Genomic DNA, 829,998 nt, shown 5'->3' on the forward strand with positions numbered 1-829,998 from the left:
AGCTCGGCATTCATATCTCGGGCACATTCTATGGCAACACTTCCCTGGCCTGCAGCCGGTACAAACTGGTTTTCCGGGAAAATGTGCACGATCAGGTTATCGTACTCCATTCGGTGCACACCAGCATAAGCCAGCATCAGGGCTTCAAACTGTCCGTCTTCCAGCTTCTTTAAGCGAGTTTGCAGGTTACCGCGCGACTCGCCGGTTACTACATTCGGGTAAAACTTGTTGAGTAGCGCACGACGGCGCGTAGAAGATGTTCCGATTTTAGCGTTGCTTCCTGGCTCCAGCTTAAAGTCAGGATTTAATGACAGCAGTACATCGTTTACTTTTTCGCGCTCCATAAAAGCCAGTAGTTCCAGCCCTTCCGGTAACGTAGACTGTACATCTTTTGCGCTGTGCACGGCAATGTCGATGCTGCCATCGCGCAGGCCATCTTCCAGTTCTTCGGTAAATACGCCTTTTGAGCCAAGCTTATCCAGCGATTTATCCAGCATCTGGTCACCTTTGGTACTGATAATAACAATTTCGGTAGCAAAACCTGCAGCCTGTAGTTTATCGGCTACGGCATTTGCCTGCCAAAGCGCCAGTTTGCTGCCGCGTGTACCAATATTTATGATTTTATCTTTTATAGTTGTCTGCATGATTCTGTTTAATAGTTTCCGCGCAGGAAATGTGCAATCTGTATAGAACTATCCACAAAAACAATTTTGGGATTGGCATTTCGCTCGATGTGGTAATGGGCCTGGTTCAGTTCTTCGGCCATGCGTGTGCCATTTTCCGCATTCATCAGCTTCGAGAAATCCTGTACAAACTTCATCTCATCTGCTGGCAAATAGGTTATCAGGCTGGCATCTACGCCATACAACATCACCTTCCGGAAAAGGTTAAGTGCATACAGCAAAAAGTTCTTCTGGTTTTCGCGGCCCAGCTTCTGGAAATCCTCACTCATGTCAATCAGCTCGCCAAACTTATAACCAAAGCAGCTGCGCATCCAGCTCAAAAAGAAACTGAAATAGTCGGAGCTAACTTCTGAAAGCAGGTTGGCAGCCATGTTCAGGTTGCCTTCTGCCAGTTGTGCTACCTGATAAGCCGCAGTAGGCTCGGTGCTATAGTTTTGCTGCAGCCAGGTTATTACTTCCTGTTCGGTAAAATTGCGTACCTGCACTATCTGCGTACGCGAGGTTATAGTTGCCAGCAGCTTATCCGATTGTTGCGACACCAGTAGGAACAAAGTTTTAGCTGGTGGCTCTTCGAGTAACTTAAGGAGCGCGTTGGCTGCAAACGGGTGCATCAGCTCGGGCAACCAGATCAGCACAATTTTATAGTCGCCTTCAAACGCCTTCAGCGATACAAGCTTTACCAGCTGTCGGCTTTCTTCTTTTGAAATGGCTCCCTGCTTGTTCTCGGCCCCAATATGTTGCATCCACTCGTTCAGGCCCTGGTACGGATTTGCCAGCACGAACTCACGCCAAAGCGGCAGGAAATTCTGGCTAAGCGCATCTTTTGCCGCTATATTTTTAGTTGCTGTAACCGGCATCACGAAATTGAAATCCGGGTGCACCAGTTTGTTCATTTTCGTGCAGCTGCCACATATTCCACATGAATCATTAGACTGCTTATCTTCGCAGTTGATGTAGGTGGCATAAGCCAGTGCCAGTGCCAAGTTCGCACTCCCCTCCTTGCCCAGAAACAGCTGCGCATGCGCCACATGGTTCTGTTGCACAGAGTTTAAAAGCATCTGCTTGGTTTCCTGGTGTCCGAGTATCTGAGAGAACTGCACGGTTATAGTTAATAAGTTAGAAAGTTTGGAAGTTAGAAAGTTGATTCAGTTTAGGAGTTAGCGAGTTTAGGAGTTTGTGAGTTATTAATCCAGCAAATCCTTTAATCCTGTAAACCCTGATTCTGACAATCAACAATTTAGCAATTCAACAATTAAACCTTAGCGTCCCACACCCTATACTGCTGGGTTTGGTTGAAGATTTCGGTCAGGATCGCTTTTTCGGTTTCGTCTAGAGCTTTGTGGCGGCGTTCCATTACTTTTTCGGCTACTTCGTACACTTTGCGCAACTGGTACGTTTCGAAACCGGAAGCACCGCCCCAGCTAAACGAAGGCACAAAGTTGCGCGGGAAGCCGGTTCCGAAAATATTGGCGCTAACACCTACTACCGTGCCCGTATTAAACATGGTATTGATACCGCACTTGCTATGGTCGCCCATAATTAAACCGCAGAACTGCTCGCCTGTATTTTTAAAACCACCACGTGCATAGTTCCATAGTTTAACCTGTGCATAGTTGTTTTTCAGGTTTGATGTGTTGGTATCGGCCCCCAGGTTACACCACTCGCCAATAACTGAGTTGCCCAAAAAGCCATCGTGCCCTTTGTTAGAGTAGCCCAGGATAACCGATGCACTGATTTCGCCACCTACTTTAGACTGCGGACCAACCGTTACATCGCCGCGCATTTTAGCACCCATGTTTACGTGGCTGCCTTCGCAGAGCGCAAACGGACCTTTTATAAGCGCGCCTTCCTGCACCTGTGCATTTCTACCAATATAGATCGGGCCATCTTCCGCATTTAAAACTGCTGCTCTTATTTTGGCACCTTCTTCAATAAAAATATTCTCTTCGTTATAAACAGCTGTAAACTTATCATTTACCGGCTGGCTCTTGCGGCCTTTGGTAAGCAGTTTAAAATCGCTTCGTATCTCGCGGCCATTGTGCACGAATATCTCCCACACTTCCCTGATCATCAGCACTTCGCCTTCAAAGGTCAGTTTTTGAGTCTGGCCTGCCCGTTCTATCAGCTCAACCAGGTTTTCCAGTTGTTCGCTGCCGCCGTTAAAAGCAACGAGCGTATCACCTTTCCAGAACGATTCTCCATAAGCCAGATTCTTCAGCTCATCTATCAGTTCCACCGAAGGGATAACAGCGCCGTTAATATAACAGTTATGCGAGCTATCGAAATAAGGAATATACTTCGCCTTCAGGTATTCCTGGGTAAGCGAAGAAACAACCTGCCTTGTAAGCTCTTGCCATTTTTCAGCTATGGTTAGAATACCTGTTCGGATTTCTGCCACCGGACGTGTAAATGTAAGCGGCAACAGGTTCTGCCGGATAACCGGATCGTCGAAGAGAATGATGTTCATAGAGCAAAAATAAAAAAGTCTTCCCGAAAAATACGGAAAGACTCTTTAAGAAACGTTTTAACCGGGCGGAACCGCTTACTTTTTCTTGTAACGTGTGTTGAATTTCTCTACACGGCCAGCAGTATCCACGAAAATGTTTTTACCAGTATAGAAAGGGTGTGATGCAGAAGAAACTTCCACTTTAACTACCGGATATGTTTTGCCGTCTTCCATGGTGATTGTCTCATCAGAGTTCATGGTAGAACGCGTGATAAATTTGAAATCACTCGTCATATCCTGGAAAACCACCTCTCTGTACTCTGGGTGAATGCCTTTTTTCATTATTATAAACGTTTATTAACCTTAATTTCTGAATCGGACTGCAAATTTAACAACAATTTCTAAATTTAAAACGCTACTAACCAAATTATTTTACACTTAGGCTAAATTAGTGTGCTGCTGCGAATTATCTTTTAACTTTGCTTTAGCTATAAGGGTACCAACCAACCATACACCATGACACATCCGCACCAACACCTGATACTGGACCAGACGCAGATAAAGCAGAAAGTAAAGCGCATGGCCTACGAGATTTACGAACACAATTTCGAGGAGCAGGACCTGGTGCTGGCTGGCATCCACGAAAACGGATCTTTACTTGCCGACATGCTGGCTACACAGCTGCGCAGTATTTCGCCAATAAACGTACAGCTGCTAACTATAAAACTAAATAAGGTAAGCCCCCTGGAAGTACCTGTAGTTCTGGAGCCCGAAACTATAACTATAGCCGGTAAGGTAGTAATTATAGTGGATGATGTGTTAAATACAGGAAAAACGCTGGCTTATACGCTAACCTCCTTCCTGCCACAAAACCCTAAAAAAGTAGAGATCGCTACATTGGTAAACCGCCACCACACCTTGTACCCGGTAGCGGCCACTTACACCGGTTTATCGCTGGCAACTACCCTGCGCGAGCATGTGGAAGTTGTGTTGCAGGATGAAGTAGCGGCATATCTGCATTAATTTAATTGCTGAATTGTTGAGGATTAAATTGTTACTACACAAAAGCAGGGTAGAATACGATTACCGTTTCAATTTCAAACATTGCCAATCAACTGTATAGTTGCTTTAGCAAACAATCCACAACACCTGCATTTAAACAACTAACAATTTAGCCATCAACAATTAATCAACTTAGCCCATGACATCAAAAGACGACTACCTGTTACACTCCTGGCCAAAACAGCAGGCAAAGGGTAAAATAACGTACATGGCGCTTCATGCGCTTATTTATGGTTTCCTTGTCGGATTCCTCTCGCTGATGTTTGGACTTGGCGATGCCCCCTTGATGGAAATGGTCTTTTCGTTAGAATTCCTGGCGAAACTGGTGTTGTTTTTAATTATTGGCCTGATGATGGCAAACTATAAATGGAAATCCAACAGCAGGAAATACGATGAATTAAGGCGCCAGAGCGAGCAGCAGCCCGAATCACAACTATAAACTATAAAATCCGGTATTCCTCCGCTGGGACAAGCTTAAATTAATATTACCGCTTTAGCCATAGTTTGTCTCTTTCCAAAAACAATCAACAATTCAACAATCAACAATTAAACCATGAAAGAGCTTTGCTTTGCTACCAACAACCGGAATAAAATTGCTGAAGTTAGCCAGATGCTGGAAGGAAAGTATAAGCTGTTGAGCCTGGAAGATATTGGCTGCCACGAAGAACTGGCCGAAGACCAGGACACCCTGGAAGGCAACTCGCGCCAGAAAGCCAGCTATGTATGGGAGAACTATCAGGTAAACTGCTTTGCCGACGACACCGGTCTGGAAGTAGATGCCCTTTGCGGCGAACCGGGTGTTTACTCTGCCCGCTATGCCGGCCCGCAACGCTCCGACACCGATAATATAAACAAATTGCTCCTAAGCCTGCAGGGCCAGGATAACCGCCGTGCCCGTTTCCGCACCTCTATCACACTATACCTAGACAACCAGGAATACCAGTTTGAAGGCATCGTGAACGGAACTATAGCACATGAATACAAAGGCAACAAAGGCTTTGGCTACGACCCGGTTTTTATACCTGAGGGCCACGAAAAGACTTTTGCCGAGATGAGTTCCGAAGAGAAAAACGCGATCAGCCATCGTGGCAGAGCTATGCAAAAACTAATTAGTTTTCTGCAGGCGCAATAGAAACTATAAATTTATTGGCTTAGTTATGGTCTTGTGCCTTTTATTCTCTTAATTTTGTATTCTGAAACCATAGCTTCCAATGCAAAAGCCATATATCGTCGGGATTACAGGAGGTAGTGCTTCAGGAAAAACAACTTTTTTGAACAAGCTACTGACATCTTTTTCACCAGAGAATGTCTGCCTGATCTCTCAGGACAATTATTACAAATCACGCGAACACCAGACCTGCGACACCAACGGGGTTACTAATTTCGACCTTCCTTCCTGTATAGACGAAGTGGCGTATGCCCACGACGTACTGCGAGTGAGCCAGGGTGAAACCGTTTACCGGACCGAATATACTTTTAATAACCCCAACGTAGTGCCAAAACAGCTGGAATTCAGACCGGCACCTATAGTTGTAGTGGAAGGTATTTTTGTGTTTTACTTTGAGGAAATAGCTAAACTGCTTGACCTGAAAGTGTACATCGATGCCAAAGAGTATATAAAACTGCAGCGCCGTATAGTTCGCGACAAAGTAGAGCGCGGCTACGACCTGGACGACGTACTATACCGCTACACACACCATGTAGCGCCTACCTACGAAAAATATATTAAGCCCTATAAAAACGACGCTGATATTATTATCCCGAATAATAATAACTTTGAAAAAGGACTGGAGGTACTAACCACTTTCCTTAACTCAAAAATAAAGTAAACTATGAGGCACAGGTTCGCAGTAATTGGTTTGGGTATTTTTGGCAACTCCATTGCCCGCACGCTGGCTGAGCGTGGCGCCGAAGTACTTGCTATTGATGCTGAAGAAGAACATGTAGAAGACATTAAAGACGATGTTGCCTACGCTGTTGCCTTAGATGCGACCGATATCCGTGCCCTGGAAGCGCAGAACATACAGGACATGGAAGCTGTGATTGTAGCCATTGGCGAGGACTTTGAAGCCTTGCTTATAACAACGGCCAACCTACAGGAGCTTAACGTTAAACGCGTAATTACCCGCGCCTCCAACAAACAACAGCGCCGCATCCTGGAAAAAATGGGTGTGCAGGAAATTCTGTCGCCGGAAGGGGAAGTTGGTAAGACCGTAGCTGAACGCCTGCTGCAACCGAGCATCCGCACATTCCTGCCCTTGCCCGACAACTATGAAATTGTGGAGATCAATACGCCTCGTGGTATTGCCAACAAAAGCCTGGCTACAATATCGCTCCGCGAGAAGTATAACCTGAACATGATAACTATAAAGCGCTCTTTTGAGGAAATACAGGACGGCAAGCCAACTCAGGTAGAGCACATCATCGGCGTACCTAAAGCCGATACTATCATCTACTCTTCCGATATCCTGATCCTGATCGGGAAAAAGCACGATGTAAAGCGTTTTATTGAAGTAAACCGCTAACGATTTTATTTTTAAAGGAAAGAAGTTACATTTGTAACTACACATGCCGCAAACCAAAACTATAGCACAACAACTCAGATATCTTTTGATGTCGGTAACCCTGCTTTGGGCGCTTATGCTCAATGGCCAGGAGGTGCGTGCCTATACGTTGCCAGCGGCTGATACCACAGAGCAGGGCACTACAAAACTTGCCCACGCTCCTCAGAAAAAGACAGTTGTAAAACAGAAGGTATCGTTAGAGGCTACCACCTCTTTTGTAACCTTAAACCTGCAGCAGGCTACTTTGCCTGCCCCGCTGCACGCTTTTGCAGCCCCAACCGACGAAGTTCTGCCAGCCCAGACTGCCTTACCTTCAGGTAATGGTTTTGTGGCACAGCTTTTTCCTACAACTATACAGCCCAACGCTCCTTAGGCTGCACAATTACCCTTCTTTATTCTAAGAACAGCTTTCCGTGCAAGGTAAATACTTCAGACGGAACGCGTTGTAGTGGCATTCAGTTATCTATAAGATACACTGGTTTGCAGACACTTATACAGTAGTAATCTAACAATCTATTCCATAATTTTTATTTAACCAATGCGTAACAAATCGTTAATAATCACGCTGACAGTTATTGTATCGGCCTTGTGCCTTTACTTCCTGTCATTCTCGTTTGTTGCCCACAACGTGCAGAAGGATGCAGAGGCATTTGCTACAGACGCACAGGGTAACATAGATCTTGTTAAAAAGCAGGACTACCTCGATTCTATCTGGAAAGAGCCTGTGTTTCTGGGATACACTTATCAGGAAATCAAAGAAAATGAGCTTGGCCTTGGCCTTGACTTAAAAGGTGGTATGCACGTGGTGCTGGAAGTATCTCCTGTTGAGATCATCAAGTCTATGTCTGGTAACAGCAAAGACCCGAACTTCCTGAAGGCGCTTGCACGTGCACAGGAACTACAGAAGAACAGCCAGGAGCGCTTTACAACCCTGTTTGCACAAGCTTACCGTGAAGTTGAGCCAGATGGCCGACTAAGCCGTATTTTCTCTAACTCTGCAAACCGTGGCAAGATCAGCTACGAATCATCAAACAAAGAGGTAATTGACATTATCGACAAGGAAGTAGAAGACGCGATTGGTCGTTCTTTTAACATCCTTCGTACCCGTATCGACAAATTTGGTGTAAACCAGCCAAACATCCAGCGCCTGAAAGGCAGCGGACGTATCCAGATCGAATTACCAGGTATTGATAACCCTGAGCGTGTTCGTAAACTGTTACAAGGTATGGCTAACCTGGAGTTCTGGGAAGTATGGTCTCCACAGGAATTCAGCCCTTACTTTATGCAGCTGAACGAGTACCTGACACAGCAGGAAAAAGCTGGTAACCTGAACCTGAGAGAAACTGAAACAAAAGATCCTTTAAAAGCCGCTGCTGCTAAAGGCGATGTACTGGCACAGGCTGCTGCTTCTGACTCTAACGCCGTTGCTGCTGCTGATACCACTGCCAAAGATACTGCTGCCGCTACTCTAGCTGCTGCAGATTCACTTGCAAACCAGGGTGGCCCGCTTGCCCGTCTGTTTACACAATTACCAAACGGTATTGGCGCTAACGTACGCGACACAGCCAAGATCAACGATATTTTTGCAAGAGCAGACGTTCGTGCCATCTTCCCTCCTAACATGAAGTTTTTATGGGATGTGAAGCCAATTGCAGGCGATAACCGCCAGGAGTTTGTAGAGCTGTACGCTGTTAAAAAAGGTCGTGACGGTAAAGCACCGCTTAGTGGTGATGCTATTAATGATGCACGCCAGGATTTCGACCAGCAGGGTCGCCCTGAGATCAATATGACCATGAACCCGACAGGTGCCAAAAAATGGGCTCGCCTGACAGGTAACAACGTTGGTCGCCAGATCGCTATCGTACTTGATAACTATGTATATTCTGCTCCGGTTGTGCAGGGCGAAATTACAGGTGGTAGCTCTTCTATCTCTGGTAACTTCACTATCGAAGAAGCGCAGGACTTAGCAAACATCCTGAAAGCCGGTAAAATGCCAGCTCCTACCCGTATCGTGGAAGAAGCGATCGTAGGTCCTTCATTAGGTCAGGAAGCTATCAATCAGGGTTTACTTTCTACGTTGGCAGGTCTTGTGATCGTAGTTGTATTCATGATCGCTTACTATAGCCGTGGTGGTTTTATTGCTGACTTAGCTTTAGTATTCAACATCTTCTTTATCCTGGGTATTCTTGCTCAGTTTAACGCAGCCCTTACGCTGCCTGGTATTGCCGGTATTGTGCTTACACTGGGTATGGCCGTGGATGCGAACGTACTGATATTTGAGCGTATGCGCGAAGAAGCCCGGAAAGGCCTGAGCATGCGCGAAGTGATAAACAAAGGTTACGACAAGGCTTTTATAACTATTCTGGATGCTAACGTAACTACGTTCCTGGCTGGTTTTATCCTTTACTTCTTTGGTTCAGGTCCGGTTAAAGGCTTTGCTATCACGTTGATGTTAGGTATCGTAACTTCATTCTTTACTTCTGTTTACATTTCCCGCTTGTTGATCGAAAGATCATTCCTGAAAAAGGGCAAGCTGTCGTTCTCTAATGCATTTGCTGAGAGAATGTTCCAGAACGTGAAGTTTGACGTAATGAAATGGAAAAAACCAGCTTACGCCTTCTCGTTGTCTATACTTATATTTGGCTTTGTGGCAATGGCCATTAAAGGACCAAACCTGGGTGTTGACTTCCAAGGTGGGCGTTCTTATGTAGTAGAATTCGACAAGGCAATTCCAGCATCTGATGTACGTGCTGCTTTAACTGATAACTTCCATGAGGAAGGTACAGAAGTTAAGACCTTTGGTGCCTCTAATCGTGTAAAAGTTATTACCAGCTGGCTGGCTGATGACGAGAGTCTGCAGGCAGACGAGCAGGTAAAGGCTGCCCTGGATGCTGGTCTTTCCGAGTTCAGTGATCTGAACCCTGAAGTACTAAGCTCTTCGAAGGTAGGTGCTACCGTAGCGGATGATATTCAGAACACAGCCGTTATCGCGCTTCTTCTTTCACTGGTTGGTATCTTTATTTATGTGATGTTCCGCTTCAGCAAGTGGCAGTTTAGCTTGGGTGGTGTGGTAGCGTTGCTGCACGATGCCCTGATGATCATTGCCATATTTGCTATTCTGGATCTGTTCGGAATTTCTTATGAGATGGACCAGATATTTATTGCGGCAGTTCTTACCATCATCGGTTTCTCAATTAACGATACCGTGGTAATCTTTGACCGTGTGCGTGAGTACATGAATGACAATCCGAAAGCGCACGTTAGAGAGATCATTAACCCAGCCCTGATCGATACTTTCAGCCGTACCATTATTACATCGGTTACTGTATTTATGGTGGTGCTTGTGCTGTTCATTTTTGGTGGTGAAATACTTCGCGGTTTCTCACTTGCCATGTTGATCGGTGTGGTATTCGGTGTTTACTCGACGTTATTTATTGCATCGCCAATTGTGGTTGATACGATGAAAGACGAGAAGAAGCCTGCTCCGGCACCACAGCCAACAGCAAAAAAGGTTAGCTAGTAATAGCTTAGTAAATAAATGAAAAGCCCGGAGCATACGCTCCGGGCTTTTTTTATGAACCAGAAGTAAGGAAGAGATAAACGATTAACAGGAAATGTAGAGACGCAATATTTTGCGTCTACGCAATGTAACTATAGTTCTGACCCAGGAATGACTTGTGATGAAAGCTAAAGCGTTTTTCCTGATTAGGTAAGATGTTATTCCTGCCGCAAGTTTAGCGTCCGCGTAACTTGTGGTTAATTATGGTGCCAGTTTGCAACTGGCTTTCTGCGCAAGCAGGAAAAAACATGTTGCTGAAATTTAAAGTTAGAAAGATCTATAGTTAGTAATTATGTCATGGCGCGAGCGTCCTCGTTCGTGTCGGCTATAGTTGGGCCTCCGGCCCAGATGCATTACAAATTTAACTTTAGAGGCAAGTCACAGACTACGCCAGCATAGTTTAGAGCAAACTATAGTTGCTCGGCCATCGCTGATTTTGCTTTTTTCAAAGCAAAGCAAGTTGAAAACTTGCTGCCATACACAGCCACAAGTTACACTCCGTTAAACTTGCGGCAGAAATGGTATCTTATCCCGGTCAGATGAACCTAAAACCATCAATTCTTGAAAAACCTTGGTTCCGGTTCGTATTAACAAAAAAGCCGGCCCTTATAAGGGAGCCGGCTTTCTTTATAATTTATAGTTGCTTTTAATTAGATGGTAACGCCATCAGCAACTACTTCTTTTACTTCTGGTACCATACGCTTCAGCAGGTTCTCAATACCGGCTTTAAGTGTTACCGTGGCTGATGGGCAGCCGCTGCATGAGCCTTGAAGGTGCACTGTAACCACGCCATCGTTATACGATTTGAAAGAAATATTACCGCCATCCTGCTCTACAGCCGGGCGTACATAGTTTTCCAACAGATCGATAACTTTCTTAACGATAACTGCATCGCCTTCTGATGTTTCGGCGGTAGTTGCAGCTTCAGTTTTAGGGGCAGCAGAGAAGCCTTCGTTAAATATCGGGCCACCAGCCTCTACATAGGACTTCAGGAATGTGCGCAGCTCAGGTATTAGCTTTACCCATTCTATAGTTGAGTTCTTGGTTATAGTTACAAAGTTGCTGGCAATGAACACACGCGAAACATAATCAAAATTGAAAAGCTCCTGTGCCAACGGCGACTCTACTGCACTCTCCAGATCCGGGTAATCCACGCTCTGGCCATCAGGCAGTAACTGCACGTTCATCACTAATTTCATTGACTCTGGGTTCGGGTTAGCCTCAGCATATACCGACACCATTTTCTCTTTATTTTCTATCATGGGAATCTACGTTTTAAGTAAAACTTTGGACCTAGCCTTAAAGTTTCCAAAATTAGGCATTATTTCTAAGAAGTAAAGAAATACAGGCACAGTCTTAAATGAGATTAGGCCAACAAAAAATTACATATTTCTGCCTCTGAATAGCATTTGAACCTATATATTTTATCTTTGCCCCGCAACCAACTAGCTCAGCGCTGCTGACAATTCACAAACACCTATGCTAACTAATTTCATTCTACTGGCCCAGAACCAAATTTCTCCGCCAGGCTTCCTTATCATTCCTTTTCTATTATTGATCGGCATGATTGCCGCGGGGCCAATTTTCTTTAGCCACTTCTGGGAACACAACTATAAAAAAGTGGCCGTAGCGCTTGCCCTTATAGTGTTAGGGTATTACCTCTTTGCTATGCAGGATGTGCATATGCCGATACATACTTTCTTTGAGTATGCCTCGTTTGCTGTGCTGCTTAGCTCCTTGTACATTTCTGCAGGCGGTATTTATATCAACGTAAACGCGAGAGCCACACCAGCCATGAACGTAGCGCTGGTAGCTATAGGAGCCGTGCTAGCAAACGTTGTAGGTACAACAGGTGCATCCCTTTTGCTTATCCGCCCGTTCATCCGCCTGAACATACACCGTATTAAAGCATACCAGATCGTATTCTTCATCTTTATAGTTAGTAACGCAGGTGGACTGCTTACCCCGCTTGGCGACCCGCCGTTGTTTATCGGTTTCCTGAAAGGCGTTCCTTTCTTCTGGACATTACAGCACCTGTTTACACCCTGGCTTATTGCAGTTTCCTTGCTTTGCCTTGTTTTTTACCTTGTAGACAGAAGAAATAAGATAGTTGACTTTACGCCTAGTCCGGAGGTAGTATCGAAATTGGATGAACGTACAGAGTTTTATGTAAGTGGTAAGCGCAACCTGTTCTGGCTGGCAATTATCATCGGGGCTATTTTCCTGGACCCTAACGTGATAGAAGGTTTACCGCACATTTCTTACGATGGCAACAAGTTCTCTTTCCTCCGTGAAGTAATTCAATTATCTGCTGCTTTCTTCTGCTATCGTAATTCAAGCAAAACGGCTCTGGCTGGTAACCAGTTCTCTTTCCACCCGATCCTGGAAGTTGTGTTCCTGTTCTTTGGTATTTTCTTTACGATGATGCCTGCCTTACAACTTTCCGCTGAAATTGCCTCTGCACCGCAGTATGCAAAATACATTACTCCTAACTTCCTGTACTGGGCAACCGGCTCGCTTTCCAGCTTCCTGGATAATGCGCCTACGTATGCCAACTTCCTGTCGCTGGGCATGGCCAAGTACGACATGGCCCAAAGCAGTGTGGTTGAAGTTCGCCAGTTTGCCACCGGTACCGGTGCAGATCCTATTACGCTAACCTTACTGGAAGCCATTTCGCTGGCATCGGTATTGTTTGGTGCCTTTACCTACATTGGCAACGGGCCTAACTTCATGGTAAAAGCCATCGCTGAAAGTGCCGGTATTAAAATGCCATCTTTCTTCGGTTATGTTTTCCGTTACTCTATCCCGTTCCTGTTACCAATTCTGATCATTATCTGGTACCTGGTGGTTGAGCTGAAATTGTTCTAAACTATAGTTAAACTATAAAAAGCGCCGTTCCTACCTTACAGGAACGGCGCTTTTGTTTATAATTAAATCTAACTATATTCAAAGAAACAAACGGTTAACGAGTGCCTCGCTACAAGCCCTACCTTATTTATTATCGCGTGCTGATGAGCTTTAGCCTGCCCTTTTCGTTGCTGGCAAGTATAGTTAGCCTGGGTTTTAGTGCTAATAAACTTGTAGGGTTTATCAATTCCTTTAGTCTGAGTATACTGACCGGTGGTTTTGTATTAGCCTTGTTCTTTTACGAGCAGCGCTACCAGAACCAATACTACTTTTACCACAATCTAGGCATCAGCAAAGCAGGGCTTATAGTTGGTGCTTACTTATGTAATATAGCCATTGCAGTTTTGCTGTTCCTCCTGAAACTATATCTGTATGCCTGAAAACAAACTGGAAGTAGACAGCATATTGCATAACTATGGGTACAGGCAACTTCTTACCAATATCTATTTAAGCTGCAAAACCGGCGAAATTGTAGGCTTACTGGGCAGGAATGGATGTGGCAAAACAACTCTTCTCAAAATCATTTTTGGTACGCTGCCCACACTTAATAAACACATTCGCATAAATGGTAACGTGTATAGTGAGCCTTACAAAAGCGAGGGTTTACTGGCATACCTTCCGCAACACGACTTTTTGCCTGCCAACATAAAGCTGCACAAGATCATAGATCTTTATCATAAAGAGCAGGATATAAGAGAAACTATAAAACAGGACGAGCGCATACAGCATCACCTTACAAAATATGCCGGTGAACTCTCGAAAGGTGAATTGCGCTATTTCGAATTGATGCTCCTGTTAGAGAAAGATGTAAAGTTCCTGCTGCTGGATGAGCCATTCTCCGGAATTGCACCCCTATATGTGGAATACATAGAAGAACTACTTCAGGCACACCTTGGAACAAAAGGCTTCCTCATTACGGACCACGATTACCAGTCGGTGTTGCGGGTCAGTGATAGGATCATACTTCTTGCTGATGGATATGCCAGACCTATACACGGCATGGAAGAACTATACCAGTGGGGGTACATTCCGGCAAACGCCTTGAAATAGGCACTATAGTTAGTTCTATACCTGATTTGCTTTCTGGCGCAGCATAAAGTCTGCCAGCACCAGTGCAGCCATAGCATCAACTATAGGCACGGCTCGTGGCAGCACACACGGGTCGTGGCGGCCTTTGCCTTGTAGGGTTACCTCTTCGCCGGCATCGTTTATAGTTTGCTGCGGCTGCAGTATAGTTGCTACTGGCTTAAACGCTACATTAAAGTAAATATCCTGCCCGTTACTGATGCCACCCTGTATGCCTCCGGAGTGATTGGTCCTTGTTTTAACATTGCCTTGCTCATCAGTATAAAACTGATCGTTATGTTCGGAGCCACGCAGCTTTACGCCTTCAAAACCGCTCCCGTACTCAAAACCTTTTACCGCATTTATACTCAGCATGGCCTTGCCTAATTCTGCATGCAACTTGTCAAAAACAGGCTCTCCTAAACCAGCAGGCACACCTTGTATCACGCAAGTAACTACTCCACCTATCGTATCTAAGCTGTTACGGGCTTCTTCTATCACACCGATCATGCGGGCTGCAATAGCGCCATCAGGGCAACGCACTTTATTCGAATCTATCCTCCTGAAATCGAGCTTAGCATAATGTTTGCGCAGTTTCACACTCCCCACCTGCGATACATAGCCATTTATAGTTATGCCATGCTGCTTCAGTAACTTTGCTGCCACGGCACCGGCTGCCACACGCGCCACAGTTTCGCGGGCCGAGCTGCGGCCACCGCCACGGTAATCGCGGGTACCGTATTTGGTTGTGTAAGTATAATCAGCGTGCGATGGACGGAAAGCGTGCTCTATATGGCTGTAATCGTGGCTGTGCTGGTCTTTGTTGTTAACGACAAGCGCTATAGGTGTGCCGGTAGTTTTACCTTCAAAAATCCCTGAAAGTATCGTTACCTTGTCTTCTTCGCTGCGCGGGGTCGTAATATCGGACTGGCCGGGACGACGGCGGTCTAAGGCTACCTGTATCTCATCAGTACTTATTTCGAGACCTGCGGGGCAACCATCTATTACAACGCCAACAGCTGGTCCATGTGACTCGCCAAAGGTTGTTATCCTGAAAAGGGTACCGTATGTATTGCTCATAGTTTTCTGCGTTTAATAAAGATGAAGCCCGAAACTACCAGCAACACCACCAGGATAATGTTTGTATAGCGCCTGATCTCATCTAACTGGTGCAGGCTTACCAGGGTGTTGTCTTCGTTTTCGATAATTCTGTAAAAAGAGCCCAGATCGCGGGACAAAACCAGGGCATCGGTATCGCGGGTGCCGGTTACCGATAAAGTTAAGGTTGGCCGGAGCGTATCGTAGCGGGCTGTTACCGGGTCGAAGTAGATCCAGTGCATTAACTTACCCAGCTTATAGTTGCCTGGCTCCCGCGGCAGTACAGTATAGGTAAAGCTTTTAGAACCCATTACACGACCGGCGCGGCGTGTAACATCCTGGCGCACATCCGGCGGATAAAAGTCCAGGCCGGGCTGCGTTTCAGGCACTGGTGGCATAATGGCTGCCAGGTTGCCCTCTCCTTCAACCCTGAACAAATACGAAATGCTTTTATTAACCTGCGCGTCTTTTCGGGACAGCTTTTCGGTTAAGCTATAGTTACCAACCGGCACGGCATCGCGCAGCGGGTGAGGCGGCAATTGTTTTACTTTTATCTCGCGCGGACGGGCAAAATAGGTCTTGTAGCCCTCCTGGCGTTCGTTATTCAGCAGGTTCGGGTTCTTTGCTACTTTATATTTCAGCATTTTAAGCGAGAGCTGCGGAAACCGGATGGGTTGCAGGTTTATCGGGTACAGTACTGATTCGTATAGTTTAAACCGCAGGTAGGGTTTGCCTTCCACGATCACATTTTCCGGCGTGATCTCAGTAAACTCAAACGACTCTTCCCACACGTTAGGCTGTTGCAGCAGCTTTAGTATGGCGCTTATCTGGTTCGTGAAATCATGAAAATCCAGGAGTTGCTGATCCTCGGCTGCCAGGTAGAAGTATAGTGCCACTGTAAATCCTTCGCCTACATACACTTCATCTTTGTTGGTATACAGCGTCAGGAAGGCATTATCGTCTTTTTCAATGTACTCGGGCTGCACATCTATAGTTGATTCCGGTTCCTTGTCAGCGGCGATTAGATCTGGAATGTTGGTACCCGGCGTGGTAGCAGTGGCCATAGGCTTCACAACTATAGTTGTCCCCTGCGACTGCACGGTTTGCCCGTTCACTTTCATGCTGAAAGGCTTCAGTACAAATTCCCCTTCAGCCAGCGGGGCATAGTTCTGGTAAACGGTCAGTATTTTGGTAGTGGTGCCGCCGGTAATTATAGTTTCGGTGGATGAATACTTGGTACTCTTCTTAAAACCCTCTATTTCCGGAAACGGGCTGTATTCTTTCAGGGCCTGGTCATGGAGCTGAATACCAATGGTATAGTACTGGTTCAGGGGCAGCGGGCTTTTACCTAATGCAATACTGATCTGCTGCGCCAGCAGCGTGCCAGGCAATAATAGCAGGAAAAATAAGGTTAGGTAGATAAAGCGCATCGGAACAAATTTAGCAATTTCTTAACGTAGAACTCTGTAACAAACTGCCAAATTACCTGTTCCCCCTTAAAAGCTGCATTTTAACCAACTTTACCTGCTTAAGCCAGCACCTTTGCAGCAGGAATGCGTAACTGAAAAAAGAACCTGATTCTATTACTTTACTGACATGTTGGAATATGTAAAAACCATTTTGCTGAAGGTTAGCTTCGACAAAATGCTGTTTGAAAAGGAGCTCAGAAAAGCTTTTAAATTTTTGGTTGCAGATGAGCTGCTGCAATTAAAACAGTGGTGTTACGACCAGTTCTCCAATAAATACCTCTTTATCATAAACCGGGTATTTGCTAAACTTCAGCCATAGTATCCGGGCAGTTTTCTTCGGTTTGTTGCACAAACGTTATGTTGCGCAACAGACCGTTGTAGCCCGTTCGTTTTACTGCCGATTTCTTGAATAGCTGCGAAAAAACTTCGTGTGTCAGTTCCTGCCAGTCGCTGGTTTTAAGTTTGCCCAGGTCTGGATGGGGCGCAAAAGCAGGTTCGTTGTGCGGCTTACTGAAACGGTTCCAGGGGCACACATCCTGGCAAATGTCGCAGCCAAATACCCAGTTACCAAACTTGCCATTCATTTCCTGCGGCAGCTGGTCTTTCAGCTCTATGGTATAGTATGATATGCATTTACTGCCATCCACAACATAAGGTGCAACTATAGCATCGGTCGGGCAGGCATCCAGGCATTTGGTACAACTTCCACAGTAATCCTTTATCGGCCCGTCGTAGTCCAGTTCCAGGTCTATGATCAGCTCTGCTACAAAATGGAAGCTACCTGCTTGCGGTGTTATCAGCAATGTATGTTTCCCTACCCAACCCAATCCGCTTTTCGATGCCCAGGCTTTGTCCAGCACCGGAGCAGAATCCACGAAGCAACGACCGCCCACCTCGCCTATCGTTTCATTAATGTAATCCAGCAACGTTTTCAGCTTGTCTTTGATCACAAAGTGATAATCGGTGCCGTAGGCGTATTTCGATATCTTGTAAGTATCCTCGTCGGGTTGCTGGGTTTCTTTGGCAGGGTAATAATTGAGCAGCAACGACACAACAGATTTCGCCCCATCAACTAAAAGACGCGGGTCCAGGCGCTTATCGAAATGATTCTCCATGTAGTGCATCTGGCCGTGCATGTTCTGCTTCAGCCAGTTCTCCAGCCGTGGTGCTTCCTCTTCCAGGAAATCCGCTTTCGAAATACCGCAATACATAAAGCCCAGTTCCTGCGCCTTCTGTTTGATAAGATAAGTGTGCTGTGCTTTGTTCAAGTTATAGTTCAGCCGGCTTATAGTTAGCAGCTATAGTTCTAGAAGAACAAAATTACGGAGAAAAAAGTCCGATTCTAATAATTATAAGTCTCTATACTAATAACACATGACTAGAATAAAGTAAACGAAAGGAAATGCCATCTACTACCTAGGTCACCTTATTGTTAAACCTCGATCATAAATTTTCTAAACATTAAAAACAAGAATATTTTTGATACTACTGCAAAGTATACACACAATTATAATATAGCGTACCATAAATCATTATTATTACTATCTTAATTTTCAGTTGATCTACCAATGTATCCTTATCAAGAAATTGCAAGGCTTGAGAAAGACAAGGAAGGAATACAAGAAATAATATATAAGTAATCAGGCAACAACTCTCATTAGCTAGTATAAATGATGCGACTTTTCAGAACTACTGCTCCCCTTTTTAGACTTCTTGACAGGTTGAAAGCTGGTGAAAAGAATATTCTTGGATTACTCAAATTGAGTGAGAAAGACTTCCACCAAGTACCCTTTGAGGAAATTCTTAACTCGCCACACGATGCGGCTTACGGTGTTGACACCATACTTGAACGCTATAATCGCCCTGTTCTAGGCATTTTTGACCATTTGGTTTTAAGATACTATGATAATGGAGATCAGGAGTTCCTGTTCATTACCCATACACATGATGTTAACTTAATATCAAAGATAGTTGATAAACTTCATTTTATGTTTGGGACAGGGCTATACGACGATAGGCACTTTCACTCATTCTATAATGTTAATAAGGTACAGAAACTCGCGCGAGGCATAATTGAAGATGGAGATTTGCCAATATCATGCTTATGGTTTCATCATGCACACGATCTTGTATTTAAGCTAACTTATTTTCAAACACCAAAGAAGCAACTCGGTTTTATAGTAAAGAAAAACGCAAGAATTTTAGATCGTACCCCACGTAAGAATTCAGTTTTAGATTTTCTGGAATTCAACATTGATGATATTCTGTCGGGCCAAGAAAGCCTTCGACACATTGAGTTTGAAGATAATAACATTCTCTACATTGATTTCACTTACCAGCTCCCGGTGAAAGAGTTTGGCATTTTTGATATAATAACCATCAGGATCTTTGATAACTCAAAGATTTTCAATCTAACTACTCAGACTCACATTTTTCTAAGCTCTTCTATTGATAGTATTCCGATTCAGGCTATCACCGACTGTGTAACTAAGTTAACACGGATTTACGGCGGTGATCATATAGGCTCATCAAGCATTTCTATTAATGATATACAAGACTTAGAAGAAGGAAACTATTGGCTAGGAAGAACATGGCATCTGAACTATGCCCACGCACAACAGGACCTTTATAACCCAGAAGAAAAGGAAGCCTATTGTGTTGCTATAAATCAACATTTTAATGAACGTATAGAATTAAGTATTCTTAGCTATAATACCTTGATTGAGCTATTTGGAGAGGAATATCATTAATCGCATTTCCGTCTTACATCGGGCAAGGCACCCTCTATTTCCTCATTGAAAGGACTAGAATGACGAAACATAAACGATAAGACAACATCATTATTCCCTAAGTCTATTTTCTTAAAAAACTCACTAAACCCAAACCTTAAAAACCAAAGGTTAAATAGCCGCCCGCGCTGTGTCTGTCTCTCATCATGGGGGTCGCATACGAATATAAGCGTGTTCCTTTCATCTTCTAGAAACTCAAATATGTGTCTTGCAACTGTCACCGCAACTCTAGGATCAAACTTTCTCTCCTGATCTTCTTGAGTCGGCCGAAAGCCCATCATCGCTGAATAAGGAGCAAATCCCACAGAGTCATCAAAATAGGAGGAGCCATCTGTGAAGTATATCTCATAGATGGCTCCTGTATCAGTTGTAAAGAAAAAACTATTCTGCTTGTACTGGCTCTCGTACGGAGCTAGGCCTAATGAATTGAATATCATTTAACAGATGTTCTTGGTCTGTATGTAAGAACTTGTTTATACGCTCTTTATCATTCTTAATTCTCTGGGCAAGCGCTTTCCAGTTAATTTTGATCGGAGTAGCTTTCATATTATCACCCTTTCTAGTACCTGCAATTGAATAAGGGCAGGTCCATTAGTTATCAAATGTATTTATTATACATTTATTTTACAAAAATAGTTTAGAAACCTAAAGCATAAACCTTGCTAGGCTTGATCTGAGATTCTCTATGGCATTTAAAGCCTAAGGGTCTTGGTCACTTAATACTTTTCATTACCGCTCTAGGCTCAAGAGCTCGCCCTCTGCACAATCTGTCGGATGCGGTTTGTAAAATTGTGGATAAACCTTTAGTATATTTACACTCGGGGCAACCCGTAGTTGTAGTGTTAAAGCAGTTCTCAGCTAATAGTATAAAAGAGAAGAGCAGACCAAATGGCCTGCTCTTCTCTTTTATACTATAAACTATAGTTTAGTTACTCTGCCTGATCAAACAAGCCACCTGAGGCCTGTGCATGTTGTGGCGGAATTTTACCTAAGTGCTTGTAAGCAGCTTCGGTAGCTTCGCGGCCGCGGGCGGTTCGCTTAATATAACCTTCCTGGATCAGGAACGGCTCGTACACTTCTTCAATCGTTTCAGCTTCTTCGCCGCAAGCAGTTGCTATAGTTGAAATACCAACTGGGCCGCCTTTATACTTATCAATAATGCATGAAAGAATGCGTTTGTCCATGTCATCCAGACCGTTGTGGTCTACATCCAGGGCATGCAGCGCAAACTTGGCAATCTCTACATCTATAGTTCCGTCGCCTTTTACCTGGGCAAAGTCGCGGGTACGGCGCAGCAGGTTGTTGGCAATACGCGGCGTACCACGGCTACGACGGGCAATCTCGTAAGCAGCATCGGCATGTATCGGCGCACCCAGCAAAGCTGATGAGCGTTTTACAATCGAGGTCAGCAACTCGGCATCGTAATACTCCAGGCGGCTATTAATACTGAAACGCGCACGCAACGGCGCAGTAAGCAAACCGGAACGTGTGGTAGCACCAATAAGGGTAAACGGATTCAAACTAATTTGTACAGAACGCGCATTCGGACCAGAATCGAGCATGATATCGATCTTGTAGTCTTCCATAGCCGAGTACAGGTACTCTTCCACGATCGGGTTCAGACGGTGAATCTCATCAATGAAAAGTACATCGTTCGGGTCGAGGTTAGTAAGCAAACCAGCTAAGTCGCTTGGCTTATCCAGTACCGGTCCTGATGTCATTTTTATACCTGCATCCAGCTCCGAGGCAATAATGTGCGAAAGCGTGGTTTTACCAAGTCCCGGAGGTCCGTGCAGCAGCACATGGTCCAGGGCTTCGCCACGACGGCGGGCTGCCTGCACAAATATTTTCAGGTTCTCCACCACTTTGGCCTGCCCTGTAAAATCGGCAAAACTAAGCGGACGGAGTGCCTTATCTATATCGCGTTCGGCTGGCGTTAAGTGTTCCTTTTCGCCAGTGAGATAATCTTCTCTCATTATTCTATTTTCTACTTAAAAATCAGCTTTTGCTATACCTGAAGATAACAGTTCGGGTGCTGCTTTCGCTCCATTTATAGGTACGAATTTACGTAATTTTGCTAATTATTTTATAGTATTTACCCATAATTCTAATATAATTAGCATTACTACAGATTACTGTCTAAACTGAAGCCTGAAACGTACCTTTCAGTGGCCTAATTTATAGTTCATGCAGCAAATACCACAAAAAATTACCAGTCGTGCTTTCTTCAGCCCCGGCGATGATTGCCTGGAAGCTATCATAACGGCAATTGAGGAGGCAAAAAAGACCATGAAGATCTGCGTGTTCACGATAAGCGACGATCGTATTTCGGAAGCTATTCTAAGAGCGCACCAGCGTGGTTTACAGATAAGGATCATTACGGATAATAATAAACTGCACGATATAGGCTCCGATATAAGAGAACTGGCAGCTAGAGGCCTGGAGGTGCGGATAGATAAGACCCGCAGCCACATGCACCATAAGTTTGCCATTTTCGACGAAACGCGCGTGCTAACCGGCAGCTACAACTGGACCCGTAGCGCCGCCATGTATAACCACGAAAACATACTGGTAACCGACAACCTCAGTATTGTGCAGGACTATAGCCGCGAATTTGACCGGCTCTGGGAAGGTATGATGAAGTACAACCCCGGAGGCAAAAGCAGGGAAGAGTTCCGGCAGAGTGAGGAGTAGTGGTTTTTGAGATCGACCAAGGTTTTAGGTGTTATAGTTATGCTGTTTCGGATGATTATTCAGGTTATAGTATAAGTAAAATGTAACTATAAAACTTTACCTAATGCCGGGGAACAATTCCCCTCCTCGGAGGGGTTAGGGGTGGGTTTTACTTCTGCTGATTAGCCAGTATCCATGCTTCAATAGTTCGAAGTACGTTGGTTAACTCTTGTTTTACCTCTCTGTCATCAAATCGAAGGAATCTAACACCAAGCTTTTATAACGTAAACTGCCGATTTCTGTCTTCTTCAAAACTATAGTCATGGCTATCACCATCTACTTCAATAGCTAACGACAATTCTTTACAGTAAAAATCAACTATAAAACTATCAATTGGCTTTTGCCTGTCGAAATCATAACCAAGTATTTGCTTGTTCTTCAGTTCATTCCAAAGCAATACTTCGGACAGAGTACTGTTTTGTCGCAATTGTTTTGCTAGTTCCTTTAGGTAAGGTTTGTAGGATATGATTTGCCTTTTCATCGGTAAACGATTTACCCACCCCTAACCCCTCCGAGGAGGGGAATTGTTCCCTACTACAACTGGCCAGAGGTCCAAACTATATTTCAACGCGAGCAAGGACGCTCGCGCCATATTCTATTCTTGAAATCCTTCCCATCCTTTAATCCTGAAAATCCTGATTCAGACAAAAAAAGGCAGCTACTCTCGTAGCTGCCTTACTATTTCAGAGTCCTCCCCTGTTTTTAGGGGAGAGTTGAGAGGGGTTTTACTTAAAAGCCTGGATACCGGTAATATCAGCGCCGGTTATCAGCAGGTGAATATCGTGTGTCCCTTCGTAAGTGATCACGGATTCCAGGTTCATCATATGGCGCATGATCGGGTACTCGCCTGTAATGCCCATGCCACCGTGTATCTGGCGTGCTTCGCGGGCAATGTGCAGGGCCATATCTACGCTGTTGCGTTTTGCCATAGATATCTGTTGGGTTGTGGCTTTGCCTTCATTCATCAGGGTTCCTAAGCGCCAAACCATCAGCTGTGCTTTGGTAATCTCGGTCAGCATCTCAGCCAGTTTCTTCTGTGTTAACTGGAAACCGCCAATTGGCTTATCAAACTGGACACGCTCTTTGCTATATTTAAGTGCAGATTCGTAGCAATCGATAGCAGCACCCAGGGCGCCCCACGAAATACCATAACGGGCAGAATCAAGGCAACCCAGCGGTCCTTTCAAACCATCTATGTTAGGTAACAGGTTCTCTTTCGGCACTTTCACGTTATCGAAAACCAATTCGCCGGTGCAGCTCGCGCGCAGGCTCCATTTGTTGTGGATTTCAGGTGTTGTAAAGCCTTCCATACCGCGCTCTACTATAAGACCTTTAATGCGGCCTTCTTCGTTCTTAGCCCAAACTACCGCTACCTGGCACTCCGGCGAGTTGGATATCCACATTTTAGAACCATTGAGCAGGTAATGATCGCCCATGTCTTTAATGTTGGTTACCATGCCACCCGGGTTAGAACCAAAATCCGGCTCGGTTAAGCCGAAGCAGCCCAGCCACTCGCCACTTGCAAGCTTTGGAAGGTACTTTTTGCGCTGCTCTTCTGAACCATATTTATAGATCGGGTACATTACCAGCGAGCCCTGCACCGAAGCCGTTGAGCGCATACCGGAATCACCACGCTCGATCTCCTGCATAATGATACCATAGCTGATATAGTCGAGACCGCCACCACCATACTCAGTTGGTATAGTTGGGCCAAAAGCACCTACATCACCAAACTTTTTCACGATCTCCGAAGGGAAATGTGCATCCTGTGCCCATTGCTCAATTTTTGGAGATATTTCGCGCTTCACAAAGTCGCGCATAGTCTGGCGAATAAGCAAATGTTCTTCTGTAAGTAAATCGTCGATGTTATAGTAGTCAGGCGCACCTGCTGGTTCGTAAGCCATAGTTCTGTTTTAAAGGTTTTTGAGAAGGGTAATACGCAAAGTTAAAATTTTAACTATAATCTGAATCAGGATTTACAGGATTTTAAGATTTTCAGGATTTTGATGTAATTGAGCGAAGTATTTCAATGTCACAAGTTTGGCTATAGTTTTATAGTTAAGGCACTTCTCCTTATTATTCCTATACAAGGAGAGCAATCTTTACTGTATGCTGGCGCGGGTTTGTAACTCATGCCTAACTATGGTATTGGATTTGTAATCAAAAGCTCTTTCGGACTTCCAAGTCCGAAAGCCCTCTGCCGGGGATTTCCTAATCCGCGTTATTCGTAATACGGGGATTAGGAAATCCGCTTCAGGATTAGTTCCGGACAAAGATGTCCGGAACAGCATAACGGCAAATAACTATGGTTTACACGGGCCAGAGGCCCACGCTATAGTTTGTCACGAGCGAAGACGCTCGCGCCATGTCAGAATAAATAATTATAAAATCCTGCTCATCCTAAAATCCTGTAAACCCTGGTGCTGACAAACAAAAGAGCCCCACCATTAACGACAGGGCTCTTTCAGTAAAACTATAAACTATAGTTTAAAACTTCATCCCGACAGAGAACAGGAAATTGCGGGTTGCCTGTGGGTAATAGTAGTTATAGTCGTAGCGGGTCTGGTCGCCGGTGTATAGTTCGGTCCAGGTGTAGCCGTTGGCTTCGTACTCTTTGTTGAGGAGGTTATTTACCAACAACGCAAATTCCAGCTCTTTCATAAAAGTGGGTTTTATAGTATAGCGCAGTCGCAGGTCGGTTACCTGGTAAGCATCCAGTTTACGGTCGTCGCTGCTGGTGTTATCCAGGTATTGTTTGCCAACTGTTTTGTAAAGTAACGCTGCTTTAAACCCTTTTACGGGCTGCACTTCCAGTTTATGCGCTGAAACTATAGCCGGCGAAAAAGCTATATCAGTTGATTTATGATTGATTAGCGTAATGGCTTCCACATTATAGTCGGCATCATAGGTGTACAGATGCTCTGTGAAGTTACGGATCTTGTTTCGGCTAAAAGCTACGGTGCTGCTTACTTCAACTATAGCGTTCAGGTTAAGCGCTCCGGCCAGTTCTACACCGGTTCTGTAGCTGTCTTTAATGTTGGTGCGCAGTGGCGAGCCTACATCATTCAGCGCTCCGGTTGGCACCAGCTGGTTGTTATAGTCCATGTAGTAATAGCTCGCATCAAAACTATAGTTGGCATCAGTTCCAAATAAACCGGTTGTGTTGCCACGCAGTTTATAGCCTGTTTCCAGGTTGTATAGCGTTTCATGGGTTGGTCCGGCAATATCAGCCAGTGGGTTTATTGGTGTATCAGTAAAGTCGGTGCGGGCTGGTTCGCGGTTACCGATGGCATAAGAAGCATAAACGCTCTGGTTTTGTGTGATCGCGTACGTTACACCTGCCTTCGGATTCAGGAAATTGAAATCTGCCTGCTGCGTTACATTTCGGTTATCATCGTCCACGCCATCAATTCTATAGTTTATAGTCCGTGACTGCAGATCGCCGAACAAGCCGAGCTTTTCAGTTAGCTGGTAAGTGACTTTAGCAAAGATGTTGAAGTCCGTTTTAACCGCATTGTTAAAGTAATACCGATGCCCGATCTCGCTGTTGGAGGCATACCTTGCCCAGATCACTTCGCCGTAATGGTCGCCATCGTATTTGTTCCAGGCACCGCCGAGGGTAGCATTCAGTTTGGTGTCTTCGGTACTATAGTTCAGGGCATAGGTAGCGCCATAAAAGTAGTTATCGAGCCACTTCTGGCGGATCAGGTCTGAACGAGTTATGGTTTCATCACCAATCGTTACCGGGCTTAAACTATAGTTTGCCAGCTTCTGATTCTCTTTGTACTGCTCGTAATAGCCACGACCACGGGTTAAATGCAGCGCGCCGCTCAGGTTCAGGCGCGGCATCAAATCCTGGGCAACGTGCAGCTGGTAGTGGTCCTGCTGGTAGTTGTCGGTTTCGTTTTCGTAAAAGCGCTCGACACCGTTTTCGTCGGTGTAACTGCCAATGCCATTGTAAGTGCGGTCTGTTTCCAGTTTATCTTCTGGCACGCCATCCCAAGCCTGGTAGGTTTTCTCTTTACCCGAAAAGGCCACGAACTTCAGCATGCTTTTTTCGCCGTAATAACCACCCGAAAAGTAAAATGACTTCAGATCCGAGAAAGCACGGTCAATATAGCCATCCGACTTAATGCGCGACAAGCGGCCATCAAACGCAAACTTGCCATTTATCAGTCCGGTTCCGAAACGCACGTTGTTTTTCCAGGTATTGAAGGAGCCGTAACTGTGGCTGGTTTCGGCGTAAGGCTTGGGCTGGGTTTGCTGGGTTTGGATGTTTATGCTGGCCCCAAATGCACCTGCTCCGTTTGTAGAGGTACCTACCCCACGCTGAATCTGGATATCCTCTACCGAAGAGGCAAAATCAGGCATGTTCACAAAAAAGGTAGCGTGGCTTTCAGAGTCGTTGATCGGGATGCCGTTTACGGTAACGTTGATGCGGGTAATGTCAGAACCACGTATCCGGATGCCGGTATAACCCACACCGGCGCCTGCATCAGAGTTTACCACCACAGCGGGTGTTTGCTCCAGCAGGTAAGGCATATCCTGGCCGAAGTTGCGCTCTTCTATGGCTTCGCGGGTAACGTTGGTGTAAGTGGTTCCGGTCTTTTCGTCGGCGCGGGTGGCCTGCACTATAACTTCGCCGGCCTGAAAAGCTTTAGCCCGTAAAGCCAGTGTTACAGATTCGTTTTGCTGCAGGTTTATAGTTGCTTTTTTCTGCTCAAAACCCAGGAAGGTTACTTTTAAACTATAGTTACCGGCTGCCAGGTTTGTGAAAGTAAAAGAGCCATCCGGGCCAGTGGTGGTGCCGGCAGTAGTATTCTCGAGAACCACGCTGGCACCCGGCAGGGCATTACCGGTGGCAACATCAGTTACGCGCCCGCTCAGGTTAAACTGCGCAAGCAATTGCAATGGCAATAAACACACAGCCAGTGCAAACAGGAAATTTTTCATGAAATGGTTAAAAATAACTAGTGACACATACAGTAATGCCAGGGGTTAGCATCCTGCTTTTTGTGTTTCCCTTTTGTTTCCCTACGACGGCATTACCCGTACAGGTTCAATGGGTATGATCTCAGCCCGTTATAATAAGGCACCCCTACTGCCAGTAAAAGTACGCCTTTATTACTGATTTAAAAAACCGTGCTACTTTATAAGAATATACTTATATAATAAAATTCAGATAAATAGGAATTTTTTTAGCTAATAGACAAACCCTAACACATAAAGTACGTTTTAGAAAGAACAGGCACATTTTCCTGCATCTGACCCTAACTACAGCCAAATCAAGAAGATATGCCAGCTGAACAGATAAAATTTTAAGTCGAGAACGTGATGATGATCAGCTTACTGTATACTTTAGCTTTGCTTACTATACTGGCTTACTACGCCTTTTCGCCTCGTACAAAGTTTAATCATCCGCCATCATCAGACAGTGATGACGACGGAGGAGAACCACTAGGCGATGGCCTGCCAGATCTGGATCTTCCACCCGGAATATCGCTGCCGGTAAATGATTTTGAACCAAGATATGATTTCAGAACTATAAAATTACCTAAGCTTCCGGAACCGTCTTTGCATTAAAAGCAAAACAAAAAGCCCTGACACCTATAAAGTGTCAGGGCTTTTTGTTGATAGTGTAGTTTACTACAGAATGGTGATACTGAATGTGCGCTCAAACGCCTGCTTGGGTCCTACTTCCTGTATTCCTTCCTTGTCCTGCAATTCGCCGCTCTCTCCTACCCGGCCGGCAATACCGCACCATGGCTCTATGCAAACGTATTGCGATGGCCCCGGCTTCGCCCAGATACCCAGGTAAGGAAAACCCTGAAACTCAACTTCTACAGATCGTGGATTGCTGGTACTTGAAAGTGTTACTTTTTCAGAGTTGAGGTTTTTGAATACCAATGCATCTTTCTCAAAGAATTCATGCTTCAGGTGAAGCACACGTTCCTGTTGCAATACTCGTTCGGTATCGCCGTTCTGCAGGCCCTTCGCGTTTAACAGGTATCGGCTCAGGGTCTCTTCCTGCTCAAATTCCAGGTAATAATCGGTATAGTTCTCGTTCGGGTAAAACGGTACATTAAAGCCCGGATGCCCGCCTACCGAGAAATACATGGCATGGTCATCGTCGCTGCGCACCAGGTACGTTACCGATAGTTTATTCCACTCCAGTTTGTAGGCTACCAGCAACGTAAATTTAAAGGGATACTGCGCCAGGGTTTCCTCGTCGTGCGTCAGCTCAAATACCAGCTTATCATGGTGCTCATCAACCAGTTTAAACTCTTTGTGGCGTGCAAAGCCATGGCGTAGCAACGGGTAGGTTTCCCCCTGAAACGTATACATGGCATCGGGCAATTCGCCAACTATAGGAAACAGGTTTGGCGCATGGCTTGCCCACACATTCGGGTCGGCCTGCCAGATAAATTCAATTTGCTCATCTAACTTTATAAAGTGCTGCAGTTCGGCACCAAGGCTCTCTACCCCTACTTTATAGTTCTCGTTCTGTAAAAAATATAGCATGTACGTCTTTTTATAGTTTGTGCTGCTTCAAAAGCGCATCTATGTGCTGGGTTGCATTCAGGAAACGATCCTGTTGCTGCCCGCCAATCTCGGCAAACGGTACCAGCAAGGCTTCCAGTTCACGCTTATACCAATCGTAGAAGTATTGCCGGAGATGCGGATGCTCGCGCTGCGGATCAGGCTCCCACGGCAAATCAACGCCCATGAGCAGGTAAAGGTTATAGTCCTGTTGCTGTAATTTATCAACTATAAAATCGGGGCACCGGCCAAAAGCGTGTTCGCTCCAGATCTTTAGCACCAGCAGGTCGGTATCGGATACAAGTATAGTTGCCGCTATAGTTTGCAGTTGCTCTTCTAACTGCAGCTGCCCGCGGGCAATCGCTTCTATGTCATCTATAGTATACTCCCGGTCAAGGTTTGCGATATACGTACGTGCGTATTCCGGCACCCAGACTGTCTGGTAATGGCTGGCCAGCTGCTCCGATAAAGTAGATTTCCCCGTAGACTCCGGCCCTGTGATTGCGATCTTCAGCATACGGCAAAGTACGCTAAAAAAAAGCAGCTGCTTATAGTTACGGTTCTAACTATAAAAAAACTGCCCTGCAGCCGGAAGCTACAGGGCAGTTTAAGGTATTAATTAAGCTAAGCTATTTTTTGTTGATCAGTTTAACCGACTTTTTAATTCCGGTCTTACCTATAATGTTGGCAATGTACATACCATTTGGCAAGTCGCTTGCATCAACCTCTATAGTAACCCGCTCACCTGCTTTGGCCTTACCAGATGTCAGCTCACGTATCATTCTGCCTTTTGCGTCGAACAGCTGAATAATATAGTCCTGCGACTCTGTTGTTGTAAACTCTATGGTAGTACGATCAGAGAACGGCATTGGGAAAGCAGTGGCCCGAATCTCGTTGGTTGGCTCAACAGTAACACAAGGTGCATCGCCTTCTTTTTCAACACAGAACTTGATGTCGTCGATAGCGCCTGAACCGGCCAGCATATGGTGCTCGTTAAAGCCATCCAGTATCACACGCATGTACATCACACCTTTTGTGTTACCCAGATCCACCACTTGCTGGCTCATGTTGCCCAAGCTCTTGATCTGTACTTTGTACAGCTCGTTGCCTTTGCCATCGTATAGGTAAATCCACGAGTTGTTTTCGTACACATCAAAGTCGAGCGCTTTCAGGGATGTCATGGTTACCGGCCCGATCTCTGAGAAATCCAGTGTCATCTCACCACCCCAAGGGTTGTCGTTCGGCTCTGGGTTCAGGTCCTGGTTGATGATCAGTACATGGCCCCAGTCCGGCGTCCAAAGGTCAAGGTCATCACCAGTTGGATTCCCGGTATCAAAGATGGAAGCATGGTTCTCCTCAGCATAAGTGCCATCCACGTTGCGTCTATAGTTGAAAATATTGACCATGCCTGCACCAGTATTGGCAGCTGTTACAAAGCCCGTCTCGCTCTCCTCGAAGTTAATTGTGTAGCAAACAACTTCCGGCTTTTGTACCACTGGTTGTGGATTTACAATTACACTCATGCTGGCAGTACAACCATTCTCAGGATTTGTAACTGTTAGCATATATTCGCCGGCCACACTTACTGTAGGGTTCTGAGCAGTGGAAGTGTAACCACCAGGGCCAGTCCAACTATAAGTAGCACCCGCTGTAGTAGATGCTCCCATCAGTTGCAGTGTACCCGTATCGCAGCTAAGCGTACCCCCTTTTGCACTGATGTTTGGAGCTTGAGAATTGCGTTTTACAACAACTTCATCAGTAGCTGAGCATCCTGAATAGATGTTATGCACTCTGAGCGTGTAAGTACCCGGCTCTGTTACAGTTACTATTCTCTGGCTACCTACAACATCACCTTCCTCATTGATCCACAAGTAACCAAGTGGTCCGTCATTTTCATCTTTGTAAGCCTCTAACACTACAGAAGTTGAAGTACAGGTAAGCCATTTATCCGGGCCGGCCTTGGCAATAGGCTCCCTTGTAGCATCGCTTATAGTTATACTTGCGCTACCTCTGCAGCCAGTTTCAGGATTAGTAGCTGTAATAGTGTATAATCCCGGTGTAGTTACTGTTATAGTTTGAGTTGTAGCAGTAAAGCCGTTTGGCCCTGACCATAGCACATCTATACCTGCAGGAGTTACATATGACTTCAGTAACACGCTTGTTTGAGAACAGGAGATCATGGTTTTTCCTTCTGGTGCTATCGTAACTTCAGGCAAGTCAGTATTTCCGGTTACTTCTACTGCATCACTAGTTTCACATCCTCCTCTGGAATCTCTAACAGTTAATGTGTAGGTACCCGCTTTGTCAACTATAGGCGTTAAGGTATGACCACCTGAAACGATGTTACCGCCATTACTTGCAACCCAGGTATAGCTTGCCCATCCAGAGAAATGCGTTGATGAGCCTTCTAACATGACAGTTGCTTGAGCGCATGTCAATACTTTATCTGGTCCCGCACTTGCATTCGGATACACAGGACCGGTGACACCCATCGATGCAGAGGCAGAGCAGCCGGTTTGGGTATTCGTAGCTGTCAGAACATAGGTTCCTGCTACTGATACTTCTATACGCTGTGCCGATGATGTGAAACCATCCGGGCCTGTCCAGCTTAAGGTAACAAACTCTGGATTTAGCTCTCCATTAACTCTTGCGGCGGCAGTTAAGGTCATGGTCGGAACATTACAGGTGAGCTGGGTAGTCGTCTGACCGTTAGTACCTATTGAGACTGTCGGCAACTCATCGTTAACTGTTACTTCTACGGCATCGGAAGCAGTGCAACCTGTAGCTGTATTGGTTACAGTGAGTATATAAGTACCCTGCGCACTAACTGTCGGGGCGGCATCCGTAGATGTAAACCCATCAGGCCCTGACCATGCATAAGTAACACCTTCTGTAGTAGAGGCCCCGTCAAGTGTTACAGATTTGGTTGTGCAGGTAAGTTGCTTATCGGTGCCAGCATTTGCATCAGGTAGCGGATTGGCAACAACATTTATAGTTCCGGTTGTACTGGTACAATTGCCTGTGCCTGTAGCAACTATATAGTAACCCGTACCGGCTGTTATGCCTGTCCATAACAATTCCTCATTAGTTCCCGCCATCGCAGCCTGTACTGCTACACCCGCTGAACTATAAAGCTGATAGCTTACACCCGTTTCAGAATCTGCCAGTGTAATAGTACCGAGTGTTGTTGCACCGGCACAATAATCTGTTGCTGTTAGCCCAAATGCTGCTGGAGTAGCATTTATAGTTAACGTGATCTGGGTACCACTGCTGGTACATTCTGTTCCGCTGTTTCGCACGTAAACAGTTCCTGTATAAGTACCCGCAGCCAGGTTACCTGGTATCGCAATCGTAAACGGACTTGTTGGTAAAGCTGTGTAAGAAATGTCAGCTAATCCGGCAGTGTTGGCAGTTGCATCCCAGTCGATGCTGTATTGATCTGGTGCCCCTGAAACACTGGTATAGCTTATAGTTGCATCTGTGGCTCCCTGACAAACCGTACCAATGGCTGGCGTATTTATCTCCGGATTAATGCATGCGAAGTTACCAAAGTCTTTGCCTGTATGAACCGGGTTAGCAGCAGTAATAACTATAGCGTAGTAGTCAGGATTAACCGGCTCAGTTTGCGTATAAGTAGCCTGTTGCACTTCGCGCACTATGTATGGGTCATTCTTTGTATCGCCGCTGCCCGCATCCGGAATTACAGAGAAACTATAGGTTCCGTCTACAGCAGTAAGTTCCGATGGCTCTCCATCGTCCCAGGTACCGTTGTTATTCAGGTCGAGGTAAATTTTCCATCCTGCTAGGGCAGGTTCGCCGGCATCCTGGTTTCCATTTTTATTCAGGTCGCTGTATTTTAAACCGCTAATGGTGCCTCTGATAATTGCAGAAGGCGCTAATTGTATTGATAGAGCTCCCCCTCCAAAAACAACATCGCTAACGGTTGTCTGTAAAGAACCACCTGTCCAGGCAGATGCGCCGTCGGTTTCTCCCAGCCCCTGGTTTGGTACCTGGCCCGGCTCAGCAATGTATAAACCAAAGTAGATCTCAGCGATGCCTGTGGTAGTGGTTGTGCCGGTGTAAGTCCATGTTATAGTTACGGTATGGTCTTTGGTGGCGGCACCAGCAGGCACTGCACCTGATACTGAAACTATATCTGCATCAACAGTATAGAAAACACCTTCCATACCGGTGCCTGTAAACGTAGCGTCTGCTACCGGAGCAAGCCCGGAGGCGTTCGGCAACAGGCCCGGAGACCGGTTGATATTATAGGTGGTCATGTGTGCAAAACCGCCGGCATTCGTGTTGCTCTGGAAGTAATTCATGTTTACTTTCATTGTATAAGTCTGGCCATTAACTAAAGGCGTGGCATTAGAAGCTTCCACTACATATACATGCGGTATTACCTCTCCTTCAAAATAGTCAGACTTCTGCGGACTCAGGATGTCCCCATTCCACTCGTTATCTACATCAGCCCAGTGCTGGTAGTTTTTGGCTACGTTACCGGTTGGTTCAGCAGCATTACGCTTGCATGCTTCAGCGTGAATCACAAAAGGCACAGCCAGCATACAGAGTATGAGCCATAACTTCTGCCAATGATACTTTAAAGCGTGTCTCATCAGACACGAATAATCGTCGAACTTCTTCATGTGTAAATGTTTTTCATAGTTAAGTAATCAGTTATTTTTTTCGTCCCCGGATTCAGGAACAAGGATAATCCAGCAAACCAGACCGGCCTTCGGTAGCCGTTATATTGCCTGTTGTAATCTTCAGAAGAAGTGCTTTTATTATGGAGGCTGATGCCCCTGCGTAACAAAGGCGTACATATACCTCTGCCAGAAGTAAAGTTTTGTCATGGTTAGCTGATTTGATTAAGAAATTGATTTTTCGGGAGCTACTATAGGAAATAAATAGCCCGAGGATGCCCATGCTGCATCAGGAAATGATGTATGAATGGAAAGGAAGAATAGAACTCAGGAAGTTGACCCTTGAATAGATTATTACCATGCTGTTATGAATTAACAAATGCGTAATTACCCACGGCAATTCAGCCATAGGACCTATTAGGGTATAGGTATAGTGTGTAGAGGAACAGCTATATATAGAACAGCCTAAATACTTAAGCCGAACTATAAATTAGAATACGGAAATAATAGTGCTATATCCTTATTATTTTGCACTTTAATAAATATTAGTATCCTTTATATAGTGCAGGTATATATATTGGAAGTTAAAGACACTAAAAACTTAGTACAGGGAATATAGGCGTACAGCTATATGGTTTTGAAGAATTGAGAACTATAATTGGTAGTATAGCTGAGCGACTTAATGTTACTCATGGCAAGGCTACTTAGGGCCATATTAGCAGTGGAACCGGGTTATTCCGCTCTGGTCTAATGCACCTTTATTTTTTTGGCAGATTTCGGGGCAGAGCATAGCACTAGTACTATAAGTAGCTACAAAAAAGAGCAGCTGTTAACTAATTAACAGCTGCTCTTTTAAACTATGTTGATAAGCGATTAAAATCAATCGAGTATAGTGAAGTACTATACTTTACTTAAATCAAAATAAAGTTGGGTGTTGCAAAACTAAATTCAACATTCTGAAAAGCTATAACCGTAGAAGTTGTATACTTCTAACTGCCTTGGTTTTTTATCACCATATTGCCTGTAGTACACGTGTTTAGGACTCTCGTCCGGAGACTCGTATCCCCATTTCAGCCTGTTTTCATACTTTAGTTCTTCCGGTAATTCTAGTTTTCGTTGTTTCATGTTAAGGCACTCTAAGTGGTTAAACATTACTTCCTAAACCGGGCTTACATTTACAAAACAGCCAGTTACCTTCGTGTACGTAACCCAATACTCCCCGGATAGCAATAAAACAGTATAAAACGTAACAGAAACAACTAAAACAGCGACCGGGCTACATGGCAACTATAGTTTGCTGTTTGGCTGCCCTGGCTCTTCGCTGCCATTCTACCAGACCCCAGAATGCCATTATCAGAAGTATAAAGTAAAACACAGAGGTAAATACCAGTCCTTTAACAAAGTATAATGGAATGGAGGCAACGTTGGTGCCGATCCACCAGTACCAGCTTTCTACTTTTTTGCGCGCCATCAGCCACATGCCTGTGTAGGCGGTAGCGCTGGCAAAAGCATCGCCCCAAGGTATTACTCCCGGGTAAAAAGCCCCTTTCAGGTAAACCAGGCTAAAGTAAATAACACAGTACAGCACAGCAAAAAACGTAAGCTGCCAGGCCCACATTTTAGGAGTAGAGAAGGTAATATGCAGTACATGCTCCTGCTGGTTATTGCGTTTGGCCCAAAGGTACCAACCATAAATGCTCAGTACAGAGTAATAAATGTTAACACTTGCTTCCCCTATCAGGTGGTATTTAAAGCTGAGGTACACGTAAATAATTGTACTGACAAGGCCGATAGGGTAAACCAGGATATCCTCTTTACGAGAGTACCATACGCTAACTATACCCGCTATTACAGCTACATATTCTAAAAGCGACGTCTGAATCATGCCACTCACAAATTGCTCCCAAACCTGGGCAAGGTCAACTACAGCGGTCATAGAAAAGATGGAAGGCACAGCAAGTATATCATTTAGAATAATCATGAGCAGAATTTAAAGGCGCGACAGGCCTATAGTTATAATTGGTTGCTAAGTTTGCAAATCGAAACCTAATAGCCAACACAGCGCTACAACTATAAATTTACTTTACTTATGGAAGAGATCACTGCCACGGAGTTAAAACAGCGTCTGGCCCATGGGCATAAACTGCAGTTACTGGATGTAAGAGAGCCTGTTGAGTTCGAGATTTGCAACCTGGGTGGCGATCTTATACCCCTGGGCGAACTCCCCAAACAAACCGAGCGCATTCGCCGGGATATACCGGTTGTTGTTATTTGCCACCATGGTTTCCGTAGCGCCCAGGCTATAAATTTCCTGAGTCAGCGCTTTGGCTACGATAACCTGCTTAACCTGAAAGGTGGCATCCATGCCTGGGCAATACAGGTGGATCCGGAAATGGCTGTATACTAACCCAACTATAGTTACTTATAAACTTGGCTTCTTATGCGCTGAATTATAGTTGATGCGCTATAACATGTCCTAAACGCCTGGGCTGAAAGATTGTACAAACAGGCCAGGTTTGTATTGTCTTTCAGTCTTCTTAACAAGTGCTATCTCCAGGGGGCATCTCTCTTATAAATCTTATAATTCAGGTACTCCTATTTATAGTTTTCATACGCTCTAAATGATAACCAAAAAAATAATTACAAAAAACTTGTAAGTTATTCCGGGAAGTTTTTCGTAATTTTACGCGGCAAATAAGGACCCCTAATTTATTTGCCATGCTCTCTGATCAGAACAAGATTGCCTTTGAAGCGCTAACCTACGACGACGTGCTTCTGCTCCCGGCCTACTCCGAGGTGCTACCAAATAACACTGATACTTCTTCCTGGCTTACACGGAATATCCGGATAAACGTGCCGCTTATTTCAGCTGCCATGGACACCGTTACCGAAGCTGACCTGGCTATTGCCATGGCGCAGGAAGGTGGTATTGGCATCATTCACAAAAACATGTCGATCAAAAAGCAGGCGGCGCAGGTGCGTAAAGTAAAGCGTTCTGAAAGCGGCATGATACTCGACCCGATCACACTGGAAGAAACCGCCACGCTAGGCGATGCCGTGCAGATCATGACAGAGCATAAAATTGGCGGCATTCCTGTAGTTAATGCTTCCGGTAAACTGACAGGTATTATTACCAACCGAGACCTGCGTTTCGAGAAAGACCTGACGCAGCCTGTTACCTCTATCATGACCACTAAAAACCTGATAACTGCGGAACGTGGTACCGATCTGGCTAAAGCGGAAGACATTCTGCAGCAATACAAGATCGAGAAACTGCCTGTAGTAGATGAAGAAGGTAAACTGGTAGGGCTGATCACTTATAAAGATATCCTGAAGAAGAAAGACAGGCCCAATGCCTGCAAAGACGAGTTTGGTCGTTTGCGTGTTGGTGCTGCCGTTGGTGTTACTCCTGATGTAATGGACCGCGTTCAGGCACTGGTAGAAGCCGGAGTTGACGTGATAAGTGTTGATACTGCCCACGGACACTCAAAAGGTGTATTGGATGCTGTCAGAAGAATAAAAGACCTTTTCCCGAATGTGGACCTGATTGCGGGCAACGTTGCCACTGCTGAAGGTGCCAGAGCATTGGCTGATGCCGGCGCTGATGCTGTAAAAGTAGGTGTTGGACCAGGCAGTATCTGTACTACCCGTATAATTGCAGGTATAGGTGTGCCGCAGTTAACAGCCGTTATGGAAGCCGCCAGGGGCCTCGAAGGAACAGGCGTACCAGTTGTTGCTGATGGTGGTATTAAGTTCTCCGGAGACATAGTTAAAGCATTGGGTGGCGGTGCCAGTACCGTAATGATAGGTTCATTGCTGGCCGGGACCGAAGAAGCTCCCGGCGAAATGATCATCTACGAGGGACGTAAGTTTAAATCTTACCGTGGTATGGGTTCTGTAGAGGCCATGGAAGAAGGATCGAAAGACCGCTATTTCCAGGGCAACGAAAAAGATTCGCGCAAACTGGTGCCGGAAGGTATCGTTGGCCGGGTACCTTATACAGGCCTGGTTGGTGAAGTAATTTACCAGTTGGTTGGCGGCATCAGGGCAGGTATGGGGTATTGCGGTACACCAACTATAGCTGATCTGCAGAAAGCGCGTATGGTTAAAATAACCGGAGCCGGCCTTCGCGAGAGCCATCCGCACGATGTACAGATCACGAGTGAGGCACCAAACTATAGCCGTTAAAATTTAAATGCTTACATTTATAGTTGGTTGGTTTTATCAGATCCGAAATAAAGCCAACCAACTATATATTTTATACGTTATGCAGGTTGTTTTTCTAACCGCGATAAAGCACCTTGTTTAACGAGCGAAAATTTTTCTTACCTTTCATTAAACAAAACACGACAAACACCCAAAAACAGTTGCTGCCTAAACTAAGCACGGTTTTCCGTTTTATGCTATACAAGACTAACGTAAAATCTCTGTTGGTTACTGCTGCTATAATTAGCTGGGTACTACTGTTAGGTAATGTTCTGCTGATGGCAGAGAGCGTGCGTCAGCCGGGTGCCATTAAACTGGCCCTCCCCTACATAAACAACCTGCTGATCATTGTTTTTATCCTTGCTGTTTTCCTTTTTCAGCGCTTAAGTGCCAATAACTTAAAAGGAATTGATTTCAGCAGCTATCTCTGGAACCTGTTCTCCAAAGCTGCCATTGCGGCTTACCTGAGCATCGCCTTATATTTTGCCTATAAACTTTCTACGGGGTATGCCCGGCTGCAATCGCCGTTACTGCTGCACATTGTGTATCAGGTAAACTTCGGGTTGCTGGTCTACTTTTTAGCCAAGTCTTTTTATATCTGGCGACAATTGCTGCTGTATCATAAAAATAAGTTTCTGCAGGTTGCCTGGGAGTGGTTTGAGCTGTTGCTGTTCAGTACGCTCATTCTTACGCTGCTCAATTTCAACTATACCAACTATATTTTCCTGCCGCTGTTCGGGTTGTTCGGGTGCTATATCTTGTTCCTGTGTACAAACCTTAAGTGGGTAGCCTACCTCTCATTCAATAAAAAGAGCAGGTCGCTAGTGCTGCTGGGCGCTATACTGGTCAGCTGTTACATTTTCACAAAGTTCTTTCAGGAGTTTTCAGATAGCCAGGAGCTGGTTATAGATTACTCTGATGTTGGTTTCCTGATGCTGGCCATGATGTTTGTGGGTTGTTATACATTGGCAGCCTTCCTGGTTTCATTGTTCAGTTTGCCTACCTCCAGTGTGTTTGAGCAGAAAAGCGAAGACCTGTTAAATTTCCAGAGACTAAGCCAGTCTATACAGCAGGGCCAGAACGAGTCGCAGGTGTACAACACACTTTTCGAGAGTACTATAAAAGCTTCAGATGCTACGGCTGCCTGGTTTGAAATGGTGCGTGGCAACAATACACATGTATCGCACCTGCTTAACATTAACAACGAACAGATAGAGCGCATCCGCCATCTGCTGCTGGCCTACAACATCCAGAACATCGATTACATTAACAATAACCTGGATCGTAACACCGGTTTCCGTGACCTTGCCCTGCCCTGGAAATCGCTGATCATCCTGCCTATAAAATCTAAAAAGCATGTATTTGGCACCTTATACCTGCTCCGCGACATAGAGCAAGGTTTTGACCGGGAAACGGTAAACGTGCTGCGTACTTTTACCAGCCAAACGATACTAACTATAGAAAACCTGCGCCTTGTAGCCGAATCGTTACAGAACGAGCGTTATAAGGAAGAGCTGAAGATTGCTACGCAGGTACAGGAAAGTTTAATACCAAAGACCTTCCCTACCGATAGCTGGTTTGAGATTGCCACACATGCCGTAGCTGCCAAAGAAGTAGGTGGCGACTTTTATGATTTCCTGCAGCTAAGCGAATCCCGGATTGCCATTATCATAGGCGATGTATCGGGAAAAGGTATTTCGGCCGCTTTCCATATGGCCCAGATGAAAGGTATCTTTCATGGCTTGATGCAGCAGGATATGCCGCCAAGCGAGTTTATGAAACAGGCAAACAGTGCCCTGAGCCGCTGTCTTGAGAAAACCTCTTTCATTACATCCTCGCTATACATTATTGATTACCGCATGCAGGGCTTTATGTTTGCGCGCGCCGGCCATTGCCACACGCTCTACTATAATGCCATGATGGAAGATGTTTTCTACTTCCAGACAGATGGCCTTGGCCTGGGTATAGTGCGCGACAAAAGCTATAACAACCACGTGCGGGAGATGTATTACGACTATAACCCCGGCGATGTAATGGTAATTTACACCGACGGCATAGTGGAGGCCCGTAATGCGGAGAACGACGAATACGGCGAAGATAGGCTGAAGTATATGCTCACGCAGACATACCACCTGGAGGCCGAAGATATCAAGTGCGCCATCATCAACGACCTGGAAGATTTTACGGGTCCGGACAACCTATATGACGATCAAACGTTGCTGGTGATTAAGTTTAAACCTGTTCAACCCAAGGCATAATAATAACGTAAAGTAGCCGATGAAAATAACACAAGACATTAAAGAATCTACCGTCATCATGACCCTTGATGGCGAACTCGACGCAAGCTCATCTGTAATATTGGACGAGGAATTGTCGGACCCGGAAATAATGAAGTACAGCAAAATACTTGTAGACTGCCGAAATCTTAACTATATTTCTTCTGCTGGTCTTGGGGTATTTATTTCGCACCTGCAGCGCTTTGAGGATGCGCAGATTAAGCTCATTTTCTTTAACATGCAGGATAAAGTGCGCAACGTATTCGAGATACTCGGCCTTGACCTCCTCATGACCATCGTAACAAACTACGAGGAAGCCATTACCATAGCTGATGAATAACTCCATCCGGGTAAGCTGTACAAAAAAGAACCTTAAGCTAATACGGGATTTCGTCACGAAATATCTGCAGGGCCTTGCGCTCTCAGATGTACTGATGAATCAGATCGTATTGGCCGTGGATGAGATATGCGCCAACCTCATCATCCACGCCAATAACGAAGACCCATCAAAATACATTTACCTTACTATTACCGAACCAAAAGATGCGGTTCAGTTTGAGATTACGGATAACGGAGTTGCCTTTTCAACGCATGATTACAAAGAACCCGACATTCTGGAGCACGTCCGGGTCGGGAAGAAAGGCGGCGTAGGTATTGCGCTGGTGCGGCGGATTATGGATAAAGTAGAGTTTACAACCAAGGGCGACGCCAACTCCTGCCTCCTGTATAAAAAGATAAAATAAGACCGAACACACACTTTTACCGTTCTTTGTCCGTTATCCGGAACGAAAACCCATGCAATAGGATTATAGTCATGTTTTTTGGCTTATCTGTCAGAAAAAATAACTAAAATTGCATATTCTGATACTAATCAGCGAAACAAGTCTTGTTTAATCAACTTATGCGCAGCAATCACCTACTTGTTGCGGTAGCCGCTTTAGCTCTGGCCGGATGTACCGCATCCAATAAGAACAACAGCAAAGAGCCGGCTATCGTTACGCTTGGCTCTCAACCGCTTTCCACTTCCGAGTTTAAATACGTGTATGAGAAAAACAACGGAGGCAACGAAGATGCTTACTCTGAAAAAAGCGTTGAAGACTACCTGAACCTGTACACCAACTTTAAGCTGAAGGTACTGGAAGCTGAAAGCCGCGGTCTGGATACTACCACTGCTTTTAACCGTGAGCTGGAAGGTTACAAAGAACAACTGGCTTTGCCTTACCTGACCGAGAACAGCGTAACCGACAAACTGGTACGCGAAGCTTACGAGCGCTCGAAGCAGGAAATAAACGCATCGCATATACTCATAACCTTAGACCCGGATGCAGCGCCACAGGATACACTGGCGGCGTACAACCGCGTTATGGAATTGCGCAAGCGTGCACAGGCTGGCGAAGATTTTGCAAAACTGGCAAAAGAGAACTCACAAGACCCATCGGCTGCTGAGAACGGTGGCAACCTGGGTTACTTTACATCCATGCAGATGGTGTACCCCTTCGAGAATGCTGCTTATAAAACTGAGCCAGGCCAACTCTCGATGCCGGTACGTACCCGCTTTGGTTACCACCTGATAAAAGTAAACGATAAGCGTGCTGCCCGCGGCGAAGTTAAAGTAGCTCACATAATGGTACGTGCCACACCAGGCATGCCAAAAGCCGACTCGCTGGCAGCCAAACAACGCATAGACGCAATTTACAAGCGCGTACAGCGTAACGAAAACTGGGATAAACTGACGGCAGAATTCTCTGAGGACGATAACACAGCAGACAACGGTGGCGAACTGCCATGGTTTGGCACCGGCCGCATGATCCCGACTTTTGAAGAAGCAGCTTTTGCATTACAGAAAGAAGGTGAGATTGCTAAACCTACGCTTACCCCCTATGGCTGGCACATTATAAAACTGATCGAAAAACGCGGTCTGCCTCCTTATGAGGATATGGAGCAGAGCCTGCGCAATAAAGTAGCAAAAGACTCCCGCTCAGAACTGAATAAAGCTGTGTTCCTGAAGCGTATTCGCCAGGAAAATAACTTTACCGAAGTTGCCGAGACTAAAACTGCCGCTTTCAGCAAAGCGAACGATGCCCTGCTGAAAGGCACCTGGAAATTTGAGCAGAATGAGAAAGACAAAACGCTTAAAGCAACCTTGTTCACCATTCAGGGCAAGCCTTATACTGTAGCTGATTTTTATAGTTATGTAGAAGAGAACCAGCGCCCACGCACCAGCGGCACCGCCGAATACGCCATGACGCTGCTTTACGACAACTTCGTGAACAAAAGCCTGCTGGACTATGAGCGTGCCAACCTGGAAAATAAGCACACCGATTACCGCATGCTGGTTCGCGAATACCACGACGGCATTCTGTTGTTCCAGATGATGGATGAGAAAGTATGGTCGAAAGCCGTGGAGGATTCTGTTGGATTGAAAGCTTACTTTGAAGCCAACAAGGAGAACTATAAGTGGGGCGAACGTGTGGATGCTATAGTTGTAAGCGCAGCCAATAAAGATCTGCTTAAAGCTGCGCAGCAACAGTTAGACAAACGCCGTTATGCGGTTAAAAATGCTAAAATTCCGGATGTACTGTTTGAAAATGGCAAAGCAACTCTAACCAAAGAAGGTATTGCCCAACTGAACGAACTGGCAGAACTGCTGACAGAGATGCCAAACACCAGCCTGGATATAAACGGCCACACAGACTCCCGCGAGGATGCAGCTGCAAAAGACCTTGCACAGAAACGCGCACAGGCAGTTACTGCATATTTGCAGCAGGAAGGTGTACCGACTGCACAGCTAACTACAAAAAGCTTAGGCAAAACCAAGCAGGCCGGACCTGATAATACAGAAACTGGTCGCCGCCGCAACCGCAGAGTGTCATTCACTTTGTATTCATCTGACCTGGGTGCTCTTGCCGATAACCTGAATGCCGGAAATCCGCTGGCTGTACAGATATCAGAAAAGAAATTCCAGAAGGGTGAAAACAAAGCCGTGGATGCTGTGAAGTGGGAGCATGGAACATATACTACGCAACTAAATGGCCGCGAATACCTCGTGATCATAAACCAGGTATTGCAGCCAGGTTACAAACAACTGAACGAAGTACGGGGCGCAGCCATCTCTGATTACCAGAATTACCTGGAAGAGCAATGGGTGAAACAGCTGCGTGAGAAGTATCCGGTTAATGTTAACAAATCGGAAGTAGAAAAGCTGATAAAGTAAAAAGCATCTGCAAAAAAAGCTGCACTTTTATAGTGGAGCTTTTTTTGCTAAAAAAATCTTTAGAGATTGCAGGTTGCAAATCCTGACTAAAGGTTTCAGCAGAGTAAAGATACCCGGGCTTTCATGTTCCGGTCACCATAAAGCAAGTATAGCGCCGCAGCAACAAAAGCGCAAAACACCATTATGCATAACCAACCTATAACAACACCCCGAGTATTTTGTGTGGTAGCAGCCATTATCGTTTGTATGATGTCGGCTTTCCAGGCTACGGCGCAGGCTCCTGTTCAGCGCCATGTAGATGGTATTATTGCCAAAATAGATAATCAGATCGTGCTAAAATCGGAACTGGAGTTCAGCTACCTGCAGTACCTGGCACAGGCTAAACTACAGCCGAACGAGGAACTGAAGTGCGAAATATTCAAGTCGCTGGTTCAGGATAAACTATTGCTGGCCCGTGCCGCCATTGACTCCGTAACAGTAGAAGAAAGCCAGGTAACCGGCGAGCTTAACCGCAGAATTGATTACCTGTCTTCCCAGGTAGGTGGCGTAGAGCGTCTGGAGCAATATTATAACAAGAGCATCCGCCAGCTAAAAGAAGAACTACGCAAAACAATACAGGACCAACTGGTAATGCAGAAAATGCAGGAAACAATTGCCGGTAAGGTTCGCGTTACGCCAAAAGAGGTGGCAGCATACTATAACCGCATTCCACAAGACAGCCTACCTTACTTCTCAAGTGAAGTAGAGATCGGCCAGATTGTGAAGTACGCGGAAGTAAGCAAGCAGCAGAAACAGGAAGCACGTCAGCAACTGGAAGAACTACGCAAGCGCATTATGGCCGGCGAAGATTTTGCTACACTGGCCAAGCAATATTCACAGGACCCGGGATCGGCTGCAGCTGGTGGCGAACTGGGCTTTTTCAAGAAAAAAGAACTGGTACCGGAATACGAAGCTGCTGCGCTTCGCCTGGAGCCGGGTGGCATCTCAGGTATAGTTGAGTCGCAGTTCGGTTTCCACTTGATTCAGCTGATCGAGCGTAAAGGACAGGAATTCAACACGCGCCATATCCTTATTAAGCCTGCCACCGCTACGGTAAACATCCAGGAAGCTATTGCTGAACTGGATAGTATTCGTTCATTAATTGTGAACGACAGCATTACGTTTGCCAAAGCTGCCAAAGACTTTTCAGATGATTTCGCTACCAAAGATAACGGTGGTATGATGGCCAGCCGCGCAGGTACTACTTACATCCCGATGGACCAGGTAGACCCAAGCATTTTCTTCGTGATAGATACCATGCAGGTGGACGAGATCTCTAAACCACTACCATTTACTACTGCAGATGGCAAAGAAGCCGTGCGTATCATCATGCTGAAGGGCAAGTCGACGCCACACCAGGCAAACCTGGAAGACGACTATCCGAAAATAGCCGCAGCCGCACTCAACGATAAAAAGAGCAAAGCCGTAGATGAGTGGTTCAGGAAGAACATCGACACGGTATTTATCGATATCGACCCAGAGTACCAGGATTGTAAAGCACTACAAGTCACGCAATAAAACTATATGGCACAGTATTCCTCTGACAAAGAAGCAGCCGACGCGCTACACCACTCCTACCGCGAACTAACAAACGAGATTTCGAAGGTTATAGTAGGACAGGACGAAGTGGTAAGATTAGTACTGACGGCGGTTTTTTGTCAGGGGCACTGTTTGCTGGTCGGCGTACCAGGCCTTGCCAAAACGCTCCTTATCCAAACGATAGCTTCTGCGCTGGATATGTCCTTTAACCGGGTACAGTTTACCCCGGACCTGATGCCCTCGGATATAGTGGGTGCCGAGACGCTGGATAAGGACAGAAACTTCAAATTTATTACCGGCCCTATCTTTGCCAACATTGTGCTCGCTGATGAGATAAACCGTACGCCGCCTAAAACGCAGGCAGCCCTGCTGGAAGCCATGCAGGAACATGCCGTAACCGTAGCAGGCAAGCGTTACAGATTACCGGAACCCTTCTTTGTTCTGGCCACGCAAAACCCGATAGAGCAGGAAGGTACTTATCCCCTACCCGAAGCACAGCTCGACCGTTTCATGTTCAACATCACGCTGGGCTACCCAAGCTACGAGTCGGAACTACAGATCGTAAAAAATACGACAGGTGCCTTTACCCAGCAACTAAACAAGATTCTGCATGCAGATGATATCCTTGCTTTTCAGCAGCTGGTGCGCCGTGTGCCGGTAGTTGACAATGTTGTGGAGTATGCGGTACAATTGGTTCACAAAACGCGTCCAGGCTCGCCTATGGCTTCTAAAGCTGCAGATAGTTACCTGGAGTGGGGAGCAGGTCCGCGTGCATCGCAGCATCTTATAGTTGGCGCCAAGTGCAACGCCATCCTCAACGGCAAATACAGCCCTGATATTGAAGACGTGCAGGCTGTAGCTTTACCAATACTCCGCCACCGCATTGTGCGCAACTTTAAAGCCGAAGCCGAAGGCATTACCGAAGAAAGCCTGATCCTTGGGTTACTTTAATTGCTGTATGGTTTAATGATCAAATTGCTGCTTGCTTATTTTAACAATTCAGGCATTTAGCAATTTAACCTCCATTCCATTTAGCCATTTAACCAAATTCGTGTAATTTTGCGGCAGTTCAATATTTACTAAGACTTTACACTATGGAGGCGGCTGCTTTATACTTTCGCTTTAAAGATAACCTGGCAACTATAGTTGCAGCACTTAACAGCAAACTGGAAGTGCGCACCATGCCCTACAATGTTTCTATTCCGCTGGAAGTGGACCTGCTGAGCAACATATTGCGCATCTATGGCCTTAACTTTACTTCGGCAACTACAGGCGCTGCCAGGCTGCAGGATTTCCAGCAATGGTACATGCAGAACGAGGAAGCGGTGAACGAAGTAATGCACCGCGTGCTGGAAGATAAGAAGGCCTATATGAAAACGGCGACCGGCGTTATTCTGCAAAAAGAAATGCTTTACAGAAGGCTGGAGTTTTTTAAGGAAACGGCGCACACCCTGGAAGTAATGATGGTACAGCAAAACCTGGGCAGCCCGAAACACCACAACTACCCGTTCCTGAATAAGTAACAGAGACTATAGTTTATACTACAAAGGCCGGCAATTTTATAGTTGCCGGCCTTTGTAGTTTTAAGGAGTTTATAGTTTACTTCCGTATAGTGGTGTGGCCATCTTTGGAGTGTTCCAGGTTAAGTTCTCCTTTTGGCTCTTCTTTCATTTCCGAATCAGCCTGGCTGCCTACGCCACCTTTGGCTATAGTTATCCCGCCATCAACCATATAGGTAGCACCTGTTACATACGATGCCTCGTCTGATGCCAGGAACAGGTAAACATTGGCCACTTCTTCGGGAGTACCTCGGCGGCCCATAGGAGTAGCTTCTTTCATCATTTTCACCATTTTGCTATCCATCGGGCCGGTGCTTTCGTGGGTCCAGGCGGTATCTATAGGGCCGGGGCCAACTATATTGCAACGCACGCCAAACTGTGCCTGCTCTACGGCAAGGCCACGCATAAACGCATGTATAAATCCTTTGGTGCCGCCATATGGCGTATTTTGCGCAATCCCTAACACACCCGACTCCGAGCCCGCCGAAACAATATTGCCTTTGGTTTTGTGTAGCTCCGGTAATGCTGCTTTGCTCATGACAAAAGCCGTTTTCACGTTGTTCTTCAGCATGTATTCAAAAGCTTCCTCCGAAAAGTCCTGCAGCATGTTTACTTCCGGAAAAACGCCAGCGTTGTTTACCAGTATGTCCAGTTTCCCGTATTGGCTCACAGCCGTTTCCACGCAGCGCTTCGCATTGGCTTCCGTCGAGATATCAGCAGTAAATGGCAGGGCCGTTCCTCCCTCCTTCTGAATCTCTTTTACTACTGCCTCCACCGGGTCTTCGGGGAAGCCGGCAACGACAACACTTGCACCCTCACGGGCAAACTTTTTACAAATGGCTTCGCCGATTCCTGAGCCGCCACCGGTTACAATAGCAACTTTACCTTTTAGTCTGTCTCCCATAGTTTATTAAGTTTAGATCGATAATAGAACATGTACTTCATTAACGGACGTGGTACCGGCTTGTTCAGGATTTATAGTGCAGTGAATACGATACCATTTCAACTATAAAGCGTAAGAAGGTACAAGTATCAGTTTAAACCCGACACTCAGTACAATTCATATGAGTCTATTATTTAATATTTTACCCGAGTCTCTGGAAGAAAGGCTGGAGACGGCACACCTTATCCTGAGACCCTACCAGGAAGGTGATGAAAATGATTTTATGCGTGTGCTTAAGGAAAACACGAGCATCTTATCCCCGGCATTTAGTGGCAGAATAGCTCGGGTAAAAGCGCTGGAAGATGCCCGTATACAAATGCAGCAGCTCCGCACCGACTGGGACAACCGTAAAACCTTTGACTTCGGTGTCTGGACGAAAGCTGACAATACTTACCTCGGTGACATTGCTCTTAAAAATGTAGATCATAAAGTACCTAAAGCGGAGATCGGCTTATACTTTACTGGCTGGCCCGAAACCAAAGAACTGGTACAGGAAGGATTGCAAACGATACTCAACTTTGCATTTGATGCCCTTCAGCTGAATAAGGTTTATATCCGGTGTACTGCCAGCAATAAATTTTATGGTGAGTTGGCTAAAGAAAATGGATTTGTGGAAGAAGGAACCCTGCGCAGCGATTTTAAGGGAACCGACTCCGAAGAACTGCACGACCTGACCTATTTTGGAATGACGCGCGACGACTTTGAAGCGCAACGCAACCAGCATAAATCCAAAAGCTCAACAGAACTGGTGTAGTTAACTATAGAGCTGTAACTATACTCAAAGCGATCAAAACTATATTCAGCAGATGTAAGTTACCGGTGTTTTCTGATGGCTATAGTTAGGGCCATCTACTAAGAAGCTTTGTAACTATAGATTAACTGAAACTTTGCGGCTGCAATCCTAATATTATTAGCATATCGTAAATAGTTGTTTAAGTTGCAGAACTACCTTTGCCAGAATCGCCTTTAGAACAACCTGTTGCTTTATACTATAGTTACCCATAAAAAACTTTTGAAAACAGGAAGAAAAAAGCATAAATAATGGGACAAAAGCCCGGCAGGTTATGTTAAGAACAGACAGCAGCAATCAGCTAAAATAATTAGCAAAATATAGGATAACATTTTTGCATATTGGATCTGAAAGTTGTAATTTCACAATCAAATTAAGCTAAATAAGAAAGAACACATGAGTGTAAGCAACGAAAAACTTAAAGCCCTGCAGCTAACCATCGACAAGCTCGACAAGACTTACGGTAAAGGCACTGTAATGAAGCTTAGCGACAACAAAGTAGAAGACATTCCTGCTATCTCTACAGGGTCTCTTGGGTTGGACATAGCTTTGGGTATTGGCGGTTTGCCACGTGGCCGTGTTATTGAGATCTACGGTCCTGAATCTTCTGGTAAAACCACGCTTACTATGCACGCTATTGCCGAAGCTCAGAAAGCTGGTGGCCTGGCAGCATTTATTGACGCAGAGCACGCTTTTGATAAAGCATATGCCGAGAAACTTGGCATTGATACAGAAAACTTATTAATCTCTCAGCCGGATAACGGTGAGCAGGCCCTTGAAATCGCTGATCATCTGATCCGTTCAGGCGCTATTGATATTATCGTAATTGACTCAGTGGCTGCCCTGGTACCGAAAGGTGAACTGGAAGGCGACATGGGTGACAGCAAAATGGGTCTTCAGGCTCGTTTGATGTCGCAGGCACTTCGTAAGCTGACAGGTACGATCAACAAAACAGGATGCTGCTGTATCTTCATCAACCAGCTTCGTGAGAAAATTGGTGTGATGTTCGGTAACCCTGAAACAACAACCGGTGGTAACGCCCTTAAATTCTACGCTTCGGTACGTCTGGATATCCGTCGTATTGGCCAGATTAAAGAGGCTGCCGATAACATTACCGGTAACCGTACCCGTGTGAAAGTTGTGAAGAACAAAGTAGCACCTCCGTTCAAAGTGGTTGAATTCGATATCATGTACGGTGAGGGTATTTCTAAAGTAGGTGAGATCCTTGACCTTGGTGTGGAACTGAACATTGTACAGAAGTCTGGTTCATGGTTCTCTTACGATGGCAACAAACTTGGCCAGGGCCGCGATGGCGTGAAGCAAATCCTGCTTGACAATCCTGAACTAATGGATGAGATCGAACAAAAGATCAGAGCCATTGTAAAGGGCGAACCTGAAAAAGTAGCTGAAGTATTAGAAGATAAATCTGCTGACAGAGGCGAATGAACACTATTCAGTGAACTAAAATAATAAAAAAGGTGCTATAGTAATGGCACCTTTTTTATTTTAACTGCATCAAAAAAAATAAGTTAAAGTATTAACTTGCAATGCATAACACAGTATAAAAAACTATAGTACAGGTTGTAGGTGCACGTAATGTAAGTAACAAAACAATCTGAGCTAACTGCTTGAGCAAACTTAAATTCGGGTAAAACGGATAGAGTTGGTATGAAAGTTGAATAAAGCATACTAGTAATGCAGACCCTTATAATGAAGAATATGAAGAAGTTTACTCCTGTCATCCTTCTGCTTGTGATCGTACTTTCTGCCTTTTCTATGAAAGACAGCATGCGTACTATCCGTAACGAAAGCTTTTCGACTGGCGAGATACTTAAATATAAAGTACACTATGGCCCTATTACAGCAGCCGAAGCAACTATAGATGTATCTGACCAGCTACATACTATAAATGGCCGCCCCAGCTACCGTGCAACCGTATATGGCCGCACGAGCAGCTCCTTCGATATTTTTATGAAAGTACGGGATACATGGCAGTCTTATATAGATACGGCAGCTATAGTACCGCACCGTTTTCACCGCAGTATTGAAGAAGGCAGTTACCGTAAGAAAGAAACAGTTGATTTTAACCACATCAGTAATACAGCTGCTGTTAAAGTAAAGCGCAAGAAAGACCCGGAAAAGACCAGCACGCACAAGGTATCTGATAACGTGCAGGATATTGTAAGTGGTTTTTACTATTTAAGAACGCTGAACTATGATGGCATGCGCAAAGGCGATAAGCTGACCATAAAAGGCTTTTTTGAAGAAGAGAACTTTGACATGGAAGTTACTTACAGAGGCCGCGAAACAGTAAGCACAAAAGCCGGTAAGATAAAAGCAATTAAGCTGGTACCTAAAATGCCGGCAAACGAATTGTTTAAAGGTGAGAATGCCATTACAGTTTACCTCTCTGATGATGATAACAAAATACCTGTACTGATTCAGGCAGAAATGTTTGTAGGGTCAATAAAGGTTGACCTATACGAATTCAGGAACCTGAAACATAAGCTCGTCGCGAAGAAATAAACAAAAAAGCCAGCCGAAACGCTGGCTTTTTTGTTATACATAATGGCAGCTATGTTAAGAAAAGGTTATCATTTACCTATCACTGAGCAGTTTGCCCGAAACATAGTACCTTTACAATAGCAAAAGAATACCAGCTATAGTTTATGTTCGCAAGCAACTATAGTTACAGACAAAATATACGGTAACCTAAAGCGTCAAAATCGTGCAAACTGCATCTAGATACAAGATACTGATCGTGGACGATGAGCCCGATATAGTGGAATTGCTGCACTACAACCTTACCCGCGAAGGCTACGAAGTGGCACAGGCGGATAACGGCAAAAGAGCCATAGAAGTAGCACAGGCTTTTAAACCGGATGTGATACTGATGGATGTGATGATGCCTGTGATGGACGGAATAGCGGCCTGCAGGCAACTGCGCGAAATGAACGACTTTAAACAGACACACATCATTTTCCTGACAGCCCGCGCCGAAGAATTTTCGGAAGTAGCTGCTTTTGATGCCGGCGCTGATGATTTTATTACCAAGCCCATAAAGCCTCGCGCCCTTTTAAGCCGCCTGGCTGCTATTGCCCGTCGCGATGCGCAGCAGGACGAGCAGGAACAAACCATAGATATAGCAGGCCTTAAAATAGACCGCACCAGCTTTGCGGTATATAAGGGCGAGCAGAAAATAACTTTGCCTAAAAAAGAATTTGAGCTGCTGGCTTTCCTGGCCTCTACACCAAACAAAGTATTTACCCGCGAAGAACTGCTCAACAACATCTGGGGCAGCGATGTGTATGTAATTGCCCGAACGGTGGATGTACACATCCGGAAAGTGCGTGAAAAAGTAGGCGAAGACCACATCAGAACTATAAAAGGTGTTGGCTATAAGTTTAACACCGACTAAGCTGCATGAACCTGAACTCGCGTACCCTTACGTTGCTTATTTCATTGGCGGTGGCTTTGGTGCTTACCGCCTTTTTGGCGTTAGCTACTTACTTCTCATCAAGAGGGCTTATAGTTGCGCTGGTGCTGGTTTTTATCAGCTGTTTTCTGCTGGTGTATTTCTCATATGAGGCGCTGGTACTCCGCGAGATCAAAAATGTATACTCCAGCCTGGACCGCATCAGGCGCCAGGACCCTAAAAAAGCAGAAGGCCGTTCTTTTTTTACCGCCGACCCTTTGCTGAAAATAAAGAATGAGATCTACGAGATAGCAGCAAAGAAACAGCTTGAAATAGATGAGCTGAAACGATTGCAGAAAATGCGGAGCGAGTTTCTGGCCGATGTATCGCATGAGCTGAAGACACCCATATTTGCAGCGCAGGGTTTTATACACACCTTGCTGGATGGTGCTTTAGACGATGAGAATGTTCGTGATAAGTTTCTGCAGAAGGCTGCCAATAGTTTAGACGGATTGGATACGCTGGTGCAGGACCTGATCAGCATTTCGCAGATGGAGAATGGTGTAATTAAAATGCAGAAACGCAATATCGACATTATACCGGTTGTGCAGGAAGTATTTGAGCAACTGGAATGCAAAGCAGCGGAGCGTAAAATTACACTTCACCTGGAAGCACAGCCAGGCGAACATATTAACCTGCACGCTGACCCTAACCGCATCAGGCAGGTATTTATCAACCTTATAGATAACGCCATAAAGTATGGCCGTGAGGGTGGCAACATCTGGGTATCGTTTACAGAAGGGCGTAAAAAATATACCATAACTGTTAAAGACGACGGCAAGGGAATAGCGGAAGAACACATTAACCGTATCTTCGAGCGTTTTTACCGGATAGATAAAAGCCGCGCCCGCACAGAAGGAGGCTCCGGCTTGGGTCTAGCCATTTCCAAACACATCGTAGAGGCACACCGCTCCTTTATAGCCATTACCAGTACAGTTGGCAAAGGCTCTACCCTACGTTTCAAGCTGCTCAAGGCTAAGTGATTGCTGGTTGCTAATGGTTGATCGTTGTTTTGCCAAAGTCTGATGCCTTTTTCTAAGTTTTGCCAACTATAGCGCTGTTGAACTGCACCCATTCAACCACCACCATGTAGCAATTCAACCATTCAACAATTTTATGAGTATCTTTGCAGAATAAATGGCCTGGCAAACGATAGCTGCGCTCTGTAAAGTAGATTACACATGAAATACCCGGTTTTTAAAGACCTGATCATATTTGAGAACGAAGACTACATTGTAGTTAATAAACCGCCTTTTCTGGCAACATTAGAGGACAGAACACCCAACACCACCAACCTGCTCAAAATTGCCCGCCAGTACAACCCTGACCTGCAGGCCTGCCACCGCTTAGATAAGGATACATCCGGCTGTCTGGTGTTTGCCAAAAACCCGGAAGCTTACCGCCATCTGTCTATGCAGTTTGAGCACCGCCAGGTTTATAAGGTGTATCATGCTGTGGTTTGGGGTACTTTTAAGTTCGAGGATCAGCTGGTAAGTAAAGCTATATTGCCTAATGCCAAAGGTGTTGCCAAGCTTACACCTCAGGGTAAACCCGCCGAAACGTATTTTACTACTTTAGAGAATTATAACCGCCATACACTGGTAGAGTGCCTGCCTGTAACTGGTCGTCTGCACCAGATACGCGTGCACCTGGCTTCGTTAAAAGCACCTATAGTTGGAGATTCGTTGTACGGTGGCGAAAATTTGTACCTAAGTAGCCTCAAGCGCGGCTATAACCTGAAACAGCAGACAGAGGAACTACCCTTGATCAAGCGTTTCGCCCTGCACTCGCATACTATAGGTTTCAGGTTGCTGAACGATGAGCCGGTGAAGATAGAAGCTCCATACCCGAAAGACTTTGCTGTATTAGTAAAGCAGCTCAGAGCGCAGTAATATTTCTGACAAAGGATTTTAAAGACAAAGGACAAAAGAGGCAACTATAACTCTTTTGTCCTTTTTGCTTTTTTGTATGAATCAGGATTTACAGGATTTTAATGAATCAAAAGGATTGCTTCTTCTCTCTTTCGGACAAGAATGTCCGAAAAAGCACATATACATCAGCCCTAGAAACTATTTTGTCCTTTTTTAACTAACCAACCCGCAATACAATCTTCCCAACGTTCTTATTCTGCTCCATGTAGCGGTGGGCTTCGGCAACATCTTCCCAACTATAAACGGAGTCTATTACCGGTTTTAGCTTCTCTTCTTTAAAAAGTGGCAGGGCAATCTGGGAGAGGTCTTTTGTGAGTTCCTGCTGGTAGGCTTTGGTCCGCGAACGGAGCGTGGAGCCCATTACCTGCAGGCGTTTGGTTAATATCTTGCGCAGGTCTACTTCCGATACTTTTCCGCCACCTAAGCTGGCGAGTATCACCAAACGACCATCCAGGCGCAGGCAATCAAGGTTCTGGTTAAAGTATGGGCCTGCTATAAAATCAAGTATAACATCCACCCCTTCACTGTTGGTATAGGCCAGCACTTCATCCTCAAACGGTACTTCTTTATAGTTAATGGCTTTGTGTGCGCCCAGTTCTTTGCAGGCATGCAGTTTCCCTTCCGAGGCAGTTACCAATACTTCGGCTTTAAGTGCGCGGGCGAGCTGTATGGCAGCCGTACCAACACCACTGGCACCTGCATGGATCAGCACGCGCTCGCCGTGGCGTAGTTTGCCCAGCCATACCAGCGCCTGCCAGGCTGTTAAAAATACTTCGGGTATAGCAGCTGCTTCTTCAAAGCTCAGGTTCTCCGGAATGGGCATTGCCATTTCTTCGTTAATGACAGCATACTCCGCATAGCCACCGCCGGAAAGCAACCCGAAGACCTTATCGCCTTTCTGATACTTTGTACAGTTAAAACCAGCTTCTTCTACCATGCCAGCTATCTCTAACCCAAGTAAAGGGCTGGCACCCTTGGGTGGCGGATATTTGCCTTGTCGCTGCAGGGTATCGGCGCGGTTCAAGGCGGTGGCGTGTACTTTTACCAGCAGCTCGTAAGGGCCAGGCAATGGCTTTTCGTAGTCGCCAACTATAAGTTGTTCGGGTCCGCCGGGTTGTTTTACAAGTATGGCTTTCATAGTTTTCTGGGATGATGTATACTTACCTACTATAGTTTTCAGTAGCTTGTTTTTATTCTCTTCGGATAGCTTCTACGGGGTTAAGTTTTGCGGCCCGCATGGCAGGGTACGTTCCGAACACGATACCGATAACAATGGCAACTATAGTTATAACTACGAATGTATCGAGGGTATAAGCGGCCTGGAATGGCACATCGGTCAGGGCTTTAACGATAGGCACAATACCCAGCGTAGCAAGCACGCCCAGCACTAACCCCAGGAAACTACCGAACAACGATACAGTTACCGACTCGGCCAGGAACTGCATCAGGATATCGCGTTTTTTGGCTCCCATAGCTTTGCGCACACCAATTTCTACGGTTCGTTCGGTAACTGATATCAGCAACACATTCATCACGCCGATACCACCAACTATAACCGAAATGCCTACAATCATACCCATGATCACCCGGAACAATAAAAAGCCTTTAGCGGCCTGTTCTACCCTGCCTTCGTTGGTCATCACTCTAAAATCAGTACTGTCTTTGGCGACATTCGTTTTCAGCCATTGTTCGACATCTTGCTTAAAAGCCTGCACCTGCTCCACGTTGTCCACTTCAAAAATAACACGCGGCGGATCGGCTTTTAGCTCTTCATCTGTAAACAAGCTAATGGGAAGGTAAACTTCTGGACTCTCCTGCTTTCTGGGCTGTAGCACCCCGATTACTTTTACCTCTTTATCTTTATAAGTTATAGTTTGGCCAACTATAGTTTGCACCGAATCTTTACCTGCTGCCTGCTTAGCGAACACATCATTTACAAAAGCAACAGAAGCACTAGCAGCAACTTCTTCAGGTGAGAATAATCTGCCGGTTTTTATAGTTGCAGCTGTAGGATGCACAGCGTTTATGCCCTGCACTGTAGCTCCCACCTTGCTGCTGTCCGGCAACAGTACTTCGCTGTTTTGAATAAATTGTATGTACCCTGTGGCCGGAATAGTCATGGCTTCATCAAAAGCCCTAAAGCGCTCATAGTTCAGGTAGCCGTAACTTTCTTTCTGCAGACGCACATTGTTTACACGCTTATAAGTTTCGTTCTGCACCATTACGGCCTTCAGCGATGTGGTAGTCGTTATCTGGTCGCGGGCAAACTTCTCCATGCCATCTATCAGCGAGAGCACGGTAACCAAAGCCCCAACACCTATTACAATGCCAAGTATTGACAGCAAGGTATGAAACAACCTGGTGCGGATGTTATGAAGCGCCAGCGCGAATGAGTTGAGTATCTTTTTGAGCATGGATTTATAGTTGAGAAGAAGTCAGCTTTAACACAGATAATACCCCTCTCCCTTGCAAGAAAGCCCCTACCCAGAGGGAATTTCTGTAAAAGCCTGATTCCTCTCCTAGGAGGGGCAGGGGTGGGTTAGTACATCTGCCTAAATTTAAAATCGCAATCCTGGTTTAATAATTATAGTTGGCTTCGTAGCGATTGGCCAGATAAGGTACAGATTTTTCAACTATAAACACACTTGGGCTACTCTCCCACATTAGCTTCAAAATTATTTCACCCTAAAACCCCACTCTACTCCCTAAAGATCAACATACTAAAATAATTACGAAACTTTCGTAGCTTTTATTACGAACATTTCGTAACTATACGAAAACATCGTAATACTATGGAAAAGCTTACCCAACAAGAAGAAGAGGCAATGTTAACTATCTGGGAAACCGGCGGCGGTTTCATCAAAGATTTTCTGGAACAAATGCCTGAGCCAAAGCCACCTTATACCACGCTGGCATCTACGGTTAAAAACTTAGAGAAAAAAGGCTTCCTGGAGAGCGAGAAACTGGGTAATACTTACCGCTACATGCCCCTAATAAAAGCCGAAGACTATAAAAAGCGCTTCATGAAAAGCTTTGTGGGCGATTACTTTAAAAACTCTTACAAAGAGCTGGTGGCCTTTTTCGCCCAGGACAAGAAAATAAGCGCCGAAGAGCTAAAGGAGATTATTAACATGATCGAGAACAAAAAAACCGAGTAGCCATGCCTGAACTGCTTTTATACTTACTTAAAGTAAATGTGGCGCTGGTACTGTTTTACCTGGCTTATCATGTTGCGCTCCGCAGGCTCACATTCTACCACCTTAACCGGCTTTTCCTGGTGTTTGGGATTGTGTTCTCTACGATGCACCCACTTATAGACTTATCGGAGCTGTTTGCAGGCAACCAGCCAATTGCCAATGCCTACCTTGTAACTATACCAGCCTGGGCCCTAACCGGACAAACTATAACGCAAACCCCAACCTTCGATTACTGGCAGCTTCCGGTATACCTTTTCTGGGTAGGAGTTATAGTTATGCTGATGCGGTTTATAGTTCAGTTTATATCGCTCTACAAAATTCATAAAGTGTCGGAACCTGCCAACTACAAAAGCATCGGTTTCAGGCAGGTTACAACTATAAGCCAGGCCTTCTCTTTCTGGCAAACGATTTACATTAACCCGGAGCAGCACAAGCGCGACGAACTGGAACAGATATTACACCACGAACTGATACATATTACCGGCTGGCATACTATAGATGTGCTGCTGGCCGAACTGAGCACCGTGTTCTACTGGTTTAACCCGGGCGCGTGGCTCATGAAAAAAGCTGTGAAAGAAAACCTGGAGTTTATTGCCGACCAACAGGTGGTAGATGCCGGAATAGATAAAAAAGAATATCAATACCTTTTACTGAAAGTTGTAGGCGCCACGCAACCTCAGATTGCCAATCAATTCAATTTTCCATCACTAAAAAGAAGAATTGCCATGATGAACAAAATGCCTACCCCAAAAGTGAGTCGGCTCAGGTTGCTGATTGCCTTGCCCCTTGTTGCCGTGTTGCTGGTTGCCTTCCGGAGCGCTGCATCCGAAATTGAAGCTATAACCAACAATACAGAAACTGAAATACTGCAGCAGAACAACGACAAGATACTTCCAAAAGAACTTGCAGAACATTTGAAGAAAAACGTTGCCATAAAAAATGTACGCGGCCGGGTTATTGACGGTAAAAAAGCGGTTATTATAAGCCTGAAAGGCGGCGGCACTGAAGTATATTACCTTGCCGAAGAAGCAAGTATAGCTGAACTGGAGCGCAAATATGGTTTACCTGAACTTCCACCTCCACCTCCACCAGCACCAAATGCTCCAGATGCACCTCCTGCGCCACCGGTTGCAGAAGATGAAGTACCTTATATATTTACTATAGAAGATGTTTCATACTATAAAAACAACTTGCCAGCCGACTATAAGGCATTTCTGAAACGTAACCCACAGGTAAAGCAGTTAGGCTGGAAGTTTAGCGACAAAATTGATTTTAACTTAGAGTCTATAGTTATCTACCTTAAGAATGGCAAAGTAGAAACCTATGATTTTAACCAGAACCCACACATACCAGCAGTAGAAGCAAAGTATGGCCAGTTGCCCAAGCTTCCGGCTCCGCCACCACCGGTGCCAGCCAATGAGCAGCTTCCTGCGCCGCCTCCTCCTGTTAAACAGGAAAACAAACTGGAAGTGGATCTATCTGATGGCGTAACTTATTATATAGATGGCCTGGAAGACAAACTCGGTAACTATAAAAAGTTAGATCCTGATCAGATCCATAGTATCAATGTATACAAAAAGGAAAGCGCCGAAAAAGTATTTGGAAAGAGTGCAGCTAAGGGTGTGGTCTCGATCATAACTACGAAGAACAAAGACTCCAGACAGGTTCAGGAATTCCAGCAAAAATATCCTGCACTACCACCACCGCCTGTGAAGGCCAAATCCACTATAGATAAAAGGGAGACATCTGCAACCAGGCCTGTAAAAAGAAACTCATATGCTCAAATAGACACTCTGAACGGCACAGCCGCACAGATCAGGAAAGTGCTTTATGAGAGGCAAAAAGCTGGTGAACCACCTGTTGATAATCTTATCCTATTCACTAAAAACAGCAAAGGCGAAGGAATAGATGTTTTCGCAGAGCTAAACGGGACTAAAATTGAGAGTGTAAAGGTTTTGGCAATAGCCAACTAAGCATAACTTATGATGCTTTCATACCTTCCGGTCTATTTGCTTCTTAACCTCCTGGTTTATAGTTCAAATCAGGAGGTTATTACAGCCACACCTACCCGAGACACCAACTCCAGAATTTTAGCACAGGTAAGTAAAAGGCTCAGCGAACTGACGGCTATCAGCTACCAATATAAAAGAGAGCTGAATTACGCGTCGGAGGATTATTTTCATGAACTGGTAGTAGACACCTATCTCGAATTTACACCAACTGATAACAACTTAGGCTTCCGGTACCAAGCAGATGATGAGCAGCATTTTCAGGTCAATAATGGATCAGAAATATTCATCCTCAACAAGAAAAGCAAAGCAGCAATTATAGACAGGAAACCAACACTGAACAGTGTTCAGCATGCATCGTTCTTATATAACTCTCCGGTTACATTGCGCCACATGCTGCCTCAGATACTTAAGGACAACGCCGTTTCCAAGACTATAACTGATACTACGCTTAACGGCAACAACTATCACGCTATCAGCTTTGAGTTAAAGGATAAAGCCATGAATAATGTCAGTGGGTATAGAGAACTGGCAGGCGTAACTATACGATACCAACTGCTGATAGACCCGACGAACTACTTCCCGGTGGAGGTACTACAGCGCAACAGCCTGAATAATGATTTTATCAAAACCCGCTTTACAGCTATAGATTTTGCGCCCGCTACACCTTTAGTGGATTCCTGGCATTACTCCAGCTACTCGGGAGAATACAAGGTCAATACTCAGACCAGCAAAAGTAAGCCTGGAGATAAGGAGGAAGTAGTTTTAAAAGTAAACGATACAGCAAAAGACTTTAACCTGAACATGCTGGATGGCACAACCATAAAGCTGTCTAAGTTAAAGGGGAAAGTGGTGCTGATCAATTTCTGGGCTACCTGGTGCGCTCCGTGCCTGTTGGAGTTTTATGACTTCCCTTCTAAGATAATTGAACCCAACAAAGATAATGACTTTGTACTGCTGCCCATCTCAAGGGGAGAAACGAAAGAAACAGTAGCGAAGAAGATGGCGGACCTGAAGAAAAAAGGTATCGGCTTTCCTGTAGGAGTTGACCGCGATGAAGTAATCTGGAGGCAGTATGCTACGGGCGGCATCCCCCAGAATTTCCTGATAGATAAGAATGGCGTGATCAGATATGTTTCTGTAGGTTACGGAGAGGCTAATATAGAAACACTGGCTAAAGAGATTCAGAAACTACTAAAAGAGTAAAGGCATCCAGAATTCATCTATAAAACATAACCTATAGTTTGTCGCAGAACAGCACTATAAACTTACGTGCTGTTCTGTTTTTATAGTTGTACCTTTACCTATAACCTACTGTGTGGTAAGTGTAAACCATAGATGCGGGCTATAGTTCACAAAAGCTATTCTACTGATTATCGGTATTTTATAAAGTGCTGTTGCATATAAAATAAAGACTTACTATCTTTGTGACCATTTTCGAATTTCCGAAAGAAAAATAGTTATCAATAAATAAATCGCTTACTACCACCAAAAATGGATCATTTAAGTTATAAGACCCTAAATGTCAGCAAGAAGACAGCCAACAAAGGCTGGGTGATTGTTGATGCAGGGCAAGGAAGCTTGGGTCGCGTGGCGTCTGAAATCGCCAAGATCCTGAAAGGCAAGAACAAGCCTTCGTACACGCCAAACGCTGACTGCGGTGACAACGTGATCGTTATCAATGCTGATGACACTCGTTTCACAGGTCGCAAGTGGGATCAGAAATACTACCTGTCACACACTGGTTATCCAGGTGGTCAGAGAAGAATTTCTCCACGTGAGCTAAAGGCTAAATCATCAACGCTGCTCGTAGAGCGCGCAGTTCGTGGCATGTTGCCTAAAGGCCCACTAGGTCGCGAGCTATTCCGTAATCTTCATGTTTTTGCAGGTAGCGAGCATCCATTTGCAGCTCAGCAGCCTAAAGAATTAACCTTCAACATCTAATAATTAATGGAAGTTATCAATACATCCGGTAGAAGAAAAACCTCGGTGGCACGTATCTATATGACGGCCGGGCAAGGGAATATCACTATTAACGGTAAGGATATCAAGGCGTACTTCCCTAACGAAGTACTGCAAACTATAGTAAATCAGCCGTTTCAAACCTTAGATCTGATTGGCAAGTACGATGTTACTGCTAATTTAAAAGGTGGTGGTGTAAGCGGCCAGGCTGAGGCACTAAGACTTGCTATCTCTAAAGCCCTGGTAGTTGAGAACGCCGAGACTAAGTCAGTTCTGCGTAAAGAAGGTTTCGTAACCCGTGACCCTCGTATGGTAGAGCGTAAGAAGTTCGGTAAGCGTAAAGCACGTCGTTCATTCCAGTTCAGCAAACGTTAATATTAAAGGTGTATCAACAACATGGCAAGTACTAATTATAAAGAATTACTGGAAGCTGGTGTACACTTTGGACACCTTACCAGAAAGTGGGATCCGAAAATGGCTCCGTATATCTTCATGGAGAAGAACGGCATCCACATTATTGACCTTAACAAGACGTTAGTTGCGCTTGATGAAGCTACTACAGCTATCAAGAACATCGCTAAGTCTGGCCGTAAGATCATGTTCGTAGCTACTAAAAAGCAAGCGCAGGACATCGTTGCGGAAGAAGCAAAGCGTCTTAAAATGCCTTACGTTACCGATCGTTGGTTAGGCGGTATGCTTACTAACTTCGCTACTGTGCGTAAGTCTCTTAAGAAAATGTCAACCATCGATAAGATGATGAAAGACAACACGGCTTATGCAGCTATCGCGAAGCGTGAGAAGCTTATGCTATCTCGTGAGCGTGAGAAACTGGAGCGTGTACTTGGTGGTATCGCAGATTTATCTCGTCTACCAGCTGCTCTTTTCATCGTTGACGTAAAGCGTGAGCACATCGCAGTTAAAGAAGCACACAAGCTTAACCTGCCTGTTTTCGCTATCTGCGATACTAACTCAAACCCTGAGTCAGTAGACTTCCCAATTCCTGCGAACGATGATGCTTCAAAATCAATTTCCCTGATCGTTTCTATCATGGGTAAAGCGATTGAAGAAGGTCTTTCTGAGCGTAAGGTTGACAAAGAAGAAACAGAGCGCAAGCGTTCTGAAGACGAAGGCATCAAGGCTAAACAAGAAGCTGACGAGCAATAAGAACTTGTTCATATTGCAACCATATCAAACTGAACATTGGGCAAGCTGCTTCAATGTTCAGTTTGTTTTAGGGGTTGGGGGATGTATAACTTATGTTAAACCATACGCCTCCCCTGCTACAGAAATTCTTAATTATTAATTCGTAATTCATAATTATAAAAATCATGGCTATTACAGCACAAGACGTTAACAGACTTCGCCAGGAAACTGGTGCTGGTATGATGGACTGCAAAAAAGCGCTTACAGAAGCAAACGGCGACTTTGAAGCAGCTAAAGATATTCTGCGCAAGCAGGGACAAAAAATTGCCAGCAAACGTGCTGACAACGAAACTTCTGAAGGTATTGTATTAACTCAGGTTACTGCTGATGGCACAACAGGTAAAGTTGTTGCTATTGCCTGCGAAACTGAGCCGGTATCTAAGGTAGAAGACTTCAGAAACCTTGCACAGGCAGTTTTAGAGGCAGCTGTTTCTACGAACGCTACTTCTAAAGAAGAATTACTTGCTACGCCACAGGCTGATGGCCGTTCTCTTCAGGATCACATCACTGACCTGATGGGTAAGATCGGTGAGAAAATTGATGTAGCATCTTACGAGACTATCACTGCTGAGAAAGTTGTAGCTTACAACCACTCTAATGGTAAATTAGGTGTACTTGTTGGCCTTAACAATACAAACGGTACTGATGTAACTGAAGTTGGTAAAGATATCGCTATGCAGATCGCGGCTATGAAGCCAATCGCGTTGGATAAAGACGGTGTTGATGCAGCTACTGTAGAGCGTGAGATCGAGATCGGTAAAGATCAGGCACGTCAGGAAGGTAAGCCAGAAGCCATGCTTGAGAAAATTGCTCAGGGTAAACTGAACAAGTTCTACAAAGAAAGCACGCTGCTTAACCAGGAGTTCGTTAAAGATTCTTCTTTAACAATTTCTCAGCTTCTTGAGAAGACCAGCAAAGGCTTAACAGTTACTAACTTTAAGCGTGTAGCTATCGGTGGTTAATTAGCCCCAAAGCATATAAATAAAAAAGCCCGCTGATAAAGCGGGCTTTTTTTATGGCTACTTTTAACGTCTCTGCTATGGTGCGTTTATGCACTATAGGTTTTGTTGGTGGAAGAAATTTTTATTCTTTAATGGCAAACTCACTTTCAATGTTTAGGCTTCCTTGATTGTTAGAAATCTGTGGAGGAACATCAAAGGTGAGTAGTTGTTCCTTACTCATTAAGTTTGTTCCCTTTTGAAAATTATTCCCATTTATAGTCACTGGCCCTTCATACCAACAATCAAAGAAATTAACAAAATCATGAAATTCGCTATTTTTAATAATTATAGAGCTTCCTAATTGATTATGTCCACCAGCTTGGAAGTCAAGGTAATTATCAAAAGTGCAGTTTTCAATAATTAAACCACCCAAAAAATAAGTAAACACAAACTGACAGTTCTTAAATCTAGAATTTAGAAGTTTAACAGGCGATTTAAACTGGCTAACACTTCCAGAAAAGCTTTCAATTATGCAGTTTTCAATCACTACATCCTTATCCCAAACGTCACTAATCTCTATTTTTACTTCCCCTTCTACATATAAGTCCGATAATGGCTTTCCTTCATTGAGTAAGTCCATTGCTCTTTCAGATATAATGTTGTGGGAAGGTTCAGTCATACTTTTCTATTACCACCAACTAGCAGATAAACGTAATAACGTAAGCGAACTTACCCATTCCTTCTCACTGTACTCACAAACGCATCGCGCATATCAACGAAGCGGTTTACCACAGCTTCAATAAATTCATCGTCCAGTAAGGCGATAGCACCTTCGTCACCATTTACTTCGGTTTCTTCAATTTTATAGAGCTGCTCCAGGTTAGCTTTCTCCAGTTTCAGGATATACTTTCCGTTATAAGAATGTAAGGTGATCTTTACATGTGGGTTTGGGATGTCTGCTACTACTCTCATAGTTTATATGTGCTGTTTAGTTAGTTATGTTAATGTTTAAATCGGGACAAGAATAACCCACCCCTACCCCTCCGAGGAGGGGAATTAAAATTCACTCTTTTGTCTTTTGTCTAAATATCCTTTGTCTATAGTTACTCTTCGTTAATAGCAATGCCCATCAACTGCATAAGCTTGCTGGCGTTAAAGCTACCGCAAATGCCGCGCTGCAGTTTATAATCGAAGAGAATTTTATCGCCTTCTATTGTGCTATTGAAACTATAGTTCTCTACACTACCTTTTAGTTCTTCTTCCATCTCGCCAAGTTCCAGGTCGTGCGTCGAGATCATGCCGGAACTATAGCGGTTATGCAATTGCCTGATCAATGCCATCGCGCCTAAATGTCTGTCACGGGAGTTGGTGCCTTTCAGTATCTCATCCAGCAGATAAAAGACTGGTTCGCCCTGTTCCGTCATATTCAGCAGTATACGCAGGCGTTTCAGTTCGGCATAAAAAGAAGATGTACTTTCAGCAAGATTATCTACAGTGCGCATGGCTGTATACACCTGAGCAGGAGCAACGCGCAAGCTGCGGGCACAGACCGGCGCACCGGCAAAAGCCAGCACCATATTAATACCTACTGTCCGCAGGAAAGTAGTTTTGCCAGACATGTTAGAGCCGGTAACTATAATAGTGTGCCCTACTCCCTGCATCGAAAAACTATTAGCAATGCGCTCTGATACAAAAATAAGCGGGTGCGCCAGTTGCTCCGCTGTAAATTCAAAAGGAACGTCGCTGATCTCCGGGATGGCATGTGTAGGGTTCGCGTACTGGTGCGCAGCTATGCTGGCTATAGTTTCGAAATTGGCCAGCACATCCAAAGAGCCTTTTACCTGCTCCAAGTAACGGTCACGCCAGTTCTCCAGCCGGTACATCCACAGGAAATCCCACATCAGGATCGTGTTCAGGAAAAAGGCCATGAGCGTGCTCAGCCTGTACGAAAAGAAATCGATGATGGTAGCCAGTTTGCCTAATGCTACGGATGCCCTTACGTTACCTACGTGCAGCTGCTTTTGTAAATCAACGAGCATCGGGGCATGGAACTGGTGTTGTTCAATATGCTGCAGCTGCTGGGTATAGCTCTGCATGGCTTCGTAAATAGCAATGCTGTTGTCGTAAAATGCATCCCGCTCTACCCGAAACCGGTAAGCCAGCAGTGATTGCACTACCAATAAGCCAACAGCTGGATAACCGGAGTAACCATAAAACCACGCAACTATAGCCACCAGCGTAACTATAGGAACTATAAAAATCAGGGGCTTCAGGTAGGTGTGTTTGCTGTAGAAGCGGTTCTCCTGTAGCCAGGCAAAGAAATCCGCCTTACTTTCCTGTATGTGCTTATAGTGTCGTGGTGTTGCCAGCAGGTTTTGCAGCCAATCTATAGCAGTAGTGCCGGCAAGCTCAGCCAAAGCCTCCTGACGGTGTAAAATCTCCGTTTTAGATGCTCTGTGTTGCAGCCAGGCGGCCAGCTTTGCTTTGCCTATAGTTGTAACAGACCGGTTTATAAGCTGAAAAAGTGAGTTTGACCCAAAAATATCGAGGTCAGAGGTATACGGGTGATGATCATCTGTAAATTCGCGTCCGCTTTCGAGTTTACTGATGTTACCTTTCAGGCGGTCCAGTTCTTCGTGGTTAAGTTCGTGGAGTAAGCTCAGGTGTTGTCGCTGATACTCCAGGCGGGTGTGCCAGCGCATGACAACTACAAAAAGCATATACCCGACAACTATAGCCAGGGCGCCCAGCAAGTTGTTACCGGTACTAAAGAAATGGTAAGCTGCTGCAGCGCCGGCCACAAACAGGAACACGCGCAACCACGACACTCGAGATGCCTTGCCTGCGGCTATAGTTTCCTGTTGCTTAAAATCGGTTGCCCGGGAACTATAGATCTCTGATGGATTATGCTGCATGTGTTAGATAGTAGCGATACACTTCAGTTCAATAGCAATTGGTGTTGGCAGGCTGCTGATCTCTACCGTAGTGCGGCAGGGTTGGTTATCCTTAAAATACTCAGCGTAAATGCGGTTATAAGTCGCAAAGTCAGCTTTCATGTTCGTCAGGAATACGGTAACATCAACCAGTTTATCCCAGCTGGAGCCGGCATCTTCTAAAATATATTTTACATTCTGAAACACAGACCGACATTGAGTCTCGATATCATAAGAGGTAATGTTACCGGCTTCATCGAGCTCTACGCCAGGTATCTTTTTAGTGCCACGCTCGCGGGGGCCAACGCCAGACAGGAATAACAGGTTGCCTACTTTGCAGGCATGCGGATATAGCCCGACAGGTTCCGGGGCTTTTGATGAATTAAGTATCTCGTTTTGATTTGCCATAGTCAAATATAAGCAATGTGGCTATTATACCCTACCTAAACGCAAAGAGCCGGCGCTTGGCCGGCTCTAAACTATAACAAAACAACATTACACAAACAGGTAAATCTATTGGGTAAACCTAACATCGCCATACTTGGAGGTGATAGAAACAGCTGCTTTAGGCGAAGCTGTGCCAAACCGACCTTTATAGTCCGCAGAGGTATAGTCCTTTTCTATAGAGGTAAGATTAACCAGGTCTTTGTTAACCTTAAAGTCACCATACTGCACATTTACATCAAAATTAAAGGCAGAATTATCGGCAAAGTTCAGCGAAATCGGGATGTAGGTGCTTGCCAGCCTGATGTTACGGATACCGCTGCTGATATTATTTATCCGGAACGAACCATATTTCATATCCATGTTTATCTCTTCACCCAGCTTGCCTATAGTTAGTTCGCTGTATTTGCTAAAACCCTTCAGCTCTTTTGCTTCAGCCACATTCATATTAAAGTAAGCTACCTGCAGGTTTCCGCCGTTTATATAGCCGCAGCTACCAGAACCATACGTTAGTTTAAGGTTATTCTCTGCGTTGGCCATACGCTCGCTTTTAAAGTTGCCGTATTTCACATCAACATTTACCTTACCTTTCAGGGCTGCCAGGTACACATCGCCATACTTATTCTCTACAGTTAAGGCGTTAGCTTCGGGCATATAAATGGTATAGTTTATCTCTGATGAGCTTGGGCCCGACATGCGCGACTGATCGTAGACTGTTCTCAATAAGATCGTATTTCCTTCTCTCCCTTCTTCTACGTTCATGCGGTTCAGCATTTCGTTTACCTTACTTTCAGATCCGGCACGGGCAATCATATCTACCTTCACCTTAATCTCATTTTTGTTCCAGGTATTTACATGCACACGACCGAACCTATTGCTGATGTTCAGTATATCAGAACTATTAACCTTATAGGTTTTCTCGAAGGTCTTGCGCTTTTCGGCATCGTACTTAACACCGGCTGCGGGTTGTATTCTAACATCAGGCTGAATATGAGGTACAACTATAGTTCTTACATTCGGGATAACTATAGCTACAGCGCCATTAGGGCATGGCGCAGCCGGGGGTGTAGGTTGGGATGGTACTTCCGGCGCTTGGCGACCGAGTACCATAGCAGGTGCCATTACAAGCATAACAGCCAGGCAGCGTAAAGATCTATACATTAGTTTCATTGCTTAAAGGTTCTTCGGTTGTTGTTTGTTTTTGGAGTTTCTCAATTTTCTGGAGCACTTCCAGCTGGCGATTCAGCACTTCGATCCGTAGCTGCAGGTTCTGGATCATGGCGTTCATCACTTTATCAGAGTTAGGACTTGTTAGTAATTGCTGTTTAAGTTGGATGTAGCTGCTGTCGAGGCGGGCTATTTCACGGTCTATATCGCGTTTCTCATCCAAGCCGAGCACTTTCATGTCGTACTCGCTCAGTTCTTCGCGTTTGTCTTTCAGCTGACTGGTATAGTAGGCTTCTACTTCTACCAGTTCAGGGGCTATTTTATTAATTGCAGGTTGATTTACGGCGGCAATCGTATAGTTGCCCTCGGCTGTACGCTCCTTGGTTACCCACAGCGTAAGGCCGCAACCAATAAGCAGTAAAATAGCCGCAGCTACACGCATAAAAGCCATATTGCCACTAAAACTGAAGCTTTCACCAAAGCTGAACTTAATTACTTTGGTTGTCTCTTTGGGTTTTGCCGAAATCTCCTGACAGATCTCCTGCCAAAGCTCCGGCCGCGGCTCGTATACATCGAAATCATCCCGATGCTCGCCTACAAAATCTTTCAGTCTATCTTTCATTTTTGTTTTTGTTTGTTTTATCAGGCCGCAAAATGTGGCGCACTCATAATCTCCAGTAGTTTTTTCCGGGCTCTGCTGTACTGCGATTTAGAAGTAGATTCCGAAACGTTCAGTATCTCTCCTATCTCGGCGTGGTCGTAACCTTCCAGCAAGTATAAGCTCAGCACAACCCGGTACCCATCTGGCAATCGTTGTATGGCGCGGCGCACGTTTTCCACCTGCCATTCTGTGTCATTGTCTTCAGTTATGTCGTCAGCTACTTCGGCGGCTACACGTTCATCCATGGGCACCAACTCTGCACGGCGCTTCCGGATGGCATTGATAGAGGCATTAACCACTATCTTTTTTAGCCAGCTCCCGAACGAGGCTTCAGACTTATAGGCATGTAGGTTTTTAAAAGCGCTGATGAAGGCTTCCTGAAGTACATCTTCAGCTTCGGCGTAATCGTTAATGATGCGCATGCTCACGTTAAACATGGCCTTGGAGTATAGCTTGTATAGTTCGTACTGTGCCCGGTTGTCGCCACCCTTGCACCGTTCCACTATATGCTGGTTTACGTCCTGATAAGTAGATGTCTCCAAGTTACTCCAGTTTAGCTATTCTGTTTTTGTTACGTCATCCATGGCTTTGCCGCCTTCCCTCCTTCATTGCTTTCTCCCTACTTCCACACTAAAGACAAAAGCATTTACCGGGGGTTGCATCAAGTTGCAAAATTTTTCCTGATATTTCCCCGTTGCCCCGGCGCTACCTATAGTTTACCACCTTGCAGCACGGTATTCACAAAAAAGCCAGCCCTGTAGCAGGGCTGGCTTTACATATTTTAAGTCGCTTTTTTCGTTGGCGGATTCTTACACTATAAATCAGGCTATAGTTAGTCCATTATATCAAATTTGATACCTTGTGCCAATGGCAGTTCGCGGCTATAGTTTATCGTGTTGGTTTGGCGGCGCATGTAAATTCTCCAGGCATCAGAACCAGACTCGCGGCCACCACCTGTATCTTTCTCACCACCAAAAGCCCCACCAATCTCAGCACCCGATGTACCAATGTTTACGTTGGCAATACCACAGTCAGATCCCCAGTGTGCTAAAAATGCCTCTGTTTCCAGTAAGTTAGTTGAGAAGATAGAAGAAGACAAGCCCTGCTTCACGCCATTCTGTAACTCGATCGCATTCTCCACGTCGCCGCTGTATTTGATCAGGTAAAGAATCGGCGCAAAGGTTTCTTCCTGTACCATTTCGTAATGGTTCTCGGCCTCCACTATAGCTGGCGTTACATAGGTTCCTGTTTCGTAACCGGCACCTGACAATATCTCGCCACCTGTAAGTATGTTGCCACCTTCTTTCTTCACTGCTTCCAGTGCTTTGGTAAAGGCATTCACTGCATCTTTATCGATAAGCGGCCCCACCAGCGTCGTGCTATCCAGCGGATGGCCGATCGGTAATTTCGGATAAATTTTAAGCAGGCGGTCTTTTACCTGGTTATAGATGTTTTCGTGGATGATAAGGCGACGGGTAGAGGTACAACGCTGACCGCAGGTACCAACCGCACCAAATACGATTGCATTCAGCGCCATTTCCAGGTCGGCGTTCTCAGTAAGAATAATGGCGTTGTTACCACCAAGCTCCAGTAACGATTTACCTAAACGTGCTCCTACAGCTTCGCCAACTTTCTTGCCCATACGGGTAGAGCCTGTAGCCGAAACCAAAGGTATTCTGGTATCATTTGCCATTAAACTGCCAATTTCAGCATCGCCGATGATCACGTTAAAAACACCTTCCGGCAGATCGTTTTCAGCTAACACTTCTCTGATAATGTTTTGGCAGGCTATAGCTGCTAATGGCGCTTTTTCAGATGGCTTCCAGATCATCACGTCGCCGCAAACGCCACCAAGCATGGCATTCCAGCTCCAAACCGCCACCGGGAAGTTAAATGCTGAGATGATACCAACTATACCAAGCGGGTGGTATTGCTCGTACATGCGGTGCTGCGGACGCTCTGAATGCATGGTATAACCATGTAATTGGCGCGACAGACCAACTGCAAAATCGCAGATATCGATCATTTCCTGCACTTCGCCTAAGCCTTCCTGCAAAATTTTACCCATTTCGTAGCTCACCAGTTTGCCCAGTGCTTCCTTGTGCTCGCGCAGTTTATCTCCTATCTGGCGCACAATTTCGCCACGCTTTGGTGACGGCATGGTTCGCCAGGTTTTAAAAGCCTGCTGCGCTGTGGTTACCACCTGATCATAATCCTCGGCAGTTGCCATGTTCACTGTTGCAATCAGGCTACCATCTGCCGGCGAAAGAATATCGCGTGTGGTTCGGCCTTCTTTACCGCCCCACTCAAGGCCGGTGCTATAGGCAGGGTTAATTTCTTTTATGCCTAACTGGTGCAGCACATCGGCTAATTCCTGTTTTAGCGGCATTTCATCTATGGCTTGTTTCATAAGACTTTACTTTGTGGTTTTATAATAAGCTCTCCATTGATGATGGAAAGACTTTGATTTATAGTTCTGATTTAAAAAGAGGGTCTTTATACAAAGCTAAAAAATAAAAAAGCTTCTGCAAGGCTGCAGAAGCTTTCTATTGGTATTGTTAACGGTTTCTTAACCTTTACCGATCGGGTAGTAAGCTTTCAGACCATCCGGATATACACCTTCAATGTAAACTACACCGCCTTCAAAGCTTTTCAGGTGCTTTTCTACATCAGTCGGCTCGTTTACAGGGTATTTATCAATTCTGGTGATGATAAAGCCATCTTTAATACCTGTTTCGCGGAACTTGCTGTTACGAACACCAGATATTTTGGCTCCGCCATCTATACCCAGTTTGTTCATTTCCTGCTTTGTTACCGGCTCAAATGTAGCGCCATCAAATGTTACTGCTTTGGCAACGGCACGTTTGGTAATTTCTGTGCTGGAGTTCAGGTTCTTCAGCGTTACATTCGCTGATTTCTCCTTACCATTACGCAGGTACTGTACTTTTACTTTATCGCCAGGGCGGTAACGGGCCACCTGCTCCAGTAACTGCGACGATTTGTTAACATCCACGCCATTGATGGCCGTGATGATGTCGCCTTCCTGCAAACCAGCTTCTTTAGCGCCGCTGTTCTCTGTTACTTTAGCAATGTAAACACCATTCAGCGTTTTCAGGCCTTTTTCTTTCGCCAGTGCTGCATCAATTTCCTGAATGTTTGCTCCAAGCAATGCGCGTTGTACTTCACCATATTTCAGGAGATCATCTACTACTTTACTAACTATAGCAGATGGCACCGCAAACGAATAACCGGCAAAAGAACCTGTTTGGGAAGCAATGGCAGTATTGATACCTACCAGGTCACCGTTCAGGTTTACGAGTGCGCCACCAGAGTTACCAGGGTTTACGGCGGCATCTGTCTGTATAAACGACTCGATGGTCATATCCACCCCATTCTGAGCCATTTCGCGCTGGTTAGTGCGCAGTATATTAATGTTACGGCCTTTGGCGCTAACTATACCAGCTGTTACCGTAGAGGTCAGGTTCATTGGGTTACCAACGGCCAGTACCCACTCGCCTACCTGCAGGTCGTCGGAGTTACCATAACGGACAACCGGTAATTTATCAGCGTTTATTTTAAGCAGGGCCAAGTCTGTATTCGGGTCAGTACCAACAAGGGTGGCTTCAAACTTACGCTTATCGTCCAGCACTACTTCAATCTTATCAGCCCTATCGATTACGTGGTTATTGGTAACGATGTAGCCATTGGAGGCAACAATTACACCGGAGCCAGAACCCATTTGCGGGCCGCGGGGCACACGCTCACCAAAGCCATCACCAAAGAACTCGCGTAAAAACGGATCCATCGGGCTGCTATAGTTTTCTGATGAACGGACGCTGTACTCCGTCATAACGTGTACTACAGCTGGTGTTGATACCTGCGCAGCTTTAATAAAGTTAAGTCCTTCGGGTACCGAATTGGTGCTGCTGCGCATCTCGCTCGTGTAGCGAACGTTCGGGTACCGGGTGTCTTCCTGACTTGTATTTTGTTGATTGTCGTCTTCCAGCAGCTTATAGCTACCTACCGCAACACCACCACCCAATAAAGCAGAAAGTGTGAGGCCAACGATAAACTGTTTAGTCTTCATGTACAGAATAAGGTTTTAGGTTAATATAGTTTTAGATTAATATATAGGTATGACTATATTATATAGTAATAACGCTATTGTAGTATACGGTAGTATGCGGCGCTTGGCGAAGCATGTTACCTAAGTTATAAACAACAAAAAAGAGGCCAAAGTTTTTTAGCCTCTTTTTTGTTGATAGTTCTTTATCAGGCTTCTACAGCTTTACCGTTCTCTGTAGTTTTAGCCTTTTTAGGTTTTATAGTTGTAGCCTCATCCCGGTCATCTTCCGATGCTATGGTGATCTGGCGCTTCATGGTCTTATGCTCATCTTTCGGAACAGTCACCATCAATATGCCATTTTCCATTCGGGCTTTTATCTTATCAGGATTCACGTTGTCTGGCAGGTAGAAGGTGCGGTTAAAAGTACCGTACTGTGTTTCCAGCATCTGGTAACGGCGGCCATCACCTTCGCTCTTCTCAAATCTGCGCTCTCCTGTTATAGTTAGTCTACCTTCCTGAAAATCAATGCTTACATCTTCTTTTCGGATACCCGGCAGCGCTACTTCAATTTCATAGCCATTCTGGGTTTCGCAGGCATCTACGTGCGGTGTAAAGCTGCTTAAACCTTTTGAGTTTACAGACTCATTAAAGAATCTGTCTAACATAGAACTGAACGACTGAGGCATGTTGTTTTCCATGCCTGTATACCTGTTAAGTGCCATAGTTACCTCCTTTTTATAGTTTGTTTTATAGTTCTTTAAGCTATTTACAACTATAGGACAGTAAAAAATGTGCCAACAGAATAATCCTTAAGTTTCCTGAAAGATTGTCACAATTTAAACTAACAGTAAACTTAACTACCTGACTATTTTGCAGTTAACCGACCACTAGTAAGTAATACTGGCAGTTTGCGGTGTGCGGTTTAGAGTATATTTAATCTCCAGGCCAACTACAGGTATGATGCGGTTACGTTTCGTAGTATAACCCTCCTGCAGCAGTTGTCCGTCTTCATCGTATTCGGGTGGCACCATGACGTAGTAGCGATCTGTCTGTCGCATAAAGTAAGGGTTAATGCGTAGCTTTTCGGTAAGCTCATAGTTCAGGCTCAGGCGCAGGCGGGTGCGGTCTACAAAACGTTTCTCCTCGTTTTCATCTTCTTCTTTCCCGAATTCAGAAACAAGCAGCGCCTCGTAGCTCAGAGATGGAGTTATAAATTTGTTCTTTAACGGCAGTCGCTTGCCCAGTTCACCAGTCAGCCTGAAGTTGCCAAATGCTTCCATTTCGTCCTGAATTACATACTCAAATAGTAGTTGCTTGTTAAAGTATAAGCCTTTCATGTTACCATTATGCCTGATAAACGGCGACAGGAAAAACGCTTCTGGAAAGTTCTCAGCGGCATAACGAACTATAGCGCCGCCGCGCCAGTGCTCCGAAAAGGTATGTTCATAGCCCAGGCTAAATTCAATGCGCTCAAAGTTGCTTAGCACCCCGGAGTCGTCGAGGTCGTTGTAGCGGCTGTCGGTGTTAATGTGGTATTGATTCTGCAGAAACAGCATGCCTTCATCTCCTATCCCGGCGCTCAGTTGTAGTTCCGGCCAAAGCGTAGTTGGCAATGTAAGTTTACTTTGTGCCTGCGTTAGCAGCGGCAACAGAAACAGGAGTATGAGGAGTTGTTTTTTCATCCGGGTTTTAGCAGCAATTAAAGTACATAACCACTTTTTGTAACGCTTTGGAATAAGCTATCCAGCGCCCATCTTCTTTACCTAAAAGGTAGTAAAAGCCAATACTGTTCGAGTCACTTTTTATATCATCCCAGGCAGCTTTATCTGCATAGTAAGGGTCAAATTCCATTCCCGAATGTATAGCTGGAGTTGCAAAATTCTTTTCGTCAAAGAAGGTGTCGATGCGGTTCAGGATAAAACTATCCCATTCTGCCGGACTTGCATTTTCCGGCAGGTCATAATTTATCAGGTCGATGGCATCAAACTTTTCCTGGTACAAAAGCTCACCTTTGCTGCTACGGATCTCAAAAGTTACGTTTGCTGTCTGTACTGAATCGCCTTCCAGTGTAACTATAAATGTGTCTTTGGTTGCCGGGTCAGAGAAAGCATGTTGCGTTTCCGTTTGCTTTATAATGTTGCGGCTTATTACCTTCTGCGCTTTCGTTTCTTCCTTACGTTCTTTTGAAGTACACGCAAGCAGCAACATACATACACTTAAAACCAGCAGCTTTTTCATACTTATAGTTTAAGACTTCAACTCCTGCAGAGCCACGAAAGCCATCAGGCCAATACTTGTTTCCAAGGCAGTTTCATCAATATCAAACGTTGGCGTATGCACGCCTGATATAATACCTCGGGCTTCGTTGCGGGTACCCAGGCGGTAAAAGCAAGCTGGTACTTCCTGCGAGTAGTACGCAAAATCTTCCGCCCCCATCCATAAGTCAAGATCCACAACGTTCTCTTCGCCTAAATATAGTTCAGCAGCTGCACGTGTTCTGCCAGTTAATTCAGGGTCGTTTTGCAGGAACGGATAGCCGTTTTTAATATCAATCTCGCAGCTGCCACCCATACTCTCGCAAAGGCTTTCGGCCAGTTTCTTTATTTTCTGATGCGCCTCTTTTCGCCATACTTCGTTCATCGTCCGGAAAGTGCCTTCTATCTTCACCTCATTCGGAATTACGTTAGTAGCACCTTTTGCTTCTATCTTCCCAAACGATAGCACTGTCGGGGTTTTCGGGCTGGCGTGGCGGCTCACGATCTGCTGCAACGCAACTATAAGATGTGCTGAAATAAGTACTGGATCAATGTTCATTTCGGGCATGGCCGCATGACCGCCTTTGCCTTTAACAGTGATATAGATCTCATCAGCGCTGGCCATATACATTCCTGACCTGAAGCCCACTTTACCAGTTGGCAACAACGGAAACACATGCTGCCCGATAATACCTTCCGGCGCCGGGTTCTGCAACACGCCTTCTTTTATCATGATAGAAGCACCACCCGGAAATTTCTCTTCGCCCGGCTGAAATACCAGCTTTATAGTTCCTTCAAACTCCTCACGCAGTTCCTGCAAAATACGCGCGGCTCCCAGCAACGACGCTGTGTGCACATCGTGGCCACAGGCATGCATCACTCCCTCGTTCTTCGATCTATAGTCTACTTCATTGGCTTCAACTATAGGCAGGGCATCCAGATCGGCGCGTAAGGCTATTGTTTTTTTCTCAGGGTTCTTCCCTTTTATCAAAGCAACTAAACCCGTTTCTGCCATAGTTTCAGCAACTATACCATAGCTTCCCAGCGTCTGTTTTACATAAGCTGCTGTGTTATACTCTTCAAAACTGAGTTCCGGATTGGCGTGTATATGGCGGCGCACCTGCACTGTGTCAGGCGCATAGGTTTTTGCCAGTTCTTTTATTTTATCTGCTTTGTTCATGTGTTCTGTTTGATGTCGGGAAAGTACAAACCCACCCCTTGCCCCTCCCGAGAGGGGAATTCTTCTTACCTTTTGCTGACTCGGATTTGTAATCCGACTAGGCCAGAGGCCCAACTATAGTTCGTCACGAGCGTGGACGCTCGCGCCATAATTAGATTCCTTCTACTAAAGGTAGCAAAAATAAAAAACGTTGCGAACCTGAGTGGCTGCAACGTTTCATTTATAGTTTATAAAGTAATTCTTACTTGATATTGATCTGTTCCTGCACAATCTGCGCATTAGGGATCAGGTCTGAAATCTGGTTAAGTACCTGCTGCGCTTCTAACCTGCTGAAAAAATCGCCAACCTTTAGCCTGAAATTTGGCTGATTGTAGGTCAGGTAATCTTTTACTTCAGGCACCCGTCTTGCAATAGACTTACGAAGGTCCATCACTGTTTGTCTTTCAGAACCATTATAAGCCAGAATTCTGTACCCCTGGGCGTACTTTATGTTCTTATTTACGCTCGCTACAGTGTCCATCAGCACGGCAACTTTGTCGTTTACGTGGTGTGTGGGTTCTACGCGTGCTGTAGTTGTGGCAGTTTCAGCAGCCGGATAAGTCGGGCGGTAAACACTCAGGTCTTCCACTACTTTATCTTTGCCACCAGACTTTACAGCTTTATCCGAAGAGCTTTTTGCCGACGATGACGCACAGCCTGATGCAATAACTATAGTTAGCGAGAGTAAAAAACTAACGATTCTGTTCATGGGAAACAATTTGGATACTGGCAGAGCAACCTAACCTGTCGGCGCCCGCCTTGATTAACGCCTGCGCATCTTCGAATGTTCTGATGCCGCCGGCCGCTTTAATTTTAATGTGAGAAGGCAGTACGCGGCGCATCAGCTCTATATGTTCTACCGTTGCACCTTTTGCCGCAAAGCCTGTCGAGGTTTTCACGTAATCCACACCTGCGTTTACACAAAGCTCGCAGGCCTTTACAATTTCTTCCTCTGTAAGCAGCGCTGTTTCAATAATCACTTTCAGTTCTGCTTCTTTTAAATGGCAAAACTTAGCCAGTTCGCTCAGTTCATTTTCTACATCGCTGAACTTACCAGACTTAAAAGCTGAAATGTTGATCACCACATCTATTTCATCTGCGCCGTCAGCAATAGCCTGGTGCGTTTCCAGGAACTTAACTTTTGGGTGGTTGTAACCCAACGGAAAACCAACTACTGTCGCCACTTTTACACCAGAGCCGGCCAGGCGCTCTTTTGAGGCAGCAACATAGCAAGGCGGTATACAAACAGCTGCAAAACTATAGTTACGGGCCTCATCGCATAGTTGTAATACCTGTGCTTCGGTTGCGTCAGGTTTTAGTATGGTGTGGTCTATATAAGAAGCAAGATTTCCTGCCATAGTGTTAGACGTTAAACAAAGGCCGAAAGACTGACGCTTAAGGCCTCTTCAGATTTAAATAAACATAAAGCAGCCACTAATTTAGGTTAGTGGCTGCAGCATTTTTAGTCTTCAATTATTATACAGCGGTTATGCAGCAGGTCGTCTTCTACGGTTTTGTATTTAACGTCCTTCACTACACGGCCATCCGTATACTGTACGCTTACGCGGTCGTTACGTCCGGCTACTTTTTGTGAGTGTACCGGCATAATCTTTTCAGGCTCCGGAGCTGGCATAGATGTGTGGCCAGACTGGTTCTCAAGCGATGAATGCACTTCCTGTTTCTGCTCTTTTAGTACCGGTGGCTTTGGAGCCATTGGCGGCCTAACCGGCTGCTGAACCTGCTCTGGTGCCTGCACCGGTATAAATGCATGGAAAAGGAACGCTATAGTTTCTTCGTTCACCTTACCGATCATGCGCTTAAACAGCTCAAACGACTCAAACTTATAGATCAACAACGGATCTTTCTGTTCGTAAACCGCATTCTGCACACTTTGCTTCAGGTCGTCCATCTGGCGCAGGTGGTCTGTCCAGGCTTGGTCTATAGTTCCCAGTGTAATCAGTTTCTCCATAGCACGGAGCAGCTCCATGCCATGCGACTCGTACGTTTTGGTCAGGTTAGCAACTGCCGCAAGCTGGCGTTTGCCATCCGTAAATGGTACCGCTACGTTCTCAATCATCGGTCCACGGTTTGCATGGATGTCTGAAATGATCGGGTATGCGTGGTCAGCAACCTGCTTGTTACGGGCCAGGTAATGGTTTAGTGCCTCGTTGTATAAACGCTCCACCAACAGGTTAGCCTGTCCGGACTTGAACTCGTTTTCTGTGATAGCAGACTCGATACCAAACACACGCAATACATGCAACTGGAAGTTTTCGTAATCGCTGATGTTCTTATAGCTCACGATCACATCTTCACTGATATCATAGATCATGTTCCAGATATCCAGTTCCAGGCGCTCGCCGTAAAGGGCGTTTCTGCGGCGTTTGTAAACCACTTCACGCTGTGCGTTCATCACGTCATCGTATTCTAGCAAACGCTTACGCTGTCCGAAGTTGTTCTCTTCTACTTTCTTCTGCGCACGCTCAATTGAGTTTGTGATCATCGAGTGCTGAATTACTTCACCTTCTTCCAGACCCATGCGGTCCATCAGGCGGGCAATTCTGTCAGAACCGAACAAACGCATCAGGTTATCTTCCAGTGATACAAAGAACTGCGAAGAACCCGGGTCACCCTGGCGACCTGCACGACCACGCAACTGGCGGTCTACACGGCGCGACTCGTGGCGCTCTGTACCGATAATGGCCAGACCACCGGCAGCTTTAGATTCTGGTGCCAGCTTAATGTCGGTACCACGACCAGCCATGTTGGTAGCTATAGTTACGGTGCTTGGCTTACCAGCTTCAGCCACAATTTCGGCTTCTTTCTGGTGCATTTTAGCGTTCAGTACCTGGTGCTTAATCTTACGCAGCGTAAGCATACGGCTCAGTAACTCCGAAATTTCAACGGAAGTTGTACCTACCAGTACCGGGCGACCAGCTTCTGTTAGCGCAACAATTTCGTCAGCAACTGCATTATATTTCTCACGAACAGTTTTGTAAACTTTGTCGTGCTCATCTTTTCTTGAGATTACCCGGTTAGTAGGAATTACTACCACGTCCAGTTTGTAGATATCCCAGAACTCGCCTGCTTCTGTTTCGGCAGTACCCGTCATACCAGACAGTTTGTGGTACATACGGAAGTAGTTCTGCAGCGTAACCGTAGCGTAAGTCTGTGTGGCATCTTCTACCTTCACGTTCTCTTTCGCTTCAATGGCCTGGTGCAAACCGTCAGAATAACGACGGCCTTCCATTACACGACCTGTCTGCTCATCTACAATCTTTACCTTGTTATCTGGTGTAACGATATACTCAGTGTCCTTTTCGAACAGCGTATAAGCCTTCAGTAACTGGTTTATAGTATGGATACGCTTCGATTTCTCCTGGAAATCTGCGATCAGGTGCTCTTTAGCCTGCAGTAGTTCTTCGTGAGAAAGCGATTTATCGTTCTCCAGGTTAGCGATCTCTGTACCGATGTCCGGCATAATGAAGAAGTTTGGATCTTCACCCTGGCCTGTGATCAGGTCTACGCCTTGTTCGGTCAGCTCTATCTGGTTATGCTTCTCATCAATTGTAAAGTATAGCGGCTCATCGGCTTCCGGCATCATACGGGAGTTATCCTGCAGGTAGTGGTTCTCTACTTTCTGCATAATGGCACGGTTACCTGTCTCGCTCAGGAACTTGATCAAAGGCTTGCTCTTAGGCAGACCACGATACGCTCTGAAAAGGGCAAGTCCGCCTTCTTTATCATTACCTTCCTTAATAAGGCGCTTGGCTTCTGTCAGGAAGTTATTTACAACTTTACGTTGCGCCTCTACCAGCATCGAAATGCGTGGCTTCAGGATATGGAACTCGTGCTCATCGCCACGCGGCACCGGGCCGGAAATGATTAATGGCGTACGGGCATCGTCAATCAATACAGAGTCAACCTCATCGACCATGGCGTAATGGTGCTTGCGCTGTACCAGGTCCTGTGGCTCACGGCTCATGTTATCGCGAAGGTAGTCGAAGCCGAACTCGTTGTTTGTACCGTAAGTAATATCTGCTTTGTAAGCGTTGCGGCGGGCTTCAGAGTTTGGCTGGTGCTTGTCTATACAGTCGATGGTAATGCCATGGAACTCGAACAAAGGCGCCATCCACTCAGAGTCACGACGGGCAAGGTAATCGTTAACGGTTACTACGTGCACGCCACGGCCGGATAGTGCATTCAGGTAAGCTGGCAGTGTTGCTACCAATGTTTTACCTTCACCTGTCGCCATCTCGGCAATTTTACCCTGGTGCAGCACTATACCACCTATCAGCTGTACATCGTAATGCAGCATTTCCCAGGTTATCTCGTTGCCGGCAGCTTCCCATTTGTTCGCCCAGATCGCTTTATCGCCATCCAGTTGTACGTTTGGTTTACGGGCAGCCAGGGCACGGTCCATGTCGTTAGCGGTAACTACCAGCTGGCCGTTCTCTTTCCAGCGGCGGGCAGTTTCTTTCACTACAGCAAAGCCAACAGGCAGCACTTCCATCAGCACTACTTCCAGGTCTTTGTTGCGTTGCTTTTCCAGCTCATCTATCTCCGAGAAAATAGCTTCTTTCTGAACAATGTTCAGTTCCGGCTCGTCAGCCACACGCTTGTGCAGGGCTGCAATTTTGTCGTCAATAGATTTCAGTCGCTCGTTAATTATCCCTCTTATCTCAACTGTTTTATGGCGCAGCTGGTCATCCGTAAGGTTAGTTAATTTTGCGTACTCCTCATTAACCTTAGATACATAAGGTAATACCTCTTTTATATCTTTGTCGGACTTGGTTCCGAATAGTTTCGCAACGGTTTTACCGAAAAAATCAAACATCTGTGTCGGTTGTTCTTAAATGAAATTCTTTGCTTACAATATGTCAAAAATAAGCTGTTTTTCTGACATATCGAATGTCTGTACTAAAACAATACCATAAAAATACCCACATAGGTTATCTGCCATATTTACCGGAAAAGTATAAGGGTTTTACTATCTATAGTTGAAACGGCCAAATAACTCTGACAGAACAGGTATGGTTAATTGTTGGATGGTTAGATTGTTGTTTGTTGTGATGTGGAAACTATAGCCTTATACGTTGTCCTATCCATCTCAAACCTGATCTCTCCACTTTGTGTAATGCCTGTTTGCTCCCAGCCAGCTTTGCGGTAAAAGGTTTCTGCTCTTGTCCCGGGCCCGGTAGAGAGCCATAGTTTATCAACTCCCAGTTCAAAGCTATAGTTCAGCATCAGATCGTGCAGCTTCCGGCCTATGCCTTTTTTGTCATGGTCAGGGTCAACAAATAACGCCCAGATGTTCGCATCCGAAAAGTCAACTATAGTAAAGCCAACTATAGTTTCGGCTACTTCGCAAACCCAGCCTGCTCCCTTCTCTTCCAGCATCTGCCTGTAATCTTCAGCGGTAACCCGACCCGGATCAGAAAGAACATTCTCCTTCACAACCATCCGCACCCGCGACATCCCAGTGATATCCGCTAAAGTTGCCTTTCTGAATAACATGATGCTATGCGTCCTGATGTGTATGGAAGATTCGCTGCATTTCTACTACATTCTCCCAGCCGTCAGGCGTCAGAAACCATTCTTTGCGAATACCTACCTGCTCAAAACCACTTTTAGTAAAAAGATTTATACTTGGCAGATTGGTAGCTGTAACAGAACAGTATACCTGGTGGAGCCTGAGCGTATTCCGACAGTAGTTAAGTAATAATTTCAACGCATCGGCAGCATGACCATTCCCGCGATGTTCTTCTGTAATAACGATGCCTATGCCCGCACGGCGGTGCAAGGGGTCAAAATCATATAAGTCAATGGCTCCTATAGTTTGCGCTTCTGCGTTACAGATAATGAGCCGGAGTTGCTTGACAGTATAGATGTCCAGCGCAGCATTTTCGAGGTATTGCTCCAGCACAAATTTGGAGTAAGGTGTAAGCGTGTTGCCTACATGCCACACGGTAGTATCGTTTTCTAAAGAATACAGGAAATCCAGGTCGGCAGGCTCGAGGGCACGCAGGTATGTTTGGTCTGTTTTCAGGAACACAGGGTCTATAGTTGATGCTTTTCTCAAGGTATAAAAAAGAAAGACTTCCAACAATTTATAGTTGCTGAAAGTCTTGTTTTATAGTTAGGGATAAGGTTTGCCTGCTGTAGTTATCACCCCCTACCCCCTTCAAAGGGGGACACCCAATAATGCTTAAATCTAAAGTTGAATTACGTTACCAGAGAAAGTCCCCCTTTGAAGGGGGAAGGGGGATGATTTACGATTGCAGACAACTTTTGCTAATAAGATATACTGCCAGTTTGAGCGTAGCGGTAATTGGTGGTTAGGTTTGGCAGCCAGTTTGCAACTGGCGTCCTCCAGAACTATAGTATAGTTTCGCCAGTTACAGACTGGCTCCATATTTAGCCACAAGTTGCGCTGACGCTAAACTTGCGGCATTAAATACCATAGTTTCCTATAGTTTAAACAATAACAGTACCAGTGAACACCTGCTTGGCTGGTCCGATCAAATAAATGTATTTAAAGCCGTCGTTGCCTGATCTTTCAAAAGCTACTTCCAGTTCGCCGCCCAATACCTTTACTTTTACCGGGCTTTGCATGCCTTCCAAACCGGCCATTAATGCTGCAGCTGTTACACCCGTTCCACATGATAAGGTCTCGTCTTCCACACCGCGCTCGTAGGTGCGAACAAAAATCTCGTTTTCGCCTGTTTTCTGCACAAAGTTTACGTTAGTGCCAACTGCTGCAAAACGGTCGTTGTACCGAATAGCGCGGCCTTCTGCAAATACATCAACACTTTGCACATCATCTACGAAACGGATATAGTGTGGCGAGCCGGTGTTCAGGTAATAATCTTCCCCTATTCTTTCCACGCCCTGGACATCGTTCATCTTTAACTGTATCAGGTCCCGCTCTATATTTGCCTGGTGCTCACCATCAGCTGCTAAAAAGCAGGCTACGTCTTCTATCACACCCAGCTGGCGCGCAAAACGAACAGTGCAGCGTGCGCCGTTTCCGCACATAGAGCCCACACGGCCATCGGCGTTATAGTACACCATCTCGAAATCATAGTCCGGGTGGTCCTGTAATAATATTAATCCGTCGGCGCCAACACCCACGCGGCGGTCGCAAAGGTGTTTTACCAACACTTCGTTCTCCCCCGGGAAGGTCATTTTCCGGTTGTCGATCATCACGAAATCGTTGCCGGTGCCCTGGTATTTATAAAAACTGATTGCCATGTATCTGAAACAATTAAAACAGCTGGTTCGTGCCCTATTATGGTGTGGCAGATAATGCGTAATTTTACCGCCTTATAGGCACCACGCCTGAAATAAACGACAAAGATATGTATTCCTTTCTTACAACAGAAAACTGGGCCGATTACGAGTTAGTGGATAGTGGCAACTTTGAGAAACTGGAGCGTTTTGGCCAGTATTATGTAGCACGCCCCGAGCCGCAGGCCATCTGGGACAAGCATTTGCCCGAGCAGGAATGGCAGCGTATGGCCAATGCCGTTTTTACCCGCGACAAAGGCAGCCAGGAAAAAGGACAGTGGAAACTGAAGAAAGGAATGCCTGAGCAGTGGTTCATCAACTATAACTACAACGGCCTGAAGCTGCGCTTCCGGTTGGGTTTGTCGTCGTTTAAGCATGTGGGCTTGTTTCCGGAGCAGGACGCGAACTGGAAGTTTATTTACGACACCACCCGCAAGCTAAAAACGCCACAGCCAAAAGTGCTTAACATGTTTGCCTACACCGGTGCTGCCACGCTTGCTGCCAAAGCTGCCGGCGCCGACGTAACCCACCTGGACTCTATAAAGCAGGTGAACTTCTGGGCCCGCGACAACATGGAAGCCAGCAACCTCGACAACGTGCGCTGGATTGTGGAAGATGCCATGAAGTATGCCCGCCGCGAAGTGAAACGTGGCAACAAGTATAACGGCATTATCCTGGACCCGCCAAGTTACGGCCGCGGCCCGAACGGCGAAAAATGGCAACTGGAAGACGAGTTGAATGAAATGATAAAGCTTTGCCGCGAAATGCTGGACGGCACCGATTATTTCCTGCTTATAAATCTTTACTCGATGGGCTTCTCGGCGATGGTACTCGATAACCTGATGCGCGGCACATTCGGCGATATGGTGAAGAACGAAGAACTCGGCGAACTATACCTGCACGATAAAGGAGAGCGAAAATTGCCGTTAGGGACGTTTTTTAGGTTTACTTCGGCGGAAAGTTAGAAACTATAGTTATGAAAAGAGCTGCCTTATTACTAATTCTCATTATTACCATAAGCATTAATTCGAATGCTCAAAAATTAGCAAAATCAGATTTTAAGGCAACTTCATGGTTTGCGAACAACGAAAATCAAAGCTTTTATAGTTCTGACTCATTATCTCTAATTAGATTTCTGAATTTCAATACGGAAAATGACAGGTTGAATGAGTTGAATATAAAGCTCCAGCAAAATAAACATAGAGATATCACTGAACTCACTTTTGAAAAGTCTGGACGATTAAATGTCCAAGATTTACACGTAAAGAGTTGGACAAATTCCAAACTCGATGGAAAGTGGAGTTGGAGTTTTGATTCAGATGATCAAATTCTTAGCCTTTATTTTAGGAGAAAATTACACTCATCATTTAAAATTACTTCTAAAGAGAATGATAATATAGTTTGGAAATTTGAATACAACCAGAAGAAAACTGAATCGAAACTTAACCTGTTGATTTTAAATCTAGTTCGGATAAAATAGTATAACAACAATCATCAATTAACAATCAACGATGAAAAACCGCCTTGCACTGATCGATATGGGTACAAATACATTTCACTTGCTGGTAACGGAAGTGAATGAGCAGGGGCAGTTGCGCGACCTGTATAAAACCAAAGTACCGGTTCGTTTGGGACAGGGCGGCATCAGCAACGGCAACATCGCCCCCGAAGCCTACGAACGTGCACTAAAAACCCTTAGAGATTTCCGGAAGGTGATTGATGAACATGGCGCTGAAACGGTACGTGCTATGGCTACCAGCATGGTGCGTAACGCAGCCAATGGCGACGATTTTGTAAAGGACATCTACAAGCAAACCGATATTGAAGTAGAAGTGATAGACGGCGCCCGCGAAGCTGAACTGATCTACTACGGTGTGCGCTTCGCTGGTGTACTGAATGAGCAGACAGCCCTGCTCATGGACATTGGCGGCGGCAGTGTGGAGTTTATAGTTTGCAACAACCAGGAAATCTTCTGGAAACGCAGCTTCGAGATTGGAGCCCAGCGCCTGATGGACCAGTTCTTTACCGCCGACCCGATTCCAACCGAAAGTATAGCCGCTGAAAAAGCCTACTTAGCTGAAAAGCTACAACCCCTCACCGAAGCTGTAAACAAGTATAAACCAACTATACTCGTAGGCTCCTCCGGCACCTTCGACACACTTTGCGATATTGACGCACTCCGCAAAGGCGATACATCGCGCCAGCAAACTATACCGCCGGCTTCAGCGCTAGCAATGGATGATTTCTATAGTGTTTATGAAGAGCTACTGCGCAAAACCCACGAAGAGCGATTAGCGCTTCCCGGCATGCTGGAAATGCGCGTGGATATGATCGTACTAGCAACTATACTGGTAGATTTTGTACTGGAGAATTATAAGCTGCTGGAGATTCGGGTATCGTCTTATGCACTGAAAGAAGGTGTGCTGCAGCAAATGCTGGAGAAGTAATTTATCTGAATCAGGATTTACAGGATTAAAGGATTTTCGGGATGGGGCTTCTCGCTATAGTTGGAGTTGTAGTTCTATAGTTGTTCTTTTTTGCTGGCGCGGGTTTGCAACCCGTGTCTACTTATGGTGTTGAGTTTTCAACTCAACTGGCCCGGCAGGGACAGTAATTGCGCTGGCTATAATTTTATAGTTGCGGTTTTAACCCACCCCTACCCCCCCTAGAGGGGAATTTCGGCTATTACTAAAGTTGTAACTATAGTCTTATAATTTCCACCTTCTCACGGACAGGTCGCGACCCAATACCATCAACTTAATGCGAATTTGTCATCTCGACGAAAGGAGAAACCTATTTAAGATACTCTTGAATACATCCAAAATAGATTTCTCACTAAGTTCAAAATGACAGCATATTTCATTAAAATCCTTAAGTTGATGGTATTGGGTCGCGACCTGTCCCTACAATCCAAATCCTGTAAATCCTGATTCAGACAATAAAAAAAGCAGGATGTTCTCCTGCTTTTTTACTTTATCCTTTTGCTAAACGCTTTCTTTCCTTTTCGTAAGCCTTCCTCAGCTTCTTCAAATCGCGATTATTGTTTGTGTGCTTCATGGCCAGGGCTTCAGCATCATCTTTTAAACCCAACTGCACATCCTGCGATGCTAGCTGCTTGCCTAACTGCTCCTGCACGCTCTTCGTTTTACGATTTTTATAATCTTTTTGAAGTAGTATAGTTAATAAACCGATGGCAACTTCTTCTTCGCCCTGGCTGGCGTAGTACTGCACTACTTCGGCAGTAAATGGCAGCTTGGTTGTCTCTTTCGCATAGTTGTACAACGAGATGTAGTCCAGGCCGAAACGGTTTACTTCGTAGGCTTTGTAATGCTTCTCTGCCTGGTTATAAACCTGTAAAGCCTCAGTGTAGCGGCTGCTTGCTACGAAGCGGTTTATGTCTTCGAGCATCTGCTGATATCTGACTGCAGGCAGTATCGCCTCACGTCCGTCTTTTGCAGTAAAATCAGCTAGCTGGCAAACAGTGTTATCACCTGCCACTTTAAGTGCGGCCAGGTAAGACTTATCAGCAGCCAGGAATTGTTTGTTGCGGGCCAATTCTTTTGCCTGCTGCAGATGGTCGTCGTAAGCATTTTGAGCATTCTGGCATTCCTGGGTTACAATACGGTCGCGGAGCAGGTTATATTTGCCTAGCACCTCTTTATCCTGAGCCAGACCATAACGGCCCTGCATGGCTATAGCTTTTGAGGCCAGCGCGCGTGCATCGGATAACTGGTTATTCATGGCTTGCTGGTAACCAGTCTGTAGTTCGGCAAGTAATACCGGTTTAGCAGCTTTCTGTGCTAGTGTGCCAAGCTCGTTTACTTTTTTAAATGTATACCTGTCCTGTAGTTCCAAGGCAGCATCGAACTGGCTTAGCGCAGCTGTATAGTTTTTGCTGTTCAGGTAGTTTTTGCCTTTATCGATGTGCGTTACATAGTAGGTATATTTTACCTGGTTCTGCAGGTCAATAGCTTCAGTTGGCTGTGCCATCACATCCCGGTAATCGTTCTGGAAACGCAGGGCTTCTTCGGCTAACTTGTCAGCCTGTGCTATGTTGTTACGGCTAAATTCGCGCTTTCCTTCTGCTACTATGTTATGATATACACCGGTTGCGGCTCTACCTTCGCCTTCGCGCAAAGCTGGCATGTTGCAACCTAATCCGCCAACTTTATCACATACTTCGCGGGCAGTCCCGAAAGCCTGTAATGCGCCATTATAATCTCTGTTGTTAACCAGATTATGGCCGCGGTTAACATGTGAGGTGTAGATATCATGTGCCAGCACCTGCGCCATCTGGCGGGTTTCCGGGTCAATGCGCATTCCAGTAAGCACATCCAGGGTGCGGGCTGTAGCTTCGTTCAGGTAACCGTTCACAAAATCAAGGCGGGCAAGCTGCAGATGCGATGGTGCAAACTTTGGATTTACTTCCAGCGACTTTATAAAATAACCTTGTGCTGCATTTCCGTTTCCGGTTGTTACCAGGCTCATCCCTTTGTTAAAGAACTGCAGGTCCATGGTGCTCAGGGCGTAATCAACAGCACGGCGGCGCTCCTTCATCAGGCGGTTCAGGTCGGCCATTTTATCTGTAAGATGTTGTGGGTCGTATTGCCGCAAGTTTAGCTTATCTTTATAGTTCTCATCCTTTATGCGCGTATACATATCCTCCATCTGGCGCAGGTTGCGCTCGTGCAGGCTTATGCGGTCCACATCTTCGGGCTGTATGCGGTTAATATCTTCCAGCGCACGGCTTATAGTTGCTTCAGCAGTGTAATAACTTTGCACCTGTTCCTGGTATCTTTTAAAGCGGTTTACACTTTCTGAGGTATAGATCAGCTCTTTCGGCTCGACTACCAAACTATAGTTTTGATTAGCGGTAGTTGTATCAGGCATGGTTACATCCAGCACCACCACACCATCTTTGTTGAAAGAGATATTGGTCAGGTTAAATGACTGCAGTTCTTTTTTCTTGCCATCCAGCAGTTTGATCTTCGCATTCAGCTTTTCCGGCAGCAACACATCTTCCACGCCAAAACCTTTATAAGTAACATCGCTTCCAACCCCAATTTTGCTGAGTTTTACTGTTAACTGCAGTGCATTACCGGTATCGGCGATACGGGCCTGCTGCTCCATCCGAACTGTAAATTCCGGGTTACGCGTCGGGCGGCCGCCACCTTTCCGAATATCGCCATCTCGAAGCAGGTTAAGTATAGAATTGATGTTTTGTTGGCTGCTGTTACCAGTGGCGCTATACTTTATCAGGTAAGCTTCCGGGGTGGTTTGATCAAATATAAGTTTGGTCTGGGCCTGTGCTACAAAAGCAGCAAGCAGCATAAAAGCGGAAAGTATAGCTCGTATCATAGTAAAAATATAATTTGCCTAAGCAGGCACAGACAAAATCTGTTCCACAATCTTATTCAGGCTCTAAAGTATATAAAAAACTACATATTTACAGCGCTTTACAGAACTATAGCTTTTGCTGGGACAAGGATAAAGCAGGTATTAATGAAGCTATTAGTAACAGAATTTAGTAATTTGCCACCTTTGATTATCGCAACTCAGAATACATGTATACCTACCGACACTTATTTGATTTTACCCAGGAAATATTTTTAGCCATCGGGTGCCCGCCAAAAGATGCGAAACTGGCCGCCGAAGTTTTACTGGAAGCCGACCTGCGTGGCGTTGACTCACACGGTGTAGCCCGACTGAGCGGATATGTGCGCCTCTGGGAAGCAGGAAGAATAAACCCGACTCCAAACATGCGCATTGTACACGAAACACCCAGCACGGCCACTGTAGATGGTGATGGTGGTTTAGGATTGGTAATTGCACCAAAAGCGATGGACATTGCCATTGAAAAAGCCGATAAGGTAGGAACAGGCTGGGTATCGGTGCGAAATTCGAATCACTTTGGCATTGCCGGTTATCATGCTATGGAGGCCTTGAGCTCTGATATGATCGGTATGGCGATGACCAACGCAAGTCCGCTGGTTGCCCCGACTCACTCTATAGACCGTATGCTCGGAACTAACCCGATTGCAGTGGCGGTGCCAGCCAAAAAGCAGCCGCCGTTTGTAGCCGACTTTGCCACCGCATCTGCAGCTAATGGTAAGCTCGAGATTTTACAACGCAAAGAAAAGAAAGCTCCTGTGGGCTGGATACAAACTGCCGAAGGCGATGACACCGATAATGCTAACGAGCTAAAAGATGGCGGCGCCCTGCTACCGCTTGGATCAGACCTGGTACACGGCAGTCACAAAGGGTATGCGCTGGCAGCTATAGTTGATATTTTCTCGGCTGTATTGTCGGGTGCCAACTATGGTCCGTGGGTGCCACCATTTGTAGCCTTCCTGAATCCGCCAGCCGATCCGGTTGGAAAAGGTATTGGCCACTTTTTGGGAGCTATGCGCATCGACGCTTTCAGGCCTGCTGATGAGTTTAAAGAAAATATGGACCGTTGGATAGAAACCTTCCGGGCTGCCAAAACCAAGAAAGGCGAGAAAGCAGTATTGATCCCCGGCGACCCGGAACGCGAAATGACCGAGATACGCCTGAAAGAAGGAATTCCTTTGCTGCAACCTGTAGCCGAAGATCTGGAGAAGCTGGGCAAGAAGTTCGGTATTAAGTTTTAAACTATAGAACCAACTATAAAAAAGGGCCGGCAACTATAAATTGCCGGCCCTTTTATTTTCGGGAACGATTAAACACACCCCCACCCCTCTCAAGAGGAGAATTAAAATTACTTAACCTATTGGCCTAATGCTCTTTCGGACATCTTGTCCGAAAGCACTCTGCAGGAGGATTTCCTAATCCTCGTGTTACGAATGACGCGGACTAGGAAGTCCGCAGCCGGAACAGCCAAACTATAGTTTACAATGGCCAGAGGCCCGGCTATAGTTTGTCACGAGCGAGGACGTTCGCGCCATAGTTATCATTTACTCAATCTTTTTACCAGCCATTGCCTGCTTAATAGATATCTGCATCACACGCTCCGCAAACGGGCTTGTCTGTTCTTCCAGCGTATCTACAGCTTTCAATATAGCATCTTTATCTCCACTTGGCAATACGTTTTTCAGGTTCTGCACATTGGTTCTGGTTAGCTCTATCTCTTCAGCTGTCAGGTGCTGGCCGTTCTTATCAACAAAGCGCTCCACCTGGTAGATCATCTGCTCGGCGGTTGTGCGGGCCTCTATCACCATGCGGGTATTTACGTCTTCGCGTGCGTGGGTAATCGAGTCCATCAACATCTGCTCTACCTGCTCATCGGTCAGGCCATACTGTGGCTTTACCTCTACTTCCTGGCGCACACCGGAACGTAGCTCAATGGCTTCAACTTTCAGGATACCATCGGCATTCAATATAAAGTTGACATCTACTTTCGGGAAACCGGCTGGCATAGCTGGTATGCCTTTCAGATCGAACTCAGCCAACTTACGGTTCTCTTTCACAAGGTCGCGCTCTCCCTGGTACACCGAAATTTTCATGTTCACCTGTCCGTCTACTGACGTGGTGTACTGACGACCGGCCTTGGTTGGAATTTTAGAGTTACGTGGAATGATAGAATCCATCAGGCCACCCATCGTCTCGATACCCAACGTAAGCGGCGTTACATCCAGCAGCAGAATATCTTTACGATTACCGGCCAGTATGTCGGCTTGTATGGCTGCTCCAAGAGAAACAACCTCATCAGGGTTAAGCGTGTTGTTGGCTTGTTTCCCAAAGAAGTTAGATACAGCTTCGTACACTATCGGTACTCGCGTTGAACCACCAACCATGATCACGGCATCTATCTGCTCGGGCTGTAGTTTGGCATCGCTCATTGCCATACGGCAGCTTTCTATAGTTCGGGCTACAGTTGGGGCAATCAGTGTTTCAAAAGTATGGCGCTCTAAATGGCAATCTATAGTTCCGTTTATAGTTCCGGTGAAAACCGGCTGAGAGCTTAGCGTTCTCTTAGCTTCCTCGGCTTTTAAGCGTAGTTCCTGCTGCAGGTTTTTATCCTGATTTATAGTATCGGCAATCAACTCGTTGTTTTGTATCCAATGATTGATGATCGCACGGTCAAAGTCATCGCCACCCAGATAAGTATCGCCGTTCGTAGAGAGCACTTCAAAAATACCCTGGTGGATGCTCAGGATAGAAATATCAAATGTACCACCACCCAGATCATACACGGCTACTGTTTTCTCTTCGTTTTGGTCTATACCAATGCCATAGGCTAGTGCTGCTGCAGTAGGCTCATTTACGATGCGCAATACTTCGAGGCCTGCCAGTTTGCCGGCATCGCGGGTTGCCTGGCGTTGCGAGTCGTTAAAGTAAGCCGGTACCGTAATTACAGCACGGTTAACTGGTGTTTTAAGCGAGTGCTCAGCGCGCTCACGCAGTTCCTTCAGTATCTCTGCCGATAGCTCAATAGGCGAATAGAATTTATCTCCTACTCTTATCTTCACTAAGCCTTCGCTGTCGTCATCAATTATCTTGTAGCCAAAGTAGTCTTTGTGTTCGCCAACGTCTTTATACGACTTGCCCAGCAGGCGCTTAACAGAGTAAATAGTATTTGCCGGATCGGTAGTCAGGTAATCTTTTGCTTCGGTACCAACTATAGTTTCGCCGGTCTGGGTAAAATGCACCACCGACGGCACAATGGTTCCGCGGCCCTGATCATTAATAGCGATGGGAGTTTTATCTTCAGGATGGATGTAGGCCACCAGGCTGTTGGTTGTGCCCAGATCTATACCTACTATAACTTCTTCCTGCTGAATGGAGCCGGTAGAAAGGTTTATTGCAACTTTTGCCATAGTATCTATACTTAGGTGAGGCCGCAAGCTTATAGTTGCAGCTCAATGGCGCAAAGTTACGAATTATTTAGGCAGGGATTAAGGGATAAGCAGTTAATAAGGAGCCTTAATCGGTCACAAAACTATAACCCGCAAGTGTTAACTATAAACGCTTAACTATAGCATTAATCTTCCTTCTTTGGCACTATAATAAACACGTCCTCATTCGGGCGCTTCATCAGGTATTTTTCGCGGGCGTACTTTTCCAGGAGATCAGCATTTCCCATCAGGGCTTTGCGGTCTTTCTCCACCTCTTCCATTTTCTCCATGTAATCTTCCTTCACAGCTTCCAGATCGCTGAGTTGTTTGCTCATTTGGTACTGCGTAACAAAGTCGTTAGAGTCGAAAAAGAGCATCCATGCCACAAACAGGGCTGTTGTGATAAAATAAAAGCTACGGAAAAATTTGGGGATGCGCTTGATCATAGGAACACGTGGGCTAAAAGTACTTACACAAAAATAAGGCTGTGGATCATATAACCCACAGCCTTAGAGATAAATATTTTTAAATATTGGATTTTAGAACTTACGGCCCGGATAGTACGCTATTTCACCTAGCTCTTCTTCGATACGAAGTAATTGGTTATACTTAGCCATACGGTCAGAACGTGACGCAGAACCAGTCTTGATCTGGCCTGTGTTAAGCGCAACTGCCAGGTCAGCAATCGTGTTATCCTCTGTCTCACCTGAACGATGACTCATCACGCTCTTATAACCATGACGTAAGCCTAAGTTAATGGCATTTATAGTTTCCGTCAGCGTACCAATCTGGTTCACTTTGATCAGGATAGAGTTCGCTACACCCTGGTCTATACCCTGCTGCAGGCGCTTCACGTTGGTTACAAAAAGGTCATCACCTACCAGCTGTACATTCTTACCAATTTTCTCAGTAAGCTCTTTCCAGCCAGCCCAGTCGTCTTCTGCCATACCATCTTCAATCGAGATGATCGGGTATTTCTCCGTCCACTCTTTCCAGTAGCTTACCATGTCCGAAGACGAAAGTTTATCACCGGTAGATTTCTTGAACGTGTAAAGACCAGTAGACGCATCGTAAAATTCAGAGCTAGCCGCATCCATGGCAATCATCATATCGTCGCCTGGCTTGTAACCAGCAGCTTCAATTGCCTGCAGTACTACTTCAATAGCTTCCACGTTAGACGCGATGTTAGGGGCAAAACCACCTTCGTCACCTACGTTCGTAGAAAGGCCTTTTTTCTTCAGTACATTCTTCAGATGATGGAACACTTCTGAACCCATACGCAACGCTTCAGAGAACGAAGGCGCACCAACAGGCATGATCATGAATTCCTGGAAGTCGATGGCGTTATCTGCATGGCTACCTCCGTTCAGAATGTTCATCATCGGTACTGGCAACGTATTCGCATTAACTCCACCTACATAGCGGTAAAGCGGCATGTTAAGCTCTTGTGCAGCAGCACGTGCTATTGCCAACGAAACGCCAAGTATAGCATTAGCACCCAGTTTTCCTTTGTTGTCAGAGCCATCCAGCTCGATCATGATCTTATCCAGCAGGTTCTGGTCAAACACCTGGAAACCAATAAGCTCTTCAGCAATTGTATCGTTTACGTTTTTAACTGCCTGCAGCACGCCTTTGCCCATGTACTTGCCCTTGTCTCCATCACGAAGCTCAACAGCCTCATGAATACCGGTAGACGCTCCAGACGGTACAGCAGCACGGCCCATTACACCAGTTTCAGTTATTACATCAACTTCTACAGTAGGATTGCCTCTAGAATCGAAGATCTGTCTGGCTTTGATATCAGTAATTAAGCTCATTAGTTGTTTTGATCTATAGTTTTACTTGATTTTTACTTTGCTCTAATAATGCCACGAAGTCATCAAACAGGTACTCAGAATCGTGTGGCCCCGGCGAAGACTCCGGGTGGTATTGCACTGAAAAAGCCGGCTTGGTTTTCATACGCATCCCCTCAATGGTATTATCATTCAGGTTTATGTGTGTAACTTCCACATCCGGGTGGTTTCTCACTTGCTCCGCATCCACCACAAATCCATGGTTCTGACTTGTAATTTCGCTTCTACCTGTAATCAGGTTTTTAACCGGATGATTTAAGCCTCTATGCCCATTATGCATTTTGTATGTAGCAATTCCGTTTGCCTGTGCCAGTATCTGGTGCCCCATGCAAATACCAAACATTGGCTTCGACTTAGCCAGTATTTGTTTTACACTGTCTACCGCATCTTTCGTAGCTGCAGGGTCGCCAGGTCCGTTCGAAATAAAATAGCCATCCGGGTTCCACTTCTCCATCTCTTCAAAAGGAGTGTTATACGGGAATACTTTAACCTCACAACCGCGTTGCATAAAATTATGTAAGCTGTTGCGCTTTACTCCAAGGTCCAGCACTGCAACTCTAAACTTAACATCTTCTGGCTTCAGGTCATAGGTTTCCGGAGTACTTACTCTTGATGAAAGCTCTAATCCAGCCATGGAAGGAACTTCAGCCAGTCTCTTACGCAGCTCGTCAACATCTGTTATCTCCGACGAAACTATGGCATTCATAGCACCTTTGTCTCGAATATGACGAACCAGCGCACGTGTATCAATTTGGCAAATACCTACAATTCCGGCCTTTTCAAAGTATTCCTGTAAAGACCCTTCGGCTGTTTTTCTGGAATAATAATGAGAGAAGTCCTTACACACCAACGCACTGATCTGTACTCTGTCAGATTCTACTTCCTGGTCTTGTACTCCATAGTTGCCTACATGAGATACAGTGTTAACTACTACCTGACCATAGTAAGACGGGTCTGTAAATATTTCCTGGTAACCTGTCATACCGGTATTAAAGCAAAGCTCTCCACCGGATGTTCCAATTCTGCCTAAGCTCTTTCCTTTGTAGATTGTACCATCTTCTAATAAAAGAATGGCTTCTGTAGCGGTATGTTTTTTCATCTTGAGATTTTTACAAAAATAAAAAAGGGACACGACTTCCGTCATGTCCCTTTAAAATATTTCAAAGAATCAGCTTATTCAGCATCTTTTGACTCTTCTGCAGTTGCATCTGTTTCAGCTGCTTTAGGAGCTTCAGCAGCACCATCAGCTTTCTTCTTAGCACCACCAGCACGACGACGTGTTTTCTTGGCACCTGCTGCACCAGTTGATGCCAGCATATCCTCGTTGTAGTCTACAAGCTCGATAACACACATTTCTGCGTTGTCACCTAGACGAAGACCTGTTTTAAGGATACGAGTGTAACCACCTGGTCTGTTAGCGATCTTTGCTGATACTTCATCAAAAAGCTCCTTAACAGCTTCCTTCTCCTGAAGGTAAGCAAATACAGTTCTTCTTGAGTGTGTAGTATCGTTCTTAGATTTTGTAAGAAGAGGCTCAACATACTTACGCAATGCTTTAGCCTTAGCTACTGTAGTAGAAAGACGCTTGTGCAGGATAAGGGAAGCAGCCATGTTTGACAGCATCGCCTTACGGTGAGCAGCAGTTCTTCCTAAGTGATTAATTTTTTTACCGTGTCTCATTATTTTGAATTGTGCACGGGCATACCGTCGATCAACCTATACGGGATCGGGAATTATGCCGTAAGTTATTATTCTTCTTCTAATTTATATTTAGAAAGATCCATCCCGAAGGTCAGGCCTTTCTCCTGAACCAGATTCTCTAGTTCAGTAAGCGACTTCTTACCAAAGTTACGGAATTTCATCATATCAGAGATATCCAGTTGTACCAGATCTCCAAGTGTTCTGATATCCGCAGCTTTTAAGCAGTTGTAAGCTCTAACTGATAGATCCATATCCTGAAGTGGCGTCTTCAGAACTTTGCGCATATGCAGCAGTTCTTCGTCAACAACTTCTTCTTCTTCTGGCTTAGCAGTTTCGAAGGTCATGGTATTATCAGAGAACAGCATAAAGTGCTGAATAAGTATATTCGCAGCTCCTTTAAGAGCATCTTCCGGATGTATAGATCCGTCAGTCTGAATATCTAACAGAAGCTTTTCGTAGTCAGTCTTTTGCTCAACACGTGTATTTTCAACACTAAACTTCACGTTCTTAATTGGCGTGAAGATTGAGTCTATAGAGATAAGACCAAAAACCTGGTCAGCAGCCGGCTTGTTCTCATCAGCAGGTACGTAACCACGTCCCTTCTGAATGGTAAGCTCAACTTCTAATGAAAGATTCTTATCCAGGTTGCAAATCACCAGTTCAGGGTTAAGTACTTCAAAGCTTGAAGTAAATTTGCTGATATCGCCGGCAAAGAATGTATCTGTGCCATTAATTGTTACTGTGATCTTATCATCGATAACTTCGCTGATCTTCTTAAAGCGAACCATTTTAAGGTTCAGGATGATGTCAGAAACATCCTGCACCACACCTTCAACTGATGAAAACTCGTGCAGTACACCAGGAATGCGAACGCTAGTAATTGCATAACCTTCCAGAGAGGAAAGTAAAATTCTGCGCAGCGCATTACCGATGGTTACACCGTAACCTTTTTCAAGCGGCTTGAATTCAAATAAACCATGAAAGTCGTCGGCTTTCTCCATTACAACTTTCTCTGGCATTTGAAATGCTAATATTGACATACTTGCAGTGTTAAAGGTTAAAAATTGATTATGTTGCTTACTTAGAGTAAAGCTCAACGATTAGCTGCTCCTGAATTTTCTCAGGTATCTGGTCGCGCTGTGGCACAGCTATAAACTTGCCAGCCATTTCACTACCATCCCACTCTAACCATCCAAAAGCTCTGGCGTTACGAACAGTCAGACTGTTTGTAATAGCTTCCAAAGATTTAGACTTCTCTCTAACCGCTACAACGTCACCAACTTTTAAGCTATATGAAGGTATGTTAACGATATTACCATTAACCGTGATATGCTTGTGAAGCACTAACTGACGTGCTGCTCTTCTTGTTGGAGCAACGCCAAGACGGTAAACAGTGTTATCTAATCTTGATTCAAGTAGGCTCAGTAACTCTTCACCTGTAACACCACTCTTACGAGCTGCTTTCTCGAACAGATTAGCAAATTGCTTCTCAAGAAGACCGTAGATAAACTTAGCTTTCTGTTTTTCAGTCAGCTGAATAGAATATTCTGATTGCTTCTTACGACGGCCACGGCCGTGCATCCCTGGAGGGTATGCTTTCTTTTTTAATGCTTTGCTTGGGCCGAAAATCTCTTCGTTAAACTTTCTTGAGATTTTGCTTTTTGGACCAGTATATCTTGCCATTTTATTTAATCTACTTTAAAAATTAAACTCTTCTGCGTTTAGGAGGACGACATCCGTTGTGTGGTAGAGGAGTAACATCCTTTATAGTTGTTACTTCGATACCTGAATTTTGCACAGTACGGATAGCGGACTCTCTACCTGCGCCAGGACCTTTAACAAAAACTTCAGCTTTACGCATACCAAGGTCATAAGCAACCTTTGCGCAATCTGAAGCTGCCATCTGTGCAGCGTAAGGAGTGTTCTTTTTAGAACCTTTAAAACCCATTTTACCAGCAGAAGCCCAAGATATTACTTGACCTGCATTGTTGGTTACTGAGATAATAATATTATTGAAAGAAGCTTTAATGTGTACTTGGCCAGTTGCTTCTACAACTACGACACGCTTTTTAGCTTTATCTTTTCTTTTCTGAGCCATGATCAATTAATTATTTAGAAGCTTTCTTCTTGTTTGCAACTGTCTTACGCTTACCTTTTCTCGTACGAGAGTTATTTTTGGTACGCTGTCCACGAACTGGTAGACCTTTACGGTGTCTTAAACCACGGTAGCAACCGATATCAAGAAGACGCTTAATGTGCAACTGAACTTCAGATCTTAAAACACCTTCAGTCTTGTGCTCAGAAGCAATAATATTTCTGATCTCATTGGACTCATCTTCAGTCCAGTCTTTCACCTTTTTGTCAAGATCCACCCCGGCTTTGGTTAAGATAGATTTTGAAAGATTGCGGCCTATACCAAAGATATAGGTTAAAGCGATCTCTCCTCTTTTGTTATCCGGAATATCTACTCCTGCTATTCTTGCCATACTTATTTAATTATCCTTGTCTTTGTTTATATCTTGGATTCTTTTTGTTGATTACATAAAGCTTTCCATTGCGGCGGATAACCTTGCAATCCACACTTCTCTTTTTAACTGATGCTTTAACTTTCATTGTATTTATTTATATCGATAAACAATCCGACCTTTTGTTAAATCATAAGGAGACATCTCCAGCTTCACTTTATCTCCTGGAAGGATCTTAATGTAATTCATTCTCATCTTTCCAGAAATGTGAGCGATTAACTGATGCCCGTTTTCAAGTTCTACACGAAACATAGCATTTGATAATGCTTCTACAATTGTCCCGTCCTGTTCTATAGATGACTGCTTGGCCATTTATAAGTTTTTAGCTTTTTCTATATAATCAAAAGTAGTTAATACTTCTGCTTTACCTTTTCTTACTACTACCGTATGCTCAAAATGAGCAGAAGGTTTTTTATCTCTTGTTCTTATAGTCCAGCCATCTTCCTCCTGAACAACGTTTCTTGTTCCCAGATTTATCATTGGCTCAATTGCAAGTACAAGTCCTTCCTGTAGTTTAACACCTTGCCCCTTCTTTCCATAGTTCGGAACTTCAGGCGCTTCATGTAAGTTACGGCCAACTCCATGACCAACTAACTCTCTTACTACACTGAAACCGTTTGCTTCAGCATGTTGCTGTACAGCATGGCTAATGTCACCCATCCTGTTACCAACTATAGCTTTTTCAATTCCTTTCTGAAGGCTTTTCTTTGTAACTTCAAGAAGTTTTTTAACCTCTTCCGATACATTGCCTACTGCATGTGTGTAAGCTGAGTCACTATGGAAACCTTTATAATAAACACCACCATCAACTGAAATAATATCTCCGTCTCTTAATTGGTGTTTTCCCGGGAAACCATGAACAACTACAGCATTAGGTGAAATACATAAACTATAAGGGAAACCATTATAGTTCAAAAAGGAAGGTTGAGCACCGTGGTCTTTTATAAACTCTTCAGCTCTTTTATCAAGCTCAGCGGTTGTAATACCCTCTTTTATAAGAGAAGCTATTTCGCCATGGGCTTTGCCTAATATCAAAGCACCCTGGCGAATTAGCTCAATTTCTTCTTCAGTTTTGTAAAATATCATTTATTAAGATACCATCGCTATATTCTCAGTCCTTCCTCTTAGTTTACCTGACTTCATCATACCATCATAATGGCGCATCAGCAGGTAACTTTCGATTTGTTGAAGAGTGTCAAGAACAACACCAACCATAATAATAAGAGAAGTACCACCAAAAAACTGTGAGAACTCTCTTGTTATCCCGAACAACATTGCGATTGCAGGAAAGATCGCTACTAGAGCTAGATAAATAGCACCTGGCAGAGTAATTCTAGTTAAAATAGCATCTATATATTCTGAAGTAGCACGGCCTGGTTTCACGCCTGGTATAAACCCGCCACTTCTTTTTAGATCATCCGCTATTCTGTTTGGATCAACACTGATAGCAGTATAGAAATAGGTAAATACTAAAATTAGTAAACCAAAAACTAAATTATACTGCCACGACGTAAAGTCAGAGAAAGTAGATCCAATGTAATTTGCAGTTTCACTTGTATCAGCCCACATTCCAGCTATCATAGATGGCAGGAACATTAAAGACTGAGCAAAGATGATTGGCATAACGCCAGCTGCATTCACTTTTAAAGGTATAAACTGACGCTGACCGCTATATAAAGAGTTTCCACCAACCTGCTTCGCATACTGCACTGGAATTCTTCTTATAGCCTGGGTAAGCATGATTACTGACATTACAACGAAGAACAGAACTGCTAATTCGAACAGGAATAACAGCGCGCCATTCAGTTGTTTTGACAAAAATTCTGCAGCAATTGCTCCAGGGAATCTTGATACGATACCGATCATAATAAGCATGGATATACCATTACCTATTCCTTTATCGGTTATCTTTTCACCTAACCACATACAGAAGATTGTACCTGCTGTAAGTACGATCATTGATGTGATGGTAAATAATGTTGTGTTAATAGCTATTGCTTCACTGTTTATAGTGGCAACAAAGCCTACTGCTTGTGCTAAAGTAATGACAATGGTAAGAACTCGGGTAATCTGGTTGATTTTCTTTCGACCAGATTCACCCTCCTTCTGCATCTTTTGAAAATAAGGAACAGCAATAGTTAACAGCTGTAATACGATCGAAGCCGATATATATGGCATGATACCTAATGCAAAGATGGATGCATTGCTAAATGCACCACCTAAGAAAGTATCTAACAAACCGAATAAACCGGCAGTGTTAGCTTTTAATTGATTAGGATCAACACCAGGAAGAACAACATAAGAACCGAGTCTGAATATTGCTATAAAACCGATTGTATTGAGTATTCTAACTCGTAGATCATCAATAGCAAATATGTTCTTTATTGTTGTTAAAAACTTCTTCATACCTATTAGATAGCTACTGTTTTACCGCCTGCTTTTTCAATTGTTGTTGTAGCTGTCTGAGAGAAAGCATGGGCGTGAACCTCAATCGCTTTATTTAACTCACCTCTACCCAATACTTTTACTTTATCGTTCTTAGAAACAAGTCCATGAGCTTTGAAGAAATCAAAGTTAAGAACAGTTTCTCCTGTGCTCTCAGCTAATGACTGAAGAACATCTAAGTTGATACCTTTGTATTCAACTCTGTTTATGTTCTTGAAGCCAAACTTAGGAACACGTCTCTGAAGTGGCATCTGACCACCTTCAAATCCTGATTTCTGCGAATAGCCTGAACGAGACTTCGCACCTTTGTGACCTCTAGTAGAAGTACCACCTCTACCAGATCCGGTACCACGGCCAAGTCTTTTTCTTGACTTTACAGCTCCTTCAGCAGGTTGTAATGAATGTAAATACATTTTATTGTTCTTTTACTACGATCAAATTCTGAACTTTATTAACCATACCAGCAATCTGTGGTGTAAACTCTACAGTTACTGATTTATTGATTTTTCCTAAACCTAAAGCCTGAATTGTAAGCTTCTGGTTCTTAGGTCTGTCAATAATGCTTTTAACTTGTGTGATAGTTACTTTCGCCATGACATTAACCATTAAATACTTTCTGTAAATTAACACCTCTTTGCTGTGCAACAGCTAATGGATCACGCATTTTTGCTAAAGCATCAAAAGTAGCCTTCACCACGTTATGTGGGTTAGATGATCCTTTTGATTTGCAAAGTACGTCTTTTATACCAGCACTTTCAAGTACTGCACGCATAGCACCACCAGCAATTACACCAGTACCTGGCGCAGCTGGTCTAACTAATACATAACCACCTGAGTATTTGCCTTCCATAGAATGTGGCACAGTGTGATGATATAAAGGAACTTTAACTAAGTTTTTCTTAGCATCATCAATTCCCTTAGCAATTGCATCAGTTACTTCATTGGCTTTACCTAATCCGTAACCTACAACTCCGTTCCCGTCACCAACAACAACTATAGCAGCGAAGCTAAATCTTCTACCACCTTTTACTACTTTGGCAACTCTGTTTATAGCTACTACTCTCTCCTTTAATTCGATTTCGCTAGCCTTTACACTACGTATATTGTTCTTCAACATAATATTTTAGAATTTAAGGCCAGCTTCCCTAGCACCTTCAGCCAATGATTTAACTTTACCATGATACAGGTAGCCAGATCTATCGAATACTACTTGCGTAATACCTTTTTCCAGGGCTTTAGAAGCTATTTCTTTACCTACTTTAGTAGCAGTTTCAACATTAGCCTTCGTAGCATCATCTAATTTAGCTGAGGATGCAGCAGCAAGTGTTACTCCTGCAACATCATCAATAATCTGTGCATAAATTACACGATTACTTCTGAAGACAGACAGCCTTGGTCTTTCAGACGTACCGGCTATCTTTCTTCTGATGCTTTTCTTAATTCTTGATCTTCTTTGTACTTTATTAGCAGACATGATGATGATTATTTAGATGCTGTCTTACCAGCTTTTCTTCTTACAACTTCACCAACAAATCGGATACCTTTTCCTTTGTAAGGTTCAACCTTACGCAGTGATCTGATTTTTGCAGCCACCTGGCCTAAAAGCTGCTTATCATTACTTTCTAAAGTAACAACCGGCGCTTTACCTTTTTCTGTAACAGCATTAACTGATACTTCAGCAGGAAGTGCAACGAATATGTTGTGTGAATAACCTAATGAAAGCTCAAGTACCTGACCTTGAACAGATGCTTTAAAACCAACACCCACAAGCTCAAGCTGCTCTTTATAACCTTCACTTACACCAATGATCATGTTATTGATCAATGATCTGTAAAGGCCATGCATAGCTTTATGACGCTTCTGCTCTGTTGGTCTTTCAACTATGATTTGATTATCTTCTGTTTTTACAATGATATCAGCATCAACAGCAGTAGTTAAAGAGCCTTTCGGTCCTTTTATAGTTACTACGTTCTTATCATCTACTGATATTTCTGTATTGCTTGGCAGAGTGATTGGCAATTTTCCTATACGTGACATTGTCTCCCCTCCTGATTAATAAACAAAACATAATACTTCACCACCAATATTCTGCGTGCGTGCTTCCTTGTCAGTCATTACGCCTTTAGAAGTAGAAACGATGGCTACACCTAATCCATTCAATACGCGTGGAAGCTCATCACCTCCCACGTATTTACGAAGCCCTGGCTTGCTAATTCTCTCTAACTTAACAATCGCAGACTGTTTAGTTGAAGGATTATACTTAAGAGCTATTTTGATGGTGCCCTGTACAGCTGAGTCTTCAAACTTGTAACTTTGAATATACCCTTTATCGTACAGTACTTTTGTTATTTCCTTTTTGATTTTGCTAGATGGTATTTCAACTATGCGGTGGTTCGCTTTTATAGCGTTACGCACTCTAGTTAAATAATCTGCTATTGGATCTGAGTTCATTATGAATGACTTAAATAATGATCGCTTTTTTATAAGCGAGCCGCAAAGATAATTATTTTTTCTTTATCTATTATATAGATACTAGAAAAATTACCAGCTCGACTTTGTTACACCTGGTATTTTACCTGCAAGAGCAAGCTCTCTGAACGTTACGCGAGATATTCCGAATTTTCTCATGTATCCACGTGGTCTGCCAGTTAGTTTGCATCTGTTGTGCAATCTGATAGGAGATGCGTTCTTAGGTAATTTATCTAAGCCTTCATAATCTCCTTTTGCTTTAAGCTCAGCTCTTTTAGCAGCATATTTTGCTACCATTTTCTGTCTTTTAAGCTCTCTTGCTTTTACTGCTTCTTTCGCCATTGCTGTTACTTTTTAATGTTTGTGAAAGGCATACCAAAAGCTTTCAATAGCTCATAACTTTCTTCATCAGTGTTAGCTGTTGTAACAAAAGTTATGTCCATACCACTTATGGATTTAATCTTGTCAATGCTGATCTCTGGGAAAATGATCTGCTCTTTGATACCTAAAGTATAATTACCTCTTCCATCAAAGCCTTTATCATTTACTCCTCTGAAGTCACGTACACGTGGCAGAGCGATCGTAAGAAGTCTGTCTAGGAATTCATACATCTTCTGGCCTCTCAGTGTAACACGAGCTCCAATCGGCATACCTTCACGAAGCTTAAAGTTCGATACAGATTTCTTTGCTATAGTTGCAACTGCCTTCTGACCAGTAATAGTCGTTAGCTCATCTACACCAATATCAACTAGCTTCTTATCAGCAACTGCAGCACCAATACCTCTGTTAATAGAGATTTTAGTAATCTTTGGCACCTGCATTACGTTCTTGTACTGGAACTTTTCTCTCAGGGCAGGAATTACTTCTGCCTGGTATTTTTCTTTAAATCTTGAAGTTGCCATATTAGATTACTTCTCCTGTCTTTTTAGAGTAACGTTCAGTTTTACCCGCGCTGTTCTTTCTATTGGCAGTCTTGGCTTTTTCACCAGTCTTTGGATCTACTAAAGTTACATTGCTCGCATGAATTGGAGCTTCAACTTTAGTAATACCGCCCTGAGGATTTTTAGCGCTTGGCTTCGTATGTTTCGTTACCAGGTTTAATCCTTCTATTACTACTTTATTTTTATCTGTTAAAACAGATGTGATACGGCCTGTCTTACCGCGTTCGTCACCAGCAATTACTTTTACCGTATCGCCAGTCTTAACATGAAGTTTTTTCTTATTCATCTTTACTGAGAATTAGGATTTATAGAACTTCAGGCGCAAGTGAAACGATTTTCATGAATTGTTTTTCACGAAGTTCACGAGCTACTGGACCAAAAATACGCGTACCGCGTGGTTCATTGTTCGCATTCAGCAGAACAGCAGCATTATCATCGAAACGAATATAAGAACCATCTTTTCTTCTGATTTCTTTTTTCGTTCTAACAATAACAGCTTTAGAAACTGTTCCCTTCTTAATATTTCCAGAGGATAAGGCAGACTTTACAGTTACAACAATACGATCTCCGATTGAAGCGTATTTCTTTCCTGTTCCACCAAGGACACGGATGCAAAGAACTTCTTTTGCACCGCTGTTGTCAGCTACAGTTAATCTTGATTCTTGCTGTATCATCTTACTTAGCTCTTTCTATGATTTCAACTAAACGCCAGTTCTTGTTCTTGCTAAGCGGACGAGTTTCCTGAATACGCACGGTATCACCGATATTGCACTCATTGTTCTCATCATGTGCCATGAACTTATTGGACTTGCTTACAAACTTCCCGTAAATCGGGTGTTTCATTTTGCTCTCAACAAGCACAGTGATAGATTTGTCCATTTTGTTGCTAACAACCTTACCACTTCTTTCTTTTCTAAGATTTCTCTCTTCCATTTTGTTTAAGTATTAAGAGTTAGCTTCAATTTCACGACGACGCAACTCTGTATTCAGACGTGCAATCGTTGCTTTGGACTCACGGATTTTCATTGGGTTTTCCAATGGAGATATGGCATGAGCAAAACGAAGGTTCTGCATGTTGGTCTTCTCAGTGTTAAGCTTCTCTTGTAGTTCCTCTAAAGACAAAGCTTTTATTTCTGAATTTTTCATATTACTACTTCTCAACGTAATCTCTACGTACTACAAACTTTGTTTTAACAGGTAACTTCTGGGCTGCTAATCTCAATGATTCTTTTGCAACTTCTAAAGTAACACCATCAGATTCAAACATGATTGTACCTGGCTTAACAACGGCTACCCAATACTCAGGCGAACCTTTACCTTTACCCATTCGAACCTCTGCAGGCTTCTTGGTAATTGGCTTGTCTGGGAATATTCTGATCCAAACCTGGCCTTCACGTTTCATTGCTCTTGTCATCGCGATACGAGCTGCTTCTATCTGGCGGCTCGTGATCCAAGATGCTTCAAGAGATTTAATTGCAAATGATCCGAATGAAATGGTGCTTCCTCTGTGAGCAAGTCCAGTCACACGACCTTTCTGCATTTTTCTATATTTAGTCCTTTTCGGCTGTAACATTTTCTAAAACTTAATAATGTTAGCAATCAATTACTGACGACGCTTGTTATCTCTGCGTTTTGGAGCACCACCGTCTGTTTTCTTACGGTTGCCTCCTCCTGCATTGCGTCTGTCACCTCCCTGAGAAGATCCTGGTCCTTTGCTTTCTAAACCAGCGTTAGGAGTCAGATCTTTCTTTCCATAAACCTCACCTCTGAAGATCCACACTTTAATTCCGAGCTTACCGTAAACAGTTTGAGCTTCAGATAAAGCATAGTCAATATCAGCACGAAGTGTATGTAGTGGAGTTCTACCTTCTTTGTAGTGCTCTGTACGTGCCATTTCAGCACCGCCTAAACGACCTGAAACCTGCACTTTGATACCTTCAGCACCTACGCGTAAAGCAGAAGCAATTGCCTGCTTCATTGCGCGACGGAAAGAGATACGTGCCTGTAACTGCTGGGCAATAGACTCACCTACCAGTTTAGCATCTAACTCAGGACGCTTAATTTCAAAAATGTTGATCTGAACATCTTTGTTTGTAAGCTTCTTAAGTTCTTCTTTAATCTTATCTACTTCCTGACCACCTTTACCAATAACAACACCCGGACGGGCTGTATTAATTGTAATAGTGATACGCTTAAGTGTTCTTTCGATTATTATTTTAGAGATACCACCTTTAGGGATACGAGCTAAAATATATTTTCTGATTTTCTCGTCTTCAACAAGCTTCTCAGCGAAATCTTTGCCGCCATACCAGTTAGAATCCCAACCTTTGATAACTCCTAGGCGAAAACCGATCGGATTTACTTTCTGTCCCATATTCTTACTTATTGGCTTTTTTTGATTTCTTTGATTTTTGCTCAAGTTGCTCTTCAGTCATGCTGTCTATTACCAGAGTAACATGATTTGATCTCTTTCTGATGCGGTAACCACGACCCTGTGGAGCTGGACGAAGACGCTTTAACATCTTTCCTTCATCTACAAAGATTGATTTAACATACAGATTTGCATCTTCTATCTGAGCATCTTCATTTTTCTGTTGCCAGTTAGATAAAGCAGATAAAAGAAGCTTCTCTAATCTTGCTGCACCTGAATTTGGCTCAAACTTAAGGATACCTAAGGCTTTTGCTACGCTCTTACCGCGTATTATATCGGCCACTAATCTCATCTTACGTGGAGATGTAGGCACATTATTTAATTTAGCTACTGCTTCCATGGTTATCGCTTGCCTTTATCTTTTTTAGCTATGTGACCTCTGAAGTTTCTTGTTGGTGCAAATTCACCAAGCTTGTGACCTACCATGTTTTCAGTTACATACACTGGAATAAACTTATTACCATTATGTACTGCAAAGGTATGTCCAACGAAATCAGGAGAAATCATTGATCTGCGCGACCACGTTTTGATAACCGTCTTCTTGCCGGCATCGTTCATCGCAACTACTTTCTTCTCGAGCCTATAGTCAATATAAGGCCCTTTTTTTAATGATCTAGCCATTTATTATTTCTTTCCTCTATTAACTATTAACTTCTCAGAATACTTGTTCTTGTTTCTGGTCTTAAGACCTTTAGCGTATAAGCCTTTACGTGAGCGAGGGTGACCACCTGAAGACTTACCTTCACCACCACCCATAGGGTGATCTACCGGGTTCATCGCAACACCACGAACTCTTGGACGTCTGCCCATCCATCTGTTTCTACCTGCTTTACCCAGTTTCACATTCATGTGGTCTGAGTTAGAAACAGTTCCTACAGTGGCATAGCATACAACAAGCACCATTCTCAATTCGCCTGATGGCAATTTGATAGTAGCGTATCTGCCTTCACGAGCTACTAACTGTGCGTATGAACCTGCACTTCTAGCAAGGATAGCTCCTTGACCAGGCTGTAACTCGATGTTGTGAATAATTGTACCTAAAGGAATATCAGATAAAGGAAGGCAGTTACCAATCTCAGGAGCATTACCTGGACCTGAAATGATAACAGAACCTACTTCGATACCAGTTGGAGCTATGATGTAGCTCTTCTCACCGTCAGCATAAAATACTAATGCAATACGGGCCGTACGGTTTGGATCGTACTCAATTGATTTCACAGTAGCAGGCACGCCATGCTTTGTTCTTTTGAAATCAATCATTCTGTACTTACGCTTATGACCACCGCCCAAATAGCGCATAGTCATTTTACCTTGGTTGTTACGCCCACCAGATTTTTTCAATGGTGCCAACAAAGATTTTTCAGGAGCAGATGCCGTTACTTCGTCGAAGGCTGGCGCTACTCTAAATCTTTGACCTGGTGTTGTTGGTCTTAACTTTTTTAAAGCCATTTCTGATTAATTATATTCCGCTATAAAAATCTATCATTTCACCTTCTTTCAAGGTTACTATCGCTTTTTTGATCAATGAAGTTCGACCTGCTACTGAACCTGACTTGGTGTATTTGGTCTTTACTTTACCTATTGATCTCATGGTAGCAACATTTGTTACTGTTACACCATAAAGCTTTTCTACTGCCTTTTTGATTTCTACTTTATTGGCTTTCTTCTCAACCTCAAAAGCATACTTTCCTACTTCGTTCATGGCAGTGTATTTTTCCGTCACAAGCGGTCTTTTAAGTACGTTCATTACTTATTGCTTAAGAGGTTTTCGATAATGTTTACTGACTCTTCTACTAACACAACACGCTCAGCATTCAGCAGGTCATATGTGTTAAGATCCGTAGCAGTTGCCACTTTTACTTTAGGAATATTTCTTCCTGAAAGAACTATGTTATCATTTGCAGCTGGAATAACGAACAATGTTTTACCAGTAGATTTGATATTGTTAAGGATCGCAATAAAGTCTTTAGTTTTCGGCGTCTCTAAAGAGAACGACTCTACTAAAGCAACTTTATTGTCTTTTGCCAGAAGAGAAAGAGCAGATACTCTAGCAACTGTTTTAAGCTTCTTGTTCAGTTTAAAGCTATAGTTTCTAGGCTTTGGACCGAAAACTCTACCACCACCAACAAAAACAGGAGACTTTATGCTACCAGCTCTGGCACCACCGGTACCTTTTTGCTTTTTGATCTTTTTGGTAGATCCAGCAACTTCGTTTCTCTCCTTTGATTTATGCGTTCCTTGTCTTTGATTAGCCAAGTACTGTTTCACGTCAAGATACATTGCATGCTGATTCGGCTCAGCGCCAAACACAGCATCAGAAAGAGCGATCTTTCTACCTGTATCTTCACCTTTTATATTCAATACAGAAAGCTCCATTTTATTTCTCGATTAAAACGTAAGAGTTCTTGGCACCTGGAACAGAGCCACTAACTACTAAAAGATTTTTATCAGCGATTACTCGCATGATTGTCAGGTTTTGGATTGTAACTCTGTTACCACCTGTTCTACCTGCCATTCGCATTCCTTTGAATACTCTTGATGGCCATGAACAAGCACCAATTGAACCTGGGTGTCTAGCCCTGTTGTGCTGACCGTGTGTCTGACCACCAACACCGGCAAATCCGTGACGCTTTACAACGCCTTGGAAACCTTTACCTTTTGATGTTCCTACAACGTCAACAAATTCCCCTTCAATGAATAGGCTGGCATCAACCACATCTCCTGCATTCAATGACGCACCTTCTGCATCAAATTCTGCAACCTTTTTCTTAGGAGCCGTATTAGTTTTCTTGTAGTGACCTGCTTCCGCTTTAGTTACTCTCTTTAACTTCTTGTCACCGAAGCCAAGCTGTACTGCAGCATAGCCATCGTTTTCTACCGTCTTCACCTGAGTAACAACACACGGTCCTGCTTGAATAAGCGTTACTGGTATGTTTTTACCATCTGGTGTGAAGAGGCTTGTCATTCCGATTTTTTTACCGATAATTCCAGGCATTCAACTTGTTTTTTTAGATGGATATAATAATATTACCCCTCAGCTATAGCTAAGGGAGTGCAAAGTTAATAAAATTTAATCTCTCTTTACAACTCTTCTGTAAAATATTCTTAATCAGCCTATAAAAAAAGAGAACCATATCACTATGGTTCTCTTTTTTTAATCATTTAATGTGCTTATCAAACTTTGATCTCAACATCAACACCACTTGGTAATTCAAGCTTCATTAGCGCATCTACAGTTTTAGAGCTTGTTGAATAGATATCAACCAGTCTCTTGTAAGTGCACAACTGGAACTGCTCACGTGACTTTTTGTTAACGTGTGGAGAGCGAAGAACAGTGAATTTATCTTTCTCTGTAGGAAGTGGAATTGGACCACTAACTATAGCACCTGTTGCTTTTACTGCTTTAACGATCTTCTCAGATGACTTATCAACTAAATTGTGATCGTAAGACTTTAATTTAATTCTTATTTTCTGATTCATTTTTGTAACAACTATTTAGCTGATGTTCCTTTAATTTTGGCAATAATGCCATCTGCTAAGTTCTGTGGTACTTGCTCATAGTGAGCGAAAGTTAAAGAAGCTGTAGCTCTACCTGATGTAATTGTACGAAGGTCAGTAACATAACCGAAAAGTTCTGATAATGGAACATCTGCTTTAACAACTGTTGATGTACCTTTTGTATCCATACCTTTCATGATACCTCTTCTTCTGTTCAAGTCACCTGTTACAGGACCTGTGTACTCATCTGGAGTAACAACATCAACCGCCATGATCGGCTCAAGAAGTTTTGGAGCACATTGCTTACCTGCTTCTTTGAAACCTTGACGAGCTGCTAATTCAAATGATAATGAGTCAGAGTCAACATCGTGGAACGAACCATGGAACAGACGCACTTTCATTGAATCGATTGGGAAGCCTGCCAGGATACCGTTCTTCATTGCTTCTTCGAAACCTTTCTGAACAGCTGGTATAAATTCGCGAGGAATAACACCACCTACAATTGCATTCTCAAATTCAAGTCCTTGCTTGCCATCTTCACGTGGTCCCATTGTGAACACGATATCAGCAAATTTACCACGACCACCTGACTGCTTTTTGAATACTTCTCTGTGTTCAACAGTTTTAGTGATTGTTTCTTTATATGCTACTTGTGGTGCACCCTGGTTCAACTCTACTTTGAACTCACGCTTCATACGATCGATAATGATCTCAAGGTGAAGTTCGCCCATACCGCGAAGAATAGTCTGACCTGTTTCTTCATCGGTATTTACCTGTAGTGTTGGATCTTCTTCAACAAGTTTGGCAATAGCCATACCCATTTTATCAGAGTCAGCCTGAGTTTTTGGCTCAATAGCGTAACCAATTACTGGTTCAGGGAAATCCATTGATTCAAGAACGATCTTATGTCCTTGGTCGCAAAGCGTATCTCCGGTTTTGATATCTTTAAAACCTACAACAGCAGCAATATCACCAGCTTCCAGTCTTTCGATCTGGTTCTGCTTATTGGCGTGCATCTGGAAGATACGAGAGATTCGCTCTTTATTATTTGAACGCGTGTTATAAACATAAGATCCTGCTTCAAGCACACCAGAGTATGCTCTAACAAAGCACAGACGACCTACATAAGGGTCTGTTGCGATCTTAAATGCAAGTCCTGCGAATGGATCGGCCGCACTTGGCTTACGAGCTATTTCATTACCTGTATCAGGGTCAGTACCTGTAATGCTTTCTTTATCCATCGGAGATGGTAATAAAGCCATTACATAGTCAAGCATTGTTTGTACACCTTTGTTCTTGAATGAAGAACCACAAAGCATAGGCACAATCGCCATATCAATAGTTGCAGCACGAAGAGCAGCAAGAATTTCATCTTCTGTGATTGATGCTGGATCGTCGAAGTATTTCTCCATCAATCTCTCATCATAATCAGCTACTGCTTCCAGAAGTTTCTCTCTGTATTCTTCAGCTTCCTCCATCATATCGTCCGGAATAGGAACTTCAGTAAAGGTCATGCCTTTATCTGATTCATTCCAAACTATACCACGGAAGTTAACTAAGTCAACTACACCTCTGAAGTTATCTTCTGAACCAATTGGTAACTGAAGTGCTACGGCATTGCTACCAAGCATTTCTTTCACCTGCTTACATACAGCAAGGAAGTCAGCACCAGAGCGGTCCATTTTGTTTACGAAACCAAGACGCGCAACTTTATAGTTGTCAGCTAGTCTCCAGTTTGTCTCAGACTGTGGCTCTACACCATCTACAGCACTGAAAAGGAATACCAGACCATCAAGTACTCTTAGTGAGCGGTTTACTTCAACAGTAAAGTCCACGTGACCAGGAGTATCAATGATGTTTATATGGTAATCATTATTTCTGTATGGCCAGTTTACTGTTACCGCTGCAGAAGTAATCGTGATACCACGCTCTTGTTCCTGCTCCATCCAGTCGGTGGTAGCAGAGCCCTCGTGTGTTTCACCTAATTTGTGAGATTTACCTGTATAATATAGAATACGTTCAGTAGTAGTGGTCTTGCCCGCATCAATGTGCGCTGCAATACCAATATTTCTGGTATATTTTAGGTCTCTTGCCATTTACTAGAATCTAAAGTGTGAGAATGCTTTGTTGGCTTCCGCCATTCTGTGCGTATCGTCTTTTTTCTTAACGGCAGCACCTTCACCCTTAGCAGCTGCGATTATTTCACCTGCTAATTTATCCTTCATTGTCTTCTCACCTCTCTTGCGTGAGTAGGAAATCATCCATTTGATTCCCAGAGATACTCTGCGGTCCGGACGAACCTCAGTCGGCACTTGGAAAGTAGCTCCTCCAACACGACGGCTTTTAACTTCTACACTTGGCATGATGTTATTCAATGCTTTTTTCCAAGTTTCAAGACCGTTCTCTTTTGTTCTTTGCTCTACTAGATCTACAGCATCATAGAAGATTCCATAAGCAACACTTTTCTTGCCATCTACCATCAGGTAGTTTACAAAACGTGTTACTAATGTTTCTTTGTATTTTGGATCTGGAAGGAGAATTCTACTCTTCGGCTTTGCTTTTCTCATTATATTAAACGCTATTAATTATTTCTTTTTACCTTTTCCGGCAGCCGCTGGAGCTTGTCCTGGCTTAGGTCTCTTAGCACCGTACTTAGAACGGGACTGAAGACGGCCGCTTACACCTGCAGTATCCAGTGCACCACGTACGATGTGGTAACGAACACCTGGAAGGTCTTTTACTCTACCACCTCTGATAAGAACAATAGAGTGTTCCTGTAGGTTGTGACCTTCACCTGGTATGTAAGCGTTCACTTCTTTACCATTTGTCAATCTCACCCTTGCAACTTTACGCATTGCAGAGTTTGGTTTCTTTGGCGTAGTTGTGTACACTCTTGTGCATACACCACGTCGCTGAGGGCATGCATCCAAGGCAGGAGACTTAGAATTATAAGTCAGTTTCTCTCTACCTTTTCTTACTAATTGCTGTATAGTAGGCATTTACAATCTGTTAATTATAGATTTATCCAATTTCAATTTCGGACTGCAAAGGTATAAAATTCACTTTGCAATTTCAAAATTTTAATTTATTAATTATTAGCACCTTATGCTTCGCCAACTGTCCCTCCGAAGTTCATCGGGAAAGATGGTGCTTCACTTGCCTGCTTTATTTCGCCAAAGCTACTTTCATATTTTTTGATGTTATCAGCCAGAGCTGCTAATAATCTTTTAGCATGCTCTGGGGTGATAACAACTCTTGATTTAACTTTTGCTTTTGGCAAACCTGGCATCAGACGAATAAAATCAATAACAAATTCGCTACTGGAATGTGCGATCATGGCAAGATTTGCATATTGCCCTTCTGCTACTTCTTCCGATAACTCAATGTTAATTTGATTCTGGTTCTGCTGTTCTTCTGCCATGGTTCTATTTATTTATTCTGTAATGCTTGCTGCTTTGATTTAGCTGTAGCTTTCTTAGATTCTGTAAGTGAATCGTATTCTTCCTGGCTACCAACGATCAGTTTCTGATACTCTTTCAAGCCAGTACCAGCCGGGATCAGGTGACCAACAATTACGTTCTCTTTCAGACCCAGCAGCTCATCTGCTTTACCTTTTATAGCTGCTTCGCTCAGTACTTTTGTAGTTTCCTGGAATGATGCTGCTGAGATAAAGCTTTGTGTTCCTAATGAAGCCTGTGTGATACCTTGTAACGTTGGACGAGAAACAGCCGGAGATGCATCTCTTACGGTTACTAATCGCAGGTCACGACGCTTCAGGCTAGAGTTCTCATCACGTAAACGACGTGCTGTTACTATCTGACCTGGTTTCATCGTTGCTGAGTCACCAGCTTCTTCAACTACCTTCATATCAATGATGCGGTCGTTTTCTTCCATAAACAGGATCTTATCAACCACCTGGTGCTCCAAGAAGCTGGTATCACCCGGATCAAGTATTACTACTTTCTGCATCATTTGGCGAACTACAACTTCAATGTGCTTATCATTGATCTTCACACCTTGTAAGCGGTATACTTCCTGAATCTCATTCACCAGATACTCTTGTACTGCACCTGGTCCCTGAATATTCAGGATATCTGTTGGCGTAATTGCACCATCTGATAATGGCATACCTGCTCTCACGAAGTCGTTGTCCTGAACAAGGATGTGTTTGGATAGAGGCACCATGTATTTCTTCTTCACTCCGTCTTTCGACTCAATGAAGATTTCACGGTTACCACGCTTCACACTACCATATGTTACAACACCATCAATTTCAGACACAACGGCCGGGTTAGATGGGTTACGTGCTTCAAATAATTCAGTAACTCGTGGAAGACCACCTGTGATGTCGCGTGTTTTACCAATGGCACGAGGAATCTTTACAAGGATCTGACCTGCTTTAATCTTCTCACCATCTTCAACTACGATGTGTGCACCTACCGGAATGTTGTAACCTTTCGGCTCTCCACTCTTAGGGTTTACAAGTATAGCCGGGTTCTGTGTCTTATCTTTTGTATCGATAATAACCTTCTCACGGTAACCTGTCTGCTCATCAGATTCTTCACGATAAGTAATACCTTCAATGATCGACTCATAACCAACGTTACCATCAAATTCTGAAAGTATAACCGCGTTGTATGGATCCCAGCTACAGATATTGTCTCCTTTCTCTACAAGCTGTCCATCATTTGCAGTCAGGAATGAACCATAAGGCACGTGGTTACTGATGAATAATTTACCTGTATTAGGATCAACTATTTTCACCTCACCTGAACGTCCCATTACTACTTTCACCGGCTCACCTTCGTTGTTGATCGTGTCGATTGTTCGCACATCTTCATACTCGATTTTACCAGCAAACTTAGCTTTTATAGTTGCCTCTACTGCAATGTTAGATGCCGTACCACCCACGTGGAATGTACGAAGTGTAAGCTGTGTACCTGGCTCACCAATTGACTGAGCTGCAATTACACCTACTGCCTCACCTTTCTGCACCATAAATCCTGTTGCCAAGTTACGTCCGTAGCACTTAGCACAGATACCACGCTTAGACTCACAAGTAAGCACTGAACGAATCTCAACAAATTCAATTGCTGTGTTTTCAATGTCACGTGCAACTTCTTCTGTGATCTCTGAACCAGATTCAACTATAAGGTTATTTGTGATCGGATCGTATACATCGTGTACTGTTACACGGCCAAGGATACGCTCTGATAAAGATTCAACGATATCTTCGTTATCCTTAAGCGCACTCACTTCCAGACCACGTAAAGTACCGCAGTCTTCTTCGTTCACGATTACGTCCTGCGATACGTCTACCAGACGACGAGTCAGGTAACCAGCATCCGCAGTTTTAAGCGCTGTATCGGCAAGACCTTTACGAGCACCGTGAGTAGAGATGAAGTACTCGATTACATCCAGACCTTCCTTAAAGTTAGAAAGGATCGGGTTTTCGATAATCTCACCTACTGAACCCTGAAGTGATTTCTGAGGCTTAGCCATCAGACCACGCATACCACCCAGCTGACGGATCTGCTCTCTTGAACCACGGGCTCCAGAGTGCATCATCATGAAGATTGAGTTAAAGCCTTGATCTTCATTTTCCAAACGACGCATCAACGTTTCAGTGATCTGGTTGTTGATACGAGTCCAGATATCAATTACCTGGTTGTAACGCTCGTTGTCTGTGATCAGACCCATAGAGTAGTTCTGCCATACAGCATCTACATCTTTTTTAGCCTGCTCAACAAGTATTTCTTTCTCTGCCGGGATGTTGATATCACCAAGACCCATTGACAGACCGCCTTTATAGGCAGACTGGAATCCAAGTGTTTTGATATCATCCAGGAAGTGAGCTGTACGAGCCATACCTGTTTCTTTGAACACGCGGGAAATTACCTGCTGAAGTTTCTTCTTCGTTAGTAATTCATCAATGTATCCAACTTCTACAGGCACAAACTGGTTGAACAATACACGACCAGCTACAGTTTCAGTTAATTTATTTACGATCTGGCCGCTTTCATCTTTAATGTTAACACGCACTTTAATGTGTGCATGTTTAGAAAGACGACCTTCGTTTATTGCGATAATAACTTCCTCAGGAGAATAGAAGCTCATGCCCTCTCCTTTGATAGTTTCATTCTCTGTGCTGCGCTTTCCTTTGGTTACATAGTATAAACCAAGAACCATGTCCTGAGAAGGTACTGCAATTGGAGCACCGTTAGCAGGGTTAAGGATGTTATGCGAAGCAAGCATCAGCATAGAGGCTTCCAGGATAGCTGCAGGTCCTAGTGGAACGTGCACCGCCATCTGGTCACCGTCAAAGTCGGCGTTGAACGCAGTACACACAAGTGGGTGTAACTGGATTGCCTTACCTTCAATCAGTTTTGGCTGGAATGCCTGGATACCAAGTCTGTGTAGTGTAGGAGCACGGTTAAGGAGTACCGGGTGGCCTTTCAGCACATTCTCCAGGATATCCCAAACAACAGGATCCTTACGATCTACAATTTTCTTAGCTGACTTTACAGTCTTAACGATACCTCTTTCAATCAGCTTACGGATGATGAACGGCTTGAAAAGCTCAGCTGCCATGTTCTTAGGCAGACCGCACTCATGAAGCTTTAGTTCAGGACCCACCACAATTACCGAACGGCCAGAGTAGTCAACACGCTTACCAAGTAAGTTCTGACGGAAACGTCCCTGCTTACCTTTCAGCATATCAGAAAGCGACTTCAGTGCACGGTTACCTTCTGCACGAACAGCGTTCACTTTACGTGAGTTGTCGAACAGAGAGTCTACCGCCTCCTGTAGCATACGCTTCTCGTTACGAAGAATTACCTCAGGAGCTTTGATTTCGATCAGACGCTTCAGACGGTTATTACGGATAATAACACGACGGTAAAGGTCATTCAAGTCAGAAGTAGCGAAACGACCACCATCCAACGGAACTAGAGGACGAAGCTCTGGCGGAATAACAGGAACCATGCGGATGATCATCCACTCAGGTCTGTTTTCAATTCTTGTTGCAGCATCACGGAATGCTTCTACTACACGAAGACGCTTTAACGCCTCAGCTTTACGCTGCTGCGAAGTCTCGTGAGCGGCGGCATGACGAAGCTCGTATGACAAATCATCAAGGTTCGTACGCTCCAGTAACATCTGTAATGCTTCAGCACCCATTTTCGCGATGAACTTGTTTGGATCATTGTTGTCCAACATCTGGTTCTCACGTGGAAGCTTATCAATCATATCCAGGTATTCATCTTCAGTCAGGAAGTCCAGTGTGTTCACACCGTCCTCTGCCAAAATACCAGGCTGAATAACTACATATCTTTCGTAATAGATGATCTGGTCAAGCTTCTTTGTAGGTAAGCCTAACAGATAACCGATTTTGTTCGGAAGAGATTTGAAGTACCAGATATGTGCTACAGGAACTACAAGCTCAATATGGCCCATACGCTCACGACGCACTTTCTTTTCAGTAACCTCTACACCGCAACGGTCGCAGATGATACCTTTGTATCTGATTCTCTTATACTTTCCGCAGTGGCATTCCCAGTCCTTAACAGGTCCGAATATTCTTTCGCAGAATAAACCACCCATTTCAGGCTTATAGGTTCTATAGTTTATGGTCTCAGGCTTAACTACCTCTCCGTTGGAACGTTCCAGAATTGATTCTGGAGAAGCCAAGCTTATCGTTACTTTGGAGAAGTCCTGAGTTAGCTTTTTGGTTTTTGCAAATGCCATATTATTCTAATAATATCGATACAACTTATTTGCCTTACAGCTATCTGTATTTAAAGTAAGTTAAGCGCTCCGGAAATCTCCGGAGCGCTTGTACTTTATTACTCCAACGTTATCTCTAATGCCAGACCTCTTAGCTCGTGAATCAATACGTTGAATGATTCCGGGATATTTGGTTTAGGCAACACATCGCCTTTCACAATTGCTTCATAAGCTTTTGCACGGCCAATAACGTCATCTGATTTTACTGTAAGTATTTCCTGCAGCACGTTAGAAGCACCGAATGCTTCCAGTGCCCACACCTCCATCTCACCGAAACGCTGACCACCAAACTGGGCTTTACCACCCAATGGCTGCTGCGTGATCAATGAGTATGGTCCGATAGAACGAGCGTGCATTTTATCATCAACCAAGTGACCCAGTTTCAGCATGTAGATTACACCTACTGTTACCGGCTGGTCGAATCTGTCACCAGATAAACCATCGAACAGGTAAGTTCTACCAAAACGTGGCAGTCCTGCTTCTGTCAACTCTGCAGAAACCTGCTCTTCCGTAGCACCGTCAAAGATCGGAGTCGCATACTTACGACCTAATCTTAAACCAGCCCATCCAAGTACAGTTTCATAGATCTGACCGATGTTCATCCTTGAAGGTACACCAAGCGGGTTAAGCACGATGTCCATAGGAGTTCCATCTTCCAGGAATGGCATATCTTCATCACGAACGATACGGGCAACTATACCCTTGTTACCGTGACGACCAGCCATCTTATCGCCTACTTTCAGCTTACGCTTCTTGGCGATGTATACTTTGGCTAACTGCACGATACCTGCCGGTAATTCATCTCCTACTTCCAGCGTAAATCTTTCGCGCTTAAAGTGTGCAGATATAATGTTACGACGCTTGGTATAGTTCTTCACCAACTCCAGTAGCATGTTGTTGGTTTTCTCGTCACTTGTCCAGTTCTCAAGGATCAGATCCTTGAACATGTTCACTTCTTCCGGAACTGCATAGTTGCTCTCATCCTTGTAAGGGTTCTTTTCAGGGAATAAAGCTTCTACTATGTTCTTTCTGCTGAACTTAGATCCTTTCGTTAAGATCTCATCACCGAATTTGTGCTTGATACCCTGTGTCGTCTTACCTTCCAGTAAGTCAACCAGTTTATCAACCATTACATTCTTAATAGCGATCAGGTCTTTCGAATATTTAACTTTCAGTTCTTCAACCTCTTTCTTAGATTTTGCTCTAAGGTTTTTATCCTTCTTAGGACGGGAGAACAACTTAGTTTCAATCACAACACCGTTCAGTGATGGCGGCGCCTTAAGCGAAGCATCCTTCACATCACCGGCTTTATCACCAAAGATAGCGCGAAGAAGTTTCTCTTCCGGAGTTGGATCTGTTTCACCCTTTGGAGTGATCTTACCAATCAGGATATCACCTTCTTTAACTTCAGCACCGATTCTGATGATACCGTTCTCATCAAGGTTTCTTACTGCTTCTTCGCTAACGTTTGGTATCTCAGAAGTTAATTCTTCTTCGCCACGTTTCGTCTCACGAACTTCCAGTTCAAACTCTTCAATGTGAATAGAAGTAAATACGTCATCACGTACTACTTTCTCAGATATTACGATCGCATCCTCGAAGTTATAACCCTGCCAAGGCATGAACGCAACCTGTAAGTTACGGCCAAGTGCAAGCTCACCATCGTTAGTTGCATATCCTTCGCACAGTGGCTGACCTTTGGTTACACGCTGACCTGTTCTCACAAGTGGAGTCAGGTTAATACATGTATCCTGGTTGGTTCTGCGGAATTTGATCAGTTTATAGGTTACATATTCAGCATCGAATGAAACTAGTTTCTCTTCATCAGTAAGATCATATTTTACTACGATCTTAGTTGAATCTACGAAATCGATTACACCGTCGCCTTCAGCTATAACCAGTGCTCTTGAGTCAATTGCTGCTCTGCCTTCCAGACCTGTACCAACTATAGGTGCTTGTGGTTTAAGAAGCGGAACTGCCTGACGCTGCATGTTCGAACCCATCAGGGCACGGTTAGCATCATCATGCTCAAGGAATGGAATCATAGACGCCGCCACAGAAACAATCTGGTTTGGTGCAATGTCCATGTAAGTATAAGTTGATGGCTCCTCCACAGGGAAGTCACCTTCAAATCTACCTTTTACTCTATCATTGATGAAGTTACCTTTATCATCGATCACGGCATTAGCCTGTGCAATGTGGTGGGTATCTTCTTCTTCAGCTGTTAGGTATTCTACTTCACCGGCTACGTTTACTATACCATTAACTACCTTACGATAAGGAGTTTCGATAAAGCCCATATGGTTTACACGCGCATGCACGCAAAGTGAAGAGATCAGACCAATGTTCGGTCCTTCAGGAGTTTCAATAGTACAAAGACGACCATAGTGTGTATAGTGAACGTCACGTACCTCGAAACCTGCACGCTCTCTTGACAGACCACCTGGTCCCAGGGCAGATACACGACGTTTGTGCGTCACTTCTGCCAGTGGGTTCGTCTGGTCCATGAACTGAGAAAGCTGGTTGGTACCGAAGAACGAGTTGATCACTGAAGACAACGTACGTGCGTTGATAAGATCAACTGGTTTGAAGTCTTCGTTATCACGAACGTTCATACGCTCTTTGATGGTTCTGGCCATACGTGCCAGACCTACACCAAATTGTGCATATAACTGCTCACCTACTGTTCTTACACGTCGGTTGCTTAAGTGGTCAATATCATCCACTACAGCTCTTGAGTTAATCAAACCGATCAGGTACTTAACAATCAGAACTATATCGTCATTTGTTAAAACCTTAGCATCCCAGTTTGTATCAATGCCTAGCTTTTTGTTGATTCTATAACGACCAACTTCACCCAGGTCATAACGCTTATCTGAGAAGAAAAGCTTCTGAATAATATCACGAGCCGTCTCTACGTCCGGTGCCTCCGTATTTCTAAGCTGACGATAGATCTGCTCTACCGCTTCCTGCTCAGAGTTAGAGTTGTCTTTCTGAAGTGTATTGTAAATGATTGCATAATCAGCAATGTTTACATTCTCACGGTGCAGAACGATAGACTTGTTACCAGACTCAACTATAACATCGATGTCTTCTGCGGTAATTTCAGAGTCACGCTCCATTAATACTTCATTACGATCAATAGATACTACTTCTCCAGTATCTTCATCAACGAAGTCTTCTGTCCATGTCTTAAGAACACGTGCAGCCAGCTTTCTGCCTACCGCATTTTTAAGGTTAGTCTTGTTTGCCGGTATTTCTTCAGATAGACCAAACAGATCAAGAATATCCTTATCCGTACCGTAACCAATAGCACGTAAAAGTGTAGTTACCGGAAACTTTTTCTTACGGTCGATGTAAGCATACATCACGTTATTAACGTCTGTTGCAAACTCTACCCAAGAACCTTTAAAAGGAATAATTCTGGCAGAATATAGTTTTGTTCCGTTTGTGTGCTTGCTTTGTGCAAAGAATACACCCGGAGACCTGTGTAACTGAGATACAATAACACGTTCAGCCCCATTGATTACAAAGGAGCCTTTCTCAGTCATATATGGAATATTACCAAGGAAAACTTCCTGTTCTATTGTCTCAAAGTCTTCGTTATCCTCATCATTACAGATCAGGCGAAGTTTAGCTTTAAGCGGAACAGAATATGTAAGTCCTCTGTCGATACTCTCATCTACAGAATATTTTGGCGGATCTACGTGATAATCGATGAACTCCAGAACGAAGTTCTCACGAGAATCAGAGATTGGAAAGTTTTCCGCGAAAACTTTGAACAATCCTTCCTGAGCTCTATTTTCAGCAGCAGTTTCCAATTGGAAAAAGTCCTGGAAGGACTGCAGCTGAACATCAAGAAAATCAGGATAATCAATTACCTTCTTAATTGAGGCGAAATTGATTCTCTCTATTGTTTTATTTTTAGCCAAAGCCTTGGAAATTTAACGTTAACAATAAGTTTTCAGCTCCCGATGCCAAAAACAGCTGTGGGCAAAAAAGGATTCAATTATGAATCCATATACAAACAGGAAAAGACCTGACTAAAACGCCAGGTCTACCTGTTCTCGATATGTTGATAAAGTGAGATTACTTGATCTCTACTTCAGCACCAGCTTCTTCTAATGATTTCTTAAGAGATTCAGCTTCATCTTTAGCTACACCTTCTTTCAGAGCCTTAGGAGCGCTGTCAACTACTTCTTTAGCTTCTTTCAGGCCAAGACCTGTAAGTTCTTTAACAAGTTTAACAACTGCTAGTTTAGATGCACCTGCTGACTTAAGGATTACGTCAAAAGAAGTTTTTTCTTCTGCAGCAGCTCCACCTTCAGCAGAACCACCACCAGCCATCATAACTGGAGCAGCAGCAGCTGGCTCAATGCCGTATTCGTCCTTCAGGATTGTAGCTAGTTCGTTAACTTCTTTCACAGTTAAGTTTACTAACTGCTCAGCGAATGCTTTTAAATCTGCCATTTTTATTGAAATTAAAAGTTACTTATTGATTACGTTTTAAAAAAATTATTCTTTTTCAGATAGAGTTTTAAGAATTCCGGCAAGCTTGTTACCACCACCCTGTAGGCCAGAGATAACATTCTTAGCAGGAGACTGAAGCAATGCAATTACATCAGCGATCAGCTCAAACTTAGACTTGATTGTTGATAATGTATCCAGCTGGTTTTCGCCAACATAAATACCACTATCAATAAAGGCACCCTTTAAAAGTGGAAGCGTGTGTCCTTTTTTCCTAAAGTCTTTGATAAGCTTCGCAGGAGCGTTGCCTGATTCAGTTGAAAACAAGATGCCTGAAGAACCTTTTAATACTTCTGCAAGAGCAGTTGTATCAGCTTCTAAAGTATCTAATGCTTTCTTGATTAATGTGTTCTTGTAAACTTTGTATTCCAGGCCTCTATCGAAAGCCATTCTCCTGAATTGGTTGATACTTGCAACTGTCATAGTAGAAGCATCAGTGATATAGAAATAGTTAGTGTTAGCTAACTTTTCGCTCAGGTCTTGTACAATTATCTCTTTTTCTTCCCTGGTCATTTTCTTAGATAGTTGCGTTCTTATCAACAATTACGGCCGGGCTCATTGTGCTAGACAATGTTATGCTCTTAATGTAGGTACCCTTCGCTGAAGATGGCTTCAGACGGTTGAGTGTAGCAATTACTTCTGCAGCGTTAGCAGCGATCTGCTCTGGCGAGAAAGAAACTTTACCCACACTAGTGTGGATGATACCAGTTTTGTCAACTTTAAAGTCGATTTTACCAGCCTTTACTTCTTTCACAGCTTTCGCTACATCTTGTGTAACTGTACCAGACTTTGGGTTTGGCATCAGGTTACGAGGACCTAATATTCTACCTAAACGACCAACTTTAGCCATTACTGCTGGCATTGTGATAATCACATCAATGTCAGTCCAGCCTTTTTCGATCTTCTGAATATAATCATCAAGACCAACGAAATCAGCACCTGCATCTTTAGCTTCCTGCTCTTTGTCAGGTGTAACTAATGCCAGCACTCTAACCTCTTTACCTGTACCATGTGGAAGGGTAACTATACCACGAACCATTTGGTCAGCTTTACGAGGGTCTACTCCTAAGCGTACATCTATATCAACAGAAGCATCAAATTTTGTAAAAGTGATTTCTTTTACAACTGAGGCTGCATCCGTCAAAGAATACTCTTTTGCTAGGTCAGCTTTAGCTAAAGCCGCTTTCCTATTTTTTGATATCTTCGCCATTATCCTCTAACTGTTATTATTCGTTCCACGGAGCTTTTCCAGAAACTGTTATACCCATGCTTCTTGCTGTACCAGCTACCATTTTCATGGCAGACTCCAGTTTGAAAGCATTTAAATCAGGCATTTTCAGTTCTGCAATCTCTTTTACCTGATCCCAAGTAACTGAACCTACTTTGTTACGGTTTGGCTCTTTTGAACCGACCTTAATTTTAGCAGCATCCATTAACAATACCGGAGCAGGGGGCGTTTTAATAACGAAGTCGAAAGACTTATCTGCATAGATTGTAATCAATACTGGTAACACTTGTCCTGGCTTCTCCTGGGTTCTGGCATTAAATTGCTTACAGAATTCCATGATGTTAAGACCTTTAGAACCAAGTGCAGGTCCAATCGGTGGCGATGGATTCGCTGCACCTCCCTTTACCTGAAGTTTCAGGTAACCTTTAATTTCCTTTGCCATTATTTATTTACTACGATTCTTTTTCTACTTGCATGTAATTCAGCTCAACCGGTGTATTTCTTCCGAAAATCTTCACCATTACATTAAGCTTTTTACGCTCTTCAAACACTTCTTCTACTGTTCCTGAGAATCCACTGAATGGTCCATCCATTACTTTTATAGTTTCTCCAACTATAAATGGTGTATCCAATACTTCAGCTTGCTCTTCTGCTTCATCTACTGTTCCCAGTATTCTGTTAATTTCAGACTGACGAAGCGGAACCGGCTTTTTGCTTGCGTCTCCTGTACCTGAACCTAAAAAGCCAATTACACCTGGCGTACTAATGATCAGGTGCTCAGCTTCGCCGTGGCTCAGGTCAGCATTTACAAGCACATAACCAGGAAAGAAGTTTCTTTCTCTGATTCTTTTTTTACCACCACGCATTTCATACACCTTTTCAGCAGGTATCAGAACTTGTGGCACATATTCACCCAGGTTATGGCGCATGATCTCATTTTCGAGATATGCTTTTGCTTTTTTCTCCTGTCCACTAACGGCGCGTACTACATACCATTTTAAATCAGCCATAGCTTCTTATTAAAATTGGTTATAGAACCACGTCAGGGAAGAATCAAAAACAAAGTCCATGGCACCTACTACAAGAGCAAACACTAAAGAGCCTATTAATACAAGTACAGAGCTATTCTGTAATTCTTTAAAGGAAGGCCATGAGACTTTATCTCTCATTTCCTCTACCGTTCCGTTTATATAGTCTTTAACGTTGCTCATCGTCTTAAATGCCTGAGTAATTAAATTTGCACGGGTGGAGAGACTCGAACTCCCAGCCAATGGTTTTGGAGACCACTACTCTACCAATTGAGCTACACCCGTAAAAAAATGCACACCATTAATTCAAATGGAGTGCAAATTTATTCAATTGTTTTTTAAAAACAAACCCGTTCCTAACTTATTTATCAGGAACGGGCTGCTTTTGTATAATTAGTCTAAGATCTCAGTTACCTGACCGGCACCTACTGTTCTACCACCCTCACGGATAGCGAAACGAAGACCTTTTTCCATTGCTACTTTGTTGATCAGGTTTACCTCGATAGTGATGTTATCACCAGGCATAACCATTTCTACTCCTTCTGGAAGCATGATCTCACCAGTAACGTCTGTTGTTCTGAAGTAGAACTGTGGACGGTACTTGTTGAAGAATGGCGTATGACGTCCACCTTCTTCTTTTGAAAGAACGTAAACTTCAGCCTTGAACTTCATGTGTGGCTTCACTGAACCTGGCTTACAGATAACCATACCACGACGGATATCAGTTTTCTCTATACCACGAAGAAGAAGACCTACGTTGTCACCAGCTTCACCTCTGTCAAGGATCTTACGGAACATCTCAACACCAGTAACTACTGACTTAAGGTTCTCAGCACCCATACCAAGGATTTCTACTGGCTCACCAGAGTTGATTACACCACGCTCGATACGGCCAGTTGCTACTGTACCACGACCAGTGATTGAGAATACGTCCTCAACTGGCATCAGGAATGGAAGGTCAACAAGACGAGCAGGAATTGGAATCCAGCTATCTACTGCAGCCATAAGCTCTTCGATAGTTTTCACCCACTTCTCATCGCCATTCAGACCACCTAGAGCAGAACCCTGGATTACCGGAATGTTATCGCCATCGAAGTCGTAGAAAGAAAGAAGCTCACGGATTTCCATTTCAACAAGCTCAAGAAGCTCTGGATCGTCCACCATGTCCACTTTGTTCATGAACACTACAAGCTGAGGAACACCTACCTGACGAGCAAGAAGGATGTGCTCACGAGTCTGTGGCATTGGACCGTCAGTAGCAGCAACCACAAGGATAGCACCGTCCATCTGAGCAGCACCAGTAACCATGTTCTTCACGTAGTCAGCGTGACCTGGGCAGTCAACGTGTGCATAGTGACGGTTTTCAGTAGCGTATTCTACGTGTGAAGTATTGATTGTAATACCTCTTTCTTTTTCTTCAGGAGCGTTATCAATTGAAGAGAAGTCGCGTAGCTGAGCAAGACCTTTGTTAGCCAATACTGTAGTAATGGCAGCAGTCAAAGTTGTTTTGCCGTGGTCAACGTGACCGATTGTACCGATGTTTACGTGCGGTTTGGAGCGGTCAAATGTTTCTTTAGCCATTGTATGATATAAAATTAAGGTTAAAACGTTTAAGTTTAAGTTGTGCTCATTAACACGAACAGACTTAGAGCCAACGATGGGAATTGAACCCACGACCCCTTCCTTACCAAGGAAGTACTCTACCCCTGAGCTACGTCGGCTTTTAACTTTTCTAAATCTTTGTTTATACTAAAAAGGAAATCCATATACATGAAATTCCTTCCTGCAAAAACCCGTAAGATTTAAAATCTGTTCTACTGAGCGGGAGACGAGGGTCGAACTCGCGGCCTATAGCTTGGAAGGCTATCGCTCTACCAACTGAGCTACTCCCGCTTTTAAACTTTAAATGATTGAATAAGTGAATGAGTAAATAAATCACTACAATCCATCTACTCAATCATTTAAATTTGGTGGGGAGAGCAGGATTCGAACCTGCGAAGTCATTACAACAACGGAGTTACAGTCCGTCCCATTTGGCCGCTCTGGAATCTCCCCAAACGCTAAATTTAATCAGCTTTACTCTTTAAAACCTTTGCGCCAGATGCGCTGTTCGTTCTAAAGAGATGCAAAATTAAGCGCTTTTTTATTACTGTCAAATAATCGTTCAAAAATTCTTCAAAAAAATTAGCCCATTTTGCTTAAAACGCCTGGTTGTACATCTCTATCAGGCGTTTATCTTTTTCCTGCGCTTTAATTTTTTCTAATATTTGTTTCACCTCAGGTTTATCTGACATAACCATTAAAGCCTGGAACGCTGCCATGCGAACATAATAGAGGCTATTGTTCTGTGCTATATCGGCCAACATGTCTATAGTTTGTGGTGTATTGGTTGAGCTGTTACTTGCCAGGTAAGCGGCGAAACTCTGCAGTATGTAGTATTTCCCACTGCTTTTACTGTTCTTAATTTTCTCTACAAACCAGTCATATTTTTCCGGGCCACCCTGCAAAGCGTAGAAAGAGGATAAAGCTATAGCTACTTCTTCGTTCTCTTCGTTTTCAAATCTGCTTAGCTTTTGTTTGGTATCTTCGGCACCTGTACCGGCATAAGCAATTATGCCAGCTGCCACTACCTGATAAGAGCTATCTTTCAGCGCTTCTTCGTAAATAGCTTTATAGGTATTGCCTCCCCAACCAGCAAGCAGCAACGTAGCATCAGCCCTAACCGACCCTTTCTTATCCTGCCTTGCCATCTGTTTTACCTTAGCAACTATAGTTGGGTGCGCATCTGGTTTGATATCCACTAATGCGTTTATGGCCATCGTTCTGATAAACCAGAAATCATTGTTGAGCGCATCCTGCAGAAGTTTAATCTCTGAATCAGCTTTTTTAGTCAGTTCTGTCAGAGCTTCATACTCAGCCTTTACCTGGTTGCTGTTATAAAACTGGTAACGCAGTTCTTCCGGGGTTTTCTCATGCTCAACTACGCCAAGCAGTTGTTGCTCGCCATCGAAAAGCACTAATTGTGGCTGTGTAGTTACCGGCAGGGTAATGGTTTGATTTGCTTTGGTGATCTCGATCGGGTAATCTGTTCTCTTGCCATTTGTCCAGACCGCTACTTTAAGCGGCAGGCGGTAAACAGGCGAGTAAGTTGTATCCTGTAACTGCTGAACCGCTATAGTTAACTGACCATTCTGGAATGCATGTTTTACCCTTAGCTCCGGATGTCCCGGCTTCATAAACCACTGATCAAAGAACCACATCAAATCCTCACCTGTCACATCTTCGAAAGCCATGCGCAGTTCGGCTACTTCCACATCAGTGAATTTATTTTGTGTCAGGTAACGGTTAAGCGATGCATAAAAAGCCTCGTCGCCTACATATTTGCGGAGCATGTGCAGCACCCGGCCACCTTTGGCATACGAGTGGCTGTCAAACATATCTTCCTTATCACCATAGCGGTAACGGATAAGAGGTTCTCTTTTTGTTTTTGCCTCCTCCAGGTACTGGTTCATTTCATCCATCTGGATGTAAGCAGCTTCGTCTGCCCCGAATTTATGCTCGGCCCACAGGTATTCACTATAGTTGGCCATCGCTTCGTTAAGTGGCAGGTTAGCCCACGACTCTGTCGTTACATAGTCGCCGAACCACTGATGGAAAAGCTCATGTGCAATGATGTTGTCCCAGTTTTTATCCAGCAGTTCGCGTTCGTTTAGCTGCAGGTCTTCCATAAACGTGGAAGCCGAGGTGTTTTCCATAGCACCTGATACAAAGTCACGTACGACCACCTGCGCATACTTTGCCCAAGGGTAGTTAACCCCAAGCTTTTTGCTGAAAAACTCCATCATCTCTGGCGTATTCCCGAATATTTTCTTGGCAGTGTTCTTATACTCAGGCTCTACATAATAGCTTACTTCCAGATTGCGCCACTTGTCTTTAACTATAGCATACTCTCCTATCGCCATCATGGCCAGGTAAGGAGCATGTGGTAATTCCTGTTTCCAGTGTTCTGTTTTGGTACCATCCGCATTCTGGCGCGACGACATAAAAGTACCGTTGGAGAGCGTGGTGTATTTTTTATCTATCGTTATGTAGATATCCTGGGTCATGCGCTCGTTCGGCGCATCTATAGTTGGGAACCAGGCCGAACTTGCTTCAGTCTCGCCCTGTGTCCAGATCTGGCGTGGTTTATTTGGCTCTGTGCCAAGCGGGTTAATAAAGTATAAACCTTTGTCTTCAGTAATGGCATCGCTGCCGCCGGCTGCCAGCTCATTTGGCTTGGCAGTATAGTCTATTTCTATAGTATATTTTTCGTCGCGGTTATAGGTCTTGCCTAAAGCTATAGTTAGTTTTTGCCCGTCGTATTCGTACTTCAGCGGAGTGCCGTCGTATCCTTTCATTAAGTTTACATGGTGTATATCAAAGCCTTTGGCATCGAGCACCAGCGTATTTTGCGGATAGAAATATGGCTTTAAGGTAAGTTCGGCCAGGCCATGCAGGTATTGTTTTTCCCAGTCGAAGCTAACGCGAAGCGTTGTGTGCAGCAGATCGTGCTTTTTGGTTCGCGAAGGATTGAACTCATGATATTTTGGTGCCCATACCGGTACATCGGTTTGTGCTACCGCAGCTTTAGAACTGTCAGGGTTATTTTTTGAGGCGTTTGTTGCTTCTTTATTGGTGGCGCAGCCGCCTGCAAATGCCATTGTTGTAGCCAGGCCAACTATGCTCAGAAAGCGATGATTCATGTTAGGTTGTTTTTAATTTTGACTTCAATTTCTAAAATTACTCTGAGAATTCAACTATCTTTAGGCTCCAAAACCAGAAATAAGAGATGCTGCAGGTAAAAACCGCTAACGACAAAATATGGCAGGTTGACATACAGAAAGATGCTATACTTCTCAACGAAACTCCTTTCAACTGGGATATCACACCGATAGGCACTAACACCTACCACATTATTCACAACTATAAATCCTACACGGCGGAGCTTGTGCAGGCCGATTACCAGGCCAAAGCGTTCACGTTTAAGATCAACGGCGTTACCCATACGCTAACCGTAAAGGACCAGTTCGATCTGTTACTGGATAAGCTTGGTATGAGCAATGCCAACGCACAGAAAGTGAATGATGTAAAGGCCCCTATGCCGGGACTGATACTTGAGATAAAAGTACAGCCAGGCCAGGAAGTGAAGAAAGGTGATCCGATCATGATCCTGGAGGCGATGAAGATGGAGAACATCCTGAAGTCGCCGGGCGATGGTATAGTGAAGGAGATAAAAGTTGCCGTAAAGCAGAACGTGGAAAAAAACCAGGTTTTGATCTTATTTTAAATTATTTGTGTTGCCAGCCGAGCAGCACGTCTGCCGCCCAGGCACATTTATAAAGTATCCAATAAACTATACAAACTATAGATCGTGAAGTATAAAAGAATTTTGTTAAAGCTAAGCGGTGAAGCGCTGATGGGTGAGCAGCAGTACGGTATCGACTCGAACAGATTGATGCAGTATGCACAGGAGATTAAGGAAGTATCCGCGCTGGGTGTAGAGGTGGCAGTTGTTATCGGGGGAGGCAACATCTTCAGAGGTGTGCAGGCCGAACAGGTAGGACTGGACCGTGTTCAGGGAGACTACATGGGTATGCTGGCTACGGTCATCAACAGCATGGCTTTACAAAGTGCTCTGGAGAAACTGGGTGTTTATACCCGCCTGCTTTCTGGTATCAACATACAGCAGGTATGTGAGCCCTATATTCGCCGCCGTGCAGTACGCCACTTAGAGAAAGGCCGTGTCGTTATCTTTGGCGCCGGTACCGGTAACCCTTACTTCACAACCGACTCAGCTGCCAGCTTACGCGCTATTGAGATTGAAGCAGATGTAGTTCTGAAAGGTACGCGCGTGGATGGTATTTATTCTGCTGACCCTGAGAAAGACCCGGATGCCATTTTCTATTCAGATATCTCTTTCAAAGATGTGTTTGATAAAGGCCTGAACGTGATGGATATGACTGCCTTTACGCTTTGTAAGGAAAACGATCTTTCCATCATCGTGTTTGACATGAACACGCCTGGCAACCTAAAGCGCATCGTACAAGGCGACAAAGTTGGTACGCTGGTATCCATGACGGCAGAGGCGTAATTAACCCTTTATCGCGAAGTGATAAAAATTAGTATTTTTGCAACCACAACGAATAACTATAGTTTAACAAGAATCTTAAGCTACAATTGATATGACGGAAGAAATTCAGTTTTACCTCAGCGAAGCAGAGGAGTCGATGCAAAAAGCAGTGCAGCACACGAACTCTGAGTTAACAAAGATCAGAGCTGGCAAGGCATCTCCTGCTATGGTAGAAGACCTGAAAGTAGATTATTATGGTACCCCTACTCCGGTTTCGCAGGTGGCAAACGTTGCCACTCCGGATGCCCGTACTCTTTTGATCAAACCCTGGGAGAAAAACATGCTAGGTGAGATCAACAAAGCCATAAAGAACAGCGACCTTGGCCTTAACCCGCAGCAGGAAGCAGATGCTATCCGACTGAACATTCCGGCACTTACAGAAGAGCGTCGTCGTGAACTGGTAAAGCAGGTTAAGAACGAAACTGAATCTGGTAAGATAGCTGTGCGTAACATCCGTAAAGATGTGAATGACTCGCTGAGAAAACTGCAGAAAGAAGGTACTTCAGAAGATGCAGTGCGTGATGCAGAAGCCAAAGTTCAGAAAATGACCGACTCATACATTGTGAAGATCGACGAGCTGCTAACCAAGAAAGAAGCAGAGATCATGACAATCTAATTTCCGGGTAGCGTATTACCTAACTATAAAACAAAGGAGCCTCGCAGATATTGTGAGGCTCCTTTGTTTTTAACCCAACTATAGAAACCGGTTTGCCTGATCCTATAGTTTGAAGTGAAGCAACTAGAAACTTATAGTATAACTATAGTTTAAGCTAAACTATAGTTTGGGTCAGGAATACAGTTTGTGAACTTTTATATAGTCTATGATATCATCGGGCACCATGTACTTTATACTCTTTTCTTCCCGGATGCACTGCCTGATAAACGTAGCTGAAATATCAAGGATAGGGGCTTTTACAAACTTCATGTTCGGGAAAGCAGCAACCTCATCCAGTACAGAACCGGAACGCGGGTAAACATATACCTGGTGATATTCCAGGATGCGCTCATAGTTCTTCCATTTCGGAAACAGCGCCAGGTTATCCTCTCCCATGATCAGCACAAACTCATAACTCGGATACTTTTCCTGTAAATAGGTTAATGTATCAATCGTGTAGCTTGGCTTAGGCATACTAAACTCGATGTTCGATACACCCAGGTTCGGATTATCAGCTATCGCCAGCGACACCATGTGCAGCCTGTCAAACTCGTGCAGCAGGGTATTGCTCGGCTTAAACGGGTTTTGTGGCGACACGACCAGCCACACCGTATCTAGGTCGGTGTTGTTGGCCATATAGTTGGCAAGTATAAGGTGGCCGGTATGGATCGGGTTAAAGGAACCAAACAAAAGCCCTACCTTCATACGATAGCAGGTTCTGACTTAAGGAAATCGTTTACCAGTTTTTCAGCTTTGGCGCAGGCAGTCTCTAGGTTGTCGTTCACGATCACTTCATCAAACTGATCTTCGAACCCCATCTCGAACTTGGCCTTAAATACGCGGCTGCTGATGCTTGATGCTGAATCGGTGTTGCGGGCCTGCAGTCTGTTTGCCAGCTCTTCAATAGAAGGTGGCTTTACGAAAACGGCAAGTGCTCTTTCTTTGTAAAAATGCTTTATACTTAATCCTCCTTTTACATCTACATCCAGTATGGCATGTTTGCCACTCTGCCAGATGCGTTCTATTTCTGATTTAAGCGTACCATAAAATGCACCTTCGTACACTTCTTCCCATTCTACAAACTCGTCGTTTGCAATCTTTTCTTTAAAGTCTTCAGGGGTGATGAAGTAATAATCTTTACCATTTACTTCGGTGCGGCCACGCTTATCGCGCGTGCAGGCAGAAATAGAGAAGTTCAGATTTGGATTTACGCTAAGCAGATGCTTTACAATAGTGGTTTTACCGGCACCGGAGGGAGCCGAGAAGATAATGATCTTTCCTTGCATCAGGGGTGTTTAAATAGTTTCCTGTATTTTGGCTTTAATGGTCTGTACCAGGCTGGCCGGCACTATAACACGCTTAAGGTGACCACTGACAAGACCTTTTAGGAGTTTTTGCTTCTGATGGCTTTCAAAGCAGTTCACGCATTCTTCAATATGGCTATTAAAGAATTTCTGCTCATCTGCAGACGCTTCTCCGTCCACAACTGAGTCCAGCATGTCTGCTACCTGCTCACACGCTCCATCTTTTTCCTCAGCAGGTTCTTTCTGATACATTTCCGTAAATTTCGATTCCATCTTTACTCAACTCTAAAGTATTTTTCTAACTGTTATAACCCATAGTTTTAGCGTACTTTTCTAGTTTCTCTTTCAAGGAGTTTCGGGCGCGGTGTAACCTGGATCGTACAGTACCTATCGGAATGTCCAGTATTTTGGCCATTTCCTCGTAGGTAAACCCTTCCAGGTCACATAAAATAATCACAGTTCTGAAGTCTACAGGCAAGGTATTCAGGGCACTTGCTACTTCATCTCCGATCAGGTCCTGCACACTTTCGGAACGCATGTCGGTTGTTGTGGCTACGCCATTATCACCTTCTACGTCTTCAGTATTGTAGTAACCTTCTACTTCGCTATAGTCTACCTTAGCGGGCTGCTTGCTCTTTTTCCTGAACTCATTAATGAAGGAGTTCTTCAGGATTCGGAACAGCCATGCTTTAGCATTAGTTCCTTGTTCAAAGTAGTCAAAGAAGCGGTATGCCTTTAAATATGTTTCCTGCACCAGGTCATTGGCATCGTCCTCGTCTAAGGTGAGCCTATAGGCAAAGTTGTACAGAGGGTCCAGCACAGGCAGTAGTTCAGCCTCGAACCGTGCGTCTTTTTCCTCCTTACTTAGTTGTTTACCTGTTTGCTCGCTCATTTACGTGTAGTTTGTACTTTTATCGAGTCCCTTAATGGCGTATTATACGCAAATATAGGAATTTTAATTACATACCCTTCTTGGCACTTCAGGGTTGCAGCCGCAACGCGCAACCCGTACCACCAGGGCAATTATAGTCTAACGTATACGCAAATAAGGTATGTATTGCTGCTTTTGGTTTGGCAGGCAGTGCTATAGTTTAGCCAGGTGAAGTTGCAGCGTATATTTAATTTCAAAAATGCCGGGCTTTGTCTAATTTTACATGATATCAGAACTATACTATAGCCAGACATGCCAAGACTGAGTGCCATCATTATCTGCCGGAATGAAGAAAAGGACATTGAAGGTGCTATACAGTCGTTGCTCTGGGCTGATGAAGTGCTTATAGTTGACTCTTATAGTTCGGATAATACCCTGACTATAGCAGGCAATTATCCGGTAAAAATTTTGCAGCATGCCTTCGAAAATTATTCACGGCAGCGTAACTGGGCACTGGACCAGGCTACTTACGACTGGGTGCTGATGCTGGATGCAGATGAGCGCATAACGCCGCAACTGCAACATGAAATACAAAGGCTACTGGAAAACTCACCTGCTAATTCGGCTTATACTATTTTCAGGAGCAACTTTTTTATGGGCCAACAGGTGCGCTATAGCGGCTGGCAGAACGACGGCGTAGTTCGATTGTTCGATAAAAGCAGGAACCGATACTCCGATAAAAATGTGCACGAAGAGCTTATCATGCAGGACGGGAAGCCTGGCAAACTGAAGCATAAAATGCTGCATTATACATACCGCAGCCTTCCGCATTACCTGGATAAATGGAATACATACAGCACCCTTTCGGCAAACGACAAAGCTAAGCGGACTAAAAAAGTGTCGTTGTATCATTTAATGCTAAAGCCGTCATTCCGGTTTTTCAGACACTACATTTTTAAGCTGGGCATACTGGATGGTAAAGTCGGGTTTGTCATAAGTTACCTGTCTGCTTCCAGTATATTTATGCGCTACCTTAAGATCTGGCGGATGCAGCAGGAAAACATAACGCTTAAGTAAGATGCGGATACTGCAGTTAGTTTCTGAAAGGTCGTGGCGCGGCGGCGAGCAACAGGTAGCCTATTTGCTGGAAGAACTCCGCCGGCTTGGTATAACCTGCCATATTTGTTGCCGCAAAGGGTCAGCTTTTGAAGAGTATTGCAAACAAAACGATTTCCCTTACATCGCCCTGCCCTTTACCAAGGTTTTCCCCATACCTACCGCGCTGCAGCTTAAGAACTATATCAACAAGCACCAGATACAGTTGGTACACATGCAGGCAAGCCACGCACACACGATAGGAGTACTGGCCCATATGCTGGGTGCTAACTGCGATTTGGTATTAAGCAGACGTGTAGAGTTCCCGATTGGTAGTAGCTTTCTCTCGAACTATAAATACAACTATAAGGGCATTAAACGGATCATCTGCATCTCTGAACGGGTGCGTGAGGTGCTTGCACAAAGTATAGAAGATGGTAGCAAATGTGTTACCGTATACAGCGGCATTAACCTCGATCGCTTTAAAGACCTCCCTGCCACCAAAACCAATTACCTGCGCCGTACCTATCATATCCCGGAAGATAAACTGCTTATCGGGAACATATCAGCGATAGATGTGCACAAAGATTACTTTACATACCTGGAAACGGCAAAGCTGCTGAAAGAACAGGGGGTGAAGGCAATTTATTTGGCTATAGGTACCGGAAAACTGGAGCAGGAAGTAAAAAAGTATGCAGCAGACATAGGCCTCAGTGACGATGTTGTTTTTACCGGTTTTATTAAAAATGTGCACCAGGTAATGCCTGAACTGGATATGTTCATTTTTACAACTATAAAAGAAGGCTTAGGCACAACGGTGCTCGATGCTTTTGCCTGCCGCGTACCGGTAGTAGCTTCTGCTACCGGCGGCATACCCGAAATGGTAGAAGATGGCGTAACCGGCATGCTCGCTCCAATAAAACAACCTGCCGTTTTTGCTGAGAAAGCCTTACTCCTGATACAGCAACCCGTCCTGCGCGAAAGCATTGTTGCAAATGCGAGCCAGAAAGTACTTAAATTCTCAAAAGAAGAAACTGCCCTGCACACGTTAGCTATTTACAAGGATATAATGAGCATTCACTAATTTTCAGAAACCTTCTCTTTCGCATCTACTTTTTCAGAATACATCCGTAGTACAAAACACACTTGTAATAGTTTAATTGTTTTGAAAGCCTGGAGTTTACATGATAATTCTTTGGCTACTACCCGGGATATAGTTTATGCGCCTTTTATGTTTGCTGTGGTTACTGCTCGTTAACGGAAATGCTGTGCTTGCACAACAATACAATTTCCGCAACTGGACCTTAGCAGACGGTCTTCCGCAATCAAAAGTTAACGATATCCTCCAGGACCACCGCATGCAGATATGGGTAGCGACCCGCGGAGGTGTAAGCCGGTTTGATGGTAACACCTTCCATACGTATACCCGGCAACAGGGCCTCGCCAGCAATAATACCTCCTGTCTTTTTCAGGATAGCCGCCAACACATCTGGATAGGAAGCACTGACAATGGCTTAACACGTTTTGATGGCGCAAAATTTACGACTTACGGTATAAAAGCAGGATTGCCTGGCGGCAACATTTCCAGTATAACCGAAGATAAAGTAGGCAAACTCTGGGTAGCGACTGACTCAGGTATCTTTATGCTCACCGGTAGTAGGTTTATAAGATCGCCTGAATTTGAAAAACAGCCCTACCAGGTAATTTACTGCGATACAAAAGGTGACCTCTGGGCCGGAAGCAAGTCTAACGGCATTTACAGGTTAGAACAAGACAGCCTCTACCATTTCTCCAACCCGCAATACAAGCTTCCATCCAATACTATCACGGCCATTTTTAACGAACCAGGCACAAGCAACGTCTGGATAGGTACCACAGAAGGTCCTGCTGTTTTTACGAACGATCACATCACCGTCCCTTCCCTCCCGGCTACAGTTAAAAACCCGGCTGTTTCAGATTTCGAGAAGAATATCAACGGGAATATAATGGTCGGTTTGCAGCACGATGGCATAGTAAGCCTACATGACCGGGAGACAAAACACCTGACAAAAGCAAACGGGCTAAGCTCTCTTCACACCACCTCGCTTTTAGCGGATAAGGAAAACAACCTCTGGATTGGAACCGACGGCTATGGTTTACAGCAGAAGCGCTCGCAATGGTTTCTGCACTTTTTCGAGCTTGGAACTATAAAAGACCCTCACATTACGGCACTGGCTCAGGATACGAAAGGCCGTGTTTGGTTTGGCACAGACAATGGGGATGCAGCATATATGCAGAACGGGCAACTGACCATGTTGCAGGCAAAAGAATGGCCACCCGGAACTGTTCTTTATAGTATGTGGGTGAGATCAGAGGAGGATGTATGGGTGAGTACCAGCAAAGGCGTCTGGAATCTTACACCGGATAAAGCACAACATTACACTACCGCGCAGGGTCTACCATCAGAAAAAGTATATTTTATAGTTGCTGATAAGGATAAGAAGCTTTGGTTTGCGACAGCCAACGGAATTGCTTACCTCCAGAACGGCAGATTTGTACCTATAACCACGGCAGCTGGCGAACAGGCCGGCGAAACATACCACCTTTACCACGATAAACAGAACAGGATTTGGGCAGGAACAAAGAATGGTATCTATCTTATAGAAAACAACCAGCTACGCCCCGTAAAGCCACTCAAAAACCAGTCGTTTGGTGAAGTGGTATCCATAGCAGAAGACAGCAATGGCTGGTTATATTTCGGGGGCTACAACTACGGTCTGCTGGCGTACCACAGCAAAAGTGGCAAAGCAAAACTCTTTACATCAACTAACGGCTTACCCAACGAAGGTATTAAAACCATATACTCGGACCGTAACAACAATTTATGGGTTGGCACGAACAGCAATGTACTTAAGATCGACCTGCCTTATTTTCATCAGGAGCAGAAGCTCAGGTACAGGACGTATGGCGGAAACAATGGGTTCAGAGGATTTGAGGTTTCAAATAACGGCATCACGCAAACTCCGGACGGAACCATATGGTTTGGAACTGAGAAAGGATTAACACAATACATCCCGGAGCTCGACAGAATAAACAAAGCGACCCCGGAGCTGATGTTAACCGACATTAAATTATTTATGCGGCAAACTGACTGGCAGCAGCAGGGGTTTGAAACAGATGCTTCGGGGTTGCCCATTAACCTTCGCCTGCCATACAGCAAGAACCATATTACGTTTAATTATCATGGCATTTGCCTTTCGGCTCCCTCCGAAGTAAAATATAAATACATGCTCACCGGCCACGACCAGCAATGGTCCGAAACCTCAGACCAAACCTTTGCCACATATGCTAACCTGCAACCCGGAGTCTACACTTTTAAACTAAAGGCACAGAACAATGACGGCTACTGGACAGCAAAGCCCCTAAGCTATACTTTTTCGGTAGTACCCCCTGTCTGGCGCCGCGAGTGGTTTATTGGTTTGCTTTTACTGGTAATTACCGGCGCTATTATAACTGTAATAAGATTACGTGAGCAAAGCCTGCTCAAAATGAATACCCTCCTGGACATGCGCGTAAAACACCGCACCCGTATGCTGGAGCGCAAGCACCGCGAAAAAGAACTGCTGTTACAGGAAGTGCACCACCGCGTTAAAAATAACCTCCAGATCGTTATCAGCTTACTGAACCTGCAGGCCCGCCATGTAAAAGACCCCGAAGCAATAGAGGTGATGCAGGCCATCCGTAGCCGCGTACGCTCTATGGCACTACTACACGAGCGCCTTTACCGCCACGACAACCTGGAACACATTGATCTTGAAAATTATTTCAGGGAGATATGCGAAAGCCTGTATGCAGCTTATGGTGTATCAGAAGAGAAAGTTGCCCTGCTCTTAGACATCCCTCCTACCAACATAGATCTGGATTCGGCGATAACACTCGGGCTTATTGTAAACGAACTTGTATCGAACACGTTAAAATATGCATTCCCTGATTCTGGCGCCGGCAGTCTTGGTATCGAACTCCAGCACCTGGAAAGTAACCGTTACCAGCTTACTGTCTGGGATAATGGTATTGGTTCTTTTAAAGAACCTGATCAACAACAATCCTTTGGCTTGCAATTGGTTTCCTCATTAAGCAAAAAGCTTGATGGTAAAATTATAAATGACAACAATAATGGCACAAAAACAATATTGTTTTTTGTTTTGCCATCATAATTCAATTTTTCACGTAAGTACCTAATGCTATGACAAAACCTAAAATTCTCATATCAGAAGACGAGGTCATTATTGCAGAAGATATTGCTGCATGCCTGAAGGATCTGGGGTACGAAACGTGTGCCATAGATACCGGGGAGGATACGATTGATATGATCCGGGAAACGCATCCCGACCTTGTACTGCTGGACATTAACCTGAAAGGAAACGCTGACGGAGTGGATATTGGCTCACGCATCAGGGAGGAGTTTAACATTCCTTTTATTTACCTGACGGCCTATGCCGATAAGTCAACTATAGACCGGGCAAAAAAGACAGAGCCCGACGGGTTCCTTGTGAAACCTTTCGACGAAAAAAGCCTGCGCTCAACTATAGAGATCGCGCTGTATAAGCACGGCCATAAGCCAAATGGAAGCGGAAACCCTAACGGGAATAGTAACGGCGGGAATAGTAACGGGAAAAATTCGCACGAGCAACCCGACCCGGCTCCCAAAGAACAGGAGGCATCGCAGGATTATATCTTCGTAAAGGTGAAGCACCGCATTATTAAGGTAATGTACAGCGATATACTGTGGGTTGAAGCCTACGATAACTACTCGTTTATAGTAACCACTGATCAGAAATACCTGGTTAGCTCTACCCTGAAGGATATGGAAAGCAAGCTCCCGTCGCATAATTTTGTGCGCGTGCACCGCTCCTATATTGCCAACCTCGATAAAGTAGATGCCCTAGAAGAAAATGCTGTTGTGTTCAGCAAAGGTGAGGTACCAATAGGTAAGTCTTACAAAAAAACACTCATGTCACGGTTTAACATACTATAGCCAACTATAGTTGGAGCTATAAAAACAAAGGCCGGTGCATTGCTGCACCGGCCTTTTATAGTTTAAAGAACTAGTTTTTGTCTAGTATCTGTAATATTCCGGCTTAAACGGACCTTCTACTTCCACACCAATGTAGGCAGCCTGGTCATCAGAAAGCACATCCAGTTCTACACCAATCTTACCAAGGTGCAGGCGGGCAACTTTCTCGTCCAGGTGCTTAGGCAATGTGTAAACTTTGTTCTCGTAAGCTGCTGCGTTGGTCCAGAGCTCCAGCTGTGCCAGTGTCTGGTTAGAGAACGAGTTAGACATTACAAACGATGGGTGACCAGTAGCGCAACCTAAGTTTACAAGACGGCCTTCAGCCAGAATTATAATGTCCTTGCCTTCGATGTTGTAAAGGTCTACCTGTGGCTTAATCTCATCTTTTGTATGACCGTAAGCGCCGTTTAACCAAGCCATATCGATCTCGTTATCGAAGTGACCGATATTACAAACGATCGCTTTATCTTTCAGCAAACGGAAATGTTGCTCTGTAATGATGTCTTTATTACCGGTTGCTGTAACTACAATGTCAGCTTCTTTGATAGCATCAACCATCTTCTTCACGGCAAAACCATCCATAGCAGCCTGCAGCGCACAGATCGGATCGATCTCGGTAACTATAACACGGGCACCTGCACCTCTCAGCGAAGCAGCAGAACCTTTACCCACATCTCCGTAACCAGCAACTACAGCTACTTTACCAGCCATCATCACGTCTGTAGCACGACGGATCGCATCTACCAATGATTCTTTACAGCCGTACTTGTTATCGAACTTAGATTTTGTCACCGAGTCGTTAACGTTGATAGCAGGCATTGTAAGCGTACCGTTTTTCACGCGCTCATAAAGGCGGTGTACACCGGTAGTAGTTTCTTCAGAAAGGCCTTTAATGCCCGGAGCCAGCTGCGGGTAAACATCAAGTACCATATTTGTTAAGTCACCACCATCATCCAGGATCATGTTCAGTGGCTTACGGTCTTCGCCGAAGAACAGGGTTTGCTCGATGCACCAGTCAAATTCTTCAGCAGTCATACCTTTCCAGGCATATACAGAGATACCGGCAGCAGCAATGGCAGCAGCAGCGTGGTCCTGTGTAGAGAAAATGTTACAAGATGACCAGGTAACTTCAGCACCCAGTTCAACAAGTGTTTCGATCAGCACAGCTGTCTGGATCGTCATGTGAAGGCAACCGGCAATGCGGGCTCCGGCTAATGGCTTGCTTGGGCCAAACTCCTCACGGATGGCCATAAGACCCGGCATTTCAGCTTCAGCCAGTTTAATCTCTTTGCGGCCCCAGGCTGCCAGCGAAATATCTTTTACTTTGTACTTCAGGAATGTATCTACCATTTTTTATGCTTTTCATTTGAAAACTCAAAATTACGGAATTTGTTACGCAAATCAATAAATAGTTAAGCAACAGCTAGTAGCACAAAAGCAGCGCCTGCCATCAGGCAAAACGCTGCTTTTTGCAACTATAGTTTTATGCCTCACTATTCTGTTTTGTGTTCTATAATCTCTGCTCCTAAGGCATTTGTATTACCGGTTGGGGGTGTTACAAAGCCATTGGCAAACACGGTGTATATTTTACCTGCTTCCAGCACTATGTCATTTAAAGGCAATACTGTTGTACCTCCGGCATCAGTGCGCACTTCTAGGTTATACGTACCAGCCGGTACAGATGCAAAAGCGGTCGCATCGCGGTAATTCTGAGCGTCAAACAGTACCGCTTCGTTTGCAGGGTCAGTAACGTTTACAATGTCTACAGCCGGGGCATCAGGTGCAAGGTGCACAAAACGCACTTTAGCATTACCAGTTGTCGGAGCTGTCAGATCATCGGTGAGCACAAGCAGGCCCAGGTCCGCATCATCGTCTTCGGCTACTGTTCCGGCTGCAAAAACAGTATAAAATGTATCATCCTCAAAATCAAAAGTTGTATTTATTACCGTGGTTTGGGTACCGGCTGCATTTACTTTAATATCTCTGTCGCCTTCTTCTACTGTAAGGTAGTCGGTATTATCAGGATAAGAAAGATTAGAGCCGGCTACTACATTATCTACCAACAGGTCAACAGCACCGGCATCCGGTGAAGCGTGCACGACCATAACCATGGCTTCGTCATTCTGTCCCGGTGAGATAGGGTCATCGTCTTCATCGTCACAGCTTGTAAGCATTGCCACCGGCATAACAGCCAGCACCATAAATTTCATCCACTTTTTCATAGCTTTCATTTTTTAGGCTAATGATAATTTTATTTGTAGAAGTACAACCAGCTGAGATTTAAAAGGTTTAGCTATAGTTATAGTTTACAAAACACCAGTTAGCAGGTATTCTGATTTAAGCATTACTTTTGTTGTACAGCCCGATCATAATGCCGGAAAACGTTACTGGAGTATGCGTACATTTAATGAGAATGAGAAAGAGTTTATAACGGAGCACCTGCACCAGCAACCGTCGGCGCTTATGCTGCAGGCCAGGCGTTACCCTGATCTGCCCGTTTCTGAACTTGTACAGCAGATACAGGCACGGCAGAAGGCTATGGCCAAACTCCCGGACTGGGCTAAGAACACCGACCTTGTTTTCCCGGCAAATATTTCTGTAGAGCAAAGCTCATCGGAGGCTACGGCAGCTTTTAAGGCAGCGCTGTTACCGGGCAAACTCCTGGTTGACCTTACCGGAGGTTTCGGTGCCGATAGTTACTACTTCTCTAAAAGTTTTGATAAGGTGGTACACGTGGAACAAAACCGTGAACTGTCAGAGATCGCCAACTATAACTTTGGCTTGCTGGGTGCAGCCAACATACAAACGATAGCTACTACGGCTGCAGCATTTCTCCAGGGTTTTACCGGCCATGCTGATGTGATTTACTTAGACCCTGCCCGCCGCGGCGACCAGTCAGAAAAACTGCATTTGCTGCAGGACTGCGAACCGGACATACTCGGATTGTTGCCTATTCTTCTGCAGAAAGCGGATAAGGTTTTACTAAAGGCTTCGCCGATGCTGGATATTGAACTGGCGGCGTCGCAGCTAGGCAAGGTGGCCAAAATATGGGTAGTAGCAGTACAGAATGAATGTAAGGAGGTTTTATACCTGTTGCAGCAAAACCCGCCGGCGCAACCGGAGCGTGAAGCAGTTAATATTAAAACAGATGTCAGCATCAGCACTTTCAGGTTTACTACCGGGCAGGAACAAACTATAACGCCACCCTACTCCGACCCACTCGCTTATATCTATGAGCCAAATGCAGCTATTCTGAAAGCGGGAGCCTATAAAACTATAACTCAGCAGTTCCCAGTAAACAAACTACATCCCAACAGTCATCTTTACACTTCCGATACGCTGATCTCAGATTTTCCGGGGCGCGTGTTCCGGTGCACAGGCGTAAGCCGGTTTAATAAAAAGGAGCTGCTTGCCCGCCTGCCCCAAAAACAGGCCAACATTACCGTCCGCAACTTCCCCGACACTGTTGCCGACATCCGTAAAAAGACGGGGATTAAAGAAGGCGGAAACCAGTATTTGTTCTTTACAACAGATATGCATCAGAAGCCGATCGTGCTTTACTGCGAGAAAGTATAGGTATCATTTCAAAAAAAATTCACATCCAAATCAAAGCTGAATAATTGCCGCTTATCCGTGAATTATACCGCGTCCGATCTACATTAAGCGCCCTCATTTAGCTATTGAATTGCTTACATATCAGTTACATACATCTTTTGTTATACGTTTATAGTGCTATATACAGATTAGGTTAGAAATGTTGTTAAATTACAACTTGAACCGACTGCTATATAGTGGTAAAACATTAACTGACTGGCTTTTACATCGTAAACAGAATATGTACCCCAAGGGTGCATATGTTTTACTTAAACTACGAAAGCTATGAAACGCAATAACTCGGGCAATAAGGCTCAAAACAATTCAGGTTCAAATAGCAATTCGCGCAACATGAGTTCTTCTTCGCAGAACTCCTCATCAATGCGTGGTTCTATGTCTTCTCAAGGCGGTTCTTCCAACTCAGGAAGCTCATCATCTTCAGGAAGAACATCTAACCTTAACAGTAGCAACAGCTCCGGACAGGGACGCGGTTGGCACGGCGATCCGCAAGGCCATGCGAAAGCAGGAAGCCAAAGCCATAAAAACAGCAGCTCCTCTGGTTCGTCCTCAAGCAATATGAATGCATCGCGTGGTGGCAGTTCTCAGTCCCAGGGCAGAAGCAGCCAGAACGAAGGCAAAGGCTGGCACGGTGATTCGGAAGGACATGCAAGAGCCGGAAGCCAGGGCGGTGGCAACAATAGCGGCTCATCCAACAAATAAAAAGTAATGAGATAAAATAACTATAAATGGCTTCAGAATGTCTGAAGCCATTTATAGTTTAAGCTAACATTGTAACAACTACAGTAAACTATAAAGCCATGAAAAACAATCAGAATAATAAGAATCAAGAGCAGCAGAACCGTTCATCAAATAATCCTGAAAACTCTTTTGAGACAGGAAAACAAGGCGGACAGAAATCACAGCAAATAACCAACCAGGGAGCAAATAACCCTAATGCCTCCGGAACGGGTAACCAGAACAAACCTACCCAGGGCGGCAGAACAGAAACCGACCAGAGTGGACAGAAAGATATTTCGAATAGCCTGAAGAATGATGCCGTAGGTAAATTCGGGTCTAACAACCCAACGCCGCAAAACCGAACCGACAACGAGCAAGGCACCGAAGACCGCTGAGAGTACCAATAAGTATATATAAGTTGAAAAAGGAGAGCAGCTATGTTTATGGCTGCTCTTTTTTGTGGCTATAGTTCTGAATTATAGTTTATATTTACTTTTAACTATATACCCTTCTAACCAACTATAGATCAATGGCTACTGAGCAACTCCGCAACACACTTATCCTTGCTGGCTTTGTAGTTTTAAAGTTTGTGCTGCAATATGTTTTGGTGGATGGGGCTTACGACCTGCACCGCGACGAATTTCTGCACCTGGACCAGGCAAACCACTTAGCTGCAGGGTATATTTCGGTGCCGCCTTTTACGGCTTTTATTGCCTGGGTAATACAGCAGTTGGATAACAGCTATTTCTGGGTGCGATTCTTCCCGGCTTTGTTCGGGGCACTAACTATAGTGGTGACCTGGGGTATTGTTGATGAACTAAAAGGTGGCCTTTATGCGAAGATCTTAGGTGCTACAGCTTTACTCTTCTCGGTACTGTTGCGCATTAATATCCTGTTTCAACCCAACTCTTTTGATATACTTTGCTGGGCACTTACCTTCTATCTTTTTATCCGGTTTCTGCATACGCAGCAGGCAAAATGGCTTTACTGGCTGGGTGCAGTTATCGGTTTCGGTTTCCTGAATAAATATACGATCCTTTTCCTGGTGGCTGGGCTGGCAACTGCTCTGTTGCTATCGCTTTACCGGAAACTGTTTTTACAGAGAGAGCTCTACATAGCCGGGCTCATTGCACTTGTAATTGCATCGCCGAATATAGCCTGGCAACTACAGCACAACTTTCCGGTTGTGGCGCATATGCAGGAACTTAAGGCTACGCAGCTGAATAATGTTAACCCCGCTGATTTCCTGCTGGACCAGGTTCTTTTCTTTATTGGTTCTATCTTTTTAGTTCTTGGGGCACTGACAGCTTTTATAGTTTACCGGCCTTTTAAACCATACCGGTTTATCGGTATCTGTTTTATAGTTGTAATGGCGCTGTTCCTGGCGCTGAAAGCAAAAAGTTATTACACCATTGGTTTGTACCCGGTGCTGATCGCATTCGGAAGTGTGTATTGGGAGCAGTTGTTTGGCCGTGGCTGGTTGCGCTATACCAGACCACTGTGGCCATTGGTAACTATAGCTTTGTTTGTGCCGATCATCAATGTGGTGTTCCCGGTACTGAGCCCGGCCGAGATACAGGTAAAAGCCGAAAAGTTTAAAGACCTAAACCTGCTGAAATGGGAAGATGGCAAAGACCACCTGCTGCCCCAGGATTTCGCGGACATGCAGAGCTGGCAGGAACTCACCCAAATCGCTTCTAAAGCCTACAACCTTATACCAGCATCTGAAAAACAACAAACGCTTATACTCTGCGACAACTATGGCCAGGCCGGCGCCATTAACTACTACAGCCGGAAAACCTTGCCGCAGGCCGTATCTTATAATGCTGATTACATTTACTGGTTCCCGGATCTGCCAACTATAAAGCAAATTATTCTTGTGAAAGGCCAAGGAGAAGCACCACTGCAGGAATCAGAAAAGCAATACTTTGGCAGCGTTCAAAAGATTGGCAGTATTACCAACCGGTATGCCCGCGAACAAGGTACAACCGTTTATCTGCTCAGCGATATAGCACCATTTGTAAGGCAATACTTGTACAGGAGGCTCGCCGTTAAGCAAAGTAAGCTCTTCCAGAGTGCTGATTAATTTATTTTCTGCTAACCCAATTACTGTCTTTTACATAAAAGCGCCAGGGCAGCAGGGCATCGTCGCCGGCATAGTCTATGCCCACACGTGGAACAGTCATTATTTTATCTTCGGGAATGGTTATGCCTTTGTCTTCGAGCCAGATGGTGGTTCCGGTCAGGTTCTCGCCGTAATGTTTACGGTTAATGCCTAAAGCGATGCTCATCACGCCCGGTCCGGCTGTTAGGTTCGGTTTTATAGTTGGCATGTTGCGGCGCAGCAGCATTTCTTCTACACCAATTTCAGGTTCTACAGCTCGTACCAGAACGGCGTCTGCTTTGCCCTCTACGTTTGTGATGATGTTGAACAGGTTATAGATGCCATACACCAGGTACACGTAAGCTACGCCGCCTTCGTGATACATAATTTCGGTGCGGGCAGTGCGGCGGTTCAGGTGGGCGTGGCAGGCACGGTCGTTCTCACCGGAGTAAGCTTCTGTTTCCACGATCATCCCGCCAGTCAGCATGCCATCTACGGATGTGTACAGGTACTTGCCTAACAGCTCCTGCGCTATTTGCACTACATTAGGCCGGGTGTAAAAGTCTTTTGTAAGCTTCACATTGATGATTGGTTGATAGTGGTTCGTTATTCGTTAATTACCTGCAAAGGTTAAACTATAGTTTATAGTTTGCGTGAGGGATGGAGCGGTTGTCTGAGCTCCTTTAGCGACGCAGGAGCTAAAGAGCGAGCCGCGAGAGCCCGACGGCTGTGCCGGCACGCCCTGTACTTTAAACTATAAATCTCCTGAACTATAGATCTTACCAACTTCTTCAGTAATAACCCCAACTATAAACCCCACCTCCACTCCTCCAAGCAACGGTGATATTTTACTCATAGCGAAAAAAATCTCTCCCATTCTGTTAAGAAACTTGGTAAAAGGGAGTTTAAGCCAATGCTACTGGCCACCAGGATCCTTCCAGGATGACAAAATAGGAAAGCTAAATAGCCTACTTACAGGGAGGAACTTTTAGCCATTGTTAAAATTCCAGCAACCAACCATCAACAATAAGCAATTATTCATTACTTTTACACCCGATTGGTGGCTGTAACTATAATCTATAGCTTCAGCCTTAAAAGGGAAACAGGTGCAATACCTGTGCTGTTCCCGCAACTGTATTCTTCATTAAAGGGGTTAGCCTAACACCAAAGCCACTGTACACAAACCGTATGGGAAGGCAGGCTGATCTGAAGAGAGCCAGGAGACCTGCCAGTCCGGACAATGATTTGTCGTATGCTTTCGGGTAAAAAGCTGCACAGTTTCTGCCTTTTCTGGCTCCTACTGCTCACTTTCTGCCCACTTGCATGCTTCGGGATTAAAGCATTTTAAGGTGGCGAACCGTATCTTTTTATTTTTAATGCTGGCTATAGTTGCCTTGCCCGCTTTGGCGCAGCAAGACACCGCAGCTTACCAGTTGCGCAGCGTAGAAGTATTTGGCAAACCTGCCGAAGTGTACGCTGCCGGCAGTCGCGTTACAACTATAGACAGCGCCTACCGGCAAACCTATAACAGCAGCTCATTAGCCGATGCCCTGCAGGCCCGCACCCCGGTTTATTTTAAAAGCTATGGCGTAAGCGGCCTTTCCAGTGTATCCTTCAGGGGTACCAATGCCTCCCAAACAGTGGTGCTCTGGAACGGGCTCAACATCGGCTTACCAACTTTAGGACAATCAGATTTCTCTACATTACCACTCAGCGGGTTTGGCGACATCGCGGTGCAAAGTGGCTCGGCGGGGGCAGCCTATGGTAGCGGAGCTATAGGCGGAGCTGTTTTGCTGAGCTCTCCCAACTATAACGGCAAAGGTTTCGGGCTTGAGTTGCAACAGGAAGCAGGAAGTTTTGGCCGTTATTTCAGTAATGGCAACATCAACTATAGTTCGGGCAAACTACAGCTTGGCCTTGGAGCTTACCTGCGCAACGCTGAAAATGATTTTACCTATAAAGACTTGTCGCGGTTTGGAAAGCCGAAGCGCACCGAAGAGCATGCCGCACAAAAGCAGTATGGCTTTACCCAGAACCTGAACTGGCAACTAGCTGCGAACACAAAAATTGGGCTGCATGGTTGGTATACCTTTGCTGACCGGGAACTGCAGCCGGCCATGGGATCGGCAAGCGGTGCCGAGCAGCTTGACAAGAACCTGCGCCTGATGACGCAACTGGAGCACGAAAGCGACTGGGGCAAGACCGATGTAAAGCTGGCCTACTTTAAAGACTTCCTGAACTATACCAATAGCTCGCTTAACTCTGTTGCCGATGTGCAGACGTACCAGCTGCAGACCGAACAAACCTATACCAAAGGTGAGAACTGGAGCCTGCGCGGCGGTGTAAATTTGCAGCACTTTATAGCTGAGAACGATGGCTATGCCGGCACCAAACAGGAAAACAGGGCAGCTGTATTCGCGCTGTTCCGCTACGACCCTACCGAGACGCTAGACCTGAGCCTGAACCTGCGCCAGGCTTTTGTAGAAGATTATAACCCTGCTCCTACACCAGCTCTCGGCTTTAACTGGAAATTCTACCAGCACGAACAGCACCAGCTCTTTTTGAAAGGAAATGTTTCGGGTAGCTACCGGGTGCCCACCCTGAATGACCGTTTCTGGACCGGAGCCGGCAACCCTGACCTGAAACCTGAACAGGGTTGGAGCGAAGAAGCCGGCCTGCGCCACCTGTTTATAGTTGGCAACACCCTTTTACTCGAGACCGAAGCCACTGCCTACCACATGCTGATAGATGACTGGATACAATGGGCGCCGAACCCAACCGGCCTGTGGCGGCCGGTAAACCTGCAGAAAGTAAGAGCCATGGGCATAGAGTTAAGCCACCAACTGACAGCAACTATAGGAAATCTAAAACTGACAGGATCAGCGGGCTATACTTATACCTCGTCGGAGCAGGTGGAGGTTTATGAAGGTCAAGGCGACAAAGGCAACCAACTGATGTATGTGCCCCTGCACAAAGGGGTGCTGGCAACCGGGATCAACTATAAAAACTGGCAACTGCACACCGACTTAAACTATACCGGTGAGCGCTACACTACCAATTCCGAAACCAGCCACTTAGATAGCTTTATACTGGTTAATGTCGCGCTTAGTAAACAGCTTCAGTTCCGAAAAAGCAGGCTTGTGGTTGCCTTCCGGTCCGATAACATTACCAATGAAGTTTACCTGACTATGGCCTACCATGCCATGCCGTTGCGGGGCTACACCCTGAGCTTACGATTTCTTATTCCTTAACAATAATTATCTAAAACTATAAAAATGAAACGTACCCTACTTCGCGGCTTTTACACAGCTGCTTTACTGTTAACATCCACTTTTGCCTTTACCAGCTGCGACGAAACTGAAGATGTTAGCCCGGATATAAACAACTCTAAAGTAAGAGGCCTCTACGACCAAAAAGGCGTTTTTATACTGAATGAAGGCAATTTTGGTACCCCGAACGGGTCTATTTCTTTCCTGAGCGACAGTACAGGTCACCAGGTTAAAAACAACATTTTCAGCACTGCAAATGAGCAGCGCCCCTTAGGCGATGTGGTGCAGAGCATGGTACTGCATGATACGCTGGCCTATATTGTGGCTAATAACAGCAACAAGATAGAAGTAGTACATGCCTTCACTTTTAAAACGATAGCCGTGATAGAAGGCCTGAAGCAGCCGCGCTTTTTCGCTGCACTGGACGGCAACAAAGGTTACGTAACCGAGTGGGTTGCCTACGGCAGCACTGGACGCGTATCGGTTATCGACCTGAAAACGAATGCTGTACTTAAAACCATTACAGTGGGTGAAATGCCTGAGCAGCTCCTGATAGTTAACGGCAAACTATACGTAACCAACAGCGGTGGCAATACTATCTCTGTCATCAACACAACTACCGATGCTGTGGCGAGTACCGTTCCAACCGCAGACGGACCAAGCGAACTAGTACAAGGCAAAGACCAGTACATCTGGGTGCTGAGCGCCGGCAAGGTGGTGTACAAAGACGACTGGTCTGGTATCGATTACACGAAAACCACTCCGGGTTCGCTTAGCAAACTCAACACAGCAACGTCAGCTATCGACGCAACCTTTACTTTCCCGGGTAACCAGAGCATTCCCAAAAACCTGACTATAAATGGCCTCGGCGATAAGCTGTACTTTAATTACGAGAATAAAACGTTTATGCAGCCGGTAACCGCTGGCGGACTCAGCAACACTGTCATCATTAACCGTGGTTTCTATGGCATGGAAGCGGACCCTGAAACCGGTAACATTTTCGGTTCCGATAATAATAATTTCAGCGGCGACGGCACAGTGTTTATCTATAACTCTGATGGCGTTAAACTAAAAGAATTCAAGGCAGGCATCGGCCCGAACGGGTTTGTATTTAATTAAGTGAAAGTTGGTTGTTTAAAGGCTGCTTCTGTAATGGAAGCAGCCTTTTTTGTTTTGTAGCTTACTGCTTGGCTTTGAGATGACATGTAGGTCTTTCCTTGCTGGGAGGGAATTTCTGTTGGTGCTATAGTCTGAGGTAATGTTTTATAGTTCTGGTTTTCACCCACACCTACCCCTCCCAAGAGGGGAATTTCGGCTATAGCTGTAGTTATCTTATAGTTTCATAGTTGCTGTTTGTCATCTCCATGCCCCCTTCAAAGGGGGACTTTTCAACTACTGCTTTTCAAGCTGTCATTTCGACGGAAAGAGAAATCTGAATTAGCTATAATTACAGTCCACGAGCAGGACAGGTTTACCTGTCCCTTTGAAATTATAGCCACGTTAAATCTCGAAGCAAGCAGGTTCAAACTACACTTAGCGGTTACTATGAGAAAGATCACAGTCTTTGGGTTGAGCGCCTTGTAGATTTCTGGTGCCGCAGGCATTGTGAGGTACGAACAAAAGAAATGTACACCGCGCGATGCCCGAAGACGGGGCCTCCCGGCCGTGAGGGCACCAAAGCCAAATTGAAACTGTAGGTAAGTAGAGCTCCCAGGATGAAAGGAGATTTGAAAAGAAGGCTTCGTTCGGAGTGAAGAGATCCCAACTATAGGACTGTGAAATTTCTAACTATGAGCTGAGATAGATTTCTCACTTCGTTCAAAATGACAGAAGAAGAACCATAACTCAGACGCTAGCAGGAGCTGCGCACACTGCTAGGACTTACCAATCCTGTATATCAATCTAATCTCATTAATCCGCAATTAATATAAAAGTGGAAGTACAGATTGAATCCGTACTTCCACTTTTCTAAATTATTTCAACCTTACATTACTGTTTCTGATCCATGTCACGATGGTCAGCACTATCTCTTTTTCCATCACCCGCGTGCACAGCGCCTTCGGCATTGTCATAATACTTCTTTTCAAGGTCTACCGTGTCTTGGTTGGAAGGATTCGGTTCTGATGTATAACCTTCGTTCAACGATCCTTCTTCTACGTGGTCACTGTCTTCTTTATTAGTTTTCCCGGCCTGGGTGCCGCTATCGCAGCTGGTTATAGTGAGGGCTCCGGTAAAAAGAGTAGCAAGCATAAATGCCTTTATTGGTTTCGTATTCATAGTTGTAAAATTCGTGTTAAACATAAGTCGCCGGCCAGCCAACGAGTACCTACATTTACGACCCACGCCAGTTTATAGTTAAAACCAATACCCCTATCCCTGGAAAACCGTATTAATAACTCGAAACCAAACTATAGCTATGAAACAGAACAACCCCGTTGACCCGACAAAAGAAACCAGCAAGGATGATTCTTCTGACATCAATAAAGTAAAACAACAAAAGCAGGCAGCTCCGCCACAGGCTAAAACCACATCAAATAAAACCAGCCAACAGCGCGAAGACGAAGAAGCACAAAAAGGCCATTCATAAGTTGCTGAACTATAGTTGCCCGTTGTACCTTTGCAGCTATAGTTTTACCAACCCATGAAGAAGGCGCTCATTTCCGCACAGCTTAAAACCAAACTGCTGGTAATCCTGATCATCAGTATATTACTTGCGTCTGCCCTGGAACTATATACCTTTGGCATTCCTTCTGATTTTCTGTCGCGCTGGCTAAACTCCTTTTTTGTTATCTTCTTTATGATTTCGGTAACGGTGCTGGGTGTTGTACCCGCCATCAACTATGCGGTAAACAAAGCTGCCGGACGCTAGACTATAGTTACAGATCATTTCCTGCCTCCCGAATTCTCACTCACCACTTCCTGGTGCGGAAATAATTTCCGTGCTCACCTATAAATCCGAATCTGAGATTCGATCGGGTCAGAGGCCCAAACTATAGTTCGACACGAGCGAAGACGCTCGCGCTATAAAATATCTAAACTATAGAACTGAACCTGCCGCTACCTATAGCTGTTGCAGAAGCACTATGCCATAAAATCTGTACTTTTGCGGTGCAGACTTATACTTTAACATTTACACTTTGGAAACTACGCCAACCATACTGCTTATAACGCCTCCGCTTACCCAATTAAACACGCCTTACCCAGCCACGGCTTACCTTACCGGCTTTTTGCGCGGACAGGGCTATAATGTAGCGCAGGCCGATCTGGGTATTGAGCTGGTATTGCGTATGTTTTCCAAAGCAGGCCTTAAAAAGATATTTGCTGCCATAGAAGTTGGCGACTATGAATTATCAGATAACAGTTTCCGGATACTGAAGCTGAAGCGGGAGTACCTGGATACCATTGAGCCTGTCATCCGTTTTCTGCAGAACAAGGACCTGACTATAGCCCAACAGATCAGTTTCAGCAGGTATTTACCAGAAGCATCGCGTTTCGATCAGGTAGAAGACTTGGAATGGGCTTTTGGCAGCATGGGCATTACCGATCGTGCACGCTACCTGGCTACTTTATATTTAGAAGACCTTGGCGACCTGATCAAGGAAACGGTTTGCCCATATTTTGCTTTCAGCCGCTATGCCGAGAAACTGGCTATGTCTGCCACTTCGTTTGATCCATTGGAAGAAGAACTGCAGCAGGAACCAAATCTGGTAGACCAGTTTTTACTGGAGATACTGGATGAGCATTTACAGCGGGTACAGCCAACTATAGTTGGCTTATCTATTCCGTTTCCGGGTAACTTATACGGTGGCTTACGGCTGGCGCAACACATCAAACAGAATTACCCAACTATAAAAACAGCCATGGGTGGTGGCTACCCCAATACCGAACTCCGCAGTCTGCGCGAGCCGCGCCTGTTTAAGTATATTGATTTTGTGACGTTGGATGATGGCGAAGGACCGTGGCTGAAACTGATTGAACACCTGCAGGGCAAACGTGAAGCGGCTAACCTGCAACGCACCTTTATGCTTCAGGATGGACAGGTAACCTACATCAACAACTGCACTGACCCGGATGTGCCGCACACCGAAGTAGGTACGCCAGACTATAGCGGTCTGCCTATAAAAGATTATTTGTCGGTGATAGATGTAGTGAACCCGATGCACCGCCTGTGGAGTGATGGCCGCTGGAACAAACTGACTGTGGCGCATGGCTGCTACTGGAAACGCTGCTCCTTTTGCGACATTACCTTAGATTACATCCGCCGCTACGATGTGGCGCCGGCTACTTTACTGGTGGATAGAATTGAGCAGATCATTGGGCAGACCGGCCAGACGGGTTTCCATTTTGTAGATGAAGCCGCGCCTCCTGCCCCGCTCCGCGACATGGCGATTGAGTTGCTGCGCCGTGGTGTAAAAATAAGCTGGTGGGGAAATATCCGTTTCGAAAAGACCTTTACGCCTGACCTTTGCCGCTTGCTGGCTGCATCGGGTTGTATCGCTGTTTCGGGTGGGTTGGAAGTAGCTTCAGACAGGTTGCTTGCTTTAATGGAGAAAGGCGTAACAATAGCGCAGGTTGCCCGCGTAACCGATAGCTTCACACAAGCTGGCATTATGGTACACGCTTACCTGATGTATGGCTTCCCGACCGAAACTACCCAGGAAACTATAGATTCGCTGGAAGTAGTGCGCCAGCTGTTTATGAACAACGTGATACAATCTGGTTACTGGCATCGCTTCAGCATGACGGCGCATAGCCCGATCGGGAAAAACCCGGAGAAATATGGCGTGGTAAAAGTTGGCCCACCCGAAGGAGATTTTGCGAACAACGACCTGTGGCACAACGACCCGCAAGGCACTGACCATAGTTTATTCAGTGACGGTTTAGCCAAAGCGCTTTATAACTATATGCACGGTGTAGCTCTGGAGGAACCGCTTTCGTTCTGGTTTGATTTTAAAACGCCTCGCCCAACTATAAAACAGGACCTTATCGGCTCAGCCATCGCGCAGCCGCACCGACCTGACAGCACCCGCATGAATGCCCGCTTGCTGTGGCTGGGCAATATGCCGGAAATAGATTTTACCATGGTTGCTAAAAAAGGCCAAACGATAGAACGCTGCGAACTTACCTTTTATGAAAAAGGTGAAGACTTTCAGGTAAAGACTACCGCAACTATAGGCCAGTGGTTATTCGATGCTATCCAAAAGATATCGCTGGAGAGCGAAGAGGCTTATAGTTTAAATCAGTTGGAGGAGAGTTATCCGGCAGATGCGCATCTCACATTTGATGAATTTATGGCCTCGCCAACCTGGTTCGAACTACGTGAAAAAGGGCTACTGTTGCTGTAGCCCTTTTTCACGTAGTTTAATATTTCCCTTTAGTTTACCGTCTGGCCAGTATATACTTATCTTTTCGCAGCTTATTAAACAGGATGCGTGCCAGGTGGTTATTCAGTGTATCGTAGCCTGCAGATACGCCATAAACTTTAGAATCGGCGTACCATACAGGTTTGAGTGTATGGGTATCTATCAGGTATGCATGAAAAGCTGCGTTTGGCTGATCGCTTGAAGTAGTGGTAGCCACATTATTATGAAGTACTGTTGTATAGTTAGTAGAATACCAGTAATTGCTCTGCTTCACGAATAATATTCCGTCAACGCCTGTCTCCCGCAGTTTAGCCAGGAACTGACTATAGGTGAAATCGGTATTGATATCGAAAATATCTGAAGATTTCACAAGACGTGTCTGGGCATTTGGCCTCTCGAAATTACGTAGCAATGTTTTTTCCAATTGCTTGCGGTACCTATGGTTTTCAAGGTTATTAAACTTCCCTCTGATTTGTTCCTCGTAGGTAACAGAATCTAGCTCGCTAATGTCTGCCTGAGAATCTACAATTAATGAAAGCAGTCCTATATAGTATTTTTCAGGCTGATTTACTTTTACTGTTGAGGTTGACGTAACTGCACATCCAGACAAAGACATGATGCAGATAAGTAAAATGGGTAGAATAGTTTTCATGGGCTTTTATCGTAAAGGTTCAAAATATAAATATTATATATAGCAAAATCCATACCTGAAAGCATTAGCCAACTATTTATATTACAGGATTTTACAGCTCAATAGATTTCAATTAAAGCTGTTCAGAAATTTCTCTGATTAGACTTTGTTCATTCCTACACTTTCGGGCATTAAACATGAAGCCTTAGTCATCTCATCAATTACCTGAAAAATCAACACCAAAGGATAGTATTACCTATAGTACTATAGCAACTGGCTGAGTTTCCTGTTTTATACTATAAGCTAAAAATATAACAGAAGTCATTTTTTATATTAACCCAAGTCATATTTTAATACTATTTTCTTCACCAGTTTTGTGCAGTATTTAACACTTAAAACTAATAGTATGAAGAAGGTATCTCTAGCCATAGTAATAGCAATGGGTGCTATGCTGGCATCATGCAATTCAACTGAGCAACCAACAACTGAGGCACAAAACGAAGTAACTGAAACAGAAGCATTAGGCGGACAATCAGCCGTGCAGGACGATGAGTCGCAGAAAAACGTAGTACAGGTGGCTGCTTCTTCCCCGGACCACACAACTCTGGTAACAGCCGTTAAAACAGCTGGCCTGGTAGACGTGCTAACCAATGCCGGACCATTTACAGTTTTTGCGCCAACCAATGCCGCTTTCGAGCAATTGCCAGCCGGAACTGTAGAGAGCTTATTAACTGAAGAGAAACGTAGCGACCTGCGTAATATCCTGCAGTACCACGTGTATGTAGGCGTGCTGCAAGCCGAAAACTTTGAAGATGGCCAAAGCTTTGGTCAGGTAAATGGCGGCCGCGTAACTATGGGCGTGAAAGACGGAAAAGTAACCGTAAATGGCGCCAACATCGTAGCTTCTATCCCAACATCAAATGGCGTTATCCACGTGATCGATAAAGTGCTGCTGCCACAATAAAAGTTAATTGCTTATTGCTAGAATCAGGATAAAGGAAACCCACCGCTAACCCCTCCGAGATGGGAAACTATCTAACAATTTTTATGATAAATATTGTCAGTTTGTAACTGGTGGCTAACTGTAACATTAGGTTTGTAATTCAACTGGGCCGGAGGCCTAACTATAGCAAGGCACGAGCGAGGACGCTCGCGCCATAATACTTGCAAACAGCAAAAGAAAAGAGCACCTATAGTTTAAACTATAGGTGCTCTTTCACTTTCTAAATTTCTAACTTAAAACTTTCTAACTCCTAAACTCACTAACTATAGCTCAGTCTCGCTTTGTCTTAAGCAGGTTCCGGAGTTCAGAAAGCTCATCTCTGTATTTGGCAGCCTGTAAGAAGTCGAGGTCTTTGGCTGCGCCTTCCATTTGCTTTTCCGTTTTCTTGATAAGCTTTTCGAGCTGTTCCTTATTCATCATCTGTATCACAGGCTCAGCGGCAATCGATACTTCCTCCGGACCGGCATACATTTTCACTTCACGCTTAATGTTATCCGCAACTGATGTCTGCTCACGAATCTCGTCATTGGTTTTAAGGATAGTCCGTGGGGTAATGCCGTGCTCTTCGTTATAGGCCATCTGTGTAGCTCTACGGCGATTAGTTTCATCTATAGCGCGCTGCATAGATCCTGTCATGCGGTCGGCATACATAATTACTTTACCTTTTTCGTTACGGGCAGCGCGGCCCATAGTCTGTATCAGCGAGCGCTGGTCCCTCAGGAAGCCTTCTTTGTCGGCATCCAGAATTGCGACCAAGCTCACTTCCGGTAAATCCAGACCTTCGCGCAGCAGGTTAACCCCAATCAGCACATCAATTATACCTAAGCGCAGTTCACGTAATATCTCCACGCGGTCCAGGGTCTTTACTTCGGAGTGCAGGTATTTTACTTTTATGTTCAGCCTTTCGAGGTATTTGGCCAGTTCTTCCGACATACGTTTGGTAAGCGTAGTTACCAGCACACGGGCACCTTCTTTTACACGCTCATCAATCTCATCCAGCAGGTCATCTACCTGATTGGTACTTGGGCGCACTTCTATAACGGGGTCAAGCAAGCCCGTTGGTCTGATAATCTGCTCCACTATAACACCTTCCGATTTCTGAATCTCATAGTCGCCGGGCGTGGCGCTTACAAACACTACCTGCTTCATCATGCTTTCAAACTCGTTGAACGTAAGCGGGCGGTTATCCATAGCAGCCGGTAATCGGAAGCCATATTCTACCAGCGCTACTTTTCGCGAACGGTCACCGCCCCACATGGCGCGCACCTGCGGCACAGTTACGTGGCTCTCATCAATCACCATCAGGAAATCGTCCGGAAAATAATCGAGCAAACAGAACGGACGCGCACCCGGCGAACGACGGTCGAAGTAACGGGAATAGTTCTCGATACCAGAACAGTAGCCCAGCTCACGGATCATCTCCAGGTCAAACTCGGTACGTTCTTTTATGCGCTTGGCCTCTACAGGGCGATCTTCTTTCAGGAAATAATCATGCTGCGCTACCATGTCGTACTGTATCTCCGAAATGGCCTGCTGCAGTGTATCTTTGCCTGTTACGAAAAGGTTAGCCGGGTAGAGTGTAATGGCTTTCTCGTCGGCCAGCTTTTTACCGGTGGCCGGGTCTATGCGATGTATCTGCTCCAGTTCATCTCCAAAGAAATAGAAGCGGTAAGCAAAGTCGGCATAGGCCGGGAAAATATCCACCGTATCGCCTTTTACCCGGAATGTTCCACGTGTGAACTCTGCTTCGGTGCGGCTGTACAGGATCTGTACAAACGTATAAAGCAGGTTGTTGCGACTATAGCGCTGGCCCGGAGCCAGGTGCAGCACATTTTTCCCAAACTCTTCCGGGTTACCAATACCATAGATACACGATACCGATGCCACCACAATCACATCCCGACGCCCTGATAAAAGAGCAGAAGTTGTATGCAGACGTAGCTTCTCAATCTCCTCGTTTATTTGAAGATCTTTCTCGATAAATACATCTGAAGATGCAATATATGCCTCTGGCTGGTAGTAGTCGTAGTAAGAAATGAAATACTCTACGGCATTATCAGGGAAGAACTGCTTGAACTCGCCGTACAGCTGGGCGGCCAGTGTTTTGTTGTGGCAAAGTACCAGTGTTGGCTTGCCTGTATTTTTGATAACGTTGGCCATGGTAAAGGTTTTACCGGTACCGGTGGCACCCAATAATACCTGTACAGGCTCTCCGTTATTTACTCCTTCTGTGAGTTTGGCTATTGCCTTGGGCTGGTCGCCGGTTGGCTGGAACTCTGATGTTAGCTTAAAATCCATTCGTCGGTTTTACGAAATTAACGATAAAGTATAACATCTGAAACTGTACGTAAGTTTACCTTTTGCAAACATATTCGGGTAAGTTTAAGTATAAAAACACATGCACAAAAAAAAGCCTGCCGCAAAGCAACAGGCATTTCCAAGTCAGTCAGTTTTAATAATTCAAATCAATACGTAACCAGCTCTAAAGTATAGTTTCTACTTTAAAAAAGCTCCCTGCCGGAGTTGCAGATATTGGTTACTTTCACAGCCGGATACATAACCGCTACAGCTACACATCTTGGCCCGTATTCTCCATTTAGCTCCAGGGCCGCATTAATTCTTAGCCCCTCTTTCTGGTATTTTGCCGGCAGGTTATCGGTGGTAACATAACCGTTCTGCAGCTGGCCCAGGTAATTGTTACTTTGCTGGCTGTTGGCATCATTTTCTATTTTCAGGATATACCAGCCTGTCTCGCAATCCTCCCCGATCACTTCGATCTGCAGACATGCCGGAGCAGGGGCATCTTTCTGGCAACTCACAGTAAGTATAGTTAAGCCCAGATAAAAGAAAATGGTGCGTAATGTGTTCTTCATGTTTTAAGTTGTACTAACGGATCTCGCTGTAGTGTAAAATTATCGGTACAGGTAATAGGTATCGGTAAATCTGGCGTAAGGGTCGCTGCCGGTATAGGTGCAGATCAACACCAGCTTATTTGCCTTACACTCAGTCACTGTATAGGTAGCCGACCAGAATTGCTGGGTAAGTATAAATGCTCCCGGCAATGTGTACTCGGCTTTAAAGGCGCTATAGTTGTTTTTGGTTCTTGCTACATCATGCAACAGAAAAGCACTGTCACTTCTGAATTCAAAATAATCTTTGGCATTACCGGTATAGTTTGTTGTGTTGCAATTACCGCTACGGCAAGCCTGGTAATCAATTCTTTCTATCTTCCATTTACCCAGCAAAGCATTCCGTGTCTGGCCTGCTGTAAGGGTAGCCATTACCTCATCATCGGTCTGGCAGCTTAAGCAAAGCACCGCCAGCAGAAGAACTATACAAGTTCTGTAACTGCTTTTTTTCATAGCCCTGGTATAAATAGAAATATTAAATACCAGTACTCACTATCTGCTCCAGGCAAGTCAGCTTTACGATCTTGGCCTTTGGCAATGCTGCCTGGCAGGTGTAGAGATCCTTATATCGGTTGTCACGCTCTACCTCTACACAGCCAAACCTGTATTTTTGCCCGACTATAAGCTGTTGCAGCGTTGTGGCATTTACCCACGGTTGTATATAAGTAGTGTCGTTCACCTGTAGCCAGGTATCTTCAAACGCTCCGTACCCACAGATCACCTGCACAGCGGTAGCTTCAAAAACACAGTCCTGCACCGGGAAACAACCCCCTATCTCGTCCTCGCTGTTTTCGCAGCCCGACATAAAGATTGAAAAAAGAAGAAGGGCCAACAGTATATACCAACCGGATAAATTTGCTTTCACTATGGCTGCAACATCCAGAAGGGTTGCAGGAGTAAGGCGCATTTTCTTCATAGTTTTATGTAGTGTAGGTTTGGTTAGAACAGACGGTTATAGGGACTGTTGGCCTCCTTCCACTAGCAAGATTCTGAATTGGTACAGATGGTTGCACCGCTCCTGAAAAAAATATGAATTATTCGCCGTCGTGGCCAAGAATATAACTTACACCCATATTTAAGCCAATGGTATATGGCCTGCCCTGGTTGGCAATGGCGTGATCGTCGGTTAGCATGGATTTAAAGAAACTACGGTATTCAGGACCCACAGACACATTTACAGCATTAGAAATGCGCTTGCCTATGCCCATGCCCATATTGCCCGAGAACTGAACTTTACGGAAAGGAGAATCGTCGGTGGCGCTGTAAGTTACGCTTGCAATTTCCAGGAGAGATGATTTTATAGTTGTCTGCATCAGGAAATTGGCTGCCACGCTGCCGGTTGCATACCAGTACCAGTTCTGACCAAGGTTACCTTCTACCTGCATGCCCAGCGGAATGGAAAGCATCTGGTAACTATAGTCTACATCAAACGGCTGTTTTGTTTTTACAACACTGACAGAGTCGGTAGTAAAAGTGCTGAGCGATGGCAGAAATACGGTGGTTGGCTTAAGCTTTGAACGCTCATTAGTACGCGGATTAAACAGAAACTGCTCCACTATATAGCTAGACCTCGTTTTTGAGGTATTCTGACTATAGCCAAGTCCGCTCAGCAATTTAAAGCGCTTGCCAATTCTGAAACCAGCTTTGGCATCAACGTTATACGACATGGCCGCCTGCGTATTTTCCTGAAACTCGATACGGGCATCCCGCATGTTCTCTTCAGAGTCTACCGACATAGAAGGCTTCGGCTCTGGCTGCGGACCTACACTCGGCAGTTTAAAAATGGTATGCGGCGTTACAGTATAGCTGGGGATGTTAATGTTCTGCGTAAAATAAGTGGAGCCATAGCCCATTCCTACGTTCCAGCGGCTGGCAGTAACGGCAGCTTCTTTTTTGTCGCTCTCGGCGGGTTTGTTAAGTGCAAGCGCAAGTCCTGCTTGTGCCTGCTGCGCTATAGCTTCTTCCGTGTTTTCCTCAGGAGTTGTGGTTCCGAGTATGGCATTTCTGCGGAGCAGCGGGTTTATAGTGGCAGGGCTGGTATAGTTATCGGGTACGCTGGCGATCGCCTGGGTAGCCGGAATATAGGTTTCCTGCGGGGCTTTAGCATCAGTGCTTATACCTGTATTCTCATTAGTGCCTGCAGTGCCAGCTATGAGCTCTGTTGTTTCGCTACGTTCTGCTTTTATAGTTCTGCCATCAGCATTATCATAACTATAGTTTTGCTGTGCTATTGCTGAGGCGCTTCCAGATCGAATACCTGCATCTCTTTCTTCCAAATCACGGCTATGGTTCTGATTCTGTGCCTGAGCTATAGTTGGTACTTCCTGTTTCCCGGCTTCGGGAAAACCATTGTTATTTGCTGACTCTGTTAAACTATAGTTGCCTGCTTCAGGGGAAGCTGACGTTGAAGCGCTATTTGCAGCTATAGTTGCATTGCCAGTAACATCTTGTTCAACTATAGGTTTACGCTGCTGCTGTGTGGTGGTAGCAAGTAATGTGTCTTTCTGATCTTTTTTATAATGGAGCACCAGGGCTGATCCGGCAAGAACAAAAAGTATAAAGCAAGCTGCTGCCAGCTGCCTGTAAAACAAAGCGCGCTTCTTGTACTTCGCATTCTCCTGCATGGCAAGGGCATGATCAATACGTGACCAGACTTCCGGACCCGGCGTTGCTTCCGCATCCTGGAAGCGTTGCCACATGCTCTGCTCCAGTTCCCCGTAATCTTTTTTATCTGTTGATGACATGCTCTTTATATGGTCTATCCTGTTGCACCAGCATACTTTGCAGTATAGCTCTTGCTCTTGAATACTGAGATTTAGAGGTACCTTCCGAGATATCCAGCATTTCGCCTATCTCTTTGTGGTTGTACCCCTCAATAGCATAGAGGTTAAATACCATGCGGTAACGTGGCGCCAGGCTCTGGATAATACTTAATAGTTCATCCATACTATAATCGTTCAGGTTATAGTCGCCGGAGCTCAGGTTTTCCACTTCCTCTGATTCATGTGAGACGGTAAGCAGCGATTTTTGCCGCAAATGTTTCAGGGCAGTATTTACGATGATCTTCCGTATCCAATACTCCAGCGGGCAATCCCTTTTAAAATTCTGGATATTCGAAAACACCTTTACAAAGCCCTCCTGCACTATATCTTCCGCCTCAAATGTTGTAGGAGCGTAGCGCAGGCAGACCATCATCATCTTTTTAGCATACAGGTCATATAGGAGCTGTTGCATGTCCCGCTTGCCGGCAATGCAACCCTCAATAAGCTTCTCCTCTTCTGACTTGTTACTGCTAAAAAGTTTCAACTGCTGACCTGATTACGGTCCTCACTCACATGAGCCTAAAAGTAGTGCTATGGTTGCAAGGCCGGGTAAATTTTTCTTACAGGATATTCGGTTTACCTAAGTATTAACATATCAGTATACTTAGCGCAGGTAAATGTAAGAAATTGCAGTGAAAGTAGTGCTATATAAAGAAGCAGAATGTACGCAGAAGTTAGTATAAAAAAGAAGCGTGCCCGGTTCAGGCACGCTTCCAAATTTATAACTATAGCAAACTGTTAGGCAACTCCAAGAAAAAGCATTTTATAAACCAGCACGGCAACTATAGTTGCGAACAGCATCCATACATAGCCAATAACTCTGTAGGCTGTGGCACTGCCTGCTGTTGCGCCGCTCATGGTATCGTACGCTTCTATGCGGGCGTGGTCTAAAACACTTTTGGTAAGCAAATGATACGAAAATCCGATGCCCAGCGTAACAGCCACCACATCATCCAGGAAACCAAAAACCGGCATCAGATCTGGCACCAGGTCTATCGGACTGATGGCATAGCCAATGGCAAGCGCTAACAACAACCGTACATACCACTTTACGCGCGCATCGCGGTAGGAAAGATACAACGCGTAGATCTCTGCATTTAGAGCGTGTGTTTTCTGCTTCAGGGTGGTTAGCTGGGTAATCATAGGGTGGCGGTTAGGTGGCTCTCGTTTTCAGGCTTTTACGTGAACCGGCACGCCTTATGTTACAGCATTTTACAATTATTTTCAAGAAAAATAAATTGCATTTCGTTTTACCTGTTTTGCCAGATCTGCCAGGCAGCCTCGGCCTGCCCATATAGCATCCGGAGGCCATTTATAGTTTGCGCACCCGCTGATTTTCCTTTTTCCAAAAAGAGTGTTTGCTCGGGGTTATACACCAGGTCGTAAAGGCAATGTTGGGCAGATAAGGCCTCGTAAGGTAGTTCAGGGCAATTCTCGACGGCAGGGTACATACCCAGCGGCGTGGTATTAACGATAAGCTGATACTGCTTTAGTAATTCGGGGGTAAGGTCTGCGTACGTTAATCGGCCTTGCCCGGCTTGCCTTGATAAAATTGTATAGTTTATCTGCAGATCCTGAAGTGCTGCCACTACTGCTTTAGAAGCACCGCCGGTGCCTAATACTAAAGCTCTGCTGTTTTGCGTTGCGGGGTAAACTTGCTCCAGCGAATCCCGGAAACCGATATAATCTGTATTGTATCCTTTGGTTTTGCCAGCTGCTATTTTTATGGTGTTTACTGCACCAATGCGTGCAGCCGCTTCATCCAATTCATCCAGAAAAGGGATCACCGTTTCTTTGTAAGGCACAGTTACATTCAGGCCGACCAGGTCAGGTTGTTTTTGCAGTAATTGGGGGAGCTCGGCTATAGTTGCCAGTTCGTATAGTTCATACGTTGCATCAGCTATACCTTCCCGCTCAAACTTTTCTGTAAAGTAGCGCTTCGAGAATGAGTGTCCCAGCTTTTTACCGATCAGGCCGTAGCGTTGCATCGTTCCTTAAACTGTAGTGGAATGGTCGTCGGTGATGTAGTCTATAAAGTAAACCAAGGCAAAGCCAAAGATAGCCAGCAGTGTACCATACAACAAGTAAGGCTCTTCTCCTGTCAGTTGCAGGTAATCGGTTGGCAGCACATTGGCCTGTACCAGCGGTTTTAATTCGCCATGACGGTCGGTATACGTTTCCAGCGTCTGCTTCCAGGGCCACACTTTGTTCAGCGAACCCAGCATAAAGCCAGTAAGAAGTGCTACCGTCAGGTTATGGTAGCGCTTCAGCATCCAGTTCAGCACATGCGAAAAACTCAGGATGCCGACCAAACAGCCCAGCCCGAAAGTAAGTATAGTTGCTATTTTAAGGTCTTTTACGGCGTTTAGTATAAACTCGTACTTGGCCATTAAAACCAGTATAAAGCTACCGGAAATACCCGGCAAAATCATGGCGCAAATAGCAATAGCACCGGACAGGAAAATGAACCAGTAAGCTTCCGGCGTTTCGGTTGGGGTAGCTATAGTTACCCAGTAGGCAATGGCCGCTCCGATTATAAAAGCAAGCATTACCATGGGTGTCCACTTCGTTATTTTTTTACCTACCACTACCGTAGACGCCACGATCAATCCAAAGAAGAATGACCAGAGCAACTCCGGGTGAAACTCCAGCAGGTACAACACTACCCTCGAAAGCAGCCCGATCGAGAAGCCAATGCCAGATAGCAGCCCTACCAGGAAGTTACCGTTAATATGTTTCCAGAAGCCAGCCAGGTTAAACCGAAGCAGTAGTTTTACAGCCTCTCCGTTTACCGACCTGATAGAGTCAAGCAGCTCTTCGTAAATGCCTGTTATAAATGCTATAGTTCCGCCAGATACGCCCGGCACTACATCGGCAGCCCCCATGGCCACACCTTTCGAGAAAAGCAGAAGGTATTCTTTCAGTGATCTGCGTTGCATAAATCTGTTTCTGTCCTTATAACAAAATTGCCCGTTCGGGTACGCCGACGGGCAATTTATAGTTTATGTTTTTATAGTTACCCTTTCAGGCTGGCGTCATCCATGTTCAGGAAGTGGTGGAATGTGTCGCCACGCAGACCTAAACGGATCGTTTCCAGGGGAATAACCTCGCTTGGCGCTATGTTACCAAGGTTTACGTTTGCACCCAGTAGTTTAATAAACCAAACCTGCTGTGCTTTCTGAGGCGCTTCCCATAATATCTTCTCAAAAGGTATCTTGGTCAGAATCTCTTCTACCAGACCGCTACGAACCTCACCTGTAGAACGGAACAGACCAACGTTACCACCTTCACGGGCTTCACCAATCACTTTCCAGGCACCGGCATCCAGCTCCGTCTGCATCAGTTGTATCCACTTATAAGGCGGGATGATCTTCTCGGCATCTTTAGAGCCTACTTCCGATAATACAGTTACCTGCGTAGCCAGCGTCTGAATATACTGTAGCTTTTCGTCATGGTTCATCTCCAGCGAGCCATCCGAAACTTCTGCAAAAGTCATTTCATACTTATCCAGAATACGGCGATAGTCCTCGAACTGGTTGCGGGCCACGAAAGCCTCGAACAAAGTACCACCAAAGTAAACAGGTATACCTGCTGCCCTGTAGGCATCCAGTTTTTTCTGCAGGTGAGGCACCACATACGATGTGGCCCAGCCCAGTTTTACGATATCTACATATTCCCCGGCTACGTCCAGAAAGTCTTCCACTTCCCGCACACTCAGACCTTTGTCCATGGCCATGGTAAAACCCCGCTCGCGTGGCTTAAGCTCGCGCTCCGGCAGGTTATTCAGCGTATAGTTCATCTGATATTATTTGCGATACTGATCTATTAATCTGGCTAATGCCCGCTGCGACTCCAGTTCCGGGAAGAACTCAAACAACAGCTTATGTTTTTCGAAGTCCAAAATTAAGGCATTTTCAAGATAATTGTAAGCTTCGCGGTATTTTCCTGCAGAAAGAAGATAGGCGCAGGCCCTGTAATATAGCTCTGCTTCGTCTGGTTGCAGTTCTATGGCATTTAAAATAATATCGGTAGCCTCATCATAATTGCCCTGTTCGTACAGAATGATAGACCAGTTGAGGTAAATATCCTTATCGTTAGGCTGTATCTCGGCGGCACGCGCATAACTTTCCAACGCCGACACCACATGACCCACATGATACTCGGCGGCGGCTAGCGCCACCCAGTAATCAGAACTGTCGTCGTACAGCTCCACTGCTTTTTTAAAGAAGTGAACCGCCTCATACCACTTGCCCTGCGCATCCAGTATCACGCCAATACCAAACCAGGCCTCGTCCATTTCCGGATCCAGGTCCACCGATTTCTGGTAATACCTTCTGGAAAGGTCCCATTGCTGCAGCTTTTCGTAGCACTCCCCGATGTTGCAATACACTTCTGCGGATTGTTCCCCATGCTCGTGCATGGCGTTAAATGCTTCAATGGCCTTGGTATATTCACCTATAAACACATAGGCATTGGCCATGTTGTTATAAGCGGTAATAAAATCGGGCTTAATGATCGTGGCATAGTCATAAGCGGCTATGGCCTTGTCATAAGCACCTGTTTTATTGAGCACGTTGCCCAGGTTAAACCATGCGACATACGAGTAAGGATCATCGTCTACAAACTTCTGGAAAAATGGCAGATGCTCGCGCAGCGTACCGGCTACTTCCATACAGTAAACAATTTCCTGCATAGCCGCTTCGTTCTCCAAATTCAGCTCAATGCACTTTTTATAGTACTTAACAGCTGAGCCGAATTTCCCCCAGCTCTGGTAGGCCAACCCGATGTTAAAGAAAATATCATCACGGTCTTCGGCAAAGGCCAGGGCTTTCTTAAAGTAGTCGATCGCATCGCGGTACTCGCCACGCTGCGAAAAAATAATACCACGCGTCAGGTGTATATCCGGGTTACCGGACTCCACTTCAGCTACTTCGTTTATCAAGGCAAGGGCATCGTCCAGACTGCCGGCCATAGCCAGTAACTGCGCCTTATCTATCTGTAGTTCTGATGAAAAAGGATATTGTGCGATGGCTGCATCGCAGGCTGCTAATGCCTTTTTATACTCAAAGTTTGCGGTATAGTGGTCAATTATAGTTTCAAAGTCGTTGATGTCGAAAAAAGCAGTGCCATTGTTCCCGAGCGATTGCTCGAAACGTTGTATCAAATCCAGCTCTTCGCTGTTATCTTCAAAATTATCTTTCATCTCAAATCCCAACCGGCTGCCCCAACGCAGCCTTTGTTACATTACATTTTATACAGGCAAATAGTTTATAGTTGAGGGAGCTAAAAAGCTACTTTACAGCCTGCTGCTTTAGTAATTCTGCACAGGCCCAGGCTATGGTTTCGGGTAACGTTCTGAACTCCAGGTTAATGGCTTTCTGCACCTTTGCACTGCTAAAGAAATGATTTTTTGCTGACACCCGCGCCGTGTCTTTTGTAATAAGCGGACGCGCGCCCGTTAACCAACTCCTCAACCGTTCGGCACGCCATACAACTTCTGCCAATACCGGGTTTACTTTGCGTGAAGGTGCTTTCTTACCCATACAACCGGCTACCTGTTCAAAGAAATCTTTGTAAGCCAGCTGTCCTGCATTCAATATAAATCTTTCGCCTGATATTTCCGAGAAGGTGAGCCGCAACATGGCTTCTATCACATCCCTTACATCTACAAAATTGGCTTTGCCGCCTGTATAAAAAGAATTGTTGTTATGTACATATTTAAACAGCCGTGTACTGCTGCGGTTCCAGTCTGCCGGCCCCAGCACCACCGAAGGGTTAACTATAACGGCATCCAGGCCTTCCGAAATGCCGCGCCATACTTCGAGCTCGCCTAAGTGTTTAGAACTTGCATAAGCGGAGTGCGCCTCTGCCTGATCCCATTTGCTGTTCTCGGTTAGCACATCTTTTCCGGCCGGTCGGCCAACAGCTGCTATAGAGCTGACATGACAAAGCTTTATAGTTTGGGCCTCGATGCAGGCATCTACCACATTGGCCGTGCCTTCTATATTAACCTGCTTCAGTAAGTCTTTATCCTGCGGGTCGTAAGAAACCAGCCCTGCACTATGGAAAACATAATTAACACCTTGCAGAGCCTTCCGCAACAATACAATATCCTGTATATCACCTTCCAGCCACTCTACCTTTTCGGCAAAAGCTATAGTTGGTATCTGCCCGCGGTAAAGTGCGCGCACCTGATGCCCCTGCTTTACTAGTTCCGGTATCAAGAAACTACCTATAAGGCCACTACCGCCTGTTACAAATATCATCTAATGTTTAACTTACTACGGTGGGAACTATAGTTGCGCGTTTAACAATGGCAACGAAAGCAGTTTGTTTATATATTTGGTGCTAAGCACTTTCTGCAGCGACGCGATGTGTTTTAAACTATGCACATCGGAGCCAACAAGATCTACCAAGCCATTATCAATCAGCTTTTCTATAACAGTTTTTGCTGCCGGCGAGTAATAACCAGTTAACGAGTTCAGGTTTGGCTGCAACAGCACCCCTTGCTCCCGTAACTCTATCAGGTCGTTAAACTTGCCATAGAAATACGAATAACGCTCAGGATGTGCCATTACCGGTTTATATCCTTTAGAGCGCATTTTAAAGATGGCTTCGCGCAGGTTAAGCGGCTCGTTCAGGAAAGAAGTTTCGAAAAGCAAATACTTATCCCCAAAGGTCAGCAGTTCATCGCCATTGTCCAGCTTCTCCAGGAAAACTTCATCCAGGTAATATTCAGCGGCACAGCCCAACTCCATTTGCAGGCCAGCTTCGGTGATGGCAGTTCGCAACAGCTCCAGCTTTTCACGTATTCCTTCCGGCGTGTTGCGGTAAAAATCGCTCATGATGTGGGGCGTCATAATCAGCTTACGGTAACCCAACTGCTGCATGGCCTGCACTAGTTCAAGGGATCGCTCCAAGGTATCTGCCCCATCATCCAGCCCCGGCAGAATATGCGAGTGCATATCCACACCTACAGCGCCCAGCGACTCTAAGGATGTGGATTCTCCACCAAATAAGTTTTTGAAAAACTGCTTCATTTACTGTTGTTTAGCTAGTCACCTTTTCTGCCTTCGTATGGTTCGCGCAATCGGGTACTTAGCAGCTTCAAAATAACGCAAATTAAACGCGCTTTCAAAATGAGTACTATATGGTAGCTCCTATAGTTTCCTTGTTTAATGTACTCTGTTTTGGCTGCTCAAATTGTCCGTTTGCCATTAAATATATAGCTTTGTGAACATACGGTTCTTTAAACCGTTATATACGCGACTCCACAACCTTCAAATAAACTATAAATGGAATTAAAATATACAGAGAACCAGCGCATGATTGCCGACATGGTTCGTGACTTTGGTGCCAAACACATCAAACCTAAGATGATGGAGTGGGACGAAAGCCAGGAATTTCCGGTAGAGGTATTCAAAAAGCTGGGTGAACTGGGGCTTATGGGCGTACTGGTACCAACCGAATATGGCGGTTCTGGTTTCGGTTACCTGGAGTATGTTACCGCTATTGCCGAACTATCTAAGATAGATGGTTCTATTGGTCTTTCGATGGCGGCGCACAACTCGCTTTGCACCGGCCACATATTACAATTCGGAAACGAAGAGCAGAAACAGAAATACCTGCCGAAACTGGCTACGGCCGAGTGGATAGGTGCCTGGGGTTTAACTGAGCCAAACACTGGTTCTGATGCCGGCAACATGCGTACCGTAGCTGTTGAGGATGGTGATTACTATGTTATAAACGGAGCCAAGAACTTTATTACGCACGGTAAATCTGGTAACGTAGCCGTAGTTATTGTGCGTACCGGCGAAGTAGGTGACTCGCATGGCATGACTGCTTTTATAATTGAGAAAGGCACACCGGGCTTTAGCGCTGGCCGCAAAGAGAACAAACTGGGCATGCGTGCTTCCGAAACTACAGAGCTTATATTCCAGGACTGCCGCGTACACAAGAGCCAGATGTTAGGCAACGTAGGCGAAGGCTTTATACAAGCCATGAAAGTACTGGATGGCGGCCGTATTTCTATTGCAGCCTTATCACTGGGTATTGCGCAGGGTGCTTTTGAAGCTGCATTAGCTTACTCGCAGGAGCGCAGCCAGTTCAACAAGCCTATCTCCTCATTCCAGGGTATTTCGTTTAAACTGGCAGACATGGCTACTGAAATTGAGGCGGCAGCTTTGCTTACTTACCAGGCAGCAGACATGAAGAACCGTGGCCTGAATGTGAACAAAGAATCGGCTATGGCAAAACTGTATGCTTCTGAAGTATCGGTTAGAGTGGCTAACGAAGGCGTGCAGATATTCGGCGGTTATGGTTTTACAAAAGACTACCCGGCTGAGAAATTTTACCGCGACGCCAAGCTTTGCACGATAGGCGAAGGCACAAGTGAGATACAAAAACTGGTAATTTCCCGAACTATACTTAAATAACTAATTTAAAAGTACTATCTTTGTGGCCTGAATCCACTGATTTAGAATATTTTATAAATTAGCAGATAATAATTGCTTAAATAGTTGATTTTTAAGCGTAAGCTTTATTAAATTTGCAACCCTAATTCCAAGAGAAGCGAAACAAAGACATGATTATTGTAAACGTAAAAGATAACGAGTCTGTAGACCGTGCATTAAAAAGATTTAAGAAGAAGTTCGAGAGAACTGGTGTATTGAAAGAGCTTAGATCAAGAACTTTCTTCGAGAAGCCATCTGTTTCTAAAAGAAAGCAGAAGGAAAGAGCTAAGTACAAGCAAACGCTTTTCGTAAAGGATAACTACTAATTTCGTTTCCGAAATAATATATTTTCCATAACTTAGTATAGTTGCCAGATCAGGTGGCTATATTAAGTTATGGAATTATTTTTTAAGTACCTACAGTACGAAAAGCGGTATAGCCCGCACACCCTTACCTCCTACCACACCGATCTGGGGCAATTTTCTGGTTACTTACTCCAGACCTACGAGATCACCGATCCGGCCGAAGCCGATCATACCATTATCCGTTCCTGGATCCTATCACTTGTACAGCAAAACATTCAGCCACGGTCCATTAACCGTAAAATTGCCTGCCTGCGCTCCTACTATAAATTCTTATTAGGCCAGGAAAGAATTACGGCCAACCCGATGCTGCGCATTAAAGCGCCAAAGGTTTCTAAAAAGCTACCAGGCTTTGTACCCGAAGAGTCGTTTAACAACCTGCTGGATGGCTTTGAGTTTGAAGATAGCTTTGAGGGTCAGCGCGACAGGCTGATTCTGGAATTCCTGTATGGTACTGGTATGCGTTTAGCGGAGCTCATCAATATAAGCGAACAGGATATCGATAAATACCAGAAAACAGTGCGTGTATTGGGCAAAGGCAATAAGGAGCGGATTATTCCTATCAATGACTCTTTGTGGGCAAGTATTGAGGCCTATTTAATGCATAAGAAAGGCGAGCTGGGCAATAACAATTCCGAAAAGCTGCTCGTTACAATTAAAGCACGCCCCCTGTATCCCAAATTCATCTACCGTGTGGTAAAAAAGTACATTAGCTTGATCACTACTTCCGAACATAACAGTCCGCACACGCTGCGACACTCTTTTGCCACACACTTGCTCAATAAAGGAGCAGACTTAAACGCAATCAAAGACCTACTGGGGCATGCCAGTCTGGCGGCAACTCAGGTCTATACCCATAACTCTATAGAGAAGCTTAAATCGATCTTCGAGAAAGCTCATCCAAAAGCATAAGTTAAACCAATAAATTTTACCACTATGAAGCTACAGATGCATTCCATCCACTTCGAGGCTGACACTCAGCTTACCGATTTTATCCAGCAGAAAGTAGATAAGCTAGAAACATTTTACGACCGGGTTGTAGAAGGTGAAGTGTTCATTAAACATAACAACAACGACGGTATCAATACCAAAACGGTAGAGATAAAACTGTTCGTTCCGGGTGCTACCCTTTATTCTGAAGAAAATGCCCCATCATTTGAAGCTGCCGCCGATGCCGCTGTAGAAGCCATGCGCCGCCAGCTTAAAAGGTTTAAGGATAAACAAATGGCACATTAGGAAAGCTTTACAATTATGAATATCTCTTAAGTGAGATAACCATAAAACAAGAGCGCCTGCTATAGTTAGCAGGCGCTCTTGTTTTATGGTTGCAAAAGCTTGATGTCTTTTGTCTAACGTCTATAGTTTAAGATTACAAACCAAACTCTTGTTTGATCATATCCACGTAATCAAGTTTCTCCCAGGTAAAGGTATCAAACTCTTTCACTTCTTTGTGGCCATTTACTGATAGCTCCACTTTTTTCTTGCCTGGTATTCTGCCCATGTGGCCATAAGCGGCTGTTTCTGAGAAGATAGGGTTCTGTAAACCAAAGCGCTGAACTATAGCATAAGGACGCATATCAAACAGTTTGTTTACTTTATCAGCAATCTCACCATCGCTCATGATGTTACCGTTAGCATCTTTTGCCTTGGTAGAGCCATAGGTTGTAACATACAAACCAACCGGCTTAGCCACTCCAATTGCATAAGCTACCTGCACCAACGCCTGATCTGCTACGCCGGCTGCTACCAGGTTTTTAGCAATATGGCGGGCTGCATAAGCTGCAGAGCGGTCTACTTTAGATGAATCCTTGCCAGAGAAGGCACCACCACCGTGTGCACCTTTACCACCATAGGTATCAACTATAATTTTACGGCCTGTTAAGCCAGTATCCCCGTGCGGACCACCGATCACAAACTTACCAGTCGGGTTAATGTGGTAGGTAATATCGTCGTTAAACAGGTTCTGAATACGCTCTGGCAACAGTTTCATTACACGCGGCATCAGGATAGCATCCACATCTTCTTTGATCTTGGCTACCATCTGCTGCTCGGCTTTATCTTTTGCTTCCGGTGTGTTGTTCTCAGATGTAATAAATTCGTCGTGCTGAGTGGAGATCACGATCGTATCTATCTTCTCCGGCACATGGTTATCACTGTAACGAATCGTAACCTGCGATTTAGCATCCGGACGCAGGTACGTCATTTCTTTGCCTTCCTTACGGATAGCTGCAAGCTCTTCGAGTAACAGGTGCGAAATGCTTAGTGCCAAAGGCATATAGTTGTCGGTTTCGTTTGTAGCGTAACCAAACATCATACCCTGGTCACCTGCTCCCTGGTCTTCCGGGTTAGCACGCTCCACACCCTGGTTAATATCAGCAGACTGCTCATGTATCGCTGAGATAACACCACAGGCATCTGCGTCAAACATATATTCAGACTTGGTATATCCGATGCGCTTTATAACGTCACGCGCAACTCTTTGCACATCTACATAAGCTTCGGATTTTACTTCCCCGCTCAGCACTACAAGCCCTGTGGTAACCAGTGTTTCGCAGGCAACTTTAGACTGTGGGTCCTGCTTTAAGAATTCATCAAGAAGTGCATCAGATATCTGATCCGCTACTTTATCAGGATGTCCTTCTGACACTGACTCAGAAGTGAATAAATATGGCATTGCTTAAATTTTATAGTACGATTGAAAAACTATGGCCGTGCGGTCACTTACTGCAAAGCTAAAACAATTCCGGCACACTTAAAAAATTCAGGTGGTATACCTTATCAAGCTTATGGTAGGCAAAACAGTCAGGAACTGATACGAAAATGCTCAGTATTCAGATATAGTAATCTATAAAAATTCATACAAACTATAGCGCTATATCCTTATCTAGCTATAGTACAAAACCTTTTAAATAAGAGGCCGTTTCAAAAACATCAATTCCAGAACTACAACAAAGATTATACTTATGAAATCCATTATATCCTTATTAACAATATTTACTATCCTTGTCTGCCCCGCAATGGCACAGGAAAATAACTCGCCCTATAAAACCAGGTTTGCTGTAGATGCACCAGTTATAGCTGCCGGTGTTGGCCTTAGCGCGTACGGTCTATCCTTGATCCAGGATAAGGAAGGCTTTACGGAAGCAGAAGTGCTTGCATTGAATAAAAATGATGTAAACTCTTTTGACAGATTCAGCGCAGGTTATCACTCCAAAAGTGCGAAAAAAGCCAGCGATTTTCCGTTCTATGGCTCCTTTGCAATGCCTTTTGCTATGATGCTGAATAAGAATGTAGGCCAGAAAGCAGGACAGGTTTTAGTGCTTTATATAGAAACGATGGCCGTAACCGGTACACTTTTTACGCTGGCAAATGGTAACACAGAGCGTGCAAGACCGTTGGTTTACAGCAATGAAGTGGACATGGGCGATAGAACAGAAGCCAATGCGCAAAACTCATTCTTTGCCGGTCATACAGCTGCTACTGCCGCAGCTTCTTTTTTTGCAGCCAAGGTATTTCACGATTTCAATCCTGATTCGGGGGCAAGACCGTATGTATGGGCTGTTGCCGCAGCAGTACCTGCCACTGTGGGCTACCTGCGCCTGAAAGCTGGTAAGCACTTCCTGAGTGATAACCTGATCGGGTATACGGTTGGAGCAGCTTCGGGCATACTTATTCCGCAGTTACATAAAAAAACCAATAACACAGGCATCTCCCTGGCACCTACTGTAATACCAACTTTTAATGGTGCAGCAGCACAGGGCGCAAACCTTAGCTATACTTTCTAAATAGGTTCAAACCAATATAAAACAAAAGGGCTACCAAGTTGGTAGCCCTTTGTACAATCAGAGAACTCAGCGACTATAGTTCGTTCTGAGTCATCGCTTTATTAGCATTCATTTCCGCCTGTGGGATTAGGAATACCCACTCCTTGCTATCAGCTGGCTTTGTTAGAGCACTAGTGGTAGTCAGAGCTGGGTCATGATTAGCTCCTGTTCTATCCAGTGCAGTGTTAGTACGCTTGAGATCAAAGAATCTGAACCCTTCCCCCCAAAGCTCAATTCTGCGCTGGATAAGAATTTCCTCAACCAGCTCTTGTCCAGTTTTAAGTGACTTCACATAAGCTGCATCTCTATTTTTCGCTAATGTAAATAGTACATCAGCTGCATCTGCCTGTCCTAATCTTGCTTTTGCTTCCGCTTCTATCAGATACATTTCAGCTACACGCATGTAAGGCACATCTCCAACGCTGAGGCTTGAGCTCTTAGCTAGGAACTTCTTATTAGCATATGGCTTCTTAGCTCCGTTTGGTGGAACTGGAATAGAAGCCCCGGTCGGATCCCACATTTGCTTGCGCACGTCAGTAGCAGGAATCAGTCCGTACAACTTACTGTTTATCGCTTTCGGATTTGTACGAATGTTAGTAGAGTTGAAGTTAGCAGACATATAAGCGAAGAAAGAATAGAAGTAGGTTTGCTGGTCATCTAACTGGTAGCTGCCCCACATCCACTCTGGGTTTGTTACTGAATTGAAACCTTCTTTATACTGTGCATTTGACATTAAGCTTAAGTTCTGTCTTGCTTCAGAGGCATACTTCGCGGCATTAGCCCAATCTCCCATACTAAGTGCAATACGCGCCTTAAGGCCTTTCGCAACATTTAGGTTGATATGAGACTTTTTCAATGCATCACCACGGTTATAGCCATCTAACAATGCAATCGCATCTTCAACATCTTTATTGATCTGGTTGTATACTTCGCCAATTGTCGCGCGGGGCTGGCCTACTGTAGTAAACTTTGTCATCAGGACAACACCTGGTTTACCTAAGTTAGCCAAATCGTAACGCTCAGCGAAAAGCTGAACCAACTGGTGGTGCGCCCACGCTCTGTACGCTAACGCCTGACCTTTTATGATCTTTTTGTCAGCCTCAGGTCCTTCTGCTTTATCTATGTTCTCTATAATCATGTTAGCATTAGCTATCAGCTTATAGTAGTATCTGTAAATAAAGTACAAAGATCCGGCATTTACGTTACGATGCATAGACCACTGATAAGTAGCATTAAACCAGCCATTACCCTGTGACGTCATTACCAAGTCTTCTCCCAGCATATCGGCATTGATCATAACTGATCCTTGTCCAGCCTGGTCCTGATTGCTGTACTGAAAATACATGGATCGGTGCATACCATTGATCGCACCCCATGCATTGGCAGTAGTTGTAAAAATAGCATCAGAAGAAACAGCATCGGTTGGCTGTACCTCCAGATATTCCTTCTCGCACGCTGAGAAAAGGAACATAGTTGCTACAAGTGAGCTATATAAAAACTTTTTCATTTACTTATAAATTATAATGTTACGTTAAGGCCTGCTGAGATAATTCTGCTTGGTGAGTAAGAGTTTGATGTAACACCTGAGAAACTCTGCGAAGGGTTAAGACCTTTACGCTTAGCAAACATGGCTAAATTCTCTCCAGATAAGAACACTCTTGCACCCTGTAACTGTAATTTGCTTGCAATTGCAGACGGCACTGTATAGGTTAGGTCTACTGATCTGATGTTCAGGTGAGAGCCATCTATCAACCAGCGATCTGATGTACCACTTGAGAAATCAGTTAATCTTCCAGCATCCATTCTTGGCACGTCTGTAATATCGCCTGGGTTCTGCCATCTGTTCAACATGTCTTTGTGCAATGCCTGACCATAAGAGCCCGGGCTCATTAACGAGGCATAGTTGCTGTCATACACTTTACCACCAACTTGGTAGGTCATTAAAACAGACAATGACAAGTTTTTGTAAGTAAAGGTATTTCTGATACCGCCGGAGAAGTCAGGAATAGCGCTGCCAGTATAGTGGTATCTTGCGTTGTTGATATTGTTAGTTACAGTATCACCATTTGCAAGCACTTTACTATTTGTTTCATCAAATATATTAGCACGGTAGATTGCTTCACCTGTAGCCGGATCAACGCCCATATATTCCCTTAACCAATAATCATAGATTGATTTCCCAACCATCCACTTCTTGCTTCCGGAGATCTGCTCTTCTGATGGCAGTTTAGTGAATTCGTTTTTAAATGTTGTCCAGTTAAAGTTAACATCCCATGTAAAGTCTTTTGTTTTTACAACATCACCGTTCAACTCCAGCTCGACACCTTTGTTGTACATGGTACCGTTGTTCTCACTCTTTGAAAGCAAACCACTTGAAAGTGGAAGCGGAACCTCAAATAACAAGTTATCTGAGATTCTGTGGAAATACTCTACTGAACCACTCACACGCTGGAACAATCCAAAGTCAAAACCAAAGTCGAAACTTCTGCTTGCTTCCCAAACAAGCTCCGGAGAAGGAACAGTCTGTAGAAGGAAACCGGGTTCAGATGCGTTATTGAAAGAAGGCCCTACACTATAAAGACCCATGTATGGATAGTAGTTCGAGTTTCCATTAGCATCAAGTATACCATCGTTACCTATTTCGCCATAAGAACCTCTAATCTTCAGCATATCTACCCAGCTTGGCAAGTTCAGGAATGTTTCGTTATCTAAGCGCCAACCAGCACCAATAGACCAGAAGTCACCCCATCGGTAATCCGGGCTGAATTTAGATGAACCGTCACGACGATAAGAAGCAGATAATGTATAACGTTCGTCAAAACTATAGTTAATTCTGGAGAAATAACTCTCGATTCTGTGACGGTCTGTACTGGATGTCAGACTGTTGGTAGTAGTAAAGTTACCAAGCTCCGTATTGCCATCTAGAACCTGTCCCTGTCTGAAACCATACAAGTAATTATAATCAAGCGCATAGTTCTCATGACCTAATAGCATGTCAACGCTGTGTACATCAGCAAACGTTTTGTTATAGTTCAACAATTGGTTAACTGTATAACTTGTAGTTGTTGTTTTAGTCTGGCTTGATCTACCTGCAGGAGCGCCATCGCCAACAATCTTATTCTGGTAAGTTGATCCAGAATAGTTTGTTAGGTCTAAGCTTAAGTTCGTTGTAAACTTGAAATTCTGTAGGAATTTAATTTCGCCGAAAGTTCTGGCGCTGATCATGTTACGAACAAAATCGTTGCTGTTCCATTCTGTTTCCGCTACGACATGACGTCCAGGGCTGCCATTTGATGGTCTGTTTGACAAGCCAAGCTGGGTCATGTTACCCAAGTCATAGATCTTGTTGCCTTTCTCATCCAATATTGGCTTACCAGTAGTAGGATCAAGTGCATAAACAGGATAAATAGGACCCATCATTCTAGAGAAATAGAATGGATTTACATAACCTGTGCTGCTAGCATCATTCGCCTGATTTGAAGTAGAATAGGTGCCGGCAAAATTTATACCTGTCTTAAACCACTCTTTTGCTTGTGTGTTTACATTAAGTCGGGCAGTATATCTTTCAAAGTCAGATTTGATCAAGTAGCCTTTATCGTTGGTGTACCCAAGAGAAATGTAGTAGTCACTCTTTTCGGTACCACCATTTACGTTCATAGAGTAGTCGCTTCTGCGGCTGTCGCGCATTAAAGCTTTCTCCCAGTCCATGTTTTCAGCACCGTAGATCATCTGAGCATTCGGATTTATCTTACCATCAATGCCTACAATTGCGTTATCAGCAACATTAAATGGGTTGTAACCAAGTAAGCCTTTGATCTTATCAGTTGCTTTAATGTTGGCAGCATCCATTGTTTCTGGGTTCTTTGCCGCATAAACTAGGCTATTACGGTAAGACTCCCAAAGAAGAGGGTAATATTCATAAGCATTCACACGCTCATACTCCTCAAGCCCTCTACTACTCACACCTTGAACCACTTTCAGATTGATCTGGCTCTTATTCTTGTTACCCGTCTTAGTAGTGATCATGATAACACCGTTAGATGCGCGTGAACCATATAATGTAGTTGCAGCTGCATCTTTTAGGATAGTCAGGCTTGCTATATCATCCGGGTTGATATTTGAGATACCACCTGAGTAAGGAACGCCATCCACTACATACAGAGGAGTGTTGCTCGAGTTTGCAGAACCAATACCGCGGATACGGATAGCTGGTCCATCACCTGGCTGACCTCCACCAGAAGTCGTCTGAATACCCGGAGCGACGCCAGTAAGGGCACTTACAACGTTTGTTACCGGTCTTTTTGCCAAGTCTTCTGTTTTAATTTGAGAAGCAGAACCGGTAAATGTTCCTTTTTCAGCAGTACCATAGGCAACTACTATTACTTCATCAAGTTGCTTGCTATCAACTGCCATAGTCACGTTAATACTACCCTGATTTCCGATAGCACGTTCAACCGGCACATAACCGATAAACCTGAAAATTAAGGTTGTTCCATCTGCAGGAACATTTAAAGTATAAGTACCATCTGCAGTAGTAGCCGTTCCTACTGAGGTACCTTTGACAATTACGGAAACACCCGGTAAGCCCAGTCCATTCTGCTGGTCTGATACTTTACCCGTTACCGTTTTTGTCTGTGCTACCACATCCTGCAAAACTGCAGAAAGTATAAGCACAACAAAGAATAAAAATTTTCTCATGTAATAGATTAGTAAATGGTTAGTTTGTTAAAATAATGCTACCAAATTAGCTGTAAATTTTACAATGCCAAACCCTTTCCTTTAATCAATTATTGAGAAAAAACCCATGTTTAAACGCTGTATAACGGTTTTTTCATAAATTTATATTTTAATATATATACCTATACTATTATAAATGCTATGACATAGCTGTATAAGAAAAAGTAAATTTTCAAACCTTATATATAGCTTTAATAAGATGCGCTCATCAACCACTATACTTAACCCTGAATATACAGGACTTATAAAATACCCTTTATTGAGTAATTCAAATAGCGCTAAATGCCCTGAGAGCTACCAAATCGTACTTCAAAACCTCGCTGATTAGATAAAGTGCAAAAAAAATGCAGATATAACTATCTGCATTTTTTTTCGTTTAAGGCTTTTTATTTTTCCTTCAGGTTCTCTTCAAACAACTTATAGATCCGCTTGTACTCATCTGTCCAGCTGGCGGGCTCTGTAAATCCGTGGTCTTCAACAGGGTAAACGGCCAGTTCCCAGTTATCTTTTCCAAGTTCTATCAGGCGTTGCGTCAGGCGTACCACATCCTGGAAATGAACGTTGGTATCAACCATCCCATGACAAATAAGCAACGCACCTTTTAGGCCTTCGGCATAATAAATAGGCGAGCTTTTAGCATAAGCCAGGCTATCGGTTTGTGGCGTATTCAGGATATTGGAAGTATAGCCGTGGTTATAGTGTGCCCAATCGGTAACGGAACGAAGCGCGGCACCGGCGGCAAACACGTCTGGCTCTGTGAACATGGCCATCAGGGTAATAAAGCCACCATAAGAGCCACCATAAATACCGATTTTCTTAGGGTCTACGTTATATTTATCAACAAGCAGTTTTGCTCCGTCTACGTGGTCGCTCAGGTCTTTTCCGCCCATAAACTGGTAAATGCCTGTACGCACATCGCGGCCATAGCCGGCACTTCCTCTATAGTCTACATCCAGCACGGTATAGCCCTGGTCTACTAAAAAGTTATGGAACATATATTCTCTGAAATAACTGCTCCACCACTTATGTGCATTCTGTAAGTAACCGGCACCATGCACAAAAATCACAGCCGGGCCTTTCGTTTTTGCATTCTTAGGCTGGTACAGACGTGCATACACATCAACACCATCTTCCGCTTTAAATGAAATTACTTCCGGTTCGCGCCAGTTGTAAGCTTTAAACTCTTCTGTGAGTGAATTGGTGATCTGACGTGGTTTAGCTCCTTTCCTGTTCTCCATTACATATAGTTCCCACGGCTTGTTGCTGTAAGAGTAACGGAAAGCCAGCATTTTCTCATCCGGCGACAAGGTAACTTCGTAGGCTCCCGGCTGCGTTGTGAACTGCTCCATAGTTCCACCGTTTACAGGCATTTTATAAAAATGCTGCTCGCCCGGGTGCACTTTGTTAGCTGTAAAATACCAGTGCTTTTTATCATCAGACAACTGCACATCCGACACTTCGAACTTACCGCTAGTCAGGGCTTTTTTCTTGCCGCTTTTAACATTAACGGCATATAAATGAGAGTATCCGCTTTCTTCAGACTGGAACCACACTGATTCGTTATCCGGCATCCAGCCAATGTCTCCGGTGCCATAGCCAATGCCAGGTCCGTTTATCCAGGCATCATCATGCTGGCGGTCCAGTAGGTTTAGTTTACCTGTTGCAGGATCTAGTGAAAGAATCCAACGGTCTTTGTTATCGGCAGAGCGGGCTACAACTACAGCATTCTTCCCGTTATCAGACCACACCGGGCCGTAAATAACTGTGGTGCGCATCTCTGCTTTTTTGGTTTTGCCATCAGCTGCATCCTTGGCTATAGTTGCTTTTTTATTTTTCTCTAGAAGATAGGTTGGCACATCGTAAATACCTTCCACATCTTTCATGTTGATCGCATAAGTGGAGTCACGTTGGGTATCGTACACATAGAACTCATTTGTGCTCTGCGCATCGCCAACTTTAGTGCGGGTATTAATGTCTTCAGTATAGCCAGATGATGTTACAAAATCCGGAACTATAGCTACTTTCGCATTTTTCGGTCTGCTGATCAAACTATAGGTAATAAAGCGCTCATCAGGACTAAGCACTACACTACTTACCTGCTTGTCATCAATATATATATCCAGCGGGCGGCCAGGGGCATCTGCTTTTTGTTGTTTCTTAAGAGCAGCTTTGTCGGCTTCACGCTCCTTAACTATAGTTAATAAACCTACCTGCTGATTGCGTAACCAGGTACGCTGCGGGTCTTTGTCTTCCCCTTCAGACTGCTTTTTCCCTTTTCTGAAATCTGTAAGCTGCGTTAGTTGACCGCTTGCGATACTCCACGAATAAAGGTTATTATCTTTCTGGAAAGTTACCTCACGCTCATCAAACGTAAAATTAGGGTTGCTTTCGCGCTCAACGGTATTTGTTACCTGCGTTACTCGGCCGTTTTTAATCTCCAGTAAAAAGATATCACCGTTCTTCTCATACACTTTCTGCGTTTCAGCCTGGTTGTACGTTCCGTACGGAGAAGGTAAACTACGACGTTCTGCCGCTGCTACTTTCTTAATATCTTTCCCTTTAGCATTTACTGCATAAAGCGAGTCTCTTCTATTGGCATCCGGGTTCCAGTTAAAATAAACCTTCTTTCCATCTTCTGACCAGAAGATATTGCTGGGCGAGGTTCCGATCCATTTCGGATCGCGCATGATCTTCTCTATAGTTAACTCGCTGGTTAGTGTTTGTGCCTGCACGGCACCGGTTGCCAGCATTCCAAAAAGTGCTACAACTATAGCTTTACTTCTAAAAAACATGTTGTTATAGTTTGTGGTGGTGGTTTCAGGTTCAAATTAATGTAAAAGTCCCGGTTTCTCAAGTATTAACCTGCAAACCGGGACTTTCTATAGTTGGATGTGCTTACTTTGCTTATTTTTTAACCAGGAAGGCTGTCGGGTGTTTTTCCTCGTGTGGGGTTATATCCTGGTATAGTTTTGCAAAAGCCAGTAGTTCCGCTTCACCGAACAGTTTACCTATAAATGTTATTGTGGTAGGCATGCCATTCTTTTGAAAGCCATTCGGCACTACCACGCACGGATGTCCGGTTAAGTTCGTAACAACCAGGTTGTTACTCCCAAAAGAAGGACTGATATACACATCAATATCCTTCATTTTTTCCTGCATTTGCTGCACCAATAAAGTTCTTACACGCTGTGCCTGCAAATATTCTACTGCGGGTATAAATCTACCTGCTCTGAAAATGTTTGGCCATGCACTCTTATGTTGTTGCTTCAGAAGGCTATCTCTTCCACTTCGGGTAAGCTCATCAAAAGCAGCTGCCCCTTCCACCGATATAGTTAGTATCAGATCATTTACAGGTAGATCAGGCAACTCCATAGGTACTAATTCGACACCTGCTTTCTTCAGATCTTCTAAGGCAGCCAGATCATTTTCTTTAAAGCCGTACTTTCCTTCGAAATCTTTCTTCAGATATCCTACGTGCAGTTTCTTCGGCTCTATTTTCTTGTTATAGTTAAAAGGAGCATTGTAAACAGAAAGGTCCTTGCCATCCGGCCCGTAAATTGCATTAAAAACGATTGCTGCATCTTCTGCAGAACGCGTAATTGGTCCTATCTTATCCATAGACCAGCTCAATGCCATAGCTCCATACCGGCTCACTCGTCCAAAAGTTGGTCGTAAGCCGGTCGTACCGCAAGCTGTAGATGGGGAAACTATAGAGCCAAGCGTTTCTGTACCGATAGCAAAAGGTAACAAACCAGCTGCCACTGCTGAAGCTGAACCAGCAGATGAGCCACTTGATCCTTTACTCAGATCCCAGGGCGATTTGGTTTTCCCACCATACCAAACATCACCCATCGCCAAGGCACCTAATGTTAGTTTAGCAACCAACACGCCGCCAGCATTCTGTAGCTTTTCAACTACCGTGGCATCCATATTGATCATCTGGTCTTTGTATGGTGTTGCTCCCCAGGTTGTTTTATAGTTCTTGGTAGCCAGCAGGTCTTTTACGCCGAAAGGTATGCCATGCAACATGCCCTTATAGTTGCCAGCTTTAATATCTTTATCCGCTTGCCGAGCCTGCTGTAAAGCCAACTCTTCTGTCAGTGTGGTTACACATTCCAGCGTCGGGCCATATTGCTTTAGCCTTTCCAAATAGAATTTTGTAAGCTCTTCTGATGTAATCTGCTTTGATTTGATTAACGACGCCAGTTGCGGAATACTATAGTAAGCAAGATCTTCCCGGTTACTGGGTAACTTAACTTTCTTAACTTCCTCAACCTTAAATTTCTCCTGAACTTTTGGCCATTCAAAACCTACCGGAATAGGGTTGAAAACTATAGCAGGCGCTACGTCATTCGGCAAGGGCACTTTTCTTATGCGTTCATACCCTTCTCTAAAATCTTGTAATTCAGTTGTAGCTGAATCTAATTGCGCTGAAGTAAAGTTTAAGCCAATCAGTTTTTGTGCCTGCTGTAGCATCGGCACTGTTATTTTATCATCAGCCAGCTTTGTTACAAAAGCTCCTAACCCGAAGCATGAAGCGGCCAGTAACGTTAATTTGATCTTGTTTTTCATAGGTGTAATTTCTTGTAACAATATAAGCATAACTATAAGATCAAACTATAGCTGATAATACCTTTGTTGTGGTGCATGATTTCAGTTACTTCTACCTTTCAAACTATAGTTATCAGTAATTATATAGCGCATAAAAAAGGGCCACTCAAATGAGTGGCCCTTTTTTATGCAATGTACTTTTGATTAGTCGTTCAGTACTGGGTTGTTAAGTACTTCAGCCTGAGGAATCTCTAAAGTTAATCCATCATCATCGTAAGGGAACGACTGACCTGGAGAATACAAGTGGTTAGAACCTCTTGTAACCGTAAGCTTGTTACGCTTAACAGCCAGATAAGCTTTACCCTCACCCCAAAGCTCGATGCGAGTCTGAAGTATGATCTCGTTCAGAAGAGCTGGTCCACTTAAACCATCCAGGTAAGTTTCGTAGCTTGCGTAAGTAGCAGGCTGAATTCTCTTACTCATGATTGTCTTAAGAGCAGCTTTAGCATCACCTGCTTTACCTAATCTTGCATTTGCTTCAGCATTCAGGAGAATCATTTCCTCTAAACGCATGTATAGATAGTCAGTAACAACTTGTCTTTGTCCACCAATAACTCTGTTCGGATCGAAGAACTTGTTAAGCGGCATTAAGTCAAAGTCGCCTGCTACGTAGCCATCTGCTGCATATTTAGACTCAAGTCCACCACCAATCGGGTCAAACTGGTTCTTTCTTAAGTCGTCGTTACGAATGGCATTGTAAAGACCTACGTCAATTGTTTTAGGGTCACCTGCCCAGGCATAGCTATAAGTAAATACGTCCATTACACCCCACCATGAAACCAGGTCAAGGTCATTAGCTAGTGTAAGGTCAACACCCCACATCCAGCTTGGGTTAGATGCATCATTAAAACCAGCTTCAGGATTTGTTACTCTTCCTGTAGTAGGGTCAATTTTAGCATATAGTTCATTTTCATTTACAATGCGATAACCACCTGTTGTGATTACATCATTGGTCAACTGAACTACTTGCTGAAGATCTGCTTGAGTGCCTCTTGCAGAAAGTGTATAAGCTAACAAACCTTTAGCTACAGTTGCATCAACCTGATCCTTAGAAGTTCTGTTAAAGTCCTCTAAGTAGTCGATAGCCTCTGTCAGGTCATCAACTATCAAGTTATATACTTCTGCTGAAGTTGCTTTTGGCTGGTTAGGAACCTGCGTGTTTGTATAGATCGGAATGGTTTTCTCAGCACCTGTACCGTAGCCTTTAGAGAATAACTGAGACAGGTAGAAGTAAGCATAAGCACGCATAGCTTTTGCCTGCCCCATTACGTGACGTTGCTGTGTTTGGTCTTCTCCTAATACGGCATCCGTACCACCAAGTGCATCAATTACCGTGTTCGCACCAAAGATGATACGATAGTAATAACGCCAAGGCATATAGTTCTCCTGTTGCGTATAGTCTTTTGTATCCTGGTATCCTGCAATACCTGAATACCAACCATATGTAACGTTTGCCAGAACCATGTCAGAAGATAGCATATCCATATAGATATCCCAGCTCTTCTGGCCAAAGTCGTCGTGGTTAAGGTTTGTACCACCTGTACCTGTATTGTACATAGTAGAATATAACCCGGCAATATTACCGTTCAGTAATGAAGGATCCTTCTTCGCCGCTTCAGCAAGCTGCTCCGGCGTTATGAAGCTTCCTGAAGGTTCCCTGTCAAGGAAATCTTTATCGCAACCGCTTAGTAAAAGCGAAAATACAGTTGCGCCTATTATATATAAATTCTTCTTCATGATAACTCTAATAATTAGATTTTAACTCTTATACCCGCTGTGAAGTTTGACAGTGGAGAATAACGGTATGTGCTAGATGCACCTGCTTCTGCAGTAGAAGGGTTGAAACCTTCGCGAGCAGTATGGATCCACAGGTTATCACCAGATACCCATACAGACATGCCGCCTACACCATACTTGCTAACAAAGTTCGTAGGCAGTGTATAGCTCAGACGCACGTTGTTAAGCACCATGTAGTTCGCCTTTGTAATGAAACGGGTTGAGGCAGAGTTAAAGTTCTTAGTTAAATCTCTGTCAAGGCGTGGTACATCAGTAACATCACCTGGTTTCTGCCATCTGTCCATGATATCCTGGTGCCAGTTGTTAGAACCTGGTAGGCCGTTGTGCATTAACGATGCATATGCACCATCGTAAGCGTAACCACCAAAGCTATACAGCATCTGAGCACTGATATCAAATCCTTTGTAACCAGCAGATAAGTTGAAAGCACCACGTACATCAGGAATAGCAGACTTACCATTGAACTTCTGCGTAGCATTTGCATACGTTTTAGTAGTAGTAGTCTTAAGATCACCTTCTTTTACGTTAGGGTTTTCGGCCAGGTATTGTGAAAGGCTTTGGATGCCTTCACCTGCATCAAGAGCACCGTTACCATTTAAGTCATTATAAGTAACATTCCACATACCTTTACCATCAGCAGGGTCTACACCAGCCCACTCACGCATATAGAAATCGTAGATTGAACGGCCTTTAGCCCATGCATAGTTACCCTGAACATCAAGTGGCTTTCTTTCACCTGTTGTGAAGTCAAGTGGCATTTCAGTAATCTCGTTAGTGAAGATCTCACCGTTTACGTTTAAGCTTAAACGGTAGTCTTTACCTTCGAATACATCACCAGTAAGGTCAAATTCTAAACCTCTGTTCTGCAGGTTACCATCGTTTACCTGAGTTAAAGCATAACCTAGTGAAGGACCTACTCTTCTCTGGAAGATAAGGTCAGTAGTGTTTTTAACGTAGTAGTCAATTGAACCTGACACGTATTTGTTCAGTTCGAAATCGATACCAGTCTGGAACATTTTTGATGTTTCCCAGGTAAGATCCATGTTACCTTTCGTGTCAAATGAGAAAGCCGGGTTATCATTCAAGTTATCGATATTGAAAACGTCATAACCTGGATACAGACCAACACCAGCCTGATCACCCATTAAACCGTAGCTAGCTTTTAACTTTAATGAGTTAAAGATGCTCTGGTTAGCCATAAAGTCTTCGCTAGAGATCAACCAGCCTAAACCAACTGAACCAAACGTCCCCCACTTGTCTTTTCTGAAGCGAGAACTACCATCTCTACGGATCGTTCCTGAAACAAAGTATTTCTTAGCAAGGTCGTAGTTAACCTGACCAAAATAACTTTCAAGAGAGTATTGGTTTGTAAAACCTGTTGATGGGTTTTTAACTACCGCGTTGTTCAGATCTTCGATATCCGGATCTACCAGGTTATAACCAGAAGCTGTCATTGTAGATTGTTTCCAGTCTGTAGCTTCGTGTGCAACTAATGCTTCAAAGCTATGCTCGCCGAAAGACTTGTTGTAACGCAACATGTTTAACAAGTTGTAAGAGAACAAGTCCATTCTACGGTGCCAGATGCTACCATTCTGTGAAGCAGAACTACCGTAGTATTTATTTCCTCTATTTACAAATCTGTCGTTGTAATACTGGGCACCAAGTCTGTTTTCCAGTGTTAAGCCTTCCAGGATGTTAAAGTTCATGCTGATGTTACCATTCAGTTCATCACGATCCTGTCTGTTTACATCGTAAGTTGCATCAGCGATTGAGTTTGTAAGCGCGCCGAAGCCACGACCAACACCATAATCATACTGGTTGCCACCAAAAATTGGGTCAGTAACAAAGTTACCTTCACCATCTCTTAAGAATAGAGGGAAGATTGACGGAATGTTATCTACAAACCAGAAAATGCTACCAGAGTCAGAGCTCTGACCGTTTTGGTTTGATGATGATCTTGCGTAGTTGATGTTAAATGCACCATTCAACCACTTGTTGATCTCTTGGTTCACATTTAAACGTGCAGAAAGACGTTCGTAGTCAGAGTTAACGATATAACCTACATCATTAAGGTAACCTACAGAAGAGTAATAGCTTGTTTTACCACTAGAGCCGCCAAACTTAACGTTAACTTCAGAACGGTTCGAGTTTTGGAAACCATAATCTTCCCAGTTCTCCGGAGAGTACTTTCTGGTTACACCAGGCTTAACTGTTCTCGTAGCAGGGTCAATGATTTCTGCAGCAGTACCGTTCCACATGTTGAAACGCGGGTTAATACCACCACTTGTGTTGAATAATCTGCCATTGGCATAAGCAGTAGCTTGAGCATCGTTATAACCACCAGCAAATGCGCCATAGTTATACAAACTTTCCCAAGTTAATCCAGCAAATTGCTCAGGCGACTTGATGTTGTCGTAACGAGGAAGTAATGCTGCGTTTGTTCCAAAGTTAGCATCAGCCTCGATGTAATTCTTTTTACCTCTACCAGATTTAGTAGTAACAACAATTACACCGTTAGCACCTCTTGAACCGTAGATAGCAGTAGCTGCAGCATCTTTCAATACTGTAGTAGACTCAATATCCGAAGGATTGATTGAGGCAATGTTTCCTGAGAAAGGAACGCCATCAACTACGTATAATGGATCACGGTTACCATTAACAGAACCCAGACCACGAATACGCACAGTAGCTGCCTGACCAGGCTGACCACTTGTGTTAATAATTCTAACACCTGCAACCTCACCTGCAAGTGCCTGAGAAACGTTAGAAACCTGTTTGTTCTCTAACTTTTCAGCACTTACAACTTTAGCTGTACCAGTAAATGACTGCTGAGTTGTAGTGGAATAACCCACAATCACAACCTCAGAAAGTGTCTCTGAAGCCTGACCAAGCAGGATGTTAATTGTAGACTGGCTACCTACTACAACTTCCTTGTTGTCGTAACCAACATAACGGAACTCAAGTACAGCGTCGTTTGATGGAACAGCGATTGAAAACCCGCCATCAATACCAGTGGCTGTGCCAGTGGATGTGCCTTTTACCAAAACAGTAACACCTGGTAAGCCCTGACCAGTTTCCTGATCTGTTACTTTACCCGTCACTGTCCGATTTTGTGCCAGCACTTGCACTACAAGCGCAAACACAAAAATGAAACTGAGCAGTAAACTCTTCTTCATGCTAGAATGTGTTAAATAAATAGTTATAGATTAGTTTGTGAACCAAATATAGTCAGACCTCCTGTAATTCAAAATACTTCAAGGCTTATTTAAAATATTTTTTACTTTTATATAGTATTTACTATATTTATTATAACAAATCAAATAAATTTTGACAGGATTTTATAATATATTCACCTGAAAGTTTAATTACCCCACTAAATACTAGTGTGATTATACTTTGCTCTTATCGTATTGTATAATTGCAACTCATTAGTGTAGCTTGCATTACTATATATTAGTCGCAGGCAAAATATACCAACACGGAATAATTATATTTTGCTGCATTGCTTTATATTCAGATAACGATAGCCGCTAACCGACCCGGGAAAAGCAGCAGCCTTTTAAGAAAAGAAAATTGCGCAGTAGAAGCCCAGCAAAATTTTGCGCTCCTATATATATAAGGTATTACCTGGAGCACCTGATCCAACTCAGAGGCAAGTGCAGATCTTTTGGTTGTACTCCAGCGGTGAAGAACTTTGCGTAATAAGGGAGTTATAACCCATATCCATAAAGCAGCTATAATAACTGCCCTCAGAAGTATTTTATATGCTGTGTTATAAACTATAAGATCAAAGTACACACTCACACCCAGGAGAAAGCAGACACTTATAGTTAGAAAAGGAAAGAACCGTTTCCAGATGTTTTTCTTTCTACGTGGCAAAGCAGCAAATACTTCATCACCGGAGTAAGCGAAAGAACTGAGGTCAAGTTTGTGCTGCTGCTTTTTAAGCATACCGGGTAACCGGCCTGCTAACCAGCCTACAAAAACACCCATCAGCACATGTAAGCCAATGTAGCCTATAACTATATAAAGCACATAGTCGCCTTCAGCAAAGCCTGCCTTCTTAAGAATATAGTTTATAAATTCATGCGCCACCCGGTACAGATCGGATCCAAACATGATAAGCATGATCACCAGCCGCTGCAACGCCGATTGCAATTGAGTAAGGACTCCCAGTAACAGGCAACTTAACTTAAAGTAATTCTTACCCAGAAAGAGCAGATAGCCCAAACTCCCCTGAATGAAAACTGCTAAGTATGCTCCTGGTGGCGAATGCGGGCTCAGCAGACCTTTAACAACTATAACCAGTACTGTAGCTTTAAGGATAGCTTTCCGGGACGGGCAATGGTGCGCCAGCAAACTGATGCACAGCACGGAAGCCCCACCAACAAACAAACCTGTGCCGGGTAAATGCAGTGCATGCAGCACACCACCTAAAAGAGCTTCGCATAAAGCCCAGAGCGCGGTTATTCTATAAAACACACTGACGCTTTGTGGCGAAGCAGTAGCAGTTGATACTAGTTGCGGCGTGACTACTTCCATTGCAACACCTGCACCTCATCACCCACCTTAATTTTGCCTGTTCCCTCGTGTACCAGGTTTTGCCCGAAGAGTACTTTATTATTTTTTGTGCGGTAAGTTGCCAGCGTTCTTAGCGGTTCTTCTCCTTTAACAGCTGTTTGTTGGTCTACGGTGGTTAGTACGCAGCGGGCGCAAGGTTTGGCCACCCTGAAATTCGTCTCTCCTATAGTAAAGGAGTCCCAGGAATCTTCGTCGTGCGGCTGGCCTCCGGTAAAAACTATATTTGGCCGGAAGCGATTCATAGGTATAGACTTCGCCAATTTGCTATTGAGGTGATTAAGTGCTTCCTGCCCTATTACCAGAAACGGGTAAGCATCGGCAAAACTTACAACTTCTTCGTCAAAGGCATAGGTCGGATCAACTATACGGCGGGTATTTTCGGGCATGTAGACCAGGCGGGCAAACATACCAAGTGCTTTCGAAAACCACATCGTTACTTCTCCGTTCACTTCGCGGGCGGTACAAGTATCATCCCAGATGGTAACTGTAACTTCTTTACCGTCTGCGTGCTCAAAAGGAATGAATAATGGGTCCAGCAAACCCTGCTTATGACTTACCAGTAGGCCATTCTCCTGCAATTTTACCTGCAAAAGCGCCATCTGGGCAAACTTACGCTGCGACAGGAAACCGCCTTTCTCATCTACCAGCATCCAGCGTCGGTCATACTGCAAGCCCCGTTCCTGCACCTGTGCCTGTTGCAGGCTAATACCGCCCAATGATTTTATCGGGTAGATGTAAATGTTGCTTACGGTGTAGGTTGCCATACCTGTTTGCTTTGTTAAGCTGTAAAGTTTACTAATTTCAGTATTTTTTACAAAGGTATTCGGGTTCAGGTATATATATTCATGATATTAAAATATTATCTTTACAGAAGATCTAATTTCACCCTTATGAGAAAATTATACTATAGCCCGTTTTTAGTGCTCCTGCTGGCATTATGTATAACCATTCCTTCGCTTGGTCAGGCGCCTGCAGAGCAGCCAAAGGCTTTGCTATGGGAAATTAGTGGTCAGGGACTAAGCAAGCCATCATACTTATTTGGAACGATACACGCCATCTGCCCTGATAATTTTAAGATGCCCGAAGCTGTGACCAAGAAACTGGCAAACACGGAGCGCCTGTCGCTGGAAGTCGATATGGATGCACCAAACTTTATGGTTGAGTTACAACAGGCATCTATTCTACCAAAAGGAAGTTCGTTACGGGGATTTTTCTCCGAAGATGATTATAGCCTGCTGGACAACCATTTTAAGCAGACACTGAAAATTGACCTAGCGCAACTGGACCGCATGAAGCCTTTTATGCTACATTCTATGTTATTGTCGCAGTTAACAGAATGCCAGGCCGTTTCGTATGAACAAAGTCTGATGGAAATAGCCCAGAAACAAGGAAAAGAAGTAATTGGCCTTGAGACAGTGAGCGAACAGCTTAGGGCTATAGATGAGATGCCGGCAAGCGTACAGACCACAATGCTGACAAAAATGGTGAGCAACATGGATGAAGCCCGCCAGACGTACCGCGACATGGTGCAACTATACCTGCAACAAGACCTTGCCGGCTTAGATGCTTTATCGAGAAAAGAATATGATGATGCTGAATATAAAGAGTACGAACAGGCTTTCCTGGTGAACCGCAACAAGCGCTGGATACCGGTTATGGAACGTGAGGCCCGCATACAGCCTACCTTTTTTGCTGTCGGCGCTGGTCATTTAACAGGTAAAGATGGCTTACTGGAACTGCTTCGTAAAAAAGGTTATACTGTGCTGCCTGTGAGATAAAACCTAACATTGCGCTAACCGAAACTATGAAAAAGATTACCCTGCTGATGCTCCTCTGCATCGGTTCTTTACATCTTGCCGGTGCGCAGCCACAATTTAAAGCACAAGCACACCAAACTTGTGCCGACAGCAGATTGTTAAATGCTACCCGCATGGCTGTTGCCTCTCCGCAACACATGCAGCTTATGAATTTATACGATGTCACCTTTTATGGCCTTGACCTGGCACTGGAGCGAAACAGCGTGTATATAACTGGAAGCGTAACCACGCATGCCACCGTAAAATCTGCCCCACTTTCTGTTTTTGCTTTTGAGCTGCACCCAAATTATACCATAGCATCAGTAACTATAAACGGCATCCAGCAGAGCAATATAACCCGCAACGGAAGCGATGTTTCCGTAAACCTTACAACTACAGTTCCTGCCAAAAGCAAAGTGGTAGCTGTAGTAAACTATAGTGGCACAGCACCAAACGGCGGGAATGCCGCTATTGGAAACGGTTTTAATACTGCCCGCGAAAGCCAATGGGGAAACGATGTAACCTGGAGCCTGAGCGAGCCCTACGCTGCCTACGAATGGTGGCCAACCAAGCAGGTACTGACTGACAAAGCAGATTCGGTACATGTAGCTGTTACCACCAGTCCGGAAAATAAAGTTGGCTCCAACGGTTTACTGACAAACACGGTAACATTGCCCAGCGGCAAAGTGCGTTACGAATGGAAAAGCCGCTACCCGATCGACTATTATCTGATCTCAGTTGCTGTGTCGGATTACGAGGAGTATGTGCAGTTTGCTAACCCGGCTGGTGCAGCCAAACCAATTCCAGTTGTAAACTATGTCTACAAAGGCTCTCTGGCCAACTATAAAAACCAGATCGATTTTACACCTCCGCTAATAGAGCATTTCTCGGAGCTTTTTACGCTTTACCCTTTTGCCCGGGAGAAGTATGGCCACAGCATGGCACCCATAGGCGGTGGCATGGAGCACCAGACCATGACTACCCAAAGCACTTTCACTTTTACGCTTACCGCACACGAACTGGCACACCAATGGTTTGGTGATAATGTTACATGCGCCTCGTGGCAGGACATCTGGCTAAACGAAGGGTTTGCGTCTTATGCTGAGTACCTGGCCCTGCAGCATTTTTCAGCCGATGCTGCCCAAAGTTGGATGGCAGATGCACACAACAGAGCGAGAGCAGCAAAACAGGGAAGTCTTCGCGTTCCGGATACGACAAACGTAGGTCGCATTTTCAACTATAACATTACGTACAAAAAAGGAGCAGCCGTAGTACACATGCTGCGCTACGAAATAAACAACGACCAACTCTTTTTCAAAGCATTACAGAACTATCAAACCGAATTCGGGGGCGGAACCGCTTCAACTACTGACTTGCAAAAGGTAATGGAGCAAACGACAGGCAAAGAGCTTGGCTACTTTTTCAAGCAATGGTACGAAGGCGAAGGTTACCCTGGTTTTACGCTCGCCTGGAACCAGCAGGACGGGAAAATAGTGATCGAATCGAAGCAGTCAACGACGGGCACTACACCCTTTTTCAGAACGGATATTACGTATCAAGTGCAAACCACAACCGGCACCGAAGCATTCAGAGTTACGCAAACCAAGCTAACGCAGCAGTTCGCTTTTACTGTAGATGGTGAAGTACTGGGCGTAACAATGGATCCTGATAACTGGATTCTAAAAGATGTAACCCAGACCGTTAGAAATAACAACCTACCTATACCGGACTTTTCTCCCGTTGTTGTTCCAAACCCTGTTTCGGGTAATGTGGCAACTATAACTGACCTGGGCTTTACCCCTACAACCGCCATCATCTTCGACCGCATAGGTAGAAAAATGAGGTTGCAAACTATAGTTCAGCAAAAAGAAATACAGTTACAAGTAACTACCTTGCCGGCGGGCTTATACTTCGTTCAGTTAACGGATGGACAGCAAACGCAACGGGTTAAATTTGTGAAGCTATAGTGCTAAAGTTTCGGTTGGTCCAGCCCCCCTTTATCCGCTATTGTCTAAGGCGGGGAGCCCTTGGCAACTTCTCCATTTGTCATCCTGAAAGGGTCTTGGGAGAAGGGAGGTAAGACCTTTGCTATGGTTATTTATAGTTTCATCGTTGCTGCTCTAACTCACCACTGCCCCTCACGAGAGGTGAATTTCGGCTATAGTTATAGTTAGAGCTATAGTTTTATAGTTACGGCGTTAACACCCCTGTAGTCCCCTCAAGGGGACAGTTGCTACTGCTTCCCAAACTGTCATTTCGACGATAGGAGAAATCTGAATCTACATAGTTATAGTCCACGAACAGGGCAGGTTTACCTGTCCCTTTGAAACTATAGCCATGATCAATCTCGAAGCGAGTAGGTGTAAACTATGGATACAGGTCACTATGCGAAACTTCTCAGTCTTCAGGTTGAGCGCCTTGTAGATTTCTGGTGCCGTTAGGCATTACGAGGTACGAGAAAAAGAAATGTACACCGCGCGATGCCTGAAGACGGGGCCTCCCGGCCGTGAGGGCACCAAAGCTTAATTGAAACGATTTGCAAATATAGCTCCCAGGATTAAAGGATATTTGAAAGGAAGGCTTAGTTCTAGTTTTAACTATAATTGGCTAAAAGATGAGATAGATTTCTCGCCGAGCTCGAAATGACAAAAGAGAAGCTATAGGACATATAAGGTTTGTCACAGTTAACCTATCTCTTTTCATCTCATAATATTAAATCAGAAACGTATCCTGAACTTTAAGGTAAATAACAAAAGCGCACCCGAATGCTTCGGCTGCGCTTTTTTAACTAAAATTCCAATACTGTTAATATCGTAGCATAGCCTTAACCGTCTGTGCTTCTTTTACATTAAACTCGTAGGTCAGGCGCTTATAGTTTATAAGATCCAGGATGGTGCCTATAAAGCAAAGGCCGCCTGTAAAAAAGTATAGTAACCCCATCCCGATCTGCCCTAGGTAAAAGCGCTGCAAGCCAGCTATCAGGAAGAAGCCAACTATAATAAGGATAAGCACCTCCTGTGGTTTTTTGCGACGGGCGCGGTAAATATTAGCAAACTGCTGCATTTCGGCATATGGCATATCGCCCAGCATTTGCTGCACAAATTGTAATTCATCCGGCTCCAGTTCGGGCATCAGATCGAGTATTCTTGACATAGTATAGATTATTTAGATTAGCCTGGTACGTAATAACTATAGTTCGCTTTTATGATTCCGGTAATACATGTAAAGCAGTTTGCCGCTTCTAAAGCTCAGTAAAAGCACTGCCGGAACACCTAATGGGTGTGCCTGCCACGAAGCCACAAACTCACCACGAAACAGCCACGCAATAGCATGCCCCAATCCGCAGCCCGGGCACCACTCCAGCACATAACTAAACGGGCAAAAGCTAAACAAATGCGCCTCGCCAGGCTCCATCAGGGCCATCGCTAGCAAAGCAGCAAGCCATGCCATTGCCTCCGGCAAATACAGGCTATACCACCCGGCTGTTACAGAACGACTTATGGCTTTAAGCATCTATCAACTTAAACAGTTTAGCAGCGTAATCAACTATAATTCATTAAATATTAACAAAATAAATTAATATTCAAAATGCAGCTATTTTTACGTCTGAGCCTGATCTTTCTTCTGTTCGTATCTGTAGCCGGGTGCTACCGTATGCGCTCTTCAAACGGTGGTGCCGAGGGGACCAACCTTACCACGAACAGGCCTTTAAATCCCTCAGACATCGAACTGCCGGCGGGTTATACCGCAGAAGTGGTAGCCAGCGAACTTACCTTCCCGACAGATGTAGCCTTTGACGAGGCCGGACAGGTATATGCGATAGAAGCCGGTTATTCCTATGGGGAAGAGTTTCTGGAGCCAAAGCTGATCCGGGTTGCCCCGGGTGGTAATAAAACTATAGTAGCAACCGGGGAACTGAACGGTCCCTGGACAGGCATCACGTACCATAATGGCAATTTTTATGTAGCGGAGGGCGGACAGAAAACAGGTGGCAAAATTCTGAAGATCACACCAGAAGGAACTATAAGCTCGCTTGTCGAGAACCTACCCAGTCTCGGAGACCACCATACAAACGGCCCAACTATAGGCCCTGATGGCAAACTATATTTCGGAATCGGCACAGCTACAAATTCCGGCGTAGTGGGCCCCGACAACTATAATATGGGTTGGCTAAAACGAAACCCCGATTTTCACGACATTCCCTGCCAGGACATAACTATAACCAGACAGAACTTTACGAGCACCCATCCCGAAACAAAACAACCTATGACTACCGGCGCCTATCAGCCTTACGGCACAGCTGTTAAAGATGGGCAAGTGATACCAGGAGCGATACCCTGTTCCGGGGCTGTACTTCGCATGGGTGCAGATGGCGGCACAATGGAACTGGTGGCCTGGGGTTTTCGGAACCCGTTTGGGCTGGCTTTTGCTCCGAATGGTAGCTTATATGTAACCGATAACGGCTACGACGAACGTGGCAGCCGATCGGTTTGGGGAGTAGGCGATTATTTGTGGCAGGTACAGCAAGGCCAATGGTACGGCTGGCCTGATTTTGCAGGCGGCCTGGCGTTTAACGGTGACAGGTTTCAGACACCATCCAAAGAAGCACCAAAGCCAATACTGACCCAACATCCTGCCAAACCGCCACATCCTGCAGCTACCCTGGGCGTACATTCTTCCTCAAACGGCCTGGACTTTTCTACTTCCGCATCTTTTGGGCATACCGGCGAAGCTTTTGTGGCGCAGTTCGGAGACATGGCGCCTAATGTGGGCAAAGTGATGGCACCTGTCGGGTTTAAAGTTGTCAGGGTAAATGTTGGAAATGGGGTTGTTACGGATTTTGCCGTAAATAAAGGGACGAAAAATGCACCGGCATCTATGTTAAAAAAAGGTGGCCTGGAGCGCCCGGTGGCTGTAAAATTCTCGCCGGATGGCACTGCACTTTATATCGTGGATTTTGGGGTGATGCATGTTGAAGATGGCAAAACTACCCCACAGAAAAATACCGGAGTGATCTGGAAAGTTACCCGCACCACACACTAAACTATGAGCTATGAAAACACTGCTATACTCGTTACTGATCTGTTTATTTTTAATTGCCTGCGGCACAGCCAAGCGCGGCGAACCTGCTTATGCTCCCGTTGCCGATTCGGAGCCGGCCATTGCACAGGGCCAGGTCGTTTTTAATACCTATTGTACCAAATGCCACCCGGGCGGTGAAGCTGGCCTGGCACCGTCTTTTAACGACAAGCCACTACCGGGTTTCCTGATGCGCTTCCAGGTACGGCACGGCCTTGGTGTAATGCCCGCATTTAAAGAAGAGGTTATTTCAGATGATGAGCTCGATCACCTGATCGCTTACATTAAAACTTTAAAAAAGGCGAAAGACGACAAAGCTGCGCCAGCTTCGTAAATATAAAACATCAACTTAAACCGGAAAGCTATGGAATGTAATGTAGGATTAAAAGAGCAGAAGCTGCGTGTGCTGGCAGGACTGACTCTGATAGGAATTGGTGCATACTATAATACGAAAGCCCTGGCCGCTATAGGCATCATCCCGATACTGACCGGCATGGTACGCTGGTGCCCCGTAAACCAGGCACTGGGGTATAATGGCTGCGCTAAAAAAGAACTGGAAGACTACACCTGATACCGCAAATCGATATATTTGCAGTCAGAACAATCCCACCTTTCAGCCTGAGACGCTGCTACCCAACAACTATGGAGATCATTATTATTCTTATCCTTACCTTATTAAATGGTTTTTTTGCCTTATCTGAGATTGCGCTGGTATCTGTAAAACGGAGCCGGATAGAGCAGAAAGCAGCACAGGGAAGCAGCAGTGCAAAAGATGTGTTAAAATTACTTGATGAGCCTGAGAATTTCCTGTCGTCGGTGCAGGTGGGCATTACGCTGATAAGCATTGTGGCGGGTGCATACGGTGGTGCGGCCCTCTCAGAGAAATTTACGCCGGTGGTAGCCTCTATACCTGCACTGGCACCATATGCTCTTGAAATTTCTATAGTGGTTACAGTTGGCCTAATCACGTATGTTACGATCGTTATCGGCGAACTCATACCTAAAACAATTGCGCTTAACAACCCTGAACGCATTGCCCTGGCGGTGGCCCCCACCATCAAGGTTTTTACAAAATTCACGTTCCCGCTCGTTAAGTTACTTTCTGGCTCAACTAACCTGGCTATAAAACTGCTGGGTATAAAACAGGACCAAGCCAGGGCATCGCTTACGGAAGAAGAACTGCGCCATTTGATAAAAGTAGCCGGCCGCGAAGGTGTGCTCGAAAAAGAAGAAGAGCGCCTGCACGACAACCTTTTTTACCTGTACGAGCAACGCAACCGCAGCCTGATGACCTACCGTACCGACGTAGAATGGCTCGACATAAACCGCCCCCTTCCCGAACTACACCAGATCATCCTTCAGAGTGCGCATACCAAATTCCCGGTGGGTAAAGGCTCGCTTGACAATATAGTGGGTGTGCTTGCCGTAAAAGATTATTTCGAACAGGTAGATAAGCAGGGCGTAGCGCTACAAGCTGTACTGAAGCCGCCGCTGTTTGTGTCGGAATCGATGTATGCTATGAAAACGCTTAAAATGTTCCAGCGCAAAAAGCAGTACCTGGCATTGGTAGTAAACGAGTTTGGAGCAGTAGAAGGCCTGCTAACCCTGCACGACATTATGGAAGCTATAGTTGGCGACCTGCCCGATGTGGACGAAAGCAGTGACCCGGAGCTTTTCCGCCGAGAAGATGGCTCTTACCTTGTAAATGGCGCTATGCTGGTGCGCGAGCTAAACCGCGAACTTGGCCTGGAGCTGATTCAGGAACAATCGGAGCGCTATGCAACCTTAGGCGGATTTATACTTTACACGCTCTCTAAAATACCGAGAGTAGGCGATAAAATAACGTTGCGCACGCATGAGCTTGAAGTAGTTGATATGGATGCCAGCCGCGTAGACAAAGTACTTGTGCGAACTATAGCACCTCTGCCTGAAGAGACCACTTAACTATAGTTCACTATTTATCAGCAACCACTAAACTAACTGAGCTATGAGAAAACTTATATTATATATTGCTGCCAGCCTGGATGGCTACATTGCCCGAACCGACGGACGCATTGACTGGCTTGAAAACAAAACTTACACCATAGCAGGTGAGGATTTTGGTTACAGCGATTTTATGAAAACGATTGATACCACGCTGATGGGCCACAGCACTTACAAAGTTGTTTTAGGCCTTGGCATGTCCTTCCCTTACCCTGATAAAACGAACTATGTGTTCAGCCACACAGAGCACCCGGCTACAGAATATGTACAGTTTGTAACCCGCAATGCTACAGGCTTTGTAAAACAGCTAAAACAGGAAACAGGCAAAAACATATGGCTTATTGGCGGCAGCCAGCTCAACACACTGCTTCTTAATGCCGGACTGATAGATGAAATTATACTTACTTACATACCCGTTGTGTTAGGCAAAGGCATTCCTTTATTTGCACCGGGCGCCAGCGAAAATATGATGCGGGTAACGGAAACCCAGAACTATAAAAATGGATTTGTGCAGTTAAACCTGCAACCACGGCGGGAAGTTTAGAAACCTATAAAAGCCAAAACCACTCGTTTTACTTACAGGGTGGTTTTTGGATTGCAGCATATTCTTTACTGCCATAGAAAATAAACAGGCAAACTATAAGCAATTCTGTTTTGGATCAGTGCCCGGACCAGTATTAGATTTCAGATGTTGCGTTGGGGATTGCTGCGCTCTGTTTCTTTCTTCCTCTACTTTTTTATGCAGCTTGCGCTCTTCTTCAAACATAGGCTCCTGCAGCGAATCTGTGTAGCTCCTGCTTACATGAATGCCATCCCCCATTGTTCTGTCATACATAATGCCTGTGTTGTAAAAAAGTCCTTCTGTAGGGCTTCTCCTATTCCTTCTCATCACGTCCTCCTTTCTGTTTTAGTGCAATAAAACGCTGCACATTTCACGTATTTGTATACTATGTTATACGAGATCCATGTAGAGCAGTGCAATTAAAATCAGCAAATTGTACCATAAACCCTTAACTTTAGTTTGTGCTTAAATCCTCCCTTACAAACAACTATAGTTTGAGGCCAGGCTACACCAAATATCATAACCTAAAACGCCTGTACAGAACTGATCTGAACAGGCGTTTTAGGTTAGTAACTATAGGTTTGACTTACTTCTTTTTCTTTGCTTTGGCCTTTGCCTTTTTAGCTTTGGCAGCTTTTATCTTCCCTTCGGTCTCTTCCGCTTCTTTTATCAGCGATTTCCAGTCGTAGGTGGCGGCAGGGCTAAAATCTATAGTTGCTTCGTAGTCTTCTTTATCAATTGAGAGCACTTTTATGTCTTTGGTCAGGTATTCCTGTATCTCATCCAGCACAGGTTTTTCCTCGGGTGCGCAGAAGCTTACAGCAACTCCTTTTTGAGTACCACGGCCTGTACGGCCCACGCGGTGCACATAGTTCTCCGGCTGTTCCGGCAGATCATAGTTCACCACATAGTCTACGCTTGGTATGTCTATGCCGCGTGCGCTCACGTCGGTTGCAACCAGCAGCTTTACTTCGCCTTTTTTAAACTGGCGCATTACTTCAGTCCGGTCTTTTTGCTCTTTGCCTCCGTGTATGCTGATAGCTTTAATACCAGCTCTGTCCATGGCAGCAACTACACGCTCGGCACGCACCTTGGTACGCACAAAAGCCAGTATTTTTTTGTCCGGATTCTCGTTTACCACCCGCTCCAGGAAAAAGCGCTTATCATCCATATCCACGTACATCACCGAGTGGTCCACGTTTTTGGCTACCGGGTCTTTGGGAGATATCTGGATACGAACCGGCTTGTTCACCAGCGAGTAGGCCAGCTCTTTTATCTTTTCGTTGATAGTAGCCGAGAAAAACAGTGTCTGGCGCTGGCGGGGCAACTTGGCAATAAGCTGACGTATGTCGTGTATAAACCCAAGATCCAGCATGTGGTCAGCTTCATCCAACACTAACACTTCTACGCGGTGCAGTTTAATATAACCCTGGCTTACTAGGTCGAATAAGCGTCCTGGAGTAGCAACCAGTATATCAATTCCTTCTTCGAGTTTAGCGATCTGAGGCCCCTGCTCCACGCCACCAAATACACAGAATGTATTTACGCGGGTGCCCTGGCCAATTTCGTTAAACACTTCGGTTATCTGCAGGGCCAGTTCGCGGGTAGGCACCATCACAACGCATTTAATCCCATCGTCGCGGCGGCGGTTCTTGCTGTATTGCAGCCTGTCGAGAACCGGAATAGCGAACGCAGCCGTTTTACCAGTACCGGTCTGAGCAATAGCCAGCACATCCTCACCTTTCATAATGGGAGGAATGGCTTTGAACTGGATGTCGGTTGGCTTTCTGAAGCCCAGCTTGCTCAGGCTTCTCTTTATCTCGTCGGAAATGCGGTAATCTTCAAACTTCATGCTTGTAGTATCTATACGTGGCCCTGCCTTTACTTACGGCGTAACCAACATACAAAGGTACGGCTAATTGCTGAAATGTAAGTTCTATTAATTCTGGAGGGTTTAGCTGCTTTTAGTCGGCACTTTAACTAAAATGAGAGGTCTGGCTATGGTTAGCGCTTAACTTTTACGACCAACCCACTCCTCTACAGCCGAACTCAGCTTTTTAAAGTCGGAACCACCGGTACCGTAGGTATCGTAAGCAAACTTTATGATGATGCCGGTTACAACTATAAGGAACAGTACCCGCACAAAGCCAACACCACGTTTAAGGGCAGTACGCGTACCCAACTGCGAGCCGATTACACTGCAAATGGCCATCGGGATAGCCACCTCATACAACACGTGCCCTTTGTAAATAAAGTACCCCAGCGCCGACAGGTTGGTAGCCACATTCACTACCTTGGCCGCCGCCGATGCCGCTAAGAAGTTAAACCCGAATAATCCGATAAAGATAAAGATGAGGAAGCTGCCTGTTCCCGGCCCGAAAAATCCATCATAAAACCCAATAGCAGCGCCTATAAGCAGTCCGTATAGTTTCTCTTTTTTGTGGGTTAGTTTTGGCGCGTGCAACGAACCGAAGTCTTTTTTAATGAATGTATAGATCGCTACTAAAATCAGCAGCACAAGGATCAGCGGTTTAAGCAGATCAGCATCGATATGACTTAGCGCCCGGGCTCCCAGAAACGAGAACACAAAAGCCGCCCCTGCTGCCGGAACTATAGCCCAGTAATTGATCTTCACGCTGCGCACATACTTTACCATAGCCGAAGTTGTACCCGCTATGCCTGCAAACTTGCCCGTACCAAAAGCCGTGGGTAACGGCACGCCCGGTAAAAATATAAGCAAAGCCGGCAACTGAATCAGGCCACCACCACCCACTACCGAATCAATAAAGCCTGCCATAAACGCAAACAGGCACAGGTAAACTATATTCTCCACCAACGAAAGACCTTAAAACGTATACTCCTGAATCACAGAAAAAAGTGGCGCAATTTAAGGAATTAATTGTTGATTGTTGAATAGTCGATTGTTGTTTTTATGAGAATAGGGATTAATCTGATAGGACAGTATTTATAACTTTCTAACTCCACACTACAAACAAGAGATAGTGTTAATAAGCCCCTACCCTTTTTAAGTGAGAATTTTCTGCTGCTGCTATAGTTACATTTATCGTTTTATAGTTGCTGTTTTAACCCACCCCTACCCCTCCCAAGAGGGGATTTTCTGCCTTTGCTATAGTTTAGGTTACTGTTTTATTGTTGCCGTTTGTCATCCCCCTCGCCCCCTTCAAAGGGGGACTTTTCCGCTATTGCCTTCGCAACTTTCATTTCGGTCAGCGGGAGAAATCTGTATCTACATTAATTGCAAACCATGAGCAGGACAGGTTTACCTGTTCCCTTGGAACTATAACCACGATAAAGCTATGCAGCTATAGCTTCTCGAATAAACTATAAAATAGCTATCGAAAGATCTCAGTCTTTGGGTTGAGCGCCTTGTGAATGTCTGGTGGCGCAGCCATTGCGACGCAGGAGCAAAAGAGATTCGCGCAGCGCGATGCCCAAAGACGAGGCCTCCCGGCCGTGAGGGCACCAAAGCTAATTTGAAACAATAGGTGAGTAAAGCTCCCAGGATTGAGAGTAACTATAAAAGAAAAGGCTTGATTCGAATTGCAAAAGACTTAGACTATCACAACCTACCACCAACTACAACCTTCTCTTTGTATTCACTATTCTCGCCGTTCATCCCGAAAAGTTCGATGTAGAAAATATAGTACCCGATAGCAGCTTTGGAGCCATCCTGTTTCAGTCCATCCCACCTGAAAAAACCGTTATCTGCCAGCAACTCATTTCGTATCAGTTTCCGGACTTCGCGGCCCTGTGCATCAAAAACTGTAATGGTCGCTACAAAACCGGTCTTGCCGGTGTTATAGTTTATAGTTGCAAAGTCTTCAAACCCATCCCCGTCCGGCGAGAAAACCTGTGGCTCTACCTTAAAAGCCTGCTGCGCCTGCACATGTAACTGAGACTGCGAATTTATGTAGCCCGGTGTGGCAAAAACTGTGGTCGCCGCCGAATGGAAATTGCTGGCTATAGTTTGCCCGTTCAGCCGTATCCGCTCCAGCGACAACCCATTCTTGTCGTCTATCAACGCATGGTGCATTCCCGAATTATAACTGAACTGGTCTGCTACCCTTTTGTCGGGCTGCAGCACAACTATAGTTCCGGCATCGTCGGGGTAACTGGGCAGGCTACTCATTTGCAGAAAAGCCTTGTGGTTGGCAGCAGGGTAGTTCGCTTTAATGTTTTCCGGGTTAGAGGTAAGCACTACGTACTGGCCGGGCGCCAGTACATAACTGCTTGTAACTATAGTTTTAAGGTTGCTGATGGTATCGCCGGCAGTATTGCCCAGATGCCAGTTTTTGAGGTCGAGGTATTTGTCACTACGGTTTACCAGTTCTACAAAATCTACCCCATTGAGCCTTGGGTTAAACAGGACTTCGTTAATGACCACATCGCCGGGCTCGGGGACTGAAGGCAATGCAAAAGTTATAGCTTGCGGCTGGTTACTTAGGTTACCAGTGCAGTCAGTTATACCTGTAGCAGTTAAGGTGTATAGTTGCCGTTCCTGCAGTGGCGACGAGAGATGAACTATAACATCTGTGAACAGCGGGCCCTGCACCTGCACTCCTGCTAAAGCTATAGTTGGAGAAATGCTATAGTTGGCTATAGTTGCGGCTAGTGTACTATCCAGGCGTTCGTTGAAGCGGAGCAACACCTGTGTTGACGAAATTGCAAAAGCATTTATTAAAACTGGTGGTATGTTATCTGGTAAAGAAGCTGCTACGGAGTTTTGTTGCGCCGGTGTGCCGCCACGCGGGTCTGCAGATGCTGTCCAGTTTTCGGCACCGGCACAGGGATTGGTTACGTCTATCATTTCCAGAGACCACCCACCTTCGCGTTTAGTACTGTTCTTATACCAGGCATCGCTATAGTTTACCGCATAAATCAATTTCCCATCAGGGCGGCGCAGCTGCAGCAACTCACCCGCATTATTCAGTCCCGGAAAATTGCTGATCCCGATAACTTTACCGAACTGTGTAAAACTGGCTACCTGTGTATTGGGTACAACTACAACATACTCACCGGGCAGTAGTTGTGCGTTTGGTAGTGTTGTGGTAGCGGTAGCATCCGAGAGTTTAATGCCCCGCAGGCTAAGCACCTTATTTGTTGTGGCGTTATAAAGTTCAATGTACTCCTGGGCAGGCAAGCCAACAGCCGGACTTTCATCGGCCATAATCTCGGTTATGAGGAGCTCGTTATAGTTTGGGATTACGGCAGGCGGTATAAAGTTAAAGGTGCGCGTAATTGAGTTATTAAGCGTGTTACCATACAGATCCTGCAGGTTGGCTATAGTTAGTGTGTTGCTGCCAATGCTAAAGCTCTGCCCGAAAACCAGTCGCACTGTGCCCGCTTCTGTGAGTTCTGCTATAGTTGGTTTTATAGTTCCGTTCAGGGTATAGTTGGCTATAGTTTGGGCCTGATCTGGCTGCAGCGGCTCGTTAAACTGTAATATAATTTCCTGCGTGGTTATAGTTTGCAACTCTTCTAAAACAGGCGGCTGCGTATCGGTAATCTTAAAATCATCGAAGTAAAAGTTCTTGTTGTTAGCCGATGTATAGCGCACCAGCACGCCAAAGTAACCGGAGCGTTTATGCGTCGCATCCATAGCTATACCCTGGCTCACATAACTTTGACCGCTGCCCGTTACATCTATGCTTAGTTCCCACTCATAGCTTATAGTTCGGGTTACCCGCACGCGTACGATGTTGTTGCTAGTGGCCACGGTTTTGTCCTGCCCGTTAATGAGTAACACAGCTGTCTTGCCGGCATCTTTGCGGTATAGGCTTACTTCATCGGTGGTGTTGCCGATGCGCACGAAGTAACCATTTGTGGCTGTACTGTTCAGATCGGCGTTATCAGAAATAAGGTAAATATCGGTATAGTTGGTGGAGGAGGTTGCCAGTTTCAGGTTTGCCCAGAATTCCCAGGTGGTGCCAACTATAGCCTGCGACGGCGTAACAAGCTGCAGTGTAGTTCCGGTTACAGCGGGGCCGTTGCTTTGCAGTTGGTGTTGCGCGTTAACTATAAAACTGCCCGCATTGCCAGTCCAGGTTGGGTTTTGGGTGAAGTTGCCATCTGAGAAATTGTCCTGCAATTGTGCCGCTGCCCATAACGGAAATAGCAGGAACAGAATAAGTAAAGTTTGTTTCATGCACAGAAATTGTGGTAAAAACTTACGTAATTTGTACCCGCGTGAGGGATAGAGCCGGCACCCCGCAGCGGTAGCGAGGAGTACAGGCGAAAGCCCGACGGCCCGGCCGGCACGCCCAAAACACCAGACGCTTCTATAGTTTTAGAACTATTACGGGACGCGGATTGGTTAGTTAGGACAGTTATTCCAGTTAAAGAGTTTGGGAGTTAGAGAGTTAAAGAATAACAACCAGCCATTTAACCATCAAGCCATTAACAATTAATTATATACCCTAAATGAAAGTAGCAGTAGTAGGCGCCACCGGATTGGTAGGCGGCGAAATTTTGAAAGTACTGGCGGAGCGCGATTTCCCGGTAACAGAGTTGATGTTGGTTGCTTCTGAGAGATCTGTTGGTAAACAGATGGAGTTTAAGGGTAAACAGATAAAGGTTATCGGGATGCAGGACGCGATTGCGGCTGCCCCGCACATTGCTATTTTCTCGGCTGGTGGCAGCACCTCTACGGAGTGGGCTCCTAAGTTTGCCGAAGTTGGTACCGTTGTAGTGGACAACTCATCAGCGTGGCGCATGGACCCAACCAAAAAACTGGTTGTGCCAGAGATTAACGCTAAGGAACTTACGAAAGAAGATAAGATCATCGCTAACCCGAACTGCTCTACTATACAAATGGTAGTGGCCCTGAACAAGCTGCATGAGGAGTTGAAGGCAAAACGCATCGTGGTGAGTACGTACCAGTCGGTGACCGGCACAGGCGTGAAGGCGGTGGAGCAGTTAATGAACGAGCGTGCCGGCAAGGAAGGCGAAAAAGCGTATCCGTACCCGATCGACCTGAACGTGCTGCCACATATCGATGTATTTACCGACAACGGTTACACCAAAGAGGAGATGAAAATGATCCTCGAAACCAAGAAGATCATGGGCGACGATTCTATCCGGGTAACGGCTACGGCAGTGCGCATACCGGTTATGGGCGGCCACTCAGAGTCGGTGAACGTGGAGTTTGAGAAGGATTTTACGCTGGATGAAGTTTACCGCATTCTAGGTGAGACTGAAGGCGTAAAAGTGGTAGACGATGTAAAAAACCTGCAGTACCCGATGCCTAAAGATGCCCATGGCAAAGACGACGTGCTGGTTGGCCGTGTGCGCTTAGATGAAACCCAGCCCCGCACGGTAAATATGTGGATCGTGGCGGATAACCTGCGCAAAGGTGCTGCTACCAATGCTGTGCAGATTGCTGAGTATCTGGTGAAGCATGAGTTGGTGTAGGTAATTACACTGGCAACTATAACTTATCGCTTTTTCGGACTTCCCGGTCCGGAAGCTTACTGACGGGGACTTCTTAGTACCCGTTTTTTATTGGCCGGCTACGGGCATATGAATATTCTCAATGGATTGGTTTCAGAGTTAATAGTTTGAAACAAGGTTTTGTACTATAGTTAAATATATTATTCTTTATATTTAGTAACTAATATTCTTACCCTATGAAAACAACTCTATTACTTTGTTTACTTCTGCTATTTAGCTTTACCACTTTTGCTCAGGTTGGTGAAGTAACTGCTGAAATAAAACAGTTATTCGATCAACAGCAATATGACAAAATCATCAACAAATACGCCAGCAAAGCAGATACATACCCCGCAAAGGCAGTATACTATATTGGAGTGGCTTATTACATGAAAGAAGACGATCAGAATTGCTTAAAGCTCATGGACCTATCCATTAGCAAGGACTCCAAGAACGCATATCCACACTTTATAAAAGGCAAAACACTACAATATCTCGACCAGCATCCTAAAGCCATTGAAAGTTTAAATCAGGCTATTGAGCTTAATGCTAAAGATGGAGAATTTTATAGTGCTCTTGGTGATTCATATAATGAGTTGGATAAACTAGATAAAGCACTTCAAGCTTATAGTATAGCTGCATTACAAGAAAATGCTCCAGATAGAGTATACATCATGATTCCACAAATGCACAGTGCAAAGGGCGATGATAAGAGCGCATTAGCAGCATTTAAAACTGCCAAAAGTACAATATCTAAGGACACCGACTCTTACATAACAGTACTCTATAATATAGGTTTGCTGGAGTATTTGAACGAAAACTATCCTGTTGCTGAGCAAGCTTACCAAGAACTGCTGACTTTAACGCCAAACGATTTTCAAACCTACGCTAAGCTGATGCAGGTGCACTACGCCAGAAAAGAATATATGAAGGCTGCACCCCTAAGAGAAAAGCTTTATGCGGCTCATGCAAACGGTTTACTTCAAGATAATCTACAAGACATGTTCTGCTTTGATCAGTTTAAGTGGAATGATAAAATGATTCAGGTCTTTGAGCGGTATGCTGAACCAGAAGGCAAAGTATACTATAAGCACATATTTTATGTGGTAAATCAGAATGGCGACATAGAGTATAGTATTCAAACGGAGAATTCGCCGGTATCAATGGAGCAGGGTGGGCCAAAATATCTGCTAGGTATGCGTAAAGGAAATAGCCATTATACCTACAATGTTGGAGTTGAGCAGAGCTTCAGCTATGAAAAACTAAAGAGGCAGGTTATCGATATATTAGATGGAAAAATAAAACCTGCCGCAGCAACACATCCTACAAAATAGTGTACTAAATCATATACTACATTACAAGCTACATGTAACATAAGTCGAAAATGGTATTAAGCATTTAGAACTTTAATTTGCAACAACTATAATTAACCCTAAAACCAACCCCTATGGAAACACTAACACCCAACGTTGGCCTGATATTCTGGCAGATGGTCATTTTTTCAGGATTGCTTTTATTTCTGATCTCCTGGATAATGATATTGGTAACCAGCAGGCTGGATGGCATCAACAAGCTTATCTGGCTCCTCGGAACATTGTTTTTGCCAGTTATTGGTCCGCTGCTTTTCTTCTTTAGATATTCATCTTTTAAAAAACCGACTAACTCACAGGCCTAACATAAAATGCCCGCCCAACCCATCCACACCGACAGACTCATACTCATACCTTTTACTTTAGAAGTGACTGGGCTGCTGCTGGACGGCGACACAAGTATCCTTCAGCAACTTGGCTTGCAACTTACGCCTTACTGGCCAGACCAGGAAGCCATAGATACTTTCCCGAAGATCATTAACAACCTGGAGTTGGTGCCGGAGCCGAGCGGTTTTGAGTCGTATATGGTGGTGCACCGGAATAGTATGACTGTAATTGGCGATGCCGGTTTTAAAGGTTTACCGAATACTGATGGTGAAGTGGATTTAGGGTATGCCATTATTCCGCAGGCGCAAAAGAATGGTTATGGTTTTGAAGTAGCGAAAGGATTGGCAGACTGGGCGTTTCAACAGCGAGGTGTAGAAGCAATTACAGCCAGATGCCTGTTAGAGAATGTACCATCGGCCAGAGTCTTGGAAAAGCTGGGAATGCACGAGGTAAACCGCGACGAAACAGTAATCCGATGGAAGTTGCTGAAACCAAACCTGCAGCCAACTATAGCTAACTGAAGGTAAACAAGCTACTGAACAGATGCTGGTTTTTATTCTGCTTTTGCACGCTCATCGCACTTAAAATCCATTAGCTCCCGGATGTTCTCCAGGCAAGGCGCTGGTATAAAAGCGTATACTTCCTCGTTGTTCTGGCAGTATTTAAATGTCGCAAATGTGCTGCGGCTACGCGGGTAAACCCATCGGTCGGTGTTGCAGCCAAATACGCGCAACGGGAACTCTTCTGTGTTATAGTCTATGTAGTTTACTACCTGGTCCTGGTGTACAAAAAGCAACCTGTTATGCCCGCCGGGTATAGCGCTTCCATCCCATTTAAACCCGATCTCGTTTTCTATTTCTTCTACTTCCACATCGCCTTCAAAAAAGTACATCACATCCCATTCAAAGTCTGTGAGGCTTTCCATCGAAATGGTATGATAGCCCGTTTTGCCGGCTTCCTTTTCAACTTCTGTCTGGAGTTTGTTCAGTAATTCATCGTCACTCTTGGAGCATCCTGCAAAAGCGAAAACTATAAGCAGCAACAGCAGATTCTTTTTCATAATTGATAATACGGGCTAGCAGGCGAAGGTAAAGTAATTTCAGATGAATCTAAAAGTCCACACGGTACAGGTCTTCCATTTGTTGTTGCGTTACAAAAGCCGGCGTAGCCCTGAAAACAGCATTGCGTGCCTTTACCAGCAACCGATTCTCCCACTGCGACACCCAACCCAGTAACCGCGATAACCGGATAACTTTTGCCGTTCGGGCTAGTCTGCGCTTTTCGTAGTTGGCTAAAGCTGAAACTATAGTTGCGTCTTGCGCCAGGCATTGCCCCAGCACTATGGCATCTTCTATTGCCTGGCAGGCACCCTGCCCCATATTTGGCGTAGTGGCATGGGCAGCATCTCCAAGCAGAACGATACGGTTGTAAACAAATTTCTTTAGTGGTTTCAGGTCGTTTATATCACCCCAGATAAGTTGATCGGGTCTGGTAGCGGCCAGCACTTCCTGCACAGGCTCATGCACGCCCGTAAAATGCGCTGCTAGTTGTGCAGGTGTCATTTGACGCATACGTTCGTCCTGCTCTGGTGCGTTGATGCAGGCATACCAGTAAATTCGGTTACCGGGGAGCGGAGCCATACCTACCCTACCCTGCGGTGCCCATGTTTCAGCGGAGATCATCGTATTCAGGTTCACTCCCGGATTATCAATAACACCACGCCAACACGTATACCCAGCATACCGGGGCTTGCTTTCAGGCAACAACTGCTGCCGAACTATAGAATTGATTCCATCGGCAGCTATCAGCAGATCGGCAACGTCTTCGGTGCCATCTGTAAAGCGCACATGCACCTGGTTTTGTACCTGATTTATAGCTTGGCAGCGTTTGTTGAGCTGTAAAGTACCTGGTCGCATGTTTTGAGCCAGCACATCGTGCAGGTCAGCACGGTGAATCACAAAATTGCTGATGCCGTACCTTTTACTTAGCGGACGTGTATCCTGGTTGGTGATGATGTTATCTTCCTCGTCGAAGATGGTAAGTGCTTCCAGCTCTTTGCCACGCGCAATTACGGCATCGGCAACGCCTAGCCTAGCCAAACCCTGAATTGCGTTAGCGGCCAGGCCAACACCGGCTCCTACTGGTTTAAGTTCGGAAGCAGCTTCGTAAACTATAGTTTCTATCCCCTGCTTCTGCAACGCGATTGCTGCGCAAAGTCCGCCTATTCCCCCTCCAACAACTATAACTTTCATAGTTTGCTTTTATAGTTCAGCTGCAAAGGTACAGGAGTAATGATGAAGGATGAATTAATTATTCATCATTGACTTAAATCTAGTAGCGTCCGGAAGGCTTGTGAATATGTTGCTTTTAGTGCTATAGTTACAGTTTTAACCCACCCCTACCCCTCCCGAGAGGGGAATTTCGGCTATTGGTATAGTTGGTATTTATAGTTCTATAGTTAGTATTTGTCATCCCCTTGCCCCCTTCAAAGGGGGACTTTTCTGCAGTTACTTTTCAAGATGTCATTTCGACTAGCGGGAGAAATCTAAATCAACTATAGTTACAACCCACGAACAGGACAGGTTTACCTGTCCCTTTGGAATTATTACCACGATAAATCTCGGAGCATTCCGATTCAAACTATAGACGAACTAGAACTATGAGAAGCTTCTCAGTCTTTGGGTTGAGCGCCTTTGCTTTGTTGCGGTGCCTTTAGGCAGCCCGAGGCACGAGGGAAGCAAGAAAGCAGCAGCGCGAGACCGAAGACGGGGCCTCCCGGCCGTGAGGGCACCAAAGCTAAAGATGAAACTATAGGTACCTAGAGCTCCCAGGATGAAAGGTTATTTGAAAGTGAGGCTTGGTTGGATTATAAAAGACTTCAACTATAAACTTCAGATTTCTCCTAACGTCGAAATGACAAAAGAGAAGTAAATCAATTATAGCACAGACGCTAGCAGGAGCTGCGCACGCTGCTAGGTCCTCAGCACAAAACAGACTTATCCGGATTTCGAAATGACAGAATAGAACTTATGGTACGACACCACAAACAAAAAAGCAGCACAGGTAGTAACCTGTGCTGCTTTATAAAAGATTCTATAGTTTAAAACTATCGCTTTATCTCCGATGCTAATTCTTCCTGATCTACAGCCTGGCGGCCAAAAACCTTAGCGATCCACTTTGGAAGGAAAATAGAACCCAGAATCAGGTATGGGTAGTAGGTGATCAGGCGGTAAAGCATCACAACCACATTACTGAAGCTACCCAGGAACAAGCCAAAGAAGCTCGGGAACGCCATTTCAACTATACCAGCACCACCAGGTGTAATAGCGATCAGCATCACGATCCAGAAGATCAGGTTGCGGGAGATAATAAGCATGTGTTCGCTTAAGCTTACATCTACAAAAGCTGCGATCAGGCAGTTAAGCAGGAAGTAACGGGCGCTCCACACAAAAATGGTAGAAAGTATGGCTTTGCTCCAGTAAGTGGTATTTTTACCTCTCAGCTGCTGCGAGGCCCAGATGATCTCGTTGCCATGTTGGAATGCGTTGACCCGCCACTTACGCAAAAACTTAATGGACGTGATCTTCAGCAACAGCCATTTAAATGCACGCGGTCTTACAAATAATGCATAGATCATCAGGAAAGTATAGAGCGCGATCAAACTATAGCTCACATAAAATGCCCACTTCAGTTTACTGATGTCGGAAGGATCCAGGCCAAAGGTAGGGAATACTTCGCCTTGCGTGGCCAGTAATGCAATCGGGGCTGCCAGAATGAAGAACATGTTATCCAGCACGGCCGTCAGCATCACATAAGCCAGCGATTTGCCCAATGGAATGCCTTCTTTGTTCAGGATAATGGTAGCTACTGTGGTACCGCCCACAACCGATGGAGTAACCGCCGAAGCAAACTCCCAGAGCATAATCACATCTAAACTATTGCGCCAGGTCAGGAATTTATCGGTAAGCTCCCGGATGCGGTAAATGTAGCCAAAGTCGCGGATAACGAGCACTACTAGCGCAGCTGCCAGCCACCACATATTGGCATCGGCTATACTGGCCAGGTCGCCCAGCTTATCATCTTTTATAAACAACCAGGCTGTTGCCCCCAGTCCCAAAAAAACTGGAATGAGCACCTTGACCGGGCTAAAGCTTTTAAGTATTGTTTTTTGGTTCTGATCCATGCAGGTGTGCTGGCTTTCTTCTGTTTACGGTCTTTAAAAACTACTCAACCAGCAGTTGTGTAACCTGGGCAGCCTGCCCTTCGGCTATCGTTATTGTAAAATCATTAAATCCTTCGCCTACTTCAATCCCGATCAGGTTTAGCTGCAGCATATCCAGTATCGCCAGAAAGTTAAAGATCATTCCTATTTTATCCGGAAACTGGCTTATCACTTCTGAAAACGTAGTGCGTTGGCGCTCTGTCACCAGCTTTAGAATTACATTACGCTGGCCTTCTATTGTATACGGGTACTGGATAACAGTATGCTTCGGGCGGTTCTGCTCAGCTTCGTAGCGGTTCATTACCTTATCAAACACCCGCATCAGTTTGTACAGGTTCAGGTCCTGCAGCTCGTACTCAAAATTGTTGGCGTTGGCAATTACCTGCAACTCGTCGTGTATGTTGCCGCGGTTTTCCTGGGCCAGGCGCAGGTCTTCCATTTCTGATAAGACCGGCACCGCACTTTTATATTTTTTATACTCCAGCAGGTGCTGTACCAGTTCCTGGCGTGGGTCAATTTCGTTTCCTTCTTCGTCTTTCTCGGTGCGAGGCAGCAGCATCTTGGCTTTTATGCGCATCAGTGTGGCAGCTGTCAATATAAAATCGCTGGCTACTTCAATGTTCAGTTGCTCCAGCTGCCGTATATAGCCCATAAATTCATTCGTGATCTGGAAGATCGGAATGTCGTGTATGTCCAGCTCATCGCGCTCTATAAAGAAAAGCAGCAGGTCGAACGGCCCCTCGAACAACGGTAATTTTATCTCGAAACTCACTGTACTTTAGTTTTTGCTGCAGCGCCACGCGCCTGACGAAGAACAAATTTAAACATTTTTGCCTGATTTGATGTAACCCCAAATTTATAACCAGCTATTACAGGCTCCCTTAAAGCGTATAGTTTACCTAACCCTAACCCGGCAACTATAGTTCTGCAGCACCCTACAGGCATTCCGGTATAAAATTTGATTACTCCGCACATGAAAATAAGCAGGCGGGTAATTCGTTCGTAGTTTTTTATTAATTTTACGTTTTGCCCGGACGTTTACAATTTTATCGCCAGCAAACTTTTAACAAAATAAATTGTTGAAGGTCTATAAAGAGAATCGTATGATCATTAAACCCGGAGAGTTGCTAGCCTCCATAAACACGCCTGAAGACCTGCGAAAGCTGAAGCCAGAGCAGATGTTACAGGTTACGCAGGAATTAAGGCAGTTTATTATTGATGTAGTGTCGATACATGGCGGGCACTTTGGTGCTAGTTTAGGGGTAGTTGAGATCACGACAGCACTACATTATGTGTTTAACACACCGTACGACCAGCTTGTATGGGATGTTGGGCACCAGGCATATGGCCATAAAATTCTCACCGGCCGCCGCGATGTGTTTCATACCAACCGCAAATACGGCGGTATCTCCGGTTTCCCGAAACGTAAAGAAAGCGAGTACGACACCTTTGGCGTAGGCCACTCGAGTACGTCTATTTCGGCGGCACTTGGTATGGCTGTTGCCTCGCAGTATAAAAACGAAGCCGACCGACAGCACATTGCCGTGATAGGTGATGGCGCCCTGACAGGCGGTATGGCGTTTGAAGCCCTGAACCACGCCGGCGCAACCAATGCCAACCTGCTGGTAGTTTTAAACGACAACTGCATGAGCATCGACCCGAACGTGGGTGCTCTGAAAGAATATTTAACCGACATTACCACTTCCCGCACCTATAACAAGGTTCGCGACGAGATCTGGAATATACTGGGTAAGATCAGCAAGTTTGGCCCGAACGCACAACACATTGCTTCTAAGATAGAGAGCGGCATTAAAGCTTCGATCTTAAAGCAAAGCAACCTCTTCGAAGGCCTGAAGTTCCGTTACTTCGGTCCGATAGATGGCCACGACATCAATCATCTGATTTCGGTGATGGAAGACCTGAAACATATTCCGGGTCCGAAAATACTGCACTGCATTACCACAAAAGGCAAAGGCTTTGCCCTTGCCGAAAAAGATCAGACCAAATGGCACGCGCCAGGGTTGTTCGATAAAATCACCGGTGAGATCTATAAAACGCACTACGACAAGCCACAGCCACCAAAGTACCAGGACGTTTTCGGCCATACGATAGTGGAACTGGCCGAGCAGAACCCTAAAATTATGGGGGTAACGCCTGCCATGCCATCGGGTTGCTCGCTTAACATTATGATGAAGGCCATGCCGGACCGCGCGTTTGACGTGGGCATTGCCGAGCAGCACGCAGTAACTTTCTCGGCTGGTCTGGCTACACAAGGCATGATCCCGTTCTGTAATATCTACAGCACGTTTATGCAGCGCGGCTACGACCAGGTGGTACATGATGTATGTTTACAGAACCTGCCGGTAGTATTCTGCCTGGACAGAGCTGGTTTTGCCGGTGCCGACGGCCCGACACACCACGGTGCGTACGACATTGCGTACATGCGCTGCATCCCGAACATGGTGGTATCTGCCCCAATGAACGAGCAGGAACTGCGTAACCTGATGTTTACTGCTACCCAGGAAGGTGCTGGTCCGTTCACGATCCGTTACCCGCGCGGCGAAGGTGTTATGCCTAGCTGGAAAACTCCTTTTGAAGTAATTGAGATAGGTAAAGGTCGTACCGTACAGGAAGGCGAAGAAGTAGCGATACTAACCTTCGGCCACATTGGTAACTATGCGGTGGATGTCTGCAAGAAACTAAGCTTCGACGGCATTACGCCAGGCCATTACGACATGCGTTTCGCTAAGCCGCTGGATGAAGAATTACTGCACCATATTTTCTCAAAATACAGCAAAGTTATTACCGTAGAAGATGGCTGCCTGCAAGGTGGTTTCGGTAGTGCTGTGCTGGAGTTTATGGTTGATAACGGCTACACTTCTCAGGTAAAACGCCTGGGCATGGCTGATGTAATTTACGAGCACGGCTCGCAACTGGAACTACACCGCGAAGCCGGCTTCGCTCCGGAAGACATTGAACGAACTGTTCGTGAGATGATCGGCGTTGCGGTGAAAGTATAGTCACTCTGGCTAAGCTCCTGACAAAGAATTGTTTGACAAAAGACATAAGATTAAGCCCTGCAGTTTTAATAAGCTGCAGGGCTTTTTTGTCTGAATCAGGATTTACAGGATTTTAGAATTGACAGGATTGCTAAGACCTAGCAGTGTGCGCAGCTCCTGCTAGCGTCTGGGTTTTATAGTTGCTGTTATTTAACCCCCCCCTGACCCGGAGTTACAGATATTCCGTATTTACTATCTTTACAAACTATAGCAACAACTATAAACTATGCCAAACTCCACTTTTACCGATGCCGGCTCCGGCGATGCTCTGGTTTTCCTGCATGGCTTTGCCGAAAGCAAGCAGGTATGGACCGATTTCAAAAAGCCGCTGCAAAACAAATTCAGAACGATAGCCCTGGACCTGCCTGGTTTCGGAAATAACACCGCTGAAGTTGCAGACTATAGCATGGACACGATGGCCAACTATGTGAAGCAGCAACTCGATAAGCTGGGTGTAAAGAAATGCATTCTGATCGGGCACTCCATGGGCGGTTATGTAAGCATGGCTTTTGCGGAGAAGTATGGCGCTATGTTGAACGGCCTTTGCCTGTTCCACTCCTCTGCCCTGCCCGACACCGACGAAAAGAAAGACAACCGCAACAAGACCATCGAGTTTGTAGAGAAGCACGGCGTTGAGAAGTTTATGCAGTCGTTTGTAGAACCGCTGTTTTTTGCAGATAACCGCGCCAAGCTCCGCAGCAAAATAGACCTGATGAAAAAGATAGGCACCGTCACGCCAAAAGAAAGTATAGTTGGTGGCCTGGCAGCCATGCGCGACCGCCCCAACAAAACCGAAGTCCTGAAAAAAGCGAACTACCCCGTGCTGTTTATTTTTGGCAAAGAAGATGGTGCCGTACCAATGGATAAAGCACTGGAGCAATGCCATTTGCCAGACAATAGCATGGTCTACTTCCTGGGGCAAACAGGCCACATGGGCATGTTCGAGCGCACCTACGAAACCCGCAAAGCCATCGAAAAATTCGCCGAAACGATCTTAGGATAGTTAGAAAGTTAAAAAGTTTGGAAGTTAGAAAGTTGTTTTCTTCTACTCTATAAACTTTTAACTTTCTAACCTTCTAACTTCCAAACTTTTTAACTCCAATAATGCGTCGCATTCTGCCAACTATAGTTTTCACCCAGTTTGCTTGCACGTCGTTGTGGTTTGCGGGCAACGCGGTGTTACCGGAGCTGCAACAGGAGCTTAACCTGGAGCAGGATGCATTGGGGCTGATCACTTCGTCGGTGCAGTTGGGGTTTATAGCTGGTACGCTTTGCTTCGCCTTTCTTTCGCTGGCCGACAGGGTATCGCCGCGGTTGCTGTTTATGCTTTGCGCTGTGGCCGGCGCTGCGACTAATGCTTTGCTGGTTTTCCTGCCTGCCGATTTTACAACTATACTTTTGCTGCGGGTGGCTACCGGTTTTTTACTGGCCGGCGTGTATCCCGTAGGTATGAAGATAGCGGCCAGCTGGTACAGCGGCAGTTTAGGTAAGGCAATAGGTTATTTAGTCGGGGCACTTGTTTTGGGTACGGCATTTCCCCATTTACTACGGGCTTTGGGCAACAGCCTGCACTGGCAGAGCACGTTGCTAACTATAAGCGGACTGGCTGCAGTTGGTGGTCTGGCAATGTATCTGCTAGTACCGGACGGGCCATACCTGCGTAAAGGCGCTGCTTTCGATATCCGAAATATGCTGCAGGCGTTTAAGGTAAATGAGTTCCGGGCAGCAGCTTTTGGCTACTTTGGGCATATGTGGGAGCTGTATACCTTCTGGGCTTTTGTGCCGGTTATACTGGCTTATAGTTTACCTGAGCTTACTACGGTACAGATCTCACTTTATAGTTTCTGTGTTATTGCGGCGGGTGCTATTGGCTGCGTAGGCGGCGGTCATTTGTCGCAGCGATTTGGTAGTGCCAGGGTAGCTTTTGTGCAGTTGCTGCTCTCCGGTTTGTGCTGCCTGGCTGCCGTGTTTTTACTGGCGGTAAGTTCAACTATAGTTATCATTCCTTTCCTGCTTTTTTGGGGTGTGGTAGTGGCTGGTGATTCGCCCCAGTTCTCCGCCTTAAATGCCCGCACTGCTCCGCAGCATTTGGTTGGTACGGCACTTACGGTTGTAGTCAGTATTGGCTTTGCGCTAACTATAGTCAGTATTCAGTTTACTACCTACATCTTAAAATTTATGCCTCTACCCGTGGTTTTTGCGCTGCTTGTAGTGGGACCTATCCTGGGGCTGCTTTCGCTCAGGCAACTGGTTGGCAGGCAATAAAAAAAGCCGGTACTTACACCGGCTTTTTTATCCATCTATAGTTTGTTTCTATTTCTCTGCTTCCATTATCATCTCTGAACCGTCTCCGGCTTTAAGGCGAAGTTCATCGTCACTTAGTTTCAGTACATCAAAATTCTCAGATACATTCTGGTCTTCAAACTGTAAAGTCAGCTTTTTGGCACCCTGGTCGTAGGTCCAGGTACCTGTTTGCAGGGTACTCGCGCCACCCATTGCAAAACGGCCATCTGCGTAAAACTGAATGTTCTGCTCCTTTTCAGCATCGGTTAACTTCTCTTTGTCACCTTCGGTATTTAATTCTTTTTTAGCATTCCATGTTTTGCTGCTGGTTCCTGATAACATGCTTTCTGTGCCAGCTTTATCGCCGCCGCAGCTTACCAGCGTAATAGCCAGTAACATAGTAAATGCCATTTTTAAGAAACCCGGCAAAAGGCTTGTGTTCTTTTTTGTAATTTCCATAGTTTTAAGTTGTATGTTTTGCAATAATATCTGGCCTTACTGCTGCAAAGCCTGTGCATAACGTACGTTCCCTTTCTCTTTAAAGTTAATATCAAAACGCCCTTCTAACACAATCACTTATACAACAAACTGAACGTAAAGGCGTATTTATTTAAGCAGCCACAAGCAAAGGCTGCCTCTTAACGCAGAAGTTTAACACTAAATATTTTACTATGGGATTGTTTGATTTTTTAAAGAAGGGAAAGGAAGAACCTGCTAAGCAACCAACAGGTACACCAAGAACCAACCAGATGCCTGGCCAGCCCACTCAGGGTACAACCGCATCTCCAAACCAGCAGCATGTAAACGCTAAAAGCACTGATACTTATACTGTTCAGTCCGGAGACTCGCTCTCTAAAATTGCACAGCGCCAGTACGGCAGTGCCAGCTCATGGACCAAGATCTATGATGCTAATAAAACTATTATCGGCGATAACCCTGACCTTATTAAACCAGGCCAGAAGTTAACGATTCCGAGAGACTAACAATACTTAAAAGTATGAAACTGAAACGGCCGCTTCCTTTACAGGAAGCGGCCGTTTCAGTTCTGCTTATGTTGCCCCTCGACAACTATAGTTTTTAGTTTACCTGCAGCCAAACTATAGTTTCACCTAATAAAAAATCCCGCCGAAGTTACCTCCGGCGGGATCTTTCAAATCAATAAGTATTCTTTTGCTTAGAAACGCTCGTCAGCAGCGAAGAAGAAATCGCCTTCGATCTGCGCGTTCTCATTTGAATCAGAACCGTGAACGGCGTTAGACTCGATAGACTTAGCATATTTCTTACGGATAGTACCTTCTGCAGCCTGCTCCGGGTTTGTAGCACCAATCAGGGCACGGAAATCTTCTACAGCGTTGTCTTTCTCCAGGATCATCGCTACGATAGGGCCTTTAGACATATATTTTACTAAGTCGTTATAGAACGGACGCTCTTTGTGTACTTCGTAAAATTTACCGGCACGCTCTTCAGACAGTCTTGTCTTTTTCATCGCTACAATGCGGAAGCCGCCTTCTTCGATCATTTGAGTAATGCCGCCAATGTGGTTATCAGCCACTGCATCCGGCTTGATCATGGTAAATGTGATGTTTCCTGCCATGGTACGTCGTATTTATAATGTGTTTCTTTTTTACGGGCGCAAAATTAGTGCATTTATAGTTAATATTGCTATACTTTGCCGTTATAGTTTGCCAAAACCATAGTTGCAACTTTGCAGGCTTTATACTGCAAAACCGCTATTTTATTGTTTTAGAAGTTATTTCTTCAGAAATTCGCACCCTATTTCCCTATTAATCAGAGGAATTATACCTAACCTATGTATGATGTTAGCGCTCTAAAAGAGCTCCTGAAAGAACCTAAAGAGGTGATGATCACCACGCACCATAAACCAGATGCTGATGCACTGGGGTCGTCTTTGGGTCTGGCAGGATACCTCAAAAAGAAAGGGCATCTTGTTACCGTGGTTACGCCATCCGATTACCCGAACTTCCTTAACTGGATGAGTGGCAACGATGACGTGATCATTTATTCTGAGAAAAACGACGCACTGGTGCAGCGCATCATTAAGGAGTCGCAGGTTATCTTTTGCCTTGATTTCTCGAGCCTGTCGCGTATTAACGAGATGGGCGAATACATCAGAGCAGCGGCTGGCACAAAAGTACTGGTAGATCACCACCTGCAGCCGGAAGACTTTGCTGAAATTCAGTTCTCAAACACAAACGCGGCTGCCACAGCCGAGATCGTGTATGACCTGATAAAAGACCTGGGCGACGGCGACCTGATTGATACCAACATTGGTGAGTGCCTTTACGCGGGAATCATGACGGACACAGGTTCGTTTCGCCACCCGAGCACTTCGCCAAACGTGCACCTGATCATTGCCGATCTGCTGAACGTGGGGGTAAAAACATCCAACATCCACCGCCTTATCTACGACAGCTCTACAGAACTGCGCCTGCGCTTTTTAGGGTATGCGCTGAAAGAGAAACTGGTAGTGCTGCAGGAATACCATACAGCTTATTTTGCCATAACGGCCGAAGAATTAAAAGCTTATGACTCCAAGACCGGCGATACCGAAGGACTTGTAAACTATGCCTTGTCTATAGAGGGCATTGTTTTTGCAGCCCTGATCATCGACCGTTCGCAGGCTGTTAAAATGTCTTTCCGTTCGGTAGGCGATTTCTCGGCCAATGAGTTTGCCCGCGACCACTTTAACGGTGGCGGACACAAAAACGCAGCCGGCGGCATGTCTATGGACCCGCTGGAAGCAACCGTACAAAAATTCGAAAGCCTGCTGCCGCAGTACAAAGAACAACTGCAGGCCGTAGCTCAAAACAGTTAATAAAAATCTAATCTTAAATTATCAATGTTATCTAAAATCAAATTCCTGTTGCCGGTAGTAGCTGGTGCCCTGATGGTACAAGCTTGCAACAAAAACAACGACGAGTTTTATACATCAGCCGATGGTCTGACTTATAAGATCTTTGAAAAAAACGATAAAGGCGAATACGCAAACAAAGGTGAAGTTAACGCTGCTGACAGCACCGGCGCTAAAATAGGCCAGGTAGTTACCTTCCATTGGGCTATCAAAAATGCGGAAGACTCTACTTTTGCTGATACCCGTACACAAGGTCCTAAAATGCCTATCGTGTTGCCATTAATGCAACCAACTATGAAGGGCGGCCTTGAGAATGCACTTTCTATGATGTCTCCGGGCGATAGCGGTGTGTTCAAGATCAACGCTGATACACTTTTCGCTAAAACATTTGGTCAGCCGTTGCCTCCGTTCATTAAGCCAGGTTCGCAGCTAACCTTCTTCATCAACATGGAGAAAGTACAGTCTAAAGCTGATGCAGAAGCAGATTATGCTAAAATGATGGAAGAGCAGATGCAGAAAGCTCGCGCTAATGCAGAGCAGCAGCTAAAAACTGACGATACCAAGATTCAGGCGTATATTAAAGAAAACAACCTGCAGAACGTTAAGAAAACAGATTCTGGTGTGTATTATGTAGTTACTAAAGAAGGTAAAGGCCCGCAGGCTAAAGCCGGAAACGAAGTAGCAGTACACTACAAAGGTTCTTTCCTGGATGGTAAGGAGTTCGAATCTTCGCGCAACAACCCAACCGGCGAGCCTTTTAAATTTACGCTTGGCCAGCAAATGGTAATTAAAGGTTGGGATGATGCTATTGTAAACCTGAAAGAAGGTAGCGAAGCAATTTTACTTATTCCTTCTCCGTTAGCTTATGGCGACCAGGATCGTGGTCCTAGCATGCCTGCTAACTCTATCCTGCGCTTCGATGTGGAGCTGATGGATGTAAAATAATCTGTTGAATAATATTACCGTTAAGCTATGACCTTACTAACCCTTAAAAACAAATTCCTTAAAGGCAACGGCCTGCTTCAGAGCCTGCTTTTAGTAGTTACCATCTTCTCTCTTACATCCTGCGCCGAAGACGAAACAGATCAGTTCTTTTTTGATGAGGAAGCGCAGAAAGTGAAAGATGAAGCAGCTATCCGCAAGTACTTCCGCGATAATGCCGTGGATACAACTGCAGTAGTGCGCACCCAGAGTGGCTTATACTACCTGGAGGAAACTAAAGGAGAGGGTGCAGAGATCAAGCAAGGCGATACGATTGAAGCGCATTACATTGGCCGCTACACCAACAATTTGATTTTTGATTCTTCATACAACAGAGGCGATGCATTTGTATTTACTGTGAAAGAATCTGACCAGACAAGCGCTGGTGTAATTAAAGGCTGGGTTGAAGGCTTACAGTTAATGCGTGTTGGCGGCGAAGGTTTCTTATATATTCCGTCGCATCTGGCTTATGGCCCTTTCGGCAACGGAAGTGTACCACCAAGTGCCGTGCTTGTATTCGAGATAAAGGTCTTGCGCAAATTGTAGCTTAACTATAGTTCTAAAGCAGAAAGGGCGATACAAATGTATCGCCCTTTCTGCTTTATAGTTGTGTGTTACTCTGCCAGCACTTCCGAGAGTATACTTAATGATTTGATCTCGCCGAGTTTATCTACGTGTAACTGGTAATAGCGCACCAGCACAGCCAGCAGTTCCCGTCTTACGCGCCCGTTTGGTATAGTTGCCCGGGCAGCATCGTGCAGCAGCATGTCAAAATACTCTTCGTAAGCCTGCAATGCCAATACGGTTGGCGCCGATGTGGCCGACTGGGCATTCGCTGAAAAAGCCACCTGCTCTACGATCTCTTTACCCGACGTGGGCCCAAAGCCTAAATGGTGGCTCAGCTGCAACAGAAAAACCAGGTGAAAATTTTCAAAGTTTTCTTCTATTTCATCGAACGCAACTATAGCCTGATACAGGAAATGAAACAGCGCCGGGTTCTCTTCTTCCTCTTTAACTGTTCTGGAAACAACTTCTGACAAAAACAGGAGCATACTGCTCTTTCGGATATCGAACGGGATACTGGAGAACGGATAAGCGCATTTATATTCTGAAATGCGGGTAAGGCCACCTTTATGGGAGGTGTACACTACCATATCGAGCAGCGTAAACGGCTGGAATAAGGCAATCCGAGAGCCCTTTCCTTTTGTCCGGACGCTATTCACGATATAGGATTGCACACCCAACTGCTCGGTGTAGACACGCGCAATAATAGACGTTTCCCGGTACTTAATAAAGTTGAGCACTATGCCCCTTGTCTTGATCAGCATTTACTGCAGTACGGCTATTTTAGAGATACAGGTTTGCTTGCCATCGGCATCGGAACTGAGTACCAGGTACACGCCGGCTTTTGCCCGGTTACCGTTATAGTCGCGCACGTTCCAGGTGGCGGTTCCGCCGGTGGCTATAGTTTTGTATACGAGCGCGCCACTGATATCTGTAATGTGCACTTCGGCGTTATTAGGCAGATTTGATATAGCTACCAACCCCGTAAAATTTTTCTTTACCGGATTCGGGAAAACGATAGCGCAATCTGGGGTGCCTTCGGTTATAGTTGCACCAGCCCGGTAAGAGGCAATGCCTGCAGCCGTAGCCACAAACACATTTCCCGTTTTATTCTCTACAGCCACGCTATGTACTACATTTGATGGCAACGGACTGTTTGTAGTTGTAAAATGGTGTATTAGTTCATCGCCATCCGGCCCGAAAAGCCATAATCCGTTATCAGTGCCAATCCATTTGCGGTTAGCGCCATCTATAGCTATGCTCAATACACGTTGCCCGTCCAGTAAAGGTCTTCTGTCTATGATCGGTAAATGGGCATCGTAGGGCTGCGACTCAAAAACGCTGAACGGATTATAAAATACGGCCACGCCTTTGTCAGTTCCCACCCAGATATCACCGTTCGCATCTTTTGTTAAACTATAAACCACCCCACCCGGCAAATTACCGGCTCCTGTTCCTGTTCTTAGCCTTCTAACGCGTTGCTGCTTTTCATCATAAACTATAATTCCGACGTTATATTCTTTGTCTCCGGTCAGCCATTTATAACCGTTATCATCAATCAGAATCTGCTCTATAGTTGTGCCGTCTGCCACAGGCTGCAAACTATAGCCACGCATCTCCCCATCCGGAGAAAGACTAAAAACTGATGGCACCATAGCTCTCCGGCTTGGGTTTACGAACCAGATAGTTCCGTCTGCATCACGGGCTAAACTTGTAACCGGCGTATTTTCAGGATTGGCAAGCGAACTTTGCAGCGGACTGTTGGTACTGTTATAGATTGTATATTTTTTCCCGTCCCACACTATAAGTCCGTTCTTAAGCGAGGCCAGGTATAGTGTGTTTGTTGCCGCATCGTACACGCCATCCACTATGTCCTGCACTTCATCCGGGAAAGTGGTATCTATAAAGCTGTTGTAGCTCTGCCAACTATAGTTCTCAAAAATGCTGAAGCCATTTGTGTTGGCAGTCGGGTTATAGTTCTCGTTATAGTTGCCGCCAAAGGCAAAGAGTTTTCCGGCTTCGGTTTTCAGTTTAAAAGCATCGCCGGCGTACGGTCCGCTGGGTGTAAATACTTGTGCTGGGCCGCCAACTATAGTTTTCTGCACCAATCCGGCACGCGCATCAGCCACCCACACTATAGTGCCATCAACTACAGCATCCTTCGGGGATTGTATAAACGGGTCAGAAAGTTCAGTTATAGTTTGGGTTTTGCTTAGCAGGAGTACTTTATCGGGTGTGGTTATAGTCAGGTACTCTGTAGTTGACTGAAGTGACTGAACAGGTTGAGCTATAGTTGTCGACTGCCAGGTATTACCGTTAAGTTTATAAAGCCCGGCTGATGTGCCTGCATACACGACATCGTTAAAAGTAACGATAGAGGTTATAGTTTGCGGCAGGCCATTGCTAACCCGTAGCCAGTTCCGGAAATCCTGCAGGTTAGGGCCGTTAAGTTTGCCAACTATAACGCCCTTGCTGGTTGCCAGGAACAGGTTATCGTTGTGTATCGTTGAAGCCAGGATGTTGAGCTGCTCACCATTCGGATCAAGGTTACTATACGTATCGCGGATTTCTTTTTTAGCGATATCCAGCACTACTACCCCAAAAGTTGTAGCCAGGTAAGCTGTGCGGTTAAGGGTAAAGATGTGGTTTATCTTCTTTTCGCCGGGCAGGTTCTTTCGGAAAATATCGCTGATGGTATGGAAGGTATTGCCTTGCAGTAAGTCTACATAGGTATTGTTGTAGGCCAGTACAAGTGTCTGGCTCGGGTTGTCGTACCCAATAGCACTGATCTGTTGCTCCCGCAGGCCATCGGATTTAGTAATGGCTTTGGTGGTGTTGAATGCCTTGTCGTAATAAAACAGGCCCTGCTCTGCTACAACGTAAACTTTATCCCCGGCTACAGTTACGGCCTTGCCCTGGCGGTACGGCACATGTAACTGCCACGCTCCTACCGGCACCTGCGCCAAGCTTGCATACGCCTGCAGCACGCCGAAAAGCAGCAACAGCAAACGTATGGCGGTGTACAGGCGCATCGGCTATAGTTTATTTCTTGTTTTTGAGACCTTCCTGGAAGCAATGACGGCAGCGGGCTTCGTACGAATCGGTTTCGCCTAGCAATACCTGCTGCTCCGAAGCAGCGCTGCGGTACGAATAGGTAGCAATATCACCGCACTGCACACAAATAGCGTGTACTTTGGTTACATATTCAGCAACGGCCATCAGCGCAGGCATCGGGCCAAAAGGGTTACCCAGGTAGTCCATATCCAGGCCGGCGGCAATTACACGCACGCCGCTGTTAGCCAGTTTTACACACACCTCAGCCAGACCATCATCAAAAAACTGAGCTTCATCAATACCAACCACATCGCAGCTGCCACCCAAAAGCAACATATCCTGGGCAAAATCTATCGGTGTAGAGCGTATGGCATTGGCGTTATGCGACACCACATCTTCGTCGTGGTAGCGTTTGTCCAGAGCGGGTTTAAAAATTTCTACATTCTGCTTCGCGATCTTGGCACGGTTCAGCCTGCGGATAAGTTCTTCCGTCTTCCCCGAAAACATTGACCCGCAGATCACTTCTATCCATCCTCTTTTAACTGTGTGGCCTGCGCCGCCAACGCGTGGTTCTATAAACATGGTAATTGCTGATTGCTGAATTGCTGGTTGTTAAATTGTTGGATGGTTAAATGCGGTTGCTTGTTGAATCTGCTATAGTATAAGATGCAAAATATTACGTCTCTACATCATTTAAACTTTCTAACGTCTAACCTTCTAACTATAAATCATATGTGGCAGCTTGGTTTGCTCCGGAACTTTGCCGGTAACATTGCCACCTTGTAACATACACTGGCAGGTAAGTCGTTCGTTATCTTTCAGGCGGCCGTTGTTGCGGTAGCGTTGCTCAGCGGGACTTAGTTCGCCGAGGTGCTCCATTCCGTCTAACACAATGATACGGCAGGTAGTGCAGCGGCCTTTTGTACCGCAGGCATGCATCCAGTCTATGCCGCCTGCCTGTATGGCCTTAAATAAGGTCTGACCTTCGTCAACCGCCACATGGCGCTGATTCAGGTTTTGCACAATCAAATCCGGCATGTTACCTTTATACTTCAGAGAAGAAAGCTACTCCCAATGGAAGACAAATATAATCAATTACACCTTGAGCGTTACAGCAAAGAGCTGGCAAATGTATTGTGCGATAGTCATTTTGCCTCGCATGATACTATAAATGGACCACAACTACTTCATTTTGTACCAGTTAAGCAAGTCAATCTTTTTGTAATTAAGGAACTGCTCCTGAAATGGAACCAGGAGATGGCCAACCTGCGCAGTCCGTACTTTGATTTTGAGAACGAAGATGTAAAAGAAGCGCTGCTTAATTTTATGAATGTGCTCTCGCGCAAAATAAAAATGAAGCGTGATGCCTTTGAGCCACTTTTACAAAAAGCTGTTTACGACACCTTCCTTGTTGTACTGGCCCCTTCGGTAACCCTCGAAGATAAGTTTCTGCGCGTACAAGAAGAGATCACTTTACCAAAACTGCAGGAGAATCTGAAGTATATTGATTTGAACAAATCGCTTTTTGCAGGCTTTATCGAGACACTTTCGTCAAGCAGCCGCGACCGCGACTATATCGTAAGCCGTTTTAAACTATACCTGAACGCACACCAGGGCGAGCGCACAACTATAGAACACCTGGCAGGTCAGTTTAATGCATTGTTGCCGCTAAGCGCTGAGGAACTGGTTAAGCCAAATGCAGCTCCTGCCCCATCGCCGGAGGCCAAACCAACACCGGCAGCGCCAGTTGAGGAAGTAGACATAGTGGCTCCTATAGATATGGCACAGCGCGAAGCAAGTATTGTAATGCCTGTAGTTCCTAAGCCAGCAGACCATAACCTGAACGAGCGTTTTAAAGCTGCCGAGCGGCCAACTCTGAACGAGAACTTTAAGAAAGCTACTTCTGCTTCGCTGGCCGATGCGCACACCAACCAGAAAATAGACTCGCTGAAGAATGCGATCTCTATAAACCAGCGTTTCAGTTTTATAAACGAGCTTTTTGAAGGTGATAACCTGACCTATTACCAGGCAATACAATCGCTGGATGCGATGACAGACCCTGACCAGGCCAACCGTTTTGTAACCCACGACCTGGCCGGCAAATACGACTGGAGCAAAAAGCAGGACCACGTAAACAAACTGCTTCGCCTGATAGAGCGCAAGTTTGCGTAACCAAACTATAGCAACTAACGAAAAAGCTCATACCTGAACGTATGAGCTTTTTTTGGCCACAACGGATTTAACAAACCACAGTACGCCAGGTAGGTATAGCCGAGCCTGAAAAACTTATTTATTCTGGCGTTGGCAGGTATTGCAAATAATAATCCGAAGTGCTAATTATGCATTTACTTTGCTTCCGGATTCGTAGTTTAAAATCAAACATTAACCTAAAAACCGGAAATATCTGACACAAAGAGAACGTTAGCCCGTACTATCAACTTTAAAACTTTTATTATTAGCCATGAGAGACGATTTAGATTTCGACGAGGATTTCAGCTACAGTGATTTCGACGATGAGGAGGATGATGATTTAGGAATAACGTTTGAGGAAGATCTGTACCTCATGATACGGGAGAAACTCCGCGATACTGTGCAGGAATTTAAAGGCCAGCACCCAATGCTTAAGAAACTCGAAAATGCGATTAGCAATTTCAGGGTGAATGCCAAAAATACAGATGACTCCAAGTTTTACCCGTTGGCAGCCAAATTACTGAGCGATCACATTAAACCGCTTACAGCAGAATCTGAAGAGATTGAAGAAATATACAACAACCTTCAAACAGACATTGCCCGCTTTAAGAACCAGCGCGCACATGGCCACGAAGGCGAGTTTTATTTATCATAAACGACTATAGATCATAACTATAAAAGCCACTCCTGTTAATTTGGGAGTGGCTTCTTTGTTTTTACATTTCGTGCTGCCGCGAGTTTGCAACTCGACTAGGCCAGAGGCCCAACTATAGTAAGTCACGAGCGAGGACGCTCGCGCCATATTTCTGACTACTACATCTTCAGCAATATCTTTTTGGCCTGGGCAATTTGTCCGCCTTTGCTTAGCAGGTGTTCTTTTTTGAGTTCAAAGCTGATAGCATCAATCGGTCGACTCGCATCTTCTATCAGCGTGGTTTTAAACCCAAGTTCCAGTCCGTCTAAGGCAGTAAAGTAAACACAATAGTCGCTGGCAAGGCCGCACACCCAGATATCGGTTACGCCGCGGCCTTTCAGATAAGCACCCAGACCTGTTGCCTTGCGATGCCCGTTGTCATAGAACCCACTGTAACTGTCAATATCCGTTTCCATCCCTTTTCGGAAGATGGCTTCCACGTGGTTCATATGCAGGTCCGGAGAGAAGTCGGCACCGGGAGTCCCCTGTATGCAATGGTCCGGCCATAGTACCTGCTCCAAACCTTCTAAGTCTATCGTTTCAAATGTGTTTTTACCTTCGTGCGCGGATGCAAAGCTTTTGTGCCCTGCCGGGTGCCAGTCCTGCGTAGCAACCACCAGATCAACATACTGCTGCAGTTCGTTTATCAGCGGAATAATTTCATCTCCGTTAGGTACAGCCAGTGCGCCACCAGGTAAAAAATCGTGCTGAACATCAACTATAATCAGTGCTTTCATAGTTATAGGCTTTCTTTTTTATACTTGCTCCGAAGATCATTTCTAAGGTCTAAAAGCTGCTTGCTTACACCTACTTTGTAGATATGCGGATTCTCGAAACGTTTATGCTCAGCGCTGAGCTTACTTAAACGTTCGGTGGCGTAGGCAGCAACATCGGTAACCGAAGTAGGTGCATTTGTTGGCTCTCCGTTTTGCATTACCAACTGCAGCAACGCCTCCGAACTATAGCCTTCCAGCGACATGCTTTTATCCGGCTCGTAAGGGTGGTGCATGGCAACAGGTACCGCGTCGCTTTCCAGGGCAACGGCATCCGCAATAAAATTACCCTTATCGTCGGAGTAGCGGTATACCTGCTTTAAGCCTGGCAAGGTTGTTTTCTTGATGTTCTCAGATAATTTCAGACGTGGCTCATCATTGGCCATGCTCAGTTTGTATACGCCATCGAGAGCTGCGTCGGGCTTGCCGGTTGCCAGGTTGGTGCCTACTCCAAAGATATCGATCGGGGCGCCCTGCTCAAACAAGCTTTTAATAATGTGCTCGTCTAACTGGTTACTGGCCACAATTTTTACATAGTTCAGACCAGCCTCATCCAGCATTTGTCGTGCCTGTTTAGCCAGGTAAGCCAGGTCGCCGCTGTCCAGGCGTATGCCCATCAGTTTGTGGCCTTCCTGCTCCATCTCCTTGCCAACCGTAATAGCATTCGGCACACCAATTTTCAGGGTATCGTAGGTATCAACCAGCAACACGCAGCCTTCGGGGTTCACTTTGGCAAAACTTCTGAAAGCCTCCAGTTCGTCGTCATAGCTTTGTATGTAAGCATGCGCCATAGTTCCGACTGCCGGCAAACCATAAATACTGGCCGCCAATACGTTTGATGTGCTGGTAAAACCGCCGGTAAATGCTGCTCTGCTGGCAAACATACCGCCCAGGCCCTGTGCCCGTCGCAAGCCGAACTCGCTAAGAGCTGCTCCGCGTGCCACCAGTTTTATACGCGCCGCTTTGGTAGCTACCAATGACTGAAAATTAAGGTAGTTGAGCAGTACGGTTTCGGCTAGTTGCGCTTCTACTATATTACCCTGCACACGCACCAAAGGCTCCTGCGGAAAAACGATCTCGCCTTCGCGCATACTATGCAATGTGCCATTAAACCTGAACCCACGCAAAAACTCCAGGAACTCAGTTTTAAACCCATTTTTATGAAGCCAGTCAATGTCCCGGTCACTAAACTTAAACTCCTGTAGCAAAGGCAACAGCTCTCCCAAGCCCGAAAAAACAGTAAAGCCACCATCATAAGGCTGTTTCCTGAAAAAGTAGTCAAAAACTACCTGTTCGTTTTGCCGGTTATAGTTAAAATGCGAGTGCGCCATCGAAAGCTGGTACATATCGGTGTACAGGCCAGAGGTGAGGTCGGTAGAGAAAATGTGCTGCATGAACTGCCTTTGATTAAAATTTGTGCAAGTATAAGGTACACCTGCATACTATACCAGAACTATAGTTTTAATGTTATGTAACCGGTTATTTGCAACAGTGTTTCCGATTTAGCTGATCAACAACAACACAATAGCTTAGCAGAAATGGCGTAATATAGCTATATTGGGGTCATTTTTTCAGATCCTATGAGTTTTATGCCACTAGAAGAAATTGCATACGAAGACAGAGTAAAGGCGAACCAGCAGAAGATAAAGCAGGTTTTTAGTGAGGTTGGTAAAGTTGTGGTGGGGCAGTCCTACATGGTTAACCGCCTGCTGATCGGCTTATTTACCGGTGGCCATATTCTGCTCGAGGGTGTTCCCGGGCTGGCTAAAACACTAACTATAAACTCGCTTTCCAGAGCCCTCCGCCTCGATTTCCAACGTATTCAGTTTACCCCCGATCTGCTGCCATCCGACCTTATCGGAACAATGATCTATAACCAGAACGCTTCGGTGTTTGAGGTAAAAAAAGGCCCTATTTTCGCTAACCTGATCCTTGCCGACGAAGTGAACCGCTCCCCGGCAAAAGTGCAGTCGGCGCTGCTGGAGGCGATGCAGGAAAAACAGGTAACTATAGGCGAAACAACGTATAAACTTGATCTTCCCTTCCTGGTATTGGCAACTCAGAACCCTGTAGAGCATGAAGGCACTTACCCTCTCCCTGAAGCCCAGGTAGACCGTTTCATGATGAAAGTGTACATTGACTATCCTAAAAAGTCTGATGAACTGGAGATCATGCGCCGCATGGCCAATATGTCTTTCAACGATACGATAAACACCATTCTTTCCAAGGAGGACATCTTCCATATCCGCAACGAGATAAACCAGGTGCAGCTTTCCGAAACGCTGGAACGCTACATTATTGAGCTGGTATTTGCTACGCGCCGCCCTGCCGAATACGACCTGAACGAATTTGCCCCTTACATACAGTTTGGTGTTTCCCCTCGTGCCAGTATTGCTTTAAACCGTGCTGCCCGTGCTGTCGCTTATTTTGATGAGCGGGATTATGTGTTGCCGGAGGATATTAAGGAAGTAGCTCACGACGTCATGAACCACCGGATCATCCTGAATTATGAAGCGGAAGCGGATGGGATTAAGACAAAGGATTTTATTGAAGCGATTTTGCGGAAGGTTCCGATTAGTTAATAGTGATGCAGGTTAAGATCTAGCAGTGTGCTCAGGTCCTGCTAGCGTCTAGGCTATAGTTCTATAGTTCCGCTTTTGTCATTTCGAATAAAGTGAGAAATCTATTTCAGCTTTTAGCTAACTATAGTTGCTACTCGAACCAAGCCTTCCTTCCATAGCCTTCTTTAATCCTGGGAGCTTTACTTACCTACAGTTTTATAGTTAGCTTTGGTGCCCTCACGGCCGGGAGGCCCCGTCTTCGGGCATCGCGCGGTGTACATTTGCTTTGCTCCTGCGTCGCAATGCTTTCAGCACCGCAAATCTACAAGGCGCTCAACCCAAAGACTGAGAAGTTTCGCATAGCTATAGCTTGTCTATAGTTTAAACTGGTAAGCTCCGAGATTTTTCGGGATGATAGTTTCAAAGGGACAGGTGAACCTGTCCTGATCGTGGCGTGCAACTATAACACTATAATGTAAACTATAGCAATTATAGAATTGTCCCCTTGAGGGGACTACAGGGGTGTTAAAACTGCAACTATAGAACTAGAACGGAAAGTTTAGTAGTGAAAAGCTCCCCGCCTTAAATAAGGAGGGGTAGGGGTGGTTGGATTACGCTACCTATAAAACTTTACCTCCAACTATGACAATAACCCCAATCCTGAAAATCCATGAATCCTGTAAATCCTGATTCAGACAATTCCTGTCCCTTCCGGGCCAGTTGAGTTACAAACTCAACACCATGAAAACCACAAGTTGCAAACTTGCGGTAGAAACATAAGAGAAATCCAGCTCTTCCATCAAATCTCTATTAAGCTGTAGTTCAAATAACACCCCTGTTACACTTCTGCTACCTATAAAAAAGAAACCCACCGGGAACGGCGGGTTTCGTGCGGACGGGAGACTAAGCCGCGCGCAGCCGGTTGCGATGCAGAATCTCACCTATGCAAAGCAACCAGAACTTAGGAAGGAAATTAGTAATCTGTGTTCTGCGGGTCGAAGTTAGCCCAGCCTGCTGTCCAGTCAGTAGCACCGAATGCACCAACGAATTGCACCGACTCAAAACCAGTCAGGTTATTGAAAGACGCGCCACTCAGTAATTCAGAACCAGAACCCGGAAGTAAGGTCGGAGCACCAGACTGTTTAAAAGAACCTTCGATTTTCAGGTCTGCGTTAGCAGCCGCCTGCATATTACTATTACTAGCGAACCAGTTCTGTATATCAAATGTACTACCTGATGCTACCTTAAACGGTGTAGTGGCTGCGACTACATAGTTGTTCTTAAAGTTAAGCTCGCTTCTTGTAGCGCCTCCTTCTACAGCAGATCCGTCCAGGAAAATACCGGTAGGCCAGCCTGCAATCACAGAGTTGTAAACCGAAATTTTGGTATTCTTTTTAAAGTGGATGCCGCTGCCATAGTTTGAATCTGCGATTGTGCTGGCAGTTGCCAATGGTCCGAACAAACTCACGTTCGAGAATTTAGCCAGTGTGTTTGGTGTGGCCGTATCGCCGGCTTTGTTGTTATCCGACTCAAAACCATTTGACTTCGAAACGTCAGCCACATTCGGATCGCTGATACCCAAGGCGAACTGTATTGTTCCTGAGTAACCGTTGTCCGTGTCAAACATATCATCCACCGTTTTATAAGCGATCAGGTGTTTCGCATTTGTAGTACCGCCAAACCACTCAAAAGCATCATCACCACCAAACGAAACCTGCACATAGTCTATCTCCGTGCCGCTACCAACACCGCCAAAAGTGATGCCGTTGATCTCGTTATCCGGCTGGAAGGCAATACCTGCAAACTCTATGCGCACATACTTCAGCACACCTGAGTTATCAGCTGGTTTATCGCCACCATATTGCCTGTCTACGCCACCTTCTATAGCAGCTGAGCTGCCTAAGTTTACAGGCGCATTACCCAGTATGATCAGGCCACCCCAGTCGCCAGCTTTACGCGAACCTTTTGGCTGGTTAGAGGTGAACACGATTGGCTTGTCTGCTGTACCACGGGCAATGATCTGTGCACCACGCTCCACTATAAGCGAGCCTTTTGTTGTTTTATCGCCTTTAATAATGGTGCCCGGTTCTATCGTTAGTTTAGCAGGAGCCTGCACGTAAACAAAGCCTTTCAAAAGGTATTTCTTATCTGATTTCAGCGTCATATCAGACGTGATACTTCCGCTCAGTTCTACTACTTCTTTGTTCTGCTCAATAGGCGTAACATTGTCATCGCCATCCTCTTTACAAGATACCGTGGCTACACCTAATAATGCGAGCAGTAATAATGTGCTTACTTTTTTCATGGTTAATAAAATTTAGGTTAAAGGTTTTGGGTTGGTTAAGTATGTTTAGAATTTATAGTTGATGCCCAGCGTGGTATAGCTGCCGCGTTTATAGTTGGCAAAATCGTCGTCCTGGGAGGTGATCTTCGTATCGCGGTTAGAGTCCTGCATCAGTTTAACTTTCTGGTTCAGCAGGTCCTGAATACCGGCTTTCAGTTCCAGGTGCTTACCTATGCCCTTTGTTACAGACAGGTCGAGTACGTTGCGTGGCATTTCGTAAACCGTTGGTGCCTGGTCGTCGCCTACCGTAAAAATGCGCTTGCCAATTACGTTGTAAAGCATGTTTACCTGCAGGGCGCGCTCTTCGTCGTTAAAGTACAAGCCGGCATTTACTATAAAAGGCGACTGTCCGTACATGGCCCTGTTTCGTTCCTGGCCTTCCGATTCTGCGCCCAGGTCAACTTTACTTTCTATCAGCGAAGCGTTCAGCACCAGGCTCATATTCTGTATCAGGCTGCGGTTCGAGAGGTTCAGGAATGATTTCCGGACTTCGGTTTCGATACCGTAGCTCTGCGCGTTGCTGGCATTTTTGGGCTGGTAAATTGGGTTGCCCGATGCGGGTATACTATAGATCTCGATCGGATTCTTGAAGTACTTGTAGAACACCCCTACTGAGAGTATTTCTGTAGGATTCGGGTAAAACTCAAAGCGCAGATCGGTGTTGTGTATCGTTGCAGTCTTCAGGTTTTCGTTCCCTCTTATCTCGGCATTCAATTGGAAATCGTAGTAAGTAAACGGTGCCAGTTCTCTGAACTCCAGGCGATTTACGCTCATACTATAGCCTCCGCGCAACAGCGATCTGTCTGTAAAATTATAGGTAGCGTTAAGCGACGGCAGTATGTTGGTTATCGGGTTACTGATTTCTGTTTTTCCACCTCCATACTTCGATGTGCTCAGTTGCTGCTCGTTAAATTCCACCCGTAGGCCACCTGAAAGATTAAGCTGATCATTTACAGTAAAGGTACCGCCTATATACCCAGCTACTAACAAACTTGACGCATCGTATTTATCGGTTGGGTTGGTGCCTTCTGCCAGGCTAAAGCCGCTGGTGCTAATATTTTCAGAGGTAAACAGCTGGCCTAATGGCGATGTGAGCAGGTTTTTGTTAAACTGGCCTGGGTCAGAGATAATGTAAGACATCCAGCGCGCATCAAAATTCCGGTTCTTGTTCTCGGCATAAAAGCCGGCTCTCAATTTGGGCTGATTTTCTGAAACCGAATCTTTACCTGCAAACCTGCGCTCTACTTGCCCGGCAGCCAGCACGGTGTTTTCCTGCATTCCAGAATCAAATCGTCCGGCATCAAACGTGGTAGCGGAGTTCTGCGGAATTACCCATCTGAAAGGCTCGTTGCTACCGATGTTACGCTGCGACCTGATGCGCTTGTAGTTTGGCTCGTTTCGGTTGCTATAGTTGTAGCCGGCTGTCCAGGTATAGGTAGTGCGGTCATCGGCGGCATCGTGTGTGCCCTGCAGCTGCCCAGAGTAAACCGTTCTGCTTTCGTAGTGTTGCGAGAAGTTCTGCACATCCACACTCTTGCCCTGCACTTCCTGGCCGGTACGCGCAATTACCTGCGACTGCCCCATCTGGTTAAACAGGTTTCTGAACTCGATCTTATTACTGTTGTTCAGCCTGAATGCCCAGTTACTGATCAAACCAACCCGGGCGTTCTGGCTCGATTCGGTGTCGTTGTAACTATATTCTATCAGGTTGGTCTTCTGCTCGGCTTCGTTATAAGTATAGCGGTAGCGGTTTACGTGTTGCAGCTGGGTGGTATTGCTGTAACTTAAAGCTGTGAGGCTGCTGGCTTCGGTATTTCCTATAAAAAAGCGGCGGGTAAGGCCAAGAGAAAGCCGTAGATCCGGTGCGGCAGTTTTAGAGTTAAAAGCCCAGCCATTCCTGAGTTGCCTGGCTGCTGATATTAAGCTCTCGCTACCTACATTATTCAAGTGCGATGGGAAAGAACCGGGCAATGCTCTGGTATTATTATCAAACCCCAGGAAATCGGTCTTACTGCCATGCTGTGTGTTTATAGTTCTAAAAGTTGTGCCGCTGCGGTAGCCGCCGGTTATCCCAAAGCTGGTGGTGTTTTCGGTAGCAAAGTTCTTCGTGTATACTTTTATCACGCCCCCACCAAACTCACCCGGCAATTCCGGCGATCCCGATTTAAAAACCAGGATCCTGTCTAACACGCTGGTCGGAAGTATGTCGAAAGAGAAAGCCCTGGAATCCGGTTCTGTACTTGGGGCAAGGGCATCGTTCAGCATGACCGTGTTGTAGCGCTCGCTCAGGCCGCGTATCATAATGTATTTATCGTTCATCACGGTAACGCCCGGTATGCGCTTTACTACTGCCGCGGCATCTCTGTCCAGCGATTTGGCGATCTGCTCTCCTGACACGCCGCTCACTACTACCTCGCTTTGCCTCAGATCCTGAATCAGGGAAAGTTCGGTGTTGGTCTGGCGGGTGGCCACCACTTCCACCACGTTTAACTCGGTGCTGTTATCTTCGAGCTGTATATTAAGTGTAGTTGGCTGGCCTGACTTTATAGTTACTCCCGGGTTTTCGGATGGCTTATAAGAAAGGAAGGTGGCAGATATGGTGTGTATACCGGGCTCCAGTGCTAAACTATAGTTGCCTTCGTAATCGGTACTGCTGCCTTTGGCGGTGCCTTTTATAAACACGACGGCACCGATTACAGCTTCGCCGGTGGCTTTGTCGGTTACTTTGCCTTTTAGTGTGCCCTGTTGGGCTATGGCAAGATTTATAGTTAAAACTGTGGTGAGAATGGTAAGTAAAAACTTCATAGCGATGTACTGTTGTTTAGTCTCGCTGCAAAAGTATGATGGTAGTTTTACCTGAAGTTTAAGGGGAAATTATGTTAGCGTTAACCTTTGTTTGCAGATGTTAAGCACGGGTTAATTCCATGTTAACTATACATTAAATCAACTGCTGAAAAAAATTAAAAGCACCAGTGAGAGATCATCCAAAACAGGCTAAATCACTGATAACCATTCCCTGGCTGTTTTAAAGCAACAGCAAAATATTAACATGAACTTAACATTGGCTTAACTTTCGAGTAATATACAGGCAGTTATTTTGCATCGTGATTTAGTAACCGGATTATAGCAGTCTGACTAACTGCCGTAGCTGATTATCTAAAATTCGGACATAGCTTTTGGGCTATGCTGTTATATTTTATAGTTTCACGACCCCAGGATTAATTCTCACCTTAAACCAAAGTACCGTGATTACCCATTTCCGTACCTTCCTATTTTTACTAAGCACAGCTATAGTTGCCTCAGTTGGCAGTGCAAATGCCCAGACAATAAACGAATCTAAACTTGGCAAAGGCCTGCAGTTTGTTGCAGCAGACTCTTCTTTCAGCGTGAAACTAGGCGCTCGTTTTCAGGTGCTTTACCAGGGCGGCTATACGCCTGTTACCGAGCAGTGGGAAGATCGTTTCGTTATCCGCAGGGCCCGTCTTAAACTCGAAGGTTTTGCTTACAGCCCAAAGCTGGAATATAAAATAGAGCTCGGCCTGAGCAATAACGACATCGGAGGCAATATGGGCAGCCAGAATAATAACGCCAGCAACATTGTGCTGGACGCTGTGGCCAAATGGGAAATAACACCCGGCTTGCAACTATATGTAGGCCAGACAAAATTACCCGGCAACCGCGAACGGATCATCTCCTCTCAGAAAATGCAGTTCGTGGACCGCAGCTTACTAAACTCCCGCTTTACTTTGGACCGCGATACCGGCCTGCAGCTTCATCACGAGCACCAGGTAGGTCAGGTTGTTCTGCGTGAGATCGCCTCTATCTCCACCGGTGATGGCCGCAATATTACTGTGAACCATTCTGGTGGTTATGACTATACCGGCCGTTTCGAGATTTTGCCTATGGGTGCTTTTGAAGGAGAAGGTGACTATGTAGGGAGCGACATTTACCGCGAGCCAACACCTAAACTGGCCCTTGCCGCAGCTTATGATTTAAACGACAGAGCATCGCGGGAGCAAGGCCAGCTTGGCGATTTCCTGGGCGCCGAGCGCGACCTGAACACCTTGTTTTTAGATGCCATATTTAAGTACAGAGGCTTTTCGGCCATGGCAGAATATGCAGCCAGAAGAGCGCCGGACGGACCTGTTGTGCTGGTAAATGATGCCGGCGAAGTAGAAGAGACGTTTGTAACCGGGGACGCATTTAATATACAGGCAGGCTATCTTTTTATGAACAACTGGGAAGTAGCAGGCCGCTACACCAACTATGAGCCTACAAAAGTTACCGGCTTAACCGCAGAGAACCAGTATACCCTGGGCGTTTCAAAATACATAGTTGGTCATGCCCTGAAAGTACAAAGCGACCTGACCAGAAGCGAGCAGCGCGGACTTGGCGAGAAGTACCAGTTCAGAGTACAACTCGAAATCGGTTTCTAAGCCGGAACTTAACAATTACTTAACATTGCGTAACAATAAGATAACACCATACACTTCCGTAAAAGCGTTTTTCTCCGTCCCTTTGTATCGACAAACTATAGTTACCGTAGTATAACCCAAAAGTTTAAATAAGGCCTGTACTATAAAATCAGCCTGAAGTAACCCGGGTATAAAACTTAGCAAAAGCTGACTTAGAAAAAACGTATCTATGTTGCACCTGAAATTTAAAAACCTGGCTGCTGCTGCAATTCTTTTACTGGTTGCAGCCTGTGGCCCTAAGTATAACGAAGACGCGGATCTTACCCTGGAAGGCGACATTTCGATAGATGGCTCCTCAACGGTTTATCCCATTACCGAGGCAGTTGCAGAAGAATTCAGATACGCCGCCCCGAATGTACGCACAACGATAGGTGTGTCCGGCTCGGGTGGTGGTTTCAAGAAATTCTCGCGTGGCGAGATCGATATCAGCAATGCATCTCGCTCTATAAAAGAAGATGAAGCCAAAGCTGCCAGAGCCAATGGCCTTGATTTTATTGAGCTGTCAGTGGCTTATGATGGACTAACTATAGTTGTAAACCCTAAAAACGACTGGGTAAAGGACATAACCGTTGCGGAGCTTAAAAAGATGTGGGAGCCTGCTGCCCAGAACAAAATAAAGCGCTGGAACCAGATTCGCCCGGAGTGGCCAAACCGTGAAATACACCTTTACGGTGCTGGCGTTGAGTCCGGAACATACGACTATTTTACCGAAGCTATAGTTGGTACAAGCCATGCCAGCCGCGGCGACTTTACAGCCAGCGAAGACGACAACGTACTGGTACAGGGTGTTGCCGGCGACATAAACGCACTTGGCTTTTTCGGGTATGCCTACTACGAAGAGAATAAAGACAAACTGAAAGCCATACCTGTTGATGATGAAGACGCAAGCAATGGTGCGGGCCCTATCCTTCCTTCACTGGAAACTATAAAGGATGGCTCCTATGCTCCCCTTTCTCGGGCATTGTTCCTATACGTTAACTCTCCAGCTGTTAAAAAGCCACAGGTAGTAGAATTTATGGACTTTTACTTTGAAAATGTAGGTCAGCTGAGCCAGGAAATAGGCTTTATTCCGCTACCTGACGAAAAGTATAAGGCAGAACACCAGAAGTTTAAAGACTTTGTAGCCAAACACACGGGCAAGGCCACAACCCAACGCAAACCCGACTCAACCAATACTTCTCATTAATAATATTAACCGGAAACCATGAGAATACAGGAAAGAATAATAGAAGGTTTGTTGTGGCTATCGGCTGCAATTACCATTCTTGTTACGGCCGGCATCATTTGGGTACTGCTTTCTGAGTCGCTTACATTCTTCTCAGAAGTATCTATAATTGATTTTCTGACAGATAAACAATGGACTCCCCTTTTTGCCGATAAGCACTTTGGTATACTTCCGCTAGTGGCCGGTACCATGCTGACCACAGCTATAGCCATTGCGGTTGCCTTGCCCATCGGTTTAACTATAGCCATTTACCTGAACACCTATGCGCCGGCTGGTTTTAGGGCAACTATAAAACCAATGCTGGAGATTCTGGCAAGTATACCAACAGTGGTATATGGTTTCTTTGCGCTTACCGTTGTTACGCCTTTCCTGCAATCCTTTATTCCTAACCTGGCTGGTTTTAACTCGCTTTCAGCAGGTATGGTAATGGGTATCATGATCATCCCGATGATCTCATCGCTCAGTGAGGACGCCATCAGTGCTGTTCCGAAATCGTTACGCGAAGGTGCTTATGGCATGGGAGCCACTAAATTCCAGACTGCTTTTGGGGTATTGGTTCCGGCAGCTTCTTCAGGTATTCTGGTGTCTATCATCCTGGCTATTTCCAGGGCAGTTGGCGAAACCATGCTTGTTGCCATTGCAGCCGGTCAGCAGCCGCGCCTTACTGCCAACCCGTTGGTACCCATCGAAACGATAACGACTTACATTGTGCAGGTTAGCTTAGGCGACGTGCCGCATGGTTCTCTGGAGTACCGCACTATTTTCGCGGCAGGTATCACGCTGTTCATTTTTACATTTGCGCTGAACAATATCAGCTTCTGGATCAGAAAGAAATATCAGGAAAAATATGACTAACTCGGAGCTAAACAGACTAAAAGACAAAGCCTTCCAGGGATTCGGTATTTTCTGTACCCTGATCGGACTGGTTGTGCTTGCTATTTTCCTGATCAACATCCTGATCGATGGGCTTGGCCGTATAGACTGGGATTTCCTGCGTAACCTGCCTTCGCGTCGCGCACACCGCGCCGGTATTTACACCGCCTGGATCGGCACACTCTGGATTCTGGTACTTTCGTCGCTGTTCGCTTTCCCGTTGGGTATTTCAGCAGGCATTTACCTGGAAGAGTATGGTAAAAAGAACAGGATGGCATCTTTCCTGGAAGTAAATATTTCGAATCTTGCCGGGGTGCCTTCCATTATCTATGGTTTGCTGGGCCTGGAGATCTTTGGGCGTGTTTTTGGTTTAGGTGGCAGTTTGCTTACAGGTGCGCTAACCCTGGGCCTGCTTATCCTCCCGATCATTATCGTAACCACCCGCGAATCTATAAAAGCCGTGCCACGCAGTATCCGTGACGCCTCTTTTGCGTTGGGAGCCTCTAAATGGCAAACCATCTGGTTCCAGGTGCTTCCGGCTTCGTTTGGCGGCATTATGACAGGTGTTATCCTTGCATTGTCGAGGGCAGTAGGTGAAGCGGCCCCGCTTATAGTTATCGGGGCACTGGCTTACGTACCGTTTGCACCAAGCTCACCTATGGACGAATTTACCGTATTACCAATTCAGATATTTAACTGGATATCAAGGCCTCAGGCTGCTTTTGCTACAAATGCCGCTGCTGCCATTATCATACTTTTAATTATTACCTTTACTTTGAACGGAATCGCTGTATACCTTCGCCACAAGTGGCAGAAACGTGTAAAGTGGTAAAATAACGATGAGTAAGAAAAACCAGAAACTGGAAGCCCGTAACCTGAACGCCTATTATGGCAGCTTCCACGCCCTTAAAGACATTAACATTGCCATGGAAGAAAAAGCTGTTACGGCTTTTATTGGTCCATCGGGTTGTGGTAAGTCAACGTTTTTGCGCACCCTAAACCGTATGAACGACTATATCGACGGCTTTAGAGTAGAAGGAGACATTCTGCTTGATGGCCGCGACATTTATACGAAAGATGTACGTGTGGATGAACTTCGCAAACAGGTAGGAATGGTTTTCCAGAAGCCAAACCCATTCCCGAAAACTGTGTTTGAGAACGTAGTATACGGGCTGAAGATACAAGGCATCAAAGACAAGAAAACTCTGAACGAGATAGCGGAAACATCGCTCCGAAAAACTGCTTTATGGGAAGAGGTAAAAGACAAGCTGGATAAATCGGCACTGGCGCTTTCGGGTGGTCAGCAACAGCGCCTTTGTATTGCCCGTGCACTTGCTATTTCGCCGTCTGTTATACTTATGGATGAGCCAACTTCAGCCCTGGACCCGATCTCTACCGCCAAAATTGAAGAGCTGCTCTACGAACTGAAAGAGGATTACACTATAGTTATAGTTACACACAACATGCAACAGGCTGGCCGTGTAAGCGATCAGACAGCGTTCTTTTACATGGGCGAACTGATCGAGTTTGCGAAAACCAAAACCATGTTTACGAGCCCGAAGCACGAGCGTACCCAAAACTATATTACAGGCCGATTCGGTTAAGCTTTTATAGTTTACAGCATGCATGTTTTGATTATCAATCTAACGAGAGACTAAATGAACCAAATAGATATTGAACTTACTGGCCTGCGGGTTAAACTAATGGAGATGTGGGACCTGGTGGAGTATCAGCTGCAGAGCGGCCGTGAAGCCATGTTGAACGCAGACCATGAACTTGCCAGTAAAGTAGTGAAGCTTGGGAAAAAAGTTAACAACTTTGATGTGAAGATAGACCGCATGTGCGAAAACCTGTTGGCCCTGTACACTCCCGTTGCCGTGGATCTTCGTCTGGTATTGGCTACCCTCAAGATAAATGCTAACCTGGAGCGCATCGGCGATACGGCAGAAGGTATTTCAATGTACGTGCAGAACAGAGAGGCAAAGTTTAGCCCGGAAATGTTAGAAATAACGAAGGCTGTAACAATGTTTGATGAAGCGCTGGCTATGTTTAATGACTGCCGGGTTGCATACAAAGCGAATAACAGTGAGCAGGCACGCACTATTATTAAGCGCGACAAAATGCTGAATAAGATCTACCGTAAATCGGACGCGATTATTGCGGAGTTCATGCGCGCTAACCCGGACAGCATTGAAGAAGGCCTTGCCCTGCTTTCTATCATCAAAAAAGTAGAACGTGTCGGCGACCAGATCACAAACATCGCTGAAGAAATCATCTTCTACCAGGATGCTAAAGTAGTAAAGCATAAAACTAAAAATAAGAACAAAGATAAAGGCAAGGAGTAACCACTCTAGTTAACATACATCTTCATCGGGTAAAAGCACGGGCTACTATAGTTCGTGCTTTTGCTATTTAGGATGATACGCAGGCGTAAGTTTCCAGAGTCAACTTGTCCGGTAGGAACAGGAATTTTCTGAATCAGGATTTACAGGATTAAAGGATTTTCAGGATTGGGGTTTATGCTATAGTTGGGGTTAATGTTTTATAGTTATTACTTCTCCACTGCCGCTAGTTTTAAACTTGTGGTTTTGCATGGTGTTGAGTTTGTAACTAAACTGGCCCGGCAGGGACAGCCACAAGTAGTGGCCCTGGCTTAAAGTTCTATAGTTGCGGTATTAACCCACCCCTACCCCTCCCAAGAGGGGAATTCCGGATATAACTATAGTTGGTGCTATAGTTTTATAGTTGCTGTTTGTCATCCCCTTCCCCCCTTCAAAAGGGATATTTTTACCTTCGCCAATTTCTAAACTATAGTTCTATGCAGCGAAAAGGACAGGTTTACCTGTCCCGTCGAAACTATGACCACAGTGAAGCAATGCAACTAGAGCCTTTCAACCCACATGAACTGTAGCTATGCGAAACGTCTCAGTCTTTGGGTTGAGCGCCTTGTAGATTTCTGGTGCCGCAAGGCATTGTGAGGAACGAGCGAAAGAAATGTACGCAGCGCGATGCCCGAAGACGGGGCCTCCCGGCCGTGAGGGCACCAAAGCCAACTATAGAACTGTAGGCTCTTAGAGCTCCCAGGATTGAAATTGGCTATGAAAGAAAAGGATTGGTTCAGGTTGTAAAGGATCTCAACTATATAAGCTGAGATAGATTTCTCTCTGCGTTCGAAATGACACGAGAGGAAAATCTCAGAACATATGAGATACCTTAATTCGCTCATAACGACAACTTGAAAAACCATTTATAAACCCAGACATGGGCACTTCGAAGGCCTCGGCAGTATAAATACCCCATAAACTGATACAAATCATCAATCTAAACAAACACTACTTTACCAAATAATTGTGTTGTAACTTTGCGGAAAATTAATGCAGTGCTGCTAAAAGAAATACTATACCTGATACAAAAAGACCTGGTGCTCGAATGGCGACAGAAGTATGCCTTTAACGGCATGTTGCTGTATGTGGGCAGTACGGTTTTTGTGTGTTACCTGAGCTTTGGTCTCCGCCAGTTCTCCGACGACAGCGGCCCGATCTGGAATGCTTTGCTTTGGATAATCTTACTCTTTACGTCGGTAAATGCCATTGCCAAAAGTTTTATGCAGGAAAACCGTGGCAGGCTACTTTACTTCTACTCCATCGTTAGCCCACAAGGAATAATACTGGCTAAAATTGTTTACAACACACTTTTAATGTTGCTGCTGGCTTTCATTTGCTTTGTGTTCTATGCCTTTGTGCTGGGCAACCCGGTGCAGGATATTCCAATGTTTCTGCTTTCGCTTTTGCTGGGAGCAATCGGGTTTTCAACTTCGCTAACTATGATCTCGGCCATAGCCTCTAAAGCAGCAAACAGCAGCACATTAATGGCGATTCTGAGCTTCCCGGTCATAGTTCCGATGCTGCTGATGCTCATTAAAATGTCGAAGAATGCCATGGATGGTTTAGACAGAGGAGCCAGTCTCGACGAACTGCTCACTTTGCTTGCCATAAACATGATCGTTATCACTGTTTCTTATATTTTGTTCCCGTACCTTTGGCGTTCGTAAAAAGGACGCAGAACGCAGTGTTTCAGGCACATTTTTTTGATAACAGGAGAAGAATTTAATTACGAAACACGAGGTTTCTGAATTTGTAACTGAAGCTGATACCTCGCATCTAACATCTAATAGCTATTAATAAATGATGAAGAATTGGTGGAAAATACTGACTGTACTGCTGCTGATATTTACAGTAGTGGCCGGTGTGCTGTCAGAAGTTCCGAGGTTGGCCATTCTGAACGAGACCATCCGCAATTTATACTTCCACGTGCCGATGTGGTTTGGCATGATCCTGATCCTGCTGATATCTGTGATCTACTCTATCAAATACCTGCGTAACCCAACTATAAAAAACGATGTGATCGCTTACGAAGCGGCCAAGGTGGGTATCCTGTTCGGCGTGCTTGGTATAGTTACCGGCATGGAGTGGGCTAAATTTACGTGGGGCGAATACTGGAGCAACGACCCGAAACAGAACGCCTCGGCCATTGGCCTGCTGATCTATTTCGCCTATGTGGTACTGCGCAGCTCGTTTGCTGAGCAGCAGCAGCGTGCCCGCATCAGTGCTGTGTATAACATCTTTGCATTCGCAGCTTTAATTCCATTGCTGTTTATACTTCCAAGACTTACCGATTCGCTGCACCCAGGAAACGGAGGCAACCCGGGTTTTAATACCTATGACCTAGACAGCCGCCTGCGTATGGTGTTTTACCCTGCCGTACTGGGCTGGACTATGCTGGGCATCTGGATCGTGAATGTAAGATCAAGATTTGAATTACTGAGACAACGCTTATATGAAACTGTTTAGAATACTGGCCATCTGCTGCTTTATAGTTGGCGCATTGGCAGGACTTACACAAGTGCAGGCCCAGCCCGAGCAGGCACAGGTAGAATATTCATCAGCCCCGGCTGAATCGGATATTGAAATGGCCGACACACTGCGCCAGGATGGAAAGATATGGGTAGTAGTGGTGGTTTTGCTGACTGTAATGACCGGGCTTATCATTTACCTGATAACGCTGGACCGGAAGGTAGGCAAACTCGAAAAGCAATTTAAAGAATAATACCCGGCAGGCATAAATTCTGCACAAAAGTGGATTTAATACCCCTGTTTTTGTGTTAGGCTATCGAAACCGGAAAATCCTAATTTATACGAAAGATGAAGAAGTCACACATCATCGGTATTGTTATCATCGCAGCAGCCATCATGATCATCATGTCTACTGCAGGCGACGCCAGTACTTACGTTGATTTTGGTCAGGCAAAAGAGCTGGCTGAGGATGGAAGCAAGACGAAGGTACACGTAGTAGGTCGCCTGAAAAAGGATGCCGAAGGCCATATAGTTGGCATGAAATACGACCCGATTGTAGACCCTAACTACTTCTCGTTTATGCTCGTGGATACAAACCGCGTGGAGCAGCAGGTAGTGTACTTTAACCCGAAACCACAGGACTTCGAACGCTCTGAGCAGGTTGTAATTACCGGTAGTATGCAAAACGAAGTGTTTGTAGCTGACAAGATTCTGCTCAAATGCCCGTCTAAATACGTGGAAAAAGAAGTACAGCAAACAACTGCAGGCTTATAATTTATAGTTGAAAGTGGAGCGTGATGTTAACTCTCAAACTTTCTAACTCTTTAACTTTCTAACTTTTAGTGATGATAAATACGCTGATCGGCGATATAGGCCACCTAAGTGTAATAATTGCTTTTGTGGCAGCTATCGTGGCTTCTTACGCATACTTTATGGCTTCGCGTTCTTCTATAGATGCTGAAGCAATTGCCAAATGGCGCCGCTTTGCCCGTGGCGCTTTTTATGTGCACTCTGCGGCAGTATTGTTAGTGATATTCGCGCTGTTTAACATTATTTACGAGCACCGTTACGAGTATTACTACGCCTGGAGCCACTCATCCAATCACCTGCCGGTTCACTTCATGATCTCCTGTTTCTGGGAAGGTCAGGAAGGCTCCTTCCTGCTTTGGATATTCTGGCATGTAGTACTTGGTATCGTATTACTGAACACAGGTAAAAAGTACAAAGAATGGGAAGCGCCGGTTATGGCTATGTTCTCGTTCGTACAGCTCTTCCTTACATCTATGATTCTGGGTGTGGTAATCGGTGATCTGAAGATCGGTTCTTCACCATTTATCCTGATGCGCGATTTTATGCCGGATACTCCTGTATTCGCCATGGATCCGAACTATATACCAGAAGATGGTACAGGCCTTAACCCACTTTTACAGAACTACTGGATGGTGATTCACCCTCCTACCCTGTTCCTGGGTTTTGCTGCTACACTGGTTCCGTTTGCATTTGCTATGGCCGGCTTATGGAAAAATAAGTTTGGCGAGTGGGTACGTCCTGCACTTCCGTGGGCACACTTTGCTGCCGTATCGTTGGGTATAGGTACTGTAATGGGTGCTTACTGGGCGTACGAAACACTGAACTTTGGTGGTTACTGGAACTGGGACCCTGTAGAAAATGCCGTTTATATCCCGTGGTTGGTATTGGTAGGCGCAATTCATACGATGGTGGCTTACCGGCGCGGCAAACAAGGGTTAAAGGCATCTTATTTACTGATCATCGCGTCCTTTATCCTCATCCTTTACGCTACTTTCCTTACCAGAAGTGGTATTTTAGGAAATGCCTCGGTTCACTCTTTCACCGACTTAGGCCTTTCAGGTCAGCTGTTCACGTACCTTGCTGTTTTTGCAGTGCTGGCTGTTGCGCTTCTGATCTACAAATGGAAACACATACCAACAACTGAGAAAGAGCTGACAACTTATAGCGGCGAATTCTGGGTATTTATAGGTGCTGCAGTTCTATGTCTGGCCGGTTTCCAGGTGCTTGCAACTACATCTATCCCGGTTTACAACTCCTTCCTGGGCTTTATTGGCATAGAGTCGAACGCTGCACTTCCTGCCGACCAGATTGAGCACTATACTAAGTTCCAGTTATGGGCCGGTGTGCTGATAGCGGTACTTACCGGTATAGGCCAGCTGATGTGGTGGCGCAAAACTGACAAGAAGAGCTTCGGAGATGCGATTACCATGCCATTGATGCTTACATTACTGTTTGCCAGCCTTGTCATCATACTTTCCAATAAGTTCGATGTATTCGACTTTAAACTGGATAACCCGGTTTATATTACACTTTTCGTTACCTCGTTGTTTGCAGTATTTGCTAACCTGAGCATTATCCTGAGCCTGTTGCATAAGAAAGTGACCCTCTCTGGTGGTGCTGTATCACATATCGGTATTGCTTTAATGTTGCTGGGAGTCCTGTTCTCATCTGGTTATTCTAACATCATTTCCGGTAACACATCAGGTATGCTGTACTCACGTGAGTTCCCGGATGAGATTAACCGCGATAATGTGCTACTGTGGCGCAACACTACTACCGACATGGACAAGTATAGTGTAAGCTACCGTGGCCAGTTCCTGGAAGTAGAAGGTGTGCCCGAATACGTGAATAAGGAAATTCTTTTCAGAACTGCTGACGAGTATACCGCTATTGCCCGCGCCGATATTAAAGTAAACGACAAACTATACTTTAAAACAGGCGACACACTGGAGCTTCCGACCCCGGAGAACACCTACTACCAGGTAGAGTATAAAAACCGCGAAACGGAGGAGACATTTACACTTTACCCACGTGCTCAGGTAAACCCTAACATGGGTCTGCTGGCATCTCCTGACATCAAGGCATCTGTTACCAAAGACCTGTACACACACGTTTCGTCTGTGCCGGATCCGAACGAAGAGAAAGAATGGAGCGAGCTGCAGGAGTATACTGTAACCATGGGCGACACCATCATCCTGAACGACTATGTAGCCATCTTTAACGGGGTTGAAGTTATCAAAGAAGTACCAGGTGTACCTTTAAAAGAAGGCGATATTGCTGTACAGGCCGACATGAAGATCATGGGTGAGAAGAAAACCTATCATGCACATCCGCTGCTGATCTTTAAAGACGGAATGGCTGGTTATTATCCTGAGATTATTGAGGACCTTGGCCTACGCATCACGTTCCTGAATGTAGACCCTACAAAAGAAGAATTCAAGATCGGTGTTAATACCACGCAGAAGGATTACATCATCCTGAAAGCAATGGAGAAACCTTTCGTAAGCATTCTTTGGATCGGTACTATTGTAATGTCAATCGGTTTTGTAATGGCTATTGTCCGTCGCAACCAGGAAGGCGGCAGTAAAGAACCAAAGGCTAAACCGGCCAAAAAAGCTGAGAAAGCTCAAGTGGCGTAGATTAAATTAAATAGCAAACTATTAAAACAGAAAGCAGGCTTATTTCAGGCCTGCTTTCTGTTTTAATAACCACAATGCTTTTATAAGTGGTATAGAAACTTCATGTTATATAAGAAGTAGTATATTCGCATAATATGGCGATTCGATTCATAGCGGTATTAAAGCGTAAATTAAACAGCGCCTTTTATGTGGCCCTACGGCTCGTTAACTACTATCCGTATTACACATACCTGCAAGGGCGAGGACAAAAAATAAACCTGACCCCGGAATATGAATTGGAATTTACTGAACAGGAAAGAGTGTTTTTAAAGACCTGTGCAGCTTCTTATAATTATTTTGAATCGGATTATGCGCTGGGGCATCGCCAGAAAGAACTTTCGCTATACAAGCTTAAAGACGTTACCTATCTGAGCAACACAGGCGTCATAAAAATGGGTGATAAACTCATAGTTGAATCCGGCTTAAGCGTAGACAGGCTTACAAGATCAAAAGCGTTCCGTGATTTTACTGTGATGCTGCCACACAGCTATAAGAGCGGTATTTATACAACTATACAGCACAGCCATTGGGCCGATAACAACATTTCGCTATGGTTTATTGATAGTTTACCCAGAGCGTACATTCTGGCTAAAACAGTAAAAGAGCCGGTAACCTTACTGATGTGGAAAGGAGCGGCCGCATACCAGAAACAAACCTTAGAATACTTACTAAAAGACCACCGGCATATTACCATAAAATACATCAGCAAACACCACCGGATAAAGATCACGAACTTTTACCTGCCGTCTTTTATCACAGCTTCATTTAGCGGTTATATGCCCCCTGATGTAAGCGCATGGCTCCGGGAAGGGGTTTGGAACAGCTTCAACATTATAAGAACCAACCCAAAGCACCGCATCTATGTGAGTCGCTCGAAAGCAAGGTTTCGCCGTGTGGTAAATGAACAGGAGTTGATACCAGTTCTGGAAAAGTATGGCTTTAAAATCATCTGGTCAGAAGACTATAGTTACAAAGACCAGCTTCAGCTGTTTTACGATGCCGAAGCTATAGTTTCGCCACATGGTGCTGGGCTGACCAATTTACTATTTGCTGAGAACAGTAAAGTTGTTGAGCTGCATCCGGCTAAAATAATAAAAGGTCGTTATATGCTCTTATGCAAAGGTATTGGTTTTGAGTATACGCCTATCATCGGCTCACCCGGAGATGATATAGAGGACTTTGTTGTACCTGTTGCGGAGCTGGAAAACTGGCTTCAGAGCACTTTTCCTTTCAAATTATGAACATAGCTATAGTTGGAGCCGGAAATGTAGCGTGGCACCTGGCGAAGGCACTGCAAAAAGTAGGACATACTATAACGACTGTCTATAGCCGAAGTAAAGCGCATAGCGAAGAGCTTACCAAACTTCTGACAGATGCAGTTGCTACACAAAGCCTTGACTTCAGCGCTATAGTTGCTGATGTGGTACTTATAGCCATCCCGGATGCAGCACTTCCTGGCATAACTCAACAGATAAAAGTAAAGCCTGAAACTATAGTTGCGCATACGTCCGGCTCGCAGCCGTTAGCCGTGCTGGAAACTATAGCCGGTGCCAACTATGGCGTATTTTATCCATTACAGACTTTCTCTAAACTCGCAACTATAGATCTGGAGCAGGTCCCTTTTTTGATAGAGGGTAACACCGAAGCAACTATAAACCGTTTAGAGCAACTGGCACAAACTATAAGCCAGAAGGTAGAGCGTGTGGATTCTGATAAGCGCAAGCAACTGCACTTAGCAGCCGTATTTGCCTGCAACTTTACAAACCACCTGCTGGGTATTAGCCAGGAACTATTACACAACGCCGCTTTACCAACCGATCTGCTGCAGCCCCTTATTCAGGAAACTATAAAAAAGGCAGGCATGCATAATCCTTATTCCGTTCAAACAGGGCCGGCCGTCCGCAACGATCAGAACGTAATTGACGAACACCTGCGTTTATTACAACAGCAGCCCCACTTACAGGCTATTTACCAGTTACTTACACAAAGCATTCAGGCTACTAAAGACAACAACTATAGTTCTGATCAATCGGCATAAGTTACTGGCGAACCTTGCCTAAACACAAACCCGTTATAACTTTGATTCGGGAGGCTTGTTTCATAACTTTGCACTCGCATTACAAGATTAGAAAAATGAAAGTTGTAAATATAACATTTAAGTTCGCAGACGGCTCTCCAGACCAGACGCACCCCGCTGTAGAAGGCGAATCGGTGCTGGATGTAGCGCTGAATAACGACATAAAACTACAGCATAACTGTGGCGGCGTTTGCGGTTGCAGTACCTGCCATGTGTATGTTGAAGCCGGCATGGATGACCTTCCTGAGATATCAGATAAAGAAGAAGATTATATTGACCGCGCTGTAGACCCGCGCATAAACTCCAGATTAGGCTGCCAGTGTGTGGTACAAGGCAACGAAGACGTTGTGGTAACTATACCGGAGCAGGACTTTCTGGGGCACTAAAATAATTAGTTGAATGGCAGAAAGATTAACCTGGGGAGTCGAACTATAGCTCATCTCTCAACGCATTAAATCCTTTAGCCATATTAACCATTAATCAATTTAAATGATGAATAAGAATTACGAGCCACCCATGACGTGGAGCGACCACGAAGACATAGCCATGGCACTTTACGAAAAGTTTGGCGATGACTTTAATGAGTCCAAAATTTACCGCATCCGTTTTACCGAACTGCTGGACTGGATACTTTCGCTGCCAAACTTTGAGGGCACGCGCGAGCAGGCCAACGAAGGGCACCTGGAGCAGATTCAGGCGGCTTGGGTATATGAGTGGCGCGATAACCAGGATTAAGGCCAAAAACGGTAGAGTCCTACAGAAATATTAAATATTTTCTATACATTTAAAGGTTCTTTCACGAGAACCTTTTTTTGTTTTTAGAGCTATGTCGATCACTCAACCAGACCTTACCCGCATAAACACCTTTATTTTTGATGTAGATGGTGTACTGACAGATGGATTGCTATATGTTTTTGCTGACGGGGAACAGGTGCGCGCTTTTAACATTAAAGACGGATTTGCCATAAAACACGCGATCCGCCAAGGCTACAGGGTGGCTATTATTTCCGGCAAGAACGAGCCCGGCGTGCGCAACCGCCTCGAAGACCTTGGCATCGAAGATATCTTTCTGGGGATTGAGGATAAAGTAGATACGTTCGAAGATTACCTGTACATGCAGGGCATACATCCGGCAACGGTTGCCTACATGGGCGACGACATGCCGGATTTTGAGGTAATGCAGCGATGCGGCCTGCGCGCCTGCCCTGCCGATGCTGCCGACGATATTAAAGAAATAAGCACTTATATCGCTACCAAAGATGGTGGCCGGGGAGCTGTACGCGAGCTTATAGAAAAGATAATGAAGACCCAGGATACCTGGTAATTATTTACTTATACTTTTCTTATATTTTTAAGCAAATTTTTTATTATTCCTTCTTGCATATATATTTAATTCTAATATCTTTACCGTAATTTATTTTTATTACAATAATTAATTCTTTATGAAAACAGGAAAAGTAAAGTTTTTTATTGAGTCTAAAGGTTTTGGTTTCATTACTGAAGACGAGACAAATGAAGACTTTTTTGTGCACATCACAGGCCTTAACGGTCTGCAGATTCAGCAGAACGACCGCGTGACGTTCGATACGCAGGAAGGCAAAAAAGGAATCAACGCTGTAAACGTACAAAGAATCTGATCAGATATACTTTACAGTTACAGAAAAAGCCCCTCCTTACAGGGGCTTTTTTTTATGGCTGAACTATAAGTTTGCGTCTGAGCTGTTACTGGCCTAACTTTACTATCTTAGATTTTCTATAATCAACCGTGAAGGCATTTTTACACCTCATTCGTTTCCCAAATCTTGTGCTCATCGTGCTAAGCCAGGCACTGGTACAGGCCTGTCTGCTTTCGCGGGGCATTATCTGGGAAAAGGTGCTGGAGCCTTCGTTTGGGTTACTAACCCTCTCTACCGTGCTTATAGCTGCTGCCGGCTACATCATCAACGATTATTACGATGTAAAGATAGATGCCATTAATAAACCTGAACGCATGGTGGTTGGTACTGTTATCCGGAGAAGACGAGCCATGTTTGCGCACCTTGTATTGTCGTTCCTGGGGATAGCGATCGGCTTCTGGCTCTATATACCTATCGGGTTAATAAATACTGGTGCCGTGTTTTTACTTTGGGGATACTCTGCACGGCTTAAGAAGCTGCCTTTAATCGGCAACATTACTATTGCCCTGCTGTCGGCTACAATGTTGCTGGTGGTAGCTGTTTATGACGACAGCCTTAACCGGATAACACTGGGCTATGCCTTGTTTGCCTTCCTTATTTCGCTGATACGGGAGATCATAAAAGATATAGAAGACATGAAAGGCGATGCTTCTTTTGAATGCCGTACGTTGCCTATCGTGCTCGGCATCCGGAATGCAAAACTGGTGCTTTACCCTTTAATTGCTGTTTTCCTGGCTTTTGCTATTATAGTTGCCATGCACAGTCGCACTTCACTTGCGTTTGACATTTACATGCTGATACTTGTATTGTTACCGGCTATCTGGTTAACTATAAAATTGACCCGCGCCGACCGCAAACGTGATTTCACGTACCTTAGCAACCTGAACAAGTTTATTATGCTAACCGGTATTCTTTCGATGCTTTTGGTTGGATAACAAATTCATAGTTATACATTTATACAAAACATGTTACCTCCCTACCCTGTACAAACCTGAAGCATTACTTAAACTATAGTTGCTACTTTTATACCTGATCGCGCCTAACGAAGTATAAACAGTTTAAACCACGGGTACATGATACATAAAACGAAAACGGCAAACGAATTCAGGGATCTGGTTGCATCGCCGGCCAAGTTCCGCCTGTTCATGCTTGCAAAGCTACCCATGGCCTACATGGCAGACCTGCGGGTTACAGCCTTAACCGATGAGCGCGCCACCGTAACTATACCCTATAAATACCTCAACAAAAACCCCTTCAACTCTATTTATTTTGCTTGTCTGAGCATGGCTGCCGAGCTCTCTACGGGTGTGTTATGTATGATGCACACTTATAAAGCCGACCCGGTAGTGTCGATGCTGGTGGTGCACATGGATGCGGATTTTACGAAGAAGGCTGTGGGCAAGATCACGTTTATGTGCGAAGACGGCAGGCGCATACAGCAGGCGGCCGAACAAACCAAACTAACCGGCGAAGGCATTGCCATAACAGCTACAACTATAGGCATGGACGAGCAGGGAGATCAGGTTGCGGAGTTCAGATTCACATGGTCGCTAAAAGCTAAAAGCAAACTGCTAGCCTAGCACTCACACGCTATTTTGCAGAATATAAGTTACGAACTATATTTAAATCTCTCATTCCCTTTATTTTATAGTTATATTGCATACTACAACAAACCTTATAGAACATGAAAAAGAATTTATTCGCTTTTATATTATTTGCAGTAGTTATGTCGGGTTGCAATAACGCTACTGACACGCAGGATACTGCAACAGAGACTATAGTTAGCGAGTCGGAAACAGCTCCTGCCGATTCTGTAAATACAACTGAGATTGATAACACTACTGTAGAGATCGAAGCAGCATCAGAAGAAGTAGATTCATTGTTAAATGACATTTAATTTATAGTTACTATGAAAAATATCACCCGCACTATAAGTTTAGCCTTAACGATCGGTATTTCTGTTCTAGCTACAGATATGGCACTTGCGCAGCAAGGCAAAGGCAATAAAAAAGAAGAAGAGCAGGCAAATCAGCAGAAAGGCAAATCTGAACAGGCAAAAGGAAAAGAACATAGCAACAAACCAGCCAACCCGAGAGAAAGAGCAGAAGAGAGACGTGCCGAAGCAAAGGCGAATGCGCAGCATAACAAAGCTGAAGAAAAGTCTGCTAAAGGAAACAATGGCAAAGACGATGATAAAGCGAACAACGGCAACGCGTACGGTAAGAACAAAGGCGAACTGAGCGGGCGCGAATTTGGCCAGGCAAGAGCCGCATCTGCCCGGTTGAGCAACGAGGAAAAGCAGGAAAAACTAAACAAGGTTGTAACTGAAGGCAACGAGAAAGTAACAGAAGCCAGAGGCAGAGTAGCACGTGCCCTGGAAGAACTGGAACGCAACCGTAAGGCCCGCACTATTTCCGATGCAGAGTACAATGAAAAGAAAGCCAGAATTACCCGTGCTGAACAAGCGATACAGGTATTGGAAGAAAAAGTAAGAGAAGGTAAAGCGCTAACTGTGACGATAGAATAGGTTTCGGCCAACTATAATCTAAAGCCTGTAACAAATCTATTCTGTTACAGGCTTTTTTATGCACTAAATAGTATATAGTTCAAAAAATATTATAACTTTATAACTATTATTTTTAAACTATCCGTATTATAGTTCAATAAAACACAAATATCCACCTACATTAAACAAACTGTTATGCTGTCTCACAAAAAACATTTAAACGGCTTTGTATTAGCTGTATGCCTGATGCTTGTTGCTTCCTTTTCGTTTGCGCAGGGTAAAAACGAAGCAGGCTCTTCTTCCAAAGGCAACGCTTACTACTATCCTAACTTTAAAAAAGGGACAGTAACGTTTATTACGGGCACAGCAAACACGGGTATTTTAAATTATAATGTCCTTAATGAGGAGATAGCATATATTAATACCAGGAAAGATACGCTCACATTTGATCAGATGTACCTGATCGATAAGATCACGATAGACAGCGATACGTTTTACTATGATACACATGGCGGGTCTGTTTTAAAGCTGTTGAAAAACATAAACGGTAGGAAACTTCTCGTAAAAGAAAACCCGGGAAACAACGCCTCAACTATAGCTAAAACATATTACGTGACCAATAAGTCTGATTATGTACCAGCTTCTACGCCTAATATCATTAACCTTTTCCCTTCGCATGCTTCCACATTACGGAAGTACATAGAAGAGCATAACCTGAAACTTAAATCTGAAGAGGAAATAAGCAAACTGCTGGAGTACGCTGCTAATCTGTAAAAGAAGACTCCTGAAGAGAGCGCATATTTAAAAGTATTACTTGCTGGCAACTATAAGCAAACTGGCTATATTTGCAGCTTCATAGCAAGCTTATACTTTTGGAACAACCAGTTAAAAAGAATATAGTCATTTTCGCTTCCGGGTCGGGGAGCAATGCACAGCGCCTGCTCGAGCACTTTGAGCACCACCCGCAGATACGCGTGGCCGCCCTGTTCTCCAACAACCCGAAAGCCTATGCCCTAAAAAGAGCCGAGACCTACCACGTCCCGGCTCTTTTGTTTTCCAGGGACGAATTTTACAATTCCGATAAAGTATTGGAACAGGTAAAGGCCTTTAACCCGGATCTCATCGTTCTGGCTGGCTTCCTGTGGCTAGTGCCACTAAACCTGCTGCAGACTTTCCCGGACAAGATCATTAACATACACCCTGCCCTGCTGCCAAAATACGGCGGCAAAGGCATGCACGGCCTCCATGTGCATACGGCCGTGGTACAATCCGGCGACGAACGGTCGGGCATAACCATACACCGCGTAAACGAAGAGTACGACAAAGGCGAGTTTATACTGCAGGAATATTGCCCGGTGCACCCACAGGATACACCCGAAGAACTTGCTGCTCGCGTACTGCAACTGGAGCACAAGCATTTACCGGAAGTGGTAGAGCAACTACTCCTGGAAAAAGACAAACTATAGCAATCAACATCAACCCATACAAGCAACTCATGCAATCTGTTCAAATCAAATCCGCACTTATTTCGGTTTATTACAAAGACCGCCTGGAGCCACTTATTGAGCTTCTGAAAAAAAATAATGTTACTATTTATTCTACAGGCGGCACACAGGCGTTTCTGGAAGAGCAGGGCGCTGAGGTAGTGGCTGTGGAAGACCTGACCAATTATCCGTCTATTTTCGGTGGCCGTGTAAAAACGCTTCATCCGAAAGTATTCGGAGGCATCCTGCATCGCCGCGACAACGACAGCGACCTTTCGGAAAGAGCCCAGTACGAAATCCCACCAATTGACCTGGTTATAGTTGACCTTTATCCTTTTGAGGAAACTGTGGCATCCGGAGCATCAGAAGCGGATATTATTGAGAAAATCGACATCGGTGGTATCTCACTTATTCGTGCGGCTGCCAAAAACTTTAAAGATGTGCTGATCGTGTCGTCTCGTGAGCAGTACGACGAGGTGGTAACATTGCTGCAGGAAAAGAACGGCTCAACTGACCTGGAAGACCGCAGACGCTTTGCTGCCAAAGCATTCGATATGTCATCGCACTACGACACCCACATCTTCAACTATATGAATGGTGGTTCAGAGGAGCAGCCCTTCAAGCAGAGCATACGCGAGGCTACGCCACTGCGCTATGGCGAAAACCCGCACCAGAAAGGCACTTTTTATGGCAAACTGGACGAGCTTTTCGAACAGCTGAACGGCAAGCAGCTTTCTTATAACAACCTGGTAGATGTGGATGCTGCTGTAGCCCTGGCCGCTGAATTTGAAGAGCCGGTTGTTGCCATCCTGAAGCACACCAATGCCTGCGGCTGTGCCACCGGCGAAACTATAAAAGAAGCTTACCTTGCAGCGCTTTCTTCTGACCCGGTATCTGCTTTCGGAGGTGTGATCATCGCGAACAGAACGATAGACCTGGCTGCGGCTGAAGAATTGAACAAGCTGTTCTTTGAAGTGCTGATCGCTCCTGCTTTTGATATTGATGCGCTGGAACTGCTGAAGACCAAGAAAAACCGCATCCTGCTGAAGCAAAATGAAGTGGAGATGCCTAAAAAACAGTTCAAGACGTTGCTGAACGGCGTTATTGAGCAGGACAAGGACCTGGCCACCGAAACTGAGGCCGACTTCAAAACTGTTACCAAACGCGAACCAACAGCAGAAGAAAAGAAAGCCCTCGTTTTTGCAGCTAAAGTTTGCAAGCATACCAAATCCAACACCATCGTGCTGGCAACAGACAAAATGATGTTCTCAAGTGGCGTGGGCCAGACATCCAGGGTTGATGCATTGCGCCAAGCCATCGAAAAGGCCAACAGCTTCGGGTTTGACCTGAGCAAGACGGTTATGGCCTCCGATGCCTTCTTCCCGTTCCCGGACTGCGTGGAGATTGCCGATAAAGCTGGTATTAAAGCGGTTGTGCAGCCTGGAGGCTCCATTAAAGACCAGGATTCCATTGCTTACTGCGACGCCCACAACATGGCCATGGTCATGACGGGTGTCCGTCATTTTAAACACTAACAGATTTATAGTTACAAATTATTAAAAGCCCCGGCTATAGTTTAGCCGGGGCTTTGCGGTTTATAATGGCTCGGTTTTGATAAATCAAAAAATTTATACAATTCAATTTAAAGCAAAAACCACCGTTATACCCCTGAATTAAAGCAGCAGGCACCTTTTTATAAGATAAAATTGAAAAAATCAAACTCTCCTGAAATAGTACGTTATAAATTCTGTTTAAAATCACTAATTTTGCGCCGGGTTTATCCCCGATAATTATAGTATATTTGAAATATAAACAGGGTTACAGCACGCCCGCACAAATACAAAATGGGACTATTTAATTTTTTCTCCAGCGATATAGCCATTGACCTTGGTACCGCAAATACCCTGATCATACACAATGATAAGATCGTAGTTGACGAGCCTTCTATTATTGCCGTGGACAGAACAACGGGCAAAGTACTTGCCATTGGTCGCCAGGCAATGCAGATGCACGAAAAAACTCACGAAAACATTAAAACTATTCGTCCGCTGAAAGATGGTGTAATTGCCGACTTCCATGCTGCCGAAGAGATGATCCGTGGTATGATCAAGATGATCGATACTGGCCGTCGCTTGTTCCAGCCTTCACACCGCATGGTAATTTGTATTCCGTCGGGTATTACGGAGGTAGAGAAACGTGCAGTACGTGACTCTGCACAGCACGCAGGCGCCAAAGAAGTTTGGATGATACAGGAGCCAATGGCTGCCGCTATCGGTATTGGTATCGATGTGGAGCAACCGATCGGCTCTATGATTGTGGACATCGGGGGTGGTACCACAGAGATTGCGGTAGTTGCCCTTTCCGGTATCGTGTGCGACCAGTCTATTCGTGTGGCTGGTGATGTGTTCACAAAAGACATTCTGGATTATATGCGCCGCCAGCATAACCTGCTGATCGGTGAGCGTTCTGCTGAGAAAATTAAAATTGAAGTAGGCGCTGCCCTTACCGAAATCGAAAACCCACCAGCTGATTACGAGATCCGTGGCCGTGACCTGATGACCGGTATTCCGAAGGTTATTAAAGTTACGTACCAGGAAATTGCAATTGCACTGGATAAATCAGTTTCTAAGATAGAAGAAGCGGTACTGAAGGCACTGGAGATTGCTCCGCCGGAGCTATCTGCCGATATCTATGACAATGGTATTCACCTGACAGGTGGTGGTGCGTTGCTACGCGGCTTTGATAAGCGCCTGGCTGCCAAAACCAAGCTACCTATTCACATCGCCGAAGATCCGTTAAGAGCGGTAGTACGTGGTACAGGAGCTGCCATTAAAAACATCGAAGGCTTTAAAAACGTCCTGCTGACGTAACAGAGCTGCATGCGGAATCTTTTTGCTTTCATTTACCGGTTCCGTGCGTTCCTTGTGTTCGTTCTGCTGGAAGCTCTTTGTATTTACCTTATCGTACAGTATAACACGTACCAGGGCGCAGCCTTTTTTAACTCTGCCAACAGGTATGTAGGCCGCGTGCTCGAGTTCCAGAGTGGCGTTACCGACTACTTTAGCCTGTCAACTGTTAACAATACCCTGGCCCGCGAGAATGCATTGCTCCGCCAGGAAGTAATGCAATACAGGCAGGTAAGTATAACAGACAGCACCAGCAAGATGGATACGACCCTGGTTGTACCTGCAGATACAACTATAGTTGATTCTCTTGCAGTAGGGCCACAGTCCTTTATACTTCATGCAGGCCGGGTAATCAACAATTCTGTTCGTCGCACAAACAACTACCTCACGCTTTCTATCGGAACTAAGGATGGTGTAGAGCCGGGCATGGGTGTTATTGCTTCAGACGGTGTGGTTGGTCGTGTAAAAACAGTATCTGAGAATTACTCCACTGTTACATCGCTGCTACATTCTCAAATGCTGATCTCAGCCAAGATCCGGAAAAATAATACCATGGGTACCATTAAGTGGCAGGGCGGCGACTACCGCACCGCTATACTTGATTACATTCCCTTACACGTGAAGCTGGCAAAAGGCGATACTATAGTTACAAGCGGTTTCAACACGGTTTTCCCGGAAGGCATATTAGTAGGTACTATAAGTTCCGTGGCAAAGGAAGCTGACAAGAGTTTTTACACTGTAAAAGTGAAGCTAGCCGTTGATTTTGCACAGCTTTCTTATGTGTATGTGGTAGAGAATCTCCGGAAAGCAGAACGTGATACATTAGAATATAAAGCAGGCATACTTCCAAATGAATAGCACCTTCGGCATCCGACATATCGTGCAGTTCATACTTTTTGTAGCACTGCAAATTCTGTTACTCGACAACCTTGTGCTTTTCAGTACAGGCTTTTGTTTTATCTATATCGCCTTTCTGCTGTTCCTTCCTATCCAGATAAACAAGGTGCTTTTGCTGTTCCTGGGGTTTATAGTTGGGTTTACGGTTGATATTTTCTACGATACGATGGGGATACATGCAGCGGCAAGTGTGTTGCTTGCATTTTTACGCCCGCATATATTGAACCTTCTCACACCCCGCGATGGTTACGATACCAACGATTCCGCTAACCTGCACGTGATGGGCTGGAACTGGTTTCTGACCTATGCTTTTATACTTATTACAGTACACCACACTGCTGTCTTCTTTTTAGAGATCATCAGATTTGAGTGGTTTACCTTGGTTAAGATCCTGTTAAGCACTTTATTTACAGGGCTGGTGGTTGTTATACTCCAATTACTTTTCTTCTCTGTAAAGGGATCGAAGAGATAGTACATGAACTACTTAGAAAACAGAAAGTACGTTATTCAGGCCATTTTTATAGTGGTCGGCGTTGTGTTTGCCCTGCGCCTGTTTTACATACAGGTGGTAGACAGCAGCTATAAACAGGCTGCCGAAACAAATGCTATTAAAACAGTTATCCAATACCCGTTCCGTGGCCTGATATACGACCGCGACGGCAGACTGCTGGTGGAAAATACGCCTGTTTATGACCTGATGGTCGTACCGAAGGAAACCAAGCAACTGGATACCCTCCGGCTCACCAAACTTCTTGGCCTGCCTCTGGAAGATGTGCGTGAGCGGCTAAAAAAAGCGCGGGCTTATTCGTATGTTAAGCCCTCCATCTTTTACCAGAAACTCACGACCGAAGACTTTGCGCATATACAGGATAACCTGATCGATTTCCCTGGGTTTTACATTAATGCCCGTACAGCCCGCGGTTACTCACATACCAGCCTGTCACATGCCTTGGGTTATATCGCGGAGATCAGCCCGAAACAACTCGAAGACACCAGCAATTACCAGGGTTATCGCCCCGGCGACTATATCGGAAAGAGCGGCATTGAGTTGGAGTACGAAAAATACCTGATGGGCCAGCGTGGTGTAAAACACATTATGGTAAACGTACGCGGCATTGAGAAAGGCTCTTTTAAAGATGGCGCTTATGATACGCTTTCGGTTGCCGGCGAGAACCTGTACAGTACCATAGACCTGGAACTGCAGGCATACGGCGAGCTCCTGATGAATGGCGCCAAAGGAAGTATAGTTGCCATAGAACCTGCCACCGGAGAAGTGCTGGCTTATGTTTCAGCTCCGTTTTACGACCCGAACCTGTTTACCGGAAAAGATTACGGCAAAAACTACATGAACCTGCTGAAGGACGTGGATAAGACCATGTTCAACCGTCCGATCATGGCCGACCAAAACCCACCGGGATCTATTTTCAAGCTGGTACAGGCACTTATAGCTCTGGAAGATGGAGTTATTAACCCGAATACAACTTATGCCTGTAACAAATCGCTGGTAAACTGCCACCAGCACCCTTCGCCACTTAACCTGTTCGGTGCGGTGCAGCACTCCTGCAATCCGTGGTTCTTCCAGGCATACAGGGCGCTCATAAACAAGGGCAAGTCACCTAATACCTTTATGGATACTGCGCTTGGGCTGAAATCGTGGAGAGACCAGGTGCTAACTTTTGGGTTCGGGCAGAAGCTTGGCATAGATCTGCCAGGTGAGAAGAAAGGCATTATTGCATCGCCTGAACTATACAACCGGGTATATGGTGAGAATCGCTGGAAATACTCCACTATTTACTCGCTTAGTATCGGCCAGGGCGAACTGGGTGTAACCCCGCTGCAGATGGCAAACTTTATGGCTATAGTTGCCAACAGGGGCTATTACGTAACGCCGCACATTATCCGTTCGGTTGGTGATAATGGCAAGCCGCTAAAAGAATACCAGGAAAAACATTATACCTCCGTTAGTGCCGAACATTATGAGCCTATAATTGAAGGCATGGCTTCGGTGGTAAGTTCAGGCACAGGCCGTAAGGCTAGCCTGGCCAAGGTAGGTATAGAAGTTTGCGGTAAAACCGGGACTGCCCAAAACCCGCAGGGACCTGACCATGCCGTATTTGTGGCCTTTGCGCCTAAGGTTAATCCTAAGATTGCTATAGCAGTTTATGTAGAACATGGTAAATGGGGCGGCCAGTCTGCAGCACCTATTGCCGGCCTGATGATCGAGAAGTACCTGACAGACACTGTTACTATAAAAGAGCAAGAGAAATGGGTACTTAGCCGTAAGTATCTGGACATCAAATCGAAGTAAGGTTATGCCAGTAGAACAAACTATACCAAAGTATAAAATTGCTACCCGAAGCAGTAAGCGTACATCACGCAGTATCCTGAATAACCTGGATTGGGTAACCGTATTGATATACTTTTTGCTGGTGGGCTTGGGCTGGATGAATATTTACGCAGTAGTATATAGCCCTGACAACGTAGTGAATATTTTCAGCTTCGATATCAACTCTGGCAAGCAGCTCCTCTGGATCGGTACTTCTGTTATACTAATAACGATGCTATTGGCCGTAGACTATAAAATTTACGAGCACCTGGCATATCCTATTTATGGTTTTATAATACTGCTGCTGCTTGTTACACTTGCTATAGCCAACCCAATTGCCGGTTCGCGTTCCTGGCTAGACCTTGGCGGTGGCGCACGTTTGCAGCCTGCTGAGCTGGCAAAGTTTGCGACTGCACTGGCAGCATCTAAATTCCTGAGCAACGTTAACCTGCGCCAGCAGAACATGAAAGACCAGATGATCCTGGCTTTTATCACCTTGCTACCTCCTGCTATTATCATTCTGCAAAACGAAACAGGTTCGGCCTTGGTGTTTGGCGCTTTTATACTGGCGTATTTCCGTGAGGGTATGTCGCCGCTGATATTGATTATTGGTGCTTCTGCAGCTGCTATTTTTATCCTTACGCTGCTTGTTCCTAAACTATACCTGATCATCGCAATCATAGTACTGATGGGTATTGCCATCTGGATGGATTACCGCCTGATGCGCCGCGTTAAATCCATGATCGCGCTGTTGCTGCTAATAATTGGGATGATCTTTAGCGTGGATTATTTTATAAATGATGTATTGCAGCCGCACCAGCAAAACCGTATCAAGGCGCTTATCAGTCCGGAGGCAGACCCGCTTGGCTATGGCTGGAACGTTACGCAATCTAAGATCGCGATTGGCTCGGGCGGCTTCTGGGGCAAAGGTTTCCTGGATGGTACGCAAACCAAATTTGACTTTGTACCGGAACAAAGTACAGACTTTATTTTCTGTACAATCGGAGAAGAACATGGCTGGATCGGGAGTACTGTACTTATAGCCCTGTTCCTGCTGTTAATGACCCGTATCGTAAATATAGCTGAGCGTCAGAAATCTGTTTTTGCCAGAACCTATGGCTACTGTGTGGCCTCCATCATTTTCTTCCACTTCCTGGTTAACATCGGCATGACAATCGGGCTGGCTCCGGTTGTAGGTATTCCGTTGCCATTCTTTAGCTACGGGGGGTCATCGTTGTGGTCATTCACGATCCTGCTTTATATTTTGTTGGCTATGGATGCTAACCGTGCGCAGGACTTATCCAGGTAATACGCCTATAGTCTGTTTCAGAATTTAAACCCGCCTTTAACCACGTGATGGAAGGCTGACAGCCATTGCTTTTTATATGCAAAGGTTCCGTTCATTTCAAATTCGAACTCAGGCTCTGAGGAAAGTAAAGCAGACTCCAGGCCAAGGTTAATTTTGCCAAAGTTATAGTTTACTCCAAGCGCTGTAGCGTAGGCAGGCTCAAATTTGCCACCGCTTTTTATGGTTCCGCTCCCGACATCGTTCCGGATCTTCATTTCCCATACATCCGGTAGCATACTGCCCAGACTCCCTTTTGCATAAAACTGCCATTGCTTTACCGGAAACAAGCCATACACGTCAGCCATTAAAAAAGTAAGCCTGTAAGGTTCTGTCTGCACGCTTGTAGCTGATGAGAACGATTGCGCTACTGCCAGTGCATTCAGATTATTTTGACTATGTCCTATAGTTGCCCCTACCGCTATAAACTGATGGAACCTGGCTATGTAGCTTAAAGCTATAGTTGGTCCGTTCTGCACATAACCCTTATCGTCTATACTTTCTATACCGGCCAGATCTTCGGGCGCGATGGAAACACCTGCCCCCACATACAGGCTATGTTGTATAGGAAAACCCTTTTGCGCTACCGCACAAAAACTGACAGCACATAACGCCAGTACTAAATAAAACCTGTTCATAAAAATTCACCAACTAACGGAGGGGATTACATTCAGAAACTTGAATGTATAGTTCTACGTGGATTGCAGAATTAGTTTAGGGGAAATGGTAACTGGATGTTGAAATACTACCCAGCTAGTAATCTTCCGGGGAGATAAATAACCTAAAACGGAATGTGCACAAAACAAAAAGCCCCTGCAACTATAAAGTTACAGGGGCTTTTAATGTACCAGGAGCGGGAATCGAACCCGCACGTCCTTGCGGACACAAGATTTTAAGTCTTGCGTGTCTACCAGTTCCACCATCCCGGCAAGCCATCCGGACGACATCCGAAGGGTGAGTTTAAAAAACAAAGACGTTGTATAAAACAACGTCTTTATCTGCCTTTTTTGAGCGGGAGACGAGGTTCGAACTCGCGACCTCGACCTTGGCAAGGTCGCGCTCTACCAACTGAGCTACTCCCGCTTGAGTCAATCACTAATCCGCTTTTCGTTTCCGTCCCAGCGATTTAGTGATACAAAGATATAGACAAAATCTCACTTGTCAATAGCCTGCACAAAAAAAATCTTCACCTTTAGCGTTTCAGACTGATTTTCAGAGAGAAAAATTTTAAATTTATTGTTCTCCAGACTTATTCTATAGTTACAGGCTAAGTGCAGTCGCTACTTTCTACCTCAGTTTTACAGGAATCCAGATCTCTTCTTCCGATTCCGGGTTGTTTGGGCCCAGGTATTTTTTGCCCATTACATCAAAATGCGGCCTGTCATCGAGCACATAAACTGAATCCGGTAACCAGGAGCCATACATGTATTGGGCCGCTTCAAAGAAAGCACTATTCAGTCCTTTATAAATGAAGACAGCGTACAGCCCTGCTGGCAATGTAAAGGAGGTCATGCCTTCTGGTATCGTTTCAAAATCCGAAACTTCCATCGTCGCCCATTTCTCAAAAACTGTTTTGGGTGTAAACTCCTCTACATCCAGGCCACCATTAAACAACTGCACTGAATACAACAGCTCATCCACACTGTTACTGATCTCTTTACGCCGGGGCATAAACTGCTGCCACATGGCTATCGTGTTATCTTCAGCCAGGGAAGTATAGATCCGTAGTCCGACCAGTTTCTTTTCGCCGCACATGCGTATCTCGGGCTCCTGCATCATGTCTATAGTTTATGGGAATGTAATTCCTGTTTTACCGTACGGATTCTCCCTTTTCTTTTAACAGGCTTTTCAGCTCATTCAATTTCAGCAGCGCCTCTACCGGAGTAATGGTATTGATATCCAGTTGCTCCAGCAGTTCTTTAGCGCGTACCAGTTGCGGGTCGTTCAGCTCAAACATACTTAGCTGGAAATTACTTTTTGGCGCGGACTTCATGCGCTGCTGCGGAGCCTGTTCCGATACTTTTTCTTTTTCCAGGTGATGCATGATCTCGTCGGCACGCAACACCACACTATTCGGCATGCCGGCCATCTGGGCCACATGTATACCAAAACTATGTTCGCTGCCGCCTTCTACCAGCTTACGCATAAACAATATCTTACCACCTGCTTCGCGCACCGATACATTATAGTTCTTCACACGTGGGAGCTCTTCGGCCAGCTGGTTTAGCTCATGGTAATGCGTCGCAAAAAGGGTTTTGCCTTTATACTTCGGATGATTGTGCAGGTGCTCCACAATCGCCCAGGCAATGGAAATACCGTCATAGGTACTTGTACCACGCCCGATTTCATCCATCAGTACTAAGCTTCTATCTGACAGGTTATTCAGGATACTGGCCGTCTCGGTCATCTCCACCATAAACGTAGATTCGCCTTTCGACAGGTTATCTGAAGCACCCACGCGGGTAAATATCTTGTCGATGATGCCAATGCTGGCGGCCTCGGCAGGCACAAAGCAACCGATCTGCGCCATCAGAACGATAAGGGCAGTCTGGCGGAGCAGGGCACTTTTACCGGCCATGTTCGGCCCCGTAATGATGATCACCTGCTGGGCTTCGTTGTCCAGGAAAATATCGTTCGGCACGTAGGTTTCCCCAATCGGCAACTGCTTTTCGATAACCGGATGGCGGCCTTTTTTAATGTCGAGCACGTGGCTGTCGCTAACTTCGGGCTTGGTATAGTTGTTGGCCAGGGCTATAGTTGCAAACGAGCTCAGACAATCTATTACGCCAATCACTTTGGCATTCTGCTGTACTTGTGCCACATAATCCAAAGCGTGTAGCACCAGTTCGTTATACAACCCAAACTCTATACTATAGATGCGGTCTTCGGCATTCAGTATCTTCTCTTCGTAGGTCTTCAGCTCCTCTGTAATGTAGCGCTCGGCGTTTACCAGTGTCTGCTTTCTAATCCAAGTTGTTGGCACTTTATCTTTATGCGCGTTGCTGACTTCCAGGTAATAGCCGAAAACTTTGTTGTAAGCTATTTTAAGTGAGCTAATGCCGGTATTTTTCACTTCACGTTGCTGCAACTGTGCGAGGTAATCTTTCCCCGAAAAAGCAATAGCGCGCAGTTCATCCAGTTCCGCATGAATGCCGTCGTTGATCATATTGCCCTGGTTGGTGAGCATCGGTGGTTCCGGCTTTAGTATATTTTTGATCTCCTCGCGCAGGCCGTCGCAAGGCGTAAGCTGGGCAGCCAGTTTTTGCAAAGCTGCAATGTTGCTCAGTGCCAGGGCAGTCTGTATCGGAACTATAGCATCCAGCGCTTTGGAAAGCTGCACCAATTCCCGCGGATTTACCCGGCGCACAGCCACTTTTGAGATCAAACGTTCCAGGTCGTTTATTTGCTTCAAGTGCGTAGTAAGTTCTGTCAGCAGTTCGCGGTGCTGTGTTAGCGCTTCTACGGTATCCAGGCGGCGTTTAATCTGAGTCACATCTTTTAGCGGCAATACCACCCACTTTTTCAGCAAGCGAGCACCCATTGGCGTTACAGTCTGGTCCAGCACCTGAATCAGCGGCACACCTTCCTGATGTTGCGGAAAAACAAGTTCCAGGTTTCGGATGGTGAATCTATCCAGCCAAACATATTTATCTTCTTCCAGGCGCGAGATGGTAGCAATATGGCTGATCTCCTTGTGCTGTGTTTCAGACAGATAATGAAGAATAGCGCCAGCCGAAATAATGCCTTCCACCATGCCTTCTATACCGAACCCTTTAAGGGAAGCAGTTCCAAACTGGCGGGTCAGCGACTCATAGGCGAAATCATAGTTGAAAACCCATTCTTCAAGGGCAAAATACCGAAAATCAGGGCCGTAACGCTCGGTAAAGGTTTCCTTTTCGCGTTTGCAGAATAGTACTTCGGATGGCGCAAGGCTTTGCAGCAGCTTACCAATATAGTTTCGGTCGCCTTGCGCGGTAATAAATTCACCGGTAGATACATCCAGGAAAGAAACGCCCGTTTCTGTTTTTCCGAAATGCACGGCTGCCAGGTAATTGTTGCTGCGGCGCTCCAGTACCTGGTCGTTAAACGACACGCCCGGCGTTACCAACTCGGTTACACCGCGCTTCACAATGCCTTTTACTGATTTCGGGTCTTCCAGCTGGTCGCAGATAGCTACGCGCTCACCGGCACGTACCAGTTTTGGCAGATACGTATCCAGGGAGTGATGCGGAAAACCGGCCAATGCAATCTCGGAAGGCGAACCGGCGCCACGTTTCGTTAAAACGATATCTAAAATTTTACTTGCCTTTACAGCATCTTCGCCGAAAGTTTCATAAAAGTCCCCTACCCTGAACAGCAGTAATGCCCCCGGATGCTTCGCTTTTATAGCGTTGTACTGCTTCATCAGTGGGGTTACGGTGCTCTCTGCCTTCATACTATAGTTTAATTATGAATTCTGAATTAAGAATTATCAATGGGCTAACCCATCGCTGCCCCTCAATAGGGGAATTTTACTTTACTTCTCTTTCGAGCTTCCTACTGCCCTTTCGGACTTCCTAGTCCGAAAGCCAGCTGAAGCGGATTTCCTAATCCCCGTGTATCGAAAAACGCGGATTAGGAAATCCGCTTCAGCTATAGTTCCGGATTAAGAAATCCGAAACAGCTTATAGGCCAACTCAACTATTCTACTACCTAACAATTTACAATAAACTATAAGTTTGATTTCTGAGCAAACAGCCTGACCTTTGCACGGGCAAAGCAACTATAGCTCTTTTGTCTTTAGTCAAACAGTCCTTTGTCTGTAAAAAAATGCGCAAACTCTCGATGGATGAACTTAACCGCGAGTCGGTTGAAGAATTCAAAAATAAGAAAAAAATACCGTTAGTCTTGGTGCTTGACAATGTTCGGAGCCTGAATAATGTGGGTTCTGTATTCCGCACCGCCGATGCGTTTATGGTGGAGAAAATATACCTGTGCGGCATAACCGGCACTCCCCCGCACCGCGACATCGAGAAAACAGCTCTGGGTGCAACTGAGTCGGTAGAATGGGAACATGTGCCGGATACGCTGGAGTTGGTACAGAAACTGAAAGAAGAGAACTATAAAATTGGTTCGGTGGAGCAGGCAGAGAACAGTCTGAAACTGAACGAATTTACACCTGAACCTGGCCAACATTATGCACTTGTGATGGGTAACGAAGTTTTCGGCGTAGAGCAGGAGGTGATCAACAATTCGGATTTCGTGCTGGAGATACCGCAGTTTGGCACCAAGCATTCGCTTAACATTTCGGTAGCTACCGGCGTGGTGGTCTGGGATTTCCTGAGCAAAACGATAGCATAGTAAAGCGCAAACTATAGTTGCGATAAGAAGGCAGCAGGTTCGGTATAGTTTGCCGGGCCTGCTGCCTTCTTAGTTTAATCCCACGCTTTTTCTCATTTGCTTTAAACCTATCGCCGGTTTGTTTGTCTTACTTACAGGTTTCTGTTGCCTGTTGCATCAGGTCAGCTATAGTTCAGAAACCATCCTGCGCCGTTCCAAACACTATCTCACCCTGTAGCGCGTTAAAATTTATAGCGAATAGATAAACTGACGTATGATATCAAGTTTTTACAGATCCCTGTTTTTCCTCACTTTCCTGATTCTTCCGGCTGCTTTATCAGCGCAAACACCAACTACAACCTTGAGCAAAATATCAGGTACTTTGCAGGACGGAACCACTAAAGCTCCCGTAGGTTTTGCCAACGTGGTATTGCTTACTGCTACTGATTCGAGCCTTGTTACGGGTGCCACTTCCGATATAGAAGGCAAATTTATACTTGATCGGGTGCCGGTGGGCAGGTTTGTACTTCGCGTTTCCATGGTGGGCTACCCTACAAAGTTTGTCCCGAACATAAACGTTACACCTACTTCAACCAGCGTATCCCTGGGCACTATCTCTCTCAAACCTACCTCTACACAACTAGGCGAAATTGAAGTTATTACCGAGCGCGAACTGGTGCAATATGATCTCGATAAGAAAGTAGTGAACGTGAGCAAAGACATTGCAGCGCAAAGCGGCTCTGTGGCCGAAGTAATGCAGAACCTGCCATCTGTTACGGTGGATATAGATGGCAATGTGAGCATGCGTGGCAGCGAAAATGTAACCATACTGATCGACGGAAAACGCTCTGCTTTATCAAACCTTACCCTCGATCAGATTCCGGCCAACCTGATTGAAAGCATTGAACTCATCACTAACCCATCTTCAAAATACAACCCGGAAGGTACGTCAGGCATCATAAACCTGGTCATGAAGAAGGAAAAGAAACCGGGCTTTCATGGTTCGGCTTTGGTTACTGCGGGCACTTACGACAACTATAATACTTCCCTAAACCTGAACTACAGATACTTTAAATGGTCACTGAACGGTGGCTACGATTTCAGGCAGCGTACACGCCCGGGCGAAAACAACAGTTTTACGACCAATTACCACCTGAACGATACTGGCCAGCTTGACAGCACCAGCTACCGCCTGCAAAACAGTGACCGCAACAGCACTGATATTTCGCATAACTTCCGGTTTGGCGCAGATTATTACGTAACCCCAAAGATCACGCTATCAGGCTCTGCGTTGTACCGCTTTGGTCAGGACAAGGGCCGTAATGACATCCGTTACACTTTTTTAGATGAGAACCGTGAACTGAGCGACATCAGGCTCCGCAATACCACCGAGCAGGAAGATGAAAAGGCTATCGACCTTACAGTAGGTTACCGCCAGACCTTCGACCAAAAGGGCCGGGAACTGACGGCTGATATAGTTTATAACACGAATGTTGATGATGAGGAAAGCCTTTTCAGGGAAGCTAGTCAGCTAAAGCCAGGCCTGCCTGACGTGCAGGAAACCCTGGTAGATGACGGCAACTATGAGCTTGAAGCAAAAGCCGATTACGTGCACCCGATAACAGAAAACAGTAACCTGGAAACTGGTTTTAGAAGCACCTTTGAGCGCCTGGATGAAGACTCGCGCTTTTTCACAAAGGACCCTGCGACTGATGAACTGGTGTTTAACAGTAAGATGAGCAACCATTTTGTGTACGATGAGATGGTGCACGCCCTCTATGCTAACTATAACAACAAGTTTAAAACTATAAGTTACCAACTCGGGCTCCGTGCAGAGCAGACCAACACCACTTCAGATCAGCGTACGCAGCACATAAAATCAGGTAACAACTATTTCAGCCTGTTCCCTACCCTTTTTATTACCAACGATTTCGACGACAACAACAAGGTGCAGTTCAGTTACAGCCGTCGCATTAACAGGCCGCGCAGCCGTTTCCTGAACCCTTTTGTAGATCGTTCTGATATTTATAACGTGAGCTACGGAAACCCGAAACTGAAGCCTGAATTCGTGAATTCGCTGGAGCTGGGTTACCTGCGTTATTTTGGCGATGCCTCTTTGAACAGCACTTTATTCTATCGCCATACTACTGATGAGATCGAGCGTTTCAGAACGGATACTTTAATTGTTGTGAACAATGGTATACAAAATGACACGATACCCGGCACACAGGTAACTTTCCTGAACCTGGCCAGCAATGCATCTTATGGTGTGGAGTTTGGCGTAAATTACCCGGTTACCAACTGGTGGAAATTAAATGCCAGTATATCAGGCTACAGAACAGAGCTTAACACCACACAGGGAGATACCGAACTTAGCAGCAGCCGCATTAGCTGGAACACCAAACTGAACTCCACCATGACCGTTTGGAAAGACATGGACATACAACTTTCCGGCTTCTATCGCGCTCCTTCCGCCGACATACAAGGCCGTATGGAACAGATGTTCAGTGCTGACCTGGGCATGAAAAAAGATGTGCTGAAAAAGAACGGTACAATTTCGCTCCGCGTGTCAGACCTCTTCAATACCCGGCAGTTTAATTTCCTGAGTTACGGCCCTACGTTCAGAACCGAAAGCGAGAACCGGCGCCAGAGCCGCATCATTTACCTGGGCTTTACCTACCGCCTGAACAGTGAAGATAATCCGCGCAATCGCCGCCAGCAGGATGAGCAAAGTGGTGGAGATGATGAAGGTGAGTTTTAATTAGGTTTTCTTTCTAGTAGAGAGATAAAGTAAAAAACTACTTCGTCTGTTGAGGATCTTTTGTGTTTGTTATAGTTGGTTTATAGTTTTATAGTTAGCCATTTTGCTGGCGCGGGTTTGCAACCCGTGTCTACCTATGGTGTTGAGTTTGTAACTCAACTGGCCCGGCAGGGACAAGTATGGCAAAGGCTATTCTACTATAGTTACCGATAGTCCAACCACCCCCAACCCCCTCCTTGTCTAAGGCGGGGAGCATGTCAGTTGTTGCTACCCCATCTATTATCCTGAAAGGATCTTGGTAGAGGGGAGGTAAGACTTTTACTATAGTTCATCTATCGTTTCATAGTTGCGGTTTTAACCCACCCCTACCCCTCCCGAGAGGGGAATTTCGGCTATAGTTGTAGTCAGTGGCTATAGTTTTATAGTTGCAGCGTTAACACCCTGTAGTCCCCTCAAGGGGACAATTCTGCCAGTACCAATTTCTAAACTATAGTTCTATAGTTACACTCTATGAACAGGACAGGTTTACCTGTCCCTTTGGAATTACAACCGCGATCAAGCTACAGAACTATAGCTAGTCAAGTAAACAAGCTTTTACTATCGAACTGATTTCAGTCTTTGGGTTGAGCGCCTTTGATTTATTGCGGTGCCGCTAGGCAATCCGAGGAACGAGGATAGTAAGAAAGCAGCAGCGCGATGCCCGAAGACGGGGCCTCCCGACCGTGAGGGCACAAAAGCCAGATTGAAACAATAGGTTCCTAGAGCTCCCAGGATGGGAGGATGTTCGAAGGGAAGGCTTGGTTCGGATTGTAAAAGACTTAAACTATAAGTTGAAATAGATTTCTCTCTTCATTCGCAATGACAAAAGAAGAACTATAGTCTAGACACTACCAAAAAAAACATTAATTAAACCAACCCATTAAAACCAAAGCTGCTGTGCTAACCGGAAAGTATTAGCATGCGCTTCTACAATATGAGCGATTTGCCTGGAGTAACCACCACCCATACTTACTGCTACAGGCAAATTATTGCGCCGGCAAAGCTCCAGCACTGTGCGGTCGCGTTCTTTGCAACCGGCTATAGTCATGCCCAGTTTTCCCAGTTTATCTGTTGCCAATACATCAACTCCTGACTGGAAGAACACAAATTCCGGCTCCACTTTGTCTAGTAACCGCGGAAGTATAGTTTGCAGTTGGTGCAGGTAAGTTTTATCATCGGTGCCTTCGGCCAGTGGTATGTCTAGGTCTGATTGCTCTTTATGGAAAGGATAATTGTGCCCGCAATGCATACTGAAAGTAAAAACCCGCGGCTCGCTGGCAAAGATCTGCGCTGTGCCGTTACCCTGGTGCACGTCCAGGTCTATTACCAGCACTTTGGTTATACTTTTATAGTTGAGCAAATACCTGGCAGCAATAGCGATATCGTTCAGTAAACAAAAGCCCTCTCCTCTGTCAGTAAAGGCGTGGTGCGTGCCGCCGGCAATGTTCATCCCGATGCCAAATTCAAGGGCAAATAAAGCTGCCTGCACGGTTCCATTCATAATCACGACTTCGCGGTCTACCAGCTCATCAGACAGCGGAAAGCCTGTTTTGCGGATCTCGGACGGGGTGAGTTGCAGCTGGCGCAGGCGATGCCAGTAATCGCTGTCGTGGGTATCAACTATAAATTTTTCTGGCAGAGGTTCCGGGGCAAATAAATTGGCCTCGGTTATAGTGCCTTCGTACAATAACTGCTCAGGCAGCAGGTCGTACTTGGCCATCGGGAAACGGTGACCTTCGGGCAAAGCGTGCGCAAACATCCGGGACCAGGCAATTTTTAGCATAACACAAAGGTAACAACATTCCCCCACCTCAGGTTTATAATTGCCGCGCTAAACTATAAGCACACTTCCGGAATCCGTACAAAAACTAATGCAGTTAGCAGCTGAAAATGCGATGGTGTATAAGTTTTCAGAAGCCTCCTGTTTCTCATGAATTAGCCCGTTTTGAGATGTGGACAAATGTGGATAAGTGTGTTGAATCAACAAAGTTATCCACCATTCAATGTTTACTTAGTGTTACCAACCTCCAAAAAGTGTTATATAATCCTATATCAAACCTGCAAAGTATAAATTCTGCTAAAATTTTTGTCAAGACAGTTAGCAAACTATAAACGGCTTTCATACTTATAGTTAGTCCTGAAACCATGCAAAAAGTGCGTACTTCTGGCCGGACTTTTAAACTGCCGCAACTTTGCACATAGTAATTATAGTATACTGCTTATATAGAACCTCTTTTCACCCATGATCACCCTTCTGACAAAAATCACCATCATGAAAAAACATATACTCTCGGCTGTAATGCTGCTGTTAAGCCTTGGTTGTTTTGCCCAGGTACAGGAGCCAGAAACCGAAGACCTTACAGGACCGACCACCCTTCAGAAAAACCATAATGAGCTAAGTGGCCTGGATGCACGCAATGGCGGCTTCGGCATAAAAGGAGGCCTCAACCTGGCAAATGTTTATGGCGATGATACCGACGCCCTGAACCCAGGCTCGCTTACAAGTTTCCATGCAGGAATTTATGCACAATTTGCCCTTGCCGAGAAGTTTTCGTTACAAGTAGAGGGCCTGTATTCCCGCAAAGGGTATGAAGCTGAAATGGACAACCGTTTTGATTACCTGGAACTGCCTTTGCTGGCCGTATACAACATTACCGATAACTTTAGCCTGCACCTTGGTCCGCAAGTGAGTGTGATGATAGCGGCCAAACAGGACGGCCACGAAATTAACATGGAGAACTTGAACACTTTTGACTATGGCCTGGCAGGTGGCGCAGAAGTGCGTTTCAGAATGATGCGGGTAGGCGCGCGTTATAACCTTGGCTTTGCCGGACTTTTAGATGACGGCGATACCGGTTTGCCGGTGGGTAATGAGCTGATGCACAATGTAGCACAACTTTATGTAGGAGTCGGATTTTAAGAAATAATGACCAGTGAGCAGCAGACGACAGCATTTGTTACCAACATTTACACCAGCTATAGTGCTGATGCTATTGCTTGCGGCCTGCGATACCAGCATCAAAACTGATGAAGCCGAAGTAGGCGCCCCGGAAATAGCCAGACAACCCGCTCCTGTTTCAGATATTTATCACGTGGATACTGCCAAAAGCAAGCTCACCTGGATCGGGGCAAAAATTACGGGCAGGCACAATGGTGTATTCGAAATAAACTCCGGGGAACTGCATATAACTAACAACGAGCTGACCGGCGGAAAAATAGACCTGAACATGCTTGGCACCCGGTCTGATGACAAAACGCTGAACGAAGATTCCAATAAAAAGCTAACCACCAACCTTCGGTCCGCCAACTTTTTTGATGTAGAGCGTTACCCGACTGCTTCGTTTGTGATTACAGCTATCAGCCCTTACGACAGCACAACCCGTAAACCGATTAACACCCCGCCAGCCCTCGACAGCAAACTCCGTATAACAGATGCCACCCACTTGCTTACCGGCAACTTAACTATAAAAGACAAAACACGCAGTGTACGTTTTCCTGCAAAAATCGCCCTGCAGGGCAATGTACTCAAAGCCCGGGCAAACTTTAATATAGACCGCACCAAATGGGGCCTTGTATACCGCGCCGATAAATCCATGGGCAACCAGACCATCCGCCCGGAAGTAAACATTGACATAGACCTTATTGCCACCCGCGCCACTCCTACTCCCTGAACAGCACCCACCCAACTGCCTTTAATATGCTAAAAGGCCACCCTTTGCGTTTGTAGCTACAGTAACCAACCTTTTTATTATGAGAAAGTACCTTTGCCTGCTGTTGTTTATGCTTTTGTCGGTGGTGGCAAATGCGCAGACCAATACGCTGGCAACGTTTAACCTGCGCCAAAACGAAATACTGAAGATCGGGATGATCGTGCTGGGAGGCTGGGCGCTGCTAAACATTCTTATCGGGAGTTTCCGGCTGATGAAGGCGACGCGCAACAAGCGTTTTTTCTTCCAGATGAATATTTACTGGAACATCGTGAATATGATCATCGCATCGGTAGCCATGTATTCTTTGTTAACCCAGGATCCTGCCACGCATAACCTGGCTGAGAGCATCAAACTACACGACTGGTTTAAAAAGATACTCTACCTGAATATTGGCCTGGATGTAGCTTACCTGTTCATGGGCCAGTGGCTGAAAGTGCGTTCCAAAACATCTCCTAAAACAGAACAGCTGCTTGGCTGGGGGCAGTCCATCGTTTTACAGGGCCTCTTTTTGCTGGTGCTGGATATTGTGCTGGCAACTATGCTCGAAAACAGGGCTCCTGTACTCTATAGCCTTATTCCATAAAAAATTAACGCCGCGACAGTTGATTCTGGCGCGGCGTTAACTATAGTTTGTGCTGTATTACCTGTTGTGTATGCCTTCTGCAAACTCCTCTATCATCTTTTTATTGAAAGCAGGAATATCGTCTGGCTTACGGCTGGTAACCAAACCCTGGTCCACAACTACTTCTTCATCCACCCAGTTGGCACCGGCATTTTTAAGGTCGGTTTGCAGGGTATGGTAGCTGGTCATTTTTTTGCCTTTTACTTTTCCGGTTTCTATCAGCGTCCAGGGGGCGTGGCAGATGGCCGCTACAGGTTTGCCTGCATCCAGGAACTTGCCTACAAAGTTTACAGCCTCTTTATTAACCCGCAGTTTATCGGGGTTCATTACGCCGCCAGGTAGCAGCAGCCCATCATAAGTATCGGCGTTCACTTCACTCAGCTTTTTATCTACTTTAAATTTTTCGCCCCAGTCGGTGTGGTTCCAGGCTTTTATTTCGCTGTTCTTGTTCGGCGAGATAATGTGTGCTTCGGCTCCTGCGTCCTTCAGTGCCTGCATCGGTTTGGTTAATTCTTCCTGCTCAAATCCTTCTTCTACTAAAACTGCTATCTTCTTTCCTTCAAGTTTATTTGCCATAGTGGTGTAGGTTTAAAATAAGTTTGTCCCTCTTCCTAAACGAGCTATAGTTTCTTAGGTTAAAAGTTTCAACTATAAATCAGCCGCTTCGCAGTGTTCGCTGAGCCTATTAGATAATTTTAAAAATCTGAATATACCGTTTGGATTTATAGTTATATAGTTCTTAAGTTTGCATAGTTTAGAATTGATCTAAATAAAAATATGGAAAAGAGCTTTAGCTGGCGAAAACTGTTTAACGATGTACACTTGTGGCTGGGCATTGGCAGTGGTCTTGTATTATTTATAGTATGCCTTACGGGCACGATCTACACGTTCAGGTCGGATATTGAGGAAATGCTGGAGCCGGAAAAATACACGGTAACAGTGCCAGCCAATGGTCAGGCACTCTCCCCGGATGCGCTAATTGCCAAACTGGAGCAGGAGCAGCAAGGTACGGTTGTATCGTTAGAGATTCCGGCTGAAAAAGAAAGCAGCTACCGTGTAAGTATTGCCCCGCCCGTTACCGAAGAGCCAAAAGCAAAAGGCGAAGGCCGTGGCGGTGAAGGCCCCAGACCAACAACTTACTTTGTAAACCCTTATACCGGAACTATAGCTGGCACTACCGAAGGCCCAGCTTCGGAGTTTTTTGGCACCGTTATGAAAGCGCACCGCTGGCTGCTGATGGGCGACAGCGTGGGTCGTATTATAGTTGGTATTGCTACCATTATTTTCACGTTCCTGTGCCTGACCGGACTTGTGCTGTGGTGGCCTAAAAAACTGAAGAACTGGAAGCAAGGCTTTAAAGTTAAAACGGATGCCAACTGGAAACGCATCAACCACGACCTGCACAACACGTTTGGCTTTTACGCTTTTATATTACTCCTGATCATGTCGCTGACAGGCCTTTGCTGGTCGTTTGAGTGGTACCGCGAAGCGCTGGGCAAGGTAATGGGTGCCGAGGTATTTAAGGGCCGTAAAGAGAAACCGCTTTCTAGTTTTGCCACTGCAGATGCTACTACCTTAACTACAGAAGATTTTATAGTTAAAGCCAATGCTCTGTTGCCCTACGAAGGTAACATGCGCGTATCGCTGCCAGATAATGACTCCACAGCTGTAGTTATCACAAAGAGCCAGGCCGGATTTTTAGCCCTGAATGCATCTGACAAAGTACAGCTGGACCAGCACAACGGCCAAGCGCTTAAAGTTGATATTTTTGCTGAAAAGCCTCTTAACGAACAGATCGTATCGCTGGTAAAGCCGCTGCATTTAGGTGATGTATATGGCACCTTCTCGAAGATACTCTATTTCCTGGCCTGCCTTATTGCTACCAGCTTACCCGTAACGGGTACCATTATCTGGATAAACAAGCTAAACAAAAAAGGAAAGAAAAAGCTGAAAGCAAGAACTATAGCAACTGTGTAGACAAAATTGTTAAAAGCTTAAATTAGAAAAGGCTTCTTGCACAAAGAAGCCTTTTCTAATTTAAAACCGCCTGTTTCTGGTACGTGTAAATCCGTTACATCCATGTAAAAAGCAAATTCATACTTCCCTGTAGTCTATTCGTCTAAAACCTGTCGTTATACTTCTGATTCTCAGGCTCTCTGCTTAAATTTATACCTATAATACAGTATATCCACACCACGTTGTATCTCCATGAAACCGATCCATATTCTCTGCACTGCTTTTATCCTCACGCTGGCAGGCTTTGCGGCCCAGGCCCAGGATGTAAACGTGGTAAAATTTGATAAACTTCAACAGCTGCGTAATTCTGATTCTGATACGCTATATGTGGTAAACTTCTGGGCAACCTGGTGTGGCCCGTGCATAAAGGAAATGCCGTATTTTGAGGCCGTAAACAAACAGTACCAGAACCAGCCGGTGCGAGTGATATTAGTAAGTATGGATGCTAAGAAGGATCTGGAAAAGGTAAAAACGTTTATGCAGCGCCGTAACATAGCATCGGATGTATGGCTGCTGGATGAGACTGATGCTAACACCTGGATAGACAAACTGGAACCGAAATGGAGTGGCGCTATACCAGCAACTATACTCTTCAACAATAAGCGCGAACAATACTACTTTGTAGAGAAAGAACTGAAACAGGACGAGCTTCAAAACCTGGTACTAAAATTTAAACCATAAACTATACTTCTATGAAAAAACCGATCTTACCTCTGACTTACACTTTTTGCTTGCTCCTGGTTGGCGTTCTGCTTGCTGCTACTCCTGCAAACCCAGGCTACCAGGTTGGCGATACAGCTACCGATTTTAAATTGAAGAACGTAGATGGAAAGATGGTATCAATGGCAGATTATAAGGATGCCAAAGGTTTTATAGTTACGTTTACCTGCAATACCTGCCCTTACTCTGTAGCCTACGAGGATCGTATTATTGCCCTGCACAATAAATATGCACCAAAAGGTTACCCTGTTATCGCCATCAACCCTAACAGCGTAACTGTTTCGCCTAGAGACTCCTACGCTGATATGCAGCGACGTGCCAAAGACAAAAAATTTCCGTTTGCTTACCTCCAGGACAAAACCCAGGATATAACCAAAGCCTACGGTGCCACCCGCACGCCGCACTTATACATTGTGCAGAAACAAAAAGACGGGAAGTTGAAGGTAGCGTACATTGGCACTATAGATGATAACAGCCACGAGCCTGCGCAGGTACAAAAGAAATACGCCGAAGCCGCTTTAGATGAACTGGTAGCCAACAAAACCGTGAGCCAGCCTAACACAAAAGCCATTGGCTGTACTATAAAATGGCGCGAAGCATAAGCCGTAAACTATAGCTTAAACTATAAAGCACCTGTCATTTGGTTGACAGGTGCTTTTTTATTAACTAATATCTAATAATTTGTATATTTAAACTGAGACTTATTGCCAGTGCTTAAGCAAGTATAGTATAACATATCAAAAAAAATGAAGCTTACCCGAAATCCCCATAAAACTAATCCAGATGAATAACATACCATTGGTAAACACTGATCAACTTACAAAAGGCTCAGCAGAAGATTTACAGCAGCTGCAACATGCTCAACAAGATATGCGAAACGCTTACCTAAATGGTTTCCCTGGCGTGGTTGTATCTGGCACGGTTTGGCTTGCCTCAGCTCTTGTAGCCCTCTATTTGTCGCCTACTAAAGCGGTTTGGACCTTACTTGTTGGGGGCGTTTTTATTCACCCTGTTAGTATGCTGTTCAATAAAGTTTTGGGAGCAGCTGGTGCACACGCTCAAAGTAATCCCCTGGGCAAGCTTGGCATGGAAGGAACGTTGTTTATGATCATGTGCCTGCCTCTGGCCTATGGGCTGTCTTTTCAAAAAGTAGAATGGTTTTTTCAAGGCATGCTCCTCATCATCGGGGGTCGGTATCTGCATTTTGCAACGATTTACGGGTCAAGGCTCTACTGGGCGTTAGGCATAGGACTAGGGATTTCAGCCTATCTTCTATTTAGCATAAATTCACCTTCCCATGCAACGCTTTTGGTGGGTGCAGCTATTGAGGTATTGTTCGGTCTTGTCATGCTTACCATACTTCGCAGGAGAAAATCGTCATTATAAAGTTAATTGGATTTAAAAGCATTAGCCGCCAGCAAGGCGTATAGGCTATGGCTGCGCCTCACCCACATTATGCACGAGACGTTAGCTGCAAGCACTAAAACATTTTTAAATTATTTAACTAAAATGGATATAAAATACAGCTTCGATTACAAACCTACTGCCGAGCAGGTTATTGAACTCTATTACAACTGTGGCTTGCCTCGCCCGACACGAGACAAAGAAAGAATTCAAAAGATGTTTGATAACTCCAATCTAATTGTAACGGCGTGGCACGAGGGCTTATTAGTTGGTGTTTCACGTTCGATAACAGATTGGGTATGGAGTTGCTATCTAGCAGACCTTGCAGTAAGGCAAGAATATAAAAAGGCAGGTATCGGTAAAAAATTAATACAGTTAACAAAAGAAAGGGTTGGAGAACAATCAATGGTTTTACTCTTGTCTGTTCCGACGGCTATGGAATATTATCCTAAAGTTGGATTTGTGAAGCAAGAAAGTAGCTTCATCTTAAATCGAGCGGATTGGCAGTGAACCCGATAATAATTTTTCAAAGCTAGCTTCAAGAAGAGCTAAATTTGACACAAGTAAGTATCCAAGGAGTGGCAACTCAGATTTCAAAAACGCTTGCAGATAAATATTTCTCAGAGAGAAACAAAGACAGCCAAATAATTTCCATCGTGAGCAAACAAGGATATGTAATTACAGATGTAGACGGACTCATAGAGGAATGTAATAGAATTGAGCAAAGCTCAGGAAATAATAAGCTAAGTAGACCAGAATATTGGGGAGGTTATACAATAAAGCCTGTGTGAATTGAATTTTTAGAATTCAAAACGACCCAGTTTCATAATCGGGATTTGTACACAATAGAGAACCAAAAATGGGTTTTACAAACATTACAACCATAGATTGAAAAATGCCAGCAGCTAACACTGTATATAAATCATGCTACGCCCCACGGCCTTGCACGTTTTTTATACTAACCGTCAGTTCAAATTCATAAACACCAAGCATTGCTTAATCACAAGCATTGCTTAATCAACAAAGCGGAACTCAGCAAACTACCTAAAACAATGGAAAAAACACAGATCATTATCACAGCTACCATCTCAGCAGTTATAAGCAAAGTATGGGAGTATTATACCAACCCAGCGCACATAACCCAATGGAATTTTGCTACAGAAGACTGGCAATGCCCGAGAGCGGAAAACGACCTGCGCGTTGGCGGGAAGTACAATGCCAGAATGGAGGCCAAAGACGGAAGCTTCGGGTTTGATTTTGAGGCGATTTATAATGAAGTGGTAGATCAGAAAAAACTAACTTATAGTTTAGCGGACGGAAGGCAGGTCACAACCGAGTTTAAAGACCTTGACGGAACCACAAAAGTAACCACCACTTTTGATGCAGAAACCGAAAACGATGTAGAAATGCAACGCGCCGGCTGGCAGGCAATACTGGATAACTTTAAAAAGTACGTTGAAACCAACTAGCAGCCAGAAACTATAACAGCCCCCGGAACCAGTTAACCAAACCATGCGTCCCATCTTCAGCAACATTTTAGCAGTAATTGCTTGGAGCGTTGTAAACTTGGGCCTTAAACAGGTTAGCGGTTCCATTGTTTCACCAGAGGCACACATACTACTACCAAAGGCTTAAAGACAGCCATGCACACTGTTTATACACGCCTGTAAGTCATAATTTTATAATTACCCGCCCGTACTTCTAACGCTCTATCTTTAATCTGAAAAAATTTGCGAAACCGAATAGTTGCACGTATATTAGCAACCGATTGGTTTCGTAATAAAATTAAAAAATATGAGACGGGATGTTTTTCAGGCGATAGCCGATCCTACAAGACGGGCGATTATTGTCTTAATTGCATTGCAGGCAATGACACCAAATGCCATTGCTGACAACTTCAACATTACCCGACAGGCTGTTTCTAAACACCTTCGCATACTCACAGAATGTGAACTGGTTAAACAGGAACAACAAGGCAGGGAAATTTACTACTCCCTTGAAATTGAAAAAATGAAAGAGATTGACAAGTGGCTTAACCAATTCAGAGAAATTTGGGAAGACCGATTCAATCAACTTGACAAAGTATTATCAACAATCAAAAACCAGAAGAAATGAAAACCAATTTGCTATTCGATTTTACAGTTGACAAAACAACGAAAACGGTATTCGTAAACAGAGAATTTGCTGCCGACCGTTCGCTGGTATGGGATGCTTTTACCAAACAGGAAATACTTGACCAGTGGTGGGCTCCAAAACCATGGGAATCAAAAACAAAATCTATGGATTTTAGAGTTGGCGGACGAAGATTGTATGCCATGGTAAGCCCGGAAGGACAAGAGCATTGGTCAATTCAGGAGTTTACTTCTATCAGCCCAACAACTAATTTCAAAATGCTGTCTGCTTTTGCTGACAAAGATGAAAACATCAATTCTGAAATGCCAACCTCTGATTGGGACCTGAGTTTTAACGAACAAAACGAAACGACAACAGTCAGTATCATTATCAAGCACAAAGCCCTTACTGATTTGGAAAAGATGCTTGAAATGGGCTTCCAGGGAGGATTTACGATGACATTGAATTACCTGGAAACCCTGTTGACAACTTTATCACAAAGACAGTAGAAAAAACTGCTTTTAACAACTGCATGGCAATAATGAGGTTACCAGTTCTGCATTCGGCACTGGTAATGCGGGTTAACTTTTGCATATTTTCTTATCAGACAGTTTTAAAAACCGCCACAATCGACAAGCAATTTCATAGTAAAAATACTTAATAAAAATCAAACCAATGAGCCAGAAACCAAATAAGAACAGGTATGTAGCTTTACTGCGCGGTATAAATGTGGGTGGCAAGCATAAAGTGCCAATGGCGGAGCTTAAAACGGTGATGGCAAAATTGGGATTCGGGCAAGTAGAAACGCTGCTAAACTCCGGAAACGTTATTTTTGATGCTACGCCTGTTCCGGAAAAAGAATTAGAAACTATAATTGCCGATAGCCTTGAAAAAGCATTCGGGTTCCCGATACCTGTACTGATACGGGATGCCGGTGTTATAGCAGACCTGCTTCAGAACAATCCTTTTCGGGAAGTAGAAGTTACCAAAGATACCCGCCTTTACATTTCCTTTCTTAAAGAGGAGCCTGCCACTAACGTAGCCAACGCCTGGGCCACCGCTGACGGAGCTTTCCGGGTACTGGGGATACGCGACAGAACGATTTGCAGTGTGCTTGACCTTGCTCTTACCCAAACCACCAAAGGCATGGATGAACTGGAACTGCTTTACGGCAAAAACATGACCACCAGAAACTGGAACACTATAGAACGCATAGCAACTAAAATGGCAACCTTACCGATCTGTCCGGCAACATAACCGAAAGCAAACACGGGCTATACTTTCTTTTTAACATCGGCTGGCTGCGGTAAGCCGGATGGTTGTATAGTTTCAGCTTCTTTCTTAAGCTGCTCGCTAAAAAAGCGTTTGTGTTTCATGCCGGCTTCCCGGGCTTCCACTTCAAACTTGTTGTTATAATACCCCACCCGCCACGACTCTTTCAGGTACAGCCACAAAAACCGGAAATAGCCGTGCTCCTGAAATTGCCTGATATGGCACAGCTCGTGCTCAAACCAGCCTTTATCTTCTAGAAAAGTCTGCCTGTCTACGCCGCTCAGGTGTATGCTTTTGCCAAGTACCATAGCCACGTTCCGGCTCTTTAAAACCATGCGGGCAATACGCGCAAAAGGCGATCGTTCTACTATTTTATAGTTCATTTTCAGACAATCAGATTTATAACTTTTATGCTTTACTGTTAAACTATAATAACACTCTAAAGAGTAAACGGTATCTAAGCATGGGTGAATGCATCTTATTTACAGGCGGATACGCAACACCACTCATTTGCCTGTTAAAAATTTTGCACTTATCTTTGCCCGAAGCAGCATTAAACAAAATACCATTTTATTGTTTAAACCAATTTTGGTGCAAAAAGCTGCTTAAATAAGGTGAAACTGTTTACCCGCACTAAGTGGGAGCTAACTAGCCAAACCCTATGAAAAAAACCATCATACTAAGTATACTGGCGACTTTATCGCTTGTTCTGTCATACTTCTACGAAGTTACGCCCGCTGAGTCGGCGGACCTGCCTGCACCGATTGCAACTATAACGCCTTACGCCATTAATTCCGGCGAAGACCTGACCAATGCCCTGCTCCTGAAAGCGCCCCTGGTAACACTGCCGGAGCCTGAGCCAAAGCCAGAACCTGAATCGGAGGCATTTTACTCTAAAAAGCTGCGCATGCAGTTTGCCACAAGCAAAAACAAAGACCTGATACAAACGGTGGCCGGCTGGCTCGGCACTCCTTATAGTTATGGACGAGGTTCTAAAAATGGCACAGACTGTTCCGGTTTCGTAACCAGCATTTACCGGGATGTATATGGCATTAAGTTAAGCCGCAGTTCGCAGTCTATGTACCAGGATGTGAAACGTGTAAAAAAGGACAACCTGCGTACAGGAGACCTTGTTTTCTTTAAGCGCGGACCAAAGCAGCCGATCTTCCATGTGGGCATCTACCTTAAGAATGGCAAATTCATACATTCTGCTACAAGTGGTGGTGTAATGGTAAGCTCGCTTCAGGAGCCTTTCTACCGGAAGAACTACTACGCCGGCGGCCGCGTAAATTAAACAGCCTAAACTATAGTTTATAAGCCTTGCAGCTACCTGCGGGGCTTTTTTATTTACTATAGGTACAACAATTTTATATGCGGCAAGTATAGGAAGGTTAGCATTACTTTAACCAACTTTGCACCCGCAAAAGCAGCAACTACAAACCAATAAATCAGTAACACAAACAGGCATTACAACTATAAACTATGGATAACCAGGCACCCGACGGCAAAAACATATCCCAAAGCTCGATCTTTAAAACCCTGCTGGCAAAAGCCGAAAAATACCTGAAGCACCCCGCAGAAGTAACCAAGCTACTGAACGAGGCTTTTAAGAAAGCTACGGCTAAGAAAAGCGTTGGCACCCTGGCCGCCGAAGCCTGGGAAAACCTGCAGCTGCTGTCGCGCATGATAAAAGCAGCCGTGGCCGGCGATTACAAAGGCATACCTACTACAACACTGGTAGGTGGCGTGGCAGTTATTCTTTACTTTATTATGCCTATTGATATTATACCGGACTTTATACCGGTAATTGGTTTGCTGGATGATGCCAGCCTGCTGGCCTGGTTCATGACAACTATAAAAACAGAGCTCGACCGCTTTAAGGAATGGGATATTTTACACCAGGAGCAGCAGCGGCAGGCAGCTCATAACAGCGCACCCCATAACGCCGACAGCTCTTTTGGCACCCCAAAATACAGCGACCGCTCCGGCGATAACGTAGAAGTAGAGAGGCATACTGAATTGTAATTCTTAAACTACTATACCTATGAAACCAGATAACAAAAACCAGAACCAGGAAAATAAGGCAACCAACAAGCAGGAAAAAGATCCTGAAGTTGCCGGAACAGGCAAAGCGAACAAAGAACCGACGCTACGTTCTTATACCACCGACAGTAGTCGTTCGCACGAAAGCCGCCACGACGATATGGCAACAGGTGGCAACATCCGTTAATTATAAGTAAATTTTAAAGTAGCCTGCCACTTAAAACCGGCAGGCTTTTTTGTGCTTTTACAAGCTCGGACGGCGGCTTTTATACTTGTAATAACTATAGATTTGAGGACGCCAAACCCTTAGAATATAGTACAATTCAAATACACATATTTAAATAAAAAGAGAAAAAAGACCGCTATATATTGGATTGCTAAGGCAATATTTATCTATATTTGATCGAAAGATTTTGTATTTTAACTTTTAGCCAAGGTGCCTACAACTTTTTTAAAACTCTCATCTGTCAATGTTCACATCGACGGCATCGGGAAAGTCTTGATAGAGCGCAGCGATAAAGCCAAGCGCATCAGTATTAGCGTGAGGCCTCTGAAAGGTATCAGAGTAGCCGTGCCTCCCCATATCAGCTTCGATAAAGCCGAACAGCTTATCTATACCAAAGCCGACTGGATAAAGGAGCACCAAACCCGCATGCAGGAGCAGGAAACAAAGGTCACCACTTATGATCCAGATACGGAGTTTAAGACCAGGTTCCATACGCTCCGGTTGCTTACTCATGCTCAGTATAACATGCGTTGCGTGATAGAAGGTGGCTACATAAATGTATTTTACCCTGCCTTTAAAGATGCCAGCGAACCTGAAGTACAGAAGTTTATCCGCAAATCGATAGAAGAGACATATCGCAAGGAGGCAAAAGAATATCTGCCACAACGGGTTGCTTTTTTTGCTGAGCGCTTTGGGTTTGAGTACCAGACAGTATTTATCAAAAATGCGAAAAGCCGTTGGGGAAGTTGCTCTCACACCAACAACATCAACCTGAACCTGCACCTGATGCGCCTGCCTGACGCCCTCTGCGACTACGTGATCCTGCATGAACTGGCACACACGGTAGAAAAGAACCACGGCCCCCGCTTCTGGAAATTGCTGGATAAAGTTTGCGGCAACTCCAAAGCCCTGGATAAAAAGCTGAAAGATTACCGTATCTCCATTTTCTAAGCACCGCTATTGATTATACTGCTACTATAGTAAAACCTGTATAAAGCTCCCTTGCCTGCCGTGTCTTCATTGGTGGGCAAGGGCGTTTTTTATTTAGGTTGGGATTTTGTGATAGTTACTCCCTCTCCGCTGGCGCGGGTTTGCAACCCGTGTCTAACTATGGTGTTGAGTATCCTGACTCAACTGGCCCGGCAGGGACAGGCAAAAGTAGTAACGCTGGTTATAGTTCTATTGGTGCCATGGTCCAACCACCCCCAACCCCTCCTTGTCTAAGGCGGGGAGCTCTTACGGCCTTTGCTACAGTTCATCTTATAGTTTCATCGTTGGTGTTTTAACCCACCCCTACCCCTCCCGAGAGGGGAATTTCGGCTGTCGCCATTGTTCGTGGCTATAGTTCTATAGTTACCGTTTGTCATCCCCCTCACCCCTTCAAAGGGGGACTTCTCTGCTACTACCTCTCAACTGTCATTTCGACGAAAGGAGAAATCTGAGTTTTCTATAGTCACAGTCCACAATCAGGACAGGTTTACCTGTCCCTTTGGAATTATAATCCCGATAAATTTCGAAGCGAGCAGGTTCAAACTATAGACAAACTATGGCTAGTCGAAACTTCTCAGTCTTTGGGTTGAGCGCCTTTGATTTGTTGCGGTGGCGCAGCCAACCCGAGCAGAGCGAGGGTAGCAAGAAAGCAGCAGCGCGATGCCCGAAGACGAGGCCTCCCGGCCGTGAGGGCACCAAAGTCAACTATAGAACAGTAGATATGTAGAGCTCCCAGGATTATAGGTAACTATGGAAGGAAAGGCTTGGTTCGAATAGTAAGTATATTCAACTATAGGCAAAGCTGTTGGTGAGTTTGTCCCTGCCGGGCCAGTTGAGTCAGTAGACTCAACTTCATCACAAGTCACGAGCGAGGCCGCTCGCGCCAGCATCGGGATACACGAAATGACAAAGAGGGGAAACTATAGCAAAGGGAAGGCTTTAAACTAAAAAAGGCGGGATTGCTCCCGCCTTTTTTAGTTTAAAATGTAAAACTGTTACGCCGCTACCAGGTCCGAATGATCGGCCACATAGGTTACAAAATCACCAACCGTGTTAATCGGAACTTCATCCGGAATAACGATGTGGTATTTCTTCTCCAGGGCAAGTATAATATCAACTACATCCAGCGTGTCGAAACCAAGCTTTTGCTCTAAACTAACATCAGTTTTCAGGCGGGATGGCTTTACTTTTTTTGTTCTGCTAATGATGCGGATAACCTCCTGCTCAATAGCTTTATCTATTGTACTCATGGATACTATTAATATGTGTATTCTCTAACTTTACCATTCACAGGCAATTCGTCCTGCTTTATCTTCAGGGCTGCGGCGCGTTTCTTTTTGCCAATCAGCCTGTCTTTTAATTTCTCGTTCAGTAAATACATGACCGGTACTATAAGCAGCGTCACGATCGTCGCAAATCCCAGGCCAAAAATGATGGTCCAGGCAAGCGGGCCCCAGAAAGCTGCACTTTCACCACCCATAAAAAAGTTCGGTTTGAACTCCGTAAACAGGGTATAGAAGTTAAGGTTAATACCCAACGCCAGCGGCACCAGACCCAGTATAGTTGCCGTGGCCGTAAGCAGCACCGGATTAAGGCGCGTTTTACCAGCTTCCACTATCGCTTCCTTCAGTTCCTTGCCTTCTTCCAGCAACAGGTCTGTAAACTCAACTATAAGTATACCGTTCTTCACCACTATACCAGCAAGTGCCACTATACCCACACCCGTCATCACAATAGACGCATCCATTTTAAAGATCGAGAAGCCCAACAGCACCCCGATAATGGAGAACAGCACTTCTGAAAGAATAATAAATGGTTTGGATACCGAGTTGAACTGTGTTACCAGGATCAGGAAGATGATAAAGAAAGCAGCTATAAGGGCCATGAACAGAAACTGACCTGTTTCCTGCTGCTCCTCCTGCTGGCCGCCCATGCGTACTTCGTAACCTTCCGGCGTCTGGAAATTCTGCAATGACTGCTCTATCTGTTGCACCACTTCGTTGGCATTGTACCCAGCCAGTACATTCGACTCCAAAGTTACAACACGTTTCAGGTTTTTTCGCTTAATACCGCCATAAGTTGTACCATATTCTATAGTTGCTACTGATGATAGCGGAATCTGGCGCACCTGCCCTGAGTTCATGTCACGGAATGTGATGCGGGAATCCAGTAGAGCATCTATGTTTTTGCGGTAAGGCTCCGCATAGCGCACCTGTATCGGATATTCATCCTCGTCTAGCTTAAACTTAGAAGCTTCTCTGCCGAAAATAGCTGTTCTTATCTCCTGTCCTATCTGGGCCGTACTAATGCCCTCACGGTTGGCGCGCTCCCGGTTAATGTTGATCACAATTTCGGGCTTGCTGTCTTCCAGGTCCGACTTCAGGCCTTCAATCCCTTCAATCTGCTGGTTGGAGATGAACTGTTCCACATTTTTAGACAGCGCAATTAAATCCGGAAACTCTTCGCCGGAGATTTCGATACTGATCGGTTTACCAACCGGCGGGCCGTTCTGCTCTTTATCCACGGTTATCTCCGCGCCAGGTATGCCTTTCACAGCTTCCCTGATCTCACTCAGATATTCCGAAGAAGTTTTATTGCCTGTGCGGTTCATAAACTCTACAAAAGCTACCGTTACTTTTCCTTTATGTGATTGCGCAGTGGTGCTTCGGTCGTTCTGGTCGCCGGCGCCAATCGCCACGTTCGAAATAACCGACTCCACATCGGGATTGTTTTCGCCAATCACCTTATAAATTCGCTTCTCCACTACCTGCGTTACCGAGTCTGTTACAAACTGGTCGGTACCCACCGGCATCTGGATATAAGCATACACAAAGTTCGGGTCGCTGTCGGGGAAGAAAACCACCTTAGGCGAGCGCACCGCTACCAGCACTATAGAAAGTATCAGCAAACCGAAGATGCCTGCAAATACCCCAACCGGTCTCCAGCCTGCCAGCATCCAGCGTAGTAATCTTTCGTAGCCAGCCATAAACCTAGGCAGTGTGTTGTTCTGGAATTTGTTGATCAGCCCGGTGAAAACAAAGCGGTTCAGCACTACCAGAATTACGCCCAGCATGATCAGGTTAGCCGTACCGAACGAGCCTACGATGTAGAAAACAACAGCTATTGCTACAATCACTCCTATGATGATCAGGAAGCGTTTGTTTTGTTTGGCTGTAGGGGCTGCGTTATCCTTCTTCATAAAGGATGCGGCAAACACCGGGTTGATGATGAAAGCCACCAGCAACGATGCCATCAGGGTTACGATGAGCGTAAGTGGCAGGTAAAACATGAACTCCCCAACTATACCCGGCCAGAAGAGCAGCGGCAGAAAAGGAGCTATAGTTGTAAGCGTGCCCGCCAGCACCGGAACAAACACTTCGCCGGCAGCCACTTTCGCCGCTTTAGCTATAGGTAGGTTAGAATTATGGAAGATACGGTGCGTGTTCTCGATTACCACAATAGCATCGTCCACTACTATACCCAGGGCAAGCAGGAAGGCAAACAGCACGATCATGTTCAGCGATACGCCTGTGGAATCGAACAGCAGGAAGGCCACGAACATGGAGATAGGCACCGACAAGCCCACAAAAATGGCGTTGGTGGTACCCATAAAGAACATCAGGATGATGGTTACCAGCACAAACCCGATGATAATAGTATTGATCAGGTCGTTCAGGGTATGCTTGGTTTGGGTGGCCTGCTCGCCTGTTACGGTTACTTTCAGGTCCGATGGCAGCACTGTGCCTTCCATCTCGCTCAGCAGGTCATCGATCTTGTTTGATGCTTCGATCAGGTTTTCGCCGCTGCGTTTGATCACGTTCAGGGTGATAACAGGCGCATTGTCCAGGCGGGCAAAGCTTTCCTGCTCTTCAAAACCCTCTCTTACAGCAGCAATTTCCTTTAACTGAATGTTGGCACCCGGCACCGATTTTATCACAATATCACCGATCTTGTTCGGGTCTACATACTGGCCTACCACGCGCACCGATCGTTTCATTTCGCCCACCGTTACATTGCCGCCCGAGAGCGTCATGTTTTCCATGGCAATGGCATTGGCGATATCGTTGAAGGTAACTTTGGCGGCCTGCATTTTATACATATCCACATCTACCTGCACTTCCTTGTCCAGGGCGCCGGCCATGTCTACGCGGGTTATCTCGCTCAGCGACTCGATGCGGTCCTGTATGTCTTCGGCATAGTTCTTCAGCTGGTCCAAACTATAGTTACCCGACACATTTACCTGCATAATCGGAAACTCCGAGAAGTTGATATCCTGCACGCTTGGCTCCTGGTCCAGGTCGGTAGGCAGGTCAGAGCGCGCTTTGTCCACTGCATCCTTTACCTGCTGCTTTGCTTCCGACACATCCACATCGGTGTTAAACTCCACCACAACCATCGAGAAATCCTGGATGGAATTGGATGTGATCTTTTTAACCCCGGAGATAGATTTTATTTCCTTCTCGATGGGCCTTGTAACCAGGTTTTCCATATCCGTGGGCGATGTGCCGGGGTAAATGGTACCCACAAACACGGTCGGGATCACGATGTCGGGAAAGTTCTCTTTCTGGATGTTGATGTAGGAAAAGATACCCCAGATCGAGAGGATCAGCGTGATGATGTAAATACTGGTTTTATTATTGACAGCCCAACTAGTTGGTTTGAACTCTTTCATAGTTTTAGGAATGTAGGGTTTATTTCTGGCTCAGGCTGCTGCCGGCGGTTTGCTCAAATACAACTGGCTGGCCTTCGTTCAGGCTCTGGTAGCCGGCCGTAATTATCTGGTCGTTGGTTGCCAGTCCGCTCAGCACTTCGGTTTTGCCCTGGTAGGTCTGGCCGGTCTTTATTTCGCGCTTAGCTGCCACGTAGCCGTTGCCTTCTTTTTTAGCCACATACACGTACTCCGATTTCTCGTCTTTCTGCACCAGGTTAACCGGTACCACAATGGTGTTGTCGTTGTTATAGTCCTGGATGCGCACCACCGCCACCAGGTTAGGGCGCAGCTCCACAGCCCTGGCATCTTTTAGTTTGAGCTCTACAGTAAATGTGCGGCTGGTCGGGTTAATGAATTTGCCTACTACATCCACTGTTGTCACTACTTCTTTGTCAAGGTCCGGAAAGTAAACTATAGCTTTATCGCCTTTACTGATGTGCGTCAGGTATGCCTCAGACACTTCGGCCACAATTTTGCCACCGGCAATGTTCACGACTCTGATGATGCCCACGCCCGGCGCTACTGCTTCGCCAGTATTCGGAATCACTTCATCTACCACACCGCTAACCGGAGCTTTCACATTGAATTGGTCGCGCTGTTGCTGCAGGGCTGCCAGGTTGCGCTCCAGGGCTTCCTTGTTATTTTTGGCAGTCAGGAACTGCATTTCGGTACCTATTTTCTGATCCCACAGGTTTTTCTGTTTTTCATAAGCTATGCGGGCCAGGTCCAGGCGGGTGCGCAGTTCGGCAAGGTTCTGCTCCAATACCTGCGCATCTATAGTTGCCATCGTCTGTCCTTTGCTTACACGGTCGCCAGGCTGCACACGCACACTGGTGAGCACACCCGGTACTCGGGCACTTACCAGCACATCCTGGTCAAACGCCACCTTGCCCTGCATCTCCAGGTAGTGGTTAAAAGTATCTAGCTGCACCGTTGCCACCGACACTGGAACCGTTTTTTGAGGCTTATTTACTTTTTTGCCTTCGGCCTTCAGTTGTACTTCCAGGTCGGCAATCTGCTTTTCTATAGTTGCCTGCTGCTCGCGCAGTTCGGCTAGCTGGGCTTCCTTATCGGTGCCGCTACCGCCGCAGGCAGTAAGGCCAAGTATAAGCGCTATAGTTGCGATACCTATAATGCGTGTCATTTTCAGTTCTGTCAGGTTTTTCATGGTTTTATTTTGAGATCAGGGTGCCGTTGGCTTTTTCTAAATTTACTTTGGCAATCAGAGCGTCGTAGATGGCGGCGTAATAGTTGGTCTGTGCCTGACGCAGGTCGGTTTCGGCGGTTATCACTTCCAGGTTAGAGCCTACTCCTTCCTGGTATTTGATCTTGGCAACACGGGCTATACTTTCGGCAAGTTCCAGGTTCTCCTGCTGCGATTTCAGTACATCCAGGGCATTAGTGAGTTCTGTAGATGCCTGGTCCAGCTGCAAATCAATGCTTTGACGCAGGGTCTCAAAACCGTACTTGGTATTTTTTAACCTGAGCTTGGCCTGCTGCGCCTGATAATGCCTGCGTAACCCATCAAATAGCGGCACCTGCAGCTGCGCCCCAACATAACCGAAATCGAACCAGTTGCGGTCCGTGTTATTATCAGCACCGGCGCGCACGTTCATCACATCCGAAAACGACTCCCCAACACCGCTGTAACCGTATCGGGCATTTAAGTATAGTCTAGGCAGATAACCTGAATTGATGTTGCGCACATCCAGGGCAGCCAGATCGCGTTGTGTTTCCAGAATAGAGTATTCGATGCGGTTGCTATAGTTAAAGTTTTGTGCGCTGCTCTGTGTTGCATCAACTTCCACTTCGGTTAACTTGTCTGTTAAAACGACAGGCTGATTTTGCGGCAATCCCATCTGAAATTTCAGCAAGCTCTCGCTTAACTGCATCAGGCGGTCGGCTTTTTGCTGCTCTACTTTCAGGTTGTTATAAGATACGCGCAGGCGGTCCACATCCAGCTGTTCGGCCACGCCATTCTGAAACATGATGCGGGTTTGCTTCAGTAAGGTATCTAGTCGCACCAGATTCTGATTCAGAAGCTCAATTCGTTCGCGGTTTACCAGTACGCCATAGTAGGCTTTGCTTACCTGTTCGGCTATATCGATCTCGGTTTGCGTAGTGTTTTTGCGTGATAGCTCTGTATAAGTTTTGGCCGCTTTCAGGCCGATCAGGTAAGAGCCGTCGAATAGTAGCTGGCTGCCGGTTATTGCGGCGTTGCCGGTGTATGGCTGCACAAATGTGATTGCCTGCAAGCCGCCCTCTCCCGGGCGTGGCTCAGGTGTAGAATAAGTAGGCGCAAGCGTAATCGGCTGACCAGAAGCCAGCTGCTCCGGTGTAATCACAAACGGATCAAGTACCTGTGGCACACCTCCGAAATCACTTGGGTCTAAAAGGGTTTTCTGCTGTATAAAGTTATTGCCTACTTCTACACCCGCATTTAGCTGTGGCAAACCCATCGCGCGGATCTCACCGGTTCTGGCTTTGGCGATCTTTTCTTCATTTTGGGCAGCTTTTAAACTGGCCCTGTTTTGCAGAGCATAATCTATGCTTTGCTGCAGGCTAAGCGGGATGGCCTCCTGGGCCTTCAGCCCCGAAAAGCTGAACAGCGCCAGTAATGCAGCCAATAGTGTACTTCTTTTTTTCATGTTTTATTCTGGTCAGGTAGTAGGTTATTCTTCTTCTTTAATCTGTTTGAGCTCGTTTATCATTTTATGTCCTTTCAGGGTAGCCAGGCCGAGCATATAATGTTCCAGGGTAGCCATCTGCACGCGTTTCAGGTCATATTTGTGTGGCGGAAAAAGAACAGGGTTAAAAGGCAGCTCCACCTGCACCAACCGTACCTTGGCCATCACTTCCACATCCAGGTCTTTGCGGTAAAGGCCTTCCTTTATGCCACGTTCCAGGTTTTCCTTAATCTTCACGAACATATAATCGTCGCGGTGCTGCATCCATAGTTTAAAAGCTTCGGGGTGATATTTCTGCAGGTCGTGGAAAACGGAAGGGTGAAACTGGTTAAAGAGCTCTCGCGTCATGGCCATGATGTTGAAAAGCTCTTCGATGGCGTTATTAGAACTCTGAAAATGTACTTCGCAACGCTGCTGCATATCCTGCAGGTAAGCGCCTGTAGAGGCCACTACAATCTCGTTCTTGTTCTCGAACCACTTATAAATTGTCTTCTTCGACATTGCCAGGAATTGCGCAATATCATCCATCGACACACTTTTAATGCCCCGCTGGCAAAACAGCTGGAAAGCGGTGCAGGAAATTTTCTGCTTAGGATCTGTTCTCTCTTCTAACTCGGCGTTGCTCATAACGGCGCAAAACTATGGAAACGATTTTTATATCCAAAGTTTCCAAAGGGGTATTTTGTTTAAGGAAAAGTGCATAAACTTCTCATTTCCAGATAAATTGCAAAAGCTATAGTTAGCAGTTTCCATACCCATTTCCTGACAAACTCCTGTGTTATACAGACCAACACCAGCATAAACTATAGGAATAGCAAACCAGGCACTTCACCGGACTGGTGTTGCAACACAGAAGATTGATAGAAAAAAATTTACAGTCCTAGCACGGTGCGCAGTTTGGTATAACCGCTCTTACTCAGCGGGATACGTATGCCGTTTTTGAGCAGGGCTACGTGGCTGTCTTTCTCTAGGGGTTCGATTCGGGTGAGTTGGGAGATGGGGATCATAAAGGAACGGTGCACACGTACAAACTGCGCTGGGTCGAGCGTCTGTTCGTAATAGCCCATCGTCTTCTTTTTGAGGAAGAGGCCGTCTTTGGTGTGGATCTTTACATAATCATCGTAGGCTTCCAGGTACAGTACATCCTGCACAGGTATTATCCGGATGTCGTTGCCGGCTTTTACTACAATGCGCATCCGCTCTTCGGGTTGTTTGGCGGGCACTTCGCTAAGGTCTATAGTTGGCTTTTCTGCTGTTTCTATAGTTCGCTTTTCCTGCCATTTCTTCAGCGCTGCATCAAACCGTTCCTGACTGAAGGGCTTTAACAGATAATCCACGGCATTTGATTCAAAAGCCTTCAGGGCATAATTATCAAACGCGGTGGTAAAGATCACACCCGGTTGCTGCTCTACCAGTTCCAGCATCTCAAACCCGTTTATTTTCGGCATTTGGATGTCCAAAAATATCAGATCGGGGTGGTGCTGCTTTATGGCTTTTATACCTTCAAAACCATCGCCACATTCCTGAACTATAGTTACATCCGGATGCTGCAATAGGTATTCGGCAACTATACTGCGGGCCAGCGGTTCGTCGTCAATTATGAGGCACTTGATCATAGTTCTGTGGTATAGTTACGGTGGTGGTAAATTGGTTTTCGTGCTGTTGCGTTTGCACCAGGTCGGGGCGGGCGTAAAGCAGGTACAGCCTGCGCTGCACCGAGTTTAATCCGAAGCCTGTTCCCTCCTGGGCCTGCGAGGCATCCGTATCAAAAGGGTTCTGTATCTGGATGAGTAATCCTTCTTCTGCCCGATCAGCTTTTATACTTATAGTTGTTTCGCCTGTAGTGCCGTAAAGTCCGAATTTAATCGCGTTTTCTACAAGCGGCTGCAATAGTAAAGCGGGTAATTTTAAGGCTTTGGCATCTTCCGATACCTCTACTATAGTTTGCAGCCGGTGCCCGAAACGCACTTTTTCGATGGCCAGATACAATTCCAGTTGTGTTAGCTCTTCGGACAGGGTTACGCGTTGCTGGTTTTCTTTGCGCAGGGTGCCCCGTAAAAAATCGGATAATTGCTGCACCATGGCCCTGGCTAACGCTGGTTTGCTTACCACCAACGCACTGATCGAATTAAGACTGTTAAATAGGAAATGTGGCTGTAATTGCTGTCTCAAAGTATAAAGCTCAGCTTCGCGGGCCAGTTTCTCAGTAGCGGCTTTTCGCTCTTCGTGCTGGCGCTGCTCTTTGGTATAAAACCAGAACCAGTTTATCAGCAATAACAACAGCAGCAGCAACCATCCGAACACCAGTCGCATTGGCAACGAATCGCCAACAAAACTCAGGTACAGCTCATCGGCTACCAACCTGTCAATCAGGAAACTATAAACCAACGTGCAGATACCGGCCAGGCCCAAGCTCCAGGCCATAAGCAGCACTCCCTGGCGCAAGGTTGGCTGGTAGTAACGCAGCCCCGTGCCCGCAGCGTAACCGGCTATAGTTAGCAGCATGTTGTAGAGCAGCGCATCTTTTAAAGTCAGGCCAAGGTTATAGTTTGCCGGCAACAGCACCAGCACAAACACCCCTGACCAGAAAGCCGCCCATGCCACATATAGCCAGATCACCCGTGTTGGAGCCATCGTTTGCAGCCGTTTAAATTAGTAACTCTTAATGTCGAGGCCGCCGAACAAGGCAGTTCCTTTTATGATAAGCACTTTGTTAGGGTCGTAACCGCCTGGCAGCATCATGCGCTTATCCGATACGCCACCCAGTATAGCTACCACTTCAGAGCGTACTTCCCAGTGTGGGGGTATAATCAGCGAGGTTCCGCCAAAGATCTGTGTCGTATCCAGCACAACCGGCTGTTGCATATCTGCCTGCGCGAAATTTAGTTCGTTGCCGCCAAACACGCTCACTATTTCGCCGCCTTTAAAGTTCTTGGTCAGGATGTTGCGCTTTACACCACCTAAAATGGCCGTAGAGTTTACATAGTCATCTCCGGATACAGCTGCATCTCCCGCATAAGTACTTCCTGTGTTTGCTTCGTTGGAAGTTACACCATAAGGGGGCATAGTTGGTAAACCCGACGCAAAACGTGGGCGCATATCGCGTTTCGGCTTTAGTATTACCCAAAGGCCAATTGTAATGATCACGATCGGCCAGATGTAATTCCGGATCGATATTCCCGGCACAAAATCATCAATCAGGAAGATTACGCCTAAGGCCACCGGCAAAATCCAGCCTGGGTTACGGAACGAATGTTTGAACCCAATAAATAAGCCGGCCAGTATCGGAATCATCTGCCACGAGAATAGCCAGCGTGGCAAAAAGACTACATTCATTTTAGAAGCCAGCAGCACAACGCCTACCAGCACGAGCAGTAGCCCGGCCATTACGCGGCCGCTTCGGTTATCGGCACGGTTCTTCCAGCCTTTGTACCCTTTGTTTGTGTTCAGATCCTGATTTTCCATAGTTGTTTCGTTTTAATTTCTGATCAAATGTACTTCAATCAGCAAGTGGCAGCTATAGTTAGTAGGCTGGCCAGGGCAAAAAGTCGGTAAGCTGCAGGGTTGCGTCGGTAAACGAAGGAGAGCTTATACTTACCGCCCGCTTATAGTATAGTAAAGTTGCTATATTATTTTGATTTTACCCTATTCCAGGCTTTTCCTTTTGTCAAGAGCCTTACACCAAAATAGGGGTAGGAGTTTTTGTCTGAATCAGGATTTCCAGGATTAAAGGATTTTCAGGATTGGGCTTTTTGCTATAGTTGGAGTTGTAGTTCTATAGCTTGCGGGGTCCAACCCCCGGTCCCCCTTGTCTAATGCGGGGAGCTTTCTGCTGTTGCTATAGTTGATTTATAATTCTATAGTTTCTTTTTTAACCCACCCCTACCCCTCCCGAGAGGGGAATTTTCTGCTATTGCTATAGTTTGAGCTACAGTTCTATAGTTTCCGTTTGTCATCCCCCTGCCCCCTTCAAAGGGGACTTTTATTTCTTTACCAACTCACAAACTATAGTTCTATAGTTACAGACCACGAGCAGGCCAAGTAAACTTGGCCCCAAGGAACTATAGCCACGAATAAATAACCGATCTGCTTTAGCCAAGAGTAAATAAAGAAACTATAGCTAAGGCAGTAACTATCGAACTAATCACAGTCTTCGGGTGGAGCGCCTTGTAGATTTCTGGTGCCTGTAAGGGCATTGTGAGGAACGAGAAAAAGAAATGTACACCGCGCGATGCCCGAAGACGGGGCCTCCCGGCCGTGAGGGCACCAAAGCTAACTATGACAACTATAGTTTAGTAAAGCTCCCAGGATTACAGGATATTTGAAAGAAAGGCTTGGTCGGATTACAGAACATCTAGCTATAAGCCGAGATAGATTTCTCTCTGAGTTCGAAATGACAAAAGAGAAATTACAGGGCAAATAAGATCACTCTACTAACATTCGGAAAGAAAGAATAATCCTGCTAATCCATCCATCCTGAAAATCCTGATTCAGTCAATTGTAATCCTGCAATTTATTATCTTTGCATACTATGGTGGAGAACATACAACGAGTAGCACAAGAGATAGAAGCCGCCCAACTTAGCAATGCCGCCGAGCTGGAGCAGTTCAGAATTACATATATAGGTCGTAAAGGCCAACTTGCAGCCCTTTTTGATAACCTGAAGGAAGTTGCGCCGGAGCAACGCCGTGAAGTGGGCCAGCAGTTAAACCAGTTAAAGAATCGTGCCCAGGAGCGTTTCGACCAGGCACAGGAGCAATTGGCAAATAGCACCGAAAGCAATACTGATACTGGTTTTGATTTTACGCTGCCAACAATACCAAACACGTTAGGCACACGTCATCCGCTATCACTGGTACGCCGCGAGATCGTGCGCATTTTTGAACGTATCGGGTTTAACGTAGCCGAAGGACCGGAGATGGAGGACGATTTCCACAACTTTACGGCGCTTAACTTCCCGGAGAACCACCCTGCCCGCGAAATGCAGGATACGTTCTTTTTGAGTGAAGACAAAAACCGCCTGCTGCGTACGCATACATCCAACGTGCAGGTACGCCTGATGGAGAACAACCAGCCACCGCTACGCAGCATTATGCCGGGCCGCGTGTACCGTAACGAAGCCATTTCGGCCAGAGCGCACATGGTTTTCCACCAGGTAGAAGGCTTGTATGTAAACAAAGGCGTAAGCTTTAAAGACCTGAAAGAAACGCTTTACTACTTTGCCAAAGAGCTTTTCGGCCAGGATACGAAAGTGCGTTTCCGTCCGTCGTTCTTCCCGTTCACGGAGCCGAGTGCCGAGATCGATATTTCGTGCCTGATCTGTAAAGGCGAAGGATGCAACATCTGTAAACAAACCGGCTGGGTAGAGATCGGTGGTTCTGGTATGGTAGATCCTGCTGTACTGGAAAGCTGCGGCATTGACCCGAAAGTTTACTCCGGCTTTGCGTTTGGTATGGGTATAGAGCGTATTACGATGCTGAAGTACCAGATTAAAGACCTGCGCCTGTTCACTGAGAACGACGTGCGCTTCCTTCGCCAGTTTGAAGGGGTTATTTAATGGCTAAATGGTTGAATTGCTTAATTGTAGGGCCTTGCTGATAGCTGGTTTATAGTTATTGTTTAGCCTTTCAACAATTTAACCATCAAACAATTTAACCATTTACAAGATGAAATTCGAAGACATACAGACGATAGGTATAGTTGGGGCTGGCACGATGGGGCAAGGTATTGCGCAGATCTGTGCACAGGCGGGCTATAAAACCATCCTGTTCGATATAAATGCTACCGTACTGGACAAGGCGCAGCAAACCACCACTATAAACCTGGATAAAGGCATAGAACGTGGCAAACTGACACAAGCTGACAAAGAAGCTACACTGGCTAACCTGACCTTCACTGGTAATACGTTAGATCTTCATTGTGATGTCATCATTGAAGCCGTGGTAGAGCGCCTGGAAGTAAAGCAGAGCATTTTTAAAGAGCTGGCCGATATCAACTCCGACCAAACTATACTGGCTTCTAACACTTCATCTATTCCGATAACCCGCATCGCGGCTGGTGTGCCAAACCCAGAGCGCGTGGTAGGCATGCACTTCTTTAACCCGGCCCATATAATGAAGTTGGTAGAAGTGATCTCTGGTGCAGCTACAAGCCCTGAAGTAGCGCATACTATAAAAAAGCTGGCCCAGAAACTGGAGAAAACACCGGTTATGGCGCAAGATTCGCCTGGATTTATCGTTAACCGTGTAGCGCGCCATTATTACGTGGAAGGACTGAAGCTGCTGGAAGAAGGCATAGCCGATGTAGAAACGATTGATAAGCTGATGCAGGCCAGTGGCTTTAAAATGGGCCCGTTCGAACTGATGGACCTGATCGGCGTAGACACCAATTTCTCAGTAACGACTTCGATGTTCGAGGCTTTCCATTATGATCCTAAATTCAGACCAAGCCGCATACAACAGCAAAAAGTGGACGCCGGCCACCACGGGCGCAAATCTGGCAAGGGCTTCTACGACTATAAATAAGTGGCTTGCGCTGCTGGCTATAGTTATACTTAGTGCTTGTGATAATGATAATGTAGGCCCAGGCATACCCAATGTGCCGGTCAGTGAACAGATCAGCGTAAACAGCCTGCAATACCCCATGTTACGCCAGGACGGCGGCTATGCCTATATACAAGCAGGCTACCGGGGTATTATAGTTATCCGGCAAACAGCCAATACCTATTATGCTTTTGAGCGTGCCTGCCCTTACGACCCAGCTGCCAGCTGCGGGATAGTTACTGTCGATCAATCTAACCTGTTCCTGACCCATAGTTGCTGTGGTTCGCAGTTTAACTTCCAGGGAAATGTTACAGCCGGGCCGGCGGTTTATGGCCTGTTGCAGTATAAAACATCGCTTGCCAACAACATCCTTTACATCACTAATTAAATTTTTGCTTTGAGTTTCAGAATCTTATAAAAAGATGAAAGATTTTTTCAGAGTAGTACTTGCATAATCGATCAAGAGGCTGTAATATTGCATCATCATTCGGCGGTAGAAGCCGCCACTGGACATAAATTCCTCCTTAGCTCAGTCGGTTAGAGCACCTGACTGTTAATCAGGGGGTCCCTGGTTCGAGCCCAGGAGGGGGAGCAAAAGCCACTCAGAAATGAGTGGCTTTTTTGTTTCTATGCCTTTCCTGTACTCTCCTCGCAATTCCTTCCTATCAACCTTTTACCCCGATTTATAGTATCAACTAATAAGTATATTTTCATATGACGGGCCGGTTTATAGTTTAACTACAAGTAGTTCGTCATTCGGCAAAACTAAAAAGACAGAGCTATGAATAATTTAAGAACATACCTAACCATGCTGTTTGTACTGATGGCATTTACGCTGAGCAGTTGCGAACTGGTAGGAGATATTTTCAAGGCAGGCATGTGGACTGCACTCGTTGTTATAGTAATCATCATTCTCCTGGTTGTCTGGATTTTCAGGAAATTCAGAGGATAAAAAAAGGAGCCCGATGGGCTCCTTTTTACTTTTAAACTAATTGGGTAAGTGCACCAACCGCATTGTTTGCCGCCCTGCACTGCTTTGTAGCTGCACTATATAAACACCCTCCGGAAGATGCTGCAGATCAATTTCTACTGGCTCTGCGGGCGATAATACAATTGTTTTCATGAGCATCGTTTTACCGTTCATGTTTCGCAGCACAAGGTCTGTTTTACCGGTTATAGTTGCTGATGTAAGGTATAGTTTGCCACGCCCCGGATTCGGATAAGCTACTATTCTTGTTGGTCCATCTTCTTTTGCGTTTACACTTACTGTCCTGGAATATGATTTCTCACCATCTTCGGCATACTCTACCAGTCTGTAGTAAACTATACCATTCGTAGTTGGCAGGTGCGTGAATGTATAATTGTTAACTACTGAGCTGAAACCTGCCGCTTTAACCTGCCCTACTTCACTGAAATACTTCCCATCCAGGCTTACTTCTACAGAAAAGTAATTGCTGGCTCTTTCAGAGGCTGTAGTCCATTTTAAGGTAGTAATGCCGTCTTTGTATCTGGCTGTAAATGCTGTAAGCTCAACCGGCAACGGATTACGTGGCGGCTGCCATACACCATACATACCGCCCCTGGCGTTAGCTAAGGTAACTGAGTTTGTTGGCAGCGCTGCTGCTGCACGTACGCCGGCAGTAGTCGCAAACACCCCTCCCGCTGATTCCCATGCCGTGCCGTTATAGTAAGCCATTTCTGACATGGCTCGGTCAAAGTCCGGTAGCTCGTCTTCAGGGTTCCAGTAAAAAGTCACTTCTGCATCCGGACTGGTAGCACCCTCCTGGTCAATCATCCATACTTTATTTACCAACCCACCTTGTAATGGCTCACCAAGGCCCTTGCGGGAGGCGTCGTAATGCACGTAAATACCGTCTTCTATAGTTACGCTTACATACCTCGCAACCTTACCTGCCGGCAATGTGATACCAACGGGTGTATAACTACGCTCTGAGCCCACCGGAAGAAACCTGGTACTTCCCGATTGCAGATACTGCTTTACATTTCCCTGAGATCCTAATTTAATAAAGGCTGCATCGCCGATGTGTTCTATAGTTGCCCCGTTTTCTAAGATTATGGTTGTGTTCTGCACCTTTACTCCTGTATCTTTCAGCCTTAACTTGCCCCGCACTTGTACGGGCCTGTCAATTACCTTCTCTTTGCTTCCGGTTATATGCAGATTGCCAAAATTGCCTTGTATAGGGGCATCTGTACTATCTGTGTTATAGATCACATTGCTATTGGGTGCCAGGTTACCAAAGGCAGGAGCCCTGGTAGCGTGATTTATAATTAGCGTGGAGCCGTTGGCAATATCAACTAAGGCCCTAAGTCTGTATTTATTGGGTATTGTTAGCGTTGCTATAGCAGTCTCTTCCCCAAGTATAAGTTTAGAGTTAAGCCCGGAGATAGTAAAGTTCTGATTAAGCTTATAGTTGCCGGCTGCAGCCACTACAAAAGTCTGGTCTATATCTGTAAAGTTCTTAGGAGTTCTGCCTGAGTTTGTGCCATCTATCGTCCAGCTTGATTCATGGTTAAGCATCTTACTTACCGCATAAAACACATCGTTCTGAATAAACTCGATCTGCACATCATCCAGCGCTATTGATGGATATTCGCTTTTGTTATTCGATTCATAAGCGGCATCTTCCTGGTTCCAGCGCAACATTATCTCCTCTCCGGGAGCCAGATTTACCTGCATTATCAGGTCCTGCCGTAACACTCTGTAAGCAGGATCATTACCATCGGTTGTTTTTGCGCTATTGTTCCAGGATGTAGTTTCAACAACCCCGCCTAATTTTCCTACTGCTATCCAGTCAGCAGAGTTAGCCGGATCAGTTACAGAAGCACCTTTTTTATAGGAAAAGCTGAACGGAGAAGTGGCTGTTTTTGTCCAGTACCATTGCTCTACAGCAAAACTTACCCGAACATGTTTGATGGTTCCGCCTGAGTTATTTATAAACCGGGCTGCGTAGTAGTATCTGCCCCAGCCATCTGCCCCATGCCCGCCTAATGCTCTATCTGCGCTGCCTGTGCTCCCGAAACTATATAACCCAACTTCCCGGGATGATCCGTTGTTAGCGGCAATAGTTGATGGTGTAGTACCGCTTTGAGGCGTAGCATACCACCCTGGCAAGGTGCTCCCGTTTACCCAGTTACCGGTAGCTGGCAGCGAATTAAAGTCTTGGGAATAGATATGCTTCAGCTGGTAGCCGTAAGCCGTCATTTGCGGAATACTGATCTGTGCAGCAGCAGGCATCATGGTTAAGCTGCACATCATGAAAAAGAGAATAAATACACTTCTGCAGGTTATTGGCTTCTTCATTAGTTATTTTGTAATAGTCTATATAGTATTCATCCTATATTTTAAATCAAGGTGCAAAGGTAGGTACACATATTAACACATCCTAATATAACCATATATTAGAATGTTGCTAATCAACAACTTATATTAAAAAGTAAGCTATTTAAATTTGAGCTGTATTTATATAGTACAATAAAGGGCCACTGAATATCAGGAACATAAAGTGTTTAAACATTGATTTTTCCCTATCTGCTGTAGACGAAGAGAAGTTCTGGGCAGGCAACAAAAAAAGGAGCATCTGGCTCCTTTTAAAATATGCTACGAAAAAATTAAGTACAGCTATTTAGCTCTTTTTGGCATAGTCCCCAGCAGGTAATCCCAAAGAGGCGACGACACACCATAGGCTACATCCGGGTCTTTGTAATGATGAATGCTGTGGTGGATCCAGAGCGTTTTCAGGAAGTTTTTAGGAGGTGCGTAGGCATGCACGGCATAGTGCACCCACAGGTATAAAGCGTACCCAAATAATACGCCGGCTAATATCCCGAACACAAACTGCCCGAAGATCAATTTAAAAACAAAAAACAGCAACGATGCAATGAGAACGCTAACTATAGGGGGCATTGCCAGCCGCTCCTTGTCTTTCGGGTACTCGTGGTGGTTGCCATGAAACGTGTACTGGATGCGGGCTTTTACTGCCGTGTCGGTATCCATATGGAAAATGAAACGGTGCGCCGCATACTCCATTAAGCTGAAAATAACCCAGCCCAGGAAGAAAAGCCCTACTGCTTCCAGCACATCTATAAAACCATAGGTAATGCCATAGTAGATAAGGCCCACCGAGATAGCTATAAAGATGAAAATAGGCAGGGCAATGTGTGTTCTGGTTAGTCTTTCGAGAACTGGGTTCTCAAAGATCTGGGCTCGTCCTTTGTGATTAGGCTTCATAGTTTTAGTTTACGCAATAGTTTTTTCAGACCGCAGAACTTAATAAAACAGAAAAGCTGCTTCGCCGGAAAAGGGACTAATAAATGTATGGATTCGGCAACCTATAGTTACAGCGGAAGCAACGCCAGCAATGCATTTATAGTATACGGCGGACTCGCAACTAGGTGCTTTGCCTGCTCATAAAACCGGCGTCTTTCTGATAATGTTTTGCCTAAGAACGAGATTAATTGAGATTGTGTTTTGCCAGCCAGCAAAGGACGGGCAGATAGGTCTGATTGTGAGAGTCTTTGGGCTATTAAATTTACCGGCACATCCAGAAAAATGGTCTCACCGGCAGTGTTCATCAATGTCATGTTACCGAAAAAGCATGGGGTGCCGCCGCCAGTAGCAACTATAGCTTGTTTATAGTTGGCAACTATAGTTTGCAAAGCCCTCCGCTCTACCTCCCGAAACCTCTCCTGCCCTTCTGCGGCAAATATTTCAGCTATAGTTCTGTTCTCACTCTGCTCAATAACCGCATCCAGATCCAGGAAAGTATAGCCCAGCTTTTCTGCCAGTTCCCTGCCCAGCGTGCTTTTGCCGCTACCCATCATACCTGTTAAGAAAATTAGCATTTTCTTTAAATTAGAAATTATGAATTAGAAATTATGAATTGGTGGTATGTAATGAGGCTTAAGATCATTTCTAACTTCTAATTTTTAATTTCTAATTAGCATAGCGCAGCGTTAATCCAGCTTCACGCGTGGATCGAGGGCGGCGTAAAGCAGATCTACAAAGATATTGATGACCACAAACAGGAACGCTACAAACAAGGTGGCACCCATTACCAGCGGAAAGTCGAGATTTTGAACAGCCTGTATAGTTACTGCGCCCAGGCCTTTCCAGTTAAAGATGTATTCGATAAAGAAGGCGCCGGCCATAAGCGAAGCCATCCAGCCAGACGCTGCTGTAACTACTGGGTTAAGGGCATTTTTAAGAGCATGCCCAACTATAACGTTGCTTCTGTTAAGTCCCTTGGCGCGGGCCGTACGAATGTAATCCTGCGACATCACATCGAGCATAGAACTACGCGTTAGCTGAACTATAACTGCCAACGGACGAATACCCAAGGCAAAAGCTGGAAGCAGCAAGTTACGCAACATCAGCTCTTTTCCTTCGAAAGGGTCAATCTCGTATAGTTGGCCGGTCAGGCTCAGCCCGGTCCAGTCGCTCCAGTAAAAACCGAATGTAATGGCGATAAGAATAGCTGCTACAAAAGACGGCACTGAAATGCCTAATACGGATGTGGTGATAAGCGTATGGTCTAAGGTACTATGCGGTTTGAGCGAGGCCAGCACCCCGAAAAGGATACCGAATATCGTAGCAATAAGCATGGCAGAAACAGCCAACCATAACGTGCCCGGAAAATGATCTAATAGGATATCGGTTACAGATTTATTACTCTGGAACGAGCGGCGCAAATAAGGCGTTTTCCAGACCAGCACATCTTCGCCAAAATCAACTATAGTATTGTATTCATACTTCTGTTGGTTAGCCTCTGTATCTTCGTGCACCGACAACGGCGACACATCATTGATATAGTACAGCAGCTGCGCGGGCAATGGCTTATCCAAGCCAAGGTCCTTGGTAATGGCTTCACGGGTGCTCAGGTCGGAACGCTGGCCGGCCAGCATCGCCACCGGGTCGCCGGGCAGCACATTGAAAAGGAAAAATACCACCACCAACACACCCAGCATGATCAGCAGGCCGTGCCCCATTCGGCTAAGTATAAATCCTATGAATTTCATTTAACTATATATTTTAAGATACCCAAAGTTGCACGTTGTCGACAATCTTCCAACGCCCGTTCACTTTTTCAAAACCTATCAATTCTCCTTTACCACACTTTCCACCACAGTAGAATTCATAATACAAAACTCCCTTATCCAGCTGTTTATTCCATCGCATCTCAGAGAAACTTACTTGCCCTATTGCATTTACTTTCTGTTCAGCTTTTAATTCATACAAGTTTTCAGCCTTACCTAAAGAATCAACTTTAAAAGTACATGCCTGAAAATCTGAGACCCAATACTTTTGCTGTGCTTCACTTAAATCTGCAAAGATGGCGGCGTTGTCTAAATCATACTTTGCAAGTAACGGCCTTATTTCATCATTTACACCAGGAGCCGGAGCCTTCCATAAACCAATTTTAAACTCTTCGAAAAGCTCTTTGTGATAGCTTTTGTGGCTTAAATAAATTGTTTTAAAACTAGTAGTATCTGTGCTGCCCTCACCGAAACTCAAACTATAGAATTTCCCTTCAACTAATTCAATTAGTAAGTCATTATAGACCTGTAGCTGTGGATCATCAGTTTTATATTCACATACTGAAGTTTCTGCGACCTTCTCTTTACAAGACAGAAGCAGAAAGCTCAACAAAACAAATACAAACCAATTCCTCATCAATTACCTACTATCTATTTTAGCAACTATAGTTTATCGTTGTCATTTCGAGTGCAGCGAGAAATCTGTCTCAAATACTAAATAGATCTCTCCTTTCGTTGAGATGACACTATTGAGTAACAACCACTACTTAGCAAGCGCAGCCTTTACTTCGTCTATAGTTGGTGTGTTGTTGTGGTGCCACAGGCCTTTGGTGGTTCCGTCTTTCAGTAGCCAGATACCCGGGTTGGAGCGAATAATGGTTTTTAGTACCGTATGGTCGCCAAAGTAGTAAGGAGCGGCCAGGTTTACTTCGTGGCGGAAAGCCTCAAACTCCTGCGCGCCGCTGCTGGTAATAACAATCGGCGTGATGCCCTCCTTCTCAGCTGCAGCCACTAAAGCGTTTATTCTTTCAAAATTATCGGTGTTTGCTTTGGTAACGTTATGCACAACTATAACCAGTTTGGTACCAGTTAGTACTTCCTGCGTGTGGTCGCCTTCGTCGTTCCAAACGTTAAAATCAGTAATCTTCGGGCCATCTTCCGGGTTAATAGCCACCATCTCTTTAAAAGTCCAGGTAGTGTCGGTCGGGTATTCTGTGAACACCTGCTCCTGGCCGCCTTTGGTCATAATATACTTATACTTCAGCGGTGCCGATGGCTTCATGAGCGTCGGGATGTTGTTACCGATCTTATAAGCGCGGAAGTCGATGTAAGGAAGATTTTCGTAAGCGTACCAGCCAATGCCTACTGATAGTATAGCGGTAAGCGCGGTTATAGTTGCCCCAACTTTCTGGCTAATAAATGGCTGCAGGTAACGCTGTGTGATCAGCAACACAACGATCATCACAAGCAGCACGATGTCCTTGGTAAACGACTCCCAAGGGGTTAGTTTAATGGCATCGCCGAAGCATCCGCAGTCGGTCACTTTGTTGAAATAGGCTGAATAGAACGTGAGGAAGGTGAAGAATACGATCATAGCTAGCAATAGCCACAGCACTTCTTTCAGTTTCCAGCGAACGAGCAGTGCTACGCCCAGCACAATCTCCAGCGCACTCAGGAAAATAGAGAGAAACAACGCAGCCGGCTTCAGGGAGCTAAAGAACGGCGCAATGTCTGTCGAGAAAACTTCGAAATACTCTTCCAGTTTAATAGCGGTGCCTACCGGGTCGTTTATCTTGATCAACCCAGAAAAGATGAACAGCACGCCCACAAAGAGCCAGAAGAATTTGGTGATGTATTTCATGGTTCTGCTTTCAGTTAGAAAGTTAATTGGTTTATAGTTGTGTGGTTACTTCCTTGTTAAAGATGGGGCAAGACTATAGTAGCATTACCTTTTGTTTTCTCTTCTCCATTAAAATTAGAGCAACTGGTATTCCTACAATGATAAAATTGCTAAGTATTATGAGCAACCTTTTACTTAAAACATATCTATAGTCACTTATCACGAACTCCATTATAGTTGATCCCAATAAGTAAGCAATAAGGGTATATAAGAAAATATCATATGCTCTCTTATGCTTAATTATTACCGACCCACCACCTATTATAAATAGAAGACAAACAAAAAGCGATATATATAAGTCAGCCATTTCTAGAGCTAAAAAGTCAGCAGGTATGTAATTAGCTCCTATCAACCATGGTCTTTGAAGATAATCAACATAAATTGATGAATAGATTGTGACTATACCCATAAGCATGTAAACCCAAGCAAATAGTTTAATAAATAACTTAGTATAGTTTTTCATCATTGCTTTCTTATAAAACTAAAGTAGTTACGTACTTGGAATAACCATAAAACACCTTGTCATCTCGAACAAGGTGAGAGATCTATCTCGAATTCTATATAGATTTCTCGCTGTACTCGAAATGACAACATGAGAAAGCAACTATAATTCCCAACTACAGCAGCAAACTATAGAACCCAACCTATATAAACTACTACACCTTCTCCGCAGCACCCAGCTTTATCAGCGCGAAAACGGCGTAGTTGATCATGTCGCGATAGTTGGCTTCTACTCCTTCCGAAATCAGCGTCTGGCCTTCGTTATCTTCTATCTGCTTGGTGCGGTATAGTTTCATCAGGATAATGTCGGTGATGGAGCTGACACGCATATCGCGCCAGGCTTCGCCGTAATCGTGGTTTTTGGCCGTAAGCAGCTTTATGTTCTCTTCGATGTGGTGCGTGTACTGGCGCTCTACTTCATCGGCTGGCAAGGTTTGCTCGGCATCGGCTGGCAGGCTAAGCTGCATCAGGGCAATTACGCAGTAGTTTATAATGCCTACAAACTCGTCGCGGATGTCGTCTTCCACCAGTTGCTTGCCTTTTTCCTGGATAGAGCGGATGCGCTGCGCCTTGATAAAGATCTGATCGGTAATAGAAGGTAGCCGGAGCACGCGCCAGGCCGTGCCATAGTCTTTCGTCTTTTTAACAAAAGTATCTTTGCAGCGCTGTACTACCTGATTATATTCCTGGAGTGTTTGACTAATCAACTTTTTAGCTTTAATTTTAAAATCAATAGACCTAAATGCCTACATTGGATTCGAAAGATACGCTTTTTAAGAAAAAATCCACACTCAATTGCCGCGGAAAGCTACTCTCTCTGGACACGCCGCTGGTAATGGGCATTCTCAACCTTACCCCCGATTCTTTTTACCCCGGCAGCCGCCTGAACTCCGCCGAAGAAGCCGTTGAACGTGCGCGCATTATGCTCTCTGAGGGTGCCGATATATTGGATATTGGCGGTTACTCTACCCGTCCCGGCGCAGCAGATATTTCGTCTCAGGAAGAACAGGATCGGTTGATACCAGCCATCGAAGCTATAGTTAAGGAATTTCCGGATGTAGTACTTTCTGTGGATACGTTCCGTGCTGATGTAGCCGAAGCAACTATAAATGCCGGCGCAGCTATAGTTAACGATGTAGCAGGCGGCACGTTGGATGACAACATGTTTGAAACCGTGGCCCGGCTGCAGGTTCCGTACATTTTAATGCACATGCGCGGCACGCCAAAAACTATGCAGACTTTGGCCAACTATAGCAATGTAACTATAGAAGTGCTGGACGAACTGCAGCTACAGGTGGCTAAACTTACGAAGCTCGGTGTGAATGATATCATACTTGATCCGGGGTTTGGCTTTGCAAAAACAACAGAACATAATTTTGAATTACTGAACCGTCTGGAAGATTTCCGTATATTGGGTTTACCTGTGCTGGCGGGCATGTCGCGCAAATCGATGGTTTACAAAACGCTGGGCATTCACCAGACCGACGCCTTAACCGGAACGATTGTTGTGAACACGATTGCGCTGATGAAAGGGGCCGCTATTTTGCGCGTGCACGACGTAAAAGAAACTAAGCAGGCTGTAGAACTTTACAAGAAAACAATACTTTGACATTCTTATTCACGATAGGGTTTTTAGAGATCGAGCTGCTGGATATTATTGATATTCTGCTTGTAACGGCCCTGCTATACCAACTATACAAGCTGCTTACCGGTAGCGTTGCCCTTAAGATCTTCTTAGGCCTGCTATCTATTTACCTGCTGTACCTGGTGGTACGTGCCGCCGGCATGGAGCTGCTCAGTATTATTCTGGGCCAGTTTATGGGCGTGGGTGTGCTGGCTGCCATTATCCTTTTCCAGCCCGAAATCCGTCGTTTCCTGTTGATGATCGGCAAAACCACGGCCCTTAACCACGAGCGTTTCTGGGGTTTCCCGTGGCGCCGCGACACAACCGAAAAGCTTAGCCTGACGCCCTTTATAGAAGCCGCAAAATCATTGGCCGCAAAAAACACCGGTGCCCTCATTGTTTTCGCGAAGAGCTCCGAACTGAAATACTATGCCGAGTCAGGGGATTTGATTGATGCCGTTATTTCGAAGCGCTTGCTGATGTCGATCTTTAACAAGAACAGCCCGCTGCACGATGGTGCCGTGATTATTGCCAATAACCGCATCAAAGCGGCCCGCTGTATTCTCCCAGTCTCTGAGAACCAGGAAATTCCGGCTTCAATGGGCCTCCGTCACCGCGCAGCCATCGGCTTAACTGAGATCACAGATAGTATTGTTTTGGTTGTTTCGGAAGAGACGGGGCAGGTAGCACTAGTGCGTAACGGCGAAGCTTTCCGTAACCTTTCATCCGCAGACCTTCGCGTTAAACTTAACCAGTTCCTGTTCGACACCGATCAGCGACCAACTATAAGCCCTTCCGAAAAATCGGTCAGTGCTGCCTAGATTAGCAATTAAAGAGGGAAACAGATTTATTAAAATCCCTGCCTGAACAGGGATTAATAGGGATTGAATAGATTTCCAGGATGTAACTTCTCTCCCGCTAGTTTTTATTATTCCCGCTTCAGAAAACTAATTACAGGTTTCTTTTACGGCGTTGCCAGAATACCCAGTAAGCTATCAGCCCAACTATAGGAATTACCCACAACACCAGCATCCAGAGCAAGCGTTCGGTCAGGTTATAGTTTGTTTTAAAGATAAGGTGGATAAGAGAGATGAATGCGCCACCGTAGTAAATGATCAGTAGCGTAAATACGATGCTATACACCAAACTGCTGTTTCCAGGAGTCAGAAATTCCATTGTAATTCTATAGTTTAGACATCAAGTTACAAAATATCAGGCATAAAAAAGCCACTCCTGTTATAAGAGTGGCTTTTTGTTTGGATAAATTAGTTCGCAAAAGTACTCATCCCCCTACCCCCTTCAAAGGGGGACAATCAGCAATTCGTAATTCAAAATGTTGTTTACGTTAGCAGATAAAGTCCCCCTTTGAAGGGGGTAGGGGGATGACAAACTATAGTTGATCTTACTTAATCACACCCAGCTCTCTACCAACTTCGGTAAAGGCAGCGATACACTTATCGATATGCACACGGTCGTGCACGGCAGATAGCTGAACACGGATACGTGCCTGGCCTTTTGGTACAACAGGGAAATAGAAGCCAATTACGTAAATACCTTTGTCCAGCATACGGGCTGCAAATTCCTGGGCTAGTGGCGCATCGTATAACATTACCGGAACGATCGGGTGTTCGCCTGGCTTAATATCGAAACCGGCTGCAGTTATCTGCTCACGGAAATATCTGGTGTTCCACTCCAGTTTATCGCGCAGCTCGGTGGTAGAGCTCAGCATATCCAAAACAGCAATAGACGCACCAACTATAGAAGGCGCCAGTGAGTTAGAGAACAGGTAAGGACGCGAACGCTGGCGCAGCATATCAATCACCTCTTTGTGGCCTGATGTAAAACCGCCCATCGCACCACCAAGCGCTTTGCCGAGTGTACCAGTAATGATATCAATCTTACCCATTACATTGTGGTACTCGTGCACGCCGCGGCCGGTCTTACCCATAAAACCAGTTGAGTGCGAATCATCCACCATGATCAGGGCTTTGTACTTATCAGCCAGCTCCACAATCTTATCCAACTGGGCAACTGTACCATCCATCGAGAACGAACCGTCAGTAACAATGATGCGGTGTTTGGTATTGGCATTTACAGCTTCCTGCAGTTTTGCTTCCAGGTCGGCCATGTCGTTGTGCTCGTAACGGAAACGTTGCGCCTTGCATAAACGCACGCCATCAATAATAGACGCATGGTTCAGAGCATCTGAAATAATAGCCGAATCCGCATCAAACAATGGCTCGAAAACGCCCCCGTTCGCATCAAAAGCAGCTGCGTAAAGAATTGTATCTTCAGTACCTAAGAACTCAGATATCTTGCGCTCCAGCTCTTTGTGAATATCCTGTGTACCGCAGATAAAACGTACCGAGCTCATGCCATAGCCATGTGTATCAATGGCCTCTTTGGCAGCTTCGATCACTTTCGGGTGAGCAGAAAGGCCTAGGTAGTTGTTGGCGCAAAAGTTAAGTACATGCGGCTGCTGCGTGGTGTCAATGTCAGCGCCCTGCGGTGTAGTTATAATGCGCTCTTGCTTATATAGTCCGGCAGCCTTTATTTCTTCCAGCTGTTTTTCCAGGTCAGGTTTTAAGGTTTCGTACATAGTTATGTATAATTATTAGTTGCTTGTTATTCGTGCGTTTTCAGTTATAGTTCGGTATCTGGCTTAGGTGGAGGCCTTTTGATAATTGGTCTCGGACGCCCCGGCTTTGGTTTTAAAGTTTCGTCGGCAGGCGCTTCCGGCTGCTCAGCTTTCGCTTCATCTATAGTTGGTGGAGCTGGTTCTTCCGGTTGTACATCAGCTATAGTTGGTTCTGCAGGGGGCACTGGCCGTTTTATAACAGGTCGTGGCCTTGGCGGTTTAGGCGCAGGCACAGGCTCCTCGGTCGTGTTTATAGTTGGTTGCTCCTCCGGCTTTTCTACTTCCGGCTTAGCTTCTTCAGTTGTAGGTTTCTGCAATGCAACCGGTCGCTTTATTACAGGCCGTGGGCGTGCAGGTTTTGCAGCTTCAGTATCTCCTGTAACTATAGTTGCTTCCGGATTTATAGTTTCACCTATATTATCTGCTGCTGGTTTTTCTGTTTCCGAAGGATTTTCATCCGTTGGTTTTTGTAATGCAGCCGGTCTTTTGATAACCGGTCTCGGTCGTGCGGCCGGTTTTGGTACTTCAGCTTCCGGAACTATAGTTGGCTCTGCAGGTTTGACGGTTTCAGTTTCTTCAATAGCAGGCTTCTGTAAAGCGGCAGGTCGCTTCATAACCGGCCGTGGCCTGGCTGGCGCACCACCTTCTGTTGCAGGTTTTTCTACAGAGTTTTCGCCTTCAATAGCTGCCGCAGGTTTAGAGATAACCGGTCGTTTTATTACTGGTCTGGGCTTGGCTGCTTCTGATGGTTTAACTTCCTCAGGGTCTATAGTTTCACCTTCGGTTATAGTTGGCTTTGCTATAGTTGGGCGCTTTACTACAGGTCGCGGTTTAGGTGTAGGCGTAGTTTCTGCTGTTTCCTGTGGAACGGCTGGCTGAGCTGTTTCACTTATTTCAGTAGCCGGCGCGGCACGACGCATCACTGGCCGTGGAGCAGCTGGTACAGGGGCAGTTTTTTGAATATCCTCTTCTGCCAGGTGATACCGTAACCGCACATCATTAATTACCATTTTAGTGGCAATGTAAAAGCTGTTCTGGTGCATTTGGTCGTACATATCGGCCCATGCAGCAAAGCGCGCGGGGTTACCGGCGGCAAATGCAGCTTTATTGATGCGCTTCTTTACAAGGTATTCTTCAAATGTCATGCCCTGACCTTCTGGTAATATCTCTACAAATATAGGTAAATCCACTGCACAAGCCAGTACGCCGACACCTGCTTTTGCGGCAATGTTATATTATAGTTAACTCTGCTGCCTGCTGTTCCGGGAGATAAATAACCGGCTTACCTTTGATGCAAGATGAGTGAAAAGTTAGATTAGTTTAAGTACCAGAGAGCATTTGCTGTTAGCAGATGCTCTCTTTTTGCATTTAAGCCATAATCTGCTGGCTAAAAATCACAAGCGGCTGTGTTTGTTATAAGTTATGCTTTCAGGATTGCACCGAAATAAGTTACTTTGTGCAAACGACTTTAGTAACTATGGCAAACACTAGCGACACGGTACTGGTAATAGGTTCGAGCGGCCAGCTTGGCTCCGAACTGACAATGGAGCTTCGTAATATGTATGGCGGAAGTAATGTGGTGGCGGCAGATATTGCAGCACCCAAACATGCCGACCTGCGCGACTCCGGACCTTTTGAGAAAATAGATGTGCTGGACCCAAAAGCAATGGGCGAACTGGCAGCAAAGTATAAATTCAAGCAGATCTATCACCTGGCAGCTGTGTTGTCGGCCACTGGCGAAAAGAATCCGAAATTTGCCTGGAAACTGAACATGGACGGCCTGTTTAACGTGCTGGACCTTGCCCTGGAGCAGAAAGTGGAGAAAATTTACTGGCCAAGCTCTATTGCCGTTTTCGGCCCGAACACGCCACGTCAGAATACCCCGCAGCATACCATCATGGACCCAAACACAGTTTATGGTATCAGCAAGCAGGCCGGTGAGCGCTGGTGCGAATATTATTTCGAAAAGTATGGACTGGATGTGCGTAGCCTACGTTACCCCGGCCTTATTGGCTACAAAGCCCTACCAGGTGGCGGTACCACAGATTATGCCGTAGATATTTACCACCAGGCACTGGAAAGCGCCAGCTACGAATGCTTCCTGAGCGAAAACACTTACCTGCCGATGATGTACATGCCGGATGCCCTGAAAGCTACACTGGACCTGATGCATGCCCCGGCGGAGCAGGTAAAAGTACGCAGCTCGTATAACCTGAGCGCTATGAGCTTCTCTCCTAAAGAGATTACTGAGTCCATCAAAAAGCATATCCCGGAATTCGTGATCAGCTATAAGCCGGACTCACGCCAGCAGATTGCCGACTCGTGGCCACAAAGCATAGACGATAGCGCCGCACAACAAGACTGGAACTGGAAGCCAGCCTACGACCTGGATGCTATGACTGCTGATATGTTGTTGAATCTGAAAAAGATGAAAGAAGAACAGGCTGTATAAGTTTGTGAACTATAGATTAAAGAAAGGCGATGCAGCAATGTATCGCCTTTTTTGTTTTGTCTAAATTAGAATTTGCAGGATTTAGCTATAGTTGTGATGATGGTTTTATAGTTAACCATTTTGCTGGCGCGAGCGTCCTCGCTCGTGACTTACTATGGCGTTGAGTCTCCTGACTCAATTGGCCCGATAGGGACGGGAATTGTCTGAATCAGGATTTACAGGATTAATAGATTTTCAGGACTGGCCTTATGCTATAGTTGGAGTTAATGTTTTATAGTTGCTGTTGGTCCAACCACCCCCAGTCCCTCCTTGTCCAAGGCGGGGAGCTTTAAGCCTTTGCTATAGTTTGCCCCGTAGTATTATAGTTGCGGGTTTAACCCACCCCTGCCCCTCCCGAGAGGGGAGTTTCTGCTGTTGCTATAGTAGAGGCTATCAGTTTTATAGTTAACACTTTAACACCCTTTAGTCCCCTCAAGGAGACAATTGCTGGCTTTACTAGTTTCTAAACTATAGTTCCATAGTTACACACCACGAGCAGGGCAGGTTTACCTGTTCCTACGAAAATATCCTCACGATCAATCTCGAAGCTTCCCTATTCAACCTATAGATGCTGGTTGCTATGCGAAACTTCACAGTCTTTGGGTTGAGCGCCTTTGACTTGTTGCGGTGGCGCAGCCAACCCGAGGCACGAGGGTAGCAAGAAGGCAGCAGCGCAATGCCCGAAGACGGGGCCTCCCGGCCGTGAGGGCACCAAAGCTGGTTTGAAACGATAGGTTACTAGAGCTCTCAGGATTGAAAGTGGCTTGAAAGGATGGCTTGGCATAAGTTGCAACTATAGCACATCAGACGCTAGTAGGAGCTGCGCACGCTGCTAGGTCTTCGTCAACTATAAGACATATAAGATCCCTCAGTTTCACTCGGGATGACAGTAAAGCTTTACGGCACTATTCCAACCTCCCCTCTGTTACGAAAGCTAAAACTATACTAACTTGCGCTGCAATTTCAGAAAACACTATAACCCTGTGAGATCCACAACCTTTATAGCAACACTGTTGCTAACAGTTATACTTTATTTAACAGGCTGTACCAGCACGTCTAAACTGCAAACCGAAGCACCGGTTGCTACAGCATCTGCGGTTCCGGTTTACCAACCAAAGCTATCTTCTATAACTATACCTGTAAGTGTGCAGGTGGCTACCCTGGAAGAAATGCTGAACCGGCAATTTGCGGGCGTACTCTACAACGATACCAACCTGGATGATGACGATGTAGCGGTAACCGTGAGCAAAAATGGCCGCATGAGCATCCGGGCTGATAAGGATAAGATTTACTTTAGTGTGCCGCTTAACATTTATGCCAAAGGCCGCTGGAAATGGGATCCTTGTAAACTTTGCCCGGCCATTGATAAGACTGAAGACACCCGATTTGATATGGTGATCAATACAGAAAGCAAAATCGGGCTGACAGAAGACTATAAACTAAAGACCACCACTACCGGCGATTTTGAATGGGGCAATACCAAACCTGTGCTGGAATTGGGTCCGCTGAAAATTGGGCTGGCGCGTTTTGTGGAGCCAGCACTTCGTAAGCAGATGGCAACGCTGACCAAACAACTGGATGCGGAGCTGCAGAAGCATATCGAAGTTAAGAAATATGTACAGCAGGCCTGGAATATGCTGCAGGAGCCTGTTAAAGTAAACGACGACATGAACGCCTGGCTGCAGGTGTTGCCGCAGGATGTGCGCGTTACACCGCTTCAGGCCCGCAACGGCACACTGGCAATGCGCATTGGTATTACCTCGTACATCAATGTTACCACCGACGGAAAGCCAAAAGCACAATCTCTGAAGAAATTACCAAACCTGGTATTGGATACCAAACTAACCGATAACATACAGGTTGGCCTTACGGCAGATATACCATACACACAGGCCAGCAAAATGCTGCAGCAGCAGATAGCTAACCAGACCTATAAGTTTGATGACGGCAAAAGCCAGCTGACTGTGAAAGATGCAACTATAAGCCCGGGCGGCGACCAACTGGTACTGATGCTGGATGTGGATGGCAAAACAAAGGCGGGCTTGTTTACAAAAAAGATCGTGGGCAAGGTATACCTTCGCGGCACCCCGTATTACGATGCAGCTACCTCTTCTATAAAAGTGCGTGATGTAGATTATACCCTCGAAACGAAAGACAAGCTACTGAACACGGCCAGCTGGTTAGCTAAGAATAAGTTTAAAGATATGATTCAGCAGCAGGTAAACATTCCTGTGAAAGACCAGCTAACCGATGCACATAAGTCTCTGCAGCAGGCACTGGATAAGCAGGGCCGCGTGCATGAGTCGGTGATGCTGAAAGGAAAGATACAAACTATAGAACCGGACAATATTTACCTTACCCCTACTGCTATCCGCGCGGTAATAACTGCCAAAGGCAATCTTACCGCAACTATAGACAAACTATAAGTAAAAGGCTATCAAACTATAAACGGTGACCAGACAGGTGGCCGTTTATAGTTTACGGATAGGCGTTGGACTGTTAAAGACTGCTGCAGGCACTTGCTTTGGAGTTGCAATGTTTTCTAGCGTAAAGTCACTCTCGGGGTTGCTGCGATCCGATGCCAGCCTTATAGTTCCATAGTTATCGTAATCCGACCAACGGCGCATGAAGGTGGGCTTTTTATCGTTAAAATTTTTGTAATACGCCCACTGCGTGACCAGACCTGATTTTTTATCTATCCACAGGTGGTACTTATTTTCCGGAGTCAGGCCAACATGGTCAAAGGTCATTTCAAGCATATCTGCTGTTGCACCATCCATAGTTTTGTCTTCGCCAATGTACTTCAGGTTTACACCGGGGTCCTGTAGTTTAAAAGGCATTACCAGCCAGTAAGAATTATTTATCCAGGCAGCATAGACCTGATCCAGCAATTTGCGTTTTTCTTCCCCGTTCTGCAGCTCCTTGCCGTCAACATATACTTTCCCGTCTTTTGTATCAGTGCTGATAATAGCAACCAGGCTGTCTTTTTCCCACCGGAACCGATCGGCCTTTTTGTCCCAGACCTGGTACTGGTCTCTAAAGCTCCAGGCTATAAAGCGTGCATTGTCCCAGCCTCGTTTGCCACCCATGTTTTTTAACGTTCGTTGCGCCACTGCCCGCGCTTTTGCATCCTGACCCAGCGCTGTAACCGGGCCAACCACAGCTGCCAACAACAATAAAAACGCCAGCAGCCCTGCTGCACCAAAAGTAAATTTGTGCTTATCCATGTTATAACCGGTTTATAGTTTGATTTTTATACGTTCAGGAAACGTAAATTGCCACATATGTAAGTGTTTATAGCTAAATCCAACTATCATATCTGGCAAGACGTAATCAAAACCCACAACAAAGGCATAAAACGAATGGCTACTTATACTTTTAAAGATATATTTTCTCTTCTTAAATCTTCGGTTTCGGAATTTCTGGATAACGAATCGTTGCGACTGGCGGCAGCGCTGGCTTTTAATGCTATTTTCTCGATTCCACCCCTGCTCCTGATCATTATAAAAGCGGCAGGTTTTTTTCTTGGGGAGGCAGCTATCTCCGGCGAACTTTCAAACCAGATATCATCCGCAATTGGCCCCGAAGCAGCTAAAGAAGTAGAAGCTATTGTTCAGAATGCGAGCTTAAGCGAAAGCGGATGGGCCCTCTGGGTTGGTATCGGCACGTTGCTGTTTGCAGGCACTACCTTTTTTGTAACACTGCAACAATCACTGAACACGGTCTGGAACCTGAAAGTGAAGGCTACGAATGGCATTATGCGCATGGTAAAAGAGCGTATCTTTTCGTTCGGCATTATTCTTAGCATTGCCTTGCTGATGCTTTTCTCGCTGGTGATGAGTGCGGCTATCTCTATTTTAAGCGGCTATATATCTGACATGATGCCCGGCATAGGTGTCTGGCTTATCAAACTCATCGATTTTATAGTTTCTGTAGGGCTGATCTCCCTGCTGTTCACCCTGATTTTCAAATACCTGCCTGATGGTATCATTCGCTGGAAAGACACGTTGATCGGTGCCGTTGTAACGGCTTTGTTGTTTGGCTTGGGTAAGTTCCTGATCAGCTGGTATATCGGCACTTCAGACCCGGGTTCGGCTTACGGGGCAGCAGGCTCTATTATCGTTATCCTTGTCTGGATCTATTATTCGTCGATGATCGTGTTTTACGGCGCTGAATTTACCCAGCAATACGCTGAGCGCTACGGTCAGCATATCCGCCCAAAACCACACGCCGTTTTTGTGCGCATTGTCGAAGAAACATCCGATAAAGCTGATAAAGCCAGCGGCAGACCAAAACCAGAAGGCAGGTATAATAAGAATCCGTAAGTTAAAAGGGCCTGCTAAGTATAGCAGGCCCTTTTAACTTCTATACTTTTATAAACAGTATTAGAAAGCCATTCCAAGCAAAACAGAAGAAATGTTATTCTTCTGAATAAATCCTATGCCTGCAGATAAGCCATGATTTCTTTCCTGACGAAGTTCCAACGAAAGTGATCTTTTACCGAAAGCTTCTGTCTTAATACCTAACCCGCCAATAAAGCCTAGTTCTATTTCTCTATAGTCTGGCATAATATCGAACTCATAGTTGTTTTCCTGTGCGCCAAACTTACCGTATCGCTTTACATTAGAGTCGGCACTTAATAAAAAGCCTGCTTGTGCACCCGCATTTATATAAGCTCTGAATTTACCTTTTGGCCAGGTATACCGGATCATGGCCGGCACTTTTATATGCTTTGCTTCCAGATAATAGTCGTAGGTATAGTATGAACCTCCGGCGTAATCTTTTTTGTATTTGCCCTCAACCCTGTATTGCTGATACATAACACCAGTGTAAAGGCTTAATTTATTGCTCAGTTTAGCGGCTGTGATATTAAAAGCAATACCTCCTGTTACATCTAACGATGGGGTGATATCTCCTTTGGTTGCGTAGTCATCGACGCTCTGGCTTGAAGAGAATGTTGCATTTGTATATGTCCCCCCAACTATGATCAACTTCTCAACTTTCGTTTTCACGTCGTCTTCGGTTCTTGCAACCTGAACCTGTGCTGGAGCAATGCATGCATTATACTTATTTACCACCTTTATCATATCAGATTGCTCAAGCCGCGCCTTTTCAATCAATGGTTGTACTTCGGCACACGCATTAAGCACAGAGGTTAACATCCCAACATATGGCTTCAGTGTGACATTGTATATTTTACCGTTTCCTTTATCAACACGTCTGCTTTCCTGAATCAACTCATGTATGCGCCCATCATTTGTAGTTACAAAAAAGCGCTCTTTCACACCATCATGTTTCATAAAATATAAGGTGGCAGCCCCCTTTGCCAATACTTCCATAAAGTAAGTCTGACTTATCTTATCTGCACTTACAATAGTTATACTTTCATACTGCTTGTCATCAGCTAGACCATAACCTATAATTTGTGATGGGTTATAGACTATTGGCTGAGTATCATTACTTGTTTAAAAAGCAACCTGCAAAGCAGCATTAGAATTTGTGCCTCGGTAATCTATCAGGCCATTTGTACGACTGCTGTCTGTAGTAAGAATATATCCTGGTTTAAAATTGGCTTGTGCTAAGGCCGAAACAGAGAAGGTCAATGTGAGAAGGGTAATGTAAAATTGTTTCATTAAAATTTAAAAAAATAATTGATTGTAAATTTAGGCGCGCAAGGTAGGCAAATGTTATTCCTAATAAAATGACGATAAAACAGAAAAGCCTTTTTATATTACTATAAAAAGGCTTTTTGCTATATAGGTAAGGTGTATACTTACACCGTCTGCTTCTCTTTTACGGCCAATTGTCCGCAGGCTGCATCAATATCTTTACCACGACTACGGCGGACGTTTACCTGGCAACCACGATCTGCTAAGTAGTAAATAAAGTTCTGCAAACGGTCGTCATCGGTATTCACGAAATCAGCGTTGGCAATCGGGTTATACTCTATCAGGTTGATCTTGCAAGGAATAATTTTTGAGAACTGCAGCAGTTCTTCAGCATCCTGCAGGGTATCGTTAAAGTTATCGAATACAATGTACTCGTATGTTACCTTGCGGCCTGTAACCTGGTGATAATGCTTCAGGGCATCTTTAATGGCTTCAAGCGAGTTGGTCTCGTTTATTGGCATGATTTGGTTACGCTTCTCATCGTTAGCTGCGTGCAACGATAGAGCCAGGTTCGCCTTCACACCATCATCAGCCATCTTCTTGATCATTTTGGCAATGCCCGCTGTACTTACCGTAATGCGGCGCGCGGCCATGCCCAGTCCATCGTGCGCAGTTATACGCTCAATGCTCTTCATCACGTTGGCATAGTTCAGCATTGGTTCGCCCATGCCCATATACACAATGTTGGTAAGTGGTTGCCCGTACTGGCGAAGGCTTTGCTCGTTTATGCGCACTACCTGGTCATAGATTTCGGCAGCATCGAGGTTACGAACGCGGTCCATGTAGCCGGTAGCGCAGAATTTGCAGGTAAGTGAGCAACCCACCTGGCTACTCACGCAGGCTGTTTTGCGCTCATCATGCGGTATCAGTACGCCTTCTACAATGTTACTGTCGTATAGTTTGAACGCAGATTTTATAGTTCCGTCGTTGCTCAGCTGCTCTGTGGCAACCTGCACCGCATTAATAGCAAAGTGCTGCTCCAGCTTTTCGCGCAGGGCAAGGCTTACATTGTTCATCTCCGCAAACGACTGGATAGAGTGCTTCCAGAGCCACTCATAGATCTGCTTGGCACGGAAAGGCTTCTCGCCCTGCTCTACCAACCAGGCCTTCAGGTCGTCCAGCGTAAGCTTACGGATGTCTTTTTTATTAAGAATCGGAATATCTGCGATCAACGTCATACTGCAAAATTACAAAAATACTTAGGCTTTAGTTTCAATTTTAGCCTTTACTTCGTCGGGCAGTGTCATTAGTTTGCGCTCGTTGTAGTTAAAGCACAGCATTCCGGTTTTAGCGCGGGCTACTTCTTTGTCGTGCTGGTTGAGCACATTGTAGGTAATATCGAATCCATACTTACTGATGTCATCAAAAGCCAGGTGTATCGTTAGCACATCGCCGTAAAATCCTTCGCCCTTATACTCTATCGCCACATCGGCCATAATCATACTTGCACCACCAATCTGCAATTCGCTCCATCCGAAGTGTCCCAACAGCTGCATACGGGCTTCGTGCAAAATAGAGAGAAGGGCATCGTTGCCCAGGTGGTTGCCATAGTTCAGGTCGGTTACGCGTACCGGTATAGTTGCGGTAAAGTGTGTGCGTTCGGGTATCGTTACTTTTATGCGTGCCATTTTAAGTGGTAATGAAGGGATACTCCCTGTTTCAGATGATTATTTTATCGGGGTACAAGTTGTAAAGATGAGGGGATAAGAGGAATTTTGCGTCAATTTAATGCTGAAACTTCAGGATACCTGCGTACTGGCTCCTGTATCAGCAGATTATAAACTATAAGATCAGCTCAATCTGTAAAATCTTGTGAATCACTGTCCACTATTAGTTGCAGACAGTCACCGGATAGGTTACATTTGTAGCTTACCTCAAAAATCATGCACCTCGAAATCCGGCAGACGAAAGACGGCTCCAACACTTTGTATGTACCTGAACTTAACGAGCACTACCACTCGGTGCACGGCGCGTTGCAGGAGTCGCAGCATGTGTTTATAAAGCACGGCCTGGAGTATGCCCTGGAACAGAAACGCGATGTAAAAATACTGGAAGTTGGTTTTGGCACCGGCCTTAATGCTATCCTGACCCTGCCTTTTGCCCTGGCCCAGCAGGCGTTCATCCAGTACGATACCCTCGAAAAATACCCGCTTACAGCCGAAGTAGTGGAGCAACTACACTTTGAGCAGTTTATTCTTAACCCGGAGCTGCTGGACTACTTTAAAAAGATGCACGCTGCTCCCTGGAACGTGCCTGCAGACCTGAGCCCGTATTTTACGCTGCAAAAGATCCACGAAACGCTGGAGGAGTTCTCCCCGCCGGATGCTTACTACGATGTGATCTACTTCGATGCGTTTGCACCCGAAAAACAGCCGGAACTATGGACAGCAGAAGTGTTTGCCAAACTATACAAAGCAGTGCGCCCCGGCGGCGTGCTGGTTACCTACTGTGCCAAAGGTGCCTTTAAGCGCAACCTGAAAGCGGCAGGATTTACAGTGGAAGCGCTGCCCGGCCCTCCCGGAAAACGCGAAATGACACGCGGCACGCGACCTGTACTATAGTTTATTTCTGCCTGCATATCAGTTAATTACACTTCCACAAAGTATAACTATAGCTGTAACAGCCTTGCATTTATACTTTTATTTGGCAAGTGAACTTTAACTTTCCGGATATTGTAGTATTTTGCATTAGCTTGAAATATCCTTTACCCTATCGTTTACAAATGAAGAAATTATTTACTAAAGCAATAAGCCCGATCAAGGCAATTGGCCGTGGCGTTGTAAAACCGTTCCAGTCGAAGTACGAAGTGGTTTGCACTACCTACCAGGTGATACCGGGCCTGCCGGTTAGCAAAAACGAGCAGACGCACGCCTTTGAGCGCGGTGCTTCCTTACAGGCAAGAGATTTTTATACCAAAGTGGTATCTTCTGACATGACCAAAACTATGGCCCCTGTGGAAGTAAAACTGCGCAAAATTTACCTGAGCGGTAAAACGATAGAGCAGGCAGAGTTTGGCCCCGTACAACACCTGAAAAGCCTGAACGCAGGTAAGAAAAAGAAATAACAGCTTCGGCTATAGTTATAAAAGCCCTCCTGACATAAACTGTCGGGAGGGCTTTTTGAGTTTAGTTGTATGAGGTAATATTAACTACGGTTAACTAAATGCGTAATGCTGCATTATATACCCGTAATACAATACATTGCCTGCTAAACCTAAACCATCTGCCCTTATCAGAAGACCTGCTGTAGTAATAGCACTACAAGCCCTGGCTACGTTTTCTATTCTTGCTACACTTTTGCCATTGCTGCACTCACAGGAGTGGTACATCCGCGTGTTCGATTACCCTCGTCTGCAGCTTTTTGCGCTGGCTGTTATTAGCTTTATACTTTACCTCTGGCTGGCTCCAAAAGAACGTAAACGCGATAAATTTTTACTTTCTGCCCTCACTATTGTTATCATTTACCAGGCTGTTAATATTTACCCTTATACTTTCCTGGCACCCAAAGAAGTAAAGGACGCAGACAAAAATACGCCTGCCAATACCTGGCTTAGCTTACTGGTCTCTAATGTATTGATGTACAACAAAGAGCATGATAAGCTTGCTGCACTCATACAAAAGCAGGAACCCGATATTGTGTTACTGTTAGAATCTGATATGGCATGGCAGCAGGGCCTGGCACCTGTTACCAAACAGTATCCCTACCGCGTCGAGATACCGCTTGAAAACACTTATGGCATGCACCTTTACAGCAAATTGCCACTGCGCCAGCAAAAAGTAAGTTACCTGCTTGATAAAGACATTCCTTCCATTAAAACATTTGTAAAGCTGCGAAATGGTACCTGGGTAGAACTGCATGTGGTACACCCAAAACCACCCGTACCAACCGAGGACGCCACATCTGAAAAACGCGATGCCGAGATCGTAATGATTGCCCGTGACATTGCCAACTCGAAGTACCCGGTAGTAGTAGCCGGCGATTTTAACGATGTGGCCTGGTCCCGTACCACAGAGCTTTTCCAGGAAGTAAGCGGCCTGCTGGACCCACGCTTAGGCCGTGGTTTTTACAATACCTTTAATGCCAATTACCTCTTCCTGCGCTGGCCTTTGGATCATGTTTTCCACTCTACTCATTTTAAAGTTGAAAGTATAAAGCGGCTGCCCAACATCGGATCAGACCACTTCCCTATGTTTATCAGGCTAAGTTTTGCGCCCGAAAACAAGTATGAACAGGAAGAGCCCGAAGCTGATACCCAAACCCAGGAAGAAGCAAGTGAACTGATTGAGGAAGGGAAAGAAGAAGCTGCAGAAGATAAACGGGAAGGAAAATCAGAATAAACCTACTTCCTCCACACCCCGTCCGGCATTATCACAGCATCCAGGGGCACATCAAAAGGATTAGGGTCAGCTATAGTTAACACGGGCGGCTCCAGGGATAAACCTACCTTCAGCACGTCAGGCCGGCAGTCTGCCAGAAAGCGGTCGTAAAAGCCTTTACCGTAGCCTACCCGGTGACCTACGCGATCAAATGCCAGCAACGGTATCAACACCAGGTCAACTTCGGGAGCAAGTATATGCTGTGCGTTTTGCGGCTCCGGTATTCCCCACGGGTTCTCTACCAGTATGGCTTCGTTGGTCAGGTGGTGGTGCGTCAGGATGTTTTGCTCTACATCGGTTACCGGCACGGCTACGCGCACTTGGGGGTGCTTCAGTCGCAGCCGTTCAATAATGGGCCAGGTGTTTACTTCGTTGTTCTTTACGATCGGTAGAAAAACATGCACGGTTTGCCCGGGCTGCAATGGGAAATTGGCAAAAAACTGATCGGCAATAGCTTCACTTCTGCGCTGCACCTCTTCCAAAGGCAGAGCGCGGCGCTTTTGCAGCATCAGTTTTCGTAATTCCGCTTTCAGCATTATTCTTCTTCCAGTATCGTAAGCTTAAACTCCAGTGGCTCAAAGGCATCTACCAGTGCAGAAATAAAGTCCGGGTTGTTTGCCTGTATAGAAAGCAGGTTGTCGTGGCGCTCCTGCAGGCTACCGCCCGGGTACAATTTCTCTTTCAGGTTTTCGAGTTGCTTAAAGGTTTGCTCGTGCTTGCTGTCGCGTGCTTTGGATAGCTTCTTTTCCAGCATCTGCAGGGCATTGTGCGCTTTCTGTTCTTCGGCAGCCACTGCCTTTACCAACGTCGGGTCTATCGTTTGCGCCAGTTTTTCTACTTCTTTAAAAGCAGCTTCTATAGTTGTGCGTTGTGCTTCCAGGTTAATTTCTTCGTCGTGTAGCTGGCCAGAGAGGTGCTTCTTTAGCTCTAAGTATGGCTTAAATAACTCCTCCGGAGTCAGGCCTAATTTGTGCATGCGGCTGGCGCTGCCACGGTTTATATACAAAGCAGAGTTACGCAGCATCAGCAGCGGGAAAGCCACGTTATAGTGCCCAAACACCTGCTTCAACTGGAACCAGTACACCACCTCGGCCCCGCCGCCAATATACGCCAGGTTCGGCAGTATCAGTTCTTCGTACAGCGGCCTCAAAATCACATTCGGACTAAACTGCTCCGGATGCTCTTTGGCTAACTGCAGTATCTCTTCCTTTGTAAAGCTGGTGTCTGTATTTAAAACTTTATAGTTGCCATTCTCTTCAACTATACGCTCACGCAAGCTATCTTCTAAATAAAACAGGTTGATCTCGCGCGAAAAGACCTGCGGTTTGTAGCCTAATTCCTCTAACTGTGCGCTTGTCCCAGTTACCAGCTTATGCGACAGGTTTTCGGTCAGCTCTTTTTCAACTATAGGCGTCAGGGCTTTTTTCAGTTCGGCATGATCGCCATCTATAGTTACCAGGCCGTATTCGCCAAACAGACTATGGGTAATGGCGCGGGTTGCTTCGGCTAAGGTATTGCTGTTGCGGTAAGCATCTTCAAAAACAGGGAATTTTTCTGGCAGTTCATCCAGTAATTGCTCCAGCCCTTCTGTCGAGAACCTGCCCACGGCACCTTTCTGCTCGCTCTCCCATCTGTAGCTTTTCCCAAACAGGTTAAAGTGGTTGATCTCGGCAAAATCGTGGTCTTCGGTGGCCATCCAGTATACCGGCACAAAGTTATAGTTCGGGTAAGCTGCCTGCAGTTGCTTACAGGTATTTATAGCTGTGATGATCTTGTACACAAAATATAACGGCCCGGTAAAAATGTTGAGTTGGTGGCCGGTGGTAATGGTATAGGTATTGGGTTGCAACAACAAATCCAGGCTCTGCTGCACCTTCGGGTTGATCTCTGATACCGAACTATACTGCTCTTGCAGGGCCTTGTATAACACCTGCCTTTGCTCCTGGCTAAAGCTTTTCTCCTGTAGTTGCGCTTCAAATGCAGCTATAGTTGGGAAATGGTTATAGAATCGCGTTAGCTTTTCGTTTTGAGAAAGGTAGTCGGCTATAGTCTGGGAGAAGGCGCCGGTGGCGGCATAATCCATCTTCGTAATCTTCATTGTTGTTACTTCCATCAATACAGGAGTTCTTTTATAGCTACTTTAACAGCTTAATCGGGTTTGTGTTTCAGGTAAACTATAGTTTACCGGCCACGCCACAAAGTACGGCTTTTATTTAGTTGTCTGAAACTTTAAATAGGTCCCCCACCCTAAGGATTTACAGGATTTCAGGATTGACAGGATGAAAAGACATGCACCCGCCACAGATATCAGAATCTAACGTATGAATGCAGAAACCAGAAATGAGTATTTCAAAAAATATAGAACGGCAGGTTTTACATTCTGGATAATCCTGCTCATCTTAAAATCCTGTAAATCTTGATTCCGACAAATTTCAAACTATAAAACATAAAACTATGGGATTACTAAGCGGCCTGATGGGCCATGCTTCCGAAGTGTCGATTGAAAAACTGACGAACGAATTTCAGCCGATCCTGCTGGATAACGAACAGATAGAGAAAGCCTACAAACTTATCCGCGACATGCTGGTGTTTACCAACAAGCGGCTGATACTGGTAAACAAACAGGGTGTAACTGGCTCAAAAGTAGATTACCAGAGTATCCCGTACAGCAGTATTAAAATGTTTTCGAAAGAAACAGCCGGCATGATGGACTTCGACGCCGAGCTAAAGATATGGCTGACCGGCGAGTCGGCACCAACTATAAAACAGGATTTCCGGAAAGGCGACAATATAAATGAAGCCTATAAAGTGCTGAGCAAGTACGTGCTTAAGTAATAATTCTAAAAAGAATTGAGCCAGCCTTCGGCCTCCTTCACTGTATCAAAGCCTTTTACGATACCACTTTTCACCATGCGGATGGTTTTATCGGTAGATAATCTGCTGAAGAGATCCTGAGAGTAAACGGCTGCATGGTATTCCAAGCCGGCTGCTTCGGCGCGCGGGTGCCAGTCATTGGCACACCACTCTGCAAGTTCGGCCCACAATCCCTTTACATCGTAGTGGTTGTCGAGCAGTTTGTGACTATGCTCTCTTTTCAGGTAAAACAGTATGTTTTCATACCCCTGAACTATTGCATCGTTTGTCAGATTACCATGCCAGTCTGCAAACAAGAAATCATCAACGGCATTGTATTCAATGGTAAGAAACTCTGTCGTAAGTAGTTTTATATGTCGCATGGTTAATTTCAGGCTTTCGCCGCCGGGTTAAGGCAGCTGAAGGTACTAAAGGGCTCATTTGTGCTATAAATACAATTTTGAGCCGCACATGTTCAAAAAAGTACAGATGTAAACTATAGCAGCTACAAATTAGCCACAGATATGCTTATTTACAAAAGAAAAGTCCTTACCGGCGCAGGCCGGTAAGGACTTTTATAGTTTAATTATAATTAGTTATGCTACTACTTCGCCATAAAGGTCGAAATCAGAAGAGTCGGTGATCTTTACATTTGCGAAATCGCCCAGGCGCACATAATTGCTATCGGCTGGCACCAGCACTTCATTATCTACTTCCGGAGAGTCGTATTGGGTACGACCAACAAAATAGCCGCTCTCTTTTCTGTCGAACAGCACTTTGTAAGTTTTGCCTACTTTCTCTTCGTTCAGTTCAACCGAAATGCCCTGCTGCAATTCCATAATGGCATCAGCACGCTCCTGCTTTACTTCTTCCGGCACGTTGTCTTCCAATGTGTAAGAGTGCGTGTTATCTTCGTGCGAGTAAGCAAAAATACCGAGTCTGTCGAAACGGGTTTCTTCCACCCAATCGTATAGTTCCTGGAAATCCTGGTCTGTTTCGCCCGGGTGGCCGGCAATAAGCGTTGTTCTTAAGGCAATGTCTGGCACACGCTGGCGGATAGAATCTACTAACTCAATGGTTCTGCGCTTGCTGATACCGCGGCGCATCGTCTTCAGCATGTTGTCCGAAATGTGCTGCAATGGCATATCCAGGTATTTGCAGATATTGTCACGCTCAGCCATCACATCAAATACTTCCATCGGGAACTGCGACGGGTACGCATACTGCATTCTGATCCACTCAATGCCTTCCACATCCGAAAGGTTACGCAATAAATCAGCCAGCTTGCGCTCGCCATACTGCTGCAAACCATAGTAGGTAAGATCCTGGGCAATCAGAATAAGTTCTTTGGTGCCCATACCAGCCAGTCGCTTTGCTTCCTTTACCAGGTCTTCTATCGGGCGATCCACGTGTTTGCCACGCATCAACGGTATCGCACAGAAAGAGCAAGGGCGGTTACAGCCTTCGGCAATTTTAAAATAAGCGTAATGCGATGGCGTAGTCAGTAAGCGTTCGCCGATCAGTTCATGCTTATAGTCAGCCTCCAGTGTTTTAAGCAAACGTGGCAACTCCAGTGTACCAAAGTAAGCATCTACCTGCGGAATCTCTGCTTCCAGAGAATCTTTGTAGCGCTGCGAAAGGCAACCGGTCACGTATAGTTTGTCTATCTGGCCGGCTTCTTTGGCATCGGCGTAGCGCAGAATGGTGTCTATAGATTCCTGCTTGGCATTGTCTATAAAGCCGCAGGTGTTTACAATAATGATGTTCGAATCATCTTTGTCAGACTCGTGTGCCACATCAAACTCGTTAGCACGCAGCTGCCCCATCAGCACTTCCGAATCCACCAGGTTTTTAGAACAACCCAATGTAATTACGTTTACCTTATCTTTTTTGAGTGATCTTACTTTCACTTACTTATACTTTTAATGAAATACGCTACAATCAATAAAAACCCTTATCAGGCACTATTGGTTCGTTTTGGAAACCAGTTTGCAAAGGTACAATTTGTTTGGCTAATAAAAGACGGCCTGCAAAACAACTGAGCCTTATCTGGTTAGTTTATTTAGTTTTAGCATCAGGAAGGGCGTGCCGTATGGATTACAGAACAGGTGAAAAGGCAGTTTTACTTTTCACGAACTATAGCAGTATGTTCTTTTTGCTTCAGAAGGGTACTGACTAGAGCCGGGAAAACCATTGTAATGCTCCGGAGCGGTTCTTTACCAATTTAACTGCAATGGGCAACTTATAAGTGGCTACCAGCAAAGCAATTACCTGGTACAGATTATTATCCCATAGGTAATCGGGCGACTCCATGATGGCAATATTTCTTAGCGGAGTGCTGGGAATCTGCTGGATAAAATATTCTATGATCTCTTCGGTAAGTAAGCCGCCGGCCGGAATGCCAGAGTCAACTACCAGGTTTATAACCTGCTTTTGCCGGATAGTGGCGAACAACGATATTATAGTTTCAAAAAACTGAGCTGATTCTACGCTTAACTCATCAGACCATTTTACACTCAGTACATTCCGGATGTCATCATATGCTAATTCCATTAAGCTGACTTCCATAGCGTATATCTTTAGTAAGGTGCAGGTGATTAACCATCGGTAATTTCATGAGCTAGCCTTATATTTCTGCTGCCTTCCACATCACACAGCTTTCCCTAATGAAACCGATTATGCTTAGTTCCATATAATTACTCCTTTGAATATAGCAATTATTTTTGATTTGAGCTATATCACCCTGAACTATAAAGAGTTCGGTTTCGCGGGTAAGCAGCAAAAAAACTTGAAGGTATATGTTACTGAAGGGAGCAGAAAAGACATTTACTGCTTTGGGAAAGTGAAGAGATGGGCTAATAGCTCGCCTGGTAATTTATCAGGAACTCTATCGTCGTTACCTCCCCTTCTTTCACTTCTACCGGAAATATGTTCATCTCACCGTCGAACATATTCGCATACAGTCCCTTTTCTTCTTTGGTAAAAAGGCTATACCGGCCGGGTTTTAGCGCTACAGAAAAGAATCCGTTGGCATCTGAAGTAGTTTCTGCTACTAGTTTAGTCTGGATGTTGGTGTGAAATACACCGTTTTGAGTGGTAACCTGGTTGGCATTGGTGAGCTCGTAGATATAAACCGTACGCTCTACACCGCGTTTGTTCTCGGTTGGCGGTGCATCAGGCGAAGGCATCTGGTTACCAGCCTGCCATAAAATGCGACCGGTTATCCCTTGCTTGATGGCTGCCTGGCTTTGCTGCACTTGTGTAGCGTTAACTGAAGTTGTGTCTGTTTCTGAGCCTGCAGTTGCCTTGCCTTGCTTGCTACCGCAGCAGGCCGCCAGCAATAGCAGCGCCGAAAACAAAACTCCCTTCATAACTATTTTACTTCCTGCGCGAGAAGAACGACTCTACAAACTGCTGCTTATCGAACAACTGCAGGTCTTCAATTTTCTCACCCACGCCAATATACTTCACCGGAATCTTGAACTCATCCGAAATACCTATCACTACGCCGCCTTTAGCTGTGCCATCCAGTTTGGTAATGGCCAGGGCTGTAACGTCCGTAGCTTTGGTAAACTCACGGGCTTGTAGCAAAGCATTCTGGCCTGTGCTGCCATCCAATACCAGCAATACTTCGTGTGGAGTATCTTCTGTTATTTTCTGCATTACACGCTTGATCTTCGAAAGCTCGTTCATCAGACCAACTTTGTTGTGTAGTCGGCCAGCCGTGTCAATGATCACCACATCCGCACCAATCTCCACGCCTTTCTTCACCGCATCGTACGCCACCGAAGCAGGATCAGTGTTCATGCCATGCGATATAACCGGCACACCTACACGCTCGCCCCAGATAATCAGCTGATCAACGGCAGCGGCACGGAACGTATCGGCAGCGCCTAGCACTACTTTTTTGCCAGCCTTGTGGAATTGCGAGGCAAGCTTGCCAATGGTTGTTGTTTTACCTACACCGTTTACACCTACCACCATAATCACGTATGGCTTTATACCGGCAGGAAGATCAAAGTTTGCTCCGTCACCGGCTTTGTTTTCTTCCAGCAGGGCAGCTATCTCTTCGCGCAGAATTTTGTCCAGTTCCGATGTATTTACATACTTATCGCGGGCTACACGCTTCTCTATGCGGTCAATGATCTTTACAGTCGTCTCTACCCCCACGTCGGCATGCACCAGAATTTCTTCCAGCTCATCCAGCACTTCTACATCAACAGTAGATTTACCTATAACGGCTTTGCTCAGTTGACCAAAAAAACTGTCTTTGGTTTTCTCCAGCCCTTTGTCCAGCGATTCCTTTTTCTTCTCTTTACTGAAAAAGTCAAAAATTCCCATGCGGCGTTGTTGTTGGGGTAAGCTTTTGCGATGAAACGGTAATATACTAAAAAAGTCCCAATGCAGGGACTTCTTCGTGTTATCTATCTAAATAGTAGAGTAGGCTGTATTACTTTGCAAGAACTTCCTGCACTTTATCAACAGGAACCATTTCTTCTTTAAAGCTGTAAGCACCAGTTTTTGGCGACTTAACGGCTTTGATCACTTTTGCCCAGTCTTTACCTGTGGCGGTCTTTAGGGTTGCAACTACCTTCTTTGCCATGGTTATTTAATTTCTTTATGTACAGTTACTTTTTTCAACACCGGGTTATACTTCTTAAGCTCTAAACGCTCAGCCGTATTCTTTCTGTTTTTGGTAGTGATGTACCTTGAAGTTCCAGGCAGGCCAGTAGCTTTATGCTCTGTGCATTCCATAATAACCTGGATTCTATTACCTTTTGCTTTTTTAGCCATCTCTCTAGTAATTTTTTATTTGGGACTGCAAATATAGGGTCTTAAATTCTTAACTACAAACAAACTATAAATTTTCTTCCAAAGTTCAGCTTCAGGCGCCAAAACTATAGTTCAAAATCCGCTAAAACACGGTTTATAGTTTAATTTACTCGATTTCCGGAAGTACAAAATCATCCAGCGCACTGGGCTGTGCCATCATTTTTTCAATTTCGGCTACAGTTCGCGGCGCTTGTTTTGACAGGTTCTCCCAGCCTTTTCCGGTGATCAGGATGTCATCTTCAATCCGGATGCCTATCCCCCACCATTTCTTATCGCATGGGCTGCCCTCCGGTATGTAAATTCCCGGCTCCACTGTTACCACCGAGTTTGGCTTAAACGGGCCGTACGTACCGGCGTCGTGCACATCTAACCCAATGTAGTGCGTGGCACCATGCGGAAAATAACGACGCACTTCAGCTTTATTTTTGATGATGCCCAGCTTTATAAGGCCTTCTGCGATAACCTCCTGTGCTGCCTGTGTTGGTGCCGAAAACTGATTGCCAACTTTACACTGTTCGATTCCGGCATCCTGGGCTTTTAAAACCAGCTCGTATATAATTTTCTGTTCCGGAGAGAATTTACCGTTGGCAGGTATCGTTCGGGTTACGTCGGCGGTGTAGCCTTTATACTCGGCCCCCACATCCATCAGCACCAGCTCACTGTTGCCTATAGTCGGCTTGGCACTTTCGATGTAATGCAGTACACAACCGTTGTTGCCGGCGCCAACTATAGACGGATACCCGACAAAGTGTGCGCCGTACTTATTATGCACAAATTCATGCAGGCCTTGTATCTCTAACTCCGACATACCTGGCTTCATGGCCTTCATTACTTCTACCTGCCCCATCGCCGAAATAGAAACGGCTTTACGCAACAGGTTAATCTCTTCCGGTGTCTTTTGCTCACGCATCTGCCCCATCACCAGCTCCAACGCTTTTACATCAGTAGTCAGGTTTTTGGCTTTAAACTGTTCCAGCAAACTATACAGGTCAGCGTTATCGCGTTTATCGTCGCGTACATCAGCTGGCAGCGGTTTGGCGTATACCTGCTGTAGCTTCGCTTTATCGAGGTAAGGTTTGAAGGTTGTGTTGGGCTGAGTCGCTATTCCCAGTGCTGCAGAAGCACCTTCTACGCCAAGGCGTTTGCCATTCCATTGTTCGGCGCGCGGGTCGTTGGGCTGCACAAACAGCAGATCCTGTACCTGCTTGCCATCTATAGTTTGCGGCTCGCCATACACTATAAGCACCGCGTTTGGTTCAGTGTAACCGGTCAGATAATAGAAATCAGGGTCCTGATGATAGTAGTAATCTACATCATTGGAGCGGTTACGAACGGGCGCGGCAAAAAAGACGGCAACGGAGCGAGCTGGTAACTGCTTACGCAATTGCTCTCTCCGTTGCCGGTGAAATTCTTTATCTAAAGTATCAGATGGCTTGTCCGGTAATATACGCGACTGTGCCGTGGCAGCTGTTATAGTTGCCCAAACCAGCAGCACGCATAGCCGGAAGGCGGCCATTAGTACAGGATATAGCCTTGCTCTACTGCTTTGTTAAGAACAGCAGTGATACCATTCTTGTTGATAGTTCTTAAAGCTGAAGTAGAAACTTTCAGTGTGATCCAAGCATCCTCTTCAGGGATGTAGAAACGCTTCTTCTGAAGGTTTGGATAAAATCTACGCTTCGTTTTATTGTTAGCGTGTGATACGTTATTTCCTACTTGAGGTCTTTTACCGGTTAGGTCGCAAACTCGTGCCATCTTATATTATCTTCTAAATTATTCCAATAGGGGTGCAAATATCTGCAAAATGATACACAATGTCAAAGCCATAGCAGATATTTTTATAGAATCCGCTTTTAAATGCTCCTAAGCTGCTTTTCAGTTACTCGTTTATTGGTCCCAGTTTGCTTCTATAGCTGCAACTGTCTACAAAACTAGTATTTATAGTTGTTATTTGAAGTAAAGCAGAAGAATGTTAATCTTTTTATAGCTTCTCTCTTGTCATTTCGACCATAGGGAGAAATCTATCTCAGCTTCTAGTTGAGGTTGATTGTTACAGACTATAATTGCAATTTAATCCAAACTATACTTTCAAATCACTTCAAATCCTGGGAGCTCTACTTGCCTATCGTTTCATTTTTAGCTTTGGTGCCCTCATGGCCGGGAGGCCCCGTCTTCGGGCATCGCGCGGTGTACATTTCTTTTGTTCGTTCCTCACAATACCTTCGGTACCAGAAATCTACAAGGCGCTCAACCCAAAGACTGAGATCTTTCGCATAGTAACCAGCATCTAAAGTTTGATTCGGTAAGCTCCGAGATTTATCGTGGCTATAATTCCGAAGGGCCAGGTAAACCTGTCCTGCTCGTAGACTGGAACTATAAAACTACAACTCTAAATATAACTATAGAAGCAAAGTCCCTCTTTGAAGGGGCAGGGGGATGACAAACGGCAACTCTAATCATAACTATAGCCGAAATTCCCCTCTCGGGAGGGGCAGGGGTGGGTTAATACCGAAACTATAAAACTCCAGCTTAAACTATAGCACTAGCCGTAAAGCTCCCCGCCTTAGACAAGGAGGGACCGGGGTGGTTGGAACAACGCCAACTATAAAGCCTCAGCCGTCCGTACTTTCAGCCCCACACTTACAACATCATGTAGCAACTCAACTAATCTTTTACCATTATTACCATCCTCATCTTTTATAGCCGAGAACTCTGTCACTTCCATAGCTATAGTACGCGGGTCGGCTACAATGCTGGTTAACAAATAGCGGCACTCCGCTATAGTTAGCCCTGTTTCGCTGGGTGCGTAGGCAGCTGGCATTTCGTCTTTACCAATACTATCCACATCAAAATGGATCAGGATCTTACCATCTGCAGGAATACCGGAAAGCACAGTTTCTATAGTGTGCTGCATGTTCACGCGTAGCTGCTTCAGGCTTATAGTTTGTATACCGTAGGTTTCAGCTGGTAGATCCTGGCAGGCCAGTACAGTTATTTGCTGCGGTTTTATAGTTGCCGGCTTTTGCCAGAGCAGGTTCTCGTTCGTTAAAAACCACAGCCCCATGGCTGCCGCACCTACACATACATTTGGGTCTGGCTTTACCACATCTACGTGTGCATCTATCACCAGCATGTATAGTTTATCGCCGTACAGGCTTGCCAGGTGATCTGCTACCCCAACAACTATACTACAGTCGCCACCCAGTAACAGGTTAACCTTTTCAGGATCGAACCAATTGCTACCCTGCTCAACTATAGTTTCCCAGACCATACGCGGAGATGGCCAGTTACGTACCGGCGCTGTGTTATGTCGTGGCAGGTAATCTGGTAACGCTAAGTCCCCAAAATCCGAAACTTCAATACCTGACTTTACTATCGTTTCTTTTAAACCATGCTTGCGTAAAGCTGCCGGAGTTTCATTGGTTCCGGGGTAAAGGGCGCCGGCAAAGGTGGGCACACCAATGAGTTGGATCATAGTTTTAGAGTTGGGCTATAGTTTGTCTTTGTCCTTACCGGCTTCGTGTTGCTTCTTCCGGAAACCGTACGGGCAATGGCGGCATCCGCTCTGGCAACAATACCCGCGCTTCAGGTGGTATTTTGCTGTGAAAACCATCAGCCCCTGCTCGTTTAAATAATAATCTTCACCTTCTTTTAGCGGCTGCATTTCCTTTCACTTATGTATTGCCTACAAATATCTGTAAATATGATGCGTTAGCCAAAAATACAGGTTCAGCGCACTCCCAATACGCTTACAAGCGTTATGCTATTGTATAGTTCTGTTTCCTCTTTAATACATCAGCCCATGCCTACCTACCAAACGCTTTCCGATGCTGTTAGAGATATGCGGGCCCGAGGCTTTGTAAACACCTTTACCATACAACAGCGCCAGCTATTCTGCTCCGAGCTTTCTATTCCTGTCTCCCCTGCCCAACTTACACTACTGGAAAAACATCACGTAGAGGCACACGACACAACAGGCCACCGGGAAATATACGGCTTCAGGACAATGGATAACAAGCTGGGTATTATGACGGACACCTACGCCGAATATGCTCCCGAAGAGTTTGAAGCTATAGTTGGCCGTTACCTGAGGCAGGCACCTCGCGCATAGTTGTCATAGTTTTAATTCAGTGCGGGTTTTGCTACATTTACAACAATAAACTTTTTTTTATGTAAAAGTATAACGGCAAAGGTATATCCACGCCTGAACAAGAGCTTACGTTAAAAACTATGAACACACCTACCATTTCATCGAGCCAGGAAGCCATCGATATCGAGCATAAATATGGCGCTCACAACTACCATCCGCTACCCGTTGTACTTACCCGTGGCGAAGGCGTACACCTCTGGGATGTAGAAGGCAAGCACTACTACGATTTTCTGTCGGCCTACAGTGCCGTAAACCAGGGTCATTGCCACCCGCGCATTATAAACGCACTTACCGAGCAGGCGCAGCAACTTACACTTACCTCCAGGGCTTTTTATAACGATAAGCTGGGCATCGCTGAAAAGTACATCTGCGAGTATTTCGGTTACGACAAATCCCTATACATGAACTCGGGGGCCGAGGCCGTAGAAACTGCCATAAAACTGGCGCGCAAGTGGGGCTACACCAAAAAAGGACTGGCACCAAATACTGCCGAGATCATAGTGGTAGAGCACAACTTCCATGGCCGTACCACCGGCATCATCTCTTTCTCTACCGACCCGGATTCTACCAAAGGTTTCGGACCTTATATGCCGGGCTACAAAGTAATACCTTATAACGATACCGATGCTTTAGAGCTGGCTTTAAAAGAGAACCCGAACGTTTGTGGTTTCCTGGTAGAGCCAATTCAGGGTGAAGCCGGCGTTATGGTACCCGACGAAGGTTATCTGGCTAAAGCATACGCGCTTTGCAAAGAGTACAACGTGCTGTTTATGGCCGACGAGATACAGACAGGTATCGGCCGTACCGGAAAATTACTGGCTACTTATTATGATGATGTAAAAGCCGACATTCTGATACTTGGTAAAGCTTTATCTGGTGGCGTGCTTCCGGTTTCGTGTGTGCTGGCTAATGATGATATCATGCTGTGCATAAATCCGGGCGAACATGGCTCTACATTTGGTGGTAACCCACTGGCTGCAGCCGTTGCCATGGCAGCCCTGGATGTCATTAAAGATGAACAGCTGACCGAAAACGCATATAAACTGGGCCATATCTTTAGGGAGCGCATGGAACAGATAAAAATGGAGCGCCCGGAACTGGTAACTATAGTTCGTGGTCGTGGTTTACTAAACGCTGTGATCATTGAGCCAACGGTAGATGGACGTACGGCCTGGGATGTATGCGTGCTGCTGATGGAGAAAGGCCTGCTGGCCAAGCCAACGCACGGCGACATCATCCGGTTTGCACCGCCACTAGTTATTACCGAAGAGCAACTGCACGAGTGCTGCGATATTATAGAATCGGTACTGATGAATTTTTAAGCAACTATAACTTACATGCAAACTATAAAAGCGGCGCCTTGGTGTCGCTTTTATAGTTTAAAACAATCGCCTGCCAATTCCTGTTTTTTGTACTGCAGCAGGATTAAAACAATTTAACAATTCAACAATCAGCAATTAACTCGTACCTTTGCAGTACATTGATTTACACGCTTTTTATATTTATTTGATATAGATATGATGACCAGAAGACCACGACGTAACCGTCAGAGTGAAGTTATCCGGAACATGGTGGAAGAAACTACCCTGGGCCTGAACGACTTCATTTTTCCCCTTTTTATAATTGAAGGCCAGAACAAGAAAATAGAGATCAGCTCTATGCCTGGCATTAACCGCTTCTCCATCGATACCCTTTTAGAAGAAGTGAACAGCTGCGTGGAACTGGGCGTAAAAGCCTTTGCTCCTTTTGCCAGCATACCGGAGCAGTTGAAAGATAAAATGGCCTCCGAAAGCCACAATCCGGATGGCCTTTTCCCGAGAGCGATACGCGAGATAAAGAAGAATTTCCCGGATGTAGTACTGATGACTGACGTAGCCCTGGACCCTTATAGTTCGGATGGCCACGATGGTATTGTAGAGAACGGCGAGATATTGAACGATGAAACCCTGGAGGTTTTAGGCAAGATGGCCTTGGTACAGGCGCAGGCTGGTGCTGATATAGTTGGTCCTTCAGATATGATGGATGGCCGTGTTGGCTATATCCGGAAAGTGTTGGATGATGCCGGTTATAACAAAGTTGGCATTATGAGCTACACAGCCAAGTACGCCAGCTCTTTCTACGGTCCGTTCCGCGATGCCCTGGACTCAGCCCCTAAAAAAGGTGACAAGAAAACCTACCAGATGAACTTTGCCAACAGCCGCGAAGCCCTGATAGAAGCCGAACTGGACACCCAGGAAGGCGCAGACTTTTTGATGGTGAAACCGGCTTTAGCTTACCTGGACATCATAAAACTGCTCCGTGAGAACTCGCATCTGCCAATTGCAGCTTATAATATCAGTGGTGAATATGCCATGGTAAAAGCTGCTGCCCAGAATGGCTGGATAGATGGTGAAAAAGCAATGGTGGAAGTACTGACAAGTATAAAACGCGCCGGAGCCGACATTATTCTTACCTATTTTGCCAAAGATTACGCCCAGTTCATCCGCAGATAAAACCTCCCAACTATAGTTTTGAAAAGCACCGGCTACTACCGGTGCTTTTTTATTTGCCCCTCTCCTATAACCATTGTTATAAACCGTTTAAAAAAATTATATCTTAGCAGGAACAACTTTGGCTTTCTATAGCTTAAGTAGTAACTGAAGCAACTATATGACTATTACTTTTACCCGTTTATGAGAAGATTAAGCCTCTGGCTCGCAGTCATTTCCCTGGCTACGACCACTTCGGCACTTGCCCAACAAACAGAAGTACGCACAAATCTGAAAAAGCTGGACAAGATTGCAACCGCAGCAGCAAAAGATTACAAAGCGAACAGAGCCAAAGCGCTTAAAATAGCGAAAGCACAAGGTTGGGTTATTGAGAAAGCTTATCCGGATGGTAGCCGCATTTCTTTGCAGGGCCTTGACTCGCAGGGAATGCCTATTTATTACATTACCTATAACAACGCCCGGGCAGCTGCTACTGTTGGCACCGACCAGCTCTGGGCAGGTGGGTCATTGGGCCTTACACTAAGCGGCTCCGGAAGTGCTGTGGCGAATAAACTTGGCCTCTGGGATGGTGGCAAGGTCCGCGAAACACACCAGGAGCTTACAGGTCGTGTAGACCAAAAAGATAAACCTTCGGATATAGATGACCATGCCACACACGTGGCCGGAACCATGATTGCTTCGGGCGTGAACAAGCTGGCAAAAGGGATGGCTTTTGGCAACAAAATGCTGGCTGCCTACGATTTTAACAGCGATGTTTCTGAAATGGCAACCGCCGCAAAAGATTTGCTGATCTCTAACCACTCGTATGGTTCTATTACCGGATGGCGCTATAATTCCGACAGAAAAGGGACCGCCACAGACCCTTACTGGGAATGGTGGGGCAACACCGCCATCAGTGCTACCGAAGACTATAGGTTCGGTTTTTATGACAACAGCACTGCTAAATGGGACCAGATAGCTTTTGAAGCACCGTATTATCTTATAGTTAAGTCGTCGGGTAATAACCGCAACGAAAACGGCCCTGCGCTTGGTCAGCCATACTTCCAAAGATCCAGTAGCGGCGCTTTTAACCTCGTAACTTCACGCAGCGAGGGGCTTAGCAGCAACGATGGCTACGATATAATCTCGACGTATGGCAATGCCAAAAATATACTCACAGTTGGCGCTGTAAACCCGATCGCAAACGGGTACATTCAATCTTCAGATGTGCAGATCTCAGATTTCAGTAGCTGGGGGCCGACCGATGATGGCCGTATTAAGCCGGATATTGTAGGAAATGGCGTAAATGTAATGTCTTCAGTGGGAACAAGCAATACGGCTTATGCGCAGTATAGCGGTACATCAATGGCGTCGCCGAACGTGGCAGGGTCGTTACTTTTATTGCAGGAACACTATTCTAACGTAATGGGCGGCAGTGTTATGCGTGCAGCCACCCTTAAAGGGCTTGTGATTCATACCGCCAACGAAGCAGGCAACGCGCCTGGCCCTGATTATATTTATGGCTGGGGATTGCTGAACATGACACGTGCCGCAACGGTTATCACAGCTGCAAAAGCTTCTCCTAACCCGAAGCACCTGCTGGCAGAGCGTCTGTTGCAGAACAATGAAGTTTATAGTTTTGATGTGGTAGCCTCAGGCGAAGGTCCGCTTATAGTTACCATCTCCTGGACAGACCCGGAAGCATCGCCGGTAGTATCTAACCTTGTTAACAACAGAACACCACGCCTGGTAAACGACCTGGACCTGCTCATACTTCGCAACGGAACATACTACCGGCCATGGACCATGGACCCGGCAAATCCTGCAGCTGCAGCTACACCCGGCGATAACAAACTCGATAACGTAGAGCAGGTATTTATAGCGAATGCTGTGCCCGGCGAAACATACAAAATCTATGTTCGTCATAAAGGCGCACTTGCAAAAGGCCTGCAGGCGTATTCTATGGTTGCCAGTGGCATTGGCGGTACCACTTACTGTACCTCTGCTCCCACCTCAGACCAGGGAGCCCGCATCGAAAGCGTAACGATAGATGGCACAAAAATATCGCCTACACGCGCGCCTGGCTGCACTACCTACAGCAACTTTACCGAATCACTGTTTACGCTGGAAAGCGGCCAGACCAGAACGATAGCTATAACCCCAGGCACCTGCACCACAAATGCCAGCAAAATAGCGAAGGTATTCATAGACTGGAACGGGAACGGTAGCTTCGCAGATGCTGACGAGCAGGTTGCAGTATCGGGAGTAATAACAGATAACACAACTATAACTGCCGCGCTTAAAACGCCAGCATCAGCTAGAACAGGCAGCAAAGTACGTATGCGTATTGTGTTATCTGAAACTACCGATGCGGCCAGTGTAAGCCCATGCGGCGCTTACGCAAATGGCGAAACCCAGGACTATGTAGTACAGCTTAGCAAACCCGCAAAAGACATTGAAGCTATACTGGTAAGCACAGCCGGGCAGGCCATATGCGCCAGCCCGGAACAAGCTATCGTGGTAAAGATCCGTAACAATGGTGCCCTACCAATAAGTGACATACCGGTAACTGTAAAAGTGCGCAAAAACGGTAAAGAGATCTCTCAGCTTACTACCGTTTATAAAGGAACTATAAATCCTTTGCGCGAAGCTGAGCTGACACTTACTTCTTTTGCTACCGAAGCCGGTGCTACTTATGAACTGGAGGCAGTAACTACCTTACAGGATGACGCACAGGCTGCAAACAATACAATAAGTGCCAGCTTTACGGTTCCGAATCCTGAACCTGCGCCGGAGGCTTCTGTTTTCCGTTGCGGCGATACGCCCAATTACTCGTTAACAGGCTCCGGAAACGGCACTATTTACTGGTATACTTCTGCTACCGATACGCAACCTGTAGCCGCCGGAAACCAGTTACAGTTACCGAAGCAAAGTATAGGCACTAAAATGTTTGCTGCTCTTAATGATTTCAGCGCGACCGTGGGTTACAGGAAAAAATCTGACCTGCCGCTGGGTGGTTATAACCAGTTTACTCCGGATGTAACCGTTAAGGCGTACGCCCCGATGATGCTGGAAAGTGCCAGGTTATATATTGGTCATAGTGGTAAGATCACCTTTACGGTTTATAACCAGAATAACGTGCAGGTGTCTGAAAAAACACTGGAAGTAACAGCAACCAGAACGAACCCGGCACCGGGAGTACAAGCTAACGACCCGATGGACCAGGGACAGGTATATTACCTGGGCTTAATGCTGCCAGAAGCCGGCGACTATAGAATTGCCATTTCTTACGGCGAGGATGCTACGATCTATAGAAACAACCAGGCAAACGTACCTTACCCGCTGGGTATACCAAATGTGTTCCTGATAACCGGAAACACTGCAGGTACCGATACCAATACCTATTTCTATTACTTCTACGACCTAAAAGTGAAAGCCCTGGGTTGTAAGAGCGAGCGCAAAGAGGTAACGGTTAAAGGTACAGAGCCACTTGCGCAGCCGGTAGTTTCCCGCGAAGGTCTGAAGTTGCGCTCCAGTGCAGCAGAAGGTAACCAGTGGTTCCTGAACGGAATAGCTATAGTTGGAGCTACTGCCCAGGAGTTCTCTCCTCAGGAGAGTGGAGAATACACCGTAGAAATTCAGAAAGACGGCTGCGTATCGGACAGATCTCAGCTGTATCGCTTCTCTTATAAGCCGGAAAAAGCTGCGTTAGGAAAAGAGTTTGTAGTATCGCCTAATCCAAGCAAAGGCATGTTTACAATTGAAGGTGAACTCGCGCTGGATGATGTGGTAACCTTTACCGTTTATGATATGCTGGGTAACACCATGCGCAAAGGAAGCATAGACAACTATAACGGCCAGTATGAAGCCCAGGTAGACCTCACTTCTGCTGCATCGGGCATGTACCTGCTGCGCATTCAGAAGAACGACGAGATTATTGTAAAACGAATAGTAGTGCAGCATTAAGCTAAACTATAACCCAACAAAAAAGGCTCTGACTAATCAGAGCCTTTTTTGTTTAAAGCGGTTTCGTTTTCAAAATATGTTAGCAGATAACTATAGCATAAAGCGTTACCAACTATAGTTTCGAGGTTGGAAGGCGATCTCAATTCAGCCAACTGTATTCTGCCTGCTGGTTTTAAATTACAATCTGCCTTTCCCGAATTTGTTTTTCAGGGTCAGGTAATCGATGTAGTACAGTACTTTTACAGACAGCATATTAGATTGCGGTGAGCTGAACGTATGGTTTACGTTATCAAAATAGCGCGATTTCAGTGTATGCACTTCTTCCCGGAAGGCATCTTTCCAGACAATTGCTAACTCACTACCAGGTGCAAACCACCATGAATACACCATATCCAGGTTAAAGTAATTGGCATTCAGGTCATGGTTTGCATTGTAATGTGCCGGATTATAGTCAGTTTCGGCAATTTTGCCATCTTTATTCAAGATGAAATAGTCTCTATAGTTTACTTTGTACCAGTTATGGCGGGCCACCAGCGACAAAGACATACGGTTGTTAAAGGTATATTCCACCTGCAAGCTGTTCGATATTTCATCTACAGCCCGCAATCCGAATACAATACTATCTCCCTTAATCTCCTGCAGTGTAAATTTATTCTTCTCGCCCCTCAGGTTTTTAGCGAATCCGATATCGTTGTGGCGATACCCGTTGTTAAACCTGTAAACCAATAAGAGCTTAGTACCTGCCCTGAAGCGCGGAGACACTTGGTAACTGAAGTTATTTCTGTTTCCGCGATCATCAAATTTGCGGTAATCCATACTTACATCCAGCGCAAACTTTTTGCTATAGTTGGTAGATACATAACCACCAACGCTATAGTTTACCGGATATTCGTAGTACCAGCCTGCTGCACGTGCCTCAAAAAAGTCGTAAGTTTTAACAGGCTCCAGGTTTGCGTATAGTCCGACAGCTGTAAAGTTTTTAAGGGTGGCATTCAGGTTCGAGAAGATCACAAAATTCTGGAAAGTATCAGGCTTATACCTGCGCGCATAGATTGCACCAATATTGGTGTACATGTTCAGAAACTTCCAGAAAGGCTGGTAAATGTTATAGTTAAAATTTACCGTTTCCTCCATACTGTTATTAGAGAACAGAATGCCCAGGTCGTTAGGGTTGTAGGTATCAGACTCAACGGAGTGGTTAAAGTTATAGGTAAACTTACCGCTTGTTTTGCCTGCTCCTACACTATAGGTATAGCCCAGTTTGGTATCGTTGGTAAAATATTGCTGACTCAGGGCGGCTCTGCCATCTACTGCGTATTTGTTATCCTTAGTGTTTAGCCTGAAAAGGAATGCTGTTAAGTTGGCATCGTAGGTGCTGCCCTGGCGCATTACGTTGGTGTTTACAAGGGTAACATAGGAGTTGTTTTTGAGTGTCTGGTCCAGTACTGCTACATTATAGTTGGTAAGCGGCTGCACTTCACGCTCAAACTCAGCACCTGTTAGTGTATCTCGGAGCGTGGCATAGGCCCTGCCAATTACAGCATTAAACACACCCACACCAAGCCCTGACTTTGTACGGCCCGAGATCTTGGTACCGTTGATCATTTTGGTTTCAATGGGATTTTCAGCAACTATAACATGCTCCGGCAGGTCATCATCGGCCTTGCCGAAGTTTACAGGAAAGCCACCTACCCTGCGCGAGTAAAAGAATCCACCTTTGTTAAAGAGTTCTGTACCTTCTAAAAAGAAAGGCCTGTTCTCGTTATACTGTATCTCAAATGGCGAAAGATTAAGTACCTGGTTATCGGACTGTACCTGGCTAAAATCAGGCACCAGCGTCATGTCGAGAGTAAACGCATCGCTGATACCATACTTCAGGTCCATGCCGCCACTAAACTTAACCTCCTCTTTATACTCTGTGCGGTCGGAGCCGCTGGCCCCGCTCGGAAAACGCTCTGCTGTGGCAGAAACATATGGCGTAAACGACAGGCGCACCGGTGGTGTAATACTCTTAATACCTTTCAGCAAACCCCATTGGTTCACGAAACCATCTTTTGCCGGATCAACGTGGCTCCAGAAATAACCCTGACGCGTAGACTGGCGGTTGCGCATAAAGTTAAGGCCCCACAACTGCTCTGGCCGCTCACTGAAACGGATGGCCGAATACGGAATTTTGACCTCTACAAACCAAGTGTTGCCTTCTATAGTTGCATTGCTCTCCCATACAGCATTCCAGCTGAAATCTTCGCCAATCGAAGAGTAACGGGCATCAAGCTGCACACCGGCAGGTGTTACAAAAAAGCCGTAGCCGTTTATCTCATCGTTATAAGTATCCAGGAAAACACCAAAGAAGTCAGAATTACCTGTATCGTCGCGGCCACTCAGGTTATCGAAAATGCTGTCGCGTGAAGCATCCTGAACTACGGCACCAATGTAAAGGGCAGCATCATCATACAGTATCTTTACCTGGGTAGGGTATCTTTCCTTCGGGCCCGGGTTCGGCCTGTTCTGAATAAAATCGGTAGCGATCTGGGCCTGCTGCCATTCAGGCTCGTCCAATACCCCGTCAATCTTAGGTGTTGATGTTACCCGCAGTGCGTTCAGCTCTTTTTTTGCAGGTACAGACTGTGTTTTTTTGGTTGTCTGCCCCATTGCATGCAGGCCTGGTAAGCATAACAAGCTGCAACAGAAAGCCTGCAACATAAATGCCTGTAAATGTTTTTTCATAGTGAGTTTGCGCGTTCAATTTAAAGTAAGGTACAAATGTATGACATTGCCTGATGCCGCATGTAAGCTTAATGAGATAAAGATGCAACAAACTCACAAATAGTTGCTTGAGCTAAGCCTAAACTATAAAATAAAAAGCCACGCATGGCTGCGTGGCTTTTAGAGAGGAGTAGTTTCAGGGCTGCTGTATCCCCTTCTGTTATTCTGTTAAGCAACCTGGTGAAGGAGAGGTTTAGCCTTTACTATTAACCCAAAAGATCCTTTCAGGATGACAAAATGGTTATCAAGCAGCTATATGGCTACTGTAAACTATAGATCTTCTTCGCGCACCAGCATCAGTACTGCCGACTGCGGAACTATAAAATATTTCTCGCCGATGTAGTTTATTTCAATGGCATCGCGTTGCAGGTAAATGGCCAGGTCGCCTTCTTTTGCCTGTAACGGTATATAGCGCACATCTTCTTTGTCTTCGTCCCAGTCTTCTTCTTCAAAACTATAGTCGGCGGGAATCGGGTAGCCGGGACCTACGCGCATAATGTAGCCCTCCTGCACTTTTTCTTTTTCCTGCACACCGGGTGGCAGGTACAAACCGCTTTTGGTTTGCTCTTTAGATGATTTTGGTTTGATAAGAACCCTGTCACCTACTATAATGATCTTCTCCAGTTTATTCTTCTCAGATATTCTCATGGATAGTGTATGCATTAAATAGGATCTGCGGTTACTTTAAAGCGCATCGCTGCGTTAACGTTAACATCTTTAACCACAGTATTGCGCAGCTTGGCAGCAGTACGTAATGTGTAGCTGTCTTTTTTAATGTACTCATCCAGTTTGGCATTAGTCAGTTTCATATCCAGCGTTTTCACATCCTTTGGCACTTCTTCCAGGTAGGCAATGCGCACTTCATCCAGTCCGTCAGCTTTTATAAAGATCTCTATAGTTTCCAGGAAATCGAAATCAGCGCTTTTTGCAGTATCAGCTATACTTAGAGTGAGTTTGTTAAGAGTTACATCTTTTACCAATTCGGCCCGGGTCCTGTTATTCTTAAAAGTCTCTTCGGAGTTAGTAGGCACTGTAATCGGGGCAAATGCTACCAGGCCAATCGGGAAGTTAGACTCTACAACTATAGTTTCTTCTTCGTTAATATAAAAGGTAAGCAGGTCGTCGATTGTATCGCAGGATGCGGTTGCAGCCAAAACAAAAAGCAGCATAACTGCAGCAAATAACTTTTTCATGGGAAAGGGTAAACGTAAAAAACTGGCCGGAGCAACTATAGTTTGATGGCTGCTCCGGCTATTAGAATAATATTTATTAGTCCATCATATCAGCCGGGCGCGGACCATTGGTGTCGTGGTGTTCGCTCCAGCTCATCGGGTAATTCTTGTCCATCAGGTTTACGGCATATTCGGTCAGATGCAGCGGTTTAAAGGTGTCGATCATCACAGCATATTCGTGCGTTTCCTTTTTGCCGATGCTTGCCTCTACCGTGCCCGGGTGCGGACCATGCGGAATACCGCCCGGGTGTACTGTAAATGACGCCCTGTCTACGCCTTTTCGGCTCATAAAATCACCTTCCACGTAGTACAGCACCTCATCAGAGTCTACGTTAGAGTGGTTGTATGGCGCCGGTATAGCCAGTGGATGGTAATCGAACAGCCTTGGCACAAACGAGCAGATCACGAAGTTATGTGCCTCGAAGGTCTGGTGCACGGGAGGCGGCTGGTGGACGCGGCCGGTTATCGGTTCAAAATCATAGATCGAGAACGCATACGGGAAGAAATACCCATCCCAACCTACAGCATCAAACGGACTGAATTCATAGTAATACTGGTGCAGATAACCTTCTTTTTTGATCTGTACACGGTATTCGCCTTTCTCGGTTTCGGTAATGAGCTCTACCGGTGGGCGCATGTCGCGCTCACAGAACGGCGAGTGCTCCAGCAACTGGCCGAAGTGGTTACGGTAACGGCGCGGCGTTTCTACAGGGCTGTGACTTTCAATGATCAGCAGCCTTGTCTTACCTTCATCGAACCTGAATTTATGGATAACTGTGCGCGGAATTACCAGGTAATCGCCGGGCTTGAACGGGATGCGGCCCATCTGGGTAAGCAAATCGCCGCTGCCATCGTGTACAAAAACTACTTCGTCGCTGGCTGCATTTTTATAGTAGTAGTTCATTTCGTGCTCGCTCGGGTTGCAGATGCTGATATCCACATCGTTGTTGAGCAGCACGGTTTTGCGCGCATCCAGGTAATCGGTTCCGGTCGTTTCGATCTGCAGCGTGCGCAGGTGGTGCGGCGCCAGTTTTATACCTTCGGCCACTTTTGGTTTAAAGGGCACAGGCTCCTCTATGCGGCTTATTTTGGTGGGAGGATTTATATGGTACAGCAACGACGAAACGCCACTGAAACCCAGCGTGCCCACCAGCTGCTCGGCATACAAACTGCCATCCGGCTGCCGGAACTGTGTGTGTCTTTTTGGAGGGATCTCTCCCAGTTTATAATAAAATGGCATGCGCTATAGCTTTATTTAAGGTATAACTTATAGTTGAGAGCTCTACAAATGTACAAATATCTGAGACAGTGCTTTTACACTCCGCCTTTTGCCAGTTTCTGTGCCCGCCCAAACTGCTTCAGCGCAGCCTGAAAATCTTCATCTGCTTCGTGCAGCACCGGGAAGAAACCAGCGTTACCATACACACTGCGTGCAATAAAGGCCTTCAGGTTGTTTCTTATCAGGCTTTTAGAACGGTTAAACTGCTCGGCATTATACTCTACTTCGCTTTTGCCTGCCAGCTTCACCATGTCCTGCAGCATTTTATCTGTTACATCAAAAGACTTTTTGTACTGCGCAAAGCTCATTTTCTCCAGTTGTTTCTGGTTGTTTTTGTAGTAGGCCAGGGCATATTCGCGCATTACGTTTTTGTTGTATAGCTGGCTCAGGTACTCCGAGAACGCTGTAGTATCGCGCGGCACGAACACATCCGGCATAATACCGCCACCGCCATATACTATACGACCTTTCGAGGTTTTATACTTCAGCGAATCTACAAACAAACTGCTGTCCGGGTGAAAGTACTCGCCGCTCTCCAGTCGGTGCAACATGTCTTTAGCATACTCTTCAGTACCATTTTTATATGATTTCTGGATAGAGCGCCCGCTTGGCGTATAGTACCTGGATATAGTTAAGCGCAGCTCAGAACCATCATTCAGCGGGATCGGCATTTGCACCAGTCCTTTCCCAAACGAACGGCGGCCAACTATAAGCCCGCGGTCATTGTCCTGTATAGCGCCGGCCACAATTTCTGAGGCAGATGCACTGCCTTCATCAAGCAGGATGATTAAAGGCCCGTTTTCAAAATCGCCCTTGGTACGTGCAAAGCTTTTAGAGTCGTATCGGGTGCCTTTGCCATCGGTGTAAACCAGTAGTTTGTTGCCAGCCAGAAACTCGTCGGCCATACGGGTAGCATGGTCCATGTAGCCACCGGGGTTGCCGCGCAGGTCAAGTATCAGCTGGTTCATACCTTTCTTTTTAAGACCGGTGAGTGCCTCCTTAAACTCCTCAAAAGTATTAGCTGAGAAACGACTCACTTTGATGTAACCGGTCTTATCACCTACCATGTAGCTCACATCCACCGACACAGTAGGAATCTTATCGCGCTGAATGGTAAATGGCAGCAGTTTTGTATTACTGCCGCGCATAACGCTAATGTTAACTTTAGAACCTTTTTTGCCGCGCAGGCGCTTAAACACACCTTCGTTGGTAATGCCCGTCCCGGCTACTGTCTCGCCATCTACTTTTATAATCTTGTCTCCAGCCAGCAGACCAGCTGCTTCTGACGGGCCTCCGCTCAGAGGCGTGATCACATAAACGGTATCTTTAAAAATATTGAACTCCACTCCTATACCTTCAAAATCGCCTTCGAGGTACGAGCGGGCCATAGCCATATCTTTCGCCGGAATATAGGAGGTGTGCGGGTCCAGCTTCTCCAGCATTTCGGTTATGGCGTGGTCTGTCAGCGCTTCTATATCCACTGTGTCCACGTAGTCGCGGTCTATGTAGCTTAGTATGTCACGGAACTTGAGGTAGCTTTTGGCAGTATCCTGCGGGTTGGTAGTGGATGGCGAAAAAGTGTTTGCCCCAATAAGTACGCCTGCTGCCAGAGCCAGCGCAATAAATAGCGGCAGTTTTATCTGAATAGGCGAATTGCGGATATCTTTCCTTTCTTCGCTGTGCTCCATTTTACTCATAGTTCTTTGTGTGTCTGTGTAGTATCCGCTCAACAACTAAGCCACAATACCAATTACTCTTAAATATACGGAAGGGCTACTTATCTATACAAATACAAATTTAACAGGGTTGCGTTTTACCGCACTACTACAGCCAGTGTTATAGTTTAAGAGTTATAGAGTTTGTGAGTTTTGGAGTGAATTAAGTTTGGAAGTTAGAAGGTTAAAAAGTTAGAAAGTCAGGAGTCAAGGTTTATAGGTGAACACTTCAATCTTAAACAATACAGCAATTCAACAATTAAACCTCCAAACAATCAACAATTAACAATCAGCATAAATACTTACCTTTGTGGTGCAAAAGCAAACTATGGGCAGGATACTGGCAATTGATTACGGAACAAAACGCGTTGGCATAGCCGCTACGGATGTGCTGCAAATAGCTGCCAACCCGCTGGATACGGTACACTCCAAAGATGCGCTGGCTTACCTGAAAGCCTATGTGCAACGCGAACCCGTAGAGGCTATAGTTATAGGCATGCCGCGCCGCCTTTCCGGCGAAGATTCGGATGCAACGCAGCATGTTGTCGGGTTTATGCGTATTCTTCAGAAAGAGTTTCCGGCTATACCGGTACATACCATAGACGAGCGTTTTACATCTAAAATGGCACAGGCGGCTATGCTGGCCGGCGGCCTTAAAAAGAAAGACCGCCAGGACAAAGGCACTGTAGACCGTGTGAGTGCAGCCATCATTTTACAATCGTATTTAGAGAGCAAAAACATATTATGATTTACCCTATTGTAGCCTACGGCGACCCTGTACTTAAAACAGAAGCAGACGATCTACCAAAGGATTTCCCGAACCTGAAAGAACTGGTAGACGACATGTATACCACTATGTACCATGCGCATGGCGTTGGCCTGGCAGCACCGCAGATCGGTAAAGCCATCCGCCTGTTCGTGATAGATTCGGAGCCGATGATGGACGATAAAGACGAAGGAAAAGGTGTAAAAAAAGCCTTTATTAACGCTGAGATACTGGAAGAATCCGGTGACGAGTGGGGTTTTGAAGAAGGCTGTTTAAGTATACCTGGCGTGCGCGAAACTGTTTACCGCCCGGAGCGCATTGTTATCCGTTACTTTGATGAGGAATGGAATGAGCACACCGATACCTATGATGGCATGACTGCCCGTGTTATACAGCACGAGTACGACCACATCGAAGGCATTCTGTTCACAGACCACCTGAACGGCCTGAAAAAGCGCCTGATTAAAAATAAGCTGACCAAAATATCCAAAGGCGAAGTAGACGCAGACTATAAAATGAAGTTCCCGGCTGCTGATAAGCGCCGCTAAACTATAGTTTAGTAACATGAAAACGGCCTGCTATAGTTTTATAGCAGGCCGTTTTAAGTTTTGGATTAACGTGTTTGTATATGCCTGTGCAAGAAGCAGCCAAACCTTTACTATCGTGTTAGCGGGTAATTAGCTGTTCAGTCTCCATCATAGCAACTATAAGAGCATTCCATTTTACCCGTTCATTTAATAGACAGTACTTTGATAGCTTCTGACAGGGAAGAAACAAAGTTGATTTGTTTGCCTTTGTTACTTTCAGAAATGAAGTCTTGGATACTCTTGCGGTTATATTTTGAGAAGTCGCCAACTATAGCCAAACGAACACGATAATTGGAGAACTTTTGTAATATTTCGCCTGCAATCCCGTTTTTCAGGTCGAAAAAATCAGGTGTAATGTTCCTTTCGTGAATTATAATTTTATCAAAATCCTGATAGTAAATGCTTACCAATAAGTCTACTCCATCCTTAATGTTAGTTACTACCACATCTACCGAAATCACTTCGGCAATTTTTGTGTCGTTTATAGTATGGGTTTCTATTTTCACTTTGTCTCTTTTATTGCAAAGGGGTCTTGTAGCAATATCTGCTAACGATTCATGTATTGCGTCAGCCCCGCTTTTGGCAATTCCCTGTTGTGCGTTCGTGCTCTAATGTGTTTATTACTTTTCTTCAATATTTCCCTTTGCCCCTTTTGCATCCAATCCTGACCTGTCGGTAATGTTCCCCTGGTCAATTTGTACAGCGATGCCTTGTTTGGAGACTGCTGCGATATTGGTTAATGGCGTTTGCCCGTCTGCAGTAACCGCTACCGCAACTGAATTTTTCCCGTTAGCTTCCACTGCTCCTTTAATGTCCAGTTGGTGAACAATGCCGCCTTCCACACTGAAAGAATGCACCCCGTCGCCATGCGTTTTAATGCCGCCAGCTATAGTTAATTGCTTGATTTCACCTCCGGGTTTAACACTAACACCGTCAGCAGGAAGCTCCATAATAACGCCTTTTACCAGCGTTTGCCCCTTGGAGCCGCTTGTAACAATTCCGTTTTTTACAGTGATGCTGCCTACTGGCTTACTTACCTGCATGCCAATAGAGCCGTTGCCGTGCGTAACCAGGGAATGAAAAGTTGCTTTATTAACCGTTCCGTCATACTGGTTAAAGCCGCGTGCCCCTAAGCCAAAAGTTTCGATCTTGTCTTTTGCCTCAAATTCATTTACAGTACCAAAATTCACAAAACCAATTCCACTTGGGCCATAAGATGTGATAGGCTTCTCTGCTGTCCATTTTTTCACTTCACCCCACGTATCCAGTACCATATCGTTCACGCCGTAGGTAGTAACTGTACCCATGTGCGTTATGTTTTTTACCCTGGTGCCATTTACAATAAACACACCAGCAGTAATCATATCGGGCTGGCCATAGGGCAACATGCCGTTCGAATAAATATCTCCCGTTGTGATAGTATCCGCAACTACCCAACCGCCTTTATCGCCAAAGCCGCAAACAAACAGCCCTGAACCAATAACGCCCCCCCCTTTGCGCCCCAAACGGATGTTGGTTAAAGTAGCATTGATGACACTCTCTGTATTGCTGTTGAAGTTGTAAACCGTAAACGCACCCTGATACACATTTACCCCATATTTCTGTGGCTGCTCCGAATACCGGCGGGCATCGCAGGCCACTACATCAATGTTGTCGGCAATAAGATTGGTTTTGTCTGTTCCAGCCCTGGTTAAGATCTGAACCTGCCCGGTAATGGTAAGATTTTTTAAGGTCAGTGTTCCCAGGTCGGCCTGGCTGCTGAGTAACCAGATGGCCCGGTTGTTTGGATTGGTCTGAATGGTAAGATCAGCAACTTCGTTATCAGCCGTGAGCCCGATACCGTCGCCATTGCTGAAACTTAAGATACATGTGTCTTTGTCGGCGCCCGTAATGCTAAACCCCGGGGGCAGGGTAATGGCATAAGGACAGAGAACAGAGGTCTGCAGTTCCAGCGTTGCCGGTTTGGCATTCGTCAGCGCTGCCATCAGTTCTATCAGGGAATTTATTTGTGTTTTCATAGTTTATGCTTTTGTGGTAGGTTACTTATGTGTGACGTACAACTAGTATATAAACGGAACTCTATTAGGCTTATCTATCGAAACCAACAAATAAACCGAACAACCACTTTCTAACTATAGCAGTCTATAGTTTAAACGATAGTATCGCCTTACTTCCGCTTTGCAAGAGAGATTCTTGTTTTACGGATATGTCTTGTCGCCAGGAACTGAAGCCTTTCGTTGAAGAGTATCCAGCCGCCTATAGCGCCAATTACGCTGCCGGTTAAAATATCGAAGAAACGAGCCGTGATCAGCTCACTTGGGTTTATAGTTAAAGCGGTTCCGGTCTCTGCCAGAAAAATGGTGAGCACAGTGATGAAAACAACCGCAATGCCATAGTTGCGCACTACCAAAAACTCTACAATTATCTGCAGCAGGATTATACTCAAACAGATGGCGAGCATAGAGGGGGTTAGCAACAGAATGAACCATGTTAATACGAGTCCTACAAATGTGCCCAGCACCCGTTGCGCACTGCGTTGCCAGATATGTGTCGCGCTGATTCCCTGCATTACAGCGGCACACGAGGTAGGCACCCAGTAAGGTGTATCCAGTTTCATTAAATGGGCAATGAGCAACGAGATACCCACAAAAAACCCGAACGTAAGCGACTCTAAAAAATTGACATACTGGTTTTTGGTAACTTTTATAACTTCATCAGCAGCATTGGTCTTTCTTAAAACTACCAAACTATAAACCAACCCAAGCAGGCACGAGATCATGGTTCCGATACCTATCAGCCCTATCTTATGTGGCACTGTTTCGAGGTTGTGCGGCAGGGAGATGGCTACCGACGCGATCATGATAAAAAAGAAGTTACCCGGCGGGCGCACCATTTTAAGGTAATAAAGCACCAGGTGTACTGTAAAAGCATACAGGCCCAGCACTATAGATGCCACTACCGGGTTAAAACCGAACAAAGCTCCCACCGCATACGACACCATGATACCAAAAGAGCTCGCCATCAGCACGATCATACGGCGGGCAATACTCTGGGATTGTATGTACAGGATAACGAGCGCGGCCATCGAAACCAGTTTACCATCCTGCAGGTTATCCGTAAAGTAACCCGCCAATACCGGAATGCCCACACAAATACCAGCCAGTACCGGCAAGTGCCATTTCCGGTCTGTTTCTCTGAATTCGAAAAGTTGCTTTAACATGTGCGGCATACCTGTATAACGTAACCTCATTATCTAACTGGTTTCAAAGGTATAGGTTAAGCTGATTACCTGTTTTGTTTAAGATCACAAATTAAATATCAGCGCCAACTATACTGCAAATTGTAGAGTCAAACCTGAGCTTCTAATCATAGTTCTATAATACATCAATAGCTTTCCGGGGAGGTGTAAATCGGTTTCAAATCAACTTGCAAGTTTGTTCCGTACATGGCAGTTATGGCCCGGACTATAAAAACTATACTTGTGTTGTTTGCGTTGCTGATGCCTTTGCATAGCTATAGTTGGGGCTTTTATGCGCACCAGCGCATTAACCGACTGGCTGTGTTTGCGCTGCCTCCCGAAATGGTCGGGTTCTATAAAAAGCACATCCGTTACATTACCGAGAATGCCGTTAACCCCGACAAGCGCCGTTATGCGGTAGAAGGCGAAGCCCCTCGCCACTACATAGACCTGGACATGTACGGCGACAGCGCCCTGTATAAACTGCCCCGTTACTGGCAACCGGCCGTAGAGCAATTTACCGAAGACACCCTGATGGCATATGGCATTGTGCCCTGGCACATCAACTTTATGAAGTACCAGCTCACGCAGGCTTTTAAAGAACGAAATTTAGATAAGATTCTGAGGGTTTCGTCTGATTTGGGCCATTATATTGCCGACGCCTGCGTGCCCCTACACACTACCAGTAACTATAACGGTCAACTTACCGGCCAGCGCGGCATACATGCTTTATGGGAATCGCGGTTGCCGGAGCTGTTCTCAGATAACTATGACTTTTTTGTAGGCCCGGCTCAGTACATCACCAACTCGCAGCTCAAAGCCTGGGACCTGGTAGCAAGCGCCAACATTGCGCTGGATTCTGTACTTCATTTCGAACGGCAGCTAACTATAGAGTTTGATGAAGAGAAGAAATACGGATTCGAACTGCGCAATAACCTGACGACCCGTGTGTATTCCCGTGAATTTTCGGAGGCCTACAGCAGAAAACTGAATGGCCAGGTAGAGCGGCAGATGCGTTTAGCAGTGCAAGCCGTCGCCAGCTATTGGTACACAGCATGGGTAGATGCCGGCCAGCCAAGTTTAGGTACACTCGCCACGTCTCTCACTCCCGAAGAACTACACCGCCTGGAAATGGAGAAGAAAGAATACGAAACCGGTCCGCATAAGGCTAGAGAGGAAGGGAATTAGGTGGTTTTGTCTGAATCAGGATTTCAGGATTGGGCTGTACTGCTGGCGCGAGTCTCCAGACTCGAGACTTTCTATGGTGTTGAGTCTCTCCTGAAACAACTGGCCCGATAGGGACAGAGATAAGTAGTGGTTTGGGCTATAGTTCTATAGTTGACATTTTACCTCACCCCAGCCCTCTCCTAAAAACAGGAGAGGGAGTTAACCCACCCCTGCCCCTCCCAAGAGGGGAATTTCTGCCATAGCTATAGTTTAATTAGTAGTTCTATAGTTGACATTAATAACACCCCTGCCTCCTTCGAAGGGGGACTTTTCAACCACTGCCTTCCATCCGTCATTTCGACGAAAGGAGAAATCTGAATTAGCTATAGTTACAGACCCATGATCAGGACAGGTTTACCTGGCCCTTTGAAACTATAACCACGATAAAGCTATGCAACTATAGAATCTGCTTAAACTATAGCTTTTACTATCGAACTGATCTCAGTCTTTGGGTTGAGCGCCTCGAGAGGTTCCGGTGCCGACAGGCATGGCGACGTTAGGAGCCAAGGAAGCGAAAGCAGCGCGATGCCCGAAGACGGGGCCTCCCGGCCGTGAGGGCACCAAAGTCAACTATGACAACTATTGGTGAGTAGAGCTCCCAGGATTGAAAGTGGTTTGAAAGGAAGGCTTGGTTCGGATGGTATAGTAGCAAACTATAGCACTATAGATTTTCTAACTATAATCTGAGATAGATTTCTCTACGTTCGAAATGACAAAAGAGAAACTATAAAACCCAGATTTCTGCCGATGCCCAAACGACACAAAAGCAAAAATCCCTATCTTGCTGCACCTTAAAACATTCTTCTTCATGAACATAAACTATACTTCCCGCATCAGCTATACATGGCTGTGCCTTGTTTTTTGCCTCTTGCTGCAGCCCGCTTTTGCTCAGAAAGCCAACACGGCATCCACTATAACCAAGCTCGATGCCTACTATCAGAAAGCTTTAAAAGACTGGGATGTGCCTGGCATGGCTATCGCAATCGTAAAAGACGACTCTGTGATCTTTGCCAAAGGTTATGGTGTGCTTAACAACAAAACCGGCGGTCAGGTAGATGCCAACACTATTTTTGGAATTGCATCCAACACGAAAGCCTATACTTCGGCTGCACTTGCCACGCTGGTAGATGCCGGTAAAATAAAATGGACGGATAAAGTGAACCAGTACATCCCTTACCTGAAGATGTATAACCCTTACGTTACCGAAAACCTAACGATAGAAGATCTGCTGAGCCACCGCGCCGGATTAAAAACATTTAGTGGCGATCTGCTTTGGTACAACACCAACTATAGCCGCGAAGAGATCATCCGAAGAATGCAGTACCTGGAGCCTGCTTATGGTTTCCGGGATGGCTATGGCTACTCTAACCTGATGTTTATTACTGCCGGCCAAGTGATTGAAAATGTAACCGGCAAAACCTGGGAAAACTATATCAAGGAAACCTTCTTCCAACCACTGGGCATGAACCGTTCTTATACTTCGGTAAACGAGTTGAAGGGTGTGCAGAACGTGGCATCGCCTCATGGTTTTGATGCTGCAGAAAAGCCTGTAGCCACCACATTAAATGCCTGGGACAACTGGAACCCAGCTGCCGGTATTTTTACGAGCGTAAATCAACAAGCCCAGTGGATGCGCCTGCAATTAAACCGCGGCACCTACAAAGGCAAGAAGATCTTTTCTGAGAATGCCAGCCGCCATATGTGGCAGGCTCATAATCCGATACCAGTATCGAAAGGAGCTGAAGAGTTTACGCCATCCACACACTTTAATGCTACAGGGTTAGGCTGGTTTGTAAGTGATTACGAAGGTCGTAAAATGGTTTACCATGGCGGTGGCCACGAAGGTATGAACAGCCGTACAGTACTTGCCCCGGAAGAAAACCTGGGTATCGTGATCCTGACCAACAGCATGAGCAGCATTATGACACCCTTGGCCAACTATACCTTAGACCAGTTCTTTGGTGTGCAGAACGGCCGCGACTGGAGCCAGTTTTTATTGGATATGACAGCCAAAGCTAAAAAAGAACAGGCCGAAGCAGCAGCAAAGGCCCCTAAAGAAAAGAAAAAGAGTAAGAGCAGGCCAACGATGGACCTGAGCGCTTATACCGGGACGTACCATAGCCAACTATATGGTAATGCTACAGTTACTTTAAAAAATGGCAAACTGGATTTGCAACTGGAACCGGCACAAACTTTAGGTGGCACCTTAAACTACTGGCAGCACGATATTTTTGACCTTGACTGGAAAAACGATTTCGCCCTGTTAACACCAACACGCGTGCGCTTCCTGGTAGGCGAAGACGGAACCATAAGTCAGATGCGCCTGGACTCCGACAACCCTGACTTCCATTTTGATGAGCTTAAATTTGAGCGTGTAAAATAGACTCAGACCAAGGCAACTTTAAATACAAAAGCCGCACTTACGGGTGCGGCTTTTGTATTTCCCTACGGAACAATTAACTTAAGAAACCAGCATTGCAATAACGCCAACAGCGGCAAAATATCCTGCAATGATCCAGTAAGCTAACTCATCTTGATTTTGGTAAACGTTTTTCATCATAAACAACCTTTAATCGTTAAACACTGATTTATCCCTTTGGCTGTCTTTATATTATGGGCTACGTGTCTTGTTATCAATTTGTTAACACAAGACAAAAGAAACTCTAAACAGACAAATTATAATTATTATAATGCAATTATTTTTAATTAAAATGTAATAATACTTCTGTTTTGAGGAGGTAGAGGGGTGTAGGCTGAAAAGGTTAACGACGGGTGTTATGCAAAAAAGAAAAGGCTCGCTGCAAATATTGCAGCGAGCCTTTTAAACTATATAAAAACTGTACTAAACCAGTTTTTTGTAACGGATACGCTTCGGCTCTATATCGCCCATGCGCTTCTTTTTATTTTCTTCGTATTCGCTATAGTTACCTTCAAACCAGTATACCTGCGACTCGCCTTCAAACGCCAGGATGTGTGTACAGATTCTATCAAGGAACCAACGGTCGTGCGAGATAATCACGGCGCAACCGGCAAAATTCTCCAAAGCATCTTCCAAGGCACGGATCGCATTTACGTCCAGATCGTTGGTAGGCTCATCGAGCAGCAACAGGTTACCGCCTTCTTTCAGGGTCATAGCCAGGTGCACGCGGTTACGCTCACCACCCGATAACTTGTCTACTTTCTTTTCCTGGTCGCCGCCCGAAAAGTTGAACTTACTCACATACGCTCTGGAAACAACCTGTCGGCCCGCCATCATCATGTGCTCCGTACCACCCGATATCACTTCAAAAACAGACTTGTTTGGATCCAGTTGCGCGTGTTCCTGATCTACATAAGAGATCTGTACAGTAGAGCCAACTGTGAAGTCACCGGCATCTGGTTTCTCCTGGCCGGTTATCAGCTTAAATAAGGTTGTTTTACCTGCACCGTTCGGCCCGATGATACCAACTATACCACCCTGCGGCAGGGCAAAGTTCAGGTCTTCGAAAAGCAGTTTATCGCCGTAGGCTTTGCTTACATGGTTCACTTCCACTACCTGGCTACCCAAACGCGGGCCATCCGGTATAAACAGCTCCAGTTTTTCTTCTTTCTTGCTGGCCTCTTCGCTGGCAAGTTTATCGTACTGGCTGATTCGGGCCTTTGATTTGGCCTGACGTGCTTTCGGAGCCATGCGCACCCATTCCAACTCACGCTGCAATGTTTTCTGGCGCTTGCTTTCAGTCTTCTCTTCTTTAGCCAGTCGGTTAGCTTTCTGCTCCAGCCAGCTGCTATAGTTGCCTTTCCACGGAATACCTTCGCCACGGTCCAGTTCCAGAATCCAGCCAGCTACATTGTCCAGGAAGTAACGGTCGTGGGTTACGGCAATTACAGTTCCTTTATATTGCTTTAAGTGTTGCTCCAGCCAGTCTACCGATTCAGCATCCAGGTGGTTGGTAGGTTCATCCAGTAACAATACGTCCGGCTCCTGTAATAGCAGACGGCAAAGGGCTACACGGCGCTTCTCACCACCCGACAGGTTTCCGATAATGGCATCTTCAGGCGGAGTTCTAAGAGCATCCATAGCGCGCTCCAGGCGGTTGTCCAGTTCCCAGGCGTTATGGTGGTCCAGTTTCTCCTGCACTACACCCTGGCGGTCGATAAGCTTGTTCATCTCATCGTCGGTCATCTCCTCGCCAAACTTCATGTTGATTTCGTCGAATTCCTTCAACAGGGCTACCACTTCGGCAACACCTTCTTCAACTACTTCGCGCACCGTTTTGGTAGGGTCCAGTTGCGGTTCCTGCTCCAGGTAACCCACACTATAGCCTGGGCTCCAGACTACTTCGCCTTGTATCTGCTTATCTACACCTGCAATTATCTTCAGCAAGCTTGATTTACCGGAACCGTTAAGGCCCAGCACACCAATTTTAGCGCCGTAGAAAAAGGACAGGTAAATGTTTTTAAGTACTTGTTTTTGAGGAGGGTAAACTTTGCTTACCCCAGCCATCGAGAAAATGATCGTTTCGTTGCTCATGCTATCGTTCTGTCAGGTTATACTATTCGAAAATACCAAAACTGCTTATACAACAATGCTAAGCCATCGTTTCGGTTTTGTTGTTAATTACAAAGATCGTAAAAATTCATGCATTTACCCTTTAGTATATTGCCACGAAATCGTTAAACTTGTAAAATACTGTTGGGTTTAGTATACTTATACTTGCTTTGCAACAAGTATGCCTGTAAACTGTTTAATCTCTCCGCTTTTACGGATGTGCTCATTTAAACACGAAAGGTAAAGCTGCGTATGCTAAAGTTAGTTTAAAAAGTGCCCTTACCCTATTTTTCGACGCAAAACCCGATCCAGTCAAATGGAAAACAACGATCTATTGGAAGAAGCCATGAAATATGGCTTTATTCAGGACCAGCAGGTGTGGCTGAAACCCTTCATGAGCTACCCGGCACGCCAGGTTGGCGAAGTAAAAGAATCTGAGAACGACTCCTTAGTGTACTTTGCGAGACGTTTTGAAATGTTCCGTGAAAAAGTAAACTCCCTGTTGGAGCGAATAGCGTCATCCGAGAACAAGGGGTCCTTTCTGATGAAAGTGCTTCATATGAAAGAGCAAGTAGGCAACTACGACGCACTTGGCGATTTTGAAGCTATTTACCATATCCTTAGCAAAGCCGAGGAAGATATAAACGAAACTATAAAACAGAACCGGGAGAAAAACCTGGCTATTAAAATAGGCCTGATACAGGAAGCTGAAGCGCTGCAGGAAAGCATTGAGTGGAAAGAAGCATCGGACCAGTTAAAAGAACTGCGCTCTACCTGGATAAAGACCGGCCCTGTAGACAAAGACCTGACCGAAGAGATTGAAGAGCGCTTTAGAACTCCGATTGAGGCGTTTTTTGAGCGTAAGAAGAATTTCTTTGAAGATAAGAAGCGCATGCAGAACTATGCCTACGATAAGTATAAAGATCTTATCAGGCAATCGATAGCGCTGCAGAACTCTGACGACTGGGAAAATACCACAGCAAAGCTGAAGCAGCTGCAAAATCAGTGGAAAGACATAGACAGCAGCCTGCCGCGTAAAGTAACCAGCAAACTGTGGACAGATTTCAGGAAAGCGCACAATCACTTTTTCGAGCGCCTGAAAGTGAAGATCAACAGCGAGAAGAATGCATCGCGTGAGCAGTTTTATGATACCAACTACGAAAAGAAAAAGCAGCTGGTAGATGAGGCCAATGGTTTGTTGCAGCAGCACAGCCTCAACGATGCCGTACGTCGCGCGAAAGAACTACAGGCCGAATGGAAAAAAGTTGGCCCTGTGCACCCTACGGTCTCAGACCAGGTGTGGGAACAATTTATAAAAGCCTGCGACAGGATATTTGAAACCAGCAGCCTGGAACATTATATCCGTAAGCGCCAGCAGGCCAGCAATGAGAAACTGAGTGAAGCAGATGGCCTGAACGCCCGCATTAACGCCCTGAAGGATTTCATAAAATCTGATAAGAGCGAACTCGAAGTGCTGGAAGAAAACCTGGATAAGCTAAGCGACTCACCGAGCAACGACACGTTCAGAAGTATGCTGCAAGGTAAGATCCGAAACTTTAAGCGCAAGATCCATACAAAACAGCAACTGATAGAAGGCTTTAAGGAACAATTAGGAGCTTACAGCAACAACGCTTAACCAAGCCCGAATTTATATCTTACAAAAGCCTGCCTTGTGCAGGCTTTTTGCTTTAAAGTGCATTATAAGGCTATAGTACAGCTTTTGTTACAGATTTATAGTTGCTATTTAAAATTTAGCTACTCAATTTGAACATTTGGTATTTATTTGCGTTGTGTTGTTAAAAACAAAGAAAAAAGCAATTTTTCAAAGTATAAATTTTTGTTTTTATTTTTATTTATACTTTTGCAAACCAATTTGAAAATAGCCAACAATTAGTTAAGGAGACACATACTATGTACTGGACACTTGAATTAGCATCATACCTGGAGGACGCACCCTGGCCTGCAACTAAAGATGAGTTAATTGATTACTCAATCCGCTCGGGAGCACCAATGGAGGTTGTAGAGAACCTGCAAGCCCTGGAAGACGACGGACAGCCTTACGAGAACATCGAAGAGATCTGGCCTGACTATCCTACCAAGGAAGATTTCATGTTTAACGAAGACGAGTACTAAGGCTAATTAGAAATTATGAATTAGAAATTAGAAATTGCTCCTTGAGAGCCCTCACATTTCTAATTTTGAATTTCTAATTTTTAATTGATCTGACTTTGATCGTTGAAGTAAAAAATCTGGTTGCGGGTTATGAGGCACGTCCTCTTATCCGCAACCTTTCCTTTTCTATACCTGCCCCATCTTTTGTAGCTATCATAGGCCATAATGGTGCAGGCAAAACCACCTTTTTCAAAACCTTCCAGCAGAAGGTGGCATACCAGGGTAAGCTGCTTGTGCAGGGACACGACCTGAAAACACTGCCACACGCTACCAAACAAGGCATTCTTTCTTATCTGCCACAGCGCAACACGGTTTCTTTCTCTATTAAAGTGCTAGACCTTGTCGTGATGGGCATGTTCCGGAAGAAACGTTTTTTTGAGCATTATACCTCCCAGGATTACGAGATAGCTGCCACCGTGCTGGCTCAACTCCAACTCACCCACTTACAGGACCACGATTTTACTACTTTATCGGGTGGGGAACAGCAATTGGTGTGGCTGGCGCAATTAATACTGCAGGATGCAGCTATAAACCTGCTGGACGAGCCTACTCAGCAATTGGATGTATACTACAAGAACAAGGTATTTAAGCTGCTACAAAGCTGGGTAAACGATAAACACAAAACAGTGCTCTGCATCACCCACGACCTGCATAACCTGATCCTGATGGAAGGCTACCTGATCAATTTATCAAAGCCGGAACCTGAGTTGGAAGTTATCTCCAAAGAAACTGTTTTAGAGAACCAGAAATTTTTAGAAGCCGGGCGACAACCAGTGTTATAGTTATTCTTTTGCAAAGGCCTCGGCCAAAACAAGGTCTTCGGGAGTAGTTATTTTGATATTGCGGTAACTGCCTTCTACCAACGTTATAGTTTCTCCAACGCTTTCTACAACAGAGGCATCATCCGTAAAATTTGCTTGTTCCGGTTGCTCGTATGCTTTTCTGATAATCCCGGCTTTAAATACCTGCGGCGTTTGTACCAGTTTATAGTTGGTGCGTGGTACAGCCTTACTCCCATCAGACGTCAATTCCCGGATGGAGTCTTTTGGTGAAATAGCTACTACCCCACTTCCATAGTTTGCGGCAGCCTCAAAAGCAGCTTTTATAATTTCAGTTTCTACAAATGGGCGAACGCCATCGTGCACTGCAATTAACCCATCACCCATTACAGCATCCAGGCCATTTTTTACAGAACCAAAGCGTGTTGTTCCACCCGGCACTGTCATATGGAAAAGTGTGAAACTATATTCTTTACACAGCTCGCGCCAGGTAGTTAACTGCTCCTTCGGCAGCACCACGATTAGCCGTATAGTTGGGTTATAGTTGTAAAACCGTTCTATGGTGTGCATCAGAATCGGCTTACCGGCTACAGGTATAAACTGCTTGGGTACATCGTGCTGCATCCGGGTACCAGAGCCGCCGGCAACTATAATCGCATATTCAGGAAGGGGTTGCGCCATGGGGCAAAGTTAGAAAGTTTGGGTGTTAGAAAGTACAGAAGTTTACCAGCTCTTATTGGCACGCAGCCAGCGCTTCCACATCATCGGAGTTTATCAGGTGCAGGTTTCGGGTTATCTTTTCTGCATCCCAGTTCCACCAGGCTATCTGCTGCAGTTTTGCAATTGTGTCTTCCGAAAAGCGCATCTTCACCACCTGGGCGGGGTTGCCTGCTACAATACTGTAAGGTGGCACATCTTTGGTCACAACTGCTTTAGTTGCTACCACTGCGCCATCTCCTATCTTTACACCCGGCATTATTACCGCTTCGTGTCCTATCCACACATCGTTGCCAATCGTGGTATCTCCTTTTGTCGGGTACTTTTCCTTCAGGTCTATACCCTCTGTAATTTTCTCCCATCCATTTCCGAAAATAGCAAAAGGGTAAGTAGAAACCGGTTTTGTTTCGTGGTTGCCACCGTTCATAATAAACTTTGCACCCGAACCAATCGCACAGAATTTCCCGATAACCAGTTTGTCACCTAAAAAATCGAAATGGTAGAGGACATTCTTTTCGAAGTTGAAGGGGTCTTCCAGGTCATCATAGTAAGTATAATCGCCAACTATAATGTTAGGGTTTTGAATGATGTTTTTAAGAAAAACCAGCTTACGGTGATGCGCTAATGGAAAGGTAGTCTCTGGATCAGGTCCGGCCATAGTTTTACAGTTTGGGAGTTGAGGGGTTATAAAGTTAAGGAGTTAGAGCGTTTAAGAAAATACAGCGCAAATCCTGCTAATCCTTTTATCCTGAAAATCCTGATTCAGAAAATTTAACATCCAACAATTTAACCATCAGCAATAAAAATGCCCCAACCTGAATGGCCGGGGCATCTGTTTTATAGTTAGTAATTTATAGTTACAAAATCAGCATTACGTCGCCGTAGCTAAAGAAACGGTATTTCTCTTTTACTGCTTCTTCGTAGGCTTTCATTACCAGGTCATATCCACCAAAAGCAGCTGTCATCATTAGTAGCGTGCTCTCCGGCATATGGAAGTTGGTAACCAGGCTATTCGCGATTTTAAAATCGTATGGAGGGAAGATGAAACGGTCAGTCCATCCTTCGTTTGGCTTCAGACGGTTGCTTGCAGATACCGAAGACTCCAGGGCACGCATGGTGGTTGTACCGATAGCGCAAACTTTCTTCTTGTTATCTAGTGCCTTGTTTACCATATCAGCTGTTTCTGCAGGAACGCTGAAGTTCTCAGAATCCATTTTGTGCTTGGTCAGGTCTTCCACATCAACCGGGCGGAAAGTACCAAGGCCAACGTGCAGTGTAAGCGGAGCCACATCCACACCTTTAATTTCCAGGCGTTTCAGTACTTCTCTTGTAAAGTGCAGGCCGGCAGTTGGCGCAGCTACAGCACCTACGTTTTTGGCATACACGGTCTGGTAACGCTCACGGTCTTCCGGCTCAGCTTCGCGCTTAATGTAACGCGGAAGCGGCGTTTCGCCCAGGTCGTTTATAGTTTTGTAGAATTCCTCGTCGGTGCCATCAAATAAAAACTTAATGGTACGGCCACGCGAAGTAGTGTTGTCGATAACTTCAGCTACCAGGTCGCTTTCGCCAAAGTACAGTTTGTTACCAACACGTATTTTACGGGCCGGGTCAACTAGCACATCCCACAGGTGAATGTCCTTGTTCAGTTCGCGAAGCAGGAAAACCTCGATCTTGGCGCCGGTCTTCTCTTTGTTGCCATAAAGGCGGGCCGGAAACACCTTGGTATCATTTACCACCATGATGTCGCCATCATCAAAGTACTCTAAAATGTCTTTAAAGATGCGGTGCTCGATCTTGCCTGTATCGCGGTGCAACACCATCATGCGTGATTCGTCGCGGTTTTCGGATGGGTGTGTAGCCAGGAGTTCTTCCGGCAGATCGAACTTAAATTCTGATAATTTCATAGATCAAATATTACGGTATTTGGATTCCAAAGGGTAAAAAGGCTTTAAACTATAACTGGAAGTTGCCTTAAGGAGTTTCGGAAAATTAACCCGGCAATAAACAAAAAAACGAGCCGCAAATTTACTCAGTTTGACCGAAATATTGTTACTTTTAACAAAATTACTTTCCATAACACAAAAACCAGATGATATACCTGCGCCTGATTGCAGAAAGCATACGATTTGCCTGGCAGGCTTTGCGTGCCAATATGCTCCGTACTTTACTTTCCTTGCTCGGTGTAACTATAGGCATCTTCGCCATTATCTCAGTTTTTACGCTTGTTGATTCCCTGGAGCGGAACGTGCGCGATAGTATGAGCTTTATCGGCGATAAGGTTTTGTATGTGCAGAAGTGGCCATGGAGTTTTGGTGGCAGTTACCCGTGGTGGAAGTATTTTCAGCGGCCCGAGGCAACTATGCGCGAGTTTAAATTACTGGACCGTAACCTTATAAACGATGCCGGTGTGGCTATTTTTGCTGATAAAGGTGGCAGTACGTACAAATACCGCAGCAACAGTTTCTCTGATGGCAGGCTGATGGGTGTTACCTACGACTATAGCAAGGTGAGTGAAATTCCGATAGAGGAAGGCCGTTACTTTGTGCCGCAGGAAGTGGATGCATCCCGCAACGTGATCGTGATTGGTAAAGAAATCGCCGAAACACTTTTCCCGTATGGCAGCGCTGTTGGCCAGGAGCTTAAAGTTGGCGGACAGCGATTCCGGGTGATAGGTGTAGTAGAAAAGCAGGGCGAAAACATGTTTGGCGCCCCTAACTTCGACCAGATGGGCATCATTCCGTTCGGCTCCTTCAGTAAAATGTATGATACCGGACCAGAAGGAGTTGGCACAACTATAGCCGTAAAAGGCCGCGATGAAGACGAGGGCTTGCAGGAACTGGAATACGAAGTGCGCGGCATGATGCGGAACATACGCGGGTTGCGCCCCCGCGACGACGACAGTTTTGCCATTAACCGCCCCGAAATGGCCACACAGGCTGTAACCGGCTTTTTTGATGTAATTGGCCTTGCCGGCTGGGTAATTGGCGGCTTTGCCATACTGGTAGGCGGCTTTGGTATTGCCAACATTATGTTTGTGTCGGTAAAAGAGCGCACCAACATCATCGGGATACAAAAATCGCTCGGAGCTAAAAACTATTTTATCCTCTTCCAGTTCTTGTTTGAATCGGTGTTCCTGAGCCTGATAGGTGGCGGCATTGGCATCTTGCTTGTATTCCTGATCACCATTATTCCGCAGGACATGATGAAGATAAGTCTGTCGGTAAGTAACATTGTACTGGGGCTTGGCGTATCCGCGGTGATTGGGATGCTCTCAGGTATAATTCCGGCCGTGCTGGCATCAAATCTTGATCCGGTTATTGCAATCCGCTCTAAATAAAGTAATTTACACCCCGCCCTTGTGCAGTGTTCACCTCACTGCCTGCATTCTGGCGGATTTAACTATTTTTTGATGATGAAAGGCGCAAGACAAAAGCGCCGCAGGGTAACGTTGCCCTGCTGATGAGATGATTAATTATTATGACAAAGCTTAGAAAGACAAGCAAAACGAAGTTACACGACGAGTCGCTTAACTCTGGTAGCGGGCGTACCATTTTAAACCCCGATGCAAACGATAACAAGGCAAAATCTATTACCGACCTGCGCGAAGCCGGTGAAGTAATGGCCCCTCCTGCCTCCGAAGAAGATATCCGCATTCGTAAAGCATTTGTAGACAAAGACTGGAACGAGATAAAGATAGCCGACTCGTGGCAGATATTTAAAGTAATGGCTGAGTTCGTGGACGGCTTCGAGAAGTTGGCCAAGATTGGTCCCTGCGTTTCTGTTTTCGGATCGGCAAGAACCAAAGCCGACAATAAATACTACATAATGGCCGAGGAAATTGCTGCCAAGCTGGTGCGCCATGGGTATGGTGTAATTACAGGCGGTGGCCCGGGCATTATGGAGGCTGGTAACAAGGGAGCGCACTCTGAGGGTGGCAAATCTGTAGGCCTTAACATTCACCTGCCGTTCGAGCAGTTCAACAACATCTACATCGACTCTGACAAGCTGATCAACTTTGACTACTTCTTTGTGCGAAAAGTTATGTTTGTGAAGTATGCACAGGGTTTTGTAGTGTTGCCAGGCGGTTTCGGTACGCTGGATGAGTTGTTTGAAGCGATCACGCTAATACAGACCAGAAAAATCGGAGCATTCCCGATCGTACTGGTAGGACGCGAATACTGGGGCGGACTGTTTAAGTGGGTAGAAGATGTGATGCTGAATATGGAAAGCAACATCAGCCGCGAAGACCTGGACCTGGTGCACATCGTAGACGATCCATCAGAGGCAGTAAACATTATAGATGCATTCTACAGCAAGTACCTGCTTTCTCCAAACTTCTAAGAGAAACAACTATAGTTTATACAAAAGCCCGCTGCCAACACAGCGGGCTTTTTTGTTTGCTTGCGCCCTACCTGCTATAGATGGTATACTCTTACCATATGCCACCGTATACTCCCTGTATGAATTGGAGAGGCATACTAAACCCTAAAAGACGTAAAGAGCTTAAAAAAGACCTGAAAGTTCAGGAAAAGCAGAACCTAGAAGTACGCGACAGCCTGGCCATGCAACGTACCAAAATGGCAAACGAACGCACACTTCTGGCTTACATGCGTACTGCTACAGCCATGATTCTGGCGGGGCTTACTTTTATTAAGCTGTTCGATGATCTGTTTTACATCGGCATAGGCTTGGTTTCTATTCCGGTGGGAGTAGTGGTAGCATATTTCGGCTACAGGCGGTATAACAAACAGAAACTGGACTTAGCCCGGAATGCCACTTTATACTCCCCTACCAGCCCTATACTGGCCGAAGTAGTTGCCCAGGAAAAAGCTGATCCCGATAGCGATACACCTAATACTATAGCTTAGCTTATACCTATCAACTATAAACCTGCTACACCATGATGCTACCCGATCCGGAAAAGGAAGAAATAAAACGCCTGAAAAAGAAGCTGAAGCAGCAGGAGAAAAAGAACGTAGAGATTCGAGATCAAATGGCGGTGCAGCGCACCATATTTGCCAACGAACGTACCCTGATGGCTTATCTGCGCACTTCCATTGCCCTGTTAGCCGGTGGTATCGCAGCTATTAAGCTATCGCAGCACAAGTATATGGGGATAATCGGCTTTTTATTACTGACTTTAGGTGGCGGACTGATTATCTATAGTTTTCACCGGTACTTCAAGAAACAGAAGCTTATAAAGCGCCAGCAAAAGGAGTTCACCCAAACCAGCCACCACCACGCAGCCATCCACGAAAAAGAAGCATCGCGCTACGGCAACTCTGACTGAGCTATAGCTACAGGAAAGTTACCAAATGCTAAACCAATTGCGCTGATTTGCTGTTAAGAAGGGTTGGAGTTTTACTGTCGTAAAGCGCTGGCAATTTTATACCTTTGCTATTTAAAATCAACGCATCCTGAATGGCTTTAGAACAAAAGCAACCTACAGATACCGGCGTAGCTTCAGCAGCCTTCTCGCATAACGGCGAAACGCAGCAGATTGAAGTATATGGCGCCCGCGAACATAATCTCAAAAACATATCTATAACCCTGCCGCGCTACAAGCTGGTTGTCTTTACAGGCATCAGCGGGTCCGGCAAATCGTCGCTGGCTTTCGATACCATTTACGCCGAAGGGCAGCGCCGCTACATGGAGACCTTCTCGGCCTACGCCCGCTCGTTTATGGGTGGCCTGGAGCGACCCGATGTAGACAAGATCGAAGGCCTGTCGCCGGTAATATCTATTGAGCAGAAAACCACGAGCCGTAACCCGCGCTCTACCGTTGGTACCATTACCGAGATCTACGACTTTATGCGCCTGTTGTGGGCCCGTACCGCTGAGGCATTTAGTTATGTAACCGGCGAGAAAATGGTGCGCCAGAGCGATGACCAGATCGTAAACCACATCCTCGAGAACTTCGATGGCAAACGAATTGTGGTGTTGGCGCCGGTGGTAAAAGGCCGAAAAGGACATTACCGCGAGCTTTTTCAGCAGATCCGAAAAATGGGTTTCATCCGCGCCCGCGTAGATGGTGAGTTGCTGGAGATCACGCCAAAGATGCAGGTAGACCGCTATAAAATTCACGACATCGAGATCGTAATTGATAAGATCGTGGTGAAGGAAGAGGACCGTTTCCGTTTGTCGAGCTCCATACAAAATGCCCTGACGCATGGCAAAGGCACTGCCCTTATCCTGGATGTAGATACCGATAAGGCACACTTCTTCTCACGCCACCTCATGGACCCTGCTACCGGTATTGCCTACGACGATCCGGCTCCGAACTCTTTCTCCTTCAACTCGCCTTATGGTGCCTGCCCGGTTTGTAACGGCTTGGGTGAGATACAGGAAATTACAGAAGAATCAGTTATCCCGGATAAAAGCCTGAGCATACGCCGTGGTGGCATTGCCCCGCTTGGTGAGTACCGCGATATCTGGATCTTTAAGCAGATAGAAGCCCTGTTCAAGCACTTTAAGGTTTCGGTATCTACGCCGCTGAAGGATTTGCCAGAAGATGTGATGAAGGTATTGTTATATGGCTTGGAAGAAGACCTGGAAGTGAATACCAAGAAAGGCAACTATGTAGTAGAGTTTGAAGGTATCATCAACTTCCTGAAAGGCCAGATGGAGTCTGATTCTGACAACATTCGTTCGTGGGTAGAAGACTTTACACAAACAAATACCTGCCCGGAATGTCTTGGCTATCGACTGAAAAAAGAATCGCTGCACTTTAAGATTGCCGGCAAAAACATTGGTGAGCTTTCGGTGCTGGATATAAACAAGCTTGCTGCCTGGTTCGAAGGTCTGGAAGACAGAATGAACGAGCGCCAGAATGTTATCGCCAGAGAACTGCTGAAGGAGATCCGGAAACGTATCGGCTTTTTGCTGGATGTTGGCCTAGATTACCTGAGCCTGCACCGCCCGGTTAAAACTTTATCCGGTGGCGAGAGTCAGCGTATCAGGTTGGCCACACAGATCGGAACGCAGCTGGTTGGCGTGCTTTATATTATGGATGAACCTAGTATAGGCCTGCACCAGCGCGACAACGAACGCCTGATAAATGCCCTGAAAGACCTGCGCGATTTGGGCAACTCCATTATAGTGGTGGAGCATGACAAAGACATGATCATGCAGGCAGATTACGTAGTAGACATAGGGCCGGGCGCAGGTATACATGGCGGCCAGGTGGTGACAGCGGGCACCCCGGAAGAAATGATGAATGCCGGAACGACCACTGCCGACTTCCTGAGTAACCGCCGCGGCATTGCTGTACCACGTACCAAACGCCCGGGCAACGGCGAAACACTGAAACTGATTGGGGCTACCGGCAACAACCTGAAAAACGTAACCCTGGAGCTTCCATTAGGCAAAATGATCTGCGTAACCGGCGTATCAGGGTCAGGCAAATCATCCTTGATTCACGACACGCTTTACCCGATTCTGAACACCTATTTCTTCAGGGCCAAGCGTGAACCGCTGCCTTATAAAAAGATTGAAGGGCTGGATAAAATAGACAAGGTTATTGAAGTAGACCAATCGCCGATTGGCCGTACGCCGCGCTCTAACCCTGCTACGTATACCGGTGTGTTTACAGATATCAGAACACTGTTTGCACAACTACCGGAAGCAAAGATAAGAGGGTATAACCCGGGACGTTTCTCGTTTAACGTAAAAGGTGGCCGTTGCGAGGCCTGCGAAGGTGCCGGTATGCGAACAATAGAAATGAACTTTTTGCCGGATGTGTATGTGCCGTGCGAAGTGTGCAAAGGCAAGCGCTATAACCGCGAAACCCTGGAAGTGCGCTTTAAAGGCAAAAGCATTACCGACGTGCTGGACATGACCGTGGAGCAGGCCGTAGATTTCTTCGAGAGTCAGCCACGCATTCTGCGCAAGATTAAGACCCTGAACGAAGTTGGCTTAGGTTACATTACACTTGGCCAGCAGGCTACGACCCTATCAGGTGGTGAGGCACAACGTGTAAAACTGGCAACCGAACTATCGAAAAAAGATACCGGGCAGACGCTTTATATCCTGGATGAGCCTACAACCGGACTTCACTTCCAGGACATTGAGCACCTTTCAGAAGTACTGCATAAACTAACCGACAAAGGCAATACGGTACTTATCATCGAGCACAACCTGGACCTGATCAAGATTGCAGACTGGATCATTGATATTGGCCCCGAGGGTGGTGAAGGCGGCGGAACTATAGTTGCGAAAGGTACCCCGGAAGAAGTTGCCAAGGTAAAGAAAGGCTATACTTCCAGATTCCTGAAAGAGGAACTGGCAACCAGCCACTACCGCGAAGACGGGCAGGAATAGCAGGTGATATCATAAAAAAGCCCTTGTTCGCATCCTGCAAGCAAGAGCAATTAACCAAAAGCCGCAGCTATAGTTTATAGTTGCGGCTTTATAGTTACTGTATCTTCTTTTCCAGCGCCTCGGCCTGCTCCAGATGTTGCCTTATAAGCGGTAGCTGCCGCGATGCATATTGCTTTACTTCCATCGAGACGCCATTCTCAGACATATCCTGGTAGCGGTCCAGCAACTCATCGTGCAGGTGCCTGACTTCCCTGATGTAAGCCAGATCAAATGCAATACCTTCCTTGGAGGCTACTTCCTCGTAGATTTCCTTATGTGCATTGCCCAGGGTTTGCGGTAACACAAAATTAGCCCGACTGCTCAGTTCCTGTAGTTCTGTAAGCATCTGCTCGTGCTCTTCCTGCATTTGCTGCGCCATTGCCTTCACTTCGGGGCTTACGCCTCTGGTAATAGCTTCCTTGCTTAGCTGCAGATACAACATATCTGCGCTGGCGGCTTCAGCCACAAAAATGGCATCATTCTGCATGTTCTTTACACCGGCCTGTTCTAATTGCGCTACACTCTGCTTAGCGGCCGCTTTTATACTGTCGTCAGAGTTACAGCTTACCTGCGTAAAGAGCAACACCCCAAACAGCACACTATAGAATAAATATCTTTTCATAGTTCCTTGATTAAACAAAAAGCATCTGTTAAGTATAGTTACTTACAGATGCTTCTATATGTTTTAAAGATTTATGCGCCGGTTTATTTTTTCTGTTTATCCAGCATATCGTTTATCTGTTTGGCACGGTCAAGATGTTTGCGCAGGGTAACAACTGTTTTACTGGCAAAGGCTTTTACTTCCGGGTCCTGCAGGTTTTGTGCAGCTTCGTCAAATTCTTTTACATCATCCTCGTGGTCATCCACCATCAGGTCCATGTAGGCATTATCAAAGTCAGCACCAGTTTTATCACGCAGGTTGTTAATGTGATCCATGTGGTCTTTGCTCATGCTATCAGGCAAAATGATACTTTTGGTGCCTGCCAGTGCTTTTAGCTCATCGTTTGCCTTGGTATGGTCGGTTACCATCATTTGTGCAAAGCTTTTCACATCGGCGTGCTGTGCTTTTTGCTGGGCTATTTTGCCAAGCTCTACCTCCATCATACCGCCGCTGGCTGCTTCGGTCATAAATTCTGAGACGTCATCTTTTGTCTCTTCCATAGGCGTATCTTCAAACGCCTGTTCGTTTGCTTCCTGTGCTTCCTCTACTGGTTCCTTTTTCTGATTACAGCTAAAGCCGAATAGCAAAGCACATGCAATTAATGTTGTTGATGTTAATTTTTTCATAGTTTTATAGTTTGTTAAGTTGTACATTATCAAGTTGCAACATATTTTATACGCCCTAATAATCATCTGGTTATAACGTAAGTTGCTATAGCCAGCCACTAATGCTCAGGCTTTGTCTAATGCCATTCGTTTTTGCGTAAAGAGTATAGTTACTTTGCTGTTTGTTATTATAGTTTCAGGCTTAAACTATAGTTTTGCCTCTAAATCCCAGCTCTATGAAAAAAGAATTACACACGCTGTTTAAAGCATTTTTATTCCTGCTGTGCCTGCTATCCTTACAAGTAGCTTCGGCGCAGCGTGGGCAAGAGCAGGACCCGGACGCGCCAGACATAAAAGAGATAGACAAAGCGCACGACCGTATCATAAAATTGCACCCGGTACAGTTAGGCGAAATATACCTGTCGCTGGAAAAGCTACGGACAGAGCGTGTAGCCAACGAATACGGGATCGGGTATATCTATAAAAGTTACCTGAAAGACGGGACAGAGGATTGGGAAGATTTTGAAGCGAAAGATGTGATGGGGGTAGCCGTACACATGAGCCAGCGCCACTACACTTCCAAAAAGAAAAGCGCTCCATTCGGTTTTTTTCATGGGCCGGTATTTGGCTATCGCTTTCTGCTCTTCGACAAAGATGTTTTTGAATTGCCCGAGCAGGACCCCACCTCGCCCAACTACCGCTTTGTAGGCCGCCTGTACCAGCACTCGTTAGACCTTAGCTACCAGATTGGGTATCAGCACCTGTTAGGCAGGCATTTTACACTGGAACTTGCCGGTGCGCTGGGTGGCCGTGTAAAATATGCCAAAGCCAGCAGTGCTGACGAGTTATTGCCTGAGCACATAATCGGCTACGAACTCATCCGCGACGAAAGTTCTTACATTGCAGCAACACCGCTCGGCAAACTTAAATTTTCTGTGGGTTATTCCTTTTGACACCTTTACAAGATAAAAGCCTGCTGCATAACGCAACAGGCTTTTATCTTGTAGACCTTAATAGCTATAGTTACTTTACAATTTTGTTTAGCACTGTGTAAGACTGCAGCTTCCCGTTTTTATAAGCTTCTGACCGTACCATACCAACTCCCGGCACAAAATATTCTACTGTCTGGAGGCGCGTTGCCGGCATGTTCATTCCCATTGCTCTGGTCTGCATTTCCATGTCCTGGTTTATTTTAAAAGCACTATAGGCGCCGGCTGGCACATGTATACTTTCCTTATCACCCACGGTACGTTCCGTTATGTTCATAACAATAGAAGTTAACGCCTGGCCGCTTTGCTTATCCAGCACATCAATAGTAAAGGTACCATCGTCCAGTTTCTGCCCTGTTGTTAACATTAAAGGATAATTTAAATGGTCACCATGCATCTTCACATCCATATTCTGGTAAGCCGCAAACATTTCCGGATCCATCATAGATCGTATATCAACCAGGATGCTTCCGTTCTGACAGGTAACAGTATAATCACTTTCGGTGGCGAGCTCCCCTTTTTCGTCGAAGACCTTACTATGCAGGGTAGCTTCCGTTTTTGTAGGACTGCTGTTAACAGATGTCACTTTGTACTGTACCCTGCCTGTCAGCTTATCTTTTTTATCATAGTTTGCCAGTTCATATTCGGCGTTGTTGTGGAGCATATAATACCCAGAACAATCCTGGGCCAATACCCGCACCGGCACTGAAACTATAGTTGCTACTATAAAAACAAACAGAAAGGAAAATATCTTATTCTTCATGTGTCTACAGATTTGGTTAAAGGATTTCAGGCAGGCAACTATAACATATGGTTGATCAGCACAACCCCACAAGCTATAAGTACGAACATAAAACGTAAACAGCTTTTAGTAACTATAAAAAAAGCCGGAGCATGGCCCCGGCTTCTGATATCGTTTAAACTATAAGCTATAGTTATGCTCCTTTAAATTCGGGTTTCCGTTTCTCGTTAAAGGCTGTTACACCTTCTTTATAGTCAGCAGAATTACCGGCAATCTTCTGGCAATGAGCTTCATAATCCAGCATCTCATCCAGAGATGAATTGAAAGACTTGTTCAGCATTTTCTTCATCAGGCCGATGGCTTTGGTTGGCGCTACAGCATAGCGGGCCGCAAGTTCTGCTACTGCCGCATCCAGTTCTTCCGGTGCCACTACCTTGTTTACCATACCCAGCTGCAAAGCTTCTTCCGCAGATACTTTTGAGCCCAGCGTGCTCAGTTCAAATGCCTTAAGCGAGCCAACGACACGCGGCAGGAAAAACGAGGAACCGGAATCCAGCACCAGTCCTACATTTACAAATACTTCTATCATACTAGCCGCCGTAGATGCTACTACCATATCGCAAGCCAAGGCCAGCGAGCAACCCGCTCCTGCAGCTACCCCATTCAGCTTACAGATGATCGGCTTTGGTAAGTTGCGCATGGCACGTATAATCGGGTTATAGCGTTTCTCCAGCGACTCTGAAAGATCACGTTTGCTGGCACTGGCAATGGCCTTCAGATCCTGACCGGAGCAGAAAGCTTTTCCAGCACCGGTCAATATTACTACACGCACATTATCATCGCGGGTTACCTGTTTCAGGGCATCCTGCAGATCGTAGCTTTGCTGGTCGTTAAAGGCATTAAATACATCTGGTCGGTTTAATGTGATGGTTGCCACACCATCCTGCACGTCATATAGTAAGCACTCGTAAGTCATAGTCTAATGGGTTTGTTTTGTAGTTATTCAAAGGTAATGAAGATGGGGTTAAGTGCAAAGTCAATGTGCTAAAGGCCAATTTGCTTTTGTAATTCTTACAATTTGAGAAAAGCTTGATCGTATGGTTTCTATTTTGCCATTTTGAGTATAAGCTAAGACCTAGCAGAGGGCGCAGCTCCTGCTAGCGTCTGAGCTATTGTTGATTTACTTCTCTTTTGTCATTTCGAACAAAGTGAGAAATCTATCTCAGCTTATAGTTGAGATTACTACTATTCGAACCAAGCCTTCCTTTCATAGCTGCTTCTAATCCTGGGAGCTTTACAAGCCTATAGTTTCAATTTAGCTTTGGTGCCCTCAGGGCCGGGAGGCCCCGTCTTCGGGCATCGCGCGGTGTACATTTCTTTTGTTCGTTCCTCACAATACCTTTGGTACCAGAAATCTACAAGGCGCTCAACCCAAAGACTGAGATCTATCGATAGCTATAGTACTTTTATAGTTTGAACCGGTAAGCTTCGAGATTGATCGTGGTGAGAGTTTCGTAGGGCCAAGTAAACTTGGCCTGCTCATGGTCGGTAACTATAGAATTATAGCTTAGAAATTTGCAAAGCGGTAATTGTCCCCTCGAGGGGACTACAGGGGTGTTGAAACGGTAACTATAGAACTATAGCTCAAACTATTCCTACAACAAGAATTCCCCTCTCGGGAGGGGTAGGGGTGGGTTAAAAACAGCAACTATAAAACTTTAGCCACCAACTATAGCAGTAACCTAAAGCTCCCCGCCTTAGACAAGGAGGGGCTGGGGGTGGTTGGACTACGGCAACTATGAACCTATAAACCGTATCTAAACAAAACCTGAAACCCTTCCTCTCAAAAGAACCAATGCTGGATTACAGCGAAAGTCTTTTAGTTATCAAAACGCTTAACACGATGATAATAGACAAGCGATCATCAACCGATCTGCAGCGGTGTAACATTACCTCTATTTCTGGCTGATGCAGAAGCTGAGGCTTGCCTGTACCGTTTGGTTGTATGCCTTAAAGTCTTTGTAGATGCTTGACAGGCCTACATGGTGGCGGACACCAAACGTAAGCTTGCTCTCGTTGCCAACCGAAAAGCCATAGGCAAAGCCAAAGTCATTTCCTTTTGCTTTGTTATCCGTCACGTCGATAGCCTCATATTCGTACTTAGCTTTTAAAAGGAGTGCTGCATAAGGGCCAGCCTGTATGCTAAAACTTGGGGCAGGGTAATATTTCAGCATGATCGGGATGGCTAAGTAATGCATCAAAAGGTGGCCACGCCCTTTCTCTCCCGCACCCTGCAGCGAATATTGTATCTCCGGCTGAATACCAAAATGCTCGCTCTCCATATACAATGCGTAAATGCCGGCGTTTGCCCCAAACTGCCTCTCCAGGTTCTGCATATCTCCCGAAAAAGTGGACAGGTTTGCCCCACCTTTAATGCCGGTATAACTTCTTTTGGCGAACTGTTCTTGCTGAGAGTTATCCTGCGCCATACTGCCGCTGCCCAGGCAGGTTAAAAAAAGCAATAGAAAGTAAAATTTGTTCATATGAAAAAGGTTGGGTTGAATGATAAACGCCCGGCTAAATTATAGCCAGGCGTTTGATAACTATAAACTATAGTTCAGTTTAAAACTCTGCGTTCTGCGGTGTTCTCGGGAAAGGAATTACGTCGCGGATGTTGCCCATGCCGGTAACGAACTGCACCATACGCTCGAAGCCCAGACCAAAACCAGCATGCGGACAGCCACCGAAACGGCGTGTATCCAGGTACCACCACAGGTCTTCTTCGTGTATGCCTACGCCTTTCATGCGCTCCACTAGTATATCCAGACGCTCTTCGCGTTGCGAACCGCCTACAATCTCGCCAATCCCCGGGGCAAGTATATCCATTGCCGCAACGGTTTTGCCGTCGTCGTTCAGGCGCATGTAGAATGCTTTAATGTCTTTCGGATAGTCGGTAACTATAACCGGCTTCTTGAAGTGCTTCTCTACCAGGTAGCGCTCGTGCTCACTTTGTAGGTCAATACCCCAGCTAACTTCGTACTGGAATTTCTTCTTTTTGTAGTGATTTGAGTTCAGCAGAATGTCGATCGCCTCGGTATAAGTTACGCGCTCAAAGTCGTTGTTTACTACAAACTCCAGCTTTTCGAGCAAGGTCATTTCCTGGCGTTCGTTCTGAGGCTTGGCTTTATCTTCTTCTGTTAAGCGCTGGCCTAAGAATTCAATATCCTCGCGGTTGTTTTCCAGTGCATAACGGATGATGTACTTGATAAATTCTTCGGCCAGGTCGGCGTTCATTTTCAGGTCGTAGAAAGCCATTTCCGGCTCTATCATCCAGAACTCCGCCAGGTGGCGTGTAGTGTTAGAGTTTTCAGCTCTGAACGTAGGTCCGAATGTATAAATATCACTGAACGCCATCGCTGCCAACTCACCTTCCAACTGACCAGAAACCGTCAGGTTAGTCGCTTTACCGAAGAAGTCTTCCGCATAGTTTACTGCACCGTCTTCTGTTTTAGGTGGATTAATAGGATCCAGTGTAGTTACCCGGAACATCTCGCCAGCTCCTTCTGCATCCGAAGCGGTGATGATCGGCGTGTGCATGTAAACGAAGCCCTTTTCGTTAAAGAACCTGTGCACCGCAAATGCCAGCGTGTTGCGCACTCTGAAAACAGCCCCAAACGTATTGGTACGGAAACGCAGGTGTGCTATCTCACGCAAAAACTCCAGCGAGTGTGCTTTCTTCTGTAATGGATATGCTTCCGGGTCAGCTTTACCCAGTACTTCTATGGATTTAGCCTGCACTTCAAACGCCTGTCCTTTGCCCTGCGATGCCACCAGCTCACCGGTAATAGAAACGGCAGCGCCGGTCGTAACGTCTTTCAGAGCTTCTTCGCTGAAATTATTGGCATCGGCTACAACCTGTATCGTATTTATAGTAGAGCCGTCGTTAACGGCAATAAAGTTCACATACTTATTTCCGCGCTTGGTGCGCACCCAGCCTTTCAGCAGAACCTCTTTGCCCGCTTCGGCGCCTGTCAGCAGGTCTTTAACTTTTGTGCGTTGCATGTAACGTTGCGTTTATGTAATTTAAATGTAGCCTGATGTTAAAGGTATAAAGAATTGACCGGAATTTTAACGGCCCTATGCATTTAACTATAGCCATAGTTTATACCCTTCAGCCTACAAAGGTAAGCCAGAAACTATAAAAAGCGATAAACGCACCTGAGTGGCTGGACGTTCTTAACAAAAAATGTGCTAAACACACGAATTTTCAACCTTTTGTTGATATTGCGAGTAAAATTATTCTAAATTTGAAATACGGGGAACCGTCACTGATAACCAATTCTTAACCCATGCAGCGTCTCGACTTAAGACAACTTTTACAGCAGAAGCTATCGCCGCAGCAGATACAATTTATCAAGCTGTTGCAGATACCTACGGCCGAGCTGGAGATGCGCATTAAAGAAGAACTGGAAATAAACCCTGCCCTGGAAGAGGGCGCCGACCAGCCTGAAGACCAGTACAACGACTCTGATTCGGAAGAATACGGTGATAACGACGATGACTACGGCAAAGATGATGTAGACATTAACGACTACCTGAACGATGATGAGATAAGCGGCTATAAGATGCAGGGCGACCGTGGCGGCGAAGACGAAGATGACCGTGAGATGCCGATTGCTGTAGCCTCGTCGCTTACCGATCAGTTGATGGACCAGCTGGGTTTCCTGGACCTGGATGACAAGCAGCACATTATTGGCATGCAACTTATAGGCAGTATCGATAATGATGGCTACATCCGCCGTGACCTGAGTGCTATTGCCAACGACCTGGCTTTTTCGCAGAACATTGAGACCAGTGAGGAGGAGATAGAAGAAGTGCTGCACATGATTCAGACCTTCGACCCGGCCGGTATTGCTGCGCGCGATTTGCCGGAGTGTCTGCTGCTGCAACTGCACCGCCGCGACCAGGACGAAACAATTATACTGGCCGAGCGCATTCTGGAAGATGCCTTTGATGAGTTTACCAAAAAGCATTACCAGAAAATACAGTCGAAGTTTGGCGTATCGGAAGATGAGTTGAAAAAAGCCATAGACATCATTACAAAGCTGAACCCGAAGCCAGGTGGCGCCGGAGCCGGCATGACGCGCATTCAGTACATCATCCCAGACTTTATACTTACTAACAATAACGGCCAACTGGAACTGTCGCTTAACTCGCGTAACGCTCCGGATTTACGTATCAGTCGCTCGTATGCCGATATGTTTGATGCCTATGACAAATCAGACAAGAAGGATAAAAAGCTGAAGGAGACCGTGACGTTTGTGAAGCAGAAACTGGATGCAGCCAAGTGGTTTATAGATGCCATACGCCAGCGCCAGAACACGTTGCTGCGGACTATGGAATCCATCATCAAGTATCAGCATAACTTCTTTTTAGAGGGTGATGAAAGCGAACTCCGCCCGATGATCCTGAAAGACATTGCCGAAGATATTGGCATGGACATCAGTACGGTAAGCCGTGTGGCCAACAGCAAAGCCGTGCAGACTGAATTTGGCATTTACCCGCTCAAATATTTCTTCTCAGAAGGTATCGCAACCGACTCTGGCGAAGATGCCAGCAGCCGTGAAGTAAAGCATATTCTGAAAGAAATTATAGATGGTGAAAGCAAACGCAAACCACTGTCGGACGAAAAAATAGAGCAGATACTGAACGAGAAAGGCTACAACATTGCCCGCCGTACCGTCGCCAAATACCGTGAGCAGCTAAATATACCTGTAGCCCGCCTGCGCAAAGAGCTTTAATTGTTGATTGCTAATTGTTAATTGCTGGATTTCGGGAAGTATAACTTTCTAACTTTTTAACTCTCTAACTTTCTAACTTTCCTGTGAATCGTTCGCTCGCGAAAGCCCTGTCTGTAGTGTTACACCCGCTGTTGCTGCCAACATACCTTTTTGCGTTTATACTTTATTACTTGCCCGCTCCGGCGCTTTCGCTTCCTATGCAAAGCCGCTGGATTGTGCTGGGGATGATCTTTTTCACCACTTTTATTATTCCCGGTTTAGGTGCTTACACCATGGTGCGCTCCGGCCAGCTAGACTCTATGGAAATGGAGCGTCGTGAGCAACGCCGCCTGCCATTACTTTTCACCAGCCTGTGTTATGGCATCACCACTTACCTGCTCTACCGCGAGCCCGCCTTCGATGAGATCTTTTATTTTATCATGGCAATTATCACCGCATCAGTACTGCTGACCTATGGCATTTCACTGTTCTGGAAAGTAAGTGCGCACAGTGTAGGTGTTGGTGGAGCTTTAGGCTTGCTTTTGCTGTTGAGCAGACTGGTGCCGGATGTGCCGATGCTTTTACCGATCTCCCTAAGTATAGTTTTAACCGGTGCGGTTCTATCTGCTCGTTTAGCATTACACGCACATTCTCCTGCAGAAGTATATACTGGCTTCGGAAGCGGCCTTTTGCTTGCACTTACTGCCGGGATGTTTGCATTGTAAAATCTGAATGACTAATTCAGGGTGATTGATTTTAAGGTTCTGTGGTTTTGCTATAGTTGTGATTATAGTTCTATAGTTAGCCATTTTGCTGGCGAGAGCGTCCTCGCTCGTGACTTGCTATGGTGTTGAGTCTCCTGACTCAACTGGCCCGGTAGGGACGGGGAAAAGTAGTAGCGTTGGCTATAGTTTTATAGTTGTGGTTTTAACCCACCCCTGCCCCTCCCAAGAGGGAATTACGGCTACAGTTGTAGTTTGATTTATCGTTTTATAGTTGCTGTTTGTCATCCCCTACCCCCTTTAAAGGGGGACTTTCTGCTGTACTAATTCACAAACTATAGTTCTATTTCTACTTACCATGAGCAGGACAGGTGTACCTGTCCCTTCGGAATTATGATCCCGATCAAACTCGAAGCTTGCCAGTTAAAACTATAGACAAGCTATAGCTATGCGAAACTTCGCAGTCTTTGGGTGGAGCGCCTTGTAGATTTCTGGTGCTGAAAGCATTGTGAGGGACGAACAAAAGAAATGTACACCGCGCGATGCCCGAAGACGGGGCCTCCCGGCCGTGAGGGCACCAAAGCCAACTATAGAACTGTAAATGAGTAGAGCTCCCAGGATGAAAGGAAATTTGAAAGGATAGCTTAGTTCGGATAGTAGAGTAGCAAGCTATAGCATTGTAGCTTCTCAAACTATAAGCTGGGATAGATTTCTCACTCCGTTCGAAATGACAAAAGAGAAGTAAATTAACTAGAATCCAGACACTAGCAGGAGCTGCGCACGCTGCTAGGTCTTACTACTCCTGTTAATCCCAATTCAGCCACTGTTAGTCATACTATCAAATCCATTAAAACAACTTTAAAAAATAACTTTACCTCCCTCTAAAATCATAACTTCTGGCTGGAAATTTGCTAGTTATACCTCGTAAATCGTATATTAACACTATGCATAAATTCATCCTAACCCTGCTCCTGTTTATGGGCTTTGCGCAAATGGCTAGTGCCCAGCGCGAGTTTGCCAATCTGGAGCTGCCACTTCGCCAACCAGAAGACCTGGTTTCTGTGGCCGACGATAACGGGAATGTTTGCTTGTATTTTTATCAGAATAATAAGCTGCATTTCACGCTTGTATCTCCTACAGGAGAAGTACTGGCACAGCACGAGATTCCTTACCGCTGGAACCGGGACCCGCAGGTGTTGGGTACACGTGTAACCGACACAGATTTTATTTTTTACAGCCGCTACGAGAATGGTCGCCGTGATTATGTGCGTCCGTTTGCCATTAACCGTAAAACCGGAGCTTTCAGAAGCTTGCAGGATGTAGAGCTCGACAAAGAACGTAACACTTATTTTGTTGGTGGCTTTGGCGACGACGAGCACTTTTACATGCTGTATACCGACCGGAAAGACCGCCTGCACCTGTATCGTAGCAGCGATTCGCCGGAAGGCTTAGCAAAAATGGAGCGCCAGATATTTGAGCCTAACCTGCCTGATACCCGGACTAAAGATACCCGCCTGATGGACCTGGTGTATGTGCATCCGGACATGGAGCAGACTGTAGTAGCCGGTTACCATAGTGGCAAGATCTATAGTCGTGATGGCAACATTTACATTATTTTTGATGGCCAGTCGCTGAAAGACCTTAACCGAAAAGAAGCGACAACAGAAATACTGGCTTTGAACTGGGACACCGGTAAAACAACTTACCGCACGTTGCCGGCACTGGAACAACGCAATGACCCTTCGTTTAACTCTTTCCTGTTCCGCGATACACTGTTCAGGCTGCAGCTCGACCGCGACAAGCTGAACCTTACAGCTTATAATTTCAACACGCTGGAGCCTGTAAAAACCTACACCTTTAGCGGCGATCAGGACATAGCCATTAAGTCTACGCCGGTTTATCAGCGTGGCATGCGTGGCTTATTTGCTTCTGATGTAGATACCGTGAAGCAGACATCGAAAGTAATGAAGAAACTGGCGGAAGGCTTGCCTGCCATTACAGTAAATGCTTTTACGGATAGCACAATACAGTTAACGATAGGCTCTTACGATCCGCCGGGAGAGCGAAACACATCTTCAGATATGTCGCGCATGGTGCGTACTCCAGACCAGTACTACCGAACTTCGCGCGGCCTGATGATGATACCTGGCCGTTGGGTGCCGGCTTATAACATACCAAACTATTACCTTAACTCGCCCTATTACAGCCGCTACTTTTACGACCCCTACGGGCAAGGTGGCAGCCGTCCTTCCGGACCAGGTATAAGCACTTATTTCAGGGCTGTGCTGGATGATAACACCTTGGCAAAAACTGATAACGGCACGAAGGAGTTGGTGCAGGACAAAGTAGACAAGTTTGAGCAGGAGCTGAAATCGGAGCCGGACTATAAAACGGTGTACCGCTACGGCAACAAACTGCATTATGGCTACTACGACCGCAAATCAAAAACCTTCCGGATTATGGAGTTCGCCCCGGGAAACTAAAGACATGAGAATACAAATGAAAAACGCTGCCCCTTTTAGGAGCAGCGTTTTTTTATAGGTTAGACCTTCTACTTCTGACCCATTAATTGCTGCACTTTGGCCTGCATGGCCGGATCCTGCTTAACGGCAAGCATTATCTGCTCATACTTTTCTACTGTCATTCCATCCTTTACAATAGCCTTTTCCATATCCTGTTCCATTGTTGGCTGCATTTCCATCATGCGCTGTGCCGCCTTGTTAAATGCAGCAAACTCTTCAGCCGTGGCATTAACTTCGCTCATTTTCTGCTGCTGATGCGCTTTCGCCATCTCACTGAATTTCTCCACACTCAGTTTCTCTTCCGCCAAAATAGCAAGCATCGCTTTCTCCCCTTCCTGTTGTATAACCATCAGGCGGTTATTGGCATCGGCAAACTGCTTTAGATCTGCATCGGTGAAGTTAGTGACTGGGGTAGTTTGCGGAGTAGTCTGTTCTGTTTTAGGCTGAACCGGCGGCGTCTGTTGCTTTTTCTTCTGTGCAAAAGCTGTATTGGTGACAGTACCTGCTCCAACTATAAGTACAGCCACAGCAAGTCCCTTCAGTTTATTATTGATCATGTTCATAAGAATCCTGGTTAGATATGATAAAATGGATGAGTTAAAGGCCTTTCTAGCAGCCGTAAACCAGTAGTATACTCCATTTTTGTAAGTTTTGTTTGAGCCCCAGCTCCAGTAGTAGTAGTTGGTTTGTTAATTCTTGAATATCAACTATATTAGCGTTGTGCTATATTATAACTGCTAATTCATGAAAACAAGCTTACTCCTGCCCCTTATTTACGTTATCCTTTTATTGTTTACTAAACCTGTTGTTGCACAATCCGATTTCAGGGAAGGCTATGTAGTACTGGCTAAAGGTGATACATTGCAAGGCCTCGTAAGTTATCGCTCGGGTATCCTGAGTGGCAATACCTGTGCATTTAAGCAAACCGAACAAGCAACTGAAGTTAACTATACACCTCACGAGGTAGTAAGCTATGGTTTCTTAAATGATAAAAACTACCAGTCTAAATACCTCGACCACGCCGATACGCTGGCTGCCGAACAGGTATTTATGGAAGAGCTTTTACGTGGAACTATAAGCCTTTACAACTATAAGGGCACCTTCTTTGTACAGAAAAAACACGACCCGAAAGTTTATAAGCTTTATTACACCAATCAGTCTTATTACAAATACGGGAACGGTGAAGACCCTGCAGCAAGCAATGGTACGCTTGCTGTGAGGCGTATAAACCACCATGTGGTAGTACTAAACACTCTGATGCAGGATTGTTATAAGCTGCTTCCTAAAATAGAGAATGTTTACTTAAGACAGAAAAGCCTGGTAGCACTTGTGCAGGAGTATAATCGTTGTGCCGGCGATACAGAGCAGGTTGTTTTTAAAGAATCCAAACCCTGGCTGGCGGTACGCGCCGGTATAACTGCAGGGGTAAACTATACAACGCTAAATTTCTCTGCTGAGAGCGAGGCTTATCTGCATCTTAAAAACGCAGACTTCAATAAAGAAATTTATCCATCATTCGGGTTGGTAGCCAACGTCAACTCCCCACGGCTAATCGAGCACCTGTCTCTGCAAACGGAAGTACATTATTTTCGCTATAAGTTTGAGGCAACTTCAAGTTACCAGTGGTTCGGAACTTATTACGACAACGATATGGCTTTCAACTTGTCGTCTATAAAAGGGAGTGCTTTACTACGTTATAATTTTGCTGGAAAAACAATTCAGCCTTTTATAAATGTTGGCAGCTTTATGAATTTCTTTCAAACCCGCGATTACAAACACCGTCAGTATGTGAGACAAACAAGCACCAGCACACCTGAGGAACGGATAAATGACGATCCACACTATGTTGCTAAGCGCCAGCAGGGTTTATTGAGCGGAGCCGGTACTTATATACATATCAAAAATCAGAAAATATCTCTTGAAGCACGCTACGAGTTTGGTTTTGACATACAAGAACATAGAACTATCGACAAGATGAGTGATGCTGTTGATTCAAACACCAAAACTATAGCTTTCCTGATAGGTTATTATTTTTAATCAGCTAGTATTGACCCCGGCTTCATAGTTGGTGCTTTCACAAACTGTTCCTTTTTCAAATTCAGCCACTCCAGGGCAGTGCCGCTCAGCATGCGTTCTATAGTTGCCAGGTCGTACGGCATGGATTCTATAAGTTTACCAGGCTCCAGTTCGCCCAATGGGAACGGGTAATCTGTTCCTAAAGCAATCTTATCAGCACCTACCAAGTTCACCAGGTATTCCAGCATCAACGGGTCGTGCACCAGCGAATCGAAGTAGAATTTGCCCAGATACTCGCGAGGATTAACAGGATTATCGATAGCGCAAAGGTCTGGGCGCACTTCAAAACCATGGGCAATACGGCCTATAGTTGATGGGAAGGAACCACCGCCATGTGCAAAGGCTACTCGCAATTTTGGCAAACGTTCAAACACTCCACCGAATATCATCGAGCAGATGGCAACCGTAGTTTCGGCGGGCATACCTACCAGCCACGGCATCCAGTAATTACCCGTGCGGTCTTTGCCCAGCATATCCCAGGGATGTACAAAAACAGCAGCACCAAGGTCCTGTGCGGCCTCAAATATCGGGAAGAGCTCTGCCGCATCCAGGTTTTTGCCATTTATGTTAGAGCCAATCTGTATGCCGGGCATGCCCAGTTCCTTAACGCAACGTTCCAGCTCTTTTATAGACAGGTCGGCATCCTGCATCGGCAGCGTTCCCAATCCGATAAAGCGGTCCGGATAATCAGCTACGATGCCGGCAATGTGGTCGTTCAGGAATTTACTTAGGTCGTAGGTGTGTTCCGGCTTGGCCCAGTAGTTAAACATAACCGGTACCGTGCTGAGCACCTGCACGCCTACTTTATGCTGGCTGCACTCGTGCATGCGCACCTTTGGGTCCCAGCAATTATCCTGAATTTCGCGGAAGAACTTGTCGTCCATCATCATGCGGGCACAGCAGGGCTTGTGATGTTCCAGCCGTATAAAGCCGCCGTACCCGTACCGTTCGCGCAGGTTAGGCCAGGTAGCCGGCAAAATATGCGTGTGTATATCGATCTTCAGCAGACCCGAGTCTGTTAGTACAGGATGTGTAAGCGTTTGTTTGTGCATGATGTAAAAGGGCGAAATGCCGGATTTATCGCTATAATAGTGTCAGGCAATCCAACAAGATAAAACTTTTATACTTAAATACGCAGGCCAACCCACAAAAGCTTTTCTGATTTTATAGTTACCATTCAGACTTAAACTATAAACGATTGCCAGTGCCCTAAACATACCTGAAGCGCAAAAGCAAACCGGCACAAATTAGTATATTCGCAGACCTTAACGAACCATAGCTACCCCGGGTAGCACAAACTATAACTGATCTGCATTTACAATGAACTATCAGAATACCCTCGCCTTTGCGCAGCAACAAGACCAGAACGACCCGTTACATCATTTCAGAGATAAATTTTACTTCCCGCAGGTAAACAAGCAGGATGCTATTTACTTCTGTGGCAACTCGCTGGGGCTGCAGCCAAAATCAGCACAGATGTACATTGATAACGAAATGTATAAATGGGCCAACCTGGCGGTAGAAGGACATTTTAAAGGCGAGGAACCCTGGTTTAACTACCACGAATTATTAGCTGCCGGTGCGGCCCGCGTGGTAGGTGCTAAAGAAAGCGAAGTGGTGATCATGAACCAGCTGACCGTGAACCTGCACCTGATGCTGGTATCGTTTTACAGACCGGAAGGCAAGCGTTTCAAGATCATTACCGAAGCCGGTGCGTTCCCGTCAGACCAATACGCGTTAGAGACCCAGACCCGTTTCCATGGCTATAACCCAGATGAAGCTGTAGTTGAACTATACCCGCGCGAAGGCGAGTTTACACTCCGTACCGAAGATATTCTGCAGGCCATAAAAGACAATGCCGATGAGCTGGCGCTGGTGATGATGGGCGGTATAAACTACTATACCGGACAGGTGTTCGATATGGAAGCTATTACCAAAGCAGGCCACGAGGCGGGTGCTATAGTTGGGTTTGACCTGGCGCATGCTGCCGGTAACATCCCTGTTAAACTGCACGACTGGGACGTGGACTTTGCCGTGTGGTGTACTTATAAATACCTGAACTCAGGTCCGGGCGGCACGTCTGGCGTGTTTGTGCACGAGCGCCACGCCAACAACCCTGACTTGCCGCGTTTTGCCGGCTGGTGGGGCCACGATGCCAGCTCACGTTTCCAGATGAAGAAAGGCTTTATACCGATGCCGGGAGCTGCTGGCTGGCAGCTAAGCAATGCCCAGATCTTACCTTTGGCCGTGCACCGCGCATCTTTAGAGTTGTTTGATGAAGCCGGAATGGATAACATGCGCACCAAAAGCGAAAAACTGACCGGTTACCTGGAGTACCTGATAAACGATGTGCATGTGGGCAAGGATGTGCTGGAAATGATCACCCCAACTGACCCAAAGGCCCGTGGCTGCCAGATATCCATCCTTGTAAAGAAGAATGCGCGCGAGCTGTTTAATAAATTAATGGAAGCCGGCATTATAGTCGATTACCGCGAGCCGAACGTTATTCGTGTAGCCCCAACCCCACTTTACAACAGCTTCGAAGAGGTATTCCTTTTCTCCGAAATTTTGCATAAAACACTGGAAGAGCACCAGTAAGCTCTAAATTTTATAACTATAGCAATGGCCTGTTTTTCAAGAGAACAGGCCATTTTTTTGCTTAAGCATCCTCAATATCAAAACTTTAAGCTGTTTTCAAGTATAAAGAGCATCTATAGTTACCAGACCAACGGATGAATCTTTCGATCGAGAATATTTTACTGGGTGCCTCTATCCTGTTACTGATAAGCATTTTGCTCAGTAAGAGCCTCGGGAAATACGGTATTCCGGCGCTGATCCTTTTTCTTCTGGTAGGTATGCTGGCAGGCTCCGAAGGTATTGGGAACATCCATTTCGATGATCCCGGTTCGGCGCAGTCTGTGGGTATTGTTGCCCTTACTATAATTCTTTTTTCCGGTGGCCTGGACACGCGCTGGGAAACAACCAAACCAATTCTCTGGCGGGGCGTAAGCTTATCCACCCTTGGGGTATTTATAACGGCTTTACTGCTGGGGCTGTTTATATGGCGTATTACTGACTTTACTTTCCTGGAGGCAATGCTGCTAGCCTCTATCGTTTCCTCTACCGATGCAGCGGCCGTGTTCTCTATTCTGCGTTCTAAAAACATCGGGCTTAAACATAACTTGCGCCCCACCCTGGAACTGGAATCCGGCAGCAACGACCCGATGGCTTATTTCCTGACCATAAGTTTTACGTACCTGGTAATGAACGAAGGGGAAGCCAGCATCTGGCAGCTGGTGCCTATGTTTTTTCTGCAGATGAGCATTGGTGCTGTTATGGGTATTGCCATGGGGCGCCTAATGGCATGGGCCATTAACCGGATAAAATTACTCCAGGATGGCCTTTACCCGGCACTCTCGCTGGGCATGCTCATTTTTACTTTTGCGTTTACCACCGTCATCAATGGCAACGGTTTTCTGGCAGTATACATTGCCGGGGTGATGATGGGCAACCGTAATTTTATACACAAAGGCAGCTTAACCAAGTTTTACGATGGCCTGGCCTGGCTGATGCAAATCGTAATATTCCTGACGCTTGGTTTACTGGTGTTTCCGTCTCAGATGATTCCGGTGCTGGGTACCGGGGTGTTTATCTCGCTTTTCCTGATGTTTGTGGCCCGCCCTATAAGTGTTTTTATTAGCCTAATTCCTTTCCGTAGCACTTTATGGGATAAACTATACATTTCGTGGGTAGGTTTGCGCGGCGCGGTGCCTATTGTGTTTGCTACTTACCCTTTGCTGGCCGGCGTCGGGAAAGCGGACATGATGTTTAACATTGTGTTCTTTATTGTACTTACGTCGGTTATGCTGCAGGGCACTACGCTTACAGTAGTAGCCCGGTGGCTGGGCCTCTCCCGCCGCGACAGGTCTCCAAAACGTTTCCAGCTGGGTGAAGAAATGGGCCTGGATATGAAGAATGCGCTGGTAGAGCTCGACCTAACAAAGGAAAGTATGGCAGTAGGCAGATCTATAGTTGAATTACAGTTTCCGAAAACAGCGCTGATCGTGCTTATAAACCGTGGCGGCAAGTACGTTACACCAAATGGCGCTACGGTGCTCGAAGAAAGCGACAAGCTCCTGGTCATGATCGACAATGACGGTGAACTCGAAAAAGTAAACCAGGCGCTGGGTATTACTGCCTGAAGTGGATTATAATGTCACTGAACTATACATGGCAACTATAGTTGGGAAATTGCCACTTATAGTTCAGCTGAACAAGTTAAGCCTCCTGTGGTTGGTAAGTTTTTAGTTTCGCTTTCCGGATGAGCTGTTTTTCGAGGAGTTGCTGCACTTCCGGTTTGTTATAGTCTTCTATCGTCTGGATGTGCTTCATCACTTTCTTCATGATCTTATCCTGCTGCTGTCCGGTTTCGAGGGCGTAGGAATAAGGCAGATCAGAGAATGTAACCATACTATAGAGCGTGTTCCATTTGCCCGGGTATTGTTCGCTTATTTTAGCTTCTACTTTTTTGCGCAGCAGGAAACGTGGATCGGCTACCTTGTCGCGCATTTCTACAAAGTTCATCACGGCCAGGTCGGCAATGGCATCGGCATCCGGCTTGCGTTTGCGCTCAAAGGCTTTAAACAAGCTTTGCCAGTCACCATCAAAATTATCCAGCATCTTGTCCAGCACGGTAATATCTTCAAAGCCGGCGTTCATGCCTTGCCCGTAAAACGGCACTACCGCATGGCAGGCATCGCCTATCAGCAACACCTTATCTTCATAACTCCACGGAAAGCATTTTATAGTTACCAGCGAGCCGGTCGGGTTGCAGAAATAGTCCTGGGCCAGGTCCGGCATCAGCGGCACCGCATCCGGAAACACTTCCAGGAAAAAGTTAAGCAGGTCTGTATCGTTTTTGATGGCTGCAAAAGAGCGCTCGCCTTCGTAAGGGAAAAACAGCGTGCAGGTAAAGCTACCGTCTGTGTTCGGTAACGCGATCATCATATAATTACCGCGCGGCCAGATGTGCAGGGCATTCTTTTCGAGCAGCCAACCGCCACCTTCAGCAGGGGGTATCGTTAGCTCCTTGTAACCGTACTCTAAATAGCTTTGCTGGTAGTTAAACCGTTCTGTTTTCTGCAGGGCACCGCGCACCATCGAGAAAGCCCCATCTGCCCCGAAAATCAGGTCCGGTGTTATAGTTTCGTCGATAACATCATCGTGGTTGCGGAGGGTAACTTCGTTGGTTTTCAGGTTTACATCCTGTACCTGGCGGTTAAAGTGGTAGTTTATGTCCGGGTTTGGCTCCGACACATTCATTAATGCCATATTCAGCCCGGCCCGCGATACAGAGTAAATGGCCTGCCCTTCTTTGCCGTATGGCTGGTAGGTCAGGTTGCCCTGCTCGTCGTGCATTACACGGCCGTACATGGGTATTGCCACCTGCCGCACTTCGTCTTCTATGCCGATGCCACGCAGTGCCTTCCAGCCCCTGTCGCTTAGGGCAAGGTTTATCGAACGACCGCCATCCAGGGTACTAACACGCATATCGGGCCTGCGCTCGTACAAATCTACTTTGTAGCCGCGCTTGGCCAGGTATAACGATAGCAGCGAGCCTACCAATCCGGCTCCCATAATGGCGATGTTCTTCTTCTCGGTCATAGCGTAAAGTATAGGGCAATACCACTGTTGCTGTAAAGTAACGGTTTCCTTTCTTTTTTCACAATGATTGTTGCAAGCCGTACTTGTTTAGCTTACAATGTTACGGAAAGTAAGGTTGATGCGGTTACCTGTGGGCTTTGCTGTTTTGGGAATAGCGTGCTGCCAGTTATGCTGCGTGGGCCCCTGCATCAGCAGCAGGCTGCCGTGGGTTATGGGCAGGTAAAAGTTCTTTTGTGCTTTGTTGTGCCGGTGTTTAAAACCAAACCTGCGTTCTGCCCCAAAACTAACCGAGGCTATAGTTGGCTCAGGACCCAGTTCAGGCTCATCGTCGGAGTGCCAGCCCATGCTATTCTGCCCGTTCTGGTACAGGTTTAACAACACGCTGTTGTAACTATGTCCGGTGGCAGCTTCTATCTTTTCTTTTATCTGCAGCAATACAGACAGCCAGGGTTGCGGGTGGTTTTGCAGGCCGGAGTAGGTATAGGCTTTATCGCCGTACCAGGCGGTGAGGCGCGGCATCGGCAATTCCTTACCGAACATCCGTATCTTTTCCTGCTTCCAGCTTACCTGCTCCAGTAGTTGCTCAAAGTATAGTTTGCTTTCCTGTTCGGTAAAGAAATCAGGCACAAAATATACTTCCGCATCAGGTAAAGGCAGTTTTGCTGCAGTGTCTATTTTAAACTTGCTCATCTCTGTATGACTTTCCTGTGCTCCCGGAAGCTAACCGTCTTTTATTTCTTCTCTCCCTTCGTCGACTCATGTCAAGATAATCCATCACCCTGGATGCTGTTACACCGTGCAGCACAATAGATACCATCACTATAAAGCCAACTATAGACCACAATCCATCTGCATCATCAAAATTTGCCTCATTAAATGCAAAAGCCAGGTAAAAGAAAGACCCGATACCACGTATCCCGAAAAAGCTTATCGCTACCTTTTCTCTGGTACTACAATGGTCCTTATAAATAGCAATATAAGCAGTAAGCGGTCTGATAATGAATAAGAAAGCCAGCCCCAGCAATGCGCCGCTCCATGTTAAATGATCTAACAGGCCGGTAACTAAACTTCCTCCAAACAACATAAGCAATATCACCATTAAGATACGCTCTATCTGCGTTACAAAGTCATGCATTTCGGTATGATACTCGTGCCCTTCTTCATAACTGCTCATGGTGAGCGCAGCTACAAATACGGCTACAAAGCCATATCCGTGAGCCATTTCTGTCAGGCCATAGGTAACCAACGTAGCTGATAAGGCAACAAAGCCATCGCGTGTTTCCGGGAAAGCAGTGCCCTTGGGAAGGTAAAAAATAATATACGCCAGCCCCCGGCCTAGTCCGTACCCTATGGCAACGCCCATTATAACTTTATAAACCAGATCCCACAATACCCACTCTGTAAACCATCCTTCTCCTGTACTTGCACCTACTGCCATTGCTATAGCCAGCCACACAAACGGGAAAGCGCTCCCATCGTTAAAACCGGCTTCGGCAGTCAGCGAAAAGCGCACATCATCTTCTTCTGCATCATCAGGCGGACCAACCTGCACCTGCTCGGCCAGCACCGGATCTGTAGGGGCCATAACTGCTCCGAGTAGCACGGCAGCCGCGGGGGCCAGCCCCAGCCACCACCAACCCAAAAAAGCGAGTATACCTATAGACAGCAACATGGTTACAGAAACCAACTGAAGCGGAATTTTCCAGTTTTTCCAGCTAAACCTGCGCCTGATCTTAAGGCCTGTTGCCATCAGCGAAACTATAACGCTTAATTCAGTAAGGTGTACTGCATAGTCTTCGTGCCACAAAGGATCCGGGAAAGGCAACTCAAGAGGTAGAGAGTAGATGATAACACCGATCAGCAAGTAAATAATGGGGTAAGAGAGAAAACTCTTTTCTATCATAGCAGGCACCCAGGCCATAGATAGCGCAGCCAATCCGATTATGGTAATAACAACTATGTAAGAATCCATAAGGAGGACGGGTAGGTGCTGTTTTTTGATTTTATTTAGCGGGTTGTACGAAAATCATACTTGTTTAGCTATTTTAAAGTCAATTCAGCTACCTGATAACCATAGCCTTTTGGAGCAGAGATGTTTTTGAGGGACTGGAGTTGCTACTATTTATAGCTTACAGTTATTATCAGGGAATCAGGTTACATGTAACATGCACTCCCCCAAGTATAAAATAAAAAAGCACAGCAAGTTATCGCTTGCTGTGCTTTTCAGGCATGAAAATACCTATAGTTTAGTTTGCTGCTTCGGCTGGTTTAACCGGTGGCTGTAACACCTCGCCACACTTGTTGCAGGTGCGCTTCTGTTCATCATCCCAGAAATTGCCCATAATGACTGGCAACTGTTTAACTATATCAGTTACTTCGGTAAAATCTTCGTAAAGTTTATTGCCACAGTTTTCGCAGAACCACATAAAACCATCTTTTTCGCCATCGCGGCGATAGCGCTCTATTACCAACCCAACCGTATTAGCAGGGCGCTGCGGCGAGTGGGGCACACGTGGCGGTAACAGAAATATCTCTCCTTCTTTAATTTCGATATCAACCGGCTTACCATCGTCAATTATTTTTACGGTGATGTCACCTTCCAACTGGTAGAAAAACTCCTCTCCTTCGTCGTAATGGTAATCTTTGCGGGCATTTGGTCCGCCTACTACCATCACTATAAAATCGTCGTTGCCTTTAAACACCTGTTGGTTGCCAACGGGTGGTTTAAGCAGGTGGCGGTTTTCATCAATCCATTTTTTAAAGTTGAAAGGTTTTGCTACAGCCATAGTTTTAGTTGTTAGGTTGATAAATTGAAGGTACGCAAAAGCTGGCAAAAATGGTAATGCAACTGTAAGAGGCTTGTACTATAGCGATGCAAGTTTAAAGGCTTTTACGTACTTTTATACTATGAACCTGAACCTACAGAACAAACGCGCTATAGTTTGCGGCAGCACACAAGGCATTGGAAAAGCCATAGCCGTAGAACTGGCACAACTGGGAGCTAACGTAACTTTAGCCGCCCGCAACGAAGACAAACTACGAACTGCGCTGGAAGACCTGGACACCACCATGGGCCAGCAGCACGACTATATAGTTGCCGATTTTACAGACCCTTATAACCTGAACATACAGGTGCAGGGCTACCTGGCCCAACAGCCAACCGTACATATACTGGTAAACAACACCGGTGGCCCGGCCGGCGGACCAATTACCGAAGCCATTTCAGATGAGTTTATGGATGCCTTCAACCAGCATCTGATCGCGAACCACCTGCTGGCAAAAGCGGTGATTCCGGGAATGAAGGCAGCTAACTATGGCCGTATCATCAACATCATCAGCACCTCGGTAAAGCAGCCGTTGCACGGTTTGGGTGTATCGAATACGATACGCGGAGCCGTAGCAAGCTGGGCTAAAACCATGGCAAACGAACTGGGGCAGTTCGGGATAACTGTTAACAACGTGCTGCCCGGCGCAACCCGTACCGGTCGCCTGGAATCCATCATCGAAAACAAAGCCAGGAAAACTACTACCGAAGTGGGAACTATAGAAGAAGAGATGATGAAAGAGATACCAGCCCGTCGCTTTGCAGAACCTGAAGAAGTTGCCGCTGCAGCTGCGTTTTTAGCGACTCCTGCTGCTGCTTATATTAATGGCATAAACGTGCCGGTTGATGGTGGCAGAACGGGGTGTCTTTAATTGCTAAATGGCTGGATTGTTGAATGGTTGACTTGCTTTTTTGTGTACAGAATTAGCCTATAGCAATTTAGCCATTTAACAATTCATTACTCATTCTTAATTTCTAATTCATAATTGCGAAGCACCGTGCAGCACATACATAACTACATAAATGGCCAGTTAGTAATGCCTGTGGCAGGGCAGTACATCGACAACTATAATCCGGCGCTTGGCGAAGTATATTCTCTTATTCCGGATTCGGATGAGCAGGATGTGGAGCAGGCGGTGCAGGCGGCGTTGGCAGCTTTCCCGGGGTGGTCTAAAACACCAGCCGAAAAGCGCGGCCAGATTTTGATGCGCATCGCCGATCTGATCGATAAAAACCTGGACCAACTAGCCGAGGCTGAATCTGTAGACAATGGCAAGCCTTTGAAACTGGCAAAGTCTGTGGATATACCGCGCGCAAGCAGCAACATGCGCTTTTATGGTACTGCCATTCAGCATTTCGCTTCGGAAGCGCATTACATGGAGGGCACCGATGCCATCAACTATACGGTGCGTCATCCGCATGGCGTAGTGGGCTGTATCTCTCCCTGGAATTTGCCCTTGTACCTGTTCACCTGGAAAATTGCTCCTGCCCTGGCTGCCGGAAACTGTGTGGTTGCCAAGCCATCCGAAGCTACACCTATGACGGCCTATTTGCTGTCTGAGATATGTATTGAAGCGGGCTTACCTGCCGGCGTACTGAACATTGTGCATGGCTACGGGCATAAAGTGGGCGCTTCCATGACGGCCCACCCGAAAGTGCCGGTTATCTCGTTTACAGGCGGCACTGCTACCGGACGAACTATAGCTGCCACAGCTGCTCCCATGTTCAAGAAACTGTCCTTAGAGTTAGGTGGCAAAAACCCGAACATCATCTTCGCTGACTGCGACTTTAACAACGCGCTGCATACCACTATACACTCATCGTTTGCCAACCAGGGACAGATCTGTTTGTGCGGCTCCCGCATCTTTATTGAGCGCCCGATCTATGAGAAGTTTAGAGATGCTTTTGTGGAGAAAGTAAAAGCCATGAAAGTAGGTGACCCGATGGAAGAAGGTTCTAAGTTAGGCGCAGTGGTATCGGAGCAACACATGCAGAAAGTGCTTTCTTACATAGAATTAGCTAAACAGGAAGGCGGAACTATACTTACCGGCGGACACCAGGTACAGGTAGAAGGTCGCTGCAAAAATGGCTGGTTTATAGCCCCAACTATAGTTGAAGGCCTGCCCTACAACTGCCGCACCAACACCGAAGAGATCTTCGGCCCAGTCGTTACGCTTATGCCTTTCGACTCGGAAGAAGAAGTGATCCAATACGCCAACTGTACCGACTACGGTCTTGCCGCCACTATCTGGACAAACAATTTACAACGGGCACACCGCGTAGCACACCAGGTACATTCCGGCATCATCTGGATAAACACCTGGCTCCTACGCGACCTGCGCACCCCATTCGGCGGCATGAAAAACTCCGGTGTTGGTCGTGAAGGTGGTTTTGAAGCGCTACGCTTCTTTACCGAGCCGCAGAATATTTGTGTGAAGTTGTAAAAACTTTTTGAGCCAAATATGGAAATAGAAAAGCTAAATAGCTTTGAAAAGAGCAGGATCAACCTTGAGATAAAACAAGCTCTGCTCAGCTCTTTAGCTTTAGGAGTCATAGCGATTATAGTTGCATCTTCATTGACTATTTTCTTCCTAAGAAGTGATAACCTTCATCTAGAAAAAGGCCTTGCGATTACATTTGTAGTTTTTGTAGCAGCTACGGGTCTGTTGAGTTACTTCTACCTTTCGATCAAAGACTATTTGGCAGATTTAAGGAGCGGATCAAAGAACACATATGTTGGGCAGATAACCGGGAAATCTGTGAATACTAACTGGGGCTGGCACGGTAACACTGCAGCTGATGCCATATCTCAACCAAAACTTGATGAATATTTTATAGTTGTAGGACCTCAAAAAATATTTATCTCTAAAGAGGATTTCGATAGATTAAATATTGGAGATATAGTAAAAGCCAGTACTTCAATTAAAAGCAACATCTTCTTAGGAGTAATAAAGGAATAAACAGATTATGCGCTGGCGCGAGCTTGTAGCTCGTGTCTGTTTAGCAATTCAAAGTCAGAAAGTATAAAGCACGAGCTACAAGCTCGCGCCAGCGATAGAAACCTCACCCGATTACACTTCAAAATCCAACTTTCGCTTTACCCCCGCTTAAATTTCTGCGTACCTTTGCGGCATGAAGTATAAAAAAGCAAAACGGTTCCTTTTGTTACGGGACCGGCTAAACTACCCGCTTCGGTTTAACCCGTTCGTGTTTAGCAAATTGTTCTTTCTGTGGGTGGCAGTAGGAGTAATTGGTGGTGTTATCGCCGGCTCTTACTGGATCGTACTCGAACAACTGCTGCATTTCATGGGTCAGTTTCAGGGGCTTATGGTTATACCATTAATGGCTACAGCTGGTTTACTGGCTGGTATCATCATCCATAAACTCGGCGACCCCGGTGAAATGGACCTGATCGTGAACAACATCCGTTTTAAGGGTGGCAAGCTGGAGCCGAAGAATAACCCGTCCATGATCCTTTCGTCGTTGCTGTGTATTGCAAGCGGGGGAAGTGCCGGACCCGAAGCGCCGCTGGTACAGGTTACCGGCTCTACCGGCTCCTGGATTGCACGCAAACTTAAGTTTAAAGGCGAAGACCTGCGCTCGCTAACTATAGCCGGGATGGCATCAGGGTTTACGGCCCTTTTTGGTGCGCCGCTGGGTGGTAGCTTGTTCTCTCTGGAAATTCTGCATCACCGCCACGTGGTAGAATATTACCAGGCACTTATTCCTGCTTTTGTTGCCAGCTGCTCCAGTTTCGTCATTTTTATCCTGATCACGCACATCGGTATTGGCCCTACCTGGAATTTCCCGGTGTATACTACGCCGCAACTAAACGATTTCTTTTACGCGATGCTGTATGCCCTGGCAGGTACGGCAGTTGGATGGCTTTTTATTTTTACGGTTCGCCAGAGCAAATATATTTTCAGCCTGGTACGGATGCCTATTTATGTACGTATGGCGATCGGTGGCCTGCTGGTTGGAACTATAGCTTATTACATGCCGCTTACCCGCTATTTCAGCCACGACGAACTATCAGTACTGTTACAGGAAAGCTTTTCGGTGGAGTTTCTGCTGACGTTACTTATTGCTAAAATATTTGCCATCAGCTTTACCGTTACTTCAGGCTGGCGTGGTGGATTTATTATTCCGCTGTTCTTTGTTGGAGCTACTACTGGTCTTATCATCAACTCAGTTTTCCCGGGCCAGAATTTGCCGCTGATACTGGTTAGCTGTATGGCTGCTATTAATGCCTGTGTTACGCGCACGCCCATTAGCACTATTATCCTGCTTTCCACCTTAACGGGCTTTAATCAGTTTATCCCTATTATGTTTGCCAGCCTAACAGGTTTTTTCCTGGCACCTAAAACGCCATTAATAAACGCGCAGCTTGGCGTGAAGAGTAAAGAAGAGGAATAGATTGTTCCGGGAGCATAAGCCTTTCTTTATCAGGAGCGTACTTTACTATAGTACCATTACATTCCTGATTGAAAGATGGCAAAGCGCGCACCAACTGCAGTTCTCCCATTTATACTTTCTGAGCTGAACGAGAGCGAGGAAAGCCTGCGGGCACAAGGCATAGAGGCAGAAGCATTGCTTGCCATCTATAACGACTATATTTGCCGCTTAGATGAGCTCAGAACTATAGCCGCGTTTGTAACAGATACCGTAGCCCGTCATGAAGATGTGCACGCGGCGCGTTACAGAGTAAAGGAGCCGTTACACCTGCTAAAAAAGATCCTCCGCAAAAAGAAAGAGTACCCCGACCGCCATTTAAATGCAGCTAACTATACGGCTTACATAAACGACCTGGCCGGTGTACGTATACTGCACCTCTCCAAACAATCATGCCACCACATAGCCAACTATATACAGCAAAACTGGGAGCTGAAACGGGAACCGTATGCTTATGTAAAAGAAGGCGACACTTCAGAAGCAAAGGAATTTGGAGCCTTCAACTACAGGGTAATGATGAATGACCGTGGATATAAAGCGCAGCATTACATTATCAAAGTACAGGCCACCCGGCAACTATATTTTATCGAGGTTCAGGTAAAAACGTTGTTTGAGGAAGGCTGGAGCGAGATAGATCACTGCATCCGGTACCCGGACCATAAGCCGAACGAGCTCCTGAATAGATTGCTATGGCTATTGAACCAGGCCACTTCTAACGCCGACTTGCTGGCAACTCAGATACAGGCACTCGCTAACGAACTGCACAACTATAAGCAAGGCCATAAAGCAGGAATAACAGTCTCGCAGTTGCACAGCCACATCGATGACCTACCCGTTGACCAACAGGAAAAACAGTATTTGTATGCCTGCCTGGCTAAGCTGACTAATAGCGAACTATAGGTTTCTACTTTTTATCAGGCACCAGGTTATGGGCTACCAGTTTCCATTTTCCGTCCAGCATTTTCCAGACTTTAAGGTAGTGCCCCGTTGTCTCACCCTGCATATAGCTCCCATAGGTATACCCCATATCTGCAGAAGGCGAAAGCTCATGCCCAAGCGTAGTGTAAACTATAGTTGCGGCTGGCTCTATGGGTGTGTTTTTGTATCTGTAAGGATATTCACCGTGCCGGTAAATCAGTGTTTCATCATAATAAGGCTGTACTTTCTGCACATCGCTGGCTAGCAAATCCTTTTCTGAGCCTTTACCTGTAGTTTCTTTTATAGCTGGAGCCGGCTGGTATGTTTCCGGTTTTATCAGATCCGCTGAAAATGAATTGCCCATATCAACAGCCACTTTCCATTGCCCGTTTGGTTGTTTGCGCCAAACCGATAAGTAGAACCCGGCACCGGCAGGCTTTTCATCTTCGGGATTGGCCTTAAATTCATAAGGGCCTGTTGTGTAACCCCAGTCTAGTGAAGCAGAAATGTCGGCGTAAGCGGGATACCAGGTGAGCAAGGCTTTACTTTCAGGTGCTTCGGAGTGCAGCTTTTTACCGTTTGTTAGTGTTGGTGCAAACACAATTCCGTCGTCGGCCATGTTCTCTGCAAAAGCCTTATGAAATCCTTTTTTAGCTGAGGTGGCGGCAAAGTTGCGTTCGGCAGTGGCGAGGCTTTCAAGCGCTTTATCGCGGGTAGTATTGGCAGTCTGCAAAGCGCACAGCAAAACTGCAAACGTAAGTAACAAGGTAATCTTCATAGTTCTATAGTTTAAGTGCGGAAAGAGTGGTTAAATATAGTTGTAATTTCGAAAACCACACACCATCAACTAACTAAATTACAACCACTTATCTACATTAATCAACTATAAAAATAAGTCACAGAAGTAAAAAAGGCCCACCGTTACCGGCAGGCCTTCTAACTATAGTTTATAGGTTACTTACTGGTTTTGCTTCTCATCAGATGAGTTGATAAGCTTGCGCTCCAGGAAGTCTGTCATCATTGTAAAGCGGTGCAGCGAAGTAATACCACCACCTACACCGTGGTTACGGTTCGGGTAGTAGAAGCTTTCGAATTGCTTGTTGGCGCTGATCAAGGCATCCTGCATCGCTACTGCATTCTGGAAATGTACGTTATCATCTCCTGTACCGTGGATCAGCAACAGCTCGCCCTGTAGTTTATCTGCAAAGAACAGTGGTGAGTTATCGTCGTAACCGGCAGCATTCTCCTGTGGTGTTTTCAGGAAGCGCTCAGTGTAAATAGTATCATAGTACCTCCAGTTAGTAACAGGCGCTACTGAAATACCGGCTGCAAACACGCCATTGCCTTTGGTTAAGCCCAGCAACGTCATATAACCACCATAACTATGGCCCCAGATACCAATGCGGTTCTTGTCTACATAGTTCTGGTTGCCCAGCCACTTGGCCGCTTCAATTTGGTCTTCTATTTCGTACTTTCCTAAGTTAGCGTAAGTGGTTTTCTTAAATTCAGCACCACGGGCACCAGTACCACGGTTATCCACACTTACCACAATCATTCCTTTGCTTGCCAACACCTGGTACCACAGGTAGTTTGTGCCACCCCAGCTATTCGTTACTGTTTGTGAGCCCGGACCACCATACACAAACATCAGCACTGGGTACTTTTTGTTCGGGTCAAAATCAGTTGGTTTTATCATCCAGCCGTTCAGTTGTGTGCCATCAGCAGTTTTCATAGTAAAGAACTCCTGCTTAGCAATGTTGAACTGGTCCAGTGTGTTTTTCAGCTTCTGGTTATCTTCCAGCGTTTTTATCAGCTTGCCATCTTTAGCTGTCTGCAGCGCAACAACAGGCACCTGGTTGGCAGCAGAACTATAATCGAGGAAGTATTTAAAGTCGTTGCTCAGGTTTACGCGGTGCGTACCGGCAGTAGTAGTCAGGCGCTTTTTGTTTTTGCCTTTGCTGCTGATGCTGTACAGGTGGCGCTCCAGCGGCGATACTTCTGTAGACATGTAATACAGGCGGTCGTTTTTCTCATCGTAACCTTCGTAGCTGCTTACTTCCCAGTTGCCGTTTGTGATCTGGCGCACCAGCTTACCGTTCATGTTGTACAGGTACAGGTGGTTAAAGCCTTTCACTTCTGAACTATGGATAAAGTGCTTGCCATCTTTCAGGTAAGTCAGGTCGTCGGTAATGTCGATGTAAGCTTTATCGGTTTCTTTCAGAACTACATCGGCCTTACCGGTTGTAGCGTTGGCGTGCAGAATCTCCAGGGTGTTCTGCAGGCGGTTCATTTTCTGGATAGACAACAGGTTAGGATTGTTTGTCCATTTAATGCGCGGGATATAGATATCGGCTTCGTTGCCTGTATCCATTTTTACAGTTTTAGCGCTGGCCACATCATACACCGACACCTTTACTTTTGAGTTAGCCTCACCTGGTTTCGGGTATTTAAATTTATTATCCTGCGGGTATAGTTCGCCCCACATCTGCATGTTAAACTCGGGTACGTTAGTTTCATCAAATGTGTAAAAAGCAATCTTTTTACCATCCGGCGACCAGTGGAAGCCCTGCGCAAACGAGAATTCCTCTTCGTAAACCCAGTCAGCAGATCCGTTAATGATAGAATTGAATTTACCATCCGTAGTGATCTGCGTTTCCTTCATGTTGCTCAGGTCAGTCACAAACATGTTGTTGTCGCGGGCAAAGGCAACACGCTTGGCATCTGGTGAGAAAGTTGCATATAGTTGCTTACCACCGTTGCTTAGCTTGGTTAGTTTTTTAGACGCAAGGTCGTAGATATAAAACTCAGCTTTGGAAGAACGACGGTAGATCTGCTCGGTACCAGTAGAGAATAATACTTTCTGCTCGTCTGAAGAGAAGGTATAGTTATCGAACTGAATTGGTGTGTTGCTTCCTTCTGGCTTCAGGTTTTCACCTTCAATAATAGTGCTTACTGGTTTGCCTGTGGTTACATCATATTTTACAATGTCGGCCACTTTGTTCTTCTCGTCAGCTACGGTAGAACTATAGTACTGGCCGTCTTTCATCCAGTTTACACCATACACCGACTGGGCTCTGAATGTACCTTTGCGGTAAATATCTTCCAGGGTGATGTCTTTTTTCTGCTGCGCCTGCGCCACAAAAGCGAAGCAAAGCAACATAGCAGCCAAAAGGTTTGATCTGAGTTTGATATGCATGCGATTAGTTAATTGTTAGTTTAGCTCCCCTAATTTAAGCGATTAATATTGTTCTGCCATACTTTACAGTTAAAACCATGCCTGTAACCCATCCAAAGTATAACTATGGCTTGTAAAAGCAAAAAGCGCCCGGCCATAAGCCCTGCGCTTTTTAAACTGGAAGTATCGTTCTAATTAGAAATTTAATCCAACTGTAAACATCACGTTGCTCTGCTTATTCTCCATATCCACAACAGGGTCCTGCGAGGCATCTTCAAACGTATATGGCGAATAGCGGCTGTTACCATTTGATCGGGCATAGGCGATATCGGCATAATAGTTTTGCAGGCGCACACCGGCACCAAGCGTAAAGGTGTTTACTTTGGCATCAAATGAGCTGTTTTTGTAAGGGCTGCCTGAAATAGCATAACCAGCACGTAACCTGAACACTTCATAGCGGCCTTCAGCCCCAACTCTATAGTTCATTGCTGATTTGTAAGTATCGTTTATGCTGCTGTTCACGCCACTGAAATAGCCACTGAAGTTACTGTTCTCATCGTCTTCTTTAAAACGCATGCTGCTGTAATCTACATACTCAGCATCGGCGGTTATAAAGCCATACTTACCCACAAAAACCGCAACACCGGTATTGGCCCTGAAAGGTGTCGTTAGCTGGTACGAAAATTCGCCCGGCATCTCAATGGCACTATAGTTCTCCCTTCCGGCAGTTCCGTTGAAAGTAGAGTACATCGAGCGGTCGTAAGTTTCTGTAAAGGTATAGGCAGTCGGGGTCTGTACACTTAAGCCAAAACGCAACGCATCTATCGGCCTAACTATAACGCCGAGCTTCAGGTTTACGCCGGCGCCTTCTGTGGTAAACTGATCGCGAAGCTCCAGGCTTTCAAAGTCAGAGTCGGTATCCGATTCAGTTTCGCGATAAATGCGCTCCTGCGTAAATTTTGAGTTTACAATTCCTAATGATGCGCCCAGATATATCTTATCGCGGAAGCTGGTACCAAAAGCAAAATCAAACTGACTTTGTGATCCCCGGCGAACCAGCTCTTCCTGTATGTTTAATGCGCCAAAGCGATCTACCGGCAAATAATAAGCGCCCTGATCATCTTCCAACTCATCAAAAAGATAGGTACCATACGCTAAGCCCGGCAACGTAAAATACCCATTATTAAACTCATCTGCGAGGTCATCTACAGTAACTCCGTCTGCCAGCGCCTGCTCGTAAATGTATTCAACTATACCCGGTGCAGTTTCGGAAGTGACGCCGTTATAAGTAGTGCGGTTATTAAAGTTGTTGATCCTGGACATACTTATACCAAAGGTAGATCCGCGCCAGTCACTGCTTTCGCTATCGTCTTTGCGGTTACTGAACACCACACCAGCCTGCGGAATGTTGATGGTAGAACGTTCATCAGGTGTGTTGCGCCCCATAAACAGGGAATTGGTGCTGTTGTTGGTAAAGCCAAGGCTTAGGTTTGCCTCTGACCTACGGAACATACCCAGTCCAGCCGGGTTTACAGAAATTGTTGAAATATCGGCGCCAAGTGCTGTTTGCGCACCGCCAATACCTTGTATACGTGCAGAACCCTGAAGACCAAGACGGGTGTAACGCAGGGCGTCTTCTCCATTCTGAGCCAAAGCAGTTCCGCTCCAGCCCAGTAGTATCGCCAGGCTGGCAGAAAATAGCTTATTCATTTTCATGTGATTCGTTTACTGAAAAGGGTTAGTTACCTCTTGGCGGCCGTCCGCCACTGTTACTGCCGGAACTACTTCCACTGCTGCTTCCGGAACTGCCGCTGCTGCGTGTAGGTGCCGGTTCTGACCTGCGTACCTCGCGCTGCTCGTACGAGCGTGTTGTTTCGCGTGGGCGGGTAGTTTCGGTGCGTTGTATTACAGCAGGACGTGCTTCGGTGCTGCGCTGCTGCTGGCGATATTCACGGCGCGGAGTTTCGCGGGTAGTGCGCTGCTCCGGCTGGCGTGTTGCTGGTTCAGTCCGGCGTGTGCGTGGTTCTACTTCACGGGTTGCAGGTTGTGCGTCATTATTAAACTGCTGTTGCCTTGTAGTGCGCTCCTCACGTGTCGGGCGGTTTACGTCGCTGTTGCGAGGTCTTGTAGTTTCCCGGCCCGGGCGTGTAGTTATTACGTCTTTGCTTGTTTCAGTAGTCTGCGGACGAGCACGGTCTGTTGTTCTGGCCGGACGGCCCTGCTCTGCGCGCTGCTCCCTGCTTTCTGTTAAGGTACCTCTTTCTATTCTGCCTTCACGTTGTGTACGATCTGTTACCACACCGCCACGTTCGCCACGCGGGCCATACTGTACTTTGCGCGGGTTGTTATAACCAGGATAATCATACACATACTGGCGGCCATAGTACCCTCCGTAATAGTTGTTATAGTATGGGTTCCAGGAGTTATAATAGCGGCCATAACCGTAATAAGGGTTGTAACGGCCATAATAGCCACCGCCCCAGCCATAGTTATAGCTTATTGATATCGACAGGCCACTTCCCCAGTAAGGTCTGTAAGCAAAAGGATCATAGAAGAACGGGTCGTAATAGAAGGGGTCATAAAAAGGATCAGCGTAACGATGACGATAGGCTCTGTTATAACTATAGCTATCGTAATAGCTCGGGTACGGATCGTAAGCCCAGGAAGGGTCTACAAATGAGTAGCTCGGACGATACCAGTTATCGCGCTGATCATATTCACGGCCATCATAATACTCGTCCCCGTAATAGTTATCGGTAGCAGCACTGCTTTTTTCCGAGTATTCCGGGTTCGTTATACCTTCTTCAGTGCCATCCTCTGTTTGCTGCTCTGCGTCTGCATAGGTTTGCTGGGCTGGCTGTACGTATTCGGTTCTGTCTGCAGTGCTATAGTACATATCATCGTACTCCGTAGACTGCATAGCGTTAGGGCTGCTGCAACCAACTGCAAACAGAGCAAGCGCCGGGGCTATCGTTAAGATTGTAAACTTTTTCATGACCTGCTGATGTAAAACTCCTTCTATATCAAAGATATAAACACAATGGCGCAAAACCTTATCAATAGTATAATATATTAACGTAATTTTGAGCTGTATTGATGTCTAAATTGTAATTGAAACTATAGCAATTATTATTCCAAAAACATCTACAATTAAGAATATACTATAAATTATTTTAAAAATGAGCAAAGGGCTACCAAAAAGAAGCGAAGATTACTCCTTATGGTATAACGAACTGGTGAAAAAAGCAGGGCTTGCCGAGAACTCCGCTGTGCGTGGTTGTATGGTTATAAAGCCTTACGGTTATGCTATCTGGGAGAAAATGCAGCGTCAGCTGGACGATATGTTTAAGGCTACCGGCCACCAGAATGCATACTTCCCGCTATTTGTGCCCAAAAGCTTGTTCGAGGCCGAAGAGCAGAATGCTGAAGGTTTTGCCAAAGAGTGTGCTGTAGTTACCCATTACCGCCTGCAAAACGACCCTGATAAACCAGGAAAACTGCGCGTAGACCCAAATGCTAAACTCGAAGAAGAGCTAATTGTTCGACCAACTTCAGAAGCTGTTATCTGGAACACCTACAAAGGCTGGATACAAAGCTACCGCGACCTGCCTCTGCTTATAAACCAGTGGGCTAACGTGGTGCGTTGGGAAATGCGTACGCGTTTGTTTTTAAGAACTGCTGAGTTCTTGTGGCAGGAAGGACACACGGCCCACGCTACTGCCGAAGAAGCCATTGCCGAAACAGAGCAGATGCTGGAAGTGTATGCTACGTTTGCCGAGCAGTATATTGCCCTGCCGGTTATCAGAGGTATAAAAACACCGAATGAGCGTTTCGCCGGTGCCCTGGAAACTTATTGTATCGAGGGTATGATGCAGGATGGCAAAGCTTTACAAGCTGGTACATCACACTTCCTGGGCCAGAACTTTGCCAAGGCCTTTGATGTGAAATTCGCTACCAAAGACGGAGGTCTGGAATATGTTTGGGGAACATCGTGGGGTGTAAGTACCCGTTTGATGGGGGCGCTGGTAATGGCCCACTCTGACGACGAGGGTTTAGTACTGCCTCCAAAGCTGGCTCCGATCCAGGTTGTAATCGTTCCGATCTATAAAGGTGAAGAGCAACTTGCCCAGATCAGTGAGAAAGTGTTGAAGCTTAAGAAAGAACTGGAAGCAAAAGGCATCAGCGTGAAGTTTGACGATCGCGACAATGAGCGCCCAGGCTTTAAGTTTGCTGAGTGGGAACTGAAAGGTGTACCTGTACGCCTTGCCATCGGAGCACGAGACCTGGAAAATGGTACCGCCGAAATCGTTCGCCGCGACACCAAAGTGAAAAGCTCGCAACAATTCGACAGCCTGGCAACTTATATTCCTGCTTTGCTTGACGAGATACAGGAAAGCATCTATAACAAAGCGCTAAACTATAGAGAAGAGCATACTACCAAAGTAGATAGCTACGAAGAGTTTAAAGAAGTGCTGGAAACCAAAGGTGGTTTTGTGTTAGCTCATTGGGATGGCACTCCGGAAACGGAAGAACGCATTAAGGAAGAAACCAAAGCAACCATACGCTGCATTGCCCTTAATACGCCTGATGAAGACGGTGTTGATATGATAACTGGTAAGCCGAGCAAGCGTCGTGTTTACTTTGCCAAGGCTTATTAATTGAAAATTGCTGATTATTGAATCAGCAGTTTTCAATTAAACATACCGCCACTTTCCTTCTCAGGAGTGGCGGTTTTGTTTTTGTCTGAACCAGGATTTTCAGGATTAATGGATGAACGGGATTTTAAGTGGGCGCCCTACGCTGGCGCGAGCGTCCTCGCTCGTGACTTAATATGGTGTTGAGTCTCCTGACTCAACTGGCCCGGAAGGGACAGGAATTAGAAGTAGCTGGATCAAGAATTTTATAGTTGGCGTAGTCCAACCGCCCCAACCCCTCAGAGCTACGCTCGCTAGTTTCGAACTCCCGTTCTCACTAGTCCAAGGCGGGGAGCTTTTAGGCAACTATAATTTAAGGTGTAGTTTTATAATTGCTGCTTTAATCCACCTCTGCCCCTCCCGAGAGGGGAATTTCTGCTTTTGCCATAGTTGGCTTTACAATTCTATAGCTACAGGTATAGCACGGACAGGTTTACCTGACCCCACGAAACTACCACCACGATCAATCTCGAAGCGAGCAGGTTCAAACTATAGCTCAACAGTAGCTATGAGAAACTTCTCAGTCTTTGGGTTGAGCGCCTTGTAGATTTGCGGTGCTGAAAGCATTGCGACGAAGGAGCAAAGCAAATGTACACCGCGCGATGCCCGAAGACGGGGCCTCCCGGCCGTGAGGGCACCAAAGCCAACTATGACAACTATAGGTGAGTAGAGCTCCCAGGATTATTTATAGAAAGCTATGGAAGAATAGCTCGGTTCGGGTTCTAGAGGATCAAACTAGAGAACTATAGCTTCTCTAACTTTAAGCTGAAATAGATTTCTCCCTACGATCGAAATGACAAAAAGAGAGTAAATTAAAAACATATAAGGACCCTCGGCTTTGCTCGGGAGGACAAAGAAAGGAAATACCACCTATAAACTCACGATAACACCACATAATCAACCTACAACAATTCGCAGTTTGATCTAAAAATCACTATATTTACCTAACAAGCCACCTCCTATGCTACTAGACTGGGTAACTGTAATCTTACTTATCACGATCGGGCTGGTCCTGATCATTGTGGAACTGGTGTTTATTCCGGGTACGACTCTTATTGGTATACTTGGTTTTGTACTGGCAGGCATCGGCATCTGGATCGGGTATGCGGCCTTAGGCACAACTATAGGGCATATAATACTTGGCTCAACAGTGCTTATAGCGGGCGTGGCATTTTTTTATAGTTTCCGGACAGACGCCTGGTCCAGGTTTGCGCTGAACGACCAGATGAAAAACAGGGTGAATGACGAACATCCGCATACACTTCAGATAGGCGAAACCGGCGTAACCGTATCGGCATTGCGCCCCCAGGGAACAGGCCTTTTTAATGATCAGCAACATGAGGTGCAAACCAAAGGAGAGTTTCTGGCGCCCAATACTCAAATCCGCATTATCAGTCTTAATCATAATAAAATAACAGTAGAAGAAGTTAGCTAACCCTTTACAAATGGAAAACCTATCCGTAATTTTTTTAATAGCAGGCGGCATTATACTGCTCCTGATCTTTTTATACTTTTTCCCGATAAGCCTCTGGATTACAGCACTATTCTCTGGTGTTAGAATCAGCTTACTGGAGCTTGTATTTATGCGCATTCGTAAAGTGCCGCCAAGCCTGATTGTAAACTCTATGATCAACTCAAGCAAAGCAGGCATTGACATTACAAGCACCGAGCTCGAAACCCATTACCTGGCAGGCGGAAATGTACCTACAGTTATCAAAGCCCTTATTTCTGCTGATAAAGCAAATATTCCGTTGTCGTTTAAGCAGGCAACTGCTATAGATCTGGCAGGCCGTAACGTGTTTGAGGCAGTAACAACATCCGTAAACCCTAAAGTGATCAATACGCCAAACGTGGCTGCTGTCGCACAGGACGGTATTCAGCTTGTTGCCAAGGCGCGTGTAACAGTTCGGGCCAACATTATGCGACTGGTAGGTGGTGCCGGCGAAGAAACTATACTTGCCCGTGTTGGCGAAGGTATCGTTACTTCTATCGGTTCGTCTATCTCTCATAAAAGCGTGCTCGAAAATCCTGACATGATCTCGAAACTTGTACTGCAGAAGGGTCTGGATGCCGGAACTGCTTATGAGATTCTCTCCATTGATATTGCTGACATTGATGTGGGCGAGAACATTGGCGCCAAGCTACAGATAGACCAGGCAAATGCCGACTTAAAAGTAGCCGAAGCAAAAGCTGAAGAACGCCGTGCGATGGCGATTGCCGTTGAGCAGGAAATGAAAGCTAAAGCACAGGAAGCCCGTGCATCGGTAATTGCAGCTGAAGTAGAGATTCCGCAGGCCATCGCAGCTGCTTTCCGTAGCGGTAACCTGGGCATTATGGATTACTATAAAATGCAGAACATCCAGTCCGACACAGACATGCGCAATTCTATCGCCAGTCCTGACCAAACCTCAGGTACACCAAATAAGCCAAAGGAGTAATTTATAATTAACTATAGATGAGTAAAAAGCCGGAGCAGTAATATGTTCCGGCTTTTTATTTCACCTCATCCCAGCCCACTCCTTTGCTAAGGCGAGGAGCTTTTATTGCCATTGCTATAGTTAAGGTTATAGTTTTATAGTTGCCACTTTAACTCACCCCTACCCCTCCCGAGAGGGGAATTCCTGCTGTAGCTATAATTTCAAGTTTAGTTCTATAGTTCGCGTTTTGTCATCCCCCTACCCCCTTCAAAGGGGGACTTTCTGCTACTACTACTCTAATTGTCATTTCAACGAAGGAGAAATCTGGGTTTGCGATAGTTACACACCACGAGCAGGACAGGTTCACCTGTCCCTTCGAAACTATAGCCACGATAAATCTCGAAGCTTATCTTTTCAATCTATAGACAAACTATAGCTATCGAACTGATCACAGTCTTTGGGTTGAGCGCCTTGTGAATATCTGGTACCGAAGGTATTGCGACGCAGGAGCAAAGCAAATGTACACCGCGCGATGCCCGAAGACGGGGCCTCCCGGCCGTGAGGGCACCAAAGCTAACTATAGAACTAAAAGTGAGTAAAGCTCCCAGGATTTGAAGTAGCTATGAAAGAAAGGCTTGGTTCAAGTAGTAGAGTAGCCAACTATAAGCTGAGATAGATTTCTCTCTTTGTTCGAAATGACAGAAGAGGAAATATAGCTAAAATAGATTTCTCTGAGTCTCATTATGGTCAGGAAGAAACTGTAAGAACTACAATAACATCAAATCCCTATAAAACAGAGAAGGCCGGTGCTACTTACAGCACCGGCCTTTCTCGTTATCCGAAGTGATACTTCTTAACTTTCTTTCAGCGTGATTTTACGCTCTACTGTATTGTACGGACCAGGCAGTACATTGCCATTGTTGTCCAGTAGCTCCAGTTTTATAGTTGTTTCGCCCATTGGCAGGCCTTCTATAATGTATGGTAACCAGCGGTCCAGCATAAACTCAGTACCGTTTATAGTTGCACGTACCTTGTTACCAGTTGGTGATAAGTCAGTGTTTACCAGATAAAAATCCAGCATGATCTTTTCTGTATCAGTACCAACATACTCTCCTTTAGGACGGCTATAGAACATGTGCGGCGCTTTCAGGTCGAAGTTCATGCGCTCGGCTGGCTTACCGGCTGTAACCATACGCAGGTCGTAAGCACCTTTGTGCTTTAAGCTTTCGTGGTAAGAACGAGAAAGGAACGACAGAATTACGTGGTCGCCTTCTTTCAGGTCTTTTGTGAACGTAGTTTCGTAATGCGCCGTATATGGTTCATTATCAACTATGTTATGAATGTGCTGCCCCTGCTGTGAGTTCGCCATATGCTCTGCATTAGAGTGCGGCGTCATGCGGGTAAGCTGGTAATTCGACAGGCTGTAGTTAAATTCTACAGGCCCCGGCTCTACAAGGCCACCTGCTGGTGGTGTGTTCAGGCGCAGCGCCGATTCAGGGTATTGCTGCGAGTCATCGAACGCGTAAACGCGCAGGCCGTTTTTGCTCATAATTGCCCCGGCAGGAGTTGGTCCGCTGGTGGTGGTTGTGGTAACTACAGGCGTCTGGTTCTCAGCATCCTGTGTCTGTCGTGCTGTATCGCACGCTGTAACACCCAGCAAAAGGGCGGCTGCCAGGCCAAGGTAGGTTTTTTTCATCTGTAAGAGATTAGGTTAGCAATTGAGCTAAGTTAGTGAATTTATTTTTTTCGTATATTGCGAACTACGTGAACAACACAAAAAAGTATACAGCAAAATAATATGAGTGAAATTTTGTTCGACGAAATTCCGTCTCTGGACTTAGCGGATTTTACGTCAGGTGACGCTGAAAGAAGGGCTCGATTTGTGAAGAAATTGGGTGATGCGTATCAGAATATAGGATTTATTGCCCTCCGTAACCATGGCCTGAGCGATGAGCTGACTGAAAGGCTGTATGCTGCTACTAAAAAGTTTTTTGCTTTACCTGATGAAGAAAAGCAGAAATATGAAATACCAGGATTAGCCGGGCAGCGTGGCTACGTAGGTAAGTTTAAAGAAAAAGCAAAAGGCTTTAACACCGGCGACTTAAAAGAGTTTTATCACGTTGGCCAGGAGCTAAGCGATATCCCGGACAACGACCCGATCAAAGAAGAATATCCTGAAAACGTTTTCCCAACGGAAGTACCGGAATTTAAAGACGCAACCTTAGAAGCTTACCGTAAACTGGAAACTGCCGGTAAAGAGGTGCTGCGTGCTATTGCTATCCACCTGGGCCTGGAAGAGAATTACTTTGATGAGAAAGTGAAGTTCGGCAACAGCATTTTGCGTCCGATCCATTACTTCCCGATCGAGGACCCGGACAGCGTACCAGCCGATGCTGTACGTGCTGCTGAGCATGGCGACATTAACCTGATCACATTGCTGATGGGTGCCAGCGCCGATGGTCTGCAGGTACTACGCCGCGATGGCCAGTGGATTCCGATTACGGCCCTGCCTGAGCAGGTAATTGTGAACGTTGGTGATATGTTAGCACGCCTAACCAATAATAAGCTGAAGTCTACCATTCACCGTGTGGTTAACCCGCCGCGCGAGCTGATGCATACTTCACGTTTCTCTATTCCGTTCTTTATGCACCCACGTTCCGAAATGGACCTTACCTGCCTGGAGAGCTGTATAGACGAGCAGAACCCGAAAGCGTACCCGGATGCCACAGCAGGTGAGTACCTGACCGAGCGTTTGATAGAACTTGGCCTTAAGAAAGCTTAAGTATCAATATTTTGAAATATTTAAAAGAGAGATAGTTACAAGCTGTCTCTCTTTTTTTATTTTTACCCCATATGAGCCTGCGCTACTACATCTTCCTGAAAGACGTGTTACTTCTTGCCCTTACTTCGTTTGGTGGGCCGCAGGCGCATATCGCGTTAATGTTTAAACTGCTTGTTGAAAAGCGCCGCTACCTCACCGATCAGGAACTGATAGAACTGAACGCCCTTTGCCAGATCCTGCCCGGTCCAACCTCCACACAAACTATAACAGCCATCGGCTTCCGGATCGGTGGCCCCAACCTGGCATACCTGACACTGCTCGTCTGGATAATGCCTGCCGCCACCATAATGGCACTTGCAGCCTTTGTTATTTCATACCTGCAGGAGAACAACATTTCGCTTCATTTCCTTCGAATCATCCTGCCTATGGCGGTTGGTTTTGTGGCCTATGCCGCCTGGAAGATAAGTGCAAAAGTGGTAAACACGAAAGTTGCGATTATGCTGATGGTAGTTTCGGCAGTCTTGTCGTATTTTTTCCGGTCGCCGTGGGTATACCCGTTGCTTTTAATTGCCGGTGGCGCCGTAACAGCCCTTCGCTTTAAACAGCATCCACAGGAGAAAGACAAACGCCTGCACATACAATGGGCTAACTTCATTCTGTATGTAGGTGTGTTTATTCTGGCTGCGGCGCTGGGTGGGGCCACCTCCTCGTTACCAGTCAGGTTGTTTGAGAACTTCTACCGTAACGGCAGCATGGTTTTTGGCGGCGGGCAGGTGCTGGTACCACTTATGTACACGGAGTTTGTACAGTTTAAAGGCTACCTTACCGGTGAAGAGTTTCTGTCGGGTTACGCTATTGCACAGGCGCTGCCAGGGCCAACTTTCTCCTTCACTGCTTTTGTAGGCAATCTGGCTATGCGCGAGTATGGCATAGCCGGCCAATTCTTAGGCTCGTTTGTAGCTACAGTAGGCATCTTTTTACCAGGCACTTTCCTTATCTTCTTTGTTATCCGTTTCTGGGAAGAGCTTAAAAAGTATAGAGTAGTGCGGGCATCTCTGGAAGGTATAAGTGCTGTTAGTTCCGGCATGGTAGTAGCCGCAGCTATTATGCTTTACCACCCTATCGATAATACCCTCCTTAACTTTGGTATAGTAGTAGCTACGTTTGCACTGCTGATGTTTACCAAGATTCCGGCTCCTGTTCTTATTCTTACGGGGTTATTACTGGGGTTTGTGTTGTAGGGGCTTTCAGCGGTTTGGTTAGTTAAAATAAGCTGTCAGGAATGCAACACTCAAGTATGACCATAAGCAAGAGAACAGGACATGTACTATAGTTTCAAATCTTTTCCCCTCCCATAGTTCCGCCGAGTATCCAAAAAACTGAAAGTATAGCCTGATCATCCAAAACACAGCGAACCCCAACGATATTTTCTTTCCTAAGTCTGTTACGATAAGCTCATTGGCAGATGTAAGGCAAAGCAATCCCATTAAGAATACAGTCAAAGCAATAAAGAATGTATGGGTAGTCATCATCTGCCTGTTTATCAGGCTTAATGGTTTAAGCTCTTCTACCCAATTAAAATACCGTGGAAAGATAATGTGCACCAACGCTAAGACAATCAGGATAGCACCAATAACTTTAAAGTGTAGCTCCATTTTTTCGTAGTTTGAATGTGGATATAAAGGGGGTGATTTTTATTTCTCTATCAAGCAGCAAGCTTGCATTGCTAAATATGCGTGACCAGGATGCTTTTGAGTAAAAGTGGAGAAAGCCTATGTTGTAAGCAAAAAGGTTCGGAATATCCCGTAAATGTTCTGTTATATATATTTTACCAGTAGGCTTAAGAACCCTATGCAGCTCTTGAAAGAAATTAAGCCTCTCGGTTGTATCCCGAATCTCATGGGCAGCCATAAAAACAAAAATCATATCAGCAGAGTTATTCGACAAAGGCAGCTGACTTGTAACTATTTGCATGGCGCCATCAACTGGCAAATAAGCTTTCCTGGCACGTTTGATAGATACTTCCGTGTGCCTGGCAGGATCATAGAAATCCATAACTATAAAGTCTGAATTAGGATACCTATTTTTTAGATTGGCACTTGTTTCATCAAATCCTGCATGTATGTTTACAACAAGGCCCTCATCTTCTAGCCCGGCTTCCGCCCAAGTCAGATCATAAAGGCCGGATAAATCATAGACATATAGGGAGACTAACAGCGATACTGAAGTTGAAACAGTGGTGGCACCCGCAGTAATGTAGCTAAGCATTGAAAGCGGCTGTTCTGCAAAACCAGCAATTAGAAGCAATAACAATACAACCCCAGTAGCTACCACATAAAAGTGCCAGTTGAAGCGAATGATGTTAGTAACGCCCTGTAAGGGTTTCCTTACTCTTCCCATTTTTCTATTCTGCCCTTCTTCCAGTAGTATGGAATGTTATGAATGATAAATGCATTTGCCAGCACCTTATTTTTAAACTCCGGTGTGTTCAGAAAAGAGAAACTATAGTCTATAATATTTAATGGTTGGGGCACCCAGTTCTGTCTGACTCCCTCAATTATAAGGACATCTTTTGTTGCAGAGTTATAGGTAAATGTAAAAGGTAAGGGCCCTGCAAAACGTCTTGCTTCTTTCCAGTCGGCAAACGGTGAAGTTGCAGGCAGAGAAGCGGCCTCATCTTCACCAGTAAACAGTATTCTGAAACCCGAGCCGCGTGAACTAATCTCCTTTGTGTTTTCATGCTTGGTACTGTTGACATCAGTAGTTGTATAGTTGTAATGTGTAAAGAGATCACCCATTATTTCCATTTTCTTTTTATCGGTTTCAGACTTAAGAATATAGAGTCCGCGAAGCCGACGGCCACTTTTATTGGTGTATCTCACAAAGACTCTGTAGCCGATCAGGAAAAAATCATTCCCTAAGAACGCTGGAAATCCTTTTGGGCGCAGGTTCTTTGTCTGCACCATAGCCACTGCAACAAATGCCCACTTATCATTAAAAGTATCTAATTGAAGGCATTCAGGAATAAGGCCTTGTAATTGCTCTTTAGGAATAGCAAAAGTCAGCACCATAGAACTTTTAAAAAATGCTTCTACAGCAAAAGGGTGATTTTTAAGTGATGAGAGCATTTTTTGTTTGTAAAATCTGCCTTCTGTTCAGAATAAATTCATTGTAGTAGATAACAACTATAAATAATAAGGCAAAGAGGATGTTAAGTCTGCCCCATAGCAACAGCTCAGGAACCAGGGAAAACTCAAGAATATTCATTGTTGCCACTACTGCAATTTGTAAAACAGCATTCAACCTCGCTCTTATACCGCTTAGCACCCAAACAGCCATTCCAACTTCAGCAAATCCGATCAGTAAAATCAGCTGTCGGGAAAAGTCACTCCCTAAAATCTCTGCTACAATTTGCTCATGCCTGTTTACCATATCCAGCACTTTACAAAACAGGCCATTAATCAGCCAGACTGTTGCAATAGCAAAGTTTAATGTCGTATGGATGTATCGGTAATTCATCAGAGGCTTTTGCGGAAAACAATATATAATCATTCAGCTATTACAATATAGTAAGTTGAGATCGTTTTGCCTAAACTCTAACTTACAAAAAAAGGCCACTTTTAAAGTGGCCTTTCTATCGTTTAACGCTTCTCTTTCAACATCCGGAGCAGGTAGTCCCCATAGCCGCTTTTGCGCAGTGGTTCGGCAACCTGCTGCAGCTGCTCGTCTGAGATAAAGCCCATGCGCCAGGCTACTTCTTCGATGCAGCCGATCTTCAGGCCTTGCCGCTCTTCTATGACCTGTACAAAGGTAGCAGCCTGCATCAGCGACTGAATGGTGCCCGTATCCAGCCAGGCGGTCCCGCGATCCAGGATGCCTACTTTTAACTTCCCACGACGCAGGTATTCTTTGTTCACATCGGTTATCTCGTACTCCCCACGCGGGCTTGGCTTCAGGCTTTTGGCGATTTCCACTACCTCGTTGTCGTAAAAGTACAGGCCAGGCACGGCGTAGTTGCTTTTTGGCTGCTGCGGCTTTTCTTCTATCGAGATAACGTTATTATCACCGTCAAACGCTACCACCCCATAGCGCTCCGGGTCGTGCACGTGGTAGGCGTATACCACACCGCCATCGGGGTTGTTGTTGGCCTGCAGTTGCTTGCTCATACCCGAGCCGTAAAATATGTTATCGCCCAGCACCAGCGCCACTTTGTCGCTGCCGATAAACTCCTCTCCTATCACAAAGGCCTGCGCCAGTCCGTTTGGTACTTGTTGTACCTTATAGCTAAACTTACAGCCAATCTGTGAGCCATCTCCTAAAAGACGCTCAAACATTGGCAGGTCGTGTGGGGTGGAGATGATCAGGATTTCACGGATACCGGCCAGCATCAGCGTCGAGAGCGGATAATAGATCATCGGCTTGTCATACACCGGCATCAGCTGCTTGCTCACAGCCAGGGTAAGCGGGTGAAGTCTGGTTCCGGAGCCCCCGGCAAGTATAATTCCTTTCATGTGTTTAATGGCTTAATTTCTACATGGTTAAATTGTTAAATAGCTATTCGTTTCTACTTCCGCAGATCAACAATTAAGCAATCAAACAATTTAACAATTGCCGCTTTAGCGGCGCTCGTACTGTTCCTGATAGTAGTGTGTATAGTTGCCGCTGGTTACATGTTCGAGCCACTCGGTGTTTTCAAGGTACCAGTCCACGGTTTTGCTCAGGCCTTCTTCAAAAGTAACGGATGGTTTCCAGCCCAGTTCATTTACCAGTTTGCTGGAATCAATCGCGTAGCGCAGATCATGGCCGGCACGGTCTTTTACAAACGTTATCAGCTTGCGAGAGTGGCCATTTTCCCGGCCTAGCTTCTCGTCCATCACATCGCACAGCAGCTCTATCAGGTCCAGGTTCTTCCATTCGTTTATGCCGCCGATATTATAAGTATCACCTACCTTGCCTTCGTGGAAGATCACGTCAATGGCACGGGCATGGTCCAGCACATAAAGCCAGTCGCGCACGTTTTCGCCTTTGCCGTATACGGGCACCGGGCGCTCATTTTTGATGTTGTTGATGGCCAGCGGGATCAGCTTCTCAGGAAAGTGATTGGGGCCATAGTTGTTGGAGCAGTTCGAGATTTTAATAGGCAAGCCATAGGTGTGGTACCAGGCTCTGACAAAATGATCGGAACTGGCTTTGGAGGCTGAATAAGGTGAGCGCGGATCATACGGTGTTTCTTCCGTGAACAACCCATCTTCGCCAAGCGAGCCATAAACTTCGTCGGTGGAGATGTGGTAGAACAGGTGCTTGTCCAGATCATCTGCCCAATGCTTTTTAGCTGCATGCAGCAGGTTTACGGTGCCGATTACATTGGTCTGCACAAAAGCAAGCGGGTCGGCAATCGAGCGGTCTACGTGCGATTCGGCTGCCAGGTGAATGACGGCATCAAACTTATAGTCAGAAAAAATCTCTTCCAGGTACGCCGCATCGGTAATGTCGCCTTTCAGGAAGGTATAGTTCTCAAACTCTTCAACATCCGACAGATTTTCCAGGTTGCCCGCGTACGTGAGCTTATCCAGGTTGTAGATCTGGTAATTGGGGTACTTGGTGACAAACAACCGCACCACATGCGAGCCAATAAAACCTGCTCCCCCTGTTATTAATAGCCTCATATTATAAGTTTGCTTTAGTGTTCTGTAAATGTAGTTGCCAGTCCCAGGCACTTTTCATAGCTTGTTCCAGGGTACTGTTGGTTTTAAATCCTAATTCTTCCGTGGCCTTGGTTACATCAGCATATATTTTAGGTATATCGCCTGGGCGTCGCGGGCCAATTTTATAGTTTAGTTTTACACCGGTAGCACGCTCAAAAGCATGTATAGCTTCCAGAACTGTATTGCCTTGGCCGGTGCCCACATTGAACAACTCAATAGCATCGGCTTTATTTTGCAGAAGTCGCTCAATGGCTACCACATGGGCTTTTGCTAGGTCTACTACATACACGTAGTCCCTAATGCAGGTTCCGTCCGGAGTATCATAATCATCCCCGAAAACAGTGATCTGCTCACGTATGCCGGCAGCGGTTTGCGTAATAAAGGGCACCAGGTTGTTTGGGACGCCTAAAGGCAGTTCGCCGATTTGGGCAGATGGGTGCGCGCCGATCGGGTTGAAGTAGCGCAGCGCTATGCTTTTAATGTTGCTGTTTCCGCTGTTTGCCAGATCCGTTAGAATCTCTTCGCAAACTTTTTTGCTGTTGCCGTAAGGCGAGTTAGCTTTCTGCACAGGCGTTTGCTCGGTTACCGGCAATTGCTCCGGTATGCCATACACCGTGCACGACGAAGAAAATACCAGCTTTTGTACATCAAACTCCTTCATTACCTGCAACAGCGTTACCAGGGAGCCCACGTTGTTGTGGTAGTACATCAACGGCTTCTCTACCGATTCTCCTACGGCCTTGTAAGCTGCAAAATGAATAACGCCTACTATGTTCTGCTCCTGCTCAAACACGTTGCCTAGCGCTGCGGCATCAGTACAGTCAATACGGTGGCATTTAACCTCTTGTCCGAGTATGGCTTTTATGCCCTCCAGCGAGCGCTCTTCCGAGTTCGAAAAATTATCAACTATAACCGGATCGTACCCTGCCTGCTGCAACTCCACTACTGTATGTGAGCCTATGTAGCCGGCCCCACCTGTCACTAAGATCTTCTGCATATTTATATCTGATCAACTCCAAGGCTGACGTTTATACTTATGTTGGGTTATACTTTGTAAAGTTACAATATTCTTCCTAATCATCTAACAGCGCGTACCATACGGTCTTTCCCAAACAGGTCCTGTACTACCTTCGCTTCCGCAAAACTGGCTTTCAACAACACGGCACAGGTTTCAGGCCCATAACGTTCGTTTATCTCGAAGTATAGTTTGCCGCCTGGCTTCAGTAAACTATAGCCAACTATAGCAATGCGCTTGTAGAACTTTAAAGGGTCAGTGTCAGGCACAAAAAGGGCGAGGTGTGGTTCGTAATCCAGCACGTTGGCGCGCATTAGTTCCTGTTCTTCTTCCAGCACATATGGCGGATTGCTGGTGATAATGTCCAGCGAGGCGGGAGCTATAGTTTGTACATCGTCAAAAATATCCTGGTGCAGCCAATGTATAGTTTGGTTATAGTTTGCGGCATTAACCTTAGCCACTTCCAGCGCACCTTCCGATACTTCTAGTCCATAAACTGCCTCGGTTTTCAGGTTTTCAGCTAACGCAATAGGTATACAGCCGCTGCCGGTGCAGATATCCAGTATCTTTAAATCCTGCTGATTCCGATGTTCTTTTATCACCAGATCAACCAACTCTTCGGTTTCAGGACGCGGAATAAGTACGTTTTGGTTTACCTGCAGCTCCAATCCGAAGAAGTGCGCTACGCCCAGCACATACTGCAGCGGCTCATGCAGTAGGAGGCGGTCAACTATAGTTTGCAGTTGTTGCTGCTGCTCTATAGTTATTTCCTGCTGCTGGTTTAAGCTCAGCTGCACGCGGTTTTGTTGAAGCACATGCTCCAATACCTGTTGTGCCATGGCTCCTGCTTCCTGCTCAGGGTAAACCCCGGAAAGCTGCTGTTTTATAGTTTGCGATATCTGCTGAATAATGGCCACGGCTTTTTCTGTTGATTTAGGTATCTTTGCAAAAATAAGGTTTAAGATTTGAAGAAGTAGAAATCTGGAGATGTGCAGATGAATTTATCTCCTAACTCAAGACGCAAAAGATGGCGTCTCTACAACTTTCTAACCTTCTAATTTTTTAACTTTCTAACTTGAACGACAAGCACTACATGCGGCGTGCGCTGGAGCTGGCAAAGCTGGGCAGCGGTTATACGGCTCCTAACCCGATGGTTGGCTGCGTGATAGAGCATAACGGGCAGATAATTGGTGAAGGCTGGCACCGCAACTATGGCGGCCCGCACGCCGAAGTAAATGCCATTGCCAGCGTGCCCGATAAAAGCCTGCTCCCAGAGAGCCGCGTGTATGTAACCCTGGAGCCCTGCTCGCATTTCGGTAAAACGCCGCCCTGCGCCGATCTGTTAATAAACAGCAGCGTGCGCGATGTAGTGATCTGTAACCTGGATCCGAACCCTTTAGTAGCCGGGCGTGGTGTGCAAAAGCTGCTGGATGCCGGTATAAAGGTAGAAGCCGGCTTGCTGGAGCAGGAAGGATGGGAGCTGAACAAGCGTTTCTTTACAAGCCATAGTTTAAAACGCCCTTATATTACTCTGAAATGGGCTGAAACGGCCGATGGTTTTGTAGCCGGACCGGATTGCCAGCCGCTACACATCAGCGGGGCATTGGCAAAGCGTTTTGTGCACAAGCTACGCGCCGAAGAACAGGCTATTATGGTAGGCACCCGAACTGCCCTGCACGATAATCCCCGCCTGAACACCCGCCACTGGAGTGGCAGAGATCCCATCCGTATAGTGATAGATCGCCAACTGACTTTACCTCGAACTCTAAACTTGTTTGACGGCAGCCAACCAACTATAGTTTACAACTATAAAAAACAGGAAGAGCGGGAGAATTTACACTTCGTGCAGTTGCAGGAGCAAGAGCCATTATTACCACAGGTTATGGCAGATCTTTATAAACGCAATGTGATTTCTGTTTTAGTTGAAGGCGGCACTTACTTACTCCAAAGCTTGCTACAAGAGAACCTGTGGGATGAAGCTTTTGTCCTTAAAAACACAACTCTAACTATAGCAAATGGTATCAAAGCGCCAACTATGGTATATGGCAATTTAGTGGAACAACAAACATTAGGAACCGACGAACTGTTGCACTACCGACTATAGTTAGTTATTCGTCGCTGGTTATTCGTTGTTAGAAAACACCAGCACATTATCACATTAAATAAATTAACACATTACATATTCAGTCATTCACTCAATCACTTATTCAAAATTAACTTATGGCCGAATCGCTTATAATTGATCAGACCCTTAGCAAAGAAGAAAAATATAAAGCTCTGTTGCCGCAGATCGAAGCCTTAACAACCGGCGAAACAGATCTGATAGCCAACATCTCGAACTTAGTAGCTGCCTTAAAACAAGGATTCGGCTTTTTCTGGGTGGGCGTTTATTTTAATAAAGAAGGTCAATTGGTACTTGGTCCTTTTCAGGGGCCGATTGCCTGCACCCGCATCCCATATCACAAAGGCGTTTGTGGTGCCTGCTACACCCGCCAGGAAACGATACTGGTACCAGACGTGGAAGCTTTTCCGGGCCATATAGCCTGTGCCAGCGAATCAAAATCAGAAATTGTAGTGCCGGTAATAAAAGACGGAGAAGTAAAACTGGTGCTGGACGTAGATAGCGACAAGCTAAATGACTTCGACGAAGTAGACCAAAAGTACCTGGAGCAATTAATGAAGCTGGTAGAAAGCTGGTATTAATTTTTGGACAAAGGATTTTTTTGACAATAGACAAAGGACCTCATGCTGCAAGTTTAGCGTTAGCGTAACTTGTGGCTGAGTTTGGTGCCAGTTTGTAACTGGCCTTCTGCGGAGCAGGAAAGTAATTATAGCAAGTGGAGCTATAGTTTATAGTTAAGGCTATAGTTGTTGCTGCAGAAAAGTAAACCAACCCCACCCCTCCGAGGAGGGGAATTCGGAGAATGCGATTTACAGCGTTTCGACAAATCCGGCCAACCTTTTAATCCTGTAAATCCTGATTCAGACAAAAAAGGGCCGCTGCAACTATAATTGCGGCGGCCCTTTTTATGATCTTTTGTCTTTTGTCAAAGATTCTTTTGTCAGAATAACTATCCGAACAGCGTTGGCGGTGGCGTTTTAAGCTGGGCTATTACCGTCTGGCCGCCTTTGGTTTTCTGGCCAAGCTCTACTTTAATCTCTGTATCAAGCGGCACAAAAACGTCTACGCGCGAGCCAAATTTAATAAAACCGAACTCTTCACCCTGGCTAACTTCATCCCCCTCTTTTACATACCAAACTATACGGCGCGCCATGGCTCCGGCAATCTGACGGAAAAGCACTTCAGGGCCGGCAGTAGACTCTACTACCACGGTAGTACGCTCGTTCTGTGTGCTCGATTTTGGATGCCAGGCTACAAAGTAGTTACCCGGGTGATATTTAAAATACTTTACGATGCCTGAAACCGGGTTACGTGTTATGTGCACGTTTATCGGCGACATGAAAATAGAGATTTGCTTGCGCTTATCCTTAAAATATTCCGGCTCTTCTACTTCCTCAATTACCACTACTTTACCATCAGCCGGCGCTATCAGCAGGTCTTCATGCAATAGCAGGTTGCGATACGGGCTACGGAAAAACTGAAGTATAAGCAGAAACAACACTGCAGATACACCAGAGAAAATCTTGTTGAAGGTATTGTTTTCGGCGTTGAAGTTGTAGAGCAACAGGTTGATTGCTACTAAACCTAGCAATGTAAAAAACAGAATCTTTCGTCCTTCTTTATGAATCTTCATTAGTGTGTTGTGAAATTACTGCAGCTACTTTATAAGTTATAATAGCCCATCCAGTTTAGTAGATGGGCTATTACCTGCATCAAAATTATATAAACTTTCGCTTATTTTTATAAAAATCTTTGCTTAGAAGCCGCCGCGGTACTTATATGTCATCGCTACTTTATCTATAGCCACAATGTAAGCGGCAATACGCATTGGTACGTTATACTTCTGAGAGGCTGCATAAACACGCTCAAACGACTCATTCATGATACGCTCAGCACGCTCGTTTACGCGGTCCAGCGTCCATTTAAAGCCCATACGGTTCTGCACCCACTCGAAGTAAGAAACTGTTACACCACCTGAGTTAGCCAGAATATCCGGCACTACCATAATGCCTTTTTCATTGATAATGTTGTCGGCTTTGTAAGAAGTAGGTCCGTTTGCACCTTCCACTATAAGTCTTGCCTGTATCTTATCAACATTCTTTATCGTGATCACATCTTCTACCGCAGCTGGTATAATTACATCCACTTTAGAAGTAAGCAGTTCATCCGGATCCATCAGCTCAGCACCTTTGTAACCTTCCAGACGGCCGTTATGCGCGTTCTTGTACTCGATAGCATCTTCAATGTCGATGCCGTTATCGTTCCAGTAAGCACCGCTCACGTCGCTGATTCCAAGAATCTTAACGCCACGCTCAGCCATCAGCTTGGCAGCCCATGCACCTACGTTACCAAAGCCCTGAATAGCAGCTGTAGATTTTGAAGGGTCCATGCCCAGTTTATCCATAGCAGCCATTGCCGATACCATTACGCCACGACCGGTAGCCTCTACGCGGCCAAGCGAACCACCCAGTACAAGCGGCTTACCTGTAACTACAGCATGCACTGTAGAGCCTTTTGTTTTAGAGTATTCGTCCATCAGCCATGCCATTTCACGCGGGCCTGTACCCATATCCGGAGCAGGAATATCCTGGTCAGGGCCAAAGGTATCTGCCAGTGCCGATGTATAAGCTCTTGTTAAGCGCTCAATCTCACCAGCCGACATAGTAAAAGGATCACAGATTATACCGCCTTTTGCACCACCATAAGGAATGTCTACTACCGCACATTTCCAGGTCATCCAGGCTGCCAGCGCCTTTACTTCATCCAGGAAAACATCCGGAGCATAACGTATACCGCCTTTAGAAGGACCAAGTATAGTAGAGTGTATAACACGGTAACCTTCGAAAACGCGCACCTTGCCATCATCCATCGTAACAGGAATGTTCACGATCACCTGGCGGGTAGGCGATTTTAGTACGTTATATGTCTCTTCATCCAACCCCAATACTTCAGCAGCAATATTGAATCGTGACATCATCGATTCGAATGGGTTTTCCCTATCCTTGATCGGTGCAGGCTCTTTGTATAACATTAGATTAACCTTTTGATTTGATCAGTTTGATTAAGATTTCGGCGGTAAAGGTATATAATTTATACTTACAACCGCCAACTATACAGGAAACAAAAAATTAGAAAATCTGAAGAAAAGCTACTATAAAAGGAATAACAATTATCAGGCTGTCGAAACGGTCTAAGATACCACCATGCCCGGGCAATAAGGTGCCCGAATCCTTCACATCCAAACTGCGCTTCAGCATCGATTCTACCAGGTCGCCGAACACGCCGAAAACTGAAACGATGACGCCTATTCCAAGCCACTGATAAAGCGCCAAGTCCTGAAAATAAACCGATAAGCCATATGCTACTGCCAGCGTAAGTAACATGCCACCCGCCCAGCCTTCCCAGGTTTTGCCCGGCGAAATGCGTGGAAAAAGCTTGCGTTTTCCAAAGTTCTTGCCGGCAATGTAAGCGCCCGTATCCGACGCCCAGATCAGGAGCATAAGACCCAGTATGGGTTGCCAGGCATAGGTATCATTCAGGTAGCCCAATTTGTGCAATAACCCGAAAGGCAGTGCAATGTAGAGTACCCCTAAAAGTGTAAAAGCAATATTGGTGAAAGGCTGCGGTTGCTTGCGGTATAGTTCGAGTACAAAAACAAGGCCCAGCAACGGAAGCGTTAAGTAAAGCAGCTCACTCCGCACAAGTTCTTTCTCAATCAGGAAGATCAGGATATAGAACAGGGCACCTAAAGTGGCACCTATCGTTATATTTGGTTTGATGCCTTGTGTGGCCGCCAATCTGTAAAATTCCAGTAAACCAACTATAGTCAGCAGCAGGAAAAGCACAAAATACGTCCACTCGCTTACCAGTATGCTGCCTACAAATAAGGCGGCGCCCAACACTCCTATTATAATCCGCTGATTTAAATTACTTAGTCCCGAAATTTTATTGCCCATGTAGTAGAGGATGCTGTTAGAGCATTAAAGGTATTAAAATTATTAGATTGTAAAATGCCTATACTCCAGATTCAGCTATAGTTTCAGGAAGTGGTTTGGTGCGCGGCGGCACCTTTTTAAACTCACTATACAGGTAATATAACACCGCTGCGCTTAAAACTACAGATAGCAACACGCTCCACCATTCCATTGGCTCTGTAGACTCTACATCAATATCGACGGCACCGGTTTGCTGCAGGTAAAGCATCAGCACTGTAAAGCCATTGTTGAAAAAGTGCGCCACTATAGGCACGCTGATGCGGCCTGACCAGAAGTACAAATAACCGAACAAAGCTCCCAGTATAGCGCGTGGCACAAACCCGAAGAACTGTACGTGTATGGCTGCAAACACTAAGCCGGCAATCCAGATGGCAGCGTGCGGGTTGCCCGTCCAGCGGTGCAATTGTTTTTGCAGCACTCCGCGGAACACTATTTCTTCGCCAATGGCAGGAATAACCGCAATTACCAGTATGCCTATCAACAGCTTCGGAATATCATTGAAGTCGGCTATCATTTTGGTAAGTTCAGCCAGTTCGTCTTCTTTGGCGCGTGCCCACTCTTCAAACCCCTGCATAAAATCCGGGAAGTTCAGGTTGGCGTTCCAGTTTATAACTACCGAGTTGGCAGGCATAATTATAATCATCAGCACACCAGCAAGTAACACCAGCAAGGGGGCAACCGGCATTTTCCAGTTCAGGTAAGGCTCTACGTCATACTTTAAAACCCGCAGCATAAACAACGGCCCCACCACAAACGACATAAACTGAATTACGCCCTGTAGCAGCAACATAATATTGCGTCCGTTCGGGTGCGATAAGGGGTTTGTTGCTATTTCCGGTATCTGCATCAGGCTGAAATCGAAGGCGACACTGGCGACGATTGCGAAGATAAAACTACCTACAAAATAGCCTGCCATCATAAAAGCAAACAGCAGAAGCAGTATATAAAATGGATGTGGTTCTTTACGGATGAAACCTTTCATACAGGAGTTTAGGTTAAATTGGTGTAAATTTACGCGAATAATTAAATTTTGCTTTGGTAAAGATAGCGAACATAGAGTTGGGCGAGTTCCCGTTACTGCTGGCACCGATGGAAGACGTGAGTGATCCGCCGTTCCGAAAAGTGTGCAAAGCCAACGGGGCCGACCTGATGTACACCGAGTTTATTTCCTCTGAAGGTTTGATACGCGACGCAGCTAAAAGTGTGCAGAAATTGGACATATTTGACTACGAGCGTCCTATTGGCATACAGATTTTTGGGTCTGATATTGAGTCGATGCGCGAGGCAGCAATTGTTTCGTCGCAGGCTGGCCCGGACCTGATTGATATTAACTATGGCTGCCCTGTAAAGAACGTGGCCTGCAAAGGCGCCGGTGCTGCATTGCTGCGCGACGTGCCCAAAATGGTGAAGATGACCGAGGAAATTGTGAAAGCAACCAACCTGCCGGTTACCGTTAAAACCCGCCTCGGCTGGGACGAAGACACCAAATATATAGTTGAGACTGCTGAACGCTTACAGGATATTGGTATTCAGGCGCTGAGCATACACGGTCGCACGCGCGTTCAGATGTATAAAGGGGAAGCCGACTGGAGCCTGATTGCCGAAGTAAAGAACAACCCGCGCATGAAGATCCCGATCTTTGGCAACGGTGATATCGATTCTCCACAGAAGGCACTGGAGTACCGCAACCGCTATGGTGTGGATGGTATTATGATCGGCAGAGCCAGCATTGGTTACCCGTGGATCTTTAACGAGATAAAACACTACATGGCAACCGGCGAAATGTTAGCAGGACCAACTCTGGAAGAGCGCGTAGAAGTTTGCCGCCAGCACTTTACTCACTCGCTGGAGTGGAAGGGCGATAAGCTGGGCATTTTTGAAATGCGCCGCCACTACACCAACTACTTCCGGGGATTGCCGCACTTTAAGCCGCTTCGCATGAAACTGGTGCGGTCTGAAGACATCCAGGAAATTTACGACACCCTGGAAGAAATTGCGCAGACGATGAGCTATGCGGAGTTAGAAAGTTAAAAAATTCAGAAGTTATACCTGAGGCGCCTGTTGCTATTTGAAACCGGCGCTTTTCTTTACCCTTTCCCAGCCTTCCTCTAAGAACAGGGCAAGGAGCCTGGTTATTTTTCTATAGTTGCAACTATCTTTTATGCTGGCGCGGGTTTGCAACCCGTGTCTAACTATGGTGTTGAGTTTTCAACTCAACTGGCCTGAAAGGACAGGGGTTGTCTGAATCAGGATTTACAGGATTAGCGGATTAGCAGGATTGAGCTTTTGCTATAGTTGCAGTTTCACTTAGTGCTGGCGCGAGCGTCCTCGCTCGTGACTTGCTATGGTGTTGTGTCTCCTGACTCAACCGGCCCGACAGGGATAGGCAATAGTAGTAGTAGTGGCTATTGTGCTATAGTTAGCGTAGTCCAACCACCCAACCCTTCCTAGTCTAAGGCGGGGAGTTTTTAGGCCTTTGCTATAGTTGGAAGTGTAGTTTTATAGTTGCTGTTTTAACCCACCCCTGCCCCTCCCGAGAGGGGAATTTCTGCTATTGCTATAGTTGGATTTATAGTTATATAGTTACAGTAAGGCCACAGAAACTTTCGCTTCAATTTCCGAACTTTTTAACTTCCAAAGTTTCTAATTTTTTAACTACAAAATCTGCTACTTTTGCGCACTTGTAATTTTAACGTTTAAGCAGCTTGTTTAACATTTCTGATCAACAAAAAACGGGAGCGCCGGCACTGGCCTGGTTCCTGGTAATTATACTGGCGCTTATCTGGGGCACCTCCTTCATCCTGATTAAAAAAGGGCTGGTAGTTTACTCATCAGATGAGCTGGGTGCGTGGCGTATAACTATAGCCAGCCTTACGTTACTGCCATGGGCTATAAAACACATTAAGCAGGCAGCGCCGCGCCACTGGAAATTTTTACTGGGCAGCGGCCTGCTGGGCAACCTGATCCCGGCTTTTCTATTTGCTTATGCCGAAACTCATCTTGCCAGCGGTTTAGCTGGTGTGCTGAACTCGCTTACGGCGCTTTTTACACTGTTGGTAGGCGCTGTTTTCTTTCACCAGCCCATCACCTGGATGCGCATGCTTGGTATTAGCGTTGGTATTGCGGGCACAGCTGTTCTGATCTTTTCGGGTGGCGAGAACACTAATTTCGACAATACCATGTATGGGCTGTATATTGTGGTAGCTACCATCTGCTATGGCGGCAGCGTAAACATCATTAAATATAAACTGCAGGGCTTAAAGCCTTTTGTAATGTCGAGCCTGGCCTTACTCACAGTAGGGCCGATGGCGTTTATTTACCTGCTTACTACCGATGCTTTTGACAAACTGCAGCACACGCCCGGCGCCGGCGAAGCGCTGCTTTACATTGCCATTCTTGCCGTTTTCAGCACAGCGGTTGGGCTGGTGCTTTTCAATAAATTGATCCATATCTCTACACCGCTTTTTGCCAGTTCATCCACCTACCTTATTCCTATAGTTGCACTTATGTGGGGCGTGCTCGATGGCGAAACGATACACCTTTGGCATTATGTGGGAATGGTGATTATTTTGGTTGGCGTATTTATAGTTAACCGGGCTAAGTAGAACAGCATGTATAAAAAGAAAGGCTCCCGCAAAACAGGAGCCTTTTTTATTAGAAACTAATCAGGCTAATTCTTTATCAATTTCAGAGTTTCAACTTCTCCGTTTTGTTCTATAGTTAACAGGTACAGGCCACGTGGCAGGTTCTGATTCAGGTTTAGCTGCAGCACAGATGCGCCTCTTGCCAACTGTTCTTCGTGCTGCGTCAGAATCTTACCCGTGGTCGTGTATAGTGTTAGTTTTGCTTTTCCTTCGCTGGTGGCTTCAACGGCCAGCTTTACTTCAGACTCGAACGGGTTAGGATAAGCCACTATAGCTGTTTTAGTTACCGCTCCGAAATTAACCGTACGAGGTCCATAAAACTTAAAGGTCCCGTCTTCATCTACCTGTCGCAAACGATAGTACACTATCCCATCTTTACCATTGCGGTTATCCGTAAATGTATAGTTTTGCGCCATGGCCGAGGTACCTGCCACACTTTGTACAAACCCGATTTTCTGATAACTATAGCCGTCTGCAGATGCCTCCACCTCAAATCCCCTGTTATTCTTCTCTGAGGCTGTTTTCCATTCCAACACGGCTACATTATCCTGCTTGGTAGCTTTAAAGTAAAGTAGCTCTACAGGCAGCGGAGTAATCTGGTTATTGATGGTCATGTAGTTGATGGAGTTAATACCACTAACCGAAATAGTATTAGTACTCATATCCAGTTGTCCGGGCGAGGACCACGAATACCAGCCAAAACCAGGCCCTATAGAACCGACCAACTGTAATTGCTCTTCATATTCAGGGGTATTGGCGCTTAGCTCAGCATCAAAATAGGAAACAGTAACAGCTGCATTAAATTTACCTTTGCCTGTTGATGGCTCAAAATGGAACAAACGCCCGATACTCTTTCCTTCCTGCACGGCTGCAAGGCCTGTTACACGGGTCATGGTAGACATCCCGGCATCTACTGCCGGAGCGATGGTGATACCCATACCGCCAAAGTTATTAGCACTAGCCTCGACGAGGCGGGTGGTTTTAATGGTCCCCAGAATGCGCCTTTCATTGGCCTCACCTACCAGATTTGCATTTGCACCAAGTTCTACCTCGTTCAGTCCGGTAACTAGGGTCGTACCGATAAGTGAAGTGCCAAAACTCAGAGACTCCTCTATCAGTGCATTGCCTGTAAGTGTTTTGGTTCCGGCAGCCGCAATACTCAGGTTTTTATAGTTGATGCCGGGCATTTGCTGCGGACTATTACCATTAAATTCTATAGTTTGAGGCGTTATAACATTGGCTTCTGCACCTTTGGTCATATTACCGGCAACTTTTGCTATGCCCGCTTCAAAAGTAGCAGTTCCAGTGTTCTGCAGTTCCAAATGGCCGTACTGTACACTTTTTATAGTTTGGTGAGAGCCATTGTAGATAACTGTACTGGTGGGCTGTAAGCTATAGTTATCCAGAAGCGGAAGGGAGTTTGTATGCCCAATTTTTAACGTGGCAAGGTCTCCTACCGTTAATGATGTACCAGGGGCTGCAGCTTTTTTGGTCAGTATTTTGTCACGGGCATCCAGGGTTCCGGTGTTCACATTTACTGTTTGCAGTCCGTCCACTGATCCAAAAAGCTCTACCAATGTAGTGGCACTAGTTTTATTGATCAGCAGCTCGTTTATAGTTACCGGTACAGCTGAGGTTATAGTTGCAGCAGTAGTTCCTCTAAAATCCACCCTGTTGCCCGCTGCGCTAAATCCGCTCCCGTTGTTAAGCAGGTTACCGTAAAGTGTCAGGTCTTTGCTTACTGTCAAGTTTGCCCCGGTATTTACAGTTACATCTTTAATTATAGTTGTGCCGGCTCCTGTACCGCTTAGTTTAGCAGTTGGGCTTGTAAATAAAAGGTTAGTATTTGAGGCATTTATAATTCCGTCGCTGGTAAGGTCTTTATCTAAAGTTAAGGTATACACAGCTGCCGGGTTACTTAATGTGGTAGCGCTCCCCAGAATAGACATCTGGTTTGCTACGCGGGTATTGTTTAACAGTGGCCTTACTGTACCACTTTGCAAAACAAGGTTTCCGTATGTTACGCCTGCCACACCTACTCCTATTGTTCCTCCCGAGTAAATAACAGTGCTATTCACGCCTAAGGTGTTGGTACTATAGTTGGTCGGGTAGTTCAGGGTGTTTATCTGGAGGGTTGCTCCATCAGCAACTGTCAGTGTTCCGCCTGCTGAAGTCCTGTTCATGGTATGTCCATTCAGGATCAGTGTACCGCTTTGCACACTCAGGTTGCCCGTTAAGGTAGAGATGCCAGTTGTAGTTAACGTGTTAGCGGCTGTTTTGCTCAGGTTATGGAATGTAGTTCCGGCCACTGTCTGCGGATTTGCACCCGAAAAGTTAACCGCGCTGCTACCTGGAATGTATGTGCCACCTGTTCTGAGCCAGTCTCCTTTCATATCTATAGTTGAAGAATTGCCCTGCAGTGTTCCACCTGTTAGAGATACATTACCAGCTACGTTTAGAGTTGGCACAAATAGCGCCATTGTACTATTTGTAACTGTTAAGTTGCCCGTTATACTTTGTGTTGCAGTTGATGAAAGCGTGGCTGTTCCAGCTGTTTTATTTACAGTTACGTGATGATAAGGTAAGCCCGCAACAACCTGTGCGCCTGTTCCATTATAAGTTACAGTACTTGTTCCGGCTGTAAAAGTGCCGCCAGTATAGTTATAGTTTCCGCCAATGTTCAGGTTGCCGGCGCCTAAGATTATGCTTGAGGCTTGATGATGCTCCAGGTTTCCGGTTAAGTTTATAGTTACGTTTGTGCCTGTAAACGAAAGGTTATTGCCCGCACTGCCATCATTCAGAATAAGATTACCACCGATGTTTATAGTTTGGGCATTAGCGATCAAGTTGTGCTGTATTGCTGTTCCTGCCCCTACTGTGGCTAAGTTATGGTTTGTTCTAAGCGAGCCAGCCGCTATGGTGAGTGTGATTGGGTTTGGTTCTTTAAAACTGATATCACGCACCCATTCATTAGCGGTTATAGTTGGTTGGCGTTGCTGCACTGGTGTGTTCTCTCCTAGAATCACAAAATCTGAACTGATCGGCCCTGTAATTCCACGGGTAGGCGAGCCATCGGTCCAAACTTCCCAGTTCCTTCCATCTTCCCAGGCTATGCTTTGTGTCCCTTCCCATTTATAAGTGCTTGGATTGTCAGTTAATGTCCAGAAGCCATTCAGGGAGGTTACACTATTGCGCTTTACCCAATTCTCAGCTGCACTGTAGGCGTGCCGGCTAGCGTTACTCCAGTTACCGGTACCAGTAAGTGAATAATATAGTTTAAGCCCATCTTCTTCACAGCCATTAAGCTCCGTATCCTGGTACTGCAACTGCAGGCTGGCATTGGCATAGGTACCTGGAGCCACCGTTATTTCATAGAGCCTGTTTATTGATTTACCACTTAAAAAACCAGTTGGCATGGTTGCCGTGCCGGTTGTCATGGTAGCTTCTGTTACGCCTGTGCCACCTGTAAAAGCCAGCGTAGAAAACCGGGAGTTAAAGGCGTAGGCAGTACCCGGGACAAATGTGTGCTGCCTGGTAACAGTACCTAAAACCCAGCCATCTCCAGTTCTGTCGCCCAGTATAGTTACTTTATTAATTCCAGTGCGTAATTCCCCGCTCATCATGTTCAGCGTAGTGGCGGTTGCATTATTTGCCAGTGTTACAGCATTGGTTGTAGTAGTTTTATTAATGGTTAATCCATTAAAAACAGCACTACCGGTAATCGTTGTGTTATTGCTACCTACAAAAGAGATAGTCCCTGTGCCCGGGTTAAAAGTACCGTTGTTCAGCCAGTTGCCTGCGATTGTATGCGTAAAGTTTCCGCTTGTAAATATCGAACCAGATCCGATAGTCACATTGCCTCCTATAGTTAAAGCTCCTCCGGCAGTGTATTGTGTAGTGCCCGTACTGGTCAGGTTCCCCGCTATAGTCATAGCCGAAGCAGGCATTGTTTTTATACCTGTATTGCTGAATGTAAGATGGCCGTAGGTATTATGTTGTACCTCCTGAACTCCGCCGTAATACTCAACGGTACTGGCAGGTGCAAATGTGCGTGTGTTGAAGTTTAGTGGCGTATTAGTTGGCCCGCCGATTTTAACTGTTGCGCCATCTGCAACTATAAAACTGCCACCTGCCGCCTGCCGGGTTAAGGTATAAGTTTTCAAGTCTAAAGTGGCACTCATAACATTTACTTCGGTATCGGCAGCGCCACTTGATATTGAAGTGTTGCCAACCAGGCTTTTCACGCCGGTACCACTAATAACCAGTTTCTGATAGATTATCTGGTCATCAATATTCTGATCTATAGTCCCCGCATAATTTATAGTACTGGTGTGTTCAATTGATGTTCCTCCGTAAGCTATAGTTGGCCTGATAGAATAGTTGTCGAGATAGTTCTGAGCCTTTACGAGAATAGTGGCTCCATTCTGTAACTGAAAAGCTACCGCTGATTTGGTACTGCTCCAGCTAATCTTGTAATTACCCGGATCTATTACAGCCCCCGGATATACAATTAAGTTGCCATAGTTGTAGCCCGTCAGGTCAATCTTGATATTGCTTTCCAGGGTAAGCCTGCCTTTTACATGCAACTCCAGAAACTGTGTAGGAGAACTTCCGGAAATAGTCTGGTTTGCTCCTATAAACTCTACTTTGTTTACATATAGCCAGTTATTATTCTGCACTTTAGGGTCTTCATTGTAAGTGCCATTGTTTTGCCAGTTGCCTTTTATGAAAATAGGCGTGGTGGTATTCTCTAAAGTACCTTTATCCAATATGGTCAGGTTAGTTTCAATGTGGAGCCCGTTCAGGTTCTCTACTCTAAGTTTAGCCTGGTTGGTACCGCCTCCAATGGTAAGCGACAGGCATTCTGCTCTATTCTTTTCATTCTTGTTTGTCTGAATAGATTCAGGTTGCTTTTGCCCACCAGCTCCATTAATAATGACATGTGTGTTAGAAGTTGGTACTACCTTCGGCTCCCAGTTACCCGCTTCTTCCCACTTCGAGTTTATAGCCCCGGTCCATGTAGCTGTAGTTGGAGCCTGTGCAAAAGCTACAAGGTTAAAAGCGCTTAACAGTAATGTTAATTGCCATCGCAGGCAGAGAAGTACTCTTTTTGTTTTCAGGTGAGTTGTAATAGCAGTAAAATACATAGTATAGCTTTTAAATGGCTATGGTGTATAGCTTTTGCCACTGCACCATATAATGCTGTAAATAGTAAGCGTATTCGTATGTGGTATGCTAAAATTTGTACTAAAGAGCCAAAGAATATCCTTCTTACCAGGCGATCTTTTCCTTTAGTAAAATGCCGGATGAGTTGAGACCTTAACCATATTCATTAAATTATATATGGGAATGGTAAAATTTAAGACGTCATGAACTACGGAGTATTAATGGATGAATATATATAAATTTACTTATTATGTCAATATTTTATTGGATTTATTCACTAAATATTTATCCCTTTGATCTCTCCTATCAAAAGAGCCACATAGTAGGTTTGCTTTTTATTAGCGTTCAATTATTAATTCAAGTCTCGTTGAGCAGGGTAAGGGAGTAGGTAGTTGAGAAGAAACTGGAGTCGTCAGATTTGAGCATTCGTATATTATTGGCATTGAGCCCAAGCTGAAGGCTCACTCTAGCCTTAAAATAAAACAGGCTCCCTTGCGAGGAGCCTGTTTTATTTTATTTAGTTATTATCCTTACTCTTTCATCAGCTTTATAGTTTGCTGCTTTCCATTCAGCTCTATTACCAGCAAGTATAAGCCTGGTTCATACGCTGTATTTGCTAATGACAATGGGCTGTCATTAACTCCCGCCTCTACTTGCAATGCCTCTGTTTTGAGCAGACGGCCAGTGGCTGTGTACAGTTTTATAGTTGCAACTCCACGCTCTGGTGTGCTTATGTTTACACGTAACTTATCCTTAAATGGATTTGGATACGCTTCAGAAGGGCTAGCGGCCACTATATCGCCAAAATTCACAGTTTTAGGACCATATATTTTAGACGTGCCATCAAAGTCGATCTGCTTCAGGCGATAATACTGTACTCCGTTTTTGCTGCTACGCGCATCCGTAAAACTATATTCCTGCTTCATAGCCGATGATCCCACTCTGCTTTCGACAAACCCGAGCCTCTCGTAATTCTTTCCATCTACAGATACCTGCACTTCAAATCCCTGGTTATTTTGCTCGGTCGCCGTTGTCCATTTCAATTCAGCGTTATTTCCTTTTTTGGTAGCTGTGAAAGAAAGGAGCTCAACAGGTAGAGGAGTAATTCTACTACCCAGCGTAAAGTAGCCAGCCTGCCCTACATTTGTAGCACTAACCCTTTGATTTGTTACTGCCTCTGTGGCACTGCTCGACTCTACAATTCTCCAGTTTGAAGTAGGGACATTAGTATCTGACCAGAAGAATGCCAATGACCCTTGTTCATCCTTTATCTCACTTAAAACTTCATGCGGTAAATATATAGCCTCGATATTTACACGGTTTGAAGCACTGGTTGTTGTTGGTTCTACCAGAAAATAGCGCTGTACATTTTTACCATTTCCAACAATTGCGGCAGCCCCTGTTACGCGCGTAACCTTTACCTCGCCAGGATTACCGACAACTGGCGTCATGGAAAGACCAATGTTACCAAAGGTTTCTGTTATAGCGCTCACAGCCTGAGGAGTTACGCTTTGAGTAACATTTGTTGCATCACCAGCTGTAGTGCTGCCTAGAATACGAGTTGTTACAAGGCGTCCTACAACATAACTATCACTTCGTTCATCAACTATTGTTGCTGTATTAGCTAAGGTTAAGGTGAAGGAACTTGTAGCAATTGTACCAGCCTCCATCATCAGGCTTTCTTCTGCTATAGCATTGCCTAGTAATGTTTTAGTGCCTGATCCTGAAACTTTAAGATTTTTATAAGCCAGACCAGGTATTTTTTGATCTCTTAAACCATTAAAGGTAATTGTATTACCAGCAGCAGAAGTGTTTGCCAAACCAGTTCCTGGCACAAAAATATTGGCTATACCTGTTTCGGATGTAAATGATTTTGCCTCGCTACCACTTAATGTCAGGTTATAGTAATTGATAGGGAGTACCGATTGGGGTACCAGGCCATTATAATTTATAGTTGTACTATTTGTAATAGCATCAGCAGTGGCTGTGCCTTCTGGAGCTATAGTAAATGAACCTGCTAAACCGGTTTCCCCTGGAGCAAATGTTTTAATATTTGTATTGCTTAAGATCAGGTTATTATAGTTAATAGCAGCTACTGTCTGAGCCCCAGCCCCGTTAAACTCAAATGTAGTAGGCGCTTTAACCTTGGCCTCATTCAACACAGCAAAGTTGCCTGCAACTTTGGTATGCCCACTCTCAAAGGTTTTAGTGCTAAGATTGCTCAGTGTTAAATTACCGTATTGCGCATTTCTAACAACTTGATTATCATTTACTGTTGTACCACCATAATATTCTACTGTACTGGTTGGCGCAAAGCTGAATATATCTGCGGCTGGTAGGGTACTAGTGCCTCCTACTTTTATAGTTGCGCCATCAAGTGCAGCAATGGTTGTAGTAAAAGGAGTAGTTGAGGTAACACCATCCAATGTTTCTGTTACATCAGGATGCACCACGACTTCACTTGTTTCAAAATCTAGCACCCCGGATTCAACTGATACATTCAGGAGTTTATCTACATTTGATTTAATGGCAACCTTAGTTGTCTGTACATCTTTGGCAACTCTAATATTTGATAAGCTAAGTGGCACCTTAGGAGTTGCAGCCATTCCAGTAGGCGCAGAAACATCTGATGGGCTAGCACCAACAAAGCTTATAGTTGAGTTAGTTGCATTGAATGCGGTACCATTGTGTATAAGATTGCCAGAAACACTAATATTTTTATTAATAGTGAGTTTTGAGTTAGTATCAGTAGTAAGGATACCAAAGTTTGTTGTTCCACTTCCTTCAATTTTAGAATCGGCTCCTTTAAAGGTAAAAGTAGATTGTTTTGCATTTAAAGTGCCGCGGTTTGTAAAGTTACCATATACACTATAAACAACAGGTTTTGCAGTGCCGGAAACTGGGTCTATCAAGACAGAGCCTGCATTAAATCTACTGCCACTTTCAATGGTTAGGTTTCCTAGTACATTCCAACCCATACCATTGTAACCATAAAGTGGAAGCAGTGATGTACTAAGTGCTACCCCGGTTACTCCTGCAGGAATTTGATCTGCCATACTACCGGCATTTTTGTTACTGATTATCAAATTATTGAATGTAGAAGGAAGGACTCCTAATAAGGCTACTGGCTCTGTACCTCCGATAATTAGTGTACCCGTGGTTCTAAATGACAATGGTGATTCGCCAAACTTTAATGGGTAGTAAGGCTTTGTTGGCAGTAACCCAACAGCTCCCTGGTTTAAAGGGCTAAAGTCTATTACACCAGAACTTGTAATTTCACCATCATTTGAGATACCAGTATTAATTGTATGTGTATAACTTCCGCCATGAAACTTGGCACCTGTAGTTACAGTTAACACCCCACCAACTGTCCAGTTTACGCTTGTGGTTACACCACCTGTATTGCTGATTACTACGTTTCCGAACAGTGGTGCTGCTGTAGAATTGAGTACAGGAGAAACAGTACCAGCAAATATTACAGTTGGTGGCCCAGCTACGCTAGGTATAATTGGTGCTAACAACTGAATTGTTTGCGGCCCAGTGCCCACAAATATTGCCTGACCACTCGCCTTTAATATTCCGGTATTTATAAAATCGCCAACTACCTGTACTGATCCTTTGGCCGCATCTAAAGCGCCTTTAATATCTACTTTACCGGCTATCACCATTACAGGATTGAGGGTTGGATTTGCTGCACCTTCTAATGTTTCTAACTTATATTTTGCACCCTCTTGGACTATCAGGTTATAAAAATTCAACTGATTTGTAGGGGCTGCATTAGTACCCGCTGTACCCTTTAAGACCTTTTCAGTACCATCCGATGAGGTTAAGATAAGTGTACTTGCTCCCCCTTGCTGGGTTGTTCCATAATTAATGAAGTTATCGCTAATCGTAAGGGTCTTACCATTAGCATTAAATATGGCTGAACTATTTATTATAAGTTCTCCAGCTGCACCAGTTGTTCCCTCTAACTTCTTGGCAAAACCATTACTGTTACCATTAGAAAGTACCAGTTTACCGTAGTTCAGCGCTCTGATAATTTGCTCAACAGCAGCGCCTGAGTAAAACACTGTACTACTGCGATCAATTGTACTTGCAGTAAAGTTGGCGGGGAAATTATCAGCTCCTTTCAGATCCAGGGTAGCTCCCGCTCCGATGGTTAATACACCTCCCACAGTACTTCTGTTCATAGTAAAAGAATCAAGGTTTAGAGTTCCCTGCTCTAGCGTTACGTTCCCACTTACTGCAAGATTACCTGTTAGTGAAACTCCTGTTGATGAAGTGTTTTTGAAGGCAAGATTGTTGAATGGCGATGCTGTTATAGTTTGTGCAGCAACGCCCTCGAAAGCTACGGTTCCTGTGCCCGGTATAAAGTTACCTATAACTCTATTCCAGTTTCCGGCAAGTTTGATATTTGCGTTTGTTGCATTCAGTGTACCCGAAGTACTAGTTGCAGCGTTCCCAATTGTAACATCACCATTAACAGTTATAGTACTTGGGGTTTCTAAAGCTGATTGCAGCACTAGGTTACCATTTACCACATTTAAATTACCAGCTATAGTTTTGCCTGTAGTAGAGTACTGCGCTGCACCACCTGTCTTGTTAATAGTAAGATTATTATATGGTACATCGGCTACGATTTGCGCTGCGCCACCATTATAAGTTACTGTTCCAGTTGAAGAGAATGGGGCATTGTTTTTATAAATGTAGTCGCCAACTATAAATAGGTCACCTGATCCGAGACTTACTGAAGAACCAGTTTGTGTTAAACTTCCCCCAACAAGAATACTTCCACTTGTTTTTGAAAGATCAAGCTTGTGATTTCCTTGATCTAAGACAACATTACCGTCAATCCTAAATGTCTGATTACCTGTAATAATTTCATGGTTGATATTCTCCTCTCCAAAGAGCAACAAGCTACCTCTCGCCCTGAAAGCATTAGTTGTGCCCGAGTTGATTGTAAGCTTAACTTTTTTAGCTGTCTTGAATTGCAGGCCCTTGATACTTACATTTGAACTAATAATAGGATCATGTATATGTAAGAGTGCACCTAACTCAGCTATATCAGATATAGATGGTGCGTCGCTTGGCGTGCTGTACTCTTCTACTCTCTCGCCTTGTGCATTTTCTTTCAGGGTTACACGTGTCCAGTTCCCTGCAGTTTCCCAAGCTTGGTTCTCACTGCCGTCCCATCTGAAAAGTGATGCGATATTGGAAAGTGTAAAGTAGTTATTTAAGGAGTTTACAGGATCGTTGCTTGTGTATCCATTTCTTCCAGACCAATTTTGAACAATATGATATCCATCTCTAACGCCATCTGCCCAGTTCCCTCCTAAGCTTTCATCATAAGTAAGTGAGTGTGAAGTCTTAATCCCTTCTTCAAGCTCCTCAATATTTCCATTCAGCTCTGAATCTTCATATTGGATTTGTATAGTAGCATTTGAATAGCTTCCTTCAGTCACACTAACTTTATATAGTCTGTTAATAGGGGCGCCATCTCTAAACCCTTTTACTTGTTTGTTTGGCACAGTTGTCATCGATATTTCACTGACACCTGAAACTGTACCAAAAAAGATTTTTGCAAACTCTCCATTAAAAGCATAACCCTCTTCCCCATCTACTCTGCTTGCTTTTCTATCTACTCTGCTTTTAAAACCACTATCAAGTTTTCTAACAATGGTACCATTTACCCAGCCACTACCAGAGCGCTCACCTAACACTTTAACTTTAATGGCCGAAGCGCCAAAAGGATCCACACCTGATTTTATAGTCGACATAGAGCCATTAGTTAATGCCAGGGTATTGGTTGTTATGTTTATTTCAGTAGTAACTACGCTTGCAGCTGTTTTATTTACAGTGAAGCCGGCAGCAACTATAGCTGGTGCATTAACAGGCCCTGAAATCTTCGCATCAGAAGTACCGGCAAATATAAGGTTACTGCTCGCCCCTGAGTAAATACCATTGTGCACCCAGTCGCCGTACAAGGTGTGCGTATAGTTGCCCGTATTTAAAGTCACTCCGCTCTCTGTAGTCAGGGTGCCAAGAGTAGTAATGTTTCCGGCCGCTGTTTTCGTCGCTGATACCCCAGCCTTCGACAATTCTAAGTGATAGTAAGTAAAGTTATTTACAGTTTGTCCATCTCCATTGTAAACTACTGTGTTTGGAGCTGTTGCAATAAAGTTGCCGGGCAGACCAGTAAAAGTGCCTTTTACACTCATTTTAGAGGCAGGCGCCATAGTGAGTGTAGTGCCGTCTGTTATTGTTACATTATTCAATTTATGAATACCGCCAAAAGTTGAGCTTCCATTGAAAGTAACTGTGCCTGCAGTGGCCTCCAGATTATTCCCACTTAAGTTTGACTTGATAAAAAGGTTGGTACCTGTTTCAACAACCGCGTTTGTAGTAGAACGGGCAATAGTTAAGTTAAAGAACTGCGTTACTCCAGCACCAGCATGAGAAATTGTATACTTTACTAATGGGTTTAAAGTACCCATCGTTACTATACCGGCAGAGGCAACAAATGATCCTCCGGAACTAGTAGCAAAGTTGCCATTAACCAGAAATGATGCAGCTGTGTTTGTGTAACCAGCAATTGTAAGGTTATTCAGGACAATCCCTGACCCGCTTATGGTTGTTGGCGTAGTGCTTGTGCCGCCAGCCATTACCAGCCCATTAGCGGATTGTGTTAGTGTACCTGCGCCCGTGGTAAGCAGGTTACCATTTATAGTTAAGTTTTGTCCGGTTGGTACTGTTACCGTGGTACCTAAACCAGCAACCTGAAGGTTATTAAACTCATTCTTAAGTGTGGCACTTAGCGCAGCAGTTGACGTTCTCTCTATTTTTTTACCAGTACCAGTTAATATGATTGTACTTGTATTTCCTGTAAAATCTGCATCATTAATCCAGTTACCACCTACTGTATGTGTAAAAGTGCCGCCTTTAAAGGATGCAGTACTACTAAGGTCCACATTACCGGCAATATTTATGTTGCTTAAAGCAGTGAAAGAAGCAGACCCTGCTCCTTTTAAATTACCTGCTATTACCAGCGGAGCACCCAAAGCAGGAGTGGGCATTGTTTTTATACCAGTACCTATTAAATGCAAGTTACCGTAGCCTTTGGCTACATCAGCCACATTTTGTGCAGCGCCATAATATTCAACAGTACTTAAAGATCCCAAGTCTACTGTTTGATAATTTGACGGAAAGTTTGAAGCGCTCAGCATAAGTGTTGCTAAGTTGGCAACGTTCATTGTCCCACCTAAGGCTGTTCTGTTTAAGGTAAAGTTTTTAATATCCAATGTTGCAGCATCCACAAACAAATTCGACATCACGTACGAATCTGCTAACAAAGTCTTTGTACCAGTACCACCAATCCTGAGGACGCCATAACTGTACTGCGATCCTGAGAGGATATCCTGGTTTATAGTTCCGGAATAATTTATAACACCAAGTGCACTTAGCACAGTAGGGAACATAACTACTGTGGCATTATGATCCGTATAGTTTCCCCTGAACATCGCTGCTTTTACTAATAGAGTTCCCCCTTCTGCTACTGTGAATATAGGAGTTAGTCTGCTGTCAGTACTTGTAGTAATTCTGACCTGATTCAATTGTGGATCAAGAATACCAGATGTACTTATTGTTAACTCTGGTCGGTTGGTAGTAACTATCTGATTGGGATTATTCGTTTTATAAGCATTTACCTGAATGATATTCAGGTTTTTTGCAAGTATGATGGAATTTGAAATTGTTAGGTTACCAAAACCGCTCCCAGTAGTAGCAATATCTATTATCTTATCTTTACCTAAGAATTCGGATTCCGGCCAAATCTTACTTCCACTACCTCTACCATTATTATCTGAGTATGCGCTCTCTCTATACACGCCACCAGCAATAACAGTAAAGTTTCCATGATAGTAAGCTGTAGCTCCCTGATTCCATAGAACACCTTTAGCTCCAATTTTTACATCTCCAGTAATTGTCATGGTCCTTGGTGCCATCTTAAACTCAGAGTTATTGGCCTCGCCTATAGTTAGGGATTTTATAGTATAGTCGTTCCAGTCATTTATGATGGGATACCTATTTACATTGAGGACCACATCAATTATAACATCATCCGTAGCACTTGGCACACCTGCAGGATACCAGTTACTTGCTGTATTCCAGTCCGAACTTGTGGCGCCTGTCCACGATTTTATTTCTGCGAAGCTCTCAGAGCTAAAGCACAGCAACATTATAGTTAATACAACTATAAATCGTTTACTAACAGGTAAATCTCTCAAAAGTGTAGAAATCTTCATAAGCAAAAGTGACTAGGTATATCTTATTGTGACCGATTAAAATGATTAGTTCTAATTGGTAAAATTTAAATGGTTGATAAAGAAAATTTCATAGCAAACAACAGGTTATGAATTGTACTTTTCATATTACAAACCCATTTATAACTTAAATTTTTCATCTTTCTAACTTTATTGTTTTGTGGCTAACAAGAATTTACATTGCCCAAAAAGAGTATTTTTATATGTAAAAGTTTAACTTTACCACATAATATTATCCTTTGCCTATAGAAGTTATACAAGGTTTTGCTGATACACAACAGGAGCATAAGCCTCAAATAAGGATTCTTTTTAATACACAATATGCTCAATTGCTAATAGGATATCTGATAGGTTTTACTTAGATTATTTATATAACTTTCTTTTTTAAACACCGTAAAAGGCACTCAATGTTCAATAAAATATATGTTTATAAATATATGATTATATAGATATTGAACGAATCAAAGACAAAGTTAAATAATGGTATGCTTGCATATATACAAACACTTTAAAGCAATCACTCTCAAAATGTATGGGTAATTTCTGTAAAACCTGATTCTAAGACTAATGCTATTAAGTCATTTGCTAATCTCAGTGTTATTTTTTCAGATAGTCGTTATTATAGGAAAAGCTTATCCTTAAAGTGTGATCCTATAAAAGTCCTGTACTACAGCACGCCCACCGTAACTTTCTTTGTTTAGGATAAGATTCTGGTTCAGGTATGTACCCTGCTGCTCCGTAGAAACCCCAAAACTAAAGTATAGTCTATGAGCAAATACCTCTGAAATCAGGTAGTTTGTCAGCAGGTCAAGAGCGCTGAGTTGCTGTCCTTCGAGGGAAGTGGCTATGTACTGGCAATGTGATACAGTGGCTGTTTCGTAGATCAGGATGCCTGCCAGCAAATGGCCATCCTTTTCAGCAGTGTATAGTTTAATGTTACCTGGAAAGCAGGATGCCAGCAACTCTAGTTCGTCAGCTGTATGAGCGGGTGTGGTATTATATTTATCGGCAAGGATCTGTCGGCTTATAGTTAGAAAGGCCCTATAGTTCTGGCTCTGACCAACCTTTATACACTGCTGGGCAGCAAGGTTTAGTTTACGTTTGCGGAAGGTATTGTAAGGCAGACGGTTCTGGAGCGAAATAACCGTATTCAGATCGCGGCGGTAAAGTGTAGCGTCATTTCTGAAAAGTGCATACAAATCCTCTTCGGCCGGGTGCTGGTGATAAATGTGCGGTATCACTTTATAGTTTATAGCCTCAAAGCTTAATGCCCTATAGTAAAGGAGCATCGCATCAAAAACGTCCAGCATCAACTGGGCTTTCATACTTGCTCCACTAACTATACCGCCATAACTCAGCCCGCCATGAGACTGTACTTCTGTGCCCACTACGTTGGCCGGCAGCAGCGCCACCAGCTTGCCTTTTCTATAAAACAAAAGCGAATGATCTTCGAACCTGTCAGCGTGATAGTCCATGTAATCGCGGTGCAGCATAAAAGTGCCGTTTTTGGAAGCTCTTACAAAATCATCCCAGGCATCTTTATAGTTTGCGCTATACTTTACAACCTCTATCACTTACAGTAGCTGGTTTAAAAATTTGCTGAAGCTCAAATTACTAACTGAACTATAGGTTAAGCAGATTTGGAAATTGGTTGATTTAAATACCTCTTTAACTCCAAAACTCTTTAACTCCTAAACTATAAATCACCTGTTCAGCACAATCCGAAACGTAGTGCCTTTACCCACCTCAGAGGATTTTACATACAACCTGCCGCGGTGGTAGTTATCGATAATACGCTTGGCTAGCGCCAGGCCTAAACCCCAGCCACGCTTCTTGGTTGTGTAGCCCGGAAGAAAAACAGAGTCTACTTTACTTTTAGGTATGCCTTTTCCGGTATCCGTAATATCCAAAGCTATGTTGCTTTTACCGAGTAATACCATCTTTAGGGTTATGCTTCCACGGCCTTCCATTGCATCAACAGCATTTTTACAGATATTTTCAATTACCCAGTCAAAAAGCGGCACATTTACTTTTGCAGTTATATCTGGCGAAAATGTAGAAACAACCTCCATCTCCACTTTCCTGGAAATCCTGTTCTGCAGATAGTTGATTGCGTTCTGGGTTACCTGGTAAATGTTTTCGTCGCGGAGTAGTGGCACCGAGCCGATGTTGGAGAAGCGTTCGGTAATTACTTCCAGCCTTCTGATGTCTTTCCATAGTTCGGCGACTATAGGTTCGTTCTCAAACTTGGGGCTCACCTTCATATACTCATACCACGCCATCAACGACGATAACGGCGTGCCCAGCTGGTGCGCCGTTTCTTTCGCCAAACCAACCCAAACCCTGTTCTGCTCCGCCTTACGCGAGTAACTAAAAGCAAAATAAGCCATCAGCGCAAAACAGGCAATTACCATCAGCTGCACATACGGGTAGTAACGTAGCTGCGAAAGCAGGTCTGAGTCTTTATAAAAAACATAGTTAACCGAGCCTTCAGCCCAGGGCACAACTATAGGTGCATGCTGGGCTTTCATTTTTTTGATCTGCCGCTGCAGCATCTCATTTACCTTTGCAGGGTCATCCGCAATATTTTCCGGTATATCAATGTTTTTAGAGTCGAGTATATTCTCTTTTTCGTCGGTAAGTATAACGGGCACGGTGGTGTTGGCCGAAAGGATTTCTTCTTCTATAAAGACAATGTTGTCGTCAGAAGGGGCACTGATCATGTAGCGCAGACCCTTGGCGTATAGTTGCACCAACTCCTGCTCCCGCTCAGATAACTTACTTACCAGAATATTGGTATATGTTATAGTTGCTGCCCCAATAATGAGCGCTATTATTACAACTATAAACTTTATTCTGTTTTTCTGAGAATAGATGGGTATCATGCAGGAAACACGAAAATTATATGAATTTAGTATAAATTGAATAATAAGGGCAAGTAAGTTTTATTTTTGCTAAATCAAACTGTAAATTTGCGTTTTAGTATTTCTACAGCCACTATGCTACAGAATTTTAAAGCAATCAGCCTGTCTTACAAAAAAGCGCCGCTGGATATCAGGGAACTGATTGCCTTAGATGAAAACTCATGCAGACAATTCCTTCAGGCGCTCAAGGATTTTATTCAGGCGACTGATATTCTGGTCCTTTCTACCTGCAACCGTACCGAAGTCTATTATAACGCTGATACCGACTTTAGCCAGGAAATTGTAAAGTTACTTGGCATTACAAAAGGCATCAGCAACATATCCAGCTATTTTGATTACTTCACTATCCTGAACGAGCACAACGATGCGGTACAGCATTTGTTCGATGTTTCGATGGGCCTGGAGTCGCAGGTAGTAGGTGATATGCAGATATCCAATCAGGCAAAACAGGCTTACCAGTGGTCTGCGGATAACGATACGGCTGGCCCGTTCCTGCACCGCCTGATGCACACCATCTTCTTCACCAACAAGCGTGTAGTACAGGAAACTTCTTTCCGCGATGGCGCTGCCTCTACTTCGTATGCTGCTGTGGAGTTAATAGAAGAACTGACTGCTGATATAGCTGACCCGAAGATATTAGTTGTTGGCTTAGGTGAGATTGGTGCCGATGTGTGCCGCAACCTGAAAGACAGCAGTTTCACCGACGTTAGAATAACCAACCGCACGCTTACCAAGGCACAACACCTGGCCGAAGAGTGCAACATGCAGGTACTGCCATTTGAAGACATTGTGCAGGGTCTGAAAGAAGCGGATGTGATCATCTCTTCCGTAGCCCGCGAAACACCATTCTTCACCAAAGAAATGATTAAGCGCCTGGACATTCTTTCATTCAAGTTCTTTATTGACCTGTCGGTGCCGCGTAGTGTTGAGACAGATGTGGAAACTATACCGGGTGTGCTACTCTATAACATAGACACTATCCAGAACAAAGCATCAGAGGCACTGCAGCAGCGCATTAATTCAATACCTAAAGTAAAAGCGATTATTACAGAGTCTATTGAGCAGTTCAACGACTGGTCGAAAGAGATGGTAGTGTCGCCAACTATAAATAAGCTGAAGAATGCGCTCGAAAATATCCGCCAGGAAGAGATAGCGCGTTATGTTAAAAAGCTTAACCCTGATGAAGTGAAGCACATAGATAACATTACAAAATCTATGATGCAGAAGATAATTAAGTTGCCGGTACTACAGTTAAAAGCAGCTTGTAAGCGCGGCGAGGCCGAAACGCTTATCGATTTACTAAACGACCTTTTCAACCTCGAAAATCAATCTGAAGAGATTCAATTATAAGACTATATAAATAAGTGAATAGCTTATTTTTTTTAGTGAATGAAAAAGACCAAAGGCTCCCGTTAGCTTACTAAAAGCAAAAACGGAAGCCTTTGGTCTTTTCAGATCAAACTGACTTAACAGAATGTAGAGGTATTAGATATCAATACAGCACTCTTCCAGACAATCAATTACATCAATAAGCTTAGGGATCGAAAGCGAGTAATAGATTTTTGTGCCAACTTTAAACGAGGAGAGCACACCTTTATCTTTTAACGTGATCAGGTGCTGACTAGCTATTGCCTGGGGCAGATTCAGATACTTATATATCTCAGTTACAGTCATTTTCTCCTCCTTACCCAGCAGGTCGACTATAGCCAGTCTTTTAGGGTGAGCCAATACTTTTAGCATGGCAGCCGCCTTATCTATCTTCTTTGATTCAATTCGAGATAACAAACTTTTCATAATTTAAAATTATACCTAACAGTTTCTACATTATTTTACATCCTATTCATAATAAGATATATACGAGGCTTACGTTATTTGGCTGAAGTCTTTACCAGCATTTTTTTAACTTCGCCACATGGATACTTATCACGTGATCGGCTTAATGTCAGGTACCTCTCTGGATGGCCTGGACATTGCATATTGTAGACTTACGTATAAAAACAAAAATTGGATATATAATATACTTAATGCTGAAACATCAGCTTACAGCCCCTATCTGATTGACTCTCTCCGTGGTGCGGAGACGGCAGGAGCACAAGAACTGGTTGCGCTTGACCATAGTTTCGGGAAGTATATGGGCGAACAGGTACAGCAGTTTATACTTCGTAACAACCTTACCCCTGATTTTGTTGCCTCCCACGGACACACCGTCTTCCATCAACCTGAAAAACACATTTCGCTGCAGATAGGCCATGGCGCTTACCTGGCTGCGCACGCCAACCTGCCCGTAGTCTGCGATTTCCGAACGCTGGACATTGCGCTTGGCGGGCAAGGCGCACCCCTGGTACCCATCGGCGACGAGCTGCTTTTCCCGGACTATGATTACTGCCTGAACTTGGGTGGTATCTCTAACATCTCATTTAACCATAACGGGCAGCGCATCGCTTATGATATATCAGCCTGCAATATGTTACTGAACACGCTCGCCAATGAAGCCGGCCTGAACTATGATGAAGATGGCAACCTGGCCCGGTCGGGTAAACTGGACATACAGCTATTGGAAAAGCTTAACGCTCCTGCTTACTTTAGTCAGCCTTACCCAAAATCCCTGGGTAAAGAATGGGCACTGCAAAACAGCCTGCAAACTATAGCCGAAAGCCCGGCAACTATAGCTGATAAACTGCATACCACCTGCCATCATATTGCGCAGCAAATAGCCAGCGCCTTGCAACCTGCCAACTATAAGCAACGCCTGCTGGCTACCGGCGGTGGCGCTTTTAACTTATACCTGATGGAGTTGCTGCAGCAGTATACCGGCGAAAACTATAGCATAGAAGTGCCTTCGCCTGAGATTGTTTCTTTTAAGGAAGCACTGGTGTTTGCTTTTTTAGGAACGCTGCGCTGGCGCAACGAAACCAATAGTTTGCAAACCGTAACCGGAGCCAGCCGCAACAGTGTAGGCGGCGCCATTTATAGGGGGTAACCTGCACGCTCTATACTTATTTTGTACCTTTGCATCACAACCCGAATAACATAAATCAACATGAAAGACCTGCTCGCGAAATTCGAGAATAAAAGACCTGAAATAGTTTTTGAATGGAAAGATGCTGAAACCGAAGCCGAAGGCTGGGTAGTTATAAACTCGCTGCGTGGCGGCGCTGCCGGTGGCGGTACCCGTATGCGCAAAGGCCTGGATAAGCGTGAAGTTGAATCGCTGGCAAAGACCATGGAAGTTAAGTTTACAGTTTCCGGCCCGGCTATAGGTGGTGCAAAGTCTGGTATTAACTTCGACCCTGCCGACCCGCGCAAACGTGGCGTATTGGAGCGTTGGTACAAAGCTGTTATTCCGTTGCTTAAAAGCTATTATGGCACAGGCGGCGACCTGAACGTGGATGAGATACACGAAGTAATTCCGATAACAGAAGACTATGGTTTATGGCACCCACAGGAAGGTGTAGTTAACGGACACTTTCATGCTACCGAGCCTCAGAAAATAAACAAGATAGGCCAGCTGCGCCAGGGTGTGATCAAGGTTATTGAAGATCCCAACTATACGCCTTCTGCCGCACGCAAGTATACCATAGCCGACATGATAACCGGGTATGGTGTAGCCGAAGCTGTTCGTCATTACTATAGTATCTGGGGCGGCCAGTTTGAGGGCAAGCGCGCTATTATACAGGGCTGGGGAAATGTAGGTGCTGCAGCAGCGTATTACCTTGCCGCGAAAGGCGCAACTATAGTTGGTATCATCGACAGAGCAGGCGGGCTTATCAAACCGGAAGGCTATAGGTTCGAGGAGATACAGGAACTGTTCTTTAAGCGTGAGGGCAACGCTTTACGCGCCGAGAACATGCTGTCTTTTGAGGAGGTGAATAACCGTATCTGGTCTGTAAATGCTGAGATATTTATCCCGGCTGCTGCATCACGTCTTGTTACCAAAGACCAGCTACAGCAAATGATCAATAGCGGCCTGCAGGTAATTTCATGTGGCGCCAATGTGCCTTTCCAGGATCCGGAGATATTCTTTGGACCAACCGGCGAATTTGCTGACCAGAACGTAGCTGTAGTGCCCGATTTTATTGCCAACTGCGGCATGGCCCGTGTGTTTGCTTATTTAATGGAGAGCGAAGTAGAAATTACCGACGAGGCCATCTTCTCTGACATCTCTAAAACAATAGCCCGTGCCCTTGAGAAAACGCATGCTAAAAGAGCAGCAACAACAGAGATCGCTAAAACATCTTTCGAAATTGCTTTAAGCCAGTTATTATAATATGGATTTAACCTCCTGGAGAGAAATATTAAACTATGAGTTCCTGGGTAATACTGTCAGCAATTACCTGTGGTTTGTGGGCATCCTGCTGTTTGGCTTCATCTTTAAAACGATGTTGTCTAAGCTGGTGTCCACTGTTTTATACAAGCTGGTAAAACGCTTCTGGCACGAAGACAACCTGCCTGCGTTCAGAAGATTACTGATACAGCCACTGGAGGTGGTACTCTTCCTGGTGTTCCTGTACTTTGCGTTCCAGGTGCTCGATTACCCCATGGACCCAAGCGAGATCCGGAAAGGTGACCCGTTCCTGAAAACATTCTTTTTCCGGACGTACCAGGTCTTTGTTATAGTTGCCCTCACCTGGGTAGTGCTGCGCCTGGTCGATTTTACAGGTCTGATCTTCCAGCACCGCACGGCGCGCACGGCATCTAAAATGGATGACCAGCTGGTGCCGTTCTTCAAAGACTTTTCGAAGGTGATGGTCGTGATATTCTCGATCATGGTGATGCTGGGAGCGGTATTTGGCGTGAACGTGGCTGGCTTGGTTGCTGGCCTTGGAGTAGGTGGTCTGGCCATTGCGTTTGCGGCAAAAGAGAGCTTAGAAAACCTGCTGGCCTCTTTCACCATTTTTCTCGATCATCCGTTTGTTGTCGGCGATCTGGTAGAGGTTGGTGGCATTACCGGAACTATAGAAAAGATCGGTTTCAGAAGTACACGTATCCGTACGCTGGAAAAATCTTTTGTAACGGTGCCTAACAAAAGCATGATCGATAAGCCACTGAATAACCTTACGCTGCGCACCTTCAGGAGAGTGCAGTTCGAGATTCCGCTTACCTTTGATACTACTGCGGCTCAGATAAGAGCCATCGTTACAGAGTTACAGCAATACATTAACAATCATCCGCAGGCAAGCCAGGATGGTATCGTACGCTTTCAAACGATAGGCCCGGCTTCCAAAAATATTATGGTGCTGTACTTTGTGGAGTCGATGGACTGGACGGAGTATGTAGACATTAAAGAGGAGATGATCTATAAAGTAACTGAGGTTGTGGAGCGACATGGCGCACAGTACGCTCCAACACAAAGCGTGTTTATGCAGGCAACGGGGCAGTTGGGTAACCCAACCGGCAAGGCCGCGGTTGTACGAAATGGCACTACAGACTTTGAGTAACTATAAATAAAAAAGCCGGAGAAGCTCCGGCTTTTTTTTCACCCTTATATCTTTTGTCTGTCCTACATCAGACGTTGCAGGCTCCGCAGTTCAATAGAATAGGAGCAGGAACCTACCTTTAAATAAAACCTTATCCCTACAAAACCACATCCCCCTCAGGAATTGTAGTTTTGATTTACTTAACGCACCATTTACCCAGCGGTTACAATTTATTTATAATTTTTTCGTTATACCTACCTTTAGCCTGTGTAAACACACCTAAATTATATGCAAACACAAAATAGAATTTTTACAATATAGAAACATCTGATTTAAGCTATTCTAATAAATAAGATTGGTGCGTAGATGGGCTTGCAGAACATCCGCCTGCTAATAGCTTGTGTTATAGTTTTGGGGTCAGCAACTATAAATCTGAGTGGTTGTCAACTATAAGGAGTATAGTTGGAATGAGGAACAGAGAGGCAAACTATAGTTTAATTGAAATCGAAGTACTCTCCTTCTTCCAACTCTACGGTCTTCTCTTTTTTAACAGGTTTCTTTCCTTTCAGTATCTGCTTTATTTCCTGGCCTTCCTGCTTCAGGTCGTCTTTGATTTTGGCACGAACGCGGTCATCGTCATACGCCAGCTTAAAGTTATTCTCTTTCCCCTTTAGCGTCAGGAAGAGCATGCTGTTACCTGCATTGGGGTCTTCGGCAACTACACCAAATACAGCGTCTTTATCAGGGCGGCGCTTCTGGAACAGGGGCATCTTAATTTTATAGTCCATGTCCTGGTCAAAGGTGTGCGTGCCCGAGATGGAAACAGAAGGCAGCGGGGACAGGCTGGTGCGGATATCCATCTCCGGAATATAAATGGTGCGCTCCTGGATATAGAAGTTATTGTGCAGCTCCGAGAATCGCATATTGGCCAGTTCTGAGCGCTTCACAAACGCCGACATCTTTTGCATAGGTGCAAAGTTTATAAGCTGACCATTGCGCACGGTTGCCTCTATTTCAGCCTGCAGCAGGTTTGTCTTCGGGTTAAGCTGACTATCGAGGTACACATCAGAAATAATATTTGCCGTAAGGCTGCCCTTTAGGTTGCGATCGAGGATAAAATCCTGGTTAAAGTTTTCGAACACATAGAAAAGGCTGTCCACGCTCAGGTTGTTGATCTTACTGGCAGTGCTTACTTTTATATGGTTGCGCTGGCGGGCATCTATACTCCCCCGCACGGCAAAGTTACCGCCCAGTGTATTTACAGAAATGTTAGGCGTTGTGATCACCTGGTTTTTGAGCGTTACCTCACCTTTTATGTTCTCGCCTTTAAACCTCCGGAACTGCATCTTTTTAACACTTGCCCCTAAGTTGAATGCAATGTTCGGTGATACTTCCAGGCGGTAACCAGAGTCGCTTTTACGGGCATTGGCTGGTGTATTCTGTTTCTCGCTTAGTAACTGGTCAAAGTTTAGGTAATTGCTGCTGAAATCGGCATCTACAAATAACCGCTGGTTATCAAGCAGCAGCCAGGCCATTACATTGTTAAACATCCCGTTCAGCACAAAATCAGACTCACCCAGCTTGCCTTTAAAATCAGACACTGCCACGTCGTTGTGCTTAAATATAAAGTTGCCGTTCATGCCGTTTACCGGCAGTGGCAGGTCGCTCAGGTTAAGGCTAACATTATGCAGAGTTATGTCGCCGGATGTGTTTACCGTGCTGTTGCCCGGCCGTGCTTTAAACTCATTAAAGTTACCTGAGAACGCGATCTTTACATCAGCAAGGCCACTTCCGGTACGCACCTGCTCCAGTTGCAGCAGCCCCAGCACATAAGCCACATCTACCATACCACTCAGGTCGAAGGCTATAGTTGGGTTCTTAAAGTTTTCATAAGATATATTCCCCGAGAACGGCCGGTTGTTTAGTGACCCTTTCAGGTTCTTAAGTGTGAGTGCCGACGTAGATGCGTTTTGCTTGCTACCGTTGGTAAAGCTGCCCTCAAAGCTCAGCTTCTCTATGCGCTGCTTTACATCCGGGTGGTAGAATGTGGCATTGCGACAACCAAAGCTGAATGTAATTTCCGGATTATGTTTAGAAGATGCCTCCCCTTTTACAGTTCCGCTGAAATAAACGTCGCCATCAGAACGATACTGGTTAAACTCTTTGGTTATATGTTGCGGCAACAACGACAACATCGACTGTATGCTGGTATTCTTACCCTGCAATGTCAGGTTAAGGTCGGTAACACCGGCAAAGTCTATAGTTCCAGCTACTTCATAAGCGGCATTTTCTACGTTTATTACCGATGGCTCCAGCGCTATTGTTTTCTTCAGCCTGTCGATCTGCAGCGCGGTATTTAGCGTCACGCGTTTGCCTTTAAAATATTCTCCAGTGCCTACTTTTATAGTGTTTATAGTTGCATCGCCGTCGGCTTCTATGCCAATGGTTTCCGTGGAGATAGCCAACGCGGCCTGTAGCTGGTGCGCATTTACTTCGTAAGCCTGGTTAAGCTTTAGATCAGTATAGTTTATAGCAACACGGTTAAAGTCTATCTGCTCCAGGTTAAAAGCGAAGTCGCCATCTTCAGTTGCTGTCGTATCTGTTTTAATGATATCATAGTTCACACTGCCATCCTGCAGCACTCTCACATAAATAGCACCATCTTCCAGGAATAATTCTTTCACGTTATACTTGCCACGCAACACATCCCAGATGCTGAAAGTGAAATAGAGTTTGTTCAGCCTTGCCAACGATACCTCACTCTCGGGCACACCTTCCACTACGTTCACCTTATCCAGCGATACTGCTACCTGCGGAAACTTATCGAAAAGTGAAAGCGAGATCTTCTCTACTTCCACCTTTGTTTTGATATGCTTGTTAGCTTCTGTAACAAAAAGTGTAATGATCTTATCCTGATAGACATACACTAAGGTAAAGGCTATACCTATAACAGCAACTACAGAAACAGCTGCATAAAATAGCACTTTTTTAACAAGACCTTTTTGCTTCAAGAGAATTATCAGATTTTAAGCATCTTACAAAAGATAAAGGTACAGTAGTAATCACAGGCGAACAATAGGTACCGGAGCTCAGAAAAAAAATTGTTAAAATTTTTTTCAAATGTTTTGCAGTTACAAAAAAAGCCCCCATATTTGCATCATCAAACGGGGACAACAGGTCAACGAAACGATAAAACGGGGTGTTAGCTCAGCTGGTTCAGAGCACCTGCCTTACAAGCAGGGGGTCACTGGTTCGAATCCAGTACGCCCCACAAAGGACAACTCAAAAAGTTGTCCTTTTTTTATGTCTATACTTTTCCCAATATCCTTTCTCTTTTCTCCCTGTTACAGTTTAACGCCACACCCTAACCAATAGTATAATATCCTGATTTACATTTATTTGCAAGCCTGACACCTTATTAGCTTGTACAGATCATGAGGCTGGAAGCTTGCATTAAGATGATGCGTAAAGTAGGATCCACATGATTTAAGATTTGACGGCGTACGTAGTTCCTAGAGGGAATGGTTATAGTTTTATTAAGCTATTCTGCTGGCGCGAGCGTCCTCGCTCGTGACTTAGGATGGTATTGAGTGTCCTGACTCAACTGGCCTGAAAGGGACAGGAATTGTCTGAATCAGGATTTACAGGATTAAAGGATTTTCATGATGAGGCTTTTGCTACAGTTATGCCTATAGTTTTATAGTTTACGGTTGGCCCAACCACCCCTACCCCTCCTTGTCTAAGGCGGGGAGCATTTTTCTAGTATTGCTATAGTTGAGGCATACTTCTATAGTTGGAGTTTTAACCCACCCCTACCCCTCCCGAGAGGGAATTCGGCTATAGCTATAGTTGAGCTATAGTCCTATAGTTAGCGCTTTAACACCCCTGTAGTCCCCTCAAGGGGACAATTCTGCTACTGCTTTAGTTTTAGATATATTTCTATAGCTACAGCCCACGAGCAGGACAGGTTTACCTGTTCCCTTTGAAATTATAGCCACGATAAAATCTCGAAGCGAGCAGTTTCAAACTATAAATTCAAGTGACTATGCGAATGATTCCAGTCTTTGGGTGGAGCGCCTTGTGAATATCTGGTGGCGCAGCCATTGCGACGCAGGAGCAAAAGAGATTCACACCGCGCGATGCCCGAAGACGGGGCCTCCCGGCCGTGAGGGCACCAAAGCTTAATTGAAACAATAGGTAAGTAGAGCTCCCAGGATGAAAGGAAATTTGAAAGAAAAGGCTTCTTTCGGATAGAAGCGTAGCAAACTATAGAACAATAAGCTAAGATAGATTTCTCCTGACGTCGAAATGACAAAGGAGGAACTACAGGATGATTAAGGCCTCTCGACTAATATTTAATATGACAAAAAGGTAAAAGCAATTGAAGAGGTTAAAGTAAGTTCACTTCAAACCTTCGAACTATACTTTGCTTAGAAACTGTTCATGCAGCTTTAACACTTGCAGTATCAACAGCTGTTGATCATCGTTGTAGACGATATGCTGGGCACGCGCCATTTTCTCTTCTTCCTTCAGCTGCTTGCCTATTATAGCTTCTATATCCTGTTGTGTGCGGTGGGTATCGCGTTGTAGGAGTCGCTTTATACGCACATCCATGGGAGCAAACACAGCGATGATCTCATCCATCTGCCGCCACGATTCCGATTCGAACATAAGGGCAGCTTCTTTCACTAAATAAGGTGCTGAACTATTTGCTGCTGCCCAATCAATAAAATCTTTGGCAACATGCGGGTGTACAATGCTATTAAGCAAGGCAAGTTTTTGGGGATTGTGAAAGGCTGTTTTCGCAAGATAGGCTCTGTTCAGTTCCCCATCTGCGGTGTAGCTGTCAGTACCAAAAGCATCGGTTAATTCTTGCTTCAGTGCTTCATCATAACGCATTACCCATTTGGCGCGGGTGTCTGCATCATAAATCGGAATGCCTAGCACTGCAAACATGCGGCAAACTATCGATTTACCTACACCTATGCCCCCGGTTACACCAATCTTTAACATGCTTATTTTTGCAGGATCACTTTTACGCGTTGCGGCGCCAGCATTACTTTGCGCACACCTACTGGCTTCTGTACCAACTCCGGTACTATAGTAGAGTCCCTGGCGTTGAAGTTGGCGAAGTTGAGCACAGCCTTAAACGATTCGCGGTTAAGCAGCGAAACCGAGTCTTCGAAAAGTTGGTAGCGCACGATAACCGAGGCAGGGTGCAAGAGAACATTTCTCCCTTCAGGCACATTTACCAGTTCAGGCAAAAGCTGCCTTTCTTCCTGCACCAGATTTTTAATGTTTATAGTTGCTACCGTTTCCTCAATGTTTGCCTTCACCAACTCCTGATTTTTATAGGTTACAGGCGCTTCCACTTTTGCAGAAGCTTTCAGATTGGTGCTCGGCAAACGTACCAGAAAGGGGCTTGAAATTTTGTTAACTATAGATGACGGACCAACAAAGGTAACAGAATCAGGAGAGAGCTTTACAGGACCAGCTACTTCAAACCCATCAGCAGTTAGCTTTTGTTTTGGGTCCAGTTGTAGGGGAACGGTACGGCTTGTCTTAGAATCGAAATTAAACGACAGCGTATCGGTTACTACAAAGTTAAGCTGCAGGCCATCCATGGCGTTTACCAGCGCAGGACGAAGCGCAGAACCTAACAAATAATTATTGCGGGGAATATTGCGAATGTAGATCTCTGCAGGCTGCACTTCCAGGCGAAGCGCCTTACGCAGGAGTTTCCATCCTTTGGCGGTTACGTTAACGAGTACTTCTTCGGGCAACGGCTTTAACGGCACCAGTTGTTTCTCGTTATATATAAACCTTACCGGATAAGTTGTTTGAGTGGAGTAGCTTTTGTTTAGTGCATTAAGCATCCAAAAAGTAGAAGCCGCCACAAAACAAAGCAGCACTACTCGCCAGTACTGCTTTGTTTGTGGCCTGAATGGCTTCATAAACCATACTACTATATTTTTGACTGCTCCAAAAGGCAATGGTCGCTAGCTATTTGGTTGCTGATTTAACTTGGCTGTGGCCTCTGTCGAGATAGCAGCTTTGTCGAATGTAAGGCGGACACCTTTGTCTACCTCTACTATCACGGTATCATCTTCCACGGCAACCAATTTGCCATGCAGTCCGCCTATGGTTACTACAAACATCCCTTTGGTTAGCTCTTCACGGAATTTCTTCTGGTCTTTCGCTTTTTTCTGCTGCGGACGGATCATGAAGAAATAAAATACAAGGATGATGGCGCCAAACATTAACAACTGAGGCATTAAACCTCCGTCTTGTCCGGCCTGTAAAAGTATGGTCTGCATATTATGTTATAAGGATCGTATTAGTTTCTTTTTACCGGGCCTTCAGCACCTGCTGTAGGTATAGTGCTGGCCTCTACTGTACCTTTTAAAGATACCTGCGTAATGTTAGGCTCTGTGTTGGCACGTATCGTTACCATTGGTGCCTGCTGGCCATACTTGCCAGTGCTGTTAAACTGCACTTTTATCTCGCCTGTTTTACCTGGTGCTACCGGAGTTTTTGGCCACTCAGGTACGGTACAGCCGCAAGATGCAGAAGCATTCTCGATAATAAGCGGCTCTTTGCCTGTGTTGGTAAAGGTAAAGGTATGGTTTACTACTTCGCCCTGTTTTACAGTACCAAAATCGTAAACGGTTTCTTTAAACGTCATTGCCGGAGCATTTGGGTTAGCAGCAGTGGTAGTTGCGGCTGTTTGCTCGGTAGTGGCAATGTTCGGGTTGTCTACAGTAGTTTCAGTTGCCGGTGCAGTTGTAGCTACATCGTTACCTGTTGTTGCTTCTGCATCAGTAGCAGTGTTTTCGTTGCAGCTGGTAGCCATTAGCGCCACAGCCATTGCAAAAGTATAGATCAGATTCTTTTTCATACTATAATAACGTCTGATTAATAAGTTATAGTTTAGAGATGATATTCTGGGCAAATTCCATAGTTGTGGCTTTACCACCCAGGTCGCCTGTACATTCTTCTTTATTTGCCAGTGTCGCATCCAGAGCTGCCTCTATTTTATAAGCCTGCTCTTTCAGGTCAATGTGGTGCAGCATCATAATAGCCGAACGAAGCAGAGCTGTCGGGTTAGCTATTCCTTTGCCTGCTATATCCGGAGCTGATCCGTGCACAGCTTCAAAAATAGCCATATCGTCGCCAATATTTGCACCAGCTACCACACCAAGGCCACCAACTAAACCGGCGCAAAGGTCTGAAAGGATATCACCAAACAAGTTTGTTGTTACAATAACGTCAAACTGCTCCGGTTTTACAACCAGCTGCATGCACATATTGTCAATGATCTTGTCATCGGCCTGTATATGCGGGTATTGTTTTGCAACATCGTTAAACACGCCAAGGAATAATGCACCGGCACTTTTCAGGATGTTGGCTTTATGAACAGCTGTTACTTTTTTGCAGCCATGCTTATCAGCATAAGCAAATGCAGCCTTAATGATTTTTTCGCAGCCTAAGCGTGTAATACGGGCCACGGAATCAGATATCTGCAGGCGCTCGTCGAACATCTCCAGGCCAGAATACAAGCCTTCAGTGTTCTCACGGAACAGTACCGAGTTTACATTTTCGAACCTGGTTACAAGTCCTTTTGTGGTTTTAGCCGGTCTTACGTTCGAGTATAAGTCAAACTTCTGGCGCAACTGCACATTTACACTCTTAAAGCCTTTGCCAACCGGCGTCGTGATCGGGCCTTTAAGTGCTACTTTGTTTTTTTCTAAAGAGGCGATCAGTGTTGCTGGTATCAGCTCCCCGATAGCATCAAAAGTGGTTTGTCCGGCGTTTTCTTCTTCCCAAGTCAGGGGCACATTGGCTGCAGCAAAAATAGCTTTTACAGCCTCAGTAATTTCCGGGCCTATTCCATCACCAGGAATAAGTGTGATTTGTCTCATATCTATAGTTCTTTCCGGCTATTAATTTCGTTTATAAGCGAGTCTACATCACCAAGCAGCTTTTCAGCTTTGCTTTTTGCATCCTGTATTACGCGCTGACCTTCTGTTCTTGCACTGGTTGGCAGGTTATCGCCTTTTGCAACAAGTTGTTCCAGCAGGTCAGAAAGTGTATCACGGTATTTCTCTAAACGGTAGCTAAGCCAGCTGCGTGTTTCCTGGCCCTTTTCAGGAGCGAACAAAATGCCCGCCGCTGCGCCTACTGCTGCGCCAGATGCAAAAGCCAATATGGCGGTTGTCTTCTTACCCATAGTTGTATATGCTAATATATCGGATTCTATTTATTTACTCTCCTTACGGCATTTCAGGCTAAATGGTAGCCCGGGCATAAAACTTATTTGTTATCAATAAGTCCGCGGCCCGATTTGCGTATTTCGCCTTTGCTTACTAGCTCCTGAGCCATTTTATCAAGCACACCGTTTATAAACTGCTTACTCTTTGGCGTGCTATAGATCTTTGATATTTCGATGTACTCGTTAATGGTTACCTTAACAGGTATGCTGCGGAAGATGTACATTTCGCTGAGTGCCATCTTAAGTATGATCTTATCCAGAAGGGCTACGCGTTCAACATCCCAGTTCTGCACACTCGCCGAGATCATAGTTTCATACTTCTCGGTTTCCTGCAAGGTTTGCTCATAAAGCTCTTCAAAGAATGCCTTATCGTCTTCCCAATTTGGCGACAGGTCCAGCAGCTTTACATCTTCTGCGTTGCCTTCGGATTCCTCGCCAAGCATTTTAATGGTTTTGTTTACAAGACTCTTCACGATGGCTTTGTTCTCAGCCCAGTTCAGATCCTGCTCTTCAAACAAAGGTTGTAAAGTTTTTTCTTTAAAGATAATGTTTTTGTAAATATGTTTCACCAGCTCAAAGTCGTCAGAAAGCGACGGCGACGGGTTTTGCAGGTACGCCAGGAACACTTCGTCCTGCTTAATTACAGCTCTGTAAACCTGTGCTATTTCACTAACATCGGAACCCCAGCTAATGTTACGACGAATGATGTGCTGCTGGTAAGACTTATTATTCAGGATGCGCTGCACAAGCTGGTTGCGCAGGAATTGTTTTACGTCCGGGCCTTTAGCCTCTGTAAAGCGTTTGCTTCTTTTTTCTTCCTCTTCTTTTACCAGGTCTGTCAGTACGCCCATTAGCTGCAGGTTTGCCAGATAGTGGTCGTAGATGCGCTCAACGGCGATCAGCATCTGGTCGTGGTAATAACGGCGGTCTTTCTTAGATTGGTTTTGGTAGGATACAATAGCCCTGTTTACCGCATTCACTATTTCTTTGTCTGCATCTTCTGCATCGAACTGGCGCTTCTCATACCACTCTTTAAAAAGCAGCGTTGCGATCTGCTTTTGTCCTTCGAGCAGTTTCCTGTCCTGCACTTCCATCGCGTTAAGATCCGGTGCAAAATCTTCTCCTATCTGGTCCAGTGCCAGCAAATAGTCAGAACCTTCGGCCTGCATATATGCATAGATTGCCTGCATGGCTTTAATTCGTAGTGTTCTGCGGTTAAGCATAATTAATTGTATAAAGAACGTGTTGTGACAGTAAATTTATAGTTGCCCGGTGGGCAAAGTTTGTAACTATACGCATACTGCAAAGCAAGTAGCCTATAACACAATTTAGTATGGTGTATTTAAAGTAAAAGTGCCACAATTACTGCAGCACTTTTACTTTATTTATAGTTGTTGCTAAGCTATAGCTTAGTAAGTTGAGTGAACTTTGCCAATGCTCTGGATACGCTGTTCAGCCAGTTTGGTAGCTGCAAGCTGCGTATGGATTCCTTCTTTCTCAGCTAGTTCAAAAATATCTAATGTATAACCGTAGATACGCTCTGTCTGGCCATAAGCGCTTTCGCGGTTGTAGCCCTGCAGCTCAGAGTAAACATTGATCAGACCACCTGCATTGATAAGGAAGTCTGGTGCATAGTAAATGCCACGCTCGATAAGTGCTGGTCCGTGAACCGACTCATCTTTCAGCTGGTTGTTTGCACTACCTGCAATGATCTGGCACTTAAGTCTGGCAAGTGTGCTGTCATTTATAGTTGCACCAAGCGCACAAGGCGAGTAGATATCCACATCAAGATCATAGATCTCATCCATGCCTACCACTTTAGCGCCATATTTGTTAGAGATCTCACGCAGACGGTCTTCATAGATATCTGTGATAAAGATCTGTGCATTTTCTTTAGCAAGCAGCTCTACCAGGTAACCACCTACGTGGCCAACACCCTGTACAGATATTTTCTTGCCTTCCAATGAATCAGAACCATATGCTTTTTTAGCAGCTGCTTTCATACCCATATAGGTACCGTAAGCAGTTACCGGAGAAGGGTCTCCGCTACCACCCATTGATTCTGGTAAACCAGCTACGTGATCTGTTTCCATCTTAATGTACTCCATATCTTTTGTAGTGGTTCCTACGTCTTCAGCAGTAATGTAAGCACCGTTCAGGTTCTTAACAAAACGACCATAACGACGCATTAACGCTTCGGATTTATCTTTTTTGGCATCGCCGATGATCACCGCTTTACCACCACCCAGGTTAAGACCAGAGATAGCAGCTTTGTAAGTCATACCTCTTGAAAGACGCAGTACATCATTCAGCGCTTCAGCATCAGAAGCATAAGACCACATACGCGTACCACCCAGAGCAGGACCAAGTACCGTGTTGTGAATACCGATGATAGCCTTCAGGCCTGTCTCGTGGTCATGGCAGAAAACAACTTTCTCATGATTGTATTCTGAAATCTGACCGAAGATTGATGATGTGTCTTTCTTCAGTTCTACTTCTTTAATTTCGACCATTTATGAAATTGGTTTAGTGTTATTCTATCTTTGTGCCGGAGCATGCAGCAAGCTACCCTCTTTTCGCGCTGCAAAATTAATTCTTTTTTTGATTTATTCAATTTGTACTTTGCATATCATCGTAAAAGGCCTTAGGCTTTAATAACTTACCGTGAAATCTTTACGCTACTTAAATAAATACCTGCTCAAGTATAAATTCCGCCTTTTCTGGGGTTTGGTTTTTATCATTATTTCCAACTTTTTCCAGATACTGCCAGCCCAGGTAGTACGCTACGCCTTTAACCTGATTAAAGAAGGAATTAACCTTCACAACCTTTACGATGGAACGCAGCAGCAGGGTATGGTATATGAAATTTTCGCCAAAAGTATCCTGGTTTATGGGGTGGTTATACTGGTGATGGCCCTGCTGCGTGGCGTGTTTTTGTTTTTTATGCGGCAAACTATAATTGTAATGAGCCGCCTGGTTGAGAACGACCTGAAGAACGAAATTTACGAGCATTACCAAAGCCTGCCTCTCAGCTTTTACCGCAAAAACAACACTGGCGACCTGATGTCGCGCATCTCAGAAGATGTAAGCCGCGTGCGCATGTACCTTGGCCCGGCCATTATGTACGGCCTTAACCTGGTGGTACTGTTTATAATGGTAATCCCATACATGCTATCGGTAAACGTGAAGCTGACCATGTATACGTTGATACCGCTGCCCATACTGGCCATCAGCATTTACTATGTAAACAACATCATCGAGCGGAAATCTGATGAGATACAGCGTAGCCTTTCAGGAATAACCACGTTTGTGCAGGAAGCTTTTTCAGGCATAAGGGTATTGAAATCTTTTGTGCGTGAAGATGACTCTCATGCCAACTTTACAACAGCCAGTAATGTGTACAAAGACAAATCGCTAGACCTGAACTTTGTGAACTCCCTCTTCTTCCCGCTTATACTTTTCCTGGTTGGCCTCAGCACGATCATCACCATTTACATTGGCGGACAGGAAGTAATAAACGGAACTATAACCACCGGTAACATTGCCGAGTTTATTATTTACGTGAACATGCTTACCTGGCCGGTTACATCGCTCGGCTGGACGGCCAGCCTGGTGCAACGGGCAGCAGCATCACAGGCGCGTATCAACGAGTTCCTGCATACTAAAAATGACATTGTTTCCCGTGAAAACATCAGCAAAGAGATAAAAGGCGACATCCGTTTCGAGAACGTAGATTTTGTTTATCCTGACACTAACATCCACGCGCTTAAGCATGTGTCTTTCAATATCAGGCACGGCGAAACCCTGGCTGTTATTGGTAATACCGGCTCAGGCAAAAGCACCATAGCCACCTTGCTGCCGCGCATGTACGATGTAACGAGCGGTCGTATTCTTATTGATGGGGTGGATGTGCGCGACTATAACATCGAAAGCCTCCGCAGCCAGATCGGGTATGTGCCGCAGGATGTATTCCTTTTCTCCGATTCTATCCGGAATAACATCGGTTTTGGCCTACCAAGTATAACCGAAGAACAAATGGTGCAGGCAGCCAAAGATGCTGATGTGTACGAGAACATCATGCGTTTCCCGGAGCAGTTCAATACAAAGCTGGGCGAACGCGGCATTACGTTATCGGGTGGGCAGAAGCAACGGGTATCTATAGCACGGGCACTGGTACGTGAGCCGCGCATCCTTATCCTCGATGACTCACTTTCGGCAGTAGATACCAAAACGGAAAATGCTATCCTGAACAGTTTGCGCCGCATTATGGCGAACCGTACTTCTATCATCATTTCGCACAGGGTATCATCGGTAAAGCTGGCGGATAGAATTCTGGTGCTGGATGATGGAGAGATCATTCAGCATGGTACCCACGATGAACTGATCAGGCAGCAGGGATTGTACAAGGAACTATACGAACGCCAACTGCAGACGGAAGAAATGGAGTAATCTGAATCGGGATTTTCAGGGCTAGAGGATTGGCAGAATTTGGACCTACTATAGTTTAAGTTATAGTTCTATAGTTTCTGCAAACAAGTTTTGCTGGCGCGGGTTTGCAACCCGTGTCTAACTATAGGGTTGAGTTTGTAACTCAACTGGACCGGTAGGGACAGTCAAAAGTAGTGGCGGTAGTTCTAGTTCTATAGTTGCCGTGATCCAACCACCCCTTTATCCCCTCCTTGTCTAAGGCGGGGAGCTTTTCTTACTCTTCCATCTGTCATCCTGAAAGGATCTTGGTAGAAGGGAGGTAAAACCTTTGCTATAGTTTGAGTTGTAGTTTTATCGTTACGGTTTTAACCCACCCCTACCCCTCCCGAGAGGGGAATTTCTGTTAGTGCTATAGTTGGGTTTACAGTTTTATAGTTTCTGTTTCAACACCCCTGTAGTCCCCTCAAGGGGGTAATTCTGTTTTGTTATAGTTGCTGCTGTAGTTTTGAAGTTACTTCTGACATCTTTGTCCGAAACCTATCTACTGCGAACTTCTTAGTCTGCTTTGAGGCAACTATAACCCCTGCAAAATCATACTATTACCTGCCTGTTTTACAGGATATAACTATGCCATTATTATGTTGTCGGAATTTTTTAGAGCAGATTCTGTTATAGTTACGTATAGCATAATCACATTCACCACTAAACTTACTATATATGGCTATTGACTTACAGCAAATCGGCAAGAGATTCAGGTTTTACACGCACCTGAACGAGTTGGAAATGAACGACCTGAAAGCGATGACAGGCAGCGACGAAGAAACGCTGAACAACATCCTGAATGGCTGCAATATTTTGCTGGACGAGTTGGTCGCTATCGTAAAAAACTTCCCTGACCTGAATCCGCAATGGCTTATTTACGGTGAGGGAAGCATGTTTAAACCCAAAGGAGAGAACGGCGATTGCCACGATACCCCAAAGAATTGCCTCAAGAAAGACAAAGCCGCGTACCTGCAGCAAATGAAAAATATGTTGATTGAGTTAGATGCTGCAGAAGTTGCCAAAGGCCACCACGCCGATGTAGATGCTTTAATGAGCAAACTAAATGAGCTTAAAGCGAAAGCGACTGAATAGGTTACTACTGCTCGGGCTGTGCCTGCTGCTTACTGCTGATACCATTCAGAATAAGCGAAATGGTAAATAGCACATCCTGCTCTATTTTAGCGAAATTTATAGTTGGCAGCTGCTGGTAAAAGGCCCGCTCAAACTCATCGAACTGGATCAGGTCTTTTACCACCATAATAGAGTAGCCTACGCGCTCGGCTTCGCAGGGGATGAACACACCTTTCTCGATACCATCCTTTATAACGGTAGCATAGTAGTTTGTTTCCTTGGCCCTGGATTCTGCAAAAAGCTTCTGGAACAGGCTGCGCGTTTCGATCAGTACTTTAATGGAAATGGTGTGTTGTGTTACGATCTCCTGATAGTAGCGCAACGACGACTGAATGTAGAGTAAAAGCTGCTTGTGCGGATCGGGCTCCTGTTCGGCAATCTTCTTAATCCGGTACAAACTATCCTTCCACTCCTGCGAAAATGCCTCTATAAAGAGCACTTCCTTGCTTTTGTAGTAATAGTACAGGGTAGGCTTTTTAAGCCCGATGGCATGGGCAATATCGTCGAGCGTAGCCTTACTGTAACCCAGCCTCCCGAACACGGATTTGGCTGCTTCGAGTATCAGCTCTTTTTTTACGTCTGCTTTTTTGCCCAAAGTGTAGCGGCTATAGTTTAGTTAGCCTTACCAAATATACCGATTATTCTATAGTTGCAAGGTTATTCTTTTAGCGGCACTTCCACCACCGCTTTGCGGTCCTCCGGGAACCACTCCACATAAAAGTCCTCGAGCTTAAGTTTATTCTCCTCGGCATATGCAAACAGGTTGGTGTATAGTTTACCTGGCGCGATCATGTAATGCGCATTAATCTCAGAGTGCACTACTTTGCGGCCACCCGGCACATGCAGCAATTCATACCCCTCAGGCAGGCGCATAGTTGAGTCTTGTATTAGGACGCCGATAAAAGCTTTGACGGTATCACTTTTACCTGCAGGATTATTATAGTATACATTACCAAGCACTCCCTGAATATTGCCCTCCCCTACCAGCTTTGCAGCTTTCTGAAAGGCTTCGCCGAAAGCTTTGTCCTTAACAGTTCCCTCAAACCGTTGTCCGGCAAAAAGCAGTGGCTCCGATGTTGTTACCAGCACTTTAGGCTCGCTAAAGCCACCTACATAGGCATAAATACCCACCATAACGGCCATAATAAGGCCTATGGCTACTAAAAATTTCCTGCTCATATAATGATCATGTTCTTGTACTGCATCTGGTATAGTTGGGCATAGTACCCGTTGTGCCGCAGCAATTCTTCGTGGTTACCTACTTCTTTTATCTCGCCCCTATCCAGTACTATAATCTTGTCTGCTTTCTGGATAGTGCTCAGGCGGTGTGCAATCACGATAGAGGTACGGCCGTGCATCAGCTGGTCGATCGCATACTGTATCAGTTCTTCGGTTTCGGAGTCTACGCTGGAAGTGGCTTCATCCAGGATAATGATTTCCGGGTTATATACCATAGCCCGTACAAACGAAATAAGCTGACGCTGGCCTACCGATAAAGTTGCGCCACGCTCCATTACCTGGTAGTGTAGTCCGCCAGGCAGGCGCTCTATAAATTTACGGGCACCAACCAGGTCGGCGGCGCGCCACATCTGCTCTTCGGTAATGGTTTTATTACCCAGGCTAATGTTGTCAGCTATAGTTCCGGAGAACAGGAACACATCCTGCAGCACAACCCCGATATGGTGACGCAATACGCTCAGGTCGTATTCTTTTATATCGTGCCCGTCCACTATAATATGGCCTTTGTTGATCTCGTAAAAGCGGTTGAGCAAGTTGATGATGGATGTTTTACCGGCACCGGTCGCGCCTACAAAGGCTACTGTTTCGCCAGCCTTTACATCAAACGAAATATCGCGCAGCACCCATTCTTCGTCGTTGTAGGCAAACCACACATTCTCGAACCGCACATTGCCTTTTATCTTTTCCGGCGTATAGGTACCGTTGTCGGCAATCATTTCCTTGCTGTCCAGTAGCTTCATCAGGCGTTCGGTACTTACCACACCCAGCTGCAGCGTGTTAAAGCGGTCGGCTATCATGCGTATCGGGCGGAAGAACATCTGGATGTACAGGATAAAGGCCATCAGCGTACCCAGTGATGTTTCGTCATCTATCACGCCATGCGCACCATACCAAACCAGCAAACCCAGACCAGCAGCACCAATTATCTCGGCTACCGGAAAGTAAATGCTATAGTATAACACAGACCTCACGTTGGCGCGGGTATGTTCTTTGTTGATCTCCCGGAACTTGTCCATCTCGCGCTTCTCGTTGTTAAAGATCTGCACGATGCTCATGCCGGTAATATGCTCCTGCACAAACGAGTTTAGCCTGGAAACTGCAGTGCGCACTTCCTGAAACGTTTCTTTTATCTTCTCTTTAAAAATGTAGGTACTGATGAGCATGATCGGGAAGGTAGAAAGGCTGACAAGTGCCAGTTCCCAATCGATGTAAAACATGAAGCCAACTATAAATACCAGCTGCAGAATATCACCGATCATCGCGGCAAGGCCTTCACTGAACACATCCGACAAAGTTTCCACATCCGATACGTTACGGGTTACCAGGGTGCCGATTGGGGTGCGGTCGAAGAATTTAAGGCGGAGATCAAGTATGTGGCGGTATAGTTTGATGCGGATATCGCGGACCACATGCTGCCCGAGCCAGCCGGCAAAATAGGTATGTAAGTACTGAACGATAGCATGCACCACCAGCAGCACACCCAAGATCACGAACATCTTGTTCAGGCCCTGCCAGTCGCCCTGTAATATCTCGTTATCAACGGTGTACTGTATCAGGAAAGGGCGTACAGCAGCAAGTATAGCAGAGGCAAAAGTGAGGAATACGATAAAGTAGAAAATACGCACGTGTGGCTTCACGAACTCAAAGAGCCGCTTCAGCACGTCTGCATCGAATACCCTGCCTGTATTTTTAGGTTTGTCTTCCAAAATCCGCGAATAGTAAAACGTATAAATATGGGCTTTTATGGCCTCCGCCGTGTAATTGCAGGCATTTATACTTAACCAATCGCAAAGGTAAGTGTTTTTAACGGACTAAAATGCCCGTTTTTGCAGCGATAAGTACAGCGGAACGCTATTGTTTTACAACCTTTACGTGCTGCACCTGTGTGGCGGTTATCAGGCGGACAAAGTAAATTCCGGGTTTAAAAGCTGCTGTATTGATTTCGGATTCGAAGTATTGCATTTTATTTCCTTCGCCCTGCTGCAGTATCGTTACCAGCTGGCCTTTTGCATCCAGAAGTTCCAGTTTATAGTTGCCGGCAGTTGGCAGTACAAATTCCAGGGTGGTAGCAGCACTGAAAGGGTTCGGATACGCTATCAGCCGGAGCTCTTCCTCAACAACCTCAGCAGGGATAAGCGGGTCGCAGGTGCCCAGGTAACAGCCGTGGTCGAGGTGTTCCTGCACTTTGCTTTTGGCTACACAGATCGTCTGGCCGTTGTGACAGATCAATACTTTCTCGTTGTTATCACCGCAGCTGGCGTCAGTTACTTTTAAGTATAGTTCCTGCACGGCCAAGCCGCCGTTGTGGTGCCATTTATCTTCCGCTATCAGCTTTACAGTGTATTCGCCTACATCGGCTATAGTTGGCGTTCCGGAAAGTGTAGCGCTGCCATTTCCGTTATCCACTAAAGTCAGCCAGGCGGGTAGTTGTTTAGCAAATATATCCAGGCGGTCGCCATAGTTCAGATCGCTGTCCTGCACCTTAATTTCATACCTATAGGCATAGCCAGCTGCCAACGGATATTCGGTTGGGGCTGATGCAAAAACCGGAGGCGTGTTCACAACTATATTAAAGCTATGTACCTGTTCGTCTTTATGGGTATCGCGCGCTTTTACGGTGATGGCATTTACACCCCAGTTCTTTACTTCCGGTGTCCAGGTTACGGGCATGTTTACCGGGTTTGCAGCTATAGTTGGCAGTTTAGCTACACCATCCGGCAGCCCTTTTATTTCTACCAGTTGTACCTTGTCAGTTACATCAGGGTCTGATGCCTGCACGGTAAAATCTATCCTTTGCCCCGGACTTACGAATGTATAACTCTTGGCAGCTGGCGTGGGCGGTACATCAAATTTAGGTTTGTAGCTCACCTGTATAGTTACCGATGTAGTGGTTTGCACACCTTTCAGGTCCTGGGCTATAAAGTTGATGACATGCACCCCCAGATTTGCAGCAGCTGGCGTCCAGGAGAAGGTGCTTTGTACGGGGTTATTGGTAGCTGGCAGCGCCGGGTTAAGGGCAGCACCTGCCGGAATGCCGGTAGCCTGCAACATTACATTGTCATTGGGGTCTGCATCCTGGGCCTTGACTACAAAATTCACGTTCTGGCCGGGTGATACCTGGAAAACCACCTGGTTAGCCGGCGTTATACTATAATCAAACACCGGTGGTGTAGACTGCTCTGTAATTTTGATAACGAAGTCTGTGGTTACGCTGGCTCCCCTGCTATCGGTAACCGTAATGCCGGCATTGTACATATCGCCTGCCAGCTTGCCTATCGTGTTAAAAGAGAACGTTCCGGTTGTGGCATTTACAGCTAAGCCTTCCGGGTTATTACCTCCCCCCATCTCCTGCTGGTTAGCCAGCCTGAAAGTAAGCGCATCGCCATCGGGATCTGTTACAGGCATCCGGAAAGAAGCAGTGGCTTTGCTATGCGGTAGGTTAACTATAGCCGGAAGCGTTGTTACCGGGGCACTGTTTCCGTTGCCTATAGTTACCTTAGTCTGTAAATTCCAGTTGCCATCAGCGTTATTTTTGAGGGAGCTCACGCGGCAGCAGCCGGTAAAGTAAGCTGTATAGGTGCCCGCCGAACTATAGGTTTTCGTAATGATCGCCTCGCCGTACATCCAGTCATCTGTTTCGCTAACAGCCGTAACCTGCAAGGGTATAGCAGTAGCCGTTCCATCCCCGAAAAAGAAATCGCCGGGGTTAACAGTTTGCCCCTTTCCGGCATAAAACGCCGTGTAGCGCCACGACTGGCTTACTTTAAACTCAACGGTATTGCCACTTACCCAGCGCCAGCTAACATTCCCATACCGGAAATGCGATGCCTGTGCGGCTGTAGCAGTGAATATAAAGAGAAGTATCAGAAAAGACTTGCCAGCACCATGCGCCGCTATCAGGCGCACGAGCGATTTTAAAATACGGATTGCAGTTTCAGGGTGTAAAGGTGCCTGCATGTATTTGATATTAGGGTTACAGAATTGGGTCGCGGTAGCAAAAAGTGCAAGAGCTGTGACAGGAGAAGGTGTTTGGAGTAATTTTACCTCAGTAGTTTGTATACTTTACTAAACAACCTCCGTATGATGCATTTAAACTCACCTGCACACGCACATATATAATTTTACTTATATATCCCAACGATAACCCAGCAGATTGGTTTCAACTTTTTATAAAAATCATTATATTAAATATATAATTAATTGAATTCTTGAAAACAAAAGAGCCGCAACTATAAAGCTGCGGCTCTTTTGTTTGTTAGTATACTGTTCTTACTTATACGTAACTGTTTACGCTAACCGGCACCTTTTCAAGCGCCTGCTCTATGTCGTTTATTATATCGTCAGGGTGCTCCACACCTACCGAAATACGCACCATGCCTTCCCCAATTCCCATCACAGCTCTGTCAGCCGGAGAGATGTCGGAGTGGGTCATGGAGGCCGGGTGTTCTGCCAACGATTCTGTTCCGCCTAAGCTTACAGCCAGTTTTATCAGTTTCAGGTTGTTCAGGAAGGTAAAGGCTTCTTTTTCGCCGCCCTTAATATCAAACGAGATCATAGAGCCCGCAGACAGGCACTGCTTTTCGTAAATGGCCTGTTGGTGCGGGTTCTCCTGCAGATCGCCTAGATAATAAATACGATCTACTTTCGAATGATTTTTAAGATACGCCGCTACGGTTTCGGCACCACGCGCCTGGCATTCCATACGTATCTTCAAGGTCTCCAGCGAACGCATCAGCATCCAGCCTGTCCACGGGCTGGCCATAGATCCCATAAAGGTACGCATGGCTTTTACCTGCTTCATTAGCTCCACAGAACCTAAACAGGCGCCGGCAATAAGGTCAGAGTGGCCGCCTATGTACTTGGTAGCCGAGTAAACCAACAGATCAGCGCCGTGCTTTAAAGGGTGGCAGAACAGCGGACCAAGGAACGTATTATCAACAGCAACTATAACCTTTCTGTCTTCTGTAGAATATTTCTTGGCCAGCGTAGCGCAGGCTTCGATGTCCACTAAATGGTTGGTTGGGTTGGCAGGGGTCTCGATGTAAACCATGGCCAGTTTATCAGCCACACCAGAGGCAACCAGCAGTTCATCTACTTCGTGCGCCTCCATGTTGGCCCTGAAACCGATGCTTTGAATACCGAATTTCGGAAGGATGTTTTTGATGTAGTAATCAGAGCCGCCATAAATTGGCTCGCTGTGCAGGATAACGTCGCCAGGTTTAAGCAGAGCCAGCAGCATGGTACTGATAGCAGCCATACCACTTGCGAAAACAGCTGCATCCTGGGCACCATCCCAGAAGCGGAGGCGGTTTTCTAAAATTTCGAGGTCAGGGTTGTTGAGGCGGCTGTAGATAAGGCCCATTTGCTCTTCGGCATCTTTGGTGCGCAGGCCGTAAGCCAGTTCAAAAAATGCTTTGCCTTCTTCAGCGTTCTTAAAAACGAAAGTAGATGTCTGGTAGATGGGAGCTTTCACAGCCATTTCTGACCACTCCGGGTTGTACCCATAACTCATCATTAAGCTTTCTGGCCGCAGGTGCTTACCGTTTAAATGCGGCCCACGATGGTCTTCTTCTAGTTGCATAGAATTTTATAGTTTGGTTTGGGTGATGTTTTGAAATAAAGGCTCCGGATACTCTACACTGGCCAGGTAAAGACCTTCGGAGGGAGCTGCGCCACTGGCCAGGCTCCTGTCCTGGCTGGCAATAATGTTCTCGAAATCTGCTACCGTTAGCTTACCACGGCCTACATCTGCCAACGCGCCAACTATAAGCCGCACCATTCCGCGCAAAAACCGGTTCGCTCTGATCGTGAAGATCAGCGAATCGCCCTGCTGCTGCCAGCAAGCTTCGTACATATTGCAGCGGTAGTGTTTGGTATCGCCTTTTACTTTGCTGAAGGTGGTAAAATCCTCGTACTTTAAAAGTAAAGTTGCTCCCTGATTCATCAATCCTATATCCAGCGGCTTGCTATGGTACCAGGCGTAGTAGCGCTTAAACGGATTTTTGGTGAGCGTGATGTGGTAATGATATGTGCGGGCAAAGGCATCAAAACGGGCGTGCGCCTCGTCGTGCACCGGGTATAAATTATAGGCAGAAATATCGTCTGGCAAAATGCGGTTCAGGCGGTAAACAATGTGCTGCGGATCTAGCTGCTGAGTTGAGTCGAAATGCACGAACTGCTGACTGGCATGTACGCCGGTATCGGTACGGCCGCTGCCGGTCGTGTTTATAGTTTCGCGCAATATTTTACTCAGGCTGTCGTCCAGCACTTCCTGCACCGAAATAGCATTGGGCTGTATCTGCCACCCGTGGAAACGTGTGCCGTCGTAGGCTATCTCTAAGAAATACCGCATGCAACAAAGTTATGATTTCCTTTGAAAGCTGCATTAAACTATAGCACATAAAAAGCCCGGCTACACAAAGTATAGCCGGGCTTTGGGTCACTGTTAGGTATGTTTAATTACTTCTGCCGGTTCTCTCAAAAACTACATCGCGTATAGTTCTTGGGGTGCGGCGCTCATCTTCACGCTTGCGCTCTTCTACACGGCGCTTTTCTTCTTCACGACGTCTTTCCTCTACGCGACGTTGCTCAGCTGTTCTTTCCCAAGGGTAATCGCGCTCTACTCTTCTATCGTCATCCCTTCTGCGATCCTCATCTCTTTCCCAACGGTCATCATCGTCGCGGTCGTGTTTTTTATATTTCTTGTTATGCTTAGCGTAAGCCTTTTCGCGCTTCCATCCGGCGTGGGCACGATGTTTCTCGTTTACAAACTCAGGTCTCTTGCTTCTGGCGTTGCTGTTACCCTGCGCTATGGCTGCCTGACCAACTATCGTCAGCACTGCTACCAATACAATTGTCAATACCTTTTTCATAAGCTTCAGTTAATATGTTGTTTTGCTATATACAAAGGCAGTGCCAGCTTTATCAACTATAGTTCCATTTCCCAACCATAAAAAGCAAAACCCCGCTCCTGCTACCAGAAACGGGGTTTTTATAGTTGAAATTTTTGTTACTATAGTTTCTCATAGATGATCGCAGCGCCTTGCCCTACACCCACGCACATGGTTGCCAGGCCATAACGCACATTTTCGCGTCGCTTCATTTCGTGCAGCAACGTTGCTGAAATACGTGTACCACTTGCACCCAGCGGGTGACCAATGGCAATAGAACCACCATTCACGTTAACAATAGCCGGATCGATGCCCAATTGCTGTACACATGGCAAGGCCTGCGCGGCAAAGGCTTCGTTTATTTCGGCCAGGCCAATATCGTTTATAGTTAAGCCTGCTCTTTTCAGTGCTTTTAAAGTTGCCGGAACCGGCCCCATGCCCATATGGCTTGGCTCTACACCAGCCACCGCCACCGAAACCACGCGTGCCATTGGCGTTAAGCCAAGTCGGTTCACGGTCTCTTCGCTAACTATAAGCGAAGCTGCTGCACCATCGTTTATACCCGACGAGTTACCTGCCGTTACGCTACCGCTTTTTTTAAACGCCGGCGCTAGCTGGCCTAACTTTTCTATAGTTGATAACCGTGGATGCTCGTCCGTATCGAAAATAATAGGATCAGCTTTGCGTTGCGGAACAGGATAAGCGATGATCTCATCTCTGAATTTACCGGCTTCGTGGGCTGCTTTATACTTTAGCTGCGAATTATGAGCAAACTCGTCCTGCGCTTCACGTGAAACACCTTCGCGCTCCGCAACATTTTCGGCCGTCTCGCCCATAGCAAACGGATGATGCAGTTTAGATAAGGTTGGGTTTGTGAAGCGCCATCCTATGGTTGTATCGTAAATCTCGGGAGTTCTGCTGAAAGCAGTTTCAGCCTTTGCCATTACAAACGGAGCACGGGTCATGCTTTCTACGCCGCCGGCCAGGTATACGTCGCCATCGCCGCTTTTAATAGCACGGCTGGCATCCATGATAGCCTGCAAGCCCGAAGCGCAAAGCCTGTTAACCGTTACGCCCCCGATCTGCAGTGGTAAACCAGCCAAAAGCAACGCCATACGCGCAACGTTGCGGTTATCTTCGCCGGCCTGGTTAGCAGCTCCCAATACTACGTCCTCAATCAACTCCGGCGCTACCTGCGGATTCCGGGCCATCAGCTCTCTTAAAATAAAGGCGGCCATGTCATCTGGACGCACCGTACTAAGGCTTCCGCCAAACTTGCCAACAGGTGTTCTAACTATATCTATGATGTAAGCTGAATTCATTATTTTAGTTTTACAGGTCTTTGTCTAATTTTGCAACGCTTTGCAAGTTAAATTAACCTACACATGATACAAAGAATTCAATCCGTATTTCTGTTTCTGCTGGTACTGGCCGTTATTTCGATGCTGTTCTTACCGCTCTGGTCTAAAACTGATGCCGCAACCGGCGAAACGATTGTACTTACTGCCTGGGAGCTGAAATCGCAGGTACTTAATGCTGATGGCGAAGCTACCGCTGCCGGCACTGTTCCGTCTAAAAGCACTATTGCTCTCGGGCTGCTGGCTATAGTTGCTGCTGTAGTTGCGCTGGTAGAGATCTTCCAGTTCCGTAGCCGCCTGAACCAGATGAAGCTGGGCTTACTAAATACATTGGTACTAGCTGCGCTTTTCGGAACGTCGTTTTATTATGCTACTTATGTTGGCGCCAAAATGATAGAAGGAACCGACAACGGCTCGTACGAGGCTGGTTTTTATATGCCGATGCTGGGATTACTGTTCAATGCCCTGGCCAACCGCTTCATTAAACGCGACGAAGACCTGGTAAGATCAGTAGACAGACTGAGATAGTTTTGGAGTTTAAGAGTTAGAGAGTTTGGGAGTTATTGAAGTTAGAAAGTTAACTCTGAACTATAGTTATAAGGCCGCTTTCGGAGTTTTCCGGGAGCGGCTTTTATTTTTATTAAAAATCAGAACATGGCGCGAGCGTCTTCGCTCGTGACTAACTATAGTTGGGCCTCCGGCCCTTTAATAATATTTGTACTTACCTTTTACAGTGGCCGGAGGCCACCCTATACTAAACACGAGCGAGGACGCTCGCGCTATGATGATTTTTTAAATGAAAAAGCCGCTCTTCCTTATTAAGGGAGCGGCTTTTTACATCACAAACAATCTGTTTAACTATTTAACACTTTAACTTTAACACTCAATTTTTACATCGTTGTGGAAGAAAGACGCAAAGTATCGCGCCTCTACACCTTTCTAACTTTTTAACTTCCCAACTTTCTAACTAGCGCCTGCGGCTGGTATACTTCTCCAACTCCCTCACGCTGCTATCGAATTTGAAGATGTCATACACGTAGTAGAAACGCTCGCGGTCGCACACGTAGTCGTAAGCGTATTTGGCGAACTCTACTCTTGTGCTTTCATAATCGAACTGCTGCAGAAGGTATTTCAGGTCTTCGGCCAGGATGCTGCTGTTGCGCAGGGCTTCGCGGGCTATCGTTAGTTTGGTGCTCTCGAAGCTGCGGCTTTTCATGGCATCAGCTAAGCGGTCTACATCCTGTCGGCTCATCAGGTAATCGCAACGGTCGCGGGTATCATAACGGTCGTCGTAACGGGGTGGCGCTGGTCTGTAGGGTTCTGCTGGCGGATATGGTACACGTGGAACTACAACCGGCGGCGGCGGCAACAACGGCACTTCGCTCAGCACTCTCAGCTTTAATTTGCCTTTGCGCTCCACTACATCTACGCCATAGTTGGTCTCGAAACCGTGGCGCACATATACATTAGTACCTAATTGGTAATCGCGGTAGCGGCCGCGCACTTTCACTTCCACGTAATGCTTGCCCGGGCGCAGATGATCAACACGCACAAAGTTTGAAGCCTTGTGGTTTACCAGTTTGCCATCCAGTTTCAGGTAAAAAGGCTCGCCGGCAGGGGCTCTGAAAGTTAGCACAGAAGCTTGTACCAATACCGGCATCGCCAGTAGCACAAGCAGGAGCGGAAGTAGAAGCTTTCTCATGGTAGTATAGTTTAAATGCTATACTTTGCCCAACTCAATTTCTGTGCCACTTATATAGGTTTTTGCTGTTATAGTTTGAATTTATAGTTTTGAGTGGTTACAACTGGTTTATTCTCTGATCAATAGATAGCAAAAAAGCTGCAAATTTCCACCTGCGGCTTTTCTGATAACGAAACTATATTTTATAGTTTACTCCTAAGCCAAGAGATTTATAGATACGTCTCCCCATAGGCGAGTATTGTTCCCAGTCGTAATGAAAGGAATTCTGACCGGTAAGATTTCTTTTATAAAATAAGTATTCAGCATGGCCGTAGAATCTACTGCTTATCTTATAGTTCACACCAAGCCCCGCGGTAGCAAATAAGTTCATGCCGTTTACACTCGAATTACTAGCTGTTGTTTCACCGTTTCTTATTTCCTGAGTTTCAGCTTTTGTAAAACCGAAAGAAGGAATCATGCTTATTGTTCCATAAACAGGAAACCGTTTGAACGCTTTTAGAAAAATCATTTGTGCAGTAACAGGAACTGCTAAAACATTAGTTTTAGAATACTGTCTGTACTTTACAGGATCATTATTATTTTGATTCAAGGACCACTCAAGTTTATCTTTACTGCCACCATAACCTACACCTATTTGTATGCTTAACCTATCACTAAGATTATATCCCGCATGTAAAGCTATAGGAGTAAAATATCCTGACTTAATTCCGTCTAGTTCTTCACCATCTTTATAGTAAATATGATAGGTAACTGTAGTTAAGCTTAGCCCTACATAAGCTCGTTTTAAGGATTTTTCTGTTGAGTCAGGATTAACCTGGGCAACTGCGGTTAATGAGCTAAGTGAAAGGGTAAGTGACAGGAATAGTGTTTTCATATATTGGACAAGTCTAGGAATATAGCACAATCTAAATATTAAAGTCCAACTATAAAAGGCTATTTCACACCATCTGTAACATCACTTACTATTAGCCAAAGTCCTTAGAATAAGCTCCTGCATTTAATCTGCCGTTATTCTATGTTAAAAAACCACACTTTTAATGACCATCTGTAACTTCCGGGCAACAAAAAAGCCACAGGCTTTATACCTGCGGCTTTTCGTAAATTTATAGTTACAGCTATAGTTAGCCTTCGTAGTAAAACTCGCCGTGAGCGCTTTTTATGGTTAGTTCGTTGGTTTTGCTGGCTTCCACGCGGCCAATTATCTGGGCATCCACATTAAAGGATTTTGAAATTGTGATCAGCTCCTGCGCGTATTGCTGCGGCAGGTAAATTTCCAGGCGGTGGCCCATGTTGAACACCTTGTACATTTCTTTCCAGTCGGTGTGGCTTTGCTCCTGTATAATGCGGAACAATGGCGGCGTTGGGAACAGGTTATCCTTTATGATGTGTACCTTATCGGTGAAGTGTAGCACTTTGGTCTGGGCGCCGCCGCTGCAATGCACCATGCCGTGTATGTGCTGGCGGTGCTCCTGCAAAATAGCTTTAACTATAGGCGCATAAGTTCTTGTCGGCGATAACACCAGTTTACCTATTTCCATACCTGTTTCCTTGTCTATATCGGTCATGCGTTTGGTACCGGAGTAAACCAGGTCCACAGGCAATTCTGGGTCGTAGCTTTCAGGGTACGAGGCCGCCAGGTAGTTATGAAACACATCATGACGGGCCGATGTAAGGCCGTTGCTACCCATACCGCCATTATACTCCGTTTCGTAAGTGGCCTGGCCAAAAGAGGCAAAACCAACTATAACGTCTCCGGGCTGTATGGTGTGGTTGCTGATCACCTCGTCGCGGCGCATGCGGGCTGTTACCGTGCTGTCAACTATAATAGTGCGTACCAGGTCGCCTACATCCGCAGTTTCGCCGCCGGTACTATAAATACCGATTCCGTTATCGCGGAGCATCTGCAGCACTTCTTCAGTACCGTTTATAATAGCCGCAATTACGTCTCCGGAAACCAGGTGCTTGTTACGGCCAATCGTTGATGAAAGCAGGATGTTATCGGTAGCGCCTACGCAAAGCAGGTCATCGGTATTCATTACCACAGCATCCTGGGCAATGCCTTTCCAAACGCTCAGGTCGCCGGTCTCTTTCCAGTACAGGTACGCTAGAGATGATTTGGTACCGGCTCCATCGGCGTGCATGATGTTGCAGTAGTCCGGGTCGCCGGTCAGTATATCCGGAATGATCTTGCAGAAAGCTTTCGGGAAAATGCCTTTGTCGATGTTCTTGATGGCGTTGTGCACATCTTCTTTGGAAGCCGACACGCCGCGGCGCAAATATCTGTTTTCCATAGTTCGAGATGATTTGCTTACAAATTTAACAAAGCAACCGGGATAAGCGCTGTAATCCTTGAAATAAGTTGTGCAGAGGTAATATTGAATGGTAAATTGATTTCCGCCTGAGCTATAGTTATTCATATTGGTTTTTGCTGGCGCGGGTTTGCAACCCGTGTCTTTTATGGGGTTGCGTTTGTAACCTAGCTGGCCTGACAGGGGCAGGAATTGTCTGAATCAGGATTTACAGGATTAAAGGATTTTCAGGATGGGGCTTATCGCTATAGTTGAGTTGGAGTTTCTATAGTTGTCGTTTTAACCCACCCCTGCCCCTCCCGAGAGGGGAATTTCTGCTGTAGTTGTAGTTGAGGTTACAGTTCTATTTTTTCTGATTTAACACCCCTATAGTCCCCTCAAGGGGACAATTCTGCTATTACAAATTTCTAAACTATAGTTACAGACCATGAGCAGGACAAGTTTACCTGTCCCCTTGGAATTACAACCACGATAAAGCTCGAAGCTTACCGGCTCCAACTATAGACAAACTACAGCTATGCGAAACCTATCAGTCTTTGGGTGGAGCGCCTTTGATTTGTTGCGGTGCCGATAGGCAATCCGAGGTTACGAGGGAAGCAAGAAAGCAGCAGCGCGATGTCCGAAGACGGGGCCTCCCGGCCGTGGGGGCACCAAAGCTGAATTGAAACTGTAGGCAAGTAGAGCTCCTAGGATTTGAAGTTATTTGAAAGTATAGTTTGGCTCGGATAGTAGAAAATCAAACTATAAGCCGAGATAGATTTCTCACGCTGTTCGAAATGACATAAGAGAAGTTAGCAATAGACTAGACGCTAGCAGGAGCTTCGTCTCCCCAATCCTGTTAATCTCACAAACCTTATTAATTCTGAGGCTCAGAAATAAAAAAGCAGCTGAAGTATAAACTCCAGCTGCCCTCTTATGTAGCGCTACACTGATTACTCCTGTATACGTACCACTTTAAATTCAGTACGTCGGTTACGCTGGTGTTCGGCATCGGTTTTCGCATTTTTAACGACCAGCCTGGTTTCGCCATAGCCTTTAGCTGTAATGCGGTTTCGGCTTATACCTTTCGAGATGATATACTCCACAGCCGACTCTGCACGACGTTGCGACAGGTCCAGGTTATAGATATCAGACCCACGAACGTCGGTATGTGAGCTTAGCTCGATGGAGATGTTCGGGTTATCCTGCAGTATCTCCACCAGTTTATCCAGTTCCAAAGTCGCATCCGGACGTATATCTGCTTTATCGAAATCATAGAAAATGTTTTCCAGCACAATTGGCTTTTCTTTCACGATCTCATTCAGCACCAGCGTCGTTTTCAGACGGATGTCGTTAACATCTTCCAGCAGTTGATCCTGCGATGGTATTTTACCTACTGTCGTAATACGATTTCGTGCTGTAAAGAAACCTGCTTTTTCAGAGATCAGCGAGTAAGTAGAGGCTGTATCCAGGGCAAAAGAGAATTTCCCCTCCGCATCGGAAGTAGTTTCTTTTATTTTCTGGCCTTTTTCGTTCTGTAGTACAACCAACTGGTTCGGAACTATAGTTTGCTCTTTAGCTCCTTCGCGGCGCAGGAATACGGTACCATCTACATAAAAATTAACCTGCTTGCGTTGCGACTTAACTAAACTATAAAGATCATCGCCACCTTTACCACCTTCGCGGTTCGACGAAAAGAAGCCCCGGGTATTGCTCTGGAAGTAAATACTGAAATCATCTCCGGAAGAGTTTACAGGCGTGCCCATGTTTACAGGCTTTCCATTCTCTACCCTGAACAGATCGAGGTTACCTAAGCCCGGCAAACCATCTGAGGCAATGTACAAGGTGCCATCAGGAGCTACATGCACAAAGCTTTCGTTACCCGGCGTGTTAATGTCTGGTCCTAAATTCTCTGGTGCTCCAAAGCGGCCATTCTCATCTATAGTTACTTTATAGATATCGTTGCCACCCAATCCGCCTTTTCTGTCTGATGAGAAGTAGAGTGTTTTGCCATCCGGTGAGAAAGCTGGTGAAGAATCCCAGGCGCGGGCATCGTTTATAGTTAGCAGCTTTGGTTCGGTCCAGGCATTGGAGCGGAAATAAGTAACGAAAAGATCTACGTTCTGCCGGCCTTTCTTGGAACCTTCGTTGCCACGTGCAAAAACCATTGTTTTACCGTCGTTTGCAAAAGTTGCCAGTGCATCGTGTATACCTTCCAGGTTCACGCTTTCGAACTTACGAACGGCTCCGCCCATTTCAGCCATAGAGTCTGTAAGGGTAGTCGCGTAAATATCAATAAAGCCTTCGCCGTTCCCCATGTATGCCTTGCCCGGCTCACGGGTAGAGGAGAATATCAGCTCGTTGTTCAGGATGTATGGCGCAAATTCAGAGCCATCGGTATTCAGGGCCTGCAGGTTCTGAACTTCATATGGATACTTGCCACGCATAATTTCGCTCAGTTGCCCAAAGTTCTCCACTTCGCGGGCAGCCAGTCCTTTTAACCTGGAGTTGGTGCCTATATTGGCATAGTCCTGTAGTTGGTTCAGGGCTTCTTCGTACTTGCCATTTGCCTTCAGGGCCATGCCATGGTAGTAATATGCCTGCTCTTTGCGATAACCGCCGTCGAGGGCTGCTTTATAAAATGGCTCCGCTTCCGCTAACCTGTTCGATAGACGGTAAGACTCCGCGATTTTATAGTTTACTTCACCAGGGTTTTTAGAATTGCTCAGCGCCTGCTTATAGTACTCAATGGCTTTGTCGTACTGCTCCATCTCGAAGCGCTTATCACCTTTGCCCAGGTACTGCCCTGCTCCACATGCACTTACAAACAAAGCAAGCAAGGCCAGTAAGCAAATGTGCTTCAGGCTTCTGGTTAACTGGGTAGCGTCTGGCATCTGGTGCATGTGCTTTTTATGTCTTAAGTAGTAGGCAGATTTCTAAAAGTAACGTGAAAGCCAGCTTTGTTGCGCCGGCCGTGGCCATTCGGCCTGCAGGTCGCCATAGTTGGTAACGAGCGTATCAAAATATAAGGTATCCTTATTTATATCACCGGCAGTTACTTTGTCTTTCAGCTGACCAACACTTACTAACTCCATGTCTCCATCTTTCAGGAAAGCTAACTGCGAACGGTCTAAAAATGAAACATTGAACCGCTGTTCCAGCTCCCGCACAAAATTAACCGACTTATCTATAGAGCACCCGCTGGATGCTGTGGCGCTTTCATTATTCGCCAATACCAAAAACCGGTTATGCAACAACTCTGCCGATGCCTGGAGATCATTGCCATGGCTGCTCCAGTCAGTTGCAAAAGCCTGCAATAACGGTTTTATTTCAGCCCGTTCTGCCTCAGTTATCGGTCTGCTTGCCTGGTAAATCCAGACGCGCGCCTGCGGTGGCAGCTCATCAAACGGAATATACATATTGATTGTTAATTGTTAGTTGTTGATTGTTGCTCGTTAACTGTAATATGAAATATAGATTCTACAATAATTAACAATCAGCGATCAACAATTATTTAGTAAGTCCTTCGGCTTGTGCTATCAACTCAGCGATGTCGAACACTTTTACGTTTTGTTCCTGCTCCTTGTTCTTCACGCCATCGTTCATCATTACCATGCAAAACGGACAGGCTGTCGCAATTACACCTTCTGCTCCTAAAGTAGCCAGAGCTTCTTCGGTTCTTTCGATATTGATCTCTTTACGGCCTGGCTCTGCTTCTTTAAACATCTGGGCACCACCGGCACCGCAGCATAGTCCATTGGCGCGGCTACGCTTCATTTCAACCAGGTCAGCATCCAAAGCAGCCAGCACATCGCGCGGCGCTTCGTAAATGTCATTGGCTCTGCCTAAATAGCAGGAATCATGATACGTAATTCGCTTGCCTTTGAATGCCTCGCCACCCTGCACATGTACTTTCCCTTCGTTTATAAGTTGCTGCAGGAACGTAGAGTGGTGAATAACCTCATAGTTGCCACCCAGGTCAGGGTATTCGTTTTTGATGGTGTTAAAGCAATGCGGGCAGGCTGTTACTATTTTTTTAATGTTATAGCCGTTCAGTACTTCTATGTTGGTAAGCGCCTGCATCTGGAACAGGAACTCGTTACCGGCACGCTTGGCGGGATCGCCGGTGCAGCTTTCTTCAGTACCTAATACAGCATATTTTACGCCCACATGTTCCAGAATCTGTACAAACGCGCGGGTTACTCTTTTATAACGATCATCGAAAGAGCCGGCACAGCCAACCCAAAACAGCACTTCCGGTTCCTGACCATTGGCAGCCATTTCGGCCATGGTAGGTACTTTTATTAACTTTTTATTTTCTTCCATCTGAGTATTTGTAATAAACTAAGGACAGTTTGACAAAAGACAAAGGACTTAACTTTTAGGCCCAGCATCAATGACTTATGTTCTTTATCTGGAAATTCTTTTGTCTAGTTCTTGCTTGGTAAGTATAGTTCGTCGGCCCAGTTAAAGCGGTCAGAAGCCGGGAACGCCCATGGTGCACCATTGTTCTCTATGTTAGTAAACATAGCGTTAAGCGATGCCGGTGCAGCCGATTCTTCCAGTACCAGGTAGCGACGCAGGTCCATGATCGTAGATAGCTGATCGATGTTTACCGGGCAGGATTCTACGCAGGCATTACAGGTAGTGCAGGCCCATAGTTCTTCCGGTGTGATGTAGCCACGCAGCAACGTCTTCTCTTCTGTAGTTTCCACGCGCTCCACGCCCATCTCTTTGTAATGGTTTGGCCTGAAGATAGCTGGATGCTCGCCTTTTTCTTCCATGCGGTCGCGGGTATCCATGATGATCTTGCGCGGCGAAAGTAGTTTGCCTGTAATATTAGCCGGACAAACTGAAGTACAACGCCCGCACTCGGTACAGGTATAAGCATCCATCATCTGTTTCCAGGTCAGGTCTTCTATATCTTTTGCTCCGAAGCGCTGTATTACCGGGTTGCCTTCTGCATCTACTTCCGGTGCCGGTGGCTGGTAGCTTGGGTCCAGCATCGCTTTTATCTCGTGCGTAATAGCTGGGTTGGTTGTCATTTTGCCCTTTGGTACCAGTTTAGAGAAGTACACGTTCGGGAAAGCCATGATGATGTGGAAGTGCTTGGAGCTTGGCAGGTAATTCATAAATGCCAGGATACCGATGATGTGGATCCACCAGCCTACACTTGCTATAGTTGCCAGCGTGCCGGCATCAGCGCCAAAGGCATTGACAAACATGCTGCTCACCGGAAAAGCGCCTGCCAGTTCGTGGCCTCTCAGTTCTGCTAATTTCAGGTCGGCAATGTTAAAGGCGAAAAGGGCAAACATCAGAACGATCTCGATCATCAGGATAATGCTGGCATCCATTTTAGGCCATGCACGCATTTCTACGCCTGTTGCCAGGCGCGGAACGCGCGTTACGTTACGTCGCCACAGGAAGATAGCACAAGCCACAATTACCAGCGCTGCCAATATCTCGTTCACTGCCATCAGGCCATCGTAAAACGGCCCCATAAAGCCCAGCACACGGTGCGTTCCGAAAATACCGTCGATCAGGATCTCCAGCACTTCGATGTTGATGACCAGGAAGCCTACATAAACAAACAGGTGAAGGATAGCCGGCAACATACGCTTAAACATTTTCTGCTGCCCAAAGGCCACCAGCAATGTTTTATTGATACGCTCCGAGGGGTTGTCCTCTAGTACAAGGTCACGGCCCAGCTGTATGTTTTTTCGGATTTTGCGGATCTGCCACACAAAAAGGCCAATGCCTATGGCTGCCACAATCAGGAAGATAATGTTTGAAATTCCTATCACGGTAAATTATTCGTTATACATACCAATTTATAGATAAAGATAGCATTTAATAAGAACAAACGCATATATAGGCCTTTTTTAAAATTTTTTTAGCCGGAATGTTTGCTACTTAAAAGTTAGTTGCTACTTTTGCATACCCTTACGGAAAAGGGTGACACAACAGAGCTGGTGATGTAGCTCAGTTGGTAGAGCAAAGGACTGAAAATCCTTGTGTCGTTGGTTCGATTCCAATCATCACCACAACGGAACCCTTGTCAGAAACGGCAAGGGTTTTTTGTTTTTAAGCCATTCCTGGTTGATTCTTTATAGTTTGCCTGAACTATAGTTTCCCTTATTTCACTCTATCTCTTGTTGCTTATATTGCTCCTGCATCTATACTATAGTTTGTAGTTAATTGATGCGTTTAAGCTTATCACAACTATAACGCCGAAATAATCTTCTGGATTTACACGCAGCTGATGATGAAAGCAAAGTTTTTAGGTGTAACATACCAGCAGCCGATTATAAGACTTTCGTGTCAAGACTTTCGTGTTCTTTCTCCGAGCTTCAACTATAGTTTATAAGCGCAGTTACAACCTGGCTTTAGATAGAACCTCCGAAACTATAGCTAATAACAATTAGCCCTCAGCTCCAGCAAAGCAGCAGAATACCCCAGCTCATACGCCTGGTTAAAATAGATGCAGGCTGAATCCGGCTCCTGTAACTCCATTTTGGTTCTGCCCATCAGGTAATTTACTCTTCCATTTTCTTTATCCGTAGCAAGGGCGCGGCGGTAATCATGCTCTGATAGCTTGTGTGCTTCAATTTTATAGTAGCCAAAACCGCGGTAGGTCAGGGCAGTTACCCGCTTTTCCTTATCTGTGCCGTAGCGCAGGTAGGTTGAGAAATCGCTGAGAGCTGGCTTATATTTCTGCAGGTAAAACAAGCGTACTTCTCCTCGTGCCAGGTAAGCGTCCCATAGTTTCTCGTTTAAATGAATGGCCCGGTTCAGGTCCGCTTCAGCTTGCAGGTAACTTGCCAGGTGCTGCCGACTAACTCCCCGCATAAAATATACATCTGCCGACGGCTTTTTCTGATAAGCGATTGCCTGGTTAAAATCCTGCAGGGCAGCTTCGTAATCTTCAAAAACATTTAGCTCCAGCCAACCTCTTTCTTTGTAAGCAGCAGCGTGCTCGGGCTTAAAATTAATCGCATCAGACAACATGCGGTGCGCACTACTGTATTTACCGTCAGCTATATAGGTTAAAGCTGTTTTATATTTATCTTCACCGGCAATGTGGTCCATTACTACTTTCAGCAGCAGGCTGAAAAGTAAGATTCCGCTTACAAAAGCAATGGTTATGTACAGATCTTTCCGCGAAAACTCGTGCTTTTCTGTTCGGATAGGCCGGTAGTAGCGTTCCGAAACCGGGGCAGGCTGCCTGGTGTAACGGTAGCGGTCGTTATAATAGGGCTGGTACTGCTGTATTACCCGCTCACGCTCACGTAGGTACTGCAGTTTCAGGTCGTAACGGGCGCGTTTGCCAGGGTTAGACAACACTTGGTAAGCCGTATTAACAAGCTTAAACCTATCCTCGGCCAGTTTATTATTGGGATTTTTATCAGGGTGGTACTTAACGGCCAGTTTTTTATACGCCTGCTTTACCTCTTGCTGGGTAGCTGCCGGGGCAATGCCAAGTACGGTATAAAAATTCTGTTCCAATGCAGTTAAGCTTAAACTCTGGGTGACATTAAAGGTAATTAAAACACATTTTTAGCCTTAATTGTATGTAAGGTAGCAATGTAATTATACTTTACGTAAATATTTGAATACACCTGCGTATACAGGGTAAGCAATAAAAAAAGCTAAAAACTATGGCAATGCAAGATAACGGCACGAAAGAAAAAAACACTCATATTATCGATAACCTGATGGGTTACATCGATACTCGCATCGATATTATACGATTAGAGATACAGGATAAGCTAAAGGTAGCTTTTGTAGGGGCAACACATGGTATATTACTAGGCTTGGTGGGCTTTATGTGCCTTATTTTTGTAAACATCTTTCTGGGCCTGCTTTTAAACCATCTTTTGGATAGTACGTTCTGGGGCTTCGGCATCATCGCTTTATTTTACATTGTGCTGTTGGTTATACTTGTAGTTGGTTTAGATAAAAAAGTGTTCCAGGGCATGGCCGACAAAACATTTGACAACACAATTTATAAGACTGATAAAAGAGAAAAATCAATATGAGCGAGCTTAACAATCCATTGTTTGATAACCAGCGGGAATTTCTGGAGCGTCAGAAAGAAGAGTACAGAAATGCCCTGATGGGCGACGTAGAGCAGATTAAAAGTCAGGGGCAGGAAATAGGCAAAAAAGTAGCCATTGCTGGGGGCGTTGTGCTGGCCGGCCTGCTAATCAGACGTATGTTTACCGGCAACGATAAAAAAAAAGCCTCAAAAATAACCAAAGTTAAAAAAGGCGAAGCTGCTGTTGCCGGAACTATACCCGTATCGCACCCAATACCGGACTACGACCCGATAGCACACAGAACAGTAACAGACTTTACGGCTGAAGAGCCGATGGCCGTAACTGCTGCTAAACAAAAGGCAAAAAAGGAAAAGAAGCAGAAGGTAAAATCCGGGCCAGGCCTGGTGCAGCGCGTTATAAACTCTCCATATGCGCGCACAATGGCCTTAGAAGGCGTTGCGCTGCTTGTGGCGTATGTTACTAAAAAGGCAGCAGAACGCATGCATACTGAATCTGAAAATACCGATATTGCAGCTAAAGCTGTTCCGGCTACCGAAGCAGACCCAGTTGTACAAAGCGCCTCAGAAAAGCATGCCATTTAACACTCTTCGCGAAAAACAGCAGAACAACCGAACAGGCAAAAAGCACTTTGCCGTATTGCTAGACCCCGATAACCTGGATGAAGCAAGCTGCCTGCAACTGCTGCATATGAGCGAAGCCAGCCACGTCGATTTCTTTTTTGTAGGTGGCAGCCTGATAACAACAGAAAATCAGGCAACAATTATTCAACTGATTAAACAGCATAGCCAGATACCGGTTATACTTTTTCCAAGCAACAGTTTGCACATCGATAAACAAGCAGATGGCATCCTGTTGCTTTCTTTAATTTCGGGCCGGAACCCCGATTTCCTGATTGGGCAGCATGTACTGTCCGCACCAATTTTGAAAGCCAGCAACCTGCATGTGTACCCAACCGGCTATATGTTAGTAGACTGTGGCCGGCAGACCACTGCTTCGTACATGAGCGGTACTACGCCTATCCCTTACGACAAGCCTGCTATTGCTACCAGCACTGCCATGGCCGGCGAATTGCTTGGGTTAAAGTATATGTACCTGGATGGGGGTAGCGGAGCGGCAAAACCTATAAGTGCTGAGATGATTACGGCCGTGTGCGAAGCTGTTGAAGTACCGGTTATAGTTGGCGGCGGCATTAATACCGCGGACAAGGCAAAAGCGGCTTTAGAGGCAGGCGCCGATGTAATTGTGGTGGGTAACCATATAGAAAAAAACCCCGGCTTTCTGGCCGAGGTTTCTTCTATAGTTCATTCTTATAATCTTGCCTTAGATGTTCATCGCTGATTCACGGCGACGCATCTTACCGGCAGGAATACCAAACATCATCTTGAATCTGCGGCAGAAGTAAGCAGTATCTTTGTAACCAACTTCTTTACCAATTTCGCGGATGCTCTTCTTAGTAGTTCTTAGCAGGAACACGGCACGCTCCATACGCTGGTACTCAATGTAATCCTGAGGGTTAATACCAGTCAGCATTTTGAAGTACTGGCCTACATAATCCTCCGATACGTTCGCAACGTTAGAAAGCACCTTGTTAGAAAGATCGCCACCTAAGTTCTCCTTAATATAGTTGAACAGGTCTATGAGGCGTGGATCTTTGAAGTAAGTACTGTTTGTTGCCAGTTGCTCCACAAACATTCTGTTGCGAAGTATATGACGCACAACTTCTACTACAATATTCTCTGTATAGATGTTGATCAAACGCTCTTTACCTGGCAGATCCTGCATGCTTTCTTCCACCACTTTTATCACCAGGTTGGCCAGCTTGTTGTTTCCTGAGATCAGGAACGCAGGCACATCCAGAGATGAAAAGAAGTTTACAGAGTCAAATACCTTCGCTTCGAAACTTACAAAGCTGTGGCTCTCTTCTGCATCACCGATAAGGTCAAGATCGCTGTTATTTTTAAAGAACTTCTCTTTATTCGTGATCAGGTCATCGTTAGAAATCACCTTCCCGTCACCAGCACCGTATCTAACACGTGTGTTTCGGCCACCCGGAATAAACAGCAGTTCCCCCTCTTCTACCGTTTGCTCCTCATCGCCATAGGATATACTGCCTTTATGCAGCAGTATCAGGTTGTTGCCAACATCATAGTAGTTGCGTACCGTGAACGGCTGTTGCAACACCAGATTCTTAGCCTTAATGAACCGCACCCCAAGCGATTCAATAATTTTATTGTAATCTTCCATTGTTTAACCAACTAACTTTTATACTATAAACCCGTTAATTATGGCTTAAAGCTAAGACTAATCTTTATAAAATTCAAATTAAATTTTAAAAATAAATTTTAATTCGAAAAAACCTATAGATAGCCTAAGCTGCACAGAAACACATTTTTACAAGCATTTCTACTTTAGCAGTTCTCTCGAAATTACTATTTTCTGTATCTCTGAAGTACCTTCGTATATCTGTGTGATTTTTGCATCGCGCATTAAACGCTCAACATGGTACTCTTTCACGAAACCGTATCCGCCGTGTACCTGCACTGCTTCTATAGTTGTATCCATCGCTACTTTTGATGCAAAAAGTTTTGCCATAGCACCAGACTTACCATAGTCAGCATGTGTATCTTTATCGTAAGCAGCCTGCAGGCAAAGCAGACGCGCTGCTTCAATGTTTGTAGCCATATCCGCCAGCTTAAACTGGATAGCCTGGTGCTTCGCGATCTCCACGCCAAACGCCTTACGCTCTTTAGCGTACTTAACTGCCAGCTCGTACGCACCGGATGCTATACCTAATGCCTGCGAAGCAATACCGATACGACCACCAGACAACGTAGACATAGCGAATTTAAAGCCGAAGCCATCTTCACCAATGCGGTTTTCTTTTGGCACTTTCACGTCCGTAAACATCAGCGAGTGCGTGTCTGAGCCACGGATACCCAGCTTGTTCTCTTTCGGGCCGATCTCGAAGCCTTCCATGCCACGCTCTACTATAAGTGCGTTAATACCACGGTGACCTTTGGCAACATCTGTCTGGGCAATTACCAGGTATACAGAAGCTGTACTACCATTCGTGATCCAGTTCTTCGTACCATTCAGCAGGTAATGATCGCCCATATCAACAGCAGTTGTGCGCTGCGACGTGGCATCAGAACCAGCTTCCGGCTCCGATAAACAGAAAGCACCGATGATTTCGCCAGTAGCTAATCTTGTCAGGTATTTCTGCTTTTGCTCTTCGTTACCATATTTCTCCAGGCCCCAGCAAACTAGCGAGTTGTTAACCGACATTACCACAGAAGCAGAAGCATCTATTTTAGAGATCTCCTCCATAGCCAGCACATAAGAGATGGTATCCATACCGCCACCGCCGTACTTCGGATCAACCATCATTCCTAAGAAGCCAAGCTCACCCATTTTCTTAATCTGCTCTGCCGGGAATTTCTGGTGTTCATCGCGCTCGATTACGCCAGGCAAAAGCTCTGTTTGTGCAAATTCGCGGGCGGCTTCCTGTACTGCCAGATGTTCTTCTGTTAACTGAAAGTTCATATTATTTATAAATCGGATATGGTATAACGATAACTTTTCGGGTACAAAACTATAAAATACAACAATATAAATTTAACCTGACCGCGAATTATTGTAACTAACTATACAATGTTGTGCCAGTAAACTATGATCAGAAAGTATAGAGGGCAAAAAAAACGCCACCCACTAAACAGAAGAGGGCAGCGTTTATTTTATATACGTAACATTTGCAGGTTAGTCGCGACGGCCCAACAATAATGAACCATAGTATAATAAAGTGGCCAGTGAACCTAGTGCGGCAACTACATACGTCATAGCGGCCCACTTCAGTGCATCTTTTGCCATACCGTATTCCTGCTGGGTTACAATTCCGTTAGAACTTATCCAGGCCAGCGCACGCTTGCTCGCGTCAAACTCTACCGGTAACGTTATAAAACTGAACAGTGTCGTTAAGCCAAACAGTGCTACCCCAATTGCCAATGGCACAGGTGTTGTCTGCAGCATCAGGATACCGATCAGCAGGATCCATTGCATGTAACGCGAGGCGATACTTAGCGCAGGTACCATGGCCGAGCGGAACTTCAGGAAACTATACGCTTTAGCATGTTGCACGGCGTGACCACATTCGTGGGCTGCTACGGCTGCGGCAGCTGCACTGCGGGCATCGTACACATACTCGCTCAGGTTTACTGTTTTATCTGTTGGGTTGTAATGGTCCGTTAAACGGCCAGCAACTGAAATAACACGCACATCTGTAATACCGTTATCGGCCAGCATCTGCTCAGCTATTTCACGTCCGCTCATACCAGAGCTTAGCGGTATTTGAGAATATTGCTTGAACTTGCTTTTTAATCGCCAGCTTACAAGCCAGCTTGCAAGCATAATGGCAATCATTATTATCCAGATCATGATTATCTATTTTCGTTTAATTGGTTTTTTATTTTTTTTACGATGCTTGTAGTGGAATAACCGGTAACAAGGGGAACTGTTTTAACTACGCCTCCGGCTTGCTGTACCACATCATGCCCTACAATCTGCTCTATACTATAGTCGTCGCCTTTCACTAATATATCCGGTTGCACAGTTTTTATCAGTTCTAAAGGGGTATCACTGTCGAAGAGCACTACTGCATCAACAAACAAAAGCGATGCCATTACGCGGGCACGTGACATTTCGTCCTGTAACGGGCGGTTCGGACCTTTTATGCTGCTGATTGACCGGTCAGTATTGAGACCGAGCACCAGTTTATCGCCAAGTTGTCGTGCTTTTTCGAGGTAATCTACGTGGCCTAGGTGCAGCAAATCGAAGCAGCCGTTCGTGAAAACGATCTTTTGCCCCTGGCTGCGCCATAGTTGTAGTTGCTCCAGTAAGGCCGGAAGGGTAAATATTTTATCAGTTGAGTTCATGGTTTGCCATTGCTTTAGAATCAGGAGCTGCCACCACGCCTGGCTTGCGCAACATACCTGCTATAAAACTAAGCACTCCCATTATAACTACCAAAAGTGTTTGAGATGTATGTGCCAGCAGCGCGTACGCCATACCGGCCTCTGCAGGAACTCCGTAAAGTAATAACGTAGCCTGCACCAGCAAATGATACACGCCTACGCCACCCTGCACAGGAGCCGCCATACCTAAGCTACCCACTACTAATACAGAAAGTGCAGCGCCGTAACCAAGGTTGCTTGTACCAGGCAGCGCATAAAAAACGACCAGACTCATTCCGTAGTACATCAGCCACACAAAAAAAGTATGCCCCCAGAAAGCAGCCTGGTTATCGAGTTTGGTGATACTGAACACGCCTTGCAGCATGCCTTTCACAAATTGCACAGCTTTCTGGAAAAAACTGTTCTCCCGTAACCTGCTCAGGTAACGTAACCCAACCAAAACTATAACTATAGCTGATAACAGAAAGAACCCGGCCACCCAGTAAAGGGAATCTATAGTTTGCTCCAGGTTACTGTATTTGCTGGAAAAAAGCTCCCGGAAGAAATCTTTGATCTGCCTGAATTCGGAAAGGAAAGTAATAGCAATGGCCAGCAACAGCATCAGCATATCCACAAATCGCTCAGCTATTACAGTACCAAAGCCCTTGTTGACAGGAATACCGTCTGAGCGACGCAACATGCTACAACGCACTACTTCGCCCATGCGTGGCAATACCAGGTTGGCAATGTAGCCAACCATCATCGCATTATAGGTATTGTGCAGCGATGGCTGGTAACCGGTTGGCTTTATCTGCATTTGCCAGCGATAAGCCCGGCTCAGGTAAGCTGCTACACCCATTAATAGCGAAATCCCTACCCAGCCATAGTTGGCGTTCTGCAACTCTGCCCACATTTTCTCAAAGTCGAGCTCTTTTAAAGCGTACCACATCAGCAATGCCGATACGCCAAGCAAAAGACCGTATTTAAGAATGGAGAACAGCTTTTTCATGCAGTGGCGTTATACCAGGCGGTTATGCTGATCCGGGAATACCAGGGTTGGTTTGTGAGCTTTTGCATCCGCGAACGGGATGCTGCAGTAAGAAATTACGATAACGATATCACCTACCTGCACCTTACGTGCAGCTGGCCCATTTAAGCAAACAGTGCCGGTGCCGCGCTCGCCCTTAATTACATAAGTCTCGAAACGCTCGCCGTTGTTAATGTTTACGATGGTCACTTTTTCATTCTCCACCACATTGGCGGCGTCCATCAGGTCTTCATCTATGGTGATGCTGCCAACATAATGCAGTTCGGCCTGAGTTACCTTACAGCGGTGAATCTTGGATTTTAAAACCTCAATATACATGGTTTGTAACTAAATAAAGCGCAAAGTTAGGTAATAGGCAGCAGATAAACTATGAAAGTATACTACCACTACCCTGTTTAAACAACTTAAACTTCGCTAAGATTCACTACTAAGTTATCAATAAGGCGCACCGGGCCCACGTGGGCTGCAATGCATAAAGCCACTTCCTGCACATCGGTTATAGTTGTCAGCGGCTGCAATGTAAGCGGGTCTGCTATCTCAAAATATTCCAGCGCTACTTCCGGCTTATCTTTTAAATAGGCAGCTACAGCTTCTTTTATAGTCGGCAGTGGCACCTGCACCAGTTGTTTCCGGGCCAGTTCCAGGGCCACATGTAAACTCACCGCAATTTTGCGCTGGTCTGCATTCAGTCGTTTGTTTCTGGATGACATAGCCAGGCCGTCTGTTTCGCGAACGGTTGGGTAACACACCAGCTCGATATTAAAACCAAGCCCCAAAATAAGCTGCCGAACTATAGCTACCTGTTGCAGGTCCTTCTGCCCGAAATAGGCTTTGTGCGGCTGCACGATGTTAAAGAATTTACCAACTATAGTTGCTACCCCGTTAAAGTGACCCGGGCGGTGCTCGCCTTCCATTACCGTCTCTAGCTTACCGAAACTAAACTGCAGCATATTTTGTTGTGGATATATAGCTTCGGGAGTTGGCGCAAAGATGTAATCACACCCGGTGGCTTGCAGCAGAGCTATGTCAGCGTCTAATGTACGCGGATACAGATTGTAATCTTCGGGGTTGTTGAACTGCGTGGGGTTTACGAAAATGCTGCACACCGTAATGTCGTTATCATTTGCCGATGCGCGCAGCAGTTGCAGGTGTCCTTCGTGCAGGGCGCCCATAGTTGGCACAAAGCCTATGCTTTTGCCACGGCAGCGCAGCGCCTGCATTGTTTCGCGAAGTTCGTTAACCTGCGTAATTACTTGCATATGTTGTGTTTCAGTGTTAAAACTATAAAGCCGGCAAAAGTAAGTCACAGCAGATAAAATTGAAAATTAGAATAAAAAATACTAATTTTGCACGTCCCAATACTGTTGCCTTTAATTTTTTAATTACAAACTCATGTCAAAATTGCGAATCCTTTACGCCGCCACCGAGATACTTCCCTTCCTTCAAACCACAAAAGTAGCAGAGTTTCTGAACACACTACCACAGGCGATGCAGGAAAGAGGTATGGAAATCCGCATCTTTGTGCCGAGATTCGGTATCATTAACGAGCGTAAGAACCGTCTGCATGAGGTTGTCCGCCTCTCGGGCATCAACATTGCTGTTGGTGACGACGAGAAACCACTGGTTATTAAGGTGGCTTCTATTCCGAATGCCAAATTACAGGTATATTTTATTGACAACGAAGACTATTTTCACAGAAAGTCCGTTTTTGTTGACAAGAACAACAAGTTTCACCAGGATAATGACGAGCGCGCCATCTTTTTCTGCAAAGGTGTGCTGGAAACTGTAAAGAAACTTGGCTGGGCTCCGGACATTGTGCATTGCAACGACTGGATGACCGGACTGATACCAATGTACCTGAAAACAACTTATAAAAAAGATCCGATCTTTAAAGACTCTAAGTCGATGTTTACGGTGTATAACCATAACTATACACACAAGTTTAACGGCGACCTGGCTGAGAAAGTAAAGATGATGGATATTGATGACAGCATGCTGGACCACCTGAAGTCTGCCGATATCGACAGCTTCCTGAAAATAGGTATGGAATATGCAGATTCAGTAATTAAAACAAACGAAGATTTCAGCGATAACATCAACCTGCTGTTCAATGACTTTACATCAAAGAACATCAGCACAGTTATAGCCGACGACACCCTTTCAGATTCATACTATAACCTGTATAATGAACTCAGCCGTTAGAAGATTTACTCTTTTCTTCTTTTCCCTTGCTACACTTGCATCTTGCGAAGACCCATCTGATATAGGCTTAGACCTACAGGATGAAAACCAGATCGGAGCTTTTTATACCGATACATTAACTATAAATACAGGTACAGTACTTAAATCTGACTCTATATTAGCTTTCAGACAGTATCCGTTACCTGTTGGTGGTTACCAGGATGCCGCATTGGGCAATGTAAAAGCGACTGCCTTTACGGAAGTAGGGCTTTCTGGCTTGGATGTAACGTTTGGCACAAACCCGGTAGCAGACTCACTGGTTCTGAGCCTGGATTATACAACAGATATCTATGGTTCTGATGATGCTCTGTTAAACCTGAGTGTTCACAGGTTGACTGAAGGTTTCCAGGATAAGTCATCTTATTTCACGAACTCATCGCTGGCGTATGAAAGTACGCCGCTGGGAACGGTATCTTTTGACCCGGACCCTGTAGATACGTCTACTGCCGCTAAACCAGCGCCTGTGTTTACGGTACCTGTCAGAATACGCCTGGATAAAGCACTGGCTAACGAGATACTGGCCCAGTCAGGCAAAGCGCCCCTCAAGAATCAGTTTAATTTTGTACAGCTTTTTAAAGGACTGGCTATAGTTCCGACACAAGCTGTTTCTAGAGAAGTAATTGGCCTGAATACGCTATCTGCTAAAACCAAGCTTACGCTCTACTACAAAAACGACACGACCAGAAAGGAATATTCCTTTTTGCTGAACGGATCCAACATTCGTAACTTCTCTAAAATAGAAGCTGATCGTAGCGGTACGGCGCTGGCTGGATTGCAACCATATAAAGTACTACCATCATCGCAGACAGGTGGCGAAAGCTACGTACAGGCTGGCACACAGCTGTTAACCAAGCTAACGATACCTCACCTGAAGCAACTGAAGGAAAAATACGGGAACATTGTTATTAACAGGGCCGATCTTATAGTTCCGGTTAAAAACAATTCTTTCGCAACGCTTAAGGAGCCGGCACAATTAGGCATTTTTGAGACCAACAGCTCAAACCGGATTCTTTATACTGCTACCGGGGTGGCTAAAACAGTTCCTATAGACGATGCCCGCTTAATGAGCATTGACAACTATAGCTCCCCGACTTATTTACAGTTTGATGCAGAAACAAGAAAAGAAGGCAACAATACTGTAAGAACCGGCGTGGGTAGTTATAAAGTGAATGTAACTTCTTATGTACAGGCAATACTAAGAGGCGACAAGCCAAACGATGGCCTTTTGATAACTCCAGGTAGATTTTTAAGCTCTGCTAACGGAGGCGGATCAATTGGACTAGAAAGTATTCCTAAAAGAGCCATTATAGTTAACACTGCAGAGCAAGGTGTAAAGCTGCGCGTTTACTTTACAAAACTGGATTAATTTTATTATAAAATATTTTTAATAGGTACCTTTGCGGGTACCTATTTTTTGTAGGTCCCTATTTTAGTTTTTACACAACAGACTTATGTGCGGAATTGTAGCATACGTTGGGCATAGAGAAGCTTGCCCTATTATCATTAAAGGCTTAAAGCGCCTGGAGTATAGAGGGTACGACAGTGCAGGTATTGCACTTATGAACGGTGAACTGAATGTTTACAAGAAGAAGGGCAAAGTAAGCGAGCTTGAAGCATTTATAGCCGATAAAAACGTACATGGCAATATTGGCATGGGCCACACCCGCTGGGCTACCCACGGCGAGCCTAACGATGTAAATGCACACCCGCATTACTCTACATCGGGCAAAATTGCTATCATCCACAACGGTATCATCGAGAACTATGCAGCCCTGAAAACGCTGTTAATAGAGAAAGGCCATACGTTTCAGTCAGATACAGACTCTGAAGTATTCATTAACCTGATCGAAGATATCCGCAGCACTACAAACTGCACGCTGGTTGAGGCTGTACGCCTGGCACTGCATGAAGTAGTAGGTGCTTATGCTATTGTAGTATTATCTAAAGATGATCCGAACCAGCTGATTGCTGCCCGTAAAGGTAGCCCGTTGGTAGTTGGTGTTGGGGAAGGCGAATATTTCTTTGCTTCTGATGCTACGCCGATTATCGAGTATACCAACGATGTTATCTACCTGAACGATTACGAAATTGCAGTAATTAAGGATGGTGAACTGGATATCCGTACAAAAGAAGACGTAAAGCAGACTCCATATATCCAGCGCCTGGAGCTTGAGTTGGAGTCGATTGAAAAAGGCGGTTACGAGCACTTTATGCTGAAAGAGATTTTTGAGCAGCCTCGCTCAATTCTTGACAGCATGCGTGGCCGTATGATCGCGGAGAACAACCACCTGATGATGGGCGGTATCCGTGAGTATGAAAATAAATTCGCAAATGCCCAGCGTATCCTTATAGTTGCCTGCGGAACATCGTGGCACGCTGGCTTAGTAGCAGAATACCTGATCGAAGATCTGGCTCGCATACCAGTTGAAGTAGAATACGCATCTGAGTTCCGCTATCGTAATCCAATTGTTAACGAAAACGACATTGTGATTGCCATTTCGCAGTCCGGTGAAACAGCAGATACATTGGCAGCGATAGAACTGGCTAAGTCTAAAGGCGCTACTATTTTTGGTGTATGTAATGTAGTTGGTTCATCTATAGCGCGTGCTACCGATGCAGGTGCTTATACACACGCTGGCCCAGAAATTGGGGTAGCTTCTACAAAAGCATTTACGGCGCAGGTAACCGTGCTTACGCTTATTGCTATGATGATCGGCAGCAAGCGAGGTGCCATCGAAACGTCTAAACTGTACGAGCTGATCGCTGAGCTGGAGCAAATTCCGGCAAAAGTAGAGCAGACGCTTAAACTTGATAAGCAGATCGAAGAAATTTCAGCTATCTATAAAGATGTAACTAACTTCCTGTACCTGGGTCGTGGTTATAACTTCCCGGTTGCGCTGGAAGGTGCGCTTAAACTGAAAGAGATCTCTTATATACACGCAGAAGGTTATCCTGCAGCAGAAATGAAGCACGGACCAATCGCCCTGATAGATGAGCACATGCCGGTTGTAGTTATTGCTACAAAAGACAGCTCTTATGAGAAGATCGTATCTAATATACAGGAGGTAAAAGCACGTAAAGGTAAAGTAATTGCCATCGTTACCGAAGGCGATACAACTATACCAGCCATGGCTGACCACGTAATTGAGATACCTGAAACCAGCGAGCACCTGATGCCATTATTGTCTGTTGTGCCACTTCAGTTGTTATCTTACCACATTGCGGTAATGCGCGGTTGCAACGTAGACCAACCTCGTAACCTAGCAAAATCAGTAACAGTAGAGTAATCTATAGTTGTTATAAAAAGGAAAGGAGACTCTAACGGGTCTCCTTTTTTATTTTATGCTTATAGTTGAGACTATAGTTTAGTTTGACTTGGCTCCTGCCCTCTAACTACAAGTGGCGTCCTGCTACGTCAATCTTAACAAATATAAAACTATAGTTGAGTAGCGAAACTGAATTATAGGTTAAAGCGGCCTGAGGCCGTGGGTATCTCACACCCCGATAGCGTTCAGGGCGAGGCGCTCTGGTCATGAAACTATAGTTCGAACTTCTCCCCTTTCAGGTATTTTGTCTTTAGCAATGGGCAAACTTTATAGCGTTCATCTTTCGTGTCATCATAAACGGCCTGTAGCAACTTATACACATTTTCTATTCCGATAAGGTTTGCCCATTCAAAAGGCCCTTTCGGGTAATTGGTGCCTAACTTCATGCCCAGGTCAATATCTTCTATTCCGGCGGTTTCCTCCTGCAGCGTATAGCACGCCTCATTTATGATCATGCAAATAATGCGGGGTGTAACCATACCTGCGCGGTCAGCAACGATAAGAAACTCTGTACCCAACTCGTTACAAACTTCAATCAGCTTCGATTCAGACCTTTTATCGCATAAACTTACTTCCAGCACCGGACGGTTGAAAAGAGATGGCAGGCCATTAAACCCAATTAGCGTACACGGTTTTTCAACTCCGGAAGCCTTCACAAGTGCTGCCAGTTGTATAGTTGCAGCATTACAGAAAACCACTTGTTCAGGGGCATAAAGGCTCAGGCGCTCCGGCTCTTCATGCAGCATGAAATCGAAAACAACATCCGATGGGCCTAACTGCTCGTCGATAATGCTATGGCTTTGCAGGAAAGTAAATTGCGTGCCGTTGCTTGTTTCCGGAAACTTTCGTCTGAACTCTGCGGCCATTTCGGGGCCAGCCAAAACAAGTATGCGCATAAATCTGTATTTTTGATGGTAAAGATAAACATTTAAACTTATTCAGAATGGCACATACTATCGTTAACTCCCAGAACGCTCCGGCCCCTATCGGTCCTTACAGCCAGGCAACTATGGCCAATGGCGTACTTTATGTTTCGGGCCAGATACCGCTGAACCAGCAGACCGGCGAACTGGTAAACAGCAACATCGAAGACGAAACACACATGGTGATGAAGAACCTGCAGTTTATACTAAACGAAGCAGGCATGGATTTCAGCAATGTTGTAAAGTGCAGCATTTTTGTGAAAGACCTGAACAACTTCGGCAAGATAAACGAAACCTACGGCAGCTATTTTACCAGCAACCCACCAGCCCGCGAAACCGTGGAAGTTAGTCGCCTGCCAAAAGATGTGAATGTGGAGATTTCCTGCATTGCGGTAAAGTAGAGATTTGCCGAAAGACTATTTGATAAAGGGCAAAAGGCACAGGGTTTATACTTCTGCGTTTTTTGTCCTTTTATAGTTTAGAAAACCTATCTTAGTATATGTTTCCTTTCAGCTTTAAAGCCAATTATAGTTTTAATATTCCATCGGGCACTACTCCTTTAGAAAAACTATTGATAACAAGCTTTGCCGATCAATTTGTTGATTCGCGGATCAAGGAAAACACAATTAAATTCAGATTTTTTAAAGTTCTATTTAAAAGACATGCCTGGCTTGATGAAGGAACAACGAGTTTTTCAATTCAGGATGACAAACTTAAAGTAGACCTTTTCCTTAGTTTTGCAGGTACAACAGTTTTATATTTAATCCTCTCAGTACTTTTCATTGCATTACATTTCTCTCAAATCCACGTTGCCATCATACTTACAGCTTTACTTTGGAGCATCAATGCCTTAGCCTACCTCTGGACTGTAAGTACATTTAAGAGCTCTATTAAAAATGTGGTAAGAAATCACCTTTCCAATTCCTAAACTCTTTAACTCTTAAATATTCGCTCCCTGCTCTTTCTCTGTTTCTTCCGGAGGCACTATAGGCTCTTCTTCACTTCCATAGACTTCCCGTTCATGTTTGCCCGGCTCTGCGTTTACAGCTGAGTTACCTACTTCAATTTCCTGGCGTATCACGCGTACCGCATAAGTAGCCGGGTAAATGTTGTGACCATATTTGCGGGAATACACAAACGTAAATACCGCCCCGAAAAAAATGATCTGGGAAGTAAAGAACACCCACGTTAAGATAATCACGACTGAACCAGCTGCTCCATACACCGAGCCTACTTCGTTTTTGCCCAGGTAAAAACCGATAATCCCCCTGAAAAGCGAGAACAGTAACGCTGTAACTATAGCACCAACCCACACATCACGCCATTTTATCTTGGCATCCGGCAGAAACTTATAGATACAGCCAAACAGAAACGACATCATCACCAAACTCGACATAAAATTTGCCAGGTGCAGCACATACACGATCCAGCCTGAGAAACGCGCCGTCAGGAAGTCGCCGATGATAACCAGCACTGTGTTTGCCAGCAGCGATAGCAAGAGTATAATCGCAATGACCAGGATCATCCCAAAAGAAAGGGCGCGGTCGAGTATAAGTTTCAGGTAGCCGCGTTTGGGTTTGGGCTTTACATACCAGATCTCGTTCAGGGAGTCCTGCATCGAAACAAACAAGCCGGTTGCCGCAATAAATAAGGCCCCGCCACCAACTATAGCTGCCAGGTTAAGGTTAGTGAAAGCGTTCACATTTTCAACCATCTTCTGCACTGCATAGGCCCCTTCCGAACCGATCAGTTCTTTAATCCTATAGTATATCTCCCCCGATACGGCCTTCTCTTCCAGAAAATAGCCACTGGCACTTATAATGATGATAAGCATAGGCGGCAAGGCAAAAATGGTATAGTACGCGAGTGCAGCCCCTTTCTGAAAAGAGTTGTTATCCAGGAACTCCAGCCATGTTTCCTCAAGCAGGAGCCAGATCATAAGAAGTCGGGAGCGTACCATATGGGCCGGTTTTAGCTATGCGTACTTACGCTGATACGCAAATAGCTGATATTGTTTGTACTTGCCTTAGCACGTATAAAGTATAACATCAAATCAAGGTGCAGGTTATACTTACGATTACATACTTTATTTTGTAAATTGCGCCCGAATTAGACGATTACCAGAAGACGACATACATGGAAAGAGAAGTAAGAGTACGCTTTGCCCCGAGCCCGACCGGGCCACTTCATATAGGCGGTGTTCGCACGGCCCTTTACAATTACCTGCTGGCCCGCAAAACCGGTGGTAAAATGATACTGCGCATCGAGGACACAGACCAGAACCGTTTTGTGCCGGGTGCTGAAGACTATATTCGTCAGTCGCTGGAGTGGTGTGGCATTGAGTTGGATGAAAGCCCATGGAACGGCGGCCCATATGCCCCTTACCGCCAGTCGGAGCGTAAGCCGATGTACATGCAGTATGCTTTACAGTTGATAAACGATGGCCATGCTTACTATGCCTTTGATACTGCCGAAGAACTGGATGCGATGCGTGAGCGTCTGAAAGCTGCCAAAGTAGCAACGCCACAGTATAACGCCATCACCCGCGCAACTATGCGTAACTCGCTTACCATGCCCGAAGATGAAGTGAAAAAGCTTCTGGAGTCTGGCGCCCCTTATGTGATCCGTTTAAAAGTACCGCGTAAAGAAGAGATCCGTTTAAAAGACATGATCCGTGGCTGGGTAATGGTTCATTCCTCTTCTATAGATGATAAAGTATTGATGAAGTCGGATGGCATGCCGACGTACCACCTGGCTAATATTGTGGATGACCACCTAATGAAGATAACGCACGTGATCCGTGGAGAAGAGTGGTTACCATCTGCGCCGCTACACGTGTTACTTTACCGCTACTTAGGCTGGGAAGACACCATGCCGGAATTTGCACACTTACCATTACTACTTAAGCCTGACGGAAACGGAAAACTGAGCAAACGCGATGGCGATAAGCTCGGCTTCCCGGTATTCCCGTTACACTGGCAGGATCCGTTTACTGGTGAAATTTCTTCTGGTTACCGTGAGGCTGGTTATTTACCTGATGCTTTCGTTAACTTCCTGGCTTTCCTGGGTTGGAACCCGGGCACACAGCAGGAGATCTTCTCGATGGAAGAGTTGGCAAATGAGTTTACAGTAGAGCGTATCGGTAAGTCAGGTACACGTTTCGATATTCAGAAAGCCCGTTGGTTTAACGAGCAATACCTGCGTGCCAAGCCAGACAGCGAGTTGGCTGGTTTCCTGTTAACTGCTCTGGAAGAACACAACATTAACTGCACACAGGAGAAAGCTGAGAAAGTGGCCGGTCTGATGAAAGAGCGTGTAAGCTTCCCGCAGGATTTCTGGAAAGAAGCCGCTTATTTCTTTGTAGCCCCGGAAGAGTATAACGAGAAAGTAGCTTCTAAAAAGTGGAACGCTCAGTCGGTTGCCGTGTTTGAGCAATTCAAGAACGAGCTGCCAACTATAGCTGACTTTAATGCTGACGCTGTAAAAGAACTTCTTACAACTATACTGGAGCGTAACGGCATGAAGATAGGGCAGGTAATGCAGGCACTTCGCCTTGCTGTAACCGGTGCCGAAGCCGGTCCGGACCTGATGCAGATCATCGAGATAATTGGCCGCGAGGAAACTATAAGCCGCATCGAAACGGCCATTGCAAAACTTAGTCAGTACACTACTGCCGAGTAAGCAACCCGAACTATAAATGAGAAGGCTGATCCGTAACTGGGTCAGCCTTTTTTATTGCACCAAACTATAGCCAGCCGCACAAACCGTAACTATTTACCTGTTTCTACTTATAACATCAGGGAATACAAACTATAAAACCATGGCCAGAAATAAGAAACCTGATAAAAGTAAAAAGAAATCGAAAGTGCATAAAGACCTGGAAGGGTTCGAAATAAAGGTAAACGAGCACGGTGAGATCATCTCTAACTATAGCATTGACAGAATAAACGAGTTCCTGAATAAGAACGTGGACGACAAGAAACTGGTAAAGCGCGACGCTGCCGAAAAAGCAAAGCGCGAAGAGGAAGAAGAATACCACGTGGAGGAAGGCGAAGAAGTGGAAGAAACCGACGAGGACTTTGTTAGGGGTACCAGTTCTGTAACGGATGACGAAGACGACCTGCCTGTAAAACCAAAGCGAAAAGCTGAGGAGGACGAAGAAGATTAACTATAGTTTATAGTTCTTTCCCTAACCAATGATGCAAGTTAAACTATAGTTGCTACTCAGTTTCTGCTAATTTATTATCTTGCTGTACTATAACAAATCAGGAACTGACTATGAGAAATTCACACGAAATTGATTACAAGATTTTTGGCAACGACATACAAGTGCTGGAGATTGAGCTCGACCCGCAGGAAACAGTAATTGCTGAAGCCGGCGCCATGGTGTACATGGAAGAAGGCATCGATTTCCAGACCAAAATGGGTGACGGCTCTAACCCAAGCCAGGGCTTTTTAGGGAAACTGGTATCAGCAGGTAGCCGCCTTATTACCGGCGAATCGTTGTTTATGACGCACTTTACCCACATGGGACATGGCAAAAGCCGTGTTGCCTTCTCTGCACCTTATCCGGGCACTATCCTCCCCGTTGACCTAACAACCACGCGTAACCGCACACTTATCACGCAGAAAGACGCTTTCCTGGCTGCTGCACTGGGCACCAAAATAAGCATCCATTTTAACCAGCGTTTAGGCGCAGGCTTTTTCGGTGGCGAGGGCTTTATACTGCAAAAGATGCAGGGCGATGGCATGGCCTTTATACACGCCGGCGGAACTATAGTTGAGAAGCAATTGAACAACGAAACCCTTAGAGTTGATACTGGTTGCGTAGTGGCCTTTGAAGAAGGGATAGATTTTAGCGTGCAGCGTGCCGGTGGCTTAAAATCGATGATATTTGGTGGTGAAGGTTTATTCTTAGCTACCCTGCGTGGTACAGGCCGCGTTTGGCTGCAGTCTATGCCGGTTAAGAAACTGATTCAGGCACTGATGCCGCAAGGAGAGAATGCCCGCAAAGAAGGTGGTATTTTGAGTAGTTTTTTGGAGTAGACAGTCGCAACGCTCCCAATTATGAATTAGAAATTATAAATTATAAATTGGGTTATACTCACAAGTATAGCTTTTAACTACAAACAACCCCGGTAAGTCTATACTTACCGGGGTTGTTTGTTATCTTCTCTGCCGCAAGTTTAGCGCTTGCGTAACTTGTGGCTTTGTTTAGCTGCAAGTTTTCAACTTGCTTTCTGCGCAGCAGAAAAGTATACAGTAGTAGATTTTTAGCTGTGGCCAGCGAACTATAGTTCCGTGAAGTGCAGGCTATAGTTTTATAGTTACGCCTATCGTAATTCTTGCTTTTACAAAGCAAAGCCAGTTACAAGCTGGCTGCCATCTCAACCACAAGTTACGCTGCCGCTAAACTTGCGGTATCAGCCGTTACTTACAGCCCATTTACCTGCATAATCTCTTCCAGGTACTCGCGGGAATTGCTGAGGCGTGGTACTTTGTTTTGTCCGCCCAGTTTTCCTTTCTCGCGAAGCCAGTTCATAAAAGTCCCTTGCGGGGCAGCATGTACGATTGGGCCTTGCAGGGCAATGTCGTTCTGGCGCTTAGCATCATAATCGGAATTCACTTCGCGTAGTGTTTCGTCGAGCAGGTACGTGAATTGCTTCAGGTTATCCGGTTGCTTCTCAAATTCTATTAGCCATTCGTGACCGCCACGTTTGCCGCTTTCCATGAAGATAGGCGCAGCCGTAAAGTTAGTGATAATGGCTCCGGTTGCTTCGCAGGCTCTGGTAATGGCAGCTTCTGCGTTCTCAACTATAACTTCTTCTCCGAAGGCATTTATAAAGTGCTTGGTACGCCCAGAAATCTTAATGCGGTAAGGACTGAGACTGGTAAACCGGATGGTGTCACCGATCTTATAGCGCCACAGGCCGGCATTGGTAGAGATAACGATCGCATAGTTCTTATTCAACTCAACCTGGTCCAGCGTCAGCGTTTTGGGGATTTCTTCTTCAAACTGGTCCATCGGTATAAACTCATAGTATACACCATAGTCCAGCATCAACAGCATTTCATCTTCTGTTCCGGCCTGGTCCTGTATCCCGAAAAACCCTTCCGAAGCATTGTATACTTCCAGGTAGTTCATCTTATCAGAAGGGATAATCTCTTTAAATAACTGGCGGTAAGGTCCGAAAGCTACAGCGCCATGTGTGAAAAGCTCCAGGTTAGGCCATACTTCCAGTATGTTGTTCTTGCCTGTCACTTCCAGGATGCGTTTTAGAAGTACATAGGTCCAGGTAGGTACGCCGCTCATGCTGGTTACATTCTCCTGCACGGTCAACTCTACCATCTTCTCTATTTTCTCTTCCCACTTGTCCATCAAGGCCACTTTAAGTGGTGGCGTGCGCATAGCCTCTGCCCAGATCGGCAGGTTCTGCATGATCACTGCCGATACGTCGCCACACGATACTTTTGCATTCAGTTCGCTCGGGCGGTGGCTCCCTCCTATTGATAAGCCTTTGCCGGTAAACAGTTTGGTTTCGGGGTAGAGATTAACATAAATAGACAGCATATCTTTCCCGCCTTTGTAGTGGCAATCTTCCAGAGACTCCGGGCTGACAGGAATAAACTTGCTGCGCGCATTGGTAGTACCCGATGATTTGGCAAACCATTCGATCTTGCTGGGCCATAGCAGGTTCTGCTCACCCATCATCACGCGCTCAATGTAGGGATATAATTCCTCGTAAGCAGTAACCGGCACGCGTTCCTGAAACTCCCTAACTGAGAGACCATCAGAGTAACCATATTTCTTACCCCATTCCGTACCCTTTGCAGTACTGATCAGGTTCTGAAACAGCTCGTTCTGTACCTCATGCGGATACTTCCGAAACAGATCGATATCATGGATCCGTTTCTTCATTACCCAGGTTACTATAGAGTTTATTATTTCCAAATTGATTGCTGATTGTTAATTGTTGATTGTTTTTGGGCTAGACACTTAGGTTGTCATTTGTCAGCTTTATCAAACTGTTTATCATTTTAGGTAATTTCTGTAAAACTGCAAACACATGTTCATACTCTTCCTGTGTTAACAGCTTTCTTACTTTACTTTTCTCGTTCCAATTCAGGCATTCATAAACCGAACCTCTGGCATAACGATAGAAATTGATTTTATCTTTCTTTCCATGCCTGCCAAAACCCTCAGCTATGTTCGCAGAAATGCTATCAATTGCGGTAACATACTGAATACCTACCGTTTGTTTAGCAAAATAATCCCACCGTTCTACTTTACTCCAAACATAATTGCTTAAGGAAAAAGATACTTTATAAACATCTAAGTCATTTAACTGAAGGTGCTTTTTCTCTTGCATAAAATCTACTTACGAGAAAAGCAATCAACAATTAACAATCAGCAACTAAACCTTACGCTTCAACTCAAAGTGCTTACCTAAGTAAACGCGGCGTACCTGTTCGTCTGCAGCCAGTTCTTCGGCAGTTCCTGATTTCAATATTTTCCCTTCAAACAGTAGGTAGGCACGGTCGGTAATTGAGAGGGTCTCGTTTACGTTGTGGTCTGTTATAAGGATACCGATGTTTTTGCTCTTAAGCTTAGCAACTATACTTTGAATCTCTTCTACGGCAATTGGGTCTACGCCGGCAAAAGGCTCATCCAGCAATACAAAGCTAGGGTCAACGGCAAGGGCGCGGGCAATTTCGGTGCGGCGGCGCTCACCACCGGATAATACAACTCCCTTATTCTTACGCACATGCGTCAGCGAGAACTCTTCCAGCAGCTCTTCTACTTTCTGGCGTTGTTCTTCTTTGGTTTTGTTTGTCATTTCCAGCACGGCAAGTATGTTCTCCTCTACCGTTAACTGCCGGAAAACAGATGCTTCCTGAGCCAGGTAACCAACGCCACGCTTGGCACGCTTGTACATCGGCAGGTCTGTAATGTCCTCTGTATCCAGGAAAATCCTGCCCGAATTAGGCTTTACCAATCCCACAATCATGTAGAAGGATGTAGTTTTACCGGCACCATTCGGGCCAAGTAATCCTACAATCTCACCCTGGTTCACTTCTACGCTCACATCGTTTACAACATGGCGCGATTTATATTTTTTAAATAAGTGTTCAGCTCTGAGTATCATGTGGCTAAGTTACGGAATTATAGTTTCATAGTGCAAGGTTGCAACTTTTCGTTGCGGGTATAGTGTTGCATAGCCAAGCTCCCGCTTTTGTACAATTTAACTTTATTAACAATCTGTATAAAAGATGCTATATCCACTTGTTTATCAGCAGGTAGTTATATAAATTAAAATACTTTTAGCCAACCACCTATTTATGACGCTTTCTTTACTCCTATCGCTAAGCAAGCACTTTGCGCTTACCGGCCTGCTATGGTATAGTTCCATAACGGGTTTTAATACTGTTTCTGCCGAAAATACGGGTATAAAAACTATAGATAATAGTGGTGAGACCAAAAGCAGTACCAGTTCCTCGCTTAAAGGAATTGACGTATCAAGATGGCAGAAGGAAGTAGACTGGATGCAGGTGAAAGATGCTGGCGTAACCTTTGCATTTGTAAAGGCAACACAAGGCGATTTTAGATTAGACCCGTTTTTTGAACGCAACTGGGAAGAAACCAAACGTTACGGCATTAAGCGTGGCGCTTACCATTTCTATAAGCCCGAAGCTCCCGTTCAGGATCAGATTAAGCTTTTTACGAGCACTGTAACACTGGCTCCGGGCGATTTGCCTCCGGTGCTGGATATTGAAGTAGCAAAACCTGGTATGACCGGCGAACAGCTGCGTGCGGATCTAAAGATATGGCTGGAGGCTGTAACGCAGCACTATGGCGTAAGACCAATTATTTATACCAGCCAGAATTATTATCGCCGCTGGTTAAAAGGCCATTTTACGGACTACCATTTCTGGATTGCCCGCTACAGCGATGTAAAGCCGGAGATTCACCATACGGATAGCTGGATGTTCTGGCAGTTTACCGACCGTGGCTCTGTTGCCGGCATTAACGCGGCTGTCGATATTAATTTCTTCGCAGGAGATATGGATAAACTGACCGAGCTTTGCCTGCCTGAGTTTGTAACTACAACCGAGCAGTTGAGCCCGTTACAGCAGTTAAAGCATAAGTACCCGCATCCATAGTACAACAACTATAGATCTTACAGGAAGGCAGCCTTTACAGCAAGTAGAGGCTGCTTTTTTAGTTAAAGCGGATATCTTTAATAGAAAGCTGGGTGGTGATGTTGCCTCTATAGTTGTTCTCTTCTATACTATAGCACACATCAAACGGAATGCCTTTGGAAATATGCGGATAAAGATCGCCAAACCCGAATGCAATTGCATCGAAAGAGGTATAGCCATCCTGCGTCAGGCGCAGTTTCAGGTGGGTATCGCCAACTACGCGCAGGTTACCCGTATCATACACACACTCTGATACAAACACAGGCCGCATGTTGCCCGGCCCAAAAGGCTCCATCTGTTTTATGATACCGAAGAAATTACGCGTGATCTGGCTGAAGTTAATCTTGGCCTCTATCTCTATCTGTGGCGTTTTTTGGTCTTCGGTAATGGAATTGGCTACAAACTGCTCAAAGCGCTCTCTGAAGGCCGGTATGTTCTCAACAGGCAATGTTAAGCCCGCTGCATACATGTGGCCACCATACTGGTCTAAAAGGTCTGAGCAGCTCTCTATGGCACTGTGCACATTAAACCCATGCACTGAGCGCGCCGAACCTGACGCTTTGCCATTCGATTCAGTAAGAATTATAGTTGGGCGGTAGTACTTCTCGATGCAGCGTGATGCTACTATACCGATTACTCCTTTGTGCCAGCTTTCCTTGTACAAGACTGTAGAGTTGGCGCTTCGCAGAAAATCATCTTCTTCGATCATCTGCAGCGCTTCCTTGGTAATGTTGCTGTCTTTGCTGCGGCGTTCTTTGTTAGATTCGTTGATGATATCAGCCATTTTAAAAGCCTCATCCTTGGTCTGAGCCAGCAGCATACGTACTGAGTTCTTGGCGTCCCCCATACGGCCGGCAGCATTTATGCGTGGCGAGAAACCAAACACAATGCTGGTTATGTCCATCTCGCCGGTTATGCCAGCCAGGTCTTTCAGTGCTTCAAGGCCCGGGCGGGTTGCCTGCGGACCATTCAGTAACTGCAAACCATAGTAGGCCAGTATCCTGTTCTCTCCAACTATAGGAACGATATCAGCAGCAATGCTAACCACCACTAGGTCCAGGAAATGGAAAAGTTCTTCCAGTTCTACGCCATTCTGCAAACAAAATGCCTGCAGCAACTTAAACCCAACACCACAACCTGATAGTTCTTTAAACGGGTAAGGGCAATCAATTTGCTTCGGGTCCAATACTGCTATAGCCTGAGGAACCACATCATCAGGTAAGTGGTGGTCGCAGATAATAAAATCAATACCTAGGCTGGCTGCATAGGCTACTTTATCTGCTGACTTTATACCACAGTCGAGGCTGATGATGAGACCGAAACCATGTTCTGCAGCATACTCAATACCCGCCGTAGAAACTCCGTAACCTTCTTTGTACCTGTCAGGGATGTAAAACTCGATCTGGTGGGTATAATGGCGCAGAAAACCATACATAAGCGCTACCGAAGTGGTACCATCTACATCGTAATCACCATAAACCAGTATTTTTTCGGAACGATGCAGGGCTTCTGTGAGGCGGTTAACAGCAAGGTGCATGTCCTTCATCAGGAAAGGATCGTGCAGGTCGGCTATGGAAGGCCGGAAGAAGGCTTTAGCCTCTTCGAAAGTACAGATATTGCGCTGGCAAAGTATAGTCGCTATAGTTGGGCTTACCTTCAGGCTCTCTGCCAGGTTGTTCACTATCTCTTCAGATACTTGCTGCTTGTATACCCACCTTTTCTCCATAATGCTTCTCGGACTTGCTATCTGTTCCGATGCAAAGGTAACCAAATTAAACAGTTTTTAGTTTTCGAGTGCTTAAGCGCCTGGTCATCTTTTGCCTTATTTTTCTTACTTTTGCATTAATACAACAGTGCGTGCCGTGAAACGATTCATAGAATTATTTAATAAGTATAAGGATTACTCCCTTGACCTGGTGATGTATGGGTTTTTCCTCTTATTTATACTCTTCCTTTTTATCTTCTTCAGTTAGTTTCACTCTTGTTATTACGAACGCAGAGAGAAATCTGGATTCTATAGTTCCTTCTTTGTCATTTCGAACAAAGTGAGAAATCTAACTAAGCTTATAGTTAGAGAGGTCTGGGTTCTCTAGTTAGAGTCTCTACAATCCGAACCAAGCCTTCTCTTTCATCGCTGCTTTTCCATCCTGGGAGCTTTACTTACCTACTGTTTTATAGTTAGCTTTGGTACCCTCACGGCCGGGAGGCCCCGTCTTCGGGCATCGCGCTGCTGCTTTCTTGCTATCCTCGTCCCTCGGGCTGCCTGACGGCACCGCAACAAAGCAAAGGCGCTCAACCCAAAGACTGATACGTTTTGCATAGCTCAAGCTACAGTTGATTTGAACCGGTAAGCTTCGAGCTTGATTGTGGTGATAGTTCCGAGGGGACAGGTGAACCTGTCCTGCTTGGGGTATGTAGCTATAAAACTATAGCCACCAACTTTAACTATAGCCGAAAAGTCCCACTTTGAAGGGGGTAGGGGGATGACAAACAGCAACTATGAAACGATAATTCTAACTATAGCCGCAATTCCCCTCTCGGGAGGGGCAGGGGTGGGTTAATACCGTAACTATAAAACGATAACCCCAACTATAGCAATGGCCTAAAAGCTCCCGCATTAGATAAGGAGAGACTGGGCGTAGTTGGGCCACAGAAACTATGAAACTATAGCTTTTAGCATACCATCAAAGGCTGTAACCCAAAAAACCAACAACCTAGGTCCAGCTAGCTACTCCTAATTAACAGTATCCCCTCTTAGCTTACGGAAACGTTTGCGGGCTTCGGCTACGAAGATGCTGCCCTGGTGCTTTTTAAGGAGGTCGTTGTATAGTTGCTGGGCCTTGGCAGGGTCTTTCAGGTTCTCTTCGTAAATGTAGGCCATTCTAAACAAGGCATCGTCGCTTAGAATGTCGTATTGCGGATTTCCAACTATATGCTGCAAACTGGCAACTGCTTCAGTAAAGTTACCCATGCGCTCCTGTATAGCTGCTTTCTGAAAATAAATCTCATCCGTTAAACTATGACCGGGATATTTCTTCAGCATTCCATCTAGTTTTGTAAGCGCCTGCTGTAGTTTATTCTGGAAAACAAGCAACTCTATAGCCGCGTACTCTTCCATTGCTGTGGTTGATGTATCCAGGCCAGTATTATCTGTAATCAGCAGACTCAGGTCCATGGCATCGTTAGCGATTTCGCGGCTGGTAGCCAGTTTCAGAATATCTAAGTGTGCCTGTGCCAGTTCGAAGTCTCCTTTATAGTAGCTTAAGCGCGCATTCCTCAGTTTGGCATCATACCCGATCGGTGTATCCTTATGCGATTTCTCTACCTGAGAGTATAACAACGTTGCTTCCCAGGGCTCTCCTTTTAAGACATAAATGTCGCCCAGCGTAAGTTTGCTTTCTGCTACCAGATTGGCGTTGGCACGTGGCATGGCTATCGCTTCCTGTAACAATTCTATGGCTTTGGCTTTATCATCAAGGTAAAAGGCATACAGATTTGCCATATGTTGCAGCACTTCTGCGGTGGCAGCACTACGCCCTACTTCTGTCAGCAGGGCATCATAATCTGCAATAAGGGCACGTATCTTTTCCTGATCAACCGGGAAGGTATTCTGTACCTGTTCTTCACGGGCATTTATCAGTCGCTGCCTTGCAACCAGGTAGTAAGGCCCTTCCGGATATTCCTTAATGATGTACTCATATGCTTCAATGGCGCTGTTATAGTCTTTGTTCTGCGCACTGATCGCACCCAACTCCATCACCCTCGATCCGCCGCTCCGCGTCCGTTTATCAACTGCGCGTGCCTGCATCAGAGCGCCGTAAAAGTCCAGTCGTTGCACATACAGCCAGATCAGCAATTCGCTATAACCAAGTTTATCCGGGTTCTGCTGCACACGCATGATCAGTTCTTTCTCCAATGCATCCTGGGCTTTCTCATCCCGCACACTGTTCTGAAGCATGTTCTGTACATAGCCAACTTCGCTCTCATTTTCCTGCAACAGGTTCAGCACTTCAGGTATCAGGGCTTCATTTTTCTGCCGGTAACTATAAAGGGCTATCAGCGGGCGGTTATTTTCCAGTGGGTTCTTGGTCAGTTCACGGCCACGCAGGTAGGCTTTCTCGGCATAGTCGTATAGTTCGTTTTGAATAAAGGCACTGGCTACTACAACAGTTGCCTCCGGGTTCATTTGCTGGATGAGCTTATTGAAGTGTTTCTCAGCACCGGCCTTATCGCCTGCCGCCTGGTACACCATTCCCAGGTCCACTTCAAAATTATAGTTGCCGGGGTTCTGTTTTATAGTTCGCTTAACCAGCTTTTCGGCTTCTTTATAGTTACGTAGTGCCAGCAGCGTTTTCAGGTAGTCAGGGTAAGTTACCGAGAACAGACGTTTGTCTTCTACCAGTTTTTCATAAAGTTCGGCAGCTTTCTGGTACTCACCTTTGCTAAAGTATTCCCGTGCCAGTTCCAGGTTCTGGGTTTGCGCCTGCGCTATAGTTGCAGCTATAGTTAAGCAAAGTGCCAGCAACAGGTATGTTTTCTTGAGTAAGGCCATAGGTGTACTTAAAACGAGAGTTTGCCTGAACTTGATATATGAACTTTAGCGGTTCTCCACTTTTAAATTAAAACTTATAGTTCTGATATCCTATAAAACAAAAGAGCCACTCTGTTGGGAGTGGCTCTTCTACTATATTGGCAACCTGGCTTAGAAGAATCTAACGCGGTTGTCAGTGATATTTGCTTTTTCTTTGATAGCTTCAAAAGCCTGGCTTTCTGTGTTAGCAGAGCGCATATTTACTAACTGCTGCTTCACGCCAGACAGGTCCTGTACTTCCGGTGCTTTTGTAATGTTTACAAGCTCTACTACAATAACACCACCGTTACCTTCGAAAGGAGCAGTACGGCCACCTGGCTTCAGGCCAAACGTTTTACCAACTGCAACTGGCTCCAGACCAATACCAGGTATAGTTCCGGAAGCAAATGTTACATCGTCAGCAGTTCTAAGCATCGCATCCGGGCCATAAGCAGCAGCCATCTGGTCTACGTTGCCTTTCGTTTTCTGTATTTTCTCGATGATCTGTTTTGCTTTCAGTTCGTTACGAACAGCAGCAGTAAGTTCGTCTTTGATGTCCTCTACTTTAGCATAGCCTTTTTCGCGCTTGCCGGTAAGTACAGCTACAACAAACTGATCTTCGATTTCGAATACCGGAGAAACATCACCTACTTTAGTGTCTTTAGCATATGTCCAGCGAACCAGCTCACGTGCATTGTTAAGGCCACCGGCAACAATGTTGTTCTTCCCGATCTCTTTCACATCCTGTTTTACCAGGGCTTTGTTTTGCGCAACGTTAGCACGGAATTCCTCCAGGCTACCACTTGTACCAGACAGTTCATCGGCTACAGCATAAGCTGCATCACGCGTAGACTCGCTTGGCTCCATGGCGCGCTCGATAGCGGCAATTTTGTATGAACGGCTTGTTTTAGGCTGAGTAACTTTTACGATGTGGTAACCATATTCTGTCTCAACCAGCTCTGGCAATAAACCTGCTGAAGAAGCACCGAATACTGCTTTCTCGAAAGGAGCTACCATCTGGCCAGTCTGGAACCAGCCCAGGTCGCCGCCTACCGAAGCAGTACCATCAGAACCGTACTGTGCAGCCATTTGCGCAAAGTCAGCACCTTTTTTGATCTGGTTCAGTACATCTGTTGCTTTCGCTTTTGCAGCTGCTTTTGCTTCAGGGGTGTCGCTTTCCGGCTTTATCAGGATGTGGCTTGCTTTTGCAGCGCTCTTGCCACCATCTTTCACATCTACTACTTTATACAAAGAGTAAGAATTTTCAGCAGTAAACGGGCCGTAAACTTTACCTTCTTCCAGGGTTACAGTGCGAAGTTGCTCCGGCAGTTCACCTGGTGTTAAGTATGCACCGTTATATGGTCTGTCTGAGTTAGCATTAACAAAAGCCGAGTCGTTGGATGCTGCTGCAAATTGCTTCGCTACAGATGCCATTTCCTCTTCGTATGTTTTGTTATCTTCCTGCGACGCAGTAACTGGTACTGTTACGTACTCTATGCTGCGGCCTTCTTCAACTTTATAAAGTTCTTTGTTGCGCTCATAAAAATCCTTCAGCTGGGCATCTGTTACATTTACCGCAGAATCAGAAATTGTAAAATAAGGCACGTACAATACTTTTACAGAAGCTGTGGCATTCTGCGCATTAAAGAAGTTTTTAGCCTCTGCAGTAGTTACGTAAACCGATTTGTTAAGCAGGTTGCTATACTTGGTACGTACGCGGTCAGAAGCTACACCCTGCTCAAAGTTTGTCCACATTGGACGGTCTGCAGGAGCCATGTTCTGAAGGTACTGCACCACTTGTGCACGATCGAACTCTCCTGTTTGCGGGTTAGTAAATGCCTGACGAACGGCCGGGTGTATGTTGTTACCCTGTACCATATCAAACAGTTCTTCTTCTGACACCTCAATGCCAAGGCGCTCGTACTCTTTCTCTAAGGCAATTTTAAAGATCAGTTGGTTCCATGCCTGCTCACGCAGCATAGCAAGTTCGCCTTCGTTGGCAGATCTGCCAGTCTGATTCTCGTAGTTGGTTTTCATTTGCTGGAAAACCTCATCAAACTCCTGGTATTCAATTGTTTCACCAGCTATCTCGCCAATCTCGTTGGCGTCGTTTCCAAGAAGCCTTGAGTTTGGTCCGAGCAGGTCGCCGCCTACTACAAATATACCAAGCCCAATGGCAATGGCGCCTACCGCCCAACCAGACTTCTCTCTAATCTTGTTAATTAATGCCATTATCTGTTTAACTTATAAAAAGGATTGTGCAAAATAAGGTTAATCGCGCTAAAATTCAAAATTTTATGCAATTCTGTTTAACGTTCCGGTTCTACCTGAAACTCTGAGGTTTTCACGAGCCGTACCGTATTTATCCGGTTTTCATCCATCGACAGTATCGTAATACTGAACGGCGGGTACTCTACTACATCACCAGGCGTCGGTATTTCTCCTGCCACTGAAAAAATAAACCCGCCCAGTGTCTCGTAATCGCCCTCCGGCAGGTCAAGTTCGTATTTGTCGTTCAGGTAATCCACTTCCAGGCGACCGCTAAGCGTGTAGATTCCCTGTTCCGGTAAAACCTGCTCCAGCAGCATTTCGTCTACGTCGTATTCGTCTTCAATCTCCCCGAAAATTTCTTCTATCACATCCTCTACCGTAACTATACCTGCTGTTCCGCCAAACTCATCCAACACTACGGCTACGCTTCGGTGCTCTGCTACAAACTTTATAAACAGCTCGCTCGCCATCATACTTTCCGGCACCAGGCTTACAACAGAGAGTATGTCCTCTATGCGCTTGGGCTGCTTGAACATGTCGAGCTGGTGACAGTACCCGATTATGTTATCGATGTTATCGCGGTAGATCAGTATTTTGGAATGGCCAGTAGCCGTAAATGCGTGCCGCAGTTTCTCTACAGAGTCGTCTACTTCCACGGCTTCTATTTCGGTGCGGGGCACCATACACTCGCGCACTTTTACGGTTTTAAACTCCAGCGCATTATGAAAGATTTCTGAGTCTACTTCAGGGGCATGTTCCTGTTCGGGTTGGTAGAGGCGGCTTTTGATGTAAGCATTGAGGTCGGTAAAACCAAAAACGGGCTTCTGATCCGGGAACTCTATCTTAAATATTTTTTCGGCGACCAGTTTGCTCAGGCTAACGATAACATAAACCACCGGATAAAGCAGGTAATAAAATATGAGTATCGGCAGGGCTAGCACCTGCAACATGCGGTTCGGGTTGATAACAAAAAGGCTGCGCGGTAAAAACTCAGCGGTAAAAAGAACTACCACCGAGGCTACGGCCACCTGTATTACAACTATAAGCAGGTCGTATTGCAGCCGCTCCGGAAAGACATGCGACAGCAATGTATGCAGCACACCTGCTATTGCAAAGCCATACAGCACTAAAGCCAGCGTATTCCCTATCAGGGCTGTGCCCATCAGGCGCGACGGGTGTTTAAGCAAATGCCACAGGATGCGCCCCGACAATACTCCGTTCTTCTCGCTAAGCTCTATCTGCAGTTTGTTAACTGACATAAACGCGATCTCGATGCCTGAAAAAAAAGCAGACAGCAGCAAGCCTGTAACTAAAAGTATGATCTGGTGAGGTTCTATCATTTTTTAAAAGCCCGGCGTCAGGACTTCATGTTCTTTTTACGGTGCCTGTAAACTATAAACAGCACCAGCGCAATCATAAATAACCAGTAATTCCCGGCAATGTCTTTTTCTTCTATGCTTCTGTGGATGCCGATAACAATGGTCACGAACGCCAGTGATAATAAAATGGTATTTAAAAGATTTTGGTTCATTACTCTTCTATGTCGAAAACCCCTGTGATCTTTTTTATAGTGTAGTTATCGAAGTTCTGATCTGACTGAAGCCCCTGGCCTGTAACCACACGGTTAGGTGTTGTTATTTTCACAAACTTATCGGTGTAAATTTTACGGCGGCGCCTGTCCCAGTATAGTTCTTCGGTTTCAAGCTTCTCGCCTTTCAGGATGTTATGTACCTGTACATCGCCTTTTGCAAAGTATAGTTCGCTGCCTTTGGTCTGTTTGCCATAGTCAGCTCGCATAGTAGATGTGATCTTGCCCGACTGCTGGAAAAACTCTACATAAAAGCCTTTCGGGAAAACACCGTCGCCTTTCTCGAACTCCTGCTGCACAGGCGCCTTCATCCGGATCATCAGTTTGGCAGAGTCACTGTAAAGTGTGAAAACATCTTTATTTTCCATGACAGGCCCGGTGTACTTTACTTCCTTGTCCGGGTCTTTCAGTTCTTTCTGGCAACCGGCACCTGCTATAGTTATGGTCAGCGAAAATAAATATAGCCACCCTCTTATCTTCATTTCCTACTCTATGGTTTTTGTGAATTTAGCAATTTTTATGCGAAACTACATTCGCCTGACTTCATGGTAGCCTATAATACAAGAAAGGCCGCTTTACAACGGCCTTCTCTGTTATAGTTAAACTATAAATTCGTTATTCCAGTCTGCGTTTTATGAACCAGCGGCTGTTAACCGTAAATCCGATGCTGAACTTGAAGTAATTTTCTTTAACAAGGCCGTTGTCTGAAGTACCGCGTGAACCATAACCAAATGCTGTGTTTAGCTGGTACAGATCATATATAGTGGAGCGACCGAATGGCAAAGTTGCACCTACTGTAAGTCCTTTGTCTTTAATCTGCTCGTTGTTAAACTCGTAAGGCGAATTGCCATAGTACACGCCTGCTCGGTAAGTAATGCGTTCAAAATAGTTGCCTACAGAGTTTGCATCCGGAGTATATTCTGCACCCAGGCTTGCACGGTAGCTGTCTGCAAGTTCCTGCTCGCCTCTGAAGTTTCTGAAATCAGACCACTTCTGTGCGTAATAATCTGCTGCTACAGTTAAGTTAGAGCCATTATCCAGGCTGATACCTGCCGCAAAGCTCGAAGGGATATTTACTTTGCTGCTTGAGCTATCAGCATACAGGGATTCTTTTACTGTTCCGAAAAAATCGCGGCGTTCAAAAGATGATTTACGGTCGGCACCAAGATCTGCTTTTAAACTATAAACAGCTCCTGCACTCATAAATAACTTATCGTTCAGCTTTGTGCGGTAGTTTGCACCAGCTCTGAAAAGCAGGTCGTTGTACTTTGTTTTTTCGCTTAAAACTACACTTTCGCCCCTAGCTTCAGGTATTTTTGTATCGTTGATAGAGGTGGAAGATTCTTTAACGATAGAACCGAACAGGTAAGAAGCACTTGCCCCAATCGTTAAGCCCTTCGTTATTCTTACCCCGTGCCCGAAATATAGTTCAGAAATGCCGCCTTCTCCTTTATAAGCTTCGGTAGCAGTTGCTGTAGCGTTTAACGGGGATGTGGTGGAAACCTCATATGCCACTGAGGAATAAGGGCGGAGGCTAAGGGCTGTGGTCCATCGCTTCGAAACCGGTACAGAAAGCGATACCGAAGAAAGGTTTGCTGTTCCGTCTGTCTGTGATCCGGAGCCGCTTTCCAGTTTTTTTATCTCGCCGTTAACACCTATTTCAAATGCAGTAAGGGTGTTATAGTATAGCAACGCCGGGTTAGCAGTATTTATCTGGAAACTGTTGGCTGCACTAATGCCTGTATTGGCCATACCTGCATTCCGGATATTGCCCGTGTTATAGTTGTACTCGCCAAGGCCGAAGCGTGAATAAGGGGCATTGCCAATGCTTTGGGCTTGTGCCCCATATGAAAGGCAAAGTACTGCGGCGCAACAAAGGGCGCGAAGTGATTTATACATTATACGTCAAAATTCTATGAAGCCCGATCAAGACTAATTCAGGAATTACAAAGATGCGTCCTTTTAAGTTACTTTCAAAAAATCCTGCATCGCCACCGCAAAGTATAACCGTTAAATCCGGTGCCTTTTCAGAATATAATTGTATAAGTCCGTTCAGTTCTGCTACAGTGCCCGTTAAAACACCGCTCAAAATTGATTCCTGGGTTGACTGACCGGTAAGTGGAAATTTATCAGGAATTTGGTCTATTAACGGCAACCTTTCTGTAAAAGTATGCAGCGCTTTTAATTTCATGCGGAGGCCCGGTGCAATTCCGCCACCCATATAAGTGCCGTCATTTGTAATAAACTCATGCGTTATAGCTGTACCAGCATCAAACACCAGACAATTACGCCCCGGAAATAAATAGTTGGCCCCAACTGCCGCTGCAATTCTATCAGCACCCAGTGTTTGCGGCGTTTTATAGTTATTTAAAACAGGCAAGGCTGTCTGTGCCGATAACGTTACAATGTTACCGCTTACAGACAGCCTTGCACTATAGTTTGCAGCATCGGCGGCTACGCTGGCAACTATGGCATCCTCAAAAGTGTGGTTCAGTATCTCTCCGGGCATATTGTCAATCCCCTGAAAGTAGCCTTGCTTTACAAGACTGTTACCTTCAAATATACCATACTTAGTGCCTGTATTACCTACGTCTACCGCAATGCGCTGCATAGTTTCTCACATAAAGTACTTCAGACGGATAAGCTCTTTTTCTGAAAGGTAGCGCCAGTTGCCGCGTGGAAGGTCTTTTTTAGTTAGACCCGCATACTGCACTCTGTCCAGCGTTACTACTTCGTAGCCTAAGTGTTCGAAAATACGACGCACAATTCTGTTACGCCCGATATGTATTTCCAGACCTAAGAACTTACCAGTATCCCCGATCAAGGCAACATCATCTACTTCCGCTTTACCATCTTCCAGTTCCAGGCCTTCTGCTACTTTCAGGAAGTCTTCTTTGGTGATCGGCTTATCCAGCTCAACCTGGTAAATCTTTTTCACGCCGTTAGATGGGTGTGTCAGCTTTTGGGCCAGTTCACCATCATTCGTGAATAAAAGCAAACCTGTGGTGTTACGGTCTAAGCGGCCAACCGGGAAAATACGCTCTTTCGATGATTTCTCAACCAGGCTCATTACTGTTTTTCTGCCTTCCGGATCGTCTGTCGTTGTCAGGAAATCTTTTGGCTTGTTAAGCAGCACGTATACCAGTTTTTCGCGGTTCAGCAGCTTTTTGCCATACTGTACCGTGTCTTCGGGCTTCACTTTAAAGCCCATTTCGGTTACCACTTCGCCGTTTACCTTAATTTCACCAGACTCTATCAGCGTATCCGCTTCACGACGCGAACAAACACCTGCATTGGCGATGTAACGGTTCAAACGGATCGTTCCGTCATCTTCGTTCTCCTCTTTGCGGTTGCTTTTTTTGATGCGCGGGTTGTTCTCGTAATGCTTGGTATTGTAAGTTGGCGTTTCCGGTTCGCCAAGCTCTTCTCTGTTAGAGAAACTGGTTCTGCGGTCTTTGTTGCCAAACTTTGAATTACGATCTGATTTAAAAGGCTTTCTATCTGAATTGAAGCTGCGCTCGCCACCTCTCGCTGGTCTGTCTTCGCGGTTTTCTCTTCTGTCTGAGTCGAAAGAACGACGCTCTCTGCCTTCGTTGCGGTCTGAACTATAGTTGCGGCGTTCACCTCCCTCACGACGATCGCCGTAAGATTTTCTTTCGCCACCTTCTCTTCTATCGCCATATGGCTTACGCTCACCGCGATCAGAACTGAATGAGCGACGTTCGCCTCTTTCTTCACTTCCTCTTCGGTCATCGCTTCTGTCGCTGTTGAAAGAACGGCGCTCTCCGCCTTCACGCTTGTCTCCAAACGACCTTCTTTCACCACCTTCTCTTCTGTCTCCGTAAGATTTGCGCTCTCCACGATCTGAATCAAATGAGCGGCGCTCGCTACGTTCACCGCGGTCTGCACCAAAAGAACGACGTTCGCCTCCTTCTCTGCGGTCCGTGTTAAACGTACGCTTTTCACCTTCTTCTCTTCTTGGAGCTGCTTCTCTGTTTTCATCAGATCCGCGGCGCTCCGCTCTGTTCGGACGATCAGAATTGAATGATCTTCTTTCACCGCCCTCTCTGCGATCAGCACCGAAAGATCTTCTCTCACCACCCTCACGACGGTCGTTGCCAAAAGAGCGGCGTTCGCCTCCCCTGTTGTCATCGCGTCTGTCTGAGTTAAATGATCTGCGCTCTCCGCCTTCGCTGTTACCGCGTCGGTCGTCTCTGCGGTCAGAACTATAGTTGCGTCTTTCGCCGCCTTCACGACGGTCGCCAAATGATTTTCTTTCGCCGCCTTCTCTTCTGTCAGAGCCGAATGAGCGGCGTTCGCCACCTTCGCTTTTATCTCTTCTGTTAAAGATCTTTTTTTCGCCGCGATCGTTGTTTGGCCTGCCAGAAGAATTTCTGTCAGTATCTCTGCGTCCTGCACCTTCGTTGTCGCGCGCAGGTCTTTCGTTATCTCTTGCCATTGTTGTTGTGTTACTCGATGCAGTATCGCTACTGTACCTTATATGCAGTATAATTGAATTTGTATTGCTCTTGTGTGGGTGCGCTAATCTGCAATTTCGCCAATTACGTTTTCTTCCGTAGCGAAATCTTTTAGCTGTGGGAGGTCTTTTATGTGGTTGATACCGAAGTAGTCCATAAACTTCTGGGAAGTACCGTAAAGCACCGGCCTTCCGATGGTATCTGCTTTTCCTTTAATTTCGATCAGCTCCTTTTCCAGCAGCTTCTGAACGGCATAATCACAGCCTACACCACGTATCTGCTCCATAGCCGAACGTGTAATAGGCTGTTTGTAGGCAATGATTGCCAGCGTCTCGAGTGCGGACGCTGACAATTTTTTCTTTGATTTCTGTTTCAGGTAAACACTTACCGTATCCTGGTATTCCGGTTTGGTAAGAAACTGGTAACCGCCCCCGATCGCGTAGATCTGGAAGGCAAAACTGGTATCGTTCAGCTGCTCATTTATAGCTTCTATACTTTCGAGCACGTCACCAACAGCAATTTCCATTTGCAGCGCTTCTGTTAAGCAACGCTGAATTTCCTCTATGCTGATAGGAGATTGTGCACAGAAAACCAGTGCCTGTATATGGTGCTGTAAGATATTCAAGAAGTAAAAGTTCTAGTCGTTACGCTGTAGTTTAGCTTCGATAGTATGTTGTGTGTGCGGCACGGCGCGCAGTCTCTCTTTCGGGATCAGCTTACCGGTAACGATACAAACGCCATAAGTGCCGTTTTTAATGCGGATAAGGGCGTTCTCCAGCTGCTGGATAAACTTCATCTGGCGGGATGCCAACTGGTTTAAGCTTTCCTTTTCTGCCGTATCAGCTCCATCTTCCAGTACTTTTGTAGGAGATGCCGTGTTATCAGTACCGGTATCGTTACGACGGCTAAGGGTTTCTTTAATAAAGGTTACTTCCTTCTTAGCGTTCGTCAGCTTCTCCAGGATGATATTTTCGAATTCCAGTAGGTCTTCTTTAGAGTAGCGCTGTTTTTCTTCGTTCGTGTTCATTTCTTCTTTTTAGAACTATATGTCTTTAACCTAATACTTGGTCTATTAATTCCATCCTAAGATATTTTGCTCCATTAAAGAGGCAAAACAGGTATATTCTATGCTTCTGCTTTTCCCGTAGCTTACTCTTTACAAGCAACTGTTTATTAGCATCTTCACTAAAATTCGTGCAAAAATAAGATTAAAGATTTTAATAAACTATGGACCAAGCAAATTAAATGGCTTCCCGTTTTTGGTTATTCAGGATATTCATCTAAGCCCGCCAATAATACTACTGCTGCAAAAGCCATGCATTAATGTTATAACACTACAAATATTTTTTAGTATTTGTTTATTGAATATATATTTTTCTATATATTAGCCTTCGTATATATTTAATAACTTTTTAATTTTTTTATCAGCTATGAAGCGAATTTTACTATTAACAGTGGCAGCTTTTGCCATTTTCATGGGAGCTGCACAGGCTCAGAGCAATGTTTTCAAAATCAACATTCTTAGCCCTGTAGTACGTACAGGCTCTGTGTTTTATGAGCGCACAATTTCTGAAGACAAGAGTGTGCAGTTAGGCTTCTTTTACACAGGCTTCAGTGTCGGCGACACTAAGTTCAGCGGCTTCGGTATTACTCCAGAGTTCAGAAAATATCTTTCCAGCTCTGAAGAAGCTCCAGCAGGTTTTTATCTTGCTCCGTTCCTGCGTTTACAGTCCTTCAAACTTAAAGTAGAAAATTCTGACTTTACTGAAGAAGAGACTGGCGGCGAAGCTACTTTAACAACTTTCGGCGGTGGCTTGCTAATCGGTCGTCAGTGGGTATTTGCGGATCGCTTTGTTCTGGATACTTTCCTGGGCCCAAGCTATAATGCAGGCGGTGTTAAGGCAGAAGACAACGCTAATGAAGAAAACTACGAAACTGGTGCATTCAGTGGTTTTGGTATTCGTACCGGTATTGCTCTAGGTATCAAGTTCTAATCAGAACCAACTATAGACACATAAAAAGAGGCGTCCTTTACAGGGCGCCTCTTTTTATGTGTCTATAGTTGATTAAAAGCTGAGCATATGAATAACCGCTGCAGCTGCCTCCACGCCTTTGTTGCCGTGTTTGCCACCGGCCCTATCCAAAGCCTGCTCCAGGTTATTTGTCGTTACCAGGCCAAAGGCCACCGGTTTATTATACTTCAGCGATACGTTGGTAAGGCCGTTTGCCACCGCGTGGTTAATATAATCGTCGTGTTTGGTATCGCCTTTAATTACCACACCAATACAGATCACGGCATCAATCTCTTCGTGTTGCGCTAAAAACTGGGCTCCTAAGGTAAGCTCAAAACTGCCAGGCACAGTGTTTCTGAATATATTCTCCTTTTGAGCGCCGTGCTTCAACAGTGTTTCGATAGCGCCGTTGCTCAGGACATCGGTAATCTCTTTGTGCCACTCGGCTACTACCAAGCCAAATTTCTTGTCGGCCATGTCGGCGAAAGTGGCGGTGCTGTACTCGTTCAGGTTTTTTAAAGCTGTTGCCATACTTTAAATGGTTATTGGTTAATGGTTATTAGTTATTGATGCAAAGTGTCATACCAGAAGCTTTGCACCAGATCAGCTTAAAAACAGAAGCGCTTTTGTCTTATAAGAAGACAAAAGCGCTTTTATAATTTATAGTTGGCGTTAATTAGTTAGCGCCTCCGGCTAGTGCCTCAGCACGCGCCTTGTATTTTTTAGCGTCGTTCAGTTCAGCTGCTGTTACGTAGTCTTTCACGATCTTGTCGTAAGCTTCGGCAGCTGCCTTATAGTTGTTATCGGCTTCGTAAGCGATACCAGCTTTCATAATGTACTGTGGCGAAAAGAACTCGTTGGCATTATGGTTAGCCGCTTTCATGTACTGGTCTGCTGCTTCCTTGTTTTTGCCCTGCTCCAGTAACGCATCACCAATCAAACTATAAGCACGCGCCTGCAACAGGTAATCATCAGACTCAAATTCTTCTAAATGATTCTGAGCTTCTGCAAACTTGCCTGTCTTTAGAAGTGCTACACCAGCGTAGAAATTTGCCAGGTTACCGGCATCTGTTCCGCTGTACTCATCCGCAATTGCTACAAAACCTTTGTACTGACCGTCACCGTTCAGTGCTTTGTTCAGAGAATCGGCTTCGAAGTAATAAGTTGCCTGGAACATAGCATCCTGTGCTTCCTGGCTCTGGGTAGTGCGGTGGTTGTAGTATAAAAAGCCTGCAACAACAATAGCGGCAATGGCGGCAAACACACCAAGCAGAATTGATTTGTTCTTCTTTACGAAATCATCCGTGTGCGACAGGCGATCTGCCAATGCATCCGGATTCTCAACCAGCTCTTCAAACTCGCTGTGTTTCTTTACTGTTTCTTTTGCCATTAGTATTAATTGAATTAGAAATTCAAAAGTAGGAATTAAAAATTGTATTTAAATCTATGCGCGGTACTTTCCGAACACCAAATTTATAATTTTTAATTCCTAATTCTAAATTATTTTAGTCCATTACGTAAGGGTAGTCCGGCTCCACGTAAATATCTGTGTATAACTCAGATGGGTCCGGGTAAGGAGATTCTTCTGCAAACTTAACTGCTTCTGCTACGCGCTGCTTCACATTCTCGTCTATCTGCTCCAGTTCTTCCTGGGTTGCAAAGCCATTTTTAAGTATAGTTGCTGCAACAGCTTCTATCGAGTCGCGGCCTTTGTAGTCTTCCAGTTCTTCTTTGGTTCTGTACTTGGCAGGGTCCGACATAGAGTGGCCTTTGTAGCGGTAAGTTCTGAACTCAAGCAGTGTTGGTCCTTCACCGGCACGGGCACGGTCAGCAGCTTCAGCTACGGCAGTATGCACGTTTTCAACGCTCATGGCATCAACCGGGAACGATGGCATATCATACGCAGAACCCAGTTTGTACAGATCCTGCACGTTTGACGTACGCGATACCGAAGTACCCATGGCGTAACCGTTATTCTCGATCACGAAAATCACAGGAAGTTTCCAGCTCATGGCCATGTTAAGCGCTTCGTGGAAAGCACCCTGACGCACCGCGCCATCACCCATGTAGCAAATGCAAAGCTTGCCTGTCTTGTTATATTTTTCGGCAAATGCCAGACCAGCACCCAGTGGTATCTGTCCGCCAACTATACCGTGTCCACCAACAAAGTTTACTTCCTTATCGAAGATGTGCATAGAGCCACCTTTACCTTTAGAGCAACCGGTAACTTTTGCAAACATTTCGGCCATTACAGCGCCCGGGTCAGTGCCCAGTGCCAGCGGATGCGCGTGGTCGCGGTAAGCTGTGATCCACTTATCGCCTTTCTCGAGGGCAGTAACTGCACCAGCTACACAAGCCTCCTGGCCAATGTAAAGGTGGCAGAAACCTTTGATTTTCTGCTGACCATATAACTGGCCTGTTTTTTCTTCGAAGCGACGGATGAGTTTCATGTTCTCAAACCACCACATATATGTTTCCTTTGAAAACTTTGGCTCAGCCTGTACCTTTGCTTTCGCCGATTTCGCGCTTGCCTTTTCTTTCGTAGCCATGGGTAAATATCTAATCTGGGTTTTATCCGTTGCATGCTCAGGCAGAAAAACTACCTTGCACGTTGGGCGAAATGGCCCGTAACGGGTTTAGCTGCGAAATTAAGGAAAAAGAAATCAATTAGAAACTGAATGCTCCTCGAAAATCTAAGTCTGCTGTTTTTTAAGAACTACGACGATGCCACGCTGGCTTTCTCGGAGCACATTAATTGCTTTATAGGCGACAACGGAAGCGGCAAAACTAACCTGCTGGATGCCATACATTACCTTTCGCTCACCAAAAGTGCCTTTAACAGCTCCGATGCTCAAAGTATAAAGCAGGGCGAAGAGTTTTTTATGGTGAAAGGCAAGTTTATAGTTGACGACACGAAACACACCGTGCAGGTTAGCTTAAAACAGGGGCAGAAGAAGACAGTAACCCACAACAAGGTGCTGTATGAGAAAATGAGCGAGCATATTGGCCGTTTCCCGGTGGTACTTATTTCGCCTTACGACACCGACCTGATCCGCGAAGGCAGCGAGGAGCGACGCAAGTATTTTGACAGCCTGATCTCGCAACTGGACCATACGTACCTGGAGCAGCTTATACAGTACAACTACGTTCTGAAGCAGCGCAACTCGCTTTTAAAGCAGTTTGCTGACCGAAACTACTACGACCGCGATTACCTGCATATTTTAAACGAGCAATTGGTACCACTGGGCCAGCAACTGGCAAAGGAGCGCGAAAAATTCCTGGAAATGTTCGTTCCGGTATTTCAGAAGCATTACCGTCATATCTCCGACAGCTCCGAAACCGTTACGCTCACCTATAAAAGCCAGCTTTTGGGTACTGATTTTGCCCACCAATTGCTTCAGCATGAGCGTAAGGACATGGCGCTGCAACGCACCACTATAGGTCCGCATAAAGACGATTTCGTGTTTTTGATGGATGGCAACCCGGTGAAGCATTTTGGTTCGCAGGGCCAGCAGAAAAGCTATGTAATTGCCCTGAAACTGGCGCATTTTGAAGTAATGGCCGAACGCCAGCACCACAAGCCCCTGCTCCTACTCGATGATATCTTCGACCGCCTCGACGAAAAGCGCATCACCAAACTTATGCAAATGGTAGCCGCCCATACCTTCGGGCAAATATTCTTAACTGATACTCACCTGGATAGAACCGACAAAATACTCGAAGGCCTCTCAGAAAGTATCCGTAGATTTGATGTAAAGGATGGGGTGGTGAAATTAATTGCTTAATTATTGGTTGTTAAATTGTTGATCAGGTAGTTATATGTCATACAAAGCGGAAATAAATGCCTATTAATATTTATAATAAGCTAAATTTTGAAAGTATAGATCATCTCTGTGATGATGTCTGGGACTTACCTAGTCTCATTGATTCTCTTGAGAATTGGCTTAAGAAAACTGGAAGGAATCTCTCAGAAGGATCTTATGTAGCAGATATTGGATTCGATATAAGGAAAGATGCATCGGGAGGTGGCGGAGTAATCAATTCTGAATCTATGAGTATAATGCGTGAAATCGGCATGGATGTTTATCTCTCAGAGTACCCGGGTACAATGAAGAAATAAAAGATTTAACTCTAAATAAGATTCAGCCTTTTTGCTTGGTTACTTACGCTTTATCAATGGTTCCCCCTCTTTCTGATTTAAAATGCGAAAATATTTACTGTGAGGATTTATAATCCGATCTTCAATGTTTAACCTATTATATACAAAGATCTGATTACTCCAATCTTACTCAACCTATTCTTAATTCATCATTACTAATTCATAATTACCCAAACCGTGCGCTACTACAAGAAGAAAGAAGAGATTGCGAAGCGAAAAGCAGGCACACAAACTATAGGCGAAAGCATACAAGGGCTTTTGCGGGCTTACCGATTGGAAGGCAAACTGAACGAAGTAAACCTTATACAACGCTGGGAAGAGTTTATGGGCAAACCAATCGCTATGAAAACACAGGAGCTGTTCTTCCGGGAAGGGAAACTGTTTGTGCGCCTAACCTCTGCCCCACTTAAGCACGAACTCAACATGAGCAAAAGCAAAGTAGTAGAGTTACTTAACCGCGCTGCCGGCCATGAAGTAGTGAAAGATGTAGTGTTCCTATAATCTGAACTGGAATCAATGAGGATTTCTGGTATTTGATTGATTTTGTAGAGACGCACTATGTTGCGTCTTTTTCATTTTGTCTGAATCAGGATTTACAGGATTAAAGGATTTACAGGATGCTTAAAGAGGCCCCTTTTCACTACCTGGCAGTTTGGGCAGTTCTTGCTAGCGTCTTACTTACGAAGCAAAAGTATAAAACACCCCTACTCCTCTCAAGAGGGGAATTACGTTTATTGACAGATTCCACCAATCCATTGAATTCCTATTAATCTGCGGTTCAGGTACAGGCGCTAGCGGGAGCTATTCACACCGCCAAGTCTAAGGCATCCTGCAAATCCACAAATCCTGAAAATCCTGATTCAGACAAAGAAACTATAGTTGCCGTATACTTTGCCAAACTATAAATTATGACCGAACCTGCTTACCGGCCTGTCTCCTACTCCCGTACCACGCTTACCGAGCTTATGATTCCGAGTTACGCTAATTTCGGTGGTAAAATTCATGGGGGTATTCTGCTTTCTTTAATGGATAAGGTAGCCTATGCCTGCGCAGCCAAGCATGCCGGTAATTACTGTGTTACGGTTACGGTAGATGGCGTAAATTTTCTGCAGCCCGTGGAAGTACAGGAACTGGTGTCGCTGATGGCGTCGGTTAACTATGTGGGCAATACCTCGCTGATGGTCGGTATAAAAGTAATTGCTGAGAACGTGAAGACCGGGCTGGTGAAGCACACTAACACGTCTTACTTTACCATGGTAGCTAAAGGCGAAGACGATAAACCAACCCAGGTACCCGGCCTGTTACTCGAATCGCCAGATGATACCCGCCGCTTCCTGGAAGCTATAAAACGACGTGAACTGGCCCAGCGCTACCAAACCGAATTTACAGAAGCTAAAACCACACTTGCTATAGAACAGGAACTATACCGGCTGCAGGGCGAGCGCTGTAAACTAGCCTACTAACTATAGGTTAGTTGTAAATGGCGCGAGGCGTCCCCGCTCGTGTCGAACTATAGTTGGGTCTCCGGCCTGGTTAACTGTGAGGTATTTGTGGCGTCCCGCCTCTTTTTTCTTTACATCCAGTTTTAAAGCGGCCAGAGTACTCAGGTAACTCACACTTGCCAGAGGCGAGCGAGGGCACAGGAATAATCCGAAGCATTCCAAACCAAATAATGCTTTTTTGATATTCTTATTTATATTTAAGGTCTACACCTATTACATATCATGACTTTAAAACTTAACCTCACCCGTTTACTGGCTTTACTAACTATAGCCAGCTTATACCTTGCAACTATACCCGCTGCTTTTGCGCAAACTATAGTTCGGCAGGACGAAGAAATTAAAAAGATGGTAGATGAGCTGTCTGCCCAGAACCTCGAAACACTGGTTCGTAAACTGGCTTCCTTTGATACCCGCCACTCCCTGAGCACCATTAAAGACAAGAAAAAAGGCGTTGGCGCTGCCCGCGAATGGGTAAAATCAGAATTTGAGAAATACGCGCAGGCATCCGGCGGTCGCATGACCGTTGAGCTTGATAAGTACACTGTTAAAGCTAACGGTCAGCGCATTCCGCAGGATGTGGAGCTCGCTAACGTAATGGCTACCCTCAAAGGCACCGACTCGAACGATGACCGTGTGCTGATCATCAGTGGCCACATGGACTCGCGCAATACAGATGTGATGGATGTGAAAGGCAAAGCGCCGGGCGCTAACGACGATGGTTCTGGCGTAGCAGCCGTAATGGAACTGGCCCGCATTATGGCTTCCCGTCAGTTTCCGGCAACTATAATTTTTGTAGCTGTAACCGGCGAAGAGCAAGGTTTACTGGGTGCCCGCCACCTGGCCGAAAAAGCAAAAGCCCAGAACTGGAACCTGATCGCGATGCTGAACAACGACATGATCGGCAATTCCTCATCTGACGAAACAGAGCTGCGCAACAACATGCAGGTGCGTATTTTCAGTGAAGGCATACCGTTTGTTGAGTCTGAAGAACAGGCACGTATGCGCCGCTCTACAAACCGCGAAAACGACAGCGAAAGCCGCCAGCTGGCCCGCTACATGAAAGAAACCGGCGAGCGCTATGTTGAGCAGCTGGAAGTAAAACTGGTGTACCGTAACGACCGTTTCCTGCGCGGTGGTGACCACACACCGTTCAGCCAGAATGGTTTTCCGGCCATCAGGGTTTGCGAAATGAACGAGAACTACCGTCACCAGCACCAGGATGTGCGCGTTGAGAACGGCATCCAGTACGGCGATTTGCCTGAGTTTATAGATTATGAATACATGCGCAAAAATGCCGCGCTTAACCTGGCTTCGCTGGCAAACCTGGCCTGGGCACCATACGCACCAGCCAAAGTAGGCGTAAACATCAAAAACCTGACAAACAAAACAGACCTGCAGTGGGAAGCGCCAGCCAAAGGCAAAAAACCAGCCGGTTATTATGTGCTAATGCGCGAGACCAGCAGCCCTGTGTGGGAAAAGAAATTCTTTGTGAAGGATACGAAAGTTACCCTGCCTTACTCTAAAGACAACTACTTTTTTGCCGTGCAGTCTGTTGATGCCGAAGGCCACGAAAGCATTCCGGTTTTCCCGGTGCCGGTACGCTAACTATAGTTAAACTATAAAAAAGGCAGAGACTAAACTATAGTTTCTGCCTTTTGCATTTTATGGAATTTCAGGCGCTGTCTTTTATCAAACGAAAAAAAAGCAGCCATAACAGGCTGCTCTTTCCAGGGTATGTGATTGTATTCACTTAAAGCTTTGAGATCCTGCTTGCTGCCGTTGTTTCAGCTTCAATTTTAGGTGAACCGGCATAGGAAATATTAGATGTCCCGGAGGCATTTATCTGCAGTGTTTCGGATGCAAAAACTTTTACCTTACTGGCTCCGCTGGCGTTTATTTTAACTTTTTTAGCCTTAAGCTCCTGCGTATCTACATTAGAGGCCCCGGACATATCCATGTCCATTTCATCAGCGCGGCCTTTTAAAACTACTTTGCTCCCCCCACTCATATCTACATCCAGTTTGCGGGCATCTATAGCCAGTGTTACATTCGAGCCTCCACTCATATCCAGCTCAAAAGTATTGGCTTTAAAGGTAGATAAACCCACTACTTTTACTCCGCCGCTTATATCTACTTTCTCCAGCTCGTTAACCGTAATATAAGCTTTCATGCCTTTTCTGGAGTTTATGTTGCCTTTGGTGTACAGGTGCAGCACGCCATTTTTAACTTCGGATACGATGTTATCCATCAGGTTTCCTTCAGCTTCTATTCTCAGTTCTTGTTGCTTGCCCTGCTTAATTTCTACTGAAAAACCTCCGCCAACTTTTATGCCTTTAAAGTCGGATACCTTACGGGTTTGTGTTTGCAGGTTGCCATTGCCTTTTACATCCTGCGCTATAACGGTGCCACTCAGCAAAGCAAAAGCAAGCACAAACGAAACGACGATGGCCATGTTGGCTGTAAAATTCTTCATAGTTTTATTTTGTTGGTTTGAATAGTGTTACAGAGCAGTCTGTTTGTTTTGATCTGCTGTTAGCTAATAGATGCGGCCAACTATAAAAGGTTGCTTGAGCACTGAAAAAAATTTTAGCAAACTGTATTCGCTTACGCTTCGGCACTGTTAATCTGTGTTTTATAGTTATCAGGGCGGGCGGACCTGCAGTTTATCTAATAACTATAGTTCACTTGTTTTTATTAAATCCTTTGTGGTTAGTTTTGTAGTAGGTGCAACGCAGATTATAGCATCTGTTTGTAGTTACCAGAGCAATTATTGGGTTTAGTGAACGAGTGTTGTTTGTTTTTGCAACGGCAGGTGCTATTTGTAGGGCCTGCCGTTTTGCATGTAAAGCAGGTTAAAGTTCAGTTGCCGGCTCCGGGGCCTTATTAATACTGAGATGGAACAACACTGCTCCGCAACTATAGTACAGCACATCCCACACATCAGCTGTGTAAATATCAGACAAACGGGGGAGAAACAGCTCGAAAAAGACACCAAACAGCAGCACCGCCCACAAGCTATAGTTTAGCGGCAGCACAAAACTATCGTTGCCAAAGTATACCCGCTCTACTGCCAGTGCCACTGTAAGCACCACCGGCATACATAACAGATCATCGAGGTAGTAATGCAGCGGCGCTACATAAACATGTTGCCATTCCAGCAATTGGTTCAGGCAGAAAAGCGCCAGGCAAACTATAAAAACCGGATGGGCAAAGGTTTTCATGCTATAACTATACTGCCACCAGCCCGACCAGCAACATTAAAGCGCCCAGCACTGCCAGGAATATTTCGGCTGCATTTAACCCTTTCAGGCTATACCATTTTTTTTGAGGAATCGGCTTGCCACAGGTGGTGCAGACTGTAGTGCCGGCAGGTACTTCAGTGCCGCAATGCGCACAAACTATAGTTGAGATATTATCAGACATAGTACTATAACAAAGCCAGGGTGTTATTTTGTTTTAATCACGATAGCGCCATTAGCTGCTTCCGCTCCAAAGACTTCCAGCGCTTGCTTATCTTTCAGGATAGTAATATTGTCGATGTCTTTCTCTTCGATACCAGCTACTTGTGCCGGCATTTCACCTTCTCCCAAAAGACCAACTTTAACTCCATCCACAACCAAAAGCACCTTTCCCGGCGGATTATCTATTCCCAAAGTATTACCCGTATCTTCAGATTCATTCTGGGGCAATGCGGATGCATCGTTTAAGCTTTTATCTACTACTTCGCTTTCTCTGCCTTCCCGCAATGCATTAACATACCCGTCTATCGCCCACAAAATTTGTTGCTGCTTTGGGTTTAACAGCTCACGGTTATTTTGCAGGTCATCGCGCAGCATCTCATACGATTTTTTACGCAGGCGCACATAATCCAGCATTACCAGTACACGGTCTTTCTCTTTTCCGTCCACATCTTCTATTTCTTCGAGCATTACTTCGCTCTCGTCCCATAGTTTTATACCGGCTTCTACTTCAGGCACAAATTCGCTGGCGCTGGCATTTTCACCAACCTCTGAAATCTGCTGCAGCGTCTGCAGGGCTATAGTTTCTTTCTGAACAATCTGGTCCATGGTGTACAGGTAGCGCAGCTGCCCGTTGAACGGGATAAGGTTGTAAGCCACGATAAGCAGCACAAATCCCACGCCGGCCATTATAGCATTGCCACTTGAACTATAGTTTGCAGTAACCAAACGCTTTGAACGCAGCATAAGCACAGCTCCAAGAACAAGTCCTGCCACCAAACCGCCTGCATGCGCTGCGTTATCTATACCATCTGTCATCCCGAAGCCCAGGTTAATGGCAATCACAAACCCCAGGTTCCCCAGCATGGCTCTTTTATCTTTCCAGGATAGTTTCTGCTCCAGGGCCATTACTACCAACAGCAAGCCAAACATGCCAAATATTGCGCCTGACGCTCCTACGCCTACCCTGGTTCCATCCCACCAGGTACTTACAAGGCTGCCAGACAAACCACACAACAGGTAAGAGATCAGGAACGGTACACGACCCAGCATTACCTCCAACTGACGGCCAACGCTTACCAGCGCCAGCATATTTAACAACAGGTGTAGGATGCCGGCATGTATAAACATACTGGTAAGCAACCGCCACCATTGCCCCGACATTGTATAAGGCCCATAGTTACCCCCTACCGCAAAAAGCTGCCCTGCCTGCGGACTTATAAAACTGATGCCAACCAGCACCATTATTATAAAAACGAAGAGGTTTATGTTTAGTAAGATGGGCGTAATGTAATACCCCGGCTGCGGCACAAACACCTGCAGAAAGTTTTTTACCTTCTCAGCTATAGTTTTAGGTTGATTTTCCTGCTCCAGTTTTGCCTCATATACTGCCTGTGCATATTGTTTAATGTCTTCCAGGTCTGGCACTGGTACATTCCGGTTTTCCAGTTCTGCTATAACGGCAAGTGTAATTTCGGGATCGTACTGCTCGCGGGCTTGCAACAGGTTTAGTAACTGCGCTGTGCTAAGTATAGCCAACTCGGCAGCAAGGGTATTGTCCATGGGGTTAGAGTATTATTTTATAAAGATAGGCAAGGCTCGGGCAAGCACAAAATGCGGCAGAAAGAGAAGTTTGTGTAACTATAGAAATATATAGCCTATGTTATGCGGGACCGGAAAAAAGATCTCTGTACAACTTTTCAAAATAAACCCGGGATTCTGGAAATATAGCGTCCTTTACCTATAAAATTGAAGTTATAATTGCCTTAAATTTAGCAGAGAATGTGCCTTAAAATGCAGGAAAGAGGGATTTGTAAAAAAAGTAAAAAAATATTTGCCTGTTCTCTTGCTTTTAGAAAACAGGAATCATAATTTTGCACCCGAATTGAGAGAGATAGTTTATCGGAAAGCTAATGTGTGAATAAAAATTTGGAGTTCCAAATCTCACAATGATTTTTTTCGTGGGCGTTAGATTATTTTTTATGCCTCTGATTACAAAATAGAAAAATACCCCTTGCGGGATAAAGATAAGGTTAGTTAAAGTTAGATTAGTTTAGTTTGTTTTAAGGTGAGAGAAAGCCCAGTCATTTTGACGGGGCTTTTCTCATTTATAGGGGTTATAGTTTACTTCAGGTATTTGGCTGGAATAGGTTCTTTCTCCGTTTCAGGAGTAAACAAAAGGCTGGCGATCCACCAGCGGCCTTTGTCGAAAACCAGTTGATAGGTGTTCACGCCTCTAGCTTCTACTTTGCCATCTTTACCATAGCGGGTTTCATAGGTCTGGAAAGCAGTTGCCAGGTTCCCGAACCGCTCGACGCGCAGCCAAGCACATTCTCGTAAAAACCCAGTTCTGCATAAGCCGGTCCGTTGCGCTCGGCGAACTTCTCTACAGTCGTTATGCGCACAAAGCTGCTGTCGCCTTTGTAAAATACGCCTCCCATTTGCGCATTTGGCAGGAACAGAGCTTTAAACTTTTCCATGTCGCGCTGCTGCCCTTTCGGCCCCGAAATAATTTTTAAACCGGTTTCTGTTATGGCTTCTATAGTTGCTACCTCCTTTGGCGAAACTATAGTTTGTGCTTGGGTAACTATAGTTACAGCTGCGGTGAGTGTAAGAGTGAGTAGTAGTTTTTTCATAGCTCTTGTTTAGGTTAATCACTAAAAGCAAAACGCACAGGTAATGTAAAGCTAACTGGAACAAGATTCCCTTCATTTAACCCAGGTTTCCAGCGGGGCATAGATCTGATTATTCGTATAGCTTCGTTATCAAGCACATCATACACACTTTTTATTACCTCGAGCGTATTAATAGAACCGTCTTTTTCAACTATAAAAGTGATCAGCACTAAGCCACTTATTCCATACCTTAATGCTTCCTCCGGATATTTTAGGTTTTTGGAAATGTATGCTATCATGGCATTTTCACCTCCAGGAAATTCAGGCAATACAAATGCTGGAAAGTAAGGTAGATCTGCTCCTGCTTTTGAGAATACTTTACCATCTACCATTCCGCCCTCCTTGTATACTTCTATTCTCCTGAGAGCACCATCTTCATAATACCCTTTAAGCGTGTCTTTTAACTCACCCTTGAAATAGAATTTCTCATAAGATAATTGTCCGTTCTCAAACCATGTAGAGACTTTTCCATGCAGTTTATTGTTTTCATAGCTACCCTTCTCTGATAGTTTACCACTGTCGTACCACAGAGAATAATCTCCATTTAAAATTTCATTGTTATCTTCTTCTCCTTCAAAGCTGCTGTAGTTATACAAGGACACTTTTACATTATTTGCTTTTAAGAACCGTGTTCGGGTTCCACCGCCTGACGCATTATAATCAGTCTGCTCAAAAAAGTATGCCCCTTCACTAGATAAGAGTTTAATCCCTCCTTTGTTATAATAAATTGTTTGTGTTTGTGCGGAGGCGAAATGCACCGTAACAACTATAAAAAATGCTGTCAGGCAGGTGTAAAGAATTTTCATGGGATCAGTAAGCAAAAATGTATTGTGTCGTCTACAGTACCTGTTCTTCTTCAATTACTCTCTGCTGAACTTCCGTTTCAGGCTTAGGATTAAGTCGCTCTGTAAAAGTTGATCTAACCCGCTTCGAGAGGTTAAAGTAGGGCACCCATATAGCTGCAGCAACAAAAACCCGAATAACATCGCTTGCGTCGTTTCCACCGTTACCATATGGGATATTCAGCAGCTCCATAAGCATGTATTCGAATATAATAAAGGCAAGATTAAAACTGTAGAAGATGGTCATTAACCGAGGTATGCTGGTACGGCGCTTAAAGAAAAGATAGATCAGCAAAAGAGAATAAACAAAGTAGGCCATGTTTACTACTATCTCCATTGCCAGTATACCTGCCAGCGGCGGCGAGTAAGCTGCAGATGATGCATCCAGGATATTGCTCCATACAGCATTATTAAAGTATTCTTCTGAAAAGAAACCTATTAACAGTTTTATTGGCGTAAATACCAAGCCAATGGCTACCAGTATTAGCCAACCTCCTATTGGCTCACCGTCCAGAATGCTATACCCGGCAGCAGGCTGTGGGTCCCAGAAATATAATTTGTTAGCCCCGAAAGCAGCCAAACCAAAAGCAACTATAGCCAGTAAAACAATTGGCCATGAAGTTCCGCTATCAGCAGCTATGTCTTTGTTGTAGGTTAAGCCATAGCTTAACTCATCCAGCATGCTTTTCTGGTTTCTTAGGTATTGTGCCACCGCTTTTGTTGCTACGTGGTCCTGCTTAGCCTTGTAAGTATAATTTATTTCAAGTTCGGTACCTGTTGAACTATACATTATATCTTTTCTAAAGGTAAAGGCATCGTCTTCAATGGTCTGATCCTCGTTATTCACACTCCAAGCTTCCGGAAGTAACACTTTTATGTTATGCTCAATGTGCAGTGGATACCTTAGCGCAAGAGGCATGGTGCGCTTTGTTGTTTGCGGCTGACGTATGTAACTCCGTAACACCTGTGGTGTAAACCAAGCCTCAATCACTTTGTCATTGTTCTTCTGAGACTGCCAGAAATTCGGGATGTTATATTTTTCTATAACAGTAAAAGTATTCTCAGCACTTGCATCTTCATAACTGATATCCTCTGCCAGTTCTATTTCCGGGAAAGAGTTTGCGTAAAAGTTAAGGTAATTCTTCTCAATATCTTTTATACTCGTCGTTGAGAAATGGCTTCGCTGAAAGTCTGCTTCTGCCCCGGTATATGCTGTGCGAACTTCCATAGTTACATCGTCAAAGCTAGTAACATAATAGATTTCCTTCACATTTACATGCGGTGTTGTTACAATCGGCGGTATTACGGTTGTAAGTGCATTCGATTGTGGCTTTATCAGTAATGCTTTTCCATAGTTTGGTAAATAAATGCTTTTAAAGTCGCCACGCTGTTTGCTTATAGTAGCATCGTACCAGTATGTTTTACCACCCAGTAGCTCCACTTGCACTATACAATGGTTAAACGCATAAGGTGATGGCAGCATTTCAGCTATATGTCCCTGATAGCTGGAGTTAACCAGCGCAGGAAACGCCTTGATATCCATCTGTCGTAACATTACAGCTAGAAGTAAGGCTTTATCTTTACAATCACCGAAGCGGTTTGCAAATACGTGGGAAGGAGAACGCGGTTTAAATCCTCCAATTCCTGCTTCAAAACCTAAATAGCGTACTTCATCCTGCACAAATTGTAAAGCTGCTGTTAAGCGGTCTTCATCACTGCCGTAAGCGCTTTTGATCTTATCTATTTTGGCTTGCAGGTCCTTACTTAGTTTCTCATTTACTTCATAAAGCGGCAATGCCCAGTTAACAACTTCCTGCCACGTGTTAAATTCCGATACATAAGCCCCCGGATAAGGGTCAAACCAGGAAGGAGTTTCATCGTCAACCAAAGTGGCAGGCAGGTCTTTTAAATGCCAGGTGTAGGTTGTACTGCCATTTGTGGTGCCAATAGCTGGTTTCTTATCTGTCAGGTGAAGTTTATAGTTTAGCCTGCGGTTTTGTGGCATTACTATGTGTACCAGCCGTTCATCCATCGGGTCATAACTCTGCAGGTTAAAGGAATTAAAGAACTTGCCTGCAAAAACTGGATTGGCTCCTTTTACGGTGCAGGAGTATTCCACAATATCGCCAACCCTAATATCGTCCAGCACCAGTACAGCAGTCAGGTTTTCATCGTAAATACCTCGGTCCATACCGCGCTCACGCTGCAGCAGCTTAATTTTTTTCAGATCAAGTTTATTAATGGGCTTTCCGTTTCGCCACACAACAACTTTATGGAATTGCAGCTTCTCGTGATTAGGGTCATAGCTTACCCGCAACTCAGAAAAATCCTGGACACCCTCTTCTGTCGTAAATTTGTAAACATTATGGTAGTAAAGTTCTTCCTTTGCCACTTCATACTGCTGGTCCATCAGCAGGTAATAGTAGCCTCCATTTACATCTTCAGGACTAATGTTACTCTTAATGCGCGTCGGTAATTTTTTGATCCAAGAAGGCTCTGGGCTCACGGAAACATTGCGGGGTGTGGCAACAGCTATTTGCTGCCATAGTAGTAGCACTGCAAAAAGGAAGGTGAGTGTACTAAGTTTGTTTTTGAGATAAAAGTGCATCATAATACTATAATATAAACTTTTAAATATAGTACATTTTATGTTATATGATCTTAGATTTTATAGTTGTCCTAAAAATCTCATTCTTGAATAAGAACCTAAACCTGAACATAATAAGCCTGCAATGGTATAGTTATTTTGCGTATCTATAGTTAGATGAAGATTTTCAGAGATAAACCTGCAGCCGCACCCAAAGCCGCTGACGATAAAAAGACTTTTAAAGAACAGGTTGGTGCGCTTAAGAACCTGCCTAAGTTTTTCCGTTTGATCTGGGAGACGAGCCCTTCCATAACCATCGGCAACATGCTGCTGCGCCTGGTAAAATCGGCCCTGCCCCTTTCGATGCTGTATATCGGTAAGCTGATTATTGATGAAGTGATCCGTTTGATAGCAGTGACCGGCGAACGCGACCTCTCTTACCTGTGGATGCTGGTAGCTGCCGAACTGGGTCTGGCTATAGTTTCTGACCTTATCAGCCGGGGCATTACTCTGCTGGACAGTTTGCTAGGCGACCTTTTCTCCAACAAAACATCCGTTACCCTGATAGAACACGCCGCTACCTTAGACCTGACTCAATTTGAAGATGCCACGTTTTACGACAAACTGGAGCGGGCGCGCCGACAGACGGTCACGCGGGTAGTGCTGATGTCGCAGGTATTATCGCAGGTGCAGGATATCGTAACGATTGGATTTCTGGCAGTTGGTCTGATCGCATTTAATCCGTGGCTTATTCTTATTCTGCTGATAGCCGTTATTCCGTCGTTTCTGGGCGAGACACATTTTAACGAGCGTACCTACTCCCTATCCCGCTCCTGGACACCTGAACGCCGCGAACTGGACTACCTGCGCTATATTGGTGCATCCGACGAAACAGCCAAAGAGATCAAGACCTTTAACCTGTCAGGTTTCCTGGCTGAGCGCTTTAAATTACTTTCAGACAAATATTACCTACTAAATAAGAGCCTGATCGTGAAGCGGGCAGTGTGGGGTATTGCGCTCTCGGCGTTGGGTACGCTGGCCTATTATGGTGCCTATATATTTATACTGATGCAAACGGTGGCGGGCATAATTACAGTAGGTAGCTTAACTTTTCTGGCTGGCTCGTTCAACAGCATGCGCGGACTATTGCAAGGCATCATGACGCGTTTCTCACAGATTGCAGAAAGCGCTTTGTACCTGCAGGACCTGTTTGACTTCCTGGAGCTGAAACCACAAATAACACCGCCTGTAAACCCGGTGCCTGTACCACGGCCCATACAACATGGTTTTACCTTTGAAAATGTTGGCTTTAAGTACCAGAACAGTGAACGGTGGGCAGTACGCAACTTAAGCTTCCATTTACGGGCCGGCGAGAAACTGGCACTTGTAGGCGAAAACGGGGCCGGCAAAACAACTCTGGTTAAATTACTGGCCAGACTATACGAACCCACCGAAGGCCGCATTATGTTAGATGGCGTGGACCTGCGCGAGTACGACCTGAACGACCTGCGTCACCAGGTAGGCATCATTTTCCAGGACTATGTGCGCTTCCAGATGTCGGCATCCGATAATATTGCCATTGGCCAGATAAGCAACATCCGTGACAAAGACCGTATCCAGGGCTCTGCCCAGAAAAGCCTGGCTGATCCGGTTATTCAGCGCCTTCCCGATAAGTATGATCAGGTGCTCGGTAAGCGCTTTAATAAAGGTGTGGAGCTATCGGGTGGCGAGTGGCAGAAAGTGGCGCTGGCGCGTGCTTATATGCGCGATGCACAGCTTCTGATACTTGATGAGCCAACATCCGCTTTAGATGCCCGCGCCGAGCACGAAGTATTTATAAGATTCTCTGAACTCATAGAAGGTAAAACGGCAGTGCTTATCTCCCACCGCTTCTCCACCGTTCGCATGGCCGACCGGATCCTGTTCCTGGAGCAAGGCCAGTTAAAAGAGCTTGGCTCGCACGAAGAACTGCTGGCACAAAATGGGAAATATGCCGAACTGTTCAAACTACAGGCGAAAGGCTACCAGTAGTTAAAGCGATTAAACTGATTTTGGTGACCAGGAAAAAACGATAATAGAAGCTTATAGCTCAACAGCTTATAGTTTGAAAGAATTGTATCTATAGTTCGGGTCAGTTTGAAACTATAGTGCTATAGTTTCGGCCATCGCAATTATTGCTTTTTAAAAGCAAAGCAAGTTGAAAACTTGCCGCCATAAATAGCCACAAGTTACGCTGCCGCTAAACATGCGTCAGGACCGTTATCCTGCCAATCCTTTAAGTTTTATCTTGATTCAGAAATGATATCCTGTAAATCCGGGTTCCCTCCTACTTGCGAACCTCTGGTCCACGTGGAACATAAAAGCTTTAGCTAATATAAGCTGTAGAAGACTGGTTAAGATAGTCCTCCGCTTCTTCGCAGGAATTGAAATTGCGGTAAGGTAACGTTGTATTCGAAACTATTGAATTAGCCTGCAGGTTAGCGATCTTGTCGGTGGGCAAAACATTAGCTACCTGCTTTACGCCAGCATGTATTACCAGCTTCTGAGCCTCCAGGTGCAGCTCATTCAGTTCTTGCGGATGCGTTATCATAGAAAGCATATCCGTAAGCACTGTAAAGCTGGATTGTGTGAGTGATACTGCCTTCTTCCAGTCTTCGATAAATTCAGATACTACTTCTTTATTCTTCCAGTATCCATGTACAGTAAAGTAGATCCGGTTTTTAGCCTTATCTATTTTAAGCTCATAGCTCGCATTACTCGCAATTTGCTCGCTGGCATTTTCTGGGGTGCTATGAAGGTTGGTGCTATACATTTGAGTATTGTACGGTTATGCAACTAGAAGGCTTTATACTTTACTTAGTTTTAATTGAGACGTAGTGAGCATTTTATAAGTTTGACCATTATTTCGATGTGGTATGCTGTAAAGCCAGGAAAGCACCGTAAGCTCCCATTACTTTCAAGAAAGGAATAATGAGGTTAGTAGTTAAAAAGTAGTGAAGAGGTTGTGCCCTAAACCGATTGCTGTTGTATTAATTGCTTAGCATTCCGCTTACACCGTGTACTACGCCATTTTTTAACTCTGTATCAGGGTTTGTGATGCTTACACCATTTACCAGCGTGTTCTTTTTACGGCAAACAGTTATAGTTTCACTGTTCAGAGCCTGTAGTTTAGCTCCGTCTTTCAGGTCTTTTTCAGTGTATTTCCCTTTCACCAGTAGGCCGGCCATCACCATACGTATCTTATCGGCAGGCTCATTCTGCAAAGCCTTTAATTCAGACTCTGGCGGGGCAAATAAGGTGTAAGGCGAATCGCCGGAAAGGGCCGGAACAAGGCCGGCAGTAGTTAGCAAACTTACCAGAACAGGCCTGTCCTTCATGATGTACTCGATCATGGTTGTACGGGTATTCTCAGCAGATGCTACGGTCTGGGCCTGTAAGTTTGAGTTCGTAAACAGAAAGGCAAACAGGGTGAAGGCAAGTAAAAAGTTAGAGGGGCGCATAAGTGTAAGCGTTTGTTTTCAAACACTTATACGTGCAATACTAACTAAAGTAACCTTATGCTATAAACTTCTGGAAATCAGTGCAATTAAAACGGCAGTTTCCAGCCGGCGATCTGGTCTATAAAGTGTGGCCCAGCCTGCGGAACTATAGCCAGGCTGATTATAAATCCATAAATAGCGCCATATAAGTGGGCATCATGGTTAATGTTATCGCCCATGCGCTTGCCAGAATAGTACGAGTAGATCAAGTACAAAATACCTAGTATAAACCCAGGGATACAAAGCACTGCATACAGGCAGATATCACTTGTCGGGTAAAACAGGATACTCGAGAACACCACTGCCGCTACACCACCTGATGCACCCAGAGCCCTGTAACCCGGGTCATTGCGGTGTTTGATATAAGTAGGAATATCAGAAACGATGATACCGCCGATATAGATCAACAGATAGATCAGGATACCGGTAACAGCACCAAAACCACCAATAAAAGTGTATTCCACGTTTGTACCGAAAAAGTACAGCGTAAACATGTTAAAGAACAGGTGCGAAAAATCGGCGTGCAGAAAACCTGACGTAATAAAGCGGTACCAGGAATTATCACGGTTCACTGTGTAAGGGTAAAATATCCATTTCTCCATCAGGCTATGGTTACTGAAGGCATACCAGGAGATTCCGACGGTGATGATGATCAATATAAGGGTAACGCTCATGTGCGGGTATTACGGTGTTCTGACTAAAGAATTGTAACAAAGATAAAAGAGTATATTGAAACACATCAGGTACAATCCTGTTTTATATTATTTTTAAGGATGTGCCATTCCGAGTTGGTACCTGCACTATTAACTATAACTATGCATAAATATGTAATCTTCGATATGGATGGCGTGCTGGTAGACAGCGAGCCGATCCACATGGAACTGGAAAGAATTCTTTTCAGCGAGCTTAATATTATTGTGCCTACTGACCTGCACGAAACGTTTGTGGGCATGGCTCCCCGTAAAGTATGGGAAACTCTGAAACAGAAATACGGCCTGCCACAAACTATAGAAGAACTTCTGAAAATTGAAAAGGACGTTAAATTCAGTGCGCTGCAGGCCCGTCAGATCTATTGCATTCCGGGAGTTGATAAATTACTGGCCGATCTGAAGTCTGATGGATATAAGTTATCAGTAGCTTCCTCCTCTCCGCGTAACATTATTCACCTGGTGCTCGAGAAACTTAACTTCAGGCTTTATTTCGATCACATCGTTAGCAGCGAGGATGTGAAAGATGGAAAGCCTGCTCCGGATATTTTCCTGGAAGTAGCACAGCGTTACGTGGTGCCAGCTGAGCAGTTTATAGTTGTGGAGGACAGCCACAATGGTGTACGGGGTGCCAAAGCTGCCGGCATGAAATGCATTGGCTATAAATCAGAGCACTCAGGTAACCAGGATCTAACGCTGGCAGATCTGATAACAGAAAGTTTCCATACCCTGAACCCCGTGGATTTTGAGAAGCTGCATCTAAACGGATCTTTTACAAACTCATAAAAAAAGCCCTCTGCCAAAATATAGCAGAGGGCTTTTTAAATTTATGTATAAGTTCTAGTTATCCCGTTCCATTAACTGCAATGCCAAGCCTCTTATAGTGGCTTTCCGCTCGTCTGGCAAGGCAATAGCATCTAAGTGGCGCAAAGCTTCCTTAAAATATAGATCTATCTGTTGCTCAGTCTGCTGACGGATGTTAAGCTGGTCGTATACTTTTGTGATGGCCTGTACTTTGGCTTCGGCTATAGTTTCCTGGGTTTTGTCGCGCCAGCTAACTATAGTTTGCAGTTGCTCCGGGTTAGCCTGCTCCAGTGCAGTCAGCATCAGGAAGGTCTTTTTATCGGAAAGGATATCTCCCCCAACCTGTTTGCCAAATTTGTCTTTATCGCCGTACACATCCAAAAGGTCATCGCGTAGCTGGAAGGCAATACCAATGTTATCACCAAACGCTTTCAAATGCTCCGCATCCGTATCAGGTGCGCCTTGTAGTATAGCTCCTAACTCTAAACTAAAACCTACTAATACCGCAGTCTTCAACGTGATCATCTGGATGTATTCCGGAATGCTCACTTCGGTGCGCTGCTCAAAATTCATGTCGAGCTGCTGCCCTTCGCAAACTTCGGCGGCGGTTTTACTGAAGAGTTGTAACACTCTTCCCAGCTTATCCGGTTCTGCCTTCGCCATCAGTTCATAAGCGCGAACCAGCATCACATCACCACTTAAAATAGCAATGTTGGCATTCCATTTTTCATGCACGGTTTGTTGGCCACGGCGCAATGGCGCTTTGTCCATAATGTCGTCGTGCATGAGCGTGAAGTTGTGGAAAACCTCTACCCCTGCAGCAGGCAAAAGTGCCTTCTCGATATCATCATCAAACATTTTAGCAGACAAAAGCACCAGCATTGGCCGGATACGTTTGCCACCCAACGCCATAATATAGCGAATAGGTTCGTACAATTCGGATGGTTGCTCGCCGTAGCGAAGCGTACTCAACGTATGGTTTAGCCTTTCAGACAGGATGTTGATATCCACAGGGTGCTTAGTGTGTTTTTAATGTTTCTACCAGTTCCAGATCGATAGTTCGGTCGTTCAGGTTAGCGCTTACAACTTCTACCAGTACCTCATCGCCAAACGAAATAATACGCTTGTTCTGGCGACCAATAATGCGGTAGTTGTTCGCATCCAGTTCATAGTAGTCGTCGTTCAGACTCGACAGGCGTACCATCCCTTCGCATTTGTTCTCTTCGATCTCCACAAATATACCCCATTCTGTAACACCAGACACAATTCCTTTGTATTGGTTGCCGATCGTGTCTTTCATAAACTCTACCTGCTTGTACTTAATGGAAGCACGCTCGGCATCGGCAGCGCGTTTTTCCATTTCAGAGGAGTGCTGGCATTTCGCTTCGTATTCGTCTTTCTCCGTCGATGGGCCACCATCCAGGTAGTGCTGCAACAGGCGGTGCGCCATCATATCAGGGTAGCGGCGAATTGGCGACGTAAAGTGCGAGTAATGCGCGAATGCCAGACCAAAGTGGCCTTCTGGCTCGGTGCTATACTTTGCCTTCGCCATCGTACGGATAGCCAGGTTCTGCAGTACGTTTTGCTCTGGTTTTCCTTCAGTTTCTTCAGCCAGGTTGTTCAGTTCTGCTGATATATTGCCATCCGGGTCTACTTTATAGCCAAATTTACGGGCAAAAATAGAGAAGGTGCTTAGCTTATCAGGATCTGGAGCACCGTGGGTACGGTAAACCATAGTCGGGTGCTTTTTACCTTTGCCCATGTTATACACAAACTCCGCTACCTTTTTATTGGCCAGCAGCATGAATTCCTCGATCAGTTTGTGGGCATCCTTGCGTTCTTTTACATAGATGTACAGCGGCTTGCCATTATCATCCAGCTTGAATTTAACTTCTGTTGTCTCGAAGCTGATGGCGCCATTCTTAAAGCGTTTGTCTTTTAGTTTTTTGGCGATAGCGTTCAGAATGTTGATCTCTTCCGCAAAATCACCTTCGCCGGTTTCGATGCGCTCCTGTGCTTCTTCGTAGGCAAATCTGCGGTCAGAGTAAATTACTGTGCGGCCAAACCATTCGCTGTATAGTTTACCGTTATCATCCAGCTCGAAAACTGCCGAGAAAGTCAGCTTCTCTTCGTTCGGGCGTAACGAACAAAGGCCGTTTGAAAGGCGCTCAGGCAACATTGGCACCGTTCTATCCACAAGATAAACCGACGTGGCTCTGTGGAAAGCTTCTTTCTCCAGTATCGTTTTAGGCGTTACGTAATGCGTTACATCGGCAATGTGCACACCAATCTCCCAGTTACCGTTCTCCAGTTTCTGTATCGATAAGGCATCATCAAAGTCCTTGGCATCGGCTGGGTCAATGGTAAAGGTGGTTACATCCCTGAAATCGCGGCGTTTGGCAATCTCCTCTTTTGTAATTTTATCGGATATTTCATTTGCTTCTTCTTCCACAGACTCCGGAAACTCGAATGGCAAGCCGAATTCTGCCATAATGGAATGGATCTCAGCTTCGTGTTCACCGGCCGGACCGAACACACGCGTTACTTCGCCGGTTGGGTTCTTGCCGGGCTTATCAGGCCACTCGGTAATTTTAACAAGTACCTTGTCGCCATTATTAGCGCCATTAAGGCCACGTTCACCTACAAATATATCAAAGTAGAGCTTCTTGAAATCTGGAACTACAAAGCCGAAATTCTTAGATAGTTGTATAATGCCTACCAGTTCTTCGCGGCGGCGTTCTATAATCTCTACAACTATACCTTCGGCACGTCCGCCTTCATAGGTTGGCAGCACTTCTACTTTCACAGTGTCGCCGTCCATGGCATAGTTCAGGTGCTCCCTGAACACGCGCACATCATCTTCGGTCTGTTCCGATACTATGTAAGCGTACTTGTTATTCGCCATATCTACCCTGCCAGTAATAATTTCTACCTTCAGGTTTAGCGTGTACTTGTCTTCGTCTACTAATATGCGGCTTTCGCGCTGTAAGGCAGCAAGCATATCGCTTACCAGCTCACGGCCTTTTTTATCTACCACCCCTAAGCGGCGGTATATCTGGCGAAGTGTAAAATCTGTATCCGGATTCTTGGAGAATAGCTCCAGCACCATGCCTTTTGCTGATCTATCTCGGCCACCTTCTCTACGGCCAGAAGACTCTCTTCTGTCGCCTGAACGGCCTCTACCGCCACCTGTTGATTCTCTTCTTGACGATGATTCACCGCGTGGTGCTCCGTCTTTTCTTGATGATGACTCGCCACGGCGGGAGCCACCTTTTTCGCTGCGGCCTTTACCTCTGCCGCCAGTGTTATCTCTATTACCTCTCATGTATCAAATTGATGGGAATATTGCTCCTTTAGCTTTACTCCAATGTATTTACAAACTTTAACTTAAATAGTTTTGATACTATACGCCACAAAAAGCGCTTTGGCTAAAGTCTGATTGCAATTATAGCTTAATTTATATAGAAAACGCTATATAATGGTGTTAGAAGGGAAATAAAGCCTGTTAAGAAATAGTTAAGCTTATTTGTTTAGCTGTTTGGGGGAACATAATATTTTAATTGTCGGTCTGAGCGATAGTCGAGGTAGCTTATACATTCTATAATTCATCTTCTGTCATTTCGAACAACGTGAGAAATCTATCTTAGCTTATAGTTCGCTTTTCTAACAATCGAGCCAAGCATTTTCTTTTATAGCTACTTCTAATCCTGGGAGCTCTAGGAACCTATCGTTTCATTTCAAGCTTTGGTGCCCTCACGGCCGGGAGGCCCCGTCTTCGGGCATCGCGCTACTGCTTTCTTGCTATCCTCGTGCCTCGGGCTGCCTAGCGGCACTGCAACAAAGCAAAGGCGCTCAACCCAAAGACTGTGATCAGTTCGATAGCTAAAGTTCTTCTATAGTTTTAACCGGTAAGTTTCGAGATTGATCGTGGTAGTAATTTCGTTGGGACAGGTAAACCTGTCCTGATCGTGATAAGTAACTATAGACTATAGCTTAGAAATTGGTAATAACAAGATTGTCCCCTTGAGGGGACTACAGGGGCGTTAAAACAGCATCTATAGAACTATAGCCACCAACTACAACTATAGCCAAAATTCCCCTCTCGGGAGGGGCTGGGGTGGGTTAAAACAGTAACTATAAAACTATCAGTTGAACTATAGCAAAGGCCATAAAAGCTCCCCGCCTTAGACAAGGAGGGATAAAGGGGTGGTTGGACCACGCCAACTATAAAACTACAACCCTAACTATAGCGAGAAGCCCAATCCTGGCAATCCTTTAATCCTGTAAATCCTGATTCAGACAAACTATAACTGCCCTGCTTTCATCAACTCGCGTTTCTCCTGCGCTTTGATGATATCTTCTACTTCGCCTTTCGGGATGGCATTGATAAGGGTGCGGGTGTATTCTTCTTTTGGATTCAGATATAGTTGCTGCGGTGTTCCACTTTCCACGATCTGGCCTTTGCTCATTACCAGAATGCGGTCCGACATGTACTTCGCTACCGACAGGTCATGGGTAATGAAGATATAAGTCATTTGGAATTCCTGCTTCAGTTTGTTGAGCAAGTTAAGTACCTGCGCCTGCACCGACACATCCAGCGCCGATACAGACTCATCACAGATAATACATTTAGGTTGCAGTGCCAGTGCTCTGGCTATACTGATGCGCTGTCGCTGGCCGCCTGAAAATTCGTGTGGATAACGCTGGAAGTGCTCAGTCGTAAGTCCTACCTTCTCAAGCAGTTCCATTGTTTTGGCTTTGCGTTCTTTGTCGTTAGCGTATAGTTTATGCACACGCATCGGCTCCATAATAGCTTCGCCTACCGTATGCATCGGGTTCAGCGACGCGTAAGGGTCCTGAAAGATCATCTGGAAATCACGGCGACTTTTGCGGAGCTCTTCTGAACTAAGCTGGGCTATATCGCGGCCGTTAAAGATGATGCTACCTTCAGTCGGTTCTACTAACCTCAACAGTGCGCGACCTAACGTAGTTTTTCCACAGCCTGACTCGCCAACCAAACCAATGGTTTCGCCGGGGTTAACTATAAAACTAACGCCATCTACTGCCTTTACATAGTCGGTGGTTCTGCCAAAAAAGCCTTTCTTTATCGGGAAGTATACTTTTAGGTTCTCCACTTTCAGTAAAGGAGGCTTCTGCTTATTTTCCTGCTGGTGCTTTATATCGGTAACGGTACCTACATAATTGTTCACCACATCTACCAGCGAGGGCTCTACAATCTCTTTCTTCCGTTCTATAATATTCCCAAACTCATCTTCCAGCATAAAATCCGAAACCGTAGGCAGTATAGATTGCGGTTTGGCAGAAAGCTTCGGTCGGCAGGCCAGCAAGCCTTTAGTGTAAGGGTGTTGTGGATTTGTGAAGATATCAAGCACCTTGCCCTGCTCTACCAGCTTACCTTTATACATGACCAGGATACGGTCGGCAATTTCGGCCACTACACCCAGGTCGTGCGTAATGAACAGCACTGCCGTATTTTCTTTTACACGAAGTTCGTCGATCAATTGCAGCATCCTCGCCTGCACAGTTACATCCAGTGCAGTGGTTGGTTCGTCGGCAATAAGTATACTTGGTTCGCAGGCCATGGCCATCGCGATCATCACGCGCTGCTTCTGGCCACCCGAAATCTCGTGTGGATAAGCATCGTAGATCTTCTCTGGGCGTGGCAATTTAGCCTTTTCAAAAAGGGCTATAGTTCGTTCTCTGGCTTCTTTTTCTGAAATATCCCGGTGCAACAGCAACACTTCAGCTACCTGTTTTCCACAGGTATAAACCGGGTTCAGCGACGACATCGGCTCCTGGAAGATCATGGAGATATCGTTGCCACGGATCTGCTGCATCTGCTTTTCCGGCAAAGAGAACAGGTCTACTTCTCCAAACTTCTCTGACTGGAAAATAGCAGTACCACCTGCTATGCGGCCCGGCGGGGTATTGATCAGCCGCATCACAGACAATGACGTTACCGATTTGCCTGAACCTGACTCACCAACTATAGCAACTGTCTCGCCCGGGTATATTTCAAATGACACCTTATCCACAGCTTTGGTAGTGCCGCGGTGCGTGGAGAAAACAGTTTCCAGGTCAGTTACTTTTAGTATGGGAGTTGGCGTAATCAAAATAAGTCAGGTTTATGCTTCAGGTAAAAATAACAGTTTTTGCCGTATTCGCTACTGTATAGTTACATCTATCTGCTTGCCCCTGTAGGTATAAGCACGAATTAAACCGATACCTTCTTTTATGTAAATGCCTTCCACAAAATCCAAAGGATACTTATCAGATCTTGGTTCATGGGCTTCTGTATGGGGTTCTTTTATGTACAAGTGGTATACATTTTCATGCGCTACACCATTGAAGGTTACAGTTGGTAAAAATTCCTGCATATAGGTTATCCTATCAATTGTAGAGGTGGTTGCTTCTTCAAATAAGAAATAGCGCTGTGCCGAAAAGCTGTTGATGGTACCCGTTCCGTAGGGTACTGGCTCAGGGAAAATGTTGTTATACCCCATTGCAAATTCGACCACATCACCCACAGCATTTTTGTCCGGAATAGTATTGTAGCGTTCCGAATCAGCATCTTTTCTATAGGTTGTTCTGATGCTTATCAGACTTTCGCCCTGAGGTTGGCCTGTATATACTTTTTCTTCGGCGGTGTAATACTCATTACACGAATTAGGATCGAATTTGCCTGAGTAGTTCGTTTTCCCAGCTGGGATGATAACCTGTGCATTTGTATTGGGTACAGCATAATTCATCTGCTGCCTACCACTTTCGGATGTTATATAATAGCTTTTCCCTGGAGCAGGTTGAGCTGGGAGAAATGATATGAGTGCATTGGTGAACTCCAGTTTTCCAAGGTTCACATCTTCACAATTATCGCAGGAGATCAGGCTGAGGGCTACAGCAACAGTGCCTAAAAGTTTAGGGAGTTTCATTTTATAGTTGGAAGTATAGTTACCGGTAAAAAAGCACGAAATATAAGTGGAAGTTTTGTGATTGTAACCAAGTGCTTTTCCACAGATTCCTAAACGGATAAAAGCTCTCAGAATTGCAGAGGCTTCTATAACAAAAAAGCGGCTGCTCCACATGGAACAGCCGCTTTTTTATAGTTTATAGTTTGTCTTAGAAACCCTGCTGCTGCACAGCTCTGTGCTCCTGCTCGTGGTGTTCTCCAAAGAAACGCTTCTGGTTAAACAGGATCAGCAACACACCAATAAAGATTGCGGCATCGGCTACATTAAAGATCGGCCACAACGACATAGGTTTACCGCCCATCAGAGGTACCCAATGTGGAATAATACCTTCCCAGATGTCCAGGTAAAACATATCGATTACCTGCCCATGGAACCATGGTGTAGACGAACCATATAAGGCATTATCAAACCAAACACCATAGAATGTACTGTCAATTAAATTACCAACTGCGCCACCCAATATTAGTGCTATACACCACACCAAACCTTTAGGTGCATCATGATTTACCAGATAGTATAAATAATAGCCAATACCAAACATAGCCACTAATCGGAACAGCGTCAGCATGAGTTTACCATAGTCTGAGCCCAGCTCCACACCAAAAGCCATACCCGGGTTCAGCGTATAGTGCAGTTTAAAGAAGTCGCCTATTACGTGTATCTCGCCGGGAAGGCCCATTTCCATGTTGTAATGCACGATCAGCTTTACGGCCTGGTCTATCAGGATCACAACAAGGCTGAGCAGGTAAAATTTCCAGTATTTCATGTGTGTAAGGTAAGCAGCGCTGTCGGGTTATAGTTTAGCAGCTACTGCAAGTATACTTAATAAAAAGAAACGCACCCGTTAGTATTAGACAAACGGGTGCGTTTATGGTTTAAACTGCTACAGTTTCAGTACGAATCTGCATGTAGATCTGGTACTCGTCCATTTCCAGCAGCGTACCGTCAGACAGGCCATCTACAATCTCTAAGCTCAGTGCCTGGGTTTCAGTGCAGATATAGTTTCTGAAGTTTTCAACGGCAGCGTTTACTTCCGGCGCCGATGGCTGCATCAGGATATGGATCTTGTCCTGTACTTCCAGATTGGTATCCTTGCGCAGGTTCTGGATACGGTTAACCAGGTCGCGGGCAATACCTTCTTGCTTCAACTCTTCAGTTATAGTTATATCCAAAGCTACCGTCAGTTTGCCTTCGCTGGCTACCAACCAACCTGGGATATCTTCCGAAGAGATCTCCACATCGTCCGGCGTTAACACCGCGGTTTCATCGTCAGCGATCAGTACTTCAAAGCCACCTTCACGTTCCAGTCTGGCAATATCCTCCTGGTTCATTTGCTGTACGGCAGCGGCTACCAGTTTCATCTTCGGACCAAACACCTGGCCCAACTTCTTGAAGTTAGGCTTGATCTTCTTCACCAGAATGCCGGAAGTATCATCGATGTACTCAATGTGCTTCACGTTCACTTCGCTCATGATCAGGTCTTCTACCGCCTGGATCTGGTGCTTGGTTTGTTCGCTTAGTACAGGTATAAGTACACGTTGCAACGGCTGACGCACTTTGATCATGTGCTTCTTACGCAGCGAGTGTACCAATGAAGATACCGACTGTGCCAGGGCCATACGCTCTTCCAGGTCTTTGTCTATCGCCGCAAGCGACACTTCCGGGTAATAAGCCAAATGAACTGATTCCACTTTATTTTTACCACTCACGCTGTTCAGATCACGGAACAATTGCTCAGTGTAGAACGGCGCGATAGGCGAAGCAAGCTTGGCTATAGTTTCCAAACAAGTATAAAGCGTCTGGTAAGCAGCTATCTTGTCTTCGTTGTACTCGCCTTTCCAGAAGCGTTTGCGGTTCAGGCGCACGTACCAGTTACTCAGGTCATCGGTCACGAAATCCTGGATGGCACGGGCTGCTTTGGTTGGATCATAATCTGTTAAGTAGGCATCTACATCCTGTACCAGCGTGTTCAGTTTTGAGATGATCCAGCGGTCGCTTTCGGTTCTTCTTTCCAACGGCACATCGGCTTCGGCATACGTGAAGTTATCCAGGTTAGCGTACAGCGCGAAGAAAGAGTATGTGTTCTGCAGCGTTCCGAAGAAACGGCGCTGCGTCTCTACTACTCCATCAGCATTGAATTTCAGGTTATCCCAAGGTGGCGCATTCGCGATCATGTACCAACGCACAGCATCCGGACCATATTGGCCGATCATTGCAAACGGATCGATGGCGTTGCCTAAGCGCTTGCTCATCTTGTTTCCGTTCTTATCCAGCACCAAGCCGTTTGCGATAACGTTCTTGTAAGCCACGCTGTCTTCCAGCATTACTGCCAGGGCATGCAGTGTAAAGAACCATCCACGGGTCTGGTCCACACCTTCGGCAATGTAGTCTGCCGGGAAGTTCTGTTCGAAAATATCCTTGTTCTCCAGTGGGTAGTGCCATTGTGCATAAGGCATCGCGCCAGAATCGAACCAAACGTCGATAAGGTCTGGCTCTCTGTACATTGGCTTACCAGATGGGCTTACCAACACGATGTTATCCACGTAAGGACGGTGCAGGTCGTTTATCTCTACAGCCGCATCCATGAAGCCTTTATCAACAGCATGGTCGATCTGCTCGCTCAGCTCATGTATAGAACCTATGCAAACTTCTTCCTCTCCATCTTCGGTTCTCCAGATAGGTAGTGGCGTTCCCCAGTAGCGTGAGCGCGACAGGTTCCAGTCTACCAGGTTCTCGAGCCAGTTACCAAAACGGCCTGTACCCGTAGATTCCGGTTTCCAGTTGATCGTCTTGTTCAGCTCGATCATTCTTTCCTTCACAGCAGTAGTCTTGATGAACCAACTATCCAATGGATAGTATAAAACCGGCTTATCCGTTCTCCAGCAGTGCGGGTAAGTGTGCTCGTATTTCTCTACTTTAAAGGCTTTGTTCTCTTCCTTTAGTTTGATAGCGATCAGTACATCCGTCGGTTTATAGTCTGGTGCAGACTCATCCTGGCCGTCGTAGTTCTTCACGTACATGCCGGCAAAATCGGTTACTTCTTTCACAAAGCGACCCTGCTTATCAACCAGCGGCATTGGTTTGCCATTCTCGTCCATCACCATCAGGGCCGGTATGTCGTTCTGAGCGGCAACTCTAAAGTCATCGGCACCAAACGTTGGCGAGATATGCACGATACCTGTACCATCTTCCGTCGTCACGAAATCACCAACCACAACTCTGAATGCTGGTTTATCCGGCTGCACGTAAGGCATCAGCTGGTGATACTCCACTCCTGCCAGGTCAGCGCCTACAAACTCTCCTACCACTTTAAACGGTACCAGTTTATCGCCCGGGTTATAATCTTCCAGGGCAATGTCTTTTGCTTTGTCGTTGAAGTAACGGCTTACTAGATCTTTGGCAAGTATAACTGAGATAGGTGCGTAAGTATATGGGTTGTAGGTTTTCACCTTCACGTACTTTATACCTTTTCCTACGGCCAAAGCGGTATTTGCCGGAAGCGTCCACGGCGTGGTCGTCCAGGCAAGGAAATATATAGGTTCATCTTCGTTCTCGAAAAGGAACATATTGCGGGTGATCTTCTTCAGCTCAAACTGCGCTACAATAGTGGTATCTTTTACCATCTGGTAGCAACCCGGCTGGTTCAGCTCATGCGAGCTAAGCCCTGTACCTGCTCCCGGCGAGTATGGCTGGATCGTGTAGCCTTTGTAAAGATACCCCTTATCATACAGGCGCTTCAGCAGTGCCCAGCACGATTCGATGTATTCGTTCTCGAAAGTGATGTATGGGTTGTCCAGGTCTACCCAATAACCCATTTTTTCGGTCAGGTCGTCCCACTGGTCCTTGAAACGCATTACCGTTTCGCGGCAGCGCTGGTTATACTCCTCAACCGTGATCTTCTTGCCGATATCTTCTTTGGTAATACCCAACTCTTTCTCCACCTGCAACTCTACCGGAAGGCCGTGTGTATCCCAGCCGCCTTTGCGGTTTACCTGGAAGCCTTTCAGGGTTTTGTAGCGGCAGAAAATATCTTTAACCGCGCGGGCCATTACGTGGTGAATACCCGGCGTACCGTTTGCAGATGGCGGCCCTTCGTAGAACACGAAGTTATCGTTGCCTTCACGCGTCGCCACAGACTTCTGGAAGATGTTATGCTCTTTCCAGAAAGCCAGTACGTCTTCGCCAAGCTTGGCGTAATTCAGATTTTTATACTCGTTATACTTCACCGTTTTCAGGTTTATCTTTATCTCACGAAATCACTGCTATCAAAACTATAAACTATAGATTAAGCAGCTATAGTTAGCAGTTTGACTACAAGGCGGTAAAGTTAGGGATTTTTGCTCATTCTTACAGACTCAAAATCTCTAACGTTCCTTCTTAAAGCTAACAACAACTATAGCCTATTAGTGCTAAAACAAAAAGCCCCGTTTTGAGCGGAGCTTTTACTTTATAGTTTGCCTAAGCTAACTTTTCTTTTTTGCTGAAGATTTATTTTCGGGAACACAATTTGGGACCTGTTTGCCATCTTTGCTTTTCATGCCCACTTGTTCGTAGCCTTTCCAACAAGGATCTTTTTCAGGGGTCTGACTGCTTTTTGTTTTCGATGCATTTGTCATAGTGCTATAGTTTAGGTTAAGGATCTCGGTTTATAGTTAACAACCTAACCTGATCTATGGTTTTGTTCCTTGTGGAACAGAGCAGAAACTATAGTTGAAAAATAAGGTTAAAAGCCCCAAACCGGAAAGTATAAGCTAAATTCGACTCAGCTTTCAACAATCAGTTACTGCGGCTGATCTCTATAATTTTATCGTTGGAGCCATTACCGGTAGCTATATAAACTTTGCCGTTTGGCGCTACCAGAACATCGCGAAGTCTGCCATACTTGGAGCGATAAAACTCTGTAGTTTCTGTTATCTTATCGCCTGCCTGATCTAGTTTGAACTGGTAAAGTGTATTATCCTTCAGGGTGGCAACCAGCAACGAGTTCTTCCACTGCGGGATCTGGTTGTTGTTATAATAGTCCATACCGCTGAAGGCTATAGTTGGTGTATAGCTTACCAGGGGTTCTACTACGTTGTTATCCTGGCAGAATTTCTTTTCTCCTTCTTCGTTGCAGAAACCGTTAACTACAGGCCAGCCATAGTTGCGGCCTTTCTGGATGATGTTGATCTCGTCGTCTTTCTCGGGACCATGTTCACTGCTATATAGTTTATTGTTGGCGTAAGCCAGGCCTTGGGCATTGCGGTGACCCAAACTCCAGATCGCGCTGCCGGAAAAAGGATTATCAGCCGGAATAGAGCCATCCAGGTTAATGCGCAGCACTTTTCCATTTGGCGAACTCAGATCCTGAGCCCATTGCACGGTGCCCGCATCGCCGGTCGTAATGTATAGTTTCATATCCGGCGTGATGAGCAGGCGGCTTCCGTTATGATAGTTTAATGCACCAATGCCCTGAAACAGCACTACCGGATTTATAAGTGTGGTGCCGTTGTAGGTATATTTTACAACTTTCTCAGAGTATTCGCCTCCGGTTACATGGTTATAAACCAGGAAAACTTCAGGTGTTGTGCTAAAGTTTGGGTGCAGGGCCATGCCCAGCAAGCCACCTTCGCCCCTTGACTCTGCATCTGCTATAGTTGCTACTACGGTTACAGCGCCAGTTTCAGGATTTACGCGGCTAACTTTTCCACCACGCTCCGTCATCCAGATGCTATTATCCGGAGCCCAGGCGAGTTCCCAGGGGTGAGTAAGGTTTTCGGTAACTACACGTTCCTGTAACACCGCTTCTGTCAGGTCCGGGTCGGGTTGTACTACTTCTTTGTTATCATCGCTGCAGCCGAACTGAAAGGGTAAGAGCACCACCAGCGCATAGGCAATCCATTTGTTCATAGTAAATAAGTTTTAAGGGTATTTGCCCTTTGTAACTTAAGCTAATGGAAAAGGTTGGGTTTTTACACCGTTTTATAGTTGCACAGGAACTATAGTTAAGCAACTTATGAGCCGCTGGCAACCGTGTAGAAATTGTATGAAATGTGCTTTCAAACTATAGCCCGGGTCATTTTTGGGATATTTTTCCACAGGGAACATCAATAAGAAAGGACAATCATACCCCACTTTAAGCTAGCACTAAACTTGTAGTATGTAGTATAACATCCAAGGCGGCCAGAGGCCGATCTACAGCTCACACTCGCGGGACGCGAGCGAGGGCGAACGCAACAGGCCATTTTTCAACAGAGATCACATGAACTATAGTTGCCAAAAGCAAAAAAGCCGAAGGCTTTAGAACCTTCGGCTTTTACTTGATCTATAGTTTATACTTAAGCTATTTTTTCCAGAATGCTACGGAAGTTAACGGCTTTATCAATGTAGGTTCTAAGTTCTGCAATTGGCATACGCACCTGCTCGCGGCTATCGCGGTCACGAACGGTAACAGTGTTGTCTTCCAGCGTCTGGTGATCAACAGCGATACAGAACGGTGTTCCGATCAGGTCCTGGCGCGTGTAACGCTTCCCGATGCTGTCGCGCTCTTCGTAGATCATGTTGAAGTCAAACTTCAATGAGTTGAAGATCTCGGTCGCTTTCTCTGGCAGGCCGTCTTTCTTGGTTAACGGAAGAATAGCAGCTTTTACCGGAGATAGAGCCGGATGCAGTTTCAGGAACGTACGTGTTTTGGTAGCTTCCCCTTCAGTGATCTCTTCCTCCTGATACGCGTTGCAAAGCGTCATCAGGAACAGGCGGTCAGCACCAGCCGATGTCTCGATCACATAAGGAATATAGTTACCGTATGGCTTGCCGTCTGCATTCAGGTCGTTGTCGAAGTACTGCATTTTTTTGCGGCTCAGTTCCTGGTGCTGGGTCAGGTCGAAGTCCGTACGCGAGTGGATACCTTCTACTTCTTTAAAGCCGAACGGAAACTTGTACTCAATATCAACGGCAGCATTGGCATAGTGCGCCAGCTTTTCGTGATCGTGGTAGCGCAGGCTTTCAGCCGGAATACCAATGGCTTCGTGCCAGGTCTTACGGGCAGCTTTCCATTTCTCGTACCATTCCATTTCGGTGCCAGGGCGCACAAAGAACTGCATCTCCATCTGCTCAAACTCGCGCATGCGGAAAATGAACTGACGGGCCACGATCTCGTTACGGAAAGCTTTCCCGATCTGCGCAATACCGAAAGGCACTTTCAGGCGGCCGGTTTTCTGCACATTCAGGAAGTTAACGAAGATACCCTGTGCTGTTTCAGGGCGCAGGTAAATTGTTTGGGAATCTTCGGCTACAGAACCAACCTGCGTCGAGAACATCAGGTTAAACTGGCGCACTTCGGTCCAGTTGGTGGTACCGGAAACCGGGCATTTTATATTTTCACGGATGATAAGCTCACGTACACCATCCAGGTCTTCGGCTTCCAGCAAGCGGCCCATTTCAGCCAGCAGCGCGCCGGCTTCTTCCACTTTGCCTTCATTCTCGAACTGGGCAGCTTTTTCTTCTATCAGTACATCGGCACGGTAACGCTTCTTCGAGTCTTTGTTATCGATCATCGGATCGTTAAAGCTGTCGATGTGGCCGGAGGCTTTCCAGGTTAGCGGGTGCATAAAGATGGCAGCATCCAGCCCGACTACGTTCTCGTTCAGTTGGGTCATACATTTCCACCAGAGCTGCTTTATGTTGTTCTTCAGCTCCACGCCCATCTGGCCATAGTCGTACACGGCCTGCATGCCGTCGTAAATCTCGCTCGAAGGGAATACAAAACCATACTCTTTCGCGTGCGAGATGATGTCTTTTAACTGGGTATTTTCTTCAGTCGTTTTCTCTTTTGTTGCCATGGTGCAAAGATAGCCTTTTTTAGTAATGCTACTGCCAAACGTAGTTTACAGTTTTTGCAGGTAACTGGTCTGGTATGTTAACAATTCCTTAACATTAGGTATACAAGCATAACACCTAAATTAACATAACTTGCGCCGTTTTTCAATTTTCCACTTTTAGATACCAGAATGCCTAAATCTAAAAAGAGTCCGAAGCACGTTTTAGAGGCTCACCCTCACAAGTTTACCAAAAGGTATAGCCTTGTTGATGTAGTTCTTCAAAAAGAAAAAAAATTCTTATACTTTATCGCTTTCTCTTTAATAGCTGCAGGAGCACTTTATCCATATCCTGGCATAGCTATGTGGGTGGGTTTTGCTTTTGCCGGTTATTCCGCCATTGCCAACGACAGTATTCAGACCATTGGTACATTTATTGGCTCTAACGAAGACAAGAAATGGTACTGGCAGTGGCTTTTTATGGGCCTGATCTTCCTATTTACAGTAAGCTATAGTTGGGTGGTATTTGATGGCGACGTTTCGTATCAGCGTTTGGCTACTCCTGGCCTTGATAAAACCCCGACGAGCTTCGTTTACCTGCAGTTAGCTTCACCAATCATTTTGCTACTATTAACCAGGTTCCGTATCCCGGTTTCAACCACGTTTATGCTGCTGAGTGTTTTCTCGGCTACAGGCGGCACCGTTGTCAGCATGGTCAGCAAAAGTTTTTCAGGCTACATTCTGGCGTTCGTCTCTGCTTTAATCATCTATCTATTACTTTCCAAGGTTATCAAGCGGTTTATCAAAGGCAAAGCACACTCCTTCTGGACGGTTGCCCAATGGATGATCAGCGGTTTCCTGTGGTATATCTGGCTGGCTCAGGATTTGGCAAACATTGCGGTTTATCTTCCGCGTCAGTTAAATGTATATGAATTCCTGGCTTTTGCCGGCTTTATCTTCCTTGGCCTGGGCTTCCTGTTCTATAAAAAAGGCGATAAGATACAGAACGTAATAAACGAGAAATCGGAAGTACGTGATGTGAGAAGCGCAACCATTATTGACCTGGTATACGCCCTTATCCTTTATTACTTTAAAGAAGTGAACAACATACCGATGAGTACTACCTGGGTGTTTGTAGGTTTACTGGCAGGTCGTGAGTTGGGTATGCGTCTGCGAGCTCATGATAGCGGTGAGAAATTCGCGAAAACTTTCAGACTAATAGGTAAGGATATACTTTCTGTAACTATAGGTTTGATCATATCGCTTATCCTGGCAATTGCCATTAACCCGGTGATGCAGGAAGAAGTGAAGCATTTCTTCTTTAAATAAGAACTATAGTTTCTCGTAAAACAGAAAAGGCGCTGCAAAATCTGCAGCGCCTTTTTTATAGTTTATAGTTTAGTTCCTGCTTATTTCTCAGGCCACTTCACTTCCAGGTTGTCATCTATAAAGACGCCGAAGTTTACCGCAATCAGCTGGTCCTCGTCGAAGTACAGATCGATCATTTCTCTCTCGTAAGAGATGCGGGTTTCGCCGCCTTCCATTTCCTCTTCTTCCGGGTCAGTAATACCATGATCAGCAAATACAGCTTTCAGTTGGTCCTGGCTCATTTCAAAAATGCGCTCATCCCATAGTTGCACTTCGCGGTTTGCCGTCTCGATGCAGCTCAGGCGGTAGTCATCTTCTTTATCGAAATAAAGCGAGTAACCTTCTTCCCAGTAATTCCAGGCTTCGTGTTCAAACTCATCTTCCTCATCCGATTCTTCAACTTCCTCGGGTTCGCCGATTAGCTCTTCTACTTCGTCCCTTGTCAGGCCGAACTTGATCTTACCAAGTCCCTTGCCTAACCTGATGTCTTTATTGATCATTTCTTTATAGTGTGTTTCTTTTTTTACAAAGATATGTGAATTACTCTTTCTGCGATATTACGGTTACAGCTAATTATTTTTATCCGCTGTAACGCGCCTGGAAAGCCTCTTTCAGCCTGATATAGTTGTTATTTTGCTTCGCGAGGTCCCACTTTGCTTTAAATATGGCAGCTGCCTCTGCTTTTACCGGATCCATTTCTCTCGGAAGTTCATCGCGGCCATGTGCCCCGCTCTGTCCTTTTTTATCGTCCGGTACAGGCCCTTTATACTTCTTCCCGGATTTATGGTTGGCATAGCGCCTTGCCCGTGTATAGCCCATCTGCAGAAATTTACGCGCCATATCAGCCCCCACAAAATCTTCCTGCTCCAGGTATTCTTCAAACAAACTATAGATCTTCTCTGACGATTCCGTGGCTATTTCCGGTGTTTTAAAACGCCAGTGCGGCAGAATTTCAGATTTGTAGGGCTCTACCAGCAATACACCCTGCTCTCCCTTGCCTACCCGGTATAGTTCCGGGTGTTTCCTGAAATCTGTTTTATCGAAGTCCAGGCTATAGTTGAAGGCTTTGTTATTTTTAGGCATCTCTGCCATACGCAATGTTTATATACATGTTGTCCTGCTCTGCCATGGGGTTCTGCTCCGGGTAAACTATAATAAAGCTGTTCTCTTTATAGTCTCTCGACAACACTCTCGGTACATAGTCCATGGTGTTGTTATAGGATACAGTTCCTCTTCTGCCTGATACCACCACAATCATATCATCTTTGGTGAGGCTGGTCTTCATGTCCCCGAACTCACTGAAATTTGAAAGCGGTTCAAATTCTGCTTCTACGGCTGGCTTGGTTGTGGCCAGCGTCTGCCTGATCTTGTTGAGGGTTCTTCTCCTGCCCCGGAATATAATTTTGGCACCTAGCTGGCTCGACAACTTTTTAACGGCCCTGATCCATCTCAGATACCCTCTTTCCAGTTCAGCGTTCAGTGGCACTATCACTATAATGCGGCGGGTGGTATTCAGGGGCTCTGCGATCTTACACACCAGGATCATCTGCTCTGTCTTCTCCAGAAGGTTATCCAGCACCGTTCCGAATACTCTGTCGCGGGTTGTTATCTTGGCATTCCAGCCCAACACCACTTCGGTTATCATAAGCTCTTTAATAGCCCGTAATATCCCACTCGAGATATTCATGTCTATTTTAGAAACCAACTGTACATCGTTGTCTGTAGCTGAGGCATGCTTAATTGCTTCCTGCAGCATTTTATTTTTCTTGAAGATCTCTTCCTCGGCATGCTCATTATCTATCACCACTGCCAGCGGGTAGATAGGCTCATGGTAGTCCGGGTTTTTGAGCATGATAGAAAGGTCTATCAGGTTTTCTATAGTGGCAGGGTTGGCGATAGGTACTAAAATTCGATCCGGCTTTTCACTCAGGTCCGGTTTTCTGCGGCTCTCAATGATAGCCAGTGCACGCCCTGCTTTTTCCGTAATAAAAGAACTTGCAAGGCTGGTGGCCAGAATCAGCACCACGGTTAGGTTCAGCGCGAATTCTTCAATTATACCTAACTCAAAACCAACCAGTATAACGGCCAGGGTTGCTGCGGCCCTTGCTGTACTTAGTCCGAATATCAGGTTCCGTTGCGTTATGGAGTACCCGTATAGTTTCTGAGTTATATAAGCAGCAATCCATTTTGTAAGGATGGCCAGTGCAATGACGGTAACTATAGTTGCCAGTGCTACCCAACCCTCAAACAACACGCTCACATCTACCAGCATACCTACACTCAGCAGGAAGAACGGAACGAAAATATTGTTTCCCACAAACTCTAATCTGTTCATGAGCGCTGATGTGTGCGGTATCAGCTGGTTAAGAGCAAGGCCTGCCAGGAACGCTCCCAGAATTGCCTCTACACCTGCCAACTCAGCCAGGAACGAAGCTGCGAATACCATTGCCAGTACAAATATGAACTGGGCACCTTTCTCGCTTTCCAGCTGCTTAAATATAAATTTGGCTATCACCGGGAAAACGAACAGAACTACTGCAACGAAAACCGCCAGCTTAAGGGCCAGTATCATCCAGTACACCATGCTTACGTTTCCTTCCATCGAACCCACTATAATCGCGAGCACGATCAGCACTGCCGTATCTGTAATAATGGTACCGCCTATAGTTACTGTAACAGCCTCGTTTTTTGCCAGCCCTAGTTTTGAGATGATCGGGTATGCCAGCAGCGTATGAGAGGCAAACATACACCCCAGCAGAATAGCTGACTTCAATTCGTAATCAAAGAGATAAAGGAATGTTAAAGCGCCTATCGTTATCGGGATAAAGAAAGTAAGGGCACCATAGGTAATGCTTCTTGTCTTTGTCTTTTTAAAGCCGACCATGTCCATCTCCAGACCGGCTAGGAACATGATGTATAATATACCAACTGTCCCGAACAGGATCATGCTGGCGTCGCGCTCCATTATTCCGAAACCATTCGGCCCAACTATAACCCCCGCTATAATCAACCCTACTATACCTGGTATCTTAACTCTTTTCAGAATTATCGTGGACACCAGAATTATAAAAAGTACCAGCGTAAATATCAGTACAGGATCTTCGAACGGGAGTGTCAGTTTCAGCGCTAATTTCATTCGTTTTATTTCGGTTCTTAAATTTTTATCTCCTTAAAGATAGCCTATAAATTTTTTTTGGGTTCCTTTTTTCTTCCTGTTCCACACCTTTCCACACATTCAACCTCTTAATTATTTTAAAAAATTGAATTCTTAAATCTCTCTTTCTTTCATTATTTAGGCTGTTAACAAGTGTATAAGTTTCATGTTTCACGGGCCAGTCTGATAACTTGTTAAGGATTCTGAATTTCTTCCACAGGTGTTCCACAGTTTTAAACTTCTGATGTTTTTATAGTTCAGTTGTTTAAATGGCTTATCCACTTTTGGGTACTTTATGTGAATTTCTTTTTACACACCTGTTCCACGCGTGGAAAACTGTTTTTTTGACGTGAACTTATAAACCTGTTTCCACTTTTTAGCGTGGAACAGCCCTCTTTCGGGTTTGGAGCTGAGCATGTAGTTGGTGTTTTCAATAAGTTGCCCACGCTTATCCACAGTTATACCACACCATTCTGTGGATTTCTATTAGCAACTTCTGTTTTCAGGTTTTTGTTTTAGATTTTCCTGTTTCGGGCGACAATTTTGATCCTTTTAACCTCAGTGGAACATGATGAGCCTGCAATCCGGAAATGCTGTATGTTACGCTGTGAAACTATGGGCATAAAAAAAGGAGACCCCGTTTGGATCTCCTTTTTGCTATAGTTCGATTTTAATGTCTTCCAGTTCCCAGTTGGCTCTTATCTCTACCTGGTTGGGATACATATATACCCTTTCAGGTTCCCGGTCAAATTTTCCTGAGCCTCTGTCCCATTGTCCATTATTATTTTCATCAACCAGTACCCGGATATTATAAACTCCAGGTTCTATATTCTGGAACTTGAAGTTTCGCGTGTTCCTCGATTCTTTCACTACTTTGTATTTGTTGTCGAGTAACTGAACTATAAATGATTTGACTTTGGTAGTTATAGTTCCCTGTACACTTCCAGTTCCTTTATTTTCGCCAACGTTAAAAGCAAGCGGCGGGAAACTCAATGCTTTGCCTTGTAACGGTACGATCTGCGTGCTATCTAAAACTATAGTATAAGGAGCCTGCCTGTTGCTTAGTTTCGGAATTGTAATTGTCAGCTCGGTGGCGGTTTTATCTAGCTTTACTTCTTCCGGATATTTTAACGCGACACTGGTAGCTGTATCGGATTGTATAGTTACCGGCGAGTTGCCCTTGATAGTAGCCTGAGCCTGTAATTCTAAAGTCAGTTTTTGTCCTGGCCGGTACAAGGTTTGGCCGTTTTTCTTGTTGATATCTTTAATAGCTGCACCTTTTACGCGTTGTGTATAATCCGGGCCAAAATCTACCTGAATTGTATCCAGGGTATTATTGCCCGCAGAATCCACAGCCGTTACGAGGGCTTTTCCACCAGTGAATTTCGGATTTTTATACAGCTCCACTGTTTTGCCATCCGGCAATGCCTTATAGTAGATGGTATCTTTTCCAGTGGCTGTAACTGCATTTATTTTCTCAAGGCCTTCGCTATACGTTATGGTAAATCTGTCTGCCATTTTCTGTCGCTGCAAGGCAATCGGCTTTTTCGTATCAATTATAAATGTCTGCAGCGTTACTTTCTGAGAGTCCGCTTTTATACTTATAGGGTCTTTCAGGAAACCGATCCTCTCCCCCTCGTTATCATAAAGCGAATTGTTGTTTTTATCCTGCAGTGCATAAATTCTATAGTTGCCTTCGCGGATGTTCTCGAAACTGAATTGACCCTGCGCATCAGCCTGTGCCTGGTAGTAAGGCCGGCTCTTCCTAATGTTCATGGTATCTTCTGCAGGATACAGCGCAACGATTGCATCTGCTTCCGGTTCCTGTGTCATCAGGTTAATTACCTGGCCTGCTACTCTGCTTGTATCTATAAAGGATCCGGTGCTGAAAGAAAGCTTCAAACCTTTGGCAACAGTTTTTTCCTTTATGTCGGCAATACCATTCCTGAAATTGAAAGTATAGGTGGTACTATCCTTTAGCGGTTTATCAAAGGTCAGTATCAGCACTTCATTATCCATTTTTATCCGATACTTGTTATCGGTGTATGGCGTAATGAGTAATTCTTTCTGGAGGTTATTTTGCTGTACATCCTCATCAAACTTCAGGCTTATAGTTTTGGTGCTTACGTTCAGTTGCTGATCGGCGGGAGTGCTGCTGACCAATGTCGGAGGTGTGGTATCTTTTGGTCCTCCTTCTGGGGTACTGACACTGGCACAGGCAGCTAGCGCAATTGCAGATGTGGCAAGGAATACGGTGTTGATAAATTTCATAGAATAGGCCTTAAAAATGAAAATAGGCAAACTTTCGCTTGCCTTCTTTTCCGGTTATGCACAATGCTTTCAATTCTTATTTACGTTTCGCTACAAAGATCAGGCTCGAATAATCGTTACCATTTTTCTCCGCATAGCTATTCGATTTATACCCGTTCAGCACACTGCTGATCATTTTGGTTTTACCTTCTTTATGCTTTTCACTTAGCATGCTTACATAGTAAGCGTCGAACTTCATAGGCAGCACTTCTTCCAGTTGCATCTTATGTCTCTTCAGGAAGCGTTTCATGGTTGGCTGCGTGAAGTGGTATAAATGGCGTGGCACATCGTAAGCTGCCCAGTTTTCTTTATACTGCTTTGCATCATGCGAGTCTGCATTCGGCACCGCAACTATAAGTACACCATCTTCGGTTAGATGCGAGATCAGCTGGCTTATAGTTTCGTTTAACGTATGGATATGTTCCAGCACATGCCAGAGCGTAATCACATTAAACTTTTCATTTGCCACCTCACCCAGATCTGTAGCTATAGTTGTGCCCGCCGATTCTGCTGCCAGTTCTCTGGCCTTATCGTTTGGTTCTACGCCCTGTACTTTCCAGCCATCTTTTTTGCAGGCAGTCAGAAATACACCTGTCCCGCATCCATAATCTAAGATAGATCCTTTGGCAGGGGCATAGCGGTTTATAAGTTCTACTTTCTGCTTGGTTGTAATTGAGCGTACCACATGGTAGGCCCGGTTTATAATTCCGGTTTTAGTGTTGCTATGCGAGATATATTCTTCCGATTCGTAATAGCTGCCTATACTTTCAATATCAGGCCGCGGGTTGGTGAACTTGAATGTACAGTTCTCGCACTCCACGATCACAAAGCTTTCCTTCGAAACCGAATTATCTGTTACTACTAAAAAGTTTTTGAATTCTTCTTTGCCGCAGATCGGGCATTGCTCCAGTCTTTCGTAGCTCATTTATTTTCCCAGGTATACCATCAGTACCGAAATATCAGCCGGAGAAACGCCACTAATTCTGGATGCCTGGCCTATAGTTTCAGGCTGTACCTTTAGCAGTTTCTCTTTCGCTTCCGCTGATAATGCCGGTATGTTACGGTAGTTGATTCTGTCTTTTATAATATAGTTTTCGAGTTCGCCCATTTTCGCAGCCATCGTGTATTCTTTCTCGATGTAGCTTTCATACTTAACGGCAATTTCGGCCTGCTCTACACTATCAGGTTTAAACTTACTCAAATATTCTTTAATGGCAGGTACTGCTGCAGCAATATGTTGTATCTCTATATTCGGGCGCTTAATCAACTGCCCGGCACGCTGCTTTTCTACAATTGGCGCGGAGCCTATTTCTTCGAGCATGCTGTTGATATCTCCGGGCTCGATCGGCTTGTTATTTAAGTAAGCGATGATTTCGGCTGTTTCGGCTATCTTCTTTTCCACAGTTTTTAATCTGCTCTCGTCAGCCAGACCTAGTTCATACCCAAGCCTTGTCAAGCGTATATCAGCGTTATCCTGGCGAAGTAAGATGCGGTGCTCAGCACGCGATGTAAACATACGGTATGGCTCTTCGGTACCTTTGTTTACCAGGTCATCGATCAATACACCAATGTATGCCTCTGATCTCTTTAATACGAACGGAGCTTTTTCGTTTATCTTGTTATGTGCATTTATACCTGCCATCAATCCCTGGCATGCGGCTTCCTCATAACCGGTTGTTCCGTTTATCTGGCCAGCAAAATACAGGTTCTCTACCAGCTTGGTTTCCAGTGTCAGGTTCAGCTGCGTAGGTGGGAAGAAGTCGTACTCAATTGCATAACCCGGACGGAACATTTTTGCGTTTTCAAAACCTACGATCTTGCGTAAGGCTTTTAATTGCACATCTTCAGGCAGTGAACTGGAGAAACCATTTACATATACTTCTACCGTGCTCCATCCTTCCGGCTCCACAAAAATCTGGTGGCGGTCACGGTCAGCAAAACGATTGATCTTATCTTCAATGCTAGGGCAGTAACGCGGACCTAATCCTTGGATACGACCCTGGAACATTGGAGACTTTTCGAAACCGGTCTTAAGGATCTCGTGAACTTCAGAGTTGGTATAAGTTATATAGCAACTGCGCTGCTGCGCTAGCGGGGTCGTTTCGGTGTAAGAGAATTTTGATGGGTTCTCATCTCCGAACTGTTCTTCCATACGGCTATAGTCCAGCGAGCGGCCATCTACACGCGGAGGTGTTCCGGTTTTCATGCGGCCAGCTTCAAAACCTAACTCAACCAGCTGTTCAGTTAACCCTTTGGCTGATTTTTCAGCAGCTCTACCACCGCCCAACTGGCGTTCCCCGATGTGGATAATACCATTCAAAAAAGTACCGTTCGTTAAAACTACGGCCTTTGAGCGTATAGTTATCCCCAGGCTGGTGCGTACTCCAACAGCTCTCCCTTGCTCTACTTCTATGCCGGTAACCATCTCTTGCCAGAAGTCAACGTTCTCTGTTTGCTCCAGAGTCAGGCGCCAGGCTTCAGCAAAACGCATGCGGTCGCTTTGCGCGCGCGGGCTCCACATAGCAGGACCTTTAGACTTGTTAAGCATCCTAAACTGGATCATGGTTTGGTCGGTAATGATACCACTCATACCGCCAAGTGCATCAACTTCACGTACGATCTGGCCTTTTGCCACGCCACCCATAGCCGGGTTACATGACATTTGCGCAATCGTGTTCATGTTCATGGTTGCCAATAAAACCTTTGAACCCATTTTTGCAGCTGCAGCAGCGGCCTCGCAACCTGCGTGGCCTGCCCCTACAACTATAATATCGTATTCTGGAAACATGTATTTCTGAATTTAGAGATGTTTCACGTGAAACATCATCTGTAGATTGGTAATTCCTTTTTTGCGATTAAAATTTTCGCAAAGATAAACAAGAATCTTCTTGTTTGCGCATAAGTGCTTCCTGCTCTTCAGTTTTGTCTTTGTAACCGAGCAAGTGCAACACGCCATGAATAAGAACGCGGTGAAGTTCGTCCTGGAAAGGTATGCCTAAAGTTTCTGCGTTGTCTTTAACGCGATCTATACTAACGAAAATATCACTTTCAACTATACCTTCTTCATCGGCATTGTCAAAAGTGATAATATCTGTAAGGGTATCGTGATCTAAGTATTCTACATTTATCTGGTGCAGGTAATCGTCAGAACAGAAGATGTAGGTAAGACCAGCCAGCTCAACATCGTGCTGATCAATAACAGTTGCAATCCAATCAGCTACTTGCTCCGGGTTCGATAGCGAAAACTCTACGTCTTCGCTATAAAACTCAATTGGATGATCCATTCTGATGCATTTCGATATTAAATTTCAATTGTACCTTTTTGCCGTTATCCAGGAAGTTAACTTCATCGCAAAGGTTGCGCATCAGGAAAATGCCACGGCCACCCGGGTTCTCCAGGTTTTCAGGAGCAGTTGGGTCTGGCAGGTTCTGGTAATCAAAGCCAGGGCCTTCATCTTCAACTTCAAATAAAAGCTGGTTCTGCTCCACTTGTAAGGTAAGATAAACGTTCTTGTCTTTATCAAACTTATTGCCGTGTCGGATAGCGTTATTCACAGACTCTGTCACAGCAACCATAATGTTGCCATAGATATCATCTTCAAACTCGAATTCTTCCTTGGAGTTGTCTATAAAACTTTCAATTACGCGGATGTTTTCGATTAAGGAAGGAATCTGAATTTTAACTTGATTCATATTAATCTTAGGTATGTAAACTATTAGGTGCTTTTCTAAAATTTTGAGTTCTGAAAATACTCATTTACCTTTTGCTTATAGTATGGTGACAAAGCCGGTGGTATAGTTTTAAGTAATTCAGTCTGTTTCTCTTTTGCTCTAAGGTACTTCTCAAACGATGGTGGAAGTTTACGTGCAATGTCTTGTGCGGTTTTAGCTTCGCGTTTATTGTCCAGCTCCCGCTCTTTCATTGACCTTTCTGCTTCCAGTAACCGGGTTAGGATCTCACGTTGCCGCATGACCGTTTGCTCAGTTAACCGTTTATTAACGAGATCAGTCTCGCTTTGTTCCATCATGCGGCTAATATTTCCCAGTTCGCCCTGTTTGCCTTTTTCACCTGGTTTGCCGCCTTGTTTCTCCATCTCGCGAAGGGCGTTCCGGAGAGCCTCCTGCTCAGCAGCTAATTTAGCTAATTCTTCAGACAGTGCCTTACCTGATTTGCCACCTTTTTTCAAATCTTCTATTTTTTTATTCAAAGCGTCCTGCATTTCGCCTAAACCGCCTGGTTTTTTCTGATTTCCCTTCTGTTTTCCGGCCATTCCACCCTGCATGTTCTGCATAGCCTGTTGCATTTGCTTCAAAGCATCGTTCAGCATCAGGGCCAAATTATTCATACTGGTCATGGCAAGTTGTTGTTGCGCCGTGGCTTTACTTACATTTCTATCCCGAAGCTCCTGCATGCTGTTGTCCATGCTCTGGTTCATAGCAGCCACTTCGCGGGTCACAAACGATTGTATCTGGAATACCTTTTTAGATAGTGAGAACAGACTGTCTTCAATTACCTTGGCATTATCGCGGAGATTTAGCTGCTCCTGCGACAGTGCAATGAAACGAGGATCGCTTTGGTTAACGCTACGGAAAGACTTCATGACAGCTTCCTGGTCAAAAGAAAGCTTGATCAGGTTCTCCAGTATATCGCGCAGGTTGTCGAGGTTCTGTTCCATGCCAGCCATACTCATGGAGTTCATCATCTGGTCCATTTGCTGGGCCATTTGCTTCATCTGCTTTCCGGCTTTCTGCTGACTATCGCTGGCTTTTTTATTCTGCTGTTTTTGGAGTTGCTGCTGGCTTTGCTCCATGTTCTGCTCGATCTGCTGCTCACCCTGCTCCTGCTGTTGCTCATCCATAGAATTCGGGTTCTCCAACTTTTCGTTCAGCTCTTTCAGCTCATCCATTTGCTTCTTCACTTCTTCAAACTGTTCCTGGAGTTCTTTCTGCTCCTGCTGTAATTGCTCGTTGCCCTCCTGCTTCTGTTCTGTTTTTTCAGCAAGTTTCTCCTGCTCTTTGGCCATGTCCTCAAGCTTCTCGGTAATGTTATCCAGTTTTTGCTCGAACTGCAGTTGCTTGAAAAGCTCCAGTGCCCGCTCCAATTCACGCTCCAGGTTCTTTTCGCGGTTATCGAGTTTGCTCAGCAGCTTCTGTAGTTCCGGGTCGTTGGCTTGTTTTTCCTGTAGCAGCTTTTCCAGTTCTTCGTAAAGTTTCTTGGTCTCCGGATCGAGCAGGTCGTTCATGAGCTTTTGCAGTTCCTGTGCTTTTTCGGCCAGTTGCTTGTCCTGCTCGCTAAGCATGTTCTGCTTTTTGTTCAGCTCGTTAAACATTTCCTTCATAGCGGCCAGGTCCTGCTCCAGTTGCTTTTTCTTTTCTACCAGGTCTTCCAGCTGTTTCTTATCCTGCCAATTCAGGTCGCGCTTAGTTTTTAGCTTCTCCTCATTTTTTGCCAGTTCATCCTGAAGTTTGTTTGCTTTCTCCAGTGTCTTGCTTATCTGGCTGCCTACCGATTGGGCGTTGCTGTTCAGCTCTTTCTCCAGTTCACGTTTGCTTGGTACTTTTAACTCGAAGGTGCGGGTACGGGCTTTCTTTGGTCCATGTAAGCCATCGTTATCCCAGACCTGCACAAAGTATTCCAGCTTATCGCCGGGCTGCATGTTCAGGCCAGCTGTATTCCATTGGTAGTAATAAGCCTGGCTAAGCTGCCGGGGAGCAAGTGGGAGAGCTATCGTTTTATAGCCAGCTTTCGGGTTATCCTGCTTACTGATGCGGTAATGAATTGCTAACCGTGACAAGCCATAGTCGTCTGCCACATCGCCACCTAACACTAAATAAGTATAAAGCGCCGTATCCTGGAACTGCTCTAAGGTGATCTGTGGATGTTTATCTGCAATAGCTGTGATCTGGTATTTGATATCCTCTTTGTTGGCGCTGTACTTATTTTTGAGTTTAATACTATAGTTCTGGCTCTCGCTGATCTTCTTGCTGGCTGTGAAGCTATTGTCTGTTTTTGAAGCTTTAAGTTGCTGGGCAGGATTGTCGAAGGATAAGTTTATAGTTTCGGTTTCGGATGCTTTGAAGTTCCACGTGAGCGTGCTGCCTTCTGGTACGGTTGCGTTTCCGGTATTCTGAATCAGTTCCGGTTTGCGGTTCAGGTAAGCAGGGTACTGTACCTGCAACTCAAAGTCTTTCAGGTTCGGGCGCGAAAGCGTTTCTAAAGTATACATATCCGACATAAAGCCGGAGCCTTCCAGTTCAAAATCTATTGATTTAAGTGGTTGTTTAAAGGTATAACTATAGTTGCCATCTGCCGCTTTTTGCAACAGTTGCCGGCGACCGTTATAGTTGATGAATACTTCTTTTGGTAAGGCCTCCCCTTCTATGGCTACTTTCAGAACAAAATCTTCGCCCCGGAAAGTTTGTAATTCCTTATTCTGTACTTCGAAAGTAAACGGAGCTACTGGTGCGTAAGCTGTTTTATAGTTGATGATACGCTCAGTGCCCTGAACAAAAATGGCTGGATACACCAACGCTATGAGCAGTGCAACGATAGCCGGCAGCGCTACATATTTCAGGATCGGTTTGTTCTCTTTGTAGGTAACAGCATCTTTAAACCTGAATTGCAGTAACTGGCCAGAGCGCTGGTTTATGCTGGCCGCTATCAGCTCGTTTGTTCTATCCAGGTTATTTAATTGAATGGCATTCAGTAACTTGTCTTTTATTTCAGGGTAATAGTTACCTACTTTTAAAGCCGCCTGTTCATCCGATAAGATCTTACTCAGGTTAGCTAAAGCTGCAACGGGCATCGCGATCCAGCGCACGAAAGCATAGATAATGATGCCTATAAAAGAAAAGAGAAGGATTGCGCGTACTGCCTGAGGGAAATAAAAGACGTACTCGAGTAAACTATAGATGATGTAAATAGAAAGCAACATGCCGATAGCAAACAAGCTACCCCGCAGCAACAGGTTCAGGTAGAATTTCTTCTTGAACTCCTGCAGCTGATGCATCAGTTGGGTAAGTGCATCCTGTTGTTTCATAGGTGTTTGTTACTATAACGCTAACCGATTAGAGCGGTTACAGCTATACATAAAGCAAGAGCACCTAATTACCTGTATATGAAACTATAAAGTATAAAATTAGGTGCTCTCAAGTATAACTATAAAATTCGAACTTTTCGTATGTCTCCTCTACTCTATTTCCAGTAGCACAGGGCAGTGGTCAGAGTGTTTGGCTTCGGTAAGGATAGCTGCCCGCTTCAGCCTGTCCTGCAGGTTTGCTGTGGTCATGTTGTAATCAATACGCCAGCCAAGATTTTTGTTGCGTGCGCCGGCGCGGTAACTCCACCAGGTATAATTGTGTGGCTCCTTATTAAAGTGTCTGAACGAATCTACAAAACCGCTTTCTATAAACCTGCCTAACCAACTGCGTTCTTCCGGTAAAAATCCCGAACTCTTCGCATTCGATTTCGGGTTATGAATATCTATCGGCTGATGGCAGATATTATAGTCGCCACTTACTACAAGGCCGGGCAGTGTTTGTTTCAGATCGCCCATGTACCCATAGAAATCATCCATCCACTGAAACTTAAAGCCCTGACGCTCCTCCCCGCTTGAACCGGAAGGCATGTATACGCTCATTACCGAATAATCGTCGTAATCAGCGCGAATAACACGGCCTTCAAAATCATAGCAATCCATACCACAGCCGATCTCGACGTGGTTCGGTTTTGATTTTGAAAGTATAGCCACGCCACTATAGCCTTTTTTTACAGCCGGATGCAGGTACACGTTGTAACCTAAGTCTTCGAAAATGGCACGGTCAAACTTCGATTCGTCAGCCTTTATTTCCTGCAGGCAAAGTACATCGGGGTTTGCAGCTTTTACCCAGTCCTGGAAGCCTTTGCTGATAGCAGCACGAATGCCGTTAACGTTGTAAGTAATAATCTTCATTTTATGCTTTGACTATTTGACGAAAGACTGATTAACAAATGACTCTTAACTATAAGTCCTTTGTCGCTTGCCAAAATTCCTTCGTCTAAAATTTATAGTTGATCTGCCTGCGTAAAATATTCCAGGATGTGCCATTTCAGCATTTTTTCCTGTTCTTTCAGGTTAGCGAATGGCAAGGCTTTAACAGCGCGGTAATGAGGCCAGCCATCTTCGTCTACCTTTTCCAGTTCGTAGTAACCCGAAAGGCTGAATACTTTACAGGTGGCAATGTGCATCAGATCCTGTTTTTCTTCTTTGGTAAACTCTGTAATTCCCTTACCGAGTTCCTGAATTCCAATCAGGAATAGGATCGCGTTCAGGTCAGGCTTCTTACCGAATTGCTTCATCATAAAAGCCCGAAGCTGTGTCCATCTATGTTCTAGGTTATCTGATTCTTCTATCATTTTGATTGATGATCGTTGGTTGTTAATTGTTGATCGTGGCTATAGTTTAACAGCAATCAACAATTAACAACCAACAATGATTTAAGCTTTTTGTGCTTTCAGTTCTTCCCAATATTCCACGGCTCTCCGGAAGTGTGGGATCACAATGGAACCACCTACCAAGTTAGCAATTGAAAATATTTCAAATACTTCTTCGTCGGTAACGCCTTCTTCAAAGCTTTTACCCAGGTGGTATTTTATGCAATCGTCGCAACGCAAAACCATGGAGGCAACCAGGCCCAGCATTTCTTTGGTTTTTACATCAAGTGCTCCTTCTGCGTATGTGTTTGTATCTAAGTTAAAGAAGCGTTTGATCACTTTATTGTCGTATGACATGATGCGCTCGTTCATGCGCGTGCGGTATTCGTTGAATTCTTCTACTTGGCTCATTGTTGTAAATTGATTAGCTGAAATAGCTTAACTATAGTTATAAAATTACGGCAAAAAAATAACAAAACCTTAACTACTAAGCCCCTACTATGTTTCAGGATCTGCTGGCGTTATTTTTCCCGGAGAGCTGCTTTGCCTGTGCTGGGGCCATGGTGAAAGGTGAGCGTTACATCTGTACAGAATGTAACGTTAAGCTCCCTTACACCGATTTTCATGAGCATGGGGCTACAGAGCGAAACCCGTTACAGCGACGGTTCTGGGGTAAGGTGCCGGTCAGGTTTGCGTTTTCTTATTTGTACTTCAGGTCGAGGGGGCGTGTGCAGCGGCTTTTGCACCAGTTAAAATATAAAGGAGCGAAAGACCTGGGTGAGTATCTGGGACAGCGCTATGGCAGTTTACTTAAAGAGTACCACTATCAGGAGCAGTTTGACCTTATAGTTCCCGTGCCGCTGCATAAACATAAGCTTCGTAAGCGCGGCTATAACCAGTCAGACTATTTTGCGAGGGGCTTGGCTGAAACTTTGGAGGTCCCGGCAAAGGCTAATGTACTGGTCAGAACTATAAATACCAGCACGCAAACGCACAAAGACCGGTTAAACCGCTGGCACAACGTGGAGCAGGTTTTTGAAGTAACTAAACCCGAAGAAGTAAAAGCTAAACGAGTCCTTATAGTGGATGATGTACTGACAACGGGCGCAACACTAGAAGCCTGCGCGGTTGCTGTGTTAAATGCAGGAGCAGCTGAAGTAAGTATTGTAACTATAGCTGCTGCCTGATCTGTAGTTTATTCGGCTGAGGTTTGTTTTCGGTGCACATCCGAAAGGCTCGGCTCAGCATATTCTATTTTCTCTTCTGCTTCCAGCTTGTCCAGCTCTGCTTTTACCTGCGTATAGTCTACATCTTCCGGTATATCCAGCACAAAGAAGTCTTCGTTTACCTGCTCCGACACACAATGCATTTTACTGAAGATGTCACGGATGGTGTCCATCGCTATAGTTTCATCGTTCAGCACAACCTGTATCGTGGAATGGCCTGAGTAGCTAACTGTTTTCTGGTAAACCAGCTGTTTGGTTGTCGGATCAATGTCTGCAAACACAATATCGTTTGAGGCAATCAGCGAAGTATAGAACGGGATGCTGTCGATCTGGTAAAGTCTGTTTTCCTTATCCAGCACAAAAGCCCAGAGTGTTTCTTCAATTTCCTGCTCAAACATATCGCTATAGCTTTTAACTATAATCTGTGCGTGCTCGGTTGTTTCTTCTTTCATAGGTGTATATAAAATATAAAGCCCGGATGGTTGGTCCGGGCTTTAAAACTATAGTTAGGTAAACTTTATTATTTGTTAGATCCAGCGTTGATCATAGCACAACGGAAACCGATTGTTGCTGTTGATGAATCCTGTGTCATAAAACGGCGTGTACCCGGAGATAACCAGTACGCTACGTCTTTCCATGAACCACCTTTGTAAACGCGAACTTCGTCGTTAATCAGGGAGTGGAAATCTTTGGTATCAGCGTTAGCATAGTTTTCTTTCTCATCCAGGAAACCATCTCTACGGAACGGGTTCAGGTCTTCTACATCTTCGTAAGAAAGCGGACGGTAAACATCCTGTACCCACTCGTTCACGTTACCAGCCATGTTGTACAGACCGAAGTCGTTTGGCGGATAAGCATAGATATAATCTGTGATCATAGCACCATCGTTCAGGGCTCCGGCAATACCGGCATAGTCACCACGGCCACGCTTAAAGTTAGCCATAAACTTACCCATTTGCTTGCCATACGGGTTACGAACCTGGTGTCCGTCCCAAGGGTACATTCTGCGGTGGTTCTGGTTTTCGTCTTCAGAGTATTGTGTACCGATCATAGCCTGTGCTGCATATTCCCACTCAGCCTCTGTTGGGAGACGGTAGTTCGGCAATACATAGCCAGATTCGATTGATGGTTTTTCGCCTTCAGCAGGTGCATCTTCAGCGCCTTTCTTTCTTCCGAAAAGGCCTCTTTTACCGCCACGGCCACCGGTAGCTTCCTTAGCCAGGTTTTCGTTTACCTTGGCAGTACGCCAGATAGCATAGTTGTTAGCCTGTAACCAGCTTACACCCACAACCGGGAAGAAGCGGAAACCAGGATAACGCAGGTAATACGTTACATAAGGGTCGTTAAAAGATAACTGACGCTCCCAAACAGTAGTATCCGGCAGGGCAGCCTGGTATACTTCCGGAACTGAATCCTGCTTAATATAGTGCAGGTACTCCAGCCAGTGAATGTTAGCTACTTCAGTTTCGTCCATATAAAAAGAAGCAACCGTTACAGTACGCTCGATATTATCGCGCGTCATGGCAACATCCTCTTCCATAGAACCTAATACAGTACGGCCACCTTCAATAAAGATAAGTCCCGGACCACCCTGAATATCAGCGTAATCTTCTACAGCAAAGGCTTTTTCATCCTCGCCATACTCTATACCTGTAGCGGAACTATAATCACCCGGGTTTGTGCTGGTAGGATTCCCTCCTCTATTGCAGGCAGTAAGGAGTAAGCCTCCCAAAACCATTGCCGATAAATACTTAGCAAATTTCATAAAATAGCACCCAATTAAGATAAGGTTCTTGTAACGTAGTTTAATGTGCAATTATAACTAAAATTAGATTTCCGGACAAACAATGCGTCTGCTTATTTTTGACCGTGAGCGGCTTCGAAACACTTTATTTGTATCAAGTCGTTCAAAAACAATAGAAATTTCAGTTGCACCACCGCTTTGCCGGTAAAAATCGCTTATTCCAACGTCGTGGCTAAACCCTACTTTTACCTGGTTAAGCTGCAGCCCTGCTATTACGGCAAGTGCCTGCTCCTGGTTTGAGCCGCCTGTTACCGGTACTCCTTTATATAATAATCCTAACGTAACAGGTGTGTAATTAGTGTATAAACCTGCATCCAGTTGATTAAAATTTTCCTGATGTGTAAAGGTTGCCGTCGGCGATATGCTGAATTCTCCTGCTCCAGCGTTTGTCCGGTAGCTGCTAACGTAAAATTTGTAGCCAGTGTTTGCCGTAAAACGCATTGGCAGGGAAGTTTTTTCTCCGAACCCGTAAGCCGGCTTGTTAAGATGCGCAGCAGTAAGGCCCAGCCATAGTTGATCTGTATAAACCAGCAGGCCGGTAGCAAAACTCATATACTGTGTTGGCTCAAAGGTGTTTACTTCAGCAGATGTAACAGCTGTCTGGCCATTATTGCTTAGCTGATCGCCAAAAACAAGGTTATCAAAGTTTATACGCATCGAGGCAACCGTAGCCTGCAAACCTGCGGATAAGGCAATGCCTTCGGTTAAAGGAGTGTGGTACGCGTACCCGGCCGAGGCAGCCAGTTTTTGTAATCCGCCAATGCCGGCCTTGTCCTGCTGCAGAGTTAAACTAATTGCACTTTTTGTATTCGGAAGCAATAAGTCTGCAGCAACCTGGTTGGTTATAAAGGCTCCGTTAAGGGCCGGCCATTGCGTACGGTGACTTACAGTTACGCTCCAGTCGTGGTTTAAGCCGGCAAAAGCAGGGTTCAGGTATAAACGGTTGGCGTACTGTTGCGAATAATGCACATCCTGTGCCGTGGCAACAAAGCACCACAGACTGGCAACTATACACAAAATCCGTTTTTTTGAAAACATGCTTTAAAGTAAGTCAAAACAGGCAACTCTTAAAAATTACAGCTAACTATACCTTGCCTTTAAAGTTTTGCATAGTTTTGGCTATACATTTGCAGGATACACATTTATAACAAGATACCCTTACCTGACCCATATGAAAAAAGTAGTTATTGGCTTCTTTGTTTTTCTGGCAGTGCTGCTGGCCGTAGCGGCTTTAGTGCCTGTTCTGTTCAAAGATAAAATCAAACAGACCCTGGACAAAGAGATAGCAAAGAATATTAATGCAAACGTACTTTACCAGACCGACGATGTAAGCCTGTCGCTGTTCCGCGATTTTCCGGATATATCGCTGGGTGTCGAGAACCTGGCTATAGTTGGTATAGATTCATTTGCGACTGATACCCTGGCGCAGATCCCTTCTTTCCGGATGGGCCTGGACCTGATGAGCGTAATTGCCGGCGACGAGCTGGAAATAAATTCCATTACGATGGACGAGCCTAAGATCAGGCTTATAGTTTTAAAGAGCGGCAAAGCGAACTGGGACATTATGAAACCTGACACGGCTGCTCTTACCCTAGCAGATACTACCGCCAGCGATTTTAAAATAGGCATAAAAAAATGGGATGTAAACAACGGAACACTCTTCTATGATGATCTGAGCATTCCGTTTGGTATGGCCGCTTACAATGTTAACCACACCGGCTCCGGCGACTTTGCCAAAGATGTGTTTGACATGAAATCTCAGACAACATCAGACCGCTTTACCATGACCTACGATGGGGTAAACTATATAGAGAACGGGAAGCTGAATGCTGATGTAACAATGGCGATGGACCTGAACAAATCGCTGTATACATTTAAAGACAATAATATCAGAGTTAACGAATTGCCTTTCCAGTTTGCCGGAACTATACTGATGCCCGACGAGGCCATGGACTTTGACCTTACCTTTAAAGCGACGGAAACAGATTTCAAAAATGTGCTCTCGGTAGTGCCCGGTATGTATACCGAGCAGTTCAAGGATATTAAAACAGAAGGTAAGCTAAGCTTTGATGGCTATTTTAAAGGCCGCATGATCGATACCCTGATGCCAGGCTTTGGGACGGAGCTGAAGATCATCAATGGTTACTTTAAATACCCTGACCTGCCGCAGGCTGCCCAGAACATAAACGTAGATATGCGCATCGATAACAAAGATGGCAACCCGAACAACACAACTATAGATGTGCGGCAGCTGCACCTTGATTTGGGTAAAAACCCGGTAGATGCTAAAATGCTGGTAGAAGGCCTGGAGCCGATGAAACTGGATGGCAACGTAAAAGCAAGCATCGACCTGACCGAAATGACCAAAGTGTTCCCGATTGAAGGGATGACACTGCGTGGTTTATTAAAGGTAGATGCCGATGCCAAAGGTGTTTACTCCAAAACCAGCATGCCGGTAATTGACGCTGATATGCGCCTGACCAATGGTTATGTAAAGTCCAAGGATTTCCCGGCTCCGATCGAGAACCTGAACATGGTAACCAACATCCTTAACAAAACAGGCAACACCGACGATACCCGTATTAATATAGACAACTTTAACATGACCCTGGATGGCGAACCACTTTCAGGCCGTGCCCTGATTGCCGGTATCGATAAGCCGTCGTTCGATTTTGATATTAAAGGTATCCTTGACCTGACCAAACTGACCAAGATTTTCCCGCAGGAAGGTATGACGGTTTCCGGAAGGATAAATGCGAACGTGGCGGCCAAAGGTAAACTCAGCGACATTGAAGCAGAGAAGTATAATAATGTGTCGGCGAACGGTACGATGGGCATTACCAACCTGAACTTTGTGAGCACCGACCTGCCGCAGGGCATCAAGATCAGTAAAGCCGATGCCGTGTTCAACAATGAGCGCATCGAGCTAAAGAACATGAGTGGTTATTTAGGCAAGAGCGATATACAGGCAAACGGTAGTATCTCGAATTACCTGGGTTATGCCTTAGCCGATAACCAGAGCCTGCGCGGTAACTTTAACCTGAGCTCCAATACCTTTGACGTGAACGAATGGATGGTGGAAGAGACCGGCGAGCCTGTTGCCAGCACCGAAGCCGAAGGCGTGGTAGAAATACCGGCTAACCTGGACATTGCCCTGAACGTGAATGCCAAAAAAGTGCTTTACGATAACCTGACGCTTAATAATATAACCGGTAAGGTGTTGGTGAAGGATAAGATCGCGAAGCTGGACAAAGTAACCTTTAATACCTTGGGAGCTACTTTTGCCACAAACGGAAGCTACAATACGCAGGATCTGACAAAGCCACTGTTCGATATGGCTCTTGATATACAGAACCTGAACTTTAAGCAGGCGTTCTCGGCCTTTAACACGATAAAAGCCCTTGCTCCTATTGCCGGGTTGCTGGACGGTACTTTTAACACTAAATTTAACTTTGCCGGCGAGATGGCTCCGGATATGACGCCGGTATTCAAGACCCTGGATGGCGGTGGTATAATAAAGGTATTGAAAGCTGCCGTTAGCGATGTGAAGATAGTTGACAAGATCAGTTCTTTAACGCGCCTCGACGAATTGAAAAGCTTTGTGATCGAGAACAAGATAATCGATGCGCAGATTATAGATGGTAGCCTGGTAATTAAACCATTCGACCTGAAAGTAGGTGATATGCAGATGACCGTGGGCGGTAGTAACAACGTGAACGGGCAAATAGATTATTTAACTGCCATTAATGTTCCGACCGGTAAAGTTGGCAAGGAAATAAACTCCCGGTTGGCTGGTATGGTTGGCGGTAACCAGTTAAAAGCAGCAGAGCGTGTAACCCTGAACCTGAAAGTTGGCGGCACGCTGGCCGACCCTAAAGTGAGCCTGGCGGGTGGCAGCGTAAAAGAGCAGGCATCTAACCTGGTAAAAGAGGCGGTACAAAGTAAACTGGATGATGCGAAACTAAAACTGGACCAGCGTAAGGCCCAGGCAGAAGACAGCATCAGAAATGAACTGAACCGCAGAAAGCAGGAAGCAGAACAGAAAGCCCGTGAGGAACTGGAGAAGAAACGGAAAGAGGCGGAGCAGAATATAAAGAAACAAGCGACCGACAAGATCTCTGATTTCCTGAAACCAAAGACCAAGCCGGCTACTAAACCTGTTGTAACACCAACCGACACGACAAAAACCGGTACTAAATAATGCAATTTGTGGTAGTACTATAATATATTATTGTTGTATTTAAAGAAAGATGCCTGAAGCACCCACTTCAGGCATCTTTCATATATAGGCTTACGTAATTTCCTGCGGTTATCAGCGTTCTAACCCTACAATGGCTCGCAGAGCTTTTGGAATGCGCCGGCTCAAAAGGTAAAAAAACATCAGTTTAAATCTTCATGTTGTCTTCATCTTTACACTAGATATTTGAGCCATAACTTTTAAATACAATAATTATGAAAAGAAAACTGATTATCCCGTTCCTGTTAAGCGGTCTTATTTTTGGCTTTAGCTCATGCGACAGCGACACGGACTCTGAAGGAAGCGGTACTTCCCAACTGCAGGTACGCATGACAGATGCGCCCGGCGATTATGAAGAGGTGAATATTGAAATTGAATCGGTGCAGGTGCACAGAGAGAATACAGACAGCGAAGAAGGTTGGGTAACACTGGATGAAATCCACCCGGGTATCTATAACCTGCTTGACTTTGCCAATGGCCGTGATACATTGCTTGCCAGCGCCGAACTACCTGCCGGAACAATTTCTCAGATCAGACTTATACTGGGCGACGAAAATACTGTGAAGCTGAAAAGCGGTGAAGTAATCGACCTTAAAACACCAAGCGGACAAACTTCGGGCGTTAAGTTATCGGTAAATGCCAAACTGGAGTCCGATGTAACCTATGTCATGCTGCTTGACTTTGATGCAGCTAAGTCTGTAGTAGCGAAAGGTAACGGTGGTTATAACTTAAAGCCAGTTATCCGAGTGATTTCGCAGGCTGTTGCGGGTGGTATTAAAGGCATGGTAACTCCTGCCGAGTACAAGCCGGGTATTTATGTGATCTCTTCAGCAAACGATACACTGGGCGGTTTTGCCAACGACGAAGGTAACTTCCTGATCAAAGGTGTGCCGGCTGGTACGTACTCTGTAAAGTTTTATACCGAAGGTGCTGCGCATGATACAACTATAACAAATGTAGTAGTATCTCAGAATGCCATAAAAGACCTTGGAACTGTAAAACTGCCTGAATAACGAAAATTGAGCCGGCATAAAAACCGGTATCAACTATAGATAATTAATTTGTGAACCCCTCCATGTAAAAAGGAGCTCCACCTGGAGCTCCTTTTTATTTGTCTATAGTAGTGTTTGCAATAAGGAAAAACCCACCCTTAACCCCTCCGGAGAGCTGGGCCGTTTTATTCTCTTTTTTTGTCATCCTGAAAGGATCTTGGTGGCAAGTAGAGAAAGCTAAACCTCCCTTCCACCAAGTTTCTTTACTGAATGACAGTATATTCTTAACACTTTTTCTTAGAACGAAACATCCCTACTTCATGGAGGCTCAGGGCGGTTAAACTATAGTTGTCTTTACAAAAGTAGTTTTTCCCTTAGTACACCTGGCCCATCAGCTCGCGCACGTAGGTCACGTAATCAGTGTTTGGTGGTGTATGGCCGTTTTTACGCAGGTCGGTGGCAACCTGGGCGCGGTGGTAAGTAGCATGGTTAAAGGCATGCGTTAAAATATCCAGTACGCGGGTGCTGTACTTGTTTCCCTGGCTGTTGGTATAATCTATCAGGCGGTTAAACTCAGCTTCATCGGAATTGGCTACCAGTTCGGCAATTTTATAAGATGCTGATTTGTGCAGCTCCTTTAATTGCTCCAGGTTATGCTCCTGCCATACTTTTACCGGGCTTTGTGTGCCGGTAATGCGGGCAATCCAGATGGCCTGTGCGTTCAGGGCGTGGCTCATTAAGCGGGCCGCATTGTTTGGTACGCTCGGTAAGCTGCTGAAAACATCCAGCATAGTCTGGTCCGCCCAGATGTTATATTCTGATAAGTTCTTTAGTACGTCGTTTCCTGTCATTTCTAAATTAGCTTTCGCGTTTATCTTCCCAAATTATAGTTGCGTTTGTGCGCTTCTCAAAAAAGTCGGGGCAGCGGCCATCTCCTTTTCCGGTTATGCCGCCATCCGGTGCGCAAAGCTGGTTTCCATCCTTATCAAACAGTTTACTAGGGATATCGCAGCAGCGGCCTGTCAGGTAGTATACTTCCAGGTTGTTATAAGTATAGCGGTAAATTTTAGCAGGCGGATTGGCAGGAGCTTCCTGCTCCAGTTGCTGTATCAGGTTGGTTAACCAGGGAGCCTGTGGATTTGTTGTTGTCTCAGGTGTATCAGTTGGTTTGCAGGATACAGCCAGGCAAAACAAAGCTATAGTTAAGATGCGGGTCAGCGTTGTATACATATCCGTTTTTTGAAGCGGCTGCAAAGGTAACCATTTTAATTCTGAATAAAGAAGTACGGATAAACTATAGCTAAAGGTGTTTAACGGCTATAGTTGGCTACTGAGCGTTCAGCAGGTCCAGCACGTAAGGGGTGAAAATGATAAGCCCAACTATAGCTGCCGTGATAGCAGTCACCAGAACAGCCGCTGCGGCCAGGTCTTTGGTTTTGCCGGCCAGTGGGTTGTGCTGCGGCGAAACCAGGTTAGTAAGTGTTTCGATAGAGGTGTTGAAGATCTCAGCAGTAATGACCAGACCAATACTCCCGGCCAGCAGGCACCATTCCGTTTTGGTAACATCAAACAGGAAACCGGCAACTATAACCCCAATAGCTGACAGCACATGCAGGCGCATGTGCGGCTCCGAACGTACAGCCGAGTTCAGACCCTGTAAGGCAAACTTAAAACTGTTGTAGCGCTTCTTGAAGTAGCTGTCCAATCAATTACGAATTATAAATTAAGAATTACGAATGCCTGATGCTGACAAGATAAACCCGAAACACCAAACACCAAACACGAAAAACGAAAATCAACTGTACTCCGGTTTTAGCTTGTCTTTAAATACTTTCCTGAACTTATCAACTTTGGGGCGAACTACAAAAGCGCAATAAGGCTGGCTGCCGTTTCTCAGAAAGTAATCCTGATGATATTTCTCGGCGGGGTAATAGTTGGTGAGCGGTTCTATAGTTGTCACGATCGGATCATCGAAAGCGCCGGATTCGTCTAAGGCCAGTTTATACTTTTCAGCAAGCTGCTTTTGCTCTTCGTTATGATAGAAAACTACAGAACGGTACTGTGGGCCAACATCGTTGCCCTGGCGGTTTAGTGTAGTCGGGTCGTGGGTTTCCCAGAAAACCTGAAGTAACTCATCATAGGTTATCTGTTCTGGATCGTAGGTTATCTGGAGCACCTCTGCGTGGCCGGTGGTAGCGCTGCAAACCTGCTCGTAAGTCGGGTTTTCCACATGGCCGCCTGCATAGCCCGACTCTACTTTTTCCACACCTTTTAACTGTTGAAAAACCGCCTCTGTGCACCAGAAGCATCCATTACCGAATGTTGCTATTTCCATTGATCTGTGTTCTTAAGTAAGCTATAGTTTATAGTTTAGCGCATCTGCATTTATGCAGTAGCGCACTTTGGTTGGTGTACGAGCATCATCAAACAAATGGCCTAAGTGCTGCTTACACTGGCTGCACAACAACTGTATTCGCTCCCGCCCATATGTATCCAGCGGATTATGTGCCACATTTTCGTCTACCTGTTCCCAGAAGCTCGGGAAGCCGGAGCCAACTTCAAATTTATATTTTGCCTCAAACAAAACCTGTCCGCAATCAGAGCAGGTATAGAAGCCGTTTTGCAGTTCGCTCTCGCTTGGGTTGATCTTCTGGTTCCGTACGAATTTCATCTAAAAGTCAATCTGGTTTGTCATCCCCTGCCCCTTCAAAGGGGACTTATCCTCTAACGTAACTCAACTATAGATTTGCCCTTTTTAATTCGCTGGCGCGAGTTTGCAACCCGTGTCTTACTATAATACTGAGTTTGTAGTTCGACTTGGCCAGGGGCCCAACTATAGTTCGACATAAGCGAGGACGCTCGCGGCATGTATAATTGATTTACGCAGGATAGAATTACACTTACTTTTCCAGCTCTTCCACCGGTACAAACTTCATTGAGAGTGAGTTTACGCAGTGGCGGATGTTTTTTGGTGTCAGGTATTCGCCTTCGAACACGTGGCCCAGGTGCGCATCGCAGTTGGCGCACACAATTTCGGTACGGCGGCCATCGGCATCCGGAATGCGCTTCACAGCTCCGCTTATCTCATCATCAAAACTCGGCCAGCCGCAGCTCGACTCAAACTTGTATTCTGAAGTATAAAGTGGTGCATTGCAACGGCGGCACAGGTAAACCCCTTCTGCCTTATGGGTATAGTATTCGCCGGTGCCTGGGTATTCTGTTCCTTTGTTAACTATAATACGGGCTTCTTCCGGGGTAAGTACGTTATATTCTGATGGGTCTTTCGCGATTTTCATAAGCTATAGTTCTGTTGTTTTCTGTTTATACGTGTGGTTTTAAGAACAGCGGAAAGGTAAGAAGGTTTCAGGAAACTATACAGCCAACTATGACCACAAATGGCCGAATGCTGCTATAGAGCCGATAACTATAGTTTGATAACCTTCTCAGCGGTTGCCTGTTGTTTAAGAATATCGTAATCAATAAAATCGACAACCTAAATTATTAAACAACATGAAGATAGGAATAACCGGAGCCACAGGGCAGCTTGGCCGGCTTGTAGTTAGCAAGCTCAAAAATAAAGTGTCGGCAGATAACATAGTGGCACTTGCACGCTCGCAGCAAAAAGGCGCAGACTTAGGCGTAACGGTGCGCGAAGCTGATTATGCGAAGCCGGAAACACTGAACAGCGCACTGGAAGGTATTGACGCGCTGCTGCTGATCTCATCGAGTGAAGTAGGGCAACGTGCCACGCAGCACCACAATGTAATTGAAGCAGCAAAGAAAGCCGGCGTAAAATGGATCGTTTATACCAGCCTGTTGCACGCCGATACGTCGTCGTTGAGCCTGGCAGAGGAGCATCGCCAGACAGAAGCAGAACTGAAGCAATCCGGTATTCCGCACACTATCCTCAGAAACGGTTGGTATACCGAAAACTATGCAGGCTCTATACCAGGCGCAATTGCCGGTGGCGCTTTTATTGGTAGTGCCGGCGATGGCAAAATCTCATCCGCCTCGCGCGAAGACTTTGCTGATGCGGCAGTTGCTGTTTTAACCGGGCAAGGTCAGGAAGGAAAAATTTACGAACTGGCCGGCGACGAAGCTTATACGCTTAACGACCTGGCTGCAGAGATATCGCGCCAAACTGGTAAAGATATCCCGTACAAAAACTTACCTGAAGCCGATTATGCCTCAGCGCTTGCCGGTTTTGGTTTACCAGAAGGTCTGGCACAAGCTATTGCCGGCTGGGATGTTTCCGCATCAAAAGGTGATTTGTATGACGATAGCCGCCAGCTATCCAAACTTATCGGCCATCCGACCACGCCTATGAAAGAAACAGTAGCTGAAGCGCTGAAAGGAACGTCAAATGCCGGGTAGGTTTATAGTTGAACTATAGCTACTCCTTAATTATAAAAAGCTACTTCGGTAGCTTTTTGCTTTTATGCCGGAATCTCAAACTATAAAGTTTCAACTATGGATTTACTAAAGTCTGCCAAACTACTATAGTTGAGGGCAGCTTTTTCTATGTTGTCATTTCGAACAGCGTGAGAAATTTGTTTAAGCTATACCAGGTAGTGTTTTAAACAGATATCTCCTTTCGTCGAGATGACAGTTTCAATGTTAGTTGATGGCATTCCAAAGAAGTCTGCCAAACTATAGTTAAAGGCAATAAAAAAATCTGGCGGCAACTATAACTCTAGGTTACGCTGCCGCCAGATTTATATCAAAAGGTATATATGCTAAATGTTCTGATTGCCCTCGCTGTTTATTCTATTGTCCTTTCTGGTTTTTATAAAAGACAACACGATACTCGTTATCAGGATCAGCGCAATTACGAGCAAGGATATAAACGTAGGGATCTTGTAAATATCAACCATAACCATTTTCAACCCTACAAATACGAGTATAATGGCCAGTCCGTACGACAGGTAAACAAAGCGGTCTACTACGTGGGCAAGGGCAAAATACAGCGAGCGCAGACCCAGAATAGCAAACACGTTTGACGTATAAACTATAAACTGATCCTGCGTGATGGCAAGTATAGCCGGAATACTATCTACTGCGAAAATAAGGTCAGTGGCTTCGATCAATATCAGCACCAGGAAAAGCGGGGTTGCAAACCGCTTGCCGTCCTGCATTACAAAGAATTTATCACCGTGTAATTGATTGGTAACCGGCATTATCCTTCTGAAGAATTTTATTACCGGGTTGTTTTCCGGATCTATGGCTGCACCCTTCTCCGTAAACATTTTATAGCCGGTATAGATCAGGAAGACGCCGAAAATGTAGACGCTCCAGTGAAACTTCTGGATAAGAGCGACACCGGCGAAAATAAAGATGATCCTCATGACCAACGCACCCAGAATACCCCAGAACAGGATCTTATGCTGGTAAATGGCAGGTATCTTGAAATAGCCGAAAACAAGCACAAACACGAATATGTTGTCTATACTCAACGACTTCTCGATAAGGTAACCTGTCAGGAATTCAACTGCTTTTGCCTCTCCAAACCAGTAATAAATTAGCCCGTTAAAAGTTAAGGCAAGACTGATCCACACACCCGACCAGGTTAATGCTTCTTTTACCGACACGACATGCGCCTTCCGGTTAAAAACGCCTAGGTCGAGTGCGAGCATAAGCAGCACAAATACGTTGAACCCTATCCAGAATGTGGCATTTACTTCCATAAAGTGTTGCTATAGTTTGGTTTAGTTACAGTACTTATAAGGTGTTTGTTATAAGCAAGACCTGTTTTATTTACAAAATTAATCAGATCGGGCTCTAAGCAGAGGCAGTTTTTAACTATAAGCCTTAAAACAAGATAGAAAACACGAAAAGCAGCCCAAACAGCAGCTGCTTTTCCTTTAACCGTAGTTCATGTATAAGGCTTCGCGTGCCATAGCTGCCACCAGTACTATAAGTAATAAAATAGCTGCAGCGTGTGCTGACGGACGATCAGGGATTTCCGTACATATTGGACTCACCGCCATCTATAGCTATCGTTTGCCCATTCAGATAAGATACGGCATCACTTAACAGAAACGCCACAACCTTGGCTACTTCTTCGGGCAGGCCTAAGCGCCTGGTAGGGTTTCGTTGGGCATAGTCGGCTTCAGCGGCTTTGGGGTCATCGGGGTTTACTTCTCTGAAGGCTTCGGCAACCATAGGCGTAAGTATGGCGCCCGGCGCAATGGCGTTGGTTATGATGCCGTCCTTTCCGTATTCCAGGGCCGCGTTTTTTGTCATACCGGACACGGCGTGCTTGCTCGCTACATAAGCTATCTGGTTCAGTACGCCCCGTATGCCTCCCACCGATGCTACATTTACAATGCGCCCGTACTTTTGCTTCTGCATAACCGGAATTACATAGCGCATGCCGTAATAAACTCCCATCAGGTTAATGTCGATCACCTTCTTGAAAACATTGATGTCGTACTCTGTCATTGGTGCCTGCTTGCCTTCGATTCCGGCGTTATTGTAAAACCCATCTATGTGGCCAAAAGCTTTCTCCGTTTCAGAGACATACTTTTTAACATCATCTTCTTTAGATGCATCGCCCACCACCGTAATGATCTTTGCTGAAGAGAATTCTTTGGTCAGGTCGTTAGCCGTATCCGAAAGCTGGTCTTTGTTGAAATCCATCAAAGTAAGATTTGCTCCCTGACTTGCCAGCTCCTTGGCTGCTGCCAGCCCCAGGCCCATCGCAGCACCCGTGATAATAATAGATTTTTGATCGAATGTTTTCATAGTAGCTTATAGTTAAGTGTAGAACGCAATAAGTATTGGCAGGCTCCTGTTGTCTGCTTTTCAGAAGTACAGTGTAGAAGCCCGAAAAAACCTGGGGTGAAGAAGGGGAGCAGGGAAGTGTGAACTATGGATTATACGGCGGAAGGCGGTTTCCGGTAAAGCCAACTATAGTTGGGCGCTTTGAGAGTAGTGTTGCGCAGCTATGAGGAGTACTCATCTCCTTGCCGGCCCTTGCTGGCGCGAGCTTGTAGCTCGTGCCTTACTTTTCTAATGTAAATAAGTACGAGCTACAAGCTCGCACTAGCGAAGGTGGTATTGTGCAGCTATGAAAAGCTTTATGACGCAAGTGTGAGTGTAGCGGTAACTTGTGTGAAGTATGGCAGCCAGTTTATAACTGGCAAATGTAAAGTCTTGAGATTTTAACTGTTATTCAGTTTGAACAAATTAGTATTTATACCGACAAAAATCTTGCTCTCAACAAGTTTTTTTTCATTCTCATCTAACTTGGTTTTCGAAAGGAAAATATTCTTAATTTCCCGTTCCTTACGTGCTTTTTTATAGGCAAACCTCGGCGAAATATCCTCGCATTTATAAAAGATAATAAGGTGACAATCTCTTACTAATAATTGGTTGCCAATCAATTCCCACCAATAATTATCTGTTTCTCCAATTGAGGAGCCAAAAATACAAATTAGGTTAGCTGTAGTAATTCGCTTTATGCACGCATCGTCAACATTATGTTTTTGGGCCTTATTGCATTGAATTTTGATTATCGCTTCAAGGACATCTGGGTTTTCATGAAATTGAACGTTCTTCACCTGTGATTTATCGTTTACACCCATAATCATTCGTTCATCCACGAATCCATGCAAATGATCAATACCTTGTAAACTTACATGTGCCAAATCATGATGAGTACCAATTTTAATATTTGATATTTCTTCTCCTAAAATTCTTTCTAGGGTTCTAGTATAATTAAAGGTGATTATGTGAACGTACCATCTATTTTTGCTCCATCTATCTTTATATTCAGAAAGTTGATTACGATCGGAGTTTAGAAGATACTGTTCAGGATATATTAAGCACTTATGAAGCTCTTCTTTTAATATTTTACTGAAGTCAAAATTATTTTCTTGTTCAAGAAGGAAGTCAGCTAACTTTTCCGCAATGTCCTCAAAAACATCATCGAATTCCTCAAGTGTTTTTATGTTTTGAGTATACTCTCCAAGCGATAATTCTAAATCTGACCAATTATCTAGATTTTCAGAGAGATGCTTTTTGAATTTATTTACATATTCTTTCTTTGATTCAACTGATAGATAATGACAATAGAAATCTTTATATCTTGTTTTCATTCCAAGATTAAGATCGAATCCATTACCAAGTAAGAAAAGAATCTGCATTCTATTAGATTAGTTTTATAAAACTTGTTTGTCTGATATGGATTTAGAAGGATGATATATTAACTATAGAAACAAATATAACATCTATTAAGAAATTTTATTAGATAAAGGAAAAGCAGCCCCAAACGGAGCTGCTTTTCCTTTATCTACCAAGACGCAAAATATTGCGTCTCTACAAACTATAGTTCTTACTTCTTCAAGCTGCCGATCATGTCTTCCGGCTTCACCCACTCGTCGTACTGCTCGCTTGTCAACAGATCAAGGGCGATAGCTGCCTGGCGAAGCGTTGTGCCTTCTTTGTGAGCTTTCTTCGCGATCTTGGCTGCGTTGTCGTAACCGATGTGCGGGTTAAGGGCTGTTACCAGCATCAGCGAGTTCTCTAAGTTCTCTTTAATGCGGGCTGTATTCGGCTCAATCCCTACAGCGCAATGCTTGTCGAAAGAGTCGCAGGCATCACCGATCAGCTGGGCGCTCATCAGCAGGTTGTAGATCATCACTGGCTTAAACACGTTCAGTTCGAAATGTCCGTTCATGCCGCCCACGGAAATAGCCACGTCGTTACCGATCACCTGCGCGCAAACCATGGTCATTGCTTCTGCCTGTGTTGGGTTTACTTTGCCTGGCATGATAGAAGAACCTGGCTCGTTCTCTGGGATCAGGATCTCAGCGATACCGGAACGCGGACCAGAAGCCAGTAAACGGATGTCGTTGGCAATCTTCATCAGCGATACAGCCAGTTGCTTCAACGCGCCGGATGTCTCAACTATAGCATCGTGTGCTGCAAGTGCTTCGAATTTGTTTGGAGCTGTGATGAACGTATGACCTGCAAACTGAGAGATCTTCTCGGCAACCAGTACATCGTAACCAGCCGGCGTGTTAAGGCCTGTACCAACCGCAGAACCACCAAGGGCCAGCGTGCTCAGGTGCTCCAGCGTGTTGCGAAGCGCTTTCATGCCATAGTCCAGCTGGGCTACGTAACCCGAAAGCTCCTGGCCTAGTGTAAGCGGGGTAGCATCCATCAGGTGCGTACGTCCGATCTTCACCACATCCATGAACTCTTCAGACTTGCTGTGCAGCGTGTCGCGTAGTTTCTTAACCAACGGCAGTGTGTGCTCTACCACTTTTTTGTAAGCGGCAATGTGCATCGCTGTCGGGAAGGTGTCGTTAGAAGACTGCGACTTGTTTACGTCGTCGTTCGGGTGGATTTTCTTTTTCTCGTCCATCAGGTTGCCGCCCAGCAATACGTGCGCGCGGTTAGCTACCACTTCGTTCACGTTCATGTTTGACTGCGTGCCCGAACCTGTCTGCCACACCACCAGCGGGAATTCGTCAGCCAGTTTGCCTTCCAGAATTTCGTCGCAAACTCTACCGATGATCTCCGCTTTGTCCTGTGCCAGTACGCCCAACTCAGCGTTAGCAAAAGCCGCCGATTTTTTAAGTATAGCAAAAGCTTCGATCACTTCCTTCGGCATCAACTGGCCACCGATGGTGAAATTTTCTTTAGAGCGCTGCGTCTGAGCACCCCAGTATTTGTCTGCAGGCACCTCTACAGGGCCCATCGTGTCTTTCTCTACGCGAACTTGCATATCGTTTATACTTAGGTTTAAAGGATCAATTCTTACGCGGCAAAACTACTAAAAAGAGTTGTGAGTTACGAGTGCCGAGTCTCGAGTTATACTTTAATTATTGCTGCTCACTCCTTTTGTCATTTCGGACTATGTGAGAAATCTGAATCGGCTTTTATTTAAGTTAGGTCTCTCCCGTCGTCAGGATGATATTTTAATTAAATATCAACTCGTAACCCGGCACTCGTAACTCGTAACTATAATTACTTCTCCCCGAAAACAGGTACCTGCTTCTGTTCTATTTTAACCGGTTTGCGCACCTGCTTGTTTACGTACTTCTTTTCCTGCTCAAAGGCTACGATCTTCAGCGTAATGTCCAGGCCGGTGACGGTGTTGCTGTTCCGGAAAGTGGCGTGCAGGGTACCGTCGGAGGTTTTTGGTGTTTCGGAGAGTGTTACTTTTTTATAGTCAGAGACAATGCCTGTGCCCTGCGCGAAAGGATAAAGTTTCCACCCCTCTTCATCCGCCACAAACTTCTCTGCTGATTGCTTATTCATAAAGTAATAATCAATATTTCCGCTGGCATTAACCTGTGGTAAACCCGGCAGCAAGCCCAACCCAAAGCCCACTACCGGACTTACTGTTGAAGATGCTATTACTGAAGCTCCTTTTGTAACCAGTTTGGTCATGTTCTTCAGGTCTTCTACCGACTGCTGCCCCACACCGATCCAGTACACCCAATGCACGGTATTGGCCGGCAACTTAAACGGCACCGACACACGGCTCGGGTTCAGGTTTGCCATAGAGGCCACCCGGAACGTTTTATCAACTATAGTTACGGGCGTCAGTTCGCCTTTTACCAGTACTTTTTCGGTTGTGGTTGCCCAGGTGGTATCGGTTATAGTTTGCCAGGTGATGTTGGCGTTAAAGTGGCGGGTTTCTTCTTTTTCAGGAAGGCGTTTTATGCTTAACCTCGCCGGTATGGCTTTATCAGAAGTGGATGAAACTATAAACTTATACACCAGCTTTTGCGGCACGGTCAGCTTCAGTTCTTTTACTCTTTTTACCGGTTGCGAACTATACACAACAGCACCCGAAGCAAATTCCTGCACTTCCAGGTTTATTGTTTGTCCGGGCTTGTCAGGTTCAATGGTGATTGCCGCAACGTCGCCTTTCTGGAAACCATAAAAGTACACAGCTTGCTGGCCATCTGCCGGTATCGTTATCGTTTGCTCGGTTACGGTAATTGCTTTCTTCTGTGCGAATGCTGCCACGCTCCATAGCAGCATCAGCATCAGTAATTTATATTTCATTTTGTAGTTTCAGAAATCCGGGTGCAAAGATAAGAGGTAGGAATCTTATGATGGAAATATTTTGAGACTAGGTTAGTGGATGCGGCTGTAGTTTTATAGTTGGCGTGGCCCAACCACCCAGCTCCGCCTTGAAGGCAGGGAGTTTCTCTGGCTACTTCTCCATTTGTCATCCTGAAAGGATCTTGGTAGTAGGGAGATAAGACCTTTACTATAGTCGAGTAAACAGTTTCATTGTTGCGGCTTTAACCCACCCCTACCCCTCCCGAGAGGGAAATTTCTGCTGTTGGTATAGTTGAGGTATCGTTTTATAGTTACGGTTTCAACACCCCTGTTGAGCGCTGCTCGCAAGTTTCGAACTCTCGTTCTCACTTGTCCTCAAGGGGACAATTGCTGCCATAGCTATAGTTTTCGCTATAGTTCTATAGTTACAGTTTTACCCCTTCCCAACCTTCCCCTAATAACAGGGGAAGGAGCTTGGTTATAGGTTGACACCACGATAAGGGCAGGTTCACCTGTCCCTACGAAACTATAGCCACGATAAGTCTCGAAGCTTATCTTTTCAAATTATAGATGGTGGTTGCTATCGAACTAATCTCAGTCTTTGGGTTGAGCGCCTTTGATTTGTTGCGGTGCCGCCAGGCAATCCGAGGGACGAGGATAGCAAGAAAGCAACAGCGCGATGCCTGAAGACGAGGCCTCCCGGCCGTGAGGGCACCAAAGCCAGATTGAAACGATAGGCTCTTAGAGCTCCTAGGATGAAAGGATATTTGAAAGGAAGGCTTGGTTCTGACAGGAAAGACTTCAACTATAAGCTGAGATAGATTTCTCCTTTCGTCGAAATGACAAAGGAGAAACTATAGGCCTAAAATAGCTTAATCAACTCCTAACCCATTATCGAATCACTTTCTTACCTGATTTTTCAGATAGCAGCGCAATCATCTCTAATTGTACCGGCTTCAGGTAAGTAGTGTTAATATTGGAGTTATCGTTAAAAGTGATCAGGTACTCCCCTTCCGCGCCAAGATATTCGATTTTGCTTATTTGCGACATGCTATAGCTGCGTTCTTCAGAGAGCATGTTGGTAACGGTAAGCGTGTTCTCAAATATCCGGATGTGCCATTGCATAACAAACCATACAACCACACCGGAAATAATTACCATTGTCAGGAAAAGCAGCCGATATATCTTGATGGAGCCACGCCCTTCTGTTTGTAGCAGGTGACTTTGGTACATTTCATAATCGTGGCCTAAAAGCGACCTTTGAACCATTCTCAGAGGTAGAACAGCTAAGGTTAAGCCCAGCAGTAACCCCGGTGCAAAGAAGGCTCTGAAGTTTGGAGTAAGCAGGTGGATCCACCCTCCGGTTGAAGCATGAATTATACTTGAGAGCATGGCCAGTGCACCGGCACTGAACACGGCCAGCACGCAGGCAAAAAAGAAATAAGCAAACGTTAACCTCCACTCCTTTTTCTGGATGTATTGCTGTTCTTCAAGAGTCAGTTTCTCTCCTGTTGAGCCTGACAACAGTCTTCGCATTGCAAAACGAACTACAGGCAACAACACAGCAATAGCAAACATGCCTATCAACAGGCTTCTTATTATCTCAAGCATAAACGGGTATTTTCTGCAAAGTTAATAGGGTATACCCAATTTCCGGTATATAAACCCAAGTAACCAGGCAGGCCCTATCAATAAAAACTGCAGATCTTTTAAAAAGGAAGGCTTTTTACCCTCCACTTTGTGCCCATAGAACTGCCCGATCCAGGCAGCTATAAACACGAGAAGGCTTACCAACCATAAGGGGCTATCTGTTTTATAGTCAACCAGGTATACCAGCCAGAGCATAGCGGCGCAAACCATAACCATACCTGCAAACATAGGCACCGACAAGCGCAGGTAAAAAAGCAGCCCGAGCAGTATAACTATAGTTCCGAAATGTACAAAAGGGCGTAACTCTTCCGGGAAAAGCATTTTAAGTGGCTCACTTGGTATGCTGGCCAGTAACCCGATAATGCTGAAAAAGATAAGCGGCACACAGATCCAATGGATCAGCTTATTGGTGTGGTTCTGATGGCTTTGTCCGTATTCGTCAAACCATTGTTGTATCGGTTTCATCAGGCAGAGTTTATAGTTTAGTATACTTAATGTAGCAGGTTTACAGATAAAATACAAGAGGTTGTGCTAAAAGGGATTATCCAAAAAGTTATAAAATGATAAAGATGGTAAATTTGCCCTGCAACCTCTTTTTTGTATATTTGGGTATAGTACAACCACAACCCAACAAATACTCTGGGTAAAAGTATACTTTATACTATTGCGTTGGCTGTTGCTTAACCCCTAGCCTATGAGATTAGCTAAAATTGCTGCTTTTATTCAGGATCACGTAATTGCTATCTCATCTTTCCTGCTCATCTTTTTAGTAACTATATTTTTATACTCCGAAACAAAGAAGAAAGCCGCCGAGCGAAGCGAAAAACTGTTTGAGCTCCGGGCTGACCAGGCTACCCAGGATATCCACAAACGACTGAATGATTATATACAGATCCTGATCGGGGGCAAAGCTTTGTTCATTGCCTCTGATACAGTAGAGCGGGCTGCCTGGCACACGTACTCTAAAAACCTTAATCTCGAAGAAAAATACCCTGGCATACAAGGGTTGGGCTATACACACTTTATCAGGCCCGACGAAATGGAAGCACACGTCAGGCAGATAAGAAAAGAAGGATTTCCGGATTACAAAGTTGTGCCGGAAGGCAAACGGCCAATCTATAGTTCAATTATTTACCTGGAGCCCTTTACTGCTCGCAACCTGCGGGCTTTTGGCTTTGATATGTTCAGCGAGCCGATCAGGCAATCGGCGATGCGCATTGCCCGCGATACCAAACAGCCAGCAATGTCGGGTAAGGTACGTCTGAGGCAGGAAACCGGTAAAGATGAACAGGCCGGCTTCCTGATCTACCTGCCGGTTTACCGCAACAACGCTGACCCTGAAACCATACAGGAGCGGCAATACCTAATTAAAGGGTTTATTTACAGCCCTTTCCGGGCAAAAGACTTTATGTCGTATGCCCTGGGTGACGACTATGGCGACATTGACATAGAAGTGTACGACGGTACCACTATGAACAAAGAATCGCTGCTATACAGCACCGATTCTGTACTGCATTATAGCAGCAATAAGGCGAGGCTCAGCAAAACGAATACCATAACTATAGCTAACAATACCTGGCGCATTTACAGCACAGCCAAGCCGTCTTTTGTGCAGACCTCTGATGCCGGCCTGCCTTACTTTATATTGCTGGGTGGTAGTATTATCAGCTTCCTGATGTTCTTCATTATCTGGTCGCTGTCGAGCACACGCCGCTCTAACCGCCTGAAACAAACGATAACCGATAATGCCACTGCCGCCCTGTTCATACTTGACTCAAGAGGGTATTGCACCTTTATGAACCCTGCTGCTGAGGAAATGACCGGTTATTCTTTTGAGGAAATGCAGCAGCAAAGCCTTCATGACATGATTCACCATAAACACCCGGATGGATCAGAGTTTGAAGAAGAAGATTGCCCGATACGAAAGGCACTGAAACAGAAGCAAGCTATACGCGCCCTGGAAGAAGTATTTGTGCGAAAAGACGGTTCTTACTTTGATGCGATGTGCGCGGTGCAGCCAATTATAGAGAATGACAGCATAAGCTATACTATAATTGAGGTGCGTGACATTACAGATGAAAAGCGCACGCAGCAGGCAATTATAGAAAGTGAGGCACGCTTCAGGGCGATGGCTGATAATGCACCGGTAATTATTGCGATCACCGACGAGACAGGGCATTTTATTTATGTAAACAAGCAATGGATCGATTTTACCGGCAACTCTTTAAAAGACACCTTAAGCCGGCAATGGGTCAGTTACCTCCATGCGGAAGACAGGGAATACGCAGCTCAGAAACGTATTAAAGCAGTTGAAGACGGTGTAAGTTTCAGAATGGAACTCCGCATGCTGCGCCTTGACGGGCAATACCGCTGGGTTGCCATAACCAGTACGCCTCGTTTTGATGTTGATGGCGGGTTTATGGGCCACATCTCTTCTATTATAGATATTACAGAAATTAAGGAGGCGGAGCGTAGAGTAAAACAAAATGCAGAACTGCTGCAGAAGCTGTTCCTTGAGGTGCCGGCGCTGGTAGGCCTGGTGCGTGCACCGGATATGCAGTATGTACTGGCTAACCCACTTTACCGCAGTTTATATGGCAACCGCCCGTTAGTAGGCCGAACTATTTACGAAGCGCATAACGAACGTGAAGGCGATGGTTTCTTCATGAAAATAGAGGAAGTATTCAGTACCGGAAAGCCTTACGTTGGCAATGAAGTACCTGTAACTATCACTCCGACTAGTAATGGCCCGGCAATAGAGGCGTACTTTAACCTGGTATATCAGCCTTTAAAAGACCTGAACGGGAATGTAGAGGCGGTGCTGGTTTTTGCTATAGAAGTAACAGAATTGGTAACGGCTCGCTCCGGGTTGCTGGCCGCCAACGACGAGCTTAGCGACAAGAACAACGAACTGCTCCGCATCAACAGCGACCTCGATAACTTTGTATACACCGCCTCGCACGACCTTAAATCGCCGATAGCCAACATTGAAGGCCTGGTGATTATGCTCCGCGATATATTGCAGGGCAAGCTGGATTCCGAAGATGAAAAGGTGCTCGATATGGTGACTAACTCCATTAACAAGCTAAAAGGAACTATAGCTGACCTTACTGAGATAACCAAAGTACAGAAAGAACTGCAGTCTAAAGTAGAGCCGCTTCGGTTTGATGACATACTGAAAGATGTGCTGATAGACATAAATGGCCTGGTAGATGACACCGGAACCCAGATAAAGACCAGCTTTGAGGTTGATGCCATCCTATATGCCCGCAAAAACCTGCGCAGTATTATGTACAACCTGGTATCGAATGCTGTAAAATACCGCTCCCCGGACAGAACACCGGAAGTTGCAATAAGTACCTACCGGCAGGATGATTATGTAGTGCTGGAAGTTGCCGATAATGGGCTGGGTATCAAAAAAGAGCATCAGCATAAATTGTTCAGTATGTTTAAGCGACTACACACACATGTGGAAGGTACCGGCATTGGCTTGTACATTGTAAAGCGCATAATTGAGAACAACGGCGGTAAAATAAAAGTAGATAGCGACCATGGCGTCGGCACCACTTTCAGGGTTTATTTTAAGGAGATCCCGGTGGAGGAAACAGTATAAACACTACTCTGAAAATATATCTTTTAAGCTACTTTTTTTGACCGTTTTACACCTTTTAGTTGTTATAGTCTGCTGGCAAACCACTTCTTTTCTGCCAACTATACAACAACAAGAACTAACCTTATATGGCTAAAATAAAAACCTCCTACTTCTGCCAGAACTGCGGCGCACAATCAGCAAAATGGATTGGAAAATGCCCCGCCTGCGGCGAGTGGAACACCTACGTGGAAGAAGTAGTGCAACGCGAAGAACTGACCCCGACCAGCATATGGAAAGTGGGCAGCAGTTCGGCACAGGTAGCAAGCAAACCAAAACCGATCGCCGATATTACATTCCAGGAGCAGCAGCGTGTAGATACTACCGACCAGGAACTGAACCGGGTATTGGGTGGCGGCATTGTGCCCGGCTCTATGGTACTGATCGGTGGCGAACCAGGCATAGGCAAATCAACGCTGATGCTGCAGATTGCACTGAGCTTACGGGGCTTGCGTGTGCTGTATGTGAGCGGTGAAGAAAGCGAGCAGCAGATAAAAATGCGTGCAGAGCGCATTGGCACTGCTACTTCTGACTGCTTTATATTAACCGAAACCGGCACCCAGAACATCTTTAAACAGATAGAACAGCTACAACCACAGGTACTTATAGTTGACTCTATTCAAACGTTGCATTCGTCATTCATTGAAGCTGGCGCGGGCAGCGTGAGTCAGGTGCGCGAGTGTACAGCAGAGCTTCTGAAGTTTGCCAAAGAAAGTGGTACGCCGGTTTTCCTGATCGGACACATCACGAAAGAAGGCAACCTGGCCGGCCCTAAAATTCTGGAGCACATGGTAGATACTGTACTGCAGTTCGAAGGCGACCGCCACATGACTTACCGCATACTGCGCACGACTAAGAATCGTTTTGGTTCTACCTCGGAACTAGGTATTTACGAGATGATGGGTGCAGGTTTGCGCGAAGTGAGTAATCCATCGGAAATACTTATATCGCAGCGCGAAGATGCTTTCAGCGGGATTGGCATTGGCGCTACACTAGAAGGCAACAGACCACTTTTGATTGAAGTACAGAGTTTGGTAACGCCTGCTACCTACGGAACGCCGCAACGCACCAGCACTGGCTTTGATGGCAAGCGCCTGAATATGCTGCTAGCTGTGCTTGAGAAACGCGGTGGTTACAGATTAGGTGCCCAGGACGTGTTCCTGAACATTGCCGGCGGCCTTAAAGTAGAAGACCCTGCCCTGGATCTGGCAGTTTGCGCCTCTATCCTGTCATCGTTCGAAGACCTGGCCATACCCAATACGGCCTGCTTTGCCGCAGAAGTTGGCTTGGGTGGCGAAATAAGGGCTGTAAACCGTGTCGAGAACCGCATATCCGAAGCTGAAAAGTTAGGCTTTACGGACATCTACATCTCTAAATACAACAAGAAAGGACTCGACTTCAGTAAGTTTAACATTAAGGTGCACGCCTTCAGTAAACTGGAAGATGTTTTCAGTGAATTGTTTGGCTAAACCTATTGCAGGAATAGAAGAGCAACTATAGCATTTCTGGTTTTGTGAAGTAATTTTAGCAGGTCCGGAATTTATAGTTAGTAAATTGATGTTCAGCTACATAAATCCATTAAATTGGGTTAAAGTAGCTGAACATTCTATTTTCTGACCTTTTATGAAGCGAATTCAATTACTGCTGTTGCTGGCTGCGCTATTGCTGGTGAACTATACGTTTGGGCAAGGCAAAGCCATTATTACCGGCAAAATTACCAATCCGCTTTCTGACGAGATCACGGTCATCACCTATCCAAACCCGCTCATCCCGGAAGAAAAAGAAACAACTGTAGAACTTAACGGCAATACCTTTAAACTGGAAATTCCGGTTACAGAAACTACCCTGGCCGAACTGGTGCACGATAACGAAGTAGTGCCTGTATACCTGGAGCCCGGCTATAGTTTAACCCTGAGTTTTAACGGCGACAAGTTTCTGAAAACTATAAAGTTTGAAGGCAAAGGTGCTAACGAGAACAATTACCTGGCACAATACACCCGCCGTTTCGATGAGGTAGAAGATTACCAGGTGCTGCCCGACAACATTAAACTAGACGAAAAGGAATTTACCGAATTCCTGGACCTTCGCAAAAAAGACCAGCTCAAAAACCTGGAAAAGTATACTGCTAAAAACCCGGTTTCAGAGAAATTTAAAGCTTTTTCCCTTTCTGAGATAGCCTTTGGGTATGCCAATGATAAAGTAACCTACCCGGCCTTGCGCCAGCGTGTAGGGGCCAGCAAAAACTATGTAGCCCCATCAGCGTCATTTTATGCTTTTCTGGATCAGCTAGACATGCAGAACGGTTTAGCGATAAGTCCGGCATATATTGCTTTTCTGCGCAACTATACGGCACACTTTACCAAAGCCGCCGGCCTTATGGAGACAGATAAACTATACTATAAAAAGAACTATACGCTAGCTGCTGAAAAGCTACAAGGCAACGCCCGGTTACTGGCGCAAGCAAATATCCTGAAACAGTCTATCCAGAAAGGCCATATTGGTCACACCGAAGAAATGCTGCAAGACTATAAAGCCGGCAGCAAACAGCCTGATGTAGTAGCGTACCTGGAGAAGTACCTTGCAGAGAACAGCAAAAGTGCATTGGGCAGCCTGGCTCCTGACTTTAAACTAAAAAGTATAGATGGCTCAGAAGTAGCGCTCAGCGATTTTAAAGGCAAACTGGTGTACCTGAATTTCTGGCAGGCAGGCTGCGGTTTATGTATGATAGAATTGCCACACATGCAGGCACTTACCAAGCAACTACAGGATAAAAATGTGGTGTTTGTAAATGTGGGGCTGGATGAGGATGAGGCGAAATGGCATAAGATGGTAACTACAAAGCAATTGCTGGGCACACATTTGTACCTGAAAGGCCTGGATGCAGAGCTTGTAAAACGCTACGACCTGAAAGATGTGCCCGCTTATTTCCTGATTGACGAAGAAGGACGTTTTGTAACTATAAAAGCACGCCGCCCTAGCGACCGCGAAGCTGCCAACGATATTCTGCGCCACCTGAGTCAGCAGGGACAGGCCACTAACAAATAACCCCAAACCAACCCTAAACCCGTTCAACCGCCCGGTGCCTTTGGTGCCGGGCGGTTTTGTTTGAATCAGGATTTTCAGGATTGGGCTTTTATTATAGTTGGAGTTATAGTTTTATAGTTGCGGTTTTAACCCACCCCTACCCCTCCCGAGAGGGGAATTTCGGCTATAGTTATAGTTAGCTATAATTTTATAGTCTGCGTTTGTCATCCCCCTACCCCCTTCAAAGGGGGACTTTTCTTTCTTCACTAACTCACAAACTATAGTTCTATAGTTACAGACCACGAGCAGGCCAGGTTTACTTGGCCCCAAGGAACTATAGCCACGAACAAATAACCTATCTGCTTTAGCCAAGAGTAAATAAAGAGGCCATAGCTAAGGCAGTAACTATCGAACTTGATCGCAGTCTTTGGGTTGAGCGCCTTTGCTTTGTTGCGGTGCCTTTAGGCAACACGAGCAGAGCGAGGGAAGCAAGAAAGCAGCCGCGCGATGCCCGAAGGCGGGGCCTCCCGGCCGTGAGGGCACCAAAGCTAGCTTGAAACTGTAGGCAAGTAAAGCTCCCAGGATGGAAAGAATTTTGAAAGAAAAGGCTTGGTGCGGATTGTAGGAAATCAAACTATAGAACTCAGATTTCTCCCTCTGGTCGAAATGACAATAGAGGAATTATAACCAGTCAACTATAAACCAATAATACAACCTAAAATAACCGTTGCTTAAGCTACTGCGTACTTTAGATTCATCCCTCTGCTAAAGCATGGGTGATTTTAAAGAACCAAGTGAATACCTAAAAACAATACTTAAAAGGCAAAGCATATGGCATTAATCCACAGAAAAGACATTGAGAAATTACTTAATGTGCAGAATAACACTCAGAATGCGCTGTGCATCTCTATTTTTATACCCACTCACCGGGCCGGACACGAAACACTGAATGGAAACGACCAGATACTCTTCAAGAATAAGATAAGGGAAGCGAAAGCTTTACTCGCCCGACATGATGTGCCTGAAACAGAGATAGATGCTTACATGAAACCGGCAGAAGACTTACTGGCAGACGGTAATTTCTGGCGCCACCAGGCAGAGGGCCTGGCTGTATTTATTACGAAAGGGTTTTCGGCACACTATACACTGCCGGTAACTATGCCGGATGTAGTGTATGTGCTGGATCAATTCTACTTTACGCCTGTTATTCCGCTACTGAGCCAGAACGGGCGTTTCTTTATACTTTGCCTGAACCGCGAAAAGATCGGATTATATGAGGCTACTCTCGACAGGATGCGTCCGATAGATATAAGCTCCTTTGTGCCGGAGTCAATGAACAAAGCGCTCAAGTTTGATATCAAAGGCAAAGATCAGGACTTTACAAACTCAACGACTACAGTAAACGGTTCTAACATTGTGCATGGGGCAGGCTCAACCAAAGGCGACGAAGAGCATGAGCGCGTGCGTGAGTTCATGATTGAAGTAGACAACAGCCTGCAGCAGATATTACACGACGAACATGTTCCGCTGGTGCTGGCAGGTGTCGATCATTACTGCAGTATTTTTAAAGCGCATAGCAAGTACAAGAACATTGTTCCGGAAAACATTCATGTGAACGAGAATGCAGATGCTGCCAACGGGTTGCATGAAAAAGCACTTGCTGTAGTTAAGCCATTGATGCAGCAAAACCATACCGACTCGCTTTCGCGTTACGAGAACGTAGCAGGTACAGGCGTTACTTCTGAAGACATTGCAACTGTAGCAGCAGAAGCAGTGCATGGCCGCGTAGAAACGCTGTTTATTGCACCTGGCCAACCGGTTTGGGGTCGATATGATGCAAAGAATGCCGTAGCAGAGATACATGACGAATACCACCGTGGCGATGATGACCTGGTGAACCTGGCGGCTACCAAAACCTTGGCTCAGGGCGGACGTGTATTTGTAAGCAGCTACGACGGCCTGAGTGAAGGGGCTGCAGAAGGCGGTGCCAATGTGAAAGCGCTGTTCAGGTACTAACAAACTATAAATTGGGCTTTTTAAGTCCTTTACTATAACTTAGGGGCAGCCGGCAATGGTTGCCCCTAAATTTTTGGCGGATATCCCACATTATTACTTACTTCCACATGAACCCACACATCACAGACGGGCTTAACTTTTTGTCGAAGATGACGTGGAAGCGTGCGTTTAACGCAGTACAGGTGGTAAGCAGTTATTTGTATGCCAAAACAACAGGCAAAGCGGTGCACTGGGGCATGCCGGTGAGTATATCGCTGGAGCCAACTACCTCGTGTAACCTGCGCTGCCCGGAATGCCCCAGCGGCCTGCGCTCCTTTACGCGCCCCACCGGCATGCTGCAGCCCGAACTATACCAAAGCGTTATAGATCAACTGCACAGCAAATTGCTGTATCTTATCTTTTATTTCCAGGGCGAGCCTTATCTGCACAAACAATTTCTGGAGATGGTAAGCTATGCCAGCAAAAAAGGGATTTATACAGCCACCTCTACCAACGCCCATTATTTAGATGATGAAACGGCACGCAAAACAGTAGAGTCGGGCCTGGACAGGCTTATAGTTTCGATAGATGGCACGACACAGGAAACGTACGCTGCATATCGTATAGGCGGCAAACTGGATAAGGTGCTGGAGGGAACCCGCAACGTGGTGAAGTGGAAAAAGGCCCTGAAGTCTAAAACGCCGCATATTATGTTTCAGTACCTGGTGGTCCGGCCAAACGAGCACCAACTGGACGATGTAAAAGTGCTGGCAAAAGAACTAGGTGTAGATGAAGTTGTTTTTAAAACAGCCCAGATCTATGATTATCAGCACGGTTCTCCGCTCATCCCAACTATAGATTATTACTCGCGCTACCAAAACAATGGCAACGGCAACTATAGCATCAAAAATAAACTGCTGAACCATTGCTGGAAAATGTGGCATTCGTGCGTTATAACCTGGGATGGCCTGGTAGTGCCCTGCTGTTTTGACAAGGATGCTGAATACCGGTTCGGAGACCTGAAAGAAGAGCAATTCAGCCGGGTTTGGCGCAGCGAAAAGTATACGACCTTCAGGCAGGCAGTGCTCCGCTCGAGGGCAGAAGTTGAAATGTGCCGTAACTGTACGGAAGGAACCAGAGTATGGGCTTAGATACCAGCGTCACCTTCTGGTAAAGACCTCTACATTATGAATGACATTGACAAAGCCTTAGAACTGCTGCTCACCAAGCTGGAACTATGGGGCAGGCACCTGGTGCTCATGTTGCCTAATCTTTTCCTGGCTCTTCTTATACTCGTTATTACCTTTTATATAGCCCGCCTGATTCGTAAAGGGTTGGAGAGAGTAATTACCCGTTTTTCACATAGTCCTGCGCTCAACAACCTCATCTCTACGCTTCTGTACCTTTGTATTCTGATGGTGGGTTTCCTGCTGGTGCTGAGCGTGCTGAAACTGGATAACGTGGTGGTGTCGTTGCTGGCCGGTGTGGGTATAGTTGGTCTGGCATTGGGTTTTGCGTTTCAGGATATAGCCGCCAACTTTATTTCGGGAACTATAATTGCCGTGCAGAAACCATTTGGTGTCGGCGACATGATCGAAACCAACGACTATTTTGGCGTGATCGAACGCATCTCGCTACGGACTGTAAATATCAGGAAAGTGACTGGTGAACTGGTAATGCTGCCCAATAAGATGGTGTTTGAAAACCCGGTTACCAATTATTCTTTTCATGGCATCCGGCGCGTAGATCTGGATGCACGCGTTTCATACAACGAAGACCTGGAGCAGATACAACGAATAGTAATTGAGGCGCTGCAGGATGTGAAGAACCGTGTAAAGACCCGCGATGTAGAAGTGGTTTACGATGAGTTTGACGAGAGCTCGATTAACTTTAAGGCCCGTTTCTGGGTAACCTATACCCGACAGTTTGATTACGTGAGTGCCAAAAGCGATGCGATCATCCGGATTAAAAAGGCATTCGATGAGCGTGGCATTTCCATTCCGTATCCTGTCCGATCACTGGATTTTAACACCAGGCATGGCGGAGCGTTATCGGACCAGCTGGGTGCTATTAAAGTAGCCATTAAAAATAATGACAAGGCTGATAAGGAAAAGGAATAAGCTGCAACTATAAACTATAAAACAAGAGAGCCGGCTATATGTAGCCGGCTCTCTTGTTTTTATTTATCTCTTTTATCCAGGTTCTTACCTAAGTCCTCTACCTGTTTCAGGAAGTTGTCAACGCCGGTATCGGCATAAGGACCGTAAGAGTTGGAGATAGTCCCTTTCAGGCCGTTGCTTGTCTCCACAGCATATAATATCGACATATCGTCCGGGTTGCTTTCACCTTCGAAGCGATAAAAGTCTACAATGCGTACCTGGTCTGGCGTAAACTCGTCCTGGTTTTCCATGGTGCATAGTTTACCTTCTCCGGATACTTTAAAATCGCACTTGTAACCATCTTTATGCAGGCGGTTGAGTACGTTTACCAAAGATCTTTCTTCTACTTTATCTTGCATGATATTTTACGTTAAGTTAATTCCAGTTCTTACATAACAGGTTGGCTATAGAACTATACGCAAATTGTGGCTTTGGTTATGTGCAGGACTATAAATTCTGATTGTAGAGTGGTTTTGTTGTGCTCTCAGGCAATTAGTAAAAGGAAAAGCGCCACCCGTTTGGGCAGCGCTTTTTATAGTTTATATAGTTGCGAACTATAGTTTATATTTTAGGTAGTGCAGCTTGTTTTCGCCGCTCCATCTCCTGCTCTATCTTTTTAAAATCGATGCCACCACAGGCACCGCAGCTTTTGGCACAGCCTTTGGCTTTACTGCTAAACGTCCGGATCAGCATTTGAACGATGTACGCTGCAGCAGCTATAAAAAGTACGAGAATGATGATGTGCTGTATCATATTGTTACAACTATAAGCTGGTATAAAAAGTTTAAGTCAGGGCCTGTTTCCAGTGTAACGCTATCGTTTTAAGCATTTCTTTATGGATGCTGCCGTTACTGGCCACAATCTCGCGTCCGAAAATATAATCGCCGCCATCCGTGAACTTAGATAGTTCCCCGCCTGCTTCCTGAACTATAACCACTCCGGCAGCTACATCCCAGGCATTCAGGTTGTACTCAAAAAAGCCTTCGAACCTGCCGGCAGCTACATAAGCCAGATCCAGGGCGGCAGAACCAATGCGGCGCACCCCGTGTGATGTTCCCATAAAAGCACCCAGTACCTGCAGGTATTGCTGTGTCAGCTCAAAATCGTAGTACGGGAAGCCGGTAGCGATCAAAGAATCTTTCAACCCTGGCGCATCCGAAACATGTATTCGTTTATCGTTCAGGTAAGCGCCATTGCCTTTGGTAGCATAAAAGCACTCGTTGTGCATCGGGTTATAGATCACGCCCAGCACGACTTCGTCGCCTTCCATCAGACCAATGCTTACGGCAAAGTGGTGCAGGCCGTGTGTAAAGTTGGTCGTGCCATCCAGCGGGTCGATGATCCAGTTAAAAGTTTCTCCGCGTTCGGTAGCCGTTTCTTCTTCGGTTATAAAGCCGGCTTCGGGTAACGCTTTGCGCAGGTCATCTACCAGTTGGGCTTCGGCCTGTTTATCCACATACGACACTAAGTTGTTAAAGCCTTTCATTTCTACCTTAGAGCGGTCGAAGTTCTCGGCTTCCTGCTTTATAAAGTCCCCGGCGTGGCGGGCTATCTCAATTACGCGTTGGCAAAGTTGCTGCAGATCCATAGTTTATAGTTAGGTAGCAAAGCTTATAGGTACGTGTTTTAGGCACGGGTTGCTACTTTTGCCTCGGGCTTTTGTTTGTTTCTGTTAATCGCAGCGCCAACTATAGCCGCCGCAAAAAGCAGCACAGCCAGCCATAAACTGGAGTGGCCAATGTACTCGCCATGGCGCGTGTAAAACGTAAGCTCGGTATTAGCCAGTATAGTTTGCGACAGTACATCCTGCACCCACCACTTGGAGCGGTCGGTTATCTCGCCTTTCTGGTTGATAAAACCTGAAATACCGGTATTGGCTGCCCGGGCTACGCTCCGGCGAGTTTCAATGGCACGCAGTGTGGCATATTGCAGGTGTTGTTTGTAACCCGGCGAGTCGCTCCACCAGCCGTCGTTGGTGATCACAAATATCAGGTTAGCCCCGTTGCGTACATACTCGGCCACATACTCGCCATAAATAGACTCGTAGCAGATAACCGGCGCGGCGCTAAAGGTGCTGTCCTGAGAGTGGTAGAATACGTCGCGCGTGTCCTGGCTGCCCTGGCTACCTACCGTGCCGCCTAAATCTATCGCTAACGGTCCTAAAAATTTAAATACTTCCGGGTAAGGCAGCTTTTCTACGCCTGGCACCAGTTTCGATTTATGGTAAATATCGATCTCGCCTTTGCGGTTAATATGCATGCCCGAGTTAAAGGAGTCGTAATACCCAAACCCTTCCAGGTGGCGGACAGTAGGGCTGGCATCTTTGTTATAGCCGTAAAAAGTATAGCTATCAAGGCCGGCAACCAATTCTATAGCTGGGTGGCGGTTCACGAAATCTTTCAGCTCCTGTATGGACTGGTAATTATGGAGTTGCTCTTCCCAATACCCTTGGTCCTGGCGCAGCGCGGTTTCCGGCCACACTACAAACTTCGTATTTGGGGTGATCTTTTGTTCCGATAGACTGATCAGGCGTTGCTGCTGTTCTTCGTAAGGAATAAAGTTCTCATGGCCCGAGAATTTCTCACGATAAGGGTCGATGTTTGGCTGCACTACTACCACTTCGGTTGGTGTGCCTTTCTCCTCGTAAGTAGCCAGGATGCCGAATGAGATAACTATAGGGACAACTATAAGCGTAAGAGGCAACCATAGTTTTTTAAGCTCCACACGCTCCTGCGGGTAGTTTTTTATCACCAAAAAGATGAGCACATTTACGAGCAGCACCCACACCGAGCCACCTAAAAAGCCGGTATATTCATACCACTGTACCCAGGTATTAAGTGTCGCAAACCCATTGCCCAGCGTAAGCCACGGCCACGACAGATCCCAGTTCAGGTGGAACTGCTCAAACGCTATCCAGTAAACTATAAAAGAGATATAGCCAATGGTATTGCCCAGGTATTTGCGGGTAAAGTAAAAGGCTATCAACGGGATACACATCAGGGCTGCATTGAACAATACAGCTGCAATACCACCGGGCAAGGTAGAGTGCGACACCCACCAGGTAGTAAAGGCATTCCACAGCACCATCGCCACATACGACCATTTGAAGAACGTATAGCCCGGCGACTTGTGCTTACCGCTTTCAACTATGTGTTTCTCCATGTACAGCAATGGCACAAACCCGAAGAACAGGAAAAAAGCCAGGGGTTTGGTAGGCCATCCCAGCCAGAGTAAAAGCCCGGTAAGCAGGGCCAGAAGCGGAACTATATAAGGGCTATTTACTACCCTGTACAACAATGACGAATTCACCTTTGATTGCTTTGGTTGTAAAGATTTGTATCAGTTCGTCGAGTGTTCCATTTAAAGTCTCTTCGAACATTTTAGATATTTCACGTGAAACGGATGCCATACGCTCGCCGCCAAAGTACTCTTTAAATTGTGTGAGCGTTTTTTGCAGGCGGTGCGGCGATTCATAGAAGATCATAGTCCTCTCTTCTTCGGCCAGGCTTTGCAGGCGCGTCTGGCGGCCTTTTTTTATAGGCAAAAATCCTTCAAACGTAAACCTGTCGGTGCTGAAACCTGACTTAACTAAGGCCGGCACAAAAGCAGTAGCTCCCGGTAAACATTCTATTTTCAGGTCATTCTTTAAACACTCGCGCACCAGGAAGAACCCTGGGTCTGAGATGCCCGGCGTACCTGCATCCGATATCAGCGCCATTACTTCGCCAGCCTTCAGCCTGTCCACAATATGGGCCGTGGCTTTGTGCTCGTTGTGCAGGTGGTGGCTATGCATGCGTTTTTCAATACCCAGGTGCTGCAGCAACTTGCCGCTGGTCCGGGTATCTTCCGCCAGAATCACGTCCACTTCCTTCAGAATCCGGATGGCACGCAGCGTTATATCTTCCAGGTTGCCAATGGGTGTCGGCACCAGGTATAGGTTCGTTTTTTCAGGTTCCTGCATGCTGCAAAGATACTATAAAATTGCTTGCTGATTTATTGTGCACGGTAAACTATAGCCGCAACTACAGACACTTATCCACAACAGCAAACTATAGTTGTAATGTTCAGATTTATAGTTTTGAAGCGGTTATCTGGTCGTAAATTTCGTCGATGCGACGGGCTAGTTTAATGTCTTTCTCGGTAACTATATTGCCTGCATCGTGGGTGGTGAGCTCGATTTCGATCTTGTTATACACATTGCTCCACCACGGATGATGGTCCATTTCTTCGGCTACATCGGCTACCTGTTGCATAAAGTGCATGGCCTGCTTAAAATCCTTGAATGTAAGGCTGCGGTGCAGTTTATGGTCTTCTTCTTTCCACATAGTTTATCGGGTTATAGTTGCTTATACTTCATAAAGGAGTTTAACGATGAGCTGACAACGCATTAAAAATGGCTGGCGTATAGTTTAAAATTGAAATGATTGCAGCTACAAACCTAAAGCTACCAAAACTATGGAAAACAAACCGAAGAAATTACCGGCACAGGAGCAGAAAACGCAGCCTGGCAAAGAACATAAAATGACACCAAAGCCCGAGTACATTCGGGACAACTATAAAGGCAGCGACAAGCTAAAGGACAAAGTTGCTTTAATAACCGGCGGCGATAGTGGCATCGGTCGGGCCGTGGCCGTACACTTTGCCCGCGAAGGCGCTGATATAGCGATCGTTTACCTGAACGAAGACCGTGACGCCGAAGAAACAAAAGACCTGATAGAGCAGGAAGGCCGCAAATGCCTGCTGCTTTCCGGTGATATCGGGAATGAAAAGTTCTGCCAGAAAGCCGTTGATCAAACTATAAAAAAGCTTGGCAAGCTGGATATACTGATAAATAATGCCGCCGAGCAACATGAGCAGCAAGAGCTACAGGATATTACCAAAGCACAGTTGGAGAAGACATTCCAGACCAATATCTTCTCGATGTTCTACATCACCAAAGCAGCCCTGGAGCACATGAAAGAAGGCGGTGCTATTGTTAACTCCACATCCGTTACATCTTACCGCGGTAGCGATCATTTAATGGACTATGCATCTACGAAAGGAGCGATAACTGCCTTTACCAGGTCACTGTCGGCTAACCTGGCAGAGAAAAAGATTCGGGTAAACGCCGTAGCTCCAGGCCCCATCTGGACACCGCTTATACCAGCCTCGTTTGATGCTAAAAAGGTTAAAGAATTCGGGCAAAATGTGCCGCTCAAGCGCCCTGGTCAGCCATCCGAAGTTGCCCCGGCCTATGTTTTTTTAGCTTCAGAAGACGGCTCTTACATAACAGGCCAGGTGATACATGTGAACGGTGGTGAGCAGGTAGGATCGTAGCATTTACTCAACCATAACTATAGAAATGGAGTAAAACAGGTTACACTACCCCGTTGTACAGACTTAATAAAACAAACAACTATGGCTGATAATAAAGAGAACAACGCCAACAAAGATCCGCACAAAGAAGATATTGGGCATAACCGTCCGGTGCGGGTTATAGAAGATGATACAAGTGAACTGGAGATGCGCGCAGGGCATATTATACCAGGCGCAGATCCGCCGAAGAACGAGCATCAGCGTGGTGGTTTTGGTAACCGCGATGGCAAAGAAGGCTTCGGCAGCGATACCGCTTCGGAAGGCCCATCAGCTACCGGTGTAAACGATTTTGCCGACGACGGCACTCCGCCACCGGATAACATGCGCACCGAAGACGAGGGAAGAGGAACCTGATTAAAAGGTCAGGAATTTTTACATTTAAGAAAAGGAGGATAAGATGCCATCATATAAGCACACCCAACCTGGCGGTGAAAATAAAGGAAACCCGACAGGCCAAGGACAGGATAAAGCCGGTATAAAACCAACCGGCAAGAAAAATGAAGAGTTGCGGAATAAGTACACCGAAGGCGCGGATGAAAATCCTGCAAATACGGGTAACGTACTTAAAAACAACGATAACCGAAATACAGACAAGCCGGAGCTAGATAACGGAAAATACAATTAGCATTAGCTGGCTCGCATAAAAATAGCACCTGCCCAAAACAGGTGCTATTTTTATTGATACATTTGCCAATCTATAGTTTACACTGATCAACAATGGCCCGTTACGCCCTTACTGATATCCATGGCTGTGCCCAAACACTTAAAGCACTGGTGTTGGGGCAATTAAAACTTCAGAAACAGGATGAACTATATATTCTGGGTGATCTGGTAAATAAAGGCCCGGACAGCAAAGGCGTTATTGATTTTATAGTTCATCTGCAGAAACAGCAGTATAACGTACAATGCCTGCGTGGTAATCACGACCAAATGCTCTTGAAAGCAGCTACCAAAGGCGAAAGCGCACTAAACTTATCATTACCAGAAAAAGAGCTTGTCTTGCAAAGTTTCGGCATTCAGGAATTTGAGCAGCTCCCACCAAAGTACATTAACTTTCTCAAATCTCTCCCCTATTACCTGGAGTTACCTGATTATTTTCTGGTGCATGCCGGGTTCGACTTTAAGCAGGATGATATCTTTAAAGATAAGGAGGCTATGCTTAATATCCGGGGCTATAAACTCATGCCGGCAAAGCTTAACAATAAGAGGTTGTTGCATGGCCATACTCCGGTAGCATTGCACACTATAAAAAAGTCGGTGGCCCATAGTAGCTATAGTTTAAATCTGGACGCTGGCTGCGTGTACTATAAGAACGCTAGCTACGGTAACTTAATAGCGCTCGACTTAGATTCGCAGGAACTATACATCCAGCCAAATGAAGACCGCCCCTATTCTGTTCGTCGAAAAAGCTAACTTCCAGATAAGTTCTACCAAGCTTAGTATACGACCTAGCTTTTAGTGACTTTTGCGATTTATATGTTGCTATTCTAAGATAGTATACCCAAAAGTAGGTATAAATTCATGGTTTTACGGATTGGATAAACTTTTTATACTACAATTATATATTCAGAAACTCAAGCAACAATTTTTTTTGTACTTTTTATGTTTCATTTTGTGAGATATTTTTTTTGAGGAAGATTTTGGATTGTTCTAATCGGTATTGAGTTTATATTTTGTATTGCATTATTCAATTGATAATCAGGCTATTGCCTATTCGCTGTTTGATGAGTATTTATCTTGTTAAATATTGTGTATAAAGTATATATATTATTGAATTTTAGCGTTCCCGGGGCCGGAAGTATAAAAAAATAGTTATAAAAAATTGTGATGGTAAGAAATAAATTATCTTATTTTGCAAATGAATCTTACATCGCAAGAGGCTAAATTACAATAATTTAATACTGGCTACACAATTCAAAGCTATGGCACGTTTCTACGCTTACCCTTATAGTTCATCGCTGATAAGAACGCTGCTGACAAATTTCATTTTGGTATTATTTGTTATTGTGCAGGCACAGGCGCAATCAGCACCTACAATTTCTGGTTTTACTCCATCATCGGGTAAAGTGGGGGATGTAATAACTATAAATGGTACAGGTTTCACTACTGCCAATATGGTTTATATAGGTAGTGAGCCGACACTTGATTTCGATATAGTAAATGACAATCAAATTAAAGTAAATGTACCGGCCACTGCTTCTACAGGTAAAATTCAGGTACATACTGGTTATGGATCCAAATCCAGCTCTTCAAATTTCACACTAAATGAGGCTCCTGTTATTAGTTCAATAAATCCTGCTTCTGGCACCGTAGGCACAGAGGTAACAATAACCGGATCGAAATTTACTGGTGTTACTTCCGTAAGCATTGCAGGTGGTTCGGTTGATGATTTTGTAGTTATAAGTGATTCAGAAATACTGGCAAAAGTACCCGTGTCATCATATAGTGGCAATGTAGTAGTATATGCAAACCACGGATCAGCTGTTGGCCCATCTTTCTCTGTAAGTGGCACTCCTACGATTACAGAATTTGCCCCTGCGGCAGGCCCAGTTGGTACTGAAGTAACCATAAAAGGAACAAAGTTTAATAATGTAACATCTTTAAACATAGCGGGAGGCACTATAACGAGCTTCACTAAAGTAAGCGATACAGAAATAAAAGCTAAAGTACCAACAAGTGCTACAGGTGGAATAGTAAGGGTATATTCCAATATTGGAACAGGAGTAAGCTCTTCGAGCTTTTCTGTAGATGGAACACCAACTATAAATTCCTTCTCACCTGCATCTGGCCGCGTAAATAGTGAAGTAATAATTACCGGCTCAAATTTTACGAATGCTACTTCAGTGTATATTGGAAGTGGCTTGGTAACGGACTTTTCAATAATCAGTGATACACAGATTAAGGCTATTGTGCCTAATACCGCATCAACAGGAAGAATACAGGTTTATACTGCGCAAGGCCGATCGGTAAGTTCATTTAATTTTGCAGTAGAAGGGGCACCAGTGATTAGTTCTTTTTCTCCTGCAAAGGGGGTGGTAGGGACGCTTATGACCATTAAAGGACGTAATTTTTCTGAAGCATCTACAATTTATATTGGAACCGGAATTGCATCCGATTTTACAATTGTAAGTGATACTGAGATACAAGTAAAAGTGCCAGTGACTGGTTCTACCGGAAGGGTGCAGGTTCGCGGTAAGAATGGTGCAGCAGTAAGCGCCGGTACATTTACAGTAACGGGAGCTCCAGTTATTGCCTCCTTTTCCCCTTCCTCAGGTCCAGCAGGTACAGAAGTGACTATTTTGGGAGAGAACTTTACAGGTACTTACCAGATTTATGTAGGTAATGGCTCAACATCCAGTTTTACAGTAGTTAGTGACAAAGAGATAAGAGTGAGAGTTCCCGAGTCAGCTACCAGTGGCAGTGTGTTGGTCCGGACAGGCAGTGGTCAGGTATATAGTACAGGTACCTATACTGTTACAGGAGCACCGGAGATAAGTTCTTTTTCCCCTGTAGCAGGACCTGTAGGAACTTTAGTGACAATAAAAGGGATAAACTTTACTGGAATCAACCTCATTTATATTGGAACCGGAATTGCATCCGATTTTACAATTGTAAGTGATACTGAGATACAAGTAAAAGTGCCAGTGACTGGTTCTACCGGAAGGGTGCAGGTTCGCGGTAAGAATGGTGCAGCAGTAAGCGCCGGTACATTTACAGTAACGGGAGCTCCAGTTATTGCCTCCTTTTCCCCTTCCTCAGGTCCAGCAGGTACAGAAGTGACTATTTTGGGAGAGAACTTTACAGGTACTTACCAGATTTATGTAGGTAATGGCTCAACATCCAGTTTTACAGTAGTTAGTGACAAAGAGATAAGAGTGAGAGTTCCCGAGTCAGCTACCAGTGGCAGTGTGTTGGTCCGGACAGGCAGTGGTCAGGTATATAGTACAGGTACCTATACTGTTACTCCAGCCCACCTCACCACCCCACAAGAACTCACCTTTAACAGCAAACCAGTTGGTGGGAGCGAATCCAAAGAATACCAGGTGAGTGGCTTAGGATTGAAAAACGGGGAAGCGGTTACGTTAACTGTTAGTGAGTCTAGCCCATATACTATTTCAAAAACTGCTGATGCAACTGGGTTTGGCAAAACATTAACTCTAACTGGCGTTACTAACAACAGGCTAAACCCAATACAGATTTTTGTAAAATATACAGCAACTGAAGCTGGCGAAGGCTTTCCTGCAGTTATCACACACTCGCAAGGTTCAATCACTAGGGCAATGGATGTGAGAGTTGTTGCCCCTTTACCTGTAGAACTCACCTCTTTCACGGCTAGTTTAAAAGGTGGTATAGTTAACCTGGAATGGAGTACAGCTTCAGAGAAAAATAACTCTCATTTCGAGATAGAAATGTCTAAAAGCTCGTTGAATAATTTTAGAAAGATCGATAGCGTTAAGAGTAAGGTTGAAAATAGCTCTACGAAAACACAATACAGCTTCTCGAGCAACTATAGCAGTAATGGCGAAACAGAATATTACCGCCTAAAACAGGTAGACTTCGATGGGGCATATGCTTACAGTAAGATTGTAGCGGTTAAGCCTGTTATGCTTTCGAAGCCAATGGAAGTAGCGCCAAACCCATTAGAGGCAGATTCTAAAGTTTACTTTACAGCTGAAAACGAAGGGACGGCAACTATACGGGTTACTTCAATAACAGGAAAGCAGGTATACTTCGAGCGGATAGATGTGCATGCAGGTGAGAATGTAGTTCTGTTATCAAAGTATAATAACCTGATGGCTGGTGTTTACATAGTTACGGTTGACCATAGTGGAAAGCGGGAATATGTAAGAATTGAGAAGAGGTAACTATAACTATAGCAGCAGAAAAGCCAGGCACTTTCATAGTGCCTGGCTTTTCTTTTTGAGAAGCAACTATAAAATATGGCTGGATAACCCTGTGGTTTTTAAGATAGTACATATAAACTTAGTAAACATTGGTTTATTGCGGGGCATGCTTTAATTTTGAACAATTATAATTCTACTTAATAAGATGCAGAAAGACACAGCTATATTCGACCTGATCGCTAAAGAGAAAGCTCGCCAAATGCATGGTATAGAACTTATTGCTTCAGAAAACTTTGTTTCGGAGCAGGTAATGCGCGCCATGGGTAGCGAAATGACTAACAAGTACGCTGAAGGCCTCCCGGGGAAGCGTTACTATGGTGGTTGTGAGATTGTAGACCAGTCGGAGCAGTTGGCTATAGATAGAGCGAAGGAATTATTTGGTGCTGAATGGGTAAACGTACAGCCACACTCAGGTGCTCAGGCGAACGCTGCTGTTATGTTGGCAGTACTGCAGCCAGGCGATAAAATTCTTGGTTTTGATCTTTCGCATGGTGGTCACTTAACGCATGGTTCTCCGGTTAACTTTTCAGGTAAACTATACCAGCCATCTTTTTATGGTGTAGAGCAGGAAACTGGCCTTATTGATTTCGATAAAGTAGTAGAAACAGCGCGTCGCGAGAAGCCGAAACTTATTATCTGCGGTGCCTCGGCTTACAGCCGCGACTGGGATTATAAAAAACTGCGTGCAGCCGCTGATGAAGTAGGCGCACTATTAATGGCTGATATCTCCCACCCTTCCGGCTTAATTGCGAAAGGTTTATTAAATAACCCGTTCGAGCATTGCCATATAGTTACTACAACTACGCACAAGACGTTACGCGGACCAAGAGGCGGTATGATCATGATGGGGAAAGACTTTGAGAACCCATTTGGTCTGAAAACTCCAAAAGGCGAAACACGCATGATGTCGTCAGTGCTGGATGGTGCTGTATTCCCGGGAACACAGGGTGGACCGTTAGAGCACGTAATTGCAGCTAAGGCTGTAGCGTATTTCGAAGCGCTTTCTGATGATTACCTGGGTTACATAAAGCAGGTACAGCAAAATGCACAGGCCATGGCCAAAGCATTTGTTGATCGTGGCTACAACATCATCTCTGGTGGCACAGATAACCATATGATGCTGATCGACCTTCGTACGAAAGGGCTTACCGGTAAACTGGCAGAAAATACATTGGTTAAAGCCGATATCACGATCAACAAAAACATGGTGCCGTTCGATGACAAATCTCCTTTTGTAACATCCGGTATGCGTGTTGGTACGGCTGCTATTACTACACGTGGCCTGAAAGAGAATGACATGACGCGTATAGTTGAGCTTATCGATGATGTGCTGATGAACCACGATAATGAGTCGAAGCTTACCTCTGTTCGCAACGAAGTAAATAACTGGATGCAGCAATACCCGCTGTTCGCTTACTAATAATTACAGGATTCTTTTAATGGATCAAAACTTCTTGGAGGAAGAACCGAAAGAGATGTCCTTTGTGGACCATCTTGAAGAGTTAAGATGGCATCTGATACGGGCAGTTGCTTCCATCCTAATATTTTCTATTATTGCTTTTTTAGCCAAAAGCTTCGTTTTTCACGATATCATCCTGGCTCCAGCACGCACAGACTTCCTGAGCTACAGGTTAATGTGCGACTTGGGGAATGCCTTGGGAATGGAGGCTTTTTGTATTGATGAGCTCGGGTTTACGATACAAAGCCGGCAAATGAGTGGACAGCTTTCTATGCACATGCTGGTGTCGGTAGTAATCGGTTTGGCTTGTGCGTTTCCGTATGCTTTCTGGGAGATTTGGCGTTTTGTAAGCCCTGGCTTGTACGATCAGGAACGTAAGAGTTCGCGTGGCGCTGTGTTCTTTGTTTCTGTGCTGTTTATAATGGGCTTGCTGTTCGGATACTATGTCGTATCTCCGATCTCCATTAACTTTCTGGCAGGTTATCAGGTCGATCCTACAATTGTAAATGAGTTTGACCTTAGCTCATATGTTTCTACGCTTACAACACTTTGCCTGTCGTGTGCATTTATGTTTCAGTTGCCGGTTATAGTTTACTTTTTCACAAAAGCAGGACTATTATCACCTGAAGTAATGAAACTATACCGCAGGCATGCTGTTATCGTAATATTAGTGGTGGGTGCCATTATAACACCGCCGGATGTGATTAGCCAGTTGCTGATCTCGATTCCGCTGATGTTATTGTATGAAGTAAGTATAATCGTTTCGCGCTCCATCCGGAATAGTGACTTAAAGAAACTGAACCAAAACAATACGATCTGATGGCTTATAACATTGCAATAGGCGGCGACCATGCCGGTTACACCTATAAAAAGTTACTCAAAAAGTATCTGGACGAATTAGGGTACAAGGTGCAGGATTTCGGGCCAGGTTCAGAAGAATCGGTGGACTATCCGGACCATGTGCACCCACTGGCAAAAGCTGTGGTAAATAAAGAAGCAGACTTTGGTATTCTGATCTGTGGTAGCGGAAACGGAGTAGCCATGACGGCAAATAAGTATAAGCAGATAAGAGCTGCTCTTTGCTGGAAACCGGAGCTGGCCAAACTTTCCCGCGAACATAACGATGCTAACATACTTTGTATACCAGCCAGGTTTGTTTCTGAAGAAGAAGCCGAAGAAATGGTGAAAGTATTCTTAAACACAGCCTTTGAAGGTGGCCGCCACCAGAACAGGGTTAACAAAATTGCCGACTGCTAAGCAGCGGCAATTATTGTTTTAACACATAGGTATTGTTCTTGCCCGTAGCGCTATACTTCCCGAAAACTGCTGGTATCTTATAGGTTAACTCTTCCATTAGATTCGCTTCATCTATAATATAGGCAGGCATTTCATTTCTGAGGTTAAGGTAAATGTTGTAGATGGCGTCATACTCATCCAGGTTGCCAAAGTCGCGCTGGGCCAGTTGCCAGTTCAGGTATGGCGTTGCCGGTTTATTCTGAAGATAATAGCGGGTGTCGTTACCCAGTACCAGTATAGTTTCGTTTTGCGGTACATCGGGCAGGTTGCCTTTAGAAATCAGTTGAGGATCAGAAAGCTCCAAAACCTGGCTGATACCAAAAAGGTCGCGGTAGCGGATAACTATCGTACTGACAAGCACCAGCATAAAGGCTAAGCTCAGCATCCACTTCTTAATAGCTATAGTAAACAGGTACTCTCCAAAGTAAGCAATAGCGGGTAGCAACAATATAAAAGTGTTTGCAGATATCTCATCCCGGGTTATAGTTAAGATCAGGCTGACTAATAACCAGATCCACATTACCTGCTGAAACTTAACCTGAAACACCAGCCGCTGCGGCAACGAAAGGCTCGACATAACCGAGAAGAAGAGCACGATCAGCGGTAAAGCAATAAGTTTAGCCAGGTCGGCAGGCGGCAGAATAAAAGCTACTTTAAACTGCCACGGGCGGAACAGGTGCATCTCAGTAAACTCATCCAGGGTGCCAGTATAGAAGTAAAAAGTAAGCAGCATCGCATACGGAAACAGAAATCCGCAGAGCATGAGTAAAATGCTTCGGAACGTATTAGAGGCAAAAAGCAGCACGGCAAAAAAGCCTATCACCAGGTATAAGCCAAGAGGTAAATAGCACAAAGCCGCCAAGCCAAGTATAAATCCCCCTACAAAAAGCCTGTTATTCTCAATCCCTTCCCGCGAGACAGTAATCAAATAAGGGAGTGATAGTATCACAAAAGTATGCCCGATCAAAACCGGCGTCAGCATCCCGAACTCATAGGTAATGCTACCAAGTACTAAATATAAAAGCGCTGGTATGTAGGTTCTGGTTGCAAAAACCTGGTAGCGGTTCAGGATAAAGTTAAAGGTAAGCGCCTGTACTAAAAGCAGTATGAGCGCAACTATACGGTACGCCAATACAGAACGGCCTGCAATAAGATCGATAAGCCAGTAAACCAGTGCGCTTAGCGGGGCAGTATTATCATAAATCTGCTGGTACATGGTATAGCCATCGGCCATGCGCTCTCCTATCAGCATGTATAAAAGCTCCTGCATAGTTACAGAAGTAAGCAACAGGTATAAAGGCAGCTGAATAGCCAGGAATAGTAATATCAGCGAAATAAGTCGGGAAAGCCGAACGCTTCTGAAGTAACTAACCAAGGAAAGAGTGAGTTAGAGAGTACTATAAACCAATGCACCTGAAATGAATAAGGCGCTTTTGGGGTAAAAATGCGAAATTAATATGATATTTGCATCTTCGTATGGAAAGTAAAAGACAACAGAAATTCTCACGCCTGATACAGAAAGAGCTGGCGGAAGTGTTTCAGAGAGAAACAACACACCTTTTTGGTGGTGCCTATATCTCTGTGAGCACGGTTCGTGTATCTCCGGACCTTGGGCTGGCACGTGTATACCTTAGTGTAATGCTGGCACCTAACAAGGAAGAGCTCTTGCAGGAACTGCGCGTGAACACTAAAACAATTCGCCATCATCTGGCGCAACGCATCAAAAGCCAGGTTAGGGTAATACCTGAACTGGTGTTTTACCTGGATGACAGCGCCGAATACGCTGCGCATATCGATAAGCTGTTCACCGGAATCGAGATTCCGCCCACTGACAAAGATTACGATACAGACGACTATATCGAGGACATCGATAACGATAAATAATAGCCCTAGCTTTGCTTCACCCTTATGCATTACGACCCAATAAAGCGGGTACTTGGAGATGTTTTCAACAAAACTCCGTTCCTGCGTCGTGTATTTTTTAACCTGTTAGATTTGCTGTTGCTGCGTACCTGGCATGTGCATAAAGAGCTGCGCCAGTGGGCTGATAACCACCGAAACAAAGAGCAGAACATACTGGATGCAGGTGCCGGCTTCGGACAATATACCTATCATTTATCCAGCATGAGCCCGAAATGGAACATACTGGCCGTGGATGTAAAGGAAGAGCAGGTATCTGATAACAACAGGTTTATGCGCGAGCTTGGCCGCCAGAACGTGCTTTTCAAGATCGCTGACCTGGTGCAATTCCGTCAGCCTGATAGCTATGACCTGATACTTTCGGTAGACGTGATGGAGCATATCCTGGAAGATGTAGATGTGTTTAAGAACTTCTATAGTTCGCTGCAGCCTGGTGGGATGCTGCTGATCTCTACCCCGTCTGATCAGGGTGGTTCGGATGTGCACGGCGACGACGAAACTTCTTTTATAGAAGAGCACGTACGCGATGGCTATAATATCAACGAGATTCAGGATAAATTACGCTCAGCTGGTTTCAGCAAAATGGAAGCGCGTTACTCGTATGGTAAGCCAGGTCAGATTTCCTGGAGATTATCGATGAAGTACCCGATGCTGATGCTGAACACGTCAAAACTATTCTTTATAGTGCTGCCGTTTTACTATCTTGTTACATTCCCGTTCAGCCTGGTGCTAAACTGGATGGATGTGAACAATAGACACGCATCCGGTACGGGCCTGATCGTAAAAGCCTGGAAGTAAGCTTAATTGTTAAATTGTTGATTGCTTAATTGTTGATCTGGAATACATGAATAACAATTAAACAGCTCAGCCATTTAACCATAATAAACTAAATGAACGTCCCTTTTCTCATAGCAAAGCGCTACTTCTTCTCTAAAAAGAAGCGGAACATCATCAGCATTATCTCGAATATTGCGATGATCGGCGTAGCTGTGGGTTCTATGGCGCTGATTATAGTTTTGTCAGTCTTTAACGGGCTCGAAGACCTTATCCGGAAGATCTATTCCAGCTTTGACCCGGACCTGAAGATAACTATAGTGGAAGGCAAGGCTTTTGAAACGGATACCGAGTTCATGAACCGGATTCGACGGATGCCCGGTGTGGCCGTAGTTTCGGAAGTGATAGAAGACAACGCCTTACTACGCTACAACGACCGCCAGATGGTGGTGAAAGTGAAAGGTGTAAGCGAGAATTTTTTCCAGCAGAACGAGATCGATACGTCGGTTGTGGAAGGACATCATCACCTGATACAGGATGGTAAGTATTATGCCCTGGTAGGTCGCGGCGTACAGTATCAGCTATCCATTAAGCCGGGCAACCAGTTTGTGCCTTTGCAGTTTTTATATCCGCGCAATACCAAGTTTAACCCCATGAACCCCGAAGGCGCTTTTAACAGCATGCCCATATTGCCGGGCGGGGTATTTGCCATAGAGCGCCAGTATGACGATGCGTATGTGTTTGTGCCGCTAAATTTTGCAGCTGAGTTGCTGGAGTATGGCCGTAAGCGAACTGCCTTGGAAATTAAAGTAGAAGAAGGCTACCGCATAGAACAGGTAAAGCAATCGTTGAAAGAATTGCTTGGCGAAAAGTTCAGGATACAGAACAGCGATGAACAACACACCAGTTTACTACGGGCAGTTAAGGTAGAAAAGCTCTTTGTGTTCGTCACCTTTGCCTTTATCCTTTTTATTGCGTCGCTTAATATTTTCTTCTCCCTCTCCATGCTGGTAATCGATAAGAAGAAAGACATTGCCATACTTGCCTCTATGGGCGCAACAGCTACCACTATCCGCAACATTTTCTTGTTAGAAGGTGCACTGGTTGCTTTTATTGGGGCGGCTTATGGCCTCTCTATGGGAATGCTGATCTGTAACCTGCAGCAAACATTCGGTATAATCTCGATGGGGATGGCGACTTCTCTAGTAGAAGCCTATCCAATTAAAATGGAGATACAGGACTTCGTACTGACCGGCGCAGCTATAGTTATCATCACGCTACTGGTCTCTATCAGGCCGGCCCGTAAAGCTGCTGCCATGTCGGTTATCGAGAATATTTAGAACCCCTCTTCCCCATATTTTAATATATTTTTCTTTCCGGACAGGTGTTTTATAAACATTTGCCTTACCCTACAGGTTATTGACTGAAAAATTGCTTTTAGGCCCCTAATAAGTCTGATTTTGGTAGGTTCTGACCGCTTTAATGGGTAAATTCGTGGTCCGAAATAGAATCTGTAATGAAAGTTTTTACCACGCAGCCTTTTCAGGTAGTTTATTCCCTTTTCGAGCATGAGTATCTCGGATATCTGTTTGAGTCTTTTGTGGTCCAGGTAAACTCCAGAGGACAACTTACGCTGCAGCACCAGAATATCTCCGCTAAAAATTCATCTGAGTTTTCCGCTGGTTTAGATGCCAATGATTTTAAGCTGGTACAGCTAATGGACCAGATACAGCAGGATGCTGTGCTTAAAAGATTCTCCCCAAAAAAGATGTCGCCGGTTGACTTTTTCCTGAAAGTATATGACCCCGAAAAAGGTGACAAAGCACTGCAGGAAACTATAAGCCACTATATGCAGGGGCGCATGGGTAAAATAATGGAGTTGCTGCGAGGCAAGCAGACATACATTATGGGCAAGGACGGCGAGCCAACCTGGCGTAAAATTTCTATTGCCCCTGAAAAAGCTTCCGTGTTATTCCATTTTCACCGCCAGGATGATGGCAGCACGCATTACTTCCCAACTATAAAATATGCCGGGCAGAAGCTGGAGTTCATGTTTAAGAACGCCTCGCTGATCTGTTACGAGCCGGCCTGGCTGATGCTAAATGGCGTGGTCTATAGTTTTGAAAAGCCGATAGATGGTAAGAAACTACAGCCTTTCCTAAACAAGCGGTTTATAGCCATTCCGCGAAGTATTGAGGAGAATTATTTCAGCAAATTTGTGGCGCCGCTCATGGAGTCCTTTGATGTGTATGCCTCCGCTTTCGAGATAAAAAAAGACAAGTATACACCTGAACCGCTACTGGTATTCTCAACTATAAAAGCGGCAAATGTGCCCGGCATATTTGCCAGAACACAGCCAGATTCTAAAATAGACCGTGAGCCGGATAAAATACTGTTCGAGCTGGCCTACAAATACGGCAACCAGGAAGTGCAGGCCACTGAAAACAAAAAAGTAAGCGTAAGCCTGGAGAAGACTCCCGAGAACTTTATTTTCCATAGGCTGGTGCGCGATGGTGTACGCGAAAAAGAGTTTTGCAAAGAGCTGAACAATCGTGGCCTCGATATAAAGAGTGGAAAAGCCGTGCTGGAAAAAGGTGCCGCCTTTGCGTGGCTTGGTACACACATTTCGGAGCTCGAAGAGCAGGGCTATACTATAAAACAATCTGATAAGAGCGGCAAGAACTACTTTATCGGTGATGTGTCTGTGGAAGTAGGCATTACCGAGAAAAATGACTGGTTTGATATTTATGGTATAATTCGTTTCGGTGAGTTTGAGATTCCGTTTATCAAACTAAAAAGTCACATCCTTACCAAGAATAACGAGTTTGTATTGCCAAACGGGCAAATAGCTATTATTCCGGATGAGTGGTTTACGCAGTATATTGAGCTGTTTGCTTTCTCGGAAGGCGATGAGCAGCTGACGCTTCGCAAGCACCACATGGCCCTGGTAAACGATCTGTATAACGGTAACCTGGCTACGGTAACGATGAGCCGCAAGCTGGAAAAGCTTCGTGAGTTCGAAACGATAGAAGACCATCCGATGCCGGTTGGGTTTAAAGGTGAACTAAGGCCTTACCAGAAAGCCGGTTATAACTGGCTACAATTTGTACAGAACTATAAGTTTGGCGGTTGCCTTGCCGATGACATGGGTCTTGGTAAAACCGTACAAACACTGGCGATGCTGCAGCACCGCAAGGAGCAGGGAGCAGAGTCGGCTACGATGCTGGTAATGCCAACTTCGCTTATCTATAACTGGCTGCACGAAGCCCAGAAGTTTACCCCGGATTTGCGTGTGCTGAGCTACACCGGTACCTATCGTAACAAAGATGTTGCGCATTTCCAGGAATATGATGTGGTACTGACCTCTTATGGTATCGTGCGCCTGGATGCGGAGCTGCTGAAGCAGTATTACTTCGATTACATTATCCTGGACGAGTCGCAGGCCATCAAAAATCCGGACTCGACTACATCTAAAGCTGTAAGGTCGCTTAAATCGAAGCACAGGCTTATACTTACCGGTACACCTGTCGAGAACAGCACCATGGATCTTTGGTCGCAGATGTCGTTCATTAATCCGGGCTTACTGGGTAATCAGCATTTTTTCCGGAACGAGTTTTTAAAGCCGATCGAGAAAGAGAAAGACGAGCAGAAGACACGCAAACTACACGCTCTTATAAAGCCTTTTATACTTCGCAGGCACAAATCACAGGTGGCCAAAGAGCTGCCCGAAAAGATAGAGCACACCACGTACTGCAAAATGACAGAAGAGCAGGGGCATGCTTACGAAGAAACCAAATCGTTTTACCGCAACAAGATACTGACCAACCTGGAAGAGAACGGGCCGGGTAATACCCAGTTCATGCTGTTGCAGGGCCTGATGAAGCTGCGTCAGATTGCAAACCACCCCCTGATGGCCGACCCGAACTATGAAGGGGAATCCGGAAAGATAAAGGAAGTGCTGCGCATGACGCGTAACGTGGTTGGCAAAGGACATAAGGTGTTGATTTTTAGTCAGTTTGTGAAGCACCTGGAGATTGTGCGGGCTGCGCTGGATGAGCGTGGAATAACCTACGCTTACCTGGACGGAAACACGAAGAACAGGCACCAGCAGGTAGAACTTTTCCAGACAGACGAAACGATACAGGTATTCCTGATCTCGCTAAAGGCTGGTGGTGTAGGCCTTAACCTGACTGCCGCCGACTATGTGTTTATACTTGACCCGTGGTGGAACCCCGCTGTAGAAGCGCAGGCTGTAGACAGAGCGCACCGTATCGGGCAGCAAAACACCGTATTTACTTACAAATTCATTACGAAGGATTCGGTGGAAGAAAAGATACTGGCCCTGCAAAACCGCAAACTGCAACTGGTAAACGACCTTATCACTACCGATGAGAACGTTATAAAGAACCTGACCAAAGAAGATATAGATAACCTGTTAAGCTAATTGTAGCATGACTTAATTATAAAATGCCACTGCAACTATAAAGCAGCGGCATTTTTGTTTGCGTTACCCATAACTTTTATAGTTGCAGGTAGTTAATCTTCCAGCAACCTTACTTGTCATCTCGACGAAAGGAGAGATCTATCTCAAATCCGAACTAGATTTCTCGCTACACTTGAAATGGCAATTCTGGGTTCTCAAATAACAATCAGCAACTAACCATCAAACCGTGCAGATCCATCTCGAAACTAAGGTCAGGCAAAACTATAGGCAGGTGTTTGAGGCATTTGATGAGCAGCTGTTCCGGAAACTTGCTCCACCCTACCCTACTTTAAAGTTGCTGCGGTTTGATGGATCTGAGCCCGGCGATGTGGTGGAAGTGGAACTGCAGACAGGCATAAAGTCATTCCGGTGGACAAGCCTGATAACCGAAAGAACTATAGCAGACAGCGAAGCTTACTTTGTAGACGAAGGCCAGGAGCTTCCCCCGCCGCTTAAACTATGGCACCATAAACACCTGATAACAGCACTTGGCCACGGCGCAACTATACACGACATTATAAACTATAGTACCGGCAACAAACTGCTCGACCTGTTACTTTACCCGCTTATGGTAGCCCAGTTCGGTATGCGGAAGCCGGTGTACAGGAAAATATTCGGGAAGCTGTAGGTTCTCAAAACCTTTCAGGGATGCTACCAGTTAGTGCACATGAACTCAGAATTCAGTAACTTATAGCATGGCAAAAGCAGCAATAATAGGTTCAGGCATTGGCGGTATTGCAGCAAGCATTCGGTTGGCTGTAAAAGGCTATGAGGTGACTGTGTTTGAGGCCAACGAAAGCTTTGGCGGTAAAATGCACGAGTTCTGGCTGGGCAACTATAGGTTTGATGCCGGTCCGTCGCTGTTTACACTGCCCCATTTGGTTGATGAGCTCTTTACGCTTGCCAACCGAAATCCATCTGACTATTTTACTTATACCCGCCTAGACCCGATCACGCATTACTTCTGGACCGATGGCAGCCAATTGAAAGCTTTCGCTGATCCTGAAAAATTTGCCACTGAAGCTGAAAAACAATTAGGCGTACCGAAACAAACGGTGCTGAGAGCGCTCAACAAAAGTGCGTGCCTCTACAAAGGCACTGCCGATACATTCCTGCACAAATCGCTGCATAAGCTAAACACTTACCTGAGTGCTGATGTGCTGAAATCATTGCAATGTTTGCCAGACCTTGGCCTGACCACAACGATGCACGACGCCAACAAAGGTCTTTTTTCGGATGACAGGTTTGTGCAACTGCTGGACCGGTTTGCTACCTACAATGGCTCTGATCCGTACCAGGCGCCTGCTACGCTGAACATTATTCCTCATTTAGAGCATGGCATTGGCGCATTTTACCCGAAAGGCGGAATCTATAGTATAGCTTCCAGCTTGGTGAAGCTGGCCGAAGAGCTTGGTGTGCAGTTCCGGTATAACGAGAAAGTAGATCAGATTATAGTTGAAGGCAGCAACGTAACAGGCGTACAGACTATAAAAGCAAACTATAGCGCTGATGTAGTGGTGAGCAACATGGATGTAGTCCCAACGTATCGCCGGCTTCTACTAAACCAACCTGCCCCTGAAACTACTTTGCAGCAACCACGCTCCAGCTCCGCGCTGATCTTTTACTGGGGAGTAAAAAAGGAGTTTCCCGAACTGCACCTGCATAACATCTTTTTTAGCGGCAACTATAAAACAGAATTTGAGCATATCTTCAAATACAAAACGATCAGCCCCGACCCCACAGTTTACGTGAACATTACCTCTAAACTGGAAAAGCAGGATGCACCGGCCGGCAGCGAGAACTGGTTTGTAATGGTAAACGTGCCGCACAACCAGGGGCAGAACTGGCCGGAACTAACCTCCGTTACACGTGAAACAGTCATACGGAAGCTAAGTAAGATGCTTGATACAAACCTGGAGCCACTTATAGAACAGGAACAGTTGCTGGACCCGCTAACGATAGAAAGTCGAACATCCTCATTTGCAGGTGCGCTATACGGCAGCAGTTCCAACAACAGGCTGGCGGCATTCCTAAGGCACCCGAATTTTAGTGGCAAACTGAAAGGACTATACTTCTGTGGCGGCAGCGTACACCCGGGCGGTGGCATTCCGTTGTGCCTGCTATCAGCTAAAATAGTAGCAGATCTGGCTCCCGAACCAACTAATTAATCATGATCAAAACAATAGATAACATTGCAACTATAAAAGCAAAAACAACCCAAACGATAGGCTTCTGGGTTTGCCTTGTAGTGTTGGTTATTTTCCATATAGTAGGTTTCTGGGGATTGATGTTCAGTGGGCGGCCCATGTACTTCCAGGAGCTTACGCCGCTTAACCTGCTGCTGACCAATGCACTGCTTTTTAGCCTGCATCGCAACTGGAACATGCAGTTTATACTTTTTGCGGTGCTGGTAACTATAGCCGGCTTTATGGCCGAGGTAATTGGCATACACACAGGCTTGCTTTTCGGGCAATACAACTATGGCCAGGCGCTGGGCACTAAACTATGGGATGTGCCGCTCCTGATCGGGCTTAACTGGCTGATGCTGGTGTATAGTACCGGAACTATAGTTAGTAAGCTAAAAGTAAACCTGCTGGTTAGAGCCCTGACCGGTGCCGCGTTAATGGTATTGCTCGATTTTTTTATGGAGCCGGTAGCCATGCAATTCGATTTCTGGGACTGGCAGGGTGGGGTTATACCAATGTCTAACTACATAGGGTGGTTAGGGCTTGCTTTCCTGCTGCACCTATACTTTCAATATATTGCGGTATACAGACAAAACCCGCTGGCACCCTTTGTATACCTGGTGCAGTTGTTATTTTTTATCGGATTATATCTGATGCTTTAAACTTTAACAGAGACGCTTGTGTTGTGCCCTTGTACTTGCAATAAAGTATATATAATTTGCGGCAGATAATGCTACTGGTGCTACTAAGGTACTTGTATAAACATTGCTGTACCAACTGCTTTTGCTGCGACAGACTTGAGGATGACTTTTTTAGAAACAATACTGGGAGAAATACTGCAGCTATTTAAGCGGGAAGGGATAGAAGCCAATTCAGAAACTGATATTATCCATAAACTGGATATCAGGCAATCTACGTACCACGAGCTTTTTGCAAATAAGCAGGATATGGTGCTGCAGGTTATTAAGCTGGATATTGAGCAGCAAAACCGCAAGCAGCAGGAATTGCTGAAAACAGCAAAAAATCCGGTGGATGAAATTATGATGCTGCTGGTAGATGGTATCAAGACAATGAAAGAAATAAACCCGGTGTTTATTTCTGATCTGCAATTATATCCGGAAGCGTGGCAGCTAAGTTTAGACAACTTAATTAACAATAACCAGCAGGTAAATACCGAAATTTTAAACAGGGGTATTCTGGAAGGCTATTTCCGTAGAGACATTAACCTGCAGTTGGTAACCAAGATCATACTGGAGCAATTCTTTATGATGATTAACCCACTGGTTTTCCCGCCTGATAAATATGACCTGGCCGAAGTTTTCAGGAGCATTTACTTATACTATGTGCGCGGTATCTGTACCGACCAGGGAGGCAGAATGGCAGAAGAATTTTTCGCCAAAAATAACTTATAACTATAAAGGCCCGGACTTACTGCCCGGGCCTTTATAGTTATAGTTTAAAACAGCTTGCTTAGCTGATAGAAACACGCACCTTTTTAGTGTATTCGCGCAGCGATGTTTTAAAGTCGTCGCCGGTTTCCTGCATGTGGTTCAGTATCCAGATGGCAGCTAAAATATGTGTTAACTGCTCGCCTTCATCATCCCCATCTACTTCAATTGCTAAAGGTTGTTCTTCAATAATAGCCTCCTCAGCGGCCATTAGAGCATGCACTTCCTGTGTTTCTACTAATTTCTTTATCGCGGGTATCTTCATAATTAAGCGTCTAGTTTATGTATAAGTGCCAGCACAGCTTCTTCTTTGCTGGCAGCCACAGTATCAACTAATTTACCATCTTTAAAAACTGCAAAGAACGGCAGGTTGGTAACGCCAGCCATTTTGCGTGCTTCCGGGCTGGTTTCAGCGTTCACATCCACAAAGGCGATGCCGTCAAACTGCTCGTCATCAGACAGACGCTTAAACTTAGGCGAGAATAAACGGCAGTTGCCACACCAGTCAGCATAATATTTTACCAAGACTTTTTTATTTGAGCTTACAATGCTCGCAAAATCATTATCCGTTGCTTTTATTACAGCCATGATGTATTGTTTATTTTAATGCGTAATTAATTTATAGACTACTTATAAACTCCTTCCAAAAGTAAATGTTTAAACTGAAAGTAGGGTAATAGATTTGATAGATTTAATATATGACTTTATAGTTTAAATCTATGATGTTTGTTTGTGAACTGCCCTATAGGAATCTGAAACTATAGTTAACAGTTTAAAGTTATAGCTTAGAACATATTATGGCGTCGGAATTACAGGATGTGGTAAAATGGATATAAAAATCTAGACGCCAATTTTGTATCTTTGCAGCCTATAAATAGAAAAACCCAATGCTAGATAAATTAGAAGCCATAAACCAGCGATTTGAAGAGGTAAGCCAGTTGCTTATTCAGCCGGATGTGGTCAGCGACATGAAGAAATATAAGGCGCTGAACAAAGAGTACAAAGACCTTGATAAGATTGTAGTTGAATATAAGAAGTACCTGAACATCCTGAGTAATATCGATAACGCCAAGCAGGTGATTTCGACGGAGAAAGATGAAGATTTCAGGGAGATGGCAAAAGAAGAACTGGATGAGCTATTGCCGCAGCGCGATGCGATGGAAGATGCTTTGAAAGAACTCCTGATACCAAAAGATCCGAACGATAGCAAGGACATTATTATGGAGATACGTGCGGGTGCTGGTGGCGATGAGGCTTCTATTTTTGCCGGCGACCTTTACCGTATGTATACCCGCTTTGCCGAAAAAATGGGCTGGCGTACAGAACTGATTGATGCCACAGAAGGTACATCGGGTGGTTACAAAGAAATTATAGTTGGCATGTCGGGCGAGGACGTGTATGGTAAGCTTAAGTTTGAGTCGGGCGTACACCGCGTGCAGCGTGTACCGGCCACTGAGACGCAGGGCCGTATCCATACATCGGTAGCTTCGGTGGTAGTGTTGCCTGAGGTGGAAGAATTCGACATTGAGCTGGATATGAACGACATCCGTAAGGACCTTTTCTGTTCTTCGGGCCCGGGTGGTCAGTCGGTAAACACGACTTACTCTGCCGTTCGTTTAACGCACTTACCAACAGGCCTTGTAGCCCAGTGCCAGGACCAGAAATCACAGCTGAAGAACTTTGATAAAGCGTTGGCGGTACTTCGCTCACGTATTTACGAGCAGGAACTTGCCAAGAAAAACGAAGAAGAAGGTGCACAGCGTAAGTCCATGGTTGGCGGCGGCGACCGTTCTGATAAGATCCGTACCTATAACTATCCGCAAGGCCGTGTTACCGATCACCGTATTGGTTACACTGTGTACAACCTGCCTTCTGTAATGGATGGTGGCATTGATAGCTTTGTAGAAGAGCTTCGTATTGCAGAAAACGCTGAAAGACTGAAAGAAGGCGCGACAGCAGAATAATATCTGTAACAAATAAGAGTTACTAAAAGGATGCAGGAAGGCAAAATAGCCGCAACTGCATCCTTTTTTATTGTTGACGGTTTAATTGCTAAATTGCTTAACTGTTAACTGCTTGTTAAGTATCACGATCTCCAACAATCAACCATTTAACCATCCAACAATTAAAACTTGAAATACCTGCTCGCCATACTGCCCCTGCTGTTTCTGCTCTCGATGCTTGGTTGCGAGCCGAAAGATGAAGAATTGACGACAGACCGGGACGCTGTGCTTACCTTTTCGCAGGATACGGTGTTGTTTGATACTGTTTTTGTAACGCAGGGCAGTGTAACTAAGCGGCTCAAGGTTTATAATCCAAACAAAAAAGCGGTTCGCATCAGTAACATTACACTGGCAGGCGCGGCGGCATCTCCTTACAACCTCATCATCAACGGACAGGAAACTATAGTTCGCAACAACCTCGAGCTTCGCGGCAAGGACAGCCTGTATATTTTGGTTAAAGTAAACATCAACCCTAACGATGCTAACCTACCCTTTTTAGTAGCCGACTCCATCCTTTTTGATACGAACGGGCAGCGCCAAACTATAAAACTGGTGGCTTACGGGCAGAATGCAGTCTTCCACAGGAAAGAAACAATTGGTACCACCACCTGGACCAGCGACCTGCCACATGTGCTGCTGGATACAGTTTTGCTGAGAGAGGGTGCGACACTAACTATAGATAAAGGTGCACGCATAGTGGCTGGCAGTAAAGGAGTGCTGCTGGTAAACGGTACGTTAAACGTAAATGGCACCCCGGAAGAGCGGGTAACATTCAGCGGCTATCGTCGCGAGCCGGAATATGTTCGGGCGCCTGGCCAATGGGAAGGCATCCGGATACTGACTAAAAGCAGCAATAACAGTATTAAGTATGCCGATATATGGAACACAATTTACGGGCTGCGCATAGGTAACCCGGGTAAAGGTGGTACGCTGGTAGAAGGCTGTATCATTTCCAATGCTTTTTCGGATGGTATTATCGCATTCACGTCAGATGTACAGGTAGTAAACTCGCTGATCTATAATTGCGGGCAGTTTGGTTTTGGCGGTTTGGGAGGCGGTAACTATGAAGTGCTCTACTCTACTATCGTTAACTTTAACAACTCACTGGCGCGCGCAAATCCGGCTTTCGTAATAACAGACTACATTCCGGACACCGAGATAAAAGATAAGCCAACGAGCCTGCGGCTGGTAAATTCTATAGTTTACTCGGATGGCTATAGTTCGGTGGATGAACTGTTACTAGATGCGAAAGCTGCTACAACTATGGAAATTGCCCACAACCTGCTGCGCACAACTAAATATGCAGATGCCCTGAAAGGTGATGGGAACATTCTTAATAAGGAGCCTAAGTTTAAAGATATCGGCAAGTATAATTTCAGGTTAGATACGTTATCGCCGGCGAGCAACGCAGCGAAGGTTTTGCCAACTATAATCAAAGACATCACCGGAACTACCCGCAGCCTCACCGCCCCCGACATAGGCGCGTACGAACGTACGATAGACTGAACTATAGTTAGTGAGTTTGGGAGTTAAAGAGTTTGGGAGTTTCTATAGTTAGAAATTCAGAAAAGGATAAGTTAGTGAAGGATTATTTCTTACCGGCCAGATTTTTATACTTACTGATAAATACATACATCAAGGACGCAATCTCATGATTCCTAAACTATAGCTCACTTTCTAACCTCTCAACTTTTTAAATTCTTTAACTCCCAAACTCTCTAACTCCTAAACTATAAAAACTATGATTTGGTACCAGAAAGAGATACGATTGCCGGCTGTGCAGCGAGGGTTTCATTTGATAACAGACCTGATTGAGGCGCAGTTGCCGGAGCTGGAGGATATTAAAGTTGGCATAGCGCACATTTTTATAAAACACACCTCAGCGAGCTTAACTATAAATGAAGATGCAGACCCAACGGTGCGACAGGATTTTGAAAGCCACTTTAACCAGATGGTACCCGAAAATGCAAGCTACTACCGCCACACTTCCGAAGGCCCGGATGATATGCCCGCTCATTTAAAAGCGGCTCTGCTGGGAAGTTCGGTAACGGTACCCATCACAAACGGGAAATTTAACTTAGGAACCTGGCAGGGCATTTACCTGTGCGAGCATCGTAACCACGCCTCTAAACGCTGGATCGTGGTTACCCTGAACGGAAGTAAGTAAGCAACTACTTTATTATAGTTACTTTCCTGGTGATCACTCCTTCTGAGCTGCTGATACGCAGGAAATATAAGCCACTCGGCAGACCTGTCGTTTTAAGTTCAGCTTTGCGGGAAGTTACTTGCTGGCTTAGCATGACCTGGCCCAACCTGTTTAAGAGTTCTACCTGGCGCAACGTTACGTGTGCAGGCTGCTCAATAATAATATAGTCCGATGCCGGTACAGGGTAAACAGTCAGGTCATTAGGAGTAACTTCTATATACTGTTCCTGGGTTTCTGTGCTGCTCATCTGGCTGTTAGCTATAGTTAAGCTAACCTTGTAAATGCCGGGTTTTTTGTAGGTAACTGTGGGGTTACGCTCCGTAGAGGTTGCAGGTGTGCCGCCTTCAAATTCCCAGAGCCAGGAGTTTGGCTTAACTCCTATCGACTTATCCCTGAACTGAACCTTCTCGCCAGCTTGTATCAGTGTGTCTGTTTCGGCCTCAAATCTTGCGAGCAGACCGCCATTGCAAGCCACGGAAGTTAATATATCGCTCCTTGATGAATGAAGCACCGCCTGCATATAAGCGATCTGGCCATTGGTAAACAGGTTCATACAGGCATCGTCGCTATAGTCCATATAGTTTTGCCACATATCGCCGTAAGGGCCGTTTTCGCAGCTAACTATAGTTCCGGTCGGGCAGTCGTAGTTGGGTGCATACTGGTTAGGAGTATCATCAATAAAATCAGAATCAGAGCACGACTCGTTACTTGTTCCCCAGATATGTTGCAGTCCAAGCCAGTGCCCTATCTCGTGGGTGGCAGTCCGGCCTTTGTTAAACTGTGTCGGGAAGGGATTGTAAGGTGGTTCTCCAACAGTTTTGTAAAACAGCACTACGCCATCGTACTGCGAGGAAGAACTCATGCCCGGGAAAGTAGCCCACCCTAAAATATCATTGGAAATATTGCCAACCCAGATGTTAAGATACTGCGTTTGATCCCAGGCTGGTGCGCCGCCCCTGTCTTCCCGCTTGATATTGTTATTGTTTGCACTGAAGGTTATGCTGCTGGTCTGGGTACGGGTAATGCCATTGGTTACGCTTCCATCCGGGGCTGTGGAGGCCAGGCAAAACTCAATACCGGCGTCGCCTGCAAAAGAGGCAAAATGCGCAGGCGTGTTTACTTTGTCAGTATTTGTTCTTCGGAAATCGGCATTCAGTACAGCCAGTTGCGAATAGATCTGCTCATCAGAAATATTTTGCTCCGGGGTATTGTAAACCACATGAAACACCACCGGAATGGAGACAGGGCCTGTAGCTTTGCGTATTTCCTTGCCCTGGCGTTTCTGGCTGAGGTATTGTTGTGCGGCTTCTTTAGCTTGCTGTTGCTGTAGTTTTATGCCGGGCTGTAGTTGCTCCAGTGTTTCCTGGTATAGTTCTGTTGCACAGGTGCGTCCTTTGTGCTGGCCCAAGCCCGGCATAGCTGCAAAAAGCAGCACAAACCACAAAAGAGCACAAAAACGCATAAAGCTGAAGAGTAAAAGTGTAAAATAAAGTACGCAGGATTAACCGTCAGGATAAGCGTAAAGATATTAATTTATTTGTATCTGGCTAACTATAAACAGCTTGCGCAACTATAGATTTGCCTGAACGCTGTAATGCAATGAGTCCCCGAAGATCAGTTTCTGAACGCCCTGTACTTTGTAGCTTTCGAGGTGGCCGCTCTGTGGGCTTGCCTCTAAAATAGCCTTGCGCCTGGAATAAAAAAGCAGGTTCTGGTCAAGTAAGGTGGCTTCAAGGTATTGCACTTTCCTTTCAGGGCTCAGTTGCAGATACAGGTATTCTACAGGGGCTTCAGCGTCTTTCTTTTTTATGTAGGTTACGGCTGTTCCACCGTCGGGCAGCTGTTGTTCTTCGCGGGTATAGTACTCGCGCAGGGTTGGTTTGCTGATATCAGCTTCTTCGAAAACGGTGAGTTCTTCATCCCAGTTCAGGCTGTCTACCTGTATGGTTTCGGTGGGCTCGCTTTCGGTTTGAACAGACTTAAGTACAGCAGGCTGCGCTTGCTGCAGGCGTTGTTTCTCCTGCTGTACATAAGCTGTCAGGTTATAGTCATCGTCGTTGGCAGAAGTACTGCGGGGCACAGGTTGCTCGCAGGCTGCCACCGCCAGTAACATACTACCCACCAAAACTAAACTATAGTTTCTCACAAGTATTAATGTTTTATCAATGATTGTCCGGTCATTTCGGCTGGTTGTGCTATGCCCATCAGCTCCAGTATAGTTGGGGCAATGTCGCCCAGTTTACCATTGTTCAGTTCACCCTTAAACGTATCGCTTACCAAAATGAATGGTACCAAATTCGTTGTGTGGGCGGTATTTGGCGTTCCGTCTTCATTTATCATGCAGTCGGCGTTGCCGTGGTCCGCTATCACTATCGTATCATACCCGTTTGCGAGGGCTGTAGTTACTACCGCAGCAGCGCATTCATCCACTACTTCGCAGGCTTTTACGGCAGCTTCAAACACACCAGTGTGGCCTACCATGTCTGGGTTAGCAAAGTTCAGGCACACAAAGTCAGCGCTTTTTTTCTGAAGTTCAGGCACCAGTACATCGCGCAGGTCGTAAGCACTCATTTCCGGTTTCAGGTCGTAAGTGGCTACTTTTGGTGATGGGCACATTAAGCGGCGCTCGCCTTTAAATTCGGTTTCGCGGCCACCTGAAAAGAAGAACGTAACGTGCGGGTATTTCTCGGTCTCGGCAATTCTGATCTGCGTTTTACCGGCTTTCTCCAGCACTTCGCCCAACGTGTTGTTCAGGTTATCTTTATCAAAAACAGATGCTACATTCTCAAACGTGTCATCATAGTTGGTCATGGTAACGTAGTGCAGGTTCAGTTTGTGCATGTTCTGCTCCGGGAAGTCGCGCTGCGTTAAAGCCTGGGTAATTTCGCGGCCACGGTCTGTTCTGAAGTTAAAGCAGATCACCACATCGCCGTCTTTTATAGTTGCTACCGGCTCACCGTTACCGTCTACACGAACTATAGGCTTGATGAATTCGTCGGTAATACCATTGTTATAAGACTCCAGAATAGAGCCGATAACGTTTGTAGAGTAGATTCCCTGCCCATTAACCATCAGGTCGTAAGCTAGCTTTACTCGCTCCCAACGGTTGTCGCGGTCCATGGCATAATAACGGCCAATCACCGAAGCGATCGTTCCGGTAGTGCGGTCTATGTGCTCACTCAGCTCATTCATGTATTTTACGCCACCTTTCGGGTCGGTATCGCGGCCATCGGTAAAGGCATGGATAAACACATCTTTCAAGCCTTCGTCAAAAGCAGCCGTACATAAAGCCTTGAGGTGTTCTATGTGCGAGTGCACGCCACCATCCGAAACCAGTCCTATCAGGTGAACAGGCTTTTTGTTTTCCTTGGCATAGTTAAAAGCTTCTGCTAAAACAGGTCTGCTTCTCAGTTTATGGTCGGCTATCGTTTTGTTTATGAGCACGAGATCCTGGTACACTACCCGGCCGGCGCCAAGGTTCATGTGGCCTACTTCCGAGTTTCCCATCTGCCCGTTTGGTAAGCCCACAGCCTCGCCGGATGCCTGTAAGTGTGCATGCGGATATTTTGCCAGTATAGAGTCGTAGAAAGGTGTATTGGCTTTATTTATAGCCGAAACCGCTGGGTTGGTGGCAATTCCCCACCCGTCCAGGATCACTAAAAGTACCTGCTTGTTCATGCTGCAAATATAGGTATAATCTTGCAATGGCTGCTCAGTTTACATGTACGTTGCAAGCCTGGTATTTTGTATAGCCTGCGCCAACTATAGTTTTGGTCTAAATACAACAGAACCCGAAAATTTTATATATCCCTTGAATACCACTATCTTTAATGCCCAAAATATTGTACATTAGTTGGCATAGTTTTAGCTATTAGCTGTACAGGGTTACAAACAATATTTATGAAAAATCTAAAACAGTTTGCTGTAGTATTCTTTTTGCTGGTAGGGATTGTGTTTATGTCTGGTGGGCAGGCTGTGGCGCAGGGCGGTGTAATGGATGGCGTAAAGTCTGCGATGAAAGTCGGGTCTTCCAAAGACCTGTCGCGCAACTTTAGCAGTGTGGTTGAGTTAACGCTTAATGGCAAAGAAGCTACCAGTTATAGCAACACGCAGGCTGAGTTTGTGATGAAAAACTTTTTCAGCAAAAATGCGCCTGTAGATTTTACCTACAGCCACCAGGGATCGTCGGATAAAGGCCAGCAATACGCTATTGGCACCTATACTTCCAAAGCCGGAAGCTATACCGTACTGGTTCGTATGAAGGATTCGAAGATACAATCGATGAATTTTATAAAAGATTAACTATAAAGCGGATATTTTTACAAAGGCTCGGGTTTATCCCGAGCCTTTTTTTATTTTTGCACTGTGAGACCTACCTACCTGACCGAAAAAAGTATAAGCGATTTTATCGCGATGGCGCTTGCCGAGGATATCGGTGATGGCGACCATTCGTCGTTGGCCTCTATTCCGGGGGATGCGCAGAACCAGGCGCGCCTTCTTGTGAAGGGAGACGGCATACTGGCGGGCGTAGAGCTGGCCGGCTACATTTTTAATGCCGTAGACCCTACCCTGCAGGTAGAAGTGCTGCTGCAGGATGGCGCAACTATAAAGTATGGCGATGTAGCCCTTACCGTAAAAGGCAAAGCACAAAGCATACTGACCGCCGAACGACTGGTGCTGAATTGCATGCAGCGCATGAGCGGTATCGCTACGTACACGCATCATCTTACAGAACTGATTAAAGGCACTGGTGCTAAACTGTTGGATACCCGCAAAACAACCCCTAACTTCCGGATTATGGAGAAATGGGCGGTTGTAATTGGTGGGGGGCATAACCACAGGTTCGGCCTGTTTGATATGATCATCCTGAAAGATAACCACGTGGACTACGCCGGTGGTATTAAAGAAGCCATAGTTGCCACACAGCAATACTTACAGGAAAAAGGCAAAGACCTGCGCATAGAAGTAGAGACCCGCAACCTGGAAGAAGTAAAGCAAGCCATAGAAACAGGCGGCATCCACCGTATCATGCTAGATAACATGACCCCGGAAATGATGCGCGAAGCTGTAGACCTGATCGGTGGGAAGTTTGAGACGGAAGCATCTGGTGGCATAACCGAGACAACTATACGCTCGGTAGCAGAGTGCGGAGTAGATTACATTTCGGTAGGTGCTTTAACGCACTCTATTAAAAGTATTGACCTGAGCCTGAAGGCTTATAAACTATAATTTTGGCATCGCCCTGCAGCCAGAGAACAGAAGCAGAAGAAACAGCAGGGTAACAAAATCTGATATTACAAGAATGCAACAACCAAATCGAGGAGGCTTTAGAGCTCAACAGGGGCCTGCCCCGGGCGCGATCCGCACCAAAAAGTACCAGTTAGATAAAGACATGTTTACCAAGGTAGCCCTTGGCAAAGTGTGGCGCCGCGAATGGTGGTATGCCATGATCCCGTTTGTAGCGCTAATGTTACCGGCCGTGTTCAGCTTTTCGTGGTGGTGGGTAGTAGCAGCAGTTATAGTTACCATCCTGTTCATCGCACTTCGTTCGGCCCAGATAGTGGGGGTAACGCGTGTAGAGCAGGGCAATGTGCTGTTCGAGAAACTGACCTATGATATTGACTCGCGCCAGATCATTATGAAGCGCAACGAGCGCGAGGGTATGACCATGACCTGGGATATGATAGAGAAGGCAGAGCGCAGTGGCGATGCATTCCTGTTATGGTTGCAGCCGCCAACGGCCAGCCAATTGCCAGGCGGCTGGAAAGGCTGGGTAGCCCGTACATTCCAGGCCCCGGTTTTTTTACATCTGCCTTATCGTATATTTGTAGGCGCTAACGACGTAAAGCTGATGGAAAGCTTACTGCGCCGCAAGAACCTGTTGGCGTAAGGTACAATACCCTTAGCTTTGCCCGCTAACGTAAGTGATTATAGTAGAAGTTGTTGCCCGTATAGTTGCAGGCACTGTATCTATAGATAAAGTATATAAACGTACAAAAATGAATAAGAACGTAATAGCAGTTTTTGCCGCAGCTTGCGGTTTGTTTATGGCTTCGTGCGATACTCCGAAAGACCAGAGACCAGGTGAAAAAGTATCTACAGACTATGTAGAGCCAGGTACTCGCAGTACTTCTAACGTATCGGATGCAGGTCTTGATGGTGGTGCTGAAAGTGAAGCTGCGCATGGCGAAGCTACGCACGAAGAAGTAATGCCAAACCACGATGCGGGTGCAAACACCATCCAGCCGGGCGACAGCATTAACGAAGCTGCTGAAACAAACACTGCTGCCGGCGCTGTACAGCCTGGTGCTAAGAAACAGTAAGCTTAACAGCATTAAGTATAATGAAGCCTGCCATTCTTTTGTAGTGGCAGGCTTTTCTTATTGTTTTAAACTATAGCTGCACGTTATAGTACCTTGCCCGTAGTTATCCGTATACCCACGATCAGATATTTTAGCCTATATTTGCAACTCAATTGCTACTATAATACACTGCGATGGCCCAACCGGAACAAGAGTGGTTCAGTACCTGGTTCGACTCTCCTTACTACCATATTTTATATAATAACCGCAACGAGCAGGAAGCAGAGCAGTTTATGGATAAGTTGCTTACCTACCTGCATCCTAAACCGCACGAAAAGATTCTGGACCTTGCCTGTGGTAAAGGGCGCCACTCGGTGTACCTGAACCAGAAAGGCTACGATGTTACCGGCATAGACCTTTCTGCGCAGAGCATTGATTATGCCAAACAGTTCGAAAACAAGCGCCTGCATTTTGCCGTGCACGATATGCGCGAAGTATACCAGCCTGAAGAATTCGATTTTATCCTGAACCTGTTTACCAGTTTCGGTTATTTTGAGAACGAGACCGAAAACGTAGTGGCTTTATGCGCTGTCGCTAAATCGCTGAAACATGGTGGCAAGCTGGTTATCGACTTTATGAATACCGATCTGACCATTGCCAACCTGGTAGCAGAAGAAACGAAAGAAGTAGATGGCATTGAATTTCATATTCATCGGGGCGTGGAGAATGGCTTTATAGTTAAAACGATCCGGTTCTCAGATAATGGCGAAGACTACTGTTTCGAAGAAAGAGTGCGTGCCCTTCGCCAGAATGATTTTTTAGAGTATTTCGGGATGGCCCAACTACGCCTGGCAGAAGTATTCGGTGATTACGACCTGCATCCCTTCAAGCCGGAAAGCAGCGAACGTATGATTTTTGTTCTTAAAAAATAAGCGCCCCGCATGTTTATAGCCATTCTGGTCCTGTTTTTTACAGTAGTGTTGTCGGGCTTCCTGGTAAAGCTGTTTCCGCCTAACAATGTGCGCTGGCTTAAAATGGCACTTGCCTTTAGCGGAGCCTACCTGTTTACCATAACTATCACGCACCTGCTGCCCGATGTACTGCTAAGCAACAAAGAGCCGCATGTAGTTGGTTACTGGGTGCTGGCCGGTTTCTTTCTGCAGCTTATACTGGAGCTTTTCTCGCATGGTGTAGAGCACGGCCACATGCACACGCATGCCCATGATCACGACGCCGATACTATTCCTTTTCTGTTGCTGGGGTCTTTGTTTGTGCATTCTTTTTTAGAAGGAAGCATACTGGTAGATCAGGATTACAGAGATGTTGGCCATATGCACCACCAGGGTAGCTTTTACTCTGTTTTGCTGGGGGTAGCGCTGCACCACGTGCCGGCGGCATTTGCATTAATGTCGGTGTTGCTGTCGCGGTTAAAGAACTTTAAAAAGGCGTTTGCCTGGCTGCTGGTATTTGCCGTTGGCTCACCACTAGGTATTCTGGTAAGCAACTCGCTACTCGCCCACGAACCCCCTGGCGGAATGATTTATACTGCACTTACAGGCTTGGTTGCCGGTAACTTCCTTCATATTTCCACCACCATACTTTTCGAGACCAGTCCTGAACACAGCTTCAGCCGCAATAAACTTATTGCTACCCTGCTTGGTTTAGTGCTCGCGCTGCTTTCAGATTTTATTTAAAGCATACCTTTAGCGCAGTAACTATAGTTGAAACTATAGCCGGATTTGTGTAAGTTGATACCTTATAAAACGGATTCGCTATGGCAGGCACCTCAGAAACAAAGCGCTATAGATCGCTAAAGGAATTTTATCCTTATTACCTTTCAGAGCATCAGCATACCACTTCGCGGGTACTGCACTTTATGGGCACAGGCTTACTTCTTATAGTAGCTATAGTTGCAGTAAGTACAGGTAAATTTAGTTGGTTGCTGGCAGTGCCGGTAATTGGCTATGGTTTTGCGTGGGTAGGTCACTTCTTTTTTGAGCGCAACAAACCGGCTACATTCAAATATCCTTTCTATAGCCTGGCATCAGACTTTAAGCTTTTCTTTGATATACTACGAGGGAATGAGGGCTTTAAGAGCCGGAAATAAAGGAGAGCTACGTAATTAAATTACTGTGGAAAGAAGTGTAGCCACCAGTGCTTTAACCGTGTTCATCAATGCAGGAGCAACATTATCGTCACTCTCATCTTCAGGAGTAAAAGCTTCTTTAAAGTAAGCTAAAGGGCTGTCCAGAACATCAGCATCCAGCACAGATCTATCCTTAACCCGTGTAGTAGATGATTTGTCCTTGGCTTTTGCAGCAGACTTATTACCAGAAGTATCGGTATCTACAGTGGCAGTAGTGTTCTGGGTTGTAGTGGAAGGGCCGTTATTGGCGAACACATCAGGGCACGGCATCGACAGCAGCATAACTACTATAGCTGCAGCGAAGATGAACTGTAAATGTTGGCACGCATTTCTCACACCCAAAAGTATATTATTATTCTCTCATTTACAACTACTTGATTGTATATTTTAGAGAATGATTGTTTTTTTATTGCTAACGTAGGTTATAGTTGGGTAAGTATAGTTAAATAACTATTTATTTTTTCGCAGCTGATCTGATCACTTTCATTTTTACGGGCGCCACTCCGGAATCCATCATGCCTACGCGCTTGGCTGCTGCCCCCGATAAGTCAACGATGCGGCCCTGCACAAACGGGCCACGATCCGTTATTTTAACTTTCACAGATTTATTGGTAGCTAGGTTGGTGACTTTTACTTTGGTACCGAAAGGTAACTTTTTGTGAGCTGCAGTGAGCTTTCCATGGCGGTAGGGTTCTCCGTTTGCCATCTTGCGGCCCTGTAGTTTCCGGCTATAGTAGGATGCCTTCCCTTCTTCAGTATAGCCTTTCTGCCCAAAGTTGGCTTTACTGCCGGCGCAGGAAGCCAGGCTCAGGCAAACAACAACTATAAGCAAATACATGAATACAGATCGGGAACGGGTACTGGTTAAAAGCATAAGACTTAAGCCGGTATGGAAGCCGGTATATGGGCTAAAAATAAATTAATTTCTTGGGAAAGACGACTGACAGGTATCGTTTCTAAGGGATGTTTGGTAGCGGGTAAAACAAGAAGACGGCCATTTGGCAGGTTACGGTAAGCCGCTATAGTTTCTTCCAGTGTAACCATCGTATCCTGGTCGCCAACGGCAACTTGTATCGGCAGTTGCAGTTGTGCAAGTGCATCCGGGGTAAGAGCAGGCTGCGTGCCGAGTTGCTGCATCATAGCTGCTGTTTTGTGCATCACCTGCTCCCAGGGCTGTGGCGCGTGGCGTTGGGCAAGCATAGCGGCAAATTGCGGTACTTTCTCCTTTATCTTGTCCGGGTTAAGCATTTTAACTTCTTTGGCAGCCGCTTCTTCGGACCATGCAAATTTTGTAGCCAGTGTAAAAACACTTTTAACACGCCCCGGGTATTGCTGCGCCAGGAACAAGCCCACATAACCGCCCATACTATAGCCAAAGATATGTACCTGCTCCAGTTGCTGCGCCTGCATAAAATCTACTACATTCTTCGCAAACAACTCTATACTATAATCCTCCTGCGCTGGTAGTGCGTTACCGCCATGGCCGGCAAAATTTATTGTATAAACAGAATAGTTATCTGCTAAAGCCTGCTTTAATGGCTCCAGCGTAGCGGCTGCGCCCAGGGCTCCGTGCAACAATAATAGGTTCTCCACAGGTTTTATAGTTGGCCTATAGTTAAAAGCTGAATACTGCGTTTTTATTGTTTCACCTGGTAATTATATACCTGCACGGCCTGCGTCAGCTTATCTTTCTGGAACAGGTTAAAGACCAGCTGTGCTCCTAACACGCCTGCCCCGGCATACAGCACCGGCGAAAGATTGACTGAACCATCGGCAGTGCGCTGAGAGTTTGCCACACCCAGTGCCATCAGGCCGGCGCCTACAATGGTAACACCGGTTCCTATAACTTTTTCGCGCCTGTATTTTTGCAGCAACGTTACGCTGGCAGCATTATCGCTGAGGGCCTGCTCCAGGTTTTCCTGGTTAAAGTGGTACAAAGGGCCGCCATCTTTAGAGAAGTAATAAATGCGCTTGCGGCTGGTGCGTGGCATGCCATACCCATAGCCGTAACCATAAGGCGAGTAGCCATAGCTATCATAAGTGGTACGCGATGTGTAGAATTTCTCGATGCGTGGCCCTTCCAGTATGCGTTTGGCAAAGGCTTCGGTGCTGTTGCCGGGCTCTACACGTGCATAATATCCGTCGTCATTCTGGAAGGCGCTGATCATGGCAGGGCTGTACCGCAGCGAGTCGTCCAGCAGGAAGTAATTGGCCTTAAATAACGGCGACTTGAGCTGTATCTTTCGGGCCTGCACCACTTGTCCGTCCTGTAGTTTTATAAAGTACGGTTTTGTGTTCTGTGCAACGGCATCTAAGCCAGCTATAAGGCAGAGTAAAAGCAGCAGACAAAATTGTTTTTTCATATGGATGCGCTGTAAACTATAACTACTAACGAATATATGCAGCTAAAGTATTGTATTAGTTAAAAAGCAGGATCAGCATAACGGGTAAGCCAAGCAAACCCAGGTAAACCCATCTCATAAGCTGAGGCCTGTATTTGTTCGGAACCATGTTGCTTACGACCATAACGGCTATCAGCATACATAGCAGGTATAAAAGTATAAAAACCACCGCTTTTACCCAATTTGGCACTACGGTATTCTCTTCCTGCAACTGGTTGCTTTCACCGATCCCCGATAGCAGGTAGCTCAGGCCCAGATACACCACCACCTCAAACAGGATAAAGTAAAACAGCCATACCCAGAAACTAAGTTTACTTCGTTCCATTACAGTGATTTATAAAAGTGGTAGCTCTTAATATGAAAGCCTTCCCGGAAATAGAACCGGTGCGCTGCGTTATTGGAAGTATAAGCATCCAGCATAATGGTCTGGCAGTTCTCGTTTATAGCCAACTGGTGCATCCAGTCCGATAATTGCTTGCCCAACTCCTGCGACCTGTAAGCTGCGTCAACTATAAAATTATCGATCTCCAGGTATTTGCCGCTGTATAGTTTTGTATTGACCCAGAAACCAGACAAGCCCAGGCATTTTTCATCCTTAAATATAGCAACCATACGGTAACCATTCGGAAGCATCTGGTTGAGCAGCTGTTTGTATTGTGCGGCCTCCATAGTTGGGTTAAGTTGCTGAATCAAGGCATGCTGCTCCAGCATGTCGGGCAGGGTAGTAAGCTCTCTGATAATAAAGCTGGGCATAAGAGGTTGGATCTGAAAATTTACCAGTTTGAAGGCACTTGCTAAGCTATAAAAATTCCGGAAATAGGCCGAACACTCTAATATAGGTATTTTTACCTATTAACTGTATTGTGCTCAATTGTATAATTATTTGGAGGAATGCATGGCATAACCTTTAGATTTTGAAACAATCTACCCTATAGTGCCCGTTTAAAATACCAGAAGATAGTAGGGATATGAGATTACTGAGGAATATTGAATTAGATAAATATAATTTTACTGGAAATAATAGTAAGCGAAAGATCTATAGCATAGGCTACGAAGATCTTACGACGCTTATCTATTACCAGGATACTAAAAGTAAATTTACGCTGGTAGTTGCCAAAAACGACGACCCGCCGTTAATACTGGAAAAGAAGATATCCAGAGCAGAAGCATTCAGATTAATGAACACCCGGCCTTAGCTGCCGAACAATGCCAGCAACAAGAATTAATTAAGGACATACAACTATAGATTTAAAAAGCAGGGAGCGATCTTCCTGCTTTTTTGCTTTACCCGTAAGTTGCTATATGACCAGGTACAATAAATATTACACCATTGCGATTGTAGGGGCTATCGTTACTTTTCTGGTGCAGGTGGTGCTTATGGTTACTGTAGATCCTTACATGGCCGCGGTGCTATCTCCCTTTTACCCGGTGTGGGTAATTGTTTTCGTTATAGGCTGGCGCAAACAATATCCGCGCAGGTAAATTTATAACTATAAACTGTTGCAGGTTAGCTGTTTAAAGGAAACAATGGGCAACGATGGCACTATTTTGGCTTTTCTGGGATTATAGTATAAAACCAAAGCCAAAGAAATCAAAGAGTGCCTATGTCTGATCAGGAAATAATGACGGATGTTAATCATGTGCAGCACATGTTCCTGCACGTGGAAACCAGCGATGCAGTCTGCATCCTGAACGTAGCCGGCCACCCGTACCGTTTGCGTGAGTTAATTTACATGATGATCAATAACGGTTGCAGGATATCCCAGACCTCAGCCGACCAGTACAATACGTTCCCCTATGACCAGGAAACTGTAGAAGTGCATGATTACATGACCTCTATTATTAAAGCCAAGTTTATAAAGTAACTATAACTATAAAAAAAAGAAGGGCTACTGATTTAGTAGCCCTTCTTTTTTTTATAGTTGTTTAATTTCGATTTCTTTCGGCCTGATGGCTGCACTGTGATAAGGTAGCCTTACCTGTAGTTTCCCATCCTGGTATACTGCCTCGATGTTGCTAATATTTACCTGTGGTGGTATTACAAACACCCGGTTAAACATAGGCACAGTAAGTTCAGGATTGTCGTGGCTGTGCAGCAGCGAGTAAATCGTAAGCTGGTTATTATGCACCATTACTTTAAATGACTCCGGCGTAACACTGGCAGCCCAAACTTTTATAACTGCTCCTTTTTTATACTTCGCTACCGTAACATTTGTCTCGCTGATACCACCTGCAACTGTGTTGAACAGGTTAAGGTGCTGCGCTACATTTTTCAGAAAATCATTATTATTAATCAGGTTCATGTCCTTCCTCCTCTAATCTAAATCTTATATTACCAGATGCAAACCACGTGCCATACCTGTAAGTTTAAAACCTGAGTTAACTGTTTGTCAATATGACTTGCCAGCACCTGATACTATAGATTTCTGTAGCCATTCTGGCAGCTTTGGGGAGCAATATAGTTCAATTTTGTATTAAAACTAAGCTGTTCCCGTAATAACTAAACTATAACAACAGATGCCCTTAAAGTTTGTTAGTGCACGCTGCTAACGCAACACCAAAACGCTGAATTATAGTTTAAAAAGGGCAGCATATAGTTTCCCAGTTCCCACTCCTTTTTCCCAACTATGGAATATTAGGTATATATAATTGTAGCCTCCACCTGAAAGTAAAAATAAAGTTATAACATAGGTAAATTATAGTTTATTTTCTAACACACTGATTGTCAGATGTATTTATGGTTTATATTAGCGATGATAACTGGTGTGACAAGGCAGAGAATGTTACCTATATAGTAAAATAAACGGGTGGCATACTTATTTCATATAGGCTGATAGTCAACAGTATTATATGAAACAATTTTACATTACCCTCTTCACTTTCCTGGTTTTCACTTTCTCAGCATCTGCCCAGGTATTGCTTCACCACGAAAATTTTAACCAAAATACTCAGGGTACTCTTACCGGAGTTGTTGCTAATCCGGCAGGCTCATGGGTAGGTTCTAGTGCAATTCCTAGCACATTGCCACAATCATCAAGAGGTGGATATGCAAGAACCAATGCGAATGGTACAAAGAGGCTCTCCATCGCTTTTTCTACTTTAGGTTATAGCAATGCTACTATTACCTGGGAGCAGTTCAGGAACAACTTTAAAAATACAAATTTCCCGCTTACAAGTGTGGTAGAGCTTCAATACAGCGTAAATAGCGGCGTAACCCGCACTACTTTTTATAAGACTACTAACAATACCAACGACATCTGGAATAAGGTAAACAATGGTACCCCCATAGCCTTACCTGCAGTTGCTATGGGCATGCCTGAAGTTAGAATTTACTGGCAGATAACTTTTACCAATGAAAGCAACGAAACAGCGTACTATGCCATCGACGATGTTACTGTAATTGGTACGCCGGAAACAGGAATTTCTACATTTGATTGGACTACACGCCCGGTAGATGAGAACCCTTTTGTCGCTTCTGGTACCACTTCAGCTACGCCTTATTTAGTTGACGGCATAACGATGCGCTGGTCTTCGGCTTTAAGCAATGGCGTATCGTACGAATCTACTAAAGTTGATAATAAGACTTATAAGGCAGGCACAAAGTCGTTTACGCTGGTGCAGTTAAGCAAAGCTACCACAGCAGGTTCCGTTATACAGCTAGATCTTAATCAACCTGTTGAGGACCTGACGTTCACTGTTTTTGATGTGGACGTAGCCCAGAACCAGTTTACAGATAAGCTAACTATAACAGGCTATTACAACGGCACACCGGTACAGCTGGTAAAGAACAAGGTAAAGACTACATCAAATAACCAGTTTGCCTCTTCTGCTTTAACAGGCCTGACTGCAACAGACAACACTTCTGGTGAAGGAGATGTGACGGTTAGTTTCCCTCAGCCGGTTACACGTGTTGTAATTCAGTATAGCAACGCATCAGCTACTCAGAATGCGAATGGTCGCCAGGGCATGGCCATCCATAATATATCGTGGAGAAAAGAGCAGGTTATTGCGCCGCTGCCTGTGGAGCTGGTGTCGTTTAAAGCAAAGCGCGAGCAAAACACTACTATACTTACCTGGGCTACGGCCTCTGAAAAGAACAACGACCGGTTTGATGTAGAGCGTAGCCAGGACGGCAAGCACTTCAGCAAAATTGGCGAGATAACAGGCAACGGAAACAGCAATCGTACGCTGAACTACACCTACACCGATAACAGACCGGCAACAGGTGTGAGCTACTACCGTTTGCGCCAGGTTGATTATGATGGCACTATTGAATTCTCTAAAACTATAACGGTAAATTTTGCGGCACCAAAAGCAGGAGCCGCCATTGCACAGGTCTTCCCGACTGTAGCCACAGACCAGGTAACTATAGCTTTCACTACTGCTGCCGGCACCACCGATGTAGCCATTGTGGATGCTTCCGGCAGAACTATAGCAATGTTCGCCCAGGTAGCAGACTTCGAGAAAGTAGTTCCGGTTCAGAACCTGCAGGCAGGTATCTACTTTGTAACTGTAACCAACGGGCAGGTACGCGAAACGTATCGTTTCCTGAAAAAGTAATTCATTCGCAGAAACTATTCTAATCTACATAAGGAAAGCCCTGACTATTTTAGCCGGGGTTTTTTGTAGCATTTTATTCCCGTAAAATCTATGAGGCAAGTGTAGTACAATACTTGTTTAACCAGCTTTCAGGCTTCCCAGAATTTGTACTTCCTGTAATTTATAAAGCAACCTTATTACTCAACCAAATATTAGTGTTATAAACTATAACATATCGCGTAGTTTATAGTTTAGCAGGTAAGCATCCTTACAACGTATTTAATAGTAAGTATTATGTGCTTTCTGAGATGGCGTTTGATCCCGAACTAAGATTGTAACAGTGACAATCTTAGTTTATAGTTGTTTGTTGAAGGCACCTATGCAGTAAGAGGTAGCGTTTGCTGATTTAGTTTTTAATTCTTTATGATCTTAACATATTTCCAGAATCACGTTGTAACTATAACTTATGACGAAGAGCTGCAGCTTGGCAAAGCTGTCTGGAAGGGTTTTCTGTCCAGTTCAGAGTTTAGAGAGGCAATTGAGATATGCGTGCAACTGATGGAGGAGCACAAGCCTTTGCGTTGGCTTGGAGATAACCGCAAGCTCCGCGCCATCCGTAAAGCAGACCAGGAATGGTTTGCTGAAAGTATATTTCCAAAACTGGCAGCCAGTACGCTGCGCCGTAATGGGGCTATCGTTTCCGAAGACCTGTTTAACCGCATGGCTGTTGAGCAGCTCGTAAAGCGTGCTAAAAAGCTGGGCGATATGGTGATCAAAGAATTTGATAACGAGGATGAAGCAATAGCCTGGATAAAAGAACCTATAACCTTACAAGAACAGGCATAATTTTTTATAATTCTGGTTATGCTTAAATTCCCGCTTTCCTGGTTGCTTCACAGATAAGTTAGCTCCGCAATTTATTCTTAACATCTTCTACCACTTTGTGATTAAGTGCTAATCCTGTTTTATAGTTGTCCGAGGTTGTACTTTTGGCGTATTAACAAAGCAGCATATTTAAACTGCACACTATAAACTATAACTATAAAACGATGAATAGAATGATATTAGGCATGGCCGGCGCCATGATGATGACACTGGCCTCGTGCAACGACATGAGCAAGGAAACAGAAGCTAACAGAGACGAAGCAACAGAGGCGACTGCAGATACTGCCGTTGCTTTCGAAAACGCCAACTCCCCCGACTCAGCAGCAGATGGAACTATAGTTGACGTTGATGCCAGCGGAGACGCAGACTGGAACAATTTAGACATAGCTAATACAGAGTGGGAAATGTTTAAAGTCGGGGATATGGAAGTTCGTAGTAATGACGAATACAGCGTTTACTCCCTCGAAGAAAATGTCCTGTTTGATACTGACAAAGCTGAGATCAGGAAAGGTGCTGAAGAAAGCCTCAAGGAGATCAGTTCTTCTATAGCAGAACGCAGCAAGAATGGTGCAGTACGTGTTTACGGTTACACCGATGCCAGAGGAAGCAAAGGTTATAACAAGCAACTGGCCGAGAAGCGCGCCGAAGCTGTAAAGAACTGGTTAGTGAAGAACGGGAACATTAATGCCTCACGTATTTCTGTGCACCCGGTTGGAGAAGCAAAGCCCGTTGGCTCTAACGAAACAGCCAAAGGCCGCCAGCAAAACCGCCGCGTAGAAATTGCCGTGCGTAACAGCTAAGCAACTATAAACTATAGTTTGATAAAAGGCACCAGGGAGAGATCTCAGGTGCTTTTTGTTTTATAGTTCAGACGCTAGCAGGAGCTGCAAAGTTAAAATAGCTTAAGCTGTCGCAAGCATCCTATAGTAATTAGAATCAAATAGTTTTTTAAACAACTCTATAAGATGTTGCTCAGATCTTATATGCATGGTCGATTGAGTATAAATAGGGAAGTTGTAATAAGGTTCCAAAGTTGAAGCAACTTCTTCTGGTTTATCAGAGCTAATTATAATTTGAGTGTTTGGTCTATTAAAGTGTGTATTGATAAGCCTTTTTAGGTGTGGTTCTGTTTTAAAAGAATTACCTATTATGATCACCCGATCACAAACTTTTAGCTGGTATTCTAATTCTAATAAGTTTGCTGAAAGTACAGAATCCTGTCTAATTGCTGCCTCCTTGCAATTGGGGTCATCATAAATCATTACGGGATTAGAGTTAACAACACCTCTTTCGAGTTTTATAGTACTATCGCTGCTTTTAAAGTATTTATAGGAGCCATGTAAATGCGCTATTTTATACTTTGATCTTCTAAAAAGGCTGTTCTCAAAATGGCCATGAATAAATCCATCTTTAAGTACAAACTTCCTTTTTAATTCCTCTCCACAGTAATAAGTTAATAAACTGTCAAGTATACCATCATAGTTTGTAGTGCACAGGTAAAAACTATTAACTTCTTTTGTGTTCAATAACTCATAAAATGACTTACCTAGATTAGGTATAGCGGTATTAATAAGTGAATAACCTCCGTCAGTCTCAAATCTTGTAAACTGTTTCCCTACTCTCTGCATTGCCAATTTAATTTGAGCAGCGAACAAAACTGAAGTCTCGAAGTGGTTGTCATTGGCACAACCAATAAACTTATTGTATACTTTCTGAAAGCCAGCCAACGGCTTCTAATAATTCTTCTCCATGTTTTGTAGGAATGAAATTATTGAAAGGGGACAAAAGTGGTTCAAGCTCATTCCAGAGTTTATTTAGTTTAGTTATTTCCTCATATAGTGGGGTGTCATCTTTTGTATAAATAGCTTGAGGCTTAACTATGCCAGCTGTAATATTGTTAAATCCGCTTCCGACGAAGCACACAATTTTTATCTGTCTTGTTTTTGTGGTGGGGCTAAAAGTTTGATCAATATTATTCCATCCACTGATTGGGAGTCAGCAGTAACTTAGGAGGGAATTATACTTGGTAGGAAAAAGAAGAAGGAGGACAGTGAGTCCTCCTTCTTTAATTATTTACGATCCGCAAGCTTCGCAAGCGTCCGGGTTGTCAAGTGAGCAGGCCATGTCATTTCTGTTCTGGTCCTGGTTGTAAACTGGCTCCAGGGTTTCGGCGGCTTGTTTCTCAACTGTAAACTTAATGGCATCTACAGCGGCTTTGGTACGCAGGTAATACATACCTGTTTTCAGGCCACGCTTCCATGCATGGAAGTGCATCGAAGTCAGTTTACCGAAGTTCACGTTCATTACGTGCAGGTTCAGCGACTGGCTCTGGCAGATGTAAGCACCACGGTCGGCACTCATATCAATTACCGTACGCTGGCTGATCTCCCATACAGTTTTATACAAATCCTTAATGTTCTGCGGGATGTTCGGGATATCCTGTACCGAGCCGTTGGCTGCGATAATATCCTGCTTCATTTTATCATTCCACAGGCCAAGTGCGATCAGGTCCTTCAGCAAGTGCTTGTTCACGATCATGAACTCACCGGAAAGTACACGGCGCAGGTAAATGTTAGAAGTATAAGGCTCAAACGATTCGTTGTTACCTAATATCTGTGCAGTAGAAGCAGTTGGCATTGGCGCTAATAACAGTGAGTTACGTACACCGTGCTCCATTACTTCTTTGCGTAGTTCTTCCCAATCCCAACGACCAGACTTAGGTTTTACACCCCACATATCGAACTGGAACTGGCCTTTTGATAACGGAGAGCCAGGGAATGTTTCGTAAGCACCATTCTTCTTCGCCAGGTCTTTAGAAGCTGTCATAGAGGCAAAGTAGATCGTCTCGAAGATATCTTCGTTCAGACGCTTCGCTTCTTCGCTCTCGAAAGGCATACGTAGCGCAATAAAGGTATCAGCTAAACCCTGCACACCTAAACCAATTGGTCTGTGGCGCATGTTAGAGTTCTGGGCTTCCGGTACCGGGTAATAGTTAATGTCAATTACCTTGTTCAGGTTAAGCGTAACATGGTAAGTTACATCAAACAGTTTCTGGTGATCGAATATCTTATGGTTGCCGTTCTCCTTTACGTAACGTGGCAGAGCTAACGAGGCAAGGTTACAAACTGCAACTTCGTTCTCGTCGGTGTACTCCATAATTTCGGTGCACAGGTTCGAGCTCTTTATAGTTCCAAGGTTCTGCTGGTTCGATTTTCTGTTGGCAGCATCTTTATACAGCATGTATGGCGTACCGGTCTCTATCTGCGACTCCAGTACATGGAACCATAGGTCCTGCGCTTTTACCGTTTTGCGGGCACGGCCTTCACGCTCATACTTCTCATACAGTCGCTCAAAGTCTTTACCCCAGCACTCAGCCAGGCCAGGTGCTTCGTTCGGGCAGAACAGGCTCCAGTCGCCGTTCTCTTCCACGCGCTTCATAAACAAATCTGGCGTCCAAAGAGCGTAGAATAAATCTCTTGCGCGGTTCTCTTCTTTACCGTGGTTCTTCTTCAATTCCAGGAAATCGAAGATATCGGCATGCCATGGCTCCAGGTAAATAGCAAAAGCGCCTTTACGCTTGCCACCACCCTGGTCTACGTAGCGGGCTGTATCGTTAAACACCTTCAGCATCGGGATGATACCGTTCGATGTACCGTTTGTGCCTTTAATATAAGAACCTGTAGCACGTACGTTATGGATGCTCAGACCAATACCACCTGCACTCTGTGATATCTGCGCACATTGTTTCAGTGTATCGTAAATACCCGGTATGCTATCATCCTTCATCGCTAAAAGGAAGCATGACGACAACTGAGGCTTTGGCGTACCAGCGTTAAAAAGTGTAGGAGTAGCATGTGTAAACCACTTCTCCGACATCAGGTTGTATGTCTCGATTGCAGACTCGATATCTTCTTTATGTATACCAACGGCCACACGCATCAGCATGTGCTGCGGACGCTCTACAATCTTACCATCTAAACGCAGCAGGTACGAACGCTCCAGTGTTTTATAACCGAAGTAGTCGTAGTTATAGTCGCGGTCATAGATTATAGTTGAGTCAAGCGTAGCAGCATGCTTACGGATGATCTCATACACATCTTTTGCCAGCAGCGATGCATTCTCACCGGTTTTAGGGTCGGTGTAAGTATACAGGCGCTTCATGGTGTTGGAGAACGACTTGCTGGTAACCTTATGCAGGTTTGAAATAGCAATACGTGCTGCCAGCACTGCGTAGTCCGGGTGCTTGGTCGTTAGTGAAGCGGCCGTTTCAGCAGCCAGGTTGTCCAGCTCAACTGTGGTTACGCCATCGTAAATACCATCAATTACCTTTTTTGCAACTTCAATCGGCGATACATAATCAGCGTGTAAGCCATAGCATAGCTTTTCGATGCGTGCAGTGATCTTGTCGAATTTAACGGATTCGCGCCGGCCGTCTCTTTTAACTACTAACATAGTGTATACAATTAGCGGGATTCAAGGGCCCGGGTTATTAACAGAATATATTTTTGGGAGCCACTGCCTCTGCAGCGAGCATATAATATTTAAAGTATAAGATACAGTCAGCTAATACGCGGAGTGGTATAAGCCGTTGCAATACAATAGTTTATAGGTAAAGCTAAATGCTTCTACTATATAGTGGGGAGAACAATCCCCGTTGATGGCTTAAAAGCCAGCTTAGATACCGGTACAGGGTTGCGGTCGCCTCTGTACTTCAGCTACTGTCCGGTAAGTTGTGTAAGTGTATTTAAGTGGCTTCCGGAGCGTTGATCTCCTTCGCCACTTAAATATAGAGAGTTTCTGATATTATTAAAAGTCTTCGTCCAGCGAAAAAACATTTTTGTCTGAACCGCCCAGTACGCCGGCTTTCTGGTACTCGCCTACGCGCTTCTCAAAGAAGTTTGTCTTGCCCTGCAGCGAGATCATCTCCATAAAGTCGAATGGGTTGGCAGCGTTGTAAATTTTGCTGTAACCCAGCGCTATCAACAGGCGGTCAGCTACGAACTCAATGTACTGGCTCATCAGCTTGGCGTTCATCCCGATCAGGTCAACCGGCAAGGCATCTGTTACAAATTCCTGCTCTATAGTTACGGCATCCTTTATAATCTCATGGATGCGCTCCTCAGAAAGCTTGTTCTGCAGCATAGAGTATAGCAGGCAGGCAAAATCGCAATGCAGGCCTTCGTCTCTCGAGATCAGCTCGTTAGAGAATGTTAAGCCCGGCATTAAACCACGCTTCTTCATCCAGAAAATAGAGCAGAACGAGCCTGAGAAGAAAATGCCTTCCACCGCTGCAAAAGCAACCAGTCTCTCTACAAAGTTTTCGCTGTTGATCCACTTAAGTGCCCAGTCGCCTTTTTTCTTCACGGCAGGTACTGTTTCAAGTGCATTAAAAAGGTAATCTTTTTCCGACTGCTTTTTAATATAGGTATCTATAAGCAGAGAGTAGGTCTCGGCATGGATGTTCTCCATCATGATCTGGAAACCATAGAAACAACGCGCCTCCGGCAACTGTACTTCCTGCATAAAGTTTACAGCAAGGTTCTCGTTTACGATACCGTCTGATGCAGCAAAGAAAGCAAGCACGTGACTGATAAAGTGACGCTCACCATCGTTCAGGTTTTCCCAGTCTTTCAGGTCCTGACTCAGGTCTATCTCTTCGGCAGTCCAGAAACTGGCTTCGGCCTTTTTATACATCTGCCATACTTCATCGTGCTGTATCGGGAACAGTACAAAGCGGTTAGGGTTCTCTTGTAGTATTGGCTCCATAATCTTGTAAATAAGTGTTTTATTGGTTGAAGGGGTAAGCTGATCAGCTTAGAAAACACCCCATGATACTTTTTGTTTATACGGATGACGAAGTGGCACCCGATAATATTGTGACTTCAAATATAGAGAATTGAACTTGAAAGTAGGGGCTAAAGTTGTTCAATTTATGCACAAATGTTTAAGTGCCTGATGCTTTGTAAGTTGTGTTAAAATCCACACCGTTATTCACATAGTATTTATACTATATTAGCATGTTAATATATTGCTATCAAACTATAAATAATGTGTTAAGTGCAATGTTTTTATGTTTTATAGTGTTTAAGCGAGGTGTTAAGGCATCTGCATTAAATAATAATCCAAAATGAGCTAAAGATGCAGCAGGTAAAGAAGTCTGAAATCAGAATTTAAAATTTGATTTGTTGATAAGTGTGGGAAAGTGATTTTGGGGCAACTCTTTGCCTGTTACATGGTTAGGGGCTTTTTAGACAGGTGCAAAAAGTTGTGGTGCATATTTCAACACCGTTATCCACATTGTAAAAATGCTTCGTGTATATAGATGAACAAATTAAGCAGCAAGCATTTGCAAATTAAATATTAGTGCCGTACTTTTGCAGACTAAATTTTAAACATACATTGAAGCTGATGTACGCAATTGTAGAAATCGCAGGTCAACAGACCAAAGTAGAGAGCGGTAAGTTCATCTACGCTAACAAGCTTTCCGGCAATGAAGGTGACGCCGTTGAGTTCGCCAATGTTCTTCTTACAGATGATAACGGAACCATTACCTTAGGTGCTCCATTCGTAAGCGGTGTTAAAGTGGTTGGTAAAATCCTTGGCAACGTGAGAGGCGAGAAAATCCGCATTTTCAAGAAGAAGAGAAGAAAAGGGTATAGAAAGTCTAGAGGACATCGTTCTGACTATACGAAAGTTCTGATCGAGAGCATTGGATAAGCAGTAAGAAGAAATTTATCGTAGAACCATTTCGGGCTCAGGCCTGATTAAATAGTAAACAAAATGGCACACAAAAAAGGAGCTGGTAGTTCTAACAACGGTCGTGAGTCGCACTCAAAACGACTAGGTGTTAAGATTTATGGTGGCCAGGAGATTATCGCTGGTAACATCATTGTAAGACAAAGAGGTACTGCACACCACCCAGGTAAGAACGTGGGTATGGGTAAAGACCACACTTTGTTCGCACTTATTGATGGCAAGGTGGAATTTAAGAAAAGCGTTAAGAACCGTTCTTACGTTTCTGTAATTCCTAACGTAGTAGCTGAGGCTTAATACGAACTTTGCAACTGCAACAAAAAAGGGATACCGAGAGGTGTCCCTTTTTTAATTTCAGGAAAACGTAAAGATTTGGAACATACGCATTTAGCTGCCGTATACTAGATTATAAAGAGTTATAGTTAATACAATTAAACTCTTTTAGGAAAAGGACACTTAATGTGTCCTTTTCTGCTTTAGCCCCTTTCTGAATCAGGTCGCAACTATAGTTATATGCTATTGCAACAAAAATTGGCTTTTTGCGGATAAGTGTAATAACTTGCAGCTTCTTATCAAGAAAGACCGAGGGAATGGGCCCTATGACGTCTTAGCAACCTTGACCAAACTTGGTGCTAACTCCCTTCCGGAACTTTGTTATCCGGAGAAGATAAGATAGTCCATCCTTTACTTCGGGTGTCCTTTCTTGATGAGCAGTACATTATGCACAGCGAGAAGAAGGATACCGACATGAAGAATAACCATCCCATTTACAATTTATTAAAGGAACGCGTGCTTGTACTTGACGGCGCAATGGGCACCATGATTCAGCGTTACCAGCTTTCGGAAGCTGATTTTCGTGGCGAGCGTTTCAAAGACCATCCTTCCGATCTGAAAGGCAATAACGACCTGCTTTCTATTACCCGTCCGGATATCATCAAAAACATTCATACAGAATACCTGGAAGCTGGCGCCGATATTATCGAGACCAATACCTTTAGCGGTACCACTATAGCCATGGCGGACTATAAGCTGGAGCACCTGGTGTATGAGCTTAACTATGAGTCGACAAAGATAGCACGGGAAGCGGCAGATGAAGCAGAAGCCAAGGATCCGTCGCATAAACGCTTTGTAGCCGGTGCCATTGGCCCGACCAACCGTACCGCTTCGCTTTCGCCGGATGTAAACAACCCTGGCTATAGAGCTATTATATTCGACCAACTGGTAGAGGCTTACTATGAGCAGGTGCGTGGCTTGGCAGATGGTGGCTCTGACTTGTTGCTGGTAGAAACTGTCTTTGATACGCTGAATTGTAAAGCTGCTCTTTTCGCGATACAGCAATTTGTAAATGACGGTGGCAAAGAACTGCCGATCATGATATCCGGAACTATAACGGATGCCAGCGGCCGTACCTTATCCGGGCAAACCGTGGAAGCTTTCTATAATTCCATCTCACATGCACCTCTGTTAAGCGTAGGCTTTAACTGTGCCCTGGGGGCTCGGCAGCTGAAAACACATATCCAGGAGCTGTCCCGTATTTCAGACTGTTACATCAGTGCTTACCCGAATGCCGGTCTGCCAAATGCATTTGGTGGCTACGACGAAACAGCCCAGCAAATGGGAGCTATAGTGGAGGAGTACCTGAAAGAAGGGCTGGTAAACATACTGGGTGGTTGTTGTGGCACTACGCCTGTTCATACCAAAGTAATTGCAGACTTGGTGCGAAAGTATAAACCGCACGTTCCTACCCCGGTTGCCCCACTCCCACGCTACAGCGGCCTCGAGCCCCTGACTATAACTCCAGAAAGTCTGTTTGTAAATGTTGGAGAACGTACCAATGTGACCGGCTCCAAAATGTTTGCCCGCCTTATAGTTGGCGAAAAGTTTGAAGAAGCCTTAGCGGTTGCCCGTCAGCAGGTAGAAGGCGGCGCGCAGATCATCGACGTGAACATGGACGAAGGCATGCTCGACTCGGAGCAGGCCATGACCAACTTCCTGAACCTGATTGCTTCCGAACCCGACATTGCCAAACTGCCTATCATGATCGACTCCTCGAAGTGGAGCGTGATCGAAGCCGGTTTGAAATGTGTGCAGGGTAAATCCATCGTTAACTCTATCAGCTTAAAAGAAGGCGAAGAAGCCTTTAAGAAACTTGCCCGCAAAGTGCGCCAGTATGGTGCTGCTGTGGTAGTGATGGCTTTTGATGAAACAGGGCAGGCCGATACCTTAGAACGCAGAAAAGAGATATGCGAAAGATCATACCGCATCTTAGTTGATGAAGTAGGCTTCCCACCGCAGGATATTATTTTTGACCCGAACATACTTGCTATTGCTACCGGCATAGAAGAGCATAACAACTATGCTGTAGATTATATCGAGGTAGTGAAATGGATCAAAGCGAACTTACCACATGCGCTGATAAGTGGTGGAGTGAGTAATTTGTCGTTCTCGTTCCGTGGCAACGATGTGGTGCGCGAAGCGATGCATACAGTTTTCTTATACTATGCCGTGCAGGCTGGTATGGACATGGGCATCGTGAATGCCGGTATGTTGGGTGTGTACAGCGAAATACCAACCGAGCTGCGCGACCTGATCGAGGACGTGATCTTTAACCGCCACCCGGACGCGACTGAAAAACTGGTAACCTATGCTGAAACTATAAAAGGCAAGGGCAAAACCGCTACTGCTGCCGACACGGCCTGGCGCGATGCACCGGTAGAAGAGCGTCTGCAACATGCCCTGGTACGCGGTATCGTGGATTTTATTGAAGAAGATACGGAAGAGGCACGTCAGCAGGCAACCAAAACGCTGGATGTGATCGAAGGCCCACTGATGGCCGGCATGGGCGTGGTAGGTGACTTATTTGGGGCTGGTAAGATGTTTCTGCCGCAGGTAGTGAAGAGTGCCCGTGTCATGAAGAAATCGGTAGCCTACCTGTTACCGTTTATGGAAGCGGAAAAGCTAGCCGGCGATACGTCTAAATCTACCGCAGGAACTATACTGATGGCGACTGTGAAAGGCGATGTGCACGACATCGGGAAGAATATTGTGGGTGTGGTGCTGGCCTGTAACAACTATGAAGTAATAGACCTGGGTGTGATGGTGCCACTGGATAAGATCCTGTCTGAAGCTGAAGCGCATAAGGTAGATATCATTGGCCTGAGCGGATTGATCACGCCATCGCTGGATGAAATGGTTTATGTGGCGCAGGAAATGGAACGCCGTGGCCTGAAAATTCCGCTTCTGATTGGCGGTGCTACAACTTCCAGAGTGCATACAGCCGTAAAAGTCGCGCCACAGTATAGCGGTCCGGTAGTGCACGTCCACGATGCTTCCAGAAGTGTAACCGTAGTTAGCAGCTTGCTAAGCAGTGACCGTGATAAATATATTGCGGAGATTAAAGCAGAGTACCAGAAACTGAGAGAAGACCACCTGAGCCGTACCAAAGACCGCGCGTTTGCAACTATAGCAGAAGCCCGGGCAAATAAGTATAAGGTTGACTGGAACACCACGCAGCCGACCAAGCCAAGCTTTATCGGCAATAAAACATACACCAACTACCCGCTTTCCGAGATCGTGCCATACATAGACTGGACGCCATTCTTCCATGCATGGGAGCTCAAACGGCAATATCCGAAAATTCTAAATGATCCGGAGTTGGGCGTTGAAGCAACCAAACTATTTGCCGATGCGCAGGAAATGCTACAGGAAATTGTGGACAAGCAATTACTGGAGGCGCGCGCTGTAGTTGGCTTTTACCCGGCCAACGTGGAAGCGGATGATACCATAGAAGTATACGCCGATGATTCACGTGGAAATGTGCTGACCGAATTCCATACGCTAAGGCAACAAGGCAAGAAAGGGGCAAATGTTCCAAACCTGGCTTTCTCTGATTTTATTGCTCCGAAAGAAACTGGTGTGCCCGATTACATCGGCGGCTTTGTAGTGTCGGCTGGTTTTGGCATTGAAAAGTTGCTGGAGAAGTATCAGGCCGAGCACGACGACTATAAATCCATTATGGTAAAAGCACTGGCTGACAGGTTAGCAGAAGCTTTTGCAGAGCTGATGCACGCCAAAGTGCGGAAAGAACTATGGGGTTATGCACCGGAGGAGAATCTGAGTAACGAAGACCTGATCAGGGAGAACTATAAAGGCATTCGTCCGGCGCCGGGCTATCCGGGTTGCCCGGACCATACCGAAAAGATCACACTGTTTAATCTGCTGGATGCGGAAAGAACATCTGGTGTTATACTTACCGAAAACCTGGCCATGTACCCGACAGCGGCTGTGAGTGGCCTATACTTCTCGCACCCGGAATCAAAGTACTTCGGGCTTGGTAAGATTGGCGAAGACCAGGTAGCGGATATTGCGCATCGCAAAGGCATGCCGAAAGAGGAACTGGAACGCTGGCTATCGCCAAACCTAAACTATGAGCCAAAGCCGGTAAACCTAACCCCGGCCCTCTCTTAAAACAAGAGATCTTTGCCTACCGCAAGCTTTCAGCTCGTGGTTACGCAATGCTGCAAGCTTTCAGCTTGCGTGCACCGGAACAGAACCTGGTGTCCAGCAAGCTGAAAGCTTGCCAAAAGAAAGCCACGAACTGAAAGCTCGCAGCAGAAAGAATCCTTCCGGGGAAGGATAATATAACCGTTAAACCATCTAACAATTTAACATAAATTGAAAGTAACAGACCACTTCAGAAATGCCAACGGCAAAACGCTGTTCACTTTTGAAATACTGCCCCCGCTGAAAGGGGAAAACATGCGAACCCTTTTTAATCACATCGACCCGTTGATGGAGTTTAAGCCACCTTTTATTGACGTGACCTACCACCGGGAAGAATATGTGTACAAGCAGCGCGAAAATGGGTTACTGGAGAAGCGCACGACGCGCAAGCGCCCGGGTACCGTAGGTATCTGTGCAGCTATCCAGAACAACTATAAAGTAGACACGGTGCCGCACCTGATTTGTGGAGGTTTTAACAAAGAAGAAACTGAGAACGCACTGATAGACCTGCACTTTTTGGGGATAGATAATGTGCTGGTGCTTCGCGGTGATTGTGTAAAAAGCGAACAGCGCTTTGTGCCGGAACCGGGCGGGCACCATTATGCAACCGAGCTGATCGGGCAGGTAGTGGAAATGAACTGCGGCCGTTACCTGGATGATGAACAGGCGTTCCATAACAGCACAGATTTCTGCATTGGCGTGGCCGGTTACCCTGAAAAGCACTTTGAAGCACCAAACCTGAAATCGGACCTGCGCTGGCTGAAAAAGAAAGTAGAACTGGGCGCCGAGTACATTGTAACTCAGATGTTCTTCGATAACCAGAAGTATTTTGATTTTGTGAAGCGCTGCCGCGAGGAAGGTATAACAGTGCCGATCATACCGGGGCTGAAGCCGATGACTACTAAAACACAACTGAACATATTACCAAGCCTTTTCCATGTTGAAATACCTTGCGACCTAGCTGATGCTATTGAGGCTTGCCCGGATAACAAGGCAGCTGCGCAGGTTGGCGTGGACTGGGCTATACAGCAATCGAAAGAGCTGATGGAATTTGGCGTGCCCTGCCTGCATTATTACTCTATGGGTAAATCAGAATCGGTCAGAAAAGTGGCTGAAGCATTATTTTAAAACAACACTCCTTACAAACAACTAAACTACCTGAGGCTGGAGCTAATGCTCCGGCCTTTATTTTTTTAAATGGAGTAAACTGCTGCCTGGTATGAATAACTATAGTTCCGAACATGGGCTGCACATATTTTCTTAAAATTCATTGACATAAATATTTAGATTATCGTATGCTTCTCTGTACAGCGCAGGCACTGATAACCTGCCTTTAATTTCTTTAGTAACACCATACACATGTCAGCACAAAAATACGATACTATAGTAGTGGGAGCCGGTTTGGTAGGTCTCTCCGTAGCATATCACCTCAAGCAAAATAACCCGGATAGCAAGATACTGCTCATCGAAAAAGAAAATACAGTTGCACAACATCAGTCGGGGCACAATAGCGGCGTTATTCATAGCGGCATTTACTATAAGCCAGGCAGCCTGAAAGCCAAAAACTGTATTACGGGGTATCACTCCATCATTGAGTTTGCCCAGGAGTATGGCATCCCATACGACATCTGCGGTAAGATCATCGTTGCCACTTCTGACGCCGAACGTCCCAAATTGAATGATATTTACGAACGCGGAATCCAGAACGGGTTGACAGACCTGAAAAGGCTGCATTCCTTAGACGAGATACGAGAATATGAGCCGCATGTAGCCGGTGTAGAGGCCATTCATGTGCCCCAGACAGGTATCATTGATTATCCGGCGATGGCTGCTGCCCTGCTGCGCCTGTTTCAGCAATATGGTGGTGATGCAGCCTTTGGAGAACAGGTTGTGAAGATCAAATCTGAGAAGGATACTGTGCATGTAGAGACTACAAAAAACACCTATACTGCTGCCAGCCTGGTTAGCTGCGGAGGCCTTTTCTCGGATAGAGTTGCCAACCTTACAGAAAAAGAGAACGATTTAAGGATCATCCCTTTCAGAGGGGAATATTACAAGTTACGGGAAGAGAAAGAGTACCTGGTGCGCAACCTGATCTACCCGGTGCCGGATCCGAGCTTTCCGTTTTTGGGGGTGCACTTTACACGCATGATAGAAGGCGGCATTGAGGCTGGTCCGAATGCTGTGCTGGCCTTTAAACGCGAAGGCTATACGTTCAGTGATTTCAACTTTAAAGACACACAGGATACCTTTAGCTGGCCTGGCTTCTGGAAGATCGCTGCCAAGTATGGCAAAACCGGCCTGGGCGAGATGTACAGGTCACTGTCTAAGGCGGCCTTTACCAGGGCGCTGCAAAAACTGATGCCCGAAGTACAGGAACATGACCTGGTGCCTGGCGGAGCGGGTGTACGAGCGCAGGCTTGCGACCGTAACGGTAACCTGATCGATGATTTTGATATCCTGAACCGCCATAACATTATACATGTACGCAACGCTCCTTCGCCGGCGGCAACTTCTTCGCTGGCTATCGGTCAATATATCTGCGATCAGCTGGTAGGCAACAAGGCAACAGTCTAGCGGCAAGAGCCCAGCTTTAGGGACATGCTATAGTTGCGGAAAAGCAGGCGACAAACTATAGAGTACCGGTTTGCTTGGGCTGGCATCCAGTTGCAGGCTGGCTATCTGCAGGTTCAGCAGGTATAAGCCATCCGTAACATGCTCCGGTACATAGATCAGCTCGGTTATAGTGGCGCCGCAGCGGGTGTATTTAGGGTATTGCCAGAAAGCGTGGTGGCACAGCAGCTTGCCTTCGTCCAGTTCACGGTCTACAGACGGAAGATCAAGTAACAGGTGCTGCACGCCTTTCTCAGCTAAATACTGGCCTATAATATGCTCTAAATAGGGTGGGTTGGAGCCGGAATAATGGCGGGTTAGTTTATCGTCTGTGTTTGGCAAGGTGCGGAGTATGACAGCTTCCGGTTTCAGGCCTTCCAGCTGCTTCTTTACATCGTCCAGTAGTACCACTTCGTCACCGTTTTCGAGTTTTTGCGGAGCTATAGTTATAAGCTGGGCTACAAATAAGAAGCGTTTCAGGCAGTTGTGGATGGTGGCGTGTTCGTCGGCAGAGATATGGCCGTAGCATTCGGTGTGGGTGCCGTTGCCGTGAGGCGTCAGGTGCACGCGTTTATAGTTGGTGCTGCCGCCTTCTGATACACTTCCTACAAAATCTCCTACCCTGATCACATCAAACTGAACAGGCTCAGCCCAGAAACATTCCGGCTGTAGTTGCCTGTCGTGCAGCGGCATCGAAATATCGTGTGGCTGCAGCGGGTTGAAACTATAAACTTGATCGTGGTAGGTAATGCTGGCTTCCATAGTTAGCAGGTTTTCTGGCAAGTATAAGCGAAATTAAGTAAACCTATACGCTGTAACTATAAAAGATTGAAGCTTGCTATTCTTCGAGCAACCAATGTACTGCTTCGTTTTCCGAAGCGAAATCCTGGATCTGGTAAGATATCTCGCCGGCAGCATCGGCCCTGGCCACCACAGAGGCAAGCGCCAGCTTCTTGAAGAGGTTATCCGGCATAACGCGGGCCATTTTTTTTAGCGAAGTGCGGGAGAACAAACTATAGTACGTGTTGGAAAGCCAGTCTTTTGTTTCAGGCCCGAGTACGGATACCTGCTGTGCATTTACAAGTACTCTTTCGGCTTGCTTTTCAGTTATCACATCATACGCACGCATTGTTTCCGCTACAAACTGGTCATCGTTCAGTGGGCGTAGCCATTCTGTTCTCACATAAGCAAGACCATCGTCGGCTTCTATTTTGAAGTTGTCTGAACTATAAACTGTTGTAAGTTGAAGCGTTGGCATTTACGGGCATAAATTCAGGTAAGGGTGTTTAGGTTAAAAGACATACGAGTTAAACAGAATTAGGTGCCAACTATATTGTGGATTTAAATCTTAGCTCTTATTCCGCAAACAGGTCCAGTGTGATCTGGTCAGCGAGCAGCTTTCCTTTGTCTGTCAGGTAGAGTACATTGTCTTTTATAGTTGCCAGTTCTTTGTGCTGTAGCTCCTGCAGATATATGTTGTGAGATGCCTGCACATCATGCCTATAGTTGTCGCGCATGTGTGCCAGGTCGCAGCCCCAGATCGTGCGCAGTGTTGTAAGCAGGTAGTCGTTGGCCTGGTCGCCTAAAGTAAGTTGTTCTATTTCGGTAGGGATGATAAGCTGGCTGATAGCCTCGGTATACTTACGGTTGTTGGCAACATTATACTGCCGGCTATGGCCGTTAAAAGAATGCGCACTCGGTCCAACGCCTAAATAATGCACCCCGCGCCAGTAATTGCTGTTGTGTTTCGATTCGTAGCCCGGCTTACAGAAGTTAGATATTTCGTACTGCACAAAACCGTGCTGTGCCATCTGTTCCAGTAAGGTCTCGAATTGCTGTGCGGTGAAATCGTCTTCGGATGGGGTAAATTTCCCTTTTTTGCTCCAGCGGCCCAGGGCAGTATCAGGTTCAATTGTTAGCGCGTAACACGACACATGCTGCACGTTTAGCGAGAAAAGCGTTTCCAGATCCTTCAGCCAGATGCTGTGGTCCGGTGCCGGAATGCCATAAATAAGATCTACCGTAATGTTATCAAAACCGGCTGCCTGGGCATCTTTTACACATTTTAAACTTTCGGTGGCGTTATGGGCACGGTTCATCATGCGCAGGTGTGGCTCATGAAACGACTGCAACCCTATACTTAACCGATTTATGCCGGCAGCTTTCAGTTCCTGCAGTTTTTCAGGCTTCAGATCATCGGGGTTGGCCTCCAGCGAAATTTCAGCAGTGGCCGAAACTATAAACAAGTCTTTTATAGTTTGTAGCAATAGTTGTAACTCGTCCTGTGTGAGCAAAGACGGTGTACCGCCGCCGAAGTAAATTGTTTCTATTGTTTGGCCCTGCAGGTAATCCCGGCGCAGTTCCAGTTCGAGGGCGATGGCATCTATAGTTGCCGTTTTATGCCCCATCGAGGTACTGAAATGGAAATCGCAGTAATGGCAAGCCTGTTTGCAGAAAGGGATATGTAGGTATATTCCGGCCACGGATTAGTTGTTAAATTGCTGTATTGTTAAATTGTTGATGATCTGGAAACTATAGTTCTTAAAGTATAGCTGTACCCATTACCTTTGTATAGTTGCTATAGTTTCTCTGGTGTAATTCGTTGGAGAGCGTCTATAACTAAACAATTTAGCTAGCAAACAATTCAACAAGTAATAACACAAATGTATAAAATAGCTGCCGTAGTGTTGTGTTTGCTTTTGTGGCTGCCCTGTGTGCAGGCCCAAAAACAGGCTGATGCGCAGTTGCAGCCCAAAGTTATAGTTAGCATACACACCACCCCGGAAGACGCCCCACGACTTCGTAATTATAGTTACCAGACCACCCACCCCGACTCTTTAGAAGCCAATAAAGAAGTAAAGGCCTTAGTTTATAAAATGCAGCAGGACGCTTATTTGCTGACTTCTGCGGATAGTTTGTACCTGCGCAATGATACGCTTCACGTGAAACTATACATTGGCGAAAGGTTTGAGTATGCCAGCCTGCGCAATGGAAATTTAAGCGAAGGTATTTTGATCGAGTCTGGTTTCCGGGAAAAGTTTTACCGCAATGTGCCTTTTAAGCCAGCCGAATATGTAAAACTGCAGCAGCGGATACTGGATTACGCGGAGCGTAACGGGTATCCTTTTGCAAGCGTTTGGCTGGATACGATAACTATAAAAGATAACAAAATTGAAGCTGCCCTGATGGTAGAAAAGGCTTTTGTAGTTACCTACGACTCGGTACAGGTGGTGGGCGGCAGCAAAACTAAACCCAAGTTCCTGATGCGCTACCTGCAACTATACCCGGGCCAGCCTTATAACCAGGAACAGATAGAAGCTACCCAGCGCATGCTTACCCAATTACCTTACATTAGGGTAACCAGGCCGCCGCAGGTGCGTTTCGCCCGCGATAAAGCACGGGTTTATTATTTTCTGGAAGACCGGCAATCGAACCAGATAGATGGTGTGGTTGGCTTTTTACCGGACCCGACCCGCAGCGGAAATAAACTCCTGATAACCGGCGAAGCCAACCTCAACCTCCGCAACCTGCGCGGCACAGGCAAAAGCATAGGGCTGCAATGGCGGCGCGTAAACAAAGGTTCCGTTATACTTAATGGCGAATACCTGCACCCAAATCTGTTCGGTACGCCGTTCGAGCTGGGCACACGTTTTAACTTACTCAAGCAGGATTCATCGTTTATAACCGTACAGCCGCGCCTGCAACTGGGCTACTATACCTTAAAATACGGCAAATTCAGTGTGTATGGTGAGTGGCGCAACTCCCGGATATTGGGCGATGCCAGCACCCAGAGCCTTCGCAACCTCGACCTGGCGGATGCCCGCACCACCACCTATGGCTTTAACTACCTCTGGAACAACCTCGATGACTTTTACTTCCCGCGCCGTGGTCGGTTAGTAGAACTGGAACTGGCAGCTGGTACCAAGACCCTGTTACGCAACGCTGATCTGGAGAAAAGCTTTTACGATACCCTGGACATGCGTACTACGCAATTGAGTTTAGGCCTGCGGGTGGAGAATTTCTTCCGGTTAAGTAAAAACAGTGCCTTGCTGGCCAGAGTCGAAGGAAATGCGCTGCTGAATGACCAGGTTTTCCTGAACGACATGTACCGGCTGGGTGGCCTTACTTCTATTCGTGGCTTCGATGATTATTTCTTTTATGCCTCGTCTTACGCTATCGGAACATTGGAGTATCGTTTGTTTACCTCAGCCGATTCGTATGTGCTTTTATTTTATGACCAGGCCTATTACCGCAGCGAACTGGAGAAATCGGAAGCAAGTGGCTGGCCCTCGGGTGTTGGAGGCGGAATTAGTTTTAGTACAGGCGCCGGAATTTTTCAGTTGGTTTATTCTGTGGGACGCTCTGAGCAACAGCCACTTTCGCTTAAATACTCGAAAATACACTTCGGGATAACGAGTAAATTTTAACTTTTTTTGATGTTTTGCAGTAGAATAACTTGCAAAGTAAGATTTGATATACTACTTTTGTAACACAATAACAGTGCGGGATGGAGCAGTTGGTAGCTCGTTGGGCTCATAACCCAAAGGTCACAGGTTCGAGTCCTGTTCCCGCTACCTAAAGAGAGGCCTGATTCAGAAATGAGTCAGGCTTTTTTGTTTTTATTACTTTCCCACCCAAACTATAAATTCCTGACAATCATATATAAAACTTTGATATATACAGAAAGTTAATAGTTTCTTAATATATGAATAGCGTAATATATTTTCTTTAATAAGGTAACTTCGCATCCTCAACCCACAGTTACTTTACATGAAGAAGTTTTTACTCGCTGTCAGTATTTTACTGACTTCTGTGCTGCAGCTTGTAGCGCAATCGGCCCCACCCTCCAACCTATCGGGAGAAGAACTGAAAGCCTGGCTACGCACTAACTGGTACGATGGTAAACGCCAGGTACTGGACTATAGTACCGCCCGTGGCAAAATGTACAATTACGTTGATAACTATAATAACAAAGTTACCTGCGTGTACTCAGGCTACGAGGTTAGTAAAACATATAGCGAGACAAATACTTCTACCGACGCAGGCGTTATCAACTGTGAGCATACAGTTCCACAGTCGTGGTTCGACGAAGCAGTACGGATGCGTTCGGATATTCACCACTTGTTCCCGACAGTAACACAATGGAACAGCGACCGTGGCAGCGATCCGTTTGCTGAGATCCCGGATAACCAGACAACAAAGTGGATGCGTGGCCTTAACTCACAACCTAATATCCCAACATCTAACATAGATGAGTACAGCGAAGATGGACCAGGTAAATTTGAGCCCCGTGAAGATCACAAAGGTAATCTAGCCCGTTCTGTTTTCTATTTTTACACGATGCACGCCGGGCAGAATTTTGATTCCGGTAAGAATGTAATCTCGGCAGTTGCTGATATCAACACTTTATACCAGTGGCATTTAAAAGATCCGGTAGATGATCGTGAACGTGAACGTAACCGCCGTGTAGAAGTAGCACAAGGCAACCGTAACCCTTTTATCGATTATCCTGAGCTGGTAGCAAAAGCCTGGGGTTTTGCTCCTGTTAACTGCTCTCCTGCTACACAACTCAGCAGCCTTACTGTTTCCCAGAAAACCACTTCATCATTAACTATAAACTGGACAAACGGCTCCGGCGACAGAAGACTTATAGTAGTGCGCGAAGGCAGCGCCGTAAACTTTATGCCTACCGGAACTTATGCAGGTGTTAATGCAGACTATAGTCTGGCAACAGACCAGAGCAATGGCCAGCGTATCGTTTATTATAACAGTGGCAGCTCAGTAACTATAACTGGTCTTAAAGCCAATACTACCTACTATGTGCAGGCGTTCGAGTCGTGCGCATCTGATAAAACCTATAACACAACCAGTGCCCCAACTATAACAGCTACCACCCCGGATTATGCCTGTACAGGCGTACCAACAGCAGTTACGGGTTTAACTTCGGGTACTACTACACAAAACGGCTCTACCCTGGCCTGGACCAACGGCTCTGGTGATGGCAGGCTGGTTGTGATCCGTAAAGATGAAGCTCCAGCATTTGTGCCTCAGACAGGAACCGTTTATTCTGGCGCATCAGCAAACTATGCAACGGCAGCAACTTTAGCTGATGGTAGCAAACTGATCTATAGTGGCACAAACAGTGAAGTCGCAATTACAGGCTTGCAGTCAGGTAGCCTATACTTCGTGAAAGTATTTGAGATCTGCTCTAATGGAGACCAATACGAAACAGCTGCAGCCCCAACACTGGCTATTACTACATTAGCTACTAGCAATCCACCAACTGGCAATGGCAATGTAATCGCGATGCAGGATTTTAACGGTACTGCAAACGATGGCTGGGTGGTAACTTCGGGTTTCAGCAGTTCTAATATAAATACAGGCTTACCAGCAGGGCAACGCCTGCGTAGTGGTTCTAGTTTGCAGATTGCAGCTACAACCCGCGATGTCATCTTTAGCGAAGTAAGCGTGGCTGGAAGACAAGACATATATCTTGAACTATATAACTCCTCTGTATCTGGAAGTGATGGAAACGGTTTTGATGCAGGAGATTATTTTGAAGTATATGTTGCATTAAATGGAACTGATTTCTCTGCTAATCCTGATATCAGGATAACAGGTAACTCGTCTACAAATCAAATTCGATATAGCATGAGTGGTACTGCAACTATAACTACAGTTGCTGGTACTCCGGTAGAGAAAGTATTTACAGAATCACTTGTTAACGGCAAAGTGTTACCAGATGATCAAGCTCCATCAAAACTACAAGTATCTATACCAAACGGTACGACATCAGTTAAGGTAAAGCTTGGAATCAAAACGAACGCATCCAACGAAATCTGGAATGTAGAAGATGTTGCTTTATATGCGGCAGCTTCTGCTCCTGCAGATTGTGATAACTTAGCCTTAGAAGGCCACGCCGGCGAAGATAAAGTAATAGCTACTGGTCAGTCGGTTATGATTGGTGCGACTGCAGAAACAGGCTATACTTATAGCTGGTCGCCGGCAGCAGGTTTATCTGATGCTACCTTAGCTGCTCCGCTTGCCACACTTACTACACCGGGCACTTATGTTTACACGGTAACTGCTGCTAAAGATGGCTGTACCTCTACAGATGAAGTAACTGTTATAGTAGAAGCTGTAACAGTACCGGCGCCTATTGTTTCTGATGTTACTATCTGCTCCGGCGAGTCTGCCACGTTAGAAGTGTCTAATCTGGATCCGAAAGTGATTTACTATTGGTATCAATCAGAAACGACTAATAGTCCATGGGGTCGAGGTGCTACAATTGTTACAGGACCACTTACGGCTACTACTTCTTACTATGTAGAAGCAGTAAATTTTGATGGCACAGCGAGCACTCGTACAAAAGCAACCGTAACTGTTAGCGGAAAAGCGCCTGAGGCCGCAACTATAGCAGGCAAAAATGTAGTTTGTGCCGGCGAGACTGTAACATATACAGCAACTGCTCAGGAAGGTGTGACAAACTATACCTGGAGTGTGCCGGAAGGCTGGACTATAGTTGCTGGCGCTAATACAGCACAATTAACGGTAACTTCTGGTAATACGGCCGGCAATGTAACTTTAAAAGTAGCCAACAACTGCGGGGAAAGCCCTGCAGCAAACCTGTCAGTAACGATAGAAACAGTTGTAACAGGTAACACAGTTAATGGGCCACAAGCAGTTTGCGTTGATCAGGTAACTATAACTGGCTCTGTTCCAACCGGCGGAAACGGAACGTACACGTACCAGTGGCAAACCAGTACCGATGGAGCCAACTTTATACCGGCTGCAGGTGTTAACAATGGTCAGAACTATAGCTCAGAAGCATTGAATGTAACCACATTCATCCGCAGAAAAGTAACTTCAGGGTCATGTGGCGAAAGCATAAGTGAGGCTATAAGAATTACTGTGTATGCGGTTCCGGCGGCGCCTATTGCCAAAACTGTAGCAATTTGTTCGGGCCAGACCGCAACACTACAGGTAACCGATGCTGATCCATCCTATATCTACAAGTGGTTTGCTGATGAAACTGGAAGTAACACACTTGCGGTAGGCTTAACTTATATGATAAGCCAACTTAGTGAAACGAAGTCTTATTATGTAGAAGCTGTGAGCCCGGCAGGTTGTGCAGGTCCTCGTACCAAAGTTACAGTTACTGTAAATGCAGCTCCATCTAAACCAACTATAACCCAGGAAGCAAATCAGCTTACTGCAAGTGTGGCAGGCTCGGTTTACGAGTGGGCGAAAGATGGCGTAACTATAGCAGGTGCAACTACACAAACAATAACTATAACCGAAGCTGGCAGCTACACCGTTCGTGTGAAGAATGAAGCTGGTTGCTACTCTGTAATGTCGGATGCAGTGCAGGCAACTGTGCAGCCAACCGGCATCGAGGACGAAATTGCCCTTGGTGTAATAGTAGCTCCAAACCCGGCTCCCGGTAAATTCAGCATCTCTACAGAAAAGCCATTGCAACAGGCAGAAATTGTAATTACAAATCTGTTGGGCAGTGTGGTTTATCGTGCTACAATACCGGTATTGCAGGATAAACTGGAAATAGACCTGAGCAAGCTTCCGGCTGGTTTATATGTGGTACAGCTACAGGCAAAGCAGCTGAAAGTGGTGCGTAAAGTGCTGTTAACAAAATAACGTTATAAATTTATACTTACCTAAGGCCCTGCAGCTAACCTGCAGGGCCTTTTTGCGTTTATATGCTGTACGCCGGTTATTTAATTACCCTCTTACCCATTTCCGGTGATTTTTAAGTGCGTTTTATAAGAAAGGAAGCTTAATCAATCTTTGTTATCTGTTGATATAGAGGTTGTTATAGTTGCGCATCTGCCTTTTTGGCCGCGGCTGTAACATGGAGTTTAGCTGAAACTATAATTTCTAAAGTCTTACCATGTACGAGCTCCTAGGCGTTGCCTGGTGGTAACTGCTGGAAAAATATACACTAACGGTGGCTGACCATTGCCCGGGCAGTGGTATAGCTGGTGGTTCACCCTTTTAATACTGACTTGATGCGCTTACCTCTGATAAAGCACATATTCTATCCGCTGCTTTTCCTGTGCCTGTTGCTCACTAATGTGGCAGTAGCACAGACAACCCCGCCGTGCCAGGTAACTATAGATGCGGAAGGTTCTTCGTCGCTTTGCCAGGGCGAGTCGGTAACGCTGCGTGCTGTTTCATCTAATCAGATAACCAGCTGGCAATGGTTTTTTAATAATGCTCCTATAGCCGGTGCAACCGGGGCAACTATCTCGGTAAGTGTTGCCGGCGATTACTCGGTTCAGGTTTCCGGAGCTACCTGCCAGGCTACTACTTCAGCAGTTTTTCCTATAACAGTATCGCCAAAGCCTGCCAACCCTAATTTCCTGGTAACGCCCACTACTACCCAATGTGCCGGCACGCCACTGGCATTTGAGGTAAACGCGCCGCAGCCCGACATTTTCTATACCTGGATCTTCGGAGACGGCAGCTCGGCAAAAGGCGATTCGGTAGGCCATACTTTCAACGATAAAGGGATAAACTTTGCCACCTATAATGTAAAGGTGCTGGCTACAAGTGCACAAGGTTGCCAGTCTGATACCGTAACGCAGCAGGTGCGTGTAGCCCGCATGCCCGAAGCTGTTTTTACAGATTCTTCCAATTTCCAGACCTGTTTGCCAGACACGGTAGAAGATGATGAAATTGAAGTGTTTGCGTACATCGAGAACGGCACCGCAGAGCCTTATTTATCAGATATCAGAACGTATATTGTAAACTGGGGAGATGGCGGACCTGATGTACAGTATACCCGCAACGAGTTCCCGATCAGTAACCCGAATGCCTACACCAAAGTGGGCGACTTTCCGATAACGATAAGGGCTGTGGCTAGTAATGGCTGCGAGTTTGTATTTACCCAGAACTATAGTGTCAGTAAAGAACCTAAAGCTAATTTTATACTGAACAAGCAGCCTGCAGCTACGCCATCGTCGTGTTTGCCGGTAATAGTTTCGCTGGGCGATAGTTCTACTGGCGGCAACTTAACCTATAAATGGACCATACAACCTACCACAGGTTTTACAATTGAATTTGGTGGCCTGGACCAGGATACCCTTTCCTTGTTGTTTACTGAAAGCGGGATCTACCAGATAGAACTTATAGTTGAGAATGGTTGCGACGATGACACGACTTCGCAGTCGGTTATAGTTGGCTGGCCACAGGTGCAGCTCCCTCCCGACACCGTTTCCTGCGGACCGATAGACTTTAAATATACTACCGGCGCTATACCCGGAACTGGAAACGTATTTATAGACCCGAACCTGGGCAAGATAAAGAGTGCCGTCTGGACGGTAGTCGGGCCGACGGGTGCAAAGCGCACACTCAGCGGGCAAAACCAGACCATACGCTTTACAGAAGAAGGAGTGCACGAGGTCTCACTCGTCGTCGAGAATGAATGTGGCTCTTCCGAAGAGCTTGCCGGAACGTTCCCGATGGTGCAGCGCATAACCGTATTGCCGGTTCCCGAAGCGCCAACTATACAGGACATTACCGTTTGTAGCGGTGATTCGGTATTGCTGGAACCTTCCGGCGGTAGCGGCAACTATAATTTTTATGATGATCAGGGAACCCTACTGCTTACAGGGCCAAACTTTAGGACAACCAGCATCACACAAACTACCACTTTTAGCATAGAAAGCATTGGGGAGGATGATTGCCCGAGCGCACGCGTACCTGTAAAAGTGACTGTAGTGCCACCTCTGGCAAACAATATCATACAAGGTGATCAGAGCCTTTGCCAGGGCGACGGACCGGCTCCGTTAACAGGAAGTACACCAAGCGGTGGAACAGGCGGCGGCTATATTTTCACTTGGTTAAGCAGTACATCGGGCCCGGATGCAGGATTTGTGCCGGCAGCAGGCGTTAACAACGATGTAAACTATACCCCGCAGCCGTTGAGCCAGCGTACCTGGTTCCGCAGGTTAATATCCGTTGCCAGCTGCTCACCGGATACCAGTAATGTGGTGTTGGTGAATGCCGTACCTAAGATCCAGAACAACACTATTTCGGAGTCGCAGGATATTTGTGCGGGACAGACACCGGAGCCACTGGTTGGTTCGCGGGTTACAGGTGGCGATGGTGCAGGCTATACCTTTAAATGGCAGGTAAGCACCGAAGGTCCGGCAACAGGTTTTGTGGATGCACCAGGCAATAACACCAGCGAGAACTATAGCCCGGGCATGCTTTCGCAGGCATCGTGGTTCAGAAGAGTGGTAACCTCTGCAGGCTGCGTGGTTTTCTCAGAGCCTGTGATGATCGATATCGTTCCACCTTTGGATAACAATACAATTACTGCAGCGCAAACAGTGTGTGCCGGTAATCCGCCAGCCCCACTCACAGGTTCTGCGCCAACCGGCGGAACAGGTACTTATACTTACCTTTGGGAGAGCAGTATTACCAGTGCAACTACAGGTTTTGCGGCAGCTGCCGGCACCAACAACGGGCAAAGTTATACCCCGGGCAACCTCGGCGTGAATACCTGGTTCCGGAGAACAGTAACCTCGGAAGGTTGTGAAGCTGATGTGAGCGAGGCCATACTGATAACCGTAAACCAGGGCGTTGCCAATAACAGTGTTAGCTCCCCACAAACTATCTGCGCTGGCGAAGTACCGGAGGCATTAACGGGTACGACCCCTATTGGCGGAAGTGGTACCTATACGTATTTGTGGCAGAGCAGCATTTCAGGTCCGGACACGGGTTTTGGATCTGCACCGGGCACCAACACGGCGGCAAACTATACACCACAGGCGCTCACACAAGATACCTGGTTCAGAAGAGTGGTAGATTCGCGGGGATGTAAATCTACTTCTGAGGCTGTACTCATAACCGTTAACCCACGGCCGTCACCGCCAATACTCACGGTGCGCGATGCTACCACCTGTCCGGGCGGATCGACGACCTTAACAGTGCAGAATGCGAATGGTGGAATTTACCAATGGTTTACGGATGCTACAGGTGGCGAACCGGTGTTTGAAGGACCCATTTTCAAGACGCCAAATTTAACCCAACCAACTACCTATTATGTGGAGGCGGTTAATATAAACGGCTGCTCCAGTGCAACCCGTACTTCGGTAAATGTAGCTATAGTTGACCCTGTGGCAGATGCCGGCCCTGACGCAACCATCATACAAGGCAGAACAATAGAGTTGCGTGCTACCGGAGGTGATACCTATTTATGGGAACCAGCTGAAGGCCTGAGCAACCCGAAAATTGCCAACCCTGTTGCAAGGCCAAACGAGACCACCACCTACAGGGTAACTGTGAGCACCGGAGAAGGCTGTACGGCTACCGACGAAGTAACTATAACAGTTATTCCTGCCCTTGTAATACCTAATGCGTTTACGCCTAACCACCGCGACACGGTAAATGAGGTATGGGAAATCAAGAACATCGAGAACTACCCTGATGTGCGTGTGGAGATTTATAACCGCTGGGGTAACCTGGTATTTTCCTCTAATGGTTATGGCACTCCATGGGATGGAACCCTGAACGGCGAAGACCTGCCGGTGGCAACCTACTATTACATGATCTACCTGAATAAGTCTGATCAACCTATTTCGGGCAACGTCACCATTATCCGTTAATTATGAGAGTATTATATCTATACCTGCTGCTGTTTTTTTTGGTGATAAGTGTGCAGCAGACAGCCGCGCAGCAACGGCCACAGTATAGCCAGTACATGCTGAACAACTATATCCTGAACCCTGCCATTACAGGTATTGAAAATTATGCTGATATACGCATAAGCAACCGCCGGCAATGGGTTGGGTTAGATGGTGCCCCGGTTACCTATTACCTGACTGCGCATACCCCACTGAACAAAGGTGCCGGAAGTACACAGTACCATAGGGCACTAGCACACCACGGCATAGGAGCTACTTTTCATACCGATAAAACCGGGCCGCTGCGCCGAACCGGGGTGTCTTTTTCTTACGCCTACCATTTGCCAATCACAAATTCGATTAATGTTTCGGGAGGTACTTCTGTAGGGATAATCCGGAACAGTATAAATGCCAGTGACCTGGAGTTTGGGAACAACAACGACCCGCTGATAGGTGGCGGTGGCCTGAACAACAATGTGGTAGACCTGAACCTGGGACTCTGGATCTATTCGCGCAATTTCTCGATCGGTGTAGCTGGTGCCCAGTTGCTCGAGAATGTGGGCAGCTTTACGGCCGCTGAGGAAGAACGTGCCGCTTTGGACCTGCAACGCCATTATTTTGCTACAGCCAGCTACCGTTTTGAGCCTACCGCCACCCTGGATGTGATACCATCTGTGATGGTGAAAATGGCGAGCCCCAGCCCAACTTCTGTAGATGTAAGTCTGCGAACTATATACGATGAGCGCTTCTGGGTTGGGGCTGCTTACCGCCACAACGATGCTATAGTTGGCATGGTAGGTGTGTACGTGAGCCCGCTGCTCGATATCTCGTACTCCTACGACGCTACCACCTCTAACCTTAACCAGGTAAGTGCCGGCACGCATGAGGTTGTGGTTGGCTTTAAATTACTTAACAACAGGCGTGTGCTTTGCCCGCAATGGATCTGGTAGAATGTCCGTAAATTACAACTATAAACTTTTAGAGGCGCAGCGCAGGTTGCGCCTTTTTTATTGACTCACTTCCTCAATAAGCCGACCAGATAATTGCACACTTCCGAAAGGCTGAAGCCGGACAAATTCTACGATTTTTATAATATTCAGTATCAGGAGGTTTGCGTGTATTTATAATTTTCTTATATTAGTGTACATCTATGTGCCCTGATAACTGGCTTGTTATATTATAATGAATGCTTAATTTTGCATTTATCTAATATAATTACTAGCCTATGAACGATATTTGAAAATTGGATGTAACTTTCTGAGAACAAGCACTTGAGAAGAATGAGCTGTTGGATGAAGGGGCGAAAACATGGTAAATGGCAAGCCCCGGAATCGCATGGGAACAAAGTTAGCAATTGCTGTTAAAATACAATCTATCTACAAACTTAATCAGTCCTATTGTAAAACATTTACTTTTTACTAAATGGGGAGCTCAGTAAAGAAGGTACTACTGCTTGCGGTCGTCTTCTTCAGTGTTATTGCCAGTGCTTTGGCGCAGGGCCTTTCGTTGGGCTCTGCTGCTGCGTTTAATATACTTGCCAATAAAAAAATTGAGAACAATGGTAGCACTATTGTTCAGGGTAATGTAGGTGTGGGTACGGGCGCCCAGCTTGCCGGTTTCGCACAGGGTAGCATAAAAGGTGTTATACACATCAACAACTCTGTCTCACTTACCGCCCTTTCCGATCTTTCGACCGCTTACACCACCTATTCTCAGAAGCCTGCTACTCAAACGCTCCCGAACACGATCGGCGACCAGCTTTTTACTGCCGGTGTTTACAAAATAAATGGTTCGGCAACTATAGCAGGCCCAATTGTGCTGGATGCCAACTACGACCCGAACGCTACCTTTATTTTCCAGATCAGCAACAACCTGCAGGTCAGCGATAACGTGACTATTGCGCTTATAAATGGCGCTAAGGTAGATAACGTGCTGTGGTTGGTTGAGCAGGATGCAACTATAGGTACAGGTGCTTACCTAAAAGGAAACCTGGTTGCCAAAAGAACGATACGCGTGCAGGATGATGCTGCAGTGCTTGGCCGTGTGATGAGCATTAACGATGTGGTGTACCTGAGCAATAACATCCTGTCATTGCCAACCGACCTTAACATTACAAAAACCAAAGTTGCAGCCTCTCCGTCACAAAAATACGCTGTAGGCGATACGGTCACTTTTAAAATAGTAGTGAAGAACCTGGGCCCGGTAGACGACGAATCGGTGATGATCCGGGATGTGCTGCCTGCCGGCCTTAGCTATATTTCTTCCACCTCCTCCAAAGCAGGCACTTCTTACGAACCAACTTTTGGGCTCTGGATTTTAGACGAGCTGAAAGTAGGCGAAGTGCAGACCCTGACTATAAAGGCCCGAACCACAATGGCTGGCTACATTGTGAACACGGCAACTGTAGCCGGCTCTACGGTAGACGAGAACCTGACCAACAATAAATCGGATGCAGATATTTGCGTGGTGCTTTCGGATGCCGGGCAAATACAAGGTCCTACAGCAGTTTGTGCTGGCAGTACCAATACCTATAACATAAAGCAGATAGCGGGTGCTACCTATACATGGTCAATGCCTTCGGATTGGGTGATAACCGCTGGAAACAGAAACTCAGCTGAGATAACAGTAAGGGTTGGAAATACGGCAGGCACTATTTCGGTAACAGTAAATAACATTTGCGGTGCCAGCCCGCCAAGCAGGCTTACAGTTGAGGTTGTGCAAGATGTGCCGCAGAAGCCAGGTCCAATAAGCGGTACACTGGAGTTATGTTCCGGTAAAGCCACTACCTATAGCATTGCACCTGTGCCGGGTGCGCTTGGTTACCACTGGACACTGCCAACCGGCTGGACCATGGTAAAAGACAACGGAACATCTATAGTTGTAACTACCGACGGCGACGCCACAACAAAAAAACTGAGTGTATCGGCCTATAACATTTGCGGTGACGGTGAGCCAAGTATCTTAGAGGTTACGCCGGTGCTGAAAGTGCCAAATAAACCAGGGGCCATCAGTGGCCCTTCTGCCGTTTGTTCTACCGTAGCATCCGCCACCTACAAAATCACGAACGTACCAAACGCAAGCAGCTATACCTGGACCGTACCAGCTGGCTGGACGATCTTGAGCGGACAAGGAACATCAACTATAACTGTAAAACCAACTGCACAGGCCGGTGATGTAACGGTTAAAGCTACGAATGACTGCGGCGACAGCGAGGCACAAAAACTAATTGTAACTCCGGTAGAAAATCCACCATTGGCGCCGGGAGTGATAAAAGGTGCAGATGCAGTTTGTGTGAGCACAGCAGGAAATGTGTATAGTATAGATGCCGTACCAAATGCAAAAGGCTACACCTGGACCGTACCTGCGGGCTGGACTATAGTTAGCGGACAAAACACTCCAACTATAACTGTAACTGCCGGCAAGACTGGTGGTAAAATTACGGTAGTTGCCCTAAACGATTGCGGCTCTAACGGGAACAGTTCTAAAGATGTACAGATAACAGATACGGCCCCGTCTGCGCCAACAGCTATAAAGGGAACTCCATATGGTTGTGCGACTACAACTGCAACTTATACCATTGATCCTGTAGCCGGCGCGCAAAGCTACACCTGGGCAGTGCCAACAGGTTGGACGATCACTTCAGGGCAGGGAACCACAACTATAACCGTAAAAGTAGGAACAGGGGCAGGTACGATTTCCGTGAAAGCAGTAGGTACTTGTGGCGAAAGCCCGGCTAAAACATTGAATGTGCAGCCTCAGGTAACCCTGCCAACTGCGCCAGCTTCCATTGCTGGTCCGGATGAGGTTTGTTTGAGCCAGACAGGGCTAACCTATAGTGTAACCGCAGTAATCGGTGTTTCCAGCTATACCTGGACCGTTCCAACCGGCTGGGCAATCATTTCTGGTCAGGGCACTACAACTATAAAAGTAACAGCAGGCAGCACAAACGGTAACATCACAGTAACAGCTACAAACGATTGTGGTACCAGCGCGGCAACTATAAAAGCGGTAAAAGTATCTACGGAGGCACCGGCAAATCCGGGGGCTATCTCAGGATTTGCTACGGTGTGTATTTCCCAGGCAAATGTAACTTATATTATTGCTGATGTAGCAGGTGCCACCTCGTACGAGTGGACTGCTCCGGGCTGGACGATCGTTTCAGGTCAGGGTACAACAAAGATCACAGTAACAGCGGGTACAGCCAACACAACTATAAAAGTAACGGCCAAAAACGCCTGCGGCGTTACAAGCAGTAGCACCAAACTGGTTCAGGTGACAAACGAGGTTCCGGCAGCGCCAACTGCTATTAAAGGTACTCCTTACGGTTGCGCCAACTTAAATGCAATTTATTCAATCGATCCAGTTAATGGCGCCGAAAGTTATAGCTGGACAGTACCTGCAGGTTGGGTAATCCAAAGCGGGCAGGGAACTACAACTATAACTGTAAAAGCAAGTTCTACAGCAGGTACCATCTCGGTAAAAGCAAAAGGAAATTGCGGTGAAGGCCCGGCGACAACTTTAAACGTGCAGCCACAAGTAACCTTGCCGAATGCACCAGCTGCCATTAATGGAACGGATGACGTATGTGCCAGCCAAACAGGAGTTACCTATAGTATAGCTGCCATAGCGGGTGTATCAACTTATACTTGGGCAGTACCAACGGGCTGGACGATCGTTAGTGGCCAGGGAACAACTTCTATCACTGTAAATGCAGGAGCTGCGGCAGGCAATATATCAGTAACAGCTACTAACGATTGCGGCACCAGCGCGGCAACTATAAAAGCTGTAAAAGTATCTACGGAGGCTCCGGCAAATCCGGGTGCGATCAATGGTAATCCGACAGTATGTAAAAATCAGAACAGCCTGACGTATAGTATCGCGGCGGTAGCGGGAGCAACATCTTATACCTGGACTGCTCCGGGATGGACTATAGTTAGTGGTCAGGGTACAACAAGCATTACAGTAACAGCGGGTACAGCCAATACAACTATAACCGTAACGGCTAAAAACGCATGTGGCAACGCAAGCAGCAGCACAAAAGCAGTAGCAGTTACAGATCAGCTTCCGGCGGCACCAACTGCTATAAAAGGTACGGCGTATGGTTGCGCGACTCAAACAGCAACTTACACGGTTGATCCGGTGGCTGGTGCGCAGGGCTATACCTGGTCAGTTCCGGCAGGCTGGACTATAGTTAGCGGACAAGGCACTACCACTATAACTGTTAAAGTAAGCACGGAGCCGGGTACAATCTCCGTAAAAACAAAAGGTGGTTGCGGCGATAGTCCGGCAACTTCTCTGAATGTGCAGCCACAGGTTACATTACCAGCTGCTCCTGCGGCAATTACTGGTCCGGATGAAGCTTGTAAGAGCCAGACAGGACTAACCTATAGCGTTGCAGCCATTACAGGAGTAACCGACTACACCTGGACGGTGCCAACCGGCTGGACAATTGTTTCAGGTCAGGGCACGACAACTATAAAAGTAACAGCAGGCGCCAGCAACGGCAATGTAACTGTAAAAGCGACGAACGATTGCGGTACCGGTTCGGCAACTATAAAAGCTGTAAAAGTATCGACAGAAGCGCCAACGGCTCCGGGAGCTATAACAGGCCCGGCAACGGTATGCGGCAACCAGGCAAATTTAAGCTATAGTATAGCAGCGGTAGCAGGTGCCACTTCTTACGAGTGGAGCGCTCCGGGCTGGACGATCGTTTCAGGTCAGGGTACAACAAGTGTAATACTTACAGCAGGAACAACCGGGACAACCATCTCTGTTATTGCGAAAAATGCCTGCGGCAATACCAGCCCGGCCCAGATTACAGCGGTCATCACACAATCGGCGCCAGTTAAGCCGGGAACTATAACCGGAACAACAGCAGCTTGCGTTGGCAAAGAGCAGACTTATACTGTGCCTCCAGTTTCAGGCGCTACCAGCTATACCTGGACCGTACCAGCCGGCTGGACGATCGTATCGCAGAACAACAACACCATCGTAGTAAAAACAGGATCAGCAGCAGGAAACATTAGCGTTACGGCGAGCAATGGTTGCGGAACCGGGGAAGCGTCTATGTTAGCAGTTTCTTCTATTTCGGGAGCCGTAACCGGCGTAACCGGCATAAGCGGAACAGCAGCGGCTTGCGTGGGCGGTAACTCGACCTTTACAGTGCCGGCCGGAACAAACGTTTCAAAATATACCTGGGAAGTACCGGCAGGCTGGTCTATCGTTTCGGGTCAGGGCACTACCACTGTAACTGTAAAAGCCGGCGCCGCTTCAGGAGATGTGAAACTGACAGCAGCGAATGACTGTGGATTTGTAACAGTAACCAAGGCAGTAGAGATTAACGCAACTATACCGGCAAGCCCGGGAGCCATAAACGGCAACGCAACCGGCTGTTCAGGTAGTACCCAGAACTATAGCATTGCACCGGTAAGCGGGGCCGTAAGTTATACATGGGTAGTACCACAGGGCTGGACAATAACAGGCGGTCAGGGAACGACAGCTATAACCGTAAAAGCCGGAACTGCAACAGGCCAGGTAACAGTAACAGCAACCAACGCCTGCGGAAACAGCAGCTCCTCCTCAACCAAAACAATAACTATAACAGACAGCGCACCACAAGCCGGAACTATAACGGGTAGCAGCGCTATATGTGGCACTACCAATGGCCTGGTTTATAGTATAGCACAGGTAACCGGAGCTACAGATTACACCTGGACCGTGCCAGCCGGCTGGACTATAGTTTCAGGGCAAGGCTCAACAAGCATTACAGTAAATGCAGGCGCTACCAATGGCGAAATAAAAGTAGCAGCAAAAAGCAATTGCGGTGAGGGAGCCTACAGTGTGCTTGCCGTAACATTACCAGCTCCGCTTGCAGCTCCTAAAGCTATAAACGGCTATATGGATGCCTGCAGCAGCACACCAACCACCACCTATAGTATAGATCCGGTGCCTGGAGCAACAGGGTATGCGTGGGAAATACCATTAGGCTGGACGTTAGTTGCCGGTCAGGGGTCTACAACTATAACCGTAGGCGTAACCAGCGCGCCGGGTACTGTAAAAGTTAAAGCAGTAAATACCTGTAGCCAAAGTACATTCACAGAACTGAAGGTACAGCCGGTAGCAACTACGCCATTAAAGCCAGCCGTAATTTCCGGACCAGCCGAAGCGTGTATTGGCAGAAATGTAGTGTATAGCATCAGCGCAGTAGAAGATGCCTCCTCTTATACCTGGGTGGTGCCGGCCAACTGGCACATTGTTACAGGGCAGGGCACAAACCAGATAACAGTAACAGCAGGCACCCTGAGCGGAACTATAGAAGTAATGGCCAATAACGGTTGCGGATCAAGTGCGAAAACAACCTTACAGGTAAGACCGGTAGAAATGGGCGCTATAGGCGAGATAAAAGACCTGAGCTCGCCATGCGAAGGCCTGAAATATATGGTTGATCCTGTTTATGGTGCTACCTCTTACCACTGGACATTGCCAGAGGGCTGGAAAATCATTGCTGGCGAGGGTACAAACATTATCATGGTTATTGCTGGCGGTAAAGACGGAGCGATAAGTGTAGTGGCGGATAACGGAACCTGCGGCACTACGCCAACTACCATTATCTCAGATAAATCAAAGGCTGAAACTATCATTACAGTGCCGAACGTGTTCTCGCCTAACAACGACGGTGTTCACGATACCTGGGTAATTGCAAGCCTGGAGCGTTTCCCGGATAACGATATCACGATCCTGAACAGATGGGGAACCGAAGTATTCAAAGCAAAATCATACCGGAACAACTGGACTGGCGATAACCTGGCCGAAGGTACTTATTACTACGTTGCCCGCGTGAAGCTTTGCGATGGCACCGATAGAATGCTGAAAGGTTACGTGATGATTGTAAGATAAACACCTAAGCCCCCATGAAAACAAGTCTACCCTTATTACTCACGTTACTTGTTGCGCTGGTTATGCAGCAGGCGGTTGCACAGCAGGCGCCGCAGTATAGCCAGTACATCTTTAACGAACTCGTGATCAATCCTGCCTACTCCGGCAGTAAAGACATTCTTAATATTAATGCTACTTACCGTTCCCAATGGACCGGACTGGAGGGCGCCCCAACTACCCAAACACTAAGCGTGGACGGACCCATGAAAAATGACCGCATGGGGTGGGGTGTACACTTAATGAACGACATGATCGGGGCGCAAAGCCAGACGGGCTTATATGCCAATATTGCCACACGCGTAAACCTGAGCCGTACGGCCCGCCTGTCGTTTGGTATTGCAGGAGGCGTTGCTCAGTATACCCTGGACGGGACAAAACTTAATGCCGGAGACGACCTGCCGGATGTAGCCATACCCGAAGGCCGGGAAACACAGATTCTTCCGGATGCCAAGATCGGTATCTTCTTTAACACGGAGCGCTACTATGCAGGTTTATCAGCTGCTAACCTTATTCCTTTTAAGGATAATAACACCATTATAGCAACTCCACGCCGGCATTACTTTCTTTCCTCAGGGTACATGTTTGATTTGGGGGCTTATGTGCACCTGAAGCCAAGCTTCCTGATAAAGCATGATTTTAAAGGGCCAGCCAACCTCGATCTGAACGCTTTTCTGTTGCTGTATAACAAGTTATGGCTGGGTGGCTCTTACCGTACTGCCGTGCCCGTGTTTACAAAAGTAGACATGAGTGAAATCAGGAAACGGAATGCCTGGGCACTTATGGCACAGGTGTATGCCACGCCTAAATTTAGGATTGGTTATTCTTACGACATAAGCCTTACAAAGCTTCGTGAATATTCATCGCATGAAGTATCTTTGGGCTACTCGATCTTCCGAAAACAAAACGGACGCACCATTACGCCGCGTAACTTATGATATACCAGATTACCCGCAAGTATTGCCTGTCGCTTATTTTACTTGGTGTTATGCTTGCTTTTGCCCAAGTAGCAAAAGCGCAGGATACACAGCAGGCTGATAAACATTTTAACGAGTTTGAGTTTAGCCTGGCGCTGGATGAGTATAAAGCTATTCTGGACCAGGGCGAGCCGAGCTTAAAGGTAGTGCAACGCATTGCCGATATCTACCGCATCCTGAACAACAGTAAAGAAGCGGAGTTCTGGTACGCGCAGGTAATCACATTTGCCGGCGCCGACCCATCCGTTTATTTCCTGTATGCTGAGTCGGCGAAACGGAACGGTAACTATGGAAAGGCAAAACAACTGTTCCTGGAGTATAGCAAGCGCGTACCGGGCCAGGCTGTCCTTGCAAAGCAAATGGCCGCTTCCTGCGACACGGCGATGATGTGGATACGTAACCCCAAGCCATACAGAATGTGGAAAGAGAAAAGCCTGAACTCGGATGGAGCCGACTTCAGCCCGTTTAAAGCGAAAGATGGTCTATACTTTGCATCAGACAGGATGCAGGGCAAAGGCGACGCACAAACAGCACGTTATGCCTGGACCGGCAATGGCTATATCCAGATGTATTTTGCACCAGCCAAATCAGATACATCATGGGGTAAACCTGAAGCGTTGCCCTCAGCAATAAACACCCAATACCACAATGGCCCAGCGGTTTTCCTGGAGAAAGATAAGACCTTATACTTTACCCGTACACGTGCCGTTCGCCGCGAAATAAAAAAGAACAGCGACCCGACCAGCTGGTTTCAGGGAGCTGAAGGCGGTACGCACATAAACAGGCTTGGTATCTATACAGCTGTTAAGAAAGGGAGTAAATGGAAGAAGGTAAAAGCCTTTAAGTATAACAATACAGACCAGTTCTCTATCGGGCATCCGGCTTTAAATGCAGATGGCACCATGCTTTACTTTGTATCGGATATGCCCGGCGGTTTAGGCGAAACAGATATTTACTACAGCGAGCGGCAGGCAAACGGAGAATGGGGGCAGCCAATAAACGCCGGTAATAAGATAAATACGCCGGGCCGCGAGAGCTTCCCTAGTTTTGGAGCTGATGGCGTACTATACTTTTCTTCAGACGGACACATGGGCATGGGTGGACTGGATCTGTTTAAAGCTGTTGGGCCGCCTAAAGCCTGGACCGCAGTAGAAAACCTAAAATATCCTTTTAACACATCGCATGACGACCTGGGACTGGTAATGGATGCAAATGGTAAAACAGGTATGTTATCGTCGGGCAGGTTTGCAGAAGAAGGCTTTGATGATCTGGTAACTTTTGTAGAAAACCGCATACCGTGTACCATTACCGGTAAAACTATAGAATTTGTAGCAGACCAACAGAACCGGGGTAAAAAGAGAGAACTGGCTGTAGGGAATGTAAGGCTAACAGTAACAGAGGTTGGCAGCGATGCAAGACCGATAGAAGTTATCTCAAATGCCGATGGTACATTTATGCTTCCCGTATATGGCGGAATGACCTACACTATACGTGGCTCAAAGCCGAATTACCTGACGCAAACTATAACTGTACCAGCAAACTGCCGAAAAACAGAAGACTCTGTGAGAGTAGAAATGGTGTTTAACAGAGATACTCCGAATAAACCTATTGTGTTGGATAACATCTACTACGACCTGGACAAGTATGAACTAACCCCACAGGCCGCCATTGAACTGGATAAACTGGTACAGACATTAAAAGATAACCCGCATATCAGAATTGAGCTGAGCTCACACACCGATAGCCGCCAGACAAACTACTACAACCAGATGCTGTCGGAACTTAGAGCTAAATCAGCAGTGGATTATCTGGTAGCAAAAGGTATAGAGCGTGCAAGGTTAGAATCAAAAGGTTATGGCGAAACCCAGCTGATTAATAACTGTGCCGATGGTGTATCATGCTCAGAAGACATGCACCAGCAGAACCGCCGTACCGAATTTAAGATTCTGGCGCGATAGAGACCACAAGATGCATGATGTTTAAAATAAAAGAGCGGCACCGATTAAGTGCCGCTCTTTTGTTTTAAACTATAAACTATAGTTACTGTGCTGACCAGCCACCATCTATAGGTAGCATAGCGCCCGTTAGTTGGCCTGCGGTTTCAGAGGCTAAGTATAGTGCCAGGTTAGCAATCGCATCTATCGTTACAAATTGCTTTACAGCCTGTTTCTTCAGCATCACTTTCTCTATCACATCTTCCTCCGACATATTATGTGCTTTGGCCTGGTCTGCGATCTGGGCTTCTACCAAAGGGGTTCTTACATAACCGGGGCAAATGGCGTTACAGGTAATATGATGCGGTGCGCCTTCCAGGGCCAGCACTTTCGTTAAGCCGGCTATGCCATGCTTGGCGGTTACGTAAGCTATTTTGTATTCTGAAGCACGTAAAGCATGCGCCGAAGCAATGTTGATGATACGGCCAAAACCACGGGCTTTCATGCCGGGCCACACTGCCTTTGCTGCATGGAATGAGGCTGACATGTTTACCGAGATAATGGCATCCCATTTATCTTCCGGAAACTCATCCACAGGTGCCACGTGCTGTATACCTGCATTGTTAATAAGGATATCTACCTGGCCTAACTCCTGCTCGGCTAAGGCTACCATTTCCCTTATCTGCTCCGGCTGCATCAGGTTGGCAGGCGAGTGAATTACTTTAACGCTATGCTCGGCAGCCAACCCTTTTGCTATTTCCGGGCCGTTTTGCTCGAGGCCATTAATGAGCAGGTTGTAGCCTTTTGCTGCAAAAGCCCGGGCTATTCCTAAGCCAATGCCGCTGGTGCCTCCGGTTATCAAAACATTTTTCATATGCTGGTAATCTGTTTTGCTGTAAAAAACCAGAGCGCCCTAAAAGAGCGCTCTGGACAAATTAAACTTTAACTGATCTACTTACTATCTTTCTTGCCACCAAAATTGAAAAGCAACTCTACAGAGTACAAGCGACCTATAGAAGGAGAATATACATACTCACGCTGCTCATCATCAAACAAATTAGAAACGCTTGCACCTAAGGTTACCCAGTCTGTAAACTTATAGCCACCGCTCAGGTCTACGGAAGTAAAGCCGCCCAGCGGGCCATAGTTATAGTTTGTGCCCAGCACACGCGTGCCGGCACCTTTATCAGCCGCTATCTGCTGGCCAGAGTAGAAGTTGAATTCAGGCAGCCAGCGCAGGTTAAGCGACATGAACAGCTTGTTGTTTGCCAGGTTACGGGCAGTAAAGTTAAAGTTAGCACGGTGCTTGGCTGCGTTCAGGCTGCTTTCTGCATCCGATACCTTACCATCTCTGTTGGCATCGTTATCCAGGTTGTCCTTGTCTGTAATGTCAGAGTTGAAGTAAGAATATTTTACCCCGATGCTATAGTTGTCGTCTAAGTAATAGTTAAGACCAAGGTCAGTACCCCACGACGTTACCTTGCCATAGTTCAGGTAGGTCAGGTAGTAGTTTAGTGACGTTGCAGCAGATTCGGTAACATCTACATCGCCTTTTTTAATTACGCGCTCTTTGCCCAGAATCGGCGTTATAGCTGTAAGCGGCGAGATAAAGTCTTTTGACTTGGAGTACCAGCTGCTGATGTCGAAATACAGGTTATTAACCGGTGTGCCTTTGTAGCCAACTTCATACGTCTGTACTTTCTCTACTTCCAGCTTATCTATCGTTCTGATAGCGCCCGTTTCGGTGTTCTTTATAGTTAGGCCGGCACCATTACCAAGTATGGCCAGTGCGCCGGTGTTAGCATAAAACTCCTGGAACTGGATAGATGGAGCAGAGAAGGCTTTACCGTAGGTAGCTCTGAAAGTACCACCCAGCGCATTATAAGTTAAAGCAGCTTTAGGGCTGATCTGAGTGCCATAGTTGTCATGGTTATCTACGCGGCCACCAGCAAGCAAGCGAAGCTTATCAGTCAGGTTACGTTCTATCTGTACTACGCCACCAAATTGGTTCAGGATAATGTTGCCGGCTTTATCGTCCAGGTACGTCTGGCGACTGTAAGCTACATCGCGCTGGTAGTTAATACCGGTTATAATCTCAAAACCTGCAAAATTATTATTGTACTGCAGTTCGCCATTCAATCGGTGGCTCAGGTCTATAAAACCTGGGAAAGCTATGGCAGGAGAGCCTGCGAAGATCTCATCTTTTTTAGCACCTGTTTTAGAGTATTGGTGCGCCTGGGCTGGGGTAGCTCCTTTGCCTAACAAGGTATAGTAGTTCGTAGTACGGGCGTTAATCTGGTACGTATCGCCGGCGTCGTTCCACGTTGCATATACCTGACCAAAGATACGAGGTGTTACTAAACGGCCTTGCAGGTACTGGAAAGTCCAGCCGTTGATCTGGTTACGGCCGTTGTTGGTTACACCAAGGTTTGAGCCCTGTCCGAAACCATAATCCGCAATGATATCAATCTTATCAGTCGGGCTATAGTATAGAGCTGAGCCAAAACGCTTCGATTCAAATTTATAGTCTACGTCATATTCCGGCATGGCCACTGCGCCGCTGTAAACGGTATCCTGGAATGCGAAGTCGGTTCCTGTTGTGTACTCGCCGGTTACTTTAAACGCAAACTTCGGGCTGATTACACTTGCATGACGAACGCGTGCGCTCAGTACATCCTGGTTACCGGCGCTCAAAGCAACTGTTGTTCCCTGGTAGCGGCGCGGGTCTTTTGTAATGGTGTTGATGATACCGTTGTGTGCGTTCGGTCCATACAGTGCTGACGAAGGGCCAAGGATAACTTCTACACGTTCGATGTCTTCTTTTATAGTTGTGTTGTAGAAACCAGCTGGCAAGCCAGTACCGCCGGGCAGCATGGAGTTACGGCCATCCGTCATCTGGTACATCTTCACGTTAAAGGCGTTGTTAAAACCACGTGCGTTAATACCAACCCCAATTACACCAGAACGAACTACTTCCACACCCTGTACTTTGTTCAGCACTTCGCCAATATTAAACGATGGCAACTCAGTTAAATCACGGGACGAGATTACACCAATGGCAGCTGGTGCTTCTGTTAATTTTTCAGGTCTACGGGTAGCAGACACCACAATTTCATCGCTCATCAGCGAAGAAGCTTTCATGCTGATAGTACCTACACTGGCTGTACCGCCGGCAGCAACCGTAACCGGAATTTTAGGATAAGAGTAACCCACATAAGTTACGCGCAGGTTATAGTTGCCTGCCGGTACACCCGTAATTGTAAAGTCGCCGGAAGCATTTGTGGTTGCTCCCTTAGAAGTACCTTCCACCAGCACCGAAGCGCCAATAAGCGGTTCCTGGGAGTCGGCGCCCAATACCCTTCCGGTAATGGTTCCGCCTTGCGCCAACGCCATCTGTGTGATACAGAACAGCGATAGCAGGATCAAGTAAAGTTTTTTCATGAGTAGATCAGTTAATTTGTGTTTTATGATATAGGTGTTATTTATTCTTATTTGATAAACTCCCGAACAGCCGTGTTAAAAGCCTCTGCCCGCTCGTACTGCACAAAATGCCCTGCCTGTGGCAATACCACCACTTCGCTGTTCTTTATTCTCTCTTTTCCGATAGCGGCAACAGCTTGGGTAGTTAAAGTAGGGTTCAGGTATTTATTTGGGATGAGTGCATCCTGCTCCCCGAATATGATCAGGGTTGGCGTTTGTAGTTGAGGCAGCTTTTCATAAACCGGTTCATCTACCATAGCCGCTACGCTGGCTGCTACTGCTCTGCTATAGTTTGCAAAGTCCGGTGAGGTAGCCATCTTTAGTCTGTCATCTACCATAAACTGGGCATCAGCAGGCATCTGGTAAAAATTGATTTTAATGTTAGCAGCGGCTTTTTCGGGGCTGGTGTTTTGTACACTCTCCGGTGTTACCGTCATTTTAAACAGTTGCTTTTGCTGTTCGGTAAAGGTCTCTAAGCCGGCAGGTGCTGCCAGTACAAGTTTCTTCACTCGCTCTGGAGCCTGCAGGGCAGTCGTAATAGCAATTTGCCCACCCATCGAGTGGCCCACCAGCACTGTCCGCTTTATCTTCAGTTTATCCATCAGCTGCAGCACGGTTTGCGCATATGCAGCCATGCTTACCTCTATATTTTCTTTCTGTGATTTTCCGTAACCCGGCAGGTCAATGGCTATCGTTCTATAGTTTTTGCTGAGGTCCTCAATATTCTTGTTCCAGGCCGGTAGATAACTTCCAAGACCGTGTATCAGGATAAGTGTTTCGGATCCTTTGCCCTGATCGGTATAGGCTATAGTTGTGCCATTGGCTAGTGTTAGTTTTTTGGCTGGATATTTATAGTTCAGGTTCTCAAAAACAGCATCAGTAGTAGTGCTAACCGAAGCAGCGGCAGGTGCCTGGCAACGGGCGTTCAGGCCCAGTATTAAGCTGAGACTGGCTAAAAGTATCGTTCTGTTAAAGCTATTTTTCATAAACTACTTCTTTCAGGGTTTCCAATGATGCATCCGTTTCAGTTGCTGTAACAGCAGGTTTCCGGAACGTGAAGTATAGAATAAGCCCAACCAGCACCGATGCAACTATAGCCAGCGCGGCAGCAATGCCTGGGTTACGTACCGGGGCATCCATGTAAGAAGTAAGTCCGCCATAGTACACGGCAAAATGCACAGCCACTGAAGTTAAAGAAGCTGCTACAGGTGCAATCAGGGGTACACGCTTTAAAAACATGCCGAATAACACCGGCACAAAGGCAGCAGAAAAATAAGCATACACGCCATTCTGTGCAAAAATGCCAACGCTCAGGTTCGGGTTCTGTAACTGATCGAAGGTAAGCAGAATAGTAACTATAGCCAGCACCACAATTACCAGCCGGTTAATCAGCACACTTCTGGTTTCTGAATTTATGCCGAATAATGGCGTGATGATATCTGATGTAATCGTAATGGATAGCGACTGGATCAATCCTTCTAAAGTAGAAAGCCCGGCCGAGATAAGGCCGATCACAACCAGTAAGCCCATGTATACCGGGAACTCCTGCACCACATACGCCGACATAATACCATCAACAGGGATCGCTGCGCCGTTTATAGTCAGGTCCGGGAAGGTAAGTCGGGCATAAAGTCCGGCAATAACCACTGAAAAGAAGAGGGCCTGTACTATAATGCCAACTATCAGGTATAGGTTTACATCTTTTGCGTCTTTAAGCAACAGCGATTTTGTGATAATGTGTGGCTGACAAACGATGGCAATACCTATGATGATCTGGCAAAAAATGCTTTCAAAGCTATCCCGGAACAGGAAACTATCAGGGTTTGTAACGGAGGTCAGCATTGGATCTATAGCAGCAAGTTTATCCAGGAAACCATGCACACCGTTACTAAAATGTTCATAACCGGAGGTTAACAGAATAACAGCAACTATAAGCATGAGCACTGCCTGCACCAGGTTAGTGTAAACCATAGAGTTGGCGCCCCCGAACATCATATACCCAAACACGAATACCACGATACCCACGCAGGCATAAAGCTCGTTCAAGTTGAGCACGCTGGCCAGCACCTTGGTTAAGCCCACGCAAATCAGAACTATAAATGTGATAAGCAGCAGCGACAGGAAGGCAAAGAATAAGGTATAGCCACGGCTTTTATACACCGCGCCCATCCACTGAGCCATCGTTTGTGCTTTTACTGCCGTACCCATCGCCCGGAACCCTTTGGTAAGTACAACCAGCGATATTAACGCTGCTACAGGAAGGGCAATGCCCATTGAAATGACTCCACTGATACCATATAGCGCCACAAAACCAGGGTTGATGATAAACGTGGCGGCACTTGTCATGGAGGCAGCCATGGCCAGGCCAACAGCTACCGGCGAAAACGTAACACTGCCAAGCGCATAATCAGCGATAGAGCGGGTACGAAGTGCACCGCGTATCACGAAGAACAGGATGACAGCGGCATAAGCAATTACCAGTATCCAGCCTGCCGTTACCAGTTCAGAGGGAGCTAAATTATTCATGCAATAGGTAGTATTAGTGAAGCTAAAACATGTATAATGTAACTAATTAATTACATAGCTCTTGATCTATACTTGCCAACGCAGGATATTTTCAGGTGAAATCAGAAGTGTGTAAGGTGAGGTGGTAAGTTATAATGACCAAATGAATGAGTGAGTACTAACTTTTGAGTCTAAAACCGCTACAAGCAAACTATAAAACAGCCCGGCTATAGTTTCATAGCGGAGACGCAAAGGTATTGCGTCTCTACACTTTCCAAACCTTCTAACTTTTTAACTTCCCAACTTCCCACCTTTCTAACTTACAAAATCTGCAGCCTGCTTAGTAAACTTTCTTTGTGGGTATTGCCGATGGGGATCTGTTTTCCGCCAATCAGGATGTTATTGTCTTCGATGGCATCGATAGCGGTGAGGCGTACGATATATGAGCGGTGCACACGCATAAAATCTTTGGCAGGCAGGCGCTGCTCCAGGTTCTTAAGGCTCTGGCTAACCAGGTAAATATGGCTTTGGGTTTTAATGTTGCAGTAAATGTCCTGCGCTTCAGCCCAGATAATTTCTTTTAAGGCAACTTTCTCCAGTCGGTTCCGGACTTTAACAAACAGGCTGTTGTGGAGCAGGAAGTTATCGGCTGGCTCGGTCGTAGGTGCTGTGTTATTTGGTTGCGTTTCAGGTTGCTGGCGTAAGGCGGCATTGTGAATGGCTACTTCGATGCTGCTTTGCAGGGTGCGTATATCAAACGGTTTTACCAGGTACGCATGCGGGTTTGTTTGTTTGGCGCGGTCTATAGTTTGCTTATCAGATAAGGCTGTCATAAAAATAAAAGGCACCTGCGCCGATTTAGCAAGGATAGCTGCTGTGTCTATACCATCCAGTTTGCCTTCCAGGGTAATGTCCAGTATCACAAGGTCGGGGTTGCACTGGTGTATCTCTAGTAGCAATTCCTCTCCGGAGCTCACCGTTTTGCACACCTCATATCCTAACTCTTCCAGGGAGAGCGCAAGGTTTTGCGCGATCACTACGTCGTCTTCTGCAATCAGTAATTTTACCAGGGCCATGTCTTTCTACTTTCTTTAAACGGCAACCACTTTCCAGCTATATGCCATTAACTGCTACTCAATATAGGTAAATTAAAATAAATAAGGCAATCTGTAAGTGCACGCTATAGTACCAAGTCTGTTTTATTTATACATTTAGCTATGGGTAAGGCAAGGTCTGTTTCAGGGATTAAGTATAGCCTGCTGCTAACGTGGCTGCTACTGTTGCTTTGCGCGCCGGTTACATTTGCACAGCCTGCCAACAGAGTCGAACTGCTTCCGGGTAGCCAGGAAATCCGTTTGCCCCTGCAGGTATACCAGGACACTGGCGGTAAAAAGACCATCGCAACTATAAAACAGGCGCCTTTTGAGCAGCTGGATACCACCGCCACCTTGCTGGCTGGTAAAACAGTGCATTGGGTTCGGGTAATACTTGTAAACAACAGCAACTACCAGCAGGACCGCTACCTGTATGCCGGCGACTGGAGCAGGATAGAACTGTTTACCCAGCAACCCGATGGCACAACTATAAAACAGCAAACAGGGCAGCTACTTCCGGTTTCGGAGCGCGACATCCCATCAAGCAAACCATATGTGCGGCTGCAGGTTGCACCACAAAGCCAGCTACTACTTTACCTGCGGCTGCAGGGCGACATAGACCTATATAAGCCACAGCACCTGAACCTGCAACTACACACTCCGGAACAGGTAGTGCAGGCGAACAACGACCGCCTGTTGGGGCAGGGTATTTTTATAGGTATTATTTCCGTAATGGCGCTCTACAACCTGGTGCTGTTTATGTCGGTGCGCGACCGGAGCTATTTGTATTATGTAATGGCACTGGCTGGTACCGGTTTATATTTTATGTTTTACCATGGCTTTGCGCTGGAGCTCCTCTGGCCGGAATCCCCTGTCTGGAATGCGCATAGCTTTGCGTTTATAGTTACTTTTAATGGTATCTTCCGGCTGCTGTTTACCCGCAGCTACCTCAATACCCGGCTAACCATGCCTTTCTGGGATAAGGCGATTACGTTCCTGGCGCTGCTGTATGCCTTGCCTGTAGCCATGGGCTTACTCTCTTACTTTACGCCGCTGGATCTGCTGCAGGCCTGTGTCGATTTGATTGGGATTATTGGTGGAGCCGTGCTGGTAGTCATGTTTCTGGTTGGCGTGCATGCGCTTTATAAAGGCTACCGACCAGCATTGTATTTCCTGTTTGCTAACGTGCTGTTTGTGATAGGCGCATTGCTTTTTATTCTGAAAGAAACACACCTGGTACCAGATACACCCCTCACAGTTTACTCGGCGCAGGTGGGTATAGTAGCGCAGGTAGTGCTTTTCTCGCTGGGGCTTGCTTACAGATTGAATACAGTTACCAGCGAGTTGGCGACCAAAGTGCTGGAAAAAGAGCGGATGGAGCTTGAGAAAGAAGTAGAACGCAAACGCCTGATAGAACAACAGAAAAAAGACCTGGAAGTAACCGTAGCCAACCGTACAGCCGCACTACGCAATAAAACCCAGGAGCTGAAGCACACCGTAAGGCAACTGAAGGCATCGGAGCTGAAACTCATGCGCATCAACAGCATCAAAGACCGTTTCTTCTCCATCATTTCCCACGACTTACGCACGCCTCTCGCCACCCTGGACTCGTTCCTGAATATCCTGATCAATTTCTCAGACAGGATGAAGCCGGAGCAGATGCAGAAACTGGCCAACCATACACAACTCTCGGTACGTAACCTGCAGGCCTTACTGGAGAACTTGCTGCAATGGTCGGCAGCACAATCCGGCTCTGCCGATACAGTAAGCTTTGACCCGGAAGAAGTGTATCTGTTTGAAACCGTGCAGCGCAACCTGGACCTACTGCAGGATACCGCCATAGCAAAAGGCATAAACTGGCAACTGGAGCTGCCTGAGAATTTAAAGGTGTATGCCGATGCCAACATGCTCGCCTTCGTGATCCGGAACCTGCTGCACAATGCCATTAAGTTTTCTGGGGCAGGAAGTACTATAAAGATAAGTGCTGCCATTACAGGTGGCGGCATGGCAGAAGTATCGGTTCAAGATCAGGGTACCGGCATGGCCCCGGAAACAGTCGCGTCGCTTTTTAACCAGGAGCAACTCGCGCTCACAACCAAAGGCACGGCCAACGAAAAGGGAACCGGGCTCGGGCTTTTACTCTGTCGCCTGTTTGTGGAGCGTAACGGCGGTTTTATCTGGGTGAGCAGCGAGGTAGGTAAAGGCAGCCGATTTTGGTTTACAGTGCCGCTAACACCAGGGAACAGCACACCGGAAGCCCAGCAACTTGCCGCAACTACAGCTGTTGTTGGGTAGGCTATAGTTACGGTCATATTTTGCTTTCAGATTTTTTCGTCTAGATTTGCCCTCATCATCCCAACTATAAACTATACACCATGAGACACCAGTTACCCGACGGACTAAGTTTATACTATGAGTTACATGGCGCTGAAAATGCAAAGCAGGCACTCGTTTTCCTGAATGGCCTGTCGCAGTCTACGGCAGCGTGGGGTGGTGTGATAAAAGCGCTCGGCGAGAACTATAAACTTGTATTGGTCGATCTGTTGTTTCAGGGTCAAAGCGATGCAGCACCTGCACATCGCAGTTTTGAAGCGCACGCGGCTGATGTAGCTGACCTGTTGCAGTCGCTGCGTTTACCCGAAACAGTTATAGTTGGCATTTCTTACGGCGGCGCTGTCTCGCAGCGTTTCCTGGTAAATTACCCGGAGCTGGCGCAGGCGGGCGTGTTGCTATCTACTTTCCCGTACAAAGATTCTTATTTCGATGCCATTGGCTATAGTTGGAAGCAGGCTTTACTGGCAGGTGGCTACCCGCTGATGCTGGATGTGATGCTGCCTTTTGTGCTGGGTCGCAGCTATTTTCTCAACCCGATTATCACCATTGATGATCTTAAGAACAGTAAAGCCACACAGAGCCCGAGCGTAGATAACCTGGTAAAACTGGTGAGCGCCACCGAAGAAAGCGGCAATTACCTGCAGGAGCTTAAAAAAGTGCAGGTGCCTGTGCTGGTTGTACACGGCGAAGAAGATATGCTTTGCACTCCCGAAATGGGCCGCGCCATGACAGAAGCACTTCCGAATGCAGCACTCGAAATCATACCTGCCGTGGGCCATACCCTGAACCTGGAGTGTGTCCCGGAGCTCATCCGGTTACTGGATGCATTTGCTGCTAAACTGAGCCTGGAAGTATAGTTGCGCGGTTTGGATGTCTAGGGATTTCTATACTCTATCTAATTTACTATCACCAAACCTGCTACTGAAAAGGGGAAACTATAGTTGCCAGTTGTAAAAGCTGAAATAGTGGGTTGAGGAACTATAAAAGTGCGAAGATCAGTACAAAACTAAATTACCAGGTACTATAGCTCGAACTATAACCAGGTTCAAGACTTAACCTATAGGTTTATAAAACAGAAGAGCGAAGCAAGTAAGCTTCGCTCTTTCAAATGCTTCAGGAACAACCGTTACAGTTTTGCAACTACGCCTTCCAGCCCTTCATCTTTCAGAAGTTCATTGAACGCTTCAGCATGTTGCTTATCGTCAAAACGGCCAATTTTAAGCTTGTGTATCTTTTTACCGCGTACTTTCTCTTCCATCAGTTCTACGGTCAGGTGCTTGTCAAACGCTTTCAGGCGTTCGGTTTGCTGCAGCGCTAGCTCCTCTGAACTATATTCACCCTTCTGTATTGCGTAAATAGTTGGTTCGGCTACGGTAGCTGTTGCCAGCGATTGACCCGGTATTTCGATAACTTCTACTTCTACTTCGGCTACGCCAAGGCTATGGATATCTAGTTTTTTAGCGGCAACTTCTGACACGTCGATAATGCGGTTGCCTACAAAAGGGCCACGGTCGTTGATGCGAAGAATGACAGATTCATTGTTGGCGGGATTGGTTACCTTAACCTTAGTGCCGAAAGGAAGTGTTTTGTGGGCGGCGGTCATGTCGTTTTTATTGTAACGCTCGCCACTGCTGGTTTTTCTGCCGTGGTATTTACTTCCGTACCAGGAGGCGGGTCCTGTTTGGGTCTGGGTGTTATCTTGTGCTATAGCTATTTGGCCGATGCCAATAAATAGAAAAATGATTACTGTTAAGAGGATGCACTTTCTATTATATATCATAGTTTAAATTGTTGGTGAAACAGCAAATTTACGAATAATTTTTTAAACGAAGCCTTTTAGCGCAATATTGCCCTCAGAGTGTAGGGGGATACAGGATACGATACAAAGTTGCTATAAGGGCTGTAATGCGAAAAGTGCTTTTTATGCAAGTATAGGCTTATTTTAATGGAGGTGTCAGAAAGAAAGTACAATAAAAAAATTCATGAAAATATTTTCATAATGGTATAAATTCATACGTCCGTACAATTTTCTGCGCAAAAGCGTATAGTATAGCATACAAAGTTTAACATGGATTTTGGGAAATTACAGAACATAGATCACGTAGATTTTACGCTGCCGCCAGATCATCCTGATACTCAGTCTTTACTGATAAGGAACAAGCAGGATGAAAAACCGGAAGTGTATATTGGGTTGCCGGTATGGGTAAACAAAGCGTGGGCAGGGAATATTTATCCGGCAACGATGCGCGAAAAAGATTCGCTGCTGTGGTATGCCAGGCAATTTAATACGATAGAACTCAACAGCACCCATTACCATATCCCCGGAGATACAACGATAGAACGCTGGAGAAACTCTGTCCCGCGCGGGTTTAAATTCTGTCCGAAGTTTCCGCAGCTTATCAGCCACGAAAGCGCCTTACAAAACACCCATAGCATGACAGCTGCTTTCTGCGAGGCCATTGCCGGACTGGAGGATAACCTGGGAAGTTCTTTCCTGCAGTTGCCTCCCAACTTCAGTCCTCACCAACTGCCAGACCTGGAAGCGTTTGTGAAGTTTATACCGGAGACCATTCCGGTCGCCGTAGAACTGCGTCATCCCGATTGGTTTGTAGACAATATCGCTTCACTGGAGCTTTTTGAAGTACTGGAAAAATATGGCATTGGAACGGTACTGACAGATGTAGCTGGTCGCCGCGATGTGCTGCACATGCGCCTGACCACGCCAACTGCTATGATCCGCTTTGTAGGCAACGGCCTGCACCCAACAGACTATAAACGCATCGATGCCTGGGTCGAGCGCCTGAAAATATGGTTTGACAACGGTCTGCATCAACTATACTTTTTTGTGCACGAACCTGATAATACGTTAGCGCCTGAGTTGGCCATTTACCTCATCGAGAAGCTGAATAAAGTATGTGGTCTTGATCTGAAAGTGCCGAAGAAATTTGTACAGCCTGTGCAGGGGGAGTTGTTTTAGAGGATTTACCTCTCCCCAGCCCTCTCCTAAAAACAGGAGATGGAGTTTAATGTAACGGTATAGATTTACTTATGGTTCTATAGTCAATATTGCTGGCGCGAGCGCCATCGCTCGTGACTAACTATGGTGTTGAGTCTCCTGACGCAACTGGCCCGGCAGGGTCAAGAATTGTCTGAATCAGGATTTACAGGATTAAAGGATTGGTAGGATTTGGCTACTGCTATAGTGGGAAGTTAAAGTTCTATAGTTTCCGTTAGTCCAACCACCCCTTTACCCCCTCCTTGTCTAAGGCGGGGAGCTTTTCTTACTTTTCCATTTGTCATCCTGAAAGGATCTTGGTAAAAGGGAGGTTGGGACTTTGCTATAGTTAGTGGCACAATTCTATAGTTGACAATTAACCCACCCCTGCCCCTCCCGAGAGGGGAATTTCTGCTTTGGGTATTGTTGGTTTTATAGTTCTATAGTTCTATAGTTGGTGTTTTAACACCCCTATAGTCCCCTCAAGGGGACAATTCTGCCATCACCAATTTCTAAGCTATAGTTTTATATTTATCGTCCACGAACTGGACAGGTTCACCTGTCCTTTGAAACTATAACCACGATAAATTTCGAAGCTTACCTGTTCCAACTATAGATTAGCTACCGAACTGATCTCAGTCTTTGGGTTGAGCGCCTTGTAGATTTCTGGTACCGAAGGTATTGTGAGGCACGAACAAAAGAAATGTACACCGCGCGATGCCCGAAGACGGGGCCTCCCGGCCGTGAGGGCACCAAAGCCAACTATAGAACTGTAAATGAGTAGAGCTCCCAGGATGAAAGGAAATTTGAAAGGATAGCTTAGTTCGGATAGTAGAGTAGCAAGCTATAGCATTGTAGCTTCTCAAACTATAAGCTGGGATAGATTTCTCACTCCGTTCGAAATGACAAAAGAGAAGTAAATCAACTAGAATCCAGACACTAGCAGGAGCTGCGCACGCTGCTAGGTCATTAGAAATCCTGTAAATCCTTCACTCCTGAAAATCTGTGATTCAGACATAAAAAAGCGGCTGCCCCAGATGGAGCAGCCGCTTTTACTATAGTTATGTTAAAATCTTAAACTTAGATCTTAAACGTATCGTCGCTGATGCCTTTGTTAACTTCAACGCTCTTTACTTCAGCTTTAATAACCTGCGGGCCAACAGACGTCTCTACAGTGTGAGGTACTTTAATACCACTTACTTCTTTATAGTTGCTGTAGTTTTTAGTCTGCGTAAGTACACCTTGTGGCGACTGAAGGCTTTTCACATCTTTCAGTAACAGGCCAGTGTTCTTGTCGAAATAGTGTAGTGTTTTCTGGCCGTTGGCCTGCGTAGCTTCTACTACATACGCCTGCTTGCCATCAACATCTTCCATGCCGGTTACTTTGGTTGTAACGCCAAGCTTGTCGTAACGAGACTGTGCAAACATATCAGCTTCCAATTTCTGTGTAGCAAGTTCTTCGGCAGACATCTCTTTGTTAACGCCTTGCATCGGAGCTTCCATTTTACCCTTGTTGCCGTTGATGATCACACGCTGCAGTGGGCTGTTGTTCATGCTTACCAGTGCTACAAACTTGTCAGTGCCTTTCTGCTGCTGTGTAATTACAAGTGGCATGCCCTGTATAGTTGCGTTGCTGGTTACAGTGATATCTTTTACCTTTTCAATGTTCGCTTTGCCACCAATTGCTTTGATATAGTTAGCCAGCACTTTTTCGGCAGTTACATCAGCAGGAACAGTTGTTGCGGCAGCACGGCGGTCCACTTTTTCGCCGGCAGTGTTATAGTAAGCTATCTGACCATCTTCCAGGTCAAATTTCTTAAGTTTAGAAGCTATATCAGCAGCATTACCAACAGCCACAATGTATAACTGCTCAGGAGTTACATATTTCTGAGCTACACGCTGAATATCTTCTGCTGTAACAGCTTCTACTTTTTTCAGGTAGTTGGCATAGTAGTCGGCTGGCAGGTTATAACGCGCTATGTTGATCGCGTAAACGGCTACAGTTGCAGGATTCTCTAAGCCACGGGCAAAGTTACCGGTCATGTACGCTTTCGCATAGTTCAGTTCGTCGTTCGTTACACGCTCGCTACGAATTTTGTTAAGTTCTTTCATAAACTCAACTGTAGCACTATCAGTAACAGCGTTACGCACGTTAGCCGATGCATTAAAGCGACCCAAGATTTCGTCAGTAGAAAGTGAAGAGTAAGCGCCGTAAGTATAGCCTTTGTCTTCACGCAGGTTCAGGAATAAACGGGCAGAGCTGCCACCACCAAGGATCGTGTTCATCAACTGAGCAGCAACTGCATCCGGAGCACCTGGCTTCAGGTCAGCTGGGTTAACGAACGAAAGTACGCTTTGCACGGCACTTGGTCTGTCAACTATAACAACCTGTGTTTTAGTTGGCGCTGCCGGTAATGCAAATGTTTTAGCTGGTACATTGCCTTTTTTCCAGTTCTTCAGCGATTTGTTCAGCAGCTTTTTAGCTTCCTTCGGAGTAATGTCGCCAACTATAGCCAGGTAACCAATGTTTGGTTTAAAGTACGTGCTATAGTAGTTCTGAACGTCAGCAAGCGTAATGCTTTCAACTGTTTTTTCAGTCATTACCTCACCGTATGGGTGATCTTTGCCATACAGCAGCATGTTGCGCATCTTGCTGGCAATCGCATCCGGGTTATCTTTTTCAGATGCCAGGTTCGCAATCATTTGCTTCTTCACTTTGTCAAGCTCTTCCTGAGTAAACTTAGGGTTAAGCAGGGCATCAGAAGTAAGATTTAATAAGGTAGGCAAGTGTTTTTTAAGCGATGATGCATTAAAGCCTGTTGAGTTGAACGACAGGTTAGCGCCAATAAAGTCTACCTGCTCATCAAACTGGTCTTTGGTACGGTTAGCGGTACCGGTACGCATCATCTGGCCTGCTGCCGATACATAACCAGCTTTATCGCCTTCCAGGATCGGATCTCTGTCCAGAACTAAAGACATGGAAACAACCGGTTGCTTATGGTTTTCTACTACATAAACTTTCAGGCCATTTTTCAGGGTAATCTGCTCGTATTTGCCCAACTCAATTTTAGGAGCCGGACCCGCAGGCGGCGGAGACTGTTTTGTTTGTGCCGGAGCGACAGACACCAGTGCCAGAGCCAGCGCCAGTGTGGTATATAGTTTCTTTATCATGAGTGATATATCTCTTTTTATACTTGACGGAAGGCTATGAGGCGAAGTAGTTGCTTAAGTATAAACCGGGCGTCCTGTAGCATCATAACCTTTGTCTTAAACTTACTGTTTAGGCTGAGCTGACTTTGGCAGGTAGTGCAATACTACACGGTTATCCTTGGTCAGGTACTCTTTAGCCACACGCTGAATATCTTCTTTGGTAACTTTCATGTAACGGTCGATCTCTGTGTTGATCAGATTCGCATCCTTATAGTATACATGGTAGTTGGCAAGGTTTTCGGCACGGCCGGCTACAGTGCTGTTCTGCTGCACAAACTGGCTCTCGATCTGGTTGCGTAGTTTCTGGAACTCCTTATCGCTAAGAGGCTCTGTTTTTACACGCTCAATCTCCACGTTCATAGCATCTTCCAGGTCTTGTGCATTTGTACCAACGCTCGCAATGGCGTATGTCAGGAACAGACCCGGATCTTCGGTAGGGAACGGTACAGACAGGGCTGCAACAGCTTTTTGCTGCTTATCTACCAGCGCTTTTGGTAAACGCGCGCTCTCTCCACCAGATAATAAAGTGGTCAGCATGGATAATGCATAGTGATCAGGAGTACCCTGAGCCGGGATGTGGTAAGCCTGTATAACTGCCGGTAGCTGGATGTTGTCGTAGACAATTTTACGACGCTCTTCTGTTTGCTTCGGCTCTTTTATAGTTGGGCGAGGGATAGCTTTTGTGCCTTTTGGAATGCTGCCGAAATACTGCTCGATCATTTTCTTTGTATCGTCGATGTTGATATCGCCGGCTATAGAAAGTGTTGCGTTGTTAGGCACGTAGAAAGTCTTATAGAAATCACGGAACTCCTCGATCTTAGCGCTATTTAAATCTTCGAACGTACCGATCGGGGTGATCTTGTAAGGGTGTTCTTTGTAAGCTAAACCAAATGTGTTTTCCAGTATAGTTCCGTAAGGCTGGTTATCAACGCGCATGCGCTTTTCTTCCTGCACTACTTTGCGCTGGGTTTCTACGCCTGTTTCGTCTACTTTAGCACCTTTCATACGCTCCGCTTCCATCCAAAGGCCTAAAGCAACCTGGTTTGATGGCAGCAATTCGTAGTAATAAGTTCTGTCGAAAGAGGTGTTGGCGTTTAGTGAACCACCGGCAGCCTGCACCATGCCCATGTACTGGCCACGGTCAATATTCTCAGTGCCTTCAAACATCAGGTGCTCGAAGAAGTGAGCAAAACCTGTACGGCCTTTTACTTCGTTTTTAGAGCCTACATGGTAAAGAACTGATACTGCAACGTTTGGGGTGGAATTGTCCTTGTGCAGGATCACATGCAGTCCGTTCGGAAGGGTGTATTCCGTGAACTCGATCTTGTTGCCCTGGGTTTGCGCAAGTGCAGCTGCACTGGTCGCACACCACAAAAGGCAGGCGATAATTTTACGTTTCATATGTTGTTAAGTGTAAAATGATACTTGTTGCTGTAGAAAAGCACTCAGAAAAGGCCACTTCTCCACCGTATAAATTTAACCTAAAAACTATCAGTATCCCAGCCGGCAAGTGCTTTCAGTTGTTACGATTCTGCGAACTCATAGCACTTGCAGACGAACCCAGCCGATAACTCGACGAACTATAACTATAGTTTAGCACGCTACCGGAAACTATAGTTCATAAAAAAAGCGTCCCGGTTAAGAGACGCTTTTTTATAGTTTATAAGCTGTTGTACTTACGGGAATACAACTGTGCTGTACTGTGTTTCATCAACCTTTGGTACGCGTGCGTTATATTTAGCATTGATGGCACCAATAAACTCGTTTGCGGCCAAAGCGGCGCCACGTTGTGTAAAGTGAATACCATCTAAGCTGAAGACGTTACCAGAAACAAATGTACTGCTGTAAGTTACACCGTTAAGCGTGAAACCTCCTGATACTTTATTTAGGTATGCGTTAAAGTCGGCGTGTGCCAAGCCATTGTCATCAGCAATCTTTTTGATCGCAGCATTATAAGCATCTGTATGCTGCTTAATGATTGCCAGCTCAGCAGCAGAAAGCACATACTCATCACCTAACGGAGACATAGAGCCTTTGCCCTGACACTTAACGAGGTCTGAAGCTGGAAGAAGTACCAGCTCGCCTGCTACCATTTTACGAGGCATGCCATCTTCTAACACTACAAAGGCATTAGCACCTGCAGTAAAAGTAATATGACCCAGACCTTGTGCTTTATAACCAGCTGTTAGCTGTGTAGCCTGCTCAGCAGTAAGAACCAGCGCGTTGTAAGGTATAGTTGTGAAGTAAGGTATTTTAGCTACATCCGGGATGTTGCCTAAAGCTCCTTTTGCACCTTTTGCAGTAAGCTGTTGAACCAGTGCGCCTATGTACTGGCCAAAGGCAGCAGGGGCAGTAGGGTAGTTCGGAGAAGGCTTTTCAGCAGTTGGAGCATCAGCGTTACCACCTGCAAGTGCATAACCTAACACATCGTTGTTGCCAATCCAAAGGGTAAAGAAAGTTGGATTCTGAGCAACGGCATCTGCTATTACGCTTGTTGCTGGAGAAGTTGCGAAGCGAACAAAGAATGGGTTAGCAGTACCATTGGCCAGTCCAGCCGGGCTACCATAACCAGGAGCCAGTAAATGGAAAGACTTAGCACCCGGTACACCCATGTTATTGTAAGGGCCTTGCTGCGTAGGGGCTGCACCTATAAAGGCTGCCGGATAAGCAGCTCTGGCTCCGGCTTCAACCGGGGCAAGTCCTACAACACCAGCGCAGTCAGCCTGCACTTTCAAAATACGCTTCTGAGGCACTTCTGCTCCCGTAGCTGCAATTACCGGGCTGCCTAAGCTAACACCAGCAGGCATTAACGGCTGTCTGAAATCTGTGCCGCCACCTACCTCTGCAAATTGCTGTGCAAGTATAGATGGATATGAACTCTGCTGACCTTCAAGGTATAAAGCTCCATCAGCAAAACCTGCTGTAAGCGAGTTACCAAGCGCAACGTATTTTGAAAAATTAGCCTCGCCCGCTGTTGGGTTTGGAGCATCGATCTCAGGATCGCAGCTTGTAAGTAGTGTACCGGCAAAAAGTGCCAGCATACCAGATTTATAGATAAAATTCTTCATATCAGTTTTCGGGGAAATTAGAAGTTATAGTTAAGAGCAACGCCAGGTATGTAAGCTATAGACTTGTAAGTACCACCTATTCCACCAGACAGGTTAGATGCATCTGTTCTCTCTTTTTTGTTGATGTAAAGGAAAGAAGCATCAATGCTGATGTTTTCGTTGATAGAGTAGCCTAAGCCAAAAGACAGACCGCGTGAGTCAGAATCCGGTGTTTCAGGAGTAAGGTAGCCATCCTGTACAGGGGTTTCATCCAGGTAAGTACCGGCACGCAGGGCAAGAGATTCCGTTACGTTGTACTCTGCACCGATACGGTAAATATATACATCTTCGTAGTTACGGGCGTTCTCAGTAAAGTTGCTGCCGTTTACATCTGCACCATAGTCAAAACGCAGTTTTTCGTATGCGCTCCAGCCAACGCGGCTGATATCAACTGCAAGAGTCAGTTTTTCGGTCGGGTTAAAGCCAATACCCAGTGTTAAAGTAGATGGCAATGGCAGTTTAGCTTTAAAGCTTGTACCATTAGCCGGGAAACGTGACTGAACAGAAGCAGGAACATCAAATTCAGCTGTACCTTCTTCTACTTCCATATCCACCTGAGAGCGGTAGTTTAAGCCTAATGATAGTTTTTCAGTTGGCTTGAAGAAAATACCCAGGTTGTAGCCAAAGCCACTTGCATCGCCATCCAGTTCAGCTCTTCCTTCACCTTCACTGCCTTCCAGCGGAATAGAACGCTTCAGGTTTACACCACCAGTTGAGTACACAAAACCAGCACCTATACCTAACTTTTCAGTTACCTGGTAGCTAAGAGTTGGCTGCACAAAAATAGCCTTTAACGATAGTTCGTTTAAGCCGAAACGACCGTTCCACTCATTACCCCAGTTTACAGTGCTGCCAAATGGAGTGTAAACCCCAAGACCAGCTTTTAATTTATCAGTGATGCCGTAAACACCATACACCTGGAACGGCGTACCTGTAGGGTTATCGGCCATAATGGTGTTATTAGATTCCGGTGCCTGGTAAGCGATTTTAGAAATAATAGCACTGGCACCTATAGTTACGCCATTACGTGCCTGCGCCATAGCGCCAGGGTTAAAGAAGATGCTGGAAGTTCCTGTAACCAGACCAGTACCTGTATGGCCCATACCAATTTGTCGCTGGCTTGCCAGGTTCACTTGGTATCCGCCGGCCATGGCCGTGCCCGTAAGCAGGGTGCTGCCCAGCAAGGCTAAGATTTTGCTTTTCATAAATGCGACTTTTAAATGTAGAGTGTTTTACGTCTAAACAAATATAGAAATATTTAATATGTAGCCTTAATGCGGGTATGGCTTTTTTTCAAATATTTTTTGTTTTTAGTCGAAAAACAGCGAAAAGTGCTTTTAGTGAGGGTGTTATCGTAGCTTTTATAGTTAGCAATGCTATAAATGGTATTCACAGGCAAGCAGGTTACTGCAAAAAGCGGCTAAATGCAGGTGCATAACTATAAATTTTGCTTCCCAGCTACCACCCGATCAGGCATCTGTACGTTTACATAGTCTTAAATCTGGAATAGAAACGAATTTATGTACGATGTTATAGTTATTGGCGGTGGCCCTGCAGGGTTAAATGCAGCCATGTTGTTGGGGCGCTCTCGCCGGAAAGTAGTAGTGTTTGATAGTGGAAAGCACCGTAACCGATGGGCTAAGCATATGAATGGTTTCCTGACCAGCGATGGCATGTCTCCCGGCGACTTTATCCGGAAAGGCAGAGAAGAACTGAAGCGTTACAATGTAGAAATACTGGAAAAGGTTATAGTTACGGCAACCTACTCTAAAGGCGAATTTGTAGTGAATGATGCCGAAGGAACAGTATATAAGTCTAAAAAGCTGTTGCTGGCTACCGGCCTGACAGATTACCTGCCCCAAATAGACGGTGTGGAGGAATACTATGGTAAAAGTGTGCACCACTGCCAGTATTGCGATGGCTGGGAAAGCCAGGACAAAGCGATCGCCGTGTACGGCAAAGACCGGAATGGTGTGGGCCAGTCTCTAGCCATGAAAACCTGGAGCCAGGATGTTACCCTTTTCACCGATGGCACCAACAAACTTACCAAGGTAGACCTGGACCTGCTGGAGCGCAACGAGGTAAAACTATGCACCGATAAGATTGCCCGCCTGGAAGGTGAAGATGGTATGCTACAACGCATTATTCTGGCAAACGGACAAGCAAGGCAGCAGCAGGCAATGTTCTTTTCTACAGGCAGCAAGCAGCATTGCGATCTTGGAGAACAATTGGGTTGCGAGTTTACCAGCAAAGGCGTGATTAAAACCCGTCGTCAGCAGCATTCTAACATACCAGGTTTGTTTGTAGCCGGTGATGCCGCCCGCGATATGCAGTTGGTTATAGTTGCCGCCGCCGAAGGTGCCAGAGCCGGCGTTGCCATAAATATAGAGCTCCAGAACGAGGAACGAAAGTAATGGAAAAGAGGCAGCATAGCTGTGGGGATCTAGTATGTCTTATAATTCTCGATTTGTCATTTCGAACGCAGTGAGAAATCTGAGCGCTATAGTTTAAGGCTTTAAAATCCGAACTAAGCCTTTTCTCTCAAATATCCTCCAATGCTGGGAGCTCTACTCACTTACTGTTTTATAGTTGGCTTTGGTGCCCTCATGGCCGGGAGGCCTCGTCTTCGGGCATCGCGCTGCTGCTTTCTTGCTATTCTCGTGCCTCGGATTGCCTGGCGGCACCGCAACAAATCAAAGACGTTCAACCCAAAGACTGTGAAGTTTCTCATAGTTATAGTTGGTCTATGGTTTGAACCTGCTCGCTTCGAGATTGATCGTGGTGATAGTTCCCAGGGGACAGGTAAACCTGCCCTGTTCGTAGTAAGTAACTATAGTTGATTTAGATTTCTCCTTTTGTCGAAATGACAGGTGGGGAAACAGTAGCAGAATGGTCCCCCTTTGAAGGGGTAAGGAAATGACAAAGGGCAACTATAAAACTATAACACCAAATACAACTATAGCAGAAATTCCCCTCTTGGGAGGGGCAGGGGTAGGTTAATATAACACCTATAAAACGAAAGCTAATCTCCTTCCCCTGTTCTTAGGGGAAGGTTGGGAAGGGGTAAAACCACCACTATAGATAGAGGTCAAAAGTTAGTATTATGCTGTAAGTCTGTTGCCATTTAAGGTAGTCTGGTGCTCAACTGGCTGAAACAAATGGTCGCGCAGGCAATAGCGGTACCCTTCCGTAAGCAGGTGCATTACCAGGTTTTCTACGGCTATAGGTTCGTTTTCTTCGGCTTTACGCACACGCGAGAATCTTACTTTGCTGGCATCAATTATAGTTACCACTCCCGGCCCGAAAACTTCAACCTGGTCGCCTTCTTTAATAATAATACCTGTTTCTTCGCTCAGGCCGATGCCAATATGGGTAGGGTCGTGGGCAACGGCATGGGCTAAGCGGCCAAAACGGCCCCGCTCGGCAAAGTGTGTATCAATGTAAACATTATTAATAAAGCCGAAGCCTATAGTTGTTTTCATTTCGCCTTTGATGAGCGAGTAGTGGCCATACCCATCGTATATCATTCTGTCAGACATAACGGCGGCTCCTGCACTGGTGCCTGATATGATAATGTCTTCTTCCCTGTAACGCCGGCTCATGATCTCGAAGAGTTTTGTGCCCCTCAGAAACTTAGCTAAACGTAGCTGGTCGCCACCGGTAAAAAATATCACATCTGCTTTTTCGATGCGCTCCAGGTTTGCAGGCAGATCCGCTTCGTGCTCCTCATCTATGCGCATAAAATTTACACTACTGCATCCCAGCTCTTCAAATGCTTCTTTATAGGCGTGTCCAGAATCAACGGCATCCGATGGCTTGGGTGTGGCTGTGGCAATAACTTCTATGTTCGAGTTGATGTCGCAGATTTCAGAGCGTATCAACCGGATGAGACCTTCATCATCGCCGCCGCCAAGAGCTATCAATTTTCCTTTAACCTGTTCCATATATGCTTTCGCTAACTGTAAAGTAAGTTATACTTTGTTTTGGCTGCCTTTGTTGATATGCTTCAGGCCCCATTTTAGATATAAATAATGCTTTTACCTGTCTGGAGGCAACTATAGCTACCTGTAAAATCCTCATTTTAAGAGACATGTCCTGTAGCTGTTCTGTCCGGAAATAAAAATTTGTTCGCTTCTGAACAGAAAAGTGTACGCCACCGGACACTTTTACAAGCCTATATAGCTAGCACCTGCTTATAACAGTCTGATATACAGATTGTTATTTGATTTGGCACGCAAAGTGTAATATCCCAATCAAGAATAAAAAAAATTATAGATGGCCAAGCAACCTTTAGATCATGAGCTCCATCTATTAGTTACAAAGCATCAGAAAGAAAAGAATTTATAACCAACTAACTACCTACAATTATGAAAATTATCGCACTGCTTTTCGCATTACTACTGGGCCTGGGGGCCGGCATGAAAAAAACTGCTGACGATCAGAAAGAGACCAGCTTCCAAAGTGAGCTTAACCAGTACAAATCTTACCCTAACTTATTGCCTGTTGTTGAAGTGATAGGACACAAAAGCTAATCAGTAAAAAAAGTACCTAAAACCATTAAATCTTAAAACTATGAAAATTATCGTTCTTCTTTTAGCTCTCTTAATTGCATTCGGATTTGCCGTAAAACAAGCAGTCGAAAATATCGAGGAGATGACCATTCAGCAGGAAATAAAGCAGCTGAACAAATACCCTAACTTATTGCCTGTAGTAGAAGTAACAGTATAACACCGGCTACACAGGTCGCGCCACTTGCCTGCCATACCAAGCACCAACTATAATTACCCGTACTATGAAAGCCTTATTGCTTTTGCTGGCGCTACTGCTGTGCATATACCTGGCCCGGGTAAAAACACGAAGCGCCAGATCATTAATGTCACCACGCAACTACCCCGAAATGCTGGTTCACCCTTACCAGCATGCCACTAACCTGGTCCCGGCTACCTTGACTGTATAGTTTAAGAAGGGACTTTCATTCACCCTCACCTTAATTTTTAATTTTATGGCTAATAATTTAAAGCCGCCAATGTTACGATATGCGTAAATGGCGGCTTTTTTTTGCCAACTATTTAGTGTTTAAACCTTAAGAAAGCGATTATTGAAAACTATAGGACTGATTTTCTGATGTTACGAAGCATATCGCAATTGCCTTTTTTACCAGTTACAAATAGCTTACATTTGCTATGCAGGGCAATGTCTGAGGTGTTAGAGTGAAAACTTGCTCTGTGGAATATGCCTGCAGGCTATTTCTTAAGCTAGAGTGCAAGTAACCCGTTTACCAACTAATATTGTTGCGGTTGTAGAAAGTAGTACGGCAAACGGCAGCCCCCTGCCATGCCTGAACAGATCCAATACACAGAAAACAAACCCGCTGCAACAATGTAGCTTGCACTTGATTAAAAGGCTCGGTCCCCGCCGGGCCTTTTGCTTTTATAACTATAGTTAGCGGTTTTCGCCTTTCAGAATATCGAAAATAGAGGGCTTTTTATCCTCATCTTTATCGCGGCGTTTTTTCTTGTCATCTTTTTTGTCGCCGTTGCCGAATGGCCAGATCGGATTCTTTTTCTTTTTTTCTTTCACGATCACATACCTCACCGATACCCCTGAAGAAAGGCCAATCCAGTCTTCGTGGTTAATATGGATGGCAGGCTTAATATCTGCGGAGAGCAGGAAAGGCAAACCGTTTACCTTGTATTCCAAACCAAGTATGGCATCGGCTCCTGTGAAAACGCCATTATCTTTTAAGTTACCCACGTGCGCACCGCCACCCAGATAATAGTTAAAACGCTCACCCAGTAAAGGGAAATGCCACTCGTAGAGCGCAGTACTGCTATACTCGCGTGCTCCTACCGAGGCAATGCCTTCTATAGTGCCACGTTCATGTACTTTCTGCTGAATAGAGAAACCTACCTTATCGCTTTCGAAGCGGACACCGGCGGCTGTTCTGTATTTCTGGGCGTATGCCTGTATACTTACTGCTGAGAGTATAAGAAAAAACAGGAGTGCTTTAATTTTCATATGCGGTTTACGTGTTAACTATAGGGACTTCACAAAAATCTATCCCGATAACGACAAAAATCAGCATTAACCTTATCCTGAGTTAAAATGCTTTATATAGTTTAAGTTTTGATTAGAACATTTACAGGCACAGTGGTCATTATTGGTAAAGATGCTGTTTTGAATGAAAGCACCAGCTGTCAGACGGCGATTATCTCACAAGCTAGGTCTCTTGTTTCCAGTTTAGAAGCTTCGAAATAGTATAAAGCTGCTCTGCTCAGTTTTAAGAACCAGTTTACTTATATGCGACTGTCTCTGCCGCCTTTTCAGGAGCTAGTAACTATAACTTGTGCATATTTACGTGCATCAAAGATCTGCACGGTAGCCACGGTTCGCTTTTTTATCTGACTGCTTCTTTTTGCCTTCCAGCCTTCTCTTTACCGATGCCTTTGTTGGCTTAGATGCTTTGCGTTTCTTCTGTTGGGTAAGTGCCTGTCGCAGCAATTCGTAAAACCGAGAAATACAGAGTTCCTTGTTTTGTAACTGGCTGCGTTCTTCCTGGCAAACTACCTGCAAATAGCCGTCGTTGGTTATCCGGTTAGCAAGCTTTTCCTGTATGCGTGTCTTTTCTTCGTCGGTCAGCAGTTCAGAGCTTTCCACATGGAACCTCAGTTCTACTTTGGTGGCTACTTTATTTACATTCTGCCCGCCGGCACCACCGCTCCTCGATGCCTGGAACTGTAATTCCCTTTCTAAATCTCTGTCTTTTATTTCTATCATAAACTATAAAGCATTGTATAACGCAGCCTGTATCCAAACCATACTATAAACTATAGCCGTAGTAACTATAAAACTGCCACCGCAAACTATAAAACGATACTATGAAACAAGCAATCGGGCACAAAGTATGGGCCATCGCCGAAGGCTATATTCCGGCTTACAGCAACGGACCGGAGCCACAGTTTACCAGCCACGAAACAGCCTGTATTTTAAACACCTCGGACCAGGATGCGCATGTAAAGATATGGATATACTTCAGCGATCGCGATCCGGTTGGGCCATACCAGCTTACTGTTCCGGCAAAACGCACCAAACATCTGCGCTTTAACGACCTGAAAGACCCGGAACCGGTGCCGTTGGATACCGATTATGCCAGTGTTTTTGAATCGGATGTGCCGGTGGTGGTGCAACATACCCGCTTAGACTCACGGCAATCAGAAAACGCCCTGCTTAGCACCATGGCTTTTCCGGCGGGTTAATAAACCTGAAGAGCTACTAGGCAAACCTGCCTTTGCTGACAAGCAGGATGGCATCTGGAGTTGGGACGAAGAAGCAAAAATGTATTCCCTGCATTGGTATTACGAACATCAACCTGACCTGAACATCTCTAACCCTGCCGTGCGCGAAGAGTTATACCGCATTATGCAGTTCTGGTTACTGATGGGTGTATCCGGCTTTAGGGTTGATGCAGCACATATACTATTACAAAGCTTCAGTTAGAAAGACAAAGACGAGTTGTATGACCTGTAGAGGACATGCGGGACTTTATAAACATGCACAGCCGCGATGCCATTTTAGTTGCAGAAGCATCGGGGCCGCCGCATGTGGTTGAGTCTTTCTTTGAAGGGAAAGAGCGGATGCACATGATGTTCAATTTGCCGTTACCGCTGCACAGCCCTAAAAAAGCAAAGTCTAAAGGCTTACAAACAAAAGGCTGATCACTTCGTTATGGAATAAGTATAGTTATGCTACCACAGCTGATGAAATGGTCTCTAACACTGGGCAGGGTTGCAGGTATCAGGATTCTGGTACACTGGACTTTTGTGCTGTTACTGGGTTGGGTTGCTTTTACAGAATCGCAGCGCGGCAGCGACCTGAATACTATTCTGCTGGCTATTGGCTTTGTGCTTTCGGTTTTCGCGTGTGTGGTACTGCATGAACTGGGGCATGCCCTTACAGCGAAAAAATACGGCATTAAAACCCGCATGATTACGCTGCTGCCCATAGGTGGCGTTGCCAGCCTCGAAAGGATGCCCGAAAGCCCGAAACAGGAATTGCTGGTTGCTGTAGCCGGCCCTGCTGTTAATGTGGTTATCGCATTTATATTATGGCTGGTGCTGCCCGGTTTACAGGCCATTCCATCTGATGAGTTCTTTATGCGCATCACACCAGCTAATTTTCTCTATTTACTGCTCTTCGTTAATATTATGCTGGTGCTATTTAATGCTATTCCAGCTTTCCCGATGGATGGCGGCCGGGTGCTGCGCGCTTTGCTGGCTTTTAAACTTGGGCGGGTACGTGCTACCCAGATCGCGGCCAATCTTGGTCAGTTACTGGCCATTGTATTTGTTTTCTATGGATTTCTCACGAATCCGTTCCTGATCCTGATCGGCCTGTTTGTTTTCTTTGGTGCTTATACCGAAAACATGATGGTGCAGCACCTCGACTTTTTGCGTGGCCATAGTGTACGCGAAGGCATGATGACAAACTACGTTACCCTAACTCCGGACAACACCGTACGCGACGCATTGGAAAAATTGCTGATGGGCTCCGAGCACGAATTTATAGTTGAGCAGGACGGAAATGTAGTTGGCACGCTTACCAGGAGCCAGCTGATACAGGCTTTGAAAGAAAACAAAACCGATACACCTGTAGCTGAGATCATGACGCAGGAGTTTGTTTCCTTTGATGTGAAAGATAAGTTGTCGGCCGCCTATACAGAATTGCAGAAATCCCGCTCTCCGCTATATCCTGTTTTAGAGAATGGCCGCCTGGCAGGAGTTATCAATACCGATAATATCAACGAGTTTATCATGATCAAGTCAGCGCTGGTTAATTAGTATTACTATAGGCTATAATTAGTGGTTCCTTCACTTTTGTCATTCCGACGAAAGGAGAAATCCGGATTTTATAGTGCCTGCTTCTATAGTTCTGCTTTTGCCAATCCGACGTAAAAATAAGCCGGGCCCCAATTGCTGATCTCACTACCTGAACCAGGCCTTTGCTCTATAGTTACTCCTTAACCTTCCATCTCCATAACTTCCCTAATACATTCGCGGCAACTCAATACCTTTAATTTTGCGGAACAGGTTTATAGCTGCCTGGTCTGTCAGGCTGGTTACGAAGTCGGTGATGTGGATGATGCGCTCGTAATCGGATACAGAATCCGGCAGTTTAATGTAGTGTGTTGGAATAAGGTCGGCAAGTTTGCGGTGGCGTTTCGACTCCGGCAGAAATACGGCTTTCATGCAGGCATCCAGTAATCCGCCCAGCACTTCAAAACCAGCGGCTTCAATTTCCAGCACCGGTTTGTTACGGTAGATCTTCTTAACAGAAAGTATTTTGATCTCGTCAAGCACTGGTTTGCAATCCAGCAGGTTGATAAGCGGTGTATCAAAGGTGCCGGCTAATAATGCGTCTTCGTTTGCCAGAAACAGCGCAGAACATTCTTCTATTAGTTTATTAATTATTCTGGCACGCAGGTAACCGATCTCTTCGCGCCAATCGTAAAACTTTATAGTTGATACACGGTTCGGATCATCCTTTAAGATCTGTTTAAGCAATTCTATACCCTGTCTGTGCGGCACCAGGCCAAGTTTTAAACCGTCTTCAAAATCTATGATGCGGTAACAGATATCGTCAGCGGCTTCGACTAAAAAGGCCAGTGGGTGGCGGTGGTAAAATACAGTTTTGCTATCACCTTTGCGCAATAAGCCTAACTCCTGCGCTATGGTGTTAAACCAGTCTTTTTCTGTCTGGAAGAAACCGTACTTTTTTTCGCTGGTGTGCTTCGTGTGCTCAATTACGGGCAGCGACTCTTTCGGGTATTTAGTAAAAGTAGCCAGCGTGGTATAGGTCAGGCTCAAACCGCCGGATAAATTGCAGTGCTCCGGGTAAGTATAAGTAAGCACCCGGAAACCGGCAGCGTTACCTTCAAAACTCAATAAGTCTTTACGTTGGGCGTCGGTCAGGTTTTGCATGAATGGCTGGGCAGCTTCGCTCTCAAAATAAGAAGAGATCGCATCTTCGCCGGAGTGGCCGAAAGGTGGATTCCCAATATCATGAGCCAGACAAGCAGCGGCAACTATATCTCCGAAATCTGCTTCCTGTATATGTTTTTCCTGTGCTAAGGCCGGGTTACGCTCCAGTATGCTTTTGCCAACTATACGGCCCAGCGTGCGGCCCACTACCGATGCTTCCAAACTATGGGTAAGACGGGTATGAACAAAATCACTTTCGGGCATGGGCATTACCTGCGTCTTGTTCTGGAGTCTCCTGAAAGCCGAAGAAAACACAATACGGTCGTAATCACGCTGAAACTCGCCCCGTACCGATTCATCCGAAGTATACTTTTTATCAGCACTTTCGAAGCGTTTTTTAGAGATCAGTTTGGCCCAGATAGTTGTATGTTGCATAGGTAAGGTTAAAAAGGTTTACTTACTTAAAGTATAGCCACAATCAGGTTACTGTGCAGATCTGCTTCGGGTGTGGCCGTCGGTACCATAACACAGTATACTCTACTTCAAATATACCTTTATCTGCATAAACACTCTACCAAAATATTTCAGAATTAATGATTAAAGTTCGAACGCCTCAATGTTACGACTAACAGGAAAACAGATCTTTTTTTAACCATCGTTTGTGGCAACACCAGCTTTAAACACATTTTTTATAGAATAAGAGCTGAAAATACTGATGTTACGAAGGGCATGCAAATAGCCTTGCAAAGTGGGTATTATAAGTGTTCTTTTGTAACAGATCTTCGAACCTTTCCAGGCTTAAAAAACAAATAGGCAGCTCTAAATACATCATCTGGCAACAGATTATGACATTGCACCTATGCAAAATAAAGTGTTAGAGTTTGTGTAACGGGCGTGCATTTGTTCCGGCAAGTGGCACGCCCGTTTTTTTTATGGATATAACTATAGTTTAAACTATAAAACAAGCGTGGGCCTGACGCAACTTGTCCCGGCCCACCCATTTTATAGTTTGCTTATAGTTTCACGATTTTAGTAGTTCCGCTACTCTGTGCGGTACTCCATTTCAGAATATAAACGCCAGCAGAAACACCGGTCAAGTCGAATTCCAGCGGCAAGTTCATGTCTGTAAACGTTATCTCGAAGTTGCGCACTATTTTCCCGGAAGTATCATACAGAGATAGCTGCATAGGCGTATTTCTGTTTACCAGGAACCTTACAGTAAATGTCTGGTCGGCCCCTACCGGGTTTGGCGCCACCTCAAACTTAAACAGGAAGCTTGGGTCTGTTACTCTTGCCACAAATGTGTACTTGAAAGAGCCATCTTTATAGATAACACGCAGCCTGTAATAGCCTGTGCCCTGCAGAGGATCCCGATCGGTAAAGCTGTTTGCAGCGGCGGCATCTACCGACCCTATCTCTGTAAAGTTTATACCGTCCTCACTTCTTTCAACTACATAACGGACAATATTCTCTTCCGCAACTGCATCCCAGGTTACTACTACATCGTGCTCCGAATTATAGTCTGCCTGTAAGGTGGCCACTTCTTCTGCCAGGTTACAAACACCATCCAGTTTTGGCTTCATAACCGGTTTGCGGCAAACAGTGGCAACGTTTTCCTGCGTACTGCTTGCTATTACCACCTTGCCACCTTCAATATCTTCGGGGCTAAGGTCGCGGAAGGCTCTGGCGAACTCGAGGGCGTAGTGCATTACTGCGCGCGGCAAAATTACGTGGCCCAGCTGGTGGGCATGGCCTAACTCGTGCAGCATTACGGTTTCAAAGTCGAACTGGCGGCCCTCAGGAGGCCCGGGACCATACTCCCAGGAAATGTTGCTGTTAATCTCCATATCGAATTCAGACATCCACCAGTTTATTACACCGGTAGCAACTACCTGGCAGCCGCGGTAACGACTCAGCGTACGTGCCAGCACATCTTCACCCACCGTAGACTCAGGCTTAAACGTGATAACTATCTGGTCGTCGGCAGCGCTCTTATCTATAGTTGTTGGTGCGCCTACCTTCCAGTTCACGTTGGTTTCGCATATCCAGCTGTTCATGGCTCTTATAAAACCTTCGCGTGCGTTGGTGCTGCTTTGCATATTCGGCGCAAAGTGTATCGTGTAGCCACCTTCGCCATCTACATCAATAAGTGCAGGCTGGTACGTAATGGAGTCTTCGTAGAGATTGCTGTATGCGTATATGATCGTTATTTTATCTGTAGTTGTAAAGACAGTGCCACCATCCGGCGTTACCTTTATCTCTCCGGTGCCGGCTGTTCCGCCATCTTCGCCAGTCGAAGGTATGTACATCCTGATCTGTGTGTTGGTCCAGGAGAGGTAAGCATCTTCCGGGGACTTTGTAAAGGTTTTGCCACCATCATCAGCGTTGCGGAAAGATACAAAGCCCTTGCCGCGCACGTTGCCAAAGCCTGTTCCGGTTATAGTTAGTATAGTTTTGGTGCCCGCACTTGCTGTTTTGGGGCTAAAACCTGTAATAACTGCAGCTGCCAGTGCACTGTTTTGTTTTTGTGATTGCTGTTGTGACGTTGTCTGTAGTTTCTTATTGGTAGTTATAGTTCTATAGTTGGTTCCTGTCTTTTTGGTAATTGCCCGGTACACCTGCTCCACAGAGCTATAGTTCTCAAAAACGCCCTGTGCTGTTTGTGCCTGCACATCATACCGGATAAAGCCCTGCTCACTCGCATAAGGACGTGCGCTAAAACGGGTATTGCCAGGGGTATTGGCAAGTCTGTTTTGCTGCTTCAGAAAGAACATGCCCTGCTGCCCTTCATTTAAAGTCAGTGCTACAGAGTACACATGTTTATCCAGACCTACGGTGCCGCCATCGGTTATTATTTCCAACTGGGTTTCCTGCAATGTGCCCTTAAACAGCTTATATACCTTAATGATGTTGGAGGTATAGATGTTTTCGTGCTGTGCATCCCAGAAAGATCTTTTAGAAATTACTTCGCCCTCTACCACCACATCGGCAGCCTGCACGCGTTTTTCCAGGCTTACCTGAATCATGTGCATGCTGTTATCAGCAAATAGCTTCTGGGTAAAGAGCAGCAAAAAGCACAGCAATATCAGCCTGCTGCGGGTAGGGCTAAAGGCTGTGCTATACCCGTTGTAGATAGTATTCATAGAAGAGATTATATGTATAGTTGTAACAGGTGCGCGGGTGATACCGGGAGCTCAACTGCTAAATTGCTTTTACGCAAATTACGGCACTAGAGTATAAAAGGTATCCAGGTCGTTTGTAGTACGTTACAGTTTTTTTACTCCCGATCTCATTTTTAGCCGGCTAAAAAGTTCTATAGTTCAAGTTAGTAATATTCAGTGAACAATATATAATATCGTTCCTTAGAGCTTTGGTAAATAAAAAAGGGCTACACGTGGCAGCCCTTTTTTACAGGTATAGGTTGGATACAGATTAGTCTTCAACTCTAACTTCGCGGTTCTTACCGTCTTTTTTGTAAGTATAGTTAAATGGTTTTCCATCGCTGTTCTTCATCATGCTGCGGTACTTGTTGTATAGTTCCTGCGACTGCTTTTTGCCATCGATGTACAAACCGGTGTTGTCGATCTTGAAATCCACCTTTTCAGTGTCATTCTTTATCAGGCCGTCTTTAACCAGTTCTTTATTTACGTTGTCGAGCACTCCGGAAAGCTCTTCATGGCGCTTCATGCTCTCTTCGTGGCGTTTCATACTTTCATCGTGTCGTCGCATGCTTTGCTCATGGTTGCGCATCGCTGCCTCATGCTGTCCCTGTATCCGGCGAACATCTACTTTTACACGCTTGCCAGCATCAGCTTCTACACGCTCAGAATAGGCACTCATTTCCGCCTGAAACTGTTGCATGTCTTTCTGGAACTGTAGCATATCCTTTTCATACTGTTTCTGATCCCGCTCATATTCTTTCTGCTGCTTTTTCAGTTCGGCTTTGTTCTTGCCATCCAGGTTAAGCGGCATAATAGGAGGAGCCGGTGGAACTGGCGGTACTATGGGTGCTAAAGGTACTCTGGGATGAGCGCCCGGTGCGGGTGGGGCAGGTGGCGGAGGTGGAACAGCCATCCGATCCTTGTCAACCAGAATTCTGTACTCGTAACGGTTTTCTTCCCGGTTGTTACGGTTACTTCTGCGTGCTTCGGCAACAGCGGCCCTTTCACTGATTATCTCACGATCCACTTCTACGCGGCTGGCTTTCGGTGCATTTTTAACTGCTTCCAGGCGCTGGTTTATCAGGTCGTTATATTCCGGTATGTCCTTCTTCGGTATCTGCTTGCCGTTTACATACAGTTCGGTCACTTCCCCTTTTTTATTCTTGATGATCACGACATCCTTTTTCTTACCCGTGGTATCCTGGGCAATAAACGAGTAAGCAGAATAACTTTCTTCTAACTCCGGTGCCGTAACTATAAACTCAGTTCTTTCCTCAGCTATAGTTTCGTTAGTAGGTAAGGTTTTGATTGCGGGCTCTTCTTTCATACCGGCCATAGCGCCCACCGACAAAAAGACCATACTGACAACTATAACCAGGGCAGCCATAAATCCTTCTGAAAATGTTGGTCGCAAAGCCGGCTGTTCCACCAGCCTTTTAATACGGGTTAATAAAGAGCCTTTTCTGCCTGCCAGCGCCATGGCCAGTTTTGGTGTAACGGGCAACTGCATTTCTGCAATCGCGGCCAGCGCCCGGGCATAAACCAGGGAGTTGCCACAAACGGCCACTGCCATGTCGTCGCAGCAGTTCTCACGCTCATCGCGCACCACCGCCGACATCCACCACATTGCCGGATGATAAAAGAACAGCATATCAACTATAGACTGCAGCAAATTTACCAGGAAATCGTTGCGGCGAATATGTGCAAGCTCGTGGGCAAGAATGGCCTCTACCTGTGCCATGCTTAAACCTGTTACCGCACCAACCGGCAATAAAATAACCGGCTTCGCAAAACCGATCACCATCGGTACCTTTACCATCGCTGATTCGGCCAATTGGATCGACTGCTTCACTCCGATCTGCGAAGCTATCGTTTGCAAACTTTGCTGCCATTTAACTCCAAGTAATTCCGAGCGGTAACGAAGCCGTTGCATAAAAGCCAGTCCTCCTAAAAAGCGGAGAGCCATAACTACAAGGCCCAGCAACCAAAGTGTAACCAACAGTGGCAGGTGCTGCTCAAAGTATAGTTGTGCTGTAGTGAATGGGTCAGCTATAGTTGCAACCTCTGCAGCCGCAACTATAGGTGTGCTTTCAGAAAGTAATACCGCTCCGTTACGGACTTCTATAGTTGCAGTGTCGGGAGCCGAACTATAGTAATAAGAAAAGGTGGCCACTGAAAGAAGTAATTGCAGCAGCATAGCACCAGTGCCCATGAAATAGCGCAACGTTGCTTTATGCTTTTGTAGCAGCACCAGCAGTAAAGCCAGTGTGAGTGCCACCAGCGCACCTTGCCATAACGAATGTAGTAAGGTCCAGCCGAGCGCTTTTACCAACGCCTCCGAAGCCAGTTGTGAGATCAGGTTCATTTATTTCCTCCTTCCAGTTTATCTAACAGGTTTCTTATTTCATCTATTTCTTCCTTAGAAGTGTGCTGGCTACCCAGTGCCTGCATCACCAGCTTGGAGGCTGATCCCCGGAAAGTTGTGTCCAGGAAACGGTCCAGCAAACGCTGTTGTGTACTTTCCTCAGACATAAGAGGCTTAAACACATGAGACTTGCTTGATTTATCGGCTTCCAGGATGCCCTTTTCGGCCATTATCTGCATCAGCTTCAGGGTAGTGGTGTAGCCGGCATCTTTGGTTTCGCTGAGCACATCGTGCACAAAACGCACCGTCGAAGGCCCGTTTTGCCACAACACCTGCAGAATCTCCAGTTCGGCTTCGGTAGGTTTGTAAGATTGGTTCTGGTTCATAGTTCTTAAAAGACAAAAGTTAAAGTGTTACAGCTGCATCACTAAGGTATACGAATGTTTTCGTAAATAGAAATTTTATATACGATTTTTTTCGTAGGCAGTGGTAATTTGGTAGTGGTTGGTTGTTTTGGAGGGTTTTGAAACAAGGTAGGTTGGCTTTAGTTATTGTTTTTCTGATGACGTGGGGTTTGTAACTCAACTGGCCAGTAGGGATTTGAATTGTCTGAATCAGGATTTTCAGGATTAAAGGATTGGCAGGATTGGGGTTTATGCTATAGTTGGGGGTAAAGTTTTATAGTTATTGCTTCTCCGCTGCCGCAAGTTTTCAACTTGTGGTTTTGCATGGTGTTGAGTTTGTAACTCAACTGGCCCGATAGGGACAGGCATAAGTAGTGGCGCTGGTTATTATGCTATAGTTGGAGTATTAACCCACCCCTACCCCTCCCTAGAGGGGAATTTCGGCTATAGTTATAGTTGGTGCTATAGTTCTATAGTTTGTGTCTTAACACTCCTGTAGTCTCCCCCCGAGGGGACAATTCCGCCTTTGCTATAGTTTAAATTATAGTTCTATAGTTACATTTCACGAGTAGGACAGGTTCACCTGTCCCTTTGGAACTATCACCACGATAAAGCCATGCAACTATAGCGGCTCTTAAACTATAGATTAACTATCGAACTGATATCAGTCTTTGGGTTGAGCGTCTTGTGAATCTCTGGTGGCGCAGCCATTGTGAGGTACGAACAAAAGAGATTCGCGCAGCGCGATGCCCGAAGACGGGGCCTCCCGGCCGTGAGGGCACCAAAGCTGAATTGGAACTGTAGGTGAGTAAAGCTCTCAGTATTAAAGGAGATTTGAAAGAAAGGCTTGTTTCCAGTTGCGATTGGCTTAACCTATAGGACATCAGACACTAGCAGGAGCTGCGCACGCTGCTAGGTCTTGTAACTATAAGCTGAGATAGATTTCTCTCTGCGTTCGAAATGACAAATGAAACCTATAACCCACCAACTATAACCTTTGATACAACACCCAGCACTACAACACCAACACCGAACCCGGCAGCGGCATTTCCGAAACGTTTGCGATGTGCCTGTTTTTTAAAGGCCTCTTCGTAGGCTGGCTCTTTCATTAAATGCGCATTCGGATTGGTGACTGATGCAGTACTCGGAGGCACTACCGAAACAACTGTGCCTGTCACAAGCCCGGCAGCAGGGTAAAGTATCGTGGTTCCCATGGTTCCCCAGAAAACGCCTTTTGATTTATAGTACAGTTTGGCATCTTCTCGCCCCTGAATCCGCAGCTTTGCAATTTCTTCCAGCATTTCACGCTCCAGGGTAGAGACTTTAGCCTCAACTATAGTTACTGACTTTACTTCTTCAGAAAGTGCAGGCTGATAGGGTACGAAACTATAGTTTGTAGCAAATGTTGATTTCTGTGCGCTGGCAGGTATGCAGAAAGCCAGAACCGCGAAAAGGAGGAGTAAATATTTTGCCATCAGCTAAGCTTTAAAATATACTATTCGGAAGGGGACATGCAGGAATTGTAAAGAAGTACAACCACTGCTCCTTCTAACGTATACAAACCAAAACCGGACAATCAATTGGAGAATAATAATCTGTAAAATCCTATTTAAGCTGTGCAGGTGCTACTACGTATAGATTTGCAGATAATAGCCACACACGCTACCTTTATACTATGAGCAAACCAAGAAAAAAACTGTTCCTGCTGGATGCCATGGCCCTGATTTACCGGGCACATTTTGCGTTCAGCAAGAATCCCAGAATAAACTCAAAAGGCATGAACACGGGCGCGGCGCTCGGCTTTACCAATACACTGGTAGAAGTGCTGCAAAAAGAGAAACCAACGCACATTGGTGTTGCCTTCGATTCAGCTGCCAAAACCTTCCGTCACGATAATTTTGCGGCTTATAAAGCTAACCGACAGGCCATGCCTGAGGATATTTCGCTGGCTATACCTTATTGCAAAAAAATTGTAGAAGCTTTCAACATTCCGGTGCTCATTCTGGATGGTTATGAAGCCGATGACATTATTGGCACCATGGCTTGCAAAGCCGAAAAAGCTGGTTTTGATGTATACATGATGACCCCCGACAAGGATTACTGCCAGTTGGTAACGGAGCATGTGTTCTTATACAAACCTGCCTTCTTGGGAAATGCCGTGGAAGTATGGGATGTGAACAAAGTGCTGGAGAAATGGGAGATTGAGAATGTAAGTCAGGTAATCGATATTCTTGGTCTTCAGGGTGATGCGGTGGATAACATTCCGGGCATACCGGGCATTGGCGAGAAAACTGCAAAAGCGCTTATCCAGAAATATGGCTCCGTAGAGAACTTAATCGCCAACTCGCATGAACTGAAAGGCAAGCAGAAAGAGAACGTAGAGAACTTCGCGGACCAGGGGATCATGTCGAAAGAGCTGGCCACCATACACTGCGATGTGCCGCTGGAGTTTAGCGAAGAAAGCTTGCATTGCGACGCGCCGAACGAAGAGCAGCTGATAAATCTGTTTAACGAACTCGAGTTTCGGCAACTGGCGCAGCGTGTGTTAGGGCAACCAATGGCGGCTGCAGCGGCAAGTGTAGCTACCAAAACAGCAAAACGCAAAACTTCAGAATCTGGCCAGACATCGCTTTTCGGAGCAATAGAAGCACCTGTTGAAGAAACTATAGTGGATGATGCAGTTCCTGTTGCGATGCGCAGTTTCAAGAACTCGATGGCAGATTATCATCTCATAAACACACCTGAGCTGCACGAGAGCCTGGTAAGTTATTTAGAGAGACAGGAAGAAATCTCGTTCGACACCGAAACTACAAGTATAGATGCCATTACGGCCAGGCTGGTAGGTATGTCGTTCAGTTATCGCCCCGGCGAAGCGTATTACATTCCGGTTCCGGCAAACGACAAAGAAGAGACACTCCGTATAGTTAGCCTTTACAAAAACGTGCTCGAAAATCCGGCTATCCAGAAGGTTGGCCAGAACATCAAGTACGACATCATGGTGCTCAAAAACTATGGCGTAGAAGTACAGGGGCCACTTTTCGATACCATGCTCGCGCACTATTTATTGGAGCCCGAGATGCGCCACAATATGGATGTGCTTTCGGAAACATACCTGAACTATACACCTATTCCGATCACCGACCTGATTGGACCGAAAGGCAAGAACCAGCTAACTATGGCTGACCTGGCTCCGGAGGATGTGAAGGATTACGCCTGCGAAGATGCCGATGTTACCCTGCGTCTGAAACTATACTTTGAACCACTGCTGCAGGAACGCAACCTGATGAAGTTATTTCATGAAGTGGAAACGCCATTGGTACAGGTGTTAGCTGATGTGGAACGCGAAGGTATAACGATAGACTCTGATGCACTGGCTGATATTTCGACGCAGCTCGAGAGCGAGATCATTACCCTGGAAAAACGCATTTTTGAAATTGCCGGCACCCAGTTTAATATCGGCTCGCCAAAACAGTTAGGTGAGATATTATTCGACAGGCTGGAGCTTCAAGGGAAATCAAAACTAAAGAAAACCAAAACCGGCCAGCATGCTACTGGCGAAGAGGTATTATCTAAACTGGCAGGCGAGCACGAAATTGTACGGCTTATATTGGACCATCGCCAACTGACCAAATTAAAGTCTACTTACGTGGATGCGCTGCCGCAACTGGTTTGCTCGCTGGATGGTCGCGTGCACACGTCGTTCAACCAGGCAGTAACCGCAACCGGCCGCCTGAGCTCTACCAACCCGAACCTGCAGAACATTCCGGTGCGCACGGAACGTGGTCGTGAGATACGCAAAGCGTTTGTGCCACGCGATAACAAACACCTGCTTATCTCAGCCGACTATTCCCAGATTGAGCTTCGCATCATGGCCGATTTCAGTGGCGACCCCACCATGAAAGAAGCCTTTAAGAATGGACTGGACATTCACGCCTCTACAGCAAGCAAAGTGTTTCACGTGCCACTCGACCAGGTAGATGGAGAAATGCGTCGTAAAGCCAAAACTATTAACTTCGGTATCATTTACGGTATCTCGGCATTTGGCCTGGCAGAGCGCTTAAGCATTCCACGCCGCGAAGCTGCTGATATCATTGAAGCCTACTTCCAGGAGTTTCCGGCTGTGAAGGAGTACATGGATGAAGCCATCAACAAAGCTCGCGAAGACGAATATGTAGAGACATTGCTTGGGCGCCGCCGCTATCTCCGCGATATCAATTCCCGCAACCAGAACATCCGCGGGTTTGCCGAACGCAACGCGATAAACGCACCAATACAAGGTACTGCAGCTGATATCATCAAAATAGCGATGATCAACATTCATGAGTACCTGAAGCAGGAAAATCTCAAAACCCGCATGATCCTGCAGGTACACGATGAATTGCTGTTCGATACGCCAAAAGAAGAAGTGGAGATCGTTACGCCGAAAATCGTTGAGTTGATGACGAATGCTCTACCGCTCAGTGTACCGATGGAAGTTGGTTTAGGAGTTGGCGACAACTGGCTGGAAGCGCATTAATCTTTCTTAAACTATAGTTTGAAGCGGTGGCTGGAGTTTGTGCTTCAGCCACCGCTTTCTTTGTCGTTATACTGAGCGTTTTCTGAAGGATCTAATTGTTCTATAGTTCCTCTTTTGTCATTTCGAACAAAGTGAGAAATCTATCTCGGCTTATAGTTGAGATCTCTACTATCTGGTCCAAGTTCTTTCTTTCAAATTTCTTACAATCCTGGGAGCTTTACTTACCTACAGTTTCATCTCTAGCTTTGGTGCCCTCACGGCCGGGAGGCCCCGTCTTCGGGCATCGCGCTGCTGCTTTCTTGCTTCCCTCGTACCTCGGGTTGGCTTCGCCACCGCAACAAATCAAAGGCGCTCAACCCAAAGACTGATACGTTTCTCATAGCTATAGCTTGTCTATAGTTTGAAACGGTAAGCTTCGAGATTTATCGGGATTATAGCTCCTTGGGGACAGGTAAACCTGTCCTTATCGTGGCATGAACTATAACCAAACTCCTTCCCCTGTTTTTTAGGGGAAGGTTGGGAAGGGGTAAAACTGTAACTATAGAACTATAGGTCAAACTATGGTAAAGGCAGAATTGTCCCCTTGAGGACAAGTGAGAACGAGAGTTTGAAACTTGCGAGCAGCGCTCAACAGGGGTGTTAAAACCATAACTATAAAACTATACTTCTAACTATAGCAAAAGCTACATACATTGTCAGGCCTGATTCTAAAATCCCAGCACAAACAAAAAAGGAGATGAAGCCTCAGCCTCATCTCCTTATTCATAATGCTTAATTTCTAATTCATAATTAACCTGCAGGGCTCACTACCAACTGCTGCTGGCGCCGCCGCCGCCGAAGGAACCTCCTCCGAAGCCGCCAAAGCCGCCTCCACCTCCACCGAAGCCACCGCCTCCGCCACCAAAGATACCACCTCCTGAACGGAAGGTACCGAAGCCTCCAGGAATAATGATCGGGCCGCCGAAGGTGCGGGAATAGCCTCTGCCACCACGTCCACCACCACCGCCGCCTTTACCAAACCTCGACAGGATGAACAGGAGCAGTAAAGCAATAATCACGATGAACATGATAGAGGGACCGCCCTCGCCTTCTGCGTTGGCTGATGGGTCTGCCTGGTATTCGCCGCTGGCTACACTGATAATAAATGAGGTAGCTTCATCCAGGCCCTTGTAAAACTCTCCCTGCTGAAAATTTGGTTTGAGCGTGTACTCTGTAATGCGTTTGGCAATAGCATCGGGTACCAGGTGCTCCATGCCATAACCGGTTTGTATGGCTACTTTGCGCTGTTCTATAGCTACCAGAATAACGATACCATTGTCGAACTTGGCAGAACCAACTCCCCAGCGCTCACCCAGCTCAGCAGCATACTGGTTAGGGTCATAATCGCCAATGGATTTTATAGTTACGATGGCGATCTGCGTGGATGTAGTGTCGTTATAGTTTACCAGTTTCTGTTCAAGTGCAGTTACTTCTTCCCGTGTCAGGATGCCGGCCATGTCATTAACCAGGCGCGGCGGGTTTGGCCGTGCCGGGAAATCGCTGTCCTGAGCAAAAGCCAGCAGGCTGATGCAGTAAAGGCACAGGAAAAGTGTAATGTGTTTAAACATAGTTGGTTATTGTCCGAATGAGATGTCGTCGCGTAGTTCGTTTACGTCTCCTTCTTTGTTGTAAGGGAAATGCACTTTAAGCTGCTCGCCGGCCATTTTTATACCATTGGCCAGACCAAGAGCATACTTTTTCTGCTTAAATTGACTGATCACTTCTTCTGTAATATCTTCCCAGAAATGGTCCGGAACTATGGCATTTATGCCAGCATCGCCGAGTACGGCAAACTGGTGATCTTTAATGGCAATATAGAAAAGTACGCCGTTGCGTAGCTTGGTCAGATGCATATGCAGTTCTGCGAAAACTTCGGTAGCACGATCCAGCACATCGCCTGAGCAATGGTTTTCTACGTGCACGCGTATCTCTCCAGATGTATTCTGTTCTGCTTCCTGTATGGCAGCCAGTATCAGCTGCTCATCTTCAGGGGCTATAATATCTTTGGGCATAGTTTAATTGTTGATGGTTGGTTGTTAATTGTTGATCTGGTAAAAGCAATCAGCAATTAACAACCAGCAATTAAAATTGAACGGTTGGAGCTTTTTGTGCACCTGCATCAGCCTCAAAGTAGCCTTTCTTCTCGAAGTCGAACCAGCCGGCTATGATGTTGCGCGGGAATGAACGGATGTAAGAATTATAGTCCTGCACAGTCTCGTTAAACTTGCGTCTTTCTACAGAGATGCGGTTTTCGGTGCCTTCTAACTGGGCCTGAAGTTCCAGGAAGTTTTGATTAGCCTTTAGTTCCGGGTATCGCTCTACGGAAACAAGTAATCGGCTGAGTGCTCCTGAAAGTTCACCTTGTGCCTGTTGGAAACGCTGGATATTCTCCGGGGTAAGATTATCCGGGCTGATGTTTACGCTGGTGGCCTTGGCGCGGGCTTCTATCACCTGTGTCAGAGTTTCCTGCTCAAAATTGGCAGCTCCCTTAACTGTGTTTACCAGGTTAGGTATCAGGTCGGAGCGGCGCTGATAAGCATTTTGCACGTTAGCCCAGGCAGCTTCTACAGTTTCGTCTTTGGCGACCATTTCGTTATAACCGCAAGACGATTGAGAAGCCAGTACAACAAATCCGATCAGGTAAAATAATATTCTTTTCATGAGTTTATGTTAGGTAGTAAGTATACGTTACAAATAAGTGCGTAAGGCGTTATCAGTACGAAATTACAGCACCATCGTTTAAAGTTAGCCTTTTTATATTAACTAAAAGCAATATTAAGCTTATGCGAATAGCCTGGCTTTAGTTTAGGTTAGTGTTTTAATTTAATATATTAGCAGAAAAGTATAGTTTATGAAAGCAGTAATTCCGGTAGCAGGTATAGGGTCAAGGCTTCGGCCGCACACGCATACACAGCCTAAATCGTTGTTACCTGTTGCTGATAATACAATACTTGGGCATATCATAGATCGCCTTTCAGAAGCAGGCATTACAGACTTTGTGTTTATAATAGGTTACCTGGGCGAGAAGATCGAAAGTTATGTAAAGCAAAAGTACCCGCAGTTACGCGCTGAGTTTATAGTACAGGAACCCCGCGAAGGCCTCGGGCATGCCCTTTGGATTGCCCGCCATACGTACGAGAACGAACCGAATGTACTAATCATGCTCGGCGACGCCATAGTAGATACCGACCTGCAACCTATACTAGACGCGCCTTACTCCGTGTTGGGTGTGAAGAAAGTAGCCAGGCCATCGTTGTTTGGGGTTACGGAAGTAGGGATGGATGAATTTGTGACTAAGCTGGTAGAAAAGCCGAAGATTCCCAAATCGAACTTTGCACTGGTAGGCCTTTATAAAATTGCCAATCCTAAAAAGCTGATAGAGTCGCTGGAGTATATTATTAACGAAGACCTGCGCACCTTAGGCGAATACCACCTGACAGATGCCCTGATGCACATGATAAAGTCGGGGGAGAAAATGGTGAAGTGGAATGTAGAACAGTGGTTTGACTGTGGCCGCAAGGATACACTGTTAGAAGCTAATGCTCTTCTTTTAAACCGGCCGCACCTGCGCCATATCAACTATAGTCAGCAATTTCCGGGCTGCATTATCATTCCGCCGGTAACTATAGGCGCTGAGTGTACCATCATAAATTCTGTTATCGGGCCAAACGTAGCCATCGGCGAGAATACCACTATTACCAGTTCTATACTGAGTAATTCTATTATCGGGTCGTTTTCGGAACTGCGCTTTGCCGTAATGCACGATTCCATTATCGGTTCAGATGCCACTTTTAAAGGCTTAAGCCATAGTTTAAATATCGGCGACAGTACCGAGATCAATTTTGGGCAGTAAAAAAGTATAGTTTTCCTCTGATGGCGTAAGCCTCCGGGCTCGTAACCTGGTATAGCAGGGCCTACGTCTTTTTTACAAATCTTATATCCTGATGACATTATCCGGTTTTCAAAACTATAGTTCGACACGAGCCCGAAAGCCCGCGGCATAGATTTTCAACTATAGCCCTTTTCAGGATAATTACTTATCTTAGCTTTTCCCGTAATACAACCTAAACTCAGACGGAAAACATTATGAAAAGAACCACTGTTCTACTGCTGGCTGGCGGCCTCACGGCTGTGGCAGCATGTAAATCAACACAATCCGAAACTACAAGTGTGAATACCGAAACTACTACTGAAGCCGCAGTTGCAACGGCTGAAACCAATTTAGATTATCCTGATACCAAAAAAGTAGACCACGTTGATAATTACCACGGCAAGCAGGTCGCAGACCCATATCGCTGGCTCGAAACGCATACCGATGAAGTAGATCAGTGGATAAAAGCGCAGAACGAAGTAACGCAGGAATACCTGGGCGACATCGATTTCCGCGACAACATTAAAGCACGCCTGACCGAGATCTGGAATTATCCAAAATATGGTGCTCCGTTTAAAGAAGGCGGTAAATATTATTTCTATAAGAACGACGGTCTGCAGAACCAGAGCGTGCTGTATGTACAGGAAACATTGGAGTCTGAACCAAAAGTATTCTTCGATCCAAACAAGCTGTCTTCTGACGGAACAGTAGCGCTTTCTGCGTTCAGCTTCTCAAAAGATGGCAAGCATGTGGCGGTTGGTACCTCAAGCGGCGGCTCTGACTGGAACACGTACCAGGTAATGGATGTGGCGACTGGCAAAATGCTGGACGATAAACTGGAGTGGGTGAAATTCTCTGGCCCGAGCTGGTACAAAGATGGTTTCTTTTATAGCCGTTACGATGCTCCAACTGAAGGCAACAAACTGGCTAACAAGAACGAATTCCACAAAGTATACTACCACAAAATTGGTACACCGCAAAGCCAGGACAAACTGGTTTACGAAGACAAAGCACATGCCCTGCGCAACTTCTACGGCCAGACCACAGACGATGAGCGCTTCCTGATCCTGAATGCATCGGAAGGTGCCAGCGGAGCAAACGCACTTTACTATAAAGATCTTGCTGATCCGAAATCAACTATAAAACCTATAGTTAACAACTTCGAGAGCGAGTACAATGTGGTGGATAACTTCGGCGACAAGCTGCTGGTGATGACGAATAAGAACGCACCACGCTACCGCCTCGTGTTGATCGATCCGAAGAAGCCGCAGGAAGCCAACTGGAAAACTATAGTTCCGGAGTCTGCTAACGTAATGCAGAGCGTGTCTACGGTAGGTGGTCGTATTATTGCCAGCTATATGAAAGATGCTACCAGCCAGGTAGTGGTTTATGACCAGAATGGCAAGCAACTGAACACGGTAGAGTTACCAACATTAGGTACTGTTAGCGGCTTCGGCGGCGACCAGAAAGACAAGGAGACGTTCTTCACGTTTACATCCTTTACTTACCCGCCAACTATTTACCGTTACGATGTTGCTAACAACAAAGTAAGCCTGTTCCGCAAAACCGAAGTGAATGTAGATACCGATGCCTTTGAAACGAAGCAGGTGTTCTATACTTCGAAAGACGGTACTAAGGTGCCAATGTTTATTGTGCACAAGAAAGGCCTGAAACTGGATGGCACCAACCCAACTTACCTGTACGCTTACGGTGGCTTTAACATCTCTATGACACCGAGCTTCAGCATTGCGAATATGCTTTGGTTAGAGAACGGTGGTGTGTATGCCATGCCTAACCTGCGTGGTGGCGGCGAGTACGGCGAAGACTGGCACAAGGCCGGTATGACGCCAAACAAGCAAAACGTATTCGATGACTTTATTGGTGCTGCTGAATACCTGATCAACCAAAAGTATACGTCATCTGAAAGACTGGCTGTAGCTGGCGGTTCTAACGGTGGTTTGCTGGTTGGTGCTTTTATGACACAGCGCCCTGAGCTGGCTAAAGTTGCCCTGCCTGCAGTAGGTGTAATGGACATGCTGCGTTTCCATAAATTTACCATTGGTTGGGCATGGGTACCGGAGTATGGCACGTCAGATGATGCTGCTCAGTTCGAGAACCTGTACAAATTCTCGCCGTTGCACAACATTAAAGAAGGCGTAAAATACCCTGCAACTCTTGTTAAAACTGCTGACCACGACGACCGTGTAGTACCAGCGCACTCTTTCAAGTTCATCTCTGAACTACAGGCCAAAGGTGCTCCGGGCAATCCTTATTTAATCAGAGTAGATGTGCGTGCTGGCCATGGTGCCGGTAAGCCGACTTCGCTGGTTATCCAGGAGTATGCTGATACTTATGCTTTCATCTACAAAAACATGGGCGTAAACCCTTACGAAGGCGAAGCTCAGAACAAATAACACAAGTATAGATCTGCCATTTATACTTCAGCCGCGCTGCCTGCATCAGGTAGCGCGGCTTTTTTGTTTTGGGTGGTTTGGCAACAGCAACGCATCTTCCGTACCTTAGTAACTATAAACCAGCTTCACCACTATGAAATCATACCCCGGCAAAAGCACTTTTATAGTTCGTTCCAGCGAGATAGATTACAATGGCAATGCCACCATGCCGGCGTTGGTAAGTTACATGCAGGAAGCAGCCTGGGAGAATACACGGAACTTAGGTATCTCAATGTATGATTTGCTGGAGCGAGGATTGACATGGGTGCTGCAACGCATGCGCGTGGAGATGTTTCGTTACCCATCCCACGGCGAAACTATAGTTGTGGAAACCTGGGCGTCGGGGCGGGAACGTGTTTTTCTGCATCGCGATTTCAGAATCTATAGTTTGGAAGGCGAGCTGTTGGGGCAGGCGACAAGTGTGTGGCTGGTGATGGATGTGGTAAAACGGCAGATGGTGTCGGTGCCGGATTTCATAACAGATATAGAAGTAGTGCCCGACAAAGAACCGCTGCCTTTTGCCAAAGGAAAGCTACCGCAACCGGAACAGCCAACTTACACACAGCAAATGCCCGTACGCTGGCACGACATTGACCTGAACCGCCACGTCACCAACACCCGCTACCTGCAATGGATACTCGATACACTGCCAACTGAAATTATGGAAAAGCAGCTTCGGGAAGTAGACATCATTTATAAAGCAGAAAGTATTTTAGGGGATACCGTTCTGTCGGAAGCTGGCAAAGGTGAAGCAGAAACTATACTTTTGCATAAACTTACCAGCCAGGAAACAGGCAAAGAACTGGTGCAAGCCAGGACGGAGTGGAGGAGTTAGTGAGTTTAGGGAGTTAGAAGGTTAGAAAGTTTGGAAGTTAGAAAGGTGTTTAAAATCCTGCTAATCCTTTAATCCTGAAAATCCTGATTCAGACATACAGCAATTAACAATTAACAATACAAGTGATACAGATTAGAAAAGGTACGATAGAAGATTTGCCGCAGGTTCTGCAGCTGATACAGGAGCTGGCAGAATACGAGAAAGCGCCCAATGAAGTAACCAACACCCTGGAAGATATGCAGCGCGACGGTTTCGGGGAGCGCCCGATCTTTGAGTTTTTTGTGGCAGAAGATCAGGAAGCTATAGTTGGCATAGCACTGTACTATACAGCTTACTCAACCTGGAAAGGCAGAACTATTTACCTGGAAGACCTAGTGGTTACAGAACGCCTGCGCCGTAGCGGTATCGGTAAAAAGCTGTTTGATGTTGTTGCCGAGGAAGCGAAGCGTTTAGGAGCAAAACGTTTCAGATGGCAGGTGCTGGAGTGGAACGAGCCGGCGATTACTTTCTATAAAAAGATTGGTGCTGACCTGGATGGCGAATGGATGAACTGTACCATGACCGAGCAGCAGATACAGGACTACAACGCCTGAACAGAACTATAGTTTAAACAAAAGCCTTTAGCACTAACTATAAAGTGTGTTAAAGGCTTTTGTTTTTATAATGGAGCTGTGCGTTTTTAGTCTTTACGCTCTACGTTTACGCCAACAATTTCCAGCATCGTTCTGAAGGAAGCATATCGGCCGGCATAACGCTCGTTAACTTTTTGCTGTAAGGCCGGAGAGTGGTCGCGCTGGTATTCCTGCAGGTCTTCTACGCTGCGGCAGGTATATTGCACCGCGTATGTAGTTCCGCCTGTATCCTCATCCTCCATCACCCGGCAGATCTGGTTTGCCATAAAATAGCCTGTGCCCATCACTTCCGGAATATGTACTTCTTTCATCCACTGCAGCCACTCGTCGGCCACAGTATTATCTATGCTTACTGTTACGTTGTATAAGATCATGCTCAAAATTACAAAATAGCTGCTGCTTTACAGAAACATACGATTAAAATTGCGCAATTGACTATAAGGGGCAAACTATAGTGGTAAGTTACACGGCATCATTCTCAGTCACCAAATGTTTTTGTTATCGTATAAATCATATTAAAAATTAGTTTAAGTATGAAATGTGTCTTTATCTCTTGTCTCCTGAGTGCTGGTCTGTGCTTTGGGCTATTGCAGGCAGTTGCTGCTGCACCTTTTCCGGTAACTACAACTATAGCAGGGCTGGAAGTGCATCCTGCCGAAGCTAAATATGATAAGCTGATGGGAAACTATGCTAATGGCCTCAAAGCTGCTTTTGCCGAGAAAGATGATAAAAAGACCATTGCCATGGTTAATAAGTTAAATGACGAACTCTATACAGAACTGGAAAAGATAAAACCTGAGCTGGAAAGATGGGTGAAAGGCATGACGGAAGCAGACAAGGAGGCATTTAAACAAAGAGCCGAAAGTAAGCCTTACCTTAAAACCATCTTCGAGATTATGTTTAACCCTGAAATTGGCAAGCGCGTTGAAAATAATCCGGAACTGAAAGCCGCCATGGACGCCGGTAACAAACGAGTGGAGTCACTGGGCTTTGAAGACGAGGGCTCTAATGAAGGAGACTATAAATAGCGCTTACTCACAGATCCAGTTGCCGGCACCTTTGTCGTAAATAGCTTCGGGTAAGGTGCGCTGGTAAGCTACCACTATAGGTGCATCGCCCGAAGTGGGCTGTAATTGCATAGGCCCTTCCTGTAGTTGCAAAAATACCCTGCCGTTCTTATCATCAATCGCTTTCAGTGTGCCATAGTTATTGCGGAGCTTATAGCTGTTGTAAGTACTTAATCCAGTGGCCGTTAAATCTTTAACTGCGAATTGCCTGTGCACCTTTTTGGTTTTAGGGTTATTGCCGGCAGGTACACATTCTATTTTCCCTCCGATCCAGAGGTTCTCTCCCAAACACTCCGACGTTTCTACGATCAGGTCGAAATAAGCCTCGTTGGAGGGTACGGTTAAAGCTGCAATAGTGACAGGTGTCTGAACTTCGGGTGGAGCTATAGTTGCGGGCGGCTGCTTATCGGGCTGCGATGTATAGAGTACAACAGCCAGCAGTGTGAGAGAAGATATGTCCGCAATTCGGGAAGTAAACGGTATCTTCATAAGCAAGTAAAATTATAACCGGAACTATAAATTTATACTCGTAATTTTCTGATTTAGTTGTACTGGTTCCACGCTTTTAAGGGAAAGTATACAAGTGCAATTCGCTAAGTATCAGTGGTGTTGTGTGGTTTGTTTTTGCAGCGTAACTCCAGGGTGTTTGATAAAATTATAGCTGGGGAGTTGCTTCAGGTTAATAGCCTTAACCAGACTTGAGGGCCAGACTTATAGTTGGAATTAGAAGCTGCAAACGATAGCTATAGTTCAGACCTATAGTTTATAAAATGGGTATATGGTTTTTGCTGATTTTGAACTAGCTTACGGCATCAATTTAAACCAACTATAGATTTACGTATGCCCTCTGTTAGCCAGAAACTCCAGCTTAAAGCGCCTTATAGTTTACTGCTCCTGAATGCTCCTGATCATTTAAAAGGCGAGTTTGAGCAGGAAGGCGGAAAGATAACAGCAGTAACTACTATAAATACTGAAAACCAGTTTGATGTAGTGCAGCTGTTTGTTACCACCAAAGCAGAACTGGATACGCTAGGTCCGCAGGCTGTTCGTGCACTAAAGCCCGGTGGCATGCTATGGATTGCCTATCCTAAGAAATCATCAGGCATAAAATCAGACCTTACCCGCGACCATGGCTGGGCAACTATAAAAGGGCTGGGCTACGAAGGCGTACGGCAGATTGCTATTGACGAAACATGGTCGTCGCTTCGGTTTAAGCATGTAGCGGAGCGTATTGCGCCATCTAAAATGGGTGTAGATTACCCGGGGATAGACAGGGTAAACCGGACAGTAACGATACCCGAAGACCTGCAGCAGGCCATGGAACAGGTCAACGTACAGGAGCTGTTCGCTAAATTATCGTTTACAGACAGGAAAGAGCATGTAATTGCTGTGCTGGAAGCCAAACGCCCGGAAACACGACAGGCCCGCATCAGCAAAATTGTCGCAAAGCTTCAGGCAAAGGCTTAACTATAAAACAACTATCGCTTAAAACAGAAAAGGCGCTCCTAAAGGGCGCCTTTTCTGTTTTTCTGTAAGTATGTTATTGCTGAACCACTACATTAAATGTAGCATCAACATCGGTTTCGCCAGCAGTAGCGCTGCCTTTGGTACCAGGCTGGTGCTTTAATACTACTTTAAGTGTACCTGTTCCGGCATTGCCAGTAAGTATAGTTGATGTTAAACCTAACGGACGGTTCTGGCTGTCTTTATCGGTTACAGTTACAGTCATAAGGCTTGTTGGCGTTGAAGTATAGTATACCTGATGATCATTAGCCTCTGCGATGATCTCGCTGTTAAGACTTGTTGTTTTATTTAGTATAGTAAGCGTTGCATTGTATGTTACGCCCGCCTTAAGTGTCATTTGAGGTATTACAGGAGCATTGCCACCCGGGCCATCAAGATCTTCATAAGATGCAGTAACTGCGGTGCCCACTTTGCCCTGAGGCTCTAAAGTAAGTTTTGCAGTTGTGATAGTTTCACGATCAACTACCGGTGCAGGATCGTCGTCGCCTCCACAGCTGGTTGTTGTAATCAGGGAACCCATTAGTAATACGGCAAGGTATGGTCTCAAAAGCTTCTTCATAAATGATACTTTACGTTAGGATGAAATACTATTTTGGTGATTAAATCTGATGATACTGACTATTTTATGATCTTGTTTTAAAAAGTAGCGGTAAGTTAACACGAATCAGCAACATTCGGGCAGTTTCGGTAGCAAAAAAACGCAATCTATTTTGATAATCCCGATAAACTGTGTTTAACAAATTGTTACCGGATATACTTAGCTCAACCGGCTGTCTGCCAATGTGTAATTTTGTACCGGCCTCGGCCTGCAACAGGAAGTAAGCTTCCGGTGCTTTCATGTGTGGATCGGTCTGCTCATCAGATCGGTTCTGCCTTGCAACAGCTAACCCTCCTATGGCAACAAAGCTATCCGAAAAATTACCTTTCCCCAATTCTCCCAGCTCATACTGCAACTCAGCGTTAATACGGTCAGCCGGGATGTTAGGCAGGTACTGGTCTTCTTCGAAATTATAAGCCCGAACTATACTTGCCTTTGTGTCTAACGTAAGCTTGTCGGTAAACGCATAGGATAGGTTCAGGTCTGCCCCATAAAACCGCGAATCAGCCTGTTTGTAAAAATAAGAAAGATAAGATCCGCTTATAGTTAGTTCCGGTACGGTGTCGGGTTGCAGGTAAATAAAGTTGGATATGGTATTGTAAAAGAAACTTATACCACCGTTCAGTTTTGGGTTGGTATGGTAATTTATAGTTGCACTCACATTTACGGCATGTTCTGAAACCATAGTATGATCCCCTCTTTCGTAGGCTGCTGTACCGTGGTGTATGCCATTCGCAAATAGTTCGTTCGCGTGCGGGGCTCGTGATGCATAACTTATATTGGCTCCAAAAGTAAAGTGGTAACCGGCATCAACCAACGCGCCTGCACTTCCCGACAGGTTATGGAAACGAAAAGATGGCTTTTGTACACTATTTAAGCTGTCGCGCCTTTTTACGTCCATGTTCTTAAAGTCATAGCGAAGCCCGGCCTCGAGCTGTACATTATCTTTGCGCCACTTTTCCTCTGCAAAAGCGCCGGCCGTAAAGCTCCGGTAAAACGGCACAAACATGCGTCCCTCATAGGTATTATCCTGCCAGAGCGTACTCACGCCCATGCTTCCCGAAATAGCCGATGGCAGCTCATGTTCCCACACCAGCTCTGTCGTATGTGTCATCAGGTCAAGGTGCAGTTCAGGAGCATTCGGGTTTACCTTAGAAACGTCTTTGTCATATTCGTCTCGGATGTTCTGCTGAAAAGCATAAGTGAAAAGCAGCTTCCCTAAGTCGCCGGTGGTATGGTAACCTTTTAGTTTTAGTAACTGGTGGCTTACGTCCTGATAAGGCCGGGCTATCTTGTAACTAAACTCTCCTGTCTTTTCAGGTCTACCGCGATCAATAGCATTCAGCAGGTCTGTTGTGTTACCAATATGTGCCGATGTAAGTAAACCGATCTTGGTATGGAATAAACTATAATATGCTTCGGCGCCAAAGTTCTCTTTGTTATAACCCAGCGTGGCAGCAAGGTTCTGTTCCTCGAAACCGGTATTCTTCAGGTTATAGTCCGGTGTGTGCGAGTCACCAGCCTTTTTCAGAGAACTGTGTAGTCGCCAGCTGATCGGTTGTTGCTTTAATCTGCCTTGTAGCAAGCCAGCTATTGTTCCCATCCGGCCATTGGTGTTACCAATCAGGCCTATGTTGCCACTTATGCCAGCAGAGTCTGGCATCGGACTGGGGTTTACAAGTATAGTTCCGGCAATGGCATCAGAGCCGTAACGCACACCGGCAGCTCCTTTTACTACTTTCAGTTCCGTAGCAGCCAGTGCATCAATTTCAGGAGCATGTTCATCGCCCCATTGCTGCGCCTCATGCCGTACACCGTTGTTTAAGATAAGCACTCTGCTGCCCGACATGCCATGTATGACAGGTTTCGATACATTGGGGCCGGTCTGAAACGAGCTGACTCCGGGTAATTCTTTCAGCGATTCTCCCAATGATAAGCCTCTTGTTTGTTCCAGTTCGCGGCCGGATAATACCTCTGTAGCCTGAGATTCACTAAGCAAACGGGTACTTACCACCTCTACGGAGCGAAGCATGGCTGCATCGGAGTGCAGTTGCAGATCTCTTACAGATGATGTGGTGATCCTGTAACTATAAGACTCGGTTGTATAACCAATAAAACTAACCTTTAAGGTATAAGTGCCCTGGCAAACGTGGTGGAAATGATAATTGCCATACGCATCAGCGATGGCAGCACGGTCTAGTTGCGGAATATAAATGGTTGCCCCGGGCAGCACGGCACGTGTGTCGTGGTCCAGCACTTTGCCCGAAATGGTAAGGCCGCAATCCTGTACGGCGCCGGCGGTGCCCTCGTGTGGCAGCATGCTTTGCGCCACTACAGGTATCACAGTCAGGAACAGCGGCAGCAAAAGCAGCTTTCGCAAAATTTTATCTTTAAGCACGGTAATTAGTTAAAATAAGAACAACAGCTGAAACACAGCCATGATAGGCTTAAAAGCAACTATAGTTAACCTATAACTGCCACGTCACTATCACGAAACTATAATATGCCGGACGGTTGAAGTATTGTTGATCCGGACTTTCGCTAAGAAGTTATACTACAGGCGGGCCCCGTAAATAAAGAGATTGGCTGTTGTTGTTTTGCCAGTTGCTATAGTTATAGTTGGCGTAAACGGTATGGTGTTGTGCCGGCGTTAAGTCTATAGTTGTTATAGTTCCCTGGAACGGAACATCAAAAATATCCTCTACGGGGCAATGTTTGTGCTTCTGCCCTACCTGCGCCTTGTGGCTGTCAGTGTAGTCGGCGTGTACGGTATGGGTGTGCGGGTGCAGTTCCAGTAAAAGCGCATCGGGCACCATGGCTCTGGTAAAGAGCAGCAGTAGCAGAACGGCGATATAGCTGGTAAAACGATGCATTTAAAACAGTTGGGCTTTTACAAATATAGCAATATCCGGCACATGGTTATGTTTATCGGTTTGCTTTTGACTGATCTGCATCCTGAAGGTTTAATATGTCAGAAATAACACAACTATAACGTGCTTTTATACTTAAATGGTCTGTTCGCTGACAACTTGTCGTAATTAGGATGGTATAGTTACAATGGAACACCTTTTGAAAGCGGAACCGCAGAAGCAAATCAAATAACGATATAGCAAACTATAAACATGGAAGAAAGAGGTAGTATTTCGATCCACACCGAAAACATTTTCCCGATCATCAAGAAGTTCCTGTACTCTGATCACGAGATTTTCCTGAGAGAGTTGGTGAGTAACGCCGTTGATGCTACGCAGAAAATAAAGCGACTGGCAGCAATAGGTGAGTACAAAGGTGATCTTGGCGAGCCTAAGGTAACTGTATCGGTTGATAAGGATGCCCGCACTATAACTATAGCCGACCAGGGTATCGGTATGACAGCCGAAGAGATCAAGAAATATATTAACCAGATCGCTTTTTCGGGTGCAGAGGAGTTTGTAGAGCGTTTTAAAGAAGCCGGCGATAGAAGCCAGATCATTGGTCAGTTCGGTCTTGGTTTCTACTCTGCATTTATGGTGGCCGACCGCGTTGAGATCATAACTAAGTCTTACCAGGAAGGTACTGAAGCTGCACGCTGGTCTTGCGATGGCAGTACCGAGTTTGCCATTACAAGTGCCGAAAAAGAAACACGTGGGTCAAATGTTATCCTGCACATAGCGTCAGATTCGGAAGAGTTTTTAGAAACTTCCCGCATCAAAACTATCCTTGATAAGTATTGCAAGTTCCTGCCTGTTCCGGTTGAGTTTGAAGGCGAAATCATAAATAACCCAAACCCGATCTGGACAAAACAGCCGAACGAGCTGACAGACGAAGACTATAAGAACTTCTACAAAGAACTATACCCGTTCTCTGAAGCACCGCTTTTCTGGATCCACCTGAATGTAGACTATCCGTTTAACCTGACAGGTATTCTGTATTTCCCTAAGATCAAGAACGACTTTGAGCTGCAGCGCAACAAAATACAACTATACTCGCGCCAGGTGTTCATTACCGACGAGGTAAAAGATGTGGTGCCTGAGTTCCTAATGCTGCTGCACGGTGTTATCGATTCTCCGGATATTCCGCTTAACGTGAGCCGCTCTTTCCTGCAGGCTGACTCGAGCGTGAAGAAGATCAACACTTATATCACTAAGAAAGTAGCTGATAAACTGTCGGAGATCTTTAAGAAAGACCGCGAAACGTTTGAGAAGAACTGGAACGACATCAACGTGTTTGTAAAGTACGGCATGCTGAGCGACGACAAGTTCTATGAAAAAGCGAAGGACTTTGTGCTGCTGGAAAGCATCGATAACAAATACTATACGATAGAAGAGTACAAGGCCTTAACGCAGGCTAACCAGACTGACAAAAATGGCAACCTGGTGCTGCTTTACACGACCGATGCCGACAAACAGCACGCCTTTATAGAAGCCGCACAAAACCGCAGCTACGATGTGCTGAAACTTGACTCGCTCATAGACAGCCACTTTATTGGTATGCTGGAGCAGAAGCTAGAGAAGACCACGCTGAAGCGCGTTGACTCTGACACGACTGATAAGCTGATCGAGAAAGACGAAACCAAGGAAAGCGTACTGAACGATAAAGAAAAAGAATCGCTGAAAGGCATTTACGAAACGGCTATCGACAATAAGAATATGACGGTGGAAGTAGCTGCCATGTCGCCGGACGATGCACCGCTGGTAATAACGTTGCCTGAGTTTATGCGCCGTATGAAAGATATGAGTAAAGCCGGTGGCGGCGGTATGATGTTTATGGGCGATATGCCGGATATGTATAACGTAACTATAAACGCCAACCATAGCCTGAATCAGCGCATCCTGAATGCCAAAGAAGATAACAAGGCGCGCATTGCCCGACAGGCATTCGACCTAGCCTTATTGTCGCAAAACATGCTATCAGGGGCAGCTCTTACAAGCTTCGTAAAACGCAGCTTCGAGCTGATCGACAAAGAATAGTGAACGATTAGTATTATACCTACAGTTTAAGGGCGGTGCCATTTGGTGCCGCCTTTTTAATTTTCATGAAACTTACAGGCCATAGCTATAGTTATAGGCGAGTTGGCTGATATATGATTTATCCGCATCTTTACGTTAGGTAATTAATTGTTTAAATTGTTGGATTGCTAACTGATTGATGAAAGATTAAATGAGATTTTGGATCCTGTTCATCCTTTAATCCTGGAAATCCTGATTCAGACAAATATTCACTCAATCACTCATTCTCACATTCTAGATTAATGCAAAAGCCCGCAGCGCATATAGTTTATAGTTTGGTAATAGGTTTGCTACTGACCTTGGCAGGCTGTGGTGAGCCTAAATGGAATAGCGACTATAATCTGAGCCAGGCCATGCAGAAGGGCAGCGGTAAACAAGATTCTACTGCGCTTGCTTCTGCTGATACCACACAACCCGATATTTCGTCGTCGCTGGTAAAGGATGAGGTGGAGAAGAAAGAGAAAAAGAAGAAAAAGCGCAGCCGTTATTTTCTGGGACATAAAGTTAAAAAAGGCTACACCCGTACCGGCCGCGATGAGCGCGAAACACTGGAGTTGTTCAGTTACCTACCAAACTATGAAGAGCCACGTGAATATGCCCAGGAAAAGTTTGTGTATGATGTAAAGCGCAAAAAGATAGGCAAAGTGCGTGGTGAGATTGATCCTGAAAAGTACAAGCTGCTGCATGGGCCTTACAAAAAAATGTATGGCGATGTGGTGATCGAAGAAGGCTTCTTTTACATTGGTACCAAGCACCTGCGCTGGGAGAAATATAAGCGTGACGGCACCTTGGCCGACAAAGCACACTATGACCAGGGATTTTTAAGAGATGCTATTATTACCTACTATGGCGGTAACACAAACAAAATAAAGGAGATCATCCCTTACGCTTATGGTGAAGTGCAGGGTACATACTATAAGTTTTACGAGAATGGCCAGCTGGAATGGACAGGCAACTATGACAAAGGCCGTAAGATCGGGAAATGGATTCAGCACTACGACTTTAAGAACCGTCGCCATTACGAGTTCCAGTACCCTGAAACAGCCTATGAGCCACAAACAAAGCCGGAATTAATTAGAGAATACGATCGCCACGGCACTATCATTTTTGAAAAAGGCAAGATAGATAAGCGCCCGGCACAGCATCAGTGAAAAGCATCTTCGAAATGAACTATAGCCGGTGGCGTAGTTAAGGTTACGGAGATAATATCAAAGCGGACATCCTGCTCCCAGCCTGTGACAACTATAAATTCCTCAGCGGCATTTACCAGTAGCTTTTCTTTTTTGCTGCCAACCGCTTCTTCCGGAAAACCAAACGTGTCGGTCGTCCGTGTTTTCACTTCTACAAACACCAGCAAGGTACCTTTACGGGCAATTATGTCGATCTCGGCACGTTTATACCTATAGTTTTTTTCGAGTATAGTATAGCCTTGCTCCTGCATGTATAGTTGCGCCATACTTTCGCCCAACTGGCCCGTCCGGATGTGGTTGTTTATTGGTGAAGCCATGTAAAACTTGTAATTTGCAGCAGGTTACGTTAGCCAAACTATAAACTTCGTGCTAAAGTTGCGTTTAAGATAGCTGAATACAAACCCGACGTAACCTGTTCCCAACTATAAAGCTTCCCGAAAGGTGGCTTCTAAAGAATATACTGCCGTGTCAGAAAATAAAGAGATATTATTTGAAAACCTTGGCCTGATAGATTACCAGGAAGCATGGGATTACCAGGCCAGGCTTTTTAACGAAATACTGGAGCTTAAAAGCCAGAACCGCAATGCGCCGGAAGGTGAACAGAAACCAACACCAAATTACCTGTTGTTCTGCTCGCATCCCCATGTATATACCCTCGGAAAAAGTGGCCACGAAGAAAACCTGCTGATAGACGAAGAAGGCCTGAAAGCGAAAGGCGCTACATTCTACAAAATCAACCGTGGCGGCGATATCACTTACCATGGTCCGGGTCAGATCGTAGGCTATCCTATTCTAGACCTCGATAACTACTTTACCGATATCCATAAATACCTGCGTTTTCTAGAGGAAGCAGTAATACTTACGCTGGAGGAGTACGGCATTAGGGCTGGACGCATCCCGGGCCTGACCGGTGTCTGGCTGGATCACGAAGCGCAGCTAAACCCGCGTAAGATCTGTGCGATGGGTGTAAAATGCAGCCGTTGGGTTACCATGCACGGTTTTGCCTTCAATATAAATACAGACCTGAATTATTTTAGTAATATTGTGCCTTGTGGCATCAGCGATAAGAAAGTAACATCGCTGGCTCAGGAGCTTGGGCGTGAAATACCTTTGGCAGAAGTAGAAGAAAAGCTACTGATGCATATCGCTCACCTGTTTGATGCTACCATTATTACAGCTACGCATGAAAAAAGACATTGATTTCGGAACGGTAGAAGGGATTTCGGTGGCGGTGGCAACTACGCCAAACGAGTCTGGGGTGGATGCCTGGAATGTATACCTGATCAATAATAATCCCTTTCCTATAGAAAATGTGCTGGTATCTTCTAAAGGCTATGGCATCCTGGACGGCGAAGAAGTAAAGACTTCGATGCTGCGCCATATGTTTGAGCTTATAGAGGCCAAAAGCTATGTACAGATAGAGCCCATTGATCCGGCTATATTTCATATAAACAATGAGTACTGGGTAAGCTATTACATCGACCGCCAGATATATGATAAGAAATTTATCTTCGTTCCGGACTCCATTACACAAGATAACCTGATCGAGATAGGTATGCTGAACATGCAGGGCGTGCTACATTCCTGATTTTAACTATATTTATACCTTAGTTTACTAGTAATAGTGCCGAATCGGTGAATTAATGCTGCTATAGCTCATATCCTTACCTGTACACCCTCTTATATGGAGCAAAAAATTATACATCTGGTACTGTCTTTTACGTGGGCTTTCCTGATAGCTATATTTGCTGTTCCTTCTATTATAAGGGTTGCGCACCTTAAAAACATTCTCGATCAGCCTAACTTCAGAACCGTACATGCAGAGCTTACTCCCCGGCTGGGTGGTCTAGCTATGTTTGCCGGGTTCATGTCTGCTCTCACTATTTTTGCTGATCTTGATAATGGTGTGCAGCAATTACTGGCCGGTTGTGTTATCCTTTTCTTTATAGGCTTAAAAGACGACTTGATCGCTATCTCTGCCATGAAGAAGTTTGCCGTGCAGTTATTGGCCACGGGTATAGTTATGTTTATTGCTGATATCCGGATTACAAGTTTCCAGGGCATATTTGGTATTGGCGAACTACAGATTGGCGTGAGCTATATGTTTACCTTCCTAGTAATAATAGGCATAACAAACTCCATAAACCTGATAGATGGTCTGGATGGCTTGGCGGGTACCTTAGTACTCATAGCTACAGTTACCTTTGGGGTTTACTTTTACCTTTTCGGCGGATTAGATTACGGGAACTATGCAGCTGTTGCTTTCTGTCTGGTAGGTGGTGTGGTTGGTTTCCTGAGGTATAATTTTCATAAGGCCACTATTTTTATGGGCGATACCGGCTCATTACTCTGCGGGTTTATTATTTCGGTACTTGCCATCCAGTTCATTGAAATGCGGCATGTGCCTGCCTCTCCTTCAGTAGCCCTGGGAATATTGTTCATCCCGGTTTTTGATACCATCCGTGTTTTCTCCATCAGGATATTTAGTGGCAAGTCTCCTTTTATACCAGACAAGAACCATGTGCATCACCGCTTGCTGGCACTCGGCTTTAACCAGATCGGTACCGTGCTGATATTGGCCATGATAAACCTGTTAGTGATTTTGTTTGTTGTTAGCTTCGAGGATTGGGGTAATCTTTACCTCCTGCTGAGCTTACTGATCTTTTCATTGGTGTTTAGTATTTTTCTCGGGGTATATAAATCCAGGAATGCACAGCGTGTTTCAAAAGCCTAAATTTCTTTCCCCGCTGTTGTGGGTTCTGCTGCTTTGGTGTGGTTTTGTGCTCCCTTCTGGTGCGCAGGTGTTACCTATAGAGCAGGAAAATTCAATTACTACAAACTGGCTGGTATACAAAAGTGGTACGAACGAACTGGTACCATACGTAGAAGGCGCAAATACAGAAAACCATGCTCTGCATCAGTGGCTTCAGATAATTCCTGATAATACGTTTCCTGTTTCTTTTGTAGCCCCGAAGGGGTTGTGCCTGTTCCTTAACAATCAATTGATATTTGTTGCCAATGCTACGGAGGTATATAAACTAAATCTGGCACCCTATGCACGTAACATTAAACCGAAACAGGGAAAATACCTGTTAACAGTATGGCACCCAAACCAGCAACCTGTTGTAAACTCTTTTAAAAATGTAGAAGTGTTGCAGCAGGGAGAAGTTAAGCAGGCGGGAGATTCAACTTTTGTAGTACGGGCACGGGAGTACGTAAACCTGAACGCATTTATCATCTTCACGCTATTGCTGGGCTTGCTGTATGGCGCACTTAAGAGCAATTACCCCGCTGACTTTAGCAGTCTGTATAATATCAACTCCTTTATGCGGGTGAGCTCGCTGCAGGAGGGGTTCCTCTCAAAGCCGATAAGTTCATGGTCCAGTATCTTGTTTGTGTTGGTGTTCTCGCTTTCGCTTGCCTTACTAATTGCGGCCATACATACCGAAGTGATGCATATCCGCCTGCTGAACCAGTTTATTCCGGCATCGGCTTCGGGTATAAGTTCCAAGGTTATCCTCTATACCGTTCTCATATTTTTATTTATCCTGCTAAAATACCTTTTCCTGAAAACGATGAGTTTTATTTTCGGGTTAGAGGAGGTAGTGCACTTACAATACCGGGAGTTTTTAAGAACTATACTTTTTCTTGGTATATTTCTGCCTGTTGTAGTTTTATTTTACTTGGCTTTTAATGCCAGTATGCCACAGATTATACTGATAATATCGAACCTGGCTGTTGCATTCATGTTGATAATCACAATAGTGCGTGTGTTTGCAACTGTAAATACCAAGGTTTCAGTACTAAATTTGCATTTATTTTCATACCTTTGCGCCACAGAAGTTATACCGCTGGCTATCATACTGAAACTAATCGTGTTTAACTTCTAAAAACACAATTAAATATAGTTGCCGCAGAAACTGAAGGTGTTAAATTAAGAGCCGCATATATGGTTGAGAGCAAAGCAAAAGGAAGTGCCAATCCTGAAAGACACAAAGTACCGATCAAGAGCATACTGGTAACGCAACCGCAGCCTACAACTGATAATTCACCTTATGTAACTATAGCCGAAAAATACGGCATCAAAGTAGATTTCAGGGCGTTTATTGAAGTTGAGCCTGTACCCTACAAGGAATTCAGAAAGGATAAGGTTGATATTCTGTCCCATACAGCTGTGATATTCACCAGCCGTAACGCTGTTGACCATTTTTTCAGAATCTGCCAGGAGAATAAAATAGAAATGCCGGCAGACATGAAGTACTTCTGTATTTCTGATCAAACGGCTTATTACCTGCAAAAGTATATTGTACTGCGTAAGCGCAAGCTATTTGTAGGTGAGAAAACGGCAAAAGATCTTTTTGAGGTTATTAAAAAGCATAAGAACGAAAAGTTTCTGTTCCCTTGCTCTAACATCCGCAAAGATGATATTCCGGCATTTATGGCTGCAAATAAGATCAAGTTTACGGAAGCCATTATTTACAAAACAGTGCCTGCTGATTTGTCGGACCTGGATGATGTAACGTACGACTGCCTGGCTTTCTTCAGTCCTTCAGGGATAACATCATTGTTTATGAACTTCCCGGATTTTAAGCAGAACAATACGCGTATTGCTGCATTTGGCCCAACTACAGCTAAAGCTGTACGTGATGCAGGTCTGGAACTTGACATTGAAGCGCCTATGCCTAATGCCCCATCAATGACGGGTGCCATCGAAGTTTACATCCAAAATCAGAAACAAAAGTAAAAAAGGCGTTACCGCTGCAACTTTTATCTCTGAAATACATACTATCTAAAACGCAAAGATGAGAAAGTGTCAAACTATCTTGTTTTTGCGTTTTACCGTTTAAGTAGTATATTTAAATCTCTATACTTCCTGATATTTTCAATACTGTTCTTGCTTTGCTGCAATAGCCTATGAGAAAGCTGTTACCCGTACTAGTGTTGATCCTGTTATGCGCCCGGAACCTGGCTGCACAGCAGCAGCCGCAGTTCACCCACTACAGCTTTAACGGCATGCAGTTAAGTCCTGCTTATGCGGGTATAACTAACCGTCCGGAAATATTGTCGATATACAGATACCAGTGGTTAGGCTATGATGCCACATTTGATGATGGCGGATCACCTCAGACGCTTTTACTTACAGCACATACCCCTGTTAGGCTATTTCATGGCGGTGTAGGTATAAACCTGATGAGGGATAAGATTGCAAACACGACCTATACAACAGCGGCACTTTCGTACTCCTTTCATATAGCTGTGGGCGAAGGAAAATTGGGGCTGGGTATACAGGGAAATGTGAACAATATCAAGAAAGGCAGCTACAGGCCTAACGATGAGAACGATCCGAGTGTGCCTAACAACAGTTCGGATTCAAAATATGACCTAGGAGCAGGGATCTGGTACGAATCAAGCACTTTTTATGCGGGTGGAGGTGTAACCAATCTGCTAAAAGCACAGTATGAGTTTGCGAATACAGAGGATGGGATAGATGATGAAAAGAAAGGCAGCCTGCTAAGTGAAAATCATATTTACGCTACTGCCGGATATCACCTGCCGGTTTCGAGTTTATTTATACTTACACCGATGGCGCTCCTCAAGCACGACACCGAGACTTTTTCGTTTGACGCAGGCGCAAAAATTACCTACGACGAAAAATATTGGGCCGGAGTGAACTACAGACATAAAGAAGCTGTTGGAGCGCTAATTGGGTTAGGGTTATTTACAGATAATTCATTAAGAGTAGGATACGCATTTGACTTAACAATATTCGATAAAGTTGCCAAGGCGCCAACATCACACGAAGTGATGATTTCTTACAGGCTTCCCGAGCCTACAGTGCGATTTAAACCGCCGGTAAGAACACCAAGGTATAACTTCACTAAATAAAAAGCGAATACATAAATAAGCTGATATTGGTGTAAAGTGCAATTCTTGAAAAAATACAGAAAAAAATAGTGGTTAATCTGTAAAATATTCCCCTAATTGTACCGTTAAAAAATAATAAATGCGTGTAACAAGTAAATGTTTGTTTATTTGATTCAAAACAATATATATTTGCTACACCAGTAAAAATGTGCTAAGAATACATTGCTAAGAATTTTACCTTTTTTAAGAGTCATCATGAACAAACTATTTAAGCTGTCTTCCTTCGCTTTGGCGGTGTTGCTGCTTGCAGGTTGCGGATTGAGAAACAGACCGCAGGGAGACCTGGTCGGGTCAGACGACCGTCCTGATTATAATGCACAGCAAATACCTTACGGTATGGTGGCATGCCCGGGCGGAACTTTCCATATGGGGCAGGCAGATCAGGACATTGCCGCAACAATGGCTAACCTGAATAAACAAGTGACGATTGGTGCCTTCTATATGGATGAAACTGAGATCACGAATAATGAATACCGCCAGTTTATGGATGTTATCATGCAGGACTCGCTTGAAGTACTGGGTGAAGACTGGGTAATGGCAGAACTTTATCCGGATACAACTGTGTGGGTGAAAGATTTCTCTTACCACATGGGAGATCCGTTAATGGAGTATTACTATTCGCATCCTGCTTTTGACGATTATCCGGTAGTAGGTGTTGATTATTTTGCTGCCAAGTATTTCTCTAAGTGGCGCTCAAACTTTAAAAACCAGGCAAATGCTGATAACGGCATGGCTCCTATGCCAAGCTTCAGACTTCCTTCTGAAGCAGAGTGGGAATATGCCTCACGCGGTGGTCGCGACATGACGGTTTACCCTTGGGGTGGTCCGTACCTGCGTAACGCTAAAGGATGCTTGCTTGCAAACTTTAAACCAGGTCGTGGCGACTATTATAGCGATGGTTTCTCTTACACAGCTCCTGTAGCACAGTACTTCCCGAACGATTATGGTCTGTATGATATGGCAGGTAACGTAGCCGAGTGGTGCGAAGATGCTTATGCAGATGCTTACGTTCCGATTACGTGGGACCTGAACCCGGTTTATTATGATGACAACGAGCCTCGCAAAGTAGTTAGAGGTGGTTCATGGAAAGATATTGCTTACTTCCTGGAAACAGGTACGCGTAATTTCGAATACCAGGACTCTGCTCGTTCTTATATTGGCTTCCGTAACGCGATGGTGTACTTAGGTAGATCATCAGGAAGAGAATTCAGATAGAAACATCCCAAACAATCAAATACAAAACCCAAACACTATCGTTCACAAATTAATTAGAAAACAAAATGAGTAACGCTAAACAACGCAGCTTTGTATACGACGTTCTGATGCCAAAAGTATATGGTATTGGTGCCGCAGTCGTTATCGTTGGAGCACTTTTCAAGATCATGCACTGGCCTCTTGCAGACGTGATGCTGATTGCAGGTCTTAGTACTGAGGCTATCATTTTCTTCCTGAGTGCTTTCCAGCCGCAGCCACACGATCCGGATTGGGCAAAGGTGTATCCACAGCTTGCTGATGACTATACCGGCGACGCACTTGTACCTGCAACAGCAGGCGTATCAGGTGGAAACGGTTTAACCCGTAAACTGGATGATATGCTGCTTGATGCAAACATTACTCCGGAAACAATTAACTCTTTAGGTTTAGGCCTGAACAGACTGAGCGAAACTGCAGCACAGATGGCGGATGTTAGCCAGGCAGCTTCAGCTACATCAGACTATACGCTAAGAATCAGAGAAGCATCAGGTTCATTAGATAAAATGAATGTTGCTTATGCTACTACTGCTGAAGCCCTGGCCCAGATGGCAGGCTCAACTGTAGATGCAAAAGAATATCACCAGCAGATACAAGGCATGACCAGAAACCTTGGTGCACTAAACGCAGTGTACGAAATGGAACTACAAGACGCTAACAACCACCTGAAGGCGATGAACAAGTTCTATGGTAACCTGAGCATGGCTATGGAAAATTTAACTGATGCCAGCAAAGATACAGAGCAATTCAAGCAGGAAGTTTCTAAGCTTACGCAGAACCTACACTCACTTAACAATGTGTATGGTAACATGCTGACAGCTATGAGAGGTTAATCCTGGCTAATTGTAATTGTTCTAAATCATAAGAAAACAGTTAATATAGTATAACATGGCTGGAGGAAAAGAGACACCACGGCAGAAGATGATCGGTATGATGTACCTGGTACTTACCGCACTTCTCGCCCTACAAGTGAACTCTGCTATCCTGTTGAAATTTCAGTTCCTGGACGAAAGTTTACTGGAAGTGAATAGTAAGACAGTGAATGACAATGCAGGAGTTCTAACAAATATAAAGTCTGCCGTTAACGAAGGTGGTAACAGATCATCAGATGCCCGTGTATTAAATAATGCACAGGAGATACGTAAGCAAACATCAGATATGGTAAACTATATCCGTGGCTTGCGTGAGAAGCTGGTAAAAGTAACTGGCGGTATGAACGAGGAAATAGCAAATCAGTATGCCAACCCAAGCGCAGAAGATAAAGTTGCTATGACCATGATCGGGGCAGCTAACAAAAAGAATGGGTCTGCTTATGAGTTAAAGGACAAACTTAACACGTATGCTAAATTCTTAAAGCAGTACAACCCGAATATGCCGGCACAATTGGCAAACGACGGTAAAGAAGACCCTGTTGCTAAAAACGATAAGTCGCAGCGCAACAAAGACTTTGCTGAACTAAACTTCGAAAACACTCCGCTTGTAGCAGCATTAGCAGTTCTTTCTCAGAAAGAAAACGAAGTGCTGAAGTACGAAGCTGATGCATTACAGAAGTTAGCTACACAGGTTGGTGCCGATATCATCAAGTTTGAGAAGATATTTGCCATGGCCCGCGCTGAATCTAAGACAGTAGCTGCTGGTACTAAGTATAAAGCAGATATGTTTATTGCTGCTTCTTCTGATGCGATCACCCCAACTATGACTTTCCAGGGTAAGCCTGTAAAAGTTGTTGATGGTAAAGGTATAGTTGAGTTTACTGCTGCTGCTTCTAACTATGATGCAGAAGGTAACTCAAAGCAAACCTGGAAAGGACAGATCAAGATAAACCAGAATGGTCGTGATACTGTGTTTACAGTAGAAGAAGACTATGTGGTAGCTAAGCCGGTTATTCAGGTACAGTCTGCCGCAGTACAAGCGCTGTACTTCCAGTGTGCCAATGAACTGAACATTCAGGTTCCTGCTTTAGGAGCTACGTATGATCCGAGCTTTAGCGCTTCAGGTGGTTCAGCTATTAAAGGAGCTAAAAAAGGCTTAGTAACTGTAATACCATCGGCTGCAGAAGTTAGACTTTCAGTAAGCAGCGGCGGAAATGCCATTGGTTCTGAAACTTTTAAGGTTCGTCCGATACCTAAACCAGAAGTAGTAGCGTTAGTAAATGGCAGACCAGTTGATATGAAGCGTGGTGTTCCGGCATCATCTTTCAGACAGGTTACACTGGATGCTGTAGCTGACGAAGGCTTTAAACAATTATTACCGAACGAGGCACGCTTTAGAGTAACAAAATGGAGAGCGTTCCTGGTTAGAAATAACCGCCCGATAGACCAGGCAGAGTTTAACAGCCCAACTGCAAACCTAACAAACTTTGCGTCTAAAGCGACCAAAGGAGATGTGGTTTACATTGAAGTGGTAGATGTTAAGCGATTAAACTATAAAGGTCAGGCAGTAGATGCCAAGACCGGAAGAGATTTAAGCTGGAATATCCCATTAAACTAAAATACTTAAGCTTAAAAGGAATATGAAATTAGTAAAAGCATTTGGTGTAGCAGCAGGAGTACTCCTGTCAGTAGGTGCCATGGCACAACAGGTATCAACAACTGCTACAAGCAGTGCATCTGCAAGACCAATTCCTGAGCATGATATTCTCTTCAAGAAAACAGTTTGGCGTAAAATTGACCTGCGTGAAAAGCAGAATCAGCCAATGTTCTCGCAGAACAGACAGATTACGAAGATCATAATTGATGCTGTAAAAAGCGGAGAATTAACACCTTACAAAACTGACTCGGTAAACACACCAATTACAAGAGAAGAATTTGTAGGCAACATGACTCCTCAGGCAGGTGGAAGCGAGTACAGTGAGGAAGAGATTGCAGCTGGTTTAGATAAAAAAGCAGAAGAAGCAGATCCTTGGGCAAATGTTGCTGGCGTTGAAACAGCAGAAGCTGCTGGACCAATAAGCAACGAGTTTTTCCCTAAAGATCTGTATTTGCTGGAAATCAAAGAAGATGTAGTGTTTGATAAAAAACGCTCCAGAATGTATCATGATATCCAGACTGTTTCGCTAATTGTTCCTTCAACTTTAAGCTCACGTGGTTTTGAAGAACCAATCGCAACATTTAAAATGAGCGATCTGGTACGTGTGTTCCGTAACAACCCGGAAACGGCCATCTGGTACAACGCACAGAACACAGCACAACATAAGAACTTAGCTGATGCATTTGACCTGTGGTTATTCAGTTCTTATATCACCAAAATCTCTAATGCTGGCGACAGATCGTTAGCAGACCAGTTCGGTGGTGGACAGAAAGGTTTATTAGCCGCTCAGGATGCTGCAGAAGCACTTATAGAGTACGAATATAGCCTTTGGAGCTACTAAGCTTTAAAGCACATAAATAAAAAAGGAGGCCCAGTAATGAGCCTCCTTTTTTATTTATAGTTACCCATTAACTATAGTTTCTCGGATGTATGGAGGTAATTATAAAGTATAGTTGCTTTTGCTTTCCCTATTTCTATAGTTAACTCTTCGAGGGTAAGTTCACGCAGTTTCTTAACGGACCTGTATTTGTTTAAGAGTTGGTCTGAAATAACTGGACCTATTCCTTTTATATCCGTCAGTTCGGTTTTTAAAGTACCGGCATCTCGTTTACTACGGTGGAAGGTAATAGCAAAACGGTGAGCTTCATCGCGGATGCGCTGGATAAGCCTAAGCGATTCAGATTTTTTATCAATGTACAATGGAAGGTTATCACCCGGATAAAAAATTTCCTCCAGGCGTTTAGCGATACCAACTATAGCTACTTTACCCCAGATGTCCAGATCTTTCAACGCCTTAACAGCAAAGCTAAGCTGCCCTTTACCACCATCTATAATGATAAGTTGCGGTAAAGGCTGGGTCTCATCTAATAATCTCCTGTAGCGCCGCGTAACAATCTCGTACATCGACTCGAAGTCGTTAGGGCCAACCACCGTTTTGATGTTGAAATGCCTGTAATCTTTCTTGCTTGGTCTGCCATTCTTAAAACAAACCATAGAGGCTACCGGGTTATCGCCCTGAAAGTTAGAGTTATCGAAGCATTCGATATGGCGGGGAAGCTCTGTAAGGCGTAAATCCTTTTTCATTATTTCCAGCACTCTTATTTCGCGCTGGTCGCTAAGCTCGCGGTTCTTTTCCTGCCGGCCTTCGCGCTCTCTGCGCAGGTACATGGCATTCTTCAGGGAAAGGTTAAGCAACTTACGCTTGTCTCCTATCTGAGGGTAAGTAACTGTAATATTATCCAGCGGAAGAGCAACTTCAATGTTCGTGATGACTTCACGGGAAGTACTTTCGAATTCCTGACGCAACTGAACTATAACAGAAGCTAAAATATCTTCATCGGCCTCATCCAGCTTCTTTTGTATCTCCAGCGATTGTGTAAGAATAATAGAGCCGTTCATTACCTTCAGGTAATTAAGAAAAGCACATTGCTCGTTAGAAGTGATGGTAAAAACATCAATGTTAGTAAGCGTATTGCTGACAACTGTCGACTTTACCTGAAAGTCTTCAAGCATATCCAGCTTTTGCTTGTATTGGTGCGCTAATTCAAACTGAAACTCAGCCGCCGCCGCTGCCATATGCTCTTTAAAGTAGTTCTTCGCTATAGTTAAGTTACCAGAAAGTATGCTTCTGATTTGTGAGATGTAATGATTATAGGTTGTCTCATCTACTAGCGCTTCACAAGGGCCTTTACAGTTGCCAATATGATACTCCAGACAAACCTTAAACTTCCCGGCAGCAATGTTTTCAGGCGACAGGTTGTAAGTACAAGTACGTAACGGGTAAAGGGTACGGATCAGGTCCAGCACCACGTGCATGGTGGTACCGCTAGGGTAGGGACCAAAATAGCGGGAGCCGTCATTTATCTTATTACGGGTACTGATGACACGCGGAAAGCGCTCATTAACTATACAGATATAAGGATAGGTCTTTCCATCCTTTAATAGGATGTTATACTTGGGTTGATACTGCTTGATCAGGTTGTTCTCTAGCAGGAAGGCATCGGCTTCGGTATCAACTATAGTAAACTCAATATCTTTGATCTGGGAGACAAGTTTCAGCGTTTTTTTATTGTGCTGGGCCGAGCGATTGAAATAAGAGCTTACACGCTTTCTTATATCAACCGCTTTACCAACATAGATAATGCCTTTCTCGTCAAAGAACTTGTAGATGCCGGGCTTGTGCGGCAGGTGCGATATAGTTTCTTTCAGCTTCTCGTTAGCGGGCATTTTTGTTCAAATTAGATCTCAGCGTCCAGGTCAATTTCAGTTGGCATTAGCAGGAACTCGTCCTGCTGCGCCGAATCCATCGGCATACCGCTGCTATTGTACTTGGCACAGTCTAATTCTACAGATAAAGGCGTTAAAGGTTTAGGGAAAGGCCCTTTTGAAACATCCAACGTTTTATCAGCATATACCCGCTGCATGAAATCACCATAGATCGGCATGGCCGTTTTGTTACCCTGTCCCAAGGCTATAGTTCTGAAGTGGATTGACCGATCTTCGCCACCAACCCAAGTACCTGTTACAAGGTTTGGAGTAAGGCCCATGAACCAACCATCCGACTGGTTCTGAGTGGTACCGGTTTTAGCAGCTATTTCGTTCTTCAGGCCATTGCGGTGACGTAAGCCATAGTAGGCAGTACCACCCGGTTCGGCAGCAGCTTTCAGCATATATACCATCATATAGGCTGTCTCTTCACTCAGGGCTTCTACCGTTTTTGGAGCAAATACTTTCAGAACGTTGCCATGCTTGTCTTCGATCCTTGTGATATAGTTTGGCTCCACCCAGGTTCCACCGTTCACAAATGTGCCGTACGCGCCAACCATATCAAATAAGGTAACATCGCTGGTGCCGAGTGCTAACGAAGGAGTAGGATCTAAAGGAGTGGAGATACCCATGCGCTTGGCTGTTTTAACCAGTGTTTCGGCTCCCAGTTTATTTACCAGGAAAGCAGAAATAGCGTTTACAGACTCAGCAAGAGCTTTGCGTAAGGTAAATTTCTCACCGGAGAATTTATTGTCAGCATTGTTCGGGCACCACATATTACCATCTGGCAGTGGTATACATACCTGCGCATCTATCACTTCATAGCACGGATAATAGCCATTTTCGATAGCTGCTGTGTATAGGAACGGCTTAAACGTAGAACCCGGTTGGCGCGCACCCTGTTTTACGTGGTCGTATTTAAAGTGCTTATAGTTGATACCGCCCACCCAGGCTTTAATGTGGCCGGTTTGTGGTTCCATAGCCATAAAACCAGTCTGCAGGAAGTGTTTATAGTACTTCAGTGAGTCCATTGGGCTCATCATACGCTCTTCTTCACCATTCCAGGTAAACACCTTCATCGGTATTTTCTTGTTCAGGTAATAGTTGATAGAGTCCTGATTGCCGTCGAAGCGCTCATTTAGCTTACGGTAGCGGTCGCTGCGTTTAATAGCTTGTTCAGCAAAGCCTTTAATTTCCTTGTTACTTCGGTCTACCCAAGGGTTGCGGCCTTTCCAGTGCTCAAAGAAAAGTTTTTGCTGAGCCGCCATATGTTTTGAAACTGCCTGCTCCGCATACTCCTGCATGCGCGAATCTATAGTTGTGTAGATTTTTAAACCATCGGCATACAGGTCATAGCCATTTTCACGGGCCCACTGCAATAAAAACTTAGCAGCTTCGGTACGGAAATAAGGTGCCAGGCCAATATTCTGGTTCTCTACACGGTAATCCAGCTTAATGTCTTTTTCCTTCAGCTTGTTATATTCTTCCTCCGGTAGGTAGCCATACTTCACCATTTGCGAGAGTACCACATTCCGGCGACGCTTCGAATTTTCGGGGTTAAATTTAGGGCTGAAGGCAGAGGGAGCTTTAAGCAAACCCACCAGCACAGCCGACTCCTGCACCTGCAGGTCTTCCGGCTTCTTATTAAAGAATGTTCTGGCTGCTACTTTAATACCGAACGCATTCGATCCGAAATCGACTGTATTCAGGTACATGGTCATGATCTCGCGCTTGGTATAGTTGCGCTCCAGCTTCACAGCCATTATCCACTCTTTTGTTTTCAGGATGAGCATGCCAAGACCCGGCACATCGTTAAGCACGCCGTTATTAAGCTCGTCGCTACGCGTGTCGAACAGGTTTTTGGCTACCTGTTGCGTTAACGTACTACCACCACCCTTTCGGTTACCTGTTAAGATACCTGCTGCCACGCGGGCCATGGCTTCGGCATCTATACCGGAGTGTTCTTCAAAACGGATATCCTCTGTTGCGACAAGGGCATTAACAAGGTTTTCAGGCAGGTCTTCGTAGTCTACCGGCGAGCGGTTCTCGCGGAAATATTTACCCAGCAGTTTATTATCGGCAGAATATAGTTCCGATGCCAGTTCGCTCTTAGGGTTTTCGAGGGTGCGCAGGTTGGGCAACTCACCAAAAAGGTTCAGGAAGTTAGCGCTAACCGCATAAACGTAAAGTATAAACACAACAAAGCCGCCGGCAAACAGCAGCCAAAGGGTGGTTATTACTTTCGGGAAAACCGGATTTTGTGGTGCAATGGTCTTTTGACGCGTAGTCATCTACTTTAATAATTGTTTTTGAAGAAAGTCTGGTATGCTTCTACATCTTTCTTCTGCATAAATTTACTATAGTTGGCAGAAGATATGACAAAGGTAACGAATTCTATGCCTCTAATTGTACCAACCGGAGCCTGCGGCCCTTTTTGTTTAATATTATAAGACTTGGCAGTTTTCAGATCGTTAATAGAGCGGCCTACTAGCATTGTTTTACCAGTTGCAAAAGGCTCTTCCGTTATAGTTAAGTTCTCAGCCTTAAAGAACCTGTTATTGTACTGCTGATACTTGGCAACTATATCTTTAAAAGAAGCATGCCCTGTCGGATAGATCAACACAAAATAATAAGCACTGTCGGGTTCCGAACTATAGGCCATCGGGTCAGGAGCTGGTAAGCTGGCTGCTACTGCTGCGGAATCCGGCAGGTCTGATGTATCAGGCATCGTGGAAGCTGGCTGCGCTATAGTTGCGGTGTCTTTAACAGCTGTCGTATCGGCTATAGTTGGCTGTGTAGTGTCAGGTTGCTGCTTAGCTATAGTTGTTGGCTGCGCTGATGCTGTAGATGCAATAATTGTGCTAACTTTCTCTTCCGGCGTAAGCGATGACGTTGCATCTTTATCCTTAGGGGTTGTTACAGCAGGTGCTTCTTTGCGCAACTGGTTCTTTTGCTCCAGCGAACTATAGGTTGCCAGCAGTTTGGTTACGTTCGTCTGCAACGAGCTAGCAGGGTAAGTTTTCTGAAATCTTTCCAGTTGCTGCTTTAACTCCTGTGGCTCTTTGGTTCGGGCCGTAATTAATATTTCCAGGTAAGCTGTTTTGTCCTGTATATCGCTGTGCGGATACTGGCTTACCAGTTGATTCACGATCTGCTGCGCCATTTTATAGTCAGCATCCTCATAGTAAGTGTAAGCAGAGTCATAGAGCGTGTGCGCTTTCAGGTTCTCAGCAGCATTTTTGCTCATAAAGTCAGCATCATCTACCAGCTGCGCAAATGAGGATTTCGGGAACTGCTGCTTTATTTTGTTATAGTATACCTGTTTCTGTGCTTCATTATTTGCCTTGCTATAGATCAGGTACAGTGCATAGTAAGTTTCAGCGGCATGCTCGGTGTTCGGGAAACGCTTTAGTAGCTGCTCGTATGTTTCGGTAGCCTTTTCAGAGTTTTTCAGGTTCTGGTTATAGATGTTGCCCAGTGTAAACAAGGCCTCCTCCACCATCTTCTCAGATCGCTGAATGGCGGCTGTAGTAAGCGGAATATCCTGTAAATAGGTCTGGATCTGGGCCTCGGCTCTTGCTTCCGGGCTTATAGTTGAATCGGCTGCGGCTATAGTTTGATCTGGTGTTTGTTGCGCTACCTGCTGCTGGCCACCGCTTTCCCCACGGCTTCTGATTCGCCAGAAATCCTGTAATGGCCGGTCGCCCCAAATGCGTATAAACTCTGAACGCGCACTTGCCATCGCAGCAGGGTTATCGAAATACCAAACTCCCGCCGAGTTTGTGGTCGGATTAAAAGCTACGGCATCGTTGGAGTTAATGCCGGATCGGCGCTGTTCTTTCTGGGTTTGGGATTGCTGCTGCTGGCGTGCCAGTACCTGCTGTCGGTCTTCTTCCTCGCGCTGTACCAACTGCTGCAGAAAAGTCATCCTGTCTGATTCGCTCATGCGCGCAATGCGTTGCAAACTGTCCTGTGTCTGGATCGTGTTATACTGCGTGGCAAAGGCTGTAAGCACATCACGGCGTTCAGCTACAGCTTCGTACTCTGGGGCAGTTTTAGGGTACACCTGTACGGCGCTGTCGTAATAAGCCTGTGCCATGTTGTACTTGCCCAGGTGGTCAAAGTAGATTTTTCCGGCCAGCAGGTAACTATAGGCTTTCTGGTTTGGCAATGAGCCCCGCTCTTTAATAGATCGCTGCAGGTAAGTAAGGGCTTTCTCGAAATTCTCTTTCCGGAGCTCGAACTGCGCCATTTCGTACAGGATCTTGTCCTTGTACTCCACATTCTTCTCATCCTTCAGCATCTTCTCATAAAAGCCGGCAATGCGTTCCTGGTCCTGCTCATCGCTCAGTTCCGAAACCTGGCCAATGTACAGCCTGCTGAAAAAGCCCAAGTCGTAAGGCGGGTTGCGCTTTAAGATCCTGCTATATTGTTTGTATGCTTCTTTGTCCTGGTCAGTGGACTGGTATAGTTGCGCCAGCACAAACCTTACGCGCGACTGGGCATCTTTTTCTTCAAAGTTCGGGATAGATAAGGCCAGGTTTTCGATTACGGCAGCGGTATCGCCCAGCATGCGGTGGTATTGCGCACGGGCCAGGTATAGTTCGCGGGCATTATCTTTATTAAGCCGTTCGCGGCGCAGCAGTTCCGACACCTGATTAGCGTTATCTTCCTCGCCCATCTGCAGATACGTACGCATCAGCCAGACCAAGGCCTCGTGCCGGGCGTCTTTATCCTTACTTATGGTATTGGCATATTTAAACGTACGGGCTGCATCAGCAAAATCGAGCTGGTAGTAGCGCGCTCTGCCTATCAATATGTAGCTGTCATCAATCCACTTGCTGTTTTTATGGTATTGGATCGGGAACGAAGCTTTTTTTACGATATCTTCCAGGTCGGCGGCAGCAGCTTTGGCGGTAGTAGAATCTATAGTTGGGTAAAGGGGAATAACCTGATTATAGTCGTATTGCATTTGTGCCTGTAGCGCTTCTTCTACGGCACGTAGTTTTTCCCGGGCCAGAAAATAGCCGTTATACCTGGCTGTAGTGTTGTGGTAGGTTTTGCTCAGCGGATTCGAACGTTCCACGGAGCACCCAACAGACAGCAGGGCAATGAACAGGACAAAAAGGTATAAAGTGTTTTGCTTCAAGTTATCTCGTGATGCGGATATTTATGGCCAGGTAATAAAAATAACGTTGCGGCTGGTTTGTAAAGTATAAGGTGTTGCACAACAAAACCGCATACGCACCCGCCTGTAACTGGTTTAGCCAACCCATCTCCTACAAAAATACACTAATATATAATATAAGGAACAGCTTAAGGTGCCAGTATATGAACTATATGGAAAAGCTTTTGGTTTCAGGCGGGGTTAATGAACTATAAATACAGGCAACTCAATTGCTTATTTATCAGTTACAGCAGTTTACATCAAAAAAAGACGTAATTTTGCACAAAATTTAATCTATGGCAGCTACTCCCGAAGATGAAAAGAACGATGGCGGTATAAAACCATACCTGAAATACTCAGGACTGGCTTTTCAGATGATCGGGGTAATGGTGCTGGCAGCCTGGGGCGGTATGAAACTGGACGAGCATTTTGCCACCAAGAATCCGTGGTTCACAATCAGTTTGCTGCTGATAGCTGTTGTAACCTCTATTGTTTTGGTTATACTTTCCTTAAATAAAAAATAAGTACCTGTGAATTTTCTTAAAAAGCTTGCGTTGTATTCGCTGATTATTGGGTTGCTGATTGGGGGACTGCAGTTTTATACTGGTAACCAGTTGGTCCATAACCACGTGTGGTGGCTGTTCGGGTTTATGGTTATAGTTACGGCACTTACCTTTTATGTTTCCCGCCTGGGCGTAAGCTACGACAGCGATAACTTTCAGCTCTATTATTTTGGCTCTATGGGCTTCCGGATGATTCTGAGCATTGCTCTTATATTTATATATGTGTTTATGTTCTCAGAGAACGAGCTGCAGTTTGTGCTCAACTTCTTTGTGTTATATTTTCTATTTACCGGGTTTGAAATTTACAGCTTATTGGCTAACTTCGCACCGCAATTGAAAAAGCAAGACGAAGTATAAATTGTTTCTTTACAACCATTGCTTCTAACTATCTCTTAATGAAGAAGTTATTTATTTTACTGTTTTCCTTCTTAACGATAACGGCTCAGGCTGCATCTTCGGAGGGTGAAGAATTCAAGCCAGGTGAGATGATTACACATCACATCGCAGATGATTATACCTGGTATTTTGCTGACGGCGTAGTGCTTTACTTGCCTGTTATTCTGATAGATAACGGTCAGGTGAATGTGTTTTCGTCAAGTAACTTCTATAACGAAGCGCATGAGGTAGTGCCTTACAAAGGATATGTAATGGAGCACGGGCATATTTACAGAGCAAATGCTGCCGGCGAGGCTTCAGAGGATAAAGCAGGTCTGTATGACTTCTCTATCACGAAGAACGTGGCTTCTATGTTTGTAAGTGTTGCCCTGATGTTCTTTGTATTCTTCTCTATTTCAGGTAGCTACAAGAAAAACGCAGGCAGAGCGCCTCGCGGTATGCAGTCGTTCTTTGAGCCGATCGTCATCTTTATTCGTGATGAAATAGCGAAAGCGAACATTGGTCCGAAGTATGAGCGCTATATGCCATACCTGCTGACGGTCTTCTTCTTTATCTGGTTTAACAACCTGCTGGGCTTAATGCCGGGTGGTGCCAACTTAACCGGTAACATCGCTGTGACACTGGTTCTGGCAGCTATGACGCTTCTTATCACCGTGTTTAGCGGTAACAAAAGCTACTGGGGCCACATCTTCGCAACACCTGGTGTTCCGAAATGGCTTGCTCCTATCATGATCCCGGTTGAATTGATCGGTATCTTTACAAAGCCTTTTTCCCTGATGGTGCGACTTTTTGCTAACATCACGGCAGGTCACATTATCATTCTTTCCCTGTTCAGCTTGATCTTTATTTTCAAGAGCGTTGCCGTTGGTCCGTTGAGCGTGGCGTTTGCTGTCTTCATGAACTTCCTGGAGTTGTTCGTGGCGCTGTTACAGGCTTATATCTTTACCTTGCTTTCTGCCATGTATTTTGGCGGAGCTGTTGAAGAACACGACCATGTGGATGACATGGGACATGGCGACGGCGGTCATTAATTTGAATTCTTTTTTTAACTATATATAACTACAATTATGTTATTAGCAATGTTGCTTCAAGTTGCGACCGATTATGGTTTAGCTATCATGGGTGCCGGTATCGGTGCTGGTCTGGTTGCCCTTGGCGCTGGTTTAGGTATCGGTAGAATCGGTGGCTCTGCTATGGAATCTATCGCGCGTCAGCCAGAAGCTGGTGGTAAAATCCAGACTGCTATGATTATTGCAGCTGCTCTTATCGAAGGTGTTGCACTTTTCGGTGTGGTAGTTTGTCTGCTAATCTCTTTCAAAGGCTAGTAATAGCTTTTGCAGATCTCACGTCCGGACGAATGGTCCGGACGATGAGGTCTAAAGTAGTAAAATAGTTAAAGAACCTGTATTGCAGTAGCAAACAGGAAGCTAAATAAAATCATAAAAGAAAGTTTCTAAAACAATGGAATTAGTAACCCCTGGATTTGGTCTGATTTTCTGGCAGTTAGTGACGTTCCTGATCGTTCTGTTCCTGCTTACAAAATTTGCCTGGAAGCCAATCATGAACGCACTACGCGAGCGTGAGACTTCTATCGAAAACGCATTGAGCGCTGCAGAAAAGGCAAAACTTGAAATGCAAGGCTTAAAAACTGAGAACGAGAAACTGTTGGCTGAAGCACGTTTAGAGCGTGACAAGATTCTGAAAGAAGCATCGGATGCTGGTAACGCACTGGTAGAAAATGCAAGAAACAAAGCTAACGAAGAAGGTTCTCGCATGATTGCACAGGCCCGTGAAGCAATTGAGAATGAAAAGCGTGCCGCTATCACAGAAGTGAAGAATATGGCTGCTGCTCTTTCAGTTGATATCGCAGAGCGCATCCTGAGAAAAGAGCTGAACGATCCGCAGGCACAGCAAGCCCTGGCACAGGATTATATTCGTGAAGTAACGCTTAACTAAAAATAAAACGGATGGTGCTGTAAAAGGCGCCGGCCATACTTTATAAAAAGCAATATGTCAGAATTAAGAGTTGCTTCCAGATACGCGAAGTCGCTGATTGAGCTGGCTGCGGAGAAAGGAGTTTTAGAGCAGGTGCATGATGACATGAAACTGTTTACAAGCGTAGTTTCCCAGAACAGAGGCTTTCAGATGCTGTTGCACAACCCGATTGTGAAGTCAGATAAAAAACTGGCGGTTATCAATGGCGTGTTTAAAGGAAAAGTGAATGAATTGACACTTTCTTTCTTTAACATAGTAGCCCGCAAAAGCCGTGAGTCTATACTGGAGTTTGTAGCAACAGAGTTTGAGAAGCAGTACAACGTAATGAAAGGGATACAGCGTGCCAGCGTAACATCGGCAGCACCACTCTCTCCTGCATTGCGTCAGCAGCTTGGTGAAAAACTGGCTAACGAAACTGGTAAAACTATACAGTTAGAAGAAATGATCGATCCAAGCCTTATTGGCGGCTTTGTACTGAAAGTAGGCGACAAACAGATCGATAGCTCTGTGAAATACAGCCTTCGCAAGCTTAGAAATAATTTTAAAGACAACTCCTATATTAATAAACTATAATCATGGCAGAAGTAAGACCTGATGAAGTATCAGCCATACTAAGAGAGCAGCTTTCCGGCTTCCGTTCTGAGGCAGAACTGGAAGAGGTAGGTACAGTACTGCAAGTGGGTGACGGTGTCGCTCGTATCTATGGCCTTTCCAGAGCACAGTCTGGTGAACTTTTAGAGTTTGAGAACGGACTTCAGGCGCTTGTTCTGAACCTGGAAGAAGACAATGTAGGTGCCGTAATGCTTGGCGACTACAGCGAAATTAAAGAAGGCGCGACAGTAAGAAGAACAAACCGCATCGCTTCAGTTAAAGTAGGTGATGGTATCATTGGCCGTGTGGTTAACACACTTGGTCAGCCTATAGATGGTCGCGGACCGATTGCTGGTGATTTATATGAGATGCCACTGGAGCGTAAAGCACCAGGTGTTATCTTCCGTCAGCCGGTAAACGAGCCAATGCAGACTGGTATCAAAGCGATCGACTCTATGATTCCGATCGGCCGTGGTCAGCGTGAGCTTATCATCGGTGACCGCCAGACTGGTAAATCAGCTGTTGCGATCGATACAATCCTGAACCAGCGCGAGTTCTTTGAAAAAGGAAAGCCTGTATTCTGTATTTATGTAGCAGTTGGCCAGAAAGCATCTACAGTAGCACAGGTTGTTAAAGCCTTGACTGAAGGTGGTGCTATGGACTACACTGTAGTTGTTGCAGCTTCAGCTTCTGATCCGGCTCCAATGCAGTTTTTTGCTCCATTTACAGGTGCTGCAATCGGTGAGTTCTTCCGTGATACTGGTCGTCCTGCACTGGTTGTTTATGATGACCTTTCTAAGCAGGCGGTAGCTTACCGTGAAGTGTCTCTTCTTCTAAGAAGACCTCCGGGACGTGAAGCTTATCCAGGTGACGTATTCTATCTGCACTCTCGTTTATTAGAGCGTGCTGCTAAGATCAACGCATCTGATGAGATCGCAAGCAACATGAACGACTTACCAGAGTCTATCCGTCATTTAGTGAAAGGTGGTGGTTCTTTAACTGCACTTCCTATCATCGAGACGCAGGCTGGTGACGTTTCTGCTTATATCCCAACTAACGTAATTTCGATTACAGATGGTCAGATCTTCCTTGAGACGAACCTTTTCAACTCAGGTATCCGTCCGGCGATCAACGTAGGTATTTCGGTATCGCGTGTGGGTGGTAACGCTCAGATCAAGGCGATGAAGAAAGTATCTGGTACACTGAAGCTTGATCAGGCGCAGTTCCGTGAACTGGAAGCGTTTGCTAAATTCGGTTCTGACCTGGATGCTGCTACCAAGCTTACAATTGAGCGTGGTCGTCGTAACCTGGAAATCCTGAAGCAGCCACAGTTCTCTCCGGTATCGGTTGAAGAGCAGGTAGCGATTATTTACTGCGCTACAAATGGTTTGCTGGATGATGTTCCGGTGAATGAAGTGAGAACTTTTGAGAAAGATTTCCTGCGTACCATGCGTGCTCAGCACGAAGGAACCCTGAATGCATTGTTAGCCGGTAAACTGGATGACGAAACAACAGGTGTTATCCGTCAGGTAGCAAGAGAGCTTTCATCTAAATACAAGAAGTAATTTTTAAGTTATGCGTTAGGGGTTAGGAAGTTTAAAACTTCTTAGCCTTTAACTTTTGCTCATAACAAAAACTATATGGCAAGTTTAAAAGAGGTTAGAAGCCGCATTACATCGGTATCGTCGACACAGCAGATCACAAAAGCCATGAAAATGGTGGCGGCTGCCAAGCTAAGACGTGCGCAGGATAATATCATGCGTATGCGCCCTTACGCGCAACGCTTAAGCGGTATACTTGCTAACCTGTCTTCGCTTACCGAAGGATCAGTAGAAAATAGATATTCTGTAAAACGTGATGTGAACAGAGTGCTTATCATCGCTGTAACTTCTGACCGTGGTCTGGCAGGTGCTTTTAACTCCAACATTATCAAAGCTGTTACCACACTGGCTACTGGCAAGTATAGCAGCCAGCTGGAAGCCGGTAATGTTACCTTCTTAACGATAGGTAAAAAAGGTTATGAGGCCCTTACCAAGCGTGGATACAATGTGATCGGCGATTACAATACGATCTTTACAAACCTTTCTTTTGATTCTGTTCGTGAAGCTGCAGAACGCGCCATGGATGGTTTCGTAGACGGTGAGTATGATCAGGTAGAGCTTGTTTACAATGAGTTCAAGAACGTGGCTACGCAGGTTGTTCGTACAGAGCAGTTCCTTCCAATCGAAGAGCAGCCTGTAGACGATAGCAAAGCAGCAACGCTTGTGGCTGACTATACTTTTGAGCCATCTAAAGAAGAGATCATTCAGGAGCTGATACCTAAGTCGCTTAAGATTCAGGTGTACAAAGCTGTGCTTGAATCGAATGCATCTGAGCATGGTGCCCGAATGACAGCCATGGACAAGGCAACTGAAAATGCCGGCGAACTGCTGAAGGAGTTAAAGCTTACTTACAACAGGACGCGCCAGGCGGCCATCACGACGGAGATTCTCGAGATCGTGGGTGGTGCAGAGGCCCTTGCTTCAAAATAACGAAGAAAGAAATACCGATAAAGCAGCGCCCATCTCTAAGGTGGGCGCTGTTATTTTGTACCAATACCGCCGCGCATTAAATTACTGTTAACGTTATTATTTAACTGCAGAAGCGGGCTTAAAACCAGAATGTGTGTTGTAACTTTAACGCAATCACATAAAGGAATACATGAGAACTATAAGCGCCAAAGTTATACTTGTATGTATGTTGCTGCTCTCAGCGTGTGCAACTAAAACAGGTACCATCAGTCAGAAAAAGAATGCCGTAACTATAGACCGCCCAAAGCTGGTGGTAGGTATAGTGGTGGACCAGATGCGTTACGATTTTTTGTACCGTTACTGGGATAAGTACGGCAATGATGGCTTTAAAAAGCTGGTGCAGCAGGGCTTTAATTTTAAAAACACCAACTATAGTTATGTGCCCACTTACACGGCTCCGGGCCATGCCAGCATTTATACAGGCAGTGTACCGGCAGTGAACGGTATAGTTGCAAACAGCTGGTATAACCGCGAAACAGGCAAGACAATGTATTGCGTGGAAGACAAAACGGTGAAAACAGTTGGCAGCACATCCAAGGCCGGAGAAATGTCACCTAAAAACCTGCTTTCTACAACTATAACCGATCAGCTGAAACTGGCAACCAATAAAAGATCGAAGGTGATAGCAGTAGCGCTTAAAGATCGTGGAGCAGTTATTCCGGGTGGTTACATGGCCGATGGTGCGTACTGGTTCGACTCTCAGTCGGGTAATTTTATAACGAGCACTTTTTACAGAGAAAAGCTTCCGGATTGGGTAAATGAGTTTAACGGGCAGAAGCTGGCTGATAAATACCTGAACCAGACCTGGAACACACTTTTACCTATAGAGCAGTATACCAACAGCACTGCCGACGACATGCCTTACGAAGAGGGTTTGCTGGGTAAGGATAAGCCTGTTTTCCCATATGACCTGGCTGCATTAAGAGCAAAAGATTACGAGCTCATCCGTACGACTCCTTTTGGAAATACGTTAACTAAGGATATCGCTTTAAAAGCATTACAAGCAGAACAGCTTGGCAAAGGCGACGCAACAGATTTTCTGTCAGTTAGCTTTTCCTCTACAGATTATATAGGCCACGATTTCGGACCAAATTCGATAGAAGTAGAAGATACATACATTCGCCTGGACCGTGAGATAGCAGAATTGCTGAACGAACTGGAAAAGACGGTTGGGACAGATAACCTGCTAGTATTCCTGACAGCTGACCATGGTGTGGCAAACGTACCGGCTTATATGCTGGCAGAGCGCGTTACCTCAGGGGCTATAAACTATAATGTGGTAGGTGATTCTGTTAAAAAGCACATGGGCCGCACATATGGCGAAGGCAAGTGGCTGGAGAAATATACCAACCAGCAGGTGTACCTGAACCATAACCTGATAAAAGAAAAGAAACTGAACCTGACAGAGGTGCAGCAAAATGTTGCGCAGTATCTGATGACCCTGGAGGGCGTAGCCAGAACGATAACCGCAGATGCGCTGCAGCGTACCAGTTGGAACAACGGGCAGATGCGACTGGTTGAGAATGGGTATAATGCCAGACGATCAGGGGATGTGATTGTGCAGCTGGAGCCCAACTGGCAGAAGCATGGACCAAAAGGTACTGCACATGGCTCTTACTCTACCCACGACACCCACGTGCCGCTGTTATGGTACGGCTGGAAAGTGAAACCGGGCGAAAGCGCCACAACAACAGAAGTAGCAGACATTGCGCCAACTATAGCTACCTGGTTAAATATACAGGAGCCAACTGGCAGCGTAGGAAAAGCATTACAAGAATATATGAAATAACAGCGCTCAAAGGGAGTGCTACAAGTACATTTACATTTATGAATAATTTAGACAAAAACAATCCATGGCATAGCGTAAGCTACGGAGAGGAAGCACCTGGGGTGGTTACGGCCATTATTGAAATACCAAAAGGCTCTAAGGCGAAATACGAGTTGGATAAAGAAAGCGGAATGCTGAAGCTGGATCGCGTACTTTTCTCATCCATACATTACCCGGCCAATTATGGCTTTATCCCTAAAACCTATTGCGACGATAAAGACCCGTTGGATATCCTGGTGATCTGCTCGGTAGATGTGCAGCCAATGTGCCTGATAGATGCAAAAGTGATCGGGGTGATGCAGATGATCGACAACAACGAAGAAGATGACAAGATCATAGCCGTAGCAAACCACGATATGTCGGTGCGCCACATCAATGATATCTCTGAATTGCCACCACACACGTTGCTGGAAGTGCGTCGTTTCTTTGAAGACTATAAGAAGCTGGAGATGAAAGAAGTTATTGTGGAGCAGTTCTTAGGCCGCGAAGCAGCATACGAGATCATTCAGCAGAGCATCGATCTGTATAACACTACCTTTACAGAAGAGAAGCAGAACGTACTGTAAGAATATATTTTCCTGTTTTAGCCTGGCGTGGGATTTCCTGTGTCAGGCTTTTTGTTTGTAGGGAGAAGTTAAGTTGATGCCATGTGTAGGGCTGCAGGTTTCTGCTATTAGAATCACATGCCAGTCTCTTCCAACTTATAATATCACCATAGCTTCTTATAGTTGGTTTGATAAAAGCCCAATAGTTTCGAACTTGCAGAGATAGATGAAGCGAAACGACACAGAAATGAACCTGAACTATAGCGAGAGCCCCGTTTATAGTTTGCTGGCAAGGGTGCTGAATGGCATGCTTTACAGCAGTGTGTTTATTTCAATTTGTGCGTTTGCCCTAACTATAGAAACCTACCTGCTTGCTGACCTTCCGGTATCTGTGCCGATGGCGGTATTTATTTTTCTGGCCACACTCTTTACCTATAACCTGAGCAGCATACAAAGCGTGTTACAGCGCAGGCAGCCTACTTATTATCCGGAGTCATGGTGGCACCGGCACCGGAAAGCGATGGCTATAGTTGGTTTGCTGAGTATAGTGCTGGCAACTATAGTTTACTTCTATTTTAGTCTGCGCCTCAATTTCTGGTTTGTGCTGCACCTGGCCATTATATCCATTGGGTATACCATTCCCATTATGTACCGCAAAAAAAGCGTGCAACCACTGCGCCGGGTCCCGCTGCTAAAAGTTTTCCTCATCGCGTATGTATGGGCTGTTGTTACGGCTATTTTCCCGCTGATAGATGCAGGTGTAGATATCATGGACTTCTCCGGCGTACAGTTACTGCTGCGAAGGTTCCTGTTTATCCTGGCGCTGGCGCTGCTTTTCGATATCCGGGATTATAGTTACGACAAGCACACACGAACCTTAACTGTGCCCGGACTTATTGGCGTGAACTATACAAAACTGCTGTCGCTGGGGCTGCTGCTGAGCTATGCAGTAGTAGTGAGCATCTCGGAGAGCGGAACTATACAAACAGCCCTTATTGCTGCGGCTTTGGCTGCTGCCTTGGTAGTCTGGTTCTCTTCAGAGCTAAAGCCGCGCGTTTATTTTTTGCTGTTGGCAGACGGAGCTATGCTGCTGCATGCTACGCTGGTCTGGTTGGTAAAAGTCTAGTTGTTGGTAAGCGTCATAAAGGCCTGCGGCAGATGGTCGGTCAGGTCGGAAGCTATCATTCCTGTTTCTCCTACTTTTTGTAATGCCAGGTCTCCGGCAAGGCCATGTAAATACACACCCAGCAAACAGGCTTCTTCCAAACTATAGCCCTGCGCTACTAAAGCCGTAAGCACGCCTGTCAGCACATCGCCGGTGCCGCCTGTTGCCATGCCCGCATTGCCTGTTGTGTTAAAATAGACTTTCCCTTCCGGCGTGCAGATAGCCGTATGCGATCCTTTAAGGCAAATATAGCAACTATACTCCCGGCAAAACTCTTTCATATCCTGCAGGCGGTCGTAGTTATTTTTTGATGCTCCAACTAAGCGCTCAAATTCTTTAGGGTGTGGTGTAAAGATGATCCTGTTTTTTGGGAGTTGAGCTTTAAGCTTATCGCTGCTGGCAATAATATTGATGGCATCAGCATCAATCACCATCGGAAGGGTACAGGTTGCCAGCAGTTGGCCAATGGCGGTTTTGGTAACTTTCTCTTTGCCCATTCCTGGACCCAAGCCAACAACACTATAGTTGTCCATATTTTCCGGCAGTTCCGAAATATGCTTCCGGTTGTTATCTGTCAGCGTCATGGCTTCGGGCACGGCTGTTTGCAATATGGTGTAACCAGAAGAAGGTACCTGCATGGTTAGTAAACCAACACCGCTTCGCAAACAGGCCCTTGCCGCTAACACTGCAGCACCCATTTTACCATAACCGCCACACAGCAGCAGCGCATGACCATACAAACCTTTGTGTGAGAACTTCCTTCGCGGTTTTATCAGCTTCCGAACATCATCTATAGTTACAGAACAGTAATCAGAGGGAGCATCATTAACAAAAGCCGGGTTTAAGCCAATGGGAACTACATGCCATTCGCCCACAAAAGCTTCATGCTGCGGCAGAAAGAAAGCCAGCTTAGGCAATTCAAAACTTACTGTATAGTGGGCTGTAACTATAGTTGCTTCGTCAGGCGTCTGAGAGTCAGTGTAAAGCCCGGATGGCATGTCGATAGCAGTAATACAGGCACCGCTGTAATTCAGACAGTCAATTACTTCAGCAAATAAACCCGTTACAGGTCGGTTAAGGCCGGTCCCGAAAAGCGCATCTATCACACAATGGTTTTTATGAAGCGGCGGGAGCTCAGCTACAGATCTTATAGTTTGCGGAACTATAGTTTGGGGGAGGCGCTGCAGGTTTACTTTATGGTCGGGTGATGGATTCTGGTTATCGCCAACTACAAATACTTTTACATGATACTGCTTTTGGGAGAGTAACCGTGCTACTGCCAGTCCATCGCCGCCGTTGTTACCTGGACCACAGAAAATATAAACAGGTTCCTGGGGTGTAAACTTATTCTCGAACCAACAAGCAAAGGCTTTAGCTGCCCGCTCCATCAATTCCAGCGAGTCAATTTCTTCATACTGTAGGGTAGCAGCATCGGCTTCGCGGGTCTGGACTGCAGAAAGTATTTTCATGTGGAACAGCGGCTAGTGGTTCTGCCTACATATACTATAGATTTAGATTCAGGTTGAAATTAGTGTTTGACCACTGCCTTCGCTCGGAAGTATTATTTATAGCCGGATGTTAAAAGGCTATAGTTGCCGTCAGTTTAAACTTCAGGTTGTCTTTGCGTTTGGGCAGCTCGTAAGCGCCGTAGCGGTAAAATACACCCACCCCGATCCCGGAGAAAGCAGAGCTTATTACATTATTCAGCATCAACCCGGATTCAAAAAAGCCTTTCTCCATTGTTTTAACTTGCGGAAGTATAAGCTCAGGCAATTCCTGTTTCAGGTTTCCGTAGCCGATGTTGGTAACCAGAACCACATCCGGTTTAAAAAACTTTGTGCGCAGCAGCCGCTTGCCTAGGTCCTGTTGCAGAAAAAGGGCAGTAAATTTATCTGAAAAGAACTCATACGGAGCCATCGTTTCGAAGCCTTCGCCGGAGTAAACCTCATACTCATCGGAGTAGCTGCCATAGCCGTTATACAGGTTCACGAAGGGTACATCGCCGGTAACCAGACCTGCGGCAAGCGTGAAGTTGCTTTTGCCAAAAGTGCGGTGTAGCAGGCTGCCTTCTAAACGCAGGTCGTATTTGTTGTAACTATAGTTGCCGTTCAGAACACCATCCAGTCCGCGGGTATATTGCAGCCACAACACAGGATATTTGCCGGGCGTAGCCATTGTCTGGTTAAAAAGCTGCATCAGTTGCTCACCATAGGCAAAACGTAAACCCGCTTTTGCCTCTGTAATGGTATAAATTGCCTGTGGCTGATCAAATGCTGCGAACAGGGTTGGCCTGCGTTCTTCCTGCTGTAGTTGGGTGTGTAATTGCAGATAACGCCCTAACCTGCCAGAAAGGCTGACGTGCTGGTGTGTCGTATAATCCAGGTAAGGAAGCAACGGTTGCCGGAGATCAGAGAACAGGTTGGTTTCCCGGAAAGGAAGTCTGCGGCCGCCTGGTTCCAGTACATCTTCCCAGTAAGCAGCCTGGAGCTTTAAATTTGAGGGCTTGTGTAACGTGAATATAGCATCGGCACCATACTTCTGTTCGTCATCCTTAAAACCATACCCCCAATAACCTCCAATGCTGAACCAGTCCAAGAGCTGCTCGTTGGTATGGGCACCAATTCCTAGCCGTACACCTTCAAAATCGCTGACGTGCAATAGCCGGTTTAAATCTAAACTGATGGGGCCAATAGGTAACTTTTTGGTGATCAGATACTCCATGATCCGGATGGAACGGTCGAGGTTCTGGGCTTTGCCTACACTGTCTATAACCGTATAAGTGCGTTGCTCAAAAGTATCCAGGCTATCGTGGCGGTACTGTTGCCAGATGTATTCCGGTTGTTTGTTGGCCAGCGGAGATTGCGATAAAGCGATAGCACCAAAATCACTTTTTTTCAGGTCAGGGCTTAAGTTAATGTTGGTAATATAGGTGCGGATGCGGCCGTACGGTTGATGGCCTTTCATTTCGATCTGCGGAATCGTTATCTCTACATCCAGCTCGGTAGGGAACCAGCGACCCTGCACTTTACTGAATTGTTGCTGCAGTTTTATACCGCTCTTAGCATCGCTGGCCGATTCGGCAATGATGTTCTGTACAGCCCAGCCATCCGAGTTAATGTAAAGCAAACCTTTCAACCCGTTAAAATTGCGCCCTTTCAGCGGGGCAAACGAGATAATAAAAACGGAATCCTGGCCGCTAACAACAGTTTCCTGCAATATAAAATCGTATTTGCGCGTACTGCCCGGGCTGAGCGGACTCAGGTAATTCTTCCCGAAAAAGATGGGCATATCGGCGTAAACAGAAAAGTCGCGGGCTTCGGCGGCAACTATACCAAAACTGGGCTGCTGCAACCCCGATACGCGTGTAGCAACTATAGTTTCCTGGGTGTGGTTGGGTTTCAGGTAAGCAAAGTTGGTCACGCTCTCCATCAGGAACAGGTGTTGCTTTTCCAGTATCTTCTTCATTTTATAATAAGAAGAATCTTTGGCCTCAACTATAAAAGTAGTGTCGCTCAGGTTCAGGTTGCGTGGATCGGTGGCGGTGAGTATAAACTTGTTGTAGGTGCGATAGGTGTAGGCCGGGATATTTTCGGGGCGGTTACGTTCGCGGTTCCGGGTGGCAAGCTCTATAATGCGGTGTGCCGGATTTACTCCTGCCCGAACTATAACTTCGTGTAGCTGCGCTGCCGACGGCTGTAAATACACATCAATTTTACCTGTAGAATCAGGCTGGATAAGCTGCGGCATATAACCCACATAACTGAACCGCAGACTGGTAATGGGCCTGGTGTGGCGCAATCGGAACTGCCCTTCTAAGTTAGTGGTAGTGCCGGTTTCGCCTTGGTTGGCAGCTATGCTTACAAAAGGAAGTTTTTCCCGGGTTTCAGCATCGCGTACTGTGCCGTGCACTTCCTGCACCTGTGCTATAGTTGGTATAGTGGCAAGGCAAAAAAGTAGCAGAAAAAACACGCGTAGTTGTAGCATGCTATAAAGATAATTGTCTGAACCGCAGATTAAAGCTGATTTTTAAGATTAACAGGATCTTTCTGTCAAAAGCAGCCTATACAATCTGGTAAACCGCTGTTGATCTGCGATTCAGGCACTAGAACGTAAGCGACATGCCCATGCCCGGTTTCCCATTTGGCAGCACCGTTGGCGTTATGACAGGGTTGTTTAATCCTTCGTCTTTAAAGAACTTCTCATGTAGCCAGTAAACTGTATTTACGGAAAGTATGCCCACACCGGCACCGGCCAGCACATCAGCCATCCAGTGTTCGTTATTAAGTACGCGCATTACGCCGGTAGCACTGGCTATGGTGTAACTGCCCACACTGATCCACGGGCTTTTATGGCGGAACTCCTTATCAACTATAGTGGCAATGGTAAAAGCGTAAGCCGTGTGGCCAGACGGAAAAGCTGTAGGGTCGCCGTTGGGCCTGTCGATGTTGGTTAGCTTTTTTGTGGGCCAGACTATAGCGGAAGTAAGCGCCCCGGATGCTAAAAGTAAACCTGTTTGCCGGCGGATGTCGTGGCGGTTCTGGGATGAAAAGGCGTTGAAACCATACATGTAAGCCACCGGCAGGAAGAACAGGTAATCATCTACCTTGGTGCTGAAATTTGGCGTGTGCTTATTGCGGCTATCGCGGGCATCGTGACTACTGAAAAAGCCATTGTCCTGTATGGTGTAAATACCTGCCCCGATAAGCGCAGCAGCGGGCAAAACAGCCCTTGTCAGGTAACGTCTGTTGCTGCCTTCGCGCAGCTGTGCTTCGGTAAAGGGCTTTTTCTGCCCGGGGTAAACGGTATCGGCAGGAATAGCGAGCGCAGAATCGGCAGAGAATTTATTTAATGTATCTAAAGCAACGGCCGGTGATTGGCGCTGCAGAATCGAGGCCTGTTGTGCTGCAACCGGGTTTGCCAGCATACCCAGCCAAAGCAGGGGTAACGCAATTAACTTAGTTAGCTTCAAAGTATAAGGTGTTTTTGTAGTAAGAGTATAGTTTCGCAAATTATAGAAATTCTTAAACCTGTCTAGTTACTATAGTTTTTTGAGTTTGGTTTCGGGGAATGTTTATGCCAATAAGTTGGAATCCCGGTATACGTTAGTAACAGAGCAGGCCAGGCAAGTCGTGAACTGACCTTACGAAATTACCCTGTAGCTAAAAACTATCAACCCGGAAGGTGGCAGAAGGTGCACACGTTACCACGTCAATCAACCCTATACTATAGGTGCTGCTTCAGGCAAGTTCTTGCAGCCAATTAAACCATAGCAACCTATACACGTCTAAGAAACCATACCTATACTATAGCAAAACCGTATTTTTCGATTAGATTTACCTTTACGACTTTACGCTTTTCGAAAAGCGCTTACCTATACCTATGAAATTAAAGATCAGAACCGGCTTCGGCTACGATGTGCATCAACTGCAGGAAGGGCTTGACTTTTGGTTGGGCGGCATTAAAATACCACATACGCACGGCGCGCTGGGCCACTCCGATGCCGACGTATTAGTTCATGTTATCTGCGATGCCTTGCTGGGTGCCGCCAACATGCGCGACATCGGCTTCCATTTCTCCGACAAAGACCCGCAATACAAAGGCATCGACAGCAAAGTACTACTGAAAGAAGTGGTGCACCTGCTTTCCCGCGAAGGCTATGAGATCGGCAACATCGACTCTACCATTTGCCTGCAGGAGCCCAAAGTAAATCCGCATATTCCGGAAATGAAAGCGTGCCTGGCTAAAGTAATGGGCATTCCGGAACACGATATTTCTATTAAGGCAACCACTACGGAGCATCTGGGCTTTGTGGGTAAAAAAGAAGGAGTTGCCGCTTTTGCTACTGTACTTATCATCAAACAATAACCTGACTAAACCTTAAACTTCACCTTAAAACAAATGAAACACCTCCATACCTATGGTTTTGTGCTGGCTGCACTACTTGCTTCGGGTTGTGCATCTACCAACAATTCCGCGAAAAGCCCTGAGACCAATGCCGAAAAACTTCGCGCAGCTGCAACCACCTATGGCCAGACCATAACTGCTGCCGATCTCTCAAAGCACCTGAACATTATTGCTTCTGACGAATACGAAGGCCGTAATACCGGCGAGAAAGGTCAGAAAATGGCTGCTGCGTACATTGCCAAAGAGTTTAAAGAAGATGGCTTAACAGGCCCTGTAACTGCCGGCAGCAACCCATATTACCAGACATTTGACCTGGAAAAAAGCCAGTGGGGTGAAGGCCACATTTTAATTGGTGATAAGAAGTTTCTGATGATGCAGGACTTCTTTGTACTTGGCAGCTCTCCTTATCAGACCGAGCAAACTACTGATGTGGTTTTTGCAGGTTATGGTATAGACGATGAAAAGTACTCTGATTATGCTAATGTTGATGTAACCGGCAAAATGGTTGTTGTGCTTGCCGGCGAGCCAAAAGGAAGTAACGGTAACTACCTGATCAGTGGAACTACCAAAGCATCTGACTGGGGCAACGACTATCGTTCCAAGCGTAATGCCGCTACCAAACGCGGTGCCAAAAGCGTGCTTATAGTTACCGGCACATCTGCCGACGAGTTTAACAGTCTTACACAGCGTTATAAGTCTTATGCTTCACGTCCGTCTTTAGGGCTGAAGAGCGAAGGCAAACAGGAAAACGCCGCTGTAATGTTTGTATCACCGGTAGCTGGTGCAGCTTTACTGAACACAACTCCTGAAAAACTACTTGCTTACAGCAGCAATGTGGCCAAAGCTGGCAAACCGGTAGCATCTGCTTTTACAGCGCCAAAAAACGTTAAAGTGGTGACTTCGCGCATTACTACGCCGGTGCCAACCGAAAACGTACTGGGCTTTATTGAAGGCTCTGATAAAAAAGACGAAGTAGTAGTTGTAACAGCGCACTATGACCACGTTGGCATAGAGCAGGATGCACCTGGCGATGACAAGATCTTTAACGGCGCGAACGACGATGGTTCTGGTACAGTAGCTGTAATCGAACTGGCCGAAGCATTTGCACAGGCGAAGAAAGAAGGCAAAGGCCCGCGCCGCAGCATTCTGTTTATGACCGTAACTGCCGAAGAAAAAGGCTTGCTAGGTTCTGAATACTACTCAGAAAACCCGATTTTCCCGCTGGCTAACACGGTGGCTAACGTAAACATCGACATGATCGGCCGCATGGACTTCGACCATGAAAAGCAGAACGACAGCAACTATATTTATGTGATCGGGTCAGACAAGCTTTCTTCAGAGCTGCACTCCATTAACGAAGAGGCGAACCAGAAGTACGTGAACCTGAAGCTTGACTACAAGTTTAACGACGAGAACGATCCGAACCGTTTTTACTACCGTTCAGACCACTATAACTTCGCTAAGAACGGTATTCCGATCATTTTCTACTTTAACGGTGTGCACGCAGATTACCACAAAGCCAGCGACTCAGTAGATAAGATCTTATTCGACAGTGCTGAAAAAGTAGCTCGTTTAGCCTTCTATACTACTTGGGAACTTGCTAACCGCGACAACCGCATTGTAGTAGACAGCAATAAAAAGTAAGCTTTTATAGTTAGAGAGTTTGGGAGTTTAAGAGTTAGAGAAGAATGAGTTAAAGAAGTAAGAATGACAAACAGTTTTCTTATTTCTTGCAAAACTCTTAAACTCACTAACTCCTAAACTCCCAAACTCTTTATACCTTTAAGGGGTTTTTCTTTTTTATAGTTGCGGCAACTATAAATCAGCCAATATAGTAGGCGAAATAGTTATGAGTAAATTAAAGCAGTTTCTGATCGATTCGGAAACAAAGTCATTCGACCAGAACCACCGCGCCACCATCAGGTTTAACATCGGTAAGTACAATGCCGCTGTGCAGCGTGGCCTCACCCAATATTCTGATCACGAACTCGCGCGTGAGCGTGCCTCCTATATAAAAACCAATACCATTAAGGACCTGGACAAGTACCTGATGGAGTTTGAAGCCAATTTTACTGCCCGTGGCGGCAAAGTTATCTGGGCACGCGATGCGCAGGAAGCTTTAAAGGAGATTGGCGAGATCATGAAGCGCAAACGTGCCAAATCTGTTGTTAAATCCAAGTCGATGATAACAGAGGAAATACACATGAACGAGTTCCTGGAAAAGAATGGCGTGGAAGTGGTGGAAACGGACCTTGGCGAATACATTGTGCAGCTGGCTGAGCAACGCCCCTACCATATTGTAACACCGGCTATGCACATGTCTAAAAAAGATATTGCTGAGCTGTTTGTGCGCAAACTTAACATAGCCCCTACCGACGATGCCCAAGAGTTAGTTGGCGTAGCCCGTCGCCTTCTGCGCGATAAATACACATCTGCCGAAATTGGTATAACCGGCGGTAACTTTCTGTTGGCCGATGTGGGCGGCGTAGCTGTAACCGAGAACGAAGGTAACGCCCGCTTATCAACCACCTTCCCCAAAACGCATATTGCTATAGTTGGTATCGAGAAAATGTTGCCGTCTATTATGGACCTGGACCTTTTCTGGCCACTGCTGAGCACCAGCGGAACAGGGCAGAATGTAACCGTTTACAACACCATATTTACCGGTCCGCGCCAGCCAAACGAAAAGGATGGTCCGGAAGAAATGTATGTTATACTGCTGGATAACGGCCGAACGGAATTAATGTCTCACCCTGAGAAGCGTGAAGCCTTAAACTGTATTCGCTGTGGTGCCTGCCTTAACATTTGCCCGGTATACAAAAACATTGGCGGCCATACGTACGAGAGTACTTACAGTGGCCCGATCGGTTCTGTGCTTACGCCGCACTTTAACGGCATGGCCGAGAACAAACACCTGAGCTTTGCCAGTTCGCTGTGCGGTGCCTGTACTTCTGTTTGCCCGGTTAAAATTAATATCCATAACCTGCTGCTGCTTAACCGCAAGCAAAGCGTGGACATGGGCCTTGCCGACAAGCAGGAAAAAACTGCCTTTAAGTTCTGGCTAAAAGCCATGAAGAGCCGCAAACTAATGAACATGGCTCCATCCGGCATCAAGAACTATGTAGTAAAATACATTCTGAAAGATACCTGGAGCAAGCGCCGCGAACCAATGAAGATAGCGCCAAAATCATTTAACCAGCTCTGGAAGGAAAGATCTTAATTGCAGATTGTTGATTTAGAGCTCTATAGTTCAGCACACTTTTCATTCTAATCCTGATTCAGATATAAACAAAACGGCCTGCAAACTATAGCAGGCCGTTTTACTTTACATTATTATCCGGATTATCTCCATTATCAGGGTCGTTCATAAGGCTATAGTTTAAAACATGGAAGCGTGCCCAGGTTTGCGCGGGAACACTGTTACATCATCAATATCTTTGATCTTGCAGATAAAGCGGGTCATGCGCTCCACCCCAAATCCCGCACCGGCTGTTTTGGGTAATAGACCTCTTTTCGCCACTTCCAGGTAGTCCTCAAATATCTCTTTGTTAGCTCCCGTTTCAGCCATGCGTTTCAGTAGTTGCTTATAGTTGTTCTCGCGCTCTGCACCCGATAGGCCTTCTCCAAAACCATTCGGCCATACAAGGTCATAGTTAAAATAAGTGCCCGGTTTCATCTGGTCTTCTTTGTCATAAAACTCGCGCTTGTGGTTCAGTAGCCAGAACGGGGAATCAGACATCCGGGATTGCAGCATTTCATAATCAGGACCTAAGGCAGCTTCTAGCTTCTCGGTGCGGTAAACAGGCCATTTCTCGTATTGTGGCAATAGTTCTCCGCGTAATTTCAGCAGCAGCTCAGGCAATTCAGCGTTCAGGCGTGCAAACACAAAGTTTACCAGGTCCTCCATAAACTCCATCACATAAAAACGGTCCTTGTTCTTAAACTCAAAGTCTATCTGGGTAAACTCGAACAAATGGCGGCCTGTTCCGGCACGGTCTGCAAACTCCAAGCGCACGTTCGGCGACACGATGTAAAGACTATCGAGAGCAGGGTTAAGCAGTGCCAGCTGTTTATGAAAGATCATGGATTTGGTAAGGCTCCAGCGCTTATCGGCATACGGTATGCTGGCATCTGCCACGCCATGGTTAAGCGGGTCTGTAATCGGAGACAGCATCAGCGGCATAAGCTGCGTTAGCCCTTTCCTGAACATAAACTCGTGCGTAGCCCGCACAATGCCCTGCTGCACCTGTAATATCCCTGGCAGGGCAGGCCGGCTCAGGCGGCCCAGCATCTGGTCGATAGCGGTGGGGGTTTCTAAAACTGGTGGTTCCATCATGTTAAACTGGTTTATTGGTTAATAATTTATAAGTGTGAAATGTTAATATTTACACTGCAATTTTAAATAGTTTCCAAGAAACGGTTGATACCAGTGTTATAATTTTAATTTTTATAGGTTTGTATTAAAAATAATGAAATTTAGTGCTGATATTGGCGATATGAATTACCAAATTGATAATCTGGATAAGCAGATTCTGATTTTGCTGATGCAGGATGTGGTGCAGCCTTATACAGAAATTGCAAAGGAATTAGGCGTATCCGGCGGAACGATACATGTGCGGATGCGCAAGCTAACTGAGATGGGTGTGGTAAAAGGTAGCCAGCTTATAGTTGACCCGGCCTCTTTAGGATATGATATCTGTGCGTTTATCGGTGTTTTCCTGGAGAAAGGCTCGGAGTACCGGGAGGCGGTAGAGCAAATGCGGCAGATCCCTGAGATTGTAGAGCTGCACTACACGACGGGCTCTTACAGTATGTTTGCAAAAATTATCTGCCGGGATACAAAACACCTGCGCGAAGTGCTGAACGAAAAACTGCAAACTATAGCCGGCGTGCAACGCACCGAAACATTTATATCGCTGGAAGAAAGCATAAACCGCCAGATAACAATAGAATAAAAAAGGCCTGCTATAGTTAGCAGGCCTTTTTTATAGTTATATTTACTTTAGTTTCTCAAGTGCGGTACGTAATCTGCCAAGGGAATTTTCAATCTCTTCCAGCGAGGCACCACCAACCGATAAACGGAACCAGTTAAGATCAGGCGCTGACCCGAAAGCTGAGAAAGGAACTATAGCCAGCTTTGCTTCTGACAAAATATAGAAGGTAATGTCTTTACTTGTTTGCAGCAGGTCGCCGTTCGGAGTTGTTTTACCGGCCAGGTCCATTTTTACTGATAGGTAAATGGCACCCATCGGCTCAATGGCATCTACAGCGAAACCCTGCTCTTTCAGGTCCTTAAAACCTTTATAAAGCACGTTCAGGCTACGCTGAATTTTGTGCTTCAGTTCGTGCATAAAGCTATACACCTGCTCCGGTTGCTTTAAGTAACGGGCTGTAGCTATCTGTTCGGCTTTTGGAGCCCAGGCACCTACGTGACCAAGTATTGCTTTCATTTTATCCATTACTATAGTTGGGCCATATGCATAACCAACCCGCACGCCGGTAGCAGCAAAGCTCTTCGAAATGCCATCGATATACACCACATAATCGCGCAGCTCAGGGCGCAGGTTAACCGGGTCATAATGTTTGTGCTCGGGCCCGAAGGTCAGCATCCAGTAGATTTGGTCGTATAGTATATAAAGTGGTTTTTCGCCCTCTTTGCGGCTTTTGTTTTCTTCAATTACCAGGTCGCATATTTCCTGCAGGTCCTTTTTAGAGAACATGGTACCCGTCGGGTTAAGCGGGGAGCACAAAGCCAGCATCGTTGCGCCTTTCAGGTGCGGAGCCACATCAGCAGCCGTTGGCATAAAGTTGTTTTCGGCACGGGTCTCTACCATTACCGGTGTTGCGCCCGACAAATGGCAATAGTGGTTATTGTTCCAGGATGGTGTCGGGAAAACTACTTTATCGCCTGGGTCAACCAGGGCAAGGTAGGTGGCATAGATCAGCGGGCGTGAGCCACCAGCTACCAGAATATCGTTTTCCGGGTATTTCAGGCCCAGTTTATCTTCTGTAAAAGCAACTACAGCCTGCCGCAATACAGCCACGCCGTTTGCGGGCGGATAGTTGGTGTGTCCTTCGTTATAAGCCTGGGTTATACCTTCTTTCAGTTCCTGCGGAATAGGATAAATACTTGGGTCAAAGTCCCCGATGGTAAGGTTACAGATCTGTTCTCCACGCGCTATCATGGAGTTTACCTCGCCAGCTACCTTTATAATTTCGGAGCCGATCAGGTTTTGAGCCATTTTTGAAACGGTCATGCTACGTTGGGTTTGGTTACTGCAAGTTACGATTTCCAGAAAAGTATTGCCCACATTACCGGCAAAAAACCTGTAAAAGCCAACCGCCCGGACAAACTGTTTATAGTTTACCCGGGCGGTTAGTTATAGTTTAAGTATAGATAAGATGCTTTTTATCTGCTTGTGTGGTCATCCCCCTGCCCCCTTCAAAGGGGGACTTTATCTGCATAAGTAATTCAACTATAGATTAACGCATTGCTGATTGTCCCCCTTTGAAGGGGGTAGGGGGATGATTTTACGATACCAGAGTTACCACTTATAGTAACCATTCTCTTCGCCATCATTCAGTATTTCGGCGGCAGTGTTGGGGCTGCGGTTGATGTCGGCCATCTTGCGGTTTTTCCAGACAGCTGCCGACTCGCGTACAGTATCCAGGTGCGCATCTGATTTAAGCTTTTCTTCCTCGCGCTTGGCTTCTATTTCAAATTCCTGGCGGGCTGCAAACTTGGCTTCGGCTACGGCGTGGCGGGTATCAAACTGCTTCTGACGTTCGGCTACGCGCTGCATTTCCTGGGTGGTCCGCTCATGTTCTACACCTTTCAGGATATCATCGTAAGGGCCTTTGTTGGTGATCAGTTTTGTAAAGATCGGGGCTGTTTCGAGCATAATGAACAGCAGCGTAATAAAGAATACCGGCAGCCAGGGCAGTTTATTCAGGGCATCAATACGCGCCATCAGTCCATCGTAGTTCGAGAAGCTTTCCTGTCCTTCGTTCACTGTGGCATCATACTGTTTCATCAGGTCGGCAATGCGCTTTTCTTTTACCAGTATCCTGTCGGCGGCGCTGGCTTGCAGCAGTTTCAGCTCTTCGTCTACTTTATCGTACTGGCGTTTTTTCTCTTCGTAAATGGGGCCTTTACCTATTTTACCAGTCCCGCCAGTGCCATCAGACTCGGCAGCTACCAGTTCGTATAGTTTGTTGCGCTCCTTTATTTTAGCTTCTATCTCCGTTCGGATGGCAGTAATCTCACTTTTTACAGAGTCCACTTCGGCAAACTGCTTACCAACCAACGCTTTGTGCTGTATGGCGAGCTCGGCTTGCTTTTCCTTAAGAATTGCCTGTATCTCCTTATCAAATATCTTCAGCTCCAGCGGCTTGGAGATAACCACAGCCAGCACCAAAGCCAGAAAAATACGTGGCGTAACCATCAGCAGCTCTTTCCAGAAGCGGCCTTCTTTACGGATGGTAGAAACTATAAAACGGTCGAGGTTAAAGATAACGGCACCCCACAGCAGACCAAAAGCCACGGCCATTGGTACCGAATCGAAAACAGTGTAAAGGGCATAACCGCCCGAAATGCTGGCCAGCACACCCGTAAACAAAACGGTTGCGCCTACGCCGGCATATTTAATATGCTCCGATTTAGAGCATTTTTCAAGGATGGTGTCGTCGGCGCCGGCGCACCACCAAAAGAAATTTTTCATGTAAATAAGTACCTGTACAGATTAGGACTGACGACAAAACAGCGCCAGTTGTGTTAACGGCCGCAAGTTACTGACTTTTATGCTTTTGAAGCCGTAAATGTGACGAACATCCTGCAAAATGTGATGAAAATGCAGTTAAATCCGCAACAGCAGTCCTGCTTAGTTAAGTTCACCGTTCTCTACCGTTTCGTTCAGCTTTTCGTACAGCAGCAACGAAGCCATAGCACTGGCCAGCACCATACGTGTATCCGGTGTTAATTCGGGCTTCATCCATACTTTCGCACCATTCAACACCTGCACTGCAGCCTGCGCTTCGTTTTCCAATAAGAATTCGTAACCGATAATTTCAGACACGGGCAAATTACTACCTTCAAAATTATAGACCGGTTTCACCGTAAAGGTTGTTTCGCCATTAGATAGTTGTCCCATAAAATCTTCGCGATCCATAGGGTGGCCCGGGTCGGCGGTAATGAAGCGCCAGGCATGGCTTTCAGGGGATGTAAAATAGCTGGCATAATATTCCAGGTTAGGAGCTAATTTGAATTTCCAGCCATCAACATTCAGTGATTTTTTTTGTAAGTCTGCCGCTGCGTAAATGTACCATTTCTGCCCTGCGCTATCCTGCACACTCAACTGGTATCGTTGACTGGCCTCTACATTTTCGTATATGAAGAGCGAAGACCTGGAACTATTACGCCAGCCGCGTTTTACATCCGCTACCTGGTAAGAGCCAATTGAGAATTTGCCATTCGGTTTATAAAACTTTCGACCTTCTATCGGCAGTTCTTCTGCTTCCTGCTGAAAAGAAGACTCAAGCGCCATACGTGGCAAGGTACAGGCAGTAATTGAGAATACTCCGGCAATTGCAGTAAAAAGTAAATATTTCTTCATAACAAGGATTGAATTTGAGAAGGTTATACATAAACTCCAGATAGCTTAACAGCTTCAAATCCTATGCCTTAAAATCTATATTATAACCCCTTAAAGTTTAATCCTTGAAAGTTTATATATTAAATTACAATATTTGCCCCTGGATGAATCTTCCTGATAAAAGTTTATAAAAAAGGGCAGAGAACCATGCGGCTCACTACCCTTTCTAACTTTCAGACGCAAAATATTGTGTCTCTACATAATTCTTAAACTCTCTAACTCTTAAACTCCCAAACTACACCGCGTCTTCGTCAGGCAATATTTCCACATCCTGCACCAGTACAAAGTTTTCGATTTCGCGTGCTCTTGGGGTGTTGGCCAGTCCGCCTTCGGCAGTTTCCTTGTATTTGCGTTCCATGCTTTCGCCTACTTCGCCGAGAGCTGCCACGCATTGGTCTACAGGTATAACAGGGTCTACGCCGGCAATGGCCAGCTGCGACGATGAATACGCAATAGCAGCCGCGCTGGCGTTACGAACAATGCAAGGTACTTCTACCAGTCCGGCTACTGGGTCGCACACCAGGCCAAGCATACATTGTATGGTTATAGCAACGGCATTAAAAACCTGATCTACGTTACCGCCGAGGCAGTAAACAATACCTCCGGCAGCCATAGCAGCAGCACTTCCGGTTTCGGCCTGGCAACCGCCTACGGCACCGGCCAGTGAAGCGTTCTGCTCAATAATAAGCGCAATGCCGGCTGCCACCAGCAGGGCTTCGTGTATCTTTCTGTCCTCCAGGCCATGCAGGTCCTGCAGGGTGGTAAAGGTGCCAGGCAAAATACCCGACGCACCCGCCGTAGGAGCAGCCACCACGCGGCCCATGCACGAGTTTACTTCTTTAGCGCCGAGAGCCCGCGACACCAGCATCTGAAACTCTGGCGACAATACGGTTACCGGCGAGTTGGCTACTTTTTTAGCGCTGTTATTCACCATGCCCGAGCGTGAGGTCATGTTTTCGGTGAGGCCGGTCTTAACGGCATCCTTCATCACTTCGTACGCTTTGGCAATATTTTCCCAGATAAATTCTTCGGTTCGGCCCTTCTGCTCAATTTCGTATTCGAGTACAGCCTGATATAGTGGTTCGCCGGTTTCAGCGCAATGCTTTTGCCAGCTCTTAAAATCGTTGAATAATAATGACATACGTATTTCCTTTTATGTATCTGCCACCTTAACAGCAGGGCGTTAAAGATAATTTAAATTTCAGGAACGCCCTATAGTTTGCGCCCATACTATAACAACAGCGAGGGGCTGTTTTGTTCTGAGCAGCACTTGGTATTGTTTACGCAAACCAGCGGTTTGTTCCTGCGTTACTCATCAGGTACACCAGGCGCAACTATAAACTATGAGCAGCAACTATAAACATGTATCCATGAAGATCTTCGGAAAAGTACAGGGCGTGTTTTTCAGGGCCAGCACCCAGGAGAAAGCCGAAGAGTTAGGCCTGACCGGTTTTGTGCAGAACGAACCTGATGGTACCGTTTACTTAGAAGCCGAAGGCAATCCCGAAACTATAAAACAACTGGAAGCCTGGGCGCATAAAGGCCCAAGCCGTGCGAGAGTTGAGAAAGTGGAAGTGAAGGAGTTAGGTGAGTTGGAAGGTTTTGAGAAGTTTGAGCAGCGGAGGTGAAAACATATAAAATATTCTATATTAGTTTTAAACGAATAATTTATATTTCTTCACGTATTGGACGTTAATATTTGAAGGCAAAATGACAGAGCAAGATATTATGGAGGAGCTATCTAAAGGTTATCTTGAAATGATAGCTAATAGGAGTGGCTACTTCAATTCTTGTGGTAGAGATTATGGTACTGACCTTACAATTCGTAAGGCAAGAGTATGTCCTACAAGGAAAAGATATTTAACTCAGGGTAAGGCTATAGATATTCAAATCAAAGCTACCTTAGAGCATAATGTTAGACACCTTACTGATTCATCCAAACCGTTCATAAAGTTTGATTTAGAATCAAAAAACTACAATGATTTAGTTGAGAGGAGTAGAGAAAATGGAGCATTTATCCCTTTATATTTAGTTGTTTTTATTCTCCCACAGGAAAGAGAGACTTGGTTAAAGTTAACTTCAGAAGAACTTGTAATAAAGAAATGTGCCTATTGGTATCAAATTCAAAGTGATGCTGAACTAAGTAGTAATACAAGCACTGTTACTATAGCTGTACCTAAAACTAATATCGTCTGTACTAACTTCTATGATACACTTTTTACTCAATTGAACTGATGGAGTATAAAAGCAAATATATTATTGATTTCTTTGAATCAAGAGGCTGGGAGCAGAATAATGAAGGTAACTTATTTTTATCCCTCACCCCTCCACACTACCTAGGCCTTCCTCAAGACTATTTATTAGAAGTTCCTAAAGATGACCAGAAGCCAGGGTTCGCTAAATATATTGATAATATTCTTCCATTATTAAATGATATACACAATGATCATTTAAATGAGGATGATCTTAAAACCATCTTCTCTACACAGGATTCTATTGTAAACTTTAGGATTATAGATACCGATACTGAAGATGGAAGTATTCAATTTCAACGTTTCATCGATTCTTTAGAATCAATAAAGAAAATATTCTCACAGGTAGTTACTTATGTAGCCTCTAATAAACTGATTTTTGGACAAGCGAAGCAAGAAGTTGGAGCATTCCTTAAAAGCTGTAGAGCTCTACAGACTCAAAAGGGTAGTTTTGTCACAAAGTTTGAAATACCTAACGTAGAATTATTTACAACAATCAATAAAATTAATACAGGAGAAATTAATGTTAAACTTTTTGACACAATTGACTTCATTAAACATGAGATTTTTATAAGTAAAAATATACCAGAGATCACTGATAGTTATTTGGTTGATAATCTGCAGAATATAAACGTTGAATTATTCCAGTCTATAAGAGACTTTTACAAAAAATCACACATTAACAACGCAGAGTTTCAATTAAATTCTAACTACCAATATAGAGAGATATTAACTGAGAGAGTGCAACCTCGCATTAAGTATCTTGATCACTACATTAAGTCCTTAAAACAATACCTCTTAACGAGACAACCATTAGAAGCTGTCGGCTATGTAAGAAAGTTGTCATCACTCTCTCCTCTCCATTCTAATAGAAATGAAGTCTTTATTGAAGCAGAAATTGCTAACAACAAAGAAACTATAAAAGTAACGCTGGATAGTGAAAATTATGCACAAGCTTTAGAAGCTCACAGAAATGAATGGCCAATTAAGGTCGTAGGTATGGCCCAGCAAACTAAAAAGATGTATTTTATTTCAGATTTAGAATCTTTTGTAATTTACAGCTCGAACGAATAGTCCTCTTTTAAAGCTCCGACCCCTTCTCGAGCAAAGCCCAGAAAAAAATACCGCTTTGTACCTGCGCTTGTCGCCTGAAACACTGAGCTGCGGTAAAGTATAGTATTTGATTCCGGTCAAGGATTAGCACTTATAACCTGCTGTACCTTTGTAGTGTAAACTATAAAACCATAACGCATGACTACTTTAGAGCAACTTTCGCAAACCAATAGCCAGCTGCAGCAAACTATAGTAAATGAGTTTTCGGCACTGGATCTTGCTGCTCTGAACTATAAGCCTACCCCCGAAAGCTGGAGCATACTGGAGTGCCTGGAGCACCTTAACCGCTACAGCCAATACTATAACCCAGCCCTTGCCAGGGCTATTGCCGATAACTCCGATGGCAGCAATGTAACTAGCATTACCTATAGTTGGTTAGGTAAGAAGTCGCTGGACATAGTGCGCCCGCAGAATGGCAAAAAGCACAAAACAGTAAAGCACATGAATCCTGCTAACAGTACTTTAGGCCTGGCAACTATAGAAGCATTTCTAAAGCATCAGCAGGAACTACAAAGTCTGCTGCAAGCCGCTAAAAACTCCAACCTGAACAAAAAAGCCATCCCTGTCGAATTCTTTAAGCTACTTAAAATGCGTATCGGCGAAACGCTGGAATTTATAGTTATGCACCAGGAACGCCACGTACAGCAGGCTTTAAGAGTGAAACAGCAGGCAGTCTATAGTGAAGGCAGCAGCCTGAGTTTGATTGCTGGTTGTTAATTGTTGATTGTTAGTCATTAATGCTTACAGCACTATTACACCTGTCATTTCGAGCCAAAGCGAGAAATCTATTTAGAATTTAAGATAGATCTCTCATTACATTCGAGATGACAAGGTAAGCTATAGCAGATCAAGTCACTCTTTGAAGGGGGTTTGGAGGATGACAACGTTGCAGGATAACAATCAATAATTATCAACCAACTATAACTTCTTCCTTTTCGCCGGTATTCAGGTCTATTTTAAAGAGCTGGTGGCTGTTGGTGCTGGTTACCCATAGTTTGCCGTTCAGGAAGATGAGGTCGTTGGGTTCGTGGAGACCTTTGGCTAAGGTGTGGATGCGTTTACGACTCAGGTCGAGCACTTTTACTTTACCATTGTAGGTATCGGCAATGTACACGTCGCTGTCTATTATCTCTACGCCCACGCAATGCTGCAGCAGCGCATCATCCACGTCACCATCCACATCCCCGAAATCGAACAAGCCTCTGCCAAGCGGTGTGCGAACTATACCGGTACTTAAATTTATAGATCGGATAGCGCTGGCTTCGGCGTCAGCTACAAATAATACATCCCCGCTTATAGCCAATCCGCTGGGCTGGTTAAAAGCCGCTTCGAGCAGATGTCCGTCTGTAAGGGCTTCGCGGCCGGAGCCAGCAAAGCGATATATTTTACCGGTTTCGAGGTCCATGCGCAGTACCTGGTGGTTGCCGGCGCTGGCAATAAACATATTTTGCCCGTGAATAAGCAGGTCCCAGGGGCTGTTCGAATTTACAGGTTCGCTATCCTTCTCATCCAGAAAATAATACTCCAGTTCGCCGGTACCTGCTGCAGTTGTTACCATTCTATGTTTCAGGTCTACCTTCCGGATAGCGTTGTTTTTGGCATCGGCAATGTAAAGTGTATCGTCAAGCAGGACCAGTCCGTGAGGCTCGTAAAAAGTCGAATCGGCATAGCCGCCGTTGTTAAAGCCCTGCTCTCCACTGCCAATTATCTCCAGTATTTTACCCTGTTGGTTTAGCTTTAAAACCCGATTGTGCCCGCTGTCAGAAAGGTAAATATTGCCCTCGTTGTCGCTGATGAGTTTGGATGGAAAGGATAAAATAGTGCTTTCGCTATGCTCCACGTGGAAACGGACAGGCTCATAGTTCAGCGATTCTTTAAATTCACCTTTCAGTCGCTGGATGTACGGGTGCACCGTATCGTAAACACTTTCGCCGGCATGTTGCCCTACCACTTTGCCGTTCGGGTCTATCAAGACTATAGTTGGCCAGGCTTTTATCCCGTACTGGTCCCATAGTTTATAGTCTGCATCGTTCACGACCGGGTGCTCAATCCCGAATTTCCGGATAGCCTGCTTTATAGTTTCGCTTTGCTTTTCGGCGTCAAACTTAGCTGAGTGCACACCAATCACCACCAGCACATCTGCAAATTCTTCCTCCAGGCGTTTCAGGTCGGGCACAATATGCTGGCAGTTAATACAGCCGAATGTCCAGAAATCCAGCAGCACAATTTTGCCTCGTAAGTCTTTAATTGACCAGTCACGGTCAGTATTCAGCCAGCCGTAGGCTGTAGTTAAATCCGGAGCATTTACGCGGCCTGTCAGCATGGTTTATAGTTTGATCTTTGAGTTTATAATTACCGGGTTAGAAGTTTAAAGGTTATTATTGATTTAGGAGTGGGTGGAGTCCTTGCTAGCAGTTTATTACAGTTTCCTTTCTTCTGTCATTTCGACCGCAGTGAGAAATCTATCCCAGCTTTAAGTCGAAGTCAGTCACAAATGGAATGAAGCTATCCTTTCAAACTTTCTTTCATCCTGGGAGCTCTAGGTACCTATAGTTGTCATAGCTGGCTTTGGTGCCCTCATGGCCGGGAGGCCTCGTCTTCGGGCATCGCGCTGCGCGAATCTCTTTTGCTCGTGCCTCGCAATGCCCTACAGGCACCAGATATTCACAAGGCGCTCAACCCAAAGACTGAAATCAGTTCGATAGCTATCTTTATAGTTTGATTTGAATAGTTATAGTTGCATCGCTTGATCTTGGCTATACTTTCGAGGAGACAGGTAAACCTGTCCTACCTTGAGTTGTAACTATAGCACTATAGTTTAGAAATTGGTAAAATCAGAATTGTCCCCTTGAGTGGACTACAGGGGTGTTAAAACAGCAACTACAGAACTATAAAGTAAACTATAGCAATGTCTTAAAAGCTCCACGCCTTAGGCAAGGAGGGGATAAAGGGGTGGTTGAACCACGCTAACTATAGAACATCATCCTAAACTATAACTATAGCCAAAATCCCCTCTCCTGAGAGGGGCTTGGATTTTTACTTCCTACCCGAGACACTAGCAAGAACTTCACACGCCGCCAGATCTTAAGCCTGACAATCTTAAAATCCTGTAAATCCTGATCCGGACAAATACCTCTCTCCTGTGAATTTAAACCAGCGCGGGCGGGATAATTTATTTTATCGTAAATTTGTGTAAACACGGCTAACTATGGCGGAAACCTATGCTTCAGATTTCGGAACGATCCTGCTTTTCCTGGTAGGTGGGGCCATTTTTGTGGTTATCGGCCTGCTTACAGCAAAGATGATTCGCCCGAACCGGCCAAATGCTGAGAAGCTGACGACCTACGAATCGGGGGAAGAACCTATTGGCAACTCGTGGGTGCAGTTTAACCCGCGCTTTTACGTAGTGGCGCTGATCTTCATTATTTTCGATGTAGAGCTGGCCTTCCTGTTTCCGTGGGCAACGGTGTTTGGGCGCAGAGACCTGATAGAGGCCACTGATGGCATGTGGGGTTGGTTCTCGCTGATCGAGATGTTTATTTTTATCGGTATACTGGTATTAGGCTTAGCGTATGCCTGGGCAAAGGGCCACCTCGACTGGATAAAACCTGCCCCGATTATCCCGAAGAGCCGCTCAAAAATACCTGCCGAACTATACCAGCGCGTAAACGAGCGGAAATATAACAGTAGCAAAGCAGATAAGGCACCAACGACCGACTAACTATAGTTTATTCATTACTAATTCATCATTACTCATTTAAAACCTGTGGATAAAACCGGAGAAGGCGGCATTGTAATTACCAAGCTGGACGACCTGCTGAACTGGGCGCGACTAACCTCGCTGTTCCCGATGGGTTTTGGCCTGGCTTGCTGTGCTATTGAAATGATGGGTGCCTACGCGTCGGGTTATGACCTGGACCGTTTCGGCATTATACCGCGAGCTTCTCCGAGGCAATCTGATGTAATGATTGTGGCTGGTACTGTTACTTTTAAAATGGCTGACCGCGTTCGTCGCCTGTACGAGCAGATGCCGGAGCCACGTTACGTAATCTCGATGGGAAGTTGCTCTAATTGCGGTGGCCCATACTGGGAGCACGGTTACCATGTAGTTAAAGGCGTAGACCGTATTATACCAGTGGATGTATATGTGCCTGGTTGCCCGCCTCGCCCTGAAGCATTGATCGGCGGTTTCCTGAAACTACAGGAGATCATCCGCCAGGAAACAATACGTGCTCCAAGAGCCGTGCAGCAGATTATGGCAAAACGAATGAGTGTATAATGGTGGATGTGTAATTAGAATTCTTACTTTACGGTTATTACTCATTAATCATTCCTGATTAATAATTAAGATATGGAGTTTGCGGAATTACAGGATTTTATAGTTGCGAAGTTTGGTGCTGAGGTTATAGTTGCCGAAAAGGCCGATGGGCTGCAGCCTTACCTGGTGCTGCAAACTGAGCGCCTTGCTGATGTATGCCTGGAGCTACACGACAACGAACAAACCTACTTCGATTTTCTTTCCTGCATTACTGGCATAGATAACGGCCCCGAAGCCGGAACTATGGAAGTTGCCTATAACCTGTATTCCATTCCTTATGATCATCGCCTTACGCTAAAAGTACAGGTGCCGCGTAATATCGAAAACGAACCTATACCTGCTGTACCAACTATAAGCCACATCTGGCGCACCGCCGACTGGCAGGAACGTGAAATATTTGACCTGCTGGGCATCTACTTTACCAACCACCCTGACATGCGCCGCATCCTTTGCGCCGCCGACTGGGAAGGCCACCCGCTCCGCAAAGACTATAAACTGCAGGATTACTACCACGGCATAAAAGTACCCTACGACGACCATAATGAGAACAGTGGCTTCCGTGGTGAACCAATCAAGCTTACCAACCACCCACACGAGCAATTCCCGGACATGCGGGAAAAACCGGAGTAGGTTTGTAGTTTACCCATTTCTGCCATAGATAGCCTTTGCTATAGTTGTGCCTATAGTTTTATAGTTAGCCTATTCTACCGCAAGTTTTCAACTTGTGGTTTTATTTTGGTGTTGAGTTTGTAACTCAACTGGCCCAGTAGGGACAGAAACTGTGCTGGCTATAGTTTACGTGTTCTAACCACCTCAACCCCTACTTGTCTAAGGCGGGGAGCTTTAGGGCTAGTGCTATAGTTAGCGCTTTAAACCCTGTAGTTTCCTGAAGGTTAGAGTCTTTATTCTACTCTTTGCCCTCGCTCGCGTCTCGCGAGTGTGTGTTACCTGCGGACTCTGGCCGCTTTAACTATAGCTTATAGTTGCCTGAAGGTATATTTTGCCATTAGCAATAGTTTTAACTAACGTGGCGGGACGCCACCAAATACCTCACACTCGCGGGACGCGAGCGAGGGCGCTATTTGAAATTGAGATGAACAGAATGAAACAATCCTGCCCTCAAAAAGCAGTTGCTGTCTTTGCTATAGTTCAGGCTATTATATTGTGCTTGGGATGCTATCAAACTATAAGAAAAAAGGCTACCAATCTGGCAGCCTTTCTGATATCACAGCAACTATGAATTACTGTACATTCTTGAAAAACGTAGGCGAATTACCATAGAGCGGCGTGCTGCCATTCCACTTTTCTATAAACTGCTGTTGTATTAGCAACGGAGTTAGTGTACGCTGGCGTAACTCGTTAGCGCGGGCTTCTGCTTCGGCTTCCACAATCTTCTTACGGGCTTGGGCCTCGGCAACTTTCAGTTCGTTTTCTACCTGCATGGCTTGCTGTACGGCTTTGTTTTTCAGGTTCACGGCCTGCACAATCACTTCCGGGTACTGTAAACCGCTGGTCATCTGCTCCAGGTCGAAACCTTCTTTGCGTAAGGCATCGCCAAGCGCTAACTGTACCTTATCTTCGAAAGACTGCCGGTTAGAAATGATGCTATCAGTAGAGTATTTGTTGAACTGAATACGGAAGGCGTCGCGCGTGTAGTTATAGAGCGTGGTTTCGGTAATCTGGCCAATCTCTTTGCGGTACTTGCTGAAAATGCGTGGACTCTCGCCCGGCAATACCCGGAACGAAATAGTAGGATCCACGGTGAAAACAGAGCCGTCTTTGGCATTAACTGTAAAAGGGCTATAGTCTACGGTCTGCACGAAAGTCGGGAACTGGTATACTTCTTCGGTGAACGGGTTGTACCAAACACGCCCTGTTACCAGGCTCACGTCCTGTACGCCTTTATCGGTACCATATAATTTAACCAGTATGCCCTCGTGCCCGGCATCTATGCGTGTGCAGGAGGTCATGGCGGTAACAGAAAATACAAGTATAAGCACAGAGGCTATAGCCCAGGTAATTAATTGGCGGTTCATTAAGCTTTGAATTTGGAAAGGGTGTAACGGATAACTATAAAATTAACGACTATAAGTAAGACCAGCAGTAACAGGCCAACTATAACTGATGCATCCGAAGGCAGCCGGATCAGGGCCACCACTTCGGTATAAGCAAAAATGTCAGCGACTAGCAGCAGGATAAGCAGAAACAGATATTGAAATTTCATGAGCGAGAGGTAGTCGTATTATCTGGCAGATTAATTTTTATGGAGCAGAAAAATAAGATGTTCAAACCCTGTAGCGGAAGGCACAGGAGCATAGTATTTAACCTGTTGTTCAGACTCTTCTGCTACCATATATTTCTTACCGCCAATTATCAGCTCTTTTGTGGTCCTGTTATAAGTGTAAGGCAGGCTTACAATTGTGGGCTCATCGCTGTTGCACTTATTGGCTCCCTGATTAATTGTTAAGGTCCCCTTCGCATCAAAGTGGTAAGTATCATCCTGCTGGCATGTCAACACAGCAAAATATCTTACATTTCCGGGAGGGTTGGTAGCCGGGTTTTTATCCTGCATCCCCGGTTTCCAGGTAGTAGAAAGCAAAATATCTGCCGGTGCTTCATTCTCTTTTTCGCAGGAGCTAAAGAGCATTATAACCAGTACAAGGCCTAACAGGCGTGCTATAGTTTGTTTCATTTAGAAGATTGGTTTATGGCTGCTTAGTCTGTAACTGGTATTTAAATATCTGCTTAGCTGCCTGGTATAGTTTATAGGTAGCTTTTGCGGCAACAGGCTATCTCTGGTAATATTGGTTACTTTAATTTTTCAATGTGCCTTTTAGACACAGAGATCATTTCTGCATCATCAGCATACCGAATTACTTTGTCGTAATATTCGATCGCTTTTTTCTTATCACCCTTTAGCCTGTACCCTTGGGCAATATTTGCCAGCACTATAGCATCTTTCGGATTCAACTTCTCAGCCTGTAAGAGCGGGGCAATTCCTTTATCATGCTCGCCGGTTAGTAGGTAAGTAACCGATAGGTTTGACAAGCTTTCAATATGATCGGGATACAGCTTCAGAATTTCAGTAGCTATAGTTCTCATATTTATCAGCAACTCGTCGTCTCCGGTATTATAGAGCTGCAGTTGATAATTCTGTAAACTGGATAGAAAAAAGTCTTTGCCATCCGGGCGTTTTTCGTTGTTGGTCCATGTCCATTGGTTGTGGTTTTCTTTCGAGTATTGAATGGCAGTAACTATCTCATCAGTAAAATTTTGCCAATCGCCCGCCTGCCCCAATGCGTATATTTTTCCGAATCTCATGTCGAGCCGGTCAGGGTATAGTTTAATCCCCTCGTCTATTTTCTCAAGCCCTTTTTTAAACGTGGAGCTATTAAAAACAACTTCGCTGGCCATATATCCGGCTGCTTTATTTGTGTTGTCAGAAAGCACCAGACTTTCTCCTTTTGGCTGCGTTGTGGTCAGCGAAACAACCTCTTCTCTTGACTTAAGGAAATAATAGTTGAAGTAACTGGTAAAGAGTTCCGGGTCCTTTGGGTTGGCTTTTTCCCACTTCAATAAGGTTTCCCTTTGCTTCAGGGTGTCGTTTTCCTGGCAGTATCTGTTAAAGTCGGCCTGAAAAGTCTGCGCGGAACAAAGACTTGTGAGCGCCAGGAAGATGATAAGTGTAATCGTCTGTTTCATAATGGTTAAAATGGCCGGGAACTATAGAATAGAGGATATAGAACAACGTTTATCCGCAGAACCTAACCAGGAAGGAAAGCTCCGCTAACGAATATACTATATATTATCAGATCTATATAATATCTGTCCGGTAAAATTGAAACCGCTTACGCAACTATAGACTTTTATGCTACCGATAGCTGCAGGTTATTTAGCAAGGCAGTATGATAACTACATTGCCGATTTTCTGACCTGTCTCCACGTATTTATAAGCATCAACGATCTGCTCTAATGGATATATCCGGTCCAGCAAAGGTTTAAACTGCTTTTGCTCTACCAGGTGCTTTAGAAACTCCACGTCGGCTTTGCTAATGGTAGGTATAGGAAACAGCACCTTTTTGCCCTTCCGTAGCGGTGTTAATAGCGCGAGGTAGATGTTCTCCCAGTTTTTGCCGAGCTCTGTGGAGATATAAATGCCCTTTTCTGTTAGCACCGGTTTGCAATGCCCGAACGACGTTTTCCCGACAGCGTCAAACACAACACTATACAAGCGGCCTGTCTGGGCATAATCTTCCTTTGTGTAATCGATAACCACATCAGCTCCTAGCGATTTGACAAGTGAAACGTGGTTGGTATGGCATACGGCCGTTACGTGCGCCCCGAAATGTTTGAGCAGTTGTACCGCAGCCGAGCCAATAGCACCCGTTGCCCCATACACCAGCACTGCATGCTCGCTAGTGACTTTTGCTGCCCGAATGTGGCCCAAGGCGTAGTGAGCTCCTTCTGTGATCGGGGCGGCTTCTTCGTAGGTCAGGCCTTCCGGTATAGTTGTAAATGCATCGTTTTCATCCAATGTTAAGTACTGGCCATGTCCGCCGCACTTTTTGTCGTTATAGCCGAACACCTTTTCCCCGACCTTCACTGATTTCACTGCTCTACCAACTGCCTCTACCTGGCCAGCAAATTCGCAGCCAAGTGTTTGGTAATTAGGCTTGAGCAAGCCGCTCCAGAACCTCGAAATGAAATATTCCGCACTCCGGAACCCGCTGTCGGTGCGGTTAACGGTAGAAGCGTGGACCCGTAACAGCACTTCATTGTCTTTTGGCTCAGGTTTAGGAACCTCCTGTATGCTTACCACTTCGGGTGGCCCGTATCGGGTATGTACTGCTGCTTTCATGAGGTGTGAAGTTTTTGCTTGTGTTCCTGGCCAAATGCTGAAGATAAGTTTACTCTTGTTCTTTTAACTAAATAAAATCTGTGCAGATGGGATTTTCCAAAAGGGCATGTATTCCGTCCAGCTGAAGAAGAAAGAGAAAAATATGTGTATGAAAGGTGCTGATAGAAAGCTTAGAACCAGGTACAGGGCTGTTTTAGTTTTTCTCAGTTTCAGGACGAACGGGGGTAACAAGACTGTCATCAGCATAGGAATCGGGTAGTAAACCCACCAGGGCAACCCCAGGGTAGCGCCGTATTTGCCAAACAGCATCCCTACTATAACCACCAAAACAGAGAGTAGTGCAACCGTATACTTTTTCTCCCTAAACTCATGTGCTGATAAAACCGCTCTTATTACAAGAAAGAACACAAGCAGTGAGGCAAAGATCATTACCGGGAAATGCCATTCTGTATTCATATTCAGAGCAGGTTTGGTTAAGGGTGGTTTTAGTAAACTATAGTTAGGAATGAAACATTCTTGCTAATGCGAGCTTTTAACTTTTGTCCTTGTCTCTATAAGCATTAGCTACAGATTCGCACCAACAGATATCACAATTTAGTCTTTTTACCTAAATCATCTACTTTATATTCAATTCCATTTTCTATGAGCAAGCCCTTGGTCTTGCCACTGTATTTCTCATGACCATGCTTTACATCTATTTTGATGAGATGACCCTTATAGTCTGTGGTAATATCACTTACAACATTATGGCCCACCACCATCTTAGCCGCATCATAGAATTGTAAGATCTGCTCAGCCTCCTCCTGTGTAGTTGTGTGAAAAGAAGCATTTAAAGGATCATTGAAGGCAAAAACTCCTGCAATCAGTACATTCATGGCGTAGCTTCTATCCCAGTAAGGACTGTCGTATGAATTTAATACCAGCTGTTCTTTCTGGTTCAATGCCAGCCCTTTCGTCCGAAGGCCATAATACTTTCTGGCTATGCTGTTTATTTCCGGAATGGTCAGGTTCTCTTCTATAAGTTTCGATTTAATGCCAGCATGCACAAAAACATAATCGCCAATCTTTTCAACCACATTTTTACTTCTCAGCCACTTCCCTAATTCAGACTCTGCTGAGAACAAGTACCTCCCTGCCTCATCCCAATTTTTCTTGCCACTTATCTGCTTGGCAACCGCAACGTATTTAGTATCGGTATCCGAGTTATCGCCATAAAGATTCATTATTTCATGGTTACCGATAATGTAATGCACTTTCCCGCCTGCTTTTTCAGCCTTTTCTTCCAGCATATAAATCAGCCAAAGCACCTGCGTTACATCGCCTCCTCGATCAACAAAATCACCATTAAGCACCAGGTGCCCCTTTCCAAATGCCCAGTTATACTTTTCATCCATCACACCATTCTTTACAAGGAAACTATAGAAGGCATCAAAATTCCCTTCTATATCGGAGATGGCTATCAGTTTAGCTGATAACTCATAACTATATGGCTCTATGTGGTGTGTTTCCTTTATGTTAGCTTCAAATGAGTCGCTATCGTCATTTGCTACCTGTACCCGTTATAGGATGCTGCTTATCAAAAGGTGCTTTTAGAAGCTTGTTTTGTGCATCTACAGAATATTTATAGTTGCCATAAATGTAGGGTCCGTCTATACCTTTTAATTTCAAATCAACAGGCTTGTTCAGAGCAAATTCAATTTTTTCATTTTTAAAATAAGCATCAATCCCTGACCAGTAAATGGGGTACTCGTATTTTGCTTCATCAATATAAGCGTGCCCAAATATTAAAGTGGTTATTACCAAATAACCTGCCCACACCAGTATGCCCCACTTAAAAAGTGTTTTGATGATCTTTTTCGATTTTTTCATGTTTTATGTGAGTAGTCGATCTGCCAGGCATTATCGACGGGTAGGTTTTATATCCATAATCCAGCCGGTTATACATAAACCTGTCACTTTGAAAAAGCTTCGTTCATGGCCGTTTTGATAAGGTTTTCATAGTCCTTCATTGCAGGAGCTCCTGGCTGTAATCCTATCAGGCAATGGATCTGCCCGGCAAAGCATTTGTCCCAGACCTTAACACCCGCCTTTCTTAGTTTGGCGGCATACAATATTCCATCATCTCTTAGCGGGTCAAATTCGGCATTAATAATTACTGCTGGCGGTAAGCCTTTCAGGTTTTTGGTCAAAATGGGAGACACTTCCGGATTATTATATTGCCCCGGCGCATAGGTCTCTAGAGCAAAATAACAGTCGTCTTTTGTTTGAAAATATCCTTTGGCATTTTGCTGATACGAAACGGAAGTTTCCATATTCTTCGGACGAAGGTCAATCGGAAGTCCGTTCATGATGTGCACCTTGATTTTATGACTAATGCCTTCTTTTTTAGCTTTTTGGGCAATTACTGCTACCAGGTTTGCACCGGCGCTATTGCCAAGTAAGGCAATGCGACTGGTGTCACCACCCCATTTACTTCCGTGTTGGGCAATCCATTTAAAGGCATTGTAGCTGTCATTCACCGCAGCTGGAAATCTGTGTTCCGGTGCTACCCGGTAGTCAACGGCAAAAACAATGGCGCCAAAGGTCTTTGCTTCTTGCCATAGAGAGTACTCCCACCCCGGCAACAACGGCATAATGAAACCACCTCCGTGGTAATTGATAATAATGGGAAGGTTTTTCTTTTGCAGGGGATTAAAGACGAGTACCGGAATGCTGTCGGCTGTGATCTTAATTCGCTGCACATCTTCTTTGGGATAGGGCCTTAGTGGCAGGTCTACATATTTGATTTGCTCAATGGGAGTGCTACGAAGCTCTTCAAGTGTCCGGTCTTTGTAGCCAATCATTTTCAAGAAGGCTGCTATATTGGGGTCTAACTGACGACTTCCGCAAGACTGGGCAAAAAGCCCTTGCTGGGAAAAGAGAAAGAGGCCTAGAAAAGCAAAGAGTACTATTTTTTTCATGTATCTATTGGTTGAATAATTGGGATTGCCCAGTGATTTATTTCTTTAAAAATGCAACTATGCAGTACTGTGCAATGAGAAATAAGCCGCAAAGTATAAAAGGTAAACTCATTGTAGGAAAGTGGTATACTATTCCTTTACCACCTACACCCTTTGATTTATAAATTCAGCCTTTGGCAATCTCTCCTTTTTGCTAATTCTGTTTTCATCACGGTGCAAAGGTTACATGCTGAATAATGAGGGTATGAGGTAATTCCATGGAGTGAATCTAGTACATAGTACCTTGTATTGCAATGTACCGCTGACTTTATTATATGAACCATACATTATTATCCGTGAACTTCGGCGGATTTTCGACGAACAGACTAGATTAGAAAGAGTGAGAAGGAGAAGGGAAATAAACGGCAGCAGCCATTTTCCAAAGCTACTTTATTGGGCAGTAGATAGGTTGTGTTGATACAATGCGGATGTAAGGCGGCGCAAGGGGCCTGGCAGGAGAGGGTTAATCTTATTAAGCTACTAAAGCAAGAATGAATAGTGTAACTATATGGAACTTCCTTTTAAATAGGAACTCCTAAGGTGAGCTGATGCCCAATGCATGATTTCCTCTCGTTGCGTCCTTTTCATTTAGATTATAGGTACTTCTATACTTTGTAATGTTACCTAACACGTCTTAGCTAAGCGATGGGGAGGACTACTGTTTAGTTGCTGTTAGCTACTGGGGTTCTTTTTTCAGGTATAAGTTCCACGCTTCTGTTCTAGCCAATCTTCTTCTCTTCCCACTCCCGTCTCAACATGGCATACTGGAACTCGCTTCCCCATTTTCCTTTGAAGAAGATGTTTTCTATGAAATGCCCTTCCTGTCTAAATCCTATGCTTTTCAAGAGATTGATCGAAGCAATATTTTCAGCGTCCACAATTTCAACTACCCGGTGTATTTCTTTATTGTCAAAAAGAAAACGCAATACACCAAGCATCACTTCTTTAGCATAGCCCTTTTTCTGCTCAAGGTGTGAAATAGTAATACCAATTTCTGCAATTCTTGTATCATAGGAATCGAGTTTGATGGCACAATCGCCAATAAGTTGGCTTGTTTCCCTATTTTCAATGCCATATTGTACCCATTCTCCGGCTTTCCCAAAATGCTTTGTAGAATTGTCCTGAATAAACTCCTGAGCTTGCTCAATTGTCATCACATCGAAACCCTGGTATTTTGTAATTTCTGGGTTTGAGCGATATAGATGAAAGTCAGAAAGGTCTGCTAAATCGATGTGCCGAATTTTAAGCCGTTCTGTTTGAATATTTAATTGTTCCATTATCTGGATTTCTATCAGTGATTATTTGTCGGTTCGTTTTTGAAATGGCTGCTAACGGCTCGTATAAACGACCGCGAAGGCCATCGGCCGAGGTGAAGTTTATACCTTGTTAGCCAATGCTGTTTTTAAATTTCTAGTAAGATTGTCTCTGCTTCCATTTCTGGTGTCAACACAACTTTTTTACCAAGTATATCAGCAACAGATTGTAGGTAGCTGAGTATCGCTTGGTGGTTTTCTTCTGTTTTAACTTCCCTTGGTTCGATGTCGTTTTCAATCTCGCTTTCTATGAAGAAATAACACATGATGTTGACTTCCCCTAATTTTATTGTGGCTTTTATTGGTTCATCAAATGACCCTGAATCTTCCCAAAAGCTGAATACCACTTCTAAATCGATTCTTGATTCAGTTTTTAGTGTCCTTCCGTTGTAGAACTCTACCTTATAATTATCATTGACAAGAGAACTCCATTTCCTCCAGTCTTCTCTGTTTGTATTAAGAACTAGAATATCCCTTAGAGACCCGTCTTCATAATATAGTTCTTGCTTTATGGAATTCCAGTCTTTCATACTTTCAGTTTTGGCTAACTACTGGATACATGTAATTATTACGTTTAGCCAGCTAACGGTAGCTGTATAGGCGTAACTAAGCTAACGAATATACTATATATTCCTTGAACAATATAATCTCCTTCAAAAATCACCCCCTAAAACAAACCCCTGCAGAATTCCCCCATTTTTCCGAACTTTGCTATTCATTAGTCATCATACATTAATCATTAGCGCCTTGTCCACCATCTACAAAGAATACCTGCTGCAGTCGGAGCCGAACAAGTTCAGCCTGGATGGCCTGAAGGCGGGCGAGATGATCGTGAACATGGGGCCGCAGCACCCAAGCACGCACGGCGTACTGCGCCTGGAAGTGATAACAGATGGTGAAGTGATACAGGAGGTGGCGCCGCACATTGGGTACCTGCACCGCTGTTTCGAAAAGCACGCCGAACACATGGCCTATAACCAGACCATCCCCTACGTAGACCGCATGGACTACCTGGCCGCCATGAACTCGGAGCATGTGTGGTGCATGGGCGTAGAGAAACTGATGGGCATTACGGACCAGATTCCGAAGCGGGTAGAATACATACGTGTGCTGGTGGCTGAGCTTAACCGCCTGGCCTCGCATTTTGTGGCTATTGGTACTTATGCTATTGATATCGGGGCTTTTACGCCGTTTCTGTGGCTGCTCCGCGACCGAGAGCACATTCAGCGTTTGCTGGAGTGGGTTTCGGGCGCACGTATGCTATACAATTATATCTGGGTGGGCGGTTTGTATTATGACCTGCCAATAGGGTTTGAAGAGCGCTGCCGCGAGTTTATAAACTACCTGCTGCCTAAGCTGGACGAACTCGATACCATCCTTTTAGAGAATAAAATTTTTATAGACCGCACTGCCAATGTAGGTGTGTTGCCGCTGGATGTTGCCATAAACTATGGCTGCTCCGGCCCGATGCTGCGTGGCTCCGGCCTGAAGTACGATCTGCGTCGCATAGATGGCTATAGTGTGTACCCTGAACTTGATTTTGAAGTACCAATCGGCACAGGTATGGTTGGCACTACCGGTGATTGCTGGGATCGCAACTATGTGCGGGCACTCGAATGCCGCGAATCTGCTAAAATTATAGTTCAGTGCCTGGATAGGCTGACCGGCGACTATAAGCGTGCTCCTGATTTCGATCCGCAAGCAGCCTGTCCTAAAAAACTACGTATGGTTGGCTCGCAGGAAGTATATTTCCGGGGCGAGACACCGCGCGGTGAGCTGGGCTACTTCTTCCGGACAACTGATAAAAGTGATGTGCCTTTCCGTTGCCATGGCCGTGCGCCAAGCTTTGTAAACCTGTCTGTATTGCCCGAAATAAGCCGCGGTTGCATGGTTGCCGACCTGATTGCTATAGTTGGCTCCGTAGATATCGTGCTGGGCGAAGTGGATAGATAAGGTTCGGTTATAACCTACCTAACAAACTCTACCTTACCGAGGCAAAGAGTAGGATGGTCCTATTCTGCTCAAGGCCGACTGAAATCTCCTGTCATTCTGTAAATGAAACTCAGTGAAGGTGAATGTCACAACTAGAAACTAACAGGATCTTTTCACAGAAAATCAAACTAGAGAAAGAGATGCTTCTGCCGTAACTATAGAACTATAAATGAAACTATAACAGCGGAAAGCTTCTTGTTTTACGGGAAGATTGAAAGGGAAAGCAACTATAGAATAATATCCTGAACCATAATAGAAGTTCCTCCCCAGGAGTGGCAGGATAGATTTCAGACACTGCTTCCCTCACGCTATAAAACGACAGGAAGGTAAACTATAACATAAAGTAAAAAGCGTGCTGGAAGCAAAACCAGCACGCTTTTTACTTTATGTAACTATAAACTATACTTCTTCCGTTACTTCCTGTTCTTTTTTCTCAGCCTTGTAAAGCAGTGTAGAGCAATTGTTCGGATCGAGAATTTCGCGGGCACACCGCTGGATATCTTGCGGTGTTACGGCCTGTATCTTTTCTCCTTCCGTGTTCACAAAGTTTGCATCTCCTAAAAGCTTACCATAAGCCAGGTTCATGGCGCGGTTCAGCAATTCTATTTCAGAGAATACTAAGCTGGTTTCGGCCTGGTTCTTTACTTTGTTAAGTTCATGCTCATCTACCAAGGTATCCATCAGTTCCTGGTTTATCTTTTCGATGGCCGCATTGGCTTCCTGCAGGTCTACGCCTTCGTTCAGCTTGCCTTGTATAATCAGTAAGCCCGGTTCTATACTTCCGGTAACCGACGCCGAAACAGAGTTGAACAGTTTCTGCTCTTTCACCAACTGCTCATATAACCTGCTCGACTTGCCCCGGCCCAGAATATCACTGATCAGATCGATCGCATAATAATCCGGATGGATGCGGTGCGGCATGTGGTATGTTTTATAGATGGCGCTTAATGGCACATCAGCTGTAGTTTCCAGCACGCGCGGTTCGGATTGCTTTGGCTCATTTGGTATGTGGCGGGTATACTTTTCGCCGGCAGGTATCGGGCCAAACCATTTTTCGGTCAGCTCCTTTGCAAGGTCAAATGTTATACTTCCGGCAATTACCAGTATCGCGTTGCTTGGAGAGTAGTGCTTTTTATGGAAGGCTTTTACAATGTCCATCGTAGCATCTTCTATGTGCTTGATCTCCTTGCCTATAGTTGCCCACTTGTAAGGGTGATTCTTATAAGCCAGCGGACGAAGTTTCAGCCACACATCGCCGTAAGGCTGGTTCAGGTAGGTCTGTTTAAATTCTTCTACCACCACTTTACGCTGCACTTCCAGGCCATTTTCGCTAAAAGCCAGGTCCATCATGCGGTCAGATTCCAGCCAGAAGCCGGTTTCAATATTCTGTGCCGGTAACGTCAGGTAATAATTGGTGATATCGGGGCTGGTAAAGGCGTTATTCTCGCCACCTACGCGCTGCAGGGGCTCATCATACACAGGTATATTTTTAGATCCGCTGAACATCAGGTGCTCAAACAAGTGTGCAAAACCCGTATGCTCTTCTACTTCATCGCGCGAGCCTACATCGTACAGCACATTTAAAACTGCCATCGGCGATGTATGGTCTTCGTGCACAATCACGCGCAACCCGTTATCAAGTGTAAATTCCTTAAACTGTATCATATCTTAAGTGTTAAATTGCCTGATGGTTAAAATGTTATTCTCTGATACATCCTTTTCAACCATTTAACAATGCAACTGTATAGCCTTTATTAGAAACAAAAGTATAAATTAGCGACATATTTTATAGCTACGCCTAATATACTAACTTGCCTACCTATAACGAAGTTTCCAATTTCTGAGATGAACTACAACCGCAAAGAATATTCCGAGGACGAACTGATCTCCCTTTACCGTGCTATACTTAAGCCACGCATGATCGAAGAGCGTATGCTCGTGCTACTGCGACAGGGAAAAGTAAGCAAGTGGTTTTCTGGTATTGGCCAGGAAGCTATTTCTGTAGGGTCGGCTATGGCGCTGGAGCAGGACGAATACATACTTCCGCTGCATCGTAACCTGGGCGTTTTTACCAGCCGCAATGTGCCCTTGGATAGATTGTTTGCGCAGTTTCAGGGTAAGAAAACCGGCTTTACAAAGGGCCGCGACCGCTCTTTCCATTTCGGTTCTAACGAGCACCATATTGTAGGTATGATCTCCCATCTGGGACCGCAACTGGCGGTAGCCGATGGTATTGCTCTGTCGGATTTACTGGATAAAAAAGAAAAAGTAACGCTAGTGTATAGTGGCGATGGCGGAGCTTCGGAAGGCGATTTTCATGAGGCGCTGAACGTAGCAGCTGTGTGGGGATTGCCGGTTATTTTCATGATCGAGAATAATGGTTATGGTTTATCTACGCCAAGCAATGAGCAGTTCAAGTTTAAGCAGTTTATAGATAAAGGCCCTGCCTATGGCATGGATGCCCTGCAGATAGATGGCAATAATCTGCTGGAGGTATACGATACGGTACGGCAGACAGCAGCCAGCATGCGCAAGAACCCACGTCCGGTGCTGATCGAAGCCATGACGTTCAGGATGCGTGGCCATGAAGAAGCCAGTGGCACCAAGTATGTGCCGCAGGAGCTGTTCGAGAAATGGGCTAAAAAAGATCCGGTTGAGAACTATGAGAAGTTTTTGCTGGATGAACTGGTACTTACCCAAAAGGCAGTAGAAAGTATTCGCGAAGAGTTGAAAGCCGAAATTGAAGAAGGTTTACAGACTGCTTTCGCTACCCCAATGCCTGTTGCTGATCGCCAGGAAGAAATTGCCGACATGTATAAACCATACGTGCAGCAGCCTGTAGCGCCGGCATCAAGTGCTAAGACTGAAAAACGTTTTGTAGATGCCATTTCAGATGGTTTGCGCCAGAGCATGGAGCGTTACCCGGAACTGGTTTTAATGGGCCAGGACATTGCCGAATATGGTGGCGTTTTCAAGATTACAGAAGGCTTTGTAGATAAATTTGGTAAAGAGCGCGTGCGCAACACACCACTTTGCGAGTCGGCTATACTTGGTATAGGGCTGGGCATGTCTGTAAAAGGCAAAAAGAGCATGGTGGAAATGCAGTTTGCCGACTTTGTGAGCGTGGGCTTTAACCAGATCGTGAATAACCTGGCCAAGAGCCATTACCGCTGGGGCCAGCACGCCGATGTGGTAGTGCGTATGCCTACAGGTGCCGGTACTGCAGCTGGTCCGTTTCACTCGCAGAGCAACGAAGCCTGGTTCTTCCACACACCCGGTTTAAAAGTTGTTTACCCTTCGTCTCCGTATGATGCCAAAGGGTTGCTGAATGCTGCGATCGAAGATCCGAACCCGGTAATGTATTTTGAGCACAAGCTGCTTTATCGCTCCATCTCGCAGGATATTCCGGATGACTACTATACTATAGAGATCGGTAAAGCGAAAACAGTAGCCGAAGGCGAGGACCTGTCTATTATAACCTATGGTATGGGCGTACATTGGGCCAAGCAACTGCAGCAGGAAATGCCGGGCACAAGTATTGAAATACTAGATCTGCGCTCACTGTTGCCTTGGGACAAAGAAGCTGTACGAAATACTGTAGCCAAGACCGGCCGCGTTATCATCTTACACGAAGACACACTGACAGGTGGTATTGGCGGCGAAATTGCAGCCTGGATCGGAGAAAATTGTTTTGAGCACCTGGATGGGCCTGTTGCCCGTGTAGCTAGTCTGGATACTGCCATCCCTTTTGCACCGCCACTGGAAGCAGAATTTTTGCCAAAGCAACGTCTCCGCGAAAAGGTAGAAGCAATACTTGCGTACTAATAACATACTTTACCTGATCAGCCATGACCTATAACCGCGTCCTTTCTCTGGTACTACTAACTATAATGCTTTCTCTTGCGAGCGGCTGTGGTAAAAAGGGTATTCCCTGCCCCTCGCCCAATGGCAAGAGTGTAAAAGTGCAGGCAAAAGGTGCTGCTGGCCTCGAAGCGATCAGGGTATCTACCAACAAAGATGGACTGGTACAAAAGAAGAAAAAATTCCTGTTCTTCTAAGGGCTAACCTCGTAAACTATACTTATACCGAAAGAGAGGAGGCGTATGATGCAAATGTTTACTAAAGGAATAATCAGCTTTTTGATGCTGTTATTACTCGGGGTGGTGCCGGCTATGGCGCAGATAAAGAATCTGAGCGATGATAAGCAAAAAAAGGAACAACGGCGTTTTCTGAAGGAAGCCGAAAAAACAGAATCTACTTACAAAGACAGCCACCTGAACACGAATGCTTATACCTTTAAAAAGGGAGAAGCTGCCCGTAAAAGAGTAAAGAAACGTGATGAGCGCCGCCAGTATAAATTTGATGAGGCAGGCAAACCGCTGAAAAAGAAAACATTTCTGCGCAGGAAGACAACCAGTAAGCAGGCTGGCAGGTAAAACACTACGTACAAACAAAACCTAACTATGAACTGGCACCCTCTAAATAGCACAGAACAGCTGGATACTATACTGGAAGAATCGAAACATACCCCTGTTGTTATCTTTAAGCACAGTACATCGTGTTCGATCAGCTCAACAGCCAAAAGCCGCCTGGAGCGCCAATGGGATGGCAAAGGGCTGGACCATATTAAACCATATTACCTGGATATGCTGGCATATCGCCCGGTATCTAACGAAATAGCGGAAGTGTTGCAGGTGCGTCACGAGTCGCCGCAGATACTGTTGGTACAGGATGGGATGTGTACTTATAACGCATCGCATTTAAGTATAAACTTAGATGAGATGAAGAAGAAAGTTGCTGCATCTGACTAAAGATGCAGCAACTTTTTTTCTAGTTCTGGTAGTTAAAGCTTACCGATTGCTTTATTTCCGGATGAAGGCTCATCGCAACCGGACAGGTGCGGGCCGCGTTCTCCAACAAAGCTTTTTCTTTTGCAGTATAGGCTATAGCCGGCATTTTAAATGTTAGCACAATTTCACCGATACGACGTGGATCAGCAACCATAATTTTAGTGGTTTCTATTTCCATGCCTTCAATGGCGATGCTGTTGCGTTCTGCTACAATGCCCATAATGGTCATCATGCAACTGCCAAGTGCAGCGCAAACAAGGTCTGAAGGTGAGAAAGCCTCTCCACGGCCATTGTTGTCGAGTGGTGCGTCAGTAATAATGGTGTTGCCTGAAGCCAGATGCTGGGCTTGCGTACGTAAATTGCCCTGGTATTTATTTTGGATAGTTGCCATAACAAGTATTGGTTTGAATAAAGCGTGAATTTACTTACTTTTAAATAAACTATAAATTATTCTAAGTGATCCGATACATCGCTTTCGTGCTTACGCTCGCTTTTGCAGGTATTGCTTTGCCGGCGCTCGCCCAGTCTGAAGAAGAAGAGGAGTCTTTTGATAACGAACTGAGCTATGGTTTAAACCTGAACTCTAACGGTGGCCTTATTGGCGGTGTTTTTGTCCGGTCGGCTTACACCATGAACCATAATATGCTGCAGTTTGGAGCCATAGAGATTGTGGAAGTAAAACACCCCAGAGAGCAGCGCTTTTACAGCGGCGAAACCGGAGATTCCTATATCCGGGGTAAGCAGAATTATTTATTTGTAGTGCGTCCGCAATATGGTCGTGAGCTGGTACTTTTCAGGAAAGCTGCCGAATCGGGAGTACAGGTAAATGCCATTGGTGCAGTTGGTCCTTCGCTGGGCTTCCTGGTGCCTTACTTTGTGCGCTACAACTATGGCCAGCAGGGTACAAGCGAAGGTGTCCGTACCGAGCAGTATAACCCGCAGGACCATAAGGATCTGGCAAGAATACAGGGCAGCGGCGGTGTGTTTACAGGCTTAGGAGAATCAAAACTGAACATAGGCGCCCATGTAAAAGCTGGTCTGAGCTTCGAGTACGGCCGCTATAACGAAAGTATAGCCGGTGTAGAAGTTGGGGTGATGGTGGAAATGTATACAAAGGAACTGGTCATTATTCCGGAAGCAAGCAATAACAGCCGTTTTACATCTGTGTACCTTAACATCTACTACGGTCGCCGCAAATAATCCGAACAAATCTTAACGTACTTCTGTTGCAAAGGAAAGAGGCATAAAACTAATGTCTCTTAACACATTACTTCCTATCTTTGCAGCATGGATGAAATCATATCACTTCCGGTAATACAGCCCAATACCACTCCCTCAGAACTGAGTGAAAACGGCAAAATACGCAAACCAAACTGGCTTCGCGTAAAATTGCCTGTAGGGCAGGAATATGCTAAAGTACGCAATATAGTATCTGAATATAAACTGCATACCATCTGCGAAAGCGGCAACTGCCCGAACATGGGCGAATGCTGGGGAGCAGGTACGGCCACCTTCATGATTCTGGGTAACGTTTGTACACGCAGCTGCTCTTTTTGCGCTGTAGCTACTGGTCGCCCGAACGAGTACGACGAGGATGAGCCACGCCGTGTAGCAGAAGCTATTCAGCTTATGGGCGTAAAACATGCTGTTATCACGTCTGTTAACCGCGACGAGCTAAAAGACCGTGGCGCTGCTATCTGGCACGAAACGGTAAGGTTAGTAAAAGAGCTGTCGCCGGCAACAACTATAGAAACCCTGATACCAGACGTAAAAGGAACCTGGGATGCGCTGATCACCATGATCTCAGCTGGCCAGGAAGTTGTGTCGCATAATATGGAAACGGTAAAGGAACTATACCGCCAGGTGCGCCCGCAGGCTAAGTATGAGCGAAGCCTGGAGCAGATAAAGCGTACGAAAGAGTATGGCAAACGCACCAAGACCGGTATTATGCTGGGCTTAGGCGAAACCCGCGACCAGGTGTACCAGGCGATGGATGATCTGGCTGCCAACGGGTGCGATATCCTGACGCTTGGCCAGTACTTACAGCCAACAAAACTACACATAGAAGTAGCAGAATTTATCCATCCAGACCTGTTTGCGCACTACCGTGAAGAAGGTTTGAACAGAGGTATCAAGTATGTGGAGTCAGGTCCGCTGGTTCGTTCGTCGTACCACGCTGAGCGCCATGTAAATGTATAAGTTTGACTAATGTCTTTTCGAAAGCCCTGTTGCCAGCGCAACAGGGCTTTTTTGTTGTTATGCTTTTCAGGCTAAGCTTAATTGTTGTAAGTGATGGCATTCATGTTTCTATAATTCCTCTTGTATCATCTCATGTCTAAGGTAACCCTGAGTATGCGTGGGATTAAAAGTGCCACTGCAGATTTTTGGTTTAAACCGTGATTATGGTGTTGATGAATTCGCAATTTCACTAAGACCTAGCAGTGTGCGCAACTCCTGTTAGCGTCTGGGCTATAGTTGATTTACTTCTCTATTGTCATTTCGAGCAAAGTGAGAAATCTATCTCAGCTTATAGTTGATATTACTACTATTCGAACCAAGCCTTTTCTTTCAAAGCTGCTATCCATCCTGGGAACTCTACTTGGCTACTGTTCTATCGTTAGCTTTGGTGCCCTCACGGCCGGGAGGCCCCGTCTTCGGGCATCGCGCTGCTGCTTTCTTGCTACCCTCGCTTTGCTCGTGTTGCCTAGCGGCACCGCAACAAATCAAAGGCGCTCAACCCAAAGACTGAGACGTTTCGCATAGTTACCAGCATCTATATTTTGCACTAACTCGCTTCTAGATTTACCGTGGTTGTAGTTCCGTAGGGACAGGTAAACCTGTCCCGCTCGTGGGTTGTAACTATAGTACTATAACTCAAACTATAGCTATAGCGGAATTGTCCCCTTGAGGGGACTACAGGGTGTTATCACTCTAACTATGAAACTATAGGCAAACTATAGCAATAGCAGAAATTTCCCTCTCGGGAGGCGGGGGTGGGTTAAAACCCTAACTATAGAATTGTGCCACTAACTATAGCAAAGGTCTTACCTCCCTTCTACCAAGGTCCTTTCAGGATGACAGATGGGGAAGTAACCCAAAGCTCCACGTCTTAGACAAGGAGGGGCGGGGGGACCACTAGAACTGCAGCCTCAAACTATAGCAACAGCAGAAACTCCCTCCAGGCAAGAACAAGAGGAAAGCGAATGGCAACTATAAAATTCAACCAAAATATTTTAAAGAAGCTATCTCATTTTCAAGACATAATAATCCTGTTCTCTCTTACTCTTCTTGCCCTATCTACAAATTTTTGGACCTAATAATTATAGGATTCTGATATTTATTTTAACACAAGTGCGTGGTGTGTTATAAATCTTGAGTCTGGTGTGATTAGTGTAAAAACATAACTTATCTTATATATATGTATTTTTTTATATATAAGTCTATAATTTTTTGAATTTAACACAACATAATCGGATAATTTAAGTAAATGAAATTGTTCAATATGTATAGTCAAATCTATATATATCTGATTCCGCTAATATTTCATTTCAACATATCCATATGAATAAAATTTTACTGCTGATTTGTGCCATCTTATCTGTCGGCATTACCCTTAGCTATGGACAGACACAAGATGTACTGGGCAATGCTGCTAGTTATGCAGTGCTCGCTTCCTCTCAGATCAACAACACCGGCCAAACAGGGGTTACTGGAAACGTGGGCATCAGCCCGGGTAATGTCCTGAATGGTGAAGCGGGGCTTGTTGTGAAATCCGGCAAAATTGAGAAAAACACACCGTCTGCTATTAATGCTGCTCAGGATGCCCTGGTTGCATACAATGCCTTGTATGCCCGAACACCCGCTACAAATATCGCTGGCAACTTCGGTGAAAGTGCTTTGCCTTTAGGGCCGGGTACCTACAAAGTTTCCGGTGATGCCAGTTTTAAAGGTGTACTTGCAGTGGATGGCCGCGGAGATGTTAACTCTGTTTTCGTGTTTATAATAGATGGTAACCTGCTAACGGATGCTCCGGCGGCTGGTGTACTGACTATGAACGGCGCGCAGCCAAGCAATATTTACTGGGTTGTAACAGGAGACGTTATCCTGGGAGGCTCTACAGGTTTCCAGGGAACGATACTGGCAAAAGGTGATATAACACTGGATGCCGGTGTGGTAGTGATTGGCAGGGTGATGTCTTTAAACGGCAAAGTAAACCTGACCTCCAATAACGTGTTCCTGCCAAACGTTGTGGTTACCGACTTAGCTGTAACGAAAGAAGCGGCTGCAGGTGATTACACCATAGGCTCGGAAGTAACATATACTATAACAACTACTAACAAGGGACCGGGTACGGCTACCGATGTTCAGGTAAAAGAGAATATCCCGGCTGGGTTGGAATTTGTACGTGTTGAGTCGATCTCGAATGGTACTTATAATGAAACCACTCACATCTGGACTATACCAACTCTTGTAAACACAGGCACTGAAACGCTGAAGCTTGTATTTAAAGTAACGGCATCGGGAAATATTAAAAACGGAGTTACTGTAATTGGTAAAGATCCGGATCCGAACCCGGGCGACAATACTGAAGAAGAGCCCATTGACGTGCCAGTGCCGGCTGCTAACCTGAGCATTAAGAAAACCGCAAGCGGCGCACCTTATAAAGTAGGTGGATTAGTAACTTATACTATAGTTGCCAGCAACAGCGGGCCTTATGCAGCCGAAAATGTAGTGGTAACTGATGTGCTGCCAGCAGGCCTGCAATATGAGAGCCACACCGTAACAAAAGGCACTTACGACCCGACTACCGGTATTTATGCAGTAGGAACACTGGGTAAAGATGAAAGTGTAACACTGACTATAGTTGCCAAGATTGTAGCTGCCGGAAATATTGTGAACGTGGCTACCATTACGAACCCTACGCTACCAGACCCAACGCCAGGCGATAACACCGACGAAGAACCAATAGATGTTACCTGCGATGCTCCGACATTAACTATAACCGGCAACGGTAACCTCTGCGATGGTGAACAAATAAAATTTGAGATAACAGAAGTATTTGGTGCGACTTACGATTACACCTTACCTGCAGGCTTTACAGAAGTATCCAGAACAGCTACAACTATAACTGTAAAAGCTGGCAACACGGGTGGTACCCTGGAAGTGAAAGTAAAAGACCTGTGCGGAAATGAATTTACCGTTGTCAAAGACATCGTTGTAACAGCTAAACCAGTTGTAACTATAAGCGGTCCGGCTCAGGCTTGTGCTAATGCAAAAGGACTAACCTATACTGTGGTTGGTGCCGGCGAAGGCGTAACCTACGAGTGGAGCACAACTGGCGGAATAACCCTTACTAGTGAGCCGGGCGCTGCCACAGCAACTATAGATGCAGGCGCAACAGGTGGTACAATCTCCGTTAAAGTGAAGAACAGCTGCTTCGAGAGCGATCCGGCAACGACAACTATAACCATACTGCCTGTTCCTGAAAAACCAACGCCACTGGCTGGCACAAGCGAAGTATGTGCTGGTGACATAACGCCGACCTACGAGATTGCTCCGGTTGCAGGCGCTACAGGTTATACCTGGACAGTACCAGTTGGTTGGACGATCACATCAGGTAAAAACACAACCAAAATAACTGTAACTGCAGGTGCCACATCTGGTAACGTAACGGTTACTGCCGATAACGAATGCGGAAGCAGCGAAGCAGCAACCTTTACAGTAGCAGCCAGCGATGTACCGGCAGCCGCAACTATAACCGGCAGTGCCGGAGCATGCATCGGAACAACGCTGACATATAGTGTGGCAGAAGTTGATGGTGCAACAGACTACAACTGGACAGTACCACAAGGCTGGACGATCATCAGCGGAAACCACACGCCAACTATAGAAGTGAAGGTAGGCGAAGCAACGGGCGATGTAACTGTAACGATAAGCAACAGCTGCGGTGCAGGTGCAACAGCAACGATGGCAGTAGCGCCAACGGTTAAACCAGCCACACCAACTATAACCGGCCCGGCAGAAACGTGCGCAGGTAGCGCAGGCAATGTGTATAGTGTAACAGCTGTAGCAGGTGCTACCAACTATACCTGGACTGTACCAACCGGCTGGGTAATAACAACAGGCGACAATACCAACAGCATTACTGTAACTGCTGGCGAAGCGGGCGGCGAAGTAACCGTGGTTGTGACCAATACGTGCGGCGACAGCGATGCAGGAGTATTTGCATCTGGTATCACTACACCACCAACTTCAGCAGGACCTATAACAGATAACAGCACGCTTTGTGATGGCCTTTCTTACAGCATTGCTACAGTAGCAGGTGCTACAAGCTATACCTGGACGGTGCCTGCTGGAACTACGATCATCTCTGGTCAGGGTACTACATCCATCAAAGTAAAAACAGATAACGCCAATGCAACGGGTGATATTAAGGTAGTGGCCAACACAAATGGCTGCAGCAGCCCTGAATCTGTGATCGCGCTGGATATGTCGCTGGTTAACGGTAACCTGAGCTTCCCGAAAGCCTTTAGCCCGAACGGCGACGGCACGAACGATGCCTGGAAGATCACTAATCTGGAGAAATACACCGGCAACGAAGTAATGATCTTTAACCGCTACGGCACGGAAGTTTACAAGCAGAAGAATTACCAGAACGACTGGACCGGAAAAGGTCTGGAGCAGGGCACTTACTTCTACAAAGTGATCGTGAAACTGTGCGACGGTAAAGAGCAGGCATTCACAGGTTATGTAACCATCTTCCGCTAAGCATCAGGCCAACATAAAGGACAAAACATTTAAGAAAATGAGAATAGTTTATACCCTGCTGGCCCTGCTCTTAGCCTTCTCGGCAAGCGCCCAGCAAAACCCACAGTACTCACAATACATCTTCAACAGTATGGGCATTAACCCTGCGTATACTGGCAGCAAGAATGTGCTCAACGTAAATGCCTTCCACCGCTCGCAGTGGACAGGCATTGATGGAGCGCCAACCACACAGGCGCTTAGCATAGACGGTATTTCTGCCAGCAACAAACTGGGGCTTGGCCTGGCATTAACCCGCGACCAGATAGGGGCGCAATCTGCCATATCAGCTTATGCCAACATTGCAGTAAAGCTTCCGGTAAGCGAAACGGGCGTATTTAGCCTGGGCCTTGCGCCGGGCCTGGTGCAAACCAAAGTAGATGGCAACGAACTGGGTATTGAAAACGATCCTTCTATACCGGCAGGCTCAGAAAGCAACATTCGTCCAGATATTAAGATAGGTGCTTACTTCCATACGCAGCGTTTCTATGCGGGCCTTTCAGCCTCTGACCTGCTGCAGTACAAGGATATGGATAACATTGAGCCGGAGCGCCACTATTACTTTACAACAGGTTATGTGTTTGATATAGGTCCTTTTGTAAAACTAAAGCCAAGCATGCTGGTGAAAGAAGATTTTAACGCTCCTACAGCGGTAGATCTGAATGCCTTTGTATTGCTGGCCGACAGGTTATGGTTAGGCGGTTCGTACCGCACAAGCATGAAGCTCTTTAACAACACGCCGGATATGAACGGTATGAAGAGTCGTACAGCTATCGCTTTTATCGGGGAACTGCAGATTCATAAATCGCTGCGCCTGGGCTATGCCTACGATAAGATGCTCAACGACCTGGGTTCTTTTAACACACATGAAATATCGGTGGGGTATTACTTCTTCAGAAAGACAGATACCAAAATGCTCACACCACAATACTTTTAATCTTAGCCTGAAAGCATATGAACTATAAATCTACACCCTTATATCTAGTTGTAGCGGCCATGCTGAGTTTTGGCTCGGTGGCACAGGCGCAATCAGACCTCCGGAAGGCTAACAAGCATTTTGATAATTATGCCTATGCACTGGCCCTGGAAAACTATAAATCAGCTATAGCCAAGCGTGAGCCTAGTGCTGAAACCACGCAGCGCATTGCAGATGCTTACCGCATGACGCGCCAGACGCACCAGGCCGAGCAGTGGTATGCAAAAGCTGTGCAGTTGCCGGGCAGCAACCCGATGAACCATTATTATTATGCAGAAGCGCTTCGCAGCAACGGTAAATACGCCGAAGCTAAGGAAGAGTACATGAAGTGGGGCGAGGCGATGCCGGAAAATGCTGAAAATGCACAGAAGCTGGTAGCCGCTACAGACCAAACTATAAAGTGGATGCAGCAGGAGCCAACAGCCGAAGTACAGACATTAGCTGGTGTAAACGTTGGTGGTTTTTCCGATTTCAGCCCGGCACCGTTTGGCAAAGGCATCATCTTCACATCTGACAGGGGAATTTCTGCTGATGCAAAAGCAGATGTGTATGGCTGGACCGGCCGCCCTTATCTGCAACTTTTTACTGCTGAACCTGATGCGCAAGGTAACTGGGGAGCACCTACCGCTCTACAGGACGTGGTTAACTCGGAATACCATAATGCAACTGCGTCTGCAGCTACAGATGGGCAGATGCTGTATTTTACAAGAACCCACATGGTGCGCCAGCGCAACAATGTAAACCCTGACCCAACCAGCTGGGTAAAAGAAGCCGAAAAGCCGGAACACATTAACCGACTGGAAATATTTTCGGCACAGAAAGTAGATGGCAACTGGAGCAACATTCAGCCATTTGCTTACAACAACGTTACTGAGTATTCAGTAGGTCACCCGGCGCTGTCGGCTGATGGGCAGATCCTCTACTTTGCCTCTGATATGGCTGGTAGCCTGGGTGATACTGATATTTTTTATACAACCCGCCAGGCTGATGGTAGCTGGGGCACGCCTGTAAATGCAGGTGCAACTATAAACACGCCGGGCCGCGAGAGCTTTCCGTATGTAGATGCCGACGGTAAACTATACTTTGCTTCGGATGGACATGCGGGTATGGGTGGCCTGGATATTTTTGCTGCCCTTGGCCAACATGGCAACTGGTCAGGAGTGCGCAACATGGGCAACCCGATCAACTCACCAAAGAACGACTATGGCATTATGTTCACGGAGCCAGGCGAAAGCGGTATGTTATCATCTAACCGCGATTCCGATAACGGAACTGAAGACATCTATAGTTTTAAAGTGCTGAAGAAGCCGGTTGTGTTAGCCATCTCAACTTTAGAGCGTAAGCAGAACGATAAGAAGAAGAATATAGAAGTGCCGTTGCCGCAGGTGAAAGTAGTGGTTACACAGGAAAGTAAAGCTGACTCGGCTGTGGTGATCTCTGATGAAAAGGGTAAATACTTTATGGATGGCTTTAAGGGCACGAATTATTCGCTGTTAGGCACTAAAGACGGTTACCTGACACAGCAGGCGCTTGCCAAAATACCGGAAACAGCCGGTGATACAATACAAGTGGCGCTGGTGTTCGATAAAAATGAGCTGGACCGCGTGATCGTGCTGGAAAACATCTATTACGACCTGGATAAGTGGGACATCAGACCGGATGCCGCTACGGAACTGGATAAACTGGTAACGGTGCTTCAGAACAACCCAAAAATTAAAATAGAGATGAGCTCGCACACCGATAGCCGCGAGAGCCAGAACTATAACCAGTTGCTTTCTGAACGCAGAGCAAGCGCCGCTGTAGATTACCTGGTATCGAAAGGCATAGACAAACGCCGCCTGACAGCGAAAGGCTACGGTAAAACCAGGCTTGTTAACGGTTGCGGCGATAACGTGGAGTGCTCGGAAGAACAACACCAGCAGAACCGTAGAACCGAGTTCAAGATAAAATAAGAAACATCAATTGAATTGATATAAAAATCTCATTAGCTTTCATAGTTTGGAAAGGCTCCGCAGGTTCTGCCGGAGCTTTTTTATTGCCTATAGTTTGCAAACTATAGTTGTAACTATAAACAATGTGCCCTGTTGCACGTTCTGAAATGAGTTTCTGTACCTACTCCATGAAAAAACTTCTGCTTTTATACTTCTTTGTGCTTGGTGTTTGTCCGGCAATTATGGCACAAACTATAGTGAAAGGTATTGTCCGGAATGCGCAAACACAGCAAACCATACCAAATGCTATAGTCAGAGCAAATACCAACCAGACCACGCAAACCGCTACAGATGGCAGCTATAGTTTAACCGTTCCGGCGCAGGCTTCTTATATCATCGTTTCCCATATTGGGTTTGTACCAGACACTATCACCATACAACATGGGCAAACTATAGTTTACTATACCGAACTACAGCCCCGGCAGAATATCTTAAAAGAAGTACAGGTACAGGGTTTCGAGACCAACCGTCCTTTACTACAAACGGCTGGCGCCATCAGTATAATGGATAGTGAGGTTATCCAGCGGTCGGATGAAAGCTCACTGGTGCGGGCGGTAAATACAGTGCCGGGTGTGCGGATGGATGAGCGTGCGCCGGCCAGTTATCGCATTTCGGTCAGGGGTAGCACGCTGCGCTCGCCTTACGGCATCCGGAACGTGAAGCTATATTTTAACAGCATCCCGCTGAGCGAAGCAAACGGAACAACGGCCCTTAACGCCCTAGACGCAGCAAGTATAGGCTCTATAGAAATCCTGAAAGGCCCGACGGCCAGTGTGTATGGGGCAGGAACAGGCGGAACGGTATTGTTAGAGCCAAAGCGTGCGCAGCTGGGCGCAACAATTGGAGCCGGCGTAACGATAGGTTCGTATGGTTTCCGCAAGTATGCGGCTACAGCCAGTGCAGGGTCAGCTAAGAGCAATGTGCTGGCACAGTACACGCATCAGCAATACGATGGCTACCGCGAACAATCTGCTTTCGACAGAAAGGTCCTGCTTATCTCTCCGGAGTTTTATGTATCGGATAAGCAAACGATAACTTCGCATATTATCTACTCTGATCTGTATTACGAATTGCCCGGCGGCATCACAAAAGAGCAGTATGACCAGAACCCAAGGCAGGCACGCGGCGGCGAGTTTGGAAGTGTAAAACAGCAGGCCGCCATGAATCAGGAAAGCCTAAACATCGGATTGAAGCAGGAGTATCGGTTTACAGATAACTTCAGTAACGCAACGGCCATCTATAGTTTGCACCGCTTCCGCGACCATCCGTTTAATACTGATTATGAACGCAACGCGAACCAGGAATTTGGTGGCCGCACCAGCTTTACCTATAAAACAACGATAGCTACCTTACCGGCAACCTATACTTTCGGAGGTGAGTTTCAGCGTGGATTTGAGGCAGCCCGGACTTATGACAATAATAGCGGCTCTGCAGGCGCTTTGCGCACCGACGATGAAGTGACTGCTAAGACCGGCTTCATCTTCAGCCAGGCAGAACTTGAGTTGCCATCCGATTTCATCTTTACCGCAGCCCTCAGCCTCAACGATACACAATACGAGATCATACGACTGGCCCAGGTACCAACTATAAACTATACCAAAGATTTTGAGGCTGTACTTTCGCCAAGAGTTGCGCTGCTTAAACGATTAACAGACCGGATATCAGCGCATGCCAGCATCAGTTCGGGTTTCTCGCCTCCTACCGAAGAAGAGATTCTGACCTCGGATGGTACCTTAAACGAAGACCTTGAAGCTGAAAAAGGAACAAACTATGAAGTGGGTGTGCGTGGCTATAGTTTGCAGAACAGGCTGAGCTTTGATGTGGTCGGGTTTTACTTCAGGCTAAAAGAAACTATAGTTAGCCGGCAGGATGTATCGAGCGTGGCTGTGTTCCGGAATGTGGGCTCTACTTCGCAGAAAGGTTTAGAAACCGCACTGAACTATACGATAGTGGATGAGCCCGCAAATGCAGTAAGCCTGTTTAAGGTCTGGGCTAGCTACACCTATAACCATTTCCGGTTTAAAGAATATCAGCAGGATGAAGATGATTTTAGCGGCAATGAACTGACAGGCGTAGCGCCACACACTGTAGCAGCTGGTTTAGATCTGGTAACAAAGCCTGGTTTATACTTTAATGCAACAGCGAACTATACAGATGAGATTCCGCTGAATGATGAGAATACTGTTTATGCCGACAGGTATATAGTGGTGGGTGCAAAAGCCGGTTACCGAACAACTATAGCCAGACAGCTGCAGCTGGATATTTTTGCCGGGGTTGATAACCTGACAGATGAAAAATATAGTTTGGGTAATGACCTGAATGCCTTTGGTGGTCGCTTTTATCAGCCGGCCCCGGACCGTAATTACTTTGGCGGAATCAGATTGAACTATAGTTTTAATTAAGGCTACTGTGTGGTTTGCGGCACAGGCGGGTACCGCGACATGATGTTGGCAACTGCTTTGTTAAGGTCGTAGCTGCCGAGAGCTGTTGGGTCTATTCCTGCTTCGTACCAGCCGCGCCATACCAGCTGATTGGTGCTGGCTTCTATCAGGTCAATAATTAAAGTACCAGGTGGCAGGTCACGTACGCTTCTGTAAGCCGGCAGCCCCGATACACTATATCGGAACCTGTAACCATACCAGTAACTATAGCCATAACCAAAGCCGGGGGCAAAAACTGTATCTGCTTCCGATGCCTTTGTGGCGGGCAATGCAATATCATAGGCAATGAGCAGGTCCGGAGATTCCTCCGCAGGCCGCATCCCTACTTTTACTAATTCACTTTCAATAGCTTGTTTTATCTGCTGATCCAGCAGTGGGCTGTAGGCGGGGCCGCTTCCTATAGTTGGAGTAGGGAGCTCTGCATTGTGCCAGGCAAAGGTCTGGTAAACTCCGAAATTAGAGGAGCTGTTGTAGCTGCTGTTTATGTCTGGACCTACCATGCAACTGGTAAGTAGCAGTAAAAATAAGGCCGGTATCAGCCGCAGATTAAAGTAACATACTTTTGGTGCGTGGTGCATTGCTGTGAGGGTTGGTGGCGAATAATGTTACTATACGCACTACCCCGAGCAATGGCTGACAAAGGCCTGCAGCTTAAGGCGTTAATTACTTTTTCTTGCGGAACCAGCTGCGCTGCTTAAGTGCACGCTCCTGAGCAATAAAAGTGTTCAGCTCTTCAGCCATTGTAGTTTCGTTGGCTACCGTGGCTTCTACTGAGAATGGAGCCGCAACCGGAGTGGCAACGCTTTCAGTTGGTAAAGCAAAAGCAGGGATAACTGCAACATGAACTTTAGCAGCAGCTGTAGCAACTATACCACCAGAAGTTAACATAGCAGCACCTGATGGAGTGTTACCTCCTTGTGCTAACCGTAGGGCTAAGCTGCTACCTGTTGTAGCTACTTGTGCCATTGCAGAAGTATAACTAATTACCAAAATCGTAATAAAAGCAATTAGTAATACTGATTTTTTCATATTGTTTATAGTTTTTTGACTACTCTAACGATTTAACGGTTGCAAAGTTATGGATTTTATATATACAAAAACCTAAATATGTAAAAAATAATCATATAGTTTTATTGGGATAATGCCAAATGTGGATTTAAGTTGTTTAAATGCATTTTTCAGGAGTGAATTTTTTTGAAAAAAATTTAAAAAAAACTTAATATTCAGTTGGTTGATTTAGATTTTTATTGGAAAAGTACAGTTTATTGACAAAAACCGAGGTTTGTCGATGAAATTCAGGAGTTTATCGTGACTTTTAGAGGGAAGGGAAAAAGAAAAAGCCTGACCATCTTGGTCAGGCTTTCTAAAACTATAGGATAATTCGGTTAGCCGATAGCTACCATCTCATTTCCGTCTTCGTTATAAGCTTCGATCGGAGCGCAAGAGCAAACCAGGTTACGGTCGCCGTAAGCACTATCAATACGGCTCACAGTTGGCCATACTTTGTTGTCGCGCAGGTACGCCATCGGGAACACCGCTTTCTCGCGAGAGTAAGGTCTTTCCCAGTTCTCTACCATCACTACTTTTAAGGTATGTGGCGCGTTCTTCAGTACGTTGTTCTTCTGGTCCGCTTTACCAGCTTCAATCTCACGAATCTCTTCACGGATCGAGATCATCACATCGCAGAATCTATCCAGTTCTTCCTGTGCTTCAGACTCGGTTGGCTCTACCATTAGCGTACCTGCTACCGGGAACGATACGGTTGGCGCATGGAAACCATAGTCCATCAAACGCTTCGCTATATCCTCTACCTCCACACCGAACTTCTTGAACTCACGGCAATCCAGGATCATCTCGTGTGCGCAACGGCCTTTAGAACCAACGTACAGTACCGGGTAGTGCTTCTCTAAACGTGCCTTCATATAGTTGGCATTCAGGATAGCAAACTTCGTAGCCTCTGTCAGACCATCAGGTCCCATCATGGCAATGTAAGCATAAGAAATAGGCAGGATAGACGCAGAACCCCAAGGCGCAGCAGATACCGCGTGAATCGCATCTTTACGGCCTAAGTCAACTACAGCGTGGCCGGGCAGGAACGGAGCCAGGTCTTTTACCACACCAATCGGGCCCATGCCAGGACCACCACCACCGTGAGGGATGCAGAACGTCTTGTGCAGGTTCAGGTGGCAAACGTCGGCGCCAATGTGTGCCGGCGAAGTTAAACCTACCTGAGCATTCATGTTGGCACCGTCCATGTAAACACGGCCGCCGTTGTCATGTATGATCTGGCAGATCTCAACGATTGACTCTTCATATACACCGTGTGTAGACGGGTACGTCACCATTAAACAAGACAGCTCATTTTTATATTGCTCCGCTTTCGCGCGCAGGTCAGCTACATCAATGTTACCTTTTTCGTCGCACTTAACTATAACTACCTTCATACCGGCCATAACCGCCGAAGCCGGGTTAGTGCCGTGTGCAGAAGATGGGATAAGCGCAACTGTACGGTGATGATCGCCGCGTGACTCGTGGTACGCACGAATCACCATCAGACCAGCGTACTCGCCTTGTGCGCCTGAGTTAGGCTGCAACGATACCGCATCAAAACGGGTGATTTCGCATAACCAGGCTTCCAGGTCTTTAAATATCTGGGCATAGCCTTTTGTCTGGTCAGCAGGCGCAAACGGGTGCAGCTGCCCGATCTCCGGCCAGGTAACCGGGATCATCTCGGCTGTAGCGTTCAGCTTCATAGTACAGGAGCCTAGCGAGATCATCGAGTGAACAAGCGAAATATCCTTGTTCTCCAGGTACTTCATGTAACGCAGGATCTCGTGCTCAGAGTGATGCTTGTTAAACACTTCGTGTGTTAAGTACTCACTCTTACGGATCAGGCTGTCAGCCCAGGTTACATCTGTTTCTTCTGGTAAGGCATCTATTGTTAATACATCCGCAGACTTTCCAGCCACTTTTGCAAATACAGCAACTATAGCTTTTACATCGGCCAGGTTGGTGTTCTGGTGAAGCGAGATGCCAATGTTGTTCTCTCCGAAGTAACGGAAGTTGATACCAGCTGCTTCAGCTTCTGTACGGATAGCATCTCTTAGTTCAGCACTTTCCACTGCAATCTTCAGTGTATCGAAATACTGCTCGTTCTGCTGCTCAAAGCCTAATGCTTTCAGGCCTTTCTCTAACTGCTGAGCCAGGGAGTAGGTATTTAAACCGATATACTTCAGGCGGCGTGGGCCATGGTAAACAGCGTACATGCCGGCAATAACAGCTAATAATACCTGTGCCGTACAGATGTTGGAAGTAGCTTTCTCACGACGGATATGCTGCTCACGTGTCTGCAGGGCCATGCGGTACGCTCTGTTACCTTCCGCATCTACCGAAATACCGATGATACGGCCCGGAATAACGCGCTTGAAGGCATCTTTTGTTGCAAAGTAGCCTGCATGCGGACCACCAAAGCCCATTGGCACACCAAAACGCTGCGTAGTACCTACTACAGCATCAGCACCCATCTCACCCGGAGATGTTAATAAGGTAAGCGAAAGAATGTCGGCAGCAACAGCTACGAAAGCCTCATTTTCATGCGCCTTTGCAATAAAGTCAGTATAGTCGAAGATGGCACCGTCGGCAGCAGGATACTGCACCAGGGCACCAAATAAGGTCTCATCAGAGAAGTCAACCTCACGGTGATCACCGATTACCAGCTCAATGCCGATAGGTATAGCGCGCGAAGTAAGTACATCTATAGTTTGTGGCAATACCAGCTCTGATACGAAAAAGCGGTTAGCATTTTTACGGGCACCTTTGCGGTTAGCAAAGAACATACCCATTGCCTCAGCGGCAGCAGTACCTTCATCCAGCAACGATGCGTTGGCGATCTCCATGCCGGTCAGGTCCATTACCATCGTCTGGTAATTGATCAGCGCCTCCAGGCGGCCTTGTGCGATCTCGGCCTGGTATGGTGTGTAGGCTGTATACCAACCCGGGTTCTCCATAATATTACGGAGTATAACCGGTGGCATAATCGTATCATTATAGCCTAAGCCAATGTACGACTTGTATATTTTGTTCTGCTTCGCGATCTGCGAGAACTGGTTCAGGAACTCTGTCTCCGTCAGGGCTGCTGGCAGGTTCAAAGGTCTTTTTAGGCGAATGGCGGCCGGTACGGTCTCCTCAATCAGCTGGTCCAGCGAGTCTACCCCGATGGTTTGCAGCATGTCCTGCATCTGCTCTTTGTCAGGGCCATTGTGGCGCTCCTTAAACACATCTGCAGGTTTGGTTTTAAATATCATAACGATGAAATATTGATTGGGAAATTGGGTTAATTAATTTCTTAGAAAGTTAAGGATTTCAGGCCTTCTTTGATTTTCTACAAAAGTAACAGTATTTGTTTTTATATTGAACCATGAAAGGCAAATACTTAATGCCTTTGCCGGGTGCTACTTATACATATAATTATAGTGTAGCTATAACTGTTAAACACAATATCCGGCGTCTTGTTTAGTGCCTGCCCTACAGGGGCGTGACTATAGTTTCAAACATCAGAAATCCAAGAACAATTCATGAATCTGCACATGACCAAGGTTAAAGTAGGTATTATTAAAGAAGGAAAGGTACCTGTAGATAAGCGGGTGCCGCTAACGCCCAAGAAATGCGAAGAAGCTACCCAGGAATTTCCTGACCTTGAAGTGCTGGTGCAGCCAAGTGAAGTAAGATGTTTTTCGGATGAGGAATATAAAGAGCTGGGAATACCGCTGCAGCAGGACCTGAGTAATTGTGATGTGCTGATGGGTGTAAAAGAAGTCCCCTTAGACCAGCTGATCCCGAACAAGACCTATTTTTTCTTTTCGCATACTATAAAGAAGCAGCCACACAACGCCAAACTGCTGCGTGCTATACTCGATAAAAAGATCACATTAATAGATTATGAGCTGCTGACAGATAAGGACGGACACCGCGTAGTTGCTTTTGGCCGCTATGCAGGTATAGTTGGCGCTTATAATGGTATTCTTACTTACGGCAAAAAACACAGCCTTTTCGATCTGAAACCTGCCTACCTCTGCCACGACATGGATGATATGCGGGAAGAGTTCTTTAAGGTGAAGTTGCCTGCTATTAAAATTGCTGTAACCGGTGGCGGTCGTGTGGCAGGCGGCGCCATGGAAGTGCTGGATGAAATGGGGATCCGGAAAGTAAGCGTATTTGACTATTTATATAAGCAGTTCACAGAGCCGGTGTATGCCCAGCTGCACTCCGGCGACTATAACAGAAGGCCCGATGTGGAAGTATGGGACTCTCCTGACTTTTATGCCCACCCGGAACTATACGAAAGCACTTTCCGCAAATTTACCCGCGTAACCGATCTGCTCCTGGCGTGTGCCTATTGGAATCCCAAAGCGCCTAAGCTGTTCTCGGAAGATGAGACCCGTCAATCCGATTTTAAAATAGATACTATCGCCGACATTACCTGCGATGTAGATGGTTCTATTCCGACTACCAAGCGCTCTACTACCATACCCGAACCGGTGTACGACTATAACCCGGCAACAGGAGAGTTAGAGCCATCCTATAGTTCGGAAAGCAATATAACCGTAATGGCCGTAGATAACCTACCCTGCGAGTTGCCCCGCAACGCCTCCCGCGACTTTGGCCGTAATATTATAGACTATGTGTTTCCGCAATTCTTTAACAACGATGAAGGGGGCATGCTGGCAAGAGCAACTATAGCTAAGGATGGAAAGCTGACTGAAAAGTATAGTTATCTGCAGGAGTATGCGGATAGCGCTGTTGTTAATAAATGAAAGAAGGAAAAAGTAAAGGACTCTATTATATATAAGAGTAATCTATAGTTGGAATAATAAAGAAGAAAACCGATTAACGTCCAGTTCAACTAAAAGGAGTTACACTCACGAAATCATCTGATATGACCCTTAGCCCGGTCATAAAGAAGAGGTGTTATTGGACAGCAGTAACACAAGTTAAAAAAGAATCTTTCAGGTTTCCAGCCACTTAGCGGTTTGTAGGTAAAAAGTTCATGGCTGGCCCTTGCATCTTCACAAGGAGTGTGTACTTTTGCAACCCGTTCAGCAGGAAAGGAAGTGAGAAGTTGGAAAGAGGCGCAGTAACTGGAACGGAAGAAAAACCTCCATTACAGCAGCGAGAGCTACTATAGCGAGTGCAGCTTCTAGAAAACATTTCTAAAATTTCTTTGGATGAGTGCTTGCAAAGACGGAAAAGATTGCCGTATCTTTGCACTCCGGTTCAGGCAGCAGGCCTTGCAGGGAAAGCTTCTTTCGAACATGGAACAGAGGCTGAAAAGAAAAGAAAAAAAAAGATTTTGCTCGAGGTATTGCAGATTGAAAAAAAGCTACTACCTTTGCACTCCCA

737 protein-coding genes, 10 tRNA genes, 1 pseudogene and 3 riboswitches (1 of these 751 only partly in view) are annotated in these 829,998 nt (G+C 45.5%); of the genes and pseudogenes, 333 read left to right on the forward strand and 415 right to left on the reverse strand.

Annotated elements, in window-relative coordinates:
* From hemC to KYK27_RS02860, 4 genes are all read right to left on the reverse strand, one after another.
* Nucleotides 1-644, reverse strand: the 5' portion of a protein-coding gene (gene hemC, locus KYK27_RS02845) for a hydroxymethylbilane synthase (protein WP_199108540.1). Its footprint begins 307 nt before the window's first position; the window shows 644 of its 951 coding nt (coding positions 1-644); its start codon is at nucleotides 642-644; its stop codon lies off the left edge, out of view.
* An 8-nt stretch (nucleotides 645-652) separates the two neighbouring features.
* Nucleotides 653-1,783 (reverse strand): ATP-binding protein, encoded by a 1,131-nt coding sequence (locus tag KYK27_RS02850; protein ID WP_199108541.1) that lies wholly within the window; start codon nucleotides 1,781-1,783, stop codon nucleotides 653-655.
* Between the two features lie 152 nt (nucleotides 1,784-1,935).
* Nucleotides 1,936-3,150, reverse strand: coding sequence for a GlmU family protein (locus KYK27_RS02855; protein ID WP_199108542.1), 1,215 nt, complete (start codon nucleotides 3,148-3,150; stop codon nucleotides 1,936-1,938).
* A gap of 75 nt (nucleotides 3,151-3,225) precedes the next feature.
* Complete coding sequence (locus tag KYK27_RS02860; protein ID WP_162427613.1) at nucleotides 3,226-3,471, reverse strand: type B 50S ribosomal protein L31; 246 nt, start codon at nucleotides 3,469-3,471, stop codon at nucleotides 3,226-3,228.
* A gap of 174 nt (nucleotides 3,472-3,645) precedes the next feature.
* On the opposite strand from KYK27_RS02860, the gene KYK27_RS02865 reads away from it, so the two are divergent.
* The 7 genes from KYK27_RS02865 (at nucleotide 3,646) to secDF (ending at nucleotide 10,275) form a co-directional block, all read left to right on the forward strand.
* Nucleotides 3,646-4,152, forward strand: coding sequence for a phosphoribosyltransferase family protein (locus KYK27_RS02865; protein WP_199108543.1), 507 nt, complete (start codon nucleotides 3,646-3,648; stop codon nucleotides 4,150-4,152).
* 178 nt (nucleotides 4,153-4,330) lie between these two features.
* Complete coding sequence (locus KYK27_RS02870; protein ID WP_199108544.1) at nucleotides 4,331-4,630, forward strand: hypothetical protein; 300 nt, start codon at nucleotides 4,331-4,333, stop codon at nucleotides 4,628-4,630.
* 114 nt (nucleotides 4,631-4,744) lie between these two features.
* On the forward strand, nucleotides 4,745-5,323 hold the full coding sequence (locus KYK27_RS02875; RefSeq protein WP_199108545.1) for a non-canonical purine NTP diphosphatase: 579 nt from the start codon (nucleotides 4,745-4,747) through the stop codon (nucleotides 5,321-5,323).
* Between the two features lie 79 nt (nucleotides 5,324-5,402).
* The gene (locus KYK27_RS02880) at nucleotides 5,403-6,020 is read left to right on the forward strand and encodes a uridine kinase (RefSeq protein WP_199108546.1); all 618 of its coding nucleotides are present in this window, start codon (nucleotides 5,403-5,405) and stop codon (nucleotides 6,018-6,020) included.
* Between the two features lie 3 nt (nucleotides 6,021-6,023).
* Nucleotides 6,024-6,716, forward strand: coding sequence for a potassium channel family protein (locus KYK27_RS02885; RefSeq protein WP_199108547.1), 693 nt, complete (start codon nucleotides 6,024-6,026; stop codon nucleotides 6,714-6,716).
* Nucleotides 6,717-6,759: 43 nt separating this feature from the next.
* Nucleotides 6,760-7,128, forward strand: coding sequence for an RNA methyltransferase (locus KYK27_RS02890; protein ID WP_233150222.1), 369 nt, complete (start codon nucleotides 6,760-6,762; stop codon nucleotides 7,126-7,128).
* Nucleotides 7,129-7,293: 165 nt separating this feature from the next.
* A complete protein-coding gene (secDF, locus tag KYK27_RS02895; RefSeq protein ID WP_199108548.1) occupies nucleotides 7,294-10,275 on the forward strand; it encodes a protein translocase subunit SecDF in 2,982 nt (993 codons plus the stop codon).
* Between the two features lie 689 nt (nucleotides 10,276-10,964).
* Here secDF and KYK27_RS02900 read toward each other — a convergent pair.
* The gene (locus tag KYK27_RS02900; RefSeq protein WP_199108549.1) at nucleotides 10,965-11,576 is read right to left on the reverse strand and encodes a NifU family protein; all 612 of its coding nucleotides are present in this window, start codon (nucleotides 11,574-11,576) and stop codon (nucleotides 10,965-10,967) included.
* Between the two features lie 217 nt (nucleotides 11,577-11,793).
* Here KYK27_RS02900 and KYK27_RS02905 point away from each other — a divergent pair, with 217 nt between their 5' ends.
* The 3 genes from KYK27_RS02905 (at nucleotide 11,794) to KYK27_RS02915 (ending at nucleotide 14,271) form a co-directional block, all read left to right on the forward strand.
* On the forward strand, nucleotides 11,794-13,182 hold the full coding sequence (locus KYK27_RS02905; RefSeq protein WP_199108550.1) for a sodium:proton antiporter: 1,389 nt from the start codon (nucleotides 11,794-11,796) through the stop codon (nucleotides 13,180-13,182).
* Between the two features lie 101 nt (nucleotides 13,183-13,283).
* Nucleotides 13,284-13,601 (forward strand): hypothetical protein, encoded by a 318-nt coding sequence (locus tag KYK27_RS02910; protein ID WP_199108551.1) that lies wholly within the window; start codon nucleotides 13,284-13,286, stop codon nucleotides 13,599-13,601.
* On the forward strand, nucleotides 13,594-14,271 hold the full coding sequence (locus tag KYK27_RS02915; RefSeq protein WP_199108552.1) for an ATP-binding cassette domain-containing protein: 678 nt from the start codon (nucleotides 13,594-13,596) through the stop codon (nucleotides 14,269-14,271). The genes KYK27_RS02910 and KYK27_RS02915 overlap by 8 nt, the downstream gene beginning before the upstream one ends.
* Nucleotides 14,272-14,286: 15 nt before the next feature.
* Here KYK27_RS02915 and aroC read toward each other — a convergent pair whose 3' ends face one another.
* Together aroC and KYK27_RS02925 are read right to left on the reverse strand one after the other, a co-directional pair.
* The gene (gene aroC, locus KYK27_RS02920; protein WP_199108553.1) at nucleotides 14,287-15,366 is read right to left on the reverse strand and encodes a chorismate synthase; all 1,080 of its coding nucleotides are present in this window, start codon (nucleotides 15,364-15,366) and stop codon (nucleotides 14,287-14,289) included.
* The gene (locus tag KYK27_RS02925; protein WP_199108554.1) at nucleotides 15,363-16,814 is read right to left on the reverse strand and encodes a BatD family protein; all 1,452 of its coding nucleotides are present in this window, start codon (nucleotides 16,812-16,814) and stop codon (nucleotides 15,363-15,365) included. The genes aroC and KYK27_RS02925 overlap by 4 nt, the downstream gene beginning before the upstream one ends.
* Before the next feature lie 166 nt (nucleotides 16,815-16,980).
* Between KYK27_RS02925 and KYK27_RS02930 the strand changes: the two genes are divergently transcribed.
* Nucleotides 16,981-17,172 (forward strand): hypothetical protein, encoded by a 192-nt coding sequence (locus tag KYK27_RS02930; RefSeq protein WP_162427625.1) that lies wholly within the window; start codon nucleotides 16,981-16,983, stop codon nucleotides 17,170-17,172.
* Here the strand turns inward: KYK27_RS02930 and queG are convergent.
* The gene (queG, locus tag KYK27_RS02935) at nucleotides 17,156-18,121 is read right to left on the reverse strand and encodes a tRNA epoxyqueuosine(34) reductase QueG (protein WP_199108555.1); all 966 of its coding nucleotides are present in this window, start codon (nucleotides 18,119-18,121) and stop codon (nucleotides 17,156-17,158) included. The genes KYK27_RS02930 and queG overlap by 17 nt on opposite strands.
* A 402-nt stretch (nucleotides 18,122-18,523) precedes the next feature.
* On the opposite strand from queG, the gene KYK27_RS02940 reads away from it, so the two are divergent.
* The gene (locus tag KYK27_RS02940) at nucleotides 18,524-19,603 is read left to right on the forward strand and encodes a hypothetical protein (protein ID WP_199108556.1); all 1,080 of its coding nucleotides are present in this window, start codon (nucleotides 18,524-18,526) and stop codon (nucleotides 19,601-19,603) included.
* Here KYK27_RS02940 and KYK27_RS02945 read toward each other — a convergent pair.
* Both KYK27_RS02945 and ruvB read right to left on the reverse strand, forming a co-directional pair.
* A complete protein-coding gene (locus tag KYK27_RS02945) occupies nucleotides 19,600-20,079 on the reverse strand; it encodes a DUF6169 family protein (protein ID WP_199108557.1) in 480 nt (159 codons plus the stop codon). The two genes, KYK27_RS02940 and KYK27_RS02945, sit on opposite strands and share 4 nt — an antisense overlap.
* 492 nt (nucleotides 20,080-20,571) lie before the next feature.
* Nucleotides 20,572-21,618: a Holliday junction branch migration DNA helicase RuvB gene (gene ruvB, locus KYK27_RS02950; protein ID WP_199108558.1), complete on the reverse strand. Its 1,047-nt coding sequence runs from the start codon at nucleotides 21,616-21,618 to the stop codon at nucleotides 20,572-20,574.
* A gap of 211 nt (nucleotides 21,619-21,829) precedes the next feature.
* On the opposite strand from ruvB, the gene KYK27_RS02955 reads away from it, so the two are divergent.
* Nucleotides 21,830-22,336, forward strand: coding sequence for a phospholipase D-like domain-containing protein (locus tag KYK27_RS02955; protein ID WP_199108559.1), 507 nt, complete (start codon nucleotides 21,830-21,832; stop codon nucleotides 22,334-22,336).
* A 256-nt stretch (nucleotides 22,337-22,592) separates the two neighbouring features.
* Here the strand turns inward: KYK27_RS02955 and KYK27_RS02960 are convergent, their stop codons facing one another.
* The 3 genes from KYK27_RS02960 to KYK27_RS02970 form a co-directional block, all read right to left on the reverse strand.
* A complete protein-coding gene (locus tag KYK27_RS02960) occupies nucleotides 22,593-22,856 on the reverse strand; it encodes an endonuclease domain-containing protein (protein ID WP_233150223.1) in 264 nt (87 codons plus the stop codon).
* A gap of 244 nt (nucleotides 22,857-23,100) precedes the next feature.
* The gene (locus KYK27_RS02965) at nucleotides 23,101-24,279 is read right to left on the reverse strand and encodes an acyl-CoA dehydrogenase family protein (RefSeq protein ID WP_199108560.1); all 1,179 of its coding nucleotides are present in this window, start codon (nucleotides 24,277-24,279) and stop codon (nucleotides 23,101-23,103) included.
* A 583-nt stretch (nucleotides 24,280-24,862) separates the two neighbouring features.
* A complete protein-coding gene (locus tag KYK27_RS02970; protein ID WP_199108561.1) occupies nucleotides 24,863-27,328 on the reverse strand; it encodes a TonB-dependent receptor in 2,466 nt (821 codons plus the stop codon).
* Between the two features lie 60 nt (nucleotides 27,329-27,388).
* Nucleotides 27,389-27,485: riboswitch (TPP riboswitch) on the reverse strand.
* Nucleotides 27,486-27,709: 224 nt separating this feature from the next.
* Here KYK27_RS02970 and KYK27_RS02975 point away from each other — a divergent pair.
* Nucleotides 27,710-27,958, forward strand: coding sequence for a hypothetical protein (locus KYK27_RS02975; protein WP_162427632.1), 249 nt, complete (start codon nucleotides 27,710-27,712; stop codon nucleotides 27,956-27,958).
* 63 nt (nucleotides 27,959-28,021) lie between these two features.
* Here KYK27_RS02975 and KYK27_RS02980 read toward each other — a convergent pair whose 3' ends face one another.
* From KYK27_RS02980 to pnuC, 5 genes are all read right to left on the reverse strand, one after another.
* Nucleotides 28,022-28,897, reverse strand: a complete 876-nt coding sequence (locus KYK27_RS02980; protein ID WP_199108562.1) for an aldose 1-epimerase family protein — start codon at nucleotides 28,895-28,897, stop codon at nucleotides 28,022-28,024.
* A gap of 10 nt (nucleotides 28,898-28,907) precedes the next feature.
* On the reverse strand, nucleotides 28,908-29,432 hold the full coding sequence (locus KYK27_RS02985) for an AAA family ATPase (RefSeq protein WP_199108563.1): 525 nt from the start codon (nucleotides 29,430-29,432) through the stop codon (nucleotides 28,908-28,910).
* Nucleotides 29,433-29,544: 112 nt separating this feature from the next.
* Nucleotides 29,545-33,564 (reverse strand): T9SS type A sorting domain-containing protein, encoded by a 4,020-nt coding sequence (locus KYK27_RS02990; protein WP_199108564.1) that lies wholly within the window; start codon nucleotides 33,562-33,564, stop codon nucleotides 29,545-29,547.
* A 945-nt stretch (nucleotides 33,565-34,509) separates the two neighbouring features.
* The gene (locus KYK27_RS02995) at nucleotides 34,510-34,686 is read right to left on the reverse strand and encodes a hypothetical protein (RefSeq protein ID WP_199108565.1); all 177 of its coding nucleotides are present in this window, start codon (nucleotides 34,684-34,686) and stop codon (nucleotides 34,510-34,512) included.
* 151 nt (nucleotides 34,687-34,837) lie between these two features.
* A complete protein-coding gene (gene pnuC / locus KYK27_RS03000; RefSeq protein WP_199108566.1) occupies nucleotides 34,838-35,542 on the reverse strand; it encodes a nicotinamide riboside transporter PnuC in 705 nt (234 codons plus the stop codon).
* Between the two features lie 108 nt (nucleotides 35,543-35,650).
* Between pnuC and KYK27_RS03005 the strand changes: the two genes are divergently transcribed.
* The 9 genes from KYK27_RS03005 (at nucleotide 35,651) to KYK27_RS03045 (ending at nucleotide 46,358) form a co-directional block, all read left to right on the forward strand.
* Complete coding sequence (locus tag KYK27_RS03005; RefSeq protein ID WP_199108567.1) at nucleotides 35,651-35,968, forward strand: rhodanese-like domain-containing protein; 318 nt, start codon at nucleotides 35,651-35,653, stop codon at nucleotides 35,966-35,968.
* Between the two features lie 311 nt (nucleotides 35,969-36,279).
* Nucleotides 36,280-37,749, forward strand: coding sequence for an IMP dehydrogenase (guaB, locus tag KYK27_RS03010; RefSeq protein WP_199108568.1), 1,470 nt, complete (start codon nucleotides 36,280-36,282; stop codon nucleotides 37,747-37,749).
* A 212-nt stretch (nucleotides 37,750-37,961) separates the two neighbouring features.
* Nucleotides 37,962-40,025, forward strand: a complete 2,064-nt coding sequence (locus KYK27_RS03015) for a GAF domain-containing SpoIIE family protein phosphatase (RefSeq protein WP_233150224.1) — start codon at nucleotides 37,962-37,964, stop codon at nucleotides 40,023-40,025.
* Nucleotides 40,026-40,044: 19 nt separating this feature from the next.
* The gene (locus tag KYK27_RS03020) at nucleotides 40,045-40,383 is read left to right on the forward strand and encodes an STAS domain-containing protein (protein ID WP_199108570.1); all 339 of its coding nucleotides are present in this window, start codon (nucleotides 40,045-40,047) and stop codon (nucleotides 40,381-40,383) included.
* Nucleotides 40,376-40,786, forward strand: coding sequence for an ATP-binding protein (locus KYK27_RS03025; protein ID WP_199108571.1), 411 nt, complete (start codon nucleotides 40,376-40,378; stop codon nucleotides 40,784-40,786). The genes KYK27_RS03020 and KYK27_RS03025 overlap by 8 nt, the downstream gene beginning before the upstream one ends.
* Nucleotides 40,787-40,944: 158 nt before the next feature.
* Complete coding sequence (locus KYK27_RS03030) at nucleotides 40,945-43,257, forward strand: peptidylprolyl isomerase (RefSeq protein WP_199108572.1); 2,313 nt, start codon at nucleotides 40,945-40,947, stop codon at nucleotides 43,255-43,257.
* Nucleotides 43,258-43,440: 183 nt separating this feature from the next.
* On the forward strand, nucleotides 43,441-44,814 hold the full coding sequence (locus KYK27_RS03035) for a peptidylprolyl isomerase (protein WP_199108573.1): 1,374 nt from the start codon (nucleotides 43,441-43,443) through the stop codon (nucleotides 44,812-44,814).
* A gap of 6 nt (nucleotides 44,815-44,820) precedes the next feature.
* Nucleotides 44,821-45,786, forward strand: coding sequence for an AAA family ATPase (locus KYK27_RS03040; RefSeq protein WP_199108574.1), 966 nt, complete (start codon nucleotides 44,821-44,823; stop codon nucleotides 45,784-45,786).
* A gap of 143 nt (nucleotides 45,787-45,929) precedes the next feature.
* Nucleotides 45,930-46,358: a hypothetical protein gene (locus KYK27_RS03045; RefSeq protein ID WP_199108575.1), complete on the forward strand. Its 429-nt coding sequence runs from the start codon at nucleotides 45,930-45,932 to the stop codon at nucleotides 46,356-46,358.
* Between the two features lie 76 nt (nucleotides 46,359-46,434).
* Here the strand turns inward: KYK27_RS03045 and KYK27_RS03050 are convergent, their stop codons facing one another.
* Complete coding sequence (locus KYK27_RS03050; protein ID WP_199108576.1) at nucleotides 46,435-47,298, reverse strand: SDR family NAD(P)-dependent oxidoreductase; 864 nt, start codon at nucleotides 47,296-47,298, stop codon at nucleotides 46,435-46,437.
* A 160-nt stretch (nucleotides 47,299-47,458) separates the two neighbouring features.
* Here KYK27_RS03050 and KYK27_RS03055 point away from each other — a divergent pair, with 160 nt between their 5' ends.
* The 6 genes from KYK27_RS03055 to KYK27_RS03080 all read left to right on the forward strand — a co-directional run bounded on the left by KYK27_RS03055 (nucleotide 47,459) and on the right by KYK27_RS03080 (nucleotide 53,494).
* Nucleotides 47,459-48,091 carry a GNAT family N-acetyltransferase gene (locus KYK27_RS03055; protein WP_199108577.1) on the forward strand — a complete coding sequence of 211 codons (633 nt, stop codon included), beginning with the start codon at nucleotides 47,459-47,461 and terminating at the stop codon, nucleotides 48,089-48,091.
* A gap of 432 nt (nucleotides 48,092-48,523) precedes the next feature.
* Entirely contained in the window at nucleotides 48,524-49,573 is a 1,050-nt protein-coding gene (recA, locus tag KYK27_RS03060; protein ID WP_162427652.1) for a recombinase RecA, read from the forward strand.
* A 249-nt stretch (nucleotides 49,574-49,822) separates the two neighbouring features.
* The gene (locus KYK27_RS03065) at nucleotides 49,823-50,653 is read left to right on the forward strand and encodes a DUF3108 domain-containing protein (protein ID WP_233150225.1); all 831 of its coding nucleotides are present in this window, start codon (nucleotides 49,823-49,825) and stop codon (nucleotides 50,651-50,653) included.
* A 202-nt stretch (nucleotides 50,654-50,855) separates the two neighbouring features.
* Nucleotides 50,856-51,545, forward strand: coding sequence for a response regulator transcription factor (locus tag KYK27_RS03070; protein WP_199108578.1), 690 nt, complete (start codon nucleotides 50,856-50,858; stop codon nucleotides 51,543-51,545).
* Nucleotides 51,546-51,550: 5 nt separating this feature from the next.
* Entirely contained in the window at nucleotides 51,551-52,585 is a 1,035-nt protein-coding gene (locus tag KYK27_RS03075; RefSeq protein WP_199108579.1) for a sensor histidine kinase, read from the forward strand.
* 198 nt (nucleotides 52,586-52,783) lie between these two features.
* Nucleotides 52,784-53,494 (forward strand): RluA family pseudouridine synthase, encoded by a 711-nt coding sequence (locus KYK27_RS03080; protein ID WP_199108580.1) that lies wholly within the window; start codon nucleotides 52,784-52,786, stop codon nucleotides 53,492-53,494.
* A 196-nt stretch (nucleotides 53,495-53,690) separates the two neighbouring features.
* On the opposite strand, the gene KYK27_RS03085 is transcribed toward KYK27_RS03080, so the two are convergent.
* The gene (locus KYK27_RS03085; protein WP_199108581.1) at nucleotides 53,691-54,671 is read right to left on the reverse strand and encodes an NAD(P)H-quinone oxidoreductase; all 981 of its coding nucleotides are present in this window, start codon (nucleotides 54,669-54,671) and stop codon (nucleotides 53,691-53,693) included.
* 52 nt (nucleotides 54,672-54,723) lie between these two features.
* Nucleotides 54,724-55,947: an ABC transporter permease gene (locus KYK27_RS03090; protein WP_199108582.1), complete on the reverse strand. Its 1,224-nt coding sequence runs from the start codon at nucleotides 55,945-55,947 to the stop codon at nucleotides 54,724-54,726.
* Nucleotides 55,948-56,325: 378 nt separating this feature from the next.
* Between KYK27_RS03090 and KYK27_RS03095 the strand changes: the two genes are divergently transcribed.
* From KYK27_RS03095 to tsf, 7 genes are all read left to right on the forward strand, one after another.
* Nucleotides 56,326-56,691, forward strand: a complete 366-nt coding sequence (locus KYK27_RS03095; RefSeq protein WP_199108583.1) for a BlaI/MecI/CopY family transcriptional regulator — start codon at nucleotides 56,326-56,328, stop codon at nucleotides 56,689-56,691.
* Between the two features lie 2 nt (nucleotides 56,692-56,693).
* A complete protein-coding gene (locus tag KYK27_RS03100) occupies nucleotides 56,694-58,703 on the forward strand; it encodes a M56 family metallopeptidase (protein WP_199108584.1) in 2,010 nt (669 codons plus the stop codon).
* Nucleotides 58,704-58,712: 9 nt separating this feature from the next.
* On the forward strand, nucleotides 58,713-59,945 hold the full coding sequence (locus KYK27_RS03105) for a TlpA family protein disulfide reductase (protein WP_199108585.1): 1,233 nt from the start codon (nucleotides 58,713-58,715) through the stop codon (nucleotides 59,943-59,945).
* A gap of 288 nt (nucleotides 59,946-60,233) precedes the next feature.
* Nucleotides 60,234-60,683 (forward strand): 50S ribosomal protein L13, encoded by a 450-nt coding sequence (gene rplM / locus KYK27_RS03110; RefSeq protein ID WP_199108586.1) that lies wholly within the window; start codon nucleotides 60,234-60,236, stop codon nucleotides 60,681-60,683.
* 6 nt (nucleotides 60,684-60,689) lie between these two features.
* Nucleotides 60,690-61,076 carry a 30S ribosomal protein S9 gene (gene rpsI, locus KYK27_RS03115; protein WP_162427663.1) on the forward strand — a complete coding sequence of 129 codons (387 nt, stop codon included), beginning with the start codon at nucleotides 60,690-60,692 and terminating at the stop codon, nucleotides 61,074-61,076.
* 21 nt (nucleotides 61,077-61,097) lie between these two features.
* Entirely contained in the window at nucleotides 61,098-61,865 is a 768-nt protein-coding gene (rpsB, locus tag KYK27_RS03120) for a 30S ribosomal protein S2 (RefSeq protein ID WP_199108587.1), read from the forward strand.
* A 164-nt stretch (nucleotides 61,866-62,029) separates the two neighbouring features.
* Complete coding sequence (gene tsf, locus KYK27_RS03125) at nucleotides 62,030-62,866, forward strand: translation elongation factor Ts (RefSeq protein ID WP_199108588.1); 837 nt, start codon at nucleotides 62,030-62,032, stop codon at nucleotides 62,864-62,866.
* A 121-nt stretch (nucleotides 62,867-62,987) separates the two neighbouring features.
* Here the strand turns inward: tsf and KYK27_RS03130 are convergent, their stop codons facing one another.
* The 19 genes from KYK27_RS03130 to dapF form a co-directional block, all read right to left on the reverse strand.
* Nucleotides 62,988-63,524, reverse strand: coding sequence for a hypothetical protein (locus KYK27_RS03130; RefSeq protein ID WP_199108589.1), 537 nt, complete (start codon nucleotides 63,522-63,524; stop codon nucleotides 62,988-62,990).
* A gap of 50 nt (nucleotides 63,525-63,574) precedes the next feature.
* Nucleotides 63,575-63,817, reverse strand: a complete 243-nt coding sequence (locus tag KYK27_RS03135; RefSeq protein ID WP_199108590.1) for a hypothetical protein — start codon at nucleotides 63,815-63,817, stop codon at nucleotides 63,575-63,577.
* A gap of 131 nt (nucleotides 63,818-63,948) precedes the next feature.
* Nucleotides 63,949-65,760, reverse strand: coding sequence for a MutS-related protein (locus KYK27_RS03140; protein WP_199108591.1), 1,812 nt, complete (start codon nucleotides 65,758-65,760; stop codon nucleotides 63,949-63,951).
* 3 nt (nucleotides 65,761-65,763) lie between these two features.
* The gene (locus KYK27_RS03145; RefSeq protein WP_199108592.1) at nucleotides 65,764-66,186 is read right to left on the reverse strand and encodes a RidA family protein; all 423 of its coding nucleotides are present in this window, start codon (nucleotides 66,184-66,186) and stop codon (nucleotides 65,764-65,766) included.
* Nucleotides 66,187-66,291: 105 nt separating this feature from the next.
* The gene (locus KYK27_RS03150) at nucleotides 66,292-67,383 is read right to left on the reverse strand and encodes a DUF4097 family beta strand repeat-containing protein (RefSeq protein ID WP_199108593.1); all 1,092 of its coding nucleotides are present in this window, start codon (nucleotides 67,381-67,383) and stop codon (nucleotides 66,292-66,294) included.
* Nucleotides 67,376-68,011, reverse strand: a complete 636-nt coding sequence (locus KYK27_RS03155) for a hypothetical protein (RefSeq protein ID WP_199108594.1) — start codon at nucleotides 68,009-68,011, stop codon at nucleotides 67,376-67,378. Before KYK27_RS03155 ends, KYK27_RS03150 begins: the two co-directional genes overlap by 8 nt.
* A gap of 20 nt (nucleotides 68,012-68,031) precedes the next feature.
* On the reverse strand, nucleotides 68,032-68,592 hold the full coding sequence (locus KYK27_RS03160) for an RNA polymerase sigma factor (RefSeq protein ID WP_199108595.1): 561 nt from the start codon (nucleotides 68,590-68,592) through the stop codon (nucleotides 68,032-68,034).
* 290 nt (nucleotides 68,593-68,882) lie between these two features.
* Nucleotides 68,883-70,460 carry an aldehyde dehydrogenase family protein gene (locus KYK27_RS03165; RefSeq protein WP_199108596.1) on the reverse strand — a complete coding sequence of 526 codons (1,578 nt, stop codon included), beginning with the start codon at nucleotides 70,458-70,460 and terminating at the stop codon, nucleotides 68,883-68,885.
* Between the two features lie 159 nt (nucleotides 70,461-70,619).
* Nucleotides 70,620-72,137 carry a Do family serine endopeptidase gene (locus KYK27_RS03170; protein WP_199108597.1) on the reverse strand — a complete coding sequence of 506 codons (1,518 nt, stop codon included), beginning with the start codon at nucleotides 72,135-72,137 and terminating at the stop codon, nucleotides 70,620-70,622.
* 185 nt (nucleotides 72,138-72,322) lie between these two features.
* Nucleotides 72,323-72,838: an Hsp20/alpha crystallin family protein gene (locus KYK27_RS03175; protein WP_199108598.1), complete on the reverse strand. Its 516-nt coding sequence runs from the start codon at nucleotides 72,836-72,838 to the stop codon at nucleotides 72,323-72,325.
* A gap of 165 nt (nucleotides 72,839-73,003) precedes the next feature.
* On the reverse strand, nucleotides 73,004-73,798 hold the full coding sequence (locus KYK27_RS03180; RefSeq protein ID WP_199108599.1) for a DUF2490 domain-containing protein: 795 nt from the start codon (nucleotides 73,796-73,798) through the stop codon (nucleotides 73,004-73,006).
* 7 nt (nucleotides 73,799-73,805) lie between these two features.
* Nucleotides 73,806-74,354 (reverse strand): hypothetical protein, encoded by a 549-nt coding sequence (locus tag KYK27_RS03185; protein ID WP_199108600.1) that lies wholly within the window; start codon nucleotides 74,352-74,354, stop codon nucleotides 73,806-73,808.
* Between the two features lie 9 nt (nucleotides 74,355-74,363).
* Nucleotides 74,364-75,551 carry a M20 family metallopeptidase gene (locus KYK27_RS03190; protein WP_199108601.1) on the reverse strand — a complete coding sequence of 396 codons (1,188 nt, stop codon included), beginning with the start codon at nucleotides 75,549-75,551 and terminating at the stop codon, nucleotides 74,364-74,366.
* 241 nt (nucleotides 75,552-75,792) lie between these two features.
* The gene (locus KYK27_RS03195) at nucleotides 75,793-76,299 is read right to left on the reverse strand and encodes a sporulation protein (protein ID WP_199108602.1); all 507 of its coding nucleotides are present in this window, start codon (nucleotides 76,297-76,299) and stop codon (nucleotides 75,793-75,795) included.
* Nucleotides 76,283-76,948 carry a deoxyribose-phosphate aldolase gene (gene deoC, locus KYK27_RS03200; RefSeq protein WP_199108603.1) on the reverse strand — a complete coding sequence of 222 codons (666 nt, stop codon included), beginning with the start codon at nucleotides 76,946-76,948 and terminating at the stop codon, nucleotides 76,283-76,285. Before deoC ends, KYK27_RS03195 begins: the two co-directional genes overlap by 17 nt.
* 104 nt (nucleotides 76,949-77,052) lie before the next feature.
* The gene (secA, locus tag KYK27_RS03205; protein ID WP_199108604.1) at nucleotides 77,053-80,427 is read right to left on the reverse strand and encodes a preprotein translocase subunit SecA; all 3,375 of its coding nucleotides are present in this window, start codon (nucleotides 80,425-80,427) and stop codon (nucleotides 77,053-77,055) included.
* A 215-nt stretch (nucleotides 80,428-80,642) separates the two neighbouring features.
* Entirely contained in the window at nucleotides 80,643-81,107 is a 465-nt protein-coding gene (locus KYK27_RS03210) for a GNAT family N-acetyltransferase (RefSeq protein WP_199108605.1), read from the reverse strand.
* Between the two features lie 4 nt (nucleotides 81,108-81,111).
* Nucleotides 81,112-81,672 (reverse strand): GNAT family N-acetyltransferase, encoded by a 561-nt coding sequence (locus KYK27_RS03215; protein WP_233150226.1) that lies wholly within the window; start codon nucleotides 81,670-81,672, stop codon nucleotides 81,112-81,114.
* A 395-nt stretch (nucleotides 81,673-82,067) separates the two neighbouring features.
* On the reverse strand, nucleotides 82,068-82,844 hold the full coding sequence (dapF, locus tag KYK27_RS03220) for a diaminopimelate epimerase (protein ID WP_199108606.1): 777 nt from the start codon (nucleotides 82,842-82,844) through the stop codon (nucleotides 82,068-82,070).
* A gap of 107 nt (nucleotides 82,845-82,951) precedes the next feature.
* Between dapF and KYK27_RS03225 the strand changes: the two genes are divergently transcribed.
* From KYK27_RS03225 to KYK27_RS03235, 3 genes are read left to right on the forward strand one after another with little or no spacing between them, the layout of a single operon-like run.
* Nucleotides 82,952-83,845, forward strand: coding sequence for a class I SAM-dependent methyltransferase (locus KYK27_RS03225; protein ID WP_199108607.1), 894 nt, complete (start codon nucleotides 82,952-82,954; stop codon nucleotides 83,843-83,845).
* Between the two features lie 11 nt (nucleotides 83,846-83,856).
* On the forward strand, nucleotides 83,857-84,360 hold the full coding sequence (locus tag KYK27_RS03230) for a hypothetical protein (RefSeq protein WP_199108608.1): 504 nt from the start codon (nucleotides 83,857-83,859) through the stop codon (nucleotides 84,358-84,360).
* A 31-nt stretch (nucleotides 84,361-84,391) separates the two neighbouring features.
* Entirely contained in the window at nucleotides 84,392-85,327 is a 936-nt protein-coding gene (locus tag KYK27_RS03235) for a phosphatase (protein ID WP_199108609.1), read from the forward strand.
* Between the two features lie 526 nt (nucleotides 85,328-85,853).
* On the opposite strand, the gene KYK27_RS03240 is transcribed toward KYK27_RS03235, so the two are convergent.
* Nucleotides 85,854-88,238, reverse strand: coding sequence for a hypothetical protein (locus tag KYK27_RS03240; protein WP_233150227.1), 2,385 nt, complete (start codon nucleotides 88,236-88,238; stop codon nucleotides 85,854-85,856).
* A 206-nt stretch (nucleotides 88,239-88,444) separates the two neighbouring features.
* Here KYK27_RS03240 and KYK27_RS03245 point away from each other — a divergent pair, with 206 nt between their 5' ends.
* On the forward strand, nucleotides 88,445-89,512 hold the full coding sequence (locus KYK27_RS03245) for an Ldh family oxidoreductase (RefSeq protein ID WP_199108610.1): 1,068 nt from the start codon (nucleotides 88,445-88,447) through the stop codon (nucleotides 89,510-89,512).
* A gap of 303 nt (nucleotides 89,513-89,815) precedes the next feature.
* Here the strand turns inward: KYK27_RS03245 and dnaK are convergent, their stop codons facing one another.
* The 52 genes from dnaK to KYK27_RS03505 form a co-directional block, all read right to left on the reverse strand.
* On the reverse strand, nucleotides 89,816-91,678 hold the full coding sequence (gene dnaK / locus KYK27_RS03250; RefSeq protein WP_199108611.1) for a molecular chaperone DnaK: 1,863 nt from the start codon (nucleotides 91,676-91,678) through the stop codon (nucleotides 89,816-89,818).
* A gap of 164 nt (nucleotides 91,679-91,842) precedes the next feature.
* Nucleotides 91,843-92,142 carry an FtsB family cell division protein gene (locus KYK27_RS03255; protein WP_199108612.1) on the reverse strand — a complete coding sequence of 100 codons (300 nt, stop codon included), beginning with the start codon at nucleotides 92,140-92,142 and terminating at the stop codon, nucleotides 91,843-91,845.
* 93 nt (nucleotides 92,143-92,235) lie between these two features.
* Nucleotides 92,236-93,513, reverse strand: coding sequence for a phosphopyruvate hydratase (gene eno, locus KYK27_RS03260; protein ID WP_199108613.1), 1,278 nt, complete (start codon nucleotides 93,511-93,513; stop codon nucleotides 92,236-92,238).
* Between the two features lie 13 nt (nucleotides 93,514-93,526).
* The gene (carA, locus tag KYK27_RS03265) at nucleotides 93,527-94,648 is read right to left on the reverse strand and encodes a glutamine-hydrolyzing carbamoyl-phosphate synthase small subunit (RefSeq protein ID WP_199108614.1); all 1,122 of its coding nucleotides are present in this window, start codon (nucleotides 94,646-94,648) and stop codon (nucleotides 93,527-93,529) included.
* Between the two features lie 74 nt (nucleotides 94,649-94,722).
* Nucleotides 94,723-95,229 (reverse strand): 50S ribosomal protein L17, encoded by a 507-nt coding sequence (rplQ, locus tag KYK27_RS03270; protein ID WP_199108615.1) that lies wholly within the window; start codon nucleotides 95,227-95,229, stop codon nucleotides 94,723-94,725.
* A gap of 68 nt (nucleotides 95,230-95,297) precedes the next feature.
* Nucleotides 95,298-96,290: a DNA-directed RNA polymerase subunit alpha gene (locus tag KYK27_RS03275; protein WP_199108616.1), complete on the reverse strand. Its 993-nt coding sequence runs from the start codon at nucleotides 96,288-96,290 to the stop codon at nucleotides 95,298-95,300.
* Between the two features lie 37 nt (nucleotides 96,291-96,327).
* Complete coding sequence (rpsD, locus tag KYK27_RS03280) at nucleotides 96,328-96,933, reverse strand: 30S ribosomal protein S4 (protein WP_162427694.1); 606 nt, start codon at nucleotides 96,931-96,933, stop codon at nucleotides 96,328-96,330.
* A gap of 22 nt (nucleotides 96,934-96,955) precedes the next feature.
* Nucleotides 96,956-97,348 (reverse strand): 30S ribosomal protein S11, encoded by a 393-nt coding sequence (gene rpsK, locus KYK27_RS03285; protein ID WP_137759957.1) that lies wholly within the window; start codon nucleotides 97,346-97,348, stop codon nucleotides 96,956-96,958.
* Nucleotides 97,349-97,358: 10 nt separating this feature from the next.
* On the reverse strand, nucleotides 97,359-97,736 hold the full coding sequence (rpsM, locus tag KYK27_RS03290) for a 30S ribosomal protein S13 (protein WP_162346230.1): 378 nt from the start codon (nucleotides 97,734-97,736) through the stop codon (nucleotides 97,359-97,361).
* Nucleotides 97,737-97,746: 10 nt separating this feature from the next.
* Nucleotides 97,747-97,863, reverse strand: a complete 117-nt coding sequence (rpmJ, locus tag KYK27_RS03295; protein WP_162427695.1) for a 50S ribosomal protein L36 — start codon at nucleotides 97,861-97,863, stop codon at nucleotides 97,747-97,749.
* A 5-nt stretch (nucleotides 97,864-97,868) separates the two neighbouring features.
* On the reverse strand, nucleotides 97,869-98,087 hold the full coding sequence (gene infA, locus KYK27_RS03300) for a translation initiation factor IF-1 (RefSeq protein WP_159585173.1): 219 nt from the start codon (nucleotides 98,085-98,087) through the stop codon (nucleotides 97,869-97,871).
* Nucleotides 98,088-98,861 carry a type I methionyl aminopeptidase gene (gene map, locus KYK27_RS03305; protein ID WP_199108617.1) on the reverse strand — a complete coding sequence of 258 codons (774 nt, stop codon included), beginning with the start codon at nucleotides 98,859-98,861 and terminating at the stop codon, nucleotides 98,088-98,090.
* Between the two features lie 3 nt (nucleotides 98,862-98,864).
* Nucleotides 98,865-100,181 carry a preprotein translocase subunit SecY gene (secY, locus tag KYK27_RS03310; RefSeq protein ID WP_199108618.1) on the reverse strand — a complete coding sequence of 439 codons (1,317 nt, stop codon included), beginning with the start codon at nucleotides 100,179-100,181 and terminating at the stop codon, nucleotides 98,865-98,867.
* A gap of 5 nt (nucleotides 100,182-100,186) precedes the next feature.
* Complete coding sequence (rplO, locus tag KYK27_RS03315; protein WP_199108619.1) at nucleotides 100,187-100,633, reverse strand: 50S ribosomal protein L15; 447 nt, start codon at nucleotides 100,631-100,633, stop codon at nucleotides 100,187-100,189.
* Nucleotide 100,634: 1 nt separating this feature from the next.
* Nucleotides 100,635-100,814: a 50S ribosomal protein L30 gene (rpmD, locus tag KYK27_RS03320; RefSeq protein ID WP_219337347.1), complete on the reverse strand. Its 180-nt coding sequence runs from the start codon at nucleotides 100,812-100,814 to the stop codon at nucleotides 100,635-100,637.
* 4 nt (nucleotides 100,815-100,818) lie between these two features.
* Nucleotides 100,819-101,337 carry a 30S ribosomal protein S5 gene (gene rpsE, locus KYK27_RS03325; protein WP_162427700.1) on the reverse strand — a complete coding sequence of 173 codons (519 nt, stop codon included), beginning with the start codon at nucleotides 101,335-101,337 and terminating at the stop codon, nucleotides 100,819-100,821.
* A gap of 6 nt (nucleotides 101,338-101,343) precedes the next feature.
* Complete coding sequence (gene rplR, locus KYK27_RS03330; RefSeq protein ID WP_199108621.1) at nucleotides 101,344-101,694, reverse strand: 50S ribosomal protein L18; 351 nt, start codon at nucleotides 101,692-101,694, stop codon at nucleotides 101,344-101,346.
* An 8-nt stretch (nucleotides 101,695-101,702) separates the two neighbouring features.
* Entirely contained in the window at nucleotides 101,703-102,257 is a 555-nt protein-coding gene (gene rplF / locus KYK27_RS03335) for a 50S ribosomal protein L6 (RefSeq protein WP_162427702.1), read from the reverse strand.
* Between the two features lie 15 nt (nucleotides 102,258-102,272).
* Nucleotides 102,273-102,671, reverse strand: a complete 399-nt coding sequence (rpsH, locus tag KYK27_RS03340; RefSeq protein WP_162427703.1) for a 30S ribosomal protein S8 — start codon at nucleotides 102,669-102,671, stop codon at nucleotides 102,273-102,275.
* 90 nt (nucleotides 102,672-102,761) lie between these two features.
* On the reverse strand, nucleotides 102,762-103,031 hold the full coding sequence (gene rpsN, locus KYK27_RS03345) for a 30S ribosomal protein S14 (RefSeq protein WP_162427704.1): 270 nt from the start codon (nucleotides 103,029-103,031) through the stop codon (nucleotides 102,762-102,764).
* Nucleotides 103,032-103,036: 5 nt separating this feature from the next.
* Entirely contained in the window at nucleotides 103,037-103,591 is a 555-nt protein-coding gene (gene rplE, locus KYK27_RS03350) for a 50S ribosomal protein L5 (protein ID WP_199108622.1), read from the reverse strand.
* 1 nt (nucleotide 103,592) lies between these two features.
* Entirely contained in the window at nucleotides 103,593-103,916 is a 324-nt protein-coding gene (gene rplX, locus KYK27_RS03355) for a 50S ribosomal protein L24 (protein WP_199108623.1), read from the reverse strand.
* Nucleotides 103,917-103,935: 19 nt separating this feature from the next.
* Nucleotides 103,936-104,304: a 50S ribosomal protein L14 gene (gene rplN, locus KYK27_RS03360; RefSeq protein ID WP_162427707.1), complete on the reverse strand. Its 369-nt coding sequence runs from the start codon at nucleotides 104,302-104,304 to the stop codon at nucleotides 103,936-103,938.
* A 1-nt stretch (nucleotide 104,305) separates the two neighbouring features.
* Nucleotides 104,306-104,563: a 30S ribosomal protein S17 gene (rpsQ, locus tag KYK27_RS03365; RefSeq protein ID WP_199108624.1), complete on the reverse strand. Its 258-nt coding sequence runs from the start codon at nucleotides 104,561-104,563 to the stop codon at nucleotides 104,306-104,308.
* 12 nt (nucleotides 104,564-104,575) lie between these two features.
* On the reverse strand, nucleotides 104,576-104,776 hold the full coding sequence (rpmC, locus tag KYK27_RS03370; RefSeq protein WP_162346216.1) for a 50S ribosomal protein L29: 201 nt from the start codon (nucleotides 104,774-104,776) through the stop codon (nucleotides 104,576-104,578).
* A gap of 4 nt (nucleotides 104,777-104,780) precedes the next feature.
* The gene (gene rplP, locus KYK27_RS03375) at nucleotides 104,781-105,203 is read right to left on the reverse strand and encodes a 50S ribosomal protein L16 (RefSeq protein WP_162427709.1); all 423 of its coding nucleotides are present in this window, start codon (nucleotides 105,201-105,203) and stop codon (nucleotides 104,781-104,783) included.
* 30 nt (nucleotides 105,204-105,233) lie between these two features.
* On the reverse strand, nucleotides 105,234-106,004 hold the full coding sequence (gene rpsC, locus KYK27_RS03380; RefSeq protein ID WP_162427710.1) for a 30S ribosomal protein S3: 771 nt from the start codon (nucleotides 106,002-106,004) through the stop codon (nucleotides 105,234-105,236).
* Between the two features lie 4 nt (nucleotides 106,005-106,008).
* Nucleotides 106,009-106,401 (reverse strand): 50S ribosomal protein L22, encoded by a 393-nt coding sequence (rplV, locus tag KYK27_RS03385; RefSeq protein WP_162427711.1) that lies wholly within the window; start codon nucleotides 106,399-106,401, stop codon nucleotides 106,009-106,011.
* A 2-nt stretch (nucleotides 106,402-106,403) separates the two neighbouring features.
* Nucleotides 106,404-106,682: a 30S ribosomal protein S19 gene (gene rpsS, locus KYK27_RS03390; RefSeq protein WP_162346212.1), complete on the reverse strand. Its 279-nt coding sequence runs from the start codon at nucleotides 106,680-106,682 to the stop codon at nucleotides 106,404-106,406.
* Between the two features lie 3 nt (nucleotides 106,683-106,685).
* On the reverse strand, nucleotides 106,686-107,510 hold the full coding sequence (rplB, locus tag KYK27_RS03395) for a 50S ribosomal protein L2 (RefSeq protein WP_199108625.1): 825 nt from the start codon (nucleotides 107,508-107,510) through the stop codon (nucleotides 106,686-106,688).
* Between the two features lie 10 nt (nucleotides 107,511-107,520).
* Entirely contained in the window at nucleotides 107,521-107,808 is a 288-nt protein-coding gene (gene rplW / locus KYK27_RS03400; protein ID WP_199108626.1) for a 50S ribosomal protein L23, read from the reverse strand.
* Entirely contained in the window at nucleotides 107,808-108,437 is a 630-nt protein-coding gene (gene rplD, locus KYK27_RS03405) for a 50S ribosomal protein L4 (protein ID WP_199108627.1), read from the reverse strand. Before rplD ends, rplW begins: the two co-directional genes overlap by 1 nt.
* A 1-nt stretch (nucleotide 108,438) precedes the next feature.
* Nucleotides 108,439-109,056: a 50S ribosomal protein L3 gene (gene rplC / locus KYK27_RS03410; protein WP_199108628.1), complete on the reverse strand. Its 618-nt coding sequence runs from the start codon at nucleotides 109,054-109,056 to the stop codon at nucleotides 108,439-108,441.
* A gap of 179 nt (nucleotides 109,057-109,235) precedes the next feature.
* A complete protein-coding gene (rpsJ, locus tag KYK27_RS03415; protein WP_007654312.1) occupies nucleotides 109,236-109,541 on the reverse strand; it encodes a 30S ribosomal protein S10 in 306 nt (101 codons plus the stop codon).
* Between the two features lie 11 nt (nucleotides 109,542-109,552).
* Nucleotides 109,553-111,655: an elongation factor G gene (gene fusA, locus KYK27_RS03420; protein ID WP_199108629.1), complete on the reverse strand. Its 2,103-nt coding sequence runs from the start codon at nucleotides 111,653-111,655 to the stop codon at nucleotides 109,553-109,555.
* Between the two features lie 3 nt (nucleotides 111,656-111,658).
* Nucleotides 111,659-112,126, reverse strand: a complete 468-nt coding sequence (gene rpsG / locus KYK27_RS03425; protein WP_162346206.1) for a 30S ribosomal protein S7 — start codon at nucleotides 112,124-112,126, stop codon at nucleotides 111,659-111,661.
* An 18-nt stretch (nucleotides 112,127-112,144) separates the two neighbouring features.
* Nucleotides 112,145-112,558, reverse strand: a complete 414-nt coding sequence (rpsL, locus tag KYK27_RS03430) for a 30S ribosomal protein S12 (protein ID WP_199108630.1) — start codon at nucleotides 112,556-112,558, stop codon at nucleotides 112,145-112,147.
* 104 nt (nucleotides 112,559-112,662) lie between these two features.
* Complete coding sequence (locus KYK27_RS03435; RefSeq protein WP_199108631.1) at nucleotides 112,663-112,980, reverse strand: DUF3467 domain-containing protein; 318 nt, start codon at nucleotides 112,978-112,980, stop codon at nucleotides 112,663-112,665.
* Between the two features lie 8 nt (nucleotides 112,981-112,988).
* The gene (gene rpoC, locus KYK27_RS03440) at nucleotides 112,989-117,305 is read right to left on the reverse strand and encodes a DNA-directed RNA polymerase subunit beta' (protein ID WP_199108632.1); all 4,317 of its coding nucleotides are present in this window, start codon (nucleotides 117,303-117,305) and stop codon (nucleotides 112,989-112,991) included.
* Between the two features lie 98 nt (nucleotides 117,306-117,403).
* On the reverse strand, nucleotides 117,404-121,276 hold the full coding sequence (gene rpoB, locus KYK27_RS03445; protein ID WP_199108633.1) for a DNA-directed RNA polymerase subunit beta: 3,873 nt from the start codon (nucleotides 121,274-121,276) through the stop codon (nucleotides 117,404-117,406).
* Nucleotides 121,277-121,433: 157 nt separating this feature from the next.
* Entirely contained in the window at nucleotides 121,434-121,814 is a 381-nt protein-coding gene (rplL, locus tag KYK27_RS03450; RefSeq protein ID WP_199108634.1) for a 50S ribosomal protein L7/L12, read from the reverse strand.
* Between the two features lie 45 nt (nucleotides 121,815-121,859).
* Complete coding sequence (gene rplJ / locus KYK27_RS03455; protein WP_162427722.1) at nucleotides 121,860-122,384, reverse strand: 50S ribosomal protein L10; 525 nt, start codon at nucleotides 122,382-122,384, stop codon at nucleotides 121,860-121,862.
* Between the two features lie 4 nt (nucleotides 122,385-122,388).
* Nucleotides 122,389-123,081 (reverse strand): 50S ribosomal protein L1, encoded by a 693-nt coding sequence (gene rplA, locus KYK27_RS03460; RefSeq protein ID WP_199108635.1) that lies wholly within the window; start codon nucleotides 123,079-123,081, stop codon nucleotides 122,389-122,391.
* A 16-nt stretch (nucleotides 123,082-123,097) separates the two neighbouring features.
* Nucleotides 123,098-123,541, reverse strand: coding sequence for a 50S ribosomal protein L11 (gene rplK / locus KYK27_RS03465; protein WP_199108636.1), 444 nt, complete (start codon nucleotides 123,539-123,541; stop codon nucleotides 123,098-123,100).
* Between the two features lie 10 nt (nucleotides 123,542-123,551).
* Nucleotides 123,552-124,109, reverse strand: coding sequence for a transcription termination/antitermination protein NusG (nusG, locus tag KYK27_RS03470; RefSeq protein ID WP_162427725.1), 558 nt, complete (start codon nucleotides 124,107-124,109; stop codon nucleotides 123,552-123,554).
* A gap of 9 nt (nucleotides 124,110-124,118) precedes the next feature.
* Nucleotides 124,119-124,310, reverse strand: a complete 192-nt coding sequence (gene secE, locus KYK27_RS03475; RefSeq protein ID WP_162427726.1) for a preprotein translocase subunit SecE — start codon at nucleotides 124,308-124,310, stop codon at nucleotides 124,119-124,121.
* 29 nt (nucleotides 124,311-124,339) lie between these two features.
* A tRNA-Trp gene (locus tag KYK27_RS03480) sits at nucleotides 124,340-124,412 on the reverse strand.
* A 108-nt stretch (nucleotides 124,413-124,520) separates the two neighbouring features.
* Complete coding sequence (gene tuf, locus KYK27_RS03485; RefSeq protein ID WP_199108637.1) at nucleotides 124,521-125,708, reverse strand: elongation factor Tu; 1,188 nt, start codon at nucleotides 125,706-125,708, stop codon at nucleotides 124,521-124,523.
* Between the two features lie 68 nt (nucleotides 125,709-125,776).
* Nucleotides 125,777-125,848 (reverse strand) — tRNA-Thr (locus tag KYK27_RS03490).
* Between the two features lie 99 nt (nucleotides 125,849-125,947).
* Nucleotides 125,948-126,020 (reverse strand) — tRNA-Gly (locus KYK27_RS03495).
* 75 nt (nucleotides 126,021-126,095) lie between these two features.
* Nucleotides 126,096-126,182, reverse strand: a tRNA-Tyr gene (locus KYK27_RS03500).
* A 143-nt stretch (nucleotides 126,183-126,325) separates the two neighbouring features.
* The gene (locus tag KYK27_RS03505; RefSeq protein ID WP_199108638.1) at nucleotides 126,326-128,869 is read right to left on the reverse strand and encodes a M1 family metallopeptidase; all 2,544 of its coding nucleotides are present in this window, start codon (nucleotides 128,867-128,869) and stop codon (nucleotides 126,326-126,328) included.
* Nucleotides 128,870-128,955: 86 nt separating this feature from the next.
* Between KYK27_RS03505 and KYK27_RS03510 the strand changes: the two genes are divergently transcribed.
* From KYK27_RS03510 to frr, 3 genes are all read left to right on the forward strand, one after another.
* Nucleotides 128,956-129,453 carry an acetyl-CoA carboxylase biotin carboxyl carrier protein subunit gene (locus tag KYK27_RS03510; protein ID WP_199108639.1) on the forward strand — a complete coding sequence of 166 codons (498 nt, stop codon included), beginning with the start codon at nucleotides 128,956-128,958 and terminating at the stop codon, nucleotides 129,451-129,453.
* 84 nt (nucleotides 129,454-129,537) lie between these two features.
* Nucleotides 129,538-130,257 carry a UMP kinase gene (gene pyrH, locus KYK27_RS03515; RefSeq protein ID WP_199108640.1) on the forward strand — a complete coding sequence of 240 codons (720 nt, stop codon included), beginning with the start codon at nucleotides 129,538-129,540 and terminating at the stop codon, nucleotides 130,255-130,257.
* A gap of 91 nt (nucleotides 130,258-130,348) precedes the next feature.
* Nucleotides 130,349-130,912 (forward strand): ribosome recycling factor, encoded by a 564-nt coding sequence (frr, locus tag KYK27_RS03520; protein WP_199108641.1) that lies wholly within the window; start codon nucleotides 130,349-130,351, stop codon nucleotides 130,910-130,912.
* Between the two features lie 171 nt (nucleotides 130,913-131,083).
* Here the strand turns inward: frr and nadD are convergent, their stop codons facing one another.
* The 4 genes from nadD to KYK27_RS03540 are packed head-to-tail and all read right to left on the reverse strand — an operon-like array spanning nucleotide 131,084 to nucleotide 133,147.
* Nucleotides 131,084-131,656 (reverse strand): nicotinate (nicotinamide) nucleotide adenylyltransferase, encoded by a 573-nt coding sequence (gene nadD, locus KYK27_RS03525; RefSeq protein ID WP_199108642.1) that lies wholly within the window; start codon nucleotides 131,654-131,656, stop codon nucleotides 131,084-131,086.
* On the reverse strand, nucleotides 131,653-132,237 hold the full coding sequence (gmk, locus tag KYK27_RS03530) for a guanylate kinase (RefSeq protein WP_162427733.1): 585 nt from the start codon (nucleotides 132,235-132,237) through the stop codon (nucleotides 131,653-131,655). Before gmk ends, nadD begins: the two co-directional genes overlap by 4 nt.
* A gap of 9 nt (nucleotides 132,238-132,246) precedes the next feature.
* The gene (locus KYK27_RS03535) at nucleotides 132,247-132,528 is read right to left on the reverse strand and encodes an anti-sigma factor family protein (protein WP_199108643.1); all 282 of its coding nucleotides are present in this window, start codon (nucleotides 132,526-132,528) and stop codon (nucleotides 132,247-132,249) included.
* Nucleotides 132,529-132,553: 25 nt separating this feature from the next.
* On the reverse strand, nucleotides 132,554-133,147 hold the full coding sequence (locus KYK27_RS03540) for a sigma-70 family RNA polymerase sigma factor (protein WP_162346186.1): 594 nt from the start codon (nucleotides 133,145-133,147) through the stop codon (nucleotides 132,554-132,556).
* Nucleotides 133,148-133,438: 291 nt separating this feature from the next.
* Between KYK27_RS03540 and KYK27_RS03545 the strand changes: the two genes are divergently transcribed.
* The 4 genes from KYK27_RS03545 (at nucleotide 133,439) to KYK27_RS03560 (ending at nucleotide 139,235) form a co-directional block, all read left to right on the forward strand.
* Nucleotides 133,439-134,203: a glycosyltransferase family 2 protein gene (locus tag KYK27_RS03545; protein WP_199108644.1), complete on the forward strand. Its 765-nt coding sequence runs from the start codon at nucleotides 133,439-133,441 to the stop codon at nucleotides 134,201-134,203.
* 1 nt (nucleotide 134,204) lies between these two features.
* Nucleotides 134,205-135,305 (forward strand): glycosyltransferase family 4 protein, encoded by a 1,101-nt coding sequence (locus tag KYK27_RS03550; protein WP_199108645.1) that lies wholly within the window; start codon nucleotides 134,205-134,207, stop codon nucleotides 135,303-135,305.
* Nucleotides 135,306-135,441: 136 nt separating this feature from the next.
* The gene (locus KYK27_RS03555) at nucleotides 135,442-138,414 is read left to right on the forward strand and encodes a two-component regulator propeller domain-containing protein (RefSeq protein ID WP_199108646.1); all 2,973 of its coding nucleotides are present in this window, start codon (nucleotides 135,442-135,444) and stop codon (nucleotides 138,412-138,414) included.
* Nucleotides 138,415-138,443: 29 nt separating this feature from the next.
* Nucleotides 138,444-139,235, forward strand: a complete 792-nt coding sequence (locus KYK27_RS03560; RefSeq protein ID WP_199108647.1) for a LytTR family transcriptional regulator DNA-binding domain-containing protein — start codon at nucleotides 138,444-138,446, stop codon at nucleotides 139,233-139,235.
* A gap of 81 nt (nucleotides 139,236-139,316) precedes the next feature.
* Here the strand turns inward: KYK27_RS03560 and ahcY are convergent, their stop codons facing one another.
* Both ahcY and KYK27_RS03570 read right to left on the reverse strand, forming a co-directional pair.
* Nucleotides 139,317-140,624, reverse strand: a complete 1,308-nt coding sequence (gene ahcY / locus KYK27_RS03565) for an adenosylhomocysteinase (RefSeq protein WP_199108648.1) — start codon at nucleotides 140,622-140,624, stop codon at nucleotides 139,317-139,319.
* Nucleotides 140,625-140,767: 143 nt separating this feature from the next.
* Nucleotides 140,768-141,505, reverse strand: a complete 738-nt coding sequence (locus KYK27_RS03570) for a DUF4397 domain-containing protein (protein ID WP_246594251.1) — start codon at nucleotides 141,503-141,505, stop codon at nucleotides 140,768-140,770.
* Nucleotides 141,506-141,668: 163 nt separating this feature from the next.
* On the opposite strand from KYK27_RS03570, the gene KYK27_RS03575 reads away from it, so the two are divergent.
* The 4 genes from KYK27_RS03575 to KYK27_RS03590 all read left to right on the forward strand — a co-directional run bounded on the left by KYK27_RS03575 (nucleotide 141,669) and on the right by KYK27_RS03590 (nucleotide 145,692).
* Nucleotides 141,669-142,850 carry a THUMP-like domain-containing protein gene (locus KYK27_RS03575; protein WP_199108650.1) on the forward strand — a complete coding sequence of 394 codons (1,182 nt, stop codon included), beginning with the start codon at nucleotides 141,669-141,671 and terminating at the stop codon, nucleotides 142,848-142,850.
* A gap of 303 nt (nucleotides 142,851-143,153) precedes the next feature.
* Complete coding sequence (locus KYK27_RS03580) at nucleotides 143,154-143,588, forward strand: hypothetical protein (RefSeq protein WP_199108651.1); 435 nt, start codon at nucleotides 143,154-143,156, stop codon at nucleotides 143,586-143,588.
* A gap of 98 nt (nucleotides 143,589-143,686) precedes the next feature.
* Nucleotides 143,687-144,001, forward strand: coding sequence for a hypothetical protein (locus KYK27_RS03585; protein WP_199108652.1), 315 nt, complete (start codon nucleotides 143,687-143,689; stop codon nucleotides 143,999-144,001).
* Between the two features lie 134 nt (nucleotides 144,002-144,135).
* A complete protein-coding gene (locus KYK27_RS03590) occupies nucleotides 144,136-145,692 on the forward strand; it encodes a glycosyltransferase family 39 protein (RefSeq protein WP_199108653.1) in 1,557 nt (518 codons plus the stop codon).
* A 1-nt stretch (nucleotide 145,693) separates the two neighbouring features.
* On the opposite strand, the gene KYK27_RS03595 is transcribed toward KYK27_RS03590, so the two are convergent.
* Nucleotides 145,694-146,290 carry a DNA-3-methyladenine glycosylase gene (locus KYK27_RS03595; RefSeq protein ID WP_199108654.1) on the reverse strand — a complete coding sequence of 199 codons (597 nt, stop codon included), beginning with the start codon at nucleotides 146,288-146,290 and terminating at the stop codon, nucleotides 145,694-145,696.
* A 461-nt stretch (nucleotides 146,291-146,751) separates the two neighbouring features.
* Nucleotides 146,752-146,958: riboswitch (cobalamin riboswitch) on the forward strand.
* A 101-nt stretch (nucleotides 146,959-147,059) separates the two neighbouring features.
* Here KYK27_RS03595 and KYK27_RS03600 point away from each other — a divergent pair.
* Together KYK27_RS03600 and KYK27_RS03605 are read left to right on the forward strand one after the other, a co-directional pair.
* The gene (locus KYK27_RS03600; protein ID WP_199108655.1) at nucleotides 147,060-148,961 is read left to right on the forward strand and encodes a TonB-dependent receptor plug domain-containing protein; all 1,902 of its coding nucleotides are present in this window, start codon (nucleotides 147,060-147,062) and stop codon (nucleotides 148,959-148,961) included.
* 24 nt (nucleotides 148,962-148,985) lie between these two features.
* Entirely contained in the window at nucleotides 148,986-150,098 is a 1,113-nt protein-coding gene (locus tag KYK27_RS03605) for a DUF5074 domain-containing protein (protein ID WP_199108656.1), read from the forward strand.
* Nucleotides 150,099-150,968: 870 nt separating this feature from the next.
* On the opposite strand, the gene KYK27_RS03610 is transcribed toward KYK27_RS03605, so the two are convergent.
* Nucleotides 150,969-151,256: a hypothetical protein gene (locus KYK27_RS03610; RefSeq protein WP_199108657.1), complete on the reverse strand. Its 288-nt coding sequence runs from the start codon at nucleotides 151,254-151,256 to the stop codon at nucleotides 150,969-150,971.
* A gap of 139 nt (nucleotides 151,257-151,395) precedes the next feature.
* On the opposite strand from KYK27_RS03610, the gene KYK27_RS03615 reads away from it, so the two are divergent.
* From KYK27_RS03615 to KYK27_RS03625, 3 genes are all read left to right on the forward strand, one after another.
* Nucleotides 151,396-151,566, forward strand: coding sequence for a hypothetical protein (locus KYK27_RS03615; protein ID WP_199108658.1), 171 nt, complete (start codon nucleotides 151,396-151,398; stop codon nucleotides 151,564-151,566).
* 54 nt (nucleotides 151,567-151,620) lie between these two features.
* Nucleotides 151,621-151,848 carry a DUF2798 domain-containing protein gene (locus tag KYK27_RS03620; RefSeq protein WP_199108659.1) on the forward strand — a complete coding sequence of 76 codons (228 nt, stop codon included), beginning with the start codon at nucleotides 151,621-151,623 and terminating at the stop codon, nucleotides 151,846-151,848.
* A gap of 268 nt (nucleotides 151,849-152,116) precedes the next feature.
* Nucleotides 152,117-154,324 (forward strand): B12-binding domain-containing radical SAM protein, encoded by a 2,208-nt coding sequence (locus KYK27_RS03625; RefSeq protein ID WP_199108660.1) that lies wholly within the window; start codon nucleotides 152,117-152,119, stop codon nucleotides 154,322-154,324.
* 34 nt (nucleotides 154,325-154,358) lie between these two features.
* Here the strand turns inward: KYK27_RS03625 and KYK27_RS03630 are convergent, their stop codons facing one another.
* A complete protein-coding gene (locus tag KYK27_RS03630; RefSeq protein ID WP_199108661.1) occupies nucleotides 154,359-154,994 on the reverse strand; it encodes a hypothetical protein in 636 nt (211 codons plus the stop codon).
* A gap of 385 nt (nucleotides 154,995-155,379) precedes the next feature.
* On the opposite strand from KYK27_RS03630, the gene KYK27_RS03635 reads away from it, so the two are divergent.
* On the forward strand, nucleotides 155,380-155,937 hold the full coding sequence (locus tag KYK27_RS03635) for a fasciclin domain-containing protein (RefSeq protein ID WP_199108662.1): 558 nt from the start codon (nucleotides 155,380-155,382) through the stop codon (nucleotides 155,935-155,937).
* A 309-nt stretch (nucleotides 155,938-156,246) separates the two neighbouring features.
* Here the strand turns inward: KYK27_RS03635 and uvrB are convergent, their stop codons facing one another.
* The 13 genes from uvrB to KYK27_RS03700 all read right to left on the reverse strand — a co-directional run bounded on the left by uvrB (nucleotide 156,247) and on the right by KYK27_RS03700 (nucleotide 168,747).
* Nucleotides 156,247-158,274, reverse strand: coding sequence for an excinuclease ABC subunit UvrB (uvrB, locus tag KYK27_RS03640; protein ID WP_199108663.1), 2,028 nt, complete (start codon nucleotides 158,272-158,274; stop codon nucleotides 156,247-156,249).
* Nucleotides 158,275-158,477: 203 nt separating this feature from the next.
* Nucleotides 158,478-158,849 carry a hypothetical protein gene (locus KYK27_RS03645; RefSeq protein ID WP_199108664.1) on the reverse strand — a complete coding sequence of 124 codons (372 nt, stop codon included), beginning with the start codon at nucleotides 158,847-158,849 and terminating at the stop codon, nucleotides 158,478-158,480.
* Between the two features lie 39 nt (nucleotides 158,850-158,888).
* Complete coding sequence (locus KYK27_RS03650; RefSeq protein ID WP_233150228.1) at nucleotides 158,889-159,338, reverse strand: lipocalin family protein; 450 nt, start codon at nucleotides 159,336-159,338, stop codon at nucleotides 158,889-158,891.
* A gap of 22 nt (nucleotides 159,339-159,360) precedes the next feature.
* Complete coding sequence (locus KYK27_RS03655) at nucleotides 159,361-159,801, reverse strand: hypothetical protein (protein WP_199108665.1); 441 nt, start codon at nucleotides 159,799-159,801, stop codon at nucleotides 159,361-159,363.
* Nucleotides 159,802-159,919: 118 nt separating this feature from the next.
* Nucleotides 159,920-161,629, reverse strand: a complete 1,710-nt coding sequence (locus KYK27_RS03660; RefSeq protein ID WP_199108666.1) for a hypothetical protein — start codon at nucleotides 161,627-161,629, stop codon at nucleotides 159,920-159,922.
* Complete coding sequence (locus KYK27_RS03665) at nucleotides 161,613-162,191, reverse strand: RNA polymerase sigma factor (protein WP_199108667.1); 579 nt, start codon at nucleotides 162,189-162,191, stop codon at nucleotides 161,613-161,615. Before KYK27_RS03665 ends, KYK27_RS03660 begins: the two co-directional genes overlap by 17 nt.
* Before the next feature lie 254 nt (nucleotides 162,192-162,445).
* Entirely contained in the window at nucleotides 162,446-162,850 is a 405-nt protein-coding gene (locus tag KYK27_RS03670; protein ID WP_233150229.1) for a YkvA family protein, read from the reverse strand.
* Between the two features lie 107 nt (nucleotides 162,851-162,957).
* Nucleotides 162,958-163,695, reverse strand: coding sequence for a shikimate dehydrogenase family protein (locus KYK27_RS03675; RefSeq protein WP_199108668.1), 738 nt, complete (start codon nucleotides 163,693-163,695; stop codon nucleotides 162,958-162,960).
* Between the two features lie 6 nt (nucleotides 163,696-163,701).
* On the reverse strand, nucleotides 163,702-164,646 hold the full coding sequence (locus KYK27_RS03680) for a DUF368 domain-containing protein (RefSeq protein WP_199108669.1): 945 nt from the start codon (nucleotides 164,644-164,646) through the stop codon (nucleotides 163,702-163,704).
* A gap of 77 nt (nucleotides 164,647-164,723) precedes the next feature.
* Nucleotides 164,724-165,506, reverse strand: coding sequence for a phosphosulfolactate synthase (locus tag KYK27_RS03685; RefSeq protein WP_199108670.1), 783 nt, complete (start codon nucleotides 165,504-165,506; stop codon nucleotides 164,724-164,726).
* A gap of 6 nt (nucleotides 165,507-165,512) precedes the next feature.
* The gene (locus KYK27_RS03690) at nucleotides 165,513-166,910 is read right to left on the reverse strand and encodes a tetratricopeptide repeat protein (protein WP_199108671.1); all 1,398 of its coding nucleotides are present in this window, start codon (nucleotides 166,908-166,910) and stop codon (nucleotides 165,513-165,515) included.
* 88 nt (nucleotides 166,911-166,998) lie between these two features.
* Nucleotides 166,999-167,973 carry an NAD-dependent epimerase/dehydratase family protein gene (locus KYK27_RS03695; RefSeq protein ID WP_199108672.1) on the reverse strand — a complete coding sequence of 325 codons (975 nt, stop codon included), beginning with the start codon at nucleotides 167,971-167,973 and terminating at the stop codon, nucleotides 166,999-167,001.
* 27 nt (nucleotides 167,974-168,000) lie between these two features.
* Nucleotides 168,001-168,747: a tyrosine-protein phosphatase gene (locus KYK27_RS03700; protein WP_199108673.1), complete on the reverse strand. Its 747-nt coding sequence runs from the start codon at nucleotides 168,745-168,747 to the stop codon at nucleotides 168,001-168,003.
* 255 nt (nucleotides 168,748-169,002) lie between these two features.
* Between KYK27_RS03700 and KYK27_RS03705 the strand changes: the two genes are divergently transcribed.
* The 4 genes from KYK27_RS03705 to hpf all read left to right on the forward strand — a co-directional run bounded on the left by KYK27_RS03705 (nucleotide 169,003) and on the right by hpf (nucleotide 171,758).
* On the forward strand, nucleotides 169,003-170,142 hold the full coding sequence (locus KYK27_RS03705) for an acyl-CoA dehydrogenase family protein (RefSeq protein ID WP_199108674.1): 1,140 nt from the start codon (nucleotides 169,003-169,005) through the stop codon (nucleotides 170,140-170,142).
* 149 nt (nucleotides 170,143-170,291) lie between these two features.
* Nucleotides 170,292-170,486: a 30S ribosomal protein S21 gene (gene rpsU, locus KYK27_RS03710; protein WP_199108675.1), complete on the forward strand. Its 195-nt coding sequence runs from the start codon at nucleotides 170,292-170,294 to the stop codon at nucleotides 170,484-170,486.
* Between the two features lie 69 nt (nucleotides 170,487-170,555).
* On the forward strand, nucleotides 170,556-171,434 hold the full coding sequence (locus KYK27_RS03715) for a tyrosine-type recombinase/integrase (protein ID WP_199108676.1): 879 nt from the start codon (nucleotides 170,556-170,558) through the stop codon (nucleotides 171,432-171,434).
* Nucleotides 171,435-171,458: 24 nt separating this feature from the next.
* Nucleotides 171,459-171,758 carry a ribosome hibernation-promoting factor, HPF/YfiA family gene (gene hpf / locus KYK27_RS03720; protein WP_199108677.1) on the forward strand — a complete coding sequence of 100 codons (300 nt, stop codon included), beginning with the start codon at nucleotides 171,459-171,461 and terminating at the stop codon, nucleotides 171,756-171,758.
* 133 nt (nucleotides 171,759-171,891) lie between these two features.
* On the opposite strand, the gene metK is transcribed toward hpf, so the two are convergent.
* The gene (metK, locus tag KYK27_RS03725) at nucleotides 171,892-173,196 is read right to left on the reverse strand and encodes a methionine adenosyltransferase (protein ID WP_199108678.1); all 1,305 of its coding nucleotides are present in this window, start codon (nucleotides 173,194-173,196) and stop codon (nucleotides 171,892-171,894) included.
* Nucleotides 173,197-173,485: 289 nt separating this feature from the next.
* Between metK and KYK27_RS03730 the strand changes: the two genes are divergently transcribed.
* Nucleotides 173,486-174,307 (forward strand): phosphatase PAP2 family protein, encoded by an 822-nt coding sequence (locus KYK27_RS03730; RefSeq protein ID WP_199108679.1) that lies wholly within the window; start codon nucleotides 173,486-173,488, stop codon nucleotides 174,305-174,307.
* A gap of 73 nt (nucleotides 174,308-174,380) precedes the next feature.
* Here the strand turns inward: KYK27_RS03730 and KYK27_RS03735 are convergent, their stop codons facing one another.
* The 8 genes from KYK27_RS03735 to KYK27_RS03770 all read right to left on the reverse strand — a co-directional run bounded on the left by KYK27_RS03735 (nucleotide 174,381) and on the right by KYK27_RS03770 (nucleotide 190,836).
* The gene (locus tag KYK27_RS03735; RefSeq protein ID WP_199108680.1) at nucleotides 174,381-175,853 is read right to left on the reverse strand and encodes a RagB/SusD family nutrient uptake outer membrane protein; all 1,473 of its coding nucleotides are present in this window, start codon (nucleotides 175,851-175,853) and stop codon (nucleotides 174,381-174,383) included.
* A gap of 11 nt (nucleotides 175,854-175,864) precedes the next feature.
* Nucleotides 175,865-179,044 carry a SusC/RagA family TonB-linked outer membrane protein gene (locus KYK27_RS03740; RefSeq protein WP_199108681.1) on the reverse strand — a complete coding sequence of 1,060 codons (3,180 nt, stop codon included), beginning with the start codon at nucleotides 179,042-179,044 and terminating at the stop codon, nucleotides 175,865-175,867.
* Nucleotides 179,045-179,469: 425 nt separating this feature from the next.
* Nucleotides 179,470-181,875: a prolyl oligopeptidase family serine peptidase gene (locus KYK27_RS03745; RefSeq protein ID WP_199108682.1), complete on the reverse strand. Its 2,406-nt coding sequence runs from the start codon at nucleotides 181,873-181,875 to the stop codon at nucleotides 179,470-179,472.
* Nucleotides 181,876-181,987: 112 nt separating this feature from the next.
* Nucleotides 181,988-183,655, reverse strand: coding sequence for an amidase (locus KYK27_RS03750; RefSeq protein ID WP_199108683.1), 1,668 nt, complete (start codon nucleotides 183,653-183,655; stop codon nucleotides 181,988-181,990).
* A 183-nt stretch (nucleotides 183,656-183,838) separates the two neighbouring features.
* Nucleotides 183,839-185,431 carry a RagB/SusD family nutrient uptake outer membrane protein gene (locus KYK27_RS03755; protein ID WP_199108684.1) on the reverse strand — a complete coding sequence of 531 codons (1,593 nt, stop codon included), beginning with the start codon at nucleotides 185,429-185,431 and terminating at the stop codon, nucleotides 183,839-183,841.
* 14 nt (nucleotides 185,432-185,445) lie between these two features.
* Nucleotides 185,446-188,667: a SusC/RagA family TonB-linked outer membrane protein gene (locus KYK27_RS03760; protein WP_199108685.1), complete on the reverse strand. Its 3,222-nt coding sequence runs from the start codon at nucleotides 188,665-188,667 to the stop codon at nucleotides 185,446-185,448.
* Nucleotides 188,668-189,004: 337 nt separating this feature from the next.
* Nucleotides 189,005-190,033: a hypothetical protein gene (locus KYK27_RS03765; RefSeq protein WP_199108686.1), complete on the reverse strand. Its 1,029-nt coding sequence runs from the start codon at nucleotides 190,031-190,033 to the stop codon at nucleotides 189,005-189,007.
* On the reverse strand, nucleotides 190,024-190,836 hold the full coding sequence (locus KYK27_RS03770) for an MOSC domain-containing protein (RefSeq protein ID WP_199108687.1): 813 nt from the start codon (nucleotides 190,834-190,836) through the stop codon (nucleotides 190,024-190,026). The genes KYK27_RS03765 and KYK27_RS03770 overlap by 10 nt, the downstream gene beginning before the upstream one ends.
* A 126-nt stretch (nucleotides 190,837-190,962) precedes the next feature.
* On the opposite strand from KYK27_RS03770, the gene KYK27_RS03775 reads away from it, so the two are divergent.
* Entirely contained in the window at nucleotides 190,963-191,850 is an 888-nt protein-coding gene (locus tag KYK27_RS03775) for a TraB/GumN family protein (protein WP_199108688.1), read from the forward strand.
* 26 nt (nucleotides 191,851-191,876) lie between these two features.
* A complete protein-coding gene (locus KYK27_RS03780; protein ID WP_199108689.1) occupies nucleotides 191,877-193,835 on the forward strand; it encodes a M1 family aminopeptidase in 1,959 nt (652 codons plus the stop codon).
* 838 nt (nucleotides 193,836-194,673) lie between these two features.
* Here the strand turns inward: KYK27_RS03780 and KYK27_RS03785 are convergent.
* On the reverse strand, nucleotides 194,674-195,021 hold the full coding sequence (locus KYK27_RS03785; protein ID WP_199108690.1) for a TM2 domain-containing protein: 348 nt from the start codon (nucleotides 195,019-195,021) through the stop codon (nucleotides 194,674-194,676).
* 36 nt (nucleotides 195,022-195,057) lie between these two features.
* Nucleotides 195,058-195,381 (reverse strand): DUF2752 domain-containing protein, encoded by a 324-nt coding sequence (locus tag KYK27_RS03790; RefSeq protein ID WP_199108691.1) that lies wholly within the window; start codon nucleotides 195,379-195,381, stop codon nucleotides 195,058-195,060.
* 75 nt (nucleotides 195,382-195,456) lie between these two features.
* Here KYK27_RS03790 and KYK27_RS03795 point away from each other — a divergent pair, with 75 nt between their 5' ends.
* The 5 genes from KYK27_RS03795 (at nucleotide 195,457) to KYK27_RS03815 (ending at nucleotide 199,474) form a co-directional block, all read left to right on the forward strand.
* Entirely contained in the window at nucleotides 195,457-196,911 is a 1,455-nt protein-coding gene (locus tag KYK27_RS03795) for a PQQ-dependent sugar dehydrogenase (RefSeq protein WP_199108692.1), read from the forward strand.
* A 10-nt stretch (nucleotides 196,912-196,921) separates the two neighbouring features.
* A complete protein-coding gene (locus KYK27_RS03800) occupies nucleotides 196,922-197,281 on the forward strand; it encodes a c-type cytochrome (RefSeq protein ID WP_199108693.1) in 360 nt (119 codons plus the stop codon).
* A 30-nt stretch (nucleotides 197,282-197,311) separates the two neighbouring features.
* Complete coding sequence (locus KYK27_RS03805; protein WP_199108694.1) at nucleotides 197,312-197,518, forward strand: DUF2892 domain-containing protein; 207 nt, start codon at nucleotides 197,312-197,314, stop codon at nucleotides 197,516-197,518.
* A gap of 71 nt (nucleotides 197,519-197,589) precedes the next feature.
* Nucleotides 197,590-198,891, forward strand: coding sequence for a hemolysin family protein (locus KYK27_RS03810; protein ID WP_199108695.1), 1,302 nt, complete (start codon nucleotides 197,590-197,592; stop codon nucleotides 198,889-198,891).
* 43 nt (nucleotides 198,892-198,934) lie between these two features.
* Complete coding sequence (locus KYK27_RS03815; RefSeq protein ID WP_199108696.1) at nucleotides 198,935-199,474, forward strand: dihydrofolate reductase family protein; 540 nt, start codon at nucleotides 198,935-198,937, stop codon at nucleotides 199,472-199,474.
* 93 nt (nucleotides 199,475-199,567) lie between these two features.
* Here the strand turns inward: KYK27_RS03815 and KYK27_RS03820 are convergent, their stop codons facing one another.
* The 4 genes from KYK27_RS03820 to KYK27_RS03835 form a co-directional block, all read right to left on the reverse strand.
* Nucleotides 199,568-199,819 carry a hypothetical protein gene (locus KYK27_RS03820; RefSeq protein ID WP_199108697.1) on the reverse strand — a complete coding sequence of 84 codons (252 nt, stop codon included), beginning with the start codon at nucleotides 199,817-199,819 and terminating at the stop codon, nucleotides 199,568-199,570.
* Nucleotides 199,820-200,078: 259 nt separating this feature from the next.
* Entirely contained in the window at nucleotides 200,079-201,344 is a 1,266-nt protein-coding gene (locus KYK27_RS03825; protein WP_199108698.1) for a DEAD/DEAH box helicase, read from the reverse strand.
* A 159-nt stretch (nucleotides 201,345-201,503) separates the two neighbouring features.
* Nucleotides 201,504-202,325, reverse strand: a complete 822-nt coding sequence (locus tag KYK27_RS03830; RefSeq protein WP_199108699.1) for a sulfite exporter TauE/SafE family protein — start codon at nucleotides 202,323-202,325, stop codon at nucleotides 201,504-201,506.
* A gap of 747 nt (nucleotides 202,326-203,072) precedes the next feature.
* Nucleotides 203,073-205,658 carry a lamin tail domain-containing protein gene (locus KYK27_RS03835; RefSeq protein ID WP_199108700.1) on the reverse strand — a complete coding sequence of 862 codons (2,586 nt, stop codon included), beginning with the start codon at nucleotides 205,656-205,658 and terminating at the stop codon, nucleotides 203,073-203,075.
* A gap of 275 nt (nucleotides 205,659-205,933) precedes the next feature.
* On the opposite strand from KYK27_RS03835, the gene KYK27_RS03840 reads away from it, so the two are divergent.
* The 4 genes from KYK27_RS03840 to KYK27_RS03855 all read left to right on the forward strand — a co-directional run bounded on the left by KYK27_RS03840 (nucleotide 205,934) and on the right by KYK27_RS03855 (nucleotide 209,159).
* Nucleotides 205,934-206,923: an aspartate-semialdehyde dehydrogenase gene (locus tag KYK27_RS03840; RefSeq protein WP_199108701.1), complete on the forward strand. Its 990-nt coding sequence runs from the start codon at nucleotides 205,934-205,936 to the stop codon at nucleotides 206,921-206,923.
* Between the two features lie 215 nt (nucleotides 206,924-207,138).
* Nucleotides 207,139-208,275: a tetratricopeptide repeat protein gene (locus KYK27_RS03845; protein WP_199108702.1), complete on the forward strand. Its 1,137-nt coding sequence runs from the start codon at nucleotides 207,139-207,141 to the stop codon at nucleotides 208,273-208,275.
* Nucleotides 208,276-208,388: 113 nt separating this feature from the next.
* Nucleotides 208,389-208,616, forward strand: a complete 228-nt coding sequence (locus tag KYK27_RS03850) for a PLDc N-terminal domain-containing protein (protein ID WP_199108703.1) — start codon at nucleotides 208,389-208,391, stop codon at nucleotides 208,614-208,616.
* Between the two features lie 6 nt (nucleotides 208,617-208,622).
* Complete coding sequence (locus tag KYK27_RS03855; RefSeq protein ID WP_199108704.1) at nucleotides 208,623-209,159, forward strand: GNAT family N-acetyltransferase; 537 nt, start codon at nucleotides 208,623-208,625, stop codon at nucleotides 209,157-209,159.
* A gap of 32 nt (nucleotides 209,160-209,191) precedes the next feature.
* Here KYK27_RS03855 and KYK27_RS03860 read toward each other — a convergent pair whose 3' ends face one another.
* The 5 genes from KYK27_RS03860 to KYK27_RS03880 all read right to left on the reverse strand — a co-directional run bounded on the left by KYK27_RS03860 (nucleotide 209,192) and on the right by KYK27_RS03880 (nucleotide 213,805).
* Nucleotides 209,192-209,698, reverse strand: a complete 507-nt coding sequence (locus KYK27_RS03860; protein ID WP_199108705.1) for a hypothetical protein — start codon at nucleotides 209,696-209,698, stop codon at nucleotides 209,192-209,194.
* A gap of 49 nt (nucleotides 209,699-209,747) precedes the next feature.
* A complete protein-coding gene (locus KYK27_RS03865; protein WP_199108706.1) occupies nucleotides 209,748-210,890 on the reverse strand; it encodes an FAD-dependent monooxygenase in 1,143 nt (380 codons plus the stop codon).
* An 854-nt stretch (nucleotides 210,891-211,744) separates the two neighbouring features.
* Nucleotides 211,745-212,821 carry a lysylphosphatidylglycerol synthase transmembrane domain-containing protein gene (locus KYK27_RS03870; RefSeq protein WP_199108707.1) on the reverse strand — a complete coding sequence of 359 codons (1,077 nt, stop codon included), beginning with the start codon at nucleotides 212,819-212,821 and terminating at the stop codon, nucleotides 211,745-211,747.
* A gap of 40 nt (nucleotides 212,822-212,861) precedes the next feature.
* Entirely contained in the window at nucleotides 212,862-213,632 is a 771-nt protein-coding gene (locus tag KYK27_RS03875; protein ID WP_199108708.1) for a segregation and condensation protein A, read from the reverse strand.
* Nucleotides 213,629-213,805: a hypothetical protein gene (locus KYK27_RS03880; protein ID WP_199108709.1), complete on the reverse strand. Its 177-nt coding sequence runs from the start codon at nucleotides 213,803-213,805 to the stop codon at nucleotides 213,629-213,631. The genes KYK27_RS03875 and KYK27_RS03880 overlap by 4 nt, the downstream gene beginning before the upstream one ends.
* A 158-nt stretch (nucleotides 213,806-213,963) precedes the next feature.
* Between KYK27_RS03880 and dxs the strand changes: the two genes are divergently transcribed.
* The 3 genes from dxs (at nucleotide 213,964) to KYK27_RS03895 (ending at nucleotide 218,184) form a co-directional block, all read left to right on the forward strand.
* Complete coding sequence (gene dxs / locus KYK27_RS03885) at nucleotides 213,964-215,880, forward strand: 1-deoxy-D-xylulose-5-phosphate synthase (protein WP_199108710.1); 1,917 nt, start codon at nucleotides 213,964-213,966, stop codon at nucleotides 215,878-215,880.
* A gap of 265 nt (nucleotides 215,881-216,145) precedes the next feature.
* Nucleotides 216,146-216,922, forward strand: a complete 777-nt coding sequence (locus KYK27_RS03890) for an alpha/beta fold hydrolase (protein ID WP_199108711.1) — start codon at nucleotides 216,146-216,148, stop codon at nucleotides 216,920-216,922.
* A 101-nt stretch (nucleotides 216,923-217,023) separates the two neighbouring features.
* Nucleotides 217,024-218,184 (forward strand): MFS transporter, encoded by a 1,161-nt coding sequence (locus KYK27_RS03895; RefSeq protein ID WP_199108712.1) that lies wholly within the window; start codon nucleotides 217,024-217,026, stop codon nucleotides 218,182-218,184.
* A gap of 48 nt (nucleotides 218,185-218,232) precedes the next feature.
* On the opposite strand, the gene KYK27_RS03900 is transcribed toward KYK27_RS03895, so the two are convergent.
* On the reverse strand, nucleotides 218,233-218,661 hold the full coding sequence (locus tag KYK27_RS03900) for a lipocalin family protein (protein WP_199108713.1): 429 nt from the start codon (nucleotides 218,659-218,661) through the stop codon (nucleotides 218,233-218,235).
* A gap of 212 nt (nucleotides 218,662-218,873) precedes the next feature.
* On the opposite strand from KYK27_RS03900, the gene KYK27_RS03905 reads away from it, so the two are divergent.
* A complete protein-coding gene (locus tag KYK27_RS03905; protein ID WP_199108714.1) occupies nucleotides 218,874-219,185 on the forward strand; it encodes a LysM peptidoglycan-binding domain-containing protein in 312 nt (103 codons plus the stop codon).
* Between the two features lie 191 nt (nucleotides 219,186-219,376).
* Here the strand turns inward: KYK27_RS03905 and KYK27_RS03910 are convergent, their stop codons facing one another.
* The gene (locus KYK27_RS03910; RefSeq protein ID WP_199108715.1) at nucleotides 219,377-219,796 is read right to left on the reverse strand and encodes a nucleoside-diphosphate kinase; all 420 of its coding nucleotides are present in this window, start codon (nucleotides 219,794-219,796) and stop codon (nucleotides 219,377-219,379) included.
* A 216-nt stretch (nucleotides 219,797-220,012) separates the two neighbouring features.
* Here KYK27_RS03910 and KYK27_RS03915 point away from each other — a divergent pair, with 216 nt between their 5' ends.
* Genes KYK27_RS03915 through KYK27_RS03925 form a run of 3 tightly spaced genes read left to right on the forward strand, consistent with a single transcriptional unit; the run spans nucleotide 220,013 to nucleotide 222,601 of the window.
* On the forward strand, nucleotides 220,013-221,038 hold the full coding sequence (locus tag KYK27_RS03915; RefSeq protein ID WP_199108716.1) for a DHH family phosphoesterase: 1,026 nt from the start codon (nucleotides 220,013-220,015) through the stop codon (nucleotides 221,036-221,038).
* Nucleotides 221,039-221,062: 24 nt separating this feature from the next.
* The gene (locus tag KYK27_RS03920) at nucleotides 221,063-222,019 is read left to right on the forward strand and encodes an FKBP-type peptidyl-prolyl cis-trans isomerase (RefSeq protein WP_199108717.1); all 957 of its coding nucleotides are present in this window, start codon (nucleotides 221,063-221,065) and stop codon (nucleotides 222,017-222,019) included.
* A gap of 27 nt (nucleotides 222,020-222,046) precedes the next feature.
* Entirely contained in the window at nucleotides 222,047-222,601 is a 555-nt protein-coding gene (locus KYK27_RS03925; RefSeq protein WP_199108718.1) for an FKBP-type peptidyl-prolyl cis-trans isomerase, read from the forward strand.
* 68 nt (nucleotides 222,602-222,669) lie between these two features.
* Here KYK27_RS03925 and recO read toward each other — a convergent pair whose 3' ends face one another.
* The 4 genes from recO to KYK27_RS03945 all read right to left on the reverse strand — a co-directional run bounded on the left by recO (nucleotide 222,670) and on the right by KYK27_RS03945 (nucleotide 226,711).
* On the reverse strand, nucleotides 222,670-223,383 hold the full coding sequence (gene recO, locus KYK27_RS03930; protein WP_199108719.1) for a DNA repair protein RecO: 714 nt from the start codon (nucleotides 223,381-223,383) through the stop codon (nucleotides 222,670-222,672).
* Nucleotides 223,384-225,651, reverse strand: a complete 2,268-nt coding sequence (locus KYK27_RS03935) for a two-component regulator propeller domain-containing protein (protein ID WP_199108720.1) — start codon at nucleotides 225,649-225,651, stop codon at nucleotides 223,384-223,386.
* A gap of 10 nt (nucleotides 225,652-225,661) precedes the next feature.
* Entirely contained in the window at nucleotides 225,662-226,255 is a 594-nt protein-coding gene (locus KYK27_RS03940; protein ID WP_199108721.1) for a thymidine kinase, read from the reverse strand.
* 135 nt (nucleotides 226,256-226,390) lie between these two features.
* Nucleotides 226,391-226,711, reverse strand: coding sequence for a 2Fe-2S iron-sulfur cluster-binding protein (locus KYK27_RS03945; RefSeq protein WP_199108722.1), 321 nt, complete (start codon nucleotides 226,709-226,711; stop codon nucleotides 226,391-226,393).
* Between the two features lie 36 nt (nucleotides 226,712-226,747).
* Here KYK27_RS03945 and KYK27_RS03950 point away from each other — a divergent pair, with 36 nt between their 5' ends.
* Together KYK27_RS03950 and KYK27_RS03955 are read left to right on the forward strand one after the other, a co-directional pair.
* The gene (locus KYK27_RS03950; protein ID WP_199108723.1) at nucleotides 226,748-227,845 is read left to right on the forward strand and encodes a hypothetical protein; all 1,098 of its coding nucleotides are present in this window, start codon (nucleotides 226,748-226,750) and stop codon (nucleotides 227,843-227,845) included.
* Between the two features lie 289 nt (nucleotides 227,846-228,134).
* Nucleotides 228,135-228,518: a hypothetical protein gene (locus KYK27_RS03955; RefSeq protein ID WP_199108724.1), complete on the forward strand. Its 384-nt coding sequence runs from the start codon at nucleotides 228,135-228,137 to the stop codon at nucleotides 228,516-228,518.
* A gap of 158 nt (nucleotides 228,519-228,676) precedes the next feature.
* Here the strand turns inward: KYK27_RS03955 and pncA are convergent, their stop codons facing one another.
* Both pncA and KYK27_RS03965 read right to left on the reverse strand, forming a co-directional pair.
* Nucleotides 228,677-229,294 carry a bifunctional nicotinamidase/pyrazinamidase gene (pncA, locus tag KYK27_RS03960; RefSeq protein WP_199108725.1) on the reverse strand — a complete coding sequence of 206 codons (618 nt, stop codon included), beginning with the start codon at nucleotides 229,292-229,294 and terminating at the stop codon, nucleotides 228,677-228,679.
* A gap of 2 nt (nucleotides 229,295-229,296) precedes the next feature.
* Nucleotides 229,297-230,724 (reverse strand): nicotinate phosphoribosyltransferase, encoded by a 1,428-nt coding sequence (locus KYK27_RS03965; RefSeq protein WP_199108726.1) that lies wholly within the window; start codon nucleotides 230,722-230,724, stop codon nucleotides 229,297-229,299.
* A gap of 195 nt (nucleotides 230,725-230,919) precedes the next feature.
* On the opposite strand from KYK27_RS03965, the gene KYK27_RS03970 reads away from it, so the two are divergent.
* Entirely contained in the window at nucleotides 230,920-231,912 is a 993-nt protein-coding gene (locus KYK27_RS03970) for an AAA family ATPase (RefSeq protein WP_199108727.1), read from the forward strand.
* A 952-nt stretch (nucleotides 231,913-232,864) separates the two neighbouring features.
* Here KYK27_RS03970 and KYK27_RS03975 read toward each other — a convergent pair.
* Both KYK27_RS03975 and KYK27_RS03980 read right to left on the reverse strand, forming a co-directional pair.
* The gene (locus tag KYK27_RS03975; protein ID WP_199108728.1) at nucleotides 232,865-234,196 is read right to left on the reverse strand and encodes a T9SS C-terminal target domain-containing protein; all 1,332 of its coding nucleotides are present in this window, start codon (nucleotides 234,194-234,196) and stop codon (nucleotides 232,865-232,867) included.
* A gap of 45 nt (nucleotides 234,197-234,241) precedes the next feature.
* The gene (locus KYK27_RS03980) at nucleotides 234,242-237,040 is read right to left on the reverse strand and encodes a TonB-dependent receptor (protein ID WP_199108729.1); all 2,799 of its coding nucleotides are present in this window, start codon (nucleotides 237,038-237,040) and stop codon (nucleotides 234,242-234,244) included.
* A gap of 440 nt (nucleotides 237,041-237,480) precedes the next feature.
* Between KYK27_RS03980 and KYK27_RS03985 the strand changes: the two genes are divergently transcribed.
* From KYK27_RS03985 to rodA, 29 genes are all read left to right on the forward strand, one after another.
* Nucleotides 237,481-238,671 (forward strand): porin, encoded by a 1,191-nt coding sequence (locus KYK27_RS03985; RefSeq protein ID WP_317195881.1) that lies wholly within the window; start codon nucleotides 237,481-237,483, stop codon nucleotides 238,669-238,671.
* Between the two features lie 208 nt (nucleotides 238,672-238,879).
* On the forward strand, nucleotides 238,880-239,896 hold the full coding sequence (locus KYK27_RS03990) for a PstS family phosphate ABC transporter substrate-binding protein (RefSeq protein ID WP_199108730.1): 1,017 nt from the start codon (nucleotides 238,880-238,882) through the stop codon (nucleotides 239,894-239,896).
* A gap of 18 nt (nucleotides 239,897-239,914) precedes the next feature.
* Complete coding sequence (gene pstC / locus KYK27_RS03995) at nucleotides 239,915-240,790, forward strand: phosphate ABC transporter permease subunit PstC (protein WP_162427818.1); 876 nt, start codon at nucleotides 239,915-239,917, stop codon at nucleotides 240,788-240,790.
* Nucleotides 240,783-241,640, forward strand: coding sequence for a phosphate ABC transporter permease PstA (gene pstA / locus KYK27_RS04000; protein WP_162427819.1), 858 nt, complete (start codon nucleotides 240,783-240,785; stop codon nucleotides 241,638-241,640). The genes pstC and pstA overlap by 8 nt, the downstream gene beginning before the upstream one ends.
* A 7-nt stretch (nucleotides 241,641-241,647) precedes the next feature.
* Nucleotides 241,648-242,412, forward strand: coding sequence for a phosphate ABC transporter ATP-binding protein PstB (gene pstB, locus KYK27_RS04005; protein ID WP_162427820.1), 765 nt, complete (start codon nucleotides 241,648-241,650; stop codon nucleotides 242,410-242,412).
* A gap of 54 nt (nucleotides 242,413-242,466) precedes the next feature.
* A complete protein-coding gene (phoU, locus tag KYK27_RS04010) occupies nucleotides 242,467-243,153 on the forward strand; it encodes a phosphate signaling complex protein PhoU (protein WP_162427821.1) in 687 nt (228 codons plus the stop codon).
* A gap of 1,061 nt (nucleotides 243,154-244,214) precedes the next feature.
* The gene (locus tag KYK27_RS04015; RefSeq protein ID WP_199109211.1) at nucleotides 244,215-244,859 is read left to right on the forward strand and encodes a heme exporter protein CcmB; all 645 of its coding nucleotides are present in this window, start codon (nucleotides 244,215-244,217) and stop codon (nucleotides 244,857-244,859) included.
* A gap of 133 nt (nucleotides 244,860-244,992) precedes the next feature.
* Entirely contained in the window at nucleotides 244,993-245,658 is a 666-nt protein-coding gene (gene ccsA / locus KYK27_RS04020; protein WP_199108731.1) for a cytochrome c biogenesis protein CcsA, read from the forward strand.
* Nucleotides 245,645-245,914, forward strand: coding sequence for a CcmD family protein (locus KYK27_RS04025; protein ID WP_219337348.1), 270 nt, complete (start codon nucleotides 245,645-245,647; stop codon nucleotides 245,912-245,914). Before ccsA (KYK27_RS04020) ends, KYK27_RS04025 begins: the two co-directional genes overlap by 14 nt.
* A 95-nt stretch (nucleotides 245,915-246,009) precedes the next feature.
* On the forward strand, nucleotides 246,010-246,435 hold the full coding sequence (locus KYK27_RS04030; protein WP_199108732.1) for a cytochrome c maturation protein CcmE: 426 nt from the start codon (nucleotides 246,010-246,012) through the stop codon (nucleotides 246,433-246,435).
* Between the two features lie 71 nt (nucleotides 246,436-246,506).
* Nucleotides 246,507-249,110 carry a cytochrome c biogenesis protein CcsA gene (gene ccsA / locus KYK27_RS04035; RefSeq protein ID WP_199108733.1) on the forward strand — a complete coding sequence of 868 codons (2,604 nt, stop codon included), beginning with the start codon at nucleotides 246,507-246,509 and terminating at the stop codon, nucleotides 249,108-249,110.
* A 134-nt stretch (nucleotides 249,111-249,244) separates the two neighbouring features.
* The gene (locus KYK27_RS04040; RefSeq protein WP_199108734.1) at nucleotides 249,245-250,390 is read left to right on the forward strand and encodes a glycosyltransferase family 61 protein; all 1,146 of its coding nucleotides are present in this window, start codon (nucleotides 249,245-249,247) and stop codon (nucleotides 250,388-250,390) included.
* The gene (locus KYK27_RS04045) at nucleotides 250,387-251,187 is read left to right on the forward strand and encodes a Rossmann-like and DUF2520 domain-containing protein (RefSeq protein ID WP_199108735.1); all 801 of its coding nucleotides are present in this window, start codon (nucleotides 250,387-250,389) and stop codon (nucleotides 251,185-251,187) included. The genes KYK27_RS04040 and KYK27_RS04045 overlap by 4 nt, the downstream gene beginning before the upstream one ends.
* 95 nt (nucleotides 251,188-251,282) lie before the next feature.
* A complete protein-coding gene (locus KYK27_RS04050; protein WP_162427828.1) occupies nucleotides 251,283-251,612 on the forward strand; it encodes a 2Fe-2S iron-sulfur cluster-binding protein in 330 nt (109 codons plus the stop codon).
* A 103-nt stretch (nucleotides 251,613-251,715) separates the two neighbouring features.
* Nucleotides 251,716-251,961 (forward strand): Fe-S cluster assembly protein IscX, encoded by a 246-nt coding sequence (gene iscX, locus KYK27_RS04055; protein WP_233150232.1) that lies wholly within the window; start codon nucleotides 251,716-251,718, stop codon nucleotides 251,959-251,961.
* Between the two features lie 91 nt (nucleotides 251,962-252,052).
* Nucleotides 252,053-252,550, forward strand: coding sequence for a KdsC family phosphatase (locus tag KYK27_RS04060; RefSeq protein ID WP_199108736.1), 498 nt, complete (start codon nucleotides 252,053-252,055; stop codon nucleotides 252,548-252,550).
* A 118-nt stretch (nucleotides 252,551-252,668) separates the two neighbouring features.
* Nucleotides 252,669-252,863 carry a cold-shock protein gene (locus KYK27_RS04065; protein ID WP_162346897.1) on the forward strand — a complete coding sequence of 65 codons (195 nt, stop codon included), beginning with the start codon at nucleotides 252,669-252,671 and terminating at the stop codon, nucleotides 252,861-252,863.
* Between the two features lie 128 nt (nucleotides 252,864-252,991).
* A complete protein-coding gene (locus tag KYK27_RS04070) occupies nucleotides 252,992-253,837 on the forward strand; it encodes a geranylgeranylglycerol-phosphate geranylgeranyltransferase (RefSeq protein ID WP_199108737.1) in 846 nt (281 codons plus the stop codon).
* 138 nt (nucleotides 253,838-253,975) lie between these two features.
* The gene (locus KYK27_RS04075; RefSeq protein WP_233150233.1) at nucleotides 253,976-254,482 is read left to right on the forward strand and encodes a PaaI family thioesterase; all 507 of its coding nucleotides are present in this window, start codon (nucleotides 253,976-253,978) and stop codon (nucleotides 254,480-254,482) included.
* 104 nt (nucleotides 254,483-254,586) lie between these two features.
* Entirely contained in the window at nucleotides 254,587-254,799 is a 213-nt protein-coding gene (locus KYK27_RS04080; protein ID WP_199108738.1) for a hypothetical protein, read from the forward strand.
* 12 nt (nucleotides 254,800-254,811) lie between these two features.
* Nucleotides 254,812-255,429: a hypothetical protein gene (locus KYK27_RS04085; protein ID WP_199108739.1), complete on the forward strand. Its 618-nt coding sequence runs from the start codon at nucleotides 254,812-254,814 to the stop codon at nucleotides 255,427-255,429.
* A gap of 174 nt (nucleotides 255,430-255,603) precedes the next feature.
* A complete protein-coding gene (locus tag KYK27_RS04090) occupies nucleotides 255,604-256,182 on the forward strand; it encodes a hypothetical protein (RefSeq protein ID WP_199108740.1) in 579 nt (192 codons plus the stop codon).
* A gap of 98 nt (nucleotides 256,183-256,280) precedes the next feature.
* On the forward strand, nucleotides 256,281-256,874 hold the full coding sequence (gene purN / locus KYK27_RS04095; RefSeq protein WP_233150234.1) for a phosphoribosylglycinamide formyltransferase: 594 nt from the start codon (nucleotides 256,281-256,283) through the stop codon (nucleotides 256,872-256,874).
* A gap of 29 nt (nucleotides 256,875-256,903) precedes the next feature.
* On the forward strand, nucleotides 256,904-258,427 hold the full coding sequence (gene purH, locus KYK27_RS04100; protein WP_199108741.1) for a bifunctional phosphoribosylaminoimidazolecarboxamide formyltransferase/IMP cyclohydrolase: 1,524 nt from the start codon (nucleotides 256,904-256,906) through the stop codon (nucleotides 258,425-258,427).
* Between the two features lie 309 nt (nucleotides 258,428-258,736).
* Nucleotides 258,737-259,762: a rod shape-determining protein gene (locus KYK27_RS04105; protein ID WP_162346886.1), complete on the forward strand. Its 1,026-nt coding sequence runs from the start codon at nucleotides 258,737-258,739 to the stop codon at nucleotides 259,760-259,762.
* Between the two features lie 9 nt (nucleotides 259,763-259,771).
* Nucleotides 259,772-260,656: a rod shape-determining protein MreC gene (gene mreC / locus KYK27_RS04110; protein ID WP_199108742.1), complete on the forward strand. Its 885-nt coding sequence runs from the start codon at nucleotides 259,772-259,774 to the stop codon at nucleotides 260,654-260,656.
* A complete protein-coding gene (locus KYK27_RS04115) occupies nucleotides 260,649-261,167 on the forward strand; it encodes a hypothetical protein (protein WP_199108743.1) in 519 nt (172 codons plus the stop codon). Before mreC ends, KYK27_RS04115 begins: the two co-directional genes overlap by 8 nt.
* Nucleotides 261,168-261,170: 3 nt before the next feature.
* Nucleotides 261,171-263,003: a penicillin-binding protein 2 gene (gene mrdA / locus KYK27_RS04120; RefSeq protein ID WP_199108744.1), complete on the forward strand. Its 1,833-nt coding sequence runs from the start codon at nucleotides 261,171-261,173 to the stop codon at nucleotides 263,001-263,003.
* A gap of 4 nt (nucleotides 263,004-263,007) precedes the next feature.
* Entirely contained in the window at nucleotides 263,008-264,330 is a 1,323-nt protein-coding gene (gene rodA / locus KYK27_RS04125) for a rod shape-determining protein RodA (protein ID WP_199108745.1), read from the forward strand.
* A 17-nt stretch (nucleotides 264,331-264,347) separates the two neighbouring features.
* On the opposite strand, the gene KYK27_RS04130 is transcribed toward rodA, so the two are convergent.
* The 5 genes from KYK27_RS04130 to mutS all read right to left on the reverse strand — a co-directional run bounded on the left by KYK27_RS04130 (nucleotide 264,348) and on the right by mutS (nucleotide 268,801).
* The gene (locus KYK27_RS04130; RefSeq protein WP_199108746.1) at nucleotides 264,348-264,914 is read right to left on the reverse strand and encodes a hypothetical protein; all 567 of its coding nucleotides are present in this window, start codon (nucleotides 264,912-264,914) and stop codon (nucleotides 264,348-264,350) included.
* 297 nt (nucleotides 264,915-265,211) lie between these two features.
* Nucleotides 265,212-265,295, reverse strand: a tRNA-Leu gene (locus tag KYK27_RS04135).
* 81 nt (nucleotides 265,296-265,376) lie between these two features.
* Nucleotides 265,377-265,449: transfer RNA gene (locus KYK27_RS04140), tRNA-Gly, on the reverse strand.
* 204 nt (nucleotides 265,450-265,653) lie between these two features.
* A complete protein-coding gene (locus KYK27_RS04145; protein ID WP_233150235.1) occupies nucleotides 265,654-266,145 on the reverse strand; it encodes a GyrI-like domain-containing protein in 492 nt (163 codons plus the stop codon).
* Between the two features lie 31 nt (nucleotides 266,146-266,176).
* Entirely contained in the window at nucleotides 266,177-268,801 is a 2,625-nt protein-coding gene (mutS, locus tag KYK27_RS04150; protein ID WP_219337349.1) for a DNA mismatch repair protein MutS, read from the reverse strand.
* A gap of 374 nt (nucleotides 268,802-269,175) precedes the next feature.
* Here mutS and KYK27_RS04155 point away from each other — a divergent pair, with 374 nt between their 5' ends.
* Both KYK27_RS04155 and KYK27_RS04160 read left to right on the forward strand, forming a co-directional pair.
* A complete protein-coding gene (locus KYK27_RS04155; RefSeq protein ID WP_199108747.1) occupies nucleotides 269,176-269,706 on the forward strand; it encodes an RNA methyltransferase in 531 nt (176 codons plus the stop codon).
* A 253-nt stretch (nucleotides 269,707-269,959) separates the two neighbouring features.
* The gene (locus tag KYK27_RS04160) at nucleotides 269,960-272,446 is read left to right on the forward strand and encodes a TonB-dependent receptor domain-containing protein (protein ID WP_199108748.1); all 2,487 of its coding nucleotides are present in this window, start codon (nucleotides 269,960-269,962) and stop codon (nucleotides 272,444-272,446) included.
* Between the two features lie 919 nt (nucleotides 272,447-273,365).
* On the opposite strand, the gene KYK27_RS04165 is transcribed toward KYK27_RS04160, so the two are convergent.
* Nucleotides 273,366-274,268 carry a histone deacetylase gene (locus tag KYK27_RS04165; protein ID WP_199108749.1) on the reverse strand — a complete coding sequence of 301 codons (903 nt, stop codon included), beginning with the start codon at nucleotides 274,266-274,268 and terminating at the stop codon, nucleotides 273,366-273,368.
* Between the two features lie 459 nt (nucleotides 274,269-274,727).
* On the opposite strand from KYK27_RS04165, the gene KYK27_RS04170 reads away from it, so the two are divergent.
* The 3 genes from KYK27_RS04170 to KYK27_RS04180 all read left to right on the forward strand — a co-directional run bounded on the left by KYK27_RS04170 (nucleotide 274,728) and on the right by KYK27_RS04180 (nucleotide 276,778).
* Entirely contained in the window at nucleotides 274,728-275,405 is a 678-nt protein-coding gene (locus KYK27_RS04170; protein ID WP_246594252.1) for a porin family protein, read from the forward strand.
* A 13-nt stretch (nucleotides 275,406-275,418) separates the two neighbouring features.
* Nucleotides 275,419-276,156: a YceI family protein gene (locus KYK27_RS04175; RefSeq protein ID WP_199108751.1), complete on the forward strand. Its 738-nt coding sequence runs from the start codon at nucleotides 275,419-275,421 to the stop codon at nucleotides 276,154-276,156.
* Nucleotides 276,157-276,235: 79 nt separating this feature from the next.
* Nucleotides 276,236-276,778, forward strand: coding sequence for a DUF6992 family protein (locus KYK27_RS04180; protein ID WP_233150236.1), 543 nt, complete (start codon nucleotides 276,236-276,238; stop codon nucleotides 276,776-276,778).
* Between the two features lie 57 nt (nucleotides 276,779-276,835).
* Here the strand turns inward: KYK27_RS04180 and KYK27_RS04185 are convergent, their stop codons facing one another.
* A complete protein-coding gene (locus tag KYK27_RS04185; protein ID WP_199108752.1) occupies nucleotides 276,836-277,393 on the reverse strand; it encodes a type 1 glutamine amidotransferase domain-containing protein in 558 nt (185 codons plus the stop codon).
* Nucleotides 277,394-277,594: 201 nt separating this feature from the next.
* Here KYK27_RS04185 and KYK27_RS04190 point away from each other — a divergent pair, with 201 nt between their 5' ends.
* The 9 genes from KYK27_RS04190 to KYK27_RS04230 all read left to right on the forward strand — a co-directional run bounded on the left by KYK27_RS04190 (nucleotide 277,595) and on the right by KYK27_RS04230 (nucleotide 284,326).
* Complete coding sequence (locus tag KYK27_RS04190; protein WP_199108753.1) at nucleotides 277,595-278,794, forward strand: PepSY-associated TM helix domain-containing protein; 1,200 nt, start codon at nucleotides 277,595-277,597, stop codon at nucleotides 278,792-278,794.
* 231 nt (nucleotides 278,795-279,025) lie between these two features.
* Nucleotides 279,026-279,514, forward strand: a complete 489-nt coding sequence (locus KYK27_RS04195) for a TlpA disulfide reductase family protein (protein ID WP_199108754.1) — start codon at nucleotides 279,026-279,028, stop codon at nucleotides 279,512-279,514.
* Between the two features lie 11 nt (nucleotides 279,515-279,525).
* Nucleotides 279,526-280,155 carry a thioredoxin family protein gene (locus tag KYK27_RS04200; RefSeq protein ID WP_199108755.1) on the forward strand — a complete coding sequence of 210 codons (630 nt, stop codon included), beginning with the start codon at nucleotides 279,526-279,528 and terminating at the stop codon, nucleotides 280,153-280,155.
* A 181-nt stretch (nucleotides 280,156-280,336) separates the two neighbouring features.
* The gene (locus tag KYK27_RS04205; RefSeq protein WP_199108756.1) at nucleotides 280,337-280,939 is read left to right on the forward strand and encodes a DUF7010 family protein; all 603 of its coding nucleotides are present in this window, start codon (nucleotides 280,337-280,339) and stop codon (nucleotides 280,937-280,939) included.
* Nucleotides 280,940-280,945: 6 nt separating this feature from the next.
* Nucleotides 280,946-281,467: a GNAT family N-acetyltransferase gene (locus KYK27_RS04210; protein WP_233150237.1), complete on the forward strand. Its 522-nt coding sequence runs from the start codon at nucleotides 280,946-280,948 to the stop codon at nucleotides 281,465-281,467.
* A gap of 542 nt (nucleotides 281,468-282,009) precedes the next feature.
* Nucleotides 282,010-282,426 carry an SRPBCC family protein gene (locus KYK27_RS04215; RefSeq protein WP_199108757.1) on the forward strand — a complete coding sequence of 139 codons (417 nt, stop codon included), beginning with the start codon at nucleotides 282,010-282,012 and terminating at the stop codon, nucleotides 282,424-282,426.
* 325 nt (nucleotides 282,427-282,751) lie between these two features.
* The gene (locus tag KYK27_RS04220) at nucleotides 282,752-283,072 is read left to right on the forward strand and encodes an ArsR/SmtB family transcription factor (RefSeq protein WP_199108758.1); all 321 of its coding nucleotides are present in this window, start codon (nucleotides 282,752-282,754) and stop codon (nucleotides 283,070-283,072) included.
* Nucleotides 283,069-283,578, forward strand: coding sequence for an SRPBCC domain-containing protein (locus tag KYK27_RS04225; protein ID WP_199108759.1), 510 nt, complete (start codon nucleotides 283,069-283,071; stop codon nucleotides 283,576-283,578). The genes KYK27_RS04220 and KYK27_RS04225 overlap by 4 nt, the downstream gene beginning before the upstream one ends.
* Before the next feature lie 166 nt (nucleotides 283,579-283,744).
* Entirely contained in the window at nucleotides 283,745-284,326 is a 582-nt protein-coding gene (locus tag KYK27_RS04230; RefSeq protein ID WP_199108760.1) for a DUF1697 domain-containing protein, read from the forward strand.
* 17 nt (nucleotides 284,327-284,343) lie between these two features.
* Here KYK27_RS04230 and KYK27_RS04235 read toward each other — a convergent pair whose 3' ends face one another.
* Nucleotides 284,344-284,724: a hypothetical protein gene (locus tag KYK27_RS04235; RefSeq protein ID WP_199108761.1), complete on the reverse strand. Its 381-nt coding sequence runs from the start codon at nucleotides 284,722-284,724 to the stop codon at nucleotides 284,344-284,346.
* Between the two features lie 278 nt (nucleotides 284,725-285,002).
* On the opposite strand from KYK27_RS04235, the gene KYK27_RS04240 reads away from it, so the two are divergent.
* From KYK27_RS04240 to KYK27_RS04255, 4 genes are all read left to right on the forward strand, one after another.
* Nucleotides 285,003-285,635 carry a C40 family peptidase gene (locus KYK27_RS04240; RefSeq protein WP_199108762.1) on the forward strand — a complete coding sequence of 211 codons (633 nt, stop codon included), beginning with the start codon at nucleotides 285,003-285,005 and terminating at the stop codon, nucleotides 285,633-285,635.
* Nucleotides 285,636-285,823: 188 nt separating this feature from the next.
* The gene (locus KYK27_RS04245; RefSeq protein WP_199108763.1) at nucleotides 285,824-286,366 is read left to right on the forward strand and encodes a YkvA family protein; all 543 of its coding nucleotides are present in this window, start codon (nucleotides 285,824-285,826) and stop codon (nucleotides 286,364-286,366) included.
* Between the two features lie 19 nt (nucleotides 286,367-286,385).
* Nucleotides 286,386-286,571, forward strand: a complete 186-nt coding sequence (locus tag KYK27_RS04250; protein WP_199108764.1) for a hypothetical protein — start codon at nucleotides 286,386-286,388, stop codon at nucleotides 286,569-286,571.
* A gap of 249 nt (nucleotides 286,572-286,820) precedes the next feature.
* Complete coding sequence (locus tag KYK27_RS04255; protein ID WP_199108765.1) at nucleotides 286,821-287,561, forward strand: M48 family metallopeptidase; 741 nt, start codon at nucleotides 286,821-286,823, stop codon at nucleotides 287,559-287,561.
* Nucleotides 287,562-288,595: 1,034 nt separating this feature from the next.
* Here KYK27_RS04255 and KYK27_RS04260 read toward each other — a convergent pair.
* The 8 genes from KYK27_RS04260 to KYK27_RS04295 all read right to left on the reverse strand — a co-directional run bounded on the left by KYK27_RS04260 (nucleotide 288,596) and on the right by KYK27_RS04295 (nucleotide 298,463).
* Entirely contained in the window at nucleotides 288,596-288,850 is a 255-nt protein-coding gene (locus KYK27_RS04260; RefSeq protein ID WP_199108767.1) for an acyl carrier protein, read from the reverse strand.
* Nucleotides 288,851-288,858: 8 nt separating this feature from the next.
* A complete protein-coding gene (locus KYK27_RS04265; RefSeq protein WP_199108768.1) occupies nucleotides 288,859-292,272 on the reverse strand; it encodes an efflux RND transporter permease subunit in 3,414 nt (1,137 codons plus the stop codon).
* A gap of 19 nt (nucleotides 292,273-292,291) precedes the next feature.
* The gene (locus tag KYK27_RS04270; protein WP_233150238.1) at nucleotides 292,292-293,479 is read right to left on the reverse strand and encodes an efflux RND transporter periplasmic adaptor subunit; all 1,188 of its coding nucleotides are present in this window, start codon (nucleotides 293,477-293,479) and stop codon (nucleotides 292,292-292,294) included.
* 4 nt (nucleotides 293,480-293,483) lie between these two features.
* Nucleotides 293,484-294,959, reverse strand: a complete 1,476-nt coding sequence (locus KYK27_RS04275) for a TolC family protein (RefSeq protein ID WP_199108769.1) — start codon at nucleotides 294,957-294,959, stop codon at nucleotides 293,484-293,486.
* 24 nt (nucleotides 294,960-294,983) lie between these two features.
* A complete protein-coding gene (locus KYK27_RS04280; protein WP_199108770.1) occupies nucleotides 294,984-295,625 on the reverse strand; it encodes a TetR/AcrR family transcriptional regulator in 642 nt (213 codons plus the stop codon).
* Between the two features lie 245 nt (nucleotides 295,626-295,870).
* On the reverse strand, nucleotides 295,871-296,614 hold the full coding sequence (locus KYK27_RS04285) for a LytR/AlgR family response regulator transcription factor (RefSeq protein ID WP_199108771.1): 744 nt from the start codon (nucleotides 296,612-296,614) through the stop codon (nucleotides 295,871-295,873).
* On the reverse strand, nucleotides 296,592-297,632 hold the full coding sequence (locus tag KYK27_RS04290) for a sensor histidine kinase (protein WP_233150239.1): 1,041 nt from the start codon (nucleotides 297,630-297,632) through the stop codon (nucleotides 296,592-296,594). The genes KYK27_RS04285 and KYK27_RS04290 overlap by 23 nt, the downstream gene beginning before the upstream one ends.
* Nucleotides 297,633-297,650: 18 nt before the next feature.
* Complete coding sequence (locus KYK27_RS04295) at nucleotides 297,651-298,463, reverse strand: LiaF transmembrane domain-containing protein (RefSeq protein WP_199108772.1); 813 nt, start codon at nucleotides 298,461-298,463, stop codon at nucleotides 297,651-297,653.
* Nucleotides 298,464-299,529: 1,066 nt separating this feature from the next.
* Between KYK27_RS04295 and pheS the strand changes: the two genes are divergently transcribed.
* The 5 genes from pheS to KYK27_RS04320 all read left to right on the forward strand — a co-directional run bounded on the left by pheS (nucleotide 299,530) and on the right by KYK27_RS04320 (nucleotide 302,492).
* Nucleotides 299,530-300,555 carry a phenylalanine--tRNA ligase subunit alpha gene (gene pheS, locus KYK27_RS04300; protein WP_199108773.1) on the forward strand — a complete coding sequence of 342 codons (1,026 nt, stop codon included), beginning with the start codon at nucleotides 299,530-299,532 and terminating at the stop codon, nucleotides 300,553-300,555.
* Nucleotides 300,556-300,664: 109 nt separating this feature from the next.
* Nucleotides 300,665-301,522 (forward strand): 3-hydroxyacyl-CoA dehydrogenase NAD-binding domain-containing protein, encoded by an 858-nt coding sequence (locus KYK27_RS04305; protein WP_199108774.1) that lies wholly within the window; start codon nucleotides 300,665-300,667, stop codon nucleotides 301,520-301,522.
* A 118-nt stretch (nucleotides 301,523-301,640) separates the two neighbouring features.
* Nucleotides 301,641-301,928, forward strand: a complete 288-nt coding sequence (locus tag KYK27_RS04310; RefSeq protein ID WP_233150240.1) for a hypothetical protein — start codon at nucleotides 301,641-301,643, stop codon at nucleotides 301,926-301,928.
* A 130-nt stretch (nucleotides 301,929-302,058) separates the two neighbouring features.
* Nucleotides 302,059-302,132 (forward strand) — tRNA-Asn (locus tag KYK27_RS04315).
* A 189-nt stretch (nucleotides 302,133-302,321) separates the two neighbouring features.
* Complete coding sequence (locus tag KYK27_RS04320) at nucleotides 302,322-302,492, forward strand: hypothetical protein (RefSeq protein WP_199108775.1); 171 nt, start codon at nucleotides 302,322-302,324, stop codon at nucleotides 302,490-302,492.
* A 36-nt stretch (nucleotides 302,493-302,528) separates the two neighbouring features.
* Here KYK27_RS04320 and KYK27_RS04325 read toward each other — a convergent pair whose 3' ends face one another.
* The 7 genes from KYK27_RS04325 to KYK27_RS04355 all read right to left on the reverse strand — a co-directional run bounded on the left by KYK27_RS04325 (nucleotide 302,529) and on the right by KYK27_RS04355 (nucleotide 310,702).
* Entirely contained in the window at nucleotides 302,529-304,862 is a 2,334-nt protein-coding gene (locus tag KYK27_RS04325; protein WP_199108776.1) for a T9SS type A sorting domain-containing protein, read from the reverse strand.
* Nucleotides 304,863-305,180: 318 nt separating this feature from the next.
* Nucleotides 305,181-305,789, reverse strand: a complete 609-nt coding sequence (locus tag KYK27_RS04330) for a sterol desaturase family protein (RefSeq protein WP_199108777.1) — start codon at nucleotides 305,787-305,789, stop codon at nucleotides 305,181-305,183.
* A 107-nt stretch (nucleotides 305,790-305,896) separates the two neighbouring features.
* Complete coding sequence (locus KYK27_RS04335; RefSeq protein WP_199108778.1) at nucleotides 305,897-306,403, reverse strand: shikimate kinase; 507 nt, start codon at nucleotides 306,401-306,403, stop codon at nucleotides 305,897-305,899.
* Between the two features lie 111 nt (nucleotides 306,404-306,514).
* The gene (locus tag KYK27_RS04340) at nucleotides 306,515-307,576 is read right to left on the reverse strand and encodes an ABC transporter permease (protein WP_219337350.1); all 1,062 of its coding nucleotides are present in this window, start codon (nucleotides 307,574-307,576) and stop codon (nucleotides 306,515-306,517) included.
* Nucleotides 307,577-307,589: 13 nt separating this feature from the next.
* Nucleotides 307,590-308,231, reverse strand: a complete 642-nt coding sequence (locus KYK27_RS04345; RefSeq protein ID WP_199108779.1) for a hypothetical protein — start codon at nucleotides 308,229-308,231, stop codon at nucleotides 307,590-307,592.
* Between the two features lie 126 nt (nucleotides 308,232-308,357).
* Nucleotides 308,358-309,455, reverse strand: coding sequence for a BT_3928 family protein (locus tag KYK27_RS04350; RefSeq protein ID WP_199108780.1), 1,098 nt, complete (start codon nucleotides 309,453-309,455; stop codon nucleotides 308,358-308,360).
* 695 nt (nucleotides 309,456-310,150) lie between these two features.
* Complete coding sequence (locus KYK27_RS04355; RefSeq protein WP_199108781.1) at nucleotides 310,151-310,702, reverse strand: DUF1599 domain-containing protein; 552 nt, start codon at nucleotides 310,700-310,702, stop codon at nucleotides 310,151-310,153.
* Between the two features lie 35 nt (nucleotides 310,703-310,737).
* Here KYK27_RS04355 and folP point away from each other — a divergent pair, with 35 nt between their 5' ends.
* Together folP and cdaA are read left to right on the forward strand one after the other, a co-directional pair.
* Nucleotides 310,738-311,604 (forward strand): dihydropteroate synthase, encoded by an 867-nt coding sequence (folP, locus tag KYK27_RS04360; protein ID WP_199108782.1) that lies wholly within the window; start codon nucleotides 310,738-310,740, stop codon nucleotides 311,602-311,604.
* Entirely contained in the window at nucleotides 311,601-312,440 is an 840-nt protein-coding gene (gene cdaA / locus KYK27_RS04365; RefSeq protein WP_199108783.1) for a diadenylate cyclase CdaA, read from the forward strand. Before folP ends, cdaA begins: the two co-directional genes overlap by 4 nt.
* A 130-nt stretch (nucleotides 312,441-312,570) precedes the next feature.
* On the opposite strand, the gene KYK27_RS04370 is transcribed toward cdaA, so the two are convergent.
* From KYK27_RS04370 to KYK27_RS04380, 3 genes are all read right to left on the reverse strand, one after another.
* Nucleotides 312,571-312,795, reverse strand: coding sequence for a PLDc N-terminal domain-containing protein (locus KYK27_RS04370; protein ID WP_199108784.1), 225 nt, complete (start codon nucleotides 312,793-312,795; stop codon nucleotides 312,571-312,573).
* A gap of 226 nt (nucleotides 312,796-313,021) precedes the next feature.
* Nucleotides 313,022-314,218, reverse strand: a complete 1,197-nt coding sequence (kbl, locus tag KYK27_RS04375; protein WP_199108785.1) for a glycine C-acetyltransferase — start codon at nucleotides 314,216-314,218, stop codon at nucleotides 313,022-313,024.
* A gap of 44 nt (nucleotides 314,219-314,262) precedes the next feature.
* Nucleotides 314,263-315,447, reverse strand: a complete 1,185-nt coding sequence (locus tag KYK27_RS04380; protein ID WP_199108786.1) for a hypothetical protein — start codon at nucleotides 315,445-315,447, stop codon at nucleotides 314,263-314,265.
* Between the two features lie 287 nt (nucleotides 315,448-315,734).
* Between KYK27_RS04380 and KYK27_RS04385 the strand changes: the two genes are divergently transcribed.
* Together KYK27_RS04385 and KYK27_RS04390 are read left to right on the forward strand one after the other, a co-directional pair.
* On the forward strand, nucleotides 315,735-316,709 hold the full coding sequence (locus tag KYK27_RS04385) for an NAD-dependent epimerase/dehydratase family protein (RefSeq protein WP_199108787.1): 975 nt from the start codon (nucleotides 315,735-315,737) through the stop codon (nucleotides 316,707-316,709).
* 1,022 nt (nucleotides 316,710-317,731) lie between these two features.
* On the forward strand, nucleotides 317,732-319,174 hold the full coding sequence (locus tag KYK27_RS04390) for a DUF4403 family protein (RefSeq protein ID WP_317195882.1): 1,443 nt from the start codon (nucleotides 317,732-317,734) through the stop codon (nucleotides 319,172-319,174).
* Nucleotides 319,175-319,219: 45 nt separating this feature from the next.
* Here the strand turns inward: KYK27_RS04390 and KYK27_RS04395 are convergent, their stop codons facing one another.
* The gene (locus KYK27_RS04395) at nucleotides 319,220-319,975 is read right to left on the reverse strand and encodes a DUF6503 family protein (protein ID WP_199108788.1); all 756 of its coding nucleotides are present in this window, start codon (nucleotides 319,973-319,975) and stop codon (nucleotides 319,220-319,222) included.
* A gap of 135 nt (nucleotides 319,976-320,110) precedes the next feature.
* Here KYK27_RS04395 and KYK27_RS04400 point away from each other — a divergent pair, with 135 nt between their 5' ends.
* The gene (locus KYK27_RS04400; RefSeq protein ID WP_199108789.1) at nucleotides 320,111-321,073 is read left to right on the forward strand and encodes a YihY/virulence factor BrkB family protein; all 963 of its coding nucleotides are present in this window, start codon (nucleotides 320,111-320,113) and stop codon (nucleotides 321,071-321,073) included.
* A 60-nt stretch (nucleotides 321,074-321,133) separates the two neighbouring features.
* On the opposite strand, the gene KYK27_RS04405 is transcribed toward KYK27_RS04400, so the two are convergent.
* From KYK27_RS04405 to KYK27_RS04415, 3 genes are all read right to left on the reverse strand, one after another.
* On the reverse strand, nucleotides 321,134-322,087 hold the full coding sequence (locus KYK27_RS04405) for a porin family protein (protein WP_199108790.1): 954 nt from the start codon (nucleotides 322,085-322,087) through the stop codon (nucleotides 321,134-321,136).
* 434 nt (nucleotides 322,088-322,521) lie between these two features.
* Nucleotides 322,522-323,595 (reverse strand): 23S rRNA (adenine(2503)-C(2))-methyltransferase RlmN, encoded by a 1,074-nt coding sequence (gene rlmN, locus KYK27_RS04410; RefSeq protein ID WP_199108791.1) that lies wholly within the window; start codon nucleotides 323,593-323,595, stop codon nucleotides 322,522-322,524.
* A 21-nt stretch (nucleotides 323,596-323,616) separates the two neighbouring features.
* A complete protein-coding gene (locus KYK27_RS04415) occupies nucleotides 323,617-324,045 on the reverse strand; it encodes an acyl-CoA thioesterase (protein WP_199108792.1) in 429 nt (142 codons plus the stop codon).
* A 255-nt stretch (nucleotides 324,046-324,300) separates the two neighbouring features.
* Here KYK27_RS04415 and mnmD point away from each other — a divergent pair, with 255 nt between their 5' ends.
* The 3 genes from mnmD (at nucleotide 324,301) to KYK27_RS04430 (ending at nucleotide 326,754) form a co-directional block, all read left to right on the forward strand.
* Nucleotides 324,301-324,978: a tRNA (5-methylaminomethyl-2-thiouridine)(34)-methyltransferase MnmD gene (gene mnmD / locus KYK27_RS04420; protein ID WP_199108793.1), complete on the forward strand. Its 678-nt coding sequence runs from the start codon at nucleotides 324,301-324,303 to the stop codon at nucleotides 324,976-324,978.
* A gap of 161 nt (nucleotides 324,979-325,139) precedes the next feature.
* On the forward strand, nucleotides 325,140-325,481 hold the full coding sequence (locus KYK27_RS04425) for a hypothetical protein (RefSeq protein WP_233150241.1): 342 nt from the start codon (nucleotides 325,140-325,142) through the stop codon (nucleotides 325,479-325,481).
* A gap of 136 nt (nucleotides 325,482-325,617) precedes the next feature.
* On the forward strand, nucleotides 325,618-326,754 hold the full coding sequence (locus KYK27_RS04430; RefSeq protein ID WP_199108794.1) for an endonuclease/exonuclease/phosphatase family protein: 1,137 nt from the start codon (nucleotides 325,618-325,620) through the stop codon (nucleotides 326,752-326,754).
* A 2-nt stretch (nucleotides 326,755-326,756) separates the two neighbouring features.
* Here the strand turns inward: KYK27_RS04430 and KYK27_RS04435 are convergent, their stop codons facing one another.
* Together KYK27_RS04435 and bshC are read right to left on the reverse strand one after the other, a co-directional pair.
* Nucleotides 326,757-327,329, reverse strand: coding sequence for a 5-formyltetrahydrofolate cyclo-ligase (locus KYK27_RS04435; protein ID WP_199108795.1), 573 nt, complete (start codon nucleotides 327,327-327,329; stop codon nucleotides 326,757-326,759).
* Nucleotides 327,329-328,891, reverse strand: coding sequence for a bacillithiol biosynthesis cysteine-adding enzyme BshC (gene bshC, locus KYK27_RS04440; protein WP_233150243.1), 1,563 nt, complete (start codon nucleotides 328,889-328,891; stop codon nucleotides 327,329-327,331). The genes KYK27_RS04435 and bshC overlap by 1 nt, the downstream gene beginning before the upstream one ends.
* A gap of 356 nt (nucleotides 328,892-329,247) precedes the next feature.
* On the opposite strand from bshC, the gene KYK27_RS04445 reads away from it, so the two are divergent.
* A complete protein-coding gene (locus KYK27_RS04445; RefSeq protein WP_233150244.1) occupies nucleotides 329,248-329,628 on the forward strand; it encodes a PH domain-containing protein in 381 nt (126 codons plus the stop codon).
* 5 nt (nucleotides 329,629-329,633) lie between these two features.
* Here KYK27_RS04445 and KYK27_RS04450 read toward each other — a convergent pair whose 3' ends face one another.
* The 11 genes from KYK27_RS04450 to KYK27_RS04500 all read right to left on the reverse strand — a co-directional run bounded on the left by KYK27_RS04450 (nucleotide 329,634) and on the right by KYK27_RS04500 (nucleotide 338,143).
* The gene (locus KYK27_RS04450) at nucleotides 329,634-330,029 is read right to left on the reverse strand and encodes a hypothetical protein (protein WP_162427918.1); all 396 of its coding nucleotides are present in this window, start codon (nucleotides 330,027-330,029) and stop codon (nucleotides 329,634-329,636) included.
* 213 nt (nucleotides 330,030-330,242) lie between these two features.
* Nucleotides 330,243-331,556, reverse strand: coding sequence for a 30S ribosomal protein S12 methylthiotransferase RimO (gene rimO / locus KYK27_RS04455; RefSeq protein WP_199108797.1), 1,314 nt, complete (start codon nucleotides 331,554-331,556; stop codon nucleotides 330,243-330,245).
* 265 nt (nucleotides 331,557-331,821) lie between these two features.
* Nucleotides 331,822-332,214: a hypothetical protein gene (locus KYK27_RS04460; RefSeq protein ID WP_199108798.1), complete on the reverse strand. Its 393-nt coding sequence runs from the start codon at nucleotides 332,212-332,214 to the stop codon at nucleotides 331,822-331,824.
* Between the two features lie 287 nt (nucleotides 332,215-332,501).
* On the reverse strand, nucleotides 332,502-333,017 hold the full coding sequence (locus KYK27_RS04465) for a carboxypeptidase-like regulatory domain-containing protein (RefSeq protein ID WP_233150245.1): 516 nt from the start codon (nucleotides 333,015-333,017) through the stop codon (nucleotides 332,502-332,504).
* Nucleotides 333,018-333,024: 7 nt separating this feature from the next.
* Nucleotides 333,025-333,987 carry a signal recognition particle-docking protein FtsY gene (ftsY, locus tag KYK27_RS04470; protein WP_199108799.1) on the reverse strand — a complete coding sequence of 321 codons (963 nt, stop codon included), beginning with the start codon at nucleotides 333,985-333,987 and terminating at the stop codon, nucleotides 333,025-333,027.
* Between the two features lie 109 nt (nucleotides 333,988-334,096).
* Nucleotides 334,097-334,249: a DUF4295 domain-containing protein gene (locus KYK27_RS04475; protein ID WP_162346559.1), complete on the reverse strand. Its 153-nt coding sequence runs from the start codon at nucleotides 334,247-334,249 to the stop codon at nucleotides 334,097-334,099.
* A 2-nt stretch (nucleotides 334,250-334,251) separates the two neighbouring features.
* Nucleotides 334,252-334,440, reverse strand: coding sequence for a 50S ribosomal protein L33 (rpmG, locus tag KYK27_RS04480; protein ID WP_163910800.1), 189 nt, complete (start codon nucleotides 334,438-334,440; stop codon nucleotides 334,252-334,254).
* Between the two features lie 145 nt (nucleotides 334,441-334,585).
* The gene (locus KYK27_RS04485) at nucleotides 334,586-335,995 is read right to left on the reverse strand and encodes an aminopeptidase P N-terminal domain-containing protein (protein ID WP_199108800.1); all 1,410 of its coding nucleotides are present in this window, start codon (nucleotides 335,993-335,995) and stop codon (nucleotides 334,586-334,588) included.
* A complete protein-coding gene (gene rpmB / locus KYK27_RS04490) occupies nucleotides 335,995-336,234 on the reverse strand; it encodes a 50S ribosomal protein L28 (protein ID WP_162346556.1) in 240 nt (79 codons plus the stop codon). Before rpmB ends, KYK27_RS04485 begins: the two co-directional genes overlap by 1 nt.
* 847 nt (nucleotides 336,235-337,081) lie before the next feature.
* Nucleotides 337,082-337,954 (reverse strand): arginase family protein, encoded by an 873-nt coding sequence (locus tag KYK27_RS04495; RefSeq protein WP_199108801.1) that lies wholly within the window; start codon nucleotides 337,952-337,954, stop codon nucleotides 337,082-337,084.
* A gap of 15 nt (nucleotides 337,955-337,969) precedes the next feature.
* Nucleotides 337,970-338,143 carry a DUF5522 domain-containing protein gene (locus tag KYK27_RS04500; RefSeq protein ID WP_199108802.1) on the reverse strand — a complete coding sequence of 58 codons (174 nt, stop codon included), beginning with the start codon at nucleotides 338,141-338,143 and terminating at the stop codon, nucleotides 337,970-337,972.
* 138 nt (nucleotides 338,144-338,281) lie between these two features.
* Between KYK27_RS04500 and KYK27_RS04505 the strand changes: the two genes are divergently transcribed.
* The 4 genes from KYK27_RS04505 (at nucleotide 338,282) to KYK27_RS04520 (ending at nucleotide 345,063) form a co-directional block, all read left to right on the forward strand.
* Complete coding sequence (locus KYK27_RS04505) at nucleotides 338,282-338,590, forward strand: hypothetical protein (RefSeq protein WP_199108803.1); 309 nt, start codon at nucleotides 338,282-338,284, stop codon at nucleotides 338,588-338,590.
* A 119-nt stretch (nucleotides 338,591-338,709) separates the two neighbouring features.
* Nucleotides 338,710-339,951, forward strand: a complete 1,242-nt coding sequence (gene rocD, locus KYK27_RS04510; protein WP_199108804.1) for an ornithine--oxo-acid transaminase — start codon at nucleotides 338,710-338,712, stop codon at nucleotides 339,949-339,951.
* A 198-nt stretch (nucleotides 339,952-340,149) separates the two neighbouring features.
* The gene (hemB, locus tag KYK27_RS04515) at nucleotides 340,150-341,121 is read left to right on the forward strand and encodes a porphobilinogen synthase (protein WP_199109228.1); all 972 of its coding nucleotides are present in this window, start codon (nucleotides 340,150-340,152) and stop codon (nucleotides 341,119-341,121) included.
* A gap of 180 nt (nucleotides 341,122-341,301) precedes the next feature.
* Complete coding sequence (locus KYK27_RS04520; protein WP_199108805.1) at nucleotides 341,302-345,063, forward strand: S8 family serine peptidase; 3,762 nt, start codon at nucleotides 341,302-341,304, stop codon at nucleotides 345,061-345,063.
* A gap of 177 nt (nucleotides 345,064-345,240) precedes the next feature.
* Here the strand turns inward: KYK27_RS04520 and KYK27_RS04525 are convergent, their stop codons facing one another.
* The 5 genes from KYK27_RS04525 to KYK27_RS04545 all read right to left on the reverse strand — a co-directional run bounded on the left by KYK27_RS04525 (nucleotide 345,241) and on the right by KYK27_RS04545 (nucleotide 352,028).
* Complete coding sequence (locus tag KYK27_RS04525; RefSeq protein WP_199108806.1) at nucleotides 345,241-347,790, reverse strand: DUF5916 domain-containing protein; 2,550 nt, start codon at nucleotides 347,788-347,790, stop codon at nucleotides 345,241-345,243.
* Between the two features lie 309 nt (nucleotides 347,791-348,099).
* Nucleotides 348,100-348,477 carry a co-chaperone GroES family protein gene (locus tag KYK27_RS04530; RefSeq protein ID WP_199108807.1) on the reverse strand — a complete coding sequence of 126 codons (378 nt, stop codon included), beginning with the start codon at nucleotides 348,475-348,477 and terminating at the stop codon, nucleotides 348,100-348,102.
* A 14-nt stretch (nucleotides 348,478-348,491) separates the two neighbouring features.
* Entirely contained in the window at nucleotides 348,492-349,022 is a 531-nt protein-coding gene (locus KYK27_RS04535; RefSeq protein WP_199108808.1) for a hypothetical protein, read from the reverse strand.
* Between the two features lie 76 nt (nucleotides 349,023-349,098).
* A complete protein-coding gene (locus KYK27_RS04540; protein ID WP_199108809.1) occupies nucleotides 349,099-350,301 on the reverse strand; it encodes a homogentisate 1,2-dioxygenase in 1,203 nt (400 codons plus the stop codon).
* 74 nt (nucleotides 350,302-350,375) lie between these two features.
* Nucleotides 350,376-352,028, reverse strand: coding sequence for a S41 family peptidase (locus tag KYK27_RS04545; protein ID WP_199109229.1), 1,653 nt, complete (start codon nucleotides 352,026-352,028; stop codon nucleotides 350,376-350,378).
* 355 nt (nucleotides 352,029-352,383) lie between these two features.
* On the opposite strand from KYK27_RS04545, the gene ruvX reads away from it, so the two are divergent.
* Both ruvX and def read left to right on the forward strand, forming a co-directional pair.
* Nucleotides 352,384-352,803 (forward strand): Holliday junction resolvase RuvX, encoded by a 420-nt coding sequence (ruvX, locus tag KYK27_RS04550; RefSeq protein WP_199108810.1) that lies wholly within the window; start codon nucleotides 352,384-352,386, stop codon nucleotides 352,801-352,803.
* Entirely contained in the window at nucleotides 352,800-353,369 is a 570-nt protein-coding gene (gene def / locus KYK27_RS04555) for a peptide deformylase (RefSeq protein ID WP_199108811.1), read from the forward strand. Before ruvX ends, def begins: the two co-directional genes overlap by 4 nt.
* A gap of 182 nt (nucleotides 353,370-353,551) precedes the next feature.
* Here def and KYK27_RS04560 read toward each other — a convergent pair whose 3' ends face one another.
* The 3 genes from KYK27_RS04560 to KYK27_RS04570 form a co-directional block, all read right to left on the reverse strand.
* The gene (locus KYK27_RS04560) at nucleotides 353,552-353,914 is read right to left on the reverse strand and encodes a DUF4180 domain-containing protein (protein ID WP_199108812.1); all 363 of its coding nucleotides are present in this window, start codon (nucleotides 353,912-353,914) and stop codon (nucleotides 353,552-353,554) included.
* Between the two features lie 114 nt (nucleotides 353,915-354,028).
* On the reverse strand, nucleotides 354,029-355,426 hold the full coding sequence (locus KYK27_RS04565) for a hypothetical protein (RefSeq protein ID WP_199108813.1): 1,398 nt from the start codon (nucleotides 355,424-355,426) through the stop codon (nucleotides 354,029-354,031).
* Between the two features lie 149 nt (nucleotides 355,427-355,575).
* A complete protein-coding gene (locus tag KYK27_RS04570) occupies nucleotides 355,576-356,658 on the reverse strand; it encodes an FUSC family protein (RefSeq protein ID WP_233150246.1) in 1,083 nt (360 codons plus the stop codon).
* Between the two features lie 204 nt (nucleotides 356,659-356,862).
* On the opposite strand from KYK27_RS04570, the gene KYK27_RS04575 reads away from it, so the two are divergent.
* Nucleotides 356,863-357,834 carry a zinc dependent phospholipase C family protein gene (locus tag KYK27_RS04575; protein WP_370583614.1) on the forward strand — a complete coding sequence of 324 codons (972 nt, stop codon included), beginning with the start codon at nucleotides 356,863-356,865 and terminating at the stop codon, nucleotides 357,832-357,834.
* A 711-nt stretch (nucleotides 357,835-358,545) separates the two neighbouring features.
* Here the strand turns inward: KYK27_RS04575 and KYK27_RS04580 are convergent.
* On the reverse strand, nucleotides 358,546-358,683 hold the full coding sequence (locus KYK27_RS04580) for a hypothetical protein (protein ID WP_219337351.1): 138 nt from the start codon (nucleotides 358,681-358,683) through the stop codon (nucleotides 358,546-358,548).
* On the opposite strand from KYK27_RS04580, the gene KYK27_RS04585 reads away from it, so the two are divergent.
* Nucleotides 358,682-360,256 carry a serine hydrolase gene (locus tag KYK27_RS04585; RefSeq protein ID WP_199109232.1) on the forward strand — a complete coding sequence of 525 codons (1,575 nt, stop codon included), beginning with the start codon at nucleotides 358,682-358,684 and terminating at the stop codon, nucleotides 360,254-360,256. The genes KYK27_RS04580 and KYK27_RS04585 overlap by 2 nt on opposite strands.
* A 459-nt stretch (nucleotides 360,257-360,715) precedes the next feature.
* On the opposite strand, the gene ettA is transcribed toward KYK27_RS04585, so the two are convergent.
* Nucleotides 360,716-362,386 (reverse strand): energy-dependent translational throttle protein EttA, encoded by a 1,671-nt coding sequence (ettA, locus tag KYK27_RS04590; protein WP_199108814.1) that lies wholly within the window; start codon nucleotides 362,384-362,386, stop codon nucleotides 360,716-360,718.
* A 334-nt stretch (nucleotides 362,387-362,720) separates the two neighbouring features.
* Here ettA and KYK27_RS04595 point away from each other — a divergent pair, with 334 nt between their 5' ends.
* From KYK27_RS04595 to KYK27_RS04605, 3 genes are all read left to right on the forward strand, one after another.
* On the forward strand, nucleotides 362,721-364,040 hold the full coding sequence (locus tag KYK27_RS04595; protein ID WP_199108815.1) for a DUF349 domain-containing protein: 1,320 nt from the start codon (nucleotides 362,721-362,723) through the stop codon (nucleotides 364,038-364,040).
* Between the two features lie 275 nt (nucleotides 364,041-364,315).
* The gene (locus KYK27_RS04600; protein ID WP_007652164.1) at nucleotides 364,316-364,537 is read left to right on the forward strand and encodes a DUF2795 domain-containing protein; all 222 of its coding nucleotides are present in this window, start codon (nucleotides 364,316-364,318) and stop codon (nucleotides 364,535-364,537) included.
* Nucleotides 364,538-364,632: 95 nt separating this feature from the next.
* Entirely contained in the window at nucleotides 364,633-365,358 is a 726-nt protein-coding gene (locus KYK27_RS04605) for an ABC transporter ATP-binding protein (protein WP_199108816.1), read from the forward strand.
* On the opposite strand, the gene KYK27_RS04610 is transcribed toward KYK27_RS04605, so the two are convergent.
* The 3 genes from KYK27_RS04610 to queA form a co-directional block, all read right to left on the reverse strand.
* Nucleotides 365,359-366,036, reverse strand: a complete 678-nt coding sequence (locus tag KYK27_RS04610; protein ID WP_199108817.1) for a 2-C-methyl-D-erythritol 4-phosphate cytidylyltransferase — start codon at nucleotides 366,034-366,036, stop codon at nucleotides 365,359-365,361. It lies immediately after the preceding gene.
* A gap of 52 nt (nucleotides 366,037-366,088) precedes the next feature.
* The gene (locus tag KYK27_RS04615; protein ID WP_199108818.1) at nucleotides 366,089-366,730 is read right to left on the reverse strand and encodes a Vat family streptogramin A O-acetyltransferase; all 642 of its coding nucleotides are present in this window, start codon (nucleotides 366,728-366,730) and stop codon (nucleotides 366,089-366,091) included.
* Between the two features lie 199 nt (nucleotides 366,731-366,929).
* Nucleotides 366,930-367,976 carry a tRNA preQ1(34) S-adenosylmethionine ribosyltransferase-isomerase QueA gene (gene queA, locus KYK27_RS04620; protein WP_199108819.1) on the reverse strand — a complete coding sequence of 349 codons (1,047 nt, stop codon included), beginning with the start codon at nucleotides 367,974-367,976 and terminating at the stop codon, nucleotides 366,930-366,932.
* 185 nt (nucleotides 367,977-368,161) lie between these two features.
* On the opposite strand from queA, the gene KYK27_RS04625 reads away from it, so the two are divergent.
* From KYK27_RS04625 to uvrA, 5 genes are all read left to right on the forward strand, one after another.
* Nucleotides 368,162-369,409 (forward strand): ABC transporter permease, encoded by a 1,248-nt coding sequence (locus tag KYK27_RS04625; RefSeq protein ID WP_199108820.1) that lies wholly within the window; start codon nucleotides 368,162-368,164, stop codon nucleotides 369,407-369,409.
* A gap of 281 nt (nucleotides 369,410-369,690) precedes the next feature.
* A complete protein-coding gene (locus KYK27_RS04630; protein WP_233150302.1) occupies nucleotides 369,691-370,413 on the forward strand; it encodes a TIGR00730 family Rossman fold protein in 723 nt (240 codons plus the stop codon).
* A gap of 119 nt (nucleotides 370,414-370,532) precedes the next feature.
* Nucleotides 370,533-370,940, forward strand: a complete 408-nt coding sequence (locus KYK27_RS04635) for a YidH family protein (protein ID WP_199108822.1) — start codon at nucleotides 370,533-370,535, stop codon at nucleotides 370,938-370,940.
* 32 nt (nucleotides 370,941-370,972) lie between these two features.
* Complete coding sequence (locus KYK27_RS04640; protein WP_233150248.1) at nucleotides 370,973-371,362, forward strand: YidH family protein; 390 nt, start codon at nucleotides 370,973-370,975, stop codon at nucleotides 371,360-371,362.
* Between the two features lie 131 nt (nucleotides 371,363-371,493).
* Entirely contained in the window at nucleotides 371,494-374,391 is a 2,898-nt protein-coding gene (uvrA, locus tag KYK27_RS04645) for an excinuclease ABC subunit UvrA (RefSeq protein WP_199108823.1), read from the forward strand.
* Between the two features lie 94 nt (nucleotides 374,392-374,485).
* Here uvrA and KYK27_RS04650 read toward each other — a convergent pair whose 3' ends face one another.
* Both KYK27_RS04650 and KYK27_RS04655 read right to left on the reverse strand, forming a co-directional pair.
* Nucleotides 374,486-375,052: a DUF4142 domain-containing protein gene (locus KYK27_RS04650; protein ID WP_199108824.1), complete on the reverse strand. Its 567-nt coding sequence runs from the start codon at nucleotides 375,050-375,052 to the stop codon at nucleotides 374,486-374,488.
* A gap of 83 nt (nucleotides 375,053-375,135) precedes the next feature.
* On the reverse strand, nucleotides 375,136-375,717 hold the full coding sequence (locus KYK27_RS04655; protein WP_199108825.1) for a DUF4142 domain-containing protein: 582 nt from the start codon (nucleotides 375,715-375,717) through the stop codon (nucleotides 375,136-375,138).
* Nucleotides 375,718-375,932: 215 nt separating this feature from the next.
* On the opposite strand from KYK27_RS04655, the gene KYK27_RS04660 reads away from it, so the two are divergent.
* Nucleotides 375,933-376,649 carry an ABC transporter ATP-binding protein gene (locus tag KYK27_RS04660; protein ID WP_199108826.1) on the forward strand — a complete coding sequence of 239 codons (717 nt, stop codon included), beginning with the start codon at nucleotides 375,933-375,935 and terminating at the stop codon, nucleotides 376,647-376,649.
* A 70-nt stretch (nucleotides 376,650-376,719) separates the two neighbouring features.
* Here KYK27_RS04660 and KYK27_RS04665 read toward each other — a convergent pair whose 3' ends face one another.
* The 4 genes from KYK27_RS04665 to asnS all read right to left on the reverse strand — a co-directional run bounded on the left by KYK27_RS04665 (nucleotide 376,720) and on the right by asnS (nucleotide 381,489).
* Nucleotides 376,720-377,448, reverse strand: a complete 729-nt coding sequence (locus KYK27_RS04665) for a hypothetical protein (protein WP_199108827.1) — start codon at nucleotides 377,446-377,448, stop codon at nucleotides 376,720-376,722.
* A gap of 172 nt (nucleotides 377,449-377,620) precedes the next feature.
* Entirely contained in the window at nucleotides 377,621-378,403 is a 783-nt protein-coding gene (locus tag KYK27_RS04670; protein ID WP_199108828.1) for an enoyl-CoA hydratase-related protein, read from the reverse strand.
* 979 nt (nucleotides 378,404-379,382) lie between these two features.
* Entirely contained in the window at nucleotides 379,383-379,970 is a 588-nt protein-coding gene (locus KYK27_RS04675; protein ID WP_199108829.1) for a porin family protein, read from the reverse strand.
* Nucleotides 379,971-380,049: 79 nt separating this feature from the next.
* Nucleotides 380,050-381,489: an asparagine--tRNA ligase gene (gene asnS / locus KYK27_RS04680; RefSeq protein ID WP_199108830.1), complete on the reverse strand. Its 1,440-nt coding sequence runs from the start codon at nucleotides 381,487-381,489 to the stop codon at nucleotides 380,050-380,052.
* A 287-nt stretch (nucleotides 381,490-381,776) separates the two neighbouring features.
* Here asnS and rpoN point away from each other — a divergent pair, with 287 nt between their 5' ends.
* The 3 genes from rpoN (at nucleotide 381,777) to KYK27_RS04695 (ending at nucleotide 386,412) form a co-directional block, all read left to right on the forward strand.
* Nucleotides 381,777-383,228: an RNA polymerase factor sigma-54 gene (gene rpoN / locus KYK27_RS04685; RefSeq protein WP_199108831.1), complete on the forward strand. Its 1,452-nt coding sequence runs from the start codon at nucleotides 381,777-381,779 to the stop codon at nucleotides 383,226-383,228.
* An 83-nt stretch (nucleotides 383,229-383,311) separates the two neighbouring features.
* Nucleotides 383,312-383,932 (forward strand): hypothetical protein, encoded by a 621-nt coding sequence (locus KYK27_RS04690; RefSeq protein ID WP_317195886.1) that lies wholly within the window; start codon nucleotides 383,312-383,314, stop codon nucleotides 383,930-383,932.
* A gap of 941 nt (nucleotides 383,933-384,873) precedes the next feature.
* Entirely contained in the window at nucleotides 384,874-386,412 is a 1,539-nt protein-coding gene (locus tag KYK27_RS04695; protein ID WP_199108832.1) for a hypothetical protein, read from the forward strand.
* A 68-nt stretch (nucleotides 386,413-386,480) separates the two neighbouring features.
* Here the strand turns inward: KYK27_RS04695 and KYK27_RS04700 are convergent, their stop codons facing one another.
* Nucleotides 386,481-387,014 carry a DUF4168 domain-containing protein gene (locus KYK27_RS04700; RefSeq protein WP_199108833.1) on the reverse strand — a complete coding sequence of 178 codons (534 nt, stop codon included), beginning with the start codon at nucleotides 387,012-387,014 and terminating at the stop codon, nucleotides 386,481-386,483.
* 181 nt (nucleotides 387,015-387,195) lie between these two features.
* Here KYK27_RS04700 and KYK27_RS04705 point away from each other — a divergent pair, with 181 nt between their 5' ends.
* Nucleotides 387,196-388,488 carry a PorT family protein gene (locus tag KYK27_RS04705; RefSeq protein ID WP_233150249.1) on the forward strand — a complete coding sequence of 431 codons (1,293 nt, stop codon included), beginning with the start codon at nucleotides 387,196-387,198 and terminating at the stop codon, nucleotides 388,486-388,488.
* On the opposite strand, the gene KYK27_RS04710 is transcribed toward KYK27_RS04705, so the two are convergent.
* Nucleotides 388,485-389,579 carry an amidohydrolase family protein gene (locus KYK27_RS04710; RefSeq protein ID WP_199108834.1) on the reverse strand — a complete coding sequence of 365 codons (1,095 nt, stop codon included), beginning with the start codon at nucleotides 389,577-389,579 and terminating at the stop codon, nucleotides 388,485-388,487. The genes KYK27_RS04705 and KYK27_RS04710 overlap by 4 nt on opposite strands.
* 268 nt (nucleotides 389,580-389,847) lie before the next feature.
* Between KYK27_RS04710 and kynU the strand changes: the two genes are divergently transcribed.
* Nucleotides 389,848-391,125 (forward strand): kynureninase, encoded by a 1,278-nt coding sequence (gene kynU / locus KYK27_RS04715; RefSeq protein WP_199108835.1) that lies wholly within the window; start codon nucleotides 389,848-389,850, stop codon nucleotides 391,123-391,125.
* A gap of 134 nt (nucleotides 391,126-391,259) precedes the next feature.
* A complete protein-coding gene (locus tag KYK27_RS04720) occupies nucleotides 391,260-392,729 on the forward strand; it encodes a potassium/proton antiporter (protein ID WP_199108836.1) in 1,470 nt (489 codons plus the stop codon).
* Between the two features lie 76 nt (nucleotides 392,730-392,805).
* Here the strand turns inward: KYK27_RS04720 and KYK27_RS04725 are convergent, their stop codons facing one another.
* The 4 genes from KYK27_RS04725 to KYK27_RS04740 form a co-directional block, all read right to left on the reverse strand.
* The gene (locus KYK27_RS04725; protein ID WP_199108837.1) at nucleotides 392,806-394,191 is read right to left on the reverse strand and encodes an FAD-dependent oxidoreductase; all 1,386 of its coding nucleotides are present in this window, start codon (nucleotides 394,189-394,191) and stop codon (nucleotides 392,806-392,808) included.
* An 87-nt stretch (nucleotides 394,192-394,278) separates the two neighbouring features.
* The gene (locus tag KYK27_RS04730) at nucleotides 394,279-394,881 is read right to left on the reverse strand and encodes an alpha-ketoglutarate-dependent dioxygenase AlkB family protein (RefSeq protein ID WP_199108838.1); all 603 of its coding nucleotides are present in this window, start codon (nucleotides 394,879-394,881) and stop codon (nucleotides 394,279-394,281) included.
* Nucleotides 394,868-396,163: a cation:proton antiporter gene (locus KYK27_RS04735; RefSeq protein WP_199108839.1), complete on the reverse strand. Its 1,296-nt coding sequence runs from the start codon at nucleotides 396,161-396,163 to the stop codon at nucleotides 394,868-394,870. Before KYK27_RS04735 ends, KYK27_RS04730 begins: the two co-directional genes overlap by 14 nt.
* A 274-nt stretch (nucleotides 396,164-396,437) precedes the next feature.
* Entirely contained in the window at nucleotides 396,438-396,977 is a 540-nt protein-coding gene (locus KYK27_RS04740) for a 3-hydroxyanthranilate 3,4-dioxygenase (protein WP_199108840.1), read from the reverse strand.
* A gap of 121 nt (nucleotides 396,978-397,098) precedes the next feature.
* Between KYK27_RS04740 and KYK27_RS04745 the strand changes: the two genes are divergently transcribed.
* The 5 genes from KYK27_RS04745 (at nucleotide 397,099) to KYK27_RS04765 (ending at nucleotide 402,367) form a co-directional block, all read left to right on the forward strand.
* Nucleotides 397,099-397,887 carry an SDR family oxidoreductase gene (locus KYK27_RS04745; protein ID WP_199108841.1) on the forward strand — a complete coding sequence of 263 codons (789 nt, stop codon included), beginning with the start codon at nucleotides 397,099-397,101 and terminating at the stop codon, nucleotides 397,885-397,887.
* 126 nt (nucleotides 397,888-398,013) lie between these two features.
* Nucleotides 398,014-399,459, forward strand: a complete 1,446-nt coding sequence (locus KYK27_RS04750; RefSeq protein WP_317195887.1) for an aldehyde dehydrogenase — start codon at nucleotides 398,014-398,016, stop codon at nucleotides 399,457-399,459.
* A gap of 18 nt (nucleotides 399,460-399,477) precedes the next feature.
* Nucleotides 399,478-399,975 carry a hypothetical protein gene (locus KYK27_RS04755; protein WP_199108842.1) on the forward strand — a complete coding sequence of 166 codons (498 nt, stop codon included), beginning with the start codon at nucleotides 399,478-399,480 and terminating at the stop codon, nucleotides 399,973-399,975.
* 172 nt (nucleotides 399,976-400,147) lie between these two features.
* Complete coding sequence (locus KYK27_RS04760) at nucleotides 400,148-401,431, forward strand: chloride channel protein (protein WP_199108843.1); 1,284 nt, start codon at nucleotides 400,148-400,150, stop codon at nucleotides 401,429-401,431.
* A 75-nt stretch (nucleotides 401,432-401,506) separates the two neighbouring features.
* Nucleotides 401,507-402,367: a RelA/SpoT domain-containing protein gene (locus tag KYK27_RS04765; protein ID WP_199108844.1), complete on the forward strand. Its 861-nt coding sequence runs from the start codon at nucleotides 401,507-401,509 to the stop codon at nucleotides 402,365-402,367.
* Nucleotides 402,368-402,371: 4 nt separating this feature from the next.
* Here the strand turns inward: KYK27_RS04765 and KYK27_RS04770 are convergent, their stop codons facing one another.
* The 4 genes from KYK27_RS04770 to KYK27_RS04785 all read right to left on the reverse strand — a co-directional run bounded on the left by KYK27_RS04770 (nucleotide 402,372) and on the right by KYK27_RS04785 (nucleotide 408,555).
* Complete coding sequence (locus tag KYK27_RS04770; RefSeq protein ID WP_199108845.1) at nucleotides 402,372-403,163, reverse strand: YybH family protein; 792 nt, start codon at nucleotides 403,161-403,163, stop codon at nucleotides 402,372-402,374.
* A gap of 180 nt (nucleotides 403,164-403,343) precedes the next feature.
* Nucleotides 403,344-405,581, reverse strand: coding sequence for a S9 family peptidase (locus tag KYK27_RS04775; protein WP_199108846.1), 2,238 nt, complete (start codon nucleotides 405,579-405,581; stop codon nucleotides 403,344-403,346).
* A gap of 174 nt (nucleotides 405,582-405,755) precedes the next feature.
* Nucleotides 405,756-407,276 (reverse strand): OmpP1/FadL family transporter, encoded by a 1,521-nt coding sequence (locus tag KYK27_RS04780; protein WP_219337352.1) that lies wholly within the window; start codon nucleotides 407,274-407,276, stop codon nucleotides 405,756-405,758.
* A gap of 22 nt (nucleotides 407,277-407,298) precedes the next feature.
* A complete protein-coding gene (locus KYK27_RS04785; protein ID WP_199108848.1) occupies nucleotides 407,299-408,555 on the reverse strand; it encodes a hypothetical protein in 1,257 nt (418 codons plus the stop codon).
* Nucleotides 408,556-408,739: 184 nt separating this feature from the next.
* Here KYK27_RS04785 and proS point away from each other — a divergent pair, with 184 nt between their 5' ends.
* The 3 genes from proS to floA all read left to right on the forward strand — a co-directional run bounded on the left by proS (nucleotide 408,740) and on the right by floA (nucleotide 412,692).
* Nucleotides 408,740-410,218 carry a proline--tRNA ligase gene (gene proS / locus KYK27_RS04790; RefSeq protein WP_199108849.1) on the forward strand — a complete coding sequence of 493 codons (1,479 nt, stop codon included), beginning with the start codon at nucleotides 408,740-408,742 and terminating at the stop codon, nucleotides 410,216-410,218.
* A 997-nt stretch (nucleotides 410,219-411,215) separates the two neighbouring features.
* The gene (locus KYK27_RS04795) at nucleotides 411,216-411,689 is read left to right on the forward strand and encodes an NfeD family protein (RefSeq protein ID WP_199108850.1); all 474 of its coding nucleotides are present in this window, start codon (nucleotides 411,216-411,218) and stop codon (nucleotides 411,687-411,689) included.
* Between the two features lie 10 nt (nucleotides 411,690-411,699).
* Nucleotides 411,700-412,692 (forward strand): flotillin-like protein FloA, encoded by a 993-nt coding sequence (floA, locus tag KYK27_RS04800; RefSeq protein ID WP_199108851.1) that lies wholly within the window; start codon nucleotides 411,700-411,702, stop codon nucleotides 412,690-412,692.
* Between the two features lie 832 nt (nucleotides 412,693-413,524).
* Here floA and KYK27_RS04805 read toward each other — a convergent pair.
* Nucleotides 413,525-414,367, reverse strand: coding sequence for a hypothetical protein (locus tag KYK27_RS04805; protein WP_199108852.1), 843 nt, complete (start codon nucleotides 414,365-414,367; stop codon nucleotides 413,525-413,527).
* A gap of 102 nt (nucleotides 414,368-414,469) precedes the next feature.
* Between KYK27_RS04805 and KYK27_RS04810 the strand changes: the two genes are divergently transcribed.
* Nucleotides 414,470-415,453 (forward strand): isopenicillin N synthase family dioxygenase, encoded by a 984-nt coding sequence (locus KYK27_RS04810; RefSeq protein ID WP_199108853.1) that lies wholly within the window; start codon nucleotides 414,470-414,472, stop codon nucleotides 415,451-415,453.
* A gap of 71 nt (nucleotides 415,454-415,524) precedes the next feature.
* Nucleotides 415,525-416,694, forward strand: coding sequence for a chromate efflux transporter (gene chrA / locus KYK27_RS04815; RefSeq protein WP_199108854.1), 1,170 nt, complete (start codon nucleotides 415,525-415,527; stop codon nucleotides 416,692-416,694).
* Between the two features lie 18 nt (nucleotides 416,695-416,712).
* On the opposite strand, the gene KYK27_RS04820 is transcribed toward chrA, so the two are convergent.
* The 8 genes from KYK27_RS04820 to prmC all read right to left on the reverse strand — a co-directional run bounded on the left by KYK27_RS04820 (nucleotide 416,713) and on the right by prmC (nucleotide 423,090).
* The gene (locus KYK27_RS04820) at nucleotides 416,713-417,108 is read right to left on the reverse strand and encodes a hypothetical protein (protein ID WP_199108855.1); all 396 of its coding nucleotides are present in this window, start codon (nucleotides 417,106-417,108) and stop codon (nucleotides 416,713-416,715) included.
* Nucleotides 417,092-417,853: a class I SAM-dependent methyltransferase gene (locus tag KYK27_RS04825; RefSeq protein ID WP_199108856.1), complete on the reverse strand. Its 762-nt coding sequence runs from the start codon at nucleotides 417,851-417,853 to the stop codon at nucleotides 417,092-417,094. Before KYK27_RS04825 ends, KYK27_RS04820 begins: the two co-directional genes overlap by 17 nt.
* A complete protein-coding gene (locus KYK27_RS04830; RefSeq protein WP_199108857.1) occupies nucleotides 417,841-418,581 on the reverse strand; it encodes a DUF2071 domain-containing protein in 741 nt (246 codons plus the stop codon). Before KYK27_RS04830 ends, KYK27_RS04825 begins: the two co-directional genes overlap by 13 nt.
* Nucleotides 418,565-418,972 (reverse strand): DoxX-like family protein, encoded by a 408-nt coding sequence (locus tag KYK27_RS04835; RefSeq protein ID WP_199108858.1) that lies wholly within the window; start codon nucleotides 418,970-418,972, stop codon nucleotides 418,565-418,567. The genes KYK27_RS04830 and KYK27_RS04835 overlap by 17 nt, the downstream gene beginning before the upstream one ends.
* A gap of 122 nt (nucleotides 418,973-419,094) precedes the next feature.
* Nucleotides 419,095-419,964, reverse strand: coding sequence for a glucose-1-phosphate thymidylyltransferase RfbA (gene rfbA / locus KYK27_RS04840; RefSeq protein ID WP_199108859.1), 870 nt, complete (start codon nucleotides 419,962-419,964; stop codon nucleotides 419,095-419,097).
* 105 nt (nucleotides 419,965-420,069) lie between these two features.
* Nucleotides 420,070-421,119 carry a dTDP-glucose 4,6-dehydratase gene (gene rfbB, locus KYK27_RS04845; RefSeq protein WP_199108860.1) on the reverse strand — a complete coding sequence of 350 codons (1,050 nt, stop codon included), beginning with the start codon at nucleotides 421,117-421,119 and terminating at the stop codon, nucleotides 420,070-420,072.
* Nucleotide 421,120: 1 nt separating this feature from the next.
* Nucleotides 421,121-422,155, reverse strand: coding sequence for a UDP-glucose 4-epimerase GalE (gene galE, locus KYK27_RS04850; RefSeq protein WP_199108861.1), 1,035 nt, complete (start codon nucleotides 422,153-422,155; stop codon nucleotides 421,121-421,123).
* An 80-nt stretch (nucleotides 422,156-422,235) separates the two neighbouring features.
* Nucleotides 422,236-423,090 carry a peptide chain release factor N(5)-glutamine methyltransferase gene (gene prmC, locus KYK27_RS04855; protein ID WP_199108862.1) on the reverse strand — a complete coding sequence of 285 codons (855 nt, stop codon included), beginning with the start codon at nucleotides 423,088-423,090 and terminating at the stop codon, nucleotides 422,236-422,238.
* A 158-nt stretch (nucleotides 423,091-423,248) separates the two neighbouring features.
* Here prmC and ribD point away from each other — a divergent pair, with 158 nt between their 5' ends.
* Together ribD and KYK27_RS04865 are read left to right on the forward strand one after the other, a co-directional pair.
* Nucleotides 423,249-424,277, forward strand: coding sequence for a bifunctional diaminohydroxyphosphoribosylaminopyrimidine deaminase/5-amino-6-(5-phosphoribosylamino)uracil reductase RibD (ribD, locus tag KYK27_RS04860; RefSeq protein WP_233150250.1), 1,029 nt, complete (start codon nucleotides 423,249-423,251; stop codon nucleotides 424,275-424,277).
* 116 nt (nucleotides 424,278-424,393) lie between these two features.
* Nucleotides 424,394-424,876, forward strand: a complete 483-nt coding sequence (locus KYK27_RS04865; RefSeq protein ID WP_199108863.1) for a GAF domain-containing protein — start codon at nucleotides 424,394-424,396, stop codon at nucleotides 424,874-424,876.
* Between the two features lie 368 nt (nucleotides 424,877-425,244).
* Here KYK27_RS04865 and KYK27_RS04870 read toward each other — a convergent pair whose 3' ends face one another.
* The 4 genes from KYK27_RS04870 to KYK27_RS04885 all read right to left on the reverse strand — a co-directional run bounded on the left by KYK27_RS04870 (nucleotide 425,245) and on the right by KYK27_RS04885 (nucleotide 429,272).
* The gene (locus KYK27_RS04870; RefSeq protein WP_162427987.1) at nucleotides 425,245-425,928 is read right to left on the reverse strand and encodes a phosphatidylserine decarboxylase family protein; all 684 of its coding nucleotides are present in this window, start codon (nucleotides 425,926-425,928) and stop codon (nucleotides 425,245-425,247) included.
* 123 nt (nucleotides 425,929-426,051) lie between these two features.
* Complete coding sequence (locus tag KYK27_RS04875) at nucleotides 426,052-427,326, reverse strand: Glu/Leu/Phe/Val family dehydrogenase (protein ID WP_199108864.1); 1,275 nt, start codon at nucleotides 427,324-427,326, stop codon at nucleotides 426,052-426,054.
* Nucleotides 427,327-427,423: 97 nt separating this feature from the next.
* Nucleotides 427,424-428,251: a phosphatidate cytidylyltransferase gene (locus KYK27_RS04880; protein ID WP_233150251.1), complete on the reverse strand. Its 828-nt coding sequence runs from the start codon at nucleotides 428,249-428,251 to the stop codon at nucleotides 427,424-427,426.
* Nucleotides 428,252-428,309: 58 nt separating this feature from the next.
* On the reverse strand, nucleotides 428,310-429,272 hold the full coding sequence (locus KYK27_RS04885; RefSeq protein WP_199108865.1) for a CPBP family intramembrane glutamic endopeptidase: 963 nt from the start codon (nucleotides 429,270-429,272) through the stop codon (nucleotides 428,310-428,312).
* A gap of 53 nt (nucleotides 429,273-429,325) precedes the next feature.
* On the opposite strand from KYK27_RS04885, the gene dusB reads away from it, so the two are divergent.
* Nucleotides 429,326-430,321, forward strand: a complete 996-nt coding sequence (gene dusB / locus KYK27_RS04890; protein WP_199108866.1) for a tRNA dihydrouridine synthase DusB — start codon at nucleotides 429,326-429,328, stop codon at nucleotides 430,319-430,321.
* 674 nt (nucleotides 430,322-430,995) lie between these two features.
* The gene (locus KYK27_RS04895; RefSeq protein ID WP_233150252.1) at nucleotides 430,996-431,895 is read left to right on the forward strand and encodes a DMT family transporter; all 900 of its coding nucleotides are present in this window, start codon (nucleotides 430,996-430,998) and stop codon (nucleotides 431,893-431,895) included.
* A gap of 65 nt (nucleotides 431,896-431,960) precedes the next feature.
* On the opposite strand, the gene KYK27_RS04900 is transcribed toward KYK27_RS04895, so the two are convergent.
* The 4 genes from KYK27_RS04900 to KYK27_RS04915 all read right to left on the reverse strand — a co-directional run bounded on the left by KYK27_RS04900 (nucleotide 431,961) and on the right by KYK27_RS04915 (nucleotide 448,303).
* Complete coding sequence (locus KYK27_RS04900; protein ID WP_199108867.1) at nucleotides 431,961-437,081, reverse strand: T9SS type A sorting domain-containing protein; 5,121 nt, start codon at nucleotides 437,079-437,081, stop codon at nucleotides 431,961-431,963.
* A gap of 549 nt (nucleotides 437,082-437,630) precedes the next feature.
* Nucleotides 437,631-445,400: a T9SS type A sorting domain-containing protein gene (locus KYK27_RS04905; protein WP_199108868.1), complete on the reverse strand. Its 7,770-nt coding sequence runs from the start codon at nucleotides 445,398-445,400 to the stop codon at nucleotides 437,631-437,633.
* A gap of 656 nt (nucleotides 445,401-446,056) precedes the next feature.
* Complete coding sequence (locus tag KYK27_RS04910) at nucleotides 446,057-446,992, reverse strand: GNAT family N-acetyltransferase (protein WP_199108869.1); 936 nt, start codon at nucleotides 446,990-446,992, stop codon at nucleotides 446,057-446,059.
* 129 nt (nucleotides 446,993-447,121) lie between these two features.
* A complete protein-coding gene (locus KYK27_RS04915; RefSeq protein WP_199108870.1) occupies nucleotides 447,122-448,303 on the reverse strand; it encodes a sensor histidine kinase in 1,182 nt (393 codons plus the stop codon).
* Nucleotides 448,304-448,417: 114 nt separating this feature from the next.
* On the opposite strand from KYK27_RS04915, the gene hemA reads away from it, so the two are divergent.
* The gene (hemA, locus tag KYK27_RS04920) at nucleotides 448,418-449,692 is read left to right on the forward strand and encodes a glutamyl-tRNA reductase (RefSeq protein ID WP_199108871.1); all 1,275 of its coding nucleotides are present in this window, start codon (nucleotides 448,418-448,420) and stop codon (nucleotides 449,690-449,692) included.
* Between the two features lie 135 nt (nucleotides 449,693-449,827).
* On the opposite strand, the gene KYK27_RS04925 is transcribed toward hemA, so the two are convergent.
* Nucleotides 449,828-450,136, reverse strand: coding sequence for an ArsR/SmtB family transcription factor (locus KYK27_RS04925; protein WP_162347343.1), 309 nt, complete (start codon nucleotides 450,134-450,136; stop codon nucleotides 449,828-449,830).
* A 118-nt stretch (nucleotides 450,137-450,254) separates the two neighbouring features.
* On the opposite strand from KYK27_RS04925, the gene KYK27_RS04930 reads away from it, so the two are divergent.
* From KYK27_RS04930 to KYK27_RS04940, 3 genes are read left to right on the forward strand one after another with little or no spacing between them, the layout of a single operon-like run.
* Nucleotides 450,255-451,322: an anhydro-N-acetylmuramic acid kinase gene (locus tag KYK27_RS04930; RefSeq protein ID WP_199108872.1), complete on the forward strand. Its 1,068-nt coding sequence runs from the start codon at nucleotides 450,255-450,257 to the stop codon at nucleotides 451,320-451,322.
* Between the two features lie 60 nt (nucleotides 451,323-451,382).
* Nucleotides 451,383-452,609 (forward strand): Glu/Leu/Phe/Val dehydrogenase dimerization domain-containing protein, encoded by a 1,227-nt coding sequence (locus KYK27_RS04935; RefSeq protein ID WP_199108873.1) that lies wholly within the window; start codon nucleotides 451,383-451,385, stop codon nucleotides 452,607-452,609.
* Nucleotide 452,610: 1 nt separating this feature from the next.
* A complete protein-coding gene (locus KYK27_RS04940) occupies nucleotides 452,611-453,780 on the forward strand; it encodes a mechanosensitive ion channel family protein (RefSeq protein ID WP_199108874.1) in 1,170 nt (389 codons plus the stop codon).
* A gap of 473 nt (nucleotides 453,781-454,253) precedes the next feature.
* On the opposite strand, the gene KYK27_RS04945 is transcribed toward KYK27_RS04940, so the two are convergent.
* Nucleotides 454,254-456,770: an AsmA-like C-terminal region-containing protein gene (locus KYK27_RS04945; protein WP_199108875.1), complete on the reverse strand. Its 2,517-nt coding sequence runs from the start codon at nucleotides 456,768-456,770 to the stop codon at nucleotides 454,254-454,256.
* Between the two features lie 185 nt (nucleotides 456,771-456,955).
* Between KYK27_RS04945 and KYK27_RS04950 the strand changes: the two genes are divergently transcribed.
* Nucleotides 456,956-457,030 (forward strand) — tRNA-Val (locus KYK27_RS04950).
* Nucleotides 457,031-458,178: 1,148 nt separating this feature from the next.
* On the opposite strand, the gene coaE is transcribed toward KYK27_RS04950, so the two are convergent.
* The 8 genes from coaE to KYK27_RS04990 form a co-directional block, all read right to left on the reverse strand.
* Nucleotides 458,179-458,772 carry a dephospho-CoA kinase gene (gene coaE / locus KYK27_RS04955; protein ID WP_199108876.1) on the reverse strand — a complete coding sequence of 198 codons (594 nt, stop codon included), beginning with the start codon at nucleotides 458,770-458,772 and terminating at the stop codon, nucleotides 458,179-458,181.
* Between the two features lie 2 nt (nucleotides 458,773-458,774).
* Nucleotides 458,775-459,713 (reverse strand): hypothetical protein, encoded by a 939-nt coding sequence (locus KYK27_RS04960; protein ID WP_233150253.1) that lies wholly within the window; start codon nucleotides 459,711-459,713, stop codon nucleotides 458,775-458,777.
* A 45-nt stretch (nucleotides 459,714-459,758) separates the two neighbouring features.
* The gene (yajC, locus tag KYK27_RS04965; protein WP_199108877.1) at nucleotides 459,759-460,076 is read right to left on the reverse strand and encodes a preprotein translocase subunit YajC; all 318 of its coding nucleotides are present in this window, start codon (nucleotides 460,074-460,076) and stop codon (nucleotides 459,759-459,761) included.
* A gap of 20 nt (nucleotides 460,077-460,096) precedes the next feature.
* Nucleotides 460,097-460,657 (reverse strand): DUF1573 domain-containing protein, encoded by a 561-nt coding sequence (locus tag KYK27_RS04970; protein ID WP_199108878.1) that lies wholly within the window; start codon nucleotides 460,655-460,657, stop codon nucleotides 460,097-460,099.
* 25 nt (nucleotides 460,658-460,682) lie between these two features.
* Entirely contained in the window at nucleotides 460,683-461,681 is a 999-nt protein-coding gene (locus tag KYK27_RS04975; protein WP_199108879.1) for an isocitrate/isopropylmalate dehydrogenase family protein, read from the reverse strand.
* A 2-nt stretch (nucleotides 461,682-461,683) separates the two neighbouring features.
* Nucleotides 461,684-461,989 carry a YtxH domain-containing protein gene (locus KYK27_RS04980; protein WP_199108880.1) on the reverse strand — a complete coding sequence of 102 codons (306 nt, stop codon included), beginning with the start codon at nucleotides 461,987-461,989 and terminating at the stop codon, nucleotides 461,684-461,686.
* Nucleotides 461,990-462,072: 83 nt separating this feature from the next.
* Nucleotides 462,073-463,221, reverse strand: coding sequence for a transcription antitermination factor NusB (nusB, locus tag KYK27_RS04985; protein WP_233150254.1), 1,149 nt, complete (start codon nucleotides 463,219-463,221; stop codon nucleotides 462,073-462,075).
* A 219-nt stretch (nucleotides 463,222-463,440) separates the two neighbouring features.
* On the reverse strand, nucleotides 463,441-464,544 hold the full coding sequence (locus KYK27_RS04990; RefSeq protein ID WP_162428009.1) for a Glu/Leu/Phe/Val family dehydrogenase: 1,104 nt from the start codon (nucleotides 464,542-464,544) through the stop codon (nucleotides 463,441-463,443).
* A gap of 151 nt (nucleotides 464,545-464,695) precedes the next feature.
* Here KYK27_RS04990 and KYK27_RS04995 point away from each other — a divergent pair, with 151 nt between their 5' ends.
* Together KYK27_RS04995 and KYK27_RS05000 are read left to right on the forward strand one after the other, a co-directional pair.
* Nucleotides 464,696-466,480: an ABC transporter ATP-binding protein gene (locus tag KYK27_RS04995; RefSeq protein WP_199108882.1), complete on the forward strand. Its 1,785-nt coding sequence runs from the start codon at nucleotides 464,696-464,698 to the stop codon at nucleotides 466,478-466,480.
* Between the two features lie 696 nt (nucleotides 466,481-467,176).
* Nucleotides 467,177-467,593: a hypothetical protein gene (locus KYK27_RS05000; protein ID WP_199108883.1), complete on the forward strand. Its 417-nt coding sequence runs from the start codon at nucleotides 467,177-467,179 to the stop codon at nucleotides 467,591-467,593.
* Between the two features lie 4 nt (nucleotides 467,594-467,597).
* Here the strand turns inward: KYK27_RS05000 and KYK27_RS05005 are convergent, their stop codons facing one another.
* From KYK27_RS05005 to KYK27_RS05040, 8 genes are all read right to left on the reverse strand, one after another.
* On the reverse strand, nucleotides 467,598-468,227 hold the full coding sequence (locus tag KYK27_RS05005) for a TetR/AcrR family transcriptional regulator (protein WP_199108884.1): 630 nt from the start codon (nucleotides 468,225-468,227) through the stop codon (nucleotides 467,598-467,600).
* A 62-nt stretch (nucleotides 468,228-468,289) separates the two neighbouring features.
* Nucleotides 468,290-468,811, reverse strand: a complete 522-nt coding sequence (locus KYK27_RS05010; RefSeq protein ID WP_199108885.1) for a GyrI-like domain-containing protein — start codon at nucleotides 468,809-468,811, stop codon at nucleotides 468,290-468,292.
* The gene (locus tag KYK27_RS05015) at nucleotides 468,808-470,577 is read right to left on the reverse strand and encodes an ABC transporter ATP-binding protein (protein ID WP_199108886.1); all 1,770 of its coding nucleotides are present in this window, start codon (nucleotides 470,575-470,577) and stop codon (nucleotides 468,808-468,810) included. Before KYK27_RS05015 ends, KYK27_RS05010 begins: the two co-directional genes overlap by 4 nt.
* A 145-nt stretch (nucleotides 470,578-470,722) precedes the next feature.
* Entirely contained in the window at nucleotides 470,723-472,828 is a 2,106-nt protein-coding gene (locus tag KYK27_RS05020; protein WP_199108887.1) for a putative Ig domain-containing protein, read from the reverse strand.
* 316 nt (nucleotides 472,829-473,144) lie between these two features.
* The gene (locus tag KYK27_RS05025; protein WP_199108888.1) at nucleotides 473,145-474,452 is read right to left on the reverse strand and encodes a cystathionine gamma-synthase family protein; all 1,308 of its coding nucleotides are present in this window, start codon (nucleotides 474,450-474,452) and stop codon (nucleotides 473,145-473,147) included.
* A gap of 6 nt (nucleotides 474,453-474,458) precedes the next feature.
* Nucleotides 474,459-475,223 (reverse strand): tRNA pseudouridine(38-40) synthase TruA, encoded by a 765-nt coding sequence (gene truA, locus KYK27_RS05030; protein ID WP_199108889.1) that lies wholly within the window; start codon nucleotides 475,221-475,223, stop codon nucleotides 474,459-474,461.
* A 103-nt stretch (nucleotides 475,224-475,326) separates the two neighbouring features.
* Nucleotides 475,327-475,743 carry a hypothetical protein gene (locus KYK27_RS05035; RefSeq protein WP_199108890.1) on the reverse strand — a complete coding sequence of 139 codons (417 nt, stop codon included), beginning with the start codon at nucleotides 475,741-475,743 and terminating at the stop codon, nucleotides 475,327-475,329.
* Between the two features lie 140 nt (nucleotides 475,744-475,883).
* Nucleotides 475,884-477,083, reverse strand: a complete 1,200-nt coding sequence (locus tag KYK27_RS05040) for an acetyl-CoA C-acyltransferase (protein WP_199108891.1) — start codon at nucleotides 477,081-477,083, stop codon at nucleotides 475,884-475,886.
* 63 nt (nucleotides 477,084-477,146) lie between these two features.
* Here KYK27_RS05040 and KYK27_RS05045 point away from each other — a divergent pair, with 63 nt between their 5' ends.
* On the forward strand, nucleotides 477,147-477,647 hold the full coding sequence (locus KYK27_RS05045; RefSeq protein WP_199108892.1) for a DUF4293 domain-containing protein: 501 nt from the start codon (nucleotides 477,147-477,149) through the stop codon (nucleotides 477,645-477,647).
* A gap of 439 nt (nucleotides 477,648-478,086) precedes the next feature.
* On the opposite strand, the gene KYK27_RS05050 is transcribed toward KYK27_RS05045, so the two are convergent.
* The 7 genes from KYK27_RS05050 to KYK27_RS05080 all read right to left on the reverse strand — a co-directional run bounded on the left by KYK27_RS05050 (nucleotide 478,087) and on the right by KYK27_RS05080 (nucleotide 486,913).
* The gene (locus KYK27_RS05050) at nucleotides 478,087-478,821 is read right to left on the reverse strand and encodes a DUF4476 domain-containing protein (protein WP_199108893.1); all 735 of its coding nucleotides are present in this window, start codon (nucleotides 478,819-478,821) and stop codon (nucleotides 478,087-478,089) included.
* Between the two features lie 175 nt (nucleotides 478,822-478,996).
* The gene (locus KYK27_RS05055; RefSeq protein ID WP_199108894.1) at nucleotides 478,997-479,695 is read right to left on the reverse strand and encodes an outer membrane beta-barrel protein; all 699 of its coding nucleotides are present in this window, start codon (nucleotides 479,693-479,695) and stop codon (nucleotides 478,997-478,999) included.
* Nucleotides 479,696-479,942: 247 nt separating this feature from the next.
* Nucleotides 479,943-481,112 (reverse strand): AIR synthase related protein, encoded by a 1,170-nt coding sequence (locus KYK27_RS05060; RefSeq protein ID WP_199108895.1) that lies wholly within the window; start codon nucleotides 481,110-481,112, stop codon nucleotides 479,943-479,945.
* Nucleotides 481,113-482,062: 950 nt separating this feature from the next.
* Entirely contained in the window at nucleotides 482,063-484,012 is a 1,950-nt protein-coding gene (locus tag KYK27_RS05065) for an OmpA family protein (RefSeq protein WP_199108896.1), read from the reverse strand.
* Nucleotides 484,013-484,045: 33 nt separating this feature from the next.
* On the reverse strand, nucleotides 484,046-484,528 hold the full coding sequence (locus KYK27_RS05070; protein WP_199108897.1) for a hypothetical protein: 483 nt from the start codon (nucleotides 484,526-484,528) through the stop codon (nucleotides 484,046-484,048).
* A 91-nt stretch (nucleotides 484,529-484,619) separates the two neighbouring features.
* A complete protein-coding gene (locus tag KYK27_RS05075) occupies nucleotides 484,620-485,399 on the reverse strand; it encodes a (Fe-S)-binding protein (protein ID WP_185195435.1) in 780 nt (259 codons plus the stop codon).
* Nucleotides 485,400-485,539: 140 nt separating this feature from the next.
* Entirely contained in the window at nucleotides 485,540-486,913 is a 1,374-nt protein-coding gene (locus tag KYK27_RS05080; RefSeq protein WP_199108898.1) for a 4Fe-4S dicluster domain-containing protein, read from the reverse strand.
* A gap of 167 nt (nucleotides 486,914-487,080) precedes the next feature.
* Between KYK27_RS05080 and KYK27_RS05085 the strand changes: the two genes are divergently transcribed.
* Nucleotides 487,081-487,153: transfer RNA gene (locus tag KYK27_RS05085), tRNA-Phe, on the forward strand.
* A gap of 367 nt (nucleotides 487,154-487,520) precedes the next feature.
* Here the strand turns inward: KYK27_RS05085 and KYK27_RS05090 are convergent.
* Nucleotides 487,521-488,615: a tetratricopeptide repeat protein gene (locus KYK27_RS05090; RefSeq protein ID WP_199108899.1), complete on the reverse strand. Its 1,095-nt coding sequence runs from the start codon at nucleotides 488,613-488,615 to the stop codon at nucleotides 487,521-487,523.
* 152 nt (nucleotides 488,616-488,767) lie between these two features.
* On the opposite strand from KYK27_RS05090, the gene KYK27_RS05095 reads away from it, so the two are divergent.
* The 3 genes from KYK27_RS05095 to KYK27_RS05105 are packed head-to-tail and all read left to right on the forward strand — an operon-like array spanning nucleotide 488,768 to nucleotide 490,507.
* On the forward strand, nucleotides 488,768-489,148 hold the full coding sequence (locus KYK27_RS05095) for a phage holin family protein (protein ID WP_233150255.1): 381 nt from the start codon (nucleotides 488,768-488,770) through the stop codon (nucleotides 489,146-489,148).
* The gene (locus KYK27_RS05100) at nucleotides 489,145-489,750 is read left to right on the forward strand and encodes a hypothetical protein (RefSeq protein ID WP_199108900.1); all 606 of its coding nucleotides are present in this window, start codon (nucleotides 489,145-489,147) and stop codon (nucleotides 489,748-489,750) included. Before KYK27_RS05095 ends, KYK27_RS05100 begins: the two co-directional genes overlap by 4 nt.
* Nucleotides 489,740-490,507 (forward strand): geranylgeranylglyceryl/heptaprenylglyceryl phosphate synthase, encoded by a 768-nt coding sequence (locus KYK27_RS05105; RefSeq protein ID WP_199108901.1) that lies wholly within the window; start codon nucleotides 489,740-489,742, stop codon nucleotides 490,505-490,507. Before KYK27_RS05100 ends, KYK27_RS05105 begins: the two co-directional genes overlap by 11 nt.
* Here KYK27_RS05105 and KYK27_RS05110 read toward each other — a convergent pair.
* The 7 genes from KYK27_RS05110 to panC all read right to left on the reverse strand — a co-directional run bounded on the left by KYK27_RS05110 (nucleotide 490,490) and on the right by panC (nucleotide 496,422).
* A complete protein-coding gene (locus KYK27_RS05110) occupies nucleotides 490,490-491,413 on the reverse strand; it encodes an AraC family transcriptional regulator (RefSeq protein WP_199108902.1) in 924 nt (307 codons plus the stop codon). The two genes, KYK27_RS05105 and KYK27_RS05110, sit on opposite strands and share 18 nt — an antisense overlap.
* Nucleotides 491,414-491,572: 159 nt before the next feature.
* Nucleotides 491,573-492,712: an acyl-CoA dehydrogenase gene (locus KYK27_RS05115; RefSeq protein WP_199108903.1), complete on the reverse strand. Its 1,140-nt coding sequence runs from the start codon at nucleotides 492,710-492,712 to the stop codon at nucleotides 491,573-491,575.
* 213 nt (nucleotides 492,713-492,925) lie between these two features.
* Entirely contained in the window at nucleotides 492,926-493,585 is a 660-nt protein-coding gene (locus KYK27_RS05120; RefSeq protein ID WP_199109242.1) for a zinc metallopeptidase, read from the reverse strand.
* A gap of 17 nt (nucleotides 493,586-493,602) precedes the next feature.
* Complete coding sequence (rfaE2, locus tag KYK27_RS05125) at nucleotides 493,603-494,097, reverse strand: D-glycero-beta-D-manno-heptose 1-phosphate adenylyltransferase (RefSeq protein ID WP_199108904.1); 495 nt, start codon at nucleotides 494,095-494,097, stop codon at nucleotides 493,603-493,605.
* Complete coding sequence (locus KYK27_RS05130) at nucleotides 494,084-495,124, reverse strand: lysylphosphatidylglycerol synthase transmembrane domain-containing protein (RefSeq protein WP_199108905.1); 1,041 nt, start codon at nucleotides 495,122-495,124, stop codon at nucleotides 494,084-494,086. Before KYK27_RS05130 ends, rfaE2 begins: the two co-directional genes overlap by 14 nt.
* Nucleotides 495,125-495,133: 9 nt before the next feature.
* Complete coding sequence (gene panD, locus KYK27_RS05135) at nucleotides 495,134-495,481, reverse strand: aspartate 1-decarboxylase (protein WP_162428040.1); 348 nt, start codon at nucleotides 495,479-495,481, stop codon at nucleotides 495,134-495,136.
* Between the two features lie 86 nt (nucleotides 495,482-495,567).
* Nucleotides 495,568-496,422, reverse strand: a complete 855-nt coding sequence (gene panC / locus KYK27_RS05140) for a pantoate--beta-alanine ligase (RefSeq protein ID WP_199108906.1) — start codon at nucleotides 496,420-496,422, stop codon at nucleotides 495,568-495,570.
* Nucleotides 496,423-496,555: 133 nt separating this feature from the next.
* Here panC and KYK27_RS05145 point away from each other — a divergent pair, with 133 nt between their 5' ends.
* The 3 genes from KYK27_RS05145 (at nucleotide 496,556) to glmS (ending at nucleotide 500,691) form a co-directional block, all read left to right on the forward strand.
* Nucleotides 496,556-497,365, forward strand: coding sequence for a glycogen/starch synthase (locus tag KYK27_RS05145; protein ID WP_199108907.1), 810 nt, complete (start codon nucleotides 496,556-496,558; stop codon nucleotides 497,363-497,365).
* A complete protein-coding gene (locus KYK27_RS05150) occupies nucleotides 497,349-498,770 on the forward strand; it encodes a DUF4270 family protein (RefSeq protein ID WP_199108908.1) in 1,422 nt (473 codons plus the stop codon). The genes KYK27_RS05145 and KYK27_RS05150 overlap by 17 nt, the downstream gene beginning before the upstream one ends.
* An 85-nt stretch (nucleotides 498,771-498,855) precedes the next feature.
* Nucleotides 498,856-500,691: a glutamine--fructose-6-phosphate transaminase (isomerizing) gene (gene glmS, locus KYK27_RS05155; protein ID WP_199108909.1), complete on the forward strand. Its 1,836-nt coding sequence runs from the start codon at nucleotides 498,856-498,858 to the stop codon at nucleotides 500,689-500,691.
* 251 nt (nucleotides 500,692-500,942) lie between these two features.
* Here the strand turns inward: glmS and KYK27_RS05160 are convergent, their stop codons facing one another.
* The gene (locus KYK27_RS05160; RefSeq protein WP_199108910.1) at nucleotides 500,943-501,626 is read right to left on the reverse strand and encodes a 3-hydroxyacyl-CoA dehydrogenase family protein; all 684 of its coding nucleotides are present in this window, start codon (nucleotides 501,624-501,626) and stop codon (nucleotides 500,943-500,945) included.
* Nucleotides 501,627-501,673: 47 nt separating this feature from the next.
* On the opposite strand from KYK27_RS05160, the gene KYK27_RS05165 reads away from it, so the two are divergent.
* Both KYK27_RS05165 and KYK27_RS05170 read left to right on the forward strand, forming a co-directional pair.
* The gene (locus tag KYK27_RS05165) at nucleotides 501,674-502,054 is read left to right on the forward strand and encodes a RidA family protein (protein WP_199108911.1); all 381 of its coding nucleotides are present in this window, start codon (nucleotides 501,674-501,676) and stop codon (nucleotides 502,052-502,054) included.
* A 98-nt stretch (nucleotides 502,055-502,152) separates the two neighbouring features.
* Entirely contained in the window at nucleotides 502,153-502,581 is a 429-nt protein-coding gene (locus KYK27_RS05170; protein ID WP_199108912.1) for a hypothetical protein, read from the forward strand.
* A 12-nt stretch (nucleotides 502,582-502,593) separates the two neighbouring features.
* On the opposite strand, the gene KYK27_RS05175 is transcribed toward KYK27_RS05170, so the two are convergent.
* Complete coding sequence (locus tag KYK27_RS05175) at nucleotides 502,594-503,613, reverse strand: YihY/virulence factor BrkB family protein (protein WP_199108913.1); 1,020 nt, start codon at nucleotides 503,611-503,613, stop codon at nucleotides 502,594-502,596.
* Between the two features lie 176 nt (nucleotides 503,614-503,789).
* Between KYK27_RS05175 and gltX the strand changes: the two genes are divergently transcribed.
* The 3 genes from gltX to KYK27_RS05190 all read left to right on the forward strand — a co-directional run bounded on the left by gltX (nucleotide 503,790) and on the right by KYK27_RS05190 (nucleotide 506,699).
* Complete coding sequence (gene gltX, locus KYK27_RS05180; protein ID WP_199108914.1) at nucleotides 503,790-505,334, forward strand: glutamate--tRNA ligase; 1,545 nt, start codon at nucleotides 503,790-503,792, stop codon at nucleotides 505,332-505,334.
* Between the two features lie 139 nt (nucleotides 505,335-505,473).
* Nucleotides 505,474-505,821, forward strand: a complete 348-nt coding sequence (locus KYK27_RS05185) for a hypothetical protein (RefSeq protein ID WP_199108915.1) — start codon at nucleotides 505,474-505,476, stop codon at nucleotides 505,819-505,821.
* A gap of 110 nt (nucleotides 505,822-505,931) precedes the next feature.
* Nucleotides 505,932-506,699 (forward strand): TIGR00266 family protein, encoded by a 768-nt coding sequence (locus KYK27_RS05190; RefSeq protein ID WP_199108916.1) that lies wholly within the window; start codon nucleotides 505,932-505,934, stop codon nucleotides 506,697-506,699.
* Nucleotides 506,700-507,087: 388 nt separating this feature from the next.
* On the opposite strand, the gene KYK27_RS05195 is transcribed toward KYK27_RS05190, so the two are convergent.
* The 3 genes from KYK27_RS05195 to lptB all read right to left on the reverse strand — a co-directional run bounded on the left by KYK27_RS05195 (nucleotide 507,088) and on the right by lptB (nucleotide 509,800).
* Nucleotides 507,088-508,572 (reverse strand): GH3 auxin-responsive promoter family protein, encoded by a 1,485-nt coding sequence (locus KYK27_RS05195; RefSeq protein WP_199108917.1) that lies wholly within the window; start codon nucleotides 508,570-508,572, stop codon nucleotides 507,088-507,090.
* Nucleotides 508,573-508,642: 70 nt separating this feature from the next.
* The gene (locus KYK27_RS05200) at nucleotides 508,643-509,023 is read right to left on the reverse strand and encodes a four helix bundle protein (protein WP_199108918.1); all 381 of its coding nucleotides are present in this window, start codon (nucleotides 509,021-509,023) and stop codon (nucleotides 508,643-508,645) included.
* Between the two features lie 45 nt (nucleotides 509,024-509,068).
* Nucleotides 509,069-509,800 carry an LPS export ABC transporter ATP-binding protein gene (gene lptB / locus KYK27_RS05205; RefSeq protein WP_199108919.1) on the reverse strand — a complete coding sequence of 244 codons (732 nt, stop codon included), beginning with the start codon at nucleotides 509,798-509,800 and terminating at the stop codon, nucleotides 509,069-509,071.
* A gap of 193 nt (nucleotides 509,801-509,993) precedes the next feature.
* Between lptB and KYK27_RS05210 the strand changes: the two genes are divergently transcribed.
* A complete protein-coding gene (locus tag KYK27_RS05210) occupies nucleotides 509,994-510,815 on the forward strand; it encodes a glycoside hydrolase family 25 protein (protein WP_199108920.1) in 822 nt (273 codons plus the stop codon).
* A gap of 58 nt (nucleotides 510,816-510,873) precedes the next feature.
* On the opposite strand, the gene recJ is transcribed toward KYK27_RS05210, so the two are convergent.
* From recJ to KYK27_RS05265, 11 genes are all read right to left on the reverse strand, one after another.
* Nucleotides 510,874-512,580 carry a single-stranded-DNA-specific exonuclease RecJ gene (gene recJ, locus KYK27_RS05215; RefSeq protein ID WP_199108921.1) on the reverse strand — a complete coding sequence of 569 codons (1,707 nt, stop codon included), beginning with the start codon at nucleotides 512,578-512,580 and terminating at the stop codon, nucleotides 510,874-510,876.
* Nucleotides 512,581-513,588: 1,008 nt separating this feature from the next.
* Nucleotides 513,589-515,406 carry a tetratricopeptide repeat protein gene (locus KYK27_RS05220; protein ID WP_199108923.1) on the reverse strand — a complete coding sequence of 606 codons (1,818 nt, stop codon included), beginning with the start codon at nucleotides 515,404-515,406 and terminating at the stop codon, nucleotides 513,589-513,591.
* 150 nt (nucleotides 515,407-515,556) lie between these two features.
* Entirely contained in the window at nucleotides 515,557-517,656 is a 2,100-nt protein-coding gene (locus tag KYK27_RS05225) for a peptidylprolyl isomerase (RefSeq protein ID WP_199108924.1), read from the reverse strand.
* A gap of 77 nt (nucleotides 517,657-517,733) precedes the next feature.
* Nucleotides 517,734-519,035: a hemolysin family protein gene (locus tag KYK27_RS05230; RefSeq protein ID WP_199108925.1), complete on the reverse strand. Its 1,302-nt coding sequence runs from the start codon at nucleotides 519,033-519,035 to the stop codon at nucleotides 517,734-517,736.
* 17 nt (nucleotides 519,036-519,052) lie between these two features.
* Nucleotides 519,053-519,226: a hypothetical protein gene (locus KYK27_RS05235; protein ID WP_162428057.1), complete on the reverse strand. Its 174-nt coding sequence runs from the start codon at nucleotides 519,224-519,226 to the stop codon at nucleotides 519,053-519,055.
* Nucleotides 519,226-519,765 carry an LPS export ABC transporter periplasmic protein LptC gene (gene lptC, locus KYK27_RS05240; protein ID WP_199108926.1) on the reverse strand — a complete coding sequence of 180 codons (540 nt, stop codon included), beginning with the start codon at nucleotides 519,763-519,765 and terminating at the stop codon, nucleotides 519,226-519,228. Before lptC ends, KYK27_RS05235 begins: the two co-directional genes overlap by 1 nt.
* Before the next feature lie 133 nt (nucleotides 519,766-519,898).
* Nucleotides 519,899-521,182, reverse strand: a complete 1,284-nt coding sequence (locus KYK27_RS05245; RefSeq protein WP_199108927.1) for a hypothetical protein — start codon at nucleotides 521,180-521,182, stop codon at nucleotides 519,899-519,901.
* Nucleotides 521,175-521,894: a type III pantothenate kinase gene (locus KYK27_RS05250; RefSeq protein ID WP_199108928.1), complete on the reverse strand. Its 720-nt coding sequence runs from the start codon at nucleotides 521,892-521,894 to the stop codon at nucleotides 521,175-521,177. Before KYK27_RS05250 ends, KYK27_RS05245 begins: the two co-directional genes overlap by 8 nt.
* 6 nt (nucleotides 521,895-521,900) lie before the next feature.
* Nucleotides 521,901-522,596: a pseudouridine synthase gene (locus KYK27_RS18565; protein WP_238395901.1), complete on the reverse strand. Its 696-nt coding sequence runs from the start codon at nucleotides 522,594-522,596 to the stop codon at nucleotides 521,901-521,903.
* Between the two features lie 1,229 nt (nucleotides 522,597-523,825).
* The gene (gene scpB, locus KYK27_RS05260; RefSeq protein WP_199108930.1) at nucleotides 523,826-524,386 is read right to left on the reverse strand and encodes an SMC-Scp complex subunit ScpB; all 561 of its coding nucleotides are present in this window, start codon (nucleotides 524,384-524,386) and stop codon (nucleotides 523,826-523,828) included.
* 12 nt (nucleotides 524,387-524,398) lie between these two features.
* Nucleotides 524,399-524,788 carry a TraR/DksA family transcriptional regulator gene (locus tag KYK27_RS05265; RefSeq protein ID WP_199108931.1) on the reverse strand — a complete coding sequence of 130 codons (390 nt, stop codon included), beginning with the start codon at nucleotides 524,786-524,788 and terminating at the stop codon, nucleotides 524,399-524,401.
* A 403-nt stretch (nucleotides 524,789-525,191) separates the two neighbouring features.
* On the opposite strand from KYK27_RS05265, the gene KYK27_RS05270 reads away from it, so the two are divergent.
* Nucleotides 525,192-525,755: a DUF3575 domain-containing protein gene (locus KYK27_RS05270; RefSeq protein WP_199108932.1), complete on the forward strand. Its 564-nt coding sequence runs from the start codon at nucleotides 525,192-525,194 to the stop codon at nucleotides 525,753-525,755.
* Between the two features lie 72 nt (nucleotides 525,756-525,827).
* On the opposite strand, the gene ribH is transcribed toward KYK27_RS05270, so the two are convergent.
* From ribH to pdhA, 3 genes are all read right to left on the reverse strand, one after another.
* Nucleotides 525,828-526,304, reverse strand: a complete 477-nt coding sequence (gene ribH / locus KYK27_RS05275) for a 6,7-dimethyl-8-ribityllumazine synthase (protein ID WP_199108933.1) — start codon at nucleotides 526,302-526,304, stop codon at nucleotides 525,828-525,830.
* A 145-nt stretch (nucleotides 526,305-526,449) separates the two neighbouring features.
* The gene (locus KYK27_RS05280; RefSeq protein ID WP_199108934.1) at nucleotides 526,450-527,163 is read right to left on the reverse strand and encodes a tetratricopeptide repeat protein; all 714 of its coding nucleotides are present in this window, start codon (nucleotides 527,161-527,163) and stop codon (nucleotides 526,450-526,452) included.
* 115 nt (nucleotides 527,164-527,278) lie between these two features.
* The gene (gene pdhA / locus KYK27_RS05285; protein ID WP_199108935.1) at nucleotides 527,279-528,322 is read right to left on the reverse strand and encodes a pyruvate dehydrogenase (acetyl-transferring) E1 component subunit alpha; all 1,044 of its coding nucleotides are present in this window, start codon (nucleotides 528,320-528,322) and stop codon (nucleotides 527,279-527,281) included.
* A 129-nt stretch (nucleotides 528,323-528,451) separates the two neighbouring features.
* On the opposite strand from pdhA, the gene recF reads away from it, so the two are divergent.
* The 4 genes from recF to KYK27_RS05305 all read left to right on the forward strand — a co-directional run bounded on the left by recF (nucleotide 528,452) and on the right by KYK27_RS05305 (nucleotide 531,395).
* A complete protein-coding gene (gene recF, locus KYK27_RS05290) occupies nucleotides 528,452-529,558 on the forward strand; it encodes a DNA replication/repair protein RecF (protein ID WP_199108936.1) in 1,107 nt (368 codons plus the stop codon).
* Nucleotides 529,559-529,614: 56 nt separating this feature from the next.
* Nucleotides 529,615-529,893, forward strand: coding sequence for a hypothetical protein (locus KYK27_RS05295; RefSeq protein ID WP_199108937.1), 279 nt, complete (start codon nucleotides 529,615-529,617; stop codon nucleotides 529,891-529,893).
* Between the two features lie 216 nt (nucleotides 529,894-530,109).
* Entirely contained in the window at nucleotides 530,110-530,433 is a 324-nt protein-coding gene (locus KYK27_RS05300; RefSeq protein ID WP_199108938.1) for a DUF721 domain-containing protein, read from the forward strand.
* A gap of 407 nt (nucleotides 530,434-530,840) precedes the next feature.
* Nucleotides 530,841-531,395 carry an acyl-CoA thioesterase gene (locus tag KYK27_RS05305; RefSeq protein WP_199108939.1) on the forward strand — a complete coding sequence of 185 codons (555 nt, stop codon included), beginning with the start codon at nucleotides 530,841-530,843 and terminating at the stop codon, nucleotides 531,393-531,395.
* Here KYK27_RS05305 and KYK27_RS05310 read toward each other — a convergent pair whose 3' ends face one another.
* Nucleotides 531,396-531,596 (reverse strand): hypothetical protein, encoded by a 201-nt coding sequence (locus tag KYK27_RS05310; RefSeq protein ID WP_199108940.1) that lies wholly within the window; start codon nucleotides 531,594-531,596, stop codon nucleotides 531,396-531,398.
* 60 nt (nucleotides 531,597-531,656) lie between these two features.
* On the opposite strand from KYK27_RS05310, the gene KYK27_RS05315 reads away from it, so the two are divergent.
* Nucleotides 531,657-533,039 carry a M20/M25/M40 family metallo-hydrolase gene (locus tag KYK27_RS05315; RefSeq protein ID WP_199108941.1) on the forward strand — a complete coding sequence of 461 codons (1,383 nt, stop codon included), beginning with the start codon at nucleotides 531,657-531,659 and terminating at the stop codon, nucleotides 533,037-533,039.
* 145 nt (nucleotides 533,040-533,184) lie between these two features.
* Here KYK27_RS05315 and KYK27_RS05320 read toward each other — a convergent pair whose 3' ends face one another.
* The 7 genes from KYK27_RS05320 to KYK27_RS05350 form a co-directional block, all read right to left on the reverse strand.
* Nucleotides 533,185-533,907 carry a head GIN domain-containing protein gene (locus tag KYK27_RS05320; RefSeq protein WP_199108942.1) on the reverse strand — a complete coding sequence of 241 codons (723 nt, stop codon included), beginning with the start codon at nucleotides 533,905-533,907 and terminating at the stop codon, nucleotides 533,185-533,187.
* Between the two features lie 379 nt (nucleotides 533,908-534,286).
* Nucleotides 534,287-534,655 carry a magnesium citrate secondary transporter gene (locus KYK27_RS05325; protein WP_199108943.1) on the reverse strand — a complete coding sequence of 123 codons (369 nt, stop codon included), beginning with the start codon at nucleotides 534,653-534,655 and terminating at the stop codon, nucleotides 534,287-534,289.
* Nucleotides 534,656-534,662: 7 nt separating this feature from the next.
* Nucleotides 534,663-534,857: a zinc-ribbon domain-containing protein gene (locus KYK27_RS05330; protein ID WP_199108944.1), complete on the reverse strand. Its 195-nt coding sequence runs from the start codon at nucleotides 534,855-534,857 to the stop codon at nucleotides 534,663-534,665.
* 23 nt (nucleotides 534,858-534,880) lie between these two features.
* On the reverse strand, nucleotides 534,881-536,455 hold the full coding sequence (locus KYK27_RS05335) for a rhomboid family intramembrane serine protease (protein ID WP_199108945.1): 1,575 nt from the start codon (nucleotides 536,453-536,455) through the stop codon (nucleotides 534,881-534,883).
* A 680-nt stretch (nucleotides 536,456-537,135) separates the two neighbouring features.
* The gene (locus tag KYK27_RS05340; protein ID WP_199108946.1) at nucleotides 537,136-537,528 is read right to left on the reverse strand and encodes a hypothetical protein; all 393 of its coding nucleotides are present in this window, start codon (nucleotides 537,526-537,528) and stop codon (nucleotides 537,136-537,138) included.
* Between the two features lie 14 nt (nucleotides 537,529-537,542).
* Nucleotides 537,543-538,373, reverse strand: coding sequence for an energy transducer TonB (locus KYK27_RS05345; protein ID WP_199108947.1), 831 nt, complete (start codon nucleotides 538,371-538,373; stop codon nucleotides 537,543-537,545).
* Nucleotides 538,374-538,404: 31 nt separating this feature from the next.
* Nucleotides 538,405-541,020, reverse strand: a complete 2,616-nt coding sequence (locus KYK27_RS05350; RefSeq protein WP_199108948.1) for a DUF3857 domain-containing protein — start codon at nucleotides 541,018-541,020, stop codon at nucleotides 538,405-538,407.
* A 153-nt stretch (nucleotides 541,021-541,173) separates the two neighbouring features.
* Here KYK27_RS05350 and KYK27_RS05355 point away from each other — a divergent pair, with 153 nt between their 5' ends.
* Nucleotides 541,174-543,027, forward strand: a complete 1,854-nt coding sequence (locus KYK27_RS05355; protein ID WP_199108949.1) for an ABC transporter ATP-binding protein — start codon at nucleotides 541,174-541,176, stop codon at nucleotides 543,025-543,027.
* Nucleotides 543,028-543,361: 334 nt separating this feature from the next.
* Here the strand turns inward: KYK27_RS05355 and KYK27_RS05360 are convergent, their stop codons facing one another.
* From KYK27_RS05360 to KYK27_RS05370, 3 genes are all read right to left on the reverse strand, one after another.
* Nucleotides 543,362-543,808, reverse strand: coding sequence for a hypothetical protein (locus KYK27_RS05360; RefSeq protein WP_199108950.1), 447 nt, complete (start codon nucleotides 543,806-543,808; stop codon nucleotides 543,362-543,364).
* Nucleotides 543,809-544,025: 217 nt separating this feature from the next.
* Entirely contained in the window at nucleotides 544,026-544,496 is a 471-nt protein-coding gene (locus KYK27_RS05365) for a fasciclin domain-containing protein (RefSeq protein ID WP_199108951.1), read from the reverse strand.
* A gap of 86 nt (nucleotides 544,497-544,582) precedes the next feature.
* A complete protein-coding gene (locus KYK27_RS05370; RefSeq protein ID WP_199108952.1) occupies nucleotides 544,583-545,209 on the reverse strand; it encodes a rhomboid family intramembrane serine protease in 627 nt (208 codons plus the stop codon).
* Nucleotides 545,210-545,350: 141 nt separating this feature from the next.
* Between KYK27_RS05370 and KYK27_RS05375 the strand changes: the two genes are divergently transcribed.
* Complete coding sequence (locus KYK27_RS05375) at nucleotides 545,351-546,028, forward strand: HAD family hydrolase (protein ID WP_199108953.1); 678 nt, start codon at nucleotides 545,351-545,353, stop codon at nucleotides 546,026-546,028.
* Between the two features lie 54 nt (nucleotides 546,029-546,082).
* On the opposite strand, the gene KYK27_RS05380 is transcribed toward KYK27_RS05375, so the two are convergent.
* The 9 genes from KYK27_RS05380 to KYK27_RS05420 all read right to left on the reverse strand — a co-directional run bounded on the left by KYK27_RS05380 (nucleotide 546,083) and on the right by KYK27_RS05420 (nucleotide 560,855).
* Entirely contained in the window at nucleotides 546,083-547,057 is a 975-nt protein-coding gene (locus KYK27_RS05380) for a polyprenyl synthetase family protein (RefSeq protein WP_199108954.1), read from the reverse strand.
* Between the two features lie 7 nt (nucleotides 547,058-547,064).
* Nucleotides 547,065-549,371 carry a ribonuclease R gene (gene rnr, locus KYK27_RS05385; RefSeq protein WP_199108955.1) on the reverse strand — a complete coding sequence of 769 codons (2,307 nt, stop codon included), beginning with the start codon at nucleotides 549,369-549,371 and terminating at the stop codon, nucleotides 547,065-547,067.
* 979 nt (nucleotides 549,372-550,350) lie between these two features.
* The gene (locus KYK27_RS05390; protein ID WP_199108956.1) at nucleotides 550,351-552,180 is read right to left on the reverse strand and encodes an ABC transporter ATP-binding protein; all 1,830 of its coding nucleotides are present in this window, start codon (nucleotides 552,178-552,180) and stop codon (nucleotides 550,351-550,353) included.
* A 51-nt stretch (nucleotides 552,181-552,231) separates the two neighbouring features.
* Nucleotides 552,232-552,996: a hypothetical protein gene (locus KYK27_RS05395; protein WP_199108957.1), complete on the reverse strand. Its 765-nt coding sequence runs from the start codon at nucleotides 552,994-552,996 to the stop codon at nucleotides 552,232-552,234.
* A gap of 187 nt (nucleotides 552,997-553,183) precedes the next feature.
* On the reverse strand, nucleotides 553,184-553,801 hold the full coding sequence (locus tag KYK27_RS05400; RefSeq protein WP_199108958.1) for a lipoprotein signal peptidase: 618 nt from the start codon (nucleotides 553,799-553,801) through the stop codon (nucleotides 553,184-553,186).
* 109 nt (nucleotides 553,802-553,910) lie between these two features.
* Entirely contained in the window at nucleotides 553,911-557,261 is a 3,351-nt protein-coding gene (ileS, locus tag KYK27_RS05405; RefSeq protein ID WP_199108959.1) for an isoleucine--tRNA ligase, read from the reverse strand.
* Between the two features lie 237 nt (nucleotides 557,262-557,498).
* Nucleotides 557,499-557,651 carry a hypothetical protein gene (locus KYK27_RS05410; RefSeq protein WP_199108960.1) on the reverse strand — a complete coding sequence of 51 codons (153 nt, stop codon included), beginning with the start codon at nucleotides 557,649-557,651 and terminating at the stop codon, nucleotides 557,499-557,501.
* A gap of 160 nt (nucleotides 557,652-557,811) precedes the next feature.
* Entirely contained in the window at nucleotides 557,812-558,924 is a 1,113-nt protein-coding gene (locus KYK27_RS05415; protein ID WP_199108961.1) for a PQQ-dependent sugar dehydrogenase, read from the reverse strand.
* A gap of 428 nt (nucleotides 558,925-559,352) precedes the next feature.
* On the reverse strand, nucleotides 559,353-560,855 hold the full coding sequence (locus KYK27_RS05420; RefSeq protein WP_199108962.1) for a glycine--tRNA ligase: 1,503 nt from the start codon (nucleotides 560,853-560,855) through the stop codon (nucleotides 559,353-559,355).
* Between the two features lie 168 nt (nucleotides 560,856-561,023).
* On the opposite strand from KYK27_RS05420, the gene KYK27_RS05425 reads away from it, so the two are divergent.
* The gene (locus KYK27_RS05425; RefSeq protein ID WP_199108963.1) at nucleotides 561,024-562,160 is read left to right on the forward strand and encodes a hypothetical protein; all 1,137 of its coding nucleotides are present in this window, start codon (nucleotides 561,024-561,026) and stop codon (nucleotides 562,158-562,160) included.
* An 80-nt stretch (nucleotides 562,161-562,240) separates the two neighbouring features.
* On the opposite strand, the gene KYK27_RS05430 is transcribed toward KYK27_RS05425, so the two are convergent.
* From KYK27_RS05430 to KYK27_RS05485, 12 genes are all read right to left on the reverse strand, one after another.
* The gene (locus KYK27_RS05430) at nucleotides 562,241-562,699 is read right to left on the reverse strand and encodes a hypothetical protein (RefSeq protein ID WP_199108964.1); all 459 of its coding nucleotides are present in this window, start codon (nucleotides 562,697-562,699) and stop codon (nucleotides 562,241-562,243) included.
* A 79-nt stretch (nucleotides 562,700-562,778) separates the two neighbouring features.
* Nucleotides 562,779-563,282: a DUF4385 domain-containing protein gene (locus KYK27_RS05435; RefSeq protein ID WP_199109243.1), complete on the reverse strand. Its 504-nt coding sequence runs from the start codon at nucleotides 563,280-563,282 to the stop codon at nucleotides 562,779-562,781.
* The gene (locus tag KYK27_RS05440) at nucleotides 563,275-565,335 is read right to left on the reverse strand and encodes a cation:proton antiporter (protein WP_199108965.1); all 2,061 of its coding nucleotides are present in this window, start codon (nucleotides 565,333-565,335) and stop codon (nucleotides 563,275-563,277) included. The genes KYK27_RS05435 and KYK27_RS05440 overlap by 8 nt, the downstream gene beginning before the upstream one ends.
* A gap of 675 nt (nucleotides 565,336-566,010) precedes the next feature.
* A complete protein-coding gene (locus KYK27_RS05445) occupies nucleotides 566,011-567,624 on the reverse strand; it encodes an Ig-like domain-containing protein (RefSeq protein ID WP_199108966.1) in 1,614 nt (537 codons plus the stop codon).
* A 76-nt stretch (nucleotides 567,625-567,700) separates the two neighbouring features.
* Nucleotides 567,701-568,588 carry a class I SAM-dependent methyltransferase gene (locus KYK27_RS05450; protein ID WP_199108967.1) on the reverse strand — a complete coding sequence of 296 codons (888 nt, stop codon included), beginning with the start codon at nucleotides 568,586-568,588 and terminating at the stop codon, nucleotides 567,701-567,703.
* Complete coding sequence (mnmG, locus tag KYK27_RS05455; RefSeq protein WP_199108968.1) at nucleotides 568,589-570,451, reverse strand: tRNA uridine-5-carboxymethylaminomethyl(34) synthesis enzyme MnmG; 1,863 nt, start codon at nucleotides 570,449-570,451, stop codon at nucleotides 568,589-568,591.
* Between the two features lie 67 nt (nucleotides 570,452-570,518).
* Nucleotides 570,519-570,947 (reverse strand): rRNA maturation RNase YbeY, encoded by a 429-nt coding sequence (ybeY, locus tag KYK27_RS05460; RefSeq protein ID WP_199108969.1) that lies wholly within the window; start codon nucleotides 570,945-570,947, stop codon nucleotides 570,519-570,521.
* Nucleotides 570,931-571,356, reverse strand: a complete 426-nt coding sequence (locus KYK27_RS05465) for an ATP-binding protein (RefSeq protein ID WP_199108970.1) — start codon at nucleotides 571,354-571,356, stop codon at nucleotides 570,931-570,933. The genes ybeY and KYK27_RS05465 overlap by 17 nt, the downstream gene beginning before the upstream one ends.
* A 35-nt stretch (nucleotides 571,357-571,391) precedes the next feature.
* Nucleotides 571,392-574,703, reverse strand: coding sequence for a DUF4175 family protein (locus tag KYK27_RS05470; RefSeq protein WP_199108971.1), 3,312 nt, complete (start codon nucleotides 574,701-574,703; stop codon nucleotides 571,392-571,394).
* A 150-nt stretch (nucleotides 574,704-574,853) separates the two neighbouring features.
* The gene (locus KYK27_RS05475) at nucleotides 574,854-575,615 is read right to left on the reverse strand and encodes an exodeoxyribonuclease III (protein ID WP_199108972.1); all 762 of its coding nucleotides are present in this window, start codon (nucleotides 575,613-575,615) and stop codon (nucleotides 574,854-574,856) included.
* A 92-nt stretch (nucleotides 575,616-575,707) separates the two neighbouring features.
* Complete coding sequence (locus KYK27_RS05480) at nucleotides 575,708-576,058, reverse strand: hypothetical protein (RefSeq protein ID WP_162428100.1); 351 nt, start codon at nucleotides 576,056-576,058, stop codon at nucleotides 575,708-575,710.
* An 81-nt stretch (nucleotides 576,059-576,139) separates the two neighbouring features.
* Nucleotides 576,140-576,487: a carboxymuconolactone decarboxylase family protein gene (locus KYK27_RS05485; protein WP_199108973.1), complete on the reverse strand. Its 348-nt coding sequence runs from the start codon at nucleotides 576,485-576,487 to the stop codon at nucleotides 576,140-576,142.
* A gap of 89 nt (nucleotides 576,488-576,576) precedes the next feature.
* Here KYK27_RS05485 and KYK27_RS05490 point away from each other — a divergent pair, with 89 nt between their 5' ends.
* Nucleotides 576,577-577,263: a ComF family protein gene (locus KYK27_RS05490; protein ID WP_233150257.1), complete on the forward strand. Its 687-nt coding sequence runs from the start codon at nucleotides 576,577-576,579 to the stop codon at nucleotides 577,261-577,263.
* An 8-nt stretch (nucleotides 577,264-577,271) separates the two neighbouring features.
* Here KYK27_RS05490 and KYK27_RS05495 read toward each other — a convergent pair whose 3' ends face one another.
* The 3 genes from KYK27_RS05495 to KYK27_RS05505 form a co-directional block, all read right to left on the reverse strand.
* On the reverse strand, nucleotides 577,272-577,754 hold the full coding sequence (locus KYK27_RS05495) for a DUF4265 domain-containing protein (protein ID WP_199108974.1): 483 nt from the start codon (nucleotides 577,752-577,754) through the stop codon (nucleotides 577,272-577,274).
* Nucleotides 577,755-577,822: 68 nt separating this feature from the next.
* Complete coding sequence (gldJ, locus tag KYK27_RS05500) at nucleotides 577,823-579,067, reverse strand: gliding motility lipoprotein GldJ (RefSeq protein WP_199108975.1); 1,245 nt, start codon at nucleotides 579,065-579,067, stop codon at nucleotides 577,823-577,825.
* A gap of 63 nt (nucleotides 579,068-579,130) precedes the next feature.
* The gene (locus KYK27_RS05505) at nucleotides 579,131-580,144 is read right to left on the reverse strand and encodes a PorP/SprF family type IX secretion system membrane protein (protein WP_199108976.1); all 1,014 of its coding nucleotides are present in this window, start codon (nucleotides 580,142-580,144) and stop codon (nucleotides 579,131-579,133) included.
* Between the two features lie 133 nt (nucleotides 580,145-580,277).
* Between KYK27_RS05505 and KYK27_RS05510 the strand changes: the two genes are divergently transcribed.
* Nucleotides 580,278-583,307: an AsmA-like C-terminal region-containing protein gene (locus KYK27_RS05510; RefSeq protein WP_199108977.1), complete on the forward strand. Its 3,030-nt coding sequence runs from the start codon at nucleotides 580,278-580,280 to the stop codon at nucleotides 583,305-583,307.
* Nucleotides 583,308-583,558: 251 nt separating this feature from the next.
* Nucleotides 583,559-584,356 carry a DUF4382 domain-containing protein gene (locus KYK27_RS05515; RefSeq protein WP_199108978.1) on the forward strand — a complete coding sequence of 266 codons (798 nt, stop codon included), beginning with the start codon at nucleotides 583,559-583,561 and terminating at the stop codon, nucleotides 584,354-584,356.
* A gap of 353 nt (nucleotides 584,357-584,709) precedes the next feature.
* Here the strand turns inward: KYK27_RS05515 and KYK27_RS05520 are convergent, their stop codons facing one another.
* The 6 genes from KYK27_RS05520 to KYK27_RS05545 form a co-directional block, all read right to left on the reverse strand.
* On the reverse strand, nucleotides 584,710-585,186 hold the full coding sequence (locus KYK27_RS05520; protein ID WP_199108979.1) for a DinB family protein: 477 nt from the start codon (nucleotides 585,184-585,186) through the stop codon (nucleotides 584,710-584,712).
* Between the two features lie 7 nt (nucleotides 585,187-585,193).
* Nucleotides 585,194-585,565, reverse strand: a complete 372-nt coding sequence (locus KYK27_RS05525; protein WP_233150258.1) for a DUF6970 domain-containing protein — start codon at nucleotides 585,563-585,565, stop codon at nucleotides 585,194-585,196.
* A gap of 97 nt (nucleotides 585,566-585,662) precedes the next feature.
* Nucleotides 585,663-586,040 carry a diacylglycerol kinase family protein gene (locus tag KYK27_RS05530; RefSeq protein WP_199108980.1) on the reverse strand — a complete coding sequence of 126 codons (378 nt, stop codon included), beginning with the start codon at nucleotides 586,038-586,040 and terminating at the stop codon, nucleotides 585,663-585,665.
* Nucleotides 586,041-586,130: 90 nt separating this feature from the next.
* Nucleotides 586,131-586,670, reverse strand: a complete 540-nt coding sequence (msrA, locus tag KYK27_RS05535; RefSeq protein ID WP_199108981.1) for a peptide-methionine (S)-S-oxide reductase MsrA — start codon at nucleotides 586,668-586,670, stop codon at nucleotides 586,131-586,133.
* A gap of 21 nt (nucleotides 586,671-586,691) precedes the next feature.
* Entirely contained in the window at nucleotides 586,692-587,006 is a 315-nt protein-coding gene (locus KYK27_RS05540) for a peptide-methionine (R)-S-oxide reductase (RefSeq protein WP_199108982.1), read from the reverse strand.
* 229 nt (nucleotides 587,007-587,235) lie between these two features.
* Nucleotides 587,236-587,631 carry a methionine-R-sulfoxide reductase gene (locus tag KYK27_RS05545; protein ID WP_199108983.1) on the reverse strand — a complete coding sequence of 132 codons (396 nt, stop codon included), beginning with the start codon at nucleotides 587,629-587,631 and terminating at the stop codon, nucleotides 587,236-587,238.
* Between the two features lie 214 nt (nucleotides 587,632-587,845).
* Between KYK27_RS05545 and KYK27_RS05550 the strand changes: the two genes are divergently transcribed.
* Complete coding sequence (locus KYK27_RS05550; protein ID WP_199108984.1) at nucleotides 587,846-588,709, forward strand: SDR family oxidoreductase; 864 nt, start codon at nucleotides 587,846-587,848, stop codon at nucleotides 588,707-588,709.
* Nucleotides 588,710-589,071: 362 nt separating this feature from the next.
* Here the strand turns inward: KYK27_RS05550 and KYK27_RS05555 are convergent, their stop codons facing one another.
* The 7 genes from KYK27_RS05555 to KYK27_RS05585 all read right to left on the reverse strand — a co-directional run bounded on the left by KYK27_RS05555 (nucleotide 589,072) and on the right by KYK27_RS05585 (nucleotide 597,475).
* The gene (locus tag KYK27_RS05555) at nucleotides 589,072-590,019 is read right to left on the reverse strand and encodes a TerC family protein (RefSeq protein WP_199108985.1); all 948 of its coding nucleotides are present in this window, start codon (nucleotides 590,017-590,019) and stop codon (nucleotides 589,072-589,074) included.
* Between the two features lie 268 nt (nucleotides 590,020-590,287).
* On the reverse strand, nucleotides 590,288-591,079 hold the full coding sequence (locus KYK27_RS05560) for a glucose 1-dehydrogenase (protein WP_199108986.1): 792 nt from the start codon (nucleotides 591,077-591,079) through the stop codon (nucleotides 590,288-590,290).
* A gap of 419 nt (nucleotides 591,080-591,498) precedes the next feature.
* Complete coding sequence (locus KYK27_RS05565; protein WP_199108987.1) at nucleotides 591,499-592,482, reverse strand: AbiH family protein; 984 nt, start codon at nucleotides 592,480-592,482, stop codon at nucleotides 591,499-591,501.
* 188 nt (nucleotides 592,483-592,670) lie between these two features.
* On the reverse strand, nucleotides 592,671-594,068 hold the full coding sequence (gene fumC, locus KYK27_RS05570) for a class II fumarate hydratase (protein WP_199108988.1): 1,398 nt from the start codon (nucleotides 594,066-594,068) through the stop codon (nucleotides 592,671-592,673).
* A 242-nt stretch (nucleotides 594,069-594,310) separates the two neighbouring features.
* Complete coding sequence (locus KYK27_RS05575; RefSeq protein ID WP_199108989.1) at nucleotides 594,311-595,360, reverse strand: hypothetical protein; 1,050 nt, start codon at nucleotides 595,358-595,360, stop codon at nucleotides 594,311-594,313.
* An 891-nt stretch (nucleotides 595,361-596,251) separates the two neighbouring features.
* Nucleotides 596,252-596,971, reverse strand: coding sequence for a hypothetical protein (locus KYK27_RS05580; RefSeq protein ID WP_199108990.1), 720 nt, complete (start codon nucleotides 596,969-596,971; stop codon nucleotides 596,252-596,254).
* Nucleotides 596,972-596,992: 21 nt separating this feature from the next.
* Nucleotides 596,993-597,475, reverse strand: coding sequence for a DUF962 domain-containing protein (locus KYK27_RS05585; RefSeq protein ID WP_199108991.1), 483 nt, complete (start codon nucleotides 597,473-597,475; stop codon nucleotides 596,993-596,995).
* Between the two features lie 229 nt (nucleotides 597,476-597,704).
* On the opposite strand from KYK27_RS05585, the gene KYK27_RS05590 reads away from it, so the two are divergent.
* From KYK27_RS05590 to KYK27_RS05615, 6 genes are all read left to right on the forward strand, one after another.
* Nucleotides 597,705-600,623 (forward strand): CHASE domain-containing protein, encoded by a 2,919-nt coding sequence (locus tag KYK27_RS05590; protein ID WP_199108992.1) that lies wholly within the window; start codon nucleotides 597,705-597,707, stop codon nucleotides 600,621-600,623.
* 125 nt (nucleotides 600,624-600,748) lie between these two features.
* Entirely contained in the window at nucleotides 600,749-602,128 is a 1,380-nt protein-coding gene (gene radA, locus KYK27_RS05595) for a DNA repair protein RadA (protein ID WP_199108993.1), read from the forward strand.
* A gap of 154 nt (nucleotides 602,129-602,282) precedes the next feature.
* Nucleotides 602,283-603,704 (forward strand): TlpA disulfide reductase family protein, encoded by a 1,422-nt coding sequence (locus KYK27_RS05600; RefSeq protein WP_233150259.1) that lies wholly within the window; start codon nucleotides 602,283-602,285, stop codon nucleotides 603,702-603,704.
* Nucleotides 603,705-604,514: 810 nt separating this feature from the next.
* The gene (locus KYK27_RS05605) at nucleotides 604,515-605,699 is read left to right on the forward strand and encodes a hypothetical protein (RefSeq protein WP_199108994.1); all 1,185 of its coding nucleotides are present in this window, start codon (nucleotides 604,515-604,517) and stop codon (nucleotides 605,697-605,699) included.
* A gap of 107 nt (nucleotides 605,700-605,806) precedes the next feature.
* Nucleotides 605,807-606,829, forward strand: a complete 1,023-nt coding sequence (locus tag KYK27_RS05610) for an SPASM domain-containing protein (RefSeq protein ID WP_199108995.1) — start codon at nucleotides 605,807-605,809, stop codon at nucleotides 606,827-606,829.
* A 36-nt stretch (nucleotides 606,830-606,865) separates the two neighbouring features.
* A complete protein-coding gene (locus KYK27_RS05615; protein WP_199108996.1) occupies nucleotides 606,866-607,798 on the forward strand; it encodes a mechanosensitive ion channel family protein in 933 nt (310 codons plus the stop codon).
* Between the two features lie 59 nt (nucleotides 607,799-607,857).
* Here the strand turns inward: KYK27_RS05615 and KYK27_RS05620 are convergent, their stop codons facing one another.
* From KYK27_RS05620 to KYK27_RS05645, 6 genes are all read right to left on the reverse strand, one after another.
* Nucleotides 607,858-608,196 carry a hypothetical protein gene (locus KYK27_RS05620; protein ID WP_199108997.1) on the reverse strand — a complete coding sequence of 113 codons (339 nt, stop codon included), beginning with the start codon at nucleotides 608,194-608,196 and terminating at the stop codon, nucleotides 607,858-607,860.
* Nucleotides 608,197-608,398: 202 nt separating this feature from the next.
* Entirely contained in the window at nucleotides 608,399-608,590 is a 192-nt protein-coding gene (locus KYK27_RS05625; RefSeq protein WP_199108998.1) for a FeoB-associated Cys-rich membrane protein, read from the reverse strand.
* A gap of 31 nt (nucleotides 608,591-608,621) precedes the next feature.
* Nucleotides 608,622-609,425, reverse strand: coding sequence for an inositol monophosphatase family protein (locus tag KYK27_RS05630; protein ID WP_199108999.1), 804 nt, complete (start codon nucleotides 609,423-609,425; stop codon nucleotides 608,622-608,624).
* Between the two features lie 38 nt (nucleotides 609,426-609,463).
* On the reverse strand, nucleotides 609,464-611,146 hold the full coding sequence (gene lnt / locus KYK27_RS05635; RefSeq protein ID WP_317195890.1) for an apolipoprotein N-acyltransferase: 1,683 nt from the start codon (nucleotides 611,144-611,146) through the stop codon (nucleotides 609,464-609,466).
* Nucleotides 611,112-611,798, reverse strand: coding sequence for a 16S rRNA (cytidine(1402)-2'-O)-methyltransferase (gene rsmI / locus KYK27_RS05640; protein ID WP_199109000.1), 687 nt, complete (start codon nucleotides 611,796-611,798; stop codon nucleotides 611,112-611,114). Before rsmI ends, lnt begins: the two co-directional genes overlap by 35 nt.
* A 109-nt stretch (nucleotides 611,799-611,907) precedes the next feature.
* A complete protein-coding gene (locus KYK27_RS05645; RefSeq protein WP_199109001.1) occupies nucleotides 611,908-612,162 on the reverse strand; it encodes a 4a-hydroxytetrahydrobiopterin dehydratase in 255 nt (84 codons plus the stop codon).
* Nucleotides 612,163-612,292: 130 nt separating this feature from the next.
* On the opposite strand from KYK27_RS05645, the gene KYK27_RS05650 reads away from it, so the two are divergent.
* The 8 genes from KYK27_RS05650 to rpiB all read left to right on the forward strand — a co-directional run bounded on the left by KYK27_RS05650 (nucleotide 612,293) and on the right by rpiB (nucleotide 620,812).
* A complete protein-coding gene (locus tag KYK27_RS05650) occupies nucleotides 612,293-613,153 on the forward strand; it encodes an SDR family oxidoreductase (RefSeq protein ID WP_199109002.1) in 861 nt (286 codons plus the stop codon).
* 81 nt (nucleotides 613,154-613,234) lie between these two features.
* The gene (locus KYK27_RS05655) at nucleotides 613,235-613,546 is read left to right on the forward strand and encodes a hypothetical protein (RefSeq protein WP_199109003.1); all 312 of its coding nucleotides are present in this window, start codon (nucleotides 613,235-613,237) and stop codon (nucleotides 613,544-613,546) included.
* A 43-nt stretch (nucleotides 613,547-613,589) separates the two neighbouring features.
* The gene (locus KYK27_RS05660; protein ID WP_199109004.1) at nucleotides 613,590-613,817 is read left to right on the forward strand and encodes a hypothetical protein; all 228 of its coding nucleotides are present in this window, start codon (nucleotides 613,590-613,592) and stop codon (nucleotides 613,815-613,817) included.
* 92 nt (nucleotides 613,818-613,909) lie between these two features.
* Complete coding sequence (locus KYK27_RS05665) at nucleotides 613,910-614,605, forward strand: metallophosphoesterase family protein (RefSeq protein ID WP_199109005.1); 696 nt, start codon at nucleotides 613,910-613,912, stop codon at nucleotides 614,603-614,605.
* 509 nt (nucleotides 614,606-615,114) lie between these two features.
* Nucleotides 615,115-618,057, forward strand: coding sequence for an IPT/TIG domain-containing protein (locus tag KYK27_RS05670; protein ID WP_199109006.1), 2,943 nt, complete (start codon nucleotides 615,115-615,117; stop codon nucleotides 618,055-618,057).
* A gap of 184 nt (nucleotides 618,058-618,241) precedes the next feature.
* Entirely contained in the window at nucleotides 618,242-619,516 is a 1,275-nt protein-coding gene (glyA, locus tag KYK27_RS05675) for a serine hydroxymethyltransferase (protein ID WP_199109007.1), read from the forward strand.
* A gap of 19 nt (nucleotides 619,517-619,535) precedes the next feature.
* Nucleotides 619,536-620,375: a twin-arginine translocase subunit TatC gene (gene tatC / locus KYK27_RS05680; protein WP_199109008.1), complete on the forward strand. Its 840-nt coding sequence runs from the start codon at nucleotides 619,536-619,538 to the stop codon at nucleotides 620,373-620,375.
* The gene (gene rpiB, locus KYK27_RS05685; protein WP_199109009.1) at nucleotides 620,375-620,812 is read left to right on the forward strand and encodes a ribose 5-phosphate isomerase B; all 438 of its coding nucleotides are present in this window, start codon (nucleotides 620,375-620,377) and stop codon (nucleotides 620,810-620,812) included. Before tatC ends, rpiB begins: the two co-directional genes overlap by 1 nt.
* Before the next feature lie 10 nt (nucleotides 620,813-620,822).
* On the opposite strand, the gene KYK27_RS05690 is transcribed toward rpiB, so the two are convergent.
* Entirely contained in the window at nucleotides 620,823-622,121 is a 1,299-nt protein-coding gene (locus KYK27_RS05690; RefSeq protein WP_199109010.1) for a hypothetical protein, read from the reverse strand.
* Between the two features lie 206 nt (nucleotides 622,122-622,327).
* On the opposite strand from KYK27_RS05690, the gene rbfA reads away from it, so the two are divergent.
* The 8 genes from rbfA (at nucleotide 622,328) to KYK27_RS05730 (ending at nucleotide 631,626) form a co-directional block, all read left to right on the forward strand.
* Nucleotides 622,328-622,735, forward strand: coding sequence for a 30S ribosome-binding factor RbfA (rbfA, locus tag KYK27_RS05695; protein ID WP_199109011.1), 408 nt, complete (start codon nucleotides 622,328-622,330; stop codon nucleotides 622,733-622,735).
* 24 nt (nucleotides 622,736-622,759) lie between these two features.
* Complete coding sequence (locus tag KYK27_RS05700; RefSeq protein ID WP_199109012.1) at nucleotides 622,760-623,569, forward strand: class I SAM-dependent methyltransferase; 810 nt, start codon at nucleotides 622,760-622,762, stop codon at nucleotides 623,567-623,569.
* 92 nt (nucleotides 623,570-623,661) lie between these two features.
* On the forward strand, nucleotides 623,662-624,885 hold the full coding sequence (locus KYK27_RS05705; protein ID WP_199109013.1) for an ABC transporter permease: 1,224 nt from the start codon (nucleotides 623,662-623,664) through the stop codon (nucleotides 624,883-624,885).
* 176 nt (nucleotides 624,886-625,061) lie between these two features.
* Nucleotides 625,062-627,989 (forward strand): DEAD/DEAH box helicase, encoded by a 2,928-nt coding sequence (locus KYK27_RS05710; RefSeq protein WP_199109014.1) that lies wholly within the window; start codon nucleotides 625,062-625,064, stop codon nucleotides 627,987-627,989.
* Nucleotides 627,990-628,215: 226 nt separating this feature from the next.
* Nucleotides 628,216-628,656 carry an SRPBCC family protein gene (locus KYK27_RS05715; RefSeq protein ID WP_199109015.1) on the forward strand — a complete coding sequence of 147 codons (441 nt, stop codon included), beginning with the start codon at nucleotides 628,216-628,218 and terminating at the stop codon, nucleotides 628,654-628,656.
* A 67-nt stretch (nucleotides 628,657-628,723) separates the two neighbouring features.
* Nucleotides 628,724-630,196, forward strand: coding sequence for a 1-hydroxycarotenoid 3,4-desaturase CrtD (gene crtD, locus KYK27_RS05720; RefSeq protein ID WP_199109016.1), 1,473 nt, complete (start codon nucleotides 628,724-628,726; stop codon nucleotides 630,194-630,196).
* Between the two features lie 2 nt (nucleotides 630,197-630,198).
* On the forward strand, nucleotides 630,199-630,876 hold the full coding sequence (locus KYK27_RS05725) for a carotenoid biosynthesis protein (RefSeq protein ID WP_199109017.1): 678 nt from the start codon (nucleotides 630,199-630,201) through the stop codon (nucleotides 630,874-630,876).
* A 141-nt stretch (nucleotides 630,877-631,017) separates the two neighbouring features.
* Nucleotides 631,018-631,626, forward strand: coding sequence for a TetR/AcrR family transcriptional regulator (locus KYK27_RS05730; protein WP_199109018.1), 609 nt, complete (start codon nucleotides 631,018-631,020; stop codon nucleotides 631,624-631,626).
* Between the two features lie 58 nt (nucleotides 631,627-631,684).
* Here the strand turns inward: KYK27_RS05730 and KYK27_RS05735 are convergent, their stop codons facing one another.
* Entirely contained in the window at nucleotides 631,685-631,927 is a 243-nt protein-coding gene (locus tag KYK27_RS05735) for a DUF6952 family protein (protein WP_199109019.1), read from the reverse strand.
* 2 nt (nucleotides 631,928-631,929) lie between these two features.
* A complete protein-coding gene (locus KYK27_RS05740) occupies nucleotides 631,930-632,250 on the reverse strand; it encodes a thioredoxin family protein (RefSeq protein ID WP_199109020.1) in 321 nt (106 codons plus the stop codon).
* Nucleotides 632,251-632,549: 299 nt separating this feature from the next.
* Here KYK27_RS05740 and prfA point away from each other — a divergent pair, with 299 nt between their 5' ends.
* The 3 genes from prfA to KYK27_RS05755 all read left to right on the forward strand — a co-directional run bounded on the left by prfA (nucleotide 632,550) and on the right by KYK27_RS05755 (nucleotide 635,832).
* Complete coding sequence (gene prfA, locus KYK27_RS05745) at nucleotides 632,550-633,626, forward strand: peptide chain release factor 1 (RefSeq protein WP_199109021.1); 1,077 nt, start codon at nucleotides 632,550-632,552, stop codon at nucleotides 633,624-633,626.
* Between the two features lie 168 nt (nucleotides 633,627-633,794).
* The gene (locus tag KYK27_RS05750) at nucleotides 633,795-635,171 is read left to right on the forward strand and encodes a right-handed parallel beta-helix repeat-containing protein (RefSeq protein WP_199109022.1); all 1,377 of its coding nucleotides are present in this window, start codon (nucleotides 633,795-633,797) and stop codon (nucleotides 635,169-635,171) included.
* A 235-nt stretch (nucleotides 635,172-635,406) separates the two neighbouring features.
* Nucleotides 635,407-635,832 carry a secondary thiamine-phosphate synthase enzyme YjbQ gene (locus KYK27_RS05755; RefSeq protein ID WP_199109023.1) on the forward strand — a complete coding sequence of 142 codons (426 nt, stop codon included), beginning with the start codon at nucleotides 635,407-635,409 and terminating at the stop codon, nucleotides 635,830-635,832.
* A gap of 4 nt (nucleotides 635,833-635,836) precedes the next feature.
* On the opposite strand, the gene KYK27_RS05760 is transcribed toward KYK27_RS05755, so the two are convergent.
* The 3 genes from KYK27_RS05760 to gpmI form a co-directional block, all read right to left on the reverse strand.
* Nucleotides 635,837-637,333 (reverse strand): M43 family zinc metalloprotease, encoded by a 1,497-nt coding sequence (locus tag KYK27_RS05760; protein ID WP_199109024.1) that lies wholly within the window; start codon nucleotides 637,331-637,333, stop codon nucleotides 635,837-635,839.
* 108 nt (nucleotides 637,334-637,441) lie between these two features.
* Nucleotides 637,442-638,017, reverse strand: a complete 576-nt coding sequence (locus KYK27_RS05765) for a hypothetical protein (protein ID WP_199109025.1) — start codon at nucleotides 638,015-638,017, stop codon at nucleotides 637,442-637,444.
* A 5-nt stretch (nucleotides 638,018-638,022) separates the two neighbouring features.
* Entirely contained in the window at nucleotides 638,023-639,549 is a 1,527-nt protein-coding gene (gpmI, locus tag KYK27_RS05770; RefSeq protein WP_199109026.1) for a 2,3-bisphosphoglycerate-independent phosphoglycerate mutase, read from the reverse strand.
* A 222-nt stretch (nucleotides 639,550-639,771) separates the two neighbouring features.
* On the opposite strand from gpmI, the gene KYK27_RS05775 reads away from it, so the two are divergent.
* The 7 genes from KYK27_RS05775 to KYK27_RS05805 all read left to right on the forward strand — a co-directional run bounded on the left by KYK27_RS05775 (nucleotide 639,772) and on the right by KYK27_RS05805 (nucleotide 644,280).
* Nucleotides 639,772-640,173, forward strand: a complete 402-nt coding sequence (locus tag KYK27_RS05775) for a DUF4783 domain-containing protein (RefSeq protein WP_199109027.1) — start codon at nucleotides 639,772-639,774, stop codon at nucleotides 640,171-640,173.
* A gap of 63 nt (nucleotides 640,174-640,236) precedes the next feature.
* Complete coding sequence (gene nadC / locus KYK27_RS05780; protein WP_199109028.1) at nucleotides 640,237-641,100, forward strand: carboxylating nicotinate-nucleotide diphosphorylase; 864 nt, start codon at nucleotides 640,237-640,239, stop codon at nucleotides 641,098-641,100.
* A 73-nt stretch (nucleotides 641,101-641,173) separates the two neighbouring features.
* Nucleotides 641,174-641,761: a hypothetical protein gene (locus KYK27_RS05785; protein WP_199109029.1), complete on the forward strand. Its 588-nt coding sequence runs from the start codon at nucleotides 641,174-641,176 to the stop codon at nucleotides 641,759-641,761.
* A 109-nt stretch (nucleotides 641,762-641,870) separates the two neighbouring features.
* The gene (locus KYK27_RS05790) at nucleotides 641,871-642,194 is read left to right on the forward strand and encodes a hypothetical protein (protein WP_199109030.1); all 324 of its coding nucleotides are present in this window, start codon (nucleotides 641,871-641,873) and stop codon (nucleotides 642,192-642,194) included.
* Nucleotides 642,195-642,367: 173 nt separating this feature from the next.
* Nucleotides 642,368-643,105 (forward strand): class I SAM-dependent methyltransferase, encoded by a 738-nt coding sequence (locus KYK27_RS05795; RefSeq protein ID WP_199109031.1) that lies wholly within the window; start codon nucleotides 642,368-642,370, stop codon nucleotides 643,103-643,105.
* Nucleotides 643,106-643,114: 9 nt separating this feature from the next.
* The gene (locus tag KYK27_RS05800; protein WP_199109032.1) at nucleotides 643,115-643,867 is read left to right on the forward strand and encodes a ZIP family metal transporter; all 753 of its coding nucleotides are present in this window, start codon (nucleotides 643,115-643,117) and stop codon (nucleotides 643,865-643,867) included.
* Nucleotides 643,868-643,947: 80 nt separating this feature from the next.
* A complete protein-coding gene (locus tag KYK27_RS05805; RefSeq protein WP_199109033.1) occupies nucleotides 643,948-644,280 on the forward strand; it encodes a DUF962 domain-containing protein in 333 nt (110 codons plus the stop codon).
* Nucleotides 644,281-644,295: 15 nt separating this feature from the next.
* Here KYK27_RS05805 and KYK27_RS05810 read toward each other — a convergent pair whose 3' ends face one another.
* The 6 genes from KYK27_RS05810 to KYK27_RS05835 form a co-directional block, all read right to left on the reverse strand.
* Entirely contained in the window at nucleotides 644,296-644,655 is a 360-nt protein-coding gene (locus KYK27_RS05810) for a hypothetical protein (RefSeq protein ID WP_199109034.1), read from the reverse strand.
* Between the two features lie 118 nt (nucleotides 644,656-644,773).
* Nucleotides 644,774-645,193, reverse strand: coding sequence for a septal ring lytic transglycosylase RlpA family protein (locus tag KYK27_RS05815; protein WP_199109035.1), 420 nt, complete (start codon nucleotides 645,191-645,193; stop codon nucleotides 644,774-644,776).
* 5 nt (nucleotides 645,194-645,198) lie between these two features.
* A complete protein-coding gene (locus tag KYK27_RS05820; protein WP_199109036.1) occupies nucleotides 645,199-645,912 on the reverse strand; it encodes an alpha/beta fold hydrolase in 714 nt (237 codons plus the stop codon).
* Between the two features lie 44 nt (nucleotides 645,913-645,956).
* Nucleotides 645,957-646,682 carry a hypothetical protein gene (locus KYK27_RS05825; RefSeq protein WP_199109037.1) on the reverse strand — a complete coding sequence of 242 codons (726 nt, stop codon included), beginning with the start codon at nucleotides 646,680-646,682 and terminating at the stop codon, nucleotides 645,957-645,959.
* A 55-nt stretch (nucleotides 646,683-646,737) separates the two neighbouring features.
* Complete coding sequence (locus KYK27_RS05830; RefSeq protein WP_199109038.1) at nucleotides 646,738-647,046, reverse strand: hypothetical protein; 309 nt, start codon at nucleotides 647,044-647,046, stop codon at nucleotides 646,738-646,740.
* Nucleotides 647,046-647,474, reverse strand: coding sequence for a GNAT family N-acetyltransferase (locus tag KYK27_RS05835; protein WP_199109039.1), 429 nt, complete (start codon nucleotides 647,472-647,474; stop codon nucleotides 647,046-647,048). Before KYK27_RS05835 ends, KYK27_RS05830 begins: the two co-directional genes overlap by 1 nt.
* A gap of 215 nt (nucleotides 647,475-647,689) precedes the next feature.
* On the opposite strand from KYK27_RS05835, the gene KYK27_RS05840 reads away from it, so the two are divergent.
* The 3 genes from KYK27_RS05840 to KYK27_RS05850 all read left to right on the forward strand — a co-directional run bounded on the left by KYK27_RS05840 (nucleotide 647,690) and on the right by KYK27_RS05850 (nucleotide 648,586).
* Nucleotides 647,690-647,917 (forward strand): hypothetical protein, encoded by a 228-nt coding sequence (locus tag KYK27_RS05840; protein ID WP_199109040.1) that lies wholly within the window; start codon nucleotides 647,690-647,692, stop codon nucleotides 647,915-647,917.
* A 106-nt stretch (nucleotides 647,918-648,023) separates the two neighbouring features.
* Entirely contained in the window at nucleotides 648,024-648,203 is a 180-nt protein-coding gene (locus KYK27_RS05845; protein WP_199109041.1) for a hypothetical protein, read from the forward strand.
* A 122-nt stretch (nucleotides 648,204-648,325) separates the two neighbouring features.
* Nucleotides 648,326-648,586, forward strand: a complete 261-nt coding sequence (locus KYK27_RS05850) for a hypothetical protein (RefSeq protein WP_199109042.1) — start codon at nucleotides 648,326-648,328, stop codon at nucleotides 648,584-648,586.
* 51 nt (nucleotides 648,587-648,637) lie between these two features.
* Here KYK27_RS05850 and KYK27_RS05855 read toward each other — a convergent pair whose 3' ends face one another.
* Nucleotides 648,638-649,024, reverse strand: coding sequence for an Hsp20/alpha crystallin family protein (locus tag KYK27_RS05855; RefSeq protein ID WP_162428171.1), 387 nt, complete (start codon nucleotides 649,022-649,024; stop codon nucleotides 648,638-648,640).
* Between the two features lie 547 nt (nucleotides 649,025-649,571).
* Between KYK27_RS05855 and KYK27_RS05860 the strand changes: the two genes are divergently transcribed.
* The 3 genes from KYK27_RS05860 (at nucleotide 649,572) to KYK27_RS05870 (ending at nucleotide 652,945) form a co-directional block, all read left to right on the forward strand.
* Entirely contained in the window at nucleotides 649,572-651,281 is a 1,710-nt protein-coding gene (locus tag KYK27_RS05860) for a T9SS type A sorting domain-containing protein (RefSeq protein WP_199109043.1), read from the forward strand.
* A 402-nt stretch (nucleotides 651,282-651,683) separates the two neighbouring features.
* Nucleotides 651,684-652,106 carry an STAS/SEC14 domain-containing protein gene (locus KYK27_RS05865; RefSeq protein WP_199109044.1) on the forward strand — a complete coding sequence of 141 codons (423 nt, stop codon included), beginning with the start codon at nucleotides 651,684-651,686 and terminating at the stop codon, nucleotides 652,104-652,106.
* Between the two features lie 203 nt (nucleotides 652,107-652,309).
* Nucleotides 652,310-652,945, forward strand: a complete 636-nt coding sequence (locus tag KYK27_RS05870) for an OmpA family protein (RefSeq protein WP_233150260.1) — start codon at nucleotides 652,310-652,312, stop codon at nucleotides 652,943-652,945.
* A 102-nt stretch (nucleotides 652,946-653,047) separates the two neighbouring features.
* On the opposite strand, the gene KYK27_RS05875 is transcribed toward KYK27_RS05870, so the two are convergent.
* From KYK27_RS05875 to KYK27_RS05885, 3 genes are all read right to left on the reverse strand, one after another.
* Nucleotides 653,048-653,800 (reverse strand): hypothetical protein, encoded by a 753-nt coding sequence (locus KYK27_RS05875; protein ID WP_219337353.1) that lies wholly within the window; start codon nucleotides 653,798-653,800, stop codon nucleotides 653,048-653,050.
* Between the two features lie 418 nt (nucleotides 653,801-654,218).
* Entirely contained in the window at nucleotides 654,219-656,597 is a 2,379-nt protein-coding gene (locus KYK27_RS05880; RefSeq protein WP_199109046.1) for a ribonucleoside-diphosphate reductase subunit alpha, read from the reverse strand.
* A 354-nt stretch (nucleotides 656,598-656,951) separates the two neighbouring features.
* A complete protein-coding gene (locus KYK27_RS05885; RefSeq protein ID WP_199109047.1) occupies nucleotides 656,952-657,911 on the reverse strand; it encodes a ribonucleoside-diphosphate reductase small subunit in 960 nt (319 codons plus the stop codon).
* Nucleotides 657,912-658,553: 642 nt separating this feature from the next.
* Between KYK27_RS05885 and rplU the strand changes: the two genes are divergently transcribed.
* From rplU to lhgO, 5 genes are all read left to right on the forward strand, one after another.
* Nucleotides 658,554-658,862 (forward strand): 50S ribosomal protein L21, encoded by a 309-nt coding sequence (gene rplU, locus KYK27_RS05890; RefSeq protein WP_162428175.1) that lies wholly within the window; start codon nucleotides 658,554-658,556, stop codon nucleotides 658,860-658,862.
* Between the two features lie 63 nt (nucleotides 658,863-658,925).
* Nucleotides 658,926-659,195 (forward strand): 50S ribosomal protein L27, encoded by a 270-nt coding sequence (rpmA, locus tag KYK27_RS05895; RefSeq protein ID WP_162428176.1) that lies wholly within the window; start codon nucleotides 658,926-658,928, stop codon nucleotides 659,193-659,195.
* A 269-nt stretch (nucleotides 659,196-659,464) separates the two neighbouring features.
* Nucleotides 659,465-659,572, forward strand: a riboswitch (SAM riboswitch).
* A 73-nt stretch (nucleotides 659,573-659,645) separates the two neighbouring features.
* A complete protein-coding gene (metH, locus tag KYK27_RS05900; RefSeq protein ID WP_199109248.1) occupies nucleotides 659,646-663,365 on the forward strand; it encodes a methionine synthase in 3,720 nt (1,239 codons plus the stop codon).
* A 207-nt stretch (nucleotides 663,366-663,572) separates the two neighbouring features.
* Complete coding sequence (metF, locus tag KYK27_RS05905; RefSeq protein ID WP_199109048.1) at nucleotides 663,573-664,529, forward strand: methylenetetrahydrofolate reductase [NAD(P)H]; 957 nt, start codon at nucleotides 663,573-663,575, stop codon at nucleotides 664,527-664,529.
* A gap of 231 nt (nucleotides 664,530-664,760) precedes the next feature.
* Nucleotides 664,761-665,978: an L-2-hydroxyglutarate oxidase gene (lhgO, locus tag KYK27_RS05910; RefSeq protein WP_199109049.1), complete on the forward strand. Its 1,218-nt coding sequence runs from the start codon at nucleotides 664,761-664,763 to the stop codon at nucleotides 665,976-665,978.
* A 27-nt stretch (nucleotides 665,979-666,005) separates the two neighbouring features.
* On the opposite strand, the gene KYK27_RS05915 is transcribed toward lhgO, so the two are convergent.
* The 3 genes from KYK27_RS05915 to hemW all read right to left on the reverse strand — a co-directional run bounded on the left by KYK27_RS05915 (nucleotide 666,006) and on the right by hemW (nucleotide 668,497).
* Complete coding sequence (locus KYK27_RS05915; RefSeq protein WP_199109050.1) at nucleotides 666,006-666,776, reverse strand: cyclase family protein; 771 nt, start codon at nucleotides 666,774-666,776, stop codon at nucleotides 666,006-666,008.
* 76 nt (nucleotides 666,777-666,852) lie between these two features.
* The gene (locus KYK27_RS05920; RefSeq protein WP_199109051.1) at nucleotides 666,853-667,272 is read right to left on the reverse strand and encodes a hypothetical protein; all 420 of its coding nucleotides are present in this window, start codon (nucleotides 667,270-667,272) and stop codon (nucleotides 666,853-666,855) included.
* 97 nt (nucleotides 667,273-667,369) lie between these two features.
* Entirely contained in the window at nucleotides 667,370-668,497 is a 1,128-nt protein-coding gene (gene hemW / locus KYK27_RS05925; protein WP_199109052.1) for a radical SAM family heme chaperone HemW, read from the reverse strand.
* 180 nt (nucleotides 668,498-668,677) lie between these two features.
* On the opposite strand from hemW, the gene KYK27_RS05930 reads away from it, so the two are divergent.
* The 8 genes from KYK27_RS05930 (at nucleotide 668,678) to KYK27_RS05965 (ending at nucleotide 689,528) form a co-directional block, all read left to right on the forward strand.
* Nucleotides 668,678-670,441, forward strand: coding sequence for an outer membrane protein assembly factor (locus tag KYK27_RS05930; protein ID WP_199109053.1), 1,764 nt, complete (start codon nucleotides 668,678-668,680; stop codon nucleotides 670,439-670,441).
* 74 nt (nucleotides 670,442-670,515) lie between these two features.
* Nucleotides 670,516-670,588, forward strand: a tRNA-Met gene (locus KYK27_RS05935).
* Between the two features lie 196 nt (nucleotides 670,589-670,784).
* Nucleotides 670,785-674,666 (forward strand): endonuclease, encoded by a 3,882-nt coding sequence (locus KYK27_RS05940; protein ID WP_199109054.1) that lies wholly within the window; start codon nucleotides 670,785-670,787, stop codon nucleotides 674,664-674,666.
* Nucleotides 674,667-675,037: 371 nt separating this feature from the next.
* Nucleotides 675,038-678,643 (forward strand): gliding motility-associated C-terminal domain-containing protein, encoded by a 3,606-nt coding sequence (locus tag KYK27_RS05945; protein ID WP_199109055.1) that lies wholly within the window; start codon nucleotides 675,038-675,040, stop codon nucleotides 678,641-678,643.
* Between the two features lie 2 nt (nucleotides 678,644-678,645).
* Complete coding sequence (locus KYK27_RS05950; protein WP_199109056.1) at nucleotides 678,646-679,611, forward strand: type IX secretion system membrane protein PorP/SprF; 966 nt, start codon at nucleotides 678,646-678,648, stop codon at nucleotides 679,609-679,611.
* A gap of 472 nt (nucleotides 679,612-680,083) precedes the next feature.
* Nucleotides 680,084-686,557 (forward strand): ice-binding family protein, encoded by a 6,474-nt coding sequence (locus KYK27_RS05955; protein ID WP_199109057.1) that lies wholly within the window; start codon nucleotides 680,084-680,086, stop codon nucleotides 686,555-686,557.
* Nucleotides 686,558-686,571: 14 nt separating this feature from the next.
* On the forward strand, nucleotides 686,572-687,531 hold the full coding sequence (locus KYK27_RS05960; RefSeq protein ID WP_199109058.1) for a type IX secretion system membrane protein PorP/SprF: 960 nt from the start codon (nucleotides 686,572-686,574) through the stop codon (nucleotides 687,529-687,531).
* Nucleotides 687,528-689,528, forward strand: coding sequence for an OmpA family protein (locus KYK27_RS05965; RefSeq protein ID WP_233150261.1), 2,001 nt, complete (start codon nucleotides 687,528-687,530; stop codon nucleotides 689,526-689,528). Before KYK27_RS05960 ends, KYK27_RS05965 begins: the two co-directional genes overlap by 4 nt.
* Before the next feature lie 82 nt (nucleotides 689,529-689,610).
* On the opposite strand, the gene KYK27_RS05970 is transcribed toward KYK27_RS05965, so the two are convergent.
* The 5 genes from KYK27_RS05970 to KYK27_RS05990 all read right to left on the reverse strand — a co-directional run bounded on the left by KYK27_RS05970 (nucleotide 689,611) and on the right by KYK27_RS05990 (nucleotide 696,565).
* A complete protein-coding gene (locus KYK27_RS05970; protein WP_199109059.1) occupies nucleotides 689,611-690,378 on the reverse strand; it encodes a 3-hydroxybutyrate dehydrogenase in 768 nt (255 codons plus the stop codon).
* A 77-nt stretch (nucleotides 690,379-690,455) separates the two neighbouring features.
* Nucleotides 690,456-692,945, reverse strand: coding sequence for a TonB-dependent receptor (locus KYK27_RS05975; RefSeq protein ID WP_199109060.1), 2,490 nt, complete (start codon nucleotides 692,943-692,945; stop codon nucleotides 690,456-690,458).
* Nucleotides 692,946-692,992: 47 nt separating this feature from the next.
* Nucleotides 692,993-693,970: an alpha/beta fold hydrolase gene (locus KYK27_RS05980; RefSeq protein ID WP_199109061.1), complete on the reverse strand. Its 978-nt coding sequence runs from the start codon at nucleotides 693,968-693,970 to the stop codon at nucleotides 692,993-692,995.
* Complete coding sequence (locus KYK27_RS05985; protein ID WP_199109062.1) at nucleotides 693,960-695,510, reverse strand: sodium:solute symporter family transporter; 1,551 nt, start codon at nucleotides 695,508-695,510, stop codon at nucleotides 693,960-693,962. The genes KYK27_RS05980 and KYK27_RS05985 overlap by 11 nt, the downstream gene beginning before the upstream one ends.
* Before the next feature lie 299 nt (nucleotides 695,511-695,809).
* Nucleotides 695,810-696,565, reverse strand: a complete 756-nt coding sequence (locus KYK27_RS05990) for a LytR/AlgR family response regulator transcription factor (protein ID WP_199109063.1) — start codon at nucleotides 696,563-696,565, stop codon at nucleotides 695,810-695,812.
* A gap of 141 nt (nucleotides 696,566-696,706) precedes the next feature.
* On the opposite strand from KYK27_RS05990, the gene KYK27_RS05995 reads away from it, so the two are divergent.
* Both KYK27_RS05995 and KYK27_RS06000 read left to right on the forward strand, forming a co-directional pair.
* Entirely contained in the window at nucleotides 696,707-698,878 is a 2,172-nt protein-coding gene (locus KYK27_RS05995) for a sensor histidine kinase (protein WP_199109064.1), read from the forward strand.
* A gap of 80 nt (nucleotides 698,879-698,958) precedes the next feature.
* Complete coding sequence (locus KYK27_RS06000) at nucleotides 698,959-699,774, forward strand: alpha/beta fold hydrolase (protein ID WP_199109065.1); 816 nt, start codon at nucleotides 698,959-698,961, stop codon at nucleotides 699,772-699,774.
* A 269-nt stretch (nucleotides 699,775-700,043) separates the two neighbouring features.
* On the opposite strand, the gene KYK27_RS06005 is transcribed toward KYK27_RS06000, so the two are convergent.
* Nucleotides 700,044-700,697, reverse strand: a complete 654-nt coding sequence (locus tag KYK27_RS06005; protein WP_199109066.1) for a septal ring lytic transglycosylase RlpA family protein — start codon at nucleotides 700,695-700,697, stop codon at nucleotides 700,044-700,046.
* A gap of 288 nt (nucleotides 700,698-700,985) precedes the next feature.
* On the opposite strand from KYK27_RS06005, the gene KYK27_RS06010 reads away from it, so the two are divergent.
* Nucleotides 700,986-701,894: a DUF72 domain-containing protein gene (locus KYK27_RS06010; protein ID WP_199109067.1), complete on the forward strand. Its 909-nt coding sequence runs from the start codon at nucleotides 700,986-700,988 to the stop codon at nucleotides 701,892-701,894.
* 1,098 nt (nucleotides 701,895-702,992) lie between these two features.
* On the opposite strand, the gene KYK27_RS06015 is transcribed toward KYK27_RS06010, so the two are convergent.
* The 5 genes and pseudogenes from KYK27_RS06015 to KYK27_RS06030 all read right to left on the reverse strand — a co-directional run bounded on the left by KYK27_RS06015 (nucleotide 702,993) and on the right by KYK27_RS06030 (nucleotide 709,434).
* Nucleotides 702,993-704,561 (reverse strand): insulinase family protein, encoded by a 1,569-nt coding sequence (locus tag KYK27_RS06015; RefSeq protein ID WP_370583616.1) that lies wholly within the window; start codon nucleotides 704,559-704,561, stop codon nucleotides 702,993-702,995.
* Nucleotides 704,550-704,816 (reverse strand): annotated as a pseudogene (locus KYK27_RS18570) (insulinase family protein); the annotation flags it as partial. The gene KYK27_RS06015 and the pseudogene KYK27_RS18570, both read right to left, overlap by 12 nt.
* 369 nt (nucleotides 704,817-705,185) lie before the next feature.
* On the reverse strand, nucleotides 705,186-706,523 hold the full coding sequence (locus KYK27_RS06020) for a M16 family metallopeptidase (protein WP_199109069.1): 1,338 nt from the start codon (nucleotides 706,521-706,523) through the stop codon (nucleotides 705,186-705,188).
* 275 nt (nucleotides 706,524-706,798) lie between these two features.
* The gene (locus KYK27_RS06025; protein WP_199109070.1) at nucleotides 706,799-708,190 is read right to left on the reverse strand and encodes an SGNH/GDSL hydrolase family protein; all 1,392 of its coding nucleotides are present in this window, start codon (nucleotides 708,188-708,190) and stop codon (nucleotides 706,799-706,801) included.
* Between the two features lie 17 nt (nucleotides 708,191-708,207).
* Nucleotides 708,208-709,434, reverse strand: coding sequence for an OmpP1/FadL family transporter (locus tag KYK27_RS06030; protein WP_199109071.1), 1,227 nt, complete (start codon nucleotides 709,432-709,434; stop codon nucleotides 708,208-708,210).
* Between the two features lie 315 nt (nucleotides 709,435-709,749).
* Here KYK27_RS06030 and KYK27_RS06035 point away from each other — a divergent pair, with 315 nt between their 5' ends.
* Nucleotides 709,750-710,643: an NAD(P)/FAD-dependent oxidoreductase gene (locus KYK27_RS06035; protein WP_199109072.1), complete on the forward strand. Its 894-nt coding sequence runs from the start codon at nucleotides 709,750-709,752 to the stop codon at nucleotides 710,641-710,643.
* Nucleotides 710,644-710,946: 303 nt separating this feature from the next.
* Nucleotides 710,947-711,069: a hypothetical protein gene (locus tag KYK27_RS18400; RefSeq protein WP_255532010.1), complete on the forward strand. Its 123-nt coding sequence runs from the start codon at nucleotides 710,947-710,949 to the stop codon at nucleotides 711,067-711,069.
* 261 nt (nucleotides 711,070-711,330) lie between these two features.
* On the opposite strand, the gene KYK27_RS06040 is transcribed toward KYK27_RS18400, so the two are convergent.
* Entirely contained in the window at nucleotides 711,331-712,173 is an 843-nt protein-coding gene (locus KYK27_RS06040; RefSeq protein WP_199109073.1) for a cyanophycinase, read from the reverse strand.
* Nucleotides 712,174-712,596: 423 nt separating this feature from the next.
* Here KYK27_RS06040 and KYK27_RS06045 point away from each other — a divergent pair, with 423 nt between their 5' ends.
* From KYK27_RS06045 to KYK27_RS06055, 3 genes are read left to right on the forward strand one after another with little or no spacing between them, the layout of a single operon-like run.
* Nucleotides 712,597-712,761 carry a hypothetical protein gene (locus tag KYK27_RS06045; RefSeq protein WP_199109074.1) on the forward strand — a complete coding sequence of 55 codons (165 nt, stop codon included), beginning with the start codon at nucleotides 712,597-712,599 and terminating at the stop codon, nucleotides 712,759-712,761.
* A gap of 40 nt (nucleotides 712,762-712,801) precedes the next feature.
* Entirely contained in the window at nucleotides 712,802-712,957 is a 156-nt protein-coding gene (locus KYK27_RS06050) for a hypothetical protein (protein ID WP_199109075.1), read from the forward strand.
* A gap of 24 nt (nucleotides 712,958-712,981) precedes the next feature.
* Entirely contained in the window at nucleotides 712,982-713,158 is a 177-nt protein-coding gene (locus tag KYK27_RS06055; protein ID WP_199109076.1) for a hypothetical protein, read from the forward strand.
* A 513-nt stretch (nucleotides 713,159-713,671) separates the two neighbouring features.
* Here KYK27_RS06055 and KYK27_RS06060 read toward each other — a convergent pair.
* Nucleotides 713,672-714,247 (reverse strand): hypothetical protein, encoded by a 576-nt coding sequence (locus tag KYK27_RS06060; RefSeq protein ID WP_199109077.1) that lies wholly within the window; start codon nucleotides 714,245-714,247, stop codon nucleotides 713,672-713,674.
* Nucleotides 714,248-714,592: 345 nt separating this feature from the next.
* Nucleotides 714,593-715,006, reverse strand: a complete 414-nt coding sequence (gene arfB / locus KYK27_RS06065) for an alternative ribosome rescue aminoacyl-tRNA hydrolase ArfB (RefSeq protein ID WP_199109078.1) — start codon at nucleotides 715,004-715,006, stop codon at nucleotides 714,593-714,595.
* Nucleotides 715,007-715,107: 101 nt separating this feature from the next.
* Between arfB and KYK27_RS06070 the strand changes: the two genes are divergently transcribed.
* The 4 genes from KYK27_RS06070 to KYK27_RS06085 are packed head-to-tail and all read left to right on the forward strand — an operon-like array spanning nucleotide 715,108 to nucleotide 717,066.
* Nucleotides 715,108-715,485, forward strand: a complete 378-nt coding sequence (locus tag KYK27_RS06070; protein ID WP_199109079.1) for a sensory rhodopsin transducer — start codon at nucleotides 715,108-715,110, stop codon at nucleotides 715,483-715,485.
* A gap of 52 nt (nucleotides 715,486-715,537) precedes the next feature.
* Nucleotides 715,538-715,726: an alpha-amylase family glycosyl hydrolase gene (locus tag KYK27_RS06075; protein WP_317195896.1), complete on the forward strand. Its 189-nt coding sequence runs from the start codon at nucleotides 715,538-715,540 to the stop codon at nucleotides 715,724-715,726.
* Nucleotides 715,727-715,761: 35 nt separating this feature from the next.
* Entirely contained in the window at nucleotides 715,762-715,944 is a 183-nt protein-coding gene (locus KYK27_RS06080; protein WP_199109081.1) for a hypothetical protein, read from the forward strand.
* Nucleotides 715,945-715,971: 27 nt separating this feature from the next.
* Nucleotides 715,972-717,066 carry a site-2 protease family protein gene (locus KYK27_RS06085; RefSeq protein ID WP_246594253.1) on the forward strand — a complete coding sequence of 365 codons (1,095 nt, stop codon included), beginning with the start codon at nucleotides 715,972-715,974 and terminating at the stop codon, nucleotides 717,064-717,066.
* A 204-nt stretch (nucleotides 717,067-717,270) separates the two neighbouring features.
* On the opposite strand, the gene dgt is transcribed toward KYK27_RS06085, so the two are convergent.
* From dgt to KYK27_RS06110, 5 genes are all read right to left on the reverse strand, one after another.
* Nucleotides 717,271-718,641 carry a dGTP triphosphohydrolase gene (dgt, locus tag KYK27_RS06090; RefSeq protein ID WP_199109083.1) on the reverse strand — a complete coding sequence of 457 codons (1,371 nt, stop codon included), beginning with the start codon at nucleotides 718,639-718,641 and terminating at the stop codon, nucleotides 717,271-717,273.
* Between the two features lie 578 nt (nucleotides 718,642-719,219).
* A complete protein-coding gene (locus tag KYK27_RS06095) occupies nucleotides 719,220-721,349 on the reverse strand; it encodes a T9SS type A sorting domain-containing protein (RefSeq protein WP_199109084.1) in 2,130 nt (709 codons plus the stop codon).
* A gap of 289 nt (nucleotides 721,350-721,638) precedes the next feature.
* Nucleotides 721,639-723,732, reverse strand: coding sequence for a M56 family metallopeptidase (locus tag KYK27_RS06100; protein ID WP_199109085.1), 2,094 nt, complete (start codon nucleotides 723,730-723,732; stop codon nucleotides 721,639-721,641).
* Nucleotides 723,729-724,118 (reverse strand): BlaI/MecI/CopY family transcriptional regulator, encoded by a 390-nt coding sequence (locus tag KYK27_RS06105; RefSeq protein ID WP_199109086.1) that lies wholly within the window; start codon nucleotides 724,116-724,118, stop codon nucleotides 723,729-723,731. The genes KYK27_RS06100 and KYK27_RS06105 overlap by 4 nt, the downstream gene beginning before the upstream one ends.
* A gap of 992 nt (nucleotides 724,119-725,110) precedes the next feature.
* The gene (locus KYK27_RS06110; protein WP_199109087.1) at nucleotides 725,111-725,611 is read right to left on the reverse strand and encodes a hypothetical protein; all 501 of its coding nucleotides are present in this window, start codon (nucleotides 725,609-725,611) and stop codon (nucleotides 725,111-725,113) included.
* Nucleotides 725,612-725,811: 200 nt separating this feature from the next.
* Here KYK27_RS06110 and polA point away from each other — a divergent pair, with 200 nt between their 5' ends.
* On the forward strand, nucleotides 725,812-728,652 hold the full coding sequence (polA, locus tag KYK27_RS06115; RefSeq protein WP_199109088.1) for a DNA polymerase I: 2,841 nt from the start codon (nucleotides 725,812-725,814) through the stop codon (nucleotides 728,650-728,652).
* Between the two features lie 806 nt (nucleotides 728,653-729,458).
* Here polA and KYK27_RS06120 read toward each other — a convergent pair.
* The 3 genes from KYK27_RS06120 to KYK27_RS06130 form a co-directional block, all read right to left on the reverse strand.
* The gene (locus tag KYK27_RS06120; protein WP_199109089.1) at nucleotides 729,459-730,259 is read right to left on the reverse strand and encodes a TPM domain-containing protein; all 801 of its coding nucleotides are present in this window, start codon (nucleotides 730,257-730,259) and stop codon (nucleotides 729,459-729,461) included.
* A gap of 6 nt (nucleotides 730,260-730,265) precedes the next feature.
* A complete protein-coding gene (locus KYK27_RS06125) occupies nucleotides 730,266-730,703 on the reverse strand; it encodes a TPM domain-containing protein (protein ID WP_199109090.1) in 438 nt (145 codons plus the stop codon).
* Nucleotides 730,704-730,773: 70 nt separating this feature from the next.
* Nucleotides 730,774-731,352: a LemA family protein gene (locus tag KYK27_RS06130; protein WP_162428260.1), complete on the reverse strand. Its 579-nt coding sequence runs from the start codon at nucleotides 731,350-731,352 to the stop codon at nucleotides 730,774-730,776.
* Nucleotides 731,353-731,542: 190 nt separating this feature from the next.
* On the opposite strand from KYK27_RS06130, the gene KYK27_RS06135 reads away from it, so the two are divergent.
* The 4 genes from KYK27_RS06135 (at nucleotide 731,543) to KYK27_RS06150 (ending at nucleotide 736,443) form a co-directional block, all read left to right on the forward strand.
* Entirely contained in the window at nucleotides 731,543-732,544 is a 1,002-nt protein-coding gene (locus KYK27_RS06135) for a sugar phosphate nucleotidyltransferase (RefSeq protein WP_199109091.1), read from the forward strand.
* Between the two features lie 233 nt (nucleotides 732,545-732,777).
* On the forward strand, nucleotides 732,778-734,976 hold the full coding sequence (locus KYK27_RS06140; RefSeq protein ID WP_199109092.1) for a prolyl oligopeptidase family serine peptidase: 2,199 nt from the start codon (nucleotides 732,778-732,780) through the stop codon (nucleotides 734,974-734,976).
* Between the two features lie 133 nt (nucleotides 734,977-735,109).
* Nucleotides 735,110-735,850 carry an acyl-[acyl-carrier-protein] thioesterase gene (locus KYK27_RS06145; protein ID WP_199109093.1) on the forward strand — a complete coding sequence of 247 codons (741 nt, stop codon included), beginning with the start codon at nucleotides 735,110-735,112 and terminating at the stop codon, nucleotides 735,848-735,850.
* A 122-nt stretch (nucleotides 735,851-735,972) separates the two neighbouring features.
* Entirely contained in the window at nucleotides 735,973-736,443 is a 471-nt protein-coding gene (locus tag KYK27_RS06150; RefSeq protein WP_199109094.1) for a GNAT family N-acetyltransferase, read from the forward strand.
* An 86-nt stretch (nucleotides 736,444-736,529) separates the two neighbouring features.
* Here the strand turns inward: KYK27_RS06150 and KYK27_RS06155 are convergent, their stop codons facing one another.
* Nucleotides 736,530-736,856 (reverse strand): DUF4286 family protein, encoded by a 327-nt coding sequence (locus KYK27_RS06155; RefSeq protein ID WP_199109250.1) that lies wholly within the window; start codon nucleotides 736,854-736,856, stop codon nucleotides 736,530-736,532.
* A 159-nt stretch (nucleotides 736,857-737,015) separates the two neighbouring features.
* On the opposite strand from KYK27_RS06155, the gene KYK27_RS06160 reads away from it, so the two are divergent.
* Nucleotides 737,016-737,510 (forward strand): hypothetical protein, encoded by a 495-nt coding sequence (locus KYK27_RS06160; protein WP_199109095.1) that lies wholly within the window; start codon nucleotides 737,016-737,018, stop codon nucleotides 737,508-737,510.
* A 3-nt stretch (nucleotides 737,511-737,513) separates the two neighbouring features.
* Here the strand turns inward: KYK27_RS06160 and KYK27_RS06165 are convergent, their stop codons facing one another.
* Nucleotides 737,514-738,038 (reverse strand): hypothetical protein, encoded by a 525-nt coding sequence (locus KYK27_RS06165; RefSeq protein WP_199109096.1) that lies wholly within the window; start codon nucleotides 738,036-738,038, stop codon nucleotides 737,514-737,516.
* A 351-nt stretch (nucleotides 738,039-738,389) separates the two neighbouring features.
* Here KYK27_RS06165 and KYK27_RS06170 point away from each other — a divergent pair, with 351 nt between their 5' ends.
* Complete coding sequence (locus KYK27_RS06170; RefSeq protein ID WP_199109097.1) at nucleotides 738,390-739,016, forward strand: YdeI/OmpD-associated family protein; 627 nt, start codon at nucleotides 738,390-738,392, stop codon at nucleotides 739,014-739,016.
* 73 nt (nucleotides 739,017-739,089) lie between these two features.
* Here the strand turns inward: KYK27_RS06170 and KYK27_RS06175 are convergent, their stop codons facing one another.
* From KYK27_RS06175 to KYK27_RS06185, 3 genes are all read right to left on the reverse strand, one after another.
* Nucleotides 739,090-739,632: a hypothetical protein gene (locus KYK27_RS06175; protein WP_199109098.1), complete on the reverse strand. Its 543-nt coding sequence runs from the start codon at nucleotides 739,630-739,632 to the stop codon at nucleotides 739,090-739,092.
* Nucleotides 739,633-739,696: 64 nt separating this feature from the next.
* Nucleotides 739,697-742,069 carry a TonB-dependent receptor gene (locus KYK27_RS06180; RefSeq protein WP_199109099.1) on the reverse strand — a complete coding sequence of 791 codons (2,373 nt, stop codon included), beginning with the start codon at nucleotides 742,067-742,069 and terminating at the stop codon, nucleotides 739,697-739,699.
* A gap of 151 nt (nucleotides 742,070-742,220) precedes the next feature.
* The gene (locus KYK27_RS06185) at nucleotides 742,221-742,544 is read right to left on the reverse strand and encodes a hypothetical protein (RefSeq protein WP_199109100.1); all 324 of its coding nucleotides are present in this window, start codon (nucleotides 742,542-742,544) and stop codon (nucleotides 742,221-742,223) included.
* 249 nt (nucleotides 742,545-742,793) lie between these two features.
* Here KYK27_RS06185 and htpG point away from each other — a divergent pair, with 249 nt between their 5' ends.
* A complete protein-coding gene (gene htpG, locus KYK27_RS06190) occupies nucleotides 742,794-744,617 on the forward strand; it encodes a molecular chaperone HtpG (protein WP_199109101.1) in 1,824 nt (607 codons plus the stop codon).
* Between the two features lie 281 nt (nucleotides 744,618-744,898).
* Nucleotides 744,899-745,807, forward strand: coding sequence for a toxin-antitoxin system YwqK family antitoxin (locus tag KYK27_RS06195; RefSeq protein ID WP_199109102.1), 909 nt, complete (start codon nucleotides 744,899-744,901; stop codon nucleotides 745,805-745,807).
* Here the strand turns inward: KYK27_RS06195 and KYK27_RS06200 are convergent.
* A complete protein-coding gene (locus tag KYK27_RS06200; protein ID WP_199109103.1) occupies nucleotides 745,801-746,163 on the reverse strand; it encodes a YraN family protein in 363 nt (120 codons plus the stop codon). The two genes, KYK27_RS06195 and KYK27_RS06200, sit on opposite strands and share 7 nt — an antisense overlap.
* Before the next feature lie 124 nt (nucleotides 746,164-746,287).
* Between KYK27_RS06200 and lipB the strand changes: the two genes are divergently transcribed.
* From lipB to gldN, 10 genes are all read left to right on the forward strand, one after another.
* Nucleotides 746,288-747,046, forward strand: a complete 759-nt coding sequence (lipB, locus tag KYK27_RS06205) for a lipoyl(octanoyl) transferase LipB (protein WP_317195892.1) — start codon at nucleotides 746,288-746,290, stop codon at nucleotides 747,044-747,046.
* Complete coding sequence (locus tag KYK27_RS06210; protein WP_199109104.1) at nucleotides 747,030-747,434, forward strand: hypothetical protein; 405 nt, start codon at nucleotides 747,030-747,032, stop codon at nucleotides 747,432-747,434. The genes lipB and KYK27_RS06210 overlap by 17 nt, the downstream gene beginning before the upstream one ends.
* Nucleotides 747,435-747,530: 96 nt before the next feature.
* A complete protein-coding gene (locus KYK27_RS06215; RefSeq protein ID WP_199109105.1) occupies nucleotides 747,531-748,580 on the forward strand; it encodes an MraY family glycosyltransferase in 1,050 nt (349 codons plus the stop codon).
* Entirely contained in the window at nucleotides 748,564-749,736 is a 1,173-nt protein-coding gene (locus tag KYK27_RS06220; protein WP_317195893.1) for a DUF4271 domain-containing protein, read from the forward strand. Before KYK27_RS06215 ends, KYK27_RS06220 begins: the two co-directional genes overlap by 17 nt.
* A 59-nt stretch (nucleotides 749,737-749,795) precedes the next feature.
* The gene (locus KYK27_RS06225; RefSeq protein WP_199109107.1) at nucleotides 749,796-750,590 is read left to right on the forward strand and encodes a uroporphyrinogen-III synthase; all 795 of its coding nucleotides are present in this window, start codon (nucleotides 749,796-749,798) and stop codon (nucleotides 750,588-750,590) included.
* A 170-nt stretch (nucleotides 750,591-750,760) separates the two neighbouring features.
* Nucleotides 750,761-751,732: a type IX secretion system membrane protein PorP/SprF gene (locus tag KYK27_RS06230; RefSeq protein ID WP_199109108.1), complete on the forward strand. Its 972-nt coding sequence runs from the start codon at nucleotides 750,761-750,763 to the stop codon at nucleotides 751,730-751,732.
* A 234-nt stretch (nucleotides 751,733-751,966) separates the two neighbouring features.
* Nucleotides 751,967-752,986 carry an SUMF1/EgtB/PvdO family nonheme iron enzyme gene (locus KYK27_RS06235; protein WP_199109109.1) on the forward strand — a complete coding sequence of 340 codons (1,020 nt, stop codon included), beginning with the start codon at nucleotides 751,967-751,969 and terminating at the stop codon, nucleotides 752,984-752,986.
* A gap of 65 nt (nucleotides 752,987-753,051) precedes the next feature.
* Nucleotides 753,052-753,855, forward strand: a complete 804-nt coding sequence (gldL, locus tag KYK27_RS06240; RefSeq protein ID WP_162428282.1) for a gliding motility protein GldL — start codon at nucleotides 753,052-753,054, stop codon at nucleotides 753,853-753,855.
* Between the two features lie 55 nt (nucleotides 753,856-753,910).
* The gene (gene gldM, locus KYK27_RS06245; RefSeq protein WP_199109110.1) at nucleotides 753,911-755,512 is read left to right on the forward strand and encodes a gliding motility protein GldM; all 1,602 of its coding nucleotides are present in this window, start codon (nucleotides 753,911-753,913) and stop codon (nucleotides 755,510-755,512) included.
* A gap of 22 nt (nucleotides 755,513-755,534) precedes the next feature.
* Nucleotides 755,535-756,392: a gliding motility protein GldN gene (gene gldN, locus KYK27_RS06250; RefSeq protein WP_199109111.1), complete on the forward strand. Its 858-nt coding sequence runs from the start codon at nucleotides 755,535-755,537 to the stop codon at nucleotides 756,390-756,392.
* Nucleotides 756,393-756,463: 71 nt separating this feature from the next.
* Here the strand turns inward: gldN and uvrC are convergent, their stop codons facing one another.
* From uvrC to KYK27_RS06265, 3 genes are read right to left on the reverse strand one after another with little or no spacing between them, the layout of a single operon-like run.
* Nucleotides 756,464-758,278, reverse strand: a complete 1,815-nt coding sequence (gene uvrC / locus KYK27_RS06255; RefSeq protein WP_199109112.1) for an excinuclease ABC subunit UvrC — start codon at nucleotides 758,276-758,278, stop codon at nucleotides 756,464-756,466.
* 11 nt (nucleotides 758,279-758,289) lie between these two features.
* Nucleotides 758,290-760,608, reverse strand: a complete 2,319-nt coding sequence (locus KYK27_RS06260; protein ID WP_199109113.1) for a penicillin-binding protein 1A — start codon at nucleotides 760,606-760,608, stop codon at nucleotides 758,290-758,292.
* Nucleotides 760,609-760,613: 5 nt separating this feature from the next.
* A complete protein-coding gene (locus KYK27_RS06265; protein WP_317195894.1) occupies nucleotides 760,614-763,403 on the reverse strand; it encodes a tetratricopeptide repeat protein in 2,790 nt (929 codons plus the stop codon).
* A gap of 377 nt (nucleotides 763,404-763,780) precedes the next feature.
* Here KYK27_RS06265 and KYK27_RS06270 point away from each other — a divergent pair, with 377 nt between their 5' ends.
* The 11 genes from KYK27_RS06270 (at nucleotide 763,781) to KYK27_RS06320 (ending at nucleotide 773,098) form a co-directional block, all read left to right on the forward strand.
* Nucleotides 763,781-764,008, forward strand: a complete 228-nt coding sequence (locus KYK27_RS06270) for an AtpZ/AtpI family protein (protein WP_199109115.1) — start codon at nucleotides 763,781-763,783, stop codon at nucleotides 764,006-764,008.
* Between the two features lie 6 nt (nucleotides 764,009-764,014).
* Nucleotides 764,015-764,404, forward strand: a complete 390-nt coding sequence (locus tag KYK27_RS06275) for a hypothetical protein (RefSeq protein ID WP_162428289.1) — start codon at nucleotides 764,015-764,017, stop codon at nucleotides 764,402-764,404.
* Between the two features lie 38 nt (nucleotides 764,405-764,442).
* Nucleotides 764,443-765,474: a F0F1 ATP synthase subunit A gene (gene atpB / locus KYK27_RS06280; RefSeq protein WP_199109116.1), complete on the forward strand. Its 1,032-nt coding sequence runs from the start codon at nucleotides 764,443-764,445 to the stop codon at nucleotides 765,472-765,474.
* A gap of 36 nt (nucleotides 765,475-765,510) precedes the next feature.
* Entirely contained in the window at nucleotides 765,511-765,768 is a 258-nt protein-coding gene (atpE, locus tag KYK27_RS06285; protein WP_162346967.1) for an ATP synthase F0 subunit C, read from the forward strand.
* A 136-nt stretch (nucleotides 765,769-765,904) separates the two neighbouring features.
* A complete protein-coding gene (locus KYK27_RS06290; protein WP_199109117.1) occupies nucleotides 765,905-766,399 on the forward strand; it encodes a F0F1 ATP synthase subunit B in 495 nt (164 codons plus the stop codon).
* Nucleotides 766,400-766,453: 54 nt separating this feature from the next.
* A complete protein-coding gene (atpH, locus tag KYK27_RS06295; protein ID WP_199109118.1) occupies nucleotides 766,454-767,011 on the forward strand; it encodes an ATP synthase F1 subunit delta in 558 nt (185 codons plus the stop codon).
* A 2-nt stretch (nucleotides 767,012-767,013) separates the two neighbouring features.
* Entirely contained in the window at nucleotides 767,014-768,594 is a 1,581-nt protein-coding gene (gene atpA, locus KYK27_RS06300) for a F0F1 ATP synthase subunit alpha (protein ID WP_199109119.1), read from the forward strand.
* A 75-nt stretch (nucleotides 768,595-768,669) separates the two neighbouring features.
* Nucleotides 768,670-769,560 carry an ATP synthase F1 subunit gamma gene (gene atpG / locus KYK27_RS06305; protein ID WP_199109120.1) on the forward strand — a complete coding sequence of 297 codons (891 nt, stop codon included), beginning with the start codon at nucleotides 768,670-768,672 and terminating at the stop codon, nucleotides 769,558-769,560.
* A 169-nt stretch (nucleotides 769,561-769,729) separates the two neighbouring features.
* Nucleotides 769,730-771,388 (forward strand): alkaline phosphatase PafA, encoded by a 1,659-nt coding sequence (gene pafA / locus KYK27_RS06310; RefSeq protein ID WP_199109121.1) that lies wholly within the window; start codon nucleotides 769,730-769,732, stop codon nucleotides 771,386-771,388.
* 38 nt (nucleotides 771,389-771,426) lie between these two features.
* A complete protein-coding gene (locus KYK27_RS06315) occupies nucleotides 771,427-771,993 on the forward strand; it encodes an inorganic diphosphatase (RefSeq protein WP_199109122.1) in 567 nt (188 codons plus the stop codon).
* 205 nt (nucleotides 771,994-772,198) lie between these two features.
* The gene (locus KYK27_RS06320; RefSeq protein ID WP_199109123.1) at nucleotides 772,199-773,098 is read left to right on the forward strand and encodes a hypothetical protein; all 900 of its coding nucleotides are present in this window, start codon (nucleotides 772,199-772,201) and stop codon (nucleotides 773,096-773,098) included.
* On the opposite strand, the gene KYK27_RS06325 is transcribed toward KYK27_RS06320, so the two are convergent.
* The 3 genes from KYK27_RS06325 to KYK27_RS06335 all read right to left on the reverse strand — a co-directional run bounded on the left by KYK27_RS06325 (nucleotide 773,095) and on the right by KYK27_RS06335 (nucleotide 778,106).
* Complete coding sequence (locus KYK27_RS06325) at nucleotides 773,095-774,606, reverse strand: NAD(P)H-hydrate dehydratase (RefSeq protein WP_199109124.1); 1,512 nt, start codon at nucleotides 774,604-774,606, stop codon at nucleotides 773,095-773,097. The genes KYK27_RS06320 and KYK27_RS06325 overlap by 4 nt on opposite strands.
* 109 nt (nucleotides 774,607-774,715) lie before the next feature.
* Nucleotides 774,716-777,121, reverse strand: a complete 2,406-nt coding sequence (locus tag KYK27_RS06330; protein ID WP_199109125.1) for a DUF5686 and carboxypeptidase-like regulatory domain-containing protein — start codon at nucleotides 777,119-777,121, stop codon at nucleotides 774,716-774,718.
* 118 nt (nucleotides 777,122-777,239) lie between these two features.
* A complete protein-coding gene (locus KYK27_RS06335) occupies nucleotides 777,240-778,106 on the reverse strand; it encodes a phosphatase PAP2 family protein (protein WP_233150262.1) in 867 nt (288 codons plus the stop codon).
* 410 nt (nucleotides 778,107-778,516) lie between these two features.
* Here KYK27_RS06335 and ispF point away from each other — a divergent pair, with 410 nt between their 5' ends.
* The 3 genes from ispF (at nucleotide 778,517) to KYK27_RS06350 (ending at nucleotide 782,261) form a co-directional block, all read left to right on the forward strand.
* Nucleotides 778,517-779,002: a 2-C-methyl-D-erythritol 2,4-cyclodiphosphate synthase gene (gene ispF, locus KYK27_RS06340; RefSeq protein ID WP_199109126.1), complete on the forward strand. Its 486-nt coding sequence runs from the start codon at nucleotides 778,517-778,519 to the stop codon at nucleotides 779,000-779,002.
* Nucleotides 779,003-779,035: 33 nt separating this feature from the next.
* On the forward strand, nucleotides 779,036-780,685 hold the full coding sequence (locus KYK27_RS06345; protein WP_199109127.1) for a M28 family peptidase: 1,650 nt from the start codon (nucleotides 779,036-779,038) through the stop codon (nucleotides 780,683-780,685).
* Nucleotides 780,686-780,890: 205 nt separating this feature from the next.
* Nucleotides 780,891-782,261 carry a LutB/LldF family L-lactate oxidation iron-sulfur protein gene (locus KYK27_RS06350; RefSeq protein ID WP_199109128.1) on the forward strand — a complete coding sequence of 457 codons (1,371 nt, stop codon included), beginning with the start codon at nucleotides 780,891-780,893 and terminating at the stop codon, nucleotides 782,259-782,261.
* A gap of 159 nt (nucleotides 782,262-782,420) precedes the next feature.
* Here the strand turns inward: KYK27_RS06350 and KYK27_RS06355 are convergent, their stop codons facing one another.
* The gene (locus KYK27_RS06355; protein ID WP_199109129.1) at nucleotides 782,421-783,377 is read right to left on the reverse strand and encodes an asparagine synthetase A; all 957 of its coding nucleotides are present in this window, start codon (nucleotides 783,375-783,377) and stop codon (nucleotides 782,421-782,423) included.
* A gap of 133 nt (nucleotides 783,378-783,510) precedes the next feature.
* Here KYK27_RS06355 and KYK27_RS06360 point away from each other — a divergent pair, with 133 nt between their 5' ends.
* Nucleotides 783,511-783,996 (forward strand): Lrp/AsnC ligand binding domain-containing protein, encoded by a 486-nt coding sequence (locus KYK27_RS06360; protein WP_233150263.1) that lies wholly within the window; start codon nucleotides 783,511-783,513, stop codon nucleotides 783,994-783,996.
* Nucleotides 783,997-784,038: 42 nt separating this feature from the next.
* Here KYK27_RS06360 and KYK27_RS06365 read toward each other — a convergent pair whose 3' ends face one another.
* The 4 genes from KYK27_RS06365 to sdaAA form a co-directional block, all read right to left on the reverse strand.
* Complete coding sequence (locus tag KYK27_RS06365; RefSeq protein WP_233150264.1) at nucleotides 784,039-785,298, reverse strand: pyridoxal phosphate-dependent aminotransferase; 1,260 nt, start codon at nucleotides 785,296-785,298, stop codon at nucleotides 784,039-784,041.
* 288 nt (nucleotides 785,299-785,586) lie between these two features.
* Complete coding sequence (locus KYK27_RS06370) at nucleotides 785,587-786,762, reverse strand: DUF4407 domain-containing protein (protein ID WP_199109130.1); 1,176 nt, start codon at nucleotides 786,760-786,762, stop codon at nucleotides 785,587-785,589.
* 159 nt (nucleotides 786,763-786,921) lie between these two features.
* Complete coding sequence (locus tag KYK27_RS06375) at nucleotides 786,922-787,653, reverse strand: hypothetical protein (protein ID WP_199109131.1); 732 nt, start codon at nucleotides 787,651-787,653, stop codon at nucleotides 786,922-786,924.
* A 274-nt stretch (nucleotides 787,654-787,927) separates the two neighbouring features.
* A complete protein-coding gene (gene sdaAA / locus KYK27_RS06380; protein ID WP_199109132.1) occupies nucleotides 787,928-788,833 on the reverse strand; it encodes an L-serine ammonia-lyase, iron-sulfur-dependent, subunit alpha in 906 nt (301 codons plus the stop codon).
* A gap of 78 nt (nucleotides 788,834-788,911) precedes the next feature.
* On the opposite strand from sdaAA, the gene KYK27_RS06385 reads away from it, so the two are divergent.
* The 5 genes from KYK27_RS06385 to KYK27_RS06405 all read left to right on the forward strand — a co-directional run bounded on the left by KYK27_RS06385 (nucleotide 788,912) and on the right by KYK27_RS06405 (nucleotide 791,774).
* Nucleotides 788,912-789,052: a hypothetical protein gene (locus KYK27_RS06385; RefSeq protein ID WP_199109133.1), complete on the forward strand. Its 141-nt coding sequence runs from the start codon at nucleotides 788,912-788,914 to the stop codon at nucleotides 789,050-789,052.
* The gene (locus tag KYK27_RS06390; protein WP_199109134.1) at nucleotides 789,036-789,320 is read left to right on the forward strand and encodes an acylphosphatase; all 285 of its coding nucleotides are present in this window, start codon (nucleotides 789,036-789,038) and stop codon (nucleotides 789,318-789,320) included. The genes KYK27_RS06385 and KYK27_RS06390 overlap by 17 nt, the downstream gene beginning before the upstream one ends.
* Before the next feature lie 82 nt (nucleotides 789,321-789,402).
* On the forward strand, nucleotides 789,403-789,927 hold the full coding sequence (locus KYK27_RS06395; protein WP_199109135.1) for a DUF4365 domain-containing protein: 525 nt from the start codon (nucleotides 789,403-789,405) through the stop codon (nucleotides 789,925-789,927).
* Nucleotides 789,927-791,018 carry a hypothetical protein gene (locus KYK27_RS06400; protein ID WP_199109136.1) on the forward strand — a complete coding sequence of 364 codons (1,092 nt, stop codon included), beginning with the start codon at nucleotides 789,927-789,929 and terminating at the stop codon, nucleotides 791,016-791,018. Before KYK27_RS06395 ends, KYK27_RS06400 begins: the two co-directional genes overlap by 1 nt.
* A 177-nt stretch (nucleotides 791,019-791,195) precedes the next feature.
* Nucleotides 791,196-791,774 (forward strand): DinB family protein, encoded by a 579-nt coding sequence (locus KYK27_RS06405; protein ID WP_199109137.1) that lies wholly within the window; start codon nucleotides 791,196-791,198, stop codon nucleotides 791,772-791,774.
* Nucleotides 791,775-791,967: 193 nt separating this feature from the next.
* Here the strand turns inward: KYK27_RS06405 and KYK27_RS06410 are convergent, their stop codons facing one another.
* Nucleotides 791,968-793,380, reverse strand: coding sequence for a thioredoxin-like domain-containing protein (locus tag KYK27_RS06410; RefSeq protein ID WP_199109138.1), 1,413 nt, complete (start codon nucleotides 793,378-793,380; stop codon nucleotides 791,968-791,970).
* An 885-nt stretch (nucleotides 793,381-794,265) separates the two neighbouring features.
* Between KYK27_RS06410 and KYK27_RS06415 the strand changes: the two genes are divergently transcribed.
* From KYK27_RS06415 to KYK27_RS06425, 3 genes are all read left to right on the forward strand, one after another.
* Entirely contained in the window at nucleotides 794,266-794,778 is a 513-nt protein-coding gene (locus tag KYK27_RS06415) for an NADH-quinone oxidoreductase subunit A (protein WP_199109139.1), read from the forward strand.
* A gap of 45 nt (nucleotides 794,779-794,823) precedes the next feature.
* Nucleotides 794,824-795,336: an NADH-quinone oxidoreductase subunit NuoB gene (gene nuoB, locus KYK27_RS06420; protein ID WP_317195895.1), complete on the forward strand. Its 513-nt coding sequence runs from the start codon at nucleotides 794,824-794,826 to the stop codon at nucleotides 795,334-795,336.
* A 72-nt stretch (nucleotides 795,337-795,408) separates the two neighbouring features.
* The gene (locus KYK27_RS06425; protein WP_199109140.1) at nucleotides 795,409-796,005 is read left to right on the forward strand and encodes an NADH-quinone oxidoreductase subunit C; all 597 of its coding nucleotides are present in this window, start codon (nucleotides 795,409-795,411) and stop codon (nucleotides 796,003-796,005) included.
* 611 nt (nucleotides 796,006-796,616) lie between these two features.
* Here the strand turns inward: KYK27_RS06425 and KYK27_RS06430 are convergent.
* From KYK27_RS06430 to KYK27_RS06480, 11 genes are all read right to left on the reverse strand, one after another.
* A complete protein-coding gene (locus tag KYK27_RS06430) occupies nucleotides 796,617-797,411 on the reverse strand; it encodes an SPFH domain-containing protein (protein WP_199109141.1) in 795 nt (264 codons plus the stop codon).
* Entirely contained in the window at nucleotides 797,411-797,599 is a 189-nt protein-coding gene (locus KYK27_RS06435; RefSeq protein ID WP_199109142.1) for a hypothetical protein, read from the reverse strand. The genes KYK27_RS06430 and KYK27_RS06435 overlap by 1 nt, the downstream gene beginning before the upstream one ends.
* A gap of 30 nt (nucleotides 797,600-797,629) precedes the next feature.
* A complete protein-coding gene (locus tag KYK27_RS06440; RefSeq protein ID WP_199109143.1) occupies nucleotides 797,630-798,067 on the reverse strand; it encodes a hypothetical protein in 438 nt (145 codons plus the stop codon).
* Between the two features lie 116 nt (nucleotides 798,068-798,183).
* Nucleotides 798,184-799,077, reverse strand: coding sequence for a tetratricopeptide repeat protein (locus KYK27_RS06445; RefSeq protein WP_199109144.1), 894 nt, complete (start codon nucleotides 799,075-799,077; stop codon nucleotides 798,184-798,186).
* 190 nt (nucleotides 799,078-799,267) lie between these two features.
* Nucleotides 799,268-800,233, reverse strand: coding sequence for an NAD(P)-dependent alcohol dehydrogenase (locus KYK27_RS06450; RefSeq protein ID WP_199109145.1), 966 nt, complete (start codon nucleotides 800,231-800,233; stop codon nucleotides 799,268-799,270).
* 63 nt (nucleotides 800,234-800,296) lie between these two features.
* On the reverse strand, nucleotides 800,297-800,689 hold the full coding sequence (locus KYK27_RS06455; protein ID WP_199109146.1) for a hypothetical protein: 393 nt from the start codon (nucleotides 800,687-800,689) through the stop codon (nucleotides 800,297-800,299).
* 131 nt (nucleotides 800,690-800,820) lie between these two features.
* Complete coding sequence (locus tag KYK27_RS06460; RefSeq protein ID WP_199109255.1) at nucleotides 800,821-801,747, reverse strand: metallophosphoesterase; 927 nt, start codon at nucleotides 801,745-801,747, stop codon at nucleotides 800,821-800,823.
* Nucleotides 801,748-801,772: 25 nt separating this feature from the next.
* A complete protein-coding gene (locus tag KYK27_RS06465; protein ID WP_199109147.1) occupies nucleotides 801,773-802,102 on the reverse strand; it encodes a hypothetical protein in 330 nt (109 codons plus the stop codon).
* 83 nt (nucleotides 802,103-802,185) lie between these two features.
* Entirely contained in the window at nucleotides 802,186-803,193 is a 1,008-nt protein-coding gene (locus tag KYK27_RS06470; RefSeq protein ID WP_199109148.1) for an alpha/beta hydrolase, read from the reverse strand.
* 758 nt (nucleotides 803,194-803,951) lie between these two features.
* Nucleotides 803,952-804,509, reverse strand: coding sequence for a GNAT family N-acetyltransferase (locus KYK27_RS06475; RefSeq protein WP_199109149.1), 558 nt, complete (start codon nucleotides 804,507-804,509; stop codon nucleotides 803,952-803,954).
* A 125-nt stretch (nucleotides 804,510-804,634) separates the two neighbouring features.
* Nucleotides 804,635-805,075 (reverse strand): hypothetical protein, encoded by a 441-nt coding sequence (locus KYK27_RS06480; RefSeq protein WP_199109150.1) that lies wholly within the window; start codon nucleotides 805,073-805,075, stop codon nucleotides 804,635-804,637.
* A 217-nt stretch (nucleotides 805,076-805,292) separates the two neighbouring features.
* On the opposite strand from KYK27_RS06480, the gene KYK27_RS06485 reads away from it, so the two are divergent.
* Nucleotides 805,293-806,498 carry an NADH-quinone oxidoreductase subunit D gene (locus tag KYK27_RS06485; RefSeq protein WP_199109151.1) on the forward strand — a complete coding sequence of 402 codons (1,206 nt, stop codon included), beginning with the start codon at nucleotides 805,293-805,295 and terminating at the stop codon, nucleotides 806,496-806,498.
* Between the two features lie 438 nt (nucleotides 806,499-806,936).
* Here KYK27_RS06485 and KYK27_RS06490 read toward each other — a convergent pair whose 3' ends face one another.
* The gene (locus KYK27_RS06490) at nucleotides 806,937-808,202 is read right to left on the reverse strand and encodes a M16 family metallopeptidase (protein ID WP_199109152.1); all 1,266 of its coding nucleotides are present in this window, start codon (nucleotides 808,200-808,202) and stop codon (nucleotides 806,937-806,939) included.
* Nucleotides 808,203-808,382: 180 nt separating this feature from the next.
* Between KYK27_RS06490 and KYK27_RS06495 the strand changes: the two genes are divergently transcribed.
* The 4 genes from KYK27_RS06495 to ytxJ are packed head-to-tail and all read left to right on the forward strand — an operon-like array spanning nucleotide 808,383 to nucleotide 811,348.
* Complete coding sequence (locus tag KYK27_RS06495; protein WP_199109153.1) at nucleotides 808,383-810,362, forward strand: thiamine pyrophosphate-dependent enzyme; 1,980 nt, start codon at nucleotides 808,383-808,385, stop codon at nucleotides 810,360-810,362.
* 23 nt (nucleotides 810,363-810,385) lie between these two features.
* Nucleotides 810,386-810,595: a hypothetical protein gene (locus tag KYK27_RS06500; protein ID WP_199109154.1), complete on the forward strand. Its 210-nt coding sequence runs from the start codon at nucleotides 810,386-810,388 to the stop codon at nucleotides 810,593-810,595.
* Nucleotides 810,596-810,640: 45 nt separating this feature from the next.
* The gene (locus KYK27_RS06505) at nucleotides 810,641-810,973 is read left to right on the forward strand and encodes a hypothetical protein (protein ID WP_219337354.1); all 333 of its coding nucleotides are present in this window, start codon (nucleotides 810,641-810,643) and stop codon (nucleotides 810,971-810,973) included.
* Nucleotides 810,974-811,000: 27 nt separating this feature from the next.
* Nucleotides 811,001-811,348, forward strand: a complete 348-nt coding sequence (gene ytxJ / locus KYK27_RS06510) for a bacillithiol system redox-active protein YtxJ (protein ID WP_199109156.1) — start codon at nucleotides 811,001-811,003, stop codon at nucleotides 811,346-811,348.
* 19 nt (nucleotides 811,349-811,367) lie between these two features.
* Here the strand turns inward: ytxJ and KYK27_RS06515 are convergent, their stop codons facing one another.
* Nucleotides 811,368-811,778: an OsmC family protein gene (locus KYK27_RS06515; protein WP_162428326.1), complete on the reverse strand. Its 411-nt coding sequence runs from the start codon at nucleotides 811,776-811,778 to the stop codon at nucleotides 811,368-811,370.
* 65 nt (nucleotides 811,779-811,843) lie between these two features.
* Between KYK27_RS06515 and KYK27_RS06520 the strand changes: the two genes are divergently transcribed.
* The 6 genes from KYK27_RS06520 (at nucleotide 811,844) to KYK27_RS06545 (ending at nucleotide 823,560) form a co-directional block, all read left to right on the forward strand.
* Nucleotides 811,844-812,587 carry a hypothetical protein gene (locus KYK27_RS06520; RefSeq protein ID WP_199109157.1) on the forward strand — a complete coding sequence of 248 codons (744 nt, stop codon included), beginning with the start codon at nucleotides 811,844-811,846 and terminating at the stop codon, nucleotides 812,585-812,587.
* A 96-nt stretch (nucleotides 812,588-812,683) separates the two neighbouring features.
* Entirely contained in the window at nucleotides 812,684-813,586 is a 903-nt protein-coding gene (lipA, locus tag KYK27_RS06525; protein ID WP_370583617.1) for a lipoyl synthase, read from the forward strand.
* 1,362 nt (nucleotides 813,587-814,948) lie between these two features.
* Nucleotides 814,949-818,155, forward strand: a complete 3,207-nt coding sequence (locus tag KYK27_RS06530; RefSeq protein ID WP_199109158.1) for an ice-binding family protein — start codon at nucleotides 814,949-814,951, stop codon at nucleotides 818,153-818,155.
* Between the two features lie 37 nt (nucleotides 818,156-818,192).
* Nucleotides 818,193-819,128: a type IX secretion system membrane protein PorP/SprF gene (locus KYK27_RS06535; RefSeq protein ID WP_199109159.1), complete on the forward strand. Its 936-nt coding sequence runs from the start codon at nucleotides 818,193-818,195 to the stop codon at nucleotides 819,126-819,128.
* Between the two features lie 17 nt (nucleotides 819,129-819,145).
* Nucleotides 819,146-821,119 carry an OmpA family protein gene (locus KYK27_RS06540; RefSeq protein ID WP_233150266.1) on the forward strand — a complete coding sequence of 658 codons (1,974 nt, stop codon included), beginning with the start codon at nucleotides 819,146-819,148 and terminating at the stop codon, nucleotides 821,117-821,119.
* A 167-nt stretch (nucleotides 821,120-821,286) separates the two neighbouring features.
* Nucleotides 821,287-823,560: a TonB-dependent receptor gene (locus KYK27_RS06545; RefSeq protein ID WP_233150267.1), complete on the forward strand. Its 2,274-nt coding sequence runs from the start codon at nucleotides 821,287-821,289 to the stop codon at nucleotides 823,558-823,560.
* Between the two features lie 2 nt (nucleotides 823,561-823,562).
* On the opposite strand, the gene KYK27_RS06550 is transcribed toward KYK27_RS06545, so the two are convergent.
* The 3 genes from KYK27_RS06550 to gcvP all read right to left on the reverse strand — a co-directional run bounded on the left by KYK27_RS06550 (nucleotide 823,563) and on the right by gcvP (nucleotide 827,903).
* Nucleotides 823,563-824,177, reverse strand: coding sequence for a DUF4136 domain-containing protein (locus tag KYK27_RS06550; RefSeq protein WP_199109160.1), 615 nt, complete (start codon nucleotides 824,175-824,177; stop codon nucleotides 823,563-823,565).
* An 85-nt stretch (nucleotides 824,178-824,262) separates the two neighbouring features.
* Nucleotides 824,263-824,628 (reverse strand): hypothetical protein, encoded by a 366-nt coding sequence (locus tag KYK27_RS06555; protein WP_199109161.1) that lies wholly within the window; start codon nucleotides 824,626-824,628, stop codon nucleotides 824,263-824,265.
* A gap of 356 nt (nucleotides 824,629-824,984) precedes the next feature.
* Nucleotides 824,985-827,903, reverse strand: a complete 2,919-nt coding sequence (gene gcvP / locus KYK27_RS06560; protein WP_199109162.1) for an aminomethyl-transferring glycine dehydrogenase — start codon at nucleotides 827,901-827,903, stop codon at nucleotides 824,985-824,987.
* A gap of 282 nt (nucleotides 827,904-828,185) precedes the next feature.
* Between gcvP and KYK27_RS06565 the strand changes: the two genes are divergently transcribed.
* Entirely contained in the window at nucleotides 828,186-829,412 is a 1,227-nt protein-coding gene (locus tag KYK27_RS06565) for an NAD(P)-dependent oxidoreductase (RefSeq protein WP_199109163.1), read from the forward strand.
* Nucleotides 829,413-829,786: 374 nt separating this feature from the next.
* The coding region (locus KYK27_RS06570) for a hypothetical protein (RefSeq protein ID WP_219337355.1) at nucleotides 829,787-829,998 on the forward strand (212 nt) is incomplete at its 3' end.

The organism is Pontibacter populi, from assembly GCF_019336435.1.
Classification (GTDB): domain Bacteria; phylum Bacteroidota; class Bacteroidia; order Cytophagales; family Hymenobacteraceae; genus Pontibacter; species Pontibacter humidus.

Excerpts from the sequence above, each read along its gene's own strand:
- KYK27_RS02855 (WP_199108542.1), bottom strand. The coding sequence starts at position 3,150 with ATGAACATCATTCTCTTCGACGATCCGGTTATCCGGCAGAACCTGTTG.
- KYK27_RS02860 (WP_162427613.1), bottom strand. The coding sequence starts at position 3,471 with ATGAAAAAAGGCATTCACCCAGAGTACAGAGAGGTGGTTTTCCAGGAT.
- KYK27_RS02865 (WP_199108543.1), top strand. The coding sequence starts at position 3,646 with ATGACACATCCGCACCAACACCTGATACTGGACCAGACGCAGATAAAG.
- KYK27_RS02870 (WP_199108544.1), top strand. The coding sequence starts at position 4,331 with ATGACATCAAAAGACGACTACCTGTTACACTCCTGGCCAAAACAGCAG.
- KYK27_RS02875 (WP_199108545.1), top strand. The coding sequence starts at position 4,745 with ATGAAAGAGCTTTGCTTTGCTACCAACAACCGGAATAAAATTGCTGAA.
- KYK27_RS02880 (WP_199108546.1), top strand. The coding sequence starts at position 5,403 with ATGCAAAAGCCATATATCGTCGGGATTACAGGAGGTAGTGCTTCAGGA.
- KYK27_RS02885 (WP_199108547.1), top strand. The coding sequence starts at position 6,024 with ATGAGGCACAGGTTCGCAGTAATTGGTTTGGGTATTTTTGGCAACTCC.
- KYK27_RS02890 (WP_233150222.1), top strand. The coding sequence starts at position 6,760 with ATGCCGCAAACCAAAACTATAGCACAACAACTCAGATATCTTTTGATG.
- secDF (WP_199108548.1), top strand. The coding sequence starts at position 7,294 with ATGCGTAACAAATCGTTAATAATCACGCTGACAGTTATTGTATCGGCC.
- KYK27_RS02900 (WP_199108549.1), bottom strand. The coding sequence starts at position 11,576 with ATGATAGAAAATAAAGAGAAAATGGTGTCGGTATATGCTGAGGCTAAC.
- KYK27_RS02905 (WP_199108550.1), top strand. The coding sequence starts at position 11,794 with ATGCTAACTAATTTCATTCTACTGGCCCAGAACCAAATTTCTCCGCCA.
- KYK27_RS02915 (WP_199108552.1), top strand. The coding sequence starts at position 13,594 with ATGCCTGAAAACAAACTGGAAGTAGACAGCATATTGCATAACTATGGG.
- aroC (WP_199108553.1), bottom strand. The coding sequence starts at position 15,366 with ATGAGCAATACATACGGTACCCTTTTCAGGATAACAACCTTTGGCGAG.
- KYK27_RS02925 (WP_199108554.1), bottom strand. The coding sequence starts at position 16,814 with ATGCGCTTTATCTACCTAACCTTATTTTTCCTGCTATTATTGCCTGGC.
- KYK27_RS02930 (WP_162427625.1), top strand. The coding sequence starts at position 16,981 with ATGTTGGAATATGTAAAAACCATTTTGCTGAAGGTTAGCTTCGACAAA.
- KYK27_RS02940 (WP_199108556.1), top strand. The coding sequence starts at position 18,524 with ATGATGCGACTTTTCAGAACTACTGCTCCCCTTTTTAGACTTCTTGAC.
- KYK27_RS02945 (WP_199108557.1), bottom strand. The coding sequence starts at position 20,079 with ATGATATTCAATTCATTAGGCCTAGCTCCGTACGAGAGCCAGTACAAG.
- ruvB (WP_199108558.1), bottom strand. The coding sequence starts at position 21,618 with ATGAGAGAAGATTATCTCACTGGCGAAAAGGAACACTTAACGCCAGCC.
- KYK27_RS02955 (WP_199108559.1), top strand. The coding sequence starts at position 21,830 with ATGCAGCAAATACCACAAAAAATTACCAGTCGTGCTTTCTTCAGCCCC.
- KYK27_RS02960 (WP_233150223.1), bottom strand. The coding sequence starts at position 22,856 with ATGAAAAGGCAAATCATATCCTACAAACCTTACCTAAAGGAACTAGCA.
- KYK27_RS02965 (WP_199108560.1), bottom strand. The coding sequence starts at position 24,279 with ATGGCTTACGAACCAGCAGGTGCGCCTGACTACTATAACATCGACGAT.
- KYK27_RS02970 (WP_199108561.1), bottom strand. The coding sequence starts at position 27,328 with ATGAAAAATTTCCTGTTTGCACTGGCTGTGTGTTTATTGCCATTGCAA.
- KYK27_RS02975 (WP_162427632.1), top strand. The coding sequence starts at position 27,710 with ATGATGATCAGCTTACTGTATACTTTAGCTTTGCTTACTATACTGGCT.
- KYK27_RS02980 (WP_199108562.1), bottom strand. The coding sequence starts at position 28,897 with ATGCTATATTTTTTACAGAACGAGAACTATAAAGTAGGGGTAGAGAGC.
- KYK27_RS02985 (WP_199108563.1), bottom strand. The coding sequence starts at position 29,432 with ATGCTGAAGATCGCAATCACAGGGCCGGAGTCTACGGGGAAATCTACT.
- KYK27_RS02990 (WP_199108564.1), bottom strand. The coding sequence starts at position 33,564 with ATGAAGAAGTTCGACGATTATTCGTGTCTGATGAGACACGCTTTAAAG.
- KYK27_RS02995 (WP_199108565.1), bottom strand. The coding sequence starts at position 34,686 with ATGAAACAACGAAAACTAGAATTACCGGAAGAACTAAAGTATGAAAAC.
- pnuC (WP_199108566.1), bottom strand. The coding sequence starts at position 35,542 with ATGATTATTCTAAATGATATACTTGCTGTGCCTTCCATCTTTTCTATG.
- KYK27_RS03005 (WP_199108567.1), top strand. The coding sequence starts at position 35,651 with ATGGAAGAGATCACTGCCACGGAGTTAAAACAGCGTCTGGCCCATGGG.
- guaB (WP_199108568.1), top strand. The coding sequence starts at position 36,280 with ATGCTCTCTGATCAGAACAAGATTGCCTTTGAAGCGCTAACCTACGAC.
- KYK27_RS03015 (WP_233150224.1), top strand. The coding sequence starts at position 37,962 with ATGCTATACAAGACTAACGTAAAATCTCTGTTGGTTACTGCTGCTATA.
- KYK27_RS03020 (WP_199108570.1), top strand. The coding sequence starts at position 40,045 with ATGAAAATAACACAAGACATTAAAGAATCTACCGTCATCATGACCCTT.
- KYK27_RS03025 (WP_199108571.1), top strand. The coding sequence starts at position 40,376 with ATGAATAACTCCATCCGGGTAAGCTGTACAAAAAAGAACCTTAAGCTA.
- KYK27_RS03030 (WP_199108572.1), top strand. The coding sequence starts at position 40,945 with ATGCGCAGCAATCACCTACTTGTTGCGGTAGCCGCTTTAGCTCTGGCC.
- KYK27_RS03035 (WP_199108573.1), top strand. The coding sequence starts at position 43,441 with ATGCATAACCAACCTATAACAACACCCCGAGTATTTTGTGTGGTAGCA.
- KYK27_RS03040 (WP_199108574.1), top strand. The coding sequence starts at position 44,821 with ATGGCACAGTATTCCTCTGACAAAGAAGCAGCCGACGCGCTACACCAC.
- KYK27_RS03045 (WP_199108575.1), top strand. The coding sequence starts at position 45,930 with ATGGAGGCGGCTGCTTTATACTTTCGCTTTAAAGATAACCTGGCAACT.
- KYK27_RS03050 (WP_199108576.1), bottom strand. The coding sequence starts at position 47,298 with ATGGGAGACAGACTAAAAGGTAAAGTTGCTATTGTAACCGGTGGCGGC.
- KYK27_RS03055 (WP_199108577.1), top strand. The coding sequence starts at position 47,459 with ATGAGTCTATTATTTAATATTTTACCCGAGTCTCTGGAAGAAAGGCTG.
- recA (WP_162427652.1), top strand. The coding sequence starts at position 48,524 with ATGAGTGTAAGCAACGAAAAACTTAAAGCCCTGCAGCTAACCATCGAC.
- KYK27_RS03065 (WP_233150225.1), top strand. The coding sequence starts at position 49,823 with ATGCAGACCCTTATAATGAAGAATATGAAGAAGTTTACTCCTGTCATC.
- KYK27_RS03075 (WP_199108579.1), top strand. The coding sequence starts at position 51,551 with ATGAACCTGAACTCGCGTACCCTTACGTTGCTTATTTCATTGGCGGTG.
- KYK27_RS03080 (WP_199108580.1), top strand. The coding sequence starts at position 52,784 with ATGAAATACCCGGTTTTTAAAGACCTGATCATATTTGAGAACGAAGAC.
- KYK27_RS03085 (WP_199108581.1), bottom strand. The coding sequence starts at position 54,671 with ATGAAAGCCATACTTGTAAAACAACCCGGCGGACCCGAACAACTTATA.
- KYK27_RS03090 (WP_199108582.1), bottom strand. The coding sequence starts at position 55,947 with ATGCTCAAAAAGATACTCAACTCATTCGCGCTGGCGCTTCATAACATC.
- KYK27_RS03095 (WP_199108583.1), top strand. The coding sequence starts at position 56,326 with ATGGAAAAGCTTACCCAACAAGAAGAAGAGGCAATGTTAACTATCTGG.
- KYK27_RS03100 (WP_199108584.1), top strand. The coding sequence starts at position 56,694 with ATGCCTGAACTGCTTTTATACTTACTTAAAGTAAATGTGGCGCTGGTA.
- KYK27_RS03105 (WP_199108585.1), top strand. The coding sequence starts at position 58,713 with ATGATGCTTTCATACCTTCCGGTCTATTTGCTTCTTAACCTCCTGGTT.
- rplM (WP_199108586.1), top strand. The coding sequence starts at position 60,234 with ATGGATCATTTAAGTTATAAGACCCTAAATGTCAGCAAGAAGACAGCC.
- rpsI (WP_162427663.1), top strand. The coding sequence starts at position 60,690 with ATGGAAGTTATCAATACATCCGGTAGAAGAAAAACCTCGGTGGCACGT.
- rpsB (WP_199108587.1), top strand. The coding sequence starts at position 61,098 with ATGGCAAGTACTAATTATAAAGAATTACTGGAAGCTGGTGTACACTTT.
- tsf (WP_199108588.1), top strand. The coding sequence starts at position 62,030 with ATGGCTATTACAGCACAAGACGTTAACAGACTTCGCCAGGAAACTGGT.
- KYK27_RS03130 (WP_199108589.1), bottom strand. The coding sequence starts at position 63,524 with ATGACTGAACCTTCCCACAACATTATATCTGAAAGAGCAATGGACTTA.
- KYK27_RS03135 (WP_199108590.1), bottom strand. The coding sequence starts at position 63,817 with ATGAGAGTAGTAGCAGACATCCCAAACCCACATGTAAAGATCACCTTA.
- KYK27_RS03140 (WP_199108591.1), bottom strand. The coding sequence starts at position 65,760 with ATGCAGCATAATCCATCAGAGATCTATAGTTCCCGGGCAACCGATTTT.
- KYK27_RS03145 (WP_199108592.1), bottom strand. The coding sequence starts at position 66,186 with ATGGCAAATCAAAACGAGATACTTAATTCATCAAAAGCCCCGGAACCT.
- KYK27_RS03150 (WP_199108593.1), bottom strand. The coding sequence starts at position 67,383 with ATGTATAGATCTTTACGCTGCCTGGCTGTTATGCTTGTAATGGCACCT.
- KYK27_RS03155 (WP_199108594.1), bottom strand. The coding sequence starts at position 68,011 with ATGAAAGATAGACTGAAAGATTTTGTAGGCGAGCATCGGGATGATTTC.
- KYK27_RS03165 (WP_199108596.1), bottom strand. The coding sequence starts at position 70,460 with ATGAAACAAGCCATAGATGAAATGCCGCTAAAACAGGAATTAGCCGAT.
- KYK27_RS03170 (WP_199108597.1), bottom strand. The coding sequence starts at position 72,137 with ATGAAGACTAAACAGTTTATCGTTGGCCTCACACTTTCTGCTTTATTG.
- KYK27_RS03175 (WP_199108598.1), bottom strand. The coding sequence starts at position 72,838 with ATGGCACTTAACAGGTATACAGGCATGGAAAACAACATGCCTCAGTCG.
- KYK27_RS03180 (WP_199108599.1), bottom strand. The coding sequence starts at position 73,798 with ATGAAAAAACAACTCCTCATACTCCTGTTTCTGTTGCCGCTGCTAACG.
- KYK27_RS03185 (WP_199108600.1), bottom strand. The coding sequence starts at position 74,354 with ATGAAAAAGCTGCTGGTTTTAAGTGTATGTATGTTGCTGCTTGCGTGT.
- KYK27_RS03190 (WP_199108601.1), bottom strand. The coding sequence starts at position 75,551 with ATGAACAAAGCAGATAAAATAAAAGAACTGGCAAAAACCTATGCGCCT.
- KYK27_RS03195 (WP_199108602.1), bottom strand. The coding sequence starts at position 76,299 with ATGAACAGAATCGTTAGTTTTTTACTCTCGCTAACTATAGTTATTGCA.
- deoC (WP_199108603.1), bottom strand. The coding sequence starts at position 76,948 with ATGGCAGGAAATCTTGCTTCTTATATAGACCACACCATACTAAAACCT.
- secA (WP_199108604.1), bottom strand. The coding sequence starts at position 80,427 with ATGTTTGATTTTTTCGGTAAAACCGTTGCGAAACTATTCGGAACCAAG.
- KYK27_RS03210 (WP_199108605.1), bottom strand. The coding sequence starts at position 81,107 with ATGTTATTCAGAAAGGCAACTTTAGCGGATATCACTGGGATGTCGCGG.
- dapF (WP_199108606.1), bottom strand. The coding sequence starts at position 82,844 with ATGGCAATCAGTTTTTATAAATACCAGGGCACCGGCAACGATTTCGTG.
- KYK27_RS03225 (WP_199108607.1), top strand. The coding sequence starts at position 82,952 with ATGTATTCCTTTCTTACAACAGAAAACTGGGCCGATTACGAGTTAGTG.
- KYK27_RS03230 (WP_199108608.1), top strand. The coding sequence starts at position 83,857 with ATGAAAAGAGCTGCCTTATTACTAATTCTCATTATTACCATAAGCATT.
- KYK27_RS03235 (WP_199108609.1), top strand. The coding sequence starts at position 84,392 with ATGAAAAACCGCCTTGCACTGATCGATATGGGTACAAATACATTTCAC.
- KYK27_RS03240 (WP_233150227.1), bottom strand. The coding sequence starts at position 88,238 with ATGATACGAGCTATACTTTCCGCTTTTATGCTGCTTGCTGCTTTTGTA.
- KYK27_RS03245 (WP_199108610.1), top strand. The coding sequence starts at position 88,445 with ATGTATACCTACCGACACTTATTTGATTTTACCCAGGAAATATTTTTA.
- dnaK (WP_199108611.1), bottom strand. The coding sequence starts at position 91,678 with ATGGCAAAAGTTGCAATAAACCTTTCTACCGGCTCCATTCAGCAGGAA.
- KYK27_RS03255 (WP_199108612.1), bottom strand. The coding sequence starts at position 92,142 with ATGATCAAGCGCATCCCCAAATTTTTCCGTAGCTTTTATTTTATCACA.
- eno (WP_199108613.1), bottom strand. The coding sequence starts at position 93,513 with ATGAGCTTAATTACTGATATCAAAGCCAGACAGATCTTCGATTCTAGA.
- carA (WP_199108614.1), bottom strand. The coding sequence starts at position 94,648 with ATGAAAAAACATACCGCTACAGAAGCCATTCTTTTATTAGAAGATGGT.
- rplQ (WP_199108615.1), bottom strand. The coding sequence starts at position 95,229 with ATGAGACACGGTAAAAAAATTAATCACTTAGGAAGAACTGCTGCTCAC.
- KYK27_RS03275 (WP_199108616.1), bottom strand. The coding sequence starts at position 96,290 with ATGTCAATATTAGCATTTCAAATGCCAGAGAAAGTTGTAATGGAGAAA.
- rpsD (WP_162427694.1), bottom strand. The coding sequence starts at position 96,933 with ATGGCAAGATATACTGGTCCAAAAAGCAAAATCTCAAGAAAGTTTAAC.
- rpsK (WP_137759957.1), bottom strand. The coding sequence starts at position 97,348 with ATGGCTCAGAAAAGAAAAGATAAAGCTAAAAAGCGTGTCGTAGTTGTA.
- rpsM (WP_162346230.1), bottom strand. The coding sequence starts at position 97,736 with ATGGCAAGAATAGCAGGAGTAGATATTCCGGATAACAAAAGAGGAGAG.
- rpmJ (WP_162427695.1), bottom strand. The coding sequence starts at position 97,863 with ATGAAAGTTAAAGCATCAGTTAAAAAGAGAAGTGTGGATTGCAAGGTT.
- infA (WP_159585173.1), bottom strand. The coding sequence starts at position 98,087 with ATGGCCAAGCAGTCATCTATAGAACAGGACGGGACAATTGTAGAAGCA.
- map (WP_199108617.1), bottom strand. The coding sequence starts at position 98,861 with ATGATATTTTACAAAACTGAAGAAGAAATTGAGCTAATTCGCCAGGGT.
- secY (WP_199108618.1), bottom strand. The coding sequence starts at position 100,181 with ATGAAGAAGTTTTTAACAACAATAAAGAACATATTTGCTATTGATGAT.
- rplO (WP_199108619.1), bottom strand. The coding sequence starts at position 100,633 with ATGTATTTACATTCATTACAACCTGCTGAAGGAGCTGTAAAGTCAAGA.
- rpmD (WP_219337347.1), bottom strand. The coding sequence starts at position 100,814 with ATGGCGAAAGTAACTATCACACAAGTTAAAAGCATTATTGACAGACCT.
- rpsE (WP_162427700.1), bottom strand. The coding sequence starts at position 101,337 with ATGTTGAAGAACAATATACGTAGTGTAAAGGCTAGCGAAATCGAATTA.
- rplR (WP_199108621.1), bottom strand. The coding sequence starts at position 101,694 with ATGTCTGCTAATAAAGTACAAAGAAGATCAAGAATTAAGAAAAGCATC.
- rplF (WP_162427702.1), bottom strand. The coding sequence starts at position 102,257 with ATGTCACGTATAGGAAAATTGCCAATCACTCTGCCAAGCAATACAGAA.
- rpsH (WP_162427703.1), bottom strand. The coding sequence starts at position 102,671 with ATGAACTCAGATCCAATAGCAGATTATTTAACTAGAGTGCGTAACGCT.
- rpsN (WP_162427704.1), bottom strand. The coding sequence starts at position 103,031 with ATGGCGAAAGAAGCAGTAAAAGCAAGAGAGCTTAAAAGACAGAAAATG.
- rplE (WP_199108622.1), bottom strand. The coding sequence starts at position 103,591 with ATGGCAACTTCAAGATTTAAAGAAAAATACCAGGCAGAAGTAATTCCT.
- rplX (WP_199108623.1), bottom strand. The coding sequence starts at position 103,916 with ATGAATAAGAAAAAACTTCATGTTAAGACTGGCGATACGGTAAAAGTA.
- rplN (WP_162427707.1), bottom strand. The coding sequence starts at position 104,304 with ATGATACAGCAAGAATCAAGATTAACTGTAGCTGACAACAGCGGTGCA.
- rpsQ (WP_199108624.1), bottom strand. The coding sequence starts at position 104,563 with ATGGAAGAGAGAAATCTTAGAAAAGAAAGAAGTGGTAAGGTTGTTAGC.
- rpmC (WP_162346216.1), bottom strand. The coding sequence starts at position 104,776 with ATGAAAAATTCAGAAATAAAAGCTTTGTCTTTAGAGGAACTACAAGAG.
- rplP (WP_162427709.1), bottom strand. The coding sequence starts at position 105,203 with ATGTTACAGCCGAAAAGGACTAAATATAGAAAAATGCAGAAAGGTCGT.
- rpsC (WP_162427710.1), bottom strand. The coding sequence starts at position 106,004 with ATGGGACAGAAAGTAAATCCGATCGGTTTTCGCCTAGGAGTTATCAAA.
- rplV (WP_162427711.1), bottom strand. The coding sequence starts at position 106,401 with ATGGAAGCAGTAGCTAAATTAAATAATGTGCCTACATCTCCACGTAAG.
- rpsS (WP_162346212.1), bottom strand. The coding sequence starts at position 106,682 with ATGGCTAGATCATTAAAAAAAGGGCCTTATATTGACTATAGGCTCGAG.
- rplB (WP_199108625.1), bottom strand. The coding sequence starts at position 107,510 with ATGGCTTTAAAAAAGTTAAGACCAACAACACCAGGTCAAAGATTTAGA.
- rplW (WP_199108626.1), bottom strand. The coding sequence starts at position 107,808 with ATGAACGTACTTAAAAGACCGCTTGTGACGGAAAAATACACTGCCATG.
- rplD (WP_199108627.1), bottom strand. The coding sequence starts at position 108,437 with ATGGAGCTTTCTGTATTGAATATAAAAGGTGAAGATACAGGTAGAAAG.
- rplC (WP_199108628.1), bottom strand. The coding sequence starts at position 109,056 with ATGCCTGGAATTATCGGTAAAAAAATCGGAATGACAAGCCTCTTCACA.
- rpsJ (WP_007654312.1), bottom strand. The coding sequence starts at position 109,541 with ATGAATCAGAAAATAAGAATTAAATTAAAGTCTTACGATCACAATTTA.
- fusA (WP_199108629.1), bottom strand. The coding sequence starts at position 111,655 with ATGGCAAGAGACCTAAAATATACCAGAAATATTGGTATTGCAGCGCAC.
- rpsG (WP_162346206.1), bottom strand. The coding sequence starts at position 112,126 with ATGAGAAAAGCAAAGCCGAAGAGTAGAATTCTCCTTCCAGATCCAAAA.
- rpsL (WP_199108630.1), bottom strand. The coding sequence starts at position 112,558 with ATGCCTACTATACAGCAATTAGTAAGAAAAGGTAGAGAGAAACTGACT.
- KYK27_RS03435 (WP_199108631.1), bottom strand. The coding sequence starts at position 112,980 with ATGGCAGAAGAACAGCAGAACCAGAATCAAATTAACATTGAGTTATCG.
- rpoC (WP_199108632.1), bottom strand. The coding sequence starts at position 117,305 with ATGGCATTTGCAAAAACCAAAAAGCTAACTCAGGACTTCTCCAAAGTA.
- rplL (WP_199108634.1), bottom strand. The coding sequence starts at position 121,814 with ATGGCAGATTTAAAAGCATTCGCTGAGCAGTTAGTAAACTTAACTGTG.
- rplJ (WP_162427722.1), bottom strand. The coding sequence starts at position 122,384 with ATGACCAGGGAAGAAAAAGAGATAATTGTACAAGACCTGAGCGAAAAG.
- rplA (WP_199108635.1), bottom strand. The coding sequence starts at position 123,081 with ATGGCGAAGATATCAAAAAATAGGAAAGCGGCTTTAGCTAAAGCTGAC.
- rplK (WP_199108636.1), bottom strand. The coding sequence starts at position 123,541 with ATGGCAAAGGAAATTAAAGGTTACCTGAAACTTCAGGTAAAGGGAGGT.
- nusG (WP_162427725.1), bottom strand. The coding sequence starts at position 124,109 with ATGGCTGATTTAAAATGGTATGTAGTACGCGCCGTTAGTGGACAGGAG.
- secE (WP_162427726.1), bottom strand. The coding sequence starts at position 124,310 with ATGAGCAACGTTAAAGACTATATAAACGGAACGGTAGAGGAAATGAGA.
- tuf (WP_199108637.1), bottom strand. The coding sequence starts at position 125,708 with ATGGCTAAAGAAACATTTGACCGCTCCAAACCGCACGTAAACATCGGT.
- KYK27_RS03505 (WP_199108638.1), bottom strand. The coding sequence starts at position 128,869 with ATGAATCATCGCTTTCTGAGCATAGTTGGCCTGGCTACAACAATGGCA.
- KYK27_RS03510 (WP_199108639.1), top strand. The coding sequence starts at position 128,956 with ATGCTGCAGGTAAAAACCGCTAACGACAAAATATGGCAGGTTGACATA.
- frr (WP_199108641.1), top strand. The coding sequence starts at position 130,349 with ATGACGGAAGAAATTCAGTTTTACCTCAGCGAAGCAGAGGAGTCGATG.
- nadD (WP_199108642.1), bottom strand. The coding sequence starts at position 131,656 with ATGAAGGTAGGGCTTTTGTTTGGTTCCTTTAACCCGATCCATACCGGC.
- gmk (WP_162427733.1), bottom strand. The coding sequence starts at position 132,237 with ATGCAAGGAAAGATCATTATCTTCTCGGCTCCCTCCGGTGCCGGTAAA.
- KYK27_RS03535 (WP_199108643.1), bottom strand. The coding sequence starts at position 132,528 with ATGGAATCGAAATTTACGGAAATGTATCAGAAAGAACCTGCTGAGGAA.
- KYK27_RS03540 (WP_162346186.1), bottom strand. The coding sequence starts at position 133,147 with ATGAGCGAGCAAACAGGTAAACAACTAAGTAAGGAGGAAAAAGACGCA.
- KYK27_RS03545 (WP_199108644.1), top strand. The coding sequence starts at position 133,439 with ATGCCAAGACTGAGTGCCATCATTATCTGCCGGAATGAAGAAAAGGAC.
- KYK27_RS03550 (WP_199108645.1), top strand. The coding sequence starts at position 134,205 with ATGCGGATACTGCAGTTAGTTTCTGAAAGGTCGTGGCGCGGCGGCGAG.
- KYK27_RS03555 (WP_199108646.1), top strand. The coding sequence starts at position 135,442 with ATGCGCCTTTTATGTTTGCTGTGGTTACTGCTCGTTAACGGAAATGCT.
- KYK27_RS03560 (WP_199108647.1), top strand. The coding sequence starts at position 138,444 with ATGACAAAACCTAAAATTCTCATATCAGAAGACGAGGTCATTATTGCA.
- ahcY (WP_199108648.1), bottom strand. The coding sequence starts at position 140,624 with ATGGTAGATACATTCCTGAAGTACAAAGTAAAAGATATTTCGCTGGCA.
- KYK27_RS03570 (WP_246594251.1), bottom strand. The coding sequence starts at position 141,505 with ATGAAAGCTATGAAAAAGTGGATGAAATTTATGGTGCTGGCTGTTATG.
- KYK27_RS03575 (WP_199108650.1), top strand. The coding sequence starts at position 141,669 with ATGCGTACATTTAATGAGAATGAGAAAGAGTTTATAACGGAGCACCTG.
- KYK27_RS03580 (WP_199108651.1), top strand. The coding sequence starts at position 143,154 with ATGAAACGCAATAACTCGGGCAATAAGGCTCAAAACAATTCAGGTTCA.
- KYK27_RS03585 (WP_199108652.1), top strand. The coding sequence starts at position 143,687 with ATGAAAAACAATCAGAATAATAAGAATCAAGAGCAGCAGAACCGTTCA.
- KYK27_RS03590 (WP_199108653.1), top strand. The coding sequence starts at position 144,136 with ATGGCTACTGAGCAACTCCGCAACACACTTATCCTTGCTGGCTTTGTA.
- KYK27_RS03605 (WP_199108656.1), top strand. The coding sequence starts at position 148,986 with ATGAAACGTACCCTACTTCGCGGCTTTTACACAGCTGCTTTACTGTTA.
- KYK27_RS03610 (WP_199108657.1), bottom strand. The coding sequence starts at position 151,256 with ATGAATACGAAACCAATAAAGGCATTTATGCTTGCTACTCTTTTTACC.
- KYK27_RS03615 (WP_199108658.1), top strand. The coding sequence starts at position 151,396 with ATGAAACAGAACAACCCCGTTGACCCGACAAAAGAAACCAGCAAGGAT.
- KYK27_RS03620 (WP_199108659.1), top strand. The coding sequence starts at position 151,621 with ATGAAGAAGGCGCTCATTTCCGCACAGCTTAAAACCAAACTGCTGGTA.
- KYK27_RS03630 (WP_199108661.1), bottom strand. The coding sequence starts at position 154,994 with ATGAAAACTATTCTACCCATTTTACTTATCTGCATCATGTCTTTGTCT.
- KYK27_RS03635 (WP_199108662.1), top strand. The coding sequence starts at position 155,380 with ATGAAGAAGGTATCTCTAGCCATAGTAATAGCAATGGGTGCTATGCTG.
- uvrB (WP_199108663.1), bottom strand. The coding sequence starts at position 158,274 with ATGGATTTTAAGCTAACATCAGAGTTCCAGCCAACCGGCGACCAGCCC.
- KYK27_RS03645 (WP_199108664.1), bottom strand. The coding sequence starts at position 158,849 with ATGAAGAACACATTACGCACCATTTTCTTTTATCTGGGCTTAACTATA.
- KYK27_RS03650 (WP_233150228.1), bottom strand. The coding sequence starts at position 159,338 with ATGAAAAAAAGCAGTTACAGAACTTGTATAGTTCTTCTGCTGGCGGTG.
- KYK27_RS03655 (WP_199108665.1), bottom strand. The coding sequence starts at position 159,801 with ATGAAGAAAATGCGCCTTACTCCTGCAACCCTTCTGGATGTTGCAGCC.
- KYK27_RS03660 (WP_199108666.1), bottom strand. The coding sequence starts at position 161,629 with ATGTCATCAACAGATAAAAAAGATTACGGGGAACTGGAGCAGAGCATG.
- KYK27_RS03670 (WP_233150229.1), bottom strand. The coding sequence starts at position 162,850 with ATGATTACCCAGCTAACCACCCTGAAGCAGAAAACACACGCTCTAAAT.
- KYK27_RS03675 (WP_199108668.1), bottom strand. The coding sequence starts at position 163,695 with ATGCAACGCTACGGCCTGATCGGTAAAAAGCTGGGACACTCATTCTCG.
- KYK27_RS03680 (WP_199108669.1), bottom strand. The coding sequence starts at position 164,646 with ATGCAACGCAGATCACTGAAAGAATACCTTCTGCTTTTCTCGAAAGGT.
- KYK27_RS03685 (WP_199108670.1), bottom strand. The coding sequence starts at position 165,506 with ATGAACTATACGCTGAATAACCTGCCGGAGCGCGAGCTTAAGCCACGC.
- KYK27_RS03690 (WP_199108671.1), bottom strand. The coding sequence starts at position 166,910 with ATGAAAGATAATTTTGAAGATAACAGCGAAGAGCTGGATTTGATACAA.
- KYK27_RS03695 (WP_199108672.1), bottom strand. The coding sequence starts at position 167,973 with ATGATATTTGTAACAGGCGGTAGTGGCCTTATAGGTAGTTTCTTGATA.
- KYK27_RS03700 (WP_199108673.1), bottom strand. The coding sequence starts at position 168,747 with ATGAAGCAGTTTTTCAAAAACTTATTTGGTGGAGAATCCACATCCTTA.
- KYK27_RS03705 (WP_199108674.1), top strand. The coding sequence starts at position 169,003 with ATGGAATTAAAATATACAGAGAACCAGCGCATGATTGCCGACATGGTT.
- rpsU (WP_199108675.1), top strand. The coding sequence starts at position 170,292 with ATGATTATTGTAAACGTAAAAGATAACGAGTCTGTAGACCGTGCATTA.
- KYK27_RS03715 (WP_199108676.1), top strand. The coding sequence starts at position 170,556 with ATGGAATTATTTTTTAAGTACCTACAGTACGAAAAGCGGTATAGCCCG.
- hpf (WP_199108677.1), top strand. The coding sequence starts at position 171,459 with ATGAAGCTACAGATGCATTCCATCCACTTCGAGGCTGACACTCAGCTT.
- metK (WP_199108678.1), bottom strand. The coding sequence starts at position 173,196 with ATGCCATATTTATTCACTTCTGAGTCAGTGTCAGAAGGACATCCTGAT.
- KYK27_RS03730 (WP_199108679.1), top strand. The coding sequence starts at position 173,486 with ATGAAATCCATTATATCCTTATTAACAATATTTACTATCCTTGTCTGC.
- KYK27_RS03735 (WP_199108680.1), bottom strand. The coding sequence starts at position 175,853 with ATGAAAAAGTTTTTATATAGCTCACTTGTAGCAACTATGTTCCTTTTC.
- KYK27_RS03740 (WP_199108681.1), bottom strand. The coding sequence starts at position 179,044 with ATGAGAAAATTTTTATTCTTTGTTGTGCTTATACTTTCTGCAGTTTTG.
- KYK27_RS03745 (WP_199108682.1), bottom strand. The coding sequence starts at position 181,875 with ATGTTTTTTAGAAGTAAAGCTATAGTTGTAGCACTTTTTGGAATGCTG.
- KYK27_RS03750 (WP_199108683.1), bottom strand. The coding sequence starts at position 183,655 with ATGAAAAACAAGATCAAATTAACGTTACTGGCCGCTTCATGCTTCGGG.
- KYK27_RS03755 (WP_199108684.1), bottom strand. The coding sequence starts at position 185,431 with ATGAAGAAGAATTTATATATAATAGGCGCAACTGTATTTTCGCTTTTA.
- KYK27_RS03760 (WP_199108685.1), bottom strand. The coding sequence starts at position 188,667 with ATGAAGAAGAGTTTACTGCTCAGTTTCATTTTTGTGTTTGCGCTTGTA.
- KYK27_RS03765 (WP_199108686.1), bottom strand. The coding sequence starts at position 190,033 with ATGGAAGTAGTCACGCCGCAACTAGTATCAACTGCTACTGCTTCGCCA.
- KYK27_RS03770 (WP_199108687.1), bottom strand. The coding sequence starts at position 190,836 with ATGGCAACCTACACCGTAAGCAACATTTACATCTACCCGATAAAATCA.
- KYK27_RS03775 (WP_199108688.1), top strand. The coding sequence starts at position 190,963 with ATGAGAAAATTATACTATAGCCCGTTTTTAGTGCTCCTGCTGGCATTA.
- KYK27_RS03780 (WP_199108689.1), top strand. The coding sequence starts at position 191,877 with ATGAAAAAGATTACCCTGCTGATGCTCCTCTGCATCGGTTCTTTACAT.
- KYK27_RS03785 (WP_199108690.1), bottom strand. The coding sequence starts at position 195,021 with ATGTCAAGAATACTCGATCTGATGCCCGAACTGGAGCCGGATGAATTA.
- KYK27_RS03790 (WP_199108691.1), bottom strand. The coding sequence starts at position 195,381 with ATGCTTAAAGCCATAAGTCGTTCTGTAACAGCCGGGTGGTATAGCCTG.
- KYK27_RS03795 (WP_199108692.1), top strand. The coding sequence starts at position 195,457 with ATGCAGCTATTTTTACGTCTGAGCCTGATCTTTCTTCTGTTCGTATCT.
- KYK27_RS03800 (WP_199108693.1), top strand. The coding sequence starts at position 196,922 with ATGAAAACACTGCTATACTCGTTACTGATCTGTTTATTTTTAATTGCC.
- KYK27_RS03805 (WP_199108694.1), top strand. The coding sequence starts at position 197,312 with ATGGAATGTAATGTAGGATTAAAAGAGCAGAAGCTGCGTGTGCTGGCA.
- KYK27_RS03810 (WP_199108695.1), top strand. The coding sequence starts at position 197,590 with ATGGAGATCATTATTATTCTTATCCTTACCTTATTAAATGGTTTTTTT.
- KYK27_RS03815 (WP_199108696.1), top strand. The coding sequence starts at position 198,935 with ATGAGAAAACTTATATTATATATTGCTGCCAGCCTGGATGGCTACATT.
- KYK27_RS03820 (WP_199108697.1), bottom strand. The coding sequence starts at position 199,819 with ATGAGAAGGAATAGGAGAAGCCCTACAGAAGGACTTTTTTACAACACA.
- KYK27_RS03825 (WP_199108698.1), bottom strand. The coding sequence starts at position 201,344 with ATGAAGTTTGAAGATTACCGCATTTCCGACGAGATAAAGAGAAGCCTG.
- KYK27_RS03835 (WP_199108700.1), bottom strand. The coding sequence starts at position 205,658 with ATGAAACAAACTTTACTTATTCTGTTCCTGCTATTTCCGTTATGGGCA.
- KYK27_RS03840 (WP_199108701.1), top strand. The coding sequence starts at position 205,934 with ATGAAAGTAGCAGTAGTAGGCGCCACCGGATTGGTAGGCGGCGAAATT.
- KYK27_RS03845 (WP_199108702.1), top strand. The coding sequence starts at position 207,139 with ATGAAAACAACTCTATTACTTTGTTTACTTCTGCTATTTAGCTTTACC.
- KYK27_RS03850 (WP_199108703.1), top strand. The coding sequence starts at position 208,389 with ATGGAAACACTAACACCCAACGTTGGCCTGATATTCTGGCAGATGGTC.
- KYK27_RS03855 (WP_199108704.1), top strand. The coding sequence starts at position 208,623 with ATGCCCGCCCAACCCATCCACACCGACAGACTCATACTCATACCTTTT.
- KYK27_RS03860 (WP_199108705.1), bottom strand. The coding sequence starts at position 209,698 with ATGAAAAAGAATCTGCTGTTGCTGCTTATAGTTTTCGCTTTTGCAGGA.
- KYK27_RS03865 (WP_199108706.1), bottom strand. The coding sequence starts at position 210,890 with ATGAAAGTTATAGTTGTTGGAGGGGGAATAGGCGGACTTTGCGCAGCA.
- KYK27_RS03870 (WP_199108707.1), bottom strand. The coding sequence starts at position 212,821 with ATGGATCAGAACCAAAAAACAATACTTAAAAGCTTTAGCCCGGTCAAG.
- KYK27_RS03880 (WP_199108709.1), bottom strand. The coding sequence starts at position 213,805 with ATGCCTGTAGGGTGCTGCAGAACTATAGTTGCCGGGTTAGGGTTAGGT.
- dxs (WP_199108710.1), top strand. The coding sequence starts at position 213,964 with ATGATCATTAAACCCGGAGAGTTGCTAGCCTCCATAAACACGCCTGAA.
- KYK27_RS03890 (WP_199108711.1), top strand. The coding sequence starts at position 216,146 with ATGCCAAACTCCACTTTTACCGATGCCGGCTCCGGCGATGCTCTGGTT.
- KYK27_RS03895 (WP_199108712.1), top strand. The coding sequence starts at position 217,024 with ATGCGTCGCATTCTGCCAACTATAGTTTTCACCCAGTTTGCTTGCACG.
- KYK27_RS03900 (WP_199108713.1), bottom strand. The coding sequence starts at position 218,661 with ATGGAAATTACAAAAAAGAACACAAGCCTTTTGCCGGGTTTCTTAAAA.
- KYK27_RS03905 (WP_199108714.1), top strand. The coding sequence starts at position 218,874 with ATGGGATTGTTTGATTTTTTAAAGAAGGGAAAGGAAGAACCTGCTAAG.
- KYK27_RS03910 (WP_199108715.1), bottom strand. The coding sequence starts at position 219,796 with ATGGCAGGAAACATCACATTTACCATGATCAAGCCGGATGCAGTGGCT.
- KYK27_RS03915 (WP_199108716.1), top strand. The coding sequence starts at position 220,013 with ATGTATGATGTTAGCGCTCTAAAAGAGCTCCTGAAAGAACCTAAAGAG.
- KYK27_RS03920 (WP_199108717.1), top strand. The coding sequence starts at position 221,063 with ATGTTATCTAAAATCAAATTCCTGTTGCCGGTAGTAGCTGGTGCCCTG.
- KYK27_RS03925 (WP_199108718.1), top strand. The coding sequence starts at position 222,047 with ATGACCTTACTAACCCTTAAAAACAAATTCCTTAAAGGCAACGGCCTG.
- recO (WP_199108719.1), bottom strand. The coding sequence starts at position 223,383 with ATGCTGATCAAGACAAGGGGCATAGTGCTCAACTTTATTAAGTACCGG.
- KYK27_RS03935 (WP_199108720.1), bottom strand. The coding sequence starts at position 225,651 with ATGCGCCTGTACACCGCCATACGTTTGCTGTTGCTGCTTTTCGGCGTG.
- KYK27_RS03940 (WP_199108721.1), bottom strand. The coding sequence starts at position 226,255 with ATGTTTATAGAACCACGCGTTGGCGGCGCAGGCCACACAGTTAAAAGA.
- KYK27_RS03945 (WP_199108722.1), bottom strand. The coding sequence starts at position 226,711 with ATGCCGGATTTGATTGTGCAAAACCTGAATCAGCGCCATGTGGCGGTT.
- KYK27_RS03950 (WP_199108723.1), top strand. The coding sequence starts at position 226,748 with ATGGAAGACAAATATAATCAATTACACCTTGAGCGTTACAGCAAAGAG.
- KYK27_RS03955 (WP_199108724.1), top strand. The coding sequence starts at position 228,135 with ATGAGAGACGATTTAGATTTCGACGAGGATTTCAGCTACAGTGATTTC.
- pncA (WP_199108725.1), bottom strand. The coding sequence starts at position 229,294 with ATGAAAGCACTGATTATAGTTGATGTTCAGCACGATTTTTTACCTGGT.
- KYK27_RS03965 (WP_199108726.1), bottom strand. The coding sequence starts at position 230,724 with ATGCAGCACATTTTCTCTACCGACCTCACCTCTGGCCTGTACACCGAT.
- KYK27_RS03970 (WP_199108727.1), top strand. The coding sequence starts at position 230,920 with ATGCCACTAGAAGAAATTGCATACGAAGACAGAGTAAAGGCGAACCAG.
- KYK27_RS03975 (WP_199108728.1), bottom strand. The coding sequence starts at position 234,196 with ATGAAAAAAGTAAGCACATTATTACTGCTCGCATTATTAGGTGTAGCC.
- KYK27_RS03980 (WP_199108729.1), bottom strand. The coding sequence starts at position 237,040 with ATGAAGTTTTTACTTACCATTCTCACCACAGTTTTAACTATAAATCTT.
- KYK27_RS03990 (WP_199108730.1), top strand. The coding sequence starts at position 238,880 with ATGTTGCACCTGAAATTTAAAAACCTGGCTGCTGCTGCAATTCTTTTA.
- pstC (WP_162427818.1), top strand. The coding sequence starts at position 239,915 with ATGAGAATACAGGAAAGAATAATAGAAGGTTTGTTGTGGCTATCGGCT.
- pstA (WP_162427819.1), top strand. The coding sequence starts at position 240,783 with ATGACTAACTCGGAGCTAAACAGACTAAAAGACAAAGCCTTCCAGGGA.
- pstB (WP_162427820.1), top strand. The coding sequence starts at position 241,648 with ATGAGTAAGAAAAACCAGAAACTGGAAGCCCGTAACCTGAACGCCTAT.
- phoU (WP_162427821.1), top strand. The coding sequence starts at position 242,467 with ATGAACCAAATAGATATTGAACTTACTGGCCTGCGGGTTAAACTAATG.
- ccsA (WP_199108731.1), top strand. The coding sequence starts at position 244,993 with ATGATGAAGAATTGGTGGAAAATACTGACTGTACTGCTGCTGATATTT.
- KYK27_RS04025 (WP_219337348.1), top strand. The coding sequence starts at position 245,645 with ATGAAACTGTTTAGAATACTGGCCATCTGCTGCTTTATAGTTGGCGCA.
- KYK27_RS04030 (WP_199108732.1), top strand. The coding sequence starts at position 246,010 with ATGAAGAAGTCACACATCATCGGTATTGTTATCATCGCAGCAGCCATC.
- ccsA (WP_199108733.1), top strand. The coding sequence starts at position 246,507 with ATGATAAATACGCTGATCGGCGATATAGGCCACCTAAGTGTAATAATT.
- KYK27_RS04040 (WP_199108734.1), top strand. The coding sequence starts at position 249,245 with ATGGCGATTCGATTCATAGCGGTATTAAAGCGTAAATTAAACAGCGCC.
- KYK27_RS04045 (WP_199108735.1), top strand. The coding sequence starts at position 250,387 with ATGAACATAGCTATAGTTGGAGCCGGAAATGTAGCGTGGCACCTGGCG.
- KYK27_RS04050 (WP_162427828.1), top strand. The coding sequence starts at position 251,283 with ATGAAAGTTGTAAATATAACATTTAAGTTCGCAGACGGCTCTCCAGAC.
- iscX (WP_233150232.1), top strand. The coding sequence starts at position 251,716 with ATGATGAATAAGAATTACGAGCCACCCATGACGTGGAGCGACCACGAA.
- KYK27_RS04060 (WP_199108736.1), top strand. The coding sequence starts at position 252,053 with ATGTCGATCACTCAACCAGACCTTACCCGCATAAACACCTTTATTTTT.
- KYK27_RS04065 (WP_162346897.1), top strand. The coding sequence starts at position 252,669 with ATGAAAACAGGAAAAGTAAAGTTTTTTATTGAGTCTAAAGGTTTTGGT.
- KYK27_RS04075 (WP_233150233.1), top strand. The coding sequence starts at position 253,976 with ATGATACATAAAACGAAAACGGCAAACGAATTCAGGGATCTGGTTGCA.
- KYK27_RS04080 (WP_199108738.1), top strand. The coding sequence starts at position 254,587 with ATGAAAAAGAATTTATTCGCTTTTATATTATTTGCAGTAGTTATGTCG.
- KYK27_RS04085 (WP_199108739.1), top strand. The coding sequence starts at position 254,812 with ATGAAAAATATCACCCGCACTATAAGTTTAGCCTTAACGATCGGTATT.
- KYK27_RS04090 (WP_199108740.1), top strand. The coding sequence starts at position 255,604 with ATGCTGTCTCACAAAAAACATTTAAACGGCTTTGTATTAGCTGTATGC.
- purH (WP_199108741.1), top strand. The coding sequence starts at position 256,904 with ATGCAATCTGTTCAAATCAAATCCGCACTTATTTCGGTTTATTACAAA.
- KYK27_RS04105 (WP_162346886.1), top strand. The coding sequence starts at position 258,737 with ATGGGACTATTTAATTTTTTCTCCAGCGATATAGCCATTGACCTTGGT.
- mreC (WP_199108742.1), top strand. The coding sequence starts at position 259,772 with ATGCGGAATCTTTTTGCTTTCATTTACCGGTTCCGTGCGTTCCTTGTG.
- KYK27_RS04115 (WP_199108743.1), top strand. The coding sequence starts at position 260,649 with ATGAATAGCACCTTCGGCATCCGACATATCGTGCAGTTCATACTTTTT.
- mrdA (WP_199108744.1), top strand. The coding sequence starts at position 261,171 with ATGAACTACTTAGAAAACAGAAAGTACGTTATTCAGGCCATTTTTATA.
- rodA (WP_199108745.1), top strand. The coding sequence starts at position 263,008 with ATGCCAGTAGAACAAACTATACCAAAGTATAAAATTGCTACCCGAAGC.
- KYK27_RS04145 (WP_233150235.1), bottom strand. The coding sequence starts at position 266,145 with ATGATGCAGGAGCCCGAGATACGCATGTGCGGCGAAAAGAAACTGGTC.
- mutS (WP_219337349.1), bottom strand. The coding sequence starts at position 268,801 with ATGAAGGCAGAGAGCACCGTAACCCCACTGATGAAGCAGTACAACGCT.
- KYK27_RS04155 (WP_199108747.1), top strand. The coding sequence starts at position 269,176 with ATGCGCAAACTCTCGATGGATGAACTTAACCGCGAGTCGGTTGAAGAA.
- KYK27_RS04160 (WP_199108748.1), top strand. The coding sequence starts at position 269,960 with ATGATATCAAGTTTTTACAGATCCCTGTTTTTCCTCACTTTCCTGATT.
- KYK27_RS04165 (WP_199108749.1), bottom strand. The coding sequence starts at position 274,268 with ATGCTAAAAATTGCCTGGTCCCGGATGTTTGCGCACGCTTTGCCCGAA.
- KYK27_RS04170 (WP_246594252.1), top strand. The coding sequence starts at position 274,728 with ATGATCACCCTTCTGACAAAAATCACCATCATGAAAAAACATATACTC.
- KYK27_RS04180 (WP_233150236.1), top strand. The coding sequence starts at position 276,236 with ATGAGAAAGTACCTTTGCCTGCTGTTGTTTATGCTTTTGTCGGTGGTG.
- KYK27_RS04185 (WP_199108752.1), bottom strand. The coding sequence starts at position 277,393 with ATGGCAAATAAACTTGAAGGAAAGAAGATAGCAGTTTTAGTAGAAGAA.
- KYK27_RS04190 (WP_199108753.1), top strand. The coding sequence starts at position 277,595 with ATGGAAAAGAGCTTTAGCTGGCGAAAACTGTTTAACGATGTACACTTG.
- KYK27_RS04195 (WP_199108754.1), top strand. The coding sequence starts at position 279,026 with ATGAAACCGATCCATATTCTCTGCACTGCTTTTATCCTCACGCTGGCA.
- KYK27_RS04200 (WP_199108755.1), top strand. The coding sequence starts at position 279,526 with ATGAAAAAACCGATCTTACCTCTGACTTACACTTTTTGCTTGCTCCTG.
- KYK27_RS04205 (WP_199108756.1), top strand. The coding sequence starts at position 280,337 with ATGAATAACATACCATTGGTAAACACTGATCAACTTACAAAAGGCTCA.
- KYK27_RS04215 (WP_199108757.1), top strand. The coding sequence starts at position 282,010 with ATGGAAAAAACACAGATCATTATCACAGCTACCATCTCAGCAGTTATA.
- KYK27_RS04220 (WP_199108758.1), top strand. The coding sequence starts at position 282,752 with ATGAGACGGGATGTTTTTCAGGCGATAGCCGATCCTACAAGACGGGCG.
- KYK27_RS04225 (WP_199108759.1), top strand. The coding sequence starts at position 283,069 with ATGAAAACCAATTTGCTATTCGATTTTACAGTTGACAAAACAACGAAA.
- KYK27_RS04230 (WP_199108760.1), top strand. The coding sequence starts at position 283,745 with ATGAGCCAGAAACCAAATAAGAACAGGTATGTAGCTTTACTGCGCGGT.
- KYK27_RS04235 (WP_199108761.1), bottom strand. The coding sequence starts at position 284,724 with ATGAACTATAAAATAGTAGAACGATCGCCTTTTGCGCGTATTGCCCGC.
- KYK27_RS04240 (WP_199108762.1), top strand. The coding sequence starts at position 285,003 with ATGAAAAAAACCATCATACTAAGTATACTGGCGACTTTATCGCTTGTT.
- KYK27_RS04245 (WP_199108763.1), top strand. The coding sequence starts at position 285,824 with ATGGATAACCAGGCACCCGACGGCAAAAACATATCCCAAAGCTCGATC.
- KYK27_RS04250 (WP_199108764.1), top strand. The coding sequence starts at position 286,386 with ATGAAACCAGATAACAAAAACCAGAACCAGGAAAATAAGGCAACCAAC.
- KYK27_RS04260 (WP_199108767.1), bottom strand. The coding sequence starts at position 288,850 with ATGAGTACAATAGATAAAGCTATTGAGCAGGAGGTTATCCGCATCATT.
- KYK27_RS04265 (WP_199108768.1), bottom strand. The coding sequence starts at position 292,272 with ATGAAAGAGTTCAAACCAACTAGTTGGGCTGTCAATAATAAAACCAGT.
- KYK27_RS04270 (WP_233150238.1), bottom strand. The coding sequence starts at position 293,479 with ATGAAAAACCTGACAGAACTGAAAATGACACGCATTATAGGTATCGCA.
- KYK27_RS04275 (WP_199108769.1), bottom strand. The coding sequence starts at position 294,959 with ATGAAAAAAAGAAGTACACTATTGGCTGCATTACTGGCGCTGTTCAGC.
- KYK27_RS04280 (WP_199108770.1), bottom strand. The coding sequence starts at position 295,625 with ATGAGCAACGCCGAGTTAGAAGAGAGAACAGATCCTAAGCAGAAAATT.
- KYK27_RS04285 (WP_199108771.1), bottom strand. The coding sequence starts at position 296,614 with ATGATCAAGTGCCTCATAATTGACGACGAACCGCTGGCCCGCAGTATA.
- KYK27_RS04290 (WP_233150239.1), bottom strand. The coding sequence starts at position 297,632 with ATGGCTCCAACACGGGTGATCTGGCTATATGTGGCATGGGCGGCTTTC.
- KYK27_RS04295 (WP_199108772.1), bottom strand. The coding sequence starts at position 298,463 with ATGGAAAATCAGGATCTGAACACAAACAAAGGGTACAAAGGCTGGAAG.
- pheS (WP_199108773.1), top strand. The coding sequence starts at position 299,530 with ATGGTGGAGAACATACAACGAGTAGCACAAGAGATAGAAGCCGCCCAA.
- KYK27_RS04305 (WP_199108774.1), top strand. The coding sequence starts at position 300,665 with ATGAAATTCGAAGACATACAGACGATAGGTATAGTTGGGGCTGGCACG.
- KYK27_RS04310 (WP_233150240.1), top strand. The coding sequence starts at position 301,641 with ATGTTACGCCAGGACGGCGGCTATGCCTATATACAAGCAGGCTACCGG.
- KYK27_RS04320 (WP_199108775.1), top strand. The coding sequence starts at position 302,322 with ATGAATAATTTAAGAACATACCTAACCATGCTGTTTGTACTGATGGCA.
- KYK27_RS04325 (WP_199108776.1), bottom strand. The coding sequence starts at position 304,862 with ATGAAGAAGCCAATAACCTGCAGAAGTGTATTTATTCTCTTTTTCATG.
- KYK27_RS04330 (WP_199108777.1), bottom strand. The coding sequence starts at position 305,789 with ATGAAGCCTAATCACAAAGGACGAGCCCAGATCTTTGAGAACCCAGTT.
- KYK27_RS04335 (WP_199108778.1), bottom strand. The coding sequence starts at position 306,403 with ATGCTAATTTTCTTAACAGGTATGATGGGTAGCGGCAAAAGCACGCTG.
- KYK27_RS04340 (WP_219337350.1), bottom strand. The coding sequence starts at position 307,576 with ATGAAATTCATAGGATTTATACTTAGCCGAATGGGGCACGGCCTGCTG.
- KYK27_RS04345 (WP_199108779.1), bottom strand. The coding sequence starts at position 308,231 with ATGAGGAATTGGTTTGTATTTGTTTTGTTGAGCTTTCTGCTTCTGTCT.
- KYK27_RS04350 (WP_199108780.1), bottom strand. The coding sequence starts at position 309,455 with ATGAAATACATCACCAAATTCTTCTGGCTCTTTGTGGGCGTGCTGTTC.
- folP (WP_199108782.1), top strand. The coding sequence starts at position 310,738 with ATGCCTACATTGGATTCGAAAGATACGCTTTTTAAGAAAAAATCCACA.
- KYK27_RS04370 (WP_199108784.1), bottom strand. The coding sequence starts at position 312,795 with ATGGAATTTCTGACTCCTGGAAACAGCAGTTTGGTGTATAGCATCGTA.
- kbl (WP_199108785.1), bottom strand. The coding sequence starts at position 314,218 with ATGTACGAAACCTTAAAACCTGACCTGGAAAAACAGCTGGAAGAAATA.
- KYK27_RS04385 (WP_199108787.1), top strand. The coding sequence starts at position 315,735 with ATGGCAAACACTAGCGACACGGTACTGGTAATAGGTTCGAGCGGCCAG.
- KYK27_RS04395 (WP_199108788.1), bottom strand. The coding sequence starts at position 319,975 with ATGGATAAGCACAAATTTACTTTTGGTGCAGCAGGGCTGCTGGCGTTT.
- KYK27_RS04400 (WP_199108789.1), top strand. The coding sequence starts at position 320,111 with ATGGCTACTTATACTTTTAAAGATATATTTTCTCTTCTTAAATCTTCG.
- KYK27_RS04405 (WP_199108790.1), bottom strand. The coding sequence starts at position 322,087 with ATGGAAGTATTGGCAAAGGGGGCTGCCACCTTATATTTTATGAAACAT.
- rlmN (WP_199108791.1), bottom strand. The coding sequence starts at position 323,595 with ATGACGTTGATCGCAGATATTCCGATTCTTAATAAAAAAGACATCCGT.
- KYK27_RS04415 (WP_199108792.1), bottom strand. The coding sequence starts at position 324,045 with ATGGCACGCATAAAAGTAACGATACCCGAACGCACACACTTTACCGCA.
- mnmD (WP_199108793.1), top strand. The coding sequence starts at position 324,301 with ATGCACCTCGAAATCCGGCAGACGAAAGACGGCTCCAACACTTTGTAT.
- KYK27_RS04425 (WP_233150241.1), top strand. The coding sequence starts at position 325,140 with ATGAAGAAATTATTTACTAAAGCAATAAGCCCGATCAAGGCAATTGGC.
- KYK27_RS04435 (WP_199108795.1), bottom strand. The coding sequence starts at position 327,329 with ATGCTGAAAGCGGAATTACGAAAACTGATGCTGCAAAAGCGCCGCGCT.
- bshC (WP_233150243.1), bottom strand. The coding sequence starts at position 328,891 with ATGAAGATTACGAAGATGGATTATGCCGCCACCGGCGCCTTCTCCCAG.
- KYK27_RS04445 (WP_233150244.1), top strand. The coding sequence starts at position 329,248 with ATGGGATTACTAAGCGGCCTGATGGGCCATGCTTCCGAAGTGTCGATT.
- KYK27_RS04450 (WP_162427918.1), bottom strand. The coding sequence starts at position 330,029 with ATGCGACATATAAAACTACTTACGACAGAGTTTCTTACCATTGAATAC.
- KYK27_RS04460 (WP_199108798.1), bottom strand. The coding sequence starts at position 332,214 with ATGGAAGTCAGCTTAATGGAATTAGCATATGATGACATCCGGAATGTA.
- KYK27_RS04465 (WP_233150245.1), bottom strand. The coding sequence starts at position 333,017 with ATGAAGGGAGTTTTGTTTTCGGCGCTGCTATTGCTGGCGGCCTGCTGC.
- ftsY (WP_199108799.1), bottom strand. The coding sequence starts at position 333,987 with ATGGGAATTTTTGACTTTTTCAGTAAAGAGAAGAAAAAGGAATCGCTG.
- KYK27_RS04475 (WP_162346559.1), bottom strand. The coding sequence starts at position 334,249 with ATGGCAAAGAAGGTAGTTGCAACCCTAAAGACCGCCACAGGTAAAGAC.
- rpmG (WP_163910800.1), bottom strand. The coding sequence starts at position 334,440 with ATGGCTAAAAAAGCAAAAGGTAATAGAATCCAGGTTATTATGGAATGC.
- KYK27_RS04485 (WP_199108800.1), bottom strand. The coding sequence starts at position 335,995 with ATGGCCGCCTTCCGGCTATGCGTGCTGCTGGTTTGGGCAACTATAACA.
- rpmB (WP_162346556.1), bottom strand. The coding sequence starts at position 336,234 with ATGGCACGAGTTTGCGACCTAACCGGTAAAAGACCTCAAGTAGGAAAT.
- KYK27_RS04495 (WP_199108801.1), bottom strand. The coding sequence starts at position 337,954 with ATGATCCAACTCATTGGTGTGCCCACCTTTGCCGGCGCCCTTTACCCC.
- KYK27_RS04500 (WP_199108802.1), bottom strand. The coding sequence starts at position 338,143 with ATGCAGCCGCTAAAAGAAGGTGAAGATTATTATTTAAACGAGCAGGGG.
- KYK27_RS04505 (WP_199108803.1), top strand. The coding sequence starts at position 338,282 with ATGCCTACCTACCAAACGCTTTCCGATGCTGTTAGAGATATGCGGGCC.
- rocD (WP_199108804.1), top strand. The coding sequence starts at position 338,710 with ATGAACACACCTACCATTTCATCGAGCCAGGAAGCCATCGATATCGAG.
- hemB (WP_199109228.1), top strand. The coding sequence starts at position 340,150 with ATGACCAGAAGACCACGACGTAACCGTCAGAGTGAAGTTATCCGGAAC.
- KYK27_RS04520 (WP_199108805.1), top strand. The coding sequence starts at position 341,302 with ATGAGAAGATTAAGCCTCTGGCTCGCAGTCATTTCCCTGGCTACGACC.
- KYK27_RS04525 (WP_199108806.1), bottom strand. The coding sequence starts at position 347,790 with ATGAAAAAACATTTACAGGCATTTATGTTGCAGGCTTTCTGTTGCAGC.
- KYK27_RS04530 (WP_199108807.1), bottom strand. The coding sequence starts at position 348,477 with ATGAGAATATCTGAGAAGAATAAACTGGAGAAGATCATTATAGTAGGT.
- KYK27_RS04535 (WP_199108808.1), bottom strand. The coding sequence starts at position 349,022 with ATGAAAAAGTTATTTGCTGCAGTTATGCTGCTTTTTGTTTTGGCTGCA.
- KYK27_RS04540 (WP_199108809.1), bottom strand. The coding sequence starts at position 350,301 with ATGCCATTTTATTATAAACTGGGAGAGATCCCTCCAAAAAGACACACA.
- KYK27_RS04545 (WP_199109229.1), bottom strand. The coding sequence starts at position 352,028 with ATGGAGCACAGCGAAGAAAGGAAAGATATCCGCAATTCGCCTATTCAG.
- ruvX (WP_199108810.1), top strand. The coding sequence starts at position 352,384 with ATGGGCAGGATACTGGCAATTGATTACGGAACAAAACGCGTTGGCATA.
- def (WP_199108811.1), top strand. The coding sequence starts at position 352,800 with ATGATTTACCCTATTGTAGCCTACGGCGACCCTGTACTTAAAACAGAA.
- KYK27_RS04565 (WP_199108813.1), bottom strand. The coding sequence starts at position 355,426 with ATGAAAACACAAATAAATTCCCTGATAGAACTGATGGCAGCGCTGACG.
- KYK27_RS04570 (WP_233150246.1), bottom strand. The coding sequence starts at position 356,658 with ATGAGGTTACGTTATACAGGTATGCCGCACATGTTAAAGCAACTTTTC.
- KYK27_RS04575 (WP_370583614.1), top strand. The coding sequence starts at position 356,863 with ATGGCCCGGACTATAAAAACTATACTTGTGTTGTTTGCGTTGCTGATG.
- KYK27_RS04585 (WP_199109232.1), top strand. The coding sequence starts at position 358,682 with ATGAACATAAACTATACTTCCCGCATCAGCTATACATGGCTGTGCCTT.
- KYK27_RS04580 (WP_219337351.1), bottom strand. The coding sequence starts at position 358,683 with ATGAAGAAGAATGTTTTAAGGTGCAGCAAGATAGGGATTTTTGCTTTT.
- ettA (WP_199108814.1), bottom strand. The coding sequence starts at position 362,386 with ATGAGCAACGAAACGATCATTTTCTCGATGGCTGGGGTAAGCAAAGTT.
- KYK27_RS04595 (WP_199108815.1), top strand. The coding sequence starts at position 362,721 with ATGGAAAACAACGATCTATTGGAAGAAGCCATGAAATATGGCTTTATT.
- KYK27_RS04600 (WP_007652164.1), top strand. The coding sequence starts at position 364,316 with ATGTACTGGACACTTGAATTAGCATCATACCTGGAGGACGCACCCTGG.
- KYK27_RS04610 (WP_199108817.1), bottom strand. The coding sequence starts at position 366,036 with ATGGCGCAACCCCTTCCTGAATATGCGATTATAGTTGCCGGCGGCTCT.
- KYK27_RS04615 (WP_199108818.1), bottom strand. The coding sequence starts at position 366,730 with ATGGCCGGACCTGATCCAGAGACTACCTTTCCATTAGCGCATCACCGT.
- queA (WP_199108819.1), bottom strand. The coding sequence starts at position 367,976 with ATGAAATTATCAGAATTTAAGTTCGATCTGCCGGAAGAACTCCTGGCT.
- KYK27_RS04625 (WP_199108820.1), top strand. The coding sequence starts at position 368,162 with ATGATATACCTGCGCCTGATTGCAGAAAGCATACGATTTGCCTGGCAG.
- KYK27_RS04630 (WP_233150302.1), top strand. The coding sequence starts at position 369,691 with ATGGCCCCTCCTGCCTCCGAAGAAGATATCCGCATTCGTAAAGCATTT.
- KYK27_RS04635 (WP_199108822.1), top strand. The coding sequence starts at position 370,533 with ATGAATTGGAGAGGCATACTAAACCCTAAAAGACGTAAAGAGCTTAAA.
- KYK27_RS04640 (WP_233150248.1), top strand. The coding sequence starts at position 370,973 with ATGATGCTACCCGATCCGGAAAAGGAAGAAATAAAACGCCTGAAAAAG.
- uvrA (WP_199108823.1), top strand. The coding sequence starts at position 371,494 with ATGGCTTTAGAACAAAAGCAACCTACAGATACCGGCGTAGCTTCAGCA.
- KYK27_RS04650 (WP_199108824.1), bottom strand. The coding sequence starts at position 375,052 with ATGAAAAGATATTTATTCTATAGTGTGCTGTTTGGGGTGTTGCTCTTT.
- KYK27_RS04655 (WP_199108825.1), bottom strand. The coding sequence starts at position 375,717 with ATGAAAAAATTAACATCAACAACATTAATTGCATGTGCTTTGCTATTC.
- KYK27_RS04660 (WP_199108826.1), top strand. The coding sequence starts at position 375,933 with ATGAAAAAAGAATTACACACGCTGTTTAAAGCATTTTTATTCCTGCTG.
- KYK27_RS04665 (WP_199108827.1), bottom strand. The coding sequence starts at position 377,448 with ATGAAGAATAAGATATTTTCCTTTCTGTTTGTTTTTATAGTAGCAACT.
- KYK27_RS04670 (WP_199108828.1), bottom strand. The coding sequence starts at position 378,403 with ATGACTTACGAGTGCTTACTATATGACGTGCAGGATGGTGTGGCAACC.
- KYK27_RS04675 (WP_199108829.1), bottom strand. The coding sequence starts at position 379,970 with ATGAACAAATTTTACTTTCTATTGCTTTTTTTAACCTGCCTGGGCAGC.
- asnS (WP_199108830.1), bottom strand. The coding sequence starts at position 381,489 with ATGCAACGCACAAAAGTTAAAGACCTGCTGACAGGCGCCGAAGCGGGC.
- rpoN (WP_199108831.1), top strand. The coding sequence starts at position 381,777 with ATGCAGCGTCTCGACTTAAGACAACTTTTACAGCAGAAGCTATCGCCG.
- KYK27_RS04695 (WP_199108832.1), top strand. The coding sequence starts at position 384,874 with ATGCATAAATTCATCCTAACCCTGCTCCTGTTTATGGGCTTTGCGCAA.
- KYK27_RS04700 (WP_199108833.1), bottom strand. The coding sequence starts at position 387,014 with ATGAACATGATCAATAATAAACTGAAGGGACTTGCTGTGGCTGTACTT.
- KYK27_RS04705 (WP_233150249.1), top strand. The coding sequence starts at position 387,196 with ATGAAAACAAGCTTACTCCTGCCCCTTATTTACGTTATCCTTTTATTG.
- KYK27_RS04710 (WP_199108834.1), bottom strand. The coding sequence starts at position 389,579 with ATGCACAAACAAACGCTTACACATCCTGTACTAACAGACTCGGGTCTG.
- kynU (WP_199108835.1), top strand. The coding sequence starts at position 389,848 with ATGAACTATCAGAATACCCTCGCCTTTGCGCAGCAACAAGACCAGAAC.
- KYK27_RS04720 (WP_199108836.1), top strand. The coding sequence starts at position 391,260 with ATGAATCTTTCGATCGAGAATATTTTACTGGGTGCCTCTATCCTGTTA.
- KYK27_RS04725 (WP_199108837.1), bottom strand. The coding sequence starts at position 394,191 with ATGACCGAGAAGAAGAACATCGCCATTATGGGAGCCGGATTGGTAGGC.
- KYK27_RS04730 (WP_199108838.1), bottom strand. The coding sequence starts at position 394,881 with ATGAGCAAGTTTAAAATAGACACTGCAGCAAAACTGCCTTTACCTGAT.
- KYK27_RS04735 (WP_199108839.1), bottom strand. The coding sequence starts at position 396,163 with ATGGATTCTTACATAGTTGTTATTACCATAATCGGATTGGCTGCGCTA.
- KYK27_RS04740 (WP_199108840.1), bottom strand. The coding sequence starts at position 396,977 with ATGGCTGTAGCAAAACCTTTCAACTTTAAAAAATGGATTGATGAAAAC.
- KYK27_RS04745 (WP_199108841.1), top strand. The coding sequence starts at position 397,099 with ATGAACCTGAACCTACAGAACAAACGCGCTATAGTTTGCGGCAGCACA.
- KYK27_RS04755 (WP_199108842.1), top strand. The coding sequence starts at position 399,478 with ATGGAAATAGAAAAGCTAAATAGCTTTGAAAAGAGCAGGATCAACCTT.
- KYK27_RS04760 (WP_199108843.1), top strand. The coding sequence starts at position 400,148 with ATGAAGTATAAAAAAGCAAAACGGTTCCTTTTGTTACGGGACCGGCTA.
- KYK27_RS04765 (WP_199108844.1), top strand. The coding sequence starts at position 401,507 with ATGGCAAAGCGCGCACCAACTGCAGTTCTCCCATTTATACTTTCTGAG.
- KYK27_RS04770 (WP_199108845.1), bottom strand. The coding sequence starts at position 403,163 with ATGAAGATTACCTTGTTACTTACGTTTGCAGTTTTGCTGTGCGCTTTG.
- KYK27_RS04775 (WP_199108846.1), bottom strand. The coding sequence starts at position 405,581 with ATGCATATCAAACTCAGATCAAACCTTTTGGCTGCTATGTTGCTTTGC.
- KYK27_RS04780 (WP_219337352.1), bottom strand. The coding sequence starts at position 407,276 with ATGAAAATGAATAAGCTATTTTCTGCCAGCCTGGCGATACTACTGGGC.
- KYK27_RS04785 (WP_199108848.1), bottom strand. The coding sequence starts at position 408,555 with ATGAAAAAGTTTACAATCTTAACGATAGCCCCGGCGCTTGCTCTGTTT.
- proS (WP_199108849.1), top strand. The coding sequence starts at position 408,740 with ATGAGCAAAGGGCTACCAAAAAGAAGCGAAGATTACTCCTTATGGTAT.
- KYK27_RS04795 (WP_199108850.1), top strand. The coding sequence starts at position 411,216 with ATGCTACTAGACTGGGTAACTGTAATCTTACTTATCACGATCGGGCTG.
- floA (WP_199108851.1), top strand. The coding sequence starts at position 411,700 with ATGGAAAACCTATCCGTAATTTTTTTAATAGCAGGCGGCATTATACTG.
- KYK27_RS04805 (WP_199108852.1), bottom strand. The coding sequence starts at position 414,367 with ATGAAAAAAACCTACCTTGGCCTGGCAGCCGCCCTTTTGCTGGGTGTT.
- KYK27_RS04810 (WP_199108853.1), top strand. The coding sequence starts at position 414,470 with ATGAGTGAAATTTTGTTCGACGAAATTCCGTCTCTGGACTTAGCGGAT.
- chrA (WP_199108854.1), top strand. The coding sequence starts at position 415,525 with ATGAGCCTGCGCTACTACATCTTCCTGAAAGACGTGTTACTTCTTGCC.
- KYK27_RS04820 (WP_199108855.1), bottom strand. The coding sequence starts at position 417,108 with ATGGAGCTACACTTTAAAGTTATTGGTGCTATCCTGATTGTCTTAGCG.
- KYK27_RS04825 (WP_199108856.1), bottom strand. The coding sequence starts at position 417,853 with ATGGGAAGAGTAAGGAAACCCTTACAGGGCGTTACTAACATCATTCGC.
- KYK27_RS04830 (WP_199108857.1), bottom strand. The coding sequence starts at position 418,581 with ATGCTCTCATCACTTAAAAATCACCCTTTTGCTGTAGAAGCATTTTTT.
- KYK27_RS04835 (WP_199108858.1), bottom strand. The coding sequence starts at position 418,972 with ATGAATTACCGATACATCCATACGACATTAAACTTTGCTATTGCAACA.
- rfbA (WP_199108859.1), bottom strand. The coding sequence starts at position 419,964 with ATGAAAGGAATTATACTTGCCGGGGGCTCCGGAACCAGACTTCACCCG.
- rfbB (WP_199108860.1), bottom strand. The coding sequence starts at position 421,119 with ATGAGGCTATTAATAACAGGGGGAGCAGGTTTTATTGGCTCGCATGTG.
- galE (WP_199108861.1), bottom strand. The coding sequence starts at position 422,155 with ATGCAGAAGATCTTAGTGACAGGTGGGGCCGGCTACATAGGCTCACAT.
- KYK27_RS04865 (WP_199108863.1), top strand. The coding sequence starts at position 424,394 with ATGGCCGAATCGCTTATAATTGATCAGACCCTTAGCAAAGAAGAAAAA.
- KYK27_RS04870 (WP_162427987.1), bottom strand. The coding sequence starts at position 425,928 with ATGAAGATTCATAAAGAAGGACGAAAGATTCTGTTTTTTACATTGCTA.
- KYK27_RS04875 (WP_199108864.1), bottom strand. The coding sequence starts at position 427,326 with ATGTTATACAAAGAGCCTGCACCGATCAAGGATAGGGAAAACCCATTC.
- KYK27_RS04880 (WP_233150251.1), bottom strand. The coding sequence starts at position 428,251 with ATGGGCAATAAAATTTCGGGACTAAGTAATTTAAATCAGCGGATTATA.
- KYK27_RS04885 (WP_199108865.1), bottom strand. The coding sequence starts at position 429,272 with ATGAAAGGTTTCATCCGTAAAGAACCACATCCATTTTATATACTGCTT.
- KYK27_RS04900 (WP_199108867.1), bottom strand. The coding sequence starts at position 437,081 with ATGTATTTTACTGCTATTACAACTCACCTGAAAACAAAAAGAGTACTT.
- KYK27_RS04905 (WP_199108868.1), bottom strand. The coding sequence starts at position 445,400 with ATGAAGATTTCTACACTTTTGAGAGATTTACCTGTTAGTAAACGATTT.
- KYK27_RS04915 (WP_199108870.1), bottom strand. The coding sequence starts at position 448,303 with ATGATACCCATCTATTCTCAGAAAAACAGAATAAAGTTTATAGTTGTA.
- hemA (WP_199108871.1), top strand. The coding sequence starts at position 448,418 with ATGCTACAGAATTTTAAAGCAATCAGCCTGTCTTACAAAAAAGCGCCG.
- KYK27_RS04925 (WP_162347343.1), bottom strand. The coding sequence starts at position 450,136 with ATGAAAAGTTTGTTATCTCGAATTGAATCAAAGAAGATAGATAAGGCG.
- KYK27_RS04930 (WP_199108872.1), top strand. The coding sequence starts at position 450,255 with ATGGATACTTATCACGTGATCGGCTTAATGTCAGGTACCTCTCTGGAT.
- KYK27_RS04935 (WP_199108873.1), top strand. The coding sequence starts at position 451,383 with ATGAAAGACCTGCTCGCGAAATTCGAGAATAAAAGACCTGAAATAGTT.
- KYK27_RS04940 (WP_199108874.1), top strand. The coding sequence starts at position 452,611 with ATGGATTTAACCTCCTGGAGAGAAATATTAAACTATGAGTTCCTGGGT.
- coaE (WP_199108876.1), bottom strand. The coding sequence starts at position 458,772 with ATGTTAAAGATTGGTGTAACCGGGGGCATAGGTGTAGGTAAATCGATA.
- KYK27_RS04960 (WP_233150253.1), bottom strand. The coding sequence starts at position 459,713 with ATGAAGCCATTCAGGCCACAAACAAAGCAGTACTGGCGAGTAGTGCTG.
- yajC (WP_199108877.1), bottom strand. The coding sequence starts at position 460,076 with ATGCAGACCATACTTTTACAGGCCGGACAAGACGGAGGTTTAATGCCT.
- KYK27_RS04970 (WP_199108878.1), bottom strand. The coding sequence starts at position 460,657 with ATGAAAAAGAATCTGATCTATACTTTTGCAATGGCTGTGGCGCTAATG.
- KYK27_RS04975 (WP_199108879.1), bottom strand. The coding sequence starts at position 461,681 with ATGAGACAAATCACACTTATTCCTGGTGATGGAATAGGCCCGGAAATT.
- KYK27_RS04980 (WP_199108880.1), bottom strand. The coding sequence starts at position 461,989 with ATGGGTAAGAAGACAACCGCCATATTGGCTTTTGCATCTGGCGCAGCA.
- nusB (WP_233150254.1), bottom strand. The coding sequence starts at position 463,221 with ATGCAGGCAATCTATGCATATATGCAGGCCGAAGGTTCTGACTATTTG.
- KYK27_RS04990 (WP_162428009.1), bottom strand. The coding sequence starts at position 464,544 with ATGGTCGAAATTAAAGAAGTAGAACTGAAGAAAGACACATCATCAATC.
- KYK27_RS05000 (WP_199108883.1), top strand. The coding sequence starts at position 467,177 with ATGGCTATTGACTTACAGCAAATCGGCAAGAGATTCAGGTTTTACACG.
- KYK27_RS05010 (WP_199108885.1), bottom strand. The coding sequence starts at position 468,811 with ATGAGCAGGAAATTTTTAGTAGCCATAGGCCTTATTATGGCCGTTATG.
- KYK27_RS05020 (WP_199108887.1), bottom strand. The coding sequence starts at position 472,828 with ATGCAGGCACCTTTACACCCTGAAACTGCAATCCGTATTTTAAAATCG.
- KYK27_RS05025 (WP_199108888.1), bottom strand. The coding sequence starts at position 474,452 with ATGCAACTAGAAGAAGACCATCGTGGGCCGCATTTAAACGGTAAGCAC.
- truA (WP_199108889.1), bottom strand. The coding sequence starts at position 475,223 with ATGCGGTATTTCTTAGAGATAGCCTACGACGGCACACGTTTCCACGGG.
- KYK27_RS05035 (WP_199108890.1), bottom strand. The coding sequence starts at position 475,743 with ATGAAAAAGGTATTGACAATTGTATTGGTAGCAGTGCTGACGATAGTT.
- KYK27_RS05040 (WP_199108891.1), bottom strand. The coding sequence starts at position 477,083 with ATGAATTCAGCTTACATCATAGATATAGTTAGAACACCTGTTGGCAAG.
- KYK27_RS05045 (WP_199108892.1), top strand. The coding sequence starts at position 477,147 with ATGATACAAAGAATTCAATCCGTATTTCTGTTTCTGCTGGTACTGGCC.
- KYK27_RS05050 (WP_199108893.1), bottom strand. The coding sequence starts at position 478,821 with ATGAGAAAGCTTCTACTTCCGCTCCTGCTTGTGCTACTGGCGATGCCG.
- KYK27_RS05055 (WP_199108894.1), bottom strand. The coding sequence starts at position 479,695 with ATGAAAACACTATTCCTGTCACTTACCCTTTCACTTAGCTCATTAACC.
- KYK27_RS05060 (WP_199108895.1), bottom strand. The coding sequence starts at position 481,112 with ATGGAAAACAGATATTTGCGCCGCGGCGTGTCGGCTTCCAAAGAAGAT.
- KYK27_RS05065 (WP_199108896.1), bottom strand. The coding sequence starts at position 484,012 with ATGCACCAGATGCCAGACGCTACCCAGTTAACCAGAAGCCTGAAGCAC.
- KYK27_RS05070 (WP_199108897.1), bottom strand. The coding sequence starts at position 484,528 with ATGTATATTCCGTTTGATGAGCTGCCACCGCAGGCGCGCGTCTGGATT.
- KYK27_RS05075 (WP_185195435.1), bottom strand. The coding sequence starts at position 485,399 with ATGGCCGAAATGGCTGCCAATGGTCAGGAACCGGAAGTGCTGTTTTGG.
- KYK27_RS05095 (WP_233150255.1), top strand. The coding sequence starts at position 488,768 with ATGGCAATGCAAGATAACGGCACGAAAGAAAAAAACACTCATATTATC.
- KYK27_RS05100 (WP_199108900.1), top strand. The coding sequence starts at position 489,145 with ATGAGCGAGCTTAACAATCCATTGTTTGATAACCAGCGGGAATTTCTG.
- KYK27_RS05105 (WP_199108901.1), top strand. The coding sequence starts at position 489,740 with ATGCCATTTAACACTCTTCGCGAAAAACAGCAGAACAACCGAACAGGC.
- KYK27_RS05110 (WP_199108902.1), bottom strand. The coding sequence starts at position 491,413 with ATGGAAGATTACAATAAAATTATTGAATCGCTTGGGGTGCGGTTCATT.
- KYK27_RS05115 (WP_199108903.1), bottom strand. The coding sequence starts at position 492,712 with ATGAACTTTCAGTTAACAGAAGAACATCTGGCAGTACAGGAAGCCGCC.
- KYK27_RS05120 (WP_199109242.1), bottom strand. The coding sequence starts at position 493,585 with ATGATTGCCATTATGCTTGCAAGCTGGCTTGTAAGCTGGCGATTAAAA.
- rfaE2 (WP_199108904.1), bottom strand. The coding sequence starts at position 494,097 with ATGAACTCAACTGATAAAATATTTACCCTTCCGGCCTTACTGGAGCAA.
- KYK27_RS05130 (WP_199108905.1), bottom strand. The coding sequence starts at position 495,124 with ATGAAAAAGCTGTTCTCCATTCTTAAATACGGTCTTTTGCTTGGCGTA.
- panD (WP_162428040.1), bottom strand. The coding sequence starts at position 495,481 with ATGTATATTGAGGTTTTAAAATCCAAGATTCACCGCTGTAAGGTAACT.
- panC (WP_199108906.1), bottom strand. The coding sequence starts at position 496,422 with ATGCAAGTAATTACGCAGGTTAACGAACTTCGCGAAACAATGCAGGCG.
- KYK27_RS05145 (WP_199108907.1), top strand. The coding sequence starts at position 496,556 with ATGTCAAAATTGCGAATCCTTTACGCCGCCACCGAGATACTTCCCTTC.
- KYK27_RS05150 (WP_199108908.1), top strand. The coding sequence starts at position 497,349 with ATGAACTCAGCCGTTAGAAGATTTACTCTTTTCTTCTTTTCCCTTGCT.
- glmS (WP_199108909.1), top strand. The coding sequence starts at position 498,856 with ATGTGCGGAATTGTAGCATACGTTGGGCATAGAGAAGCTTGCCCTATT.
- KYK27_RS05160 (WP_199108910.1), bottom strand. The coding sequence starts at position 501,626 with ATGCGCATACTTGTTTTGGCTGGCCCCGAAATGGCCGCAGAGTTCAGA.
- KYK27_RS05165 (WP_199108911.1), top strand. The coding sequence starts at position 501,674 with ATGGCACATACTATCGTTAACTCCCAGAACGCTCCGGCCCCTATCGGT.
- KYK27_RS05170 (WP_199108912.1), top strand. The coding sequence starts at position 502,153 with ATGTTTCCTTTCAGCTTTAAAGCCAATTATAGTTTTAATATTCCATCG.
- KYK27_RS05175 (WP_199108913.1), bottom strand. The coding sequence starts at position 503,613 with ATGGTACGCTCCCGACTTCTTATGATCTGGCTCCTGCTTGAGGAAACA.
- gltX (WP_199108914.1), top strand. The coding sequence starts at position 503,790 with ATGGAAAGAGAAGTAAGAGTACGCTTTGCCCCGAGCCCGACCGGGCCA.
- KYK27_RS05185 (WP_199108915.1), top strand. The coding sequence starts at position 505,474 with ATGGCCAGAAATAAGAAACCTGATAAAAGTAAAAAGAAATCGAAAGTG.
- KYK27_RS05190 (WP_199108916.1), top strand. The coding sequence starts at position 505,932 with ATGAGAAATTCACACGAAATTGATTACAAGATTTTTGGCAACGACATA.
- KYK27_RS05195 (WP_199108917.1), bottom strand. The coding sequence starts at position 508,572 with ATGAAGAAACGGATCCATGATATCGATCTGTTTCGGAAGTATCCGCAT.
- KYK27_RS05200 (WP_199108918.1), bottom strand. The coding sequence starts at position 509,023 with ATGCAAGAGAAAAAGCACCTTCAGTTAAATGACTTAGATGTTTATAAA.
- lptB (WP_199108919.1), bottom strand. The coding sequence starts at position 509,800 with ATGATACTCAGAGCTGAACACTTATTTAAAAAATATAAATCGCGCCAT.
- KYK27_RS05210 (WP_199108920.1), top strand. The coding sequence starts at position 509,994 with ATGACGCTTTCTTTACTCCTATCGCTAAGCAAGCACTTTGCGCTTACC.
- recJ (WP_199108921.1), bottom strand. The coding sequence starts at position 512,580 with ATGGAGAAAAGGTGGGTATACAAGCAGCAAGTATCTGAAGAGATAGTG.
- KYK27_RS05220 (WP_199108923.1), bottom strand. The coding sequence starts at position 515,406 with ATGGCCTTACTCAAGAAAACATACCTGTTGCTGGCACTTTGCTTAACT.
- KYK27_RS05225 (WP_199108924.1), bottom strand. The coding sequence starts at position 517,656 with ATGGCATTAATTAACAAGATTAGAGAGAAGTCTGGTTGGGCGGTAGGC.
- KYK27_RS05230 (WP_199108925.1), bottom strand. The coding sequence starts at position 519,035 with ATGATAGAACCTCACCAGATCATACTTTTAGTTACAGGCTTGCTGCTG.
- KYK27_RS05235 (WP_162428057.1), bottom strand. The coding sequence starts at position 519,226 with ATGAACCAAAATCTTTTAAATACCATTTTATTATCACTGGCGTTCGTG.
- lptC (WP_199108926.1), bottom strand. The coding sequence starts at position 519,765 with ATGAAGATAAGAGGGTGGCTATATTTATTTTCGCTGACCATAACTATA.
- KYK27_RS05245 (WP_199108927.1), bottom strand. The coding sequence starts at position 521,182 with ATGTATAAATCACTTCGCGCCCTTTGTTGCGCCGCAGTACTTTGCCTT.
- KYK27_RS05250 (WP_199108928.1), bottom strand. The coding sequence starts at position 521,894 with ATGCAGCGCATTGCGGTAGACGTAGGTAATACAGGCACTAAGTATGGT.
- KYK27_RS05265 (WP_199108931.1), bottom strand. The coding sequence starts at position 524,788 with ATGAACACGAACGAAGAAAAACAGCGCTACTCTAAAGAAGACCTACTG.
- KYK27_RS05270 (WP_199108932.1), top strand. The coding sequence starts at position 525,192 with ATGAAGCGAATTTTACTATTAACAGTGGCAGCTTTTGCCATTTTCATG.
- ribH (WP_199108933.1), bottom strand. The coding sequence starts at position 526,304 with ATGGCAACAGCTTTAAAAAACCTGAACGAGTACAGCACCGCCACTTTC.
- KYK27_RS05280 (WP_199108934.1), bottom strand. The coding sequence starts at position 527,163 with ATGGCAAAAGAAACAGTAAAGAAACACAGCGAGTTTGAAGAGCTGGTT.
- pdhA (WP_199108935.1), bottom strand. The coding sequence starts at position 528,322 with ATGGCTACGAAAGAAAAGGCAAGCGCGAAATCGGCGAAAGCAAAGGTA.
- recF (WP_199108936.1), top strand. The coding sequence starts at position 528,452 with ATGCTCCTCGAAAATCTAAGTCTGCTGTTTTTTAAGAACTACGACGAT.
- KYK27_RS05295 (WP_199108937.1), top strand. The coding sequence starts at position 529,615 with ATGCCTATTAATATTTATAATAAGCTAAATTTTGAAAGTATAGATCAT.
- KYK27_RS05305 (WP_199108939.1), top strand. The coding sequence starts at position 530,841 with ATGACCGAACCTGCTTACCGGCCTGTCTCCTACTCCCGTACCACGCTT.
- KYK27_RS05315 (WP_199108941.1), top strand. The coding sequence starts at position 531,657 with ATGACTTTAAAACTTAACCTCACCCGTTTACTGGCTTTACTAACTATA.
- KYK27_RS05320 (WP_199108942.1), bottom strand. The coding sequence starts at position 533,907 with ATGAAGAATTTTACAGCCAACATGGCCATCGTCGTTTCGTTTGTGCTT.
- KYK27_RS05325 (WP_199108943.1), bottom strand. The coding sequence starts at position 534,655 with ATGAAAACCTTTGCCCATCCGGTTTTTATAGTTTGCCTGGCGCTTTTC.
- KYK27_RS05330 (WP_199108944.1), bottom strand. The coding sequence starts at position 534,857 with ATGTCTGATAATATCTCAACTATAGTTTGTGCGCATTGCGGCACTGAA.
- KYK27_RS05335 (WP_199108945.1), bottom strand. The coding sequence starts at position 536,455 with ATGGACAATACCCTTGCTGCCGAGTTGGCTATACTTAGCACAGCGCAG.
- KYK27_RS05340 (WP_199108946.1), bottom strand. The coding sequence starts at position 537,528 with ATGAAAAAACTACTACTCACTCTTACACTCACCGCAGCTGTAACTATA.
- KYK27_RS05345 (WP_199108947.1), bottom strand. The coding sequence starts at position 538,373 with ATGAAAATTCTTTACACCTGCCTGACAGCATTTTTTATAGTTGTTACG.
- KYK27_RS05350 (WP_199108948.1), bottom strand. The coding sequence starts at position 541,020 with ATGATGCACTTTTATCTCAAAAACAAACTTAGTACACTCACCTTCCTT.
- KYK27_RS05355 (WP_199108949.1), top strand. The coding sequence starts at position 541,174 with ATGAAGATTTTCAGAGATAAACCTGCAGCCGCACCCAAAGCCGCTGAC.
- KYK27_RS05360 (WP_199108950.1), bottom strand. The coding sequence starts at position 543,808 with ATGTATAGCACCAACCTTCATAGCACCCCAGAAAATGCCAGCGAGCAA.
- KYK27_RS05365 (WP_199108951.1), bottom strand. The coding sequence starts at position 544,496 with ATGCGCCCCTCTAACTTTTTACTTGCCTTCACCCTGTTTGCCTTTCTG.
- KYK27_RS05370 (WP_199108952.1), bottom strand. The coding sequence starts at position 545,209 with ATGAGCGTTACCCTTATATTGATCATCATCACCGTCGGAATCTCCTGG.
- KYK27_RS05375 (WP_199108953.1), top strand. The coding sequence starts at position 545,351 with ATGCATAAATATGTAATCTTCGATATGGATGGCGTGCTGGTAGACAGC.
- rnr (WP_199108955.1), bottom strand. The coding sequence starts at position 549,371 with ATGAGAGGTAATAGAGATAACACTGGCGGCAGAGGTAAAGGCCGCAGC.
- KYK27_RS05395 (WP_199108957.1), bottom strand. The coding sequence starts at position 552,996 with ATGAAACTCCCTAAACTTTTAGGCACTGTTGCTGTAGCCCTCAGCCTG.
- KYK27_RS05400 (WP_199108958.1), bottom strand. The coding sequence starts at position 553,801 with ATGAAATACTGGAAATTTTACCTGCTCAGCCTTGTTGTGATCCTGATA.
- KYK27_RS05410 (WP_199108960.1), bottom strand. The coding sequence starts at position 557,651 with ATGACAAATGCATCGAAAACAAAAAGCAGTCAGACCCCTGAAAAAGAT.
- KYK27_RS05415 (WP_199108961.1), bottom strand. The coding sequence starts at position 558,924 with ATGAACAAATGGATTGCCTATGCGCTGGTGGTGCTCTTACCCTTTCAG.
- KYK27_RS05420 (WP_199108962.1), bottom strand. The coding sequence starts at position 560,855 with ATGGCAACAAAAGAGAAAACGACTGAAGAAAATACCCAGTTAAAAGAC.
- KYK27_RS05425 (WP_199108963.1), top strand. The coding sequence starts at position 561,024 with ATGCCTAAATCTAAAAAGAGTCCGAAGCACGTTTTAGAGGCTCACCCT.
- KYK27_RS05430 (WP_199108964.1), bottom strand. The coding sequence starts at position 562,699 with ATGATCAATAAAGACATCAGGTTAGGCAAGGGACTTGGTAAGATCAAG.
- KYK27_RS05435 (WP_199109243.1), bottom strand. The coding sequence starts at position 563,282 with ATGCCTAAAAATAACAAAGCCTTCAACTATAGCCTGGACTTCGATAAA.
- KYK27_RS05440 (WP_199108965.1), bottom strand. The coding sequence starts at position 565,335 with ATGAAATTAGCGCTGAAACTGACACTCCCGTTCGAAGATCCTGTACTG.
- KYK27_RS05445 (WP_199108966.1), bottom strand. The coding sequence starts at position 567,624 with ATGAAATTTATCAACACCGTATTCCTTGCCACATCTGCAATTGCGCTA.
- KYK27_RS05450 (WP_199108967.1), bottom strand. The coding sequence starts at position 568,588 with ATGAGCTACGAAAGACTGGAGCAATGCCCGATCTGCGGCAAAGAAGAA.
- mnmG (WP_199108968.1), bottom strand. The coding sequence starts at position 570,451 with ATGTTTCCAGAATACGATATTATAGTTGTAGGGGCAGGCCACGCAGGT.
- ybeY (WP_199108969.1), bottom strand. The coding sequence starts at position 570,947 with ATGGATCATCCAATTGAGTTTTATAGCGAAGACGTAGAGTTTTCGCTA.
- KYK27_RS05465 (WP_199108970.1), bottom strand. The coding sequence starts at position 571,356 with ATGAATCAAGTTAAAATTCAGATTCCTTCCTTAATCGAAAACATCCGC.
- KYK27_RS05470 (WP_199108971.1), bottom strand. The coding sequence starts at position 574,703 with ATGAAACAACAGGATGCACTTACCCAACTGATGCATCAGCTGCAGGAG.
- KYK27_RS05475 (WP_199108972.1), bottom strand. The coding sequence starts at position 575,615 with ATGAAGATTATTACTTACAACGTTAACGGCATTCGTGCTGCTATCAGC.
- KYK27_RS05480 (WP_162428100.1), bottom strand. The coding sequence starts at position 576,058 with ATGATAGAAGAATCAGATAACCTAGAACATAGATGGACACAGCTTCGG.
- KYK27_RS05485 (WP_199108973.1), bottom strand. The coding sequence starts at position 576,487 with ATGAGCCAAGTAGAAGAATTCAACGAATACCGCACGCGCATGAACGAG.
- KYK27_RS05490 (WP_233150257.1), top strand. The coding sequence starts at position 576,577 with ATGTTTCAGGATCTGCTGGCGTTATTTTTCCCGGAGAGCTGCTTTGCC.
- KYK27_RS05495 (WP_199108974.1), bottom strand. The coding sequence starts at position 577,754 with ATGAAAGAAGAAACAACCGAGCACGCACAGATTATAGTTAAAAGCTAT.
- gldJ (WP_199108975.1), bottom strand. The coding sequence starts at position 579,067 with ATGAAATTTGCTAAGTATTTATCGGCAATGGTTTTGGGAGGCTTACTC.
- KYK27_RS05505 (WP_199108976.1), bottom strand. The coding sequence starts at position 580,144 with ATGTTTTCAAAAAAACGGATTTTGTGTATAGTTGCCAGTCTGTGGTGC.
- KYK27_RS05510 (WP_199108977.1), top strand. The coding sequence starts at position 580,278 with ATGAAAAAAGTAGTTATTGGCTTCTTTGTTTTTCTGGCAGTGCTGCTG.
- KYK27_RS05515 (WP_199108978.1), top strand. The coding sequence starts at position 583,559 with ATGAAAAGAAAACTGATTATCCCGTTCCTGTTAAGCGGTCTTATTTTT.
- KYK27_RS05520 (WP_199108979.1), bottom strand. The coding sequence starts at position 585,186 with ATGACAGGAAACGACGTACTAAAGAACTTATCAGAATATAACATCTGG.
- KYK27_RS05525 (WP_233150258.1), bottom strand. The coding sequence starts at position 585,565 with ATGTATACAACGCTGACCCGCATCTTAACTATAGCTTTGTTTTGCCTG.
- msrA (WP_199108981.1), bottom strand. The coding sequence starts at position 586,670 with ATGGAAATAGCAACATTCGGTAATGGATGCTTCTGGTGCACAGAGGCG.
- KYK27_RS05540 (WP_199108982.1), bottom strand. The coding sequence starts at position 587,006 with ATGAAATTCGTACGGAACCAGAAGATCAACCCAAGCGAGAGCGAACTG.
- KYK27_RS05545 (WP_199108983.1), bottom strand. The coding sequence starts at position 587,631 with ATGAAAATCGCGAAAGACCCATCAGAATATAACGTACTTACCCCGGAA.
- KYK27_RS05550 (WP_199108984.1), top strand. The coding sequence starts at position 587,846 with ATGAAGATAGGAATAACCGGAGCCACAGGGCAGCTTGGCCGGCTTGTA.
- KYK27_RS05555 (WP_199108985.1), bottom strand. The coding sequence starts at position 590,019 with ATGGAAGTAAATGCCACATTCTGGATAGGGTTCAACGTATTTGTGCTG.
- KYK27_RS05560 (WP_199108986.1), bottom strand. The coding sequence starts at position 591,079 with ATGAAAACATTCGATCAAAAATCTATTATTATCACGGGTGCTGCGATG.
- KYK27_RS05565 (WP_199108987.1), bottom strand. The coding sequence starts at position 592,482 with ATGCAGATTCTTTTCTTACTTGGTAATGGATTCGATCTTAATCTTGGA.
- fumC (WP_199108988.1), bottom strand. The coding sequence starts at position 594,068 with ATGCAAGTTCGCGTAGAGAAAGACACGATGGGCCCTGTAGAGGTGCCT.
- KYK27_RS05575 (WP_199108989.1), bottom strand. The coding sequence starts at position 595,360 with ATGAAATATAAATTACTGATGCTGATGCTGCTATGGAGCGTGGCAGCA.
- KYK27_RS05580 (WP_199108990.1), bottom strand. The coding sequence starts at position 596,971 with ATGCTTGAGATAATAAGAAGCCTGTTGATAGGCATGTTTGCTATTGCT.
- KYK27_RS05585 (WP_199108991.1), bottom strand. The coding sequence starts at position 597,475 with ATGAAACCGATACAACAATGGTTTGACGAATACGGACAAAGCCATCAG.
- KYK27_RS05590 (WP_199108992.1), top strand. The coding sequence starts at position 597,705 with ATGAGATTAGCTAAAATTGCTGCTTTTATTCAGGATCACGTAATTGCT.
- radA (WP_199108993.1), top strand. The coding sequence starts at position 600,749 with ATGGCTAAAATAAAAACCTCCTACTTCTGCCAGAACTGCGGCGCACAA.
- KYK27_RS05600 (WP_233150259.1), top strand. The coding sequence starts at position 602,283 with ATGAAGCGAATTCAATTACTGCTGTTGCTGGCTGCGCTATTGCTGGTG.
- KYK27_RS05605 (WP_199108994.1), top strand. The coding sequence starts at position 604,515 with ATGGCATTAATCCACAGAAAAGACATTGAGAAATTACTTAATGTGCAG.
- KYK27_RS05610 (WP_199108995.1), top strand. The coding sequence starts at position 605,807 with ATGAACCCACACATCACAGACGGGCTTAACTTTTTGTCGAAGATGACG.
- KYK27_RS05615 (WP_199108996.1), top strand. The coding sequence starts at position 606,866 with ATGAATGACATTGACAAAGCCTTAGAACTGCTGCTCACCAAGCTGGAA.
- KYK27_RS05620 (WP_199108997.1), bottom strand. The coding sequence starts at position 608,196 with ATGCAAGATAAAGTAGAAGAAAGATCTTTGGTAAACGTACTCAACCGC.
- KYK27_RS05625 (WP_199108998.1), bottom strand. The coding sequence starts at position 608,590 with ATGATACAGCACATCATCATTCTCGTACTTTTTATAGCTGCTGCAGCG.
- KYK27_RS05630 (WP_199108999.1), bottom strand. The coding sequence starts at position 609,425 with ATGGATCTGCAGCAACTTTGCCAACGCGTAATTGAGATAGCCCGCCAC.
- rsmI (WP_199109000.1), bottom strand. The coding sequence starts at position 611,798 with ATGCAGGAACCTGAAAAAACGAACCTATACCTGGTGCCGACACCCATT.
- KYK27_RS05645 (WP_199109001.1), bottom strand. The coding sequence starts at position 612,162 with ATGTGGAAAGAAGAAGACCATAAACTGCACCGCAGCCTTACATTCAAG.
- KYK27_RS05650 (WP_199109002.1), top strand. The coding sequence starts at position 612,293 with ATGGAAAACAAACCGAAGAAATTACCGGCACAGGAGCAGAAAACGCAG.
- KYK27_RS05655 (WP_199109003.1), top strand. The coding sequence starts at position 613,235 with ATGGCTGATAATAAAGAGAACAACGCCAACAAAGATCCGCACAAAGAA.
- KYK27_RS05660 (WP_199109004.1), top strand. The coding sequence starts at position 613,590 with ATGCCATCATATAAGCACACCCAACCTGGCGGTGAAAATAAAGGAAAC.
- KYK27_RS05665 (WP_199109005.1), top strand. The coding sequence starts at position 613,910 with ATGGCCCGTTACGCCCTTACTGATATCCATGGCTGTGCCCAAACACTT.
- KYK27_RS05670 (WP_199109006.1), top strand. The coding sequence starts at position 615,115 with ATGGCACGTTTCTACGCTTACCCTTATAGTTCATCGCTGATAAGAACG.
- glyA (WP_199109007.1), top strand. The coding sequence starts at position 618,242 with ATGCAGAAAGACACAGCTATATTCGACCTGATCGCTAAAGAGAAAGCT.
- tatC (WP_199109008.1), top strand. The coding sequence starts at position 619,536 with ATGGATCAAAACTTCTTGGAGGAAGAACCGAAAGAGATGTCCTTTGTG.
- rpiB (WP_199109009.1), top strand. The coding sequence starts at position 620,375 with ATGGCTTATAACATTGCAATAGGCGGCGACCATGCCGGTTACACCTAT.
- KYK27_RS05690 (WP_199109010.1), bottom strand. The coding sequence starts at position 622,121 with ATGCAGGAGCTTTTATACATGCTGATAGGAGAGCGCATGGCCGATGGC.
- rbfA (WP_199109011.1), top strand. The coding sequence starts at position 622,328 with ATGGAAAGTAAAAGACAACAGAAATTCTCACGCCTGATACAGAAAGAG.
- KYK27_RS05700 (WP_199109012.1), top strand. The coding sequence starts at position 622,760 with ATGCATTACGACCCAATAAAGCGGGTACTTGGAGATGTTTTCAACAAA.
- KYK27_RS05705 (WP_199109013.1), top strand. The coding sequence starts at position 623,662 with ATGAACGTCCCTTTTCTCATAGCAAAGCGCTACTTCTTCTCTAAAAAG.
- KYK27_RS05710 (WP_199109014.1), top strand. The coding sequence starts at position 625,062 with ATGAAAGTTTTTACCACGCAGCCTTTTCAGGTAGTTTATTCCCTTTTC.
- crtD (WP_199109016.1), top strand. The coding sequence starts at position 628,724 with ATGGCAAAAGCAGCAATAATAGGTTCAGGCATTGGCGGTATTGCAGCA.
- KYK27_RS05725 (WP_199109017.1), top strand. The coding sequence starts at position 630,199 with ATGATCAAAACAATAGATAACATTGCAACTATAAAAGCAAAAACAACC.
- KYK27_RS05730 (WP_199109018.1), top strand. The coding sequence starts at position 631,018 with ATGACTTTTTTAGAAACAATACTGGGAGAAATACTGCAGCTATTTAAG.
- KYK27_RS05735 (WP_199109019.1), bottom strand. The coding sequence starts at position 631,927 with ATGAAGATACCCGCGATAAAGAAATTAGTAGAAACACAGGAAGTGCAT.
- KYK27_RS05740 (WP_199109020.1), bottom strand. The coding sequence starts at position 632,250 with ATGGCTGTAATAAAAGCAACGGATAATGATTTTGCGAGCATTGTAAGC.
- prfA (WP_199109021.1), top strand. The coding sequence starts at position 632,550 with ATGCTAGATAAATTAGAAGCCATAAACCAGCGATTTGAAGAGGTAAGC.
- KYK27_RS05755 (WP_199109023.1), top strand. The coding sequence starts at position 635,407 with ATGATTTGGTACCAGAAAGAGATACGATTGCCGGCTGTGCAGCGAGGG.
- KYK27_RS05760 (WP_199109024.1), bottom strand. The coding sequence starts at position 637,333 with ATGCGTTTTTGTGCTCTTTTGTGGTTTGTGCTGCTTTTTGCAGCTATG.
- gpmI (WP_199109026.1), bottom strand. The coding sequence starts at position 639,549 with ATGAACAAGCAGGTACTTTTAGTGATCCTGGACGGGTGGGGAATTGCC.
- KYK27_RS05775 (WP_199109027.1), top strand. The coding sequence starts at position 639,772 with ATGAAAAATCTAAAACAGTTTGCTGTAGTATTCTTTTTGCTGGTAGGG.
- KYK27_RS05785 (WP_199109029.1), top strand. The coding sequence starts at position 641,174 with ATGCAACAACCAAATCGAGGAGGCTTTAGAGCTCAACAGGGGCCTGCC.
- KYK27_RS05790 (WP_199109030.1), top strand. The coding sequence starts at position 641,871 with ATGAATAAGAACGTAATAGCAGTTTTTGCCGCAGCTTGCGGTTTGTTT.
- KYK27_RS05795 (WP_199109031.1), top strand. The coding sequence starts at position 642,368 with ATGGCCCAACCGGAACAAGAGTGGTTCAGTACCTGGTTCGACTCTCCT.
- KYK27_RS05800 (WP_199109032.1), top strand. The coding sequence starts at position 643,115 with ATGTTTATAGCCATTCTGGTCCTGTTTTTTACAGTAGTGTTGTCGGGC.
- KYK27_RS05805 (WP_199109033.1), top strand. The coding sequence starts at position 643,948 with ATGGCAGGCACCTCAGAAACAAAGCGCTATAGATCGCTAAAGGAATTT.
- KYK27_RS05815 (WP_199109035.1), bottom strand. The coding sequence starts at position 645,193 with ATGCTTTTAACCAGTACCCGTTCCCGATCTGTATTCATGTATTTGCTT.
- KYK27_RS05825 (WP_199109037.1), bottom strand. The coding sequence starts at position 646,682 with ATGAAAAAACAATTTTGTCTGCTGCTTTTACTCTGCCTTATAGCTGGC.
- KYK27_RS05830 (WP_199109038.1), bottom strand. The coding sequence starts at position 647,046 with ATGGAACGAAGTAAACTTAGTTTCTGGGTATGGCTGTTTTACTTTATC.
- KYK27_RS05835 (WP_199109039.1), bottom strand. The coding sequence starts at position 647,474 with ATGCCCAGCTTTATTATCAGAGAGCTTACTACCCTGCCCGACATGCTG.
- KYK27_RS05840 (WP_199109040.1), top strand. The coding sequence starts at position 647,690 with ATGAGATTACTGAGGAATATTGAATTAGATAAATATAATTTTACTGGA.
- KYK27_RS05845 (WP_199109041.1), top strand. The coding sequence starts at position 648,024 with ATGACCAGGTACAATAAATATTACACCATTGCGATTGTAGGGGCTATC.
- KYK27_RS05850 (WP_199109042.1), top strand. The coding sequence starts at position 648,326 with ATGTCTGATCAGGAAATAATGACGGATGTTAATCATGTGCAGCACATG.
- KYK27_RS05855 (WP_162428171.1), bottom strand. The coding sequence starts at position 649,024 with ATGAACCTGATTAATAATAATGATTTTCTGAAAAATGTAGCGCAGCAC.
- KYK27_RS05860 (WP_199109043.1), top strand. The coding sequence starts at position 649,572 with ATGAAACAATTTTACATTACCCTCTTCACTTTCCTGGTTTTCACTTTC.
- KYK27_RS05865 (WP_199109044.1), top strand. The coding sequence starts at position 651,684 with ATGATCTTAACATATTTCCAGAATCACGTTGTAACTATAACTTATGAC.
- KYK27_RS05870 (WP_233150260.1), top strand. The coding sequence starts at position 652,310 with ATGAATAGAATGATATTAGGCATGGCCGGCGCCATGATGATGACACTG.
- KYK27_RS05880 (WP_199109046.1), bottom strand. The coding sequence starts at position 656,597 with ATGTTAGTAGTTAAAAGAGACGGCCGGCGCGAATCCGTTAAATTCGAC.
- KYK27_RS05885 (WP_199109047.1), bottom strand. The coding sequence starts at position 657,911 with ATGGAGCCAATACTACAAGAGAACCCTAACCGCTTTGTACTGTTCCCG.
- rplU (WP_162428175.1), top strand. The coding sequence starts at position 658,554 with ATGTACGCAATTGTAGAAATCGCAGGTCAACAGACCAAAGTAGAGAGC.
- rpmA (WP_162428176.1), top strand. The coding sequence starts at position 658,926 with ATGGCACACAAAAAAGGAGCTGGTAGTTCTAACAACGGTCGTGAGTCG.
- metH (WP_199109248.1), top strand. The coding sequence starts at position 659,646 with ATGAAGAATAACCATCCCATTTACAATTTATTAAAGGAACGCGTGCTT.
- lhgO (WP_199109049.1), top strand. The coding sequence starts at position 664,761 with ATGTCAGCACAAAAATACGATACTATAGTAGTGGGAGCCGGTTTGGTA.
- KYK27_RS05915 (WP_199109050.1), bottom strand. The coding sequence starts at position 666,776 with ATGGAAGCCAGCATTACCTACCACGATCAAGTTTATAGTTTCAACCCG.
- KYK27_RS05920 (WP_199109051.1), bottom strand. The coding sequence starts at position 667,272 with ATGCCAACGCTTCAACTTACAACAGTTTATAGTTCAGACAACTTCAAA.
- KYK27_RS05930 (WP_199109053.1), top strand. The coding sequence starts at position 668,678 with ATGTATAAAATAGCTGCCGTAGTGTTGTGTTTGCTTTTGTGGCTGCCC.
- KYK27_RS05940 (WP_199109054.1), top strand. The coding sequence starts at position 670,785 with ATGAAGAAGTTTTTACTCGCTGTCAGTATTTTACTGACTTCTGTGCTG.
- KYK27_RS05945 (WP_199109055.1), top strand. The coding sequence starts at position 675,038 with ATGCGCTTACCTCTGATAAAGCACATATTCTATCCGCTGCTTTTCCTG.
- KYK27_RS05950 (WP_199109056.1), top strand. The coding sequence starts at position 678,646 with ATGAGAGTATTATATCTATACCTGCTGCTGTTTTTTTTGGTGATAAGT.
- KYK27_RS05955 (WP_199109057.1), top strand. The coding sequence starts at position 680,084 with ATGGGGAGCTCAGTAAAGAAGGTACTACTGCTTGCGGTCGTCTTCTTC.
- KYK27_RS05960 (WP_199109058.1), top strand. The coding sequence starts at position 686,572 with ATGAAAACAAGTCTACCCTTATTACTCACGTTACTTGTTGCGCTGGTT.
- KYK27_RS05965 (WP_233150261.1), top strand. The coding sequence starts at position 687,528 with ATGATATACCAGATTACCCGCAAGTATTGCCTGTCGCTTATTTTACTT.
- KYK27_RS05970 (WP_199109059.1), bottom strand. The coding sequence starts at position 690,378 with ATGAAAAATGTTTTGATAACCGGAGGCACCAGCGGCATTGGCTTAGGA.
- KYK27_RS05975 (WP_199109060.1), bottom strand. The coding sequence starts at position 692,945 with ATGAAAAAACTTTACTTGATCCTGCTATCGCTGTTCTGTATCACACAG.
- KYK27_RS05980 (WP_199109061.1), bottom strand. The coding sequence starts at position 693,970 with ATGAAAAATAGCTTTAACAGAACGATACTTTTAGCCAGTCTCAGCTTA.
- KYK27_RS05985 (WP_199109062.1), bottom strand. The coding sequence starts at position 695,510 with ATGAATAATTTAGCTCCCTCTGAACTGGTAACGGCAGGCTGGATACTG.
- KYK27_RS05990 (WP_199109063.1), bottom strand. The coding sequence starts at position 696,565 with ATGGCCCTGGTAAAATTACTGATTGCAGAAGACGACGTAGTGATCGCG.
- KYK27_RS05995 (WP_199109064.1), top strand. The coding sequence starts at position 696,707 with ATGGGTAAGGCAAGGTCTGTTTCAGGGATTAAGTATAGCCTGCTGCTA.
- KYK27_RS06000 (WP_199109065.1), top strand. The coding sequence starts at position 698,959 with ATGAGACACCAGTTACCCGACGGACTAAGTTTATACTATGAGTTACAT.
- KYK27_RS06005 (WP_199109066.1), bottom strand. The coding sequence starts at position 700,697 with ATGATATATAATAGAAAGTGCATCCTCTTAACAGTAATCATTTTTCTA.
- KYK27_RS06010 (WP_199109067.1), top strand. The coding sequence starts at position 700,986 with ATGGATTTTGGGAAATTACAGAACATAGATCACGTAGATTTTACGCTG.
- KYK27_RS06015 (WP_370583616.1), bottom strand. The coding sequence starts at position 704,561 with ATGCGCAACATGCTGCTGTATGGCAAAGATCACCCATACGGTGAGGTA.
- KYK27_RS06020 (WP_199109069.1), bottom strand. The coding sequence starts at position 706,523 with ATGAAACGTAAAATTATCGCCTGCCTTTTGTGGTGTGCGACCAGTGCA.
- KYK27_RS06025 (WP_199109070.1), bottom strand. The coding sequence starts at position 708,190 with ATGAAGAATTTTATCTATAAATCTGGTATGCTGGCACTTTTTGCCGGT.
- KYK27_RS06030 (WP_199109071.1), bottom strand. The coding sequence starts at position 709,434 with ATGAAAAGCAAAATCTTAGCCTTGCTGGGCAGCACCCTGCTTACGGGC.
- KYK27_RS06035 (WP_199109072.1), top strand. The coding sequence starts at position 709,750 with ATGTACGATGTTATAGTTATTGGCGGTGGCCCTGCAGGGTTAAATGCA.
- KYK27_RS06040 (WP_199109073.1), bottom strand. The coding sequence starts at position 712,173 with ATGGAACAGGTTAAAGGAAAATTGATAGCTCTTGGCGGCGGCGATGAT.
- KYK27_RS06045 (WP_199109074.1), top strand. The coding sequence starts at position 712,597 with ATGAAAATTATCGCACTGCTTTTCGCATTACTACTGGGCCTGGGGGCC.
- KYK27_RS06050 (WP_199109075.1), top strand. The coding sequence starts at position 712,802 with ATGAAAATTATCGTTCTTCTTTTAGCTCTCTTAATTGCATTCGGATTT.
- KYK27_RS06060 (WP_199109077.1), bottom strand. The coding sequence starts at position 714,247 with ATGAAAATTAAAGCACTCCTGTTTTTTCTTATACTCTCAGCAGTAAGT.
- arfB (WP_199109078.1), bottom strand. The coding sequence starts at position 715,006 with ATGATAGAAATAAAAGACAGAGATTTAGAAAGGGAATTACAGTTCCAG.
- KYK27_RS06070 (WP_199109079.1), top strand. The coding sequence starts at position 715,108 with ATGAAACAAGCAATCGGGCACAAAGTATGGGCCATCGCCGAAGGCTAT.
- KYK27_RS06080 (WP_199109081.1), top strand. The coding sequence starts at position 715,762 with ATGCGGGACTTTATAAACATGCACAGCCGCGATGCCATTTTAGTTGCA.
- KYK27_RS06085 (WP_246594253.1), top strand. The coding sequence starts at position 715,972 with ATGCTACCACAGCTGATGAAATGGTCTCTAACACTGGGCAGGGTTGCA.
- dgt (WP_199109083.1), bottom strand. The coding sequence starts at position 718,641 with ATGCAACATACAACTATCTGGGCCAAACTGATCTCTAAAAAACGCTTC.
- KYK27_RS06095 (WP_199109084.1), bottom strand. The coding sequence starts at position 721,349 with ATGAATACTATCTACAACGGGTATAGCACAGCCTTTAGCCCTACCCGC.
- KYK27_RS06100 (WP_199109085.1), bottom strand. The coding sequence starts at position 723,732 with ATGAACCTGATCTCACAACTGGCTTCGGAGGCGTTGGTAAAAGCGCTC.
- KYK27_RS06105 (WP_199109086.1), bottom strand. The coding sequence starts at position 724,118 with ATGAACCAGAACCAATCTTACAAACCTACCGAAGCCGAACTGGAGATT.
- KYK27_RS06110 (WP_199109087.1), bottom strand. The coding sequence starts at position 725,611 with ATGGCAAAATATTTACTCCTCCTTTTCGCGGTTCTGGCTTTCTGCATA.
- polA (WP_199109088.1), top strand. The coding sequence starts at position 725,812 with ATGAGCAAACCAAGAAAAAAACTGTTCCTGCTGGATGCCATGGCCCTG.
- KYK27_RS06120 (WP_199109089.1), bottom strand. The coding sequence starts at position 730,259 with ATGTTTAAACACATTACACTTTTCCTGTGCCTTTACTGCATCAGCCTG.
- KYK27_RS06125 (WP_199109090.1), bottom strand. The coding sequence starts at position 730,703 with ATGCCCAAAGATATTATAGCCCCTGAAGATGAGCAGCTGATACTGGCT.
- KYK27_RS06130 (WP_162428260.1), bottom strand. The coding sequence starts at position 731,352 with ATGAAAAGAATATTATTTTACCTGATCGGATTTGTTGTACTGGCTTCT.
- KYK27_RS06135 (WP_199109091.1), top strand. The coding sequence starts at position 731,543 with ATGAAAGCAGTAATTCCGGTAGCAGGTATAGGGTCAAGGCTTCGGCCG.
- KYK27_RS06140 (WP_199109092.1), top strand. The coding sequence starts at position 732,778 with ATGAAAAGAACCACTGTTCTACTGCTGGCTGGCGGCCTCACGGCTGTG.
- KYK27_RS06145 (WP_199109093.1), top strand. The coding sequence starts at position 735,110 with ATGAAATCATACCCCGGCAAAAGCACTTTTATAGTTCGTTCCAGCGAG.
- KYK27_RS06155 (WP_199109250.1), bottom strand. The coding sequence starts at position 736,856 with ATGATCTTATACAACGTAACAGTAAGCATAGATAATACTGTGGCCGAC.
- KYK27_RS06160 (WP_199109095.1), top strand. The coding sequence starts at position 737,016 with ATGAAATGTGTCTTTATCTCTTGTCTCCTGAGTGCTGGTCTGTGCTTT.
- KYK27_RS06165 (WP_199109096.1), bottom strand. The coding sequence starts at position 738,038 with ATGAAGATACCGTTTACTTCCCGAATTGCGGACATATCTTCTCTCACA.
- KYK27_RS06170 (WP_199109097.1), top strand. The coding sequence starts at position 738,390 with ATGCCCTCTGTTAGCCAGAAACTCCAGCTTAAAGCGCCTTATAGTTTA.
- KYK27_RS06175 (WP_199109098.1), bottom strand. The coding sequence starts at position 739,632 with ATGAAGAAGCTTTTGAGACCATACCTTGCCGTATTACTAATGGGTTCC.
- KYK27_RS06185 (WP_199109100.1), bottom strand. The coding sequence starts at position 742,544 with ATGCATCGTTTTACCAGCTATATCGCCGTTCTGCTACTGCTGCTCTTT.
- htpG (WP_199109101.1), top strand. The coding sequence starts at position 742,794 with ATGGAAGAAAGAGGTAGTATTTCGATCCACACCGAAAACATTTTCCCG.
- KYK27_RS06195 (WP_199109102.1), top strand. The coding sequence starts at position 744,899 with ATGCAAAAGCCCGCAGCGCATATAGTTTATAGTTTGGTAATAGGTTTG.
- KYK27_RS06200 (WP_199109103.1), bottom strand. The coding sequence starts at position 746,163 with ATGGCTTCACCAATAAACAACCACATCCGGACGGGCCAGTTGGGCGAA.
- KYK27_RS06210 (WP_199109104.1), top strand. The coding sequence starts at position 747,030 with ATGAAAAAAGACATTGATTTCGGAACGGTAGAAGGGATTTCGGTGGCG.
- KYK27_RS06215 (WP_199109105.1), top strand. The coding sequence starts at position 747,531 with ATGGAGCAAAAAATTATACATCTGGTACTGTCTTTTACGTGGGCTTTC.
- KYK27_RS06225 (WP_199109107.1), top strand. The coding sequence starts at position 749,796 with ATGGTTGAGAGCAAAGCAAAAGGAAGTGCCAATCCTGAAAGACACAAA.
- KYK27_RS06230 (WP_199109108.1), top strand. The coding sequence starts at position 750,761 with ATGAGAAAGCTGTTACCCGTACTAGTGTTGATCCTGTTATGCGCCCGG.
- KYK27_RS06235 (WP_199109109.1), top strand. The coding sequence starts at position 751,967 with ATGAACAAACTATTTAAGCTGTCTTCCTTCGCTTTGGCGGTGTTGCTG.
- gldL (WP_162428282.1), top strand. The coding sequence starts at position 753,052 with ATGAGTAACGCTAAACAACGCAGCTTTGTATACGACGTTCTGATGCCA.
- gldM (WP_199109110.1), top strand. The coding sequence starts at position 753,911 with ATGGCTGGAGGAAAAGAGACACCACGGCAGAAGATGATCGGTATGATG.
- gldN (WP_199109111.1), top strand. The coding sequence starts at position 755,535 with ATGAAATTAGTAAAAGCATTTGGTGTAGCAGCAGGAGTACTCCTGTCA.
- uvrC (WP_199109112.1), bottom strand. The coding sequence starts at position 758,278 with ATGCCCGCTAACGAGAAGCTGAAAGAAACTATATCGCACCTGCCGCAC.
- KYK27_RS06260 (WP_199109113.1), bottom strand. The coding sequence starts at position 760,608 with ATGACTACGCGTCAAAAGACCATTGCACCACAAAATCCGGTTTTCCCG.
- KYK27_RS06270 (WP_199109115.1), top strand. The coding sequence starts at position 763,781 with ATGGCAGCTACTCCCGAAGATGAAAAGAACGATGGCGGTATAAAACCA.
- atpB (WP_199109116.1), top strand. The coding sequence starts at position 764,443 with ATGAAGAAGTTATTTATTTTACTGTTTTCCTTCTTAACGATAACGGCT.
- atpE (WP_162346967.1), top strand. The coding sequence starts at position 765,511 with ATGTTATTAGCAATGTTGCTTCAAGTTGCGACCGATTATGGTTTAGCT.
- KYK27_RS06290 (WP_199109117.1), top strand. The coding sequence starts at position 765,905 with ATGGAATTAGTAACCCCTGGATTTGGTCTGATTTTCTGGCAGTTAGTG.
- atpH (WP_199109118.1), top strand. The coding sequence starts at position 766,454 with ATGTCAGAATTAAGAGTTGCTTCCAGATACGCGAAGTCGCTGATTGAG.
- atpA (WP_199109119.1), top strand. The coding sequence starts at position 767,014 with ATGGCAGAAGTAAGACCTGATGAAGTATCAGCCATACTAAGAGAGCAG.
- atpG (WP_199109120.1), top strand. The coding sequence starts at position 768,670 with ATGGCAAGTTTAAAAGAGGTTAGAAGCCGCATTACATCGGTATCGTCG.
- pafA (WP_199109121.1), top strand. The coding sequence starts at position 769,730 with ATGAGAACTATAAGCGCCAAAGTTATACTTGTATGTATGTTGCTGCTC.
- KYK27_RS06315 (WP_199109122.1), top strand. The coding sequence starts at position 771,427 with ATGAATAATTTAGACAAAAACAATCCATGGCATAGCGTAAGCTACGGA.
- KYK27_RS06320 (WP_199109123.1), top strand. The coding sequence starts at position 772,199 with ATGAAGCGAAACGACACAGAAATGAACCTGAACTATAGCGAGAGCCCC.
- KYK27_RS06325 (WP_199109124.1), bottom strand. The coding sequence starts at position 774,606 with ATGAAAATACTTTCTGCAGTCCAGACCCGCGAAGCCGATGCTGCTACC.
- KYK27_RS06330 (WP_199109125.1), bottom strand. The coding sequence starts at position 777,121 with ATGCTACAACTACGCGTGTTTTTTCTGCTACTTTTTTGCCTTGCCACT.
- ispF (WP_199109126.1), top strand. The coding sequence starts at position 778,517 with ATGAAATTAAAGATCAGAACCGGCTTCGGCTACGATGTGCATCAACTG.
- KYK27_RS06345 (WP_199109127.1), top strand. The coding sequence starts at position 779,036 with ATGAAACACCTCCATACCTATGGTTTTGTGCTGGCTGCACTACTTGCT.
- KYK27_RS06350 (WP_199109128.1), top strand. The coding sequence starts at position 780,891 with ATGAGTAAATTAAAGCAGTTTCTGATCGATTCGGAAACAAAGTCATTC.
- KYK27_RS06355 (WP_199109129.1), bottom strand. The coding sequence starts at position 783,377 with ATGATGGAACCACCAGTTTTAGAAACCCCCACCGCTATCGACCAGATG.
- KYK27_RS06360 (WP_233150263.1), top strand. The coding sequence starts at position 783,511 with ATGAAATTTAGTGCTGATATTGGCGATATGAATTACCAAATTGATAAT.
- KYK27_RS06365 (WP_233150264.1), bottom strand. The coding sequence starts at position 785,298 with ATGACCGTTTCAAAAATGGCTCAAAACCTGATCGGCTCCGAAATTATA.
- KYK27_RS06370 (WP_199109130.1), bottom strand. The coding sequence starts at position 786,762 with ATGAAAAATTTCTTTTGGTGGTGCGCCGGCGCCGACGACACCATCCTT.
- KYK27_RS06375 (WP_199109131.1), bottom strand. The coding sequence starts at position 787,653 with ATGAAGAAATATTTACTTTTTACTGCAATTGCCGGAGTATTCTCAATT.
- sdaAA (WP_199109132.1), bottom strand. The coding sequence starts at position 788,833 with ATGTCATTATTATTCAACGATTTTAAGAGCTGGCAAAAGCATTGCGCT.
- KYK27_RS06390 (WP_199109134.1), top strand. The coding sequence starts at position 789,036 with ATGAGCAGCAACTATAAACATGTATCCATGAAGATCTTCGGAAAAGTA.
- KYK27_RS06395 (WP_199109135.1), top strand. The coding sequence starts at position 789,403 with ATGACAGAGCAAGATATTATGGAGGAGCTATCTAAAGGTTATCTTGAA.
- KYK27_RS06400 (WP_199109136.1), top strand. The coding sequence starts at position 789,927 with ATGGAGTATAAAAGCAAATATATTATTGATTTCTTTGAATCAAGAGGC.
- KYK27_RS06405 (WP_199109137.1), top strand. The coding sequence starts at position 791,196 with ATGACTACTTTAGAGCAACTTTCGCAAACCAATAGCCAGCTGCAGCAA.
- KYK27_RS06410 (WP_199109138.1), bottom strand. The coding sequence starts at position 793,380 with ATGCTGACAGGCCGCGTAAATGCTCCGGATTTAACTACAGCCTACGGC.
- KYK27_RS06415 (WP_199109139.1), top strand. The coding sequence starts at position 794,266 with ATGGCGGAAACCTATGCTTCAGATTTCGGAACGATCCTGCTTTTCCTG.
- KYK27_RS06425 (WP_199109140.1), top strand. The coding sequence starts at position 795,409 with ATGGAGTTTGCGGAATTACAGGATTTTATAGTTGCGAAGTTTGGTGCT.
- KYK27_RS06430 (WP_199109141.1), bottom strand. The coding sequence starts at position 797,411 with ATGAACCGCCAATTAATTACCTGGGCTATAGCCTCTGTGCTTATACTT.
- KYK27_RS06435 (WP_199109142.1), bottom strand. The coding sequence starts at position 797,599 with ATGAAATTTCAATATCTGTTTCTGCTTATCCTGCTGCTAGTCGCTGAC.
- KYK27_RS06440 (WP_199109143.1), bottom strand. The coding sequence starts at position 798,067 with ATGAAACAAACTATAGCACGCCTGTTAGGCCTTGTACTGGTTATAATG.
- KYK27_RS06445 (WP_199109144.1), bottom strand. The coding sequence starts at position 799,077 with ATGAAACAGACGATTACACTTATCATCTTCCTGGCGCTCACAAGTCTT.
- KYK27_RS06450 (WP_199109145.1), bottom strand. The coding sequence starts at position 800,233 with ATGAAAGCAGCAGTACATACCCGATACGGGCCACCCGAAGTGGTAAGC.
- KYK27_RS06455 (WP_199109146.1), bottom strand. The coding sequence starts at position 800,689 with ATGAATACAGAATGGCATTTCCCGGTAATGATCTTTGCCTCACTGCTT.
- KYK27_RS06465 (WP_199109147.1), bottom strand. The coding sequence starts at position 802,102 with ATGAAAAAATCGAAAAAGATCATCAAAACACTTTTTAAGTGGGGCATA.
- KYK27_RS06470 (WP_199109148.1), bottom strand. The coding sequence starts at position 803,193 with ATGAAAAAAATAGTACTCTTTGCTTTTCTAGGCCTCTTTCTCTTTTCC.
- KYK27_RS06475 (WP_199109149.1), bottom strand. The coding sequence starts at position 804,509 with ATGGAACAATTAAATATTCAAACAGAACGGCTTAAAATTCGGCACATC.
- KYK27_RS06480 (WP_199109150.1), bottom strand. The coding sequence starts at position 805,075 with ATGAAAGACTGGAATTCCATAAAGCAAGAACTATATTATGAAGACGGG.
- KYK27_RS06490 (WP_199109152.1), bottom strand. The coding sequence starts at position 808,202 with ATGATACAGTTTAAGGAATTTACACTTGATAACGGGTTGCGCGTGATT.
- KYK27_RS06495 (WP_199109153.1), top strand. The coding sequence starts at position 808,383 with ATGAACTACAACCGCAAAGAATATTCCGAGGACGAACTGATCTCCCTT.
- KYK27_RS06500 (WP_199109154.1), top strand. The coding sequence starts at position 810,386 with ATGACCTATAACCGCGTCCTTTCTCTGGTACTACTAACTATAATGCTT.
- KYK27_RS06505 (WP_219337354.1), top strand. The coding sequence starts at position 810,641 with ATGATGCAAATGTTTACTAAAGGAATAATCAGCTTTTTGATGCTGTTA.
- ytxJ (WP_199109156.1), top strand. The coding sequence starts at position 811,001 with ATGAACTGGCACCCTCTAAATAGCACAGAACAGCTGGATACTATACTG.
- KYK27_RS06515 (WP_162428326.1), bottom strand. The coding sequence starts at position 811,778 with ATGGCAACTATCCAAAATAAATACCAGGGCAATTTACGTACGCAAGCC.
- KYK27_RS06530 (WP_199109158.1), top strand. The coding sequence starts at position 814,949 with ATGAATAAAATTTTACTGCTGATTTGTGCCATCTTATCTGTCGGCATT.
- KYK27_RS06535 (WP_199109159.1), top strand. The coding sequence starts at position 818,193 with ATGAGAATAGTTTATACCCTGCTGGCCCTGCTCTTAGCCTTCTCGGCA.
- KYK27_RS06540 (WP_233150266.1), top strand. The coding sequence starts at position 819,146 with ATGAACTATAAATCTACACCCTTATATCTAGTTGTAGCGGCCATGCTG.
- KYK27_RS06545 (WP_233150267.1), top strand. The coding sequence starts at position 821,287 with ATGAAAAAACTTCTGCTTTTATACTTCTTTGTGCTTGGTGTTTGTCCG.
- KYK27_RS06550 (WP_199109160.1), bottom strand. The coding sequence starts at position 824,177 with ATGCACCACGCACCAAAAGTATGTTACTTTAATCTGCGGCTGATACCG.
- KYK27_RS06555 (WP_199109161.1), bottom strand. The coding sequence starts at position 824,628 with ATGAAAAAATCAGTATTACTAATTGCTTTTATTACGATTTTGGTAATT.
- gcvP (WP_199109162.1), bottom strand. The coding sequence starts at position 827,903 with ATGATATTTAAAACCAAACCTGCAGATGTGTTTAAGGAGCGCCACAAT.
- KYK27_RS06565 (WP_199109163.1), top strand. The coding sequence starts at position 828,186 with ATGACCAAGGTTAAAGTAGGTATTATTAAAGAAGGAAAGGTACCTGTA.